Source organism: Paraburkholderia lebeckiae (assembly GCF_050436225.1).
GTDB lineage: Bacteria > Pseudomonadota > Gammaproteobacteria > Burkholderiales > Burkholderiaceae > Paraburkholderia > Paraburkholderia tuberum.
Window position 1 is genome coordinate 1,549,438 of the sequence record NZ_JBNDLU010000002.1, and the last position, 922,746, is coordinate 2,472,183.

The 922,746-nt window shown below is 64.1% G+C and carries 762 protein-coding genes, 7 tRNA genes, 1 other RNA gene, 47 pseudogenes and 1 riboswitch (2 of these 818 cut by a window edge); of the genes and pseudogenes, 374 read left to right on the forward strand and 443 right to left on the reverse strand.

The window, feature by feature from the left end; all coding sequences use genetic code 11:
* From OKW45_RS21835 to OKW45_RS21850, 4 genes are all read left to right on the forward strand, one after another.
* On the forward strand, positions 1 to 1,011 hold the 3' portion of the coding sequence (locus tag OKW45_RS21835) for an ABC transporter ATP-binding protein (protein ID WP_429471048.1). It extends 588 nt beyond the left edge of the window; 1,011 of the gene's 1,599 nt are visible here — the last part of the coding sequence; its start codon lies off the left edge, out of view; the stop codon is at positions 1,009 to 1,011.
* Positions 1,012 to 1,104: 93 nt separating this feature from the next.
* Positions 1,105 to 2,211 (forward strand): ABC transporter permease, encoded by a 1,107-nt coding sequence (locus OKW45_RS21840; RefSeq protein WP_429473340.1) that lies wholly within the window; start codon positions 1,105 to 1,107, stop codon positions 2,209 to 2,211.
* A 39-nt stretch (positions 2,212 to 2,250) separates the two neighbouring features.
* Complete coding sequence (locus OKW45_RS21845) at positions 2,251 to 3,180, forward strand: ABC transporter permease (protein WP_090800507.1); 930 nt, start codon at positions 2,251 to 2,253, stop codon at positions 3,178 to 3,180.
* A gap of 64 nt (positions 3,181 to 3,244) precedes the next feature.
* A complete protein-coding gene (locus OKW45_RS21850) occupies positions 3,245 to 4,339 on the forward strand; it encodes a BMP family ABC transporter substrate-binding protein (protein ID WP_184003916.1) in 1,095 nt (364 codons plus the stop codon).
* Positions 4,340 to 4,449: 110 nt separating this feature from the next.
* On the opposite strand, the gene OKW45_RS21855 is transcribed toward OKW45_RS21850, so the two are convergent.
* Positions 4,450 to 4,659, reverse strand: a complete 210-nt coding sequence (locus OKW45_RS21855; protein ID WP_018417703.1) for a dodecin — start codon at positions 4,657 to 4,659, stop codon at positions 4,450 to 4,452.
* A gap of 267 nt (positions 4,660 to 4,926) precedes the next feature.
* Here OKW45_RS21855 and OKW45_RS21860 point away from each other — a divergent pair.
* Positions 4,927 to 5,456, forward strand: a pseudogene (locus OKW45_RS21860) (NAD(P)-dependent oxidoreductase).
* 93 nt (positions 5,457 to 5,549) lie between these two features.
* Entirely contained in the window at positions 5,550 to 7,142 is a 1,593-nt protein-coding gene (locus OKW45_RS21865) for an ABC-F family ATPase (RefSeq protein WP_035470072.1), read from the forward strand.
* A gap of 107 nt (positions 7,143 to 7,249) precedes the next feature.
* Here the strand turns inward: OKW45_RS21865 and OKW45_RS21870 are convergent, their stop codons facing one another.
* Positions 7,250 to 7,453, reverse strand: coding sequence for a DUF1289 domain-containing protein (locus tag OKW45_RS21870; RefSeq protein WP_018417706.1), 204 nt, complete (start codon positions 7,451 to 7,453; stop codon positions 7,250 to 7,252).
* Between the two features lie 129 nt (positions 7,454 to 7,582).
* On the reverse strand, positions 7,583 to 8,878 hold the full coding sequence (locus OKW45_RS21875) for an Nramp family divalent metal transporter (protein WP_429471051.1): 1,296 nt from the start codon (positions 8,876 to 8,878) through the stop codon (positions 7,583 to 7,585).
* A gap of 511 nt (positions 8,879 to 9,389) precedes the next feature.
* Between OKW45_RS21875 and OKW45_RS21880 the strand changes: the two genes are divergently transcribed.
* From OKW45_RS21880 to OKW45_RS21895, 4 genes are all read left to right on the forward strand, one after another.
* Complete coding sequence (locus OKW45_RS21880) at positions 9,390 to 10,490, forward strand: polyamine ABC transporter substrate-binding protein (RefSeq protein WP_429471053.1); 1,101 nt, start codon at positions 9,390 to 9,392, stop codon at positions 10,488 to 10,490.
* Between the two features lie 90 nt (positions 10,491 to 10,580).
* Positions 10,581 to 11,747 (forward strand): ABC transporter ATP-binding protein, encoded by a 1,167-nt coding sequence (locus OKW45_RS21885; RefSeq protein ID WP_026225328.1) that lies wholly within the window; start codon positions 10,581 to 10,583, stop codon positions 11,745 to 11,747.
* Positions 11,744 to 12,676, forward strand: a complete 933-nt coding sequence (locus OKW45_RS21890) for an ABC transporter permease subunit (RefSeq protein WP_429471054.1) — start codon at positions 11,744 to 11,746, stop codon at positions 12,674 to 12,676. Before OKW45_RS21885 ends, OKW45_RS21890 begins: the two co-directional genes overlap by 4 nt.
* The gene (locus OKW45_RS21895; protein WP_018417711.1) at positions 12,673 to 13,491 is read left to right on the forward strand and encodes an ABC transporter permease subunit; all 819 of its coding nucleotides are present in this window, start codon (positions 12,673 to 12,675) and stop codon (positions 13,489 to 13,491) included. Before OKW45_RS21890 ends, OKW45_RS21895 begins: the two co-directional genes overlap by 4 nt.
* Before the next feature lie 247 nt (positions 13,492 to 13,738).
* On the opposite strand, the gene OKW45_RS21900 is transcribed toward OKW45_RS21895, so the two are convergent.
* The 4 genes from OKW45_RS21900 to OKW45_RS21915 form a co-directional block, all read right to left on the reverse strand.
* Positions 13,739 to 15,229 carry a flavin-containing monooxygenase gene (locus tag OKW45_RS21900; RefSeq protein ID WP_429471056.1) on the reverse strand — a complete coding sequence of 497 codons (1,491 nt, stop codon included), beginning with the start codon at positions 15,227 to 15,229 and terminating at the stop codon, positions 13,739 to 13,741.
* A gap of 141 nt (positions 15,230 to 15,370) precedes the next feature.
* Complete coding sequence (locus OKW45_RS21905; RefSeq protein ID WP_429471057.1) at positions 15,371 to 16,555, reverse strand: tetratricopeptide repeat protein; 1,185 nt, start codon at positions 16,553 to 16,555, stop codon at positions 15,371 to 15,373.
* Between the two features lie 178 nt (positions 16,556 to 16,733).
* A complete protein-coding gene (locus tag OKW45_RS21910; RefSeq protein ID WP_018417715.1) occupies positions 16,734 to 17,414 on the reverse strand; it encodes a PspA/IM30 family protein in 681 nt (226 codons plus the stop codon).
* 461 nt (positions 17,415 to 17,875) lie between these two features.
* Positions 17,876 to 18,565 carry a hypothetical protein gene (locus OKW45_RS21915; protein ID WP_429471059.1) on the reverse strand — a complete coding sequence of 230 codons (690 nt, stop codon included), beginning with the start codon at positions 18,563 to 18,565 and terminating at the stop codon, positions 17,876 to 17,878.
* A gap of 559 nt (positions 18,566 to 19,124) precedes the next feature.
* Between OKW45_RS21915 and OKW45_RS21920 the strand changes: the two genes are divergently transcribed.
* Positions 19,125 to 21,626, forward strand: a complete 2,502-nt coding sequence (locus OKW45_RS21920) for a penicillin-binding protein 1A (RefSeq protein WP_429471061.1) — start codon at positions 19,125 to 19,127, stop codon at positions 21,624 to 21,626.
* 621 nt (positions 21,627 to 22,247) lie between these two features.
* Here the strand turns inward: OKW45_RS21920 and OKW45_RS21925 are convergent.
* The 3 genes from OKW45_RS21925 to OKW45_RS21935 are packed head-to-tail and all read right to left on the reverse strand — an operon-like array spanning position 22,248 to position 28,068.
* Entirely contained in the window at positions 22,248 to 23,780 is a 1,533-nt protein-coding gene (locus tag OKW45_RS21925) for an efflux transporter outer membrane subunit (protein WP_429471063.1), read from the reverse strand.
* A gap of 14 nt (positions 23,781 to 23,794) precedes the next feature.
* On the reverse strand, positions 23,795 to 26,923 hold the full coding sequence (locus OKW45_RS21930; RefSeq protein ID WP_429471065.1) for an efflux RND transporter permease subunit: 3,129 nt from the start codon (positions 26,921 to 26,923) through the stop codon (positions 23,795 to 23,797).
* Positions 26,920 to 28,068, reverse strand: a complete 1,149-nt coding sequence (locus tag OKW45_RS21935; RefSeq protein WP_429471067.1) for an efflux RND transporter periplasmic adaptor subunit — start codon at positions 28,066 to 28,068, stop codon at positions 26,920 to 26,922. Before OKW45_RS21935 ends, OKW45_RS21930 begins: the two co-directional genes overlap by 4 nt.
* 217 nt (positions 28,069 to 28,285) lie before the next feature.
* Here OKW45_RS21935 and OKW45_RS21940 point away from each other — a divergent pair, with 217 nt between their 5' ends.
* On the forward strand, positions 28,286 to 28,903 hold the full coding sequence (locus OKW45_RS21940; RefSeq protein ID WP_233849069.1) for a TetR/AcrR family transcriptional regulator: 618 nt from the start codon (positions 28,286 to 28,288) through the stop codon (positions 28,901 to 28,903).
* 85 nt (positions 28,904 to 28,988) lie between these two features.
* Here the strand turns inward: OKW45_RS21940 and OKW45_RS21945 are convergent, their stop codons facing one another.
* Complete coding sequence (locus OKW45_RS21945; RefSeq protein WP_018417722.1) at positions 28,989 to 29,201, reverse strand: hypothetical protein; 213 nt, start codon at positions 29,199 to 29,201, stop codon at positions 28,989 to 28,991.
* 269 nt (positions 29,202 to 29,470) lie between these two features.
* On the opposite strand from OKW45_RS21945, the gene OKW45_RS21950 reads away from it, so the two are divergent.
* Positions 29,471 to 30,535: a LysR family transcriptional regulator gene (locus OKW45_RS21950; protein ID WP_429471070.1), complete on the forward strand. Its 1,065-nt coding sequence runs from the start codon at positions 29,471 to 29,473 to the stop codon at positions 30,533 to 30,535.
* A 31-nt stretch (positions 30,536 to 30,566) separates the two neighbouring features.
* Here the strand turns inward: OKW45_RS21950 and OKW45_RS21955 are convergent, their stop codons facing one another.
* The 6 genes from OKW45_RS21955 to OKW45_RS21980 all read right to left on the reverse strand — a co-directional run bounded on the left by OKW45_RS21955 (position 30,567) and on the right by OKW45_RS21980 (position 36,801).
* Positions 30,567 to 30,797 (reverse strand): DUF2795 domain-containing protein, encoded by a 231-nt coding sequence (locus OKW45_RS21955; RefSeq protein ID WP_018417724.1) that lies wholly within the window; start codon positions 30,795 to 30,797, stop codon positions 30,567 to 30,569.
* A 190-nt stretch (positions 30,798 to 30,987) separates the two neighbouring features.
* Positions 30,988 to 31,242 carry a hypothetical protein gene (locus OKW45_RS21960; protein ID WP_429471072.1) on the reverse strand — a complete coding sequence of 85 codons (255 nt, stop codon included), beginning with the start codon at positions 31,240 to 31,242 and terminating at the stop codon, positions 30,988 to 30,990.
* A 214-nt stretch (positions 31,243 to 31,456) separates the two neighbouring features.
* The gene (locus tag OKW45_RS21965; protein ID WP_018417726.1) at positions 31,457 to 32,794 is read right to left on the reverse strand and encodes a C45 family autoproteolytic acyltransferase/hydrolase; all 1,338 of its coding nucleotides are present in this window, start codon (positions 32,792 to 32,794) and stop codon (positions 31,457 to 31,459) included.
* Positions 32,795 to 32,935: 141 nt separating this feature from the next.
* A complete protein-coding gene (locus OKW45_RS21970; protein ID WP_429471073.1) occupies positions 32,936 to 34,669 on the reverse strand; it encodes a ClcB-like voltage-gated chloride channel protein in 1,734 nt (577 codons plus the stop codon).
* A 112-nt stretch (positions 34,670 to 34,781) separates the two neighbouring features.
* Complete coding sequence (locus OKW45_RS21975) at positions 34,782 to 35,519, reverse strand: glutathione S-transferase (RefSeq protein ID WP_429471075.1); 738 nt, start codon at positions 35,517 to 35,519, stop codon at positions 34,782 to 34,784.
* 202 nt (positions 35,520 to 35,721) lie between these two features.
* A complete protein-coding gene (locus OKW45_RS21980) occupies positions 35,722 to 36,801 on the reverse strand; it encodes a YeiH family protein (RefSeq protein WP_429471077.1) in 1,080 nt (359 codons plus the stop codon).
* Between the two features lie 132 nt (positions 36,802 to 36,933).
* Here OKW45_RS21980 and OKW45_RS21985 point away from each other — a divergent pair, with 132 nt between their 5' ends.
* From OKW45_RS21985 to OKW45_RS22020, 8 genes are all read left to right on the forward strand, one after another.
* Positions 36,934 to 37,827, forward strand: a complete 894-nt coding sequence (locus OKW45_RS21985; RefSeq protein ID WP_429471079.1) for a LysR family transcriptional regulator — start codon at positions 36,934 to 36,936, stop codon at positions 37,825 to 37,827.
* Positions 37,828 to 38,063: 236 nt separating this feature from the next.
* Positions 38,064 to 38,858 (forward strand): sugar phosphate isomerase/epimerase family protein, encoded by a 795-nt coding sequence (locus OKW45_RS21990; protein ID WP_429471081.1) that lies wholly within the window; start codon positions 38,064 to 38,066, stop codon positions 38,856 to 38,858.
* Positions 38,859 to 38,987: 129 nt separating this feature from the next.
* The gene (locus OKW45_RS21995) at positions 38,988 to 39,971 is read left to right on the forward strand and encodes a sugar kinase (RefSeq protein WP_429471083.1); all 984 of its coding nucleotides are present in this window, start codon (positions 38,988 to 38,990) and stop codon (positions 39,969 to 39,971) included.
* A gap of 125 nt (positions 39,972 to 40,096) precedes the next feature.
* The gene (locus OKW45_RS22000) at positions 40,097 to 41,386 is read left to right on the forward strand and encodes an MFS transporter (RefSeq protein ID WP_429471085.1); all 1,290 of its coding nucleotides are present in this window, start codon (positions 40,097 to 40,099) and stop codon (positions 41,384 to 41,386) included.
* Positions 41,386 to 42,351 (forward strand): 2-hydroxyacid dehydrogenase, encoded by a 966-nt coding sequence (locus OKW45_RS22005; RefSeq protein ID WP_429471087.1) that lies wholly within the window; start codon positions 41,386 to 41,388, stop codon positions 42,349 to 42,351. The genes OKW45_RS22000 and OKW45_RS22005 overlap by 1 nt, the downstream gene beginning before the upstream one ends.
* Positions 42,352 to 42,405: 54 nt before the next feature.
* Complete coding sequence (locus OKW45_RS22010; protein ID WP_429471089.1) at positions 42,406 to 43,494, forward strand: LacI family DNA-binding transcriptional regulator; 1,089 nt, start codon at positions 42,406 to 42,408, stop codon at positions 43,492 to 43,494.
* 83 nt (positions 43,495 to 43,577) lie between these two features.
* Complete coding sequence (locus tag OKW45_RS22015) at positions 43,578 to 44,477, forward strand: YhfC family intramembrane metalloprotease (RefSeq protein WP_429471091.1); 900 nt, start codon at positions 43,578 to 43,580, stop codon at positions 44,475 to 44,477.
* Positions 44,478 to 44,573: 96 nt separating this feature from the next.
* Positions 44,574 to 44,939: a DUF3022 domain-containing protein gene (locus OKW45_RS22020; protein ID WP_018417736.1), complete on the forward strand. Its 366-nt coding sequence runs from the start codon at positions 44,574 to 44,576 to the stop codon at positions 44,937 to 44,939.
* A 40-nt stretch (positions 44,940 to 44,979) separates the two neighbouring features.
* On the opposite strand, the gene OKW45_RS22025 is transcribed toward OKW45_RS22020, so the two are convergent.
* Both OKW45_RS22025 and OKW45_RS22030 read right to left on the reverse strand, forming a co-directional pair.
* Positions 44,980 to 45,417, reverse strand: coding sequence for a PGDYG domain-containing protein (locus OKW45_RS22025; protein ID WP_429471093.1), 438 nt, complete (start codon positions 45,415 to 45,417; stop codon positions 44,980 to 44,982).
* 264 nt (positions 45,418 to 45,681) lie between these two features.
* Positions 45,682 to 46,200, reverse strand: a complete 519-nt coding sequence (locus OKW45_RS22030) for a Spy/CpxP family protein refolding chaperone (RefSeq protein ID WP_429471095.1) — start codon at positions 46,198 to 46,200, stop codon at positions 45,682 to 45,684.
* Between the two features lie 345 nt (positions 46,201 to 46,545).
* Here OKW45_RS22030 and OKW45_RS22035 point away from each other — a divergent pair, with 345 nt between their 5' ends.
* On the forward strand, positions 46,546 to 47,004 hold the full coding sequence (locus OKW45_RS22035; RefSeq protein WP_008922942.1) for an Lrp/AsnC family transcriptional regulator: 459 nt from the start codon (positions 46,546 to 46,548) through the stop codon (positions 47,002 to 47,004).
* Between the two features lie 257 nt (positions 47,005 to 47,261).
* Entirely contained in the window at positions 47,262 to 48,359 is a 1,098-nt protein-coding gene (locus OKW45_RS22040) for a saccharopine dehydrogenase family protein (protein ID WP_026225335.1), read from the forward strand.
* Between the two features lie 116 nt (positions 48,360 to 48,475).
* Here OKW45_RS22040 and OKW45_RS22045 read toward each other — a convergent pair whose 3' ends face one another.
* Positions 48,476 to 49,057, reverse strand: coding sequence for a P-loop nucleotide/nucleoside kinase family protein (locus OKW45_RS22045; protein ID WP_429471097.1), 582 nt, complete (start codon positions 49,055 to 49,057; stop codon positions 48,476 to 48,478).
* Positions 49,054 to 49,200 (reverse strand): cytochrome bd-I oxidase subunit CydX, encoded by a 147-nt coding sequence (gene cydX / locus OKW45_RS22050; protein ID WP_429471099.1) that lies wholly within the window; start codon positions 49,198 to 49,200, stop codon positions 49,054 to 49,056. The genes OKW45_RS22045 and cydX overlap by 4 nt, the downstream gene beginning before the upstream one ends.
* Positions 49,201 to 49,540: 340 nt before the next feature.
* Here cydX and OKW45_RS22055 point away from each other — a divergent pair, with 340 nt between their 5' ends.
* From OKW45_RS22055 to OKW45_RS22115, 13 genes are all read left to right on the forward strand, one after another.
* The gene (locus tag OKW45_RS22055) at positions 49,541 to 49,981 is read left to right on the forward strand and encodes a hypothetical protein (RefSeq protein WP_429471101.1); all 441 of its coding nucleotides are present in this window, start codon (positions 49,541 to 49,543) and stop codon (positions 49,979 to 49,981) included.
* Between the two features lie 179 nt (positions 49,982 to 50,160).
* Positions 50,161 to 51,138, forward strand: coding sequence for a magnesium/cobalt transporter CorA (gene corA, locus OKW45_RS22060; protein ID WP_429471103.1), 978 nt, complete (start codon positions 50,161 to 50,163; stop codon positions 51,136 to 51,138).
* 315 nt (positions 51,139 to 51,453) lie between these two features.
* Positions 51,454 to 52,428, forward strand: a complete 975-nt coding sequence (locus OKW45_RS22065; protein ID WP_018417744.1) for a sugar ABC transporter substrate-binding protein — start codon at positions 51,454 to 51,456, stop codon at positions 52,426 to 52,428.
* A gap of 355 nt (positions 52,429 to 52,783) precedes the next feature.
* Entirely contained in the window at positions 52,784 to 54,376 is a 1,593-nt protein-coding gene (locus tag OKW45_RS22070) for a sugar ABC transporter ATP-binding protein (RefSeq protein WP_429471105.1), read from the forward strand.
* Positions 54,376 to 55,467: an ABC transporter permease gene (locus tag OKW45_RS22075; RefSeq protein ID WP_429471107.1), complete on the forward strand. Its 1,092-nt coding sequence runs from the start codon at positions 54,376 to 54,378 to the stop codon at positions 55,465 to 55,467. Before OKW45_RS22070 ends, OKW45_RS22075 begins: the two co-directional genes overlap by 1 nt.
* Before the next feature lie 255 nt (positions 55,468 to 55,722).
* Entirely contained in the window at positions 55,723 to 56,766 is a 1,044-nt protein-coding gene (locus tag OKW45_RS22080; protein WP_018417747.1) for a LacI family DNA-binding transcriptional regulator, read from the forward strand.
* 86 nt (positions 56,767 to 56,852) lie between these two features.
* Positions 56,853 to 57,782 carry a ribokinase gene (gene rbsK / locus OKW45_RS22085; protein ID WP_429471109.1) on the forward strand — a complete coding sequence of 310 codons (930 nt, stop codon included), beginning with the start codon at positions 56,853 to 56,855 and terminating at the stop codon, positions 57,780 to 57,782.
* Between the two features lie 359 nt (positions 57,783 to 58,141).
* The gene (locus tag OKW45_RS22090) at positions 58,142 to 59,932 is read left to right on the forward strand and encodes a methyl-accepting chemotaxis protein (RefSeq protein ID WP_429471111.1); all 1,791 of its coding nucleotides are present in this window, start codon (positions 58,142 to 58,144) and stop codon (positions 59,930 to 59,932) included.
* Positions 59,933 to 60,299: 367 nt separating this feature from the next.
* Positions 60,300 to 61,061 carry a 2-keto-4-pentenoate hydratase gene (locus OKW45_RS22095; RefSeq protein ID WP_018417750.1) on the forward strand — a complete coding sequence of 254 codons (762 nt, stop codon included), beginning with the start codon at positions 60,300 to 60,302 and terminating at the stop codon, positions 61,059 to 61,061.
* A 582-nt stretch (positions 61,062 to 61,643) separates the two neighbouring features.
* Complete coding sequence (locus tag OKW45_RS22100; protein ID WP_018417752.1) at positions 61,644 to 63,566, forward strand: PrkA family serine protein kinase; 1,923 nt, start codon at positions 61,644 to 61,646, stop codon at positions 63,564 to 63,566.
* A 162-nt stretch (positions 63,567 to 63,728) separates the two neighbouring features.
* Positions 63,729 to 65,000 (forward strand): YeaH/YhbH family protein, encoded by a 1,272-nt coding sequence (locus OKW45_RS22105; protein ID WP_184049335.1) that lies wholly within the window; start codon positions 63,729 to 63,731, stop codon positions 64,998 to 65,000.
* Between the two features lie 232 nt (positions 65,001 to 65,232).
* The gene (locus OKW45_RS22110) at positions 65,233 to 66,756 is read left to right on the forward strand and encodes a SpoVR family protein (protein WP_409259153.1); all 1,524 of its coding nucleotides are present in this window, start codon (positions 65,233 to 65,235) and stop codon (positions 66,754 to 66,756) included.
* Between the two features lie 256 nt (positions 66,757 to 67,012).
* Positions 67,013 to 68,320 (forward strand): MFS family transporter, encoded by a 1,308-nt coding sequence (locus tag OKW45_RS22115; protein ID WP_429471114.1) that lies wholly within the window; start codon positions 67,013 to 67,015, stop codon positions 68,318 to 68,320.
* Between the two features lie 136 nt (positions 68,321 to 68,456).
* On the opposite strand, the gene OKW45_RS22120 is transcribed toward OKW45_RS22115, so the two are convergent.
* The 5 genes from OKW45_RS22120 to OKW45_RS22140 all read right to left on the reverse strand — a co-directional run bounded on the left by OKW45_RS22120 (position 68,457) and on the right by OKW45_RS22140 (position 72,899).
* A complete protein-coding gene (locus OKW45_RS22120; protein ID WP_429471116.1) occupies positions 68,457 to 68,678 on the reverse strand; it encodes a hypothetical protein in 222 nt (73 codons plus the stop codon).
* 155 nt (positions 68,679 to 68,833) lie between these two features.
* Complete coding sequence (locus OKW45_RS22125) at positions 68,834 to 69,949, reverse strand: glycosyltransferase family 2 protein (protein ID WP_429471118.1); 1,116 nt, start codon at positions 69,947 to 69,949, stop codon at positions 68,834 to 68,836.
* Between the two features lie 223 nt (positions 69,950 to 70,172).
* Positions 70,173 to 70,400 (reverse strand): hypothetical protein, encoded by a 228-nt coding sequence (locus tag OKW45_RS22130; RefSeq protein ID WP_429471120.1) that lies wholly within the window; start codon positions 70,398 to 70,400, stop codon positions 70,173 to 70,175.
* 77 nt (positions 70,401 to 70,477) lie between these two features.
* Positions 70,478 to 71,407, reverse strand: coding sequence for a LysR family transcriptional regulator (locus OKW45_RS22135; protein WP_429471122.1), 930 nt, complete (start codon positions 71,405 to 71,407; stop codon positions 70,478 to 70,480).
* A 94-nt stretch (positions 71,408 to 71,501) separates the two neighbouring features.
* Positions 71,502 to 72,899 (reverse strand): DHA2 family efflux MFS transporter permease subunit, encoded by a 1,398-nt coding sequence (locus OKW45_RS22140; protein WP_429473341.1) that lies wholly within the window; start codon positions 72,897 to 72,899, stop codon positions 71,502 to 71,504.
* A 151-nt stretch (positions 72,900 to 73,050) separates the two neighbouring features.
* Here OKW45_RS22140 and OKW45_RS22145 point away from each other — a divergent pair, with 151 nt between their 5' ends.
* Entirely contained in the window at positions 73,051 to 73,911 is an 861-nt protein-coding gene (locus OKW45_RS22145; protein WP_018417761.1) for a LysR family transcriptional regulator, read from the forward strand.
* Between the two features lie 41 nt (positions 73,912 to 73,952).
* Here OKW45_RS22145 and OKW45_RS22150 read toward each other — a convergent pair whose 3' ends face one another.
* The gene (locus OKW45_RS22150) at positions 73,953 to 74,390 is read right to left on the reverse strand and encodes a carboxymuconolactone decarboxylase family protein (protein ID WP_018417762.1); all 438 of its coding nucleotides are present in this window, start codon (positions 74,388 to 74,390) and stop codon (positions 73,953 to 73,955) included.
* 242 nt (positions 74,391 to 74,632) lie between these two features.
* On the opposite strand from OKW45_RS22150, the gene OKW45_RS22155 reads away from it, so the two are divergent.
* From OKW45_RS22155 to OKW45_RS22180, 6 genes are all read left to right on the forward strand, one after another.
* Positions 74,633 to 75,691: an NAD(P)/FAD-dependent oxidoreductase gene (locus OKW45_RS22155; protein ID WP_018417763.1), complete on the forward strand. Its 1,059-nt coding sequence runs from the start codon at positions 74,633 to 74,635 to the stop codon at positions 75,689 to 75,691.
* A 498-nt stretch (positions 75,692 to 76,189) separates the two neighbouring features.
* The gene (locus OKW45_RS22160) at positions 76,190 to 78,163 is read left to right on the forward strand and encodes a PAS domain-containing hybrid sensor histidine kinase/response regulator (protein ID WP_429471125.1); all 1,974 of its coding nucleotides are present in this window, start codon (positions 76,190 to 76,192) and stop codon (positions 78,161 to 78,163) included.
* 120 nt (positions 78,164 to 78,283) lie between these two features.
* Entirely contained in the window at positions 78,284 to 79,480 is a 1,197-nt protein-coding gene (locus OKW45_RS22165) for an acyl-CoA dehydrogenase family protein (protein ID WP_429471127.1), read from the forward strand.
* 32 nt (positions 79,481 to 79,512) lie between these two features.
* Complete coding sequence (locus tag OKW45_RS22170) at positions 79,513 to 80,118, forward strand: SAM-dependent methyltransferase (RefSeq protein ID WP_429471129.1); 606 nt, start codon at positions 79,513 to 79,515, stop codon at positions 80,116 to 80,118.
* Positions 80,115 to 80,780, forward strand: coding sequence for a glycosyltransferase family 2 protein (locus OKW45_RS22175; protein WP_018417768.1), 666 nt, complete (start codon positions 80,115 to 80,117; stop codon positions 80,778 to 80,780). Before OKW45_RS22170 ends, OKW45_RS22175 begins: the two co-directional genes overlap by 4 nt.
* An 89-nt stretch (positions 80,781 to 80,869) precedes the next feature.
* Positions 80,870 to 81,364: a DUF421 domain-containing protein gene (locus tag OKW45_RS22180; protein ID WP_026225342.1), complete on the forward strand. Its 495-nt coding sequence runs from the start codon at positions 80,870 to 80,872 to the stop codon at positions 81,362 to 81,364.
* Between the two features lie 52 nt (positions 81,365 to 81,416).
* On the opposite strand, the gene OKW45_RS22185 is transcribed toward OKW45_RS22180, so the two are convergent.
* Complete coding sequence (locus tag OKW45_RS22185) at positions 81,417 to 82,820, reverse strand: MFS transporter (protein WP_429471131.1); 1,404 nt, start codon at positions 82,818 to 82,820, stop codon at positions 81,417 to 81,419.
* A gap of 227 nt (positions 82,821 to 83,047) precedes the next feature.
* Here OKW45_RS22185 and OKW45_RS22190 point away from each other — a divergent pair, with 227 nt between their 5' ends.
* The 3 genes from OKW45_RS22190 (at position 83,048) to OKW45_RS22200 (ending at position 87,490) form a co-directional block, all read left to right on the forward strand.
* Positions 83,048 to 83,191, forward strand: coding sequence for a hypothetical protein (locus tag OKW45_RS22190; RefSeq protein ID WP_429471133.1), 144 nt, complete (start codon positions 83,048 to 83,050; stop codon positions 83,189 to 83,191).
* A gap of 445 nt (positions 83,192 to 83,636) precedes the next feature.
* Positions 83,637 to 86,228, forward strand: a complete 2,592-nt coding sequence (gene mprF, locus OKW45_RS22195) for a bifunctional lysylphosphatidylglycerol flippase/synthetase MprF (protein ID WP_429471135.1) — start codon at positions 83,637 to 83,639, stop codon at positions 86,226 to 86,228.
* Positions 86,225 to 87,490: a virulence factor family protein gene (locus OKW45_RS22200; protein ID WP_429471136.1), complete on the forward strand. Its 1,266-nt coding sequence runs from the start codon at positions 86,225 to 86,227 to the stop codon at positions 87,488 to 87,490. Before mprF ends, OKW45_RS22200 begins: the two co-directional genes overlap by 4 nt.
* Here the strand turns inward: OKW45_RS22200 and OKW45_RS22205 are convergent.
* Complete coding sequence (locus tag OKW45_RS22205; RefSeq protein ID WP_429471138.1) at positions 87,462 to 87,743, reverse strand: hypothetical protein; 282 nt, start codon at positions 87,741 to 87,743, stop codon at positions 87,462 to 87,464. The genes OKW45_RS22200 and OKW45_RS22205 overlap by 29 nt on opposite strands.
* Positions 87,744 to 87,844: 101 nt before the next feature.
* On the opposite strand from OKW45_RS22205, the gene ilvA reads away from it, so the two are divergent.
* Together ilvA and OKW45_RS22215 are read left to right on the forward strand one after the other, a co-directional pair.
* Positions 87,845 to 89,431, forward strand: a complete 1,587-nt coding sequence (ilvA, locus tag OKW45_RS22210) for a threonine ammonia-lyase, biosynthetic (protein ID WP_429471140.1) — start codon at positions 87,845 to 87,847, stop codon at positions 89,429 to 89,431.
* Positions 89,432 to 89,670: 239 nt separating this feature from the next.
* Complete coding sequence (locus OKW45_RS22215; RefSeq protein ID WP_184003806.1) at positions 89,671 to 90,861, forward strand: 4-hydroxybenzoate 3-monooxygenase; 1,191 nt, start codon at positions 89,671 to 89,673, stop codon at positions 90,859 to 90,861.
* A 35-nt stretch (positions 90,862 to 90,896) separates the two neighbouring features.
* Here OKW45_RS22215 and OKW45_RS22220 read toward each other — a convergent pair whose 3' ends face one another.
* On the reverse strand, positions 90,897 to 91,787 hold the full coding sequence (locus OKW45_RS22220; RefSeq protein WP_429471143.1) for a helix-turn-helix domain-containing protein: 891 nt from the start codon (positions 91,785 to 91,787) through the stop codon (positions 90,897 to 90,899).
* A gap of 179 nt (positions 91,788 to 91,966) precedes the next feature.
* Between OKW45_RS22220 and OKW45_RS22225 the strand changes: the two genes are divergently transcribed.
* The 4 genes from OKW45_RS22225 (at position 91,967) to OKW45_RS22240 (ending at position 96,538) form a co-directional block, all read left to right on the forward strand.
* Complete coding sequence (locus tag OKW45_RS22225; RefSeq protein ID WP_429471145.1) at positions 91,967 to 92,851, forward strand: SDR family NAD(P)-dependent oxidoreductase; 885 nt, start codon at positions 91,967 to 91,969, stop codon at positions 92,849 to 92,851.
* 10 nt (positions 92,852 to 92,861) lie between these two features.
* Positions 92,862 to 94,649 carry an FAD-dependent oxidoreductase gene (locus OKW45_RS22230; protein WP_429471147.1) on the forward strand — a complete coding sequence of 596 codons (1,788 nt, stop codon included), beginning with the start codon at positions 92,862 to 92,864 and terminating at the stop codon, positions 94,647 to 94,649.
* Positions 94,646 to 94,984 carry an NIPSNAP family protein gene (locus OKW45_RS22235; protein WP_429471149.1) on the forward strand — a complete coding sequence of 113 codons (339 nt, stop codon included), beginning with the start codon at positions 94,646 to 94,648 and terminating at the stop codon, positions 94,982 to 94,984. Before OKW45_RS22230 ends, OKW45_RS22235 begins: the two co-directional genes overlap by 4 nt.
* 171 nt (positions 94,985 to 95,155) lie before the next feature.
* Positions 95,156 to 96,538: an MFS transporter gene (locus tag OKW45_RS22240; protein ID WP_429471151.1), complete on the forward strand. Its 1,383-nt coding sequence runs from the start codon at positions 95,156 to 95,158 to the stop codon at positions 96,536 to 96,538.
* Between the two features lie 45 nt (positions 96,539 to 96,583).
* On the opposite strand, the gene OKW45_RS22245 is transcribed toward OKW45_RS22240, so the two are convergent.
* The 3 genes and pseudogenes from OKW45_RS22245 to OKW45_RS22255 all read right to left on the reverse strand — a co-directional run.
* Complete coding sequence (locus OKW45_RS22245) at positions 96,584 to 96,832, reverse strand: hypothetical protein (protein ID WP_429471152.1); 249 nt, start codon at positions 96,830 to 96,832, stop codon at positions 96,584 to 96,586.
* Between the two features lie 75 nt (positions 96,833 to 96,907).
* Positions 96,908 to 97,294, reverse strand: coding sequence for a hypothetical protein (locus OKW45_RS22250; protein ID WP_429471154.1), 387 nt, complete (start codon positions 97,292 to 97,294; stop codon positions 96,908 to 96,910).
* 693 nt (positions 97,295 to 97,987) lie between these two features.
* Positions 97,988 to 98,714 (reverse strand): annotated as a pseudogene (locus tag OKW45_RS22255) (IclR family transcriptional regulator domain-containing protein); the annotation flags it as partial.
* 57 nt (positions 98,715 to 98,771) lie between these two features.
* Between OKW45_RS22255 and OKW45_RS22260 the strand changes: the two are divergent.
* Positions 98,772 to 99,419 (forward strand): annotated as a pseudogene (locus OKW45_RS22260) (2-keto-3-deoxygluconate permease); the annotation flags it as partial.
* A 31-nt stretch (positions 99,420 to 99,450) separates the two neighbouring features.
* Here OKW45_RS22260 and OKW45_RS22265 read toward each other — a convergent pair.
* Positions 99,451 to 100,071 carry a GNAT family N-acetyltransferase gene (locus OKW45_RS22265; RefSeq protein WP_429471156.1) on the reverse strand — a complete coding sequence of 207 codons (621 nt, stop codon included), beginning with the start codon at positions 100,069 to 100,071 and terminating at the stop codon, positions 99,451 to 99,453.
* A 121-nt stretch (positions 100,072 to 100,192) separates the two neighbouring features.
* Positions 100,193 to 101,638 (reverse strand): NAD-dependent succinate-semialdehyde dehydrogenase, encoded by a 1,446-nt coding sequence (locus OKW45_RS22270; protein ID WP_018417787.1) that lies wholly within the window; start codon positions 101,636 to 101,638, stop codon positions 100,193 to 100,195.
* 293 nt (positions 101,639 to 101,931) lie between these two features.
* Here OKW45_RS22270 and OKW45_RS22275 point away from each other — a divergent pair, with 293 nt between their 5' ends.
* The 5 genes from OKW45_RS22275 to OKW45_RS22295 all read left to right on the forward strand — a co-directional run bounded on the left by OKW45_RS22275 (position 101,932) and on the right by OKW45_RS22295 (position 106,749).
* Positions 101,932 to 102,135, forward strand: a complete 204-nt coding sequence (locus tag OKW45_RS22275) for a cold-shock protein (protein ID WP_007181784.1) — start codon at positions 101,932 to 101,934, stop codon at positions 102,133 to 102,135.
* 36 nt (positions 102,136 to 102,171) lie between these two features.
* Positions 102,172 to 102,582, forward strand: coding sequence for a hypothetical protein (locus OKW45_RS22280; protein WP_429471158.1), 411 nt, complete (start codon positions 102,172 to 102,174; stop codon positions 102,580 to 102,582).
* Positions 102,583 to 102,963: 381 nt separating this feature from the next.
* Positions 102,964 to 104,385, forward strand: coding sequence for a hopanoid biosynthesis associated radical SAM protein HpnJ (hpnJ, locus tag OKW45_RS22285; RefSeq protein ID WP_018417789.1), 1,422 nt, complete (start codon positions 102,964 to 102,966; stop codon positions 104,383 to 104,385).
* Positions 104,382 to 105,542: a bacteriohopanetetrol glucosamine biosynthesis glycosyltransferase HpnI gene (hpnI, locus tag OKW45_RS22290; RefSeq protein ID WP_429471160.1), complete on the forward strand. Its 1,161-nt coding sequence runs from the start codon at positions 104,382 to 104,384 to the stop codon at positions 105,540 to 105,542. The genes hpnJ and hpnI (OKW45_RS22290) overlap by 4 nt, the downstream gene beginning before the upstream one ends.
* Before the next feature lie 145 nt (positions 105,543 to 105,687).
* A complete protein-coding gene (locus OKW45_RS22295; RefSeq protein WP_429471162.1) occupies positions 105,688 to 106,749 on the forward strand; it encodes a lysylphosphatidylglycerol synthase domain-containing protein in 1,062 nt (353 codons plus the stop codon).
* Positions 106,750 to 106,766: 17 nt separating this feature from the next.
* Here the strand turns inward: OKW45_RS22295 and OKW45_RS22300 are convergent, their stop codons facing one another.
* A complete protein-coding gene (locus tag OKW45_RS22300) occupies positions 106,767 to 108,170 on the reverse strand; it encodes an ATP-binding protein (protein WP_018417792.1) in 1,404 nt (467 codons plus the stop codon).
* Entirely contained in the window at positions 108,167 to 108,826 is a 660-nt protein-coding gene (locus tag OKW45_RS22305) for a response regulator (protein ID WP_018417793.1), read from the reverse strand. Before OKW45_RS22305 ends, OKW45_RS22300 begins: the two co-directional genes overlap by 4 nt.
* Positions 108,827 to 109,208: 382 nt before the next feature.
* On the opposite strand from OKW45_RS22305, the gene OKW45_RS22310 reads away from it, so the two are divergent.
* Genes OKW45_RS22310 through hpnK form a run of 3 tightly spaced genes read left to right on the forward strand, consistent with a single transcriptional unit; the run spans position 109,209 to position 111,674 of the window.
* Positions 109,209 to 109,559 (forward strand): hypothetical protein, encoded by a 351-nt coding sequence (locus OKW45_RS22310; protein ID WP_018417794.1) that lies wholly within the window; start codon positions 109,209 to 109,211, stop codon positions 109,557 to 109,559.
* A gap of 19 nt (positions 109,560 to 109,578) precedes the next feature.
* Entirely contained in the window at positions 109,579 to 110,844 is a 1,266-nt protein-coding gene (gene hpnI, locus OKW45_RS22315) for a bacteriohopanetetrol glucosamine biosynthesis glycosyltransferase HpnI (RefSeq protein ID WP_018417795.1), read from the forward strand.
* The gene (hpnK, locus tag OKW45_RS22320; protein WP_429473342.1) at positions 110,844 to 111,674 is read left to right on the forward strand and encodes a hopanoid biosynthesis-associated protein HpnK; all 831 of its coding nucleotides are present in this window, start codon (positions 110,844 to 110,846) and stop codon (positions 111,672 to 111,674) included. Before hpnI (OKW45_RS22315) ends, hpnK begins: the two co-directional genes overlap by 1 nt.
* 40 nt (positions 111,675 to 111,714) lie before the next feature.
* Here the strand turns inward: hpnK and OKW45_RS22325 are convergent, their stop codons facing one another.
* From OKW45_RS22325 to OKW45_RS22335, 3 genes are read right to left on the reverse strand one after another with little or no spacing between them, the layout of a single operon-like run.
* Positions 111,715 to 114,774, reverse strand: coding sequence for an efflux RND transporter permease subunit (locus tag OKW45_RS22325; protein ID WP_429471164.1), 3,060 nt, complete (start codon positions 114,772 to 114,774; stop codon positions 111,715 to 111,717).
* Positions 114,771 to 115,895 carry an efflux RND transporter periplasmic adaptor subunit gene (locus tag OKW45_RS22330; protein WP_429471166.1) on the reverse strand — a complete coding sequence of 375 codons (1,125 nt, stop codon included), beginning with the start codon at positions 115,893 to 115,895 and terminating at the stop codon, positions 114,771 to 114,773. Before OKW45_RS22330 ends, OKW45_RS22325 begins: the two co-directional genes overlap by 4 nt.
* Positions 115,885 to 117,297: a TolC family protein gene (locus OKW45_RS22335; RefSeq protein WP_429471168.1), complete on the reverse strand. Its 1,413-nt coding sequence runs from the start codon at positions 117,295 to 117,297 to the stop codon at positions 115,885 to 115,887. The genes OKW45_RS22330 and OKW45_RS22335 overlap by 11 nt, the downstream gene beginning before the upstream one ends.
* A gap of 221 nt (positions 117,298 to 117,518) precedes the next feature.
* On the opposite strand from OKW45_RS22335, the gene OKW45_RS22340 reads away from it, so the two are divergent.
* The 3 genes from OKW45_RS22340 (at position 117,519) to OKW45_RS22350 (ending at position 120,536) form a co-directional block, all read left to right on the forward strand.
* Positions 117,519 to 118,181: a response regulator gene (locus OKW45_RS22340; RefSeq protein WP_429355643.1), complete on the forward strand. Its 663-nt coding sequence runs from the start codon at positions 117,519 to 117,521 to the stop codon at positions 118,179 to 118,181.
* Positions 118,178 to 119,542, forward strand: coding sequence for an ATP-binding protein (locus tag OKW45_RS22345; protein WP_429471171.1), 1,365 nt, complete (start codon positions 118,178 to 118,180; stop codon positions 119,540 to 119,542). The genes OKW45_RS22340 and OKW45_RS22345 overlap by 4 nt, the downstream gene beginning before the upstream one ends.
* Positions 119,543 to 119,633: 91 nt before the next feature.
* A complete protein-coding gene (locus OKW45_RS22350; RefSeq protein WP_429471173.1) occupies positions 119,634 to 120,536 on the forward strand; it encodes a ProQ/FinO family protein in 903 nt (300 codons plus the stop codon).
* Between the two features lie 27 nt (positions 120,537 to 120,563).
* On the opposite strand, the gene OKW45_RS22355 is transcribed toward OKW45_RS22350, so the two are convergent.
* Entirely contained in the window at positions 120,564 to 121,913 is a 1,350-nt protein-coding gene (locus OKW45_RS22355) for a TAXI family TRAP transporter solute-binding subunit (protein WP_018417803.1), read from the reverse strand.
* Positions 121,914 to 122,122: 209 nt separating this feature from the next.
* Here OKW45_RS22355 and OKW45_RS22360 point away from each other — a divergent pair, with 209 nt between their 5' ends.
* The 3 genes and pseudogenes from OKW45_RS22360 to OKW45_RS22370 all read left to right on the forward strand — a co-directional run bounded on the left by OKW45_RS22360 (position 122,123) and on the right by OKW45_RS22370 (position 124,018).
* Positions 122,123 to 122,584, forward strand: coding sequence for a DUF2946 domain-containing protein (locus OKW45_RS22360; protein ID WP_018417804.1), 462 nt, complete (start codon positions 122,123 to 122,125; stop codon positions 122,582 to 122,584).
* A 109-nt stretch (positions 122,585 to 122,693) separates the two neighbouring features.
* Positions 122,694 to 123,627: pseudogene (locus OKW45_RS22365) on the forward strand (hypothetical protein).
* Between the two features lie 19 nt (positions 123,628 to 123,646).
* Complete coding sequence (locus tag OKW45_RS22370) at positions 123,647 to 124,018, forward strand: copper resistance CopC family protein (protein ID WP_429471175.1); 372 nt, start codon at positions 123,647 to 123,649, stop codon at positions 124,016 to 124,018.
* A 43-nt stretch (positions 124,019 to 124,061) separates the two neighbouring features.
* Here OKW45_RS22370 and OKW45_RS22375 read toward each other — a convergent pair whose 3' ends face one another.
* Complete coding sequence (locus OKW45_RS22375; protein ID WP_184003753.1) at positions 124,062 to 124,949, reverse strand: LysR family transcriptional regulator; 888 nt, start codon at positions 124,947 to 124,949, stop codon at positions 124,062 to 124,064.
* 132 nt (positions 124,950 to 125,081) lie between these two features.
* Entirely contained in the window at positions 125,082 to 125,276 is a 195-nt protein-coding gene (locus tag OKW45_RS22380) for a hypothetical protein (protein ID WP_018417808.1), read from the reverse strand.
* Positions 125,277 to 125,861: 585 nt separating this feature from the next.
* Between OKW45_RS22380 and OKW45_RS22385 the strand changes: the two genes are divergently transcribed.
* Positions 125,862 to 126,608, forward strand: coding sequence for an SDR family NAD(P)-dependent oxidoreductase (locus OKW45_RS22385; RefSeq protein WP_429471178.1), 747 nt, complete (start codon positions 125,862 to 125,864; stop codon positions 126,606 to 126,608).
* Between the two features lie 115 nt (positions 126,609 to 126,723).
* Here the strand turns inward: OKW45_RS22385 and OKW45_RS22390 are convergent, their stop codons facing one another.
* Entirely contained in the window at positions 126,724 to 127,623 is a 900-nt protein-coding gene (locus OKW45_RS22390) for a LysR substrate-binding domain-containing protein (protein ID WP_429471180.1), read from the reverse strand.
* Positions 127,624 to 127,741: 118 nt separating this feature from the next.
* On the opposite strand from OKW45_RS22390, the gene OKW45_RS22395 reads away from it, so the two are divergent.
* Positions 127,742 to 128,992: a 2-aminoethylphosphonate--pyruvate transaminase gene (locus OKW45_RS22395; RefSeq protein ID WP_429471182.1), complete on the forward strand. Its 1,251-nt coding sequence runs from the start codon at positions 127,742 to 127,744 to the stop codon at positions 128,990 to 128,992.
* A gap of 62 nt (positions 128,993 to 129,054) precedes the next feature.
* Positions 129,055 to 129,858: a phosphonoacetaldehyde hydrolase gene (phnX, locus tag OKW45_RS22400; RefSeq protein WP_018417814.1), complete on the forward strand. Its 804-nt coding sequence runs from the start codon at positions 129,055 to 129,057 to the stop codon at positions 129,856 to 129,858.
* A gap of 4 nt (positions 129,859 to 129,862) precedes the next feature.
* Here phnX and OKW45_RS22405 read toward each other — a convergent pair whose 3' ends face one another.
* Positions 129,863 to 130,792, reverse strand: coding sequence for a LysR family transcriptional regulator (locus tag OKW45_RS22405; protein WP_018417815.1), 930 nt, complete (start codon positions 130,790 to 130,792; stop codon positions 129,863 to 129,865).
* A 45-nt stretch (positions 130,793 to 130,837) separates the two neighbouring features.
* Positions 130,838 to 131,251 (reverse strand): annotated as a pseudogene (locus OKW45_RS22410) (amidohydrolase family protein); the annotation flags it as partial.
* 344 nt (positions 131,252 to 131,595) lie between these two features.
* Here OKW45_RS22410 and argG point away from each other — a divergent pair.
* The 6 genes from argG (at position 131,596) to OKW45_RS22440 (ending at position 139,629) form a co-directional block, all read left to right on the forward strand.
* On the forward strand, positions 131,596 to 132,930 hold the full coding sequence (argG, locus tag OKW45_RS22415) for an argininosuccinate synthase (RefSeq protein WP_018417817.1): 1,335 nt from the start codon (positions 131,596 to 131,598) through the stop codon (positions 132,928 to 132,930).
* A 179-nt stretch (positions 132,931 to 133,109) separates the two neighbouring features.
* The gene (locus tag OKW45_RS22420) at positions 133,110 to 134,141 is read left to right on the forward strand and encodes a sensor domain-containing diguanylate cyclase (protein ID WP_429471184.1); all 1,032 of its coding nucleotides are present in this window, start codon (positions 133,110 to 133,112) and stop codon (positions 134,139 to 134,141) included.
* A 157-nt stretch (positions 134,142 to 134,298) separates the two neighbouring features.
* Positions 134,299 to 135,834, forward strand: a complete 1,536-nt coding sequence (locus OKW45_RS22425) for an MltF family protein (protein ID WP_429471186.1) — start codon at positions 134,299 to 134,301, stop codon at positions 135,832 to 135,834.
* A gap of 118 nt (positions 135,835 to 135,952) precedes the next feature.
* Positions 135,953 to 136,471 carry a RidA family protein gene (locus OKW45_RS22430; RefSeq protein ID WP_429471188.1) on the forward strand — a complete coding sequence of 173 codons (519 nt, stop codon included), beginning with the start codon at positions 135,953 to 135,955 and terminating at the stop codon, positions 136,469 to 136,471.
* Between the two features lie 332 nt (positions 136,472 to 136,803).
* The gene (locus OKW45_RS22435) at positions 136,804 to 137,343 is read left to right on the forward strand and encodes a BBE domain-containing protein (protein WP_429471190.1); all 540 of its coding nucleotides are present in this window, start codon (positions 136,804 to 136,806) and stop codon (positions 137,341 to 137,343) included.
* Positions 137,344 to 137,532: 189 nt separating this feature from the next.
* Positions 137,533 to 139,629, forward strand: a complete 2,097-nt coding sequence (locus OKW45_RS22440) for a D-(-)-3-hydroxybutyrate oligomer hydrolase (RefSeq protein ID WP_429473343.1) — start codon at positions 137,533 to 137,535, stop codon at positions 139,627 to 139,629.
* 109 nt (positions 139,630 to 139,738) lie between these two features.
* Here OKW45_RS22440 and OKW45_RS22445 read toward each other — a convergent pair whose 3' ends face one another.
* The 5 genes from OKW45_RS22445 to OKW45_RS22465 form a co-directional block, all read right to left on the reverse strand.
* Positions 139,739 to 142,606, reverse strand: a complete 2,868-nt coding sequence (locus tag OKW45_RS22445; RefSeq protein WP_429471192.1) for an Hsp70 family protein — start codon at positions 142,604 to 142,606, stop codon at positions 139,739 to 139,741.
* Positions 142,607 to 142,611: 5 nt separating this feature from the next.
* Positions 142,612 to 144,459 carry an Hsp70 family protein gene (locus tag OKW45_RS22450; RefSeq protein WP_429471194.1) on the reverse strand — a complete coding sequence of 616 codons (1,848 nt, stop codon included), beginning with the start codon at positions 144,457 to 144,459 and terminating at the stop codon, positions 142,612 to 142,614.
* Entirely contained in the window at positions 144,456 to 145,055 is a 600-nt protein-coding gene (locus OKW45_RS22455) for a DUF2760 domain-containing protein (RefSeq protein WP_429471196.1), read from the reverse strand. Before OKW45_RS22455 ends, OKW45_RS22450 begins: the two co-directional genes overlap by 4 nt.
* Before the next feature lie 332 nt (positions 145,056 to 145,387).
* A complete protein-coding gene (locus OKW45_RS22460; RefSeq protein WP_429471198.1) occupies positions 145,388 to 145,663 on the reverse strand; it encodes a hypothetical protein in 276 nt (91 codons plus the stop codon).
* A 106-nt stretch (positions 145,664 to 145,769) separates the two neighbouring features.
* A complete protein-coding gene (locus OKW45_RS22465) occupies positions 145,770 to 147,014 on the reverse strand; it encodes a tyrosine-type recombinase/integrase (protein ID WP_429471200.1) in 1,245 nt (414 codons plus the stop codon).
* Positions 147,015 to 147,519: 505 nt separating this feature from the next.
* Between OKW45_RS22465 and katG the strand changes: the two genes are divergently transcribed.
* Positions 147,520 to 149,778 (forward strand): catalase/peroxidase HPI, encoded by a 2,259-nt coding sequence (gene katG / locus OKW45_RS22470; protein ID WP_429471202.1) that lies wholly within the window; start codon positions 147,520 to 147,522, stop codon positions 149,776 to 149,778.
* A 136-nt stretch (positions 149,779 to 149,914) separates the two neighbouring features.
* On the opposite strand, the pseudogene OKW45_RS22475 reads toward katG, so the two are convergent.
* Positions 149,915 to 150,931, reverse strand: a pseudogene (locus OKW45_RS22475) (alcohol dehydrogenase).
* 206 nt (positions 150,932 to 151,137) lie between these two features.
* Between OKW45_RS22475 and OKW45_RS22480 the strand changes: the two are divergent.
* The 3 genes from OKW45_RS22480 (at position 151,138) to OKW45_RS22490 (ending at position 153,999) form a co-directional block, all read left to right on the forward strand.
* Positions 151,138 to 151,695 carry a carboxymuconolactone decarboxylase family protein gene (locus OKW45_RS22480; RefSeq protein WP_429471204.1) on the forward strand — a complete coding sequence of 186 codons (558 nt, stop codon included), beginning with the start codon at positions 151,138 to 151,140 and terminating at the stop codon, positions 151,693 to 151,695.
* Positions 151,696 to 151,732: 37 nt separating this feature from the next.
* Positions 151,733 to 152,608, forward strand: a complete 876-nt coding sequence (locus OKW45_RS22485) for a helix-turn-helix domain-containing protein (RefSeq protein WP_429471206.1) — start codon at positions 151,733 to 151,735, stop codon at positions 152,606 to 152,608.
* Positions 152,609 to 152,958: 350 nt separating this feature from the next.
* Positions 152,959 to 153,999: a zinc-dependent alcohol dehydrogenase family protein gene (locus OKW45_RS22490; RefSeq protein WP_429471208.1), complete on the forward strand. Its 1,041-nt coding sequence runs from the start codon at positions 152,959 to 152,961 to the stop codon at positions 153,997 to 153,999.
* Between the two features lie 56 nt (positions 154,000 to 154,055).
* Here OKW45_RS22490 and OKW45_RS22495 read toward each other — a convergent pair whose 3' ends face one another.
* On the reverse strand, positions 154,056 to 154,667 hold the full coding sequence (locus OKW45_RS22495; RefSeq protein ID WP_018417833.1) for an acetate uptake transporter: 612 nt from the start codon (positions 154,665 to 154,667) through the stop codon (positions 154,056 to 154,058).
* A 32-nt stretch (positions 154,668 to 154,699) separates the two neighbouring features.
* Positions 154,700 to 156,598 (reverse strand): acetate--CoA ligase, encoded by a 1,899-nt coding sequence (gene acs, locus OKW45_RS22500; RefSeq protein ID WP_429473344.1) that lies wholly within the window; start codon positions 156,596 to 156,598, stop codon positions 154,700 to 154,702.
* A gap of 359 nt (positions 156,599 to 156,957) precedes the next feature.
* Between acs and chrA the strand changes: the two genes are divergently transcribed.
* On the forward strand, positions 156,958 to 158,199 hold the full coding sequence (gene chrA, locus OKW45_RS22505; RefSeq protein ID WP_018417835.1) for a chromate efflux transporter: 1,242 nt from the start codon (positions 156,958 to 156,960) through the stop codon (positions 158,197 to 158,199).
* A 148-nt stretch (positions 158,200 to 158,347) separates the two neighbouring features.
* Here the strand turns inward: chrA and OKW45_RS22510 are convergent, their stop codons facing one another.
* Together OKW45_RS22510 and OKW45_RS22515 are read right to left on the reverse strand one after the other, a co-directional pair.
* On the reverse strand, positions 158,348 to 158,485 hold the full coding sequence (locus tag OKW45_RS22510; protein WP_018417836.1) for a hypothetical protein: 138 nt from the start codon (positions 158,483 to 158,485) through the stop codon (positions 158,348 to 158,350).
* Positions 158,486 to 158,685: 200 nt separating this feature from the next.
* Complete coding sequence (locus OKW45_RS22515; protein ID WP_429471210.1) at positions 158,686 to 159,378, reverse strand: NnrU family protein; 693 nt, start codon at positions 159,376 to 159,378, stop codon at positions 158,686 to 158,688.
* A 210-nt stretch (positions 159,379 to 159,588) separates the two neighbouring features.
* Between OKW45_RS22515 and OKW45_RS22520 the strand changes: the two are divergent.
* The 3 genes and pseudogenes from OKW45_RS22520 to OKW45_RS22530 form a co-directional block, all read left to right on the forward strand.
* A pseudogene (locus tag OKW45_RS22520) lies at positions 159,589 to 159,999 on the forward strand (sulfotransferase family protein); the annotation flags it as partial.
* A 189-nt stretch (positions 160,000 to 160,188) separates the two neighbouring features.
* Positions 160,189 to 160,908, forward strand: coding sequence for a response regulator (locus OKW45_RS22525; RefSeq protein ID WP_429471212.1), 720 nt, complete (start codon positions 160,189 to 160,191; stop codon positions 160,906 to 160,908).
* Between the two features lie 259 nt (positions 160,909 to 161,167).
* Entirely contained in the window at positions 161,168 to 164,224 is a 3,057-nt protein-coding gene (locus OKW45_RS22530) for a hybrid sensor histidine kinase/response regulator (RefSeq protein ID WP_429471214.1), read from the forward strand.
* Between the two features lie 324 nt (positions 164,225 to 164,548).
* On the opposite strand, the gene OKW45_RS22535 is transcribed toward OKW45_RS22530, so the two are convergent.
* Genes OKW45_RS22535 through OKW45_RS22545 form a run of 3 tightly spaced genes read right to left on the reverse strand, consistent with a single transcriptional unit; the run spans position 164,549 to position 167,817 of the window.
* Positions 164,549 to 165,556 (reverse strand): Gfo/Idh/MocA family protein, encoded by a 1,008-nt coding sequence (locus tag OKW45_RS22535; RefSeq protein WP_429471216.1) that lies wholly within the window; start codon positions 165,554 to 165,556, stop codon positions 164,549 to 164,551.
* Positions 165,557 to 165,589: 33 nt separating this feature from the next.
* A complete protein-coding gene (locus OKW45_RS22540; RefSeq protein ID WP_429471218.1) occupies positions 165,590 to 166,351 on the reverse strand; it encodes an SDR family NAD(P)-dependent oxidoreductase in 762 nt (253 codons plus the stop codon).
* Positions 166,352 to 166,353: 2 nt separating this feature from the next.
* Positions 166,354 to 167,817, reverse strand: coding sequence for an MFS transporter (locus tag OKW45_RS22545; protein WP_429471220.1), 1,464 nt, complete (start codon positions 167,815 to 167,817; stop codon positions 166,354 to 166,356).
* Positions 167,818 to 167,902: 85 nt separating this feature from the next.
* On the opposite strand from OKW45_RS22545, the gene OKW45_RS22550 reads away from it, so the two are divergent.
* Positions 167,903 to 168,715: an IclR family transcriptional regulator gene (locus OKW45_RS22550; protein WP_429471222.1), complete on the forward strand. Its 813-nt coding sequence runs from the start codon at positions 167,903 to 167,905 to the stop codon at positions 168,713 to 168,715.
* Here OKW45_RS22550 and OKW45_RS22555 read toward each other — a convergent pair.
* On the reverse strand, positions 168,628 to 169,476 hold the full coding sequence (locus tag OKW45_RS22555) for a hypothetical protein (protein ID WP_429471224.1): 849 nt from the start codon (positions 169,474 to 169,476) through the stop codon (positions 168,628 to 168,630). The two genes, OKW45_RS22550 and OKW45_RS22555, sit on opposite strands and share 88 nt — an antisense overlap.
* Positions 169,477 to 169,537: 61 nt before the next feature.
* Here OKW45_RS22555 and OKW45_RS22560 point away from each other — a divergent pair, with 61 nt between their 5' ends.
* From OKW45_RS22560 to OKW45_RS22605, 10 genes and pseudogenes are all read left to right on the forward strand, one after another.
* The gene (locus OKW45_RS22560) at positions 169,538 to 170,431 is read left to right on the forward strand and encodes a fumarylacetoacetate hydrolase family protein (RefSeq protein WP_429471226.1); all 894 of its coding nucleotides are present in this window, start codon (positions 169,538 to 169,540) and stop codon (positions 170,429 to 170,431) included.
* 28 nt (positions 170,432 to 170,459) lie between these two features.
* Positions 170,460 to 171,155, forward strand: coding sequence for a hypothetical protein (locus OKW45_RS22565; RefSeq protein ID WP_429471228.1), 696 nt, complete (start codon positions 170,460 to 170,462; stop codon positions 171,153 to 171,155).
* Between the two features lie 94 nt (positions 171,156 to 171,249).
* Positions 171,250 to 172,821 (forward strand): UxaA family hydrolase, encoded by a 1,572-nt coding sequence (locus tag OKW45_RS22570; RefSeq protein WP_429473345.1) that lies wholly within the window; start codon positions 171,250 to 171,252, stop codon positions 172,819 to 172,821.
* Between the two features lie 79 nt (positions 172,822 to 172,900).
* Positions 172,901 to 174,130 carry a fumarylacetoacetate hydrolase family protein gene (locus OKW45_RS22575; RefSeq protein WP_429471230.1) on the forward strand — a complete coding sequence of 410 codons (1,230 nt, stop codon included), beginning with the start codon at positions 172,901 to 172,903 and terminating at the stop codon, positions 174,128 to 174,130.
* 181 nt (positions 174,131 to 174,311) lie between these two features.
* Positions 174,312 to 175,211, forward strand: a complete 900-nt coding sequence (locus OKW45_RS22580; protein WP_026225353.1) for a LysR substrate-binding domain-containing protein — start codon at positions 174,312 to 174,314, stop codon at positions 175,209 to 175,211.
* A gap of 152 nt (positions 175,212 to 175,363) precedes the next feature.
* Positions 175,364 to 176,659, forward strand: coding sequence for an MFS transporter (locus OKW45_RS22585; RefSeq protein ID WP_429471232.1), 1,296 nt, complete (start codon positions 175,364 to 175,366; stop codon positions 176,657 to 176,659).
* A gap of 10 nt (positions 176,660 to 176,669) precedes the next feature.
* A complete protein-coding gene (locus OKW45_RS22590) occupies positions 176,670 to 177,929 on the forward strand; it encodes a metal-dependent hydrolase family protein (RefSeq protein WP_429471234.1) in 1,260 nt (419 codons plus the stop codon).
* A 53-nt stretch (positions 177,930 to 177,982) separates the two neighbouring features.
* Positions 177,983 to 178,945, forward strand: coding sequence for a bifunctional Delta(1)-pyrroline-2-carboxylate/Delta(1)-piperideine-2-carboxylate reductase (gene lhpI / locus OKW45_RS22595; protein ID WP_429471236.1), 963 nt, complete (start codon positions 177,983 to 177,985; stop codon positions 178,943 to 178,945).
* Positions 178,946 to 179,007: 62 nt separating this feature from the next.
* Positions 179,008 to 180,015 carry a trans-3-hydroxy-L-proline dehydratase gene (gene lhpH / locus OKW45_RS22600; RefSeq protein ID WP_429471238.1) on the forward strand — a complete coding sequence of 336 codons (1,008 nt, stop codon included), beginning with the start codon at positions 179,008 to 179,010 and terminating at the stop codon, positions 180,013 to 180,015.
* Between the two features lie 84 nt (positions 180,016 to 180,099).
* A pseudogene (locus OKW45_RS22605) lies at positions 180,100 to 180,425 on the forward strand (IS701 family transposase); the annotation flags it as partial.
* A 107-nt stretch (positions 180,426 to 180,532) separates the two neighbouring features.
* Here OKW45_RS22605 and OKW45_RS22610 read toward each other — a convergent pair.
* Positions 180,533 to 181,492 (reverse strand): GlxA family transcriptional regulator, encoded by a 960-nt coding sequence (locus OKW45_RS22610; protein ID WP_429471239.1) that lies wholly within the window; start codon positions 181,490 to 181,492, stop codon positions 180,533 to 180,535.
* Positions 181,493 to 181,636: 144 nt separating this feature from the next.
* Between OKW45_RS22610 and OKW45_RS22615 the strand changes: the two genes are divergently transcribed.
* From OKW45_RS22615 to OKW45_RS22645, 7 genes and pseudogenes are all read left to right on the forward strand, one after another.
* Positions 181,637 to 182,455, forward strand: a complete 819-nt coding sequence (locus OKW45_RS22615; protein ID WP_429471241.1) for an SDR family NAD(P)-dependent oxidoreductase — start codon at positions 181,637 to 181,639, stop codon at positions 182,453 to 182,455.
* Positions 182,456 to 182,555: 100 nt separating this feature from the next.
* Positions 182,556 to 183,896, forward strand: a complete 1,341-nt coding sequence (locus OKW45_RS22620) for an epoxide hydrolase family protein (protein ID WP_429471243.1) — start codon at positions 182,556 to 182,558, stop codon at positions 183,894 to 183,896.
* 295 nt (positions 183,897 to 184,191) lie between these two features.
* Positions 184,192 to 184,521 (forward strand): DUF4148 domain-containing protein, encoded by a 330-nt coding sequence (locus OKW45_RS22625; RefSeq protein WP_429471245.1) that lies wholly within the window; start codon positions 184,192 to 184,194, stop codon positions 184,519 to 184,521.
* A 153-nt stretch (positions 184,522 to 184,674) separates the two neighbouring features.
* Positions 184,675 to 185,091 (forward strand): organic hydroperoxide resistance protein, encoded by a 417-nt coding sequence (locus OKW45_RS22630; RefSeq protein ID WP_429471247.1) that lies wholly within the window; start codon positions 184,675 to 184,677, stop codon positions 185,089 to 185,091.
* A gap of 450 nt (positions 185,092 to 185,541) precedes the next feature.
* Positions 185,542 to 185,970: pseudogene (locus OKW45_RS22635) on the forward strand (transposase); the annotation flags it as partial.
* Between the two features lie 308 nt (positions 185,971 to 186,278).
* Complete coding sequence (locus tag OKW45_RS22640) at positions 186,279 to 187,349, forward strand: DNA-binding protein (protein ID WP_429471249.1); 1,071 nt, start codon at positions 186,279 to 186,281, stop codon at positions 187,347 to 187,349.
* Positions 187,350 to 187,407: 58 nt separating this feature from the next.
* A pseudogene (locus OKW45_RS22645) lies at positions 187,408 to 187,624 on the forward strand (NAD(P)H-dependent oxidoreductase); the annotation flags it as partial.
* Between the two features lie 90 nt (positions 187,625 to 187,714).
* Here OKW45_RS22645 and OKW45_RS22650 read toward each other — a convergent pair.
* Complete coding sequence (locus OKW45_RS22650) at positions 187,715 to 188,122, reverse strand: hypothetical protein (protein WP_018417980.1); 408 nt, start codon at positions 188,120 to 188,122, stop codon at positions 187,715 to 187,717.
* A 296-nt stretch (positions 188,123 to 188,418) separates the two neighbouring features.
* Here OKW45_RS22650 and OKW45_RS22655 point away from each other — a divergent pair, with 296 nt between their 5' ends.
* A complete protein-coding gene (locus OKW45_RS22655; protein ID WP_429471251.1) occupies positions 188,419 to 189,771 on the forward strand; it encodes an MFS transporter in 1,353 nt (450 codons plus the stop codon).
* A gap of 54 nt (positions 189,772 to 189,825) precedes the next feature.
* Here OKW45_RS22655 and OKW45_RS22660 read toward each other — a convergent pair whose 3' ends face one another.
* Positions 189,826 to 192,366 carry a penicillin-binding protein 1A gene (locus OKW45_RS22660; protein ID WP_429471253.1) on the reverse strand — a complete coding sequence of 847 codons (2,541 nt, stop codon included), beginning with the start codon at positions 192,364 to 192,366 and terminating at the stop codon, positions 189,826 to 189,828.
* A gap of 133 nt (positions 192,367 to 192,499) precedes the next feature.
* Here OKW45_RS22660 and fabV point away from each other — a divergent pair, with 133 nt between their 5' ends.
* Positions 192,500 to 193,696, forward strand: a complete 1,197-nt coding sequence (fabV, locus tag OKW45_RS22665) for an enoyl-ACP reductase FabV (protein WP_429471255.1) — start codon at positions 192,500 to 192,502, stop codon at positions 193,694 to 193,696.
* Between the two features lie 98 nt (positions 193,697 to 193,794).
* Here the strand turns inward: fabV and OKW45_RS22670 are convergent, their stop codons facing one another.
* The 3 genes from OKW45_RS22670 to OKW45_RS22680 form a co-directional block, all read right to left on the reverse strand.
* On the reverse strand, positions 193,795 to 194,139 hold the full coding sequence (locus OKW45_RS22670; protein WP_184003650.1) for a Rap1a family protein: 345 nt from the start codon (positions 194,137 to 194,139) through the stop codon (positions 193,795 to 193,797).
* A 156-nt stretch (positions 194,140 to 194,295) separates the two neighbouring features.
* Entirely contained in the window at positions 194,296 to 194,919 is a 624-nt protein-coding gene (locus OKW45_RS22675) for a glutathione S-transferase family protein (protein ID WP_429471257.1), read from the reverse strand.
* Positions 194,920 to 195,003: 84 nt separating this feature from the next.
* Positions 195,004 to 195,903: a LysR family transcriptional regulator gene (locus OKW45_RS22680; RefSeq protein WP_429471258.1), complete on the reverse strand. Its 900-nt coding sequence runs from the start codon at positions 195,901 to 195,903 to the stop codon at positions 195,004 to 195,006.
* Positions 195,904 to 195,998: 95 nt separating this feature from the next.
* Between OKW45_RS22680 and tam the strand changes: the two genes are divergently transcribed.
* Together tam and OKW45_RS22690 are read left to right on the forward strand one after the other, a co-directional pair.
* A complete protein-coding gene (gene tam / locus OKW45_RS22685) occupies positions 195,999 to 196,796 on the forward strand; it encodes a trans-aconitate 2-methyltransferase (RefSeq protein WP_429471260.1) in 798 nt (265 codons plus the stop codon).
* Positions 196,797 to 197,043: 247 nt separating this feature from the next.
* The gene (locus tag OKW45_RS22690; RefSeq protein WP_026225375.1) at positions 197,044 to 197,409 is read left to right on the forward strand and encodes a hypothetical protein; all 366 of its coding nucleotides are present in this window, start codon (positions 197,044 to 197,046) and stop codon (positions 197,407 to 197,409) included.
* A gap of 199 nt (positions 197,410 to 197,608) precedes the next feature.
* Here the strand turns inward: OKW45_RS22690 and OKW45_RS22695 are convergent, their stop codons facing one another.
* The 6 genes from OKW45_RS22695 to nirB all read right to left on the reverse strand — a co-directional run bounded on the left by OKW45_RS22695 (position 197,609) and on the right by nirB (position 207,270).
* The gene (locus OKW45_RS22695; RefSeq protein WP_429471262.1) at positions 197,609 to 197,989 is read right to left on the reverse strand and encodes an ArsR/SmtB family transcription factor; all 381 of its coding nucleotides are present in this window, start codon (positions 197,987 to 197,989) and stop codon (positions 197,609 to 197,611) included.
* Positions 197,973 to 198,434, reverse strand: coding sequence for an SRPBCC family protein (locus OKW45_RS22700; RefSeq protein WP_429471264.1), 462 nt, complete (start codon positions 198,432 to 198,434; stop codon positions 197,973 to 197,975). Before OKW45_RS22700 ends, OKW45_RS22695 begins: the two co-directional genes overlap by 17 nt.
* A 118-nt stretch (positions 198,435 to 198,552) precedes the next feature.
* Positions 198,553 to 199,920, reverse strand: coding sequence for an MFS transporter (locus OKW45_RS22705; protein ID WP_429471266.1), 1,368 nt, complete (start codon positions 199,918 to 199,920; stop codon positions 198,553 to 198,555).
* Between the two features lie 169 nt (positions 199,921 to 200,089).
* Complete coding sequence (locus tag OKW45_RS22710) at positions 200,090 to 204,274, reverse strand: bifunctional nitrate reductase/sulfite reductase flavoprotein subunit alpha (RefSeq protein WP_429471268.1); 4,185 nt, start codon at positions 204,272 to 204,274, stop codon at positions 200,090 to 200,092.
* A 50-nt stretch (positions 204,275 to 204,324) separates the two neighbouring features.
* A complete protein-coding gene (gene nirD, locus OKW45_RS22715; protein ID WP_429471269.1) occupies positions 204,325 to 204,690 on the reverse strand; it encodes a nitrite reductase small subunit NirD in 366 nt (121 codons plus the stop codon).
* Between the two features lie 39 nt (positions 204,691 to 204,729).
* On the reverse strand, positions 204,730 to 207,270 hold the full coding sequence (gene nirB / locus OKW45_RS22720; protein WP_429471271.1) for a nitrite reductase large subunit NirB: 2,541 nt from the start codon (positions 207,268 to 207,270) through the stop codon (positions 204,730 to 204,732).
* Positions 207,271 to 207,863: 593 nt separating this feature from the next.
* Between nirB and cobA the strand changes: the two genes are divergently transcribed.
* Entirely contained in the window at positions 207,864 to 208,664 is an 801-nt protein-coding gene (gene cobA, locus OKW45_RS22725) for a uroporphyrinogen-III C-methyltransferase (protein ID WP_429471273.1), read from the forward strand.
* 38 nt (positions 208,665 to 208,702) lie between these two features.
* On the opposite strand, the gene OKW45_RS22730 is transcribed toward cobA, so the two are convergent.
* Positions 208,703 to 209,584: an MOSC domain-containing protein gene (locus tag OKW45_RS22730; protein WP_429471274.1), complete on the reverse strand. Its 882-nt coding sequence runs from the start codon at positions 209,582 to 209,584 to the stop codon at positions 208,703 to 208,705.
* A 236-nt stretch (positions 209,585 to 209,820) separates the two neighbouring features.
* On the opposite strand from OKW45_RS22730, the gene OKW45_RS22735 reads away from it, so the two are divergent.
* From OKW45_RS22735 to OKW45_RS22750, 4 genes are all read left to right on the forward strand, one after another.
* A complete protein-coding gene (locus OKW45_RS22735) occupies positions 209,821 to 211,278 on the forward strand; it encodes a trypsin-like peptidase domain-containing protein (protein ID WP_429471276.1) in 1,458 nt (485 codons plus the stop codon).
* An 81-nt stretch (positions 211,279 to 211,359) separates the two neighbouring features.
* A complete protein-coding gene (locus tag OKW45_RS22740; RefSeq protein ID WP_018417998.1) occupies positions 211,360 to 211,791 on the forward strand; it encodes a carboxypeptidase-like regulatory domain-containing protein in 432 nt (143 codons plus the stop codon).
* A 135-nt stretch (positions 211,792 to 211,926) separates the two neighbouring features.
* The gene (gene petA, locus OKW45_RS22745) at positions 211,927 to 212,550 is read left to right on the forward strand and encodes a ubiquinol-cytochrome c reductase iron-sulfur subunit (protein ID WP_429471278.1); all 624 of its coding nucleotides are present in this window, start codon (positions 211,927 to 211,929) and stop codon (positions 212,548 to 212,550) included.
* Positions 212,528 to 213,064, forward strand: coding sequence for a hypothetical protein (locus OKW45_RS22750; RefSeq protein WP_429471280.1), 537 nt, complete (start codon positions 212,528 to 212,530; stop codon positions 213,062 to 213,064). The genes petA and OKW45_RS22750 overlap by 23 nt, the downstream gene beginning before the upstream one ends.
* Before the next feature lie 32 nt (positions 213,065 to 213,096).
* Here the strand turns inward: OKW45_RS22750 and OKW45_RS22755 are convergent.
* Positions 213,097 to 213,378: pseudogene (locus OKW45_RS22755) on the reverse strand (chloride channel protein); the annotation flags it as partial.
* Between the two features lie 416 nt (positions 213,379 to 213,794).
* Here OKW45_RS22755 and OKW45_RS22760 point away from each other — a divergent pair.
* A pseudogene (locus OKW45_RS22760) lies at positions 213,795 to 214,037 on the forward strand (OmpA family protein); the annotation flags it as partial.
* Positions 214,038 to 214,065: 28 nt separating this feature from the next.
* Here OKW45_RS22760 and OKW45_RS22765 read toward each other — a convergent pair.
* Positions 214,066 to 214,320: a hypothetical protein gene (locus OKW45_RS22765; protein ID WP_018418003.1), complete on the reverse strand. Its 255-nt coding sequence runs from the start codon at positions 214,318 to 214,320 to the stop codon at positions 214,066 to 214,068.
* Positions 214,304 to 216,238: a chloride channel protein gene (locus OKW45_RS22770; protein ID WP_429471282.1), complete on the reverse strand. Its 1,935-nt coding sequence runs from the start codon at positions 216,236 to 216,238 to the stop codon at positions 214,304 to 214,306. The genes OKW45_RS22765 and OKW45_RS22770 overlap by 17 nt, the downstream gene beginning before the upstream one ends.
* A gap of 472 nt (positions 216,239 to 216,710) precedes the next feature.
* On the opposite strand from OKW45_RS22770, the gene OKW45_RS22775 reads away from it, so the two are divergent.
* From OKW45_RS22775 to OKW45_RS22785, 3 genes are all read left to right on the forward strand, one after another.
* Positions 216,711 to 217,142, forward strand: a complete 432-nt coding sequence (locus tag OKW45_RS22775) for a MarR family winged helix-turn-helix transcriptional regulator (RefSeq protein WP_018418006.1) — start codon at positions 216,711 to 216,713, stop codon at positions 217,140 to 217,142.
* A 1,110-nt stretch (positions 217,143 to 218,252) separates the two neighbouring features.
* On the forward strand, positions 218,253 to 218,657 hold the full coding sequence (locus OKW45_RS22780; RefSeq protein ID WP_184003617.1) for a heme-binding protein: 405 nt from the start codon (positions 218,253 to 218,255) through the stop codon (positions 218,655 to 218,657).
* An 81-nt stretch (positions 218,658 to 218,738) separates the two neighbouring features.
* Positions 218,739 to 220,913: a malate synthase G gene (locus tag OKW45_RS22785; protein ID WP_429471284.1), complete on the forward strand. Its 2,175-nt coding sequence runs from the start codon at positions 218,739 to 218,741 to the stop codon at positions 220,911 to 220,913.
* Positions 220,914 to 220,984: 71 nt separating this feature from the next.
* Here the strand turns inward: OKW45_RS22785 and galU are convergent, their stop codons facing one another.
* Together galU and OKW45_RS22795 are read right to left on the reverse strand one after the other, a co-directional pair.
* Positions 220,985 to 221,902 (reverse strand): UTP--glucose-1-phosphate uridylyltransferase GalU, encoded by a 918-nt coding sequence (gene galU, locus OKW45_RS22790; protein WP_429471286.1) that lies wholly within the window; start codon positions 221,900 to 221,902, stop codon positions 220,985 to 220,987.
* Between the two features lie 282 nt (positions 221,903 to 222,184).
* Positions 222,185 to 222,328, reverse strand: coding sequence for a hypothetical protein (locus OKW45_RS22795; RefSeq protein ID WP_429471288.1), 144 nt, complete (start codon positions 222,326 to 222,328; stop codon positions 222,185 to 222,187).
* Between the two features lie 259 nt (positions 222,329 to 222,587).
* Here OKW45_RS22795 and OKW45_RS22800 point away from each other — a divergent pair, with 259 nt between their 5' ends.
* The gene (locus tag OKW45_RS22800) at positions 222,588 to 223,835 is read left to right on the forward strand and encodes an acyltransferase family protein (protein WP_018418012.1); all 1,248 of its coding nucleotides are present in this window, start codon (positions 222,588 to 222,590) and stop codon (positions 223,833 to 223,835) included.
* A 194-nt stretch (positions 223,836 to 224,029) separates the two neighbouring features.
* On the opposite strand, the gene OKW45_RS22805 is transcribed toward OKW45_RS22800, so the two are convergent.
* The 3 genes from OKW45_RS22805 to OKW45_RS22815 form a co-directional block, all read right to left on the reverse strand.
* A complete protein-coding gene (locus tag OKW45_RS22805; RefSeq protein WP_429471290.1) occupies positions 224,030 to 226,483 on the reverse strand; it encodes a glycosyltransferase family 4 protein in 2,454 nt (817 codons plus the stop codon).
* Positions 226,480 to 227,946: a flippase gene (locus OKW45_RS22810; protein WP_429471292.1), complete on the reverse strand. Its 1,467-nt coding sequence runs from the start codon at positions 227,944 to 227,946 to the stop codon at positions 226,480 to 226,482. Before OKW45_RS22810 ends, OKW45_RS22805 begins: the two co-directional genes overlap by 4 nt.
* 62 nt (positions 227,947 to 228,008) lie before the next feature.
* Positions 228,009 to 230,210, reverse strand: coding sequence for an NHL repeat-containing protein (locus OKW45_RS22815; RefSeq protein WP_429471293.1), 2,202 nt, complete (start codon positions 230,208 to 230,210; stop codon positions 228,009 to 228,011).
* A 33-nt stretch (positions 230,211 to 230,243) separates the two neighbouring features.
* On the opposite strand from OKW45_RS22815, the gene OKW45_RS22820 reads away from it, so the two are divergent.
* From OKW45_RS22820 to gmd, 4 genes are all read left to right on the forward strand, one after another.
* Positions 230,244 to 230,450 carry a hypothetical protein gene (locus OKW45_RS22820; protein WP_429471295.1) on the forward strand — a complete coding sequence of 69 codons (207 nt, stop codon included), beginning with the start codon at positions 230,244 to 230,246 and terminating at the stop codon, positions 230,448 to 230,450.
* Between the two features lie 318 nt (positions 230,451 to 230,768).
* The gene (locus OKW45_RS22825) at positions 230,769 to 231,851 is read left to right on the forward strand and encodes an acyltransferase family protein (protein WP_429471297.1); all 1,083 of its coding nucleotides are present in this window, start codon (positions 230,769 to 230,771) and stop codon (positions 231,849 to 231,851) included.
* Complete coding sequence (locus OKW45_RS22830; protein WP_429471299.1) at positions 231,848 to 232,597, forward strand: SGNH/GDSL hydrolase family protein; 750 nt, start codon at positions 231,848 to 231,850, stop codon at positions 232,595 to 232,597. The genes OKW45_RS22825 and OKW45_RS22830 overlap by 4 nt, the downstream gene beginning before the upstream one ends.
* A 55-nt stretch (positions 232,598 to 232,652) precedes the next feature.
* Complete coding sequence (gene gmd / locus OKW45_RS22835; RefSeq protein ID WP_018418018.1) at positions 232,653 to 233,696, forward strand: GDP-mannose 4,6-dehydratase; 1,044 nt, start codon at positions 232,653 to 232,655, stop codon at positions 233,694 to 233,696.
* 42 nt (positions 233,697 to 233,738) lie between these two features.
* Here gmd and OKW45_RS22840 read toward each other — a convergent pair whose 3' ends face one another.
* From OKW45_RS22840 to OKW45_RS22915, 16 genes are all read right to left on the reverse strand, one after another.
* On the reverse strand, positions 233,739 to 234,104 hold the full coding sequence (locus OKW45_RS22840) for a response regulator (protein WP_018418019.1): 366 nt from the start codon (positions 234,102 to 234,104) through the stop codon (positions 233,739 to 233,741).
* Positions 234,105 to 234,135: 31 nt separating this feature from the next.
* Positions 234,136 to 235,122 (reverse strand): chemotaxis protein CheX, encoded by a 987-nt coding sequence (locus tag OKW45_RS22845; RefSeq protein ID WP_429471301.1) that lies wholly within the window; start codon positions 235,120 to 235,122, stop codon positions 234,136 to 234,138.
* A 28-nt stretch (positions 235,123 to 235,150) separates the two neighbouring features.
* Entirely contained in the window at positions 235,151 to 235,690 is a 540-nt protein-coding gene (locus OKW45_RS22850; protein ID WP_429471303.1) for a hypothetical protein, read from the reverse strand.
* Positions 235,687 to 236,418 (reverse strand): methyl-accepting chemotaxis protein, encoded by a 732-nt coding sequence (locus tag OKW45_RS22855; RefSeq protein WP_429471305.1) that lies wholly within the window; start codon positions 236,416 to 236,418, stop codon positions 235,687 to 235,689. The genes OKW45_RS22850 and OKW45_RS22855 overlap by 4 nt, the downstream gene beginning before the upstream one ends.
* 37 nt (positions 236,419 to 236,455) lie before the next feature.
* Entirely contained in the window at positions 236,456 to 238,834 is a 2,379-nt protein-coding gene (locus OKW45_RS22860; protein WP_429471307.1) for an ATP-binding protein, read from the reverse strand.
* A gap of 328 nt (positions 238,835 to 239,162) precedes the next feature.
* Positions 239,163 to 240,329, reverse strand: a complete 1,167-nt coding sequence (locus tag OKW45_RS22865) for a glycosyltransferase family 4 protein (protein ID WP_018418024.1) — start codon at positions 240,327 to 240,329, stop codon at positions 239,163 to 239,165.
* 70 nt (positions 240,330 to 240,399) lie between these two features.
* Positions 240,400 to 241,629 carry a glycosyltransferase family 4 protein gene (locus OKW45_RS22870; RefSeq protein ID WP_429471309.1) on the reverse strand — a complete coding sequence of 410 codons (1,230 nt, stop codon included), beginning with the start codon at positions 241,627 to 241,629 and terminating at the stop codon, positions 240,400 to 240,402.
* Positions 241,626 to 243,128 carry a glucose-6-phosphate isomerase gene (locus OKW45_RS22875; RefSeq protein ID WP_184003589.1) on the reverse strand — a complete coding sequence of 501 codons (1,503 nt, stop codon included), beginning with the start codon at positions 243,126 to 243,128 and terminating at the stop codon, positions 241,626 to 241,628. Before OKW45_RS22875 ends, OKW45_RS22870 begins: the two co-directional genes overlap by 4 nt.
* Positions 243,129 to 243,131: 3 nt before the next feature.
* Positions 243,132 to 244,292, reverse strand: coding sequence for a glycosyltransferase family 4 protein (locus tag OKW45_RS22880; protein ID WP_429471311.1), 1,161 nt, complete (start codon positions 244,290 to 244,292; stop codon positions 243,132 to 243,134).
* Positions 244,289 to 245,230, reverse strand: coding sequence for a glycosyltransferase family 2 protein (locus OKW45_RS22885; RefSeq protein WP_429471313.1), 942 nt, complete (start codon positions 245,228 to 245,230; stop codon positions 244,289 to 244,291). The genes OKW45_RS22880 and OKW45_RS22885 overlap by 4 nt, the downstream gene beginning before the upstream one ends.
* Before the next feature lie 56 nt (positions 245,231 to 245,286).
* Positions 245,287 to 247,485 (reverse strand): polysaccharide biosynthesis tyrosine autokinase, encoded by a 2,199-nt coding sequence (locus OKW45_RS22890; protein WP_429473346.1) that lies wholly within the window; start codon positions 247,483 to 247,485, stop codon positions 245,287 to 245,289.
* A gap of 136 nt (positions 247,486 to 247,621) precedes the next feature.
* Positions 247,622 to 248,827 (reverse strand): polysaccharide biosynthesis/export family protein, encoded by a 1,206-nt coding sequence (locus tag OKW45_RS22895; RefSeq protein ID WP_429471315.1) that lies wholly within the window; start codon positions 248,825 to 248,827, stop codon positions 247,622 to 247,624.
* Positions 248,821 to 249,276 carry an arsenate reductase/protein-tyrosine-phosphatase family protein gene (locus OKW45_RS22900; RefSeq protein ID WP_429471317.1) on the reverse strand — a complete coding sequence of 152 codons (456 nt, stop codon included), beginning with the start codon at positions 249,274 to 249,276 and terminating at the stop codon, positions 248,821 to 248,823. Before OKW45_RS22900 ends, OKW45_RS22895 begins: the two co-directional genes overlap by 7 nt.
* Before the next feature lie 33 nt (positions 249,277 to 249,309).
* Positions 249,310 to 250,755: a UDP-glucose dehydrogenase family protein gene (locus OKW45_RS22905; RefSeq protein ID WP_184003582.1), complete on the reverse strand. Its 1,446-nt coding sequence runs from the start codon at positions 250,753 to 250,755 to the stop codon at positions 249,310 to 249,312.
* Between the two features lie 80 nt (positions 250,756 to 250,835).
* Positions 250,836 to 252,233: an undecaprenyl-phosphate glucose phosphotransferase gene (locus tag OKW45_RS22910; protein WP_429471320.1), complete on the reverse strand. Its 1,398-nt coding sequence runs from the start codon at positions 252,231 to 252,233 to the stop codon at positions 250,836 to 250,838.
* Positions 252,234 to 252,431: 198 nt separating this feature from the next.
* Entirely contained in the window at positions 252,432 to 252,929 is a 498-nt protein-coding gene (locus OKW45_RS22915) for a hypothetical protein (RefSeq protein ID WP_429473410.1), read from the reverse strand.
* Here OKW45_RS22915 and OKW45_RS22920 point away from each other — a divergent pair.
* On the forward strand, positions 252,838 to 254,397 hold the full coding sequence (locus tag OKW45_RS22920) for a mannose-1-phosphate guanylyltransferase/mannose-6-phosphate isomerase (protein ID WP_429471322.1): 1,560 nt from the start codon (positions 252,838 to 252,840) through the stop codon (positions 254,395 to 254,397). The genes OKW45_RS22915 and OKW45_RS22920 overlap by 92 nt on opposite strands.
* Positions 254,398 to 254,466: 69 nt before the next feature.
* Here OKW45_RS22920 and OKW45_RS22925 read toward each other — a convergent pair whose 3' ends face one another.
* Both OKW45_RS22925 and OKW45_RS22930 read right to left on the reverse strand, forming a co-directional pair.
* Positions 254,467 to 255,663: a DUF6566 family protein gene (locus tag OKW45_RS22925; RefSeq protein WP_429471324.1), complete on the reverse strand. Its 1,197-nt coding sequence runs from the start codon at positions 255,661 to 255,663 to the stop codon at positions 254,467 to 254,469.
* A gap of 578 nt (positions 255,664 to 256,241) precedes the next feature.
* Complete coding sequence (locus tag OKW45_RS22930; RefSeq protein ID WP_018418036.1) at positions 256,242 to 256,541, reverse strand: YciI-like protein; 300 nt, start codon at positions 256,539 to 256,541, stop codon at positions 256,242 to 256,244.
* A gap of 450 nt (positions 256,542 to 256,991) precedes the next feature.
* Here OKW45_RS22930 and OKW45_RS22935 point away from each other — a divergent pair, with 450 nt between their 5' ends.
* The 3 genes from OKW45_RS22935 to OKW45_RS22945 all read left to right on the forward strand — a co-directional run bounded on the left by OKW45_RS22935 (position 256,992) and on the right by OKW45_RS22945 (position 258,937).
* Positions 256,992 to 257,291, forward strand: a complete 300-nt coding sequence (locus tag OKW45_RS22935; RefSeq protein WP_018418037.1) for a PsiF family protein — start codon at positions 256,992 to 256,994, stop codon at positions 257,289 to 257,291.
* A 221-nt stretch (positions 257,292 to 257,512) separates the two neighbouring features.
* Positions 257,513 to 257,962, forward strand: coding sequence for a hypothetical protein (locus OKW45_RS22940; protein ID WP_429471326.1), 450 nt, complete (start codon positions 257,513 to 257,515; stop codon positions 257,960 to 257,962).
* A gap of 387 nt (positions 257,963 to 258,349) precedes the next feature.
* Positions 258,350 to 258,937 (forward strand): BPSL1445 family SYLF domain-containing lipoprotein, encoded by a 588-nt coding sequence (locus tag OKW45_RS22945; protein ID WP_026225387.1) that lies wholly within the window; start codon positions 258,350 to 258,352, stop codon positions 258,935 to 258,937.
* A 208-nt stretch (positions 258,938 to 259,145) separates the two neighbouring features.
* Here the strand turns inward: OKW45_RS22945 and OKW45_RS22950 are convergent, their stop codons facing one another.
* The 10 genes from OKW45_RS22950 to mltG all read right to left on the reverse strand — a co-directional run bounded on the left by OKW45_RS22950 (position 259,146) and on the right by mltG (position 268,957).
* On the reverse strand, positions 259,146 to 260,213 hold the full coding sequence (locus OKW45_RS22950) for a glycosyltransferase family 4 protein (protein ID WP_018418041.1): 1,068 nt from the start codon (positions 260,211 to 260,213) through the stop codon (positions 259,146 to 259,148).
* A 257-nt stretch (positions 260,214 to 260,470) separates the two neighbouring features.
* A complete protein-coding gene (otsA, locus tag OKW45_RS22955) occupies positions 260,471 to 261,883 on the reverse strand; it encodes an alpha,alpha-trehalose-phosphate synthase (UDP-forming) (RefSeq protein WP_018418042.1) in 1,413 nt (470 codons plus the stop codon).
* 159 nt (positions 261,884 to 262,042) lie between these two features.
* The gene (locus OKW45_RS22960; RefSeq protein WP_429471327.1) at positions 262,043 to 263,266 is read right to left on the reverse strand and encodes a mechanosensitive ion channel family protein; all 1,224 of its coding nucleotides are present in this window, start codon (positions 263,264 to 263,266) and stop codon (positions 262,043 to 262,045) included.
* Positions 263,267 to 263,385: 119 nt separating this feature from the next.
* Positions 263,386 to 263,742, reverse strand: a complete 357-nt coding sequence (locus tag OKW45_RS22965) for a Rap1a/Tai family immunity protein (protein ID WP_018418044.1) — start codon at positions 263,740 to 263,742, stop codon at positions 263,386 to 263,388.
* 219 nt (positions 263,743 to 263,961) lie between these two features.
* Entirely contained in the window at positions 263,962 to 264,693 is a 732-nt protein-coding gene (locus OKW45_RS22970) for an ankyrin repeat domain-containing protein (RefSeq protein ID WP_429471329.1), read from the reverse strand.
* 52 nt (positions 264,694 to 264,745) lie between these two features.
* The gene (locus OKW45_RS22975; RefSeq protein ID WP_018418047.1) at positions 264,746 to 265,537 is read right to left on the reverse strand and encodes a TatD family hydrolase; all 792 of its coding nucleotides are present in this window, start codon (positions 265,535 to 265,537) and stop codon (positions 264,746 to 264,748) included.
* A gap of 93 nt (positions 265,538 to 265,630) precedes the next feature.
* Positions 265,631 to 266,146, reverse strand: a complete 516-nt coding sequence (locus tag OKW45_RS22980) for a GNAT family N-acetyltransferase (RefSeq protein WP_429471331.1) — start codon at positions 266,144 to 266,146, stop codon at positions 265,631 to 265,633.
* 49 nt (positions 266,147 to 266,195) lie between these two features.
* Positions 266,196 to 267,230 carry a DNA polymerase III subunit delta' gene (locus tag OKW45_RS22985; RefSeq protein ID WP_429471333.1) on the reverse strand — a complete coding sequence of 345 codons (1,035 nt, stop codon included), beginning with the start codon at positions 267,228 to 267,230 and terminating at the stop codon, positions 266,196 to 266,198.
* Positions 267,231 to 267,326: 96 nt separating this feature from the next.
* Positions 267,327 to 267,947 (reverse strand): dTMP kinase, encoded by a 621-nt coding sequence (gene tmk / locus OKW45_RS22990; RefSeq protein ID WP_429471335.1) that lies wholly within the window; start codon positions 267,945 to 267,947, stop codon positions 267,327 to 267,329.
* The gene (gene mltG, locus OKW45_RS22995; protein WP_429471337.1) at positions 267,947 to 268,957 is read right to left on the reverse strand and encodes an endolytic transglycosylase MltG; all 1,011 of its coding nucleotides are present in this window, start codon (positions 268,955 to 268,957) and stop codon (positions 267,947 to 267,949) included. Before mltG ends, tmk begins: the two co-directional genes overlap by 1 nt.
* 78 nt (positions 268,958 to 269,035) lie before the next feature.
* Here mltG and ygfZ point away from each other — a divergent pair, with 78 nt between their 5' ends.
* Positions 269,036 to 270,103, forward strand: a complete 1,068-nt coding sequence (ygfZ, locus tag OKW45_RS23000) for a CAF17-like 4Fe-4S cluster assembly/insertion protein YgfZ (protein ID WP_429471339.1) — start codon at positions 269,036 to 269,038, stop codon at positions 270,101 to 270,103.
* 145 nt (positions 270,104 to 270,248) lie between these two features.
* On the forward strand, positions 270,249 to 271,115 hold the full coding sequence (locus OKW45_RS23005; RefSeq protein ID WP_018418053.1) for an NRDE family protein: 867 nt from the start codon (positions 270,249 to 270,251) through the stop codon (positions 271,113 to 271,115).
* 65 nt (positions 271,116 to 271,180) lie between these two features.
* Here OKW45_RS23005 and OKW45_RS23010 read toward each other — a convergent pair whose 3' ends face one another.
* The 5 genes from OKW45_RS23010 to OKW45_RS23030 all read right to left on the reverse strand — a co-directional run bounded on the left by OKW45_RS23010 (position 271,181) and on the right by OKW45_RS23030 (position 276,249).
* Positions 271,181 to 272,140 (reverse strand): alpha/beta hydrolase, encoded by a 960-nt coding sequence (locus OKW45_RS23010; protein ID WP_429471342.1) that lies wholly within the window; start codon positions 272,138 to 272,140, stop codon positions 271,181 to 271,183.
* Between the two features lie 92 nt (positions 272,141 to 272,232).
* Positions 272,233 to 273,114 (reverse strand): SDR family oxidoreductase, encoded by an 882-nt coding sequence (locus OKW45_RS23015; protein WP_429471343.1) that lies wholly within the window; start codon positions 273,112 to 273,114, stop codon positions 272,233 to 272,235.
* A gap of 52 nt (positions 273,115 to 273,166) precedes the next feature.
* Positions 273,167 to 274,165 carry an NADP-dependent oxidoreductase gene (locus OKW45_RS23020; protein ID WP_429471345.1) on the reverse strand — a complete coding sequence of 333 codons (999 nt, stop codon included), beginning with the start codon at positions 274,163 to 274,165 and terminating at the stop codon, positions 273,167 to 273,169.
* 28 nt (positions 274,166 to 274,193) lie between these two features.
* The gene (locus tag OKW45_RS23025) at positions 274,194 to 274,679 is read right to left on the reverse strand and encodes a PaaI family thioesterase (RefSeq protein WP_026225390.1); all 486 of its coding nucleotides are present in this window, start codon (positions 274,677 to 274,679) and stop codon (positions 274,194 to 274,196) included.
* A 64-nt stretch (positions 274,680 to 274,743) separates the two neighbouring features.
* Entirely contained in the window at positions 274,744 to 276,249 is a 1,506-nt protein-coding gene (locus OKW45_RS23030) for an aminotransferase-like domain-containing protein (protein ID WP_429471347.1), read from the reverse strand.
* 178 nt (positions 276,250 to 276,427) lie between these two features.
* On the opposite strand from OKW45_RS23030, the gene OKW45_RS23035 reads away from it, so the two are divergent.
* Positions 276,428 to 276,820, forward strand: a complete 393-nt coding sequence (locus OKW45_RS23035; protein ID WP_018418059.1) for a hypothetical protein — start codon at positions 276,428 to 276,430, stop codon at positions 276,818 to 276,820.
* A 69-nt stretch (positions 276,821 to 276,889) separates the two neighbouring features.
* Positions 276,890 to 277,399: an LEA/WHy family protein gene (locus tag OKW45_RS23040; protein WP_026225391.1), complete on the forward strand. Its 510-nt coding sequence runs from the start codon at positions 276,890 to 276,892 to the stop codon at positions 277,397 to 277,399.
* Between the two features lie 19 nt (positions 277,400 to 277,418).
* Here OKW45_RS23040 and OKW45_RS23045 read toward each other — a convergent pair whose 3' ends face one another.
* The 3 genes from OKW45_RS23045 to OKW45_RS23055 form a co-directional block, all read right to left on the reverse strand.
* A complete protein-coding gene (locus tag OKW45_RS23045; protein WP_429471349.1) occupies positions 277,419 to 278,597 on the reverse strand; it encodes an acetyl-CoA C-acyltransferase in 1,179 nt (392 codons plus the stop codon).
* A 147-nt stretch (positions 278,598 to 278,744) separates the two neighbouring features.
* Positions 278,745 to 280,835, reverse strand: coding sequence for a 3-hydroxyacyl-CoA dehydrogenase NAD-binding domain-containing protein (locus OKW45_RS23050; RefSeq protein WP_429471351.1), 2,091 nt, complete (start codon positions 280,833 to 280,835; stop codon positions 278,745 to 278,747).
* 142 nt (positions 280,836 to 280,977) lie between these two features.
* A complete protein-coding gene (locus OKW45_RS23055) occupies positions 280,978 to 282,675 on the reverse strand; it encodes a 3-(methylthio)propionyl-CoA ligase (RefSeq protein ID WP_429471353.1) in 1,698 nt (565 codons plus the stop codon).
* 155 nt (positions 282,676 to 282,830) lie between these two features.
* Between OKW45_RS23055 and OKW45_RS23060 the strand changes: the two genes are divergently transcribed.
* From OKW45_RS23060 to OKW45_RS23080, 5 genes are all read left to right on the forward strand, one after another.
* Positions 282,831 to 284,387, forward strand: a complete 1,557-nt coding sequence (locus OKW45_RS23060; protein WP_429471355.1) for a protein adenylyltransferase SelO — start codon at positions 282,831 to 282,833, stop codon at positions 284,385 to 284,387.
* Positions 284,388 to 284,485: 98 nt separating this feature from the next.
* The gene (msrB, locus tag OKW45_RS23065; protein ID WP_018418065.1) at positions 284,486 to 284,908 is read left to right on the forward strand and encodes a peptide-methionine (R)-S-oxide reductase MsrB; all 423 of its coding nucleotides are present in this window, start codon (positions 284,486 to 284,488) and stop codon (positions 284,906 to 284,908) included.
* 163 nt (positions 284,909 to 285,071) lie between these two features.
* On the forward strand, positions 285,072 to 285,602 hold the full coding sequence (locus OKW45_RS23070; RefSeq protein ID WP_027197690.1) for a septation protein A: 531 nt from the start codon (positions 285,072 to 285,074) through the stop codon (positions 285,600 to 285,602).
* Position 285,603: 1 nt separating this feature from the next.
* Positions 285,604 to 285,915, forward strand: a complete 312-nt coding sequence (locus tag OKW45_RS23075; protein WP_018418067.1) for a BolA family protein — start codon at positions 285,604 to 285,606, stop codon at positions 285,913 to 285,915.
* A gap of 10 nt (positions 285,916 to 285,925) precedes the next feature.
* Positions 285,926 to 286,705 carry a peptidylprolyl isomerase gene (locus OKW45_RS23080; RefSeq protein WP_429471357.1) on the forward strand — a complete coding sequence of 260 codons (780 nt, stop codon included), beginning with the start codon at positions 285,926 to 285,928 and terminating at the stop codon, positions 286,703 to 286,705.
* A gap of 166 nt (positions 286,706 to 286,871) precedes the next feature.
* Here the strand turns inward: OKW45_RS23080 and purL are convergent, their stop codons facing one another.
* On the reverse strand, positions 286,872 to 290,954 hold the full coding sequence (purL, locus tag OKW45_RS23085) for a phosphoribosylformylglycinamidine synthase (protein ID WP_429471359.1): 4,083 nt from the start codon (positions 290,952 to 290,954) through the stop codon (positions 286,872 to 286,874).
* A 316-nt stretch (positions 290,955 to 291,270) separates the two neighbouring features.
* Here purL and OKW45_RS23090 point away from each other — a divergent pair, with 316 nt between their 5' ends.
* From OKW45_RS23090 to pgi, 3 genes are all read left to right on the forward strand, one after another.
* Entirely contained in the window at positions 291,271 to 292,566 is a 1,296-nt protein-coding gene (locus tag OKW45_RS23090; RefSeq protein ID WP_026225393.1) for an FAD-dependent oxidoreductase, read from the forward strand.
* Between the two features lie 178 nt (positions 292,567 to 292,744).
* Positions 292,745 to 294,385: an NAD(P)H-hydrate dehydratase gene (locus OKW45_RS23095; RefSeq protein ID WP_429471361.1), complete on the forward strand. Its 1,641-nt coding sequence runs from the start codon at positions 292,745 to 292,747 to the stop codon at positions 294,383 to 294,385.
* A 347-nt stretch (positions 294,386 to 294,732) separates the two neighbouring features.
* A complete protein-coding gene (pgi, locus tag OKW45_RS23100) occupies positions 294,733 to 296,355 on the forward strand; it encodes a glucose-6-phosphate isomerase (protein ID WP_429471363.1) in 1,623 nt (540 codons plus the stop codon).
* Positions 296,356 to 296,481: 126 nt separating this feature from the next.
* Here pgi and OKW45_RS23105 read toward each other — a convergent pair whose 3' ends face one another.
* Positions 296,482 to 297,168 (reverse strand): ABC transporter ATP-binding protein, encoded by a 687-nt coding sequence (locus OKW45_RS23105; RefSeq protein WP_026225394.1) that lies wholly within the window; start codon positions 297,166 to 297,168, stop codon positions 296,482 to 296,484.
* On the opposite strand from OKW45_RS23105, the gene OKW45_RS23110 reads away from it, so the two are divergent.
* Together OKW45_RS23110 and OKW45_RS23115 are read left to right on the forward strand one after the other, a co-directional pair.
* On the forward strand, positions 297,167 to 297,871 hold the full coding sequence (locus OKW45_RS23110; RefSeq protein WP_429471365.1) for an arylesterase: 705 nt from the start codon (positions 297,167 to 297,169) through the stop codon (positions 297,869 to 297,871). The genes OKW45_RS23105 and OKW45_RS23110 overlap by 2 nt on opposite strands.
* Before the next feature lie 116 nt (positions 297,872 to 297,987).
* Positions 297,988 to 298,329, forward strand: coding sequence for a hypothetical protein (locus OKW45_RS23115; protein WP_429471367.1), 342 nt, complete (start codon positions 297,988 to 297,990; stop codon positions 298,327 to 298,329).
* Positions 298,330 to 298,409: 80 nt separating this feature from the next.
* Here the strand turns inward: OKW45_RS23115 and OKW45_RS23120 are convergent, their stop codons facing one another.
* The 8 genes from OKW45_RS23120 to tig form a co-directional block, all read right to left on the reverse strand.
* Entirely contained in the window at positions 298,410 to 300,344 is a 1,935-nt protein-coding gene (locus OKW45_RS23120; RefSeq protein ID WP_429471368.1) for a SurA N-terminal domain-containing protein, read from the reverse strand.
* Positions 300,345 to 300,430: 86 nt separating this feature from the next.
* Positions 300,431 to 300,507, reverse strand: a tRNA-Asp gene (locus OKW45_RS23125).
* A gap of 47 nt (positions 300,508 to 300,554) precedes the next feature.
* A tRNA-Val gene (locus tag OKW45_RS23130) sits at positions 300,555 to 300,630 on the reverse strand.
* A gap of 101 nt (positions 300,631 to 300,731) precedes the next feature.
* Positions 300,732 to 301,004, reverse strand: coding sequence for an HU family DNA-binding protein (locus tag OKW45_RS23135; protein WP_018418077.1), 273 nt, complete (start codon positions 301,002 to 301,004; stop codon positions 300,732 to 300,734).
* Between the two features lie 317 nt (positions 301,005 to 301,321).
* Positions 301,322 to 303,742, reverse strand: coding sequence for an endopeptidase La (gene lon / locus OKW45_RS23140; protein WP_018418078.1), 2,421 nt, complete (start codon positions 303,740 to 303,742; stop codon positions 301,322 to 301,324).
* A 201-nt stretch (positions 303,743 to 303,943) separates the two neighbouring features.
* On the reverse strand, positions 303,944 to 305,215 hold the full coding sequence (clpX, locus tag OKW45_RS23145; protein ID WP_018418079.1) for an ATP-dependent Clp protease ATP-binding subunit ClpX: 1,272 nt from the start codon (positions 305,213 to 305,215) through the stop codon (positions 303,944 to 303,946).
* Positions 305,216 to 305,410: 195 nt separating this feature from the next.
* On the reverse strand, positions 305,411 to 306,064 hold the full coding sequence (clpP, locus tag OKW45_RS23150; protein ID WP_013089401.1) for an ATP-dependent Clp endopeptidase proteolytic subunit ClpP: 654 nt from the start codon (positions 306,062 to 306,064) through the stop codon (positions 305,411 to 305,413).
* Positions 306,065 to 306,258: 194 nt separating this feature from the next.
* Positions 306,259 to 307,605: a trigger factor gene (gene tig / locus OKW45_RS23155; protein ID WP_018418080.1), complete on the reverse strand. Its 1,347-nt coding sequence runs from the start codon at positions 307,603 to 307,605 to the stop codon at positions 306,259 to 306,261.
* A gap of 424 nt (positions 307,606 to 308,029) precedes the next feature.
* Here tig and OKW45_RS23160 point away from each other — a divergent pair, with 424 nt between their 5' ends.
* From OKW45_RS23160 to OKW45_RS23170, 3 genes are all read left to right on the forward strand, one after another.
* Positions 308,030 to 309,175, forward strand: a complete 1,146-nt coding sequence (locus tag OKW45_RS23160) for a glycerate kinase (RefSeq protein ID WP_429471370.1) — start codon at positions 308,030 to 308,032, stop codon at positions 309,173 to 309,175.
* 64 nt (positions 309,176 to 309,239) lie between these two features.
* Positions 309,240 to 309,692: a MarR family winged helix-turn-helix transcriptional regulator gene (locus tag OKW45_RS23165; RefSeq protein WP_429471372.1), complete on the forward strand. Its 453-nt coding sequence runs from the start codon at positions 309,240 to 309,242 to the stop codon at positions 309,690 to 309,692.
* Positions 309,693 to 309,808: 116 nt separating this feature from the next.
* The gene (locus OKW45_RS23170) at positions 309,809 to 310,096 is read left to right on the forward strand and encodes a hypothetical protein (RefSeq protein ID WP_018418083.1); all 288 of its coding nucleotides are present in this window, start codon (positions 309,809 to 309,811) and stop codon (positions 310,094 to 310,096) included.
* A 120-nt stretch (positions 310,097 to 310,216) separates the two neighbouring features.
* On the opposite strand, the gene OKW45_RS23175 is transcribed toward OKW45_RS23170, so the two are convergent.
* Positions 310,217 to 310,303 (reverse strand) — tRNA-Leu (locus OKW45_RS23175).
* Between the two features lie 241 nt (positions 310,304 to 310,544).
* Here OKW45_RS23175 and OKW45_RS23180 point away from each other — a divergent pair.
* Positions 310,545 to 311,381 carry a squalene/phytoene synthase family protein gene (locus OKW45_RS23180; protein WP_429471374.1) on the forward strand — a complete coding sequence of 279 codons (837 nt, stop codon included), beginning with the start codon at positions 310,545 to 310,547 and terminating at the stop codon, positions 311,379 to 311,381.
* A gap of 35 nt (positions 311,382 to 311,416) precedes the next feature.
* Here OKW45_RS23180 and OKW45_RS23185 read toward each other — a convergent pair.
* The 3 genes and pseudogenes from OKW45_RS23185 to OKW45_RS23195 all read right to left on the reverse strand — a co-directional run.
* Positions 311,417 to 311,565, reverse strand: a pseudogene (locus OKW45_RS23185) (DUF1501 domain-containing protein); the annotation flags it as partial.
* 57 nt (positions 311,566 to 311,622) lie between these two features.
* Positions 311,623 to 312,100 (reverse strand): annotated as a pseudogene (locus OKW45_RS23190) (DUF1800 family protein); the annotation flags it as partial.
* A gap of 99 nt (positions 312,101 to 312,199) precedes the next feature.
* Positions 312,200 to 312,526, reverse strand: coding sequence for a hypothetical protein (locus tag OKW45_RS23195; protein ID WP_429471376.1), 327 nt, complete (start codon positions 312,524 to 312,526; stop codon positions 312,200 to 312,202).
* 227 nt (positions 312,527 to 312,753) lie between these two features.
* Here OKW45_RS23195 and ompR point away from each other — a divergent pair, with 227 nt between their 5' ends.
* The 3 genes from ompR (at position 312,754) to OKW45_RS23210 (ending at position 315,506) form a co-directional block, all read left to right on the forward strand.
* Positions 312,754 to 313,488 (forward strand): osmolarity response regulator transcription factor OmpR, encoded by a 735-nt coding sequence (gene ompR, locus OKW45_RS23200; protein WP_006048917.1) that lies wholly within the window; start codon positions 312,754 to 312,756, stop codon positions 313,486 to 313,488.
* Between the two features lie 43 nt (positions 313,489 to 313,531).
* Positions 313,532 to 314,881, forward strand: coding sequence for an ATP-binding protein (locus OKW45_RS23205; RefSeq protein ID WP_018418086.1), 1,350 nt, complete (start codon positions 313,532 to 313,534; stop codon positions 314,879 to 314,881).
* Positions 314,882 to 314,957: 76 nt separating this feature from the next.
* Positions 314,958 to 315,506 (forward strand): peroxiredoxin, encoded by a 549-nt coding sequence (locus OKW45_RS23210; protein WP_018418087.1) that lies wholly within the window; start codon positions 314,958 to 314,960, stop codon positions 315,504 to 315,506.
* 37 nt (positions 315,507 to 315,543) lie between these two features.
* Here OKW45_RS23210 and ispF read toward each other — a convergent pair whose 3' ends face one another.
* Complete coding sequence (gene ispF / locus OKW45_RS23215) at positions 315,544 to 316,023, reverse strand: 2-C-methyl-D-erythritol 2,4-cyclodiphosphate synthase (protein ID WP_184003502.1); 480 nt, start codon at positions 316,021 to 316,023, stop codon at positions 315,544 to 315,546.
* A gap of 81 nt (positions 316,024 to 316,104) precedes the next feature.
* Positions 316,105 to 316,818, reverse strand: coding sequence for a 2-C-methyl-D-erythritol 4-phosphate cytidylyltransferase (gene ispD, locus OKW45_RS23220; protein ID WP_429471378.1), 714 nt, complete (start codon positions 316,816 to 316,818; stop codon positions 316,105 to 316,107).
* Positions 316,819 to 316,939: 121 nt separating this feature from the next.
* On the opposite strand from ispD, the gene mfd reads away from it, so the two are divergent.
* The 4 genes from mfd to mscL all read left to right on the forward strand — a co-directional run bounded on the left by mfd (position 316,940) and on the right by mscL (position 323,502).
* Entirely contained in the window at positions 316,940 to 320,419 is a 3,480-nt protein-coding gene (gene mfd, locus OKW45_RS23225) for a transcription-repair coupling factor (protein ID WP_429471380.1), read from the forward strand.
* A 171-nt stretch (positions 320,420 to 320,590) separates the two neighbouring features.
* Positions 320,591 to 321,832, forward strand: coding sequence for an acetylornithine deacetylase (gene argE / locus OKW45_RS23230; RefSeq protein WP_429471382.1), 1,242 nt, complete (start codon positions 320,591 to 320,593; stop codon positions 321,830 to 321,832).
* 89 nt (positions 321,833 to 321,921) lie between these two features.
* Complete coding sequence (locus OKW45_RS23235; RefSeq protein WP_018418092.1) at positions 321,922 to 322,956, forward strand: threonine/serine dehydratase family protein; 1,035 nt, start codon at positions 321,922 to 321,924, stop codon at positions 322,954 to 322,956.
* A gap of 99 nt (positions 322,957 to 323,055) precedes the next feature.
* The gene (gene mscL / locus OKW45_RS23240) at positions 323,056 to 323,502 is read left to right on the forward strand and encodes a large conductance mechanosensitive channel protein MscL (RefSeq protein WP_018418093.1); all 447 of its coding nucleotides are present in this window, start codon (positions 323,056 to 323,058) and stop codon (positions 323,500 to 323,502) included.
* 123 nt (positions 323,503 to 323,625) lie between these two features.
* Here the strand turns inward: mscL and OKW45_RS23245 are convergent, their stop codons facing one another.
* The 4 genes and pseudogenes from OKW45_RS23245 to OKW45_RS23260 form a co-directional block, all read right to left on the reverse strand.
* Positions 323,626 to 325,599 (reverse strand): hybrid sensor histidine kinase/response regulator, encoded by a 1,974-nt coding sequence (locus OKW45_RS23245; RefSeq protein WP_429471384.1) that lies wholly within the window; start codon positions 325,597 to 325,599, stop codon positions 323,626 to 323,628.
* Between the two features lie 59 nt (positions 325,600 to 325,658).
* Positions 325,659 to 326,014 (reverse strand): annotated as a pseudogene (locus tag OKW45_RS23250) (response regulator).
* Between the two features lie 80 nt (positions 326,015 to 326,094).
* Positions 326,095 to 327,705 carry a sensor histidine kinase gene (locus OKW45_RS23255; RefSeq protein WP_429471386.1) on the reverse strand — a complete coding sequence of 537 codons (1,611 nt, stop codon included), beginning with the start codon at positions 327,703 to 327,705 and terminating at the stop codon, positions 326,095 to 326,097.
* Positions 327,702 to 327,977 (reverse strand): hypothetical protein, encoded by a 276-nt coding sequence (locus OKW45_RS23260; RefSeq protein WP_429471388.1) that lies wholly within the window; start codon positions 327,975 to 327,977, stop codon positions 327,702 to 327,704. Before OKW45_RS23260 ends, OKW45_RS23255 begins: the two co-directional genes overlap by 4 nt.
* A 113-nt stretch (positions 327,978 to 328,090) precedes the next feature.
* On the opposite strand from OKW45_RS23260, the gene OKW45_RS23265 reads away from it, so the two are divergent.
* The gene (locus tag OKW45_RS23265; RefSeq protein ID WP_018418096.1) at positions 328,091 to 328,582 is read left to right on the forward strand and encodes a hypothetical protein; all 492 of its coding nucleotides are present in this window, start codon (positions 328,091 to 328,093) and stop codon (positions 328,580 to 328,582) included.
* Positions 328,583 to 328,811: 229 nt separating this feature from the next.
* On the opposite strand, the gene OKW45_RS23270 is transcribed toward OKW45_RS23265, so the two are convergent.
* Entirely contained in the window at positions 328,812 to 331,295 is a 2,484-nt protein-coding gene (locus OKW45_RS23270; RefSeq protein ID WP_429471390.1) for an AsmA family protein, read from the reverse strand.
* 170 nt (positions 331,296 to 331,465) lie between these two features.
* Here OKW45_RS23270 and OKW45_RS23275 point away from each other — a divergent pair, with 170 nt between their 5' ends.
* Together OKW45_RS23275 and OKW45_RS23280 are read left to right on the forward strand one after the other, a co-directional pair.
* Positions 331,466 to 332,206, forward strand: coding sequence for an ABC transporter ATP-binding protein (locus OKW45_RS23275; RefSeq protein WP_429471392.1), 741 nt, complete (start codon positions 331,466 to 331,468; stop codon positions 332,204 to 332,206).
* The gene (locus OKW45_RS23280; RefSeq protein WP_018418100.1) at positions 332,203 to 333,009 is read left to right on the forward strand and encodes an ABC transporter permease; all 807 of its coding nucleotides are present in this window, start codon (positions 332,203 to 332,205) and stop codon (positions 333,007 to 333,009) included. Before OKW45_RS23275 ends, OKW45_RS23280 begins: the two co-directional genes overlap by 4 nt.
* A gap of 56 nt (positions 333,010 to 333,065) precedes the next feature.
* Here OKW45_RS23280 and OKW45_RS23285 read toward each other — a convergent pair whose 3' ends face one another.
* On the reverse strand, positions 333,066 to 333,614 hold the full coding sequence (locus OKW45_RS23285; RefSeq protein WP_018418101.1) for a DUF6013 family protein: 549 nt from the start codon (positions 333,612 to 333,614) through the stop codon (positions 333,066 to 333,068).
* A 233-nt stretch (positions 333,615 to 333,847) separates the two neighbouring features.
* Positions 333,848 to 334,864: a zinc-binding alcohol dehydrogenase family protein gene (locus tag OKW45_RS23290; RefSeq protein ID WP_429471394.1), complete on the reverse strand. Its 1,017-nt coding sequence runs from the start codon at positions 334,862 to 334,864 to the stop codon at positions 333,848 to 333,850.
* 111 nt (positions 334,865 to 334,975) lie between these two features.
* On the opposite strand from OKW45_RS23290, the gene OKW45_RS23295 reads away from it, so the two are divergent.
* Entirely contained in the window at positions 334,976 to 335,944 is a 969-nt protein-coding gene (locus OKW45_RS23295) for a LysR family transcriptional regulator (protein WP_429471395.1), read from the forward strand.
* A gap of 22 nt (positions 335,945 to 335,966) precedes the next feature.
* Here OKW45_RS23295 and OKW45_RS23300 read toward each other — a convergent pair whose 3' ends face one another.
* The 4 genes and pseudogenes from OKW45_RS23300 to OKW45_RS23315 all read right to left on the reverse strand — a co-directional run bounded on the left by OKW45_RS23300 (position 335,967) and on the right by OKW45_RS23315 (position 341,671).
* Positions 335,967 to 336,269 carry a hypothetical protein gene (locus OKW45_RS23300; RefSeq protein WP_018418104.1) on the reverse strand — a complete coding sequence of 101 codons (303 nt, stop codon included), beginning with the start codon at positions 336,267 to 336,269 and terminating at the stop codon, positions 335,967 to 335,969.
* Positions 336,270 to 336,356: 87 nt separating this feature from the next.
* Positions 336,357 to 339,175 (reverse strand): annotated as a pseudogene (gene ligD, locus OKW45_RS23305) (DNA ligase D).
* 48 nt (positions 339,176 to 339,223) lie between these two features.
* Positions 339,224 to 340,234, reverse strand: coding sequence for a non-homologous end joining protein Ku (gene ku, locus OKW45_RS23310; RefSeq protein ID WP_429471397.1), 1,011 nt, complete (start codon positions 340,232 to 340,234; stop codon positions 339,224 to 339,226).
* Positions 340,235 to 340,435: 201 nt separating this feature from the next.
* Entirely contained in the window at positions 340,436 to 341,671 is a 1,236-nt protein-coding gene (locus OKW45_RS23315; RefSeq protein ID WP_429471398.1) for a cytochrome P450, read from the reverse strand.
* A 282-nt stretch (positions 341,672 to 341,953) separates the two neighbouring features.
* Here OKW45_RS23315 and serB point away from each other — a divergent pair, with 282 nt between their 5' ends.
* Positions 341,954 to 342,793 carry a phosphoserine phosphatase SerB gene (gene serB, locus OKW45_RS23320; RefSeq protein WP_429471400.1) on the forward strand — a complete coding sequence of 280 codons (840 nt, stop codon included), beginning with the start codon at positions 341,954 to 341,956 and terminating at the stop codon, positions 342,791 to 342,793.
* A gap of 177 nt (positions 342,794 to 342,970) precedes the next feature.
* Here serB and OKW45_RS23325 read toward each other — a convergent pair whose 3' ends face one another.
* From OKW45_RS23325 to OKW45_RS23380, 12 genes are all read right to left on the reverse strand, one after another.
* Positions 342,971 to 344,155, reverse strand: a complete 1,185-nt coding sequence (locus tag OKW45_RS23325; RefSeq protein ID WP_429471402.1) for a cystathionine beta-lyase — start codon at positions 344,153 to 344,155, stop codon at positions 342,971 to 342,973.
* 85 nt (positions 344,156 to 344,240) lie between these two features.
* Complete coding sequence (locus tag OKW45_RS23330; RefSeq protein ID WP_018418110.1) at positions 344,241 to 344,921, reverse strand: hypothetical protein; 681 nt, start codon at positions 344,919 to 344,921, stop codon at positions 344,241 to 344,243.
* Positions 344,922 to 344,984: 63 nt separating this feature from the next.
* On the reverse strand, positions 344,985 to 346,169 hold the full coding sequence (gene bktB / locus OKW45_RS23335) for a beta-ketothiolase BktB (RefSeq protein ID WP_018418111.1): 1,185 nt from the start codon (positions 346,167 to 346,169) through the stop codon (positions 344,985 to 344,987).
* Positions 346,170 to 346,254: 85 nt separating this feature from the next.
* Positions 346,255 to 347,205 (reverse strand): sugar kinase, encoded by a 951-nt coding sequence (locus OKW45_RS23340; RefSeq protein WP_429471404.1) that lies wholly within the window; start codon positions 347,203 to 347,205, stop codon positions 346,255 to 346,257.
* A gap of 3 nt (positions 347,206 to 347,208) precedes the next feature.
* The gene (gene rimO / locus OKW45_RS23345) at positions 347,209 to 348,603 is read right to left on the reverse strand and encodes a 30S ribosomal protein S12 methylthiotransferase RimO (RefSeq protein ID WP_429471405.1); all 1,395 of its coding nucleotides are present in this window, start codon (positions 348,601 to 348,603) and stop codon (positions 347,209 to 347,211) included.
* Positions 348,604 to 348,683: 80 nt separating this feature from the next.
* Complete coding sequence (locus tag OKW45_RS23350; RefSeq protein WP_184003459.1) at positions 348,684 to 349,730, reverse strand: tRNA dihydrouridine synthase; 1,047 nt, start codon at positions 349,728 to 349,730, stop codon at positions 348,684 to 348,686.
* 434 nt (positions 349,731 to 350,164) lie between these two features.
* Positions 350,165 to 350,791, reverse strand: coding sequence for a polyhydroxyalkanoate synthesis repressor PhaR (gene phaR / locus OKW45_RS23355; RefSeq protein ID WP_429471408.1), 627 nt, complete (start codon positions 350,789 to 350,791; stop codon positions 350,165 to 350,167).
* Positions 350,792 to 350,928: 137 nt separating this feature from the next.
* Positions 350,929 to 351,669 (reverse strand): 3-ketoacyl-ACP reductase, encoded by a 741-nt coding sequence (locus OKW45_RS23360; RefSeq protein ID WP_184003457.1) that lies wholly within the window; start codon positions 351,667 to 351,669, stop codon positions 350,929 to 350,931.
* A gap of 227 nt (positions 351,670 to 351,896) precedes the next feature.
* Positions 351,897 to 353,078 (reverse strand): acetyl-CoA C-acetyltransferase, encoded by a 1,182-nt coding sequence (locus tag OKW45_RS23365; protein ID WP_429471410.1) that lies wholly within the window; start codon positions 353,076 to 353,078, stop codon positions 351,897 to 351,899.
* Positions 353,079 to 353,272: 194 nt separating this feature from the next.
* Positions 353,273 to 355,087 carry a class I poly(R)-hydroxyalkanoic acid synthase gene (gene phaC, locus OKW45_RS23370; RefSeq protein WP_018418118.1) on the reverse strand — a complete coding sequence of 605 codons (1,815 nt, stop codon included), beginning with the start codon at positions 355,085 to 355,087 and terminating at the stop codon, positions 353,273 to 353,275.
* 604 nt (positions 355,088 to 355,691) lie between these two features.
* Positions 355,692 to 356,555 (reverse strand): peptidoglycan editing factor PgeF, encoded by an 864-nt coding sequence (pgeF, locus tag OKW45_RS23375; RefSeq protein WP_429471412.1) that lies wholly within the window; start codon positions 356,553 to 356,555, stop codon positions 355,692 to 355,694.
* Entirely contained in the window at positions 356,552 to 357,802 is a 1,251-nt protein-coding gene (locus tag OKW45_RS23380) for an RluA family pseudouridine synthase (RefSeq protein WP_429471414.1), read from the reverse strand. The genes pgeF and OKW45_RS23380 overlap by 4 nt, the downstream gene beginning before the upstream one ends.
* Positions 357,803 to 357,840: 38 nt before the next feature.
* On the opposite strand from OKW45_RS23380, the gene OKW45_RS23385 reads away from it, so the two are divergent.
* Entirely contained in the window at positions 357,841 to 358,701 is an 861-nt protein-coding gene (locus OKW45_RS23385; RefSeq protein ID WP_429471416.1) for an outer membrane protein assembly factor BamD, read from the forward strand.
* A 93-nt stretch (positions 358,702 to 358,794) separates the two neighbouring features.
* Here OKW45_RS23385 and rlmD read toward each other — a convergent pair whose 3' ends face one another.
* The 6 genes from rlmD to surE all read right to left on the reverse strand — a co-directional run bounded on the left by rlmD (position 358,795) and on the right by surE (position 365,167).
* Positions 358,795 to 360,225, reverse strand: a complete 1,431-nt coding sequence (gene rlmD / locus OKW45_RS23390) for a 23S rRNA (uracil(1939)-C(5))-methyltransferase RlmD (protein ID WP_429471418.1) — start codon at positions 360,223 to 360,225, stop codon at positions 358,795 to 358,797.
* Between the two features lie 138 nt (positions 360,226 to 360,363).
* On the reverse strand, positions 360,364 to 361,140 hold the full coding sequence (locus OKW45_RS23395) for a 3'-5' exonuclease (protein ID WP_026225409.1): 777 nt from the start codon (positions 361,138 to 361,140) through the stop codon (positions 360,364 to 360,366).
* A gap of 4 nt (positions 361,141 to 361,144) precedes the next feature.
* Entirely contained in the window at positions 361,145 to 362,233 is a 1,089-nt protein-coding gene (gene rpoS / locus OKW45_RS23400; RefSeq protein ID WP_018418126.1) for an RNA polymerase sigma factor RpoS, read from the reverse strand.
* An 11-nt stretch (positions 362,234 to 362,244) separates the two neighbouring features.
* Positions 362,245 to 363,195 (reverse strand): peptidoglycan DD-metalloendopeptidase family protein, encoded by a 951-nt coding sequence (locus OKW45_RS23405; protein ID WP_429471420.1) that lies wholly within the window; start codon positions 363,193 to 363,195, stop codon positions 362,245 to 362,247.
* A 5-nt stretch (positions 363,196 to 363,200) separates the two neighbouring features.
* Positions 363,201 to 364,412 carry a protein-L-isoaspartate(D-aspartate) O-methyltransferase gene (locus OKW45_RS23410; RefSeq protein WP_429471422.1) on the reverse strand — a complete coding sequence of 404 codons (1,212 nt, stop codon included), beginning with the start codon at positions 364,410 to 364,412 and terminating at the stop codon, positions 363,201 to 363,203.
* On the reverse strand, positions 364,409 to 365,167 hold the full coding sequence (gene surE / locus OKW45_RS23415) for a 5'/3'-nucleotidase SurE (protein WP_429471424.1): 759 nt from the start codon (positions 365,165 to 365,167) through the stop codon (positions 364,409 to 364,411). Before surE ends, OKW45_RS23410 begins: the two co-directional genes overlap by 4 nt.
* Before the next feature lie 334 nt (positions 365,168 to 365,501).
* Between surE and OKW45_RS23420 the strand changes: the two genes are divergently transcribed.
* Entirely contained in the window at positions 365,502 to 366,476 is a 975-nt protein-coding gene (locus tag OKW45_RS23420) for an NADPH:quinone oxidoreductase family protein (protein ID WP_429471426.1), read from the forward strand.
* 78 nt (positions 366,477 to 366,554) lie between these two features.
* Here the strand turns inward: OKW45_RS23420 and OKW45_RS23425 are convergent, their stop codons facing one another.
* The 8 genes from OKW45_RS23425 to ffs all read right to left on the reverse strand — a co-directional run bounded on the left by OKW45_RS23425 (position 366,555) and on the right by ffs (position 374,966).
* Positions 366,555 to 367,379, reverse strand: coding sequence for an ABC transporter permease (locus OKW45_RS23425; RefSeq protein WP_018418131.1), 825 nt, complete (start codon positions 367,377 to 367,379; stop codon positions 366,555 to 366,557).
* A 71-nt stretch (positions 367,380 to 367,450) separates the two neighbouring features.
* Positions 367,451 to 368,263 (reverse strand): ABC transporter ATP-binding protein, encoded by an 813-nt coding sequence (locus OKW45_RS23430; protein ID WP_429471428.1) that lies wholly within the window; start codon positions 368,261 to 368,263, stop codon positions 367,451 to 367,453.
* Positions 368,264 to 368,390: 127 nt separating this feature from the next.
* Positions 368,391 to 369,428, reverse strand: a complete 1,038-nt coding sequence (locus OKW45_RS23435; RefSeq protein ID WP_429471430.1) for an ABC transporter substrate-binding protein — start codon at positions 369,426 to 369,428, stop codon at positions 368,391 to 368,393.
* A gap of 160 nt (positions 369,429 to 369,588) precedes the next feature.
* On the reverse strand, positions 369,589 to 370,830 hold the full coding sequence (locus OKW45_RS23440; RefSeq protein WP_429471432.1) for a CaiB/BaiF CoA transferase family protein: 1,242 nt from the start codon (positions 370,828 to 370,830) through the stop codon (positions 369,589 to 369,591).
* A gap of 108 nt (positions 370,831 to 370,938) precedes the next feature.
* Positions 370,939 to 371,535, reverse strand: coding sequence for a recombination mediator RecR (recR, locus tag OKW45_RS23445; protein WP_018418135.1), 597 nt, complete (start codon positions 371,533 to 371,535; stop codon positions 370,939 to 370,941).
* 227 nt (positions 371,536 to 371,762) lie between these two features.
* On the reverse strand, positions 371,763 to 372,089 hold the full coding sequence (locus OKW45_RS23450) for a YbaB/EbfC family nucleoid-associated protein (protein ID WP_027197578.1): 327 nt from the start codon (positions 372,087 to 372,089) through the stop codon (positions 371,763 to 371,765).
* A gap of 73 nt (positions 372,090 to 372,162) precedes the next feature.
* Positions 372,163 to 374,694 (reverse strand): DNA polymerase III subunit gamma/tau, encoded by a 2,532-nt coding sequence (locus OKW45_RS23455; RefSeq protein ID WP_429471434.1) that lies wholly within the window; start codon positions 374,692 to 374,694, stop codon positions 372,163 to 372,165.
* Between the two features lie 173 nt (positions 374,695 to 374,867).
* An RNA gene (gene ffs / locus OKW45_RS23460) (signal recognition particle sRNA small type) lies at positions 374,868 to 374,966 on the reverse strand.
* 508 nt (positions 374,967 to 375,474) lie between these two features.
* On the opposite strand from ffs, the gene trxA reads away from it, so the two are divergent.
* The 7 genes and pseudogenes from trxA (at position 375,475) to OKW45_RS23495 (ending at position 382,715) form a co-directional block, all read left to right on the forward strand.
* The gene (trxA, locus tag OKW45_RS23465) at positions 375,475 to 375,801 is read left to right on the forward strand and encodes a thioredoxin TrxA (RefSeq protein WP_013089343.1); all 327 of its coding nucleotides are present in this window, start codon (positions 375,475 to 375,477) and stop codon (positions 375,799 to 375,801) included.
* 285 nt (positions 375,802 to 376,086) lie between these two features.
* On the forward strand, positions 376,087 to 377,355 hold the full coding sequence (rho, locus tag OKW45_RS23470; protein WP_026225411.1) for a transcription termination factor Rho: 1,269 nt from the start codon (positions 376,087 to 376,089) through the stop codon (positions 377,353 to 377,355).
* A gap of 336 nt (positions 377,356 to 377,691) precedes the next feature.
* Positions 377,692 to 377,979, forward strand: a pseudogene (locus tag OKW45_RS23475) (MFS transporter); the annotation flags it as partial.
* Between the two features lie 15 nt (positions 377,980 to 377,994).
* Entirely contained in the window at positions 377,995 to 378,828 is an 834-nt protein-coding gene (locus tag OKW45_RS23480; protein ID WP_429471436.1) for a M90 family metallopeptidase, read from the forward strand.
* A gap of 178 nt (positions 378,829 to 379,006) precedes the next feature.
* A complete protein-coding gene (locus OKW45_RS23485) occupies positions 379,007 to 379,270 on the forward strand; it encodes a type B 50S ribosomal protein L31 (RefSeq protein ID WP_018418142.1) in 264 nt (87 codons plus the stop codon).
* 305 nt (positions 379,271 to 379,575) lie between these two features.
* On the forward strand, positions 379,576 to 381,333 hold the full coding sequence (locus tag OKW45_RS23490; protein ID WP_026225412.1) for an ArnT family glycosyltransferase: 1,758 nt from the start codon (positions 379,576 to 379,578) through the stop codon (positions 381,331 to 381,333).
* 2 nt (positions 381,334 to 381,335) lie between these two features.
* Positions 381,336 to 382,715: an MATE family efflux transporter gene (locus OKW45_RS23495; RefSeq protein ID WP_018418144.1), complete on the forward strand. Its 1,380-nt coding sequence runs from the start codon at positions 381,336 to 381,338 to the stop codon at positions 382,713 to 382,715.
* A 113-nt stretch (positions 382,716 to 382,828) separates the two neighbouring features.
* On the opposite strand, the gene OKW45_RS23500 is transcribed toward OKW45_RS23495, so the two are convergent.
* Positions 382,829 to 383,248: a carboxymuconolactone decarboxylase family protein gene (locus OKW45_RS23500; protein WP_429471438.1), complete on the reverse strand. Its 420-nt coding sequence runs from the start codon at positions 383,246 to 383,248 to the stop codon at positions 382,829 to 382,831.
* Positions 383,167 to 383,694: a MerR family transcriptional regulator gene (locus OKW45_RS23505; RefSeq protein WP_429471440.1), complete on the reverse strand. Its 528-nt coding sequence runs from the start codon at positions 383,692 to 383,694 to the stop codon at positions 383,167 to 383,169. Before OKW45_RS23505 ends, OKW45_RS23500 begins: the two co-directional genes overlap by 82 nt.
* A 310-nt stretch (positions 383,695 to 384,004) precedes the next feature.
* Between OKW45_RS23505 and OKW45_RS23510 the strand changes: the two genes are divergently transcribed.
* Positions 384,005 to 384,580 (forward strand): ComEA family DNA-binding protein, encoded by a 576-nt coding sequence (locus OKW45_RS23510; RefSeq protein WP_429471442.1) that lies wholly within the window; start codon positions 384,005 to 384,007, stop codon positions 384,578 to 384,580.
* 101 nt (positions 384,581 to 384,681) lie between these two features.
* Complete coding sequence (locus OKW45_RS23515; protein ID WP_018418148.1) at positions 384,682 to 385,113, forward strand: YidB family protein; 432 nt, start codon at positions 384,682 to 384,684, stop codon at positions 385,111 to 385,113.
* 194 nt (positions 385,114 to 385,307) lie between these two features.
* Here the strand turns inward: OKW45_RS23515 and clpB are convergent, their stop codons facing one another.
* Positions 385,308 to 387,905, reverse strand: a complete 2,598-nt coding sequence (gene clpB / locus OKW45_RS23520) for an ATP-dependent chaperone ClpB (protein ID WP_429471444.1) — start codon at positions 387,903 to 387,905, stop codon at positions 385,308 to 385,310.
* Positions 387,906 to 388,075: 170 nt separating this feature from the next.
* Positions 388,076 to 388,606 (reverse strand): Rrf2 family transcriptional regulator, encoded by a 531-nt coding sequence (locus OKW45_RS23525; RefSeq protein WP_018418150.1) that lies wholly within the window; start codon positions 388,604 to 388,606, stop codon positions 388,076 to 388,078.
* A gap of 252 nt (positions 388,607 to 388,858) precedes the next feature.
* On the opposite strand from OKW45_RS23525, the gene OKW45_RS23530 reads away from it, so the two are divergent.
* On the forward strand, positions 388,859 to 389,413 hold the full coding sequence (locus tag OKW45_RS23530; protein ID WP_018418151.1) for a group III truncated hemoglobin: 555 nt from the start codon (positions 388,859 to 388,861) through the stop codon (positions 389,411 to 389,413).
* Positions 389,414 to 389,487: 74 nt separating this feature from the next.
* Here the strand turns inward: OKW45_RS23530 and OKW45_RS23535 are convergent, their stop codons facing one another.
* From OKW45_RS23535 to OKW45_RS23560, 6 genes are all read right to left on the reverse strand, one after another.
* Entirely contained in the window at positions 389,488 to 389,964 is a 477-nt protein-coding gene (locus tag OKW45_RS23535) for a molybdenum cofactor biosynthesis protein MoaE (RefSeq protein ID WP_429471446.1), read from the reverse strand.
* 56 nt (positions 389,965 to 390,020) lie between these two features.
* On the reverse strand, positions 390,021 to 390,278 hold the full coding sequence (gene moaD / locus OKW45_RS23540) for a molybdopterin converting factor subunit 1 (RefSeq protein ID WP_018418153.1): 258 nt from the start codon (positions 390,276 to 390,278) through the stop codon (positions 390,021 to 390,023).
* 45 nt (positions 390,279 to 390,323) lie between these two features.
* On the reverse strand, positions 390,324 to 391,577 hold the full coding sequence (locus OKW45_RS23545) for a molybdopterin molybdotransferase MoeA (protein WP_429471448.1): 1,254 nt from the start codon (positions 391,575 to 391,577) through the stop codon (positions 390,324 to 390,326).
* 244 nt (positions 391,578 to 391,821) lie between these two features.
* Complete coding sequence (thrC, locus tag OKW45_RS23550) at positions 391,822 to 393,273, reverse strand: threonine synthase (RefSeq protein WP_018418155.1); 1,452 nt, start codon at positions 393,271 to 393,273, stop codon at positions 391,822 to 391,824.
* A gap of 8 nt (positions 393,274 to 393,281) precedes the next feature.
* The gene (locus OKW45_RS23555) at positions 393,282 to 394,613 is read right to left on the reverse strand and encodes a homoserine dehydrogenase (RefSeq protein ID WP_429471450.1); all 1,332 of its coding nucleotides are present in this window, start codon (positions 394,611 to 394,613) and stop codon (positions 393,282 to 393,284) included.
* A gap of 102 nt (positions 394,614 to 394,715) precedes the next feature.
* Entirely contained in the window at positions 394,716 to 395,963 is a 1,248-nt protein-coding gene (locus OKW45_RS23560; protein WP_018418157.1) for a pyridoxal phosphate-dependent aminotransferase, read from the reverse strand.
* A 449-nt stretch (positions 395,964 to 396,412) separates the two neighbouring features.
* Between OKW45_RS23560 and OKW45_RS23565 the strand changes: the two genes are divergently transcribed.
* The 13 genes from OKW45_RS23565 (at position 396,413) to OKW45_RS23625 (ending at position 409,484) form a co-directional block, all read left to right on the forward strand.
* A complete protein-coding gene (locus OKW45_RS23565; RefSeq protein ID WP_018418158.1) occupies positions 396,413 to 396,787 on the forward strand; it encodes an Mth938-like domain-containing protein in 375 nt (124 codons plus the stop codon).
* Positions 396,788 to 396,896: 109 nt separating this feature from the next.
* On the forward strand, positions 396,897 to 398,741 hold the full coding sequence (locus OKW45_RS23570) for a glycosyltransferase family 39 protein (RefSeq protein ID WP_429471452.1): 1,845 nt from the start codon (positions 396,897 to 396,899) through the stop codon (positions 398,739 to 398,741).
* A gap of 24 nt (positions 398,742 to 398,765) precedes the next feature.
* Positions 398,766 to 399,137, forward strand: a complete 372-nt coding sequence (locus OKW45_RS23575) for an SMR family transporter (protein ID WP_018418160.1) — start codon at positions 398,766 to 398,768, stop codon at positions 399,135 to 399,137.
* Between the two features lie 193 nt (positions 399,138 to 399,330).
* Positions 399,331 to 400,482 (forward strand): DegT/DnrJ/EryC1/StrS family aminotransferase, encoded by a 1,152-nt coding sequence (locus tag OKW45_RS23580; RefSeq protein ID WP_429471454.1) that lies wholly within the window; start codon positions 399,331 to 399,333, stop codon positions 400,480 to 400,482.
* A gap of 6 nt (positions 400,483 to 400,488) precedes the next feature.
* Positions 400,489 to 401,532 (forward strand): glycosyltransferase, encoded by a 1,044-nt coding sequence (locus OKW45_RS23585; protein ID WP_018418162.1) that lies wholly within the window; start codon positions 400,489 to 400,491, stop codon positions 401,530 to 401,532.
* A complete protein-coding gene (locus tag OKW45_RS23590) occupies positions 401,529 to 402,458 on the forward strand; it encodes a formyltransferase (protein WP_018418163.1) in 930 nt (309 codons plus the stop codon). Before OKW45_RS23585 ends, OKW45_RS23590 begins: the two co-directional genes overlap by 4 nt.
* Positions 402,455 to 403,501 (forward strand): bifunctional UDP-4-keto-pentose/UDP-xylose synthase, encoded by a 1,047-nt coding sequence (locus tag OKW45_RS23595; RefSeq protein WP_018418164.1) that lies wholly within the window; start codon positions 402,455 to 402,457, stop codon positions 403,499 to 403,501. Before OKW45_RS23590 ends, OKW45_RS23595 begins: the two co-directional genes overlap by 4 nt.
* A 10-nt stretch (positions 403,502 to 403,511) precedes the next feature.
* A complete protein-coding gene (locus OKW45_RS23600; RefSeq protein ID WP_018418165.1) occupies positions 403,512 to 404,405 on the forward strand; it encodes a polysaccharide deacetylase family protein in 894 nt (297 codons plus the stop codon).
* Positions 404,406 to 404,597: 192 nt separating this feature from the next.
* Entirely contained in the window at positions 404,598 to 405,059 is a 462-nt protein-coding gene (locus tag OKW45_RS23605; protein ID WP_018418166.1) for a peroxiredoxin, read from the forward strand.
* Positions 405,060 to 405,176: 117 nt separating this feature from the next.
* Complete coding sequence (locus OKW45_RS23610) at positions 405,177 to 405,311, forward strand: hypothetical protein (RefSeq protein ID WP_260321379.1); 135 nt, start codon at positions 405,177 to 405,179, stop codon at positions 405,309 to 405,311.
* Between the two features lie 103 nt (positions 405,312 to 405,414).
* Positions 405,415 to 407,262 (forward strand): PhoH family protein, encoded by a 1,848-nt coding sequence (locus OKW45_RS23615; protein ID WP_026225413.1) that lies wholly within the window; start codon positions 405,415 to 405,417, stop codon positions 407,260 to 407,262.
* A 212-nt stretch (positions 407,263 to 407,474) separates the two neighbouring features.
* The gene (locus tag OKW45_RS23620) at positions 407,475 to 408,626 is read left to right on the forward strand and encodes a C40 family peptidase (RefSeq protein ID WP_429471456.1); all 1,152 of its coding nucleotides are present in this window, start codon (positions 407,475 to 407,477) and stop codon (positions 408,624 to 408,626) included.
* A 51-nt stretch (positions 408,627 to 408,677) separates the two neighbouring features.
* Positions 408,678 to 409,484: an SDR family oxidoreductase gene (locus tag OKW45_RS23625; RefSeq protein ID WP_429471457.1), complete on the forward strand. Its 807-nt coding sequence runs from the start codon at positions 408,678 to 408,680 to the stop codon at positions 409,482 to 409,484.
* 142 nt (positions 409,485 to 409,626) lie between these two features.
* Here the strand turns inward: OKW45_RS23625 and OKW45_RS23630 are convergent, their stop codons facing one another.
* From OKW45_RS23630 to OKW45_RS23675, 10 genes are all read right to left on the reverse strand, one after another.
* Positions 409,627 to 410,637 (reverse strand): inorganic phosphate transporter, encoded by a 1,011-nt coding sequence (locus OKW45_RS23630; RefSeq protein ID WP_018418170.1) that lies wholly within the window; start codon positions 410,635 to 410,637, stop codon positions 409,627 to 409,629.
* Entirely contained in the window at positions 410,637 to 411,263 is a 627-nt protein-coding gene (locus OKW45_RS23635) for a DUF47 domain-containing protein (RefSeq protein ID WP_018418171.1), read from the reverse strand. The genes OKW45_RS23630 and OKW45_RS23635 overlap by 1 nt, the downstream gene beginning before the upstream one ends.
* A 115-nt stretch (positions 411,264 to 411,378) precedes the next feature.
* Positions 411,379 to 412,767 carry a replicative DNA helicase gene (locus OKW45_RS23640; RefSeq protein WP_018418172.1) on the reverse strand — a complete coding sequence of 463 codons (1,389 nt, stop codon included), beginning with the start codon at positions 412,765 to 412,767 and terminating at the stop codon, positions 411,379 to 411,381.
* Positions 412,768 to 412,981: 214 nt separating this feature from the next.
* The gene (rplI, locus tag OKW45_RS23645; protein ID WP_018418173.1) at positions 412,982 to 413,434 is read right to left on the reverse strand and encodes a 50S ribosomal protein L9; all 453 of its coding nucleotides are present in this window, start codon (positions 413,432 to 413,434) and stop codon (positions 412,982 to 412,984) included.
* A gap of 27 nt (positions 413,435 to 413,461) precedes the next feature.
* Positions 413,462 to 413,737 carry a 30S ribosomal protein S18 gene (gene rpsR / locus OKW45_RS23650; protein WP_013588504.1) on the reverse strand — a complete coding sequence of 92 codons (276 nt, stop codon included), beginning with the start codon at positions 413,735 to 413,737 and terminating at the stop codon, positions 413,462 to 413,464.
* Between the two features lie 2 nt (positions 413,738 to 413,739).
* The gene (gene priB / locus OKW45_RS23655) at positions 413,740 to 414,039 is read right to left on the reverse strand and encodes a primosomal replication protein N (protein WP_184003372.1); all 300 of its coding nucleotides are present in this window, start codon (positions 414,037 to 414,039) and stop codon (positions 413,740 to 413,742) included.
* Between the two features lie 68 nt (positions 414,040 to 414,107).
* Entirely contained in the window at positions 414,108 to 414,482 is a 375-nt protein-coding gene (gene rpsF / locus OKW45_RS23660; RefSeq protein WP_429471460.1) for a 30S ribosomal protein S6, read from the reverse strand.
* 190 nt (positions 414,483 to 414,672) lie between these two features.
* Positions 414,673 to 415,689: an anti-sigma factor family protein gene (locus OKW45_RS23665; protein WP_429471462.1), complete on the reverse strand. Its 1,017-nt coding sequence runs from the start codon at positions 415,687 to 415,689 to the stop codon at positions 414,673 to 414,675.
* The gene (locus OKW45_RS23670) at positions 415,679 to 416,533 is read right to left on the reverse strand and encodes an RNA polymerase sigma factor (protein ID WP_429471464.1); all 855 of its coding nucleotides are present in this window, start codon (positions 416,531 to 416,533) and stop codon (positions 415,679 to 415,681) included. The genes OKW45_RS23665 and OKW45_RS23670 overlap by 11 nt, the downstream gene beginning before the upstream one ends.
* Positions 416,534 to 416,711: 178 nt before the next feature.
* Positions 416,712 to 417,626: a substrate binding domain-containing protein gene (locus OKW45_RS23675; RefSeq protein WP_018418177.1), complete on the reverse strand. Its 915-nt coding sequence runs from the start codon at positions 417,624 to 417,626 to the stop codon at positions 416,712 to 416,714.
* Positions 417,627 to 417,797: 171 nt separating this feature from the next.
* Here OKW45_RS23675 and gcl point away from each other — a divergent pair, with 171 nt between their 5' ends.
* The 3 genes from gcl to OKW45_RS23690 all read left to right on the forward strand — a co-directional run bounded on the left by gcl (position 417,798) and on the right by OKW45_RS23690 (position 421,499).
* Positions 417,798 to 419,573: a glyoxylate carboligase gene (gene gcl / locus OKW45_RS23680; RefSeq protein WP_184003364.1), complete on the forward strand. Its 1,776-nt coding sequence runs from the start codon at positions 417,798 to 417,800 to the stop codon at positions 419,571 to 419,573.
* 129 nt (positions 419,574 to 419,702) lie between these two features.
* A complete protein-coding gene (gene otnI, locus OKW45_RS23685; protein WP_429471466.1) occupies positions 419,703 to 420,512 on the forward strand; it encodes a 2-oxo-tetronate isomerase in 810 nt (269 codons plus the stop codon).
* 75 nt (positions 420,513 to 420,587) lie between these two features.
* Positions 420,588 to 421,499, forward strand: a complete 912-nt coding sequence (locus OKW45_RS23690) for a 2-hydroxy-3-oxopropionate reductase (protein ID WP_429471468.1) — start codon at positions 420,588 to 420,590, stop codon at positions 421,497 to 421,499.
* Positions 421,500 to 421,758: 259 nt separating this feature from the next.
* Here OKW45_RS23690 and OKW45_RS23695 read toward each other — a convergent pair whose 3' ends face one another.
* Positions 421,759 to 422,802, reverse strand: a complete 1,044-nt coding sequence (locus OKW45_RS23695) for an asparaginase (RefSeq protein ID WP_429471470.1) — start codon at positions 422,800 to 422,802, stop codon at positions 421,759 to 421,761.
* A 479-nt stretch (positions 422,803 to 423,281) separates the two neighbouring features.
* Here OKW45_RS23695 and OKW45_RS23700 point away from each other — a divergent pair, with 479 nt between their 5' ends.
* On the forward strand, positions 423,282 to 429,551 hold the full coding sequence (locus OKW45_RS23700; RefSeq protein ID WP_429471472.1) for an ESPR-type extended signal peptide-containing protein: 6,270 nt from the start codon (positions 423,282 to 423,284) through the stop codon (positions 429,549 to 429,551).
* A gap of 145 nt (positions 429,552 to 429,696) precedes the next feature.
* Here the strand turns inward: OKW45_RS23700 and OKW45_RS23705 are convergent, their stop codons facing one another.
* From OKW45_RS23705 to OKW45_RS23725, 5 genes are all read right to left on the reverse strand, one after another.
* A complete protein-coding gene (locus tag OKW45_RS23705) occupies positions 429,697 to 430,623 on the reverse strand; it encodes a CysB family HTH-type transcriptional regulator (RefSeq protein ID WP_429292895.1) in 927 nt (308 codons plus the stop codon).
* A gap of 120 nt (positions 430,624 to 430,743) precedes the next feature.
* On the reverse strand, positions 430,744 to 431,802 hold the full coding sequence (locus tag OKW45_RS23710; protein WP_429471474.1) for a sulfate/molybdate ABC transporter ATP-binding protein: 1,059 nt from the start codon (positions 431,800 to 431,802) through the stop codon (positions 430,744 to 430,746).
* Entirely contained in the window at positions 431,803 to 432,810 is a 1,008-nt protein-coding gene (cysW, locus tag OKW45_RS23715) for a sulfate ABC transporter permease subunit CysW (RefSeq protein ID WP_429471476.1), read from the reverse strand.
* A complete protein-coding gene (cysT, locus tag OKW45_RS23720; protein WP_429471478.1) occupies positions 432,807 to 433,703 on the reverse strand; it encodes a sulfate ABC transporter permease subunit CysT in 897 nt (298 codons plus the stop codon). The genes cysW and cysT overlap by 4 nt, the downstream gene beginning before the upstream one ends.
* 162 nt (positions 433,704 to 433,865) lie before the next feature.
* Positions 433,866 to 434,912 (reverse strand): sulfate ABC transporter substrate-binding protein, encoded by a 1,047-nt coding sequence (locus OKW45_RS23725; protein WP_018418188.1) that lies wholly within the window; start codon positions 434,910 to 434,912, stop codon positions 433,866 to 433,868.
* Between the two features lie 310 nt (positions 434,913 to 435,222).
* Here OKW45_RS23725 and lexA point away from each other — a divergent pair, with 310 nt between their 5' ends.
* From lexA to OKW45_RS23740, 3 genes are all read left to right on the forward strand, one after another.
* A complete protein-coding gene (gene lexA, locus OKW45_RS23730; protein ID WP_026225415.1) occupies positions 435,223 to 435,873 on the forward strand; it encodes a transcriptional repressor LexA in 651 nt (216 codons plus the stop codon).
* Between the two features lie 90 nt (positions 435,874 to 435,963).
* Complete coding sequence (locus OKW45_RS23735) at positions 435,964 to 436,308, forward strand: hypothetical protein (protein WP_018418189.1); 345 nt, start codon at positions 435,964 to 435,966, stop codon at positions 436,306 to 436,308.
* A 119-nt stretch (positions 436,309 to 436,427) separates the two neighbouring features.
* Positions 436,428 to 437,045: a DUF2939 domain-containing protein gene (locus OKW45_RS23740; RefSeq protein ID WP_018418190.1), complete on the forward strand. Its 618-nt coding sequence runs from the start codon at positions 436,428 to 436,430 to the stop codon at positions 437,043 to 437,045.
* Positions 437,046 to 437,164: 119 nt separating this feature from the next.
* On the opposite strand, the gene OKW45_RS23745 is transcribed toward OKW45_RS23740, so the two are convergent.
* Positions 437,165 to 437,632, reverse strand: coding sequence for a universal stress protein (locus tag OKW45_RS23745; protein WP_018418191.1), 468 nt, complete (start codon positions 437,630 to 437,632; stop codon positions 437,165 to 437,167).
* 421 nt (positions 437,633 to 438,053) lie between these two features.
* Here OKW45_RS23745 and nodI point away from each other — a divergent pair, with 421 nt between their 5' ends.
* Both nodI and OKW45_RS23755 read left to right on the forward strand, forming a co-directional pair.
* Positions 438,054 to 438,968, forward strand: a complete 915-nt coding sequence (gene nodI, locus OKW45_RS23750; RefSeq protein WP_018418193.1) for a nodulation factor ABC transporter ATP-binding protein NodI — start codon at positions 438,054 to 438,056, stop codon at positions 438,966 to 438,968.
* Between the two features lie 19 nt (positions 438,969 to 438,987).
* The gene (locus tag OKW45_RS23755; RefSeq protein ID WP_429471480.1) at positions 438,988 to 439,815 is read left to right on the forward strand and encodes an ABC transporter permease; all 828 of its coding nucleotides are present in this window, start codon (positions 438,988 to 438,990) and stop codon (positions 439,813 to 439,815) included.
* 92 nt (positions 439,816 to 439,907) lie between these two features.
* Here OKW45_RS23755 and OKW45_RS23760 read toward each other — a convergent pair whose 3' ends face one another.
* Both OKW45_RS23760 and OKW45_RS23765 read right to left on the reverse strand, forming a co-directional pair.
* Positions 439,908 to 440,330 carry a hypothetical protein gene (locus OKW45_RS23760; protein ID WP_013089291.1) on the reverse strand — a complete coding sequence of 141 codons (423 nt, stop codon included), beginning with the start codon at positions 440,328 to 440,330 and terminating at the stop codon, positions 439,908 to 439,910.
* A 280-nt stretch (positions 440,331 to 440,610) separates the two neighbouring features.
* On the reverse strand, positions 440,611 to 441,594 hold the full coding sequence (locus tag OKW45_RS23765) for a LysR family transcriptional regulator (RefSeq protein WP_184003337.1): 984 nt from the start codon (positions 441,592 to 441,594) through the stop codon (positions 440,611 to 440,613).
* 270 nt (positions 441,595 to 441,864) lie between these two features.
* Here OKW45_RS23765 and OKW45_RS23770 point away from each other — a divergent pair, with 270 nt between their 5' ends.
* On the forward strand, positions 441,865 to 443,259 hold the full coding sequence (locus OKW45_RS23770; RefSeq protein ID WP_429471482.1) for a M20 family metallopeptidase: 1,395 nt from the start codon (positions 441,865 to 441,867) through the stop codon (positions 443,257 to 443,259).
* Between the two features lie 125 nt (positions 443,260 to 443,384).
* On the opposite strand, the gene OKW45_RS23775 is transcribed toward OKW45_RS23770, so the two are convergent.
* Entirely contained in the window at positions 443,385 to 444,437 is a 1,053-nt protein-coding gene (locus tag OKW45_RS23775) for an NADP(H)-dependent aldo-keto reductase (RefSeq protein WP_184029240.1), read from the reverse strand.
* 168 nt (positions 444,438 to 444,605) lie between these two features.
* On the opposite strand from OKW45_RS23775, the gene OKW45_RS23780 reads away from it, so the two are divergent.
* Together OKW45_RS23780 and OKW45_RS23785 are read left to right on the forward strand one after the other, a co-directional pair.
* The gene (locus OKW45_RS23780) at positions 444,606 to 444,833 is read left to right on the forward strand and encodes a DUF3820 family protein (protein ID WP_018418198.1); all 228 of its coding nucleotides are present in this window, start codon (positions 444,606 to 444,608) and stop codon (positions 444,831 to 444,833) included.
* Positions 444,834 to 445,080: 247 nt separating this feature from the next.
* Positions 445,081 to 445,326 (forward strand): hypothetical protein, encoded by a 246-nt coding sequence (locus OKW45_RS23785; RefSeq protein ID WP_018418199.1) that lies wholly within the window; start codon positions 445,081 to 445,083, stop codon positions 445,324 to 445,326.
* Between the two features lie 170 nt (positions 445,327 to 445,496).
* Here OKW45_RS23785 and OKW45_RS23790 read toward each other — a convergent pair whose 3' ends face one another.
* Positions 445,497 to 445,943 carry a sulfotransferase family protein gene (locus OKW45_RS23790; RefSeq protein WP_018418200.1) on the reverse strand — a complete coding sequence of 149 codons (447 nt, stop codon included), beginning with the start codon at positions 445,941 to 445,943 and terminating at the stop codon, positions 445,497 to 445,499.
* Between the two features lie 437 nt (positions 445,944 to 446,380).
* Between OKW45_RS23790 and OKW45_RS23795 the strand changes: the two genes are divergently transcribed.
* The 5 genes from OKW45_RS23795 (at position 446,381) to OKW45_RS23815 (ending at position 453,030) form a co-directional block, all read left to right on the forward strand.
* Positions 446,381 to 446,752: a hypothetical protein gene (locus OKW45_RS23795; protein WP_429471485.1), complete on the forward strand. Its 372-nt coding sequence runs from the start codon at positions 446,381 to 446,383 to the stop codon at positions 446,750 to 446,752.
* A gap of 132 nt (positions 446,753 to 446,884) precedes the next feature.
* Positions 446,885 to 447,886 (forward strand): tRNA dihydrouridine(20/20a) synthase DusA, encoded by a 1,002-nt coding sequence (gene dusA / locus OKW45_RS23800; RefSeq protein WP_429471487.1) that lies wholly within the window; start codon positions 446,885 to 446,887, stop codon positions 447,884 to 447,886.
* Between the two features lie 89 nt (positions 447,887 to 447,975).
* Positions 447,976 to 448,051: transfer RNA gene (locus OKW45_RS23805), tRNA-His, on the forward strand.
* A gap of 1,731 nt (positions 448,052 to 449,782) precedes the next feature.
* Positions 449,783 to 452,233, forward strand: coding sequence for a glycoside hydrolase family 15 protein (locus tag OKW45_RS23810; RefSeq protein WP_429471489.1), 2,451 nt, complete (start codon positions 449,783 to 449,785; stop codon positions 452,231 to 452,233).
* Positions 452,234 to 452,760: 527 nt separating this feature from the next.
* Entirely contained in the window at positions 452,761 to 453,030 is a 270-nt protein-coding gene (locus OKW45_RS23815) for a hypothetical protein (protein WP_018418204.1), read from the forward strand.
* Between the two features lie 223 nt (positions 453,031 to 453,253).
* Here the strand turns inward: OKW45_RS23815 and OKW45_RS23820 are convergent, their stop codons facing one another.
* Both OKW45_RS23820 and OKW45_RS23825 read right to left on the reverse strand, forming a co-directional pair.
* A complete protein-coding gene (locus OKW45_RS23820; RefSeq protein WP_018418205.1) occupies positions 453,254 to 453,496 on the reverse strand; it encodes a DUF6566 family protein in 243 nt (80 codons plus the stop codon).
* 147 nt (positions 453,497 to 453,643) lie between these two features.
* Positions 453,644 to 453,841 (reverse strand): hypothetical protein, encoded by a 198-nt coding sequence (locus OKW45_RS23825; protein ID WP_018418206.1) that lies wholly within the window; start codon positions 453,839 to 453,841, stop codon positions 453,644 to 453,646.
* Positions 453,842 to 454,082: 241 nt separating this feature from the next.
* Here OKW45_RS23825 and OKW45_RS23830 point away from each other — a divergent pair, with 241 nt between their 5' ends.
* Complete coding sequence (locus tag OKW45_RS23830) at positions 454,083 to 454,343, forward strand: hypothetical protein (RefSeq protein ID WP_084753968.1); 261 nt, start codon at positions 454,083 to 454,085, stop codon at positions 454,341 to 454,343.
* Positions 454,344 to 454,378: 35 nt separating this feature from the next.
* Here OKW45_RS23830 and OKW45_RS23835 read toward each other — a convergent pair whose 3' ends face one another.
* From OKW45_RS23835 to ssuD, 4 genes are all read right to left on the reverse strand, one after another.
* Positions 454,379 to 454,594 (reverse strand): TOBE domain-containing protein, encoded by a 216-nt coding sequence (locus OKW45_RS23835; protein ID WP_008922916.1) that lies wholly within the window; start codon positions 454,592 to 454,594, stop codon positions 454,379 to 454,381.
* Positions 454,595 to 454,644: 50 nt separating this feature from the next.
* Positions 454,645 to 455,664, reverse strand: a complete 1,020-nt coding sequence (locus tag OKW45_RS23840) for an ATP-binding cassette domain-containing protein (protein ID WP_018418208.1) — start codon at positions 455,662 to 455,664, stop codon at positions 454,645 to 454,647.
* Positions 455,661 to 456,509 carry an aliphatic sulfonate ABC transporter permease SsuC gene (gene ssuC / locus OKW45_RS23845; protein ID WP_429471491.1) on the reverse strand — a complete coding sequence of 283 codons (849 nt, stop codon included), beginning with the start codon at positions 456,507 to 456,509 and terminating at the stop codon, positions 455,661 to 455,663. Before ssuC ends, OKW45_RS23840 begins: the two co-directional genes overlap by 4 nt.
* 74 nt (positions 456,510 to 456,583) lie before the next feature.
* The gene (ssuD, locus tag OKW45_RS23850; RefSeq protein WP_429471493.1) at positions 456,584 to 457,744 is read right to left on the reverse strand and encodes an FMNH2-dependent alkanesulfonate monooxygenase; all 1,161 of its coding nucleotides are present in this window, start codon (positions 457,742 to 457,744) and stop codon (positions 456,584 to 456,586) included.
* A gap of 535 nt (positions 457,745 to 458,279) precedes the next feature.
* Between ssuD and OKW45_RS23855 the strand changes: the two genes are divergently transcribed.
* Positions 458,280 to 458,705 carry a hypothetical protein gene (locus OKW45_RS23855; protein WP_429471495.1) on the forward strand — a complete coding sequence of 142 codons (426 nt, stop codon included), beginning with the start codon at positions 458,280 to 458,282 and terminating at the stop codon, positions 458,703 to 458,705.
* Positions 458,706 to 458,769: 64 nt separating this feature from the next.
* Here the strand turns inward: OKW45_RS23855 and OKW45_RS23860 are convergent, their stop codons facing one another.
* Together OKW45_RS23860 and OKW45_RS23865 are read right to left on the reverse strand one after the other, a co-directional pair.
* Positions 458,770 to 459,906, reverse strand: a complete 1,137-nt coding sequence (locus tag OKW45_RS23860; RefSeq protein WP_026225418.1) for an enoyl-CoA hydratase/isomerase family protein — start codon at positions 459,904 to 459,906, stop codon at positions 458,770 to 458,772.
* A 46-nt stretch (positions 459,907 to 459,952) separates the two neighbouring features.
* Positions 459,953 to 460,801, reverse strand: a complete 849-nt coding sequence (locus tag OKW45_RS23865) for a TetR/AcrR family transcriptional regulator (RefSeq protein ID WP_429471497.1) — start codon at positions 460,799 to 460,801, stop codon at positions 459,953 to 459,955.
* A gap of 144 nt (positions 460,802 to 460,945) precedes the next feature.
* On the opposite strand from OKW45_RS23865, the gene OKW45_RS23870 reads away from it, so the two are divergent.
* Positions 460,946 to 461,920, forward strand: coding sequence for an NAD-dependent epimerase/dehydratase family protein (locus tag OKW45_RS23870; protein ID WP_429471499.1), 975 nt, complete (start codon positions 460,946 to 460,948; stop codon positions 461,918 to 461,920).
* 92 nt (positions 461,921 to 462,012) lie between these two features.
* Here the strand turns inward: OKW45_RS23870 and OKW45_RS23875 are convergent, their stop codons facing one another.
* Both OKW45_RS23875 and OKW45_RS23880 read right to left on the reverse strand, forming a co-directional pair.
* Positions 462,013 to 462,297: a DUF1488 family protein gene (locus OKW45_RS23875; protein ID WP_013089272.1), complete on the reverse strand. Its 285-nt coding sequence runs from the start codon at positions 462,295 to 462,297 to the stop codon at positions 462,013 to 462,015.
* Positions 462,298 to 462,495: 198 nt separating this feature from the next.
* On the reverse strand, positions 462,496 to 462,783 hold the full coding sequence (locus tag OKW45_RS23880) for a hypothetical protein (RefSeq protein WP_018418218.1): 288 nt from the start codon (positions 462,781 to 462,783) through the stop codon (positions 462,496 to 462,498).
* 289 nt (positions 462,784 to 463,072) lie between these two features.
* Between OKW45_RS23880 and OKW45_RS23885 the strand changes: the two genes are divergently transcribed.
* Both OKW45_RS23885 and OKW45_RS23890 read left to right on the forward strand, forming a co-directional pair.
* Complete coding sequence (locus tag OKW45_RS23885) at positions 463,073 to 463,264, forward strand: hypothetical protein (protein ID WP_018418219.1); 192 nt, start codon at positions 463,073 to 463,075, stop codon at positions 463,262 to 463,264.
* A gap of 83 nt (positions 463,265 to 463,347) precedes the next feature.
* The gene (locus OKW45_RS23890; RefSeq protein WP_018418220.1) at positions 463,348 to 463,737 is read left to right on the forward strand and encodes a hypothetical protein; all 390 of its coding nucleotides are present in this window, start codon (positions 463,348 to 463,350) and stop codon (positions 463,735 to 463,737) included.
* A 46-nt stretch (positions 463,738 to 463,783) separates the two neighbouring features.
* Here OKW45_RS23890 and OKW45_RS23895 read toward each other — a convergent pair whose 3' ends face one another.
* Positions 463,784 to 464,122 carry a DMT family transporter gene (locus OKW45_RS23895; RefSeq protein ID WP_184003307.1) on the reverse strand — a complete coding sequence of 113 codons (339 nt, stop codon included), beginning with the start codon at positions 464,120 to 464,122 and terminating at the stop codon, positions 463,784 to 463,786.
* 4 nt (positions 464,123 to 464,126) lie between these two features.
* Positions 464,127 to 464,624 carry a heme-degrading domain-containing protein gene (locus OKW45_RS23900; protein WP_429471501.1) on the reverse strand — a complete coding sequence of 166 codons (498 nt, stop codon included), beginning with the start codon at positions 464,622 to 464,624 and terminating at the stop codon, positions 464,127 to 464,129.
* A gap of 223 nt (positions 464,625 to 464,847) precedes the next feature.
* On the opposite strand from OKW45_RS23900, the gene OKW45_RS23905 reads away from it, so the two are divergent.
* From OKW45_RS23905 to OKW45_RS23935, 7 genes are all read left to right on the forward strand, one after another.
* Positions 464,848 to 464,924: transfer RNA gene (locus tag OKW45_RS23905), tRNA-Met, on the forward strand.
* A 357-nt stretch (positions 464,925 to 465,281) separates the two neighbouring features.
* Positions 465,282 to 465,827: an NUDIX hydrolase gene (locus tag OKW45_RS23910; RefSeq protein ID WP_018418223.1), complete on the forward strand. Its 546-nt coding sequence runs from the start codon at positions 465,282 to 465,284 to the stop codon at positions 465,825 to 465,827.
* Positions 465,828 to 465,836: 9 nt separating this feature from the next.
* Positions 465,837 to 466,574 (forward strand): leucyl/phenylalanyl-tRNA--protein transferase, encoded by a 738-nt coding sequence (aat, locus tag OKW45_RS23915; RefSeq protein WP_429471503.1) that lies wholly within the window; start codon positions 465,837 to 465,839, stop codon positions 466,572 to 466,574.
* A gap of 101 nt (positions 466,575 to 466,675) precedes the next feature.
* The gene (locus tag OKW45_RS23920; protein WP_429471505.1) at positions 466,676 to 467,533 is read left to right on the forward strand and encodes an arginyltransferase; all 858 of its coding nucleotides are present in this window, start codon (positions 466,676 to 466,678) and stop codon (positions 467,531 to 467,533) included.
* Positions 467,534 to 467,659: 126 nt separating this feature from the next.
* On the forward strand, positions 467,660 to 468,682 hold the full coding sequence (locus OKW45_RS23925; protein WP_429471507.1) for a quinone-dependent dihydroorotate dehydrogenase: 1,023 nt from the start codon (positions 467,660 to 467,662) through the stop codon (positions 468,680 to 468,682).
* 108 nt (positions 468,683 to 468,790) lie between these two features.
* Positions 468,791 to 469,585, forward strand: coding sequence for a cystine ABC transporter substrate-binding protein (locus OKW45_RS23930; RefSeq protein ID WP_018418227.1), 795 nt, complete (start codon positions 468,791 to 468,793; stop codon positions 469,583 to 469,585).
* 195 nt (positions 469,586 to 469,780) lie between these two features.
* A complete protein-coding gene (locus OKW45_RS23935; RefSeq protein WP_018418228.1) occupies positions 469,781 to 470,440 on the forward strand; it encodes an amino acid ABC transporter permease in 660 nt (219 codons plus the stop codon).
* Positions 470,441 to 470,474: 34 nt separating this feature from the next.
* Here OKW45_RS23935 and OKW45_RS23940 read toward each other — a convergent pair whose 3' ends face one another.
* The 5 genes and pseudogenes from OKW45_RS23940 to OKW45_RS23960 all read right to left on the reverse strand — a co-directional run bounded on the left by OKW45_RS23940 (position 470,475) and on the right by OKW45_RS23960 (position 476,217).
* Positions 470,475 to 471,521 carry a Gfo/Idh/MocA family protein gene (locus OKW45_RS23940; RefSeq protein WP_429471509.1) on the reverse strand — a complete coding sequence of 349 codons (1,047 nt, stop codon included), beginning with the start codon at positions 471,519 to 471,521 and terminating at the stop codon, positions 470,475 to 470,477.
* A 183-nt stretch (positions 471,522 to 471,704) separates the two neighbouring features.
* Positions 471,705 to 472,424 carry a FadR/GntR family transcriptional regulator gene (locus OKW45_RS23945; RefSeq protein WP_429471511.1) on the reverse strand — a complete coding sequence of 240 codons (720 nt, stop codon included), beginning with the start codon at positions 472,422 to 472,424 and terminating at the stop codon, positions 471,705 to 471,707.
* A 374-nt stretch (positions 472,425 to 472,798) separates the two neighbouring features.
* A pseudogene (locus OKW45_RS23950) lies at positions 472,799 to 473,123 on the reverse strand (flavin reductase family protein).
* A complete protein-coding gene (locus OKW45_RS23955; RefSeq protein ID WP_429471513.1) occupies positions 473,020 to 474,216 on the reverse strand; it encodes a mannose-1-phosphate guanylyltransferase in 1,197 nt (398 codons plus the stop codon). The pseudogene OKW45_RS23950 and the gene OKW45_RS23955 overlap by 104 nt, the downstream one beginning before the upstream one ends.
* A gap of 138 nt (positions 474,217 to 474,354) precedes the next feature.
* A complete protein-coding gene (locus OKW45_RS23960; RefSeq protein ID WP_429471515.1) occupies positions 474,355 to 476,217 on the reverse strand; it encodes an alpha/beta fold hydrolase in 1,863 nt (620 codons plus the stop codon).
* A gap of 470 nt (positions 476,218 to 476,687) precedes the next feature.
* Here OKW45_RS23960 and OKW45_RS23965 point away from each other — a divergent pair, with 470 nt between their 5' ends.
* Positions 476,688 to 478,157 (forward strand): oligosaccharide flippase family protein, encoded by a 1,470-nt coding sequence (locus OKW45_RS23965; RefSeq protein WP_429471517.1) that lies wholly within the window; start codon positions 476,688 to 476,690, stop codon positions 478,155 to 478,157.
* Positions 478,158 to 478,255: 98 nt separating this feature from the next.
* Here OKW45_RS23965 and OKW45_RS23970 read toward each other — a convergent pair whose 3' ends face one another.
* On the reverse strand, positions 478,256 to 478,789 hold the full coding sequence (locus OKW45_RS23970; RefSeq protein WP_429471519.1) for a GNAT family N-acetyltransferase: 534 nt from the start codon (positions 478,787 to 478,789) through the stop codon (positions 478,256 to 478,258).
* Between the two features lie 368 nt (positions 478,790 to 479,157).
* Here OKW45_RS23970 and OKW45_RS23975 point away from each other — a divergent pair, with 368 nt between their 5' ends.
* From OKW45_RS23975 to OKW45_RS23995, 5 genes are read left to right on the forward strand one after another with little or no spacing between them, the layout of a single operon-like run.
* Positions 479,158 to 479,409, forward strand: coding sequence for an acyl carrier protein (locus OKW45_RS23975; protein WP_429471521.1), 252 nt, complete (start codon positions 479,158 to 479,160; stop codon positions 479,407 to 479,409).
* The gene (locus OKW45_RS23980; RefSeq protein ID WP_429471523.1) at positions 479,406 to 480,713 is read left to right on the forward strand and encodes an acyl-CoA dehydrogenase family protein; all 1,308 of its coding nucleotides are present in this window, start codon (positions 479,406 to 479,408) and stop codon (positions 480,711 to 480,713) included. The genes OKW45_RS23975 and OKW45_RS23980 overlap by 4 nt, the downstream gene beginning before the upstream one ends.
* Positions 480,714 to 481,781 (forward strand): amino acid--[acyl-carrier-protein] ligase, encoded by a 1,068-nt coding sequence (locus tag OKW45_RS23985; RefSeq protein WP_429471525.1) that lies wholly within the window; start codon positions 480,714 to 480,716, stop codon positions 481,779 to 481,781.
* Positions 481,778 to 482,851, forward strand: a complete 1,074-nt coding sequence (locus OKW45_RS23990; RefSeq protein WP_429471527.1) for a DUF1839 family protein — start codon at positions 481,778 to 481,780, stop codon at positions 482,849 to 482,851. Before OKW45_RS23985 ends, OKW45_RS23990 begins: the two co-directional genes overlap by 4 nt.
* Positions 482,852 to 482,908: 57 nt before the next feature.
* Positions 482,909 to 485,557, forward strand: coding sequence for a glycosyl hydrolase 2 galactose-binding domain-containing protein (locus OKW45_RS23995; protein ID WP_429471529.1), 2,649 nt, complete (start codon positions 482,909 to 482,911; stop codon positions 485,555 to 485,557).
* A 164-nt stretch (positions 485,558 to 485,721) separates the two neighbouring features.
* On the opposite strand, the gene OKW45_RS24000 is transcribed toward OKW45_RS23995, so the two are convergent.
* On the reverse strand, positions 485,722 to 485,862 hold the full coding sequence (locus OKW45_RS24000) for a hypothetical protein (RefSeq protein WP_429471531.1): 141 nt from the start codon (positions 485,860 to 485,862) through the stop codon (positions 485,722 to 485,724).
* Positions 485,863 to 486,186: 324 nt separating this feature from the next.
* Between OKW45_RS24000 and OKW45_RS24005 the strand changes: the two genes are divergently transcribed.
* Both OKW45_RS24005 and OKW45_RS24010 read left to right on the forward strand, forming a co-directional pair.
* Positions 486,187 to 486,921: a Crp/Fnr family transcriptional regulator gene (locus OKW45_RS24005; RefSeq protein WP_026225424.1), complete on the forward strand. Its 735-nt coding sequence runs from the start codon at positions 486,187 to 486,189 to the stop codon at positions 486,919 to 486,921.
* A gap of 36 nt (positions 486,922 to 486,957) precedes the next feature.
* Positions 486,958 to 488,343, forward strand: coding sequence for an undecaprenyl-phosphate glucose phosphotransferase (locus OKW45_RS24010; RefSeq protein WP_429471533.1), 1,386 nt, complete (start codon positions 486,958 to 486,960; stop codon positions 488,341 to 488,343).
* A 271-nt stretch (positions 488,344 to 488,614) separates the two neighbouring features.
* Here the strand turns inward: OKW45_RS24010 and OKW45_RS24015 are convergent, their stop codons facing one another.
* Entirely contained in the window at positions 488,615 to 489,037 is a 423-nt protein-coding gene (locus tag OKW45_RS24015) for a helix-turn-helix domain-containing protein (protein ID WP_026225425.1), read from the reverse strand.
* 493 nt (positions 489,038 to 489,530) lie between these two features.
* Positions 489,531 to 490,760 carry a glycosyltransferase family 4 protein gene (locus OKW45_RS24020; protein WP_429471535.1) on the reverse strand — a complete coding sequence of 410 codons (1,230 nt, stop codon included), beginning with the start codon at positions 490,758 to 490,760 and terminating at the stop codon, positions 489,531 to 489,533.
* A gap of 410 nt (positions 490,761 to 491,170) precedes the next feature.
* On the opposite strand from OKW45_RS24020, the gene OKW45_RS24025 reads away from it, so the two are divergent.
* A complete protein-coding gene (locus OKW45_RS24025; RefSeq protein ID WP_429471537.1) occupies positions 491,171 to 491,359 on the forward strand; it encodes a hypothetical protein in 189 nt (62 codons plus the stop codon).
* A 49-nt stretch (positions 491,360 to 491,408) separates the two neighbouring features.
* Here the strand turns inward: OKW45_RS24025 and rpiA are convergent, their stop codons facing one another.
* The 3 genes from rpiA to rnr form a co-directional block, all read right to left on the reverse strand.
* Complete coding sequence (rpiA, locus tag OKW45_RS24030; RefSeq protein ID WP_429471539.1) at positions 491,409 to 492,104, reverse strand: ribose-5-phosphate isomerase RpiA; 696 nt, start codon at positions 492,102 to 492,104, stop codon at positions 491,409 to 491,411.
* 251 nt (positions 492,105 to 492,355) lie between these two features.
* The gene (gene rlmB, locus OKW45_RS24035) at positions 492,356 to 493,099 is read right to left on the reverse strand and encodes a 23S rRNA (guanosine(2251)-2'-O)-methyltransferase RlmB (protein WP_026225426.1); all 744 of its coding nucleotides are present in this window, start codon (positions 493,097 to 493,099) and stop codon (positions 492,356 to 492,358) included.
* A 133-nt stretch (positions 493,100 to 493,232) separates the two neighbouring features.
* Positions 493,233 to 495,716 (reverse strand): ribonuclease R, encoded by a 2,484-nt coding sequence (gene rnr, locus OKW45_RS24040; protein WP_018418249.1) that lies wholly within the window; start codon positions 495,714 to 495,716, stop codon positions 493,233 to 493,235.
* Between the two features lie 414 nt (positions 495,717 to 496,130).
* On the opposite strand from rnr, the gene OKW45_RS24045 reads away from it, so the two are divergent.
* The 3 genes and pseudogenes from OKW45_RS24045 to OKW45_RS24055 all read left to right on the forward strand — a co-directional run.
* Positions 496,131 to 496,217: transfer RNA gene (locus OKW45_RS24045), tRNA-Leu, on the forward strand.
* Positions 496,218 to 496,440: 223 nt separating this feature from the next.
* Positions 496,441 to 496,527: transfer RNA gene (locus tag OKW45_RS24050), tRNA-Leu, on the forward strand.
* Between the two features lie 96 nt (positions 496,528 to 496,623).
* Positions 496,624 to 497,007 (forward strand): annotated as a pseudogene (locus tag OKW45_RS24055) (transposase); the annotation flags it as partial.
* Positions 497,008 to 497,094: 87 nt separating this feature from the next.
* Here OKW45_RS24055 and OKW45_RS24060 read toward each other — a convergent pair.
* The 11 genes and pseudogenes from OKW45_RS24060 to OKW45_RS24110 form a co-directional block, all read right to left on the reverse strand.
* A complete protein-coding gene (locus OKW45_RS24060; RefSeq protein WP_018418251.1) occupies positions 497,095 to 497,550 on the reverse strand; it encodes a hypothetical protein in 456 nt (151 codons plus the stop codon).
* Positions 497,551 to 497,567: 17 nt separating this feature from the next.
* Positions 497,568 to 498,098 (reverse strand): OmpA family protein, encoded by a 531-nt coding sequence (locus OKW45_RS24065; RefSeq protein ID WP_429471541.1) that lies wholly within the window; start codon positions 498,096 to 498,098, stop codon positions 497,568 to 497,570.
* A gap of 59 nt (positions 498,099 to 498,157) precedes the next feature.
* On the reverse strand, positions 498,158 to 498,781 hold the full coding sequence (tssJ, locus tag OKW45_RS24070; protein WP_429471543.1) for a type VI secretion system lipoprotein TssJ: 624 nt from the start codon (positions 498,779 to 498,781) through the stop codon (positions 498,158 to 498,160).
* Between the two features lie 43 nt (positions 498,782 to 498,824).
* Positions 498,825 to 499,934 carry a type VI secretion system baseplate subunit TssG gene (gene tssG / locus OKW45_RS24075; RefSeq protein WP_429471545.1) on the reverse strand — a complete coding sequence of 370 codons (1,110 nt, stop codon included), beginning with the start codon at positions 499,932 to 499,934 and terminating at the stop codon, positions 498,825 to 498,827.
* A gap of 11 nt (positions 499,935 to 499,945) precedes the next feature.
* The gene (locus OKW45_RS24080) at positions 499,946 to 500,266 is read right to left on the reverse strand and encodes a type VI secretion system baseplate subunit TssF (RefSeq protein WP_503129161.1); all 321 of its coding nucleotides are present in this window, start codon (positions 500,264 to 500,266) and stop codon (positions 499,946 to 499,948) included.
* Positions 500,202 to 501,956: pseudogene (tssF, locus tag OKW45_RS24085) on the reverse strand (type VI secretion system baseplate subunit TssF); the annotation flags it as partial. The pseudogene tssF and the gene OKW45_RS24080, both read right to left, overlap by 65 nt.
* Before the next feature lie 68 nt (positions 501,957 to 502,024).
* Positions 502,025 to 505,621, reverse strand: a complete 3,597-nt coding sequence (locus OKW45_RS24090; RefSeq protein ID WP_429471547.1) for an ImcF-related family protein — start codon at positions 505,619 to 505,621, stop codon at positions 502,025 to 502,027.
* A complete protein-coding gene (locus tag OKW45_RS24095) occupies positions 505,618 to 506,775 on the reverse strand; it encodes a KPHS_23130 family T6SS system protein (RefSeq protein WP_503129164.1) in 1,158 nt (385 codons plus the stop codon). The genes OKW45_RS24090 and OKW45_RS24095 overlap by 4 nt, the downstream gene beginning before the upstream one ends.
* A gap of 101 nt (positions 506,776 to 506,876) precedes the next feature.
* The gene (locus OKW45_RS24100; protein WP_429471551.1) at positions 506,877 to 507,869 is read right to left on the reverse strand and encodes a hypothetical protein; all 993 of its coding nucleotides are present in this window, start codon (positions 507,867 to 507,869) and stop codon (positions 506,877 to 506,879) included.
* Entirely contained in the window at positions 507,863 to 510,700 is a 2,838-nt protein-coding gene (locus tag OKW45_RS24105) for a glycoside hydrolase family 19 protein (RefSeq protein ID WP_429471553.1), read from the reverse strand. The genes OKW45_RS24100 and OKW45_RS24105 overlap by 7 nt, the downstream gene beginning before the upstream one ends.
* A gap of 17 nt (positions 510,701 to 510,717) precedes the next feature.
* Positions 510,718 to 513,045, reverse strand: a complete 2,328-nt coding sequence (locus tag OKW45_RS24110) for a type VI secretion system Vgr family protein (RefSeq protein WP_429471555.1) — start codon at positions 513,043 to 513,045, stop codon at positions 510,718 to 510,720.
* A gap of 254 nt (positions 513,046 to 513,299) precedes the next feature.
* Here OKW45_RS24110 and tssC (OKW45_RS24115) point away from each other — a divergent pair, with 254 nt between their 5' ends.
* The 6 genes from tssC (OKW45_RS24115) to OKW45_RS24140 are packed head-to-tail and all read left to right on the forward strand — an operon-like array spanning position 513,300 to position 518,129.
* A complete protein-coding gene (gene tssC / locus OKW45_RS24115; protein WP_429471556.1) occupies positions 513,300 to 514,703 on the forward strand; it encodes a type VI secretion system contractile sheath large subunit in 1,404 nt (467 codons plus the stop codon).
* A gap of 43 nt (positions 514,704 to 514,746) precedes the next feature.
* Positions 514,747 to 516,093 carry a type VI secretion system baseplate subunit TssK gene (gene tssK / locus OKW45_RS24120; RefSeq protein ID WP_429471558.1) on the forward strand — a complete coding sequence of 449 codons (1,347 nt, stop codon included), beginning with the start codon at positions 514,747 to 514,749 and terminating at the stop codon, positions 516,091 to 516,093.
* A complete protein-coding gene (locus OKW45_RS24125; protein WP_429471560.1) occupies positions 516,090 to 516,779 on the forward strand; it encodes a DotU/TssL family secretion system protein in 690 nt (229 codons plus the stop codon). The genes tssK and OKW45_RS24125 overlap by 4 nt, the downstream gene beginning before the upstream one ends.
* A 7-nt stretch (positions 516,780 to 516,786) precedes the next feature.
* Positions 516,787 to 517,218, forward strand: a complete 432-nt coding sequence (gene tssE, locus OKW45_RS24130) for a type VI secretion system baseplate subunit TssE (protein WP_429471562.1) — start codon at positions 516,787 to 516,789, stop codon at positions 517,216 to 517,218.
* 38 nt (positions 517,219 to 517,256) lie between these two features.
* Entirely contained in the window at positions 517,257 to 517,535 is a 279-nt protein-coding gene (locus OKW45_RS24135) for a PAAR domain-containing protein (RefSeq protein ID WP_018418266.1), read from the forward strand.
* 45 nt (positions 517,536 to 517,580) lie between these two features.
* Positions 517,581 to 518,129 carry a hypothetical protein gene (locus OKW45_RS24140; protein ID WP_429471564.1) on the forward strand — a complete coding sequence of 183 codons (549 nt, stop codon included), beginning with the start codon at positions 517,581 to 517,583 and terminating at the stop codon, positions 518,127 to 518,129.
* Between the two features lie 90 nt (positions 518,130 to 518,219).
* Here the strand turns inward: OKW45_RS24140 and OKW45_RS24145 are convergent.
* From OKW45_RS24145 to tssB, 5 genes and pseudogenes are all read right to left on the reverse strand, one after another.
* Positions 518,220 to 518,339: pseudogene (locus tag OKW45_RS24145) on the reverse strand (DUF746 domain-containing protein); the annotation flags it as partial.
* The gene (locus OKW45_RS24150) at positions 518,312 to 519,106 is read right to left on the reverse strand and encodes a DUF746 domain-containing protein (RefSeq protein WP_429473348.1); all 795 of its coding nucleotides are present in this window, start codon (positions 519,104 to 519,106) and stop codon (positions 518,312 to 518,314) included. The gene OKW45_RS24150 and the pseudogene OKW45_RS24145, both read right to left, overlap by 28 nt.
* Positions 519,107 to 519,108: 2 nt before the next feature.
* The gene (gene tssA, locus OKW45_RS24155) at positions 519,109 to 520,701 is read right to left on the reverse strand and encodes a type VI secretion system protein TssA (RefSeq protein ID WP_429471566.1); all 1,593 of its coding nucleotides are present in this window, start codon (positions 520,699 to 520,701) and stop codon (positions 519,109 to 519,111) included.
* 97 nt (positions 520,702 to 520,798) lie between these two features.
* Positions 520,799 to 522,334, reverse strand: coding sequence for a type VI secretion system contractile sheath large subunit (tssC, locus tag OKW45_RS24160; RefSeq protein ID WP_018418270.1), 1,536 nt, complete (start codon positions 522,332 to 522,334; stop codon positions 520,799 to 520,801).
* An 85-nt stretch (positions 522,335 to 522,419) separates the two neighbouring features.
* Entirely contained in the window at positions 522,420 to 522,932 is a 513-nt protein-coding gene (gene tssB / locus OKW45_RS24165) for a type VI secretion system contractile sheath small subunit (RefSeq protein WP_018418271.1), read from the reverse strand.
* 684 nt (positions 522,933 to 523,616) lie between these two features.
* Between tssB and OKW45_RS24170 the strand changes: the two genes are divergently transcribed.
* The 7 genes from OKW45_RS24170 (at position 523,617) to OKW45_RS24200 (ending at position 530,673) form a co-directional block, all read left to right on the forward strand.
* Positions 523,617 to 524,360 carry a DotU family type IV/VI secretion system protein gene (locus OKW45_RS24170; protein ID WP_429471568.1) on the forward strand — a complete coding sequence of 248 codons (744 nt, stop codon included), beginning with the start codon at positions 523,617 to 523,619 and terminating at the stop codon, positions 524,358 to 524,360.
* Positions 524,357 to 526,207 carry an OmpA family protein gene (locus tag OKW45_RS24175; RefSeq protein WP_429471570.1) on the forward strand — a complete coding sequence of 617 codons (1,851 nt, stop codon included), beginning with the start codon at positions 524,357 to 524,359 and terminating at the stop codon, positions 526,205 to 526,207. The genes OKW45_RS24170 and OKW45_RS24175 overlap by 4 nt, the downstream gene beginning before the upstream one ends.
* 93 nt (positions 526,208 to 526,300) lie before the next feature.
* Entirely contained in the window at positions 526,301 to 526,786 is a 486-nt protein-coding gene (locus OKW45_RS24180) for an Hcp family type VI secretion system effector (protein WP_018418275.1), read from the forward strand.
* A gap of 166 nt (positions 526,787 to 526,952) precedes the next feature.
* On the forward strand, positions 526,953 to 529,391 hold the full coding sequence (gene tssH / locus OKW45_RS24185) for a type VI secretion system ATPase TssH (protein ID WP_429471572.1): 2,439 nt from the start codon (positions 526,953 to 526,955) through the stop codon (positions 529,389 to 529,391).
* A complete protein-coding gene (locus tag OKW45_RS24190; RefSeq protein ID WP_429471574.1) occupies positions 529,361 to 529,693 on the forward strand; it encodes a ClpB D2-like domain containing protein in 333 nt (110 codons plus the stop codon). Before tssH ends, OKW45_RS24190 begins: the two co-directional genes overlap by 31 nt.
* Positions 529,694 to 529,700: 7 nt before the next feature.
* The gene (locus OKW45_RS24195; RefSeq protein WP_429471576.1) at positions 529,701 to 530,084 is read left to right on the forward strand and encodes a hypothetical protein; all 384 of its coding nucleotides are present in this window, start codon (positions 529,701 to 529,703) and stop codon (positions 530,082 to 530,084) included.
* Positions 530,085 to 530,319: 235 nt separating this feature from the next.
* The gene (locus tag OKW45_RS24200) at positions 530,320 to 530,673 is read left to right on the forward strand and encodes an NlpC/P60 family protein (RefSeq protein WP_429471578.1); all 354 of its coding nucleotides are present in this window, start codon (positions 530,320 to 530,322) and stop codon (positions 530,671 to 530,673) included.
* Positions 530,674 to 531,068: 395 nt separating this feature from the next.
* Here OKW45_RS24200 and OKW45_RS24205 read toward each other — a convergent pair whose 3' ends face one another.
* From OKW45_RS24205 to OKW45_RS24230, 6 genes are all read right to left on the reverse strand, one after another.
* A complete protein-coding gene (locus OKW45_RS24205) occupies positions 531,069 to 531,380 on the reverse strand; it encodes a hypothetical protein (RefSeq protein ID WP_429471580.1) in 312 nt (103 codons plus the stop codon).
* Complete coding sequence (locus OKW45_RS24210) at positions 531,377 to 532,339, reverse strand: ornithine cyclodeaminase family protein (RefSeq protein WP_429471582.1); 963 nt, start codon at positions 532,337 to 532,339, stop codon at positions 531,377 to 531,379. Before OKW45_RS24210 ends, OKW45_RS24205 begins: the two co-directional genes overlap by 4 nt.
* Complete coding sequence (locus OKW45_RS24215) at positions 532,336 to 533,379, reverse strand: 2Fe-2S iron-sulfur cluster-binding protein (protein WP_429471584.1); 1,044 nt, start codon at positions 533,377 to 533,379, stop codon at positions 532,336 to 532,338. The genes OKW45_RS24210 and OKW45_RS24215 overlap by 4 nt, the downstream gene beginning before the upstream one ends.
* Positions 533,380 to 533,447: 68 nt before the next feature.
* Positions 533,448 to 533,927, reverse strand: a complete 480-nt coding sequence (locus tag OKW45_RS24220; RefSeq protein ID WP_429471586.1) for a GlcG/HbpS family heme-binding protein — start codon at positions 533,925 to 533,927, stop codon at positions 533,448 to 533,450.
* A 59-nt stretch (positions 533,928 to 533,986) separates the two neighbouring features.
* The gene (locus OKW45_RS24225; protein ID WP_429471588.1) at positions 533,987 to 535,444 is read right to left on the reverse strand and encodes an aldehyde dehydrogenase family protein; all 1,458 of its coding nucleotides are present in this window, start codon (positions 535,442 to 535,444) and stop codon (positions 533,987 to 533,989) included.
* Positions 535,445 to 535,535: 91 nt separating this feature from the next.
* A complete protein-coding gene (locus OKW45_RS24230) occupies positions 535,536 to 536,267 on the reverse strand; it encodes an iron-containing redox enzyme family protein (RefSeq protein WP_429471590.1) in 732 nt (243 codons plus the stop codon).
* 341 nt (positions 536,268 to 536,608) lie between these two features.
* Between OKW45_RS24230 and OKW45_RS24235 the strand changes: the two genes are divergently transcribed.
* Genes OKW45_RS24235 through OKW45_RS24250 form a run of 4 tightly spaced genes read left to right on the forward strand, consistent with a single transcriptional unit; the run spans position 536,609 to position 538,536 of the window.
* Entirely contained in the window at positions 536,609 to 536,917 is a 309-nt protein-coding gene (locus OKW45_RS24235; RefSeq protein WP_429471592.1) for a 2Fe-2S iron-sulfur cluster-binding protein, read from the forward strand.
* A complete protein-coding gene (locus OKW45_RS24240; protein WP_018418286.1) occupies positions 536,914 to 537,252 on the forward strand; it encodes a hypothetical protein in 339 nt (112 codons plus the stop codon). The genes OKW45_RS24235 and OKW45_RS24240 overlap by 4 nt, the downstream gene beginning before the upstream one ends.
* 52 nt (positions 537,253 to 537,304) lie before the next feature.
* Entirely contained in the window at positions 537,305 to 537,583 is a 279-nt protein-coding gene (locus OKW45_RS24245; protein ID WP_018418287.1) for a 2Fe-2S iron-sulfur cluster-binding protein, read from the forward strand.
* Positions 537,577 to 538,536, forward strand: a complete 960-nt coding sequence (locus OKW45_RS24250; protein WP_429471594.1) for an alpha/beta hydrolase — start codon at positions 537,577 to 537,579, stop codon at positions 538,534 to 538,536. Before OKW45_RS24245 ends, OKW45_RS24250 begins: the two co-directional genes overlap by 7 nt.
* A gap of 103 nt (positions 538,537 to 538,639) precedes the next feature.
* On the opposite strand, the gene OKW45_RS24255 is transcribed toward OKW45_RS24250, so the two are convergent.
* The 3 genes from OKW45_RS24255 to OKW45_RS24260 all read right to left on the reverse strand — a co-directional run bounded on the left by OKW45_RS24255 (position 538,640) and on the right by OKW45_RS24260 (position 539,448).
* Entirely contained in the window at positions 538,640 to 538,969 is a 330-nt protein-coding gene (locus tag OKW45_RS24255; protein WP_429471596.1) for a chemotaxis protein, read from the reverse strand.
* Between the two features lie 51 nt (positions 538,970 to 539,020).
* A complete protein-coding gene (locus tag OKW45_RS39660) occupies positions 539,021 to 539,140 on the reverse strand; it encodes a hypothetical protein (protein ID WP_018418290.1) in 120 nt (39 codons plus the stop codon).
* A gap of 176 nt (positions 539,141 to 539,316) precedes the next feature.
* On the reverse strand, positions 539,317 to 539,448 hold the full coding sequence (locus OKW45_RS24260; RefSeq protein WP_429471598.1) for a hypothetical protein: 132 nt from the start codon (positions 539,446 to 539,448) through the stop codon (positions 539,317 to 539,319).
* Between the two features lie 58 nt (positions 539,449 to 539,506).
* On the opposite strand from OKW45_RS24260, the gene OKW45_RS24265 reads away from it, so the two are divergent.
* From OKW45_RS24265 to OKW45_RS24285, 5 genes are all read left to right on the forward strand, one after another.
* Positions 539,507 to 540,604, forward strand: coding sequence for a porin (locus OKW45_RS24265; protein WP_018418291.1), 1,098 nt, complete (start codon positions 539,507 to 539,509; stop codon positions 540,602 to 540,604).
* Positions 540,605 to 540,699: 95 nt separating this feature from the next.
* Entirely contained in the window at positions 540,700 to 541,431 is a 732-nt protein-coding gene (locus OKW45_RS24270) for an iron-containing redox enzyme family protein (protein ID WP_429471600.1), read from the forward strand.
* Between the two features lie 213 nt (positions 541,432 to 541,644).
* A complete protein-coding gene (locus tag OKW45_RS24275) occupies positions 541,645 to 543,219 on the forward strand; it encodes a hypothetical protein (RefSeq protein ID WP_429471601.1) in 1,575 nt (524 codons plus the stop codon).
* 65 nt (positions 543,220 to 543,284) lie between these two features.
* Positions 543,285 to 543,962, forward strand: coding sequence for a YjbE family putative metal transport protein (locus OKW45_RS24280; RefSeq protein ID WP_503129143.1), 678 nt, complete (start codon positions 543,285 to 543,287; stop codon positions 543,960 to 543,962).
* Between the two features lie 190 nt (positions 543,963 to 544,152).
* A complete protein-coding gene (locus tag OKW45_RS24285) occupies positions 544,153 to 544,857 on the forward strand; it encodes a GntR family transcriptional regulator (RefSeq protein ID WP_018418295.1) in 705 nt (234 codons plus the stop codon).
* 533 nt (positions 544,858 to 545,390) lie between these two features.
* Here OKW45_RS24285 and OKW45_RS24290 read toward each other — a convergent pair.
* The gene (locus OKW45_RS24290; RefSeq protein ID WP_429471603.1) at positions 545,391 to 545,801 is read right to left on the reverse strand and encodes a MerR family transcriptional regulator; all 411 of its coding nucleotides are present in this window, start codon (positions 545,799 to 545,801) and stop codon (positions 545,391 to 545,393) included.
* Positions 545,802 to 546,171: 370 nt separating this feature from the next.
* Here OKW45_RS24290 and OKW45_RS24295 point away from each other — a divergent pair, with 370 nt between their 5' ends.
* Entirely contained in the window at positions 546,172 to 546,582 is a 411-nt protein-coding gene (locus OKW45_RS24295) for a GFA family protein (RefSeq protein ID WP_018418297.1), read from the forward strand.
* Positions 546,583 to 546,591: 9 nt separating this feature from the next.
* Here the strand turns inward: OKW45_RS24295 and OKW45_RS24300 are convergent, their stop codons facing one another.
* Both OKW45_RS24300 and OKW45_RS24305 read right to left on the reverse strand, forming a co-directional pair.
* Entirely contained in the window at positions 546,592 to 546,999 is a 408-nt protein-coding gene (locus OKW45_RS24300; RefSeq protein ID WP_429336273.1) for a GFA family protein, read from the reverse strand.
* Between the two features lie 30 nt (positions 547,000 to 547,029).
* Positions 547,030 to 547,314 (reverse strand): hypothetical protein, encoded by a 285-nt coding sequence (locus OKW45_RS24305; RefSeq protein ID WP_429471605.1) that lies wholly within the window; start codon positions 547,312 to 547,314, stop codon positions 547,030 to 547,032.
* 83 nt (positions 547,315 to 547,397) lie between these two features.
* On the opposite strand from OKW45_RS24305, the gene imuA reads away from it, so the two are divergent.
* The 8 genes from imuA (at position 547,398) to OKW45_RS24345 (ending at position 561,512) form a co-directional block, all read left to right on the forward strand.
* A complete protein-coding gene (gene imuA, locus OKW45_RS24310; RefSeq protein ID WP_429471607.1) occupies positions 547,398 to 548,105 on the forward strand; it encodes a translesion DNA synthesis-associated protein ImuA in 708 nt (235 codons plus the stop codon).
* A complete protein-coding gene (locus OKW45_RS24315; protein WP_429471609.1) occupies positions 548,035 to 549,504 on the forward strand; it encodes a Y-family DNA polymerase in 1,470 nt (489 codons plus the stop codon). Before imuA ends, OKW45_RS24315 begins: the two co-directional genes overlap by 71 nt.
* Before the next feature lie 19 nt (positions 549,505 to 549,523).
* Positions 549,524 to 552,673: an error-prone DNA polymerase gene (locus tag OKW45_RS24320; RefSeq protein WP_429471611.1), complete on the forward strand. Its 3,150-nt coding sequence runs from the start codon at positions 549,524 to 549,526 to the stop codon at positions 552,671 to 552,673.
* 47 nt (positions 552,674 to 552,720) lie between these two features.
* Entirely contained in the window at positions 552,721 to 553,680 is a 960-nt protein-coding gene (locus OKW45_RS24325; protein ID WP_429471613.1) for an SOS response-associated peptidase family protein, read from the forward strand.
* Positions 553,681 to 553,913: 233 nt separating this feature from the next.
* Complete coding sequence (locus OKW45_RS24330) at positions 553,914 to 556,310, forward strand: phosphoketolase family protein (protein ID WP_429471615.1); 2,397 nt, start codon at positions 553,914 to 553,916, stop codon at positions 556,308 to 556,310.
* 33 nt (positions 556,311 to 556,343) lie between these two features.
* Entirely contained in the window at positions 556,344 to 558,839 is a 2,496-nt protein-coding gene (locus OKW45_RS24335) for a glycogen/starch/alpha-glucan phosphorylase (protein WP_429471617.1), read from the forward strand.
* Positions 558,829 to 560,928, forward strand: coding sequence for a glycogen debranching protein GlgX (glgX, locus tag OKW45_RS24340; protein ID WP_429471619.1), 2,100 nt, complete (start codon positions 558,829 to 558,831; stop codon positions 560,926 to 560,928). The genes OKW45_RS24335 and glgX overlap by 11 nt, the downstream gene beginning before the upstream one ends.
* A gap of 116 nt (positions 560,929 to 561,044) precedes the next feature.
* A complete protein-coding gene (locus OKW45_RS24345) occupies positions 561,045 to 561,512 on the forward strand; it encodes a protein kinase (protein WP_429471621.1) in 468 nt (155 codons plus the stop codon).
* 123 nt (positions 561,513 to 561,635) lie between these two features.
* On the opposite strand, the gene OKW45_RS24350 is transcribed toward OKW45_RS24345, so the two are convergent.
* The 10 genes from OKW45_RS24350 to OKW45_RS24395 all read right to left on the reverse strand — a co-directional run bounded on the left by OKW45_RS24350 (position 561,636) and on the right by OKW45_RS24395 (position 570,394).
* On the reverse strand, positions 561,636 to 562,016 hold the full coding sequence (locus OKW45_RS24350; RefSeq protein WP_429471623.1) for a potassium channel family protein: 381 nt from the start codon (positions 562,014 to 562,016) through the stop codon (positions 561,636 to 561,638).
* Positions 562,017 to 562,068: 52 nt separating this feature from the next.
* Positions 562,069 to 563,082 (reverse strand): DUF2955 domain-containing protein, encoded by a 1,014-nt coding sequence (locus OKW45_RS24355; RefSeq protein WP_018418309.1) that lies wholly within the window; start codon positions 563,080 to 563,082, stop codon positions 562,069 to 562,071.
* A 7-nt stretch (positions 563,083 to 563,089) separates the two neighbouring features.
* Positions 563,090 to 564,226 carry an HlyD family secretion protein gene (locus tag OKW45_RS24360; protein ID WP_429471625.1) on the reverse strand — a complete coding sequence of 379 codons (1,137 nt, stop codon included), beginning with the start codon at positions 564,224 to 564,226 and terminating at the stop codon, positions 563,090 to 563,092.
* Positions 564,223 to 565,764, reverse strand: a complete 1,542-nt coding sequence (locus tag OKW45_RS24365; protein ID WP_429473349.1) for a TolC family protein — start codon at positions 565,762 to 565,764, stop codon at positions 564,223 to 564,225. Before OKW45_RS24365 ends, OKW45_RS24360 begins: the two co-directional genes overlap by 4 nt.
* Positions 565,765 to 565,793: 29 nt before the next feature.
* Positions 565,794 to 566,915, reverse strand: a complete 1,122-nt coding sequence (locus OKW45_RS24370) for an AI-2E family transporter (protein WP_090805704.1) — start codon at positions 566,913 to 566,915, stop codon at positions 565,794 to 565,796.
* 121 nt (positions 566,916 to 567,036) lie between these two features.
* A complete protein-coding gene (locus OKW45_RS24375; RefSeq protein WP_429471627.1) occupies positions 567,037 to 567,579 on the reverse strand; it encodes a hypothetical protein in 543 nt (180 codons plus the stop codon).
* Positions 567,580 to 567,833: 254 nt separating this feature from the next.
* Positions 567,834 to 568,235, reverse strand: coding sequence for a GFA family protein (locus OKW45_RS24380; protein ID WP_184008796.1), 402 nt, complete (start codon positions 568,233 to 568,235; stop codon positions 567,834 to 567,836).
* 93 nt (positions 568,236 to 568,328) lie between these two features.
* On the reverse strand, positions 568,329 to 568,757 hold the full coding sequence (locus tag OKW45_RS24385; RefSeq protein WP_429471629.1) for a YybH family protein: 429 nt from the start codon (positions 568,755 to 568,757) through the stop codon (positions 568,329 to 568,331).
* A 182-nt stretch (positions 568,758 to 568,939) separates the two neighbouring features.
* Complete coding sequence (locus tag OKW45_RS24390; RefSeq protein ID WP_429471631.1) at positions 568,940 to 569,872, reverse strand: hypothetical protein; 933 nt, start codon at positions 569,870 to 569,872, stop codon at positions 568,940 to 568,942.
* 129 nt (positions 569,873 to 570,001) lie between these two features.
* The gene (locus OKW45_RS24395; RefSeq protein WP_429471633.1) at positions 570,002 to 570,394 is read right to left on the reverse strand and encodes a tautomerase family protein; all 393 of its coding nucleotides are present in this window, start codon (positions 570,392 to 570,394) and stop codon (positions 570,002 to 570,004) included.
* 358 nt (positions 570,395 to 570,752) lie between these two features.
* Here OKW45_RS24395 and OKW45_RS24400 point away from each other — a divergent pair, with 358 nt between their 5' ends.
* Positions 570,753 to 571,484: a GlcG/HbpS family heme-binding protein gene (locus OKW45_RS24400; protein ID WP_026225443.1), complete on the forward strand. Its 732-nt coding sequence runs from the start codon at positions 570,753 to 570,755 to the stop codon at positions 571,482 to 571,484.
* Between the two features lie 156 nt (positions 571,485 to 571,640).
* Here the strand turns inward: OKW45_RS24400 and OKW45_RS24405 are convergent, their stop codons facing one another.
* Both OKW45_RS24405 and pstS read right to left on the reverse strand, forming a co-directional pair.
* Positions 571,641 to 572,069: a YciI family protein gene (locus tag OKW45_RS24405; protein WP_018418318.1), complete on the reverse strand. Its 429-nt coding sequence runs from the start codon at positions 572,067 to 572,069 to the stop codon at positions 571,641 to 571,643.
* 190 nt (positions 572,070 to 572,259) lie between these two features.
* The gene (gene pstS, locus OKW45_RS24410) at positions 572,260 to 573,276 is read right to left on the reverse strand and encodes a phosphate ABC transporter substrate-binding protein PstS (RefSeq protein ID WP_429473350.1); all 1,017 of its coding nucleotides are present in this window, start codon (positions 573,274 to 573,276) and stop codon (positions 572,260 to 572,262) included.
* Between the two features lie 329 nt (positions 573,277 to 573,605).
* On the opposite strand from pstS, the gene OKW45_RS24415 reads away from it, so the two are divergent.
* Together OKW45_RS24415 and OKW45_RS24420 are read left to right on the forward strand one after the other, a co-directional pair.
* Positions 573,606 to 574,223 (forward strand): SDR family oxidoreductase, encoded by a 618-nt coding sequence (locus tag OKW45_RS24415; RefSeq protein WP_275426067.1) that lies wholly within the window; start codon positions 573,606 to 573,608, stop codon positions 574,221 to 574,223.
* Between the two features lie 292 nt (positions 574,224 to 574,515).
* Positions 574,516 to 574,818, forward strand: coding sequence for a DUF4148 domain-containing protein (locus OKW45_RS24420; protein ID WP_026225444.1), 303 nt, complete (start codon positions 574,516 to 574,518; stop codon positions 574,816 to 574,818).
* A 233-nt stretch (positions 574,819 to 575,051) separates the two neighbouring features.
* On the opposite strand, the gene OKW45_RS24425 is transcribed toward OKW45_RS24420, so the two are convergent.
* The 3 genes from OKW45_RS24425 to OKW45_RS24435 form a co-directional block, all read right to left on the reverse strand.
* A complete protein-coding gene (locus OKW45_RS24425) occupies positions 575,052 to 575,240 on the reverse strand; it encodes a hypothetical protein (RefSeq protein WP_018418322.1) in 189 nt (62 codons plus the stop codon).
* Positions 575,241 to 575,494: 254 nt separating this feature from the next.
* On the reverse strand, positions 575,495 to 575,797 hold the full coding sequence (locus OKW45_RS24430) for a hypothetical protein (RefSeq protein ID WP_113061865.1): 303 nt from the start codon (positions 575,795 to 575,797) through the stop codon (positions 575,495 to 575,497).
* Positions 575,794 to 576,168, reverse strand: coding sequence for a phage holin family protein (locus OKW45_RS24435; RefSeq protein ID WP_018418324.1), 375 nt, complete (start codon positions 576,166 to 576,168; stop codon positions 575,794 to 575,796). The genes OKW45_RS24430 and OKW45_RS24435 overlap by 4 nt, the downstream gene beginning before the upstream one ends.
* A gap of 224 nt (positions 576,169 to 576,392) precedes the next feature.
* Here OKW45_RS24435 and OKW45_RS24440 point away from each other — a divergent pair, with 224 nt between their 5' ends.
* The gene (locus tag OKW45_RS24440) at positions 576,393 to 576,794 is read left to right on the forward strand and encodes a DUF6566 family protein (protein WP_429471635.1); all 402 of its coding nucleotides are present in this window, start codon (positions 576,393 to 576,395) and stop codon (positions 576,792 to 576,794) included.
* 124 nt (positions 576,795 to 576,918) lie between these two features.
* Here the strand turns inward: OKW45_RS24440 and OKW45_RS24445 are convergent, their stop codons facing one another.
* Positions 576,919 to 577,164, reverse strand: a complete 246-nt coding sequence (locus OKW45_RS24445; protein ID WP_429471637.1) for a hypothetical protein — start codon at positions 577,162 to 577,164, stop codon at positions 576,919 to 576,921.
* Positions 577,165 to 577,223: 59 nt separating this feature from the next.
* Between OKW45_RS24445 and OKW45_RS24450 the strand changes: the two are divergent.
* Positions 577,224 to 577,310, forward strand: a pseudogene (locus OKW45_RS24450) (SDR family oxidoreductase); the annotation flags it as partial.
* Positions 577,311 to 577,324: 14 nt separating this feature from the next.
* On the opposite strand, the gene OKW45_RS24455 reads toward OKW45_RS24450, so the two are convergent.
* A complete protein-coding gene (locus OKW45_RS24455; RefSeq protein WP_429471639.1) occupies positions 577,325 to 578,734 on the reverse strand; it encodes a 3-deoxy-D-arabino-heptulosonate 7-phosphate synthase in 1,410 nt (469 codons plus the stop codon).
* Positions 578,735 to 579,104: 370 nt separating this feature from the next.
* On the opposite strand from OKW45_RS24455, the gene OKW45_RS24460 reads away from it, so the two are divergent.
* The 8 genes from OKW45_RS24460 to OKW45_RS24495 all read left to right on the forward strand — a co-directional run bounded on the left by OKW45_RS24460 (position 579,105) and on the right by OKW45_RS24495 (position 590,960).
* Positions 579,105 to 580,355 carry an MFS transporter gene (locus OKW45_RS24460; protein WP_429471640.1) on the forward strand — a complete coding sequence of 417 codons (1,251 nt, stop codon included), beginning with the start codon at positions 579,105 to 579,107 and terminating at the stop codon, positions 580,353 to 580,355.
* A 298-nt stretch (positions 580,356 to 580,653) separates the two neighbouring features.
* Entirely contained in the window at positions 580,654 to 581,517 is an 864-nt protein-coding gene (locus tag OKW45_RS24465) for a TetR/AcrR family transcriptional regulator (RefSeq protein WP_429471642.1), read from the forward strand.
* Positions 581,518 to 581,729: 212 nt separating this feature from the next.
* Positions 581,730 to 584,228 (forward strand): acyl-CoA dehydrogenase, encoded by a 2,499-nt coding sequence (locus OKW45_RS24470; protein ID WP_429471644.1) that lies wholly within the window; start codon positions 581,730 to 581,732, stop codon positions 584,226 to 584,228.
* 144 nt (positions 584,229 to 584,372) lie between these two features.
* A complete protein-coding gene (locus tag OKW45_RS24475) occupies positions 584,373 to 585,788 on the forward strand; it encodes a 3-oxoacyl-ACP reductase (protein WP_429471646.1) in 1,416 nt (471 codons plus the stop codon).
* Between the two features lie 14 nt (positions 585,789 to 585,802).
* The gene (locus tag OKW45_RS24480) at positions 585,803 to 586,738 is read left to right on the forward strand and encodes a MaoC/PaaZ C-terminal domain-containing protein (protein ID WP_429471648.1); all 936 of its coding nucleotides are present in this window, start codon (positions 585,803 to 585,805) and stop codon (positions 586,736 to 586,738) included.
* A 59-nt stretch (positions 586,739 to 586,797) separates the two neighbouring features.
* Positions 586,798 to 588,099 (forward strand): acetyl-CoA C-acetyltransferase, encoded by a 1,302-nt coding sequence (locus OKW45_RS24485; RefSeq protein WP_429471650.1) that lies wholly within the window; start codon positions 586,798 to 586,800, stop codon positions 588,097 to 588,099.
* Positions 588,100 to 588,136: 37 nt separating this feature from the next.
* A complete protein-coding gene (locus OKW45_RS24490) occupies positions 588,137 to 589,924 on the forward strand; it encodes an AMP-binding protein (protein ID WP_018418335.1) in 1,788 nt (595 codons plus the stop codon).
* A gap of 97 nt (positions 589,925 to 590,021) precedes the next feature.
* Positions 590,022 to 590,960, forward strand: a complete 939-nt coding sequence (locus OKW45_RS24495; protein WP_429471652.1) for a DUF1571 domain-containing protein — start codon at positions 590,022 to 590,024, stop codon at positions 590,958 to 590,960.
* Here OKW45_RS24495 and OKW45_RS24500 read toward each other — a convergent pair.
* From OKW45_RS24500 to OKW45_RS24520, 5 genes are all read right to left on the reverse strand, one after another.
* Complete coding sequence (locus tag OKW45_RS24500; protein WP_429471654.1) at positions 590,957 to 591,388, reverse strand: hypothetical protein; 432 nt, start codon at positions 591,386 to 591,388, stop codon at positions 590,957 to 590,959. The two genes, OKW45_RS24495 and OKW45_RS24500, sit on opposite strands and share 4 nt — an antisense overlap.
* A gap of 60 nt (positions 591,389 to 591,448) precedes the next feature.
* Entirely contained in the window at positions 591,449 to 593,026 is a 1,578-nt protein-coding gene (locus OKW45_RS24505; protein WP_429471656.1) for an FAD-binding oxidoreductase, read from the reverse strand.
* 100 nt (positions 593,027 to 593,126) lie between these two features.
* A complete protein-coding gene (locus tag OKW45_RS24510; RefSeq protein WP_429471657.1) occupies positions 593,127 to 594,035 on the reverse strand; it encodes an anti-sigma factor family protein in 909 nt (302 codons plus the stop codon).
* A complete protein-coding gene (locus tag OKW45_RS24515) occupies positions 594,035 to 594,595 on the reverse strand; it encodes a sigma-70 family RNA polymerase sigma factor (protein ID WP_018418340.1) in 561 nt (186 codons plus the stop codon). The genes OKW45_RS24510 and OKW45_RS24515 overlap by 1 nt, the downstream gene beginning before the upstream one ends.
* A gap of 26 nt (positions 594,596 to 594,621) precedes the next feature.
* Positions 594,622 to 594,759: a hypothetical protein gene (locus tag OKW45_RS24520; RefSeq protein WP_018418341.1), complete on the reverse strand. Its 138-nt coding sequence runs from the start codon at positions 594,757 to 594,759 to the stop codon at positions 594,622 to 594,624.
* Between the two features lie 445 nt (positions 594,760 to 595,204).
* Between OKW45_RS24520 and hfq the strand changes: the two genes are divergently transcribed.
* A complete protein-coding gene (gene hfq / locus OKW45_RS24525; RefSeq protein ID WP_184008757.1) occupies positions 595,205 to 595,678 on the forward strand; it encodes an RNA chaperone Hfq in 474 nt (157 codons plus the stop codon).
* A gap of 30 nt (positions 595,679 to 595,708) precedes the next feature.
* Here hfq and OKW45_RS24530 read toward each other — a convergent pair.
* Positions 595,709 to 595,936, reverse strand: a pseudogene (locus tag OKW45_RS24530) (hypothetical protein).
* Between the two features lie 204 nt (positions 595,937 to 596,140).
* Here OKW45_RS24530 and OKW45_RS24535 point away from each other — a divergent pair.
* Positions 596,141 to 596,332 carry a hypothetical protein gene (locus OKW45_RS24535; RefSeq protein ID WP_429471660.1) on the forward strand — a complete coding sequence of 64 codons (192 nt, stop codon included), beginning with the start codon at positions 596,141 to 596,143 and terminating at the stop codon, positions 596,330 to 596,332.
* Positions 596,333 to 596,572: 240 nt separating this feature from the next.
* On the opposite strand, the gene OKW45_RS24540 is transcribed toward OKW45_RS24535, so the two are convergent.
* A complete protein-coding gene (locus tag OKW45_RS24540) occupies positions 596,573 to 597,289 on the reverse strand; it encodes a DUF2968 domain-containing protein (RefSeq protein ID WP_429471661.1) in 717 nt (238 codons plus the stop codon).
* 153 nt (positions 597,290 to 597,442) lie between these two features.
* Here OKW45_RS24540 and OKW45_RS24545 point away from each other — a divergent pair.
* A pseudogene (locus OKW45_RS24545) lies at positions 597,443 to 597,754 on the forward strand (ShlB/FhaC/HecB family hemolysin secretion/activation protein); the annotation flags it as partial.
* Between the two features lie 200 nt (positions 597,755 to 597,954).
* A complete protein-coding gene (locus tag OKW45_RS24550) occupies positions 597,955 to 598,440 on the forward strand; it encodes a DUF2147 domain-containing protein (protein WP_429471663.1) in 486 nt (161 codons plus the stop codon).
* A gap of 159 nt (positions 598,441 to 598,599) precedes the next feature.
* On the opposite strand, the gene OKW45_RS24555 is transcribed toward OKW45_RS24550, so the two are convergent.
* From OKW45_RS24555 to typA, 6 genes are all read right to left on the reverse strand, one after another.
* Entirely contained in the window at positions 598,600 to 599,058 is a 459-nt protein-coding gene (locus tag OKW45_RS24555; protein ID WP_429471665.1) for a transposase, read from the reverse strand.
* A 99-nt stretch (positions 599,059 to 599,157) separates the two neighbouring features.
* Positions 599,158 to 600,255 (reverse strand): cell division protein ZapE, encoded by a 1,098-nt coding sequence (zapE, locus tag OKW45_RS24560; protein ID WP_429471667.1) that lies wholly within the window; start codon positions 600,253 to 600,255, stop codon positions 599,158 to 599,160.
* An 88-nt stretch (positions 600,256 to 600,343) separates the two neighbouring features.
* On the reverse strand, positions 600,344 to 601,786 hold the full coding sequence (lpdA, locus tag OKW45_RS24565) for a dihydrolipoyl dehydrogenase (RefSeq protein WP_429471669.1): 1,443 nt from the start codon (positions 601,784 to 601,786) through the stop codon (positions 600,344 to 600,346).
* Positions 601,787 to 601,924: 138 nt separating this feature from the next.
* The gene (odhB, locus tag OKW45_RS24570; RefSeq protein ID WP_429471671.1) at positions 601,925 to 603,202 is read right to left on the reverse strand and encodes a 2-oxoglutarate dehydrogenase complex dihydrolipoyllysine-residue succinyltransferase; all 1,278 of its coding nucleotides are present in this window, start codon (positions 603,200 to 603,202) and stop codon (positions 601,925 to 601,927) included.
* A gap of 140 nt (positions 603,203 to 603,342) precedes the next feature.
* Entirely contained in the window at positions 603,343 to 606,204 is a 2,862-nt protein-coding gene (locus tag OKW45_RS24575; protein WP_018418352.1) for a 2-oxoglutarate dehydrogenase E1 component, read from the reverse strand.
* A 405-nt stretch (positions 606,205 to 606,609) separates the two neighbouring features.
* A complete protein-coding gene (gene typA / locus OKW45_RS24580) occupies positions 606,610 to 608,439 on the reverse strand; it encodes a translational GTPase TypA (protein WP_026225447.1) in 1,830 nt (609 codons plus the stop codon).
* Between the two features lie 317 nt (positions 608,440 to 608,756).
* Here typA and OKW45_RS24585 point away from each other — a divergent pair, with 317 nt between their 5' ends.
* The 4 genes from OKW45_RS24585 to OKW45_RS24600 all read left to right on the forward strand — a co-directional run bounded on the left by OKW45_RS24585 (position 608,757) and on the right by OKW45_RS24600 (position 613,767).
* Complete coding sequence (locus tag OKW45_RS24585; protein WP_018418354.1) at positions 608,757 to 609,272, forward strand: MarR family winged helix-turn-helix transcriptional regulator; 516 nt, start codon at positions 608,757 to 608,759, stop codon at positions 609,270 to 609,272.
* 52 nt (positions 609,273 to 609,324) lie between these two features.
* Positions 609,325 to 610,845 carry an efflux transporter outer membrane subunit gene (locus OKW45_RS24590; protein ID WP_429471673.1) on the forward strand — a complete coding sequence of 507 codons (1,521 nt, stop codon included), beginning with the start codon at positions 609,325 to 609,327 and terminating at the stop codon, positions 610,843 to 610,845.
* 83 nt (positions 610,846 to 610,928) lie between these two features.
* Entirely contained in the window at positions 610,929 to 612,170 is a 1,242-nt protein-coding gene (locus OKW45_RS24595; RefSeq protein ID WP_429471675.1) for an EmrA/EmrK family multidrug efflux transporter periplasmic adaptor subunit, read from the forward strand.
* Positions 612,171 to 612,204: 34 nt separating this feature from the next.
* Positions 612,205 to 613,767 (forward strand): DHA2 family efflux MFS transporter permease subunit, encoded by a 1,563-nt coding sequence (locus OKW45_RS24600; protein WP_429471677.1) that lies wholly within the window; start codon positions 612,205 to 612,207, stop codon positions 613,765 to 613,767.
* A 124-nt stretch (positions 613,768 to 613,891) separates the two neighbouring features.
* Here OKW45_RS24600 and truB read toward each other — a convergent pair whose 3' ends face one another.
* The 5 genes from truB to rimP form a co-directional block, all read right to left on the reverse strand.
* Positions 613,892 to 614,827: a tRNA pseudouridine(55) synthase TruB gene (truB, locus tag OKW45_RS24605; RefSeq protein ID WP_429471679.1), complete on the reverse strand. Its 936-nt coding sequence runs from the start codon at positions 614,825 to 614,827 to the stop codon at positions 613,892 to 613,894.
* Positions 614,828 to 614,905: 78 nt separating this feature from the next.
* Positions 614,906 to 615,271 carry a 30S ribosome-binding factor RbfA gene (gene rbfA, locus OKW45_RS24610; protein ID WP_008922231.1) on the reverse strand — a complete coding sequence of 122 codons (366 nt, stop codon included), beginning with the start codon at positions 615,269 to 615,271 and terminating at the stop codon, positions 614,906 to 614,908.
* A gap of 221 nt (positions 615,272 to 615,492) precedes the next feature.
* Positions 615,493 to 618,414: a translation initiation factor IF-2 gene (infB, locus tag OKW45_RS24615; protein ID WP_429471681.1), complete on the reverse strand. Its 2,922-nt coding sequence runs from the start codon at positions 618,412 to 618,414 to the stop codon at positions 615,493 to 615,495.
* A gap of 94 nt (positions 618,415 to 618,508) precedes the next feature.
* On the reverse strand, positions 618,509 to 619,984 hold the full coding sequence (nusA, locus tag OKW45_RS24620; RefSeq protein ID WP_018418361.1) for a transcription termination factor NusA: 1,476 nt from the start codon (positions 619,982 to 619,984) through the stop codon (positions 618,509 to 618,511).
* Positions 619,981 to 620,439 carry a ribosome maturation factor RimP gene (gene rimP / locus OKW45_RS24625; protein ID WP_006052964.1) on the reverse strand — a complete coding sequence of 153 codons (459 nt, stop codon included), beginning with the start codon at positions 620,437 to 620,439 and terminating at the stop codon, positions 619,981 to 619,983. The genes nusA and rimP overlap by 4 nt, the downstream gene beginning before the upstream one ends.
* Positions 620,440 to 621,089: 650 nt before the next feature.
* Between rimP and OKW45_RS24630 the strand changes: the two are divergent.
* Positions 621,090 to 621,476: pseudogene (locus tag OKW45_RS24630) on the forward strand (transposase); the annotation flags it as partial.
* A gap of 300 nt (positions 621,477 to 621,776) precedes the next feature.
* Here the strand turns inward: OKW45_RS24630 and rluB are convergent.
* From rluB to OKW45_RS24650, 4 genes are all read right to left on the reverse strand, one after another.
* A complete protein-coding gene (gene rluB, locus OKW45_RS24635; RefSeq protein ID WP_429471683.1) occupies positions 621,777 to 623,552 on the reverse strand; it encodes a 23S rRNA pseudouridine(2605) synthase RluB in 1,776 nt (591 codons plus the stop codon).
* A gap of 63 nt (positions 623,553 to 623,615) precedes the next feature.
* A complete protein-coding gene (gene scpB, locus OKW45_RS24640) occupies positions 623,616 to 624,659 on the reverse strand; it encodes an SMC-Scp complex subunit ScpB (RefSeq protein WP_429471685.1) in 1,044 nt (347 codons plus the stop codon).
* A gap of 367 nt (positions 624,660 to 625,026) precedes the next feature.
* Positions 625,027 to 626,247 carry a pyridoxal phosphate-dependent aminotransferase gene (locus tag OKW45_RS24645; protein WP_429471687.1) on the reverse strand — a complete coding sequence of 407 codons (1,221 nt, stop codon included), beginning with the start codon at positions 626,245 to 626,247 and terminating at the stop codon, positions 625,027 to 625,029.
* Positions 626,248 to 626,437: 190 nt separating this feature from the next.
* Entirely contained in the window at positions 626,438 to 627,340 is a 903-nt protein-coding gene (locus tag OKW45_RS24650) for a LysR family transcriptional regulator (RefSeq protein WP_018418366.1), read from the reverse strand.
* Positions 627,341 to 627,743: 403 nt separating this feature from the next.
* On the opposite strand from OKW45_RS24650, the pseudogene OKW45_RS24655 reads away from it, so the two are divergent.
* Both OKW45_RS24655 and OKW45_RS24660 read left to right on the forward strand, forming a co-directional pair.
* Positions 627,744 to 628,139: pseudogene (locus tag OKW45_RS24655) on the forward strand (transposase); the annotation flags it as partial.
* A 335-nt stretch (positions 628,140 to 628,474) separates the two neighbouring features.
* Positions 628,475 to 628,726: a hypothetical protein gene (locus tag OKW45_RS24660; protein ID WP_429471689.1), complete on the forward strand. Its 252-nt coding sequence runs from the start codon at positions 628,475 to 628,477 to the stop codon at positions 628,724 to 628,726.
* Positions 628,727 to 629,094: 368 nt separating this feature from the next.
* On the opposite strand, the gene OKW45_RS24665 is transcribed toward OKW45_RS24660, so the two are convergent.
* Complete coding sequence (locus OKW45_RS24665; protein ID WP_018418368.1) at positions 629,095 to 629,418, reverse strand: hypothetical protein; 324 nt, start codon at positions 629,416 to 629,418, stop codon at positions 629,095 to 629,097.
* A 265-nt stretch (positions 629,419 to 629,683) separates the two neighbouring features.
* Here OKW45_RS24665 and OKW45_RS24670 point away from each other — a divergent pair, with 265 nt between their 5' ends.
* The 3 genes from OKW45_RS24670 (at position 629,684) to OKW45_RS24680 (ending at position 631,333) form a co-directional block, all read left to right on the forward strand.
* Complete coding sequence (locus OKW45_RS24670) at positions 629,684 to 630,403, forward strand: YdcF family protein (protein WP_429471691.1); 720 nt, start codon at positions 629,684 to 629,686, stop codon at positions 630,401 to 630,403.
* Positions 630,404 to 630,601: 198 nt separating this feature from the next.
* Positions 630,602 to 630,841: a hypothetical protein gene (locus tag OKW45_RS24675; RefSeq protein WP_018418370.1), complete on the forward strand. Its 240-nt coding sequence runs from the start codon at positions 630,602 to 630,604 to the stop codon at positions 630,839 to 630,841.
* Positions 630,842 to 631,075: 234 nt separating this feature from the next.
* Positions 631,076 to 631,333, forward strand: coding sequence for a hypothetical protein (locus OKW45_RS24680; protein ID WP_018418371.1), 258 nt, complete (start codon positions 631,076 to 631,078; stop codon positions 631,331 to 631,333).
* 80 nt (positions 631,334 to 631,413) lie between these two features.
* On the opposite strand, the gene OKW45_RS24685 is transcribed toward OKW45_RS24680, so the two are convergent.
* Positions 631,414 to 631,704: a putative quinol monooxygenase gene (locus OKW45_RS24685; RefSeq protein ID WP_429471693.1), complete on the reverse strand. Its 291-nt coding sequence runs from the start codon at positions 631,702 to 631,704 to the stop codon at positions 631,414 to 631,416.
* A 625-nt stretch (positions 631,705 to 632,329) separates the two neighbouring features.
* On the opposite strand from OKW45_RS24685, the gene OKW45_RS24690 reads away from it, so the two are divergent.
* A complete protein-coding gene (locus tag OKW45_RS24690) occupies positions 632,330 to 633,625 on the forward strand; it encodes an EAL domain-containing protein (protein WP_429473351.1) in 1,296 nt (431 codons plus the stop codon).
* Between the two features lie 12 nt (positions 633,626 to 633,637).
* Here the strand turns inward: OKW45_RS24690 and arfB are convergent, their stop codons facing one another.
* Positions 633,638 to 634,042, reverse strand: a complete 405-nt coding sequence (gene arfB, locus OKW45_RS24695; protein ID WP_018418374.1) for an alternative ribosome rescue aminoacyl-tRNA hydrolase ArfB — start codon at positions 634,040 to 634,042, stop codon at positions 633,638 to 633,640.
* 187 nt (positions 634,043 to 634,229) lie between these two features.
* On the opposite strand from arfB, the gene OKW45_RS24700 reads away from it, so the two are divergent.
* Positions 634,230 to 634,871 carry a VC0807 family protein gene (locus tag OKW45_RS24700; protein WP_429471695.1) on the forward strand — a complete coding sequence of 214 codons (642 nt, stop codon included), beginning with the start codon at positions 634,230 to 634,232 and terminating at the stop codon, positions 634,869 to 634,871.
* A 55-nt stretch (positions 634,872 to 634,926) separates the two neighbouring features.
* Here the strand turns inward: OKW45_RS24700 and OKW45_RS24705 are convergent, their stop codons facing one another.
* The 3 genes from OKW45_RS24705 to recC are packed head-to-tail and all read right to left on the reverse strand — an operon-like array spanning position 634,927 to position 644,119.
* Complete coding sequence (locus OKW45_RS24705; protein ID WP_429471697.1) at positions 634,927 to 637,008, reverse strand: AAA family ATPase; 2,082 nt, start codon at positions 637,006 to 637,008, stop codon at positions 634,927 to 634,929.
* A complete protein-coding gene (gene recB, locus OKW45_RS24710) occupies positions 637,005 to 640,730 on the reverse strand; it encodes an exodeoxyribonuclease V subunit beta (protein ID WP_429471699.1) in 3,726 nt (1,241 codons plus the stop codon). Before recB ends, OKW45_RS24705 begins: the two co-directional genes overlap by 4 nt.
* Positions 640,727 to 644,119, reverse strand: a complete 3,393-nt coding sequence (recC, locus tag OKW45_RS24715) for an exodeoxyribonuclease V subunit gamma (RefSeq protein ID WP_429471701.1) — start codon at positions 644,117 to 644,119, stop codon at positions 640,727 to 640,729. Before recC ends, recB begins: the two co-directional genes overlap by 4 nt.
* Before the next feature lie 213 nt (positions 644,120 to 644,332).
* Between recC and OKW45_RS24720 the strand changes: the two genes are divergently transcribed.
* Positions 644,333 to 646,855 carry an FUSC family protein gene (locus OKW45_RS24720; RefSeq protein WP_429471703.1) on the forward strand — a complete coding sequence of 841 codons (2,523 nt, stop codon included), beginning with the start codon at positions 644,333 to 644,335 and terminating at the stop codon, positions 646,853 to 646,855.
* 19 nt (positions 646,856 to 646,874) lie between these two features.
* On the opposite strand, the gene OKW45_RS24725 is transcribed toward OKW45_RS24720, so the two are convergent.
* Positions 646,875 to 647,084 (reverse strand): hypothetical protein, encoded by a 210-nt coding sequence (locus tag OKW45_RS24725; RefSeq protein WP_018418380.1) that lies wholly within the window; start codon positions 647,082 to 647,084, stop codon positions 646,875 to 646,877.
* Between the two features lie 286 nt (positions 647,085 to 647,370).
* Positions 647,371 to 647,856: an Lrp/AsnC family transcriptional regulator gene (locus OKW45_RS24730; RefSeq protein WP_184044147.1), complete on the reverse strand. Its 486-nt coding sequence runs from the start codon at positions 647,854 to 647,856 to the stop codon at positions 647,371 to 647,373.
* A 139-nt stretch (positions 647,857 to 647,995) separates the two neighbouring features.
* On the opposite strand from OKW45_RS24730, the gene OKW45_RS24735 reads away from it, so the two are divergent.
* Positions 647,996 to 648,664, forward strand: a complete 669-nt coding sequence (locus OKW45_RS24735) for a cysteine dioxygenase family protein (protein WP_429471705.1) — start codon at positions 647,996 to 647,998, stop codon at positions 648,662 to 648,664.
* 31 nt (positions 648,665 to 648,695) lie between these two features.
* Here OKW45_RS24735 and OKW45_RS24740 read toward each other — a convergent pair.
* The 4 genes and pseudogenes from OKW45_RS24740 to OKW45_RS24760 form a co-directional block, all read right to left on the reverse strand.
* Positions 648,696 to 651,501 (reverse strand): annotated as a pseudogene (locus OKW45_RS24740) (mechanosensitive ion channel family protein).
* 118 nt (positions 651,502 to 651,619) lie between these two features.
* Positions 651,620 to 652,267: an NAD(P)-dependent oxidoreductase gene (locus tag OKW45_RS24750; protein WP_018418384.1), complete on the reverse strand. Its 648-nt coding sequence runs from the start codon at positions 652,265 to 652,267 to the stop codon at positions 651,620 to 651,622.
* Positions 652,268 to 652,447: 180 nt separating this feature from the next.
* Positions 652,448 to 652,897, reverse strand: a complete 450-nt coding sequence (locus OKW45_RS24755; RefSeq protein ID WP_018418385.1) for an Rrf2 family transcriptional regulator — start codon at positions 652,895 to 652,897, stop codon at positions 652,448 to 652,450.
* 90 nt (positions 652,898 to 652,987) lie between these two features.
* The gene (locus OKW45_RS24760) at positions 652,988 to 653,452 is read right to left on the reverse strand and encodes a BCAL1086 family glycoprotein (protein ID WP_026225451.1); all 465 of its coding nucleotides are present in this window, start codon (positions 653,450 to 653,452) and stop codon (positions 652,988 to 652,990) included.
* A gap of 64 nt (positions 653,453 to 653,516) precedes the next feature.
* Between OKW45_RS24760 and OKW45_RS24765 the strand changes: the two are divergent.
* Together OKW45_RS24765 and OKW45_RS24770 are read left to right on the forward strand one after the other, a co-directional pair.
* Positions 653,517 to 653,717, forward strand: a pseudogene (locus OKW45_RS24765) (SDR family NAD(P)-dependent oxidoreductase); the annotation flags it as partial.
* Positions 653,718 to 653,797: 80 nt separating this feature from the next.
* On the forward strand, positions 653,798 to 654,121 hold the full coding sequence (locus tag OKW45_RS24770; protein ID WP_429471711.1) for a hypothetical protein: 324 nt from the start codon (positions 653,798 to 653,800) through the stop codon (positions 654,119 to 654,121).
* Between the two features lie 42 nt (positions 654,122 to 654,163).
* On the opposite strand, the gene OKW45_RS24775 is transcribed toward OKW45_RS24770, so the two are convergent.
* Positions 654,164 to 655,921 (reverse strand): sensor histidine kinase, encoded by a 1,758-nt coding sequence (locus tag OKW45_RS24775; protein ID WP_429471713.1) that lies wholly within the window; start codon positions 655,919 to 655,921, stop codon positions 654,164 to 654,166.
* 433 nt (positions 655,922 to 656,354) lie between these two features.
* On the opposite strand from OKW45_RS24775, the gene OKW45_RS24780 reads away from it, so the two are divergent.
* Together OKW45_RS24780 and crcB are read left to right on the forward strand one after the other, a co-directional pair.
* Positions 656,355 to 657,542 (forward strand): ammonium transporter, encoded by a 1,188-nt coding sequence (locus OKW45_RS24780; RefSeq protein ID WP_018418390.1) that lies wholly within the window; start codon positions 656,355 to 656,357, stop codon positions 657,540 to 657,542.
* A 77-nt stretch (positions 657,543 to 657,619) separates the two neighbouring features.
* Positions 657,620 to 657,681: riboswitch (Fluoride riboswitch) on the forward strand.
* A gap of 72 nt (positions 657,682 to 657,753) precedes the next feature.
* Positions 657,754 to 658,136: pseudogene (gene crcB / locus OKW45_RS24785) on the forward strand (fluoride efflux transporter CrcB).
* Between the two features lie 70 nt (positions 658,137 to 658,206).
* Here crcB and OKW45_RS24790 read toward each other — a convergent pair.
* The 17 genes and pseudogenes from OKW45_RS24790 to OKW45_RS24870 form a co-directional block, all read right to left on the reverse strand.
* Positions 658,207 to 658,380, reverse strand: a pseudogene (locus OKW45_RS24790) (ubiquinone-dependent pyruvate dehydrogenase); the annotation flags it as partial.
* A 23-nt stretch (positions 658,381 to 658,403) separates the two neighbouring features.
* On the reverse strand, positions 658,404 to 658,712 hold the full coding sequence (locus OKW45_RS24795; RefSeq protein WP_429471715.1) for a hypothetical protein: 309 nt from the start codon (positions 658,710 to 658,712) through the stop codon (positions 658,404 to 658,406).
* A 464-nt stretch (positions 658,713 to 659,176) separates the two neighbouring features.
* Positions 659,177 to 659,887: pseudogene (locus OKW45_RS24800) on the reverse strand (IS110 family RNA-guided transposase); the annotation flags it as partial.
* Positions 659,888 to 660,078: 191 nt separating this feature from the next.
* Positions 660,079 to 660,915, reverse strand: coding sequence for a nitrilase family protein (locus tag OKW45_RS24805; RefSeq protein ID WP_018418399.1), 837 nt, complete (start codon positions 660,913 to 660,915; stop codon positions 660,079 to 660,081).
* Positions 660,912 to 662,309: an amidase gene (locus OKW45_RS24810; RefSeq protein ID WP_429471717.1), complete on the reverse strand. Its 1,398-nt coding sequence runs from the start codon at positions 662,307 to 662,309 to the stop codon at positions 660,912 to 660,914. Before OKW45_RS24810 ends, OKW45_RS24805 begins: the two co-directional genes overlap by 4 nt.
* Positions 662,306 to 663,229, reverse strand: a complete 924-nt coding sequence (locus OKW45_RS24815) for a DUF1028 domain-containing protein (protein WP_175165363.1) — start codon at positions 663,227 to 663,229, stop codon at positions 662,306 to 662,308. The genes OKW45_RS24810 and OKW45_RS24815 overlap by 4 nt, the downstream gene beginning before the upstream one ends.
* 20 nt (positions 663,230 to 663,249) lie before the next feature.
* Positions 663,250 to 663,960 (reverse strand): ABC transporter ATP-binding protein, encoded by a 711-nt coding sequence (locus OKW45_RS24820; RefSeq protein WP_018418402.1) that lies wholly within the window; start codon positions 663,958 to 663,960, stop codon positions 663,250 to 663,252.
* Positions 663,957 to 665,786 carry a branched-chain amino acid ABC transporter ATP-binding protein/permease gene (locus tag OKW45_RS24825; protein WP_239498995.1) on the reverse strand — a complete coding sequence of 610 codons (1,830 nt, stop codon included), beginning with the start codon at positions 665,784 to 665,786 and terminating at the stop codon, positions 663,957 to 663,959. The genes OKW45_RS24820 and OKW45_RS24825 overlap by 4 nt, the downstream gene beginning before the upstream one ends.
* Positions 665,779 to 666,612 (reverse strand): branched-chain amino acid ABC transporter permease, encoded by an 834-nt coding sequence (locus tag OKW45_RS24830; protein ID WP_026225452.1) that lies wholly within the window; start codon positions 666,610 to 666,612, stop codon positions 665,779 to 665,781. The genes OKW45_RS24825 and OKW45_RS24830 overlap by 8 nt, the downstream gene beginning before the upstream one ends.
* A 25-nt stretch (positions 666,613 to 666,637) precedes the next feature.
* On the reverse strand, positions 666,638 to 667,750 hold the full coding sequence (locus OKW45_RS24835; protein WP_018418405.1) for a substrate-binding protein: 1,113 nt from the start codon (positions 667,748 to 667,750) through the stop codon (positions 666,638 to 666,640).
* 135 nt (positions 667,751 to 667,885) lie between these two features.
* Positions 667,886 to 668,656, reverse strand: coding sequence for an SDR family NAD(P)-dependent oxidoreductase (locus OKW45_RS24840; protein WP_175165364.1), 771 nt, complete (start codon positions 668,654 to 668,656; stop codon positions 667,886 to 667,888).
* 12 nt (positions 668,657 to 668,668) lie between these two features.
* Positions 668,669 to 669,664, reverse strand: coding sequence for an acetamidase/formamidase family protein (locus OKW45_RS24845; RefSeq protein WP_018418407.1), 996 nt, complete (start codon positions 669,662 to 669,664; stop codon positions 668,669 to 668,671).
* Between the two features lie 62 nt (positions 669,665 to 669,726).
* Positions 669,727 to 670,431 carry an urea ABC transporter ATP-binding subunit UrtE gene (gene urtE / locus OKW45_RS24850; RefSeq protein ID WP_018418408.1) on the reverse strand — a complete coding sequence of 235 codons (705 nt, stop codon included), beginning with the start codon at positions 670,429 to 670,431 and terminating at the stop codon, positions 669,727 to 669,729.
* Positions 670,432 to 670,433: 2 nt separating this feature from the next.
* Complete coding sequence (gene urtD, locus OKW45_RS24855; RefSeq protein WP_018418409.1) at positions 670,434 to 671,189, reverse strand: urea ABC transporter ATP-binding protein UrtD; 756 nt, start codon at positions 671,187 to 671,189, stop codon at positions 670,434 to 670,436.
* Positions 671,186 to 672,322, reverse strand: a complete 1,137-nt coding sequence (gene urtC / locus OKW45_RS24860) for an urea ABC transporter permease subunit UrtC (RefSeq protein ID WP_429471719.1) — start codon at positions 672,320 to 672,322, stop codon at positions 671,186 to 671,188. Before urtC ends, urtD begins: the two co-directional genes overlap by 4 nt.
* On the reverse strand, positions 672,319 to 673,929 hold the full coding sequence (gene urtB / locus OKW45_RS24865; RefSeq protein WP_429471721.1) for an urea ABC transporter permease subunit UrtB: 1,611 nt from the start codon (positions 673,927 to 673,929) through the stop codon (positions 672,319 to 672,321). The genes urtC and urtB overlap by 4 nt, the downstream gene beginning before the upstream one ends.
* Positions 673,930 to 674,014: 85 nt before the next feature.
* Complete coding sequence (locus OKW45_RS24870; protein WP_051103734.1) at positions 674,015 to 675,262, reverse strand: urea ABC transporter substrate-binding protein; 1,248 nt, start codon at positions 675,260 to 675,262, stop codon at positions 674,015 to 674,017.
* A 402-nt stretch (positions 675,263 to 675,664) separates the two neighbouring features.
* Here OKW45_RS24870 and OKW45_RS24875 point away from each other — a divergent pair, with 402 nt between their 5' ends.
* From OKW45_RS24875 to OKW45_RS24885, 3 genes and pseudogenes are all read left to right on the forward strand, one after another.
* Positions 675,665 to 676,852: a transporter substrate-binding domain-containing protein gene (locus OKW45_RS24875; RefSeq protein WP_429471723.1), complete on the forward strand. Its 1,188-nt coding sequence runs from the start codon at positions 675,665 to 675,667 to the stop codon at positions 676,850 to 676,852.
* Positions 676,849 to 677,451: an ANTAR domain-containing response regulator gene (locus OKW45_RS24880; RefSeq protein WP_018418414.1), complete on the forward strand. Its 603-nt coding sequence runs from the start codon at positions 676,849 to 676,851 to the stop codon at positions 677,449 to 677,451. Before OKW45_RS24875 ends, OKW45_RS24880 begins: the two co-directional genes overlap by 4 nt.
* Before the next feature lie 162 nt (positions 677,452 to 677,613).
* Positions 677,614 to 677,806: pseudogene (locus OKW45_RS24885) on the forward strand (IS6 family transposase); the annotation flags it as partial.
* On the opposite strand, the pseudogene OKW45_RS24890 reads toward OKW45_RS24885, so the two are convergent.
* From OKW45_RS24890 to OKW45_RS24925, 8 genes and pseudogenes are all read right to left on the reverse strand, one after another.
* Positions 677,804 to 678,262 (reverse strand): annotated as a pseudogene (locus tag OKW45_RS24890) (IS701 family transposase); the annotation flags it as partial. The pseudogenes OKW45_RS24885 and OKW45_RS24890 sit on opposite strands and share 3 nt — an antisense overlap.
* Before the next feature lie 3 nt (positions 678,263 to 678,265).
* Positions 678,266 to 678,603: pseudogene (locus tag OKW45_RS24895) on the reverse strand (transposase); the annotation flags it as partial.
* 52 nt (positions 678,604 to 678,655) lie between these two features.
* Positions 678,656 to 678,778 carry a hypothetical protein gene (locus OKW45_RS24900; RefSeq protein WP_429471725.1) on the reverse strand — a complete coding sequence of 41 codons (123 nt, stop codon included), beginning with the start codon at positions 678,776 to 678,778 and terminating at the stop codon, positions 678,656 to 678,658.
* Positions 678,775 to 680,160, reverse strand: a pseudogene (locus OKW45_RS24905) (molybdopterin-dependent oxidoreductase); the annotation flags it as partial. The pseudogene OKW45_RS24905 and the gene OKW45_RS24900, both read right to left, overlap by 4 nt.
* Positions 680,161 to 680,649: 489 nt before the next feature.
* The gene (locus tag OKW45_RS24910) at positions 680,650 to 682,149 is read right to left on the reverse strand and encodes an aldehyde dehydrogenase family protein (RefSeq protein WP_018418417.1); all 1,500 of its coding nucleotides are present in this window, start codon (positions 682,147 to 682,149) and stop codon (positions 680,650 to 680,652) included.
* 21 nt (positions 682,150 to 682,170) lie between these two features.
* A complete protein-coding gene (locus tag OKW45_RS24915) occupies positions 682,171 to 683,754 on the reverse strand; it encodes a GMC family oxidoreductase (RefSeq protein WP_018418418.1) in 1,584 nt (527 codons plus the stop codon).
* Between the two features lie 155 nt (positions 683,755 to 683,909).
* Positions 683,910 to 684,878 (reverse strand): helix-turn-helix domain-containing protein, encoded by a 969-nt coding sequence (locus tag OKW45_RS24920; RefSeq protein WP_018418419.1) that lies wholly within the window; start codon positions 684,876 to 684,878, stop codon positions 683,910 to 683,912.
* 1,095 nt (positions 684,879 to 685,973) lie between these two features.
* Positions 685,974 to 686,456 (reverse strand): annotated as a pseudogene (locus OKW45_RS24925) (transposase); the annotation flags it as partial.
* A 94-nt stretch (positions 686,457 to 686,550) separates the two neighbouring features.
* Here OKW45_RS24925 and OKW45_RS24930 point away from each other — a divergent pair.
* Positions 686,551 to 686,826: pseudogene (locus OKW45_RS24930) on the forward strand (IS6 family transposase); the annotation flags it as partial.
* Positions 686,827 to 686,847: 21 nt separating this feature from the next.
* Here the strand turns inward: OKW45_RS24930 and OKW45_RS24935 are convergent.
* A complete protein-coding gene (locus OKW45_RS24935; protein WP_175166534.1) occupies positions 686,848 to 687,870 on the reverse strand; it encodes an IS30 family transposase in 1,023 nt (340 codons plus the stop codon).
* A gap of 51 nt (positions 687,871 to 687,921) precedes the next feature.
* Here OKW45_RS24935 and OKW45_RS24940 point away from each other — a divergent pair.
* Positions 687,922 to 688,356 (forward strand): annotated as a pseudogene (locus OKW45_RS24940) (IS6 family transposase); the annotation flags it as partial.
* A 197-nt stretch (positions 688,357 to 688,553) separates the two neighbouring features.
* Here OKW45_RS24940 and OKW45_RS24945 read toward each other — a convergent pair.
* Complete coding sequence (locus tag OKW45_RS24945) at positions 688,554 to 689,132, reverse strand: hypothetical protein (RefSeq protein ID WP_018418424.1); 579 nt, start codon at positions 689,130 to 689,132, stop codon at positions 688,554 to 688,556.
* A gap of 471 nt (positions 689,133 to 689,603) precedes the next feature.
* Here OKW45_RS24945 and OKW45_RS24950 point away from each other — a divergent pair, with 471 nt between their 5' ends.
* Positions 689,604 to 690,383, forward strand: a complete 780-nt coding sequence (locus tag OKW45_RS24950; protein ID WP_018418425.1) for a Crp/Fnr family transcriptional regulator — start codon at positions 689,604 to 689,606, stop codon at positions 690,381 to 690,383.
* Here the strand turns inward: OKW45_RS24950 and OKW45_RS24955 are convergent.
* From OKW45_RS24955 to OKW45_RS24970, 4 genes are read right to left on the reverse strand one after another with little or no spacing between them, the layout of a single operon-like run.
* A complete protein-coding gene (locus OKW45_RS24955) occupies positions 690,358 to 691,014 on the reverse strand; it encodes an aspartate/glutamate racemase family protein (RefSeq protein ID WP_429471727.1) in 657 nt (218 codons plus the stop codon). The genes OKW45_RS24950 and OKW45_RS24955 overlap by 26 nt on opposite strands.
* A gap of 33 nt (positions 691,015 to 691,047) precedes the next feature.
* The gene (locus OKW45_RS24960) at positions 691,048 to 692,550 is read right to left on the reverse strand and encodes a sugar ABC transporter ATP-binding protein (protein WP_429471729.1); all 1,503 of its coding nucleotides are present in this window, start codon (positions 692,548 to 692,550) and stop codon (positions 691,048 to 691,050) included.
* Between the two features lie 28 nt (positions 692,551 to 692,578).
* The gene (locus OKW45_RS24965) at positions 692,579 to 693,514 is read right to left on the reverse strand and encodes a sugar-binding protein (RefSeq protein ID WP_018418428.1); all 936 of its coding nucleotides are present in this window, start codon (positions 693,512 to 693,514) and stop codon (positions 692,579 to 692,581) included.
* Positions 693,515 to 693,560: 46 nt separating this feature from the next.
* Positions 693,561 to 694,562, reverse strand: a complete 1,002-nt coding sequence (locus tag OKW45_RS24970) for an ABC transporter permease (protein WP_018418429.1) — start codon at positions 694,560 to 694,562, stop codon at positions 693,561 to 693,563.
* A 208-nt stretch (positions 694,563 to 694,770) separates the two neighbouring features.
* On the opposite strand from OKW45_RS24970, the gene OKW45_RS24975 reads away from it, so the two are divergent.
* From OKW45_RS24975 to OKW45_RS24985, 3 genes are all read left to right on the forward strand, one after another.
* Positions 694,771 to 695,664: an NAD-dependent epimerase/dehydratase family protein gene (locus tag OKW45_RS24975; protein ID WP_018418430.1), complete on the forward strand. Its 894-nt coding sequence runs from the start codon at positions 694,771 to 694,773 to the stop codon at positions 695,662 to 695,664.
* Positions 695,665 to 695,913: 249 nt separating this feature from the next.
* The gene (locus OKW45_RS24980; RefSeq protein WP_026225459.1) at positions 695,914 to 696,243 is read left to right on the forward strand and encodes a LysR family transcriptional regulator; all 330 of its coding nucleotides are present in this window, start codon (positions 695,914 to 695,916) and stop codon (positions 696,241 to 696,243) included.
* A gap of 177 nt (positions 696,244 to 696,420) precedes the next feature.
* A complete protein-coding gene (locus OKW45_RS24985) occupies positions 696,421 to 696,735 on the forward strand; it encodes a LysR family protein (protein WP_018418431.1) in 315 nt (104 codons plus the stop codon).
* Between the two features lie 869 nt (positions 696,736 to 697,604).
* Here the strand turns inward: OKW45_RS24985 and OKW45_RS24990 are convergent.
* The 3 genes from OKW45_RS24990 to OKW45_RS25000 form a co-directional block, all read right to left on the reverse strand.
* The gene (locus OKW45_RS24990) at positions 697,605 to 698,906 is read right to left on the reverse strand and encodes an NAD(P)/FAD-dependent oxidoreductase (protein WP_429471731.1); all 1,302 of its coding nucleotides are present in this window, start codon (positions 698,904 to 698,906) and stop codon (positions 697,605 to 697,607) included.
* 254 nt (positions 698,907 to 699,160) lie between these two features.
* Positions 699,161 to 699,529 (reverse strand): hypothetical protein, encoded by a 369-nt coding sequence (locus tag OKW45_RS24995; protein WP_429471733.1) that lies wholly within the window; start codon positions 699,527 to 699,529, stop codon positions 699,161 to 699,163.
* Positions 699,530 to 699,739: 210 nt separating this feature from the next.
* The gene (locus tag OKW45_RS25000; RefSeq protein ID WP_018418436.1) at positions 699,740 to 700,831 is read right to left on the reverse strand and encodes a porin; all 1,092 of its coding nucleotides are present in this window, start codon (positions 700,829 to 700,831) and stop codon (positions 699,740 to 699,742) included.
* Positions 700,832 to 701,120: 289 nt separating this feature from the next.
* Between OKW45_RS25000 and OKW45_RS25005 the strand changes: the two genes are divergently transcribed.
* The gene (locus tag OKW45_RS25005) at positions 701,121 to 701,249 is read left to right on the forward strand and encodes a hypothetical protein (RefSeq protein WP_429471735.1); all 129 of its coding nucleotides are present in this window, start codon (positions 701,121 to 701,123) and stop codon (positions 701,247 to 701,249) included.
* On the opposite strand, the gene OKW45_RS25010 is transcribed toward OKW45_RS25005, so the two are convergent.
* The 4 genes from OKW45_RS25010 to OKW45_RS25025 form a co-directional block, all read right to left on the reverse strand.
* Positions 701,246 to 701,401: a hypothetical protein gene (locus OKW45_RS25010; RefSeq protein WP_018418438.1), complete on the reverse strand. Its 156-nt coding sequence runs from the start codon at positions 701,399 to 701,401 to the stop codon at positions 701,246 to 701,248. The genes OKW45_RS25005 and OKW45_RS25010 overlap by 4 nt on opposite strands.
* Before the next feature lie 132 nt (positions 701,402 to 701,533).
* Positions 701,534 to 702,655: a 2,3-butanediol dehydrogenase gene (locus tag OKW45_RS25015; protein WP_429471737.1), complete on the reverse strand. Its 1,122-nt coding sequence runs from the start codon at positions 702,653 to 702,655 to the stop codon at positions 701,534 to 701,536.
* A 1-nt stretch (position 702,656) separates the two neighbouring features.
* A complete protein-coding gene (locus OKW45_RS25020; RefSeq protein ID WP_429471739.1) occupies positions 702,657 to 703,961 on the reverse strand; it encodes an MFS transporter in 1,305 nt (434 codons plus the stop codon).
* Between the two features lie 18 nt (positions 703,962 to 703,979).
* Positions 703,980 to 704,513: a 2,4'-dihydroxyacetophenone dioxygenase family protein gene (locus tag OKW45_RS25025; RefSeq protein WP_018418441.1), complete on the reverse strand. Its 534-nt coding sequence runs from the start codon at positions 704,511 to 704,513 to the stop codon at positions 703,980 to 703,982.
* A gap of 176 nt (positions 704,514 to 704,689) precedes the next feature.
* On the opposite strand from OKW45_RS25025, the gene OKW45_RS25030 reads away from it, so the two are divergent.
* From OKW45_RS25030 to OKW45_RS25045, 4 genes are all read left to right on the forward strand, one after another.
* The gene (locus OKW45_RS25030) at positions 704,690 to 705,661 is read left to right on the forward strand and encodes a helix-turn-helix domain-containing protein (protein ID WP_429471741.1); all 972 of its coding nucleotides are present in this window, start codon (positions 704,690 to 704,692) and stop codon (positions 705,659 to 705,661) included.
* A 317-nt stretch (positions 705,662 to 705,978) separates the two neighbouring features.
* Complete coding sequence (locus tag OKW45_RS25035; RefSeq protein WP_429471743.1) at positions 705,979 to 706,788, forward strand: MoaF C-terminal domain-containing protein; 810 nt, start codon at positions 705,979 to 705,981, stop codon at positions 706,786 to 706,788.
* Positions 706,789 to 706,936: 148 nt separating this feature from the next.
* On the forward strand, positions 706,937 to 707,680 hold the full coding sequence (locus OKW45_RS25040; RefSeq protein ID WP_018418444.1) for a helix-turn-helix transcriptional regulator: 744 nt from the start codon (positions 706,937 to 706,939) through the stop codon (positions 707,678 to 707,680).
* A gap of 97 nt (positions 707,681 to 707,777) precedes the next feature.
* Entirely contained in the window at positions 707,778 to 708,716 is a 939-nt protein-coding gene (locus OKW45_RS25045; RefSeq protein WP_429471745.1) for a helix-turn-helix domain-containing protein, read from the forward strand.
* 655 nt (positions 708,717 to 709,371) lie between these two features.
* Here the strand turns inward: OKW45_RS25045 and OKW45_RS25050 are convergent.
* Positions 709,372 to 709,718: pseudogene (locus OKW45_RS25050) on the reverse strand (IS3 family transposase); the annotation flags it as partial.
* A 58-nt stretch (positions 709,719 to 709,776) separates the two neighbouring features.
* Between OKW45_RS25050 and OKW45_RS25055 the strand changes: the two are divergent.
* Both OKW45_RS25055 and OKW45_RS25060 read left to right on the forward strand, forming a co-directional pair.
* Positions 709,777 to 710,189 (forward strand): annotated as a pseudogene (locus OKW45_RS25055) (DDE-type integrase/transposase/recombinase); the annotation flags it as partial.
* Positions 710,190 to 710,305: 116 nt separating this feature from the next.
* Positions 710,306 to 710,689 (forward strand): Gfo/Idh/MocA family protein, encoded by a 384-nt coding sequence (locus OKW45_RS25060; RefSeq protein ID WP_429471747.1) that lies wholly within the window; start codon positions 710,306 to 710,308, stop codon positions 710,687 to 710,689.
* Between the two features lie 927 nt (positions 710,690 to 711,616).
* Here OKW45_RS25060 and OKW45_RS25065 read toward each other — a convergent pair.
* Positions 711,617 to 712,714, reverse strand: coding sequence for a HAMP domain-containing sensor histidine kinase (locus tag OKW45_RS25065; RefSeq protein WP_429471749.1), 1,098 nt, complete (start codon positions 712,712 to 712,714; stop codon positions 711,617 to 711,619).
* Between the two features lie 3 nt (positions 712,715 to 712,717).
* Positions 712,718 to 713,404, reverse strand: a complete 687-nt coding sequence (locus OKW45_RS25070) for a response regulator (RefSeq protein ID WP_429471751.1) — start codon at positions 713,402 to 713,404, stop codon at positions 712,718 to 712,720.
* A 174-nt stretch (positions 713,405 to 713,578) separates the two neighbouring features.
* Here OKW45_RS25070 and OKW45_RS25075 point away from each other — a divergent pair, with 174 nt between their 5' ends.
* From OKW45_RS25075 to OKW45_RS25105, 7 genes are read left to right on the forward strand one after another with little or no spacing between them, the layout of a single operon-like run.
* Complete coding sequence (locus tag OKW45_RS25075; protein WP_429473352.1) at positions 713,579 to 715,051, forward strand: efflux transporter outer membrane subunit; 1,473 nt, start codon at positions 713,579 to 713,581, stop codon at positions 715,049 to 715,051.
* A complete protein-coding gene (locus OKW45_RS25080) occupies positions 715,048 to 716,193 on the forward strand; it encodes an efflux RND transporter periplasmic adaptor subunit (RefSeq protein ID WP_429471753.1) in 1,146 nt (381 codons plus the stop codon). Before OKW45_RS25075 ends, OKW45_RS25080 begins: the two co-directional genes overlap by 4 nt.
* On the forward strand, positions 716,190 to 719,288 hold the full coding sequence (locus OKW45_RS25085; RefSeq protein ID WP_429471756.1) for an efflux RND transporter permease subunit: 3,099 nt from the start codon (positions 716,190 to 716,192) through the stop codon (positions 719,286 to 719,288). Before OKW45_RS25080 ends, OKW45_RS25085 begins: the two co-directional genes overlap by 4 nt.
* Positions 719,216 to 719,902, forward strand: a complete 687-nt coding sequence (locus OKW45_RS25090; RefSeq protein WP_239498996.1) for a paraquat-inducible protein A — start codon at positions 719,216 to 719,218, stop codon at positions 719,900 to 719,902. Before OKW45_RS25085 ends, OKW45_RS25090 begins: the two co-directional genes overlap by 73 nt.
* Positions 719,899 to 720,522, forward strand: a complete 624-nt coding sequence (locus OKW45_RS25095) for a paraquat-inducible protein A (protein WP_026225463.1) — start codon at positions 719,899 to 719,901, stop codon at positions 720,520 to 720,522. The genes OKW45_RS25090 and OKW45_RS25095 overlap by 4 nt, the downstream gene beginning before the upstream one ends.
* Positions 720,519 to 722,165, forward strand: coding sequence for a PqiB family protein (locus OKW45_RS25100; RefSeq protein WP_429471758.1), 1,647 nt, complete (start codon positions 720,519 to 720,521; stop codon positions 722,163 to 722,165). Before OKW45_RS25095 ends, OKW45_RS25100 begins: the two co-directional genes overlap by 4 nt.
* 1 nt (position 722,166) lies before the next feature.
* The gene (locus OKW45_RS25105) at positions 722,167 to 722,784 is read left to right on the forward strand and encodes a PqiC family protein (protein WP_429471761.1); all 618 of its coding nucleotides are present in this window, start codon (positions 722,167 to 722,169) and stop codon (positions 722,782 to 722,784) included.
* Between the two features lie 5 nt (positions 722,785 to 722,789).
* Here the strand turns inward: OKW45_RS25105 and OKW45_RS25110 are convergent, their stop codons facing one another.
* Positions 722,790 to 723,272: a hypothetical protein gene (locus tag OKW45_RS25110; RefSeq protein WP_429471763.1), complete on the reverse strand. Its 483-nt coding sequence runs from the start codon at positions 723,270 to 723,272 to the stop codon at positions 722,790 to 722,792.
* Between the two features lie 217 nt (positions 723,273 to 723,489).
* Here OKW45_RS25110 and OKW45_RS25115 point away from each other — a divergent pair, with 217 nt between their 5' ends.
* Positions 723,490 to 723,945 carry a DUF3617 domain-containing protein gene (locus tag OKW45_RS25115; protein ID WP_018418456.1) on the forward strand — a complete coding sequence of 152 codons (456 nt, stop codon included), beginning with the start codon at positions 723,490 to 723,492 and terminating at the stop codon, positions 723,943 to 723,945.
* A gap of 763 nt (positions 723,946 to 724,708) precedes the next feature.
* Complete coding sequence (locus tag OKW45_RS25120; protein WP_018418457.1) at positions 724,709 to 724,888, forward strand: hypothetical protein; 180 nt, start codon at positions 724,709 to 724,711, stop codon at positions 724,886 to 724,888.
* 220 nt (positions 724,889 to 725,108) lie between these two features.
* Here the strand turns inward: OKW45_RS25120 and OKW45_RS25125 are convergent.
* Positions 725,109 to 725,504: pseudogene (locus OKW45_RS25125) on the reverse strand (transposase); the annotation flags it as partial.
* A gap of 515 nt (positions 725,505 to 726,019) precedes the next feature.
* Between OKW45_RS25125 and OKW45_RS25130 the strand changes: the two are divergent.
* Entirely contained in the window at positions 726,020 to 726,652 is a 633-nt protein-coding gene (locus tag OKW45_RS25130) for a transposase (RefSeq protein WP_429471764.1), read from the forward strand.
* Between the two features lie 528 nt (positions 726,653 to 727,180).
* Positions 727,181 to 727,546: a GntR family transcriptional regulator gene (locus OKW45_RS25135; RefSeq protein ID WP_429471766.1), complete on the forward strand. Its 366-nt coding sequence runs from the start codon at positions 727,181 to 727,183 to the stop codon at positions 727,544 to 727,546.
* Positions 727,547 to 728,235: 689 nt separating this feature from the next.
* On the opposite strand, the gene OKW45_RS25140 is transcribed toward OKW45_RS25135, so the two are convergent.
* Both OKW45_RS25140 and OKW45_RS25145 read right to left on the reverse strand, forming a co-directional pair.
* Entirely contained in the window at positions 728,236 to 728,850 is a 615-nt protein-coding gene (locus OKW45_RS25140; RefSeq protein ID WP_051103739.1) for an ankyrin repeat domain-containing protein, read from the reverse strand.
* Between the two features lie 65 nt (positions 728,851 to 728,915).
* Positions 728,916 to 730,457: a catalase gene (locus tag OKW45_RS25145; protein WP_018418463.1), complete on the reverse strand. Its 1,542-nt coding sequence runs from the start codon at positions 730,455 to 730,457 to the stop codon at positions 728,916 to 728,918.
* Positions 730,458 to 731,182: 725 nt separating this feature from the next.
* On the opposite strand from OKW45_RS25145, the gene OKW45_RS25150 reads away from it, so the two are divergent.
* From OKW45_RS25150 to OKW45_RS25160, 3 genes are all read left to right on the forward strand, one after another.
* Positions 731,183 to 732,823: an L-lactate permease gene (locus OKW45_RS25150; RefSeq protein WP_026225464.1), complete on the forward strand. Its 1,641-nt coding sequence runs from the start codon at positions 731,183 to 731,185 to the stop codon at positions 732,821 to 732,823.
* A gap of 137 nt (positions 732,824 to 732,960) precedes the next feature.
* Positions 732,961 to 733,362, forward strand: a complete 402-nt coding sequence (locus OKW45_RS25155) for a heme-binding protein (RefSeq protein ID WP_018418465.1) — start codon at positions 732,961 to 732,963, stop codon at positions 733,360 to 733,362.
* Between the two features lie 91 nt (positions 733,363 to 733,453).
* Positions 733,454 to 735,622 (forward strand): malate synthase G, encoded by a 2,169-nt coding sequence (locus OKW45_RS25160; RefSeq protein WP_018418466.1) that lies wholly within the window; start codon positions 733,454 to 733,456, stop codon positions 735,620 to 735,622.
* 80 nt (positions 735,623 to 735,702) lie between these two features.
* Here the strand turns inward: OKW45_RS25160 and glcC are convergent, their stop codons facing one another.
* A complete protein-coding gene (gene glcC, locus OKW45_RS25165) occupies positions 735,703 to 736,458 on the reverse strand; it encodes a transcriptional regulator GlcC (protein WP_018418467.1) in 756 nt (251 codons plus the stop codon).
* A 236-nt stretch (positions 736,459 to 736,694) separates the two neighbouring features.
* On the opposite strand from glcC, the gene glcD reads away from it, so the two are divergent.
* From glcD to OKW45_RS25190, 5 genes are all read left to right on the forward strand, one after another.
* The gene (gene glcD / locus OKW45_RS25170; protein WP_018418468.1) at positions 736,695 to 738,194 is read left to right on the forward strand and encodes a glycolate oxidase subunit GlcD; all 1,500 of its coding nucleotides are present in this window, start codon (positions 736,695 to 736,697) and stop codon (positions 738,192 to 738,194) included.
* Positions 738,194 to 739,267, forward strand: coding sequence for a glycolate oxidase subunit GlcE (glcE, locus tag OKW45_RS25175; protein WP_429471768.1), 1,074 nt, complete (start codon positions 738,194 to 738,196; stop codon positions 739,265 to 739,267). Before glcD ends, glcE begins: the two co-directional genes overlap by 1 nt.
* 27 nt (positions 739,268 to 739,294) lie before the next feature.
* Positions 739,295 to 740,512 (forward strand): glycolate oxidase subunit GlcF, encoded by a 1,218-nt coding sequence (gene glcF, locus OKW45_RS25180; protein WP_018418470.1) that lies wholly within the window; start codon positions 739,295 to 739,297, stop codon positions 740,510 to 740,512.
* 160 nt (positions 740,513 to 740,672) lie between these two features.
* Complete coding sequence (locus OKW45_RS25185; RefSeq protein WP_429471770.1) at positions 740,673 to 741,080, forward strand: transposase; 408 nt, start codon at positions 740,673 to 740,675, stop codon at positions 741,078 to 741,080.
* A gap of 20 nt (positions 741,081 to 741,100) precedes the next feature.
* A complete protein-coding gene (locus tag OKW45_RS25190; RefSeq protein WP_429471772.1) occupies positions 741,101 to 741,370 on the forward strand; it encodes a hypothetical protein in 270 nt (89 codons plus the stop codon).
* Positions 741,371 to 741,832: 462 nt separating this feature from the next.
* On the opposite strand, the gene OKW45_RS25195 is transcribed toward OKW45_RS25190, so the two are convergent.
* The 5 genes from OKW45_RS25195 to OKW45_RS25215 all read right to left on the reverse strand — a co-directional run bounded on the left by OKW45_RS25195 (position 741,833) and on the right by OKW45_RS25215 (position 747,349).
* Complete coding sequence (locus OKW45_RS25195) at positions 741,833 to 742,846, reverse strand: IS110 family RNA-guided transposase (protein WP_018418471.1); 1,014 nt, start codon at positions 742,844 to 742,846, stop codon at positions 741,833 to 741,835.
* Positions 742,847 to 743,294: 448 nt separating this feature from the next.
* Positions 743,295 to 743,936, reverse strand: coding sequence for a hypothetical protein (locus OKW45_RS25200; RefSeq protein ID WP_162633901.1), 642 nt, complete (start codon positions 743,934 to 743,936; stop codon positions 743,295 to 743,297).
* A 549-nt stretch (positions 743,937 to 744,485) separates the two neighbouring features.
* The gene (locus OKW45_RS25205; protein WP_429410196.1) at positions 744,486 to 745,616 is read right to left on the reverse strand and encodes an IS110 family RNA-guided transposase; all 1,131 of its coding nucleotides are present in this window, start codon (positions 745,614 to 745,616) and stop codon (positions 744,486 to 744,488) included.
* Positions 745,617 to 745,759: 143 nt separating this feature from the next.
* Positions 745,760 to 746,503: a response regulator gene (locus OKW45_RS25210; RefSeq protein ID WP_018418474.1), complete on the reverse strand. Its 744-nt coding sequence runs from the start codon at positions 746,501 to 746,503 to the stop codon at positions 745,760 to 745,762.
* A gap of 372 nt (positions 746,504 to 746,875) precedes the next feature.
* The gene (locus OKW45_RS25215; RefSeq protein WP_084753976.1) at positions 746,876 to 747,349 is read right to left on the reverse strand and encodes an AraC family transcriptional regulator ligand-binding domain-containing protein; all 474 of its coding nucleotides are present in this window, start codon (positions 747,347 to 747,349) and stop codon (positions 746,876 to 746,878) included.
* Positions 747,350 to 747,766: 417 nt separating this feature from the next.
* Between OKW45_RS25215 and OKW45_RS25220 the strand changes: the two are divergent.
* Positions 747,767 to 747,886 (forward strand): annotated as a pseudogene (locus OKW45_RS25220) (TetR/AcrR family transcriptional regulator); the annotation flags it as partial.
* Between the two features lie 10 nt (positions 747,887 to 747,896).
* Here OKW45_RS25220 and OKW45_RS25225 read toward each other — a convergent pair.
* The 3 genes from OKW45_RS25225 to OKW45_RS25235 all read right to left on the reverse strand — a co-directional run bounded on the left by OKW45_RS25225 (position 747,897) and on the right by OKW45_RS25235 (position 749,740).
* Positions 747,897 to 748,220, reverse strand: coding sequence for a hypothetical protein (locus tag OKW45_RS25225; protein WP_113061880.1), 324 nt, complete (start codon positions 748,218 to 748,220; stop codon positions 747,897 to 747,899).
* 14 nt (positions 748,221 to 748,234) lie between these two features.
* Positions 748,235 to 748,657, reverse strand: a complete 423-nt coding sequence (locus tag OKW45_RS25230) for a TetR/AcrR family transcriptional regulator (RefSeq protein WP_084753978.1) — start codon at positions 748,655 to 748,657, stop codon at positions 748,235 to 748,237.
* A gap of 465 nt (positions 748,658 to 749,122) precedes the next feature.
* Positions 749,123 to 749,740, reverse strand: coding sequence for a TetR/AcrR family transcriptional regulator (locus tag OKW45_RS25235; protein WP_018418476.1), 618 nt, complete (start codon positions 749,738 to 749,740; stop codon positions 749,123 to 749,125).
* Between the two features lie 186 nt (positions 749,741 to 749,926).
* Between OKW45_RS25235 and OKW45_RS25240 the strand changes: the two genes are divergently transcribed.
* The 4 genes and pseudogenes from OKW45_RS25240 to OKW45_RS25255 all read left to right on the forward strand — a co-directional run bounded on the left by OKW45_RS25240 (position 749,927) and on the right by OKW45_RS25255 (position 755,403).
* Positions 749,927 to 751,438, forward strand: a complete 1,512-nt coding sequence (locus OKW45_RS25240) for an efflux transporter outer membrane subunit (protein ID WP_429471775.1) — start codon at positions 749,927 to 749,929, stop codon at positions 751,436 to 751,438.
* A gap of 56 nt (positions 751,439 to 751,494) precedes the next feature.
* Positions 751,495 to 752,670 carry an HlyD family secretion protein gene (locus OKW45_RS25245; protein WP_429473353.1) on the forward strand — a complete coding sequence of 392 codons (1,176 nt, stop codon included), beginning with the start codon at positions 751,495 to 751,497 and terminating at the stop codon, positions 752,668 to 752,670.
* 12 nt (positions 752,671 to 752,682) lie between these two features.
* On the forward strand, positions 752,683 to 754,224 hold the full coding sequence (locus OKW45_RS25250) for a DHA2 family efflux MFS transporter permease subunit (protein ID WP_429471778.1): 1,542 nt from the start codon (positions 752,683 to 752,685) through the stop codon (positions 754,222 to 754,224).
* Positions 754,225 to 754,351: 127 nt separating this feature from the next.
* Positions 754,352 to 755,403, forward strand: a pseudogene (locus OKW45_RS25255) (AI-2E family transporter).
* 68 nt (positions 755,404 to 755,471) lie between these two features.
* Here the strand turns inward: OKW45_RS25255 and OKW45_RS25260 are convergent.
* Positions 755,472 to 756,062, reverse strand: a complete 591-nt coding sequence (locus OKW45_RS25260) for a TetR/AcrR family transcriptional regulator (protein ID WP_429473354.1) — start codon at positions 756,060 to 756,062, stop codon at positions 755,472 to 755,474.
* Between the two features lie 230 nt (positions 756,063 to 756,292).
* Between OKW45_RS25260 and OKW45_RS25265 the strand changes: the two genes are divergently transcribed.
* The 3 genes from OKW45_RS25265 to OKW45_RS25275 all read left to right on the forward strand — a co-directional run bounded on the left by OKW45_RS25265 (position 756,293) and on the right by OKW45_RS25275 (position 760,481).
* The gene (locus tag OKW45_RS25265) at positions 756,293 to 757,252 is read left to right on the forward strand and encodes a LysR family transcriptional regulator (protein WP_429471780.1); all 960 of its coding nucleotides are present in this window, start codon (positions 756,293 to 756,295) and stop codon (positions 757,250 to 757,252) included.
* Between the two features lie 143 nt (positions 757,253 to 757,395).
* Positions 757,396 to 757,941 (forward strand): PqiC family protein, encoded by a 546-nt coding sequence (locus tag OKW45_RS25270; RefSeq protein WP_429471781.1) that lies wholly within the window; start codon positions 757,396 to 757,398, stop codon positions 757,939 to 757,941.
* Positions 757,942 to 757,988: 47 nt separating this feature from the next.
* Entirely contained in the window at positions 757,989 to 760,481 is a 2,493-nt protein-coding gene (locus OKW45_RS25275) for a DUF3772 domain-containing protein (protein WP_429471783.1), read from the forward strand.
* Between the two features lie 546 nt (positions 760,482 to 761,027).
* On the opposite strand, the pseudogene OKW45_RS25280 reads toward OKW45_RS25275, so the two are convergent.
* The 3 genes and pseudogenes from OKW45_RS25280 to OKW45_RS25290 all read right to left on the reverse strand — a co-directional run bounded on the left by OKW45_RS25280 (position 761,028) and on the right by OKW45_RS25290 (position 764,611).
* Positions 761,028 to 762,065 (reverse strand): annotated as a pseudogene (locus OKW45_RS25280) (PDDEXK nuclease domain-containing protein).
* Positions 762,066 to 762,603: 538 nt separating this feature from the next.
* A pseudogene (locus OKW45_RS25285) lies at positions 762,604 to 762,883 on the reverse strand (HU family DNA-binding protein).
* Between the two features lie 1,449 nt (positions 762,884 to 764,332).
* Positions 764,333 to 764,611, reverse strand: coding sequence for a hypothetical protein (locus OKW45_RS25290; protein ID WP_162633902.1), 279 nt, complete (start codon positions 764,609 to 764,611; stop codon positions 764,333 to 764,335).
* Positions 764,612 to 764,799: 188 nt separating this feature from the next.
* On the opposite strand from OKW45_RS25290, the gene OKW45_RS25295 reads away from it, so the two are divergent.
* Both OKW45_RS25295 and OKW45_RS25300 read left to right on the forward strand, forming a co-directional pair.
* Positions 764,800 to 765,105, forward strand: coding sequence for a hypothetical protein (locus OKW45_RS25295; RefSeq protein WP_429471785.1), 306 nt, complete (start codon positions 764,800 to 764,802; stop codon positions 765,103 to 765,105).
* Positions 765,106 to 765,562: 457 nt separating this feature from the next.
* Positions 765,563 to 766,438: a patatin-like phospholipase family protein gene (locus tag OKW45_RS25300; RefSeq protein WP_026225467.1), complete on the forward strand. Its 876-nt coding sequence runs from the start codon at positions 765,563 to 765,565 to the stop codon at positions 766,436 to 766,438.
* Between the two features lie 560 nt (positions 766,439 to 766,998).
* Here OKW45_RS25300 and OKW45_RS25305 read toward each other — a convergent pair.
* The 4 genes from OKW45_RS25305 to OKW45_RS25320 form a co-directional block, all read right to left on the reverse strand.
* A complete protein-coding gene (locus OKW45_RS25305) occupies positions 766,999 to 767,547 on the reverse strand; it encodes an MbcA/ParS/Xre antitoxin family protein (RefSeq protein ID WP_018418483.1) in 549 nt (182 codons plus the stop codon).
* A gap of 3 nt (positions 767,548 to 767,550) precedes the next feature.
* Positions 767,551 to 767,802 carry a hypothetical protein gene (locus OKW45_RS25310; protein WP_018418484.1) on the reverse strand — a complete coding sequence of 84 codons (252 nt, stop codon included), beginning with the start codon at positions 767,800 to 767,802 and terminating at the stop codon, positions 767,551 to 767,553.
* Between the two features lie 392 nt (positions 767,803 to 768,194).
* A complete protein-coding gene (locus OKW45_RS25315; RefSeq protein ID WP_429471787.1) occupies positions 768,195 to 768,977 on the reverse strand; it encodes a metallophosphoesterase in 783 nt (260 codons plus the stop codon).
* Positions 768,978 to 769,214: 237 nt separating this feature from the next.
* Entirely contained in the window at positions 769,215 to 769,466 is a 252-nt protein-coding gene (locus OKW45_RS25320; protein WP_018418487.1) for a hypothetical protein, read from the reverse strand.
* A 306-nt stretch (positions 769,467 to 769,772) separates the two neighbouring features.
* Between OKW45_RS25320 and OKW45_RS25325 the strand changes: the two genes are divergently transcribed.
* The 4 genes from OKW45_RS25325 (at position 769,773) to OKW45_RS25340 (ending at position 777,481) form a co-directional block, all read left to right on the forward strand.
* Entirely contained in the window at positions 769,773 to 770,159 is a 387-nt protein-coding gene (locus tag OKW45_RS25325; protein WP_018418488.1) for a helix-turn-helix transcriptional regulator, read from the forward strand.
* A gap of 1,100 nt (positions 770,160 to 771,259) precedes the next feature.
* Positions 771,260 to 772,963 (forward strand): group II intron reverse transcriptase/maturase, encoded by a 1,704-nt coding sequence (ltrA, locus tag OKW45_RS25330; protein WP_429467001.1) that lies wholly within the window; start codon positions 771,260 to 771,262, stop codon positions 772,961 to 772,963.
* A gap of 116 nt (positions 772,964 to 773,079) precedes the next feature.
* Complete coding sequence (locus OKW45_RS25335) at positions 773,080 to 774,837, forward strand: site-specific integrase (protein ID WP_429471790.1); 1,758 nt, start codon at positions 773,080 to 773,082, stop codon at positions 774,835 to 774,837.
* Between the two features lie 223 nt (positions 774,838 to 775,060).
* Positions 775,061 to 777,481 (forward strand): AAA family ATPase, encoded by a 2,421-nt coding sequence (locus OKW45_RS25340; protein WP_018418490.1) that lies wholly within the window; start codon positions 775,061 to 775,063, stop codon positions 777,479 to 777,481.
* Positions 777,482 to 777,793: 312 nt separating this feature from the next.
* On the opposite strand, the gene OKW45_RS25345 is transcribed toward OKW45_RS25340, so the two are convergent.
* The 8 genes from OKW45_RS25345 to OKW45_RS25380 all read right to left on the reverse strand — a co-directional run bounded on the left by OKW45_RS25345 (position 777,794) and on the right by OKW45_RS25380 (position 784,132).
* Positions 777,794 to 778,351, reverse strand: coding sequence for a PilN family protein (locus OKW45_RS25345; RefSeq protein ID WP_018418492.1), 558 nt, complete (start codon positions 778,349 to 778,351; stop codon positions 777,794 to 777,796).
* On the reverse strand, positions 778,329 to 779,057 hold the full coding sequence (locus tag OKW45_RS25350) for a hypothetical protein (protein WP_018418493.1): 729 nt from the start codon (positions 779,055 to 779,057) through the stop codon (positions 778,329 to 778,331). Before OKW45_RS25350 ends, OKW45_RS25345 begins: the two co-directional genes overlap by 23 nt.
* A gap of 171 nt (positions 779,058 to 779,228) precedes the next feature.
* A complete protein-coding gene (locus tag OKW45_RS25355) occupies positions 779,229 to 779,666 on the reverse strand; it encodes a hypothetical protein (protein ID WP_018418494.1) in 438 nt (145 codons plus the stop codon).
* Between the two features lie 182 nt (positions 779,667 to 779,848).
* Complete coding sequence (locus tag OKW45_RS25360) at positions 779,849 to 780,418, reverse strand: PIN domain-containing protein (protein ID WP_429471793.1); 570 nt, start codon at positions 780,416 to 780,418, stop codon at positions 779,849 to 779,851.
* The gene (locus tag OKW45_RS25365) at positions 780,396 to 781,553 is read right to left on the reverse strand and encodes an ImmA/IrrE family metallo-endopeptidase (RefSeq protein ID WP_018418496.1); all 1,158 of its coding nucleotides are present in this window, start codon (positions 781,551 to 781,553) and stop codon (positions 780,396 to 780,398) included. Before OKW45_RS25365 ends, OKW45_RS25360 begins: the two co-directional genes overlap by 23 nt.
* Position 781,554: 1 nt before the next feature.
* The gene (locus OKW45_RS25370) at positions 781,555 to 782,958 is read right to left on the reverse strand and encodes an adenine nucleotide alpha hydrolase family protein (RefSeq protein WP_018418497.1); all 1,404 of its coding nucleotides are present in this window, start codon (positions 782,956 to 782,958) and stop codon (positions 781,555 to 781,557) included.
* On the reverse strand, positions 782,955 to 783,506 hold the full coding sequence (locus OKW45_RS25375) for a hypothetical protein (protein WP_018418498.1): 552 nt from the start codon (positions 783,504 to 783,506) through the stop codon (positions 782,955 to 782,957). Before OKW45_RS25375 ends, OKW45_RS25370 begins: the two co-directional genes overlap by 4 nt.
* 182 nt (positions 783,507 to 783,688) lie before the next feature.
* A complete protein-coding gene (locus tag OKW45_RS25380; RefSeq protein ID WP_162633903.1) occupies positions 783,689 to 784,132 on the reverse strand; it encodes a hypothetical protein in 444 nt (147 codons plus the stop codon).
* A 619-nt stretch (positions 784,133 to 784,751) separates the two neighbouring features.
* Between OKW45_RS25380 and OKW45_RS25385 the strand changes: the two genes are divergently transcribed.
* The 4 genes from OKW45_RS25385 (at position 784,752) to OKW45_RS25400 (ending at position 793,894) form a co-directional block, all read left to right on the forward strand.
* Positions 784,752 to 785,597 carry an IclR family transcriptional regulator gene (locus OKW45_RS25385; RefSeq protein WP_429471795.1) on the forward strand — a complete coding sequence of 282 codons (846 nt, stop codon included), beginning with the start codon at positions 784,752 to 784,754 and terminating at the stop codon, positions 785,595 to 785,597.
* A gap of 429 nt (positions 785,598 to 786,026) precedes the next feature.
* Positions 786,027 to 787,406, forward strand: coding sequence for an MdtA/MuxA family multidrug efflux RND transporter periplasmic adaptor subunit (locus OKW45_RS25390; protein WP_429471797.1), 1,380 nt, complete (start codon positions 786,027 to 786,029; stop codon positions 787,404 to 787,406).
* 23 nt (positions 787,407 to 787,429) lie between these two features.
* Positions 787,430 to 790,564, forward strand: coding sequence for an MdtB/MuxB family multidrug efflux RND transporter permease subunit (locus OKW45_RS25395; RefSeq protein WP_429471799.1), 3,135 nt, complete (start codon positions 787,430 to 787,432; stop codon positions 790,562 to 790,564).
* A 3-nt stretch (positions 790,565 to 790,567) separates the two neighbouring features.
* The gene (locus OKW45_RS25400) at positions 790,568 to 793,894 is read left to right on the forward strand and encodes an efflux RND transporter permease subunit (RefSeq protein ID WP_429471802.1); all 3,327 of its coding nucleotides are present in this window, start codon (positions 790,568 to 790,570) and stop codon (positions 793,892 to 793,894) included.
* A gap of 17 nt (positions 793,895 to 793,911) precedes the next feature.
* Here OKW45_RS25400 and OKW45_RS25405 read toward each other — a convergent pair whose 3' ends face one another.
* From OKW45_RS25405 to OKW45_RS25415, 3 genes are all read right to left on the reverse strand, one after another.
* On the reverse strand, positions 793,912 to 794,376 hold the full coding sequence (locus OKW45_RS25405; RefSeq protein WP_018418504.1) for a hypothetical protein: 465 nt from the start codon (positions 794,374 to 794,376) through the stop codon (positions 793,912 to 793,914).
* 68 nt (positions 794,377 to 794,444) lie between these two features.
* Positions 794,445 to 795,008 (reverse strand): peroxiredoxin, encoded by a 564-nt coding sequence (locus tag OKW45_RS25410; RefSeq protein WP_429471804.1) that lies wholly within the window; start codon positions 795,006 to 795,008, stop codon positions 794,445 to 794,447.
* A 172-nt stretch (positions 795,009 to 795,180) separates the two neighbouring features.
* Positions 795,181 to 796,482 carry an EAL and HDOD domain-containing protein gene (locus OKW45_RS25415; protein ID WP_429471806.1) on the reverse strand — a complete coding sequence of 434 codons (1,302 nt, stop codon included), beginning with the start codon at positions 796,480 to 796,482 and terminating at the stop codon, positions 795,181 to 795,183.
* Between the two features lie 353 nt (positions 796,483 to 796,835).
* On the opposite strand from OKW45_RS25415, the gene OKW45_RS25420 reads away from it, so the two are divergent.
* Together OKW45_RS25420 and OKW45_RS25425 are read left to right on the forward strand one after the other, a co-directional pair.
* Complete coding sequence (locus OKW45_RS25420; RefSeq protein WP_429471808.1) at positions 796,836 to 798,650, forward strand: putative bifunctional diguanylate cyclase/phosphodiesterase; 1,815 nt, start codon at positions 796,836 to 796,838, stop codon at positions 798,648 to 798,650.
* 95 nt (positions 798,651 to 798,745) lie between these two features.
* Positions 798,746 to 800,203, forward strand: a complete 1,458-nt coding sequence (locus tag OKW45_RS25425; RefSeq protein WP_018418508.1) for an HDOD domain-containing protein — start codon at positions 798,746 to 798,748, stop codon at positions 800,201 to 800,203.
* Positions 800,204 to 800,303: 100 nt separating this feature from the next.
* Here OKW45_RS25425 and OKW45_RS25430 read toward each other — a convergent pair whose 3' ends face one another.
* From OKW45_RS25430 to OKW45_RS25500, 15 genes are all read right to left on the reverse strand, one after another.
* Positions 800,304 to 801,680 carry an EAL and HDOD domain-containing protein gene (locus OKW45_RS25430; RefSeq protein WP_018418509.1) on the reverse strand — a complete coding sequence of 459 codons (1,377 nt, stop codon included), beginning with the start codon at positions 801,678 to 801,680 and terminating at the stop codon, positions 800,304 to 800,306.
* Positions 801,681 to 801,920: 240 nt separating this feature from the next.
* Positions 801,921 to 802,715, reverse strand: a complete 795-nt coding sequence (locus tag OKW45_RS25435) for an ABC transporter substrate-binding protein (RefSeq protein WP_176365738.1) — start codon at positions 802,713 to 802,715, stop codon at positions 801,921 to 801,923.
* A 146-nt stretch (positions 802,716 to 802,861) separates the two neighbouring features.
* The gene (gene astE, locus OKW45_RS25440) at positions 802,862 to 803,944 is read right to left on the reverse strand and encodes a succinylglutamate desuccinylase (RefSeq protein WP_429471810.1); all 1,083 of its coding nucleotides are present in this window, start codon (positions 803,942 to 803,944) and stop codon (positions 802,862 to 802,864) included.
* Entirely contained in the window at positions 803,928 to 805,268 is a 1,341-nt protein-coding gene (astB, locus tag OKW45_RS25445; protein ID WP_429473355.1) for an N-succinylarginine dihydrolase, read from the reverse strand. The genes astE and astB overlap by 17 nt, the downstream gene beginning before the upstream one ends.
* Before the next feature lie 12 nt (positions 805,269 to 805,280).
* A complete protein-coding gene (gene astD / locus OKW45_RS25450) occupies positions 805,281 to 806,744 on the reverse strand; it encodes a succinylglutamate-semialdehyde dehydrogenase (protein WP_429471812.1) in 1,464 nt (487 codons plus the stop codon).
* Between the two features lie 2 nt (positions 806,745 to 806,746).
* Complete coding sequence (astA, locus tag OKW45_RS25455) at positions 806,747 to 807,784, reverse strand: arginine N-succinyltransferase (RefSeq protein WP_184008656.1); 1,038 nt, start codon at positions 807,782 to 807,784, stop codon at positions 806,747 to 806,749.
* Positions 807,781 to 808,833, reverse strand: a complete 1,053-nt coding sequence (gene aruF, locus OKW45_RS25460; RefSeq protein ID WP_429473356.1) for an arginine/ornithine succinyltransferase subunit alpha — start codon at positions 808,831 to 808,833, stop codon at positions 807,781 to 807,783. Before aruF ends, astA begins: the two co-directional genes overlap by 4 nt.
* 67 nt (positions 808,834 to 808,900) lie before the next feature.
* A complete protein-coding gene (locus tag OKW45_RS25465) occupies positions 808,901 to 810,136 on the reverse strand; it encodes an aspartate aminotransferase family protein (RefSeq protein WP_429471814.1) in 1,236 nt (411 codons plus the stop codon).
* A gap of 149 nt (positions 810,137 to 810,285) precedes the next feature.
* A complete protein-coding gene (locus tag OKW45_RS25470; RefSeq protein ID WP_018418517.1) occupies positions 810,286 to 811,329 on the reverse strand; it encodes a GlxA family transcriptional regulator in 1,044 nt (347 codons plus the stop codon).
* A 28-nt stretch (positions 811,330 to 811,357) separates the two neighbouring features.
* Entirely contained in the window at positions 811,358 to 812,149 is a 792-nt protein-coding gene (locus tag OKW45_RS25475) for an ABC transporter ATP-binding protein (protein WP_018418518.1), read from the reverse strand.
* A 91-nt stretch (positions 812,150 to 812,240) separates the two neighbouring features.
* The gene (locus OKW45_RS25480; RefSeq protein WP_429471816.1) at positions 812,241 to 812,954 is read right to left on the reverse strand and encodes an ABC transporter permease; all 714 of its coding nucleotides are present in this window, start codon (positions 812,952 to 812,954) and stop codon (positions 812,241 to 812,243) included.
* A gap of 5 nt (positions 812,955 to 812,959) precedes the next feature.
* Positions 812,960 to 813,649 carry an ABC transporter permease gene (locus tag OKW45_RS25485; RefSeq protein ID WP_429473357.1) on the reverse strand — a complete coding sequence of 230 codons (690 nt, stop codon included), beginning with the start codon at positions 813,647 to 813,649 and terminating at the stop codon, positions 812,960 to 812,962.
* A gap of 355 nt (positions 813,650 to 814,004) precedes the next feature.
* Entirely contained in the window at positions 814,005 to 814,958 is a 954-nt protein-coding gene (locus OKW45_RS25490; protein WP_429471819.1) for a patatin-like phospholipase family protein, read from the reverse strand.
* A gap of 60 nt (positions 814,959 to 815,018) precedes the next feature.
* Positions 815,019 to 815,570 (reverse strand): outer membrane protein assembly factor BamE domain-containing protein, encoded by a 552-nt coding sequence (bamE, locus tag OKW45_RS25495; RefSeq protein WP_429471821.1) that lies wholly within the window; start codon positions 815,568 to 815,570, stop codon positions 815,019 to 815,021.
* A 526-nt stretch (positions 815,571 to 816,096) separates the two neighbouring features.
* Positions 816,097 to 817,698 (reverse strand): rhodanese-related sulfurtransferase, encoded by a 1,602-nt coding sequence (locus tag OKW45_RS25500; RefSeq protein WP_429471823.1) that lies wholly within the window; start codon positions 817,696 to 817,698, stop codon positions 816,097 to 816,099.
* Between the two features lie 336 nt (positions 817,699 to 818,034).
* Here OKW45_RS25500 and OKW45_RS25505 point away from each other — a divergent pair, with 336 nt between their 5' ends.
* Positions 818,035 to 819,030: an LLM class flavin-dependent oxidoreductase gene (locus OKW45_RS25505; RefSeq protein ID WP_018418524.1), complete on the forward strand. Its 996-nt coding sequence runs from the start codon at positions 818,035 to 818,037 to the stop codon at positions 819,028 to 819,030.
* Positions 819,031 to 819,156: 126 nt separating this feature from the next.
* On the opposite strand, the gene OKW45_RS25510 is transcribed toward OKW45_RS25505, so the two are convergent.
* Complete coding sequence (locus OKW45_RS25510) at positions 819,157 to 819,948, reverse strand: SDR family NAD(P)-dependent oxidoreductase (RefSeq protein WP_429471825.1); 792 nt, start codon at positions 819,946 to 819,948, stop codon at positions 819,157 to 819,159.
* Between the two features lie 458 nt (positions 819,949 to 820,406).
* Here OKW45_RS25510 and OKW45_RS25515 point away from each other — a divergent pair, with 458 nt between their 5' ends.
* Positions 820,407 to 820,607, forward strand: a complete 201-nt coding sequence (locus OKW45_RS25515; RefSeq protein WP_018418526.1) for a hypothetical protein — start codon at positions 820,407 to 820,409, stop codon at positions 820,605 to 820,607.
* Positions 820,608 to 820,658: 51 nt separating this feature from the next.
* Here OKW45_RS25515 and OKW45_RS25520 read toward each other — a convergent pair whose 3' ends face one another.
* Positions 820,659 to 821,576 (reverse strand): LysR family transcriptional regulator, encoded by a 918-nt coding sequence (locus tag OKW45_RS25520; protein ID WP_026225476.1) that lies wholly within the window; start codon positions 821,574 to 821,576, stop codon positions 820,659 to 820,661.
* Between the two features lie 130 nt (positions 821,577 to 821,706).
* Between OKW45_RS25520 and OKW45_RS25525 the strand changes: the two genes are divergently transcribed.
* From OKW45_RS25525 to OKW45_RS25545, 5 genes are all read left to right on the forward strand, one after another.
* Positions 821,707 to 822,639 (forward strand): DMT family transporter, encoded by a 933-nt coding sequence (locus tag OKW45_RS25525; RefSeq protein ID WP_429471827.1) that lies wholly within the window; start codon positions 821,707 to 821,709, stop codon positions 822,637 to 822,639.
* A 265-nt stretch (positions 822,640 to 822,904) separates the two neighbouring features.
* Complete coding sequence (locus tag OKW45_RS25530; RefSeq protein WP_429471828.1) at positions 822,905 to 823,651, forward strand: SDR family NAD(P)-dependent oxidoreductase; 747 nt, start codon at positions 822,905 to 822,907, stop codon at positions 823,649 to 823,651.
* Positions 823,652 to 824,154: 503 nt separating this feature from the next.
* Positions 824,155 to 824,889 (forward strand): hypothetical protein, encoded by a 735-nt coding sequence (locus OKW45_RS25535; protein WP_026225477.1) that lies wholly within the window; start codon positions 824,155 to 824,157, stop codon positions 824,887 to 824,889.
* A 531-nt stretch (positions 824,890 to 825,420) separates the two neighbouring features.
* Positions 825,421 to 826,464, forward strand: a complete 1,044-nt coding sequence (locus OKW45_RS25540; protein WP_429471831.1) for a hypothetical protein — start codon at positions 825,421 to 825,423, stop codon at positions 826,462 to 826,464.
* Between the two features lie 82 nt (positions 826,465 to 826,546).
* The gene (locus OKW45_RS25545) at positions 826,547 to 827,335 is read left to right on the forward strand and encodes a hypothetical protein (protein ID WP_429471833.1); all 789 of its coding nucleotides are present in this window, start codon (positions 826,547 to 826,549) and stop codon (positions 827,333 to 827,335) included.
* Positions 827,336 to 827,679: 344 nt separating this feature from the next.
* Here the strand turns inward: OKW45_RS25545 and OKW45_RS25550 are convergent.
* From OKW45_RS25550 to OKW45_RS25605, 12 genes and pseudogenes are all read right to left on the reverse strand, one after another.
* Positions 827,680 to 827,929: pseudogene (locus OKW45_RS25550) on the reverse strand (alpha/beta fold hydrolase); the annotation flags it as partial.
* A gap of 408 nt (positions 827,930 to 828,337) precedes the next feature.
* Entirely contained in the window at positions 828,338 to 828,796 is a 459-nt protein-coding gene (locus tag OKW45_RS25555; protein WP_429471835.1) for a hypothetical protein, read from the reverse strand.
* A gap of 1 nt (position 828,797) precedes the next feature.
* On the reverse strand, positions 828,798 to 829,418 hold the full coding sequence (locus OKW45_RS25560; protein WP_429471838.1) for a hypothetical protein: 621 nt from the start codon (positions 829,416 to 829,418) through the stop codon (positions 828,798 to 828,800).
* Positions 829,419 to 829,677: 259 nt separating this feature from the next.
* Positions 829,678 to 830,883 (reverse strand): NHL domain-containing protein, encoded by a 1,206-nt coding sequence (locus tag OKW45_RS25565; RefSeq protein ID WP_429471840.1) that lies wholly within the window; start codon positions 830,881 to 830,883, stop codon positions 829,678 to 829,680.
* 546 nt (positions 830,884 to 831,429) lie between these two features.
* A complete protein-coding gene (locus tag OKW45_RS25570) occupies positions 831,430 to 831,966 on the reverse strand; it encodes a hypothetical protein (RefSeq protein WP_238325714.1) in 537 nt (178 codons plus the stop codon).
* A gap of 300 nt (positions 831,967 to 832,266) precedes the next feature.
* Positions 832,267 to 832,719: pseudogene (locus OKW45_RS25575) on the reverse strand (RidA family protein); the annotation flags it as partial.
* Positions 832,720 to 832,895: 176 nt separating this feature from the next.
* Entirely contained in the window at positions 832,896 to 833,477 is a 582-nt protein-coding gene (locus tag OKW45_RS25580; protein ID WP_429471842.1) for a carboxymuconolactone decarboxylase family protein, read from the reverse strand.
* 222 nt (positions 833,478 to 833,699) lie between these two features.
* Positions 833,700 to 834,488 (reverse strand): alpha/beta fold hydrolase, encoded by a 789-nt coding sequence (locus tag OKW45_RS25585; RefSeq protein ID WP_429471843.1) that lies wholly within the window; start codon positions 834,486 to 834,488, stop codon positions 833,700 to 833,702.
* A gap of 582 nt (positions 834,489 to 835,070) precedes the next feature.
* Positions 835,071 to 836,042, reverse strand: a complete 972-nt coding sequence (locus OKW45_RS25590; protein WP_429471846.1) for an AraC family transcriptional regulator — start codon at positions 836,040 to 836,042, stop codon at positions 835,071 to 835,073.
* Positions 836,043 to 836,464: 422 nt separating this feature from the next.
* On the reverse strand, positions 836,465 to 836,932 hold the full coding sequence (locus OKW45_RS25595) for a DUF4188 domain-containing protein (RefSeq protein WP_018418540.1): 468 nt from the start codon (positions 836,930 to 836,932) through the stop codon (positions 836,465 to 836,467).
* 449 nt (positions 836,933 to 837,381) lie between these two features.
* A complete protein-coding gene (locus tag OKW45_RS25600; protein ID WP_429471848.1) occupies positions 837,382 to 838,620 on the reverse strand; it encodes an NHL domain-containing protein in 1,239 nt (412 codons plus the stop codon).
* Positions 838,621 to 839,146: 526 nt separating this feature from the next.
* Entirely contained in the window at positions 839,147 to 839,689 is a 543-nt protein-coding gene (locus tag OKW45_RS25605; protein ID WP_429471850.1) for a hypothetical protein, read from the reverse strand.
* Positions 839,690 to 840,148: 459 nt separating this feature from the next.
* Between OKW45_RS25605 and OKW45_RS25610 the strand changes: the two genes are divergently transcribed.
* Both OKW45_RS25610 and OKW45_RS25615 read left to right on the forward strand, forming a co-directional pair.
* A complete protein-coding gene (locus tag OKW45_RS25610) occupies positions 840,149 to 841,024 on the forward strand; it encodes a site-specific integrase (protein WP_429471852.1) in 876 nt (291 codons plus the stop codon).
* Between the two features lie 21 nt (positions 841,025 to 841,045).
* Positions 841,046 to 842,215 carry an IS91 family transposase gene (locus OKW45_RS25615; RefSeq protein ID WP_429471854.1) on the forward strand — a complete coding sequence of 390 codons (1,170 nt, stop codon included), beginning with the start codon at positions 841,046 to 841,048 and terminating at the stop codon, positions 842,213 to 842,215.
* Between the two features lie 477 nt (positions 842,216 to 842,692).
* On the opposite strand, the gene OKW45_RS25620 is transcribed toward OKW45_RS25615, so the two are convergent.
* The gene (locus tag OKW45_RS25620; RefSeq protein ID WP_429471856.1) at positions 842,693 to 843,805 is read right to left on the reverse strand and encodes an alpha/beta fold hydrolase; all 1,113 of its coding nucleotides are present in this window, start codon (positions 843,803 to 843,805) and stop codon (positions 842,693 to 842,695) included.
* A 475-nt stretch (positions 843,806 to 844,280) separates the two neighbouring features.
* Between OKW45_RS25620 and glgC the strand changes: the two genes are divergently transcribed.
* From glgC to OKW45_RS25645, 5 genes are all read left to right on the forward strand, one after another.
* Entirely contained in the window at positions 844,281 to 845,546 is a 1,266-nt protein-coding gene (gene glgC / locus OKW45_RS25625) for a glucose-1-phosphate adenylyltransferase (RefSeq protein ID WP_018418544.1), read from the forward strand.
* 117 nt (positions 845,547 to 845,663) lie between these two features.
* On the forward strand, positions 845,664 to 847,148 hold the full coding sequence (gene glgA, locus OKW45_RS25630) for a glycogen synthase GlgA (RefSeq protein WP_429471858.1): 1,485 nt from the start codon (positions 845,664 to 845,666) through the stop codon (positions 847,146 to 847,148).
* Positions 847,149 to 847,396: 248 nt separating this feature from the next.
* Positions 847,397 to 848,263 (forward strand): pyridoxal kinase PdxY, encoded by an 867-nt coding sequence (gene pdxY / locus OKW45_RS25635; protein ID WP_026225483.1) that lies wholly within the window; start codon positions 847,397 to 847,399, stop codon positions 848,261 to 848,263.
* A gap of 145 nt (positions 848,264 to 848,408) precedes the next feature.
* Positions 848,409 to 848,870, forward strand: coding sequence for a hypothetical protein (locus OKW45_RS25640; protein WP_018418547.1), 462 nt, complete (start codon positions 848,409 to 848,411; stop codon positions 848,868 to 848,870).
* 419 nt (positions 848,871 to 849,289) lie between these two features.
* Positions 849,290 to 850,441: a branched-chain amino acid ABC transporter substrate-binding protein gene (locus OKW45_RS25645; protein WP_018418548.1), complete on the forward strand. Its 1,152-nt coding sequence runs from the start codon at positions 849,290 to 849,292 to the stop codon at positions 850,439 to 850,441.
* A 63-nt stretch (positions 850,442 to 850,504) separates the two neighbouring features.
* Here OKW45_RS25645 and OKW45_RS25650 read toward each other — a convergent pair whose 3' ends face one another.
* On the reverse strand, positions 850,505 to 852,433 hold the full coding sequence (locus OKW45_RS25650) for a DUF3857 domain-containing transglutaminase family protein (protein WP_429473358.1): 1,929 nt from the start codon (positions 852,431 to 852,433) through the stop codon (positions 850,505 to 850,507).
* 187 nt (positions 852,434 to 852,620) lie between these two features.
* Entirely contained in the window at positions 852,621 to 853,283 is a 663-nt protein-coding gene (locus tag OKW45_RS25655) for a hypothetical protein (protein ID WP_429471860.1), read from the reverse strand.
* Positions 853,284 to 853,625: 342 nt separating this feature from the next.
* Between OKW45_RS25655 and OKW45_RS25660 the strand changes: the two genes are divergently transcribed.
* Positions 853,626 to 853,760 carry a hypothetical protein gene (locus OKW45_RS25660; protein WP_260328236.1) on the forward strand — a complete coding sequence of 45 codons (135 nt, stop codon included), beginning with the start codon at positions 853,626 to 853,628 and terminating at the stop codon, positions 853,758 to 853,760.
* A 337-nt stretch (positions 853,761 to 854,097) separates the two neighbouring features.
* Here the strand turns inward: OKW45_RS25660 and hutG are convergent, their stop codons facing one another.
* From hutG to OKW45_RS25700, 8 genes are all read right to left on the reverse strand, one after another.
* Positions 854,098 to 854,910 carry an N-formylglutamate deformylase gene (hutG, locus tag OKW45_RS25665; RefSeq protein ID WP_429471862.1) on the reverse strand — a complete coding sequence of 271 codons (813 nt, stop codon included), beginning with the start codon at positions 854,908 to 854,910 and terminating at the stop codon, positions 854,098 to 854,100.
* Between the two features lie 51 nt (positions 854,911 to 854,961).
* Positions 854,962 to 856,347, reverse strand: coding sequence for a formimidoylglutamate deiminase (locus OKW45_RS25670; protein WP_429471864.1), 1,386 nt, complete (start codon positions 856,345 to 856,347; stop codon positions 854,962 to 854,964).
* A gap of 15 nt (positions 856,348 to 856,362) precedes the next feature.
* Complete coding sequence (hutI, locus tag OKW45_RS25675) at positions 856,363 to 857,592, reverse strand: imidazolonepropionase (protein WP_429471866.1); 1,230 nt, start codon at positions 857,590 to 857,592, stop codon at positions 856,363 to 856,365.
* Positions 857,593 to 857,676: 84 nt separating this feature from the next.
* Entirely contained in the window at positions 857,677 to 858,327 is a 651-nt protein-coding gene (locus tag OKW45_RS25680) for a HutD/Ves family protein (RefSeq protein WP_429471867.1), read from the reverse strand.
* Positions 858,328 to 858,335: 8 nt separating this feature from the next.
* Positions 858,336 to 860,024: a urocanate hydratase gene (gene hutU / locus OKW45_RS25685; RefSeq protein ID WP_429471870.1), complete on the reverse strand. Its 1,689-nt coding sequence runs from the start codon at positions 860,022 to 860,024 to the stop codon at positions 858,336 to 858,338.
* 61 nt (positions 860,025 to 860,085) lie between these two features.
* Positions 860,086 to 860,781 (reverse strand): histidine utilization transcriptional repressor HutC, encoded by a 696-nt coding sequence (gene hutC, locus OKW45_RS25690; protein WP_018418557.1) that lies wholly within the window; start codon positions 860,779 to 860,781, stop codon positions 860,086 to 860,088.
* A 25-nt stretch (positions 860,782 to 860,806) separates the two neighbouring features.
* A complete protein-coding gene (hutH, locus tag OKW45_RS25695) occupies positions 860,807 to 862,327 on the reverse strand; it encodes a histidine ammonia-lyase (RefSeq protein WP_184009338.1) in 1,521 nt (506 codons plus the stop codon).
* Positions 862,328 to 862,654: 327 nt separating this feature from the next.
* Complete coding sequence (locus tag OKW45_RS25700) at positions 862,655 to 863,578, reverse strand: LysR substrate-binding domain-containing protein (protein ID WP_429471873.1); 924 nt, start codon at positions 863,576 to 863,578, stop codon at positions 862,655 to 862,657.
* Between the two features lie 103 nt (positions 863,579 to 863,681).
* Here OKW45_RS25700 and OKW45_RS25705 point away from each other — a divergent pair, with 103 nt between their 5' ends.
* A complete protein-coding gene (locus tag OKW45_RS25705; protein ID WP_429471875.1) occupies positions 863,682 to 864,596 on the forward strand; it encodes an NAD-dependent epimerase/dehydratase family protein in 915 nt (304 codons plus the stop codon).
* Between the two features lie 130 nt (positions 864,597 to 864,726).
* Positions 864,727 to 864,909 (forward strand): hypothetical protein, encoded by a 183-nt coding sequence (locus OKW45_RS25710; RefSeq protein ID WP_018418561.1) that lies wholly within the window; start codon positions 864,727 to 864,729, stop codon positions 864,907 to 864,909.
* A gap of 92 nt (positions 864,910 to 865,001) precedes the next feature.
* Here OKW45_RS25710 and OKW45_RS25715 read toward each other — a convergent pair whose 3' ends face one another.
* Both OKW45_RS25715 and OKW45_RS25720 read right to left on the reverse strand, forming a co-directional pair.
* Positions 865,002 to 865,748, reverse strand: coding sequence for a DUF899 domain-containing protein (locus OKW45_RS25715; RefSeq protein WP_018418562.1), 747 nt, complete (start codon positions 865,746 to 865,748; stop codon positions 865,002 to 865,004).
* Positions 865,749 to 865,837: 89 nt separating this feature from the next.
* The gene (locus OKW45_RS25720) at positions 865,838 to 867,232 is read right to left on the reverse strand and encodes an NCS2 family permease (protein ID WP_409259207.1); all 1,395 of its coding nucleotides are present in this window, start codon (positions 867,230 to 867,232) and stop codon (positions 865,838 to 865,840) included.
* A 444-nt stretch (positions 867,233 to 867,676) separates the two neighbouring features.
* Here OKW45_RS25720 and OKW45_RS25725 point away from each other — a divergent pair, with 444 nt between their 5' ends.
* Both OKW45_RS25725 and OKW45_RS25730 read left to right on the forward strand, forming a co-directional pair.
* Positions 867,677 to 868,744: a PRC-barrel domain-containing protein gene (locus OKW45_RS25725; protein WP_018418565.1), complete on the forward strand. Its 1,068-nt coding sequence runs from the start codon at positions 867,677 to 867,679 to the stop codon at positions 868,742 to 868,744.
* The gene (locus tag OKW45_RS25730) at positions 868,741 to 870,003 is read left to right on the forward strand and encodes an MFS transporter (protein ID WP_026225485.1); all 1,263 of its coding nucleotides are present in this window, start codon (positions 868,741 to 868,743) and stop codon (positions 870,001 to 870,003) included. Before OKW45_RS25725 ends, OKW45_RS25730 begins: the two co-directional genes overlap by 4 nt.
* 90 nt (positions 870,004 to 870,093) lie before the next feature.
* Here OKW45_RS25730 and OKW45_RS25735 read toward each other — a convergent pair whose 3' ends face one another.
* Together OKW45_RS25735 and OKW45_RS25740 are read right to left on the reverse strand one after the other, a co-directional pair.
* Positions 870,094 to 871,233: a Gfo/Idh/MocA family protein gene (locus OKW45_RS25735; RefSeq protein ID WP_429471877.1), complete on the reverse strand. Its 1,140-nt coding sequence runs from the start codon at positions 871,231 to 871,233 to the stop codon at positions 870,094 to 870,096.
* Positions 871,234 to 871,236: 3 nt separating this feature from the next.
* The gene (locus OKW45_RS25740; RefSeq protein WP_429471879.1) at positions 871,237 to 872,004 is read right to left on the reverse strand and encodes a sugar phosphate isomerase/epimerase family protein; all 768 of its coding nucleotides are present in this window, start codon (positions 872,002 to 872,004) and stop codon (positions 871,237 to 871,239) included.
* 330 nt (positions 872,005 to 872,334) lie between these two features.
* Here OKW45_RS25740 and OKW45_RS25745 point away from each other — a divergent pair, with 330 nt between their 5' ends.
* The 5 genes from OKW45_RS25745 to OKW45_RS25765 all read left to right on the forward strand — a co-directional run bounded on the left by OKW45_RS25745 (position 872,335) and on the right by OKW45_RS25765 (position 879,341).
* Positions 872,335 to 873,327 (forward strand): LacI family DNA-binding transcriptional regulator, encoded by a 993-nt coding sequence (locus OKW45_RS25745; RefSeq protein ID WP_184009354.1) that lies wholly within the window; start codon positions 872,335 to 872,337, stop codon positions 873,325 to 873,327.
* Positions 873,328 to 873,672: 345 nt separating this feature from the next.
* Complete coding sequence (locus OKW45_RS25750; protein WP_429471881.1) at positions 873,673 to 876,117, forward strand: two-partner secretion domain-containing protein; 2,445 nt, start codon at positions 873,673 to 873,675, stop codon at positions 876,115 to 876,117.
* A 335-nt stretch (positions 876,118 to 876,452) separates the two neighbouring features.
* Entirely contained in the window at positions 876,453 to 877,274 is an 822-nt protein-coding gene (locus OKW45_RS25755; RefSeq protein ID WP_429471884.1) for an ATP-binding cassette domain-containing protein, read from the forward strand.
* Entirely contained in the window at positions 877,267 to 878,307 is a 1,041-nt protein-coding gene (locus OKW45_RS25760; RefSeq protein ID WP_311667263.1) for an ABC transporter permease, read from the forward strand. The genes OKW45_RS25755 and OKW45_RS25760 overlap by 8 nt, the downstream gene beginning before the upstream one ends.
* A 29-nt stretch (positions 878,308 to 878,336) precedes the next feature.
* Positions 878,337 to 879,341 (forward strand): substrate-binding domain-containing protein, encoded by a 1,005-nt coding sequence (locus tag OKW45_RS25765; protein WP_018418573.1) that lies wholly within the window; start codon positions 878,337 to 878,339, stop codon positions 879,339 to 879,341.
* Between the two features lie 69 nt (positions 879,342 to 879,410).
* Here OKW45_RS25765 and OKW45_RS25770 read toward each other — a convergent pair whose 3' ends face one another.
* A complete protein-coding gene (locus tag OKW45_RS25770; RefSeq protein ID WP_429471886.1) occupies positions 879,411 to 880,856 on the reverse strand; it encodes a DEAD/DEAH box helicase in 1,446 nt (481 codons plus the stop codon).
* Between the two features lie 93 nt (positions 880,857 to 880,949).
* Between OKW45_RS25770 and OKW45_RS25775 the strand changes: the two genes are divergently transcribed.
* From OKW45_RS25775 to OKW45_RS25785, 3 genes are all read left to right on the forward strand, one after another.
* Positions 880,950 to 881,558, forward strand: coding sequence for a TetR/AcrR family transcriptional regulator (locus OKW45_RS25775; protein ID WP_429471888.1), 609 nt, complete (start codon positions 880,950 to 880,952; stop codon positions 881,556 to 881,558).
* Between the two features lie 109 nt (positions 881,559 to 881,667).
* Complete coding sequence (locus OKW45_RS25780; RefSeq protein WP_184044334.1) at positions 881,668 to 882,477, forward strand: oxidoreductase; 810 nt, start codon at positions 881,668 to 881,670, stop codon at positions 882,475 to 882,477.
* Between the two features lie 95 nt (positions 882,478 to 882,572).
* Positions 882,573 to 883,574: an NADP-dependent oxidoreductase gene (locus OKW45_RS25785; protein WP_429473359.1), complete on the forward strand. Its 1,002-nt coding sequence runs from the start codon at positions 882,573 to 882,575 to the stop codon at positions 883,572 to 883,574.
* A gap of 85 nt (positions 883,575 to 883,659) precedes the next feature.
* Here OKW45_RS25785 and OKW45_RS25790 read toward each other — a convergent pair whose 3' ends face one another.
* A complete protein-coding gene (locus OKW45_RS25790) occupies positions 883,660 to 885,075 on the reverse strand; it encodes an MFS transporter (RefSeq protein ID WP_429471891.1) in 1,416 nt (471 codons plus the stop codon).
* A gap of 60 nt (positions 885,076 to 885,135) precedes the next feature.
* A complete protein-coding gene (locus OKW45_RS25795; protein WP_429471893.1) occupies positions 885,136 to 886,308 on the reverse strand; it encodes a M20 aminoacylase family protein in 1,173 nt (390 codons plus the stop codon).
* Between the two features lie 169 nt (positions 886,309 to 886,477).
* Between OKW45_RS25795 and OKW45_RS25800 the strand changes: the two genes are divergently transcribed.
* Entirely contained in the window at positions 886,478 to 887,428 is a 951-nt protein-coding gene (locus OKW45_RS25800; RefSeq protein ID WP_429471895.1) for a LysR substrate-binding domain-containing protein, read from the forward strand.
* A 37-nt stretch (positions 887,429 to 887,465) separates the two neighbouring features.
* Here the strand turns inward: OKW45_RS25800 and OKW45_RS25805 are convergent, their stop codons facing one another.
* Positions 887,466 to 888,359 (reverse strand): LysR family transcriptional regulator ArgP, encoded by an 894-nt coding sequence (locus OKW45_RS25805; RefSeq protein ID WP_429471898.1) that lies wholly within the window; start codon positions 888,357 to 888,359, stop codon positions 887,466 to 887,468.
* Positions 888,360 to 888,476: 117 nt separating this feature from the next.
* Here OKW45_RS25805 and OKW45_RS25810 point away from each other — a divergent pair, with 117 nt between their 5' ends.
* Positions 888,477 to 889,106: a LysE/ArgO family amino acid transporter gene (locus OKW45_RS25810; RefSeq protein ID WP_018418582.1), complete on the forward strand. Its 630-nt coding sequence runs from the start codon at positions 888,477 to 888,479 to the stop codon at positions 889,104 to 889,106.
* Between the two features lie 16 nt (positions 889,107 to 889,122).
* Here the strand turns inward: OKW45_RS25810 and OKW45_RS25815 are convergent, their stop codons facing one another.
* From OKW45_RS25815 to bcsB, 9 genes are all read right to left on the reverse strand, one after another.
* Complete coding sequence (locus OKW45_RS25815) at positions 889,123 to 889,362, reverse strand: hypothetical protein (protein WP_429471901.1); 240 nt, start codon at positions 889,360 to 889,362, stop codon at positions 889,123 to 889,125.
* On the reverse strand, positions 889,359 to 890,930 hold the full coding sequence (bcsG, locus tag OKW45_RS25820) for a cellulose biosynthesis protein BcsG (protein ID WP_429471903.1): 1,572 nt from the start codon (positions 890,928 to 890,930) through the stop codon (positions 889,359 to 889,361). The genes OKW45_RS25815 and bcsG overlap by 4 nt, the downstream gene beginning before the upstream one ends.
* A 50-nt stretch (positions 890,931 to 890,980) precedes the next feature.
* On the reverse strand, positions 890,981 to 893,512 hold the full coding sequence (gene bcsA, locus OKW45_RS25825; protein WP_429471905.1) for a UDP-forming cellulose synthase catalytic subunit: 2,532 nt from the start codon (positions 893,510 to 893,512) through the stop codon (positions 890,981 to 890,983).
* Positions 893,509 to 894,294: a cellulose biosynthesis protein BcsQ gene (gene bcsQ / locus OKW45_RS25830; protein ID WP_429471907.1), complete on the reverse strand. Its 786-nt coding sequence runs from the start codon at positions 894,292 to 894,294 to the stop codon at positions 893,509 to 893,511. Before bcsQ ends, bcsA begins: the two co-directional genes overlap by 4 nt.
* Positions 894,291 to 894,503 carry a hypothetical protein gene (locus tag OKW45_RS25835; RefSeq protein WP_018418587.1) on the reverse strand — a complete coding sequence of 71 codons (213 nt, stop codon included), beginning with the start codon at positions 894,501 to 894,503 and terminating at the stop codon, positions 894,291 to 894,293. The genes bcsQ and OKW45_RS25835 overlap by 4 nt, the downstream gene beginning before the upstream one ends.
* Positions 894,500 to 896,557, reverse strand: a complete 2,058-nt coding sequence (gene bcsE / locus OKW45_RS25840) for a cellulose biosynthesis protein BcsE (protein WP_429471910.1) — start codon at positions 896,555 to 896,557, stop codon at positions 894,500 to 894,502. Before bcsE ends, OKW45_RS25835 begins: the two co-directional genes overlap by 4 nt.
* Positions 896,558 to 896,589: 32 nt before the next feature.
* Positions 896,590 to 900,546 carry a cellulose synthase subunit BcsC-related outer membrane protein gene (locus OKW45_RS25845; RefSeq protein WP_429473360.1) on the reverse strand — a complete coding sequence of 1,319 codons (3,957 nt, stop codon included), beginning with the start codon at positions 900,544 to 900,546 and terminating at the stop codon, positions 896,590 to 896,592.
* A complete protein-coding gene (bcsZ, locus tag OKW45_RS25850; protein ID WP_429473361.1) occupies positions 900,546 to 901,700 on the reverse strand; it encodes a cellulose synthase complex periplasmic endoglucanase BcsZ in 1,155 nt (384 codons plus the stop codon). Before bcsZ ends, OKW45_RS25845 begins: the two co-directional genes overlap by 1 nt.
* Before the next feature lie 187 nt (positions 901,701 to 901,887).
* A complete protein-coding gene (bcsB, locus tag OKW45_RS25855; RefSeq protein WP_429471912.1) occupies positions 901,888 to 904,248 on the reverse strand; it encodes a cellulose biosynthesis cyclic di-GMP-binding regulatory protein BcsB in 2,361 nt (786 codons plus the stop codon).
* 402 nt (positions 904,249 to 904,650) lie between these two features.
* On the opposite strand from bcsB, the gene OKW45_RS25860 reads away from it, so the two are divergent.
* Positions 904,651 to 905,076 carry a diacylglycerol kinase gene (locus OKW45_RS25860; RefSeq protein WP_429473362.1) on the forward strand — a complete coding sequence of 142 codons (426 nt, stop codon included), beginning with the start codon at positions 904,651 to 904,653 and terminating at the stop codon, positions 905,074 to 905,076.
* Between the two features lie 248 nt (positions 905,077 to 905,324).
* Positions 905,325 to 905,486: a DUF1328 domain-containing protein gene (locus OKW45_RS25865; RefSeq protein WP_013089029.1), complete on the forward strand. Its 162-nt coding sequence runs from the start codon at positions 905,325 to 905,327 to the stop codon at positions 905,484 to 905,486.
* A 366-nt stretch (positions 905,487 to 905,852) separates the two neighbouring features.
* Here the strand turns inward: OKW45_RS25865 and rfbC are convergent, their stop codons facing one another.
* From rfbC to OKW45_RS25890, 5 genes are all read right to left on the reverse strand, one after another.
* Complete coding sequence (gene rfbC / locus OKW45_RS25870; protein WP_429471914.1) at positions 905,853 to 906,404, reverse strand: dTDP-4-dehydrorhamnose 3,5-epimerase; 552 nt, start codon at positions 906,402 to 906,404, stop codon at positions 905,853 to 905,855.
* Between the two features lie 116 nt (positions 906,405 to 906,520).
* Complete coding sequence (locus OKW45_RS25875; protein WP_026225490.1) at positions 906,521 to 907,513, reverse strand: GlxA family transcriptional regulator; 993 nt, start codon at positions 907,511 to 907,513, stop codon at positions 906,521 to 906,523.
* 795 nt (positions 907,514 to 908,308) lie between these two features.
* On the reverse strand, positions 908,309 to 914,257 hold the full coding sequence (gene uvrA / locus OKW45_RS25880; protein WP_429471916.1) for an excinuclease ABC subunit UvrA: 5,949 nt from the start codon (positions 914,255 to 914,257) through the stop codon (positions 908,309 to 908,311).
* Between the two features lie 221 nt (positions 914,258 to 914,478).
* Positions 914,479 to 915,993: a cysteate racemase gene (cuyB, locus tag OKW45_RS25885; RefSeq protein WP_429471918.1), complete on the reverse strand. Its 1,515-nt coding sequence runs from the start codon at positions 915,991 to 915,993 to the stop codon at positions 914,479 to 914,481.
* Positions 915,994 to 916,130: 137 nt separating this feature from the next.
* Positions 916,131 to 917,021 carry a LysR family transcriptional regulator gene (locus tag OKW45_RS25890; protein WP_429471920.1) on the reverse strand — a complete coding sequence of 297 codons (891 nt, stop codon included), beginning with the start codon at positions 917,019 to 917,021 and terminating at the stop codon, positions 916,131 to 916,133.
* A gap of 117 nt (positions 917,022 to 917,138) precedes the next feature.
* Here OKW45_RS25890 and OKW45_RS25895 point away from each other — a divergent pair, with 117 nt between their 5' ends.
* On the forward strand, positions 917,139 to 917,882 hold the full coding sequence (locus tag OKW45_RS25895) for an SDR family oxidoreductase (RefSeq protein WP_429471922.1): 744 nt from the start codon (positions 917,139 to 917,141) through the stop codon (positions 917,880 to 917,882).
* A gap of 84 nt (positions 917,883 to 917,966) precedes the next feature.
* Here the strand turns inward: OKW45_RS25895 and OKW45_RS25900 are convergent, their stop codons facing one another.
* The 3 genes from OKW45_RS25900 to OKW45_RS25910 form a co-directional block, all read right to left on the reverse strand.
* A complete protein-coding gene (locus tag OKW45_RS25900; protein ID WP_429471924.1) occupies positions 917,967 to 918,992 on the reverse strand; it encodes an aldo/keto reductase in 1,026 nt (341 codons plus the stop codon).
* 68 nt (positions 918,993 to 919,060) lie between these two features.
* Positions 919,061 to 920,800 carry a tetratricopeptide repeat protein gene (locus tag OKW45_RS25905; protein ID WP_429471926.1) on the reverse strand — a complete coding sequence of 580 codons (1,740 nt, stop codon included), beginning with the start codon at positions 920,798 to 920,800 and terminating at the stop codon, positions 919,061 to 919,063.
* Between the two features lie 109 nt (positions 920,801 to 920,909).
* Positions 920,910 to 921,485, reverse strand: coding sequence for a DUF4142 domain-containing protein (locus tag OKW45_RS25910; protein WP_018418601.1), 576 nt, complete (start codon positions 921,483 to 921,485; stop codon positions 920,910 to 920,912).
* A 350-nt stretch (positions 921,486 to 921,835) separates the two neighbouring features.
* Here OKW45_RS25910 and OKW45_RS25915 point away from each other — a divergent pair, with 350 nt between their 5' ends.
* Positions 921,836 to 922,746, forward strand: partial view of a chemotaxis protein gene (locus OKW45_RS25915; RefSeq protein ID WP_018418602.1) — the 5' portion only. 79 nt of this gene lie beyond the right edge of the window; 911 of the gene's 990 nt are visible here — the first part of the coding sequence; the start codon lies at positions 921,836 to 921,838; the stop codon falls past the right edge of the window.

The window sequence follows — 922,746 nt, forward strand, 5'->3', positions numbered from 1 at the left end:
CTCGCGGCCGAAGGCTGCAGCATCCTCTACATCAGCCACAAGCTCGACGAAATCCAGGAGTTGTGCGACACCGCGACGGTGATGCGCGGCGGTCGCGTGACCGGTCATGTGACGCCGAAGAACGAGACGCATGCGTCGCTCGCGCAGTTGATGGTCGGCCACTCGCTGCCGGACTACACGCGGCGCGAGCACAAGCCGGGCGTGGTGCTGCTCGACGTCAGGCAGTTGTCGGTCGCGAGCGACGATCCGTTCGGCACCTCGTTGCGCGACGTGTCGTTCAGCGTGCATGCGGGCGAGATCTTCGGCATTGCCGGTGTGTCGGGCAACGGGCAGGCGGAACTGCTCGCGGCGTTGTCCGGCGAGAAGCGCGTTGAAAAACGCAGCCTGCCGGCCGATACGATCGCGATCTGCGGCAAACCGGCCGCGCGCCTCGGCGCGGGCGGGCGCCGCGCGCTCGGCTTCGGCTTCGTGCCCGAAGAGCGGCTCGGCCGCGGCGCGGTGCCGGCGATGAGCCTCGCCGACAACGCGCTGCTCACCGCGCATCGGCAGAGCATGGTCAACTCGGGCTGGATCAAAACGGGCGCGATGCGCGCGTTCGCGAAGCGCTGCATCGACGCGTTCGACGTGCGCTGCGGCGGCCCCGACGCGCTCGCGCAAAGTCTCTCGGGCGGCAATCTGCAGAAATACATCATGGGCCGCGAGATTTTGCAGGCGCCGAAGGTGCTCGTGGTCGCGCAGCCGACGTGGGGCGTCGATGTCGGCGCGTCGGCGTTCATCCGTCAGCAACTGCTCGATCTGTCGGCGCGCGGCGTTGCGATTCTGGTGATCTCGGAGGAACTGGAAGAGCTGTTCGATATCTGCGATCGCCTCGCGGTGCTCGCGGGTGGGCGGCTTTCGCCGGTGCGCGCGACCGGTGCGACCAACGCCGAGGAAATCGGCCGCTGGATGGCGGGGCTGTTCGGCGACCGCGAGGGCGCGGCACCCGCGGCGGATCAGCCGGCGCATGCATGAGGCGAGGCGTTGCCCGCCGGCCACGCCAGGACGCTAACCACGCACGCGAATGCGGACCCTGAAGAACAGAACCCGAACAAATACACGCTACCCATGATGCTTCCCTATCGACTCGAAGCCCGCACGTCGCCGTCGCGCACGATGCAGCTCGCCGTGCCGCTGATCGCCGCGTTGCTGACGCTCGCGATCGGCTTCCTGATCTTCGGCCTCGTCGGCCGCGACCCGTTGCAGGCGATGCACGGGTTTTTCATCGAGCCGCTGTCGAGCATCAACGGCTGGTCGGAGCTGCTGCTGAAGGCGTCGCCGCTGTGCCTGATCGGCCTCGGTCTCGCGATCGGCTATCGCGCGAACGTGTGGAACATCGGCGCCGAAGGGCAGATGCTGCTCGGCGGCATCGCGGCGAGCGGCGTCGCGATCTATTTCGATCAGGCGAGCGGCTGGTGGATCCTGCCGACGATGATGGCGGCCGGCGTTCTCGGCGGCATGGCGTGGGCCGCGATTCCCGCGTTTCTGAAGAGCCGCTTCAATACCAACGAGATTCTCGTGAGCCTGATGCTCACGTACGTCGCGACGCAACTATTGATCTATCTCGTGAGCGGCCCGTGGCGCGATCCGCAGGGCATGAACTTCCCGCTGTCGGAGATGTTCAGCGGCGACGCGCTGTTTCCCACGCTGTATGGCGACTGGCATTGGAAATTTCTGCGTGGCACGCGCCTGAACGCGTCCGTGTTCCTCACGCTGATCGCGATTCCGCTCGTCTGGCTGTTCATGCGCAAGAGCTTCGCGGGCTACCGGATGAACGTCGGCGGACTTGCGCCGCTCGCTGCGCGTTACGCCGGTTTCTCCGACAAGAAGACGATCTGGACGTCGCTGCTGATTAGCGGCGGCCTCGCGGGCCTCGCCGGTATGGGCGAAATCGCCGGTCCGATCGGCCAGTTGCAGGCGACGTGGTCGCCGGGCTACGGCTTCACCGCAATCATCGTCGTGTTCGTCGGCAGGCTGCATCCGCTCGGCATCGTGCTCGCCAGTCTGCTGATGGCGTTGCTGTATCTCGGCGGCGAAGCGGTGCAGACCTCGATGCAATTGCCGCAGGCGCTCTCGGGCGTGTTCCAGGGCCTGCTGCTGTTCTGCCTGCTCGGCGCCGACCTGTTCGTGAACTACCGCGTGCGGCGCCGCTCGGCCGCAGCAGTGGTTCGTTAAGTTTGCCAATAAGCTCGCTAATCCGCTTTCAGACTCGATATGGATATCCAGCAAGCCAGCGCGCTCACGTCGAGCGCGATCACCGCGTCGATCCCGTTGATGTTCGCGGGCGCCGGCGAACTCGTCGCCGAAAAATCGGGCGTACTCAATCTTGGCGTGGAAGGGATGATGCTGATGGGCGCCGTCAGCGGCTACGCGGTCACGTCGATCACCGGCAGCCCGTGGCTCGGCGTGCTCGCCGCGATCGGCGCCGGTCTCGCGATGTCGCTGCTGTTCGCGTTCCTCACGCTGACGATGCTCGCCAACCAGGTCGCGACCGGCCTGTCGCTGACGATCTTCGGCATCGGGCTGTCCGCGTACGTCGGCAAGCCGTACACGTCGGCGGCGGTGCGCGCGACGATCGATACGTGGACGATCCCCGGCCTGTCGAACATCCCGGTGCTCGGCCCCGCGCTGTTTACCCTCACACCGCTCGATTACCTCGCGTTCCTGATGTTCGCCGCGATCGGCTGGTTCCTCTATCGCACGCGCGCGGGACTCGTGCTGCGCTCGGTCGGCGAATCGCCGCAGGTCGCGCACTCGGTCGGCTTTCCGGTGGTCGGCGTGCGCTATGGGGCGGTCGCGTTCGGCGGCGGCATGGCGGGTCTCGCGGGCGGCTACTATTCGATCGTCAATCTGCACCTGTGGCAGGAGAACCTGACCTCGGGCCGTGGCTGGATCGCGCTCGCGCTCGTGGTGTTCGCGACGTGGCGCCCTGGGCGACTGCTGATCGGCTCGCTGCTGTTCGGCGCGGTGACTGGGCTGCAGTTCTATGCGCAGGCGATCGGTGTGCCGGTGCCGACGCAGTTCCTCGCGATGCTGCCGTACGTCGCGACGATCGTCGTGCTCGCGCTGATCTCGCGCAATCCGAACACGATTCGCCTGAATGCACCCGCGTCGCTCGGCAAGCCGTTTTTCTCGGCGGGCTGACGGCGACACAGATTCTTTATCGATCCGCTCAAACTATTCGCTCATTACGACAGGGGAAAAAAACATGAAGAGAAGAAATCTGCTGACCGCTTTCGCGTGGGGCGCGGCGTCGCTTGCGCTTGCCGCGCCGCTCGCGCAAACCGCGCAGGCCGCAGACGTGCCGGGCGTCGCGTTCGTCTATCTCGGCAATCCTGGCGATGCCGGCTGGACCTTCGCGCACGACCAGGGCTCGCGGGAGGCCGAAGCGAAGTTCGGCAACAGGATCAAGATCACGCGCGTCGAGAACGTACCCGAATCGGCCGACTCCGAGCGCGTGTTCCGCGATCTCGCGAACAAGGGCAACAAGATCATCTTCGGCACGAGCTTTGGCTTCCAGGACTTTCAGCTCAAGGTCGCCAAGGACTTCCCGGACACCATCTTCCTGCATGCGACCGGTTACAAGAAGGCGCCGAACTTCGGCACCTACGACGTGCGCATGTACCAGGGCGCGTATCTGGCCGGCGTCGCCGCGGGCTACGTGACGAAGAGCAACACGCTCGGCTTCGTCGCGTCGGTGCCGATTCCGGAAGTGGTGCGCAACATCAACGCGTTCACGCTCGGCGCGCGCTCGGTGAATCCGAAGGTGCATACGAAGGTGATCTGGATCAACAGCTGGTTCGATCCGGGCAAGGAAAAGCAGGCCGCGGAAACGCTGATCGGCCAGGGCGCCGACGTGCTGCTGCAGAACACCGATTCGAGCGCGACGCTCGCGACCGCGTCGGAGAAGCACGTGCACGCGTTCGGCTGGGATTCGGACATGAAGAAGTTCGGTCCTGATGCGCATCTCGGCTCGGTCGTCGCGCACTGGGGCGTGTACTACAGCGCGGTGATCCAGCAGGTGCTCGACGGCAAGTGGAAGAACGATCCGGTGTGGTGGGGCATTCCGCAGAAGGCCGTCAACCTCGAGGACCTGAATACGTCGGCGATTCCGGCCGATGGGCAGAAGCAGGTCGCTGCGAAGCGCGACGAACTCGCGAGCGGCAAGCGCGACGTGTTCACGGGCCCGATCAAGGATCAGTCGGGCACGGTGAAGGTGCCTGAAGGCAAGACGCTGACCGACGCGGAACTGCAGCGCCTGAACTGGTACGTGGAGGGTGTCGACGGGTCGCTGCCGAAGTAAATCGGGCGGTCCGTTGTTGAAAAAAAAGCTGCGTCCAGCCCAGCCTGGACGCAGCTTTTCTGTTTGCGGCTTGCGCGTGGCAACGGGCAAGCGTGTCGTGCGGTCGCCGCTCAGTCCTCGATGCGCAGGCCGACCTTCAGCGTTACCTGCCAGTACGCGACCTTGCCGTCCTCGATCTGGCCGCGCGTTTCCGTGACCTCGAACCAGTGCAGATTGCGCAGCGTTTCCGACGCTTTGGCAATTGCGGTGGTGATCGCGTCGTCGATCGATTTCGTCGACGAACCGGTCAGTTCGATCTTCTTGTAAACGTGTTCTGACATGAGTTCCTCCTTGGTGTGCGCCGCTGGTCAGTAAAACGCTGCTCGGAAACGCGCATGGAAAAAAGTATAGGCAACGGTTCGCGCAGTCCGACGGACATATGCGTCCTCGCCAGCGCAATTGCCTGCGCGGCGGATCAGACCTCGCCGCTCGAACCATCGATACCGCACATCGCATGCCCGGTATCGCGCGACTTCAGCGCGGCGCGCGGTCGCTATCATCTGTACGCAACATAAGCCATTCAATCTGATAGCCGGCGAGGTTCGAACGTGGAAACTGGTTTTTGCGGCCCCGGTCTGATGGGCGCGCCGATGATCGGCACCTGCTGCATGCGGGTCATAGCGTGCATGTGTGGAACCGCACGCGAGCCAAGGCCGAGGCCTTGCGGGCCGAGGGCGCGCACGACGTCGATACGCCGCGCGAGCTGGCCGCGCGCTGCGACGCGGTGCTGCTGTGCGTAGCGGACGCGGCGGCGGTCGAGCAGATCGTGTTCGGCCCGGCGGGGCTGCTCGATGGCGGCCCTGCGGTGCCGCGCGGCACGCGCTGGATCGTCGATCATTCGAGCATTCCGCCGGCCGCGACGCGCGCGCGCTGGCGCGGCGGGTGGCGGATTTCGCCGAGGCGGGCGGGGCGGCGGACGGCGCGGCGGGGGAGCGCCTACGAGACCGGCACGCCGATGCCGGTTGCGTCGACGGTCCAGCAATTGCTGCGACTGGATGCCGCGATGGGGCTCGCCGACGCGGATTTTTCGGCCTTCATCGACATTCTGCAGACGCCGCGCGGCGGCTCGAACGGGTGAGGCGGGCCGCGCCGGACCAACTGTCGGGTTGAAATCTTTAAACCTGCTAAAATATTGGGTTTTTCGCCGATATCACATTCAAAGGGACGCGCTGTGCTGTCTACTGCCAATATCACCATGCAATTCGGGCCGAAGCCCCTCTTCGAGAACATTTCGGTCAAATTCGGGGGAGGGAACCGCTATGGCCTGATCGGTGCGAACGGCTGCGGCAAATCCACCTTCATGAAGATTCTGGGTTCGGATCTCGAGCCGAGCTCGGGCAACGTGATGCTCGAGCCGAATGTGCGCCTGGGCAAGCTGCGCCAGGACCAGTTCGCGTACGAAGACGTGCGCGTGCTCGACGTCGTGATGATGGGCCACGCCGAAATGTGGGCCGCGATGACCGAGCGCGACGCGATCTACGCGAACCCCGACGCGACCGACGACGACTACATGCACGCGGCCGAACTCGAAGCGAAGTTCGCCGAGTACGACGGCTACACGGCCGAAGCGCGCGCGGGCGAGCTGCTTCTCGGCATCGGCATCGCGATCGAAGACCACAACGGCCCGATGAGCAACGTGGCGCCCGGCTGGAAGCTGCGCGTGCTGCTCGCGCAGGCGCTGTTCTCGAAGCCGGACGTGCTGCTGCTGGATGAGCCGACCAACAACCTCGACATCAACTCGATCCGTTGGCTGGAAGATGTTCTCAACCAGTACAACTCGACGATGATCATCATCTCGCACGACCGGCACTTCCTGAACCAGGTCTGCACGCACATGGCCGACATGGACTACGGCACGCTGAAGGTCTATCCGGGCAACTACGACGACTACATGCTCGCCAGCACGCAGGCGCGCGAGCGTCAGCAGGCCGCCAACGCGAAAGCGAAGGAGCGCGTGGCCGATCTGCAGGACTTCGTGCGCCGCTTCTCGGCGAACAAGTCGAAGGCGCGCCAGGCCACCAGCCGTCTGAAGATGATCGACAAGATCAAGATCGAGGAATTCAAGCCGTCGTCGCGGCAGAACCCGTTCATTCGCTTCGAGTTCGAGAAGAAGCTGCACAACATCGCGGTGGTCGCCGACAGCATCTCCAAGAAATACGAGCGCTCGATCTTCAATAACTTCAGCATCAGCGTGCAGCCGGGCGAGCGCATCGCAATCATCGGCGAGAACGGCGCGGGCAAGACCACGCTGCTGCGCTCGCTGCTGGGCAATCTGCAACTCGACCACGGCACGGTGAAGTGGGCGGAAAACGCCAACGTCGGCTACATGCCGCAGGACACATACGAAGAGTTTCCGAGCGACGTCACGCTGATGGACTGGATCGACCAGTACCGCAAGGAAGGCGACGACGAGCAGATGGTGCGCGGCACGCTCGGCCGGCTGCTGTTCAATGCGGACGACATCCGCAAGTCGGTCAAGGTGCTGTCGGGCGGCGAGAAGGGCCGCATGATCTGGGGCAAGCTGATGCTGGGCCGCCACAACGTGCTGCTGATGGACGAGCCGACCAACCACATGGACATGGAGTCGATCGAGTCGCTGCAGATCGCGCTCGACAAGTTCGACGGCACGCTGATTTTCGTCTCCCACGACCGCGAGTTCGTGAGCGGCCTCGCGAACCGGATCATCGAAGTGAAGACCAATGGCACGCTGAACGACTTCGGTGGCAACTATGAGGACTTCCTGACGAGTCAGGGCGTTCAATAAGCGCTTCGGTTCACGCTGATCGAATCGCGTCATAGCAAAAAGCCCGCTTCGTCGAAGCGGGCTTTTTTTATGGTCGCGTCAATGTGCGATGCGCGCAACGAACACGCTCACACCTTGTCGTTCTGAAACCGCATCGCCGTGCCTTCCCGTTCGATCCGAGCCCAGATCGCGCGCTTTTCCTCGTCGCTGAGGAACACCCAGTTCGACACTTCGGTGGCGGTTCGGCCGCAGCCTTTACAGACCTCGTCGAAGAGCGTGGAGCAGACGCCGATGCACGGGCTGTCGGGAAGATCGTGGAGATTCGAAGTCATCGGAAACCTTGAGGCGGGGAGGCGAAGTCCCGCTATGTTAACCGATGCGCGCGGTGCGCCTCGCACGCGCCGCTCAGCGTCGTGCGGACTTCATGTCAATTGCGCTGACCTTTGCGTCTGCGATCACGCCTAAGTCGCCAGTTGCCACAACAGCGCGCCATTGAGCGCAATGATGAACGCCGCCGACAGCCACGACAGCAGGAGCGGCACGCCGTGCACGCGCCAGCCGCGCATCAGCGCCGCATCGGACGCGCAGCGGATCAGCGGCACGACCGCGAGCGGCAATTGCAAGCTCAGCACGACCTGGCTCGCGACCAGCAACTGATTCGAGCCATGCTGGCCGAACACCCCCACCGCGAGCAGGGCCGGCCCGATCGCGAGCGCACGCGTGAGCAGCGCGCGTTTCCAGCGCGGTAACCGCAGCCGCAGGAAGCCCTCCATCACCGTCTGACCGGCCAGCGTGCCGGTGACGGTCGCGCTGAGTCCGCACGCGAGCAGCGCCGTCGCGAACAGGATGCCGGCCCAGCGGCTGCCGACGAGCGGCGCGATCAGCCGATGCGCATCGGCCAGATCGGTCACGTCGCGATGGCCGCTCGCATAGAACACGGCTGCCGCGACGATCAGCAGCGCCGCGTTGATCACGAACGCGAACGCAAGCGAGCCGAAAGTATCGAGATTGACGACGTGCAGCGCGGCCTTGATCTGCGCGTCGCTGCTGTCGGGCGCGTGATGCTTGACGAGCGCCGAATGCAGATACAGGTTGTGCGGCATGACCGTCGCGCCGACGATGCCCGCCGCGAGCCACAGCATGCCCGCGTTTCTGATCAGCTCGAGGCTCGGCGCCGTACCGGCCAGCGCCGCGTGCCAGTCGGGTCGCGCGAGCGCGAGCTGCACGACGAAGCACAGGCCGACGAAGCCGATCAGCGCGGCGATCACCGCCTCCAGCCTGCGGCCGCCTTTCTGCTGGAGCGCGAGCAGCGCGAAGGTGCAGACCGCCGACATCAGCACGCCGACCGTCAGCGATACGCCGAGCAGCAGTTGCAGCGCGACCGCGCTGCCGACCACCTCGGCGACATCGCAGGCGATGATCGCGACCTCGCTCGTCAGCCACAGGAACAGCGTCGCGCGCCGGCCATTGCGCTCGCGGCACAATTGCGCGAGGTCGCGCCCGGTCACGACGCCGAGGCGCGACGACAGCCATTGCATCAGCATCCCCATCAGGCTCGACAGCAGCACGATGCCGAGCAGGCCGTAGCCGTAGCCCGCGCCGGCGCCGAGCGCGGTCGCCCAGTTGCCGGGATCGATATAGCCGACCGCGATTAGCGCGCCGGCGCCGAGGAACGAGAACCAGTGCGCCGGACGCGTCGGCTCGCCCGGCAGACGCCGGCGCCGGTCGGGACGCATCGCGAAAGGATTGGTGTTCACCGTGCCAGAGCTTCTGGGAAACGCATCCTGCCGCAAGTCACAAGCCCATCGCACGCGCGCAGGACGTCGCGCAATACGCATCAAAAGATCATGATAGGAGCATTCGAGCCGTCGTGGCGGCGCCGCGGCGCATGAAAGGCGCGCCGGACGCCGACGCGGCTCTGCACCGGCAAGCACCGTCCGGCACTCGTGCGGGCCAGAGCGGCGCACCGCCCAGGTGCGAGCCAACGCCGAGCTGACAACCAGATAACAGCGACTCGACGAAACCCTCGCAGCCGGTGCCCAGCGCGGATAGAGCGCGGCCGACGCCCGCGTATTTTTCGGTAGACAGGCGCCGATAACCCGTTAAAATTGCGCCCATTTTGCAAGGGTGCGGCCAGAGCCTGTACCGTTTGCGCGACAGCTCCGGGTTTTTTTTTGTGCGGGCAATAATTGGTGGTAGTTTTCGGGGTTTTCAGGGGACCGTGCAGGCGACGGCGCGGCTTGAGTGACGAGAGGATCGGAGAACGAGATGAACAAGCGGATAGTGGGGCATATGGCGGCGCTGGTCTTGTGCGCGACGCCGTGGTTGACGGCTGCTGCGAAGGATACGCAGCTCAACGTATATAACTGGTCTGACTACATCGCGAAGGACACGATCCCGAACTTCACCAAACAGACCGGCGTCCAGGTCAAGTACGACAACTACGACAGTGACGACACGCTGCAGGCGAAGCTGCTCACCGGCAACTCGGGCTACGACATCGTCGTGCCGACCAGCAACTACGCGGGCAAGCAGATTGCCGCGGGCATCTTCGAGCCGCTCGACAAATCGAAGCTGCCGAACCTGAAGTACCTCGACCCGTCGCTGATGGCGCTCGTCGCCGGCGCCGATCCAGGCAACAAGTACGTGGTGCCCTGGGCGTACGGCACGACCGGCCTCGGCTACAACGTGACGAAGGTCCAGCAGATCCTCGGCAAGGACGCGCCGCTCGATAGCTGGGACATCCTGTTCAAGCCGGAAAACATCTCGAAGCTGAAGGCCTGCGGCGTGTCGGTGCTCGACGCGCCGGACCAGATGTTCGCAGCCGCGCTGCACTATATCGGCAAAGACCCGATGAGCACGAACCCGGCCGACTACCGCGCCGCGCTCGCGATGCTGAAAAAGATCCGCCCGTACATCACGCAGTTCAACTCGTCGGGCTACATCAACGACCTCGTCGGCGGCGACATCTGCTTCGCGTACGGCTGGTCGGGCGACGTCGTGATCGCCAAGCATCGCGCGATCGAGGCGAAGAAGCCGTACAAGATCGAGTACTTCGTGCCGAAGGGCGGCGCGCCGGTGTGGTTCGACGTGATGGCGATTCCGAAGGATGCGAAGCACAAGGAAGCCGCGCTCGAGTGGATCAACTACATCGAAACGCCGCAGGTGCACGCTGCGATCACCAACGCCGTGTACTACCCGAGCGTCAATATGGAAGCGCGCAAGTACGTGGACAAGGACGTCGCGAACGACCCGGCCGTGTACCCGTCGCCGGAAACCATCAAGACGCTGTTCCTGTTGAAGCCGCTGCCGCAGGAAATCCAGCGGCTGCAAACGCGGCTGTGGACCGAGTACAAGTCCGGCCGCTAGGCGCGGCAACAAACAGATAAGCAGCCTATGAAGCCCTCGGTGTTCACCGGGGGCTTTGTTCGTCAAACGCCGGAGCGAAGCAGCATTATGATGAGTAGTGACCAGCCGGGCGCGCTGGCCGGGACGGCCGTGCCGTCGACGGGCTCGAACGCCGCTACGGGCGACGCAGCGGAGCAGTACATCCAGATCGTCGATGTCGTGAAGAAGTTCGGCGAGACCGTCGCGGTCAAAGGCGTCAATCTGACGGTGAAGAAGGGCGAGCTGTTCGCGCTGCTCGGCAGCTCGGGCTGCGGCAAGTCGACGTTGCTGCGCATGATGGCCGGGCTCGAAACCGTGACGTCGGGCAAGATCCTGATCGATGGCGAAGATCTCGCGCAACTGCCGCCGTATCGCCGGCCGGTCAACATGATGTTCCAGTCGTACGCGCTCTTTCCGCACATGACGGTCGAGGCGAACGTGGCGTTCGGTCTGAAGCAGGAAGGCGTGCCGAAGGCCGAGCTGAAAGACCGCGTGCACAACGCGCTCGAACTCGTGCAGATGGGCCGCTTCGCGAAGCGCAAGCCGCATCAGCTGTCGGGCGGGCAGCAGCAGCGCGTTGCGCTCGCGCGCTCGCTCGTCAAGCGGCCGAAGCTGCTGCTGCTCGACGAGCCGATGTCGGCGCTCGACAAGCAGATCCGCCAGCGCACGCAGATCGAGCTCGTCAACATTCTCGACCAGGTCGGCGTCACCTGCATGATGGTCACGCACGATCAGGAGGAAGCGATGACGATGGCCAACCGCCTCGCCGTGATGAGCGAAGGCCAGATCGTGCAGCTCGGCACGCCGCATGAAGTCTACGAGTACCCGAACAGCCGTTTCTCGGCGGAATTCATCGGCTCGACCAATCTGTTCGAAGGCCATACGGTCGAGGACGAACCCGATCACGTGTTCATCGAAACGCCGGATCTGACGTGCCACTTGCACGTCAATCACGGCATCAGCGGTCCGCTCGGCATGCCGGTGACGATCTCGGTGCGCCCCGAACGCATCGCCCTCACGCGTAAGCCGCCGGAGGGCGCCTACAACTGGGGCAGGGGCGTCGTCACGAATATCGCGTACATGGGCGGCTATTCGCTGTATCACGTGAAGCTCGACGGCGGCAAGACCGTGATCGCGAACGTGACGAGCCTGGCGCTCACCGAAATCGATCCGCCGTCCTGGGGCGACGAAGTCTACGTGCGCTGGAGCGCATCGGCCGGCGTGGTGCTGACGTCATGAAAGAGGCGCTTTCGTCGTTTTTCGCGTGGCCCGCGCAGCGTCTGAAGTTCACGGGACGCACCGCGGTGGTGGCGGGGCCGTTCATCTGGCTGCTTCTGTTTTTCCTCGTGCCGTTCCTGCTGGTCGTGAAGATCAGCTTCGCCGATTCGCAGCTCGGCATTCCGCCGTACACGCAGCTCGTCACCTTCGCGGAAGGCGCGCTGCACATCACGCTCGATCTGTCGCACTACGCGTTTCTGTTGACCGACAGCCTGTACTTCGCGACCTATGTGAATTCGGTCGTGGTCGCGGCGATTTCGACCGTGCTGTGTCTGCTGATCGGCTATCCGATGGCGTACTACATCGCGCGCTCCAATCCGGCCACCCGCAATCTGCTGATGATGGCCGTGATGCTGCCATTCTGGACCTCGTTCCTGATCCGCGTGTACGCATGGATCGGCATTCTGAAGAACAACGGGCTGCTGAATAACTTCCTGATGTCAATCGGCCTGATCCATTCGCCGATCGAGCTGTATCACACGAACACGGCGGTCTATATCGGCATGGTCTATTCGTACCTGCCGTTTCTCGTGATGCCGCTGTACGCGCATCTCGTGAAAATGGACCTGACCTTGCTGGAAGCCGCCTATGACCTCGGCGCGAAGCCGTGGAAGGCGTTCTGGCAGATCACGCTGCCGCTGTCGAAGAACGGCATCGTCGCCGGCTGTCTGCTGGTGTTCATTCCGGCGGTCGGCGAGTACGTGATTCCTGAGCTGCTCGGCGGCGCGAACACGCTGATGATCGGCCGCGTGATGTGGAATGAGTTCTTCGACAACGCCGACTGGCCGATGGCATCCGCCGTCACGTGCGCGATGGTGTTGCTGCTGCTGGTGCCGATGGCGCTGTTCCAGCATGCCCAGGCGAAGGCATTGGAGGAGGGCCGCCAGTGAAGCCGAATCGCATGCTGCAGCTGATCGCTCTGGGCATCGGCTTTCTGTTTCTGTATATCCCGATCGTCAGCCTCGTCGTGTATTCGTTCAACGAATCGCAACTGGTGACGGTGTGGACGCGCTTCTCGACGCGCTGGTACGCGGCGCTGTTGCAGGACGGCGAGCTGATCACGTCGGCGTGGCTGTCGCTGCGTATCGGCCTGCTCACGGCGTTCGCGTCGGTGATCATCGGTACGTGGGCCGGCTTCGTGCTCGCGCGCATGGGGCGCTTTCGCGGCTTCACGCTGTACACCGGCATGATCAACGCGCCGCTGGTGATCCCCGAAGTGATTCAGGGCATCTCGCTGTTGCTGCTGTTCATCGAAATGGCGCGCTGGATCGGCTGGCCGGCCGAACGCGGCATCTTCACGATCTGGATCGGTCACGTGATGCTGTGTATTTCGTACGTCGCGATCATCGTGCAATCGCGCGTGCGCGAACTGCATCCGTCGCTCGAGGAAGCCGCGCTCGACCTCGGCGCGACACCGCTGCGCGTGTTCTTCTTCGTCACGCTGCCGCTGATCTCACAGGCGCTGGTGTCGGGCTGGCTGCTGTCGTTCACGCTGTCGATCGACGACGTGGTGCTGTCCGCGTTCCTGTCGGGTCCCGGTTCGACGACCTTGCCGCTCGTCGTGTTCTCGCGCGTGCGACTTGGTCTGAACCCGGAGATGAATGCGCTCGCGACGCTGTTCATCGCGGTCGTCACGGTCGGCGTCGTCGCGGCGAACTTCTTCATGCAGCGCGCGGAGCGCAAGCGGGTCATGATGGCGGTTTGAGCTTGCGCGACGCGCGGACATCGCGCGCGACGCGTGATCGAACTGGAAATCGCGGCCCTCACTCCTTCTGACGATAGCGATGATCGAGTCCCTTCTGCGCGTGCTGGACTGGCAGCCGCTCTATCGGCTGTGGGAACTGATCGTGATCATCGTGAAGTTTCTGTGGGAGCTGTTGCGGTTGCTGAGCGGTGGCGGGTAACGAATGCGCCGGCCCATGCCCAAGGCGCCGGATTGCCATTGTGCGGACTCAAGGCGCGAAGCGGTAATCCTGCTGGCGCACGCGGCGCGTACGCTTGCGAAAGCTGAACGTGAAGCCGGGCCAGATCGCGGTGACTTTGCCGCTCTGCGTCTGATACCAGCTGTGGCAGCCGCTAGTCCACACAGCGTGCCGCATCTCCTGTTGCAAACGCGCGTTGAAATCGCGCTGCACGTCGGCGCGCACGGTCATCGTGCGCGCATTCTGTTTGCGCAGCACGCGCAGGCAATCGCCGATATACCGCAGTTGCGACTCGATCATGTAGATCATCGAGTTATGGCCGAGCCCCGTGTTCGGGCCGGCGATCATGAAGAAGTTCGGGAAGTTCGCGATGCTCGTGCCGAAATAGGCCTCGGGGCCATCGCGCAGCCAGAGCGTGCTGAGGTCGGTGCCATCGAGGCCGGTCACTTCGAACGGCGCGGGCACGTCGTTGACCTGGAAGCCGGTGCCGCAGATGATCGCGTCCGCGCGGTGATGCACACCGTCGTCGGTCACGATGCCATCCGCGACGATCTCGCGGATACCGCTCGTCACGACGTCGACGTTCGGCTGACAGACGGCCGGGTAATAGTCGCTCGACAGCAGCACGCGCTTGCAGCCGAGCCGGTAGTTCGGCGTGAGCTTCGCGCGCAGCGCCGGGTCCTTGACGCGTCGCTGCAGATAGCTGAGGCCGAACTTCATCGGCATCTTCATCAGCTTCGGATTGACGACGAACGCGATCCCACGGGACTCGAGCTGCCAATAGATCGCGCTGCGAACGAAGCGCTGCGTGAACGGCAGCGTGCGGAACAGCCATTGCGCGCGCAGGCCGATCGGCTTGTCGCGCTTCGGCATCACCCACGGCGCGGTGCGCTGGAACAGAGCCAGATGCGCGACATGCGGCTGGATTTTCGGCACGAACTGGATCGCGCTCGCGCCGGTGCCGATTACCGCGACGCGTTTGCCGTCGAGCGGATAGGCATGATCCCAGCGCGCCGAATGGAACAGCTTGCCCTCGAAACGTTCGATGCCGGCGATGCGCGGCAGCGCGGGACGCGACAGCGGACCGTTCGCGGCGATCAGCACGTCGGCCTCGACGATTTCGCGCGCGCCGTTCGTGTCGAGCTCGACGAGCCAGATCTGCCGCGCTTCGTCGAAGCGCGCGGCGCTCACTTTCGCATTGCAACGCACGTAGCGATCGACGCCGTACTTGCGCGCGCAGTGCTGCAGATACGCGAGAATTTCGGCCTGGCTGCTGAACGAGCGCGACCACGCCGGATTCGCCTCGAACGAGAACGAATAGAGATGCGAGGGGACATCGCAGGCCGCGCCGGGGTAGGTATTGTCACGCCACGTGCCGCCGATGCCGCTCGCGGCCTCATAGACCGTAAACGACGTGATGCCCATTTGCTGCAGACGGATGGCCATGCCGATGCCGGCAAAGCCACTGCCGACGATCGCAATGCGCAGCGCGGTGGATGAAGCGGAAGGGACAGGCGTCACGGCGGTCTCCGGCACGGGGCGAAAGCGGCGGGTGAAACGATAGCGGCTCCGGCGCGCTGGACTCGCGCGGCGCGACGGGCAGGGGCGAAATCGCGCGTCTACAGCCTGTCTTTTCATTCGACGCGGATCGATCGGGTTCGATCAGGTATCGGTCCAACCGCCGGAATCGTCGTTGCTGCCCATATCGATGACGCCGCCGCTGCCGTCATCGTTCCAGTCGTTCGAACCCTGACCGAAGTCGAGGCCGCCGCCGTTTGCGCCGTCGTCGCCGCGCCGGCGCAGTTCGTCGGGGTCGACGACCACGTCGCGCTCGACTACGCGGTCACGCCCATGACTGAGCGCTTCGCCAAGCAGCACGCCGGTCAGCAGACCGCCCATGCCGCCACCCATGCCACCGCCTTGCTGCACGATGACCTGCGGCTGCTGCTGATAGGGACCCTGTTGCGGATAAGGCGGTTGCGGGCTGCCGAAGCGCTCGGCCTCCTGCGCGTACGTCGATTGCTGAGCGGTGCCCACGGACGCGGCGGTCGGATCGGGCCGGCCGTCGGCGCGCGCGCGCAGGCTCGCGATGCGCTGCTCGAATTCGTCGAGTGCATAGGGCGGCAGCGGACTCTTGCCGTTCGACAGCGTTTCGACGGCGCCGCGCAACTGCTCTTCGGTCGCTTCGACGTCTTTCTCGAGCAACTCGTGACCCGGCGTGGTGGACAGCTTCACGTCGAGCTTGATCGAACGCACCGTGTTGAGCATGTCGGTGGCGCGCTTCAATTGCGCGCGGCGGTCCTCGTCGGCGCGCGTGTCTTCCTGGCTGCGCGCGCGGCGCAAGGTCCAGCGCAGCACGAGCGCGATCACCGCGATCAGAACAATGATACCGATCCACATACCCACCCCCGGACCATGCCGTTGTTGCGCTTGCGACATCATCGCCGACTGTTGCTGCACAGCAGGCGCATTCTGCTGCGCGAACGGATTCGCGGCGTGACGGGTGACGTTGCCGCCCGCGCGTTCCGCGTCGCGGCGCAGGCGCGCTTCGGTTTGCGCGAAGCGGCCCGGGTCGGTGAAGCGGATCTGCGGATCGAGCGTCTTTGCCTGTTGGAGCTGCGCGAGCGCGTCGGCGGAACGGCCTTCGCGATCGAGCACCTGGGCGTACAGATAGTGCGCGTGCGCGTTGTTCGGATGCGCTTGCAACACTTCGGTGAGGCCGGCGTCGGCCTGCTGCCAGTTGCCCTGCGACATCGCCGATTCGATTTGCTGAGCGGTCGGCACCGCGAACGCCGCGGCCGACACGAGCAGCAGCGAAGCGAAGGCGGTTGCGAAAAGTTTTTTCATTTGCGGACCGGGCGGGGCGCGCCCGTCTCCATCAGTCGATTGCGGTGGCTGCCTGTGGCGGCCGGTATGCCGGTGCGTTCAGAAGCGAGCGCACCGGCATGTACTGCTACTGCCGTTGTCATTGCCGCGCGTACTTGCTGTGCGTACTTGCTGTGAAGCGGGTACACGCATCCAGCATTCACTGCGCCGGCGTATTGAGCTGCTTCTTCAGCGCTTCGAGCCGATCGTCGACGGACGGGCCGCGGTTCAGATCCGCGAGCTTGTCGTCGAGCGCCTTGCCGCTTTTCTCGTCGGCGGAGTTCAGCCGTGCGTCGGAACGCGCGTTCGACAGCGCGACTTTATCTTCGAGCTTCTGGAAATCCTCGGACAGGTTCTTGCCGCCGATGCCGCCGAGTGCGGTGGCCGCGGTATCTTTCGCCTGCGCGATCTGCTGCTTGGCTTGCAGGATGTTCGAGCGCGCGTTCAGGTCGTTGCGGCGCGTGCGCATGTCCTCGATCTGGCTCTTCAGTTGCGCGACCGACGGCTCCAGCGAAGTCAGTTCTTTCGTCAGCGCATCGCGTTCGGCTTCGGCCGTGGCCTGCGCGCCGAGCGCTTCACGCGCGAGCGCTTCGTCGCCGGACTGCAGCGCCCGGCGAGCACCGTCTTCATACTTCTTCGCCTTGTCCGCGGCAACATCGCGCTTGCTTTGCTGGGTGGCGACCTGCGCCTGAATCTCGATCAGCGAGTTTTCGGCCTTGCCGATGCTGTCGTCGAGTTCGCGCACGATCTGGCGCGAGTCGCGCGACGGATCCTGCACCGAGTCGGCCGCATCGTTCAAAAGACCTTTGAGCGTGCGCGAAATGCTGTCGAAAAGCGACATGAAAACCTCCAGAGAATGTGAGCGGCGCCGACGATGCGTGTGCGCCTGACTGCCTTGAATCATTGCTACTTTACGCCGCCGCGCGCCATGCTGCGCAACGTTCGGACCGGAGTTCGGGGCGCACTTGCCAATTGCAATAGCGCGGTCCGTTTTTGTTGGGGCGCAAAGCCGGGTTGAGGATTGTCTGGATGATGGAAAGCCGCGATGGGCATGGACTTGACGGCGGATATTACACCATCGGCTGTGTTGAAGATGGCTTAATCGATGCGGCTTGCCGAAGGCCCGAACGATGCGCGAAAAGCCGCTGTTTGCGGGTGTGGGCGGGTATTACCGCGCGACGTTTTCACGCAGGTGTCACTGATGTAACGATATGCAACGGGGACTCGTTGCGCACGCCCGCGTGCTCGCTCGGATGCAGTGTTTGCGGCTCGGCGCGCGGTAATTTACTGTCACGCTTTCCGTCACGCGAAGCGGCCGCCTTCGGCGCTCGGGTCGCTGTGCGGTTCGTCGTCGTCGTCGGAGTCCTGGTCGTTGTGGCGGCGCTTGAGTGAGTTGCGCAGACGCGCCGACGTGCCGGCCAGCCGTTTCGATGCGGCGTTGTCGATTGCGTCCGCTTCGGCGTTTTCCGCGTTTTCGGCGGCTCGTGCTGCCGTCAGACGCGCGACGGCTTCGGCGGTGGCCGCGGCCTGTTCGTCCTGCTCGGCGGCGAGCGCGGCGGCGACGCCCGCGGGAAGCAGCGGGGCGGGGGCATCCACAGCGTCGGTCGCAAGAGCGGGTCGACCGGCTTGCTGCATCGAGGGCGAATCCACGGCATCGGCCGCGCCGGCAGCCGCGCTTGCCGCGGCGGCGGCCACCGGAGCCGCCGCGTCTTTCTCGTGCGCTTGCAGCGCTACCGGCAGCGCGGCGCGCGCATAGCGCGTACCGCGCGCGACGCGCTGCAGCGCCGCGTTCAGCGGATCGGGCGCGCGCGGCGCGCGCAGCCGGTCGACGATGCTCGCGGCCTTGACCTGTTCGCTGGTCGCGCCGAAGCTCAGCACCGCGCGCCGCATCAGTTCACTCACGCTGATGCCCAGATCCTCGGCAGTCGCGGTGATCGCACGTTTCTGCGCTGTCGTGACGAACACGACGATGCGCTCACTGGGCTTGGACATGATCGACTCGCAGTCTTGTTAGCATGGGCGGGTCGGCGCGTGCCTCCGGATACGGTGTCGGAACCCGTCATCGGAACTGCCGTTGGATCCCGCCGTTCGGGTCCTCATCGCGCGCATCGAGGGACGCGCGCGGGGTTCATCATATGACGAGTTGCGCCGCCACGGAACAAGCGCGGTGCGAAAATCCCGTGACATCAATGAGTTGTAGTGTTTGCGGCCGGCTTGTCCACAGCCCTTTCAACAGAAAATGTTGATAACCCCGCATAAGCTGCGCGTCGCACGCACGCTGCAATGCGCGCTGCGCGAAATTACAGACCCTTACCAGGAAAAGGCGGCCGGCGAAGGGAATTCTTACAAAAAAACTGCCTTGGACCGCTGCCGATTTCTTTAAAATGTGCCGTTACGTTGCGCCGGACATGGTCCGAGGCGTGCCGTGCGGCCGGCCGGGGGCAAGGTCCGCAGGGCGGCGTACGTCCCGGCCAGGATGTCGAACACGACCCATGCGCGCGCCGCGAGCGCGTGCAGACAGGCGCGCAGTCGCGGGCCCCTTATTCCAGTCATGCCAATCATCAAACGACCGCATTCCTCGAACTCTCCGGCCGGTGAAGACCGGGACTCCCACCAACGCACCCCTGGACGCAATGCCGCTTCGCGCGAGCCTGAGCGCGGCCGTCGATCGATCGGCGCGTCGCTCGTGCTGTGGTTCTTCGGCCTGATCGCGACCGTCGTCGTGGTCGGGGCGCTGATCGTCGGCTATGCGCTCGTCGTGATGGGGCCGCAATTGCCGTCGCTCGACGCGCTGACCGACTATCGCCCGAAAGTTCCGTTGCGCGTCTACACCGCCGATCACGTGCTGATCGGCGAATTCGGCGAGGAGCGGCGCAGCCTCGTGCGCTTCCAGGACATCCCCGACCAGATGAAAAAAGCGGTGCTCGCGATCGAGGACTACCGCTTTTACGAACACGGCGGCGTCGACTTCGTCGGCATCCTGCGCGCCGGTTTCGCTGACCTTGCGCATGGCGGCGCATCGCAGGGCGCGAGCACGATCACGATGCAGGTCGCGCGCAACTTCTTCCTCTCCAGCGAGAAAACGTACACGCGCAAGATCTACGAGATGCTGCTCGCGTACAAGATCGAGCGCGCGTTGACGAAGGACCAGATCCTCGAGCTGTACATGAACCAGATCTATCTGGGCGAGCGCGCGTACGGCTTCGCCGCGGCCGCGCGCGTGTACTTCGGCAAGGACCTGAAGGACCTCACGCTGGCCCAGGCCGCGATGCTCGCGGGTCTGCCGAAGGCGCCGTCCGCGTATAACCCGGTCGTCAATCCGAAACGCGCGAAGATCCGTCAGGAGTACATCCTGCGACGCATGCTCGAGCTGAACTACATCACGCAGCAGCAGTACGACCAGGCCGTGAAGGAAGAGATTCAGACGAAGAATCCGGGCAACGAGTACAGCGTGCACGCCGAGTACGTCGCCGAAATGGTGCGGCAGATGATGTACGCGCAGTACAAGGACGAAACCTATACGCGCGGCCTGAACGTCACGACCACGATCGATTCCGCCGATCAGGACGCCGCGTATCGCGCGGTGCGCAAGGGCGTGATGGACTACGAGCGGCGCCACGGCTATCGCGGACCGGAAGGCTTCGTGCAGTTGCCCGAGGCGGGCGACGACCGTGACCAGACGATCGACGACGCGCTGACCGATCATCCGGACAACGGCGAGATCATCGCCGGCGTGGTGACGGACGCAAGCGCGAAGCAGGTGGTCGCGCAACTGGTCGACGGTACGCAGGTGACGGTGTCGGGCGACGGCCTGCGCTTCGTCGCCGCGGCGCTGAGCCCGCGCGCGAACGCGACGCTGCGCATCAAGACGGGTTCGATCGTGCGCCTCGTCGCCGACGACAAGGGCAACTGGCAGATCACGCAGCTGCCGCAGGTCGAGGGCGCGCTCGTGTCGCTGACGCCGCAGGACGGCGCGATCCGCGCGCTGATCGGCGGTTTCGACTTCAACAAGAACAAGTTCAACCATGTAACGCAAGCGTGGCGCCAGCCGGGTTCGAGCTTCAAGCCGTTCATCTATTCGGCGGCGCTCGACAAGGGGCTCGCACCGGCGACGATCATCAACGACGCGCCGCTGTACTTTCCGCCGAGCACGCCGGGCGGCGACGCGTGGGAGCCGAAGGACGACGACCAGCCTGACGGTCCGATGTCGATGCGCGTCGCGCTGCAGAAGTCGAAGAACCTCGTGTCGATCCGCATCCTGTCGTTCATCGGCACCAAGTACGCGCAGGACTTCGTCACGCAGCGCTTCGGCTTCGACGCCGACAAGACCCCGCCGTATCTGCCGATGGCGCTGGGCGCTGGCCTCGTCACGCCGCTGCAGTCGGCGGGCGCGTACTCGGTGTTCGCGAACGGCGGCTACCGGATCAATCCGTATCTGATCAACGAAGTGACTGACGCGCGTGGCGTGGCGATCTCGCGCGCGCAGCCGCTCGTCGCTGGGCACGATGCGCCGCGCACGCTAGAGCCGCGTAACGCATACATCATGAACAGCCTGTTGCACTCGGTCGCGACCGAGGGTACGGGAGCAGGCACCAACGTGCTGAAGCGCTCGGACCTGCAGGGCAAGACCGGTACGACCAACGACGCGAAGGACGGCTGGTTCGCCGGCTATCAGCAGTCGCTGGTGGCGGTCGCGTGGATGGGCTACGACCAGCCGAAGAGTCTCGGCAGCCGCGAATTCGGCGCGCAGCTCGCGCTGCCGATCTGGGTCGAGTACATGCAGCGCGCGCTGCGCGGTGTGCCACAGGCCGAGCCGCAGCAACCCGACGGTGTGACGGTGATGAACGGCGAGCTGTTCTTTACCGACAAGTTGCCGGGGCAAGGCTTCGTCGCGAGCATCGGTCTCGATTCGGGCAATCCGATGGCCGGCGCGACCGATGCGGTGGGCGGTGTCGGGCCGGCGGGCATGACGCCGCCGGTGGTGCCGCCGCCGAGCGTGTCGACGAACGAGAAGAAGCAAATCATGGATCTGTTCGAGTCGAACAAGCCTTGATGTAGAAGCCTTATACGGCGGGGCTTTTCCGCGGTGTGCCACAAAATCTGATCACAGTGCACCGAAAGTGTGATTATTTTCCGGCGCCTTAGTAGCTCGCTGCAACGAGCATCGGCGCCGGCGTGGTATGCAGCAGTACGGTGTCCCCCTGCACATGCCAACTCGCCCGCGTGTGGCGCACGTCGTGAAACCTGAACTTCTCGGTGACGCCCACGCGGCGACGCGCCGCGCGCCACTCGTAATCGTTCCATCGGTCGGCGAGTTCGCCGCCCTCTGTTGAATGGTCGGTTAACGGTTCCCTACTGACCCGTTCCTTCTTTACGGCCTGCGTGCGCGAATGTATCGGCGGCTGAATCCATCGCGCGCTCAAGCACTTGGGCGCGATCTCCAGGCCTTATCAACAGGTCTTTCAACACATTCTGTGGATAACTGACCCGGCCGTTGTTTTCCCGTCGTGATTCCGCCCGACCGCGCTCTATTGCTTCAAAGCTGCTCCCTTGCATGACGTGCACGACAATGCGATTCGCTTCAAGCAGTTAGACGCTTAGCCCCAGGCTTATCAACAAGTCTGTCAACACAAACTGGGGATAAGTGCGCCGCACTCCGTAGGGAATCCCAGGTTTAATTCGATGCGATTGTGTTCGATGTACCGGCAGACGACGTCCCTCTTTGATCAACCGGCGGATTCCCCATCGCCTGAAACAACGCGGCCGTATCCGTCAGCCGCGCGCTCGTATAACGGATCTCATCGAGTTGCGCGTTGCGCCATTGCTGCTCGCTCGAACGCGTCGCGGCGACGGGCAGCGCGCCGAGCCGATAGCGCGCCGAGGTCTCGTTGAACACGCCCTGTGCCGAACGCGCGGCGACGTTCGCGGCATCGAGCGACTGCGCGTCGTGCTCGAGCGAGGCGAGCGTGTCGGCGACGTTCTGAAACGCGGCCAGCACAGTCTGTTTGTACTGCGACACGCTCGCTTCGTACGTGTGCTGCGCCGCGCGGCGCTGCGCGAGCAGCGCGCCGCCATGAAACAGCGGTTGCGACAGCGACGCGCCGATGCTCCAGATGGCCCCCGCACCGGACATCGCGACCGGCCAGCTAAACCCGCCTTGTCCCATCGATGCCGACAGCGACAGACTCGGGAACATCTGCGCGGTGGCGACGCCGACATCGGTCGCCGCGGCCTTCAGCGCGGCGTCGGCGGCCTCGATGTCAGGTCGCGTGCGCAGCAGCTCCGACGGCACGACCACCGGCACCTGCTCCGGCACATGCAACTGCGCGAGATCGATGTCGTCGGGCGCGGCATCGGGTGTGCGGCCAAGCAGCACCGCGAGCGCGTGACGCGTAGTGAGCCACTGTTGCTTCAGCGCCGGCAGACTCGCCGACACGCTCGCCGCGCTCTGCTGCGCGTTCAGCAGATCGGCATGCGATACCGCGCCGAGCGCGAAGCGCCGTTCGGTATCGCGCGCCTGATCGTTGGCGAGGACCACGAGCCGCTCGGTCGTATCGATCTGAGCATGCAGCGCGGCGCTCGTGATCGTCGCGGTCACGATGTTCGCGGCGAGCGCTCGCCGCGCCGCCTCGAGCTGGTAGACCTGCACGTTCACGCGCGCGGCGAGCGCCGCGTTCGCGAGCCGCGCGGCGCCGAACAGATCGAACGTGTAGTGCGCCTGCAACTGACCGACGAACACGTTGTACAGAAACGTGTTCGGTCCGATCTCGGGGATCGCGAGCGCGCGATTGCGGGTGGCCTGGCCGCCGGCGTCGATGGTCGGCAGCAGCGAGCTGCCGACCTGCGCGCGCAATTGCTCGCGCGCGGCGGCGAGACTGCGGTCGGTCGCGTCGAGCGTCGGACTGTTGCGGAGGCCTTCGTCGACGAGCGCGTTCAGCGCAGCCGAGCGGTACAGCTTCCACCATTCGGGCACCGGCTGCGCGCCGGTCACGAACTCCTGCGTGACGCCCTGCGCGGGCACGGTTTGCGTCGGTAGCGGCTCGGCACCGTAGTGCGCGGGCTGCGGCATCGCGGGCGGGTCGCCGTTCGGTCCGAACGAGCAGGCGCCGAGCATGCAAGTGATGCTGGCGATGCCGGTGGCAAGCGTGGTACGGGCCAGCGCGTCGAAGTGCGCGCGGCGGTGGCGGGATAGGGCGGGAATAGTCATGCTCGTGCTCATGCTCAGTTACCCGTGTGCGTGGCGCCGGCACCGGACGGCGTCTGCGGCTCGCGCTCGTCGGCGCGTACGCGGAACGACGCGGCGTACAACGCGGGCAGATAGAACAGCGTGAGGATCGTCGCGCTCGTGATGCCTCCCATCAGCGCGGTCGCCATCGGCCCGAAGAAGTTCGAGCGCAGCAGCGGGATCAGCGCGAGCACGGCGGCCGCGGCGGTCAGCGTGATCGGCCGGAACCGCCGCACGGTCGCGCCGACGATCGCATCGAAACGCTTGTGCCCCGACGCAATGTCCTGCTCGATCTGATCGACGAGGATCACCGAGTTGCGCATGATGATGCCGAACATCGCGATCACGCCGAGCATCGCGACGAAGCCGAACGGCTGGCCGAACAGCAGCAAAGTGAGCACGACGCCGATCAAGCCGAGCGGCGCGGTCAGCACGACCATCAGCACGCGCGCGAAGCTTTGCAGCTGGATCATCAGCAGCATGAGCACCGCGATCACCATGATCGGAATCTGCGCGTTGATCGAGGTTTGACCCTTCGCGCTTTCCTCGACGGAGCCACCGATCTCGATCCGGTAGCCGACCGGCAGCGTCGCGCGGATCGGCGCGAGCGCGCGGTCCACCGCGTGCGTGACGTCGATGCCTTGCGCGCCGGCCGACACGTCCGACTGCACGGTGATGGTCGGCTGACGGTCGCGTTCCCAGATCACGCCGTATTCGAGGTCGTTGCGCAGATGTCCGAGCGTGCCGAGCGGCACCGGCCCGTTCGGCGTCGGCATCGCGAGCGCGGTCAGCAGCGACGGGTCGACGCGTTCGGCGCGAGGTGCGCGCAGATCGACGCTGATCAGCTTGTCGCGCTCCCGATACTGCGTGACCGTGTAGCCGGACATCGTCATCGCGAGGAAGCTGGCGATGTCTTCGGACGTCACGCCGAGTTCGCGCGCGCGTTTCTGGTCGATCTCGAAGCGCACCGAGCGCTCGGCGGGTTCGTCCCAGTCGAACTGCACATTGCGCGTGCCGCGATTGGCGCGCATCGTCGCGGCGACGCGTTCGGCGATCGAGCGCACGGTCGCGATGTCGTCGCCGCTCACGCGGAACTGCACCGGATAGCCGACCGGCGGCCCATTCTCGAGGCGCGACAGGCGCGTGCGGATCGCCGGGAAGTTGTTGAACAACTCCGGTTCGAGCCACTGCGCGAGCTTCTCGCGATCCTTGACCGACTTCGCGGTGATCACGAACTGTGCGAAGTTCGGCTGCTGCAATTGCTGATCGAGCGGCAGATAGAAGCGCGGCGCGCCGGTGCCGACGAAGCTGACGGAGTGATCGATTTCAGGCCGGCCTTTGAGAACCTGCTCGAGGCGCTGCGCCTGGCGCAGCGTTGCATCGAACGACGCGCCTTCGGGCAGCCGCACATCGACCAGCAACTCCGGCCGGTCCGAGCTCGGGAAGAACTGCTGCGGCACGAGCGAGAAGCCGGCCATCGCGAGCACGAACAGCAGCACGGTGATCGCGAGCACGACGAAGCGCCGCTCGATGCACCAGCCGACCCAGCCGCGCAAACGCGTGTAGAAGCGCGTGTCGTAGATGTCATGTTCGTGATCGTCAGGCTCGTGCGCATGGCGCTTGCGCTCGGGCAGCATGTGATAGCCGAGCAGCGGAATCAGCACGACCGCCGCGAGCCACGACGCGATCAGCGCGATCGCCGACACCTCGAAGATCGAGCGCGTGTACTCGCCGGTGCTCGACTTCGCGAGCGCGATCGGCAGGAAGCCGGATACGGTGACGAGCGTGCCGGTCAGCATCGGAAACGCGGTGCTGGTGTACGCGAAGGCCGCGGCGCGCGTGCGGTTCCAGCCTTGCTCGAGCTTCACCGACATCATTTCGACCGCGATGATCGCATCGTCGACGAGCAGGCCGAGCGCGAGCACGAGGGTGCCGAGCGATACCTTGTGCAGGCCGATATCGAACAGGTACATGCACAGCGCGGTGACCGCGAGCACCACCGGAATCGAGATCACGACCACCATGCCGGTGCGCACGCCGAGCGACACGAGGCTCACGATCAGCACGATCGCGACCGCTTCGGCGACCGCTTCGAGGAAGTCGTTGACCGAGCGCGCGACCGCGTGCGGCATGCTCGATACTTCGACGAGATTCAATCCGGCGGGCAGCGCGGCGCGCAGTTGGGTCATCTGCTGATCGAGCGCGCGGCCGAGGCGGATCACGTCGCCGCCCGGCTGCATCGTCACGCCGATACCGAGCACGGGTTTGCCGCCGAAGCGCATCTGCGTGACGACCGGGTCGTCGTAGCCGCGCTTGATCGTCGCGATGTCGCCGAGACGGAACGTGCGGTTGTTGATGCGGATCAGCGTGTCGGCGAGTGCATTGACATCATTGAACTGGCCGCTCGGACGCACGAACACGCGGTCGTCGGTGGTGGTCAGCGTACCTGCGGGAGCGATCGTGTTCTGCGCGTTGATCGCCTGCCCAAGCTGTTGTGGCGAGATCCCGAGACGCGTCAACTGCGTGTTCGCGATCTCGATGTAGATGTGCTGATCGGGGTCGCCGAAATAGTCGACCTTGCCGACGCCCGGCACGCGCAGCAGCACCGAGCGTAGCTGGTCCGCGTAATCGTGCAGTTGCGCGGCGGAAAAGCCGTCGCCTTCGAGCGTGTAGATGTTGGTGTAGACGTCGCCGAATTCGTCGTTGAAGAACGGGCCCTGGATGCCCGACGGCAAGGTCGCCGCGATGTCACCGACTTTCTTGCGCACCTGGTACCACGTCTCGGGCACCTGGCTCACCGGCGCCGAGTCCTTCATCGTGAAGAAGATCAGCGATTCGCCGGGACGCGAGTAGCTGCGCACGAAATCGATGTACGGTGTTTCCTGCAGCTTGCGGCCGATGCGATCGGTCAACTGCTCCTGCACCTGGCGCGCGGTGGCACCCGGCCAGTACGTGCGGATCACCATCACGCGGAACGTGAAGGGCGGGTCTTCCGACTGCGCGAGCCGCGTGTAGGCGAGGATGCCGAACGCGGTGGCGAGCGCGATCAGGAATACGACCAGCGCCTGATGACGCAGCGCCCACGCGGACAGATTGAAGCGTCCTTCTTCGTGCGACGTGCTCATGAAGCGAAGTCCTCGGGATGCAGCGGCGCGATCGCGCGGACTTTCTGGCCGGCGCTCACGGTGTGCACGCCTTGCAGCACGACGCTTTCGCCATCTTTCAGGCCATCGCTGACGACGAACGTGCGCTCGTAGTAGCGCGTAACGGTCACGCGACGCAGTTCGAGCGTGTTGTCCGCGGCGCGCACGACCCACACGGCCGGTTCGCGCCCCTCGTGAAATAGCGCGGTGACCGGCAGCGTGAACACGCCGTGCTGCGCGGCCGCCGCGGCGAGCGGCACGGCCGGCGTGACGTCGGCGGTCATGCCGAGGCGCACGTCGGCGCCGGCATCGAGCAGGGTCAGACGCGCGCGCCAGGTGCGGCTTTGCGGATCGGCGGCCGGCGACAGCTCGCGCACGCGTGCGCGGAGCTTGCGGCCCGGCAGCGCGGCGAGCGTGACGCTCGCGTTCTGGCCGACCGCGAATGCGGCGAGCGCGCTTTCGGGCACGTCGCACAGCACGTCGACGTCGCCGCTCCACGCGAGGTTGTAGACAGCCTGACCCGCCGACACGTTCTGGCCCGTGTCCGCCTGTTCAGCCGTGATGACGCCCGCATGACCGGCGACGAGCGTCGTGTACTGCAGCTGGTTCTTCGCGAGTGCCGCCTGCTGCTGCGCCTGATCGCGCTGCGCGAGCGCGGACGCGTAGGCGTTGGTGGTCTGTTCGAGCTGCGCGGGCGCGATCAGGTTTTCTTTGGCCTGCGCCCTGTCGCGTTCGAGCTGCTGCTGCGCATAGACGAGGTTGTGCTGCGCGGCGTCGAGCTGCGCCTGCGTGCTCGCGGCGTTTTTCTGCGCATCGGCCGGGTCGAGCAGCGCGACGACTTCGCCGCTTTTCACCGTGTCGCCGAGCCGTACCCGCCGCTCGATGATCTTGCCGGCGACGCGGAACGACAGCGGCGTCGAATAGCGCGCCTGCACTTCGCCGGGCAGCGACGCCGCCTGCAGCGCGTGGCCGTCCGCATGCACGGCGAGCGCGACCACCGGGCGCGGCGCGGGCGCCGCGGCTTCCTTCTTCGAGCAGGCCGCGAGCGCGAGCACGCCTGCCAGCGCCAGCGCGCAGGTCTGCCTGGAGAAACCGCGGTGAGAGGATGGGGGAGACTGCTGGCGCATCGCTGACGATGCGGGAGAACCGGGACGCTTCACAATTACCCCAACTGGAGACAGCGAACGAACACGGCAAGCCGCGCGGCCCGCCAGCGAAGACCGCATGCCGCGTCATGCTAATGGCATACAGGGATGGCTTTGAATGACGAGACGCATTCTAATACAGTCCTGTATCTGAATGTATGGATGGATTTGAATTCTTTTGGGTGCTAGGCTTGCGGCCATGAAACGTCAAAGACTGACAAGAGAGCAGAGCAAGGACCAGACGCGGGAGCGGCTGCTCGATGCCGCGCAGGCAACTTTCATGAAGAAGGGCTTCGTCGCGGCGAGTGTCGAGGACATCGCGGCGGCGGCCGGCTATACGCGCGGCGCGTTCTATTCGAACTTCCGCAGCAAGACCGAGCTGTTTCTGGAGTTATTGCGGCGCGATCACGAAGCGATGCAGGCGGGCCTGCATGCGATCTTCGAAAGCGCGGCGTCGCGCGAGGAGATGGAGGCGCGCGTGCTGCGCTACTACAGCTCGCTGCATCGCGAGAACAAGTGTTTTCTGTTGTGGGTCGAGGCGAAGCTGCTGGCGGTCCGCGACGGCCGTTTCCGGCTGCGCTTCAACGCGTTCATGCACGAAAAGATCGAACAGTTGAGCGCCTATGTGCGCGAGTTTTCGGAGCGCGTGGGCACGCCGATGTCGATGCCGCCCGAGCAGCTCGCGATCGGCCTGATGGGTCTGTGCGACGGCGTGCAGTTCTTCTACACGGTCGATCCGCAGAATGTGCCGACGGAGATGGCCGAAACGGTGTTGGCGGGGTTTTTCTCGCGCGTGGTGTTCGGGCGCGATGCGTAACGGTAGCCGTTGAGCTTGGAGGCGCAGATGCGCGAATGCGCGACCCGGAGGGATCGCGCATCAGATACGGTTCAAGGCGGAAAAATCATTCGACCGGCAGTCGTGCGCAGGCCTCGGCGGCGGGCGCCGCGCACGCGAATGCGTATTGGCCGCTGGCGTCGAGGAATTTTTCCCCGGCGTGCAGGGCAACCTTGATATCGGGGCAGCGCTCGTAGCCGATATAGGCCGAGCTCGCGGCGGCCGACCAGCAAACCAGCGAAAATGCGATCTTTTCCAGCAGACGAAAACGATGTGGCATGGCGGTGTAGCGGTAACTTTCTTTGGCCGCTATCTTACCAGAGACTAGGGTTTATACCTAGCTAAAATCCACGATAGACACCGTAATAGTGGCGCGATGGACACGCCGCGCCGAATCTGACCGGAATGTCATGTCTGGGTCAGGGTTGGGACATGTCCTATAGCTAGAATCGGTTGCGTTGGGCGGACCCGCGCGCGCCCATGCGGCGCGGGTCAACACAGGCGGCAACGGTTGCGCCGGCCCGGCTTTACCGAGGCAGGAGTCGTCCCATGAATCAACTGCAGTCGATGCGCGTGTTCGTCAAGGTGGCGGACCTCGGCAGTTTCGTCGGCGCGTCGGGCGCGCTGGATCTGTCCACCGCGGTCGTCACGCGGCACGTCGCGGATCTCGAAGCGCGGCTCGGCACGCGACTGCTGAACCGCACCACCCGCCGTCTTTCGCTGACCGAATCGGGCGCGACCTATCTGGAGCGCGTACGCCACATCCTCGCCGATCTCGAAAACGTCGAGCAGATGGTGGTGGCGCGCAATCACGAGCCGGTCGGCACGCTGCGCATCGTCGCGCCGGTCGTGTTCGGATTGCACAGTCTCGCGCCGGTCGTGCAGTCGTACGCGGCGCGCTATCCCGACGTCGTGCCCGACGTCACGCTCGCCGACCGCCACGTCGATCTGGTCGAAGAGGGCTTCGACGTCGGCATCCTGGCTGCGCGGCACATGCGCAGCGCGAGCATCGTCACGCGGCGGTTGACAACCGGATACATGACGGTCTGCGCGACGCCCGAGTATCTGGCGCAACACGGCACGCCGAAGCGCCCCGAGGATCTGCTCAGGCATTCGTGTCTGAGCAGGCCGGCCGAGCAGGGCGGCGAGGAGCGCGTGTTCAATGGGCCGGCCGGCGAAGTGCGGGTGCGGCCGACCAACGCGATCGCGGCGAACAACGCCGAGATGCTGCGACAGTTCGCGCTGCTCGGCATGGGCGTGGCGATCCTGCCGAGCTACCTGATCTGCCGTGATCTGACGGCGGGGCGGCTCGTGCGCCTGCTCGACGCGTACAGTCTGCCGCCCATCGAAATCACGATTGCGTATCCGAGCCGGCTGCATCTGCCGGCGAAGGTGCGGACGTTCATCGACCATCTGGTCGAGCATTTCCAGCCGGAAAGCGCACGGGCGCGGGATTCCCGTAGCGTGGCGCCGGTGCGGGCGGTGGTCGAGGTGAGCGCGTCCGACGCTCTGACGGCGCGCGAGATCGCCGACGACGCGCTCGAAACCAGCCGCACGACGCGCCGTGTGACGCGGGTGGCGCGCGCGCGGATCGCGGCGGCGTCGCAGTTCTGACGTGTGAGGTGAAGCGAGGCTGAATCCGGGTTCAGATCCCTAAGCCCGGGCCATAGTTGCCGCCGATCAGGCGCGTGACCGACTCGACGTCGACATAATCCTGCTCCGGCATACCATCGAGCATCGCCAACACCTCGTTGCTCGCGCCGGCTTCACGCGCGGCGTCGACGAGTGCATCCTTGTTGGTCGGGAATTCGACTTCGCTGAGAAGATCGGCGATCTGCAGATCGATCGATTCGCCGGGGATGTCCGAGGCCGTCATGCGCATGCTCCTGGTGAGCTTAAATTAGTCACGTTGTTATTGCTGCCGCGAAAAGCCAGCGCCTCGCCGCGATGAGTTTCTCGCAGTCTGTCGCAATCCCGCGCGCATCGCCCCCATCGTCATGGCAGCCGGCGCAAACCGGGCAGGCGCGCCGTCGTAGCCGCGCCGCCGCCCGCCGTTGCGGCGGCCCTCACGTGGTCAGATGCTCGTTCTGCCCGGTCAGGCTGCGTTCCAGATGTCGGGACTTCGGTAGCGCAAGATGCTCCCAGTGCTGCGGACGGCTGGCGTCGGTGCTCGACACGTCTGGGGCCGGAGGCGCGACCGGCGCGGCGTTCGCGCGTTGGGCAAGCGTGATGGAATCCGTGCTGTCCGACGCGGTATGAACCGGCGCGGCAAAGCACGAGGCTGACAGCGTCACCATGATTAACAGTGTCGAGGTTTTCATCGCCCGACCTCCTAAAGCTCATGCGGCGCTGACAATCGAGCAAACCCTGTGCCGTCCCGCGTCGAAAGGACGGTGCAAGTCGAGGACGGCATGGCGCTGCGCGGCCCAGGCTCCTTACCATCTTAGATGGCAAATACTGCAACGCGCGCACATTTGCGACAAAACCGTATTGTAAATTTCATCATCGCATGAACAGGCGCGCGTCCGCCATGCGCTAGCGCAGCACGTCGAAGCGCGTCCACGGCCACGACGGCCGGTCGCGCATATAGCCGTTCAACCAGTTCCACTGCGGATGCCGCTTCATGAACGCCTGTGCGTCGAACGGCCGGCCGCACGGATGCCCCCAGCGCGCGGTGAAGGCCATCTCGCGGGCCATTTCGCTGTCGACCACCTTGCCGTCGTTCGCGCCCCACGGATTGAACGGCCCGTGATCGGTGCCGCCGAAGCGCGCGTCGTCGAGCTCCAGATGCCCGCAGATCGTGCGCGAGCAAGGGTTGTCGTTGCGATCGAGATAGACGTCGTGATGATCGGCGATCATCTGCTTCGCGAGCTCGACGTCGATGCTGCCGCGATGCAGTTCCTCGAGCTGCATGAAACGCAGACGCCGCGCGCCGTTCTTGCGCACGTCGGTATAGTCCTCGCCTTCGCCGATGCATTCCTGGTTGCGGATCTTCAGATCCGTCGCGGTGTTGTAGCCGCTGTAGAAACCGTCTTTGGTGGTCTCGAAGCCCGCATAGTGCAGCCCGAGTTCGTAACGCGCGATCTCGCCGGTCTTCGTGTCGCCGAGCAGCCAGCTGTTCGCGTAGCCGCCGTTGTTCGCGAGCGAGAACATGTCGCACCATTCCTTGATGCTGTTCGCATATTGCGACGCGCGCCGCGAGCGATAGAACTCGGGCGCGCCGGCCGCGTTGTAGCCCGCGAAGTTCGAGATCGTGGTTTCGGTGATCATCAGGCCGGCCGCCGTGACCCAGAAATCGGTCAGGCTCGAGATGCAGCCCGGCAGGCCCTGCATCAGGATTCGGTTGCCGCGGTCGGGCACGATGTCGAACACGACGTTGAACGCGTCGCCGGCCGCGTAGCGGTCCCACGAGTTGTGCGCCATCACGATGCGGCCGTCGCGCGTCGCGTTGCCGGCCGCGATGAACGCGCTGCAGTGGTGACCGCGCCGGCCGCGCCACAGTTTCGCGCCCAGATGCGGCTGCGCCTGCGCGGCGTGCGTCGGCCACCAGCTTTGCAGCAGATCCATGTAGCCGTTCCACGCGAGCACTTCGGCGAACGGCAGCTTCGCGCCGTCGGCGATGCCATGGATTTCATCGGCGAATTCGGTGTCGAGCTTGCTCGCGAACTGGCTCGTCGCGGCATTGACGAAGGTGTCGAACTCCTCGCCGGTGTCCCATTTGGCGAGATAGCGCGCGGTGCGGATCGCGTTTCTGATTTCGTCGGCGAGCAACTGGCCGTGCTGCTCGCCGCGATCGTACGGCTCGCCTTCGATATGCACGAAAATCCAGCCAGCCTGATCGCGGCGTACGGCCTCGGGGGACGGTTCGCTCATCTTCGCTCCGACGATACGGCGGGCGCTGTCGCTGCGCCCAAGCTGGGCTCACGCGTGCCGGCCGCGTGAAGAGCCGGCGGTCTGTCCATTGTAGAGAATCCGCGGCGCTTTGCATCGCGCCCCGCGAAGCCTTCGAAAGCTCTAGTGCGACGGATTCATGCGGAAGTACGCATCGAGCAGCGAGGTCTTGTAGACGACGCCGGCGAGCTTCGGATGCGCGGTGCTTTCGATCACCGGCAGCCGCTCGCCCTGAAACGCCATGAAGTGCTGTAACGCGATGGCGAGCGACATGTCCGGCGTCAGCACGTCGAAATGCGGCTGCAGATAATCGGCGGCGGTTTTCATCGACGTGTCGTGCCGGTCGAGCAGATCGGACGTGATGTCCTTCAGCGCGACCACGCCGAGAAACGCGCCCGAGTCGTTCGCGACGTACAGATATTTGACCGGATACTCGAGGAACACGCGCGTCATGTCGTGCACGGTCGCGTTCGGCGGCACGACGGTCTGCGCGGGGCGGATCAGCTCGCGCATCTGCGTCGCGCGCAATCGCGAGCGCTCCTGCTCCTCGCGATTGCGGCGCAGCGTAATCTCGTACATCGAGGTCTTGCCGATCGCGCGCGCGATGAAATACGCGACCACGCACGACAGCATCAGCGGCAGCACGACCTGATAGCTCAACGTCATCTCGAAGATCATCAGGATGGCCATCAGCGGCGCCTGGGTCGCGCCCGCGAGGAATGCGCCCATGCCGACCATCGCATACGCGTAAGAGGCCGACGTCGCATGCGGCCACAACGCGTGCATGCCCTGGCCGAACAGCGAGCCGACCGCCGCGCCGACGAACAGCGTCGGCGTGAACACGCCGCCCACCGCGCCGGAGCCGGCCGTCGCCGCGGTCGCCGCGAGCTTGCAGACGAGCACCAGCAGGAGCGCGGACCATGTCCACGGCGAATGCAGGATCGAGTTCACGACGCTGTAGCCGTTGCCCCACACCTCGGGCTCCGCGACCGAAATGATGCCGACCACGAGACCGCCGAGCGCGAGCCGCACCGGCAATGCGACCGGCAGCTTGCGAAAGGCCGCCTTCGATGCGTCGAGCAGCCGCAGAAACTGCGGCGCGGCCGCGCCGCACAGCGCGCCGAGCGCGACGAACAGCAGCACCTCGGGACCGGTCACGGTCGGAAACTCCGGCATCTCGTAGGGCGGCTTGTAGCCGGCGAACTCGCGCATCGTGATGTTCGCGACGACCGCCGCGACCAGCACCGGCCCGAAGCTTTCCATCGCGATCGAGCCGAGCACGATCTCGGTGACGAAAAACGCGCCCGCGATCGGCGCGCTGTACGCGGACGTGATACCGGCCGCCGCGCCGCACGCGACGAGCAGGCGCAGCCGCGGCGGATCGAAGTGGACCCAGCGGCCGATCAGCGACGAGGCGAGCGCCGCGAGCTGCACCATCGGACCTTCACGGCCGATCGAACCGCCGCTCGCGATCGTGAACAGCGACGACACGCTGCGCCACAGGCTCAGGCGCACCGGCACGACGCCGTCGCCGATCGCGACCGCTTCCATGTAGTCGGTGTGCGTTTTCGTGTCGGCGTGACGCTGCGCAATCAGCAGAAAAACGCCGGCGACGAGACCACCCGCGGCCGGCAGCCAGATGCGCATGGTCCACGGTAGGCTGCGCGCCATGTCGACGAAGCTGCCGGAGCGGCCGGCAATCGCCAGTTGCAGCAGTTCGATGCCCTTGCGAAACACGATGGTCGCCAACGCGCCGGCAATGCCGACCACAACGGCCCAGACCAGCACCGTATGGGCTTCTGAGAGGCGGAAAACGCTTTGGGCGCGGGTGCGCAGCTTCAGCAGGAATGAAAGCACGTCGTCGGTACGGGGCGTGATGGAAGGTTGAAAAAACCGCGGCACAACAGCAGCGCGCCCGCCTCGAATGGCGGGCGCGCGGCGGCGAGCGGGCGGGGGCCGGCGGCGCGGTTCAAGTCGCCGCCTTGTCGAGTTCAGGATAGTGCCGGAAGATGCAGCTTTCGTTATGGTCGATGCGCCGGTCCGAGGCCAGATACGCGGCGATGTTCGGTCTGGCGATCACCATGTCGTGCAGCGCGGCGAGCCGCGGATAGTGCTCGCCGAAGCGTTTCAGCGCGCGCGGAAACGCGTACAGCAGCCCGTCGATCAGCTGGAACATCGACAGGTCCACATAGGTCAGCGTGTCGCCGACCATGAAGCTGTCGCCAGCCGGATTCTGCGCGAGCACGCGCTCGAAGTACGACATGAACTTCGGAATCCGATGGTCGATGAAATCGTGCGCGCGCACCTTCGCCGCGTCTTTCTGCTCCTCGTAGTAGAGGCCGCTCGCGAGCGGATGGTGGGTGTCGTGCGCTTCGGTGACGACGTCGGCGATCGTCAGTTGCAGGCCGTTCGCGACGTAGCGCAGGCTGTCCACCTCCGGCGCGAGCTTGAGCCGCGGGCCGAGATAGAACAGGATGTTGGCGGTCTGCGAGATCACCAGATCGCCGTCTTTAAGAAACGGCGGCGCGAACGGCGGAAACGGTTCGTCGGGGCTGTCCATCACGGCCATCATCGCCTCGGTGCCAAGGCCCTTCGAAGGTTTGCCGCGCGCGACTTCGACATAGTCGACGCCGGCTTCCTCCAGCGCGAGCCGCACGAATTCGCCGCGGCCTTGCAGGCCATCCCAGTAGTACAGTTCCAGGCTCATCGATCGATCCTCATTCCGGTCGCCGGGACGCATCGCGGGAAGGCAGTTTCACCGCTGCCATCGGACCGTATGCATAGGCGGGTTGTGGGAGCAAAGTTCGCAGCAACGAGTATGCCGTGTGATCGGCCCGGATGGGGCGCCAGAAAGCGCAAAACCCCGCGCGCGGCGGGGTATCGGCGAAGGCGGGGCAGCCGGCGACGGCTCAGCGGAACAGGTGCTGGACGGTCCATGTGATGCCGAGTCCGCCGGCGATCAGCCATACGTACAGAATCAGGCCGGTGGTCAGCGCGCGCGGACCCGCTTCGCGAATCTGCGAGAAGCGCGTTTCCATGCCGAGTGCGGTCATCGCCATCGTCAGCGCGAAGGTGTCGAACAGGTTCAGCGTCGAGGTGGCGCTTTCCGGCAGCACATGCAGCGAGTTGATCGCCACGCAGGCGAGGAAGCCGAGTGCGAACCAGGGGATCGCCAGCTTGCGCGGGGCGGCGCCGTCCGTGCCGCCATCCTTCGCGCTGCGCGTCGCGCGGTTCACCCACAGGCCGACCACCAACAATACCGGCACGAGCAGCATCACGCGGGTCATCTTGACGATCGTCGCGATGTGCGTCGCTTCGGGGCTCACGTTGCTCGCCGCGCCGACCACCTGCGCGACCTCGTGGATCGTGCCGCCGAAGAACAGGCCGGCGCCGACCGTGTCGAGATGCAGCCAGCCTGCGTTGAACAGTACCGGGTAGAGGAACATCGACAGCGTGCCGAACAGCACGACGCTGCCGACCGCCATCGCGCTCTTGTGCGGCTTCGATTGCAGCGTCGATTCGAACGCGAGCACCGCGGCGGCGCCGCAGATCGCGCTGCCGGCCGCCGTCAGGAGCGCGGTGTCGCGATCGAGCTTCATGATTTTCATGCCGGCCCAGGTGCCGATCACGAGCGTGCTGACGACGATCAGCACCGACTCCGCGAGACCCGGCAGGCCCACCTGGGCGATTTCCTGCAGGCTCACACGCAAGCCGAAGAACGCGACCGCGATGCGCAGCAGCTTGCGCGCCGAGAAATTCACGCCGGCCGCCCAACTGACCGGCATGCTGTCGCGCAGCGCGTTGCCGTAGATCGCCCCCGCGACGATGCCGACGATCAGCGGACTCAGGCCAAGGCCGGCAATCGCCGGAATCGCCGCGATGCGCGTGACCGCGGCGGCGAACAGCGCGACGAACAGTACGCCGTTGAGCTGGCCGCGGGTGGACAGCGCGGGGGAGGCGGCGGCGAGCGGGGCGGTGGGTGTGGACATGATCGGTGGCTTCGTAACGGACTTGCGTGGGACTGCATGGGCAGCAATGGGGCTAATCCTAAATTAGATATATCGATATGAAAAATCGTGATTTAGAATGTGAAGTATCGGATCAACGGATATTTAAGCGAGATGACCCCGGATCAACTTATAACGTTCGCTGCCGTCGCTGAGCATCGCAACATCAGCCGGGCGGCGGTGGCGCTGCATCTGTCGCAGCCGGCGGTGTCCGGCCAGTTGCGGCAATTGCAGGACGAGTTCGGCGAGCCGCTGTATCAGCGCGATGGCCGCGGGGTGCGGCTGACGCCAGCCGGCGAGCAGCTCGCCGCCTATGCGGCGCGGCTGCGCGACACCTGGCGGCAGGCGCATGCCTATCGCGACGCGCTGCGCGGTCTCGAACAGGGCACCTTGCGGATCGGCGCGAGCACGACGCCGGCGAGCTACCTGCTGCCGTACCTGATCGCCGAATTCCATCGCCGCTATCCGCACGTGACCGTGCATACCGCCAACGGCAACACGGCCGAGATCGTCGGCGCGCTCGGCTCGGTCGATATTGCGATGATCGAGGGTCCCGCCGGCGCCGATCTGCCGCCGGACACGGTCGTCCATGCGTGGCGCGAGGACGAGATCGTCGCGATCATGCCGCGCTCGCATCCGCTCGCGCAGGCGGAAAACGGCGGGCGCATCGAGCTGGCCGCGTTCGGCGCGTATCCGCTGGTGCTGCGCGAGGAAGGATCGGGCGTGCGGCAGACGGTCGAGCGCGAGTTCGCGCGCGCGGGCGTGCCGATGCGCGTGGCGCTCGAAATCGCGGGGGTCGAAGGGGTGAAGGAGGCGGTGCGGGCGGGGATGGGTGTCGGTTTCGTGTCGGCGATGTCGATGCGGCATGAGAACGGTGCGCTGCGGCTCATGTCGCTGAGCCCGCAGCCGCTGACGCGGCGGCTGTCGATTCTGGTGCCGCATGCAAGCGCGCCGTCGCGGGTGGTCGAGCAGTTTCTGGCGATGTGCGTCGCGGACGAGGCCGGCTGACTTCCGCGCTGGCAGCGTATGGGGTCGAGAAGCCGAACCCGCGCGGGGCGCTGCCATGGCCGGCGCGCTTCGCTTCACGCCCGCCGTATGCCGGCCGCGCCTGGGGATTTCCTCTATGGTGCGCGATGGCTGTCCCGAGCACCATTCGCACATCGCAGCGCCTCGGCGCTTTTTTTCGAAGTTTGGTTGGAACCGGTTCCAAAAGCGGTTTCGCGTCAGGATTGAGTGAGTTGGACATGGCTGATGCAGTGGAGATCGTGGTCGTCGCCAGCGCGTTCGGTGTGAATGCGGTGCGCGCCGACGGCCATCTGAAATGGGCGCAGGCGGCAAAGCGCGCCGGCGCGGCGGGTTTCGAAGTGCGCCGGGAGCTATTCGCGAGCGACGCGGACGCGGACCCGCAACGGCTGCGCGCGCTCGGCGCGGCGTTGGCCGATCTCGGGCTGTGGTCGGTGTTCTCGACGCCGGCATCGTTGTACGCGGCGGACGGCCAGCTCGATACCGACGCACTGCGTGTCGCGCTCGATCAGGCGGCCGCGCTCGGCGCGCGCTTCGTCAAGCTGCAACTCGGCGGCTTCGCGGGCGAGGCTCACGGCGCGGCCATCGTCGCGCACGTCGCGGGCGGCTCGGGCACCACGGGCGTTGCGCAGCCACGGCTCGTCGTCGAAAACGGGCAACTGGCGCAGGGCGGCTCGCCCGCGCAGTTCGTCGGGCTGTTCGATGCGCTCGCGCGAGAAGGCCACGCGGGCGTGCTCGGCATGACGTTCGATACCGGCAACTGGGCGTGGCTCGACGTTGCGCCGCTACACATCGCGCCGCAGCTCGCGCCGTACGTCGAGTACATCCATTGCAAAACCACCACGGGTGAGGGTGCGCGGCGCTTTGCGAGCGCGCCGGCCGAGGATGACGCGCCATTCCTCGCGCTCCTCGACCGGCTGCCGCGCGATGTGCCGCGCGGCATCGAGTTTCCGTTCGATCCGAGCCGGATCGACGCGGATGCCGCGCGTTATGTGAGCTGGCTTGCGCGCGTGTAGACGCGCGACGCGGCATCACGAAGCGCCTCGGTCGAAGCCGTATAGCAGACGAGGCAGCAACTCAGGCAGCAAGGAACGCATTCCACGCAACACGAATCACCGCATCAGAAGCACCACCAGGAGCCCGGCATGACCCACCTTTACCCCGCCCTCGACGTGATCACCTACGGCGAAGCGATGGCGATGTTCGTCGCCGCCGAAGCCGGCCCGCTCGCGGGCGTTGGGCACTTCACGAAGCGCATCGCCGGCGCGGATCTGAACGTCGCGATCGGCTTGTCCCGACTCGGCTTCAGGGTGGGCTGGATGAGCCGCGTCGGCGACGATTCGTTCGGCCGGTACGTGCGCGACACGCTGACGAAAGAGGGCATCGACCAGCAATGCGTGAGCACCGACGCGCGCCATCCGACCGGCTTCCAGCTGAAGTCGAAGAGCGACGACGGCAGCGACCCGGCGGTCGAATACTTCCGCAAGGGCTCGGCGGCGAGCCATCTGTCGCTCGACGACTACGTCGCCGATTACGTGCTGCCCGCGCGTCATCTGCATCTGACCGGCGTCGCTCCGGCGATCTCGGCAAGCTCGCGCGAACTCGCATTCCACCTGGCCCGCGAAATGCGCGCTGCAGGCAGGACGATCTCGTTCGACCCGAACCTGCGTCCGACGCTGTGGCCCTCGCGCGCGGCGATGGTCGAAGGCTTGAACGCGCTCGCCGCGCTCGCCGACTGGGTGCTGCCCGGCATCGGCGAGGGCGAGATTCTGACCGGCCACACGCAGCCGGAGGACATCGCGAAGTTCTATCTCGAGCGCGGCGCGCGCGGCGTGATCGTCAAGCTCGGCGCGCAGGGCGCGTATTACCGCACCGCGACCGATGCCGCGACGATCGCCGGCCGGCCGGTCGCGAACGTCGTCGATACGGTCGGCGCGGGCGATGGTTTCGCGGTCGGCGTGATCAGCGCGCTGCTCGAAGGCCGCACGCTCGCGCAGGCGGTCGCGCGTGGCAATCGGATCGGCGCGCTCGCGATCCAGGTGATCGGCGATTCGGAAGGTTTGCCGAGCCGCGCCGAACTCGACGCGCTGGAGCTGGCCGAAGTACCGGGCATCGCAAGCGCGGCCTGACGCGGATCGGACCGCATCGATAGCGCTGCATCCACAACCAGCATCGACGACAACAAGAGCGCCCACAGCGCGCCCAGATTTTTTTTCATCATTGATTCGGGACGACGCCGTCCAAGGAGACTTCCATGACCTCATCGCTTGCGATTCGCCGCTGGTGGACGATCATGCCGATCGTGTTCATCACCTACAGCCTCGCGTATCTGGATCGCGCGAATTTCGGCTTCGCGTCGGCGGCCGGCATCAACCAGGATCTCGGCATCAGCAAGGGGCTCGCGTCGCTGATCGGCGCGCTGTTCTTCCTCGGCTATTTCTTCTTCCAGATTCCGGGTGCGATCTATGCCGAGCGCCGCAGCGTGAAGAAACTGGTGTTCTGGAGCCTCGTTCTGTGGGGCGGCTGCGCGGCGTTGACCGGCATGGTCAGCAACATCCCGTCGCTGATGGCGATCCGCTTCCTGCTCGGCGTCGTCGAAGCCGCGGTGATGCCGGCGATGCTGATCTTTATCAGCAACTGGTTCACGAAGAGCGAGCGCTCGCGCGCGAACACCTTCCTGATCCTCGGCAATCCTGTGACGGTGCTGTGGATGTCGGTCGTGTCGGGCTATCTCGTGCATTCGTTCGGCTGGCGGCAGATGTTCATCGCCGAGGGCGCGCCCGCGATCATCTGGGCGATCTGCTGGTGGTTCCTCGTGAAGGACAAGCCCGAGCAGGTGTCGTGGCTCACGCAAGGGGAAAAAGACGCGCTCGCGCAGACGCTGCGCGCCGAGCAGGCGGCGATCAAGCCGGTGCGCAATTACAGCGAGGCGTTTCGCACGCCTGCGGTCATCAAGCTGTGCGCGCAGTATTTCTGCTGGAGCATCGGCGTGTACGGTTTCGTGCTGTGGCTGCCGTCGATCCTGAAGAACGGCTCGTCGTTCGGCATGGTGGAAACCGGCTGGCTGTCGGCGCTGCCGTATCTGGCCGCGACGATCGCGATGCTTGCAGCTTCGTGGGCATCGGATAAACTCAACCGCCGCAAGGTGTTCGTGTGGCCGTTCCTGCTGATCGGTGCGATTGCGTTCGCGGCGTCGTACGGGCTCGGCTCCGCGCATTTCTGGGTTTCGTATGCGCTGCTCGTGATCGCGGGCGCCGCGATGTACGCGCCGTATGGACCGTTCTTCGCGATCGTACCGGAGCTGCTGCCGAAGAACGTCGCAGGCGGCGCGATGGCGCTGATCAACAGCATGGGCGCGCTCGGTTCGTTCGTCGGCTCGTACGTGGTCGGCTATCTGAACGGCGCGACCGGTTCGCCCGCGGCATCGTATGCATTCATGAGCGTGGCGCTCGTCGCCGCGGTGATCCTGACGCTCGCCGTCAAGCCGGCCACCGTCGAAACACGCGACCCCGCTCGTCCCACCGTCGCAAGGAAAATTAGCTGATGAACAAGATCGTCGCCTGGAAGTCGCTGCCCGAGGATGTGCTCGCCTATCTGCAACAGCATGCGCAGGTTGTGCAGGTCGATCCGTCACCGCATGATGCGTTCGTCGCCGCGCTGCGCGATGCCGACGGCGGCATCGGCGCGAGCGTGCAGATCACGCCGGCCATGCTCGAAGGCGCGAGCCGGCTGAAGGCGCTGTCGACGATCTCGGTCGGCTACGACCAGTTCGACGTCGACGACCTCACGCGCCGCGGCATCGTGCTCGCGCACACGCCGGACGTGCTGACCGAATCGACCGCCGATACCGTGTTCTCGCTGATCCTCGCGTCCGCGCGGCGCGTCGTCGAGCTGGCCGACTGGGTCAAGGCGGGGCAGTGGCGCACGAGCATCGGGCCCGCGCAGTTCGGGCTCGACGTGCAGGGCAAGACGATCGGCATCGTCGGCTTGGGGCGGATCGGCGGCGCGGTCGCGCGACGCGCGGCGCTCGGCTTCAACATGAAGGTGCTGTACACCAATCGCAGCGCGAACCGCCAAGCGGAACACGCGTATGGCGCGCGGCGCGTCGAGCTGGCTGAATTGCTCGCGCAGTCCGATTTCGTCTGTCTGCAGGTGCCGCTCACGCGAGAGACGCGACATCTGATCGGCGCCGCCGAACTGCGCGCGATGAAGAAGAGCGCGATCCTGATCAACGCTTCACGCGGCGCGACCGTCGACGAACCGGCGCTGATCGAGGCGCTGCGCAACGGCACGATTCACGGCGCGGGCCTCGACGTGTTCGACACCGAACCGTTGCCTGCCGACTCGCCGTTGCTCGCCATGCCGAACGTGGTCGCGCTGCCGCATATCGGCTCGGCGACGCACGAGACCCGTCATGCGATGGCGCTCAACGCAGCGGAGAACCTGGTCGCCGCGCTCGACGGCACATTGACGACCAACATCGTCAACCGTGAAGTACTGGCGAAGTGAATCGCAGGGCGGCGCGCAAGCTCCCGCCCTCGGCCCGACACGAGCGATGAGCGAATGAGCACGACCCCGCCCAGCATGCCGCCTGGTCCCCCGAGCGCGCCGACGCGCCGCGCGACGATCACCGATGTCGCGCGCGAGGCCGGCACCGGCAAGACCAGCATCTCGCGCTATCTGAACGGCGAGTTCAGCGCGCTGTCGCCCGAGCTGCGCGCGCGCATCGAAGCCGCGATCGCGCGGCTCGACTATCAGCCGAACCAGATGGCGCGCGGCCTGAAGCGCGGTCGCAACCGGCTGATCGGCATGCTGGTCGCCGACCTGACCAATCCGTACTCCGTCGAAGTGCTGCAAGGCGTCGAGGCCGCGTGCCACGCGCTCGGTTTGATGCCGCTGATTTGCCACGCGGCGAACGAAGTCGAGATGGAGCGGCGTTACCTGCAACTGCTGACCACGTATCGCGTGGAAGGTGTGATCGTCAACGCGCTAGGCGTGCGCGAGGAGACGTTGCGACCGGTCGGCGACGGCGGGATTCCGGCGGTGCTGGTCGATCGGCGCGTGGAGGGGCTGGTCGCCGACATGGTCGGTCTCGACAATGGCGCGGCCGCCGCGCTCGGTACGCGGCATCTGCTCGAACGGGGCTTCGAGCACATCTGGTTCGTCGTGCAGCCGTTCGAGCAGGTCAGCTCGCGACAGTTGCGCGTCGAAGCATTCGATCGGGCGATGCGCGACGATGGCCGCGCGCGCGGTCGTACGCTGGTGCTCGATCTCGCCGATGCAACTGCGCTCGAGCGCGGTCTCGCGGAGCTGGATCGTGCGATCGATTCGCTGGGCGGGGCCGGTGCCGAGCCCGCCGGCGCCTCCCCACGCGTCGCGCTGTTCGCGGCCAACGCACCGGTCGCGTTGCGTCTCGCGCTGCATCTGAACGCGCGTTACAGCGCGCACTGGCAGAGCCGCGTCGCGCTGCTTTCCATCGACGATCCGGATTGGGCCGAGCTCGCCGGCATCACGACGATCCGCCAGCCGACCTACGACATCGGCTATCGCGCGGTCGAATTCCTGCACGAGCGCATCGAAGGCGCGCAGACGGGCGCGCGCGACTGCCTGTTGCCCGGCGAGTTGATCGTGCGTGCGTCGACCGCACGCTGATTTCCGGCCAATCTGCGATGATGCGGGCTGCGGCGCGCAGCAGTTGCGCGCCGGGGATTGCAAGGAACCCCGCAAGGATACTCATGGTCGTGCCACTGCTTACCCTCGCGAGCCTCGCGCTCGCCACGCTCGTCATCGCCGCTTTACCGTTTCTGATTTACCGACAATTGCGCCGTCCGCTCGCGCTTCGGCCGCGCGACGCGATCGCCGGCGTCGCGGTGTTCGCGCTGTTCGCGATGGTCATCGAGCGTGCGCTGCACGACTATCTGTTGCGCGGCAACGAAACGACCGCTGCGTTCCTTTCGCAGCCGCTCGCGTTCGTCGTCTATGGTGCGCTGGCCGCGGGCGTTTGCGAGGAAGTGGGGCGGTTCTTCGGCATGCGGCTGCTCATGAAGCGCGCGGCGGCGCGGCCGGCGGTGCGCAAAAAGGCGAACGTCGACGCGCCCGCCGGCGTCGATGCAAGCGCGGGTGCGAGCCCCGCCGCCAGCACGACCGCCGACACGCGCACCGCCGCATTGCGCGCCGACGATGGCGCCGCGCTCAGCTACGGCCTCGGCCACGGCGGCGCGGAAGCATGGATGGTCGGCGTGTTCGTGCAGTTCCAGTGGCTTGTGTTCGCGGTCCTCGAAAACCGTGGCCGGCTCGGCGATTACCTCGGCGATCTGCCGGCCGAAGCGGTGATGCGCGTGCATCTGATTCTCGCGAGCCTGACGCCGCAACTGGCCGGCATTTTCGTGCTCGAACGCGTCGCGGCGCTGGTGTTCCAGATCGGGCTGTCGGTGCTGATGTGGCGCGGCGTGCGGGCCGGCTCGCGCGGCATCCTGCCGCTCGCGATCGGGGCGCACGCGCTGATCGACGTGCCTGCGGCAATGACGCAGGCGCGGCTGCTGCCGCTCGCGGCGGCCGATACGATCTATGCGGTGGCGGCGGTGTTCGTCGCGGGACTGCTGATACGGATTTACCGGCGGCCGGCCGCGGCCTGAGCGGATGAGCCGCTGGACGGCAGGCGCCTCGCTATCCTTTCAGCGTTTCTCTAAAATGCGCCTACGTTTCAGAATCCTCTTTTCCCGGCAGCCTTCATGGAAGCTTACCAATACGACTGCGCGCATCCGGAGTTCGACGAGCTCGCGCGCGTCATCAGCGATCTGTTTCCCGAGCAGACGCAGTTCATCGAGCGTGCCGCCGACGATGGCACGCCCACACTGACGGTTCACTGGGTAGCAATGCGCTTCGGTTCCACCGCGCGCCGTATCGCGATGACGGTCGCGATCGCGCCGGCGGCGCTCGCGCGTTATCGCGCGATGCCGGCGCGGTTGCGTGGCCGCAGCTTTGCGGTCTTGCGCGCGTACGTCGAAGCGAGCCTGGGCTCGCTCGAAGAAATGTACGCGAACGGTCAGGCGGTCCCGCGCGAAGTCACGGTCGATCTCGGCGAAGAGTTCGCGTGACGCGCGAATGAAGCGCGGGTGAAACGCGTGTGCAGCGGATTCAATTCGCGAGCCGATAGACCTTCGCGAAACGCGCGGCCTGCACGACGCCATAGTCGCCGGGCGCGTACTGCATGACCCAGTCGCCGGCCGCGCCGTGCAGCACGTCGCCGCCGCTCGCGGAGCGCGCGAGCGAGAAGGACTCGTCCATCCGGCGGGCTAGTACGACCGCCGGGCGGTTGCGGTAGGCGCCGGCTTCGCCGTGCGCGAGCGCGGCATCGGCGGGCAGGTACTTCGCGTCGAAGCGCTCGCGCGACACGACCCAGCGCTCGCCGGTCGAGCCGGTGATCAGCGCATCGCCGCGCACATAGCGGTTCGGGCCTTCGAGGCTCATCAACTGGCCCTCGGCGGCGGCGAATTCGACGCTTACCGTTTCGTCCTTGACGACGCGTTGGGCGCGCGGATCGTCACGCAAATCGAGATTGCTGAGTTCGGTCATGAAGCGGGTGGAAGATTAGGGGGTGAGCGTTGCGGCGCGACTTGCCGCTTTGCGACGATCGTGCGTCGAGTCGCTGGGACGGGTAGCCGGCCCAGACAGCGCGCCCCCGAATAATGCCAGATGCATGAGCCGGGCGGGGGAAGGCGAAAGGCTGAGGCGTGGTGAGAAAGCCGCTGTTCGAGCGCCGGCGGAATCGCTGAAATCAATCGCGTCCGAACGGACCCGCGCCCGCGACGGGGCAACCCCGGCGCGGGCGCTCTTTCATTACGGCTTGACAGTCGCGTCGCTCGCGGCTTCTGCCGCGGGCTTGCTGCCCTTGCCCTTGCCATGGTGGCCGCGATGATGACCCTCGGGGCCGCCCCGGTGGAACGTCGCGTCGGCGAGCTTTTTCTGCTCCGGCGACAGGCTGCTATACAGCGGATCGAACGCATCGACGAGCTTCTTCATGCCGTCCGCATGCGCCTGCGCGATCGTTGCGTACTGTTTCATGTCGTCGAGCGCGCTCACGTTGGTGGCCGCCTTGCGCTGCTCGAACAGCTGGCCCATCGTTTCGCCATTGCTGCGCATGACGTCGGCGAACGCCTTCCATTGCGTTTCCTGCGCGGGCGTGATCTTCAGTTGCGAGTGCAGATAGGCAATGCGGTCTTCGACGTTGCGTTCGTGGCCGGCCTTGGCCGCGGGGGCCGAGGGCGTGGTGTCCGGCGCCGCGGCCGGCGCGGCGGTTTGGGCGAACGCGCCGCCCATCGAAACGGCCGTAGCCAGCATAACCAGTGCTTTTTTCATCGAAACTCCTGATGTCTGTTCGTTATTGAGACACGGCGCGCGGCGAGCGTCATGCCCCGCGCCAGCGGCGAATGGCGCCGCACCGCAAGCGGCTGCCGCATTCGCCCGTCGCCGCTATTAGTAACACGTTAACCCTACAATACGGTGCGTGTGCGACAAACGCTTACAACCGAAACGAACGCGAAACGGCTCGCGCCTGAGCGGCAATCGCGCCGACATACTGCGCCGGGGCCGCCCCCACAGTGTGCCGTGCATCTGTGACCGTACCGCGTGGCGTGACATGGCGCCGCTCCGTGCAGGCGCGCGATAATCCGCGACATTCCACACCAACTTCCTTCCCCTTCGATGAGACCTCCGCGCCTCGACCAGCTCGACGACCTCGACCGCAACCTCGTTGCACTGCTGCAAGCCAACGCGCGCGAGAGCGTCGCGAATCTTGCGCGGCAGCTCGGCGTCGCGCGCACGACCGTGATCGCGCGCATTGCGCGGCTCGAGCGCAGCAACGTGATCGCCGGCTACAGCGTGAGGCTTGGCCAGGATGTGCTCGATTCGAGCATCGTCGCGTATGTCGGCATCATCATCGCGCCGAAGCACGGGCCGGCCGTGCAGAAACGCCTCGGCAAAATGCCCGAAGTGCAGCTGCTGTGCGCGGTCAGCGGCGAGTTCGACTACGTGGCATGGCTGCGCGCCGATTCGCCGGAGCGGCTCAACGATCTGCTCGATCAGATCGGCGGGCTAGAGGGCGTCGAGCGGACCACGACGTCGATCATTCTCGCGCGCAAGATCGACCGTGGCACGGTGTGAGTCGGCGCGAGGTGTAACGTCTTCGCGAGTGCTGCGAGAGTCAATCGTTGACGCCTTTTTTACGCTGTTTCGACAAATCGCTTGAGCGGTTCGTCAGAACGTCGAACCTGATGGTCAAACCGCAGCATTTTGCGCGTATGAACTGTTTTTGCTTCTTCCTACACTGTCATTCAAGGGTTCGGCCCGCAGGCGCCGCGCGCAACACGCGGCGCACTTCCCAAGCTCGCAGACAGCACATGGATAACAAGGAGAAGCAGATGAAAGTAGCTATCGTTGGCGCAGGTCTGATCGGTCACACCATTGCCCATATGCTGCGCGAGACGGGCGACTACGAAGTCGTCGCGTTCGACCGCGATCAGCACGCGCTCGACAAGCTCGCCGCCCAGGGCATTCCCACCCGTCGCATCGATTCCGCCGACGCCGCCGTGCTGCGCGCCGCGATCCAGGGCTTCGACGTGCTGATCAACGCGCTGCCGTACTACCTCGCGATCAACGTCGCATCGGCCGCGAAGAGCGCGGGCGTGCATTACTTCGACCTGACCGAGGACGTACGCGCGACGCACGCGATCCGCGCGATCGCCGAAGATGCCGATCACGCATTCATGCCGCAGTGCGGTCTCGCGCCGGGCTTCATCGGCATTGCCGCGCACGAGCTCGCGAACCGCTTTACGGAAATCCGCGACGTGAAGATGCGCGTGGGCGCGCTGCCCGAGTTTCCGACCAATGCGCTGAAGTACAACCTGACGTGGAGCGTCGACGGCCTGATCAACGAGTACTGCCAGCCGTGCGAGGCGATCCGCGATGGCCGCACGCAATGGGTGCAGCCGCTCGAAGGCCTCGAGCATTTCTCGCTCGACGGCACCGAGTACGAAGCGTTCAACACGTCGGGCGGGCTGGGCACGCTGTGCGAAACGCTGGCGGGCCGCGTCGAATCGCTCGACTACAAGTCGGTGCGCTATCCGGGTCATCGCAACCTGATGCAGTTCCTGCTCGAAGACCTGCGTTTGTCGAGCGACCGCGATACGCTGAAGACCATCATGCGCCGCTCGGTGCCATCGACCGCGCAAGATGTCGTGCTGGTGTTCATCACCGTGAGCGGCATGCGCGACGGTCAGCTCTTGCAGGAGGTGTTCACGCGGAAGATCTTCGCGAAGACCGTCTGCGGCGTGCCGATGAGCGCGATTCAGATCACGACTGCCGGCGCGATGTGCGCGGTGCTCGATCTGTTCCGCGAGCGCAAGCTGCCGCAAAAGGGCTTCGTGCGCCAGGAGCAGGTATCGCTCGGCGATTTTCTGGCGAACCGCTTCGGCAAGTTGTACGAAGGGCAGTCGCTGGAGGCGATGGCGACCGTTTGAGGCCGGCATGGCTCGCGTCGAATGAAAATCCCCGTACGTCGCCGACGTACGGGGATTTTCCGTTTTTCAGCCAGCATCGGACCAGCGCGGCACTCGCCAGACAGAAGGGAGGGCCGTCATCCAGCCACGATTTGCGCGACGAGCGCTTCATGGTCCGCCGAACTGGGCGCGGTATTGTCGAACATCAGCAGACCCTCGCGGCTCGCGCCGCTCGGCTCGAAACGCCGCCGCCGGTAGTCGTCCCAGTGCGCGAGCTTGTACGCATCGTTGGGATTCGCGCGCGCGACGATCCGCTGCCGCGCCACGTCCTCCGAGGTCCGCACCCACACGACACGCAACCTCACGTCCGGCGCGACGCCGAGCCACGCGTGATCGAACAGCCGCCGCTCGCGCACCTCGCGAGACAGCGGGCCGACGACCAACGCGCTGATGCCGAGTTCGAGATTGTCGCGCGCCGCATCGATGAGGCCGCGATACTCGGGGTCGCGCAGGTGCTGCAGGAAAAGAGGGCTGTCGCGATCGTTCGGATTGCCGGTCAGCATCGCCATCGCGGCCGCGCTATAGCCGCCGTACAGCGTGTCCTTGTCGAGCAGGCAGAAGGGGGTGCCGCTCACTTTCATCAGCGGGCCGAGCAGTTTTTTCGCCAGCGTCGTCTTGCCCGTGCCCGCATGACCGCAAAAGAAAACCAGAGAAGTCACGCAGGCTTGTCCTCATGCGGCGCGGCGGCGGCATCGGGGCGCGGGTCGCGCGCGAACTTGCCGTTGGCCTCGAGCCACATCACGTTGATGATGCCGAAGGCGAGCGCCACACCCACGCCGAGAATCCAGGTGAAATACCACATCGCAGTCTCCTTGATCGTGCGTCCGGCGACGCGGATCGACAGGCATGCCGGCAACCGACGACGGCCAGCCGCGAGCGCGGCCGCCTGCACCGATCATGAAGAAGAACGCCGCGCCATGCAAGAGGCGCGGCGCCCGAGCTGCGTGCGCCGTGGCTAGCGGTATGTCCGCGCGTTGCTATGATGCGGAACATTCATGCGTACGAGCGTATCGTGTCCGCCGAACCGGCGGACGCGGAGCGACGACCCACACCGCGTAGTCGGAAACTCGGGGCCACAATCGGGAGCACACGGGAGAACCAGCATGCCGATGCGCCTGTCTTGCCGCTGCCGAGCCGCACGGATGGCCGGGCCCGCACGCTGTGCCGCGTTGGCCGCAGGCGTCGCGCTCAGCGTGCTCACGCTGGCCGGCTGCGCGTCGACGCCGGCCGAGCCGGTACCGTTCGAACCGGTGCCTGCCGAGCGCATCGTCAGACAGGGCTATACGGCGCCGGGCCCCGGCCTCGTCGCGGTGGACCTGCGGCGCGAGCGTTCGCGCGACGTGATCGTGCGGTTTCGCAATGCGCTCGTCTATATCGACGGCGAGCGCGTGACCGACCTGATGAACGGCGAGCACGTGGTGTTCTATCTGCCGCCCGGCGCGCATCGGATCGGCGTATCGACGCAGTTCGATCCGGTCATCGAGCTGAACTTCGTCGTAACGGCCGACCCGCGCTACACGAACCGCGCCTCGGTCACGTTCAACGACGATCACCGCATCGGCCTGCAGCGGGTCGCGCAGTAGCGTGCGGTCGAGCATTAACAATTGGATACGCGCGGCTTAGGTATCGCGCCTTAACATGGCGGCTGATACAAGCGGCCTGGAAGCGTGCTTGTCCGTTCATGCAGGTCCGTCGACCGTCTTACGCAATGCTTACGTGAGAGGGTGGCGAGGTCTGCTTTCGTATGCAAGGTAATCCGAACATGCTGATCAATTGCGCCGCCTATCAGGACGGCCGGAAACTCGCCGACGTCGATGTCGACAGCATCAGCGACTACGTCGCGCGGCCCGAGTGCTTCGTCTGGGTCGCGTTGAAAGACCCGGAGCCCGAGGAACTCGCGGCCATGAAAGACGAATTCAATCTGCACGAGCTCGCGATCGAAGACGCGCAACACGGTCATCAGCGCCCGAAAATCGAGGAGTACGGCGATTCGGTCTTCACCGTGATGCACACGGTCGAGATGGATGAGACAGGCGAGCTGGTGATCGGCGAAGTCGATGTGTTCGCCGGCGCCAACTATGTGCTGTCGGTGCGCCGCGGCACGCGCACCGGTTTCCAGAGCGTGCGCACGCGCTGCGAGCGCGAGCCGCATCTGTTGAAGGAAGGCTCGGCGTTCGTGCTGTACGCACTGATGGACGACGTGGTCGACCGTTATTTCCCGATCATCGAGGCGATGAGCACCGAGCTCGAAACGCTCGAGGACCGCATCTTCGAGAAGAACGATTCGGCCGCCTCGCGCGCGATCGTGCAGGACCTGTACTCGATGAAGCGCCGGCTCGTGATCCTGCAGCACCATATCGTGCCGCTGCAGGAAGCGGTCGGCAAACTGACGGGCGGCCGCATTCCAAGTGTTTGCGCAGGCATGCAGGCGTACTTCCGCGACGTCTACGATCACCTCGACCGGATCGTCAGAACCATCGAGGGGCGTCGCGAAATCGTCGTCACGGCGGTGCAGGTGAACCTCGGCATGATCTCGCTCGCCGAGAGCGAAATCACCAAGCGGCTCGGCTCGTTCGCCGCGCTGTTCGCGGTGCCGACCATGATCGCCGGCATCTACGGGATGAACTTCGAGCGCATTCCCGAGCTGCATTTCAGGTACGGGTATCCGGTCGTGCTGGTGGTGATGCTGGCGATCGACTTCGTGCTGTACCGGCGTTTTCGCAAGGCCGGCTGGTTGTAGCCGGCGCACCGTTCAATTTCCTCGGGGTTTCACTTGCGGCGCGCGCGATACCAGGCCAGCATAAGCGGCCTGTGTGTCGCGCCGCACGCGACACACGGGCGTCATCGACTGCACGGACTGAGCGAGGGAACCTTGCCACACGCTGCCCGGATCGAACGAGCGTATTGCGGCGCCGCAGATGTTGCGCGCCGGTGCGTTGCAACACCGCGAATCGTTGACATTCCGAAGAGCTTGCGCTGAGAATAGGCCTCGCAAACGTTTGCGCATCACAAAAAATACGGCTCGCCCGCGAGCCTGACAACCTTGGAGATACGCATGAGCCATCGAACCCGTCGTCGCATTCTAGCCGCCGCAGTTCTCGCCACCGCCTCCGCCGTCCTGCCTTTTTCCGCCGCCCACGCGCAGAACGCCCCGGCTCATAAGCCGAAGGTCGCGCTCGTGATGAAGTCGCTCGCCAACGAGTTCTTCCTGACCATGGAGACCGGGGCGAAGGACTATCAGAAGCACAACCCCGACAAGTTCGAGCTGATCACGAACGGCATCAAGGACGAAACCGACACCGCCAACCAGATCCGCATCGTCGAGCAGATGATCGTGTCTAAGGTCGACGCGATCGTGCTTGCGCCGGCCGATTCGAAGGCGCTTGTGCCGGTCGTCAAGAAGGCGGTCGACGCGGGCATCATCGTCGTCAACATCGACAATCGGCTCGATCAGGACGTGCTGAAGTCGAAAGACCTGAACGTGCCGTTCGTCGGCCCCGACAATCGCAAGGGCGCGCGGCTCGTCGGTGACTACCTCGCGAAGCGCCTGAAGGCCGGCGACGAGGTCGGCATCCTCGAAGGCGTCTCGACCACCACCAACGCGCAGCAGCGCACGGCGGGCTTCAAGGACGCAATGCAGGCGGTCGGCGCGAAGGTCGTGTCGGTGCAGTCGGGCGAGTGGGAAATCGACAAGGGCAACGCAGTCGCATCGGCGATGCTCAACGAGTATCCGAACCTGAAGGCGCTGCTCGCCGGCAACGACAACATGGCGATCGGCGCGGTGTCGGCCGTGCGCGCGGCCGGCAAGCAAGGCAAGGTGCTGGTGGTCGGCTACGACAACATCAACGCGATCCATCCGATGCTGAAGGACGGCCGCGTGCTCGCCACCGCCGACCAGTACGCGGCGAAGCAGGCCGTGTTCGGCATCGATACCGCATTGAAGGCGTTGAGCGAAAACAGGAAGCAGTCGCAGCTGTCGGGTGTCGTCGAAACGCCGGTCGTTCTGGTGACGAAGGACACCCTGAAGTAAGCGCGCCGCGCCCGGCGTGAAGCACGAGCCGGGCGCAGCCGGAAAAGCGCACGGGAAGCCGTAAAAATCGCCCCGAATTATGCGGGTAGCATGTTTTAGAGGCAAACCACCACCCAGTGATCCGCTTTTATTCAACGGACGCTCAAGAATCCCGCCGCACCGCCGTTAATCCCAGAGATAAGCGTCATGACAGCGGCTCGCGTGGTGAGAGGGAGCGCGGCCATGAGCACCTGTGCATTCCGCGCAGTGGGCCGGCATGACTCGTGGCAGCCGGGCGCGGTGTGCTGTGCGGCAAGCGCAGCGGACCGCCGGGGCGCCACGAAGGCGCCAGAAGCGCCATGCAACCAGGAGCGCGATGGATTCGACCGACCACGACGCCTTGCCTGTCGTACTGAACGTCAGCGGCATCGGCAAGACCTATGCCGAACCGGTGCTCGCCGACGTATCGCTGTCGCTGCGAGCGGGCGAGGTATTGGCGTTGACCGGCGAGAACGGCGCGGGCAAGAGCACGCTGTCGAAGATCATCGGCGGGCTGGTCGAGGCGAGCGCGGGCACGATGCGGCTTGCCGACGCGCCGTACGCGCCCGCGAGCCGCACCGAGGCCGAGGCGCTCGGCGTGCGCATGGTCATGCAGGAGTTGAATCTGCTGCCTACGCTGTCGGTCGCCGAGAACCTGTTCCTGAACCGGCTGCCGCGTGCGGGCGCGTTCAGCTTCGGTTGGATCGATCGCGGCAAGCTTCGCGAGAACGCGCGCGAGGCGATGGCGCAGGTCGGACTCGACGCGATCGATCCCGACACGCTGGTCGGCGAACTGGGCATCGGTCATCAGCAAATGGTCGAGATCGCCCGCAACCTGATCGACGACTGCCGCGTGCTGATCCTCGACGAGCCGACCGCGATGCTGACCGCCCGCGAGGTCGATCTGCTGTTCGAGCAGATCGGGCGGCTCAAGGCTCGCGGCGTCGCGCTCGTCTATATCTCGCACCGGCTCGAAGAGCTGGCGCGGGTCGCCGAACGGGTCGCGGTGCTGCGCGACGGCCGCCTCGTGCATGTCGACGCGATGGCGAACCTGACGAGCGAGCAGATCGTCACGTGGATGGTCGGCCGCGAGCTCGGCGAGCATATCGATCTCGGCGAGCGCAACATCGGCGCGCCGCTCCTGAAAGTGGAGCGGCTCGCGCGCGGCAAGGTAGTGCGCGACGTGTCGTTCGAGGTGCGCGCGGGCGAGATTTTCGGTGTGAGCGGACTGATCGGCGCGGGCCGCACCGAGCTGATGCGGCTCATCTACGGCGCCGACCGCAAGGACGGCGGCAGCGTGTCGCTCGCCGCGACGCCGGGCGCGTCGCCTACGCCGGTGCGAATCGACTCGCCGGCCGACGCGGTACGCGCGGGTATCGCGCTGATCACCGAAGACCGCAAGGGCGAAGGCCTGCTGCTGCCGCAACCGATCGCGGCCAACCTGTCGCTCGGCAATCTCCGCAGCGTCGCGCGGCACGGCCTCGTCGACGCGAAGCGCGAGAACGCGCTGGCGTACAAGCAGATCGCCGCGATGCGGATTCGCAGCTCGGGGCCCGCGCAGATCGTCGGCGAGCTGTCGGGCGGCAACCAGCAGAAGGTCGTGATCGGCCGCTGGCTCGCGCGCGACTGCCGCGTGCTGTTGTTCGACGAACCGACGCGCGGCATCGACGTCGGCGCGAAGTTCGATATTTACGGCCTGATGGGCGCGCTCGCTCGCGCCGGCCGCGCGCTCGTCGTGGTGTCGAGCGATCTGCGCGAACTGATGCTGATCTGCGACCGGATCGGCGTGATGTCGGCGGGCAGCATGACAGGCGTGTTCGAGCGCGCGAGCTGGAGCCAGGATGCGCTGCTCGCGGCTGCGTTCGCCGGCTACCGCGGCCGTGACGCGCTGCTGCACGCGCACGGCGTCAACGAAGCAGGGAGTCTGTGATGACCGATCGATCGTGGCGCGAGGCGGCGGGTGTCAAACAGGACGGCCAGTTGGACGGCCAGCAGGGCGGCAAGCAAGGCGGTGCGCCGGACGCGCCCGCCGTGACGCCGTCCGCCGATCCGTCGGCGCCGCTCGCGAGCGGCAAACCGGCCGGCACGCGGCTCGGCTTTTCGAACTACCTGGGCCTCGCCGGCGCGCTGCTCGCGATGATCGTGCTGTTCTCGCTGCTGAGTTCGCACTTTCTGAGCTACGACACGTTCAGCACGATCGCGAACCAGATTCCGGATCTCGTCGTGATGTCGGTCGGCATGACCTTCGTGCTGATCATCGCGGGGATCGATCTGTCGGTGGGCTCGGTGCTCGCGCTCGGGGCGTCGGTGGTCAGCGTGGTGACGCTGAAGTGGGGCTGGGGGCCGGCTGCCGGCGCGCTGCTCGGGGTCGCGGTCGCGGCGCTGACCGGCACCGTGACCGGCGCGGTGACGGTGGGCTGGCGAATTCCGTCGTTCATCGTGTCGCTCGGCGTACTCGAGGCGGCGCGCGGCATGGCGTATCAGATGACCAATTCGCGCACCGCGTATATCGGTGATGCGTTCGATTTTCTGTCGAACCCGATCGCGCTCGGCATCTCGCCGGCCTTTCTGATCGCGGTGGCGGTGATGGTGACAGCGCAGTTGGTGCTGACGCGCACGGTGTTCGGGCGCTATCTGGTCGGGATCGGCACCAACGAGGAAGCGGTGCGGCTCGCGGGCGTCAATCCGCGGCCGTACAAGGTGATCGTGTTCGCGCTGATGGGCGCGCTGTCCGGACTCGCGGCGCTGTTCCAGATCTCGCGGCTCGAGGCGGCCGATCCGAATGCAGGTGTCGGCCTGGAGCTGCAGGTGATCGCGGCGGTCGTGATCGGCGGCACGAGTCTGATGGGCGGACGTGGTTCGGTTATCAGCACGTTTTTTGGCGTGCTGATCATTTCGGTGCTGGCGGCGGGCCTCGCGCAGATCGGCGCGAACGAGCCGACCAAGCGCATGATCACCGGCGCGGTGATCGTGGTGGCGGTGGTGCTCGATACGTACCGCAGTCGTCGCAAACGCGCCTGAGGTGGGAGCCGCGGCGCAACGATGAATGAGTGCATGGGACCGGAGTAAGCGCTAAAGCGCTAACTCCGTTCGACCGCGATGAGACTGCATGGGACCGGAGTAAGCGCTAAAGCGCCAACTCCGTTCGACCGCGATGAGACTGCATGGGACCGGAGTAAGCGCTAAAGCGCTAACTCCGTTCGACCGCGATGAGACTGCATGGGACCGGAGTAAGCGCTAAAGCGCTAACTCCGTTCGACAGGAGAGCAACAGGTTATGACGACGATCAAGGATGTAGCGGCGGTGGCGGGCGTGTCGTTCACGACGGTATCGCACGTCGTGAACAACTCGCGGCCGGTGTCGGCCGATGTGCGCGCGAAAGTCGAGCACGCGATCCGTCAACTGCACTATGTGCCGTCGGCAGTCGCGCGCTCGCTGAAGGCGCGCTCGACCGCGACGATCGGACTGGTGGTGCCGAACAGCACGAACCCGTATTTCGCGGAGCTCGCGCGCGGCATCGAGGACGGCTGCGCGCGCAATGGCTACTGCGTGTTCTTCTGCAACTCCGACGATGACCCCGCGAAGCAGCGCAACTATCTGCGCGTGCTGCAGGAAAAGCGCATCGACGGGTTGATCGTCGCGTCGGCCGGCGACGACGCCGTGCTCGCGCAGGCGCTCGCCGACGCGCGCGAGCCGCTCGTGGTGGTGGACCGCAACATCGAGGGAGTCAACGCGGACCTCGTGCAGATCGATCACGAGAAGGGCGCGTATCTGGCCACGCGTCATCTGCTCGAGCTCGGGCATGTGCGGATCGGTTGCATCACGGGGCCGGTGCAGACCGCGGTCAGCGCGATGCGGGTGCACGGCTTCATTCGCGCGATGGCCGAGCGTGGCATCGAGATTCCGGCCGATGCCATCGTCGAAAGCGATTTTTCGGGGACGGGCGGACATCGCGCGGCCGCGCAGCTGTTCGATACGGTCAGGCCGTCGGCGATTTTCGCGGGCAACGACATGATGGGTATCGGCGCGTTGCGCGCGGCGGCGGAGCGCAATATCAGCGTGCCGCGCGATTGCTCGATCATCGGTTTCGACGATATCGAGCTGGGCCGCTTCACGTTCCCGTCGCTGTCGACGGTCGGACAGTCGGTGCGCGCGCTTGGCGACACGGCCGCGCAGACGCTGATCGACCGGATCGCCGAGGCGTCGTCGAACGGCACCGCGCGGGCGCCTGCGCGCCGCCGCGTGGTGTCGCCGCGGCTGATCGTGCGGGAGTCCACCGCGACGTGGGCGGGCGCGGAACGGCGGGATCTGGCGGCCTGATGCGCCGGATGAAGGACGCATGAGGGGCGCTCGAAGGACGCGCGCGCAATAGCGACGCGACCCGTCGCGCAACGGAGGACACTCGAGTGGCAAGCAACCCAACGCGCGCACGCGTCACGGTGGTCGGTAGTCTGAACATGGACCTCGTGGTGCGTTCGCCACGCCTGCCCCAACCGGGCGAGACGCTGGCCGGCCGCGGCTTCGCGCAGGTCGCGGGCGGCAAGGGCGGCAACCAGGCGGTCGCTGCCGCGCGGCTCGGCGCGCAGGTGTCGATGCTCGGCTGCGTCGGTGCCGATGCGAATGGCGCGCAGTTGCGCGCGGGCCTCGAAGCGGAGCGCATCGACTGCGCCGCGCTCGAAACCGGCAGGGAGCCGAGCGGTGTTGCGCTGATCGTCGTCGACGATGCGAGCCAGAACACGATCGTGATCGTCGCGGGCAGCAACGGCGAGGTCACGCCGGCCACCGTCGCGCGACACGAAGCGACGCTCGCCGCCGCCGACGTCGTGATCTGTCAGCTCGAAACCCCGCCCCAATCGGTGCGCGCGGCGCTGGCGGCGGCGCGGCGGCTCGGCAAGACCGTGATCCTGAATCCGGCGCCCGCTACCGGCCCGTTGCCGGCCGACTGGCTGCCGCTGATCGACTACCTGATTCCGAACGAACTCGAAGCCGCCGCGCTGAGCGGTCTCCCCGTCGATTCGCCCGAGGACGCCGCACGGGCCGCCGCCGCGTTGCGCGCGGCCGGCGCGCGCAACGTGCTGGTCACGCTCGGTGCGCGCGGCTTGCATGCGTCGCTCGAAGGCGCGGCTGCGACGCTGTACGACGCGCCGCGCGTCGAGGCGGTCGACACGACCGCGGCCGGCGACACCTTCATCGGCGGCTTCGCGGCGCAGCTCGCGCAGGGCGCGAGCGTCGATGCGGCAATCCGCTTCGCGCAGCGCGCCGCCGCGCTATCGGTGACGCGCGCGGGCGCACAGCCATCGATTCCGACGCGCTCGGAGGTCGACGCATTGGACTGATGCCGCGGCGGCATTAGCACCGCGCACGCTGCCTGATCGAACTGTCCTGCAACCGCTTCGGGCGACTCCGAACGGCTCGCTTCTCCACCCATTCCCCCCGCCAAAACGTCAAAAATCGTGCTTTGACGAATATCGCCGCGTTTCCCCTGCGGGCCGCGAACACACTCGTTTCCAGTCAACTTGCTTGCAACGTCCAACAACGTCTTTGTTCATACCTTTTAAATACTTCAAGTCTATGAGTGCGCTGCCGTAAACGGAAATTAGAGCGCTGTTTCAAAAAAGCGCCGGACCTAACACACGCCGCCCCCCACGCTGCGTAGGCAGCAGCCGCTCATTGAGTACAGCACACAGGACCAAGCATGTTGAATAAAGGCATCACGATCAAGGCGCGAATTGGCCTGACGATGGCGTTCCTCGCCGCGTTGCTGGTTGCGATCGGCGTTTTCGGTCTGTTCGGCATGAGCCGTTCGAACGACGCCTATGAGGACACGTTCACCAACGCGATGCCGGGCGCGGTGAACATCGGCAACGCGGAAATCTACGCGGCGCGCGAACGACTCGCGCTCGACCGCGCCGCGTTCCTGGTCGGCACACCGGAAGCGGCCACCACCATCGAGCGCGGGCGCATGCTCGGGGGCACGTCCGACATGTGGTGGAAAAAATATCTCGATCTGCCACGCAACGCGGACGAAGACCGGCTTGCGCAGGACGTCGCCGCGAAGCGCAACGCGCTGCATCAGCAACTCGAAACGTTCGCCGCGACGATCACGGCGAACGATCAGGGCAAGCTGGTCGAGGACGCGAAGAATCTGCAGGTCGTCTTCAACGACCTCGTCGGCGCCGACGACGCGGTGCGCAAATACCAGTTCGACTCGGCCAGGCAGGGCTTCGACTCCGCGCAGAGCAGTTTCCAGACGTTCCGCGTGGTCAGCATCGGCGCGCTGGTGGTCGGCGTGCTGGCGGCGGCGCTGTCGTATCTGACGCTGAGCCGCTCGATCGCGCGTCCGCTCGACGAAGCGCTCGGCCACTTCGATGCGATTGCGGCCGGCGATCTGCGTCGTCCGGTGATCGCGACATCGCGCGACGAAATGGGGCAACTGCTCGAAGGAATCGCCAGAATGCAGCGCAGCCTCACCGAAACGGTGCGCAGCGTGCGCGGCGGTAGCGAGTCGATCGCGACCGCGACGCGCCAGATCGCGGCGGGCAACGTCGACCTGTCGTCGCGGACCGAGGAGCAGGCGTCGGCGCTGCAGGAAACCGCCTCGAGCATGGAGCAGTTGACCGGCACCGTGCGGCAGAATGCCGACAACGCGCGCCAGGCGAGCGCGCTCGCGGCCAACGCGTCCGAGATCGCCAACAAGGGTAGCGCGGTGGTCGGCCAGGTGGTCGGCACGATGGGCGACATCAACCAGAGCTCGGCGAAGATCGCCGACATCATCTCGATCATCGAAGGCATTGCCTTCCAGACCAACATCCTCGCGTTGAACGCAGCCGTCGAGGCGGCGCGCGCCGGCGAGGAGGGGCGCGGCTTCGCGGTCGTCGCGGGCGAAGTGCGCAGCCTCGCGCAGCGTTCGTCGGCGGCGGCCAAGGAGATCAAGGAGCTGATCGATACGTCGGTCGAGCGCGTGCAGTCGGGCTCGGCGCTCGTCGACGAGGCCGGCCGCACGATGAGCGAAATCATCGGCGCGGTGCGGCGCGTGACCGACATCATGGGCGAGATCGCGGCGGCGTCGGAGGAGCAGAGCGGCGGCATCGACCAGGTCGCGCGCGCGGTCACGCAGATGGACGAGGTCACGCAGCAGAATGCGGCGCTCGTCGAGGAAGCGGCCGCCGCCGCGTCGTCGCTCGAGGAGCAGGCGGCGCGGCTGCGCAGCGCGGTCGCGGTGTTCCAGGTCGACGACAGCGGCCGTGGCGGTCACGAAGCGGCGTCGGCGCTTGCTGCGCCGAAGCGCCCGGTGTCCACGAGGCCGGTCGCTACACGCTCACGCAAGCTCACGCCGGCTACCGCGCAGGCGGCGTTGCCGGCGAAGGCATCGATCCCGGCCGCGGCCGCTGTCGCGCCGCAGGTAGCGGCCGCGTCCACGCCCACGCGCGCGCCGGCCAGGTCCGCGGCGACGGCCGGCAGCGATCAGGATTGGGAGACCTTCTGAGTTGGCTCCGATCAGGTGTACATGGGCGGCGGCGCCGTCGTGCGTCAGCTGAGTCGAGACGCGCCGTTCGGCGCACCAGCCGTTGCCGTTTCCGTTCGCTAGCTGTCCGGCATCCGCGTCGCACCCGCGACGATCGCTTCGCGAAAAACCGCGCCTGGACCCCCATGCGCGGTTTTTTTTCAGCTCCCGCAAGAATTAACGTTTGCGCGCCGCCGCCTTTCACCGGCGCGTGCCGCGATCCGGTACATTGACGGGCACGGCCCCGATCCGTTTGCGCGGCGCGCGGCTGCCGGCACCTTTAACAGGTGGTTCCCACATATTGCTACGTCCTGCGAACCCTGCCATGCGCCAGCCACAAAGAACCGACATGACGCGATACGATCTTGCGCAATGCCTCGTCGAGGCACGCCGGCAGCGCCGGCCGATCGACGCGCCCGCACCCGACAGCCTGCCGCCCGACGCGGCGACCGCCTACGCGATCCAGCAGGCGGTGATCGTGGGCCTCGGTGAGTCGACCGGCGCGTGGAAGATCGGCGCGAAGTCGCCGGGCGGCGCCGCGTCGGGCGCACCGATTCCGGCCTCGCTAGTGATGCCGTCGCCAGCGACGCTCGCGCATGACGGATTCTTTCGCGTGCTGGTGGAGCTGGAGATCGCGTTCCGCTTCGACGTGACGATCGAGCCGCGCGCTCAGGCGTATGCGCGCGACGAGGTACTGTCGAAGGTCGGCGCCGTGCTGCCGGCCATCGAGATCGTCGACAGCCGCTTCGCCGAATGGCCGAACGTCGCGCCGCTCGCGCAGTTGGCCGACGCGCAGAACAACGGCGCGCTGATCACCGGCCATCCGGCCGTCTATGCGAGCCTCGCGCGCGGCTTCGACTTCGTGTCGCCGGAACTGGAGCTGAGTTTCAACGGCCGCTCGCTGATACCGGAAGTGACCGGCAATCCGGCAGGCGATCCGCGCGAGCTGCTCGTGTGGTTCGTCAACCATTGCGCGGCGATGGGCATCACGATCGAGCGCAACTGGACCTTGACCACCGGGTCATACGTCGGCGCGCACAAGATCGACGAGCCCGGCATCGTGCGTGGTCATATCGACGGATTGGGTGAAGTGGAAATTGAACTGACCTGATCGATGCTGCGGCGCTTGTAACCGCAAATTACAACGCTAGATTCCAAACGGCTGCCCGCGTGCAGCCGTTTTTATTTTGGCGAATTTGAAACGGTGGCAGTCTTTGATCGTTAACCTGTTCGAATGCATTTGTTGCAACTTTGCCGCTTCCACACCTATGAGAGCGCCGCGAGCTCGTCACGTGCATGCTTTTTGTGACGAAGTGTGCGTGCGCAGACAGCCGCATTTTGGTGGAGGGTTGACGGTGCGGGTACGGGATGTGCAATAGCAACGCGGTGACAGGACGCGATGCAGCGGTCCGGCGAAGTCGTGCAGGAGCACTGAATAGCGATGCGGTGCTGAAGAAAGTAGCGATACAGCGGAGCAGCAGATGATGTGATTGGTTGCCGTGTGAGTAAAAAAATTGTAGGCGGTCGAATCTCTGTTTCCAAGTGAGGATTGTAGCGGTGGCGGTTACGGCGCGATTTTCGCAACGTAGTCCGTGAAAAAAAATTTAAAAGGGTTTAGGATGAATTCGAGCGATGTCGTTTCCGAATAGCGCGCCGCGCACGACATCGCTCCAGACTTTGGCGAGGAGGTAGCATGGATATCTACAGCAGTTTCGCGACCCGCTTCGAGAAAACACGGGAGGACGAACTCTCGCTCGAGGAGTATCTCGCGCTCTGCAAAGACAATCCCGCCGCGTACGCCACCGCCGGCGAACGCATGTTGACGGCAATCGGAGAACCGGAACAGATCGACACTCGCAACGATCCGCGTTTATCGCGTATCTTCGCGAACAAGGTCATCAAGGTATACCCCGCATTCCGTGAGTTCTACGGAATGGAAGAGGTGATCGAGCAGGTGGTCGCCTACTTCCGGCATTCGGCCCAGGGGCTCGAAGAAAAGAAGCAGATCCTGTATCTGTTAGGACCGGTCGGCGGCGGCAAGTCGTCGATCGCGGAACGTCTGAAGCAATTGATGGAACGCGTGCCCTTCTATGCGATCAAGGGCTCGCCCGTCAATGAATCGCCGCTCGGTCTGTTCGACTACGAGGAAGACGGTCCGATCCTCGAAGAGCAATATGGCATTCCTCGTCGCTACCTGCGAGGCATTCTGAGTCCGTGGGCGGTCAAGCGCCTGCACGAGTACAACGGCGACATCCGCAAGTTCCGCGTGGTGCGCCGCTATCCGTCGATCCTTCGCCAGATCGCTATCTCGAAGACCGAACCGGGCGACGAGAACAATCAGGACATTTCGTCGCTGGTCGGCAAGGTCGACATCCGCAAGCTCGAACAGTACGCGCAGGACGATGCCGACGCGTACAGCTACTCGGGCGGCCTGTGCCTCGCCAATCAGGGCCTGCTCGAGTTCGTCGAAATGTTCAAGGCGCCGATCAAGGTGTTGCACCCGCTGCTCACGGCGACCCAGGAAGGCAACTTCAAGGGCACGGAAGGCTTCGGCGCGATTCCGTTCGACGGCATCATCCTCGCTCACTCGAACGAATCGGAATGGAAGGCATTCCGCAACAACCGTAACAACGAGGCACTGCTCGACCGGATCTTCGTCGTCAAGGTGCCGTACTGCCTGCGCTACAGCGAAGAGGTCAAGATTTACGAGAAGCTGCTGCGCAACTCGTCGCTGGCCAACGCGGTCTGCGCGCCGGGCACGCTGAAGATGATGGGGCAGTTGTCCGTGCTCACGCGTTTGCACGAGCCGGAGAATTCGAGCCTGTTCTCGAAGATGCAGGTCTACGACGGCGAGAATCTGAAGGACACTGACCCGAAGGCGAAGTCGTATCAGGAGTATCGCGACTTCGGGGGCGTCGACGAAGGCATGACCGGCGTGTCGACCCGCTTCGCGTTCAAGATTCTGTCGCGCGTGTTTAACTTCGACTCGACCGAGGTCGCGGCCAATCCGGTGCATCTGATGTACGTGCTTGAACAGCAGATCGAACGCGAGCAGTTCCCGCCGGAAACCGAGCAGAAGTATCTGTCCTTCATCAAGGACGTGCTCGCGTCGCGCTATGCGGAGTTCATCGGCAAGGAGATTCAGACCGCGTATCTGGAGTCGTACTCCGAGTACGGTCAGAATATCTTCGACCGCTATGTCACGTATGCGGACTTCTGGATCCAGGATCAGGAGTTCCGCGACCACGACACCGGCGAGAGCTTCGACCGTGCCGCGTTGAACGCCGAGCTGGAAAAGATCGAGAAGCCCGCGGGCATCAGCAATCCGAAAGACTTCCGCAACGAGATCGTGAACTTCGTGCTGCGTGCGCGGGCTGCGAATGCGGGCAAGAACCCCGCGTGGATCAGCTATGAGAAGCTGCGCGTCGTGATCGAAAAGAAGATGTTCTCGAACACGGAAGAACTGTTGCCGGTGATCTCGTTCAACGCGAAAGGCTCGGCCGAAGAGCAACGCAAGCATGAAGACTTCGTCAATCGCATGGTGGCGAAGGGCTATACGCCGAAGCAGGTGCGCTTGCTGTGCGACTGGTATCTGCGCGTGCGCAAGTCGTCATGATGCGCGCATGATACTCATGGTGTGCCGCCCGTACGGTTCGACCGTACGGGCAACCGGCGAGGCGCAAGCCGCATAGCATTGCACTGCGCGGCGGGCGTCTCGCGCACCCGAAATATTAGTGCGGCCGCAGGGAATCGCGGTTGCATGGACGGGAGACCGGGCGTGCTTCATCAAATCATCGACCGCAGATTGGCAGGCAAGAACAAGAGTATTGCGAACCGTGAGCGCTTTTTGCGCCGCGTCAAAAACTATATTCGTCGTGCCGTTTCGGAGGCGGTGCGCGATCGCAGCATCAAGGACATCCAGAACACCCAGAGCATCACCATTCCGCGCAAGGACATCGCGGAGCCGTCGTTCCGTCATGGACCGGGCGGCCGGCGCGAGATGGTGCATCCCGGCAACTCGGACTACATCCGCGGCGACAAGATCCAGCGCCCGCAAGGCGGCGGTGGCGGCGGCGGAGGCAGTCAGGCCAGCAACGAGGGCGAGGGTCAGGACGACTTCGTGTTCGAGCTGAGCCGCGAAGAGTTCATGCAGTATTTCTTCGACGACCTCGAACTGCCGCGTCTCGTCAAAACCCATCTGACGGCCGTGCCGACGTGGAAAAGCGTCCGCGCGGGCTGGGCCGCGGAGGGCACGCCGAACAACATCGACGTCGTGCGTTCGCTGCGCAGCGCGCTCGGCCGGCGCATCGCGCTCGGCGCGCCGCTCGTCAACCAGCTGCACGAGATGGAGCGGCAGCTGGAAGAGTTGAAGGCCGATCCCGCCGATCGCCGCGACGAGATCAAGCTGCTCGAAGACGACATCCACCATCTCAAAGGACGCATCTGGCGGATTCCGTTCATCGATCCGTTCGATCTGCGTTACGTGAATCGCGTGAAGCAGCCCACGCCGTCGAGCCAGGCGGTGATGTTCTGCCTGATGGACGTGTCCGGTTCGATGGACGAGCAGCGCAAGGATCTTGCGAAGCGCTTCTTCATCCTGCTGTACCTGTTCCTGAAGCGTAACTACGAGCGCATCGAAGTGGTGTTCATTCGCCACCACACGCGCGCCGAGGAAGTCGACGAAGACACGTTCTTCCACTCGACCGAAAGCGGCGGCACCGTGGTGTCGAGCGCGCTCGAACTGATGCGCAAGGTGATGGACGAACGCTACTCGCCAACTGAATGGAACATTTACGGGGCGCAGGCTTCCGACGGCGACAACTGGACCGACGACTCGCCGAAGTGCCGCAAAATACTCTCGGATGACATCCTGGAGAAGGTGCGGTATTTTGCGTATATTCAGGTGACGCCCGAAGAGCAGAATCTGTGGCTCGAATACGCGCAACTGGCGCTATCGCAACCGCACATGGCGATGAAGAAGGTCGAAACCGCGGCCGATATTTATCCGGTGTTTCGCGAACTGTTCGAGAAGCAGGCGGCGACTTCTTGATGGGATACTGGTGGCGCACGAAGCGCCTGAACGACGAAGCGCGCGGCGATTCGTACGACAAGGGGTGACCCGTCGTATGACCGCGCCGCAGCGCAACAAAGGCGTGCCGCAGCGACAGTCGGGGCATGCCGAGGCAGGAGTGGCCAGCACGGAGCCGCTCGCGCCGGAGCAGTCCGCGATCTGCAGCACGGGACGCACCGGAACGCCCATCGAAGGGCAAAGGGAAGTCCGTATGAACGTAGCCGATAGACGGCCTCTGCCGTGCCCGTCCGACTGGACCTTCGAATTGATCGAAGAGTACGACTCGCATATTGCCCGTGTTGCGGAGCAATACGAGCTCGACGTGTATCCGATCCAGCTCGAACTCATCAGCGCCGAACAGATGATGGATGCCTATGCGTCCGTCGGCATGCCGGTGAACTACCGTCACTGGTCGTTCGGCAAACATTTCCTTTCTACCGAAAAAAGCTATCGTCGCGGCCAGATGGGGCTCGCGTACGAGATCGTCATCAATTCGAACCCCTGCATTGCGTATCTGATGGAAGAGAACACGATGACGATGCAGGCGCTCGTCATCGCGCATGCCGCCTACGGTCACAACTCGTTCTTCAAGGGCAACTATCTGTTCCGCCTATGGACGGACGCGCACGCGATCATCGACTACCTCGTCTACGCGAAAAACTACATCGCGGAATGCGAGGAGCGCTATGGGCTCGATCGCGTCGAGGAATTGCTCGACTCGTGCCACGCGCTGATGAATTACGGCGTGGACCGCTACAAGCGGCCGCAGAAGCTGTCGCTCCAGAAGGAGTTCGCCGCGCGTCGCGAACGTGAGGCGTATCTGCAGTCGCAGGTCAACGAGTTGTGGCGCACGTTGCCCACGCGCCACACGCCGCTGCCCGAAGAGGTCGAGGGGCGCTATCCGCCCGAGCCGCAGGAAAACCTGCTGTATTTCGCGGAGAAAAACGCACCGCTGCTCGAAGCGTGGGAGCGCGAGGTGATCCGGATCGTGCGCAAGATCGGACAGTACTTCTATCCGCAGCGGCAGACGCAGGTGATGAACGAAGGCTGGGCGACGTTCTGGCACTACACGCTGCTCAATACGATGTACAACCAGGGCAACCTGGAAGACGGCTTCATGATGGAGTTTCTCCATTCACACAGCAACGTCGTCTATCAGCCGCCGGTCACGAAGCCGTATTACAGCGGCATCAATCCGTATGCGCTGGGCTTTTCGATGATGAGCGATATCCGGCGCATCTGCGAAGCGCCGACCGACGAAGACCGCAAGTGGTTTCCGGATCTGGCCGGCAGTCCCTGGCTGCCCGCGATGCACTACGCGATGCGCAACTTCAAGGACGAGAGCTTCATCGCGCAGTATCTGTCGCCGCATCTGATCCGCGAAATGCGCCTGTTCTCGGTGCTCGACGACGACATGCGAGACGCGCTCGAAGTGTCGGCGATTCACGACGATAGCGGCTACCAGTACGTGCGCCAGGCGTTGTCGCGGCAGTACGACATGCATCACCGCGAGCCGAACATTCAGGTGTGGGCCGTCAATACACGCGGCGATCGCAGCCTGACGTTGCGGCATTTCATGAGCGACAACCGGCACCTGTCGTCGGATAGCGAGGAGGTGCTCAAGCACATGGCGCGCTTGTGGCAGTTCGACGTGTACCTCGAAAGCGTCGACGAAAACGGTACCGTCAGAAAACGCTACGACTGCCGGTATATGCCGCCGTCCGTGAGAATATGAGCGCCGCCTGACTCCCGCCTGAGCGGTCCGTGTCGCCCGTCAAGCCCCTGCCAGTTCCCAACTGGCAGGGGCTTCGTTCTGTTGGTGCGCAAATCCGGCCGACCCAGGGCTTTCATCAGGCCACGCTGACAAAAAACCTTCCTGTGCTTTCATTTATGTAAAATTCGCGCACCCGCGACGGCCGCGCAGGCTGGGCGCGCGACATCAAGGCGGCGCCACGACCGTCCTCCTCGTTTAAATAAGGAAAGACACCAGCATGAACGACCAAACCGAACAATACGTCGTGGCCTCGGCGCACGACACGCGGCGCCGCATTTTTGCAATCGTCGGCGCTTCATCGGGCAATCTCGTCGAGTGGTTCGACTTCTACGTGTATTCGTTTACGGCGCTTTACTTCGCGCCGTCGTTCTTCCCGAGCGGCAACACGACGACGCAGTTGCTGAACACGGCCGGCGTGTTCGCCGCGGGCTTTCTGATGCGGCCGATTGGCGGCTGGTTCTTCGGGCGGCTCGCCGACAAACGTGGTCGCCGCGCCGCGATGATGGTGTCGGTATTCATGATGTGCGGCGGCTCGCTTGTGATCGCGATGCTGCCCACGTACGCGCAGATCGGCGCGCTCGCGCCGGCGCTGCTGCTGATCGCGCGGCTGTTCCAGGGCCTGTCGGTGGGCGGCGAATACGGCACCAGCGCGACCTATATGAGCGAAGTCGCGTTGAAGGGCCGGCGCGGCTTCTTCGCGTCGTTCCAGTATGTCACGCTGATCGGCGGTCAACTGTGCGCGCTGCTCGTGCTCGTGACCCTGCAACAGACGCTGACGACCGAAGAGCTGAAGGCGTGGGGCTGGCGTGTGCCGTTCGTGATTGGCGCTATCGCCGCGTTGATCGCGCTCTATCTGCGTAAATCCCTTGATGAAACCACCACCGCGGCGATGCGCCAGCGCAAGGAAGCGGGCACGCTGCGCGGGCTGTGGGAGCACAAGACCGCGTTCATGACGGTGCTCGGCTTCACGGCCGGCGGCTCGCTGATCTTCTATACGTTCACCACCTACATGCAAAAGTACCTGGTCAACACGGCCGGCATGCACGCGAAGACCGCGAGCTCGGTGATGACCGCCGCGTTGTTCGTCTACATGTTGATGCAGCCGGCGTTCGGCGCGTTGTCGGACCGCATCGGGCGGCGCCGCTCGATGCTGTGCTTCGGCCTGTTCGCGACGCTCGGCACGGTGCCGCTGCTGCATGCGCTGAAGGACGTGACGAGCCCGTACGCGGCCTTCGCGTTGGTCGTCGTCGCGCTCGCGATCGTCAGCTTCTATACGTCGATCAGCGGCCTGATCAAGGCGGAAATGTTTCCACCGCAAGTGCGTGCGCTTGGCGTAGGGCTGTCGTATGCGGTCGCCAATGCGATCTTCGGCGGCTCGGCGGAATATGTCGCGCTGTGGCTGAAGTCCGCCGGTGTCGAGACGATGTTCTTCTGGTACGTGACGGCGCTGTGTGCACTCGCGGGTATCGTGTCGCTGCGCATGCGCGATCCGTCGTCGGAAGGGTATCTGCGGCACGAGCCGTGAACCGCTAGTTGGGCACGGCGAAACGTCGTGCCGCGATGGCAGCGTTCAAGCGGCGGTCCAGGGCAACCGGGCCGCTGTTTTTTCATGGCATCGACGTTTGCGCTTCAATCCGCAAGCGAGGAACAGTGCGCTTCGCTCAACTGACGACGATCAGTGTCCCCCACGCACGCAGCAGGTCGCGCAAGCTCTCGGCCTGTTCCATCCTCGCGCCGCTGCGCAGATGAATCTGCACCGCGCCGCCCGCGATGCCGTCGATTGGTTGCGCGAACCATAACCCGACCGCGAGGCCTAGTCCTTCGGGTTGGTCATCGACGACCGGTTCGATCACGCGCGGCTTGAACCGCGCATTGTCTGACATGGCAGAAACACCTCTGCTGCGAAGACGGGTCGTGCCCATCGTAATCAGCGGCGCGGGCGGGACCAGGTAACGAATACGCGTTTGCCAAGCAGGGAATGCTTGGCAGAAAATCGCCTTGCACGCTCTCGCGCCGGTCGCGAGGCGCCTGTCGCAGTTCATACCGGCTTCGACCCGTTGTCGACAAACTCATCGACCCTCGCGGCCTCATTCACCGTGGCCGCGCCAACGGCCGCGACCGTCGCCATCGACGGCGTCGCCGCTACGCCGCCGACAGCATCGGCCGCCGCGCGCGGCATCGGCAGACGGCCACGCCAGGCCGCGCGCGCCAGCATCAGCAGATGGTAGTAAAGCCGCGCGCTAAAGCCGTAGTTATAGGCGAACAGATGCGCGCGCGCGATGCGCCAGCCGGCGCGCGCCTCGCCGTTTCTCGCGTGAATCGACACCACGATCGGTACTAGCCGCCGCAGCGCCTGCCGCCGCGACGGTTCGAGCGCCGCCGGCAGACGCAGCGACTTCACGAACGCATACGCGCTCGACGTTGCGGCCATGCTCGTGCCGCGCGTGCTGTGCGAGACCGACGTCGCGGTCTTCCGATACACCGACACATAGTCGTGCAGATAAAACACCTCGCGCGCGGCCAGGCATAGCTCGGTGCCGAACACGTAGTCGCAGCAGACGTCATACCGCGCGTCGTAGCCGACCCGCTTGACGAGCCGCGCGTCGGCCATCCAGCCATTGTTCGGAAACATCTGGATCAGGCCCGTGCGGCCCGCGAGCGGCTGGAGACCCTCGCTGGCCTGAGTGCGCCGGAACGCCTCGTTCAGGCGCGCGCTCGCGGCGAGATCGATCGCACCGTCGTGATCCGCTTCGTATTGCGCACCGAATGCCGCATCGAGCCGCGGATGGCGCTGCCACAGCGACACGAGTTTGTCGACGGCGTCGCTCGTCAGCAGATCGTCGTCGTGGATCAGCAGGATCTTGTCGCCGCGCGCACGCTGGAACAGGCTCGACACATTGCGCGCCTGGCCAACCGGCGGCTCGTGCTTCTCGTAGCGCACGCGCGCGTCGTCGCGGTAACGCTGCAAGACCAGTTGCCGCGAGCGCGCGTCCATCGAATCGTCGCCAATCACGATTTCGACATGCGGATAGCTTTGCGCGAGGCACGAGTCGATGCATTCGATCAGCAGGTCGGGACGATTGCAGGTGGGCACGCAGATGGTCACTTGGGCGACGGCCGCACGGGCGACGGGAGAACTTGACGCGTTGGACATGATGACGCCTTTTATCGATCGGAAGCGGCATAAACCGGCGGAAAGCGGCAGCCGGTTCGCAGGGCGCACACCTTGCTGCAAGCAGCAAAAATAGTCCAAGGCGTCAAAAAATATTCGGTAAAAATGAGGAAGAAATGTTTGCTTACAGAAAGGTGCTGGAAGGGAAAAGTGATGCGGCCCGGGTGCGCGACGCAGCCAAGGCCGCTCTGATAGGGTTCAATTTTCAACCGACTGACGGTTCGCCCTCGCCGGTTTTTTTGCCCGGACGGTCCGCCGGAGACTGCTTGTGACCTTCGTCGTGGCGCTCGGGCATCTTGCTCTTCGCGTTGTCGCTATGCACGGCACGGTGCGGATGCGCGAAATCCTCGGTCTGGGCGCTGGCCTCGCTTTTCGATTCGTTGTCGGCCGTGGTTTTTGCTTCGCCTTGGGATTTTTCCGTCGTCTTGCTCATCGCTGCTCTCCTGGAGGGAAGACAAGCCTCCGGCAGCAAGACGCGGACCCGGGCGGGAGCAAACAGAAGTTCCGCGCTCAGGCGGCCGCGTGGCGCGGCCTGCCGCCCGTCAGCGACATGATGAAGTCGAGAAACACGCGCACCTTGGCCGGCGGATGGTGCCGTGACGGATACAGCGCATACAGCGGGTACACCTCGTCGCCCCAATCCGGAAAGAGCTCGATCAGCTTGCCGCTCGCAAGCAGCGACTCCGCGCCGAGCGCGAGAATCTGCGCGATGCCCTGGCCCGCGATGCATACGCTATGCAGCGTGCCGACGTCGTTGACGGTCAGCCGTCCCTGCGGCGTCAGCGCGAGCTGCTTGCGGCCGCGATGGAATTCCCAGCTGAACGGATAACCGGTGAGCGGATCGCGAAACTTGATGCAGATATGCCGGCCGTCTTCGAGCTCGCCCGGATTCGCCGGCTTGCCATGCTTCTTCAGATACGACGGCGCCGCGACGGTCAGGATGCGCGTATCGAGCAACTTGCGGGCGACGAGCGTCGACACCGGCGGGTCGCCGAAGCGGATCGCGACATCGAAGCCGTCCCCGACCATATCGCCCAACTGGTCGCGCGTGACGAGTTCGAGTTGCAGGTCCGGATGTTTGTCGATGAAACCGCCGAGGCGCGGCCCGAGCAAGAGCCGCGAAAAGAATGGGTCCATATTGACGCGCAGACGCCCGCGCACCGCGGTCGCGCCCTGCGTGGCGGAGGCGGCCGCTTCCTCGAGTCCGCCGAGCAACGGCACGATCTGCTCGTAGAATCGCCGGCCTTCGTCGGTCAGCGTGACCGAGCGCGTGGTGCGGTCGAACAGACGAATGCCGAGGCGTGCTTCGAGCCGGGCGACCGAACGGCTTACGCCCGATTGCGACATGTCGAGCGCTTCACCGGCGGCCGCGAAACTGCCGCAATCGACGATCGCAGTCAGGACGCCCATGCCGTTCAGCACGCGCTCATCGAATGGCATCGGGGCTCCCTACCTGGTAGCCATGGATGCTCGACATGCTAACGCGAAGACCATTCGAATGCATGCGCCGGCACACGATGAAACGCGTCGCGTCTCAACGCCCCACACTCGGTGCAGCCTGGCCGCGAATCACGCGCGTGCCCGACGGGTCGTCGAGGTGGCGGAAGATCCACGCGGACACGAGCGTGATCGCGCCGACGCACACGAACGCGAGCCGAAAGCCGAGCGCCGCCGACCATTGCGCCGCGAACAGATTGACGAGCCCGCCGCCGATCGACACGCCAAGCCCGATCGCAAGCATCTGCACCATCGAGAACAGGCTATTGCCCATGCCGGCGTCTTCGTGCGACAGGTCCTTCAGCGTGACACTGTTCATCGCCGCGAACTGCATCGAGTTGGCCGCGCCGAACACCGCGAGGATCGCGATTTCGATCACGAGCGGTGTGGCGAGCGAAATCAGCGAGAATGCGACGATCGCCGAGCCGACGATGACCGTGTTGACGAGCAGGAACGTGTCGTAGCCGTAGCGGCGCACGAGCGGCGCGATCCAGCGTTTCGCGAGCGTGCCGCCGAGTGCCGCGGGCAGCATCATCAGACCCGAGTGCAGCGGCGAGTAGCCGAGCTGCAATTGCAGCAGCAGCGGCACGAGGAACGGCACCGCGCTCGAACCGACCCGGCATACGAGGTTGCCGATCAGGCCGACGCTGAAGTTCGGCTCGCCTAACAGCGACAGCTTGAACAGCGGATCGCGGCGGTTTCTGGCGTACGGAATATAGGCGAGCGCGCTGGCGACGGCCAACGCAAACAGTCCCGCCGACCACGCCGCGCGATGCGAAGGGACCGGCGCGTCGATCGCGAGCGAAAACGCGATCATGCACAACGACAGCAGGGCGCAGCCGATTACATCGAACGGCGGCGCCTGCGCCTCGTCATGCGACGGCAGAAAGCGGTGCACCGCGTACAGACCGAGCGCGCCGATCGGCACGTTGATCAGAAAGATCCAGTGCCACGTGATCGCCTGCACGAACCAGCCGCCGAGCGTTGGCCCGGCGATCGGGCCGAGCTGCCCCGCGATCGATATGAACGCGAGCGCCGACACGTATTGCTCGCCCGACACGCTGCGCAGCACCGCGAGGCGTCCGATCGGCAGCAGCATCGAGCCGCCGAGGCCTTGCAGCACGCGCGCCATCACGAGCTGGCCGAGCGTGTGCGCGCTCGAGCAGCAGATCGAGCCGAGCACGAACACGAGAATGGCGGCGAAATAGACGCGGCGGGTGCCGAAGCGATCGGCAAGCCAGCCGGAGGCGGGCGTCAGCATCGCCATCGTCAGCGTGTAGGCGACGACGACCGGTTGCATCTCGAGCGGCGCGACGCGCAGGCTGTTCGCAATCGACGGCAGCGCGGTGTTGACGATCGTCGTGTCGAGCGACTGCATGAAGAAGCCGGCGGCGACGATCCATAGTAGGGCGGTTTGAGAGGAATCCTTGGTCATATTTTCGACAGCGGGCACGGCGGCGGCAAAGCGCCGCCAGAGCGGGGCCAGGGGGAATTCCGTCATCTTATTGACATTCTCGTCAATCGGGAACCCCACTAAGCTCGCTGACTGTTATCGACACCGCCGATAACCAGCGCGACAATCACGCATGCTCAATCCAATCTGGCTCAAGACCTTCTCGACCGTCGCGGCTTGCCATAGCTTCAGCGAAGCGGGGCGGCGGCTCGACCTGACGCAGTCGAGCGTCAGCGAACATATCCGGCGCCTCGAACAGAGCGTGGGCCGGCGCCTGTTCGTGCGCGACACCCATTCGCTCGCGATGACACCCGACGGCGAAGCGATGCTCGCGCATGCGAGCGTGATCCTGCAGGCGCTGTCGCGCGCGGAATCGCAGTTTCGCGCGCCGCGTCTGAAGGGGCGCGTGCGGCTCGGCTCGTCGGACGACATCGCGCTCGGCCCGCTCCCCACCGTGCTCGCGGCGTTTCGCAACGCGCATCCCGACGTCGAACTGGAAATCACGATCGGCATGACGGGCAGGCTCTACGAGTTGCTCGACGCGGGCGCGATCGATCTGCTGGTCGGCAAGCGCCGGCTCGGTGACCGGCGCGGCGTGCCGCTCTTCACCGGGCGCCTCGAATGGCTCGCGCGGACCGGCACGCTCGTCGATCTGAGTCAGCCGCTGCCGCTGATTCTGGTCGCCGAGCCGAGCGTGACGCGCGCGGTCGTGCTCGATGCGCTCGCCGAAGCCGGCGCGAGCTGGCAGATTGTCTGCACGAGCAGCAGTCATTCCGGCTGTATCGCGGCCGCGCGCGGCGGACTCGGCATCACCGTGCGGCCGCAGTATCTGGCCGCGCGCGGCCTCGCGCCGCCGTTGAATGCGGCCGGACTGCCGACCCTGCCGTCGGTCGAATTCATCGCGCTGGCGGCGAAGCGCTTGAGTCGCCCAGCGGGCACGCTGTTGCAGTTGCTGCATGACAGCGACCTGCGCGGGTCGTGGATCGGGGAGTGAGGCGGCCAGTGCGTCGCCTCATGCTGCCGTCATGCCGCCGCTCAGGCCGGCATCTTCCGGAACGAGATCGCGAAGCGGTTCCATGCATTGATCGCCGAGACCAGCAGCGTCAGGTCGACCAGTTCCTCGTCGCTGAAATGCGGCCGCACCGCCTGCCATACCGCGTCGGGCACATGTTCGTGCGACACCAGCGTGAGCGCTTCGGTCCACTCGAGCGCCGCGCGTTCGCGGTCCGTGAAGAACGGCGTTTCGCGCCACACGACGACGGTCGCGAGACGCCGCTCGGTTTCGCCGCCCTTGCGCGCGTCCGCCGTATGCATATCGACGCAATACGCGCAGCCGTTGATCTGCGACGCGCGCAGCCGCACCAGTTCGGTCAGCGATTTTTCGAGCGACGATTTGCCGATGCGCTCTTCGACGCCGAGCAGCGATTTGATCGCGGCGGGATTGGCTTTGTAGAAGTCGAGACGTTGTTCCATGATGGGCTCCTGGGCGGGTTGGACGATGCGATGCATCGGACAGGGGTTAGCTTAGTCCGTCGTTTGGATCATAAGAATGGCCGATTCCAGGTATTTTCAGGTAGCCACTTTCGGGCGTTGAGCGTGCCCGCCCAGCGCCCTTACCGTCGACGATGGCATCGTTGCCGCGGGCGGGCCGATTCGGTATGGTGGGTCAACGACGCTTCCATTGCGCCTTTCAACGTGATCCGGAGACCTGCCCCATGACCGTTGCCACCGATCCGTCCGCTGTGCCCACCTCGCCGATCCGCACCGATGTCCTGATCGTCGGCGCCGGTCCCGTGGCTCTGTTCGCGGCATTCGAGGCCGGCGTGATCGGCCTCACCTGTCAGATCGTCGACATACTCGAACGGGTCGGCGGCCAATGCATCGAGCTGTATCCCGACAAGCCGATCTACGATATCCCCGCGATTCCGTCGTGCACCGCGCGCGAACTGGTCGAGCGACTGGTCGCGCAGTGCAAGCCGTTCGATGTGCCGATTCATCTGGAACAGCGCGTCGACACGGTCGAGCAGCGCGACGACGGACGCTGGACCGTGCGCACGCAGCGCGGCCTCGTGTTCGACGTCGCGGCGATCCTGCTCGCCGCCGGCAACGGCGCGTTCGTCCCGCAAAAGCTCACGCTCCCCGAGGCCGTGGCGCTGGAACAGCGCCACGTGCACTACAGCGTGCCGCGCCTCGCCGATTTCGCCGACAAAAACGTGGTCGTCGCGGGCGGCGGCGATTCGGCGCTCGACTGGGCGCTGGCACTACGCAAGGTCGCGCGGCGCGTGACCCTCGTGCATCGGCGTGCCGGCTTCAGCGCGGCCGATTCGAGCGTCGAGCTGATGCGGCGCGCGGTCGACGCTGGCGAGATGGACTTCGTCGTCGGCGGGATCGCGGCGCTCGATGTGGAAGACGGCGCGCTGCGTTCGCTGACGCTGCGGCAGGTCAACGGCGAGACACAGCTCGAAGCCGAACATCTGATCGCGCTGTATGGACTCGTCGCCGATCTCGGACCGATCGCGCAATGGGGACTGACGATTCATGGCGGGCGCGTCGACGTTGATACCTCGAACTACGAAAGTTCGCGGCCGGGCATCTTCGCCGTCGGCGACATCGCGAACTATCCGAACAAGCAGAAGCTGATCCTGTCGGGCTTTCACGAGGCGTCGCTCGCGCTGCGCAAGGCGTACGCGTACGCGTATCCCGACAGGAAACGCGTGCATGTCCATTCGAGCTACGACGCGAAGCTCGCGGAAAAGATCGGCGCGGCGGCTTGACGGGCGCGCCAGCGCAGCAGCAGTTTCGATTGGCGACGCGTGCCGATTCCCAGCGATGTCGAGCCGGGCCGGCCGTTGGCCTCACGCGACGGTCGGCCCGCGACTATCTGCTCGTGTTCCTCGCGGCAGGCAGTATTTCCAGCGGGTCGATTCGCGGCGGCCGGGGCGCTCGCGGCTTTGTCTTTCTTGCTGGCCTCATGGTGGCCAATCGCGCAGGCCGCCGCGTCGTGAATACCTTTTTCAATTGACACTCCTGTTTTTGCCAACGAAGGCCAAAACGGAAAGCCGAAACCGCGGCGCGGCGACGTTTTCCGTCATGCCTCGCTGGCTATCGCGAGGCTCGCCGTTATAAGCTTTGCGCCTTATCAGCAGGCGCGCGAGCGCCCTTCGCGACGCATCACGGCCCCTCCGTGGACCGCGCAACCGCTTGCGCGACGGCTTCGCCGCCGGCCAGGCGCGAGGTTTGCTTAAAACGAAAGTTCCAATGACGTGTCCGCCATGACCCAGCTCGATGCTTCTTCTTCCCACGACCACGCCGAGCGCGTTCGAGTGCAGGCCGAGGCCGCGCCGTCGGCGCCCGTCGGCATCGATTATTTGTCGCTCGTGCAGGCGATTTCGGACTACGCGATCTTTCTGCTCGATGCGAAAGGCAACATCGTCAGCTGGAATGCCGGCGCCCAGAAGCTGAAGGGCTATGCGCAGAGCGAGATCGTCGGCCAGCATTTCTCGCGCTTCTATACCGAGGAAGCCGTCGCGCGCGGCTGGCCGACCTACGAACTGGAACAGGCGGCGCTGACCGGCCGTTTCGAAGACGAAGGCTGGCGCGTGCGCAAGGACGGCACGACGTTCTGGGCGAACGTCGTGATCACCGCGATACGCAACGAGAAGGGCGAGGTCACGGGCTTCGCGAAGATCACGCGCGACCTGACCGCGCAGCGCGAATACCTCGAAGCGCTGCGCCAGAGCGAGGAGCGCTTCCGTCTGCTCGTCGATAGCGTGAAGGACTACGCGATCTTCATGCTCGATCCGCAAGGCTTCGTCGTCAGCTGGAATTCGGGCGCCGCGCGCATCAAGGGCTATACGCACGACGAAATCGTCGGCCGGCACTTCTCGCAGTTCTATGTGCCCGAGGAGGCCGCGGCCGGCAAGCCCGCGCGCGAGCTTGCGATCGCGCGCCAGATCGGCGCCGTCGAAGACGAAGGCTGGCGCATGCGCAAGGACGGTTCGACGTTCTGGGCCAACGTGATCATCACGGCCGTCTATGACGAATCGCGACGCTTGCGCGGCTTCGCCAAGGTCACGCGCGATTTGACCGAGCGGCGCCGGCGCGAGGAACTGGAGCGCTCCGGGGAGCGCATGCGCGAATTTCTCGCGACGCTCGCGCACGAACTGCGCAATCCGCTCGCGCCGGTGCGCAACGCGGTCGGCACGATGCAGATGGAAACCGATCTGAGCCCGGTGGTCGCGCGGGCGCGCGATCTGATCGATCGCCAGGTCACGCACCTGACGCGACTCGTCGACGATCTGCTCGATATCGGCCGCATCATGTCCGACAAGGTCGAACTGCGTATTGCGCGCGTCGATCTCGCCGAGCTCGTCGCGCGCGCGATCGAAGCGGCCCGGCCGTTCACCGACTCGCGCGAGCAGCGCGTGGTCGCGCATGTACCCGACGCTCCCGTGATGATTCGCGGCGACATGACGAGGCTCGTGCAGGTCCTGCAAAACCTGCTGCACAACGCGTCGAAGTTTTCGCCGAACGGCAGCGCGATCGAGATACAGGGACGTGTCGACTTTCGTATGGCGGTGCTCGAAGTGCGCGACCCCGGCTGCGGCATTCCGGTGCGCTCGCTCGACAAGATCTTCGAACTGTTCGCGCAGGAGAAGGAAGGGCAATGTTTCGGCGAGGGCGGCCTAGGGATCGGCCTGACGCTGTGCAAGTCGCTCGTCGAAATGCATGGTGGCAGCATCGTCGCGAGCAGCGAAGGACTGGGACTCGGCAGCACCTTCACGCTGAGTCTGCCGCTCGCCTCCGCGCAGTCCGACACCGCGGAGAGCGGCACGATCGATGCCGCGCCCCACGTGCAGCCGCTGCGCATTCTCCTCGTCGACGACAATCGCGATTCGGCCGACAGCCTCGCGATGCTGCTCGAACTGAAGGGCCACGAGGTGCGTATCGCCTACGAGGGCGAGCAGGCCCTGCAGATCGCGCCGCGCTTCTCGCCGCATCTCGCGCTGATCGACCTCGCGATGCCGAAGATGGATGGCTATGCGACGCTTGCGGCGATGCGCGCGCGGCCCGAGATGTTGCGCACGATGTACGCCGCGATGACGGGTTTCGGCCATGCGAGCGATCTCGATCGAACTCGCAACGCGGGTTTCCATGCGCACCTCGTGAAGCCGGTCGAGATGGCGGTCCTCGACGCGTTGCTCGTGAAGGCGGATGGACGTCTGAGCGGAAGCGGCGGGACGTAGCCGCTTTTTCGCTGCGCGGCTGCCCCGCCAGCCGGGGCACGGTGTTTGCTGCGCCTCTGCATACGTTCCGGTCCGCCGCCGCTCGGCGGGCCGTGGATCGAACCGGTGCAGGGAGGCACGATGCTCGACACGCGCGACCATGCGGCCAGCTTCAAGGCCCAGTCACGGCAGGTCTCAAATCAACACGGTGGCCGCGCACTACGCGCGAGCGCCCGCGCGCCGCAGCCCGGCAAGCCAGCTATCTCGCTCGACGATTTTCTGCGCGAGGCGCGTTTCGATGCGAACGATCCCGCTGCCCTCGGAGCGCTGCTCGCTGACCTGATCGAGCGCGGCTACGATCGCGCGCCGACCTTGCCATTGCCGGGGCATGGCGAGACGCCGGTGCGCTGGCGCGCGCTGGCCGCCGTTGCCGCATGCGACCTCGGTCTCGTCAAACTGTTCGAAGGCCACACCGATGCGCTCGCGATTCTCGCCGAGCTCGATGGTCCGCTGCCGCCCGCGGCAAGCCGCTGGGGCGTGTGGGCCGCCGAGGCGCCGCACGCGCGGGTGCGCGCCATCGACGAAGGAATCCAGAACGTTGCCGGCGAGGGCGCGCAGGTGCGCCTGTCCGGCACCAAAGCCTGGTGCTCCGGCGCGCGGGCGCTCACCCATGCGCTGGTGACCGCATGGCGCGACGACGAGCCCGTGCTCGCCGCGCTCGCGCTGGACCAGACCTCGATCTCGATCGATACATCGAAGTGGCAGGCCGTCGGCATGCAGGCGACCGCGAGCGCGGATGTCACGTTCAAAGACACCGTGGCGACGCTCGTCGGCGCGCCGCATGCGTATCTGCGCCGCGCGGGCTTCTGGCATGGCGGCGCCGGTATCGCCGCGTGCTGGTACGGCGCGGCCGCGCAAATCGCGCGCACGCTGCGCGACGCGTGCGCCCGGCACGCGGACGCGCATCGGCTGGCTCATCTCGGTGCGACCGATGTCGCCTTGCAGTCGGCCGCCGCGCTGCTGCGCGAAACCGCCGCGTGGATCGACGCGCAGCCGTCGGCCGATGCAGCGACGCGCGTGTTGCGCGCGCGTCTGGTCGTCGAGCAGGCCGCGAGCGCCGTGATCGAGCACGCGACGCGCGCGCTCGGCGCGGGCCCGTTGTGCCGCGACGCGCGCTTCGCGCGGGCGCTCGCCGACCTGCCGGTGTTCCTGCGGCAGAGCCACGCGGAACGCGACCTCGCAGCGCTCGGCGAACGGCTCGTCGAGGCCGCTGACACGACTGCCGCGCCGGCATCGCATCAGGCGTCTTGGCAAACACTCGCGCCGTGGACGCTATGACTTTTTCCCCCAGCCCTGGGAGGATCGCTGAGATGAGCTCGACGGTGCCGTACTTCGATGAACTCTACCGACGCAGCGACGATCCGTGGCGTTTGCGCGAAGGCTGGTACGAACGCCGCAAGCGTTCGCTGACGCTCGCGCTGCTGCCGCGGCCGCGCTATCGCAACGCGTTCGAACCGGGCTGCGCGAACGGCGAGTTGACGGCCGGGCTCGCGATGCGCTGCGACGCGCTGCTCGCCGCCGATCTGCACGCGCGCGCCGTCGAGCTTGCGTGTGAACGCGTGGCGGGCGCATCGAACGTGCGGATCGAGCAGCGCAGGGTGCCGCGCGACTGGCCGACGGAGCACGGGCCGTTCGATCTGATCGTGATCAGCGAGTTCGCGTACTACCTCGACGCGGCCGAGCTCGAAACGCTGGCCGCGCGCATCGCCGGGTCGCTGACGGCGGACGGCACGCTGCTCGCGTGTCATTGGCGCCGGCCGTTCGCCGAAGCGCGCGAATCCGCCGACCATGCGCACGCGCTATTCGATGCGCGCTGCGGTCTCGCGCGTCTCGCGCATCATGACGAAGCCGACTTGCTGATCGACGTATGGTCGCGCGACGCACGTTCGGTCGCGCAGCGCGAGGGGCTTCTATGATCGGCGTGATCGTTCCCGCGCATAACGAAGAGGCGTTGCTCGCACGGTGCCTCGCGGCCTTGCTCGAAGCGTCGCGACACGAAGCGCTCGCCGGCGAGGAGGTGCGGATCGTCGTCGCGCTCGACGCGTGCAGCGATTTCAGCGGGGCGATCGCGCGCGCTTACGGCGTGCAGACGCTGACGCTGAAGGCGCGCAACGTCGGGATCGCGCGGGCGCTCGGCGCGTCGCTGCTGCTCGCGCACGGCGCGCGCTGGCTAGCGTTTACCGATGCCGACAGCCGCGTGTCGCCCGGTTGGCTGGCCGCGCAACTGGCGCTCGGCGCCGATGCGGTGTGCGGCTCGATCGCCGTCGACGACTGGAGCGCGCATCCGCACAGCGTGCGCGAATATTTTCGCAAAACGTATGTCGACGCCGACGGACATCGTCATGTGCACGGCGCGAATCTCGGCGTTTCCGCGGACGCCTATCGGCGCGCGGGCGGCTTTCCGCCGCTCAAGTGCAGCGAGGACGCCGCGCTCGTCGATCGCCTGATCGCGACCGGCGCGCGCATCGCGTGGAGCGCCGCGCCGCGCGTGACGACGAGCGCGCGCACCGTGGCCCGCGTGCGCGGCGGTTTCGGCGATACGCTCATCTCATGGGCAACGGACGGCGCGCTGGCCTGAGCGACGGCGATGCGTCGCGGGCTCGTCTCGCTCTCAACTATCCGGACACCAGAACATTCGCACGGCAATCCGCCGCGGGGAGGACGAACATGATGGACGCGTTTTTCGTTCTATTCGGCCAAGGCAGGGAGCTCGATCCGTTGCAGATGGGTATGCGCTCGATCGCCGTGTTCGTGATCGCGCTCGCGCTGATCCGTGTATCGGGGCGCCGTTCATTCGGGCAGCGCTCGCCGTTCGATTCGGTCGTCGTGATTTTGCTCGGCGCGACGCTGAGCCGAGCGATCGTTGGTGCGTCGCCGTTTATCGCGACCGTGGTCGCGTCGTTCGCGATCGTCGTGTGTCACCGGGTGCTCGCGTGGTCGTGCATACGCTCGCGCCGCTTCGAGCTGCTGGTGGGCGGCGCCGAGCGCGAGGTGTTCAGCGACGGCAAGTTCCACGCGAACGAAATGCACGCGGCGCTCGTCACGCGCACCGACATCGAGGAAAGCGTGCGGCAGAAAACCGGCTCGCGCTCGATGGACGACGTGGCCGCCGCGATTCTCGAACGCAATGGCGAAGTGAGCGTGATTCGCAAGCGCGCGTGAGCGCCCGAACCCGTGAAGAGCGGGGCGCTCGCGCGGGGACACGGCAGCCGGCTCAGCCGCGCCCGCCTCGCGAAATCTCCGCGCCCGCGCCGCGCGGCAGGCGCAGCGTGACCGGAATCGACGCGAACGAGCATAGCCCGACCACGAGAAACGCGGGCCAGAAATCCGACCAGGTGATGCTCGGATGCCCATGCAGCGCGCGCGAAATCTGCAGCACGATGCCGCCGACCGTCACGCCGAGGCCGAGCGACATCTGCTGCACGACGCTGCCGAGGCTCGTCGCGCGGCCGACGTCGCGGCTCGCGATCTCCGCGTAGGTCAGCGAATTGAGGCTCGTGAACTGCAACGCGGGGAAGAAGCCGCCGAGCAACACGACGATCCAGATGATCCACGTCGGCGTGTGCGGGAAAAACAGCCCGCACGCGGCGATCGAAATGCCCGATAGCGCGGCGTTGAATACGAGCACCTGGCGAAAGCCGAAGCGGCGCAGCACCGTGGAGGCGATCGTGCGCATGAACATGCCGCCGAACGCGGACGCGCAGGTGATCAGCCCCGATTGGAACGCGCTCATGCCGTGGCCTTCCTGCAGCAGCAGCGGCAGCAGGAACGGCAACGCGCCGAGACCGATGCGAAATAGCGAGCCGCCGAGCACGCTCGCCTGGAAAGTCGGCACCTTGAGAAAACGCAAGTCCAGAAGCGGCAGTGCGACGCGCTGCGCATACGCGACGTAGACCGCGAGCAGCACCGCGCCGAGCGCGCACATGCCGAACGCGTCCGTATTCGAAATCAGTTCGCCGCCGACCAGCGACAAGCCGAGCAACAGCAGCACCGCGCCCGCCGCCGACAGCAGGAAGCCGATCCAGTCGAGCGGGCCGGGGTCGGGCTCGCGCGTATTGGCGATATAGCGATTGGTCAGATAGATGCCGAGAATGCCGATCGGCACGTTGATGAAGAAGATCAGCCGCCAGTGCAGATACGTGGTGATGAAGCCGCCGAGCAGCGGACCGGCGGCAGGGCCGAGCATTGCGGGCACGCTCAGGTAATTCATCGCGCGAATGAAGTCGGCTTTCTCCACCACGCGAAAGATGATGATGCGCCCGACGGGCACCATCATCGCGCCGCCGACGCCCTGGATGAAACGCGCAACCGTGAAAGTGGCAAGCGAGTTCGACGCGGCGCACAACAGCGAACCCGTCACGAAGATGCCGATCGCGGTGCGGAATACCGTGCGCGCGCCGAACTTGTCGGCGAGCCAGCCGCATACCGGGATGAACACGCCGAGCCCGAGCACGTAACTTGTCACCGCGATCTTCAGTGTGACCGGATCGCGCCCGAAATCGCGCGCCATGGCCGGCAGCGCGGTGACGATCACGTTGGCGTCGACGCTTTCCATGAACATCGCGCACGCGACGATAAGAGGCGCAATCAGAGCTGTTCGAGTCTGGGCGATGGTCATATCGGCGAACCTGCGGCGAAGCGTCGCAGGCAAAGGGGTCATTATTGCACCTGTACGGTGCGGATTGTTAATACGTGCACGACCGATGCGCCCCTTTACTAATTTTCCGTCTCTGGTACGCGACGTTGGCATCGCGACGTCGTCAAAAATATTGTTTTGTTGCGCTGCGGCACGAGATCGCTATAATCGGGTTATTGCGTAGGTATAAACCCTGATATGGAGTCGCCATGAATACCGCATCGAATGTCGTCCGTTCCGCCCCCGCTGCCAACACGTTCTTCGGCAAGCTGCGCGCGCTGGCGCTGCATGCGCTGAACCTGCATCTGCAGAACTGCGCAGTGATCGCCGAAGCGTACCGTCGCCCGAACTAAGCGCGGAGGGTGTCCGCGGGCCCCAAGCCGCGGCTGTCGTGTCAATGCCCGCTCGAGTAGCGGGCATTGTGCTTTCTGGCCCGTCAAACAGAGCACGTTCAGCGAGTCGGCTCCCCAGTCCCACCAGATAGACGCCCGCCGTCAGCCAATTCCGGGCTGCCAGCGCCGTTTCCCTTCCTGATATCGCGCTTCCGCTTCTGATTACGGCACGCCCAGCCGTGATCTTGATGCCGCGGTCGCGCCGGTCCGATGCCTCACATCACAAGAGGAAGCATTACAATCGCGCTCTTTTGACGCGCGCCGCGCAAGTGAATTGACAGCAAAATTGCTAATGCTGTCAACCTTTTGCACGTTTTGCCGTTATCACTTTGTAATCGCCGCCACAGGCGACGCCGCGCGTGACGACCCGTTGCCGCGACCGCTCCTCGCAAGGCCCGCATTGACCATGTTCCACCGACTTCAACACAGCTTCGAGCGCCTCCCCGCGCTGCTCGGCCGTGCATCGAAAGCGCTTGGCAGCCGGGGCCTGCTGTCGTCCGTGCTCGCGCTCGTCATTTGCGGGCTGCTGCTGCTCGTGCTGCAGCATCTGTCCGAGGCGGTGAATTACCGTTCGGTGATCCGCGAACTGCGCCAGCTCTCGGCGCGCGAGTGGATCGGCGCGCTCGGCGCGACCGCGCTCAGCTACGTCGCGTTGGTCGGGCGCGACGCGGTCGGCCTGCGCTATCTCGGCGCGAGCGTGCCGCGCGCGGCGCTGTGGGTCGGCGCGACGGCCGGTTCGGCGCTCGGCAATGCGACCGGTTTCGGCGCGCTGACAGGCGGAGCGGTGCGCGCGCGCGTGTACGGCGTCGCGAACATCACGCCCGCGCAGATCGGCCGCATGACGGTGTTTACGAGCGTGTCGCTCGCGCTCGCCCTCGTGTTGATGACCGCGCTGGGCATGGTCTGCATGGCGGACCAGCTCGCGCCGATGCTGCATGTGTCGCCAGTCGCGCTGCGCTGGAGCGGCGCTGCGCTGCTGCTCGCGCTGGCGCTCGCCGCGGCCGCGTGCCGTCGGCAAACCCGGCCGATCCGCACGCGCTGGCAGTGGCTCTCGTTCGATATTCCCGCGCGCCGCGATCTGCTCGCGCAGGTTGCGCTGGCGGTGCTCGACGTGGTCGCCGCGGGCCTCGCGTTGTGGGCATTGCTGCCGCACGCGAACGTGAGCTTCGTCGGCTTCATCACCGTCTACGCGGCCGCGCTGCTGCTCGGCCTGATTGGCCATACGCCCGGCGGCGTTGGTGTGTTCGAAGCGGCGATGGTGTTCACGCTGAGCGGCAGCGTGCAGATGCATCAGATGGTCGCCGCGCTGCTCGCCTATCGCGCGATCTATTTCGGCGTGCCGCTGATCGTCTCCGCGGCGCTGCTCGCGGGCTTCGAGGGGCGCGCGCTGAAGAATCGTCTGTCGATGTTGCAGGCGCAGCGCGTGTCGGAACTCGCGCCGCTGTTTCTGAGCCTCGTCACGTTCGTGGTCGGCGGGATGCTGGTCATTTCGAGCGCGACGCCGGCGTTCTGGCAGCGCATTCATATGCTGCGCGACCTGGTGCCGCTGTGGGTGCTCGAAAGCTCGCAGATGCTATGCAGCGTGCTCGGCGTGCTGCTGCTGTTCGTCGCGCGCGGCCTGCTGCGGCGGCTCGATGCGGCATGGTGGATGACGCTCGCGCTCGCGTTGCTGAGCCTCGCGCTGTCGCTGACCAAGGGTCTCGCGTTCGTCGAAGCCGGTGTGCTCGGCATGCTGATCGTGCTGCTGCTCGCGACGCGCAAGCGCTTCAACCGTCATTCGTCGCTGTTTGCGGAGCGTTTCACGGCCGGCTGGCTCGTGTCGGTCGCGATGGTGCTGATGCTCGCGACGTGGGTCATGCTGTTCGCTTTCCGTGACGTGCCGTACACGGGCGATCTGTGGTGGCAATTCGCGTTCGACGAGCGCGCGCCGCGCGCGCTGCGCGCGACGCTCGCCGCGAGCGTGTTCGCCGCGACCTTCTCGTTCTGGCAATTGCTGCGTCCGGCGCCGGGCCGCTTCGTGAAGCCGGCGCCCGAAGATCTGCACGACGCCGCGCGCATCGTGCGCGCGCAGGAACGCAGCGATGCCGGTCTCGCGTTGATGGGCGACAAGAGCTTCCTGTTTTCGGAGTCGCGCGAGGCGTTCCTGATGTACGCGAAATACGGCCGCACGTGGGCCGCGTTGCACGATCCGGTGGGGCCGCGCGAAGAGTGGGCGGGTCTCATCAGCAAGTTCGTCGCGCTCGCGCATGCACATGGCGGTCGCGCCGCGTTCTACCAGGTGCGCGCGAATGCGCTGCCGCTGTATCTCGACGCTGGCCTCACGCTGATGAAGCTCGGCGAGGAAGCGCACGTCGTGCTCGACGACTTCGATCTGAAGGGCTCGCATCGCGCGCATCTGCGCTATGCGCTCAAGCGCGGCGAGCGCGACGGCTTTAGCGTCGAAGTGATCGATCAGGCCCATGTGCCGGCCTCGCTCGAAACGCTGCGCGGCATTTCCGACGGTTGGCTCGACAGCCGCGACGCGCGCGAGAAGAGCTTCTCGGTCGCGGCTTTCCATGACGAGTACCTCGTCGCGCAGTCGGTGATGCTGGTGCGCCAGAACGGCGAGCCGGTCGCATTCGTGACCTTCATGACGACCGATATGAATACCGAGGCGACCGTCGGCGTGATGCGTCACGTCGAAAGCGCGTCGCCGTATGCGATGGAATATCTGTTCACGCAGCTCGCGCTGCATCTGAAACAGGCGGGTTTCCGCTCGCTCAGTCTCGGTATTGCGCCGCTCTCCGGCGTGCAGCCGACGCCGCTCGCGTCACGCTGGCATCGGCTGGCCGGCATCGTGTGGCGCTTCGGCGGCCGCTTCTATAACTTCCGCGGACTGCGTGCCTTCAAGAGCAAGTTCCAGCCGCGCTGGGAGCCGCGTTATCTCGCGGCATCCGGTTCGGGCGTGTTCTTCACGCTCGCGGACCTGTCGCTGCTGGCAGGAGGCCGGCGTTCATGACATTGCATCCGTTGTTCCGGTTCGCCGTTGCGGCGAGCGTTCTGAGCTGCGGCGCGTCCGCGCACGCGGCCACCACCACCGTGCCTGGCGGCCGCTATGGCGATGTGCGCGTGACGCAGCCCGAGGGGCCGCTGCGCGGCTTCGTCGTGCTGTATTCGCAGGCAAGCGGCTGGAGCGCAGCCGATCAGCAGAGCGCCGATGCGCTCGCTAAAGCGGGCGCGATGACGGTCGGCGTCGATACCGCGCACTACGCGGCCAACCTTGCCGCGAAAAAGGAAACCTGTCATCAGCTGGTGGGCGATGCCGAGGCGCTGAGCCATCAGCTCGAACGGCAATCGCAGTCGAGCCGCTACTTCGCGCCGATCGTCGCGGGTACGGGACAGGGCGCGACGCTCGCGATGCACGTGCTCGAGCAGGCGCCGTCCAATACGATCGCGGGCGCGGTGTCGGTCGACGCCGATCACACGCTAGACGCGCGCTTCGAACCGTGTCCGCCCGACCCGACCGTGATTCGCGACAAGGTACCGGGTTTCGTCGAAAAGGCGAGCACGGGCAATGCCGATCGCGCGCGTCTCGTTGCATTGCTGACGCCGCATCTGCAGCCGGTCTCGACCAGCGTCGACGACGTGTCCGACCTGCCGCTGATCGAATTGCCGGCCGCGCATCCGAACGGCTTGATGGCGATCGTGATTTCCGGCGATGGCGGCTGGCGCGATCTCGACAAGACGATCGCGCAGGCACTGCAGAAAGATGGCGTGTCAGTGGTCGGCTGGGACAGCTTGCGCTATTTCTGGAGCGAGAAGCCGCCCGCGCAAACGAGCCGCGATCTCGCGCGGGTGATGCAAACCTATGGCGAGCGCTGGCACGCGCAGCATATCGCGCTGATCGGCTATTCGTTCGGCGCGGACGTGATGCCGTTCGCGTATAACCTGCTGCCGCAGGCGCAGCGCGATAAGGTGTCGTTGATCTCGCTGCTAGGCTTCGCGCCTGACGCCGATTTCCAGATCCGCGTCGGCGGCTGGCTCGGCATGCCCGCGAGCGACAAGGCGCTGAACGTGCGCCCCGAGTTGACGCATGTGCCGCCGTCGATCGTTCAATGCTTCTATGGCAAGAGCGAGGCCGACACGCTGTGTCCGGCGCTCGACAAGACCGGCGTCGAGGTCATCCGCACCACCGGCGATCATCACTTTGGCCACGATTACAATGCGCTCGAGCAACGCATTCTCGCGGCATTCAAAAAGCACAGCAGCGTGCGCGATTGATGTCGGTGTTGATCGCATCAGCGGGGGCGCGCTTGCCGGTGCGCCCCGTTTTTCTTTGTGTCACTGCCGCACTGCGCGGAGATTGACAAAGCTTGCCAGGTCGACGAAGATCGCCGACATGAACTGCCTCGACATCCGTATTGCGCTGATTATTAGCATCATTCATCGAATGGTGGGTTAGCGCGCGTCGACTTGCAGTCACACATAACCCGCCAAACGAGGCGGGTTTTTTTATGTCCGCTTTCAGGTTCATTCTCTGCCTGCCTCCTGGCGAACATGCCGCGATTGCTATCGTTCGATGTCGATCGCCGTTGATGCGTTGTTGCATCGAATGTTGCCACCCAGGAGCTTGCCGTGCTGTTAAACGAACTCGAACAGGCCGCCGCAGCGGCCGGGCGCGTCGCGCCGTCTCATGACTACCTGAAAAAGACCCTGACCGCGCGCGTCTACGACGTGGCGCGCGAGACCGAACTCGAACGCGCGCCGAACCTGTCGGCGCGGCTGCGCAACCCGGTCTATCTGAAGCGCGAGGACAATCAGCTGGTGTTCTCGTTCAAGCTGCGCGGCGCATACAACAAGATGGCGCATATTCCGGCCGAGGCGCTCGGACGCGGCGTGATCACCGCGTCGGCGGGCAATCATGCGCAGGGCGTGGCGTTATCGGCGGCACGCATGGGCGTGAAGGCGATCATCGTCGTGCCGGTGACGACGCCACAGCTCAAGGTCGACGCGATCCGCACGCACGGCGGGCCGACCGTCGAGGTCGTGCAGTTCGGTGAGTCGTATAGCGACGCCTATGGTCACGCGGTCAAGCTGCAGGAAGAGCGCGGCCTGACTTTCGTGCATCCGTTTGATGACCCCTACGTGATCGCCGGCCAGGGCACCGTCGCGATGGAAATCCTCAGCCAGCACCAGGGCCCGATTCACGCGATCTTCGTGCCGATCGGCGGCGGCGGTCTCGCGGCCGGTGTCGCTGCATACGTGAAATCGGTGCGCCCCGAGATCAAGGTGATCGGCGTGCAGACCGATGATTCGTGCGCGATGGCCGCGTCGTTGCAGGCGGGCGAGCGCGTGACGCTGAACGAAGTGGGCCTGTTCTCCGACGGCACCGCGGTGAAGCTCGTCGGCGAAGAGACCTTCCGTCTGTGCCGCGAATATCTCGACGAAGTGCTGCTGGTGAACACCGATGCGCTGTGCGCCGCGATCAAGGACGTGTTCCAGGACACGCGCAGCGTGCTCGAACCGGCGGGCTCGCTCGCGGTGGCCGGCGCCAAGCAGTATGCCGAACGGGAAGGCATCGAGAACCAGACGCTGATCGCGATCACGTCGGGCGCGAACATGAACTTCGACCGCATGCGCTTCGTCGCCGAACGCGCGGAAGTAGGCGAAGCGCGCGAAGCGGTATTCGCGGTGACGATCCCCGAAGAGCGCGGCAGCTTCAGGCGCTTCTGCGAGCTGCTCGGCACGCGCAGCGTCACCGAGTTCAACTACCGGATCGCCGACGCGAACTCGGCGCATATTTTCGTCGGCGTGCAGATCCGCAATCGCAGCGAATCGGCGCAGATCGCCGGCGCCTTCGAAGCGCACGGTTTTGCCACCGTCGACCTGACCTTCGACGAACTGTCGAAGCAGCACATCCGCTACATGGTCGGCGGCCGCTCGCCGCTCGCGCGCGACGAACGACTGTTTCGCTTCGAGTTTCCCGAGCGTCCGGGCGCGCTGATGAGATTCCTGTCGTCGATGGCGCCGAACTGGAACATCAGCCTGTTCCACTACCGCAACCAGGGCGCGGACTACAGCTCGATTCTGGTCGGCATTCAGGTGCCCGGGAGCGACCATGCGGCGTTCGAGCGCTTCATCGAAACGCTCGGCTATCCGTGCTGGGAAGAGACGAAAAATCCCGTCTACCGACTGTTTCTTGGCGAGTTGAAGCTCGTTTAGCGGATCGGGGTTTACCTGAGGGCACGCGATGCCGCAGCACTAGCCGCGTGTCCGCCCAAATCGCCGGAAAACTCCACCAGTCTCGCGTTTGCGGACGAAACAGCTGCGTGGCGCCGGCTCCCGCCTTACACCTTCTATCGCGCAACGCGATACGGCCTATCCGCCATATCGCGTTGCGCGATAGGCGTCGCGATCGTCACACTGAGCGCAAATTTCATCACCGCATTCAGGAGACATACATGCGCACCCAAGTCGGCATCATCGGTGCAGGGCCCGCTGGCCTGCTTCTTTCCCATCTGCTTCATTTGCGCGGTATCGACTCGGTCGTGCTCGAAACGCGCACGCGCGATCAGATCGAATCGACGATTCGCGCCGGCGTGCTCGAGCAGGGCACGATGGACCTGCTGACGCAGACCGGTCTCGGCGAACGCATGAAAGCCGAAGGCGCGCTGCATCACGGTTTCGAACTCGCGTTCGAAGGCAAGCGTCGCCGCATCGATCTGACCGGCCTCACCGGTCATGCGATCACGGTTTATGCCCAGCACGAAGTGATCAAGGATCTAGTCGCGGCGCGCGTCGCCGCGGGCGCCGAACTGCGTTTCGGCGTATCGGAGACGTCGGTGCACGGCATCGATACCGATAAGCCGTCGATCCGCTATCGCCACGAAGGCGCGGAGCACGAACTGCAATGCGACTTCGTGATCGGCTGCGACGGCTCACAAGGCGTGTCGCGCCAGGCGATCCCGCAGACGCTGCGCAAAGATTTTGAGCGCGTCTATCCGTTTGGCTGGTTCGGCATTCTGTGCGAAGGGCCGCCGTCGTCGGACGAGCTGATCTACGCACGCCACGAGCGCGGCTTCGCGCTGATCAGCACGCGCTCGCCGAACGTGCAGCGCATGTATTTCCAGTGCGATCCGAAGGACTCGGTCGACAACTGGTCCGACGATCGCATCTGGGCCGAGCTGCATGCGCGCGCCGATTCGGACGAAGGCCACAAGATCATCGACGGCAAGATCTTTCAGAAGAACATCGTCGGCATGCGCAGCTTCGTGTCGACGACAATGCAATACGGGCGCCTGTTCCTCGCTGGCGACGCCGCGCACATCGTGCCGCCGACTGGTGCGAAGGGCATGAACCTCGCGGTCGCCGACGTGAACGTGCTCAGCAAGGCGCTCGACGCGTTCTACAAGGAAAACCGCGCCGATCTGCTCGACCGTTACAGCGAAACCGCGCTCAAGCGCATCTGGCGCGCCGAGCACTTCTCGTACTGGATGACCAGCATGCTGCATCGTATCGAAGGCGCTTCGGCGTTCGAGCAGCAGTTGCAGGTTGCCGAGCTCGAGTACGTGACGACGTCGCGCACGGCGGCGACCGTACTGGCGGAGAACTACGTCGGCGTCGCCGGCGCGCAGATGCAGGCGCAGCTGTAAGCGCTACTGCAAGCACCGCGCGATCATCGGGATCGCTAATTGATCGACAGATCCCGATGCGCGGCCGCCTGAAACTCCTTGGGCGTGACGCCGGTCTGCTTGCGGAAATAGCGGCTGAAATAGGCCGCATCTTCGAAACCGAGCGCATGCGCGATCTGTTTGATGCTCGAACCCGAGTAGACCAGATCGCGCTGCGCCTCGCGTATCAACTGATCGTTGACGAGCGACAGCGGCGAGTGGCCAAGCTCATCACGACAGATGCGGGCCAGTTGCGCCGCGGTCACCCCCAATTTTTCCGCGTAAAAATCGATTGGCAGATGCTCGCGCACATGCGTGGCGATCAGTTCGCGTAGCCGTTTGATCTGCGCGGCGCGCCGGTCATTGACGCTCGCGCCCGCGCTCGAGGCGGCATCGGTCAGACGGGCGACCTGCACAAAAAGTGCAATCATCAGCGACATGCCCGCGGCGATATGGCCGCGGGCGCTGCCGCGAAATTCCTGCTCCAGCAAACCGAACAAGGGCATCAACGTGCGCTCGCCGACCGAGGGCCGCACGGGAATCAGCGCGGGCCGCTGCAGCACCGGCACGAGGCCCGGCGACACCGCTTTCGAAATCGACTCCAGCGCGCGCTGCGCGGCTGTAATCACGAGCCCGTCGATCTCCGGCGAAAACACGAAACCGTGCACCGTTTGCGCTGGAATCAGGATCAGGCATGGCGCTTCGATCGTGAGCTTTTCGCTTTCGATCAGCACGTGGCCCGACCCGCTGCGGATATAGAGAATCTGCAGCAGTGCATCGTGCCGGTGCGCGGCGATATGCCAGTCGTTCGGACGACTGCGCTCGACGATCCATTCGAAATTGAACGCGTCGTACCACGGCGGCCGCGCGGACTCTCCGTACAGATCGTAGTTAGGGATATTCCTCATGCGGTTTTGTCTCCAATGTTCGAATTGTCCTGCGATGCGTTGCCTTTGTCCAATTTCGTCCCGAACCGCGTGGCTATACTTTTTTCCATCGAAGACGCGGTCGAATGACGCAGTTTGGTGAAGCCAGCCAACCTAAGCTCGCCGCGATCGGGAACATGGAGATCGGGAGGACTAAGCAAATGAATCAACGGAGAGATCGGCGGCGCGACACACCCGCCAACGCGCGACACTGGCTCGGGCTCGGAGGCAGCGTCTGCGTCGTGAGTGGCGCGGCGGGCGGCATCGGCAGCGCGATTGCTCAGGTGTTGGGCGACGCTGGCGCACGCGTGGCGCTGCTCGATCGCGATGAGCAGAAGTGCCGTGACGTCGCGCAAGCGCTGAACGCGGGCGGTGTCGAAGCACTGGCGCTCGCCTGCGATATCGGCGACATCGATAGCGTGCGCGGCGCGGTGTCTGAGGTCGACGCGCGCCTCGGCGTCGCCGATGTGCTCGTGAACAACGCGGGCCTGTTGCGGCCGGGGGGCATCGAAGAGATTGGGCTCGATGCATGGAACGCGATGCTGCGCGTGAATCTGACCGGCTACATGCTGTGCTCGCAGCAATTCGGTCAACGCATGCTGAAGCGCTGCGCTGGCGCGATCGTGCATGTCGCGTCGGTGGCCGCGCATCATCCGCAGACCTATAGCGGCGCTTACAGCGCGGGCAAGGCCGGCGTCGCGATGCTGTCGAAGCAGATCGCGGCGGAGTGGGGGCCACGCGGCATTCGCAGCAATACCGTGTGCCCGGGCATGATCCGCACGCCGCTGTCGGCGGCGTTCTACGAGCACGGCGATATCGAACGCCGGCGCAGCGCGATGACGGCGAGCCGGCGGATCGGCGAGCCGAACGATATCGCCGATGTCGTCGCATTTCTCGCGAGCGAACGCGCGGCCTATGTGAACGGCGCCGAAGTCGTCGTCGATGGTGGCTTCGAAAGCATGCTGATGGACCTCGTGCCGCGTCCCGGCTTCGAAGCCAACCAGGCCGCGCAAGCCACCCATGCCGACCGCCAGGTCCGCGCGTAAGGAGACCATCATGACCAACGCAACACGCGGCGCGACACTCACGTGCGACGTGCTCGTCATCGGTTCGGGTGCGGGAGGGCTGTCGACCGCGATCACCGCGCGCAAACACGGTCTCGATGTCGTCGTGATCGAGAAGGAGCCGTTCTTCGGCGGCACCACCGCGTTCTCGGGCGGCGTGCTGTGGATTCCGGGCAACCGTCACGCAAAGAGCAACGGCGTCAGCGATACGCGCGAAGCGGCGCTGACCTATATGCGCAACGAAACCGGCGCGTGCTTCGATGCCGCCGCCGTCGACGCGTTTCTCGACACGGGCCCTGAGATGCTCGACTTCTTCGAGCGCGAAACCGCCGTCAAATTCGTGCCGACGCTGTATCCCGACTATCACCCGAACGTGGGCGGCGGTATCGACATTGGCCGCTCGGTCGTCGCCGCGGCGTTCGATGCGCGCGCGCTGGGCCAGGACATCTCGCGATTGCGCCCGCCGCTGAAGACGATCACGTTCATCGGCATGATGTTCAACTCGTCGAACGCGGACCTGAAGCACTTCTTCAATGCGACGCGTTCGCTCACCTCCGCGCTGTACGTCGCGAAGCGCCTCGCGAGCCATCTGAAGGACCTTGCGCTGTACCGGCGCGGCGTGCAGATCACGAGCGGTAACGCGCTCGCCGCGCGCCTCGCGAAGTCCGCGCTCGATCTCAGCATTCCGATCCATACGAACACGGCCGCTCGCGAGCTGACCGTGACGAACGGCAGCGTGACCGGCGCGCTCGTCGCCGGACCGCAAGGCGAGATGCGCATCGTCGCGCGACGTGGCGTCGTGCTCGCGTGCGGCGGCTTCTCGCATGACGTCGCGCGGATCGCCCGCGCGTATCCGCATCTGCGGCGCGGCGGCGAACACCTGTCGCCGGTGCCGCGCGGCAATACGGGCGACGGCGTCGGCATGGCCGAACGTCTCGGTGCGCAGGTGACGATCCGTTATCCGCAGCCCGCCGCATGGATGCCGGTGTCGCGCGTGCCGATGAGCGACGGCAGCGTCGGTGTGTTTCCGCATCTGGTGGATCGCTACAAGCCTGGCGTGATCGGCGTGACGCGCGCGGGCAAGCGCTTCACCAACGAAGCGAATTCGTATCACGACGTGGGTGCCGCGATGATCGAGGCCTGCGCGAACGAACGCGAAACCGCGATGTGGCTGATCTGCGATCACGCGACGATCCGCAAATACGGGCTCGGTTATGCGAAGCCGGCGCCCGTGCCGCTCGGCCCGCTGCTGCGCAAGGGCTATCTGAGCAAGGGCCGCACGCTCGCGGAACTCGCGCGCAACGCCGGTCTCGACGGCACGGCGCTCGAGGCGACCGTGAAGCGCTACAACGCCGACGCGGTGCATGGCGAAGATCGCGAATTCGGCCGCGGCACGACGTCGTTCAATCGCTATCTGGGGGACCCGGAGCACCAGCCGAACCCGTGCGTCGCGCCGATCGGCGACGGTCCGTACTACGCGCTGAAGGTCGTGATGGGCGATCTCGGCACCTTCGACGGCATCTCGACGAACGTGACCGGCGAAGTGCTCGACGTGAAAGGCGCACCGATCGGCGGCCTGTACGCGGTCGGCAACGATCGCGCGAGCGTGATGGGCGGCAACTATCCAGGCGCGGGGATCACGCTCGGGCCGATCATGACGTTCGGCTATATCACCGGTCGTCATCTCGCGGGCGTGACCGTCAAAAGCGCAAACAGCGCGAAGAGCGCAAGCAACGCGGACACCCGCGCAGCCGAAACCGTATTGAGGAGCGGCACATGAGCCAGGGCAAACCTTTCGTCGATCATCGCATCTACACGATCCGTCCGCGCGGCATGGCGGAGTTCATCGACGTTTTCGACCGGCTCGCGATGCCGATTCAGCTCAAGTATCTGGGCGCGCCAGTCGGCTTTTACATGAGCGATATCGGCGCGCTGAACCAGGTCGTGCATCTGTGGGGCTACGAGAGCATCGGCGACTACGACCAGCGCCGCACCGCGCGCGATGCCGATCCGGAGTGGCCCGCGTATCTGCACGCGTCCGCGCATCTGATCGTCGCGCAGGAGAGCCGCATCATCAGGCGAGTCGACTTCAGGACGCTGACGATGCTGCGCTAGCCGCCCGTTCGAGGAGGAGACAGGCATGAACGAACGGACAGCGCGACGCTCGCAAGCACGGTCGCGACCACCGTCGCGGCGTCCGCGTCTTGAACAGCAATTCGAACAATAAGAAAACACACCTTCATCTCAAGGAGACATCGCAATGAACAAGCTGAAAGGAGCACGCACATGAGCCGCTCCGAACGCAGTGTAGACGTGCAGGCCCTTATCGATGGACAGCGCTTCTCGCCGTTTCAATGGACGATTCTGGTGCTGTGCTTTCTGGTCGTCGCCGCAGACGGTTTCGACACCGCCGCGGTCGGCTTCATTGCGCCGTCGCTCGTGCAGCAGTGGGGTATCGCGCGCAGCGCGCTCGGCCCGGTGATGAGCGCGGCGCTGGTGGGACTCGGCATCGGCGCGCTCGCGGCCGGTCCCTGCGCGGACCGTATCGGACGCAAGACAGTGCTAGTGCTGTCGGTGTTCTTTTTCGGGCTGTGGAGTCTCGCGGCGGCCCGCGCGAACTCGATCGAATCGCTGACCTTGCTGCGCTTTTTCACCGGCCTCGGTCTCGGCGCGGCGATGCCCAACGCGGTCACACTAATGTCCGAGTACGCACCCGCGCGGATTCGCGCGGTCGCCGTCAATGCGATGTTCTGCGGCTTTTCAGGCGGTCTCGCGATCGGCGGTCTCGCATCCGCATGGTTGATTCCGCATTTCGGCTGGCCGAGCGTGCTGGTCGCCGGCGGCGCCGGTCCGCTCGTGCTGAGCGTGATGCTGATACTGTTTCTGCCCGAATCGGCGCAATTTCTCGCGGTGCGTAAACGCGCCGATCAACGGATCGCGCGAATCCTGCAACGCATCGTGCCCCACGACCGCTTCGACGGATGCCGTTTTTTCGCGGTCGACGTGCGCCGCAATACCGGCGACGCACGTTCGCAATGGGCGCTCGCGATCATCCTGTCGGCGCGCTACCGCTTCGGCACGCTGATGCTGTGGCTCGCCTATTTCATGGGGCTACTGATTTACTATCTGCTGACCAACTGGCTGCCGACGCTGTTCAAGGACACCGGCTTCTCCGGTGAAAAGGCCGCGTTGATGACGTCGCTGTTTCCGCTCGGGGGCATCCTCGGCAATCTGTGCGTCGGCTGGGTGATGGATCGCTTCGCCGGGCATCGCGTGATCGCGTTCACCTATGTCCTCGTCGGCGCGCTCGTGTTGCTGGTCGGGCGGGGCGTCGGCCATCAGGTCTGGCTCGGGACGCTGATCTTCCTGACCGGCACGGTCGCGACCAGCGCGGTCACGTCGATGTCGGCGCTCGCGGCAAGCTTCTACCCGACCCGGGCGCGCGCGACGGGCGTGGCGTGGATGCTGGGAATCGGCCGCGTCGGCGGCGTGGCGGGCGCGCTCGTCGGTGCGGCGTTGATGGGGCTCGGCTGGCAGTTCGGCGCGGTGTTCAGCCTGCTCGCGGTGCCGGCCGTGATCGCGGCGGGCGGGGTGGTACTGGTGATGCGGCGCGAGCCGCTCGATCACGCGCCGGTCGATGAAAACGTCGGTGCCATAGCGATCGAATGAGCGCGGCGTCGGGCGTGCCGCTACGCTCGAACAACGCGCGACCGCTCAGGACGCGCGCAGCAACGCCATTTCGTTGTGCAGCAGCGCGAGCAATTCGTCGTCGGTTGGCCGCGTGCGCCAGTGGCGCGCGCCGGCCACCGACGCGATCGCCATCCACGAATGCGGTGGAAACCATTCGCGCACCAGCGTGCCGTCCTGGCGCAGGCACAGCTGGCCGGTCAGCTCGCTGTATTCGGCGCAAATGTGCGCGCCGTCGACCTGCGCGGTTACTCGTCTCGGATCGTTGCGTAGCACGTCGTCGCTCCTGTCAAAGGGGTGGCGCGAATGCAGGCGCGACACGTTGGCGCGATGGACGCCACCTGCCGTCTATCAATGGTCATGCCCGCGATCGTCATGGTCATGACCATGACCGTGCCAGCCGTTGTCGTGCCAATCGCCGTGCGGTCCGCGTGCATCGCGCCATTCGTCGTGATGACGCTCCCACTCGCGACGCTCCCAATAGCGATGACCATCGTAGTAGCGTTCGCCGTACCAGCCCGGAGCGACTATGACCGCGGGAGGCGGCGCAGGCGCATAGACGGGCGCGGGCTGCACATAGACGGGCGGCGGAGCCTCGATCACGGCAGGCGCGACCGCGATGCCCGGCACGCCGATGTTCACGCCGACATCGACGTGCGCGAAAGCGGCCGTCGATGCGCCGATCGCGAGACCCGCGACGACGGTCAACGATACCCAGCGGTTGCGCGAAAGACTCATGATTGTTCTCTGTTATGTGGATGTCTGTGATGGAGTGGCGAGCCGGACGCGCACCTACTGCGCGTGATGGCCCGATCAATAACGTTCGTAGTAGTGGTCATGATGCGGATGATCGCCAGGGACGACGATGCAGCCGCTCAACGCGCCACCGAGCGTGGCGGCAAGAATGACCAATGCGAGGATTTTTTTCATGATGTTGCTCCCTGAAATCTGTGATGCGCGTGCCTGTCGTGCGAAGCGTTTCATCAGAACCGCTTTCGTTTGAACCGAACTCTACTGAGCGGCGCGATTACCGGTGTGTTTGTGTGTAACAGGACGTGTCGATCCGAGTTCGCGCCGAAACGTCGATGCGCGTGCGATGAACGAGGAGGGAAGGCGCCGTGGGTTACGGGTCGAAATGCCGGGCGACTGTCAAGCGCGCGGTCAAACCCTTGAAGGGTCTATGAAAAAAACCGCATTCGATGGCAGACGAGGTATGGATTCGAAGCGAAGGTTCGGCGCCTCGCTTGCTGAAAAAAGAAGCGCATCGATTTTCGGCATATGTATGCGGCGCAGATACATTCGGTTGCAGACTGGGTAGGAAATTCGGTGGTGCGCTCGGGCGAGCGTGATGGAAAGACGCTACACCTGTAGCGTCATCAGCTTGTCGTCAGCTTCGGCGAGATAGGTAAAAACGCGTCGCGCGCGCACGACTTACTGCGCGGCCGCGGGCTCCGGGGCGGTCGCTTCGCGATAGCCGAGCCGCATCGAAATCGCGAGACCGGCCTCTTTGAGCAACGCGACGTAATGCTGCTTCGTGTCGGCACCGCAGCGCATCGTTGGAAACGAAATCGACAGACCGGCGATCACACGGTCGAAGCGGTCGAACACGGGCACCGCGATGCATGGCAGGCCTTCTTCCTGCTCCTCGTTGTCCTCGCCGTAGCCCTGCTCGCGTACGCGCGGCAGGATGCTCAACACCGCTTCGGCGCAGGTCAAGGTTTTTTGCGTCGACTTGCGAATTTCGATGTGCGAGAGCACGTCACGCGCGTCGGCCGATCCGGAACTGCATGCGCAGCCCGTAGTCGGCGTCGATCTTGTGGATGTAGATGATCGCGTCGTCGTCGAACGCGCCAAGGTGTACCGCTTCGCGTGTCATCTGGCCGATGCGGCGCATCTCGATGTCGGCCTCGCGTACCAGATCGACGCTTTCGAGCGCTTTCGCGCCGAGCTCGAACAGACGGATCGTCAGCCGATAGCGCTCGGTTTCGACTTCCTGGGTCAAGTAGCCGAGCGCCTTCAGTGTTTGAATCACACAATGCACGGTCGTCTTCGACATGCCGAGCCGTTGCGACAGCTCGCTTATGCCGATCTGTCCGGTGTCGCCGATCGCGCCGAGAATCGCGAACACGCGCCCGATCGACGACGCCGATTCGCCGCGCCCCGTATATTGACAGGAGAACGATCAATGCAAGTGAGACAGGCCATCAACAGGGAATACTCAGCCGTGATGCAACAGTACGGCACGAAGGAAGAGGCGGGCGCGTTCGTGCTGATGTCGGTCGAATCGGGGCCGCTGATCAGCATGATCATTCTGGGTGCGACGGGGGTCGCGTTCTTCGAACCGCGCCTGTTCGTCGGCGCGGTGCTGCCGTTTCTGATCGGGTTTGCGGTCGGCAACTTCGATAGCGAGCTGCGCGAGCTGTTCGGCCGCTGCGTGCATCCGCTGATTCCGTTTTTCGGCTTTGCGCTCGGCAACGGCATCGATCTGAACGTGATCGTCACGAGCGGCCTGCCGGGCATCGTACTGGGGCTTGGCGTGATCGTCGTGACCGGCGTGCCGCTGATTCTCGCCGATCGCTGGATTGCCGGCGGCAATGGCGCGGCGGGGCTGGCGGCGTCGTCGACGGCGGGGGCCGCGGTCGCGAATCCGGCGATCATCGCCGACATGATTCCAAGCTTCAAACCGCTGGTGCCGGCCGCGACCGCGATGGTCGCCACCGCTTGCCTCGTGACCGCGATTCTGGTGCCGATCCTCACGGCGCTGTGGGTGCGCCGGCATCATGCACGCGACGGGCTGCGCGAGGAGTTCGCCACCGCGACGCAGGCGCCGCCGCTCAATGAGCAGCACGATGCGCCCATTTGAATGAGTCGGTAGCAGGAAGCCGGCGCGCCGCTCAGCGCGCCAGCTTCGCTTCGAGCATCGCTTTCACCGCCGGCCATTCGTCGTCGATGATGCTAAAGCGCACCGAGTTGCGCTTGCGCCCATCGGGCATGATCCGCTCGTGCCGCACGATGCCTTCCTGTTTCGCGCCGATGCGCAGGATCGCCGCGCGCGATTTGGCGTTGAGCTCGTCGGTCGTGAACTGCACGCGCACGCAGCGCATCACGTCGAACGCGTGGCACAGCAGCAGATATTTCGCCTCGGTGTTCACGACCGAGCGCTGCGCCGAGGCGGCGAGCCACGTATGGCCGATTTCGAGCTTGCGGTTCGCGCGATCGATCTTCCAGAACCGCGTGCTGCCGACGATCCGGCCAGCGCCCCCATTCTTTTCGTCCTTGTCGCGCCGCACGATCGTGAACGGCATCACTTTGCCGGCCGCGCGGCCGGCGAGCGCGGTGGCGATATAGGCGTCGATCGTCGCCGGGCCCGGCACGACGGTCAGCTTCATGTCCCACAGTTGCCCGTCGGCGGCGGCGTCGACGAGGGCTTGCGCGTGCTCCTCGCGCAGCGGCCACAGCTCGACGAACGAGCCGCTCAGCGTGGGCTGCATCGATTCGGCGGAAATATCGTTCATGGCAATAAAAAAGGTCCGCGAGCGGAAGACTCGTGGACCCGGCAGAGCGGTTGAGCCGCGTTCGGGAACGATGCGAGCGGGAAAACCGCGGCGCCGTTCCCGAAGCGCGTGATTGGCGTGATTAAACCGACATCACCGTGACCGCCTTGGTGACGAGGTAGGCTTCCATCGCCTCCGGGCCGCCTTCCGAGCCGTAGCCGGAATCCTTGACGCCGCCGAACGGCATTTCCGGCGTCGGCGTGGCAGGCTGGTTGATCCACAGCATGCCGACTTCCATGCGCTGCGACAGCAGATGCACGTTGGCGAACGACTTCGTATACGCATAGCCGGCGAGGCCGAACGGCAGGCGGTTTGCTTCGGCGATCGCTTCTTCGAGCTTGTCGAAGCCGCGAATCGCGGCGACCGGGCCGAACGGCTCGTTGTTGAACACGTCGGCTTCGAGCGGCACGTCGGTCAGCACGGTGGCCGCGAAGAAGTTGCCTTCGGTACCGACGCGCTCGCCGCCCGTCGCGACCTTCGCGCCGGTCTTGCGGGCGTCGTCGACGACCTTGGCCATCGCGCTCAGACGGCGCGAGTTGGCGAGCGGCCCGAGCGTCGTGCCTTCGGCGAGACCGTCGCCGAGCTTCAGGCTTTCAGCGTGCTTGACGAGCGCCGCGGCGAACTCTTCGCGGATGCTGTTGTGCACGAGAAAACGCGTCGGCGAGATGCAGACCTGGCCCGCGTTGCGGAACTTCGCGGCGCCGGCTGCCTTGACCGCGAGCGCGACGTCGGCGTCTTCCGCGACGATCACCGGCGCGTGGCCGCCGAGCTCCATCGTCGCGCGCTTCATGTGCGAGCCGGCCAGCGCCGCGAGCTGCTTGCCGACCGGCGTCGAGCCCGTGAACGTGACCTTGCGGATCACCGGATGCGGGATCAGGTAGCTCGAGATTTCAGCCGGATCGCCGAACACGAGGCCGACCGTGCCGGCCGGCACGCCGGCTTCGACGAAAGCCTGCAGCAGCGCCGCCGGCGACGCCGGGGTTTCTTCCGGCGCCTTGACGAGGAACGAGCAGCCGCAGGCGAGCGCCGCCGACAGCTTGCGCACGACCTGGTTGACCGGGAAGTTCCACGGCGTGAACGCCGCGACCGGGCCGATCGGCTCCTTCAGCACCTGCGACTGCGCGGCAAGGTTGCGCGACGGCACGATGCGGCCATACACGCGACGACCTTCGTCTGCGAACCATTCGATGATGTCCGCGGCGGCCAGCACTTCGCCGCGCGCCTCGGCGAACGGCTTGCCCTGTTCCTGCGTCATCAGGCGGCCGATGTCCGCGGCGCGCTCACGCACGAGGGCGGCGGCACGGCGCATGATGGTTGCGCGCTCGTTGGCCGGCACCTTCCGCCAGGCTTCGAAGCCGCGCTGCGCGGCTTCGAGCGCGCGGTCCAGATCGGCGATGCCGGCATGCGCGACCTTGCCGATGGCCTGGCCGGTCGCGGGGTTGATCACGTCGAGGGTCTTGCCGCTGGCGGCGTCGCACCATTCGCCGTTGATCAGAAGACGGGTATCGGTATAGCTCGAGATGGCCATGCTGGGTTCCTGTGAGTGGGAAAACAACTGGCCGCGCGGACGTGCGGCACGAGGCGCCATTCCTGCGCGGCCATGAATGAATTGCCGATACCATTTATCTTATCTGATTGCGGGCAATCGCACCGGGCGCGGCCCGCAGGCGCCCGGTTGCGGCATGCGGCTTGCTGAGGCTTGGCACCGGAGCGATTTTGCGGGCCGTGCCGGGGCGCCGCGTCAGCGCTGCACGAAACGCTTGCAGGACGCAGCACTTCATCCATTCAACCGCTACTACAGCGCATCACGAGGACATCGCCATGCCAACCGGAACAGTGAAATGGTTCAACGACGCAAAGGGCTTCGGCTTCATCACTCCCGATGACGGCGGCGAAGATCTGTTCGCCCATTTTTCGGAGATTCGATCCGAAGGTTTCAAGTCGTTGCAGGAAAACCAGAAAGTCAGCTTTGAAATCAAGCAGGGGCCGAAAGGCAAACAGGCTGCCGACATCAAGCCCGTGTGACGCCGGCCGGGCGGCTCATCCGCATGCGAGGCAACCATGGATAAGGACGCCGCCTACGCGGAGATCGAGCGCAATGGCGGCGCCGCCTATGCGAAAAACTTCGCCGCGCGCTATCCCGACGAACCGCTGACGCCGTTCTGTCATCGCTATCTGTTCGAGCAGGCGCAGCGTGACGACGCGGCGCATGAGGCGGCCGCCGCCACGCACGACGACGAGCGCGGTTTCGCGCTGAGGTCGCTCGCGCGCATGGAGGCGTCGTCGCATATCGCGCAGGCGGCGGCGAGCGCGTCGCGCGACGCTGCGGCCGCCGCCCACACGTCGGCGCGCTCGGCGCGGCGCTCGGCCTTCTGGACCATGATCGCCGCGCTCGCGTCGGCGCTCGGCGTAGTGGTAAACGTGGCCCTCAATCTCGGCTGGCTCGAATGGGCGAGGCATATCGCGCGATGAGCGACGCGTCGGGCCGAGCGTTCGCGCCCGTGAAGGTGGCGTGAATCGGCGGCGCCGGCGGCGCTCGCCCGCACGCCACGCGACAACCTATCCATTTACCACACCGATACGACATCGATGCGACACGATTGCACGAACTCATCGATTACACAAATCGCCTCATCGGAGCATGCCGCGCGCGGTCTGAACGCAGTATTATTCTTCAGGTTTCCTTCAGCTTTGCTCCGTACTATTTGCGCCACTGCCCGTGGCCTTTCCGGACCGCGGCCGTCGCTACGTGCAGGTCGAACACAGGCTTTCCCGACCTGCATTCGGGCAATGGAACAGAATAGATTCCCTACTGAAAACCGAAAGCGCCTATAAAGGCTTGCTGGAGCATCCATGAAAACTCTGTTCTTGCAGGCGCCGTCGTACGACGGCTTCGATGGTGGCGCGGGTTCGCGCTATCAGGCCAAGCGTGAAGTTCGCTCGTTCTGGTATCCGACGTGGCTCGCCCAACCCGCGGCACTGGTTCCCGACAGCCGCGTGCTCGACGCCACGGCAGACGGCCTGTCCGTCGACGCCGCCCTCGACATCGCCTCGCAATACGAGCTGGTGGTGATCCACACCAGCACACCATCCTTCCCGACCGACGCGCTGTTCGCCCAGGACCTCAGGAAGCGCAAGCCGTCGCTGCTGATCGGCATGGTCGGCGCGAAGGTCGCGGTCGATCCGCATAATTCGCTGACCGCGACCGAGGCCATCGACTTCGTGTGTCGCGAGGAATTCGATTTCACCTGCAAGGAAATCGCCGAAGGCAAGCCGTTCGCACAGATCCTCGGCTTGAGCTATCGCACCCCCGACGGCTCGATCGAGCACAACGAATCGCGCCCGATCCTCGAGAACATGGACGAGCTGCCGTTCGTCGCGCCGATCTACAAGCGCGATCTGACCATCAAGAACTACTTCAACGGCTACCTGAAGCATCCGTATGTGTCGCTCTATACCGGCCGCGGCTGCCGCTCGAAGTGCACGTTCTGCCTGTGGCCGCAAACGGTCGGCGGCCATCGCTATCGGGTGCGTTCGGTCGAGAACGTGCTCGAGGAAGTCAAGTGGATTCGCGACAACATGCCCGAAGTCAAGGAGATCATGTTCGACGACGACACGTTCACCGACTTCAAGCCGCGCGCCGAAGAAATCGCGCGAGGCATGGGCAAGCTGGGGGTCACGTGGTCGTGCAACGCGAAGGCCAACGTGCCTTACTCGACGTTGAAGATCATGAAGGACAACGGCCTGCGCCTGCTGCTGGTCGGCTACGAGTCCGGCGACGACCAGATCCTGCTGAACGTCAAGAAGGGCCTGCGTACGGACATCGCGCGGCGCTTCGCGCAAGACTGCCGCACCCTCGGCATCAAGGTGCACGGCACCTTCATTCTCGGTCTGCCGGGTGAAACGCCGGAGACGATCCAGAAGACCATCGAGTACGCGAAGGAGATCAATCCGCTGACGATCCAGGTGTCGCTCGCCGCGCCGTACCCGGGCACTACGCTCTATAACCAGGCGGTCGAGAACGGCTGGCTCGCGGAGAACAAGGTGATCAATCTCGTCAGCAAGGAAGGCGTGCAGTTGGCGGCGATCGGCTACCCGCATCTGTCGCGAGACGAGATGTACCACCAGCTCGAAAACTTCTATAAACGCTTTTATTTCCGGCCGTCGAAGATCTGGGAGATCCTGCGCGAAATGCTGACGAGCTGGGACATGATGAAACGGCGCCTGCGCGAAGGCGTCGAATTTTTCCGCTTTCTGCGCGCGCACGAGGCGTGAGCGCCGCACACCTCGCCGCCGTCACGCTCGCGTACGCGTGCGCGGCGGCGACCGTTGTCGGCATCGGCTACACCGTGCTCGCGAGCGCGCTGATCGGGCGCTTCTTCGCGAGGGATGTAGCCGAACCCTCCAGCTTTCCACCCATTACGGTCATCAAACCGTTGCATGGCAACGAGTGGGCGTTGCTCGACAATCTGTCGAGCTTCTGCGCGCAAAATTATCCCGGGCCCGTGCAATTCCTGTTCGGCGTGCATGACTGCGCCGATCCCGCGCTGCAAACCGTCAACCAACTGCGGCGTCTCCATCCTCAGGCGGACATCACCGTCGTCGCCGATGCGCGTCTGTACGGCCCGAACCGCAAGATCAGCAACATCCTCAACATGCTGCCGCAGGCGCGCCACGACGTGCTCGTGTTCGCTGACAGCGACGTGTGCGTCGGCCCGGACTATCTGCGCAACGTGATCGGCGAATTGCAGCAGCCGGGCGTCGGGCTCGTCACCTGCGCATATCGCGGCCAGCCCGATCCGGGTTTCTGGCCGCGGCTGTCGGCGATCGCAACCAACTACCAGTTCCTGCCCGGCGTCGTCACCGGACTCGCGCTCGGGCTCGCGCGGCCGTGCTTCGGCCAGACCATCGCGATGCGGCGCGACACCTACGAGCGGATCGGCGGCTTCATGCCGTTCGTGCAGCATCTGGCCGAGGACTACGAGATCGGCGCGGCGGTGCGCGCGGCGGGCGAGCAGGTCACGATTCCGCCGTTCGCAATCACGCATGCGTGTGTCGAAGCGAGCGCCGCACAACTCGTGACGCACGAACTGCGCTGGAGCCGCACGATTCGCCGCATCGATCCGCTCGGACACCTCGGCACGGCGCTCGTGCATCCGTTGCCGTTCGCGCTGCTCGCGCTCGCGTGCTCGGGCGGCGCGCCGTGGGCGTGGCTGCTTGCGGCAGTGACGGTGCTCGCGCGTCTCGCGTTGAAGTGGCGCGCGGATCGGGCGTTGCGTCAGCGCTGCCGCGATCTGTGGCTTCTGCCGTTATGGGATATCGTATCGTTTGCGATTTTCGTCGCGAGCTTCCGCTCGTCGCGGGTGATCTGGCGGGGCTTCAGCTTCAAGGTCGACGGCGATGGGCTGCTGTCGGCGGCGCAGGACGAATGACGAACGAACGGCAGATTGGGCTGGCAATGAACGAAGAAGCTTCGAACGGGCGAAATGGGAGCGCCCTGGAGACGCATGGCAGCGCCCCGGCGACACGCGGCGTGCGGCGCATCACGTATACCGAAGTCGTGTGCGAGGTGCCCGCATGATGAAGCATCTGGGCCGCGCGGCTGCGCTCGCGGGTTTGCTGATCTCTTTGTGGCTCGTTTGGCGCGAAGATCCGCACGCGGTGCTCAGCGCGTTGCGCGCGGCTGGCGCGGGCCTCGTGGTGGCCGCGCTCGCGCATGTGCTGCCAATGATCGCCAACGCGTGCGACTGGCGCTCGCTGATTCGCGGCGCGAACCGCCCCAGCTTCGGCAGGATGCTGCATCTGGTGTGGGTGCGCGAATCGGTCAACTCCATGCTGCCGGTCGCGCGGATTGGCGGCGAACTCGTGTCGTTCCGTATGTTCAAGCGCTGGGGCGTCAGGCCGTCGACAGCGGTGGCCAGCACCATCGTCGACATGCAGCTGACCGTGATCAGCCAGTTGATGTTCACGATGGTCGGCATTGGTTTTCTGTTCGCCAATGCGCAATCGGGCGCGCTGCGGCTCGCCGGCCAGCTCGCGTGGGGCGTGGTCGCGTTGACGCCGGTGCTGTTGCTGTTCGGGCTCGTCCAGCATGCCAATCCGTTCGAGCGCATCACGCGCGTGGCGAACCGCGTGACGAGCGGCAAGCTAACCGCGCTGGTCGGCCAGTCCGCGCAGATCGATCAGTCGATCAAGGTGATCTGGCGCCGCCGCGCGGTCGTGCTGCGCTATCTGTTCTTCTGGCAGCCGCTGCAATGCGTGCTGACCTCGCTCGAAATCTGGCTCGCGCTGTATTTCCTCGGCGCGCGGGTGACGCTCGTCGAGGCGATCGTGATCGAATCGCTGATCCAGGCGGTCAGCAGCGCCGCGTTCTTCGTGCCGGGCGGTCTGGGCGTGCAGGAGGGCGCTTTCGTACTGATTGGCGGCGCACTGGGGCTCGACCCCGCCACCTGTCTCGCGCTCGCGGCCGCGCGGCGAATTCGCGATCTGCTGATATTCGTGCCGGGCCTGATCGCGTGGCAGCTGTTCGAAGCGTCCGGCAGCGCGCGGCCGCATGCCGCACCGCACGGCGTGCGCGCCGAACTGACCAGGCAGCGTTCGGGCGTCGCTGACGCGAACCGGGGCGGCGAGCGGCGCTGAGCGATTGGCGCGCGCCTTCAGTGCGTCGCGCGATAGGCCGGAAAAGACACCCTCACCGCAAGCCCTTGGTCCCCAATCCCGGCGCCTAGCTGCAGACTCGCGCCGAAATGCTCGGCGATCCGCGCAACGATCGACAAACCCAGCCCGCTGCCGGTCGCCTGATTGCCGGTCGCGCGGAAAAAGCGGTTCGTGAGCCGCGCGAGATCGTCCGGCGCGACGCCGGGGCCGTCGTCGCGCACGATCAGCTGCACCTGCTCGTCGGCATGGCGCACCGCCACTTCGACAGTGCCGCCCGTGCGTCCGTACTTGATCGCGTTATCGAGCAGATTGTCGAGCAGGATGCCGATCAGCACGGGCTCCGCGTCGATCTCGGCGAGCATGTCGCCGACCAGCTTCACATTGATGTGCTTCTGTTGCGCATTGCGCCTGTTCGCGAGCAGCGTATCTTTCGCGATCGCCGCCGGCCTCAGCGGCTCGGTGGGCAGCTTCTCCTGCACGTCTAGCCGCGCGAGCAGCAGCAGTTGCTCGGCGAGCCGCGCGCTGCGATCGACGCCTTGCACGACGCGCTCCATCGCGAGCCGCTGCAGCGCGATATCGGGCTCGGCGAGCGCGACCTGCGCCTGTACCTTGATCGCGGCGAGCGGCGTCTTCAGTTCGTGCGCGGCATCGGCGGTGAAGGCGCGCTCGAGCTCGCGCGCATGGTGCAGACGCGCCAGCATCTGGTTGATCGCGTCGACGAGCGCGCGCACCTCGAGCGGCGTGCGGCCGATGCCGACCGGTTCCATGCGGTTGATGTCGCGCGAACGGATCGCGGCCGACAACACCTTCAGCGGCGCGAGACTCCAGCCGATGCTGAGCCACACGAGCACCGCGAGCACTGGCAGCGCGATCAGCGTGGGCCGCGCGATGCGGCTCGCGACACCGCTCACCAGATCGCTGCGGGTGTTGGCCAGTTCGAACACACGCACGCAGTGACCGAGCGCCGTTTCGCGCAACGTGAACGAGTGATAGAGCTGACCGCCCAGCGTGACGTCCTGCGCGCCGCTCGCGGGCGGCAACGGCAAATCCCACGCGGCGAGCGCATGCAGTTGCGGGCTGCCCGCCAGAATGGCGCCGTTGGCCGCGCGCACCTGGAAGAGGGCGTCGCGCGGCAGCGTGTCGTCGTCGTCGAGAACGCTCGCGCCGGGCTCACCGCCTCTCTCTTCTTCGCGCACGTCGATGCGCGCATTGGCGAGCGTCATCAGATTGCTCGAATCGAGCAGCGCGAGCATCTGCGCGAGTTCGGCGAGACGCGCTCGTTCCCACGCGGCGACTTCGTGGCTCGCCTGCCGGTAGCTCGACACGAGCGCACCGCCCCATACGATCGCGATGCTGGCGAGCACGAGCAGCACGAGGCGCCGCCGAATCGACGGACCGATCATTCTTTCTCCATCACATAGCCGATGTTGCGCACGGTCTTGATCAGGCTTGCGCCGAGCTTCTTGCGCAGGTTCGACACGTGCACCTCGATCGCATTGCTTTCGATTTCTTCCTGCCAGCCGTACAGGCTTTCTTCGAGCCGCGAGCGCGACTGAGGAATGCCGAGATTGGTCAGCAGTTGCAGCAGAATCGCCCATTCGCGCGACGTGAGCGGCACGCGCGCCTCGTCGATCTGCACCGTTTGCGCGGCCGGATTCACTGTCAGATTCTGGTAACGAATCAGATCGATACTGCGACCTTGTGCGCGGCGCAACAGCGCGCGGCACCGCGCCACCAGTTCGGTGAGATCGAACGGCTTGCCGAGATAGTCGTCGGCGCCCGCTTCGAGTCCGCCGACGCGATCGACGACCGTGCTTTTTGCGGTCAACACCAGCACCGGCACGTCATTGCCGACGTCGCGCACGCGTTTGAGCAGTTCCGTGCCGCTCACGCGCGGCAGGCCGAGGTCGAGTACCACCAAGGCATATTGAGTCGTGTCGAGCGCGAGGCCGGCCTTGTGGCCGTCGCGTGCCCAGTCGACTGTGAAGCCGGCCTGGCGAAGGCCCGCCTCGACACCGCAGCCGATGAGCTCGTCGTCTTCTACGAGGAGTAAGCGCATGAGGCAAATATTCCATTGTGGGGCTTTATTGCATAACGTCGAGCATTATGATGCAAGCGACATTGATGCACATAGACGAACAATCTGCCGCGTTCCGAAGTGTGACCACGCCGTTCGTTAGCCGCTTTATGCCATGCGCGTGCTTAAGGTTTCCTTCAGCTTGAATCGATACCATCGACGCGCTATAAATGGTCGTCGCAGATCGTGATGCATGTGCGAGACCAGGTTGTCGTCAGACCATCGCAACCTGATCGTAAGGACTTCGATGGAGCGACGCGCGAGGCATTCTTTATGCTGGTTGATGGCGTCGATGGACGATCTCGACGAGTCCCGCCCATTGCCAGCATCCGGTCGGGCCGCAAGGCCGCGCACAAGGCACGTTATGAAGCGAGTCACCATCGACATGCTACGAGCCCATCTGCTAGTCGCGTCTCTGACGGCCGCAGCCACCGAAGCGCTGCTGTGCATCGCGTTGCCGGTACTGCCCGTCCCTGACGCTTTTTTCGCTTCGGCATCGTTCAGGCTATTCGCGCTCGCGCTGATCATCGGCGGCGTGGTGATCGCGCGCGAATTTGCCGAGGTCGCCTTCGAGGTCGCGGTGCGGCGCGACTACGCGATTCGCGCTGCTGTCGGCGCATCGCCCGCGGTGATCGCAGCGAATTGTCCGCGCCGGTGGCTCGTCGTGCTTCATCTGCGGCTAACGGGGCAACCTTTCGTGCTGGCCGGGCACTGACGGACACGGACGACACACAATGGCGGCGCACGCGTTGATGGCATGTCAATGGCTTCTGTTAGCCGCCTGCGTTAGTGCTTCGATCTATACGGTAGCCGCCGCGCTCGCCATGCCGTTTTTCACCGCCCGACATAAATCGAACCATCATGGGGGCAGGGCCGTCACTCGTGCGCTCAGCCGTTCGCTGATGGATTCGCTCGATTGCCCAACCGGGCCGTTCGCGCAGGTCGGCGTCAGCGTGCTGAAGCCGCTGTGCGGCGCCGAGCCGCGTCTCTACGAAAATCTGCGAACCTTCTGCGAACAGCGACATCAGCATTTTCAACTGGTGTTGGGTGTGTCGTCGCCGCACGATCCCGCCATCGCGGTGGTGCGCCGTTTGCAGGCCGCCTATCCGAAGTGCGACATCGAGCTTGCAATCGACACACGCGTACACGGCAGCAATCTGAAAGTCAGCAACCTGATCAACATGGCGGCACGCGCGCGCCACGACGTGATCGTGATCGCCGACAGCGACATCGCGGTCGACTCGGACTATCTCGACAGCGTCGCCGCGCCGCTCGCGGACCCGAACGTCGGCGTGGTCACGTGCCTGTACGTCGCGCGCGGCGTCGGCGGTTTCTGGCCGCGTGTCGGTGCGCTGTTCATCAACGAGTGGTTCGCGCCCTCGGTGCGGGTCGCCCATGCGATGGGCTCGCGCCGCTTCGGCTTCGGCGCGACGCTCGCGTTGCGGCGCGCGACGCTGCAGCGCATCGGCGGCTTCGAAGCGCTGAAAAACTGCCTCGCCGACGACTACTGGCTCGCCGAGCACGTGCGCGCGCTCGGTCTGCAAACCGTGCTGTCGCGCGTGATGGTCGCGACCGACGTGATCGAGCCGACCTTCGCGGCGCTGTGGCAGCGCGAAACGCGCTGGCTGCGCACGATCCGCTCGGTCAATCCGCCGGGCTTCGTGTCGCTGCTGATCACGTTCCCCACGCCGTGGCTGTTGACGAGCGCGGGGCTGACCGTGTCGCTAGCGACGTGTGCTCACGCGCCTTTCGCGGCGGTGGTCGCGAGCGCGTCGGCCACCGCGGTCTGCGTTGGCGCGCGCCTGCTGCTGCACCTGCGCGCGGCACGCCGCGCGCGCACGTTCTGGCGCGATCTGCCGCTGGTGCCGTTGCGCGATACGCTGCTCGCGCTCCAGTGGCTCGTCAGCGCGTTCGGTTCGCACGTCGTGTGGCGCGGCGAGCGGATGCAGCTCGGCACGCCCTCCGCCGAGCGCAGCGGCCGGCTGGACAGCCTCACGTGATGGAGAGCGCAAAACCCAGCCCGCCGCGCGGACTGATCACCACCGCCGACGATTTCGGTCTACATCAGCGCGTCAATATCGCGGTCGAGCGCGCGCATCGCAACGGTGTGCTGCGCGCCGCGAGTCTGATGGTCGGCGCGCCGGCCGCCAAAGACGCGGTCGCGCGCGCGCGTATGCTGCCGGAACTGCGCGTGGGCCTGCATCTGGTGCTGGCCGACGGCGCCGCGCTGGCGCCGCGCGAGCAGGTCGCCGCGCTGCTCGACGAGAACGGCCGCTTCGGCAGCAACATGGTGCGTGACGGTATGCGCTTCTTTTTTCTGCCGCACGTGCGCCGGCAGCTCGCGCACGAAATTCGCGCGCAATTCGAAGCCTTCGCCGCGACCGGCCTTACGCTCGACCACGTGAACACGCACAAGCATTTTCATCTGCATCCGACGGTGCTCGGCCTGATCGTCGACATCGGCCGCGACTACGGCATGAAGGCGATGCGTTTGCCGTTCGAACCGAACGCGCCGCTGTGGCTGCGGCCGTGGATCGCGCACGTGAAGACGCGGCTCGAACGCGCGGGGATCGCGCACAACGACTACGTGGTTGGCATCGCGGCGAGCGGGCGCATGGATGAGGCGACCTGGCTCGCCGCGCTCGCGAATCTGCCGCATGGTGTCGGCGAAATCTACTGTCATCCGGCGCTGGCCGGCGACGCGCTGAGCGACGGCATGCACGACTACCGGCATGCCGACGAGTTGCAGGCGCTGCTGTCGCCACGGGTGGCCGCCGCGATCCGCGCGCTTGGGGGGCGGCTCGGCGGGTTCGCGGATGTGCTTGAGTAGCCCCATGCCTGGCGAAACGCGGAACACACTTTGGCCACGCTCACACCGGCTGCTTTTTCATCAGCAGCTTCAGCAAAGCCGGCAGCAGCAACAGCACGAGCGGGAACTGCACGATCAACCCCGAAATGATCGCGATCGCGAGCGGTTGCTGCATCGCCGAGCCTTGCCCCAGCGCGAACGCGAGCGGCAGCAGCGCGAGGATCGCGGCGATCGTCGTCATCGCGATCGGTCGCAGACGGTTGCGGCCGGCGGCCTGCAACGCGTCGTCGAAGGGCATCTCGTCGTCGCGCACCAGCGCCTGCAATTCCGACACATAGAAGATCGCGACCTCGGTCACGATACCGATGATCATCGTCATGCCCATCATCGCGGAGATGTTCAACTCGATGCCGGTGATCCACAGGCCGATGAACACCGCGCCGGCCGCGAGCAGCGGCATCGCCAGCACCGCGAGCGCGACGCGCAGGCGCTCGTACAGGAACAGCAGGAGGCCGAACACGAGTGCGATTGCGGCGCCGAATACGGTTAGCAGACCCTTGAAGGCGATCTGCTGTTGCTGGTACAGACCGCCGAGCTCGTAATAGACGCCCGACGGCAGCAGGTTCGCATCGCCGAGCGCCTTCTGCACGTCGGCGATCGTCGAGCCGAGATCGCGCCCGTCGATGCGCGCGGTGACCGCGACCATCCGCTTCAGATTCGAGCGGCTGATCTCGGGCTGACCGGTGACGCTCACGCGATCGGCGACGCGCTTCAGCGCGAACAGATGTCCGTCCGGCGCGCGTATCTGTAGCTGACCGAGTTGCGTATCGGTCATCTGGCGCGCGCCGTTCACGCGCACGCGCACGCCGACCGTTTTCGGGCCGCTCTGGAACTGCGTCGCGACATTGCCTTCGAGCATATCGGTGACGGCCTGCGCGATCGCTTGCGGGTCCATGCCTTCGGCCGCGGCTGCGGCGGGCAGAATGTGCAGTTCGATCGCGTCGCCGGCGGGATTGATGCCGTCGTTCACGTCGACGATGCCCTGAATCTGGCCGATGCGCGCGGCCACCTTGCGCGCGGTGGTGTCGAGCGTGTGCGGGTCGTCGGAGAAGATCTTGATCTGCACCGGCTGCGGCACGGCGGTCAAATCGCCGATCAGGTCTTCCATCAGCTGCGCGAGCTCGATGCTGACGCCCGGCACCTGCGTGTCGATCTGCGAGCGGATTTCTTCCATCACAGTGTCGATCGGCTCGCGTTTGCCGGACTTCAGCCGCACGAAGAAGTCGCCCTTGTTCGGCTCGTTCAGATCGCCGCCGAGACCCGCGCCGGTGCGGCGCGAATAGGTCGCGACGTTCGGGTTCGCGCGCACGATCTGCTCGATCTGCTTCATCAGCCGGTCCGTTTCGGTGATCGACGTGCCCGGCTGCGTGTGATAGTCGAGCACGAAGCCGCCTTCGTCCATGCTCGGCATGAAGCCGCTGCCGACGCGCGTGAACGCGAACGCCGCAACGACGATCAACGGCACGACGCCGAGCAGCACGAGCGGCGGCCTCGCGATCACACGCCCGACCGTCACCGCATAGCGCCGGTTCAGCCACGCGGCGAAACGTGTTTCCTGGTGCTCCTCGGCGTCTTTGGGCTTCAGCCAGTGGTCGCACAGGATCGGCACCGCGAGCCATGTGACGAGGAACGAAATGAACAGCGCGCTCGCCATCGTCAGCGACAGCGCCTTGAAAAAGGCCCCCGTCACGCCCGACAGAAAGGCGAGCGGCACGAAGATGATCAGCGTCGCCGCCGACGAACCCGCGAGCGGTCGCGTGAATTCGAGCGCCGCGGCCATCACGCGGCCGTGGAACGCGCGCGCGCCGGCTTCGCGCATGCGCCGCACGATGTGCTCGATCATCACGATCGCGTCGTCGATGACGAGGCCTACCGCGGCCGCCATACCGCCCAGCGTCATGATGTTGAAACCCATGCCGAACACGTCGAGCAGCAGGATCGTCGCGGCCATCACGACCGGCACCAGCGCGACCGCGATCGCGGTGATCTTCCAGTTGCGCAGGAACACAAACAACGTCAGGGCCGCGAGCACGATGCCGATCATGATCGCGTCGCGCACGCTGGTGGCCGACGCGATCACGAGTTCGCTCTGGTCGTACCAGTTCGACAGATGCACGCCCGCGGGCATCTGCGGCTCGAATGCCGCGATCTTCGCGCGGATCGCGCGCGCCATCGCGACACTGTTGGCGCCGGGCTGCTGGTACACGTTCAGTAGCACCGCATCCTGACCATCGGCGGTGACGCGCATCCATTGCGGCACCACGCCCTGGCTCACCGTCGCGACGTCGCCGAGACGGATCTGCGCGCCGTTCGCATTGCCGTTGGCGGCCACGACGACGTTGCGCAGTTCGTCGAGCTGCGTGATCGTCGAGTTCGTGACGACGAGGTACAGCTTGTCGTGATCCTCGATGCGGCCGTTCGCCATCAGCACGTTGCTCGCGCCGATCGCCTTCGATACATCGGCGAGCGAGAGCTTGTACGCGGCGAGGCGGGCGGGATCGACCGCGACTTCGAACTCGTCCTGCGCGCCGCCGGTCACCTCGACGCGCGCGACTCCTTCCACCGACGACAGCAGCGGCCGCATCTGGAACTGCGCGAGATCGCGCAGTGCGGACAGCGACTGCCGCGTCGAGGTGAGGCTGTACGCGAGCACCGGAAACACGGTCGGGTCCATGCGCCGCACGTGCATTGTCGTGCCGGGCGGCAGCGTCGTGAGAATTTCGCTGATCGCCGATTGCGCCTGCAACGTCGCCTGCGCCATGTCGGTGCCCCAGTCGAAGTTCAGCGAGATCTCCGCGGCGCCGCGGCTCGTCGTCGATGCGACGTCGCGCACGTTCGGCACGCGGCGCAGCGCTTCCTCGACCGGCATCGTGACGAGCGTCGTCATCTGCTCGGCGGGGCGGTCGCCCGCGTCGAGCGACACGACCGCGCGCGGAAACGCGACGTTCGGAAACAGCGAGATCGGCAGACGGAATGCGCTCAGCGCGCCGGCTATCGCGAGCAAGGCGATGACGAACAGCAGCGAGCGTCGATGCGTCTGCATCCATTGACCGAAGTTCATCGCGCGCCATCCCCGCCGGCGCGTACCGCCATGCCGTCTTTCAGCTCGTAGTTGCCGCTGCTCACGACGCCGAGCATGGGGTCGAGCGGACCGTCGACGCCGTAGCGCTCGCCGTTTTCGACCGCGATGCTCACCGCGACGCGGCGCGCCTTGTTTTGCGGGGTGATCTGGAACAGGTATGCGTGCTGGCCATCCCGCAGCACGGCCGCGCGCGGCACGATCCAGTGCGTGCCGGTACGGGTCGCGATGTCGCCAGAAACGCGCGTGCCGGGGATGAACGGCGTCTGCGCGAGCGGTACTGTCGCGCCGATGTTGACCAGTTGCGATTGCGGATCGATCGCGGCTCCGACGAGCACCACGCGGCCTTCGATCGACGTCTGCGCGAGTGCCGTGGACAGGCCGTGCAGCGTGACGATGTCGCCGGGATGGATCGAGGCGGCGTCGGCGGGCTCGACGCCGAGCGTCACGTTTGCGCGCGCGTCGCGGCTCGCGCCACTCGCGAGTTGCAGAATCGCCGCGCCGGCCTGCACCTGGTCGCCTTGTGCCGCCGATAGCTGCAGCACCACGCCGTCGAACGGCGCGGTCACGACCTTGTTGCCGCTCGTGATGCCGGTCTGATTCTGCGCGGCGAGCGCTTCGCGCGCATCGTCGACGGCCTTGCTCGCGCTGGCGAGCTGCGATTGCGTCGCGAGCCCCTTGTCGTACAGCGACCGGGTACGCACGAGTTCGCCTTGCGCGAGTGTCAGCGCGCTTCTCGCCTGGGTTGCGGCAAGCACGGCGGCAGGATCGGCCTGCACGACAAAGAGTGGCGTGCCGCGTTTGACGGTCTCGCCCGCCTGCACGCGCATCTGCACGATACGCGACACGTAGGGCAGGTTGATTGTCGTCAGGTTCGACGCGGTGGCCGCGACGATCCCGAAGCCGCGCACCGGCTGCGCGATTGCGGCGCGCTGCAACCGCACGGTCTGTACCGCGACCGACGGTTGAGCTCCGCTGGCGGCGTTGTCGTCCGCACGAACCGGATGGACCGATGCATACAGCAGGATCGCGCAAGCGAGCGGCGCGGCGACGGCCGCAACGCGCGGCCGCGGATGCCGCGATGAGAATAGGCTATTTCGCATGAGTGTCGATGAAAGTCTGAGCGGAAGAGAAAGCATCGGGAATCGCGCTGCCGAGCAGCGCCTGCAAGCCGATGCGTTGTTCGGCGAGCGCTTCGCGCAGCGTCGCGACGTCGATGCGTTTCGCGAGCGCTGCGCTTTGCGCATCGGTGTATGCGCCGAGCACGAGGTTGTGTTCGGCGTAGGCCGCCGCGGCTTCGCGCGCGGCGCGCTCGACGCCGGGCAGCGCGGCTTCGGTCTGCTGCAATTGGCGCGCGAGAATCGCGCTGTCTTCGCGTAGCCGGGCGACGTCCGCATACGCCTGGTTCAGGCGGGTCTGGTACTCGTCGCGAAGCCGCTGGCGGGTCGCTTTTTCGATCGCGACGTTGCCCTGGTTGCGGTTGAAGATCGGCAGACTCAGGTTGACCTGAAAGCCGCTCGTGTAGATGTTCGACGTGTCGCGCGCGCGCACGAAGCCGACCGACAGACTCGGGAACTGGCTCAGAATCGCCGCGCGATATTTCTGCTCCTGCGCTTCGTAGCCTGCCTGCAGCGCGATCAGATCGGGGCGGCGGCGGGCGAGTTCGGCGAGCGCTGAGTCGAGTGTGGCATCGGGGAGCGGCGCGACGTCATCGTCGCTGCCCGATTGCAATTGCAATTGCACGTCGGGCGCGAGGCCCAGCAACGCATTCAGATCGTGATGGGTTTGCGCGGCCGCGCGCTCGGCGTCGGTGTATTGCTTGCGTGCGTCGCCGTAGGCGAGCAGCGCGGCGGTGAGCGTATCGTCGGTCAGATTGCCAGCGGCGCGCGCCGCGGCCATGCGCTCGTAGCGCGTGCGCGCGAGATCGCGCTGCTGTTGCAACAGCGGCAGCGTGCGCTGCTGGAAGCAGCGCTTCACGAACAACTGCCGCGCTTGCGCGACGACCTGCCATTCCTGCCAAAGCAGGCCGAGATCGGTCTTCGCGAGCGTCGCGTCGGCGGACTGTTTATTCGCGCTGCGCAGCACGATCGCCATCACGTCGATGCTGAGGCCATAATTGAACGCGCGCGTGGTGCCGGCCGCGCCTGGATAATCGCTCGACACGCTCAGTTGCGGATCGGGCAGCAGACCCGCCGAATAAGCCTGCGCGCCGGCAATCCCGAGATCGTCGCGGGCCAGCTTCAGATCGGGGTTGTTGGCGACCGCGAGCATCGCGACTTCATCGATGTCGAGCCCGTCGGCGGGATCGAAACGATGCGCGGCCAGTTCGGGCAGCGGCATGCTGGCGGGATAGATGCGGATCCGTTCGAGCGATCGCGCTGACGTCGAGGTGTCCTGCGGCGCGAGCGGCTCGCGGTGATAGGTCGCGCAGCTACTCATCAGCAGCACGCACAACGGCATCAGTGCGCGCCGACGCAGCGCCGCGACGGGATGGAAATCAGGCAAAATCCGGCTCCTGCGAATCATCGAAAGGGGCGAGCGACTCGCGAACGAGGCCTCGCAGAGAGGGCTGATTGTCCGCAGCGCGCGCTTAAGACAGGCTTAACGTCGAATCGCGCGACCCGGGCCGTGCGAAATCGACGCGTCATCAGTACCCCGTAAGGGTTCGTTAAGCTGCCGCGGTCGATAATGCGGCGGCCAAAACCGCACGAAGGAGAGGAGAGGCCATGCGCCTGCTACTGGTCGAAGACGACGACATGATCGCGGAATCGGTGCTGGGCGCGATGCGCCGCGCCGGCTACGCGATCGACTGGGCCGAGGACGGCCGCGCGGCGGAACTGTCGCTCGATAACGGCGTGTACGACCTCGTGCTGCTCGACCTCGGCCTGCCGAAAAAAGACGGCATCGACGTGCTGAACGCGTATCGCCGCAACGGCGGCGCGGCGCCCGTGATCATCCTGACCGCGCGCGACGCGGTCGACGAACGCATCCGCGGTCTCGATGCCGGCGCCGACGACTACCTGATCAAGCCGTTCGATCTCGACGAACTGGCCGCGCGCATTCGCGCGCTGCTGCGCCGGCGCACCGGCCAGAAGCAGCCGGTCTACAGTCACGGCGAACTGACGCTCGACCCCGCCGCGCATGAAGTGACCAAGGACGGCATGCCGCTGCCGCTGGTGCCACGCGAATTCGCGTTGCTGCAGGCGCTGATCGAGGAGCCGACCCGCGTGTTCACGAAGGCCGAGCTCGAAGAAAAGCTGTACGGCTGGGGCGAGGAAGTCGGCAGCAATACGATCGAAGTGCATGTGCACAGTCTGCGGCGCAAGATCGGCGCGGACCAGGTCGTGACCGTGCGCGGGGTCGGCTACCGCCTGAAGAGGTGCGGATGACGTCGATTCGCCGCTGGCTGCTCGGCTGGCTGATCTTCGGCATGGCGGCGGCGTCGATGGTCGCGGCTTTCGCGATCTTCCATACCGCGCGGCGCGAGGCGAGCGAGCTGTTCGACTACGAACTGCGCACCGTCGCGCTGTCGCTGCCGTCGGCGCTGAGCGGCGCGGGCAGCCGCGAGCGTCGCAACCCCGACCTCGGCGATCTCGCCGACGACCGCATCGTCATCGAAATCTGGGACCGCGGCGGTACGCTCGTCTATCGCTCCGCGCGGGCGCCGGTGTTCGAGCGTCTGCCGCCGGGCTTTCACACAGTGCCGCGCGGCGAATACCACTGGCGCATCTTCGGCGTAGCGCAGACAGACCGCTACGTGCAGGTCGCGCAACCGGTCTCGGTGCGCGAAGAACTCGCGTTGCATCTCGCGCTGCACACGCTGTGGCCGCTCGGCGTGCTGCTGCCAGTGACGATCGCGCTGGTGCTGCTGGTGGTCGCGCGCGGCCTCGCGCCGATCGGCGGGCTGTCGCGCGCCCTCGCGACGCGTTCGATCGATTCGCTCGAACCGCTGCGGCTCGACGGCAACCTGCCGGTCGAAATCCGGCCGCTCGTCGAAGCGCTGAACGATCTGCTGCAACGGTTGCATACGGCGTCGCAGGCGCAGCGCACGTTCATCGCCGATGCCGCGCACGAGTTGCGCTCGCCGCTCGCGGCGCTGAAGCTGCAACTGCAGGCGGCGTCGCGCGATGGATCGCTGAGGGGCGAGGGGCAGACGCTCGAGCGCGTCGAAAATCGGGTGAACCGGATCATCCACCTCGTGCAGCAACTGCTGACGCTCGCACGCGAAGACGCGCAGCCGGTCACGTCGACGGTGCCGGTCAGCCTGCGGCGCATCGGCGAGCAGGCGGTCAGCGATTGTTCCGTGCTCGCGGAGTTGCGCGAGATCGATCTCGGCCTCGAATGCGAACACGCGCGCACACCGAACGACGCCTATACCGTGCTCGCGGAGCCGCACAGTATCAGCGTGTTGTTAGCGAACCTGATCAATAACGCAATCCGTCATACGCCGCCGGGCGGTCGCGTCGACGTGGTGCTGCGACGCACGGGCGAGGGCGTGGGCTTCGAGGTCGTCGACAGCGGCTCGGGAATTCCGGAGGCGGAGCTCGAACGCGTGTTCGACCCTTTCTATCGCGGCGAGGAGTCGAAGGGCGAGGGCAGCGGGCTCGGTCTCGCGATCGTCGCGCGGATCGCCGAGCGGCATCAGCTCGGCCTGTCGCTGAGCAACAATGTCGGGGCGCCCGGTTTGCGGGTGTCGGTCACGGGGCTGCGCGCGCCCGCCGCCGACGCGCCCGTCACGGCCGCGAATTGACGATCGCCACTGCGGCTCGGGGTTGTCACAAGAACGTGAGCGCACGCTGCTACAATCTCGTTTTTACAGATCGACAGATTGGTTGTGCACTATGGGTTTCGAACAACTCGCTGAACTGAAGAAGCAACTGGCCGCGGCGCGCGCCGCCGCAGAGTCCGCCGGCAAGCCCGATCGCAAATCGGCCGCGCGCCCCGCTTCGAAGGCCGCTGGCAAGCCCGCTTCAAATTCAGGGGCACAACCTGGTTCACATGCCGACCGTGGCGCCAATCCGGGCACGAAGCCCGGTGGCCGGCCCGGCGCGAAGCCGGCCGCAAAGGGCGGCGCTCGCCCGGACGGTAAGCTGGGCACGCGCGCCGGCCGCCCGCAGCCGGCGCGCCACACCGAGCCCGCCAGGCCGGCGGTGGACGCCAAGCCGGTGGACCCGGTGGTGCGCTCGATCGGTCGTCTGCAAAAACGTTTCCCGGTCGCCTTCCCGAAGAATCCGGCCCCGAAGCTGGCGCTGAAGATCGGCATTTTCGAAGACCTCGTCGTGCATGCGAAGGAGCTGTCGCTGAGCGAAGCCGAACTGCGCGACGCGATCAAGACGTGGTGTCGTGGCGGACGCTACTGGAAGAGCCTCGTCGAAGGCGCGGCGCGCGTCGACCTGGCGGGCGTCGAAGCCGGCAAGGTCACGGCGCAGGAAGCGGCGGGTGCTCAGCGCCTGCTCGCGCATCGCGCGGCGAAGGCCGCGCAGAAGACCGCCACCGCGACGGCAAGCGCGAATGCGCCGACCGATGCAGGTACACCGGCCGAAGGCGCGGCCGCTAAAGAGTCGCAGGCCGAAGCAGCGGTAGCGGCAGTCGCGGAACAAGCGGCCCGCCAAGCGGATGCCGCTGCTGCGTCGCCGGAAGCCGTAGCGGCGGATGCCGCCGGGGGCGCGGACACGCAGGCGCAGACCAGCGCGCAACACGAACCGCAAGCCACCGCTCCCGCCTCGCCCCCCTCCCAAGCCTAACCTTGGCACAGCCCGTCATGGCCTTGATCACGAGGCCATGACGGGCGGCGCAGCCGTCAACCGGCTGCGCACGAATCCCACATGCTCGCGCAGCACGTAAAACGCATCCGCATACGCGAGCGGCATGCGCAGGTGGCTCAGCGCCGCCTCGATCTCATCCAGTTGCCCCAGTAGCTGCGTGCGCTCCTCGTCGGTTGCGCCGGCGAGCGCGTGCCGCTCGATCGCGATCAGCGAACCGTAATAACGATAGATGCGCGAGCGCACCCGCCACCGGTACAGCGCCGGAATCACGCGCATGGCGGGCACCAGCAGCACGGCGACCGGCAACAGCAGGAAGAGCGTACGATCGCCGATACTCGCGAGCCAGAAAGGTAGCGTCCGATACAAAAAGCCCTTGCCGGTCCGGTAATAGCGCTGCGCGTCTTCGCTGATCGGATATTCGTGCTCGACCGGGTTCGGGAACTGGCCGGCGTGCTGCAACAGGCCCGCGGCGCCGTGCACTTCCTGCGCCGCCTCGATCAATAGATCCGAAATCGCCGGATGCAGCGTGCTGCGCGCGACGAGTTCGACCGTCGGACTAATCAGGTGGACGGTCTCGGGCGGAATGCGCCGCTTCAGATCGAGCACGCCGGGCGGCAAGTCGATCTGGTCGAGAAACGGAAAGACGCGTGTATAGGCGCTCGCTTCGTCGAAATTCATCACCGAGATGCCGGGTACGCGCAACAGCCGCAGCATCAGGCCGCGCGTTGCCGAATCGCCGCTCAGAATCGCCGCGTCGACCTCGCCGGCAACCAGCTGCGTGGCGGCCTGCAGGCCGTCGCTCGGCACTAGCGTGGTGGCGCCGCCGGGCTCGATGCCGTTCGCCGCGAGCAGTTGCAGCGCGAGCAGCCGGGTGCCGCTGCCTTCGCGGCCGACCGCGATCCGCTTGCCTTCGAGCTGCGCCAGTTGCGTGAGCGCCGCGCCGCGATAGAACACGACGATCGGCACGTAGAACACGCTGCCGAGCGACACCAGCGACGAAGTATCGAGCCCTTCGGCCACCCCGCCCTGCACGAGAGCGATATCGACGTGCTGCGTCGGATCCAGCAGCCGCTGCAGGTTCTGCACGGAACCTTGGGATTCGAGCACGTTCAGGCGGATGCCGTTGCGCGCGAGGATCTTGCGGTACTGGTTCGCGGTAACGACGAAGGAGCTGTCGCGCGGGCCGGCGCTGATCGTGATCGTGCGCGGCGGCGCCGGATTTGCGATCCAGATGATCAGCACGATCGCGAACGCGATCAGCAGCGCCGTGATGAAGTAGGGCAGCAGGTGCTCGCGCCATTCGGCGCGCGTTGGTTCGGCGGGAAAGTGCGGAGGCCGCGGACGCTGCGCTTTCATGAAGACTCCGTGCGGGAAGCCAGGTGAAGGCATTGTCGCCTGTGCGGGGCGGCTTTGCCGTCGACGGTTCGCTCTATTGACCTGGCGCGCGGGGGTCGACGAAACCTGCCACCCACGGCCGAAGAATAACGACGTACATGGCATAATTTGCCGCAAATCGCGGTCTGCCAGTAGTGGACTGCAAAAACTCGCGGCGTGGCGCTGAACGCATGTTGAATCGTTGGCATCGGAAGATCGGCAGTTGGCTGGGATTGCTCGCGATCCTGCTGACGACGCTCGCGCCGACCATCTCGCAAACGCTCGCCGCCCATTATCGCGCCGACGCGATGATGGGCGGGCATTGCCAGATGACGTCGATGGACGACACGGCGTCGATGCCAGGCATGCGGATGCAGGACGACACGCCCGACACCACCCAGCCCACCGCCAACCCGCCCGACGACTCCGCCACGCCTGCCAGCCATGCCGGCGCAAAGCACGCCCAGATGTCCGGCGATGCCTGCGGCTATTGCAGCCTGCTCGCGCATCTGCCAGTGATGCCGAGCGTCGGCATGCTGTTCGTCGCCGCGGTCCGTGCGCGCCAGCATACGGCCGCGGTGCGCTTCGACAGCGTGCGCCGCGTCGAACCGCCGAGCTTCGCGCAGCCACGCGCCCCACCTTCCGCCTGCTGATCCGAATTCGTTACGACGCGATGCGCGAACCCGCATCGCGCCCGCTCGCGCGCGTCCGTTCGATGACGCGCGCCAGCCTCGTCTCAACCGATCAGACAGGATGCACCCGATGCACACACCAGCAATGCGCGGCGGCCGTCCGCCGCGCGCGGCGCCGCTCGTCGCGGCCGCCACCTATTTCGCCTACACCGCTTACGCCGCGTGCGGCGTCGTAGGCCTCATCGCCGCGCCGTCCACCGCGCAGGCGCACGCGATCGCGGGCGACCGCGTATTCCCCTCGACGCTTGCCGTCGACGACCCCGGCGTCGGCGACGAAGCCAACTTCGAGTACGGCCATCAGCGCGTGCCCGGCGACGACGGCGACCAGAGCATCAACACGTTCAGCTTCGAGTACGACAAGCTGATCACGCCGCGTCTGGCGGTGTCGATCGACGGCGGGTACGTGACGCAGAACAACCCGCGCGCGGCCGGCTTCGACAACTTCGGCGTCGGCCTCAAGTACCTGCTGTACGTGAACGAGCCGCACGAGCTGATGACGTCGATCGGCGTCGATGCGGAGCTCGGCGGCACTGGCAGCCGCGCGATCGCCGACAACTTCTCGACGATCTCGCCGACCGATCTTCATCGGCAAGGGCATGGGCGATCTGCCCGCTTCGCTCGCGTATCTGCGCCCGGTCGCGGTCACGGCCGAGGCGGGCCCCGCGCTCACCACCGGCGCGGGCCAGCCGAACGCGTTCAACTACGGCTTCACCGTGCAGTACAGCCTGCCGTATCTGCAGCAGCACGTGCACGACGCGGGTTTGCCGCAGCCGTTCGCGAACCTGATTCCGCTCGTCGAGATTCCGCTGTCGCGCAGTCAGGGGCAGACGACCGGCACGGTCAATCCGGGCTTTATCTGGATCAATCGCTATGGACAGTTCGGCGTCGAAGCGCAGATTCCGATCAACCGCGCGAGCGGCTCGCACGTCGGCATTCTGGTGCAGGCGCACCTGTTCTTCGACGACATTGCGCCGACCACGCTCGGCAAGCCGCTGTTCCCTTAAGTAGCGCAGGAGAAAGACGATGAACAACAGCTTCAAACATCACGCGATGCGCGCGGCGGCACTGATCGCCGGCGTGACGCTCGCGAGCGCGGCGTTCGCGCATGTGTTTCCGCAGAAGCAGGAGCCGGGCGCGGGCGCATCGGTGGCCGCGCCCGCGCAGGTCAAGGTGACCTTCGACGGGCCGCTCGAACCGGCGTTCAGCTCGCTCACCGTCACCGATGCGAGTGGCAAGCAGGTCAGCACGCGGAAGTCCTCGGTCGATGCGCAGCAGCCCGCGGTGATGACGGTGGCGCTGCCGACGCTCGCGGCCGGGCACTACACCGTGCATTGGGTCGCGGTGGCGTCGGACGGACATCGAACGCATGGGGATTATGGGTTCGATGTGAAGTAGCGCGGTACGATGCGCCGCGTCGCCGTGCTCAGGCGCGCGGCGCTCAGACGCGCTTGAACAATTGCCGCGCGAGCGAGCACATCAGCATCGTCGCCGGCGATTCGTCCTGCAGGCGCCGGCTCATGATGATCGGCGAAGCGGCGCTTGCCGACGGAATCGGCCGGTACGCGACGCCATGCGCGCGCAAGCCCTCGACGCTCTCCGGCACGAGACATACGCCGACCTGCGCGGCGACCAGCCCCAGCGCGGTCTGCAACTCCCGCACTTCATGGATCGCTTTCGGCTCCAGCGCCTGATCGTGCATTGCCGAGATCTGCTGGTCCGCATAGCTCGGCCGCGGTGTGCTCGGATAGACGATCAGCGTTTCCTCGGCGAGCGCGGCGAGCGTCAGCGGCTTCTTTTGCCGCGCGAGTGGATGGTCCTGCGGCAATGCGGCGATCATCCGTTCCTCGACCAGCACTTCGCGCGCGAGTTGCGCATCGTCGAAGCGCAGCCGGCCGAAGCCGACGTCGATGCGGCCACCTTTGAGCGCGGCCAACTGCTCGATCGTGAACATCTCGATCAGCGACAGCTCGATGTGCGGCGCGGCCTCGCGAAACGAGCGGATCACCGCGGGCAGCGCGCCATACAGCGTCGACGGTACGAAACCGATCACGATGCGTTCCGCGAGTTGCGCGAGCCGGCGCGTGAGCGGCGCGAGCTCGTCGGCTTCATCGATCAGACGTTTCGCCTGCGTGTAGAAAATGCGGCCGGCTTCGGTGAGCCGCAACGGCCGCGAGCCGCGCTCGAACAGCGGCAGGCCGACACTTTGCTCGATCTGCTGGATCTGCCGCGACAGCGGCGGCTGTGTCATATGCAGACGATTGGCCGCCCGCGTGATGTTCATTTCCTCGGCGACCGCGATGAAGTAGCGAAGTTGGCGAAATTCCATGCATGCCTCTGAGGTGTGATGCGTCGGCAATTGGCGTTGCGTTGGTCTGCTGCGAGTTGGGTGCTGCCGGTTGCGGTACGGTGCTGCCGCCGCGGCGCTGCGCGAGGGCAACGAATGATAGCAACAGCGCCGCTAAATACCGGCCAGATGGCGCACGAGCGCCTTTTCCGCGCGCGGCAGCGCATTCAGCTCGCGCATGCTGTTGCCGTCGTTCGTCACCAACGTGTGGCAGCTGTTTGCGGGATCGGGCGTGCGCGCGCTCGTCGGACGCTTATGGCCGATGCTGGCGGGCATCGTACTCGGCACGCTCGTTGCGGCACCATTCATTGCTTTATCTGACTGCTCGGCCTCGGCGTTCAATTGATGGCGCGCGCATTCGTTTAAAAGACGTTGGGAGGCAGCGGATAGCGGAGGAGGGAGATCGTGTGGCCCATTATTCTCGACACGCTCGGCGCGCTCGCGGTGCTCGCGAGCGTGGCCGCGCACATCGCGCTGCTGCTCGGCAGTGAACAAAAGCGCGGTGAATAAAAGCGCTTTTAGTGTGTAGCGCCTGATCGTGACGTCTGCCCGTAGGAGTCTTGTGCGGTGCACGTCTGTGCTGCTGCGCGCCGCTCTTGCGGTCGATCAGCGCGCGCTTCCGCGACGCCGACGCCGACGCTGGCGCCGCGGCGCGGCGCAAGCCAAACATCATCAATCGACGTAAGCCACGTCAACGGGCCCATCGAGGTCCGATGCGAATCGATTGTTCGTCGGAAGCGGCGTATCAATTCGTCTCGAGCCGCTTTATCCGGCCTCGCGCCATGCCTAAATTAACGACCAGTGACAGCGCCACTGCATTTCTGGCTTTTATTGGCGTGGGCCCCGCGACTCCTCGCGAGGCATGCCGGCGCGAACCATTGAAAGGACACGATGATGAGCAAGCTCACAGGCAAGGTAGCGGTTGTAACGGGTGCATCGAAAGGCATCGGAGCGGCGATTGCGAAGGCATTGGCGACGCAAGGCGCGTCGGTCGTGGTGAACTATGCGTCGAGCCGCGCGGGCGCCGACAAGGTGGTCGCCGATATCACCGCGGCGGGCGGCAAGGCGGTTGCGGTTGCCGGCGACGTGTCGAAGGCCGCGGACGCGAACGGCATCATCGATACGGCGATTGAAACGTACGGGCGGCTCGACGTTCTCGTCAACAACTCGGGTGTCTATGAATTCGCGCCGCTCGAAGAGATCACCGAAGCGCATTTCCATAAGCACTTCGATGTCAACGTGCTCGGGCTGCTGCTCGTGACACAGGCGGCGGCCAGGCATCTGGGCGAAGGCGGCAGCATCGTCAACGTGAGCTCGGTCGCGAGCCGCATCACGCCGCCGACCACCGCGGTCTACACGGCGACCAAGGGCGCGGTCGATGCGATCACCGGCGTGCTCGCGAAGGAACTCGGACCGCGCAAGATCCGCGTGAATTCGGTGAATCCGGGCATGGTCGAGACCGAGGGCACCCACAGCGCCGGCGTGATCGGCTCGGACTTCGAAACGTGGGCGATCAGCACGACGCCGCTCGGCCGTATCGGCCAACCCGACGACATCGCCGATGTCGTCGCGTTCCTCGCTTCGGACGATGCGCGCTGGATGACGGGCGAGAGCCTGATCGCGAGTGGCGGGTCGCGTTAAGTCTGAAGGGGTTGCCAACGCTCGTGGCAACCCGCGGAACGATTCGAGCGCGATAGCGGGCGGCGGGGCCGGCAGCATGAAGGCCACGCCGCTCCTTGCAGCGATGGCGCGCGAGCTACGCGCGTTGAACGTCGCCCCCCGAGACCTCTGTTTCGGCTCCCGGCAACTCCACCGCAAAAAACGCGTCGAGCAGATTCGAGCCGGGCCGCTCGGCGAGCCGCGTCAGCGATTCGATCATCTGCACGCGGCAATCGAGCAGCGGCACCATCCGGATCCGCCGCGACTCGTTGAACTCCGCGCGCGCGATGACGCCGACGCCGATTCCCTGCGCGACCGCTTCCTCCAGCGCCTCGCGGCCATCCACGTACATGACCGGCTCGACTTGCAACGACTCCCGCACGAGCTCGATTTCGAGCAGTTGTTGGGTGACCGATTGCGGCTCGCGAAAGATCATCGGCTGTTCGACGAGCTCCGCGTAACTGAGCCGGCGCTTCTTCGCGGCCGGGTAGCTCGCCGGCACCATCGCGACCAGCGGATCGCGCCGCAACACGCGCGACTGCAAGCGGCTATGCACCTGCGGCGCGGCCGTGATCGCCGCGTCGACCGCGCTCGACAGCACGCGCTGCATGCACTCTGCCGCATTGGCGATCGACAGCGTGACGACGATGCCCGGGTGCCGCTGGCGAAACGCGCCGATCAGCGCGACGGCGAGATCGGGCGCATCGGCCGCGAGCGATAGCGAACCCGACTTCAGCCCGCCCGCTGATTCGAGCAGTTGGCGCGCGTCCCGCTCGCAACTGAGCATATGCCGCGTCACGCTGAACAGGCGCAGCCCGAGTTCGGTCGTCTCCACGCCGCGCGGCCCGCGCTCGAACAGCTTGACGCGGTAATCCTGTTCGAGCCGCCGCACGTGATCCGACACCGCCGGCTGCGTCAGCGACAACGCCTGCGCCGCTTTCGAAAAGCCGCCATGTTCCGCGACCGCATGGAACGCCCGCAATTGCGCGTATTGCACGTGAACCTCGTCATCAAATAAGCTTTTGCGATACCGTCATCGATTATATCGATTTTGCCGATGGACAACGCTTCTGTATCGTGTCAGCTATCGACATAGCGATATCGGAGTTGCGGACATGGAAAGCGCGATCGGCGGTTCGGCGGCGGCATTGGCCGTGGCAGCCGCGGCAACTTCGACCCGTTGCACCACACCCTGCGCCGCGCCGGCTGGCGGCGAGCCTTATCTGCTGACGCCGGGCCCGCTGACCACGGCACTATCGACCAAACAGGCGATGCTGCGCGACTGGGGCTCGTGGGACGGCGACTTCCGCGCGATGACCGCCGAGTTGCGCGCGAGCCTGCTGGAGATCGCCGGCGACACCGCGGGCGACTACGACTGCGTGCCGCTACAGGGCAGCGGCAGCTACTGCGTCGAAGCGATGCTCGGCAGCCTGATTCCGCGCGACGGCCACGCGCTCGTGCTCGCGAACGGCGCGTACGGCAAGCGCGCGGCGACCACGCTTGGCTATCTCGGCCGCGCCTGCACACTGCTCGACAAGGGTGACTACCTGCCGCCGCGCGGCCTCGAAGTCGAACGCATGCTTGCCGCCGATCCGTCGATCACGCACGTGATCGCGATCCATTGCGAAACGAGCTCGGGCATCCTCAATCCGCTTGAGGAGATTGCAGCTGCGGCCGCCAGGCACGGTCGCAAACTGCTGATCGATTCGATGAGCGCCTTCGGCGCGGTGCCGCTCGACGTGCGGCAGATCGCGTGCGAGGCGTTCGTGTCGTCGGCGAACAAGTGTATCGAGGGCGTGCCGGGTTTCGGCTTCGTGATCGCGCGCAAGAGCGCCCTGCGCGAAGCCAAAGGCCGCAGCCATTCGCTCGCGCTCGATCTCTACGATCAATGGGACGTGATGAATCGCACGGGCCAGTGGCGCTTCACACCGCCCACGCATACGGTGGCCGCGTTCTTCGAGGCGCTGCGTCTGCACCGGCTCGAAGGCGGGCAGCCCGCGCGGCTCGCGCGCTACGCCAACAATCGCGACGTGCTGGTGGCCGGCATGCACGGGCTTGGCTTCGAGCCGCTGCTCAACGGGCGCTGGCGCTCGCCGATCATCGTGACGTTTTTTTCGCCGGCGCATCCGTCGTTCGAGTTCGCGCGCTTCTATGAACTGATGAAGGAGCAGGGCTTCATCATCTATCCGGGCAAGCTGACGGTGGTCGACAGTTTCCGCATCGGCTGCATCGGTCAGGTCGACGAGCAGGTGATGCGACGCGTGGTCGATGCCTGCGCGCAAGCGCTGCGCACGATGGGCGTCACCCACGCGGGGCCGCCGCCCGCCGCGCTCGACGAACGCAAGGCGCTCGCGCAGGCGGCCTGAGCCGCGACAGCAAACCCGCGACAGCAAACCCAATACATTCGGATTCCTGGGGATTCAAGCAGATGAAACACGTGAAGGCAGTGATTTTCGATTGGGCCGGCACGGTGGTCGACTACGGTTCACGCGCGCCGATGGGCGCCTTCGTCGAGACCTTCGAGCAGTTCGGCGTGCCGATCACGATCGACGAAGCGCGCGGCCCGATGGGCATGGCCAAGCGGCCGCACATCGCGGCGCTGATGGCGCTGCCGCGCATCGCGCAGGCTTGGGCCGAGCGCCACGGCCATATGCCGACCGACGCCGATATCGACGCCGTGTACGACGTGTTCGTGCCGAAGAACATCGCGGTCGCGGCGAGCTATAGCGCGGTGATCCCGGGCGTCGCCGAAGTCGCGAGCGCATTGCGTCAGAACGATATCCGCATCGGCACGACGACCGGCTATACCCGCGAGATCATCGACGAAATCGTACCGGGCGCGGCCGCGCAGGGCTTTGTGCCGGACAGCATCGTGTGCACCGGCGATACGCCGGAAGGGCGGCCCTCACCGTACATGATCTACCGGACGCTGCCGGAACTCGGCGTGTGGCGCGCGAAAGAGGCGATCAAGGTCGACGACACCGAGGTCGGCATCGAAGAAGGCATCAACGCCGGCACGTGGGCGGTCGGCGTCGCGGTGAGCGGCAACGCATTCGGCATGAGCGAGGCCGAGGTGAAGGCGTTGCCGGCCGACGAATTCGCCGCGCGCCGCAACGCCGCGACGGCCAGGCTGAAGGCGGCGGGCGCGCATTACGTGATCGATAGCGTCGCGGATCTGATGCCGGTCGTGTACGACATCGACGCGCGGCTCGCTCGCGGCGAGCGGCCTTGAAGCGTCACTTGAAGAAACCGACCGCGAGATCGATGAACTCGCGCACCTTGCGCGGCACGAACTCGCGGCTCGGATACACCAGCGACACGGCCACGTCGCCATTGAGCACCGCATAGCCGTCGAGCACGCGCACTAGCGTGCCGGCGCGCAACTCGTCCTCGACCATTTCGAGCGGCAGCAGCGCGATGCCCATCGCGCCCAGCGCGGCCTGCTTCTGCATGATCATGCTGTTGACCGTGAACGATGCATCGATCGCGATGCTCTCGCCGCTGTCGTCGCCGTCCTCGCTCGCGCTTTCGGCATCGCCGTCACCCTTGCGGAAGATCCACATCGGGCCGGTCGTGTCGAACGGCGCGGCAATCAGCCGATGCCCGTCCAGTTCGGTCGGCGTTTGCGGTTGACCGGCCTGCGCGAGATACGCGCGCGCTGCCACCGGCACCGCGTGCGAGTTGATCAGACGCCGTACCACTAGCGACTCCGAGCGGATCATATGCTCGGTCACGATGCCGACATCGAAGCCGCCTTCAAGCAGATCGACCCGTTTTTCCGTCAGCGTGACGCGCAGGCTGACTTGCGGAAAGCGCGCCTGATATTCGGCGAACAGCGGCGTTAGCCGAAACAGCGAAAAACTGCCGAGCGCGACGATGCGCAGATCGCCGGCCACGTCGCGCGAGGCCGTGGTCGCGCGCGACTCCACTTCCTCCAGTTCGGCGAGCAGCACGCGGCAACCGTCCGCGTATTGCGCGCCGGCCTCGGTCAGCACGACCTTGCGCGTGGTGCGCTGAAACAGGCGAATGCCGAGATGCTGTTCGAGGCTCGATACATGACGCGTGACGACCGACGTCGACACGTTCAGTTGCGCGGCGGCCTGCGCGAAGCTGCCGACATCGGCCACCTTGACGAAGGCCTGCATGGCCTGAAAAAGATTGATCATTCGAGTCCAAAAAACGTCCTTGTTGTAGCGGACGGCGTGGCTGAACTACCGCGCGACCAGCGCGCCGTCGCGCGCGGCGAGGCGGCCGTTCGCAATGACCAGCTTGCGCGCCGGCCGCGCGACGAGCGCATGCGCGAGCGTGTCGGCGTCGACCAGCACCAGATCGGCGCGTGCGCCCGGCTGCAAACCATAGCCTTCGAATCCGCATGCGCGAGCGGCGGTGCCGCTGACGCAACCGCACGCGAGCGCGAGATCGTCGTCGCGGCGCAGGCCGTAGCGCATCGCGATCAGCATTGCCCGTTCCAGCATGTCGGGCGAGCCGTATGGCGTCCATGTGTCGCGAATCCCGTCGTTGCCGCCGAACAATATGACGCCGTGCGCGAGGCAAGCCGTGAGCGGCGGCACCGGCACCGACGGCGGTGCGCTCGTCAACAGCGCGACGCGCAGCTCGGCGATACGCGCGTTGGTGACCAGCGAGGCGTTCGTCGTGGGGCGCGGGATGGTCGTGGTCATGGGCGGCGGGCAAGGGGAATGAACGGGATGAACGGTCGGTGCGTTGACGCAATCCGCGATGCTACCCTTAGACGATAATAAATTCGCCCCCGTTACGGCAAATACAGCGTGAATTGAGCCGGATATTCGGCGCGGCGAGATTCCGGCGCGAGGCCGCGCCGACCGGCAAAATCCAAGGCCGGACGGCGGTTCACGGTATACTCCCGCGTAACTTGCCTGATCGCCAGGCTTGCCCGATACTCAGCTGTTACCCCCAAATCTCCCCGTACGTCGAGTTAACGCTACTGCTTATGAGTACAATCCTTGAAAGTCTTCCGATCGGCCAGAAGGTCGGTATCGCGTTTTCCGGCGGCCTCGACACTAGCGCCGCGCTGCACTGGATGCGCAAGAAGGGCGCCGTGCCGTACGCCTACACGGCCAACCTCGGTCAGCCCGACGAAGACGATTACGATTCGATCCCGCGTCGCGCCACGCAATATGGCGCCGAAGGCGCGCGCCTGATCGACTGCCGCGCGCAGCTGGTCTCGGAAGGCATCGCGGCGCTGCAGTGCGGCGCGTTTCATATCTCGACGGCGGGCGTCACCTACTTCAACACGACGCCGATCGGCCGCGCCGTGACCGGCACGATGCTGGTCGCCGCGATGAAGGAAGACGGCGTCAACATCTGGGGCGACGGCAGCACGTACAAGGGTAACGACATCGAGCGTTTCTACCGCTACGGTCTGCTCGTGAACCCGGACCTGAAGATCTACAAGCCGTGGCTCGACCAGCTGTTCATCGACGAACTCGGCGGCCGTTCTGAAATGTCGGAATTCATGCGCCAGTCGGGCTTCGACTACAAGATGTCGGCCGAAAAGGCGTATTCGACCGACTCGAACCTGCTCGGCGCGACGCACGAAGCGAAGGATCTCGAAAGCCTCGAGTCCGGCATCAAGATCGTGAACCCGATCATGGGCGTCGCGTTCTGGCGCGACGACGTGCAGATCGCGAAGGAAGAAGTGACGGTCCGCTTCGAGGAAGGCCAGCCGGTCGCGCTGAACGGCCAGACGTTCCCGACCGCGGTCGAGCTGCTGCTCGAAGCGAACCGGATCGGCGGCCGTCACGGTCTCGGCATGAGCGACCAGATCGAAAACCGCATCATCGAGGCGAAGAGCCGCGGCATCTATGAAGCCCCGGGCCTCGCGCTGCTCAACATCGCATACGAGCGTCTCGTCACCGGCATCCACAACGAAGACACGATCGAGCAGTTCCGCGAGAACGGCCGCCGCCTCGGCCGTCTGCTGTATCAGGGCCGCTGGTTCGATCCGCAGGCGATCATGCTGCGCGAAACCGCGCAGCGCTGGGTCGCGCGCGCGATCACCGGCGAAGTGACCGTCGAGCTGCGCCGCGGCAACGACTACTCGATCCTCAGCACGAAGTCGCCGAACCTCACATATCAGCCCGAGCGTCTGTCGATGGAAAAGGTCGCATCGACGTTCTCGCCGCGCGACCGCATCGGCCAGCTGACGATGCGCAACCTCGACATCACCGACACGCGCGACAAGCTGCGCATCTACTCGCAGGTGGGCCTGCTGTCGTCGAACGAGACTTCGGCGCTGCCGCAGGTGAAGGGGGACAAGGAGTAAAGCGGCGCGTCTGATTACCCGAACGTCGCATCGATCGATGGGCCGGCTCGCGAGAGCCGGCCCATTTTCTTTGGGGCTCCCGGATACGCTCCGGCGCTTGGGCGCGATCCCACATTCTGTGCTCAAGTTTCACGTGCCTATGCCGTTGACATAAGCTAAGCCCATTCTGGAACCCTTCCGTGCAACTCGCCCACAGTAACGACCGCCTCGCCAGCCGGATGCCAGTCGACTCGACCGCCGCCGGCGAACCCGAGGTCGAGTCTTCGGTCATCGAGTGGCTGTTGCACGACGACCAGGTGATGCGCGAGTGCTTCACGCATGCGGCGGAGATTCTGAAGAGCGTGACCGGCGCGGCAATTACCGCGATCGTGCTGCTCGACGAGGAGCATCAGCACTATCGCGCCGAGGTCGGCATGGCGATGCCGCTCGTCACGCGTGCGCGCTCGCTCGCCGACTACGCGGTGCGCGATGCCGACCTGTTCGTGATCGAGGATGCGCACAACGACAGCCGCTTCGGCGAATGCATGCTCGTCAAGCGTCATCCGTTCGTGCGCTTCTACGCGGCGATCGCGTTGCGCGCGCCGAACGGCGAGATCGTCGGCGCGCTGTGCGCGATGGACCCGGCGCCGGGCCGGCTCGACGCGGGCCGGCGCGGCGTGTTTTACCACCTGCGCGCGATGGTCGAAAACGATCTGAAGATGCGCACGGCCACCGCGATCGATCCGCTCACCCAGTTGTACAACCGGCGCTTTCTGCTCGAAACCATCGCGCGCCGCTGGAAGGAGGCGCGCGACGGCGACGTGATGGGCTCGGTGGTCGTCGACGTCGACTGGTTCAAGCAGTACAACGACACCTACGGTCATCAGGCCGGCGATCACTGTCTGTGTCTGGTCGCCTCCGTGATGCAGGCCGCCGCCGACAGCGAACGCATCGTGGTCGGGCGCATGGGCGGCGAGGAGTTCGGAATGCTGATTCTCGAAGCGCAACCTTCGGTGCTCGAAGACACGCTCGAAACGCTGCGCCAGCGAGTGGCGGACCTCGCGATCGAGCATCGCGCGTCGCCGCTTGGGGTGGTGACGGTCAGCATTGGCGCGTCGCTCACGGCTATCAGCGACCTGTCGCGACCCGCGCATCGCGACGGTTTCGCGAGCGCTGACCGTGCGTTGTATCGCTCGAAGCATAAAGGACGAAATCTCGTGACGATGGCGTAGTGGGCGTTGGCGATTACGTCGGTACGGCTCTATCTTCAGTCATGGCGCATTGCTTATAGGACCATCGTCCCATTTTCACCCGTTGCCATCGTGGCAATATGGATGCGCGTAGCGAACGTCGACGCAGTCGCCGGGTGCGACAGCAGGGTGTTTTACGATGCGCATCATTCAAACGTTGCTGTACATCGCGGCGTTCTGCTCAGGCATGATCGTCGGCCCCGCGGCGTGCGTCGCCGCCCAAAGTGTCGCCGCGCAGCCGGCCGCCTCGTCGGCCCTCCCGGCATCCCCAACCGCCGCGGCGTCGGCTCCCGCAGCGCGCCGTATCGATCTCGGCAATCAACCGTTCACGGGGGATTTCGACGCCATGCTCGACCGGCGTCTGATCCGCGTTCTGGTTCCCTACAGTCGAACGCTCTATCTGAATGAGCAAGGTCACGAACGTGGGCTGACCGCCGGTCTCATGCGGGACTTCGAGCGTTATGTGAACAAGAAGTACCGGGCGACGCTCGGCAAGCGTCCGCTCACTCTGGTCATCATTCCGACGACTCGCGACCAGTTGCTCCCGGGGCTGATAGCGGGCCGGGGCGACATCGCCGCGGGCAATCTGACGGTCACGGAGGCCCGCATGAAGCAGGTCGACTTCGTGGCGCCGCGTGACCGGACAGCAGTACGCGAAGTGGTCGTGACCGGGCCGAAGTCGCCGGCCCTCGCGAAGCTCGACGATCTCAGCGGTAAGACGGTCCATGTGCGGCCAAGCAGCAGCTATTACGAGAGCCTGAACGCGTTGAACGCGCGTTTTGGCAAGGAAGGCAAAGCTCCGGTGAAACTCGTGCCGTTGCCCGACGCGCTCGAGGACGAGGACGCGATGGAGATGCTCAATGTCGGGCTGCTCCAGATCCTCGTCGTGGACGACTGGAAGGCAAAGGTATGGGCGCCCGTACTGGCTGGAATCGTCGTGCACAACGATATTTCGGTGCGCGACGCAGGCTACATCGGCTGGGCGGTGCGCTTCAAGAGCCCCAAACTGCAGGACGCGATCAACGACTTCTACTTGAATTACGTGAAGAAGCAGAGTGTCGCGGAAGTCCGTCTGCAGCAGGAAATGAAGCGCATCAAGCAGATCTCCAACAATACGGAGTCAGCGGAGCTGAAGCGGTTCAGACAGACCGTCGGTCTTTTCAAAAAATACGGTGCGCAGTACGGCTTCGATCCGCTTTTGCTTGCGGCTCAGGGCTATCAGGAATCCCAGCTGAACCAGAGCGCCCGCAGTCACGTTGGCGCAATCGGGATCATGCAGCTGATGCCAGCCACGGGGAAGGAACTTGCGGTTGGCGACATCAGGGTGGCGGAGTCCAACGTACATGCGGGAGCGAAATATCTCGATGTGCTGATGGCCCGTTACTTTCCCGATGCTCATTTCTCGGAACGGGACCGCTCGCTGTTCGCATTCGCAAGCTATAACGCAGGACCCGCAAACATCGCCAAAATGCGCAAGGAAGCGGCGGCGCGCGGTCTCGATCCTAACAAGTGGTTCAACAATGTCGAAATCGTAGTCGCCGAGAAAATCGGCATCGAGCCAACGACGTACGTGCGCAATGTCTTTAAATATTACGTTGCGTACCGGCTCGTCCAGGAGGCCGAGGCTGCACGCGCTCGCGCTATCGGGCAGATGCGCAAGCAGGGCGGAACGTGAGGGAAGCAGGCATCTGAAAGCGCTGTCACCGCAGCGACGTGCCGCAGCCACACTGCTGCGCGATCATCGAGGCGCGCGCGCGAATAAACGCCGTCGGGCGTTCACGTGGAGTCTGAATATGTCGACCGTTGAAGATCGCTTGCACGCACTTGGCTACGTCTTGCCGGAACCGTTGCGGCTTCCTCCAGGCCTGACGCTTCCGTTCCCATGGGTACGGGTAGTCGGCAACAGGGCTTGCATCTCGGGCCATGGACCGACCAACGCGGACGGCTCACTGGCCGAGCCACTTGGCAAGGTGGGCAGTCAGGTTTCGCAGGAGCAGGCCTTCGTGGCGGCTCGTCTGACCGCGCTCGCTATTCTGGGCAGCCTCAAGCGCGAGCTCGGAAGTCTGGAGCGCATCGCCTGTTGGACGAGGGTGTTCGGCATGGTCAACTCGGCATCAGGGTTCAACCGACAGCCCGCGGTGATCAACGGCTTCTCGGAACTGATACTCGCTGTCTTTGGCGAGGAGCGCGGCGTTCACGCTCGCAGCGCGGTGGGACTGGCCGAGCTTCCCTTCAACATTCCCGTGGAGATCGAGGCTGAAGTCGAACTTTTTCCACGAGACGCTCGAGCGATTGCATCGAGCGAGGCGTGAGCCCGTGCCGTCACCGCTGTCGCGAGCGATCGTCTGAGAAATGGAAACGATCACGTTTCAGCGTGGAGGAGCGCCATGGTGAAGCGCCGCGATCTGATCAGGTGGCTTGCGGTCGTTCCGCTGTTTCAGTCAATCGGGCCGTTGCTTCGGCCTGGTGCCGCTCAGGCTGCGGAGGTCCCGCGACGCGTACGACGGGGCGAACCGGGATGGCCCACGCCTTCGGACTGGGCGCGACTGAAACAGCAGGTGGATGGCTACCTGATCCGAGCGGAGTCACCGCTCGACCTCTGTCGTGAATCTCCCGGCAATCGAATCTCGCCGAGGCCGGTCATGTGATCCACGGCTTCGACTCGCTGTGGTTGCCTGCAGCAATGCTGGCGAGCGAACGCCAACCCGAACTCGTCGACGCGCTGATGGGCGCTACGCGCTACTGGCTTGTCGAACTTCATTTTCAGAAAGGGCTCGCCGGCGCCCCTGCCGATGTCATTGCCGCCGGCCTGCAAACCCCAGTCAATCCAGTCGTGGCGGAATCGTTCGCATTGGCAGTCGTCGCGCGCGAGGGGCCACCGGCATTCGACGGACTGACAGGTCACCAACCCGATGTTTCGAAGGCACAGCGAGATGCGAAGCTCATCGGATTGGCCATCAACGAACTCGGGAAAATCGCAACGGCCGGTGGCGCATACGTCGCCGAGAGCAGCTATTTCCAGAAGGACTGGCAAGCGGCATATTGGGGGGCCAACTATGCGCGTTTGCTGTCGATCAAGCAGCGTTACGACCCGCACGGAGTTTTCTTCGTTCGCCACGGTGTCGGCTCCGAAGACTGGAGCGAGGCCGGCTGTTTCGCCCGAATCCTGATGCTCGTTATGTAAGGGTATGACCGTGTATTGACTCCAGACAGAGGTCAATGCACGCTAGCGATGCATCGGTATCCGAAGCATCTCGTTCTAACGAACCAGATGGAGCGGGGTCGGCAACAAGTTGGGTACCGTTGCCAATACAACGTCGTATAAATGACGGAGACAGAACAGATGACAACACCGAAAAAAATCCCGGCGGCCATGCGCAACTCTTGGAGGCTCGGTACCGCCGCGACCGTGATGGCGTCCGCAATCGTGCTGGCGGCCTGTGGCAGCGGCAACGACGGGCTGCAACCGCCGCCGCCGAGCAACGTGCTGCCTGGCTTCATCAAAAGCGCGGTGACGACGAAATCTTATGACGGCAACAGCGACGATCTGCTGACCGCGGGCCTCGGCAAGACCGGCCTCGCATCGGCGACGGCGCCGGCCATCGCGAATGCGGCGCAACCTACGGCCGCCGAATTGCGGCGTCTCGCGATCTGGTCGAACTATCGGGCGCTCGTCGACATGACGGCGAACGGCGGCTATGGACGCTTCTGGGGGCCAAACGTCGACCTGAACGGCAACGACACGCTCGGCGAAGGCAAGATCGCGGGCAAGGAATACCTCGCCTATGCCGATGACGGCAGCGGCGCGCAGAACGTTAGCCTGCTCGTGCAGATTCCCACGAGCTTCAATCCGGACCAACCGTGCATCGTCACCGCGACGTCGTCCGGTTCGCGCGGCGTGTACGGCGCGATTTCGGCGGCCGGCGAGTGGGGCCTGAAGCGCGGCTGCGCGGTGGCCTACACCGACAAGGGCAGCGGCAACGGCGCGCACGAGCTGTCGACGAATCGCGTGACGCTGATCGACGGCACGTTGCAGGATGCGACCGCCGCGGGCACGGCGAGCCTCTTCACCGCGAAGCTCGGCAGCAGCACGCTGGCGGCGTTCAACGCGCAGTTCCCGAACCGCTATGCGTTCAAGCATGCGCACTCGCAACAGAACCCCGAGCAGGACTGGGGCAAGAACACGTTGCAGGCGATCCAGTTCGCGTATTGGGCGCTCAACGATTCGTACGGCGCATTGAATGGCACGACGCGCACGGTGCGCTATGCGAGCGGCAGCATCACGACGATCGCCGCGTCGGTCAGCAACGGCGGCGGCGCGTCGCTCGCGGCGGCCGAGCAGGACACGTCGGGTCTCATCACGGCAGTGGTGGTCGGCGAGCCGCAGATCAATCTGCGGCTTGCGCCGCAGGTATCGGTCGCGCAGGGCGGGGTGCCGGTCGGCGCGTTCGGCAAACCGCTCGCCGATTACATGACGCTCGCGAACCTGCTGCAGCCGTGCGCCGCGCTCGCGCCCGCCGCGACCGGCGCGCCGTATCTGACCGCGCTGCCGAGCGCGACCACCACCGCGCTGCGCACCGCGCGTTGCGCGTCGCTCGCGGCGGCCGGCGTGATCGCGGGAACGGATACGGTGACGCAGGCCACCAATGCGCTCGCGCTGCTGCATCAGAACGGCTATCAGACCGACTCCGACCTGCTGCAAGCGCCGATGTGGGACTCGCAGGCGGTGCCGGCCGTCGCCGTGACCTATGCGAATGCGTATGCGCGCGCAAGTGTCGCCGACAACCTGTGCGACTTCAGCTTCGGCACCACCAGCGCGACTGGCGCAGCCGGCGTGACGCCGGCGGTGTCGCCGATGCTGACGGTGTTCGGCAACGGCAACGGCGTGCCGCCGACCAATGGCATCAACCTCGTCTACAACGCGGGCGCCTCCGGCGCGGTCGATCATCGGCTCGCGACCGCCGATGCGAGCTACGCGGGCGCCGCATGTCTGCGCGCGCGGTGGACAAGCGGTTCGTTGAATGCCAGCGTCGATGCAATTCGCGTGAATGCGAATCTGCATGGCAAGCCCACCATCATCGTGCAAGGACGCGCGGATGCGCTCGTGCCGATCAATCACGCGTCGCGGCCGTATCTCGGATTGAATCAGGTGGCTGAGGGCAGCGCGAGCAAGCTGGCGCTGTACGAAGTCACGAACGGTCAGCACTTTGACGCGTTCCTCGGCGTCGCCGGTTTCGATACGCGTTTCGTGCCGTTGCATTACTACAATCTTCAGGCGCTCAATCTGATGTGGGCTCATCTGAAGAACGGCACGCCGTTGCCGCCGTCGCAGGTGATCCACACGATACCGCGCGGCGGCGTGCCGGGAGCCGCACCGGCGCTGACCACGGCCAACCTGCCGGCGATCTCGACGAGCCCGGGTGTCAATGCGATTTCCGCAACGAATGGCGCCGTGAACGTGCCGAATTGAGGGGCGCGTGCTGAAGCAATGCGCGCACACAGGTATCCGCCTGTGTGCGCGTTGCTGTGCATCTGGACGCCGCACGGGCGGTGCTGAGCTTCGCGCCGCGCAAAACGCTTTAGCCGCCGATCAGCTTCAACCCGACCGGCAGCGATTCCCCGAACACGCGACCTTCGTCGGCGTTATCGAGCGCGACGACTTCGCTGACCATCGTGATCCAGGCGCGCGGCGCGCTCGCCGCTTCGAGGCGTCGCACGACGCTCGCGCGCAGCTCGTCGGGCAGATCGCGCGAGCGGTCGCCGGTCATGCGGGCGATCTGGACAGCCGCGAAGGAGGCGGGGTCGACCTTCTTCCAGTCGAGCGCGAGGATCGCATCGAGCCATTGCGCGGCGACCTCGGGCGGCACGACGCTATGCGCGCTGCCGTAGAACGGCTGGCGTGCGCCGATCCGTCCGACCGCCCACCAGCTTTGATGGTTTTCCGCTGGCTTTTTCAGGCGAGCGAGCACCGCCTCGCCGAGTTCGATCTTGCGTTCGGCCGGAATCCGTTCGAGCGATGCGGACAGGCGCACCATATCGGCGAAGCCGGTCTTCGCGACATCGAACGGCAGCTTGTGACGCGAATGCGCGGCCTTCTGCAGATAGTCCATCGCGTCGAGCACGCGCAGCTGCGCATCTTCGCCGAGGCCACCGGCCGCGCGGCGCCACAGCGTCCACCATTCCGACCATACCTGGCTGTCGGTCACGTACTGGATGCCATCGTCGAACAGCGTCCACAGTTGCTCGACGCGCCATTCGTCGAGCGGATAACCGAAGCCAGGCCGCACGCAATAGCCGGCCAGATTCAGCCACAGCCGTTCGTGATCGGCCGAGCGGCGGCGGCGGCGCGCGCGCTCCCACAGCGCGCCGAACAGTTCGCGCAGCAACGCGCTGTTCCAGCTGTCGCGCGGGCCTAGCAGATGTTCGAGCTGCGCGCGCAGTCGTTTGATCTCCTTCGGGTCGACGTTTTGCGCGCGGGCGCCGAAGCAACGGTCGATCAGTTCGATCGCGCGACCGAGCGCCGGGTGGCGTTGCGGTGCGCCTTCGGCGGATAGATCCACTTGCGCGTCGGCGTGGCGCAGCTGGAATTCGAGCAGCCAGCGTTGCGACGGCTCGTCGAGCTCGATGCAATGGACGTCGAGCGTGCCGACCTCGGTCAGCGACGTCGCGATGCGCACGGCGGTTTCGCGAGCGCGATGGCCGTCGCGTGGCTGGACGATCGTCGCGATCGGCGGCAAACGCACGGAGTCGCCGCCCGCGAGGTCGACCAGTTCGCCGGGCTGATACGCGGTGTCCGCGCTCGACGACACCAGGTGAAAGCGCACCGGATGCCCGAGCCGCAGCGCGAACGTGCGGTCCGAGATCAGAATCTCGTGACCTTCCTCGGTGCCGCGCGGCAGCAGGCAGATGCCGCGTTGCGCCAGCGCCGCGTCCGGCTCGGCGTCGCCTTTGCCGGCAGGCGTTTCGTCGAGCACCAGAAAATAGCTGCGTGGCGAACCGCCGCCGATTTTCGGCGCGAAGCCCGCGCGCGCGAGCGTATAGGCGACCGCGCCGCGTGCGACCGCGATGTCGGGGTTGTCGTTGTGCAGCACGTTGAGCGGCGCGCCGCGCCACCCGCCGAGCGTGTCGGCCAGACGCCGCGACAGCGCGTCGGCGCGGAACACGCCGCCGTTGAGCAGCAGCGTGTCGGGAACGGGCAGGGCGGCTGTGCCGGATGCGTCCGGCGTGCTGGAATCCGCGTCCAGGGCCTTGCGGGACTGCGCGGCGAAGCGTTCGAGAAACGCCGCTATATGCCGCGTGACCGCCGCATCGGTCGCGTACGGCAGGCCGAATTCGACGATCGCGCCGCGCGGCCGGCCCGGACGCTCATCGGCGGCCACCCGCGGAAAGAAACCATCGACGATGATCTTCTCGACCTCGTCGCGCGTGACCTGCGTCGTGCGCGCGCCGCCGATCAGCTTCGAGCCCGCGCCGAGCAAGGTGACCGGCGCCGACTCGGGCGCCTGCGCGCCGAGCAATTGCTCCTTCGCGACGCGGCATCGCTCGACCAGCTGCGACAGGCTCGCCGCCGATAGCCGTTGCGGCGCCTGCGCACCGCCGCCGGCACCACCCAACAGCCGCGCCTCGACCAGATGCGCGAGCGCGAGGTCCATGTTATCGCCGCCGAGCATCAGATGATTGCCGACACCGACGCGCGTCAGGCGCGGCTCGCCGTCGTCGGACAGGCCGACTTCGATCAGCGTCAGATCGGTGGTGCCGCCGCCGACGTCGCAGATCAGCACGAGCCGGGTGTCCGTCAACTCGCCGGCAAGCGTGTCGCGATGCCGGAACAGCCAGTCGTAGAACGCGGCCTGCGGCTCTTCGAGCAGCCGCAGCGACGGCAGCCCCGCGAGCCGCGCCGCTTCGACGGTCAACACGCGCGCGCCTTCGTCGAACGATGCGGGCACCGTCAGCACAACGTCCTGCTGTTCGAGCGGCGCCTTCGGAAAGTGCTGGTTCCACGCGGCGCGCACGTGCGCGAGGTAGCTCGCGCTCGCCTCGAGCGGCGAAATCTTGCGGACGTCGTCGGGCGCGCCCCACGGCAGGATCGGCGCGACGCGATCGACCGACGCGTGCGACAGCCAGCTTTTCGCGCTCGCGACGAGCCGCCCCGGCACCTGCGCGCCGAGCAGCCGCGCGAGCCGGCCGACCACGACCGGCTGCGTCGCGTCCTTGCCGTGGCCCGACGCCGCACGCGCACCGGACCACGGCAACTGCAGGTCGGCCGGGCTCAGCTCGCCGTCGGCCGCCTGATAGCGCACCGACGGCAACAGCGGCCGCGCGGCGACTTCGCCGGGGCTCACGAGTTGCTCGATCTCGAACACATGAATCTGCTGCGATCCGGCTTGCGCGTACGCGAGCACCGTGTTGCTGGTGCCGAGATCGATGCCGACGCTGTACCGCTTCATGTCAATCACGCATTCGCGTTGCCGCGCACGTCGAATTCGACTTTCCAGCGCTCGTCGGAGCCGCGCGGGATCGCTTCGAGTTCGAGCGTGCCCGCTTCGGTCACACGCGCGTGCAGCTTCACCGGCACGACTTCGCCGGCGGTGCGGCCGGCCGCCGGGAGCGTCGCCTGGATTTCCTCGAGTTCCTGCAACTCCTCGGGGCCCCAGTAATCGAGCAGCGTGCCGACCTGATCCTGACGACGCACCGACGAGCCGAAGAAGCGGAAATGCACGGGCTCGCCGACGACCAGCCCGAACTCCTGCGCGGGCAGCTCGGCGTCGGTGCCTTCTTCCATGCCGAACGGCGCGACGCACAGCGCCTGCACCGGCGGTTCGAGCCCGGGCACGGCCGGCATCGCCGATTCGATCGCGATGTAGTACGCGCGCGCGGTGCCGCCGCGAATCCGCACGCCGCGGCCGCGCCGCACGTAGCCGTAGTACGCCGCGCCGCGCGCGACCGCCAGATCGAGGTCCGCGCCTTCGAGCAGACGGGCGGGCGCCGCACCTTCGGTCGCGAGCCAGCCGTTCAGCGTGCCCATGATCCGTTCGACCAGCAGCGCCGACTTGAACACGCCGCCGTTGAACAGCACCGCGGTCGGATGCAGGAAGCTCGCGTTGGGCGCGACATGCTCGCGCAGCCCTTCGAGTTCCGCCAGCGCGCCGACCTGACGCCCGAGGAACGCCGCCAGATGCCGCGTGATGCCCGCGTCTTGCGCATACGGCAGGCCGAGCTGCGTTAGACCGACCCGCGCGCGGCTCACCGGACGCGCGGCGCTGTCGACCTGCGGGAAGAAGCCGTCGAGGATCGTCTGTGTCAGTTCGGCGCGCGTCAGCTCGGTGCGGATCGAGCCGCCGATCAGCTTCGAGCCGCGGCTCGGCACGACGAGCGGGACGGTGTCGGTGGCGGGGTCGCCGAGCAGCGTTTCCTTCGCCGCGCGGCACGCGTAGGTGAGCGCGCGCAGTTGCCACGCGTCGGCCTGGGTGCCCTGCGCGGCGAGCTTGCGCGCGACCACGTGCGCGAGCGCGAGGTCCATGTTGTCGCCGCCGAGCAGGATGTGATCGCCGACCGCGACGCGATGCAGTTCGAGATTGCCGTCGCGCTCGATCACCGCGATCAGCGACAGGTCGGTCGTGCCGCCGCCGACGTCGACGACGAGGATGATGTCGCCGACCTCGACCTGCTTGCGCCACTGCCCGCCGCTCTTCTGGATCCAGCTATAGAGCGCCGCCTGCGGCTCTTCGAGCAGCGTCATGCGCGTGAAGCCGGCGGCTTCGGCGGCCTCCGCCGTCAGCTCGCGCGCGGCCGGGTCGAACGACGCCGGGATCGTCACCGTGATGTCCTGCTCGCCGAACGGCGCGTCCGGATGCGCGTGGTCCCACGCCTCGCGCAGGTGCGTCAGGTAGCGCACCGAGCTTTCGAGCGGCGACACGCGCGTGACTTCGGGCGGCGCGTCGTTCGGCAGAATGCCCGCGCGCCGATCGACGCCCGGATGGCACAGCCAGCTTTTCGCGCTCGACACGAGCCGGATCGGCGTGCCGGCGCCGCGGCTGCGCGCGAATTCGCCGACCGCGAATTCGCGCTGGCCGGTCCACGGCAGGTAGAGATCGCCGGAGGCCAGTTCGTCGGGATGCGGCAGGTACAGGAACGAGGGCAGGAGCGGCAGATTATCGATTGCGCCGGGGCCCGTGAGCTGGGCGATCGACAGCACGTCCTGGGTGGTTTTCTCGCCGTCGCTCGCGTGCGTGTCCACGTAGGACAACGCGCAGTGCGTGGTGCCGAGATCGATGCCGATCGAATAGCGTGCGTCGTTCATAGCTCCACCTCCGCCGGTGCGATGACCTTTGCGTTATGACCGTCCGCCAGCTTCGGCAGACGCACATCCTCGACGCGCCAGCCGCGATGGCTGATGCTGCCGTTGAACGGCGCACTGCCGACCACGTTGCCGGTCAAACGGACCGAGCTCGCGTCGAAGCCTGCGGGCAGCGTCACGCGGCTGCCTTCGGCTTCGTCGCGCACCGGGCGGATCGTGAAGTGCTCGCGCAGCGTCGCGCGGCAGCCTTCGTGCACGAGGCGCGCGGCCGCGCCGATGTCGGCGTCGCTATAGGCCTTGATGTCTTCCTCGACGAAATCGATGAAGCGCGCGTCGCGTTGCAGCAGGCCGAGCAGTTGCAGCGCGGCGTCGGGGGAGGCCTCCTTCAGCACCGGCGCGGGTTGCGGCTTCGGTTGCGGGGCGCCGGCGGGGGCCGGGGTTGGCGTGGCGGCGGGGGCGGCTGCCGGGGCCGCGCCGATCTTTTCGCCGTTGCGCAGGCGCAGGACGTCGGCGGCGAAGTCGCCATTGCCGAGAATGCTGAAAAACGTGCCGACGGCCAGCGAAATGCGGCCGAGGAAGGATGGATTCGAATCGCTCATAAAGGCTCCTGATCTGCTCTGTTGGGGACGAGCGGTCCTCGCCGCGCCGCGTGCGCCGGCAGCGAAGCTGACGTGCCGGGCGGGCTGTGATGTTGCGGGTCGGCGCGCGGCCCGGGGCGACGATGCAACCGCTGGGCCCGAAAACGGTTTGGGGACGCTTCGCGACCGGGTCGGCCGCGCGTGCGGCGCGCGCAAAACCCGTATTTTGCCTTGCGGCGCGCCCGACGCGGGCAAAGCCGGCAATTCTAGCGGGCAATGGGGTGGGATTGGCGGGGAGTTGGGGGAAGCGGGCGATGCAGGAAGGCGCTTTGGCAGCGCGCTTATCAGCGACGTTACGACTTCTTCGGATCCTTCGACACCCGCTTTGCCGATGGTGCGGGCGCGGGCCTGACCGGCCCGGCGACGTGCATGACGGCGCGGCGCGGTTGTCCGTGCGCGGCCGTCGCGGGTGCAGACCTGACCGGTCTGGTGGCGTGCCTGTCGGCTCGAGGCGGCTGTCCGTGCGCGGCCATCGCCGGCGCGGGGCCGCCCGGGTGCCCGAGCGGCGGATGCGCGCCGCCCGGATGCTCGACGCCGCCCGGATGCTCCGGCAGCAGGCGCAAACGCATGCCCGGCGCGCATCGCCTGATGAATTGATCCAGCCGGGAAATAGAAAGAAATAACGCGAAAATTCCGGCGCGCTTCACACGCCCGCTTCACACGCCCGATCCGCGCCTAATTGCCGCCCGCATCGCCGTCTTTAGACTTCGCGTCGTCCCAGTTCATCCGGTGTCGATTAACGGTCTCGGTATGCCGCGCGTCGTCCTCGGTGTGGAGGTAAAGACTGGTCGTATTCAGCGAAACGTGGCCGAGATTGTCGCGGATCGTGCGCAGATCGACGCCCCCGTCCGCCTGATGCGAACCGGCCGTATGCCGCAGCCAGTGCGCCGACGCGCGCTCGAGCTCGTCGGCGCGATCGGCGAATTCGGGGCCGCGCGCGCGCAACCACATCGCCGCGCCCGCGAAGATGCCCTTGATCGCGTCGTGAATCGCCGAGCGCGACAGGCAGCGGTTGCGGCCCTTGAACGGCAGCACGAGCGGCGTTTCCTCGGCGCGGGTCGGCAGGGCGGCGAGGCCATTGAGCGTGCGGTAGCTGCGCAGCTCCTGAACCAGTTCGGCCGACACCGGCACGATCCGCTCCTTGTCGCCCTTGCCGAGCGTCTCGAGCCACCACTGGTCCTGACCATCGGCGCCGAGCCTTCTGAAGAACTGGCCCATCTGCCCGCCAGCCACCTCGGAAATGCGCATGCCCTGCAAATAGAACAGCGTGGTCAGCCAGCGGCAACGCGCGTAGTACGCGCGTTGCGCATCGGTATCTTGCGGCAGCTGCTCGACGAACAGCTTCACTTCGTCCCATAGCGACGTCGACAGATAGCGGGTGACGCGCGGCGCCGAGCGCTTCGCGCGTTGTCGCAGGAGCGCCATCGGATTGCCGCGCAGATAGCCGGCATTGACGAGCCACGTGAACATCGCGTTCAGGATGATCAGCGCCTGGCGCTGGCTGGCCGGCGACAGCGGCCCGTTGAACGGCCGCCAGCGTGCGTCGCCGCGCGCGTACTTGCCGCCGTTCGCCGACACCCAGCGCGTGGCCGGCTGCGGATCGGCGATGAACGCCTTGAACAGCAGCAGATCCTCGTGCGTCAGCGACGACAGCGGCTTGCCGAGCTGCACGACGGCCCACAGCAGCAGCCGCTCCGCTTCCTTGCGGTAGTTGTCGAAGGTGGTCTTGGTGTCCGCGTAATTGGACAGCCAGGCGCGCACGGCGTCGAGGTCGTTGCGCGCCGATAGCTGCGAGTTTTCCGCCGCGCCGCGATTGGTGCCGTCGCGGCCATCGAGCAGTTCCGGCACGACGAGCGATTCGACGGGCTGGACGGTGGCGAGCTCAGCGTTCAGGGCAGCTTTCGGCACGGCTTTCGACACGGTTCGGGACACTCCTCGGGCGCACGCCGGTTGGCGTCATTCTGCTCCGCTCAGGTGCTGTCAGAAGCGCTCGCCTAAAAAGAAAGCAGTGCCCACTCTGTTGCGGACGAAACGCGAAACCCTATCACACAGTCGGCTGCGCCTGGCGCAAAACAGCCGGGTGCGCTCAAGCTTCGACGTGGTGTCGATCGATCAGCGTTCAACGATGCGGGACGCCGCGCGGTGGCTACCCGATATAGTCGCCGTCTATTAGTGGCATTGCCGTATTCGAATACTATTGAACTTTGTCCTCGCCTATATTCGAATAGGAGTAGTGCGCCGACTCTGGATTTCATGAGTGCACTGCCGAGCCATTCGGCTGACTGTCGGGTTTTCCGGATCGTCAAATTGCCACGCGAGCCTGACACGATGACAAACGCATAACAAGTACCTTGCATGGATTGGAGAAAGTACCTAGGCACCGACTCCGATCGACAACGGAGACATCCTCCAAAGGAGAGAACGCATGTCAAACGAAGCAAAGTGCCCGTTCATCCATACCGCCGGCGGCGGGACGACCAATCGGGACTGGTGGCCGAAGCAATTGCGCCTCGACCTGCTCAACCAGCATTCGAACCGCTCCAATCCGCTAGACGAAGACTTCAACTATGCCGAGGCATTCAAGAGCCTCGACTACGCCGCGGTCAAGAAAGACCTCGCCGCGCTAATGACTGATTCGCAGCCCTGGTGGCCCGCGGACTTTGGCCACTACGGCCCGCTGTTTATCCGTATGGCATGGCATGCCGCCGGCACGTACCGCATCGGCGACGGCCGCGGCGGCGCAGGGCGCGGCCAGCAGCGTTTCGCACCGCTCAATAGCTGGCCGGACAACGTGAGCCTCGACAAGGCTCGCCGGCTCCTATGGCCGATCAAGCAGAAATACGGCCAGAAAATTTCGTGGGCCGACCTGCTGATCCTGACCGGCAACGTCGCGCTCGAAACGATGGGCTTCAAGACTTTTGGTTTCGGCGGCGGCCGCGCGGACACGTGGGAACCGGATCAGGACGTTTACTGGGGCAATGAAAAGACCTGGCTCGGCGGCGACGTGCGCTACGGCAAGGGAGCGGCCGGCAGGGAAGACGACGAAGGCGTGCTGGTCGCCGACGAGGAGCTGCACGGCACCGAAAAGAGCCGTACCGATCCGCCCGGCCGCAACCTCGAAAACCCGCTCGGCGCGGTGCAGATGGGCCTGATCTACGTGAATCCGGAAGGCCCGGACGGCAATCCCGATCCGCTCGCCGCGGCAGTCGACATCCGCGAAACGTTCGGCCGCATGGCGATGAACGACGAGGAAACGGTCGCGCTGATCGCCGGCGGCCACACGTTCGGCAAGACGCACGGCGCGGCCCCGGCCGATAACGTCGGCCCGGAACCGGAAAGTGCCGGTCTCGAGGCCCAGGGGCTCGGCTGGCGCAACAGCTTCGGCACCGGCCGGGGCGGCGACACGATCACGAGCGGTATCGAAGTCACGTGGACCGCGACGCCGACGCAGTGGGACATGAGCTACTTCCAGAGCCTGTTCGGCCACGAGTGGGAGCTGACGAAGAGCCCGGCGGGTGCGAACCAGTGGGTCGCGAAGGACGCGCAGGCCACGTATCCGCACGCGCACGACCCGTCGAAGAAAGTGCTGCCGACGATGCTGACGACCGACCTGTCGCTCCGCCTCGACCCGATCTACGAAAAGATCTCGCGGCGCTTCATGGACAACCCCGACGAGTTCGCCGACGCGTTCGCGCGTGCGTGGTTCAAGCTGACGCACCGCGACATGGGTCCGCGCGCCCGCTATCTCGGCCCGGAAGTGCCGTCGGAGGAACTGCTGTGGCAGGACCCGATTCCGGCCGTCGATCACCCGCTCGTCGACGACAAGGACGTCGCGGCGCTGAAGCAGAAGATCCTCGCGTCGGGGCTGTCGGTGTCGCAGCTGGTCACGACCGCGTGGGCCTCGGCCTCGACGTTCCGCGGCTCGGACAAGCGCGGCGGCGCCAACGGCGCGCGCATCCGGCTCGCACCGCAGAAGGACTGGGCGGTCAACCAGCCCGCTGAGCTCGCGAAGGTGCTGAAGGTGCTCGAAGGCATCCAGAGCGAGTTCAACGGTGCGCAGTCCGGCGGCAAGAAGATTTCGCTTGCCGACCTGATCGTGCTGGCGGGTGGCGCCGGTGTCGAGCAGGCCGCGAAGAACGCCGGGCAACAGGTGACGGTGCCGTTCTCGCCGGGTCGAATGGATGCGTCGCAGGAGCAGACCGACGTCCAGGCGATCGCGGTGCTGGAGCCGGTTCACGACGGCTTCCGCAACTATCTGGGCGGCAAGTTCCCGGTGGCGGCGGAGAAGCTGCTGATCGACAAGGCGCAACTGCTGACGTTGACGGCGCCCGAGATGACCGTGCTGATCGGCGGCCTGCGCGTGCTGAAGGTGGGCGCTGGGAGCGAAGGTGTGCTGACGAGCAAGCCGGAAACGCTGTCCAACGACTTCTTCCGCAATCTCCTCGACATGGGCACGGAATGGACGCCGGTGTCGGAGGCCGCGGAAACGTTCGAAGGTGCCGACACGAAGAGCGGCGAAGTCAAGTGGACCGGTACGCGCGTCGATCTGGTGTTCGGCTCGAACTCGGTGCTGCGCGCCTTGGGCGAGGTCTACGCGAGCGAGGACGGCAAGGAGAAATTCGTGCGCGACTTCGTTGCCGCGTGGGTCAAGGTGATGAATCTGGATCGTTTCGATCTGGCTTGATCCAGCCGGTGCTGGCGAGTAGTTCTTTGCCACGTCGACGCAGTTTTTGAAGGAGGATTTGCGAAGTCATCGAGCGCGCTTGCCGGGATGCCGGCAAGCGCGCTTTTTCTTCGCCTCGTCACTGCTTCTGCGCCACTCAGACCATCTTCAACACCACCCTGAAACGCGCGTGACCGCTCATCATCCGGTCGAAGGCCTGCGCCGCCTCGGCGAGCGGATACTCTTCGATCATCGGCTTGACACCGGTGAGCGCGCTGAACGCGAGCGTGTCCTGCGAATCGGCCGAGGTGCCGGAGGGCCAGCCTTGCACCGAGTTGCGTCCCATGATGAACTGCACGATCGGCACTTCGACCGGCTCTTCGGAAACGCCGACCATCACGAGCTTGCCGTTCAGGCCGAGACCGCCGAGCGTCGCGGTCATCGCCTTGCCGCTCGTCACCGTGGCCAGTATCAGCTTCGCGCCGCCCAGTGCCTGCAGCTTCTCGGCGACGTTTTCCGTTTTGCTGTCGATGTAGTGATGCGCGCCCAGTTGCTGCGCGAGCGGGGCCTTGTCCTGACCGCGCGCGATCGCCACCGTGCGAAAGCCCATCTTGCGCGCGAACTGCACGCCGAGATGACCGAGGCCGCCGATCCCGAGAATCGCGACCACCTCACCGGCGCGCGCGCCGCTATTGCGTATCGCGTTGAACGTCGTGATGCCCGCGCAGAGCAGCGGCGCGGCATCGACATCGGAGAGATCGTCGGGAATGCGCGCCAGGGCTTCGACCGGGGCCACCATGTATTCGGCGTAGCCGCCGTCGTAGCTGATGCCGGGGATGAGGGCGAACTTGCACAGCACGAAGTCGCCCTGGCGGCAGTGTTCGCATTTGCCGCAATGCCCGCCGTGCCAGCCGACCCCGACACGCTGCCCGACCTGCCAGCCCTCGACACCCGCACCGACCGAATCGATCGCGCCCGCTATCTCGTGACCGGGCACACGCGGATAGGCCAGGCCCGGCTACAGGCCTTCCTTGGTCATCGCATCGCTATGGCAGATGCCGCAAGCCTGAATCCTGATACGCACGTGACCCGCGCCCGCCTCGGGCACCTGGCGTTCGACCAGTTCGAGCGGGCCGCCGGCCTGCTTCACTTCGACTGCTTTCATCGTGGCCATGATGTTCTTCCTTTCCAGTGACGAACGGGACAAGAGGGGAACGAACTCCAACATCATAGTCCGCGTCCAGGGCGGCTCGCCAGAAAGAAGCCGCCGCCGCATGGCCGATGGCGATGACATCCGATGTAATTGGCGCGCCGCGCGGCCGCCACTATTCTTCGACTACCGCGCCGCCGATCCGATGGCGCACACGTCAAGGAGATACCATGTCCAGCTATCCCGTTCACACGATCGAGTCCGCTCCCGAGCAATCGAAACCCGTGCTGCAAAAACTGCAACAGGCGTTCGGCCTGATTCCGAACATCGCGGCCAAGATGGCGGCTTCACCGGTGCTGATCAACGGCTTCATCGGCCTGTTCGAGCGCGTGCATGCGAGCAGTCTGACGGAACCGGAGATCCAGACACTGCTGCTCACCAACGCCGTGACGAACGCGAGCGAATGGGCGGTGGCGTTTCATACCGCGCTCGGCTTGAACGCGGGCCTGCGTCGCGCCGACGTCGAGGCGATCCGCCACGGCGGCGTGCCCGACGACACGAGGCTGGCGGCGCTGTCGACGCTCGCGCGCACGTTGATCGAAGAACGCGGCCGCCTCGCCGATGAGGACCGGCAACGCTTCCTCGCGGCAGGTTTCAGCGCGGAGCAGATTCTCGAGGTGGTCGCGGTGGTCGCCGCGTCGACGATCACGAACTACACCGGCAGCGTGACCGAGCCGCCGCTCGAAACGCAGTTCGCCGAATTCGCGTGGCACGCGCCCGCGCGCTGAAGCGATCCCGTTCAGGCATCAACAGGAGGGCAACACCATGAACGTCACGAGTCACGATCCCAAAGTGCAGCCGGGCGATCTCGGCAGTCTGTTGCGCTATTGGCGTGACGTGCGTGGCGTGAGTCAGCTCGATCTGTCGCTCGAGGCCGGCATCTCGCAGCGGCAGATCAGCTTCATCGAGAGCGGGCGCAGCGTGCCGGGCCGCGACACGCTGCTGACGCTTGCGCAGACCCTCGACGTGCCGCTGCGCGAGCGCAATGCGCTGCTGCTGGCCGCGGGTTATGCACCGATCTATTCGGAAGCACCGTGGAATGCGCAGGAAATGCACGGCGTGGTTCGCGCGCTCGAACTGGTCGTGCGTCAGCATGAGCCGTTTCCGGCGCTCGTGATGGACCGCGACTGGAACGTGCTGATGACCAACGACGCGGCCCCGCGCTTCTTCAACTGCTTCATCGACATGAACGCGCGCGAAGGCCCGCGCAACATGCTGCATCTGATTTTCGATCCGCGCGGCATGCGTCCGTTCGTCGCCGATTGGCAGGAGGTCGCGCGAAGTCTGCTGCAACGCGTGTATCGCGAGTCGGTCGGTCATGTAATCGGCGCCAACACGAAGCGTCTACTCGATGAACTGCTTGCGTATCCTGACGTGCCGCGGGACTGGAAGACGCATCATGGCTCTTCCGCGACTCCCGCGACGCTGCCGATGGTTCCGCTCGGCTTCATCAGCGAAGGCGTGGTGCTGCGCTATTTCTCGATGGTCACGACCGTGGGTACACCGCAAAACGTGGCCGCGCAGGAGTTGCGCATCGAATGCATGTTCCCCGCCGACGACGCCACCGAAGCAAGGCACCAGCAGCTGTTCGCCGCGCATGCGTCCCCGCAACCTCCAATATCGGCAAACCGTATGCCGTGATATAGCATCCTCGCGAATGGAACCCGACCGCTCGCGAAAGAGCCGGTCCCAGCGACATATGCGCTGATCTCATTGCGCAATGTCCCGACGGACGCCCGATTGAAGTAGTCCAGCGATCGCGCCCGTCAAAAACTGGCAGAACACAACACGAAACCGACCACCCGCGTCGGCGTTGTTTTCGTAGTGCTTGACCCAGATCAAGCCACCCGTCACACCGGGGCTCATGATGTAAGCGCGTGACGCATTACGTTCCCGCCAGCGCTAGCCGACGCATGACACGACCGGGTTCGGGCGCGAACACGTTTGCCGCCACGCATCGTGTTTCATTCCGGCCATAGGAGAAGTCCGTCATGAAAGCACTCGTTTATCACGGTCCCGGCAAAAAGTCGCTCGACGAACGGCCGATACCCGAACTCACGGCGCCCCCCGATGCAATCGTCAAAGTCACCCGCACGACGATCTGCGGCACCGATCTGCACATTCTCAAAGGCGACGTGCCGACCTGCGAGCCGGGCCGCATTCTCGGCCACGAAGGCGTCGGTGTCGTGCACCAGGTCGGCGAGGCGGGGAGCGGGCTCGCGGCCGGCGATCACGTGCTGATCTCGTGCATCACCTCGTGCGGCCGCTGCGACTACTGCCGGCGCGGCATGTATTCGCATTGCACGACGGGCGGCTGGATTCTCGGTAACCGGATCGACGGCACGCAGGCCGAATATGTGCGCATCCCGCATGCGCAGAGCAGTCTGTACCGCATTCCGGCTGGCCTCGACGAAGAGGCGCTCGTGATGCTGTCCGACATTCTGCCGACCGGCTTCGAATGCGGCGTGCTCAACGGCAAGGTTCAGCCGGGCTGCACCGTGGCGATCGTCGGCGCCGGGCCGATCGGTCTCGCTGCGCTGTTGACCGCGCAGTTCTACTCGCCGGCGCAGATCATCATGATCGATCCCGACGCGAACCGGCTCGAGGTCGCGCACCGCTTCGGCGCGACCGCGTGCATCGACAACGCGCATGCCGATGCGGTCGCGCAAGTGCTGATGCTGACGGAATCGGTAGGCGCCGACTGCGTGATCGAGGCGGTCGGCATTCCGCCGACGTTCGAGCTTTGCCAGCAGCTGGTCGCGCCGGGTGGAACGATCGCGAACATCGGCGTGCACGGCGTCAAGTGCGATCTGCATCTGGAAAAGCTGTGGGATCGCAACATCGCGATTGCGACGCGTCTCGTCGATACCGTCAGTACACCGATGCTGATGAAGACGGTCAAGGCGGGGCGGATCGATCCCACGCGTCTGATCACGCATCGCTTCCGGCTCGACGATATTCTTTCGGCTTACGAAACGTTCTCCCGCGCGTCGAGCACGCGCGCGCTGAAGGTGTTGATCGAAGCGTCATAGACGGTCAAATACGCTCGAAAACGCGCGAATCAATATGGCACCGCGAATGCGTGCAATCACTCCGCAAAACGCGTCACCACCGCGGCGCCGACCGTTTCCATTTCGACGAGCACGGGTTTAGCGCCGATCGGCAGCACGGTACGGCCCAACGACTCGTTGATGATCTCCGCCGCCGACAGATAGAACGCCAGCAGCGCTGTCAGCAGTCCGCCATAGCCTCCAGCGTGCCGCAGTGTCGCCGAACCGAGCCATTCGCCGGCCGCGAGCAGAAAGAAGGTTGCCCACAGCGCGACGAACACGCCCTGCAGCGCGCGCGACGAGCGGAACGTCGCGATCCACATGTAGAACGTGAAGACGCCCCACAACAGCAGATACCAGCCGACGAACGCGGCCGGCACCTGCTCGTGCAGGAACAACGCAAACAGCGCGAACGACCACCAGAACGCGCCATAGCTCAGAAACGCGGTGGCGCCGAACGTGTTGCCGCGCGGAATCTCCATCAGTCCGGCGACGATCTGCATGCTGCCGCCGAACGCGAACGCGACGGCGAGCACGAGACCGAGCGAGCCGCCGCTGAACCAGCCGGCGTTGATCATGCTGAGCAGCCACGTGGTCAGCGCGAAAGCCGCAAGGCCGAGCGATGCGGGGTTGGGTGTGGTGAGTTTCATCGTGAAGTCTCCTGAATCGATCCGGGGGGGGCTTACTCGTGGTGGCCGAACTGCCGCAGCACGGCGGGGTTTTCGACGGTGGACATGTCCTGCGCGAGCGTTTCTCCCTTCGCGACCGAACGCAGCAGACGCCGCACGACCTTGCCGGAGCGCGTCTTCGGCATGCTGTCGCCGAAGCGGACTTCCCTGGGTTTGGCGATCGGCCCGATTTCCTTGCCGATCCACGCGCGCAGCTGGTCGGCGACCTGCCTTGCTTCGGTGCCTTCCGGGCGTGGGCCCTTGAGCACGACGAACGCGACGATGGCTTCGCCGATGGTCTCGTCGGGCCTGCCGACGACCGCGGCCTCCGCCACCAGCGGATGCGCGGCGAGCGCCGATTCGATTTCCATCGTGCCCATGCGGTGGCCCGAAACGTTCAGCACGTCGTCGATGCGGCCGGTGATCGTGAAGTAGCCGGTCTGCGGATCGCGGATCGCGCCGTCGCCCGCCAGATAAAGTTTGCCACCCAGGTCGGCGGGGTAGTAGCCACTGCGGAACCGCTGCGGATTGCCCCAGATCGTGCGCAGCATCGACGGCCACGGCTGCTTGATGACCAGCAGACCGCCCTCGCCGTGCGGCAACTCGCAGCCGGTTTCGTCGACGATCGCCGCCTCGATGCCAGGCAGCGGCAACGTGCACGATCCCGCGACGAGCGGTGTTGCGCCCGGCAGCGGCGTGATCATGTGGCCGCCCGTTTCGGTTTGCCAGAAGGTGTCGAGCACCGGACAGCGCCCGCCACCGACTTCGCGCGCAAACCACTCCCACGCGCTCGGATTGATCGGCTCGCCGACGGTGCCAAGCAAACGCAACGAGTCGAGGTCGAAGCGGCGCGGATGCACGCCGCTGTCCGTCTCGGCGGCCTTGATCAGCGAACGGATCGCGGTGGGCGCCGTATAGAAGATGCTGACCTTGTGCCTGGCGATCATCTCCCAGAACCGTCCCGCGTCCGGCCACGTCGGCACGCCCTCGAAAATCACCTGGGTCGCGCCGACCGCGGTCGGGCCATAGCAGATGTAGCTGTGCCCCGTGATCCAGCCGATGTCGGCCGTGCACCAGTACACGTCGTCCGCGCGGAGGTCGAAGGTCCACTTCATCGTGACGGCGGCCCACAGCAGATAGCCCGCCGTGCTGTGCTGCACGCCCTTTGGCGTGCCGGTCGAACCGGACGTGTACAGAACGAACAGCGGATGCTCGGCACCGACCCATTCGGGCTCGCAGGTGTCGGGTTGGGCCGCTTCGAGTTCGTGCAACCAGCAGTCGCGCGGTTCGTCCCACAGGATCGAGCCGCCCGTGCGCCGATAGACGATCACGGTATGGATGCCGTCGGTGCCTGCCATTTTCAGCGCTTCGTCGACGACGGATTTCAACGGCAGGTTCTTGCCGCCGCGCATCTGCTCGTCGGCGGTAATGACGGCGACGGCGCCGACATCGACCATCCGTTCATGCAGCGACTTCGCCGAGAAGCCGCCGAACACGACCGAATGCAACGCGCCGATGCGCGCGCAGGCCTGCATCGCGACGACGCCTTCGATCGACATCGGCAGATAGATCATCACGCGGTCCCCACACGCGATGCCGCGCGCGCGCAGCGCGTTCGCGAGGCGGCACACGCGCGCATGCAGTTGCCGGTAGGTGATGGTCGTCACGCTGCCGTCGTCGGCCTCGAAAATGATCGCGGTCTTGTTGGCGTTGCCGTCGTGCAGATGACGATCGAGGCAGTTGTACGACGCGTTCAACAGACCGTCGTCGAACCATTTGAAGAACGGTGCGTTCGATTCGTCGAGTACCTTGGTGAAGGGCCGGCGCCAGCTCAGATGCTCGCGCGCGAGCCGCGCCCAGAAACCGGTCCGGTCGCTGCGCGCTTCGTTGACGAGCGCTTCGTAGGCGGCCATGCCGTCGATGGCCGTGTCCGTCAGAAGCGACGGGGCGGCCGTTTCCGGCGCTTGATGGTTGATGGCGACAGTGGACATAGTCTCCTCGCTGGCATGAATGAGTGATATGGGACGGGCACACCGCGACTGCCGATATCCAACGATCGGCGGCGCGGCTGCGCGCATGACTCGAACAGTGTTCTGGATGTCGCGACCAGTGTGTTGCGGGAAGCAAGGGGCACGATTGACCCAGATCAATCGCGGGTGCGGCGCGTGGTCGCGCCGTTGGCCTCTATACTGTGCGTCGTCAAACACGAGGCCCGCCGACGGCCGCTTGCCCGCCGGCTCTCGAAATCGGCATCGCTCGAACCCGCACATCCATGGATACTGATTTGTCGTCGCCGCGCCGCTCACGGCTCACGCGCGTGATCGAGGTTTTCGTCGTCTTTCTGAAGCTCGGGCTGACCAGTTTCGGCGGCCCGATCGCTCACATCGGCTACTTCCGGCGCGAGTTCGTCGAGCGGCGCCGCTGGCTCGACGATGAAGCCTTCACCGACCTGATCGGCCTGTGCCAATTTCTGCCAGGACCCGCGAGCAGCCAGGCGGGGTTTTCGATCGGGCTGCTGCGGGCCGGGTGGGGTGGGGGGCTAGCCGCCTGGTGCGGCTTCACGCTGCCGTCGGTACTCGTGATGCTAGCCTTTGCCGCGATCGCGCCGGACCTGGGCGGCGCGCTCGGCACGGGCGTGATTCACGGCCTGAAGCTCGTCGCGGTGGCCGTCGTCGCGCAGGCTGTCTGGGACATGGCGCGGCGTCTGTGTCCGGATCGCCGCCGCGCGGCAATCGCGCTCGCATCGCTTGGATTACTCAGTGTGCTTGGCACCGTCTACGCCCAACTGATCGTGATCGGCGCCGGCGCCGTGCTCGGTGTCGCGCTGTGCCGGACCACGGCGGTGCAAGCGCCACGCGCCATTTCTCCGCGGGCCGGCGATTTTCAGGTGTCGCGTACGGCAAGCATCGTCGCGCTAGTGCTCTTCTGCGCATTGCTGTTCGCGTTGCCGCTATGGGCGGCAAGCGGGACCTCGCAAGGCATCCGCGTATTCGATGCGTTCTATCGCTCCGGCGCGCTCGTGTTCGGAGGCGGCCACGTGGTGCTGCCATTGTTGCAGCGTGCAACCGTCGCGACCGGATGGGTCACGCCCAACGACTTCCTGGCCGGCTATGGCGCGGCCCAGGCCGTACCCGGACCGCTGTTCACGTTCGCGGCGTTTCTCGGCTGGATGATGGCGCTGCCACCCAGACACTGGAGCGGCGCACTGCTGGCGACAGTGGGCATCTTTCTGCCGGGTCTGCTGCTCGTTCTCGCCGCATTGCCGTGGTGGCAGGCGCTGCGCGCGCGTGCGACGATGGCGGCGGCGCTTGCCGGCGTCAATGCCGCGGTGGTCGGCCTGCTGGCCGCCGCGCTTTATTCGCCGGTGTGGACGAGCGCGGTCCTGTCGGCGACGGATTTCGCCGTGGCGTGCATCGGCTTTTTGCTGTTGCTGCGCTGGAAGGCGCCCCCGCTTGCGGTCGTCGTGCTGTGTGTGGCGGCCGGCGTCGCGCAAACTGTGCTGCACCCGCTCTGACAGGATATGGTGGGCTCCTTGAATGTGATGTCGAGTGCGTGAATCAGGTCATGCGCGCAATGTGCGGATACCCGCACGGACGGTGAACCGCGTCGTGCGTGCGGGTGTTGGTCAACTTGCCGGTCGAGCGCGGGCAGCGTTAGAAGATTTACTGGCCCGCGCTCTGGTCGCCGTCCACATGCAGGATCTCGCCGGTCACGAACGATGCCGAGTCGAGATAGAGGATCGCATTGACGATGTCGCTCATCTCGTCCATGCGCCCGACCGGATGCAACGTGGCGAGCACCGATGCCTTGAGATGCGCCGGTGACGATGACGACCTTGGAGGTGCTCATGATCTTTCTCACGGAGTGATGATTCGGCCTGCTGGCCGTTCGAGTCGATGGACCCGATGGAGGGCACCGCAGGTGCATCCGCCGCGAATTCGAGCACACACATGGACAAAGAGTCTTGCGCCACGAGAACAAATCTCGTGGAACCTGCCGGCTAGAGCCAGCGCCAGATGCCCGCGGGCCAACCGGAGAGCGGAATATGCGCCCAGGTCGCGACGAGCCAGAAAACGACGCCGCCCACCAGCGCGTGCATGCCGAACCCGCCCAGCCGCGCGCGGCCGGCGGCGATCGCCGCGAACGGCAGATAGCTCGTCTTCGATTCCCATGCGGGCCACAGATCGGGTTGCAGCCGCCGTTTCTTGCGGTCCTGTAGCGCGGCACCGGCCAGCGCGAGGATGATGATCGCCCCGGCAAGCACGACGTTCCGGGTGACCGGGAACACGGCGATATGGCACAGTCCCCAAAGCGCGAACGACCACATCATCGGGTGACGGGTCACTGCGTACACGCCGCGCGCCGCGTCGGGAAGCGCGGTGGGCCGGCCGCCGGTGGGCAATGCCGGGTTGCGGATCAGGGAGCCCATCAGAAGGATCGACGCGATCAGCATGAGCACGGTCACAACCGCCCACAGCACGTTGCCTGCCGGCCATAGCGGATCGGAGACGGGCGTCCTGTCGTAAGCCATGACCATCCAGCCGAACGTCAGTATCGCAATCAGCGAATAGACGCCCATGGCACCCCGTTCGCCGATTGTCCGGACCATACCCGCCCGCAGCGGATGGGACAGGAGAAAGTGGCTGCCGACAAAAGCGAATGCCGCCACGACAAGTGCGTCGATGCTTTCCATTGGCCCGGCTCCTCAAGTCAGATGATCGGTCGACCGCGTGCATTGCGAGAATACTACTTCGCGCGCCACAACGAATGCAGCGATCGCTTCGCGATTTCAATTGCCGCGCGTCGCAAAACCTTGATTGGCAGTCTCGTCGTCGCAATGGCCGAGACACTCGCCATCGCGTCGACTGCGCAAGCGGGGCAATGGGCCCCAAACCATTCCCGGCGCATCATTCACGCGCGGCGCAACCCGGTCGACACCTGTCTTTCCTGCTACAGGAAACTGTTTGCGGGCGATCAGCCGTTTGCTTACGAGCTGACCGAATTCGGCGAGTATTACCGTTACTACGAGCGGCTCATTGCTCATTGGCGCAGCGTGCTACCGGCCGGGCGCTTCATCGAGGTCGATTACGAAGCGGTCGTCGATGACCTCGAAGGCGAGGCGCGACGTCTGGTGAATTTTCTCGACCTGCCCTGGGATGACGCTTGTCTGCGCTTCCATGAAAACCGCCGCGTCGTGCGCACGGCCAGTCTTAATCAGGTGCCTCAGCCGATCTATAGGAGCTCGAAAGGTCGCTGGAAGCCGTATGAGGCTTATCTTGGTCCATTGCTGGAAGCGCTGGACAGCACGGGTTAAGAGGGTTGCGCGTAGCGCATTCGATGTTTCGGGAAGTTCTTCCCGACTTACCTGGCTGCCAATTGGCTGCCAATCCGTCGACGCGATGAGTTCAACGCTTCATGTATTGCGCTGAAAGGAAGCGGGGGGATCGCATTATGTGAAGGTAAACCCGCTGAGCGCTTATAGCTCAGGGTGGCTATCATAGTGATGTCCTATTTCAATGATATTGACAATATGGTCGCCTCCGAAATTCGGGTCATACTGGCTGATGACCACCCCATGATGCTGATTGGTATCGAACACAAGTTTGCAGATGTGAGCACGATCGAACTGGTAGGGAAAGCCAGCAACTCGACTGAACTGATCGCGCTTCTCACGAACACGCAATGTGACGTTGTCGTATCCGATTACGCAATGCCCGCGGGCGAATACGGTGATGGAATTGCTCTGTTTTCGTTTATAAAGCGCCGGTATCCTGACATCAAGATCGTTGTGCTGACGATGCTGGACAACCCGGCAGTAGTACGTGCGCTCGTGACGCAAGGTGTAACGTGCATCGTGAGCAAGTCCGACGCTGCCACCCACCTTATCCCCGCGGTTCATGCCGTCCATCGCGGCGGCAAATATTATTCGCCGACCATCAACGAGATCGTCCAGTCGATTGACTGGAACCGCCGGGGCAGGGGCTCCTCGGACGTCCTGAGTCAGCGCGAATCCGAAGTTGTGCGTCTTTTTGCATCGGGCCTGACGGTAAACGAAATTGCCGAACGGCTGAGTCGCAGCAAGAAGACCATCAGTACCCAGAAAATGAAAGCGATGGAAAAGCTCGGTATTGAGCGAGAAGTCGATCTGTTTCGATATGCGATGGATAATGGAATGGTGACTTCGACGCAGAAAACGACGGACAGTCCTCCTTCCACAGAATGAACACAGGAAGCGACCCTGCGCTTTCATCGCGCTGCTCGAAAAACCGTCAACCTTCTTTGTGCGGGGGAATTGAAGCGAGTTACCGCTTGGCAACCCACGTCAGGCTGTCCGAAATAACTTGACTGCTACAGTCCCGTTCACTGCGACTCTATCCTTGAGTGCGGCAAGTGGCCAAGGCAGGTTCTAGAAGGGCAGACTTCTGGAATCATCGTCAGCACGGTGCTGAAACCATCCCTTGCGTCCCTGATCCAGGTCCGCCATGCCATCAAAGAGCATAGATTCCAGCGGGCATGAACGCGTGGTTCATCCGCCCACCGGCGATTCGCGCGTTGATGAGCCGAGCAGACTGAATCGCTATCAGCGGACGCTCGTCATGGGGGCAGGGGTCGCCGTCTCGTTTGTGCTGGTGCTGTTGACCGGCGTCGTGCTGAAATCGGCGGTCACCGACTACATCGACGATCGCTATACCGATTTCGCTCTACGGCAGACTCGCCTACAACTGGAATTTCTGGAGCGGGAAAGAACGCTGAGAGCTGCCATCCTGCATGAAGAATCGGCGTGGGGCACGCGAGTTCCTCCGCCCGCGACCCTCGTCGACGAGTTTGCCGCGCAGCATGGACGAGTCGTTCTGCAGCGGCACAGGAATTTCGAACCGTTGATGATGCTCGGCGATGTCGGTCCGTCGCTGAACGCATCGGATTTCGCACCGTATCTGGCGCTCGGTGTTGATTTTGACTATCGTCTCGGCCCTTGGGCCAAGGTGCAGACCAGTGCCGTGTCAGGCTTCTTCTATTCGCCTGAGCGACGGTTCCTCGGCATTGTTCCTGCGCCGGCATCCGGCGATCTGCTCAAGCAGAGCGGCGCGCAAGACGTCCACGAACTTCTCGATCGCATTGCACCGGACATCGGCGATCTCGCGGACCCCAAGGTGGTCGAGCGGTTACGCAAGGACAGGAGTGCGATCTGGTTCCCGCCAGTCACTGATCTGTTTAGCGAACAGCCCGCAATCCGTCTGGTCATGCCGGCCTTTAGCGACGGCAAGATATTCCTCGTGGCTGTCCGCAAGATCTACGTGGGCCCCCTGATCGAAATGCTAACCGGGGAGCGGCGCTACGATGAAGAATCGCTGCTGCTCGATTCGGCCGGCAATGTGATCCTCAGCACGGCCAAGCCGGGTACCGGTGCCGCGCTGACGCAACGGATTCTCAATTCCCGTACGCAAGGGATGCAACCCGCCGGAGGAGTCCATCGCTCCCGGAATGGATTGTTCATGGCCAGTGCGGAGGTAACGGACTCCGGCTGGACGCTCGTTCACGCATTCACGTGGCGCACCATTTTGCGTGACATCGGTGCACGCCTCGCCGTTTACGTTGCCGCGATGCTGCTGCTCGTGGCTTTCATGTGGGTGCTTCTGTTGATGCTCGATCACAAGCTGTTCAAGCCCGACTACGAACGTTCGCAGCGAATATTCGAAAGTGAAGCCCTGAACCGCACGATGGTTGCTGCAGCACCGTCGGGATTCGCGCTGCTGTCTTTCGAGCAGGGAGATATTCTGTTGCAGAGCAACCTGATGCGTACCTACGAAGCGAACACGCATCCGGATGAACCAGGCTTGCACACCCGCCTGCTCGGTCTCTATGACCGCAGCCCCGGCGCGCCCGCGTGGCAGTCCGATCTGGAGATGGCGCTTAGACTTGCCGACGGCCGCGTGGACGATCTGCTAGTGAGTATGGTGCGTACCAGGTATCGTGGAAAAGAGGTGCTGCTTTGCAGTTTTTCCGACATTACGACTCTCAAGAACACGGAGCGCAAGCTGGACGAGGCGCGTGCGGCAGCGGACGCCGCCAACGAGGCGAAATCTGCGTTCCTCGCGATGATGAGCCACGAAATACGTACGCCGCTCAATGCCATTCTCGGCAACCTCGAGTTGCTCGGACGCTCGCCGTTGTCACCGTCGCAGGAGGAGAGAGTAGGGGTCATCACGTCGTCGTCCACTGCGCTGCTCGGGATCATCAACGACATTCTCGATTTTTCGAAGGTCGAGTCTGGCCAGATGACGCTCGAGTCGATCAGTTTCGATCTCGGCGATGTCATTCGACAAGTGGGTGCGATGTTCGAACCCGTCGCGCATGCGAAGGGACTCGAATTCGACTGCGTGATCGACGATGCGCTCGCGCCGCACTATCTGGGTGACCCAACGAGAATCCGGCAGATCGCGGTCAATCTGGTCAGTAATGCGATCAAATTCACTGCGAGTGGCGACGTACTGCTCGAGGTTTACCTCAAGGACGACACGGCCGACGATTCGCCCATCGTGATTGGCGTGAGCGACACCGGCATCGGCATGACGCCTCAGCAGCAGGAGACGCTATTTCATGCATTTAGCCAGGCCGATTCGTCGATCGCCAGGCGCTATGGCGGAACAGGACTCGGACTTGCGCTCTGTCTGCGCCTGACCGAATTGATGCATGGCACGATCCAGGTGAAGAGCGAGTTGAATGACGGCAGTACCTTTGTCGTGACGTTACCCATTCCGGTGAGTAGTGGCACACCGGTCGTCGCCCCAGAAGACAGCAAAGCCAAATGGGAGTTCACCGCGATCGACACACACGCCGTTCACATTCTTGTGGTCGACGATCAGCTTGCAAATCGGGAGTTGATCGCCGCGCAACTTGCCACGCTGGGATACGAGGCCGATATCGCCGATAGTGGCGGGGAGGCAGTGCGGCGCTTCAATGAACGCCACTATGATCTTGTGATGACCGACATCAATATGCCAGGGATGGACGGGTACGCGCTCGCGCGGTGTCTGCGCGATCAAAGCGCGACGGTGCCGATCATCGCCATTACTGCGCAAGTGGGTGCAGAAGAGCGTTCGCGATGCAAGAAGGCCGGAATCGACGAGGTCCTGCTGAAACCCGTCCTGCTTGGCACCATGGATGCGACGGTGAGGCGGCTGGTCAAGGAGGCCGGCAAACGCCCCGCAAGTGACACCGCAGCCAGGCTCGACATTTCGCATGGGCCATTGCCCGAGCCCATCCATGCTGCGATGAGCCAGGCACTGAAGGAATCGCTCGAGGCGCTGTATGTCGCCATTGAACGGGTCGATATAAAAACGGTGCTGGCCCATCTTCATTCGCTACGCGGCTCCTTCGCGATGATTCAGGAGACCGAGGTGGCGAATGCGTGTGCACAGATGGAGCAGGAAGCCAGAAATAACGACATTCCTGCCGTCAAGGACGGGCTCGATCGTTTCGAACCACTCGCTTATTCGACGCTCGCGCGGCGCGTGATAAACACGCAGCCAGAGGCGTGAGTTTTTTGCTTCAGCGCTGAATCAGCAGGCGTCTGGTCACTAACAGACGCTTGGGAATGACCTAACGTTGCTTGTCTTGCACGGAAAAATGCTGTGCTCCTATTTCTGTCTGGCGCGTCGTACGGGACGATAAAAAGTAAGTCGCCTTTTTCGCCAAAACATAGCGAGCAGCACGCCTGACCCGTCACACAGTTCCGGTAGGATGCGCTCCTGATCAAGTTGACGATGCGCTTTACACACTGTTTCCGGGTCAGTTTGAACGATGGCAACGCATCGGAAACGAATGCGCGAAGCGTAGCGTAGAGCCGTTAGGCGGCAACAGTTTTAGACCGCATTTTCGACCGGTTCCGGTGCGCCGCCGTTGGCTGCAGAACGGTATCCTGCCTCGACGACAGCGATCGCATGCTCGGCCTCCCGCAAACCTGCAACCGGAGGACGACCATTCGCCAGATCGGCCCAGTTGCGCCTTAAGAACACCGAGTAAAACGCGTCTGTGTTGTATTCGACCGTCGCGGTGCGTCCCTGCTGTTGGTCCCGCGCTTTGATGTAAAGCTGGTCGGCATAACCCCGGGCGTAGGAGGAGGTATGCGAGATGGAAAACGCGAAGTCTCGCTGATCTTCCGCTGTCGATGGATACAGGTAACCCGTTTCCACAACGCCGATTTGGCCCGCAGCGTTCCGGCAGGTGAACACGGCTTGCTCTTCAACGGTCACGTCAGGCCGATACGTTCGCATCTGCGCCGAGACGTGGGTGATCGGGCCGTTTGTCAGGGATGAGATCAGGTCAATGAAATGAACCCCGACATTTAACGTGCACCCTCCACCTGCATGCCGTTTATCAAGCATCCAGCTGCACCCGCCGCGCTCATATCGAGCTACGGGGCCAACGATGAACCTGAACGAGAGATGCTGGTATCCCTCCGGCGTAAATCCCTCTGCGGGGGAAAGACGGGCAGCCAGATCGCTCACGCGCATGATGAATGGAACACTGACGTAAACGCCGTGCATCTCGGCGAGCTGCCGGACCCGGCGAACCTCCCGGAGATTAAGTCCGCAAGGCTTCTCGATGAGAAACGGAATGCCGCGGGCAATCAGCCGCTCGGCCAGTTCGGCCATTTCTGAATGACGGCTGAATACCAGAGCAAAGTCGAAATCCTCGCCGAGGAGCGCTTCGTTGGAGCCGTACAGCTTGCAATTCAGCTGGTCCGCGACTGTTGATCCAGCAAATGAGGCAGTATCTGAAATACCCACAACCTGGACACCAGGATCTCGCAATGCAGCGAGATAGAGGGGAAAGTGCCAGTGGCTAACGTCGAAAACAGCAATTCTCATAAGGGCTCCACAGCAGTGCGATTGTCGAGGGCGTCAATCCATGTAGGAGCCACCATTCACGCTGAGTGTCTCACCGAAGATGTAGCTTGCATCATCCGAGACGAGGAAGGCAGCGGCCCGTGCAATCTCCTCTGGGCGCCCAAGGCGGCCCGCGGGAATGTTAGAGATGGTCGTCGCCTTCATCTCGGGGCTCATCTCATTGGTGAGTTCCGTCGCGACGAGGCCCGGCGCGATGGCATTGACATTGATGCCAAAGGGTGCCGCGTAGCGTGCGAGCGATTTTGTCAGGCCGATGATTCCAGCCTTCGCAGCGGTGTAATGTGCGTTGCCACTGAAGTCGCCGCGCTTGCCGGCCACTGAACTGACGTTGACGATCTTTCCATACTTTTGCGCCTTCATCGACGCGAGAACAGCCTGGCAGCAGAGGAACGAGCCCTTGAGATGGATGTTAATCATCCGATCCCATTTCTCTGGGCTAATCTCGGGAAAACTGACGAAGTCGCCAATCCCAGCGTTGTTAATCAGGATGTCGACGCGACCATGGTCCGCAAGGAGTCGGCGGAACGCGTCCTCGACCTGGCTCGTATCAGCCACGTCAAAAGCGATGGCGCTAGCGCTTCCACCCCTTCGCTGAATGTTTTTCGCCGCGTCGGTTGCCGGTTCAAGCGTGCGGTCATTGACGATCACATGGGCACCACGGTCGGCGAGAACATCGGCAATAGCGATACCCAACCCGCGCCCAGCGCCCGTGACCACGGCAATCTTGCCCGACAGGTCCTGCTGATTTGAAATCATGACTACCCCCGATGTTGTTGGCTCGCGAGTACGTCGGAGCGCATCTGATTGGCGAAATCCTGTGAGTCGGCTGTTTCGGTTGCCCCGACCATCGTCTCGGCACGCAGGCGATCGTAGTCGCCTTTCGGGACGGGAACCGCGTTGCGGTCGCCGAGATCGCTGAGGTGGATCCGGTACGTCTCCCGCGTAGTGAAAGCGGCGATCGCGGCCACTACACAGATACCGAATGTCAGGGCCCCGATCTTCAGCGGGATATTGGCGGAGCCGGGGGGCGCGACCGCGACGAAGAGCGCGGGGAGAAACGCGGTCAGCATCGTGCCGACGTTCTGCCCGATGGCCATCCCGGACACGCGCACGCGCGTGCGGAACAGTTCGGGGAAGAGGCTCGGAAACACGCCGTTGAAGCCCTGATAGGCGACGCCCCACATGAGCACCGAAAGAGTCATCGCCAGCCACAGGTTATGGATGCTGATGGAGTACAGATACGCGAACGAGAGCAGTCCGGCGCTGAGCGTGCTGACAAGGACTGGCAGCCTGCGGCCAACCTTGTCTGAGAGGTTGCCGACGTAGGGAATCAGAATCACCGCGGAGATATTACCCAGAACAGGAATCCACAGATACACGCCGGGAGGAAAGCCGATGCCATACGACGGCTGAACCGCGTAGGCGGCGCCGAAGACCGAGGCGACAACGGCGATCACCGCGGTAAGCGCCATGCAGAGCACGCGCGCGATATCGCCCCAGTTCTGCCGGAGCACTTCGACGACCGGCGAGACGGGAACTTCACCGTGTGCGCGCTCCTCGGTGAAGGCCGGGGTCTCGTCAACTTCGCGGCGAATGATGTAACCCGCAATGAGAACGACGATGCTGAGCAGGAACGGGATTCGCCAGCCCCAGGCGGTGAACTGGTCCTTGGGCATGAAACGCGCGAGTGGCAGGAAGATCGCTGCCGCGAGGAGCTGTCCCGCCTGGACCCCCTGGAGGGTAAAGCTCGCGAAGTAGCCACGCCGCCCGAACGGTGCGTGTTCCAGAATCATCGAACTGGCGCCGGAGATTTCTCCAGCGACCGCGAAGCCCTGGATGAGGCGCAGAACCACGAGCAGCACCGGAGCCCAGATCCCCACCTGCTGATACGTTGGCAGGAGCCCGACGGCCATCGTCGAGAAGCCCATGAGGAACATGCAGAGAATCAGCACCGTCTTGCGGCCGTGGCGGTCGCCCCAGTGCCCGAGGACGACAGCGCCCAACGGCCGGGCGATATAGCCGACACCATAGGTCGCCAGCGACGCAATAATGGCGACCGTCGGGTTGTTCGACGGAAAGAAGAGCTGCGGGAACAGCAACGCCGCCGCGGTCGCGTAGATGAAGAAGTCGTAATACTCCAGTGCTGAGCCGATCCACCCGCTGGCCGCGGCTTTCTTCGACTGGCGCTTGCCGTGAGGCTCAAGCGGGGTGTTCAGTTTCATCACTCGTCTCCGTTTTGATTGACTTTCCGGTGTTGGTTGTCTATTGTTGTAACACCGTTCCATTAAGAATCATGTTACGTCAATTATGAGAGTTGTCAAGGGTGCAGTTGATCGGTCGCTACAGGCGATCGAGTTGCTCGCAAGAGAAGCACGATGGATGCGGATGTCTGACATCGCCGCGGAACTCGAGCTCGAAAAAGGGCCCGCCCACCGGGTGCTCGCGCAACTCTGCGAGCAGGGTTGGGCGGAACAGGATGAACAGACGTCCCAATACCGTCTGACATTGAAGCTGTCCTTGCTGGGCCAGCGGTACCTGCATGGGCTCGGTCTGCCGGGTCTGGTGCAGCCCATCCTCGATGAAGTCGCCGCTCAATGCCGCGAGCTGGTCCGGTTGACCGTTGTCAACGAGGGAACACTTGCGTGGCTGGCATCGTCCCAGGGTGCGGCGCCCGGCCTGATGTATTCGCCGTCAATGGACAAGCCCATCGTCTTGCATGCCACGGCCAACGGCAAGGTATGGCTCGCGACCATGTCCAACGACGAGGCGATTGAACGCGCATTGCGCGGTGGGCTCGGCAAAGCGGCCGCCAGCGGCGCCTGTGCGCCGAAGGCGATCACCAGCGTCGAGCAGTTGATTCCGGAACTGGAGCGGACGAGGAAGCGTGGCTACGGACTTGTCATTGAAGAGGCCGAGCCGGGCGTCGTGGCTCTGGCTGTGCCGGTGCGTTCGCTGACTGACGGTGCGGTGGTCGGCACCATGAGTATTGCGGGACCTGTCATGCGGGCTCAGCCGGAGCGTTACGACGCCTTTTACTCGCTACTGCAGGAAGCGTCCGCGAAGCTGGGTGCCGTATGGCCGCGCCAGAGCGTCGGTGCGCATGCGAGCGAGGCGGCATGAACGCGCCGGGCGCAGTTCAGGCTCTCGAGCGACTCACCGCGTTCGGTGAACGCGCAGCACGTGTCCTCGTCGCGGCGCGCCGGCAAGGCACGCTCGCGGAGCGCCTTCCCATCGAGCTGCGGCCCGCGAATCTGGACGAGGGTTTCGCGATCCAGCAACAGGTGGGCGATCAGCTCGGCCGGCAGGCTGGCGCGTGGAAATGTGCGCTGCCGCCGGCGGGCAAACTCATCGCTGCGCCAATCTACGACGCCGTCATTCATCGAGGCGCCCAATGCCGCATTCGCGCGATGCCTGCGCAGTCCCTGGTAAGGGCAGAGCCTGAACTCGCCTGTTTGCTGGCTCGCGATCTGCCGCCACGGCGCGAAGCGTATGGCGAAGCCGAGGTGCTCGACGCTCTCGGGAATGTTCACCTCGCGCTCGAACTGCTGGGCAGTCGCTATGCGAATCCGGAATCGCTGACGTTTCCTGAATTGCTGGCAGACGGTCTGTTCAACGCCGGTCTTGTCATTGGGCCGCGCGTTCAATTGCGCGAGGGCGCGACGCCGGCCGATCTCCCGATCGAATTCACCGTCAGTCTGACTCGCGCCGGACACGACACGGTCAGTTTTGCTGGCCGCCACCCTGATCGCAGCGTGCTCGCGCCGATCGTGTGGCTCGTCAATTTTCTTCGCGTCCGCGGCCTTGGGTTGCATGCCGGCCAGGCGGTGATCACGGGCTCTTACGCGGGCGTGCTCGAGTTGCCGATTGGTTGTGATTTGCATATCGGCTTCGGTGATCTCGGCACGTTGCCGATACTTTTTTTGTCTTGATAGGAGTCTTCAAATGCGTCTCGTCCGTTTCGGCCAGCCTGGTCAGGAGCATCCCGGCGTCATCGATTCGAGCGGCGCGATCCGCGATCTGACCGGCGTCGTCGACGACATCGACGGAACGACTGTTTCGCCTGCCGCCCTTGCGAAGCTGAGCGAACTCGATCTGAATCGCCTGCCCGTGGTGGAAGCGGGCACGCGCCTCGGCGCCTGTATCGGCAATGTCCGTAACCTCGTGTGCATTGGTCTGAACTACACCGACCATGCAGCCGAAACCGATACGCCGATTCCGCGGGAACCCGTCGTGTTCAACAAGCATACGGGTTCGATCAGCGGTCCGAACGATCCGGTCATCTTGCCGGCAGACGCGCAAAAGCTGGATTGGGAGGTCGAGCTGGGCGTGGTGATCGGCAAACCCGCCTGGCAGATCGATGAAGCTACCGCGCTCGATCATGTGGCGGGTTACTGCCTTGCCAATGACGTTTCCGAACGCGCGTATCAGCTCGAACGCGAAGGCCAGTGGACCAAGGGCAAAAGCGGCTTCTCTTTTGCGCCGCTCGGCCCGTGGCTCGTAACGCGTGATGAAGTGCCCGACCCGCAGGTGCTCGACCTGTGGCTCGACGTCAACGGCACACGTCGTCAGACGGGCAACACACGCACGATGATCTTTAACGTCGCGCATATCGTGGCGTATCTCAGCCGCTTCATGCCACTGATGGCTGGCGACGTCATTATTACCGGGACGCCTCCCGGTGTCGGCCTCGGTCAGAAGCCGCCCGTCTTTCTGAAAGCGGGCGACACCATGACCCTCGGCGGCAGCGGACTCGGCGAGCAGAGCCAGAAGGTGGTGCCGTACGCCGATTCGCTTGGCGCGGCATGGGGCCGCGGCGAATATCCGTTGGCACGATAAAACAATTCGATCTGTAGGAGGAGGAGATATGAGCCTTGCTGGAACGGGCGTCGTTGCAATCTGGCATGACCTGCTGCCGGAAGCGAAGGATGAATTCTACGAGTGGCACAACCGCGAGCACATGCCGGAACGCGCCGGAATTCCCGGGTTCAGGCGCGGCCGGCGCTACATTGCGCTGGATGCGGGCCCCGAGTACTTCAATCTGTATGAAGCCGACACCGTGGAGGTGCTCGGCGCGCAGGACTACCTGCTTCGGCTGAATTCGCCGACGCCGTGGACCAAGCAGGTCGTCGCCTCGTTTCGCAGCGTGGCCCGCTCGATCTGCCATGTGGCGTACTCCGACGGCGTGGGGCAGGGCGCCAATCTCATGACGGTGCGCTTCGATGTGCCTTCGGCGGCACGGGCCGATGTCGTGAAGGGATTGCGTCAACAGGTCTTGCCGCCGCTCGCCGACCGGCCCGGCATCACGGGCGTGCACCTGTGTCTGGCCGACGAGGCCGTCAGCAAGGTGGAAACTGCCGAGAAGAAGGCGCGTTCGGAAGGCACCGAGGTGCCGACATGGATCGTGATGATCGAAGGATGCCGCGCCGACTATGTCCGCACGGCAGTGGACGCTTTCCTTGCCGGACTCGCTGCTTTGCCCGGGGCCGCTGCGGTTGCGCCGCACGCCACGCTCTATCAACTGGAGTACACGCGCTGCAAGACGCCATGGAGCGCTGGCTGAAACGTCGTTTGAACACGGCTGCACGGCGCGTCACACGACGTCGCGCAGCCGGCCCCGAAAATGTCGTCACGTTGAGAAACGAAGGAGTAGTTCCATGTCGTCCCCTGTTGCGGACAAGTCCGTCGCATCGACCGCGCTCAGGCCGGTTCGCGTCATTCGGCTCAATCCCGCTGACGATGTCGTCATCGCCCTCGATCAGCTTGTGTCCGGCACGGTGCTGGATGTGGAAGCGGTGACGGTCTCGGGATTGATCCCGCCCGGTCACAAAGTGGCGACACGCGACATCGGTGAGGGTCAAGCGGTACACCGTTACGGCCAGATCATCGGCTTTGCGAGTCAGACGATCCGCGCGGGGCAGCACGTTCATACGCATAACCTTGCGATGGGCGAATTCGCCCGTGACTACGCATTCAGTCAGGGCGTGCGTGCCAGTGTCCCTTCAACTGAGCCCGCGACATTTCGGGGCATTGTGCGCGAAGACGGCCGTGTGGCTACGCGTAATTACATCGGCATCCTTACCTCGGTGAATTGCTCGGCCACGGTCGCGCGAGCCATTTCCGACTATTTCCGCCGCGACATTCGTCCGCACGCGCTGGCCGCGTTTCCGAATGTCGACGGCGTCGTCGCGCTCACCCATGGTTCCGGTTGCGCCATTGACTCCGAAGGCGACGGTCTCGCGATCCTGCAGCGCACGCTTGGCGGCTATGCGTGCCATCCCAACTTCGCGAGCGTGCTGGTCATCGGCCTGGGCTGCGAAACGAACCAGATTTCCCGGCTGCTCGAAACCAAGGGGCTCAAAGAACATGACCGCTTGCGAACCTTCACGATTCAGGACACCGGTGGCACGACCCTGACAATTGCAAAGGGTATCGAACTGGTTCGGCAGATGCTGCCCTACGCGAATGACGTCAAGCGGGAAACGGTTTCGGCAAGTCATCTCACCATCGGCCTTCAATGCGGTGGATCGGACGGATATTCGGGCGTCACGGCCAATCCCGTGCTGGGTGCAGCCGTCGACTTGCTCGTGCGGCAGGGCGGTACTGCGATTCTCTCGGAGACGCCGGAGATTTATGGCGCCGAGCACCTGTTGACCCGCCGCGCGGTAACGCCCGAAGTGGGACAGAAGCTGGTCGATCGCATCCGGTGGTGGGAAGCGTACGCGCAGCGGCAAGGGGCGCAGATCAACAACAATCCGTCGGCGGGCAACAAGGCCGGCGGCTTGACGACCGTCCTCGAGAAATCGTTGGGCGGCATCGCAAAGGCAGGTTCGACGAATCTCGTCGAGGTGTACCAATACGCCCAGCCGGTTAAGGCACGCGGCCTGGTGTTCATGGACACGCCTGGCTACGACCCGGTGTCGGCTACCGGACAGGTCGCGGGCGGTGCGAACCTGATCTGCTTCACGACGGGACGCGGTTCGGCTTACGGCTGCGCGCCGTCGCCGTCGGTAAAGCTCGCGACAAACACCGCACTCTGGCAACGTCAGTCCGACGACATGGACCTGAACTGCGGAGAAGTGCTGGAAGGGAGCGCAACGATCGAGCAACTCGGCGCGGTGCTGTTCCAGCTGCTGCTCGACGTGGCCTCCGGGAAACGTTCCCGTAGCGAGCAGCACGGTTACGGACAAAACGAATTCGTCCCCTGGCAAATCAGCGCAATTATGTGACCCGCCGTTGGCCGGCATAAGTAGAGCGTGCACCGCACTGATGCTGAGCAATAACCGACACCAGGTTGGAGAAAGATAGATGCCATTGAATGACCGATCCGCGCTGCCTGACGATCTGGAACACGCTGTGCTCGTGGGGCGCGCGTGGTGCCCCGATATCGGCGCGCCGCGTCCTGTTGCCGTTATAGGTGGCGAACTGGTGGATGTGTCGTCGTTCGCGCTGACGACCAGCACGCTGCTTGAGCAACCAGGAATCGGCCTTCGGCTGGAAGAGGCCGCTGCGAACCTGCCGAAGCTGGCGACACTGGGCTCGGTTCTTGCCAATTCGGCCTTCGATCGACGCGATCCGTCCACCCCTTGGCTTATCGCGCCATGTGACCTTCAGGCGATCAAAGCGAGCGGTGTGACGTTCGTCGAAAGCCTTCTGGAGCGGATGATCGAGGAGCGCTCGGGAGGCGACGCGAGCCGGGCCGATGAAGTGCGCGCGCGTGTCATGTCCGTGCTGGGCGATCGGCTCGCAAGCGTTCGCCCAGGGTCTGCGGAAGCTGAGGCGGTGCGCCAAGTACTTATTCAGGAAGGAATGTGGTCGCAGTATCTGGAAGTCGGCATCGGTCCCGATGCGGAAATCTTCACGAAATCGCAGCCCATGTCCGCCGTCGGTACCGGCAGCGAAATCGGAATCCATGAAAATTCGCAGTGGAATAACCCGGAGCCTGAAATCGTGCTGGCGGTGACCAGCCGGGCGGAAATCGTCGGCGCCACGCTTGGCAATGACGTCAATCTTCGGGATTTCGAAGGCCGCAGTGCACTGTTGCTCGGTAAGGCGAAGGATAACAACGCGTCGGCCTCGATTGGCCCGTTCATTCGCCTCTTCGACAGTACATTCGGTCTCGATGATGTTCGGGCTGCGGAGCTTTCGCTGCGCGTAGAAGGAACGGATGGATATGTTCTGACAGGGGCAAGTTCCATGAAACGCATCAGCCGGGACCCGTCAGAACTCGTTGCGCAGGCGATGGGTTCTCACCATCAATACCCGGACGGAATGATGCTTTATCTCGGGACATTGTTTGCACCGAGCGCGGATCGTAGCGTGCCAGGGCAAGGATTCACGCATCAGATCGGCGATACGGTGACGATATCGAGCCCGCGATTCGGTGCGCTCGTCAACACGGTCAACTATTCGCATCGCATTGCGCCGTGGGAGTTTGGAGTCGGCGCGCTGCTCGCCAGCATTCTTCGCCGGCAGCGAGGTTCGAATCGTGGCGTCTTTTCACCGGCCTTTAACCAGATTCCATCCACTGATTGCTGAGTAACGGACCCGCCCTGTGACCTCGCGGCACGTTCGGTTAGCTTGACAAAGCGTTCGAGCCTATATCTAGAGGCGACGGTCGTACGGCCGTGAGACTATCCGAGGACACTCACGGCCCATCGGCCGACGTTGTTGGGCTATCCTGCTGCTCTACTACTACCAGGACAGTCCGCCGCACGCCATGGCTCTCTCTCCGTTACCTCCACTGGCATGTCTGCAAGCATTCGAAGCTAGCGCCCGTTATCTGAGCTTCACTCGCGCGGGGCAGGAACTGAACCTGTCCACCAGTGCTGTGAGCCGCCAGATATCTCAACTTGAAGAATTCCTGGGACGCCGGCTGTTTGTGCGGGAGCACAACACCCTAAGGCTCACGCCGGCAGGGGAGACCTATGCGGTGGACGTGCGGCGCATGTTGGAACTATGCACTAGCGTTACCTCAAGTCTGATGGCTCGCGTCGTCAAGTCTCGTCTCACGGTGTCCTGCACAGCGGGCATCTCGGTATTCTGGCTCGCGCCCAGAATCGGCTCGTTTATCGACGCGAATCCCGATGTGGACCTGCGCATCATCGTGCGGGACCACTTTGGAGCCGTCTCGCCAGCTGAGTACGACGTAGGCATTTTCTATCTGCGCAACCCCGAGGTTCCCGGAACGCACATACGGAAGCTCTTCGACGAAGAGGTCTTTCCGGTTTGTTCGCCGACCTATCTTGATGGGCGCAAACTGAAGCCAGTGGAACTGCTGTCCTGCACGCTACTTGTTCTTGAGGACGCGGAACGTAGCTGGATGTCCTGGCACACCTGGTTCGAACAGGCTGGGCTTGAACGACCAGCGCTCAATCAAACCATCATTGCCAACAGCTACCCACTCATTGTGCAGCTCGCGACGCATGGCAAGGGCGTCGCGCTCGGTTGGAACCGGGTTATCGACCCGCTCCTTGAGCACGGCGCGCTCGTCAGGGCATCGGACTCTCACGCCACCATGGGCGGCTCATACTTTGTCACCTGGCCATCAGAGCGTGCGGAAACACCTGCCGCCCGTCGGTTCCGCGAGTGGGTAGTCAGCCAGACACCCGCTTCCTGACGAACCCCGTTGCAAGCCTCTGGATGCGGTTGCGTTTTTTGCAAGCGCGTTTGCGAATTTAGCGTTATGCGGTCGCCACGCCAAAAATTACATTGGTTGCGTGACGAATCGCGAACGCTCACCTCGCAAAGCGACAATCCAGAGAGGTCTAAATGGCAACGAGTGCATCAAATGGCGTACTGGTGGGCGTGCCGCCCACGAGGACTGTGACGCGCCGGAAGGCGATTTTCGCCACTGTCATTGGCAGCGGTCTGGAATGGTTCGACTTTTCCGGGTACGCATTCTTCGCAGCAACCATCGGTAAGTTATTTTTCCCCGCAGGCAACGAGACAACGTCGCTGCTGCTATCACTGGCAACCTTTGGGGTTGGCTTCGTGATGCGACCGCTCGGCGGCATCGCGTTCGGCATCTACGGCGACAGGGTGGGGCGCAAGCGGGCGCTGTCGCTCGCCATGCTCGTCATGGCGCTCGGCTCGGGCATCATTGCTTTCGCCCCTACATACCAGTCTATCGGCATCGCCGCGCCGTGTCTTATCGTCATCGCGCGATTGCTGCAGGGGCTGTCCGCTGGCGGTGAAATGGGCGGCGCTACCGCGTTCCTTACCGAGCATGCTCCAGCTAAACGTCGTGCTTTCTATTCGAGCTGGATTCAGACGAGTATCGGTTTCGCCGTGGTCATCGGCAGCCTTACCGGTACGCTCATCACGTCGAGCATGTCGGCTGATTCGCTGACCGCATGGGGATGGCGTATTCCGTTTTTCATCGGCATGCTGGTGGCTCCGGTTGGATACTACATTCGGCTGAAAATCGAGGAAACGCCCGAGTTCGTATCGGAGAAGCGCCACACCAACACGCCGCTGCGTGACGTCATTCGCGAGTATCCCCGCCAGGTGCTCTCCAGCCTGCTGATGGTCGTACTGTGGACCGTCTGCACGTACGTCATCCTGTTCTACATCCCGACTTATGTTGTGAAGTATCTGCACATGACCCAGCGCGAGGGCTTCACGTCGGGCGTCGTCAGCGGTGTCGTGCTGATGGTCATGGCGCCCGTGTTCGGGGCACTGTCGGATAAGGTCGGCAAGCGGCGGGTCCTGTCGGTTGCTGCGCTCGTTATTCTGGTTGCCAGCTATCCACTGTTCTCTCATCTGATTAAATCGCCCGACCTTGCCACGCTGCTGACCTTCCAGGCGATTTTCGGCGTGCTGATTGCTGCATACACCGGCCCGATTCTGGCTCTCTTCACGGAAATGTTCCCGAGCCGCGTCCGTGCGACCGGATTGTCTTTGGCCTACAACGGCGCAGTGACCATCTTCGGTGGCTTTGCCGCTTTCATCATCACCTGGCTCACCCAACACACGGGTGACGCCGAGTCTGCGTCCTATTACATCATCTTCGCCGCGGTGGTTAGCCTGCTCGGCATCTTGCTGACAAAGCCATACCAGGCTTGAGGAAATTCACATGAACATGTTGATAATCGAAGGAGTCAACGTTTTCGACCCTGCAACGAAGAAACGCCAGACAAACGTCAATGTCTGCATCGCCGACGGGAAGATCACGGCAATAGGACAGATACCGTCGTCGTTTATCGATGCCCGCAGAATGAGCCTTCCCGGGCGCACCGTCTTGCCGGGTTTCATCGACCTGCATGTCCACGTCGTCGCGTCAAATGCGAATCTGGGCGCTAACGCGATGATGCCAAACTTCCTGGCTGCGCTTAAAACGTTGCCCATCCTGCGCGGCATGCTGAATCGTGGGTTCACCACCGTTCGTGATGCAGGTGGCGCTGACTTTGCAATGTGCGATGCTGTCAACAGCGGCGTGCTTTGGGGCCCGCGCATCCTGTCTTCGGGCAAGGCGCTATCGCAGACCGGTGGGCACGGTGACTTCCGTCAGCGCAATGACAAGCTTGACGATGCCTGTGGGTGTCTGGGACGTCAGGGAGCGATTGCCCGGGTGGTCGATGGTGTCGAGGCGATGCGCCTGGCAGTACGCGAAGAACTCCTCAAAGGGGCCTCCCAAATCAAGATAATGGCGTCGGGCGGTGTCGCTTCGCCCAACGACCCCATCACCAACACCCAGTATTCGGAGGATGAAATCCGTGCCGCGGTTCAGGAAGCGGAGGCTGCCGGGACGTACGTGATGGCGCATGCCTACACCGCTCGTGCCGTCCGGCGCGCCGTCGAGTGCGGGGTGAAATGTATCGAGCACGGAAACCTTATCGACGAGGAGACTGCCCGTCTGCTGGCGGAGCGCGGCGTCGCGGTTGTGCCCACAATCGCCACTCTCGACCGTCTCATTGAACAAGGTCCCGCGCTTGGTTTCCCCGCTGAATCGCTCGCAAAGATTGAGGGAGCACGCTCCGTCGGCCGGCAGGCACTTGCGCTGATGGCGCGCGAAGGCGTGAAGGTCGGGTTCGGCTCAGACATGCTGGGCGAGCTGCACACCTTCCAGTCCGACGAGTTCGCGGTTCGGGCAGGAATCGTCGGGAACGTTGAGGCCATCCGGTCGGCAACCTGCGTTGCCGCCGAAATCACGGGTGAAGCAGGCGTGCGGGGAACGGTCGCCGTCGGAGCCGTGGCTGATCTCATCGTGGTCGACGGTGACCCGATTGAGGACATTTCACTTCTGCTGGGGCAAGGCGAACACATTCCCGTGGTCATCAAGGCTGGAGTGTGTATGAAGGAAGCCGGCCGACTGCTCGAGCCAATCGCAGAGTGAGCTGCCGGCGCGCGGCATCGGTCGCGCCCAACCCTCCAAAGGCGGACCCGAACATGACCTCTCTCAGCACCCGAAATTTCGACGCCCACGCAACAGCCGCACTGCTGGACTATCCCTCGCTGGTGCGCGTTCTTCGGGAGACCATCACCGAATACGGCGCGGGACACATCGTGAGTCCTGAGCGGCTGGCCATTCCGATGCAGGACGGCGGCCTGATGTTATCGATGCCTGCCAGTGCTAAAGACATCGCCATCCATAAGTTGGTGACCGTGTGTCCTTCGAACGGAAAGCGCCTGCTTCCGACCATCCATGGTCAGGTCATCGCATGCGACGCGCACACCGGGGAAATGTTGTTCGTGCTCGACGGCCCGACCGTGACCGGGCGGCGAACGGCAGCGGTCACTGTGTTGGGCATCCAGACCCTGCATGGCATGGCTCCCCGCGAAATTCTCATCATGGGCACCGGGAAACAGGCGGCCAACCACGCGGAAGCGCTCGCGGCCTCCTTCCCGGAAGCCAAACTGTTCGCAAAGGGCACCTCGCCGGCAGCCTCGGAGGCCTTCGTGGCGCGGACCCGGTCGGTAGCACCGAACCTGTCTGTCCTTGATGGCGATGTGATTCCCGACAGCATTGAAGTCGTCATCACGTTGACAACGAGCAGGTCTCCGGTCTACACGTTGCCGGCGCGAGCCGGCCGTCTGGTCGTCGGGGTCGGCGCTTTCACGGCCGACGCAGCGGAAATCGGCAAGGAAACCGTCGGCGGAAGTTTCGTAGTTGTAGATGACCCTGTCGGCGCAATGCATGAAGCGGGCGACCTTATCCAGGCCAGGGTCGACTGGGCCTCAGTTTCTCCGCTTGCCAGGGCACTAGCTGGCGAGCCGAAGCCGAGTGCGCCGATTCTGTTCAAAAGCGTTGGCTGTGCTGCCTGGGACCTGGCCGCGTGCCGGGTAGCACGTTCAGCGCTCGACTCAAACGCCTGTCAAGTCGGCGCTGATGTGTCAGTAGCGTCGATTTGAATCGCCGCCGTCCCCGTACAGCGAGGAAAAGCAGGACATCCATAGATTTCAGCGAAGCAAACATGAAAATCACGCGCACCATCTCGACTGTTGAAGTTCACACCGGCGGTGAAGCATTCCGCATTGTCACCAGCGGTTTGCCGCGCCTGCCTGGCGACACTATCGTCAAGCGACGTGCATGGCTGAAGGAAAACGCCGACGGTATCCGCCGGGCCCTGATGTTCGAACCGCGTGGGCATGCCGATATGTACGGTGGTTACCTGACGGAACCAGTGAGCCCGAACGCGGATTTCGGCATCATCTTCCTGCACAACGAGGGTTACAGCGACCACTGCGGTCATGGTGTCATCGCGCTGTCGACAGCAGCGGTCGAACTGGGCTGGGTGCAACGTCAGGTACCAGAGACACGCATCGGTATCGATGCACCGTGTGGCTTCATCGAAGCGTTCGTTCAATGGGACGGCGAGCACGCGGGCAATGTCCGTTTCGTCAATGTGCCGTCCTTTATCTGGAAACAGGACGTGACGATCGAGACGCCGTCGTTCGGTTCGGTGACTGGCGACATTGCGTTCGGCGGTGCATTCTACTTTTACACCGACGGTCAACCACACGGACTTGAAGTTCGTGAATCGTCGGTGGAAGAACTCATTCGTTGTGGAGCGGAGGTAAAGGAGGCTGCGAACAAGGCGTTCCCCGTCGTGCACCCTGATATCCCTGAAATCAACCATATCTACGGGACCATTATCGCTAACGCACCGCGGGGCGAGGGTGCCACGCAAGCCAACTGCTGCGTATTCGCCGACCGCGAAGTGGACCGTTCACCGACCGGCTCAGGTACCGGCGGACGCGTCGCTCAGCTGTATCTGCGCGGTAAGTTGGGAAAGGGCGACACGCTCGTGAACGAGTCCATCATCGGCACGGTATTCAAAGGACGGGTGCTGAGCGAGACGACTGTGGGCGATTTCAGGGCCGTCATCCCCGAGGTCGAAGGCAACGCTTTCGTTTGCGGCTTTGCGAATTGGATTGTGGACGAGCGTGACCCTCTGACTTATGGGTTCCTCGTACGGTAACCGGCTTTTGGTAGTACCAGTCAGCGCGGAACGCTGAGACGCCATCACGCGCGCTTTTTTGGGCCTCGAAAGTCGATAGCTCCCGTAACCTGGCGAGAAGGCAGCAACGCAGCACTTTCCTCGCGCTTTGCCGCCGTACGGGTTCGTCCTGCACATCGCGACTATGGGCGAAGCACCGTTCGCGATGAAGAATGGCTGCTTATCGAATGGCCTGATGGCGATCCGGAGCCGCTCAAATACTCTCTCATTATCGCCCCCGAAGAGGCGACACTTGGGTTTCTGATGGCTCAACGACTCCGAATGCAATCGGATGGACGGGATAAAAAAACTTCCTTGAACGCGCGCTGCCTGCCCTTTCCTCGGATTACATCCCCCGGAGCAGTCCAGCGCGCTCAACGCCACGCTCCTGATTCCATTACTACGTTGCGCATCCTGCTTGGACTAAGGCTCATGCAACGATGGCTCTCTTCCTGGTACGGCAATAGAGCGCGCAACTAATTATGTGACGCACTTAAGGCTAGACACCGATCCGATCACCGGCGCGAGCCTCACGCCGCACCTCCTGCGGCGGTAGGCCAAACCCGCGAATGAACGCTTCGCGCATATGCCGACGATCGCGAAACCCCGTCTCTGTTGCGATCACTTCCAGCGAGTGCCGACTCTTCTCGATCATCAGCCGCGCGGCTTCGAGCCGCAGCCCTTCGATCGCCTTCGCGGGCGACTGTCCGGTCTCCAAGGTGAACACCCGGCTGAACTGCCGCGGGCTCAGATGCGCCGTACCCGCGAGTTCCTCGACGGTGAGCGGCAGCCTCAGGTTCTTGCGCGCATAGTTCAGCGCCTCCTGGATGCGGTCGGATTTGGGTGCCAGGTCGAGCATTTCCGAATGCTGCGACTGGCCGCCCGCGCGCCGCTGATGCATCACGAGCTTGTGCGCGACCGAACGCGCCACGTCGGTGCCGAGATCCTTCTCGACCATCCCAAGCGCGAGGTCAAGCCCCGCAGTCATCCCCGCCGATGTCCAGATCGGCCCATCGACAATGTAAATACGATCTTCTTCGACGTGGATATCCGGAAACCGGCTCATCATGTCGCGCGCATGGGCCCAATGCGTCGTCGCACGCCGGTTCGCGAGCAGCCCCGCTTCGGCCAGCACGAAACCGCCCGTGCAGATGCCGGCAATGCGTCGCGCCCGCGTAGCCGCCTTGCGCAGGAATGCGAGCATTTCGGCTGGCGGAGGCGAGGTGAGCGGCGCGCTGACACCCGCCGCGATCCACGTGTCGATCGCGGCGCGCATCCCGAGCGCACGCGTGACGACGGACATGCCGAGCGAGGAGCGCACCTCGCCGCCAGCTACCGAGAAGTTTTCGATCCGGTAGAACGTTTCGCCCGCCGCAACGTTCGCGTATTCGAAAACCGACTGTGACGCGAGCGCCATCACCTGGAAGCCATCGCTCAACAAATATCCGATTCGATGCATGTCGGCCCTCCGCTGTTTATCAGGTCAAACATCCGTGGCGGCGAGATGTCCTGAATCACGACCATATACGTCATTTGCGTCGGCGTCAATCCGGACCACAATTGCCTCACGCAATCACCAGCGAACGTCCAACAGGAGTACATCATGACGCAGGCACATCAGGGTACAGCTTTCATTACGGGTGCATCCACGGGTATCGGCGCGGTCTATGCCGAGCGGCTCGCAAAACGTGGCCACGATCTGATTCTCGTTGCGCGCAGCCGCGACCGGCTCGTGAGTCTCGCCGAGCGCATCGCCAACGAAACGGGCCGGTCCGTCGAGATAATCGACGCCGATCTCAATGATCCAACTTCACGCGCCACGTTGGAAGCGAAACTGGCGGAAGACGCGAGCATCGTGCTGCTCGTGAACAACGCGGGTGTCGGCACGCATACGCCGTTGCTCGACAGCGATGTCGAGGCCATGACGCGGATGATCGATCTGAACGTTACCGCGCTCACCCGCCTCACGTACGCCGCGGTGCCGGGCTTCGTCTCGCGTGGCTCGGGCGCGATCATCAACATCTCGTCGATCGTCAGCATCGCGCCGGAGCGCCTGAATGGCGTGTATGGCGGCACCAAAGCCTTCGTGCTTGCGTTCAGCCAGTCGCTGCATCACGAGCTCGCCATCAAGGGTGTGAAGGTACAGGCGGTGCTGCCCGGCGCCACGGCCACCGATTTCTGGCAGACCGGCGGCTTGCCGCTCGAGAACCTGAACCCGGCCATCGTCATGTCCGCAGGCGACATGGTTGACGCGGCGCTCAGCGGCTTCGATCAGGGCGAGCTCGTCACGATTCCGTCCCTGCACGACGGCGCGAAGTGGGATGCCTTCGAAGCCGCGCGCCAGGCAATGTTGCCGGAACTGTCGACCAACACGCCCGCACACCGCTACACGGCTAACGAAAGAACCGTCGAGGGCGCATAGACACGATCGCGCGAATGCAAGCGGTATTGATGCGATACGGAAACGGTGCCCGTAACCGTGGGCGCGCAAGGCCGCGCATCCTTTTTCAAGGAGTATCACCATGCCTATAGTTTCGACGGTGCCGACCCGGCGCAGCGCGTTCTCTTCAGCCGCGGCCGTACTCGGCCTGTTCCTGGCCGCTGGCTTCAGTTACGCGCATGCAGTTCCGGCGGCGGAACAGCCTTCGGCGATACCACACGCAGCGGCTGAAGACGACTCGATCCGTCCTTTCCACGTTCACGTTCCAGACGAAACACTCGTCGACCTGCGCCGCCGAATCGCGGCCACCCGGTGGCCCGACAAGGAAACCGTGGCCGATCAATCCCAGGGCGTGCAGGAGGCGAAGATCCAGGCACTGGTGCACTACTGGGGAACCGACTACGACTGGCGTAAGACGGAGGCCAGGCTGAATGCCCTGCCGATGTTCGTGACCACGATCGACGGCGTCGATATCCAGTTCATCCACGTGAAGTCCCGTCATACGAACGCGCTGCCGCTGATCGTCACTCACGGCTGGCCAGGCTCGCCTCTGGAAATTGAAAAGGCCATCGGTCCACTCACCGATCCTACGGCTTATGGCGGCCGTGCGGAGGACGCCTTCGATGTCGTCATCCCCTCGATGCCCGGCTATGGCTTCTCCGGCAAACCCACCGGCGTTGGCTGGGGTCCCGATCACATAGCGCGGGCGTGGGATGTGCTGATGAAGCGTCTGGGATACAAGCAGTATGTATCTCAAGGCGGCGATTGGGGATCGGTGGTGGCGGATGCGATGGGGCGTCAGGCGCCGGCAGGGCTGCTGGGCATTCACGTCAATATGCCTGCGACGGTGCCACCGGAGGTCGCGAAGGCGCTAAACAGTGGCGAACCGGCGCCGGCCGGGCTGTCCGAGGTGGAAAAGGCCGCGTACGAATCGCTCGCCAACCTCTACAAAAAGGGCGGCGGCTATGCCGCCATGATGGTCACTCGCCCGCAAACCGAGGGCTACGGCCTGGCTGATTCACCCGCCGGTCAGGCGGCCTGGATGTACGACAAGTTCGCGGCCTGGACCTATAGCGGCGGCGACCCCGAGCGCTCACTCACCAGGGATGAGATGCTCGACGACATCACGTTGTACTGGGTCACGAACACATCGACCTCGTCGGGGCGGCTCTACTGGGAGAACAACAACAACAACTTCAACGCCGTGGAACAGAAGACCGCCGATATTTCCGTCCCGGTCGCAGTGACGGTTTTTCCCGGCGAGATCTATCGGGCGCCGCGGAGCTGGACCGAGCGCAGCTATCACAATCTCAGCTATTTCCATGAGGTGAACAAGGGCGGCCACTTCGCAGCGTGGGAACAACCGCAGCTCTTTGCTCAGGAGCTCCGCGCGGCGTTCAGACAGGAGCGCCGACAACAGTGAGGTTCCGCCGGTTGCTCTAGCACGAATTCGTGGCAGCAACCGGCGCCAGGAGCCCACATCTCAGCAGGTTAGTGACATCAAGCGCCTGGTATCTGGTCGCTTCTACTTTATCGACAAGCAGGGACACGTGATCCTTGCTGGGTTCGGCGAAGGCAAAAACGAGCCGCCCGCGGCGGCGAGCAGGCAGTTGCTCGCGCAAAAATTGTGCGGCGTACGCAGCTTTCCGGATTGAAATGAATCCACGGAGCCGCGGATACACAGTCTTGCAAAACGCCCGGTTCACGACACACGTCAGATGCGTCGGCGCGCTGAAAATATTAACGACGGAGCGCGCCGAGTTGCCATCCAACCGATGTATTCCGGGCGTTTTACCACCACTAATCGTTTCAAGGAGAACAGCATGAAAACTTCGATCGTCGCTTTAGCTTTTGCAGCATTCGCCGTTTCGGGCGCAGCTCAGGCCGCCGAGAGCGCCACGACGTCCGCTGTCGCGCAGACGGAGCAATCCGGTACGAGCCGTATCGGCGCGTCGCCGAAGACGCGTGCCGACGTGCGCCACGAATTGATGCGGGCGCAGCAGGATGGTCAGCTCGCCAGTCTCCGCACGCTCTATCGCGGAAGCTGAACCTATCGTCATAGATCAGGGCGGCGCCGATTACAGTAACCGAGCGTTCGGCGATATGTCCGATACGACATCGCAGTCGGGTTTCCGGCTCACCGTCCGGGATACTGTTTCCACCTATTCGCATCACTGAGCCGCTACGGCAAGGAATTCATCATGTCTCGAATCGACAAAGTGTTGTACACGGGCCAGACCCACACGACGGGTGGACGCGACGGCGCATCGCGCAGTTCCGACGGACGCCTCGACGTCAGACTCGCGGCACCAGGATCAACGGGCGGCGGGACGAATCCCGAGCAGATGTTCGCGGCCGGCTGGTCCGCCTGTTTCATCGGCGCAATGGGATTGGCGGCCGCGAAGATGAAGGTCGCGCTGCCCCCCGATACGGCCGTCGACGCCGAGGTCGATCTGTGCATCACCGATGGCGCTTACTTTCTGCAGGCTCGGCTAAACGTCAGCCTGCCAGGTGTGGAGCGCGAAGTCGCCGAGGCGCTGGCGCGCACAGCACACGAGACTTGCCCGTACTCGAAGGCGACGCGCGGGAACATCGATGTGGGCATCAGTGTGGTTTGAATGCGGCGACGCGGGTGGCGAAACTTCCGCCTGACGCATGAACGGCGGTCGGTGTGATCTGGGAAGCTCCATCCGCACCGACTTGCAGCCAATTGCCGAAGCAACAACAGGCGCCGCTTGGTAACAAAAAACCTAAGTCAATGCGGAGCAGCGCGTCAATCAGGAGTTCAAGGGATTATTTCTTGCGCGGGCGAGCCCGGCAGATAACTGGAGGAGGAGGGTGGCGGATCCTCGCCCCTTGACTTCCTGATCCGTCATCAGAGAAGAGGGCGAAGCTTATTGTCCGCGCCTAGTTCTAGCGGTCCTTTCCAGCCATTCCATAAAGCAAGTCTGCCGCTCGTTATAAGTGCTGCGTCACAGTTCGATTTGGCCGCAAGTTTGGTCCAGAACATACAGGCCGGAGCATGAACCGGTTTGGGCCAATCGGAAGAACCCAAATCGATTTTGACCAGACGCGCCTGGCTCGTGCCGTTCTTCGTGAACCGGCCTGTAAGTCGCGTGGTCATGGAGGCGCGGCAGCGCGCACCATCGACCGCGAGTCCTGACGCGGCTTGGCCACGACGTGCGGCTCATCGAAGCCCAGCTCGCACGGCCGCTCGTGAAATCAAACAGGAATAACGCAGCTGCGGCGATCTGGGAAGCGGCCCAGAGTCCAAGCATGCGGTTCGTTGCCGTCAAGACTGAAGACCAGCAGGCGATGCTGACCATGCACCGCGTACACCAGCAACTGTTCCTAATCCGCGTCATGCAGGTCAACCAGCTTCGCGGACTGCTATGCGAGGTAGGAGTTGCATTACCGCAAGGCCGCCGGGTATCAATAGAGACGCCAAAGGCGCGCTAGCTTCACTGGACGACAAGTTGCCCACGATGCTGACAGAGCTGCCGCTGTACGGTTTCTTGCCATTCAAGCCAAAACTCGGTCGTCGCGAGCGTCAGCCGCAGAAAGGAAAGCGCATCAAACAGAGTCGAAAGCCCGCTCGATACGGCCTCCTAGAGAACGGTTACGAGGTTATGCAAAACCGGTAACAAACTCATGCAAACAGACGCCTGGCGATCGGACAATCCGCACGCCAACCATAAACACGACATTATAGTACTAATGTCGTGTAGAACATCGAATTGTGTAGTATTTGATGCGTTTTACGTTGTATTATCAACATATCGATATTCCCAAAGCAGCTCCCACCATGACCCTCGAAGCCGACATCGAAGTCGTCCGTCAAAACGCGTCAGACACGCAGACGCTTTATCGCGAGGTCTGCGCGTTGCTGTTTTTCCGTTACGGCGAGACACCGACCGCGAACCGCCTGTACCAGCTGGTGCGCAAAGGCAGCATGAGCGCGCCGGCCAAAGCGTTGCGGGATTTCTGGACCGACGTGCGCGACAAGACGCGTGTGGACGTCGGCCGTCCGGACTTGCCGCCCGAGGTCGCAGCGGCTGCCGGCGAATTCGCGGCCCAGCTGTGGCGTCTGTCGAGCGACGCCGCGAACGGCGCGCTCGACGTGTTCAGGCACGACGCGGACGCGCAAATCGCCGCTGCGCAAGAACAGGCCAGGCAACACGACAGGCAGCGTCAGGACGCCGTCGACAAAGCCGAACAGGCGGCCAACGATGTCGCGACCCTGCGCGCGCGGATTTCCGGACTCGACGCGCGCATCGTCGAGCTGCAGACCGCTAACGACATGCTGACGGCGCAACTGGCGACATCGAAGGAAGAAATCGCAGCAGGAGCCGCCGCGCTCGCCGATGCCCGCCGCGATTTCGCCGACGAACTCGCGAAGCTGCGCCGCTCGCACGAGCAGAACGAGCAGCGGCTCGCCGCGGCGGAAAAGCGCACCTTGCTCGAAATCGACGGTGAACGAGCGGCGGCGCAACGTTTGCGCAAGGAGCTTCAGGCGAGTCACGAGCGGGCGGCGACGCTCGAAGCCGAATCGCGGGCTGAGCGGAACGCGCTGCGGGATGAGTTGGCCGCATCGAAGGCGGAACTGGCTGTCTCCGCTGCGCGGCATGCCGCGACCCGCGGGCAGCTTGCGGAAAAGGATACGTTGCTGGCTGAACGCGTGGCGGCGACCGACCTGTTGCGCCAGCGTATCGACACGCTCTCGCGGCAGATCGAGACGGCACGAACAGAAAAAACGTCCGCGCGCCCTGCCCGCCGCGCCCGCGAAAAATCACCCGTGCAGGGCCGCGCGACGGTGGGCTTCTCGGGCGCACCGTTCATTAAACGTTCGACCAACGCCAAACCACCCGAAGACTGAAGACTGCCGGCGTCCCGGCGCATGTCACCACGCGAGTCGCGATGAGTGGTTACCTTGATACACGCCCGCGCACGAGCACACGGCGGCGATGCGGGCGTCATCGGATGCCCTGTACGCGCGCCTTCTCGCCGCCGTCGCGCTGGTGTTCGCCATGCCGATGTACAACTGGTCGATGCCGTCTGCGTTCAAGGCGTTCATCGATAGCATCACGCGGACCGGCGTGACCTACCTGCACACGGAAGACGGCGGCATCGTCGGACAGCTCGGCCGGCACAACGGGCGAATCGTGGATAGAGAAGCCCGGCGCGCATCACAAGGTGATCGTCATGGGGCGGCGGCGCCCGCCGCCCGCGCGCAACGCTGCGTCAGAACCGCGGATGACACTCGAAACTGACCGACGACTCGTGCTCGGTCATCGCGCTGCCGCCGCTGACCGTCTCCGTATTCACGCTGCTTTGCATACCGCGACGATCGCAGTAGTCGCGCGCTTCGTTCATCGCGAGTTCGTGCGCGCGCGCCCAGGCCATGCGTCCTCCGGTCGCGCTGGCGGCGACCGTGTAGCTGCCGGGCTTGCCGCTCGCGACCACATCCGTGCTCGACGCGCACCCGACGAGACTCGCGCACGCGAGCGCCACCGCCGCCACCCCGCGCATGCGCGCGTGCAGCGGCGCCCTCTTCCTTTCCGTGCTTTCCGCTCGCGCGACGGACGCGACTTCGCGTACCCGCACCGTTTTGCGCGCCTCAGCAAGCATGTCCGAACCCTGATTCGACATCGTGGATCACCTGCATTTTTAACTGACTGGTCAGGCAGTAATTATCCGGAATCGTTCGCCCAGGATCAGCCGATACAACCGAAAACACTGTTGCGCGAGTCCTAACAATGGACACGAGCGCCACGCCGCGACGGCGTCGGCAATGAGCGGACCACATGGTTCACAAAAGACCTTCCGGAATCCCTATTGAGCGTCTAGTCTGTAACGATGCCTGTTCGACGGACAGGCATTTCGAACCGCAGACGGACCCCACCACATAGCGGCATACACCGGTCGCCGAACCGGAGGAGACATATATGGATCTCGAGGCACGTACCCTTCAGCGCGTCACGGTTCGGCTCGTGCCGTTCCTGATCCTGTGCTATTTCATCGCCTATCTCGATCGCGTCAACGTCGGCTTCGCGGCCTTGCAGATGAACAAGGCGCTCGATCTGTCCGCGAGCGCGTTCGGCTTCGGCGCGGGCGTGTTCTTTATCGCGTACTTCTTTTTCGAAGTGCCGTCGAACCTGCTGCTCGAACGATTCGGCGCGCGCCGCTGGATCGCGCGGATCATGTTTACGTGGGGTATTCTCGCGGGCGCGATGGCGTTCATCCCGGACATCTCGCGCTTCACCGGGGTCTCGCCCGCGCACGTGTTTTTCGGCCTGCGCATTCTGCTTGGCGTCGCCGAGGCCGGCTTTTTCCCGGGCATCATCTTTCTGCTGACCTTGTGGTTTCCGGCCGCGTATCGCGGGCGCGTGGTCGGCTATTTCATGGCGGCGATTCCGCTGTCGACGGTGATCGGCGGCCCGATCTCCGGCGCGCTGCTGTCGCTCGACGGCCGCGGCGGACTCGGCGGCTGGCAGTGGCTGTATCTGATCGAGGCGGCGCCGGCGGTATTGCTGTCGGTCGCGGTGCTGTTGTATCTGACCGACAAGCCCGCCGACGCCACCTGGCTCAGCACCGAGGAGCGCGACTGGCTGATCGCGCGGCAGAAGCAGGAGCGTGAGCATCGCGAGGCGGTGCGCCACTTCAGCGTGAAGGAGGCGCTGATCAATCCGCGCGTGCTCGCCATCGCGCTGATCTATTTCGGGGCGAACGCGACCAACTACGGCCTGAGCTTCTTCCTGCCGCAGATCGTCAAGTCGTTCGGCCTCACTAATCTGCAGACGGGTTTCGTGACATCGCTGCCGTATGTGGTCGGCCTCGTCAGCATGATTTTGTGGGGACGGCATTCGGATCGCCACCTCGAACGCCGCTGGCACGTCGCGATTGCGCTGTTCGTCGCGGCGGCCGGCATCGCAGCCGCGGCCGGCCTCGACGATCCGGTGCAGAAGATGATCGCGCTGTCGATTGCCGGCTTCGGCATCTTCGGTTGCCTGCCGGTAATCTGGACTTTGCCGGCCGCGTTCCTGTCGGGCGCGGCGGCCGCGGGCGGCATCGCCGCGATCAATTCGCTCGGCAATCTGGCGGGTTTCTTCGGCCCGTTCGCGATGGGCTGGATCAAGGACAGCACCGGCGGCTTCGGCGCCGGGCTGCTATGTCTCGCGGGCGCGGGGCTCATCGGTATGGCGGCGGTGTTGCTGCTGCATCACGACACGTCGCTGGAGACGGCGCATGGCAATCCGCATGCGCGACCGCCGGGTGAAGCGGGCGTCGCGAGGTCCTAGCCCTTCTGCCGCACCCCCTTCAATACGCACCCGGGCAGCGCGCCCGGGTCGCGTTCAGTTCGCCTCGCCCCCGTTATTCGCTCCTTCGCCGCCCTGACCAGTCGCATCGGGCGGCACGAGGTCGTCCGGCGTCGGGGTCGGCGCGAGCGCTGCCGCACCGCCGCCATGCGTTTCGCCATCGACGGTAATGGCGGGCGCCGGCGTGGGAGCCGCTTCCGACCCCGACCCCGACCCCGTCGCCGGCAGCAACGGCGGCAACGCGCGCGCTTCGCCCTGCACCGCGGACGCGCCCGCTGCCTCTGACGCCGCCGCCGGTGCCGCCACGGCCGACGCCGGCGGCTGCACCGACGCCACCGGCGCGCGCCGCGCCGGAGCACGCGCCACGACCTGCTTGTCCGGCTGCGCCGGCGTGCGCGCGAACAGGTGCCCGATCCAGTCGCGCAAGCGCTCGGCGCGCTCGGCGAACCAGCCCGGCTGCTGCGCGGTATCGAACTTCATGTGGCTGTCGACGAGCCGCGAGCGCTGCGCGCGCTGGAAGAAATCGCCGACGATCGGCAGCGCGCTATGCGCACCCTGCCCCCAGTAATCGCTGCGGAGCGTCACGCGGCTGTCGTTGAAGCCGACCCACGCCCCCGCCACCAGTTGCGGCTGCATCAGGATGAACCAGCCATCCGCGTTGCCCTGGGTCGTGCCGGTCTTGCCCGCGACATCGCCGCGCACGCCGAAGCGCGTGCGGATGCTCGCGCCGGTGCCGCGGCTGACCACGTCGCGCATCACGTCGACCAGCGTGCGCGCCGTGTCGGCGGGCAGCTCGCGACTCGGCGTGGCCGGCTTGAATTCGGCGAGCAGGTTGCCGTTGCGGTCCTCGATGCGCGTCACCATCAGCGGCTCGACGTAGCCGCCGAGGTTCGCGATCGTGCCGTACGCCGACACCATTTCCTTAAGCGTGACCGGGCTCGTGCCGAGCGCGAGCGACGGCACCGGGTCGAGCTGGCTGTCGCGCACACCCATCGCGCGCGCGAGCTTCGCAACCCTATTCGGACCTACCGACTCCATCACCTGCGCGGTGATGCGGTTGCGCGAATAGGCGAGCGCGTCGCGCAGGCTGATCATGCGGCCGCTCGGCTCGTCCTCGTCGTTCGGCTTCCAGATTTCGCCGCCGGCGAGTTCGATCTGAACCGGATTGTCCGGCAGTTTGTCGTCCGGCTTCGCGCCGGCCTCGAAGGCCGCCGCGTAGACGAACGGCTTGAAGGTCGAGCCGGGCTGACGGCGCGCCTGCTGCACGTGATCGAACGGATCAACGCCAAAGTCGCGGCTGCCGACCCACGCCTTGATCTCGCCGGTACGTGGGTCCATTGCGAGGAAGTCGGCCTGCACGCGCGTCTTCGTGTCGCACACGCTCTGCACGAGCTTGCGATCGGCGAGCAGACGTTTCATCGCGTCGTCGTCGGCGAGGCCCATGTCTTTGGCCGCGCGGAAGTCAGGCGTTTCGCGCAGGAACGTGCGCAGCAGGTCCTTGTCCGCCGAGCAGCCCGCGCGCGTGCCCCACGCGGAGTTTGCGATGTTCTGCAACTGGTTGCCCTGCAGCGTGACCGCCTGGGTCGCCATCGTCTGCAGACGCGAGTCGATCGTCGTGCGCACGACGAGTCCATCGGAATAGATGTTGTAGTCGTTGCGATCGGCCCACGCGACGAGCCATTTGCGCAGTTGCTGCGTGAAGTGCGGGGCGGGTCCGGGCGGCTCGATCTGGCGCTCGAAGTCGAGACGCAGCGGCTTGCGGGCGAGCGTGTCGTATTGGGCGGGTGTCAGCTTGCCGTACTTGACCAGCTGCGCGAGCACCGTATTGCGCCGCTGCAAGGCTCGCTCGGGGTTCAGCACCGGGTTGTAGTACGCGTTGCCCTTCAGCATGCCGGTCAGCGTCGCCGCTTCGAGCACGTTCAGATCGGATGCGGACTTGTCGAAATAGGTGCGCGCAGCCATCTCGATGCCGTACGCGTTGTACAGGAACGGGACCGTATTCAGGTAGGTTTCGAGGATCTCGTCCTTCGTGTAGAACGCCTCGATCTTCAGTGCGGTGATCGCTTCCTTCAGCTTGCGCGTCAACGTCGGCGCGCGGCCGATTTCGTCGGGATACAGATTGCGCGCGAGCTGCTGCGTGATCGTCGAGCCGCCCTGGCGGTCGCCGGAGAACGTGTGCAGCGCGGCCGAAGCGGTGCGCCGCCAGTCGAGCCCGAAATGCTGATAGAAGCGGTGATCCTCGGTGGCGATCAGCGCGTTGACGACGTTCGGCGAGATGTCCTTCAGCTTGACCCACTCGCGGTTCGACGGCTTGAACTCGGCGAGCAGCTTGCCGTCCGCCGACAGGATCTGCGCGGGCTGCTCGATCTTGGCCTTGCGGATGTCGCCGATGCTCGGCGTGAACGGAATCAGCAACAGCACGTACAGTACGAATAGCACCGGCAGCGCGGCGAGCCCCCACGCGAACGTGCGGCGGGTCGGATGGCGCAGATGCCATGCGGCCTTCGCGAACAGCGGGTTCGCGAGCGTCAGCCCTTTGTCGAGGGCCGCCAGAAAGGAGGAAAAGAGGCGCTTCACTTGCTGTCGTCGGCTGGGAAAGGCGCAATCGTACCAAGATGTGGCGGGGCGCCGGTTTTTGCTTCGTTCGCGGCATGGAGTGCGGCTCCGGCTGGGCCACTATAATGTCGCCAATTCCGACAAGAGGTGCTTCATGATCATCAAACCGCGTGTGCGTGGCTTCATTTGTGTATCGACCCATCCGATCGGCTGCGAAGCCAACGTCAAGGAACAGATCGAATATGTGAAGGCACGCGGCCCCATCGCCAACGGCCCGAAGAAGGTGCTCGTGATCGGCGCGTCGACCGGCTATGGCCTTGCCGCCCGCATTAGCGCAGCGTTCGGCTCGGGCGCGTCGACCCTCGGTGTGTTCTTCGAGCGCGCCGGCAGCGAAACCAAGGCTGGCACGGCCGGCTGGTACAACACCGCGGCGTTCGAGAAGTTCGCCACCGCCGAAGGCCTGTACGCGACCAGCATCAACGGCGACGCATTCTCCGACGAAGTGAAGGCGCGCACGATCGAAGTGATCAAGCGCGATCTCGGCCAGGTCGATCTGGTCGTCTATAGCCTCGCGGCGCCGAAGCGCCAGCACCCGAAGACCGGTGAGGTGTTCAGCTCGGTGCTCAAGCCGATCGGCAAGGCCGTCAATCTGCGCGGCATCGACACCGACAAGGAAGTGATCAAGGAAACCGTGCTCGAACCGGCGACGCCGGAAGAAATCGCGCACACGGTCGCGGTGATGGGCGGCGAGGACTGGCAGATGTGGATGGACGCGTTGGGCGTTGCCGGCGTGCTCGCCGACGGTGCCAAGACCACCGCGTTCACCTACTTGGGCGAGAAGATCACCCACGACATCTACTGGAACGGCTCGATCGGCGCGGCCAAGAAAGATCTCGACCAGAAAGTGCTCGGCATCCGCTCAAAGCTCGCGGCCAAGGGCGGCGATGCGCGCGTCGCGGTGCTGAAGGCAGTCGTCACGCAGGCAAGCTCGGCGATTCCGATGATGCCGCTCTATCTGTCGCTGCTCTTCAAGGTGATGAAGGAAAAAGGCACGCACGAAGGCTGTATCGAGCAGGTCTACGGCCTGTACAAGGACAGCCTCTATGGCAGCCAGCCGCATCTGGACGAGGAAGGCCGTCTGCGCGCCGACTACAAGGAACTCGATCCGCAGGTGCAAGGCCGCGTGCAGGAGCTGTGGAACCAGGTGAGCAACGACAACATCTACGAACTCACCGATTTCGCCGGCTACAAGACCGATTTCCTGCGCCTGTTCGGCTTTGAAATGAAGGGCGTCGATTACGACGCGGACGTCAATCCGGACGTGCAGATTCCGAATCTCGTGCAGGTTTGATCCACCGGGGGGCGGGCCCGCTTCGTGAGTTCGCCGCTGATGTTGCCCCTCCTCGCCTCCCTCCCCTCACTCCTTCAACACGTCAGCACGTCAACACGTCAGCACGGATACGCGCCCTGCAACGCGCGCAGAATCGCGAGCCCGATTGGAAAATCGTCGGAAATGCCCGGATGATTCGCGAAGAACGCATCGAGCAACGGATAGACCGTCTGGTTGCCGATCGCGAGCGTTGGTGGCGGACAGAACAGTTGCGGCTGTTTCCTCGCGACCAGATCGCCGTTCGCCCAGCCGAACGCGTTGATCGTGCCGGTGATGTACGCCGCATAGATCGAGTTGTTGTCGGCGTGTGCCCAGCGCTTGTATTGCGCGGCCGTCATTTCCGCGCTCGCGTTCAGAGTGAAGCACGCCGCCAGCAAAGCCAGTGCGAATTTCGTTACCCGCATCGTTGAACCTTCAATGTCGCTAAATGGCCGCCATTGTAGGCGACGCGGGGCGCACCGCGCAGAAACCGTCGAGCACGGGAATTCACAAGCAGAGCGTAAGCATGGAAGGAGGATTCTGTAAGCATCGACAGATTGCAGAAGCGCGCGATTCAACGATTACGGCGTGCCGTTTCGGCAATGCTTGCGATACCCGTCGCGCTCGGCCAGGCGCGCCATATAAGCGGCCAGCGCCGGCAAATCGTCGTGCTGCTGCGGCGTTTCGCGCCAGCGGTTCGCGGACAGCGCGATCGGAATATCGGCGAGCGAAAACGCGTCGCCCGCGATATACGCACCGGTGCGCGCGAGCTGCTGCTCGACGATCGCCATATGCTTCGACCAGTTCGCGCACGACGCGGCGATCTTGCGCGGGTCCTGATGCTCGGGCGAGTGCCGCACGAGCGCGAGAAACGCGTAGCTCCACGAGCGGTTCAATTCGCTCGCCTGCCAGTCGATCCATTGATCACAGCGCGCGCGCTCGACCGGATCGGCCGGATACAGCCCGTCACCGCGATAACGGTTTGCGAGGTAACGGATGATCGAGTTCGATTCCCACAACACGAAGTCGCCGTCGCGAATCACGGGGACCATCGCGTTCGGGTTCAGCGCGCGGAATTCGGCGGCCTCGGTCGAGCGAAAGCCCGAGCCCCAGTCTTCCTGTTCGAACGCAAGCCCGAGTTCCGCGCAGGTCCACAACACCTTGCGCACGTTGATCGAGGTGGTCTTGCCGAGTATCTGCAGCATGAGTCGTTGGGTGTCGCGTGGATTGAATGGCTTGAAGGAATGAAACTCGGAAGCCAGCCAGTTTGCCTTGCGCGCGGCGCGCCGTCATGCGGTTTTCAGCGTCGCCTGTTCGCGGATCATGTCGTACAGCGCCTGCGCGGCCGGTGACAACTGCGCGGTCTTGCGCGCGACCAGCACCAGCGTGCGCGACACGGTGGGCTGCGTGAGCTCGACGGTGCGCACGCTCGGATACGCGCCCTTCTGCAGTGCGAGCGCGGGCACCACGGCCGCGCCGACGCGTTGCGCGACGAGTCCGACGGCGGTCGAGCTGCGCTGCACCTCGTAGAACGAACGCAGTGAGAGCTCGCTCGATTCCAACGCGACGTCGAGCAGCGCGCGATTGCCGCTGACCTCGCCGGCGAAAATCAGCGGGAACGGCTGCAACTGCCGCCATGCGATGCGCCGCCGCTTCGCGAGCGGATGGTCCTCGTGGCAGATCAGCACGTAGCGGTCTTCGGTGAGCGGCACGGTGGCGAGATCGGGATGATGCTCGCGCGCGATGTTGATGCCGAACTCGACCTCTCTGCGCAACACGGCCTCCTCCACCGCCGACGACGCGTGATCGAGAATCTTGATGCGATTGTGCGGATAGCGCGCCGAATACGCCTGCAGGATGCGCGGCAGATACTGCACGCCGACGGTCGGCACGCACGCGATCGACACGTCGCCGCGTCGCGCGATGCCCGTTTCGCGGATCTCGACGAGCGCGTCCGCCAGCTCGCCGAGCAGCCGACGCGCCTGCGGCAGAAAATTGCGACCGATTTCGGTGAGCGCCATCGAACGTGTGGTGCGCTCGATCAGCGTGACGCCGAGATAGCTTTCGAGCTTGCGCAGCCGCTGCGTGATCGCGGTTTGCGTCACGTGTAGCGTATCCGCCGCGCTCTGGAAGCTGCCGCGATCGGCAATCGCGACGAAAGCCTGCACGCCGAGCGTGTCGATTTTCATTAGAAAAATGAAGTAATCGGGATCATAAATTCATTTTACTCTGGGCTGTCAGCGGCCGAGAATGGCCGCAACGAACCCCCGCGAAGGAGCCAAAGATGACCGACAAAACCACGAACGAGCACAGCGATTGGCACGCGAAGCAGTACATGTTGTTCGAGAACGAGCGCACGCGGCCGGTCCGCGATCTGCTCGCGGCGGTGCCCTTGAACGGCGCGCGGCTCGCGGTCGACATCGGCTGCGGCCCGGGCAACTCGACTGAGGTGCTGGCCGAGCGGGTGCCGGGCGCGTCGGTCAGCGGCATCGACAGCTCCGCCGACATGATCGCGGCGGCCCGTGGGCGGCTGCCGCAATTCCGCTTCGACATCAGCGACGTTGCGACATGGGACGCGCACGGCCCTTACGACGTGATCCTCGCGAACGCGGTGCTGCAATGGGTGCCGGACCACGAGCGGCTGTTCCCCGCGTTGGTGGCCAAACTTGCCAGGGGCGGCAGCCTCGCCGTGCAGATGCCCGACAATCTCGACGAACCGGCGCACCGGCTGCTGCGCGAAATCGCCATCGACGGGCCTTGGGCGACAAAGGTGAAGGGTGTCGAGCGCACCATGCGCTACGACGCAAACTGGTACTACGCGCTACTCAAGCCGCTGTGCGCGCGCGTCGACGTGTGGCGCACGGTCTATCACCACCCGCTCGCGGGCGCCGACGCGGTGGTCGATTGGTTCAAGGGCAGCGCGCTGCGGCCGTTTCTCGCCGCGCTCGACGACGCCGAACGCGGCGCGTTTGTGCAACGCTATCGCGAAGAAATCGCCAAGGCCTACCCGGCGCTCGCCGATGGCACGGTGCTGCTGCCGTTTCCGCGGCTTTTCATCGTCGCGACGCGCGGCGAACGTTGAAACCGCGCCGGGAACCGCTGCAAGCCGGTAAATGCCGGCGCTTCGGCTGCGGTGGGTCGTCCCAGGGCGATCAGTTCGCCGGCGCACCACGCTGACGCACCGTCCGCAAACCCGCCTGTGGCGGCGCCGCACTCTAGGGGTGGTCAGGAATTGCCGCCCGGGAATTCCGCATGCTAATGTGTGTAATAAGCGGAGGACGGCGCCCGCCGGCCTCACCGGGAAGCCATTTACTGCAGCGAGCGTCGCCATGAGTGATGTACGCCAACACCTGAGTCCCCGTGACCGCCTGGAGCTGTTGTGCTGGCTCACATGCGGAAGCCTCGGCGCTTATTATCTGAACGAAGACTGGCCCGACGCGGCATTTCACGTGCAGTCCGCGCACAAGTGGCTCGACCGCCGCGCGCGCGAAGCCGACTGGCTGTGCGTCGCGAAGCTGTCGGCCACCGCGGTCGAAATCGCGCGGCGCCACGCGCGCTTCGTCGATGCCGACTGGGCGCGCGACGCGGTTGAAGAAATTCTCGATACCGACGAACTCGACCCGCAAGCCCGGCTCGTCCGGCAGGTTCTGGCCGATTGCCAGAACGCGCTGGCCGACAAGCGGATCGCCGATTAGGCGCGGGCTCGTCTTTCTCCCTTTGTACAGCGGATGGGGCCAATTTTTTGGCCCCTTTTTGCGTTGTTCCGTGCTTCCGTGCGCAAGCACCGCTTGCGGTCGGTAAAAAATGCGGCACCCGCCGTCACGCACAGCCTACCGGCAGGCGGCCAATCCGCGTGCCCGCTCGGTTCGTGCAATCACCACGGACGCCCGCCCTTCATTCTTCGACCATCGTCTTCAGCTTCAGCAGCGCCTGATCCCACTGCCGCGAAATCGCGTCGAGCGCGCGGCGTGCCGCGTCGAGATGCGCGGGCTCGAATGCCCACAGGCGCTCGCGTCCGACCTTCACGTCATGTACGAGGCCCGCGTCGGCCAGCACCTGCAGATGCTGCGTGACCGACTGCCGCGTGATGTCGGTGCCGGCCGTCAGCTGTGCGATCGACATCGCACTGCCCGCGCACAACGCCGCGACGAGACGCAGACGCGTCTCGTCACCGAGCGCCGCGAACACCGCCGCCGAACTGCGCAGTGTCGCCGTCTTGAGGCCGGCCCTCGCGGGGGCCGCCCTCATGGAAGCCGCCTTAGCTCGCGCCGACATATCGTTCGACGTTGACCATCTGCTGCGCCCAACCGCCGTCGTTCAGCCGGAACGCTTCCGCGCGGCGCCCGATCGGCAACTGGTCGAAGCCCGATTCGACGACGCGCAGCAGCGTGCCGGACTCGACGTCGCTCAGATCGAATTCCACGAGCGTGGTCGGCTCCGGCGTGTAGTCGATCGTGATGTCGATCGCGGCCGGATGCCAGCGCCACGACAGATGATGCTCGGGCTCGACACGCTCGACCAGCACGTCCATCACTAGATGCTCGTAGCCCGGATAGGTGATGTGCCCCTGCGTGGATTGCCCCGCGACGAACTGCTTGCCGGTGAGGTTCACGCCGAACCATTTGCCGAATTCCTCGGCGTTGGACAGCGCGCGCCAGACGCGCGAGCGCGGCGCCTTCAACAGAATCTGCTTTTCGATGCGATCGGTCGATGAGTTCATATGCAGCCTCCTGGCTGCATATTACAAACACTGCGACCGATATGCAAGCATTCGACTGCGCTTTATTCAGACCATGATGCGTGCGGCGACGGTACGATCGAACGCCGCACGCCGCGCCTTACTCCGTCGCATGCGCATGCATGACGCCGGTTTGCATCGACCACGCCATCCACGGCCGGCGCAGCGCGACGATCGCAAGGAACGCGCAAGCAGACAGTGTGCCGAACGTCGCGAAGCCCATTTGATAGCTGCCGGTGCTCTCCTTCGCAATGCCCATCACGACCGGCAGATAGAAGCCGCCGATGCCGCCCGCCGCGCCGACGATGCCGGACATCAGCCCGGTGCGGCCGGCCCAGCGATGCGGCACGAGCTGGAACGTCGCGCCATTGCCGAGTCCGAACGCGACATAGAGGCACAGCAGCAACGCAATGCCGCCCGCGAGCGACGGCATCGCCGCCGCGAACAGGAAATCGCAAACCGCGATGATCGCCAGCAGCACGGTCAGCGCGCGCACGCCCGACACGCGATCGGCAATCAGGCCGCCGAGCGGGCGCACCATCGCGCCGGTCGCGGCGAGCAGCGCCATGAACAGGCCCGCGTCGATTTTCGACAGTTGATACAGGTTGGTCAGCAGCAGCGATACATACGAGGACATGCCGACGAAACCGCCGAACGTGATGCTATAGACGAGCATGATGACCCACGTATCGCGCTCGGCGAGCACCGAGCGGTAGCGTTGCGGCAGCACCGCGATCGCCAGCAGCGCACCGATCACCGGCAGCAGCAGCACGCCGGTCTTGCCCGCGCCGAATAGCCCCGCTTCGACGAGCAGCACGAGCGCGATCAGGCCGACCAGCGTCGTCGCGAAACCGCCGAAGGCGCGCAGCACGCTGCCGGTTTTGACGCCCGCGTCGTTGGCCCAGAAGTACAGCGTGATCGCCGCGATCGCGAGCAGCGGCAAGGCGCCGCCAGCGGCGAGTTGCCAACCGTAGCGCGTCGCCAGTTGCGGGAACAGAAAGCCGTCGAGCACGGCGCCGATGTTGCCGGCCGCGGCCAGCCCCAATACGAGGCCCTGCACTTTCGGCGGATAGTTGCTGCCGGCCATCGGCAACGCGACCGCGAAGCTGGCGCCGCCGACGCCGAGGAACACGCCGAGCACCAGCAGCATTTCGTACGACGGCACCGATTGCAGCAACGGCAGCACGATCGTCGGCACCGCCGACAGCAACACACCCATCAACGCAATGCGTTTGCCATGCGCGGACTGATACAGATTGCCGAGCGTCACGCGCAGAATCGCCGCGGACAACACCGGCACCGCGACGAGCAGCCCCTGCTGCGCCGGCGTCATCGCGATGCTCTTGCTGATGAACGGCGCGAGCGGCCCATACAGCACCCAGACGGTGAAGCCCGTGTCGAAATACAGAAAGCAGGCGACGAGTGCGCGCCAATCACCGCTTCGCAGGGAGTGCATCACGTTTTTCATCAGAGATCCTCAGTAAATAAAATGCCGGGTAGTCCAGTTGCTGCGTTACGTCTGTTTTGCGCCGGCATATCGCCAGAGTTTTCACCCGGACTCGACATGCAAGCGTCATGCCATCGTGCTGTCTGTTACGAGGCCTTTTTAAAGGCATCTTCTGAAACGCATCGGCGGCTCAATACACGTCGCGTGCATAACGCTTTTCGCGCGTCAGACGGCTCACGTATTCGAGTGCCTTCTCTTCGCTCATACCACCGTGAGTCGTGATGACGTCCTTCAGCGCCGCATCGACATCGCGCGCCATCTGGTTCGCGTCGCCGCATACATAGAAGTGCGCACCATCTTCGAGCCATGCCCACAGTTGCGCACCGTGTTCGCGCATGCGGTCCTGCACATAGATCTTGTCGGCCTGGTCACGCGAGAACGCGACGTCGAGCCGGGTCAGCAGACCGCTCGCGCGCATCGCTTCGAGTTCGTCGCGATAGTAGAAGTCGGTCGCGGCATGCTGTTCGCCGAAGAACAGCCAGTTGCGTCCGCGTTCGCCGCGTGCCTGCCGTTCGTGCAGAAAGCCGCGAAACGGTGCGATGCCGGTGCCCGGCCCGACCATGATCATCGGCGTGTCCGATTGATGAGGAGGACGAAAGTGCGCGGACTTCTGTACGAACACGGGCACGTCGGTGTCGCTTGCGCGATCCGCGAGAAACGTCGACGACACGCCCTTGCGGTGCCGCCGTCCGTTGCTGTAACGCACGGCCGATACCGTCAGATGCACTTCGCCCGGATGCGCCTTCGGGCTCGATCCGATCGAATACAGACGCGGCTGCAGGCGTTTCAGCATGCCGGTCAACTCGGCGGCCGAGAGGCTCACCGGAAACTCGTGCAATACGTCGGCGAGCTGCTGTCCCCATAGCCATTGCTTCAGATCCGCCTTGCGTTCGGGCGCGAGCAGATCGCCCAGCGCGCCATTGCCGCTGCGCGCGGCGATGAACGCGAGCGCCTCGGCGCTCGGCCGCGCGATCTCGTAGTGCTTGCCGAGCGCATCGGCGAGCCGCATTTCGCCGATACCAGCGACGTGCACCGATGCCTCCGCGTGCAGACCGCTCAGCGTGATCAGTTCGTCGACGAGTTCGGGGCAGTTGCTCGGCCACACGCCGAGCGCATCGCCCGCTTCGTATTCGAGGTTCGTCTCGCCCGTTTGCAGCGACACGTAGCGCGTATCCTTCGCGGCGCCCTGCCGGTTCAGGCGCAGATTGCCGACCACGCGCGACGCGGCCGGCCGCGCCTTGGTCGGCACCGCGCCCACCACCGCGTTGATCATGCCGCCCGGCGGCACCGCGTACAGCGCGGCATCCGCCTGCTTGATGCAGACGATCACGCGTTCGAGCCATGCATCGGCGCTTTGCTGATATTCAATATCGCAATCGACACGCTCGGTCAGACGCAGCGCACCCTGCGCGGCGAGCCGCTCGTCCAGACGGCGGCCGTGACCGCAGAACTGATCGTAGTTGCGATCGCCGAGCGCGAGCACCGCGAAACGCACGCCGTCGAGGCGCGGCGCCGTGGCGGCGTTCAGTTGCGTCCAGAAGTCCTGCGCGTTGTCGGGCGCATCGCCGTCGCCGAACGTGCTCGTCATCAGCAGCACGTATTGCGCCTTCGCGAGCGTCGCGAACGAATAGTCGGCCATGCACGCGGTGCGGATTTCGAAGCCCGATTCCATCAGACGCGTCGCGTAACGCTCGGTCAGCGATTCGGTGTTGCCGGTTTGCGAGGCCCACAACAGCGTGACCTTTGGCCGCACGCGCACGATGCGCACGCCAGACTCGCGTGCCTCCTGTTGCGTGGAATCGGGCGGCAAGGCAGCGGCTGACGTCTGGGCCATCGTCGCGCTGCGGCTATACAGTCCCGCAAGCAGACCGTCGACATAGAGCCGCTTCACCGCATCGAACGGTGCGCTGTGCGGCAGCACCGGCACGTTGGCGAGACCTTGCGCTTCGGCCGAACGCAGGCCACTGACGAAACCCGCCAGATACGCGCGCTCCGCATCGCTGAGCGACGGCATGGGCGCGGGCTCGGGCGGCAATTGCAGCAAAGTCGTGAGGGCTTCGATACGAGGCATGGGCTGATCCTTGGCGCTGGGCGCTAAAACCGCTGCGTCGGCGGAGGTAGAGAGCGCATCGTGGTCATTGCGAGTGCTCGCGTCGCGATCCGCCGTCACCGGACTCAGCGCGACCGCGCAGACTTTCAGTTCGGGCTGCAGAGAAACCGGATCGACCGCGTCGTTGGTCACAGCATTGATGCACAGCTCGTCGCCGAACACGTCGTTCCAGTGCATCGGCGCGAAGCACTGACCCGCGCTCACACGATCGGTGACCACGGCGGGCAGGACCGCGCGGCCGCGCCGCGAACGGATCTCGACCGCGTCCTTCGCGCGAATCCCGAGTTCGGCCGCGTCGTCCGGATGAATTTCGACGAAGGGTCCCGGGTTCAGCTTGTTCAGCATTGCGACCTTGCCGGTCTTGGTCATCGTGTGCCACTGATGCTGCAGACGGCCCGTGTTCAACACGATCGGAAACTCGCGATCGGGCAACTCGGCCGCGGGCTGATACGCACGCGCGAAAAACTTCGCCCTGCCGCTCGCGGTCGGAAAAGCAATGCGCGGGTGGCTGCCATCTTCAGACTCTCTGAGCGTCTGGCTCACGCCGTCATTCAGATAGCGAAGCGGATTGCGCTCGGACGAATCGGCCGACGCGATCGGCCACTGCAGCGACGCGTCCTTCAAGCGGCGATGGCTCGCGCCGCGCAGGTCGTAGCCGGTCGCCGGATTCGCCGCGCGCGTAAGCTCGGCGAACACTTCGTCGGCGCTCGCATAGCTGAACGCATCGGCAAAGCCCATTTCACACGCGATGCGCGCGATGATCTGCCAGTCGGGCAGCGCCGCGCCGGGCGGTTCGATGGCCTGCTGCATCAGCGTCAGATTGCGCTCCGAATTGACCATCACGCCTTCGGCTTCGGCCCACAGCGCGCCGGGCAGCAGCACGTCGGCGTAGCGGTTCGTTTCGGTATCGAGGAACGCGTCCTGCGCGATCACGAGTTCGGCCGCGCGCAAACCGGCGATCGCGGTCTGCCGGTTCGCGACGGTCGCGACCGGATTCGTGCAGATGATCCAGCAGGCCTTGATGTCGCCCGCGGCCATGCGCGCGAACATGTCGATCGTGCCGTTGCCCGCGTCCGCTTTGAGCGTGCCCGGTGCGATGCCCCACAGTGCTTCGACGAACGCGCGATCGGCGGCGACCAGCGCCGAACGCTGCCCCGGCAGACCAGGGCCCATATAGCCCATTTCGCGGCCGCCCATCGCGTTCGGTTGGCCCGTCAGCGAGAACGGTCCACTGCCGCGCCGGCAGATGCGGCCCGTCGCCAGATGCAGATTGCACAGCGCGTTGGTGTGCCACGTGCCGTGCGTGCTCTGGTTCAGGCCCATCGTCCAGCAACTCATCCAGTCTTTGGCCGACGCGATCATCTGCGCGGCGCGACGGATGTCGTCGGCGGCGAGACCCGTGATGCGGGCGACGTTCTCCGGCGTGTACCCGGCCAGAAACGCGGGCATCGCGTCCCAGCCTTCGGTGTGTTCGGCGATAAAAGCCGCATCCGTTGCGCCGTTTTCGTGCAGCAGATGCAGCAGACCGTTCAGCAGCGCGAGGTCGGTGCCGGGTCTGATCTGCAGGAACAGATCGGCTTTCCCGGCGGTCGTGTTGCGGCGCGGATCGACGACGATCAGCTTCGCGCCCGCCTTCACGCGATCCATCATGCGCAGGAACAGGATCGGGTGGCAGTCGGCCATATTCGCGCCGCTGACGAAAAACAGATCCGCGTGATCGAAGTCGTCGTACGAGCCGGGCGGACCGTCCGCGCCGAGCGACAGCTTGTAGCCGCTCGCCGCGCTCGCCATGCACAGGCGCGAATTCGCTTCGATATTGTTCGTGCCGATAAAGCCCTTCGCGAGCTTGTTGACCAGATACTGCGCTTCGAGCGACATCTGCCCCGACACGTAAAACGACAGCGCATCGGGACCATGCTCGTCGAGCACGCGCCGCAGACGCGCGGCGGTATCGCTCAACGCCTGCGCCATCGGCAGCGGCACCGGGTCTTCGTCGCGCGCACGACGCACGAACGCGCCTTCGAGACGACCCGACTTGCGCAGCGCGACGTGGGCCGACTGCCCTTTGGTGCAGAGCCGGCCCAAGTTGGCCGGATGCTCCTTGTCGCCAGCGATCTTCACGACCTGGCCGTCCTCGACGTGCAACACCATGCCGCAGCCGACGCCGCAATACGGACACACGCTCTTTACGCTGGTAGCAGACATGCGCGAATGATCGGGTTAAAAAATCAGAACGATGGACAAAGGCCGCTACCTCAGGCGGCGACCCACACCTGGCCGTTTTCGATGCGCGTGGCAAATGCGCTGACCGAATACGACGGCGTTTCGAGGCATTCGCCGGTGCGCAGATCGAAGTGATGCTTGTAGATCGGCGACGCGACCACGATGCGCTCGCCGAGGCTGCCGACGATTCCGCGCGACAGCACCGCCGCGTGCGAACCCGGATCGAAGTTTTCGATCGCGTAGACCGTGGGCTCGGCCGGCGACTCGACTTCGCCGCCATCGACGTGAAACACGGCCACCTGTTCGCCATTGACGAGCGCGCAAACGCCGGTGTTCGGCACGATGTCGTCGAGTGCGCAGATCGCGGTCCAGGCGCGGGGCAAGCGTTCGTTCTTCATGACTGGGCTCCTTTTGAGTTAAGCGGGAATCGGATGAGGTCAAACGGTCTCGACGACAACGGGAATCTCGATGCGCTGCACCTGCCGCTCGGCGAGCGTTGCCGGCCGGATCTGTCCGCGCTCCTCGACGAACGCGACGTTGCTGTCGGACTCGCCGCTGTTGACGAAATGGCGGAAGCGCTTGCGCGTTTCGGGATCGGTGACGGCCTTTTTCCATTCGCACTCGTACGTGTCGACCACATGCTGCATCTCCACTTCGAGCTCGGTGGCGACGCCCAGGCGATCGTTGACGATCACGTCGATCAGATAGTCGAGCCCGCCTTCGAGGTTGTCGCGCCACACGCTGGTGCGTTGCAGTCGGTCGGCGGTGCGCACGTAGAACATCAGGAAGCGGTCGATATAGCGCACGAGCGTCGCCTTATCGAGGTCCGCGGCGAGCAGTTCCGCGTGACGCGGCTTCATGCCGCCGTTGCCGCACACGTACAGATTCCAGCCCTTCTCGGTCGCGATCACGCCGACGTCCTTGCCCTGCGCTTCCGCGCATTCGCGGGTGCATCCCGACACGCCGAACTTGATCTTGTGCGGTGTGCGCAGGCCCTTGTAGCGATTCTCGAGTTCGACCGCGAGACCGACCGAATCGCCGACGCCATAACGGCACCACGTCGAGCCGACGCACGACTTCACCGTACGCAGCGATTTGCCGTACGCGTGACCCGATTCGAAGCCGGCCGCGATCAGCTCTTCCCAGATCGACGGCAATTGCTCGACGCGCGCGCCGAACAGATCGACACGCTGGCCGCCGGTGATCTTCGTGTAGAGGCCATATTTCTTCGCGACCTGCGCGACCGCGATCAGGCCGTCGGGCGTCACTTCGCCGCCCGGCATGCGCGGCACGACCGAATAGGTGCCGTCGCGCTGGATGTTCGCGAGGTAGTAGTCGTTGGTGTCCTGCAGCGACGCGTGCTCCTTCTTCAGCACGAATTCGTTCCAGCACGACGCGAGAATGCTCGCGACCGCCGGCTTGCAGATGTCGCAACCGAGCCCGCGGCCATGCTTGGCGAGCAGCGCGCCGAAACTGCGCACTCCCTCGACGCGCACGAGGTGATACAGCTCCTGGCGCGAATACGGGAAGTGCTCGCAGACGTGGTTGTTCACCGCGAGGCCCTGCTTCTTCATCTCGGCCTTCATCACCTGCGTGACGAGCGGCACGCAGCCGCCGCACGAGGTGCCCGCGCCGGTCGCGCTCTTCAACGCGCCGATGTCGGTCGCGCCCGCGCACACGGCTGCGCACAGCTCGCCCTTCGACACGTTGTTGCACGAGCAGATCTGCGCGGCCGCGGGCAACGCCTCGACGCCGAGCGCCGGCTTCGCGCTGCCGTCCGCTTGCGGCAGGATCAGGAATTCGGGGGACGCTGGCAGCTCGATGCGGTTCAGCATCATCTGCAGCAGCGTGCCGTATTCGCTCGCGTCGCCGACCATCACGCCGCCGAGCAGATGCTTGCCGCAATCGGACACGACGAGCTTCTTGTAGATCTGCTTGCGTTCGTCGCTGAACTGGTAGGTGCGGCTGCCCGGCGTATTGCCGTGCGCGTCGCCGATGCTGGCGACGTCGACGCCCATTAGCTTCAGCTTCGTGCTCATGTCGGCGCCGGCGAATTCGGCCGGGTCGCCGAGCAACTGCTTCGCGACCACGCGCGCCATCTCGTAGCCGGGCGCGACGAGCCCGAACAGTTGGCAGTGCCACAGCGCGCATTCGCCGATCGCATAGATGTGCGGATCACTGGTGCGGCACGCGTCGTCGATGGCGATGCCGCCGCGCGCGCCGAGTTCGAGGCCGCATGCGCGAGCGAGATCGTCGCGCGGACGGATGCCGGCGGAGAACACGATCATGTCGGTGTCGAGATGGCTGCCGTCGGCGAACTGCATGCGGTGCGTGCCCGCTTCGCCATCGATGATCGCCGTCGTGTTCTTCTGCGTGTGCACCGTGACGCCAAGCTCTTCGATCCGGCCGCGCAATACGCGGCCGCCGCCGTCGTCGACCTGCACCGCCATCAGGCGGGGCGCGAATTCGACCACGTGCGTTTGCAGACCCATGTCGCGCAGCGCCTTCGCGCATTCGAGACCGAGCAGGCCACCGCCCACGACCGTGCCCGTTTTCGAGCGGGCGCCGCATTCGCGCATCGCTTCGAGATCGTCGATGGTTCGATAAACGAAACAGTCGCCGCGCTCGCGGCCTGGCACTGGCGGCACGAACGGATAGGAACCGGTCGCGAACACGAGGCGGTCGTACGGCAGTGTTTCGCCGGTCGCGACCGTCACCGTGTGCGCGTCGCGATCGACCGCGACCGCCCGCGCGTTCAGCTTCAGTTGCACGTCGTGGCGCTCGAAGAAGCCCGGTTCGACGAGCGACAGGTCATCGGCGGTCTTGCCCGAGAAGAATTCGGACAGATGCACGCGATCGTAGGCCGGTCGCGATTCTTCGCCCAGCACCGTGATGTCGAGATCGTGCGCGCCCTGTTGCGCCAGGCATTCGACCAGTTTGTGGCCGACCATCCCGTGACCGATGACGATGATTTTCATGAGCGCGCTGTCCTCTGGTGTCTGGCGAAAGCGATTGCGGAAATAAAAACGGCGTCCCGCGAATCCAGCCGAGGGGCCGAATTCGGGGGACGCCGTTGTCCTGTTGGGTGCTACGGGCGCGTGCAGTCGTGTTGCAAGCGCGACGAACCCACGTTGGTCCGATGGCAACGCTTATCGCAAAGGTCGTGCCAATTTCGATAAATGCGCCGGAAAGCGGGGTGTGGCGGGGATTTGCGGCAAGTCGCGCGGCTTCGAACCGGACCCCGCTCGCGACGCGTTTTGAGGCAGCAAAGCACAGGGATGGTGCGACGCAGCACTGTCGACGTGCGAAACGACGGCGCACGGGCGTGCGGTCCTCGTCAAGTTTTCCGCGTGAATCGCAATGTGTGGCAACGGCTTGCGCGCCTTGATCGGATCGATGGCGTGGTCCTTGCATTGCTCTTGCGCAACGTCATCGCGGCAACGTCGTCGCGATGCGCAGACTCAACTGTCGACAGGCAATGCAATGGACAACGGCGTCCCCTCGTGATCTTCACGGGCGGGCGCCGTTTTCGTTTCGGGCCGACAGAAACCAACGGCATAAGGACACCAACATGAACACCAACACCGGCAAGGTCACGCTGCTGAGTGCAGGCCCGGGCGACCTCGACTTGCTGACGCTGAAGGCCGTCAAGGCGCTCGCGGCCGCCGACGTCGTGCTGCTCGACGACCTCGCGAATCCTGACATCGTGACGCTCGCGCCGCAGGCGCGCGTGATTCGCGTCGGCAAGCGCGGCGGCTGCCGCTCGACGCCGCAGGCGTTCATCGAGCGGCTGATGCGGCGTTATGCGCTGAAGGGGCTGCACGTGGTGCGCGTCAAAGGCGGCGAAGCGCTGCTGTTCGGTCGCGCGGGCGAGGAACTCGCGGTGCTGCGCGACGCGGGCCTCGCGGTCGAGATCGTCAACGGCGTCTCGTCGGGCTTCGCGGCCGCCGCGGGCCTCGGCATCTCGCTCACGCATCGGCGGCATTGCCACGGCGTGAGCTTCGTCACCGCGCACACCGAAGATCACGGCGAGCCGGACTGGGCCGCGCTCGCCGCGACGCGCACGACGCTCGCGATCTATATGGGCATGCGGCGCATCGACGGCATCGCCGCTGCGTTGCTCGCGCACCTGCCGGCCGAAACGCCGGCCGCGGTCGTACAGTGGGCCGGCGGCAGCGACGAGCGGCGCCTGTTGACGCGGCTCGATCGGCTCGCCGCCGATGCGCTCGGCGCGGGCTTCGGCAGTCCGGCGGTGATTCTGGTGGGCAATGCGGTTGGCGAGAGCGCTGAAGCGCCTTGCTGGGAACGCGAAGCTCGCGGCAATCGAGATGGCCAAACACGACCCGCGTCGGCCATTGCGCGGGCGGCCTGATCGGCGATCGAAGCGGGCCTCGGCCGCCTTTCATCCCATCAATCGCCGAACCCGAGCTCCGCGTCGACCTGCTGCCCGACCCGCAGCCAGGCCCCTGCCCCGCTCGCGACCAGCGCGTTGTTGCCGAACGTGACCGCGCCGTCGAAGCGCTCGCTGACGCGATAACCGAGCATCGTGTCGGTCGGCTCGTTCGGCCAGTCGGGATCGGGCGCGCCGCGCGCCTGATCGATGGTCGGCATCGGACAGCGCGAGCACAGCTTGACGAGCCGTAATTCGACGCGCGCGCTCGAGTCCGCATTCGCGCCGACGGCGAGCGTCTCGACATAGTCCTCTTCATAGGCATCGAGGCCGCTGAGCACGATATTGGGCCTGAAGCGATCGATTCTGATCGACGGTGCGCCTTTGCCGTTCAGGCGCGCGTTCAGATCGTCGAGCGAGGCCTGGCCGACCACCAGCAGCGGAAAGCCATCGGCAAAAAAGGTCGTGGCGCCCCCCGTGCTGTCCGTATAGTCCGGATCGACGACGCGTTCGCGTTCGGGATCGAACCGCAGCAAGCGCGCGGGTAGACCGAGGAACTCCGTGAACCAGGCCGCCGTTTCTTCGCCGGTGTCGAGCCCGTAGGCCGCGTCGCGCCACACCGCGGTAGCGACCCTGGGAGCCGCGGCGAGCCGCGCGGCATCGAGCGGCGTGCGCAGCTCACGCATGCCCGGCGCGCTGACGATCAGCTCCTCTGCGCCGAGTTCGACCTTGATCAGCGCCATGCGCGGATACACGCGCTGCGTGAACATCGCGCCTTCGGGATCGGCGATCATCCAGTTGCGGTCGTATTCGAGGCCCGTCGCCAACAGCCGGGCCTCGGTGAGCGCGATGCCCGCGCAGGATTTGATCGGATAGACGAACAGTTCGTTGATGGTAGGCATGGTTGCACGCGCGACGGGAGCGCAGATCCGGCGAAGATCGGGGACAGAAAGTAGATCCGTATAGTACCGAAATTAGCGTTGACGTGGACGTGCGAGCCGGACCCTCTCATCGGGCTTTTTTAAGCTTGTTTTAAAAGTGGCGACCTAGAGTCGAATCACAGCAGCATGGAGAACGCATCGGACAGACGTGTTACTCCGACTCAACCGATTCAGCTGCTCATGTCGGGGGGCATGTGATGCGACGCGACAATCTCAAGTACTTCCTGATCGTGGAATGTCTGACCGTGGCGGTGTCCGCGGGCTGCATGGCGCAATCCCCTCCGAACAACGTAAGCTCTGGAGCGGATGTGCCGGCTGCCAGGCTTCCAGGCCACGACACGGCGCCCCCGATAGTGACGGACTTCTCGCGCCTCGTCAGCGAAGAAGGCAAAGCAGTCGTCAATATCAGCGTGACAGCCGCTCAACCCGTCGCCACCTTCACGCCCCTCTGGCCGCCGGCCGGCAGCGAAGACGATCCTTTTACCCGGCAGTTCCAGCCGTTCGCCTACGTCCCTCCTGGCGCGACAGGCCTGGCTTCGCAACGCAGCGGCTCTGGATTCATCATCGCCGCCGATGGTTACATTCTCACCGACTCCAGCCTGATAACCAAAGCAACCCGAATCAGCGTGACGCTAAAGGACGGCCGCAAGTTCAAGGCCACGGTGGTCGGCGACGACCCAGCGAGCGGTATCGCGCTGCTCAAGATTCCCGCCACCAGACTGCCGACAGTCAAAATTGGCTCGCCGTCCGCGAACAAGGCCGGTCAGTGGGTCGTTTCGATCGGCTCCCCTTATGGACTGAACGACACGGTGACGGCAGGCATCATCAGCAACATGTCGCGGCCTTTGCCAGGCGAGTCATATGTACCGCTTATCCAGACCGACATGACCGAAAATGCGGGCGATGCAGGCAGCCCGGTGTTCAGTCTGAACGGCAACGTCATTGGGATCGAAATGCCTGTCACGAAAGAGATCGGCGACGTTGAAGGAGCCGCGTTCGTGCTGCCGATCGATGAAGCGATGAAAGTTGCCCTACAGCTGCAAATGCACCACGAGGCGGAACACGGACGCCTCGGCATCACGATTCAGGATGTCAGTTGGCCGCTTGCGCAATCTTTCGGTCTGAACAGGCCGCAAGGGGCGCTCGTCAGCTCGGTCGACCCGCGAGGACCGGCTGCCAGGTCCGGTCTCAGACCAGGCGACGTCATCATGAAGATCAATGGGGTTGATATTCCAGATTCGACTCAGTTGCCCGTCACAGTAGCCGATCTCAAACCGGGCACATCCGTCCATCTGGTGTACTGGCGCGATAACGCCACGCACGATACGACAGTCGCGCTTGGCAGTCTGAATGCCACTCCTGCCGAGACCCCGGCCATTGCGAAGGTCGCAGCTCCCGATGGATTGACCGTGCGTGGCTTGACCGCACAGGAGCGACACGACGCAGGTGTCGAAGGTGGTGTCCTGGTCGAAAAAAGCACGGGGGCCGGCGCGCTCGCCGGCATCGAACCGGGAGACATCATCCTGATGGTCGACAGCACTCATGTATCAAGTCCCGCCCAGTTCCGGCGGAAAGCGGCGAACAGCGGTAACGCGGTTGCGCTATTGGTCCAACGCGACGGACAGCGCAAGTTCGTCACCATCGACATGGGCTAGGGTCTGCTTACATGTGTAAACAGACCCTGGCAGCGCAGTGGCGGCGCGTACCTCATCGCCACACGTTACGAGGAGCTCGAAATGAACCAGCACGCAATCGTCAAAGTTGGCTTGACCGCACTCGCACTGGGTGCAAGCGTCCAATACGCGTTCGCGGCAACTCAGCCTTTACCCGCGGTGCAGCACGAGGGTGACGTTACGTTCCTGAGCGGCGGGATCGGCCTTGGCCAATCCACCGCTATCAAGGAGGTCATGCCAAGGTATCCACTCACGCTCGAGTTTGCGGGCAAGGCGGCTAGCGGCAACCAGTACCTTGCGAATATCCCGGTGACGCTATCCGACATGCACGGCAATACGATATTGCAGACCACCGCAAAGGGTCCTTTCCTGTTGGCGTCGCTGCCTCACGGCCGGTATAGCGTGAGCGCCACATATGACGGCAAGACCGAGCGCAGGGACGTGAATGTCGCTCCGTCGTCGCATGTGCACGAACTGTTCCTGTGGCCGATGTAGACCGGCGTTTCGCGTTTCTGGCCGCACGCGATCCGATTCGCCGGCTTTCCGGCTCGCGACGACCGCGGCGGCGCATTCGGTAACCGGTACTCGTGAAAAGTCGCGACGGGCTACCGAACCGACTCGGAGCTTGCCATGAAAAACGGTTCCAGCGAGCCTGTCGACGAAGGCCGCCGCAGATGGCTCATCGCCACATCGGCCGTCGGCGCCATAGGAGGCGTGGCGGTCGTCGTTCCTTTTGTCGACTCGTTTGCGCCGCCGGCCAGTGCGAGGGCAGCCGGGGCGCCAGTCAGCGCCGATATCGGCGGACTCGAGCCTGGCAGCATGATGACCGTGGCATGGCGCGGCAAGCCGATTTTCATCGTCAACAGAACCAACGAGATGCTGGCGGCCGTGCTCAAGGCCACCCCGATGGTCGCCGACCCGCATACCGTGCATCCGTTCTCGATACCGCTGCCGGCCTACTGCAACAACGAATACCGGTCGCGCCCGGATCATCGCAACATACTCGTTGTGATCGGCGTGTGCACCCATCTCGGCTGCACCCCGCTTCCCCGCTTCCAGCCCGGGCCGCAACCGAGTCTGCCTGACGATTGGCCCGGGGGCTTTCTGTGCCCTTGTCACGGCTCGACTTACGACCTGGCCGGTCGAGTGTTCAAAGACAAACCCGCGCCCCAGAATCTGGATGTGCCGCGTTACCTGTTTGCGTCGTCGACGAGCATCGTTATCGGAAAGGATGAAAAAGGCGAGGAGGCATAGCTGGAAGTTCCGGCTACGGTCCCGCAATACCAGCCCGCCTCGCTACCGCTACATCGATCCGTCGCGGCCGGTCGAGCACGCGGTGTCGCGCCGGTTGCCTATCACCTACCGAGATCGAGATCACCAATTGATGCGCGAAGCCGCGAAACCCAAGGCGCCGAGCGCGAAACTGCCTGCGCCGAAAGAGGTGCGCGACTTGAAGTGCTCCTCGCCAACCGTCAGGCTTTCGCCGTTCGCCTCGCTCAACAGGTTGGCCGAAGAAGAGCCCGAGGGTGGCTCGGCGCGGTCCGCATGCCATCGCGCCGTGGGACACGCAACGGCCGCCGCGCACGAGCCGCTCGACAACCTCATCCCGGCCCAGGGACCCGATGAATCCGGCGGCATCGAGTCGTCGGCAATCCGATCGCCCACCGTTGCATTCACGCTACCGAAAATGGCGGTCGCGACAATCAGCATAGCCCTGGACAACTTGCCGAGGAGTTTGGGTGAGCGTAGCGTGGAGTTCATCAGATGATCGCTGTATCGCATCCAGTAATACATGACTGTCTATCTGTAACGCTCCGACAGTGCCTCGTAAAGCGGCGGTGCCAAAAGACTCGAAACCCGGCTCGCAATCAGCGCGGTCGCCCTCAGCGAAATGACGGGTGCGTGCTCATTGATCATCTCGATGACGATTACGAAGGCCGTGGTCGGGCTTTGCGTGACTGCCGCGAGATAGCCCACCACGCCGTGCGCGATCAGCATTCGCAATTGCATCTGTCCGAACGCCAGATGCAGCGCGTTGCCGATCCCCGCACCGATCGCGAGCGATGGCGCCAACAGGCCGCCTGCGCCGAAATATGTCATAACCTGCTTCGATAAGGCGCGCATGCAGAACTGCGACGAGACCCCTGGCCACCGCGCCCAGCCGGAAAATCCCATAGTGGAACCACGGCCGCCGAGCGTGTTGCAGCGTTCTTCTGTCAAGGAATCGAAAGGAAGTGGCGAACGGATTCACCATTATGTATGGGCCAATTTAAAAAAAAGCCCAGCCGTGAAGCTGGGCGGAGAGGATCGCCTTCTGTCGCCTGAAGACGAGTGGACGTTCTCTCGGACCCTTTGCAACAACCAGCAATATCGCCGTACCGTGTTCCGCGCCACTCGCCGCTAGGATAGGCATGTTGTGACATAAATACAAGTGAATCCCGAGTTCTTCGATAAACGTCAATCGGGGCAGTTCGACACCAATTCATTCATACGAAGGCCTGCGCCGGCATCCGTCCCAGCAAGTGCTGATACAGGCCAACACCGACCAGCGCGGCACCACCGAATACAGTCTCGCTCTGCGAGAGCGACGCTCGCAGGCCGTCACGCATGAACTGGAAACGCTTGGCGTGCCCAGGACGCAACTGGAAGCCGTCAGCCTGGGCAAGGAAAAACCGGTTGCGCTGGGGCATGACGAAGCGTCGTGGTCGCAGAATCGCCGCGCCGCTCTGGTGTACCGCTAATTGCGCAGCGCACGACGCGCAGACCGGCTCAAAGCCCGAAGTACCAGAGCCGCACGTCCTCTTCCTCCGACCAAATCTGCACGTCCAGCATCTCGTCGAATTCGACCGGCTCGCCCCGGTACATGCAGCAGAATCCGCGCTCGGTGCGATAGACGATTACCCACTCGCGTGGGTCGGGAGTTGCGTCGGGCGAACGGTCTTCCCGTGTGCTCCCGGAATCCGCAAGGTGCGCCGCGGCCTTGAGCCGCTCGCGCAACGTATGCCACTCAGTTTTCAGCTTCATCGTCGCTCACCTTCAGAGCCTTGCCGTGCACGGCATGCGAAGCATTGTTGACGCGCACGGATTGCGTTGACGTGGCGGTCCTTCCGCGAGCCCGGGGCTGGAAAATATCGATACTACGGGCGACGGCGTCCGCAATATGCTCCTTCGCAATCACGCCGGACACGTCGAACACGCCATCGACGGCGGAATCCGCGACGACCACCGCCATCACCGCGCGGCGCTGCCGGAGTTCGCTGATCACTTCGAACGCCGCATCGGATCGCTTCACGACGATGAAGTTGCGATGCGCGAGTTGCCCGATCGTGATCGTCGGATTGTCGTGGCTGACCGCGCGGCGCAGGCCAGTGTTGATGCGCAGCACGCCGTACAGCATGCCTGCCTTCGTGGCGACGATGTGCCGGAACGGCGCGACGCCCATCCGATCGAGGAGATCGCGAAACGGGACGTCCGCGTCGAGCACCAGTACGTCGGCCTCCATGATCGCCGCCGCGCTCTGCACGAGAAACATATTGGCGTGCAACGCATCTGGAATGACATGACCCCGCCTGACGAGCTTCATCGTGTAGATCGTCTCGCGCGAGAGGAGCCGGCGGGTGCCGATGCTGAACGCAACTGCAAGTATCATCGGCAGCACGATGTCGTAATCGCGCGTCATTTCGAAGATCATCGCCACTGCCGTCATCGCGGCACCCGTGCCGCCCGCGACCACCGCCCCCATGCCGACCATCGCGAATGCAGGCACGCTGACCGGAGCGGCCGGCACCAGCAAATGGAACAGGGACGCCAGCGCGGCGCCCAACGTCGCGCCGATGAACAGCGACGGCGAGAACACGCCGCCCGACGAGCCGGAGCCGAGGCTAACCGACGTCGCGGCCATCTTGCACAGCGCAAGCAGCAGCAGGAACAGGCCGCCTTGCAACTGTTCATTGAGCGTCGCCTGGATCGTTGCGTAGCCCACGCCTTCCACGTAGTAGTGCCCTGCGTAGCGCATCAGCAGATACATCATTGCGCCGACGAACAGCATGCCGAGCGCGTGGCGCGCAAAACGCCCCGGAACGCGATCGAACGCGTCCTCCGCCCAGTGCAATGCGCGAATCAGCAACACGGCCGCCACGCCGGCCACGACCCCGAGCAGCGCGTAAAGCAGCAGCGTGAAGCCACTCGCGAGATGGTTATCGAGCGCGCCGAGCTGAGGGGGAACCAGAAAAGCCGCCGCTCCGCCAAAGAACAGCCGTCCCACGAACGTGGCGGTGCCCGTTGCCAGTGCAACGGGCAGAAAAGTCCCCACGCTGATTTCCGGCATCATCAGCTCGGTCGCGAACAGTACGCCGCCGATCGGCGTATTGAACGTCGCGGCAATGCCGGCCCCCGCGCCGCTCGCGACGAGAATGATCCGCTGACTGGCGGGCATCCGCAGCCACTGACCCAGCGTCGAGCCCAGTGCCGAACCGATCTGGATGATCGGACCTTCCCGGCCCACCGCCGCACCGGTGCCGATCGCGATCGCCGATGCGAGCGACTTGACGACCGCCACCACCGGACGGATCACGCCGCCCCCGAAATAGATCGCGTCCATTACTTCTGGCACGCCATGCCCTTTTGCCTCCGGTGCGAAGCGACTTACCAGCCACGTGACCGCGAAGCCGCCTGCTACCGGCACGAGAATCACCCATGCGCCCCACGGCGACGGCGGGGTAAACTGGCTCGCGTCGTATAGCGGCGAAAGGCGTCCGAGAAACGCTGCATTATGGATAGTGCCGATCAGCATCCTGAACACGACCGCGCCAAAACCGGTCACGATTCCGAGGCAGAACCCCAGCATGCTCATGCGATAGAGGTCGAGCGGCTTAGCGACTTCTTGCGCGTTTTCAGGAGGCGCCGAATCTCCTTGCTTGCCGTCGAGCTTCGTGGGGTCCATATCCCGCCTCTCCTCGCAACACCGTGTCCTCGTTCGGCGCGGGAGCCTCGAACGGTCCCATGCATGCAATACAAGGTCCACGCAGAAAGAAGCCGAGCGGTCCTGGGGGGATGATCGAACATCGCACCGCCCGCCTGAATCGGTCGGCGCGAGCGGGGTAGACAGACCTCGGCAATCATGTCACGCCGTGCCATGCACTATAGTCCTATCAACGCGTGTTCACCAACCCTGATGGTCGTGGCGATACGGGAACACCCAACGCTCACCTGCATCTCAATCCGGCGCGGGCACGCAATCCATCTGATACGATTTTGCGCTGTCAGCCCATCACGCCGGATTTCCGGCGCGCTTTGCGATAGAGCAACGCGACTTTCAGCAACGCTGCGGAGAATCCGGTTTCAGGCACTTGGTCCATGTTCCGAACGAGACAGGCAGGAAAGTGAAACAAACATCACCGCGCATCCGGGTCGGCATGCCCAACAAGCAGGATCTCGAAGCCATGTCGGCATTCCGTTACCAGTTACGCAGGTTCATGCGGTATTCGGAAGAAATTACTCACGCGGAAGGAGTCACGCCTCTGCAATATCAGATGCTCCTTCACGTCAGGGGATTTCCCGACCGCTGCTGGGCCAGTATCGGCGAACTGGCCGAACGGTTGCAGGCAGCGCCAAACGGCACCGCGGCGCTCGTGTCGCGCTGCGAAGCCGCCGGGCTCGTCGAGCGTCGCCCCGACAATTCCGACCGGCGACTCGTGCAGGTCCATCTGACAGAAAAAGGCGAGCGGTGCCTGTTGAAGCTCGCGATGCTGCATAAGCGGGAAATCGAGTCATTCGGTTGGGCGCTGGGGCAGTTTCAGGTTCAACAGCCCCCCCTCTTCGGCGGGACTGCTGGATCGTCCGATTGATATTGACGCCGCGGCCCTGCAATGCGGGTCGGCTATCGGCGGTCACGTCCGCGAGATTCTTCGTTTGCCGGGCGTTCGGCGTATCGGAGAGAACGAGCGATCATCATCGTGCCGGCACGGGGAAAGCCTTTAAGCCTGCTTTAATCGCCCCTGCATAGATTGAAAGCGTACCAGGCCTGTCGTGCCTTCAACGAGCCAACGATCGATCCGCCACTGCCGACGCGGGGCAAGGTTGATCGCTGCGGCGCCCCACTCATCGAAGCTGACAGACAGTTGACTGGCACTCTACTGGCTCTCTCGCACAAGGAGGAAACACCATGCGTACGCTGCCAGCACTATGCGCTGGAATATGTTTGGGCTTCGCCCACCTTGCCATCGCGCACCCGACGTCGGACGTCGCCCTGAAAACTGGGTGCAAGGATTTCTCCGCGATCGCCATTCATCAACGCCCCCCGATCGCCGACTGGGTCGGACCGCCGAGCCGTCATCGTGTGGTCCGGACTGACAGCGCGATCATAGTCAATGCTGCTGCCCCGGTTGGCCTCATTGTCGGCGAGTGCGGGAAACCGACCTGATACAGGTCGAACGCAGATCGAATGTTTCTTCGGGCGTATCAGCCAGTTTCGGCTGCCTTCCACTGGTTTCGACTGGTTCGTGGGCGGCTAACCGGTGTTCGCGTCGCCCATGCGCGGGTCTGGATCACTCGTGAAAGCGTGAACCGGGCCTCGTTCGCTTGCCGCTGTCATCCAACGATGAACCGAAGCCGTCGCCCCCGCTACGGCTCGCGGCGCGACCATTGTCTGGCCGCAATGAATGCTTCGAAAACCAGCTCATCTGCTGGTCTACCTAGTTATTTCTGAGCCAGGCCGCGCTTGTGGACCGCCCTGCGGATGGCGTTGCGGCGGCACTGTCGAGCGCACGGGCAGAGCGGCCTGGCGAGGCCGCCGTTTCGCGCTGCCTCGCGCGGAAGTAAAATCGTCGGATCAGGCGCGCCGGAGAGTCGCAAGAAGCTTGCAACGGAGCCCCGAGGATCTTCTGAAGCGCCGCATCGCCGGTTACCGAAAGAAGCTGTAGAAGCCACCTTCCCATCACCCAGACAGGATATTCATTATGCTGAGCAAACCCGTGTTGACCGTCGCCGAGACCACCCGCATCGTCGATGCCGCCCGTGCGGAAGCCGAGAAGAACAAATGGCCTGTCGCGATCGTCGTCGCGGACGACGGCGGCCATCCGCTCGCGGTGCTGCGTCTCGACGGCGCGGCGCCCTCCACCTCCTATATCGCGACCGAAAAAGCGCGCACCGCGGCGCTCGGCCGGCGCGAAACCAAGGTCTATGAAGACATGATCAACAACGGCCGCACCGCGTTCCTCAGCGCACCGCTGCAGGGCACGCTCGAAGGCGGGGTGCCGGTGATCGTCGACGGCCACGTGGTCGGCGCGGTCGGCGTGTCGGGCGTCAAGTCGGAGCAGGATGCGCAGATCGCGAAAGCCGGCATTCAGGCGCTCGGCGTGTAAAGCGCCGAGCGCCAAAGCAATCCCGAAACACAAACGCGGACCGACGCCCCCTCGTCGGTCCCATAACAGATGGAGCAGTCGATGACTCAGATGAACCCGCGCGGCGGACTGCAGGTCGCCGCCAACCTCGACCAGTTCGTTGAATCCGAAGCCCTGCCCGGCACCGGAATCGACAGCGCCGCCTTCTGGTCGGGATTCGACGCCCTCGTGCACGAGCTGGCGCCCAAAAATCGGGCGTTGCTCGCCGAGCGCGACCGCCTGCAAAGCGAACTCGACAACTGGCATCGGGCCAATCCCGGTCCGGTGCGGGATCTGCGCGCGTATCGTGCGTTTCTCGAAGGCATCGGCTACATCGTGCCCGTGCCCGCCAGCGTCCAGGCCACGACCGACCACGTGGACAGCGAAATCTCCGGACAGGCCGGCCCGCAGCTCGTCGTGCCGCTGTCGAACCAGCGCTACGCGCTGAACGCCGCAAACGCGCGCTGGGGTAGCCTGTACGACGCGCTGTACGGCACCGACGCGATCCCCGAAACGGACGGCGCGGAAAAGCAGAAGGGCTTCAACCCGGTGCGCGGCGCAGCCGTGATCGCGTACGCGCGCAAGTTCCTCGATCAGGCCGCGCCGCTCGCGAACGGCTCGCACGCGGACGCAACGCGCTATAGCGTCGAGAACGGCCAACTGCTCGTCGCGCTGAAGAGCGGCACCACGGCGCTGAAGACACCCGCGCAGTTCGTCGGCTATCAGGGCGACGCGAGCACGCCGTCGGCGGTGCTGCTCAAGCACAACGGCTTGCACGTCGAGATCCAGATCGATGCGAACGATTCGGTCGGCAAGACCGATGCGGCCCATGTCAAGGACGTCGTCGTCGAAGCGGCCGTCACGACGATCATCGATTGCGAGGACTCGGTCGCGGCCGTCGACGCCGATGACAAGGTGCAGCTCTATCGCAACTGGCTCGGCCTGATGAACGGCGACCTGACCGAAGAGGTCACGAAGAACGGCAAGACCTTCACGCGCCGGCTCAATGCCGATCGCGAATACATCGGCGCCGACGGCAAGTCGCAGGTCAAGCTGCATGGCCGCTCGCTGCTATTCATCCGCAACGTCGGCCATCTGATGACGAACCCGGCCGTATTGACGAAAGACGGCCACGAGATTCCGGAAGGCGTTCTCGACGCGGTGATCACGACGCTGTGCGCGCTGCGCGACCGTCAGAACAAGCTGAACTCGCGCACCGGCTCGATCTATATCGTGAAGCCGAAGATGCACGGACCGGCCGAAGTCGCGTTCGCGAGCGAACTGTTCGCGCGCGTCGAAGACCTGCTGAAGCTGCCGCGCAACACGATCAAGATGGGCATCATGGACGAGGAGCGCCGCACCAGCGTGAATCTGCTCGCCTGTATCGCCGAAGCGTCGGCGCGCGTCGCGTTCATCAACACGGGCTTCCTCGATCGCACCGGCGACGAGATGCACTCGGCGATGGAAGCGGGCCCGATGATGCGCAAGGGCGACATGAAGTCGAGCAAGTGGATCACGTCGTACGAGCGCAGCAACGTGCTGGTCGGTTTGAGCGCGGGCCTGCGCGGCCGCTCGCAGATCGGCAAGGGCATGTGGGCGATGCCCGACCTGATGCACGCAATGCTCGAGCAGAAGATCGGCCATCCGAAGGCTGGCGCGAACACCGCGTGGGTGCCCTCGCCGACCGCGGCGACGCTGCACGCGCTGCACTATCACCAGGTCGACGTGCAGGCGGTCCAGCAGGAACTCGAACGCACCGACTATGCGACGGTGCGCGACGAACTGCTCGATGGCCTGCTGACGATTCCGGTCGTCGAAAAGGCGCAATGGAGCGACGACGAAATCCGCGCCGAGGTCGACAACAACGCGCAGGGCATTCTCGGCTACGTGGTGCGCTGGATCGACCAGGGCGTCGGCTGCTCGAAAGTGCCGGACATCCACAACGTCGGCCTGATGGAAGACCGCGCGACGCTGCGTATTTCGAGCCAGCACATCGCCAACTGGCTGTATCACGGTGTGATCAAGCGCGAGTTCATCGAGGAGACGTTCAAGCGCATGGCCAAGGTGGTGGACGCGCAGAACGCCGGTGATCCGCTCTACCAGCCGATGGCGCCCGGCTTCCAGACGATCGCGTTCAAGGCCGCGCAGGCGCTCGTCTTCGAGGGGCGCCAGCAGCCGAGCGGATATACCGAGCCGTTGCTGCACAAGTTCCGGCTCGAGGTGAAGAAGCAAGGTTGAGGCCGTCCGGCCAAAACGACGACGGGCGCCCTGCAATGCGGCGCCCGTTTTTCCTTCCCGGTCGTGTCACTTCACGCGGCTTCTGCCGTCAATTGCGCCGCCTCGCCACCTGACGCTTCGTTCTGCATAAAGGCTTGCAGATACGCCTCGAATTCAGCCTTCACCTCGGGATGGCGCAGTGCGAATTCGACGGTCGCCTTGAGATAGCCGAGCTTGCTGCCGCAATCGAAGCGCGTGCCGAAGTAGCGATACGCGAGCACCTGCTCCTCGGTCAGCAACGACTGCACCGCGTCGGTCAGTTGCAGCTCGCCGCCCGCGCCCGGCTTCAGCGCGCGGATATGCTTGAAGATCGTCGGCATCAGCACGTAGCGGCCCACCACGCCGAGATTCGACGGGGCCTGGTCCGGCGCTGGCTTCTCGACGATGCCCGACAGCTTGATCACGTTGTCTTCCCACTCGCGGCCGTCGACGACGCCGTACGAGCGGCTATCCTCGCGCGCGATCGTTTCGACGCCGATCACCGAGCTGTGATAGTGGTTGAAGGTATCGACGAGCTGACTCATCACGGGCTTCGCGCTATGCAGCAGGTCGTCGGCGAGAATCACCGCGAACGGGCTGTCGCCCACCAGTTTTTCGGCGCACAGCACCGCATGGCCGAGACCGAGTGCTTCGGCCTGGCGCACGTAAAAGCAGTCGACGTTGGCCGGCTTGATGCTGCGCACGAGGTCGAGCAGCTTCTGCTTGTTGCGCGCTTCGAGTTCGGATTCGATCTCATAGGATTTATCGAAGTGATCTTCGATCGCGCGCTTGCTGCGGCCCGTCACGAAGATCATCTCGGTGATGCCGGCGTCGATCGCCTCTTCGACCGCGTACTGGATCAGCGGCTTGTCGACGATCGGCAGCATTTCCTTCGGACTTGCTTTGGTAGCCGGCAGGAATCGTGTCCCGAGGCCCGCTACGGGAAACACGGCTTTGGTGACTTTCAGCATGGTAGGCATTCCCACATCGGTTAGAAATTGGTGTGTTCGCGGACCTGGCGGCCAATCAATGCCGGCGCAAGACTAGCAGAAAAATCTGCGAGGTTCAGCAGGCGTTTTCTCCGATTTAATTCGGATAATTCACGCATTAATCGCAATCCGATATTGTGAAAATTTGAGGAAATTATTACGCATCTATTGCCAGATGGTAATCGAGCAAATCCGAAAGTCTTACCTTTCGGACGCCCCTGGCACGGGTCGCCTGGCGATCCGATGACCGGCTTCGGCAGCGCGTCATTCCTGTTCGTCGACGGGTGGCTGCTTGCCTGGGTTCATCCGGTAACTACGGATCGGCTCGTTGCGCAAGGCATCTCGGTAGGCGGAGGCGGCCACCAGGATCAGCAGGACGGCCACGCCGGCCAGTAAATGCAGGTTCATGACTTCACCTCTGGGTCAGAGAATCCTTGCTTTAAATTAGCACGACAAAAGCGATAAATAATTCAACACCCCATACGGCGACACGCAATTACAATTCGTCACAAAATCGATATCTGATTCAATCCGAAATGGATTTTTTAAATCATTTTTTAGGATTGCGGTGCTCTAGGATGGATGCGTCGCGGGTGCGCAAAACGCCCGCTCGACGGCCTGTTCCGCGTCAATTTTTTCTCTTTTCCGCTTCAGATAAGGACCGCGTATGAGCGACCCAGCGCTGGATGCCGCCGGCTCATCCCTGCCCCTCTCCCCGCTGCCGCGCCCGGAGAAAAACCCGGCCGCGGCGCATGCGCGCAGCGACGCGCACGTCGATAGCGCCAGCAAGGAGCACGCGATCGACGCGATGCGAGGCTTCGCCGCGCTGCTGGTCGCCTACTTTCATTGCCGCCAGATCGTGTGGGTCGGCATGCAGGCGTTTCATCAGAGCGTCGGACATTCGTTGAGTCCCAGTAGTCTCGCCGCGTATCTGACGTTTCCGATCGCATGGGGCTCGGCCGGTGTGCCGATGTTCTTCGTGATCAGCGGCTACTGCATCCATCGCGGCGGCGCGCTGCGGCTCGCGGGCAATCCCGCTTACCGGCTCGATGCAGGCAACTTCTGGCTGCGGCGCTTCGCGCGCATCTACCCCGTCCTGCTGGCGGCGCTCGTACTGACCTTCGCGCTCGATTCGTTGAGCCTGCAATTGCCGCCCGTCAGTCACAAGATTCGCGACATCGGCTGGCATCCGTTTCTGGTCAACCTGTTTTCGCTGCAGGGTGTGGCGGGTAAAACGTATGGCTCGAACGGCGCGCTGTGGACGCTGTCGCTCGAAGTGCAGTTCTATGCGATTTATCCGCTGCTGTTCGCGCTCCGGCGGCGCATCGGCATCAACGCCGTGCTCGCGCTCGTCGGCGCGATCAACGTTGCGTCCGCGTACGGGTTGGAGCGCCACGATCTGCAGTTCTTCACGTCGTACTGGTTCTCCTGGACGCTCGGTGCGTGGATCGCCGATGCCAAAGCGCGCAGCGCGCAAGGGGCGCGAGCGCCCGCATCGCTGTACGTGCTCGCGGCGGTATTGATCGCGGCAGGCTGCGCCGCGTTTCATTTCGGCCAGTACGGCGCGTTCCAGATCTGGTCGCTCGGTTTCGCGTGCTATCTGTACAAGGCGCTCGATGGACGTCATGCTTCCCGGCGTGAAACGGGCGGTGTGCGCGCGCTGCTTCGTGCCGGGTCGGATGCAGTAGCGCGCTTGCTGTCGCGCGTCGGTGACTTCAGCTTCTCGCTGTATCTGATCCATCTGCCGATCTTCGTGTTGCTGTCGTCGTGGCTGTTCCGCTCGTCGTTGCAGATGTCGATCTGGCCGTCGTTCGGTTATATGCTGGTCGCCGTGCCGGCCGCCTATGTGTCCTATCGGCTGGTTGAGTTGCCTGCGATGAGGTGGTCGGCGAGTTTTAAGCCTGGAAGGCGCTAGCAGAACCAGAGCATCGGGTCATGCTCACCGTATTCATGGCGGCATGGCGAGACGGAAAATCAATCGCGGCTTGAACTCTAAAGCCACCCGGCGGTGCAATAAAAAAACGGAGCGAAAGCCCTTCGACTTTCGCTCCGCCACGCCAAGCAAGGACTGGCCAAGCCCTCGTCTACCCTCGCGTAAAAATCATCTCGTCACCGCGCTGCCACGCCGGTCAGAATCCCCGCGACCCCATCCACATAGCTGCGCGGGCCGAAGCGCTCCTGCGCGGTCCGATAGCCGTTCTCGACCAGTTTGTCGCGCAAGTCGCCGTTCGAGCGCAACTCGGCGAGCGTATCGGCGAGCGCATGCGCATCGCCCGGCGTACACAGCACGCCGTTCTCGTAGTCGTCGATGATTTCGAGCACGCCGCCTGCGCGCGACGCCACGACCGGCCGCTGCGCAAGCATCCCCTCGACGATCACGCGGCCGAACGGCTCTGGGGTGATCGACGTATGCACAACCGTATCGACCGCGCACATGCAGGCCGGAATATCGTGCTGGAAGCCGAGAAAATGGACCCGCTCGCCAAGCTTGTGCGCGGCGACGAAGGCGCGCAGTTCGCTCTCGTACTGGTCCTCGCCGAACAGCGCCGCGCCGACCAGCACCGCATGCATCTGCGGATTGAGCACCATTGCTTCGAGGAGCACATGCTGCCCTTTCCAACGCGCAAGCCGGCTGAACGAGCCGACGAGAAACGCGTCGCGCGGCAGATTCAGGCGCTCGCGCAGCACCGCTTGCGGTACCGTGCGCAATGCGTCGAACGGCTCCGCGGCGATCCCGTTGAACACGACGTCGATGCGCTTGCTGTCGAACCGCGTGAGCTTCGCGAACGCCTGCGCCGACGCAGCCGAATTGGCGATCACATGCGTGAGGCCGAGCCGCGCGCACCACTTGATGATCGCAAGCTGCTTGCCGCCGAAATGCTCGGCGCTGACGATGTCGCGCAAATGCCAGACCACCGGCCGTCTCGCGAGCTTGCCGGCCACGGCGCCGATCACCATCGCACGCTGCGTGTTCGCGTAGATCACATCCACCTTGCGCGCGCGTTTCGCGGTGGCACGCACGAGTGAGATGAGTCCCTTCAACGCCTGACCTTTCGGCATCGAACCGCCCTGCTTGCGCACATTTTTCAGCGCGCCGGCATCGAGCACAGTGACCTCGACGCCGGTTTTCGCGAGTGCGGTGTTGAACGGCCCGTCGTCGAATAGCACGACCTCGATGCGCGAGCGCAGCGCCTTGACGATTTCGAGCAGCGACAGTTCGGCGCCGCCGAGCACGCCGCTCTGATCGACGGCAAGAATGCGCGGCACGTTCGCGGCGCCCTGCACGGCCGGCCGATACGGCGTATAAGCCGGCAGCGTCGCCGTGCGCAACGCGGGCACCGCCGCGCGCACCTGCGAGAAAAAGCGCTCGCGGAAATGCGCGGCCGAAAACTGCTCGGCGTTACCGCGGCAATTCTCCGGCAGGAACCGGTGCCCAAGCTCGTCGAAACGATTTACGGCGGCGATGATCGAGTCGGTATCCTGTTCATCGAAGAACATGCCGGTCGGCTTCGGTTCGGACAGATCGCGCACGGTTTCGAGCGCCCCTCCCTTGCCGTACGCGATCACCGGCGTGCCGCAAGCCTGCGCCTCGACCACCGAAATGCCGAAGTCCTCTTCGGCCGCGAACACGAATGCCTTCGCGCGGCTCATGCGGTCCTTCAGCACCTCGAACGGTTGATAGCCCATGATCTCGACGTTCGGCCCCGCCTTCGCGCGGATCTTCGCCATGTCGGGTCCGTCGCCGATCACGACGAGCTTGTGCTCGGGCATCCCCGCGAACGCCTCGACGATCAGATCGATTTTCTTGTACGGCACCATGCGCGACGCGGTCAGATAAAAGTCTTCCTTCTCCGTGCACAGCGTGAACGCCTCGACATCGACCGGCGGGAAGATCACCTGCGCGTCGCGCTGATACACCTTCTTGATGCGTCGCGCGATGAACGCCGAGTTCGCGACGAAGCCGTCGACCGAGTTGGACGTGCGGATATCCCAGTTGCGCATGTAATGCAGAATCAGCCGCGCCAGCGCCGACTTCGGGCCGTTGGTCAGCTTCGACTGCCGCAGATATTGATGCTGCAAATCCCATGCGTAGCGGATCGGCGAATGCACGTAGCTGATATGCACCTGATCGGGACCGGTCAGAATGCCCTTGGCGACCGCGTGACTGCTCGAGATCACGACGTCGTACGCCGACACGTCGAGTTGCTCGATCGCGAGCGGCATCAGCGGCAGATACGAGCGGTACTTGCTGCGCGCGAGCGGCAGCTTCTGGATGAACGACGTCGTCACCGGCTTGCCGCGCAGGAAGCTGCGATCGTCGAGAAAGTCCACGAGGCTGAACAGGTCCGCATCGGGAAAGCACGCGATGATCTGCTCGAGCACTTTCTCCGCGCCCGCGTAGGTGACGAGCCAGTCGTGCACGATCGCGATGCGCACGTTTTTGCTCGCGCGCGGCGCGGTACGGCGCGGTGCCGGCTGGATGTTGGGCACGCTCGTCAGTTCGTCGAGCGCGCTGCGCGTCGCGGGCCTCAACAGGTCTTTTTCAAGGACGTCTTGATTCATGCGCTTTTCCTCGGATTCAGTCGCAATAGCAGTGAACGCGCAAGATTGCGCAAGGCGGGCGTCATCGTGATCGACCACGCGACGTTCGCGCCGACCATCAGCACACCGGCGGCGATCGCGAGCGCGAGGCTCGGCAGGAAGCTCGCGAGCCACAGGCTGGCGAGCAGGAAGGCGAGATGGGCGAGCATGTCGAGCACGATCTGGCGCGCGCGGATCGCGGCGAAACGCAGCAGCACCGCGTAGTCGAACAGCGCGCGGGCGCCGACCGCGACCGCCGCGCCCGTCAGGCCGAAATGCGTGATACCGAGCCACAACGCGCCGGCGAAAAGCGGCAACTCGACGAGGCCGATGCGCGCGGCGGTAGCTGGGTTGACCTGTGACTGAATCAGGATGCGCGTCACGTTCGCCTGGCCGACGAGCCACACGGCGACGATCATGATGCGGCCCACGGGCGCCGCGACCGTCGCGATCTCGTTGCCGACCCACAGATGCAGGAACGGTTCGAGCACCAGCATCGCGACGAGCGCGACCGGCGTGAACACGCCGTTCAGAAATTCGAGCGATTGCTGCGTGATCGTGTCGGCGTCGGCGCGGCCGACTGCGGAAAGCCGCGGAAACAGCGTGCGTACCAGCGCGGTCGGCACGATGTTCAGACGCGTGACGAGGTTCTGCGGCACCGTGTAGTACGTGACGAAACGCGCGCCGAGCCGTGAACCGAGCATTACGCGATCGAGCGAATCGGCGACCATCGTCGTCACGCTCGCGATCAGCATCCAGCCGCCGAAGTTGAACAGCCCCTTTGCGACGCCGAGCCGCGGCGGCTGAATGCTGCGTATTTCAAGCACTTTCAGCGCGTAGCGGCCGAGCAGCAACGCCGCGAGAATCCGCGCGACGACTGCCGCGGCGAGTACGTTCTGCAAAGTCGCGCCGAGCCACCACGCGGCACCGAGCGGCAGCAGCTGGAACAGGAACGTGCCGATGGTCTGGTTCGTGTTGTAGACGCCGAAGCGTTCCGCGCCATTGATCGCACCCGCGAACACCCACGACACGTTCGCGATCGGAATCGCGACCGCGAGCCACGGCAGCGCCATATAGACTTCGTGCTGCAGCTCGGGCGATACCTTCGTGAAATACGCGGTGTACAGGAACGCGCCGAAGTAGATGATCAGACCGCCCGCCACGCCGGTCGTCAGATTGAGCCACGTCGCGCTCCAGAACACGCGCGCGCTTTCCTGCTGGTCGCCCGACGCGCGCGCCTTCGAAATATGGTTCTGCGCGGCCATGCTCATGCCGAGATCGAGAATCCCGAAGTAGCCGATCAGCGTCCACACGAGACTGATCACACCGTAGCGCTCCACGCCGAGCAGCCGGATATACGACGGCACGGTCACGAGCGACACGAACGTCGGCAGCACGAGCCCGAAAAAGTTGATCGCCACGTTCCTGAGAATGCCTTTGTCCATCGAATCCCTTCGGTTTTGCGGTTGGATTGCGTGCGGGGCTGCGTCAGCGAGGCCAACGCACCTCAAGGCTTCCAGCGATACATCAGCACCTTGCCGCGCGCGTCTTCCTCGACGAACACGAGGTACTCGCCATCGCCGCGCTTCGTCGCGCTGATACCGTTCGGCACGTCGACCCAACCCGACGCGCGGCCCACTTCGGGGCCCGGCCGGATCACGCCGAGTTCCTTGCCGCTGTCCTTGTCCCACACGTGCACCGCGCCGACCGGCTCGACGCCGAACACGTATTGCCCCTCGACCGTGACGCCGATGATCGTCGCGATGGGCTTGCTCTGCGTCTGCCACGGCAGCGTGATTGCGTAGCGCTGCACCGGCTTGCCGCTCGACCACTTGTCATAGCGCACCAGCACGCGCCCCACTTCCTTCCAGAAGCCCTGCGCGGTCGGCATATCGGCCGTATAGCCGCTCACGTACATCGTGTCGGTGTCCGATTCGTAGATCGCGCGATGCAGTTCGCTGAACGGTGCCGGCACCGGGTACTGCGTCAGGTTCGAGTACGAGTAGATCGGGTTGCCCTTCGCATCGAGTCCGCCGAAACGAAAGCGATAGATGCCCTTCGTATCCCGGGTACGCCAGATGTCGCCGGCCATATCGACCCACCAGCCCCAGCCGCCGGCGAGCTTCGTGCCGCTCGTGTTCAGCGTGTATTCGTCGCGATCGAAGCGCCCGTCGCCATTCGTGTCGCGCCAGATCCAGTCACCGCCCGGCGGTGCATTCGGCACCTTCGCGACCGCGCGCTCGCGACCTGCGATAAATCCCGAGGGAATCGCGGTCTCGCCGTCATGCTTCGGATCGAAGCGATAGATCTTCAGATGATCCGCATACATGTCGGTCAGATAGAGGAACGTGTGCCCCTTCAACCGCCGCGCGATCGGCAGACCCGGATACTGGTCGGTATGGAACACCGGATCGTCCGGGTACTTGAACCGATTCGACAGGAACCCCGCGTATTTCCAGTCCTGTCCAGACGGCTTCGACAAATCGAGTTCGAAGCGCTTGTTGCCGGTATAGACGCTGTCGGGCCGGGCCGGATCGATCCACGCGCCGTCGACGAACAGCAGCCCCTCGACCTGCCAGTTGCGCTTGCCGTTCGGCGCATAACTTTCGAGCGTCGCGCCGAGGCCCGCGCCGATCGGCTCGTAACGCGGACCGATGCCATTGGTCGACACGTACACGTTGCCGCGCGCATCGACACCCACGCCAGTCAACCCGTTGAATCGCAACGGTCCGGGCTTGCCCGCGACGCCGCTGAAAATGCCGCCGCGCTCGCCGAGCGTGCCCGACTCCGTGTAGCGGCCGTCGCGCTTCGTGAAGAACAGCACCTGCTGGCGCGGACCGTTATCGGCGATCAGGAGGCGGCCTTGCGCATCGACGGCGAGGCCGACCGCGACCGTATCGGCCGGCAGCGTGACGGTCTCGTCGATGCGCTGACCGGTCGCCGTGTAATGCTCGATACCCGGCGCGCGATCGCCGCGCGTGCCGCTGAGCACCCATAGCGTACCGTCGGGCGCGAGCGCGATACGTCCAGGCTCGTGGACGTTCCACGTCGCTTTCTGCTGCATCGATTCGGCGTCGTAGACTTCGATGCGATTGCGCGCGGTATTGGCCGCGAACAGCGTCGTGTCGTTCGCGGCTAGCCCGCCGATCTCGGCGTTCGTGCCGGTCGGCACTTCGTTCATCATCAGAAAGCCGGCCGCAAGCTGCGCGTGCGGGTCCGCGTTTTTAGCCGCGGGCTGAAACGGTGCCACGCGCTTCGGCTCGTCGATCAGGCGCCGCGAGATACCAAACCATTGCTTACCCTTGTCCGGCCACACGCCCGGCTCGACCAGGCGTCCCTTTTCATTGCCGACCGCGATCGCGACGAACGCGTACTTCCGGTTGACCGCGATCGCATTGCCGCCGGCGTTGCCCCAGCCATGCGTGCCGCCCGCGAAGCCGAGCATCTTGCCGTCCTGATAGACGCTCGCTTCAGCGCCGCTTTCGTCCCACGGCGCGTTCGTATAGATCTTGCCGTCGGGCGTGACCGCGATAGCGGTGATATCGATCTGCGTCCATGTGCCATCGCCAAAGCCGAAGCTGTTGCCGATCCATGAGGTCTTCGCATTCAAAGCGGTTTCGGCGCGAGCCTGCAGACTGGCCGATGCGGCGACGACGCCGGCGGCGCAGGCTGTCAGGGCGAACCAGCTTTTGAACGTGATACGGCGCAAGGCGGAACCTCCAGTCGATGTCCGGTCAACGCGATGCACGCGGACCTGCGCCCGCTCGGGGCGAAATTCAGTGATGTGGCAAAGCGAAACGAAGCGCAACCGATTGAAGCGCGGCGCCTGAAGGCAGCCGTCCGCACGGCTAAGTTACGCGGAAAAAATGCGGTGACGAAAATCGAAAATATTTCAAAAATATTTGTCCGCTTATACGTCGCAAAAAGAAACGCTTTTAAAAATCGATAAAAGCGCAAGCCTCGCCGCCAGTCGCCTCTGTCGCGACAAACCCCCGTTTCTACCGATGTGATATCACGCAATGCGCATTTATTACGGATTGCCCCATGCTCACCACATAAACATATAAATCTTTCGAGAATGGCCAAAGAAATACCCTGTTTCAATCTGATTCAATTAGCCCATTCCAACGGGTTTTTTCTCGAGTTTCTTTTCCCTAGAATCGATTGCACTTCAGTTGCGACGCGAAGCGCGCGCCTGTTCGCTGGCAATCCGTGGCGAACCGCGCGGCCCTTCGCCCGGCTCATCCGCTTACACCATGGACGGTTCATGACAGCCAGCGCATTGCCCCTCGCGCCCTCCCATTCCCGCATCGTGCAGCTCGACGGTCTGCGCGCGATCGCGGTGCTCGCCGTGTTCGCGCAGCACGCGTTGAAAGCGCCGCTATGGATGGGCGTCGATCTGTTCTTCGTTTTGAGCGGCTTTCTGATCAGCGGCATCCTGCTCGATCGCAAGTCGCGCCAGCAGTCGTATTTCAGCTATTTTTATGCACGGCGCGCGCGCCGCATCCTGCCGCCGTACCTGCTGCTGATGGCCGTGTCGTCGCTGCTGTTCGGCCTCGCGTGGGCGCAGCACTGGTACTGGTACGCGTTCTTCGCGACCAATATCGGCGATGCGCTCAATCAAAGCGGTCATGACAGCCTCAACGTGCTGTGGTCGCTCGCGGTCGAGGAGCAGTTCTATATCTTCTGGCCGTTCGTGATCCTGCTCGTGCCCGAGCGTCTGCTTGGGCTGGTGGCGGCCGCGCTGATCGTGCTGGTGCCGCTGCTGCGCGCGCTCGCGACGCCGTGGTTCGATTCGTTCTGGCCGGTCTACTACCTGACGCCGTTCCGCATGGATCTGCTCGCGGCCGGCGCGCTGCTCGCGGTTGCCGTGCGGCGCGATCGCAATGCGCTCGAACCGTTCAAGGGACTCGCGGTGCTCGGCGCTCTGGCCGCGCTCGCGGTGCTGGCATGGCTGCATCTGCACTACCCGCGTTTTCGCGCGGCGAATACGCCGTTGTCGAATGCGGGGCTGTATAGCGTGTCGCTGGTGCTGTGTACGTCGATCGTCGTGATCGCGCTGCAGAGCAAGGGCATCGTGAAGCGGCTGTTGTGCAATCGCGTGCTCGTTTATATCGGCACCGTCAGCTACACGATCTACCTGATCCACCTGAGCGTGCTGTACATGGTGTGGCCGCTGCATCTGAATCGCTATCTGAGCGCCGCGATCGCGCTCGCGATCACGCTCGTGTACGCGAGCATCACGTGGTTCGCATTCGAGAAGCGCCTGATTTTCGGCGCACGCGGGTCGGGAGCGACGACCGGCGCCGGCGCCCACGTTGCGCGGCAAGCACCGCAAGGCCGCGCATGAACGGCCCGGCTGTGGTTGCTGCCCACATGCTGGGTGTCGTGTCGGCGCTGCTGCTGATCGCGCCGACAACGAGCGCGGCCGTGGCCGAGCCGGCAGTGTCATCGCCGACGCAACTGCTGATCGACGCCTACGGCGACTCGACCACGCTCGGCATCACCTGCAGCGATGGCCACTGCGGCCCGCAAGCCGGCAACGCCGTCACGTATCTGCAGCAAGCGTTGCAGGCGCATGACGGCGAGCGCGTGCGCGTCACGAACTACGGCGTCGGCGGCACGATGGCCTGGCAGTTGCGCGACGGCACCGGCAATCGTCGCGCGGGGCCGACGGCGGGACTGCCGTGGCGCGAACGTCTCGCCGCCTCGCCCGCGCGGATCGTGTTGATCAACTACGGCATCAACGAAGTGATGCACAACCAGACGCCCGAGCAGTTCTACGCGGCCGAGACGTCGCTCGTGCAAACCGCGCGAGCGCTCGGCAAGGAGCCTGTTTTGCAGACCTCGAACCCGATGCCCGATAACCGGCTCAACGCCCGGCTCGCCGCGATGATAGCGATGACGCGGCGCGTCGCCGCCGAACAGCAGGTGCCGCTCGTCGACCAATACGCGTATGTGGGCAGCCTGCCCGACTGGAAGTCGCTGATGTCGGACGGCGCACATCCAAAGCCGGAGTTGTACCGGCTGAAGGCCGAACAGGATTATCGGGTCGTCGAACCGTTGGTGCGGCGGCTGCTGGACGACGCGCATTGAGCCTGGCCCTTAGGCGCGTTCCGTGCTTTTTTATTCACAAACTAGAAGGCAAGCTATGAGTCAACCTCGCAAAGCGATCATCACCGGCGTATCCGGACAGGACGGCGCCTATCTGACCCGGCTGCTGCTCGACAAGGGCTATCACGTGACCGGCACCTACCGGCGCACGAGTTCGGTCAACTTCTGGCGCATGCGTGAGCTTGGCGTGCTCGACCATCCGAATCTGCGTCTCGTCGAACACGACCTCACCGACCTCGGCTCGACGCTGCGCCTGCTCGACGGCACGCAGGTCGACGAGCTGTACAACCTCGCCGCGCAGAGCTTCGTCGGCGTGTCGTTCGACCAGCCGGTGACCACCGCTGAAGTGACCGGCGTCGGGGCGCTGAATCTGCTCGAAGGCCTGCGTACCCTGAGCCCGAAGACACGCTTCTATCAGGCGTCGACCTCCGAGATGTTCGGCCTCGTGCAGGCGGTGCCGCAACGCGAAAGCACGTCGTTCTATCCGCGCAGCCCGTATGGTGTCGCTAAGCTGTTCGCGCACTGGTCGACGATCAACTATCGCGAGTCGTACGACCTGTTCGCGAGCAGCGGCATTCTGTTCAATCACGAATCGCCGCTACGCGGCCGCGAATTCGTCACGCGCAAGATCACCGACACGGTCGCGAAGATCAAGCTCGGCAAGCAGGACGTGCTCGAACTCGGCAACCTGAGCGCGCAGCGCGACTGGGGCTTCGCACTCGAATACGTCGAGGGCATGTGGCGCATGCTGCAGGCCGACGCGCCCGACACCTTCGTGCTCGCGACCGGCCGCACCGAAACGGTTCGCGATTTCGTGCGCATGGCGTTCACGGCGGCCGGCTATCAGCTGGAATGGTCGGGCAAGGACGAGCGCGAGACCGGCATCGACGTCGCGACCGGCAAGACGCTCGTGCGCGTCAATCCGAAGTTCTATCGGCCGGCCGAAGTGGACCTGCTGATCGGCTGCGCGGACAAGGCGCGCGACACGCTCGGCTGGCAACCGCAAACCTCGCTCGAACAGCTGTGCCAGATGATGGTGCAGGCGGACATCGCGCGCAACGAGCACCACGAGACGTTCTAACATGGCATCCGTGTGCGGCGGCGCTCGCCGCACACTGCCCCGTCAACCCGCCAGTTTCCGGAACGTCTCCAGCACCGCATCGCCCTTGAACGGCTTGACGATCCAGCCCTTCACGCCGGCGGCCTTGCCGCGCTCCTTCATCGCGGGGCTGCTTTCGGTCGTCAGCATGATCACGTTGACGGTCTTGTTCGCGAGTTCGCCGCGGATTTTTTCGACCATCGTCAGGCCGTCCATGTTCGGCATGTTCACGTCGCTGACGATCAGGCGGATATTCGAATCCGTTTTCAGCTTCGCAAGGCCATCCTTGCCGTCGATGGCCGTCGCGACGTCGAGACCGTTTTTCGCCAGAAAACCCGCGACTTCATCGCGTACCGTGCTCGAATCGTCCACCACCAGAATCTTTGCCATAACCATTCCCTTGCGTCACCGACGCGTCGTATCAAAACAGATCGAGTTCACCGGACTCGACGAGATCGTCGACATCCATCGCGTTTTCAGAAAAATCTTCGGGTGACCAGCTCAGGTTGAAAACGAAGCGCTGGTCGATCGACACCGACTGTCCGCTCGCGGCGTCGCTCAATCGATATTGAAACCGCAACTGCGGATTGTCCGAGCCGAACGAGATGTAGCGATGCTTGTGATTGACCAGTAGTGGCACCTGCACCTGCACCTGACTTGCTTCGCTAGCGTTCTGCTGACCGAGGAAGCGGTCCTTGAACGCCCCCCAGATCAGATTGGTCAATTCGCCGAGCACGTCGTTCAGATCGCGAAAGCCCGGTTGCCCCGCGGCCATGCCGGGCTCGCGCGCCGCGCGATCGCGATCGATCATGCCGAGCAGCGGCTCCTCTTCGGCCTGCATCAACATATAGCCGCGACACCAGTTGCCTTCGAGCGGAATCAGGCTGAAGACCTCGCCGAAGATGATTCGATCGCGCACGATACTGGGCGTGTCGCGTTGCACCGTGACGCCGTCGAACAACGTGGCGAGCCGCGCGTCCGTGATCTCCGCGATACCGCGCACGAGCGCGTTCGGGAAGTCGAGGCTGAAGATGTATCGATCGACGGCTTCGCGCAGCGCCGTCAGATCGGCGGCATTGAAATGCGCGCATGCCGCGTTCGTCAACGGCTTCGGAAGCCGCTCGAGCGGCGCGTTGCCGCTCGAACGCAGGATCACCGGCAGTTCGGGGCGCAAGGCATTGATGCGCGCGGCCGTCGTAGCGGCCTGCTCGACCGAGCCCCCGTAGTTATCCGCCAGCAGAACGCCGCCGAGATCGATATTGGTGGCCAGTACCGAGCCGAGGCGGTTGCTGTCGCGCACCTTCAGTGCGATCAGGTTGTGTTCGTCGAAAAAGAGCTTCAGCGCTTGCGCGTGTGCCGGACAGTCGTCGAGCACGAGCAGCTTGCTGACGGGCTTGCTGGTATTCATCGTGTTTCAGTCTGCGAATGCAGTGTTGCTAGAAAAGTTCGAGTTCGCCTTCGGCCTCGTCGGCCGTGGCGAGTTCAGCCTTGAAATCGAGGGGCGCCTGCGCGCATAGACATAACGTGACACCCAGCCGGGCCGCACCGCCGATCGTCAGCTCGTACGCCCACACGTGATCGGGCCGCAACTCGTCCAGATACTCGATACAGGCGCTGTTCAATTCATACGGCGTCGACATGCCAAGATCGGGGAAATGATTGACCAGTTGCTGGTTCATGTAGCCGCAGCACAGGTTGCCGAGTTCCATCAGCGTTTCCGACAGCGAACGCGTCGTGTCGCCGCTGGCGTAGTAGGCGTGCGTCGCGTCGTCCTTACCGAAATGCAGCACGAACAGCAGCCGAAAGCCGATCGACGAGATCGTCAACGCCATCGCGCAAGGTCCGGCCGGATGATCGCGATCCCACCTCGGGACCGCCGCGATCTCGCACGAATCGCCCGGCGTCGCGGGCAATCTCGCGCGGGCCGCGTGACAGAAGATGTCCGCGATGCTTTGCTTCGCCTGATCGGTAATCACGCTGCGGCCTGCTCGAGTCGGGATTGGAACTGGGTCGCCAGCACTTCGACGCCGCCGAGCGACGCCGTGATCATCTTGCCGCCGGCCTGGATGTCCTGGAACGTCGCCGCCGTCGTCAGGTCGTTGCGATGCAGGCTCTCGCGATAGCTCTTCGACAACTCCTGCGAGCGCGACGCCAGCGAGCGCACTTCGCCCGCGACGATCGAAAAGCCGCGACCCGCGGTGCCGGCGCGCGCCGCTTCGATCGACGCATTCAGCGAAACGATCAGCACGTGCTGCACGATCGACGACAGCTCCTGGTTCTTGTTGTGCATGTCGCGGTTCTGCGACATCAGCGAAATCATCTGCTCGTGCCAGCGCTCGAACGTGATGGTCAGCGTCTTCAGACGGCCTGCCTCGTGCGCGATCCGCGTCGCATGCTGCAGCCATTCGTCGCTTCGCGAACTCGCGGCGTCGAGCGACGCCTGCAACGCTTCGCGATCGTGCGCGCACTGCTCGGCTTGCGCGCGCAGATCGGCGAGCATCGACTCCAGTGCGGCGCGCTCGCTGTCGGCCTGCTCGCCGAGCCGGACCGCCGCGTCCAGTTGCTGCTCGAGGGCCTGCCGCGCGAGCGCGTCGAGACGCTGCGCTTGCGCACCCGCGCGAAGCTTCCGACGATAAAAAATTCTCGTCGCGAGTGCGCAGAGAATACCGCCAACGCCTGCGGCCAAAAAATAACTTTCAAGCACAACCTGCTCCCATCGCTTCGTTCAATCCATCAGGCCATCAGCCTGCTACCGCGTCCGCGTCACGCTCGCGCGCTGCATCGGCGGACGCGTCGAGACTGTCCACCGCCCAGTCCTCGGGGAACGACACGACGGTCTGAAAGCGGCGATAGTCCGCGCCGCGACGATCGTCGGTGAAACGCAATTCGATGCGGCCATGCTCGCGCCGCACGAAATCGCGCACGGCATCCATGCCGACGCCGCGGCCCGAAATCTCGCTGACGGTCTGCGCGGTCGAGAAGCCGGAACGGAAAATCATCTCGGCAATCGCTTCGTCGCTGAGCGCGGCATCGGCTTCGATCCAGCCGCGTTCGATCGCGGCCGCACGGATTTTCGCGAGCGCGAGACCGCGGCCGTCGTCGCTGATGGTGATCTGCAGCGCGTGATGGTCGACGCCCACTTCCAGTTCGATGACGCCGGCCGCGTCCTTGCCGTTCGCGACACGCTCGGCGGCAGGCTCGATGCCGTGGTCGACCGAGTTGCGCAGCAGATGCGTGAACACATTGCGCAGCGTATGGCTGACCTCGCTGCGCACGCGGTAGCCGTTGTTGTCGATGCTGACGACTGGCGCTTCCTTGCCGAGTTCGGCCGCCAGAGACGGCAGCGAGTCGAGCACGCCCGCGAGCGCTTCGTAGATCGATTCGGTGCCCAACAGACGCAGTTCGCGCTGCAACGATTCGCGCATCGACACGAGCGCTTCCCGGTCGGCCGGATCGGCGCTTTCGAGCAGATCCAGCTGCTTCTGGATCAACTCGCGATCGACCATCAGGTAGCGATCCACCGCGCCGCTCTGGCCCGGCCCCTTGCGGCCGAGGCTCACTTCGTTGATCGTCGCGTAGGTTTCGAGCGCGGCCTTCACGCGCTGCAGATCCTCGATCAAAAGCTGCTGGTCCCACGCTTCGCTGCTGTCAGCGCGGCGCAATGCGTCGTAGCGCTGTTCGGTTTCGTGGACGATGCCGGTCAAGTGCTGAAGGCTGTACGTGCGCGCATTGCCCTTGACGGTGTGCATGTTGCGGAACAGCTCGGCGACGGCTTCGTGACTCGGCTCGTGATGCTGACGGATGATCCGTTCGTTCTCGCTGATGAAGCCCGTGGCGCTTTCGACGAAGTGATGGAACTTCTCCTGACTCACCGCGAGAATCTCGCCGATCATTTCCAGCCGGCGCTTCTGTTCGCCGGCCTCGGCGGCGAGCGCGCGCAGTTCGGTCACGTCGCGCACGCACAGCATCAAACGCAGCACGACGTCGTGTTCGTCGGTGATCGCCGACCAGCTCAGGTCGAGCGTCTTCACGCGGCCATCGGCCATCGGCTTGGCGATCTCGTTGACGAGCAGGTGCTGGTTGAACTCGAAGTTCATGCTGTCTTCACCGATGCATGCCTGCAGCGCCGCTTCGATCTGTGAGAGCGCATCGCTGTTGATATCGGTGCCGCCGAACACGAGATCGAGCAACGGACGGCCCGCAATCTCGCGCGTCTCGAAGATGGCCTCGAGATACGCGGAGTACTCCGGATGCACGACCACGCCTTCGACCACCGTCAGAATCCCCTGCTGCATGTTTTGCAGCATCGCCTGGATATCGGCGGTCTTCTGCTTCAGTTGCAGCGAGCTTTGCTGGATCTTCTCGATCATGCCGTTGAACGCGACGATCGAATGACCGATCTCGTCCATGCGTCCGACCGGCACGCGGCGCGTGAAGTCCTGACTCGCCGCGATCTCGCTCATCTCCACCTGCATGCGGCTCAGCGGCCGGGTGATCTGGCGATACAGCAGTGCGCTGATCAGCAACAGCACGACGATGGCCGCGCCGGTCGCGGCGCCGATCGCAGTCGTCGTCGTCGCGAGCGCGCTGTTCAGTTCGTCGATCGCGGCGTCTTTCTGGCGGTTCTTTTCGATCCGCAGCGTCTCGACGATGCCTTCGAGTTCATCGCGGTATTGCGCGACGTTCGCGAACAGATAGGCCTGCGCGAGTTCGTTCTTGCCGTCGGCCTTCATCTTCGCGGTGTCGTTGACCGCGTTGAAATAATTCGCGAGGCTGTCGCGCGCCTGGCTCACGAGCCCGGTTTGGGCCTGACCTTGCGCGGCCTTCGCCTGCACGTCGAGCGCCGCCTGCAACGACGCTTCCTTGCTCTTCAGCAGGTCCTGAGCCTGCGAGACCATGTTCGCGTCAGGCGCATAGACGAGCGTCATCATCGCGAGCTGCACGTCCTTGACCTGCGATACGAGGTCTGCCGACGCGAGCGCGCTCGGCACGACGCCCTGGGTAACCTGCCTGACGTTGGCGGCGCTGTTGCGGGTCTGAAGCACAGCGTATCCCCCGATGGCGGATAGCGCGACAAGCATCAGAATGACGAGAAGCGTGATGCGGTGGCGGATGGTCATCTGAGAATCCCCGAGATCTGAAAATACAAGGTCCCCGCTTTTTGGCGGGACGCCCGTGTGTTTTTGTACTTTCGGGCGCGGGGATTATCGTCGCGGATGTGTGACGTCAACGTGACGAAGTCGACGCGGGGCGCCACGTTTCAGGGATTTGAAAAATAAGGGCGGAAAATCGCGGCTAAGGGCTGATCCGGGCTCAAGTTCAACAGAAACATGCCGTTATTTGTGGCCCATTTTTTTCCCGATCTTGCGGCGACATGAGCGCGAGGCCCGAACGCAGCGATCCGAGCCTCGCCCTTTTTTCATTCGATTGAACCTTCCCCGCTGCGCTTCAATGCAGCACGTTCCCTGCAATCGCTTCGGCATACACTGCCGCGACCCGCTTCGCGATCACCGCGTTATCGAAGCGTTCGCGCGCATAGCGGCGGCATGCATCCGCATCGGGCAACTTCAGCGTACCGTTCAGCGCGCCGGCGAGACCTGCGGCGATCGCAGCCGCGCCGGTCTCCGGCAACACCAGATCGGGCGACAATCCCGCCACCGCCTCGGGCAATCCGCCGACCGGCGTCACCAGCACCGGCGTGCCCGACGCAAGCGATTCGACCGTGATGAGCCCGAAGCCTTCCAGCGCGACGGTGGGCACGACGCTGAGATTGGCCGCGCGATACAGCGCCGCCAGATGCTGATCGGGCACGAAACCGAGCAGCTTCACGTTGTGTTCGAGCCCCGCGTCGGCGATGCGCGCCTCTAGTTCACCTTCGAGCCGACCCTTGCCCGCGATCAGCAGCAGCACGTCGGGCGCGCTGCGTTTGAGCAGCTTCACCGCATCGATCAGATCTTCGAGACCCATGCGCCGCACCAGCCGTCGCACCGCCAGCACGATCGGTCGGTCCTGCGGCAATTGCAGACGCAGACGCGCCTCGGCCTGCGTGATCGGCAGATTGAACTGCTCGACATCGACGCAGCCCGGCACCACGCGCACGCGCTCCGGCGAGATGCCGTAGCGCGTCGTGAGAATCTTGCCGAACGCGTCGGACAGGACGATCAACCGCGACGAACGCGCGTATACCGACTGCTCCAGATAACGCTTCGCGCGCTGACCGAACGAATCGGCGCCTTCGACGTGGCTCTCGTCGGCCCACGGTCCCTGAAAATGCGACACCTGCGGAATGCCGCGCGTCACGTCGAGCCCCGGAAACGTATAGAGCGCGAAGTGCGACGAAATCACATCGGGCCGCGACGTGCGGATTTCGTGGCGTAGCGCGCGGCGTGCCGCCATTAGCCGCAGCGGCAGCGATTGCGCGGCGGGGCCGAAGCCGTTGATCGCGCCACCGGTATCGGCCGCGACTTTCGGCGAGCCGGCGACGACGCCGCGCACCGCGACGCCCGCGCCCGGCAGCGCGCCGACCAGCGAGTAGTACATGCGGTCGAGGCCGCCCGCGCGTTCGGGAAACCAGTGCATCCCGATCTGCAGTGATTTGATTGAGCCAGTCGTCATGATGGTGTGCCCCTGTGTGTTGCTTGCGGTGAGTTGCTATGTGTGGACGTGGATGGCGCGCTTCGCGCCGTCATTCCACGCTCTTCTGTCCGGCGAGATGGTTCAGCGTCAGCGCATCGTTCTGCGCGACGACCGTCGCTTCCGTCTGGCTGCGCCGGCGGTTTTCCTGCTGCCCGGCCAGCTGCCGGTACAGCGCGATGTATTGCGCGGCCATGCGCGCCCAGCCGAAGCCGGTCGCGAGTTCGCTCGCGGCTTTGCCCATCGCGTGGCGCGCGCTGTCGTTGCCGGCGAGTTGCGCGACCGCGCGAGCGAGCGCTTGCGGGTCGTCGGGATCGTCCAGCACGATGCCGCACTCGGGCGTGATGATCTCGGCGCCGCCGGCCGTGCGCGCGGTCACGACGGGCAGCCCCGCCGCCATCGCTTCGAGCAGCGACAGACTCATTGCTTCGTAGCGCGACGGGAACACGAACGCGTCGACCGAATGCATCAGCACTGGCATCTCCTTCACGAGCCCGAGAAAATGCACGCGATGCGCGATGCCGAGCGCCTTCGCCTCGTCCGGATACGGGCTGCCCGGCAGAAAGCCGGCCACCGCGATCTGCACATGCTCGGGCAGATGCTTCAACGCGGCGAGCACGGTGCCGAGATTCTTGCGCGGCGTGCGCAGATCGCCGACGAACAGCAGCAGGAACACATCGTCTGGTAACCGGAACTTTGCGCGATCGCCGCTCGCCGCCGCGAAGCCCTGCGTGTCGACGCCGTTGTAGATGACGTCCACGCGGTTGCGCGGCGTGAGACCGATCGCGCGGATTTCGTCGGCGACCTTCTGCGACACCGCGGTGATCACCTTCGAGCGCCGGTACGCCCACCGCTCGAGCAACGCGTTGCAGCGCGTATAGACCGACTGGTACGCGGACCACACGCCCTTCGTGAGACCGAACGGGTAGTACTTGCTCGCGAACCAGCCGCTATGCACGAAATGCGAGGTATTGACGTCGGCGCGCATCCACGTGATGAAGCCGTTCACGTGCAGCACGTCGTAGTCGCGGCGATGCGCGCGCAGCCACAGTGCGCTCTTCGCCGCGAACACCTGCTGGCGCAGCAGATTGGTGGGCCACCAGCGGCCGATCTTCACCGGCGCCCAGCGCACGTTAGGATGCGCGAGCAGCTCGGGCGCCACATGCGACGCGACCAGCGTCACGCGGATGTTCTCGTCGAGCGCCGCGCGCGCGATCTCGTGGTTGACGCGCCCCTGGCCGTCGTTATGGCGCACTACGTGCGTGACAATGGCGACTCTCAATCCGTGCCTCCGTGGAGAAATAGCGTGCGTGCGCGGTTCATTTTTTCGTGGTGAACCGCGGAAAGAATCGAAAAAGCGCCCATGAAAAGCAACAGGCCGCCGGTGCCGACCAGCGAGTTCGTGAACACGAGCATCGCGAAGGTCGCAAGACACAGGCTCAGGCACGCGGAGACGAACTTGTCGTCGCGCAGCCTGAACGAGCCGAGCACCGCGCGCGTCAGCAGCCACACGATGCCGGACATGTACAGCAAGGTGCCGGGCCAGCCGAGCACGAACGGAATGTTCATCACGCCGCTGTCGAAGTTGCCGTACTGGCCGAGCTGGCCGCCGTCGTTGGAAAGTTTCGTCGAGGTGCCGGTCGCGCCCATGCCCTCGCCCGAGACGTCGGTAAACGCGGTCTTCGCGAAGGTCGCGTAGAACTCGTTACGCGCCGCGTAGCTCTGGTCGTCGTGCAGGTTGACGATCGTGTCTAGCCGCGCTTGCATTCGTTCGGCCACCGGACCGACCGCCAGCAGCGGCACGCACAAGCCGGCGAGCAGTACCGCGCTCGCGACGATGCGCACGCGCACCTTGTTGTTCGACTTCACGAGCTGGATCAAGAGCGCGATGACCCAGCCTCCCCACGTCGAGCGCACGAGGCTCAGCGCGAACGAGAAGAAGCCGAGCGCGGCGGCGATCCAGCGCACGCGATGCTGCGCGGCCATCACGAACACCATCGCGCCCATCATCGCGAACGCGAACGGACCCGACGAGTTCATCGTGCTGAACACGCGTACGCCCATCGGCACGGGGTCGCCCTGCGAGTTCATCTGCGAGCCGAGCATCCACAGCGCGTCCCACGGCGGCATGATGAAAAACTGGATCAAGCCGTAGCCGCCCATCACCAGCATCCCCCAGATGAACGTGTTGATGATCGTGTCGCGATACTGCGGATACTGGCGCGTGTGCGCCATGATGTGAAAGCCGATCAGGATCGGATAGAGCCAGTTCGCGAGGTCGTAGGTGGCCGCGAGCGGGCCGCTCGACATCACGCCGATCAGGAACGCGTAGATCAAGCCGAGCAGGATCAGCAGCACCGGCAAGCCTCGGCGCTGCGCGAGCAGCCGGTAGTAGCGTAGCAGCGACAGCCCGCTGATCATCGTGACGGCGAGCGGCGCGACCTGGATCAGGCTCGTCGGCGTGAACGCGCCCTTCGACCAGTCGGCGAGACGCCGCACTTCAGGGCTCAGGAACCACAGCCACCACATGAAGCCGATGTAGCGCGCCGGGCTCTTGAAGTAGAGCCACAGGCCCGTCAGGATCGCCAGCACCGGAAACGCCAGCGTGAGCACCGTGCCCTGATGCGCGACGATCAGCACCGCGGCGATCAGCCACAGCAGGAGCGGCGGCAGCCATTCTCGCGGGCCGCCTGACAGCAGCCCGCTCGCGGCGTGTTTTGCAGGGGCGGCGTTGGCCGCGCCTGTCGGCGGCAACGGGTTCGCGCGCGGAATCGTCGACATCGCTTATAGGCCTCCGCGCGATTCGCGCGCGGGTGCGGCGGGCTGCGCATGCGTGGCCGCGCCGGCGTGCGCGCTCGCCTGCCCGCGCGCGCTCAGCATCTCGCGCGTGATCCGCACGTGCTGCATCGCGTAGTGCTGGGTGGTCAGATCGCGCGCGAGCAGACCGGCCGCGGCTGCCTGCGCCTGGCGCAGCGCTTCGGTGGGCTCCGCGGCGAGGCGGTCGACCGCGGCGCGCAGCGCCTCTGGATTGAACGGCGGCACGTAGGCGGCTTCGTCGGCGGGGAAATAGTCGCGCAGCGCGCCGACGTCGGTCGCGACCATCGGCTTGCCGACCGCCGCCGCTTCGAGCATCACCGTGATACCCGACGCGTGCGAGTTCGGCCGCAGCGGCACGACGATCACGTCGGCCCAGTCGTACAGCTCGTGCTGCTTTTTGATGCCGGAAAACAGCGCGATCTCGACATTCGACGCGCGCAGCGACGCGGGAATGCGCCGCCGCGTCGCGAGCTTCACCGTGTAGCGCGGATCGCTGCCGAACGCCTTGATCAGCGTCTCCCAGTCGCGGTCGCGATCGTTGCCGATCGCCGCGATGCGCAGCGGCGTGCGCGGCGTCCAGTGCGTCGGCGGGGTGACCGGAAAGTCCCGCGTGTTCAGGCCGTACAGCAGCGGCGTCGCGTCGCGATGAAAATAGTCCCGGCACAACCCGGCGTTTTCGCTCGCGAGCGTGGTCAGCCGATCCGCCCGCGTCATCAGCTTGCGATACAACCAGCTGCGCACGATGCCGTACGACGGCCACTTGTCGAGCAGCCACACGCTTTGCGCGAGCAGCAGCGGCGACGCGCCCGGCCCTGCCTTGCGCCCGCACAGCCGCAGCATCAGCGCGGCGGACAGCCATTCCTGCTCGGTATGCGTCCAGATCACGTCCGAGCGCAGCATCTCCGCCCGATTGCGCCACGTATGGATGAAATCGAAGCCGAGCGCGGCCTTCAGCGCGCGCCGTACGAGCCGCACGGGCCGGCTTTCGCGCGCGTCCTGCGAATAAGTCAGCGCGAACGCTTCGGACTGCGCATGGTGATAACCGTACAGGCAGCCGATATCGTCGCCCTTGCGATAAAAACGCGGATCGGCGCCGTAAAAGAGATGAACGTGAACCTTCGTGCTCATGCGGACACTCCGCTCTTCGACAGCGCGCGCCGCGCCTCATGGGCGCCTGCGCGAACCTCGCGCCAGCGCGACAGCCTCAACTGCGCCTGCTTCGACAGCAGAGCGAGCGCCGCATGGGTGAGGCCCGGATAAAGCCGTGTGCCGACCAGCGTCCACCACCACCACGCGGCTTCCCGGCGCAGCGGCGGCAACTGGTCGCGCAGGATCAGATGGAAGTTGAACGCGGCGTTGCGCAGCGCGGCCATCGTCTGCGCGTCGCGTTTGTCGTCGTCGAAACGCTCGGCCGGGAAATGATCGACCGCGATCTGCGGGTCGTACACGAGCTTCCAGCCCGCGTTTTTCACCGCGAGGCTGAACGCCATGTCGTTGTGCACCTGCGCGCCCGCGCCTCGCAGACGCGCGTCGAAGCGGATCGTGCGCACCGCTTCGCGCCGGTAGCTCATGTTGGCGCCCTTCAGGATGTCGACCTCGCGCGCCGCACCGACACCCAGATGATGATTGCCGATGATCTTGCCGTGCGCGGTCACCTTGCCGACCAGCGGCCGCTCGCCGTCGAGCACGCGGCCTTTTTCGTGCACCCAGTCGCGCCCGCCCAGCGCGCCGAGGCGCGCATCGGCTTCGAACGCGGCCGCGATGCGCTCGACCCAGTCGCGGCGCGGCGCGGCGTCGTCGTCGGTGATCGCGATCACGTCGCCGCTCGCGGCGTCGAGCCCGCGATTCAGTGCCGCGACCTGGCCGGGTATGTCCACCGGCGCGATCACGAGCGGCAGGCGGCCGCCCGTGGACGGATCGCGCAGGCACGCATGCGTCGCGTCGTCGTCGACGCGCGCGACCACGATCACTTCGTCGGGCGCGCGCGATTGCCGTTCGAGCGCCGCGAGGCAGCGCGCCAGATCGGCCGGGCGGCGATAAGTCGGTACCAGTACCGTCAGTTTCATCGTGATGTCCTCTGTTCCTGTCGTGCAGAAGTCGGTGCTGGGCTGCGGAGTCCGCGTCACGTGCTCAGGTATGCCTGAGTCGCCGCGTAGCCGCGGTCGTAGCCGCCCCGCGTGCGCGCCGGCATGCCGTTGAAGATGCCGCCCTGCACGTGGACGCCCGCCGAGCGCAGGCGTTTCAGCGCATCGGCCAGCTCGAGCTCGCTGTGCATGCCCGAGCGCATCACGAAGAACGTCGAGCCCGCATACGCGCCGATGATCGACGCATCGGTCACCGCGAGCACCGGCGGCGTGTCGATCAGGATCACGTCGTAGCGCTTCGCGAGGCCGTCGAGATACTGCGGCAGACGCGGCGACATCAGCAGCTCGGACGGATTCGGCGGACGGCGGCCGCACGAAATGAAGCTCAGGCCTTCGATGCTCGAACCGCGAATCGCCTCCTCCAGCGAGATCTGGCCGCTCAGCAACTCGGACAGGCCGTTCTCCGGCAGACCGCCGATCTGACGTTCGAGCGTGCCGCGCCGCATGTCGCCGTCGATCAGCAACACGCGCTTGCCCGAATGTGCGAGCAGCATCGCCAGGTTCACGCTGAGGAAGCTCTTGCCGACGCCGGCCATCGGCCCCGTCAGCATGACGATGCGGTTGCGCGCGTCCATCAGCGTGAACTGCATCGCGGTGCGCAGGCTGCGGAGACTTTCGATCGTCACGTCCTTCGGCCGCGCGTTCGCAAGCACCGGACGCAGCCGTTCGCCGCCCCGTGCATAGCTGTTTTCGAGCTGCACCTGCTCGGCGCTTTGCGGCACGAGGCCGAACACCGGCAGATGGAACGCGCGCTCGACGTGATCGGGGTCGTCGATGCCCTTGAACAGATTGCGGCGCAGGAACACGAAACCGGTGCCCGCGATCAGCCCGAGAATCACGGCCGCCGAGATGATCAGCATCTTCTTCGGCTTGACCGGCGCCCCGGGGCGCAGCGCGGCGTCGACGATATGGACGTTGCCGCCGGTGCCCGCCTTCTGCACCGACAGCTCCTGCACGCGATTGAGCAGCAGCACGTAGATGTCTTCAGCGACCTTCGCGTCGCGCTGCAACTGCACGGCCTTCACTTCGGTGGCCGGCAGATTGCGGAAACGGTCCGCGTATTTGGTGCGCTCCGCCTGCAATTCGGCCATCTGCTGACGCGCCGCGACGAGCGTCGGATGGTCGTCGCCGTACCGCTCGGCGAGCTGCGTCATCTGCAGACGCAACGCGGCGATCTGCTGCTCGTATTGCACGCTGCCTTCGAGGTAGACCTTCGCCTCGTCGCTCGCGTTGATCGAGCCGGACTGACGTTGATAGGCGGTCAGCGCGGCCTCGGCGCGTTCGAGATCGGCCTTCAGGCGCGGCTCCTCGCTCTTCAGGAAGTCGAGCATCTTGCTCGCGTCGGCCTGCTTGTTCGACACGTGCTCGCGCAGATACGACTGCGCGAGCGCATTGGCGACGAGCGCCGCATGCTCGGGGCTCTTGTCCTCCAGCGAGATCTGGATCACGCCGGTCTGCTTGCCCTGCTCCTGCACCGTGATCGACGACTGGAACGCGGTGATCGCATCGAGATCGTTCGAGCGCACGATGGTGAACTCCTGCCCGGGGCGCGCGACCAGCGTGTTGACGACCATCGTCACGCCCCCGCCCTGCGCCTGCTGCCCGACCTGGCCGCGCAGCAGCAGCGAGCCGTTCGGCGCGAACAGTTCATAGTGCTGCGCGTCGATCACGCGCAGCAGCAGCTTCTCGCCTTCGAGCGACGGCGTCACGTCGATCGAATCGACGTCGACTTTTTCTCCGCCCCATGCGTAGGACGTGAGCCCCAGCCACGCGCGCGCGGGCTGGCCCGGCGTCGCGAGGCGCGCGGCGATGCTGCCGAGCAGCGGGATCGTCTTCGGCGTAACGCTGAAGTTCAGCTTCAGCTGCTGCACGACCGGCGCGACCACCCCACGGCTCTTGATGATTTCGATCTCGGCGTCGGTCGGCAGCGACGTCGAGCCGCTGGTGATCGCGGCGCCGGTCTGCGTTTGCGTGAGCGCCTGCGACATGCTGTCGGACTGCTCGACGCGCACGTGCGCATCGGCCGAATAAGTCGGCCTGGCGAGGTAGCAGTACGCGACCGCCATCGCGACGATGATCGCGGTGATCGCGAGCAGCCACCAGATGTCGTCGAGGATCACCTGCACCAGTTGTCCGAGGACGACGTCTTCTTCTTCGGTCTTGATTGGACCAGCCATGTGTGGAGAGAGTTGATTGCTCACTGTTCCATCCCGTGTCGTTGGCTTCGGCTTTCGCGTCAGCGGTACTGCTGCTTTCGTTGCGCGTCCCGCACCGCCCGGACAACAGCGGCGCGGGACGTTACAGCCCAAACGTTCAGCGCGTCAGTTGCTTCAGATAGAACAGCGTCTGCACGCTCGGCAGCACCTGCTGCAACACACGGTTGAACGTGGTCGACGCGGCGGTGCCCACGTACACGACGTCGAGCGGCTGCAACTGGAACTGCGAGGACAGCATGATCGAATCCGGCTGCGTCATGTCGAGGCGGAACACCTCGGGCGTGGTCGGATGCTCGCGCATGCCGCGCATCACGTAGATCTGGCGCGGATTGGCGTCGGTGTTGAGGATGCCGCCCCCTTGCGTGAGCGCGTCGGCGATCGTCATGCGGCCGCGCGCGATCGGCACCTGGATCGGCGTCTTCACTTCGCCCATCACGAAGATGCGGCTGTCGGTGCGGTCCGGCACGTTGACCACGTCGCCGTTCTGCAGCATCACGTCCTGCGTGGTATCGCCCTGATCGAGCATGCGATCGGCATTGAGCACATAGAGCTTGTGGTTGCGCGTGAGTCGCACGCGCTGGATGTCGGCGTCCGGGTTCGTGCCGCCCGAGCGCGTGATTGCGTCGACCAGCGTCAGCGGCACGTCGCTGACCGCGAGCGGTCCCGGCTGCTTCACTTCGCCCGTGACCTGCACCTTCTTGCCGCGATACGACAGCACGCGCACGTCGACCTGCGGATTGCGGATATATGGCACGAGGCGCGCGGCGAGCTGATCGCGCAGCTCGGTCGTGGTCTTGCCCGCGGCCTGGATGCGGCCGACGAACGGGAAAAAGATCGTGCCGTCGGCGGCGATGGTCTGGCCGTACGGATCGGCCTGGCCCGGCAGCGCGGCCGTATACGGCTGCTGCAACGCACCCGCGATCGTCTGCGTGGTATTGCCGCCCGAGGACAAGGTACTGCCCTGCGGCGTGGTCAGCTCGGGGTGATCCCACACGGTGATGCCGAGAATGTCCTGCGGCGCGAGGTGGTACACGTACAGCGAAGGATCGGACAGCGCCGACGGCGGCAACGGCTGGGTTTTCGCGGCGGCGGCTTGCGCCTGCGCCATGATCAGGTTCGCGTCGATCAGATGGACCGGATAGGTTTCGCTCGGCGCCTGATCGTTGTCCTTGAGCCGCGACGTGTCGAGGTAATTGCCCGGTGCGGTCGCGCAGGCCGACAGAAAGGACGTCAGCAGAAGTGAGGCGGCGAGCTTCGTGCGCAAGCTCGCGAATGAGTTTTCGATGCGGGGTTTCTTCAGCATATTTTTTTCAGCCATCCCATGACCAGATGTTCGATGAGCACGAGACTCTCCCTGTATTCGTCTTCCGCGCCGCCGTGCGGATCGGCGACGTCCGAATCGGCTTCCCACTTGCCGAGCGGATAGACCTTGCCGCGCGCGGACGGATCGAGCGCTTCGACCTCGCTCACCTGCGCGCGCTCGGTCACCAGCACGAGATCGGCCGCGCGCACGAGCGAGCGCTCGAGGCGCCGCGCGTGGTGAACGCCGGCCGCGACGCCGCGCTCTTCGAGCAGGCGCCGCATCACCGGGTCCATGGCGTGGCCGTTCACCGCACGAATGCCCGCCGAATGAAACGCGATAGGTGCGGCCCCCGAGCGCGGCGCGCGCGCCTGGCTCGCCTTGAACAGCATCTCGGCGGCGGGCGAGCGGCACACGTTGGCGTGGCACACGATCAGAACGTTGTCGAACATGGCGGACTCTCTCGCGCGGCGATCGCGGCGGCTTCAGCGGCCGGAGGCTGCCGTCGCGGCGAGGTCCGCCGCCTGCATCGAACCTTTCGCGCCGACACGCGCCGGCGCGTTGCGCAACGCATGCCGCCGGCCGATCGCGTGATACTCGATGCCGAGTTCGAGCAGCACGTCCGGCTCGTACAGATTGCGGCCATCGAAAATCAGCGGGGTCTTCAGCATGCGCTTGAGCGCATCGAAATCAGGACTCTTGAAGACCTTCCATTCGGTCAGGATCACGAGCGCATCGACGCCGCTCGCCGCTTCCATCTCTTCACTCACGAACGAAAGTCGCGCATGCTGCTGCGGCACGTCCTTCAGATCGAGCGCGAGCACGCGCTTCGCTTCGTCGATCGAGACCGGGTCGTAGGCCTTCACGCGCGCGCCGCGGCCCAGCAGCCCGGCGATCAGCTCGCGGCTCGGCGCCGCGCGCATGTCGTCGGTGTTCGGCTTGAATGCGAGACCCCAGACGCCGAACGTGCGGTCCGACAGATCCTCGCCGAGACGCGCGACGATCTTCTGCGCGAGGATCTGCTTCTGCGCATCGTTGACCGCTTCCACGGCTTCGAGAATGCGCAGGTTCGCGTTGTGATCGGCCGCGGTGCGGATCAGCGCCTGCACGTCTTTCGGAAAACAGGAACCGCCATAGCCGCAACCCGCGTAGAGGAAGTCATAGCCGATGCGCGGATCGGAACCGATGCCGCGGCGCACCGCCTCGATATCCGCGCCGACGCGATCGGCCAGATTCGCGAGCTCGTTCATGTACGAGATGCGCGTCGCGAGCATTGCGTTGGCTGCGTACTTGGTGAATTCGGCCGAACGCACGTCCATATACAGCGTACGCTCGCGATTGCGGTTGAACGGCGCATACAGGCGCTTCATCAGTTCGCGCGCCTTTTCGCCGGGCACGTCCTCGTCGCAGCCGAGCACGATGCGATCGGGCCGCGTGAAGTCTTCGACGGCCGCGCCCTCCTTCAGGAACTCCGGATTCGACACGACCGAGAACATCTGCTCGACGCCGCGCGCGGCCAGTTCGGCGGCGACCACTTCGCGCACGCGCGAGGCAGTGCCGACCGGCACCGTCGATTTGTCGACGATCACCTTGAAGCCGGTCATATGGCGGCCGATGTTGCGCGCCGCCGCGAGCACGTATTGCAGATCGGCGGAACCGTCCTCGTCGGCCGGCGTGCCGACCGCGATGAACTGGATGTCGCCGTGCGCGACCGCGGCCTCGACGTCGGTGGAGAACGTCAGGCGCTTCGCGCGGCGATTGCGCGCGATGATCTCCTGCAGCCCCGGCTCGTGGATCGGCACGCCGCCGTTGTTGAGCACGTCGATCTTGCGCGCGTCGACGTCGAGACAGAACACGTCGTGGCCGATGTCGGCCAGACACGCGCCGGTCACGAGGCCGACATAGCCGCTACCGATGATCGTCAGGTTCATGGATTGCACCTCGGTAAAAAAGTTGATTCAGGAATGCGCTCGCGCGATGCGTGGCATCGGCGCGGCCCGGCGCCCCGCGTTCAATAGGCGTTGCTGCCCGCGAAGCCCTTCCACAGCGTCAGCACGACGATCTTGATGTCGAGCCAGAAGGTCCAGTGCTGCATGTAGTACAGATCGAGCTTTACGCGGCCCATCATCTTTTCGATGCGATCGGTTTCGCCGCGATAACCGTTGATCTGCGCCCAGCCGGTAATGCCCGGCTTGATCCGGTAGCGGTACATGTAGCCCTTCACCAGATCCTTGTAGATGTCGTCGTGTTCGAGCGCATGCGGACGCGGACCGACCACCGACATCTCGCCGCGCAGCACATTGATGAACTGCGGCAGCTCGTCGAGGCTGGTGCGGCGCAGGAACGCACCGACCGCGGTGATGCGTGGATCGCGCCGCGTCGCCTGGGTGATCTTGCCGGCCGTTTCCTTGTGGACCTTCATCGAGCGGAACTTGAAGATCTCGAACTCGCGGCCGTCGATGCCCTTGCGCCGCTGGCGGAAGAACACCGGCCCCGGCGAGCTGAGCTTCACCATCAGCGCGATCGCGAGCATCAGCGGCGCGAGCGCGGTCAGCGCGCCCAGCGCGAACACACTGTCGAACACGCGTTTGGGCAGCACGCGCAGATCGGTGATCGGCGAGGCGGCCAGATTGATCGCGGGCACGCCGAGCAGCTCGACCATCGGCTGATTGAACAGCGTCAGGCTGCCGACGTCCGGGATGAAGCGGATGTTTACGAAGTCGTTGCGCAGATCCATCACGAAGCGATGGATCGCCTTCTCCTTCGAGATCGGCAGCGCGAGCCACAGCTCGCGGATCGCGCGCTGCCGTACCAGTTCGATCATGCGCTGATAGTCGCGCTCGACCGGCACGCCCGCGACCGCGTGCGCCGCGTCCGGGTCTTCGTAAGGATTGATCGTGCCGTCCTCGTCGAACACGACCACGGGCTTGAAGCCAGCTTCGGGACGGCCGAGCATCTGTTCGATCAGGAAGCGGCCGTACGGCGCGCCGCCGACGATCGCGACCGCGCGCTGATTGAAGCCTTCGCGGCGCAGCCCGCGCAGGATCGAATAGACGATCACCTTCGTGACGACCAGCAGCACGATCGACGCGAGCGCCCAGTAAACGAGCCACAGCCGCGACAGGCTGTCGGCGCGGTGCACGCTGAAGCTGATCAGCACGCCGGTCACTTCGACCATCAGCCAGCCGCCCGTGACGCGCGACAGCAGATCGTAGAGCGGCTTGCCGCGCCACGACTGATAGATGCCGAGCGCCGGGAAGAACACCACCACGAGCAGGCAGCCGAACGCAAGCGACACGCTTTGCATATCGTCGAGCCATACCACTCTGCCGCTGTGCACGCCCGCCGCCAGCACCGCGGCGAGCGCGACCATGGCGATGTCGATGATTCTCGCTAGAACGCTCAGCATGCGCCACCCCTCTGTTCGTCAGTCAAGTGCGATCCGTCGGTTGGTTGAAATGGGTGTTGCATGCGGGTTTCATCGTTGCGCTTTTTTATTTCCGATCTGCCTGGCGGCGCGATTGGACTGAATGAGCCTGAATGGCCAAACCGCAAAATCCGAATGCGAATGAGTGAATACCCTTGTTCATACCTCAATAAAGCGGTATTAAAATTCCAACGACAAGACCGCAAAAAATCTCAAATTGTATCGGTCAAAATTTCGGCATTTTTTATGCATTTTGTGCGGCAATTGTTGCCGTAATTCGGCCCACAGAAGGTTTCGGGCAGCCCATTCGGACGCTTTCACATAGAAGCTTTCGCTTTGCCAACAGTCATGGCGGGAAGCTCGGGCCCCACTCGCGCTGTCATTCTTGCGCATAATTAAGCGAAAAAAATGCTTGCTGATTTTTTTCAGGTAATTTTTATTTTTAATAAATCGGCGAGACATTTTTTGTTGAATTTCGAATAAACGCGACGCGCCTATTATCGGAATTGTATTTAACGCGCTTTTATTGATTCGCGACTTCGTGATAAAACTCGACGCATTCATCCAGCCTCGAGGAGAGTTCACCATGACAGCTCCGGCCCCGGTCACGCCTGCCGGCACCCGGCTCACCCCCGCCCAATCGCCCATGCCCTCAACCGCAACCAGCGTCCAGCTCAAGGTTCATCCCGTGATTCTCGCGGGCGGCTCGGGCACCCGGCTGTGGCCGATGTCGCGCGAGCAGCATCCGAAGCAGCTGATCGGCCTGCTCGGCGAAGAGTCGCTGCTGCAATCGACGACCCGCCGTCTCGATGGGCTCGAAACCGGTTATCCGCTTGCCGGCCAGCTCGTGGTCGTCGCCAACGAAGAACAGCGCTTCACGACGGCCGAACAACTGCGCACGAGCGCCAGGCCGAGCCGGCTGATACTCGAACCCGTGGGCCGTGACACCGCGCCCGCGTTGACGGTGGCCGCGTTGTCCGTCGCCGCGCAGGACGAAGACGGCATCATGGTCGTGATGCCCGCCGATCACGCGGTCACCGACAGCGCAGGATTTCACGCGGCGGTCGCCGCGGGCGTTCAGCATGCGGCCGCTGGCCATATCGTCACCATGGGAATCGTGCCGACGCGTGCCGAAACCGGCTACGGCTATATCCGCATCGGCGCGCCGCTCGGTTCTGACGATGTGCAGACCGCAGCAGCGGCTCGCCCCGTCGCGCATCGCCTCGACCGTTTCGTCGAAAAGCCGCATCTGGAACTCGCGCAGCGCTATGTCGAATCACGCGAATACTGGTGGAACAGCGGTATTTTCATCGTGCGCGCATCGACGTGGCTCAAAGCGATCCGCCATTTTCAGCCGGCCATTTACGAAGCATGCGAATCGGCCTTCGCGGGCAGCACGGCGGACGGTGACTTCTTCCGGCTGCAACGCGATGCGTTCAGCGGCTCGCCGTCGAATTCGATCGACTACGCGGTGATGGAAAAGCTCGGCGCCGATCAGAGCATCGCGTCGGGCGTGGTCGTGCCGCTTACGGCCGGCTGGTCCGACGTCGGTTCGTGGGACGCGATCTGGGACATCAGCGAGAAGGACCCCGATCGGAACGTGAGCCGCGGCCGCGTGATGTTCGAAGGCGCGAACTCCACCTTCGCGCATTCGGAAGGACGACTGATTGCCTGCGTCGGCACGCAGGATCTCGTCGTCGTCGAGACCGCCGATGCGATTCTGGTCGCCGACAAGTCACGCGTGCAGGACGTCAAGAAGATCGTCAACCGGATTCGCGAGGATGGCGGGCTCGAAGCGGCCAATCATCGCAAGGTGCATCGGCCGTGGGGCAACTACGATTCCGTCGACACCGGCGAGCGCTTCCAGGTCAAGCGGATCGTCGTGAAGCCGGGCGCGCGGTTGTCGCTGCAGATGCATCATCATCGCGCGGAGCACTGGATCGTCGTGCGCGGCACCGCGCTCGTCACGCGCGGCGACGAACGCTTTATCGTGTCCGAAAACGAGTCGGCCTATATTCCGCTCGGCGTTACGCATCGCCTCGAAAACCCGGGCAAGATGCCGCTCGAAATGATCGAGGTGCAGTCGGGTTCGTACCTCGGCGAAGACGATATCGTGCGCTTCGACGATACGTACGGAAGGCAATGAGGCGCGAGCGGTCGCAATGACGAAGCGGGAACCTGCGGCGGCGCAAAGCAGCCGCGGGGACCGGCGGGCTCATCCCACGTATGAGATGAGTTCTTTGTAGGTTGCGGAAAAGCGCTCCGCGGTGCCGCTGTCGGTCGTCACCGTGGGCGTACTTGCCCCGCTCGCGGTCGCGGTCGCGGTGTCCGACGGATAGCGGCGCAGCGGCCCGCGCAATGCATTCAGTGATGGCTTCAGCGGCCCGTGCAACGGCGCGCCGTGGTTGCCCGGGTGATTCGCGATGCCATTGACCGACGCCGGTTCCGGCGCATGACGCAGGCCTGGCAACGAACGGTCCGCAGACCGCTGCGCAAGGTTCGCCGACGCGGGCGCGGCCGTTGCGTGGACCATCATCGTGGCCGCCGCGTCGGTCGCGCATTCGCGATCGATCCACTGACGCGCCCAGTCGAGCGCGAACTGCTGTGCGTGCTGCGCATCCGCGAAGCGCGGGCCGACGAGGCCGGAGCGCTCGACGCGCTTGCCGTCCCTGATGATCTCCGCCCACCCGCGATACATCGCATTCGGCACTTCCTCGACCACCACGTAGATCAGATAACCGCGCGAATCGGCGACTTGCATGCCGCGCGGGGCGAGGCCCATCGTCAGCGACGAGATCGGGTCGTCGGCCGCGATGGGCTCGACCGTGCCGGATGCGGCCGGTTCGACGCGCATCTCCGCCGCCGTCGCGGACGTCGCCACTGCGGACGTCGCGAACGCCGATGTTGCCACCACGCTCGCCGGCGCAAGCCCCGACAATTGCCGCGTGATGTCGCCGATCGGATCGGCCGTACGCCATTGGCTCAGCGCGCTCCCGACGCCGGGCGCCTGCCACGAGTCGGGACTCTTCCAAGACACGCCGCGCAGATTATTGTCTTCGCGCGGGCTCGGGGTTTGCGCAACCGGTGCCGCGGGTCTGGCCGTAACGGGCGGCGCCGGTTGGGGAATGTACGCGAACGTGCGCCCGCTTTGCGACAGCAGGCGGACCATCTCCAGCAGTGTGCCGTTCAGTTGCCACTCTTCGAAGCGGCGGCGGCAGGTGGGACCCGACGGATAGCGGCCCGGCAGCTTCGACCACGGCTCGCCGGTGGTCAAGATCCACAGCACCGCATTCGTCACGATGCGCGGTTCGGCGCGCGGCCGGCCGCGCCGGTTCAGACGGACGGCCGGCTCGTCGGAGACGAGCGGCGCAAGCAGCGCCCATTCGTCGTTGTTTAGCTCATCGAAAAACATTGGATTTTCTCCACGCGGCCTGGCCTGGCCGCGGCGTTGGGCCTGCCACGGATTCTCAGCGTTCACGACCCGTGTGCGACCCTCGGTTGCACAAATTTGTTTGGTCCGTTCGGCTCGCTGGAGCAGCCCGCCCACACGTGGTGCGGCTCTTCCCTATTACGAAGCACAAAACGCGGTCTCACTCGTGCATGGGAAAATTTGTGCACGAAGCATACCATTCCAATCTTTGCATGAGTACAGTTGAGACAAGTGTTACGGATAGAAACAATCTTGTCCGTTTCGCTGCGTCGATTCTCGTATTGCCGTAACAGAAGATGCTGCTTATCCGGCATCTGATCTGTCTATTGCAAAGCACAATACCGCATGATCGATCAGAATGGGCTTTAGAAATGTAATTGCCGATCCAGCATGCATTTTTATGCGCTTTGATGGTTGATGTGAACATCGGTTTCGAGCGTCGGCGAAGGACTGTGACGCGCCCGCGCGGTGACATGGAGGCAACGGGAGGCGCGCACGCGGCCGCCGCGCATGCGCGGAGTTCGAGGCGTAACAGAAGCGACGCGGTCGCTTCGAAGCCGTTATGGGCGCACTGGTTTCGATGCGTGCTCGCCGACGACCGTGGTCCATTCGCGCACGCGCCAACGCGTGACCAGTCCGGAGAGCACGTACGGATCGGCTGTGGCAAAGGCCTCCGCGACCGCAGGCGACGCGCCGGTGAAGAGCAGCACCGCGCCGTCCGTGGGTTCCGCGAGCGCGCCGGCCAGCAGCAGTTCGCCGCGCTCGGCGGCAGCCCATGCGAGTTTCAGATGCGCGTCGCGGTGCTCGCCGCGCCGCTCCAGATAGTCGGGTACCAACTCGTACATCAACAGGTAATGCATGGTAAGTCTCCTCGCGAGGTTGAGGGTTGGCAGGGAGCGGCATGCACCGGAGCGCAGTTGATGATAACGGCAACCACCGAATTTCATGCCTATTTTCTATTCAGTTGCATTCGCAGCAATATGAAAATTCTCATTACCTCTTAACCATAGATCAAAATAGCGGAAACCGGAATTTCGTTTCAATAAGCTTGAAATAATCGCCCCGGGAAATCTGCATTGCATGACAAAATTCGCGCTCTCGTTCATTCGATTGTTTCAAACGCCGCAGCGCCGGTTGCGCCTCGCTGCTCAGGGAAAACGAGCGCGGACCGCTGTCAACCGGAATGCATTTTGAGCCGTTCTGGCAGAGACGGCATTTGCCATAATGGATGCGCCGATGGGCCCATGGATGCCGTCGTCGCCCGCGCGCATGAACGACCAGAAACGTTTTCACCACCGATGGAGTGTCCCATGAAGATCCAATCCGCTATCGCTACGCTGGTGTTGGGCGCGGTACTCGTATCACCGGCGTTTGCGCAGAACAGCCAGCAGACCAAGATGGCCGACTGCAACAAGCAGGCCGGCGACAAGAAAGGCGACGCGCGCAAGGCGTTCATGCAAACCTGTCTTTCCGCGAAGCCGGCCGCCGCCGCGCCGATGAGCCAGCAGGACAAGATGAAGGTGTGCAACAAGCAGGCGGCCGACAAGAAGGGCGACGACCGCAAGGCCTTCATGAAGACCTGCCTGTCCTCCTCAGCGCCGGCCAACTGAGCGGCAGGCGTAGCCGTCCCCCACGCCGGCGCCCTCCGATCGACGCGGCGCCGGCGCATCGTTGCGCCCACGCGGCGCTCCGATCGAGTCCCCCCGCCGCAACGCGCCGTTTTCTTCTATGATGGCTGCGGAGACGGCCCACCCCTACTCATATAGAACCAATCAACTACGCGGGCCGCCATCTTGTCGTTGGTGCTACTGAGCATCGATCGGAGGCAAGGATGGTATCGAAGCACAAAAACCGCTGGTTAAGGCGGTGGTTGCTGGTCATCATATTCTGGGCCGTGCCTGTGGCGATCGTCGCGGTCAACGAGATCCGAGAGGAAATGTCGTACAACGCGGTCGATCTCGACCGCGCGCTGACCACCTGGAATTTCACCGCCGCGCAGCGCGCCGCCGGGGCGCCCGCGCATTGCCATGGCAAGCCCGACGAGGCCAAGGCGGCCGGCTGCCCGGCCAACGTGCTGGCCGCCAACGCGCCGCGCCAGCAGGACGCGATCAACGAATACGGCGTGCGCCGCTCGACGCTATTCGCCTATCTGTGGCACGCGTTCGTCGGCTATTGGATCGTGCCGGCGGCTATCCTGTTCGCGATCGGCGCGATCATCGGCATGGTGCGCCGCGCGCTGCGGCGCCCGCCCGCGGTCAAGAGTCCGGCGAATCACGGGTGAGAGGCGGCCGCGCCGCTTGCACTTCGCCGCAATTTGCTGCGCCGACACAACACTCTCATTGCCATGCCGATGGGCCGCCGCGCGACGGGAAAATCGGTAAAAAACGGCGCATCGTGCGGCCGCGCCGGAGCGTCTCCACAATCGCCGCGGCTCGGGCGCTGTTCCGCGTCGCCCCTCGGATCGTCGCTCGACGCGTGCTCCGAAGTCGCGCGCAAGTCCGGTCAAATTTACTGTGAAGATCTCTTGCGATCAGGCCCAAACCCTTGTCCCATAAGGCTTTTCGCGTTGTCACGCAACGCGCCTTTTGCACCAGCCTGTGTTATAACTCAAAGGCAACCAGGCGACACCACCACGGTTGCGCCCCGGGATCCATGACGGAGAAAAACGATGCAAAGACGACACTTCATGTTGAAGACGACCGCTGCGCTTGCTTTCGGAGGCCTTGCACTCGCCGGCTGCACGACGACGGGCAACACGCCGGACAATGCTCATGTCGACGCCTCGAAACGACAGTCGATCGACGCCAGCGTCGATGGCACGCTGTCCAAGCTATTCACGACCGTGCCGGGCTCGCGCGAGCTGGTGTCGAAGGCGCGCGGCGTGCTGGTGTTCCCGTCGGTGCTGCAGGCGGGCTTGATCGTCGGCGGCCAGTATGGCGAAGGCGCATTGCGGGTGGGCGGCGCGACGGTCGGCTATTACAGCACCGCGTCGGGCTCGTTCGGCCTGCAGGCGGGCGCGCAGTCGAAGGCGATCATCTTCCTGTTCATGACGCAGGATTCGCTCGACAAATTCCGCAACGCGAACGGCTGGTCGGCCGGCGTCGATGCATCGGTCGCGCTCGTGAAGATCGGCGCGAATGGCGCCGTCGACACGACCACGGCCACCGCGCCGGTGCAGGTTTTCGTGTTGACGAACGCGGGCCTGATGGGCGACGTCTCGCTGCAAGGCACGAAGGTCACGCGGCTGAAGATCTGAGCGCGCTCATCGGCACGCTTCACTGATCACTTGCGCGCGCATCGCGGCGGAGGCCGCGCGGTGGACCCTGTGCGGGTCGTCGCGCGGTCTTTTTGTTATGTATGCCGATGCCGACGCTCGGGAACGGAAAAACTCGCGCGCAAAAAAAGACGGCGCCGCGCATCGCGCACCGCCGTCCTTCGCTTCGACACGTCCCAACGATCCCGCGTCAACGGCCCGACGAATCGACCACTTTGAACCTCGAGCGCTTCTGTGCGCGAATCACCAACTGATAGGCCTCCACATACTCACGCGCCATCCGGTGCGACGTGAAGCGCTCCTCGAAACGCCGCCGCACGCCCGCGCGCGACACCTTGTCCAGCCGGTTCACGGCCGCCACCGCGCCGATCTCGTCCTCGACGATGAACCCGGTCACGCCCTCTTCGAGCACTTCGGGCACCGAGCCGCGGTTGAACGCGATCACCGGCGTGCCGCAAGCCATCGCCTCGATCATCACGAGACCGAACGGCTCCGGCCAGTCGATCGGAAACAGCAGCGCATGCGCACCCGACAGAAACTCGGCCTTCTGATGATCGGCAATCTCGCCGATGTACTCGACGTACGGCAAGTCGAGCAACGGCCGGATATCGCGCTCGAAGTACTCGCGATCGGCCGCATCGACCTTGGCGGCGATACGGATCGGCATGCCGCAGCGGCCCGCGATGCGGATCGCCGTATCGACGCGCTTTTCCGGCGAAATCCGGCCGAGAAACGCGAGGTACTTCTGCTCGACCGGTTGCGGCGTATAGAGCTGCGCCGGCAGGCCGTGATAGACCGTGGTGAGCCAGCGCGCCTGCGGCAGCGGATGACGCTGCGCGTTCGAAATGGAGATCACGGGCGCGGTGTTGAACGTGTCGAACACCGGCTGCTGCTCGGGGAGATCGAGCCGGCCGTGCATCGTCGTGACGAACGGCGTGTCCTGCCGCTTGAATACCGAGAACGAGTAGTAGTCGAGGTGGAAATGCAGCACGTCGAACTCTTCGGCCTGGCGGCGCACGAGTTCCATCAACAGCATATGCGGCGCGATGCGGTCGCGAATGCCCGGATCGAGCCGCAGCGCGCGCGGCCACACCGCTTCGAGCTTCGCGCTCGTGACGGAGTCGCCGCTTGCGAACAGCGTCACGTCGTGGCCCTGCTCGACCAGCGCTTCGGTGATGTACGACACGACGCGCTCCGTGCCGCCGTAGAGCTTCGGCGGCACCGATTCGGTCAGCGGGGCGATCTGCGCAATCTTCATATTGTGTCTCCGTGAGCCGGCGGCTGGCGCGCAATCGCGATGCCGTCGGCGACGCCGAGTATGACAGCGCCATGACGTCGGAACAATGCGCGCGGTCCCTAAGCGTCGCATGCATCGTCGCTACGGGGAATTATTCCCTGGCCTCTGTCGAAAAGCCGCAGGTCTTGCAATTGCTCGGTGCTGTTACAAGCGGCTTACATCCGGTGACACGCGGCCGCGCGCCGGCTTGCGCGGGCTTTGGGGCCGTCGCCGCCCCGTCATTTGTGGCCGCCGCCCTCGCCCGACCCGCGCACGGGCACGCTGCGCAAATCCCTGAGGAAGCTGTCGCGCCACACCCCGAGATCGTTCTCACGCAGCGCGGCCATGTTGATTTCATGACGCCGCTGGCGAGCGTCGAGCGGCATTTGCAGCGCGCGTTGCAAGGCCTCGCACATGCCGATCGCATCGTGCGGATTGACGAGCAGCGCGCCAGAGAGCTCGGCGGCCGCGCCCGCGAAAATCGACAGCACGAGCACGCCGGGATCGTCGGGATTCTGCGCGGCCACGTACTCCTTCGCGACGAGGTTCATGCCGTCGTGCAGCGGCGTGACGAAGCCGATCTGCGACTCCCGAAACAGCGACATCAGCTTCCAGCGGTCGTACTGCTGGTTCAGATAGCGGATCGGCGTGTAGTCGAGCCCCGAGTAGCGGCCGTTGATGCGCCCGGCCTCGTATTCGAGATCCTGGCGGATCTTCTGATAGGTCGCGACGTCCGAGCGCGTAGGCGGCGCGATCTGCACGAGCGTGACGTTGCCGCGCCATTCGGGCGAGCGTTCGAGCAGCAACTCGAACGCGCGAAAGCGCTCGACGAGTCCCTTCGAATAATCGAGCCGGTCGACGCTCATGATCAGCTTGCGCCCCTCGAGGCTTTGCTTCAGCTCGAGCACGTGCTGGCGGCTTTCGTAGCGCTTGGCCTGCTCGGCGATTTCGTCGGGGAACACGCCGATCCGGTAGACGCCGGTGCGCAGCTTGCGCCCGAACGCCTCGACGATGCCGTCCGCGCTCACCGTGCCGCGCGCGTGACGCGTCACGTAGTCGTGGAATGCCTGCTGGTCGGTGGCGGTCTGGAAGCCGAGCAGGTCGTAGCACGACAGCGACTTCACGAGTTCCTCGTGCGGCGGAATGTTGAGCAGGATCTGCGGCGCGGGAAAAGGAATATGCAGGAAGAAACCGATGCGGTTCGTCACGCCCTCGCTGCGCAGCGCCTCGGCAAACGGGATCAGATGGTAGTCGTGAATCCAGATGATGTCGTCGGGTTCGAGCAGCTTGACCAGCTTGTGAGCGAGCCACGCGTTGACGCGCCGGTAGCCCGCGTACTCCTCGCGCTCGTAGCGCGCGAGGTCGTTGCGGTAGTGGAATACCGGCCACAGCGTCGCGTTCGAGAAGCCGCGGTAGTACTGGTCGTAGTCCTTGCGCGTGAGGCCGACGGTTGCGAAGGTCACCGCGCCGTCCTGCTGGAGCATCGGCCCTGCGTTGGCGACCGTTTCGCTGACTACGTCGCCGCTCCAGCCGAACCAGACGCCGCCTGCATCCTTCAGCGCGCCGAATACGCCGACCGCGAGTCCACCCGCCGATCCCTTGGTCTCCGTCGGCGTCGCGACCCGATTCGACACGACGATCAATCGGCCCATAGTGCATGTCCTCCGTCATTCTTGCGATGCGATGCGATGCGCCGCGACGCCTGAGCAGTCGTGGCGCGCCCGTGAACAGCAATCGGCGTGCCCGCGCATCGCCGGGCTTGCCGAGGACGGTCGCCGTTCGCCACGCGCGACGCGGTCCGCAACGTCCGGCTAAGCCTGCTCCTTAGCCTTCTGCGCGACCTCGCCCGCGCCAGTGCGGTCGATGCGGCTCGCCACCGGATCGGCTTCGGTATGCGCGGCGGTGCTGCCGGCTGGCGCCTGGCGGCTGCGCGGCAGCCAGGCGCTCGGGCCAGCGCCACCGGTCTCCAGCTCCGCCGACACCTCGGCACGCGCCCGCGGCAGGTATTCCGGGTAATGCCGATGAACGAAATCGAGCAGCCCTTCGCGCACACGGCAGCGCAGATCCCACGCAAGGCCGGAATCGGGCGCGCTGACGAGCGCGCGCAACTGCATCGCGCGCTCGGTGCAGTCCGTCACCTGCAGTACCTGCACGCGGCGGTCCCACTCGGGCGCGTTCTCGACGATGCGGGCGAGTTCCTCGCGCAGCGGCGCGAGCGGCATCCGGTAATCGACAAACAGGAACACGGTGCCGATGATCTGCGAGCTGCTTCGCGTCCAGTTCGAGAACGGATTTTCGATAAACCATTGGAGCGGCACGATCAGACGGCGCTGGTCCCACAACCGCACCGACACGTAAGTGCCGGTGATCTCCTCGATGCGCCCCCACTCGTTCTGGATCACGACGACGTCGTCGAGGCGGATCGGTTGCGACAGCGCGATCTGCAAACCGGCGATCAGGTTGCCGAGCACCGGCCGCGCCGCGATACCGGCGACCAGACCGGCGACACCGGCCGACGCCAGCAGGCTCGCGCCGATCTGCCGCACGTTGGGCAAGGTCATCAGCGCACCGCCGACACCGATGATCACGATCACGATCATCACCGAGCGCGCGAGCACGCGCGCCTGCGTATGGATGCGGCGCGCCTGCAGGTTATCGGAGGAATCGAGCGGATGGGCGCGGATGATCGCTTCGCCGATCGCCGCGGCCGAGCGCACCGACAGCCACGTCAGCGCGGCGATCAGCGCGATGCCGGTGATGTCGCGCACCGGTTCGATGAAATTGAGGGTGTCGGGCGCCTCGGACCAGACCCACGCGAACACGAGGATCACGAGGGCGAACAGCGACGGCTTGTCGATGTAGCGCAGCACGACGCTCGTCAGCGCGTGCGGCCGCGCGAGACGCTTCACGACGCGCGCGCCGAAGCGGTGAATGCCGATCGCCGCGATCCCCACGATGGCCGTCACGATCAGCGTGCCGAGCCACGTATGCAGCGGCGCGGCCGCCACGCGGTAGAAGTCGTCGATAGTAGGCATAACGGGCATCTTCCTCCGGGCTCGATGAGCGGCGGCGCGCCGGCGCGACTACTGACATCCGGGGCGCACGACGGCGCCTGGGTGTTACAACGGGTTCTTCGATGCCCCGCGGTTATCGATCAGCCGTCGCTCTTGCAGGGAAACGCCTTGCCGAGACCCAGCGAAATCGCCGTGCTTGCGTTGTAGCCCGCGGCGTTCGGGTTCTCGGCGATGTACTTGCGCACCGCGTCGGTCAACTGCGCCGAGCGCGCATCCGGCGGCAGGCAGAAGTACTGGCCGACGCGCGGACCGGTGGTGCCACCGATCGCGTCGATCGTGTTGAAGATGCCGTCGGCCGCGCCTTCGATGTAGGCCGCGCAGGCGCTGCGCGAAGCCACGTCCGTCTTGGTGCACAGCTTGTTGAGGTCGCCTCCCGTAAACGCGGCTGCCGAAAGCGGCAAGGCAAGCGCGCCGGCGAAAATCAAAGCCCGCAGCATGGTGTTCCTTTCCAGGGTTGTTTATTCACGCGGTCTTTCTGCCGCGTCCGGACGGCGCGCTACGCGGCGCGCCAAAGTCGTCATTCTGCACTGTTTTACGCGGCGGCAGCAGGCCGGCTGCCGCGCGGCTCGGCCAAAACGGATGCAGCTGCAAAGCGGCGCGGCATGGCGAGGCGCCTGACGCCTCGCGGGCGCACCGCGCCGCCTGCCGACAAAACGTCATTGCTTCTGCTGCTGCGTCTGCTGCATGCGCGCCGTGAGCCCTTCGACGACGTCCGGCTCCTTATAGGTCTTGGCGAAATCGAGCGCGGTCATACCGATCTGGTTTTTCACCGACAGGTCCGCGCCGTTGTCGAGCAGCAGCTTGACGGTGGAAACGTGGCCGCCGCGCGCGGCCATCATCAGCGGCGTGGTGCCGTTCGGCGAGCCCGCGTCGACGTAGGCCGAGTGGTCGAGCAGCACCTTGACGATGTCGTCGTGGCCGTTCGCGGCCGCGTAGTGCAGCGGCGCCCAGCCCTTCTTGTTGACCTCGGCGTCCTTCGCGATCAGCAGATTGACGAAGTTCAGGTCGCCGACCAGCGACGCCATCATCAGCGCGTTTTCGCCGGCCTTGTCCTGAATCTCGATATCGGTCTTCGGATTCGCGAGCAACGCGGCCGCGACCTTGTCGGATTTCTCGCGCGCGGCGATCACGAGCAGCGGGATGCCCTGATTGTCGACGCTGTTCGGGTCCATGCCCTTCGCGAGCAGCTTGTTGACGCCGTCGACGTCGTCGAACTTGACCGACTTGATCAGCGAGTCGATCGGCGCCGCATGCGCGGGCACCGCGACGAGCGCCGCGCACGCGAGCGCGGCGGCGCACGCGAGACGGCGCGCCGGCGCGAGAGCCCGGGCGGTCGACCCGGCGGACAACGGTTGGAAATCAGCGGACGACGTCGAAATTTTTTTCATATGGTACTTTAGGAAATCTTCCTATCCCTTTGATGTTACTCTGTTTTCTAGCTCAGACTCCGTCCGGCGCGGCGAGTCCGAACAGTCTGAAGAAGTTTTGCGTAGTGGCGGCGGCCAGCGCCTCGTCCGGCATCTCGCGCTGCTGCGCGATGAAGCGTCCGACATAACTGACGTACGCAGGTTCATTCGGTTTGCCGCGATACGGCACCGGCGCGAGATACGGCGAGTCGGTTTCGATCAGCAGACGGTCGAGCGGCACGCGACGCGCGACGTCCTGCACATCGGTCGCGCTCTTGAACGTGACGATGCCCGACAGCGAAATGTAAAAATTCTGCGCGAGCGCCTGCTCGGCAATGGCCCACGGTTCGGTGAAGCAATGCATGACGCCGCCCGGCACACCGGCGCGCTCCTCGGCCATGATGCGCAACGTATCTTCCGACGACGAGCGGGTATGGATGATCAGCGGCTTGCTGGTCGCGTGCGCGGCGCGAATGTGCGTGCGAAAGCGCTCGCGCTGCCACTCCATGTCGGCAATCGAGCGGCCTTCGAGGCGGTAGTAATCGAGCCCGGTTTCGCCGATCGCGACGACCTTCGGGTGCCCGGCTAGCTCAACCAGTTCGGCTACGCTCGGCTCGCGCATGTGCTCGTGGTCCGGATGCACGCCGACCGACGCGTATACGTTGTCATAGCGGCTGGCGATGTCCAGCACCGACGGCAGCGTTTCAAGATCCACCGACACGCACAACGCGTGCGAGACCGAATGGCTGCGCATGTTTTCGAGCACTTGCGGCAGACGGTCCGCGAGTCCTTCGAAGTTGATGTGGCAGTGCGAATCGACAAACATGGTCAGGTCCTGCGAAAAAGGGGCTTGCGGCTGGGCGATGGCGTGGCCGGGGCCGCTTGGGACAGCTCAGGTAGCGCTGCTTGCGCAGCGTGCTCAACCGGCGTGCGCAAGACGCTTGCCAAGAATCACCAGATCGCGCTCGACGCCATCCAGCACCGCGACGCGCGGTAGCGTGCCCCATGCATCGAAGCCGAAGCCGCGGAACAGCCGCACGCTCGCTTCATTGTGACCGAACACGAAGCCGAGCACCGTATCGATGCCTAGACCCGGTGCCGCGTCGAGCGACGCCGCCAGCAGTCGCTTGCCGAGTCCCTGGCCGCGCGCGCTTTCGTCGATATAGATGCTGACTTCGGCGGTGCGCTGATAAGCCGGCCGGCCATAAAAATCGGAAAAGCTGAGCCACGCGATCACGCGGCCCGCCTGCTTCGGATCCTCGACCACCCACAGCGGCCGCTTCTGCGGGCCGTGCGCATGAAACCACCCATGCCGGCTCTCGACGCTGACCGGCTCGAGGTCCGCAGTGACCTGGCGCGACGGGATCGTCGAATTGTAGATGGCGACGATCGCGGGCAGATCGTCGAGCGTGGCGTCGCGGTAGAAGAGGCTCATGGCGGGTTGGCTTGAATGAAAAAAGACGGAAGGCTGTCCGGCTGCGGCCTCACGCAAACAGCGCGCGATAGCCGATGAACAGTTCCTCGAACACGAGCCGCGCGTTCAACGGATGGTTCTCGACCGCGCGCTGGCGCGTGACGGTGCGCAGAAAACGCGCGAATGCATTGGCGTCGGCCTGGGTGGCGCAGCGGGTGAGTGCGGCTGACGCCTGCGGGAAATAGCGCGGCGCGGCGCCGGTGCGCTGCGCGAGCAGATCGTACATCCAGCGCTGCAGCCAGCCGAGCACGAGCGGCACCGGCAGCTTCTGCAAGGCCTCGCCGCATGCGAATGCGTCGCACCCGGCGCCGGCCGCGAGCTGCTTGAGCGTCCAGTCGCGCAGCGGACGGTTTTCGTCGCTGGCGAGCGCGAGCGCTGCGAGCGGCGCGCCACCCGCTTCGGCGAGCAGCGCGCGGGCGTCGTCGACGCCTTGCGCGGCCAGCCACTGCGCGCCGGTGTCCGGCGCGGGCACGCTCATCGGCCACTGACGGCAGCGGCTGATGATGGTCGGCAGCAAACGGTCGACGCGCGCCGACACCATCAGGAACACGACGCCCGCGGGCGGCTCTTCCAGCGTCTTCAGCAACGCGTTGGCGGCCGCGACGTTGAGCGCCTCGGCCGGATACAGCACGACGACGCGCGCGCCGCCGCGATGCGAACCGACGCCGACGAAGTCGAGCAGACCGCGGATCTGTTCGATCTTGATTTCCTTGCTCGGCGTGCGGGTCTTCTTGCCTTCGTCGCCATCGGCTTTTTCGGCCTTGTCGTCGGCGCCGTTCGCGAGGCCGGCTTCGGCGGCGAGTGCCTCCGGCACGACGATGCGGTAGTCGGGATGATTGCCATGCGCGAACCAGTTGCAGGCCACGCACGCGCCGCACGGCTCCCCGTTCGGTTGCGGCGCCTCGCACAGCAGACCCTGCGCGAGGTGCTGCGCGAAACGCAGCTTGCCGATGCCCGCCTGGCCGTGCAGCAACAATGCGTGAGGCCAGTGGCCATGCAGCTGCTGCAGGCGATTCCAGTCATCGGCTTGCCACGGATAGATCATCGTTTGTCTTTTTTGAATCAATCGGTTGTTGGCGCTACTTCAGATGTCGAGTGAACTTCGCCCGAGATTATAAGAAGCGGTTATATCTATTTCGAATCATAGGGTTGTAATCAACTCCTCAAGCTGCTTCTGAATTCGAACGATGCTCAGCGAAGAGTCGATGATAGCGAATCGATATGGCGCTTCTTCGGCGCGGCGCATGTATTCGGCGCGCGTGCGCTCGAAAAACGCCGCCGACTCGCTCTCGAAACGATCCGGATTGCGCGCCGCGCTGCGCCGCTCGTTGGCGACGGCGGGCGGCAAATCGAACAGCACGGTCAAATCCGGCTGGAAACCGCCCTGCACCCAGCGCTCGAGCGTCTCCAGCTTGTCGCGCGGCAAGCCGCGGCCGCCGCCCTGGTAGGCGAAAGTGGCGTCGGTAAAACGGTCGGACAGCACCCAATCGCCGAGCGCGAGCGCCGGCTCGATCACCTCGGCCAGATGCTGACGGCGCAGCGCGAACATCAACAGCGCCTCGGTTTCGAGATCCATCTTCTGATGCAGCACGATATCGCGGATCTGTTCACCGAGCGGCGTGCCGCCCGGCTCGCGCGTCATCACGACCGAGCGGCCGCTCGGCGCGAGCTTCACCTCGAGCCGTTCGCGGAACCAGCCCAGATGGGTGGTCTTGCCCGCGCCGTCGATGCCTTCAAACGTAATGAATTTGCCGCGCGCCATCATTGCCCTCGAATGTATTTGTCCACGGCCTTGTTGTGTTCGCCGAGGGTGTCAGAAAAGATGCTGCTGCCGTCGCCGCGCGACACGAAGTACAGCGCGTTGCTTTGCGCCGGGTTCATCGCCGCCTGCAGCGACGCGACGCTCGGCAGCGAGATCGGCGTCGGCGGTAGGCCCATCCGCGTGTAGGTATTGTATGGAGTGTCGGTCTGCAGGTCTTTCTTCCTGATGTGGCCGGCGTAGCTGTCGCCCATTCCGTAGATCACGGTCGGGTCGGTCTGTAGCGGCATGCCGGCGCGCAGACGGTTGGCGAACACCGCGGCGACGAGCGCCCGGTCGGACGCCTTGCCGGTTTCCTTTTCGACGATCGACGCCATCGTCAGCGCGTCGTACGGGGACTTATACGGCAGGTTCGGCGCGCGCGAGAGCCACGCCTCGTCGAGACGCACGCGCATCAGACGGTACGCGCGGCGATAGATGTCGAGGTCGCTGGTGCCCTTGTCGAACAGGTAGGTATCCGGGAAAAACAGCCCTTCGCCGTTGCCGATCGACGCCTCGGGCGCGCCGATTGCGCTCATCAGATCGGCGTCGCTCATACCGAGCGTGTCGTGCTTCAGCGCGGGATTGGCGTCGAGCTCAGCGCGCATATGTTTGAAGGTCCAGCCTTCGATGATCGTCGCCACATATTCGTTGACGTCGCCGCGGGCGATTTTCTGCAGCACCTCGTAGGGCGTGATACCGCTCTTGAACTCGTAATTGCCGGACTTCAGCTCGCTTTGCAGCCCGAGCAAGCGCGTCATCGCGATGAACAACTCGGGCTCGACCGGCACGCCGCCGCGATTGAGCTGCAGCGCGACGCTGCGCAGGCTGCTGTGCGGCTTGACGGTGACGTCGAGTTGCGCCGGGGTCAATTCGAGCGGGCGGGTGGCCCAGTAGTATCCAGCGGCGATGGCCGCCGCGGCCAGCACAACGACGAGCGCGCCGGCGGCGAAACATTTCTTCAGAAGGGACATGCGAAACGTGACAGGGTTGGACTGAATATAATAACTGTTTGCCTTAGCCAAAGTCAGAATTGACTGTTCCCGGAATCCATGAACACACCGCTCGTGAACACCTCAGGTAACGCTTCCGGTCTCACTCCCGCCGCGGCGGCGCCCGCCGCCCTGCCCATCCTGCCGCGCCCGTCGGCCGAAGAATTCACCGCCGTGCTCGAGCATGGCGCGTACATGCCGCTGTCGCAGTTCGGCGTGATCGACACGACCGGCGACGACGCGGCGAGCTTCCTGCACGCCCAGTTGACCAACGACGTCCAGCATCTCGACGCCGCGAACGCGCGCCTCGCCGGCTACTGCTCGGCCAAGGGCCGGCTGCTCGCGTCGTTCCTCAGTTGGCGCAGCGGCGATACGATCCGCCTGCTGGTATCGAAAGACGTGCAGGCCGCGGTGCAAAAGCGGTTGTCGATGTTCGTGCTGCGCGCAAAGGCCAGGCTCGCCGACGCGAGCGGCGAGCTAGCGGTGGTCGGCCTCGCAGGCGACGTGCGCGGCGCGCTGTCCGGCGTGTTCGACGCGCTGCCCGACGGTGTGCACGTGCAGGTCGACGGCACAGCGGGCACGCTGATCCGCGTGCCCGATGCGTTGGCGCGCCTGCGCTATCTGTGGATCGGCCCGAAGGCGCAGATCGAAGCGCTGCTGCCGTCGCTCGACGGCAGGCTGAAGCGCGTGTCGCCGGCCGTGTGGGACTGGCTCGACATCCGCGCGGGCGAGCCGCGCATCACGCAGCCGGTCGTCGAGCAGTTCGTGCCGCAAATGGTCAACTTCGACGTGCTCGGCGCGGTCAATTTCCGCAAAGGCTGCTATCCGGGTCAGGAAGTGGTCGCGCGCAGCCAGTATCGCGGCACGATCAAGCGGCGCACGTCGCTAGCCAACGTCGCCGGCGAGCTGGACACGGTGCGGCCCGGCACCGAGCTGTTCCACTCGGACGATCCGGGCCAGCCGTGCGGGATGATCGTCAACGCGGCATCGGCGCAAGGCGGCGGCGTCGATCTGCTGGTCGAGACCAAGCTCACGGCGCTCGACAGCGGCAGCGTACATCTCGGCGCGGCCGACGGCCCCGCGCTGCGCTTCCTGACGCTGCCCTACGGTCTGCCGGCCGAAGTCTGATCGTTGGAGAGGGTAAAGAGCGGCGCAATCGGGCGCCGTTTTTTATTGACTGCTTTATTCTCGTCTGTTTTTTGTCGCTTTCGTTTGCCGCCTGCGTCGCTGCATCAGGCGGCCGCCCCATGCTCTGAACGGGAGATGCTCCCCGATGTGCCTGATCGTTTTCGACTGGCGACCTGATGCGCTCGACGGTCCGCTGTTCACGCTCGCCGCGAATCGCGACGAGTTCTTCCGCCGCACGGCCGAGCCGATCGGCTGGTGGCGCGACGCGCCGGAGGTGCTGGGGGGCCGCGACCTCGTGGGCGGCGGCACGTGGCTCGGCTTGTCGCGCGACGGCCGCTTCGCCGCGCTGACCAATTACCGCGCGCCGGGCGAAATGCGTGCCGATGCGCCGACCCGCGGCACACTCGTCAGCGACTGGCTCACGAGCGCCGCGCGCGACGCCGACGGCAATCCGCACGAGACGCCGCTCGCGTATCTGCGGCACGTCGCGCAAAAAGGCGACATCTACAACGGCTTCAATCTGCTGGTCGGCGACTGGACGCGTCGCGAGCTCGCGTGGTACTGCAATCGCGGCGCCGTCGACGCAAACAGCGGCCCCGCGCTGCTCGCGCCGGGCACGCACGGCATCTCGAACGCGGTGCTCGATACCGCGTGGCCGAAGCTGGTCAAAAAGCGTGGCGAGCTCGGCACGCTGCTCGCGCGCGATCCGATGCCGCCGCTCGAACGCCTGATCGATCTGATGCGCGATCCGCGGCTCGCGCGCGACGACGAATTGCCGTCGACCGGTATTCCGCTCGAACGCGAACGCGTGCTGTCGGCGGCGTTCATCGAATCGCCGGACTATGGCACGCGCAGCACCACCGCGTTGCGCGTCGCCGCCTATGGCGACGTGATCGGCGTCGCGGTCGCCGAGCGCAGCGACGACAACGGCTCGCACCGGATCGTGCGGCCCGGCGATTTCGAGCGCAGCTTCGCGTTCAATGTCGAGCGCGACCGGATGAGCGTGGCGTGATAGTTTGAGCACCGCCTGGCCGGCGCATTCGCCGCCGGCCGCTCATCGCTTCGCGATCACCGCCCTCACCCGATGCCGAATGCCGCGCGCAACGCCGCCGCGGCGTCCGCGTGCGCCTGCGCGACTTCGGGCACGAAGCCGCCCATCTTGAAGAACTCGTGGATCATGCCGGCGTAGCGTTTGAGCGTGACCGGATTGCCGAGCGCACGGAGTTTTTCCGCATACGCATCGCCCTCGTCGCTAAGCGGATCGTATTCGGCGGTCGCGATCCACGCAGGTGCGACGCCACGAAAATCCGGCGCACCGCGCTCGCCGTCGAGCGGCGCGAAACGCCAGTCGTCGCGATCGCCGCTATCTCGCACGTATTGCTCGAAGAACCACTGGATCGTGTCGCCCGACAGCAGGAAGCCGTCGGCGAGGCGCGAGTGCGAGTCGGTCTGCTGATGGCCGGTCGTGCCCGGATAAATCAGCAATTGCAGCGCGAGTGCGATGCCGGCGTCGCGCGCGAGCACCGCGCAAACCGTCGCGAGCGTGCCGCCCGCGCTATCGCCGCCCACCGCGAGCCGCGTGCCGTCGATACCGAATTCGGCCGCGTGCGTGTGCAGCCAGCTGAGGGCGTCGAAGGCATCGTCGACAGCGGTCGGAAACCTGTGCTCGGGCGCGAGCCGGTAATCGACCGACAGCACCGCGCACTGGCCGTCGCGCGCGAACATCCGGCACAGCGCATCGTGCGTATCGACGCTGCCGACCGTGAAGCCGCCGCCGTGGTAGTACACGAAGGCAGGCAGCGGCTCGGCCCAGCTCGGCTCGACCGGGAAGTAGAAGCGCGCGCGGATCGTCGCGCCGTCGCGCATCGGCACGCGCAGATCTTCGACGGAGTACATCGGCGCGCTCGCGATCTCGAGGATCGGCGCGCTTTTCTCGTACGACGCGCGCGCCGCTTGCGCGCTCATCTGGTGGTACTGCGGGCGTTTGGCCCGCGCGATCATGTCGAGCACCTGCTCGATCGTGGGATTCAGCGGCATGGTTTTGGCAACGTGGTGCGCGTCGCGCATCGGGCGGCGCGCAGTGCGCCAATTATTGTCAGGAGCCAGCGCACCGGCCACGCAGCCGGCCGCTACTGTGCATTCTTCACCTCGGGCTTCAGCGACATCGGATCTGATGGCTCGCGCAACTGCTCGATATCCTCGTGACGCAGCTTCACGGTCGCCATGATGCCCGGATGCGTGATGATATAGAAACGCCGCGCGGCGATCGCCTCGAACGCGGTGTCGGCGACATCGTCGGCCGTGAGCTTGCCCGACTGCACCGCGCGCTGCAACTGCTTGCCGGCCGCGATCTGCGAGCGCGTCGGCCGGCCCGCGTTGCGAAACTCGTCGGGACGCGCGCGCTCGGCCTCCGCGATGCCGGTCGGCACGAAGGCGGGACACAGCAGCGAGCAGCCGACCTCGCCGCCCGCGCCGGCCTGCGCGAGCTTCAGGTCGTGATACAGCGTCTCGGTCAGCGCCACCACCGCATGCTTCGACGCGTTGTAGATGCCCATTGCCGGCGGCGCCAGCAGCCCCGCCACCGACGCCGTATTGACGATATGCGCGGGCTCCTTCTGCGCGAGCATGATCGGCGCGAACACGCGCACGCCGTGCGCGACACCCATTACGTTGACGCCGAACACCCACGACCAGTCGTTCGCCGAGCTTTCCCACAGGAAGCCGCCGGTGCCGACGCCCGCGTTGTTGAACAGCACGTGGACCTTGCCGAACGCGGCGAGCGCCGCCTGCGCGAGCGCCTCGACCTGCGCGGCGTTCGATACGTCGGTCGGCACGCCGATCACGTCGGCGCCGGTTTCGCGCAATGCGTCGACGGTTTGCGCGAGCTGGTCGGCGTTGACGTCCGCGAGTACGAGCTTCATGCCGAGCGCCGCGCCCTTGTGCGCGAACGCGCGGCCAAAGCCGCTGCCCGCGCCGGTGATCACCGCCACCTTGCCCGCGAATTGGAACATCCTGTGACTCCCTGATTGCGTGGCGGCTTGCCGTTGCATGATGACGTCGCGCTCAGATCAACCTGACCAGTTGCTTGCCGAAGTTACGGCCCTTCAGCAAGCCGATGAACGCCTCGGGCGCGGCTTCGAGCCCTTGCGCGATCGTCTCGCGATAGTGCAGCTTCTTCTGCGCGACGAGCGTGCCAAGCTGCTTGAGCGCCTCGGGCCACACGTCCATGTGTTCGCTGACGATGAAGCCCTGCACGAGCAGCCGCTGCGTCAGCATCAGCGACGGATGCTTGAGCGGCAGCGGCTGGCCGTCATAGCCCGCGATGAAGCCGCACAGCGCGATGCGTCCGAACGCGTTCATGCGCGCGAGCGTCGCGTCGAGCCCATCGCCGCCGACGTTCTCGAAGCAGCCGTCGACACCGTCGGGCGTGACGGCCTTCAGGTCCTGGTACAGGTTACCGGCCTTGTAGTCGACGCACGCGTCGAAGCCGAGCGTCTCGACCACATAGCGGCACTTGTCCGCGCCGCCCGCGATGCCGACCGCGCGCGCGCCCGCCGCCTTCGCGAGCTGACCGACCACGCTGCCCACCGCGCCGCTCGCCGCGCTGACGACCACCGTCTCGCCAGCCTTCGGCGCGATGATGCGGTTCAGCCCGTACCATGCGGTGACGCCCGGCATGCCGACCGGCCCGAGATACGCCGACAGCGGCACATGCGTGTCGTCGACCTTCTGCATGCCCGTGCCATTCGAGGTGCCGTACTCCTGCCAGCCGAACATCGCGACGACCTTGTCGCCGACCGCGAACTTCGGATTCCTCGTCTCGACGACCTCGCCGACCGTGCCGCCGATCATCACTTCGTTCAGCGGCTGCGGCGCCGCGTATGACTTGCTGTCGTTCATGCGTCCGCGCATATACGGATCGAGCGACAGATAGTGGTTGCGCACCCGTACTTCGCCGTCGGCGAGCGGCGCGAGCGGCGTTTCGACGAGCTTGAAGTTATCGGGCGTGGCTTCGCCTTGGGGGCGCGAAACCAGCAGCAATTGGCGATTGATCTGGGTCATGCGGTCGTCTCCTTGGGTAGTTGGCCGCTCAGTCGCTCGGACCGGGCTTCGCCGCCGGGTCGCTGCGCAGACGCTGCCGCGTGACGTCGCGGCCCACCGCGAGGCGGCGCATGTATTTGAAGGTGCCGAGCGCTTTCGCGACGAAGTGGCCTTCGCTGTCGCGGATCTCGCCTTCGCAATAGGCCATCGTCGTCGAGCGATGCAGCACGCGGCCGGTCGCGCGCAACTCGCCGCGTCCCGGCTGCATGAAGTTGACCTTCATCTCGACGGTGACGACGCCGACGCCGTCGCCGGCGAGACTGCGCGCGGCCATCGCGAGCGCGACGTCGGCGAGCGTCATCGTGACGCCGCCATGCGCGACGTCCCACGTGTTCATGTGATCGCGTTGCAACGGCAGCACGACTTCGCTGACGCCGTCGGCGGCCGACAACAACTGTGCGCCGAGACGGTCGATGAAGGGACTTTCGGGCAACGATGCATGGCCCGTTCTGGATGAGGTGGATGGATCGGTCATGGCTCAGATATCTGATTTCGTAGCCGACGGCGCGTGTCGAGCCTACGGCGGGAAATGATACCCGCTATCGCGTTGACGCATGGGCCGCCATCCGTGCCGCGAGGCGCCCTAGTCTGCGCACCGCTTCGTCGGTCAGATCCAGATCCGCACCCGGACAGCTGAGCCGAATGAAGTGATCGAAACGCCCGGCGTTCGAAAATACCGTGCCCGGCATGATGCGAATACCGTCATGCAACGCGGCGTCGAATAAAGCCGACGACGATACGTGGCGCGGCAATTCGATCCAGAAAAACATCCCGCCGCGCGGCGGCGTGAACCGCGTGCCGTCGGGAAACGATGCCGCCACCGCCGCGGCCATCCGCTCGCGCCGCAGCTGCAAGCTCTCGCGCAAACGCCGCAAATGGCGCTCGTACGCGCTCGTCTCCAGGAACCCGGCGAGCACGACTTGCGACAACTGCTCGTTGTGGCGCGACTGCGCGAACTTCAGCATACCGATGCGCGGATGCCACCGGCCACCGTTGATCCAGCCGACGCGCATGCCAGGCGCCAGCGTCTTGTTGAACGATGTGCAATGGATCACGGTTCCATCGGTGTCCCACGCCTTCAGCGAGCGGGGCGGCTGCGCGGCATCGACGAGCTCGCGGTAGGGATCGTCCTCGATCAGCGCGATGCCGGCGCGCGCGCACAGTTCGACGAGGCTCGCCTTGTGCGCGTCGGGCATCACGCTGCCGAGCGGGTTTTGCAGATTCGGCACCACCACGACCGCCTTGATGTCGGGATGCGTGTGCAGCGCGAACGCCAGCGCCTCGATCGCGAGGCCGGTGCTCGGGCTGGTCGGAATTTCGAGCGCGCGCAGACCGAGACTTTCGAGCGCCTGCAGCAAACCGAAGAAGCACGGCGATTCGACCGCGACCGTGTCGCCCGGCTGCGTTACCGCCCGCAACGCGAGGTTCATCGCTTCGACGCCGCCGTGCGTCATGATGATGTCGTCCGCGCCGATCTGGCTGCCGGCCTCGAGCGCGCGCCGGGCGATGATCGCGCGCAACGCCGGATCACCCAGATCGGGTCCGACGGCGGTCAGCAAGGTGGGTCGCCGGCGCAACGCGCGCACCGCGGCCTTTTGCAACGCATCGGTCGGATAGAGATCGGGTGACGCGGTCGCGCCGCCGAGATTCAGCGCGTGCGGATAGCGCTGAAATTTCGACACGAGCGCCGAAATCTCCGAATGAATGCCGACGAACTGCGCGGCGGCGCCGGGCTGCATCGCGAGATCGGGCTCGGCGGCGCAGGGCAACGCAGCCGTCGGTGACACGCGCACGAAATAGCCGGCGCGCGGCCGGGCGTCGATCAGCGCGGCGCGTTCCAGTTCGCGATAGCTCTCGGTCGCCGTCGCGAGGCTCACGCCGTGGCGCTGCATGAACGCGCGCATCGACGGCATGCGGTCACCCGGGCGCAGCACGCCGTGGCCGATCGCGCGGCGGTATTGGTCGGCCAGTTGCCGGTAAAGCGGCTGGCGCTCGGCTGGCCGGTCCGTCGAGGGACCTTGCGGTGTGAAGAGGAGTTCGCTCATGAACCGATGGTGCGGATAGTCCGCGCGCCGCGACAGATACACATCGACGTGATTCGGACCGATACAGCGTGACGAAACGCACCACTGTACCGGTTCAGATTGTCGACAGCTGCGCCTGTTTTCATCCGGACGGACTCCCTAAGCTGTGTGACACGAAAACGATTTAAAGGAATGGGTCATGCCTGTGCGTCCATACCACGATCGCTTGTTACCCGGTGCAGAAGTGGATTGCACCGCGGCGTCGCATCTTGCCGCCGGTCAGATGGCCCTGCACGACTTGCGCGCCCGCAGTTCGATCATCGCGGTCGAAGGTGCATTGCAACTCGTCTTCCGCGATCATTCGCTGGCCTGGCTCGGCAACGACGCCCCGCTCACGTCGCTCACGTTGCACGAAGGCGAGCGCTTTGTGACCTCGCAACGTGGCGTCGTGTCGATCCGCGCGACGCAGGCCGATCGCGCTGCATTCATCGTGCTGCCTGCACACGCTGAACACAGCGCGCGCGGTTTCGTTCTGCAAGCCGCTCGGCGTCTCGCTTGCGTCGTGCGCACACGGTGGCGGCGCGCCGCCTGAAACGTCGCTGCGCGCGCCATGCGGCCCGTTACAATGCATGACCAATCCGGTTCGTTCGAGGTGCAGGTCATGTCATTCTTTCGCGCGCTGCAGCCGGGCCTGGTCTCACGGGTGTGGCGCCTGTTCGCCGCCGTCGTCGCTGTCACGCTGACACTCGCTGGCTGCGCGGGCCTGTTCGGTGCCGACCCGTTGCGCGTTAACGTGGCGGGCATCGAGCCGATCGCTGGCCAGGGCATGGAGATGCGCTTCAACGTCAAACTGCGCGTGCAGAATCCCAACGACTCCGCGGTCAGCTTCAACGGCGTGTCGCTCGATCTGGAACTGAACGGCAAGCCGTTCGCGAGCGGCGTCAGCGACCAGAGCGGCACCGTGCCGCGCTTCGGCGAAACCGTCGTCACCGTGCCGCTGACCGTGCCGGCTTTCGCCGCGGTTCGTCAAGCCTTTGCGCTAGCCGGCGCCGCGCAGTCGGGACAGGTTCCGTACGTTCTGCGCGGCAAGCTCGCGGGTGGCGTGACCGGTACGACGCGATTCACCGATCAGGGGACGCTGAGCCTGCCGTCGTCGGACACGGGCTGGTAATGACGCCGGCCCACGCCGCTCAAACCACTTCGAACAAACCCGCCGCGCCCTGCCCGCCGCCGATGCACATCGTCACGACGACGAACTTCACGCCGCGCCGCTTGCCTTCGATCAGCGCATGGCCGACGAGCCGCGCTCCCGACACGCCGTACGGATGGCCCACCGCGATCGCGCCGCCGTTCACGTTCAGGCGGTCGTGCGCAATGCCGAGTTGGTCGGCGCAATAGAGCACCTGCACCGCGAACGCTTCGTTCAGCTCCCACAGCCCGATGTCCTCGACCTTGAGGCCGGCTTTCTTCAACAGCTTCGGCACCGCGAACACCGGGCCGATGCCCATTTCGTCGGGCTCGCAGCCGGCCACCGCGAAACCGCGGAATATGCCGAGCGGCTGCAGCCCTTCGCGTTCGGCAAGCGTCGCGTTCATCACGACGCAAGCGGATGCGCCGTCCGAGAACTGGCTCGCATTGCCCGCGGTGACCACGCCGCCCGGCTGCGCGGTGCGAATCTTCGACACGCCTTCGAGCGTCGTGTCGGCGCGAATGCCTTCGTCGCTGCTGACGGTCACTTCCTTCGTGTAGAGACGGCCGCTCGCCTTGTCGGCGACGCCGGCGAGCACCGTCAACGGCACGATTTCGTCCTTGAATTTACCGGCTTCGAGCGCGGCCGCCGCGCGTTGCTGCGAGCGCACGCCGTATTCGTCCTGGCGTTCCTTCGAGATCGAGTAGCGCTTCGCGACGTTCTCGGCGGTCTGCAGCATTGACCAGTAGATTTCCGGCTTGTGCTCGGCGAGCCAGCCGTCGGTCGTCATGTGGCGGTTCATCTCGTTCTGCACGCACGAGATCGACTCGACGCCACCCGCGACGTACACGTCGCCCTCGCCGGCGATCACGCGTTGCGACGCAAGCGCGATCGTCTGCAATCCCGACGAGCAGAAACGGTTCACGGTCATGCCCGGCACGCTGACCGGCAAGCCCGCGCGCAATGCGATCTGCCGCGCGATATTGCCGCCCGTCGCGCCTTCCGGATTCGCGCAACCCATGATCACGTCCTCGACGCGCGCCGGATCGAGCTTCGCGCGCTCGACCGCGGCCTGCGTCACGTGGCCGCCGAGCGTCGCGCCGTGCGTCATGTTGAAACCGCCGCGCCACGATTTGGCGAGGCCCGTGCGGGCGGTGGATACGATTACGGCGTCAGTCATGCGTGTCTCCAATTGCAGTGTCGAAAGTGGCGCGCCGGCTCACTGCCGTGCGTTCAAAAGCGCATCACCGCGCCGCCTCTGTCGTTTGATGCGAGCGATGCGGGGGAAACCCGCACCGCTCAATTCGTGAGCTGAAGCCAGCCGCGCTCAGCCGTTGAACCCGCGACCTTCGGCCGCGAGCTTCGCGATGCTCGGGGCGAGCTTCCACGCGTCGCCGTTCGGCCGCGCCGCATAGCGGCGAATCGCGCGCTCGACGTTGTAGAGCCCCACCGTGTCCGCGTACAGCATCGGGCCGCCGCGATGCAACGGGAAGCCGTAGCCGGTCAGATAGACCATGTCGATATCCGACGCCTTCGACGCGATGCCTTCCTCGAGAATCTTCGCGCCTTCGTTGACGAGCGCGAACACCAGACGCTCGACGATTTCTTCGTCGCTGATCTTGCGGCGCTCAGAGTTGGTTTCCTTCGAGTACTCGCCGATCATGTCGTTGACCACGCCCGAAGGGTATGCGGTGCGATCGCCCGCCTTGTAGTCGTACCAGCCGCCGCCGGTCTTCTGGCCGAAGCGGCCCATCTCGCACAGACGGTCGGCGATCTTCGAGTAGTGCATGTCGGGGTGTTCGAGATAGCGGCGCTTGCGGATCGCCCAGCCGATGTCGTTGCCGGCGAGATCGCTCATGCGGAACGGACCCATCGCGAAGCCGAACTTCTCGATGGCCTTGTCTACCTGCGCTGGCAACGCGCCCTCTTCGAGCATGAACAGCGCCTGACGAACGTATTGCTCGATCATCCGGTTGCCGATAAAGCCGTCGCACACGCCCGACACCACCGCGGTCTTCCTGATCTTCTTCGCGAGCTTCATCACGGTGGCGAGCACGTCCTTCGCGGTCTCCTTGCCACGCACGACTTCGAGCAGCTTCATCACGTTGGCCGGGCTGAAGAAGTGCATGCCGACCACATCCTGCGGACGCTTCGTGAACGCCGCGATCTTGTCGACGTCGAGCGTCGACGTGTTCGACGCGAGGATCGCACCGGGCTTCGCGACTTCATCGAGCCGGCGGAACACCTGCTCCTTCACGCCCAGTTCTTCGAACACGGCTTCGACGATCATGTCGGCGTGCTTCAGGTCGTCGTAGGAGAGCGTCGGGCTCAGCAGCGCGAGGCGCTGTTCCATCACCTCGGGCTTCAGCTTGCCTTTCCTGACGGTCGCCTCGTAGTTCTTGCGGATCGTCGCGAGACCGCGGTCGAGCGCTTCCTGCTCCGTTTCCAGCAGCGTGACCGGAATGCCCGCGTTGAGGAAGTTCATCGCGATGCCGCCGCCCATCGTGCCGGCGCCGATCACGGCCACCCGATCGATGTCGCGCACCGAAGTATCTGCCGGCACGTCGGGAATCTTGCTCGCCGCCCGCTCACCGAAGAACGCGTGACGCAGCGCGCGGCTCTCCGGCGTCTGCACGAGCGCGATGAAGCATTCGCGCTCGAATGCGAGGCCCTTGTCGAAGCCGTCCTTCACACCGGCTTCGACCGCGTCGATGCATTTATGCGGCGCCGGGAAGTTCTTCGCGATTGCCGCGACGCTATTGCGCGCGAACTGGATGAAACCGGCTGCGTTCGGATGTTTGATCTCGCGGTCGCGCACCTTCGGATGCGGGCCTGCCTGCGCGCCGACCTTGCGCGCGAACGCGAGCGCCGCTTCAGCGAGTTCGGCGGGATTCGCGACGACTTCGTCGAACAGCCCCGACTCGGCGAGCTTTTCCGAGAGCACCGGCGCGCCCGACACGATCATGTTCAGCGACGCTTCCAGACCGATGGCGCGCGGCAGACGCTGCGTGCCGCCCGCGCCCGGCAGGATGCCGAGCTTCACTTCGGGCAGCGCGATCTGCGCGCCGGCCGCGGCGACGCGGTAATGCGCGCCGAGGGCAAGTTCGAGGCCGCCGCCCATCGCGACGCTGTGGATCGCCGCGACGACTGGCTTCGCGCTGCCTTCCACGGCCTTGATGACCGTCGCGAGCGTCGGCTCCTGGGTCGCCTTCGGCGTATTGAATTCGGTGATGTCGGCGCCGCCCGAAAAGGCCTTGCCCGCGCCCGTCAGCACGATGGCCTTGATGGCCGGATCGTTCTGTGCGCGCTCGAGCCCTTCGACGATATCCGCCCGCGTCGACAGACCGAGCCCATTGACGGGAGGATTGTTCAGCGTGAGAACGGCCACGCCGTCATGAGTTGTGTAGTCCACTGCCATCTGCGTGCCTCCGTGCGATCCATGCATTGAGGCGGCGCATGATGCGCCGCCCGTCCGGTTCATCGAGCCTGCTTATGGTCAGACTTTTTCAAGCGACGGTTCCGGGGTCAGCAGGCACAATACACCAAAAAAGAACGAACGTTCAATTTATTCCAGAGTGGGGTTTCCCCTGGGACTCGGGGCTCAGCGGACAGCTGCGGCCGTCTTCGAGCGCGGACGGCAGCACATGGTCGCGGAACAGATCGCGCAGCTTCAGCTTCTGCAGCTTGCCGGTCGCCGTGTGCGGTAGTCCGTCGACGAACACGACGTCGTCGGGGATCCACCACTTCGCGACCTTGCCGTCGTAGAACGCGAGCAGTTCGTCGCGCGTGACGTCTTGCCCCGCGCGTTTGACGACCACGAGCAACGGGCGCTCGGTCCACTTCGGATGCGCGCACGCGATGCACGCGGCTTCCGCGACCGCCGGATGCGCGAGCGCGACGTTCTCGACGTCGATCGAGCTGATCCATTCGCCGCCCGACTTGATCACGTCCTTCGAGCGATCGGTGATGTGCAGGAAGCTGTCGGGGTCGATCGTCGCGACGTCGCCGGTCGGGAACCAGCCGTCGATGAGCGGCGAGTCTTCCTTGCGGAAATACCGGTCGATGACCCACGGCCCGCGCACGTGCAGATCGCCGAACGCGACGCCATCCCAAGGCAGCTCGCGGCCATCCTCGCCGACGATCTTCATGTCGACGCCGTAGATCGCACGACCCTGCTTTTCGAGCAGTTTGCGCTGATCGGCGGGCGGCCGCCGGCTCTGCTCCCAGGTCAGCTTCGACAAGGTACCGAGCGGCGACATCTCCGTCATGCCCCATGCATGGATCACCTGCACGCCGTAGTCGTCCTCGAGTATCCGCAGCATCGCGGGCGGACAGGCGGAACCGCCAATCACCGTGCGCTCGAGCGACGAAAACCTCGCGCCCGTTTCGCGCAGGTAGTTCAGCAGACCGAGCCACACGGTCGGCACGCCGGCCGAGCATGTGACGCGTTCGCTCTCCATCAGTTCGTACAGCGACTTGCCGTCGAGATCCTTGCCGGGGAACACGAGCTTCGCGCCGGTCAGCGGCCCCGCATGCGCGAGGCCCCATGCGTTGACATGGAACATCGGCACGATGGGCAGCACCGAGTCGCGCGCGGACAGGTTCATTGCGTCGGGCAACGCCGCGCCGAACGCGTGCAGCACCGTCGAGCGATGGCTATACAGCGCGCCTTTCGGATTGCCGGTCGTGCCCGACGTATAGCAGAGATACGACGCCTGGCGCTCGTCGAGCGTGGGCCAGTCGAAGCGGCCGTCCTGCCCGTCCATCAGCGTTTCGTAACACAGCACCGACGTTTGCATCGGCGGCCGATGCGCTTCATCGCACAGTGCGATCCAGCCGCGCACGCGCGGGCACTGCGGCGCGAGCGTGTCGACCAGCGCGGCGAACGTCGTGTCGAACAGCACGTACGCGTCGTCAGCATGATTGACGATGTAGGCGATCTGGTCGGGGAAAAGCCGCGGGTTGATCGTGTGACACACGGCGCCGAACCCGGTGGTGCCGTAATACGCTTCGAGATGCCGGTAGCCGTTCCACGCGAGCGTCGCGACGCGTTCGCCCGGTTCGACGCCGAGCGCGATGAGCGCCTGCGCGAGCTGCTTCGCGCGCTGCTCGCAATCGCGGTACGTGTAGCGATGCAGGTCGCCTTCGATGCGCCGCGACACGATCCCGGTGCTGCCGAAATGCCGCGCGGCATGCGCGAGCAACGATGACACGGTGAGCGGCACGTCCATCATCTGGCCCAGCAGCGGCGTCGTCATAAGGCGGGGTCTCCTCGGCTTGTTAGTGGGTCGATGGGTTGACGGAAGATCGTGGCGGCGTCGAGCGCAGCAGCATGGTCCGAACGATGAAGGCGGCCGCCCAGCAGCGCCGCGGGCGCGGACTTACAATATCGGCTAATCCAGAGGCGCTCAACATGTCGTTTTCCCCAAGCTTTGCAGGGCTATCCGCAGCTTTGACGGATCTTTCCAACACACTCGCCACTCCCCCAGCCAACGCGTTCGCGCGGCTCGGCGGCACGTTCCTCACGCGCCTGCCCGCCGCGCCGCTCGACGCACCCTATCTCGTCGGCTTCTCGGCCGAGACCGCCGCGCGGCTCGGGATGCCCGAGGGCATCGAGCGCGACCCGGGCTTTATCGAGCTGTTCTGCGGCAACGCGACGCGCGACTGGCCGGTCGACACGCTGCCTTATGCGTCGGTGTACTCGGGGCATCAGTTCGGCGTGTGGGCCGGCCAGCTCGGCGACGGCCGCGCGCTCGGTCTGGGCGAGCTCGAACACGACGGCGAGCGCAACGAACTACAGCTCAAAGGCGCGGGCCGCACGCCCTATTCGCGCATGGGCGACGGCCGCGCGGTGCTGCGCTCGTCGATCCGCGAATATCTGTGCTCGGAGGCGATGCATCATCTCGGCATTCCGACCACGCGCGCATTGTGCGTGATCGGCTCCGACCAGCGGGTGCGGCGCGAGACGATCGAAACCGCGGCGGTGGTCACGCGCGTCGCGCCGAGCTTCGTGCGCTTCGGCCACTTCGAGCACTTCTACGCGAACGATCGTGTCGACGCGTTGCGCTCGCTCGCCGATCATGTCGTCGAGCGCTTCTATCCGCATTGCAAGGAGGCCGACGATCCGTATCTGGCGCTGCTCGCCGAGGCGGTGCGCTCCACCGCGGATCTGATGGTCGACTGGCAGGCGGTCGGTTTCTGTCACGGCGTGATGAATACCGACAACATGTCGATCCTGGGCCTGACGATCGACTACGGCCCGTTCGGTTTCATGGATGGCTTCGATGCCGGCCACATCTGCAATCACTCCGATACGCAGGGCCGCTACGCCTACCGGCTGCAGCCGCAAATCGCGTACTGGAACCTGTTCTGCCTCGCGCAGGGACTGCTGCCGTTGTTCGGCGAGAAGCACGACGAAAGCGTGCGCGCCGACAAGGCGGTCGAAGATGCGCAGCACGTGCTCGCCGGCTTCAAGGACCGTTTTGCGCCGGCGCTCGAAAACCGCATGCGCGCGAAGCTCGGCCTCGAACAGGCGCGCGACGGCGACGACGCGCTGGTCAACCGGCTGTTCGAAGTGATGCACGCGAACCGCGCCGATTTCACGCTGACGTTCCGCAATCTCGCGCGCCTGTCGAAACACGATGCGAGCGGCGATACGTCGGTGCGCGACCTGTTCCTCGATCGCGCCGCCTTCGACGCATGGGCGAACGGCTATCGCGCGCGGCTCGCTGAAGAGTCACGCGACGACGTTGCGCGCGCCATTGCAATGAATCGCGTGAACCCCAAATTCGTACTTCGCAACCATCTGGCGGAAACGGCGATCCAACGCGCGAAGGAGAAGGATTTCTCCGAGGTGGAACGGCTCGCGGCCGTGTTGCGTCACCCGTTCGACGAGCAGCCCGAATACGCGTCGTATGCGGGCCTGCCGCCCGACTGGGCGAACTCACTGGAAGTGAGCTGTTCGTCATGACGCGCCGGCGCAGTTGAATCGCCACGGCCGTGCCTACAGAAAACACCGGTACGAACCAGGACAAACCCGCGAGACAAACCCGAGACAGGAACCCGACCATGAGCAACCCCGACGATCTCAAGCATGATGCCCCAGCCGTACAGAAAAACGACGCCGAGTGGCGCAAGCAGCTGACCGACATGGAATACCAGGTGACGCGCCATGCGGCCACCGAGCGCCCGTTCACGGGCCGCTACAACGATCACTGGGAACGCGGCGTCTACGACTGCGTGTGCTGCGGCACGCCGCTGTTCGAATCGGACACCAAGTTCGACGCCGGCTGCGGCTGGCCGAGCTATTTCCGCCCCATCAACGGCGAGGTGATCGCCGAGAAGACCGACCGCTCACACGGCATGCTGCGCATCGAGGTGCAGTGCAAGAATTGCGGCGCGCATCTGGGTCACGTGTTCGAGGACGGACCGGCGCCGACCGGTCTGCGTTACTGCATCAATTCGGCTGCGTTACAATTCGAGCCCAAGTAACGCGGCGCGGCAGCGGGCCTGCCCGCTTCGGGCGCTGCGGCGCGAATCGCGCGCGGCGCCCTTCTCATGCGCCAGTCCCGCTCGCCAGCGGCCACCGCGCACCTTGCACGCCACCCGGGCGCGCTTCAACGTTCGAATCACTCTCCGACTTCCCGATCAGATAATGAAATTCCTGTTCGATCTGTTCCCGATCATCCTGTTCTTCGTGGCCTTCAAGATCTGGGGCATTTTCACGGCGACGGCAGTGGCGATCGTCGCCACGCTGGTGCAGATCGCGTGGGTGGCGTTCCGCCACCGCAAGGTCGACCCGATGCTGTGGGTGAGTCTCGGCGTCGTCGTGGTATTCGGCGGCGCGACGCTCGTGCTGCACAACGACACCTTTATCAAATGGAAGCCGACCGTGCTGTATTGGGCGTTTTCCGTCGCGCTGATCGTGTCGCAGCTCGGCTTCAACAAGAACCTGATCGAAGCGATGATGGGCAAGCAGATCGCGCTGCCGCACGCGATCTGGGGCAAGCTGAACCTGATCTGGGCGGTGTTTTTCGTGCTGCTCGGTCTGCTGAACCTGTTCGTCGCGTATCACTACACGACCGATCAGTGGGTCAATTTCAAACTCTTCGGCGCGACCGGCTGCCTGCTCGTGTTCATCGTCGGACAGAGCCTGTGGCTGTCGAAGTACATGAAGGAGGAATGACATGAGCGACCTGTTCATGCACGCCACCACCGCCGAGCGCGCCGCGCTGATCGAGGCACGCCTCACGGCCGCGCTCGCGCCCGTCGAGTCGATCCGCATCACTGACGACAGCGCGCAGCACGCCGGCCATGCCGGCGCCTCGGCCGGCGGTCATTTCAGTGTCACGATCGTGGCCGTCGCGTTTGCCGGGAAGCCCCGCGTGGCGCGGCATCGCATGGTGTATGATGCGCTGGCCGATGCCATGCAGCGCGGCATTCATGCCCTTGCAATCACGGCTTATACGCCCGAAGAATTTGCTTTGTTGCCCCGCTAGGAACCTTTCGATGACCTTGAAGAAAACCCGCCTCTGGGTATTGCTGGCCGCGTTCGCGGCCGCACCTGCATTCGCACAGAACATCGCCGTGGTGAACGGTACGGCGATTCCGAAGTCGCGCGCCGATGCGTTGATCCAGCAACTGGTTCACCAGGGACAGCAGGACACGCCGCAGCTGCAGCAGGCCGTGCGCGAAGAGCTCGTGAATCGCGAAATCCTGATGCAGGAAGCGCTGCGTCGCGGGCTGCCGAACCGTCCGGACGTCAAGGCGCAAATCGCGGTCGCGCAGCAAACCGTGGTGCTGCGCGCGTTGATCGAAGACTTCGTGAAGACCAACCAGCCGACCGACGCCGAAGTCACCGCGCGCTACAACGCGCTCGTCAAGGATGCGGGCGGCAAGGAATATCACCTGCACCATATCCTCGTCGACAACGAGCAACAGGCGAAGGACCTGATCGCAAAGATCAAGGCCGGCGCAAGCTTCGAGAACCTGGCCAAGCAGTACTCGAAGGACCCGGGATCGGGCAAGAACGGCGGCGATCTCGACTGGTCGGACCCGAAGGCCTACGTGCCTGAATTCGCGGACGCGGCCACGCATCTGCAGAAAGGCCAGATGACCGACACGCCGGTGCATACGCAATTCGGCTGGCACATCATCCGTGTCGACGACATCCGCGCCGTCACGCCGCCGCCGCTCGAGCAGGTGCGCGCGCAGATCGTGCAGCAGATCCAGCAGGAAAAGCTGCAGGCGTTCGAAGAGAATCTGCGCAAGAACGCGAAGATTCAGTAAGGGTCGGCGGGCAGATTGTCTTCGGATAGTCCGCCTGCCTCTGAAGCCTGAATGCGATAAAGCCGCCCGTGGGCGGCTTTTTTGTTGCTGCAAGATTCGCAGCGGCGGCGTGCGTGGCTGCCGCAAACAGGAGCCGCCGCACGCGGGCGGCAGCCCCCTCGACTCATCAACCGAGCCAGCGACGCGCGTTCTGGAACGCGCGCAGCCACGGGCTCGCGTCCGTGCCGATCTCGCCCCAGCCCTGCGGATGCCAGCTCATCTGCACCGCGCGATGCACGCGCTCCATGTGCGGCATCAGCACCGTGAAGCGGCCGTCGGCCGTCGTGACCGATGTGATGCCCTCGGGCGAACCGTTCGGGTTGAACGGATATTGCTCGGTCGCCTGACCACGGTGATCGACATAGCGCATCGCGACCGCGACCTTCGACTTGTCGCCCTGCTGCGAGAAGTCCGCAAAGCCTTCGCCGTGCGCGACCGCGACCGGAATGCGCGAGCCTTCCATGCCGGCGAAAAAGAGCGACGGCGATGCCTGCACCTCGACGAGCGAGAAGCGCGCCTCGAACTTCTCCGACTTGTTGCGCGTGAACTTCGGCCATGCTTCGGCGCCGGGGATCATCGACGCGAGGCTGCTCATCATCTGGCAGCCGTTGCAGATGCCGAGCGCGAACGTGTCGCCACGACTGAAGAACGCGGCGAACATGTCGGCCAGTTGCGCGTTGAAGCGGATCGTCTTCGCCCAGCCTTCGCCGGCGCCCAGCGTATCGCCGTACGAGAAGCCGCCGCACGCGACCGCACCCGCGAAATCGGCGAGGTTCGCGCGGCCCGCGAGCAGGTCGCTCATGTGCACGTCGTGCGCGTCGAAGCCGGCTCGATCGAATGCATAGGCCGTCTCCAGATGCGAGTTCACGCCCTGCTCGCGCAGGATCGCGACGCGCGGACGCGCGCCCTTGCCAATGAACGGGGCGGCGACATCGTCGGCCGGATCGAAGCTCAGCACCGGCGTGATGCCCGGGTCGGCCGCGTCGAGCAGCGCGTCGTATTCGGCGTCGGCGCAAGCCGGGTTGTCGCGCAGACGCGCGATGCGCCAGCTCACTTCGCTCCACGTGCGATGCAGTCCGGCGCGCGGCGCTTCGTAAACCTTCTTCGCGTCGCGATAGATCTCGATCACGTCGCGCTCGCTGGTCTTGCCGATCACGTGCGAGCACGCCGACAGACCGTGTTCGCGCAGCGCGGCGAGCACAACGTCGCGGTCGGCCGCGCGCACTTGCACGACGGCGCCGAGCTCTTCGTTGAAGAGCGCGCGCAGCGTGCGGTCTTCGCGGCGGCCGCTGGTCTGCTTCGCCCAGTCCTTCGCGTCGCCGTAATCGGATTCGTGGTGCGGGTCGAGCACGAGCATGTCGACGTTCAGCGACACGCCCGCGTGACCCGCGAACGCCATTTCGCAAACCGTCGCCCACAGTCCGCCGTCCGAGCGGTCGTGGTACGCGAGGAGCTTGCCGTCGCTGTTGAGCGCCTGGATCGCGTTGAAGAAGCGCTTCAGATCTTCCGGATCGTCGACGTCCGGCACCGTGTCGCCGACCTGCTGCGTGACCTGCGCGAGAATGCTGCCGCCCAGACGCTGCTTGCCGCGGCCGAGATCGATCGCGATCAGCACCGACTCCCCGACTTCGCTCACGCGCTGCAGTTGCGGCGTCAGATGGCGGCGCACGTCTTCAACCGGCGCGAACGCGGAGATGATCAGCGACACCGGCGCGACCACTTCCTTCGCGACGCCGCTCTCTTCCCAGCGGGTGCGCATCGACAGCGAATCCTTGCCGACCGGAATGCCGATTCCGAGCGCCGGGCACAGTTCCATGCCGATCGCCTTAACCGTGTCGTAGAGCGCGGCATCTTCGCCAGCCGCGCCGCACGCGGCCATCCAGTTGGCCGACAGCTTGAGTTTGTCGAGCGACGCAATCGGCGCCGCCGCGATGTTGGTGATCGCCTCGCCGACCGCCATACGGCCAGAGGCCGGTGCGTTGATGACGGCGAGCGGCGTGCGCTCGGACATCGTCATCGCTTCGCCGCTGAAGCCTGCGTAGTCCATCGTCGTGATCGCGACGTCGGCCACCGGCACCTGCCACGGACCGACCATCTGATCGCGCGCGGTCGTGCCGCCGACCGAGCGGTCGCCGATCGTGATCAGAAACGACTTGCTCGCGACCGTCGGATGACGCAGCACGCTCTGCGCGACGTCTTGCAGCGCGAGGCCGGTCACGTCGACCGGTTCGAGCCTGCGCCCGGCACGCTTCACGTCGCGGTGCATACGCGGCGCCTTGCCGAGCAGCACTTCCATCGGCATATCGACTGGCTGGTGCGCGCCTTCCTGCTGTTCGGCGTCGATCAGCTTCAGCTGACGCTCGGCGGTGGCCGTGCCGATCACCGCGAACGGGCAGCGCTCGCGCTTGCACATCGCCTCGAACACCGACAGATCGGCCGGCGCGATCGCCAGCACGTAGCGCTCCTGCGCTTCGTTCGACCAGATTTCGCGCGGCGACAGACCGCTCTCCTCGAGTTGGATCTTGCGCAGTTCGAACAGTGCGCCCTTGCCCGCACCGTCCACCACTTCGGGGAACGCGTTCGACAGACCGCCCGCGCCGACGTCGTGAATACTGAGGATCGGGTTCTTGTCGCCGAGCTGCCAGCACGCGTTGATCACTTCCTGCGCGCGTCGCTCGATTTCCGGGTTGCCGCGCTGCACCGAGTCAAAGTCGAGCTCGGCGGTGTTGGTGCCGGTCGCCATCGAGCTCGCGGCGCCGCCGCCCATGCCGATGCGCATGCCCGGGCCGCCGATCTGGATCAGCAGCGAGCCTTCCGGCAGATCGTGCTTGTGCGTGTGCTGGTCGGAGATATTGCCGATGCCGCCCGCGATCATGATCGGCTTGTGATAGCCGCGCACGAGACCCGCGACGTTCTGCTCGTAGGTGCGGAAGTAGCCGCCGAGGTTCGGCCGGCCGAATTCGTTGTTGAACGCGGCGGCGCCGAGCGGGCCGTCGATCATGATCTGCAACGGCGAGGCGATGCGGTCCGGGCGGCCGTACGCTTCGTGCTGGTCGGCCGGATTGCGCCGTGCGAGCGGCTGAGCGGTGTCGCGGGCGTTTTCCCACGCCTCGACGCCGTCCGGCAGTTCGAGGTTCGATACCGTGAAGCCCGCGAGGCCCGCCTTCGGACGCGCGCCGCGTCCGGTCGCGCCTTCGTCGCGGATTTCGCCACCTGCGCCGGTCGCGGCGCCCGGGAACGGCGAGATCGCGGTCGGATGGTTGTGCGTTTCGACCTTCATCAGCGTGTGCGTGAGCTCGACGCTGCGGCCATAGTGCTCGGGCAACTCGCTCGCGCCGAGGTCGGCCGGCGTGCGCGGGAACCAGCGCTCGGCCATGCCGCCGACCATGATCGCCGAGTTGTCCGAATACGCGACGATCGTGCCCTGCGGGTTCAGCTTCTCGGTGTTGCGGATCATGTTGAACAGCGACATGTCCTGCTTCTCGCCGTCGATCGTCCAGTCCGCGTTGAAGATCTTGTGGCGGCAGTGCTCGCTGTTGGCCTGCGCGAACATCATCAGCTCGACGTCGGTCGGATTGCGGCCGAGCTTCGTGAATGCGTCCACCAGGTAGTCGATTTCGTCGTCGGCGAGCGCAAGGCCCAGTTCCGCGTTGGCGGTTTCGAGCGCGGCGCGGCCGCTCGCGAGCACGTCGACGGTTTGCAGCGGCTTGGCCGGCAATTCGTCGAACAGATGCAACGCGTGGTCGCGCGACGGCGCGACGCTCTCGGTCATGCGGTCGTGCAGCGCGGCGGCGACGGCCGCGCGCGCTTCGTCCGACAGCGTCTTCTTGCCGCCGAGCAGGCCGCTTTTCAGCGTCACCGAGTACTCGACGCCGCGCTCGATGCGGCGCACCCGCGTGAGTCCGCACAGATGCGCGATGTCGGTTGCCTTGCTGGCCCACGGCGACACGGTGCCAAAGCGCGGCACGACGAGGAAGGTCTCGACCGCGCCACGCTCCTTGCCTTCTTCGAACGGATCGCCGTAGTGCATCAGCGCCTCGATCTTCGCGCTGTCTTCAGCGGACAGTTCAGTCTGGGCATTGACGAAGTGCAGATACTGCCCGCGCACGCCGGTGATATTCGGGTCGATGCGCGTGAGCGTGTCGAGCAGGCGGGTTTGACGGAAATCGGAGAGGGCCGAAGCGCCGGGGAAACACGAGAAGTGGGCCATGGGACTTGACGTTGCGTCGCTCATCATTGATGCCGGGGAGCCGCGCATGCAGGCGACGTGAGGCGGAAAGGAAGTCCGAGATTATACCCCGGGAACGGGCTTCCAGCGGGCTCCGGGGTGCGTGGGCGGCGGCCCGCGCCTGCCCGCGCGAGGCGTCGCGGCGGTGCCCGTCGCGTCGCCGCGCGGCTGTTTTGACTGCTATCATTCGCGTTTCACCAGATCGGCGCACGCGGCCCGGGCTTCATCCGGCGGCGCGCCGCATGTCACAGCCAACGGGAACGCGCGCGAGCCGCCCGTCGGCACATCGAATCAGAGCATGGATGTCATCGTCATTGGCGGCGGAGTAGCGGGCGTCGCCACCGCTTATCACCTGCGCGCGGCCGGCCACCGGGTATGCGTCGTCGAGCGTCACGCGACCGTCGCGCAAGGCGCCACCTACGGACAAGGCGGCAACGTGCTGCCGACGCCGCTCGACGTCTGGTTCGGCCCGACCTTTATGGCGAGCCGCTACAACGCGAAAAATGGCGTGATCAGCAAGACCGGCTTCAACGGCGCCGCGCGGCAGTTCATCAAGCAGCTCGGAGCATGGCAGGAACCCGAGGCGTTCGCGCGCCAGTACGCGCTGCTGCGGCCGCTGATTGAATCCTCGCGCGATGCGATGGCCGACGTCGAAGCCCGCTTCGGCCTCGAATTCGAACAGGCGAGCGGTCTGCTGTACCTCGTGCGCAGCGCGCACGAATGGGAACTGAACGCAGCCGCGCTCGATCTGCTGCACCGGTTCGAGGTGCCGCATCACGTGCTGAGCCCGGCCGAATGCGCGGCGTTCGAGCATGCGGTCCCCACAGATCCTGAATTCGCCGGCGGCGTGCTGTTCGAGCACGAGCGCACCGCGAACTGTCCGCTTTTGACCAAGCTCGTCAAACAGGTGCTCGATACCCAAGGCGGCGTGCAGTTCATGCCGAACTGCGAGGTGACCGGCATTCGTCTCGAAAGTCAGCGCGCGGCGGTCGAACTGGCGCCGCGCGACGGCGCGCCCCGCTCGCGCGAGATCGACGTGGTCCAGGCCGACGCGGTCGTGGTCGCCGCCGGTTACGGCAGCCTGGCGCTGCTCGAACGCGCGGGGCTCAGGCTGCCGCTGCATCCGCTGCGGCTGCATTCGCTGGTCGCGCCGATCGCGCACGAGGAATGCGCGCCGCACGTCGCGATCGTCGATGCGGTCAAGCGCATCGGCATCAGCCGCATGAACCATCGGCTGCGGATCGCGGGCGGCGCGGTACTGCAAAGCGCGAGCCAGATCGACAAGCCGCTCGGCGAAGCGCTGACCAAGGAGGCGCTCGCGTTGCTCGGCCAGGCGACGCACGACTGGATTCCGGGCGCCGCGCGCATTTCGGCGGCGCTGCCGTGGGAAGGCGTGAAACTGCTGTCGCCCGATGGCTTGCCGGTGATCGGCAACGCGCTGCATCCGCGGCTGTTCATCAACGTCGGGCATGGCCCGGCCGGCTGGGGCCTCGCCTGCGGCGCGGGCAAGCTCGTCGCACAGCTGATGTCGGGACAGACGCCGACGTTGCCGCAAGACACGCTCGATGCATTGAGGCCGGAGCGGTTCCAGTAAGGTTTCGTGCTGTTCCAGGCGGGTATGGCGGGCTGACAGCCCGCTGTCGATACCTCGTGTTCATCGCGCCGCTTCCGCCGCACGCACCGAAACAGCCGCACGCCGTGCGCCTATCGGCACTAACATAGCGATTCCAAAGTCTGCCCGCCGCGCTGCGGGCGCACCGCCAGGTTTCGCCATGACAGACGCAGAAAACTCGCCGCTCGCCCTTTTCGATCCGCTGACCGATTCGCAGCCGCGTGCGCTGCCGCTGTTGACGCTGACCGACTTGCGGATCGCCGAATCCCAGGCCGCCGCGGCCCTGCCCGAGCACACGCTGATGGCGCGCGCCGGTCACGCGGCCGCGCGCTGGCTGCTCGAACGGATCGCCGCGGAAACGTCGGTGACGAAGTCGCAGCAGCGCGCGTGGCTGGTCGCCGGCCCCGGCAACAACGGCGGCGACGCGCTGGTCGTCGCGACGGAACTGCACAAGGCCGGCATCGCTGTCGAAGTCTGTATGCCGGTTGAAGTGAAGCCCGCCGACGCGCGCTGGGCGCTCGACGCGGCTCGCGCCGCCGGCGTGCCGATCGACGCGTCGCCGCCCGCCTCGCTCGACGGCTATGGCTGGCTCGTCGACGGTATGTTCGGCATCGGTCTCGCGCGGCCGCTCGACGGCGTCTTCGCGACGCTCGCGCGCCAGCTGTCGCAGCGCACGAAGGCGCGCCCGACACAAGGCGCCGTGCTCGCGCTCGATGTTCCCAGCGGGCTCGACAGCGACACCGGCACGGTGATCGGCGGCAACGGCGCGGCGGCGGTCCATGCGACGCACACGATCACGTTCATCGGCGCGAAACCGGGGCTGTTCACCGCGCAAGGCCGCGATCTCGCCGGGCGAGTGACGGTCGCACCGATCGGGCTCGTGGCAGGGATCAACGGCGGGAGCAGCCAGGACGCTGCAACCAGCGCCTCGCGTGCGGCGATCCAGCTCAGCGCCCCCGATCTCTTCGGCCCCTTCATGCCCCCACGCAACTTCGCGACCAACAAGGGCACCTTCGGCAGCCTCGCGGTGGTCGGCGGCGACACCGGCATGTGCGGTGCGCCGATTCTCGCGGCGCGCGCGGCGCTCTACACCGGCGCGGGCAAGGTCCACGTCGCGCTGCTGGGCGAAGGCGCCCCGCCCTACGATCCTCCGCACCCCGAACTGATGCTGCATCCGATCGACACGCTGCCGCTCGATTCGATGGACGCACTCGCGATCGGCTGCGGCATGGGGCACGGCGAACGCGCGACGCGGGTACTGCACGACGTGCTGCAACTCGACGTGCCCAAGCTGTTCGATGCCGACGCGCTGAACCTGGTCGCCAAGGATCCCGCGCTCGCCGCGGAAGTCACCGCGCGCGGCGTGCAAGGCGATCCGTGCATTTTCACTCCGCATCCGCTCGAAGCGGCGCGCCTGCTTGGCAGCGATGCGGCGAGCGTGCAACGCGACCGTCTCGCGGCCGCGCGCGCGCTCGCGGCGCGTTTTGCGAGCGTCGTCGTGCTGAAGGGCGTCGGCACGATCATCGCCGCGCCCGACGGCCGCCTCGCGCTGAACCCGACCGGCAACGCCGCGCTCGCGACTGGCGGCACCGGCGACGTGCTCGGCGGCATCATCGGCGCGCTGCTCGCGCAGCATCTGCCACGCTTCGAGGCGGCGCTCGCGGGCGTCTATCTGCACGGCCTCGCCGCCGATACACTGACCGCGCAGGGCCACGGCCCCGCCGGGCTGACGGCCGGCGAGCTGGCACCGATGGTGCGTACCTTGTTGAACCGGCTGTTCTATTCGGCGCCGCTTGCTTGACGCGCGCGATTGCTCGGAATACGAATCGCGTTCGCGGCGCTCGTTCACACCGATGAAACATCGCGATCCCAATCATTGCGAGCGCACGCAACGCCCTGCTGCGCGTCGCGCATCCCCGCTATACTGATTGCCTGCGCCGCGCGTCGGGTCGATCGCGGGTCGCGGCGATACGCCAGCGGGCGCGGGCGCCATCTCGCGTTTTCGCGAAGTTCACCCGCTTCGCGAAGTATCGTCGGCACCTGTTCCGATCCGGGCCGCGTGGCATCGCTCTGACTGCATCGCCGCATCACTCTCGGCCGCGCTTCATGTGCGCGCCTTCCTTCGTGCCCCTTGGTTAGACGGACGCTATGACCCAGAACTCGCTCCCCTCCTGGTCCTCGCTGCAGACGCATTACGACACGATTCGCGATGCGCATCTGCGCGACTGGTTCGCCCCCGAGAACGATCCCGCTCCCACGCGCGCCGAACGCTTCACGTTCGCGGGCGGCGGTCTCTCAGCCGATTTCTCGAAGCACCGCATCACCGACGAAACCCTGCAACTCCTCGTGCAACTCGCCCGCGAAGCCGGCGTCGAAAAGCGCCGCGACGCGATGTTCGCGGGCGAGGTCGTCAACCCGACCGAAGGCCGCGCCGCGCTGCACACGGCATTGCGCGCAACCGACCCGAAGGCGCCGTTCTTCGCCGAAGTGCAGGCCGAGCGCAAGAAAATGGCCGCGTTCGCCGAGCAGGTCCGCAGCGGCGCATGGACCGGCTATACCGGCAAGCGGATCCGTCATGTCGTGAACATCGGCATCGGCGGCTCGGATCTAGGGCCGAAGATGGTCGTGCACGCGTTGCATCATCTCGCGACGCCAGAGATCTCGACACACTTCGTGTCGAACGTGGACGGCGCCGATCTGTACAACGTGATGCAGCAGATCGATCCCGAAGAGACGCTCGCGATCATCGTGTCGAAGACTTTCACGACGCTGGAGACGATGACCAACGCGCGCTCGCTGCGCGACTTTTTCATCCAGAAAGGCTGCCCGGAAAGCGCGCTGGCGAAGCACTTCGTCGGTGTGTCGGCCAATACGGCGGAAGTCGTCAAGTTCGGCATCGCGCAAGAGAACGTGTTCTCGATGTGGGACTGGGTCGGCGGACGCTACTCGCTGTGGTCGGCCGTCGGTCTGTCGATCATCATCGCGGTAGGTCCGCAACAGTTCGACGAGCTGCTCGCCGGCGCCAACGAGATGGACCTGCACTTCCGCTCCGCGCCGCTCGACAGGAACCTGCCGGTGCTGCTCGGCATGATCGGCATCTGGTATCGCAACTTCTTCGGCTCGCAGAGCTATCTGGTCGCGCCGTATTCGCAGGCGCTGCATTTCCTGCCGTCGTATCTGCAGCAGCTCGAAATGGAGAGCAATGGCAAGTCCGCGCGTCTCGACGGCGCGTTCGTCGACTATGCGACTTCCGCAGTCACGTGGGGCGAGCCGGGCACGAACGGTCAGCACGCGTTTTTCCAGATGCTGCACCAGGGCCCGACGATCGTGCCGATCGATTTCATCGCGGTGCTGACGCCCGAGCATCCGCTCACGAGCCATCATCCGAAGCTGCTCGCGAACTGCTTCGCGCAGAGCGAAGCGTTGATGCTGGGTCGCACGCTCGAGGAAGCGAAGAAAGTGGCCGGCCCCGACAAGCCGGAACTCGCACCGCACCTGACGTTCCCCGGCAACCGTCCCACCGCGACGCTGCTGCTCGACGCGTTGACCGCGCGCACGCTCGGCGCGTTGATCGCGCTTTACGAGCACAAGGTGCTGGTGCAGGCGTCGGTGTGGAACATCAACCCGTTCGATCAGTGGGGCGTCGAACTCGGCAAGATTCTCGGCAAGGTGGTCGAGGCCGATCTGGGCGCGGCGAGTGCCGACGTGAAGAAGCATGACTCATCGACGTCGGCGCTGATCGCGCGGGCCCGGGCCGCGTTGAAGCGCTGAATGGAAGTCTGGAGCGCACGATAACGCGCCATAAACAGAACAATGCGGGCTACGGCCCGCTTTGTTTTTACTACGACGACGACATGCTCGAGGAACGCGAGCGCAAGCCCGCAATCCGCCAGACCATCAAGCGAGCCGCCCCGCTTCGATCGTCACCGTCGTATCGCAACGCCGCGCGAGTTCGATGTCGTGTGTCACGAGCACGAGCGTCGCGCCGTGCGCGCGATTCATCTCGAACATCAGATCGATCACCGCGTGGCCGGTGGCCGCGTCGAGACTGCCGGTGGGTTCGTCGGCGAACAGAATCGCCGGGCGCGTGACGAACGCGCGCGCGAGCGCGACGCGCTGCTGCTCGCCGCCCGACAGCAGCTTCGGATAATGACCTGTACGCTGCCCGAGCCCAACCTGTTCGAGCAGTTCACGCGCACGCGCGGCGGCCTCGCGTGTGCCGATGCCGCCTTGCAGTTCGAGCGGCAACGTGACGTTTTCGAGCGCGGTCAGATGCGGCATCAACTGAAACGACTGGAACACGAAGCCGACCGCGCCGCTGCGCAACGCGGCGCGGCCGTCTTCGTCGAGTTCGCCGAGTTCGCGACCGAGCAGCCGAACCGAGCCCGCGCTCGCGCTGTCCAATCCCGCGAGCAAGCCGAGCAGCGTAGACTTGCCCGACCCGGATGCACCGACGATGGCGACGCTGCTGCCGGCATCGATGGCAAGATCGATGTCATCGAGAATCGTCAGTTCGCCTGCAGCATCCTTAACCCTCTTGCACAAGCCCCGCACTTCAATGACTGGATCAGTTCTGTTTGGCATGGTGAAGCGTAGGTTGAAAGTGCGCGCCATCGCCCCTCGCGCCGCGGCGCTGTCTGCGGCATTCGGCGCGACCATGATGGCCGCCGCGCTGGTTTCGTTACCGTTGAGGGCTCACGCGGCGAATACGCCCGAACCCGCGAAGCCGGTGATCGTCGTGCTCGGCGACAGCATCTCCGCTGAGTACGGGCTGCCCCGCGATACGGGCTGGGTCGCGTTGATGCGTCAGCGTCTGGCCGAAGAGCGCATCGATTATAGCGTCGCCAATGCGAGCATCAGCGGCGACACGACAAGCGGCGGACGCGCGCGTCTGCCCGCGCTGATGGAACGGCTCAAGCCGAGCATCGTGATCGTCGAGCTCGGCGCCAACGACGCGTTGCGCGGCGTGCCGCTCTCGACGACCGAGGACAACCTGCGCACGATCATCGAACAGGCGCAGCAAGGCCACGCGAAGGTCGTGCTCGTCGGCATGTACGTGCCGCCCAATTACGGCCCCGACTATACGCAAAAGTTCCACGACCTCTACGGCCAGCTGTCGAAGGAGTTCCATGTGCCGCTCGTGCCGTTTCTTCTCGCCGGCATCGCGGATAAACCGGACATGTTCCAGGCCGATCAGCTCCACCCGACGCAGCAGGCACAGCCGCTGCTACTCAACAACGTGTGGCCCACTGTCAAGCCACTTCTTCGCACAAGTTCGCCGCACTGAAAGACCTGCTAACGACTTGTTTCCGGAACCTGGGGAACACGGATCGCCGAGCCGTTCGACAGATGGGCAATCCCTGCCACCCGGCTCATTCTTGAGCGACTTCTGAGGAGATAACGTTGAAATATTTACCGTTAATCGCTTTGACCGTTGCCATCTCGGCCTGCGCGGCTCAACCGCCGGCCGGCGTTCAGTCGGTGGGTCAAAGCCAGCAGCCGCCTCGCGCCGTCGCAACCTGCATCGCGCAGAAATGGGCGGATAGTTCGCAACAACAGGTGATCTCGCAAAACACGCTCGCCAACGATCAGGCCATGGACGTCTACGTCCCGGGCCAGCAGCCGCCCAACGGCGCGGCCGCGGTGGTCCGTCCTTCGTATAGCGGCAAGGGCACGTGGGTCGGCTTTCGCGCCGGCGGCGCTGGCGGTGGCAACGCCACCGGCGCGATCAGCGGCTGTCTGTAAAGCTGCCACCTGGCTGTAGATAAAAAAACCCCGCAAATGCGGGGCTTTCTTTTGGACGAGCAGGTAATGCTTACTGCGGCTTACTGATCGGCCGGCTGGGCGGCGCTGTCGAGCGTACCGTAGAACTTCACCTTCGAGCGCTCGCGCAGCGCTTTCAGATAGGCTTCGGCCTGCGACTGCGCGTCCACCTGCGCGATCTGCTGCTGCGCGACAGCGAGATGCTGCGCGTCGGTGGCCGCGGGCTGCACGATCTGGTTCACGCGATAGATCGCATAGCCATCGTCGCCGAGATCGACACCGACGTAGGCTGGCAACTTTTGCGCATCGACCTTGTAGATTGCGCTCAGCGCGGCAGGCGGCACGCCCTGCGCGTCATTGCGCGACACCTTCAGCGGCGACGAGAAACCGGCGGTCGCCTTCGACTTCTCGAACTCGGCCAGCTTCGCGACGCCGTCTTTGTGCGCTGCTTCGTTCGCCTGCACGGCGATCACCCTCTGACGCACCGCGTCCTTCACCGCGTCGAATGCGGGCACGGCAGCGGGCTTGTAGTCGGTCACGCGCGCGGCGATCAGCGTGTTGTTGCCGACGTCGATGGCCTGCGTATTGTTGTGCGCCGATACCGCGTCGTTCGCGAACACGGCTGCGAGGAACTTCGGGTTGTTCAGCGGGCTGTCGGGCGGCAGCTTCGGATCCGGCTGCGGCGTGACCGTCGCGGTCTGGATCTGCAGCTTGAATTTGTCAGCGGCCGGCTGCAGGCTCTTGGCCTTTTCATAGACGAGCGACGTGAAACCTTCCGAGCTGTCGGTGAACGCCTTGCTCGCCAGTTGCGTCTTCAGCTCCCTCGCGATCTGGTCCTTCACTTCGTCGAACGACTTCGTGACCGCCGGCTTTACATCGGTGACCTTGATGATGTGGAAACCGAAGTCGGTCTGGACGATGCCGCTGATTTCGTCCTTCTTCAGCGCGAACACCGCGTCGTCGAACGCCTGGCCGCCCGCGATCATGCCGCGGCCGAAGTAACCGAGATCGCCGCCCTTCGATGCCGAACCCGGATCCTGCGAGTTCTGCTGCGCGATCTGCGCGAACTGGTCCGGATGCGCCTTGAGCTGCGCGAGCAACTCCTCAGCCTTCTGCTTCGCTTTGGCCTTGTCGGCCGCGCTCGCGTCCTTCGGTGCCGCGATCAGGATATGGCTTGCGCGCACTTCGCCTTCGGTGCGGAAGTGGGCGATGTTGTCGTCGTAGTACTTCTTCAGGTCCGCGTCGCTCGGCTGCACCGATGCGCTCAGCGTGGCTGGCGACATCATCAGGTATTGGATCGTCGCCGTAGCGGGCGTCGCGAAGTCGTTGCGATGCGCGTCATAGTACGCTTGCAGTTGCGCATCGGTCGGCTGGATCTTCGCCGCGTAATCGTGCGGATGGAACGCGATGCCCTGCACTTCACGCTGCTGCTGCGCGAGCTCGGTCAAGTGCTGCGCGAGCGTCTTCGACGTGAACGCGCTCGCCTCGATGCTCTCGGGCAGTTGTTGCATAGCGAGGTTGTAGCGCACGCGCTCGTCGTACTGATCGGGCGTCATGCCCTGCATCGCGAGCAGTTGCTTGTAGCGGTCGAGGTCGATCGACCCGTCGGGATTCTTCAGCGACGAGATCACCGGATCGGACAGCAGAGCGCGGCGCACCGCTTCGTCCGATGCGCTCAGATGCAGACGCTGCGTTTCGTCGGCAAGCACACGCTGTTCGATCATGCCGTCGAGCATCTGGCGACGGCGCTCCGGCGTGTCGAACGACTTCATGTCGAACTTCGCGCCGAGCATCTGACGCCCGCGGTCGATCTGCTGGCGCATCGCGTTGTCGTATTCGACACGGGTGATCTTGTGACCGTTGACACTCGCGACGTTTGCACTTTCGTCAAAGAAGCCGCGGAAGCCCTGAATACCCACGAAACCCAACCCCGGCAAAATGACGAGGATGAGCATGAACATCATCAGGCGCTGGTGATTGCGGAAAAAATCGAGCATGCGTGAGGGGTGCCAAAAACAGAACGCCCGATCTTACAACAGCGGGCAACAAAAAAGGCGAACCGGAGTTCGCCTTTCGTGGATACTGGCGGAGTGGACGGGACTCGAACCCGCGACCCCCGGCGTGACAGGCCGGTATTCTAACCGACTGAACTACCACTCCTTATACTGCACTTTTGCGACTGGAAACACCGCAGCCGAATCTGAAACTGGTGGGTGCTGAGAGGCTCGAACTCCCGACCTACGCCTTGTAAGGGCGCCGCTCTACCAACTGAGCTAAGCACCCGTTTCGTGATTCAGTGCTTGATGTGTTTTCTGCCTTGCCGCTGCCCTCCCCGTGAATCGTTCATGCAGTCGGGTTAAGTAATTCCTCAAGCAGCGAGCCCATTAGTTTAGCGCATCCTTCAGAGCTTTGCCAGGCCTAAATTTAGGAACCTTTGCTGCCTTGATTTTGATCGCGGCGCCCGTGCGCGGATTGCGTCCGGTGCGCGCGGTGCGCTTGCCGACCGCGAACGTGCCAAAGCCGACCAACGTCACAGATCCGCCCTTCTTCAACGTGTTTTTGACGCCCGCGATGACTGCATCGAGCGCACGGCCCGCCGCGGCCTTCGAAATGTCGGCTTGCTGTGCGATGTGATCGATCAATTCCGTCTTGTTCATTCAAACCCCCGTGAATGTTTATTGGCAATCGTGACAGTGCTTTCCAGCACCTCCCGCCACGCGGCCGGCGCGAACGCCAGGCCGCCTCATTAGAAACGGCCGAAACCCCTGTGTCAACCGGGGTTGAGCCTGATCGGCGTATTTTAGAGGGGCGCTTTTGTCACAGTATGTTGCAGCGGAAAGACTGGCGATGCAGCCTGGCGACGAAGCCGCGCGGGCAAAAAAAACCCGCGGCTCTTGACCGCGGGTTTTCTGCTTCAGCGAACGACACCGCTGCGAATGCTTTGGCTTCAGCGCATTCTGATGCGCATTGAATCTTAGTGCTTGACGACGTCCGTCGCGGCATCCTTGCCCGGCTCAGCCCCAACCGGCGCCGAGGGCTTCGGTTCTTCTTCCGGTAACGCCTGCGGTACACGTTCGAGCGCAAGTTCGAGCACCTTGTCGATCCAGCGGACCGGCACGATTTCGATCGCGTTCTTCACGTTGTCCGGAATCTCCGTCAAGTCCTTGACGTTTTCTTCCGGAATCAGCACCAGCTTGATGCCACCGCGATGCGCCGCCAGCAGCTTTTCCTTCAGGCCGCCGATCGGCAGAACTTCGCCACGCAGCGTGATTTCGCCCGTCATCGCGACATCGGCGCGCACCGGAATACCGGTCAACACCGACACCAGCGCGGTCGTCATCGCGATACCAGCCGAAGGACCATCTTTCGGCGTCGCGCCTTCCGGCACGTGGATGTGAATGTCCTGCTTCTCGAACGCTTCGTCCTTGATGCCAAGACGACGCGAACGCGAGCGCACGACCGAGCGCGCCGCTTCGACGGATTCCTTCATCACGTCGCCGAGCGAACCCGTGCGGATCACGTTGCCCTTGCCCGGCATCACCGCGGCTTCGATGGTCAGCAGATCGCCGCCCACTTCAGTCCACGCGAGACCCGTGACCTGGCCCACCTGATTTTCCTTCGCGGCCAGACCGAAGTCGTACTTGCGCACGCCGAGGAACGTGTCGAGGTTGCTGCCGTCGACCTTCACCGCGCCTTCCGCCTTCTTCAGCAGAAGCATCTTCACGACCTTGCGGCAAATCTTCGAAATTTCACGCTCGAGCGAGCGGACGCCCGCTTCGCGCGTGTAGTAACGAATGATGTCGCGGATCGCAGTTTCCGTCACATCGACCTCGCCATCCTTGAGGCCGTTGTTCTTCTTCTGCTTCGGCAGCAGATAACGCTGCGCGATGCTGACCTTCTCGTCTTCCGTATAACCGGACAGACGAATCACTTCCATCCGGTCGAGCAGCGGCGGCGGAATGTTCAGCGAGTTCGACGTCGCCACGAACATCACGTCCGACAGATCGAAGTCGACTTCGACGTAGTGGTCGGCGAACGTGTGGTTCTGTTCCGGATCGAGCACTTCCAGCAGGGCCGACGACGGATCGCCGCGGAAATCCTGACCCATCTTGTCGACTTCGTCGAGCAGGAAGAGCGGATTGCGCACGCCGACCTTGGTCAGGCTTTGCAGAATCTTGCCCGGCATCGAACCGATGTACGTGCGACGGTGGCCACGAATCTCGGCTTCGTCACGCACGCCGCCCAATGCCATGCGCACGAACTTGCGGTTCGTCGCGCGCGCGATCGACTGACCGAGCGAAGTCTTACCAACGCCCGGGGGCCCCACGAGGCATAGGATCGGCGCCTTGACCTTGTCGACACGTTGCTGGACCGCGAGATACTCGAGAATGCGTTCCTTCACCTTCTCGAGACCGAAGTGGTCTTCGTCGAGCACGCGCTCCGCATTCGACAGGTCGTTGTTGACCTTGCTCTTCTTGCGCCACGGCAAGCCGATCAGCGTGTCGATGTAGTTGCGCACGACCGTCGCTTCCGCCGACATCGGCGACATCAGCTTGAGCTTCTTCAGCTCGGCGTCGGCCTTCTTCTTCGCTTCCTTCGGCATGCGGGCGGCCGTGATGCGCTTCTCGAGTTCTTCGAGATCCGCACCTTCTTCGCCTTCGCCGAGTTCCTTCTGGATCGCCTTGACCTGTTCGTTCAGGTAGTACTCGCGCTGACTCTTCTCCATCTGACGCTTCACGCGCCCGCGGATACGCTTTTCGACCTGCAGGATGTCGATCTCGGCTTCGAGTTGCGCGAGCAGATGCTCCAGCCGCTCGATCACCGGGAACATCTCGAGGATGTGTTGCTTCTGGTCGAGCTTGAGCGGCAAATGCGCCGCGATCGTGTCGGCGAGACGCCCTGCCTCGTCGATACCCGACAGCGAGGTCAGGATCTCCGGCGGGATCTTCTTGTTCAGCTTCACATACTGGTCGAACTGCGACACGATCGCGCGACGCAGCGCTTCGGTTTCAGCGCTGTCGGCGTGGTCAGGTTCGAGCGGCATGACTTCGCACGAGAACTGCGTTTCCTGTTCTTCGATGGAAAGCGTCTTCGCGCGCTGCAAGCCTTCGACGAGCACCTTCACGGTACCGTCGGGCAGCTTCAGCATCTGCAGGATGTTGGCGATACACCCTACTTCGTACATGTCCTTTTCGGTCGGCTCATCTTTCGCAGCCGTCTTCTGGGCGACGAGCATGATGTGCTTGCCGCCTTCCATTGCTGCTTCGAGAGCCTTGATCGACTTCGGGCGGCCTACGAAGAGCGGAATCACCATGTGCGGGAAAACGACTACGTCGCGCAGCGGGAGCAGCGGCAGCGTAATGCGTTCCGGCGGGAGGAGTTGGGTTCCTGACATTTCATTTCCCCATGAGTGGAATCAGTTCGTTCGATAGGTGAGGCCAGCAGAAAATATTGCAAGCCTCCGCGTGTGGGAAAAGTTCAGTGACTCCGAAGGTTTAGTGACTCCATAGTTGAGAACAACCAGCCTGACCACACGATAAACGAAAAAGCCGTTCACGTCGCCATGAACGGCCTTTTTGCACAACTCGAAAGCCGATCAGTTCGAACCCGCGACCTTTGGCGCGTCTTCGTAGATCAGCAGCGGTTTGCCGTCGCCGTCGATAACGTTGTCGTCGATGATGACCTTGCTGACACCTTTCATTTGCGGAAGGTCGTACATCACCTCGAGCAATGCCTGTTCCAGAATCGAACGCAGGCCCCGCGCGCCCGTCTTGCGGCGGATCGCCTTGCGCGCCACGGCCTGCAACGCGGCCGGACGGATTTCGAGCTCGACGCGCTCCATGCTGAACAGCTTGTGATACTGCTTGACCAGCGCGTTCTTCGGTTCAACGAGAATCTTCATCAGCGCCGCTTCGTCGAGCTTGCCGAGCGTGGCGACCACCGGCAGACGGCCGATCAGTTCCGGAATCAGGCCGAATTTGATCAGATCTTCCGGCTCGACTTCGCGCAGCACTTCGCCGGCGTCGCGGTCCTGCTTGCTCTTCACGCTCGCGCCGAAACCGATGCCGGTCTTCTCGGTGCGATCGACGATGACCTTCTCGAGGCCGTCGAACGCACCGCCGCAGATGAACAGGATGTTGGTTGTATCGACCTGGATGAAGTCCTGGTTCGGATGCTTACGGCCACCTTGCGGCGGCACCGACGCCATCGTGCCTTCGACCAGTTTCAGCAGAGCCTGCTGCACACCCTCGCCCGACACGTCGCGTGTGATGGACGGGTTGTCGGATTTGCGACTGATCTTGTCGATTTCGTCGATGTAGACAATGCCGCGCTGGGCCTTGTCCACCTCATAATTACAATTCTGCAGCAGCTTCTGAATGATGTTCTCGACGTCTTCGCCGACATAGCCGGCTTCCGTCAGCGTGGTCGCGTCGGCAATGACGAACGGCACGTTCAGAAGGCGAGCGAGCGTCTGCGCAAGCAGCGTCTTGCCGGAGCCGGTCGGGCCGATCAGCAGGATGTTGCTCTTGGACAGCTCGATTTCATCCTTCTTGTCGAGATGCTTGAGGCGCTTGTAGTGGTTGTAGACCGCGACCGCGAGGATCTTTTTCGCGCGCTCCTGACCGATCACGTACTGGTCGAGAATTTCGCGGATTTCCTGCGGGGTCGGCAGATCGGACTTGGACAAGCCGGCCTCGATGCCCGCACCTGCAGCCTCGTCACGAATGATTTCGTTGCACAGATCGATACATTCATCGCAGATGAATACCGACGGGCCAGCAATCAGTTTCTTGACCTCATGCTGGCTCTTGCCGCAAAACGAGCAATACAACAGCTTTTCGCTGTTAGAACCTTTCTTGTCCGCCATAGATGTGTGAGCCTCCGGACACCGGATTACATAATACGCCGTTTGCCCCCACCACGCAGTTTGGGCGCGGCAGGGCTAGTGAGCACGATAACGGCGCTTGCCGCAGACGCCCGGACGGAAGTTGAACATTCACAACCGACCCGAAGACGGTTTTGCCGCAACAGTGGGCAAAACAGCAGGCAAAACCGTACCAGATCAGGGACGCTTGTGCGCCACCTGGTCGACGAGGCCGTACGCCTGCGCGTCATCGCCGGACATGAAATTGTCACGATCGGTGTCACGCGCGATACGTTCGACGGGCTGACCGGTGTGGTGCGCGAGCAGATGATTCAACCGATCCTTCAGGTACAGGATTTCACGCGCCTGGATTTCAATGTCCGATGCCTGGCCGCGCGCGCCGCCGAGCGGCTGATGAATCATCACGCGCGAATTCGGCAGCGCGAAACGCTTGCCCTTCGCACCGGCCGCGAGCAGGAACGCGCCCATGCTCGCCGCAAGCCCCATGCACAGCGTCGAGACGTCCGGCTTGATGAACTGCATCGTATCGTAGATCGCCATACCGGCAGACACGGAGCCGCCCGGGCTGTTGATGTAGAAGTAGATGTCCTTGTCCGGATTCTCGCTTTCGAGAAACAGCATCTGCGCAACCACCAGATTGGCCGTCTGGTCGTTCACTTCGCCCACGAGGAACACGATGCGTTCCTTCAGCAGACGCGAATAAATATCATAGGAGCGCTCGCCCCGGCCGCTCGTTTCCACGACGATCGGCACCAGACCGAGTGCCTGCGCTTCGAGATCCCGGGACGACTGGGAGGTCAACGTGTCCAGCATTTGGGCGCGAAAGGTCATGCAATGGATCCTTGTCTGGAAATATTCTGAATATTAGCTGCTGGACACAGGTTGGTGCGACGAGCCCGTATTCAAGTGCCGTCTTCTTGTGCGCCGCACGACCGGATCCGGTACGTCACACAGATTCATGGCACAAAAAAACGGCGTGCGGGCCGTCGGTCGCTCCGACAGCCGGCACGCCGTTCCAGCGACGCTTACGCTTGCGCCGTTGCGCTTGCCAGTTCCTCGAAGCTCACTTCCTTGTCCGTCACCTTGGCCTTGCTGAGGACGAAGTCGACGACGTTGGCTTCAACGACATACGCTTCCATTTCAGCAAGACGTTGCTGGTTGGAATAATACCAGCGGACGACTTCCTTCGGGTCTTCGTAGCTTTTCGCGAATTCATCGACTTCGGCACGGATCTGCTCCGGCTTCGCCTGCAGTTCGTTCGCCTTCACGAGCTCGGCCAGCACGAGACCCAGCTTGACGCGGCGTTCGGCCTGCTCCTTGAACATCGCGGCCGGGATCGGCGCGTCCTTCGCGTTCGGCACGCCGCGCTGTTCCAGATCCTGGCGAGCCATCACGACGAGGCGCTCCTGATCCTGCTCGATCAGCGCGTTCGGGACGTCGAGCTCCGAGATTTTCAGCAGTGCGTCCATCACCTGGTTCTTGACGATGGCTTGCGTGCGGCGCTTCGCTTCGCGCTCGAGGTTGTCCTTGATTTCAGCGCGCATCTTGGTCAGATCGCCGTCTTCGATGCCGAGCGTTTTCGCGAATTCGCCGTCGACTTCCGGCAGATGCGGCCATTCGATCTTCTTCATCGTGATCGTGAATTGCGCCGTCTTGCCCGCCACTTCCTTGCCATGGTAGTCGTCCGGGAACTTCAGATCGAATTCCTTCGCTTCGCCGACCTTCAAGCCGAGCGCCGCTTTTTCGAATTCCGGCAACATGCGGCCTTCGCCGAGGATGAAGCCGAAGTCTTCGGCGCTACCGCCCTGGAATGCTTCACCGTCGATCTTGCCGACGAAGTCGACCGTCACGCGGTCGCCGTCTTTGGCGGCCGTGTCCGCGCCGCCGTCGCCGTGCTCGCCTGCCTCGCCGCGAGCGTGGAAGTGCACGCGCTGTTTGCGCAGGATGTCCAGCGTGCGGTCGATTTCCGCTTCGCTGATGCTGGTCATGGTGCGCTCGATTTCAGCCGTGGCGACGTCGCCCAGCTTCACTTCCGGATACACCTCGAAGGTCGCGTCGAACGCGTAGCTGCCTTCAGCAGCGTCGGTCTTCGGCGCGAAGCTCGGCTGACCCGCGACACGCAGGTTTTCGGTGCGGCTGATGTCGAAAAATTCCTTGCCGACCTTGTCGCTCAGCACTTCGGCTTCCACCTGGCCCGAATACTGTTGCGTCACCATCTTGAGCGGCACCTTGCCCGGGCGGAAACCCGGCATGCGCACGTTCTTCGCGAGTTGACGGATACGCGAATCCACTTCCTTCTGCACGGCATCCTTCGGCAGGGAAATCGTCACGCGGCGTTCGAGCTTGCCGAGGTTTTCAACAACGTTAGCCATGGCTTCAATCGTCCTAAAATTATTCGAGCGAATCAGTTATCTTCTCCGTGCTGCCCGTCGATGTCGCTTCGCATCGATTTGCGCCGATTGCATCGATCACGCACCTGCGCCGCGGGCTTGCAGGCCGTCGGCAGCACGGTTGAGTCCAAAGAGCCAAATATTTTAGCAAACTATTTGCGCGCCTAGCCGGGATTCGATGATTGCATCGAGTTTTCCCTGCATTCCGGGCGTTTTGAGGGCCATTTTCGGTTAGTTTCGACACAGCGAGTGCGAGCGTCATGGCGGCGATCCCGCCTATGCCTTTCGACATATTCATCCGACGCCCCCATGCTGATAAGCTAACGCACTCGGTCGGGCCGCCTCCGCCGGTCGCTTCATCCGCTCCAGCAACTGCTTACAACGACTCAAACGTCCCAGAGACACCATGCCGAATTCGTCGCCCTCGCCTGTCGTCGTCATCGCTCCCGATTCATTCAAAGGCTCGCTCAGCGCGGAACAAGTCGCGCAGGCGATCGCATCCGGCATCCAGCGCGCACGCCCCGACGCCAGCGTGCGCATCTGTCCGATGGCCGACGGCGGCGAAGGCACGCTCGACGCAATGCTCACCAGCGGCGGCGAGCGCCGCACGCTTAGCGTGCGCGGCGCGGCCGGTCCGACGCGCGCAGCGCTGACAGGCCTGCTCACGGACGGCAGCGCCATCATCGAAACGGCGGAAATCGTCGGCATTACGGACACCACCGGCATGGGCCTGCCGGTCGAGGCGCGCAGTACGCGCGGCATGGGCGAAGCGATTCGCGCGCTGCTCGATGCCGGCGTGCGGCGCTTTTTCGTCGCGCTCGGCGGCAGCAGTACGAACGACGGCGGCGCCGGCCTGCTGACCGGCCTCGGCTTGCAACTGTTCGACGCGCAAGGCAACGTACTCGAAGGCACACCCGAGCAGCTTGCGCGCGTGGCGCGGGTCGATGCGTCGCTCCTCGACGCGCGGCTTGCCGACACGCAGTTCGTCGGCATGTCGGACGTCGACAATCCGTTGACCGGCGAGCACGGCGCGACCGCGATCTTCGGTCCGCAAAAAGGCGTGAAGCCCGAACAGGTCGCACCGATCGACGCGGCGCTCGCGCGCTTCGCCGATCTGCTCGAAGCCGCACTCGGCCGCACGGCGCGTGACCTGCCGGGCGCGGGCGCGGCGGGCGGCCTCGGCTTCGCATTGCACATGCTCGGCGCGCAGTTCGAGCCCGGCGCGGAAACCGTCGCGCGGCAAATCGGCCTCGACGCCGCGCTCGCGGGCGCCGACTGGCTGATCACCGGTGAAGGCCGTTCCGACGTACAGACGCTGCACGGCAAGGCGCCATTCGTCGCGTGCGCGCACGCGCGCGCCGCGGGCGTGCCCGCCACGCTGCTGTCCGGCGCGATTGACCCCGCCGCGCTGCCGCGTCTTGCCGAATACTTCAGCGGCTGCTTTTCTCCGGCGCCGGGGCCGATCACGCTCGACGTCGCAATTCGCGACGCGGCGCGCCTGCTCGCCAACGAAGCCGAGCAGCTGACGCGCCTGAAATACGGCGTGCGTTGACCCGCGAAACGGTTGCCCCCAACAATCACAGCGCCACGACCGTTCCACTCATCACGGGATGACCATGAAGGACTCCGCCAAAGCCGGGCTCGAGCAGTTCCTCACGTATCGTCTGCATGTACTGAACAAACTGGCCGAGCGCGGCATCAGCGCGCGCTACGCGGCGAAGCTCGACGTGACGCTGCCCGAAGCGCGGGTGATTGCGTCGGTGGGATCGTTCGGACCGTTCTCGATCATGGAGTTGGCACGCCATGCCAATCTCGACAAAAGCCAGGCGAGTCGCGCGGCCGAAGCGCTGATCCGTCAGGGACTCGTGCAGCGCGAATCGAGCGCCGCGGACGGCCGCGTCGTGCTGGTCTCGCTGACGCAGGAAGGCCGCGCGCTGTATCGCAAAGTGATGCCGATCGCGCGCAAGTGGAACGTCGATATGTTCGACTGCCTCGACGACGAAGAAAGGGCCGCGTTCGGCGCGGCGCTCGACAAGGTGATCCGTGCCATGAACGCGCGGGAGCGATAGCGCGCGGCGAACCGGCCGTGTTTGAAAAGCGCCGTTTCACGGCATTGGGCGGCGCGTGTCAGAATTGAGCCTCGGCCAACGCGCCTTCACCCTCTTTTTCATCCGGGGACGCTTCAGTGGACATCAACAAACAGATCGCGGCACTCACCGCGTCGGAACTCCAGACCGCCGGCGCGAGCCAGGCGACCGCGATCGCGGTCAGCGTCGTGCTGCGTCATCTTCGTTCGCCGGAACTGGCGAAACTGCTGTCGTCGGCATTTGAAAATCATCAGGCGGTGATGCTGCAAACGCCGTGGCCGGACCAGATGCTGCAGGCGTTTGAGTCGACGCGCCGTTTCCTCGAAGGCGCCGCGCAAGCGGAATTGCCGGGCTCGGAGGAAGCGCCGCGAACGCCGGGCGCCTGAGTCGCACGGTCGTAATGAAAGGCAGCGGAGCAACACTGAGGTCTTTCAGAGGACCGCGCAAAAAAGAAAAAACCCCGTCGGTCCAAAGACTTGACGGGGTTTTTCTTGACTACCAATCAGTGGTGCGAGGGAGGGGACTCGAACCCCTACACCCTTGCGGGCGTCAGGACCTAAACCTGGTGCGTCTACCAATTTCGCCACCCTCGCAGCCGGGTACGCCGCGATGCGTCGCGCCCGATTGTCCTGTGCACTTCCAGGCGAGCCTAACACGTGCCCGAAACGTGCCCGAAAGCGTAAGCGCGAGATTCTAACTGATTGATTCGCGCTTGTCTGCACCCGGCGGTATCTGCGCGCGCGACGCCGATGCTACAATTTTCGGCTCGTCGAGAGGGGCGCCGCGACGGACGTCGGCGCCCTTCTCGCCAGTCCTTCCCCACACTCTCATCCCGTGAATTTCGACGACTATTGCCAGCAGAAAGCGGCGCCCCCAGGATCGAGCACCTACTATGCGCTTCGCCAAGCGCGCGCCGCCAGTCAGCCGCTGTTGACGGCGCTCTTCGCATTGCGTCGCGAGTTCGAGGAAACGGTCAAGGAGACGAGCGATCCCGCAGTCGGCCGCACGAAGCTCGCGTGGTGGCAGAAAGAAATCGCCGCGCTGGCCGCGGGCTCGCCGTCGCATCCGGTGTCCAAGGCACTCGCGGCCTATCTGCCCGACGCGCAGGCCGAATATCCGGCTCTGCAGGAACTGCTCGCGGGCTTCGAGATGGATCTCGACCAGGCACGCTATCTCGACTATCCGAACCTGCGGCGCTATGTGCATGGTGTCGGTGGCAATTTTGCGTCGCTGGTGTCGCGCGCGGCTGCAACCGGATCGGCCGACGATGCCGCGCAAGCGTCGGCGTGGGCCGCTCCGCTCGGCGAGGCGCTGATGCTCGCGCAGTTCGTCGCCGAAACCGGCAACGATGCCCGGCACGGCCGCATCTACGTTCCGATCGACGAGATGCAACGCTACAACGTCACCGCCGCCGATCTGATCAATCGCAAATACACCGACGCTTTCACCGAGCTGATGCGGTTCGAAACGCATCGCGCGCGCGACGCGGTGCAGACCGCGCTCGCCGCGGTGCCCGCCAGCGCGCGGCGCGCGCAGCGCACGCTGCTCGCGCTCGCGGCGCTCGCATTGGCGTTGCTCGATGAAATCGAGCGCGACGGTTATCACGTGCTGCATCAACGCATCGCGTTGACGCCGATCCGCAAGCTATGGATCGCCTGGCGCGCGAAGTAGCTTGAGCGCCGGGCGCGTCGATTCGCGCCCAGCGCTCACGCCCGCAGCAACGGCAGCGGCTCGAACCGCTGCTGCAGAATCGCAGGCGCGTCCAACCCCCACCAGGGCCCGAGCACCGTCGCATAAAGCTGGCGTCGAGCCGCGCAAGCATCGGCGGCACGCCAAACAAACCGCCCTGCACGCGCAGCGTCAGCTCGATGTCATAACCGCTCGTGCGAAACTGCGCGGCGATCGGCTCGAGGCGTGCCGGGTCCAGCGTGTCGAAGATGAACTCGCGCCAAAGCTTCGTCGTGACGAACGTCGCGGTCTCGGGCCGCGCGCCACACGTATGCCTGCATATCGGGATCGAGACTCCAGCCGGTGTAGGCGCGTGCGGCCTCGACAACGTTGCGCTGCGTATAGCGCCCCTCGCCGAGCGTGAACAGCTCCATCACTTCGCGCGCGAAATTTTCGTTGGGCTTGCCCGTGCGATTGGACCCATCGTCGAGGCACAGCAGCATCGCCGGATCGCGCACCCACCATGCTCGTAAAAGTTCGTAACGCTGTCCCAGCAGCTTTTGTTGCTCGTGACGCTGATCCGGCGTCCATGCGTTGCGCTCGGCGCGCGTTGGGATCGGCTCGAATACCGAGTCGGGAGGTCGCGATATCGCTTCGCTGCGCGCACTCGTGAGTGGCGTGACATCGTGAGCCGAGGCGCCTATATGCACGAAGAAGCGCACAAAAACGCGCCGCTGCTGGCGACTCAACGGAGCAGCGGATCAGAAAGTGGACGCTGAAGATACAACGGGATTTTTCACGCGGAGATGCGCGCGCTGGGATTAACGCTTGTACAACTCGCGCACGGCGTCTTCGATGTGCTGCCGTAACAGCCGACGCTCTTCGGGCGTCATATGCCCGTCGCGGCGACGTTGATCGAGATCGGGGGGAACCGCGGTGCGGAGCATCGCGTCAGAGGCAGGGTGATCGATGCCCGGGTTGTGGCGGCTGGTTCTGCCATTGCCCGAGCGGGGCGCATGCTCGCTCGCCGTTCTATCCGCGGACGGCTGCGCATGGGCGAGCGTCGGGCCCAGTGTGCCTGCGAGCGTACCGGCAACCGCCAGTGCAATCACGCTCAGGCGCACGTTTGGCCAAACCCCTCCCTTCATGTTGTTCCCTTCGTGGCGCGGCAACCGGCTACCTCAGATGCGTATACAAACCCCGGTAACAGCCGGGTGCGAGAGTTTTGTCGAGTGAAGTATCCACCGAACAGCCGCATTCAGTAAAGCAGTCTAAACGCGCATACTTTACGTCGCGCCACGCCGCGGGTAAATTTTGTAACCGACTGTAACCCCAGAAATGGTGTAACCGCGCACCACTTTCTAATCGCGCTAAGATGCCGACCATGGAAACCAAAAACCCTTCGAAAATCCTCGTCGTCGACGACGATCCACGCCTGCGCGATCTTCTGCGCCGCTATCTCGGCGAACAAGGCTTCAACGTCTACGTCGCCGAAAACGCGCCGTCAATGAACAAGCTCTGGGTGCGCGAGCGCTTCGATCTGCTGGTGCTCGATCTGATGCTGCCCGGTGAGGACGGCCTGTCGATCTGCCGGCGACTGCGCGGCAGCAACGACCGCACGCCGATCATCATGCTGACGGCCAAGGGTGAGGATGTCGATCGCATCGTCGGCCTCGAGATGGGTGCCGACGACTACCTGCCCAAGCCATTCAATCCACGCGAACTGGTCGCGCGCATTCACGCGGTGCTGCGTCGTCAGTCGCCGTCCGAATTGCCGGGTGCGCCGTCGGAGACCACCGAGGTGTTCGAGTTCGGCGAGTTCGCGCTCAATCTCGCCACCCGCACACTGACCAAGGCCGGCCAGGAAATTCCGCTGACCACCGGTGAGTTCTCGGTGCTGAAGGTATTCGCGCGTCATCCGCGTCAGCCGCTGTCGCGCGAAAAGCTGATGGAACTGGCACGCGGCCGCGAATACGAGGTCTTCGACCGCAGCCTCGACGTGCAGATCTCGCGTCTGCGCAAGCTGATCGAGCCGGATCCGGGCAGCCCGCGCTTCATTCAGACCGTGTGGGGCCTCGGCTACGTGTTCATCCCCGACGGTGCAGCCTGAGTTTGTGCTCCGTTTTCGTTTCTGTGTCACATAAGAAGGGCCCATGCGGATCGACCGGCGCCTCCTGACGCTCGCGTTCGGCGGCCTTTTCTGGCGGACCTTTCTGCTGATCGCGCTGTTGATCGCGGTCAGTCTCGCCGCGTGGTTCCAGAGCTTTCGCGTGATCGAGCGTGAGCCGCGCGCGCAGCGCGTGGCTCTGCAACTCGTCGCGATCGTCAAGCTCACGCGCACCGCACTCCTCTATTCCGATCCCGACCTGCGGCGCGCGCTGCTGCAGGATCTGGAGAGCAACGAAGGGGTGCGCGTGTACCCGCGCGAAGCCACCGACAAATACAAACTCCAGCCCGACGAATCGTTGAATCGCCTGATCGAGCACGACATCCGCGGCCGTCTCGGCGACGACACCATCATCGCGCAGAGCGTCAACGATATCAACGGCGTATGGATCAGCTTCAAGATCGACGACGACGATTACTGGGTCGCGCTCGACCGCGACCAGCTCGACAACGCCACCGGCCTGCAATGGGCCGGCTGGGGCGTGTTCGCGCTTGCGCTGTCGCTGTTCGGCGCGGCGTTCATCACGAGTCTGGTGAACCGGCCGTTCGCGCGTCTGGCGATGGCCGCGCGCCGGGTCGGCTCGGGGCAATCGCCCGAGCCGCTGCCCGAGCGCGGCATGGGTGTGGCCGCCGAAACCAATCGAAGCTTCAACCAGATGGTGCGCGACCTCGAACAGCTCGAGGCGGACCGCGCGCTGATGCTCGCGGGCATCTCGCACGATCTGCGCACGCCGCTCGCACGGCTGCGGCTCGAGACCGAAATGAGCCCGTCCGATCAGGCCACCAAGGACGCGATGGTCGACGACATCGAGCAGATGGACATGATCATCGGCCGCTTCCTCGACTACGCGCGTCCCGTGCAGCGTGTGCCGGAGCCGGTGGACCTCTCGGTGATCGCGAGCGAACTCGCCGCACGCATGCAAAGCGAGGACAGCATGCGGTTGATCACGCGGCTCGCTCCGTCGGCGGTGATCGAGGCCGATGAAACCGACATGCGTCGCGTGGTCGGCAATCTGCTCGAGAACGCGCGCAAATATGGGCTCAGCGACGGCGACGGGGTGCCACACGTGATTCTCGAAACGCGCGTGTCGCACTCGCGCGTCGAACTCTCGGTGGTCGACGAAGGCCCCGGCATTCCCGAAGACCAGCTCGCGCTCGTCACGCGGCCGTTCTATCGTGTGAATTCGGCGCGCACCCAGGCCAACGGCACGGGCCTCGGCATGGCGATCGTGCAGCGGCTCGTCGCCCGTTATCGCGGCGCGCTGCGGCTGCGCAACCGCTCGCCCGGACCAGGGCTTGAAGTGACGATCGAGTTTCCGCTCGCGAAAAGCGCGTGAGCCGACGACGCGCGGCACCGCGCGCCGTCGCCATTCGAAACACGCCGCTTGTTGCGACTTCCGAAGGAGTCTTTGCATGAAAACCGTTGGCGATAAACTCGAAGCGTTCACCGTCATTGCCGCCAAGCCGGGCTTCAACCATCACGAAGAACACGGCGTCTCGGCGTTCGAATACATCACCGAGCAGTCGTTTCCAGGCAAATGGAAAATCATTTACTTCTATCCGAAGGATTTTTCCTTGGTCTGCCCGACGGAAATCGTCGAATTCAGCAAGCTCGTCAAGGAGTTCGAGGACCGCGAGGCCGTGCTGCTCGGCGGCAGCGTCGACAATGAATACGTGAAGCTCGCATGGCGCCGCGAGTACAAGGAGCTCGACAGGCTCAACCACTACTCGTTCGGCGACGTGAAAGGCGAACTGATCGACCAGCTCGGCGTGCGCGACAAGGAAGCGGGCGTCGCGCTGCGCGCGACCTATATCGTCGATCCGGACAACACGATCCAGCACGTGTCGGTCAACAATCTGTACGTGGGCCGTAATCCCGAAGAAGTGCTGCGCATCCTCGACGGCCTGCAAACGGACGAGCTGTGTCCGAGCAATCGGGCAATTGGTGGCGCGACGCTGTAAGCGGCACCGCCCGTCACCCAAACAAGAATCCCGTCGTTCAGCTCCTGACCAACAACACCGCGGCCTGCGCCTCGATACCCTCGCCGCGGCCGAGATAACCGAGCTTCTCGTTCGTCTTCGCCTTGACGTTCACGCGCTCGATCGGCAGACCGAGGTCCGCCGCGATATTGGCGCGCATCCCGTCGATATGCGGTGCGAGCTTCGGCGCCTGCGCGATCACGCTGCTGTCGACGTTGCCGATCGCAAAGCCGGCCGCCTTCACGCGCGCCACGCATTCGCGCAGCAGCACGCGGCTGTCGGCGCCGGCGAACTTCGCGTCGGTATCGGAGAAGTGGCGGCCGATATCGCCCAACGCGGCCGCGCCAAACAGCGCGTCGGTGATCGCGTGAAGCAGCACATCCGCGTCCGAGTGACCGAGCAACCCGCGCTCGTACGGAATCGTCACACCGCCGATGATCAGCGCGCGTCCCGGCACCAGCGCATGCACGTCGTAGCCTTGCCCAATTCTGAAATCCATGTGCGTCACGTCCTCAAGTGCTGAAGGTTTTAAAGCCTCTTTAAAGCCTTTCTAAATCTTTCCAATGTGCCAGACGCGGTATCACGGACCGGCGGGGCGGCTCAGAATCGCCTCGGCCAGATCGAAATCTTCCGGATACGTGACCTTGAAGTTACGCAGGCTGCCTTGCACGAGCTTCGGCGCGTGGCCCGACCATTCGATCGCGCTCGCCTCGTCGGTCAGATCGTGGCCGTCGGCCTGCGCGCGCAGGATCGCCTCGCGCAGCATGCCGATGCGGAACATCTGCGGCGTCTGCGCCTGCCACAAGCCGTCACGCGCTTCGGTATGGGCGATGCGGTCATCGGCCGACGCGCGGTCGATACGCTTCAAGGTATCGGCGACCGGCAACGCCATGATGCCGCCGACCGCATCGTCCTTGAGCGAACCGATCAGCGTACGGATCAGCGCCGGCGTGATGCCCGGCCGGGCTGCGTCGTGCACGAGCACCCAGTCGCCGTCGTGGGCGCCGAACTCGGCGAGCGCGTGCAAACCGTTGAGCACCGACGCCTGGCGCGACGCGCCGCCCACGCGACGCACCGCGAAGCGCAGATTGCCGAAGCGGCGGGCGTCGAAGTGCTGGTCGTCGGGCGCGATGACGACCAGCGTCTGCGTGAATTCGCTGCACGCGTCGAACGCGGCGAGCGAGTAATGCAGCATGTCGCGGCCGGCGACAGTGCGGTATTGCTTGGGCATCGCGGCGCCGGAACGGCTGCCGGTGCCCGCGCACGGGATCAGGGCAAAGAGACGGGAAGTCACGAGTGCGGATGCCGCCAGGTCAAAGTAAAGGACGGATTTTATAATACGTCCTTCGCATCCACGCCCGTACACGCGTAAACTTGGCCGTCGCGTGAGCCCCGAGCCGCCCTTTTTTTCCTTTATGCCAGACATCGCCGCATCCTCGCAGTCCTCCCCGCCCGTCGCGCTCGTCAAGGCCGGCCAGCGTTTCGCCTTCGACGGCACGCGCGGTTCGTCCGACGCCCTGCTGATCGCCCGCTACCATCTTGCGTATCGCGAGAAGATGCCGCTGCTTGCGGTGGTCTGCGAAAGCGCGGTCGACGCGCAGCGGCTGTCGCAGGAAATCGGCTTCTTCGCGCCGGACGCGCGCGTGCGCCTCCTGCCCGACTGGGAGACGCTGCCTTACGACACGTTTTCACCGCACCAGGACCTCGTGTCCGAGCGACTCGCGACGCTGCACGATCTCGGCGAAGGCCGCTGCGACATCCTGCTCGTGCCGGCCACGACGGCCTTGTACCGGATGCCGCCTGCATCGTTTCTGGCCGCCTACACGTTCTCCTTCTCGCAAGGCGAGCGGCTCGACGAAGCGAAACTGAAGGCGCAGCTGACGCTCGCCGGCTACGAGCACGTGAGCCAGGTGGTGCGTCCCGGCGAATATTGCGTGCGCGGCTCGCTGCTAGATCTGTTCCCGATGGGCTCGCCACTGCCCTACCGGATCGACCTGTTCGACGACCAGGTCGACTCGATCCGCGCGTTCGACCCCGACACGCAGCGCAGCGTCTATCCGGTCAAGGACGTGCGCCTGCTGCCGGGCCGCGAATTCCCGTTCGACGAGGCCGCGCGCACCGCCTTCCGCAGCCGCTGGCGCGAGACTTTCGAGGGCGATCCGAGCCGCGCGTCGATCTATAAAGACATCGGCAACGGCGTGCCGTCGGCGGGCATCGAATACTATCTGCCGCTGTTCTTCGAGGAGACGGCCACCCTCTTCCATTACTTGCCCGACGGTTCGCAACTCGCGTTCGTCGGCGATCTGGACGCGGCGATCCGGCGCTTCACCAACGACACGAAGCAGCGCTTCAATTTCCTGTCGCACGACCGCGACCGGCCGATTCTCGAACCGCAGAAGCTGTTCCTGTCGGATGAGGATTTCTTCACGTTCGCGAAACCGTTCGCACGGCTCGTGCTGCCCACCAACGGCGACGGCGCCTGGTCGATCGCGCTGCCGAACCTCGCGATCGATCGTCACGCCGACGATCCCGTCTCGGCGCTGCGCGCGTATCTGACCACGACGCCGAACCGCGTGCTGTTCGCCGCCGAATCGGCGGGCCGCCGCGAGACGCTGCTGCAACTGCTCGCCGACAACCAGCTGAGGCCCGCCTCGGCCGACAGCTTCGCCGACTGGCTCAAGAGCGACGCGCGTTTCTCGCTCGGCGTCGCGCCGCTCGCGAACGGCTTCGCGCTGCCGGGCGACGGCATCGCGATCATCACCGAAACCGAGCTGTACGGGCCGCTCGCGCGCCGCGCGGGACGCCGCCGCCAGGAACAGGCGAGCAACGTCGATTCGATGGTGCGCGATCTGTCCGAGCTGAAGGTCGGCGACCCGGTCGTGCATTCGCAGCACGGTATCGGCCGCTACATGGGTCTCGTGACGATGGATCTCGGCGAAGGCGAAACCGAGTTCCTGCACCTCGAATACGCGGGCGACAGCAAGCTCTACGTGCCGGTCGCGCAATTGCACGTGATCTCGCGCTATAGCGGCGCCGATCCGGAAAGCGCGCCGCTGCATTCGCTCGGCTCGGGCCAGTGGGAAAAGGCCAAGCGCAAGGCCGCGCAGCAGATCCGCGACACCGCCGCCGAGCTGCTCAACCTGTACGCCCGCCGTGCCGCCCGCGAGGGCCACGCGTTCGCGCTCGAACCGAAGGACTACGTGAAGTTCGCCGAGAGCTTCGGTTTCGAGGAAACGCCGGACCAGGCCGCCGCGATCGCGGCCGTGATCGGCGACATGACGAGCGGCAAGCCGATGGACCGGCTCGTGTGCGGCGACGTCGGCTTCGGCAAGACCGAGGTCGCATTGCGCGCGGCGTTCATCGCGGTGATGGGCGGCAAGCAGGTCGCGCTGTTGGCGCCGACCACGCTGCTCGCCGAACAGCACACGCAAACCTTCAGCGATCGTTTCTCCGACTGGCCGGTGCGCATCGCCGAGCTATCGCGCTTCAAGTCGACCAAGGAAGTGAACGCGGCGATCCGGCAGATCAACGAAGGCGCGGTCGACATCGTGATCGGCACGCACAAGCTGCTGTCGTCCGATGTGCAGTTCAAGCGGCTCGGGCTCGTGATCATCGACGAGGAGCATCGCTTCGGCGTGCGTCAGAAGGAGGCGCTGAAAGCGCTGCGCGCGGAAGTCGACGTGCTGACGCTGACCGCGACACCGATTCCCCGTACGCTCGGCATGGCGCTCGAAGGTCTGCGCGATTTTTCGGTGATCGCAACGGCGCCGCAAAAGCGCCTCGCGATCAAGACCTTCGTGCGGCGCGAGGAAGACAGCGTGATTCGCGAAGCAATGCTGCGCGAGTTGAAGCGCGGCGGCCAGGTCTACTTCCTGCACAACGAAGTCGAGACGATCCAGAATCGCCGGCAGATGCTCGAAGAGCTGGTGCCCGAAGCGCGCATCGCGGTCGCGCATGGACAGATGCACGAGCGGGAACTGGAGCGGGTGATGCGCGACTTCGTCGCGCAACGCGCGAACGTGCTGCTGTGCACGACGATCATCGAAACCGGCATCGACGTGCCGAGCGCGAACACGATCCTGATCCACCGCTCCGACAAGTTCGGCCTCGCGCAATTGCATCAGCTGCGTGGCCGCGTCGGCCGCTCGCATCACCAGGCGTACTCGTATCTGCTCGTGCACGATCCGCAGGGGCTCACCAAGCAGGCGCAACGGCGGCTCGAAGCGATCCAGCAGATGGAGGAACTCGGCTCGGGCTTTTATCTCGCGATGCACGACCTCGAAATTCGCGGCACCGGCGAGGTGCTCGGTGACAAGCAGTCGGGCGAGATTCACGAGATCGGCTTCCAGCTTTATACCGACATGCTCAACGACGCAGTGAGGGCGCTCAAGAACGGCAAGGAGCCAGACCTCACCGCGCCGCTCGCCGCGACCACCGAGATCAACCTGCATTCGCCGGCGATCCTGCCGTCGGACTATTGCGGCGACGTGCAGGAACGTCTGTCGCTGTACAAGCGCCTCGCGAACTGCGAACACAACGATTCGATCGACGGCATCCAGGAAGAGCTGATCGACCGCTTCGGCAAGCTGCCGCCGCAGGCGCATGCGCTGGTGGAGACGCATCGACTGCGGCTCGCCGCGAAGCCGCTCGGCATTTCGAAGATCGATGCCGGTGAAGCGGTGATCGGCCTGCAGTTCATCCCCAATCCGCCCGTCGACGCGATGCGGATCATCGAGATGGTGCAGAAGCACAAGCACATCAAGCTCGCGGGTCAGGACAAGCTGCGTATCGAAACACGCAGTCCGGATCTCGCGGTGCGCGTCGCGACCGTCAAGGAGACCTTGCGCGCGCTCGGTTCGCCGAGCCGCGGCACGGCGGCGGCGCCTGCTCGCTGAGCGCGGCACGCTGCGCGCACAGGCTCGTGAAAAGCGCACAAAACGGGGGGATGTCCCCCGTTTTTTGCATCGATGCTGCGCTGCGCCAACGCGAGCCCGGCTTTTTGGACATCCTTGCGAAAATGCCAATTTGGGATATGATCGATAGACACAAAACGCTGGAGTCTTGTCATGTCTCACGTCGCTGAAACAGCGCAATCGTTGCAGTCGTCCGCCTCCTCCGCCTCCTCCGCCTCCCCCGCTTCTCCGATATCTCTGCCCTGGGTCACCCGTCTCGTGTCGATGGACACGGTGAGCCGCAATCCAAACCTTGGCCTGATCGAAACCGTGCGCGACGAGCTGCGCGCGGTCGGTATCGAAGCAACGCTGACGCATGGCAAGGGCGGCAAATGGGCGAACCTGTTCGCGACCATTCCCGCGCACGACGGCGAAACGAACGGCGGCGTCGTGCTGTCGGGCCACACCGACGTCGTCCCGGTGGACGGCCAGCAATGGGACAGCGATCCGTTCAAGCCGGAGATTCGCGGTGACAAGCTCTATGGCCGCGGCACCTGCGACATGAAGGGCTTCATCGGCACGGCGCTCGCGCTCGTGCCGGACATGCAGCGCACGAAGCTCGCGAAGCCGATCCACTTCGCGCTGTCGTTCGACGAGGAAGTGGGCTGCGTCGGCGCGCCGCTTCTGATCGCCGATCTGATGAAGCGCGGCGTGAAGCCGGACGGCTGCATCGTCGGCGAGCCGACCAGCATGCGCCCGATCATCGCGCACAAGGGCATCAACGCGTATCAGTGTTGCGTACGCGGCCAGGCCGCGCATTCGTCGCTGACGCCGAAGGGCTTGAACGCGATCGAGTACGCGGCTCGCCTGATCTGCTACATCCGCGACATGGCCGACCAGTTCCGCGCGCAAGGCCCCTTCGACGAACTGTACGACGTGCCGTTCAGCACCGCGCAGACCAGCACGATCACGGGCGGCAACGCAATCAACACGGTGCCGGCCGAATGCCAGTTCCAGTTCGAGTTCCGCAATCTGCCGACGCTCGATCCCGAGCAGATCTTCGCGCGCATCGACAGCTACGCGCGCGAAACGCTGCTGCCGAAAATGCTGCGCGAGCATTCGTCGGCCGCGATCGAGATCACGAAGATCGCCGCGGCGCCCGGACTCGATTCGTCTGAACAGGCCGCGATCACGCAGCTCGTACGCGCGCTGACGGCCGACCAGGACAAGCGCAAGGTCGCATACGGTACCGAGGCCGGCCTGTTTTCGAACGCGGGGATTCCGAGCATCGTCTGCGGCCCCGGCGACATCCAGCAGGCGCATAAGGCGAACGAATTCGTCGAGCTCGAGCAGCTCGTCGCGTGCGAGCGCTTCTTGCGCAAGTTCATCCACAGCATGTCGGTCGAGGTCGCTTAGCCCGTTTCGTTGCAGCGGCGCGCAGCCGCAGTGAACCTGCGCGCCGAGCCATCGGTCTCAGCGACATCGACGACTCCGGAGCGACCGCCATGTCCAGCGCCATGCAGCAGCACACGGATCACACGATCGACGGTGAGCCGATCCCCACGCTCGACGACATCGCCGCGCAGCACTTCGCGTTGACGCCGTGGGTCGCGCGCACGCCGGTGTTCGACCGGCTCGAGTTCTCGTCGCTGCGCGGCACAGTCGTCAATTTCAAGTTCGAGCTGCTGCAGGCGGGCGGCAGCTTCAAGGCACGCGGCGCCTTCACGAACCTGCTCGCGCTCGACGACGCGCAGAAGAGCGCGGGTGTCACCTGCGTGTCGGGCGGCAATCACGCGGTGGCGGTCGCCTATGCGGCGATGCGGCTCGGCGTCAGCGCTAAGGTCGTGCTGTTCAGCGCGGCAAATCCGGCCCGCGTCGCGTTGTGCCGCGAGTACGGCGCCGACATCGTCTATGCGGAAGATCTGGCCGAAGCGTTCGAACTGGTGCGCCGCGTCGAGGCCGAGGAAGGCCGCTATTTCGTGCATCCGTTCAACGGCTATCGCACGGTGCTCGGCTCGGCGACGCTCGGTTACGAATGGGCCACGCAAACGCCCGACCTCGAAGCGGTGATCGTGCCGATCGGCGGCGGCGGACTCGCGGCCGGGGTCTCCACCGCGCTGCGGCTCGCGAATCCGAACATGCACGTGTACGGCGTCGAACCCGAAGGCTCGGACGTGATGAGCAAGAGTTTTGCCGCCAACCATACGGTCAGAATGGGCCATATGCACAGCATCGCCGATTCGCTGATGTCGCCGCATACCGAGCAATACAGCTACGAGCTGTGCCGCCGCCATGTGGATCGGATCGTCACCGTGTCCGACGACCAGTTGCGCGAGGCGATGCTGATCCTGTTCAATCAGCTGAAGCTCGCGGTCGAGCCGGCTTGCGCGGCCGCCACGGCCGCACTGCTCGGACCGCTGCGCGAACAGTTGCAGGGCAAACGCGTGGGCGTACTGCTGTGCGGCGCCAATATCGACCCAGTCAGTTTTGCCGCGCATCTGGAGCGCGCGCGCCATAGCGAGTCACAGTTTCCTCATTAGCGACGCGCAGCAAATGCGCTTGTCGCCTTGCGGCTAAAGCACTAGCCTATCCGCTTCAGGTTGGTATGATTCGGCTATTCATATCAGGGAGGTGTACGTATGAGCATGATCCAGGAATTTAAAGAATTTGCCCTCAAAGGCAATGTGATGGATCTGGCGGTCGGTGTGATTATCGGCGGCGCGTTTTCCACCATTGTCAATTCCGTGGTTAAAGACCTGATCATGCCGGTTGTCGGGGTCGCTACTGGCGGCCTCGATTTCTCCAATCTGTTCGTTCGCCTGGGCCATATTCCGGCCACTTACAAAGGCAACCCCGAATCATATAAAGACCTGCAGACGGCTGGCGTGGCGGTGTTCGGTTACGGTTCGTTCATTACCGCGACGATCAACTTCCTCATTCTCGCGTTCATCATCTTTCTGATGGTCAAATTCATCAACAAACTGCGCAAGGAGCCGCAACCTGCACCGGCGGAGCCGCCGCCGACGCCGGAAGACGTGCTGCTGCTGCGCGATATCCGCGATTCGCTGAAGAACCAGCAGCGTTAATCGTCGAATCAAGCTCGGGTTGGACGGCCTGAGCCAGTGAAATCAAAAGGCCTGTTGCGATCGGCGTCGCAACAGGCCTTTGTATTTTCACGCTGCTTTCAGCGCGCTGCCCTTTATCGAACCTTACTCATCCTTTCGCCACTTCAACTGCGCGGCGTTTTCGATCATCGCTTCGAGCTGGCCGAAATTGACCGGCTTCGTCAAATGCGATGTAAAGCCCGCGCTCAAACAGCGGCGCACGTCCTCGTCGGTGCCGAAGCCGGTCAGCGCGACGGCTGGCACGTCGGAATGTTCGCGAAACGCCATGACGAAATCAAGACCGGTGCCATCGGGCAATCCGACATCGCTGACAACCAGATCGAACCTGTGCAACTGCGTCGCCGCAAGCGCATCGTCGACGCGCCCGACCACCGTCACCTGATGACCCAAGCCGCGCATCAATTGGGCCATCACGTCGGCGGTGTCGGCATGGTCCTCGATCAGCAGCACGGACAGCGAACTCGCCGGCTGCGCGCTGCTCGGCACGATGACCGGCGGCGCGGTGGCCGGCGCGGCGGCGGTCGGCAGCGTGATCGTGAAGGTCGCGCCGCAATGCGGACCGGGACTCTGCGCGGTCACAGTGCCGCCGTGCGCGTCCGTCAAAGCCTTCGTGATCGCGAGACCGAGACCCAGGCCGCCGAACTGCCGCGTCATGCTTTGGTCGCCCTGCTCGAACGCATTGAACAGCTTGCCGATCTGCTCCGGCTCGATGCCGATGCCGGTGTCTTCAACCGAGATCTGCACCTGCATGCGTTCGTCGCGTGTGCGTACATAGATATGGCCGCCGTCCGGCGTGAACTTCGCGGCATTGCGAATCAGGTTCCACAGCATCTGTTGCAGCCGCGCGCGATCGGCGAGAACGTAGTGATGCGTCGCGTGCTTCTCGACATGCACGTCCTGCTGCTTGACCTGGATTTCGCTGCGAAAGAGTTCGAGCACGCTGTCGATCACGTCGTGTACGTCGACGGTCTCCAGCGACAGCCGCAGCTTGCCGTTCGCGACGCGCGTCAGATCGAGCAGATCGTCGATCAGCCGCGCCTCCAGTTCGACGTTGCGGCGGATCATGCGCACGCTCGCACGCGCCTGCTCCGGCAGTTCCGGGATCGTCTCGAGCACGCTCGCTCCCGCGAGCACCGGCGTGAGCGGGGTGCGCAATTCGTGCGACAGCATCGCGAGAAAACGGTCCTTCGCGCGATTCGCTTCTTCGGCGGCCTGGCGCGCGGCCTGCTCGGACTCGAGCAGTCGCTCGCGCTCCTCGATCGCCTCGCGCTGCGAGTGGATGTCGGTGCAGCTACCGAACCATTTGCTGACGTTGCCATTGGCATCGCGCATCGCGACCACGCGCACGTCGAACCAGCGGTACTCGCCGTCGTGGCGGCGAATCCGCATCTCGTGCCGATAGTCGCCGCTGCGGCCCGCGACGGCCTTGAGCCAGCTTTGCCGGATCTGCTCGCTATCGTCGCGATGCACGGCCTCGAGCCACGCGAGACCATGCGAGCCATGTTCGGGCAAGCCGGTGTAGTCGTACCACTGCTTCGACAGGAAGTCGCAATCGCCGGCCGCGTCGCAGGTCAGCACGAGATGCGGCAACGTCTCCGACAGCGTGCGGTAATGCAGCTCGCGATCGCGCAGCAGTAGCGCTTCGTCGGACGCGCGTTGCAGCCGCACCTGAGACAACACGCGCTCCACGGCCTCTGGCAGATAGTCGAGATAGTCGCCGGACTTCGGCACCACGTCGGACACGCCCGCGCGCAGCGCTTCGATCACACGCGACTCGTCGGTGAAGCCGGTCACGAGGATCGCCGGAATGCGCACGCCCTCCGCGCGCAGACGCCGGAAGAAATCGAGCCCGGTCTCCGGCCCGCGCAGCTGATAATCGAGCACGAGCAGATCGGGGCCGCCGCTCGCGACCCGCTCGCGGGCCGTCTCGACGCCGGCGCAGATCGTCACCCGGCAGCCGGCGCGTTCGAGCGACTTGCGCGCGAGCCGCAAGATGCCCTCGTCGTCATCGACGACGAGCACATAGGCGGCGTGCGGCGTGGACACTTCTTCGATCATGCAGGTGCTCTCCGGCTCGGTACGGTGCTCATCTTGTCATGAACGGCTTTCGGACAGCTTCAGGGCGGCGCGAGCCGATGCCCCGGCGGCAGTTTGACCACTTGCAGGAAAAAACCGAGAGGCGCACGGCCTCGGTGAACGCATCGTATTCGACCGGCTTGCAGAGATAGACGTTGCAACCGAGTTCGTAGCAGCGCGCGATTTCGCGCGGTTCCTCGGTCGTGGTCAGCACGATCATGGGCACGGCGGCGGTCTCGGGGGCATCCTTCAAACGTCGCAACACCTCGAAGCCGTCGACGCGCGGCATCTTCAGATCGAGCAGCACGACGAAATTCGCCAGATTCCGCTCGACGAGCGTCGCGTGGCCGTCGTCGTCTTCGATCACAACGATGCTGACCGCTTGCGCGTAATTCATAGGCTCTCCGTGCCAACGATTGGTCATCCATGCCGCCGGGAGGATGGCAGCGGCAGTGCCCGCGCCGGCATGCGCGGCGCTCAGAGGCGCGCCGGCTGCTCGGGCAGCACCACGAAAAAGGTCGATCCGGCGCCTTCGGCCGATTCGACCCAGACGCGCCCGCCGTGCCGCTCGACCGCGCGCCGCACCACCGCGAGGCCGATCCCCTCGCCGCGTGCGACGTCCCCGTGCAGACGCTGGAACGCGCGAAACACCTTCGACCGATACACGGCCGGAATACCGAGCCCATTATCGCGGACGTAATAGGTGCGCATACGGACCACGCGCGGCTCGCTTTCGTCGACGGGTTCTGGCGCGAGCGCGCCGACCTCGATGCGCCCGCGACGCGCCGGATCGAGGAAAGTCAGCGCATTGCCGATCAGGTTGCCGAAGATCTGCTCGACCGCCGCCGGATCGCCCCATGCGGGCGGCAGCTCGCGCACCGTGACGCTCGCGGCGCGCCGGTCGATCGTGCCTTGCAGCCCATCGACGACTCGCGCCACCGCGCGCCCGACGCTGACCCGCTGCCACTGGTATTCGAGCCGTCCCGCGCGCAAGATGCGCAACAGCGCGTCGATGATCGCCGCCGCGCGCGCGACCGCGGTGCGCAAATAGTGCAACGACTCGCGCACGTCGCCATCGAGGATCTGCGTCATGCGCCGTGCTTCGTTCTCCGGCAGACGAGCCTGTCCGACGAGCACGTCGAGCTCGTCGCACGACACGTGCAGCTCTTTCGAAAACCCCTGCAGATTGACGAGCGGCGAGCGCAGATCGTGCGACACGCTGTAGATGAACATCTCGTTGTCCTGCGTTTCCTGGCGCAATTCCTCATTGACGGCCGCCAGTTCGCGCGCGCGTGCTTCGAGTTCCGTCTTCAGCGCCTCCTGCCCGGCTTCCGCCTCGCGCAGACGCGCATCGGTCTGATGCAACACCGTGTCGAGCGCGGCGATTTCGTCGCTGCCCGACAACGGCGCCGCGAGCGGCCGGCCGCTGCCGAGCCGCTCGGCGTTATCGGTCAGCACTTCGAGGCGTTGGCCGATGCCGCGCACGAACACGAAAGCGGTGACCGCCCAAATCAACATCGAGCCGAACACCGCGGCGATCAGCGCGCGCTGCTGAAGCTCGCGCCGCTCGCCGAGCGCGCTCGAGCGCTCGACGTCGAGCTCCGACGCCGCCGCGCCGAACTGGGCCAATTCGTCGCGGAACACGGCGATCTGCTCCGGCAACTCGCCGGTTTCGAGCGCGATATAGGGGCGTAGACTGCGCTTCTCGTGCAACGCCTGCGAGATCGCGACACTCTGTTCGCGATACGCGTCGATCGCGCGCCGCATGCTGCGCACGCGCTCGGCCTGGGCCGGCGTTTCAGCGACGAGCGCATCGAGCTTCGCGAGCCGGTCATTCAGGTCGACCCACACCGCATGGCGGTCGATCAGCGAGGCGCTGCCCGTCACCATCGCCGTGCGCACGCGCGCGGCCTGACGCAGCAGCGGATCGGCGATGGCCGACGACTCGTAGAGGATCTGCTTGCTGTTGTCGACCCATCGCGCGGCCTGCGCGGTCCGCTGCTGGGTATCGAAGACGACCCCGAGCAGCGCGAGTTCGACCACGCTCGGTATCGCGATCAGCAGCAGACCTTTGGTGAATAGTTTCATGGTTCCGTCAGGGCGTTCAGGCTGTGGTTCAGGCTGTCACTCGAACGGCTGGGCTCGCGCGCACCCCTCGCGCCCTGCAAGGCGGGCGCCGCGCGGCTGGACGGGCCATTATCGACGTGAATCGGAGATATTTCAACGACGCGCCAGCAAGCGCTCGACCACACAAAAATGACTTTTTTATTGGGATGGGATGTTTTTTCCGCGCCGCCTGCGTCTATGATGGAGACAAGGTGTGCTGGGATGCGAATGCGCGCGGCGAGGCGGTTCGGCATGATTCGTGCGGGAGGCGGTGGGGCGATGCGGTAGCGTCGAATCATCGTGAATCCGGCCTTGTCGTATGCTATAAAAGATCGACGTGCGGCGCGCGAAAGCCGGGAGTGGTCGCATGAAGACGCAGCGATTCTTGCAATTCTTTTTCAGGCGAATTTTTATGTCCTTCCCGAAAAAGCGTAGACGCGCGAAGGTGGACGGCGACGAGTCGTTCCTCGCGGTTCTGCGGCATTTCAAGCCGTTCGGTCAACTCGACACCAAGATTGCGCGGGCTCGCGCGCAGGACGAACCGGTGCTCTATGCACACGTGCTGCCCGGACTCGACGTGCTTCTATGCAGTGTGCGCGGCGCACAGCCGCCCTACCCCGCACCAGCCGAATTGCGGCGGCGCTGCATCGAATCCATTACCAACGCGTTGGAGCAGCCGCTCGATGGTCTCGAGAACGGCGGCTACTGGTACGAGGCCGACGGCTTCGGCTTCCTCGTGTTCGCGAGCCGTGCGCGCGGCAAGATTCTGACGGAGTTCGGCGCGACACGAATCGGTACCCGCCGCGGCGTGCGTCGCCAGGATGCGTCGGGCGATGCCACACCGCGCTCGCTCAGATAGGCCGATCAGATGCCCTGAAGTTCAGGGCTGCTGATGGGTCTCTCAGTCGTCATTCATCCGCAGTTTCGACAGCTGATGTCGTCACGCGTCTCTGGCGTCTTCGTCAGAGCGGCGCTACTTTCATCGACGCGCTCGCGTGCGGACGGCACGCTGATCAGCCACAGAAAGACCAGGCACAGGCCACCGCCGAGGCTCCAGCTCACCCAGTCCGCAGGCCAACCCAACAACATCAGCTGCCCTTGTATTCAGCCGCGCTCGCCGGCGACGGCGTCGCTGGCTTACGATCCACCGCGGCTGGCGACGACGCGCCGCCCGAAGACTTGTTGACCGGCGCTCCTTCGAGTGACATCGGCGCCTTCGGCTGTTGCTTGACGCCCGGCGGCGGCGCCTTCGGCATCTGCCGCACTTGCGCGAGCAATTGCGCGCACGGCAGCGGCTTGTTGTTGCTCGGCGCAAGCAGCGGGATCAGCGCCGCGAACGGATTGATCAGCCCGAGCCCGACCACCGCGCCGCCGCGCAACGCGAGCGCGGCCGCATTGACGCCGACGTGCGGATCCTTGAAGGTGCCCTTCACGTACAGCGGCGAGCGCAGCGAAAAGACCCGGAAGCCCTTCGTATGCGGATGCACGCCGAGGTCCATCGTTTCGTCGCGCAGATTCACGTGACCGTCGATGTTGATCACCGCGTCGTCGGTATCGAGCGCGAACACGCGCGCTTCGAGCACGCCATCGGTTGCGACGAAGTCGGTGGCCGCGCAGTTGATCTTCACGTCGCGCGCGCCGAACAGCTTTTCATAGACGACGTTCGCGACATTGAGCCCGGCCGCCTCCATCAGCAGACGGCTCACGGTGCCTTCGGTCACGAGCGCCTTCAACTCGCCGTTCGATGTCGCCGCGAGCGCCGCCGGCGAATTACCGGTCGCGGACAGCGACGCATCGCCGTTGATCTCGCCGAGCGCGTTCTGCATTGTCTTGAAGGTCGGGAACAATTGCTTCAGCTTGATATGCCGCGCCGACATCGCGAAGCGGCCCTTCAGCGGCGCCGCGCTGCCATCGAGATGAATGTCCGACGCGAGCGAGCCGCCCGCGACGCCGAACTTCAGCGGCACGAGCGACAGCACGCCGTCGGTCATCACGACGTGCGTGTACAGATCCGTGATCGGCAGGTTCGAGTTCTTGATGATGCGCCGGCCGGTGAACTTGACGTCGGCGTCGATCGCCTTCCAGCGGTCGGTGCGGAACTCCTCGACCGGCAGTGCGCGGTTGCTCGGCTGCGCGGCCGCGTCGCCGCGCCTCGCCTTGCTCGCGTTCGAATCGGCGCCGATCACCGGCGCGAGATCCGAGAACTGCAACAGATGCGACTCGATTTCGCCCTGCAGCAGCGGACGTGGCTCGCGCCCGGTATAGGTCAACGAACCGTTCAGATCGCTGCCGCCGACCCGGCCTGTAAAGTTCTCATACGTGAACACGTTGCCGCTCGCTTTGAACTGACCGATCAGATGGCCCTCGGTCGCGTACGGCGGGGTCTCGGGCAAGGTCACGCCGGTCAACGAATACAGGCGCGCCATGCTGTTGCCCTGCAGCCAGAGACGCAGATCGAGCGCCGCGAGATGCGCCGGATCGGTGACCGTGCCGACGAAGGCGATATGCAGATCGCCGGCTTTGACATCGGCTTGCACCGGGAACGGCCGGTTCGCGTCTTGCAGCGCGAGCACGCCGCCGAGCTTGCCGCTGCCCGACACCGGCGTGCGGTTGTAGGTGCCCTTGACGGTCCAGCCGATCGCATAAAGCGGCGTCGCGCGCCTGGCGCCAGGTGCGGTGCCGCTCGCCCCCGAGACAGCCGCGGCCGGGCTGGCGCTCCCGCTGGTGGTTTCGGCTGGGGCGGCGGCGCCGCTCGTCGCGAGCACGCCGGAACTCGCGGCCACGCCCGACGTCGCGGACGCGCCCGATGCGCCCGATGCCTGCGCTGCCGCTTCATAAGCCGCCGCAGCGGAAGCCGCCTTCGCCTCCGAGGCCGCCTGCGCCTCGGCCTGGGCGGCGAGCTTGCTCGCGCCCGCGCGGCCGACCGCCTGAGCCGACGCGCTGCGCGAGGCCGCTTCCTGCTGCTTCAGCGCGTCGCCGATCGGGATCGGCTGCCCGAGCGTATCGACGACCATCTGCACCTCGACCTTCTTCTGCTGATCCGACAGCGCGATGTTGCCCTTCGCGAACGCGATGTCGTGCAGATCGAGCTTCCACTCGGTGGGTCCGCTCGACGACGGCAACTTGAAGGTCCAGTTATTGCGCCCGTCGACAAGGCGTTCCAGATCGACCGACGGATTCACGAGGTTGATCGCCGGAATCACGATGTCGTGCGCGAGCAGCGGCAGCACCTCGACCTCGAAGTCGATTTCGTCGAGCGTCGCGAACTGCGGCTGTTTGGTCCAGTCGGGATTGCCGATCGCGATGTTGGCCGCCGAAAAGCGCGGCCAGGGCACCCAGCCGCGCCAGCCGGTTTCGCCGACCGCATGACGCCAGCCCACCTTCAGGTCGCCGTTGATCGCGAACGGCCGGCCGATCGCCTGGCTGACCTTGTCGTCGATGTAAGGCCGCGCGCGGTTCCAGTCGAAGGTCAGGATGAAGATGACGAGCGCGAAGATCAGGATCACGAGCGCCGCCAGCAGCCATGCAAGGATTTTTCCGACCCGTCGTCCGGTGCCGCTCGACACTGCCATTGAAAAGCTCCGCGTGTTGTTCTGCGTTGTGCACGGTGCAGCAGTTATCGTGCCTGGCGCGCGAGCGTGAATCGCCGCGTCGGTCGTGCGCTGTTGCGCCTCGTCGTTTTATCATGGCGCACGCTTTGTCGACAGTCCCACCGGCACACCCTCCCCACGACGTTCCAACCATGACCGATGTTCCCTTCGTCCTCGCCGACGGCATCGTGCGGCGCGATGCGCAGCGCGGCCAGACGCTGTTGCAGCCGACCACCTTCGCCCTGCGCGCCGGCGAGCGCGTCGCGATTACCGGACCGTCCGGCTCCGGCAAGAGCGTGTTTCTGCGCGCGCTCGCGCTGCTCGATCCGGTCGATGCAGGGCGCATCCTGTGGCATGGCGCGCCGCTCGAGCGTGTGCGGATTCCGCGCTACCGGCGCGCAATCGCGTATATCCGGCAGCGGCCCGCGCTGATCGACGGCAGCGTCGAAGACAATCTGCGCTATCCGTTTGAGCTGCGGGCATATCGCGACGCGCGCTTCGATCGCGCGCGCGCGGCCCGGCTCGCGATGCAGGCCGGCCGCGGCGAGGACTTTCTCGGCAAGCGCGCAAGCGAATTATCGGGTGGCGAAGCGCAGATCGCCGCGCTGATCCGCGTGCTGCAACTCGCGCCCGAAGTGCTGTTGCTCGACGAGCCGACCGCATCGCTCGACCCGGCGTCGTCGCGCGCGATCGAAGCGCTCGTGCAGGCGTGGTTCGATGCCGCGCCGGGCGCTCACGCATCGATGTGGGTGTCGCATGATCTCGAGCAGGCAACACGCATGAGCGAACGGCATCTGACGATGCGCGCCGGCGTACTGGCAGAACACACTCCCGTGCGGCGCGATGCGGACCAACGCGCTCCCGCGGACCAGCGTCGGGAGCCCCGCCAATGAGCCTGCAGAATCTGAGCTTGTGGGACGTCGCGATCGCGACGCTGCTGATCGTCGTGAATGGCGCGGTGTCCGTCGCGCTGAAGCTCGATCTCGAGCGCAAGCTCGCATGGGCGGCGGTGCGCACCGTGGTCCAGTTGCTCGCGATCGGCTATGTGCTCGGCTGGGTGTTCAGTTTCGCTCGCTGGTACGTCGTGCTGCCGCTGATGATCGTGATGACGCTGATCGCCGGTTTCGCCGGCGCGCAGCGCGGCAGCCGCACCTATGCCGGACAACGCGCCGACAGCGTGCTGTCGATCTGGCTCAGCTCGTGGCTCGTGGCCGCGGTGGGACTGTTTGTCGTGATCCGCATCCATCCGTGGTACGCGCCGCAATATGCGATTCCGATTCTCGGCATGATCCTCGGCAACACGCTGACCGGTGTATCGCTCGGCATCGAGCGGATGACCGAGGAGCTGACCGCGCGGCGCGACCGCGTCGACATGGCGCTCGCGCTCGGCGCGACACGCTGGGAGGCCGCCCAGGCGCCGGCGCGCCAGGCGGTGCGCGCGGGCATGATGCCGACGTTGAACCAGATGGCGGTGGTCGGCGTCGTCAGTTTGCCGGGCATGATGACCGGTCAGGTGCTGGCCGGGCAGTCGCCCTTGCAGGCGGTGCGCTATCAGATCGTCATCATGTTCCTGATCGCGGCGGCGTCGGCGCTGGGGACGGTGGGCGCGGTGCTGCTCACGTACCGGCGGCTCTTTTCGGCCGAGCATCAGTTCTTGCCGACGCGGCTCGTCGAGCGTGAGGCACGCAAAGGATGACACGCTAGCGCGTGCCACGGCCGCGCACGCGGACATCATGCCGCGCGCTCGAACCTTCACCGCTTCGCGGTGACGGCGATCTCCGTGCCGTCGGTCAGCGTCAGCGTTTTCGTCGTGCCGTTGACCGGCATCGTGAAACGCACGATCTGACTCACGCGCATATCGTTCGGACACTTGAGCGTCTTGCCGCCGCTCGTCACGGTTTTCACGCCATGCGGCGTCTGCGCCTGGAAGCTCAGCTGTACGGCCGCGGTGCCGTCGCTCGACACCACCGGCGCGAAGCGGATCTGCGTCTGGCGGATCATCGCGCCATTCTCGTCGACCGGCAGCGACGCATAGTCCGGGCATGCGTCCGAGCCGGGCACCGGACCGCCGGGCGGCACGGTCTTCCACGTGAAGTCGTCCGATTCGCCCGAGCGGATCGTGCGGGTCTCCTGGGAATTGCCGAACTGTTTGGACGTGACGCGAACGGTGTAGCGGATCGGACCATCGAGCGCGGCCTTGTTGGTCACCGTGATCGGCGTGGCTGCGCGAGCAGCCGGCACAAGCGCGCAGGCGAGAGAAGCGACAACGGAAACGGCGGAGAGTTTGAAGCTGAAGCTCATACTGTCACCTCCTTGTTGTGCCGCTGCGCGCTCGCGTCGACGCGACTGCCTGCGCACTGTTCACGCACTGCCGAGGGCCGGCCGGTTCATACCGGCTTGCCTCGCCGCAAGACACGCAACCGTTTTGGCATGCTGCGTCGTCAGTCTAACGCCAAGCGCGCTGCCGCGCGTGTCGTGTCGGCTCGGGTGTTAACCCGCTTGCGGCGACGCGCTTTCTGCGCGTCGATTTCATCTCAGAAGCCGGTCAGCACCAGCTTGCCGATCGCGCGTCCTGCTTCGAGCAACCCATGCGCGCGACGCAGATTCTCCGCGTTGATGCGGCCGAGGTCCTGGCCGAGCGTCGTGCGCAACGTACCCGCATCGACGAGCCGCGCGACCTCGGTCAGCAGCTTGTGCTGCTCGATCATGTCGGTCGTGCCGAACATCGAGCGGGTGAACATGAACTCCCAGTGAAACGCGGCGCTCTTCGCCTTCAGCAATTCGACGGGCACGGCGGCGCTGTTCTCGACGATCGTGCAGACGCCGCCTTGCGGCTTGATCAGTTGCGCGGCGGCCGGGAAATTACGGTCGGTGTCGTTGAAGATCAGCACGTAGTCGACCTGCTCGATGCCGATCTCCTTCATCTGCGCGGGCACATCGCCGAAATGATCGACGACGTTATCCGCGCCGAACTCCCGTGCCCATTTCGCCGATTCGGGCCGCGACGCGGTCGCGATCACCTGCAGCTTGCCAAGCTGCTTCGCGAGCTGGATGCCGATCGAGCCGACCCCGCCCGCGCCGCCGAAAATCAGCACCGTCCGGCCTGCGTCGGCGCCCTGAGGCGATACGCCGAGGCGATCGAACAATGCTTCCCACGCAGTGATCGCGGTCAGTGGCAGCGCGGCTGCGTGCGTGAAATCGAGCGACGCCGGCTTGTGCCCGACGATCCGTTCGTCCACCAGATGAAACTCGCTGTTGGCCCCCGGCCGCGTAATGCTGCCCGCATAGAACACCGGATCGCCGACCTTGAACAGCGTGACCTCGGGCCCGGCCGCGACGACGGTGCCTGCCGCATCCCAGCCGAGCACGCGCGGCGTCTTCTCGAGCGTGTCTTTCGGCGCGCGCACCTTGGTGTCGACCGGGTTCACGGAAATGGCTTCGACCTTGACCAGCAGATCGCGGCCGGTCGCTTCGGGTTTCGGCATCTCGACGTCGACGAGCGCTTCGGCGTGATCGATCGGCAGATAACGGTAGAGTCCGACGGCTTTCATGGCTGCTCCTTGGGGGTTCGGTTGATGTGACGCATGACTCGTATCGTACGATGATTCTTATTCTGATAAAACAGGCATAATCGCTGAAACATTTTTTGGTTTTTCAGAATAATGGACGATTCAAGCCGGGCCGGCCGGTCCGTGCCCAACGAACGCGAACGGCTCGATCTGCTCGACGTCGCGTTGTTCGTGCGTGCCGCGCTGCTCGCCAACGTGTCGGCGGCCGGGCGCGAGTTCGGATTGTCGGCGGCGGTCGCGAGCGCGCGGATCGCACAACTCGAAAAGATCCTCGGCGCGCGTTTGTTGCATCGGACCACGCGCCGCATCAGCCTCACCCAGGACGGTGAAGTGTTCATGACGCGCGCCGAGGCGCTGCTCGACGCGGCCGCCGCGGCGCGCGCATCGGTCGGCCGCGCGCAGGCCGCACCGCAGGGACGGCTGCGCGTGTCGATGCCGTCGTCGTTCGGGCGTCAGCATGTGTCGCCGGTGATCAGCGAGTTTCTGCGCCGCTATCCGGGTGTCAGCGTCGATCTGCGCCTGACCGATCAGGTGGTCGATCTGGTCGACGCGGGAATCGATGTCGCGATTCGCGTCGGCGTGCTGAAGGATTCGTCGCTGGTCGCGCGGCGGCTCGCGGTCAACCGCCGCGTGCTGTGCGCGGCCCCCGCCTATCTGGCCGCGCGCGGCACGCCGCATCATCCGTCGGATCTCGCGCGGCACGAGTGCATCATCCTGTCGGAGCAGTGCGACTGGCGCTTCGTGACGCCCGCCGGTCCGCTCGACGTGCGCGTGAGTGGCCGCCTCGTCACCGACAACGGCGAGGTGATTCGCGATGCGCTGCTCGCGGGCTTCGGCATCGCGCTGAAATCGACGTGGGACGTGGCGCCCCATCTGCGCAGCGGCAAACTCGTCAGCGTGCTCGACAGCTATCCTCTCGCGGACGACGTCGCGATCTGGGCCGTCTACCCAAGCCGCGCGTTCGTGCCGCCGAAGACGCTCGCCTTCATCGACTTCGTCGCCGCGCATTTTGGCGATCCGCCGTATTGGGATCGCGAGCCGGTTGGCCTGGCGGGCGCGTAGGCGCGATGCCCGCTACGCCGCGTCAGCGCTTGCCGCCCTTTGCGCCGCCCTGCTTGCGGTCCGAGTTCACATCGGCATGCGCGTCGTTCTGCGTGCGTTGCTGATACTCGCCGCCGCCGCGGCGGTCGGTATCCTGCTGCCCATGCTCGATGTCGTCATGCGCCTGCTTGCCGACATGGCGCGGCTCGTCCTCGTGCTGCGACTCGGGATGCTGGTCGGCTTCATGCGGCAGCGGCGCCGCAGCTTCCTGCAACGACTTCGGATCCTTGTTCGCGTGCGGGTCGGCTTGCGGGTCGCCATCGGTCGATTGCGGCAGGGTCTTCATTGCATCGCTCCTTCGCGAAGCGCGTTCGCGCGCAAAGTACGCGCGGCGCATTCGCGCGTTGGATTCAGCTCCCCGGACGAGCGCTCGTCACGCGACGCCCAGACGTTTTTTCATCGCCGCCGTGATGCGCTGACGCGTCTTTGCGTAGTCGGCCCATGGGTCGCTTCCGAGGCCGTCCACGCGCTCGTGGATGTTGCGGATGCCCCATTGATCGCCGCTCGTCGTGCTCTCCAGTTCGTCCCACGCGAGCGGCACCGACACCCCGAGCCCCGGCCGCGCGCGCGCGCCGAGAATGCGGCCACCGTGCTCGAGCCACGGTTGTTGCGCAGATAGTCGATGAAAATCTTTTTCTTGCGATTCTGCGCGCCCATCTTCGCGCTGAAGTACTGCGGCAGCGTCGTCGCCATGTGCTGCGCGACCGCCTGCGAGAAATCCTTCACTTCGTCCCAGCCGGCCTGCTTCGCGAGCGGCACGACCACGTGCAAGCCCTTGCCGCCGCTCGTCTTGCAGAACGACTTCAGGCCCAGTTCGTCGAGCAGCGAGCGGGTCAGTTGCGCGGCCTCGACCATGCGTTCCCAGCCGAGCGACGGGTCCGGGTCGAGATCGAACACCATGCGATCGGGCTTTTCGATATTCGACGCGACCGCATTCCACGTATGAAATTCGACGGTGCCCATCTGCGCGGCGCCGACCAGCGCGGCGAGCGTGTCGATCGTGATCAGCGGAGGATGGCCCGGATCGAGTCCCTCGTGCTGCGTGACGTGCGGAATCGACAGCTTCTGGCTGTGCTTCTGGAAGAACAGCTCACCGCCGATATCCTCGGGCGCGCGCACCAGCGCGACGGGCCGCTCGCGCAGATGAGGCAGCATCCATTCGGCGATTGATTCGTAGTACTGCACCAGTTCGAGCTTGCTTGCGCCGCTGCTCTTGTCGATCACGCGATCGGGATGCGAGATGCGCACACCGGCGATTTCGCTCTGTGCACGCGAGCGTGTTGCCGTGGTTCGGGCGGGCGCGCTTTCCTTGGCGGCGGGCCTGGCGGCACTGGCGGCCTTGCTGGTTGCGCGCTTTTTCGGCGCGCCTGTTTGCGCCGTATCGGCGGTGGCGGTTTCGGTTTGCTGTTGCACGTCGGCTCCTTGTCGGGCGGTTTCCCTGACGATCTGGCGCGCCGGCTTGTCGTCGCGCAGGCTGACGAACGACGCCTGGCGCACGATGCCGTCGCCCGTCCATTCGGCGAAGTTGCATTCGGCAACGAGCACCGGCTCGACCCAATGCACGGGCGTGCGGCTGCGCTCGCGCGGCTCGCTCGCGAATGGCATGCGCTCGCTCGCGTGCGCGTCGAGCGCCTGTTTGACCGAGCGCAGCAGCGCCGCGTCGAAGCCCGTGCCGACGCGGCCCGCGTACTGCAGCCGGCCGTCGGCGTCGTAGACGCCGAGCAGCAGCGCGCCGAACGCCGCGCGGCTGCCGCCCGGCTCCGAATAGCCGCCGATCACGAACTCCTGGCGGCGCCGGCACTTCAGCTTGATCCACGACGGCGAGCGGCCCGACACATAGCTGCTGTCGCGCCGCTTGCCGATGATGCCTTCGAGCGCCATGTCGCACGCGCTCTTGAGCAACTCGTCGGCGCTGAACGCGAAGTCGTTCGAAAAGCGCAGCACGCAATCATCGACGCCTTCGAGCAGCGCCCGCAAAATCGCGCGGCGCTGTTCGAGCGGCACGTCACGCAGGTCGTAGCCGTTCAGAAACGGCAGATCGAACAGATAGATCACGATGTCCTGCGGGCGATGCGCATCGAACGCGTTTTGCAGCAACTGGAAGTTGGGTACGTCGCGTTCATCGAGCACGACCGCTTCGCCGTCGAGCCACGCGCTTTGCACGTCGAGTCCCGCGAACGCCTCGATCTGCTTGCTGAACTTTGCGGTCCAGTCGTTGCCATTGCGCGTGAGAATGCTGACGACGCCGCCCTTCGCCTTCGACGCATGGTCGATGCGCGCGAGCACGCGGTAGCCGTCGAACTTGATTTCGTAGAGCCAGTCATCGCCTGGCGGCGCGCTGTCGACGAGCGTCGCCAGCTCCGGCTTCAGGCTCGCGGGCAAGGCGGCTTTGACCGCGCCTTCGATCGATGGCGATGCGGCGAGTTCGCGTAGCGACTGCGTGCTGCGCGTCGCGACGATGTCGGGGCGTTTGGGATCGGCTGCGCGGCGCAAGGATGCGGATTTCGCCGGCTTGCCCGCGCTCGTGGCCTTGCCGTTGCGCGAGGTTTTCGTCTCCGCTTTCGATTGCTTCGTTTTCCTGCCTTTCGAAGCTCCGTCGGCCAGCACGCTGCCCGGCAGCTTCTTCAGCACGTCGTAGTCGCTTTCGTCGCGCGCTTCCTCGTCGCGCTCCTTGATCAGCAGCCATTGCTCCTTGTCGCCGCTGCCGCGCATGTGGCTCCGTACGAGCGTCCACCCGCCATGCAGCTTCTCGCCGTGCAGATGAAACTTGAGCTTGCCGGCCGCGTACGACCGCGCGGCTTCGGCCGCGCCGCCCGCCGGCTCCCACGTGCCGCGATCCCACACGATCACGGTACCCGCGCCGTAGTTGCCGGGCGGAATCTCGCCCTCGAAGGTACCGTATTCGACCGGATGATCCTCGACGTGCACCGCGAGCCGCTTGACCGACGGGTCGAGGCTCGGCCCCTTCGGAACCGCCCACGACAGCAGCGCGCCGTTCAGTTCGAGCCGGAAGTCGTAGTGCAGACGCCGCGCGTCGTGCTCCTGGATCACGTAGGAGAGCGTATCGGGCGCGGCACGCGTCGCGCGCTTGCCGGTCTTGCTCGCGGCGCGCTTGCGGGTCGTCGCGCCGGCCGGCTCCGGCGTATCCTCGAAGCGGCGCTTGCGATGATAGTGCTCGAGTCGGTCGTTCATGGCGATGACTCCGGTGCGTTTGGTGCGCCAGGCGGCTCGGCCGCCCGCTCAGGCCGCCGCGCGCCGTTTGCGGGACGTTGCGGTGGTTTTCGACGTCGCGCGCCCGCTGCCGCCGCTACCGCTGCGACTGCGCGTCGTGCTTGCCGCGCGCGGCTTTTTGCGCGCGGGCGCGGCCGCCTCTTCATCGGACTCGGCCTCGCTATCGCTCTGATCCTCGTCCTCGTCGGCGGCGCGCTTGCGGCCTGTGGCGGCCTGCTTGCCCTTGCCGCGGCCAAGACTGCGGCGCAGCAGATCGGACAGGTCGAGAATGTCGGCGGACTTGCGCGACTCGTGCGGCGTTTCGACCTCGACGACCTCCTCGGTCTTGCCCGCCTTGATCTTGCGCTCGACGAGCGCCATGATGTCGTCGCGAAAAGTATCGTGATACTTCATCGGGTCCCACGTCTCGCTCATGTCGTCGATCAGCTTTTTCGCCATGTCGAGTTCTTTCGCCGACACGCCGGCGGCCTTCATGCCTTCGGGCGGCACGTTGAATTCGTCGAAATTGCGCACCTCGTCGGCCCAGCGCAGTGTGTTCAGCGCAAGCATCGGACCGAGCGGAATCAGCGCCGCCAGATGCTGCTTGTTGTGCAGCACGACACTCGCGACGCCGATCTTGCCCGACGCCGTCATCGCCTCGCGCAATAGCGCATAGACCTTTTCACCCTTGCGGTCGGGCGTCAGGAAATACGGCGTATCGAGATAGAGAAACGAGATGTCGGGGGCGTCGACGAACGCGAGGATGTCGACCGTCTGCGTCGACTCGGGGTTCGCCGAGCGGATTTCGTCGTCCGACAGGACGACGAAGCGATCCTTCTCGTACTCGAAGCCGCGCACGATGTTGTCGCGGGTCACGTCCTTGCCGGTACGCTTGTTGAACTGCTTGTAACCGATCGGGTCGATCGTGCGCTTGTCGAGCAGATTGAAGCCGACCTTCTCCGACTGCGTCGCCGGATAAAGCTGCACCGGTACGTGGACGAGCCCGAAACTGATTGCGCCCTTCCAGATCATGTGTGCCATCGCGCGCTCCCCTGTCCCATGGCCCTGAGATATCACGCGAAGCAGCAAGCGTGCCCGCATTTCGGCGCGCTCGACACTGCTGCCACGGGCAAAGCAGGAGCGGGTCGAACCAGCGGCGTGCTGTCATGGGGTTGTAAGTCTTGCGACGAGGCGGCAAAACCTACGGCATTCGTGGTGTGCGCAGTCCACGCGGCGCCCGCATCAAGGCTCGAGCAGGACCGGTACCGACGCAAACCCGCGAAACCGCACGCGACCGCCCCGCGTCGGCTCACCATCGACGCGATACGCCGGGAAGCGCTGCACGAAGCGCCCGATCGCAATCCGCGCCTCCAGCCGCGCCAGCGACAGACCCGCGCACTGATGAATCCCGAACCCGAACGCGAGATGCCGGTTCAGGTCGCGGTGGATATCGAAGCGGTCTGGCTCGGCAAACTGCTCGGGATCGCGATTGGCCGCGCCGATGCACAGCGTGACCGGTGTGCCGCGCGCGAGCGCGACGCCGCCGATCTCGGTATCGACGGTGGCCATGCGATTGCCGAGCTGGTTCGAACTCTCGAAGCGCAAGCACTCCTCGACCGCGGTGCCGATCAACTCCGGCTCGCGCAGCAGCGCGGCACGCTCGTCAGGCCACTCGCTCAGCGTGAGGAGCCCGTTGCCGATCAGGTTGGTGGTCGTTTCGTGCCCGGCGTTCAGGATGAAAATGCAGTTCTGCAGCAGTTCGGCTTCAGATAGCTGCTCGTCCGGCCCCTCTCCCTGGATCAGCCGCGTCAGCACGTCGTGCTGCGGATCGCCCGGCTCGCGGCGGCGTCGTGCGACGAGGCCGCGCAGATAGTCGACGAATTCGCTGACCGCGCGATTGCCGCGCTCGAACTGCGCGTCGGTCAGCGACGGCTCGAGCGCGCCCAGTATCGCGAGCGACCAGTCGCGCAGCGGCGCGCGTTCATCGTGGGGCACGTCGAGCAGATTGCCGATGACCTCGACCGGAATCGCCGACGCGAATTCGCCGATCAGATCGATGCGTCCGCGCTGCGCGGCCGCATCGAGCAGGCCGTCGACGAGCCGGATCACCGCGGGCTCCATCGCCGCGATCGCGCGCGCGGTCAGCGCGCCGGCGATCAGCTTGCGCACACGCGTATGGCGCGGTGGATCGTTGAACACGAGACTCGTGGTGTGATGCGCGTAGAGGAGAGAGTCGCCGTATTTCGGGCGGAACTCGACGGTCTTGTCGGAGCTGAAGGTCTTGGGGTCGCGGTAGACCGCCTGCACGTCGCGAAAGCGCGTCAGGAACAGCGAGCCGTCGGGCATGCGCCGGATTGGCTCATAGCTGCGCAGTGCGTGATAGACCGGATAGGGATCGGCGTAGAACGCCGGGTTCGGATGACGCAGATCGAAGTCGCGGGCAAGGGAGGATGCCTCGCTGGCGGTTGCCGGGGTCATGCGTTGCCTCCGTGGGGCGTCTTGTTGCGCCCGTGTGGGGTGGTGGGTTCGTGTGACCGTATTCATTCGGTCTGTTCCCGTTACGGCGATGCGCCGAACGCCGGCTTGAGCCAACGCGACGACTGCATCACATGATTCGATGCGCCAGTATGAATCGCACGCCGCCAGAGCGCACGGCAAGTCCGGCACGGCCGCCTGCGACGGGCCAATGCACATAACCGATACAATAGCGGGATTTTCCGCGCGCCACGCGCCTCTTTCTTTCCGCGCCACCGGTCGTCCATGAACCTCGTCATTCAAAGCGTCGTCCCCCTTTCCGCCGACCACCACAAAACGCTCGTCGCGCTCGCACGCGGCTCGCACGCCGCCGTCATCGATGAGCACGCGATTCGCATCGCCGACGCGAACCTCGCGCAACGCGCCGACGTCGAAGCGTATTGCTATGCGCATCAACTCGACTACGCGTTTGTCGAAGCCGGCCGCCAGTTGAGCGACTTCGGCCTCGTCGCAATGGACATGGATTCGACGCTGATCACGATCGAGTGCGTCGACGAAATCGCCGATTTCTGCGGGCTCAAAGCCGAAGTCGCGGCGATCACCGAGGCTGCGATGCGCGGCGAGATCAAGGACTTCAACGAGAGCCTGATTCGTCGGGTCGCGCTGCTGAAAGGGCTCGACGCCAGCGCGCTCGAGCGCGTGTACGAGGAGCGGCTGCGGTTGTCGCCGGGCGCCGAACGCATGCTGGCCGGCGCGAAACAGGCGGGCCTGAAAACGCTGCTCGTGTCGGGCGGCTTCACGTTCTTCACCGCGAAGCTCAAGGCGCGCCTTGGGCTCGATTTCACGCGCGCGAACACGCTTGAAATCATCGACGGCAAGCTGACCGGTAATGTGATGGGCGAGATCGTCAATGCCGACGTGAAAGCGCGCATGCTGCGCGAAACCTGCGCGACGCTCGGCATCGAACCGTCGCGCGCAATTGCGATAGGCGACGGCTCGAACGACCTGAAAATGATGGCCGAAGCCGGACTCTCCGTTGCATTCCGGGCGAAGCCGGTGGTGCGGGAAGCAGCCAGCGTGTCGTTCAATTTCGTTGGACTGGACGGTTTGCTGCGGTTGGTTTGAGGCTGGCGCTTGAGCGATCCGTTATCGCTCGCGTCGGCACAACATAGCGTCGCGCCGCGGCATCGAACATTCGGCCGAACGGTCGGGTCTGCCTGATATTCAGGGCAACAAAAAAGCCCGCCGGGAGGAGATCCCGGCGGGCTTCTCGAACAACGTGTCGAACAGGGCTAACGCGTGTTAAGCCAGCCTGGCCAGGCTCTGCTCGATATCAGCACGCAGGTCTGCCTCGTCTTCCAGACCGATATAGAAGCGCACCAACGTGCCGCGATGCGGCCACTGCGCCGCAGTGCGCATCGACGCGATGTCGTACGGCATCGCGAGGCTATGCGCGCCGCCCCAGCTCCAGCCGAGCGAAAACAGTTCGAGTGACTCGCAAAACGTGTCGATCTGCGCCGCGCTGTACCGCTCGTCGAACACCACCGAGAACAGTCCGCCCGCGCCGCTGAAATCGCGCTTGTACACTTCGTGCCCCGGACAGTCGGCGAGCGCCGGATGCAACACCGCGACGATTTCCCGCCGGCTCTTCAACCACGTCGCGAGCGACAGCGCCGCGCGATCGTGCTGCGCGAAACGCAACTGCATGCTCGGCAGGCTGCGCAGGATCAGTGAGCAGTCGTCCGAGGACACGCCGATGCCCATGCGCATGCGCGCCGCCTTCAGTTTCACATGCACGTCGCGGTCGACCGTGATCGTCGCGCCCATCAGCACGTCGCCGCCGCCGGACTGGTATTTGGTCAGCGCCTGCACCGAGATGTCGACGCCGTGGTCGAACGGCCGGAACGCGAGGCCCGCGGACCACGTGTTGTCGATCGCGGTGACGACCTTGCGCGCGCGCGCCGCCGCCGTGATGGCCGGTACGTCGGGCACTTCCATCGTCACCGAGCCGGGCGCCTCGATCCAGATCAGGCGCGTGTTCGGCTGGATCAGACTGGCGATGCCCGCGCCGATCAGCGGATCGTAGTAGCGCGCCGTGATACCGAAATCGCGCGCGAGCCAGTCGCCGAGGTCGCGGTTCGGCGAGTACACGTTATCGGGAATCAGCACGTCGTCGCCCGCCTTCACGAGCCCGAAATAGACGTTCGAGATCGACGACAGCCCCGACGGTTGCAGCAGAGCATGATTGCCGCCCTCGATCGCGGCGAGGCGCTGAGCGAGCGCGATCTGCGTCGGCGTCGCATGCAGGCCGTAGCGCCATTGCGCGTCGTTTTTCCAGTCGAGCGCGCGCATCGCGGCGAGGTCGGGAAATACCACCGTCGACGCGCGCGTGACGGGCGTCGAGAACGATTCGAAGCCCGGCGTGATGTGGTCCTCGGCACGCACGATGCGGGTCTGCAAGCCATGTTTGAATTTGGATTCAGTCATGTGAAGCTCGGTGAAAAACATAGTGAAGCGAACCTGAAGCAACGGCGGCACTGCGCCATTCCGGATGCCCGGCGCGCGGTGCGCATCAGTAGCCCGTTTGCAGGTTGCTGACGCCGCCCACTGAGTGCCCCCCGGCAGCGGATGCCGGCGCGGGAGCCGCCGCTGCGCCGTTGGCCGCGGCCGGTTGCGGTGAGGGGGCTGCAGGCCTGGTCGCCGCACCGCCGGCCGAACCGGCCACCGGCACCGCCTGCCCTGCCGCCAGCGGCTTCAGCTTGAATTCCTGCGGGTTCGAATCGTCGACGTTCATGCGGTCGCCTTCGAGCGAGCCGTCCGCCGCGAACTTGCCGACCCAGTTGCCGGTGATATGCGTGCCGTCGTTCGATTCCTCGACTTCGAGCGTATCGCCGTCGCGATCACCGGCGATCAGAATCACCTCGCCGCTATCGGTGTACTGATACTCGCCGTGCACGCCAGATGGATCGTCGGTCTTGGGCCCGAGCCGCAGCACGATCGGCCGCGCGCCGAGCGTGCCCACGTAGCGCGGAAACTTCGCGAACTCGGGGCTCGGTTTCAGCGGCAGCTGGATCGGCGGCGGCGCGGCCAGTGCCTTGACCGCATCGCTTTCCGCCCACGCCTGCGACGGCATCCACAGCACCGTGCCGGCGCACAGCAGTGCGGCAGCGCTCGCCACCACGCCGGCGCGCCGGCGCAAGGCGCGCGTTGCCGTGCGGGTTGCCGAGCCCTTCGTCACTTTCGCTTCCTGCATCCTGTCTATCCTTGTTACTGGTTCCTGCTCGCTACCTATGCCGGACCGGGCTTCCGTGCGCGATCAGAGACGCTCGAAAACCGCCGCGATGCCCTGCCCCCCGCCGATGCACATCGTGACGAGTGCATAACGGCCGCCAATGCGCTGCAGCTCGTAAAGCGCCTTGACGGTGATCAGCGCGCCAGTCGCGCCGATCGGATGGCCGAGCGAAATGCCCGAGCCATTCGGATTGACCTTGGCCGGATCGAAGCCGAGTTCCTTGCTGACCGCACAGGCCTGCGCGGCGAATGCCTCGTTGGCCTCGATCACGTCGAGATCGGCGACCGTCAGACCCGCCCGCTCAAGCGCCTTGCGGCTCGCCGGCACCGGCCCGATGCCCATGTACGCCGGATCGACGCCCGCATGCGCGTACGACACGAGCCGCGCCAACGGCTTCACGCCGCGCCGCTCGGCGACGCTACGCTCCATCAGTACGACGGCCGCGGCCGCGTCGTTGATGCCCGAGGCGTTGCCCGCCGTCACCGTGCCGTTTTCCTTCGCGAACACCGGCTTCAACTTCGCGAAGTCGTCCGCCGTTGCGTTCAGCCTCGCGTGCTCGTCCGTGTCGAACACGACGTCGCCCTTCTTCGACGGAGTCGTGATCGGCAGAATCTGTTCCTTAAAGTAGCCGCTCGTGATCGCGTGGGCCGCGCGGCGGTGCGACTCGAGCGCGAGCGCGTCCTGGGCGTCGCGCGAGATGTCGTACTTGCGCGCGACGTTCTCGGCGGTCACGCCCATGTGGATCGACTGGAAAGGATCGTTGAGCGCGCCGACCATCATGTCGACGAGACGCGCGTCGCCCATGCGCTGTCCGAAGCGCGCGGCCGGCATCGAGTACGGCGCGCGGCTCATGTTTTCCGCGCCACCGCCGATCGCAATGTCGGCGTCGCCGAGCAGCACGCTCTGCGCGGCCGAAACGATGGCCTGCAAGCCCGAGCCGCACAGCCGGTTGACGGTCAGCGCGGGCGTATGCTGCGCGACCCCGCCGTTGATCGCGGCGACGCGCGCGAGATACATGTCCTTCGGCTCGGTGTGCACGACGTTGCCGAACACGACGTGGCCGACTTCGTCGCCCGACACGCTCGCGCGCTCGAGCACTTCGCGCACGACACGCGCGCCGAGGTCGGTCGGCGCGAAATCCTTCAGGCTGCCGCCGAACGTGCCGATTGCCGTGCGCACACCGCTCACCACCACTACGTCCCGTTGCATCGCTTGTCCCTCCTGTTGTCTCTCCAGTCTGCCTGGATGATTGCGCCAGCGCGGGCCATGCTGCGCCGCGCGGCTTACGTGATATCTACCCCGCCAGCAGCCGCTCGACGGTCTCGCGCGACGGAATCGGCGCGACCGCGCCATAACCTTGCGTGGACAGCGCGGCGGCAACATTCGCGTAGCGCGCGGCGGCAAATGGATCATCGCCCGCGACGATGCGCGCGATGAATGCGCCGCCGAAACAGTCGCCGGCGCCGGTTGCATCGACCGCATCGACGACGTGACCCGGCACGACGCGTCGCTCGTTAGGTGTCGCGATATACGAGCCGTCCTTGCCGAGCTTCAGCGCGACCACGCTCGGTCCGTGCGACAGCAGAAAATCGACGATCTCGTCACGGCCGGTCAGCCCCGTCAGTTCGGTCACATCGTCCCAGCTCGGCAGGCAGATGTCGGTCTGGCGGATCGCCTCGAGCATCACCGCGCGCGCCCGCGCGAGCGGCCACAGCTTAAGACGCAGATTGGTGTCGAAGCTCACGCGCGCGCCATTCGCGCGCGCATGCGCGATCGCTTCGAGCGCGGCGTCGCAGGCGCTCACGCTGATCGCGAGACTGATGCCGGACAGATGGACGACCTTCGCCGCCGCGAGCGCGTCGCGCGGCAGATCGGCGGGTGCATAGCGGCTCGCCGCCGAGCCCGCGCGCAGATAGTCGAACGCGTGGCCGTTGGGGCCGTGCGACACGAAGTAGACGCCGGTCGAGGCCCGCGGATCGACGCGCACGAACGACGTGTCGACCTGCTCGCGCTCCCACAGATCGACCAGCAGGCGTCCGAAATGATCGGCGCCGACCGCCGACACGAAACCGGTCCTCGCACCCTGGCGCGCAGCCGCGATGCAGAAGTTCGACGTGTCGCCGCCGAAGCCTTGCAGGTAGTTCGGCTGGTCCTTCGCCGACTGGTTGAATTCGATCATCGCCTCGCCGAGCGCGAGGATGTCCGGTGTTTGAGCTTCAGGCCGTGCGGCCGCGCTGTGCGTCATCGCCTAGACCTCGCCCCACAAATCGTGGCCGTCCGCGCCGGTGATCTTCACCGACACGAAATCGCCAACCTTGTAGCGCTTCGACGCCTTGGCGGACGGCGCGATATAGACGACGCCGTCGATCTCCGGCGCATCCGCCGCGGTGCGGCCGATGCCGCCGTCCGCGTTGATTTCGTCGACGAGCACCTTCAGCGTCTTGCCGACCTTGCGCGCGATGCGCTTGGCCGACACCTGCTCGGCCACTTCCATGAAGCGCGCGCGACGTTCCTCACGCACTTCATCGGGCAGCGCGCCGTCGAGTTCATTCGCGCTCGCGCCTTCGACCGGCGAATACGCGAAACAGCCGACGCGATCGAGCTCCGCCTCGCGGATGAAATCGAGCAGCGTCTCGAACTGCTCTTCGGTCTCGCCCGGAAAGCCGGCGATGAACGTGCTGCGGATCGTCAGATCGGGGCAGCTCTCGCGCCAGGCCTTGACGCGCTCCATCACCTTCTCGGCGTTGGCCGGGCGCTTCATGCGCTTCAGCACTTCGGGATGCGCGTGCTGGAACGGCACGTCGAGATACGGCAGCACGTGGCCCTTGTACGGACCCTCCGCCATCATCGGAATCACTTCGTCGACGCTCGGATACGGATACACGTAATGCAGGCGCACCCACGCGCCGTATTGCGCAGCGAGTTCGCCGAGCGCGGCGACCAGATCCGTCATGCGCGTCTTGATCGGCTTGCCGTTCCAGAAACCGGTGCGGTATTTGACGTCGACGCCATATGCGCTCGTGTCCTGCGAGATCACGAGCAGTTCCTTCACGCCGGACTTGAACAGGTTCTCCGCTTCGAGCATCACTTCGGCGACCGGGCGCGACACCAGATCGCCGCGCATCGACGGGATGATGCAGAACGTGCAGCGGTGATTGCAGCCTTCGGAAATCTTCAGGTACGCGTAGTGGCGCGGCGTGAGCTTGACGCCCGCGGCGGGCACCAGATCGACGAACGGATCGTGCGGCTTCGGCAGATGGCTGTGCACCGCCTGCATCACCTCGCCGAGCGCGTGCGGGCCGGTCACCGCGAGCACCTTCGGATGCACTTCCTCGATCAGCCCCGAGCCACTCGCACTCTTCTTCGCGCCGAGGCAACCGGTGACGATCACCTTGCCGTTTTCATTGAGCGCTTCGCCGATCGCGTCGAGGCTTTCCTGCACGGCTTCGTCGATGAAGCCGCAGGTGTTGACGACCACGAGGTCCGCGCCGTCATAGGTGCCGGAGATTTCGTAGCCTTCGGCGCGCAGCTGGGTGATGATCTGCTCGGAATCGACGAGGGCCTTGGGACAGCCGAGAGAGACGAAGCCGACTTTCGGCGTGGCGCCCGGTACGGCCGGAGCGTTCGAGGGGGTGGAAGACATGGGAACCGCTTGAAGACGTTAAACCGTGAATTGTAGCGGTTCGCCACTGCCACCGCTCGTAAGTCTTTGAATTCTAGTCTTCAAACGGGGATGGGTTCGGCAGGACCGGGTTGATCCAGCTCGCTATTTTCTTCGTCGCTGGAAACGTGCTGACGCGTCGGCGCCGACGCGGCTCCGGCCGCCAGCGCCTGGCCGATTACCGTAAGAATTTCGTCAGAGTCCTGCACTCGCCGGATCGCCGCATGCAGTTCGGCGGCTTGCGGCCAGGTCCGCTGCAGGTAGCTGAGCCACTTCTTGACGCGGCCGTGCTCATGGGTCAGCGTGCCATGCGCCCGCAGCTTGTTCATGTAGCCGACGATCGAACCCAGCACCTGCTGCCATTCGTCGGCAGATGGACACGGGTCGATGAGGCCGCGGATTCGCTGCGCGAGGAACGGATCGGACACGGCGCCGCGCCCGATCATCACGTCCGCGCAGCCGCTGACCGAGCGGCAACGCTGCCAGTCCGCCACCGTCCAGACTTCGCCGTTCGCGATGACGGGCACGTCGACGGCGTCGTCGATGCGCGCGATCCACTCCCAGTGCGCAGGCGGCCGATAGCGGTCGTCGCGCGTGCGCGCATGCACGACGAGCGAGGCCGCGCCGCCGTCCGCGAGCGCCTGCGCGCATTCGATCGCCCGCGACGTGTCGGACACGCCGAGGCGCATTTTTGCCGTCACCGCGATATCGGCAGGCACCGCGGCGCGCACGGCCGAGACGATCTGGTTCAGCAACTTCGGGTTCGCGAGCAGCATCGCGCCGCCGCCGTGCTGATTGACGACTTTGGCGGGACAGCCGAAGTTCAGGTCGATACCGTAGGGCGATAGCATGGCCGCGTACGCGGCATTGCGTGCCATCCACTCGGGATCGCTGCCGAGCAGCTGGATCACCATCGGCGTGCCGCTGGCGGTCACGCTCGCGTGCAGGATTTCGGGCGCCTCGCGCTCGTAGACGCGGGTTGGCAGCAGCGAGCCTGTGATGCGGATGAACTCGGACACGCAGCCGTCGAAAGCGCCCGCGCTCGTCAGCACGTCGCGCAGCACATAGTCCGCAAGCCCTTCCATCGGGGCGAGAAACAGCCGGCTCATGAGCGGTGTGGGTGAACGGCGGGTCAGAGCAGAACGATCCGCGCGGCCTTCGCAACGGAAGACGCTGACGCGATCAGGGAAACGGTCTGAAACATGGGACGGGTCCAGCGGAAGAAAAACCGTAACGGCGCAAGCAGCGATGTGCCGGCAGTGGAGGCAACGGTCATTGAGCCGCAGCCGGAATCCGGTTCCGACGGAAAAGCGTCCCCACGCGCGGGCCGCCATTGTAGCGCGTCGGCGGCTTCGCAATCCCGCCAGCCATGCAGGAGGATCGGCGGCGGAGGCTGAATGTCAACGGTACGCCGACGGCCGGTCGCTGGCCCAGCCGTACTCGAGGCGCGCGATCTCGTTGCGGCAATGAAGGTCGGCTTCGCGTCCACAGGCAACCCCACAGCCCTCGTCGACCGGAGCAGACCTCGCCGCCATTCACTGCTTCACTTCTTCTCCGTCTCCGGATTGTCCTGCGGCGTGGCCGGCGCATTGCTCGCATTGCTCGCATTGTTCGCATTGACCGCGCCGCCCGGCGTAAACGGGAACGTGGCGAACATGGTCTTCGCCTGGTTCTGCATCTGCTCCTGCATCTGCACGAACATGTTCTTCGATTGCTCGATGTAGCTGGTCATCATGCCCTGCATCATCGGCGCCTGCATGTTCATGAACTGCGACCAGACTTCGGGGTTCATCGCCTTGCCTTCATAGAGATTCTTCGACTGGTCGGCAAGCTTCGCCTGAATGTCGATGAAGGCCTGGATGTTCTTTTCCAGATACGTGCCCATCATGCCCTGCATCGCATGACCGTAGAACCGGATGATCTGCGACAGCATCGACGACGAGAACATCGGCAGGCCGCCGCTCTCTTCTTCAAGAATGATCTGCAGCAGGATCGAGCGCGTCAGGTCCTCGTTGCTTTTGGCATCGATCACCTTGAAATCTTCCTGATCGAGCACGAGTTGCTTCACATCAGTCAGCGTGATGTAGGTACTCGTCTCGGTGTCGTAGAGCCGACGATTCGGATATTTCTTGATCAGTCGTTCGGCCGTTTTCTTTGTAGTAGTAGTCATGTAACGCCTTTAAGCTCGAGTTAAGCAAACGCGGAAACGGCGTCCGGGCTGTGCAATGGGATCCATTGCGCAGCCGGGACGCCGGCGAAACCATCTGAGCCGAAGCGCGCCGCCTTCCGGTCCGGCGCGCCGATGGCTCAGCCCATATGCAAGCCGCCGTTCAGCGAAAAATCGGCGCCCGTGGCGAAGCCCGATTCTTCCGACGCAAGCCACGCGACGATCGAGCCGATTTCGCCCGGCTGACCGAGGCGGCGCACCGGAATCGTCGCGACGATTTTTTCCAGCACGTCCGGGCGGATCGCCTTGACCATGTCGGTGCCGATGTAGCCCGGCGACACGGTATTGACCGTCACGCCCTTGGTCGCGACTTCCTGCGCGAGTGACATCGTAAAGCCGTGAATGCCGGCCTTCGCGGTCGAATAATTGGTCTGGCCGAACTGGCCCTTCTGGCCGTTCACCGACGAAATGTTGATCACCCGGCCAAAGCCACGCTCGACCATGCCGTCGATCACCTGCTTGGTGACGTTGAACAGGCTGGTCAGATTCGTGTCGATCACCGCCGTCCAGTCTTCGTGCGTCATCTTGCGGAACACGACGTCGCGCGTGATGCCGGCATTGTTGACCAGCACGTCGATCTCGCCGACTTCGGCCTTGACCTTGTCGAATGCGTCCTTGGTCGATTGCCAGTCACCGACGTTACCCTCGGAGGCGACGAAGTCGTAGCCGAGTACCTTCTGCTCGTCGAGCCACTTCGCACGGCGCGGCGAATTCGGGCCGCAGCCGGCGATCACCCTGAAGCCTTCCTTGTGCAGACGCTGGCAGATGCTGGTGCCGATGCCGCCCATGCCGCCCGTTACGTACGCAATTCGCTGTGTCATAAACCACACTCCGTTATCGTTGTCGAGGCGCCTGCCGGCGGCCTCGTGCCTCGCCTGATGCTGGTTCGCGTTGCCGCCGGGCGACCGTCTGGCAATGCGCACTGCCGACACGAGTCACCTGTTGCAACGCGCCGCACCGCCAGTTGGCGTGCGGCGCGGCCAGATGCCTGTGCTGGCGAAGACCGCGCGCGACCGGTCGCGAATGCGCGCGGCGTACCCAGCGTACTTTAAACGCGCTCGACCGCCAGCGCGACACCCATGCCGCCGCCGATACACAGTGACGCCAGACCCTTCTTCGCATCGCGCTTCTGCATTTCGTGCAGCAGCGTGACGAGAATCCGGCAACCGGACGCGCCGATCGGGTGGCCGATCGCAATCGCGCCGCCGTTCACGTTGATCTTCGACGTGTCCCAGCCCATCTGCTTGTGCACGGCGAGCGCCTGCGCGGCGAACGCTTCGTTGATTTCCATCAGGTCGAGGTCGGCCGGCGTCCAGCCCGCGCGCTCGAGGCAACGGCGCGAAGCCGGTACCGGGCCCATACCCATCACCTTTGGATCGACACCCGCGTTCGCGTATGCCTTGATGCGCGCGAGCGGCGTGAGGCCGAGCGCTTCCGCTTTTTTCAGCGACATCACGAGCACCGCCGCTGCGCCGTCGTTCAGACCCGATGCGTTGGCCGCCGTGACCGTGCCTTCCTTCGAGAACGCCGGCTTCAGGCTCGCGAGCGATTCGGCCGTCACGCCATGACGCACGAATTCGTCGGTGGCGAAGCGCAGCGGCTCGCCCTTGCGCTGCGGAATCTCGACCGGCACGATTTCGTCGTTGAAGCGCCCCGCCTTCTGCGCGGCTTCGGCCTTGTTCTGCGACAGCGCCGCGAACGCGTCCTGCTGCTCGCGCGTGATGCCGTGTTCTTTCGCGACGTTCTCAGCCGTCACGCCCATGTGGTACTGGTTGTAGACGTCCCACAGGCCGTCGACGATCATCGAGTCGATCAGCTTCGCGTCGCCCATGCGGAAACCGTCGCGCGAACCCGGCAGCACGTGCGGCGCGGCGCTCATGTTTTCCTGGCCGCCTGCCACGACGATGTCCGCGTCACCGGCGATGATCGCGTTGGCCGCGAGCATCACGGCCTTCAGACCTGAGCCGCAGACCTTGTTGATCGTCATGCCCGGCACGGCCGACGGCAAACCCGCCTTGATCAGCGCCTGACGCGCGGGGTTCTGACCGGAGCCCGCCGTCAGCACCTGGCCCAGAATAACTTCGCTCACCTGTTCCGGCTTCACGCCTGCCCGTTCGAGCACGGCGCGCACCGCGAGCGCGCCGAGTTCAGGCGCGGCAATCTTCGCCAGCGACCCACCAAACTTGCCCACTGCAGTACGAGCGGCCGATACGATCACAACATCAGTCATTTCAATATCCTCCGGGCATCCCGGCCAACCGCGCCGCAGCCCGTTACGTTAAAAATTGCGTTGCAACTTGCGTTGCTCTCACGCCTTCATCAACCAGACGCTCATTCACCTGCCAAACACCTATGCACCGGCCGACTGCGCACTATGCCGACGTCGACAGCAATGTCGTAAGCGCATCGAGCCTGTGCGTGAACCTACTCCCGTTGCCGCACGTAGCGGCCCGGCGCCGGCTCAATGACCGGGAATTCGTCGGAGCCCAAATTGGCGCGCGCCTTCACTTTCTTGCCGCCGTACTGATCGAGCCAGTCGGTCCATTCCGGCCACCAGCTGCCGGGCACTTCGGTCGCCGCGTCGAACCAGTCGTCCGCGCTTTCGGGCAGCGTCTTCGCGTCGGTATCGAGCTTCCAGAAGCTGCGCTTCTTCTTCGCGGGCGGATTGATCACGCCGGCGATATGGCCCGAGGCGCCGAGCACGAACTTCAGCGGCCCGGTGAGCAGAGGCGCCGACGCATACGCGGTTTGCCACGGCACGATATGGTCTTCGCGTGATCCGTAAATGAAGGTCGGCACGTCGATCTTCGACAGATCGATCGGCTCGCCGCAGGTGGTCAGCGCACCGGGCTCGCGCAGCTTGTTCTCGAGATACGTGTTGCGCAGATACCAGACGTACATCGGCCCGGGCAGACTGGTCGAGTCGCTGTTCCAGTACAGCAGGTCGAACGGTACCGGCGTGCGGCCCTTCAGGTAACTGTCGACGACGTAGTTCCAGACGAGGTCGTTCGGGCGCAGGAACGAGAACGTGTTCGCGAACTCGACGCCGCGCATCAGTCCCGGCGGCGCGCCGTTCTTGCCGCCGATGCTCTGCTCGCGCATCTGCACGTGCGCCTCGTCGACGAACACGTCGAGCACACCCGTGTCGGAGAAGTCGAGCATCGCGGTGAGCAGTGTCATCGACGCGGCCGGATGTTCGCCGCGCGCCGCGGCCACCGCGAGCGCGGTGGCGAGCATCGTGCCGCCGACGCAAAAGCCGAGCGTATTGATCTGCTCGCGGCCGCTGATCTTGCGCACGGTGTCGATCGAGGTGAGCACACCCTCGCCGATGTAGTCGTCCCAGGTCTTGTGCGCAATGGACTGATCCGCGTTGCGCCACGAAATCAGGAACACCTGATGGCCCGAATCAAGCCCGTGCGCGACGAGCGAGTTTTCGGGCTGCAGGTCGAGAATGTAGTACTTGTTGATGCACGGCGGCACGATCAGGAGCGGCCGCTCGCGCACCGTCGCCGTGCGCGGCTTGTACTGGATCAGCTGCAGCAGATCGTTCTCGAACACGACCGAGCCTTCGGTGTTCGCGAGGTTCTCGCCGACCGCGAAACGCGATTCGTCGGTTTGGGAAATCTTGCCGCGCTGCATGTCGGCGAGCAGGTTCATCACGCCCTGGCGCAAGCTCTCGCCTTTGCTGTCGAGCAGCGTTTTCTGCGCTTCGGGATTCAGCGCGAAGAAGTTGCTCGGCGAGGCCGCCGCGGTCCACTGCTGGACCGCGAAGCGAATGCGCTCACGGGTTTTCGGCTGGGTGTCGAGCGCGTCGACCAGCTGCTGCAGATAGCGCGCGTTCAGCAGATACCACGCGGCGGTGAACGCGTAGGCCGGCGCCGCGCTCCAGGCGTCCGCGCTAAAGCGCCGGTCCTTGAGCTCGGGCGCCTTGATCGCCGACGTGGTGGCCTGCTGGATCAGCTCCATCGCCTCGCGCGAATAGTCGGTCTGCAGCTTCTGCAAACGCTCGGGCGGAATCGCGGCGGTGGGAATGCTCAGCCCCGGCAACGACGGCAACGCACCGGCGGCCAGCTTGCTGAAGTCGGGCATGCCGGGAAACGCCGGTATTTGCGGGAAGCCCGCCGTTATCTGCGCGAAGTCCGGTATCTGCGGCATTGTGGGCATCTGAAATGACGGGCCATTGGGCTGCGCGCCGAACGAACGCCAGGCGTTCATCCAGGCGTCGAGAAATTGCTGCATGCCTGCGGCTGACGATGCGCCGCTCGTACCGGCCTGCTGCGTCTGCTCCTTCGAGGAGTCGGTGCTGGGGGAAGCTGGGGAATGAGATGCTGCCATACCTGCTTTTGACCGGTAAGTCCTTGCGGACGGGTTGAGAGGCAGCTCCGTGCGCACGTGGCGATTGCTCGCGACTTCGTCACGCCCTGTCCCATGAACGACGAGGAGCTTGGGAGGAACATTCTTGCTCCCCATCACAAGGCATGTCAATGCTTGTTCCCGATTTTGCCGCAGTGCGATAGTTTTTTAATTATCGTTTTCCCTGTATGGCAAATCGCGCGTTAACGAATCAAATGATGCTTGCCGGGTAAATCAAAAAAACTCCTACGGCGCATGGCATTTAAGCATATTTATTCGTTCGATCGCCCACACAGCCGGCGGGCGATTCGCGCTATCGGCGGGCCTTCCGGCAGCGCAACAAAAGATGCGTATGAAGGCCGGCCAACGGGCCCTCAGCGACGGGCCGGCAGTGGGATTCGCGATTAACGAACCGATGCGCATTCACGCGAAATAAAACAACCGTTCGATTTTAAAAGTATGACAAGATGCGCCCGCGCACCATTCCGAATTAATCGGCAATTGATTGCGCCTGCTCGTCGATCCAGATCAACGCGGCCATGCGTCCGGTCTCGCGATCACGGCGATACGAATAAAAACGCTCGCGCAACGTGACCGTGCACAGATCGCCGCCGCTGATGCGCGTAAGGCCGAGCCGCTGCAGGCGCAGGCGCGCCAGCGCCGGCAGATCGGCGAGATATTTGCCGGCATTCCCGGGATGCGCGACGAACGCCTTCGCGGTCGCGTCGAGTTGTGCATCGTCGGCAACGGTCATGAAGGCGTCACGCACGTCTGCGCCGACTTCGAATGCTGTGGGCCCGATCGACGGTCCGAGGTACGCATGCAGCTCGCTCGCGCGCACATCCGCCAGCGCCGCGACCCGCGCGGCGGTCTGCTCAACGACGCCCGCCGCGAGTCCGCGCCACCCGGCATGCGCGGCGCCGACCGCGCGCCCCGCTTCGTCGCACAACAGCACCGGCATGCAATCGGCGACCATGACGACGCACGCGATGCCCGCGCGATCGGTGACGCTCGCGTCGGCGCGCGCCGGCGCACCATGCTCGCGCGCGTGCGCAATCGCATCCTCGGCGCGGACGACGCCGGCGCCATGGATCTGCTCGAGCCACGCGGCCTCGCGAACACCGGTAAGCGCGACGAGCCGTGCGCGATTGCCCGCGACCGCGGCGGGATCGTCGCCGGTCTTCATGCCCATATTCAGCCCGCCGGGCTGGGCGGCGCCGTCGCGCCAGCGGCCGAACGGCGCGTCGCTGACGCCGCCGTCGCGGGTGGTCACGAGCGCGCGCACGCGCGGCGACACGTTCCATGCGGGTTGCACGACGTCGGCAAAAGCCAGCTCCGGCAGATTGGTGCTCATGCGTGATCGTCCTCGTCGTGGTCGCTGTGTTCATCGTACGCGCCGTCGTCGAACGACGCATCGTAGTCCTCATCCTCGCCATACGCATCGTCGAACTCGCCCGCGTCGTCGCGACCCAGACCGAGCGCGGCCGACAACGCCTCGATGTCGGCCGGCACGTCGGCGCGCCACTGCATCGAGCGGCCGGTCTTCGGATGAATCAGGCCGAGCCGCCACGCGTGCAGCGCCTGGCGCGCGAAGCCGTCTGGCAGCGGCGTGACCGAGCGCTTGCCGCGCGCGCGTCCGTACACGGGATCGCCGAGCAACGGATGACCGATGTGCGCGCAATGCACGCGAATCTGATGCGTGCGCCCCGTCTCCAGATCGCAATGAATCGCCGTGACCGGCTGCCGCTGCCAGATCGCCGAGGACACGCGCCGGAAATGCGTGCGCGCCGGCTTGCCGGCCGCGCCCGTCACCACGGCCATGCGCGTGCGCTCGCGCGGATCGCGGCCGATCGGCGCGTCGATCGTGCCTTCGTCGGGCAGGTTGCCCCACACGAGCGCGAGGTAGCGGCGCTTGACCGTGCGAGCCTGCAACTGGCGCACGAGGTCGGTCTGCGCCTCGAGCGTGCGCGCGACCACCATCAGCCCCGAGGTCTCCTTGTCGAGCCGATGCACGACGCCCGCGCGCGGCAGACCCGCCGCGGACTCGCCGTAGCGGTAGAGCAGCCCGTTCAGCACGGTGCCGCTCCAGTTGCCAGCCGCCGGATGCACGACCATGCCGGCCGGCTTGTTGATGACGACGAGCGTGTCGTCCTCGTAGACGATGTCGAGCGGCACCGGCTCGGGCGTGAAGGCGAGCTGTTCGGGCAGCAGATCGGGCACGAGTTCGATCGTCGCGCCAAGCGGCACCGGCTGGCGGATCTTCGCCGCCTTGCCGTCGACGCGCACCCGCTGCGCCTCGATCCAGCTTTGCAGACGGCTGCGCGAGAACTCCGGGAATACTTTGGCCAGCACCTTGTCGAGGCGCTCGCCCGCCAGTTCGTCGGGTACCACGACGCTGCGCGGCGCTTCGTCGGCCGCGCGCACGGGCACGGGTGCCGCCGTGGCCGCAGAGCCTTGCGGGCTGCTTGCGGCGAGCGCGTCGCCGGAGAAATCGTCGTCGACGGAATCGGCGCCCAACGCGTCGGCCGGGTCGGCGCTTACGCTATAATCTTCGTTGCTATTCCCGGCGCCTGCGGCGCCTGGAGTATTTGAGCGGGTCATTGAATCTGGGTCACCTGGACGTAAAGCTAGACTGGAAAATGCGAGCCTTGAACACCATCACTGAAGCGTCGATCAATTTGGCGGCCATCAAGAAGGCGGCCCGGAAAGTGGCCGGATACATTGCGTGCGCCGCGGCCGTCGTCGCTGTTGCGGCTTGCCACGGCCTGCCGGAGAAGACCGACGAAACGGCAGCGTGGAACAACAACAAATTATATACGGAGGCGAACGACGCCCTGACCGGTGGCGACTGGGGCAAGTGCGCGAAGTATTTCGAGCTGCTCGAGGGCCGCGACCCGTTCGGCCACTTCGCCCAGCAGGCGCAGATCAACGTCGCGTACTGCAACTGGAAAGACAACGAAAACGCCGCCGCCGACCAGGCCATCGACCGCTTCATCCAGCTGCACCCGGATCATCCGGACATCGCCTACGCGTATTACCTGAAGGGCATGATCCACTTCAACGACGACCTCGGTCTGTTCGGCCGCTTCTCGGGCCAGGATATGAGCGAGCGCGATCCGAAGTCGCTGCGCGAGTCGTATGACGCGTTCAAGGTCGTGGTGGACCGCTTCCCGAACAGCAAGTATGCGCCGGACGCCGCCCAGCGCATGCGCTACATCGTGAATGCGCTCGCATCGCACGAAGTCCACGCCGCGGACTACTACTATCGCCGCGGCGCCTATGTCGCCGCGATCAATCGTGCGCAGCTCGCATTGCGCGAGTACAAGAACACGCCGGCCATCGAAGACGCGCTGCACATCATGATCCTGTCGTACGAGAAGCTGAACAACCAGCAACTCGCCGACGACACTCGTCGCGTGCTGGCCGGCACCTTCCCCGACAGCCCGTACGTGACCGGCCGCGCGCGGCCCGGCACGGCGAAGTCGTGGTGGCAGTTCTGACGCCTCACGCGCCGACGGCACACTGACCTTCGTCTGAAAACGAAAACGCCACGACCTCGGTCGTGGCGTTTTCGTTTATGCGCGCCGCGAGACTCAATCGCGCTCGAACAGCGCAATCGATTCCACGTGCGACGTATGCGGGAACATATTGACGACGCCCGCGCCCACCAGCCGATAACCGGCCTCATGCACGAGCAGCCCGGCATCGCGCGCGAGCGTGGCCGGCGCGCACGACACATAGACGATGCGCTTCGGCAGCGGCCCGTTGCCGCTCTGCGCAATCTCCGCGAGCGCCTTCGCGATCGCGAGCGCGCCTTCGCGCGGCGGATCGACGAGGAACTTGTCGAACTGGCCGAGCGCGCGCAAGTCGTCGGCGGTGACCTCGAACAGGTTGCGGCACGCGAACGACGTGTGCCCGGCGACACCATTCAGCTCCGCATTCGCGAGCGCGCGCTGGGTCAGCACTTCGCTACCCTCGATGCCGACCACTTCCCGCGAGATTCGCGCGAGCGGCAACGTGAAGTTGCCGATCCCGCAGAACAGGTCGAGCACGCGGTCGGTGCGTGCCGGCGCCAGCAGGCGCAGCGCGCGGCTCACCAGCACGCGGTTGATCGCGTGATTGACCTGGGTGAAATCAGTTGGCTTGAACGGCATACGGATGCCGTATTCGGGCAGCGTGTAGTCGAGCTGCACGTCGAGAGGATAAAGCGGCGTGACCGTGTCGGGACCGCCCGGCTGGATCCAGAACTGCACCTTGTGCTCGTCCGCGAACTCGCGCAGCACCTGCTCGTCCCCGGCCGTCAGCGGTTCGAGGTTGCGCACGACGAGCGCCGTGACCGACGAGCCGACCGCGAGCTCGAGCTGCGGCATGCGGTCGTAGATAGACAGCTTGCGGACCATGAAACGCAGCGGCATCAGCATCGCCGATACATGCGGCGGCAGCACCTCGCAGGTCTTCATGTCGGCGATATAGCTGCTCTTTTTCTCGTGAAAGCCGATGCGCATGCCGCCGCGCTCCGGCAGGTAGCGCACCGCGAGCCGCGCACGATAGCGATAACCCCAGGACGGTCCGTCAATCGGCCGGAACACCGTTTCGGGGCGCAGCTTCGCCAGATGCTGCAGGTTGTCCTCGAGCACGCGCTGCTTGACCGCCACCTGCGCGCGCATGTCGAGATGCTGCATCGAGCAGCCGCCGCAGATATTGAAGTACGCGCATTTCGGCGTCGTGCGGATCACGCTTTCGCGGAATACCTGGACGACTTCGGCCTGCTCGAATTTCGGCTTGCTGCGATGCGTCGAATAACTGACGAGTTCACCCGGCAGCGCACCTTCGACGAACACGACCTTGCCTGGCGTGCCGTCTTCGCTCGTGGTGCGGCCTACGCCGCGCGCTTCCATATCGAGCGAAACGATTTCGATGAGCGGTTCGTTGCCGGTAATGACGGGCGCCGGCGCCGGGGCGTGCGCTCTGGCATGCTTCGATGAGCGCCGCGGCGAGCGACGTTGGGGGGCAGTTCGGGACACCTGCGGACTTCCTGACAAACAATGGGGGAAAGGCGAGATTGTAGACGAAGCGCCGGACCTGCCTGCGATGCGGTGCGGACCACACGCGGATCGCGGCCCGGATTGCGGCTCCCCGGCGGAGGCTCTGCTCGCGTGCGCTTACTGCTCGAACGCCGCCAGATACTCGGCCCACTGCGGCGCGCTTTCCAGCGCGAGCGCGTTCTTCACGAGGTTGATCTCGTCAGCATACTCCGACGGCGAAAAGCCACCGCGCATCAGTTGGAAGCGGCAATACAGCAGGTACGTATTGACGACGTCGGTCTCGCAGTAATTGCGGATTTCCTCGATGCGCCCTTGCTGGAACGCCTGCCACACCTGACTGCCGTCCATGCCCATCTTGCCCGGAAAGCCGCACATCTTCGCGAGCGCGTCGAGCGGCGCGTTCGCGCGCGCCTGGTACATCGCGAGCACGTCCATCAGATCGGTGTGTCGCGCGTGGTAGCGGCTGATGTAGTTGTTCCACTTGAAGTCGCGGTCGTCCTCGCCGAGATCCCAGAACCGGTAGGCGGGGATGCCGTTGACGAGCGCGCGGTAGTTGAGCACCGGCAGATCGAAACCGCCGCCGTTCCACGACACGAGTTGCGGCGTGTACTTTTCGATCACGCGATAGAACGACTGCACGAGCGTCGCCTCGCTGTCATCGGGCGTACCGAGCGAGCGCACGCGAAAACCGTTGTTGTCACGGAACACGCAGGAAATTGCCGCGACCCGCTGGAGGTGATGCGGCAGAAAATCGCTGCCAGTTTTTTCGCGGCGTGCGGCGAACGCGTGCCCGGCGACGTCGGCGTCGCTCATCGACGCAGGCAAATCTTCAAGCCGGCGGATGCCGGCGACATCGGGAATCGTCTCGATGTCGAAAACAAGAATCGGTGTCATCAGGTCAGAGAACGGCGTCTTTTCGGACACCGTTTGAGGCGAAGAAGCGCTTCAGTCGCACCAGCGCTTCCTGTTGGATCTGGCGCACACGCTCGCGCGTGAGGCCCATTTCGTCGGCCAGCTCCTCGAGCGTGGCGGGCTCGATGTGATTCAGACCGAAGCGCCGCTCGATCACATGGCGGTGCTTGTCCGACAAACGCGCGAGCCATGCGCGTGTCAGTGTTTCGAGCTCGCGATGCTGCACTTCGGCGTCTGGCGACTGGCTCTGGTCGTCCGACAGCAGATCGAGCAGGCTGCTCGCCGGATCGAGATCGAGCGGCGCATCGAGCGATGCGGTGTGCTCGTTCAGCGCGAGGATGTCGGTGACTTCGTCGGTGGTCTTGCCGGTCAGATAAGCGATGTCGTCGATGCTCGCGTCGCGGCGCTCGGCCGCCTCCCCCGAATTCATCGAGTTCTTTTCCAGATGGCGCTTCGCGCGCAACACCTGGTTGAGCTCACGAATCACATGCACGGGCAATCGCACCGTACGCGCCTGGTTCATGATCGCGCGCTCGATGCTCTGGCGGATCCACCACGTCGCGTAGGTCGAGAAACGGAAGCCGCGCGTCGGATCGAATTTTTCGATTGCGTGCATGAGGCCGAGGTTGCCCTCCTCGATCAGATCGAGCAGCGGCACGCCGCGATTCAGATAACCCTTGGCAATGCTGACGACCAGCCGCAGATTGCGCTCGATCATCACCTGCCGCGCTTCGAACTCGCCGGCCTTGGCAAGGCGCGAATATTTCTGCTCTTCCTCGACGGTGAGCAACGGCTTCACGCTGATGCGATTCAGATAATGCTGGATCGTGTCGGCCGTGAGTTCGGCCTGCAGCAGTGCGCGGAAATCGTCGGCGTCGGGCGGCGCCTCGCCGGTGGTTTCGCGCGCGTCAGCGCTCTCGCTGTCGTCGAGGCCGCTCTGGCGTTCGTCGAGATCGCGCTCCTCCGCGACCTCTTCTTCCACTTCCGAAGCGCCGCTTTCGTCCACTGCGGCAGACGTGACTTCGCTGATCGTCTCAGACTCGGCTTGCGGCGGGCGGCGCTTCGATTTCGGCATGGTCGTATCGCTTATTGCGGCGGCAAATACTTCAGTGGGTCGACTGGTTTACCCTGTCGGCGAACTTCGAAATGCAACATCACACGGTCGGAATCGCTATTGCCCATCTCTGCGATCTTCTGCCCTTTCGTAACCGCTTCCCCCTCTTTTACCATCAAAGCGCGGTTGTGTGCATACGCGGTGAGATAAGTTGCATCATGCTTGATGATAATGAGATTGCCGTAACCACGCAGCCCATTTCCGGCATAGACGACGCGACCATCGGCTGACGCTTTAACCGGCTCGCCCGCGGAGCCGCCGATATTGACGCCCTTGTTGGTCGAGTCGTTGAACGTGTTGAGCAGCGGACCGCGCACCGGCCATGCAAATGCTACGTTGCCCGCCGCTGCGCTGCCGATGTCGGCGCTCGCCGCAGAGGGATTGGCCGGAGGCGCAGCTACCGCACCATTCGCGGGCGTACCGGTCGTCGCGCCGCCGTAGAGCGGCGGCATCGCGGCGCCGACCGCGGCCGGCGCGTTGTTGTTGAGCGGTGCGCTTTGCACCGCGCCCGTGCTGCCGATCGGCGCGGTCGACACGCCCGGCGTCATGGCCGCGGTATTCGCGCCCGGCGGCACGACGCGCAGCAGCTGGTCGACTTCGATCTGATTCGGGTTGGTCAGGTTGTTCCACGTCGAGATGTCGCGGTAATTCTGGCCGTTTTCGAGCGCAATGCGGTACAGCGTATCGCCCGGCTTCACGCGATAGTAGCCGGGCGGCGGCGGGCCGAGCGGCACCGCCGGTTGCGCCGCGCCCTGCGCGGTGGCGAGCGTGCCGCCGCCGGAGCGGTCGACGACGGGCGCCTGGTCGAGCCGGGATGCACAGGCCGTCATCAACAGGGACAAGGCGAGCACGCACACGCTGCGCTGGGTTACGGTCAAGGGGGTATTCGGGGTGGTTCTCTGCATCGCGCGCAACATACTCATCGGTGTCAAATCACTCCGGATTTTAAGGGTACAAAGAAAACGCGATCAAGCCGCGACTCGCGCCACTGCGCGGGGCCGAGGCGCTCGACCAGCGTCAGCACCTGACTCTGTCCTTCCTGTGAGCCGACCGGCGCAACCAGACGTCCGCCGATCGCGAGCTGCTCGATCAACGCCTGCGGAACGTCGAGCCCGGCAGCCGCGATCACGATCGCGTCGAACGGCGCCGCCGACGGCAAACCGAGCCGCCCGTCGCCGTAATGCAGCCGGATATTCGGAATGCGCAGCGGACGCAGATTCGTCTTCGCGCGCTCGGACAGCGGCTTGATGCGCTCGATCGAATAAACCTCGCGTGCGACCTGGCTCAGCACCGCCGCCTGATAGCCGCAACCGGTGCCGATTTCGAGCACGGTGTTCAGCGCGCGCCCGGCCGCCGCGAGTTCGATCATTCGCGCAACCACCGACGGCTTCGAGATAGTCTGGTGATGACCGATCGGCAGCGCGGCATCTTCGTACGCCTGGGCCGCAAGACCCGGATCGACGAACATGTGGCGCGGCACCGCCGCCATCGCGTTCAGCACACGCTGATCGCTGACGCCATTGGCTCGCAGGCGTTCGACCATGCGTTCGCGAACCCGTTCCGAGGTCAGCGCCAAGGCGTTGTTCATCGCGCCGCTGCTCGCGCCGCCGAATGCGCCGCCGAATGCGCCGCCCAACGCGGCGTTCAGCGCGGGTTTCGCGCTTTGCTGCAGTTGCGACTGAAGTGGCGATGGTGTCGCGCGCGCGCTGTGGCCAGACGCATGCGTCGAGGTTTTGCCTGGCTTGACCGACGACTTCGGTGCTTGCTTGACAGGCTGTCCCGCCAATGCACCGGCGAACGCGTTCGCTGTTGTCTTTGCGATAGGAGCGGCCTGCGGCTTTGGCGGCATCGCACCGGTCGCCGCCGTCGACGTACCCAACGAAGCGCTTTGCGTCTTCGCCTGGGGAATCACCTGGGGTCGCGTCGCCGGCGTGGATTGCGCAGCAACTGAGGTCCTCGCTTGCGCCCGTGCGGCCGCACCGCCCTGCGTCGGCTTCGCCGGCTGCTGCCGTGCGTTCAACGCCGCGCTCGCCGCGAGCGCCGCCGCGCGCATCTCGCCTGGACGTCCCTCGGGCCGGCGCGGTTCGCGCACCAGGTCCTCGAGCCCTAGCGGAAAGCGCTTCGCGCGCTCGCCGGTCATGAACTGCCGCTCCCGGCGCGCAGCCAGTCGCGCGCCGCGGGCAGCATTTGCGTGTAGGTCAGATCGAGCTGCAGCGGCGTGATCGACACGGCGCCGTTGGCCACCGCATGGAAGTCCGTGCCTTCGCTCGCGTCGCGCGCCTGGCCCGAGGCGCCGATCCAATAGATCGGTTCGCCGCGCGGATCGGTCTGGCGGATCACCGGCTGCGACGGATGACGTTTGCCGAGTCGCGTGATCTGCCAGCCGCGCAGTTCGTCATACGGCAGGTTAGGAATATTGACGTTCAGCAGCGGATGTCCCGGCAACGGCCGCGCGAGATAATGCTCGACGATTTCGGCGGCAACGCGGGCCGCGTCTTCGAGATGCGCCCAGTCTTTGTCGACGAGCGAGAACGCGATGGCCGGCACCCCGAACATGATGCCTTCGGTGGCGGCTGCGACGGTGCCGGAATACAGCGTGTCGTCGCCCATGTTCTGGCCGTTGTTGATACCCGACACGACGAGGTCCGGTGTATGGTCGAGCATGCCGGTCAGTGCGATGTGCACCGAGTCGGTCGGCGTGCCGTTCACGTAGTAGAAACCGTTCGCCGAACGCAGGACCGACAGCGGCCGCCACAGCGTCAGGGAATTCGACGCGGCGCTGCAGTTCTGTTCGGGAGCCATCACGGTGATGTTGGCGATCGGCTTCAGCGCTTCGTAAAGCGCGGCGAGGCCCGGCGCCAGATAACCGTCGTCGTTGCTGAGTAGGATTCGCATGCGCCGATTGTAACCGAGGAAAGATGGCACGCGAACGACATGGACGGCGTGTCTGCGTGGTGTGCACAAGCCTCGTGCGAGCCCGTATGTTCCAGGTGCGCAGATGCTTGTATCGAACGCAAAGATGCTGCTTCGCACTGAATGCGCGGCCGTGCGCGCCCGTCGATGAATCGGCAACCTGTGCGTGCTTCGCGCTGTGCAATGCAATACGGCTTGCGCGCGACGCATCAAAAGCGCGCTGCACGTCGTAACCCGCAGCGCAACAAATCGCACGGTCGTGCGCTTTGTTTTACACTCGGAAAACAGTACAAACCCTGAACGATACGGAGACACGATGCGCGCGATTCGCTGCAAGCAGTACGGGCCGCCCGAGAGCCTGGTCGTCGACAACCTCGCGGATCTCGAAGCGCCGCCTGGCCACGTCGTGATCGACGTGAAGGCCGCGGCCGTCAATTTTCCCGACGTGCTCATCATCGAGAACAAATACCAGTTCAAGCCGCCGCTGCCGTTCACGCCCGGTTCGGAAGCCGCGGGCATCGTGCGCGCGGTGGGCGAAGGCGTCACGCAGTTCAAGCCTGGTTCGCGCGTGGCCGCGTTCACCGGCTCCGGCGGTTTTGCCGAGCAGGCGCTTGCGCCCGCCGCGGCCTGCGTGCCGCTCGACGATGACGTGTCGTTCGAACTCGCGGCCGCGTTCACGCTCGCGTATGGCACCTCGCATCACGCGGTGGTCGATCGCGGCGCGCTGCAGCCGGGCGAGACGATGCTCGTGCTCGGCGCGGCCGGCGGGGTCGGGCTGGCGGCGGTCGAAATCGGCAAGGCGCTCGGCGCGCGCGTGATCGCGGCGGCATCGAGCGACGAAAAGCTCGCGACCTGCGTGAAGCACGGCGCGGACGCGACGATCAACTACAACACCGAGGATCTGCGCGAGCGCATCAAGGCGCTCACCGACGGCAAAGGTCCGGACGTGATCTACGACCCGGTCGGCGGCGTGTATGCGGAGCCGGCGTTTCGCAGCATCGGCTGGAGGGGGCGCTATCTGGTGGTCGGCTTTGCGAATGGCGAGATTCCAAGGCTGCCGCTGAACCTGATGTTGCTCAAGGGCGCAAGCGTGATCGGCGTGTTCTGGGGCGACTTCGCGAAGCGTGAGCCCCAGCGCAATCGCGCGGCATTCGAGCAGATGACCGGCTGGATTCGTGAAGGCAAGCTCAAGCCCTACGTGTCCACCCGCTACTCGCTCGACGACACCGGCCGCGCGTTGCGCGACATGGCCGAGCGCCGCGTGATCGGCAAGGTGGTCATCACGCCGTAGCACAACCAATAAAGGAGCAACAAAAACCGCGCGGCGGCCGACCGCGATTTCGGCCGCCGCGCCGCTTGCGATCCACGATCACAGCTTCTCGGTATCCCCGGTGCGCGGCTGCCACTTCATCAAACGCCGCTCCGCGGTCCCGACGATCGCATCGAGAATCAGCGCGAACGCGGTCAACACCAGAATCCCCGCGAACACCGTGTTGATATCGAAGGTGCCCTCCGCCTGCAGGATCAGATAGCCGACGCCGCGCGCCGAGCCCAGATACTCGCCCACCACCGAGCCGACGAACGCAAGCCCCACCGACGTATGCAGGCTCGAAAACACCCAGCTCATCGCGCTCGGCAGATAGACGAAACGCAGCAGCTGCTTACGGTTCGCGCCGAGCATGCGCGCGTTCGCGAGCACGATCGGGCTCACTTCCTTCACGCCCTGGTAGACGTTGAAGAACACGATGAAGAACACCAGCGTGACGCCGAGTGCGACCTTCGACCAGATGCCGAGGCCGAACCACACGCCGAAGATCGGCGCGAGAATCACGCGCGGCATCGAGTTCGCGGCCTTCACGTACGGATCGAACAGTGCGCTCGCGGTCGGCGCGAGCGCGAGCCACAGGCCGACGCCGAGCCCGATCGCGGTGCCAAAGACGAACGCGAGCACGGTCTCGACGAGCGTGATCCACAGATGCAGATAGATTTCGCCGCCCGTGAACCATTCCCAGATCCGCTGCAGTACTTTCTGCGGCTCGCCAAAGAAAAACGCCGCCTTGTTCGGATCGTCGAAATAGAACGGCGGTATCAGCGTCGGGCTCGTCAACACGTACCACAGCACGAAGCACAGCACGAGCAGCAGCCACTGCCAGATCACCAGATTCGCCCGGCTCGGGCGCAACGTCTTCCACATGACTTGGTTTGCCTTGGACGATTATTGAACACGTCTTCTTTTCGATGCGCAGGCGGGGATGCGCGGCACATTCAAACAGCGGTCAGTTGCTGCTGATAACCCTTGAGCACCTCGTCGCGCAGCACTCCCCAGAGCTGCGCATGCAACTCGACGAAGCGCGGATGCGAACGGATTTCGGCGACATCGCGCGGCCGCGGCAGATCGATCCGGAACTCGCCGATCGGATGCGTCGCAGGCCCGGCCGACAGTACCACCACGCGATCCGACATCGCGATCGCTTCGTCGAGATCGTGCGTAATGAACAGCACGGCCTTGCGCTTCGCGGCCCAGAGATCGAGCAGCTCATTTTCCATCAGCTGCCGCGTTTGAATATCCAGCGCGGAAAACGGCTCGTCCATGAGGATGATGTCGGGGTCGAGGATCAGCGTCTGCGCCATCGCGACGCGCTTGCGCATGCCGCCCGACAGCTGATGCGGATAGCGGTCGCCGAAGCCGCCCAGACCGACACGCTTCAACCACTCTTCGGCATTCGCGCGCGCTTCCGAGGCCGGCACGCGGTGAAACGACAGGCCGGCCATCACATTGTCGAGCGCCGAGCGCCACGGCATCAGCGCATCTGCCTGGAACATATAGCCCGCACGGCGATTCAGGCCGCTGAGCTTTTCGCCGAACACGCTGACGCCGCCCGTCGACGGCTGGAGCAGCCCCGCGCCGATGTTCAGCAGCGTGGACTTGCCGCAGCCAGTCGGCCCGACGACCGACACGAACTCGCCGGGCTCGATACGCAGCGTCGTGTCCTTGACCGCTGTGTAGCGCTGTGCGCGGTTGTCACGCGCGGCGAACGTGCAGGTGATGTTTTCGAGCGCCAGGGCAGCAACGGTCATCGTACGGCTCGCTTCGGGAATCGGGTTAGCGGGGAATTGTCGCGGCGACGCTGGGGCGACGGGTGTGGACGCGGCGAATCGCCCTGTCCACGTCCCATTCGATGCGCCTGTGCGCGCGCCGCGTCGTTCATGCCTTGACGGTCGCGAGCGCCTTCTTCACGAAGTCGTTGGTCCACGTCTTCGACAGATCGATCTGCGCGTTCTGGATCACCGGATCGAACGCTTTCAGCGTCTTCAGCGACGTCGCGGGACCGTCGGCGGGCATCAGGCCGTCGGGCGACATCGCTTCGCGCACGTGCTGCCACGCGTCGAGATAGAGCGCGCGGTCGCCAAGCAGATAGCTCTCCGGCACCGCGTTGATCAGTTCGCTGCCGCTCGCGTTCTGCAGCCACTTGAGCGCGCGCACCATCGCATTGGTGAGCGCCTGCGTGGTGTTCGGGTTCTTCGTGATGAACGACTGCGAGGCGTACAGGCAGCCCGCCGGCATGTCGCCGCCGAACACGATGTGCGTATCGGTGAGCGTGCGGGTATCCGACACGACGCGCACGTCGCCGGCGCGCTCGAGGCGCGTGACGACCGGATCGAGATTTGCGATCGCGTCGATCTGTCCGGACTGCAGCGCGGCGATCGCGCCGGCACCGGCGCCCACGCCGATGAACGCGACGTCCTTCGGACTGAGCCCCGCTTTCGCGAGGACGAAGCTCGCCATGATCGACGTCGACGAACCCGGCGCGGTCACGCCGATCTTCTTGCCCTTCAGATCGGCGATCGACTTGTAGTTCGGCATCGTCTTCTTCGACACCGCGAGCACGATCTGCGGCGCGCGGCCCTGCAGCACGAATTCGCGGAACATCTGTTTTTGCGCCTGCAACAGCAGCGTGTGTTCGAACGCGCCGGAGACCACGTCGGCGCTTCCGCCGACTGCCGCCTTCAACGCCTGCGAGCCACCCGCGAAGTCGGAAATCTCGACTTCGAGCCCCTCGTCCTTGAAGTAGTTGCGGCGCTCGGCGATCGTCAGCGGCAGGTAGTAGAACAGGTTCTTGCCGCCGACCGCGATGGCGACCTTGGTGGTCTCGGGCTTGCCCTGTGCGAAAGCGAACGGCGTGGCCGCGAGCGAGGCGCCCGCGAGCGCCGCACCGCCGGCGAGGAAGGTTCTGCGTTGCATGGTCCGTTGTCTCCAGATTTTTTGTAGTCCGGCTTTTTGACCGCCCGGGTGCGCGTTGCGCAAGCGCTTGGGCACGGTGTGGGGCTGCCGGTCGCGCGGCGCGAATCGTGCGTCAGCGCCGCGCTTTACGCGCCTTTCTCTATGCGTTGCGCTGTGCGCCTCAAACGATCTGTTGCACCCGCAACCGCGCGATGCCGTCAGCATCATAACCTAGCGATTGCAGGACTTCATCGGTATGTTCACCCAGTTCTGGCCCCAGCCAGCGCGTCTCACCAGGCGTCGCCGACAGCTTCGGCGTAATCGTGGGCAGCGTGATGTCCTTGCCGTCCTGCCACTTGAACCGCTGGATCATCTGCCGCGCGATGAACTGCGGATCGGTGAACATGTCGGCGACGCTGTAGATGCGGCCCACCGGCACGTCGGCCGCGTTCAGCACCGCGAGCGCTTCGTCGATCGTGCGCGTGGACAGCCACGCGCCGATCGCGGCGTCGATTTCCTGCGTGCGCGGCACGCGGCCATCGTTGTGCGCGAGCGCTGGATCGTTGGCGAGATCGTCGCGTTCGATCGCGATCATCAGGCGCCTGAAGATCGGATCGCTATTGCCGCCGATCACGATGCTGCCGTCGCGGCACGGATACGTATTCGACGGCACGATGCCCGGCAGAGACGCGCCGGTACGCTCGCGCACCATTCCGTAGACGCCGTATTCGGGCACCACGCTTTCCATCATGTTGAAGACGGCCTCGTACAGCGCGACGTCGACGACCTGCCCCTTGCCGCCGTTCACCTGCTTGTGATGCAGCGCCATCAGCGCGCCGATCACACCGTGCAGCGCGGCGATCGAATCGCCGATCGAAATGCCGATGCGCGGCGGCGGCAGATCCGGATAGCCGGTGATATGGCGCAGACCGCCCATCGACTCGGCGATCGCGCCGAAGCCGGGCCGGTCGCGATACGGGCCCGTCTGGCCGTAGCCCGACAGACGCACCATCACGAGGCCGGGGTTGTCGGCGGACAGCACGTCGTAGCCGAGCCCGAGCTTTTCGAGCAGACCGGGCCGGAAATTCTCGACGACGATATCGGCCTCTTTCGCGAGTCGCCGCACGATCTCCTTGCCCTCTTCGGCTTTCAGGTTGACCGTGACGGACTTCTTGTTGCGCGCCTGCACGGCCCACCACAGCGACGTACCGCCGACTTCCGGGTACAGCTTGCGCCATTTGCGCAGCGGGTCGCCGCCTTTGGGGTCTTCGATCTTGATGACGTCGGCGCCGAATTCGCCGAGAAAACGCGCGGCGAACGGCCCGGCGATCAGCGTGCCGAGTTCCAGCACCTTGACGCCGGCGAGCGGACCGCACGCGTCATGCGGTGCGGCGCTCGCGCCTGATTCGGGGGTGGCGCTCATGAGTCTCCTTGGTTCTGCATCGTTGTGTACCCAGTCTCTCTGGTTTGCAACGACTTGCGACGATGCATGCCTGGACGGATATGGCGGCGGCCAACGAAAGCCGCCTGGCTACATCGAACGACGGTCGAGCATCGCGCGCGCGATCGTGCCCGCGTCGACATACTCGAGTTCGCCACCCACCGGCACGCCGCGCGCGAGACGCGTCACGGCAAGGCCGCGCGCCTTCAGCGTCTGTCCGAGGTAATGCGCGGTGGCCTCGCCCTCGTTGGTGAAATTGGTGGCCAGCACGACTTCCTTGACGACGCCATCCGACGCGCGCTTCACGAGCCGGTCGAAATGGATTTCCTTCGGGCCGATGCCGTCGAGCGGACTCAACCGCCCCATCAGAACGAAATAGAGGCCGCGATAGGTCATCGTCTGTTCGAGCATGATCTGGTCGGCCGGCGTTTCGACGACGCACAGCAGCGACGGATCGCGCTCCTCATCGAGGCAGACCTCGCAGATCTGCGCTTCGGTAAACGTGTTGCACTTTTCGCAGTGACGCAGATGCTCGGTCGCGAACAACAGCGAGCGCCCGAGCTTTTCGGCGCCCTCGCGATCGTGCTGCATCAGGTGATACGCCATGCGCTGCGCGGACTTCGGCCCGACACCGGGCAGCGCGCGCAGCGCTTCGACGAGCGCCGACAGGGCGGAAGGTTGTTTCATGCGGATCGGCGTCGACGTGGGTGGTGCCCGGGTGGGCGAATCGGGATGCGGGGGTGTTGCTCGAACCGGGCCGCGCTTTCACGCCGTGACGACGCTTTCACGCGCGGCTGCAGGTTCGATGTTTCCAGCCTGCACGCGGCGCGCGGCGGCGAGCGTCTGCGTTCGCACCGCGGCAATGAACCGCCGCGGCGCTCACCCGCTTCAGCCCTTTCTCAATCGGAACAGGTTCAGAACGGCAGCTTGAAACCCGGCGGCAGCGGCAGGCCGGCAGTCATGCCGCCCATCTTTTCCTGCGCGGTCGCCTCGGCCTTGCGCACGGCGTCGTTGAACGCGGCGGCGACGAGATCTTCCAGCATGTCCTTGTCGTCGGCGAGCAGGCTCGGGTCGATCGACACGCGGCGCACGTCGTTCTTGCAGGTCATCGTCACCTTGACGAGACCGGCACCCGACTGCCCCTCGACTTCGATCAGCGCGAGTTGCTCCTGCATCTTCTTCATGTTTTCCTGCATCTGCTGGGCTTGCTTCATCAGCCCGGCGAGTTGGCCTTTCATCATGGACGTGCTCCTTCTAGATAGCGTGAAATCTGGCATTCCGGCGCCGCGCTGCGACGACGCCGCGAACGATGGATCAGTGGGCCGGCGACGCGCCGTTCGAGGCGGCGTCCGGGGTAATCGGGCGGACCGAGCCCGGCACGATGCTCGCGCCGAACTCGCGAATCAGCGACTGCACAAACGGATCGGCGCTGATCTCGCGCTCGGCTTCCTGCTGGCGCTGCGCGCGCAGCTTCGCGTCGTGCGCGGCGGCGGTACGGCGCGCCGGGCCGACTTCGACCTGCACGTCGACGTTCTGGCCGAGCCGCTCTACGAGCGCTGCCTTCAGTTTAGCGACCTGCGACGCTTCTGCGTATTGCGGCACCGGCACATTGAGCTTCAGCGTGCTGCCGTCGAGCGCCATCAGTTCGCTGTTGAACGCAAGCTGATGCGAGATGCCCTTCAGCGGCAGATCGACGGCGAGCGCCGGCCAGTCGCCGGTGAAACCTAGCGGATCGAGCGACACGGCAGGCGGCAGCGGGCGCGCATCGGCGACCGGCGCCGGCGCGGCGGCGTGCGCGGCCGGGCCGTCCATGCGGACGTCGTCGGGGCCGCGGTCGAATACCGGCACGAAGTTGTCGTCTGGCGGAATGAAGTACGCGTCGTCAGCGGCCGACAACGGCATGTAGTCGTCGGGCGGCATGTCGTCCCATGGTGGGATCGACGGGCTGTCCTGCTGCGCATTGCTGCTCGCGCCGCTGTTTGCGTCGCGAGCGGGCGCCGCCTGCGCGGCGGTCTCGTGCGTCACGCGGCGTGGCGCACCGGGCGTCGGCACCGGCACGACCACACGCGGCGCGGCGGGTTTCGGTGCGGCCGGCTTCGCGGACACGTCCGTGTTAGCGCGGCCACGGTCGGACGATACTTTCATGCCGGCGTTGCGCAGCACGTCGAGCGCGGCGCTGGCGCCGCCCGCGCGACGCGGCGCTGAGTCGGCTGCGGCCGCCGGTGCCGCCGCTGAAGCGGGCGCCGCCAATTCCGGCCGCGCTTCCGGTTCCGGTGACGTGGCCTCTTCCGCGCGACCAGGCGCGGCGGTTGCAAGCGCGCTCGGTGCGGACGAAGGTGCGATGTCGGAAACTTCGTTCGAGACCGGCGCGGTCGAGCTGGCAATCGTGGCGACGGCATTCGCTGGCGCGTCTTCCCACGGCGCCAGCGGGGGCGCCGTAGTGGCAGGCGCGTCTGTCACGCGGGCGACTTCGGCATTGGGCGATTGCGGTGCTGCTTCAGACTGCGCGGAGTCGGCTGCGGGCTTCGCGATCGGCTTTGCAGTCGCCCCGATCGATTTCATCGCGTCGCCCAGCTTCTCGCCGGCAACGCCTACCTGGGGTCCGCGAACGTGCGCAGCAGCTGCCATGGCCGTCGCGGACGAAGGTGACAGCGCGCGCAGCGCGGCAACCGTCGGTGCACCAGAGCGCTTCGTACCGGCGGCGGCGCTCGCACCGTTCTGCGTGCCAGCGGCTCCCGCCGCTCCGCCACCGCCGCCTGTCGGCGCCGGCTCGAACGCGAGCATGCGCAGCAGCGTCATCGTGAAGCCCGCGTATTCGTCGGGCGCGAGGCCCAATTCGCTTCGGCCGATCGTCGCGATCTGATAGAACAGTTGCACCTGCTCGGCGCTCAACGCGTCGGCGAAACGGCGCAAGTCGGCCGCCTCCGGCCATTCGTCGAGCACCGACGAAGGCGCGAACTGCGTCCACGCGATCCGATGCAGCAGGCTCGCCAGATCTTGCAGCGCCGTCGAGAACGACAGGCTGCGCAAGGCCATCTCGTCGGCGACCGCCAGCACCGCCGCGCCGTCGCCCTGCGCGAGCGCGTCGAGCAGACGGGTCAGATAGCTTTGATCGAGCGCGCCGAGCATGCCGCGCACCGCGTCTTCACTGACCTGGTTCGCCGAATAGGCGATCGCCTGATCGGTCAGCGATAGCGCGTCGCGCATCGAACCGTCGGCCGCGCGCGCGAGCAGGCGCAACGCCTGCGCCTCGTGAGGCACGTTCTCTTCGCCGAGAATGCGTTCGAGATGCGACACGATATGGCCTGCCGGCATCTGCTTCAGATTGAACTGCAGACAGCGCGACAGCACGGTGACCGGAATCTTTTGCGGGTCGGTGGTCGCGAGGATGAACTTGACATGTGGCGGCGGCTCTTCGAGCGTCTTCAGCATCGCGTTGAACGCGTGGTTCGTCAGCATGTGCACTTCGTCGATCATGTAGACCTTGAAGCGCGCATCGACGGGCGCGTACACTGCGCGCTCGAGCAGCGCGGCCATTTCATCGACGCCACGATTACTCGCCGCGTCCATTTCGACGTAATCGACAAAGCGCCCTTCGTCGATCTCGCGACACGCACGGCATACGCCGCAAGGCGTCGATGTCACGCCGGTCTCGCAATTGAGCGCCTTCGCGAAGATGCGCGACAGCGTGGTCTTGCCGACGCCGCGCGTACCTGTAAACAAATAGGCATGGTGCAGACGGCCGCCGTCGAGCGCATGGGTGAGCGCGCGCACCACGTGCTCCTGTCCGACGAGCGAAGCGAAATCCTTCGGCCGCCATTTGCGTGCGAGAACTTGATAGGTCATCCGGAAATTGTATCAGTAACAATGGCGCGCAAAACCGATTCGGGAAGACGCGCGAAACGGCCACGACGACGCTCCATCGGAACACGGCGAACGATCAATACAAAAGCTGGGAATGACTGTGGAGAAACTGCGGACAAGCCGTGAAAACGGCTGCGGAGAAAAAAGCAAGGAAAGGTGACGAGCCCGACCCTCGGCACTGGTGGAAAACGGCTGTGGCTGCTTCGTTCCCGACCTGACCAGATTGACCATCCCTCCATGCGAGGAGGCCCGTCACGAAAGATTCTATCATTGCCGCGCGCATTGTGCGACTGTTGACGCGAGCAAAACGCGAACGACGCTTCGCTTTGAACGGCTTCGCGCTGTTTGCGCCCGCTTCCTGCACGCCGCCCGACGCCCTGCCAGCCACCGCGGCGACGCCCGCCACGCGCGGCACTTGAGTTCGCCGCGCGCGCCACCATTTAGATTGCAATGCGGTATCCGTGAGCCGCAGAAACCGGCCAACACTACGGCGGCGGCCTATTAGCCCCACTGTCCTGATGAGTACTATCACCATCGGCAACGCATAGCGAATTAAGCTACACTGCCAGTTGAAAGACCCGCATACGCGACTCTTTCTGCGCATTCCGTGAAGATCCGGCGTTTTTTCAGACCGTTTTTCTGATTTTCACAGGCAGGCGCGGCAAGGCTCTGGATGCGGCAGAGCGAAAGGAAATTTTCCCGGTTTTGACGTATCGTGGCGAGCAATTCAGGCGGGCCTCGAACCGACAGAGGTATTCATAAATGAGCGAACAAATCAAGCATATTAGCGACGCATCGTTCGAACAGGACGTCGTGAAATCCGATAAACCCGTGCTGCTCGATTTCTGGGCCGAATGGTGCGGTCCGTGCAAGATGATCGCGCCGATCCTCGACGAAGTCGCGAAGGATTACGCCGATCGCCTGCAAGTCGCTAAGATCAATGTCGACGAGCATCAGTCCACGCCGGTCAAGTTTGGCGTGCGCGGCATCCCCACACTGATCCTGTTCAAGAACGGCGCCGTTGCCGCTCAGAAGGTCGGCGCTCTGTCGAAGTCGCAACTCACCGCGTTCCTCGACGGCAACCTGTAAAGCAGCAGTACGCCGCGGCGTTCGCGGGTCCATCGCGCGCCGCAGTCAGTTCGAGAATCGGGCGCATCAGTGGAGCAAACCGCCGCGCACGCCGGTCAAGCAAAGCGTGTTGTCAGCCGGCAACACGCTTTGCAACAAAGATGCCACGCCGCCGCACTGGCTTAAATTGGCGTGTGCTATGCTAGAATCCACAAAACGTCGAAAAGACGTGTAAGTCTTTGAGCGGTTCCGCTCACCCTCCTCCCAGATTTCATTTCGTCGCACCTTCTCCTGCGGGTTCTCCGTATGCATTTATCCGAGCTTAAGACTCTGCACGTGTCCCAATTGATCGAGATGGCCAATGGCCTCGAGATCGAAAGCGCGAACCGCCTGCGCAAGCAGGAATTGATGTTCGCCATTCTAAAAAAACGAGCCAAAGCGGGCGACACGATCTTCGGCGACGGCACCCTCGAAGTGCTGCCGGACGGTTTCGGCTTCCTGCGTTCGCCGGAAACCTCCTACCTCGCCAGCACGGATGACATCTACATCAGCCCGTCGCAAATCCGCCGCTTCAATCTGCATACTGGCGACACGATCGAAGGCGAAGTGCGCACGCCGAAAGACGGCGAGCGCTATTTCGCGCTGGTAAAGGTGGACAAGGTCAACGGCCAGCCGCCGGAGGCCTCCAAGCACAAGATCATGTTCGAAAACCTGACGCCGCTGCACCCGAACAAGGTGCTGCTGCTCGAACGTGAAATGCGTGGCGAAGAGAACGTGACCGGCCGCATCATCGACATGATCGCGCCGATCGGCAAGGGCCAACGCGGCCTGCTCGTCGCGTCGCCGAAGTCGGGCAAGACCGTGATGCTTCAGCACATCGCGCACGCGATCAAGCAGAACCATCCCGACGTCGTGCTGTTCGTGCTGCTGATCGACGAGCGCCCGGAGGAAGTGACGGAAATGCAGCGTTCGGTGGCCGGCGAAGTGATCGCCTCCACGTTCGACGAACCCGCTGCGCGTCACGTGCAGGTCGCCGAAATGGTGATCGAGAAGGCCAAGCGCCTCGTCGAAATGAAGAACGACGTCGTGATTCTGCTCGACTCGATCACGCGTCTCGCGCGCGCTTACAACACGGTGGTACCGGCCTCGGGCAAGGTGCTGACGGGCGGTGTCGACGCGAACGCGCTGCAGCGCCCGAAGCGGTTCTTCGGCGCGGCGCGCAACATCGAGGAAGGCGGATCGCTCACCATCATCGGCACGGCGCTGATCGAAACCGGCAGCCGCATGGACGATGTGATCTACGAAGAGTTCAAGGGCACCGGCAACATGGAAGTGCACCTCGAGCGCCGTCTCGCCGAGAAGCGCGTCTATCCGTCAATCAACCTGAACAAGTCGGGCACGCGCCGCGAAGAGCTGCTGATCAAGCCCGAAGCGCTGCAGAAAATCTGGGTACTGCGCAAGTTCATTCACGACATGGACGAAGTCGAGTCGATGGAATTCCTGCTCGACAAGATCCGTCAGACGAAGAGCAATTCCGAGTTCTTCGACATGATGCGTCGTGGCGGCGGCAGCTAACGCGCGACCTTCGTGCTGGCCGTATTAGTCGGCAACTGCAATGCATGAAAAACCGCTCGCAAACTGCGAGCGGTTTTTTTTCGTCCATCATCCGCAGAGACAATGCGCCGCCTCAACATGAACGTGAACGTACACACGGTTTCTCGAAGGGGCCTCGGCTATCCGGTCGAGAACACCGGCTGCACGTCGGCGCCACATCGCTGATTTCGGCGAGCGCGCTGTTCGTCTATCTGCGTTTTGCGAAGCTGCTGCTGCGCAAGAAGTGGATCATCGTGCCGGGCTTCGCGGTGGCCGCGTTCGCCGCCGGGTGGATGACGCGCATGTCGCCGGACCGAGGAGTTCACGCACGGCTACCGGCTGAAAAACATCGTCCGGCAGTTGACCATCTCCTTCGCGACTGCCTCGGCGATCATCGTCGAGCAGCACCGGCTCGCGCTGCATCAAAGTCGCCTCGCGGAGTCCGTGAATCCGTACAATCCGGTCTACCAGAACACGATCGCCTCGATCAGCCGGTCGATTGCGCAGCAGGCCAGTTTGCTCGCGTCGCTCGACGGTTTCTATTTTCTGATCGGCGTCGCGATATGCGGCGGCCTGTTCGCCGCGAGGCAAAAAAAGATCGACTGAAGGTGGGCTCCAAGCATGCTGTCGAAACTCACGAACTGGCTGGGCACACGGCGTCGCGAGCGCGCGCTGCGCGACTATGCGATCGACGATTCCTTGTGGCTGGCGACACTCGCCGGCCTACCCTTTCTCACGCATCTGGAAACGCCCGATCTCACGCGGCTGCGCGAGATGACGAGTCTCTTCCTCGCGCAGAAGGAGTTCTCGACCGCGCACGAGCTCGAGCTGACCGATGCGATGACGGTCGGCATCGCCGCGCAGGCGTGCCTGCCGGTGCTGAACCTGAGCCTCGATCTGTATCGTGGCTGGGTCGGCGTGATCGTCTATCCGGGCGAGTTCGTGATCCGCAAGACCGTTGAGGACGAAGATGGCGTCGTGCACGAGATCGAACACGACGCCAGCGGCGAGGCGTGGGAAGGCGGCCCGGTGGTGCTGTCGTGGGAAGACGCGCAGATGACCGATGGCAGCGACGCATACAACGTCGTGATCCACGAGTTCGCGCACAAGATCGACATGCTCAACGGCGAAGCGGATGGCCACCCGCCGCTGATGCGCCGCTGGCACGCGCCGCTCGATGCGCAGGCATGGGCCGATGTGTTCGACCATGCATACGATCACTTCTGTGCGAAAGTCGACGCGGTGCCCGAGCGACGCTGGGCGCGTTTCGAACGCGAGTCGCTGGTCGATCCGTATGCGGCGGACCATCCGTCGGAATTTTTTGCCGTGTGCAGCGAGGCGCTGTTCGTCAAGCCCCAAGCGTTCGAGGCGGAGTATCCGGAACTGTACCGACTGCTCGCGCGCTACTACCGGCAAGATCCAGCGCGCGTCGGATTGACGTTCACGCCGGTTTGAGACGCCGCGAACGGGCGCCGCTTGCGCCGCAATAGAATCCGCTGGCAGAAAAATCGCCAAACGACTGATTTTCTGGCATAATCGCGGTTTTTCGACCGTAGGCAAGTGGCTCGCGCCTGAAGGCAGTCCAGTTCCAGGCTGCACGCGGGTTGGCTACCGCCAGATTAAAGGAAAGACCATGAAAGAAGGCATTCACCCGAATTACCGCGAAGTCCTGTTCGTCGATATGTCGAACGACTTCAGGTTCGTGACGCGCTCGACCATCCAGACGCGCGAAACCGCGGAATTCAACGGCAAGACCTACCCGCTCGCGAAGGTCGAAGTGTCGTCGGAATCGCATCCGTTCTACACCGGCCAGCAAAAGATCATGGACACGGCCGGCCGCGTCGAGAAGTTCAACAAGAAGTTCGGCGCACGTGCTTCGGGCAAGGCAGTAAAGTAATACCGCAACGTTGCCGGCTTCCGGCCGGCAACGGAGCAAACAGAAAGGGCAGCGCGAGCTGCCCTTTTTTGTCGCCTGCGCTTGCGCCCGCTGGGTCGCGCGCCGCGCGAAGCCTTCAGCCAGAAGGAGCGCGCCGCGCTTTCGCGACACTGTGTTACAGCTTGTCCATTGACGTTGCCGGGCGTTACCGGCCGTGACGTGCATCGCACGGCACGACTACAATGCCGGATGCTCGAAACGGGCCCTTGCGCCCTGACCTGCCAGGCCGCTCCGGCTGCATCGTTTATCCAGACTCCACACACCGCATGAGACCTGTCGTTCGCCTCACCGCCTCTGCGACCAGTGCGTTGCCGCGCTGGCTGCTGCTGGCCATCTGTATCGTCTACGCCTCGTTCGGCCTATTCGGCCGCGATCCGTGGAAGAACGAGGACGCAGCCGGCTTTGGTGTGATGTGGACGATGGCGAACGGCGGCGCGCACGACTGGCTGCTGCCGAATCTGGTCGGCAAATATCTGACCGAGGACGGCCCGCTCGGCTACTGGCTCGGCGCGAGCGCGATCCGCGTCCTCGCACCGTGGGTCGACGCGAGCAACGCGTCGCGCGTGTTCACGGGCCTGCTGTTCTGCGCGGGCTGCGCGTTCGTCTGGTACGCGGCGTATCTGCTCGGCCGGCGTGCCGAAGTGCAGCCGTTCAAATATGCGTTCGGCGGCGAGCCGGAACCGCGCGACTATGGCCGCACGCTCGCCGATGGCGCACTGCTGATCCTGCTCGCGTGCTTCGGCCTCGCCGAGCGCGGTCACGAGACCACGCCGCAGCTCGTGCAGTTCGTCTGCATCGCGATGCTCGTGTACGGCCTCGTGCGCATGATCGACAAGCCGATTCAGGGCGCGCTGACCTGGGGTCTCGCGATCGGCCTCGTCACACTCGCGAGCAGTCCGGTGCTGGTCGGCGCGCTGCTGCTCGGCACGCTCGCGATGACGCTGATCGTGCGCGAAACGCGATCGCGCTGGCTGCTGCTCGCGGGTCTGCCCGTGGCGCTCGTGCTCGCGGTGTCGTGGCCGATCATCGCGCTCACCGCGTTCCCCGACGACGCTGTCTGGTATCTGAACCAGTGGCTGCACGTGAGCCTGAGTTCGTTCGCGGGCCCGCCCGGCTCGGTCGCCGCGTATGCGCTGAAAAACCTGCCGCTCTTCACATGGCCCGCGTGGCCGCTCGCGCTGTGGTCGTGGTTCAGCTGGCAGGGATTGCGGCGCGCGCCGCACGTGGCGATTCCGCTGTCGGTGATCGGGCCGCTGTTCGTGCTCGTCGTGCTGCAAAGCCATCAGTCGAACCGACTCTACATGCTGCTGCTGCCGCCGCTCGCGGTGCTCGCCACTTTCGCGTTGCCGACGCTCAAGCGCGGCGCGATCAACGCGATCGACTGGTTCGCGCTGCTGAGCTTCACGATCCTCGGCAGCTTCGTGTGGCTCGTATATGTGGCAGGCCTGACCGGCTTTCCGCACCCGCTCGCGCGCAATCTCGCGCGACTCGCGCCCGGCTTCGTGCCGCAGTTCAAGATTCTGTCGTTCGTGTGCGCGGTCGCGGTGACCGTGTGCTGGTTCCTGCTGGTGCGCTGGCGCCTCGCGCGTCATCCGAAGGTGCTGTGGCGCAGCGTCGTGCTGTCGAGCGCCGGCACCACGCTGATGTGGGTGTTGCTGATGACGCTGTGGCTGCCGGTCGTCAACTACAGCCGGACCTATCGCGACGTCGCGCAGCAGATCGCCAACCACTTGCCCGATGACTACACGTGCATCGCGCCGGTACGCCTCGGCAATGCGCAGATCGCGACGTTCGCATATTTCGGCGACATGCACTTCTCGTTCGACCAGGACTGCGACGTGATCCTGCGTCAGGACTCGCAGGACTACGGCGACCCTAGCGCGATGCCCGACTACATCTGGAAGCTCGTGTGGGAAGGCCGCCGCGCGGCGGACCGCGACGAACGCTTCCGCCTGTACGTGCGCATCGACCGTCCCAAGCCGCCGCCCGGCAAGCGCCGCAACTGGCACAAGAAGCTCGACTGACCATGTTCGCCGACGTACGGAAAATCGCCGCGCTCGCGTGGCCCGTATTGATCGGCCAGTTGGCGATCATCGCGTTCGGCGTGATCGACACGGCGATGGTCGGGCGCTACTCGGCCGTCGATCTGGCCGCGCTCGGCCTCGGCTCGTCGATCTACGTCTCGGTCTATATCGGCCTGACCGGCATCGTGACCGCGCTGCAGCCGATCACCGCGCAGCTGTACGGCGCGCGTCGCTACGGCGAGATCGGCGAAGAGGTCCGCCAGTCATGGTGGCTTGCCGCCGCGCTGACCGTGATCGGCTTTCTGATCCTGTTCTTCCCCGGACCGCTGCTGGCGTTGTCGCGGGTGCCCGACGCGCTGCACGAGCGCACGCTCGCGTACCTGCGGATTCTCGCGTTCGGGCTGCCCGCCGGCCTCGCCTTCCGCGTCTACGGCTCCGTTGCCAACGCGCTCGCCAAACCGCGGCTCGTGATGTTCCTGCAGATCGCCGCGCTGCTGCTGAAAATTCCGCTCAATACCTGGTTCATTTTCGGCGGCCTCGGCGTGCCCGCGCTGGGCGGTCCGGGCTGCGCGCTCGCGAGCACGCTGCTCAACTGGGCACTCGCGGCGCTCGGCATGCTGCTGCTCGCGCGCGTCGACGATTTCAAGGCACTCGGCATCTTCACGCACTTCTGCTGGCCGGTCTGGAAGCGCCAGGCCGCGCAACTGCGGCTCGGTATTCCAATGGGGTTGTCGTATCTGATCGAGGTCACGTCGTACACGTTCATGGCGCTTTTCATCGCGCGTTTCGGCACGACGACGCTCGCCGGACATCAGATCGCCGGCAACGTCGGCGCGGTGCTCTATATGACGCCACTGTCGATCGGCATCGCGTCGTCGACACTGGTCGCGCAGGCGCTCGGCGCGCATCGGCCGCAGGCGGCGCGCACGCTGTCGCGTCACGGCATCGCGATGGCGGTTGCGATCGCGTGCTGCTACGGCGCGCTCGTGCTCGTGCTGCGGCCGTACATTGTCGACGGCTATACGACGAACGCGCAGGTCGCGGCGAAGGCGTTGCCGCTGGTGCTGATCGTCGCCTGCTACCACTTGTTCGACGCGTTGCAGATCTCGACCGCGTTCGTGCTGCGCGCCTACAAGGTCGCGGTCGTGCCGACCATCATCTATGCGGTGGCGCTGTGGGGAGTCGGGCTCGGCGGCGGCTATGCGCTCGGCTTCGATACGACCGGCCTCACGCCGCCCTGGCTGACCGGCGCGCGCGGCTTCTGGGTCGCGAATTCCGCAAGTCTCGCGATTGCCGGCCTCGGCTTGCTCGTGTACTGGCGATTCGTGAGCCAGCGCTATTTGCGCGAGGCTGCGGCGGCGCGGGTCGATTCGGCTGTTTGAAGGGATGGGGGGGTTGGGAAGGCCTCGAATAGCACCGACCGGACCGTCAGTTGCACCCAAGCCGGGGTGAGAGACGACCTGTTCTGCATCCGCCTTTCCGTTCCCCGCGCAGCTCAGCCTGCTGACGCCGCGTATGCGGCCTCCCCCTCCCGATCCTTGGCCTCAAAAATTTCCTGCGCCGCGAACAGCGCATTGAGCGCGGCCGGAAAGCCCGCATAAAGCGCCATCTGCATGAACACCTCGACGATCTGCTCGCGCGTGCAGCCGACGTTCAGCGCCGCCTCGATATGTACCTTCAGCTGCGGCTGCGCGCAGCCGAGGGTCGCGAGCGACGCGATCGTCGCAATCTCACGCGTGCGCAGATCGAGCTGCGGCCGGCTGTAGATGTCGCCGAAGCCGAATTCAATCAACAGGCGTCCGAATTCCGGCGCGACTGGCGCGAGCGCGGCGATTACCTGTTCGCCCGCCGAACCGTCGATTTCCCTGAGCTTGTCCCAGCCCCGCGCGTAGCGGTCGTTGTGTGCGTAGTCCATTGCGAGTCCTTATCGGAGTGTGAGGGCGACGAGGTTTCGTCGTCCTGTCGTGCCGGATCGGGCTCAAGCGCGCCGCTCGTGGCCGCCTCGTAGTACGCGATCTTGTCGTCGATCGCGCCGAGGTTGCTCTGCAGATCGGCGATCCGCGCGAGCAGCGCGGTGCGATGCGCAACCAGCAGGTCGCGGCGTGCGCGCATCGTCGGATGGCCTTGCGCGCGCAGCGCGGCGATCTGCTGCATGCCGGAGATCGACATGCCCGTTGCCTTCAGACGCATCACGAAGCGCAACCAGTCGAGATCGGCCGGCGAGTACAGCCGGTGCCCCGTCTGCGTGCGTCCGACCGGCCGGATCAAGCCGGCCTGTTCGTAATAGCGCAGCGTGTGCGTGGACACGCCGATCGTTTCGGCAACCTGACCGATGGTGAGCGCGGTTGAGTGTTTCGACATGACGGACTCAGGTTAGGACTTCGAGTGCACTCTAAGTCAAGCGTCGGACGCTGTCATTCCTTTGCGTTGCTCGTTCTTTATCGCAGACGAGTCATTGTGATCGATATCGACCGATAAATTCACCGGCACTGCATGCCGCTAAAAGCTTTAAATATTGTGTGGCGGATTTACTTGTCATCAATCGAACGGTATAAATCGTCCGCTATCTCAAATCGGGCTTGCGATTTGTCCTATGCTTAAACGCAGCGCCCGCTGACAGGATAGGTCGTCCGTTCCCGGCTAACTTTTTGCCCTCAATGGAGTGCTTGCCATGCTGAAGAAGCTTTTCATGCTTTGCGTCGCTGTGGCTTTGTCGCTGTCGGCCGGATTTGCCGCGGCCGTGGAAGTGAATACCGCCGATCAGGCCGCGCTCGAATCGGTCAAGGGCATCGGCCCCGTGCATGCGAAAGCGATCCTCGACGAACGCGGCAAAAACGGCCCGTTCAAGAACGCCGACGATCTCGCCGCGCGTGTGAAGGGCATCGGCCAGAAATCGGTCGAGAACCTCGAAGCGGCCGGACTGACGATCAACGGCTCGTCGGCACCGCCGACCGGCGCGAAGACGTCCACCAAGCCGGCCACGAAGACCACACCGGCGGCTCCCGCGGCAACCACCGCCGCCGCGCCCGCTGCCACGACGGCAGCACCGGCCGCGGCTGCCCCTGCCTCGGCCGCGAAGCCGTCGAAGTCGAAGAAGAAGGACAAGGCCGCAGCATCCGAAGCAGCAGCCGCTTCGGCTCCGGCCGTCGCGGCTAGCGCGCCGGCCGACGCGTCCGGCACCAAGGCTTCGAAGAAGAAAGTGAAGAAGAGCAAGGCGGCATCCGCCGCGGCTGCGTCCGGCGCTTGAGCCCGGCGGGGCTGCCGCCCTGCGTTTCACCGCGACGCGCAACCGCGCGTCGACGTCACCCGCCCGGCCGTCATACGCGCCGGCATTGAAGAGAGACCGTCATGAGCCTACTCGACACCATCGGTTCCCTGCTTGGCAAATCGCCAGAAGGCGGCGGCCAGCAAGCGCTGATCGCCGCCGCGCTCGAATTCGTCAACAACCAGCCTGGTGGCCTGAACGGCCTGATCCAGCGCTTCCAGGAAAAGGGCCTCGGCGACGTCGTGTCATCGTGGGTCGGCAATGGCGAAAACCAGCCGATCGCACCCGATGCGCTGCATAACGTGCTGGGCTCGGAAGCCGTGACCGGTCTCGCCGCCAAGGCCGGCGTCCAGCCGGATCAGGTGACGGGTCTGCTGTCGCAGATCCTGCCGCACGTCGTCAACGCGGCCACGCCGGAAGGCGAAGTGCCGGCCGATGGAAAGCTGAACGCGACCACGGTGCTCGGCGCGCTCGGCGGCCTGTCGGCGCTGCTCGGCAACAAGGGCAACGCTTAAGCACGCTGTGCGCCATGCGCTGGCGACGGCTTAGGCTGCCGGTCGACGCCGACGCCAACGCCAACGCCAACGCCCGGTTTGAAATCGGCGGGCAAAAGAAAACCGGCAACGAAGTCACCTTCGTTGCCGGTTTCTTAACGTTGGCGGGAACGGCTCGACTGCCGTCGTCCCGTCGCGTCATCAAGCCATCGCGTTCAGTGCACGACGCGTTCGAACCGCACCTCGCCGTCGTCCACTTCGACCGGAATCACATCCTTCGGACCGAACTTGCCGGCCAGAATCAGCTTCGCGATCGGGTTCTCGATCTCCTGCTGGATCGCGCGCTTCAGCGGCCGCGCACCGAACAGCGGGTCGTAGCCGACCTTGCCGATGTGCTCGAGCGCCGCGTCCGATACCACCAACTGCATGTCGAGCTTCGCGAGCCGCTCGTGCAGACGCTGTAACTGGATCCGCGCGATCGACTGGATGTTCGAGCGATCGAGCGCATGGAACACGACGACGTCGTCGATCCGGTTCAGGAACTCGGGCCGGAAGTGCAGCTTCACCTCTTCCCACACGGCGTCCTTCACGGCTTCCTGGGGCTCGCCGACCATCGCCTGGATCACCTGCGAACCGAGGTTCGAGGTCATCACGATCACCGTGTTCTTGAAGTCGACGGTGCGGCCCTGGCCATCGGTCATGCGGCCGTCGTCGAGCACCTGCAGCAGCACGTTGAACACGTCCGGATGCGCCTTCTCGATTTCGTCGAGCAGGATCACGCTATACGGCTTGCGGCGCACGGCCTCGGTCAGATAACCGCCCTCCTCGTAGCCGACGTAACCCGGCGGCGCGCCGATCAGACGCGCGACGCTGTGCTTCTCCATGAACTCGCTCATGTCGATACGGATGAGATGCTCTTCCGAATCGAACAGGAACGACGCCAACGCCTTGCACAGCTCGGTCTTGCCGACTCCGGTCGGCCCGAGGAACAGGAACGAGCCATACGGACGGTTCGGGTCCGACAGACCAGCGCGCGAGCGGCGAATCGCATCGGCGACCGCGTTGATCGCCTCGTCCTGGCCGACCACGCGCTCATGCAGCTTCGACTCGATCTGCAGCAGCTTTTCGCGCTCGCCCTGCATCATGCGCGACACCGGAATACCGGTGGACCGCGACACGACCTCGGCGATCTCTTCCGCGCCGACCTGCGTGCGCAACAGACGCCGACGCTTCGGACTGTTCTGCTCCTCGGCTTCGGCGCGCGTGACTTCCTTCAGCTGCGCCTCGAGACCCGGCAGCTTGCCGTACTGCAATTCAGCCACCTTCTCGAGCTTGCCCTCACGCTGCAGACGCACGATTTCCGCACGTGTCTTCTCGATCTCTTCCTTCAACTGCGCGCTGCCCTGCACCGCCGCTTTTTCCGCGGTCCAGATTTCATCGAGGTCCGAATATTCGCGGTTGAGCCGCTCGATTTCCTCTTCGATCAGCTGCAGACGCTTCTGCGACGCCTCGTCCTTCTCCTTCTTCACCGCTTCGCGTTCGATCTTCAGCTGGATCAGACGACGGTCGAGCCGATCCATCTCCTCCGGCTTCGAGTCGATTTCCATCTTGATCTTCGACGCGGCTTCGTCGATCAGATCGATCGCCTTGTCGGGCAGGAAGCGGTCCGTGATGTAGCGATGCGACAGCTCGGCGGCCGCGACGATCGCCGGGTCGGTGATGTCGACGCCGTGGTGCAGCTCATAGCGCTCCTGCAAACCGCGCAGGATCGCGATGGTCGCCTCGACCGACGGTTCGTCCACCAGCACCTTCTGGAAGCGGCGCTCGAGCGCGGCATCCTTTTCGATGTACTTGCGGTATTCGTCGAGCGTGGTCGCGCCGACGCAATGCAGCTCGCCGCGCGAGAGCGCCGGCTTCAGCATGTTGCCCGCGTCCATCGCGCCTTCGGCCTTGCCGGCGCCGACCATCGTGTGAATCTCGTCGATGAAGACGATGGTTTGCCCTTCGTCCTTCGCGATGTCGTTGAGCACCGCCTTCAGGCGCTCTTCGAACTCGCCGCGATATTTGGCGCCCGCGAGCAGCGCGGCCATGTCGAGCGACAGCACGCGCTTGTTCTTCAGCGTTTCCGGCACCTCGCCGTTGACGATGCGCTGCGCGAGCCCCTCGACGATCGCGGTCTTGCCGACGCCCGGCTCGCCGATCAGCACCGGGTTGTTCTTGGTGCGGCGCTGCAGGATCTGAATGGAACGGCGGATTTCGTCGTCGCGGCCGATCACGGGATCGAGCTTGCCTGCGCGGGCGCGCTCGGTCAGGTCGATCGTGTATTTCTTCAGCGCTTCGCGCTGGCTTTCGGCGTCCTGGCTATGCACCTGCGAGCCGCCGCGCACCGCGGCGATCGCGGTTTCGAGCGCCTTGCGCGACAACCCGTGCTCGCGCGCGAGACGGCCGGCCTCGCCTTTGTCGTCGGCGACCGCGAGCAGGAACATTTCGCTCGCGATGAACGTGTCGTTGAGCTTCTGCGCTTCCTTGTCCGCCTGGTTCAACAGACCGGTCAGTTCGCGGCCGATCTGCACGTTGCCGTCGGTGCCCTGCACTTGCGGCAACCGCGTGACTGCGTCGTTCAGCGCGGTTTGTAGAGGTTGTACGTGCACGCCGGCGCGCGACAGCAGCGAGCGAGCGGAGCCGTCCTGCTGCGCGACGAGTGCCGCCAGCACGTGGACGGGTTCGATGTACTGATTGTCGTGGCCAACCGCCAGACTCTGGGCGTCCGCGAGCGCTTCCTGGAATTTAGTGGTGAGTTTGTCGATTCTCATCAAGAGACCTCCAATTTCGATTACCACCAAAATGAGGCGTTTTATTAGGGTTTCAAGCGCTTTTTTGGCCTCGGTCGCAACTATTTAACATTTGAGCGCAAGAACTGCCGCGATCATTCCCCAGTGACGCGGTCGGGCGGGATCGCGCACCCGGGAGCCGGTCGGATATTCTAGTTCTTGTGGCCCAGCGTCGCCGGACTGCCGCCGCGCGTACTATCCGATGCCACCGGAATCGGCAGCGGCACCATCTGAATCGTGGAGCCCAACCCGAGCAATGCCGCGAGCGGACTTTTCGGTTGCGCGACTTCGCCGATCGTAAAACGATCGAGCTCGGCGAGAAAAGCGAGGTTTGCCGCCTGCAACGCGCCACGGAGCCGGCACTGCGTCGTGATGACGCAAGGTCGCTGTTGGCCCTGGCGGTCCGGCAGACAACCGACCAGCGCAAAGTCGCTTTCCGTGACCCGCACCACGTCGCCAACGGTCAGCGACAGCGATTGCGCGCCGAGCCGCAAGCCGCCGTTGCGGCCGCGCACGGTTTCGACCCAGCCGAGTTCGCCCAGCTGCTGCACGACCTTCATCAGATGGTTTTTCGAGATGCCGTAGGCTTGCGAAATGTCCTGAATCGTCGATAATCCGTCGCCCCGCACCGCGAGGTACAGCAGCACGCGCAGCGCGTAATCCGTGTAGTCGGTAAGTCTCATAGGTCCTGGTATAGCTTGAAAGGCTGCGAGCAAGTGCCTTGAACGTCCCGATAACCGTGTCGACGCGAGGGTTGCCGGGAACGAGCGCTACGCCCTAACATGACTGGCTGGCTGGCGTCGCTCCCCGAATCGCGCTGCAAAACTGTTTCGGATAGCAATAGTAGCTTTTTCCGCATCAACCGTTTGTCAGAAAAACGGGGGGGCAAGGTTCAGTTCAGCCGACATCGGCAACCGCAATTTTCTGGAATCCGCATGAATCCGTCTTTCCCCGCCGCGCCGCCGGTCGAACGCGCGGCCGAACCCACCGACGCCAATATCCGCGACCTCGTCTATGGCTTTTACGATCGCGTGCGTGCCGACCCGCTGCTCGGTCCGGTCTTCGACGCGAAGCTCGCGGGCCGCTGGGACGACCATCTGCCGAAGATGTGCACATTCTGGAGCAGCCTCGTGCTCGGCGCGAAGCAGTATCGCGGCAACGTGCAGCAGGCGCATCAGCCGCTCGAAGGCATCGAGCCGCAGCATTTCAGCCGCTGGCTGTATCTGTTCCTCGATACGGTCGAATCGCGCTATCAACCGGCCGCGGCGGTCCGTTTCATGGAGCCGGCGCTGCGGATTGCGCAGAGTCTGCAGCTGAGCCGTTTCGGCTGGGATTACAAGATCCCGCCGGAGCAACAGGCGCTGCTCGAGCGGGTGGCGCCGAAGCGTCGGCCGCGAGATGGCGACGTTGACGACGATGGCGAGCATCCGTCACGGCCGGCTGGGGAGCCGTTCCCGGTGCCGATCATCGGACGCTCGCGGGACGAGTGAACGTCGGCCGGCGCCGACGCCCCTGACGCAAGGAGGCCGCGTGCGCCGTCGCAACTCCGCGGCCCGCGACGCGTTTACTCCGGAGTCCGATTTCCCGATTCGATTCCCCAGCGCGCGAGCGCGGCATCGTCGGTCACGCGCGCGTCGACCCAGCGCTCGCCCGCGTCGGTTTTCTCCTTCTTCCAGAATGGCGCTTCGGACTTCAGATAGTCCATCACGAATTCACACGACGCAAACGCGTCGCCGCGATGCGCGGCCGTCGTCGCAACGAGCACGATCTGATCGAGCGGATACAGCTTGCCGACGCGATGCACGATCAGCACCTCGATGCCCGGCCAGCGTTCGCGCGCACGCTCGACGATCGCCTCGAGCGACTTCTCCGTCATGCCCGGATAATGCTCGAGCTCCATCGTCTCGACCGCGCTGCCCTCGTTGAGATCGCGCACGGTGCCGACGAAGCACGCGACCGCGCCGATGCTCGGATTGCGCGCGCGCAGCGCGGCCACCTCGGCACTGAGGTCGAAGTCTTCGGTCTGGACGCGAACGGGCATGGACGGCTCCTGAGGGCTTTTGTCGCTGGCGTGAACGTGATGTGCGAGAGCGCCGCTCAGCCGCCGGTGACGGGCGGAAAGAACGCGACCTCGCAGCCCTCGGTGATGCGCGTGCTCGCGCCGGTCATCACGTGGTTGCAGGCCGTGCGCAGCGCGCGGCCTTCGGCGAGCGTCTCGGCCCAGATGCCGCCACGCACGCGCAGCCACGCGCGCACATCGCCGACGGTCGCGATGCCGTCGGGCACCTCGACGCTTTCGTCGGACGTATTGAGCGCTTCACGCACGCTCGCAAAGTATCGGAGTTCAATCTTCATCGGGATACCGCCGGTCTACGCCGCGCATGGCGCGGACGACCGGCCTCAGTTCAACAGTTCGGAAAACGGAATGAAGCGCACGGTTTCGCCGGCGCTGATCGCGTGGTTCGGCGGATTGTCGATCAGACCGTCGCCCCACACGGTCGACGTCAACACGGCCGAACTCTGATTGGCAAACAGATCGAGCCCTCCCGCCACGTTGACGCGCGCGCGCAGGAACTCGTTGCGGCGATCGGCCTTGCCCTGCGTGAAGTCCGCACGCAGCGACAGCGCGCGCGGCGCGACCGCCTGCACGCCGGCCAGCCGCAGTACGAACGGACGCACGAACAGCAGGAACGTCACGAAGCTCGACACCGGATTGCCGGGCAGGCCGATGAAAAACGTTTCGGCCGGCTCGCCCCCATTTGCACCCCCCGCACCACCCGCACCACCCGCACCACCCGCACCACGCCGCACCGCGCCGAACGCGAGCGGCTTTCCCGGCTTCATGGCGATCTGCCACATCGACAGACGCCCTTCGGCCTCCACCGCTGGCTTCACGTGATCCTCCTCGCCGACCGACACGCCGCCGCAGGTGAGAATCAGATCGTGCGCCTCGGCGGCTTCGCGCAGCGTCGCGCGGGTCGCGTCGAGTTGATCGGCGACGATGCCATAGTCGGTCACGTCGCAGCCTAGCTTCTCGAGCAGGCCGCGCAGCGTGAAGCGATTCGAGTTGTAGATCGCGCCGGGCTTCAGCGGCTCGCCGGGCATCGTCAGTTCGTCGCCGGTGAAGAATACGGCGACCTTCACGCGGCGGCGCACCTCGAGCCGCGCGCATCCGACCGACGCGGCAAGTCCCAACGCCTGCGGCGTGAGCCGCGTGCCGGCCGGCAGGATCACCGAGCCCGCGCGAATATCGGCGCCCTGCGCGGTGATCCACTCGCCCGCCTGCGGCCGATGCACGATCGTCACCTCGTCGCCAGCCACCTCGGTCTGCTCCTGCATCACGACCGCGTCCGCGCCGGCGGGCACCGTCGCGCCGGTGAAGATGCGTGCCGCGCTGTTGGGCGCGAGCGGCGTCGGCGCATGGCCGGCCGCAATGCGTTGCGAGACCGGCAGGCGGCTGCCGTGCGCGAGATCGGCGATACGGACCGCGTAGCCGTCCATCGCGCTCGTGTTCATCGGCGGCACGTCGAGCGGCGACGTGACGTCGGCGGCGAGCACGCGATTCAGCGCGTCGAGCGTCGGCAGCGTTTCGATACCGTCGAGCGCGCGCGCGGCGTCGAGCAGGATCGCCAGCGCATCGGCAGTGGCGAGCATCGGGGCGCGGGGCGTGGGTGTGGACATCTGGAGGGTGGAAGCCGCAGGTTAAAAGAACATTGTAGCGGCCGATGCCGTTGGCCTGGGCAGCCGGGCGTTATGGGGAGCTTTTTGTGTTTTTCGATGCGCGGCCGCGGAGGGTGCGGCCAGCGTTTTCTCGTAGTCCGGGCGTGGGCGTCGATCAACGTGAATCGACGCGGCATCCCGCGTGAGCCGTAAAACGGCTCACGCGGCCCGCTCGCCTCTATTCGCCGGTATTCGCGACGATGAAGTCCTTCACCCGCTGCGCATCCGCGGGCACGACCTCGAAGCGCTGCGGCAATGACTCGAGCCCCGAGAACGCCGCCGGCCGCTCCGGCTCGCGCAGCAGCGCCTCGCGGATCGTCTCGCCGAACTTGATCGGCTGCGCGGTCTCGAGCACGATCATCGGAATGCCGGGCTGCAGATGCTCCCGTGCGACCTTCACGCCGTCGGCCGTGTGCGTGTCGATCATCGTGTCGTAACGCTGGAACACGTCGCGGATCGTGTCGACGCGGGTGTCGTGGCTGCTGCTGCCCGACACGAAACCGAACTCCCTTACGCGCGCGAAGTCGCCACTTGCCGCGAGATCGAAACCGCCCTTCCCCTCGACGTCGCGGAACAGTTGCAGCACGCGCGCCGGATCGCGGCCGAGCAGGTCGTACACGAAGCGCTCGAAGTTCGATGCCTTCGAGATGTCCATGCTCGGGCTGCTCGTGTGATACGTCTCGGCCGCCTTGCGTACGCGGTAAATACCAGTGCGGAAGAACTCGTCGAGCACGTCGTTCTCGTTGGTCGCGACGACGAGCTTCTCGATCGGCAGACCCATCATGCGGGCGATATGACCCGCGCATACGTTGCCGAAGTTGCCCGACGGCACCGTGAACGACACGCGCTCGGCGTTCGACTTCGTCGCGGCAAAGTAGCCCTTGAAGTAATAGACGACCTGCGCGACGACACGCGCCCAGTTGATCGAATTGACCGTGCCGATCTTGTACTTCGCCTTGAACGCGTGATCGTTCGACACCGCCTTCACAATGTCCTGCGCGTCGTCGAACACGCCTTCCACCGCGAGGTTGAAGATGTTCGGGTCTTGCAGGCTGTACATCTGCGCGGTCTGGAACGCGCTCATCTTTTTGTGCGGCGACAGCATGAACACGCGGATGCCCTTCTTGCCGCGCATCGCGTATTCAGCGGCGCTGCCGGTGTCGCCCGACGTCGCGCCGAGAATGTTCAGCGTTTCGCCATGCTTCGCGAGCGCGTACTCGAACAGGTTGCCGATCAGCTGCATTGCCATGTCCTTGAACGCGAGCGTCGGACCGTTCGACAGTTCGAGCAGCGACAGCGGCGCGCCGTCTTCGACGCCGAGCGTCTTCAGCGGCGTGATCTGCGCGGCGCTTTCGTCGTCGCGCACGTTGCAGTAGGTCGCGGCCGTATAGGTCTTGCGCGTCAGTGCGCGCAGGTCGTCGGCGGGAATGTCGTCGCAGAACTTCGACAGGATCTCGAAGGCGAGATCCGCGTACGGCAGCGTGCGCCAGCGCGTGAGTTCGTCCGCGGCGACGCGCGGATAGTCGGCCGGCAGATACAGGCCGCCGTCTTTCGCGAGACCGCCGAGCAGGATGTCGGAGAAGGTATGGCGCTCGCCGGCTCCGGCGCCGCGCGTGGAGAGGTAGTTCATAGTTCGGCCTAGTTCAGCGCTTCCATGCGCAGCTTCGTGACTTGCGAGACGACGGTCTGCAGCGCCTCGATCGACCTGATCGCGGCATTGACCTGCTTTTCGACCGTCTCGTGCGTGATCAGCAGAATGTCGGTTTCGCCCTTGCCGTTCGCGTCGACGAGCTCCGATTCCTTTTGCAGCAGCGCGTCGATCGAAATGCCGCTGTCCGCCAGAATGCGCGTGATGTCGGCGAGCACGCCGGTCACGTCGGCGACGCGCAGACGCAGGTAGTAGCCGCTCGTGACTTCTTCGATCGGCAGGATCGGGGTGTTCGACAGGCTGTCCGGCTGGAATGCCAGATGCGGCACGCGGTGCTCAGGGTCGGCCGTGTGCAGACGCGTCACGTCGACGAGATCGGCGACCACGGCGGAAGCCGTCGGCTCGGCGCCCGCGCCCTTGCCGTAGTACAGCGTCGTGCCGACCGCGTCGCCGTGCACGACGACCGCGTTCATCGCGCCTTCCACGTTGGCGAGCAGACGCTTTTCCGGAATCAGTGTGGGGTGCACGCGCAGCTCGATGCCCTTGTCGGTGCGTCGCGTGATGCCGAGCAGCTTGATGCGGTAGCCGAGTTCCTCGGCGTATTTGATGTCGATCGCGGCGAGCTTGCTGATCCCCTCGACGTACGCGCGGTCGAACTGCACCGGCACGCCGAACGCGATCGCGCTCATGATCGTCGCTTTGTGCGCCGCGTCGACGCCCTCGATGTCGAAGGTCGGGTCGGCTTCCGCGTAGCCGAGCTCCTGCGCGGCCTTCAGCGCGGTCGCGAAATCGAGCCCACGGTCACGCATCTCCGACAGGATGTAGTTCGTCGTGCCGTTGATGATGCCCGCGATGTACTGGATGCGGTTCGCCGTCAGCCCTTCGCGCAGTGCCTTGATGATCGGAATGCCACCCGCCACCGCCGCCTCGAACGCGACCATCACGCCGTTCGCGCGCGCCGCCTCGAAAATCTCCGTGCCATGCACGGCGAGCAGCGCCTTGTTGGCGGTGACCACATGCTTGCCGTTGTTGATCGCGCGCAGCACGAGCTCGCGCGCGATGCCGGTGCCGCCGATCATTTCCGCGACGATCGCGATCGAGGGATCGCCGACGACCGCGTTGAAGTCATCGGTCAGCGCCACGCTGCCGGCTTCGCCGCCGAGCGCCGCGGTCGCCTTGGCCGGGTTGCGCACGGCAATGCGCGCAATCTCGATGCCGCGACCCGCGCGACGTTTGATTTCTTCCTGATTGCGGCGCAGTACCGTGAAGGTGCCGCAGCCTACCGTGCCGAAGCCCAGCAGTCCAACTTTGATTGGTTCCATGCAGCGTGTGTTTCTAGTAGAGGTTTGAAAAGGGTGTCGGGGGTGGCACGAGCGGCGCGCCTCATTTGCCACATCACGCGCCACATCGTACGCGAGGCCGGCTCAGGCTGTGTGACGCTTGCGGTAGCCGTCGAGGAAGCGCGCGATCCGGTTGATCGAATCCGCGAGGTCGTCGACGTTCGGCAGGAACACGACGCGGAAGTGATCCGGCGTCTTCCAGTTGAAGCCGGTGCCCTGCACGAGCAGCACGCGCTCTTCGAGCAGCAGGTCGAGGATGAACTGCTGATCGTTCTGGATCGGATACACCTTCGGGTCGAGGCGCGGGAACATGTACAGCGCCGCTTCCGGCTTCACGCAGCTCACGCCGGGGATCGCCGTGAGCATGTCGTAGGCGAGCTCGCGCTGTTTGTACAGGCGCCCGCCCGGCACGATCAGGTCGTTGATGCTTTGATAGCCGCCGAGCGCGGTCTGGATCGCGTACTGGCCGGGCACGTTCGGGCACAGCCGCATCGACGCGAGGATGCCGAGCCCCTCCAGATAGTCTTTCGCGAGCCGGCGGTTCTCGCCGATCAGGCCCGAAATGGCCATCCAGCCGGCGCGATAGCCGCACGAGCGGTAGCTCTTCGACAGGCTGTTGAACGTGACGGTCAGCACGTCTTCGGACAGCGACGCCATCGACGTGTGCGTCTTGCCGTCGTAGACGATCTTGTCGTAGACCTCGTCGGCGAAGATCACGAGGCCGTGCTGGCGCGCGATCTCGATCAGGCCGAGCAGCAGTTCGTCCGAATACAGCGCGCCGGTCGGATTGTTCGGGTTGATGACGACGAGCGCACGCGTGTTCGGCGTGATTTTCGCGCGGATGTCATCGAGGTCGGGCATCCAGCTATTCGACTCGTCGCAGATGTAGTGCACCGGCGTGCCGCCCGCGAGGCTCACGCCGGCGGTCCACAGCGGGTAATCGGGCGCGGGCAGCAGCACTTCGTCGCCGTCGTTGACGAGGCCCTGGAGCGCCATCACGATCAGCTCGGACGCGCCGTTGCCGATGTAGACGTCGTCCAGCTCGACGCCATGCACGCCCTTTTGCTGCGTGTAGTGCATGATCGCCTTGCGCGCGGCGAACACGCCCTTCGAGTCGGAGTAGCCCGACGAGCTGGGCAGGTTCAGGATCATGTCCTGAATGATCTCGTCCGGCGCCTCGAAGCCGAACGGCGCCAGATTGCCGATGTTCAGCTTGATGATGCGGTGACCCTCTTCTTCGAGCCGCTTCGCATGTTCGAGGACGGGCCCGCGAATGTCGTAGCAGACATTCAACAACTTGTTTGATTTGAGAATCGGTTTCACGGCGGGCACTTCATCCTGGTTGATGGCTGGGGCAAACCTTGGGCAAACGGGGCCTGGCTGACGACGCCGGGCCGCTCTGATTCGCCGCTACGGGGAATTCGGACGCGGCGGCGACGGCGGCCAGCCGCGAAATGGGGTCGAACTGTCGAGCGGCCGCGGCTTTCCGGGTTCCGGCGTGGAAAAAACGCAGCGAAAGCGGGCGATGCCAACCCAGGTAGCCGGTGGGCCACGCCGATGCGCCCAGCGCGGCTTGTGGCGGCACTTGAGCGAGGGGCGCCGCAAGGCGGCTAAAAAGTTATAATTTAGCGGATTTTGGCCGACTTCCGCAATGCACCACCCGCATCGGCAAGCCTTTTCGGCCTTCTCGTGTGCCACACGCGTCGAACCGCGCGGCCTGTGCGACGTGCAGTCAGGCCGGCAACACGCATGACGTCTCACGACGACTTCGGAAAACCAATTTGAAATTACATCAGGATTCCAGCGGCGCGCTCAATACCGTTACCGGCTACGGCGCCGACTACGTCGAAATCAATCTGGTGCGTCACGCGGGCAGTATTCTCGTGCTGCCGGACGCGCCGGTCATTCCCTGGCCCGTCTCGTCGTTCGAGCAGTTGAGCGCCGAGCATTTCGCGATGCTGGTCGACGCCGCGCCCGAAGTGGTCGTGTTCGGCAGCGGCGAGCGGCTGCGCTTTCCGCACCCGCGCCTGACCGCCGCGCTGAGCGCGAAACGCATCGGCGTAGAAACGATGGACTTCAAGGCCGCCTGCCGCACCTACAACATTCTGATGGCCGAGGGCCGCAAGGTCGCGGCCGCGTTGCTGATCGAGGCCTGAGCGTGCCCGGCGCCGGTGCATCCCGCGCCGGCGCGCCCGGCCGGCCCGGTTCTGCCCCCCGCGTCGCGCCCGTGCGCGCGCCGTCGATAACAAGAAGGGTTGATATTTCATGAACGATACGCCGTCGAGGCTACCGCTCAACCGCACCGCGATCCTGTTGCTGGTGCTGGTTCTCGCCGTGATCTGGTTCGTGCCGCTCGGCTGGCGCCATCTGCTGCCGAGCGACGAAGGCCGCTACGCCGAAATGGCGCGCGAAATGTTCCTGACCGGCGACTGGATCACGCCGCGCTACAACGCCTACAAGTACTTCGAGAAGCCGCCGCTGCAAACGTGGGCGAACGCACTCACGTTCGCGTGGTTCGGCATCGGCGAATGGCAGGCGCGCCTCTATACCGCGCTGACGGGCTTCGCCGGCGTGCTGCTGATCGGCTTTACCGGCGCCCGCGTGTTCAACGCCGCGACTGGCGTGTTCGCGGCACTCGTGCTCGCCTGTTCGCCGTACTGGAACCTGATGGGCCACTTCAATACGCTCGACATGGGCCTGTCGCTCTGGATGGCGCTCACGCTGTGCGCGCTGCTGCTCGCCCAGCGCCCGAACCTGCGGCCCCCATGCGTGCGCGGCTGGATGTGGGTGTGCTGGGCGTCGATGGCGCTGGCGGTGCTCTCCAAGGGCCTGGTCGGGATGATCCTGCCGGGCGCGGTGCTGGTGCTGTATACGCTGATCGCGCGCGACTGGGCGCTGTGGAAGCGTCTGCATCTGGTGAGCGGGCTGATCGTTTTTTTCGCGATCGTGACGCCGTGGTTCGTCCTCGTGCAGCAGCGCAATCCGGAATTCCTGAACTTCTTCTTCGTCGTTCAGCAGTTCAAGCGCTATCTGACGCCCGAGCAGAATCGCCCCGGCGCGTTCTACTACTTCGTGCCAGTGCTGCTGGTGGGCTTCCTGCCATGGCTGTCGGTAACCGTGCAAAGCGTGCGCCACGCGTGGCGCCAGCCGCGTCAGCCGAACGGCTTCGCGCCGGTCACGCTGATGCTCACATGGATCGTCTTCATTTTCCTGTTCTTCAGCGCGTCGCACTCGAAGCTGCTGTCCTACACGCTGCCGATCGCGCCGCCGATCGCGATGCTGATCGGCATGTATCTGCCGCTCGTCACGCGCGAGCAGCTGCGCCGGCATCTGGCGGGCTACGCGCTGTTTTTCGTGATCGCCGCGTTCGCGGCGCTGTTCCTGCCGCGCTTCGGCACTGCGCGCAATCCAGCCGAGCTGTATGCCGAATACCGCGTGTGGGTGCTCGCCGCGCTAGCCGTCGCGTTCGTGCTCACGCTGTTCGCGCTGTGGTTGAACCGCCGCGGCCAGGGCGGCGTGGGCGCCAACGCGCGAGTCGGTCTCGGCAGCCTCGCCGCGTTCGGCGCGGGCTGGCTGCTGCTCGGCACCATCGCGGGCACCGGCCACGACGTGTTCGGGCGCCTGAGCTCCGGCGCGCCGCTCGCGCCCGCGATCAAGGCCGAACTCGCGAAGCTGCCGCCCGACACGCCGTTCTACTCGGTCGGCGTGCTCGACCACACGCTGCCGTTCTACATCGGCCACACGATGATCATGGTCGCGCACCCGGACGAGCTCGCATTCGGCGTGTCCGTCGAGCCGCAAAAATGGGTGCCGACGGTCGACGCGTGGATCGAGCGCTGGAAGGCCGATCGCTACGCGCTCGCGCTGATCCCGCCGCCGACCTACGACCGCCTCGTCAAGCAAGGCGTGCCGATGCAGGTGATCGCGCGCGATCCGCGCCGCGTGGTGGTGATGAAGCCGCTCGTCGACGCGGCTCCCGCCGCCGCCCCGGCCGCAGCGGCGGCAGCAGCACCCGCTACCCCCACTATCGCCGCCTCGGCAGTCGTCGAAGTGAGGTCCGCAGCATCGGCCACGCCGGCCCCCGTCTCCACGCCCGCGGCAAAGCCCTAACCCTTTCGAGAACCAGACCGTTCGATGAACCCGATTTCCCTGTTCTGCATCCTGGCCGGCGTCACGCTGAACGCCGGCGCGCAGCTGCTGCTCAAGGCCGGCACGAATGCCGTTGGACACTTCGAATTCACCCGTGCGAACATCCTGCCCATCGGCTTCAAGCTGGCAACCCAGCCGCCGATCATCGGCGGGCTCGCCTGCTACGTGATTAGCGTGGCGGTGTGGATCATCGGGCTCTCGCGCGTGGACGTGTCGATCGCCTATCCGATGCTGTCACTTGGCTACGTCGTCAACGCGATTGCCGCGTGGTACCTGTTCGGCGAAGTGATGTCGGTGCAGAAGCTGATCGGCATCGGCATCATTCTCGTCGGCGTCGTCGTGCTCGCGCGCAGCTAGGCGCGGTGCCCAGCGTAGGAAGCCGCGCGGCACACGCGCCGCCTAAGCCTGACGTAAGGTAGGCCGCGGTAAGCTGAGCGGTTGCGTTTTTTAAGCCGCGGCCTTGGGTTTGCGGGTAGTTTGTGGTTTACTTCGCGCCCATCGTACTTCGCGCCTGTCGGGCCGCGCCCCTTTCAATCGAGCGATGCATTCAATGAGCCAGTCACAAGTCCCGTTTTTGCCGTTTGTCAAACCCGAGATCGACGAGGAAACGATCCAGGGCGTCGCCGACGTGCTGCGTTCCGGCTGGATCACCACCGGCCCGCAGAACCAGAAGTTCGAGGCCGCGCTGTCCGAGTTCTGCGGCGGCCGCCCGGTGCGCACCTTCAATTCTGGTACCGCGACGCTCGAAATCGGCCTGCGCATCGCCGGCGTCGGTCCCGGCGACGAAGTGATCACGACGCCGGCCACCTGGGTGTCGACCAGCAACGTGATCCTCGAAACCGGCGCGACGCCAGTGTTCGCCGACATCGACCCGATCACGCGCAACATCGATCTCGACCTGCTCGAAAAAGCGATCACGCCGCGCACCAAGGCGTTGCTGCCAGTGTTCCTGTCGGGCCTGCCGGTCGACATGGACCGTCTGTACGGGATCGCCCGCGCGCACGAGCTGCGCGTGATCGAAGACGCCGCGCAGGCATTCGGCTCCACCTGGAATGGCGAGCGCATCGGCAAGCTCGGCGACATCGTGTCGTTCAGCTTCCACGCGAACAAGAACCTGACCTCGGTCGAAGGCGGCGCGCTGGTGCTGAACAACGAGGAAGAAGCGGTGCTCGCGCAGAAGTACCGCCTGCAGGGCATCACGCGCACCGGCTTCGACGGCATGGACTGCGACGTGCTCGGCGGCAAGTACAACCTGACCGACGTCGCCGCGCGTGTCGGCCTCGGCCAGCTGCCGCATCTCGAGCGCTTCATCGCGCAGCGCAAGAAGCTCGTGCGCGCGTACTTCGCGCAACTCGAAGGCGGCGCGGCCGTTAAGCTCGGCGTCGGCCTGCCGCCCGCGGACTTCGAAAACAGCAACTGGCACATGTTCCAGATCACGCTGCCGCTCGAAAAACTGTCGATCGACCGCGCCGGCTTCATGGGCGAGCTGAAGGAGCGCGGCATCGGCTCGGGCGTGCACTACCCGGCGCTGCACCTGTTTTCCCTGTACCGCGCGCGCGGCTTCAAGGAAGGCATGTTCCCGCACGCGGAGCGCTTCGGCGCCACCACCGTCACGCTGCCACTCTTCACGCTGATGAACGAAGGCGACGTCGAGCGCGTGTGCCGCGCGGTCAACGAAATTTGCGAACACTACGGAAAATAAGCGGACATGACTTATTCGGAACATCGCGCCGTCGCACCGGAAGTGTCGATCATCATTCCGGTGTACAACGAGGAAGCCGGACTGGCCGCGCTGTTCGCGCGCCTCTATCCGGCGCTCGACGCGCTCGGCACCGGTTATGAAGTGATCTTCATCAACGACGGCAGCCGCGACAAATCCGCGGCGCTGCTCGCCGGGCAGTTCCGCGCGCGCCCCGACACCACGCGCGTGATCCTGCTGAACGGCAACTACGGCCAGCACATGGCAATTCTCGCGGGCTTCGAGCAGTCACGCGGCGACATCGTGATCACGCTCGACGCCGACCTGCAGAATCCGCCCGAGGAAATCGGCAAGCTCGTCGCGAAGATGCGCGAGGGCTTCGACTACGTCGGCACGATCCGTCGGCAGCGCCAGGACAGCCTGTGGCGCCGCAAGGCGTCGCGCGCGATGAATCATCTGCGCGAGCGCATCACGCGCATCAAGATGACCGACCAGGGCTGCATGCTGCGCGCCTACAGCCGCCATATCGTCGATACGATCAACCGCTGCGGCGAAATCAACACGTTCATTCCGGCGCTCGCGTACACGTTCGCGCAGAATCCGGTGGAAATCGAGGTCGCGCACGAGGAACGCTTCGCCGGTGAGTCGAAGTACTCGCTGTACTCGCTGATCCGTCTGAATTTCGACCTCGTCACCGGCTTCTCGGTGGTGCCGCTGCAATGGCTGTCGTTCATCGGCGTGATCCTGTCGCTAGGGTCCGCGGCGCTGTTCGTCCTGCTGCTGATTCGCCGTTTCATCATCGGCGCGGAAGTGCAAGGTGTGTTCACGCTGTTCGCCATCACGTTCTTCCTGCTCGGCGTGATCATCTTCGCGCTCGGCCTGCTCGGTGAATACATCGGCCGGATCTATCAGCAGGTGCGTGCGCGGCCGCGTTATCTGGTGCAGACCATTCTCGAGGAACGCGACGGCGGGGCCGTCGCCGAAGCGCCGCGTCAGACCGTCGTGCAAGGCGTGCAGCCGGTGCCGGTCGCCGACCAGGGACACCATCCATGAAGCCACGCGCCGTCGTATTCGCGTATCACAACGTCGGCGTGCGCTGCCTGCAGGTGCTGCTCGCGCGCGGCGTCGAGGTCGCGCTCGTCGTGACCCACGAAGACAACCCGAGCGAGAACATCTGGTTCGGCAGCGTCGCTTCGGTGGCAGCCGAGCACGGCATTGCCGTCGTCACGCCGGCCGATCCGAAGAGCCCCGAACTGCGCGCCGCGGTGAGCGCCGCGCGGCCGGACTTCATCTTCTCGTTCTACTACCGCCACATGTTGCCGCTCGACCTGCTCGCGATCTCCGCACGGGGCGCTTACAACATGCACGGCTCGCTGTTACCGAAGTATCGTGGCCGCGTGCCGACCAACTGGGCGGTGCTCAACGGCGAAAGCGAAACCGGCGCAACGCTGCACGAAATGGCCGCGAAGCCCGACGCCGGCGCGATCATTGCGCAAACCCCGGTGCCGATCCTGCCCGACGACACCGCCGCGCAGGTCTTCGACAAGGTGACGGTCGCCGCCGAGCAAACGCTGTGGCGCGTGCTGCCGGCGCTGCTCGCGGGCGAGGCGCCGCATCTGCCGAACGATCTCGCGCATGGCAGTTACTACGGCGGGCGCAAACCGGAAGACGGCCGCATCGACTGGAATCAGTCCGCGCAACAGGTCTACAACCTGATCCGCGCGGTCGCGCCGCCGTATCCGGGCGCTTTCACCGAGCTGAACGGGCGCCGTTTCATCGTCGCGCGCGCGCGTCTGGCCGCGCCCGGCGCGCTCCGCTCGGATTTGCCCCCGGGCCTGCACGTAAGCGATAATGCCGTTTTCGCGATCTGCGGCGACGGCCGCGCGATCAACATCCACGAATTGCGGCACCAGCACGGCGGCGGCGAGACTGACGTCAGTCCGGCGGAATTCGCCCAGCTCATCCAATCTCATTCATGAAAAAAGTCCTGATTCTGGGTGTCAATGGCTTCATCGGCCATCACCTGTCCAAACGCATTCTCGAAACGACCGACTGGGAAGTGTTCGGAATGGACATGCAGACCGAACGTCTCGGCGACCTCGTCAATCATGAGCGGATGCACTTCTTCGAAGGCGACATCACGATCAACAAGGAGTGGGTCGAGTACCACATCAAGAAGTGCGATGTGATTCTGCCGCTCGTCGCGATCGCCACGCCCGCAACGTATGTGAAGCAGCCGCTGCGCGTGTTCGAACTCGACTTCGAGGCGAACCTGCCGATCGTGCGTTCAGCCGTCAAGTACGGCAAGCATCTGGTGTTTCCGTCGACCTCCGAGGTCTACGGCATGTGCACGGACGAGCAGTTCGATCCGGAAGAATCGCAGCTGTCGTACGGCCCGATCAACAAGCCGCGCTGGATCTACGCGTGCTCGAAGCAACTGATGGACCGGGTGATCTGGGGCTACGGCATGGAAGGCCTGAACTTCACGCTGTTCCGTCCGTTCAACTGGATCGGCCCGGGCCTCGACTCGATCTACACGCCGAAGGAAGGTAGCTCGCGCGTGGTCACGCAGTTCCTCGGCCACATCGTGCGCGGCGAGAACATCAGCCTCGTCGATGGCGGCGCGCAGAAGCGCGCGTTCACGGACATCGACGACGGCATCAGCGCGCTGATGAAGATCATCGAGAACAAGAACGGCGTCGCCACCGGCAAGATCTATAACATCGGCAACCCGATCAACAACTTCTCGGTGCGTGAGCTCGCGCACAAGATGCTGGCACTCGCGGCCGAATTCCCCGAATACGCGGACTCGGCCAAGAAGGTGCAACTGGTCGAAACGTCGTCGGGCGCGTACTACGGCAACGGCTATCAGGACGTGCAGAACCGCGTGCCGAAGATCGACAATACGAAGCAGGAACTCAGCTGGGCACCCACGTCGACTTTCGACGAAGCGCTGCGCAAGATTTTCGAAGCGTATCGCGGCCACGTCGCGGAAGCCCGCGCACTCGTCGAACAGCAATAAGGGCGCGTCCTTGGCTCGCATCGTCCTGAAGATCGACGTCGACACGCTGCGCGGCACCCGCGAAGGCGTGCCGAATCTCGCGCGCATCTTCGACCGCTTCAAGGCGCGCGCCACCTTCCTGTTCAGCCTCGGGCCCGACCACACCGGTTGGGCGATGCGCCGCGTGCTGCGGCCGGGCTTTCTGAAGAAGGTGTCGCGCACGTCGGTGGTCGAGCATTACGGCGTCAGGCAGTTGATGTACGGCGTGCTGCTGCCCGCTCCGGACATCGGCGCGAAGGCCGCGGCCGAGATGCGAGCGATCCACGAAGCCGGCTTCGAGTGCGGCATCCATACGTGGGATCACGTGTACTGGCAGGACAACGTGCGCGCCAAAGATCGCGCGTGGACCGTCGCGCAGATGCAGCAGAGCCACGCGCGGTTCATCGAGATATTCGGCGCGCCGCCCGTCACGCACGGCGCCGCGGGCTGGCAGATGAACGGCCACGCGTTCGAGCAGATCGACGCGTGGGGCATGCGCTACGCTTCCGACGGCCGCGGACACTCGCCATATCTGCCGGTGGTCGACGGCAGGACGCTGAAGCACGTGCAGATGCCGACCACGCTCCCGACGCTCGACGAAGTGCTCGGTGTCGATGGTGTCGATACGCACAACGTCGCCGCGTGGATGCTGAAACAAACTGAAAAAAATCCGCACGACCAGGTGTTCACGCTGCACGCGGAACTCGAAGGACAGAAACTCGCGCCGGTTTTCGAACAGTTGCTCGAAGGCTGGCGCGCCCAGGGCCACACGTTCGCGACGATGGGCGATTACTACGCCACGCTAGACCGCGACACGCTGCCATCGTACCCTGTCGCGTGGGGCGAGATTGCGGGGCGCTCCGGCGAACTGATCGTCCAGCCCTGAAGGCCCGCGACGCGGGAGTCATTAGAAGGCGCGCCGCTAATTGCCTGTTGCCCGCCTGTTATCCGCTTCCTGCCGAGTCTGACGATCGGACAACCGCGCGCCGACCGTATTCCCGAACAACAACAACCTCGACGACAGACCGGCCGACGCCGCGGCACCTAGCGACGCCAGCCCCAATAACCGGAGAACCTCGTGTCCATCGCAGTCGACCAACCCATCCCCGACTTCACCGCCGCCGCGACGGGCGGCGAAATCACGCTGTCAAAGCTGCGGGGCAAGAAGGTGGTGCTGTATTTCTATCCGAAGGACAACACGCCGGGCTGCACGACCGAAGGCCTGCAGTTCCGCGATCTGTATCCGAAGTTCAAGAAAGCCGGCGCGGAAGTGATCGGCGTGTCGCGCGACAGCCTGCGTTCGCATGACAACTTCAAGGCTAAGCTCGAACTACCCTTCCCGCTGATTTCCGACCCGGAAGAAACGCTGTGCGCCCTCTTCGCCGTCATCAAAATGAAGAAAATGTATGGCAAAGAGGTACGGGGAATCGAGCGCTCCACGTTCCTCATCGACGCCGATGGCGTGCTGCGCCAGGAGTGGCGCGGCGTCAAGGTGCCGGGCCACGTCGACGATATTCTGGAGGCTGTACAAGCGCTTTGATGCGCGTTATATTGGCCCGCAATGAGTGCCTGTCCACCCCACATTGTTCTCCGCTGCGCCAGCCCTGACGGCCGCCTGACCGGATCCACCGGTGCCGTTCGGAGCGTGAGGCGCAACGTGAGCATCATCGTCGAGCCGCTTGCCCCGAATGCCGGGGCGGCGGCTTTTTTAATTGCGCGCGACCGTTCGTTCATTGGTTCACGCGCTTCCGTCAAGGAGCCTATCGAAAACCAGGCGAACCGGCATCTCTAGACCGAATGCGCGCCTCCTCGCGCAAACTCGATGTCCCATGAGGGCATCGTCAGAATGCGACGGGCGGCGCACGATATGTGACCCGATCATTTCGAGGGAAACCATGCCTTTGCCTACTCCCCCCAGCAAGCTCGGCAATCTTTTGTCGCCTGACGAATACAAGGCCAAAGCCGTCACGCCCGCGCGCTCCACCGCGAAAAAACAGGCGCGTGAAGGGGAATCCGCAGAGTCGGCCGATTACGGCCGCGCCAATGTCGCCACGCCGATGGCGCACGCTGCCAACGCCGCCACCACGTTGTGGCCCGTGCCCGCCGTCGAGTCGCCGCCCGCCGCGCAACCGGCGCCGGCACTCGGCCGCAAGACCAAACAGACCGCCGCGCTGTTGCAGCCGGTTCCGTCTGCGCGCCCGCAGCTCGAAGCCGACGCGGCCGAAGCGCAGCCGGTCGTCGCACGCGCGCCCGCCGCGAAGCAGCCCACGGCCGAAACAGCCGCCGCGCCCGCCGCAGCGAGCCCTGCCGGCACGCGCAAAAAACGCGGCACGAGCTCCACGCCCGCCGAGGCGCAGAAGCTTTTCGTGCTCGACACCAACGTGCTGATGCACGATCCGAGCTGCCTGTTCCGCTTCGAGGAGCACGACGTCTATCTGCCGATGATGACGTTGGAAGAGCTCGACGACCACAAGAAGGGAATGTCGGAAGTCGCGCGTAACGCGCGTCAGGTGAGCCGCACGCTCGACGCGCTCGTCGCGAACGCGGGCGACATGGCCGACGGCATTTCGCTCGCGCGTCTGGGCAGCCGCGAGGCGTCCGGGCGGCTGTACTTCCAGACCCGGCTGACCGCGATCGAGCCGGTCGAGGGTCTGCCCGAGGGCAAGGCCGACAACCAGATCCTCGGCGTCGTGCGCGCGCTGCAGCGCGATCGCGCGGATCGCCAGGTCGTGCTGGTGTCGAAAGACATCAACATGCGCATCAAGGCGCATGCGCTCGGTCTGCCGGCCGAAGACTACTTCAATGACCAGGTGCTCGAGGACAGCGACCTGCTGTTCACGGGCATCCGCGCGCTGCCGCAAGACTTCTGGACCAGGCACGCGAAGGGCATGGAAAGCTGGCAGGACACGAAAACCGGCACCACGTACTACCGCGTGACGGGTCCGCTGTGCGCGTCGATGCTGGTCAACGAGTTCGTTTATCTGGAGCCGCAGAACGGCGAACCTGCGTTTCATGCGCTGGTGCGCGAACTGAACGGCAAGACCGCACTACTGCAAACGCTGCGTGACTATGGCCACCACAAGAACAACGTGTGGGGCATCACGGCGCGCAATCGCGAGCAGAACTTCGCGCTGAACCTGCTGATGAATCCGGACATCGATTTCGTCACGCTGCTCGGCCAGGCCGGCACCGGCAAGACGCTGGTCGCACTCGCGGCGGGTCTCGCGCAGGTGCTCGACGACAAGCGCTACAACGAGATCATCGTGACGCGCGCGACGGTGCCGGTCGGCGAAGACATCGGCTTTCTGCCGGGCACCGAAGAGGAAAAGATGCAGCCGTGGATGGGGGCGTTCGACGACAACCTCGAAGTCCTGCAGAAGACCGACGACGCCGCCGGCGAATGGGGCCGCGCCGCGACCCAGGAGCTGATCCGCTCGCGCCTGAAGATCAAGAGCATGAACTTCATGCGCGGCCGCACGTTCGTCGACAAGTATCTGATCATCGACGAGGCGCAGAACCTGACGCCGAAGCAGATGAAGACGCTCGTCACGCGCGCGGGTCCGGGCACGAAGATCATCTGCCTTGGCAACATCGCGCAGATCGATACGCCTTACCTGACCGAGGGCAGTTCGGGCCTGACCTATGTGGTCGATCGCTTCAAGGGCTGGGCGCACAGCGGACACGTGACGCTCGCGCGCGGCGAGCGCTCGCGCCTCGCTGACTACGCGTCGGAGATTCTCTAGAGGTTCGCCGGTTTTTTTCCGGCGTTTGATCGCAGGCCGCGTCCGGTTCGTTCCAGACGCGGCTTTTTTATTGCACCGGCGTTCCCCGCGGGCAACACTTAGCGCACAAACTTCAAGTAATTTATCAACAATTCTTGCGGCAGCCTTGTTGGACGGCTACCATCCCGACATCGTCAGTGAGTAAACGGGTGCTTACCGCCCGTGCCGTCTTCATGCGCCGACTCGCCTTATCGCTGCTGCCCGTCCTGCTGCTCGCCGCCTGTGCCGGCGCGCCGCAGAAGACGTCACGCGGGTCAGGCGGCAGTGTCGTCGCGAACGGCGCCTATCGCGCGCCGCCGCCCGGCTTTCCCCACTTCGTCGATCACAGCATCGGCCGCGAGGAAATCTCCATTCAGGCGATGAGTCTCGTTGGCGTGCCCTACCGTTGGGGCGGCAATACGCCCGACAGCGGCTTCGATTGCAGCGGTCTCGTGCGGTACGTCGTGCTGCGCGCGGCGTCGGTGAACCTGCCGCGCACCACGGCCGAGATGAGCGGGCGCGGCGAGTCGGTCGAACCGGACGAAATCGCGCCAGGCGATCTGATCTTCTTCAACACGACGGGGCGCGCGCATTCGCACGTCGGCATCTACGTGGGCAAGCTGCGCTTCGTCAACGCGCCATCGACGGGCGGCACCGTGCGGCTTGACTATCTGACCAATCCCTACTGGGCGAAGCGCTTCGACGGCATCCGCCGGATGGCGGGACCGGCGGCGACGCCGGCGCCGTTCGATACGCCGAGCTATCAGGCTGCGGCGCCGCAATCCGAGCGAGGTGCTGCGGTCGCGGCGACGGGCACGGCAACAACCGTGGCAGTTCCGGCAGCGTCGACCTACGCGGGCCCGACGACGCTGTCCAGCGCGCCGTCGATGGCAACGGCCCGGCCGGTCGCGAGCGCGACGCCGGCGACCGGTGCAGGCGGCGGCACGCCCGTCGTGCAAGCCGATCAATTCGAGCCGCCGCCGCCGGGCCTCGGCGCCGCGCAGCTGCAGGCACGTTCAGCGGGCGCCGTGGCAGCGACGATGGTCCCCGCGGCTCAGGCGAGCACGTATGAAAGCGGCGCTCGTTCGCCCGCTCAACCGATGCAGTCCGCGACGACCACCCGCACCCTTGCCCAACCTTCACCCGACGCGATCGACGCCGCCGCCGATGCATTCGAACCGCCGCCACCCGCCTCCATCGCGGAACGCCAGGCCCGGCAGATGCAGCAGACCGAAGGCAGTGGATCCGTGCAGCTCATGCGTGCGTCGACGGCTTCCCACGGCGTGCCCGCACCCACGCAAAGCAGCGACGACCCGATTGCCCGTTTCGCGAACGGCAACTTCTGACGCCGTGATCTGCTATCGTCATCGATATTCTTTCGACGGCGGGTAACGACCATGGAACTCGGGCTCAGAAATAAGGTGGTGCTCATCACCGGCGGCAGCAAAGGCATCGGTTTCGCCTGCGCGCGCGCCTTCGCACAGGAAGGTGCGAGGGTCGCGATCGTGTCGCGCGACCCCGCCAACCTTGCGCGCGCCTACGAACAGCTGAAACAGGAAGGATTCCACGTGCACCGCACGCGCGCCGACCTGCACGAATCGCACAGCGCCGCCGATATCGTCGAGGAAGTCAGCACCGCCGTGGGCCCGATCGACGTACTGATCAACAGTGCCGGCGCCGCGCGCCGGTACGACCCCGAGACGCTCGATGCCGACGCATTCCGCGCGACGATGGAAGCGAAGTATTTCCCGTATATCTATCCGCAGCAGGAAGTGCTGCGCCGTATGGCCGAGCGCGCGAAAGCCAACGGCGGTGCCGAGCCGGGCACGATCGTCAATATCATCGGCATGGGCGGCAAGGTCGCGAGCGACATCCATATCGCAGGCGGCGCGGCCAACGCGGCGCTGATGCTCGCGACGGTCGGCCTCGCGCACTACTACGCGCGCTATGGCATCCGCATCAATGCGATCAATCCGGGCTCGACGCTGACCGAGCGCGTCGAGGAAGCGGTCCGGCTGGAAGCGGCGCAGCAAGGCATCGGCAATGACGAAGCGCTGGCGCGCGGCCAGGCCCGGATGCCGCTCGGGCGCTATGCGAAGCCGGAGGAAATCGCCGACGTGGCGCTGTTCCTCGCGAGCCGCCGCGCGAGCTATGTGACGGGCGCGATCATTCCGATGGATGGTGCGAACGCGCCGCTGATCTGAACGCGTCGCGCGACGCGCTTTTTAGTCGAACTGCGTAGGAGACACCGGTGCGATGCCATGGGCGGCATGTAGCCGAAGCCCGCGCGTGCTACTCAGCCAAACTCAGCCGAACCCGGTAGCGCAGGCCGGCATCGCATGGTGATTACAGGAAGTGGTGACCCAGCCACCAGGCCCCGCCTGACAGCACCGCGGAAGCCGGGATCGTCAGAATCCAGGCCCAGACGATGTTGCCGGCGACACCCCAGCGCACCGCGCTCAGCTTCTGCGTCGCGCCGACTCCGACGATCGCGCCGGTAATCGTATGCGTAGTAGAGACGGGAATGCCGAGCGCCGAGGCGGTAAAGAGCGTGATCGCTCCGCCCGCCTCCGCGCAGAAGCCGCCGACCGGCTTCAACTTCGTGATTTTCTGGCCCATCGTGCGCACGATGCGCCAGCCACCGAACAGCGTACCGAGACCCATCGACAGATAGCAGCCGCCGATCACCCACAGCGGCGGCGCGTCCGCCTTCATCGACGCGAAGCCGGTGGCGATCAGTAGCATCCAGATGATGCCGATGGTTTTCTGCGCGTCGTTGCCACCGTGACCCAGGCTGTACAGGCCAGCAGAGAGCAATTGCAGACGCCTGAAGCGCCGGTCGACCTTGCTAGGCGGCGTGCGGAAGTACAGCCACGACACCAGCAGCATGAAAAACGAGCCGAGCACGAAGCCGAGCAGCGGTGAAATGAAGATGAACGCGACGGTCTTCATCAGGCCGTCCCAGTTCAGCGATTCCCAGCCCGACTTCGCGAGCGCCGCACCCACGAGGCCGCCGATCAGCGCGTGCGACGAGCTGGACGGAATGCCGTAGACCCAGGTAATCACGTTCCACGCGATCGCGCCGACCAACGCGCCGAAGATCACGTAGTGGTCGACGATGTCCGGGTCGATCGTGCCCTTGCCGACGGTCGTGGCCACCTTCAGGTGAAACACGAAATACGCGATGACGTTGAACGCCGCCGCGAACGCCACCGCCTGCTGTGGCTTCAGCACGCCGGTCGACACGACCGTGGCGATCGAATTCGCCGCGTCGTGAAAACCGTTCATGAAGTCGAACACCAAAGCAATGGCAACCAGGCCGGTGACGACCCAGATAGCGAGTTGTATCGATTGCATTATGCGTTTTCCAGCACGATGCCTTCGATGATGTTCGCCACATCCTCACACTTGTCCGTGATCGTTTCGAGCAACTCGTAGATCGCCTTCAGCTTGATCAGGACCTTGACGTCGTCTTCCTCGCGGAACAGCTTCGACATCGCCGCGCGCAGCACGCGGTCGGCTTCCGATTCGAGCCGGTCGATGTCCTCGCAGGCCTTCAGGATCTGGCTCGCCTGCTTCATGTCCGACAGCAGGCTGACCGCGAACTGCACGCGCTCGCAGGTCGCCGTGCAGATATGCGCGAGCTGGCTCGCCTCCGACGTGACCGCTTGCACGTCGTACAGCGAGATCGCGGTGGCGACGTCCTCCATCAGATCGAGGATGTCGTCCATCGTCGTGATCAGCTTGTGGATCTCGTCACGGTCGAGCGGCGTGATGAAAGTCTTGTGCAGCAGGTCGATGGCTTCGTGCGTGAGCTTGTCGGCCGCTTTCTCGGCCTTTTGTACGTTCTGCTTGTGGGTTTCGGCGTCCTGCAGATTGTCGATCAGGAGCTCGAGTTCGCGGCTGGCCGAGATGATGCACGTTGCGTGCGAATTGAAGATTTCAAAGAACTTGCCCTCGGTGGGCATGAATCGACCGAACATTGGGATCCTGGAAATGGGTCACGTTATGGCTGACATAAAACCGCCATATTGTACCGTTCCGTCATCATTGCCGCATTCGTGACAGCGCCGTTACAACAGCCCACGGCACTTTGCGTCACTCACCGCCGTAGAAGTTCTGCGCGCCCGCAAAGTTGTCGAACTTCGTGTATTGGCCGTGGAAGGTGAGCCGAACGGGACCGATCGGACCGTTCCGCTGCTTGCCGATGATGATCTCCGCGGTGCCCTTGTCGGGGCTGTCCGGGTTGTACACTTCGTCGCGATAGATGAACAGGATCACGTCGGCGTCCTGTTCGATAGCGCCCGATTCGCGCAGGTCCGACATGATTGGCCGCTTGTTGGGCCGCTGCTCGAGGCCTCGGTTCAGCTGCGACAACGCGATCACTGGCACGTCGAGCTCCTTCGCGAGGCTCTTCAGCGAACGCGAGATTTCCGAGATTTCGGTCGCGCGGTTTTCGCCCGACGACGAGCCGCTCATCAGCTGCAGATAGTCGATGATGATCAGGCCGAGCTTGCCGCACTGGCGCGATAGCCGGCGCGCGCGCGAGCGCAGTTCCATCGGGTTCAGACCGCCGGTTTCGTCGATGAAGATCTGCGCCTCGCTCATTTTCTGCACCGCGTGTGTGAGCTTCGGCCAATCCTCGTCGGTCAGGCGCCCGGTTCTCATGCGATGCTGGTCGAGCCGGCCGACCGAGCCCAGCATACGCATCGTGAGCTGCGTGCCCGGCATTTCCATCGAGAACACCGCGACGGGTAGTCCGTACTCGACCGCGACGTATTCGCCGACGTTCATCGAAAACGCCGTCTTACCCATCGACGGACGGCCCGCGACGATGATCAGCTCGCCGCCGTGCATGCCCGAGGTCATACGATCCAGATCGACGAAGCCGGTCGGCGTGCCGGTCACGTCGCTCGGATTGGCGGTGTGATAGAGCGTGTCGATCCGCTCGACCACCTGGGTCAGCAGCGGCCCGATCTCGAGAAAGCCTTGGGTGCCGCGCGCGCCGTCTTCCGCGATCGAGAACACCTTCGATTCCGCTTCGTCCAGCAATTGCCGGACTTCCTTGCCTTGCGGGTTGAACGCGTCGGCGGAGATTTCATCGGCGACCGACACGAGCCGGCGCAGCACCGCACGGTCGCGCACGATTTCCGCATAGCGGCGGATGTTGGCCGCGCTCGGTGTGTTCTGCGCGAGCGCGTTCAGGTAAGCGAGGCCGCCGACATCTTCCGCCTTGCCCGAAGTGCCGAGCGCTTCGTAGACGGTGACCACGTCGGCGGGCCGCGTGGCCGCAATCAGCTTGCCGATGTGCTCGAAGATGATGCGGTGGTCGTAGCGGTAGAAGTCGCTTTGCGCGAGGAAGTCGGCGATGCGGTCCCACGCCGCGTTATCGAGCAGCAGGCCGCCCAGCACCGATTGCTCGGCTTCGATCGAATGCGGCGGGACTTTCAGCGACTCGAGTTGGGGATCTTTGGACGGTGCGTTCATGGGGAGGAATTATCGGGCAATCCGGCGACGGCTGCGAGCGGAAAAAACGCGAATACGGGGATATACGAGAGATAGTCGGGCACAAAAAAAGCAGGGGCCGGTTTCCCGGCCCCTGCTCTTCACCAGCAATACGCTGGCAGATCCTGCCTGATGCTTAGACGCGGTCGGCTTAGACGCGGTCGGCTTAGACGCGGTCGGCTTAGACGCGGTCGGCTTAGACGTGCTCGCCGATCACGGCCACCGTCACATCGACGAGAACGTCGGTGTGCAGCGAAACCTGAACCTGGTGCTCGCCAACCATCTTCAGCGGGCCTTCCGGCAGACGCACTTGCGCCTTTTCCACTGCGAAGCCTTGCTTGCCGAGCGCTTCGGCGATGTCGGCGTTGGTCACCGAGCCGAACAGACGGCCGTCGACGCCAGCCTTCTGATTGACCTGAACGGTCTGGCCTGCCAGCTTTTCGCCTTGAGCCTGAGCGGCTGCCAGCTTTTCAGCGGCGTGCTTTTCCAGTTCTGCGCGGCGCACTTCGAATTCAGCCAGCGCGTCCTTCGTTGCACGGCGAGCTTTTTTATTCGGGATCAGGAAGTTACGTGCGTAGCCGTCCTTGACCTTCACGATGTCGCCGAGGTTACCCAGATTGACGACTTTTTCCAGAAGAATGATTTGCATTCGGATGCTCCTTATCGCGTCGTCGGGTTAGGCCTTGTGCTGGTCGGTGTACGGCACCAGCGCGAGGAAACGTGCGCGCTTGATAGCCGTGTCCAGTTGGCGTTGATAATGCGCCTTGGTACCCGTGAGACGTGCCGGCGTGATCTTGCCGTTCTCGCCGATGAAGTCCTTCAGCGTTTCGATGTCTTTGTAGTCGATGTACTCGACGCCAGCAGCCGTGAAACGGCAGAACTTCTTGCGCTTGAAGAGCGGGTTCTGTTGCTGACGACGCTTGTCGAATTTCTTACCAGTCGGGCGGGGCATGATTAGTCCTTTCCAATGTCCTGCAATGCTGTGATGTGAAATACCAGAGTTCGCGCGTTACGGTGCTTTTTAGCCAGAAAACCTGTGAAGAGCGTTTCGACGCCCATCTGACAGTTTTCGAGCTTACCGCTCGCTTCGCCCGCGGCGACCGCCTGCATGGTCAGTTCGACCTGACGGGCAATGCCCGCCTCGACGACTTCCGTGCGGTGGTGCAACGTGCAGCTTGCAATCGGAACGCCGGCGGGGGTGTACCGCACCTGTTCGCGTTCGACGACGCTCGCCGTAAGTTGCAGCCGGTTCATGTACCTGTTTATGTCTCGTGTACGTGAGCGGAGCGACGCTGCGTGTCTGGCAGCTTAAATAACGAGTCTTAAGCCTGCGCTTCGGTCGGCTGAGCTGCTGCCGACTTCTTGGCTTCTTCGCGCTGCACTTCCTTCATCATTGGCGACGGGCCGGCTTCGGCCTTCTTCATCTTGACGATGAGGTGACGCAGAACGGCGTCGTTGAACTTGAACGCGTGTTCCAGCTCGTCGAGCGTGGTCTGGTCGCACTCGATGTTCATGCAGACGTAGTGAGCCTTCGCGAGTTTCTCGATCATGTAGGCCAGTTGACGACGACCCCAGTCTTCGACGCGGTGGATCTGACCACCGTGCGACGTGATCGTGCTCTTGTAACGCTCGATCATGGCGGGCACCTGCTCGCTTTGATCGGGATGCACGATAAAGACGATTTCGTAATGACGCATTACACACTCCTTGTGCTGACTTTTGGATAGAAGCCGCCCGGGCGTCGAAACCGGTGCGGCAAGTGAGAAGCCAAAAAGTGTAACCCGAATGGGGAGGGGTTGCAAGGAATTCCGCCGATTCGGCGGCGGAATCGGATGTGTTTTCAAGAGTTTAGGTGGTGGGTCGCGGAAGTCGGGCCGTTCTTGTCCCTCAGCCCGCTTCCGTGCGCTGGCTGCCGCTCTGCAAACGCGCTCTGAGCGCCGCTTCGAGACCACTGAGCGCATCGGGTGCGGCGTCCGTGATCGCCCACCAGGTCATGCCCGCCGCGTCCCAATGTGCGATCGAATAGCCGTCGTGGGCGAGCGATGCCGGCGCCGCGCCGTCAATGCCACGCGTCGTGGACTGCGGAAACACATACACGTCGATCACGTGCTTGCCGTAGCGGTACACGAGCACCGCGACCCGCTGATGCGCGAGGTAGTCGAGCCGGCCACCCTCCAGCGCGAAGCCGGCCGCCGCGAGGTCCTCGACCGGCGGCGAGTAGTCGAGTCGACCGTTGAACCATGGCTTGACCGTGTGACGGTCGGTCGAAATTACGTCGATGTCGCGGCCGGAAACCTGCGCGCGCACATGGCTTTCGATGAGTTCGTCGGTGAATGGCGTGAATTCGGCGGGACGGCGCAGCGTCAGCGTCAGGACAGCGGTGGCCGCACACAGCGCGATCATGAGCACCGCGAGACCGCCGCGCGCGACCACGCGGTTGGCGCCGCCGGCTGCATGCGGTCCGTTGAAGCCGATTAGCCGGCCGCGTGAATCGCCCGAGCGATCCGGACCGCTGAAGCCTCTGAGCCACCGGTCCAGCCACGCGGGCCGCCGCGCCCAGCGACGCTGACGCTGAGGTTCGTACGTCGCCATGTCGGTCATCCCGGCGCTAGCGCTGCCGGTAGACTCCTCCTCTGCATCTTCAGGCGCCGCCGTCGTGGCCAACCCCGCAGTTCCTCCCTCGACCGCGCCGGGCAAGCCCGCCACAATCCGCACCCGCAACGACTGCGGCGCCCGATGATACGGCGCCGCGCGCAGCGCGCCGCTCAGCGCGCGCAGGTTGTCGCTCGCGCGCCGGCAGTCGTCGCAGCTCTCGATATGCTGCTGGACCCGGCGCGCATCGGGCGCCGGCAGTTCGTGATCGGCGTTCGCATCGAGGAGCGGCCGAGCTTCGTTACAGTCCATCCGGCGTCTCCTGAGCGGGGTCGGCGACAGCGCCGGGAATGTTGAGGGGCCGGCCGTCGGCAAACGCCCGGAGCTGTGTCACTGTTGCGGTGGCGGGCACACCCGCCGCCGATGCCGGGCGACCATCGCCGGAACTTCGTGCGGGCTGCGGGCAGGACGCAGGCGGCGCGGAGGGCGCTGACCGCGCGAGTCGGTCGGACTGCGCGGCCTGATTCGACGGCGCTCCCGTCGACCCGCGCGGGCCACCCTGCCCGCCTTTGCGCCCCCCGCCAACCGACTCCCCCCCGCCTCGCTGCTGCGCCATCAACACCTCCGCCAGCTTGCGCCGCCCACGCGCGAGCCGCGACATCACCGTACCGATCGGCACATCGGCCACCACCGCGATCTCCCGATATCCCATCTCCTCGAGCTCGCGCAAGATCAGCACCTCGCGATACTCGACCGGCAAACGCGCCAACGCGTCGTGTACCTGGCGTGCATCCTCGTCGCGGATCAGCAGCGTCTGCGGATCGTCGCCGCCCGCGCTCCAGCCGTCGAGTGTCGCGCCGTCCATCGTTTCGTCGAATTCCAGCATGTCGTGCGACGGCGCGCGCCGCCGCCATTCCGTGTACCAGGTGCGGCGCACGATCGCGAGCAGCCACGGCCGCGCAGAGTCGCCGCGAAACGTATCGAAGAAGCGGAACGCGCGCATGAATGCTTCCTGCACGACGTCCTCGGCATCGTTCGGATTGCCGCACAGCCAGCGCGCGAGGTTATACGCGGCGTCGAGATGCGGCAACGCCAGCTGCTGGAAGCGGCGGCTTTTCGCTGCATCGGCATCGGCGTCTGAATCGGTCTGGACCACGTGGGCCCCTCCAAGGGCATGGCGGCTGCGTCGTGCGGGTCGCTGCGGTTGCGCGCCCCGCGAGGTGTCGTTCCTGACGTGTCTTTCACAGCAGAACTGGCCATAGACCGAGTTTATTCCCGACTCAGGCGAGCATTCGCAGGAAAGATCGCGATCGCCTGCGCGCGCGGCTCGCCAGCTAGTACGATGGCCGGCTCCAGTAGTCGTCGCTCGCGTACATGTCTTTCAGATAGTCGATGAAATAGCGCACGCGCGCCGGCACGAAGCGCTGCTGCGGATAGACCGCAAGGATGTCGTAATCGGGCAGCGCATATTCGTCGAGCACGGTTTCGAGCTCGCCGCGCGCGAGCTGCCGCTGGATTTCCCACGTCGAACGCCAGCCGAGTCCGAGCCCCTCCGAAACCCAGCGATGCAGCAGTTCGCCATCGTTGCAGTCGAGCGAGCCGCCCACCCGCACCGTCGCGAGCTTGCCGTTGCGGCGGAAATACCAGCCGCGGTTCTGCCCGCCTTGCAGATTGAACGCGAGACAGTTGTGGGCCGGCAGATCCTCGAGCGTCTTCGGCTTGCCGTGACGGCGAAAATAGTCGGGCGTACCGCACACCACGCGCCGGTTCGACGCGAGCTTCACCGCGACGAAGTTCGGATCGACCGCGCCGCCTATGCGGATCGACAGATCGTAGCCCTCGCGCACCAGATCGACGACCCGGTCGGTCAGATTGAACGACATCTGCAACTCGGGTTTGTCGCGTAAAAACGCAGGCGCGAGCGGCGCGACGTGCTTACGCCCGAACGCGGCGGGCGCCGACACGATCAGATGGCCGTTCACCGCGCGGCGCCCGGCGCTCAGTTCGTTTTCCGCCTGATCCCATTCGCTGAGAAGCCCGCGGCAGCGTTCGAGAAACGCGGCGCCGTCCTCGCTGACGACGAGCCGCCGTGTCGTGCGATACATCAGCTTCACGCCGAGGCGCTTTTCGAGCGCATCGATGCGCCGCCCGAGAATCACCGGCGACACCCCTTCCTCCAGCGCCGCCGCCGCGAGACTGCCCGCATCGGCGACCCGCACGAAGGTTTCGATCTGTTTGAAGCGGTCCATGTTCGTCTCCCACCTGTCTCTTGCCGGGCTGACGCCGGCCGTGCGCCGGGCTTTACGTCATTCCATACTTTTTGTTTCGGAATAAGCGACCCGGACTGATCTTATCAAACCTTTGGCGCAGGCCTACAGTGTCCCTCAACCGACGTAATTCCCGACCTTGAGGAGACATTCATGGCCAAAATGAGAGCCGTCGACGCCGCTGTTCTGGTGCTCGAAAAAGAAGGCATCGATACCGCCTTCGGCGTGCCGGGCGCCGCGATCAACCCGTTCTACTCGGCGATGCGCAAAGCCGGCGGCATCAGCCACGTGCTCGCGCGCCATGTGGAGGGTGCATCGCACATGGCCGAGGGCTACACGCGTGCCCAGCCGGGCAACATCGGCGTGTGCATCGGCACCTCGGGCCCCGCCGGCACCGACATGATCACCGGTTTGTACTCCGCGCAGGCCGACTCGATTCCTATTCTGGCGATCACAGGCCAGGCGCCGCGCGCGCGTCTGTACAAGGAAGACTTCCAGGCCGTCGATATCGAATCGATCGCCAAGCCCGTCACCAAGTGGGCCGTGACCGTGCGCGAGCCGGCGCTGGTGCCGCGCGTGTTCCAGCAGGCGTTCCATCTGATGCGCTCGGGCCGCCCGGGCCCGGTGCTGGTCGATCTGCCAATCGACGTGCAGCTCGCCGAAATCGAATTCGACATCGACACGTACGAGCCGCTGCCGGTCTACAAGCCGAAGGCAACCCGCAAGCAGATCGAGGCCGCGCTGACGCTGCTCAACGATGCCGACAGGCCGCTGATCGTGTCGGGCGGCGGCGTGCTGAACGCCGTAGCCGAAGACCTGCTCGTGAAGTTCGCCGAAACGCTCGGCGTGCCGGTGATCCCGACGTTGATGTCGTGGGGCGCGATTCCCGACGACCATCCGCTGATGGTCGGCATGGTCGGTCTGCAGACCTCGCATCGCTACGGCAACGCGACGATGCTCGCGTCCGACTTCGTGCTCGGCATCGGCAACCGCTGGGCCAACCGTCACACCGGCAGCGTCGATGTCTATACGAAGGGGCGCAAGTTCGTGCACGTCGATATCGAACCGACGCAGATCGGCCGCGTGTTCGGCCCGGATCTCGGCATCGTGTCGGACGCGAAGGCCGCGCTCGAACTGTTCGTCGAAGTCGCCAGCGAATGGAAGGCCGCGGGCAAGCTGAAGGATCGCGGTGCGTGGGTTGCCGATTGCCAGCAACGCAAGCGCACGATGCTGCGCAAGACGCACTTCGACAACGTGCCGATGAAGCCGCAGCGCGTCTACGAAGAGATGAACCAGGTGTTCGGCCGCGACACGTGCTACGTGAGCACGATCGGCCTGTCGCAGATCGCCGCCGCGCAATTCCTGCACGTGTACAAGGCGCGCAACTGGATCAACTGCGGCCAGGCCGGGCCGCTCGGCTGGACGATTCCGGCGGCGCTCGGCGTGCGCGCGGCCGATCCGCAACGGCCGATCGTCGCGCTGTCCGGCGACTACGACTTCCAGTTCATGATCGAGGAGCTCGCGGCCGGCGCGCAATTCAAGCTGCCGTACGTGCATGTCGTCGTGAACAACTCGTACCTCGGGCTGATTCGCCAGGCGCAGCGCGCGTTCGAGATGGACTACTGCGTGCAGCTCGGCTTCGAGAACATCAACTCGCCGGAGATGAACGGCTATGGCGTCGATCACGTCGCGGTCGCCGAAGGTCTCGGCTGCAAGGCGATTCGCGTGTTCAAGCCCGAAGAGCTGAAGCCGGCGCTGCAAAAAGCGCAGTCGATGCTCGCCGAGTTCAACGTGCCGGTGATCGTCGAAGTGATTCTCGAACGCGTGACCAATATCTCGATGGGCACCGAGATCGACGCGATCAACGAGTTCGAGGAACTCGCGGAAAAGCGCGAGGACGCGCCGACGGCGATCAGCCTGCTCGATTGAGCGTTGCGTCTTCGCGGTATTCGCAGCATTCAGCGCGCTCGATACGCGAGGGCCGAGTTCATGCTCTGCGCCCTCGCCTCATCACGACCAGCGCGCCATTCCCTGACCGACCTGAGAGACAAAAGCACCATGCCTAAATTCGCAGCGAACCTGACGATGCTGTTCAACGAAGTGCCGTTCCTCGACCGTTTCGCGGCAGCGGCCAACGCCGGCTTTCATGCCGTCGAATTCCTGTTTCCCTATCCGTATTCGATCGCCGAATTGAGCGCACGTCTGCAACAGAACCGCCTCAAGCTGGTGCTGCACAACCTGCCGGCCGGCAACTGGGAAGCCGGCGAACGCGGCATCGCGTGCCTGCCCGATCGGGTCGCCGAGTTTCAGGAAGGCGTGGGCCGCGCGATCGAATACGCAAGCGCGTTGAAGGTGCCGCAACTGAACTGCCTCGTCGGCATTCCGGGCGCGAACGTCGACGCCGACACCGCCCGCGCAACGATCGTCGACAACCTGCGCTTTGCCGCGAGCGAGCTCAAGAAGGCCGGCATCCGGCTGCTCGTCGAGCCATGCAACTCGTACGACATTCCGGGCTTCGCGCTGAACCGTTCGCGCGATGGACTCGACGTGATTCGCGAGGTCGGCTCGGACAATCTGTTCCTGCAATACGACATCTATCACATGCAGCGGATGGAAGGCGAACTCGCGGCGACGATCGAAAAGAACCTCGCGCAGATCGCGCATATCCAGCTCGCGGACAACCCCGGGCGGCACGAACCGGGCACCGGAGAGATCAACTATCCGTATCTGTTCGCGCTGCTCGACTCGCTCGGCTACGACGGCTACGTCGGTTGCGAATACAAGCCGCGCACGACGACCGATGCCGGCCTCGGCTGGGTGCAAAGTGTGGCAGGTCAGGCGCGCGGCGCGGCACACGCGGCGGCTTGAGGGTCCTCAGGGATCATCACGGCTCCATGAAGGTCCTCAACGCACGTCCCCTAATAACCCTGGAGATTCACACACATGGCAAAGATCGGCTTCATCGGACTCGGCATCATGGGCGCGCACATGGCGCGCAACCTCATCAAGGGCGGACACGCGCTGTTCGTGAACGGCGCGTATCCGGTGCCGGACGACATCGCGAAGAGCACGAGCGTGCTCGCCAGTTCGACCGCGGTCGCGCAGGCCGCCGACATCGTCATCATCATGGTGCCGGACACACCTGACGTCGCCAACGTGCTGTTCGCCGACGACGGCGTCGCCGCCGGCCTCACCAAAGGCAAGCTCGTCATCGACATGAGCTCGATCTCACCGCTCGACACCCAGGCGTTCTCGAAGAAGATCAACGCGCTCGGCGTCGACTATCTCGATGCGCCGGTGTCGGGCGGCGAAATCGGCGCGCGGGATGCGTCGCTGACGATCATGGTCGGCGGTCCCGAGAAAGCCTTTGCGCTGGCCAGGCCGTTGTTCGAACTGATGGGCAAGAACATCTCGCTGATCGGCGACAACGGCGCGGGTCAGACCTGCAAGGTCGCGAACCAGATCATCGTCGCGCTGAACATCGAAGCGGTCGCGGAAGCGCTGCTGTTCGCGTCGCGCTCGGGCGCCGACCCAGAGCGCGTGCGGCGCGCGCTGATGGGCGGCTTCGCGTCGTCGCGGATTCTCGAAGTGCATGGCGAGCGCATGACGAAGCGCACGTTCAATCCGGGTTTCCGGATCGAGTTGCATCAGAAGGACTTGAATCTCGCGCTCGATGGCGCGCGTAAGCTCGGCATCGCGCTGCCGCATACCGCGAGCGCGCAGCAACTGTTCAGCGTCTGCGCCGCGAACGGCGGCAAGGCGTGGGATCACTCGGCGATGGTGCGCGCGCTCGAAATCATGGCGAATCATGAGGTCGCGCAGGCGCCGGACAGTGAAGAAGCGAAGGCGGCTTGAGGTCTTCGTGCTTCCTCTTCAGTTCAGCTCGCCGTTGATTCCGCCGGTTGCCGCTTCGGCATCGGAGACGTCACGGTGAACACAGGTGGGGCGCCCGTTCGTTGCACGGCAGCGTGGGTTGCCGGCGCGGCGCAACGGGCAAATCGCGCCGCTCTGGGCTGAGAGCGGCAAGTGGGGTCCGCAGCGGCACCCGTCGGTGACGGGGAAGCCTTGGTCGGTCAGACGTCGTCGTCGGGTGTCCGGCTGTCGGATTCGCCAATCAATACGTATCGAACACCTTCTGCAACGCCGCCGGCGCAGTGTGGCCCGCGGCCAGCGCCAGCATCAGCAGCACCCTCGCCTTGTACGGATTCAGCGAACCCGCGCTGACGAAACCGAGCGCATCGTCGGCCGCCGCTCCGTTGCGCATCACATGCCCCGAACCCACGCGCGACGAGCGCACCACCGCCACGCCGCGCAACGCGGCATCCGCCAGTGCCTGCTGCAACGACTGGTGGATCGAGCCATTGCCCGTACCCGCCACGACGATGCCGCGCACATCCGCGGCGACCAGCGCATCGATGGCGATCCGCGACACGCCCGCATAGCTCGGGACGATCTCCACCTGCGGCCACGCCGCATCGATCGCGAATTCGCTCGCGACCGTATGCGCGCGCACCACGCCGCGCTGGAACTCGACGCGGCCATCCTGCACCCAGCCGAGCGCGCCAATCTCAGGCGACTGGAAAGCATCGACCGCATAGGTGCTCGTTTTCACGACGTCGCGCGCGCTATGAATCCGGTTGTTAAACGCGACCAGCACGCCCTGCCTGCGTGCCGCCGCGTGCGCGGCGACCGTCACCGCATTTAGCAGGTTCAGCGGACCGTCGGCGGAGAGCGCCGACGCTGGGCGCATCGCCGCGGTCAGCACGACCGGCTTGTCCCACTTGACGGTCAGATGCAGCAGATAGGCGGTTTCCTCGAGCGTATCGGTGCCGTGCGTGACCACCACGCCGTCTACGTCGTCCGTCGCGAGCAGCGCGTTGATGCGTTGCGCGAGTGTGGTCCACAGCGGCAGCGACATGTCCTTGCTGTCGACGCTGGCGATCTGCTCGGGCGCGATTCGCGCGACCGTAGACAACGCCGGCACCGCCGCGAGCAGCTGATCGACGCCGACGACGCCCGCCTGATAGCCCGACGTATTGGCCGCATCCGGGGCCGCGCCGGCGATCGTGCCGCCGGTCGCGAGCACCGCGATGCGCGGGAGCGTCGGCGCGGCGGGATGGCTGGGAGGAATCGGGAGAGAAGAAGTCGGGATATTCATGGCGGCGATTGTAAGCGATGCGCTAGACGCCGCCATGCGGTGCCCGGTTGCAGTCATCCACACCCGTATTGACGACGGACATCGCTGAACTGCTGATGCTTGATGAAACGAATGGGGACGCACTCTTCACGATCTGTCGCCGCCTCAAGATTTCCGACCTTGTCACGCTCTCCACGTTAGCAGGCAGCACCGCTACCGCAAGCGCTGCCGCGCTCCGATACCGGCCCGCGCCGATTCGGACCTGACCTATTTTTGTTCCATCTCAAAAATATAGACTGAAGCCAGTCACAGAGATTTAGCAAAGGCCGAACCTAGATTGACTCGGCAGAATCTGGCCGATTCCTACTGCGGCCATGAGCTTTCTGGATCGTCATCGCCCCGTTTTTGCAGCTGATATTGAACAGCACGAAATGGCAACGGCGATTTGTCATTAGTTCGCATAACTCAATTCTTTTTCGAACCTTCAAAGGAATCATGTCATGAACAAGTCCTATCGCACCATCTGGAACGAAGCCCTTGGGTCGTGGGTGGCAGCCTCCGAGAATGCGGCTGCGCGCGGCAAGCGTAACAAGGCAAAGGTTTGTGCAGTTGTCGCGACTGCGGTTGTGGCCGCAGCGTCGTGGGCGCCGGTAGCGCACGCACAGTACAACGCTGGCGGAGGTGTTGCCAAGGGATCAAAGTCGATTGCAATTGGTTCAGGCGCTACGACTGATGGTTCACAGGACGGCAATATCGCTATCGGGGATAAGGCTTCTGCGAATTCTGGTACGTCGGCAAACGCATATAGCGCTACTGCCATCGGCCTGGATGCGACCGCAGCCGGTGATGGCACTGTCGCATTGGGTGATGCCGCCAGTGCCACGGCGGACAGGGCGACCGCAATTGGCCGCTTTGCACATGCCGACGGCGTCAAGTCAAGCGCACTCGGCTCAAATGCCTATGCTTTCGAGCTAGGCTCCACAGCAGTGGGCGCAGAGTCCTTCGCATCCGCACAAGGGGCTACAGCACTCGGCTTTACGTCGGTTGCTGCGGGCCAAAACTCGGTCGCTGTGGGGTTTGGCGCAACGAGCATAGGTGACGCTGGGATTGCAATTGGGCAGCTAGCTAATTCGAAAGGGAATGCCTCCCTGGCGATGGGTACATACGCTTCTTCGACAGGAGATTCCTCAACCGCGATCGGTTTGGAGGCACGTTCGGAAGGGGACTGGTCCACGGCGCTCGGTTACCAAGCGTACACGGCAGGGATCAGGTCCACGGCGCTCGGAAACCAATCCTTCTCGGAAGGGAAAGGCTCTACTGCACTTGGTGATCGGACCAAATCGACTGGGGACTGGTCCGCGGCGGTCGGTTCGTATGCCGAGTCGGCGGGGATCAACTCTGCTGCGGTTGGTGCTCTTGCCAGTTCGTCAGGGGACTTCTCTGCGGCAGTAGGTTCGAACGCTCGATCGGAAGGGTATGGATCGATCGCACTGGGTTTAAATTCCTCTGCATTGGAGGATCGCTCGGTGGCGTTGGGCGCGGGTTCGATCGCCGACCGCGGCGATGCGGTTTCGGTCGGCAACGCGACGCTCAAACGCCAGATCACGAATATGGCAGCCGGCACGCTGTCGGACAGCAGTACGGACGCGGTGAACGGCAGCCAGCTATATGCGACCAACCAGAACGTGGCGGCCAACACGGCGAACATCACCGATCTGGACAGCCGCGTGACTACGGTGGACAACCGCGTCACCAGCATCGACGGCCGCGTGACCAACGTCGAAGGCTCGGTCACAAACCTGACGCAGCAACTCGACAGCGGTAGCGTCGGCCTGGTGCAGCAGGACGCGACCAGCAAGGCCATCACGGTGGCCAAGGGTCTGGATGGCACGATGGTGGACTTCACCGGCACCGAGGGCGTGCGTGCGCTGGGCGGCGTGAAGGCCGGTGCGCTGAGCGACACCAGCACCGAAGCGGTGAACGGTTCGCAGCTGCACGCGACCAACCAGAACGTCACGGCCAACACGACGAACATCGCCAGCAACACGACGGCGATTACCAGCCTGGACAGCCGCGTGACCAACGTCGAAGGATCGGTCACGAACCTGACGCAGCAACTGGACGGCGGCAGCGTCGGCCTGGTGCAGCAGGACGCAACCAGCAAGGCCATCACGGTGGCCAAGGGTCTGGATGGCACGATGGTGGACTTCACCGGCACCGAGGGCGTGCGTGCGCTGAGCGGCGTGAAGGCCGGTGCGCTGAGCGACACCAGCACCGAAGCGGTGAACGGTTCGCAGCTGCACGCGACCAACCAGAACGTCACGGCCAACACGACGAACATCACCGACCTGGACAGCCGCGTGACTACGGTGGACAACCGCGTCACCAGCATCGACGGCCGCGTGACCAATGTCGAAGGCTCGGTCACGAACCTGACGCAGCAACTCGACAGCGGTAGCGTCGGCGTGGTGCAGCAGGACGCGACCAGCAAGGCCATCACGGTGGCCAAGGACCTCGATGGCACGATGGTGGACTTCACCGGCACCGATGGCGTTCGCTCGCTGGGCGGCGTCAAGGCCGGTGCGCTGAGCGACACCAGCACCGAAGCGGTGAACGGTTCGCAGCTGCACGCGACCAACCAGAACGTCACGGCCAACACGACGAGCATCGCCAGCAACACGACGGCGATTACCAGCCTGGACAGCCGCGTGAGCACGGTGGACGACCGCGTCACCAGCATCGACGGCCGCGTGACCAACGTCGAAGGCTCGGTCACGAACCTGACGCAGCAACTCGACAGCGGCAGCGTCGGCCTGGTGCAGCAGGACGCGACCAGCAAGGCCATCACGGTGGCCAAGGGTCTGGATGGCACGACGGTGGACTTCACCGGCGCGAATGGCGTGCGCTCGCTGGGCGGCGTGAAGGCCGGTGCGCTGAGCGACACCAGCACCGAAGCGGTGAACGGTTCGCAGCTGCACGCGACCAACCAGAACGTGACGGCCAACACGACGAACATCACCGACCTGGACAGCCGCGTGACTACGGTGGACGACCGCGTCACCAGCATCGACGGCCGCGTGACCAACGTCGAAGGCTCGGTCACGAACCTGACGCAGCAACTCGACAGCGGCAGCGTCGGCCTGGTGCAGCAGGACGCGACCAGCAAGGCCATCACGGTGGCCAAGGGTCTGGATGGCACGACGGTGGACTTCACCGGCGCGAATGGCGTGCGCTCGCTGGGCGGCGTGAAGGCCGGTGCTCTGAGCGACACCAGCAACGAAGCGGTGAACGGTTCGCAGCTGCACGCGACCAACCAGAACGTCACGGCCAACACGACGAACATTGCCAGCAACACGACGGCGATTACCAGCCTGGACAGCCGCGTGAGCACGGTGGACGACCGCGTCACCAGCATCGACGGCCGCGTGACCAACGTCGAAGGCTCGGTCACGAACCTGACGCAGCAACTCGACAGCGGCAGCGTCGGCCTGGTGCAGCAGGACGCGACCAGCAAGGCCATCACGGTGGCCAAGGGTCTGGATGGCACGACGGTGGACTTCACCGGCGCGAATGGCGTGCGCTCGCTGGGCGGCGTGAAGGCCGGTGCGCTGAGCGACACCAGCACCGAAGCGGTGAACGGTTCGCAGCTGCACGCGACCAACCAGAACGTGACGGCCAACACGACGAACATCACCGACCTGGACAGCCGCGTGACTACGGTGGACGACCGCGTCACCAGCATCGACGGCCGCGTGACCAACGTCGAAGGCTCGGTCACGAACCTGACGCAGCAACTCGACAGCGGCAGCGTCGGCCTGGTGCAGCAGGACGCGACCAGCAAGGCCATCACGGTGGCCAAGGGTCTGGATGGCACGACGGTGGACTTCACCGGCGCGAATGGCGTGCGCTCGCTGGGCGGCGTGAAGGCCGGTGCTCTGAGCGACACCAGCAACGAAGCGGTGAACGGTTCGCAGCTGCACGCGACCAACCAGAACGTCACGGCCAACACGACGAACATTGCCAGCAACACGACGGCGATTACCAGCCTGGACAGCCGCGTGAGCACGGTGGACGACCGCGTCACCAGCATCGACGGCCGCGTGACCAACGTCGAAGGCTCGGTCACGAACCTGACGCAGCAACTCGACAGCGGCAGCGTCGGCCTGGTGCAGCAGGACGCGACCAGCAAGGCCATCACGGTGGCCAAGGGTCTGGATGGCACGACGGTGGACTTCACCGGCGCGAATGGCGTGCGCTCGCTGGGCGGCGTGAAGGCCGGTGCTCTGAGCGACACCAGCACCGAAGCGGTGAACGGTTCGCAGCTGCACGCGACCAACCAGAACGTCACGGCCAACACGACGAACATCACCGACCTGGACAGCCGCGTGACTACGGTGGACGACCGCGTCACCAGCATCGACGGCCGCGTGACCAACGTGGAAGGCTCGGTCACGAACCTGACGCAGCAACTGGACGGCGGCAGCGTCGGCCTGGTGCAGCAGGACTCGACCAGCAAGGCCATCACGGTGGCCAGGGACCTGGACGGCACGACGGTGGACTTCACCGGCGCGAATGGCGTGCGCACGCTGGGCGGAGTCAAGGCCGGTGCGCTGAGCGACACCAGCACCGAAGTGGTGAACGGTTCGCAGCTGCACGCGACCAACCAGGCAATCGCGAACGCGAGTCGCTACTTCAAGGCGGGCGGCCTGGAGGATGGCACGGACGATGCGATCGCGGCAGCCAAGTCGGTTGCGGTCGGTGCGGGCGCATCCGCCAATGTGGGCAGCGCAGCAACCGCTAACTGGAATAATCCTCTTGTCTCGGGCAACGGCTCCAACACGGATATCAATGGTGTTGCTATCGGAGCTAACTCTCGTGCTTCGCTGGGCGGTATTGCACTTGGCGACACGGCCGTAAGCGATAGTTATTCTGGTGTAGCGCTGGGCGCATACACCGTAGCTGGCTCGCATGGAACCGCGGTCGGCGCAGGCGCGATGGCCGAGGGTGCGGACAGTTCTGCGCTGGGGTACAACGCCCTTGCCACCGGAGGAAGTGCAGCGGCAATGGGTAACTTTTCGACTGCCTCGGGCGACAAATCCGCGGCACTTGGCGCGAAGGCGAATGCACAGGCGGCGAATTCGGTGGCGCTGGGTGCGGATTCCATCGCAGACCGCGACGATGCGGTGTCGGTTGGCAACGCGACGCTCAAACGCCAGATCACGAATGTGGCGGCCGGTACGCTTTCGGCTAGCAGCACGGACGCGGTGAACGGCAGCCAGCTGTACGGCACGGCATCGAGCGTGGCCCAGGCACTGGGTGGCGGTTCGACCGTGAACCCGGACGGCACGATCAGCGCACCGAGCTACAGCGTGGGCGGAACGACGGTGCATAGCATCAGCGATGCTGTTACCAACATCGACGGCCGTACGACGCAGAACGCGAGTGACATCGAGCAGAACACCGCGACTATCACGAACGTGCAGAACCGACTGGCTGATGGCTCGGTGGGTCTGGTGCAGCAGGACGCGACCACCCGTGACATTACGGTTGCCAAGGACACCGACGGTACGGTGGTGAACATGGCGGGCACGGCGGGCGACCGCACGGTAACAGGCGTGGCCGCAGGCGCGGTGAACGCATCGAGCGTGGACGCGGTGAATGGCGGCCAGCTGTACGGCACGGCATCGAGCATGGCCCAGGCACTGGGTGGCGGTTCGACCATGAACGCGGACGGCACGATCAGCGCGCCGAGCTACAGCGTGGGTGGTACGACCGTGCATAGCGTAGGCGATGCCGTCACCAACCTGGATGACCGGGTGACGCAGAACACCACGGACATCACGAAGCTGCAGACGCAGGTGGGCGATGTCGGCACGCAACTGTCGGGCGCGGTGCAGTACGACCGTAACGTTGACGGTTCGGTGAACTTCGGTTCCGTGACACTGGGTGGAGGTCTGGGCGCGGGTCCGGTGATCCTGACCAATGTGGCCAACGGCACGAGCCAGTACGACGCGGTGAACTTCGGCCAGCTGTCGACGTTGCAGGACCAGGTGACGGATCTCAACGGGCAGGTGAAGGATCTCGGTTCCCAGGTGTCGAACATTCAACCGGTCACCCCGGATGTTTCGTCGCCGGACCGCAACACTGACGAGGTGGCCAATGCAGCGACGCCGGGTACCGGTGTGGGCAGCACCGTGGCCGGGGCAAACGCCAGTGCTACAGCAGACAACGCGGTAGCAGTGGGCACCAATGCGGCGGCGACCGGCGTCAACTCGACGGCGATCGGCACGGGCTCGCAGGCTGGCAATGCGAACTCGGTGGCGTTGGGTCAGGGCTCGGTGACGGATCGCGATAACTCGGTATCGGTGGGTTCAGCGGGTCACGAACGCCAGATCACCAACGTCGCAGCGGGTACGGCGGACACGGATGCAGTTAATGTCGGTCAGATGAACAGCTCCGTCGCACAAGGCGTTCAGCAGGCCAACAACTACACCGATCAGCGTATCAACGCGACCAACCAGGCGATCAACGACGTCGCGAAGAACGCCTACGCAGGGATCGCAGCAGCGATGGCAATGCCGAACATGACGCCGTCGGGTCCGGGCAAGACGATCGTCGCTGCGGGTGGGGCAACCTATAAGGGCGGCAGCGCCGCAGCAGTAGGAGCTACGTACCGCTCACGGAACAATAAGTGGCTCGTCAACGCTGCGATGTCGGTCACGTCGACTGGTGACGCTGGTGTACGTGCGCAGGTTGGCTACGAGTTCTAATAGCCATGTCACGTAAAGAGCAGAAGGTCCGTTAGTCCAATAGCTGTATAGCGGGTGTTTAGAGAGAGTCTTGCCGGGCACGGCAGGACTCTTTTTTTTGCGTCCATCCTGCGAATGCAAGTCCCACCCTAAGCTGTTCGCGGCCCTAAGCCGCCTCGCGCAACTGCGCCGCGATGTCTGCCTCGCTCAACTGCGGCGCGAACATCTCGATCAACCGATAGGCGTACGCGCGCAGGAACGCGCCCTTGCGCAAGCCGACGCGCGTCGTGCTCGCCTCGAACAGATGCTGCGTGTCGAGCGCGACGAGTTCGCTGTCGCGCTTCGGGTCGTAGGCCATTGCCGCGACCACGCCGATGCCCATGCCGAGTTCGACGTAGGTCTTGATCACGTCGGCGTCGATCGCGGTCAGCACGACGTCGGGCAACGCACCCGCTTTCGCGAACGCCTGATCGATATGCGAGCGGCCGGTGAAGTCCTGGTCGTAGGTGACGATCGGGAATTCGGCGATCTCGTCGAGCGTCAGATTCGCTCGGCCGACGAGCGGATGATCCTTCGGCACCACCACGACGTGATGCCACGAATAGCACGGGAACGTGACGATGTCGGGAAAACGGTCGAGCGCCTCGGTCGAGATGCCGATATCCGCCTCGCCGTTGATGATCATCTGCGCGATCTGCTGCGGGCTGCCCTGGCGCAGCGCCAGATGCACTTTCGGGAACACCGACGTGAACTGCCGAACCACCTTCGGCAATGCGTAGCGTGCCTGCGTGTGGGTGGTCGCGACGACGAGGTGGCCGCTGTCCTGATCCGCGTACTGACGCGCGACGCGGCGCAGATTCTCCGCATCGAGCAGCATCCGCTCGATCAACTGATGCACGGCCTTGCCCGGTTCGGTGAGGCCGGTCAGACGCTTGCCGCGGCGGATGAAGATGTCGACCCCGAGTTCGTCCTCGAGATCCTTGATCTGCTTCGAAACGCCCGACTGCGACGTGTAGAGCACATTCGCCGCTTCGGTCAGGTTCATGTTCTGCCGCACGGCTTCGCGCACGAAGCGCAATTGCTGGAAATTCATCGTTGTGTCTCCGGTTCTGCCAGAGTTGAGTTTTATTGGAGCCGCAAATGCCAGGCGATCCACGCGGTACGGCCGATACGTTCTCGCTTGTCATCAGCGCCGCGCAGCGGCGCCGCCACCTCACTGCGCCGGAAACACCCGCAGCGCGCGCGGCACCGCGGTCACGCCGTCGCCGACCGCGAGTTGCAGATCACGCCACGTTTCGCGATCGAGTTCGGCTTCGAGCAGATTGCCCTCGCGACCCGAGAGCTCGACGCGCACCGAACCGCCGAGCGTCACCACGCGCCGCACGTCGACGACAATGCCCTCGCGATGCCCCGCCGCCTGCGGATACAACTGCAGATCGTGCGGCCGCACATAGGCGAACGCCGGGCCCCTAAAACCCGCCGCGATCGCGACCGGCAGCGCCGCGCCATCGACGACGAAGCCTTGCGCACCGACGCTGCCGTGCAGGCGGTTCGCCGCGCCGAGAAACTCGTAGACAAACGGCGTCTGCGGATGGTCGTACACCTCCTGTGGGCTCCCTACCTGCTCGACATGCCCGCGATTGAGCACGACGATACGGTCCGCCACTTCGAGCGCTTCTTCCTGATCGTGCGTGACGAAGATCGTCGAAATATGCAGATCGTCGTGCAGGCGACGCAACCAGCTGCGCAGTTCCTTGCGCACCTTTGCGTCGAGCGCGCCGAACGGCTCGTCGAGCAACAGCACCTTCGGCTCCACGGCCAACGCACGTGCGAGCGCGATGCGCTGGCGCTGGCCGCCGGACAGCTCCGACGGATAGCGCTGCGCGAGCCAGTCGAGCTGCACGAGCTTCAGCAACTCATGCACCTTCTCACGAATCACCTTCTCGGACGGACGTTCCTTGCGCGGCTTCACGCGCAGCCCGAACGCGACGTTTTCGAACACCGTCATATGACGGAACAGCGCGTAGTGCTGGAACACGAAACCCACCTCGCGCTCACGCGCGCCGACCGCCGCGACATCCAGGCCTTGCAGCTCGACCTGGCCGCCATCCGCGTATTCGAGGCCGGCGATCACACGCAGCAACGTCGTCTTGCCGCAACCGGACGGCCCGAGCAGCGCGACGAGTTCGCCCGGCGGAAAGTCGAGCGACACGTTGTCGAGCGCGACGAAATCGCCGAAGCGCTTTTGCAGGTTACGAACGGTGATACCCATTTACAGCTCTCCTTGCTTGAGCGGATGTCGCTGCGACGCAGGCGTGGCGTTGACGAAAAACGAATGAGAAGCGGACTGCGCGCGATTGGCCTGCGAAGCGCCGGACGGCGACACGGGCCCCGCATACGCAGGCACTTCGCGCGCCGCCGACAGTTCCGCCGACATATGACGCTCGGCCAACAGCTTGAGCCCCAGCGTAACCAGCGCCAGCAATGCGAGCAGCGAGGCCACGGCGAACGCGGCCGAGAAGTTGTACTCGTTGTAGAGGATTTCGACGTGCAGCGGCATCGTGTCGGTCTGCCCGCGAATATGGCCCGACACGACCGACACCGCGCCGAACTCGCCCATTGCGCGCGCATTGCACAGAATCACGCCGTACAGCAGACCCCACTTGACGTTCGGCAGCGTGACGCGACGGAACGTCTGCCAGCCCGATGCGCCGAGCACGTGCGCGGCTTCTTCCTCGTCGTTGCCCTGCGCCTGCATCAGCGGAATCAGCTCGCGCGCGACGAACGGGAACGTGACGAAGATCGTCGCGAGCACGATGCCCGGCACCGCGAAGATGATCTGCACGTTGTGATCTTCGAGCCACGGGCCGAACCAGCCCTGCGCGCCGAACATCAGCACGTAGATCAGACCGGAGATCACCGGCGACACCGAAAACGGCAGATCGATCAACGTGGTCAGCAGCGCCTTGCCACGGAATTCGAACTTCGCGATACACCACGACGCCGCAAGGCCGAACAAGAGGTTCAGCGGCACCGCGATCGCCGCGGTGAGCAGCGTCAGTTTGATCGCCGACAGCGCATCCGGATCGGCGAGCGCTTCGAAGTAAAAACGCAGTCCCTTGTTCAGCGCCTGGTAGAACACCGCGGCGAGCGGGACGACCAGAAACAGCGCGAGAAACAGCAGTGCGAGGCCGATCAGCAGCCAGCGCACGACCGCCGGCTCGCTGACCGGATCGGGGCGGCGCGCCACGCTCGCCGGGTGGGTCGGAACGCGATTCATTGCACACCTCCACCGATCGCGGCGACGCTCGTGGCCACTGGCGCCGATCCCGTATTGCCGCGGCTCGTGCGCCGCTGCAGATACCGCTGCAGCGTGTTGATCGACAGCAGCATCAGGAACGACACGATCAGCATCACGACCGCGAGTGCCGTCGCGCCCGCATAGTCGTATTGCTCGAGCTTCGTGATGATCAGGAGCGACGTGATCTCCGACTTCATCGGCACATTGCCGGCGATGAAGATCACCGAGCCGTATTCGCCGAGCGCGCGCGCAAAGGCGAGCGCGAAGCCGGTCAGCAGCGCCGGGAACACGGCCGGCAGCACGACGCGGCGAAACGTGAGCCAGCGCGAGGCGCCGAGACACGCGGCCGCCTCCTCCTGCTCGCGCTCGAACTCCTCGAGCACCGGTTGCACGGTGCGCACGACGAACGGCAGGCCGATGAACGTCAGCGCGACCAGCACACCCGCCGGCGTGAACGCGATCTTGATGCCGAGCGGCGCGAGGAACTGGCCGATCCAGCCGTTGCCCGCATACACGGCCGCGAGCGAAATGCCCGCCACCGAGGTGGGCAGCGCGAACGGCAGATCGACGACCGCATCGACGATCCGCTTGAACGGAAACGTGTAGCGCACCAGCACCCACGCGACGAGAAAGCCGAACACCGCGTTGATCAGCGCGCCGCCTAGCGCCGAGAAAAACGTCAGCCGATACGACGCGAGCACACGCGGCGACGTGACCGCGCGCACGAACTGATGCCAGTCGAGCGTCGCGGTTTTCAGAAAGGTCGCCGCCAATGGAATCAGCACCACGAGGCTCAGATAAGCCACCGTGATGCCGAGTGTCAGGCCAAAACCGGGCAATGCGCTCGGCTTGCGGAAGGTCAACGTGGTCATGCTGGATACTCGTTCATGGTTGATGCTCGCGCGGTTGTTCGTTTTGCCGTGTTGCCGTACTGCGGTACTGCCGCACTCTGCTGGCCACCGGACCCCGGTTAGCCGAAAGCGCGCCCATCAGGCGCGCCCTTTTGCCCCTGCCTGTGATTCAGGCGGTGGTTCTTACTGCGGCTGATAAATCGAATCGAACACGCCGCCGTCCGCGAAATGGGTTTTCTGCGCGTTGGTCCAACCGCCGAACGAATCGTCGATCGTGTACAGCTTCAGTTTCGGAAACTTCGCGGTCAGATCGGCGGGCACCTTGCTGGAACGCGGACGATAGAAGTTGCGCGCGGCGATCTCCTGACCTTGCTCGCTATACAGGAAGTTCAGATACGCCTCGGCCAGCTTGCGCGTGCCGTGTTTGTCGACGACCTTGTCGACCACCGCGACCGGCGGCTCGGCCAGAATGCTCACCGACGGCACCACGATCTCGAACTTGTCCGGACCAAACTCCTTCAGCGACAGAAACGCCTCGTTTTCCCACGCGATCAGCACGTCGCCGATACCGCGCTGCACGAAGCTCGTGGTCGCGCCGCGCGCGCCCGAATCGAGCACGCCGGCGTTCCTGTACAGCTTGCCGACGAACTCCCTGGCCTTCTGGTCGTTGCCGCCCGGTTGATGCTCGGCGTACGCCCACGCGGCCAGGTAGTTCCAACGCGCGCCGCCCGAGGTCTTCGGATTCGGCGTCACGATCGACACGCCCGGCTTCACCAGATCGTCCCAATCCTTGATGTGCTTCGGGTTGCCCTTGCGCACCAGAAACACGATCGTCGACGTGTACGGCGATGCGTTGTCCGGCAGACGCTTTTGCCAGTTCTTGTCGACGAGCCCCTTGTTCGCGAGCGCGTCGATGTCATAGGCGAGCGCAAGCGTCACGACGTCGGCCTGCAGTCCGTCGAGCACCGAGCGAGCCTGCGCGCCCGAGCCGCCGTGCGACTGCCTGAAGGTGACGGCTTCGCCGGTCCTGGCCTTCCATTCCTTGCCGAATGCCTGATTGATGTCCTGATACAGCTCGCGAGTCGGATCGTAGGACACGTTCAACAGCGTGGTGTCGGCGTGCGCGACGCCGCTTGCGCCCAACATGCCGAGCGCACCCGCCGCGCCGACGGCGAGCGCCGCGATCAGTCTCCTGGTTCGAGCCGCAAGCCCCGTATGCCGATGGTTCATTTCAATTTTTCTCCGCGTGATGTCCGCTGATGAGCGTCTGGTGTTGTTCTGCGTCGCGGTCACGTGCACATGAGCGCCAACCGGAGGCCAGTCTATCGAAGCGCTTTCATCATTAAAAATAATGTTTCTTCATTTTTTAATACTCAAAAGTGGTAACGACAGATGCGCCGGCTGTTGGGACGCCGACAAGGCCGTTATGTCGCCGACAAACGACGCCCGAGCGCGCCCCTTGCGCCGAACTTAAAGTAAAGCTTGAAATGCGCCGAATACTGTATAAAAATACAGTCACCTGTTCATACATACAGTGGCCATGACAAAACTCACCGCACGACAGCAGCAGGTTTTCGATCTGATCCGCCGCGCGATCGAACGCACCGGCTTTCCGCCCACCCGCGCGGAAATTGCCGCCGAACTCGGGTTCAGCTCGGCCAATTCCGCGGAAGAGCATCTGCGCGCGCTGGCGCGCAAGGGCGTGATCGAACTCGCGGCCGGCGCGTCGCGCGGCATCCGCCTGCTGTCCGGGCAGGAGGACGCGCCGTATCAGTTCACCCTGCCGCATGCGGGCCTGATGCAGTTATCGTTGCCGCTGATCGGCCGGGTCGCGGCGGGTAGCCCGATCCTCGCGCAGGAACATATCTCGCAGCACTACGCGTGTGACCCGGCGCTGTTCTCGAGCAAGCCCGACTACCTGCTGAAGGTGCGCGGCCTGTCGATGCGCGACGCGGGCATTCTCGACGGCGACCTGCTCGCGGTGCAAAAGCGCACTGAAGCGAAGGACGGCCAGATCATCATTGCGCGGCTTGGCGACGACGTGACGGTCAAGCGTCTGAAGCGCCGGCCGAACGGCATCGAATTGATTGCCGAAAACCCCGATTACGACAACATCTTCGTGGAAACCGGCAGCGCCGATTTCGCGCTCGAAGGGATCGCGGTCGGGCTGATCCGCCCCAGCGAGTTCTGATCTTTCGCTGTCGCCAGAACGCTTGCGCCGGTTTGTCCGACCCAAGCCGCATTTACGCCCGCATCTACGCCGCATCGCCTGGAGAGACTCATGGAACGCCTTGCCCGCCTGTTGCCCTTTCGCCAGTTCGGCCGTCTGCGCCATCTGCGCAAGCTCACGCCCTGCGCGCTAATCGAGGCGCCCGCTGCGCGCACGCCGTCGCTGTTCGACGCGACTGCCGAAGCTTCCGGTCTGCCGTCGTCGTTGCCGGCGTTCGCGCGCGTGTCGCTGAATTCGGCGCTGAACATCGCCGAGCCCGCGCGTCGCGCGCCGGTGCGGGTCTATCATGGACCGTCGCGACTGATCATGGTCGGCACGGTCGACGCCGTATGCCGTATGATCGATCGTTGCATAGCCGACGAAGCCAACGTGCACGGCGCGGTGTTCGAAGCCTGAGCGAATCCTGAGTACGCATGCAACAAGTACTTCGGATGTTCAGAGATTCGCGTGGGATGGGATCGTTCCGACCTCGCCGTGGTCGACGTTAGATCATCACTGACGTGGAGTCCCATTCGATGACAATTCGGAAACGCACACAGGGCAGCGCCACCCGGCCGCTGCTGATCACACTGATCGTGGTGATCGTGATTGCCGCGCTGGGCTTTATTTATGCGTCACCGTATCTCGCGGTGAACAATCTCAAACGCGCCGCAGATGCTCGTGACGTGCAAACTGTCAATCAATACGTGGACTTTCCCGCGCTACGCGATAGCCTGAAGCAACAGGTGGGCGCCATGCTGACACGCCGGCTCGAGGCGGATGCCGGCAACAAGATGGCCACGATCGGCGCGGTGATCGGCGTGACGCTGATCGGCCCGCTCGTCGATGCCTATGCGACACCCGACGGCGTCGCGGCGCTGCTGAACGGCATGCCGCCGCGTGGCACGCCGGGCGAGCAACCGTCCGCGCCGCCAGCCGCGGGCGGCGAAGCGCCGGCCGCACCAGCCGCGGGCGACACCACCACCCAGGCAAGCGCACCGCCGCCCGGGCGTCAAAGCACGGCCGGCTATCGCAGTCTCAACGAGTTTGTCATCACGTACCGGCGTGGCGAAGGTAACGCGAACTATTCGGCAATCTTTCGTCGCGAAGGTCTAGTCACGTGGAAGCTCGCGGCAATCGATCTGAACGAGTGACATTGAAGCCTGGCCGGATGGGATGCTTAGCTGGCCATCGGGGCCGGCCACGCGACAGGGTCTATTCATATTCTGGGCTAGATGACGGGGCGCGCGGCTTCGCGTCCCTCACTAGCCTCTTACGCCGCAGCCGCCTGCTGCTGCTCCTGCGCGGACGAGCACGCCACCAGAATGCTGCACGACACGCGGTCGAGCAGCGGCGTGTTGCCCGCCCCCATCCACCACCGCGACAAACCAGTCCGGCAGCGATGACCCACCACCACGAGGTCGACCTGCAACTCGTTGGCAAGATTGGCGATCTCGTCGATCGGATGACCGAATGCGAAATGCCCTTGCGCGCTTACGCCGCGCTCGGTCAGCCAGTTCACGCCCTCCTGCAAAATCTCGCGGGCTGTTTTTTCAAAGCTGCCGCAGGCGACGTCCGTCAACAGGCCCGCGCTTTGGGCAATGCTAGAACGCATGTCGACCACCGACAGCAGATGCGTTTCCGCCTTCAGTTCCAACGCCAGATCGGCACCGCAACGCAGGGCTTTGCGGCCTTCGCGCGAGCCGTCGTAGCACAACAGAATTTTCTGGTAGCTCGCCATCTGTTTTCTCCATTCGCGCGGAAAGCGCGGTCTGAATCAATCATGGTGCGCCGCAATTCAGCTTGCAAGGGATGGAAAACGCTAAGTGCATACTCGGTGCATGCCGATCCAGTCTGCACAACCGTTGGGCGACCCGACGCTGCGTTTGCACACGGATGCCGCAATGCAAAACTTCGTTTGCGAACGCTGCGTCGACACACTGCGGGCCGGTTGACGTGCCAGTCGTGCCACCGCCAATCAGCGGCGCCAACCGACCACCGAGAAGCGCATCGCACCTACGCATGACGCGTTCCCGGACACCCGCTCGCATCAGCGATCCGATACCTGGAGCAAGCGGCTTCGCGTGCGCAATGCGTGCATCACGGCTATGTTGTGTGTCTTGCGCGTACGTCGTGTCTTTTTCCGGAGCCTTGCTCGAGCCATGCCCACCGCCCCCATCGAATTCCATCAGGTCAGGAAAAGCTACGGCGAAAAAACGGTCGTCGACGGATTGTCGTTTTATGTGAACACCGGCGAATGCTTCGGGCTGCTCGGCCCCAACGGCGCCGGTAAGACCACGACATTGCGCATGCTGCTCGGCATTGCGGCGCCCGACGCCGGCGCGATCCGGCTGTGCGACGAGCCGATCCCGGGCCGCGCGCGCCTCGCGCGCTCGCGCGTCGGCGTGGTGCCGCAGTTCGACAACCTCGATCCCGATTTCACGGTGCGCGAAAATCTGCTCGTATTCGGTCGCTACTTCGGTCTGAGCGCCGCGCAGTGTCGCGCGGCGGTGCCGGGTCTGCTCGAATTCGCCCGCCTCGAGAACAAGGCGGACGCGCGCGTGAGCGAACTGTCGGGCGGCATGAAGCGGCGCCTCACGCTCGCGCGCGCACTGATCAACGATCCCGACGTGCTGATCATGGACGAGCCGACCACCGGTCTCGATCCGCAAGCGCGCCATCTGATCTGGGAGCGGCTGCGCTCGCTGCTCGCGCGCGGCAAGACCATCCTGCTGACCACGCACTTCATGGAAGAAGCCGAACGGCTCTGTCATCGACTGTGCGTGATCGAGGAAGGCCGCAAGATCGCCGAAGGCGCGCCGCGCGAGTTGATCGAATCCGAGATCGGCTGCGACGTGATCGAGATCTACGGCCCCGATCCGTTTGCGTTGCGCGACGAACTCGCGCCGCTCGCCGAGCGCACCGAGATCAGCGGCGAGACGCTGTTCTGTTACGTGAACGACGCGCAGCCCGTGCATATGCGCCTCAAGCAGCGCGCCGATTTGCGCTATCTGCATCGGCCGGCGAATCTCGAGGATGTGTTTCTGCGGCTCACCGGTCGCGAAATGCAGGACTGAACCCATAGCGAGACACTTGATGGACGCACGTACTTACGAAACCCACGACGGCACGCCATCGGCGCAAAAGCCGTTCGGTGCCTTCCCCGCCAACGCCACGAACTGGATCGCGGTATGGCGCCGCAACTACCTGGTGTGGAAAAAGCTCGCGATCGCGTCGATGTTCGGCAACCTCGCCGATCCGATGATCTATCTGTTCGGTCTCGGCCTCGGGCTCGGGCTGATGGTCGGGCACGTCGACGGCGTGTCGTATATCTCGTTCCTCGCGGCGGGCACGGTGGCGTCGAGCGTGATGATGTCGGCGAGCTTCGAGTCGATGTATTCGGGCTTTTCGCGCATGCACGTGCAGCGCACGTGGGAAGCGATCATGCAGACGCCGCTCACGCTCGGCGATATCGTGCTTGGCGAGGTGGTGTGGGCCGCCAGCAAATCGGTGTTGTCCGGTGTGGCGATCATGCTGGTGGCGGGCGCGCTCGGCTATGCGAGTTTTCCGTCGATGCTGCTCGCGCTGCCGGTCATCGTGCTGGCCGGTCTCGCGTTCGCGAGCCTCGCGATGATCGTGACGGCGCTCGCGCCGTCATACGACTTTTTCATGTTCTATCAGACGCTCGTGCTCACGCCGATGCTGCTGCTCTCCGGTGTGTTCTTTCCGATCTCGCAACTGCCCGGCGCCGCGCAAGCGGTGACTGCCGCGCTGCCGCTCGCCAATGCGGTCGATCTGATGCGCCCGGCGATGCTCGGTCGGCCGATGGAGCACGCCGCGCTGCATGTGAGCGTGCTAGCCGCTTATGCGATCGGAGGCTTCATCGTGTCGGCGATCCTGTTTCGGCGTCGCATGATGAAGTGAGCCGATCGCGCGGGCGGCGCGTTGCGCCTGGACCCGCGCAAGACGACGCCGCGTCGGTCGTCGCATGGCGTGTTTGCTATCGTTGCGCGCGCTCAGTCCTCGTCATCGGTCCACGGGATGTCGACGTCGGAGATGAACGCGACCGTCGCGAACGGGCCGCCCTCGTGACGCCCGATCTTGCCATCGGCGCGCTGCCACTCCACCCGGAACACGGTGGCCGGATCATCCGCGATCAGCCGCACCGTGCGCAATTCGTCGGGATCGGCGTCCTCGACCGGACCGTCGAGCGAGATCAGCAGCGCCTGTGGCCATAGACCATCGGCGGGATCGTAGATCTTGTCGCCGTCGTGAATCAGCGTGAAGGCTTCCACGCCGATGGTTGCCGACGCATCGACGATCATCTTGGCGAGCGCACGCAACAACGCGGTCGCTCGCGCCGAGTTCGCCTGACGGATCGCGAGATCGCCGCGCGTGAGAGCCTGCTCGAGTTTTGGATTGGTTTTCTGTTGCGCCATGGCTGTGTTGGTCCTATCGCTCTGTTGTGGGCAACGCGCCATCGGGACGACGCGCCGCGTTTCTATTTGGGTCCATCTGTTGCCGCTTGTGTGCATTGCAGCATCGCGGGCTGGGCGGCAGGTCCGCGGTTCGACTGCCATTGTTCCGCGTTTCCCCTGATCGTGGCGCGCACCATCAGGGTCGTTTTCTCAGGGCCGTCCTTGCCGTCCACCACAGTTTAGGTCGTGATTCGGATTCCGGGAGAACATTTGCCGCTTGGTGCGTTGCATGTGACGCATTTCATGCATCGGCTCGCGGGCGCCGCGGCGTACGTTTACCGCGTCCGCCGGCGACCTTCGACGCCTGCGCCCCAGCCGGCTTCGCATCCGCGATCCGCGCGATCAAATGGTCGCGAAACGTGCGCACCGACGAGGGCAACTCGCGCCCCGCCATCGTCTGCACCTGGATGCTGCGCTGGCGCATCTGCGGGTCGGTGAGCGGAATCACGACGAAGCCGTCGTCGGCATAGCGGTCGCGCACCGACAGCAGCCCCGTGAACATGATCGCTCCGGACCGCTGCGCGTAGCGATAACTCGCGCCGCTGTTGTTGCAGATCAGGTCCGGCTCGAGGAGGATGCCTTCGAGCGCGCACGTGATGTCGATCAACTGGCGAATCGTGGTGCCCGTCTCCGACAACACGAGCGGATAGCGACTCACCTCGGCGAGCGACAGTTTCGCGCGCGCCGCAAGCGGATGATCGGCGCGCAGCAGCACGAACACCGGCGCGCGTTCGGTGTGCTCGACCTTCACGCCCTTCTCTGGCGCGAGGCTGAACGACAGCGCGATATCGACGTCGCCGTCGCGCACGTGGCGAGTGGCGTCGGCCGGCGACATCACGGTCAGCGTGAAATCGATGCCGGGGTGCTCGGCGCGGAAATCCGCAATCGCGGCGGGCAGGAAGTCGACCGCAAAGCCCTCGGCGGTCGCGATCTTGATCCGGCTGCCGTGCAAGCTCGCGAGGCCGCTAATCTCTTTCATCACGTGCTCCGCTTCGAGCAGGCTGCGTTGCGCGTAGGCAAGCAGCCGCTCACCGGCCTCGGACAGCGCCATGCCGCGCGGCCGCCGTTCGAACAGCGTCACGCCGAGCCCGCTTTCGAGCCGCGCGATTTGCCGGCTGATCGCCGATACCGCGACGTGCAGCCGTTCCGACGCGTCGCTCAGCGAGCCGCTGCGCGCGACTTCGACGAAATAACGCAACGCGATGCCATGCAGTGAACGTGCCATCCTGGACGCCTCGATCGAATCTGTTGCAACGGTGCCATGGGTGGGCGGGTGCCGCGGTTCGAGCCGACGCGCGACGCTTTGCTTTTCCGGCAAGGCAAGCTTCGAAACATGATCATTGTGACAAAAATGGCGCGCTTCTAGAATCGGTTGCAATGACGTTGCAGGCGATTCGCCTGAACGCAGCGTCGAGCATCGAGCCATCGAGCCATCGAGCCATCGAGCCTGGCGGCCCTCTGCCCCTCACCCATCCCCCGCATCGGAGACATCGACATGAGCCGCAACGAGGCCATCGAGCTTGCCACCCGGCACTTCGAATCCGGCGCTTTTCTCGCCGATCTGAACCGCCGCGTCGGTTTTCGCACCGAAAGCCAGGAAAGCGACCGCGGCGCGCTGCTGCTGTCCTATCTGACCGACGAAATCCAGCCCGAAGCGGAGCGCCTCGGCTTCAGCACGCGCATCGTCGATAACCCGGTCGATGGCTTCGGTCCGTTCCTGATCGCCAACCGTCACGAAGGCGATCATCTGCCGACCGTGCTGATCTACGGCCACGGCGACGTCGTGCGCGGCTACGACAGCCAGTGGCGCGCGCCGCTGACGCCGTGGGCGGTGACCGTGGAAGGCGAGCGCTGGTTCGGTCGCGGTACCGCCGACAACAAAGGCCAGCACTCGATCAACCTCGCCGCGCTCGCGAGCACGCTCGCCGCGCGCGACGGCAAACTCGGCTTCAACACGAAGCTGTTGATCGAGATGGGCGAGGAAACCGGCTCACCGGGGCTCGACGCGATCTGCCATGCGCATCGCGATGAACTGGCCGCCGACGTGCTGATCGCCTCCGACGGTCCGCGTCTCGCAGCGCGTCGTCCGACCGTGTTTCTCGGCTCGCGCGGCGCGGTCAATTTCAGGCTGTCGCTGAACCTGCGCGACGGCGCGCATCACTCGGGCAACTGGGGCGGCTTGCTGCGCAATCCGGCGACGGTGCTCGCCAACGCGCTCGCGAGTCTCGTCGATGCGCGCGGCGTGATCGCAGTCGACGGCCTGCGTCCGCCGCCGATCCCCGAGGCCGTGCGTCGCGCACTTGCCGACATCACGGTGGGCAACGGTCCGGGCGACCCCACCGTCGATGATAACTGGGGCGAGCCGGGTCTTTCCGCGCCCGAGCGCGTGTTCGGCTGGAACTGCTTCGAAGTGCTGGCCTTCAAGGCGGGCAATCCGGAGAACCCGGTCAACGCGATTCCGCCGTCGGCGTTCGCGGTCTGCCAGTTGCGTTTCGTGGTCGGCACCGATTGGGAAAACCTCGGCAAGCATCTGCGCGCGCATCTCGATGCGCACGGTTTTCAGCTCGTCGAAATCGACGTCGAACGCGGCGCGCCAGCCACGCGGCTGGATCCCGACGATCCGTGGGTCACGTGGGCGATCGCGTCGCTCGAAGCGACCACCGGCAAGAAGACCGCGCTGCTGCCGAATCTCGGCGGCACGCTGCCGAACGAGGTATTCGCCGACACGCTCGGTCTGCCGACGATCTGGGTGCCGCATTCTTATCCGGCCTGCTCGCAGCATGCGCCGAACGAGCACCTTCTGGCTCCGGTAGTGCGCGAGGGACTGCAGATGATGGCGGGACTGTTCTGGGATCTCGGCGAGAATTCGCCGCTTGCGGCGAAGCGCTAGACGGTGGATACGGCAAAGGCCGCGGGTTGAGTTCGGCCGATGCCGAGTGATTCGCTGCACCTTCCGCGGCCGCCCCGGCAATCGACCGGGGCGGCCGCGGCAAGCGCGTCGCGCTTACCTCGACATCAAGGCGCCGGATTCGGCTGCAGCTCGTGCAGCCTGTCGATTTCCGCCAGCACTTCCGGCGACAGCTTCACGTCCGCGCTGGCGATGTTTTCCTTCAATTGCTCGAGCGAGGTCGCGCCGATCAGATTGCTGGTCACGAACGGCCGGCTATTGACGAACGCGAGCGCGAATTGCGCGGGGGTCATGCCGTGGCGCTTCGCGAGCTCGACGTAACGCGTGGTCGCCTGCACGGCTTGCGGCTTGCTATAGCGCTGGAAGCGCTCGAACAGCGTGATGCGCGCGCCGGCAGGACGCGCGCCGCCTTCGTATTTGCCCGACAGCCAGCCGAACGCGAGCGGTGAATACGCGAGCAGACCGATGTTGTCGCGATGCGCGTACTCGGACAGACCCACTTCGTACGTGCGGTTCAACAGGCTGTACGGATTCTGGATGCTGACGATGCGCGGCAAGCCGAGTCTTTCGGCCGCGCGCAGAAACTGCGCGACACCCCACGGCGTTTCGTTCGACACGCCGATATGGCGCACCTTGCCAGCTTTCACGAATTCGGCGAGTACCGTCAGCGTTTCCTCGATCGGCACCGTGTACGCGTCGTCGACCCACGGATACGACGGACGGCCAAACGTCATCGTGCTGCGATCGGGCCAGTGCAGCTGATACAGGTCGACGTAGTCCGTTTGCAGACGTTCGAGGCTGTCGTTGAGCGCCTCGGTCAGGTTCTTGCGATCGAACTGGTTGCCCTCGCCGCGAATATGACGCGGATTGTGCGGCTGACGCGCGGGGCCCGCGATCTTGGTGGCGAGCACGATCTTCTCGCGCGCGCTCTTGTGCTGCGCGAGCCACGTGCCGATGTAGCGCTCCGTCGAGCCTTGCGTTTCGGCGCGCGGCGGCACCGGATACATTTCCGCGGTGTCGATCAGGTTCACGCCGTGATCGAGCGCGTAGTCGATCTGCGCGTGCGCTTCCTGCTCGGTGTTCTGCTCGCCCCACGTCATCGTGCCGAGACCAATCAGGCTAACCTGCACGTCGGAGTCGCCGAGTCTGCGGTATTCCATCTAACTTGTCCTGTTGAAGAGGTGAACGGAAAGCGCAGACGTTACCACGCCGGCGCATTACCTGCAGCAAGGCTAGAATGCGGGGCCATGCGTTGCAGCGCGCCGCCTGGTGCTTGCGCGTTGCGCGCTTCGCGCTCTCGATGCGCGTTTCATCATGACTTCGTTGCCATGAATCACGAACACCTCGAATTGCTGGTCACGCGCGTGATGCCCTACGGGAAATATAAAGGCCGCGTGATCGCCGACCTGCCCGGCCACTATCTGAACTGGTTCGCGAGCCAGGGCTTTCCGCCCGGCGAGATCGGCCGTCTGCTCGCGTTGATGCACGAGATCGATCACAACGGCTTGAAACCGCTGCTCGACCCATTGCGCAAACCGAAGCCGCTGGAGCGTTGAGACCGTCGCCGTGAAAGCGTTGCCAAGCCGGCTGAAAGTCTCGGCGCAGGCAAGCTGCAAGCAATGTAGGACAGTACAAATTCATACAGGTTTTTTCTTGCGGATCGCGTTTGCGTGGCCTTTAATCGGCATAGGTCGTCGCGCTGTGAAACGTCGAGAGTGAAGCGGATCAGTCGTCATTCGCTGAACAATTTCGATGTGTTCCGGCGCCGTGCGATCCCCCGCCTTCGTGACTGCTTGCATGTCCATGTCGCAATTCAGCCTGTCGGCGTTGCTCGAATTCATCGGCCACGATCTGTCGCCGGTGCGCGCGGTCATCCTGTTCTTCGTGATCGGCTACGTCGTGGTCGGACTGCCCGTGCATTTTCGCCAGGGCGCGGCCTCGCGCGACATCTGGGGCACGGCCGCCGGCGTGACGATGGCCGCGATCTACGCGGCGTTCATTGCCGGCGTGTACCCATGGCTGCATCACGTGTCGGTGATCGCGCGTTGAGCGTCGGCCGCCGTCAGGTCGGGTCCGAGACCTTCCCATAGCGGTTCAGGCAATTCGCCTCGCGGCTGCCAGCGCCGCACCGACGTTCGATACAACGGTCGGCGCACCTGTGCCGAACTCGCGGTGCTGACACGCCGCATCTTCTCGCGAAATGCGAGGCAACGTTCGTCTCACTCGACCCCGCAATGCGCGTGCATGCGACGCACGTTCGCTTCGCTATCGTCGACCAGCTCCTCCTGCTCGATCTCGATCATCACGCCCGCGTGTAGAACGCGCCACCAGTGCGTTATCAACGCATCGTACGCGCGCTGACAGCGGCCCAGCTCGCAGAGGTGGTAGCCGAACGGCACGTCGTGAAAAATGCGCGAGGAAATGAAGTTAAACGGGTATTTGTCGGCAAAGCGCGCGAGCGGTCCAGCCGATTCCGCCTCGTCGTAGCGCATGCCCTGGCGATACAGCACGTTGCCTTTGACAGGATGATCCAATGACGCGGGCAAGCGTCGTGGCGAGGCGCTCGCGATGATCCGGATCGGCGGGCTGGAGCGCACATGCGCATTCGAAACATCGTAGCGCGGCTTCGTCGTCGCCGTGCGCGATACAGGCGTCGTCTTCGGCACGCCATTGCCCTGCGGTGTCCGGTTGAGGACCCAGCTTCATAGACGGCCGTGCATTGCTCCTTAGAACTGGCGAAAGGCTAGCGCGACGGCGGTCGGGCGGCGGCGTCGCGGGCGAATGGGTTGTTCGCTTTCGTCGAGCAGAAGCGTGGATTTCCGCGCGGGCACGCGAATCGCTTCCAACTCAAACGACGAATCGTCCGATGGAAGTTAGCAGCCACGCCCTTCAGTAATGTTTCAGATCGTTAACGAAGATTTACCGCAGCGCTGCTCGGTAATACGCGAGAGGTTTAGCGAAACGGTCGAGCATCGCGGCAACGGCTCGCGTGGTCGAAGCCCCGAGCGCGCACCGCCGCGCCGGCGCCGGTAACGCTCGGACACAAACGCGGCTGAACTCCGTTGCGCGCGGTTTTTCTGAGGATTACGTGAAGGAGAAAATCGTGACCAGGCTCATTGCATCGATGACGTTGCTAGCGGCCGCGGCAGCGAGCATCACTGGATGCGTCGTCGCGCCGCCAGCGGACTACGGCTACGCGCAACCCTACTATCCCTACGCGTATGGACCGCCTTACTACGGACCGGCGTACGGCTCGGTTGGTATCTATGGCGGTTTCGGAGGGCGGTGCTGCTATTACGGACATGGGTATTGGCACGGGCGCGGCGGATGGCATGGCGGAGGCTGGCACGGCGGGCACGGCGGCTGGCATGGCGGGAACGGCGGATGGCACGGTGGCGGATACGGCGGCATGCACGGCGGCGGCAGCTCATGGAGCAGTGGTGGCGGGATGGGGGGACATGGGCATGGGCGTTGAGGCATTGAGGCATTGAGGAATTGAGCCATTGACGAACCGGTGCCGGCCTCTGTCGCGATATGGCTCCAGCGCCCGGCGGTTTCTGGCCTTGCGGTAAAATTGATGTTTTGATTCAAGCCGCTTGGCCGCTCCATGTCTCTACCTCGCATTCCCAGCCCCCGCCGCGTGTCCGTTGCCCCGATGATGGACTGGACGGATCGTCATTGCCGCTCGCTGCATCGAATGATTTCGCGCCATACCTGGCTTTACACGGAGATGGTGACGACCGGCGCGCTGCTGCACGGCGACGTGCCGCGTCATCTCGCGTTCATGCCCGACGAAGCGCCAGTCGCGCTGCAACTCGGCGGCAGCGAGCCCGACGATCTCGCGCGTTCGGCCAAGCTCGGCGAGCAATGGGGCTATGACGAAATCAACCTGAATTGCGGCTGCCCATCCGAGCGCGTGCAACGCGGCGCGTTCGGCGCATGCCTGATGAACGAGCCGCAACTCGTCGCCGATTGCGTGAAGGCGATGCGCGACGTCGTATCGGTGCCAGTCACGGTCAAGCACCGCATCGGCGTCGATACGGTCGAGGAATACGGCTTCGTCCGCGATTTTGTCGGCACGATCGCGCTAGCCGGCTGTGAGGTCTTTATCGTTCATGCGCGCAACGCGATCCTGAAGGGCCTGAGCCCGAAGGAAAACCGCGAGATTCCACCGCTCAAGTACGACTACGCGTATCAGTTGAAGCGCGATTTTCCGCAGCTGGAAATCATCATCAATGGCGGTATCAAGACGCTCGACGAAGTCGACGCGCATCTTCAGCACGTCGACGGCGTGATGCTCGGGCGCGAGGCGTATCACAACCCCTATCTGCTCGCCAATGTCGACGTGCGCTTCTACGGCTCTGCGCAGGCGCCGCTGACCCGCGAGCAGGTCGAAGCGAAACTGATCGAGTATTGCGCGACCGAAATGGCGCGCGGCACCTATCTCGGCGCGATTACGCGTCATGCGCTTGGGCTGTATCGCGGCGAAGCGGGTGCGCGTGGTTGGCGTCGAGTTTTGTCCGACAGCAAGCGACTTGCGGCCCGTGATCTGACCATCTTCGACGAAGCAAGACAGCATCTGCGCGAGCCCCTCGAACTTTTTGAATAAAGGACTAGGCAAACCACAATCTAGTCCCTATAATCTCGTTTCTTCGTTGGCGAGACCGGTTTTTAGAGCAAGTCAAGCGGACGTTAGTGGTGGCTGTAGCTCAGTTGGTAGAGTCCAGGATTGTGATTCCTGTCGTCGTGGGTTCGAGTCCCATCAGCCACCCCAAAGAATCCATTCGAATCAATCGCGTATCGAATTCCTCAGATTTCACTTAGTGAAATTCGGAACGGAGCGAGGATTTCGGAATAAGGCCCGCCATCGAGCGGGCTTTTTTGCGTCCGGATTTGGGCGAAGAGCGGCACGCTCTCGCACTGGAGTTTGGCTGGCGCCCGAATCTTGACCGAGTTGCCTATCGATAAGTGATGGGAGGGACGGAACACCTAGATTCCTTGTAGCCACGGGCTCTAATGAACGATGCTGGCAAATCATCTGGCTGGAGTATGGCCGCATTCGCAGTCCTCGCGGAAATCCTATCGATAGGTGCCGTCCCGCACAGGTGCGAAGGGATAGGTGTCTGATGAACCCATTCGAGGTGGGATCGGTGTCGCGGATGACACCTACAGTTGCCTGATTCAACGCTATGCGGTTTTGGTGTCGGCGACCAAATGCTACGTAGGTGGGAATGAATACCCGGCAATAGTGACTAAGACAATGAGCCACTGCCAATGCCATGTAGAAAAGGAACTCATCGTCAAACTCCATAAAAACCAGCGCATGACAGGTGAGTTGAAGACGCGACCGTGGCTTGCGCGATAGAACGATTAATCCATTTAGCTTACAACTCAAAGAATAACGTCACATCACCTTTATGAGGCGCGGCATGTCGCAATTGCCAACCGCGCCAGCTAGATATGTGCCAGCACTTGTCAGACCTAGCTATGCTGCATATCCATACAGTAATGCGCACCCCCTCCCACATCCGCTATCCGGACGCCGTGACAGACCTGACGCGCTTTGGTATCCTGCCAAAATGATCATTTCATTCATGTAAATATTCGACGGTTATTTTTTGCGGGTCGCGAGAAAATAATTCCCGGAATTGTTCGAGAAATACCCAAGGATCTTTCCGGGATATACGGTACCGTTTGCATAGCAATTCCACCACAAACACTTGACGCCAAGGCAATTGATAAAATAGATCAAGCTTCACACCGGCGGATTCGAAAAAAACTGGATAATGTCGGAATTCGCAACGTAACTGAGGAAGAGTGTTTCGCGCGAATCTCTATTGCGTTATGTTGCTCCGCGAGAGGCGGGAAAGCAGAGCGCTTTTTCTGGCGCCAACGCGGCCGACAACCATTCTTTTGGGTCGTCGCAATCCACCAAGGCCGCGAGGTCCCCAGTATCGAAAAATAGTCCCGCAAGAATCTCTCGTCTGACTCGGCGTCCATTGCTCCTACTGAGCTATTCCTGCGGAATACACAACGCATATATGCCCCGTCGTCTCTCGCTGTAATTATTATCGAATTCGAAGCGAGCCGCGGCGTTATATTCGAAAGATTCCGAATGGCGGCGCACCGGCCCACGGGTAAATCGATGTCGGCGATCTAGGTTTGCATGCCGACCGCCCGAAAGTGGCCGAGGAAGTACGCGACTTCGCCAGTTCCCTCCTCATTCCACCTTGCTGTCGTCGGCCGTAGAGGCTTCTTAGGCGAAGTTGACAGATCCGTGCGCCAGCGTAATCACGCTCACGCGCCGCATGCGAGGGAGGGCACGCCCGCCACGCGTCCCTCTGAACTTGTTAGGACTGTCGCTGATTGGGCGGGCTCACGTGTCCTCTCTATGCACGTCAAAAGCGCTATCCTCGATAGCTACAACGCGTAGCATGCCCGTTCTTCTGGTCATCACGTCGATTTCTGATCGATCGAAGCAAAGAGAATAATGGAGTGAGATGCGATGGCATATCTGCTTGAATCGAATCCGGCTCCGGGCGCACCTGGCAATCCGCTGAACTGGAGCCGCGCGGACAAAGACGCCGTCGGAACGGCGTACTCGCTGTCGAGCCAGGTCTGGTACACGACAGCAGGCGGCATCCTCACGGAAATCTACTTCCCGGATGTCGACACCCCTCAGGTACGAGACTTCCAGCTGATCATTACCGACGGGTCGACCTTCTATCACGACGCGCAGAAGGACTTCGACCATCGATGCGAATGGCCGGAGCCGCCCGCCCTATCCTTCCGGCTCACATCCCAGGCGAAAGGGCAGCCCTACACCGTCGTGCAGGACGTGATCGCCGAGAAGGGTTCGGCCTGCGTGCTGGTTCGCACGACACTGCAGGGGGATCAGGATTTCCTTAACAATCTGCACGTCTACGCGTTGTTGGCGCCTCACATGGCGGGATACGGCGCTGGCAACACCGCGCATCGCGTCAGCACCGCAAATGGCGATCGCCTGGTCGCGACGCGCGCCCATTACTGGCTGGCGCTGGGCGCCGACTGCGGCTTCGGCACGACGAGTTGCGGCTTCGTGGGAGTGAACGATGGCTGGACCGACATCATCGCAAACAGGCGCTTGCCGGTCTGGAACTACGACGCAGCAAAGGACGGATACGTCGCCGTGACGGCAGAGATCAACCGCGCAGGGCAAAATCAATTCGTTCTGGCACTGGCGTTCTGCGTCGACGAACCGACGCCGATTACGCAGAGCACGCCCAACAAGGCGTTGACCGCCGTATCCGAGGCGCTGGCCTACCCGTTCGACGGACCCGCCGACCCATACAGCCACAAGCAAGCGTTCAACCAGGGCTGGAACGACGCTGTTCGTGACCCGTTCGAGCCCAAGGCGAACATTACGGGCGATGGCAATGCGCTCTTCAACATGAGCCGCAACGTGTTGCTCGCGCATGAGGACAAGACGGCCGACGGCGCACTGGTGGCTTCATTGAGCATCCCGTGGGGACAGACGATGCGGGACCTCGCTGCCGGCTACCACATGGTCTGGCCGCGCGACATGTGCCAAAGCGCACTCGCGCTGCTGGCCTCGGGTGCGCAGGACGCGCCGCTGCGTGGACTGATGTTTCTCGCGGCATCGCAATTGGCGGATGGCAGCTTTCCGCAAAAGTTTTTCATCGACGGCGAGCCGTGGCCCGGCAATGCCTCGCAGCTTGACGAATATTCCTTTCCAATCATCCTGGCCTACCACTTGAGCGAGGCCGGTCTGCTGCGTCAATTCGATCCCACCGGAATGGTGCTGGCCGCGGCAGGCGCATTGATCAAGAACGGCCCCATGACTCAGCAGGAACGATGGGAAGAACTCGAAGGCTATTCGCCTTCGACACTGGCATCGAACATCGCGGCGCTGGTCTGTGCGGCCGCGAAATGGGCGGACGCCAAAACCGCCCAGTTCCTGCTCGAATACGCGGACTTTCTGGAATCGCATCTCGAGACATGGTGCGTCACCACGCAAGGCACACTGGTTCCGGACATTGCGCAGCACTACATTCGAATCTTGCCGACGCACATCAATGGCGTCTTCGATTTTCCAGAAGATCCAAACACCGCCAAGGTAAGCGTCTGGAGGAACGAGTACGACGCAAACACCATCGTGGACGCAGGCTTTCTCGAGCTGGTGCGCTATGGCATTCGCGCCGCGAATGATCCGATCATCGTCAACTCGATCAAGGTAGTCGATGCAGTAATCAGAAAAAATCTGCCACAGGGACCGGGCTTTTATCGATACAACCATGACGGTTACGGCCAGGGCAATCTCGGTGAGGACTGGTACGACGGCTCTCCCTTCGGGGTTGGGCGCCCCTGGCCGCTGCTTGCTGGCGAACGCGGCCATTATGAATTGGCCGCCGGTGGCGATCCTACACCCTACATCCGCGCTCTCGAGGCGTTCGCAGGAACGCGCGGTCTGCTTCCCGAGCAAGTGTGGGATCTGCCCGATCTGCCCAACACGCCCTTCGTGACCGGCGGGCCGACGGGCTCAGCCACGCCGCTCGCGTGGGCCCACGCCGAATACATAAAGCTCGTTCGCTCCGCTTCTGATGGTCACGTCTTCGACCGCCTCGATGTCGTCGCCGGCCGTTATCAGCCTCGGCTTGCCCAGGCGCCGCGCGCCCGCAGCACCATCGAAATCTGGAACTTCAACCGCCCGCTGCCGTCGATTCCTGCCGCCACGACACTTCGGATCCCTTTGGCTGCGCCTTTCCGCCTGCGCTGGTCGATCGACGACTGGGCCTCGTCGGAGGACAGAGAAGCCACCACAACGGCGGTCGGCATCTACTACGTCGACCTGGTCACGCAAGCAGCCCAGGCCGGTTCATCGCTTGCATTCACTTTTTTCTGGACCTCGAGTCAGACGTGGCAAGGGCAGAATTTTTCCGTCGCCCTCCAATCCTAAGCGATGAGTCGTCAAAGGCAGACCATTGCTTCTGCCGTGAAGAAACGGGCGACTTCATCTGGCTTGCGATGGGCACCGCGTCGCTCATGTAGTGGAACACCCAGTGGGGAATGGCGAATGGTCATCCCTCGCAAGACCGTTTGAATACCGTGCCGTGTAGGCACTGTGTCACCCCAAAGAATTCAAGCAAACGGCGTTGTGAGCAATCACAACGCCGTTTTTGTTTTGCTGACGGCCTTCTGCGTTTTCCACGATGTATGTCCGGTTTTCCCCCCCCGCATCGCCCCTTCCCGCATTCTCCCGCCTCTCAAAAACCGCTTGGCCAACAGGGCCGGATCACCGGTCCGCCTTGCGGCGCGCACGTCTGAACGATTGTTTCTTCCGCGGGAATAGTAATTTCAGATTATGGGCACAAATTTTCGATAGTAGGGGTATACACTGCATTCCATCGACGTTGCAGACACCTGATTCACTGGCTCCTGCAACATCTTCCTGAAATGCAGTCGAACCGTTCTCGGAGTCCTACCATGAAGACCAAGTTTATCGCCGCCCTGCTGGTTGCCGCTTCCGCCTCGATCGCCGCTCCCGCTTTCGCCAGCGGCTATGGTCCGGCACCGTACTACCGTCCGTCGGTTGGCGCGCCGGCTTCGCAACAAGGCCAGAACGCGCAGACCGTCGCTGCGGAACGCGCCAACGCGCAATCGAATGCATACGGTGGCGTGAATAGTGTGTCGACGCAATCGGGCACGCGCAGCGAACCCACGTCGGGTCCGCAATCGGTGTTCTTCGGCCACTAAGCCGCCAGCAGGACCGTCAGATCCGCTGCCTCCGAGGCAGCGATCAAACTGGGCGCCGCGCATGCAGTATCGATGCCGGCGCCCAGTTGCATTCACGGCAGCCGTGGTAGCCGGTACGTTGCCCGGGTAGTCTTCGGTTTGCAACCGTCTTCTCGTGCGCCTGCCGCTTCCTTGCCTCATCCGAACACGGCGTCCCTTGCCGTCGCGATGCGGCTATCCGCGTCTAACTCGCCAGCCCTGCATCGATCAGCTCGCGCGCCGCGCGAAAAGCCGCCTCGGCGGCCGCATGCTCGGTGGACCACAAGCTATCGATATGCACGAGCTGCCAGTCGACCACCGTCGAATCGTCGCGCAGCACCCGGAAATGCGCCTTGACGCCGGTCAGCACCTGTTCGACCGCCACCTCGATGTCGTAGTCGCCATAGCGCGCCTGATAGTCGCCCATGTCGACGCCCTTCGGCTCCATGCTCGTCTCCGTGGTTTCGCTGATCGCGGGTAGGCGGACGCGCGCGTCCAGCTGGCGTCGCGCAGGCCAATCACCTGCTCGCGACTCACCCGCGACGCACCGCCTCGCTCTTCACACCGGCCGTGCGGCCGGCCGCCGATCAGCGGATCAGTTGCAATCGCCGGAAAGATACTGCCGGCCGTTGCAGTTGATTTCGACCCCACCGCCGCCCGCTTTGGCAACCAGGTCGCATGCCAGCAACTCCGCCGCAACGGACTGCGCGACTTCGGGCGCCGTCTGTCCGACGCCGACGTCGTTCAGACGCCGCAACGCTTCGACCGCTTCAGGACTCAGGGACTTCGACATGGCCGTCTCCGTCGGAATGCTCAATTCATCGTAGCAAGTTTCATCGGCGGATGCAGGTGTGCGCGCCTGACGAGCCCGCTCCCCGGAGCGTCGAGCCTGGCAATTGGCGGCTGAAACCGGCCTGACCGTTAGGAGCACGCCTCAACGCGCCAGCAGCGGCCCCGGAACGCGGCCTGCTACTAGCTAATCGTGCACACGGCCGCGCGTCTGCAGACGGCGCGCGACATCGAAGGAGAACGACATGAAGCGAGGCAATTGGGCCACGTTGACCGCCACCGCCGCCACGCTGGCGGCGCTCTTCGCGAGCGGCGCGAGCGCCGTCGCGCAGACGGCGCCCAGCGCGCCGCCGGACAGCCATGCGCCGATGGCCAAACCGCCCGAGGCGGCCTCGGGCGCCGGCGGTTCGAGCAACCCGGACAACATGCCGATCAAGCGACCGGAGAAGCCAACCAACGACCACATGTCGCACGAGCCGCCCGCAAGCGGCGCAAACGCGAAATAGCCGTTGCGCACGCCGCTCGCATTGGCGGAGCGTCATCAAAGCCGCGCGATCGACACCTCGGTCGACTTCACGAGCGCGACCACCTCCGAGCCGACTTTCAGTTCGAGTTCGTCGACCGAGCGCGTCGTGATCACCGACGTGACGATGCCGAACGGCGTCTCTACGTCGACCTCGGACACCACCGAGCCGCGGATGATTTCCTTGACCTTGCCTTTGAACTGATTGCGCACGTTGATTGCGGAAATGCTCATTTCAGATAACTCCACAGAAGCAGCGGATCGGATCGATTTGTCAGGAAAACTCAGACTGCCCAGCGCACTTCGGTCGGCAGCTTGAGACGGCCGGGTTCGGGCAAGCCATACGGGTCATAGGGCTGATACGCGCGATGCGCCAGGGTGTCGTCGTTCGGCGCGTTTCTCAGCACGCGCTGCAGCACGTGGTCTTCGAGTGCGGCGAAGCCCGCCGACGCCCGAGCGCGCGGACGTGCGAGCGCGACCGGCTGATCGAGCGCGATGCGCCCTTCCTCGATCAGCAGAATCCGGTCGCCGAGCGCGACGGCTTCGTGCACGTCGTGCGTGACGAGCAGCGCGGTGAAGCGATGCTCGCGCCATAGCCTTTCGATCAGCGTGTGCATTTCGATGCGCGTCAACGCATCGAGCGCGCCGAGCGGCTCGTCGAGCAGCAGCAATTGCGGACGATGCACGAGCGCCCGTGCGAGCGCGACGCGCTGCCGCTGACCGCCCGATAGTTGCGCGGGCCAGTCGTTCGCGCGTTCGAGCAGGCCGACTTCGGCGAGCACCGCGCGCGCATCGTCGCGCGCGCCGCGGCCGAGGCCGAGCATCACGTTTTGCAGCACGCTTTTCCACGGCAGCAGACGCGCATCCTGAAACATGATGCGGGTGTCGAGCGGACCGCCGTTCCCGGCGCGCTTTTCGAGCACACCCGAGCTGGCTTCTTCGAGACCCGCGACGAGCCGCAGCAAGGTCGACTTGCCGCAACCGCTGCGGCCGACGATCGCGACGAAGCTGCCCCGCTCGATCGACAGATCAAAGCCCGACAGCACCTCGCGCTCGCCATAGCGCTTGCCGACGCCGCGCAATTGCACCGCGTAGTCGCTCGCGGGGCGCGCGTCGCTGCGGGCCAGGGCGGTGGCGGGTTGCAAGCCCGGTTGCGAGCCGCAATGCGCCACGGCCGCCCCGTCCCGCTCAACCTGCGCGGTCTCGTTCGCGTCGTGAGCCGCGAGCCGCGGCTGCGCGAGTTCGGTCTCAAGATCGCTGCCCGCGATACCGCCGAACGTCGTCGATAGCGTCGTTGCGCTCATGCTTTTGCTCCTCGCTGATAGGCCGGATGCCAGCGCAGCGACACGCGCTCGAGGCTCTTCGCGAGCATGTCCGCGAGCTTGCCAAGCGCCGCGTACAGCAGAATGCCGACCACCACCACATCGGTTTGCAGGAATTCGCGCGCGTTCATCGTCATGTAGCCGATGCCCGATTGCGCGGAAATGGTCTCGGCGACGATCAGCGTGACCCACATCAATCCGAAGGCGAAACGCACGCCGACCAGAATCGACGGCAGCGCACCCGGCAGAATCACGTGCCGGTACAGCGCGAGACCTTTGACGCCATAGCTGCGTGCCATCTCGATCAGGTTCGCGTCGACCGAACGGATGCCGTGAAACGTGTTCACATAGATCGGGAAGAACACGCCGAGCGCGACGAGGAACACCTTCGCTTGTTCCTCGATGCCGAACCACAGGATCACGAGCGGAATCATCGCGAGCGCGGGAATGTTGCGGATCATCTGTACGGTCGAATCGAGCACGATTTCCGCGGGTTTGAAGAGACCCGTCGCCAGTCCGAGCACGAGACCGATGCCGCCGCCGATCACGAAGCCCGACACCGCGCGCCAGGCGCTGACCTTCACGTCGGCCCACATTTCGCCGGACTGGATCAGCGACCATGCGGCCTTCACGACCGCGAGCGGCTCGGGCAACACGCGCGTCGACAGCGCACCGCTGCGCGCGGCGATTTCCCACGCGAGCAGGATCGCGATCGGCGCGAGCCACGGCAGCAGGTGCGAGCCGAAACGGCGCAGCGCGGCAGCGCGCGTTGTGGACGCGGGCGGCGGAGTTGCCCCCGTTCCCGCGCTCAAAGTGGTGTCACTCATGTTGGCTTTTCTCCTTGCCTGTCGATCGTCGTGCGCGTGTCGCGCAAGCCGCGCGACCTACGCTATGCGCGCGCTCAACTCGCGCTCGCCGCCTTCGGCAGATAGCTGGTGCCGACGATTTCGCCGAACGGCCCCGACAACGGCCCGTTGGCAAGCTTGCTGAAGCGTTGCGGCAGCAGCGGAAACACGAGTTCGGCGAAACGGTAGGATTCCTCGAGATGCGGATAGCCCGACAGGATGAACGTCTCGATGCCGAGCGCCGCGTACTCCTTCATGCGCGCGGCCACCTGCTCCGGACTGCCGACCAGCGCGGTGCCCGCGCCGCCGCGCACGAGCCCCACGCCCGCCCACAGGTTCGGATAGACCTCGAGCTGCTCGCGCCCGCCGCGCCTGCCGCCGTGCAGCGCGGCCATACGGCGCTGCCCTTCCGAATCCATCTTCGCGAACGAGGCCTGCGCACGCGCGACCGTCTCGTCGTCGAGCTTGCTGATCAGTTTGTTGGCCGCGGCCCACGCTTCCTCCTCGGTCTCGCGCACGATCACGTGCAGACGGATGCCGAAGCGAATCTGTCGACCGCGCGCCGCGGCGCGTGCGCGAATGTCGGCGATCTTCTTCGCGACCGCTACGGGCGGCTCGCCCCACGTCAGATAGGTGTCGATGTGCTCGGCCGCGATGTCGTGCGCGGCCGCCGACGAGCCGCCGAACCACAGCGGCGGATGCGGGTTTTGCACCGGCGGATATAGCGCCTTGCCGCCCTTCGACCGCAAATGCTCGCCGTCGAAATCGATCGCTTGTTTGCTGTGCGACGCGGCGAGCAGCTTGCGCCAGATATGCAGGAATTCGTCGGTGATTTCGTAGCGCGTGTCGTGATCGACGAACACGCCGTCGCCGGCCAGTTCGGCCGCGTCGCCGCCCGTCACCACGTTGATCAACAGACGCCCGTTCGACAGCCGGTCGAACGTCGCCGCCATACGCGCGGCGAGTCCCGGGGACGACAGCCCCGGGCGAATCGCGACGAGGAACTTCAGCCGCTGCGTCACGGGAATCAGGCTCGACGCGACGACCCAGGCGTCCTCGCACGAGCGGCCGGTCGGCAGCAGCACACCCTCGTAGCCGAGCGTGTCGGCGGCGACGGCGATCTGCCGGAAGTAGTCGTAGTCGGCTGCGCGTGCGCCTTGGGACGTACCGAGATAGCGGCTGTCGCCGTGAGTCGGAATGAACCAGAACACATTCATGTTGGTGCTCCTGCCTGTTCTTGACGGAATGAAAACGGTGAGCGCGAGCGCCGGCCGCGCGCATCGAGCCGGCAACCGGCAAGGCGCTGCGACGGGTTGAAGGATTGAGAAACGGACGATGGACTCAGGCCATCGGCAACTGCGTCAAATCGATGAAGGCTAGGTGCCTGGCGGACGACACCGCGAACACGACCGCGCGCGGGCCCTGCGACAACGGAGATTCGGCGTGAGGCTCGACATTGCGACGGCTTTCCTCGACCAACGTGCGCGTGATGCGCTCGATTTATCGGATGACGGCGACACCCGCGCCGTCTGCATGAGGAAACAGTCTATGGAGCGGTCCGCGGCTTTTGAACGATTTTTTTGAGCTTAGGATTTCCGCTTTCGTGATTAGCGCGGTGCTACCGCATACGGTTGTTGCGCTTTATACACGCGGCCCCGGCCGCCCAACCCCGGTCGATATAATGGCGCTCGTTTCCAATCACCCGGTACAGGTCTTGCGATTCGCGTCGCCTGTACGTTGCCGGTGCAATGCATGCAAAAAATTATCCTGCCGTTCGTCGCCGGTTTTCTGGCTTCTTTGTTCTTTCGCGAATCGACGCTGGCGCTGATGCACGCCGCCGGCATGATCGACCCCAGCGGTTTTTCGACCGCGCCGTTTTTGCCGCTCGGCCTGCCTGAGTTCATCGCGAACGCAATCTGGAGCGCGTGCTGGGCCGTGCTGATGGTCTGGCTGCTGCGCGTCGCACCGCATCGGCGCGCGCCGTGGGTACCCGCGTTCGTGTTCGGCGGCATCGTGCTGACGGCGGCGAGCGTGTTCGTCGTCGATCCGCTGCGCGGCATCTGGCCGAGCGGCAACATGCTGCCGCGGCTCGCGGTGGGCTTCACGGCGAACGCGATGTGGGGCTGGGGTGCGCTCGTGTTCATGCGCGCGTTCATGGCGAGCGAGGCAGAGGAATAAGCGCGGCGAACATGAATTCGCGCAACGCGTAGATTCGCGCGGGCGGGTTCGTGAGGCCGCGCGTTCACCCGCGCAAAGCGCCCAGCGGGTGCTCGTTCGCGGGCCACGGGCTGTCGAACATCTGCTCCACATCGGCCCGGTTGACGTCCTCGATGCGCGCGAAACGCCAGCGCGGCGCGTTGTCCTTATCGATGATGCGTGCGCGAATGCCTTCCACCGTATCGCCGCGCTGAAAGCTCGAGCGCGTCAGATCGAGATCAGTGCGCAGCACGTCGGCCATCGACCCTTCCGCGCGTGTGACCACTTCGAGCGAGACCGCCATCGACAGCGGCGAGCGCTCGCGCAGCACCGCGATCGTCTGCTCGGCCCAGTCCGCCGTGTCGCCACCTCGCTCGCGTTCCCGGTTGAGCGACTTGAGTATCCGCGCGACGTCGGGCAGCGCGAAATGCCGGTCGATCAATGTCCGCGCCTTCGCGAGCGCGCTCTCCTCGGGCCGCGGCGCGACCTGATACGCGAGCGTCTCGCGCTTGACGCACGCAACCACATCAGCACCGCGCTCGAACGGTTCGCGGCTCAACCTATCGACGAGCGCGGGCAACGCCGCGTCGTCGATGTAGGCATCGGCGAGGCCCGCGTACAGCGCGTCGGCCGCGCCGATCGTCTCGCCGGTCACCGCCAGATAGCGGCCGATCGCGCCGGGCGTGCGCGCGAGAAACCAGCTCGCGCCGACATCCGGAAAGAGGCCGATACGGGTTTCGGGCATCGCCATCTTCGTCGATTGCGTGACGACGCGCAGGCCGCCGGTGCGATGTGCGCCCTGGGAAATGCCCATGCCGCCACCCATCACGATGCCGTTCATCAACGCGATATACGGCTTCGGATACACGAAGATCGCGTGATTGAGCCGGTATTCCTCGCTGAAGAACGTATCGCGCGCCTCCTGGTCGCCGGTTTGCGCCGCTTCGTACATGTAGCGGATGTCGCCGCCCGCGCAGAACGCGCGCTCGTGCCGGCTGCGCACGACGACGGCCAGCACCTCGGGGTCCTCGCGCCACTGGTCGAGCGCCGCGTGGATCGCGCGGATCATGCCGGTCGACAGCGCGTTCAGCGCTTTCGGCCGCTCCAGTTCGATGAGACCGATGCGGTTGGCTACGTGGGTCGCGATTTCGTCGCTAGTGGCGGGCAAGGCGGACGTGGACATGGAGGACTGGGCGCGGCGGCGCGGCATGAGGTGGAACTGAACGTTATCACGGGCCTGCCGCTTTGCGTTTGGTGGGGAGCTCGGGGGCCGGGTCCGTGGAGCCGGCCGACCTGGCGTGGCGCCGTGCGACGGTTTTTTTGCCGTGGACTGCGGCGCTGTTTGATGCGCCCGCCGCCACGGCCTGCGGCACACCGAGCCATGCGTCGAGCGTCACGCCGACGAGCGTCTCGAGCGGCACGCTCGGAAACACCGGGCACGTGAGATTCAGCGCGACGATGCCATGCAGACTCGCCCACAACGCCTCGGCCCAGACGGTCGGCTCCATCGATGCGACCGACGCCGACAGACGCCCCGCTGCTCGCAACTCGTCGAGCGCGTCGATCATGATGCGCAGCGCGGCGTCGCCGGGGTCGTCGTCGGCAACGCCGCCGGCGGCGTTGCCCAGGGAGGCGGTTGAACCACCGGTCCCGGCGTTCGCGCTTGTGTCGCCCGTGTGGCCGTGGTGTTTGCCAGTGCCCACCCCGCCACCGAGCGCCGCGCCGGTATAGCTCGGGTCCTCCATGAAAATCAGTCGGTACGTTTCAGGATGCTCGACGCCAAACGCGACGTACGCGCGCCCGAGCGCCTTCAGCCGTTCGGCGGGATCCGCGATCTGCACGAGCGGCACGAAGGTCGCGAGCAACTGCGCGTAGCCTTCGGCGCACAAGGCCCGCGCGATGTCGTCGCGACTCGCGAAATGCAGATACAACGTGGCGGGCGAATATTCGATCGCGTCAGCGATCTTGCGCATCGACAGCGCGGCAAAGCCCTCGCCCACAACGATGCGCCGCGCGGCATCGAGGATGCGTTCGCGCAGTGCCTGCTTCTGGCGGTTTTTTCGTTCGGTGATTCCCATGACTCGCAATTTCTAGATTGACAAACTGAAAAGTCATTTTAAACTTAACATCGTTTACTGAACGATGTTAAGTAAATGTTCATCTGTCAAATCGAGCAGCCACAAGTGCGCGACGATGTCGCGCCGCCATCTGAGGGAGTCGTCATGCAAGCCACGGGAAAGGTCGGTTTATTCGGTGCAGCGGGCGCTGCGGGTCAAAGCATCGCGACGGCGCTTGGCGCGGCGGGCCGCGATTACCGTGTGGTCGGCCGCTCGCGCGAGGTATTGCAACGGACTTTCGGTGACGACCCGCACGCGGAGATCGTCACCTGGAACCCCGACGACCCCGCCTCGATCCGCGCCGCGGCCGCCGGTCTGCAGACCGTGATTTACCTCGTCGGTGTGCCCTACGATCAGTTCGCGCAGCACCCGCCGTTGATGGAGAAAACGCTGGCTGGCGTGACGGCCGCCGGTGTCGAGCGCTTCATTCTGATCGGCACCGTGTATCCGTATGGCCGCGCGCGCGGCAACCCGGTCCGAGAAGATCATCCGCGCGAGCCACACACGTTCAAGGGCCGCATGCGGCTCGAACAGGAAAAGCTCGTGCTGGCCGCGCATGGCCAGAAAGGTCTCGAAACGCTGGTATTGCGACTGCCCGATTTCTACGGACCGGGGGTCGAGCGCAGCCTGTTGCACGGTGTCTTCGTTGGCGCCGCTACCGGCAAGCGCGCGCAGGTGCTCGGTCCCGTTGACGTACCGCACGAATTCATCTATCTGCCGGATGTCGGTCCCGTGGTCGAACGACTCACGCGCACGCACGAAGCTTACGGCCGCTGGTGGCATCTCGCGGGCGCCGGCACGATCACGCAGCGCGAGGTGGCTCGCGAGGCCTACGCGCTCGCGGGCTCCGGGCCGAAGCTGATGGTGGCCGGCAAGGGCATGCTGCGCGTGCTCGGGCTATTCAATCCGCTGATGCGCGAGTTGGTCGAGATGAACTATCTGATGACCGAGCCGGTCGTGCTCGATGATTCGGCGCTGGCGACGTTGATCGGGACGCTCAGGAAGACGCCATATCAGGAAGGGATCAGGCGGTGTTTCGAAGCGGCGCGCGAGGTAATGCCGGCACGCGACGTGAATTAGCGGCAAGGCGTTGGCGATGCGTAGGTGAAGTGAAAACACAGAGATGGACCTGCACCCGGCCTCTGGCGCCGACGGTCCGTCGGCAGGTCCGCTCAGCCTGCCATCTGCCCCGGCGGAAAGTGGCCACTCTTGAGCAGCACGGGTGTGCCGTTACTGATCTGCAGATGCTCACGCGCAACGGCCTCGATGCGCGGCCGGCCCGCATCGAACGCGCGCAGCCAGCCGTCGAGGTCCTCGCTGTAAGCGCCGAAATGATCCTCGAGCGCTTCCACCGAGATCGCGCACGGCACCGGCTCACCGTCCACCAGCGCGGAAAACACGACGGTCAGGTTGGAGTCGCGGTAAGCGGGCGCGTCTTCGGGAAAACGGATCTCCATGGTCGCCTCGTCAGAAGTTGGCGGCGGGAACGTAGCCCGCGCGGAAGGCCGCTGCGCGCCGCCGATCCTCGCAAGTCCCGCTATGGTAACCGCGCCGCCGGATCACGGTCCAGCGCGCGCGGGCGCCTGATTCAGGGCATCGCGCGCTGCCTTGGCGAGCCCATCGGCGGGCTCTTTGCACGGAAATCGCCGACACGCTCACTGCCCATCCAGCAATCGGTCGACATACTCGCGGGCCGCCCGTTCGACGAACGCGAGCGCCTCTTCTTCACTGTCGAAGCGTTGCCGGTCGCCGAGCTCGAGCAGCGTTTCCATCCGGTGCGGATCGTCCGGGCCGAGCTCGGCGAGGCTGACCGTGCCGACGTAAGTACCGTCCGCTTTGGTGTGCGCGTCGCCCGACGTGCTCGACGTGCTGCCCCCTGGCACGAGGCGCGCGGCGGCGCTGATGTAATAGCCGCGATAAGGGCCACTGACCCGTTCAGCCATCTTCGTCCTCCTGTTGCGGTTGCAGAGCTGGCGCCAGTCGCAACGGCGCCGCCCTGATGCTTCAGCATGCGGCGCGCCGCTGCACGGGTGTTTTCGGGCGGCCCGTCCCATAACGATAAGGCGCGTTGCAGCGCGATAAGTTCTGCTCGCGAGACGCGCCCCCGCGCCGCACCAAAGGCCGCGCCGCCGCACTTCAGCCGCGCGCGCTGGTCGAACGGTCCATATCGGCATGCTCCATGCTGTCGCACGGTACCCGTTACGACGCCATTTCGAGGCCAGCGAGCGCAATATGGGAAAATATTTTCTGCAGGATCAAGAACTGCCCGAGCCGGATGCGGCGAACCGCTGGTTCGAGTACGCCGAAAGTCACGGCATCGACATCCCGAAAGCGATCGGCATCTGGGAAGACGCAGCCACTGAAGAAGGCGTGGAAGCCCGGCGGCTCGTCAACGCGGCGGGCATCACCGTCGAAACAACCTGAGCCGTGGCGCACGCCCTCGCGCTCCACAGCGGCCGAGCCCGGCCCGGCAGACCCCCTCTATCTGAATGAAAGGACACAATACGATGCAATTCACGACGCAACCGCGACGCGCCGGCCGATTCCACCGCCTCCGATCCAGCGCCGCGCTTGCCCTCGTGCGTCGCGCGTCGCTGTCGGCCGCCTTGCCCGCCGCGCTGCTGCTCGCCGCGGGACTGGGCGGCTGCGCGTCGTCGAACACGACCACGCTGATCAATCTGCCGAACGGCCAGAGCGGCTTCGCGGTCAACTGCAGCGGCGCCGACGCCGGCTCGAGCTGGGCCTCGTGCTACGTGCAAGCCGGTAAGGCCTGCGGCGCGACCGGCTACGACATCGTGTCGAAGGATAACGACGAAGGCGGCACCGCCGGCGGCAGCGTCACGAACGTGGCGTCGGCGAACGTGAAGGGCCGCTCGATGATCGTGCGCTGCAAGTAAGCCGATTTACGTGCCTGGCGGCAATCGCGGCGGCTGGCGCGGGCGCTCAATGCGCCTGCATCTTCGAGAAGAGATTCAACACCGCGACGCCAGCGACGATCAATCCCAGCCCGATGATCGCCGGCACGTCGGGTATCTGCCGGTACAGCACTAGCGCGACCAGCGTGATCAGCACGATGCCCGCGCCGGACCAGATCGCGTAGACGATGCCAACTGGAATGCTTCGGAGCGTCAACGACAGGCAATAGAACGCGATGCCGTAGCCGAGCACGACCACCATCGACGGCAGCAGGCGTGAAAAGCCGTCCGAGGCCCGCATCGCGGAAGTCGCGATCACTTCGGCGACGATCGCGATCGCGAGCAGCGCATACGAGGGTACGCGCATCGCGTCAGCTTTTCGCGAGCGCGAGCTTGCCATAGTCGTGACCGAGATGCGCGCACAGCGCTTCGACCACGAGTTCATGATCGGCGCGCTGCGGCAGACCGGACACCGTGATCGAACCGATCACGCCCGCCCCTTCCACCGCCAGCGGAAACGCGCCGCCGTGCGATGCGTACTCGGTGGCCGGCAGTCCGTGCTTGTCGGCGAGCGTCGCGCCCGCGAGCTGCATCTTCAGACCGATCGCGTACGAGCTACGACGAAATTGCGCGACGGTGTTGCCCTTGCGGCGCGCCCAGTCGACGTTGTCGGGCGTCGCGCCGTCGAGCAGGCTGAAGAACAGCGGCTGGCCGAACGTGCGCACGTCGATCGCAGCGGCAATGCCGCGCGCTTTCGCGACTTCGTGCAGATACGCGCCGACTTGCCACGCGCGGTCGGCATCGAAGCGGGGAAACACGAGTATTTTTTCCTGAATGGCGATGACCTGCAGGTCGTGAGCGATATCCATGGGGTTCAGAACGGGTCGGAGGATCAGAGTCAAAAGGGCCGCCGTCGTGAAGATCCGGCGAGCCGCGTGGAGAATCTGAATTCTAGCGCAGCGTCCGCACACGGCTTTCCAGAGCCCTTCCGATAGGCGACGTCGCGCGGGCAGAGCGAGGCGCAATGAAGCCAATTCTTACATGGCTATTGCGCTGGCCATCTGGCTGGTCTATAATCTTTTCTTCGACGGACGCGGGGTGGAGCAGTCTGGCAGCTCGTCGGGCTCATAACCCGAAGGTCGTAGGTTCAAATCCTACCCCCGCAACCAACCGAAATCATTGAAGGGTTACAACGCATTGGCGTGTAACCCTTTTTTGTTTTTGTGGCCTTGGTCTTACGATCCCCTTGAGCGCCCCACCCTCAGGCGAAAAAAGCGCGTCAACTGAATGACGCGCCAAGCTACGAGGCAATGTACAAGAGAGAAAAGATGACTGCGGTGGACGCGGGCCTCCATCGCAACCATCAGAACCGATGCTATCAGCGCATCCAAAAATCGACTGTCAATCAATGTCAGACGCGACGGCGCTTGCCGCCTTGGACGTCGTCTCGCGCAGGCCCTGTCGGCGCCTCAGTAATCCCCCGCCCCGGTGATAAACTCCTATCACCCTTTCTCGTCCCCTTTCCAATGAAATTCTGTTCTGTCTGCGGCCACGGCGTCAGTCTGAGCATTCCGCCGGGCGACAATCGCGAGCGCTTCGTATGCGGCAGCTGCGGCACCGTGCATTATCAGAATCCGCGTAACGTGGTCGGCACCGTTCCGGTGTGGGACGACAAGGTTCTGCTGTGCCGTCGCGCGATCGAGCCGCGCTACGGTTACTGGACACTGCCCGCCGGCTTCATGGAAATGGGAGAAACGACGGCCGAAGCCGCCTCGCGCGAAACGCTCGAGGAAGCCGGCGCCCGCGTCGAGGTGCAGAATCTGTTTTCGCTGCTGAATGTGCCGCACGTGCATCAGGTGCATCTGTTCTACATGGCGCGGCTGCTCGATCTCGACGTCGTCGCCGGCGAGGAAAGCCTCGAAGTGAAGCTGTTTGACGAGCACGAGATTCCGTGGGACGAGATCGCGTTTCCGACCGTCGGCCAGACGCTGCGCTTTTTTTTCGCCGACCGCGCGGCCGGCAGTTTCGGCCTGCATACCGGCGACATCTTCCGCTCCCTGCGCGAAGGCTGAGCGGCGCGCATGGTTCCCTGGCTCGGAGCTGACGACCCGTTTCCGCCCGTCGAGCGCGCGCTCGGCGCCGCGAGCGGCGCGCCCGGTCTGCTGGCGGCAAGCGGCGATCTGCTGCCGTCGCGTCTCATCGACGCGTATCGGCGCGGCATCTTCCCGTGGTATTCGGACGGCCAGCCGGTGTTGTGGTGGAGCCCCGATCCGCGCATGATCCTGCGCCCCGCCGAGTTCAAGGTGTCGCCATCGCTGCGCAAGACGCTCAAGCGCGTGTTGCGCGACGACGCGTGGGAAATCCGCGTCGATCACGATTTCGCCGCCGTGATGCGCGCCTGCGCACAGGCGCCGCGCCACGGTCAGCGCGGCACGTGGATCACCGCCGACGTCGTCGAGGCCTATTCGTCGCTGCACCGCCTGGGCGACGCGCACAGCATCGAAACCTGGCTCGGGGGCGAGCGTGTAGCGGGGTTGTATGGCGTGTCGCTAGGGCGGATGTTCTTCGGCGAATCGATGTATACCGACGTCACCGACGGCTCGAAAATGGCGCTGGCCGCGCTGGTCGGCCACTTGCGACGTCACGAAATAGAAATGATAGACTGCCAGCAGAATACGTCGCATCTGGCGTCGCTCGGCGGCCGCGAGATAGCGCGCAAGGCGTTCGTCGCGCATGTTCGCGCGTCTGTCGGCGCACCGGCCATCCCGTGGCGATTCGACAAGACCGCCCTGCTCGATATCCTTGCGCGCACGGTGTAGGAAAATCAGGCCGAATCCGGGTCCGGCGCCCATCGAATAGCGGCATCAACCGCCATGCGCGCCGGGTTTGCATTACCAGAGACGCTTCGAGAGCTGCCAACGTGACTCATCCCAACGAGCTGCCTCTTTCCCCACTTTCCGCGCTGCAATTTTATGCAACGGCGCCCTATCCCTGCAGTTACCTGGACGGCCGCATCGCGCGCTCCCAGGTCGCCACACCCAGTCACCTGATCAATTCGGACGTCTACACCGACCTCGTCAAGGCGGGCTTCCGGCGCTCGGGCGTGTTCACGTATCGCCCGTATTGCGACGGCTGCCGCGCGTGCGTGCCAGTGCGCGTGCCGGTCGAGCGTTTTCAACCGAACCGCACGCAGCGGCGTGTATGGAGAAAGCACGGCAACCTGATCGCGACCGTCGCGCCGCTGCACTACGACGAGGAGCATTACGCGCTGTATATGCGCTACCAGTCGGCGCGCCACGCGGGCGGCGGCATGGATCGCGACAGCCGCGACCAGTACGAGCAGTTCCTGCTGCAAAGCCGGATCAACTCGCGGCTCGTCGAGTTTCGCGAGCCGGCGCCGCTATGGCCTGATGGGCGGCCTGACGCGCGACCTGACGGGCGACCTGACGCGCGGGGCACGCTGCGCATGATCAGCATGATCGATATCCTCGGCGACGGGTTGTCGTCGGTGTACACGTTCTTCGAGCCGAGCCTGCCGCACGCGAGCTTCGGCACATACAACATCTTCTGGCAGATCGAGCAGGCGCGCAGCCTGAACCTGCCGTACGTGTATCTCGGCTACTGGATTCGCGAAAGCCCGAAAATGGCGTACAAGGCGAATTTCCGGCCGCTCGAAGGCTTGATCGACGGCGCGTGGCGCGTGCTCGATCCGGCCAGCATCGACCTGCCGCCGGTCGATTTCGCGATGCATGGACGACGCGGGCCGCTCAGGCCGTAGTCGAGGCGCCGTCCGCCGAGTCGTTGCCGGGTCCTGCTTGTCGCGGGCAACGCCCCACCGGTCTCATCACAGCCCAAAGCCGGTAAAATAGCGGGTTCCCATTTTCCGGCCGTCCGGCTTCATCTCGTGCTCAGTTTCCTTTATCCGCTCGTTCGCGCCCAACTCTTTCGCATGGACGCGGAAGACGCTCACCATCTGACTTTACGCATGCTCGGCGCCGCCGGTCGCACCGGCCTCGCCGGCGCGCTCGCGGCGCGCGTGCCGAATTCGCCGCGCACCGTGATGGGCCTGACGTTCCAAAACCCGGTCGGACTCGCGGCGGGCCTCGACAAAGACGGCGCGTACATCGACGGTCTGGCGGCGCTCGGCTTCGGCTTCATCGAAGTGGGCACCGTGACGCCGCGCGCGCAGCCGGGCAATCCGCGTCCGCGCATGTTCCGGCTGCCGCAGGCGAACGCGGTAATCAACCGGATGGGCTTTAACAACGCCGGCGTCGACCAGTTCGTGAAGAACGTCCAGGCCGCGCGCTATCGCGGCATCCTCGGTCTTAATATCGGCAAGAACGCCGACACGCCGATCGAGCGCGCCGCTGAAGACTACCTGTACTGCCTCGAGCGCGTGTACCCGTTCGCGAGCTACGTGACGGTCAATATCTCGTCGCCGAATACGAAGAACCTGCGCCAGCTGCAGGGCGCCGACGAACTCGACGCGCTGCTCGCCGCGCTGAAGGACAAGCAGCAAAGACTCGCCGACCTGCACGGCAAGCTCGTGCCGCTCGCGCTGAAGATCGCGCCCGACCTCGACGACGAGCAGGTCAAGTCGATCGCCGACACGTTGCTGCGCCACAAATTCGAAGGCGTCATCGCGACCAACACTACGCTGTCGCGCACCGCCGTCGCCGGCATGCAGCATGCTGACGAAGCCGGCGGCCTGTCGGGCAAGCCGGTGTTCGACGCGTCGAACCAGGTGATCCGCAAGCTGCGCGCCGAAGTCGGCGAGGCGGTGCCGATCATCGGCGTCGGCGGCATTTTCTCGGGCGACGATGCGCGCGCGAAGCTCGCGGCCGGCGCGTCGTTGGTGCAGCTTTATACTGGTTTCATCTACCGAGGTCCGGCGCTCGTCGCCGAATGCGCGCAGGCGTTGCGCTAGGCATCCGCGCCGTCGCATATAGACATAAACAAACGATATTTAGGTTGCGATAGGCTCGTTTGCTATGCTCTCGACCGTCAAAACGTCAGACGTACAAAAAGGAACACGATGAAATTTGGCCTGCTGAAAAAGCTCCTCGCCACCGCGCTGATCGGCGCGTCGCTGACCGCCATTACCGCGCACGCGGAAGACCTGCTCGACCAGGTCAAGCAGCGCGGCACGCTGCGCATCGGTCTCGAAGGGACCTTCCCGCCGTTCAACTCGAAAGCGCCGTCGGGCGAGCTGGTCGGCTATGACGTCGACATCGCCAAGGCGGTCGCAGCCAAACTCGGCGTGAAGCCCGAGTTCGTCACAACCGAGTGGAGCGGCATCATAGCCGGTCTGCAGGCGGGCAAGTTCGATGTGATCGTCAACCAGGTCGGCATCACCGACGCGCGCAAGCAGACGCTCGACTTCTCGCCGGCGTACACGTACTCGGCGGCGCAACTGATCCAGCGCAAGAACGACACGCGCCAGTTCACCTCGCTCGAAGACCTGAAGGGCAAGAAGCTCGGCGTCGGTCTCGGCACGAACTACATGGACATGGCGAAGGCAGTGCCGGGCATCGACGTGAAGACCTACCCGGGCGCACCCGAATACCTGCGTGATCTGGCCGCCGGCCGGCTCGACGCGGCGTTGAACGACCGTCTGATGCTCGCGTACCTGCTGAAGAACTCGAACCTGCCGCTGCGCACCGGCGCGAACGTCGGCCCGGGCAACCCGTCGGGCATTCCGTTCAGAAAGGGCAACCCGAAGTTCGCGCAGGCGATCGACGACGCGATGACCCAGCTCGAAGCGGACGGCACCTTCACAAAGATCTCGGACAAGTGGTTCGGCATCGACGTCAGCAAGCCGATCAAGTAACACGCGTGGAGTCGAACGAAGGGCGGCATCGATCACGATGCCGCCCTTCGCGCTTTTTGCGGCCCATGCGAGCTGCGGGAGCCGCGGGAGCCGAACCGCGCGCCGCGTATACCCCAAGCCGCATCGCGCGGCCCGCGCCTGAACGCGCGCCAAAGTTTATGATGTGCGCTTTGTGCGTCAATAAGAACACTGCCCATGTCCATCACATCCCTGCTGCTCCAATCGCTGCCGGTGCTCGCACAAGGCGCGCTGCTGACGATCAAGTTCGCGGTCCTGTCGATGATCTTCGGCCTGATCGGCGGCGCCGTGCTCGCGCTGATGGGCATCAGCCACAGCCGTCCGCTGAACTGGATCGCGCGCGTCTATGTGAGCGTGATGCGCGGCACGCCGCTGCTCGTGCAGATCTTCGTGATTTATTACGGTCTGCCGAGCTTCGGCATTTCGCTCGATCCGACGCCGGCCGGCGTGATCGCGCTGTCGGCGAACGTCGCCGCGTATCTGTCCGAGAGCATGCGCGGCGCGATTCTGGGCATCCACCAGGGCCAGTGGCTCGCCTCGTACAGCCTCGGGCTGTCGCGGCGTCAGACGCTGCGCTACGTGATCGCGCCGCAGGCGCTGCGCATCGCGGTGCCGAGTCTGTCGAACAGCCTGATCAGCCTGATCAAGGACACCTCGCTCGTGTCCGTCATCACGGTGACCGAGCTGCTGCGCAGCGCGCAGGAAATCATCGCGTCGACCTACCAGCCGCTGCCGCTTTATCTTGCGGCCGCGGCCGTGTACTGGGTGCTGTGTCAGGTGCTCGAGTGGGCGCAGCGCTGGTACGAGCGGCGGCTGTCGCTGCCGACGCGGCACTGAGCGCCGCCCACTCCTTTTCGTTGCCCCCAGCGGCTCATTCCCCAGCGAACTTGAGCCCCAACGCCGCGCGCGCCGCGTCGGCCATCGCGATCATCTGTCGCGACGTATTGTGCGGCATCAGCGGACTCTCCAGCACACCCGCGCGAATCAGCTCGCAAAAGTGCGCGGTCTCGTAGTTCAAGCCGCCGCCTTCGAACGGTTCGTCGAGTTCGACGACGCGGCCATCCGCATAACGGATCGTCGCGCGCGACGGGTTCCACCACGGCTCGTGCAGCGTCACGTGACCGCCTTGGGCCATCAGCAGCGCATCGCCCTTGCCATGCAGATCGAGCCCGCAGAATAGTTGCGCGATGCCGCCGCGCTCGTGCTGGCTGTTCAGACTCGCGAACGTATCGACGCCGGTCGCGCCAAGCCGGCCGAAGGTCTGCACGTCGCGTGGCGCGCCGAGCCAGTCGACCGCGAGAAACATCTCGTAGATGCCGATATCGAGCAGCGCGCCGCCCGCATGATCGAACGACAGCGACGGATGATCGGCCGGCACTGCCGGCACCGAGCAGCCCGCGCGCACGAGCCCGACCTCGCCGATCGGCTCGGCCGCGAGGTGCTCGCGCAACCTTCTGTAGAGCGGATAGAACGGCGGCTTCATCGCTTCCATGAAGAGCCGTTGCGAAGCGCGCGCGGTGTCGAGCACGCGCTCGAGCTGCGGACGATTGATACACGCGGGTTTCTCGCACAGCACGTGCAGCCCGGCTTGCAATGCGGCGATCGCATAGTCGGCGTGACTGTCCTGCAGCGTCGCGATATAGAGCGCGTCGACGCCGCTCGCGAGCAGAGTGTCGAAACTGTCGCAGACGGCGCCGCCGAATTCATCGGCGAACGCCTGGGCCGGTTCCACGCGACGCGACCACAGCGCCGCGAGCCGCGTCCGCGGCACGAAAGCGAGCCCTTGCGCGAAGCGGCGCGCAATCCGGCCGGTGCCGACGATCGCCCAGCGGATCTCGCGCGATGAAGTGGTGTCCTGCGCTGCCCGATCGGTCGGTTGGGCGGTGGCTGCGTGCGGTGCCGCTGTCGTATCTGTCATCGTGTGTGCAAAGGTCCATGCGGTTCGGAGCAGCCGCTATTGTCACCGATGCCGCTTGCGAACGCGGCGAACCCGGCCAATCGAACCATGCGGAATCACTGCCGCGCACCGACCTTCGACACCCCACCCCGCCGCTCCCGCCGGACGTTCACAGATACGCTCAGCCCGCGCTCGCAATCACGCTCAAACCCGCGCTGGCGGCTCCGATGAAAACCGCCCGCCGATCTCCTCGGCCGCGTAATCGATCATCGCGAGCGCAGCGATCTCGGCCTCCTTCGGATCGCGCCGCTCGATCGCTTCGATGACGCGCTGATGCGATGCGATCGCACTCTCCCACAGCCCTTCCCGGTCGTGCACGATCGGATTGAGGGTCGACAGCGCGCCGCGAATGATCGCCGCCATCTGCTTAAAGAACTGGTTGCCGCTCGCGATCACGATGCGCGTATGGAACAGCTCGTCGGCTTCCTGATAGCCGGCCTCGCCCGGACGGATCATGCGAAACGCCTCGAACGCCTCGCGAATCCCCGCGACGTCCGCGGCACTGCCGCGCGCGGCCGCCTGCGCCGACGCGCGCGGTTCGATCAGGATGCGAAACTCGATCACGTCACGCAGAAACATCGGATCGGGCTTCGCGCGGAAACGCCAATTGACGACGTCCTCGTCGATCATGCGCCAGTCGCTCATCGGCCGGATGCGCGTGCCGATCTTCGGCCGCACGTCGAGCATGTCGCGCGCGAGCAGCATCGATAGCGCCTCGCGCATCACGGTGCGGCTCACATCGAATTCCTTCGACAGCACATCCTGCGGCGGCAGAATCGCGCCGTATTTCTCTTCGACGATGCCGCTGACGAGCCCGTCCATGACTTTGCTCACCAACGAGCGATCCTTGTTTGCGTGTTCCATGACATATCCCCGAAGCGGTGTTGACCCCGCGTGGCCTGTTGATGAAGGGCCCGTACGTATCTGTTATGCAAATAGGATCGTTTTTCGATACGTTGCAAGCTTCGAAACGGATGCGCCAGTGGGACACTTCCTGACAGGGTTATCCCTCTGAAGATTTGTTTCGTTCGTGTAACGCCATCTGTTTCGCCAGGCACAAAGCTCGCTCGTCAAAGCGTGCCTGCGTTGTGGGGTTTAAATTGTGCGCATTCGCACGTTGGCGTGATGAAATTGTCTGATTTGCACGGACGTGGTCGGACGCCTGCGTGTTCCGGCGAACATAGATGTCGTGCGAAGCGCAAGCGGCGCAGGTGGGTCCGCGGCGCGCGGACGCCGCATCACGCCGAGTCTTCGTTCGACACGCTCGCCGCGACCGACGCATAGCGGCCGCCGAAGAACAGCAGCGGCGCGCTCGTCGAGCGAGAACACCAGCACCTCGCCGACGAACAACGTATGGTCGCCGCACGGATGGCGGTCCACCACGCGCGCGGCGAAGCGCCCGAGCGCATGACGAAAGCACCGCTCGTCGAATGACGGCGACGGCGCTTCATCGGCGGGCTTATCCGTCTGAGCTGCCGTGGCGCGCGCGGGCGCTCCCGGGCTCGCGGCGATACCGATCGTCGAAGCGCACGATGTCGTCTTCGCCAGGATCGCCGCCCGAATGCGCCTCGATGATTTTCAGCGGCGTCTTGCCAGCATTTTCGAGCCGATGCCTGACGCCCGGCGGAATCAACGTCGACTGATTCTCCGACAGCAGGAAGCGCTGGTCGCCGTCCTTGCTCGACGCGTCCCACACCGAGTCCCTGGCGCCGGTGTCCGACCAGCCCGCGTCGAGCGGCACCGTCACGCCGACGAGACGCGCGTCGGTGCCCATGCGCTCCATCACCGCATAGTCGACTGAGTCGGACGGACACGCGGCGAACGCGTCGCGCGCGAGATGCAGCACGCCGGCATCGTCGATGCTCGCGCCTGCGAATGCCTCCTTGCAGGCCGCCGCGGTCAGCGGACGGCACAGGCCGATCGCGTCGAGCCACACCGACGCGCGCACCACGTACATACCACTGTTCCACCAGTACTCGCCCGACGCGAAGTAGCGCTCGGCCAGCTCGGCATCGGGCTTCTCGACGAAGCGCTCGATCGTCCGCGCGCCCCGGTTTCCCAAGGCCGCGGCGGTGCGGATATAGCTGTAGCCGGTCGCCGCGCGCTGCGGCGGCACGCCGAGCGTGACGATCGCGCCCCGCGAAGCATGCGCGAGCGCTTCGTTGAGCGCCGCGCCGAACGCCGCTTGATCGGCGATCGGATGATCGGCGGGCAGCGCGACCAGGATCGGATCGTCGCCGGCCGCGACCGACGCGCGCGCGGCGAGCGCCGCGACAGTCAGCGCCGGAGCGGTGTTGCGCGCCATCGGTTCGAGCAGTATGCGCACCGGCTTGCGGTACTGCTCGACGCGCCCGAGCGTCGGCAGCCGCAGTTCCTCGCAGCAGACCACCAGCGGCACGGCGGGCGGCGTGGTGCGGGTCGCGTCGGGCGCGGCCGGGTCGAAAGCGTCGTCGAGCCGGCGCAGCGTCGCTTCGAGCGGCGACTGGTCGCCCATCAGCCCGCTCCGCTGCTTCGGATTGCGTTCGCGCGACAGCGGCCACAGCCTCGTACCGGAGCCGCTCGCAAGAATCACCGGTTGCACGGTCAGTTCGCGCAGCGCGGCGGCGGTCCCAGCCTGCGGCGCGAGCGGATAACCTGGCTCTACTATTCGATTCATTTGCGATCCTGTCGAATCCAGATCCTGTTCACGGGCCGGCATGACGCCAGCAAGTGCCTCGTGGTCGCAAGCGCGTTCGGTCGTATGCGCGCGACACACACTGCGGCCTGGGCGGCCCGGTCTATCCGCGCGTGCTCCCTATGCTTCTCCGAACGGACGCAACGCCCCCGCGGCGCGATGTTCATCGTGCTCCGGGTGCTGCCTGTGCAGCTCGCCGTCGAGCGCCGCGCTGTCGGGCTGACGCAGCTTCGTGAAGCCGCCGCGATAGACGTTCTCGACGTACGACATGATGTTTTCCTGCGCCACCGACGACAGGATCGCGTGATCGGTGTGCTTGCAGAAGGCCACGTGAATGCGCGTGAAGCGCGCGAGCCGCGCGCCGCGCACGCCGAAGTAGCGCTCGAGCTCCTCGACGCCTTCGTCCAGCACACCGAACACCAGGTGCGTGTCGACGCCCCGTGCTTCGAGGTTCACGAACAGATGCCGCTCGTCGCGCGCGCCGAATTCGAGGCCGCACAGTTGCTCGATCCGGTCGGCCAGCGTTTCGCCGGTCCGCGCGAGCTGGCGTACCACCAGCTCGCGCACGAGGCCCCAGCCGCCCGTCTCGCCCTTGAGCACGCGCAGCCATTTGCCCGGCTGCTTCATCGAGCGCATGTAGTTGCGCGTCGAACCGAACGCGGACACCGGGATCATCGGCTTGCCGTGTTCGTCGCAGACGTTATGCCATCTGAACTTCTGCACGTTGACGATCACCGCGCCCACCACCGCCGCTTCGCGCGTCGCCGCATGCAGGCCGGTGTAGGCGCCCGAGCAGATGCCGAGCAGCATCGCGCCAGCATGACCGCGCGCGGCAAGCCAGCGCGATGCGCACGCGGCGTCGCCGACACTCGACTGAGAGTACAGCGCGTCGAGGCTCAACGTGTCGCACGACGGCATGCTGTCGCCGACACCACCTACGTCGATGCGCAGCGACGCGATCCCCTGGCGTGCGAGACGCCGCGCGAAATGCACGCCGAAACGCCCATTGCCGATCCGCGAGACCGCGCCGGTATTGAGCAGCAGCACCGCCGGCGCGCGCGCCGCCGCGGCGCCGTCGGGCCGGCAGTAGATGCCGAACACCTTGCCGTCGTTCAGCCACACCGGCGTCTCGTGCAGCCTTGGCGCGACATAGTGACCGCCCGCCGGCTCCTCGCCTCGCGAGGGCACGCGCGCCACCGTTTGAGCCGTTCGCGCGCTCCCCGCCAGCAGCCAGTTCTCGATGGTCTCGAACGCGGCGTGCGGTATTTCGCTTTCGAGCGGTTCCATCATGAAGCGGCTGTATTCGTCGAACGGATGACGCTCGAGCTCAACGCCATGTTCGCTGTAATGCGCGGCAAGCGCACCGGCGCGCACCGGGTTGAGTGAATCGAGCAGCAGCACGCGCGCGGCCGGCCGCCTCGTCGCGCGATACAGATCCGCCGCGTGCAGGCTTTGCAGTGTGTCGCGATACATGCGGAAGCCATACGCTTCGACGAACTCGTCGGTATCGGGCTCGACCACGCAATCCATCGCGGCTGGATCGTTCAACCACTGCCGGTAATGCGCGCGCAATTCGCGCTGGTAAGTCTTGCCCGACAGCACCGGCGACATCAGCACGAGACCGTGCACATCGCCAAGTTCCTGCGCGGCAAGCGCGGCCAGCATGCCGCCGAGACGCAGACCGCACACGCTGACACGCTCGATGCCGGTCGCCTCGCGCAGCTGCGCGACCGCCTGCTTGACGCTGTCGATCCATGCGCGCCACAGGCCGGCGTCGGTCGGATCGCCGGCTGAATCGCCGGTCGCCGGGTAGTCGAAGCGCAGCACCGGCATGCCGCGCGCGGCGAGGTGCTCAGCGAGCCGGCGCATGCCGCGATACGTGCACAGCGTGTCGTAGCCAAACGGGGAACACATCACAACGCCATCCGGGCCGTTGGCTGGATGCAACCAGCCGAATTTGCCGTCGAAGACGATGGGTCTCACAGTCCGCTCCTTACTCTTCCTTTTCAAGTGATTACAACAAAGGTGCTCTCGCGCATATGTGCGTCGCGCCACATTGGTTTGGGCTCCGAATCGCGCTGCGCTGGCGTGTGTATCGATGAGCGTGCTGTGCAGTGCAGCAGGCCCCGCCCATGGACCGACGTGCGGCGGATCGCGTCGGTCATGCGCTGTAGTCGATGCCCGCGACTGCGTGCAGCGTGCCGCGAGCATGACGTGATGGAGACGGCGCGGGCACGCTCAGGCGTGCTCCGCAATGCGGTGCGCGCGGCCGGCTCGTGGCTAACCACCGCGCTACCCTATAACCTTTGCCATTTAACCCCTCCCGATCGCGGCTATCTGTACGGCCACCCACACAGTCACGCGGCGCCCGGGGGCAAGATGCAAGACCTGTGACGCGTTGATGCCGCCGCGTATGTCCGCGCGGCCCCTTCTCACCGGCCCGGCAATGGAACATGGAACGAAGCATCGTCAGGAACATCTTCATCAACTTTGCCGGCGCGGTCGCGCCGACCTTCGTTTCCCTCGTGACGGTGCCCATCTACATTCATCTGCTGGGCGCCGAGCGTTACGGGGTGATCAATCTGGTGTGGGCGCTGATCGGCTACTTCAGCGTCCTAGATCTGGGCACCAGTCTGGCGACCGAAAACCAGATCGCCAAGGCTCGCGCGGCCAGCGATGATTCGATCGAACCGATCTTCTGGAGTGCGTGGTTCATGAATCTCGGTACCGGCATCATCGGCGGCGCGCTGATCTATGCCGGAGCCATTGTCTACATCACCTACGGCGTGAAAATCGGGCCGACGTTCCAGCATGAAGTGTTGGCGAGCCTGCCGTGGATCGCGGTCGCTGTGCCGATCGCGAACGTGACCTGGGTGTTCGCGGGCGCGATTACCGGCGTCGAGTGCTTCACGAGCTACAACATCAACCAGACGCTCGGCACCGCGCTGTTCCAGCTGCTGCCGATCGCGGCGGTCCTCTGCTTTTCGCCGTCACTGGCGATCGCGATACCAGCCGCCGTGATCGCGCGTTTCGTCGGCGGCCTGATGCTGGGCGTGGCCGCCATTCGCGCGCTCGGCATTCGCCGTATGCGGATGCCGCAATGGCGCTTGATGATCGGGCTGTTCCGCAACGGCCGCTGGCTGTTGATGTTTTCCGGCGCCAACATGATCGCGTCGACGCTCGACCGCGTGTTCATCGGCGGACTGCTCGGCGCGCGCTTCGTCACTTACTACGCGACGCCGCAAAACCTGATCAATCGATTGAACCTGCTGCCGCTCGCGATCGTGCGCACCCTGTTTCCGCGACTGTCGGCGGCGTCGCGCGAGGATGCGGATGCGCTCGCGCACAACGCGCTCGCGTTTCTCAATGGAGCATTTACGCCATGCATGATCATCGCGCTGTTCGCCCTGAAGCCGTTTTTGCTGCTGTGGCTCGGACCGCAGCTCGCCGCCGCGGCGCCGGTCGCGAGCGTGCTGATCCTCGGCGTGTGGCTGAGCGGCCAGTCGAGCATCCTCGGCAGCCTGTTGCAGGCGCAGACCCATCCCGGGGCAGTGGCAAGCGTCAGCTGGCTTCAGTTGCCGTTCTTTACCGGCGCGTTATGGTGCGGCATCCACTGGTTCGGCATCATGGGCGCGGCGCTCGTCGTCGTGCTGAAGGCGCTGCTCGATTACTCGGTGTTGCTCGCCTTCTCACGGCTGCATGCATGGACGATCGTGCGCAACATGCTCGCGCATCTCGCGTTTCTGCTCGCCGCGCTCGCGCTCGCGGATTCGATCAGCGCGTTGCTGCTGGCGATCGTCGTCGCGCTCGCGTTGAGCGCGGCGAACTTCGGCATGTCGCTGCGCGGGTCAAGCGAGTTGCGCGACGCGCTGTACAGGCTCTGGCTACGTTGCGCGCCGTCGTCCGGACGGGCACAAGGCTGAGTCCCGGCGCGCGCAATCAATGACGCCGGTCCACCGCTCGTTCACGGTCGGTGGACCTGGATGCCAAGGCTGAAAACACGTACCCAGCCAACGCGGCATCACAACAGTTCGAACGTATTGACGAACGATGCGCCGTCGCGCTCGCGGCGCCTCGGACCGAAGCGCGCCTGAGCGCCGCGCACCTGACGCGTGAGACCGATGAACGGCATACCGTGTTCGAGGTACGGTCCCTCCGTCTTGCGAAAGCCGAACTGCTCGTAGAACCCGCGCAAGCCAAGCGGTGCGCTCACGCGCGTGGCGCGGCCCGGCCAGCGTTGGGCGACCGCTTCGAGCACACGCTCGATCAGCATCTCGGCGGTGCCGTCGCCGCGCCGCAGCGGACTCGTCAGCACCTTGTCGATCATCACTTCCGGATCTTCGGAATCGCCGGGCTGCACCCGCGCGTAGGCGAGCACCGGCATTGGCCGCGCCATGTCTTCGACCGCGAACACATGCAAGGCCTGCTCGTCGCGACCGTCCGCGTCGAGGCACACATGCGACTGCTCGACGACGAATACCGCACTGCGAGCACGCAGCACGACATACAACTCACGTGCAGATAGCTGATCGAACTCCAGCGTTTTCCAGTTCATCACGCCCCCGGCTCTCAAAATTTTCGGCGGGTCCGGCGATGCCTGCCGTGCGCGACGGCAGGCCGATCCATGACGGTCCCTCATCATCGACTACACGGTAACGTGCGCGAAAGATGTGCTTCCGTACGCCATCGCACTGACGCTCGGGGTTGACGAATCTTTAATACGAGGCAACGAAGCGCAGCCTTGCCACGTTCGCCCGGTATCGCAGATGGCTTCACGCAGGCCCGCCTGCAACACCGCACTGCACCATCGCGAACGCACGCCGCGGTCTTCGCTCCGCACGTAACTACACACGACAATCAGGTGCCGACGTCATTCGACCTCGGCATCCATCGGCAGACCTTTGACCATAAGGGGAGCACTGCATGAAGACTGCATTGAGACGCATCCTTTCTGAATCCGCACGCCTGGATGTCCCGGTGGAAAACCTCGCCGACGACGCCGACCTCTATGCTGCCGGACTCTCATCGCTCGCGACCGTGCATCTGATGCTTGCCATGGAAGACGAATTCAACGTCGAAATTCCTGACCGTATGCTGACGCGCCGCCTGTTCTCGAGCATCGACTCGATGGCCACCGCGATGACGGAGTTGCAGCGGGCCAAGGCGGCAGCATGAGTGCGCCGCTGCTGGGTCAGGCCGCCGCAGCGGCCTCAGGGGCGGCCTCGAACTCGACTACTAACGCACGGACCGGCGATGGCCAGGGCGCTGCCACCGGGGCGCTGACCGCGCTCGATACCGGTCCTGAATGGCGTGCTGCAGCGCATCGTTGCGCGGCGATCGCCTCGCAGTACGCGGACGCCGTGGACCGCGAGGCGCGCTTTCCGGTCGAGGCGTTCGACGCACTCAAGGCCGAGCGTTTGCTGTCGGCGATGGTGCCGACCGCTTTCGGCGGCGCGGGCCTGTCGCTTGCCGATATCGGTGCGATCTCCGAAACGCTCGCGCAGGGCTGCGCATCGACCGCGATGATCTATGCGATGCATCAGATCCAGGTCGCGTGCATCGACTCTCATCGCGGCGCCTCCGCCTGGCAAGCGAGCCTGCTTGCACAACTGGCCGAGCAGCAATGGCTGCTCGCGTCGGCGACGTCGGAAGAGACGATCGGCGGCAACATGCGCACGAGCGCGTGCTCGGTGGAGCTCGATGGCGCGCGTTTTCGGATCGAGAAGCTCGCACCGACGATCTCGTACGGCGCGCATGCCGACGGCATCCTCGTGACCGCGCGGCGCACCGCCGACGCGGCCGCGTCCGACCAGGTGCTGATCGTCGCGCTGCGCGCCGATACGCAGCTCGAGCGGCGCGGCGGCTGGGACGCGATGGGCATGCGCGGCACCTGCAGCGAGGGCTTCCGGCTCGTCGCGACGGGACTGACCGAACAGATCCTCGCGACGCCGTTCGCCGACATCGCCGATCAGACCATGCTGCCCGTGTCGCACACGCTGTGGGCGTCGGTATGGACCGGCATCGCCGTCGACGCGGTCAATCGCGCGAAAGCGTTCTTCCGCGCGCAGGCGCGCGCGAAGCCCGGCACGATGCCGCCGGCGGGCCTGCGGCTCGCCGAAGCGGTCGGGCTACTGCAGATGATGCAGGCGCGTCTAGCGGTCGCGCTGGAGGCCGCGCGCGCCGCGCATCAGGCACGCGAGGGCGCGACCCAGGCGGACGCCCCGCTCGCGGCGATGCTCGGTTTCGCGTCGGACATGAATACGCTGAAGACCAGCATTTCGACCACCGCGCTGCAGGTCGTACAGGAAGTGCTGATGATCTGCGGCATGGCGGGCTACAAGAACGGCACGCCCTATAGCGTCGGCCGCCATCTGCGCGACCTGCACTCGGCGCCCTTGATGATCAATAACGACCGTATCGCGCAGAACACCGCGAGTCTGCTGCTCGCGCAACGTCCTGCCGCGCCGGGGAGACCGTGAATGAAGCTGATGACCGATACCGCCGCTGTCGCCGCGGCCGCCGCCGCCGCGGACGTGGGGCCTTCGCTCACGCTGCGCGACGAGATGCTGGCCGCCGGCCTGCTGATCGATACTGGTGAAAACGGACTGTATGGCCGCAGCCAGGTTTTCGAGGACGTGATCGAGCGGCTGAACCTCGCGATTACGCAGCTGGGTAAAGATCAGCAAGCCGAAGTATTGCGTTTTCCGCCCGCGATGCGCCGCACCGACTTCGAGGATAGCGAATACCTGAAGAGCTTTCCGAATCTCGCGGGCACCATCCATTCGTTTTGCGGCGACGACATGGGCCACCACCGTCTGCTGCGCGCGCTCGACGATGCGATGGCCGACCGCGACGACGACCGCGGCGACGCGTGGCTCGCGCAACAGAAACCGACGCGCGTCGTGCTGACGCCGGCCGCCTGCTATCCGATCTATCCGGTGATGGCGCGGCGCGGCGCGCTGCCCGCCGACGGCCGCACCGTCGACGTGCTGTCGTACTGCTTCCGTCATGAGCCGTCGCTCGATCCGGGCCGCATGCAGATGTTCCGTCAACGGGAATACGTGCGTCTCGGCAGCCCCGAGCAGGTGATGGCGTTCCGCCAGATGTGGATCGAGCGCGGCTCGCTGCTTGTGAAGCTGCTAGGCTTGCCGGTCGAAGTCGATCTCGCGAACGATCCGTTCTTCGGCCGCGGCGGCAAGATCGTCGCCGATAGTCAGCGCGCGCAAGCGCTCAAGTTCGAGTTGCTGATCGCGGTCGCCGATCCGCGCGGCAAGACGGCCTGCCTGTCGTTCAACTATCACATGGACCACTTCGGCGCGATCTGGAAGATCGCCTGCGAAGACGGCACGACCGCGCATACAGGTTGTGTGGGCTTCGGCATGGAACGCATCACGCTCGCGCTGTTCCGTCATCATGGTCTCGACGTCGACGCGTGGCCCGACGAGGTGCGCGCGCTGCTGTGGGGCGATACCGAGACGCGCGTCGCGGATGCGCTGCAGGCGGCGCAATCTACGCAAACGGCGACCGTCGCCGGGGAGCGCGCATGAATCCATCGCCGACTTCGGCGCTTACCGGCGCGCTCGCCAACTCGTCGCTGCCGCGACGCGCAGGCGATCTGCCGACGCATCAGCAGACCCACGCGGTGCCCGGTGCCGGCACGCAGTTGCGCGAGCACGTAGCGCACGCGCTGCATCAGGGCGAACGCGTGTGGCAGGAGACCAACTGCTATGTCGATCTGTGGATCGAGCTGCTGCACGGCTTCGGGCTCGATCCGCGCGCGGCGCTCGCGTTCACGGTCACGCAGGATTTCGAAGGCGATCAGTTCACGTTCTTCAAGTTTCCGCTCGATGATCTCGAACGTCTGTATGGCACCCAGGTGCAGGAGCTCGCGATCTACGACTCGCTCGAAGAGCGCGTGCTCGCGCAGACGCTGCGCGGACATACCGTGCTCGTCGAGGTCGACGGCTACTACCTCCCCGATACGCGCGCGACCTCGTATCGCCGCGAGCATCCGAAGACCACGATCGGCATCGACTTCGTCGACACCGCCGCGCGCCACCTCGGCTATTTCCACAACACCGGCTACCACCGGCTCGAGGGCGACGACTACGACGGCGTGTTTCGCAAGCTGCCGCACTTCACCGCGCAGCCCGATCTGCTGTTTCCATACGTCGAGTTCGCCAAGCAGGCGCGGCCCGCGCTCGAAGGCACCGCGCTCGCGGAGGCGTCGGCGGAACTGCTGTGCGCGCATCTGGAGCGGCGTCCGCTGATCAATCCGATATCGCAATGGCGTGCCGCGTTTCCCGCGCATCTCGATACGCTGTTCGAGCGCGACGAGGCGTACTTCCATCTGTACTCGTTCAATCTGATGCGGCAGCTCGGCGCGAACTTCGAGTTCCTGTCGAAGTATCTGCAGTGGCTGTTCGCACAAGGCTTCGAGATCCCGCCGACGATACCGGCCGCCGCGCAACGCATCGCGTCGGAGTCGATGGTGATGCAGTTCCGGCTCATTCGCGCGATCGCGCGCGGCCGTCGCGATACCTGCGAAGACTGCTTCGACGCGCTTGAAAGCGCTTACGAAAAAACGCTGCCACCGCTGGCCGCTCTGGTGCGCTAGTACGGCGATGCGTTGTTGCGCGCACTTCGTGCCGCGCGGTTTTTCCGGGAATTGACCGTGGATGTATCGACACTCGATCCGCCCGCTGACGAGAGCGATGCTGGCCGTGCGCGCGCGGCCGGCGCGATCGCGCAAGCGCATGATGCGGGCACTGCCCGCGCCGCGCCCTCGCTATGGCCGCAACGGCTCGACACCGGCTGGGCCTGTCTGAGCACCCCGCCGCACGCCTATGAGTCGCCGGCCGATCTGCCCGCGCAAGGCTGGCTCGCCGCGCAGGTGCCCGGCACCGTCGCGAGCGCGCGGCTCGCCGCCGGTCTGCTCGATGTCGATCACCCGCCACCGCTCGCTTTCGACGATCACTGGTATCGCGTCACGCTGATCGGTACGGGGCGGCGCCGCTTGCGTTTTCATGGACTCGCGACGCTTGCGCAAGTGTGGCTCGACGATGTGAAGCGGCTCGATTCCGCATCGATGTTCATCGCCCATGATCTGGATATCGAACTGGATGGCCGCGCGACGCTCGTGCTGTGCTTTCGCTCACTGACGCCAGCGTTGGCGGCCAAACGCTCGCGTGCGCGCTGGCGGCCGCGGCTCGTGTCGCCGCCGACGCTTCGCAGCGTGCGCACCACGCTGCTCGGCCATATGCCCGGCTGGTGTCCGTCGATTCAGACGGTCGGCCCGTGGCGTCCGATCGAAATGCTCGGCGACGCGCCGCACGCATTCGACACGATTGATCTGACTAGCCGGCTCGAGCAAGAGGATGGGGTTGTTTCGTTGACGTTACGTTTCGTACGTCCCCACGACGTCGCGGCCTGCCGCGCGACACTTTTTTGCGGCGACCATGTTTCGTCCTTGCAATGGCACGATGCATATACACTCACCGGCGACGTGCGCGTGCCCCACGCGAAACGCTGGTGGCCGCATACGCATGGAGAGCCCACTTTATATCCTCTGACGTTGCAGCTCGTCGACGGCAGCGTGATCTCTCAGTCTCTGGGCTCGATCGGCTTTCGTCGTATCGAAGTGGACCGCGGCGCCGATGCTGCGGGATTCGCCTTGCGCGTGAATGAAGTGCCCGTATTCTGTCGCGGCGCGTGCTGGACCAGCGCCGACCTCGTCACGCTAGCAGGCACCGATACGCAATTGCGCCATACGTTCGAGCTCGCGCGCGCCGCTGGCATGAACATGCTGCGCGTCGGCGGCACGATGCTCTATGAGTCCGATCTGTTTTATGCACTCGCCGACGAGTACGGCCTGCTGATCTGGCAGGACTTCGCGCTGGCGAACTTCGACTACCCGAACGATGCAGCGTTCAGCGCACTGATCGAGCGCGAAGCGAGCCAGTTCCTGAGCCGCACGCGTCGCTTTGCCTCGCTCGCGGTGCTGTGCGGCGGCAGCGAGGTCGACCAGCAGGCGGCGATGTTCGGACTGCCCGCGGCGCGGCGCGCGCAAGCGTTGTTTACCGAGCTGCTGCCCGCGCTCGTCGCGCGCGAACGCGAGGACGTGCCCTATGTCAGCAATTCGCCATCGGGCGGCGCGTGGCCGTTTTCGACCAACGAGGGCGTCACGCACTACTACGGCGTCGGCGCGTATCAGCGCCCGCTCGCCGACGTGCGCCGCGCGCAGGTGCGCTTCGCGGCCGAATGCCTGGCATTCGCCAACGTGCCCGACGAGGCGACGCTGCACGACGCGCTCGGCACGATCCACACGCACGATCCGCGCTGGAAAGCCGCCGTGCCGCGCGATCCTGGCGCAGGCTGGGATTTCGACGACGTGCGCGATCATTATCTGCAGGCGCTTTACGGCGTCGAGCCGGCGCGCTTGCGCTATGAAGATGCGGCGCGTTATCTGGATCTGTCGCGCGCGGTGGTTGCGGAGCTGATCGGCGATGTGTTCGCCGAGTGGCGGCGCGCGGGCTCGTCGTGCGGCGGCGGCCTCGTTTGGCAATTGCAGGATCTGCGCGCAGGCGCGGGCTGGGGCGTGATCGACGCAACAGGGCGGCCGAAAAGCGCGCTGCACGGCTTCGCGCACACACTGCAGCCGTTGCAGATCACGCTCACCGACGAAGGCCTGAACGGCCTCGATATCCATCTGATCAACGAGCGCGCGCAAACGTTTTGCGGCGAACTCGAACTGGTCTGTCTGCGCGATGGCAGCGTGAAGGTCACGACCGCGCGACGCGCGCTGACTCTCGCCCCGCGCAGCCTGCAACGCATCAGTGCGGCCGCGCATCTGGGCCGGTTCTTCGATTTCACGCATGCGTACCGCTTCGGCCCACGCGCGCACGATGTCACGATTGCAACGCTCTACGATGCCGCTAGTGGCGAGATCGTGTCCGAAGCGTTTCATCTGCCCGAGCGTAGCGTGCACGCGCATGATGACCTCGGTATGACCGTCGAGGTCGAACGTCGAGGCGACGGCAGCGGCTGGCAGCTTGCGATCGAAACGAAGCGCTTTGCGCGCTTCGTTCATATCATTGACCCCCGTTATCGCGCGGCGCGCGACTGGTTCCATCTCGCGCCGAACCGGCGCTGTATCGTGCCGCTGCATGCGCTCGAACCGCTGCTGCCGACCGCCTTCGCGGCATCGCCGCAAGAACTCGTTGCTCCCGCATCAAACGCGGCCTTTAAAGCGGATGAAACATGCGGGGCACCCCAGGGGGAAGTCCGCGCGATCAATGCGCTATCCGCCATCTTCTACGGCTAGTGGGCATTCCGAACTAGTCGCACACACGCGAAGCGCCACCAAGCTCGCTTCGCAGGTCTCGAACTGTCTGCCCGGCTCGATCACTGTTGGCTCGAACGCGACTGTTGCCTGCTCTGAAAGGTCTTTTGTGCGACAGCGTACGCACTCCATTTAACACTTCTGAATCATTTCCGGCACTTCACGAAGAGCGCTTCAAAACGTGCATGCGACGCCAGGTTCAAATCTGAGACAGCTTCGACAGCATCCCTGTTTTTGGCCGTGAAGCCTTTGATATCAAGGGATTTGCCCAAACCAAAAGCTTTCATACGATGCATTCCCCATCCGGTGAGGGTGTGCAGAACTGAAACAAAAAGCCGCTTTTACTCTCCCGACGTGCTTCGGAATTCTTCGCTGCGCCGCATCAGCAGGCGTTTTCCCTAACGTTGGCACGGTCCTCGCTACTACTTCCACGCAACAGAGTGCCACCGCACACGAGCGCAACAACAGAGGCGGTGGCAGACAGGCCTAAAACGGGGCCGATGCTGTTCATCCTAGCTGCTCGCCGGGCAGCCCACTTCCGAGGATGCGGCCATCGGATCAAATAAACGGAGAGAGTCGCGCGAGGCGTGACTTTCATGCGAGGACCGATCATGTTGACACTTCAATCCGATTTGCACGGTAACCATTTGCTGGGCGCATTGCCGTCGCCCGAATGGCAGGCACTGGCTCCCCACCTCGAACTGGTTCATCTGCGCACCGAGCAACTGCTATGCGACTCGGGTCAACGGATCCATCATGTGTACTTCCCCACCACCGCGATCATCTCGATGCTCTCGACGATGGAAGACGGCAGCTCCGTCGAGATCGCCGCGGTCGGCCGCGAAGGCATGACCGGCGTGCCGGTCCTCACGGGCGGCGAAACCATGCCCAACCGCGTACAGGTGCAATGCGCGGGCTTCGCCTACCGGATGAGCGCGCAGGCGCTCAAGCAGCAGTTCGCGCGGTCCGACTTCCTGCGCCGCCTGATGCTGCTGTATATGCACGCACTTCTGACCCAGGTCGCGCAGACCGCCGCGTGCAATCGCCATCACGCGCTCAACAAGCAACTGTGCCGCTGGCTGCTGATCGAGGTGGACCGCGTGGCGTCGAACGATCTGACCGTCACGCAGCAGCTGATTGCCGACATGCTCGGCGTGCGCCGCGAAGGCATCACCGAAGCGGCCGGCAAGCTGCACGACGAAGGCCTGATTCATCATAGCCGCGGTCATATCAAGGTGCTCGACCGCAAGGGCCTCGAAGCCCGCGCGTGCGAATGCTACGGCCTCGTGAAACGCGAATTCGATCGTCTGCTGCCGCGACTGCGCCAGGCCGAGACCGTCGAATAAGCGGCACGCGGCTCGATGACCGGGGTCGATTTGCCTATGTTCAGGATTACTGCTCGATGTCTCGACGCACTGTTCGTGATTGCGGGCGGTCTACTCGCCCACTGGATGCGCTTTTCCGCGCCGATCGCGTTCGCCGATACCGAGCGTCTTCTGACCGCGTTCAAGTGTGTGCTGGTTCTGTTGCTGTTTCCGTACTTCGGGGTCTATGAGACGTGGCGCGGCAAGGCGCTCGCGCCGGTGCTCGCGCGAATCGCCGCCGCGTGGCTCATGGTGGTCGCGACCGCGCTCCTGCTCGCGTTCACGCTGCATCGGACGGATGCGGTGTCGCGCCTGTGGATCGGCTACTCGACGCTGATCTCCGGCGCGTTGATCATCGCGACACGCTGCATCATGCACGTGGTGCTGCGCTTCGTACGTCGCCGCGGCATGAACGCGCGCACCGTCGCGCTCGTCGGCGCACCGGGGTTTGCGCGCACGCTGCTCGCGCATCTCGAGCATGCGCCGCAAGCGGGCTTCAAACCGGTGTGCGTGTTCGACACCAGCGTGCAAGGCCACGACGCGTATGGCGCGCGTCTGACCCGCCTACCCGTGCTGACGGATCTGGAAGCGTTCGCGACGAAGGTACGCAATGACCGCGTGAACGAAGTGTGGCTCGCGTTGCCGCTTTCCGAGGAACACACGATCTACCGCTTCACGCGCACCTTCAGACACGACTTCGTCAATCTGCGCTTCATTCCCGACGTGCGCAGTCTGTCGCTGTTCAATCATGCGATCGTCGATGTCGTCGGTTTGCCGACGCTGAATCTGAGCGCGACGCCATTCTCGTCGCCGCAGATTTGGCCCAAGCTGATGTTCGACCGCCTGTTCGCCGTGCTCGCGCTCATCGTGCTCGCGCCGGTGTTCGCCGTGCTCGCGATCGGCATCAAGCTCACGTCACCGGGACCGGTGTTTTTCCGGCAGATCCGCAAGGGCGTCGACGGCCAGCCGTTCGGCATCTACAAGTTCCGCTCGATGACCGTGCACCAGGAAGAGCACGGCCAGATCACGCAGGCGACCCGCAACGACTTGCGCGTGACGAAGCTCGGCAGCTTCATGCGCCGCACGAGTCTCGACGAGCTGCCGCAGTTTCTGAACGTGCTGCTCGGTCAGATGTCGGTGGTGGGTCCGCGTCCGCATGCGGTCGAACACGATGATCTGTACAAGGACCAGGTATACGGCTACATGCACCGTTACCGCATCAAGCCCGGCATCACCGGCTGGGCCCAGGTCAACGGCTATCGCGGCGCGACCGCCAAGGTCGAGAAGATGGAAGCGCGCGTGAAGTTCGATCTCTTCTATATCCAGAACTGGTCGTTCTGGTTCGACATGAAAATCGTCTTCATCACGATTTTCAAGGGCTTTGTCGGCCGCAACGCGTTCTGACCATGCCATCGAGGGAATCGCATCCGGGAGTGTCGGTCATCGTGCCGGCACTGCGGCGCATGCGAAGTGCGGGTACTGAAGGCGGTGCGCCGAAGGATCGCCGGAATGCGCCTGCGTTCCATTCGAGAAAAACACCCAACCGGGCAACAACGCGTACGCGCCGCTGCGAATAGAAGCGCCAACGCCGGCGGCCCGATCGACAGCCGCCGTGGTTGACGCAAGATGAGCAGCCGCGACGGACCACGTCACGGACGGGTCCGCGACACCGCCTCTACAGGAACGCGCTGACATCGGTCTGAAACCGTACCGCGAGCGCCTTGGCGACTTTCTTGCTGATCGCGCGGCGCCCCGCGAGAATATCGCTGACCACCGTCGGCGACGCGATGCCGGCCAGATCCTTCTGCTTGAGACCATGCGTGATCAGCAGATGGCGCAGGACCTCGCGCGGCTCCGCTTTTGGAATCGTCAGGTTGCGCGCTTGCCAGTGACCGACCAGTTCCGTCACGATCGCGTGCAGATCGGCGAGCGGATCGTTGTCGTTGCCGCTTAGATGATCGGACAACGAATTGGCGACTCGCACCATCTGGTGATAATCCTCTTCGGTGCGAATCGGCGTGATCGGCAACTGGCTCTTCAGCGCAGCCCACGTTGCGGAGATGTCGGGAAAGGGTCCCGGAAGGCGATCGGCATTCATGAGTTTAAATTCGTCCTCGTCCAAAAGCCGTCGGCGCGTTAATCGGTGACGCGCGAATGACGACTGCCTGTTGTAGTGAATCGCCGTGACACGCCGAATTGCCGGCACGGCGAACTTCGCAGTGAGGAAATTCAGCGATCACGATAGCGAACGTCTGCTTCAGGTCGTTATGGCCACGCGAGGCATGCCACGCCAGCGAATATCTCGCCCATAGCGCGTGGTGCGCACCCCGATGTCGTTTTTGAAATCCAATACTGCTTGCTTGACAATGACCCGCCGCGGCTGGCCTTGCACGCGCGGCGCGTATCGCGCGATACGCGATATGCGCTGCCCACACAAAGCGCGAAGCGGACGCGCCCACACCAATAGCCGCCCGGACGCGTTGGTCAGAACGGCTCGTTACTGCCCGTTGCGAAATCACTGCATGACGACGAAAACCTCTTTCTCTCCTATCGAAAACTCCACGAGGCGAGAACAGCGAAAGACCCTCACCTCATTGCCTCCACCCGCTTTTCGGCGCCGTGTCTCTGGCGATGCCGAGTTGCCGGGGCGCGAGATCGGGCTCCGCCCACCTCACCTGCTCCCCCAGCTCCATCGCCGGCAGACCCTGAGCGACCGCCGCAATCGTGCGCGTGACCTCGGCCATGAACGCCCGCCGGAACACCTGAGCCGAAAACCGCTCGGCATTCGCGCGACAGGCCGCCGGCGTGATGTACGCGCTCAGCCGCTCGAAGCGGTCGATCGCGTCGAGCACTGACACTGCCGTCTGACGCGCGAAGAAAACGCCGGTCGGGTGCGGGTCGCCGACCGGCACTACCGTTTCGAGCGCCCCGCCCCTGGCGAACGCAATGACCGGCGTGCCGCAGGCCTGCGCTTCGAGCGGCACGATGCCGAAATCATCCTCGGCGGCGCACACGAAGGCTCGCGCGCGCGCCAGATAATCCTTCAGTACGCCGAATGGCTGATAGCCGAGGACCGTCACGTTCGGTCCCGCCTTCGCGCGGATCGACGCCATCTGCGGCCCGTCGCCGATCGCGACCAGCTTGCGCTGCGGCGTGGCGTTGAACGTCTCGACGATCAGATCGATGCGTTGGTGCGGCACCATCCGCGACACGGTCAGATAGAAATCGTCTTTTTCTGTGCGCAGTTCGAATTCGTTGACGTCGACGGGCGGCGGAATCACCGCGGCATCGCGCCGATAGGTCTTCATCATGCGCCGCGCGACCGATTGCGAATTCGCGATCAGACGATCGACACCATTCGTCGACTGCGCGTCCCAGCCGCGCAGGTAATGCAGCAATAGCCGCGCGGCCCACGACTTCGGCCCGCGCAGCAGATTCGCTTCGCGCAGATACTGATGCTGCAGATCCCACGCATAGCGCATCAGCGAGTGCACGTAACTGATGTGCGTCTGATGAGGGCCGACCAATACGCCCTTCGCGACCGCGCAAGAACTGGTGATGATCAGGTCATAGCTCGACAGATCGAACCGTTCGACGGCGAGCGGCATCAAGGGCAAATAGGCGCGATAACGGCTGCGCGCAAACGGCAGGCATTGAATGAACGACGTGGTGACCGGCTTACCGGCAAGCGGCGTGCGATCTTCGAGAAAATCGACGACGCTGAAAACGTCGGCGTCGGGAAAGCACTCGATGATCTGCCCGAGCACTTTCTCGGCGCCGCCGGGAGCGACCAGCCAATCGTGCACGATCGCCACTTTCATATTCCGTCCTATCTGTCACGAATCGCCACCTGGCCTCAGAGAAGAGTGTATGTGCCGCGTTCCTGACTGTGCGTGCGCGTGCCCACATTCGACGTGCGACAGTACGCGAGTAATTCGGAGAGTCCGTTCGCGCCTGCAAAATCACGGCTTCATTCCCGTGCTTTCGTATGTGCACTACGCCTGACGTATCGCCCCACGCCTGCTCGCCCAGTCCAGCCCACACCTTTACGATCGGAGCGCTGCGCGAGCGACAGCCGTGCGGCGTCGATGGCAGCCGTGCCGCGCGTGCCTCGCGTGCCGTTTGGCGATCGGAGCAGTCAGTTGGGAGGGCCGGGTTCGCCCTGGGGGAATTCGGCGGGCGCTGCACGGCGCGCGACGCAGTGGTGCTGCTGTCGGACGGTCCGTTGCGCATGCGCTTCGAAGCGCTTGGCGCGCGGGTGGTTGGCGACGCGCGCGTGTCGGACATCGCGCGGCAGGCATCGGCGGCTAATTGTCTGCGCACGGTGCCAGGCATTTTCCGCCAGGTGCACGCGATTGCCGCCGCGGCGGGCGGTATAACCGGAATCGTGCGGCACGCCCGCAACAAAAAACGCGTGTGAACCGTTGGAACGGCTCACACGCGTCAGAGCGGACAGAAACGCAATTCGCTTAATTCTGGCCGTAAGCGATTGTTTGCACGCCGGTGTCCGTGCCGAGCAGGCACAGATTCGCGCCGCGGCCCGCGAACAGGCCGACCGTGACGACGCCGGGCCATGCGTTGATATGCGCCTCGAGCGTGCGCGGGTCGCTGATGCTCAAGCCCTTCACGTCGATGATCTCGTTGCCGTTGTCGGTGATGAACGGCACACCCTCTTTCGTCACACGCACGACGGGCACGCCGCCCAGCGCCGTCACGCGCCGGCCGATCGCGGTGCGCGCCATCGGCACGACTTCGATCGGCAGCGGGAAATGGCCCAACGTTTCGACGACCTTGCTCGCATCCGCGATGCAGACGAATACTTCCGACACCGACGCGACGATCTTCTCGCGCGTGAGCGCGCCGCCGCCGCCCTTGATCATCGCGCCGCTGTGATCGATTTCGTCGGCGCCGTCGACGTACACCGGCAGCGAGTCGATCTCATTCAGGTCGAGCACCTTGAAGCCGTGCGATTGCAGACGCGCAGTGGTGGCGAGCGAACTCGACACCGCACCGCGATAGCGGGATTTGGTGGCGGCCAGCGCGTCGATGAAGCAGTTCGCGGTGGAGCCCGTGCCGACGCCGATCACCGAGCCTTGCGGCACGTTGGCATTCACGTAATCGGCGGCGGCCTGGCCGACCAGTTGCTTGAGTTCGTCTTGAGTCATGGGAGAGGCGGGAGAAGCGTGAAAAACCCGTAGTTTACCGGAGTGGCGCGGAGAAGGCCGGGCTTGGGTGGCTTTGTGCCCCGGATCAGTCAGACGGAGATGCTGAGCAATCGGCTATGGGCGGGGCTACGCTAAAGCGCCTCCTCCTGCGCAAATAGCTGTATTTTCCGCACTCAAAACAAAACGCCCGGAACCACCACCGCGCTCCGGGCGCAAACAATCGGCCAACAATAAGAACGACGACACCAAAACTACTTCTTCACCGCCCGCTGCCGCACAGCCTCGAACAGACACACTCCGCTAGCCACGGATACATTCAAACTCTCCACCGTCCCCGCCATCGGAATGTTCATGACGACATCGCAGGTTTCACGCGTCAGACGTCGCATGCCCTCGCCTTCGGCCCCCATCACGAGCGCCACCGGCCCGTCGAGTTCCGTTTCGTAAACGCTCTTCTGCGCGTCGTCGGCCGTGCCGACCACCCAGACACCCGCGTCCTTCAGTTCGCGCAGCGCGCGCGCCAGATTCGTGACCGTGATGTACGGGACCGTGTCGGCCGCGCCGCTCGCGACTTTCGCGGCGGTCGCGTTCAGTCCCACCGCGCGATCGCGCGGCGCGATCACCGCGTGGGCGCCGGCCGCATCGGCGACGCGCAAGCAGGCGCCGAGATTGTGCGGATCGGTCACGCCGTCGAGCACGAGGATCAGCGGCGAGCCGCTGATGCCGTCGAGCAGTTCGGCGAGATTCTGCGCGAGCGGCAGATCGCCCGCGCGCGCGACCACGCCCTGATGACGTTCCGTGCGCGCGAGGCCCCACAGACGCGTTTCGTCGGCGGCGATCAGACGCACGCCCGCGTCCTTCGCGGCCTGCAGGAATTCGGTCATACGACGGTCCTTGCGCGTCGCGTCGTAATAGACATCCTCGACGGTCGACGCATCGTGCCGGATACGCGCGGTCACTGCGTGGAAACCGTATAAAACCTTATGACGTGCCATGACTGAACAGCCTTTGATGGGGCGCGCATTCAACGCGCGCCGCTGTGATGAATATGAAACCAAAAGGCAGACCGCGCGCAACCGGCACGTGCTCACGTGCCGCGCTGCGCGCGGTCCCGGCGCTGTGAAAGCCTCAGCGCTTCTTGCGTGCCTGCTTCGACGCCGCCTTGGTCGCGACACCGTGCTTCCTCGCCACGCGCGCTTCTTTGACCGCCGCACTCTGTGCGGGCGCGGCCTTCTTGCGCCGCGGACCCGGCACCGACGCGCCACTTTCCACCGGCGGCATCACGCGCACGCGCGGGCCAGCGCCTTCTCCCTTGTCCGCCGCGATGCCACGTGCCGCAGGCGGCTTGATCGGCGTATCGCGCACAAGGCGGAAGTCGATCTTGCGCGCGTCGAGATCGACGCGGCTCACCTGCACGCGCACGCGGTCCGACAGCCGGTAGCGAATGCCGGTGCGCTCGCCGCGCAGTTCGTTCTTGATCTCGTCGTACTGGAAGTAGTCGGAGCCGAGTTCGGTCACATGCACGAGGCCTTCGATGAACAGCGAATCGAGCTGCACGAAAATGCCAAACGACGTGACGCCGTTGACCATGCCGCCATACTCTTCGCCGAGCTTGTCGCGCATGAAATAGCACTTGAGCCACGCTTCGACATCGCGCGATGCTTCGTCCGCGCGGCGCTCGTTCGCCGAGCAGTGCAGCCCAAGTTCTTCCCAGATCGCCACGTTGTTCGCGCGCCCGCGGGCGCCGCGCCTTTCCTCGTCGGCCTGCTGCATCGCGCGGGCGCGCGGCGACAGTGCGGTATTGAGTTCGACGCCGTGCGGCGGCTGCGGCTGATACTTACGGCCCTGCAGGATCGCGTAGATCGCGCGATGCGTGAGCAGGTCGGGATAACGGCGGATCGGGCTCGTGAAGTGCGCGTAGGCCTCGTAGGCGAGGCCAAAGTGGCCGATGTTGTCGGGGCTGTAGACCGCCTGCTGCATCGAGCGCAGCAGCATCGTCTGCAGCATCGAGGCGTCGGGCCGGTCGCGGATCTGCGCCATCAGTGCGGCGTAGTCGCTCGCGTGCGGCGTGTCGCCGCCGCCGAGCGTCAGGCCCATGCCGCGCAGGAAGGTACGCAGGTTCTCGAGCTTTTCCGCGCTCGGGCCCGCATGCACGCGGAACAGGCCCGGATGCTTGTTGCGCTTGAGGAAGTCCGCCGCGCACACGTTCGCGGCCAGCATGCATTCCTCGATCAGCTTGTGCGCATCGTTGCGCGTGCGCGGCACGATCTGCTCGATCTTGCCCTGCGCGTTGCAGACGATGTACGTCTCCGTCGTATCGAAGTCGATCGCGCCGCGCTTCTGACGCGCCGCGAACAGCGACTTGTAGACGCCATACAGATTCTGCAGTTGCGGCAGCAACGCGGCGCGGCGGGTCGCTTCCGGGCCTTTGGTGTTTTTCAGCACCGCGGCGACCTCCGTGTAGGTGAGCCGCGCGGCCGAATGCATGACGCCCGGATAGAACTGATACCCCTTCACGTCGCCACGCGCGGTGACGATCATGTCGCACACGAGCACGCAGCGGTCGACTTGCGGATTCAGCGAGCACAGTCCGTTCGACAGCTTCTCCGGCAGCATCGGGATCACGCGGCGCGGGAAATACACCGACGTGCTGCGCTCGATTGCGTCGGTATCGAGTCCGCTTTGCGGAAGCACGTAATGCGACACGTCCGCGATCGCGACGATCAGGCGGAAGCCATCGCCGCGGCCCACTTTCACCGGCTCGCAATAGACGGCGTCGTCGAAGTCTCGCGCGTCCTCGCCGTCGATCGTGACGAGCGGCACGTCGCGCAGATCGACGCGATGGCGGATGTCGGCCGGGCGCACTTCGTCGGGCAGCTTCGCCGCTTCCGCCAGCGCGGCCTCGCCGAACTCGTGCGGCACGCCGTACTTGCGCACCGCGATTTCGATTTCCATGCCGGGGTCGTCGATATCGCCCAGCACTTCGACCACGCGGCCGAGCGGCTGCGAATGACGGCTCGGGAAATCGGTCAGTTCGACCACCACGACCTGGCCAACCTTCGCCTTGCGGGTGTTCTGCGTGATCAGGATGTCGTGGCCGATGCGCTTGTCTTCGGGCGCGACGATCAGCGCGCCGTTCTCGTTGAGCAGACGGCCGATCACGCGCTTGTTCGCGCGGTCGGTGACCTCGACGATGTGCCCTTCGGGCCGCCCACGCCGGTCATAACCGACGATGCGTGCGAGCACGCGGTCGTTGTGCATGACCTTCTGCATCTCGCCGTTGGGCAGGAACAGGTCGTCCTGGCCGTCGTCGCGAATCAGGAAACCGTAGCCGTCGCGATGGCCCTGGACGCGGCCCGCGACGAAGTTCGACGGATGGGTCAGTTGATAGAGATTACGCTGATCGAGCCGGATCTGGCCGTCGCGCTCCATTGCGCCGAGACGCTTGAAAAATCCTTCGCGCTCCTGGCGCTTGATCGACAGGGCTTCGGCGATGTCGTTCGCGGCAAGCGGCATTTCACTCGTGCGCAGCACGCCGAGGATTTCTTCGCGGCTTGGAATCGGATACGGAAATTTGCTCAAGGGCTTGTCGATGATTTTTTCTCGTTGCATGGACGTCGGTCGGCGATGTGATCCGGCCTGGAAGGCGTTTGCGTAATGCGCGCAGTCGCGCTCGGCTGCATCTGCACGGCGGCTGCGCTGCCTCGGTCATTGCACCTGCTGCTTTCTGCTCTTCTGCTCCATTGCGATTTGCACTGGAAACTGCCTGGCTCCGGCTCGTTCGACGCCAGCCGACGCGCGTCTGCCTGATGGCATGTCGACACTCGCGTCGGGACGCCGGATGCGCATCGTGCCAACGAACTACTGCGAGGCATTCTAACACCCGTGTCGGGCGCCACGCGGGCCTGCGGCGGTGGTTGGGACGCATAGTTCGCCGGGCCCGCCGCGAGGTTGAATCGCGTTCGGCAAATCGCTTGACAGGTCGGAATCTGTCGCTATAATGGCGGTCTTTGCTGTTCATCACCTGCCCAGGTGGCGAAATTGGTAGACGCACTAGGTTCAGGTCCTAGCGGTGGCAACACTGTGGAGGTTCGAGTCCTCTCTTGGGCACCAGATTCAAAAGTAGAGCCGCCTTTTGGCGGCTCTACTTTTTTGTGCCTGGTAGTCGAAGTCGCTGTTTGTGTTTCGATTGCCGGATCAGCAGGACGGTGGTTCAGTAGCGATTGCATTACTTCGCTGCGCATTCAACCGAGCGGATGAGAAAAGCAAGTTTGTTTGAAGCAGAAATTGACAAACTTAATCATCTTGCTAAAATAGCTGCCTAGCTTGAAGACGTGCCCAGGTGGCGGAATTGGTAGACGCACTAGGTTCAGGTCCTAGCGGTGGCAACACCGTGGAGGTTCGAGTCCTCTCCTGGGCACCATAAAGCTGATTAAGGTAGTACAACGCAGTCCAGCAAGACCCCGCAAAGCCTTATCGTAGCGGGGTTTTTTGCTATTTGCGGTCCATCGTCATCCCGCATCTCGCCGCCTACGCCGGCCTCGCCCCGGTCACCCGACGCTCAGGCTCGTCTATCCGTGGCGAATACCCCTCCAGACGCGGCAACAAGATGCTCAAGAGAGCGCTCTTCCTCTCCGCCTTTGCTGCCCTGCGAGACCCGACTTCGAGGGACTATTACGCCCCCAAGGTCCAGCAGGGCAAGCGCCACAATCAGGCGCTCATCGCTCTTGCCAGACGGCGCTGCGACGTGCTGTTCGTGAAGGCGCGCGCATGCAATCCGGCCCGCTGGTCGTGTCACACGCGCAACTGGACACCGGTTGGTGCCGTGACGCTTAACCCCGAACGTGACCCAGTCGTTGAGATGGCGTCGATCGGCGCAAATAAACAGCCTCTGGCTGCATGAGTGAGGCGACAACCTGCTTGACGCGCGCCGGAGTCCGCCGGTACGACACAATCTGGACGATTGGATAGCATGCCCGGTTTTACTGATTCAACAGTCACTCGCAGTTGCAAGCCCTGGATAACCAGGTTGCCGGGAGTCAATCACATTCACGCAATCTCCGGGTCGCAGATCAAGTGGACTATCAACGTCGCGTGTCGAGCCATCCGGCAGCTTGACACCGTATCGATAGATCTTGACTGGTGAGTCAGCCGGCTTTTCAAACAGACGGGAGATGTCGAAGCTCAGGCCTGCGCCGAGCCCTACTCCATCGATGCCGCCGCCAAAGCCACCCGCGCCAACACTGGCCGACGGCGCGCCCGACGCCTGATGCATGACCGTCGTCAGATACTGCTGGCCGGTAATCTGCCCTGTACTCACGTGAGCGTCGTCTGGCATCGGACCGGCCATCCCGCCCGTCGTGCTGCAGCCCGACTGCGCCGCCAGCACTATCATGAACAGGGCAGCGCGGGCCCATCGATGCATCGTCGATTTTTTCTGATCCATGCCTGTTCATGCCTTGTTTATTTGCCGAGGATCCGGTCTTCCGACTCGCCGACGATGACTATCTCGGTGCGGCGGTTGCGGGCCTGGCCTTCAGGCATGTCGTTGCTCGCCACGGGACGGTCGTAGGCAAAGCCCTTTGTCCCGAGGCGTGAAGGCGCAATGCCGCGTTCCTCGAGTGCGTCGGCAACAGTCGTGGCGCGTGCTTCGGACAATTGCATGTTGTACTCGTGCGTACCGACGTTGTCCGTATGCCCTTCGACGATCACGGGCTTGTCGCTGCGCTTGAGCAGCACAGCCGCGCGGGCCAGCGCAGTTGCGGCGTCCGCGCGAAGCGTCGACTGGTTGAAATCGAACAGCACCTTCTCGGGCAGGCGCATCTGCACGCCGTTTTCGCCTTGCGTCACCTCAATGCCGGTGGCCTGGTTGAGCGAAATCTCGTGGCTGCGATCGAGGCCCGAACAGGCCGAAAGCAGCGCGACTGCACCGATGCAGGTCCCCAGTGAAAGCAGTTTTTTCAAGTCATTCTCTCTCAGGAGATGGACGCCCACCGCACTTCACGAAGTGCAGCGCGGTCCGGTTGCAGATAACGCGCGTTCCGTGTGGTCGCTCAGCCCTGCCTGAGGGCTCCCGATTGCAGAACCGGCGCCACCGCCGACGCGGGGCTTGCCGGTATGGCCTGCGTGGGCGCTTCGTGTTTGACCGGCTGGGAATCTGCACCCACCAGCACCAGTTCGTTGCCATTGACCTCGATCTTGACGGGGTCGGTTTTCTTCCACTGTTTCTTCTGGATGGCGAGCTTCCACGTCCTGTCCTGTACCGGTTCCCGAAAGAACGCGACCACACCCACGATCTGCGCATCCGGGCTCATCGGCTCGGCGAGACTTGCGCTCGCGCCCGGCCGCAGCACGACGTCCTTCGTGGCCAGCAGGTCCGCCTTGAGCAGGTTCAGGTCGTCAGACTGGAGTTGAGAATAATTCAGCTGTGCGAATGTCTTCGCATCCTTGAGCTGGTAAAAACGCACGACCGTCGAGAGCGATTGCCCCTGGACGTCAGCATTGAGCGACGCACGACCGGAGAGATCGACATTCATCGTCTTGACCTGAGTCGTGAAGGCCCATTTCGCGGCATCCACGGTTCCGTCACCGACGGCCTGCGCAACACCGCATCCGGCGAGAGTGACAGTCGACAGGATGACGATTGCGAGACCGGCGTGATGTGCCGCGCGGTTCATCTTTTTGTCCATTTCGAGGAGCCCCCGTTCATTGTGCTGTTCTTCATGCGTTTGCTTCCCCTGCTCCGTTCCAGCGGCCGAGCTGCACGCGCGTGATGCGCGTCGGCGCGCCCGGTGCGGGTGCGGCCGGCGCTTCCAGTTGTGCGGTAAAACCCAGATTCGCCTGACGTGGCTCGAGCGCGGGCCTGGGCATCAGGTCCGCGCGCACGTGCATCTCCAGATCTGCTTCGCTCTCGTAGCCGAGATAGAACCGCAGCAGCGTCATGATTTCTCGATGGGTGTTCTGCCCCGGCACGAGCGACAGTACGGTTTCACGCGAAGCCGGCGTGATTACCACCCGGACCACGTTCGCACGGTCGTAGAAGCCGCGGCCCAGCAGGCACTGTTCACCGAGCGCAGCAGGCTCAAAGTCAGTCACTTCCCGCCAGACCGGATGGAATTCCTCAACCGTGATCGTGGCGTCCGGCACGGCGTGCCGCAACACGCCGGCGAGCCCTTCCGCCGTGCGCGTTTTCTGCATCGCGAGCCCGAGCATCGAGAGCAGCCGGCGCTTGTCGGCTACCTCTGCAAGACGCTGGCGCGCACCGGCGGTTTTCTGTTCTTCACCGCTTGTGGCTGTAGACAGGTTGGGAATGGAGATGGTGCGGCGCGTAGGCGCACTGAACCCGAAGCCGGCGAAGCTGAGCAGATAGCGCGACACCGGGTCCGTGCCGTCACGCCTGAAGCCGACCGGGTACCGGTATTTGCGCGCGACGCGGTAGAACTGCGTGATGATGCGGTGGTGGAAGATGTCGAGAAAGGCCGACAGGGGCTCAGCTCCGTCGCGATGCTGCGCAACCTCGTCGATGAAATACGCGGGCATGCGTGCGTCGACGCCATAGAGCCCGAGGAAGGTCGTGACCACCGATGGCGGGCCTGCGGGATTGTCAATGTCGGATCTGACCGCGTCGATTTCCCGGCCCGGGAAACCGAGTTGCGCGCGAGAGCGGAACCGGATGGGGTCCGTAGCGGGCGAATCTGTTGTCCCTAGGGACGGCATATCAGGTGCAGCCAGCTCAAGCAGTTCGCAGAAGCGGATGAAGTTCATCCGCGTCGCCTGATCGAGTAGCGCGGGCAGCAGCGGCGCGGCGTGTCCTGGCGCGGCCGCAGGCATCGTGCGTGCGTTCAAAACGGCGCCCCTTCGCCCTTCGTTTCAGGCCATTCGATACGGCGTCCCGTCGGCTGGGCGACGATCACTAGCTTCGTGTAGAGGTTCAGCGTCGCATAGAGGCCAATGAAGCGGTTGAGCATGCTGCCGAAGAGTTCGAGGTCTCCGTCGCCGGCGAAGCGCGTGCCATCGAGCGTGACGGTGATTTCCACGCCGCGCATGAGTCCACCCTTTACGAGCTTGCTGAGCGGCCGGTGCCGCACGTCGGTGATGGCGTTGATGCGACGGCTGTTGAGCTCGCCATCCGTCCAGTCGTAGAGCGCGAGCGAGCGTCGCATAGAGGCCAATGAAGCGGTTGAGCATGCTGCCGAAGAGTTCGAGGTCTCCGTCGCCGGCGAAGCGCGTGCCATCGAGCGTGACGGTGATTTCCACGCCGCGCATGAGTCCACCCTTTACGAGCTTTCGGTGCCGCACGTCGGTGATGGCGTTGATGCGACGGCTGTTGAGCTCGCCATCCGTCCAGTCGTAGAGCGCGAGCGAGCCGCGCAGGATCTCCGCGTCGAGCAGCGACAGGTAGTTCGGCGCAAGATGGGAAAGCACACGCCAGTGGTAGCGCTCGCCCGTGGGCGGATAGACCGGCAGCGTGGGCGCCGTGAGATTGCGCACCGCGCCGATGTTGGTGAAGCCGCCGCGCATGCGCGTAATGCCTGCTTCTCGCAGGGCCTTGCGCGGCAGCATGCCGTTGGTGCCCGTCACCGACAGCGTCAGCGTTTCAGTGGGCAGCGTGTTCGCCTGGTCCCATGCGTGGCCGCCGAGCACGATCCACGTATCGAACCGGCCGGACGGGCCACGCCGCATGCGGGTATGGTAGTAACGCTCAGGCATGTCATGGCGCAGCATGCCGCCACGATGTTTGAATGCGGCAAAAGGCACGTACTCGAAGCGCCGGCCGCGCTCGAAATATTCGACACCATCGACGGAATAGATGTCGATGAGTGAACCGTGCTCGGCCCGCGCACGCACGCGGTATTCGGTCTCGTGCTGCGTGACCGTTACGGGATCAGCCCCTACCGTAAAGAGGTTGATGACCGGCGTGCAATAGAGGCGGACATTGTCCGCAGTGAAGCGCATGTGGTCCGGATAGGGGCGCTCGAGCACGACCTCGACGTCGACCGATGTGGCCGACGCGGGAATCGCCTGCAGGTCGAGTCCGAACAGGTCGACGAACATGAACTTCTCGGGGAACGTGAAGTACTCGAGCAGCAGCTGGTAGCCCCCGAACGCGTTATCGGCCTTGGGCCAGAGGCGTTCTTCGGCAGCGAACCCGGCGGGCGCGAGACGCAGGCCCGGCATCGCAACCGGCGCACCTGGCCTGTCTTCGGGCCAGCCCGGCACACGCACCTGCATCGCCACCGGCTTTGCTGTGAGGGCGGCATAGAGGGAGAGCGCGACGGGCCGGTCCGCATCGAGGTACAGGCGCAGGCGTGGCACCTGAAGCCGGGTGCGTTCGGTCTGCGTCTGGATGTCCAGACGCAGGCGGATGACGGAGCGCCCATCCTCGCGTGCGTAGACTCCGGCTTCGCTGAGGGCCAGCGGATACATGTCGACTGCCTGGGTGGTGCGGTATACGCACTCGGTCGTAACGGTGCCCTCGCCGACCGGGTCGGAGGTGGCCTCCAGACCTGCCTCGAGCGTCTCGTGCTTTTGTAGCGCACCCTTTTCCGGGATGAGTTCAAGGATCGCGAGCGAGGGAATCATGCGCAGGTAATGCGGCCACAGCATGCTGACGAGCCCCTCGGTGAGCTCGGGCAGCTCGTCATCAAGCTTGTGGCGCAGGCGCCCCATCAGGAAGGCAAAGCCTTCGAAAAGCCGCTCGATATGCGGGTCACGCTCGCCCACGCGGTCAAGATCCAGCTCGCGGGCGCGATCGGGAAACGCCTGCGCGAACTCCTTGCCGGCTTCGCGCAGGTAGCGCATTTCTGCCTCGTAATAGCGCAGGATTTCGTTATCGCGGGTGGGGTCTGTCATGGTACGGATTCTCTGTCTGGCTATGGATCACGCTTCAGGACGACCGCTTTGCGGATCACGTGGATGGATCATTCCGGCACCTGTCCCTGGGGAATAGGCACGGACGCGTGCTTCGCAGCGGACAGCGCTGCCTTGGGCAACGGCGGCGGTCCGCCCGGTTTGGGCGCTTTCGCGCCAGGCGCCGCGGGCTCGATGAAGATGCGGGTGGGCAGAGAAAAGCCCCTGAGCGCCAGCAACTCCAGCGGCCCCTTGCCCACGTCTGTGCGGATGAGGTAACGCAACGGATGCGTCATGCCTGGCGGTGCAGGTGCGAGTGCCTCCTTCGCGGTCAACGCCGCAGGATCCGCACCCTCCTCCGCCTTCTTTACGATGGCCTTCGGGTCGGAGTTTTCGGGTCGGGTCTGCCACGTCAGCTGGTAAGTCGCGCTGTCGACCGGTTCGACACTGGCGTGCTCGAGCATGCGCACGAGCGCCCACCGGCCGCTATATTCGAAAGTGCGGTTCGTGCCAGCCGTATCCGTCTGCCATTCGAGCCGTGTGCCGGCGCTTTGCGGATCGTGCGATGGCCATGTCATCGTGCGCCACGTCTGCACCTGGTTGTAGTAGTGCAGCGTCTGGGTATCGAGCGTGAGCAGCGTATCCGTGATGCCGGGTGTGGGCACGGGCTGGAGCGCAAACGTGTACTGCGGCTCGCCCTGCGCGAGAAGGTGACCGGCGATCTGCTGCAGCGTATTGATGGCCTTGAGGAAGGCGGGATCAAAGGCCCGGGTCGTGCCAGCCACCCCGCTGCCCGCGCCCGTTCCCCCCGACGCTGCCACCCACTGATCGCCCCGCAGTTGCAGGGCGCCGGCAAGCTGGGTGGAGAGGAAGGTGTTGATCAGGCCGCCCTGGGGACGCACGAACCGCGCAAATTCGGGCAGCGACGCATCGTTGGCGGTGTTCGCAAACGGATAGCGCCCGGCAAACGAGTGGTTCCATGCGGCAACGATCGTCTGGCGCCACGCGTCGTTCAGGCTCGCCTGTGCCGGCCGCAGCACAGTCTGCGTGGCCCGTTCGATGGGCTGCACGAAAAGCGCGCTGCCCATGCCCGCCCATTGTTCGCCCAGGCTTGCCGCAACGAGCTGGGCATAGGCCAGCGTATCGGAAAGCTCGGAGCCCTTGCCCTGGAAGAGCCCCTGTGCGACCTGGCGCGCCTGGTCGTCCGGGTCGACGCTGTCGCTGATCTGCTGCAGCTTCAGTCGTAGCGTCGTCACGCGTTCCGTGAACCGTTCCATGCTCAGGTCGCTGGCCGCGGCAGGCGCCGCGTTGCCGTTGCCCGCGAGGCCAACCAGCTTGAGCACAGGTCCGAAAGAGGCGTCAAGCGGTCCGGCCGGCGTGGCCTGCGCAGCCTGGGGCGAGTCGTCCTTCCTGCCGAACAGGTTCTGTGCCTTCGTGACCAGCGCATCGGAAAGCGAGGCCTGCTGCGCGCCCGCTCCACCCTGCCAGGCAAGCGTCTTCATCAGCGCAATGAGCGGCGACTGCCGCGCATCGGCGATAAGCGTCAGTTGACCAACGGCAGCCGGCAGCGTCGGCGCGGCTTCGCACCGGATGCTGTTCATGAAATCCTGCCAGTGCTCGACATAGTCGGAGAAGTAGTGCGCGCGCAGGGCGGTGCGCAGTGCATCAGGTGTCATTGCCGTGCCGGCCTGTGATTCTCTGGTGTTGCCGAGCACCCAGTTACCCTCGACGCCATTGTGTTTTGCGGCATCGTCTATCGCGGCCTCGATGGAGCTCTCCCAGGCCTGGCGCGTGAAAACGCCAGGAACCGTTGCCGAGGTCGAGAAAAGGCCTCGCGTGTCCGTGCCCGCGGTGAGCGAAGCAAGGGTCTGGTCGGGGTACTTGTGGCCCACCGAATCGAGGATGCCCTGGTAGATCGTGTCCTCGGAGTTTCTGACGCCGATGATTGCCAGCAGGGTCTGGCGCGCGTTGCCCACGAGATCCTCGCGCGGCTGGATGTGCCAGTCGGGATGGGCGGGGAGGTGCTGTGTCCAGAAGCCCATCAGCTGCGTGGACAGGTCGAGTTTCTCGCCGGGGCGCAGACCCGTGTCGATGTTCCAGTGATGCGCAAGCTGCGGTGTCATGAAGGCGGGATCGGCGCGCTGCGGGTCCGCCATCATCAGGTAGGTCTTGAGCGCCTGCTCACCGCTCTGCGCCATCTGGCTGCTCTGGGTGTCGACCTGGGCGGTCGACATCTGCCCGAGGTCGACGAGCTGGCCTTCGATGTCCTGCTGGACTGGCGCAATGAGGAGCGGCTTTGCGGCGCGCGCGTACGGCGTCCACAGCGCATTGAGCACAGCCCGGTCGTGGTTCAGACCAAAGCGGGTAAGCAGCGGCGTATGTTCCTGCACGCGTGCCTCGTGCAGACCAATGCGCTGCTGGAGTCCGTGCAGTGCGCGCAGACGACCGGGGGTGTCGCTCGCGCGGTCAAGCGCCTGCAGGGACTCTTTCGTAAGCATGACCTCGTGTGCGTTGTTCATGCCCGAGATGAGCATGCCGGCGCTCCACAGGCCGATGAGGGCAAGCGCAATCACCGAGATGATCGTCACCGGATTGGAAAACGTACGGCGGCCCGGCGTATGGTTCGCTGTGACAGCGAGATGACGCCACAGCGGCAGACGGGAGCTGTCCGGGGAGCCCGACGTTGTTGCGCCCGCGAGGGCCAGCGGGGCGAAGAAAACACCTGCGACCGGCAACGCCCGCCGGTGCCAGTCCGAGAGGCCCGTGATCCAGCGCGCGAGCGGCGTCGCGCGGGTATCGAGCCGTCGCGACAGTTCTGACGCGTAGTCGTCGTTGCCGTTACCGGCAAGCTGATGCACGCTGCGGTCAGCCATCCGGTCGCGCAGTTCGAACAGCGCTGTCTCAACGGCGGAGAAACTGAGCGGGCGGGTGAATTCGCAGCCGGTCACGGGCGCGTCGATCCGGCGCACGGAATCGGTGCCAGCGACGTCAACAACAAACACCGGAGCCGACCAGCGCAGAACCTCCCTGATGCGTGCGAGGTGAAGACCCCAGAGATTCTTCTCTTGCGGGTCGTTAAGCAGCAGCGTTCCGTCATCCAGCACGAGTGCAATCGCATCGAGCGGGCGGCTCCATCGGAGCCGCCGGATCTGGCGCAGCCACAATTCATCCGGACGACCGTCGGCGCCCAGGCCGCCCCATAGCAGCACGGCGTCGTCTGTCACCAGCGAGCCCTTCGTGGCCAGTTCCGGCATCAGGACCGTGACGGTCGCGGCGTCTCCCGCAACCAGCACCCACGGCTGAACGTGGGCCCAGCGAAACCAGCGCTTCTGCTTCAGATGCAGCTTCAGGTCCTTTGCCCACGTCGCGACCTGCTCTGTCCGGTTCTTTGCGGCGTTAGCTGCAGGATCAGTCTTCTGCGCCGGTTCGGCGCCCTGGTCCTTCGATGCCTGCTGGATCGTGTCCCGCTTCTGCTTGCGTCGCTGAAGAAGAAAGCCGATTCCGGCCATGGCGAGGATTGCTACAGGGATAAGAACGGTCCGATTCCGGGTGAACCAGCCGGCCAGATCCTTCATGTCCACGGTAGAGAAAATCAACCACGCCGCCGCTGCGATGAGCGCGGCAGTAATCAGAATCCGCCCCACGATACGTTTTTTTTCGCTCTTCAAACCGTTGTTTCCTTTTGAGGCAGGGGCGAGATGGTGCACAGATCAAGAGCCTCGGACGCGGGGTCACGCCAGGCGACGAGCTGTGGCCCGCCTCCGTGCATTGCTTCCATCGCAATTGCGAGTGCAATCCAGCTACTGGCCGGCCCTGGCAGTCCCAGAGATTTGTCGAGCAGACGTTCGACTGCAGAGTCCTTCGGATCCTCTGTGAGCGCTGAACGGATGGCAGTCGACTCCCCCTCTTCGCAGCCGGTGAACCACGCAAGTGCCAGACGTTCAGGAGGCACCTGGTACTCCTTGATTTGTGAAAGCCCAATCCCCAGCGCATCGCCTGTGCTCGTCATGGGGCGGAATATGCGACCTGTCTGCGCCGCGCCTGGTGCAATCAGAAAGGCCGCAGCTCCTTCGCTGAACTCGTGTTCTTGTTCCCCATCCGCCCAGAGCTGTGCGGCAATCACGACTCGCGTAGCTGGATCGACGGTGCTCACCTGTCGGGTGATCCACTGAACACTGTCCCTGGCTGATTGCACTTCGACGTGAATTGTCGTCCTTGGAGCCAGAAGCGCAAAAATGCGCAGTACCCGCTCGGTCCAGGCATCGTCATCTCCTAGAGATGCGTCATCTAGCATCAGCGTGACGATGACCTCTTTATGGAGTCGTAGCGTGTCAGCAAAACGCCGGGCGACGAGATGCAACAGGCGCGTACGTCGGAACGCAGTCGTGCGGCCTTTCACCCAGTCAAATGTTACGGTTCGGTCGCTGTTGGTTGGGAGGTCGGCTTTCGCACCGGCAAAACTGGCAATCTCATCTGTGGCTGCGGGAAAGGCTGCTGCATCGACGACGCATAAATCGCGACGAGTCCATTCACGCCACATGCTTTTAAGGCGTTCCTGCTCCTTTTCGGATTCCTCCGCGTCGGTCTGCTCGTCTTCCCAGTGATCCAACTTTGCACCGAACGTAAGAGCACAGGCAACCAGCGGCGCACCGATGAGAGTGGCCCAGAACTGAAACGTCTGTGTCGACTTGCCGTGCGGCCACAGCAGCAAGACGGCACCTGCTGCTCCCACAGCGACAACAGTGAGCGTAGGCAGCCACAGGCGCCAGGAGATCGGTTTCGGGTACTCGATCTTTGTGAAAACTGGAATAGGCCAAGACATCAAGAAATAATGGCTATAAGATCTACAGCCTGCGCCGCTACCGCAGGCAAAAGTACCGGGAAAATAGAGACGGAAAACTTTTTCATGGCGACTCTATCCGATCACTTCACCAGGAACAGCTTTCCGGGAGGGACTGATATCCAATTGCCATTGAAATGCTCAATATTCGGATCCAAGTCAAATAAACCGGTCACATCTTTGTTGCCGGTCATCTCGAGAAGGTGCACCGTATCCTTAGATGCACTTCCGAATAAGCGTATCTCACTTGCCTTGTTCTCGTAAGCGTAGCTGCCATATGCGCAGTCGCCGAATTTCTGTGCAGAATATCGGATTCTATATTTTCCAATTGTCCCGGTTTTCGATGAAGCTTTTTCAGATGGAATCGGCGAAAGCATGCAATCCAAACTACTGACGTATAGAGTGGTGCTTTCTCCTGACGCCCCCACAAAAGCGAATTCTCCTCTGGAAATTCCGCCCGGAATCAACTCATAACCACGGACAGAGAATAGTTTTTGTGCCTTTTCATTGAATACAATCGTGGTTTCCTGAGCAGGATCTGGGTATGCTTGCTTGGCGCATAACGCTATGCGGTAGCTGCCGTATTCAATACCCTGGGGCGCAGCACAGTCTTTAGCGACAACGTTCCGCAGCCAATCTAGTCCCGTTCGATATTTGAGAAGATGCTCTTCGTTAACAGTGGCTTCCGGATCGAATTGGCGCAGGGGAGCCAAGGAACACGACACGCCAACCGACCGGTTTCCGTCGTTTGAGTCAAAAACCGATTTGTAAGCGCAGTCAGTAAACGGCACACCTTCCCGCTCAATAATGGGAATGGTGATGTCGTATTTATCGCGCGAGCCGTCGGTCACTATTTTGATGAGCGGCTCTCCTGTCGTCGATTTTTCAACGCTTGATGACATGGCAGCATTACTGACGACTACATTAGAAAATTGGCCAAGGTTCTTCCCGTCACGAAAAATGGATAAAATATCGTCCTTAGTCGAGAAAGACAGTGCTGATGTCGGTGCAGAAAAAGCCAAAGAAGAAATCAATGCCAAAGCGAAAATGGCCGATCCTACAGATTGCTTCAGCATTTGCATGACTCCAGAATCGCTTTGAATCTAACGGCGAACCCCGCAATTTCTTGTGCGCAGTCAAGTCCATTTATTATTCTGCGCGCATTAAAATAGTCTTGATGCGCGTTGTTGATGTAGTCGGAGAGCTTCTTCCCTGTGAATAGCCCAACGTCCATTCCATAGGCAGCAACTGCCGCGGCAATAGGGGGATCCATTGCCTTGTCCGGGTTATTTACCAAGTCAACGCCTAGAGCCTGACCAGCACGGCGGTATAATTTTTTCCACGTAAGTTGTACGTATCCGCGGCCTCTATATGTATATCCATCACCCTGCTGGGTATTTTCCATCGATTGAGCGCGCGTTCTCCACGCTTGGGTGGAAGCCAAAACGGGGTCGTATTTATTAAAATAGGCAATTGGCCCACTTTCCGCGATGGGGGCAAAATAGATCGTCTTATGGATATCCTGGTGATATTTCGCCGTTTCCAAGCGGGCAGTTGCCAAGATATAGGCGATATAAAGGATATTGCACTCGCCATTCTTAAACTTCTTGTAATACTCTAAAAGTAGCCGCAAATATCGTTCGAGATTCGCTTTCGAATCGTCATCAAGGGGGTGAGTTCCAGCAGCAAAATTCTGATGCTGGGTGGCATATAGCGCAATGAACCTCTCAACGTTAATACATCCGCATGCGCACGTAAAATTTCCGATCAAGGCGACTGGGTGAATGTGATTCACGACAGGGGTGGACGGAAACCCATCGACCTTCCCTTTGACCGAATCCCACCACTGGAGCTTCCTGATGCGCTCCAGTTCACATTTCCAGTTCTCGGCTGCGTTGCGCATGAGCGGCGTAAGCGCTTCCCAGCGACTTGTGCCGCCACCCCATTCACTCTCATATTTCAGAATGACGTGACCGAGTTCACTCGCGAGCCATCGACGTCCTAGTGCCTGCCGCAACTTGACCGCAGTCACAACTACTCTGCCATCCTTACCTTGTTGGTCCTTTGCCCCGCCCGTTGACGGCAAACGGCTTACAGTCTGCTCAAGCTTTGAAAGGAGCACGCTATTACCCACGGCCTCGGTCGAGGGTGTAAACGCCTTCTGCTCTTTCGGGCTTGCTGACCCCGTGATCGAGAGATTGCGCTTAAAAGCATCAGCGAGATTGATGCTCGTTGCGTCAACGATTTCAAAGCCCGGCCATGCCCACGGACTTTCCCAATGGGTGCCGGGTTGATTCCCACTACGGTCAGATTTCCCGCCACACACCCAACCTGTGGCCGCTTGCCCCGAAGCTGTCCCAACCTCAAGGCGCCACCAGCTTACACCCTTGTCATCGACTGCAACGCTACCTTCCCCCAGCGAATCCAATTCGGCACGCGGATAAGCGACTGGATCTGAGTTGACCGGTGAACTGGCTTGACTCGATTGCAGGGGAAACGACTTCCATGCTGATAGTCCGTTCGGAGAATTGAGTCGGCTTAGATTCGAACGCGCAATCCAGACGGCAGCTTGGTATTGCTGCGCTTGACCCGCCGGACCAGAAATCCACGGCTGGACTTGTACCCAAGGCCCAGCTTTTGGGCTGGTAGAGGTAAGGGTAAGCTTCGCAAGCTGCACCCCGTCGCCGAGTTTGACGTCAGCGCCGACTGGCTTTGCGATGAGCTTCGCACCTGCCTGGATAACGAAAATGGTTTTGTCACTTTGGGGCAGCTCCGCAGCCCGCGCCCGGCTTTTCTCGATGAACGCCTTTAGCGTTTCGTCGGCGAAAACCTCCAGATGCAGCAACTGCCGGCTCGGGACCGGCGGCAGAGGCGTTGAGGTTTCGTAGTCGATATATTCTCCAAGCTGCCCCAACAATGTCCCCGCACTCACGTGGAGGGGGTGGTCCGACGGGGCAATAACCACGGTGCCGACACCCGTCGGCTCCTTTACGGCCTGCTGATCGTGCAGATAGACCCACCCCCAGTCTCCTTCGGGTGTCAGCGGTGTTTCAGTCTCTTTGACGACGTCGGGGACGGGACCCTCCCCTGGCGCAGCCTTCGCCCTGACGCCATCTGGAACCAGCCATGGCGCTTGCGGTCCGTCTTCCCAGCCGAAATAATCACCGCTCTGAGGAGCAACCATCGTCCCCGATGTAATCGCCTTGATATGCCCCCACGGACCGCGCGTTTCGCCGACGGTGATTTCACTTCCTTCTGGTAAAAAGCCGACATATTGCCCAGGGGTGAACCTGTTTTTCTTGCCTGCCGTCGGCGCCGTGTATACGAGCGCACCGGACGCGCCACCTCCCACCTGTGTGCCCGTGGCCCCAATGCGGAATGCCGTCACACCAGGCCACCAGCCCGGGCGATCAAGTTTGCCGTCCGCCAGATAGGTGCTCCAGTCCGCCATGTGCATATAGAGGCTGAAGAATGTCAGCGTCTCGTCGGCTGGTTGTGCGGTGGTACTTCCAGGCGCTGCAGGCATTGTCATTTTGTGACGGACCAGCACAAAGCCTGTCGAGTACAGAGCCCAGTCCCGCGTCTGCGTGAACTGCAGATGCGGGTACGTATCGTCGAGCTTGTAGGCGACGATATCTCCGTCAGCAATAACCCGCACGCCCTTGGACTGGTCTACGCGTGACGCAGAAGCCGGACCAAAGTGAACGCCGCCGTGCGGAAAGCCATTTACACCAAGCGGGAAAAAACCATCGCTCATGGCTCCCAGCGCACCGTAGAAAATCTGCGGATCGGTGATTTCCTTACCATCCTTCGCTGGAAAAGGATATCGCCATGTCAGTGACGAAGCAGACGGTGTATTTGCCGGATTGTTCTGCGGCGCCGGCGGATGGTTTTGTGGAGAGGCCATTTACAGATCGAATGAGTTTAGCCAGAAAACCTGGAGCCATGCCCGGTCAGGTCGGGGAGGTCATTTGCCGTGGGCAGCTTCGGGGAAATCTGCATCGACGCCGCGCCCTTCTTCTGGATCGTAATGACCTTGAAGAACAGGTCGGCAGGACCACCGAGCGTGACGTTGCCGTCCTTGAGCTGGATGAATGCGCCACCACATTCGAGAACGAGTTCGTTCTTTGCGCTGATGCGTACCGTACCGTTCACGCTCGACACCGACACGTCCTGATCGGCAAGCAGTGACATTGCATCGCTCTGGGCCTGAATCTCGACCGGGCCTTTCGCTGCAAAGATCTTGATACCGAGCTTCTGCGCGAACAGCGAAATCTTCTCGCCGGCCGCAACGGTGAACCGCTTCACCACGCTCCAGTCGGCGTTCTTTCCGGCAACAGCCGAGATATTGTCCTTTGCTGCGAACTGCAGACCCTGGCCCGTGACGAGTGCCGCAGAGGCCGGCGTGCTCATGAGCAGCCCCGGTTTCTTCAGGCCGTCAAGATCAGCCCTCATCTGCTGCTGCGCGTCGGTGTCGGCAGGTTCGGCCTTCGCACTGCTGGCGGACGCTGCCAGCGCCCTTGCAGTCGCCAGCGCGCTCTCGAGTTGAGCGATGGTCTCCTGCATGTCGAGCTGCTTGCCGCTCGCGGCCGGGCGATCATACGCCGTCAGGTGCAGACCTTTACCCGCCCGGTTGACTCCGTAACCCGCTGTCCGGAGCTCGTAGCCTTCACCCCGGTATTCGAGCTTCTGGTTCACCAGATAGCCGAGATTGAGCTGTGACTTGCCCGAGTGCTCCGTGCTCAGCTTGATGCCTTCCTGGCCCTCCCAGTCCTCCATGCGCAGCTTGTTGTTCTTCTGCGTACGGATCATGTTGCGCGACAGCCAGCGGCGATCGTTGGTGATGAGGTCGCGGGCCTGGCTGTGGTGGTGGAAGGCCGTGATTTCTGGCTTGTCCGGATCCCCATCCCTGAAGGAAATCACGGCTTCGTCATTATCCAGCGCGACGAAGTGCATGCCGGTCTGCAGCTTCCCGGCGAAGGGTTTTGCCATGCGCAGTGGCACACTCTCACCGCCCTTCGGCCAGTCCGCAAAATCCACGTCGAAACGCACCACGTAATAGCCGACGGAATTCAGGTAGCCGTATGTGTACTTGTCCTGACTGCAAATTCGCGCTGAAAGTGTGCCGGCGATCTTGGGCCAGGTCTCCGGTTTCAGTTCAAGACGGAAACGCCGGTCGGCCGGGATGGCCTTATAGCTGTTGGTATAGGGCTTGTCGCGTGCGCCGCTGTGGGTGATCTCGGTGACCACCTGGCCTTTCGGCGCATCGGGCAGAGCAACATCCGTCTCCAGGACACGCGCGCATTGAAGCGCGAGCACGGTGCTCTCACCTTCATACACAACCTGGCGGGCGAGCGCCGCTTCGTGGCGCAACTGTGCTTCCCACTTTGCGCCCTGCTGGTCGAGGTGGTTCGTACCGTAAATATACGGCTGGCCGTAGGTGGTGGGATCGTCTGGCGCAACGTTCGCTTCATCCCGAAAACGCTCCCAGGCGCTCTCAGGGTTATAGTCCGCGACGACGAACGACTGCGGCACCGTCTCCGTATGCGTCCTGATCGATGTGACGGCCTCTACTCCACCCGCTTCGAGACCCGCCGCTTCACGGTACGGCACGATGAGTCGCGGGTCGTAGAGGTAATGGTCGATGTCATCGCCAAACACCACCTGATCGCCGTATTCGGTCTCAACGATATAAAAGTAGATGCCCGACTTCTGCATCAGCATCTGCAGCCAGGCCAGATCATTGATCCTGTACTGGAAACGGAAAAGTTGCTTGAGGTACTGTTTCCGCAGGCGGAAAGAGAACTGGTGTTCGCGCAGACCATGACGTCGCAGGATCGCCGCCATGATTTCCGGTATCGTCTGATGCTGGTAGATCTGCGTGTTGTCGACTGCGGCAAGCCGTCCGATGTGGGATTTCAGGTAAAACTCATATTTCCTGAAATCCTTTGTCGTCTGTATTGTCGAGAAGCGCTCGATGTATCCCGAAAACATCTTCGGCACGCCATCGTCTGGCACGATCGTGAAGACCGCATCCCGGCCCAGGTAGTCGGTGCGTGCAAGCTGGCCCGGATGGGTCACCACGATGCGCACAAGGTTGGGTTCGCCCATTTTTTCGGACGCGTCAAATGACACGACCGAGAGCTGCGCCGCACTGTCAGTCCCCGGCACATCCAGGAAATACGCCTGACGTCCTGGTGTCGCCGTCAGATCCGATACAACCTTCCTCGCTTCGTCATACAGGCTTGCCATGTTTGCTTATTCCTCACCTGATCAGCAGTACGTCGGAACTGCTACGCATGAAATACGATCGCGTAACCAATGGTATTTGGGGTGAGTACATTACGCGCCTTCGATCTGCCAGTGAAGCAGTGCTTATGTCGACATGAAACGTTTGTTGTTTTTAATCGGTCACTGACAATTGTTGACCTTTAAGGCTGGTTTTGAGATGTATCGCGTGCTAAATATCACCAGTTAAGCGAAGCCGGGATATCAGTTACTGAACGATGAGCGCAAGCTTCCAGAACAGCACGCAGCGAGACCAGAAGACCACGACACCCGACTCGTTCACGCGGAACGGTGCGCGTGATGAGCGTGCGCGCGTGGATGCCATAGATGCATTACGCATCGACCACGATCTCGCCACCATCGACCTGTTACTCGGCAGGCAGATCGACACCATCCTCCACCACCCCGCTTTCCAGACGCTCGAGTCGGCATGGCGCGGCCTGCAATTCCTGGTTGACCGGACAGACTTTCGTCGCAACGTGCGTATCGAGGTGCTCGATGTCCCGAAAGAGACCTTGCGCCAGGACTTCGAGGATGCGCCCGAACTGATCCAGAGCGGCCTGTTCCTGCAGACGTACACCCAGGAATATGACACGCCCGGCGCCTACCCTTTCGCCGCGATCATCGGGAACTACGAGTTCGACGCCAGCGCACCCGACATTGCGTTACTGCGTAATCTGTCGAAGGTAGCGGCCGCGGCGCACATGCCATTTATCGGCGCTGTTTCGCCGGAGTTCTTCGGCAGGACGTCGATGGAGGAAGTCGCAGGCATACGCGATCTGTCTGGCCACTTCGAGCGCGCGATCTATCTCAAATGGAAAGCGTTCCGGGAGACGGAGGATGCCCGCTATGTCGGGCTCACGCTGCCCCGGTTTCTTGCACGCCTGCCATACGGGCCCGACATCAATCCCGTGCGAGCTTTCAACTACACCGAGGATGTCCGTAGTGGAGGGAGCAGTGCCTTCGTGTGGGCGAACGCGGCGTTTGCCTTCGCCGTGAACCTCGTGAGAAGTTTCGTGCGCAATGGCTGGTGTCTTCAGATACGGGGCCCCCAGGCCGGTGGCGTGATCCCCGATCTGCCGGTCCATCTTTACGATCTGGATACCGGCCATCTGGGGAAGATTGCTACTGACGCGCTGATTCCTGAAACCCGTGAGTTTGAATTCGCCGAGCTGGGTCTTGTTGCGCTTTCGTACACGAGCAATCACGACTACGCGTGCTTCTATTCCGCGCACTCGACCCAGAAGCCCGCCGTCTTCGACACACGCGGCGCCGCAGCCAACAGCCGCATCAACGCGCGCCTGCCGTACATCTTCCTGCTCTCGCGTATCGCGCACTATCTCAAACTGATCCAGCGCGAGAATATCGGCACCACCAAGGACCGCCGAGTGCTTGAACTGGAACTGAACACATGGATCCGTTCGCTCGTGACGGTCATGACGACACCGGGTGACGACCTGCAGGCTTCACATCCGCTGCGTGAAGCCCGCGTCGTGGTGGAAGACATTGAAGATAACCCGGGCTTCTTTCGCATCGCACTCTTCATTGTTCCGCATTTCCAGATCGAGGGCATGGATGTGAGCCTGTCGCTCATGTCCCAGATGCCGAAGGCAAAGCGTTGAACCCCGACCACTCTCCCTACCTGAATTACGACGACTTTCAACGATGAAGATAACGAAACCCCTGTGGACGCGTGGCATTTTCATGACGCCGCAGCACTTCCAGCAGCAGGCGCTGTGGGAGCAGTTCGCCAACGAGCAGGTCGCCCGTATCGCAAGTCCCGACGCCTGGGGGGTGATTGGTGTCGCACTGGATACGCAGGCGCTCATGGTCGAGCGGCTACAGCTCGCGAAGCTGACAGCTCGTCTGCGCGATGGTACGTTCATCGACAGCGAAACCGCCGACTGGCTGCCCGCTACGCGCAGTCTGTCAGACGTACCGGCCAGTGTCGAAGCGGTAACGGTGCTCGCCGGGGTAGCGTTGGTTGACGCGCAGGGCAACAATTGCGTCGAGCCTGGAGAGAAACCGGCGCGGCCCCGACGCGTGACCCGCGAATTCGTCCATGTCGTCGACCTCAACGGACAGGAAAAGGAAGAGATCAGCGTCGAGCGCCAGGTCGTGGCACTGCTGTTCGACTTCGAGAAGCCGGACGACTACGTCACGTGTCCCGTTGCCCGTCTCGCGCGCACACCGCAGGGTCGCTTCGAGGTAGATGAGACGTTTGTGCCGCCGTGCCTCTTCCTGTCGGCGAGCACGCGGCTCACGCAACGCATGCGGCGCCTCTCGGAGATTCTGACGGCCAAGAGCGCGAGCCTCGCGGTGCGACGCAAGGAGCGTTCGGACCAGATCGCGGATTTCGCGGTGTCCGATGTTTCGCTCTTCTGGCTGCTGCATTCGGTGAACAGCACGTGGCCCGAACTGGCGCGGCTCGCCCAGGCGCCCGACCAGCACCCCGAACGCCTGTACGCTGTGCTCGCGCGCCTGGCCGGATCACTTCTCACGTTCTCGACCACGGAAACGCTGCAGGCCATCCCCGCCTATGACCATCGTGCGCCGGAACCCGTGTTTGCAGAACTGGAAGAGCTGATCCGCGCGCTGCTGGATGCCGTGATTCCCTCGCGCGTCGTACCGATTGAGCTCGAGCGGCTGCGGACCTCGATGTGGCGCGGCCAGATCAAGGAGGAGCGGCTGACCGTTGACGTCGACTATTACCTGTCGGTCCGCGCGGCGATGCCCGCCCATGCCCTTCTCGAACAGATTCCCGCCTTGTGCAAGATGGGCGCGCCCGACGAAGTCGAGCAGGTCGTCAATTCCGCACTGGCCGGTATTGCGCTGCGTCCGGTGTCGCGTCTTCCTGCCGCGATTCCCGTACGCATTGAGAACCAGTACTTTGCGGTGGACAGTACGGATCCGGCCTTCGCCCGCATGATTGCGGCGCGTGCCTGCCAGATCTACGTGCCCGGGTCGATTCCCGAGGCCGAGCTTGAGCTTTATGCGGTGCTGCCAACATGAAATTGGCCATCGCAGAACCGGGCCCGGACCTGCTGCCCGCATTGCTACCCGTCGCCCTGCGCGACACGGCGCGCACCGTCGTTTCACTTCGCAGTGGCAACCCGCCATCGCTGGAAGTCCTGCGCCGGGACTCCGATGCCCAGATTGTCGGCCTGCGCGAGGAACTGCAGCGGCGCGGACATCCGCGCGATGTGATTGATGACGCGCTCTATGCGCAATGCGCGCTGCTCGATGAAGTAGCCCTCAATGGACTCGGTGGAACGGCGCGTGATACGTGGGAACGCGAACCGCTGCAGGTGCGCGTGTTCGGCCGCAATGATGCGGGCGAAGAGCTGCTCAGGCGGATCGGTCAGCGCCTGCGCGAGGCGAAGCCCGTGCTGCCCCTGCTGGGGATCTTTGCGGCCGTCCTTGGACTCGGGTTCAAGGGCCGTTATGCCCTGAACGAGGCCGAAGCGCGCGAGAAGCTCATCAGTTCGATTGACGAACGTCTTGCGCGTGCCGCTGGCGGTAGCAATGACAGAAGCGCGCCAGATCAGTCAGGCCCGGTGGTGGTAAATCCGTCCCGCCGGCGCCGGCGGCCGCTGTCCCCGCTCGCGTGGGTTCTCCTCGCCGGTATCGCAGCGGGACTTGTCTGGTTCGACATCGACCAGTGGCTGCTGTCGTCGATCGCAGGCATGGCGCACTGAGACACCCATGCGTACAGGACCAGGACTCTTCGAGCGGATCACGGGGCATTTTGCTGATGGGTCGACGGTGAGCGACTTCACACCAGAGGAGCAGACGTTCCTTTCGGTGCGGGACAACATCGAGCGCATCCTGAACAGCCGGCGTCGTTCGCTTGCACATCTGCCGGACTTCGGACTTGACGATCTGTCGGAGATTTACCGGCACCTGCCGTCATCGACCCATAAGCTGCGCAATGCCATCGAGTCGACATTGCTCAAATACGAGCCGCGGCTGAAAGCGGTCGAGATCGAGGTGCATGCGCCGGAGCCCGGCATGATGGTCAGCTTCACGATGGCCTGCCACCTTCATCAGGATGGGCTCGTGCGGTTTGACACGGTGTTCACGCCAGATGGCAAGACCCGTCTGAAAATGCTGCAGGCCGCGCTCGATCGGTATTGATGCGGTCCGGACGACTTCAACGTGAAAAGGAGCATGGCATGGCAACGATGCTGGCAATCAAGGGGAACAGGACGACAACCGGGGGCGAGGTGCTGGACGGCGACGAGGATTTCGCCGACGAGAACGGATCGCTCGCGAAAGATCAGGGACTCGCGTCGTGCGGGCGTTGTGGGCATATCGGTCCCATGCTGGGCACGGCGAAAGGCTGGGGGCTGACGGGTGCCACGGCCGCTGTAAAGGACAACGATATCGTCGCATGCCAGTGCCCGCGCGGGACAAACCGCGTAATCGCTCGCTCCGAGTACTACGATGAGTAATCCAGATCCTGTCATCGTGTCGACTCACAACCGGATCAGCTGATCGTGTTTCCTTCCATTCGTTTGACACCAGCACGTGCCCTCGTCGCCCTCCTGAGCATTGTGGGTGGCATCCTGTTCACCACCAGTGCCCCGGTTCTCGCTGCCGATGACGGAAAACTGGCGCAAGGGCTCACTGACGCCATGCGCCTTGACGGGTCGAAGCAGCACCGGGCGGCCGATTCGGGAGCGGCAATCCAGGCATATATCGCCGCCGGCTATCTGGCCAGAAAGCCCAACGGGGGCGCTGACTATACGGACTACTGGTGGCTCAAAAAGCCCGCGCCCTTTATGGGGCACGAGCTTGTGATGATTAGTGAGCAATACATGAGCAGATGGATTGGTTGCTGTGTTGATCCCGGGCTGGATGTCGCAGTCAGGATCCATGGCAGCACGGTCCGGCTGGAGCAATTTGCGCGGGAGAACAAGTGTTCAATCGACACGAATGCGGATTTGCGCGAACCCGCGAAAGATTCGAAAATTGCCATCACGTCGCTTCGTGCAGGACGCTATGAAATGCTCAGTTGTCACGAGCGTGATATCCAGCAACCGTAAGTCCCTTCTGGTAGCGCCCAGCCGCCTCTGCTGACTCCCCATGCCAGCGCAGCACATCATGCAAGGAGCGTGGTAACCGATGCCGTCTCCTCACCGTCGTCTGCCAATACGGATGCGCGCCTGCATGTCGCCAGCAGGATCAAGCGCGAGGAGCCACCGCCTGAAGCGCGTGACCCGCGAGCTCACGAACTCCGGTGTTGTACCCAGCGCACGTGCTGCGTCACCGAACGTTGCGGAACGTGAGAGCCAGGGTAATCGTCAATCATCCACGTACGCTCGCATTCAGGGTAGATAACCCGGCGCCGGCGCCCGGGAGCGAAGCCGCCGTAGTGAAGTGTGCCGTGGTAGCCACAACGCCCGCAGGTGCCAAGAGGACGGTACCTCAGACCAAGCTTCACCCGCGGCAACCAGACTCCTTCTGGATCGTTCTGCGCGATCAGTTGCCTGAACCACATCAGCCAGTTTGAAACCGCCGGGTAGTCCATGTGCATACGCCGCCCTGCCTCCTCAAGCGGAAGCGGCTGGGACAGCAGCCGGATAAAGTCAGGCGTCTTGTGGGGATGGCGCAGTCGCTTCAAGGGAGATTCAGACATGCACGTATAAGTCCTGCCGCAATCGCGGCACTGAACATCGGCAGGGGTCGGCACTGGAACATCGCGGCACTGGAACATCGGCAGGGGTCGACGCGAACCTGCCCGGTTCAGCAACGCCGTACGCCCGCTCGCGCACTGCGGACACGGGGGAACCGGCGTTTCATCACGAGAGCGCAGCTCTTCCCATAGCGACGTGACCCACGCGGTAAGTGCAATGTCCTCATCCGTTTCCAGATAATCACGGGCAGGCTGCCGCTTGATGGTTTGCCTGACGTCAAATACCGGTCCGTCTGCGGTTGCCGGCGCCAGTCCGGTTGCGCTCGCGTCAAGATCAGTGCCGGACACAACCAGGGTTTTTCGCCGACCGCGTTTCGTGGCCGGCATGGTCACGAAAGCCCCAGCGCACGTGCCGGGTCAAGTACGGTCATCTCGCTCTGCAGTTCAGCGATGCGACGGGACAATGCCGGCCTGTCCGCGTCCTTGCGGTTGCTTGCGGCCTTCAGTGCCCGCACCAGCTGGAGTTTGACCGCGAACACGAGCGCGGGGTCCCAGTGTATGAGCGGCAACGATTTCGCCGCGGCATCAAGCTCGAGCAGCAGCGACATGGCCGTGTCCGCCCGTTCGGCATTCTGTGCGAGACGTGCCATCACAAAGCGCTGCAGGAAGCGGTGCCGCTGCGTTTTCATGCCGGGCAGGCTCCCGAGCCAGGCAAAGGCCGCCTCGATGCCATCACGGGCCGTGAGATCCCTTGCCTGTGCCTCGATCTCCGGCCAGTCGCCCGCCCCTCCTTCCTCGCTGTCGGCCGATACCGGCAGCGGCGCCACGGTCTCCCCCGCTTCGAGGTCGCGCACGACGGCGTGGCGTGCGATCCACTCGAGCGTCGTGTCGTCCGCGAAGGGCGTGCCATCGTTGAACGATAGCCGCTCAATGCCAGGCAGCCGCTCGAGGAAAAGCGCGAAGTCCGCGCGCAGCAGTTCTCGCCATGTGCTGTACGGCGCACCTGCGTGATCGAGCGCAATGTGCTGGAAGTACTGCAGATCGAACCAGAGGTGGTTGACGCCTTCCATGAACGCACCTTCGACGCGCTCAAGCAGTTCGTTCCACTGCTTCTGCAGGACGAGCCGCTTCATCTGCGCGCGCAGTTCCGGGCGCGGAGCGGCAAGCCGTGTATGGGAGGCCGCATCGGCCGGCGGCACGTCGTGCAGGGTATCCCAGCGAATACAGCGCACGAGCCGTACAGACGGCAGGTAGCCCTGCTCCTGATCGCGTAGCCACGAGGCCATCGTGCGAGCCTGATCGAGCAGATCCGGGGTCGAGGCGATCGCCCCGGAGGATGTGCCACCCGTCACGGGTGAGGTGGGCGCCGGCGACGTGTCTGCGGCAACACCGCACGGTTCACCTTTACCTTCGAACCGCGAGATGAGCGGCTGCAGGTTCGGGCGCGCGGCTTCCGCCCATGCGGCCGTCTGTGTCGCCAGGACGTCGAGTGCAGCGAGTGAACGTTCAAGCGCGCGTTCGGTATCGTGGGAAGCTGGCTCGCCGCGGCTCGCGAGCAACTCCACCATGCGGGTGGTGGCCAGCATTTCCAGCGCGCCCTTCTTCGCCTCGGCACGCGCGGGCAGCACCGACTCGCCGAAGCGCTCGATCAGGGCGGCGGCCAGTTCCAGCCCGTCTGCGAATCCGGCCGGGCCATCCTGCCGCAGGCGCGCGCCGGCGTAGTAGCCAGCCACCCGGAGATCCTTGCCGGTTTCCTTGAGCAGTTGCTCGCATGAGCGCACGATCAGTGAGTCGTCGATGCCGGAAAGCCGGGTCGATTCATCCTTGAGCGCAAAGAACGCATCTTCATAGCCGGGATCGCGCCCCACGCCGTGTTCGCCCGGTAGCGGCTGCAGCCAGGCACTCCAGGTATCAAGGCGCGAGCGCGTGAGCTGTTCCGCGTCACGTGACGGAAACAGTGTCCTGAGCAGGCCAGACAGCATCAAGGGATCCCCACCATGCAGAATCAGAAAAAATAACGCCGGGGCGGTACAGTGCCCCGGCGCGGTTCATATCAACAGTAACCGGTCAGCTGCGTGGTCAACCCTTGGCTTTCGGCATCTGCGACACGAGCGACAGGCCGATATCCATCCCCTCAACCTGGAAGTGAGGAATGACGTACAGCTTGATGCGGAAGAAGCCCGGATTGTCCTCGATGTCCTCGACCGTCACCTTCGCCTCGCGCAGCGGATGCGAGGCCTGCAGTTCATCGCCCGGATCCTTCATCTCGGTGACGAGACCCTTGATCCACTGGTTCAGCTCCAGTTCAAGCAGACGACGGTCCTTGGTCGTACCGATGTTTTCGCGCTGGATCAGCTTCAGGTAGTGCGCGATACGCGAGAGCAGGAAGATGTACGGCAGGCGCGCATTGATGCGGCTGTTGGCGGTCGCCTCCTTCGTCTCATACAAGGTCGGCTTCTGCGCCGAGCTGGCCGAGAAGAAGCAGGCGAAATCGTGGTTCTTGTAGAACGAGAGCGGAATGAAGCCCAGGTTCGCGAACTCGAACTCGCGCGTCTCCGGAATCAGCACTTCGGTCGGGATCTTGGCCTGGGTACCGGTGCCGAGGTCGTACAGATGCACCGGCAGGTCTTCGACCTTGCCACCGGCCTGCGGACCGCGGATCTGGACGCACCACCCGTTATTCACGAAGCTGCGGCTCATGTTCGCCGCGAACGCGAACGAGGCGTTGACCCACAGATACCTGTCGTGATCCGGGCCCTTCACCGCTTCTTCATAGTTGAAGGCACGCACGGGCACCGTATCCTTGCCATACGGCAGGCGACCCAGCACACGCGGCATCGTCAGACCCACATAGCGCGCGTCGTCCGTGTCGCGGAAGCTCTTCCACTTGATGTACTCGGCGCGATCGAAGTAGTTGCCGATATCCTGGATCGCGGCCACTTCCTCCATCGACTTCTTGCCGAAGAACGCTGCACCCACCGAGCCAATGAACGGCATATGGGCGGCTGCGGCCACCTTCGAGATGTTGCGCAGCAGGGCGATGTCCATCGGCGAGTTCGCGAACTCGAAATCGCTGATCAGCGCACTGATCGGCTGGCCGCCCGGCGTGTCGTATTCCTCGATGTACGTGAGACGATAGAGGCCGCTCTGGATGAGTTCCGGCGTGTCCTCGAAGTCGCGCTGCAGCGCGTCCTTCGACACGTCGAGTACCTCGATGCGCGCGTTGCGACGGAAGTCCGTGCGCGACACGAGCATTTTCAGACCGCGCCAGCGGCCTTCGAGCGCCTGGAATTCCGGCGTGTGCATCACCGCGTCGAGCTGACGGCTGATCTGGCGGTCAAGCTGGCCGATATGGAAATCGAGCAGCGACTTGTCCAGACGCTCGACCGGCTGGCTCGACTGCGCAACGAGTTCGAGAAAGGCGCCCATGCCACGCGCAATGCGCTCGTCGGCCGAAGCTTCGGAGAGCGTGTCGCTGTCGCGGAACGCCTCGATCGGGCGTGCCTCGGCGATAGGCTTGAGGTTGATCTTGCTGCACAGCGAGGCATATACGCTGTCGGGTGCGTCAAGCACAACGGTCTGAGCTGCGCCCTGATGGGATTCGTTCTGTTTCATTGGGATTCCTGTCTGCGTGTGAAGTGCCACCTGATTGCGCAAAGCGGTGAAGGCTGACCTGGGCTGCTGTCGCCGGTTGCGCCGTTCAGGCATGTCCTTCCGGTTGCGTGGCCGCCGTCGCGAGCTGCCCCAGTTCGCCGCGCAGCTTGTCAGACAGACGCCTGTCCTTCAGAATCTTCTCGAACTCGCGGCGGAACGTCGCGTTATCAAGCAGGTTCGATTTCAGGTCGCGCAGCAGGTTGCGCATCGCGAGCAGCGCCTGGAGTTCCGGGATCTGGCGTGCCACCTGCTCCGGTTCGAAGTCCTTCATCGAACGGAACGACAGGTTGACCGGGAGTTCCGAACCGTCGGCAGCGAGCGTGTTTTCTGCGCCGAACTTCAGGTCCGGTGCATAGTCGGCCAGCACCGAGTCAAAGTTGTTCTTGTCGATATTGACCTTCTTGCGCTCGGCCAGCGGGGCCTGCTCACGGCCCGCACTGAAGTCGCCCGCCACCAGCAGCTTGAGCGGCAGTTCGACCTTCTTCTGCGCCCCGCCCGTATGCAGGTCTAATGTGATCGAAACGCGCGATTTCGGAATTTCTCTCTGGAAGCTGTCCATCAGTTATCCTCAGAAATGGAGTAAATGATCTCCGCAGGAATCAACCGTAGCGATAGAGAGGCTCCCCGCACGCGCATCGCGAATGCTTATTCCAGCTGCTCCCCATGGCGTGGCTTTCATTCATGCGACCCTACTGGCAGACCGTATTAAACAGGTTTACCGCCATTACGTCAAAGCCTGTTCGCAGCTATATCGATACGTATAAAACTTAAATTTTGTTAATTCACATCTCAGAATGACTGGAGTCACACATGGCATTTCCACTCTCATCATTCACCGCTTCCCGCACACTCTCCGTCCCAGACAAATCTGATTTCAATCGACGTTTTATCACGCGATTTTCTGGCGAACGTCAATGAAACGTGACAATACGATGCGCAATGCGTATCTCAATTTCTTCTTTAGAAAATATGACAATTCTTGAATGTTTTATTCACCAGGATATCTAAAAAAATCGCTATCCTTGCACGAAAGGGGCCATATGGAATCCTTTACGCATCAGGACAATAACGTAGACCACACATTGCAGACCGATAGCCTGCCCGGGCCAGAAGATCTCCCTCTCACGCAGCCGGTGTACAAGCGGATCGTGCCGCGGGGAATTGCGTTGAACGTCGTCAAGCCCGACGCAATCACGATGTCTGTGCATCAGGGTAGCCGGTCCTGCGTTGGTCATCAGCGCGCATGAGCACATTGACCTTGGGCCACGAGAAGCGGACCCACCTGAATCCCGTACCTGACGTTGCCCGGCGCGCTGGCGAGGGCATGCGCGATCTGCTGCGCGATACCGCGCTACTCGTGACCTCGCTTTCATCCGGGGGAACCGTCCAGGACGCAGCGCGATTTCGCGAGCGCTGCGCACAGCTCGTTGACCAGTTCGCCGATACGCTTGCGCGGTCTGGCTATCCCGAAGACGTGCAGCGTGAAGCGCTGGTGGCCCAGTGCGGTCTGCTCGACGAAATGGCGCTGCGCCATCTGCCCGGCAACACACGGTCAGCCTGGGAATCTCATCCGATGCAGGTTGAGCGTTTCTCCATTTACGACGCTGGCAGACGCATCATCGATGCTGTTGAGGCGCATCTGCGCGAGTCGTCGCCGGATGTTGAACTGCTTGAGTACTACGCAGCGATTCTCGCCATGGGATTCATCGGCCGATATGCGCGTGAGGGAGAAGCGAAGCGGGCTGCGTTGATTTCAGCGCTCGACGCGCGGCTTCAGATGCTGCGCGAGACCGTCGACGAACCCTTCCTCACCGACCGGGTCGGGCTCCGTCTTTACGGCGATTTTCGACGAACCGCACCGTGGATCCTCGTCATTTCCGCATGCCTTGTGGCAATCGTTGTCTGGGTTGTGGGAAGCAGGGTTCTTGAGACGCAGCTCGCGCAAATCGCGCCAGCGAAGGTGAAGATCGAGGTGAGCAGGCCATGAAATCTGATCTGTCGATGCTCACCGCCGGAACCGCTCCGGCTCAGGCCACTGGCCACAACGGGCTGGGGTATCCGCTGCGGCTGATGGTCGTTTCTACGATCGCACTGGCGCTTGCGGTGATGTGGCTCGTGGCCCGGCCCACGCTCGGGCTGGCTTCGCTGCTCACGGGTGCCATTGTGATCACCGGTGCCCTGCTGGTGTTCTGGCGCACGAGGCTGCTCGCCCGCGCAAGCAACGACAATGCGCACGTGCTGGCTGCACTCGGCGCCGCAACCGCTGATATTCCGCTGCGGCTGCGCACCCGTATGCCGCTCGTGCTGGTCACGGGCGACGATCTGCCGGCGCTGTTTGACCGGCACAATGAGCAGCGCTTCGCGCACGTCGGGGATGGCGCGATCTGGCTGCGCGTGGACCGCCCACAGGACCTGTCGCGCATGGCCATCGCCGTACGGCAATGGCGCGACGGACGGGCACCGGATGCTGTCGTGCATTCAGTGGCGCCCGCCCGTTATACAGACGAGGACGTACTTTCGCAGGCATTGCGCGTGGTGCGGCAGGCCGCAGCGGACGCGGCACGGGTGCTGGGCTCGCGCCCTCTTCCAGGATATGTCGCGGTATACCAGCGACTCGCGCCCGATGGGTTTCGCGGTATGGCGCAAGACCTGATACCGGGCCACGGCGCGATGGCACCCGCAGACCTTCTCACACCGCAGTGGTATGGCGTTTCGTCGGCGACCCGCATGGTGAATGCGTCGGCCTTCGGGACGGTGATCCGTGCTGCCGGGAATGAGGCCGTAGGTGTGGCAGGGAGCAGCGCGCCAGCCGCACGGGCCGCCGCCCTCGCGTCGATCATTGGCTGGACGCAGCGGGTCGTGATTCATGCACTCGTTGACCAGAGGCAACCCGCCACACCCTGGGCACTGCATGGTGTCGGCTGGATCGATTGCGGACCCGCACACGGGCCGGGCCGCCCGTGGGAGAGCGATGTCCAGAACCAGACCAGGGTAACGCGCGCCCCCGGGCCAGCCTCCCCCATGCCATGGCCGCTTCCCCAGCCGCTGATCCGCGCGATGCCCCAGCGATTCTGGATGTCGCCGCGCATTGTTGCGCTGGCCCACGCATTGGCGTTGCTGGCCTGCGCGGCCGCCGTCGCGTTTTTCTTCTCTGTCCTGCACAACCAGGCGCTGCTCACGCGCATTGGCGCAGATCTCGGTCGCTGGTCGATGATCCCCGCCGTACACGATGCCGCGAAGCGCGATGCACTGCAGGCCCTCGTCGCCGATCGCGATGAGCTGGAGCATTACGCACGCACAGGCGTACCGCTAACCCTGTCATTCGGCCTGTACCGCGGCGCCAGGATGATTGCGCCGCTCAACGATGCGATCGCCTCATATCAGCCGCCGCCACCGCCTCCCGCTGTCGTGACGCTCGACAGCATGTCGCTCTTCGACAGCGGCCGCGCGCAGCTCAAGGACGGCTCGATGCGCGTCATGGTGAACGCGCTCGAAATGATCAAGGCACATCCGGACAAGCGGATTCTGGTGGCCGGCCATACCGATAACGTGGGCGATCCGGACAGCAACCTGAAGCTCTCGACAGCGCGCGCCGAAGCCGTGCGCGACTGGCTCATCGAGGCCTCCGGTATTCCGGCCACGCAGTTCGCCATTCAGGGCTATGGCGACACGCGCCCTCTCGCGGACAACAACACGCAAGCCGGGCGGGCGAAAAATCGCCGCGTGGAAATCACGCTCGTCCCTGACGCCCCGAAGGAAGTCCCCTTGGGGAATGCGCCGCAGGCCCCCGCAGGGACCAGCGCGGCGCCGGACGCGGCCAGTTCAGCCGGATAACGCGGTTTTGGTCCCCGGAGCGAGGGCTTCGGGATTGTGTTGCCCGGTAACTGAATCCGGGCGCTTGTTACTGTAAGAAGAAGGGAGTAAGAAATGGCAATTCCGTCATACATGTGGCTTAAGGACGATGGTGGCGCGGACATCAAGGGTTCGGTGACCGTTCAGGGCCGCGAGGGCAGTGTTGAAATCACCGCGTTCAATCACAGCCTGCATATTCCGACCGACGGTAATACCGGCAAGCTGACGGGTACGCGTGTTCACGCACCGATCACGCTGGTCAAGGAGACCGACGCGTCGACGCCGTATCTGTACAAGGCGGTCACGAGCGGCCAGACGCTCAAGTCGGCGGAGATCAGGTGGTACAAGATCGACGACGCGGGCAAGGAAAAGGAATATTTCAATACGAAGCTCGATAACGTGAAGATCGTCGCGGTGCGTCCGAAGATGCTCGACATCAAGGACCCGGACTACGAAAAGCACAACCATCTCGAAGAAGTCGAGCTGCGCTACGAGACGATCACCTGGTCGTATAAGGACGGCAACATCATCCACAAGGATACCTGGAACGAGCGTTCCTGATTAACCGTGATCTGAAGGGCCGGTTCACCGTCCCCGGTGGCCCTCGGAATACCGGCCTTCCTTTGCCGGTCCGCTCAATAACCTTTGCGGACTGGCCTTTTTCATTACGCGGGACGGCCGCTCCCAGCCGGCACGCCCCCTCTTCAGACGTGCGAACAGCCCGAACATGACCGTGCTCAACGACCGAAACCATTTCTCCCGTGAAGCGAACCAGCTCCTGCAACGGCTCAATCCCCACTGTGCAAATGCGCTCGAAGCTGCCGCAAGCCTGTGCCAGGGACGACTTTCGGACGAGATTACGGTCGAGCACTGGCTGCTCAAGCTGATCGAGGCCGGGGACGGCGATATCCCGGCCATCATGAACCACTACGACCTGAGTATCGACGCCGTGTGGGATACGCTGCTCAAGGCCATCGACCACACGCCGCGCAACCTGCGTGGCCGTCCCAGCCTCTCGCCGCAACTGGCCATTGTTCTCCAGGACGCCTGGTTCATTGCGTCTTCCGGCGACACGAGCGGCGATCCGGTGATCCGCTCCGGCAATATCCTGCAGGCCATCATCGAGGCGCCGCATGTTCTTCGCGCGAACAATGCCTGGCAGCTGCTCTCCATCAGCAGCGCGCAGATCCCGCGACTGCTGCCGCGCCTCGCGCAGCGCACCTGTGAGAACGAGCCAGATCCATTGCCGGAACAGGCCGCGCCAGCAACGGGTGCTGTTGCCGCGGGCCACGTGCCTGACGGAAAGACGACGCAGAAAGCGGCGCAGGCAGTCAGGCGCAACGTTGAAGGCGATGCACTTGCCCGCTTTGCGATCGACATCACGGCCAAGGCGCGCGAGGGCAAGATCGACCCCGTGTTCGGGCGCGACCGCGAGATCCAGCAGATGGTCGACGTGCTTGCCCGGCGCAGGAAGAACAACCCCATCCTCGTGGGTGAGCCGGGCGTGGGCAAGACCGCGCTCGTCGAAGGCCTCGCGCTGCGCGTGGCCGAAGGCACCGTCCCGAACGTGATCCGCGACGTGCGCATCCTCACGCTCGATCTGGGGCTGCTGCAGGCGGGCGCCGGCGTGAAGGGAGAATTCGAGCAGCGCCTGAAGAATGTGATCGATGAGGTGCAGGCTTCCGCGGAGCCGATCCTGCTTTTTATCGACGAAGCGCACACCCTGATCGGCGCCGGCAATGCGGCGGGCGGTGCCGACGCGGCCAACCTGCTCAAGCCCGCGCTTGCGCGCGGCGAACTGCGCACGATCGCCGCGACCACCTGGTCGGAGTACAAGGAATACTTCGAGCGCGATGCCGCGCTTGAGCGCCGCTTCCAGATGATCAAGGTGGAGGAGCCCGACGATGCGACCGCCTGTCTGATGCTGCGTGGCCTTAAGGAGCGCTATGCGAAGTATCACAACGTGCACATCCGCGACGAGGCGCTGGTCGCCGCGGTCAGGCTCTCGCGCCGCTACATCCCCGCACGCCAGTTGCCGGACAAGGCCGTTGACCTGATCGACACGGCAGCCGCGCGCGTGCGCATGGGGCTCGAATCGCCTCCGGCGGAACTGCAGCAGGCGCGCGCTGCCGTGTCCGCACTGGAACTGGAACAGGCAACGCTCGATGCGGACATGCAGGCCGGCGTGGATGAGAGCGCAACCCGACGCGAAGCGCTTCAGGGCGCGCTGATCGAGGCGCGAAATGACCTGACGAACATGCAGGCACGTTATGTCAGCGAACTCGAACTGGTCCACCGGATTCACCTCTGCCGGGACGCTGCAAAAGATGAAGTATCAGCACCGGATCCACAGGAACTCGACGGGGCCAGGCAACTGCTTTCCGGTCTGCACGGCAAGGCGCCGCTCGTCTTCGTTGACGTCGACGCGCAGGCGATCGCCCGCGTGGTGGCCGAATGGACCGGCGTGCCGGTCGGCAACCTCCTCGAAGATGAGCTGCAGGGCCTGCTCACCCTGGAGACACAGCTCGCGAAGCGCGTGGTTGCCCAGGACGATGCACTCGCCGCGCTGGCGCAAAGCCTCCGCACGGCGAAGGCCGGCCTGAAGAACGAGCAGGCTCCGCTCGGCGTGTTCCTGCTCGCGGGCCCTTCCGGCGTCGGCAAGACCGAAACCGCACTCGCATTGGCTGACCTGCTCTTCGGCGGCGAGGCAGCCCTGACTACGATCAACATGTCGGAATACCAGGAGTCCCACACGGTATCGCAGCTGAAGGGGTCGCCTCCCGGCTACGTCGGCTACGGCCGCGGTGGCGTGCTGACCGAAGCAGTCCGTCAGCGCCCGTACAGTGTCGTGCTGCTCGATGAGGTCGAGAAAGCCCACCGCGACGTGCTGGACATCTTCTATCAGGTGTTCGATCGCGGCACGATGCGCGATGGTGAGGGGCGTGAGATCGACTTCCGCAACTGCGTGATCCTCATGACATCCAATCTCGGCAGCGCCCAGATTGACGAAGTCACCACCGACAGCCGGATATCGCGCAGGCAGCGCTCCTCGAGGCCATCCATCCCCAGCTCGTCGCACATTTCCAGCCCGCCCTCCTCGCGCGCTTCCAGACGCTGGTGTACCGGCCGCTCGATGTGGCAGCGCTCGCCGGCATTGTGCGCATGAGGCTCGCGAAGGTGGCCGGGCGCCTGCGCCGGCAGCACGACGTCGAGCTGCAATGCGACGACTCGTTTGTTGATGCGATGGCCGGGCTCTGCCTTGCACGCGAATCCGGAGCGCGCAACGTGGACGCATTCCTGAACCAGCGCATCCTGCCATCGGTCTCCCGTGAACTGCTTTCCCGCATGGCGGCCGGTACCGCACCTGCGAAGATCCTCCTCTCCAGTTCGGCCGAAGGCAACCTGACGATCGACTTTGTCGATCATGAACTGTCGTCCGCCGGCATGCCTGAAGCAGTTACTGCCTGAAGACTACATGACGCCGCCGGCGCAGCCGCTCCACGACGGCCTGCTTGCCGGCTACGTCAATAGAAAAAAGAACATCATGAAGCAACGTTACATCATGACCGGGATCATTGCTGGTCTCCTTGCAATCCTGAACATCAATGCCCACGCCGCGTACCAGGAAGAATGGCTGAGCCCCCAGGCCTTGCAGAAAGAAGAAGCCGCAAGGTCCAGCCGTCAGCCATCGACTTACACGTGCAGAAGCACGGGCGCCCGCTGCAACCGCATTCCCTCGAAGACAGCATCTGCAAAGTCGCGTGCCGAAATCCACGCTCCTGACGCGGGTCGTGCAGACGATCCCATTGCGGCCTTCGCAAAAAAACGCGACGCTACCCGCTCCGCACATCGTAGCTAGGCGGCCCCACCCGATGCATCGATCGAGTCTTCCGCGCCTGCCCGGACTGCTATCCGCGATAGCCATCGCAGTCGCGTCGACCACGGCTGTCAGCGCCAGCGCCCCGAGCGGCCCGTATTGCGAGTCTTCCCTTCGATCCGCTCTTCTCACGGCAGCGCGATCTTCTCCATCGGCCGTACAGGGTGATGGTTCCCTCTACGGCGTACAACGCTGGAACGCGTCGACCAGGCGAGACATGCTGGGTATGTCCTTTCCCGGGTTGCTGTCGTGCGCCTATACGGTCAGCGCGATTTTTGAGGGCGCCTGTCATCCGATCGGAAAACTCGCGTCCGTGTCGGCAGTCGATAAAGCGCTATCGCAATGGCAGAAGATCGACGCGCAGGCCAACGTACAACCGGGCGATGTGGTCTTCTGGCAACCGCGCAAGTCGCTGCTGTTGCACCGCCTGTGCGGAGCGCACTGGCATGTCGGTATCGCGACAGGCAATAACGAAACCGTCGACAACGACTGGTGGACGGGCAAGCCCGAACTCCATCGCATGACCCGGCTGTGCGTGTCGTTTCCCTGGGCGCGCAGGCCACCGGACTGAATGCCGCTCAACCGGCCCCGTGTCCAGATACATTCCTGATTCCGGAGTTGAGCATGACAATCGCGCCCCCCACTGCAAAAGCGGGTGACCCTACGCCCACACCGCTTTACGGGCAGGACGCGGACTGACGCCGGTCACCTCTCCTGGGCACCAACAGTTGTTCCGGCGTAAGCCGAAGAAGTCCGAGAAACCCCGTAAGATTAATGCCTTACGGGTTTTTTGTTCCCTGCGGCTCCCTTGCGTTCCCCTGACATCGACGATTTTTGCGTATACACGGAATCGAGATGTTAGGCCATGCCCAAACGCGTCGAACTTGGCCTTGCGCATCTGGCCGGACGGGAGCAAAACTTGGATGTTCCGCTATTGAAGACCGAGTACGGGCAAGGAGAACTTCCTCAGCCTCGGCCCCTACCCCCGATATCACACTCGCTAATGCGCGACGGTTGGCCACTGCCGCGCGCAATCTTGTGCGCTAAGGCATCGATCCGGTCGAACATCGCCGGGCCGAGTCCATCGCTCGCAAACGCGCCGCCGAAGGCGCCTTCCATCTCGTAGCCCAGCGCTGGCTCGACTTCAGTCTGGTCGATCGCCATCATCATCACGACGCTCGACAAACCCAGCATCGCCAGCAGCGACTGCCGGAACGACCGCTCGCCTTGTACCGAGGCAATGTTGCAGGCCCGATCGGCGCCCGGCGTTGCGCTCATCGCGAGCCCTGCAACGCGTTCAGCACCTTGACCTCACTGCGCGCCAGGTACTTGCGCCATGCGACTCCCGCCAGCACGACATCCTGCAAGCCGATGCCCACGGCCTTGTAGACGATCACGTCGTCGTCCGCGACGCGGCCTTTAGCGCGGCCGGTCAGCACATCGCCGAGCTCCACCGTGTCGTCCCAGTCGAACGTACCCGGCTGCGTGAGCACCAGGTCGCCCGCTTCTTCGCGCGCCTGCTCGCGCAGTTCGACCACGATGCGCGACGCTCGCGCGATCAGCGTGTCGTCGAGTTCGCGCGTATGCGGCAGGCTCGAACCGATCGCGGCAATCAGCGCGCCCGGCGACACCGCATTGCCGTCGAACAGCGCACCGGTGGCACGCGTCGCGGTCACGATCACGTCCGCGCCCCGCACCGCGTCGACCACGTCGCACACCGTGGCCTCGATGCCTCGCGTCGAACCGGCGGCCGTGACGGCCGCCGCGAGTTCGCGCGTGCCCTCCAGCCCGACGATACGAAACGACCGCAAGCCCGTGTGCGCGGCCAGCGCAAGCGCATGAGCGCGCCCTTGCACGCCGGTGCCGAACACGGCCACCGTGCGCGCCTGTTGCTTCGCCAGCGCGCGCACGGCCACCACCGTCGTCGCGGCGGTGCGAATGCGCGTGATCGCGTTCGCATCGAGTATGGCCAGCAGGCTGCCGTCCACCGTCGAGAACAGCACGATCGAGAAGTTGAATTGACCGGCAATCGTCGAATAAACCTTCGCGCCCGCGACACCGAGTTCTGGCAGCACGGCGCCAAGGGTCGAGAGCTTCACGCCGCCCACTTCCGTGCGCACCCGGCGCTGCACGGCCGCCGCGCCGCTGGAGAGTTCGCGAAATCCCTGTTCGAGTGCCGGAATGGCATCGTCGATGGTGATGAGTTCGTCGATCTGCGCATCCGTCAAATGAATCATGCAATCTTCCTTTCGTGAAGCGCGGATTCGGCTTCGTGCTGGAACGTGAAGCTGTCCGCGTAGAGGTGATCGATGCTCGCGCCGTTGCGCAGGAAGTGGCGCCGCGCATCGTCGATCATGGCCGGCGATCCGCACAGGTAGACCGCGTGCTCCGACAGGTCCGGAAAGTCCTCGCATACCGCGTGCTGGACATAGCCCTGCCGTCCGGTCCAGGTACTGTCCGGTCGCGACAGCACCGGCACGTACTGGAACTCGTAGAGGCGTGCGCCCCATTGCTGGATCTCCTCGTGAAGATAAAGATCCGCCTCGGTCCGCGCGCCCCAATACAGCGATACCGGCGGGCAATCGGGATCGTCCATCAGCGACTCGATGATGCCTTTGACCGGCGCGAGTCCGGTGCCCGTCGCGACCATCACGAGTGGGCGGTAATCCTCCGCGTGAAAGCGGAAGCTGCCCAGCGGCAGTTCGACGTCGAGACGATCGCCCGCGCGCAAGCCCGACAGCAGATGATCGGTAAAGCGGCCGCCCGGCACGCGCTTGATGTGAAAGTCGAGCGCATACGTGTCCGCGCCGCCGAGCCTCGCCGACGCCATCGAAAAGCTCCTGCGCGAGCCGTTTTCCAGCACGACGTTCATGTACTGGCCGGGGTTGAACTTGAGCTCGAGGTGCTCGGGAAGCGCGATCGCGAGCCGCCGCACGTCCGGACCCAAGGTGCTCACTTCGACGACTCGCGCCTCGACCACGGCGGGTGCGGACACATCCGCGCCCGCATGCCCCGCGGCGATCACCATGTCGCTGCGCGCGCGCGCCTGACATGCGAGTGCGAAGCCCGCGCTGGATTCTTCCTGTGAGAGTCCGAACGGGAACTCGTCGTACTCGTGCGCACCGCTGACCACTTTTACCCGGCATGCGCCGCAACCGCCCAGCTGGCAATCGTGAGGAAGCGCGACGCCAGCGGCAAGCGCCGCGTCGAGCAGCGATTCGTCGGCCTGCGCAGCGAAGCGCTGGCCGGTTTCCGCGATCTCAATCTGATAGACCATCTTGCCAATCTCTAACGAAACAATGGACTCGCCTGCCACTGGGCGGCGCGCAGCGTGACTTCTTGACCTTACTTCTTGATGTCGGCTTCCACGAGCACGCGATGCTCGCCCGCGGACAGCAGCGTCTTCAGCGCTTCGAGCGCGGCGAGGCCGCACTGCGTGTCCTGCTCGCCGTTGCCGCCGCTCAGCCCCACGCCGCCGATCACTTCGCCGTCGACCACGATCGGAAAGCCGCCGACGAACGCGGCAAAGCGTCCCTCGAAACTCAACTGGATGCCGAACGCTTCGTTGCCCGGCAACGCGGGGCCATTGGGCGCCTTGGTGAACAGATGCGTCGAGCGCTTGTGGCCCGCCGCCGTGAAGGCCTTGTTCCAGGCGATCTGCGGGCCGGTGATGCGCGCTTCGTCCATGCGCTCCAGCACGAGCGGATAGCCGCCCGCGTCGACGATGCAGACCGACTCGGCGACGTCGATCGCCTGCGCGCGTTCCAGCGCGGCGCGTGCCATCGCGCGCGCTTCGGCGAGTTCAAGCCTGAAAGAAGTTTTCATGATGCGTTTTCCGATTGAATGATGTGTCGTTGCGATGCTTTGGTCGCGCGACGTGCGGCTCAGAGACCGCGATAAACCGTTTTGATCTGCGTGTAAAACTCCAGCCCCGCGCGGCCCGATTCACGGAACGTGGAGGTGCTCGAGCGCTTCAAACCGCCGAACGGCGCATTGACGACGTTGCCGGTGGTGGTGCGGTTGATCTTGACCGTGCCCGATTCGATCTCGTCGGCGAAGCGGTGCATGTAGCGCGGATTCGACGTCGCGATGGCCGCCGAAAGACCGTATTCGGTGTCGTTGGCTTTCCTCATTGCGTCCTCGAAGCTCGTCACCGAAACGATCGCCAGCACCGGACCGAAGATTTCCTCGCGATAGATGCGGGCGTTCTCGGGCACGTTCGTGAAGACGGCCGGACTGACGTAATAGCCGTGTTCGAAACCGTCGCCGGTCAGTTGATCGCCGCCGGTCAGATGGGTCGCCTGCTCCTTGCCGGATGCGACGTAGCCGAGCACCGTATCGAGCTGCTTGCGGTTGGCGAGCGGACCGAGATCCATGCCGGGCGTGACGCCGCTGCCGATCTTGAGACTCTTCACGCGTTCGAGCAGCCTGGCCGTAAACGCTTCACGCACCGTCTCCATGACGAGGATGCGGCTCGTGCCGGTACACGCCTGGCCGCTCAGCGACAGGCCGCCCTTGACCGCGAGATCCACCGCGCGGTCAAGGTCCGCGTCTTCCATCACGATCAGCGGATTCTTGCCGCCGAGTTCCATTTGCGTGCGCGTCGTGATCGGCACCGAGCGATGGATATGCTCGCCCGCGGCCGTCGAACCCGTGAACGACACTGCGCGCACCACGGGCGGCTCGGTGATCGCCGCGCCGATGTCGGAGGCGCGCCCGGTGATGTAGTTGATGACGCCGGCCGGAATGCCCGCCTGCACGAACGCTTCGGCAAGCCGATAGCCGATCAGCGGCGCATCCGATGAAGGCTTGAAGACGACCGTGTTGCCGGCCATCAGCGCCGGTGCGATCTTGCGCGCCGGAATCGAGATCGGGAAATTCCACGGCGTGATCACGGTGACCACACCGAGCGGCTCACGCTGCGTGTACACCAGCTGGTCGGGATCGTCGCTGGGGAACGTCTCGCCGGTGAAGGTCTGCGCTTCGACCGCGTAGAAACGCAGCACCTGCGCGGAACGCAGGATTTCGTCGCGGCTTTGCGCGAGCGGCTTGCCTTCTTCGCGCGTCAATTCGAGCGCGAATGCATCGGCGTTGGCTTCCAGCCAGTCGGCCGCCTTGTTGACGATCTTCGCGCGCGCCGATACCGAAGTGCGGCGCCACTTCGCGAATGCGGCCGATGCCGCGCCGAGCGCCGCCTGCGCGTCGTCGGGCGTCGACGCCTGGAAATGACCGATGACATCGCGCGTATCGGCGGGATTGATGTTCCGGAAAGTCTTGCCGCTCACGCTGGCGGTCCACTCTCCCGCAATCAGGTTCTTGAATACAGTTGCGGATTCGCTCATGACACTCCCTCTTGTACGCGATGGCGATGGCGAGCACGCCGCCATCGCATGAACTGAATGACCGGGCGTCTCACGCCCGGCCCCGGCTACTTCAGGCGGCGAGCCCCAGTTGGGGCAGCGGGATTTCCTTCTCGACGTAGTCGTAGTAGAGGGCGGTGGTGTAGAGCAGGCGCATCTGTGCGCCGATCTCGCAGATCTTCAGGCAGCGCTGCTGCAGCTCGACCGTGTTGGCGTTCTCCAGAACGATCTGGTAGCCGCGCTCGCCGTGAATCTCGTCGGAGACGATGTGCAGGTCGAAGAACTCGACCTCCTCGTCGGTGAAGCGGTACTTCTCGCGCAGCGTGGGCGTCTGCTTGCGGTAGATCGAGGGCACCTGCGATTCGAGGCCGACCACCAGCGCGGCGACCGCGACGACCGGGTCTTCGCGCATGGCCACCGAGTAGCACCAGGCCTGCAGGCCACGGGTGGTCGGCGACATGTTGTCGGGGTTGGTGACGCGCTCACGGGTGGTGCCGCAGGCTTCGGCGAAGCGGATCAGCAGGTCGGTGTGGCGGTCGCCGCCGATTTCCTCTTCGTACATGTTGGCCAGCAGGAAGTCCTTGGCCTCGGTCATGTGATCGGGCGTGCGGGCATAGAGGTAGCCCAGGTAGTCGGCGAACGGGCCGACGTAGTGATAGTGGTTCTCGGCCCAGCGCGCCAGATGCGCGCGGGAGAGCTTGCCGCTCGCCCACGCGACGCTGAACGGCGCCTTGTTGGCGCTCTTGCCCTTGATTGCTTCTTCGAGCGCGGTACGGAATTCATCGCGGTTCATCAGTTCGGCCATCTTTGCTGCTCCTGAGATCTAGAGGGGGACAACGTCTACGGCTACGAGACGGGGCGCTCGAACAGCAGACAGTGAACGCAGAATATCGCATTAAAAGAATAATGTATACCGTTTACCTTGGTTCGGGCCGAAGTCAAGAATGCGGCCGGATCCGTCCTCCCACGCTTGGCGCATATGTAGACTCTGTCTCGTCGTGGTCCTCGCACAGCAAATTTTTTTAGACGTCCGTCGCTCGACAAATTGTCGTCAGTATACAATATTCACAACGCTCGGTAGTATTGAGCTACGCTAAGGCGCTTCCAGCGCGCAGTCCGGATCTCCAGATCGAGAGGAAAGCGGCAATGCCGATGGTCACATTTCACAGGAACGGCGAGACCTATCAGGGAGAGGTCAAGCAGAACACCAATCTGGTCGTACGCGCCGGCATCAAGCAGTTCCCGTTTCCGCACCTTCGCTATGAGTGCGGGATGGGGAAATGCTCCAAATGCGCGTGCGTCGTCCGCGCGGGCGGCGAGCATCTGCCCGCACCCAACTGGAAGGAAAAGAAGCAGCTCGGCGAGCGCCTCGAACAGGGATATCGCCTCGCCTGCCAGCTCTGGATCGAGGACGACATCGAACTCGAACAAACCGACGTGGGGGCCGCGGCATGAGCGTGAACGCGACACAGTCGATCAGCTACGTGATTCTCACGAGCAAGCCCGGCCAGTACCGCACGGAACCCATCGGCAAGCTGGCGCCGGCCGAAACGTGGGACTACTTATATTGCGGACGTCATCTCGCGACCTTCGTGATTGCCGCGCTTTACGGCGACGCGCGGATTCGCGTCACCAACGAAGCGGAGGGTGGCGAAGTCAACGATATGCCGACCCGCTTCCTCGAAAAATTCTCCGACCGGGATGAGGCGTTCGCGGCGCTTCAGATCCTGGTGGGCACGCGCAACCAGGACGCGCTATTGCGACCGGGCGTCACCGCGGTGGCACGCTGAAGCACGCTGCGCTCATATCCATTCACGTATCCAGCCAGAACAGGTCTCACGCATGATCCAGATTACGTTTCTCAGCAATGACGGCAAGTGCGTCAGCGCCCCGCCGAACAGCAACCTGCTGCGCGTCTCGCTGCGCGAAAAAGGCGGTATTCCTTTCAAGTGCGGCGGCGGTCTGTGCGGCACCTGCAAGTGCAAAGTCGAAAGCGGCCTCGAACACACCGACGCGGTGAAAGAGAAGGAAAAGCGCCATCTCAGCGACGCCGATCTCGAAGCCGGTTACCGGATGGCCTGCCAGACTTTCATCAACGGCGACGTGAGCGTGTCATGGTGAACCCCCAACCGACCGACGAGCCGCTCGGCTCCCTGCCCGACAATCAACGTCGCCTTCTGCTCGAGATCGGGCCGCGCTGGAACGAGGACATCATCGCTCACCGGCAGACGGTGATCGACTGCTATACGCCACTCGTCGCCGCTGCGCCGAAGGACGGCATCGTCGTGGAGCGGGACGTGCAATACGGTACGCACGCCCGTCATGTGCTCGACGTCTTTCAGCCGGCAGCGCTCGCGTCGCGTGACGATGGCGATGACCCCGGGCCGTGCGATGCCGTCGTGTTCATCCACGGCGGTGCGTTCGTGCGTGGCAACAGGAGCGTGAACGGCCAGATTTACGACAACGTCTGTTATTGGTTCGCGTCGCAGGGACTGGTCGCGATCAACGTCGAATACCGGCTCGCCGACGTGGCGCCGTACCCGGGCGGCGCGCACGACGTCGCCGATGCGCTCGCCTACATTCAGCAGCATGCGCGCACGCTGCGGATCGACCCCGCCCGCGTGTTCGTCGTGGGCCATTCGGCGGGCGGCGCGCATGCGGCCGCATGTCTGTTCGATCCGGCCGTCATTGAGCAACGCCCGCCTTCGCCTGTCGCCGGTCTGGTGCTGATCAGCGCGCGGGTGGCGGCCGACGTGCGCCCGGGCAACCCCAATGCGAAGCCCGTGCGCGCGTACTTCGGCGACGACGAGAGCCTGTATCCGGTGCGCTCTCCGCTCAGTCACGTCGCGCGCTCGTCGGTGCCGCTGATGATCGCGGTGGCCGAGTTCGAGAATCGCTATCTGGACGAATACGGCGCGCAGTTCTTCTTCGAAGCGCTGCGTCATCGCGGCACGCCGCCCCGGCTGATCCAGATGCGCGGTCACAACCACACGTCGATCGTCGCTCACTTCAATTCCGGCGAGGACTATCTTGGGCGCGAGATTCTGCACTTCATCGGGAGCGTGGGTCGATAAAGCGGAACACGTCTCGCGCTCGCCCAGGAGCCACGAGAGCGATGCGCACGCGCTTCAACTATCGGTGCCGTCTGGACCGATAGTTGAACGTGCGCGGCAACCTTCATGAACAGCGCAGTCGATTCGCCTCGATGGCCTCCCAGACCGACGGCACCGGAGCCGAGCGAACCGGTGAAGGCACCGAGCTACGCATCCCGTCATCGTCGAGCTTGAACTCGTCGACCGCCTGCTGCAGCTGCAGGATCTGCTGCGACAGCGAAGACGCCGCGGCGGCGGTCTGTTCGACGAGCGCCGCGTTCTGCTGCGTGGTCGCATCCATCTGCGTGACCGCCTGATTCACCTCTTCGACGCCGGCGCTCTGCTCCGCCAGCGCGCTCGAAATCTGGCCGAGAAGGCCCGTGACCTCGCCGACCGCCCTCATGATGTCGCCCATCGTGGCGCCGGCCTCGCCTACGAGCCGCGATCCGATCGAAACGTAAGCGGCCTACTTGACCTCTTCGCCGGCATAGTGCGGTTGCACCAATTCATAAGGAAAGCCGAGTTCTTCGGCGGTCCAGACGGGGCGCGCTGCCCGCGACTTCAAAATTCCGTAAATCTTGATCATGGCGAAGGTCACGGTTGGACAGGGAAAAGCCGATGCGCGCGGAGCCGAGCGGTCCCGTGCGCAAAAACGATTCGTATACTATGTACAACAAAATGTGCTCGCAAGACAAATTTTTAGGCGTTAACCATCGCCGGTCCGCATGCCCGCCTCCGGAAAATCGTCGATTGGTCCGTCAATCATGGCAATTCCATACCTTCAAGCATGTTCAAAAAAATTCCGCAATCCTCCTCGACCCGCTGATCGATCAAAGTCAAAAAACGCTGGCGTCTTTTTTGTATACCGCATACTTTGTCCTGCTGGATGATCACCCATAACTCCACGACCTCGCGCCAGCACCGAGGACGCCCCGCATCAAAGGAATAACGGATGAAAAAGACGTTCTACATTGCGGCCGCAATTTCAGGCGCAGCCGCCGTCAACGCCCACGCCCAAGGAAGCGTCACGCTTTACGGCCTGATCGACGCCTCGATCCAGTACACGAACAATCAGGGCGGCGGCAGCACGGTGGCGATGTCAAGCGGTACCACGCGCGGCAGCCGCATCGGGTTTCTCGGAACGGAAGATCTGGGCGGTGGAAACCACGCGATCTTCCGGCTCGAAAACGGCTTCGACGTCACCGACGGATCGCTCGGACAAGGCGGTTTGATGTTCGGCCGGCAGGCCTATGTCGGCCTCCAGAACGACCGTTGGGGCACGCTGACCTTCGGTAGGCAATACGAATCGATGGTCGATTACGTGGCTCACCTGACGGCCGCCGACTGGTCCGTCTACATGGAGCACCCCGGCGACATGGACCTGACGAACCGCGGGGTACGTGTCGACAATTCCGTGAAATACACGAAAACCTACGGCGCTTTCACGGGCAGCGCGCTGTACAGCTTCGGCGGTCAGGCCGGCAGCTTCGGCGCGAACAGCATGTGGAGCGTGGGCGGCAGCTACGACGACGGTCCGCTGTATGTGGGCTTCGGCATGACTTACGCACGGCAGCCCGGCGCGCGGAACACCGGCACGTTCTGGAAGGCGTCGAACTCCGCCATTGGCGAATACGTGACGGTGGCGCACTCGTTCCTGACCGTCGGCGGCGGCGCGGCGTACAGGTTCGGCTCGCTGAAGCTGGGCGGCGACATCACCAGCACGACGTACAAGGACGGCTTCGAACAGCAGAACGTCAACTTCATGAACTACGAAATCAACGGCGTGTACTACTTCACGCCGGCGCTTTCGGCGGGGCTGGGCGTCACCTACACCGACGGCAAGGTCGATGCGAACGACGGCGACCCACGCTACATCCAGTACAACGCGACGACGACCTACAGCCTCTCGAAACGCACCGACCTCTATGCATTCGCCACCTTCCAGCGCGCGATGGGCGACGCACAGGTGGCGCAGGTCACGCAGTTCATCAGCCCGTCAAGCACCAACAAACAGGCGTCGGTCGGCCTCGGCCTGCGCCACACCTTTTAACGACGTCGCGCTAACGCGCTGAGGCTTTCGCCTCGTCGACGACTCGAATTTCCATGCCCCGCGAAAGGCATGGACCGATCTCAGGAGCAGCAAAGATGGCCGAACTGATGAACCGCGATGAATTCCGTACCGCGCTCGAAGAAGCAATCAAGGGCAAGAGCGCCAACAAGGCGCCGTTCAGCGTCGCGTGGGCGAGCGGCAAGCTCTCCCGCGCGCATCTGGCGCGCTGGGCCGAGAACCACTATCACTACGTCGGCCCGTTCGCCGACTACCTGGGCTACCTCTATGCCCGCACGCCCGATCACATGACCGAGGCCAAGGACTTCCTGCTGGCCAACATGTACGAAGAGGAAATCGGCGGCGACCGCCACACCGACCTGCTGATCCGCTTCGCCGAAGCCTGCGGCACCACCCGTGAGCGCGTCACCAACCCCGACAACATGTCGCCGACCACCCGTGGCCTGCAGGCCTGGTGCTACTCGGTGGCCATGCGCGAAGACCCGGTCGTCGCGGTCGCCGCGCTGGTGGTCGGCCTCGAATCGCAGGTGCCCTCGATCTACCGCAAGCAGACGCCCACGCTGCGCGAGAAGTACCGCTTCACCGACGAGGAGGTCGAGTTCTTCGACCTGCACATCGTCTCCGACGAGATTCACGGCGAGCGCGGCTACCAGATCGTTCTGGAGAACGCCAACACGGTCGAGCTGCAGCAGCGCTGCCTGAAGATCTGCGAGATCGGCGCACAGATGCGCCTGCTCTACACCACCGCCCTCTACCACGACTACGTCGAGAAGGAAATCCCGCTGCCCCAACTGGGGCTCGCCGCCTGAGCGCAGCGAAAACCTGGAACCCCGATTCCTGAGCCAATTATGTCCTGGTATAAATCGTCTGCCTGGCGCCGCGGGCCTGGATTGACCTCCTCACCCGGCAATTCGCAGTCGAATGCGCTGCAGAGAATCAGGACCTCCTTGAAGGGCCGTCTCATCCGCCCATCCCAGGAAACCGTGTTCATCGCACACTTCATTATCTGAGCCGAGGTCCCCATGCATCCGCTTACCGCGCTCACGCCGGCGCATTTCTGTTTTCTCGTTGGTGTCATAGCCATTGTCGCCACGATGATCTGGCGCGCGAATGTCGTCGTGCCCGCCATCATCGCGACCTTCGCCGTCGCGTTTGCCTTTTCGGGCAAGGTGCTCACCGGTCTGCAAGCCATCTTCATGGGCAGCCTGACAGCCGCCCACGAGCTGTTCAATATCTTCCTCGTCATCGCGCTGATGACCGCGCTGCTCAACGGACTGCGCGAAATCGGCGCCGACGTGCGAATGGTGCGCCCCTTCAGGAAGATCATGGTCAACGGCCACGTGGCCTTCCTGATCCTCGCAGTGATCACCTATCTGATTTCGCTGTTCTTCTGGCCGACGCCGGCCGTGCCGCTGGTCGGCGCGATCCTGATTCCAGCCGCCATCTACGCGGGCCTTTCGCCGCTCGGCGCGGCTGTCGCCATTGCCGTCGCCGGCCAGGGCATGGCCTTGTCGTCGGACTACGTGATCAAGGTCGCGCCCGGCATCAGCGCGAAGGCTGCGGGCGCCGACATGCAGGCGGTCGCCAATATGGCGCTGCTGCTGTCCGTGGTGGCCGGCGCGGTCGCGCTCGGACTGTGCTGGTACTTCACGGTGCGCAAGAACGTGAGGACGCCCGGCGCGCGCAATCTGGTGGAATGGGAATCCTCGGGCGAGATCGTTCCGGTCGATCAGCCGGCACCCCATCAGGGCAGCTTCGCCAAGGCGGAACTCGCGCGCGGCACGAACGGCACGCATGCCGACGCCGAAGACGGCTTGCCCGCGATGTCCGGCGGCGGCGCGGCGGCGCTGACGCTGCCGGCCATGAGCAGCGCGGTGCCAATGCAACGGCGGGATATGTGGTCGCGGGTGTTCTCCATCGTCACGCCGCTCACCTTCCTCGCGGTGGTGGTCATCATGACGCGGCCGCAGCTCGTCGGCGCGTCCGTCATTCGCGGCGGCGACGCGGCTTCGCTGATCGGCGGCATGGCCGCGGTGCTGATGATGCTCACGACGCTCTCGTACGGCCGCAAAGGCTTTCTCGACCGCACGGCCGGGCACATCATCGACGGCTTCGTGTTCGCGTTCAAGGCGATGGGCGCGGTGCTGCCGATCGCCGGCTTCTTTTTCGTCGGCGACAGCAGTACCGCCGGTCCGATTCTCGGCATCGAGTCCGGCGCGCATGTTCCGTCGCTGCTGTTCGAACTGGTTCAGGCCTGCAGCCAGTTCATTCCGCACAGCCCGATCCTCGTGTCGCTCGGCGTGCTGGTGACGGGCATGATCACCGGCATCGACGGCTCCGGTTTTGCCGGCCTTCCGTTGACCGGCTCGCTGTCCGGCGCGCTCGCGCCGATGGTGCACATGCCGGCTGCCACGCTGGCCGCGATCGGGCAGATGGGCGCGGTGTGGACGGGCGGCGGCACGCTGGTCGCGTGGTCGTCGCTGATCGCGGTCACGGGCTTCGCGCGCGTGCCGGTTCTGGATGCGGTCCGAGCCCTGTTCGTGCCGGTGGTCTGCGGGCTCGTCGCGGCCACGCTCGTCGCGGTGGCGATCAGCTGAACGGACGGCCAAACATGACGTATTCACTGATTCCTGCGCCGCTCGCGCAGGAAGGCTGGGCCGCGTTGCAGATCGTGTTCGTCAACGTCCTGCTGGGCGGCGACAACGCGATCGCCATCGCGATGGCCTGCCGCTCGCTGCCGCCGCGGCAGCAGCGTCTCGGGATCCTGCTGGGCACCACGCTGGGCATTCTGTTGCGTATCGTGCTGATCGGCGTCATCGGCAAGCTGCTGGCGATTCCGTTCATGCACGTGATCGCGGCTGCGCTGTTGATCTGGATCGGCACGCAGCTCGTCCGGCCTGCCGCGGACGAACCTTCGGTCAATCCGTCGGCGGCATTGTGGCGGGCGGTGATGGCGATCGTCTGGGCCGATCTGGCGATGAGCCTCGACAACGCGCTGGCAACCGCCGCCGTGGCCCAGCCGCTTCCCGAAGGATCGCGCCTCCTGATCGTCTTCGTCGGCCTGGCGATAGGCGCTCCGGTCATCGCATTCGGCAGCCGGCTCATTCTGACGTTGCTCGATCGCGTTCCGTCTCTGGTATACATTGGCGCGGCGCTGCTCGGCTGGATTGCGGGCGAACTGCTGATGGCGGACCCGTCGGTCAGCGCCGCACTGTATGAGTGGATGGCTCAGGTGCCGGGCGTCAGTCCTGCGGTCACCGGCGCGCTCACCTGTATCGCGGCCGCCGTGCTCGTCCCGCTGCTGGGCCGGATGGCCGCCGGCGGCGCACGCGCTGGCTAGGCGTCACGTGCCCGGCCGGCGCGCGCTGGCCGGGTATCCATTCCTTAAGCCGGCTCTCGCGCGCTTCAAGCGCTGCGGCATGTCAACGTGCGCGCCGGTGCATTGTCTACGAAATACCGCGAATACGTTAGAATCCGTCCAGGCTTGCAGGGTCGGGCCGTTGGCCTGAATTGACGAGTGTGGAACCACAATGAACGTACAGTCGGATAGTCCAGCAACAGCGGCGACAGATCAGCGCGAGCCGTCCAACTCCAATCCCATCCTTCACCGCCAGCTGTCCGAACTGGTCACTGCGCGAATCCGGGACTCCATCACGTCGGGCGCCTACGCGCCGGGCGCACGCCTGATCGAAGGCCGGCTTGCGGAGGAACTCAACGTCTCCCGCGTTCCCGTTCGCGAAGCGCTGCGTGCGCTCGCTGCCGAGGGTCTTGTCGATGTACGGCCGCGGCATGGCGCCGTCGTCGCCTCTCTCGACCCGGCTTCGGCTCGCGAGATGGTTCAGATCCGAGCCACGCTCGAAGGTCTGAACGCACGGCTGGCAGCCGAGCATTGCACGCCGGAACTGGCCGGCAAGGTGGCCGAAGTGCTTGCCGAAGGCAACGCGCAGCTGGCCTCCGGAGACACGGCAAAACTGCTCGACCTCAATGCCCGGTTCCACGATCTCCTCTACGCAGCCGGCGCCAATACCATGCTGGCCGACCTGATGCGGACGCTACGGGACCGCTCGCGCAGGCTTTTCATGAACGCGACGGAAGACGAAATCCGGCTGACCTGGGAAGAGCACGCTGCGATTCTGCGCGCGGTGCAGTCTGGAGATGCGGCGCTTGCCGCGCTGCTCGCCGAGCGGCACGTCATGCGTGCGGCCCAACATTATCTGGACGCCGTCGCCAGGTAGTGTGATGGCCATTCAGCTTGCGCTCGCCGACCGGTTTGCTCGAAGCATCGAGCCTCCAGCGTTCGCTTAGATATTCCCGTAACTGTGCAGTTTTCGCGCTCAGCGCGGAAAGGCAGACGGTAAGTTGCCGGCCAGGGCCCTTCTACAAAAGCATTCCGGCAGTTCGACGAGAATGTCCCATGCAGCGGTCACCGCACCACCCCATCTCATCGACGGAATGAGTAGCGCTATACAAGTTCTCGCTGCTCGTACGTTCCTCGCAACAGTGACGTCGAGTAATACGTCGAATCGGCTTCAGTCACTGGCTATATGGACACTCTTACTTGCTCCGTGTGTGACATGAACCCAGTTCCATCTGTCATGGCCCGACGTTGTCGGACCCGCTCCTCTCGGTAGTTTCCCATCGCGATCGGCCAGTGTTCCGAGGAAATCGTGTACGCGGTCATTTGCGGAGCTTCAAACAGCAATCGTTTGGCAGTCGGGTTGTGGATACATCGTCGCCGCACGAAGGATCTGGGTTGTGAACGTATTAATCACCCGGCGGGCGACAGCGACTCGACGATCCGGCACTCCGCTATCGTGCTGCAGCTGCACTGATCAATCAGGCTGTCGAGTTCCGCTTTCACCGCCTGCAGGTCGAGAATCTTCCGTTCAATTTCGGCGCGGTGCGCGGACGCAATTGCGTCGATCGCGCCGCACGGCTGCGTGCGGTCGTCGGCAAGTTCGAGCAGTTCGCGCACCTGGTCGAGCGAAAAACCGAGGTCTCGCGCGCGACGGATGAAGCTCACACGGCCGAGATGCGCGCTTGTGTACGTGCGGTAATTTCCTTCCGTCCTGGCTGGCGCGGGCAGCAGGCCGCTCTTTTCGTAGAAGCGGATCGTTTCGACCTTTGTACCCGTCGCGCGGGCGAGCTGGCCGATCGAAAGCGTGGCGGATTCATCCATCTGCTTGATCTTTGTAGTAGCTACGGGGTCTATCGTAGTCACCGTGATGAAACGTGTCGAGGTCGAAACGGTGAACTCTTCTCTGCCGCTGAAACCGCGCATCGGGGGCATGGACTGCGCGTCTTGTGCATTGAAGATGCCGCTGACGGCTGGTGCAACGTCTATGCGCAACGAGTTTGAGCGCTGGTCCGCGCGTGCGCCGCGAAGCGGCGCACGCGCGACGGCAGGCGAAGACACGTCTCCCGGCCCCTTCGCTCGCTGATTCGATGCGATAGCTGAACGACATTCGAGCTCTGCTAAGCTACGGTCCGCCGCACCTATTCTTAGGCTCCCGAACAAACCGCGAGATCATTTGAACCGGAGAAGATCGATGTCGATGCCATGGCTCGGGCGCTGCCTGTGCGGCGCGGTGCAATACGAAGCTCGCGGTGATTCACTCGCGCAACTGATCTGCCATTGCCGTGATTGTCAGCGCGCTTCAGGTTCCGCGGGGTTGCCGGTCGTCGTAGTGAGAGCCGCCGGCTTTTCGTTCAAAGGCGACGTCAGGCCTTATACGAAGATCGGCGGCAGCGGAATGCCCACGACGCGCAACTTCTGCGCTCATTGCGGCAGCCTGCTATTCGCTACGCCGCATCATGCGCCGGACATCGTGACCCTCTATGCCGGCACGCTCGATGATCCTGCGCGGTTCAAGCCCGAGTTCGTTCAATTCGCGTCCGAACGCCATCAACTGGATGCCCACCAGCCTGACATTCCCCACCATCCGCGAAGAGCGCCCTGACCGGTGCAATCAAAGATGCCGTGTTTGCGCGGGCGGATTGCCCCAGTCGTCGTGCAACCCATCGCGATAGGTCACGGGCGCATTCAACGCCGCATCGAGATCGAGTTCATCGAGGCACATGATGTTCACGTTGATATACGGATACCCTGTGCCGTTTGGCATATCGATGCGATCGAATACGTGGACCCCGCAGCGTTTGCAGAACGGGTGATGCGCGACCGCATTGTGCCCCTGATATTCGCTCAGCGCGGCTTCATCCGAAAGAAGGCGAAAATCTTCCCGGCGAACCTGCACATGCCAGAATCGCAGCCTGCTGCAGTAGCTGCAATTGCACTTCGACGTGCCCTCGTCGAAATCGATGCGAGCCTCGAACTTCACGAATTGGCAATGGCAACTTCCGAGGTACGTGCGCAACATAGGGTTCTCCGGCGTTGAGGGACGCGGCAATTATGGACGGCACGACTTCGCGCTGCCAATGCACGAGCCGTCGCATCCCTCGCAGTAATGGCGGTCGCGCACCGCGCGATCCACGCGCCAGACGTTCGCCGCAACCGGCGCCGCCGTCCCCGCCGAGCGCCCGTTTTCCCGCGCATGAAACGTCGGCTCGCCCGCCTTGCCGCGGCGAATCGCTTCGTCGATGCCCGGCTCGCCGAACACCGCTTTCAGTTCGGCCACGAACGCCGCGATCTCCGGCATCGGATGCCCGGCTGGCTTGCGCACTCGCATGTCCATGAACCCGCCCCCAAAAAAGTGCCTGTTCGCTATCTCATAAAAACCATGTAGGATACTGTATATCCATACAGGTATTTTCGCAAATGACAGTCGCCCTGCCAGCACCGGAAGCCATTCACCCGTCCTTGTGGCGGGCGTCCCAGCTTGGCGCTGGCCGCGGCCGCAGCGTCGATACCGGTTATCCGGCCCTGTCGGCGGAGTTGCCCGGCGGCGGCTGGCCGCTCGGCGCGCTGGTCGATCTGCTCGTGCAGCAGGCCGGCGTCGGCGAACTGCGGTTGTTGCAGCCGGCGCTCAGCGCCATCGGCGAGCGTCCGCTCGTCTTCGTGCAACCGCCGCATACGCCGGACGGCCTCGGGCTCAACTACATCGGCCTGTCGCTGCAGCAGGTGCTGCGGATCAATGCGCCGAAAACCGCCGACGCGCTGTGGTCCGCCGAGCAGATCCTGCGCGCCGGCAGTTGCGGCGCGCTGATCTTCTGGGCGCAGTATGCGCAGGCGTCCTCGCTGCGCCGTTTGCATCTGGCCGCGCAGTCGTCGGAGACGCTTTTCATCATGGTGCGGCCGCTCGCCACCGCGCAGGAGGCATCCCCCGCGCTTCTGCGGCTCGCGCTCAGGCCATCGGCCGAAGGTCTCACCATCGACATCGTGAAACGACGAGGGCCCGCTCGCGCAGAGCCCCTGTCGATTCCCCTTCAACCCACTCCCGTTCTGCTTTCCCGACATGCGCGTCTTTCTCGCCGTTCATCTGCCAAAGTTGCCGCTCGAGGTCTTCAGACCGAAGTGGTCGCCTGAGCCCGCGCATGGCTGCGCGGTGCTGGAGAAAGACAAGGTGGTCATGGCCGATCCCGCCGCGCGCTCGGCGGGCGTGCGTCCCGGCATGAAGCGCGGCGGCGTGCTGACGCTATCGCCGCAGACCGAGATGTATGAGCGCGACAGCGGCCGCGAGGCGGCGGCCCATCGCGAGGTGGGTATCGCGCTGATGCGCTTCTCGCCCGAAGTCGCGCTGCTCGATGAGGCGACGGTCGTCGTCGAGATCGGCGCGAGTCTGCGGCTCTTCGGCGGCCTGCTCGCGCTGTGCCGCAATGCGAAAGCCATCCTCGACGCGCTCGGCTTCACCGCGCGCATCAGTGCCGCGCCGACCGGCCAGGGCGCGTGGCTGCTTGCGAAGTTCGGCAACCGGCGCGTGCTGAAGCTCACGTCGCTCGACCAGCGCCTGTCCGCGCTGCCGATGCTCGCCGTGCCCGAAGTCCGCCCGTTCGCCGACTGGTTCACGGGCCTCGGTTGCGAGCGCATCGCCGATCTGCGCCGCCTGCCCCGCGCCGGCTTGCAGCGCCGCTGCGGCGAACATCTGCTCGACTCGCTCGACCGCGCGTTCGGGACCGCGCCCGAACTGTTCGACTGGCTCGAACTGCCGCCCACGTTCTCGGCGCGCATCGAGATGCCGGACCGGCTCGAACACGCGGATGGCGCGGTGTTCGGCGCGCAGCGCCTGATCGTGCAACTGTGCGGATGGCTGTGCGCAAAACAGCTCGCGCTCACCGGCATTCGCCTGTCGCTCGAACACGAGCGCGGACGCGCCGCGATCGAGCCGACCACGATCGACGTCGCACTCGGCGAGCCGAGCTGGCGCGAAGAACATCTGATGCGCCTGCTGAAGGAGCGGCTGCACCGTATCGAGCTTGCCGCGCCCGTGATCGCGTTGCGGCTCGACGCGTCGAACGTCGAGTCGGCCGCGCCCGCGTCCGACACGCTGTTTCCCGAACCGGGCGGCTCGCAGGAGGATTACGCGCGGCTGCTCGAACTGCTGGTCGCGCGGCTCGGCGAAGAGAACGTGCTGAAACCCGCGCCGAGCGCCGATCATCGTCCGGAGATCGCGAACCGCTGGCTGCCGGTGTCGCAGCCGGTCAAGCCCGGTCCGCTGCCGCAGAATCTGCCCCGCCCGACGTGGATGCTCGACACGCCCGTGCGTCTGCTAATGCGCCAGCACCGCCCGTTCTATGGCTCGCCGTTGCGCATGGTGTCGCCGGGCGAGCGCATCGAGAGCGGCTGGTTCGACGGCGAGCTCGTCACGCGCGACTACTTCGTCGCGCAGGCGGACGACCAGAGCTGCTACTGGATCTACCGCGAGCGCGTGAGCAGCCGCGACGCGGAAGAAGAGCAACGCTGGTTCCTGCATGGCCTGTTCGGCTGATAGGCGCGGATGAGCGGCCATGGACACCACCTTCACGATGCTGCCGGCGTATGCCGAGCTGTTCTGCTTTTCCAACTTCACGTTTCTGCGGGGCGCGTCGCACGCTGAGGAACTGGCCGAGCGTGCCGCGCAACTCGGCTACTCCGCGCTCGCGATCACCGATGAATGCTCGCTCGCGGGAGTCGTGCGCGCGCATGTCGCGGCGAAAGAAGCGAAGCTGCCGTTCATCGTCGGCGCGTATTTCCGGCTCGTCAACGCCGATGGTTCGCCGGCGTTCGGGCTGATCCTGCTCGCCCGCAACCGCAACGGCTACGGCAATCTGTCCGAGCTGATCACGCTGGCGCGCATGCGCGCGCCCAAGGGCGAATACCGGCTCACGCCGCAGGATCTGTCGCGGCCGGAGAAGGAATATCGCCACCTGCTCGGCATGCCCGACTGCCTCGCGATTCTCGTGCCGGATTTCCCGGCCAGCGAGGACGCGCTCGATGCGCAGGTCGAATGGCTCGACGAAACGTTCACCGGCCGCGCATGGGTCGGCCTCGTGCTCCATCAACGCGCGATGGACGACCTGCATCGCGGCGCGGTCGAGTTCGTCGCGCGCAGCCGCGACGTGCCCGTCGTCGCGCTCGGCGAAGTCGTGATGCACGTGCGCTCGCGCAAGCCGCTGCAAGACACGATGACCGCGATCCGGGTCGGCAAACCGGTCCATCAGTGCGGCTATGATCTGGCGCCGAACGCGGAGCAGCATCTGCGCTCGAGGTTGCGGCTCGCCAACCTGTACCCGCAAGACGCGCTGGCCGCGACGGTCGACATCATGAGCCGCTGCACGTTTTCGCTCGACGAGTTGCGCTACGAGTACCCCGACGAGCTGGTGCCGGCCGGCCATACGCCGGCCTCGTATCTTCGTCAGGAAACCTATATCGGCGCGCAGCGGCGTTTTCCCGCGGGGATTGCGCATCACGTGCAGCAGCAGATCGAGCACGAACTCGAACTGATCGCGGACCTGCAGTACGAGCCGTATTTCCTGACCGTCTACGACATCGTCCGCTTTGCGCGCAGCCAGCACATTCTGTGTCAGGGGCGCGGGTCGGCCGCGAACTCGGCGGTCTGCTACTGCCTCGGCGTGACCGAAGTGGACCCCGCGCGCGGCAACATGCTGTTCGAGCGCTTCATCAGCAAGGAGCGCGGCGAGCCGCCCGATATCGACGTCGACTTCGAGCATCAGCGGCGCGAAGAAGTGATCCAGTACATCTATCGCAAGTACGGCCGCGACCGGGCGGCGATCGCGGCGGCGGTGTCGACCTATCGTCCGCGTGGTGCGCTGCGGGAAACGGGCAAGGCGCTCGGCGTCGATCCGCAGATCGTCGATGCGGTCGCGAAGTCGCATCACTGGTTCGATACCAGTCGGGATCTGCTCGCGCGTTTCGCGGAATCCGGCCTCGATCCGAACCAGCCCCTGATTCAGGCCTGGGCGAAGCTCGCCTCGCAACTGCTGAATTTTCCGCGCCACCTGTCGCAGCATTCGGGCGGCTTCGTGATCAGCCGCGGCAAGCTCACGCGGCTCGTGCCGGTGGAAAACGCGGCGATGGCCGACCGCTCGGTGATCGAGTGGGACAAGGACGACCTCGAATCATTGGGCTTGCTGAAGGTCGACGTGCTCGCGCTCGGCATGCTGTCGGCGATCCGGCGCACGCTCGACCTCGTTTCGGAACAGCGCGGAGAACGTTTCGAAATGCAGGACATACCCGCCGAGGATGAGGCGACCTACGCGATGATTTCGGCCGCCGATACGATCGGCGTGTTCCAGATCGAATCGCGCGCGCAGATGAGCATGCTGCCGCGCATGCGGCCAGAGAAGTTCTACGACCTCGTGATCGAAGTCGCGATCGTGCGGCCCGGTCCGATTCAGGGCGGCGCCGTGCATCCCTATCTGCAGCGCCGTCAGGGCTTCGAGCCCGTGACCTATCCGAGCGACGCGTTGAAGACCGCGCTGGGCCGCACGCTCGGCGTGCCGATCTTCCAGGAGCAGGTGATGCAGGTGGCGATTCTCGCGGCCGGCTTCACCGCCGGCGAAGCCGACCAGCTGCGACGCGCGATGGCCGCGTGGAAACGCAAGGGCGGACTCGAAAAATACTATGACCGCATCGTGCTCGGCATGCAGGAGCGCGGCTACGACCAGACCTTCGCCGAGGCGATCTTCGAGCAGATCAAGGGCTTCGGTGAATATGGCTTCCCCGAAAGTCACGCGGCCAGTTTCGCGCTGCTGGTCTATGCGAGCAGCTGGCTCAAGTGTCACGAACCCGAAGCCTTTCTCGCCGCGATGCTGAACAGCCAGCCGATGGGCTTCTATTCGCCGTCGCAACTGGTTCAGGATGCGCAGCGGCACGGCGTCACGGTGTTGCCGGTCGATGTGACGATCAGCGGTTGGGACTCCTCGCTCGAACACCGTGCGGGGGCGACGCGCCCTGCCGTGCGTCTCGGTCTTTCGCTGCTGCGCGGCATGAAGGACGGCGCCGCCGAACGGATCGAGAACGCGCGCGCGATTCGCCCGTTCGCGAGCGTCAACGATCTCGCGCGCCGCGCGCAGCTCGACCGCAAAGACCTGCATGCGCTCGCGGATGCGAATGCGTTGGCAGCGCTCGCGGGAAACCGCCGCGAAGCGCTGTGGCAGTCGGTCGTCGCGGTGCCGGACAAGGATATGCTCGCGGCCGCGGCGACTCAGGACGAAACGCCCGAACTGGGCGCACCGAGCGAAGCGAACGACATCGTCGCCGACTACCGTTCGCTCGGCCTGACGCTCAACCGCCATCCGCTGGAACTGCTCCGGCCGCAGTTGCTCGCGAACCGGCTGATGCCGGCCTCGACGCTGCGGACCTATCGCGACGGCCGCCTCGCGCGCGGCTGCGGACTGGTGACGGTGCGTCAGCGTCCTGGCACGGCCAAGGGCGTCGTGTTCGTCACGCTCGAAGACGAGACCGGCAACGTCAATGTGATCATCTGGCCGAGTCTGCTCGAAAAACAGCGCAAAGAAGCGTTGGGCGCCGCGCTGCTCGCCGTGTACGGCACATGGCAGTGTCAGGGGGAAGTACGGCATCTCGTCGCGCAGCGGCTCGTCGACATGTCTCATCTGCTGGGCGAGTTGCAAACGACGAGCAGAAACTTCTGCTGACGCGAGCGCGCAAATGCGTATCATCGGAACAGCAAACGGAGGCATCCATGTGCTATTCGGCTCAGATTCTGGCGGACTACCGGCGCTACGTCCGCATGTTCGGCGCGCACATGAGCATCGAGGAATTCGCGCGTCTTTTCTTCGAACGCGCAGAGGACGGTCAGGCCAGGATTCCCAAAGCGATGGAAGACGCCTTCTCGGAACCGCAGTCCGACGCGGAACGGGAAGTCTGGGCGCTGATCGAGCGCTTCAGATCGCAGCAGACCGTGAAGCTCGAACAGGAACTGTTCAAACAGCGCACCCGCTTCGCCGATGCCGAGCGCTCTTTGCAGACCAAAGCCACCAAGGTGGCGACCGAGAGCAAACGGATCGCGAAAGACAAGATCGACCGCACGCTCGAGCGACTCGACGACCTCGGCCGAACCGCTCCCAAAGCAGACGACTCGCGCATCTTTCCAGGCTACTACGCGCCGGTGATGGTGATGGAGAATGGCCAGCGCGTCGTCAAACCGATGCGCTATCAGTGCCGCCTGGCCGGCAAGCCCGCATCGTACGACACCCGCTATCCCGGCACGTACAACGCTCGTCGGGACAGTCTCGAAAGTTTCTGGAAAGCGCTATTCGGCTATTCGCATGGACTCGTGCTGGCCAGTTCTTTCTATGAGAACGTCTCGCGCGCGCGAATGGAAGGCCGTGAACCGGCGCCCGACGAGAAAGATGAAAATGTCCGGCTCGAGTTCCGGCCCAATCCGCCTCACGACATGCTGGTCGCATGCTTATGGTCCCGCTGGAGCGGCGAAGGCGAGCCCGATCTATTGTCCTTCGCGGCGATCACCGATGATCCGCCACCCGAGGTGGCCGCTGCCGGCCATGATCGCTGCATCATTCCCATCAAGCCTGAGCATATCGACGCGTGGTTGAATCCCGATCCGCGCGATCTGGCAGCGTTGTACGCGATTCTCGATGATCGGGACCGGCCGTTCTACGAACATCGGATCGCGGCCTGAATTACAAGCCGCGGTTTCGGAGGCCGCGCGAGACGGTGTCGGATCATCCTTGCAATCTTCGCGCAGTAACATATTCTGCGTTATGGATGTTCATCGGCTGGCGAAGAATACCCGGTTGTAGAGGTCCGCCAACAGGCGCGATTCGGGCCCCATCAATCATCGAAGCGCCTGCGCAGCGGGCCCGACACGATCCACACCCTCGGGTTGCGGCTGCAAGCACAGGAGACGTCGGTATGGGCAAACATCCCGCGGCGGACGCTTCGCAGCAGACCGCGCTCGGCAGCGACGAACTTCAGCTGATCGATGCGTGGTGGCGCGCATGCAATTATCTTTCGGTCGGCATGATCTATCTGCTGGACAATCCGCTGCTGCGGGAGCCGCTGAAAGTCGAACACGTCAAGTATCGCCTGCTCGGACACTGGGGCGCGAGCCCGGCGTTATCGTTCGTCTGGGCGCATCTGAACCGCGTGATCAAACGCGACGATCTCGACGTCGTCTTCATGGCCGGTCCCGGACACGGCGCACCGGGCGTGCTCGGCCCCACCTATCTGGAAGGCACCTACTCGGAGATCTATCCGGACAAGAGCGCGGATGCCGAGGGCATGCAGAAGTTCTTCAAGCAGTTCTCGTTTCCCGGCCATATCGGTTCGCATGTGACGCCGGAGACGCCCGGGTCCATCCATGAGGGCGGCGAGCTCGGCTACAGCCTGTCGCATGCGTATGGCGCCGTGCTCGACAACCCGGACCTCATCGTGGCCTGCGTGGTCGGCGATGGAGAAGCGGAGACCGGGCCGCTCGCCACCGCATGGCATTCGAATAAATTCATCAATCCGGCCCGCGACGGCACCGTGCTGCCGATCCTCAATCTGAACGGCTACAAGATCGCCAATCCGACCATTCTGTCGCGCATCAGCAGCAGAGAACTGGAAGCGCTCTTTGTCGGCTACGGCTACACGCCGCATTTCGTCGAAGGATCGGATCACGCGGAAATGCATCGGAAGATGGCGCACACGCTCGATACCGTGCTCGGCGAAATTCGCGCAATTCATCAGCAGGCACGCGCGAACGGCAATCTCGAGCGGCCGCTCTGGCCGATGATCGTGCTGCGCACGCCCAAGGGCTGGACCGGACCGAAGCAGTTCAACGGGCACAAGGTCGAAGGCTCGTGGCGCTCGCATCAGGTGCCTTTCTCCGATGTGCGCAACAACTCCGCGAATCTCGAAGTGCTCGAAGAATGGATGCGCAGCTACCGGCCCGCCGAACTTTTCGATGCCGAGGGCCGGCTGATCCCCGAACTCAAGGCGCTGTCGCCCCAAGGCCCGCGCCGCATGAGCGCCAATCCGCATGCGAACGGCGGCGTGCTGCGCCGCGAACTGAAGCTGCCCGACATCCGCGCGTACGCGGTGGATGTGCAGCACGCGGGCAAGGTGCTGCAGGAGAACACGCGGCCACTCGGCGAATTTCTGCGCGACACGATGCGCGCGAACATGAACACCTTCCGCGTGTTCGGCCCGGACGAAACGGCCTCGAACCGTCTGCAGTCGATCTACGAGGTCAGCAAGAAGGTGTGGATGGCCGAGATGCTCCCCGAGGACGAGGACGGCGGCGAACTGGCGCGCGACGGCCGCGTGATGGAGATGCTGTCCGAACACACGCTGATGGGATGGCTCGAAGGCTATCTGCTGACGGGCCGCCACGGCTTCTTCCATACCTATGAAGCGTTTGCGCACGTGGTGGATTCGATGTTCAACCAGCACGCGAAGTGGCTCGACATCAGCCGGAATCACGTGCCATGGCGCGCGTGGGTGTCGGCGGAAAACATTCTGCTGTCGTCGACCGTGTGGCGGCAGGATCACAACGGCTTTTCGCATCAGGACCCCGGCTTCATCGATCTCGTCACCAACAAGAGCCCTTCGGTCACGCGCGTCTATCTTCCGCCCGACGCGAACACGCTGCTGGTGGTCGCCGACCACTGTCTGCGCACCACCGACTGCATCAACGTGATCGTCGCCGACAAGCAGAAACACCTGCAATTCACCACCATCGACGAAGCCGTCGTGCACTGCGCCAAAGGCATCGGCGTGTGGCGGCGCGCGAGCAACGACGAGGACGCCGAACCGGACGTGGTGATGGCCTCGTGCGGCGACGTCGCCACCCAGGAAGCGCTGGCGGCGACGGCGATCCTGCGCGAGCGTCTGCCCGAACTGAAGCTGCGTTTCGTCAACGTGGTCGACCTGTTCAGGATGCAGCCGGCGAGCGAGCACCCGCACGGCTCGACCGAACGCGAATTCGACAGCCTGTTTACGACCAACAAGCCGGTGATCTTCAATTTCCACGGTTACCCGTGGCTGATCCACAAGCTCGCTTATCGCTTTCGCAATCACGAGAATCTGCACGTGCGGGGCTACAAGGAGAAAGGCAACATCAACACGCCGCTCGAACTGGCGATTCTCAATCAGGTGGACCGTTTCAATCTGGTGATCGACGTGCTCGACCGCGTGCCGCGTTTGCAGGGCAGATCCGCGCATCTCAGGGAAGACATGAGGAACGCGATCGTCAGCAACCTGAACTATGCGCACACGCATGGCACGGACCGCGCCGAGGTCGCCGACTGGGTCTGGCCCTTCTGAACGTCACGCGCAGCATGCACCGAGGAAAGCATCATGGCCGACGCTCCCACCACGACCTCGCAGCAAAGCGCGGATGCAGCGCGCACCGGCCTGAGCGCCGCCGCGCTCCAACGCGGCGTGCTCGACAATCTGCTGTGCCTGCGGGGCCGCTATCCGGCGATCGCTTCCCCGCATGACTGGTACATGGCGCTCGCGTATAGCGTGCGCGACCGGCTGCTGGCCCGCTGGGCAACCTCCGTACAGACCTACGCCGGAAGCGATGCGCGGGTCGCCTGCTACCTGTCCGCCGAGTTCCTGATCGGCCCGCAACTCGGCAACAACCTCGTCAATCTCGGCATCGAGGCCAACGCACGCGAAGCGCTGCGCGCGCTCGGCGTCGACCTCGATATGCTGCTCGAACTTGAGGAAGAGCCAGGGCTCGGCAATGGCGGACTTGGCCGCCTCGCGGCCTGCTATCTGGATTCGCTCGCAAGTTTGGAAATACCGGCCATCGGCTATGGCATCCGCTACGAGTTCGGCATCTTCGACCAGCAGATTCGCGACGGCTGGCAGATCGAAACCACCGACAAGTGGCTGCAGAAGGGCAATCCATGGGAGATCGTGCGCCCGGAGGTTGCGTACTACGTGGGGTTCGGCGGCAGCACACACAACGAAACCGATGCACAGGGGCACCTGTGCGTGCACTGGACACCCACACGGCAGGTCAAGGGGGTGGCTTGCGACACGCCGATGCCCGGCTATCACGTCAACACGTGCAACACCTTGCGGCTGTGGAAGAGCGAGGCGGTCGAGTCGTTCGACCTGCAGGACTTCAACGCCGGCGACTATTACGAGGCCGTTAACGAAAAGGTCATCTCCGAGACGCTGTCGAAGGTGCTGTATCCGAACGACGAGCCCGAGATCGGCAAGCGCCTGCGTCTCGCGCAGCAATACTTCTTCGTGTCGTGCTCGCTGCAGGACATGCTGCGCCTGCTCGAAATCAAGGGCGAACCGGTCGGACACTTCGCGCAGTTGTTCAACGTGCAGTTGAACGACACGCACCCGTCGATCGCCGTCGCCGAGCTGATGCGTCTGCTGGTGGACGACAGGCAGGTGCCGTGGGACGAGGCCTGGGACATCACGCGGCGCGCGCTCGCGTACACCAATCACACCCTGCTGCCCGAAGCGCTCGAAACCTGGGGGCTGCCGCTGATGCGCAACCTGCTGCCGCGCCTGCTCGAAATCATCTACGAGATCAACCGCCGCTTCCTCGACGAGGTGCGGCAGCGCTATCCGGGCGACGACGTGCGCATCGAACGCATGTCGCTGATCGACGAGCGCGGTGACAAGCTCGTGCGCATGGCGCATCTGGCGACGGTCGGCAGCCACGCGGTCAACGGCGTCGCCGAACTGCATTCCGGGCTGCTCAAGCAGACCGTGCTGCGGGACTTCGCCGAATTGTGGCCCGAGCGTTTTCACAACATCACGAACGGCGTCACGCCGCGCCGTTTCATGCTGCTTTGCAATCCGGCGCTCGCGCGGCTGCTCGACGAGACCATCGGCGCTGGCTGGGTCACTGATCTCGCACGACTGCGCAAGCTCGAAGCCTATGCCGACGACGCCACGTTTCAGCAGCATTGGCGTAGCGTGAAGCAGGCGAACAAGGCCGTGCTCGCCGAGCATATCCGGAGCGTCACGGGCATCGGCGTCGACACCGCCGCGCTGTTCGACGTGCAGGTCAAGCGCATCCACGAATACAAGCGGCAACATCTGAACGCGTTGCTGATCGTTACGCTGTACCGGCGCCTGCTGCGTGATCCACAGCTTGCGCTGACACCGCGCTGTTTCGTATTCGGCGGCAAGGCGGCGCCCGGCTACGCGACGGCCAAGTTGATCATCCGTTTGATCAACGGCATCGCCGAAGTCGTGAATAACGACCCGGTGGTGAACGGGCGTCTGAAAGTCGTCTTCTATCCGGACTTCAATGTGAAAAACGCGCACTTCATCTACCCTGCGGCCGACCTGTCCGAGCAGATTTCGACGGCCGGCAAGGAAGCATCGGGCACCGGCAACATGAAGTTCATGATGAACGGCGCGTTGACGATCGGCACGCTCGACGGCGCCAACGTCGAAATCCGCGAAGAGGTCGGCGACGAAAACTTCTTCCTGTTCGGCCTGACCGCCGACGAAGTGGAACGTGTGAAGCGCGCGGGTTATCGCCCTGAGGACTATGTGAAGGACGACGCGGAACTGAGCGAAGTGCTGCAACTGATCGCCGCCGGTCATTTCTCGCGAGGAGACCGCGAGATGTTCCGCCCGCTGATCGACAATCTGACGCACGCGGACCCGTTTCTCGTGCTCGCCGACTATGCCGCCTACGTGGCGCGTCAGGACGACGTGAGCGCCGCCTGGCAGGACACGCGGCGCTGGACCCGGATGTCGATTCTGAACACCGCGCGCTCGGGCAAGTTCTCTTCCGACCGCGCCATCGGCGAATACTGCGACAAGATCTGGAAGATCCGCCCGATGAGGATCACCCTTGATCAATGACCCTGAAACGGGATCGGTGCGTGCTCATGCGGTTCGCTCCGGGTCGCGGTTTCCCGTGGGCGCGTCGGCGGTGCCCGGCGGCATCAATTTCTGCATCTTTTGCCGTCACGCGACGCGCGTCGAGCTGTTGCTGTACGACGCGGCTGACAGCCCCGAGCCGTTCCAGATCATCACGCTCGCCGCCGGTTGCAACCGAACCTTCTACTACTGGCATGTGATGGTCGAAGCGCTGCCGTTCGGTACCTACTACACGTGGCGGGTGGACGGTCCGCGCGATACGCGCTCTGGCGGCTACGCGTTCGACCCCGACAGGGAACTCCTCGACCCGTATGCCCGCGCGGTCAGCGACGTGCTGTGGACGCGGCCTGCGGTCGGCCAGCCGAATCCCGACGGACACAAAACCCACCGCGCGATCGTGACGGAACCCCTGCCCTCGTCCCCTGGGCGTATCTCGCGCGGACTCGACGACGCGATCATCTACGAGCTGCATGTCGGCGGCTTTACACGTGATCCGTCGAGCGGCGTGCAGCATCCCGGTACCTTCGCCGGCCTGATCGAAAAGATTCCGTACCTGACGCAGCTTGGCGTGACCCACGTCGAGCTGCTGCCGGTGATGGCCTTCGACGAACAGGACGTTCCGCCCGCCACGGCGGCCCTCGGCCTGAGCAACTACTGGGGTTACAGCACGCATAGCTATTACAGCCCGCATCCTCGCTACTGCCGCGATCCCGCGCGCGCGCCCCAGGAGTTTCGCGCGCTGACCGACGCCATGCACGCCGCGGGCATCGCCGTGCTGCTCGACGTCGTGTTCAACCATACGGCCGAAGCGGGCGAGACGGGCCCCGTCATCAACTTCAAGGGCCTCGTCAACGATATCTTCTACCACCTCGACGCGGCCGACCGGCGCCGCTACCGGGACTACACCGGCTGCGGCAACACGATCAATTGCAACCATCCACTGGTGACGACGTTCATCGTGCGCTGCCTCGAATACTGGGTGGAAGAACTCGGCGTCGATGGCTTCCGGTTCGATCTGGCGAGTATCTTCGCGCGCGACCAGCGCGGCGAGCTGATGGTCGATCCACCGCTGCCCTGGGCGATCGAGTCTTCGCGTGTGCTGTCGCGCGTGCCATTGATCGCGGAGGCGTGGGACGCCGCCGGGATGTATCAGGTCGGCGCCTTTCCCGGCATGGCATGGGCCGAGTGGAACGGCCGCTATCGGGACGTGATTCGCCGTTTCGTGCGCGGCGACCCGGGGCTCATCGGGGCGGTCGCGACCTGCATCGCGGGCAGCTCAGACCTCTATGCGGACGACGGCAGGCTGCCCAACAACAGCATCAACTTCGTGACGTGCCACGACGGCTTCACGCTGATCGATCTCGTGAGCTACGGGTCGAAGCACAACGAAGCCAACGGAGACGAGAATCGCGACGGCAGCTCCGACAACCTGTCGTGGAACTGTGGCGCCGAGGGCGGGACCGGCGACGCCCAGATTCTCGGTCTGCGACATCGCCAGGCGCGCAACGCGATGGCCATCCTGTTCCTGAGTCTGGGTGTGCCGATGACGCTCGCCGGAGACGAGGTGCTGCGCAGCCAGCGCGGCAACAACAACACTTATTGTCAGGACAACACGCTCAGCTGGTTCGACTGGACACCCACTGAAGCCGGCTCGGCCATGTCGCGCTTCGTGCGCGAGCTGATCGCGCTGCGCAAACGCCACGCAAGTTTGCGGCGGCGGTATTTTCTGACCGGCCGGCCCTCGGCGGGGCAGACCCGGCCGGATGCGGCATGGCACGGCGAGCGCCTGAACGAGCCGGGCTGGCACGATCCAGGCGCGCGGCTTCTCGCCGTCACGCTGGGCGGCGAAGAACCTGGCGAGCCGGCACTGCACGCGGTGTTCAACATGGACGATTGCGCCCGCACGGTCCAGTTGCCCGCGCCCCGCGACGAGCGGCACTGGCGGCGTATCGTCGATACCGCGCGCGACAGTCCGCATGACATCGTGCAAGCGGCGCAACAGGGCATTGTCGAAAGCGATCAATTTCGCGTGGAGGCACGCAGTGTCGTGGTTCTGGAAGAAGCGAGCTGAACCGACGCAAATAACCCGGGTTCTTGTCCTCTAATGTCGATGCTGTGGCGGATATGCCGTACGCAGTTTCGATTTACTGGCGGAACAATCCACCGGCAACGATCGCGGAGGGCATCATGAGAATTCGCGTAGACGGGCCGTCCGTCGTCTTTGCGATAGTTGCGGTCGTGGCCCATGGCAGCGCATTCGCGAGGTCCGAAGCCTGCCATCCCACCTCGGAAAAGCAGATTTCCGCACTGTTCGATCGCTGGAACGACTCGCTGAAAACCGGCGAACCGCAGAAGGTCGTGGCGAACTACGCGCCGAACTCGATTCTGCTGCCGACCGTCTCGAACAAGCCGCGTTTGACCGCCGACGAAAAACTCGACTATTTCAAACACTTCCTCGAAAACAAACCGGTCGGCACGATCGACTTCCGCGACATCATGATCGAATGCAACACCGCGATCGACTCGGGGCTCTACACCTTCAAATTCGCGGACGGCTCGGTCGTCAAGGCGCGCTATACGTTCACCTACGCGTGGAATGGGCACAAGTGGCTAATTACCAGCCATCATTCGTCGAAAATGCCGGAAGGCAATTAGCCGATGTGGTTTAGAAAAAGTCAGGCTGGGACTTGAACCTCATTCACGAATGACCTGAATACGTCCCGCCTTGACTGCGGCCTTCCATACCGTCCAGTCCGCCTCATTCTGTTCCGCGCCTCGCTATCCCGTCCTTTCCGCCCGATGCGCGGCCTCCTGCACGCCTCGTACAGCCGCGGCCACGATCAAGCCGGTGAATACCACGCCGATCAGCCCGAGGCATGCGGCGTCGATCCGGCCGAACGCCGAAGTGGGCACGACATCGCCGTACCCGATGGTGAGCGCCGTGATCGCGCAGAGGTACACGGTTTCACCCAGCGGCGACGGTGTCCGGTTCGCTGTCTCGACGGGCGCGCCCCAGTAGTACATGCCAAACGTCAGCAGGACGAACAGTAGAAGCAGACCGATCAGAATCGCTCTCAGATACCACAGGGTTATCGCCATTTCCTTCAGGATCTCACCAGCCCGAGGACGGGCCGCGCCATCGCCTGTCGCATTTCCCATTACACGCTCCTGTTGCGATCACCGGATCGGCTTTGCAGCATGCCGCACCGCCTCACTCCGCACGGCGGTGCTGCTCGAAAAACAGAAGCATCAAATACGCATAGGCCGTTACGGCCAGAAAGAGCCCCATTCGCACGGCAAACGCGGTGTAGACATCCTTGCCCGCCACGCTGTCCTGCACCGATTGCCCGAGCAGAATGATCATCGTCACGAGACTGTTCAGCCAGAAGCCCGGCGAACAACGCGTGGGTTGCAGGCCGTACAGCTTGCGTCCCACCAGCAGGCCGAACAACAGCATCCACAGAAAGAACATCCACAGATGCACGAACAGCCTCAGCGCAAACCAGAACGCGATGGCGAGCAGACCGCCGAGCAGCGTCGAGCCGATCAGATCGCGTGCGGCGCCGCGGGCCGAGGTCGTGCAGGTTTGTCTGCCGAGGCTGACGGACTTCATGATGATCGGCATGTAGTTCGCCGGGTCGGTCATCGCGAGCAGATAGGCCGGCATGACGACGAGCGCGGCACGCAGCGCGAGATAGGCCGCCTCGTCTTCCGCCATCGCTGCCGCGGCGGGCTGTTCTCGCGCGCCCATGCTTTCAGGAAACAATCTGTGCGCCAGCGTCGACGCCAGCACGGCAAGCAGAAGTCCCTTCGCCAGCGCGCCGACGACCGTCAGGGCCAGTTCGAAGTCGGCCGTGCCCGCGGCGGAAATCATCGTCAGTCCCGCGACCAGAAATGTCGCGACGAGATTGTTGCCGCCACGCAGCCCGTAACGAAACGCGAAGAACAGCATGAGGCCGACGATCATGACGCCGGCCAACGCATAGTGACGAAGCAACGGAACGAGGAGCAGGCCGCTGCCGGTGGTCGACGCCACGACCAGCGAAAGAATCACGCCGGCCTTCAACGATAGCGGGCGATTCTGCGTGGCCAGCAAAAAAACCGCGAATACCGGCGCGACGACGGGTATCGGGAAATCGAGTCCAAAGCTGACGGCAAGAGCGATCGCCGTTCCGATGGCCACGCGTATCGCGCGATAACCGAGGCGCTGGGTCACGGGCTGCATGGGCTTCTCAATAGACGTATGAGAGCCAGCTCATCAGCCGGATGAACGCGTGTCCCAGCGGATTGAGCGGATTGCCCTGGGTCGGAAAGGCCATCACTTCGGCCTGCCCGCCCACCCGCAGATCGCGCAGACGCGCGCGCTCGCTGTCGTCGAATTCGACGATTACCGGGAAACGCTGCGCGGGCCGCAGCCAGTCGCGGCTATTCTGCACGGTGGGCAGGCTGCCCGCCGGCGTGCTCTGCCCCACGCTCACGCCATAGCCGACACTGCGAACCCGCCCGCCGAACACTTCGCCGGGCAGCACGTCCAATGCGATCTCGACGCGCGTGCCGGGTTTGAGATGGCCCAGATTGTTCTCCGTCATGTCGGCACTGACCCACACGTCGCGGATCGCGATCAGCGTCATGACCGGATTGCCCGCCGCGGCGAACTGACCGACTTCCGTGCGCAGATCGGTCACGACGCCGCTCGAGCGGGCTCTGATCCGCGCGTTGGCGAGATCGAGTTCGGCCTTCTCCAGCGCGCCAGCGGCGCTGCGCAACTGCGCATTCTCCGCCTCGCTTCCGCCCTGCTGCTCCCGCGCCCGCTCGACTTCGGCACGGGCCCCGTCGACCTGGCTTAGCGCCTGTTCATGCGTCGCCCGCGCGACCTCGAGGCGTCGCAGAGAGACGGTGCCCTCGTCTTCGCGATAGAGCCGCTCGAGACGGTCGCTGTCCTGGCGCGCCTTGACCTCGTTCGCGATGGCGGCCCGCAACGCCGCGAGTGCCGACTCGATACCGGCCGTGCTGGCACCGACCTGCCGGCGCGTGGACTGCAGATCGGCGCGCGCCCGGTCAGCGGCAATGCGGTAGGGCTCGCTATCGACTTCGAACAGCACGTCCCCCGCGTTGACATCCTGGTTGTTATGGACGAACACCCGCGTCACGCGTCCCGACACCTCGGCGGCGACGGGCACGACATAGGCCTGAATCCGCGCCTGCTGCGTATACGGCGTGAAACGGTCGGCGAGCAGATACCAGATCAGGCTGAGCACGATCAGACAGAGGATCCATTTGACCGCCCTGCCCGAAGGGTCGGCAGCAGGCGTCGACGACTTCGGCGGGGCGGCGGTTCGAGGCTCGCGGGTATCCTGGGTATCGCTCATCGTGACGCCCCTTCGGCTTGCCCCGGCGTACCGGAAGACGGCGCCGTTCGGTCGAGCAGGTCGCCCCAATCGGTGCGTTGCCGCATCTGTGCGCGCGTCGCCGCGTCGACGAGCGGCTGTTCGGTTTCCCAGCCGCCTCCGAGCGCCTTGTAAAGCGCGATCACACTGCCGAGCGCATTGCTGCGATTGACCACGTACGCGTCCTGCTGCGCGAACAGCGCGCGCTGCGCATCGAGGACCCGCTGGAAGTCCGAATACCCTTCCCGATAGATCGTATTGGCGAGCGTCAGCGAGCGCCGCGCCGCGCCCTGCGCGTCATTCAGAATGGTGTCGCGCTGCAAGGCGGCGAGCAGCGCCGTCGCGGCGTCGTCGGCCTCGCGCGCCGCCTCGCGCACCGTGTTCTGATAAGCCACCGTCAACTCTTGCAGCCGTGCGTCCTGGACGCGCACGTTGTTCGTGATCCTGCCGTAGTCGAACACGTTCCACGTCACGCTCGGGCCCGCGGCAAAGAGCAGTGTGCTCGGTGCGCCCGCGAGCGAACTGGCGGTCCACGTCAGCGTGCCGAGCAACGATACCGACGGGTACAGATCCGCTTTTGCCACGCCGATGAGCGCCGACTGCGAAGCCATCTGGTACTCGGCCGCGCGAACGTCAGGGCGGCGCAACAGCAGATCGGCCGGCACGTCCTGCAGCACCGCATGATCCACCAGCGGCACCACGCCATCCTTGCCCGCCTGCACGTCGAGTTCCGGCAGCGGACCCGGCGCTCGCCCGATCAGCACCGACAGCGCATGACGCGCAAGCACGATCTGGCTTTCGAGATCGGGGATGCTGCTCAGCGTCCCAAGGTACTGAGTCTTCGCCTGCTGGAAGTCGAGTTCGTCGGATTCGCCAGCCTTGAAGAGCTTTTGAGCGATGTCGTAGCTGCGCTTTTGCAACTGGGCGTTCTCGCGAGCGATACGTAGCCGCGCCTGCGCGACCCGCAATGTGAAATACGTATCCGCGACCTGCGCGTGCAACAGAACCAGCGCATCGTCGCGGTTGGCTTGCGCGGCGAAGAACGCGGCGTCGGCCGATTCGATCGCGCGGCTGAAACGTCCCCAGAAATCGAGTTCCCAGCCGATGCTGAAGCCCGCGCCGTACTGCACGAAGACGCCCGAGCGCGGATTGGAACCATCCGAGCGCTTGCGCGCCGAAGCCAGTACATCGGCACTCGCCTGCTGCACCTGCGGATAGCGTCCCGCGAGCGCGATGCCGAGCTGTGCGCGCGCCTCGAGCACGCGCAGTCCGGCGATCTTCAGGTCGCCGTTGTTCGCGTCGGCTTCGGCGATCAGACGTTCGAGATTCCTATCGTCGAAGATCAGCCACCACTGGCGCACATCGGGCTGTGCACCCGGTTGCGTGACCCGCGTGATCGATTCGCTACTCCAGTGCTCGCTCCACGCTTCATGCTGCGGCTTGAAGTCCGGGCCCACCCGCATGCATCCGCTCAGGCCAACCGCCGCCCCGAAAAGCACTGCGATCCCGTACGGACGCATCAACGGTGACACGGAGCCATCCTCGAGCTTCAGGTCTGCTTCTGTTCGTGGGTCTGCGTGGGTTGCGTGGGTTGCCTGGGTTGAGGCTGGTCTCGGACCCAGCGCCAGAACAGCTGATAACCGACGGCCAGCATCACGGGCCCAACGAATAGCCCGATGACGCCTCCCGTCACCATGCCGCCGAGCGCTCCGATCAGCACGACGGGCATCGGCACCGCGACGCCACGGCCCAGCATCAATGGCTTGAGCACGTTGTCGGCGAGGCCTGCGACGAACACGTAAACCGAGAAGATGATGTTTGCGGTGTTCACGCCGTCCGTGACGATCACGAAGGCGATCACCGGAATGGTGATCAGCGTGGCCGGCAATTGCATGATGCCGAGCAGCAGCACGGCCAGCGCGAGCAACCCCGCGCCGGGTATCCCCTTCACGACGAAGCCGATGCCGATCAGCAGCATCTGGATAAACGCGATGCCCACTACCCCCTGGGCCACCGCACGAATCGTCGCCGTGCACAAGTCGGCGATCTGAGCGCCGTTCTCGGGGCCCGAGATGCGCGAGGCGATCTGCACCGCGCTGTGATAGCCCTTCTCACCGTGGGCCATCAGGATTCCTGCGACGATCAGCGCGACGAAAAATATCACCAGGCCGGCACCGAGACCCGTCACCGTTGCAAGCACAGCGAGCCCGGCCTCCTTCAGCTGCGGGGCGAATTTATGCGCAAGACCGGTCAGGTCCGTCGATGCCTGTTGCCAGAAGTCGTACACACGCTGGCCGACCAGCGGCCAACTCGCCACCGACTCCGCGGGAGGCGGAATCCGGAAGCTACCGCTCCTGGCAATGGCGATCGATTTCTCGACCGAATCGGCTACCGCGAGACCCAACGCATACGTTGGCACCAGAATCACGACAAGCGCGACCAGGACGATCAGCGTGGCGATCAGGCCATCCTTGCCGCCGAGCATGGAGCGAAGCAGGACCTGCAGCGGATAGAGCGTGATCGCAAGAATCACCGACCAGGCCATCAGGTTAAGAAACGGCGCGAAGATCCGAAAACAGAATACGGCCAGGACCGCGACGAGTCCGGCGCGGATCAGGACGTCGAGCATCTCTCGGGATGGAGTCCGTTGGGGAATCGGTGTGAGCAGCATAAGTCGTTCTCCCGCCAGGTCGCGTCGCGGTTCGGCGGCGACACCGTGATAGGCCTGAAAACTCAAACCCACTGGAACGTTCTTGACGCCAATACCAAGGCCTGCCTGCAATTCCGGCATCTTAGGAAGAGGATCGCGCCGGCTTTGTCGTCGACAGAGCGCGGCGTTTCACTACTATTGAACCCGCGCCTGAAATATTCAATTGGACTTTGGTCTCATAGCCTCGAGCCGTCCGGAGCTCAGCCCGCCGCCGACAGTCATGGAGAAAACCGTGAGATTGATGGCCATCGTCGCCCTTCTTCTTGCCATGATGCCTGGCGCGCCTGCCCTCGCCGCCGGGGTCGGCTTTCAGAAGGTCGACATACCGAATGGCGCCGAGCCGCCGCTCACTGCCGGAATCTGGTATCCCACCGATGCGCCGGCCACGCCGCACGCCTTGGGCGACGTCACCCAGACCGTCGCGGCCGACGCGCCGATCGCAGGCCATCACCTGCCGCTGATCGTGCTGTCGCACGGCGGCGGCGGCTGGTACGGCGCCCATTACGACACGGCGCTCGCGCTGGCTCGCGCGGGCTTCGTCGCGGCGGCGGCCAGCCACGCCGGCGACACTTTCGATGACCAGAGCCGCGTGCTGCAACTCTGGCGCCGGCCCGCGCAGCTTCATCGGCTGGTGATCGTCATCAGCCGCATCCCTGGTACGACGAGCCGGTGCGGGACGACCTGCCCCGCGCTCCCGACTATCGCGTGGTGGCCAACGCCGGCCACCACGACTTTCTGCCACCTTGCGATGCGCGTCTTGCGCGGCTGCGCCCGGAGATCTGCGACAGCGCGCCGGGCTTCGATCGGACGGCGTTCCATCAGCGATTCAACGCCGCTGTGGTGCGATCTTTCGAGTCGATGTTGCGATAGGAAAGAGACTCACCCGAATTCGTCGTGTTGCGGCAATTGGTCAGTGATCGAATACCACGGTGCCTTTGAACCCACGAACATGTGGGCAGTGGGAGACATGGCGGGCGAGTCTGTGAGTGTTCCCAGCGTGACGTGAACGTACTGTCCCTGACGAACCACTGAGAACATCAGGCTTCCACATATTTTGCAGCGCACATCATGCGACGCTCGCTCATCGCCGAAAATCAACAGGCTGTCTTCGCCCCGAGTGATGCGCAGCTTGTCGCGCTCGATTCCCGCGAAGGGTTTGAACGCCGAGCCGGTCGCGCGCCGGCAGTTTGAACAGTGGCAGTTCAACGCATAGACGAATTCGTCTCTTACCGAGTAATGGACGGCACCGCAAAGGCATCGGCCGGCAAGCAATGGTTTCATGGCTGCTTTTAAACAGAAGGTACGTCGCAAATTGGAAAGTCACGCAGCCGTGATTATTCGCGAGCCGACGCGCGATGTCGAACCGCCAGACCGCTAGCGCCTGAAAATTACCCGCGCCGTGCCGACCTCGATCGGAGAGGAGGTGTGCTGGTGGACAATTTTCCATCCGTCGGCCTGCTGCCTCAGCGTCATGGTGAGGCGATTGTCCATGGAGCGCAGTTCCAATCCGTCGGCGTCGACGGCTTTATATGTCGCGAATGCGTGGACGACGGCGAGGTCCGCGGCGACGATCGTTTGTGCCGCGCTGAAATCGACCATCACACCTTCTGTACCCAGCGAACCGAACCAGCCCTCCACCATGGCGTGCCACGATGCGATGCCGTGGTACGACCATGTCCCCCACATGTCGAAGACCACCGCATCGCGGTCGTATAGCGCAACGAACGCGTCCACGTCTTTTGCCAAAACCGCGGCTTTGTAGCCTTCCATGACTTGCAGGATCGGATTGTCGAGTTTGGTCACAGTGTGCTCCCAGGTCGGATGACGATGGCGGCCAGACTTGCGCAAAAGGGCAGATCCAAGGTTCCTGACCAATTGTCTTACCAGGTCACGACGATCGACGCACCCTCGGATCGACATCCCCTCGAAAAAACCTTCTACGCGATATTGCGTTGCCTTGATCAGATCCCCGCCCGCTGCGCGGATCACTGGGCGATCTGCTGACGTTGATACTCGTCGTGCTTCATTTCCATATAGTCGGCGCGGCTGACCTCGTGCAACTGCCGCGGATACTGCTCGGTCGCATCGAACCAGTCAGCGAGGCGTTTGTCGAGGCGGGCGTTGGGCGGGCTGGAAAGCGCGCCAAGATAGGCATCGATGGCGAGGTAGTAGCGCATCGTATTGCGTTCGACCAGGCCGCGCACGCCGCCGATGTATTGCGGCTCGCTCGTCGACGAATCGGGCGTAGCGGAAAAGCCGACCTTGTTGCTGCCGATCGTCGCGAGGTAGGTTTTCATGGCAAACCGTCCCGCCGTGCCATATCCGTACGCGTAGGTCAGGTGAATAAAGGTGCGATTATCGCCCACCGGTATCGCTTCCAGCACGATACGGTAGTCTTTCGTGCTCAGCGGACCCGTGGCGGCAGTGAGCTCGACGCGAAAATAATCAGGGGTGTTCGCTACCGCACGAAAGTTGAATTGCACGCGGTATGACGACGAAAGCGATTCCTCGGTTTTCTTGCCGATGTTCACGGTGAGGATCGTACCGCTGTCGCTGGTCGACGCATGGCAGTATTTGGTGTTCAGATGCAGGATCAGCACGTCGCACCAGTTGGCCGGGCCCTGAGTCGGGTCGTCGAGCGCGCCGCTGACCACCGCGAAAGGATAGTTGAGCACCCCGTAAATATCGCCCTTGAGCGCCGACGGCAACTCCTGCGATTCGAGGTACAGCGGTCGCTGAAACTGGTTGTGCGCGAGTTGCTGCGTCAGACTTTGATATTTCGCGCGCAGGCGAGCCGCGCCGTCGTCCGCTTGTGCGACGACGCTCTGGCATAAGAAACAGAACACCGTCGTGATCAAGACAATCCACCACGGTCGCGTCCGCCGATTACCGGCCAGGTATGTCGCAAGCCTGCTCATGGTCCTCCTCCTTTGGCTCAGGTTGTGGCGCAACAGAGGACGATCCGATCCTGGCGCCCTCGTTGTTCCCGCATATCGCCGACCTCATACGGCCATGCGCAAATACAGGCCGCGCAACTCGAACCCTCATCACTCGCCCGGCGCCCATTCCGGGCTGTAACCTCCGAGTGCCGGGTGATACATCTCATCGCCCGAATGCTGGGTGAACTCAACGTTGAGTCGGTCCTCGCGCAAGCCAAGGATTTCGATGCACAGCGCACAAAGCGCTTTGGCCAACTCCATGCGCAACTCCGGCGGTCGCCCTCTTCTGATATCGAGCATCATCAACGCAACGGGCACCGGTTCCCCGCTCTCCTCCGCAATGCGCCACACGCTACCGGGACCGAGTTCGCGGATGGCTACGCTGATTCGCCTGACGTCAACCGACATCATCCGAGCATAGGTCTCACTCATTTTCGCCGCGAGCAGTCTCTTGCTCTCGACAGAGTAGTGATCGTTTACATCAAGCTGTAGATAAGGCATTGCATCGATCTCCGACGAAAGTGTTGCGCACTCGCCAACTATATGCCGCGCCATCCAATCGATCAAAACCGTCGCCCCAGCACGCTCTGGCGAGCCGATCGTCGCTCGTCTCCGTAGCAGTATCGAACGCCAGGCAGGCATGCATGGCTGACGGGCACTCTGTTTTGGCCTATTGCCCTTGCATAATGGTCTTCACTATTTACACGAAGTCCCGGATCAACGAGATACGTTCGCTGCCGGGAACTCGCCTCCGACATTCAACAGCGATGAGTCGTTTATTTCATTGGCTGTCCTATTGTTTGCTCGCGTTCTCGCCCACAGCGTGCCTGCTGTCAAATCGATCGTCAGGAGAATCGTCATGCGTAAGATGCTTACCGTCGCTGTCGCAGCGTTTTGTATTGCGTCCTTTTCGCACGAGAGTCGTGCCTCTGGCGATGATGATGTCCCACAAGCCCGATGCACGCTACCTCAAGGTACGGTCGCATTGGTGGAAAAGCAGTTGCATACGGTCGTGAACCTGCCCGATGCGAACGGCGGGATCTTCAAGCCTAACCGGATGTGGGCGGCCATTGTCGATCGGCAGGGGCATCTGTGTTCGGTGATCGTGACCGGTGACGCCTGGCCCGGTAGCCGGGCCATTGCAATCGCGAAGGCTTATACGGCGAACGGTTTCAGCAACGACGCACTCGCACTATCGACGGCAAATCTCTACGCGGCCACCCAGCCGGGCGGCTCCCTTTACGGCCTGAATAATTCGAATCCTTTTGACGCGCGCTTCCTCGAACAGGGCAGCGGCATCGGACACACGCTTGGCGGCGTCATTACCTTCGGCGGCGGCGTCGCGCTTTATGCAGCAGGGAAAGTCATCGGAGGATTGGGCGTGAGCGGCGATAGCGCCTGCGCCGATCATGCGATCGCCTATCGCATGCGCAAGCTCGCGGGGCTCGGCACTGTACCCGCCGGCCAAGGCCCGAACAACACGGATAACATCGTCTATTCAACGAGCGGATCTCCGATGGGCTTTGAGCATCCTCATTGCTTCCCGAGCGACCTGAGCGCCGATAAGATCGAGCAGATACCTTCGCACTGACCGGCTTCGAACGGTTGGCCGCCGACACCCACTGACGACGGCAATCATCGACCCGTGGCATCGGGCTTCCGGACAACGTATCGGAAGCCCGCGTAGCGTCTCAGACAGTCGGATCTGGATTGCGTTCGTACCCGCAGACTGATGCGGTGAAAATCGTCAACGCATCTGCCCGTCAATTTGCCTGCGCAGACGATTTTCCTCGTCTTGGAGCTCGGGCGTAAAAGCTTCGCCAAAGTCCGCAGGCTCAAAGAACGGGCGAATCTCGATCTCTGAATCACTGACCATCGGATTCGGGCAGCGCTTTACCCATTCAATCGCTTCGTCCATCGATTGAACCTGCCAGAGCCAGTACCCGGCGATCAATTCCTTGGTTTCCGCAAACGGGCCGTCAATGACGGTGCGGTCCTTCCCTGAGAACCTCACGCGAGCGCCGGCCGAACTCGGCTTCAACCCGTCGCCGCCCTGCATGATGCCGGCCTTGACCAATTGCTCGTTGTACTGGCCCATCGCCGTGAGGAGTTCGGTACTCGGCATTTGCCCGGCTTCCGATTCGGGGGTTGCCTTGATGATGACCATGACGCGCATTTGGGTTTTCCCTTTGAAGACGAAAGTGTCTGGAGACAACGGCGCCTCCAGTGACTACGACGAATGATCATAGGAGAAATCGACACGCGCAAGACACGATTGCGCGATTTTTCAGAACGTTTCTCGATGAGCGTAAAGGCGCCTGGCAGCCGTGAGCATTGACAGAACTCCCCGATCCGCCACAAGGTGGTCACGGCACTGCGAACGCTTTTTGCACCGACTTTTCGCCTGTATCGGCGGGCCATTGTGCGCGGATCTTCGTCACGACCAGCTCCGGAAGCGGTACGTAATCCAGCGCGTTGACCGTCGGCCCACCATGACTCAACGCCCATTCGAAAAACTTCAAGGTGGCTTCGTCGTGGCCCGGCTTGATCGGCGCCGCGGGGAGCAACACATAAGTCGCGCCCATGACCGGCCAGGCATCCTTGCCCGGCTGGTTGGTCAGCGGTTGCGAGAGAGAACCCGACCAGTCGGCGCTCGCCGCGGCTGCCTTGAAGGTCGCGGCGCTGGGCTGAACGACATTACCCGCCGCATTGGTCATGGCAACGTACTTCAAGCGGTTCTGTTTCGTGAAATCCCATGCGACATAGCCGATTGCGCCGGGCAGATAGCCGACGTACGTGGCAATACCCTCGTTGCCTTTACCGCCGATGCCGAGCGGCCATCGCACGCTAGTGCCTTCGCCTGCCCTGCGCTTCCATTCCGGACTGACCTGCGCGAGGTAGTGAGTCCAGATCAGCGTCGTGCCCGAGCCATCCTGGCGACGCACCACGGCAATCGGGTAGTTAGGCATCTTGATCTTTGGGTTCAACCGCACGATTGCCGGGTCGTCCCAGAACTGAATCTTGCCGAGAAAGATTTCGGCGATGACCGGCCCCGTCAACATCACCTCGCCGGCTTTGAGCCCCGGAAGATTCACGACGGGTACCACGCCGCCGATTACGGTTGGAAATTGCCGCAAGCCGTCGCGGGTCAGTTGATCGTCGGTCAGTGGCGCGTCCGAGCCCGCAAAGTCGACTTCCCGGGCGATGACCTGCTTGAGCCCATCGGACGAACCCGTGCCCTGATAGATCACCTTGCTGCCACCCGACTTCTGGTAGTCGGCGGCCCATCGGGTGTAGAGAGGAGCGGCGAACGTGCTGCCGGCTCCCTTAATGTCGGCGGCGTAGGCCGCGGTTGCGCATGAACAGCAGATCAGACCAGCCATGATGGCGTCGGATGTTCTCACGAATGTCTCCCGTCGGTTCTTGTTCCGGGACATCGCTGATCCAGACCTGCAACTGCGTGAACTCGTTGGAGGGCGACCGTGCCGGCGATTCAATGTGCAGCTTTCATCGGGTGTGCCAGGTCTCCTGCGTGACGCGCCATACGGCACATTAAAGAACGGTGACAGGCCGAATTCCAGTTGAATCATGCTATCGAACGCGCCGTGCCCGGCGGCCTCTTCCATAATTGCAGGCATCCGGTTTCCGGATTGCCGACACACATCAGACATCCCTTGACGTCTCGTCCCACGGTGGCACGCCCGAAAACGCGTTGACAAGGAAATCGATTGCCGCTGTCTCGCTGGCCGGGGACGTGCAATCCGAAGAATTCGCGAAAGCGCTGGTCGAACTCGCCGTCAGCCGCTTCGGCCGCCTCGACATCGCCTACAACAACGCGGGGACGCTGGGTGAAATGGGACCGTCCACAGGCGTATCGGAAGCGGGCCGGTCAGCGACGCTGGCCACTAACCTGACGAGTGCGTTTGTCGGCGCCAAGCATCAGATTCCTGAAATGATCAAGCAAGGCGGTGGATCGATCATCTTCACGTCGACGTTCGTCGGCTACTCGTTCGCCTTCCCGGGGACCGCCGCCTATGCCGCGAGCAAAGCCGGCCTGATCGGACTGACGCAAGCGCTCGCGGCTGAATACGGCCCGCAAGGCGTGCGCGTCAACGCGATCCTCCCGGGCGCGGTGGACACGGAGATGTATCGCGGTATGAACGATACTGCCGAATCGCAGACGTTCGTGACCGGGCTGCACGCGCTCAAGCGGGTCGCAAAGCCGGAAGAGATTGCCCGCTCGGCGCTCTACCTTGCTTCCGACGATTCGTCCTTCGTGACGGGTACCGCTTCGTTGGTGGACGGCGGGGTTTCGATTACGCGCACCTGAGCTTTCTTGACGACGGCAGCCGCGGGAATGCGGATGTTCGACGACGACCCGCGAGCGGCTGCTTGACCCACGCTTCGATGATGTCGGCTCGTGTCCGAAGGTACGGTATCGGATGCGCGGCCGACATCGGAGCGCTCGGGCGCGAGCGTCGACCAGCGTCGGCTGATGGACGAACCCGCTACCATGAAAAATAAACGACCACTGTACGGTTCCTCACCTAATCTTTGATCAGTTGAACCGCGAAAAGCAAAGCGCGAGTCAGCCGGAGTAACCAACAAGGAGGCGGGCCATCATGAAGACGTTAGTCCACACAGCTTGCGCGGTCGCGGTCATGGCCGTGCCAGTTGCATCGCTGGCGCAGGCGGACGGGGCGCTGACGCACGCGCAAGTGCAGGCAGAAATCGCTCAGCTCGAGCAAGCCGGCTTCAATCCGGCCAATGCGAATACCATCGACTTTCCTACCAACATGCCGACCACCAACGCCGCTGCCGCAGGCCAAAGCAGCGGCTACGGCCCCGCGACCAGCGGCACGCAGCAGATGGGTCACCCGGCCAGCACAAGTGGGATGAAGCCGGTGTTCTTTGGCGGATCGTAAGCCTGCCCGTCTGACAAGATCGACGATGCAGAGCATGCCGTCCGCCCAGCCGCGGACGGCGTGGAGTGCCGTGCTATGCGCGCTTGCAGAGTGGTTTCGGCTGCCGCCTGAATGCCCGAAGCCGTCATGACGACGTTTCGGACGCACCCGACCCGAGCGCCATGTCGCATGGCGCCTGCTGTATTGCCAGCCTCGTTTCGCTGAGCGCCTGGGCGCGAACAGCTAACGCCTCGTCAGCGTTTGTTAACGTCGATGGTCAGTATTTCGTATCCGGGGTCGGCGTGCTCGTTCGCGACTTTATTCGCTTCCTCGTACGAGCGAAAGGACGTGGCTTCCTTAATCTCCGGTGCCATGCCGATATCGCCGTCCTCCGCGGTGCAGAGGAACTTTTCGCCGGTCTTTACGACGTAGACGGTCGTCATATCTCCCTCCATGGCTTGCAGGGGAACTTCCAGTCTAGCAGGCTGGAAGGGTTGCACACGGTTCGCTGAGTCGTCCGAAAACGCTCGCGAGCGACCCGACGTCTAAACATGCCAACGACTCACTGACGACTGCTGGCCGCATCGAGACGACTTGGGGCGATCATGATCAGACAGCACCCGTGCGTCCTCGCCGTGGGTTCACGAACCAGGCGATTCTGCTTTGCTTACTCCAATCGCTGCTTTCGCTCAGGGCGTCACTGCGCGATCGACCGCCGCACATTGCGGGCAATCCACGCCGTAAGACCGGAACGGCCCGCGATCGACAGCGTGCGGCGCGGCCCCAACACGATGCCGCCGATCACCAGCACGAGAAGCAGCGCAACATGCGGCGCCTCGGCGAGCGACGCGAGCACATTGCCGGCGGAGGACCGCGAGGCTGCCCGCATCCCCGGCAACGCGGCGGTCCGGTTCGCCACGAGCAAGGCGGCTCGCGTTGCCTCCATGCGTTCCAGAATGGTGGCCCGGGCAAGCTCATTGGCGTGACGTGGCTGACTCATTTGAGCGACTCCCTGAGAGCGTCGAGATCGGAGTGAATCTCGGCCTTGAGGACGTGAAGCGATTGCGCCGGTTTCTGCGCCCGCAAGACGAGAAAAGACACGATGCACACGAGCAGCCAAGCGGCGGCCACGCCCCAGACCACCGCAAGGAAGTAAGGCGTCTGCCACGCGGTGGCGATGATCGCGATGCAAAAGAAGGACAGCGTGAACAGGCCCGCGACTGCCAACGCCATGAGTGCGCTCAACTCGCGCACCAGACGCTTTCGCGTCTCCTCGACTTCCAGCGCGAACAGTTCGCTATAGTCGGTGACGCGTTCGACGCAGAATCGCCCGACGTTGCGCCACCTCGTAACCTTCGCATGGATCGACATGCCGTCCTCCTTACGATTCATTTGCGCCGGCCGCCATCAGCAAAGACTTCTCCCCTGGGCCGACAGAGCAAAGCGACGCCAGCGTTGAACGCGGCGCAAGGGCCGGGCCCGCGCTGAGCGATCGCACGCCGCGTGCCCGTGCCTGGACGGATGCATGCACGCGTTCGCCCTGGCGGCACAGGGCTTGCTTGAATCAGGCAGATCATTCGCCCCCCGAGGACAGCATGACCCCGCTCCCCCCAACCGATCACACTGACCGCGGCGCCGACGCCAGCATCGGCGAGACCGGCTCCGACATGGCTACCGCGGACGGCCGCGCGATGCCGGCCGCGCGCGCCGAGCGCGACTCCCACCACGCGATGCACGACGCGCACCGCGGCGCGCTGATCACGGTGACCGCGCATCGGAACTCGCGAGGCGCCTGGATCGCCGACGTGTCGATTTCCCGCGAGGGTCGGCCGCTGGAGCTACCCGCCAATCTGGCCAACGTGGAGCCCGTGACGCCGGAATGGCTCACCGAGGCGGAAGCGTTGCGCGCCGGCATCGAACAGGGCCGCTATCTGATCGACCGGACACTGAGCGGCGGCGCCGCATCTCTGTCGGCGTCGCTGGGGCCGGTGCGCTGACGCGGGCGTCGCAACACGCGCACCTCGCAAATATCGTGATTGCAGGTTCGCCCGGGTCGAGATTGTCTTTCTGATCGCCGAGGCGTCAGAACCGTGCCCGCGCCGGCGACCCGGCGCAAACGCGTTAGTCGTCGCTATCGAGCCCGCCTGGCGGCGGCCCGATCGTCATGCCCGCGCCCGACCCTGTGCGGGTTCCCGGGGGATAGGCATCGGTTGCTGTCTCGGGCGGAACGTCCGCGACGCAGCGGCTCGCGTCGCCGTCGCGCAGACATTGCACGAAACGGTCCGCCTCCTGTGGCGAGCGAAATCCGTAGATCTTGCTGGCAACCTGCACCTGTGTGTCCGACAGTCGCTTCGACGGCGTTTCCATCACTACTCCTTTTTGCTCGAAGATCTATCGCTACGAGCAACGCGCGCGCCACCTCTCATGCAATCGCGTTTCTCGCGAGCGACGACGCGCGCTTCATCACGGGCGTCAATCTGCCGGTCGACGGTGGGCTGAGCGCGTCGAACTGACAACCGAAGCAGGCCTAGCGCGCCGCGCTCAACCGTCCTGCGTCGGCGATGCCGACGGCGGCCCGCAAGTCGTCCGGATGAACCATCAATTCGCGGACCTCGCGCAGCGTCGCGTACTGGTCGAGCACCGTCCGCCATCTCGGCGATTCGAGCAACTGATGCCACACCGGTTCCAGCACCGCGCAATCGGCGTCGCGCCCGTCCGCCAGTGCGCCCGCGAAATCGAGGCTGGCGTGCGCCGACAGCAGCTGCATCCGGCTCGCAGGGCTCAGCACGCGCGGCGCCGCTTCGACGGGTGCGTCGCAGCAATAGAGCACGGTCCTGCGAAGACCGGCCCCGTCGCTCGTCAGCGCGGCGAGCGACGCGCCGCTCAAAACCACCGTCCCCTGCTGCGTCCGAAACGGGTAGACGGTGTGCGGGTCCGCATGCGCAAGCAGCGTCAGACCACGCACGAGCCGCGGCAGATCGGTGGTGGCCGCATCGACCGATGCCTTCGCTTCGACGAGCAGGCAGACGTCCCACGCCGCCGCGTCGGCCGGGGGCTGTGCCTGGCGCAGCAGCACCACGTCCCATTCGGTTTTCGCGCGCTCGTGGCTCGCGGGTATCGCGGCCGGCACGCGCATCGAGTTCACGACACGGTACGAGGCGAGCGCACCCTGCGCATCATTGAGGCGCCGCGCGAGCGCGTCGAGCGCATCGGCGGCCGATGCCTCGACCGCGGCGCCGCGCTGCTTCGAGCTCAAGCCTCGTGCCACGGCAGTCGAGCTTCCCGGGCGCGGCCCCTGGCGATCCCACAGCGTCTGGTACTGACGCACGCGCTCGTCGGACGCGAGCGCGTAAAGACGGCGCAAGCGCTGCAAAGGGGCACTCTCCAGCAATTGCGCGAGGCCGCGTTGCAGCGCCGCGTCGTGCGCGATTTGCGGCGTATCGATGCAAGCTTGCACGGCTTCGGCCAGTTCGGGCCACGCTTCGGTGAATGCCAGCGCGTGCAGACGCGCCAGCGCGTCGCGTTGCGGGCCGGGTAGCAGCCGCTGCTGCTTGGCCGGATGTGCGACCGCATTGACGGCCGCGTAGATCAGCCGGCGATCGACGCTCGCGTGCGCGGCCAGCGACGCGTACTCGCGCACCACCGTGCTGCGATGCCGTAGCAGCATCGCCTGAAACACCGGGTCGCCGGCTTCCTCGCGCATCGCCTCCCGAATCATGCGCGCGAGCGCCTCGACGAAGAAGCGCTGGTTCGCCGCATCCGGCGCTTCGCGACGCGCGCTCGCCTCGCGAGCCTGCTCGATCGCGAGCGCGAGCACGGTGGCGGGTCTCGCCTGCTGCATCGGCGCGCAGACCGCCGCGAGCGCCGGCAGGCGATAGCGACGCGCGACAGCGTCGAGCATCTCGTCGAGCAACGAAGGCGATGGCGTCAAGGACATTGCGATATGTCGATCAGTTGGCGAAATAACTGTACATGAAGGTTCGATGCGGCGCGCGGACCGGCACGGGTCGCCCCCGTCAAAACGTCATTGCCATAAACTTCATAAAAAATGGGCGCTGGGAAATCCCGATAAACATTACAAAACACAAACACAAATCGAACCAGCAATTACATTTTCCCGACATTAAACATGCAATACGAATTCAGCACGAAAATTGCTGCTCCGGATTAACGCGGAAAAGACGGCTTCAATCATGCAGGCGCTTAATGCTCGGCGTACACTCGCCGGGAAGCCTTGCCATAAGGCGCAAGGACTACAGTGCCGTCCGCGATCAAACGCGGTTTGTGGAGACTCAGGAGAACAATCAATGAGCTGGACTCGGGAACAGAGAAACGTCACGATCGCCGCCTATCTAGGCTGGACGCTCGACGCATTCGATTTCTTTCTGATGGTGTTCGTATTGAAAGATATCGCGCAGGAATTCAATACGGACATTCCGTCCGTCGCGGTCGCGATCATGCTGACCTTGATGATGCGCCCGCTCGGCGCATTGATTTTCGGCTGGCTCGCCGACAAATACGGCCGCCGTCCGACGCTGATGCTCAACATCGCGTGCTTCTCGTTACTCGAACTGCTGTCCGGTCTGTCGCCGAACCTGATGACGCTGCTCGTGCTGCGCGCGCTGTTCGGTATCGCGATGGGCGGCGAATGGGGGGTGGGCGGCGCGCTGACCATGGAAACCGTGCCGCCGAAGTCGCGCGGTATCGTCTCGGGTCTTCTGCAAGCCGGTTATCCAAGCGGCTACCTGCTCGCGTCGATCGTGTTCGGCCTGTTCTATCAATACATCGGCTGGCGCGGCATGTTCTTCGTCGGCGTGCTGCCCGCGTTGCTCGTGCTGTACATTCGCGCGCACGTGCCGGAGTCGCCCGCGTTCCAGACGCTCGAAAAGAAGGTACGGCCCGGCCTCGTCGCGACGCTCAAGAAGAATGTCGGCCTGTCGATCTACGCGATCATCCTGATGACCGCGTTCAACCTCTTCTCGCACGGCTCGCAGGATCTGTATCCGACCTTCCTGCGCGTACAGCGCCAGTTCGACGCGCACACGGTGTCGTGGATCACGATCACACTGAACATCGGCGCGATCTGCGGGGGTCTGTTCTTCGGCTGGGCGTCGGAGAAGATCGGCCGCAAGCGCGCGATTTTCATCTCCGCGCTGATCGCGCTGCCGGTGCTGCCGCTGTGGGCATTCTCCACCACGCCGATGCTGCTCGCACTCGGCGCGTTCCTGATGCAGATCTCGGTGCAAGGCGCCTGGGGCGTGATCCCGGTGCACCTGAACGAAATTTCGCCCGATGAAATCCGCGCGACCTTCCCCGGTCTCGTGTATCAACTGGGCAATCTGATCGCGTCGGTCAACGGTCCGCTGCAAGCGAAAATCGCCGAAATGCACAACAACGATTACGCGCTCGTGATGGCGGTCGTGATCGGCATCGTCGCGCTCGTGATCTGCGCGCTGATTCCGTTCAGCCGCGAGCGCCGCGGCATCGACATGACGCAGTCCGCGCGTGAAGTCGTCGGCGCGGAATCGACGGGCGGCGCGGTCGGAGGACGAGTTTAAGAGCTTGAGGCTTTCGGGAGCCGGGTCAACCCGGTCGCCGAGCGCAAGGCCAGATCACATCGCAACACAACACGAGGCCGTTCCGATTCGTTCGGAACGGTCTTTTTATTTTCCGCACGGTATGACGCGCCACGCTTCGCCAGCATGGCTCCCCGACAGGTCTTCTAGAGGAGTTCGTCCAGCCCGTCACTTGATCGCACCGACCATCCTTTCTTATCCTGAAAAAAACGGTCGTTTCAAAAATCGATTTGAATCGCGTGTTTGCGAGCCGGCAGCCCCGGCAACTGGAGACGGCAACATGGCAGTTCGCACAACCGGCCGGCATGCCCGCGATACGCAGTCACGCATTCTGGACGCCGCGGAGACGCTGTTCATCGAATCCGGCTATGAGGCGATGTCGCTGCGCCAGATCACTTCGCGCGCCGAAGTCAATCTCGCGGCGGTCAACTATCACTTCGGCAGCAAGGAATCGCTGATTCACTCGATGCTGTCACGCCGGCTCGATCAGCTCAACCACGAGCGCCTGAAGTTGCTCGACCGTTTCGACGTCATGCTCGGCGCGCGCCTGACCTGCGAGCACGTGCTCGGCGCGATGTTCATTCCGGCGCTGCTTCTGTCGCGCGATCCGCGTGTCGGCGGCAAAGCGTTTCTGCGCCTGCTCGGGCGCGCCTACGCCGACCCGTCGTCGTTCGTCCGCGACTTTCTGAACGCGCATTACGAAGCGGTGGCGATGCGCTTCTTCGACGCGTTCCAGCGCGCGCTGCCGCATCTGCCGCGCGAGGAGCTCGGCTGGCGGTTGCATTTCGCGATCGGCGCGCTGTCGGGGGTGCTCGCCGGCACCGATACCGACAGCCTGAATGCCGAGTTCTCGCAAGGCAAGTCGATGAACGATCTGCAGCTCATCGCGCGCCTTGCGTCGCTGATGGTCTCCGCGCTGAAGGCGCCGCTGCCGGACGGCACGCAATTGGCCGTGTTCGCCGCCGTGCTCGGCGATGCGACCGAAGGCGGCGTGGACGGCACGTTCGCCAGTGCGCAAGAACATACCAGCGGCGAGGAGGCCGCGTGCGCAGTGGCACGCGACACGGTCGACAGTAAAAGCCGCGGCGGCACTATGGAAGCGGCGCCGGCAAGCTATCAGCATGGGCTGCACGGCACCGCCTGACGACTTCTCACGGCGTCATCGCGTCATCACTCGACGTAACCACCACACGTCGTACATGGAACCCGAACGAGCTCGCTTACCCGAGCAGCACATCTACGTTGCGCAGCTGCGCCGTGCCCGTCAGTCGAGTCGGTAAGACACGGTAACGCCCGACGCAAGTGCGCGACTCGCAGCTGGCCCGGCGATTGCGTCACCACAGAGGAGGAAACGTCATGCCGTGGTTCATCCTGGCGCTCGTCATCGCCGCATTCGCTCTCGTCTACGTTCAGGCCCGCGCCTCATGGTGGCTCGCGGCGCTGATCGTCTGGGTCGCCGCCGCGCTCGTGAGCGGCGCGGCCGGCCCGCTGCTGACGACACTGCTCGCGATCGTGTTCGTACTCCCCGCCCTCGTGCTGACGATCAAACCGCTGCGCCGCGCATGGCTCGCGAAACCGGTGCTCGACACGTTCCGCAAGATCCTGCCGCAGATGTCGCCGACCGAGCGCGACGCGATCGAGGCGGGCACGGTCTGGTGGGACGCCGAGCTATTCTCGGGCCGCCCCCACTGGGACACGCTGCTCGGCTATGGCCCGGCCATGCTCAGCGCCGAAGAACAGGCGTTCCTCGACGTCGAATGCGAGCAGCTGTGTGCGCTCGCGAACGACTGGGAAACCACGATGGTCTGGCAGGACCTGTCGCCGCCAACGTGGCAGTTCATCAAGCAGCACGGCTTTCTCGGCATGATTATTCCGAAGCAGTACGGCGGCAAACAGTTCTCCGCGTACGCGCATTCGCAGGTGATCATGAAGCTCGCGACGCGCTGCTCGGCCGCGGCCGTGTCGGTGATGGTGCCGAACTCGCTAGGCCCGGCCGAGTTGCTGATGCACTACGGCACCGACGCGCAGAAGAACTACTATCTGCCGCGTCTCGCGCGCGGCGAGGAACTGCCCTGCTTCGCGCTGACGAGCCCGTATGCCGGGTCCGACGCCGCCGCGATTCCCGATGTCGGCATCGCTTGCCAGGGCCTGCACGAGGGCCGCGAGACGCTCGGCTTTCGCGTCACGTGGGACAAGCGCTACATCACGCTCGGGCCGATCGCGACCGTACTCGGCCTCGCGTTCCGCGCGCTCGACCCCGACCATCTGCTCGGCACGAACGACGAACCCGGCATCACCTGCGCGCTGATTCCGACCGACCACCCTGGCGTCGACATCGGCCGCCGTCACTGGCCGTTGAACGCAGTGTTCCAGAACGGCCCGAACTCGGGCAAAGACGTGTTCATTCCGCTCGACTGGGTGATCGGCGGACGCGCCCAGGTCGGCAACGGCTGGCGCATGCTGATGGAGTGTCTGGCGGCGGGCCGCGCGATCTCGCTGCCGTCGTCGAACGTCGGGATGGCGAAGCTCGCGGTGCGCGGCACCGGCGCATATGCCGCGATTCGGCGCCAGTTCCGCACCGCCGTCGGCAAGTTCGAGGGCGTGCAGGAAGCGCTCGGCCGCATGGGCGGCAACCTGTACGTGATGGACGCCGCGCGCCGCCTGTCCGCGCAGGCGGTCGACCTCGGCGAAAAGCCGTCCGTCATTTCGGCGATCGCCAAATATCACATCACCGAGCGCGCTCGCATGGTCATCAACGACGGCATGGACGTCGTCGCCGGCAAGGGTATTTGCATGGGGCCGTCGAACTTTCTGGCGCGCGTGTATCAGCAACTGCCGATCTCGATCACCGTCGAAGGTGCGAACATTCTGACGCGCTGTCTGATCATCTTTGGCCAGGGCGCGATTCGCTGCCATCCGTACGTGTTGAAGGAAATGACGGCGACGCGCGAGCCCGATCGCGCGAAAGCCTTGCGCGAGTTCGACGCGGCGTTCTTCGGCCACCTGAATTTCACGGTGTCGAACGTGGTGCGCAGCGCCGTGTATGGGCTGAGCGGCGGCGCGCTGATCGCGAAGCCGCGCCGCGCGTATGCGCCGCTCCATGCGTACTATCGCGCGGCGACGCGTCTGTCGACCGTGTTCGCGTTGCTCGCCGACGTGTCGATGTTCGTGCTCGGCGGCGATCTGAAGCGTCGCGAACGCATCTCGGGACGCCTCGGGGACGTAGTGTCGCAGCTGTTCCTGATCTCGGCGACGCTGAAGCGTTTCGAGGACGAAGGCCGACAGCACGACGACCTGCCGCTCGTGCGGTGGGGCGTCGAGGATGCGCTGTACAAGGCCCAGCGCGCGCTCGACGGCGTGCTCGCGAACTACCCGAACCGGGTCGCCGCGACGCTCGTGCGTGTGCTCGCATTCCCGTTCGGCCTGCCGCATCGCGAGCCGTCGGACCGGCTCGGCAGCGAGATCGCCGAACTGATGCAAACGCCCGGCCCGGCGCGCGAGCGGCTCGTCGCCGACTCGTACGTGCCGCACCCCGACGTCGATGCGCTCGGCTATGGCGAGCTCGCGTTCGCGCTCAATCCGCAGTTCACGCGGATCGAGCAGAAGCTGCGCGAGGCGGTGAAGCAGGGTCTGCTCGAACCGCTGCCGCAAAGCCTGCCGCAGTTCGCCGCATGGACCGATGCGGCGCAACGCCAGGGCCTCGTCGACGCGGACGAGCGGCGCGTGCTCGACGACTACGCGCGCTACGGCGCGCAGGTCGTCAAGGTCGACGATTTCCCCGCCGACTTCGACCTGCTCGCGAGCTTGCAACAGCGCAAGCAGGCGCTCGAAAAGGCGCTGGAGCTGGTGGCCTGATGCCCGCGCTCACACAGAAAAAACTACCGACCCGGCGCGGCAAACCGTACCCGAGTCACGCAACTCAAGGCACACTGACACACGTCCGGCGCCCCTGAAAATCACGGGGCTGCCTGCGGCGCGTCCAGCGGAGCAACCGATAACATGAACGACTCCTACCTGAAGTTCGTCAACTCGCCGTTCGGCGGCCGTCTCGCGCGCTCGCTCGGGCTGCCGAAGCCCGAGGTGCTGCGACGCTATCGCGCGGACCGGCCCGAGTTCGACGGACTGATCGCGATCGGCGCGGGCCGCGAGCCGCGCCTGTTCGACGCGCTCGCGAATCTAATCGCCACCATCGGCATGACGAGCGTCGCGCACGAAAGCGCCGGGCTCTGGGTGCCGCTCGCCCATCGCCACGGCCTGATGACCGGCCGCTTCGAGCCGGCCGAAGCCGGTGCGCCGGGCAAGCTTGCCGCGTTGATGTTCGACGCGAGCGGTATCGACGACAGCAGCCTGCTCGAACCGCTGCACGGCTTTTTCCACGACACGCTGCGCTCGCTCGGCAAGTGTGGGCGCATCGTCGTGCTGGGCCGGCCGCCTGAGGCCTGCGCGAGCCCGCGTCAGTGGACTGCCCAGCGCGCGCTCGAAGGGCTCGTGCGCTCGCTCGGTAAGGAAGCGCGGCGCGGCATCACCGCGAATCTCGTGTACGTGGAGGAAGGCGCTGAAAACGCCATCGAGGCGACGCTGCGCTTTTTCCTGTCGCCGCGCTCGGCCTATGTGTCCGGTCAGGTGGTGCGGATTGCGCCACATGGCGCGCTGCCGCACGACGCGCCCGCGTTCGACTGGCGCCAGCCGCTTGCCGGCCAGCGCGCGCTGGTCACGGGCGCGGCCCGCGGCATCGGCGCGGCGATCGCGAGCGTGCTCGCGGCCGAGGGCGCGCATGTGATCGGCCTCGACATTCCGTCCGCGCGCGACGCGCTCGATGCGACGATGCGGCGGCTGAACGGCAGCCCGCTCGCGTTCGACATCGCCGCGCCCGAAGCGCCCGCGCAGATCGCCGCCGCGCTCGACGAGCTCGGCGTCGACATCATCGTGCACAACGCCGGCATCACGAAGGACAAGACCATCGCGAAGATGACCGACGCCGTCTGGCAAAGCGTGATCGACATCAACCTGAGCGCGCAGGAACGCATCGACGACGCGCTGCTCGCCGCCGGCATCTTGCGCGATGGCGGGCGCATCGTCGCGGTGTCGTCGATCGGCGGCATCGCGGGCAATCGCGGCCAGACCAACTACGCGACGTCTAAGGCTGGCGTGATCGGCCGGGTGCAGAGCATGGCGCCGCCACTGCGCGCGCGCGGCATCACGATCAACGCGGTCGCGCCCGGCTTCATCGAAACGCAGATGACCGCGAAGATTCCGCTCGCGATCCGCGAGGCTGGCCGCCGCATGAACTCGATGAGCCAGGGCGGCCAGCCCGTCGACGTCGCGCAGACCATCGCATGGCTCGCTCATCCGGGCTCGGCCGGCGTGACGGGCCAGGTCGTGCGCGTGTGCGGTCAAAGCGTGATTGGCGCCTGAACGGGAGCATGGGTATGGACGAACCGCGTGATCCCTTCGGCAGCCGTCAGCTTGCGCCCGCGCCGGGCGGCGACGGCGCGCGGCCGAAAACCGTCGTCATCGAAACGCTGCCCGCGCCGGCAAAGCTGTACGGACGCGCGCTGACGGGCATCGTCAAGCGCGGCCGCGACACGCGGCTGCCGCCGTTGCGGCTCGTGCGCCCCGCCGTCGTGCTCGAGCCCGGCCCCGTGTGGCGCTATGCGCGCGTGTGCGGCTTCATTCCCGAGCACGGCGTGCCGCTGACCTACCCGCATCTGCTCGCGTTTCCGCTGCATCTGCTGATGCTGACCGACCCCGCGTTTCCGTGGCCCGCGCTCGGTCTCGTGCATCTGGCCAATCATGTGCGGCTGCGCCGCCCGCTCGCCTACAAGGACCTGCTGCGCATCGAGGTCGAATTCGGCGCGCTGCTGCGTCACGACAGAGGTCAGGCGTTCGTCGTGCATACGCGCATCTATCGGCGCGGCGAGGCGGTGTGGGACGGCGACAGCATCTATCTGAAGCGCGCGGTGCCGGCGCTCGGCCATCCGCTCGAAGCGTTGACGCTCGGCCCCGATGCGCTGCAACGGATCGCGCGCTGGCAACTCGCGCCGCAATTGGGCCGCGACTACGCGAGCGTGTCCGGCGACTACAACCCGATCCACATCAGCGCGCTGTCGGCAAAGGCGTTCGGTTTTCCGCGCGCGATCGCGCATGGCATGTGGACGCTCGCGCGCGCGGCGTCGTCGCTGCAGCCGCCGAAGCCGCTCGCCGAAGCGACACTCAGCGCCGAGTTCAGGGTGCCGATGCTGCTGCCGGGCGAAGCGTCGCTGTGGAGCGCATCGCCTTCGCTGATCGAGCGCGATCTCGAGGTGCGCGATATCGCCGGGGAAAAGCCGCATTTGCGCGCGCGCATGCAGTGGCGGCTGCTGTGAACCGCGAGCGCGCCGTTCGCATCGACCAGTAATCTGGGAACGACACAAAGGAGCCGAGCATGTCCCACCCGCAACCTGCCGTGCGCCGCGTCGCCGTCATCGGGGGCAACCGGATTCCGTTTGCCCGCTCGAACACCGCGTACGCGAGCGCATCGAATCAGGACATGCTGACCTTCACGCTGCAAGGGCTGATCGATCAATATGACCTGCACGGCGTGCGTCTCGGCGAAGTCGCGGCGGGCGCCGTCATCAAGCATTCGCGCGACTTTAACCTGACGCGCGAGTCCGTGCTGTCCACCACGCTCGCGAAGGAAACGCCCGCCTATGACGTGCAGCAGGCCTGCGGCACCGGCCTCGAAGCCGCGATTCTCGTCGCCAACAAGATCGCGCTTGGGCAGATCGACGCGGGCATCGCGGGCGGCGTCGATACCACGTCCGACGCCCCGATCGGCGTCAACGAGCGCATGCGCGAGATCCTGCTCGAAGCGAATCGCGGCAAGACTACCGGTCAGCGTATCGCCGCGCTCAGCAGGCTGCGGCCCGGCATGTTCTTCAAGCCGCTGTTGCCGCGCAACGGCGAGCCCCGCACGGGGCTGTCGATGGGCGAGCATTGCGAGCTGATGGCCAAGCGCTGGAACATCTCGCGCGAGGCGCAGGACGTGCTCGCGTGCGAGAGCCATCGCAAGCTCGCCGATGCGTACGCGCGCGGCTTCGTCAACGATCTGATGACGCCGTACAAAGGCCTCGCGCGCGACAACAACCTGCGCGCCGACCTGTCGCTCGAAAAGCTTTCGAACCTGAAGCCCGTGTTCGACCGCGACGCGGGCACGCTGACCGCCGGCAACTCGACGCCGCTGACCGATGGCGCATCCGCGGTACTGCTCGCGAGCGAAGCGTGGGCGGCCGAGCGCGGCTTGCCCGTGCTCGCGTATCTGAGCTGGTCGGAAACCGCGGCGGTCGACTTTTTCGACAAGCAGGAAGGCCTTCTGATGGCGCCCGCCTACGCGGTGCCGCGCATGCTCGCGCGCGCCGGTCTCACGTTGCAGGACTTCGATTTCTACGAAATCCACGAAGCGTTCGCGGCCCAGGTGTTGTGCACGCTCGCGGCATGGCAGGATGACGAATATTGCCGCACGCAGCTTGACCTCGCCGGCGCGCTCGGTGCGATCGACCGCACCAGGCTCAACGTGAACGGCGGTTCGCTCGCGACCGGCCATCCGTTTGCGGCGACGGGCGGGCGTATCGTCGCCGCGCTCGCGAAGATGCTGGCGCAACTCGACAAACCGGCCGGCAGCGCACGCGGGCTGATCTCGATCTGCGCGGCGGGCGGCCAGGGGGTCGTCGCGATTCTGGAACGCTAGCGCGGCAGCGCATACCAATATTTTCAGGAGGCAACCGATGACCGAGCCCACCCAAGCCCCGCTGCACGTGCCGGACGCAGGCGGCACGCCTCGTCAAAACCCGGTGCCCCACCCCGCTCCGAACACCGACGGCATCTGGTACGCGTCCTATCCGGACGACGTGCCGCGCGACATCGACGTCACGCAATACGAGTCGATCGACCAGTTCTTCGACGAATGCACCGCGCGGTTCCGCGAGCGCGTCGCGTACGTCAGCGTCGGCGCGAACCTGACGTACGGCGAGCTGGGCCGCAAGGCGAGTGCGTTCGCGGCGTACCTGCAAAGCATCGGCGTGGAGCCGGGCGAGCGCGTCGCGATCATGCTGCCGAACACCTTCCAGTATCCGGTCGCGCTGTTCGGCACGATCAAGGCGGGTGCCGTGGTCGTCAACGTGAATCCGCTCTACACGGTGCGCGAACTCGCGCACCAGCTAAAGGACAGCGGCGCGCAGACGATCGTCGTGTTCGAGAACTTCGCGAAGACGCTCGAAGATGCGTTGCCGGGCACCAAGGTGCGCAACGTGATCGTGACCGGGCTCGGCGATCTGCTCGCCGACGGCGCGAACCTGAAGGGACACCTGCTCAATTTCATGCTGCGTCACGTGAAAAAGATGGTGCCCGCCTACAAGCTGCCGCAGTCGGTGCCGCTCCTGAAAGCGCTTTCGGCCGGTTATGCGCGGCCGCACACACCGGTGCGCGCGACCCACGAAGACATCGCGTTCCTGCAATACACGGGCGGCACGACCGGCGTCGCGAAAGGCGCGATGCTCACGCACCGGAACATCCTCGCCAATCTGTTGCAGGCGAAGGCGTGGGCCGCGGGGCAGCTGTCCGGCGAGGGCGAAACGGTGCTCACGCCGCTGCCGCTTTATCACATCTACTCGCTGACCGTGAATGCGCTGATCTTCATGGGGCTCGGCGGGCGCAACATCCTGATCGCGAATCCGCGCGACATGAAGCGCGTGATGATGATCATCCGTCACGAAAAATTCACCGGCATGACCGCGGTCAACACGCTCTATAACGCGTTCCTCGACAACGAGGAATTCTGTCGGCGCGACTTCTCGGACCTGAAGCTCGCGATGGCGGGCGGCATGGCGACGCAGAAAGCCGTCGCCGAGCGCTTCAAGGCGGTGACGGGCAAGCCGATCGTCGAGGGCTACGGACTCACCGAGTGCTCGCCGATCGTCTCGATGAATCCGGTCGATCTGACCAATCTGCGCGACTTCGAGGGCTCGATCGGCTTGCCCGCGCCGTCCACGCAGGTGCGCTTCAGGAAAGACGACGGCGGCTGGGCCAATATCGGCGAGGCGGGCGAGCTGTGCGTGAAGGGCCCGCAGGTCATGAAGGGCTACTGGAACCGCCCCGACGAAACCGCGAAGGTGATCGACGACGACGGCTGGCTCGCGACCGGCGACATCGGCGTGATGGACTCGCGCGGCTTTATCCGTCTGATCGATCGCAAGAAGGACATGATCCTCGTGTCGGGCTTCAACGTGTATCCGAACGAAATCGAGGACGTGATCGCCGCGCATCCGGAAGTGCGCGAAGTCGCCGCGATCGGCGTGCCCGACCCCGAGCAGGGCGAGCGCGTGAAGGTGTTCATCGTGCGGCGCACGCCGGCACTGACCGCCGAGCAGGTGATTGCGTACTGCCGCAAGAATCTGACTGGCTACAAGGTGCCGAAGCTCGTCGAATTCCGCGACGAGCTGCCGCAAACCAACGTCGGCAAAATTCTGCGCCGTGCGTTGCGCGACGAGGAACTCGCGAAACAGAAGTCTGCCTGACGGGAATAAGCGTTGCTTCAAAGCGTTATTGCTTTGTTGCTTCGCGTTATTGCCTTGCATGTTGCATGAGCGGCCGCGTCACTTTCTGGAGAAATTCATGAAGCACCGCATGTCCGCCCATTCGCATCGGCTGCGACATCGCTTGCCGGGTGCGCTGCTCGTCGCGGTCGGCCTGCTGTCGGTGCCGACGGCCTTCGCGCAGAACGACGACCGCCCGCCCCCGCTCAACACCGCGAGCGCCGTCAAGCCGCCCACCACGCCGGCCGCGCAGGTCGGCAAGCTGACGCTCGACCAGCAGGTCAAATGGCTGCGCGCCGCGCAGCAAAGCGGCACGCTCGAAAAGCTCGACGACGCGCAACTGGTCGCGCTGTTCCAGTCGCTCGATCCGCTCGCGCTGCCGCGCTATATCAAGGAAGGGCCGAACGACTACCCGTCGTACGAGTTTACGATGTCGCGCTCCGAACGCATTCGCGGCATCTGGCCCGACAAGCCCGATCACATGCTGGTGCGCGTCGCGCACGACCCGCTGCGCATCTACGCGAAGTGGCTGCCCGACGGCGCGCATGCGGGCCAGGAAATCATCTACGACGAATCGAAACGTAGCGACGAAACCTACGGCCACCTCGGCGGCATCATGAACGTGATGCCGTTGTGGACGTCGCTGACCGGCACGCTCGCACGCTCGCAATCGAATCACAGCGTGCGCGATCTCGGCACCGAGTACGTTGCCGATCAATACCTGAGCGAAGGAAAAAAGTACACCGAGGCCGGCTTGCCGCGTTCGGTGCAGATCGCAGTGAAGACGATCGACGGTGTGCGCGTCGTCGCGTTCACGTTCGAAACACCGGTCGGTCAGCCACAGTTCTACGCGAAAAGGGAAACGCTCGGGCTCGATCTGCGTCATCCGTTCTTTCGCAGCGTCCAGTCTTACGACAACGACGGCAAGATTTTCGAGCAGATCGTATTCGAGAGCATCACGCCGAAGACATTCGACGATTCGACCTTCGATCCGAAGAACAAGGACTACAAGTTTTAGCCGCGCGCGCTGCGCGGCGTCAGTGCGAAGGCCACGTGGGCGGGTTGCGCATTCTGCCCCTCGCGCGCTTCGTGACGATGCTCGACGAAGCGTCCCGTGCGAAGCGCGAGGTGTTGCAGGACGAAGTAATCGGACGCGCGCGTGAAGCCGATCAGCGCGGGCATCGCGTGCGGGGTCCGCCCATCGTCGAGCAGTGGCGCAAGTGTGGTGAACCAGAGCGCGCCCGCATCGTCGCCGGTTTCGAAGGTCGGTAAGCGAAGATGCGCTGCATAGCGTGCGAACGACGCGCCGCATTCGAGCGTCGAGTCGACGATCGCGAACGCGCGCGCATCGTCCGCGCACGCGGCGGCTTGCGCGAGCCACGGCCATGCGCTGCCCGCGGCCGTCGCGAGGCATGCACCGGTGAGCATGAAAGTGCGTCGATCCATTGGCGTGTACGTTCCGTTCTGTTTGCGCTTCGGTCTGCCGTGCGTGTCCGCACGTGTCGTTCACGTGTACCCCCGCCGGTCGCGCCATGCCGCCGGCCAGATGCCCTGCTTGCCCGGCGCGAGAATGCCGTTCGGATCGAGCGCATCCTTCAGCGTTTCGGCAAAGCGCAGCGACGCACCGTCGTTGAAGCTGTATTGCGCGGCCGCGAAATCCATGTACGCGAGATGCGCGCGATATTCGCCGTAGCCGGCCGCGCGCGCGTCGCTCATCAGCGAGCGCAGCAGCGCGCCGGCCTGCTCCACCTGGTTCGCGTCGTCGCGATCGAAAATCGCCGCGAAAATATGATGCAGATGCCGCGCGCCCGCGGTGAAGCCACCGTAGTAGTCGAAGCCGTATTCGGCGGCACGCGCTTTCACCATCGTGTACTGGCGCATCGCGTCGCGCCCGGTCGCCGGACAGATCGGCGCGAAGTCGACGTGCGCGCCCGCGCCGCCGCGCCAGTCGAGCATGCGAAACGCGGTCATCGCGGGAATGCCGGCCATGTTGCGATCGCCGCCGCCCGTCGGCAGAGCATCGCCCGCATAGCGCGCCGCCGTGAACCGCGCCTCTCGCACCCGCGCGAACGCGCGCTCGATCAGCGCGTAGCGCGCGTCGATCAACTCGGGCGTGCCGTACAGCGCGAAATGCAGGTTCCAGCGCCCGACGCCGAGTTTGTCGAGCATCGCCTGCACCGCGCTCCCGGGCATCGCGCCCGCGCCGTCATACCACTGCCGGCGTGGCGACAGGCTCGCCGCGCGCCGCAATCCGCCCTCGATCACCGCGTGATTGCGGATCGTGCCGTCGAGCCGCAACGGCCGCAGAATCTCGACGATCTCCTCCAGATCGGCCTCGCGACGAAACTGGATTTCGCCGAGCAGATACGCGGGCGGCGCGGGCATCAGCCACACGCCGAGCTTCGTCACGATGCCGTAGTTCGACTGCATGAACATCGCATCGAACGAGGGCCCGTAGCCCGGCTGATACAGCTGCCACGCAGTGCCGATCTCGACGCCGCCCATGCCGGTGCGCAGCACGTCGCCGTTGGCGAGCACGACCTCCATCCCGCATTGGGCCGCCGCGTGATCGCCGTAGTCGGTATAGCCGAAGCCGCGCTCCAGCGTGTTGCCGACCACGCTGCCCCAGCCGGCAGCCGGTGGATCGACCCACAGCTTGTAGCCCTTGTCGCGCAGATGCGCGTACAGATCGAAATAGCTGACGCCCGGTTCGACCAGCGCGTAGGCGAGCGTTTCGTTGACTTCGAGGATGCGGTTCATGCGCTGCAAGTCGAGCACGACCGAGCCGCTGAGACGCGGCGCCGCGCCGCCGTACGCGAAGTTGCGCCCGGTCGACACGGTCCACAGCGGAATCCGGTACTGATTGGCGATGCGCAGCACCGCGCGGATTTCATCGACCGACGCGGGCAGCAGCGCGGCGCTCGCGACAAACGCCCCCGGCTCGCCAGGAGCGAACGGATCGCCATAGGCGGCGAGGCCGGCGTCGGACCGCAGCACATGCGCTTCACCGACGATCGCGCGCCAGCCGGCGAGCGCGCGGTCGAACTGCGCGGGGGACAGGTTGGGCGGCAGCGTCTGGGGCAAGGCGTCTCCTTGTCGGTCGGGTAACCCGCAGGTGCAGTCGCGCGGGCAGCTATGCGTGCGTCGCCGCTGACTGCCATGACGACACGCTACCGCCCGCCCGCTACTGCTGCCACGTCTCGGGCTTACCACCGAGCGCGCTGCACACGTCGAGCGCGATTTCGCGCAGCGTGCCTTCCGCGATCGCGCCAGACAGCGCGTAGCCCATGCCGTCGCTGATCCAGTAGAAGGTGCGGCGGTTGCCGTCGCGAAACAGGCGGAACGCGGTTTCGTCGCGTGTGACGCCGGTCACGTACAGCGTCAGGCGCGCGCCGGCCTGGTTCTCGTACATGAACTGCGCAGCCGGCCCAGCCTCGCCGGGCAACAGCCGGCCGCCCACCAGCGAATAGCCATACTCCTGCAGCGACGGCACCGACAGCGGACGATTCAGCCGCTTCGACAGCCAGGTGATCAGATGCGCCTCTTCGCTGGCGGCGACTTCGACCGGATGACGCCGCTCCGGCGAGTACACCGCGTACGCGACATCCGCGCGCTGCGCAAAACCGGCCGGCTGTCCGCCGAGGCCGCTCCACGCGCCGCCGGTCAGCCGCGGCGCGAGCGGACCGAGGGCCAGCGCGAGCCCGGCGCCGGCCGCGAGCCAGCAGGCGGCGAGACCCGCACGCTGCCACCACGGCCGCGTCCGACGCACGACGATAAAAGCCGGCTCCTCCGCCTCCGTGGGCTGGCCGCCTGCATAGCTTCGCTCGCCGGATTCAGCGGCTTGCTGCCGATCGTCGGCCCCCTGCCCTGCTTGCGCTTGCAGCGCATCGCTGTCCGGCACGCCGCATAGCGCCCGCAGCGCCGCCTTCTGCGCGCGCCACGCGGCCACGCGCGCGGTGGCCTGCGGGTGCTGGCGAAGCTGCATTTCGATCGCGGCTTGCTGCTCTTCCGGCAATTCGCCATCGACATAGGCCGACAGCGCGCGTAGATCGAGCTCGTCATGCAAGCCGGAATCGGAGTCGTCGTTGTTCATTATCGGTTTCTCACCACTTTCAGCGGCGCGACTGTTTGCGCCGCCCGCGGCGCACGGGGCTGCGGTCCGTGCATCGGCCCTGGGGGTTCCTCGCACAGCAACGTGCGCATATGCTCGCGCGCGCGCGACAGCCGCGACATCACCGTACCGATCGGCACCCCCAGCGCGCTCGATGCCTCCTGGTACGACAGCTCCTCGACGCACACCAGCAGCAGCACCTCACGCTGCTCGAGCGGCAGGCAGTACAGCGCGCGCTGCACGTCGCGCAGCACCAGACCGTCGACCTCGCCGTGCGGCGCCTCGAGATTGCGCCACGGCGCGCTTTCGTCGTCGACGGCGATCTCGCGGCGCCCGCGCAACTGGTCGATGTACAGATGCCGCAGGATCGTCAGCAGCCACGCGCGCAGGTTGCTGTTCGGCCGGAATGCCGACCAGCGCGCAAGCGCGCGCTCCGCCGTATCCTGCACGAGATCGTCGGCCCAGGCGCGGTCGCCCGTCAGTGCGCGCGCATAGCGGCGCAGCTGGGGCAACCACGCGATCACTTCCGCTTCGAATGTCACCCGGCGTGCCAGGCTCGGTCGCGGCGTTAGTAGCCGCCGCCGCTGCTGTTGCTGTTGTTGCTCGAACCCGACGCGGCGTTGTCGGTATCGGCCGCGTGCGCGAGGGAGCCGCACGCGAGCGCGAGCAGGACGAAGAGCGCTGACAGAATACGGGATACTTTCATGGTGAACCTCCTGGCAGATGCCCGGCACGCGATCGACCGATCGACCGACCGGCGCGGCGGGCGGCAGCCGCGGAATGCGGTACTGCCATACTGGACTTAACGCCGCGATCGCGTGGTTTATTCCACCGCCGTCGTGGCGCTGTTTCGCTGCGCTGTTTCTCCGGGCTTTTTCGCGGCGCTTCGACGCCGCCGGCGTGGTCGCGCAACATGCCCCTATGTTCTTCCTTTTCCGCCAACCATGCCGTCAATGCCTGGAGAGACCGGAAGAAGACGACATTGACCAGCAGATTCGTAACTCAACGTTACAGTCCCGCGTTATCGGATGCTTATGTGCTCACAAGTCGTTATAGTGGACAAAGTCCGCCCCGTCGACGCGTTCTGCCCCCGCATAGGGTAGAAAGGGTAAAATCGCGGCGAACCACCGTCTATCTAACCTGAATTGTCCATGGCTTCCGCAGAATCGCATCCGCAAAACGACTTCATGAACGCTGCGCGCAAGGAACGAAAGCGCGTCGAGATCTATCTGGTCAACGGCATCCGCCTGACCGGATGCATCGAGTCGTTCGATCAGTACCTGGTGATGCTGCGCACGCCGGTTGGCCTGCAAGGCATCTACAAGCGCGCGATCTCCACGATCCAGCTCGACACCGGCACGCGGCCGGCGCCACGCACGGGCCGAACGTCACATGGCGAACATGGCGCGCGCGGTCCGCATGGTTCGCGCGAACATCGCGAGCCGCGTGAAGGGCGTGAATCGTACGGCGCGCCGTCTGCGGAACGCGCGCCGAGCGAGCGTAGCGGCAACTCCGAAGGTCCCGTGGTCGTCACGCGGCGGCGGCGTCTGTTCGGCACCGGCGGCGAAAGCGGCAATCATGGCGGCAATCACGGCGGCGGTAGCCCCGGCGGCAATCAGGAATAAATACGAAGAAGCGGTAACGGCCGCGCCTCGCTACTCCGTGGACGGACCGAGGTGCCGCAGAATTTTCTTCAGTTGGGTCAGCTGACGCTCGGTCAGCTCGAATCTCCCCTCGACCGCCAGCACGCGGCGCCGCCAGTAGCCGGCGTCGAACAGGTGCAGCGCCGGTTACCGCGTCGCCCAATCCAGGTGTTCCAGTTCGGCTTCCGCGACGTGGGCTGCGAGCACTCGTCGCGTGCCCGCCGGCTTTTTCCCGTTCATCTGGTTCGCGGTGTGATGGATTGGTCGAGGTGTCGTCCGCGGCTCAAGCGCAGTTCGAGCGCGGTTCGAGCGCGGCCGGGACACCCCGAGAACGAATCGATGCCGGGCGGTTTTAAACGACGCGCCTGCGCCACCCGGCGGTCGTTCGCCGATAGCCGCGATGCGCTATGCTGAATGATTGACCCTCTACCGATGGAGCGCGCCATGACCAGCAAAAACCAGCATGCCTCCCGACCTGCGCGCACGCGCCGGACGCCGCCGACGTCCGCCGATACGCGGCTCGACGAAGCGCTGATGGAAAGCTTTCCAGCCAGCGATCCGATCGCCGTCGACGTGACGCAGCCGTCTCGCGAACGGATGCGCAAAACGCAAGCGGATACGCGCAAGCGGCATTGAAGTCGCGTCGTCTTGCGTCGTACGACGGCGGCGCACAACGACACGGCAACGAGCCGTCAGGGGCTCGCGAAAATGCCAAGTGCAAATGCCGAAAAGCCCGGCAGTAAAGTGCGATGCGCGGGTTGGCGGGGTGCGGAAAGCACCGATCAAACACAACAACGGTAACGCCCGCGGACAAGCCGGACGGCGCACCGATTTCCGCGCCGTCCCGCCACTCGACCCAGGCTCACACCGTCGTGCTCAATGCACCGGCAAGCCGCTATTGAGCTGACGTTGCAGGTCGCGCACCTGGCGCTGCGCGACGCGCAACTGATCCTGCGCGGCGGCCTTCTGCTGCGCCAGTTCGGTCGCCTCGGCGCGCTTCTGCTCCTGCTGGCTCGCGACGATGCTTTGCTGCTGACGCGCGACGTCGAGGTCGGCCTGCAGCCGGCTCGCGCGTTCCTGCGACAGCGCGACCATGCGCTGCGTGAACGCCTTCTGCGCTTCGAGTTGCGTACGGCGGATCTCGATGTCCGACAGTTGCATCGTCTGCCGCGCGAAATCCTTGTAGATTAGCTCGGCGCGCGCGGCGTCCTGCGACTTGATGACCCGCCAGAAGTTTTTCTGCTGGAACAGCGCGACGTAGTAGGTCATCTCCTTGCCGTAGAACAGCAGGCTCGCGCCATAGCTGCCGTTATACGTGGTGCGCAATTCGGTCAGATCAGGGCCGTGGATCATCTGCTGCAATTCAGCCACGTTCCCGGTGGCGGATTGCCGGTTTTCATCCGGCGTCAGTGCAGTGGTTTCCGCCTGGCCGGCCTGCGAGGTGTCGGGCAACGCACTCGTCGTACCCGGCAGGGACACGACCGTACCGCTCGCACCACTGTTCTGCAGAGCCTGTGCATTCGCGCCCTGAAGGGCCCCCAATACGATGCATGCGGCCAGAGCAATCTCTCGTAGCTTCGACTTTCGGTCCATGTGATACCTGTTGAACAGATTTTGTTTTAGTAGGAAACGGGGAATTATCACTCACTTTCGCGGGTTTCGGGCTCTTCGTCGAAAATTTGGTACCTGCGCGTTTGCTTCTATAGAACAGGCGCAAGCGTGGTCCCGCCTCACCGGCGCGGCAGCTATGAGCCGGGCAATGCGTCTGGCGATTCGGGCTGGGGCGCGACGGTCGAGGCCAACCGGCCGATCACGCTCGGTTTCACATATCCGCGCTCGTTCTCGCCGTATGTGTCGTTCGACGTAGCGCCCGTCTATCTGCATGCGGGCACGCCGTCGCAGTTGCGGTCTTCATCGATCGTGTTCGGCTTCGGCGTTTCGGATGCGCACTACTACAGCCTCGATGTATCCGTCGGAAAAACGCTCGGTGACGCGCCGCTGGAGAGCGCATCGCACAGTCCGTGCATCAACGCGAGGTTCCGCTACCAGCTGAATTGACACGCTTCAGAAGTGCGCGAGCGGATTAGAAGCTCCACTATCAAACGACGCATGCACTTTCGCGTATTCTGCGCTGACGATGCGAACGGCACACCGCTGGCATCGTTGCGCATCGCGAAGGCCGGTACCGCACATCCGACCACGATGCCCATAACGCGGCGCGACCATGATCGCGCTGTCTCATATCAAGGAGGAAGGCAATGACGCAATTCACTCGACGTGCCGGCGCGCTTGCGTTGCGCACCGCCCGTCACGCCGCGCTCGCCGGCGCCCTGCTCGCCAGCGCCGTGACCGCGATGGCGCAGACCGATACACCGATCGGCACGTGGCAAACCATCGACGATCACACGGGCCAGCCGAAGGCGCTCGTGCAGATCACACAAGACGGCAATGGCGAACTGAACGGCAAGGTTATCAAGGGTCTCGGCGCGAACGACCAGCCGGATCGCCGTTGCACCGAATGCACCGATGCGCGCAAGGATCAACCGGTCCTCGGCATGACCATCATCAACAGCATGAAGAAGGATGGCGACGCGTGGGATCACGGCCAGATTCTCGATCCTGAAAACGGCAAGGTCTACAAGTGCAAGATGCATCTCGAGGACGGCGGCAACAAGCTCGTGGTGCGTGGCTACATTGGGATCGCGCTGCTTGGCCGCTCGCAAACGTGGATACGGCAGCAATGAGGGTCGACGTGCGGCGCATGCGTGGCGCCTGGCACGTCGCCTGAATGTGTGCATGATGCTGCAACGATGCGCGCTCAGCACCAGGAGGTGCAACATAAAAAACGACCGGCGATCAAGAATCGCGCGGCCGTTTTCATTGGGGCAAGCTGTTTGCGATGGTCATGCTGCCTGCTTGAGCGGTGCAGCGTAAGCGAACGGCGACGCCGGCACCGACGTGGCCGGTACCGGATTGCATACGGCGGGCGGAACACGAAACGCCGCGGGCACGCCCTTGGACGTGGCGCGCTTGTGCTGCACGCTCGCGTGCGTGCGCATACGCGTTTGCATCAACCTGCAGAAATCTTCGCTCGCGGTGCCGAGCAGTTGCTCCATGACGTGCTTGAGCACGCCCGATTCGTACCACGACTTGAAGCGGCGATGACAGGTCTGATATGACGGGTAGCGGCGCGGCATTGCGGACCAGGTGGCGCCGCTATATATGACCCAAAGCACGCCGTTGAGCACCGAGCGGGTATTGGCAAGTGGACGGCCACGCATTTCGGTACGCGGCCGGAGTTCGGGCAACAGTGGCGCAACGCGCTGCCATTCTTCATCGGTGATTTCGCGATATGGGTTCATGCTTCCTCCTTTGTCAGAACAACGACAAAAGATAGCCAGTCATCCGTGCGCGGAATATCAGACCACTCCGATTCCTGAAAATGTGTCGTGCGCGGTGGCTCAGGTTAGGGACGTGTCGACGATCCGGCGCGGCGTGTCGAGATACTCCTTCGACTGCATCTCGACGATGCGCGACACCGTACGCGTGAATTCATTGACCATCGGACCGTCGACGTACAACTGCTCCGGCGGCACCGCAGCCGACATCAACAGCTTGACCTTGTGGTCGTAGAACACGTCGATGAGCCACGTGAAGCGGCGCGCTTCCGACGCCATGCGCACCGACATCTGCGGCACGTCCGACAGGATCACCGCGTGAAAGCGGGTCGCGAGTTCGAGGTAGTCGTTCTGCGAGCGCGGGCCCCCGCACAGCGTCGCGAAGTCGAACCAGACCACGCCGTCCGCGCGGCGCAGCGCCTTCAGCTCGCGCTTCTCGATATGCAGCAGCGGGCTTTCGTCGGGCACCGCGGCGAGGCGCGCGAAAGCGTCGCGCAGCGCCTTGCCGGCAGCGGCGTCCAGTGGCGTGTGATAGACCTCCACCTGCGCGAGCGTGCGCTGGCGATAATCGATCCCCGCGTCGACGTTGATCACGTCGAGCTTCTGCTTGATCAGCTCGATCGCGGGCAGCATGCGGTCGCGATGCAGGCCGTCCGGGTACAGCGTGTCGGGCGCGTAGTTTGACGTCATCACGAACTGCACGCCGTTCTCGAACAGCTTGTCGAGCAGGCGGTACAGGATCATCGCGTCGGCGATATCCGACACGTGGAATTCGTCGAAACAGATCAGCCGATAGCGCTTCGCAATGCGGCGCGCGAGTTCGTCGAGCGGATCGGCCCGGCCTTTGAGTTCTTCGAGTTCACGATGCACTTCGCGCATGAACTCGTGGAAGTGCAGACGGGTTTTGCGATGCAACGGCACGATCATGTAGAAGCTGTCCATCAGGAAGCTCTTGCCGCGGCCCACGCCGCCCCACATGTACACGCCGCGCGGCAGATCCGGGTGAATGATCAGCTTCCTGAACGCGTTCGAGCGGCGCGACTTGTATTCGGCCCACTCTTCATAGCACCGCTGCAGGCGGTCGACCGCCGAGCGCTGCGCCGGATCGGATTGATAACCGCGCGTCTGCAGTTCTTTTTCGTAGTATTCGGTGACGTTCATCGTGTTGCTGCAAAAAGAAAGGCGGGAGGGATTGAACCCCGCCCGCCTTTGGTGATGCCAAGGTTGCGTTTCGGTCAGGCGTGCGTGCTTACATGTTCAGCGCGCGCTTGTCGACGGCGAGTGCCGCTTCGCGCATGACTTCCGACAGCGACGGGTGCGGATGGCAAATACGGCCGATGTCTTCCGACGCCGCCTTGAACTCCATCGCCACCACGGCTTCCGCGATCAGGTCCGATGCGTTCGCCGAGATGATGTGCACGCCGAGCAGTTCGTCGGTCTTCGCGTCGGCGATCATCTTGACGAAACCGTCCGCCTTGTTGATGCCGAGCGCGCGGCCGTTAGCCATGAACGGAAACTGGCCGGTCTTGATCTCGCGGCCTTCCGCCTTCAGTTGCTGCTCCGTCTTGCCGACCCATGCGATTTCCGGTTCGGTGTAGATCACCCACGGAATGCAGTTGTAGTCGATGTGCGGCTTCTGACCGTCGATCACTTCGGCAACCAGCACGCCTTCGTCCTCAGCCTTGTGCGCGAGCATCGGGCCACGCACCACGTCACCGATCGCGTACACGTTCGGCACGGCCGTCGCGCAGTGGTCGTCCACGTCGATGAAGCCGCGCTCGTTGGCCTTCAGGCCGATCGCTTCGAGGCCGAGGTTGTCGGTGTTCGGCACGCGGCCGACCGACACGACCAGGCGGTCGGCTTCGAGCGTCTGCGCGTTGCCGTCCTTGTCCGTGTAGGCGATCGTCACGCCGTTCTCGCTCGTCTTCACTTCGCCGACCTTCACGCCGACGTGGATGTCGAGACCTTGCTTCTTGAACTGCTTGGCCGCTTCCTTTGACAACGCCTGGTCAGCCGCGCCGAGGAATTCCGGCAGCGCTTCGAGTACGGTCACGTCCGCGCCGAGGCGGCGCCACACCGAGCCGAGTTCCAGACCGATCACGCCCGCGCCGATCACGGCGAGCTTCTTCGGTGCCGTGTCGAAGCTCAATGCGCCTTCGTTGTCGGCGATCAGCTTGTTGTCGACCGGAATGCCCGGCAGATGACGCGCCTTCGAACCCGTTGCGATGATCACGTTCTTCGCCGTGACGACTTCGCTGCTTGCACCACCCTCGCCTTCGCCGCTGACCTCGATCTGCACGCCGGCGTCCGTCTTGCCGGTGAACTTACCATGGCCCTTGAGCCACGTGATCTTGTTCTTGCGGAACAGGAATTCGATGCCCTTGGTCATCTTATCGACGATGCCGTCCTTGCGGCCCATCATCTTCGAGATATCGACTGAGACGTTTTCCACCGAGATGCCGTGGTCGGCAAGGTGATGCGACGCGTTCTCGAACTCTTCCGACGAAGCAAGCAGCGCCTTCGACGGAATGCAGCCGACGTTCAGGCAGGTGCCGCCGAGCTTCAGCGTGCCGGCCGGGTTTTTCCACTTTTCGATACATGCGACGGTCTTGCCGAGCTGCGCTGCGCGGATGGCGGCGATATAACCGCCGGGGCCTGCGCCGATCACGACGACGTCAAATTCTTTGGACATGACAATCCCTTTGATGGCGGAACGGCGCCGGGCCACTCGAGGTGGCGCGCGCCGTTCCTGTACTGCGGAATGCTAAAGACGTGCTACGAATGACGCCGGCCCGCGCAAACCGCCGGCCGGCGTCGGTGGAACGTGCGCTTACAGGTCGAGCAGCAGGCGAGCCGGATCTTCCAGCGCATCCTTCATCGCGACCAGCGACAGCACTGCTTCGCGGCCGTCGATGATACGGTGGTCGTACGACAGCGCGAGGTAGTTCATCGGGCGGATCACGATCTGGCCGTTTTCGACCACTGCGCGTTCCTTGGTGGCATGCACGCCGAGAATCGCGGACTGCGGCGGGTTGATGATCGGGGTCGACAGCATCGAGCCGAACACACCACCGTTCGAGATCGAGAATGTACCGCCGGTCATTTCTTCGATCGACAGCTTGCCGTCCTTCGCCTTCTGACCGAATTCGGCGATCTTCTTCTCGATGTCGGCGAGGCTCAGCTGATCTGCATTGCGCAGGATCGGCACCACCAGACCACGCGGCGAGCCGACAGCGATGCCGATGTCGAAGTAGCCGTGGTAGACGATGTCGTTACCGTCGATCGACGCGTTCACGAGCGGGAACTTCTTCAGCGCGTGAACAGCCGCCTTCACGAAGAACGACATGAAGCCGAGCTTCACGCCGTGTTCCTTCTCGAACTTGTCCTTGTACTTGTTGCGCAGATCCATGACCGGCGCCATGTTCACTTCGTTGAACGTCGTAAGGATGGCGTTGGTTTGCTGCGATTCGAGCAGACGCTCGGCGATACGCGCACGCAGACGCGACATCGGCACGCGCTGTTCCGGACGGTCCTTCAGCCACTGGTCGGCCGACGCCGGTGCCTTGACGTCCGGCAGCGACGGCTTCGCAGCCTTCGGTGCGGCAGCCGGAGCCGGTGCGGCCTTGGCAGCAGCCGGAGCAGCCTGCCCAGCGGTGAGCACGTCGCCCTTCGTGATGCGGCCGTCGCGGCCCGTGCCGGCGAGGTCGCCAGCAGCCAGACCCTTCTCGGCCATCAGCTTTCCGGCAGCCGGCGAAGCAGCGGTGTTCGCGCCCGTTGCGGCAGCCGCCTGAGCCGCCGGTGCGGGAGCCGCGGCAGCGACCGGAGCCGGCTTCACTTCGGCTTCGACAGCGGCGGCGCCTGCGGTGCCTTCCGTGTCGATCTTCGCGATCACCTGCTCAGCCGTGACCGTGTCGCCGTCGTTCGAAATGACTTGCGCGAGCACGCCTGCTGCCGGTGCCGGCACTTCGAGCACGACCTTGTCGGTCTCGATTTCGATGAGGATTTCGTCCTGAGCGACAGCCTCGCCGGGCTTCTTCTTCCACTGCAGCATGGTTGCCTCCGAGACCGACTCGGAGAGCTGGGGAACCTTGACTTCAACAATAGCCATTATGAGTATCCTGAATACGTATCGGGTGACGGCGCTTCTTCACGACCGCCTGCGAACCGTGAACGCCGCGCCTGAACCTCATGGGACCGTCCGGCGCGGCGCGGGAAAGCGCACTGCGCTTTCCCGGCTCGTCTGTTTCTTTATTTAGCGATCGACGCGCTCTTGAGACGGCCGAAAGCGCCTTCGATCAGCGCCTTCTGCTGCTCGTAGTGCTTCGCGTAGTAGCCGACTGCCGGCGAGGCCGAAGCCGGACGGCCGCTGTACGCCAGCTTCTGCCCTTCCTTCATGCCTTCCTTCAGATGGTGCTCGATGTAGAACCAGGGGCCCTGATTCTGCGGCTCGTCCTGCACCCACACCACTTCGGTTGCGTTGTCGTACTTCTTCATTTCCGCTTCGAACTGCTTGTGCGCGAACGGATACAGCTGTTCGATACGGATGATCGCGACGTCGTTCACCTTCGCTTCACGGCGATGCGCGACCAGGTCGTAGTACACGCGGCCCGAGCAGGCCAGCACGCGCTTGACCTTCTTCGCGTCGATGGTTTCGTCCACTTCGCCGATGACCGGCTGGAACGAACCCTTCGCGAGTTCCGACAGATCCGACACGGCTTCCTTGTGACGCAGCAACGACTTCGGCGTCGCGACGATCAGCGGCTTGCGGAACAGGCGGATCATCTGGCGACGCAGCAGGTGGAAGACCTGCGCCGGCGTGGTCGGCTGAACGACCTGCATGTTGTGGTCTGCGCACAGTTGCAGGAAACGCTCGATACGCGCCGACGAGTGCTCCGGACCCTGGCCTTCGTAGCCGTGCGGCAGCAGCATGGTCAGGCCCGACACGCGGCCCCACTTCACTTCGCCCGACGAGATGAACTGGTCGATCACGACCTGCGCGCCGTTCACGAAGTCGCCGAACTGCGCTTCCCACGCGACGAACGTGTTCGGTTCAGCGGTCGAGTAACCGTATTCGAAGCCGAGCACCGCTTCTTCCGACAGCACCGAGTCGATCACCGTGAACTTCGCCTGACCTTCGGCGATGTTCTGCAGCGGCACATAGGTGCCGTCGTTCCAGCGCTCGCGGTTCTGGTCGTGCAGCACCGCATGACGGTGCGTGAACGTGCCGCGGCCCGAATCCTGACCCGTCAGACGAACTGCGTAGCCCGAAGCGACCAGCGATGCGAACGCGAGGTGCTCGCCCATGCCCCAGTCGAGCTTCGCTTCGCCGCGGCCCATGGCGCGACGGTCGTTGATCACGCGCTCGACGAGCGGGTGAACCTTGAAGTTTTCCGGAATCGTGGTGATGCGTTCGGCGAGGCGCTTCAGTTCCGCGAGCGGCACGGCCGTGTCGGCCGCGTCGGTCCACTTGCGGTTCAGGAACGGCACCCAGTCCACCGCGTACTTGCTCTTGTAGTTCGAGAGCACCGGGTCGACCGTGTGGTGGCCTTCGTCCATCGCCTTGCGATAGGCCTTGACGAATTCCTCGCCATCCTCGGCCTTGATGATGCCCTGCTGCACGAGCTTTTCAGCGTACAGCGCGCGCGTGCCGGGGTGCTTCGAAATCGTCTTGTACATCAGCGGCTGCGTGACCGCCGGGGTGTCCTGCTCGTTGTGGCCCAGCTTGCGGAAGCAGACGATGTCGACGACGACGTCCTTGTGGAACTGCATGCGGAAGTCGATCGCCATCTGGGTGGCCAGCACGACCGCTTCGGGATCGTCACCGTTCACGTGCAGCACCGGCGCTTCGATCATCTTGACGACATCCGAGCAGTACAACGTGGAGCGCGAGTCGCGCGGGTCCGACGTCGTGAAGCCGATCTGGTTGTTGATGACGATGTGCAGCGTGCCGTGCGTGCCGTAACCGCGCGTTTGCGCGAGGTTCAGCGTTTCCATCACGACACCCTGGCCGGCGAAAGCCGCGTCGCCGTGGATCTGCACCGGCAGCACCTGAACGCCGTTTTCGTCGCCGCGACGGTCCATACGCGCCTTCGCCGAGCCCTCGACCACCGGGTTGACGATTTCGAGGTGCGACGGGTTGAACGCGAGCGACAGGTGAACCGGGCCGCCTTCCGTCGCGACGTCCGACGAGAAGCCCTTGTGGTACTTCACGTCGCCAGCCGGCAGATCGTCGACGTGCTTGCCTTCGAATTCGGCGAACAAGTCTGCGGGCATCTTGCCGAGCGTATTGACCAGCACGTTCAAACGGCCACGGTGAGCCATCGCGATGACGATTTCCTGAACGCCGCGCAGACCGCCGTGACGCACGACTTCGTCCATCGCCGCGATGAAGCTCTCGCCGCCTTCGAGCGAGAAGCGCTTCTGGCCGACGTACTTGGTGTGCAGGAAACGCTCGAGGCCTTCGGCGGCCGTCAGGCGATTCAGGATGTGCTTCTTCTTGTCGTTGTTGAAGCTCGGCGTCGAACGGATCGATTCGAGGCGTTCCTTCCACCAGCGCTTCTGCTCCGGATCGCTGATGTACATGTACTCGGCGCCGATCGTGCCGCAGTACGTGTCGCGCAGGGCTTTGACGATCTCGCGCAGCGTCGCGCGCTCGAACCCGAAGTACAGATTCGTTGCGCTGAACTCCTGGTCCATGTCGGCTTCGGTGAAGTCGTAGAACGCGGGTTCAAGTTCGGGGATCGCGGGACGTTCGCGGCGCTTCAGGGGATCGAGATTGGCCCATTGCGAGCCGAGGAAGCGATATGCGCCGATGAGGGACTGGACGTAAACCTGTTTGCGGGCGGTTGCGAGATCTTCGCCGCCGGCCGTTGCGCGCGGCAGGAAGGCATTGGCCTTGGCGCGCTGGGCAAACGATTCGACGATCGGGCCATGGGCCACGTCGTTGGCGTTGCTGCCGTCCGATGCGGGCACGTTCTGCAACGCATCGAAATAGCTGCGCCAGGTCTCGGGCACTGACGCCGGATTATCGAGATACGCTTCGTACATTTCTTCAACGTACGGAGCATTGCCGCCGAACAGATAAGAGTTCGACTGGAATTGCTTCATCATTTTTACGCTCACCTTTCTTCGAGTTTCTCGAGAAATAGCGGGTTACCGAACCTTCCGCGACACGGCCTGACCGTTTAGCGGATTGCGCGAATCAAGTCTTGCTTGGAAGGACCTAAAACTTTGCACCCGGGAGCATAGCACAGAACGAATAGCCCAGATAGCGAACGGCACAGGCGCAAAGCCTGTGACGGCGGGCGTTTCGCGGGCGACGGGGTGCCTTTTCACTGCGCGCAACAGTGTTCTGTGAGAAATGAAGGCGAACGGCGCGATGGGTGTCTACATGTGTGCCGCCCCGGAAAGTGGCAGGCATGATGCAGCGCCAAACGTTTTGATGCGCCAAAAACAAGGAAGCCACCCGAAGGTGGCTTCCGCTTCCTGCTATCCAGACGGATATTCGAGTCCGGCTTATTCGCCGGCAACCTTGTTGCGGCTCGCGCTGCGGCGCTCGTGTTCCTTCAGGTAGCGCTTGCGCAGACGGATCGACTTCGGCGTGACTTCGACAAGCTCATCGTCGTCGATGAACTCGACCGCGTATTCGAGCGACAGCTGAACCGGCGGCACGAGACGCACGGCTTCGTCGGTGCCAGACGCGCGCACGTTGGTAAGCTGCTTGCCCTTGATCGGGTTCACGACGAGATCGTTGTCGCGGCTGTGGATGCCTATGATCATGCCTTCATACAGCGCTTCTCCCGGCGACACGAACATGCGGCCGCGGTCCTGCAGCTTCCACAGTGCGTACGCGACTGCCGCGCCGTCGTCCTGCGAGATCAGCACGCCGTTACGACGTTCGCCGACCGCGCCTTCCTTGACCGGCTGGTAAGAATCGAACGTGTGGCTCATCAGACCCGTACCGCGCGTGAGTGTGAGGAATTCCGACTGGAAGCCGATCAGACCACGCGCCGAAATACGGTACTCGAGACGCGTGCGGCCACGGCCGTCCGATGCCATGTCGAGCATTTCGCCCTTGCGGCGGCCAAGTTCTTCCATCACGCCGCCTTGGTGGGTGTCTTCCATGTCGACGGTCAGATTTTCGTACGGCTCGTGCTTCTCGCCGTCGATTTCCTGCATCACGACGCGCGGACGCGACACGGCCAGCTCGTAGCCTTCGCGGCGCATGTTTTCGACCAGAATGGTCAGGTGCAGCTCACCGCGGCCGGCCACTTCGAACGTCGTTTCGTCGCCGGTATCGCGCACGCGCAGCGCGACGTTGTGATTAAGTTCCTTCATCAGGCGGTCGCGAATCTGGCGGCTCGTGACGAACTTGCCTTCACGGCCCGCGAGCGGCGAGGAGTTGACGAGGAAGTTCATCGTCAGCGTGGGTTCGTCGACGGTGATCATCGGCAGCGCTTCCGGCTGTTCCGGCGAGCAGATCGTCACACCGATGCCCACTTCCTCGATACCGTTGATCAGCACGATGTCGCCCGCCTCAGCCGAGTCGACCTGCACGCGATCAAGACCCTTGAACGACAGCACCTGGTTAATCTTGCGATTGAGGATTTCGCCGTCCGGCCCCAAGCGCACCGCGACAGCCATGCCCGGCTTGATGCGGCCGCGCGTGATACGGCCAATGCCGATACGACCAACGTACGACGAGTAGTCGAGCGACGTGATTTGCAGTTGCAGCGGACCTTCCGGGTCGGCCGGGCGCACCGGCACGTGCTGCAGGATTGCCTCGAACAAAGGACGCATGTCGCCGTCGCGTACATCAGGCGTGAGACCCGCGTAGCCGTTCAGGCCCGATGCGTAGACGATCGGAAAGTCGAGCTGCTCTTCGCTGGCGCCGAGCTTGTCGAACAGGTCGAAGGTCTGGTTGATCACCCAGTCGATCCGCGCGCCCGGACGGTCGACCTTGTTGACCACGACGATCGGCTTCAAACCCAGTGCGAGCGCCTTCTTCGTGACGAAGCGGGTTTGCGGCATCGGGCCTTCCACCGCGTCAACGAGCAGCAGCACCGAGTCGACCATCGACAGCACGCGCTCCACTTCGCCGCCGAAGTCGGCGTGCCCCGGCGTATCGACGATATTGATGTGCGTGCCCTCGTACTCCACCGCGCAGTTCTTCGACAGGATCGTGATACCGCGCTCTTTTTCGATGTCGTTCGAGTCCATCACGCGCTCGGCGATCTGCTGGTTCTCGCGGAACGTGGCGGTCTGACGGAGGAGCTGGTCGACAAGCGTGGTCTTGCCGTGGTCGACGTGAGCAATGATGGCGATGTTGCGTAGGGCGCGGGTCATAGGAAACCTGAAGACGGTTGAGTGCGCCGCTTGCTTATGCTGCTGGTTGAGGAGCCTAACCACGACAACAAGCCCAAAGCGCACTTTTGGGAACCCAAAATTATAGCACGCACGGATGATCCTTTCTGGTATTCCCCGATAGACCGTCCGCTCTCCGCGAGTTGCGCGAATCGCGCCTTGCCCCGCCCTACGTCATTCCGTGCGGTTTGTTGCTTTAGCGCGAAATAATCCTTGCCTAAGCTGTATTAACGCTTGTCGCGTCAATCAACAGCCAGCTATACTAATGCCTAGTCAACCATTGCATTCGCACGAGAATCATGACGGAGCCGTCCAACGAACCCACGCCGAATCTCAGCGAGTACCAGCTCGGCGAAAGCGTCGGCTATCTCATTTCACGGGTGAAATCGACGCTATTAAACCTGGTCACGCAGCGCAGCATGGCCGAACTCGGCATCACCAGCCAGCAAGGCAGCATCCTGTTCATGGTGGCGAGCGGCAAATGCCTGCTCGCGGCTGAGTTGGCGCGTGAATACGGTATCGACGCAAGCGCCGTCACGCGCCTGATCGACCGGCTCGAAAAGCGCGGCCTCCTCACGCGGGTGCGCAGCAACGAAGACCGGCGCGTCGTGCGCCTCGCGTTGACGCCGGAAGGCCATGCGATCGCGGCTCGCATGCCGGCCATTTTCAATGGCGTGCTCGATAACCTGCTGAACGGGTTCACCCCGGAAGAAGTGGGCTTCCTGAAGAGCATGCTGCGTCGCGTGCTCGTCAATTCCGGCGAACACACGGGACTTTCCCGCGACGCCGCAAGCCATTCCGATAGCAAATCGTAATAGCTTGCTTGCTGCGTCCATCAATACATTCCACTCAAAGAAGAGTCGAGCGATGAAATCCCTTTCCCTGTCCGCGCCCGCGCTGTCGAGCCGGGCCGCTGTCGCCGCCGCGGTGACGGCGCTCGCCCTCACGGGGTGCGCGAACTACTTCGGCGTCAAAAGCGACAAGCAGATCGCGTCGCCGACGCAGTACGAGTCGACGCAGAGTCTGCCCAACGAGGGCGGCCAGTGGCCATCGTTCGACTGGGCCAACCAGTTCGGCGACCCGCAACTGCCGAAGCTGATCGCGGAAGCGCTCGAGGGCAGCCCGTCGATCGCCCAGGCGCAAGCGCGGCTCGCAAAGGCTTCGTCGTATATCGAAAGTTCGCGCGCAGCGCTGTTCCCGAAGGTCAGCGCGAGCTATTCGTGGACCCGCGAGCTGTACTCGGCAAACGCCCTTTACCCGCCTCCGTTCGGCGGCACCTGGTATAGCGAGAACAACGTGCTCGCGAGCGCGTCGTGGGATCTCGACCTGTGGGGCAAGAACCGTCAGCGGCTAGGCCAGGCCGTGTCGCAGCAGAAAGCCGCCGAGGCCGATATGCAGCAGGCGCGCGTGACGCTCGCCGCGTCGGTCGCGAGCACCTACAACCAGCTCGCGCAGCTGTATGCGTTCCGCGACATCGCCGCGCGTGAAATCGCGAACCGCCAGGACGTCGGCCGTATCACGAATGACCGCGTGACGGCCGGCCTCGACACCAACGTCGAGAAGCAGACCGCCGCCGGCAACGTCGCGACGAGCCAGTCGAACCTGACCGACCTCGACGGCCAGATCACCGTCGTGCGCTACCAGTTGGGCGCGCTGCTCGGCAAAGGCCCGGACCGTGGCCTGCAGATCGACAAGCCGGTGCTCACCGGCGGCGACGTGGTCGCTCTGCCGGGCAATATCCCGGCCGACCTCGTGGCGCGTCGCGCCGACATCGTCGCCGCGCGCTGGCAGGTCGAAGCCGCGATGCATGACGTGAAAGAAGCGAAAGCCGAGTTCTACCCGGACGTGAATCTCGCGGCCGGCTTCGGCTTCGACGCGTTCGGCTGGGGCCGTTTCCTGACCGCGTCGAGCCGTCAGATCCAGTTCGGCCCGGCGATCCATCTGCCGATCTTCGACGCCGGCGCGTTGCGCGCGCAGTTGAAGGGCCGCTACGCCGACTTCGAGGGCGACGTCGCGAACTACAACCAGACGCTGATCAACGCGCTGCAGGACGTATCGACGCAGGTGTCGTCGATCCGCTCGATCGACCGCCAGGAGGGCGACGCCCAGCGCGCGCTCGACGCGTCGAGCAAGGCGTACCAGCTCGCCGTAATCCGCTACAAGGCCGGCCTGTCGCCGCAGCTGCAGGTGCTCACCGCCGATGAAAACCGCCTTGCCGCCGAGCAGACGGTCACGGGTCTGCAAATGCGCCGCCGCAGTCTGCAGATCGGTCTGATCAAGGCACTGGGCGGCGGATTCGACGCAACCCAGACCGGTCTCGTCGTGCCGACCGATGCTCCCGCATCGGCCAACGCTGCGAACCACGCCACGAGCACCGCCGCGAACTGAGCGAGCCCGCCCGCGCCGACGCACAGGCATAGACACGAACACCCGAATAAACGACGACGTTCAAAAGAACCCGGAGCACATCAATGAGCACCCCCCAGCAGCCCGCCACTCCACCGCAAGCGGCGAACAACGGCAAACGCAAGCGCATGATGACGCTGCTCGTCATCGTGATTCTGATTGCCGCGATCGCGTACGGCCTGTACTACTTCCTCGTCGCGCGCTTCCATGAAGACACCGACGACGCCTACGTGAGCGGCAACGTCGTGCAGATCACCCCGCAGGTCACGGGCACCGTGATCGCGGTCAACGCGGACGACACCCAGGTCGTCAAGGCCGGCGACCCGCTCGTCGTGCTCGACCCGGCCGACTCGCGCGTCGCGCTCGAACAGGCCGAGGCCAATCTTGCGCAGGTGGTGCGCCAGGTGCGCGGTCTGTTCGCCGACGACAGCCAGTACGAAGCGCGGGTCGCGGCGAGCCAGGCCGATCTGTCGCGCGCCCAGGACGACCTGAAGCGCCGTATGACGGTCGCGCAGACCGGCGCGGTATCGCAGGAAGAAATTTCGCACGCACGCGACTCCGTGAAGAGCGGGCAAGCCGCGCTCGACGCCGCCAAACAGCAACTCGCGGCAAACCGCGCGCTGACCGCGAACACCACGATCGCCGATCACCCGAACGTGCAGGCCGCCGCCGCGAAGCTGCGCGACGCATACCTGAACCACGCTCGCAATACTCTGCCAGCGCCGGTCACAGGCTATGTCGCAAAACGCTCGGTGCAGCTCGGCCAGCGCGTATCGCCGGGCTCGCCGCTGATGGCGATCGTGCCGCTGCATGACGTGTGGGTCGAAGCGAACTTCAAGGAAGTGCAACTGAAGCACATGCGCATCGGCCAGCCGGTCGAACTGACGGCCGACGTCTACGGCTCGTCGGTGCCGTATCACGGCAAGGTGGTCGGCTTCTCGGCCGGCACGGGTTCGGCGTTCTCGCTGCTGCCCGCGCAGAACGCGACCGGCAACTGGATCAAGGTCGTGCAGCGTCTGCCGGTGCGTATTTCGCTCGATCCGCAGGAACTGGAGAAGCATCCGCTGCGTATCGGTCTGTCGATGCAAGCTGACGTGAACATCAAGGACGACACCGGCGGCCAGCTCGGTCAGGCGCCGTCCACGGCTTACCAGACCAACGTCTTCGACAAGTACGGCGCGGAAGCCGATGCGGAAATCGCCCGCATCATCTCGGAAAATGCCGGCGCGAACGCGAACGGCGGCGCGCAGAAGTCGACCGCGGCGAGCGCCGCGGCCGCCGCGAAACCTGTGGCCCATAAGAGCTGAAGGTCCGCCCGATGATTCATAGAAGGCTCTTTTAATGGCTCAGGCTCAGGCGCAAGTCCCTCACCCGCCGCTCGAGGGCGCGCAACTGGTGATCGGCACCATCGCGGTGTCGCTCGCCGTGTTCATGAACGTGCTCGACACGTCGATCGCGAATGTGTCGATCCCCTCCATTTCCGGCGACCTCGGCGTATCGTCCGACCAGGGCACGTGGGTGATTACGTCGTTCGCAGTGGCCAACGCGATCTCGGTGCCGCTGACCGGCTGGCTCACCGACCGCATCGGCCAGGTGCGGCTGTTCATGGCGTCGATCGTGCTGTTCGTGCTGTCGTCATGGATGTGCGGGCTGTCACCGAACCTGCCGTTCCTGCTTGCGTCGCGCGTGCTGCAAGGCGCGGTGGCCGGCCCGATGATCCCGCTGTCGCAGACGCTGCTGCTCGCGAGCTATCCGCGCGCGAAGGCGCCGATGGCGCTATCGATGTGGGCGATGACCACGCTGATCGCACCGGTTGCCGGTCCGATTCTCGGCGGCTGGATTTCCGACAACATCTCGTGGCCGTGGATCTTCTACGTCAACATTCCCGTCGGCGCGGTCGCGGCCGCCGCGACATGGATGATCTTCCGTAACCGCGATTCGGTCATCAGGAAGGCGCCAATCGACGGAGTCGGCCTCGGTCTTCTGATCGTCTGGGTCGGCTCGCTTCAGGTGATGCTCGACAAGGGCAAGGACCTCGACTGGTTCTCGTCGACGACGATCGTCGCGCTCGCGCTCGTCGCGGTGATCGCGCTCGCGTTCTTCATCGTATGGGAGTTGACGGCCGAGCATCCGGTGGTTGATCTGTCGCTGTTCAGCCGGCGCAATTTCACCGGCGGCACGATCGCGCTGTCGATCGGCTATGGGCTTTACTTCGGCAATCTCGTGCTGTTGCCGCTGTGGCTGCAGACGGATATCGGCTACACGGCGACCGAAGCCGGACTCGTGATGGCACCCGTCGGTGTGTTCGCGGTCCTGTTGTCGCCGCTGACCGGCAAGGTGCTGCCGCGTACCGATCCGCGCTATATCGCGACGCTGTCGTTCCTGATTTTCGCGCTGTGTTTCTGGATGCGCTCGCGTTATACGACGGGCGTCGATACGTACTCGCTGATGCTACCCACGCTGATTCAAGGTATCGGTATGGCCGGCTTCTTTATTCCGCTCGTGTCGATCACGCTGTCGGGCTTGCCGGGCCATCGGATTCCAGCGGCCTCGGGGTTGTCGAACTTCGTGCGGATCATGTGCGGCGGTATCGGCACGTCGATCTTCCAGACCGCCTGGGATCACCGCACGATCATGCATCACGCGCAACTGACCGAGCAGGCGAATGCTTACAACCCGGCGTTCGGTCAATCGATTCGTCAGATGGGCGCGGCGGGCCTGGATCAGCAGCAGACCTATGGTCTCTTCAATACCATGGTCACGCAGCAGGCCGCGCAGCTCGGCGTAAACGATCTGTTCTTCATTTCGGCCGGTATTTTTGTCTCGCTGATCGCGCTCATCTGGATCACGCGGCCGGAACGGGCAGGCGGCGATGCGGGAGCGGCGGCAGCCGCGGCGCATTGAGGGGGTGTTTGTGGTGTTGCTTTAGTTCGACATCGCTCCACCGGAGGGCATGATCAAAACGGGATCGCCTCGATGGCGATCCCGTCTTTTTATTGTCCGCGCCGGGCTGGCAAAACGGCGACCTCTAGCTCTCCGTCGTCACGATCAGACGGTCGGGTGCGAGCACGCCTTCGCCCGGCTTCGCGACCCCGAGCAGCCGCCCCTGCGCCGAGTACACCCTTACGCGCGGGGCAGTCACCGCGTCGGCGGCGATCGTCAACGACGACAGCTTCAGGCGCTGGCCGTGAAGGAAGCGGCGCGTGTCATCGTCGTTCAGACAGACCTGCGGGAACGTCGACAGCAGCGTGTCGACCGGTTGCAGCCATGCGTCGCGTTCGAGTGCAGTCGCGTCGGACAACGCGTCGAGCGTGACTGAATGCTCCAGCGTCAGCGCGCCTACGCCCGTGCGCCGCAGCGCGACCAGATGCGCGCCGCAGCCGAGCGCCTCGCCGATATCCTCGGCAAGCGTGCGCACATAGGTGCCCTTGCTGCACGTCACGCTAAACGTCACATCCGGCAACGCGCACGCAATCAGCTCGAGCGAGCGAATCGTCACCTGCCGCCCTTCCCGTTCGACCGTCTGGCCAGCGCGCGCGTACTCGTACAGCGGCTTGCCATCGCGCTTGAGCGCCGAGTACATCGGCGGAATCTGAACGATCTCGCCTATGAATTTCGGCAAGGCCGCCCGCACCGCCGCTTCGTCGCAGTCGACGTCGCGGATGTCGAACGCCTCGCCTTCGGCGTCGCCGGTGGTCGTGCGGATACCGAGGCGCATCGTCGCCTCGTAGGTCTTGTCGGCTTCGAGCAAGTCTTGCGAAAACTTGGTGGCCTCGCCGAAACACAGCGGCAGCAGGCCGGTTGCCAGCGGATCGAGCGTGCCGGTGTGGCCCGCCTTTTTCGCCAGGTAAAGACGTTTCGCGCGAACCAGCGCGTCGTTGCTCGACAGGCCGAGCGGCTTGTCGAGCAGCAGCACGCCGTCGAGCGCGCGACGCGGCACGCGGGGGCGTTGAGGTGCGGTCATGTCGAGGGAGGCAGAACGTTCGGGAAATACGAAAAACGGCGCCGCGCGCTACGTGGAACGCCACGGCATGGCAGACGCTCAGTCGTCTTTCGCGCGCGTGGAATTTGCCTCGTCGATCAGACGCGACATCTCCACGGCGCGCTCGATCGTCTTGTCGTAGTGGAAATGCAGCGTCGGCACCGTGTGGATATGCAGGCGCTTGAACAGCAGATTGCGCAGATGGCCGGCAGCGTGCGTCAGCGCTTCGAGCGTTTGCTGCGGGTCGCCCGTCAGCGTCGTGAAGTAGACCTTCGCGTGCGCGTAGTCGGGCGTCAGCTCGACGCTCTGAAACGTGACGATGCCGATGCGCGGATCCTTGACCTCGCGCAGCAGCTCAGCCAGGTCGCGCTGGATCTGATCGGCGATCTGCACGTTGCGATTGGGAGTAGTACGTTTCTTAGGCATGGTGTTGTGTGCTCCGCTAAGACGGATGCAAAAAATTGGTTCGCGCGAGCCGTGTTCGATATTCGTTCGATACGACGGCGTCGCGGTCGCCGCGGCGGGTGAGAGTCCATTTGCGACGAACGCGGCAACCAAGCCAGCAACAAACTCGACACTGCTGGCTCAAAAACAACGGGCGGAGCGGGCGTCAAGCCCGTTCCGCCCGCTGTGACGTGCCGCGTGAATTACAGCGTACGCGCGACTTCGGTGACCTCGAAGACTTCGAACTGATCGCCTTCGACGATATCGTTGAAGTTCTTGATCGACATACCGCACTCGAAGCCCTGACGGACTTCCTTCACATCGTCCTTGAACCGCTTGAGCGAATCGAGCTCGCCCGTGAAGATGACGACGTTGTTGCGCAGCACGCGCACCGACGACGAGCGCTTGACGAAACCGTCCGTGACCATACAGCCGGCCACCGTGCCGACCTTCGGCACCTTGAATACCTGGCGTACTTCGACCGTGCCCGTCACGACTTCGCGCTTCTCCGGCGCCAGCATGCCCGACATTGCCGCCTTCACCTCATCCACGGCGTCGTAGATGATGTTGTAGTAGCGGATGTCGACGCCATTAGCTTCCGCGAGCTTGCGAGCCTGCGCATCCGCGCGGGTGTTGAAGCCGATGATGACCGCCTTCGACGCCGTCGCGAGATTGACGTCCGACTCGCTGATGCCGCCGACCGCTCCGTGCACGATCTGCACGCGTACTTCGTCGGTGGAGAGCTTCTGCAGCGACTGCACCAGCGCTTCCTGCGAACCCTGCACGTCGGCCTTGACGATGAGCGGCAGGTACTGCACTTCGCCCTCGCCCATCTGCTCGAGCATGTTCTCGAGCTTCGCGGCCTGCTGCTTTGCGAGCTTGACGTCGCGGAACTTGCCCTGACGGAACAGCGCAACTTCACGCGCCTTGCGCTCGTCCGGCATCACGATCACTTCTTCGCCAGCCTGCGGCACTTCCGACAGACCCTGGATTTCGACCGGGATCGACGGCCCCGCGGACTTGGTCGGCTTGCCGGTTTCGTCGAGCATGGCACGCACGCGACCGTACGCGCTGCCTGCCAGCACGACGTCGCCGCGGTTCAGCGTACCTGACTGGACGAGGATCGTTGCGACCGGACCCTTACCCTTGTCGAGCTTCGCTTCGATGACGAGACCCTTGGCCGGCGATTCGACCGGTGCCTTCAGCTCCAGCACCTCGGCCTGCAGCAGCACGTTTTCGAGCAGATCGTCGATGCCCGTGCCGGTCTTCGCCGACACCGGCACGAACGGCGAGTCGCCGCCGTACTCTTCCGGCACGACGCCTTCCGTGACGAGCTCTTGCTTCACGCGATCCGGATTCGCTTCCGGCCTGTCGATCTTGTTGATCGCGACGACGAGCGGCACGCCGCCAGCCTTCGCGTGGGAGATCGCTTCCTTCGTCTGCGGCATCACGCCGTCGTCGGCGGCCACCACCAGGATCACGATGTCGGTCGCCTTTGCACCGCGGGCACGCATTGCCGTAAAGGCTTCGTGACCCGGCGTGTCGAGGAACGTGATCACGCCGCGCGGCGTTTCGACGTGGTAGGCGCCGATGTGCTGCGTAATACCGCCCGCTTCGCCTGCCGCAACCTTCGCGCGGCGGATGTAGTCGAGCAGCGAGGTCTTGCCGTGGTCGACGTGGCCCATCACCGTGACGACCGGCGGACGTGGCAGCGCTTCCGCGTCGCTCGCTTCGCCTTCGACCAGCATGGCTTCCGGATCGTCCAGCTTCGCCGCGAGCGCATGGTGGCCCAGTTCCTCGACGATGATCATCGCCGTTTCCTGGTCCAGCATCTGGTTGATCGTGACCATCTGTCCGAGCTTCATCATCACCTTGATGACTTCCGAAGCCTTCACGGCCATCTTGTGCGCGAGATCCGCGACCGTGATGGTTTCCGGCACATGCACTTCACGCACGATCGGTTCGGTCGGCGCCTGGAACGTGGTGGCCTGCTCCTGATGCTTGCCACGCCCCTTCGGACCGCCGCGCCAGCCACGATCGACGCCGCCGCTCGAATCGCCGCGCGTCTTGATGCCGCGGCGCTTCGCTGCGTCGTCCTGCCAGCCGCTCTTTCCGCCGCCCGGCTTCTTCTTGTCGCCCGCCGACGGTGCGCTCGCGGGCGCCGGAGTCGCGGCGGCTGACGGCTTCCTGGCTGCCGGGCGCGCTGGTGCTTCACCAGCCGGACGCGCCGGCTTGTGCAGCGTGCCCTTGGCTTCGGCCGCCTTGGCCGGCTCGGCGGGCTTCGGTGCCGGTTCCGGCGCCTTCACCTGCGCCTTGCGCGGCGTGTTCATCATTTCGCGAATCGCGCGCGCTTCGGCTTCGGCCGCCGCGCGGCGCTTGGCGATTTCCTCCTGTTCGGCGCGCGCCTTCTCGGCGGCCACGCGCGCGGCGTCTTCCGCTTTCTTCGCGGCTTCGCGTTGCGCGGCGCGTTCCGCTGCCGCGCGTTCGTCGTCCTGCTCGCTTGCCTTCTCGGCAACCGGTGCAGCGGCTTTCGCCGCCGCCTGCTGGGCCTTCTCGCGAGCCGCCGCCTCGACCGCAGCCGCTGCGCGCTTCTTCGCATCTTCTTCCGCGCGCTGACGCTCGGCTTCCGCGGACTGCTCGCGCGCCTGACGCTCGGCTTCTTCGCGCTCGAGCTGTTCCTGGCGCGCCTTCAGCTCCTGCGCCTGCTTTTCGAGCAGCTCGGCTTCGTGACGTGCTTCTTCCTCGCGACGCTGCAGTTCGAGATCTTCGGCGTCCGCGTTCTCGGCCACATGATTCGATGCATCCCCGCCTTCCGCGACGGTCTCGTCGCGGCGGACGAACGTGCGCTTCTTGCGCACCTCGACCTGAATGGTGCGAGCTTTGCCCGTCGCATCGGACTGCTTGATCTCCGACGTATGCCGTTTCGTCAGCGTGATCTTGCGCTTGTCTGCATCAGTCGAGCCGTGAGACTTGCGCAAGTGGTCGAGCAGACGCGCCTTGTCCGTTTCGGACAAGGAGTCGGCTTCGCTCGCTTTTGTGACGCCAGCTGCCTGCAGCTGCTCAAGCAGCACGCCTGCAGGCATTTTCAGTTCCGCGGCAAATTGGGCTACGTTGTTACTCGCCATTCATTCCTCTTAATGCAAGGACCGATTCCTTGCGGTTAGCATCGGGTCATGCGGCCTGACGGCCGCGTTCAATTCAGTGCGCCATGGTCATTTCTCACTGGAACCAGTGTTCACGTGCTTTCATGATCAACGCCTTAGCGGCATCCTCTCCCATCCCAGTCATCTCGACCAGTTCATCCACGGCCAGCTCGGCGAGTTCGTCGCGCGTCTGGATCTGATGTTCGGCCAGTTTCGCGAGCAGGTCGGCGTCCATGCCGTCCAGGCTCTTCAGGTCGAGCGCTACATTCTCGACCTTTTCTTCGTTCGCGATCGCCATCGTCAACAGCGCGTCGCGCGAGCGGTTGCGCAGTTCGTGAACGGTGTCTTCGTCGAATGCCTCGATTTCGAGCATTTCGTTGAGCGGCACGTAGGCGATCTCTTCGAGGCTCGTGAAGCCTTCGTCGATCAGGATGTCGGCGACTTCCTCGTCGACATCGAGACGCGCCATGAACAGGTCGCGCAGGACGCCGCGTTCCTGATTCTGCTTCTGCGCAGATTCGTCCGGCGTCATGATGTTGATCTGCCAGCCGGTGAGCTCGCTGGCAAGCCGCACGTTCTGGCCGCTGCGGCCGATCGCAACCGCGAGTTCGTTCTCGTCGACGACGACGTCCATCGAATGCTTTTCTTCATCGACGACGATCGACTGCACGGCTGCCGGCGCGAGCGCGCCGATCACGAACTGGGCGGGGTCTTCCGACCATAGCACGATGTCAACGTTTTCGCCACCGAGCTCGTTGCGTACGGCCTGCACGCGCGAGCCGCGAATACCGACGCAAGTGCCGATCGGATCGATGCGCTTGTCATAAGCCACCACGCCGATCTTCGCACGCACGCCCGGATCGCGAGCCGCCGCTTTGATCTCGAGCAGGCCCTGCTCGATTTCCGGCACTTCCATCTCGAACAGCTTCATCAGGAATTCCGGCGCCGTACGCGACAGCTCGATCTGCGGACCACGCGCAGTGCGGTCGACCTTCGCGATATACGCGCGCACGCGGTCGCCCACCCGAAGGTTTTCCTTCGGGATCAGCTGGTCGCGGCGCAGCAACGCTTCGACGCGGCCCGATTCGACGATGAAGTTGCCCTTGTCGAGACGCTTCACCGAGCCGGTCATGATGTGTTCGCCGCGCTCGAGGAAGTCGCTCAGGATCTGCTCGCGCTCGGCGTCGCGCACCTTCTGCAGGATCACCTGCTTGGCGGCCTGCGCGCCGATACGGCCGAATTCGATCGACGGAACCGGCTCCTCGATAAACTCGTCGAGCTGAATATCGGGCTGCTGCTCGCGCGCCTCGAACAGCAGAATTTCCTGATCCGGTTCCTGCAGACCTGCTTCGTCCGGCACCACCTTCCAGCGGCGAAACGTTTCGTGCTCGCCGCTTTCACGGTCGATGTGGACGCGGATGTCCGCATCTTCTTCGAAGAGTTTCTTGGAGGCCGAAGCGAGAGCCGCTTCGAGCGCGGCAAATACCACGTCCTTGTCGACATTCTTCTCGCGTGCCAGCGCATCCACCAGCATCAACACTTCGCGACTCATTGTTTGCGGCTCCTAAAGTCAACTTTCGGAACAAGGCGCGCCTTGTCCATGTCCGCGAGCGTGAAATCGAGCATCGCGGCACCTTCTTTTCCTTCAAATTCCAGACCGATCGTCTCGCCCTGCGGAGCATGCAAAATACCCCGGTACGACTTCCGACCGTCCAATGGCTTTTTCAGTGTGATAACCGCTTCGCTGCCCGCGAAACGTTCAAAATCCGCCAGTTTTTTCAGCGGGCGGTCGAGACCGGGCGACGATACTTCGAGCCGCTCGTAATCGATATTTTCGACCGTCAGAACGTGCTGGAGCTGACGCGTGACTTTCTCGCAGTCTTCGATTGCGATGCCGGCTGGCTGGTCGATATAGATACACAACATGCCGCGCCCGGTGCGCTCGAGATCGACGAGCTCGTAGCCGAGTCCCACGACCGTGGTTTCAATCAGTTCCGTCAGTTGCACAGTGCCCTCTTAGATGTTCGCGCAGCGAGCCTCGCCTCTTCTGCAAACAACCAATGCGGGCCGCGCGCCAAGCCGGCGCACGTTCGTGCGAACCCGAGATGCCGAACCACGATGAACTGAGCGGCAAAAAAAAATGGGCTGAACGCCCATCATCTTATTGCCGGTGGTCGCACCTGAGCCGCACATGATGAAACCGTACGCCCAGCGACTTCGCGATTGTAGCCATTTTTCGGCCCAAACGCAATCTGCGGAACGCCGGGCGACGCGCATTTCCGCTTGATTTGATAGGAATCTTTCGACAATGTGGCGGCAAATCCGGGCTTTTGCAAGGTCGCCCGAGCCGTCGGGAAAGGGAGCCGGTCGGGCCACGCCAATACTTTGCAGCGATGCGTCCTTTCGGTCTTCAGCGCAGTTTCGCACGGCGTTTGACGCATTGGAACGCCGCTCGAACGCGGCAAACGAGAGACGGCATAAAATCGCCAAAAACGATAAACGGCTCGGCCGGGAAGCACTCGACATTGCTAGTCAGTATGACTCCCGTGAGGCAATGGCTGGCCTGCCGTGAGAAATCAAGCGCGCGTTAGCATTGCAGCCAGAGCAGCACAGTGCGGACAAGGCCGCTTCCGGCGATTTCCGGCACGGAGGCCAGCATGGAACACGATAGCACGCTGTACGTCGGTCTCGATGTACATACACAAGGACTCGATCACAGTCGCGGATGCGCCGGGCCCGGGCGAAGTCGAACTGCTGGGCAAGATCGGCACGACGCAGGCGGATATCGATCACCTGTGCAGGCGCCTGCAGGCGAAAGCGCGGTACATCTGCGTTGTCTACGAGGCCGGTCCATGCGGCTTCGGACTTTACCGGCAGTTCGTGCAGAATAGATTCGGGTGCATGCGCGCCGGTGACCTCTCCGCAGTGTACGTGCCGAGCGAGGACGACGAAGCGTTCCGCGATCCGGCAGGGACGTGGGTGGCGCCAAAGACGACCTGAAGCGCGCACGGCAACGCGTGAAGGCCTTTCTACTCTCGCTTGGGACGAGTAACCCGCGACCAGGCTACGCAACGGACTACTGCATCCGACTTGCGGTTCTAGATAGCGGCAGGCTCATTGGGCGGACATCTGTAGTGCGGTACCCAACCCGCGGATATCAGCTTGATCCACCGTCGAAGCGTACTGCTACGCCGCCCTGAGGAAATTCCGGCAACATGAATTCGAAAAACTAAAAACCGATCCCGATTGACACCGGGAGTCATATCAGCCTGGCAGGTCACGCGAACTGCACGAAGGGTATGGCCGTTCAACGGCCACCCCTCAAACGCGGTACAGCGCCCCGCTCAACGGCCGCGCGAGCGACCGCGCGCCGTGCCGCCGCCACGATTCGCGCCGCCCGAACCCGCGTTGCCGCCAGCACGGTTGGCGTTGCCGCCACGATTGCCGCCCGGCCCTCGATTGCCGCCGCTGTTGCCGGCCGCGCTAGCCCGCTTGCCCCCAGTGCGCGCACGGTCGCCGTTGGGCGACGACGCGCGATTGCCGTCGACGTCGCGGCCGCGCTGCCCCCCGGCGCCGCGATTGCCCACACCGACACCAGAACCAGTGCCGCCCCCCATGCCCGCGCCGAAGCCACCACCCGCCGCGCCACGGCGACCCTGTCCGCGCGGCTGCTGCTCGAAGCGGCTGTGCGACATCAGCACCGGCTCGCGATTGATAAAGCCCATCGACGTCTGCATCGGATCCGGCTGACGACGCTCCGGCGCCGCATTGCGGCTACCGCGCTCCTCAGTCGGCGCCTTCAGGCCGACCGATGCCATCAGTGCGCGCACCTGATTGTCCTCGAGTTCTTCCCAGCGGCCGCGCTTCAGACCACGCGGCAGGGAGATCGGGCCATGGCGCGTACGGATCAGCCGGCTGACCATCAGGCCGGCCGCTTCGAACATGCGGCGTACCTCGCGATTCCGCCCTTCGGCGAGCGCGACGTGGTACCAGTGATTCGTGCCTTCGCCGCCGCCGTCGCGGATGCGCAGGAAATTCGCCGGGCCGTCCTCGAGTTCGACGCCGTTTAGCAACTTCTGACGCATACCCTCGGCGAGTTCGCCGACGACACGCACCGCGTATTCGCGCTCGACGCTATAACGCGGATGCATGAACCGGTTCGCGAGATCGCCCGAGGTGGTCAGCATCAGCAGACCTTCAGTGTTGAAGTCGAGACGCCCGACCGCGACCCACTTGGCGGTTTTCATCGGTGGCAGCTTGTCGAACACCGATGGACGGCCCTCCGGGTCCGCGTGGCTGACGATTTCGCCGGTCGGTTTGTGGTACAGCAGCACGCGCGGCGGCTTGCCGGCGACCTTGCGCTTGACCGGCTTGCCGTTGATGCGGACCTGGTCGGTCGGCATGATGCGCTGGCCGATGTGCGCCGGTTCGCCGTTCACCGACACGCGGCCGGCGATGATCAGCTCTTCCATGTCGCGGCGCGAGCCCATGCCCGCCTCGGCGAGCACCTTGTGCAGCTTCGGCGCGTCGTCATCGGGCGACAGCACGCGCTTCGGGACCGCTGCCTTGCCACGGCGCAGCATCGGCGCGCGTACGCCGCCAGTCGTGGTGTTGTCGGCATCGAATGCGGGCGACGTCACGTATGAGAACAGATCGTCCTGAGCTGACTCCGCGGTCGCATCGGCGCCGCGGCGATTCTGGCGCTGGCCCTCACGTTGACCTTCGCGCGGCTGACGTTCGCGCTGGTCTTCGCGTGACGCGCCCTCGCGCTTCGCGCCGCCGGCGTTACGACGCCCGCCCTGTTTCGCACCCGCGTCCTTGCGCGGCGTGCGGACCAGGGCGACGACCTCGCCGTCCGGCGGCGTTTCGGCGACGACCTGCGCGCCTTGCGCGGGCGCGCCCTCGGCTGCCTTCGTCTTCGCGCCGGCGCGGCGTCGCGCGATCAGGCTGCGCGGCCCGCGACGCAGACCGCGGCGGGGGCGCTCTTCGCCCTCTGCTTCCGCGCCATGAGCCGGGCGCTCGCCCTCGCCTGTCGACGCTTGCGTAGTGCGTTCGTCGGTCCGTGCCGACGGCACGGGGCGCTCGGATTCGGACGAATCGGTGTCGTGGGTATGTGTCAAAACAACCTCAAAATGTCAGGTCGCGCGCGCCCGTTGCGGGCGCGGCAAAAAAGTTCGGTTACGTCAGGCGCTGCGCGACTCGGTTTCGTCGTCGGTCAGAAAACCTGCGTCCTGCGCGGCATCGCGGCGATCCTCGGGATCGTCGTGCGCCGCCTCGATCGGGTTCCGCTCGGCAGCGTGCTCCGTATTGCGAGCTACGCCCGAGCCGTGCGCGGGGGTTGCCGGATCGGTCTGGGCGACCGGATCGTAATGCTGTGCCGAGCCGGCGACGCTGGTCTGCGCTGCCGTGGGTGCCGGTTCGGGCTGTTGTTCCGTGTCGTGCGGCGCGCTCGACGCGTCTGGCGCATTCGTCGTGCCGGCCGGCCCGCTCGCTTCCGCACGGGGCTCCGGTTCGAGCGTCGACTCGGCTACCGTCTCGGGCGGCGCTGCTTCAAATCCCGACGCGGCGTGCTGCGCCGCTTCCGGCGGAGCCGGCTCGCCAGCCTCAGCCGCCATGTCGTGCCCGGCATCCTGCACCGGCTGCTGCAGGCTTTGCGCGTCGCCCTCGGCAAACTCGATCGCGTGCTGACCCAGCAGATCCGCGTTCAGTTGTGCGGACGGATCGGCAAGCGGAGGCAACTCGTCAAGGGCCGTTAGGCCAAGGTCATCGAGGAACTGGCGCGTGGTCGCATACAGCGCCGGACGCCCCGGCACGTCGCGATGACCGATCACCTCGATCCAGCCGCGATCCTCGAGCTGCTTGACGACCTGCGTATTCACCGTCACACCGCGAATTTCTTCGATATCGCCCCGCGTCACCGGTTGCCGGTAGGCAATGATCGCGAGCGTTTCGAGCACCGCGCGCGAATACTTCGGCGGTTTTTCCGGATGCAGCCGATCCAGGTACGAACGCATCGCGGGCTTGCTTTGAAACCGCCAGCCCGACGCCAGCCCGACCAGCTCCACACCGCGCCCAGACCAGTCCCGCTTCAGGTCTTCGAGCAAGGTCCGAACAGTGTCAGCCGACACGCCGTCGGCAAAGAGCTTGCGCAATTCGCCGAGCTTTAACGGCTCCTGCGCGCAGATCAAGGCAGTCTCGAGGACGATCTTCGCCTCTTGGGTATTCATGCAGCTAGGTCAGACCCTGTGGTCAAAGAACCGGATCAAACAGACGATGTGGAACTGAAGACGCGCTCGCCCGATTTTGATCGGTCATATTGATGGGAGCACGCACCGGGGGGTGGCGAACAGACTTATCGAGCCAGACCCAGCCGGACGGAGCGGCGATATTCCTGAAAGGAATCGCGTGACTGAGCGCCATATTACGCAAAAACGACCGGGGCGTAAAGCCGCGATCTGCCCTGCATCTTCCGCTGCGGCGCTGACCGGTGTGGCCGCGCCCGCCCGGGTCGAGTGGCCAGCAAGAAGATTCTCACGATTCGCGGCTTTTCGCCACTCGCGGCGCGGAGCGCGGGGGGCGTACGAGGCCGCATGCTCAGGCACCGGCGTGGCGCGCCAGAAACCGCGTCAAGCGCTCGACGCCGGTATCGAGCCGCACCGTATCGCACGCGTAGCACCAGCGCACGAATCCCTCGCCCTGCGGCCCGAACGCGCTGCCTGGTGCCACGCCGAGCCCGACCTCCCGCACCATCGCCTTGCACAAATCGAGACTGCGCGTCGAGCCCGGCATCGAGAAGAACAGATACATCGCGCCCAGCGGGGCCTTCACATCGACGCCGGGAACCGCCGACAGCGCGCGCACCAGATGATCGCGCGACGTCCTCAGATCGCGCACCAGCTGCTGCGTAAAACGCTCCCCCTGCTGGAGCGCCGCGATGCCCGCCTGCTGCACGAACGACGGCGCGCACGAAGTGTTGTACTCGACCAGCTTCGCCAGGTCGTCCATCAACGCGGTCGGCGCGACGATCCAGCCGAGCCGCCACCCCGTCATCAGCCAGGCTTTCGAGAACGAATTCACGCAGATCACGCGTTCGTCGCGTGTCGCGAGGTCGAGAAACGATGGCGCGGTGCGCACACCGGCCGCCTGGGCGGCGTCGTCGCCGGGATAGTAGAGCCGCTCATAGACCTCGTCTGCGACGATCCAGATGCCGTGCCGCCGGCATTGTTCGAGCACGCTGCGCTGGTCGTCGCGATTCATCACCCAGCCGGTCGGGTTGTTCGGCGAGTTGATCATCAGCATCTTCGTGTCAGGCGTCAGCGCGGTCAGCAATTGCCCGACGTCGAGCTCCCAGCCGCGTTCCCCGTAGCCGAGCGCGACGGTTTCGACATGCGCGCCGAGAATCTTCGGGATTTCGACCAGATTCGGCCATAGCGGCGTCACCGCGACGACGCGGTCGCCGACGCCGACCACCAGCTGCGCGGCGAGCATCAGCGCGTTGACGCCCGCGCTCGTGACCGCGACGTGCTCGGGCGACGTCGCCCCGTGCAACTCGCTGACGTAGCCCGCGAGTGCCGCGCGCAATGGCGCGATGCCGAGATTGTGCGTGTAAAACGTCGCGCCGGCGGCGAGCGCAGCGCTCGCGGCGTCGCGGATGAATGCGGGTGTGACGCGATCGGACTCGCCGAACCAGAACGGCAGCACGTCGTCGACGCCGAAACCAGCGTTCGCGACTTCACGGATTTGCGATGGACGCAGCGCGCGTACGACGTCGCGCGCAGTCGGGATGGAGGGCACGGGCAGGTCCAATTCGCTCATCGAGGCTTCCGGGTGGGTGAAGGATAAGAGGCTCGGGGCGCAACCGCGAAGGCGTGCGCGATGAAGGTGGTAGTTTAGCGGACCGGGTAACCGGACAGCGGCGAAGCGAGTAGCAGTAGGCAGCGTGTGGGCGGCGGGCCGCGCCCGGCGCCAATCCACCAGTCGGACGGATCGCACGCGATCCCTCCCGTTAATTCAACTCCTCGGCCCGGCCCGGCGACTGGCGGATCAGATTCCACACCGCCTCGGCCGCGGGCGACAGCGACCGGTCGCGCCGCCGCACCAGTTCGACGCGGCGTTCCGCTCGCGGCACCAGCGGACGCGCGACCAGCGCCGCCCCCGCCGGCAGCGGCAGCGCGAGCCACGGCAGCACGCTGATCCCGACGCCCGCCTCGACGAGCCCGAACACCGTCGCCGAATGGCCGAGTTCCTGCACCACGGTAGCGTTCACGCCCTGCGCCTGCATCACGGCATCGATGAGGGGGCGGCTGCCGGACGCATAATCGAGCATCACGAGTTGCTCGCCGTCGAGGTCCTTCCACGTAACCTGCTTGCGCGCGGCGAGCCGGTGATCGTCACGCGACACGATGCAGAACGAGTCCGTCATCAGCGTCTCGCTGAGCAGATCGTCGTCGGAGAACGGGCCGATGATCACACCGAAGTCCACTTCACCCGACTTCACCTTGCGCACTACGTCGCTTTGCACGTCGTCGCGCAGCCCAAGCGTCACATAAGGAAACTGCTGTCCGCACGACGCGACTACGCGCGGCATCAGCCGGCACGCGACGGTCGGGCTCGCCGCGACCACCACGCGTCCGCGGCGCTGCTCGCCGATTTCGCGGATCTCGCGCAACGCGTCGTCGAGATCCGACAGCAGTCGCGACACGCTCGACACGAGGTTGCCGCCTACGTCGGTTAGTTGCACTTCGCGCGTCGTGCGATCGATGAGCTTCAGGCCGATCTCGCTTTCGAGCTCGCGCACGCAGCGACTGACCGCCGACTGCGTGAGCCCGATTTCGTCGCCGGCCCGACTGAAGCTTTGCAAGCGCCCCACCTCGATGAAAACCCTGAGCTGTCGCAGCGTTACATTCATTTGCTCACCTCATCAATAGCTTGGTTTGATGCGCATTGTACGGCCAAATCCATGCGGCATAGCACTGTCCACGCGGTCGCTGCAATGCAGCAAAAAGGCGCGGATGCACGCCGGCCGGGCCTATCTGCCCAAGATTGGTGATTGTCCCGATTTGCGAGATGGGTTTTTTGGATTCTTATACGGCCCTGATTGGCGCCCGCGTTGGCCCGCCGCCACGGGGCTTTCAGGCAATCGGCAGCAAATTGGCACACTTCGTGCGTTGTGAAACGCACAGGGTCGGCGCCATGATTTCCGATGGCAATCCGTGGCAAGCCGGTCCCCTTTGGCACTCGCCCATCGAGTGCGTGAAGAGTGCGCGGCGCGGGGCAGCGCACCGGAGTTAGCTTCGCTGAGGTGAAACATGATGCTGTTCGACGATTTAAGAGATAACGAGTGGGCGCTGGTCGAGGCTTTGTTCTGCGCCGAGCCGGCGCGCAGCGAACGGCGCGGTCGACCGCGCGTGGAAGCTCGGGCGGTGGTCAACGCCGTGCTTTGGGTCTTGTCGACAGGCGAAGGCTGGTCCAAGTTGCCGGGCCGCTACCCGTCCCCGCCGACTTGCCGCCGGCGCTTCGACGAGTGGCAAGCCGATGGCACGCTCGCTGAAATTGTGAAACGGCTTGGCACGAGCGGCCGCGAAATCTCGCTGCGCGGCCGGATCGGCGCAACGGCCGCGAAACCGCCAGCACCGCCGAGCCGCGACCGTCTACGCGGCGCGTTCTGGACCAATCCGGAATCGTGGCGCGCGCCGGTCAAGATGGCCTGACGCGAAACTACGCTGTCACCGGGCGCCTGTGGGCGCCCGGTTTTTTATCGAGCCGACTTTTCGACGATTGCTTGCGCGCCCACGACGCGCCAGTATTTGACGGTCGCCTCGAGACGCTGCCTTTCCCCTTCGCGCGCCCCCTTTCGTCGCGCCTCCCGCATGACCGCCACAGCGCTCCTTGCGCGCTGCCTCAGACTCCCAAACTACCCGATAGCTCCGCGTGAAACATCCATTTACTATTAATTACAGCGTCCTTTCGTACCCCGGCATACTTTAATACTTATGCAAACAGGCCTTGAGTCGACCGGCTCAAGGTTGAGGGGGATTTCGGAATGAAACCAATGTCACTGCTGTTGTGCGGCATTGTGATTTCATCGATGGCCGCGCCCGCAATTGCGCAACAACGCCCGCAAGGGTGGAACTGGCGCCCGGACCGCCAAGCCACGCTGGAAGCGCGGCAGCAAAGCGAGGCCCATAATCGCGACTTCACGCCGCCGACGCCGCGTGGCGATCTCCGCGGCGATATCGCCAGCAATGTGCGGGCACGGCCCGATGCGCCGCGTGAGGATCAGCGGCGGCGTTGATTTAGTAAGTCGTAGCTCCGGACGGCGCGGGGCGCGACGCGGTGCCCACTATCTTGCATCGCGCACTTACGATTGGGGAACCACCGGACACAGTACCGGTCTGACTCAACGCCATTAGCACAGCGTGGCAGTAGTAATTCCGGTATGCCCGTATCTTCGTGATACGGGCTTTTTTTCGCCCTCGAGGCGTTGATGGCATGAAAGGCGCGCAACGGCCTGCGCGGATCGCGTCGCCGCCTCGTCGATGGGGAAGCCGAGATTCGCCCCCGGACGCGCACCGCGACCGGTCGACGTTAGCGACGGCCCGCCGAGGGGGTGACAGGCCCAGGCGGACCGTGACTCAGTTCAGATAAGCGATGAACCTTGAGCTAAGACCTGACTTCGGCTGTCGCGGCGGACTGCGGTTCGGCCGCGCCGAGAACATAATCGTTCATCCGTTGCGCTGTCCATGTGAGCAGACGCTCGTCGTGCTCGAGCCGCGCAAACTCCGCTTTGCCGCGTTCGGTGAGCACGGCGATGTCGACGGGAGCATGAAAGCCTGGCGCCGGTGCGACGGTTCGCTGGCGAACGGTGTCCATCAGCCCCAGCGCGCGAAGATATTGGAAGACACCCGGCCTTCTGGCCCAGGGAACCTGACGATATTGCGCTCGCCGCAGCGCTTCAAGTACCGCTTCGTTGGAATACGTGGTCATCTCACTTCTTTCTTAAAGTGCAGCTATGACACATTCATGCCCACGCGTCACTGCGCCACCGGCGACGCGCGTAGCACCCGCTCCTGGTCAGAAGCTCGCCGCCTGTCTGACAGCGGATTTCCGCCAGGTGCTGCCTGGTCTCGTTTTCGGAACCCCCGTCAGAACGGCATGTTAGCGTTCTCTCCATGAACCGACGATGCAACCGCCGCGGCGCGATGGCAGGCCCGTGGATTTGTCCCGAAAGACATACGTTACCCCATTTAAATTGATTCTATTCACTTTATTAGCGCTTTTTTTTGCAGCAATCGTGCTATGGAAACGTGCGCGCCGGCCGCTCATCGTCTGCATGATCGCGTTGTTCTGGCTGCTCGCGGCCGGCTGGCTGACCGCGCCACTGCTCGACCTGGCGCAGCCGCAACGACAGAGCGCCACGGCCGCCACCTTCGCGCCACGCACCGCGATCATCATGCTCGGCGGCGGCACGATCTACGACCACGACCACGTGCTGGTGCCACCGCGCGACGTACTCTCGCGCATCGAGGTCAGCGCGCAGAACTACGCGGCCTGCAAGCGCACGGCGAGCACGTGCCGGGTGATAGTAAGCGGCGGCAATCCGCAGCGGCATAGCGCGACCGAAGCCGACACCTACCTGCCCTATCTGCTGCGTCAGCACGTGGCGCGCTCGGACATCGTGCTCGAGCAAAGCAGCCGCACGACCTATGAGAACGCGCGCAACGTCTCGGTTATTGTCGGTCAATCACATTACGACACGTTGATACTCGTGACCTCCGCGTATCAAATGCCGCGTGCGCTGCTCGATTTTCAGTGCTTCGGCGTCGAGCCGCAGCCGCAGATTTCGAGCGCGCGGCGCGCGCGGATCGGCGTGCTGCCGCGCTTCGCCAATCTCGTGGCCGCGGAGATAGCGTTGCATGAGCTAATCGGCCTCGCGCAATTTCACCTGTATCGCGCGATCGGCTGGTTCTGACGAACGATGTCGGCCGCTCCGCTCTCGGACTCAAGGACGTCGCGTTTATTCAACCAGCGTTCAGCTATTACAAAACGTAACAAGTGTTGAGCACGGTTACAAAGCCATCGGCTGGAGAAGAGTTTGCTCGATAGAATGCATTGTCTTTCCCACTGGACAGGCAATACTCGGGTCCACCACCATTCTACGGAGGTAACGATGAAGAAAGTGTCCATGGCGATCCTGGTTTCTTTGTGTGCCGCAGCCGGCGCGGCTTACGCGCAGGACAACGGCATCACGACGAGCACCGATCCGGCGAAGGCCGCCGACGTCGAGCAGCGTGCGCAAGATTTGCAAAACCGCGAGCAGTCGATGGGAAGCGCACCCGCCGCGCCGGCCAAGCATCACAAGATGGCTCCGCATCATCCGAAGAAGGGTGCCGACGCGTCGGGCACCTGAGCAACTTCGCGGATCTCGCCTCGCGGCCTCGTCGTGAAGGTGAAAAAGCCGAAGCTGGCAGCGCCGGTTTCGGCTTTTTTATTTGTGCGACCCGCTCGTTGCTGGCAAGGTAGTCCGAGCGCGCACCGGCTTGGCCAGCCGCCGGCGCACTGCTTTCTGTATGCTAAAGTCGCGCACCGACCGGCGAGCCGCCGGCATCCCCTAACCCGTGCGCACCTTGGTGCGGAGGACAGTATGAGCAATATACAGCTTGATATCGAATGGACCGAAGCAGCATCTCGCAAGATCGAAAAACTGATGCCGCGTGGCGGTCAGGAAGCGTACCTCGCGCTGCCGCCCGTCGAATGCCTGCCGATGGAAGGCGACGTGCTGTTTCTCGGCCCGGCTGGCAAGCAGCAGCCGTTCATCGTCGCGGAGCGCCAGTATCACCATGAAGGCGACGCCGACTGGACCATCATCCTGATTCTCGATGTCCCGCAAGCAACCCACTGATCGCTGACGGCGCGCCGGCGGCCTCAGGGCCGCCTCACCTGTCCAGCGTGTCCGCGCGCCGCTGACGCCCACGCCCGAATTCAGGCGATCTTCGACACCACGCGAATCTCCGCGTGCTCGATCCAATCCGCAGCCGCCTTCTTATAAGCCTGGATATGCGCGGATTTCGCATGCGCCGCGAGCGCATCCTGGCTTTCCCACCGCTCGATGAACACGAACCGGCGCGGCTCCTGCACGTCGCGGTGCAAGTCGTACTGCAGCACACCCGCTTCTTTGCGCGTCGGTCCGACGATGCCTTCGAGGGCCTCCCTCAACCGCTCCTCATGTCCCGCTTTCGCCACCGAAATTGCGACAACCGCGATTTCCGCCATGCCCGATCTCCTATTTTCGAAATTCAGCAGCATACCCGCCGATCGCTGAACCTGCCGGCGAGGGCGCCGGCCAGCATAGCGACGCACGAATCTCGCCTCTGCCCGCCATGCCGCACCACCGTCACGTCGCGCCAGAATCCGCCCGGCAGAGCAGTGACAAGCCCGCCGCCCGAATGGCCACATCAGCGCCTACAGCGGCACTAGCATGTGAGCACCGTGGGCGCCTGGAGTTTGGCGGGCGACCACTGGGCGCCCTGCTACCCTCGGCTTGGTACGGCAACTGATTGCGATTGAGAATCGGTTTCGCGCGTGTCAGGCGCGCGGGACGCTCCGGCGCATTACCGCAACGGATTCCCGCACGGCCGTAGGCAGCCGTTTTGCAGACAATTTTCGCGCCCATGAGTTTGTGATAACCCGCACATTGTCGCGCGCTGCAAACTGCTAGACTCAATCTGACCAATTCGCCGGAGTCCAGCGTGGCTGGTACCGCCCTCCGTGTTCGCGGGACGCATTCGTTTCGTTCCGGCGGCGCTTCGGGTGTGCGAGCGCTGCGCGCCGAATGGGTTTGCGTGCCCCTTCATTCCCTTGCCGCAACGATCCCATGTCAGCTCTCGTGCCCGCTTCTATGCCATCCGTCAGCGAATTGACCGTGAGCGGCCTGCTCCCGCACCTGGTCCGCGGCGAGTCGGGCTGGACCGCGACCTGGCGCGCGTTGACATTGCACAGCGTGTTCCAGCCGGTGCTGTCGGTCACGCATCAGTGCGTGGTCGGGTACGAGGGGCTGTTGCGCGCGTTCGATCCCGTCGGTCTGCCCGTCTCGCCCGAAGTATTGTTCTCCCGCACGCGCTCGGCCGCCGAAGCGCGCGAACTCGATCGCATCGCGCGCTGCCTGCATGTGGCGAACTTCATGGAGCAAGGCATCAGCACCGGGTGGCTATTTCTGAACACGCGCCCGCAGGTGTTCGAAACCGGCTGGCCGCAGCGCGCTTTCATCGACGAGTTGTCCGCGCATTTCGGGCTGCCGCAGGAGCGCATCGTGATCGAAGTGCTCGAGCAGCCCGCCGACGATGAATCCGCCGTCGCCAGCATGCTCGCCGCCTCGCAGCCGCGCGATTTTCTGATCGCGATCGACGACTTCGGCACCGGCTTCTCGAACTTCGATCGCGTGTGGCGCTTCCGCCCCGACATCGTCAAACTCGACCGCTCGCTCGTCGCGCGCGCGGGCAAGCGCGAGGGCGACGAATCGATGATCAGCCATCTGATCGCGATGCTGCATCAGTCGGGCACGCTCGTGCTCGCCGAAGGCGTCGAAACCGATGAAGAGCTGATGATCCTGATGCAGGCCGACGTCGATTTCGTGCAGGGGTTCTGGTTCGGTCAGCCAAAGAGCAGCGTGCTGGCCGCCTGCACGAAGGTGCCTGCGCTCGTCGCGTCGATCTGGAGCAAGTTCGCCGAGTACGAGCGTGCGCACGCCGGCCACCAGCGGCTCGGGTTCGAGGGCTTCGCGGAAGCTGTGCTGACCGCCGTCGACACCTACAAGGCGACCGGTGACCTCGAACAGGCCGCGCAAAAGATCTGGCATCTGCCCGAAGCGCGCCGCGTGTTCCTCACCGACGGCCTGGGCGAGCAGACCCAGCCTTCGGTGACGGCGGCGTCGGTCCCGCCGCCTCCGAAGCGGCTCGCGCCGCTCTATACGGAGACGCGCAGCAACTGGTCGCGTCGCGCGTATTTCCGGCACGCGCTCGCGGCGCCGGGCCGTGTCGCGATGATGGGGCCGCATTATTCGCTCGCCGATGGTCAGGACTGCTACACCGCGGCGATCGCGTTCGAGCGCGACGGCACGCACGTGCTGTGCGTCGACTTCGTGCCGGAGGCGTCGCCGCCGGATGTGCGCACCGGCAGACGCGGCGCCAGGCGTTAGCGACCCGCGCCGCTACTCCTCCACGCGGCCGCGCCCCGACTTGACCTCGCCGCGCCTGGCCTTGCTGTCGAGCCGCCGCAGGTTCGACGCGCGGGTCGGCCGCGTCGCGACCCGATGCTTGCGGGTCACGCTGACGCTTTCGATCAGTTCATCGAGCCGCGCGAGCGCCGCCGCGCGGTTCATCTCCTGGGTCCGATGCTCCTGCGCCTTGATGATCACGACGCCGTCGCGCGTGAGCCGGTGGTCGGACAGCGCGAGCAGACGCATCTTCAGCACTTCCGGCAACGACGAGGCACGCACGTCGAAACGCAGATGGATCGCGCTCGATACCTTGTTGACGTTCTGACCACCCGCCCCCTGCGCGCGCACGGCGGTCAATTCGATTTCGTTGGGCGGGATCGGATAGCGGAATGTCATTGGTAGTAGGGAAGGAAGATGCGTCAGTGTACAAGCGCTCGACGCGAGATGCCCGAGGTGGCCAGACCCGCGCCTGCGCGCCCGGTGCAGTGCCCGGCGGCAGCGGCTCGCGAACGCTACAAAAAACCATTGCGTCGGCCCGACCGGTTGATCGATCCTGGCTCTTTCGCTTACGGCGTAAATTCATATGAAAATCCGTCCCGGTTTCGTGCTCGAATTGGCCGTCAACTTTCTGCTGCCGTGGCTTGCTTACCGGCTCGCGTTGCCGCGTGTGGGCGAGACCGGTGCGCTGATCGCGTCCGCCGTGCCGCCGCTCGTGTGGAGCGCGATCGAGCTCGCGCGCTTCAGGCGCGTCGATGCGCTCAGCGTGATGGTGGTGGCGGGCATCGTGCTGTCGGTCGCGGCCATGGCGCTCGGGGGCAGTCCGCGCATGCTGCTGTTGCGCGAGTCGCTGGTGTCCGGCGCGGTCGGCGTCGTTTTCCTGCTGTCGCTGCCGATGCGTCGTCCGCTGATCTTCTACCTCGCGCGCGCGACGGTCGCGCGCGAAATGGAAGGCGGCGCCGCGCATTTCGAGGCGCTATGGCGCGAGCGCCCCGGTCTCCCCACCGCGATGCGAACCATGACGCTCGTGTGGGGCATTGGGCTGACCGCCGAAACCGCGCTACGCGCGTGGATGGCGCTGACGTGGCCGATCGAACGCTTCCTCGTCGTGTCGCCCTTTATCGGCTACGGCATCTACGCGGGACTCGCGCTGTGGACACTGTGGTATCGCAGGACGATGCGCAGCCGCGTCGAGGCCATCGAGCGGGCGAGCGGGGTTGCCGGTTGAGCGCCGCTCGCACCACAAGTCCGCCACTTCGCTTTTTCTGCCTCCCGTCGCGCGATCAACGCGATGCTTCGGCAATCCGCGCGGCCAGCCCCGAATCACGCTGCGTCGGCGTCGCGATCGCCTGCGCGAGCACGGCCCGCGCGCCGATCACCTCGACGCGTTCGCGCGCGCGAGTAATCGCCGTATACACCAGCTCACGCGACAACACCCGGCTGAACGCCGACGGCAGCACCAGCACCGCGTGCTCGAACTCCGAACCTTGCGACTTGTGGACCGTCAGCGCGAACGCGGTGTCGTGCGGCGGCAGCGCGGCCGGCGACACCGCGCGCACACCGCCGTCGCTGGTGCGGAAGTACACGCGCAACGCGCCACCCGCGCCCGGCAGCGCAATGCCAATGTCGCCATTGAACAGACCCAGCGCGTAATCGTTGCGCGTCACCATCACCGGACGTCCGGCAAACCACTGCGCGCCGACCGCGAGCGTGACGCCCGCGGCGCGGCGCACCTCAGCCGCCATCGCCGCGTTGACCTGATCGACGCCGCGAGGTCCGAGCCGCGTCGCACAGAGGATGCGGAAGCGGTTGAGCGCGTCGAAGAGCGGCACCGGATCGGGCGTATCAACGGCGAGCGCCTTGGCAAGCGCGTCGGCGTACGGCGCGAAGCCACCGGCAAGTCGTGCGGTGGTGCGCTCGGCCAGCGTCGTGTGAGCGTCCTCGTGCAGCGCCGCGGCGCAGACCTCGGTCGGGTCGATCTGCAATACGTCGAGCGCCGCGCTCGGTGAGCCGTTGCGAATCGCGACGGACAAACGACCGATCGGCGACTCGAGGCCGAACCGGTAGTTGCGCTCGAGCCAGACGACGCAGTCCGCGAGCGGGTCGCGTTGGTTCGCCGATCGCATATCGCGGTCCGCCTGCTCGCCCGTCGCCGAGGTCACGTTGTCACCGAACAGATCGCCCGACGTGGGTAGCTCGAAGGTCTGCAGTGCCTCGGGTGGCACAAAGAAATCGTCCAACGGTGCTTCATCGGCCTCACTCGACGCCCGCGGCAAAGCCCGCGCGAGCCGCGCCTCGTCGATGTCGAGCGCCTGCGCAACCCGTCGCAATCCGCCCGCGCTCAACGCCGGCCGCGCGCTGAGTTCGGCGAACACCGCGCCGGCTTCGACCGCGGCGAGCTGGTCCTTGTCACCGAGCATCACGAGCCGCGTTCGCGGTGCGATCGCGTCGAGCAGAAGCGTTGCCATCGCGACGTCGATCATCGACGCCTCGTCGATCACGACCACGTCATATGGCAACGGATTATCGCGATGATGCCGGAAGCGCCCGCCCGGCCCCGACCCCAGCAGTCGATGCAGCGTGTACGACGTCTGCGGCAAACGCGCGGCGAGTTCGGGCGGAAGGTCGCCCGCGCGCGCAAGCAACGCTTCCTGCATCCGTTGCGCCGCCTTGCCGGTCGGCGCCGCCAGCGCGATGCGCAAATCGGCGCGCGCATCGAGCAGACACGCGAGCACGCCGACCACGGTCGTGGTCTTGCCGGTTCCCGGGCCGCCGCTGACGATCGTCAGCCGCCCCGACAGCGCCATCACGGCCGCGACGCGCTGCCAGTCGACGTCGTCGTCTTTCGGCGGGCCAAAGTAGCGCAGCAGGCGTTCGCGCAAAGCGGCGGGGGCGGTGTCGGCGCCGGCGTTCGCGGCGCTCGCCTCGCCCGTCGCATGCGCGACCAGGGCGTGGGCCAGGCGCCGCTCGTAGTCGTAGTAGCGCGCCAGATAAAGACGCCCCTGAGCGTCGATCACGAGCGGCCGCAACGTCGCCGCGTCCGCTGCGCCATCGCTTGCCATGCCGCTCGCGAGCAGCGCCGCGCGCACTTCGGCGCTCGACGCGTCGAAGCGGCACGCGAGCGTCGCGAGCGGCACGCACACGTGCCCTTCGGCAGTCGCGCGGCTCGCGGCGAACGCGCCGCGAGCGGCCCACCTCACCACCTCGGTCGATGCGCCACCGCGCCGCGCGAGCATGCCGATACGGCGCGCGAACCCTTCGGCGAGCGCGATGCTGAAATCGGCCGGCGCGGGCAGGTTGACGCCAATGTCTTCGAGCCCCAGCGGCGCGGCCGCGCGCTCATCAAGCCTGCCGGGCGTGCTCATGCGCCACCTCCGATCATCGCCGCGTCGAGCAGCGCCACCAGTTCGAACGGCGCACGCCGCCTGTGCACACCGGCGGCGCCGTCGACATCGCGCCAGTCGGGCCGCACGCCGCGCACGAACAGATACAGGTAGCCGCCGATATGCGTGTCGTATGCATAGTCGCGCACGCGCGTCTTCAGATAGCGATGCAGCGCGACCGTATAAAGCAGCGCCTGCAGGTGGTACGCGTGACTCGCCATCGCCGCTTCGAGCGGCGCGGCCGCGTAGTCGGCGGCGGTGTCGCCGAGATGGTTCGACTTCCAGTCGACGATCCAGAAGCGGCCGTCGTGCTCGACGATCATGTCGATAAATCCTTTGACGAACCCGCGCAGCACGCCTGGCTCCAGCGCGACGTCGGGATAGCCGTATTCGATCAGCAGCTCACGCAGCGCCGGAAAATCCAGCGACGGGGCCGCGAACAGAAACTCGAGTTCGTTCAGGCGCCGACGCGGATCGAGCCGCGCGAGCGTCATGCCCGGCACGAGTTCGGTCGAGACGACGTCGGCGATCAGCCGATGCATCATCGCGGGCAAGCGCACGGCGACCTCGGGCGCGGCCGGCGCCGGACGCTCGCGCAGCGCGCCGCGGATCGCGTCGGGCCAGGTGCGCGCCTCGGTGAAATCGGCGAGTTCGAACATGCGATGCAGGCAATCGCCGGCCGCCGCGCCGCGCGGGAACGCGAGGATGTCGTCGTCGGCATGCGCCGGGGCGCTCGCCGCGGCGAGCGGCGTGAGCAGCGGCGCGGAGGGTAGCGCATCGGCGATTTCATCGTGGTCGGGCCGCACGTCTTCCTGCGGCGCGTGCGCGTGCGCATCCCCGCTCCTGCCGCCGGCCGCGATCAGGCCGCTGAAACTCGCCATGCGCCACTGATCGCGCAACGGCCGCCGATTCGCGCGCGCGTGCAGATGCGCGCCCTGATCCCGCAGACTTTCGAGCGGCACGCGGCGCGTCACTTCGGGCAGCGCCCCCAACGTGACCGGTCCGCCCGCGAGCGCCTGCCAGCTAGCGGCGAGCGCGGCTTCGTCGGGCGGCTCGGCGAGCCATGCGTCGAACGTGTGACCGCTGCCGCCGACGAGCCAGTTCAGCACGCTGCGCCGCGACTCCTTCGTCGAGCGCGACGACAGATACGTGCCCGCGACGAGATAGCAGCGATACACCGCGCGCGTGAGCGCCACATAGACGAGCCGCGCGCGTTCCGCCGCCTGCTCGCGCACTGCGTAACGCGAGGCGCGCTCGGCTTCCTCTTCGTCGCAACCGTAGTGCAGCACCGCGTCGCCGCTGTCGTCGTGATACTCGCGCGCATGGGGCAAGCCCGACGAGGGTGGCTCGCGCAAGCCGCCATCGTTCAGAAACGGACAGAACACGACCGCGTATTCGAGTCCCTTCGATTTATGGACCGTGACGATCTGCACGAGATTGCGATCCGACTCGAGCCGCAGTTGCGCCTCGTCACCGCCGCCCTGCTCGCGCTGCGCGGCGAGCCAGCGCAAGGTAGGCGCGATGCCGGGCTGGGTGGCCGCGCGCGCCTGTACGAGCTCGGCGAGATGGTTCACGTTGGTCAGCCGGCGCTCGCCGTCGACACCCGCGACGAGCCGCTGCGCGACGCGCAGCTCGCGCATCAGCGTGCGCCACATCACCGCGAAGCCGCGTTCGTGCCACAGCATCCGGTAGCGCGAAAAACGCTCGACCCAGCCCATCGCGTCGGCGGAATCGAGCGCTGGCGCGGGTTCGTCAACGGCCTCGGCCGCGGGCGCATCGGCGACCTGCGTGAGACGCCACAGCGCGGCGGCATCGAGCCCGAGCCAGTCGGTGGCGAGCGCGGCGCGCAGGCGACGCAGATCGCCGGGCGTGTCGATGGCGGCCAGCACGCGCTCGATCTGCTCGGCGTCGAGCGTCGCGAACACCGACGCCTGCGCAAGCTCCACGCTGCCGACGCCCCACGCCGCGAGCACGCGTTTGACGAGGCTGCCCTGCTTGTGCGTCTGCACGAGCACGGCGATATCGCCCGGTGCGAGCGGCTTGTCGCCGATCGTCACGACACCTTCGCGCGCCCCTCGCAAAAGCCGCACGATCTCGGCCGCGCACGCTTCGCTCGCGGCGCGCTGCGCGCTGCGTTTGTCCAGCGGGGTTTCGCCGCGCGGCAACGTCCAGATGCGGAAATCGCCGCCGCTCGCGGCGGGATCGGTAAACGGCGCGCGACGCCGCTCGCCCGCGCGCACTGGCTGATAGTCGAGCCCGTCGAGCACGAACGCCTGGCGGTTCGCTTCGAAGATCCGGTTGCACGCCTCGACGATCGGTGCGGTCGAACGCTGGTTGACCGCGAGCGTGTAGCACGCGGACGCCGACTCGCGCGCCGCGAGATACGTATGCAGATCCGCCGCGCGAAAACTGTAGATCGCCTGCTTCGGATCGCCGACGAGGAACAGCGGCCCCGCCGGCGCGAAGATGCGGCTGAAGATCGCGAATTGCAGCGGATCGGTGTCCTGGAACTCGTCGATCAGCGCGGCCGGATAGCGGCTACGCAATGCATCGGCGAGCCAGGCATGCGCGGCCAGTGCGCGATACAGATTCGCGAGCAGATCGTCGAACGATACAACGCGGCGCGTGCGCTTGCGCGCCACCAACTCGGCCGGCGCGTAGTCGAGCCATGTCTGCACCAGCGCGAGCCAGCGCGCGCGCTGCGCGGCCTCGGCGGCGACCACGGCCGCGGCCAGCGCGTCGGCATGCTCGAAGAACGGATGTGCGGGCGGCTCGAACTTGACCTTGGTTGCCTTCTTCAACGCCGACGCCGTCAGCTTCAGCGCGGCGCGCGGCGGCGGCGCATGGCAGTCGCCCTGCGCGAAGTAGTCGGTCCACCCGGCGATCGCGGCGCTCACGTGATCGGGCTTGTGCGTGGTCTTGCTCAGGCGCTCCTGTGCCTCGGCCAGTAGCGCGACGATCGCGTCGCGTTCGGCCCGCCAGATCGCGCACGCGACATCGAAGCCGGCCTGCGGATCGGCGCTTGCGCCGGCCGCGTCGACGCTGCCCCAGCGCAATTGCGCGAGCGGCTTTTTCAGGCGCCGTGCCAGCTGCTCGTCGAGCGACGCTGGACCGGCGCGCCTGGCCACCAGCCACGCGGCGAACGCCGGATGCGCATGCGCGACCGGCTCGACCTGCTCGCGCCAGAAATCGGCGGCGAGTTCGAAACGCAGCGCCGCGTCGTCGGCTTCCATCTCGAACGCGAATGGCATCGCGGCGGCGAACGGCGCTTCCTGCAAGGCGCGCTGACAGAACGCGTGGATCGTGTGGATCGCGGCCTGATCGAACGTGCGCAGCGCGCGGCGCACGACCTTCAACGCGGCCTCGCGCTCGATACCGCGCTCCGGCGCGAGCGTCGTTTCGAACAGCCGGCGGATGAACGGATCGTCGCCGTCGTCGTCCATCTCGATCGCGCGGTGCAGTTCTGCGAGACGGCCGCGTATACGCTCGTGCAGCTCCGCGGTCGCCGCCTTCGTGAATGTGACGACGAGAATCTGATCCGCGTTCAGGTACTTTTCCAGCAGCAGCCGCACGTACAGCGCGCAGATGTTCCACGTCTTGCCGGTGCCCGCCGACGCTTCGATCTGGTTCACGCCGTCGAGCGGACATGCGAACACGTCGAGTTCGTCGGCGGCGAGGCTTTGATGGCGCAGCGCGTCGCTCATGAGGCGCTCCGCAAATGCTGGATCAGTGGCTTGAAGACGATCGCGGCGAGGCTGCCGAACGGTTCGTCGAGCGTGAGCGGTGTGCCGCGCAGCGCGATGCGCAACGCGGGGTCGTCGGATTCGCCACGCACGCGGTCGTTGACCCATACGCTTTGCGCCGCCGATTCGCTTTCGCTGAGCCGCGCCCATGCGCTTTTCGGGAAGAAGCGCAGCGGCAGCCGGCGGCCGGCATGGAAGAGCGCAGCCAACGGCGCGAGTTCGTCGAGCGGAGCCGCGACGGGCGCGAGCTCGAAGCTCTCGCCGCTGCCGTGCCATACGGTGCGGCGCGGGCCGTCCGGCTGCGCCGCGCAATAGACCAGATGCGCGAGCCACGCGGACAGATAGTCGCGCGCGCTGGCTTTGGCATAACGAAAGATCACTTGTCCCGTTCCGGTCAGCAGGTTCAACGTGCCGCGCAAACGCAGCGGCGTTTCGGCGGACTCGAGCAACAGCGCGTCGTAGCCGCCAAACAGGGAGACGGCTCTCTCGGTGCCATCGCCGCCTTGCGGCCAGCGCGGCGAGACGTCGAGCACGAACGGCAAACGCTCGACGCCCGCGGCCACTTCGCGCCGCACGCTTTGCGCCAACTGCCGCAGCGCGGACAATTCGCGCACGCGCCACACCGCGCCGGTCGCGCCGCCGGGCAACTCGGGGCTCGCCTCGGCGATGCGCTGCACGCGGCTATACATCACCTCGTCGTCGGTGCCGGCGTCTAGCAGCACCGGCAGCACGCGCTCGGCGAGTGCGTCGCGGCCCGCATAGTCGAGATCGAACGGCTCGGTGTCGAGCAACTCGCCCTGCGCATCCGACAACGCGATTCCGAGCCGGTCGCGCAGCAGTGCGCGTGCCGGATGACGCCAGAAGCGCACGAAGTCGTCGAACTCCACCTCGTGCATATCTTCCGGCGGCAGCGGTTGATCGAAGAACGGCGTGGCGGCGGCATGCTGCGGTTCGGCAAGCAGCGTGGCCAGTTCGGCGCGACTGGCGTCGTAGGTGAACAGGTCGGGCTTCGCCGCGAAGTAGTCCGACGCGAACGCCTGCAACGGATGCTCGACGATGAACTCGCGCCGCGCGCTGTCGATCTCGGCCGGACTCGCGTCCTCGCCCGCCGACACCTGCGCGAGATGATCGAGCAGTTCGTCGACGAGCGCGGCCGGCGGCAGCGGCGCGTTATCGCGAATGCTGCGGCCGGTGTAGGCGATGAAGAGCCGCTCGCGCGCGGCGAGCAGCAGATCGAGGAACAGATTGCGCTCGTCGTCGCGGCGCTGACGGTCGCCGGCCTTGCCAAACGCGGCCATCAGATCGAATTCGTCGGCGCGTGCGAGCGACGGCAACACACCGTCGTCCATGCCGAGCAGGCAGACCACGCGGAACGGCAAACCGCGCAAGCTCGTCAGCGAAGAAAACGTCACGCTGCCCCACGGCACGCCGCCGCGTGCGGGGTCGTCGAGCGCTTCGGTGAGCGCGGTGCGCACCACCGACGCCGGCAGCAACACATCATGCGCGCCGGCCTGCATCGCGGCGCTCATCGCATCGCGCGCGTCGCGCACGGCCGCGAGCGAATCGGCGAACTCGACGCCGCCGTCGAAGCACTGCCCGAGCGTTTCGAGCAGCAGTTGCGACCAGTCGGACGGCGTGCGCTCGATCGCGCAGCTCGCCGCGAAGCTGTCGATGTCGTCGACGAAACGCGACAGACGGCCCAGCAGTTCAGCATCCGAACCGCCCGCGCCTTCGACCGGCAGCCACGCATCGACCGGCTCGCCGCCTGCCGGCATCGCGTAGCCGAGGTACAGGCGCGTCAGCGCATCGGCGAACGTATGACGCGCGACCGGCACGTGCTCGCCGACCGGTTCGAGCGGCGCGAGCCCGCGCCGCGCGCCGGCGGCCGCGAGCCATTCCTGCGCGGCTTCGAGCGAATTCGCATCGATGCCGTAGCGCACCGCGACCGCATCGACGCGCAGCCATTCGATCAGATCCGGCGCGCCGACGCTGCGCTCGGGCAGCGCGAGCCAGTCGAGCAACAGACGCGCGACCGGATTGGCCTGCGACGGCGGCAGGCCGGTAATGCGGTACGGAATGCGACGCGTGTCGCCGGCGGGCGTGGTGCCGAACACCGCATCGATCAGCGGACCGGCCGCCGCGAGATCGGACACTGCGACCAGCACGTCGGACGGCTGCAGATCGTCGAATTCGTCGAACCAGCCGAGCAGGCGATCGTGCAGCACTTCGAGCTGCCGGGACAGGCTATGACAGACGTGCACCTCGATACCGCGCTCGATAGGCAACTCGTCGGCATCGGCTTCATTGCGCAAAGCGAGGATGCCGTTCTGCACGGCGGCGAGCCAGCTCGGCTGCGGGTTTTCGGTGAAGTCGCCGGTCTCGGCCGATGCGGCGCTTTCGGTCAGCTCGTGCAGCATATGCAGCTGCGCCTGAGTCTGGCGGCCCCATTCGGCGAGCAGCGGATGACCGACTTCCTGATAGTCGAGTTGCCCCGCCGCGTCGAGTGCCTGCACGCGCCCTTCGCTGACCACGTCGAACCAGAACTCGCGGCACGGGTTCATCACGTACAGACGCACGTCGATCCAGCGCGACAGCGCGCGCAGCAACGCGATATGCAGCGGCGGCATGGTCGGCAGCGCGAACACGCTGACCGCCTCGGGCCATTGCGCGTTCGAGATCGCCTCGAGATCGAGCGCGGCGATTTCATCGAGGAACCGATACGCGGGCGGCAGCGCCGCCGCGGATGTTTGTGCATGACCGCCGGCTTGCGCGAGCTCGGCGAGCACCGCGCGCCACAGCGCCGCCTGCCAGCGCTCGTCCTCGCGCGCCGCGTCGCTCGCGCAGGTCAGACGCGGACCGGTGTCGTCAGCCGCGCCGCTCGCGAAGATCGAGCCGCCCTTGTGCCATTGCAGCAGCCATTCGGGGCGATAGGTCAGATAGTGATCGAGCACGGTCGCGACGCGCCGCGCGAGTTCGTAGCGCATCGACGCGTCGGCCGCATCGAGATAGGTGCGCAGACGCGGCGACGCGTTCCACGGCAGCGCTTCGTCTGAGTCGTCGAGCAGCCGGTAGCAGCGCCACACGAGCCGGTCCGGCGCGAACGGCGAATGCTTCGGTACCTCGATCACGCCGCCGATCTGCGCCCACAGCCATTGCGCGAGATAACCAAAATTAACGTTCGCGCAGATGCCCTGGCGCGCGGCGATATCGAGCTCGAGCCGCCGGCGCACGGCCGCGCTCGGCACGATCACGGGCCGCGCGGTCCACGGGTCGGACGGCGCTTGCGCGAGGTCGCCGAGCAGCGCGCCCACCAGCGTTTCGTAGCGGTTCGAGTAGAAGAGCTGAAGCATGGATTCCAGATCACATTTGGCACGCTGATGGCCCGCGAACGATGCGCGCGAGCCACGGCGGACATTGAAGCGACAGCATAACAAACCCATCCCCAGGGCATAACCTGGCCGAATGGACGAGGTCAGAACGCGCGCAAAATCAGTTAGACTCGACGGCAGTTTCGCGCTGTCTTTCCAACTGCGGTTTTCTCGGTGAATGGATTCAGGTAGTCGATGCGCTATTCGGTCGAAATAAGAAAATTCCTTTATAGCCAGTATTTTTATGGCGGCCTGCGCATCGCGGTCGGCGTGTCGTTACCGGCCATCCTGTGCCTGATCGTGTTCCACGATCGCGAGCTCGGCTTCACGATCGCGACCGGCGCGCTCGGCGCCTGCGTCGTCGACATGCCGGGCCCGCTCAAGTACAAGCACAACGAGATGCTGGCCTGCTCGGTGATCGGCTTTCTGTCCGCGCTCGCCACCGGCCTCGCCACCGTCAATCCAATCGCGCTGTGGTGCACGGTCGTGCCGCTCACGTTCGTGCTGTCGCTAATCGTCGTCTACGGCAATCGCTGGCCGCAGATCAGCTTCGCGACGCTGTTCATGATGATCATGACGCTGGAAGAGCACTTCACGCCCTTGCAGGCGCTCGTCAACGCGTCGTGGATCCTGCTCGGCGGCCTCTGGTACACATACTGGTCGACCTTCGTGAGCCGCTGGATGATGCATCGGATCGAGCAGCAGGCGCTCGCCGAAAGCGTGTTCGCGTGCGCGGACTATCTGCTCGCGCGCGCCGCCTTTTATGATCTCGACAACGATCTCGACGAGTGCTATCGCAACCTCGTCGACAAGCAGATCTCCGCGGTCGATCGCCAGGACGCCGCGCGCGACATCGTGCTGCGCAATCTGCCCAAGTTGAAGCGCGGCAAGCTCGAACCACGCCGCGCCATGCTGTACAACCTGTTCATCAATACCGTCGATCTGCACGAGCTGTTCGTCGGCGCGCAAACCGATTACACGCTCGTGCGCAGCACGTTCGGCGGCTCCGATCTGCTGATGTTCTATCGCGATCTGATCCGCAAGGCGGCCGAAGATCTCGAGGAGATCGGCCTCGCGGTGCTGCAGAATCAGGCGCCGCGAAAGCGCGTGAACGTGAAGGCGGAATTGCGCGCGATCGAGTATGAAATCGAACTGATGCGCAAGCAGGAGCTGCCGACGCAGAACCCGGAGGCGTATTCGGCCGTGTCGTCGAATTTCCGCCGCATCTGGAGCGCCACGCGGCTGATCGACAAGATGCGCCGAAGCCTCGCCACCGAGCCGAGCCCGACCGAAACCGAACTGCGCATCGACCAGGCGCTGGGCCGCTTCGTGTCGAGCCGGCGCGTGCCATTCGGGCAGATCCTGTCGAATCTGACGATGGCCTCGCCGAGCTTTCGCCACGCGTTGCGCGTGACGATCGCGGTCGCCGTGGGCTTCTGGCTCGGCCGCCTGCTGCCGCTCACGAACGCGTACTGGATCGTGATGACCACCGTGATCATTCTGAAGCCCGGCTACTCGCTGACCAAGCAGCGCAACGGGCAGCGGATCATCGGCACGCTGATCGGCTGCGCGGCGAGCATCGCGCTGATCATCTTCGTGAAGGAGCCGCACATCCTGATGGTCGTGATGTTCGCGTCGATGGTGATGAGCTACAGCCTGCTGCTGTTCAACTACGCGGCGAGCGTCGTGTTCACGTCATCGTATGTGCTGCTGCTGTTCCATCTGCTCGCGCCGGGCAGCATGCGCATCATCGGCGAGCGCGCGATCGACACCGTAGTCGGCTGCGCGATCGCGATCGCGGCGAGCCACCTGTTCCCGTACTGGGAGTACCGCTTGATGGGCAAGCTCGTCAACAACATGATCAGCGCGACGCGGCAGTATCTCGAAGCGAGCTGGTGGTGGAGCGGCAAACCGGCCGCGGCGGTGGTCGCGGTCGTGACCGAAGCGGGCGCGCGCGCGCCGGCGGCGGCGATGGCGGATCCGGCGACTGGCTTTGGCGGCCCGGCGCTCGCCGTCGTCGGAGCCGGAGCCCGAGCCGAAGTGGCGAGTGGCGTCCGTGCGCGCGGCACTGGGCGCGCCAGCGTGGCACGGCCGGTCGCCGACGCCGATGCCGAGGCGAACGCGGGCGAGGCCGGTCATGACACCACCACGATCCGCAACGCGACCGCGCGCCCGGCAAGCGGTGCATCGGCCGCCGCTGCCGCCGCGGCGACCGCGCTCGACCGCGATTACCGCTATCGGCTCGCGCGCAAGAACGTTCACGTTGCGTTCGCGAATCTCGGTCAGGCGTTCCAGCGGATGATGCTCGAACCGAAGTCCGCGCAGAAGTTCGTGCCGGAGTTGAACGGTCTGCTGGTGCGCAGCCATGTGCTCGCGTCGCAGATCACGGCCGCCGCGCCGCTGTTGCGCACTTCCGCGCAACAGCAGCAACGGGTCGAGGATATCTCGCTACAGCCGCTGCAGCGCGCTTTGAGCCTCGTGCGCGACAACCTGAGCGCCGCCGAAGCCGGCACCGCGTTGCCCGCCGAGCAGGGCGAGCAGATCAAACTGATGACTCGCGAGCTCGATGCGATGGTCGTCGAAACGGAGAAATCGCCGGGCTATACGGCCGATGCCGTGCATGATGCGAAGCTGCTCGCGCATCAATGCAAGCAGATGCTCGCCGCGTCCGCGCAGATCCGCAAGGACGCGAGCATGATCCGGCTGCCGGAGGAGTGAAGCAGGAAGCGCGCGGGCGTTATTGCGCGGCGCCGCTCGCCGGTTTCATCGCGGCGGCCGCCGCGGCAGCCTCCGAAGCCACCGGCGGCACCTGCGTGGGCTGGCTGTCGAACTCGTGCTTTTCGCGGATCGCGTTATAGAACAGCGTGGCGATCACCAGCAGGATCGCCGCCACGATAAAGACGGAGATGCCAAAGGTCGGATTCTTCTTGCGCGGCGGTCGGGTCATGAAGCGGGCTCGGTTCGCGAAGCAGTCGCGGATGGGTCGGAGAAGGCGGCATTCTACGCCCAGTGGGCTTGCACGCGGCTTGCAGCCGAGGGGAGCGGTATGGATGCGTTGTGGCGCGTTTACTGTCGAGGCAGCAAGCGGCGCTCCTGGCGGCACCCGGTCTGCCTCGGGTTGCTGCTGGTGATTTTGGTCTGTGCTCTCCCGTCGCCTTAAATGCATCGACCACGCCGCCATCGTAGCGAACCGTGTTCCGTTCGTTCGTCACCGCCCCGTCACATGCCGCGCGTTAGCCGTTATTTGTGACAGTCACAACTGGCCGCACCGGCAACGCCGTCGAATACTTGATCTGCTCCATCGCAAAGCTGGAACTCACGTCGTACAGCGGCACAGCCGTGATCAACTGCTTGTAGATCCGGTCGTAGTCGTCGATATCGGAGACCACCACGCGCAGCAGATAGTCGGTCTCGCCGCTCATCCGGTAGACCTCGACCACTTCTGGAATATCGCGCACCGCTTGCGTAAATGCGGCGGCCCATGTCTCCGTGTGCTGATTCGTCCGCACCGCCACGAACACGGTGGTCCCGACCCCGAGCTTGCGCGCGTCGCACAGCGCCACCTGCGCGCGAATCACGCCCGCCTCCTTCAGGCGCTGCAGCCGCTTCCAGCAAGGCGTCTGTGACAGGTTCACGCGCTGCGCGAGTTCGGCGATCGGCATTGTCGCGTCTGCCTGCAGCAATTCGAGCAGCTTCCGATCGATGATATCCATACTCATACCACCCACCTCTAATAGGAAATTATTCTACTTTTCTGACGGTCGAGGGAATTATATGGAAACTCTTTCTCCGGGCAAACCGGTATAAATATCGATACCGAAAATTGCCGAACAGCAGCGTCCGCGCTGCAATAAAACCATGAGCGACGACCTTCGCGCCACCGCTTTCGAGCACCTTCCCGACTACCTGAAGTCGCTGCCGGACCCGGCCCGACTCGACGCGGCCGCGTTAGCGACACAAACGCTGGGCGAGATCGGGCGCACACCGCTCGAGCGCCTGTGCGACACGCTCGACGCGATGTTCGAAGCCTGCGCGAAATTTCCGGAACCGTCGCATTCGACGTTCTTCGCGCGCACCATGCGGCTCGCGCTCGCCGAGGCGGCCGCCGACCCGGCGCTGCTCGCACCGATGCAACGCGAAGGTTCCGCCCACACCTATCGGCGCCATCTGCTCATCGCCGATCCGCAAGGCCGCTATGCGATTGCCGCGCTGGTCTGGCAGCCCGGCCAGGCGAGCCCCGTGCACGCGCATCACACCTGGTGCGGTTACGCGGTGGTCGAGGGCAAGCTGAGCGAAACGGTCTTCGAATGGGACGACGCGCATCAATGCGCGAGCGCGCTGCGCGCTCAGACGCGCAAACGCGGCGCGGTGTCGTTCGTGCGCGGCGGCCGTGCTGCGATTCATCGGCTTGGCAACAGCAGTGATGCGCCGGCGGTGTCACTGCATATCTATGGCGTCGAAGGCGCGCGGATCGGCACGCACGTGAACGACATCGTCCGCATCGCCGACACGGCGGAACTGGTTTGACGGTTGCACGGCCCCCAAACACACCCCCGCCTCAATTCTTCCCGCCCACATCACCCGCCGTCGGAATCTGCGGCGGAATCGGCGCGGTCTGTCCGGTCGTCGGCGGCGCCGGACGCGGTTCGTGCGACACGTCACGCGCGGGCGCAAGCGGCACCTGTGTCGACGCGCGCGCCGACGGGCCAACGACGCCCACTTCATACTCCGCTTCGCGCGGATACTCGTGGGCCGCCTCGCGGTCTCTTTCGCGAGTGGGTTCATGCGCCCTTTGATGGGTTTTGCCGCGCTCGCCGTCCCGCGCCCGCTGCTGCGCCTCGCCATGCGCATGCCAACTGTCATCGGCACCGGCATTCACAGGCGCGACGAACCCGGTCATCTCATCATCGCGCAGCGGCTCGCCCTCGCTATCCTTCGACGACGTGTACACCCGCATCTGCGCGACCGGAATCTCGATGCCCGCCTCGTCCATCTTGCGCTTGAGCCGCAAATTGAACGCGCGCGCGACGCTCCATTGCTGCAGCGGCCGCGTCTTGATCTGCCCTTTGACGACCATCCAGTTCGGATCGAAGCGGTCGAGGCCCCACACCTCGATCGGCCCGAGCATCTCGCGCCGGTAGCGGAAGTCGGCCATCAGCTCCGCGCCGACTTCGCGAATCAGCTGCGTGATCTCGTCGACATCGGTCGAGAACGACATGCGCACCTCGAACACCGCGTACGCGAAATCGCGCGACAGGTTCTTCACGATCTTGATCTGCGAGAACGGAATCGCGTGGATCGCGCCCTGCCCGTCGCGCAGCCGCACGGTGCGGATCGACAGATGCTCGACCGTGCCCGCATGCCCGCCATCGACGTCGATCCAGTCGCCGACCGAGATCGTGTCCTCGATGATGATGAAGAGCCCGGTGATCAGGTCGGTCACCAGCGACTGCGCGCCGAAACCGATCGCCAGACCGATCACGCCCGCGCCCGCGAGTAGCGGCGTCACGTTGATGCCGAGGTTCGCGGCGGTGACGATCCCACCGATCGTCATGATCGTGACGAGCAACACGTTGCGCACCAGCGGCAACATCGTGCGGGCGCGCATGCTCGGGCTGCGCGCCTTGTTGCGCGGGCTGCCCGGATTGAGCGTCTCGGTGATCGCGGTGTCGACCAGAATCCACAGCAGCCACGCGATGAACACGGTGGCGACGATCGCCGTCATCGCATGCGCGACGCCGCGCGCCGCCACGTTCCTCTCGATCACCGCGGCCAGCGACACCCCCCACAGACGCGCCGCGAATTCGAAGAAAAACAGCCAGATGAACAATGTCAGCAACGTGCCGCAAAAGCGCAGCAGCCGCGTCAGATACGGCGAGCGGCGCCGCGCGCGGGCGCTGCGCGGCCGCGTCATGCGCAGCACGATCGCCGACAGGAAGAACGCCAGCACCAGCAGCAGCGCAGTGACGATCGAGATCTGCAGTACGTTTTCGCTGGAGCCGGAGCCGCCGAGCGTCGCGACCACCGACGCGGCCGAGAGCAGCAGCACCGGCACGTGCCACAGCGCGGCCAGCACCTCGAACGCATCGGTCGCGGCCTTGTGGTCGTTGCGCTGTTCGTACGGCCGGTTGCGGATCAGATGCGCGACCGGCCGGCGAAACGCGAGCGCGAAATAGCCGGTCAGCACGGCGGCCGTCATGTTGGCCGCGGTCGAAATCAGCGCGGCGAGGTTGGTGCCGAGCTGATGCTCGACGTCGTAATTGACGGCTGCGTCGCCGAGCGCGCCGCACACGCCGATCACGAACAGCACGCGGCGCGCGTGATCGATCAGCAGGCGCACCGCGACGCGCCGGTGGCCCGAGCCGAACAGCGAAAACATGATCAGACAGATCGCGGAAAACACCGCACCCGCGACGATCGCATACGCGACCACCATGCCGAGCGTGCGGCCGAGCGCATCGGGCATCGCGCGCATGAACAGCAGCGCCGCGATGAACGCGATGATCCACGGACCGACGCGGCGCAACGCGAAGATCAGCAGCTCGCGTGTGGTGGGATTGGGCCGCAGCACCAGCTCCACACCGAAGCGCCGGTGCAGCCGTTGCTGCAGGTAGATCAGCGCGCCGGCACAGGCGCCCCAGCCGGCCAGCATCCCCAGCATCGCCAACAGGATCGTGCCGACACCCTCGCGTCCCTGGCCCGAGACGATCGTGTACAGCTCGTTGCCGGCCGCGGTTACGCGCCCGCTCCAGTAGCGCACCGGCGTGCGGCCCTGATGCACGTCGGATTCGAACGACGCGATGCCCGAGGCGATCGCGCCGAGCAGGCCCGGGCTAGGTTGCGCGGACGCGGGCGCAGGTGGCCCGACGGTTTGCGCGGCGCTTTGCGATACGTCGCGCAGCTTTTTCAGCTGGGCAACGAGCGCGCTGCGCTGGCGGTCGTTGTCGAGCGTGGCGATCACGCTGTCGAGCGAGCGGGCCAGTTCCGCCTGGCTCGCGGGCGACGGCGCCGACGCCGCCTCGGGCACCGACGCCCCCGATGCCGCGGACGCAGGCATCGCGTTCACCGTCGCGCTGTTGATCAGGCTCTGCAATGCCGGGATCACCGGCGTGCCGCCGCCGACCGCGGGGCCCGCGGCTTGCGCCATGGCGAGGCAGCGCGCCGAGGCACAGAATCAGCGCGGCGCACAGCAGCGCGGCAAACCAACCGCCGGCATCTGTGCTCGCGCGCGGGCGGGCGTCGCCGCTGGCAGTGCCGCGAGCGGTGTGAGCGGAGGAGAGATGGGGGGCGCTGAGAATCGCCGGCTGCTGCCCGCCGCCAGACGGCGCAGCCTCGGACTCACGCCGCGAGGGGCATGGCTGCATGGCAATCCGTGAGAAAACGGCAGACGCCAGTGTAGCCGCAGTTTCGCCCGGCGCGGCCGAACATGCGTAACCGAATGTTAGTACGCTTGCGCGGCCGGCGAATTCGAACCGCCGGTCGTCAGTACGCGACCGTCGCGATCTGGCGGATGAAGCGACCCTGCTCCACTTCGTCGACGAACGCGATCGCGTAGTCTTCGGCCGAAATGCGGCTGTTGCCGTCCGCGTCCGCAATCAGCGTGTTTGCGCCCGTGCGGAACTTGCCGGTGCGCTCGCCCGGCGCGATCAGCGCGGCGGGCGCGAAGAACGTCCAGTCGAGATCGGTCACGCCGCGGTAGTACTCGAAGGCGTCGCGGTGCGCAAGTGCAATGTCCTTGTACGCATCCGGAAAGCCGTCGGTATCGACCAGTTGTTTGCCCGGTGCGACTTCGAGCGAGCCCGCGCCGCCTACCACGACGACGCGCTTCAGCCCCGCCGCGCGCGCACCCTCGACCAGCGCGCGTGTCGCTTGCGTCAGCGTGGCGAGATCGCCCTGCGGCGGCGCATACGCGCTTGCGACCACGTCCTGACCGCGCACCGCCGCGCCGACGCTCGCGGCGTCGAGCAGATCGGCTTGCGCCGCATGCAGATTCGCGACGCCGGTCGGCACCCGCGCCGGATCGCGCACCAGCGCCGTCACCTGATGCCCGCGACGCGCGGCTTCCGCGGCAATCCGCGAACCGATCATGCCAGTCGCGCCAAACAGGGCGATCTTCAGTTGCTTGCTCATATCAGCGTACTCCTCAGGTTGTCTTATATGTAACTTTTATAGTTACATATAACGTGAAAAAAAGCGGGGCGCTCACCCCGTTCCCTGGTTTGGCATGCATGCCGGAATAATTCGACCCGCGCCCTACGACACTGCGCTTCTATCGTTCACCGCCGACGCGTCTTGCGCGCGAAGGCACGCTCAAGCACGGCGCTTGCGCTCGCGCTGCTTCTCCGAGCGGACCACGTCGGCGGTCGCGTCGGCGAGCGTGCGCGCGGCCAGCGTCGCTTCCATTGCCTGCTGCGCTTCGTCGATGATCCCGCTCAACACGCTCTGGATATTGCGTCCCACCATGCACGCTGGATTCGGCTCCTCGCGATGCAACGCGAACAACTGCGCGTCTTCCACCGCGCGATAGACGTCGAGCAACGTGATCCGTTCCGGCCGCCGCGCAAGCAACGCGCCGCCACCGGCGCCCATCTGCGAGGTGGTGAGGCCGGCGTCGGAGAGCATGATCAGAAGCCGGCGAATGAGCGCGGGATTGGTATTCACGCTTCCCGCGATCATCTCCGACGACAACGGCACGCCGCCCTGTAACGACAACAGCGCGAGCACATGCACGGCAAAGGCAAACCGGCTACTCGTGTTCACGGCAGATCCGTCCCGAAACGACAATGTGTAACCATCGTAATTACATATAACGCTAAAGTCAACCGGGGGAACCGGATCGAACGGCGCGGGTCATTTATCCATCTGCTTCTGCGCGTCGGCGGAATCGGTCGATGCAGTCGACGAAGCCGACGCGCCCGCATTCTGCGCCGACCACGCCTGCAGCTTGCGCCCCGCCGTTTCGAGGCCCTGGCCCGTGATCGACGCGGCCTTGCCGAGCTGCGCGTTGGCCGCGCTCGCCGCGTTCTGCACGTTGGCCTGCGCGCTCGACGCGAGCGCGGCCGGGTCGATCTTGAGCGACGGCGCGGAGGCCGAGTCGAGGTTCTGTTGCGCGGCATCCTTGGTCGCGTTGACCTGTTGACCGACGTAGCTCGCGGCCTGATCGAGCTTCTGACCGGCAAGCTGCGCGGCGTCGTTCAGCTTGCCCGCGACCTGGCCGGCCGACGCGTCGTTCTTCTGGCACGCGGCCAGCGCGCCGAACACGAGGACCACGACCGCCGCGCGGCGCAATAACGATGAGGAAAGAGATGAAATCATGATCTGGAAGGAGCCGCGTCGGGCGGCTCGCACATGCGAAGACGTGCCCATGATACCGCCGTTGCGCCGCGCGGCCGCTTCGGATCGCCCCGGCGAGTTCGTCGCGGTTCTGTCGAACCTGATGGAACTGGAGTCGGCTGCGTTGCTGTCGGTGGAGCTGGACGTGACCAACGAGGCCCAGACAAAGGTGGCGGTGCAGGCCGCGATTGAAAAATTCGGCCGCGTCGACGTGTTGGTCAACAACGCCGGGTTCGGTCTCCTTGGTCCCACAATTCAGAAACTTCCGACAGTTGCAGGCGAAACACCTCCCTATAGTCGCGGCTGCTTTTGGGGAGTGCTGTTTCGATGAAACTGATCGACTGGATCGTCACCCTCGTCATCGTGCTGATGGCGATCGTTTTTTTCTGCGCGCGCCGGCTGCCCACCTGGTCGCACGACACCCGCGCTCGGCATATGAAAGGGACCCGTTTGCTGCTGCAGGCCGCGTGTGCACTGTGGGCGGCGCTGCTCGGTGTCACGCACGGCCTGTTTGCCGTCGAGGGTCTTGCCGGCATTCGGCCAACACGGGCCGAAACGTTCGCCGTCATCGCGGTGCTGCTGGCATGCGGTTGCCACTGGTCGGTGCGCGGCAGAAGACTGCTGAAGCCGCGGCGGATTTTCGCCGGTTAATGCACGGGCGAGCGCCATCCGCACCGCACGATCGAGCGCCCCCTACCGCGCGCTGATTCCTCGCACCGCGTCGATCGAACGCGCGGACGACCCGCTGCCTGCGCCCAAGCCTGGCCCCGCAGCGCCCGGCACGCTCTCACGCGCACCGCGCGCCGCCGGAGCCGGCTCCGCCGCGGCGAGCACAGCCGCGCCAGCGGCGGCCGGTTTCGCGCCTGCGGCACCCGCCTCTGGCAGCGACAGATAGAACGTCGTGCCCACCCCCTCCTTCGATTCCGCCCACACGCGGCCGCCATGTCGCTCGACCATCCGCCGCACGAACGCGAGGCCGATGCCCTCGCCTGCCGTGGCATTGCCGTGCAGGCGCTGGAACGCGGCGAACAGGCGCGGCAGTGCGATCGCCGGGATACCGAGGCCGTTGTCGCGAACGTAGAAGATCCGCAGCGAATGCACGCCCGGCGGCGCAGGTGTCGTGCCGATTTCGACGCGGCCCTCGCGCGCCGGGTCCAGATAGTTGACCGCGTTGCCAATCAGGTTTGCAAAGATCTGTTCGAGCGCGGTCGGATCGCCCCATACCGCTGGCAGTTCGCCGACCGTCACGCGCGCGCGCTGCGCACGGATCGAGCCCTGCATCGCATCGACGACACGTTGCACGATGTCGCGCACATCGACATTCTGGCGCCGGTACTCGACACGCCCGACGCGCGACAGCCGCAGCAGCGCGTCGATGATGTGCGACGCGCGCAGCACCGCGGTCTGCAGATAATGCAGCGCCTCGCCGATGTCCTCGCCGACGAGGCGCTCGATCCGTTCGCGCGTGCCGATCGCGAGCGACGAACCGCGCACCGCGTCGCGCAACTCGTCGCTTGCGCGAATCAGCTCCCGGGAAAATCCCTGCAGGTTCACGAGCGGCGCGCGCAGGTCGTGCGACACGCTGTGGATGAACGTTTCGTTTTCCTGGGTCTGCTGGCGCAGCGTCTCGTTGCTGCGCGCGAGCTCGGCGGCGCGCCGCTCGAGGTCCGCGCGAAAACGAGCTTCGATGCGCTCGGCTTCGAGCAGTCGGCGGCTCGTCTCGTGCAAGGTCAGATCGAGCCGCGCGATTTCATCGCTACCAGCGCCGAGCGGCGCGAGCGGCTCGTTGCCGGCGAGCCGGCCTGCGTTGTCGGACAGCAGCGCGAGCCGGCCGCGCACACCGCGCGTGAACATCCAGACGGCGAGCGCGACGAACAGCAGCGAGCCCAACGCGGCCGCGACGATCAGCGTCTGTTCCCGTTCGCGCACGGCGGCGACGGCATTCGAGCGCGAGCTATCGAGACGGCGCTCCTCGGCCTGGAACGCGGTCACCTCCAAACGGAAATGATCGAGCACGTCGGCCTGGGCGAGATCGTGGAAGCGCGCGAGAATCTCGCCGGTCCGCCCAGCGTGCAGCATGTCCTGGATCCGGTCGGACCACTGGCGGTACGCCTGCACCGCCTGGCGCACCTCGACCACGCGCGCGACCTGCGCCGGATTGTCCGCGACGAGTTCGGCGAGCTCGTCGATGCGCCGGTCGACATCCATCCATACGGCGATCGGGGCGGTGAAATGCGCGTCGTTGGCGAGCACCGCGCCCCGCAGCGCGACCGATTCGGACAGCACCGGATCGAGAATCTCCGTGGTCTGGCGCAACACCTCCTCGCTATGCATCGCCGAGCGCTCCGTCATCGCCGCATCGGCCTGCGCCTTCACGACACCGGTGAGCAGCGCGAGTTCGAAAACGGCCGGGATCGCGATCAGAAGCAGGCCTTTAGTGGTCAGTCTCATGCGTGCCCATGGGAGGGGGTTGGCCGTCGGATCGTGCACGTAGTCGGCACATTATGTCGGGGTTTGCGCGGGAAAAGAAACAGGGGCAGGTATGCGTCGACGGCAGCCTCTGCTGTTCGCGCACGGTGCGCCAGAAATGGGCATCGATGCGCCCGGCCGGCATCCCGCTCCGTCGGGATTCCGAATGAAAATGTAATTTAAATCGAATATTCCGCCCTCCTCTGGGTCAACCTGCGCAATGGCGTCGATTTATGCACTTTCATTGTGCTTTTATTCTCTATGCAGGTGCATGGCGCGCTCAATCGGCCCATGGCTCAAAATCCATCAGATGCCCATCCCGGTGCCAGCTCGCACCGTGTCGACGCGATGAGCACAACTTTGGCCCGCTTCTTGCTCACATAGCGCACTTTTTTGGCATAAGCGGGACATATCAATGGAAAGTCTGAAATACGGCGCCGATACCGAGTTTCTTTTGATCGGCGCCGCGATGGTACTGGCAATGCACGCGGGATTCGCCTTCCTCGAACTTGGCACCGTGCGCAAGAAGAATCAGGTGAATGCGCTGGTCAAGATTCTGGTGGACTTCGCGGTCTCGACGATCGCGTACTTCTTCATCGGCTACACGATCGCGTACGGCGTGCAGTTTTTCGACAGCGCGGCGACGCTCGCCCAGCACAACGGCTATGCGCTCGTGCGCTTTTTCTTCCTGCTGACGTTTGCCGCCGCGATTCCTGCGATCGTGTCAGGTGGCATCGCCGAACGCTCCAAGTTCAATCCGCAGCTGTTCGCGACGTTCGTGCTGGTCGGGTTCATCTATCCGTTCTTCGAAGGCATCGCGTGGAATGACCGCTTCGGCATACAGGACTGGCTCACGCAGACTTTCGGCGCGCCGTTCCATGACTTCGCGGGCTCGGTGGTGGTTCACGCGTTCGGCGGCTGGGTCGCGCTGCCGGCCGTGCTGCTGCTCGGCGCGCGCCACGGTCGCTATCACCGCGACGGCGGTATCGCCGCGCATCCGCCGTCGAACATTCCGTTTCTCGCGCTCGGCGCATGGGTGCTGACAGTCGGCTGGTTCGGCTTCAACGTGATGAGCTCGCAGACGCTCGACAAGATCAGCGGCCTCGTCGCGGTCAATTCGCTGATGGCGATGGTCGGCGGCACGCTGAGCGCGTGGTTTGCGGGCCGCAACGACCCGGGCTTCACGTACAACGGCCCGCTCGCCGGGCTCGTCGCGGTGTGCGCGGGCTCGGACATCATGCATCCGCTCGGCGCGCTGGTCACGGGCGGTATCGCCGGCGGGCTGTTCGTCTATATGTTCACTTGCGTGCAGAACCGCTGGCGCATCGACGACGTGCTCGGCGTGTGGCCGCTGCACGGTCTGTGCGGCGCATGGGGCGGCATCGCGGCCGGGATCTTCGGCATCCATTCGCTCGGCGGGCTGGGCGGCGTGTCGTTCGCCTCGCAGGTCATCGGCACGCTCGGCGGAATCGTCGTGTCGGGGCTCGGCGGCACGGTCGTGTACGGCGTGATCCGCAAGACGGTCGGTCTGCGCCTCGACCAGGAAGAGGAATACAACGGCGCCGATCTGTCGATTCACAAGATTTCGGCAACGCCGGAGTGAGCGAAGGCGGCGCTCGCAGGAAACGGGAGAGGCGCGAATCACGCGCCTGTCCCCAAATGCGCGCGCCGATGCTAGACTTCGCGGCTGGAGATGGCATTCTCCATTAACCGCCCTTGGGGCTGATGATGCCTGCTACGCCCGGTTATGCGGACGCGGCATCAACTCGCCCGCATCAACCGGTCTGTCGACATTCCGGTTTCGATCCTCTTCCATGTATTGGTCTCTTCTCGCTGTCGCGATTGGCGCGGCGCACTCGGCTCGCTGTTTCGCTGGTTCCTCGGCTTTCGACTTAACCCGGTCTTTAGCGACCTGCCGCTCGGCACGCTCGCCGCCAACGTGATCGCCGGCTACATCATCGGCGTGGCGGTCGCGGGCTTCGCGCGTGTGCCCCATCTCACACCGGAATGGCGGCTATTCGTCATCACCGGTCTGATGGGCGGGCTGTCGACGTTCTCGACGTTCTCCGTGGAGGTCGTGCAGCGTCTGCAGGACGGCCGGTTCGGCTGGGCGGCGGGAGAAGTGGCGATTCACGTGAGCACTTCGCTGATCATGACGATTCTCGGCATCGCGACGGTTTCGTTGCTGGCGCGCTGAGGCGCACACGTAGACGAGGATGATGGGCGCGGGCTCGAGCCGTCGGCAATCGGGCTCGCGACCGTTTGCATCTGAGCTCGGTGCGAGCCAGCTCGACGATCTCGTCGCCGCATCCGTTCAATATCGCACGCAGCATATAAAGGCCGAATCCCTTTGCATGGGCTAGTTCGACCTTCGGAGGCATCGCAAGCTCATGCTTCGATGTGACCACATCGACGAGTGCGGGACCGGGATGCGCAAACGCATGCAGCTGGCCGGCAGCGCGTCTCACCGTGTCCTCGGCATCGGCGTCGCAGGCAGCGGCGCGGACCGCGCTGCGTCCCAGCGACCCTTCAGCACGCGGCGCAGCCTGGTCCTGAGCGGCAACACGACCCGCTCCTGAAACAGCACCGACGCCACCAGCACCAGGATCAGATAGACCGGATAGGCGGAAAAATGCACGGGCACCTGGCTTGCCGCCTCCCGGCAAACATGCGGTCGATGCACGCATGACAACAGCGAATACGGAATGCCAAGCAGCTTCTGCACTTTAAGAAAGCCGATAAATAGCGGGTATTGCAGCGCGAAGATCGACAACGAAGCGTTGCCGAGCCGTCTCGTCTAGGCGGCCACGCGCGGCGACGCGTTTTGCAGTGCGCTCGCGCAAACAAAAATCACCGCGACTTGCGCGGGCAAGAGCGCGCCGTTGTGAAGAAGTACTTCCCACGAACGCATTCCCGCCGTAAACAGAAAAGTCGCGCCGATGAAAAGTGCCCCTAGAGCAGCGAATATGATCCACCGGCAACCCGCGATCATGCCGGTAACGCTTTCGACGTTCGCCTCGAATATCCCGTAGTTATACGGAGTATGTCGACGAGCAATTTCCTCTCCGCTCATGCCTAGGTATGCTGAGGTCTGCTCAGAAAAATATTGAAGGCCTCGAGGAAGAATCAAAGTTGCTCTCTGAGGTAACTCGCTCCATAGAAGTCGACCAGGTCCTGGGAAAGCCTGTCGATATGAACAGATGCACCTCTCCACGAATAACCCGCCGCCGCGAGCCGCTCACCTCGCTTACTAATTCCCTGTAACTTGATGGTACCGCCGGAACCCGTCTGTCCCGGCACAAGTCCTAGCCAGGCCGCAAACTCACGCCCAGACTTGAAGGCTTTGGCATGTCCCATCGTTGCCACGGCAGCTGTTGCGGTAATCAGTCCCACGCCGGGGATCGCCGCGATTGCCTTGGCCGCCTGATCATTTTTCATCCACTCCTGCATCCGTCGCTCGATCTGGCGGATCTGGCGGTCCACCTCATCCAGCCCTTTCCATTGCTCTCGCAGCGTATCGATCAGTATGGCAGGCAAGCGTCCTGACAATCTTTCCAGAACTCCGACCGTTGCCTTGTCCAGCGCCGCCCTCCCTACTCCCATTACCTCGCCGTATTCGCTGAGCAATCCGCGAAGACTATTGGTTTGCATCGTGCGAAACTTCACCAGTTGTTGACGCATACGATGCAGTGCAAGGATGGCCTGCTGCGCTTCGCTTTTTACGGCAACTTCCTTGCAATCCATCTGGGTGGCCATCCAGATTGCCCGCGCGTCGGCCGCATCATTCTTATTGCGGATGTTGAACGCCTTGACGAACTTCGCCGGCATCAGCTTTACCCGATGCCCCATTTCGATCAACCGTCGGACCCAATGCTGTGATCCGCTGCACGACTCCATGCCGACAAGGCAGGGTTTGCGATTGGCAAAGTATTCGAGAAATGCCGCTCTGCACGCACTCGCTGAACGGACTGACACGCCCTGCCCGTTCAAGGCTGTCCTTCGACACTACGTGGATTCAAACCGTTAAAGACAGACTCAAACCCGACATCAAGACTACGACATCTGTATTTAGCCAGCCCTGCGACATTTCAATCTGGCCTCGACAAACACTAGCAACAAGTTGAAAGCCGAGTAAAGGCTCAATACATATCCGGGCGCCGGTCCCGCAATACGTGATTGAACGCGTTCAATTGCCGGTGCCGGCGCGCGTCAGTCAGATTCACCGTCGCCAGCAGAATCTCTTCGTCGGTTGCACTGGCCGGACCGGCCACCGGCCATCCTTGCGAGTCGACAATCAGGCTGCGTCCAAGAAACGGCTGGTTGCGTTCGACGCCGACCCGGTCCGCCGCCGCCACGAACAGTCCGTTCGAATGCGCGCCGCCCATCGCCAGCAGATTCGCCATCGCGGGCAGTTCGGCCGGCTGCGCAGGCATAGGCACCCAGTTGGTCGGCACGCACAGGATGTCGGCACCCCGGGCAGCCGCCATCCGGAAAACTTCAGGAAACCAGATGTCGTAGCAGATCGCGCAAGCCACCCGGCCAAATGGCGTATGAAACACCGGCATGCCGACGTTGCCCGGTTCGAAAAAGAGCTGCTCGTCACCCCACAAATGCATCTTTCGATAACCGCCCAGCACACCTCCCGGACCGATCACGGCCGCCGAGTTGTAAAGCGCATCGCCGTTGCGTTCGGCGTACCCGACCACCAGCGTGACGCGCAGACGCGCTGCGAGCGCACTCCACTGCCCAATCGTCTCGCCATCCACCAAGGCTTCGGACAGCGCGAACGCTTCTTCACGCGACTCGAATACATAACCCGAATTGCATAACTCCGGCAGCACGATCAGATTCGCGCCGCGCGCATACGCCTGCTTGATCAGCTCGATCGAGTGCGCCACGTTGCGCGCCTTGGCGCCCACTTCCGGGCACATCTGCACGCACGCGACGGTCACCTTGCTCTCGTTGCCTGGCATCATGGCTGCACACTCCTCGCAATTGGCGAGCGCATCGCGTTCCAGTGGTACACGCTCTCATAGGACGCGGCTACGCGCAGAATCGTAGCTTCGTCGAACGGTTTGCCGGCGATCTGCAGACCGATTGGCAAGCCGCCCGAATCGAAGCCGCATGGCACGGACAGGGCCGGCAATCCAGTCAGGTTGAATGGGTAGGTGAGACGCCATGACGCCGCGAGCGGGCTCTCTTCCAAGCCCCCAGTCACCACCGTTGCCTGTCCGCGCTGCCATGCGGTAACTGGGGACGCAGGCGTCACCACGACATCGACGCGCTCGAATACCGCGTTGAAATCAGCGATCAGACACGCGCGCAACTGCTCTGCCTTCAGGTAGTCCGACGCCGACACCATGCGGCCGATCTCGACGAGCGTGCGGACGTCGTCAGCCATCGCGGCGGTCGCACCGCGTTGCAGGCCGCGATCGTGATATGCGCTCGACGACGCGAGTTCGATTGCGAAGATCGCGCCCAGGCCGTATTTCAGGTTGGGTACTTCGAAGTCGATCACCTGCGCGCCGAGCGCGGCGAGCGTCGCAATGGCGCGCTCGACTTGCGCCTCGACTTGCGCCTCGTTGGCGCCAAAGAAGTGATTGCGGCACACGCCGATGCGCATGCCCGCGATGCCGCCGTCCAGCGACGCGATGTAATCCGGCACCGGTACGTCGGCGCTGCCGGGGTCCCGCGTATCGTGGCCGGCGAGCACGTTGAGCAGCAGCGCCGCGTCGCGCACCGACAGCGTCAACGGGCCCGCATGATCGAGCGACCAGCTATGCGGCACGATCCCCGCCCGGCTGACGCGACCGAACGTCGGCTTCAAGCCCACTACGCCACACAGACTCGCCGGAATGCGAATCGAGCCGCCCGTGTCCGATCCGAGCGCGCCGTAGGCCATGCGCGCGGCCAGCGCCGCGCCCGAGCCGCCGCTCGATCCGCCGGGAATGCGCGAGAGATCCCAGGGATTGCGAGTGGGCGGCGTCTCCGTGCCCCAAGCAAACTCGTGCGTGCGGGTCTTGCCGATCACGATCGCGCCGGCCGCCCGCAGGCGCGCCACCGCAGCTGCGTCTTCGTTTGCGAACGTATAACCCGGCGCGCGGCTGCCTGCCGTGGTCGGCATACCGGCCGTCAGATAGTTGTCCTTGATCGCAATCGGCACGCCATGCAGCGGCCCGCGCCGCATGCCGCGCTTCAGTTCCTCCGTGCATTGCCCGGCTTCGGCGCGCGCGGCCGGATTAAGACATTCATACGCCAGCACTTGCGGGTCGAGCGCGGCGATGCGCGTGAGCAGCGCGTCCATGAGATCGGTGGGCGTTACCTCGCCCGATGCAATGTCCGCGGCGATGGCGGTGAGATCGTCGTTCATGCTCCACCCTTGGTGGAAGGTCCGGTATAAGCACGCGCCAGATCGAACACGACCACCGGGTGCACGTCTGACAGATCGAGTTCGCGTAACTTGCTGATCTCCGCGAGGATCGATACGTAGGCGGCCAGGTTGTGCGCCACGCGCTCGGCGTCGAACTCGACGCCGAGCCACCTGCCTAGCACCCGCATATCGGCGTTCAACGGGTCGGTTGCGCCCGGCCTCGATTGCGGCGGCGTCAACAGCAACTCAGTCACGGCGGCCGGCGGCGCACGGCCGGGATAGCTGCGGGTGGGCATCCCTTCGACGAACGGGACGAACTGCCGCTGTGCCACTTCGAACACACGCCGCAATTCGGCAACCGGTTCATGGTGTTCGTCGACCCGCAAATCGAGGTGGGCATATGCCTCGTTGCGCACCACCTTCAGCGCCGCCGATTGGCGGCCGCGCTTGTCGCCGCCGGCGGCTTGTCCCGCTTCGAGCGCGCGCATCAGGCGCTCCTCCAGCGCGAGTTCAGCGCTCGCCTCATACGCGGCGAGCATCGCATCGAGCGTCCCGGCGCCGGTCAGCATGTTGCCCTGAATCGTGCAGGACGTGCCGCAGCGCTGCCCCGCCCAACCCGTACATTGCGGGCCGGTCCAGCACGCGCTTTGACCGTTGCGATCGACAATGCCGAGCTGCCGCAGATCCGCGGCGGCATCGTCATGCAGTACCCTCGCGAGCGCCTGTTCGGCGCTCAGGCCCTGATCGAGCAGGTCGAGCGCATCGAGCGCGAGATACGGATTGACCCACGATTGCGTCGACACCGCCCCCACGCCGGTGCGCAGATACACGCACATCGCGCCGACGGCCGGCACCGCCGTGCTGACCGCCACGCCCAACGCACCGGTCCGTGCACAGCGCGCGACGATGGAAAACGTCATGGCAAACTTTCTCCCTAGCGTTACAGCGACAGGAAACGCGAAACCGTAGCTTGCGCCGACGTATCCGCCGTATCACCGGCCGCCGGAATTTCACCGAGTTCGAGCACCGCGTAGCGATTCGCGACAGCAAAAGCGAACTGCACGTGCTGCTCGACCAGCAGCATCGTCGTGCCGGCACTGTCACGCTCGCGGCTGAGAACGCCGACCAGCCGTTCGATCACCGACGGCTGCATGCCCTCGGTGATTTCGTCGACGAGGATCAGCTTTGGCTGGCGAATCAACGCCCGCGCGACCAACAGCATCTTCTGCTCGCCGCCGGACAGCGTACCGGCTTTCTGTCTGAGGCGGTCCTTGAGAAACGGGAAAAGGTCCTCGATACGCTCGAAAAGCGGTTTGAAATCGCGATCGCGCATGAGGGCGAGCTTCAGGTTCTCTTCGACGGACAGGTCCTGAAACAAGGCCTTTTCCTGTGGGATGTAAGCGACGTCGCGTCGCGCGATGCGGTTCGGCGGCACGCCCGTGGTCCGTGCGCCGAACAGCGCGATGTCGCCGCTCTTCGGGCGGATGAAACCCATCAGCGTTTTCAGCAAGGTCGACTTACCCATGCCGTTCTTGCCGAGAATCGCCACCACTTCACCGCGCGCGAGCGTGAGGTTCAGGCCCTTGAGCACCATCGCCTCGCCGTAGCCGCTATGCAGTGCGTCGACCTGAACAATCGATGTTGCATTCATGCGTCCGCCTCCGGCTGGCTGGCGGCTGGATGCGCACCGCCCGCATATACCGCGGCCACGATTTCCGAGTGCACGACTTCTTCTACACCGCCGTCCATCGCAATGCGCCCCTGGTGCAGAACGACGATGCGTGAGCTGATCTGCTGCACGAAATCGAGGTCATGCTCGACCAGCAGCAGACACATCCGATAGCGCGAGGACAGTTCGACGAAAATCTCGCCGATCTGCGTACGCTCCTGTTTCGTCAGGCCCGCCGTGGGTTCGTCCAGCAGCACCGTGCGCGGTTCGAGCGCAAGCACCATCGCCAGTTCAAGTGCCTGCTTCTGGCCGTGCGAAAGAAAGCGGCACTCGCGATCGAGAATCCGGTCGAGTCCTGTGAGCCGCAGCACGTCGAGGGTCGGCTGCGGCAGCGTGAGAACCGGGTCGCGCTGCCATTTCGACGGCGGCGCCACCCGATAGCGCGCAACGCGCAACGCCTCGCCGACGCTGAGCGATTCGAATACCGTCGCGGTCTGGAATTTCCGGCCGACGCCAAGCGCCACGCAGTCGTATGGCGCAAGCGAGCGGATGTCCGCGCCGCCGATCTCGACTGTGCCGCCCGAGCGTTCCGCGCCGTCCGCAATGCAGCGCATCAGCGTGCTCTTGCCCGCGCCGTTCGGGCCGATCAGACTGAGCAGTTCTCCGGCGTGCGCGTCGAAGCTGATGTCGTCGAGCACCTTGAGGCTGCCGAAATGCTTTCGCACGTGCTTGATCGAAAGCGCCGCTCGCGCGTCGTCCACCATGTCGCCGCCGCGCGGTGGCACGGCGACGAGCGTCACCGGCGCGGGTGCCGCACGGCGGCGGCGCGGCAATGCCTGGCGCGCCGCGCCGGACACGAGCGGTGCAAGCCCGCGCGGCATCGCCACAATTACGACGACGAACGCCACGCCCACCAGCAGCGTCCAGACATAAGGCAGATTGCCGCTGAGATAGGCGCTGCCGACGTCGATCAGCATCGCGCCGACAATGGGCCCGATAAGCGATCCCCGGCCGCCGAGCGCGACCCAAATGACCAGTTCGGTGCCGAACACAAAACCGGCGTATTCCGGCGCCACCACCATCTGCACGCAGGCAAACAGAAAACCAGCGAACGCGGCGATGACCGCGCATACGTCCATCAGCCGCGACTTGTAGCGCGACACGTCGATGCCGAGATACTCGCAACGTGCCTCGTTTTCACGGATGGCCACCAGCAGTTGGCCCGCGTCGCTGCGCACGAACATCCACGCCACCACGGCCAGGACAATCAGCAATGCGCCCGCGATGACGAACCAGGCTTCGAGTGGAATATCGAAACTGTCGAAGCCGGACAGACCGCTGCTCGATCCGGTGAACTCACCGCCCGAATAGATGCACTGAACCAGCACGATCGGCAAGACAAGGGTGACGACCGAAGCGTAAAGCGGTGATGCCCCGTGATAAAACGCCAGCCAGCCAATCGCGCGCGACACGATCCAGGCGGCGGCGATGCCGGCAGCGAGCGCTGCCGCGGCAAGCGGGACCGAAAAACCGGCATGGGTAAAAACCAGACCAGCCGCGTAAGCGCCGATGCCAAAAAATGCCGACTGTCCGAATGTGAGGATGCCGGTATAGCCCCACAGCAGATCGACGGTCAACGCGACCGCCGCATACAGGAAAGCGCGAATCAGGTTGTTGACGAGGAAGGTCGGCAGCGTGACGCTGCACACGGCGAGAACGACGAGCGCAGCAACACCGATCGCGGCCGGTCTCTTCCACGGCGAAGCGATCGCGGTGCGAAACGACAAGGTGGAAGCGGGGTCAGCCACGTGCGAAGCCCTCCGGTCGAACGCGCAGTAACAAGGCCGCCAGTACCGCGATTGTCAGACCGCCGAGCACGGGATTGACGAAGGTGCTAACCAGCACCTGCGCGCCGCCGAGCACCACGCTGGCCACCGCAAGACTGACCAGCGACGAACCGGACACCAGCACCAGCATGAACGCGCCGACGATCCAGGGAACGCCCATGTTCGGATCGACGCTCGCAAGCGGCGTAATCAGACAGCCCGCAGCCGACGCGAGCGCCGCGCCGGTGCAGAAGGTCATGAAACGCACTCGCGAACTGCTGATGCCGAGCCCGCGTGCGAGCGCTTCGTTCATTATCACCGCCCGCGTCTGCAAGCCGAGCCGCGTGCCGTTGAGCAGCCAGCCGAGCGCGAGCGCAACCAGCATGGCCACCCCGACCAGAATCAGCCGGTAGGCCGAGTACTGAATACCGGCGAACGAGATCGCACCGTTCACCGGACTGGCGACCATCTGCACGCCGCGGCCGAACGCCAGCGTGATCAGTTGCCCGACGATGATGCCCAGACCCCAGGTCGCCAGAATCGCGTCGAGCGGGCGCGCGTACAAGGGACGAACGATGAACCGCTCGACCGCCATCCCCGCCACGAAGCCGACCGCGAGCGCGCACGGCACACTCCACCACCAGTTCAGACCGGCGTGCCCGACGAGCACGCTCGCATAGCCGCCCGCCGTCAGAAACGCTCCATGCGAGAAGTTGATGATCTTCATCACACCGAAGACCATCAGCAACCCCGCCGAAACGATGAACAGGATGGCCGCCGTAGTGACGACATCAAGCCCGAGGTTCAGCATGACCAGCACTCCATAGTGCGTTTTACTTCAAGGCAGGACACTGCGCGCCCGGATCGACGTTGCGGAACGATTCGATCACCTTCACCGAGCCGTCCGCCTGCACCTGGCCCAGATACATCGTGAGCGGCGTATGACGTTGTTTGTCCATCTGGATATGGCCACGCGGGCCGTCGAACGAAACCTGAGCGAGCGCCGGAATCACCTTCGCCGTGTCGACCGAACCGGCTTTCTCCACGGCGGCCTTGTACAGGTAGATCGCCTCGTACTCCGGCACCGATAGATCGTTCGGCGTCTTCAGATCCGCACCGAAGCGTTTTTGCATCGCGGCGAGAAACGCGTGGTTCGCCGGGGTATCGATGTTGGTCACATACGAACCGGAGATGTAGATGCCCTGTGCATCCGCGCCCATGCTCTTAGCGGTGCCCTCGTCGACGGCGAGGTTGCCGTAGGGAACCCTCACGCCCGCCGCGCGCAGTTGCTTGGTCAGAGTGACGTTCGGCGCGCCGCCGGCTGTCGACGTGATGATCGCGTCAGGCTTGGCCGCCTGCAGCTTGCTGATGATGGAAGTCCAGTCAGAACCGTCCATCGGCAGATACTCATTGCCGACCACCTTGCCGCCGTGCTTCTCGATGTAGGTCTTCGTGAAGTCGAGCATGCCGCGGCCGAACGCGTAGTCGCTGCCAATCAGGAAGAACGTTTTCGCCTTTTGCTGCTTCATGAAGTAATCGACGATCGGCGCAACCTGCTGGTCAGGCACCCACGCATCGACGTACATATAACGGTTGCAGGAGCGCCCTTCATAAAACGACGTGTAAATGAACGGGACTTTGCCGCGCGTGACGATCGGCAAGCCTGCGTTGCGCGCGGCACTCGTTTCCATCGAGATGAGCGCGTTGACCTTCTTTTCGAAGATCAGCGAATCGAACGCCTTTTGCGCACCCGCTGCGCCGCTACCGTCATCGGCCACTTCGAGGGCGACCTGACGCCCCAGAATGCCGCCTTTCGCATTGATCTCGTCAACAGCCAGTTGCGCCGCCTGAACCACCGACGGGGCAACCACGCTATTCGCGCCGCTCAGACCCACGGGCACGCCGATCCTGATCGGATCGGCAGCGATGGCGGCATGGCTTGCCATCGCGAGAGAAACCAGCAGAACGGATGCCAGGCAGCGTGAGCGGCCGGCAGTCAGAAGGGAAGAGATTCTTTTCATTATCGGCAAGGCTCCTTGGTGTTTTATCGAATCGACTTACGTGACGCAGCGTCTCGGCAGTTAGAGCTGCACCCCGCGCGTGAGCGCGCCATCCACTACGAGATTCGCCCCGCTCACGAAGCTCGCTGCGGGACTCGCGACGAACGCGACCGCATTCGCGATCTCCTGTGGGCGGGCCATGCGTCCGCTCGGATTCAACGCGAGTGCTTCCGCGAACAGCTTCGGATCGTTGTGTTCGATGTGATCCCACACACCGCCTTCGAAATAGACGTTGCCAGGCGACACGGCGTTTGCCCGGATGCCCTTCGGCGCGAGCTGGTAAGCGAGGCCCTGCATGTAGTGGATCAGCGCCGCCTTGAAGGTCCCGTAAGGGCCGGCGGCAAAGTCGATCTCACGACCGGACACGCTCGATATCGCGATGATCGAGGCGGACTTGCTGGTTTCGAGAAACGGCAGCGCGGCGTCGACCAGGTTGACCGTACCCATCAAGTCGGTTTCGAACTCCTTGCGCCACGATTCAGGATCGTTGCCGATCGACAGCGCGCTCACATTGGCGACCACGATGTCGATGCCGCCCAGTTGCGCGGCGGCGTCGCGTGTCCAGGCTTGTAACGCTGGACCATTCGAAACGTCGACGGGCGCGCCCCATACCTTGACCGCGCCACCCGTGGCCTGCACGATGTCGGCCACCGTTTGCTCGACGGTGACACGATCACGCGCGCACAGTGCGACGTCCGCGCCTTCGGCTGCCAGCGTGTGCGCGATGGCGCGGCCGATACCCTTGGTGCCGCCGGTTACAAGTGCCTTCAAACCCTTGAGTTTCAAATCCATGATGGCGTCTCCTCAGGCAGCCGGTGCGAGATATTTCTTGCTGATCGCCGCGCCGACCGAATACTTGGGATCGACGAAATTGCCGAGCCGCACCTTGCCGCACTGGCTGAGCATCATGTAGGCATCCCAGCGGTCGAAGCCGTATTCTTTTTCCATCCACAGCACCAGTTCGTGGTATGCGATACGCGTTGCGTCCTCAAGCGGGCGCGCACTGCCGATCGCCATCAGCAGCTCATCGGTTTCGAGGCGCGGCCATTCGATATGCCAGCCCTTGATCAGATCGACGTGAATCGTGGTCGTGCTGGAGAATTCGACGGCGGTGCCGCACACTTCGCCGTCGCCCTGGCAGGCGTGCGCGTCGCCGATAAAGAGCCGCGCACCGGTGGAGCGCACCGGCAGATAGGTGATGCTGCCCGGCCCCATGTCGGGCACGTCCATATTGCCGCCGTGGTTGTCCGGCGTGAGCGAATTGATCGAGTCGATTTCTGGCGACAGGCTCAGCGTGCCAATATGCGGCTTGTACGGCAGCGTAACGCGCTTGCTCCAGTAGACGCCTTCTTCGTCCACATCGATCTTGCGGGTAATCTCGGGCAGCGGCTCATTAAGCGTTGCGGTGTATTCCGTACCGGTCAGCGCGCCGAAGCGCGGAATCAGGCAGCAGGTGCCGCGGGGATTGTCGCCGCGCGGCAGCATCGACTCGATATACACCGCAACCACGTCGCCCTTCTCCGCGCCTTCGATCATGATCGGGCCGCTTTGCGGATTCAGGAATGGCACCCGCAGCTTCTGGCTGGGCAGATCCTGTTCCGTGAGGATCTTGCCGTCAAAGGCATCGCGCGTCTGAACCACCACCCGGTCGCCCGGCGCAATGCTCATCACTGGCGCAGAGTACGGTCCGATGGTGTAGTGAAATGTGCCTTGACGGGATTCACTGAGTTCGTGCGTTTCGCGAACCTGGCCGCGTGCGACGCCGCGCGTATGCATGATCGATTGTTCTAGCCATTTCATCATGGGGGTTCCTGCTCAAATGTGGGTTGTCGACGTGAACCGGCGCCTGACTGGGCGCCGCATCACACTGAAACTAGCGCTCTGACGTTATTGGCTTCCATCTGGTCTCCAGGCCCTGCCGACACGACCTGGCCTCGCACCAGCACGACATAGTCGTCGGCTACCGCCTGCGCGAAATCGAAAAATTGCTCTACCAGCAGGATCGACAGCGATCCTTTCAGCGAACGGATCACCGCCTCGATCTCCATCACGATCGACGGCTGGATGCCCTCGGTCGGCTCGTCGAGAATCAGCAGCTTCGGATTCGTCAGAAGCGCCCGGCCAATCGCAAGCTGTTGCTGCTGTCCGCCGGACAGATTTCCTGCGATGCGCCGGCGCATCGTCCTCAGCACAGGAAAGGTGTGAAAGACATCGTCGAAAGAAAATTGCTTGCCCTTGGCGGTCTGATTGCGTTCGCCCGCGTAGGCACCGATACGCAGGTTTTCTTCGACGCTGAGCTGCGGAAAAATCTCGCGTCCTTGCGGTACGTAGCCGAGACCCGCCAGCGCGCGCCGGTGCGACGGCGTGCGCGCGAGCGGCTGACCCGCCAGTTCGATTTCGCCGCCTTTGACCGGCAGCAACCCGACGAGACACTTCAGCAGGGTCGTCTTGCCCACGCCATTCCGGCCGAGTACGACGGTGCAGGCACCGTCGGCCACATTCAGCGACACATCGCGCAACGTGTGGCTGCTGCCGTAAAACTGGTTGAGTGCGGAAATCTTGAGCATGTCTACCGTCCCAGATAAACCTGAATCACGCGTGGATCATTGCGCACGCTCTCCATCGATCCCTCGCCCAGCAGCTTTCCTTCATGCAACACGCTGACGAGGTCCGCGATCTCGCCGACAAAATCCATGTCGTGTTCGATCACCACCACCGCCCGATCGGGCGACCTGAGCCGCGCGATCAGTTCGGCGGTGCGTGCGGTTTCGTGGTCGGTCATGCCGGCAACCGGTTCGTCGAGCAGGATCACCTGCGGATCGGCGACAAGCAGCATGCCGATTTCGAGCCACTGCTTCTGGCCGTGCGACAGCGTGCCGGCCAACCGGGGCCCTTCATGCTCGAGACCGATCGTCTCGAGCACTTCGTCGATGCGCCGGTTCTGCTGGGCGCCGAGGCGCGAGCGAACCATCGCCGCATAGCCGCGACCGTTGCGAATCGCCAGTTCGAGGTTTTCGCGAACTCGCAGCGCTTCAAACACGCTTGGCTTCTGGAACTTGCGGCCAATGCCCAGGCGCGCGATGGACGCTTCGTCGAGCGTCGCGAGATTCGTGACCTTGTTGAGAAAAACTTCACCGGATGCCGGCCGGGTCTTTCCCGTGATGACGTCCATCAAGGTCGTCTTGCCCGCACCGTTCGGGCCGATGATGGCACGAATCTCGCCGTATCGAAATTCCATCGACAGATTCGTGATGGCCGCGAATCCGGAGAACGTGACAGACAGGCCGCTGATGTAGACGGCGGTGGCCCGTTGTGGCAGGTTCATTGCCGGCCCCCCTTACTTTCGGGGCCGGCAGCCTTCAGCGCCCCCCACAGACCATTGCTGAGGTACACGACAATCACCAGCGTCACGCCGGCAAGAATGAACGGCCACAGCGCCGGCAGTTGCGCCGTCAGCCAGAACTTGAGTCCGTTGACCACGATAGCGCCGACGATCGCGCCGATCAGCGTGCCGCGCCCACCGATGGCCACCCACACGGCGATTTCGACGGACAGTTGCGGCGACACGATAGTCGGGTTGACGATGCCGACCTGCGGCACATACAGCATCCCGGCAAACGCCGCGAGCACCGCCGAGAGACACCACGCGAAGAGCTTCAGCGTATGCGTGCGGTAACCGAGAAAGCGCATCCTCGCTTCGTCGTCGCGCACCGCGATTAGCGCCCTGCCGAAACTGGAGCGGGCGAGAAAGCGCACGCCGACATAGGCCGCCACCAGCAGCAGGCATGAACACACAGCGAGGCCGATCTGCGTGGAGGTATCGGCAAGCTTATGGCCCGCGAGGCTCGTGAAACCGGTCATGCCGTTGTTACCGCCGAGGCCCACGTCGTTGATGAACAACAGCAGCATCAGCGCATAAGTGAGCGCCTGAGTGATGATCGACAAATACACGCCATTGATGCGCGAGCGAAACGTGACGAAGCCGAACGCGCCCCCGACCAGCACGGTGACGATGATCGTGACGATGATCGTCACATCGAGCCGCGAGAGGATCTTCCATACCGGAGGAAAGTCGCTCGCCCCCATGTATTGCAGGAAGTCCGGCAATACGTTCGTATCGGCATAGGCGCCGTTCAGCAGATAGATGGCCATCATATAGCCGCCTATTCCGAAGAAGATGCCGTGCCCGAGGCTCAGGATGCCCGCATAACCCCATACCAGATCGAGCGCCAGCGCGAGCAGCGCGAAGCACATGACCTGTCCGATCAGGTTGATGCCGAACAGCGACAGATGCAGCGCGTTTGACTCCGGAATCACAAAATAGGCAAAGGGCAGATAGAGCGCCAGCAGGACCAGCACCGGCACGATGCCGACCTCCACTGACTGGCCCATCCATTTCGTTGCGAACGCCGACAAGGTCAATCTCCTGCTGGTACGCGGATCGGGAAACGTATTCATACGCGGGTCTTCAATGCAAAGAGTCCTTGCGGGCGCTTCTGGATAATCAGCACGATGAGCAGAAGCACGGCCACCTTGGCGGCAACCGCTCCGTAAAATGGTTCGATGAACTGGTTAATTTCGCCGAGCGCGAGCGACGACACGACTGTCCCCGCGAGACTGCCCGCGCCGCCGAGCACCACCACCATGAACGAGTCGACGACGAAACCCGTACCCATTGACGGATTGACGCTCGCAATCTGCGTCAACACCACTCCGGCCAGCCCCGCGAGACCGGCGCCCAGCCCGAACGCAATACGGTCGACGCGCTCGGCGGGCACGCCCAGGCAGCGCGCCATGTCCCGCAGCTGCGTAGTGGCGCGCATCAGCAAACCAAGTTTCGTGAAGCGAACCACGGCGAAGGTCGCGCCGAAGATCAACACGGCGAGCACGATGGCAAACACGCGGTTGTAGGTCACGAAAAAGCCCGGCGCAACCTGCATGCCGCCGTTGAGAAAGCCGGGTGTGATGAACTCGACGTTCTGCGAGCCGAACAGCACCTGAATCAGCTTGATCAACGCGATACTGACCGCCCAGGTAGCGAGCAGCGTCTCGAGCGGCCGGCGATACAGAAAGCGGATGACGAAGAATTCGAGCAACATGCCGCACGCGGCGCAGATCACGAATGCCGCGGGAATCGCAATGAAGATGTACGCATCGAACCAGCCGGGCAGATGCGCCTGCATGAAACGCTCGACCAGATACGTTGCGTAAGCGCCGATCATGATGAATTCACCATGCGCGAGATTGATCACGCCCATCAGGCCGAACACGATCGACAGGCCGAGCGCCGTCAGCAACAACACGCCGGCATAGCTCAAGCCGCTAAACAGAATCGACAAGCCCTTGCCGAGCGACAGCCACGTGTCCATGTGGCGAATCGCGCCCTCCACCGCGGCAAGCACGTCCGGATCCGAGCGCACGGAATCCTCCGCTGCGAAGTTCGCCAGCGCGGTCCGCGCGGTTTCGCTCGGCACCTCGGCCACAGCCTTGATCGCCGCCAGGCGGTCGGCCTTCACATTGCTGTTCAGACCGCGTTTAGCCAACGCCAGCGTGAGAGTGGCCGCGATATCCGGATCATGCTGCGCCTTGACCGCGCGGGCAACGACAGCGGGATCGAGCAAGGCAAAGAACTTGTCGACTTGCCGCGCAGCCGTCGCGCGGGTGTCCTGCTGCGACGAGAACAGGTCCATTTCCGCCGATGCCACCGCGAGCTTGCGCATCATCACGATGCTCGGCACATAGGGCGAATCCGCTGACGCGTTAGCGCGCGGCTGGAGGGTCGCGGCGTCGAGTAAAGGGTGTCCCTGCAGCGTCACCTGACCGTCTGCACCGCACACCAGCGCACCGTTACGAATCGCATCAACGATCTGACGTGCCCACGCACGCTCGTGCGTATCATCCGACACGCCGGTCTCGACAAGTTGCTCCAGTGCAGCGGCCTTATCGCCGTTCGTCGCGCAGAACGACGCGAGCATCGCCGCGCGGCCCGGCGCGGCGCTCGCGGTAGCGGTCCAAACAAGCGCCAGACAAGCGATCGCGTAAAAGATCTGCCTGAAATTGATCATGGGTGTTTCCATTCGATCCTGCTAGGAGGACCGGCATGCTTGCGTATGCCGATCCCGCAACTGCCAAACTGTGCGACAGGGACTGTCAAGCCTTGCCGATGAACGGGCTGAACGGCACCGGCTTCTCGATGTCTTTCGACTTCCACAAAATGTCGAAGCCCTGTTTGGCGTTGATCGAGCCGATCATGTCGCCACGCCACAGATACTGCGTGGATGCATCCATCTTCACCGTGTAACCCGCCGGATCGACCATCGACTGGCCCGCGAGCGCTTTGCGCACCGCATCCGTGCTGGTGGAGTGCGCTTTCGTGACGGCCTGCGCCCACAGATTGATGCCGAGGTAGGTCGACACCATCGGGTCGATCACCATGTCCGGTCGATGCTTCAGGTCGTGCGCGCCGACATAGTTCTTCCAGTCGCTCTTGAACTGGCGGTTCTGCGGCGTATCGACGTTCTGGAAGTAGCACCAGCAACTGAGGTGGCCAACCAGCGGCTTCGTATCGAGACCTTCCAGATCGCTGTCCACCACGTCCAGGCCGAGGATCGGAATATCGGTCGCGCGCACGCCCTGATTGATCGCTTCCTTGAACATCGCCGGAATCGAATCGCCCACCACGGTCATCACAACGATGGCCTGGCCGCCCGGTTGCGCGGCGAAGTCCTTGATATCGCGCACGATGGTCTGGAAATTGGACTGCCCGAATGGAACGTAATGTTCGCGCCATGCCGAATCCGGAATGTTCTTCGTCTTCAGATAGCCCTTGAGCATCTTGTTGATCGTGCGCGGCCACACGTAGTCGCTGCCGATCATGTAGAAGCGCTTGGCACCGCCGCCCTGCTCGCTCATCAGGTAATCGACCGCCGGGAGCACCGAGCTGCTCGGCGGCGAGTTCAGATAGACAACGTTCTTCGACTGCTCTTCGCCTTCGAAGTGAAGCGGATAAAACAGCAGACTGTCCTGCGACTCGACCACCGGCAATACCGACTTGCGCGACACCGACGTCCAGCAGCCGAACAGCGCCGCGCATTGGTCGCGCAGGATCAGTTGCTTGGAGAGCTGTGCATACATGGGCCAATCCGACGCCGGATCGACAACGACGCCCTGCAGCTTGCGCCCGAGCACGCCACCCTTAGCGTTGACCTGATCGATCGTCATCAGTGCCGTATCTTTTAATAGCGACTCGCCGTTGGCCATCGTGCCCGACTGCGAGAACAGCAAGCCGAGCTTGATCGGATCGCTGGCACCCGCGGCAAACGCAGCCTTAGGTAGCGCAGTGCCTGCAGCGCTCACCAATCCGGAGCCGACTGCCGACAGGAAAGTACGTCTTTTCATTTGCTTCACTCCGACATGGATTAAAAATCGCAAACGCAAAAAGCCCGAGACCAGACAAGCTGGTTTCGGGCTTTTTTGGCCGGTGCCGTTCAAGACGCCTTTGTCTCGAACAGCGAAATGAATGCTGTAAGTCCCCGTTATGCACGTCGGGTCAGCATGCTTCTATAAGCAACGACTATGCCAGGATTTACTGCCTGTGGGGAGGTTTACCGCAAATCCCTTTTGTGCAGCGGACTCGAATTGATCAGTTGCATTGTGGACAAACCGGAAGGCATCATAAATAAGGCGGTTTGCGCGGCTGACCCGCTCAGCGCCGCACTACGACAGTGCTGTGGGCACCAGCCGCGTGCTACACGCACAAACAGCGTACTTCCCGAACGTAGCGACCATCGGTTTTGACGAATGACCCATCTTGATGCCGGCCTTACCTCGGAGCCAATCAGAATTGGCGTCCTGTATTCACGCTCAGGTGTAACCTCAGCCGCGGAGCTCACGCAACTGCAAGCCACCACGCTTGCGGTGGAGGAGATCAATCTCGCAGGCGGCGTGTCAGGACGCGAGATCGAACTCGTCTGTCTGGATCCGCAATGCCAACCTCGCCGTTATGCCGAGCTCGCCGAACAACTCATTCTCGAACATCGGGTCCGGGTGATCGTCGGCTGCTATATGTCCAGCACGCGCAAGGCGGTCATTCCGATTGTCGAGCGGCACAATGCGCTGCTCCTCTATGCGACGCCTTATGAAGGCTTCGAATACAGCCGCAATGTGATTTACACTGGCGCGGCGCCCAATCAGAACACCCTGCCGCTTGCCGGTTTCATGCTCACGCAGTTCGGCTCACGCGTGAGCATGATCGGTTCGGACTACGTGTGCCCCTACGAGTCGAATCGCGTGATGAGCGATCTGATCCTCGAACGCGGCGGCGAAAAGGTGGATGAAACCTATCTGTCGCTCGACGCGCCGTGGGAGAGTTATCTGGATGCCGCCAAGCGGATCAAGCAACTCGCACCCGACTTTATTTTCTCCACGGTTGTGGGCGAAGGCATTTCGCATCTGTACCGTGCGTTTGCGCAGGTTGGGCTCGACCCGTACCGCACGCCTATCGCCAGCCACATGACCAGTGAAGCCGACATTGCGATAATGGGAAACGACCTCGCACAAGGACACATCACCTCCGCCGCGTACTTCCAGAGTGTGGATACAGCCGCGAACCTCGGCGCCGTTGCCCGCTATCAGGCCCGCTTCGGCGACGATCAGCCGACCAACATGTGCTGGGAAGCCTCCTATTTCCAGATGCATCTGCTCGCGGATGCGATCCGCCGCGTCGGCTCCGACGACCCGACGTTGTTGCTGCGCGTGTTGCCCGGACTCGAATTCGACGCACCGCAAGGCCGCGTGCGTATTGACGAGCATAATAACCACACCTACCTGCATCCGCTGATCGGCCGGGTCGACGCGCGTGGCCGCTTCGATATCATCGGGCGCGCCCCTGAACGCGTGAAGGCGGATCCTTACGTCGTGTCTCACAGCACGCCAGCGTGGACCACGCACGCGCATCCTGAACTCGCACGCACGGGAGCGGATCGATGAAGCGGACCGCGCAGACGCCGGCGATCCTGCGCGACCTGCGTTCGCTAAAAGTCGTGGTGATTCATCCGCGGGATCAGGATTGCGAAGAATTGCTCGCCCAGCTTCAGCGCATCGGCTGCGACGTGGAAGTATGCTGGCCGCGCCTCGACAGCCTGCCGTGCAACACCGGCCTCGTCCTCATGGCGATTCGTCCTGAGGCGCTCTCGGTCGACTATCCGTGGCTCGGAACCAGCACGTCCCCGCCGGTGATTCCGGTCGTGACCTACGAAAATCCGATCACCATCGAAGCGGTGCTGCGCTTGAATGCGTTCGCAACGATTCCCTCGCCGGTCCGCTCGTTCGGGTTGTTGACCGCCATTGCCGTTGCGCTCACGCAATTTAAGGCATCCCGCGCACGTGAGCGATACATCGAACGGCTCGAGCAGAAGCAGGCAAAGGTTCTGGTGATCCGACAGGCAACGCGGATCGTCATGGACTCGCGCGGCATGTCCGAGGAGGATGCGTATCAGCTGCTGCGCTCACAGGCCATGCTCAAACGCGAACAGATCGAGACGGTGGCTGGCGACATCGTGAAGGCATACGAGACCCTCAGTTTCTAATACTCGCCGTGCCTGCATTGTGTTGAGAAATGATGGCTGAACGCGGGACTTTGACCGATCATTTTGATTGTAGCCCTATTCGGACCGAGATCGGTCCACCGCTTGCCTTAGCCTTTGGATCGGCGTTGTCACGTTCGCGCGCTGGTCAGCTAAGATGACGTGATATGGAAGACGAAATCGCTGTACCATGGCCATCGATTTCCGGCGTCAGTCATCAGCCGCGCGGTTCGGTGGTATTTCCGCTTTCAACTCAGCCTTCGACATTGAGGAGCTATTGTTCGAGCGCGGCATGGTGGTCAGCCATGAATCGATCCGGCGGTGGACGGACAAGTTCGGGGCCACTTTTGCGCATCAATTCGCTGACGGCGTCACGAAAGACGCTGTCGTTCCCGTAACCGGCGTCCGCCAGCACAATACCGTCAGGCGCGCCGCTTTCGCGCGCCTGACGCAGCTGTGCTGCCGCCATTTGCGGTTTGGTCGAGAACGCTACCTCATCGGGTACGCCAGCGCGCTGACATCGTGCCGTGTCTTCGCTCCATTCGCGGGGCAAATAGAGTTGATATGCGACGGGCAAACTGGCGTCCTCGGTGGCAACCGACAAGCTCACGGCGACCTGACAGTTGTCCTGCTTGCCTAACTGCCCGCAGTATTGCCGCGCCACACCCACCGAATGTTTCCCCTGCTTCGGAAAGCCCTTGTCGTCGACGATCCAGAACAGTCCGTTGGCAGGATTCATATGCGGCAGCACCCAGCGCCTTACCCGCTCGAGCAAGGCTGCATCTGACCATTCTGACTTCGAAACGAAGTGATGCGTGCCCGTGCCCCAACTCTTGCGAAACAGCCAGGCCTGACTGTCCGTGCTGGATTCATGCGTGTCGTTGCTGCGCTTCTCGGCATGCCAATTCTCCTGAGAGCCGGCATCGCCGTCAGGGGACGAGTCGTCATCCGACTTCGTCCTTGGCACAAAGCTCTTGTGCCCGGCCCACGCCTGAATGAGCGTGCCGTCGACGCTGAAATCTCACCCGACAGGTGGCCACGCACGCGTGCCGTCTCGACCGTTTCATTGAACACACTGACCATGACATCATGGACCATCAGTCGGTCGCGGTTCTTACTGAAAGTGGAGTGGTCCCAAACCACATCGTCCATCGCCTGCGCACCCGCGCGAGCGGCGTACAGCCGAGCGCATCGAGCACGCTGTGCTTTAGACGGACCAAGGTCCTTTTGGCAGATCGGCGAAGCGGATCCGTTGAACGAACGCCGCTATCTGTTCCACGGTCGAGCGCTGCTGTGCGACTTCGGCCATGGCGGCGACGCTGCCGTTCATGGAGCGGTCGCGATCATGGTCGTGACGCGCACCGGAATCGACTTCGCGCCCGGCACCTTGCTCTCCTTCGCGTAGTGCCACTGCGGCAGTAACGGATTGCATTCCGGGTAATAGCTGCCTATGCAGCCTTCGGGCACGTTGAAGGCCAGCACGCTGAATCCGTCGAGACGACGCTCCACGCCATCGTCCGCAATGGTCTCGAGGCCGATCCGGTCACCTTGCGCGAGCCCGCGCTTTACCATGTCGGCGGGATTCATCAGCACGACCATTCGCGAGCCTTTCACGCCTCGGAAGCGGTCGTCGAGGCCATAGATGGTCGTGTTGAACTGGCTGTCCCTGCGCAGCGTCATCAGCCGGAGCGAATCCGGCTCGCGCTGGGGCATGTCAGGGTCTTCGCCGATCGCCTCGGGCACCATGAACTCGGCCTTGCCGCTTTTGGTTTTCCACGTGCGTTCTCGCGCAGGCAGCGGCCACACCACACCGCCCGGCGTCCACATACGCTTCTCGAAGTCGTCGAACATCTTCGGCCAGGTCTTCGCCATTTCGACGCGCACGCGCGCATAGTCGTCGCGCCATGCGTCCCAATCGACGGTCGAGCGTTCGCCGAGCGTCGCTTTGGCAATCCCCGCGACGATGAAAGGCTCCGAGCGGATGGTCGGCGCGGCCGGCTCGACCACCCCGTGCGAGCCATGAAAGCATGCGGTGCTGTCTTCCATCGACACCGCCTGCTCGCCGCTCGCCTGCCGGTCGATCTCGATGGGGCTCAGGCACGGCAGCACATAAGAGCGTTTGCCGGGCAGCAGATGGCTACGGTTGAGCTTGGTCGCGACGTTGACGGTCAGCGGCAACGCCGACCATGCCGGCTCGATGCGGAAGCGGTCAGGCACCGAGCGCACGAGGTTGCCGCCAAGGTTGATCATCGCCTTGACCTTGCCTTCGAGCAGCGCCTCGAAGGCTTCGATCGTGTTCATCCCCTTTTCGCGCGGCGGCTCGAACGAGAACTGTTTGGCGAGCTGATCGAGCGGCGCGAGTTCGGGCTTTTCGGTGATGCCCACGGTGCGCTGCCCCTGCACGTTCGAATGTCCACGGATCGGCGACGGGCCCGCGCCGGGCTTGCCGACGTTGCCTCGCAGCAGCAGCATATTGACCAGCATGCGCACGTTCTGCACGCCCATCCGATGCTGCGTAAGCCCCATCCCGTAGTGCGCGATGACCGCTTTGGCCGCCATGTATTCGTTGGCGGCCGCTTCCAGCGCGTCTCGCGGCAAGCCGCTGACCCGCTCGATGTCGTCCCAGTTCGCGTCGCGCGCGAACTGCGCGAACGTCTCATAACCGTTCGTATGCTCGCGGATGAAATCGATGTCGACGACACGCGGCTTGTCAAATTCTAGATGGAAATCGACGACGCATCGCGTTCCTAGACCGCCATGAAGCCACGCCCGCCTCTGACGCCTTTCCCGTAGTATCCGAATCGATTGCTGCTCGTGCGGTGAATGGCCCGCGCCTGTAAAGCGTCGACTCTCACCTGAGCCTCCGACTGAACCCATCGTAGCGACCGGCGTCGCGTGGGCGCGGCAAAGTGAGCGGCTCGAGGATCAAGGAGAACCGACCAAGAAGCCCACCTCGCGGGAGCCGATGCGATGATCTCGGGCGAAGGGGAATTGACAGAATTACTGCGCACTAATGCGAATTGACAACTTTGCTTCGCAGCGTAACGAAGCAAAGTCGTCAATTCAAGGGCGCACGCCCTGTCCTGGCGGGCATTGGCCAGTGACGACATTACTTCGCTCTACGAGTGTCGACGTTGCGGTATTACGCGCAACGTCTTCGTCAGAATGGACTTGCCGTTGTGCACCGTGTCTCTGGTCTGCTCAATGCGCGATGCAGACTGACTTCACTTCCGTGCAACTCTCGACCGCGTGGCGCCCAAACTCGCGACCGACGCCGGACTGCTTGTGCCCGCCGAACGGCAGGTTCGGGTCGAGCGGCACATGGCTGTTGACCCAGACAGTGCCCGCCTGAATCTGCGGGACGAGGTTCATCACTGCACCCAGATTGTTGCTCCATAGACTCGCGGCAAGACCATAAGGGCTGTCGTTCGCGAGACGGATCGCGTCGTCGGTATCATCGAACGGAATCGCCACAAGCACTGGGCCGAATATTTCCTCGCGCACCACCGTGCTCGCTTGATCGACGCCGATTAGCACAGTCGGCTTCACAAAGTAGCCGGGCAAATCGGGCGCGCCGCCGCCTGCGAGTACCGTCGCGCCTTCGGCCCGTCCGATGTCAATGAACCGGCACACCGATTGCTGCTGGCGTGCCGATACGAGCGGGTTAATCTGCGCGGCCGGGTCCATTCCCGGCCCGATACTCATGCTGTTCGCCACTGCAGCGACACCTTCGACGATCTGCTTGAAGCGGTCGCGGTGAATATAGAGCCGCGACGCGGCTGCGCATACCTGCCCCTGGTTCAGCAAGCCACCCATCAGTACGCCCTGGATCGCCTTGTCAACGTCGGTGTCCGCCAGCACGATCATTGGATTCTTGCCGCCCAGTTCCAGCGTGAAACGCGTCATGTTGTCGACGGCCGCGTGCCCCACCATCTTGCCGACTGCGGTCGAACCGGTAAACGTTACCTTGCTGACCAGCGGATGACTGGCAAGCGCCTGTCCGGCGCTTGAGCCGCGTCCCGTCACCACGTTGACGACGCCCGGCGGAACACCCGCCGCCAATGCCAGCTCGCCAAGGCGCAACGCCGTCAACGACGTCTCGGTGGCCGGCTTGAGCACGATCGTGCAACCTGCCGCGAGCGCGGGAATCAACTTCCAGACCGCGATCATCAGCGGGAAATTCCATGGCACGATGCCGGCCACCACGCCGATCGGCTCACGCCGCGTATAGGCGGTGTAACGCGTGCCCGACGGCACTGGAATCGACACATCGAGTGTTTCGCCCGTGATCTTCGTCGCCCAACCGGCCATGTAGCGCGCGTACTCGACAGAAGCACCGACCTCGATCGCGCGCGACAGATGGATCGACTTGCCTTGATTCAAAGTTTCGAGCTGGGCCAACTCCTCCCCGTGTGCTTCCAACGTATCGGCAAGTCTGAGCAAGATACGTTCACGTTCAGCCGGACGAAGACCCGACCAGATACGCGATTCGAACGCGCTGTGCGCGCTGCGGACTGCGGTGTCCACGTCTTCAGCATCGCCATCGGCGACGCTGGCGATGACTTCCCGGTTCGCCGGGTTGTGGACGTCGAGGCGTGCACCACCACGCGCTGGCACCGTCTTGCCGTCAATGAGGAGTCCATGTTCGCGATTCAGGAACGTCTGAACTTCGGGCAGCACTTCGATCAGGTTGTCAGTCATACTAGCTGTCCAATAGAGTAGTCATGCTTCGAGAATGAATTCGGCGCAACGCTCGGCGATCATCACCGTTGGCGCATTGGTGTTACCGGAGACGATAGTCGGCATGATCGACGCGTCGCAGATGCGCAACCCGTCCACGCCGTTCACCTGCAGTCGCGGATTGACCACGGCGCGCGTATCGCCGCCCATGCGGCACGTGCCGACCGGGTGATAAACCGTCTTGGCCTGCCGGCGCACATAGTCCTGCAATTGCGCGTCGCCGATTTCGCTGGCGCCCGACGGCTCGAGCTCCTCGCTGATGAGCTTGCGCAACGAAGGCGCGCGCAAGATAGTGCGCGCAAGCTTTACGCCGCGCACCAGCACGTCGACATCAGCTTGTTCAGCCAACGCGCCGCTGTCGAAAAGAATCGGCTCAGCCGGATCGGCACCACGCAGGCGTACGGACCCGCGCGAAGCGGGACGCAACACACACGGATTGATCGAAATGCCATGCCCCCGCAACGGCTCGCGGCCGACGTCGCCGACCAGCACTGGCAACACGTGGAACTGGATGTCGGGCCGCCCGCCACCGACCGTGTCGACGAAGCCGCCTGACTCGACCACGTTCGATGTAAGAAGGCCGGTACGGAATAACTTCCATTGCAGGCCGTGCCTGAGTGCAGTCAGCCCTTTATCGTTACCGAGCAGGCTGATCGGTTCCCGCGTACGTCCATAGATCGATACTTCCAGATGGTCCTGATAGTTCAGGCCGACTTCGGGCGCATCGTGCACCACGTCGATCCCGTGCGATCGCAGTTCCGCGCCGGGCCCGATGCCGGACAGCATCAGGAGCTTCGGCGTGGTTAGCGCACCGGCCGCGAGGATGACTTCGGCTCTGGCATGAGCCGTCCTGACGTGTCCGTCCTGGGTACGCCATTCAACCCCAATCGTGCGCCTCCCGTCGAACAGCAGGCGCGTGACTGCGCTGCCGGTACGCACCTCGAGGCTGCGCTTGCCGAGTACTCCCGCGAGATAGGTCGCTGCGGTGCTGCCGCGCTGACCGTCGAACGTCGTCGTGTGATAGAAGCCGACTCCGTGCTGCTGCTCACCATTGAAATCGTCGTTGTAGCGCAGGCCGGCTTCCTGCGCTGCCTTCACGAAAGCGAGGCTCAACGGATGGCGAAAACGCGTATCGCTGACTTTCAACGGTCCGTCTGTGCCGTGCCACGGCTCGGACAGGCGCATGTGGGATTCGGCCTTCTTGAACGCGCGCAGCACATTCTGCCAATCCCAACCGGTGCAGCCGCGCGCCGACCAGTCTTCATAGTCCTGCCCACTGCCGCGGATATAGACCATAGCATTGACGGAACTGCCGCCGCCCAGCGTCCGTCCCTGCGGCACGTAGGTCACGCGGCCGGCCGCGCCGGGCTGAGGCTCACTCTTGAAGATGAAAGTGCGCTCGGTACCAATTACCCGGATAAACGTGGCTGGCATGTGAATATAAGGGCTGTCATCCTTCGGACCTTCTTCAAGCAGAAGCACGTTCTTGCCCGCCGTAACCAGGCGGTGGGTGATCGCGCACCCGCCGGAACCTCCTCCCACGACAATGTAGTCGTAAGTGTCCATACCGCATCTCCTCGCTGTTTTTTTGCAGCGAAAGGATTTCGCTGCAGCGGATAACGAGGATAGCGACGGATGATGCTTGCTTTTGACTGTGCAAGTCTTCGCTATTGACCAACCAGGACGTTGGTTCGAGGTGCCGCGATCTGGTAGGCGGGACTTCAGTCGAGCATGCCGCGCGTTGCGGTGGGCGTCTCGCCGAAGCGGCTCCTGTAGCTGCGGCTGAAATGCGCGCTATCGTTGAAGCCCCAACGGAACGCGATTTCACTGATGGCCGTATGCCGCAGGTTACGATCCAACAGGTCAGCTCTGCAGCGTTCCAGACGTTGCGCCCAGATATAACGAGTGATCGAAATCCCGTCGATTTCAAATGCACGGGCCAGTTGCCGCGCGGACAGGCCAACCGCGCGGCTGATCGACTCGCAATCGAGCGCGTCGTCTGTGAGATTGCGCTCGATATGCAGCTTAGCGCGCCACAGGCTGCTCAGGGTCGACCTGGTGGTCGACAGGTCGCCGTCATTGATTCTCAGCAGCGCACGAAGCAACTCTAGGACCTGGCTTGCAACCTGCTGACGGGGGCGGGCGTCCGCCCCCGGCATTCCGGCCAGGAGCCGATGGATCGACTGCGCACCCCAGCCGGCAGTGCCTGCACCGTTATCGAGCTTGATCAAGTCGCGGTAATGCCACGGACCGACATGCTGTTCAAAGACGGCGCGAGGCACATCGAGCACCGTCATTTCCATGTCGCCGGGGAATCCATGACCGTACGGCCTTGCTGTATCGTAGAGGACCAAGTCTCCGGGAACGTGCATCACGCAGTCGACGCCCTGGAACGTGAACCCGCGGCCCTTTTTCATCAGGCAGACGAACACGGAATCGCGGCCGTCGTCGCGGATGCTTTGTGCCGTACGGACGACCGCGTGCTGATTCGCCGCTATCTCCGAGGCTCGGAACAGCGCGAAGTCCTTGTGCACGAGTGTCGCGTCAATTCCTTCGATCGGCTTGCTGCTGCATTCGACGCGAATCAGCAACTGGCTGACTTGCTCAAGCCAAAAGTCCACTCGTTCGCTACCGCCGACCATCTTCGTCGAAATCGAAATATCGGTGCTCCCTGCCAGTCCCATGATCATCGGCTCCGCTCGGCTGCCCTCGCCCCACCATAGCCGGCGCTGCTGAGCGTCTCTGCGGACAGCGTTCGGAAGAAATCGCGGCTGGCACACGAGCGAAAACCGGTGCGGTCATATACAAGACGTCGAACGCTCAATTGGTTGGACATGGTGGTCTCCTCCATGGGCAATTGACGAAATATTTCTCAGTGCGCTCTTGGCGGCGCATCCGCTTACCGACCTCAGAACCGCGATCGACTCGGGTGACGAACCCGAGAGTCGCATCATTGGCAACGGATGGGTATCGCGACGGAACAACGAAGGTTGAACTGAACTACCATTCTTCGTCGAAAGAAATTAATGCGGCAATGCGAACAAGCACCCATTGACTTTGATCATGCGGAATCCAATCGTCTCTTCCGCGTCTAGAGCCAAATATTCGCCCCCAATCCGACACAGCGTGGCGGTACGGTCAGGCCTAGACGCCCGGCGTCGAGCCGGCTTTTTCAACTTGTCGAAGTTGAGCGGCAAGACGGTAGGAAAGTGAGGTTCCCTCGGTTTTTCGCCTTCCAGAGGCCCGGGGTTATGCGGCCGTTTCCTTCGTTCTCTGAGCCGCAAGCGCCCACCCGCCAGCACCCGCATCGCTCGTGCGTCAACTGGTTCGGCATGTCGCCGCCGAATCAGTTGAGCTCAGCCGCGAACTGGTCCAGCTCTGCGGCGGTCACGGCTATGTCGAAGGACTCCCGCCGGCTGCACGCTTCCAAACGAGCCACTGGTTTGCATTGCTGCTGACACGAATCGACGCAGCGCTCGGGCAGTTCACGGCATCCCGGCAGTCTGGGACACCGGCTGGAGTGTCAGTATGAACGATCGTGTCTCCATCTGCGACACCCTTTCAGGCACGACAACTTCTGTCAGCGCAGATGACTTTTCCTACTTGGATCACAAGCTGCCTTGTGAACATAATGAAACGTTCAGAGGTGGCCGCGCAAATTCGGACAGTCGGATAATCTTACTGTGTCACATAAATCGTTCTCGCTGAAAGTTATGTCGCGTAGCGTGGAACACCGCCCTGCAGAAAGATGAAGTCCGAGAAGAATACGCAATGTGGTAATGGAATCAGTGACGTGGCGCTGCGCGCGTTGGACTGCCGCGAGGGATGTAATCCGCGGGAATGGCAGGCATCGCGCGTTGAATGAGGTTTTTTTTAACTTCATCGACTGAACCCATGCTGAGTCGCTGGGCCATCAGAAATCCGTACGCTGCGATACTCAGTGTGGCGTGGTGGTGAAAGCCGCGCCACCCCCGGCCTTCATAATGACCGAGGCCAAATTCCTGCTTGAGGTCCTGGTAGTCGCGCTCGATGCGCCAGCGCATCTTGGTCACGAAGACCAGTTGTTCGATGGTGGCGTCCGCGGGGGCCGTGCTCAGGAAATATTTGAGCGGCTCGGCCTCCTTTTTGGGCCATTCGATGAGCAGCCATTCTTCCGGACGTTGTTCACTGCTCCAATAGTCGCGGTGCGCCGGGCGAACCCGCACGGCCGCGAAACGAGACTGCAGCGCTGCGTTGCTTCCTTCTCGCCACGTGACATTCTGATAAGCATCGTCGGTTTTGTCGCAATAGCGATGCTGCGGTAAAGTGCAGGTTGCCAAAACTTTGCTTGTGCCCACGATGAAGAAGACCGCAACACCACGAATGGCCCTTGCTGCTGGCGTTGCCAAGGTGCTGCTGCGGTTGTACTATCCGCTGGACGTGATGTTGTTGTGCGTGCGGTGGTATGTGGCCTATTCGCTAAGTCTTCGGAATCTTGAGGAGATGATGGCTGAGCGCGCAATTGGCGTGGATCATTCAACAGTGCATTGTTGGGTCATCAAGTTGGTGCCTTTGTTCGAAAAGACATTTCGCAAGCACAAGCGCCCGGTGGGCAGGACTTGGCGCATGGATGAAAGTTATATCAAGGGGCGGTTTCAAGAGTGAAGCGCAACAGCGGGTTTAATGTTTAGAGCCTTGAGGTTGACTTGCTGAGGCAAGGGTCGCGGCGAAGACCTCGAATGGCGAATGGAAGGCATGAGTCGCGCGAGGTCGGCTGTTCAGACTGTCGGCGATAGCGTCAAGTTCGTCCTGACTGTAGACCGAAAGATCTGTGCTTTTGGGCAGATACTGGCGCAGTAGCCCGTTGGTGTTTTCGCAAGTGCCGCGTTGCCAGGGACTGTGGGGGTCGCAGAAGTACACCTTCACGCCGGTTGCGGCGGTGAGCTCTTTATGGCGCGACATTTCTTTGCCCTGGTCGTAGGTGAAGCTCTGCCGTAATGGCGCGACAATCGAATTGAGTTTGGCGGAGAAGCCCGCCAGCGCTGAAGCGGCGGTGGCGTCTTCCATCTTGGCAAGCAGCACCAGCCGGCTGGTCCGTTCGACCAGCACGCCTACCGAGGACTGGTTGCCGGCACCCTTGATGAAGTCGCCTTCCCAGTGCCCAGGCAGCAGTCGGTCTTCGATTTCGGGCGGCCGCACATGAATACTGACCATGTCAGGAATCTGTCCGCGCCGGTCTGTGCCCCGTGTACGCGGCATGCGCGTGCTGTGGCCATGGCGCAAGCACGCAATGAGCTGGCGGCGCAGTTCGCCGCGCGGCTGGGCATAGATGGCCGTGTAGATGGTTTCGTGCGAAACCTGCTGGGTCGGGTCGGTCGGATACATACGCTTGAGTGTGCCCGATATCTGCTGGGGTGACCATTTCCACTCGAGCAGGGTGAGAACGATACGCCAGCAGACGCTTTGCAGGCAAAGCTTTGTGGGATGGCGACCCGCGCTGCGGCGTGCGGCACTGAGTGCTTCAGCCGACACGGACGCGTAGCCAGCGGGAGAGCTGTTTCGCGTCAGTTCCCGGCTAACGGTGGCCGGCGAGCGCCCGAGTATCCGGGCCATGGCCCGGATACTCGAACCCTGCAGATGCAGGCTTGCAATGGTCAGACGCTCTTCAGGTTGAAGTTGCTGGTACTGAGTTCTTTCGTGCATCGCAACACCTTATACGAGATAGGTGTTGCACTTCAGATTTGAGGCCGCTAGGTCAAAGGCTCGTGGAAATATCTTTATCGCGCCGTGGACAAGGCGGGCAACACCATCGACTTTCTGTTTAGAGCCAAGTGGGACAAGGCTGCTGCCCGGCGGTTTTTTGAAAAGCCAATCGGTCAGAACGGCTCGCCCGAGACAGTGACCATCGACAAGAGCGGTTCCAATCTGGCAGCGCTTCATGCGGTGAATGCCGAGCGCGAGACGCCCATCAAGATTCGTCAAGTCAAGTATTGGAACAACGTGGTCGAACAGGCCCATCGGGCCATCAAACGCATCACTCGGCCGATGCAGGGGTTCAAGGACTTTGACTGCGCTCGCGTTATTCTCAGTGGCATTGAGACCATGCACATGATCAAGAAAGGGCAGATGAAATGCCGGGGTAAAATCCCGCTGTCCGCTGCGCAGCAGTTCTACTCGCTCGTTTCATAAGGCATCCTTTGGATATCGCATTTTCTCGTCCCTCCCGTCTTGCTGCGACACAACCCTTATAGATGGGTGTCTGGCGCGATCCGTCGCAGCCAGAAATGAAGAAACGGACGCGGTTGGCTGCTGCATGCGGGTGCTGGAACTGGATAACGGCTGCTCGTGCAGCCGGGGATGTGGATTGTTCACTTGACGCGGGCCCGCTAATGGGTGTCTTCCCACGCGAACACCCGCTCGATTGTCCTGAACCGTTCTTTAAAGATGGCCGGATCGAACAGCGGCTTGCGACCTCGCTTCGCGCGTTTCCTGCCGCGCGGGTTCGGACTGATCTTGGGCACCATCGTGCGGTTGAATATCGCCTTGCGGTTGGCGCGACAATCGTAGACGCCGGCCAGGCTGACCACGCTGTCACGCAGGTCCAGGTTTGCTTCACGGGCAATCTGTATCACCCGCGGCAGCGCGTCACGTAGCAGTGGCGATTCGTTGCGATTGCCTGGTGCCGACACGAACGGGGCAATCACATTGCAATTCCGGTCGCAGAAGGCAACGACCTTGTCACCCTTCATGTGCTTGTGGCCGCTGAAGCCAATGTTGTCGCCGCCTTTTTTCGCCGCCGTCGTGGTACCGTCGCCATGGATGATGCTGGTGTCCAGCAACTGGTCGTGGCTAAGCCGCACGACCGACGCGAGGAAGACAGCGTCAAAACATTCGCATGCCTGCCAGCGGCGAAAGGCCCGATAGATGCTCGTGTAGTGGATCTCCGGCCTGCCGTGCCGATCCATTGCAATCGGCAGCGCCCTTCCATTGGCAACCCAGGTAAAGCAGTTTCAGGATGTAGTTGAAGATCGCGTGCGCGGTCAGTTTGGATGCCGGTCCCCGGCTTCCTGCCGTGAGGTGCGGCAAGACAAATTGTTCGAACTGCCCGAGGCTCAATTCCGTTGGAATCCGTTGCCATTGCTGGCTTTGCGCCATTATCGACCGCCAAAGATCGGGAATTCTAGCGGATCCTGCAGAGCTCGGCGAAAGTCATACCCACAAAGGACTTCAGACAAATTCAGCAGCCTTGAGAAACCCGCAATCAGTTGATAGCCTCGACCCTTTAGCAACTGGCGAGGCGCTCCGCCGTCCGCATCGATATCGGCGAAACACGCAGGTTCTTGTGTAGAATACTCGGCGCCAACGCGGCTTCCCGACGACATAAGAAAAAAGAGGGCCGCTACCGAATCTTCGATGCAAGTATTCAGGAGACAACTATGTGGTTTGTCGGAAAAAGCGAGTTGCTGTCGCTAGTCGAAGGCCATTGCCTCGATGAGGTCATGCCCGCCTTCAGCGATCACCGGAATCTGCGCAAGAACACCGTCATCTATAAGCCCCAAGATTTGAGCGAACACGTCTACTTGCTGAAAACCGGGAGCGTGCGTCTCTACAAGCTGACCGAGGATGGTCAGGAAATCACGCTATCGTTCATCAAAGCCGGCATGATCTTCGGCGACGGCGACGTGCTCAACGAAGCGAAATACTCACATCACGCGCAAACGATGGCGCCCTGCATGATCTGCTACATCCGCAAAGCGGATTTCAAGCAGCTGCTGCTGCGATATGACGTGATCAATCAGTTCGTCCTGACAAGCCACTATCGGCGCTGGAAGGAAGCGCAGCAACTCATCGAGAACCTTTCGCTGCATGACGTGCGCAAGCGGCTCACGAACATTCTGGTCATGTTCGCGGGCCAGATCGGTTGCCAGTTCACATACGGCGAAAAGGAAGACGCCGTGCTGATCGACCTGTCGATTCCTCAGGACAAGCTCGCAGAATTCATCGGCACGTCGCGAGAGTCGGTCAACCGCCACTTCAGTGACCTCAAGGCCGAGGGCCTTGCCGACATGCACGAGAGGAAGATCGTGCTGACGCCTGCCTTTGTTGCGCAGTTTTTGCCGGCGTGGGATGCAACGTCCACAGGGAAGCCGTCTGCGCTGGCCCCCTTGCGGATGAGAAGCATCGATGCGCTCAATGCTGAGCCAAAGCACGCCTGACCGCCTCCACGCCGCTGCGCGGACTCGATAGCACGGGCACGCGCAGTTCGCCAAGCGCAGGTACGAGACGGGCCATCGAGACCTGCGCGAGCACCACGACATCGACTTCGGCAGCCAGTACGACGATGGTGCGTCGGAGGATGTCGTCGTGCCGCGCGGCGTTACCGGCCAGCAGCGCATCGAAAGCGCCCTCTGCAATGCGCTCCACGACGTCGGCCTGCCTGCCGTGCTCGAGTGCTTTCTTCCTGATGAGCCGCACCGTGGGTTCAAGTGTGGTCAATACAGTGGCCACCACGCCGATGCGCGGACCTATGGCACTTGCCTGTTCGGCCATTGATTCGTCGACCTTGACGATCGGCGTGCGGATCATGCCGCGCAGCACATCGGTCGCTTCGCCGACAGAAGAACAGGCATTGAGAATAATGTCGGCACCCATCGACTGCGCGTTCTGCATATAGCTGTAAATCCGGCTCGTCACCTCAGGCGTCAGATGACCCGCGGTTCTGACGTCGTTGAGCAGACTGTCATCGACGATGTTGATCACACGTGCATCGGGCAATAACTGCTGAAACTGCTCCTTGATGGGTTGAACCGTCACCGGCCCGGTGTGAACTACGACTATGGTGGTCATGGGGTTGAGACTCCGTTGCGGGTAAGGTGTTGTTCAAGCAGTAGCGGCCGCGATCACGCGCTCCGCGGTTGCTTCTTCGCGACTCAGTTCGCCGTTTAGGCGTCCCTCGCGCACCACGAGGATCCGGTCGCTGACCGCCAGGACTTCGAGCAGATCCGACGAGATCACAATGATGCCGATGCCCCTTGCGGCCAGCCGTGTCAGCAGCGCATGCACTTCCGCCTTCGCGCCGATATCGATCCCGCGTGTGGGTTCGTCGACGATCAGGACTTTCGGATTGAGCGCCACCCATTTCGCAATGACGATCTTCTGCTGATTGCCGCCGCTGAGATTCACGACTTTCTGTTCGATGGTCGTCGTCTTGACGCCAAGTGTGCGAACGAATTGCCGACAACTTTCGTCTTCCTTTGCCCGCTGCAAAAACTGGAACGGCGAATAGCGGGCGAGGTGCGTGAGGCTAAAGTTCTCGCGCACGCTCATGCCGAGCACCAGGCCTTGCGCTTTACGGTCCTCGGTCACGAAGCCGATGCCGTGCTCGATTGCATCGTGCGGATTGCGGATGGAGACAGGCTTGCCGTCGACGGCGATCTGGCCAGTACACGGGCGCATTCCGAAGATCATCTCCATGATCTCGGTGCGCCCCGAGCCCACCAGGCCGGCGATTCCCAGCACCTCGCCGCGATGCAAGGTGAAGCTGACGTCGCGGATCCGGGCGTCGGCCGACCTGGTAGCGCGCAGCGTGAGGTTGCGGACTTGCAGCACAGGTTCGGTGGTTGCATGCGATATCGGCGGAGCGTAGAGCTCGCTCAGTTCTCGGTCGACCATCTTGCGGACCAGCGATTCGCGGGTGACGCTTGCAGCCGGTGACGTATCCACGGTGCTCCCGTCGCGCAACACGGTGATGCGATCGGCGAGTTCGAGCACCTCTTCCAGACGGTGTGAAATATAGATGATCGAAATGCCTTTCTGGCGCAGCTTCTTGATGAGTTCCATCAGCGTGCGCGTTTCGTGATGGCTAAGCGAAGCTGTCGGTTCATCCATGATGATGACCTGTGACTGGTCGGAAATCGCCTTTGCAATCTCGATCATCTGCTGTTGCCCGACGCTCAATTCGCTCACGCGGGTCGCGGGGTCGAGGTCTAGGTCGATGGTCTTCAGGATCTCGCGCGCACCGTTGTGCATGCGGGCGCGATCGATCAAACCCAGCCGTCCGAGCGGCTCTTTCGCAAGAAAGATATTCTCTGCGACGCTCAGATTTTCTACGACGGACAGTTCCTGATAGATGATCCCGATGCCGAGCGCGCGCGCGTGGTTGTTATCGCGCAGCGCGGTCTCCTTGCCGTGGATCAGGATGCTGCCGCCCGGATCGGGCGCATACACGCCCGTCAGGATCTTCATCAGAGTGCTCTTGCCCGCGCCGTTTTCTCCGGCGAGCGCGAGTACCTCGCCTCGCCGGACTTCGAGGTTCACGCGATCCAGCGCCTTGACGCCGGGAAACGTCTTGGAAATGTTGCACACCTCTAGAAATGGCGTCATGGACCTCCTCCCTGGCAGCATGCGAAGGCTACTTCGTGTAACTGCCGATGTTGTCTTTCGTCACAACCGTCACGCCGGTATCGATGTCTTTCGGCTGCGCATCCTTGCCATCGATCTGTGCGACGAGGTGTTCGACGGCGAGCTTACCCATCGTGACCGGGCGCTGAACCATGATGCCCTGAATGGCACCATCGCGAAGACCCTTCAGGGTGTCGGGAAGATCGTCGAATGCGAGCACCTCGAGCTTGCCCTTCATCGCGCCGAACTCCTTCGTGTTGAGCACTTTGGCTGTGGCGGGGCCGCCCACCTGACTCACGCCGAAGATGCCGTTCAACTGGGGATGCGCCCGCAACGTCGTCTCGACCACTAAGACGCCCTTCGCGAGGTCGTCATCCGTGCCTTGCGTCTCGACGATCTTGATTCCCGGATAGCGTGCGAGCCCTTTCTTGATGCCGCTGATTCGTTCATTCAGGTTCACTGCGCCCAGTTGCCCCGTCACGATCGCCACTTCACCGTTACCGCCAAGCGCCTTTGCCATGGTTTCGGCCATCGTCGCACCGGCGGATTCATTGTTGGTGCCGATATACATCGTGCGCCCGCTCTTAGGCGAATCCGAGTCGTACGTGAGCACCTTGATGCCGCTTTGCGCTGCGCGCTTCATCACGCTTTCGACCGACTTGGGCTCGTTGACCGAAATTGCAATGCCGTCGACGTGCTTTGAAATCAGATTCTCGATAATCTGCACCTGCGTCGCGCCCTGGGTGTTTTGCGGCACAACCCATTGATATTTGACGCCCAGTTTGTCGGCTGCTCCCTTTGCGCCGTTGTTGCAGTCGTCGAAGAAAGGCACAGCTACTTTGGGAACCACTGCGACGGAAATGTCCCTCGCGTCCTTGGCGTATGCGAGCGTCATCGACATTGCCACAATGCCGCCCGCCAGTGCGAGGTTCGATTTTTTCAACATGTTGTCTCCTTGAATGAATGATTTGTAGTTGGTGAAATGGAGCGGCCTAGCGGCCTTTGCCGCGAACGCGCCAGATGTCGATGCTGACCGCGATCAGGATCACGCAGCCAGTGATGGTCTGTTGCGCGTAGGTGTCGATGTTGAGGAGCACCACGCCATTGGTGATGATGCCGGCGAGCGCGGCCCCGATGATCGCGCCTTCGACACTGCCCGCGCCTCCCGACAGGCTAGCTCCGCCGATCGCTGCCGCGGCGATTACGTCGAGCTCAGCACCGAAGCCGGATGCGGGCTCGGCCGACACAAAGCGGGAGAAGCTAATGACGCCTGCTATCGAGGCGATCAGCCCTGACAGGGCATACACAGAAAACTTCACACGATTGGTTCGCACACCGCTCAGCCGTGCCGCCATTTCGTTGCCGCCCGTTGCGTAGACGTGCCGTCCGAAACGCGTGCCGCGCATGAGCACGGAAAAGCAGCTCGTCAGAAGCAGCATGATGATCACGGGGGACGGAGCGAAGCCAATATAGCCCTGGCCAATGAACGTGAAGCTGTCCGGCACTTCCGGCGTGACAGGGACGCCTTTCGTGATGATGTACATCAGGCCGCGTCCGATGCTCAGTGTCCCGAGCGTGGCGATGAACGGCGGCAACTGAATCCGCGTGATCAGAAAGCCGTTGAAGCTTCCGACGACGAGTCCCACGCCCAGGCCGGCGAGAATCGCAGCCCACGCGCCGAAGCCATGCTGGAAAGCCAGGGCGGTAACCAGGGACGAAAGGCCCATCACCGAACCCACCGACAGGTCGATGCCGCCCGTGATGATCACGAGCATCATCCCGATCGACATGATGGCGATCAACGAGAACGACCGGAACACGCCCATCAGATTGTTGGTGGTCAGGAAATACGGCGAAAAAATGCTGATCAGGATCCCGACCAGAAGCAGTACGGACAGGATGTTAAGTTCACGAATTTTCAGCCACGCACGGACCGTGCGCAGAGGCCGTACTTTACCTTGCTGTGGTTCTCGTTTGGACAGAAAGGCGGTCACGGATGTCTCCCGGTGTCGTTTTCGCTCAGAGCCAATCATAGATTTAGCGAGAGCGTAAAATCTGTGACGGAAGTCATAGAAACGTATAGGGGATATCACGGGGACGAGTGTGAAGCCGACTATGACGCGCGTCACAGAAACCGTTAGGCGAAGGGCAGTAGGATGTATCCGCAACTGGAAACCTAATCCCTCATCTGGAGTAACACGCATGACGAAGCGAGTGATAGTGACGGGCGGCAGCGGGCTGGCCGGCAAGTGGGTCGTCGAGGAATTGGTGCAGCATGGCTATGAAGTGCTCAACCTCGACCGGGTGCCGATGGCGAAGCCCGTTGCCCGCACGCTGATTACGGATCTGACCGACGCCGGCCAGGTATTCAATGCGTTGGCGTCGACCACTACGCCCAAGGAATTCGACGCCGATCTGGAGCCGAAGCCCATCGATGCAATCGTGCACTTTGCAGCCATCCCGCGCATTCTCGTCACGACCGACAACGAAGTGTTCCGCATCAACGTGATGGCGACGTACAACGTGCTCGATGCTGCGTCGAAGCTAGGTATCAAGAAGGTGATCGTGGCGTCGAGCGAGACGACGTATGGTGTGGTGTTCGCGCATCGTCACCGAAACCCTGAGTATTTCCCGCTCGACGAGGTATATCCGGTCGATCCGATGGATAGCTACGCGATGTCGAAGGTCATCAACGAGGTGACGGCAAAGGCGTTCCACGCGCGCACGAATGCGGACATCTACTGTTTCCGCATCGGCAATGTGCTGGATCCCGTTGACTACGAGAAATTCCCGGCCTACTTCAAGGATCCGGGGCTGCGCAAACGGATTGCGTGGAGCTACATCGATGGACGCGATCTCGCCGTTGCGTGCCGACTGGGCATCGAAAAGGACGGCTTGGGCTTTGAAGTGATGAACGTGGCGGCCGACGACGTTTCATCGAATCTGCCGACGGCGGAGCTGCTGCAACGCTTTTATCCGGAAGTGCCCGTCAGAAAACAGTTGGGTGAGTTCGAGACCTTGCTGAGCAATGAGAAGCTGAAGCGTCTGCTCGGCTGGCAGCAGCAATATCGATGGAGGGACCAGGTTCCGAAGTAAAGGGCTCGGCGCAGGGCGCAGCATGCGTGCCGCGAGCGGCGGCTGCGTGTTGTCGCGCGCCAATTCGGGCGCGTCGGTGGCGCCAGAAACCGGGCACCGCACCGGGCCAGGAATTAGCCACTCGTCGGTAAGCGAACCTTTGGCGCCGTGCTCGTACTCTAACGGCGCATCCGGGTTGATTCATCTGCGTATGTCGCTGATCTTCATCGGCGTGGGCCTTTCTTCGACTGGAGCGATTGATTTCTCTCCATGGAACTGAAGTGGTTTGAAGATTTCCTGACGCTGGCGGCCACGCGCAATTTCTCGCGCACTGCTGAGCTACGTTTTATGACGCAGCCGGCGTTCCGTCGGTGCGTCAAGATGCTGGAAGAGTGGGTCGGTGTCACGTTGCTCGATCGCAATGCGCAACCGATTGCGCTGACGCCTGCGGGTGAGCGGTTCCGTGATATAGCCGAGGCGGTGGGCCGGCAGCTCTACCAGGGGCTCGACGAGTTGCGGGCGGCAGCGGAGGGGCTCGCCAGTACGGTCAAGTTTGTTGCGACACACAGCCTCTCGTTGACATTTTCCCTCGCTGGATAAGTGCTTCAGAAAAGGCGGGGAAGTGCTTAAGTTTCGGCTCGATACCGGCCATGCGAACGCGTGCGTGCAGATGATGCTGCAGGGCACCAGCCACTTCATGCTGTGCCACACGCATCCTTCAGTCGATATTGGCCTCGACCGAAACAGTTTCGGATCTATCGCGTTGGCTTTGATTGCTTGCTGCCGTTGTCGCGCCCCGGGGCCGACAGTGGGCCGCTCGATTCGCTGGACGGCGCGGCGCCGCATCGCTGCCGGTATCTGGCGTACGCCGAAACGTCCGCCATTGGTCGCGCGGTCGAAAACGTGCTGCGTACCTCGCCGGTAGCCGATCGGCTCGAGCGCGTATTCGTTTCGCCGCTTGCGGGCGTGTTGAACTCGATGGTGCGCGATGGGCGCGGGCTTGCGTGGCTGCCGCAGAGTCAGGTCGGTCGGGAACTCGAGTCCGGCGAATTGGTGCGCGCGGGCTCGGTCGAAATGGGATATCGACGTTGACATCACGCTGTTCCGTACGCGCGCTCGCTTGCCCAGCAGCGCCGAAGCATTCTGGGAAACGCTGACGACCAATTCCGCAACGAATATAGTTCAGCCGGCTGCTGCCTGAGTCGCTGAAAGCGCGAGCCCGCAATTTCACCACTACCGCACACGGTTCGCGATGAGCTAGAAGCGATCAAAGAAATGGTACTTTGCATCCGTTCGCTCGATCCTGCTCGACGCGTCGATATACACGTCGACGCGGCTATAAGGCGGCCTGATATCCACACCGTCACGACTCGCGAAAGGCATGCCGACCTCGATCCACCGGTCTCGCCCAGGGAACATGGGCGTATAGAATCGCTGTGTCTCGCCGGGCAACAACCGGCCGCGCGTTACCTGATCGTTCTCGTTGAGGAAATACGCGACCGGCCTCCGGCGTCCGCCGAGGAATGCAGCACGATCACCTATCCTGCTCGTTCAGAGTGCCGTTGGATAGACGTCGATAATGGACCGCTTACGTTCGAAGGGCGGGCCCCACCTGGCGGATATACCGAGCCGTTGTTGCACAGGTTCCGGCTCGGCGCGAAATCGTAGGTGCAGATCGTAATCGAAACGGCCCTGGTGCGGCCGCGCGATGCATCTGGCTCGTTATCGCGACAGAGCCTTTCGACGTACCAAAATAGCCCGCTGAAATCGCGTCGGTAGGCGCGCCGTGCGTGAACCTCCCGAAAGCCCGAACATCGCCTCCCTCCAGAATTTCGCCGCCGAGGCCGGTGAGACTACCCCATGCGTCCAGTTCCAAAAGTGCGATGCCACGCTCGATTGCTGTGAGACTCATAAGTCTGAACTCCATTGAAATTGATGTGACTGCGGTGGATGTGTTGATCTCAGCGGCGACCGTGCCAGTAACCCGACGTCTGATGCATGACCTTGCCTAGCGTGACAAGCAGCGCGCGGTATTTGTCCTTGCCCGCGATGCTCGCGCGCGGGATCGAACTCACGAGCCGGTACCGCTCGGAGCCGCCCAGAATGCCTTCCGCGAGAATCTTGCAGATGATCTGGCTAGGCGCGACGCCGAAGCCCGAATAGCGTTGGACGAAGAAGACGTTGGGCCGATCCTGCAACGTGCCGATCTGCGGGAAAAGATTGCGCGTGGACGCCATCGGGCCGCCCCATGCCAGATCGATCTGCACGTCCTTCAGATATGGAAACACTTCGAGCATCAGCTTGCGGTTCCATTCCTTCAGGTCCGAGGGAATATGCTCGACGAGCGCCGTCGACGAGCCGAACAGCAAGCGGTTCTCGTTGGTCACACGGTAGTAGTTGATGACGGGACGAATGTCGCTATAGGCGCCGTGGATCGGGCTGATCTGCCGGATCATGTCCGCGCTCAGCGGCTCTGTCATCGAGTTGTAAGCATAGACGTTGATCGTACTTCGATGCAGTTCCGGCTCGATGCCGTTGTTGAAGCCGTCGCAGGCCCAGACCAGCTTTCTGGCTGTCACGGTGCCCTTGGCGGTGCGCACGCGAACGCGATCGCCATACGTGATTTCAAGCGCAGGGCTGTATTCGAAAATGCGCGTGCCGTAGATTTCGGACACCGCCTTCGCCTCGCCGAGCAGCAGGTTCAGCGAATGCACGTGACCGCCGTCCATGTGAAGCAATCCGGCCTGATACACGTCGGAGCCTATAATTTTCCGCACGTCGGTGCCTTCGACGTATTGGATCTCGTAGTGCGAACCCAGCGACCTGAAGTCCTTCTCCCAACCGCGCAGGGTTTTGGCCTGACGCGCGTTGTAGGCCATATAGCCATAGCCACTCCGAAAATCCGCGTCGATGTTGTACTTCAGGATGCGCTCGCGCATGATCTGCGGGCCGAGATCGCTGAGCGCGAGAATCGCTTTTACGCCGTCATCGCCTACGTCGTGACGGATCGCATCGAGGTCGTGACCGATGCCGGCCATCACCTGTCCGCCATTGCGGCCTGTGCCGCCATAGCCGAGATATCGCGCTTCGAGTACGACGACATCCGTCACGCCCTGCTCCGCGAGTTCGAGCGCAGTATGAATCCCTGAAAAGCCGCCGCCGATAATGACGACCTCGGCCTGAACGTCGTCTTCGAGAGACGGAAAGCTCAGCTGATACTTCTTCGTGGCCGTGTAGTAGGTGGCCGTTTCGTCTACGTGCATCGTGAAGTCCCTTTGACGTCGCATCCCGTGCTTTGCAAAGCATCGCCACGGCCAGTAGCGGGTGCGCCGTCGCCCTGTTTGCGGAAAACTGATTCTCCTGGCGCACATTTTTGACGGTGAGCACAAATTGGCAATGCGATGAGTCACCGGCGTAAAGCAGGGTTTCCGCGGATTCCACTAACACTCAGCCGAGCAGCGTCTCGACCAATCTGCGCTTCGTACCGCCCGGTTCCATAGGATTACGACCGGATGCGTCAAGCCGCGATTGCCGATTTCGGTCTCGACCAACTCGACATTCGTCCGTCATGTGCACGCGAACGCGTCGGAAGAAACGCCCGGCCATATCCCTCAGTCAGCGCGTAACGCAGCATTTCCAGTTCATTCGCGATCTGCAGCGTGTCCGAGATGTGCAGACGCGCGGCGAGCGCCGCCGACTCACCCGTGAGCAGCATGAGCTGCGGATACTCAGCCAGCAACCGGAGGACGCCGCTTACTCCAATGAAAAAAAAGCCGGCGCGGCAGAGAGTTCCGATGGAACCAACGCCCGCCACTTCAGATCGGAGCCGACACTGCGGTTCACCGTCTGACAGAACGCGAAATCGGCGCGACGCATGCAATGCCACTTCCGCTTCCTCGGGCGCCGCATCGCTCGGCCGTCGTTTATCAACGCATGCACGGAACCAAAGCCGCCATGATTCGCTTGTGACGGCGCGACCGGGTGTTGCCGCAGGCGTTTGCGCGACGGTCGCCGCCCCCTGCCGGACTCGCAACGCGTAGACCCGGCAGGTCTGCCGTCGATCGGCCAAGTCTGCAGAAAATGGCCGGCCTGTGTGTCAGAACCGCGTACTGAACCCGATCCGCGCGATCGACTGCAGCGCGCCGCTCGATGCGCCATTCGGGTCCGTCACGCCGTTGATCTGCGCATAGCTGCCCCGGCTCGCGCGCTGGTGGACGCCCTCGACGTACACCATCGTGCGCTTGGACAGCGAGTACTGGACGGCGGCCACGAGCTGGTGCGCGTGCGCATTGTCCAGCGCGTCGTTACCCTTCATGTACATGTAGACCGCGCCGATTACCCAAGCGGGCGACGGTTGCCACGACGCGCCGGCTTCCGCCGACCAGACGCCCGCCCCGTTCTGCGCATTGCGCACGGTCGTCACTATCGCTCTCCCCGTGACCGCGCCGACCTTGTAGTGTAGGCCCGCGCCCCAGTTGCTGATGCTGGTGGCGGGGCTGCCGTTCGCGGAGCCATATTTCTGGTTGGTATACGCTGCGCCCGCACCGAATGGCCCATTCTCGTAGCTCGCGCCGACGCTGACCGTGTTGTTCGCGCCGACCGAGCCTGCGACATTCCCGAAACCGTAAAGCGCGCCGACGGTCAGGCCCGACAGCAACGAGCTCGCGTACTTGATGGAATTGGCGACGCGGTTGCTGCCCGCGACGCGATCCCAGTCGAATGCGCCGGTCGGGTTGTTCGGCAGCGCGAGCTTGCCAAACGGGCCGTTGCGGAAACCGTACAGGCCGGCGACGTCCTGTGCGATTTCGTTGCCGCTCGCGGCCAGCGCGTCGACCATGAACTCGTACTGGTTGCCGAGCGTCAGCGTGCCGTACCGGTCGTTCTGCAGCCCGACGTAAGCCGTGCGCGCGAACAGGCCGCCGCCCATAATGGAGCCGTTAGCGAGCGAATACTGGTTCACGAGCCTGAAGATCGCCCGCGTGCCACCGCCAAGATCTTCCTTGCCTTCAAAGCCGAGAAGATTCGGAAAAAAGACGTTGTCGTCGAACTTGGCGTTGCCGTGGCCGCCTTGATTGCTCACATAACTCAGCCCGACGTCCATTAGCCCGAACATCGTCACGCTGCTCTGGGCGAACGATGCGACCGGGATCGCGTACACCGCAATTGCCAGAAAGGTCTTTTTCGTCATCTCTAATGTGCTCCTCACATGTTTCCGATCGGATCGGATATTTTGATTGGACTACTGATTTTCTTTATTAAAATCCGGATGAGCCTGTTTCGATCCAGCCCAAACCGATGAAAGTCGCGGGCGCGCCGGGGCATCCGCGTACCGCATGTCCGCCGACACTGAGACCCCTCGACCCTCTCCCGCCTGGGTGCCAGACCGTCGAATGTGTGCCGTCCACCGGCACGACTGCCCTGCCCGGCCATGACCGAAGCGCCGTTCAGCAGCCGCCCGTGCGCTGCACCGGAGCTGCGTGCAATCGAGGATCTGCCGCGACGCCTGCGCGTCGGCCATCAGGCCGCTGCTGAACGGCGTGTCGATCGAGCAGGCCGCGACGGTGCTCACGCAGATGCCGGGGTCGGCCCACGTATGCGCGAGCTAGCGCGCGAACTGCGCGATCTTGCCGTTACTCGCGCCGCACGCGGGCCGGTCCCTGCTGCCGATGCACGTCGACGCCACATTGACGATACGGCTGCCTTGTGGGCCGACGCCGATTTCGTTGACCAGGATGTCGAGCTTCGTCGGCGGGGCCATCGCGCGCTTCAGTGTGTCGCTGCCGGCAAACGTCGAGCCTCAGCGCGACGACCGATGCACCCGCTTTCCGCCAAGCGCGGGTCGGGCGCGCGCAGATGCCAGACGCGCCGCGTCACGACGACCGTTCTTCCTTCAGACGTCCACCGACGACTCATGCTTGATACTCGCGCTGATCTGTGCGCGATGGACAGTCAGGTGCGCGGGGGAAATCAGAATCTTGATCTGCGTGCGATCCGCGAGCAGTGCGTCGAAACCGTCGGCCACCGCAGCCTCGAGCGACACGATGCGTGTGACGATCGACGTGAGATCGAGCGCGCCCGACGCGACGATGCGCAGCAGGTCTTCGTACGCGTGCCGATAACCGACGCTTGCCGTCAAGGTCAGCTCATCGTTGACCGCGCGGAATGCGTCGAAGCCGGCGTGCGGCATGAGACCGACCATCACGAGGCGACCGCCCTTGCGCAGCGCCTGCATGGCCGCTTCGAACGTGGCCGGCAGGCCAGCCGCTTCGAAACTCGCATCGACGCCGAGCCCCCCTGTAGCGGCGCGAATCGCGGCGCGCAGTGCTGGCCCGTCGAGCGTGCGTGTATCGAAGGTGTGCGTCGCGCCGAAGCGCGCGGCCGCGGCGAGCCGCTCAGGCGACACGTCGATCGCCACGATCGTCGTCGCGCCCTGCAGCTTCGCGAGCATGATCAGCAACAAGCCGATCGGCCCGAGCCCGAACACCGCGCAGGTCTCGCCGAGCCGGAGTTCACCGCGCCGCAGCGCATGCAGCGCTACAGCGGCCGGCTCGGTCACTGCTGCCTGTTCGAGACTCACGCCGTCGGGCAGGCGGTGCAACATGTACGCTGGCACGACCGCGAAGTCGGCCATCCCGCCGTCGCCCATCAGCCCGGCGAACCCCATCGACACGCACAGGTTGTACGATCCGGAGCGGCAGTACGCGCACTGGTGACAGCGATACTCCGGCTCGACCGCGACGCGGTCGCCCGTGGTCAGCGTCGTGACGCCCGCGCCAACCTCAACGACGGTGCCGCAGAACTCGTGACCGAGCGTCAGCGGCGCGTTGCGGCCGGACAGGGGATGCGGCGTGTCTACGGGAATCGCATGCGGGCCGTCCTCATATTCGTGCAGGTCGCTGCCGCAGATCCCGCAATAGGCGACCGCGATGCGAACGTCACCCGGGCCGACGAGCGGCGTGTCGATTTGCACGAGACGGACATCGCGCGGGCCGTGCCATTGAAGTGCACGCATGTCATCGTCCTCCGACTTTCTGCGTATTGAGATGGCTCGCGGCGGCGCCGACGAGCGCGCGCTTGCGCAGCACAGCGGGCGCGGTTTCGACGACACCGAACGACAGTACGCACGCGAGGATCGCGCCGGCCGCCGATGTCCACATCGCGAACTGCAGGCCGTACTGGTCGGCCGCGAAGCCCGCGACGGTCGGCGCGACGAAGCCGCCGATCAGTTCGCCTGCGCCCATGATCAGCCCGAGCGCGCTGGCGATCGCGCGAGGCGGGACGGTCTCGGCCGGGATCGTGGCCATGAACAGCGTGAAGCAGCCGAGGCCCGTGTACGTGGCGAACACCAGCGCGCCGAGCGCCCACACCGAATCGACTTGGATCATCACGATCGGACAGACGGCGGCGATCAGCGCGAACACGATCATCGTCGGCTTGCGGCCAATGCGGTCGGAGATCGCCGGCACTGCAAAGCCCCAGAACACCCACGCGGCACCGAGGCAGGTCATCACAAAGCCCATGTCGGACGCGGACAGGTGGCGGTTGCTGACCAGGAAGGTCGGCGCGAAAGAGATGACCACGACGAACCACGTTAGGAAGCAGCAGCTGATCAGCATGCAGAGCAGGATGTTGCGTTCCTTCAGCAGCGCCCAGCGGCTGACGGCCGCGCCGCCTGCCGGATGCTCTGCAGCGCCGTCGGCCTGCGCGTGCCGCACGCCGCCGGTCGGTACTTCGCGCACCCAGCGCCAGAGGCAGAACGCGATCAGGAAGCCCGGGATGCACGATACGTAGAACGCCTCGCGCCAGCCGTACGCGGTCGCGATGCCGATCACGACCGGCGGGCCGATCATCGCGCCGAGCAGGCCGGCGGCCGAGCCTTGCAGCAGGCCCATGTTCAGCCCGCGGCGGCTCGGCGTCGAACTCTCGACCATCAGCGATTGCGACAGCGGCAGCACCGGGCCTTCGGCGATGCCCATCAGCGCGCGAAACGCGATCAGGCTCGCGAAGCCGCCGACGAGCCCCGACAGCGCCGAGCATACGGAAAAACCGAGCACGGCCGCGATCAGCAGCGGTTTGCGCGTGCCGCGCGCGTCGGACCACGCGCCTGCCGCGGCGCCCGACAGCGCCCACGTGAGCGCGAGCGCGGACGACACCATGCCGAGCTGCGTGTTCGTCAGGTGCAGTTCGGCCGACATGAACGGGAACAGGAACGACAGCGCGAGGCGGTCGAAGAAGACAAAGCCGAACGTCATGAACAGGATCAGCAGCAGCCTGTTCTCGTACGACCATGCGTGTTTGGGGGAAGAGTGGGATGTCATGGCCGGCCTCCTCGCGCGTCAGCGGAACAGCTTCTCGATCGCTTGCGCGCCGAGGCCGACCTTCTCGTAATGCGCCTTGCACATCGCGATGTACGAATGCACGTCGAAGTAGCCGTCGGGGTTGCCTTCGTCGTCGAGCCAGATCAGCGGCCCCGTGACGATGAAGAACGCGCGCATCGGTTCCGGGTGGTCGAACGCAACGAGCGTGTGGCCTTCGCCCGGCGTCTCGTACACGAAATCGCCGCGCGTCGCCGTCCATTCGTGCTCCAGGTAGCCCCATTTGCCGGACAGCGTGTATGCGAACACCTCGTGCGGGTGATAGTGCCGGTTCACGAGCCCGGCCTCCTTCGCCACCAGAATGTCGCACCACTTGTTCTGGGACGGCGAGATCCACAGCGGACGCGACGAAACCGTTTCGGTAAACGGAACGTAATAGCGCTCGTCTTCGGTGGCTGCGTTCTGGATGTAGGCTTCCGGCAGTGCATCGGGCTTGAACGGATTGGCAATCGCCGGGATGTTTTGCCAGAATTCGGATATGGCTTTGTCGACCACGGTATGTCTCCTTATAGATTGGTGTCGTGGGGTCGACTTTATCCAGATCGTGCTCGCCGCTCTTGACCGCGATGGACGAATTGCTTGCTCGAGCGAGACATTGCGGCGCACAAATCGCTGCGTGAACCATTCCTAAATCATGCCGCTCGGTGCGACAGGCGCCAGCAGGAGGCAACATGGTCAGTTCCACCGTTTTTTTGTGTACGCAAGGTTCGACGGCCGACGTACCGGCGTGCGAGCGGATGGCGTACTGGGAGGCACTATGCTCAACCACACTGGTCGGCCTGCGCTGCTCCTCTTTGTCGCCTGGCGGTTTAGAGGTCGAAAAGACCGGCATCGCAATGCCGGGCCTCGGCATCGCCGATATCAGGGGACAGGACCACGTGATCGAGCGCAACCCGGCGCTGGTGCGCCAGATGCCGAAGGAATCGGTGTTTGCTTGCCAGCTTCTTCAGGGTCGCGCGTATTTCATCCAGCGCGACCGGTGCCTGCTCGCGGAGGCTGGCGACATCGTCGTCTACGACACGCGTATTCCGTACCTGTTCGGATTCCTAACGCCAATGCGGCAGTTGCTGATCGACGTGCCAATCGCGACGCTCGACAACCGGTTGGAGTCGGGCCTGGACCAACTGCCGCTGAAGATCGCACCGCGTGCTGGCAGCGGCGCGATGCTCGGCAAGACACTGCATGCAACCGTCGAGCGTTTTATGGGTAATCCGGTGGACTCCGAAGTCGCGCGGTTCTGCCAGTACGCGCGCACACTGCTCGCATCAATCATCGAAGTGGAACTGCATGGCGCGAGTACGTCGCGCGCCTCGCTGTCGTACCTGCTGACGGCAAAGCAGTACATCGCGACCCGTCTGGCTGAACCCGGGCTCACACCGCAGGCCGTGGCCGATGCGGTCGGATTGTCGCTGCGGCATCTGGGCCGGCTCTTCGCTGCCGACGGGGAATCGATCATGCAGCATATCTGGGAGGAGCGCGTTTCGCGGGCGTACCGGGAGCTCGTGGACCCACGCCTGCGCAAGGCAACCGTCGGCGAAATCGCGTTCCGCTGGGGGTTTTCGAGCCAGGCGCATTTCAGCCGCGCGATCCGCGAACGATACGGCGCGGCGCCGGTCGTGCTGCGTGAGGCGGCACGCTTCTGACCATCGGTCGCCGTACTGCACCGACTCGTCAAGTGTTCAGATTGGTACGTCAGCGCTTCGCAATTCCAGCTGAACTCGTACTTAGACCAAGGCGCGCAACGAACAGCGACGGCCCTCGCCCGCGACCGGTGAAGCAGGTAACAGGCGGTCGACGCGCAGTTCGCGCGGCTAAAGGAAACGCGCTCCGGATATGTCCAGCGTTGTCATCCTTCCGGTTGATACCGCCGTGAGGCGACGCTCGATATTGTCTTCGAATGGCCGCATCGGAGCGCGCAACGCAAGGATGCATTCGTTAGACGATAAGAGGAGTTCATTTGATGTCTTCCCAACCTCCGTTCATTCAGGTGGGCGCGCTTGCCGAGAGTTTCGCGCCCAACAGTCACAGCCTTGCCCCACGGGCGGACCTCGAAGGCCGTACGCTGGCTCTGGGGTTCGACGACGGCACCCACGAAACGCTGATTTTCGATGCGGACGGCCGTGTCCGCTCGAGATCCGGTGCGCACGCTTGCCGCGTGACTTCGCTGCGCGACGGCATCTTTCTGATTGACTACGTTGGGGGCGGGGACGGCGGGTGCCCTTCGACGACTAGCGTCGTCGCCGATCTGCGACTGGGGCTTTGCACCGTCGTCACCGGGCGTCTGCCCGACGAAGACCAAACGCGCGTCGCTGCATTCACGCGCGTCGAACGAGGCTTGCCGCTCACCGGCGTGGATGTGCGGATTCGACACGGCCGAATCGAGGTCAAAGGCGCGAACCGGGACGCACCGCTGCATCGGCCGACCGTTGAACTCGTCGGCATGCGTAACCTGTACACGTACAGCAAGACCGAGCGCTACGAGCATATCTATCTGAACGCGGATTTCTATGCATGGCACTGCCTGTCCGGAGCGAAGTCCGGTCTGGCGGATGTCGATCGCTGCCATACGGTCGGCATAGCCGACAAGCTATATCTGTTCGTCTGGTGCGAAAAAATCATTCCAACACTCGGCGTTCTGCTGATCGATCTGGAACAGATGAAGACCGACGGCAAGGTCTTTGGTTACGAGAGCGGTCATTTCGATTCCCTGTCGAATTTTCCCGTCGGTGCATTCGCCCAGGTGCTCAACGTAACGACGCATCCTGAATAAGCGGGGCCGCGCGATCGCAAAGCGTCGCGTCCCGACATCTTTCCCGCTCGCCATACGTTCGACCAGCCGCCGCATTGCCGATCCGTGCTAACGCGTTTCTGCTCGCGCCGCTAGGATTGTCGGCGGAGCACGAACTGGGGGGGCCGGCATGTCGACCATACTTCGCGATGTCACAGGTAGCGCTGGAAATCCCGCGGGCGCAGACGTAGGAACCGCGCCTGCCGCCTTCGTGCATGCGCTGGAGGCGAGCGTCACGGCGCTCGCGCGCCTGAGTCGGCCAACCGCGACGGCTTTCTACTGGATCGGCGCGGACCAGGAGCCGTCAGGGTTCGAACTGTTTGGCGTGGCAGAGTCGATGCACCGGACCTACCTGCAGCGCTACAGCCGGCTCGATCCGCTGCATCCTTCGCGTATCGCGGCTGAGCCATGCAACGTAGTGTCGCTCGCCAGCGAGCTGCCGCTGCCATTGCGCGAGCGCTCGGTCTATTGGCAGCGCTTCCTGAATCCGCACAGGGTGGTCGACGTGATCGAGGTGCTGGTGCGCGACGGCAGCCAGCCCGTGGCCGCGTTTTCGTTGCTGCGCATGATGCCCGCCGGTCCTTTCTCCAATGAGGAATTCACCCGCGTGCAGGCCGTCCAGCCCCTGCTCGAAGTTGGATTGTTGCCGTCGGTGAAAGACCGACGACCGTTGCGCGCGCGTGCCGCCGATGGCGCTGGACTCACACATCGGGAACAGCAGATCGCCCGACTCGTCCGGGATGGCCTGTCGAACAAGGCGATAGCACGCACCCTCGCGCTGGGCCAGCCGACTGTTAAAACGCATCTGTTACGCATGTTCCGCAAGCTCGACGTGTCGAGCCGGACGGAGCTCGTTGGCGCGCTGTTCTTTTAATGAGAAAGCTGAATGTAATTTCGAACCGCCATCATTGAGACGACAGTCCGAGTTCGCCAGGTCAGTCAGAACGCGTCGGGTTTCGCAGGAGAGGACAATGGAATTTCGCAGCACCACCCTTGCCGATGCCCACGACTTGTCGCACGCGGTCCCCGGTTGGGAGCAGGCTTACCGCCAGATCACCCCCGGTCGCTTCGAGGGCACGCTATTTCAGGCGAATGGTCCCGGCTTCCAGTTCTACTGCGAGGCCACCAACCGGCGCGTCGCGCAGACGGGCGTCTCGCCGACGGGCCTCTGGTCGATAGGTGTTCCGCTCTATGCGCCGATGCACGGCACGTTTCAGGGACAGGCAGTCGACGGCTATGCGATCATGGCGCTCGGCGAGAGGGAGGAGTTTCAGCTCTATACTCCGGAGTCGATGCATTACGTCGTCGTCAGCCTGCCGGCCGGGATCATGGAGGAACTCGTCGGCATCACGGCTGGCGACGCGGCCGTGCGCCAGCTCAGGAAGCATGTGCTGCCGGTGTCGGGTGAAAGCGTGGCCGTTCTGCGCGCGGGCCTCGCGCGCTATTTCGAAGCCGGCGAGAGCAACCCGGCCGGCCTCGTCGAACCATCGGTGACGCAGTTCTTTCAGGACGAAGTCGTGAGCCTGATGCTGGGCCTTCTCGACTCTGCGGCGGACGCGACGCGCGATTTCACGCATAGCACTTACAGCGACATCGTGCGGCGCTGCGAGCGGCTCGTGCACGACCAGGCCGACCGGCCGCTCACGGTGCTAGACCTGTGCCGTCGCCTGCGCTGCTGCCGCCGCACGCTCCAGACGAGCTTCCATCGGGTCGCAAACGTCACCCCCGTCGAGTACTTACGGTCGATCCGCCTCAACGCGGTACGACAACTTCTGCGCTCGACCGCTTCAGCTGAACTGCTGATCGGTGACGCGGCCGCCCGCTGGGGATTTACGCACCTGAGCTGTTTCGCACGCGAATACCGAGAACTCTTCGGCGAGTTGCCGTCGCAAACGCCCAGGAAATGCTGAAGCGAGGGCGCCGCGCATGCCGGTGACGCAAGCGCATTTGTTGCAGTTCGTAGTTGACGCACATGCTGTTCATAGAATCGCTAGCGTCCCCATTAACTCTGCTAACGCAGGCGCGTCGATGGAAAAGCCGTGAGAACCGAGCGGCGGCAGACCATCGGGCGCATCTCAGCAAAGCAGGCGGAGTTCGGAGGTATAGGGTTGCGACGTGGCATAGGTGGATGCTTGTCCCCAACGTCGAAAACTGCGTTTTGTCCTGAAAACAGGGCTAAAGTTGACTAGTCCAGCACAGCGAAAGGATCCCCGCCGCGTGCACAACATATGTTGGAGATCGCTAATTCTGCTAGCGGTGCCCGTCAGGGCGCTAATGCTGTCCGTTAATTATGCTAGCGTGGCTCTCTGATCGAAGGCGGACACTCCGCCCGGAACGACTAACTGGGCGCAGCATGACACTTCGGTTGTCGAGGTCCACATACCACCTTGGTTAGGTAGCCGATGTAAATCAGAAAGTCCCACACATGACGGCGTTTTCGTTCGCCTCGGTAGATCGGCATTCCCTAGCATCGAAATACATTACCTTCCGTAGTCTCGTTGCTGTCGCCTGTAACTCGCGTATCTGTCGCCTCCTTCGGCAGTCACATTAGCCGAATTAGAGGACACTCTGGTCAACGGCTATGCGTCCATCTTGCCGGCTGGTATCGCGACGTTGGCCAAGGCGCCGAAGCAGCAACTGATGGTCGCGCACGACGCGATAGACGCGCTTGGCGTTCACGCACGGATCACCAGTCATTTCGTGACTACGTCGCAGCAGTGTCCAGACTTTCCGATACCCATACGTCAGCAACACTGCCACATGCTCGTGGATTGCAGCGACCGTTCCGAATCGTCGGTATGCCGGGCGCGGCACCCATCCTGCCAGTCCCGAGAGCGCGTTTTTTTGACTGCGAGAGCAGAGCGCGCCACGCCGAGAACATCACAGACCGTTTTCATTGGTCGTCCCCCGGCCAGTCGTCTCATCTTCACCCCGGTTTCCTTTTGATACACCAGAAAAAACGGTGATCTTCGCTGGTGCTCGGACCGCTTTGAATTCTGTCGTAGATGACGGCTCGCCGTTGTGCGTGACGTTTGCGCTGGACTGCCACGACCGGGAAGCCATCAGCTGGGCAGCGACTACTGGCGGCCATAGCGGCGATGTCGTGCGTGATGTGATGCTCGCAGCGGTGGAGCAACGCTTCGGCACGACCGGGACAGGTGCGCGCATCGAATTGCTCTCGGACAACGGCTCCGCTTACATCGACCACGCACGCGCAGCTTTGCTCGTGAGCTGGGTCTGGAGCGTTGACTACACCCGTTCGATCGCTGCAGAGTAACGGCATGGCCGAGTCGTTCGTGAAGACCATCAAGCACGATTACATTGTTCTGCACAAGCCTGATGTGCCAACAGCGCTCTCGCATCTGGCATCTGGAAAGAGGCATTCCGTTTTCCATCGAGAAGCCGTGCGGAACTTCTAGCGACGACGTACGGCGCGTCGCGGCAGCAGCGCGCAGCGCAAGTGCATTCGTATAGGGCTTTTCACTTTAGGCTCAATTGCATGCGCGTATCACTCGAAGCGCTAACTGCGCTGCCACTGTCGGATTTTGAAAGTGTTCAGTTTCGCATCATCGCGGGAAGCCCGCTCCGATTCCTCGATTCGTCACCTTGGCTGATCGACCCTGTCGCAGCTGGCGGAGGCTGCATGATGAACCTAGCACATCATGCGATTGATTTTGTCCTCAGCATTAACGGGTCCGCTGTTGTCGAAGTCGAGGCGGCCGTGTCGAATGCGGCACTAAGTCTTTTGGTCGAAGATACCGCAACGCTGAACTTGCGAACGGAGGACGGTTCGCTCAGCGTGATTGAAACGGGATACACCCGTCCGGCCGAGGCGGATTTTCGTAAATGTTTCCGTGCGGGAGACCGTGCGCCGCGCCCGTGATGCCGAAGGATCGTGTCGCATATCTGCGCGACAGCCACGAATCAATCCTCTTACCAAGACCAACGGCGTCACCGGTTCTGGACTTTTACTTACCTTAACGCTGTCGAACGGCGTTGAACCCAAGGCGCGGCTAAGATTCCTGTTAGTCGCAACGGACAACGACCGAAATCAGTTCTTCACTATCGATCAGTTGCAGATTGATCGCCCGCACCGGTCTGCCCCATCGACCAACCAGGAACTTCTAGATGCCTCTCTCGCCTGAACAGACAGACCCTGTCGCCATCGCCAACGAGTTGGAGCGACGGAAGAGGCTTGCCTTGTCCACAAGGCTTCAGATTGTCGGGAAGATGTCCGCCGTGCTGGCGATATCGTCGTTGCTCCTGTCCGCCTGCGTGCCGCTTGCACCTTTCCCGCCGCCTCCGCCCCCGCCACCACCGGTCGTGCCTCTCCTGGTCCCCTTGGCGCCGGGGCCCGGTCCTGCGCACTTCTGAGTCAATGGCCAGCGAGCGTCGACGCTACGTGGTCTGCGCCGCATATTGAGGTGGCGTGTGCATAACCTGCCCGTGTCGTTGACGCAGACCTGCGACGTGAGCGTTTGTCACCGGCACATTGCCTTCGGCCGGACGAGGACAGCAGAGGGAATGGATGGAAGGTACTGACGACGTACATCTTTCGCACGCGCTACGTCGGTCGGCCTTCGCCCGCCGGTAGAGAATTCGCCCTGTTCCGGGGCAGTCGTGCGGCATCAGCGATCAAACTCTTTCATGTGCATCGGCTACGTCCACAGGCAGGCGCCGGACTGCGGAGTGTTGATTTGCACGGAATGCTGACCCAAGGGTGGTGCTGCGACGGTCCGCACGACCGCCCGGGAGCCGATGCACGAGAGAAAGTCGACGATGAAATTCCAGCGGTTGTGGCCTCGCTCTTTTATCGCGACGCAGGCTTGCTTGGCGCCGCCATGCTCGGCAAACGTGCTATCACAAGGAGACCACCACCCGGTCGCGGCGTGGCTCGGATATCGCCACCGTGCAGCGCTAGTGCTCGCCGGGCGATGGCCAGCCCCAGACCGGTGCCGGGCACTGACCGCATCGCAGCATCGCGCTGGTACGACTCGAGGCGCCGGAACGGTTCAAAGATCTCTTCGCACGATTCCACAGGTACGCCCGGGCCTCTGTCGCCCACGCTGATTTCGAGCCACCCGGCTCCGTCGCCTGCCCCTTGAGACGATTTAAATGTGCGCGCGCGAACCTCCACGGTTGTATGAGGGGCGGTGTACTTGATGGCATTGCGCACGACGTTCTCGAAAGCGCGGTAAAGCGGTTCTCCGACGACCTCCGCCACAAAAGTGTCTGGCGCGTCCAATTTCACCGCGCAGCTGCGCGCCTGCGCCTCGAACGCTGCGTCCTGCACGATGTCGGCCAGCAGTTCGATGATATCCAAGCGTTCGCGCGCCGGGTTCATGGCGCCCGCCTCCAGTTTATGCAGAGTCAGAAGCTCTTCAATGAACTGGTCCAGCAGCTCCGCTTCCCGCGCAATGCGCTCGCCCATCGCCGTTGCTGATTCGGGCTCTTGTTGCATGAGCCCGATCGCAGCCTGGATGCGCGCTAACGGTGACCGTAGCTCGTGCGACACGTCATGAAAGAGCTGACGCTGCTGCATCGCGGCCTGCTGGAGACGCGCGGCCATGTCGTCAAACTCGCGTGCCAGATCGGCGAACTCATCGCGGCGGGAGCCGAGTGCGGGCGAGACACGGACTTCGAAGCGCGCCCCCGCCGCGTCGCGCAGCGCCTGGCTCAGATGACGCAACGGTTTGGACAGATACCAGGCGAGCGCGAAGGCCACTGGCAGCGCCACCGCGGCCCCCGACAGCACGGGGATGCGCAGATCCGAGGGCATCGCACTGGGCGGGGGCGGGTTATGTCCAGTCAAGTACAGATAGAAACCGGCGCACGCGAATGCCGCCACCATGGCGAGCCAAAGCAGAACGAAACATCTCCAGAACAGGCGTCCGAGCGGCAGTTGCATGGTTCAGTCCGTCAGAAGCTGGTAGCCCATGCCGCGCACGCTGACGATCCACGGCTGCCCGTCGGGGCGTTGGCCCAGCTTCTGGCGGATGCTGCTGAGGTGTACGTCGATGCGCCGGTCGAAGCGTGCCAGCGGCCGGTCGAAAGCTTGCAGCGAGATATCCTCCTTGCTGACCAGCTTCCCGGCGTGACGGACCAGAATTTCGAGCAGGCTGAACTCCGTGCCGGTCAATTCGAGCGGATTTCCTTGCCAGGTGGCGCGCCGGCTGGAAGGCCACAGCATGAGCGGTCCGGCGTGGACCGGGTTGCTGGAGCCCGCCGTACTCGTGCCGGACGCACGGCGCAGGATGGCCCGCAGCCGCGCGACGAGTTCGCCGGGCGTACAAGGCTTCGGGACATAGTCGTCGGCGCCAAGATTGAGGCCGGAGATGCGGTCTATCTCGTCGCCGCGGGCCGTCAGCATCAGCACCGGCACGCGGCTGGCCGAGCGAATGCGGCGCAGCGCCTCGATGCCCGATAGGCGCGGCATCATGACGTCGAGCACCACGATGGCGAAGCCCCCGGACAGTGCGCGTGCCACACCGGCCTCCCCGTCGTGCGCGACTTCGGCGGCAAAGCCTTCGTGGGCAAGATACTGCACCAGCATGCCGGTCAGTTCGGCGTCGTCGTCGATCAGCAGCACCGACGTCATGGAGGTTCGATCGAGGTTCATCATGAAGCCAGTATGGCGCAGCCGGTATGGCACGAGAAAGCCTTTCCCGCCGAATTTTACGCAACTTAACCTGGCCATACCGCGCTAGATCATGCGCTCCGGACAATAGCGCTCGTCGGCCCGAAGCGGGCAAGGGAGCGTGCATTGAATGAAGTGGAGCAAAACCGGCGCCACCGCGCATGGCTGGCCGCCGTCACGGGCAGCCTTGTGTTGTGCGCCTGCGCATTGCAGCCGCCTTACCAGGCGCCACGGGTGGCCGCAGCCATTGGCTGGCAGGCCGAACTGCCGCATGGCGCAAGCGTCGAGAACCTGGTTGATTGGTGGCGCCGCTTCGATGACCCGGCGGTTGCAGAACTGATCCGCACGGCCGAGGCCGACAGCCCGACGCTCGCGAAGGCCGTGGCCCAGATCAACGAAGCGCGCGCCACGCTGGCTTCCAGCAGCGCTGATGCGTGGCCCGCATTGACCGGCAGCGGGTCGGTCATGCGGGATAAGTCCGTCATGGCTTTGGGCAATACCAGCCTCACGAGCCTGACGACCACGCGCAGCGGCACGCTCGACGCCTCCTGGGAAATCGACCTGTTCGGCAAGGTGCGCTCAGGCCGTGAATCGTCGCAAGCGCAACTGGAAGCGCGCGTCGACGACTGGCATGACGCGCGCGTTTCGCTGGCTGCCGAGGTTGCCGACGATTACGTGCAGTACCGGGCATGCCGCCAGCTTGCGCGCGCGTATGACCAGTCCGCGGCGTCGTACGCGCAGACCGAGAAATCAACGCTTGCGGCGGTCCACGCCGGCATGACGCCCTCCTCGGACGGCTATCTCGCGCAAGCCAGCACGGCCAGCGCAAACGCAACAGCCACGCAGCAGCACGTCGCGTGCGAAGAACTGATCAAGTCGCTGGTGGAGCTCACAGGTGACGGCGAGCAGGCACTGCGCGACATCGTCGACCGGCCGGAAGCGCCGGATCTGCCCCGGCCGGCCGCATTCCGTGTGCAGACCGCCCCCGCCGACCTCATCCGCCAACGGCCCGATCTGGCATCGTCCGAGCGCGCGCTGGCCGCCGCCTATGCCGCCATCGGGCAAGCCCGCGCCGATCGTTTCCCAAGTCTCTCGTTGTCCGGCTCGGTTGGGCTCTCGGCCACCAGTCTGACTGCCCCCATGTCCACCTGGTCGTTCGGGCCAAGCCTGTCGGTTCCGTTGTTCGATGCGGGCAAGCGCAAGGCTGCCGTGGATTCGGCGCAGGCCAGCTATGACACGCAACTCGCGGCCTATCGCCGTGCGGTACGTACGGCGATCAAGGAGGTCGAGGTGGCACTCGCCGACCTGGATGGAGCCGCACGCCGTAGCGACGATGCGCGCCGCGCTGCCGAACAATACCGCCGCTATGAGAGCGCCGTGGAAACCAGCTGGCGCGCCGGCTTCGACACGCTGCTGACGCTGGAACAGGCGCGCCGCTCCCTGACCGGCGCAGACATCACGAACATCGAACTGCAGCGCGACCGCATCCGCAGCTGGATCGCGCTCTACAAGGCCCTGGGCGGTGGCTGGCAGGGCAATGATGCGGTGATCTCGGCTGGCCATCCCGCGCCCACTACACCTGCCACCTTGCAAGGAATCACACAGTGAAGCTGAGTCCCCCTAAGGCCGCATTGGCAGCCTTGATCATCGTTGCCGGAGCAGCCGCCTGGCGGCTGACACCTGGATTGCGAGCCCACGCCGAGACGCAAACGCCACCCGCCGCACTCACCGTCAGCCTGGTCGAACCGCAGTACCTGCCATGGCCTGACACCATTGAGGCCAATGGCAGCACGGCGGCCTGGCAGGAAGCGGTGATCGGTGCCGAGACAGGCAGCTTGCGCATTACCGAATTGCTCGTCGATGTAGGTAGTGAGGTCAAGCGCGGCCAGATGCTCGCGCGGCTCGCCGATGCAACGGCAACAGCGGACGTGCGCAAGCAGGAGGCCGCAGTTACGCAGGCACGCGCCAATCTGGAGCAGGCCGAGGCCGACGTGAAGCGTTCCAGGCTGGCCGCCGACAGCGGTGCCCTATCGACGCAGAAGCTGGATGAATACCGCATCACAGAAACCGTCGACCGCGCCACGTTGGCTTCGGCCGAAGCCGACTTGCAAAACAGGCGTATCGCCCTGTCGCAAACGCGCATCGTCGCGGTAGACGATGGCATCATTTCGTCGCGCGCGGCGCTGCTTGGCAACGTGGTAGGGGCAGGCACCGAGCTGTTCCGACTCATTCGCGAAGGGCGAATCGAATGGCAGGCTGAGGTCGATGCACAGCAGTTGGCGCGTATTCGCGCAGGGCAGTCAGCGCGCGTGACGTTGCCGGACGGAAAAGTGGTCGACGGCAAGGTCCGGCTAGTCTCACCCACGCTGTCGACCAACACCGGCCGGGCCATCGTCTACGTTGCACTGAACGGACACGGCGCCCAACCCGGCATGTTCGCCAGCGGCACCATCGAACTGGATACGGCACAGGTATGGACGCTGCCGGAATCGGCGCTGGTGCCGCGCGACGGCCGCACCGATGTGTACGTGCTGAATCCCGACGGCGCGACTGTCGCTCGGCGCACCGTGGTAGCGGGACGCCATCGCGACGGCCGCTGCGAAATTATCTCGGGGCTCGAATTCGGTACGCGCGTGGTAGCCAGCGGCGGCGGCTTCCTGTCTGAAGGCGCGCTGGTGAAGGTGGTGCAGCACAAGGGGCTCGCCGGCATCGCTGCAGCAGCTGGCATGGCACAAGGAGGAGTTCTATGAACATCTCTTCCTGGTCGATCCGCAATCCCGTGCCAGCGGTGCTGTGCTTTATTCTGCTGACTGTCTTCGGCCTGGTCGGCTTTCACAAGCTGCAGGTGCAGGATTTTCCTGAGATGGATCTGCCGACCATCAACGTCTCCGCATTGCTGGAAGGCGCGGCCCCGTCGCAACTGGAAAACGAGGTGGCCCGCAAGATTGAGGACAAACTAACCTCGCTGTCGCAACTCGACCACATCACGACGAAGATTACCGACGGGGCCGTGAGCATCAGCGTCACGTTCAAGCTGGAAAAAGATCCGCAGGCCGCGCTCAGCGAGGTGCGCAATGCTGTGGACAGCGCGCGTGCCGAACTGCCAGGCGAGATGGCCGCCCCTACGGTGTCGAAAGTCGACACCGCGGGCGCCGCTCTGCTCACTTACACGGCCCGTTCCGGGGTGCTCGATGACCAGGACCTGTCCTGGCTCGTCGACGACGATCTGGCCAAGGCACTGCTCTCCGTTAAAGGGGTTTCCAAGGTTGAGCGCATCGGCGGCGTCGACCGAGAGGTGCGTATAGACCTCAATCCTGCGCTGATGTCAGGTCTTGGCCTGACGGCGGAAACGGTCTCGGACCAGCTCAAGTCGATGCAGCGCGAACGCTCGGGCGGCCAAGGCGACATCGGCGGCCAGCGGCAAGCGGCGCGCACGCTGACGGGCGTCGGCACTGTCCAGGACCTGGCCGCGCTGACCATCGCCGCTGGCGACGGTCGGCGCGTGCGCCTCGATCAGATCGCTCGTGTCAGCGATGGCGCCGCGGACCGCACGACATACGCGTACCTGAACGGCGTGCCGGTCATCGGCGTGCAGATCACCCGCTCGAAGGGCAACTCCGACGTAACCGTTCTGCACGACGTGCGGCGCGCCGCAGCGGCGTTCGCCGCCGCGCACCCGCAAGTACGCCTCGCCGAGGCGAGCAATACGGTGACGCCAGTCGAAGAGAACTATGAAGGCTCCATGAGCATGCTGATCGAGGGAGCGCTGCTTGCCATCGCGGTCGTCTGGTGGTTCCTGCGCAATGGCCGGGCCACGGTGGTTTCTGCGGCGGCACTGCCCCTCTCGATCGTCCCGACGTTCGGCTTCATGTACCTGGCCGGCTATTCGCTGAATACGGTGACGCTGCTCGCGCTCTCGCTCGTGGTCGGCGTTCTTGTCGACGACGCGATCGTCGAAATCGAGAACATCGAGCGCCATCTCCGCATGGGGAAATCCCCGTTCAGAGCCGCGATGGAAGCCGCCGACGAGATTGGCCTCGCCGTCGTCGCGACGACGCTGAGCCTCGTGGCCGTGTTCCTGCCGACCGCGTTCATGACCGGAATCCCTGGGCTGATCTTTCGGCAGTTCGGCGTGACGGCATCGGTGGCCGTGGTGATCTCGCTGCTAGTCGCGCGCCTGCTCACCCCCATGATGGCCGCCTATCTGATGAAGGCAGCCAGTCATACCGGGCACGACGGCCCGCTGATGACACGCTATCTGCGCTGGGTTCGCACGTGTCTCGACAAGCGAAGCCGCACGATGACGGCCGTCGGCGCTTTCCTGCTGCTCTCCTTTGCGATGGTTGCCGCGTTGAAGACGGGCTTCTTTCCGCTGCAGGATAAGTCGCAGACACAGGTGAAGCTCGAACTGGCGCCTGGCAGCACGCTGGAATCGAGTCGTGCCACCGTCCTTCGGGCCGAAGCGCTCACCCGCAAACTGCCCGAGGTACAAGGCGTCTTTGCCTCCGTGGGTCGCGCCAGCGGCAGCGGTGATCCGATCGAGGGCGCCAGCAGCACGCCCGACGCGCGCAGCTCGACACTGATCGTCGACCTGGTCCCGCGCAGCGAACGGAGCCGAAAGCAGCCAGCGGTGGAGGACGCGATTCGCGCGCAGTTGCGCGAGTTACCGGGTGTGCGGGTATCGGTGAACAACGGCGGCAACGGTGAAATGCTGCAAATCACGCTGGCTGGCAGCGATCCGGCTTCGCTGGAGGCAGCGGCGGCCGAACTGGAAAAGCAACTGCGAACGCTGCATGGCATTGGCAACGTCACGTCCAGTGCAGCACTACAACGACCTGAAGTGCAATTTCGGATAGACGCGGCACGTGCCGCCGCCCTGGGCGTGACTGCCGAGTCCGCGGCGAACGCCCTACGCATCGGTACCTACGGCGACTACTCCACGACGCTGCCCAAGCTGAATCTCCCCGCACGGCAGATTGCCATACGTGCCCGTCTCGATCCAGCGTTGCGGCAGAATCTGGACGCCATTGGTCAGTTGCGAGTGGCAGGCAGCCATGGGAGCGTGACGTTGGCCTCGGTCGGCTCGCTGTCTATCGGCAGCGGTCCGTCGCAGATCGACCGGATAGACCGGGATCGCAACATCACATTGTCCGTCGAACTCAATGGGCGCACGCTCGGCGAAGTCAGCGACGAAGCACAGCATTTGCCGGCGCTTCAACATATGCCACCCAACGTCCACCAGGTGCAAGGAGGTGAAACCGAGCACATGGGCGAGCTGTTCGGCAGCTTTGGCCTTGCCATGGCAATCGGCATCTTCTGCGTCTACGCGGTACTCGTGCTCCTGTTTCACGATTTCCTGCAGCCGGTCACCATCCTGTGCGCGTTGCCGCTATCGATCGGCGGAGCGATGCTCTCGCTGCTGACTACCCGCATGAGTTTTTCCATGCCGGCGCTGATCGGACTGCTGATGCTGATGGGCATCGTGACCAAGAACTCGATCCTGCTGGTCGAGTACGCCGTGATTGCACGGCGCGAGCGCGGCATGAGCCGGCTGCAGGCGTTGACGGACGCCTGCCACAAGCGCGCCCGACCCATTGTGATGACGACCATCGCGATGGGCGCCGGCATGCTGCCCAACGCGCTTGGACTAGGGGCGGAGCCCAGCTTCCGCCAGCCGATGGCAATCGTTGTGATCGGAGGCTTGCTCGCTTCCACCTTTCTGAGCCTGATCGTGATTCCGGTCGGATATACGTTTGTGGACGATTTCGAACAGTGGCTGCGCTGCCGGTTCAGGCGCATCGCAAGAACGGAAGATGCCAGCTTCGCCGAAGATACAGCATCCTGATGAAAACTTATCCTCACCTGGTCGTTTGCAGCGAATGCGATACAGTCTACCGCCGTCCCTCGCTGACACGGGGCGAGACGGCGCGCTGCAACGAATGTCACGCGACGTTAGATCGCGCAAGCCATCTGAACGTCGATCACTGGCTGGCCCTGACGGTAGCCGCGGCCATCGTGTACGTGATCGCCAATGCTTGTCCGGTGATTCGAATCGGGCTGCGCAGCCAGCATAACGAAGCGACGATCTGGCAGTCCGTGGCGGCGCTGGAGCACGGTGCGGCTGCGCCCATCGCAGTACCGGCCGCGATGTCGGTGATCGGGGTGCCGTTTTTGCAGATCGCGCTGCTCGCATGGGTGCTGGCCTACGCGCGGTCCGGCCGCCGCGCCCCGGGGTTCGCCGCGGCGATGAGGCTGCTTGTCGCGTTACGGCCGTGGAGCATGGTCGAGGTTGCGTTGGTTGGCATTCTCGTAGCCCTCGTCAAGCTCTCGGGCTTTATGGAGGTCACGCCAGGTGCCGGCGCATGGGCCATGGCGGCATTGATGACGTTGATCACGCTGGTCACTCATCGTGACATCGAGCAGCTGTGGGATCTGACAGAAGGCGGTGCGCGAGCATGAGTCCACACCCTCGCGCACAAGAACTAGGCGTGCTCGGTTGCCATGCATGTGGCCTGGTCTGCGAAGCACCGGCCGATGGCAACGAACCGGCACGGTGTTCGCGCTGCTGCGCCTGGCTGCATCGCCGGCGACCCGACAGCATCGCGCGCTCCTTCGCGTTCCTGCTGGCGGGAATCATTTTCTACCTCCCCGCCAACGCCATGCCGGTGATGTACACAACCAGGCTGGGCCGTGGTAGCGACAGCACCATACTGCAAGGCGTCTTCGCGTTCTGGACGTCCGGCTCCTACGGGATCGCACTGGTGATCTTCATCGCCAGCGTGGCCGTGCCCTGCGCGAAGTTCCTGAGCCTCGGCCTGCTGCTTCTCACTGCCCGGCAAGGCAGCCACTGGGCACGCCACGAGCGCGCCAGGCTTTATCGCATGATCGAGCTGATCGGCTACTGGTCGATGCTCGACGTGCTCGTGGTGGCGATCGTCGCCGCACTGGTCAAGTTTCATGCGCTGGCCGACGTCGAGCCGCGCGCAGGCATTCTCTTTTTTGGCGGCATGGTGATCCTGACCATGCTTTCAGCCATGCAATTCGATCCCCGCTTGATCTGGGACGGTAAGAAGCCATGAACGACATCCGTGAGCAAAAGCCCGAGCCGAGCCTGCCCGTGGTAATCCGGCGTCGCCGACGCGTTTCCCTCGTCTGGCTGGTGCCGATCATCGCCACGATGATCGGTTTTTCGCTACTGCTCCATACGTGGTTGTCGACGGGACCGACGATCTCCATCTCCTTCCAGACCGCGACCGGGCTGGACGCCGGCAAGACGCCGGTGAAATACAAAGACGTGACGGTCGGGACAGTGACCTCCATCTCCTTGAGCGAGGACGGCTCGCACGTGATCGCAGCCGTCTCGCTGAATAAGAGCGCTGAAAGCTTGGTACGCGCCGATACGCGCTTCTGGGTGGTACGCCCTCGCATCGGACTCGGCGGCGTATCAGGCATCGATACGCTGCTGTCTGGCGCCTACATTGGCATGGACAAGGGTACCTCACAGCAGTCCGGCCGGATTTTCACGGGACTCGAGACCCCACCGACCGTCATTAACAGCATGCCCGGCAAAAGCTTCATGATCCATGCCGACGACCTCGGCTCCCTCGATATTGGCTCCCCGGTCTATTTTCGCCGTATCCAGGTAGGCCGCGTCGCGTCCTACCGGCTGGGAGCCGATGGTCGCGGTGTCGACCTCCACGTTTTCGTCAATTCGCCCTACGACCGCTTCGTCACGACAGGCACGCGCTTCTGGAACGCGAGCGGTGTCGACGTTTCGCTAGGCGCCGACGGCCTGAAGCTCAACACCCAGTCGATGGCTACCGTCATGGCGGGCGGCATCGCCTTTGCCACACCGCCCGACGGCAGGCAGGATCCCGCTCCGGCCACGCCCCCCTTCGAGCTGGCCAAGGACGAACAGACCGCGATGGCGCCGCCAGACGGTCCGGGCCAGACCATACAGTTGCGCTTCGAACAGTCCCTGCGTGGTCTCGCAGTGGGCGCGCCCGTGGAATTCTCGGGACTGAACATCGGTCAGGTGGTGTCGATGCGGCTCGATTACGACGCCGCCAAACATCGTTTCCCTTCGGTCGTCGGCATCGTCGTGTATCCGAGCCGCCTAGGGAGCGTGCTCGAGCAACTGCCGACTTACGGCGGCGATTCCGAGCAGCAGGCGGCCCAGTTTCTCGCCGGCATGGTCCAACACGGCTTGCGCGCCCAGGCCCGCTCCGGAAACCTGCTCACCGGCCAGCTCTATATCTCGCTTGAATTTGTGCCCAACGCGTCAGCGGCCGCCTTTGACATTCACGCTCGCCCACTGACGCTTCCCACCGTAAGTGGAAGCTTCGACCACATGCAGGAACAAATCGCCGGCATCGTCACCAAGATCGACAAGATTCCGCTGGATTCCATCGGCCGCCGCCTCGACGCTTCACTGGCAGGGTTGCAGGAGACGCTACAACACGTCAATGGACAGATTCTGCCAGCCGCAGCGCAGACCTTGCAGCAAACGAATCAGGCGCTTGGATCGGTGCAAAGCACGTTCGCTGCCGACGCGCCATTGCAGCAGAGCCTTCTACAGTCATTGCAGGATCTGCAGCGTACCGCCGGTTCACTGCGCACTCTCGCCGACATGCTCGGCCGTCATCCCGAAGCGCTACTGCGCGGAATGCCGGGCGATTCGCGACCCACCTCGAACGCCAATCCGGCATCAACGGGAAACTGACATGAATGCTCTCTTCCGCCTGGGCTCGGTTGCACTGCTGCTCGGTCTCGCTGCCTGCGCTTCCGAACCGGTCCACTACCACACGCTACTTGCGCCGTCGGCTGGTACGTCACCGCAGCAGCCTGTCGACTTTCTGATCGATGTCCTGTCAGTGGGCATTCCGTCTAACCTCGATCAGGTGCAACTGGTCGTGCGGCAAGGCACGAACGGTGTGACGGTGCTTGACGGCGAACGCTGGGCAAGTCCACTCGGTGACGAGGTGCATGGTGCGCTATCTGCCGAACTCACTCAGCGGCTCGGAACACAGAACATAGCGGGCCTCCCCCAATCTTCCGGCAAGCCCGTTATGAGCATCAAGGTCCAGATTCGCCGGTTCGATGCGTGGCCCGGACAGCGAGTACAGCTGGACGCCAACTGGAGTCTGGGTTTGGCAGGCGACGCCGCAAACAGCCGCTTAGTGTGCTCGGGTCATTTCGACGAGCCCGCTGACGTCAGCTACTCCAGGATGGTTACAGCGCAACAGCGCTTGATCGCAGCGCTGGCTGCCCGGATCGATACCGACGCACGACGTTGGGAGCGTTCGCGGAGCCCGGGTTGCGCCCTGGAGAGCAGCGTGTAGTCAAGCTATTTGACAGCTGCCTGGAAGGTCCGCTCGCCGAGCTTCTGTGCAACGGTCTCGATACCAAAGAACGGAATGCGGTAGTCGTATTCCAGCGACACCTGTTTTCCATCGACCAATGCGTCGGCCCTTATCTCATCCTTCACATCCGTCAGCGCATACGCGAGCGGTGGGAAGAGGAGGGAAACGACGAAGGAAGCGGATCGAACCGCAACACCACGTTCCGTGTAGTCCTTGATCGTCAGCGTCGTTTGCGAGTCCCCCACGACCTGTACACCGGCCTTGGCCGCTGCCTCCACATAGCCCCTACGGATCAGCTCCGGAACGGTGGAGCGCACCTGACAGCTCCCGCAGTCGACCAGAACGGAAATATCGGGCACGCTCTTCGGTAGAGCCTTTGAGGCCGTTGGCCCTGCGGTCGTGCACGCAGCCAGGAGCGACGCGATTGAAATCGAACCCAGTGCCGAAAGTCGAATGAGGTAATTCATGAAGGTACCGTTGGTATAGGAGGTTGCTCGGCATGGATGCGCCGACGAAGGTGTGCCACGAGCCCACACTGTGATCTCGCCGCCGTCGCTATGCCACTTGCGTGAGAGACGCCATGTGACATCAACCGTGCATTTATCACATGCCGTCACGTTTCGTGCATGGTCAGCAGCGCGTTGAAGCCTAAACTCGCTACTTCTGCAACCACGGAGGAACGTCATGGCGTTGCCCAGAGCGCGATCACTCGTCTGGCTGGCAATAGCGGTACAGGCGAGCGCATTCGCCCAGGTAGCAGTGAAACCCGGGAAGTGGGAACTGACGGGCGCCTTCCAAGGCCTGCCCTTCGGCGGCTCGGACGAGCGCGTTCGAACGGCCTGCATTTCGGAGTCAGCACTTGACTCGATCCCGGAGAAAGCGCTGATGGATGCTGCGCCCCAGCCGACTGACGATGTGTCGAAGCCGCGCCCCAAGTGCGAGTACTCCAACGTTCGTCGTGATGGTGCGCAGTCTTCATGGATACTGGCCTGCGAAGGTCCGACGATGTCCGGATCCGGCAAGGCGACGGCTACGCCTGAGCAGTTGACTCTGTCGGAGTCGTTCGAACTGAAAATGCCTTTGGGTTCCCGCTCCATTCAGCACACCGTGCGAGCACGACGTCTGGGAGACTGTTCTTGAGGACGCGACGATTATTTCATTGCTCTCGGTAATCATCATGTTTAGCGGGTCGGCTTGCGCCAGTCAGACTTTTCTTTCAGGCGTGGTTGTGGGCACAGCGATTGGTGCTGGTGGGGTCGTCTGCATGTCGATCCGCCACTAGCTTCCCCTCATGCTTTTGATGTGTTCCGATGCAGGAACGTCACTTCATTTCACGTGATTGGGTATCTGTCATGTTCTCGTTCGGAATCGTCCACCAAGGCACCGACGTAGCTTGCCGTGTCGTGCGAGAGGCAGGCGTGACTGCCGCCGCGTTCACCCTGTTCGCCGCCGCTGGACACGCACAAGCCGCCAGTTTGCCGTGTCGCCATAGCCTGTCCAGCTCGGAAAGGTTGGTCTGCGAAGACCCGGAACTGTCTTCGCTGGACGGACAAGCTCGCGACGCTCCACAGCCGCGCCAAAGATCTCGCACCGGACAGCGACGCGCTCGAGGCCGACCGGATGCATCTGGGGAGATCTTGCCCTGTAGCCGCGCTCCTCGCGATTGTGGCTATGGACGAACTGTCGCGGGAAGACGACGATGGCGGTTGCGTCGCGGGCCAGCGTCAGGCCGCGCCCGATTTGACGAGATCGAGCACGGACGGCTCGCCGAACCGTGTCGAATCGCTGCCCGCGCCGAACCGGCTCGGCTTCGACCTCGAACGCGCAATGCAGACGCGCTACCGGATCCACACGTTCCAGCCAACGGACGTGGCGACAGCACAACTGCACGGACAAGGCATGCGTGAACAATTGGTACGTCCACCGCATTGGCGAGCTCAATGCCGATATCCAGCGGCGTCAGCAAACGCAGATCATCTCCCTCAAGGCGAATCTGACCGAGCAGAAAGTCCCGTCCGACGCTCAGGAAGCCGTGCTGGAAGTCACGGGATTGCGTCTGCCTTCGACGGTGAGCACGCAGTAAGCGGGCCGCGATCGAGTAAGTACGAATTGGAGGCCGTTCGCCTCAACCACCGAATATAGGTAGTCTCGTGTTGATCGCTTTCTTTGTCTTTGTGCCGGTCGCCATTTTCGGCCTGTTCTGGATCGCGTCGCAGATAGATCCGAAGACTGGCCGCTGGCGAACGCACCGTGCCGCTCGCTATCTGGTCATCCCAGAGGGTGTTAGGAACTTGAATAGTCGGTGCGACATGTACAAGCATGAGCATGGCGAAGACAACGAAGTGTAGGCCTGCCAATGTTTCGGGCAGGCGCTCGTAATCTCGCCAGTCGCCGGAATCGGTTGAACCAACCGAAACGACCCATCGTCGCGGCAACAGCACGAAGCCCTTCTTTGCCTCTCGCAACTTGATGATCTGCAGTTCGATACCTTCGTCATGCGCAACCTGTCTAGCCGTGTCAGCGGTATAGCCCTGGGCAGCGAATGCAAGCTTTACCGTCTGGCCGGTTGCTTGCTGAACCTGACGCCCAAGCTCGGCTACCTGTGCACGCTCCTGGTCGTTGGCCGGCGTGATGTGCACCGCCAGTAGCAGACCTAACGTCTCGACAGCCATATAAATTTTGCTGCCCCTTTTGCGCTTAAGGCTAGGCCACAACAATGCAATGAAGTAGAGCGGATTTCGCCGTTTCTTTAGTTGTGCAATGATCGCGGAAAATTCAGGCACCGGCAATGCGCTTGGCGCGTCCTTGGATTCCACGGTGCCGAAATGATAAAAACGAGACGGGCCAATAGATGCAACAACTTAATCTGATCGTCGCGTTCTTAGGAACGCTTCCACAGTTTGCGGCTTCCAGGCAGCACCAAGATGTGCTTGACCTCAGATCGGGGTGTGTCGTCGATTCGTTGCCGTCGACACACAGTTCGGATGTGCATATGTTCACTCTACGTCTACGCTGGCCCGGGGGGGAGGAGACGTAGAACATTTCGTCGAGGCTAACAAGTTCGTCGAATATCACATTCTCAAGGCTCATCAGATGGGAATGCAACTGGTTGCGGTTTTCGACGGCTATGGAGTTTGTCTGCACGCCGCGCCCGGACTGGATTTCAGGTCCGAGTAGCCAGATCGGCTAAAGTCCAGATTTCTGGACTCAGCGAATGACCCGAAGCCCATGCTGGCAAGAGATTCCAACAAGATTGCGCCTGGAGCAGTTCGAGCAATTTGTCTGGCCGCATCTGAGCCTGGGCCGTCGCGGACCTCGCCCCACGCTGGCGTTGCACAAGATCTTCAACTACATCCTGCAGGCGCTGTACATGGGTTGTCAATGGAAGATGCTGCCGATCGACAGGAATGCAGAAGGTCGCCCTGAAATCCACTATACGCGCATCTACCGCACGTTTCGTCGCTCGCAGGCCGATGGTTGTATCGATGCCATCTTTTCGGGCTCGGTGCAGCAGCTTCATCAGGACCAGCTGCTTGACCTTTCGGTCATCCACGGCGACGGTACCACGACGGCGGCGAAGAAAGGCGGCGACAATCTCGGGTATAGCGGGCACAAGCATCTGAAGGGCGACAAGGTGGTAGCCTTGTGCGATCGCAACTGCAACCTCATTGCACCATTCATCAGCGCTCCGGCAACCGCAACGAATCACCGCTGTTGCGCGACGCGCTGCCAAGCCTCACCGCCATGGCCCGCGCCATTGGCGCGGGCCTGCACGGTTCAATCGTCAGCCTGGATGGCGTCTACGACTGCAGGGCCAACCGCAAGGCGATCTTCAATCGCGGCATGACCCCGAACATCCCCGAGAATCCGCGCGGACGCAAAACACCGAAGCGAGGCCAAGCAGCGCTATGATCCGGCCATCTTCGAGGAGCGTTTCAGGACCATTGAGCGGGTATTCGCCTGGGAGGACACCCATTAGCGGGCCCGTGTCAAGTGAGTAATCGATATCCCCGGCTGCCTGGGTAGCCGTTTTTGGCGACCTGTTCGACATGTTCAATTTCGATTCGGATCATGGTCACGGCGGCAACAACCAGCATGGCAGCAACGCGGATGCCGAGGAGCAGAGCGGCGCGAAAGGCGCGATGCCATTCTGATCGGTTTGAGCCGTGCGCGGCGGGTTAGGCCACGCAACGTCGCGCACGGCAGTGCCGAACCGAGGAGCCCGTTCCAGTGGACACGCTGCGAACGGGTTTGCCTCGACGGCAAATACCGTGTGGCGATCGCGCGACTTGGGCCGTTCACCAGTACTGCGATCCCCGACAAATCAACTATGGCCAGCGCGTACGGAATCGTAAGCCATTTCTGCGAGGCCGGCATGGACACATCCATTTTTCAGCTCGCCCCTTGGGCCGGCCCCGCGTACCTGGCGCTGGCCGATGCAATCGAACTTGCCATCCAGGCGGGGTCGGTTCAAGCCCGCGACAGACTTCCTTCACAGCGAATGCTGGCTGACTTCCTCGGGCTACATGTAAATACGGTCAATCGGGTGCTCCGGGAAGCGAGGCGACGCGGGCTCACGATCGGCAACAGACGCCACCGGAACCGCGGTGCATGCCACATCGATGGAAGACATCTCCGATACTTTGCATACCGGGACCGCAAAAGCGCATATAGCGGCCGGTCCCCTGGGAACACCGGACGGCTCGTGATCTTGGGGGTTCTTCGACGCTTGCCCGCATAGATGGTCTGTCCCGCCTTCGGTGACACTAGTCGCATTGACAGGTAGCTGCCACGAAGGCGGGACATACACCCGCGGACTTCCAATATTGAGGACTACATATGTCCCCCGCTAATCAGTAGAATTGATCAGCGGGGAAGGACTCGCGCCGAAGCACGTGCTGCCGATCATGTGCATGCACTCGATACTGACGAGCAGAATGCGCGCACAGCGGCTCCTGCTTATGGCACGCTTTTGGCTCCTGCAACTCGTTGGTCTATATCTGCTGAATGTGGTATCGCGACCACGTCGTTTCACAAAATGGTGCTCGCGAGCCCCGATACGAAGGCCGCCGAGGCCGATTCTCGCCGTTGAGGCGTTCGTGTCCAGCATTATCAGCTCGACGTGATTCTGACGTGCGTGCGCTGGTCAAGCCGATCCAGCGCGACTGCTATGTTGACGAGTTCGTTTTCCGTTTCAATTGCCGCACGGCGCGCTAGCGCCGACTGCATCTCTATCGCCTGCTTGAACAGGCTGAGTCGCGGCTGGCGCCGGAGCGAACTATGCACGCTCCATGCCAGAGAACGATGAGACCACAGTGCCCACCTTTGTCGCCGTTTCGCCTCAATGCCGTCAAATGGACAGACCCGTCGCACAAACCCCCGATGTTCTGCCGCTCTAAAGGTTCAATTAAACGGGCTTTCTCCCGGGGTTTATTGCGTAGCGCCGACGCGGCGCAATGCATCGGCCGCAGACGTATTACCTTGTGTGATCGCGATTTGCAATGCGGTCCCGCCTCGCGCATCGACATGATTGACGTTGGCGCCATGTGCGATGAGCACCGGGAGCATATCGAGACGGCCGAATAGCGCAGCAAACGACAATGCCGTTTCCCCCGCGTTGTTGGTCTGATCGATGTCGCAATGCGTATCGAGCAGTATCGTCGCAATGTCCTTCTCGCCTTTGAAAAGCGCCCCCATCAAAGCCGTATTGCCGTGCCGGTCGGCAGCGCAAGCGTTGGCGCCTGCAGAAAGAAGGGCCTTCAGTGTCTTGGGGTGATCGTCATACGCGCTGAGAATCAACGCGGTATAGCCTTCGGGCGTCTTTGTCTCGAGCGGGAAACGGGCGTCGACCAGCGCCTGTATGATATCGGTGCGCCCGGCACGCGCCGCCGCGAACCAGTCATCCGCAAAGTTCGGGGTAACGGCCGCGGCCGAATACCCTCCTGACCGATAAACGTGCTCCGCACAACCCGCCGCCAACAGTGCGGCAATTGCCGTGACCGTGGCGGTCCGGACAATGCGCCGCACAGTCGATAATCCTCGCATTACGTTCTCCGTGAGCAACCCTATTCAACCAATCTGGAGCCTACTTGCGCAGGCCCCTTGGCACTTTAGTTGTCGCTGAGGTGTGCCGCCGCATCCCGCACACGCGCGACATCTGCCTTTGTCGCTTGCGTCAGGCGCGTACCGTAGTCGGCATCGGCCTTGTAGAAGTACGAAAGCATCGTGTACTTGTTCGCGTCGTTGGTCACGTGCGACAGGTCGCCCGCAAGCGCCGTGATCAGGTCCGCCTTTTGGTCTTCCGGCAGCGTCCGGTAGTACTCACCGGCCTGACGGAAATCGAGTGTCTTGTGGATCGCCCTTTGCTGGGTCGTCCCGCTGAGCGGCGTCTGCACGGACTTGTACTTGTTCTGCTGGGCAATCTCCGCGATGGTGGACGGTTCGTAGTTCACTTCGCCCTTCCGATCGCCGCCGTTCATCAAGCCATCCTGATTGTTATTGCTAACCGAGACGAGCGGGTGGTTGATCGGCAACTGGTTGTAGTTCGCACCGAGGCGATACATCTGAGTGTCGGCATACGAGAACAACCGGCCTTGCAGCATCCGGTCCTCGGACGGCTCGATACCCGGCACAAGTCTGGACGGCGCAAACGCCGATTCTTCCGTCGACTCGAAATAGTTGTCGGGAATGCGGTTGAGCGTCATCGTGCCCACTTTCTGCTCCGCAATCGAAGACGGCCACACCTTCGTGTCGTCGAGCGGATCGAAATCGAACTTGTCCAGATCCTTCGGCGACATTACCTGGACATAGAGGTCCCACCGGGGATACTGATGCGCCTTGATCGAGTTGTACAGGTCATTGGTCGTCAGGTTCCAGTCCTTGCCGATCGAAGCCGCGATCTCTTGCGGGCGCAGTCCGTGGATGCCCTGTTGGCTCTTCCAGTGGAACTTCACGTAGTTAACTTCGCCTTGCGCATTGACGAACTTGAATGCGTGCACCGCGAAACCGTCCATATTGCGGTACGAATCCGGCATGCCCGCGTCCGTGTAGAGGTGCGTCAGCATGTTCGTTGCTTCAGGCGTATGCGCAAAGAAGTCGAATGCCAGGTTGGCGTCCTGCACGCCGGTCACGGCCGACGGCTTGTTCGCGTGCACGAAGTCAGGGAACTTGATGGCGTCGCGAATGAAGAAGATCGGCCAGTTGATGCCGACCATGTCCCAGTTGCCTTGCTGCGTGTAGAACTTGATGGCGAAACCGCGCGGATCCCGTGCCTGCTCGGGCGAGCCGCGATACCCCATCACCGTCGAGAATCGCACGAAGACAGGGGTTTTCGTGCCGGGCGTGAATACCTTGGCGTTGGTCAGCGAACCGATGTCGGCGCTCGGTACGAATTCGCCGAAGGCGCCTGTGCCGCGCGCATGCACGACGCGCTCGGGGATGCGCTCCCGATCGAAACGCTGCAGCTTCTCGATGAGATAGGAGTCCTGCAACAGAACCGGGCCTTCGGCACCCGCGGTCTGCGAATTCTGGTTGTCGCCGACAGGCGGTCCGCTGTCTCGGGTCAGGTCCGCCGCATGTACGAGCGGAGCCACGGCGATTGCCGAGACGATCGAGAAAATGCCAGCTGCTATCTTTGTCTTCCGTACATTCATGTCGTGATCCTGATTCGAGAGAGGTGCGACGGGCATGCTATGGGCCAGCCATTCATCTGGCCAATCTTTTTTTTCGATCGAAGCGATAGCAATAGCGCCCCTTCTCTGTCGCTCAGTCGGTAAGAAGGGGAACGGCCGCTGTTGTGGCCTTAACGGACCCTCACGCGGGCAGTTCGATCACATCGGTTGCGCAAGTTCACGAGAATCTCGTCTCGCGCTAGTGTGGCTGTACATGTATAAGCATTTGATTCTACTGCCCGTCGCCCGCTAGCAATGGCAGGCGGAAGAAACCACGAACACGAACCGTGGGCATCGATACCATGTGCCGTGCGAAACGCCGCTGAGGTTCGGCCCTTCTTTTTGCTGCAGTCTTGGTAGCAGCACCTTATCTAACAAACGGCAATCAAGATCAGTCCGCGCAGCGCGCAAGCGCCGCTGGTATGACCACGACGTAGCATGCGTGCGTCATTCTGCAGCACAGAGCTTCGGGTCTTGATACCCGGTCTTTTCTCGTCGAACGCATCTCCAGTCACGAAAAAAACTGGTATTACCAGTCGATGCGAGATGGACAGTTGCAGCGGGTTGCTGCAAGAATTCGCGACGTTCAGACGTTGGATGCCGCGCTTTGCATCCGCTAAGCGGTGAGCGTTGGAAACGGCGACCGCCCTAACGAACACAAATCGAGACCCGGTTCGCGAAATCACGGTCCAAAAATAGGAGACACGATGACATCCGCAGTACCCGCAATTCCAGCTCCAGTCTTTTCGCAGCCGCTCACGCCAGTTGGGCACTCCCTGCTGCTTTCGTTCCTCGTCGCGGCCGTGCCGATCGCCGTGGCCCTTGTCATGCTTGGTCTGTTGCGCCGTCCAGCATGGCAGGCTTCGTTGGCCGGCTTGATTGCCGGGCTTGCAATTGCTATAGGCGTATGGAAGATGCCCGTCGGCATCGCGTTCGATTCTGTCGCCGCAGGCATGGCGCTCGCGCTGGTGCCCGTGATGTGGATCGTGGTCAATGCCCTCCTGCTCTATAACATCGCGGTGAAATCCGGGCGCTTCGACCAGTTTCGGCAGTGGATGCTCGATCATTTGCCTAACGACCGACGTCTCGTGCTGCTCGTCGTCGCCTTTTCGTTCGGCTGCCTGCTGGAAGGGATTTCGGGCTTCGGCACGCCTATCGCGATCACCAGCGCGCTTCTCGTCGCACTGGGCTTTCCGGCATTGGAGGCCCTCACCTACACGCTGATCTTTAACACCGCTCCTGTCGCATTCGGGGCGCTCGGTGTGCCAATCACCGTGCTGGGTGCCGTCACGTCGCTCCCGGCGCCGACGCTCGCCGCAATGGTCGGCAGGCAGCTACCCTTCTTCGCGTTGCTGCTGCCTTTCTACGTCGTCGGTGTCTACGGCGGATTTCGCTCCATCCGCAAACTCTGGCCAGCCCTCCTTGCGTCGGGTGGGAGCTTCGCGGCCGCTCAGTTCGTCACGTCCAATTTCCTCGGTTATCAGCTAACGGACGTACTTTCGTCCCTTACGTCGCTCGTGGTCACAATCGGGTTCTTGAAACTGTGGCGGCCTGAACCTGACCCCGAGTTCGCAGTCGTGCGCAGCGCGGGCGTGGAAAAGCCGGGCGCGCCCGTCGGTTATGGCGGCTGGTTGCCCTGGATCGTGGTCTCGGTCGTCGTGATCTTTTGGGTCCATGCCGACATTGCGGCCATCGGCGACGTCAAAGTGCAGTGGCCCGGCTTGCATAACGCGGTTTTCGTGACGCTGTACAACAAGCCTTACGCTGCAGTCTGGGACTTCCAGCCGCTGGGAACGGGCACGGCCATTCTCGTTGCCGCGCTGATCACGGCTGTGTGGACGCGTACCGGTGTCGCCGCCTTCTTCGACTGCGTCGTCAAGACCTGGCGTCAGACGCGAATCGCCATTCTGACAGTCATGATGATCGTGGGACTCGCCTACCTGTTGAACTATTCGGGCATGAGCTACACCCTTGGCATGGGCGTGGCGTCGACGGGAGCACTGTTCCCGCTGGTCTCGGCATCGCTGGGATGGATCGCTGTGTTTCTGTCGGGCAGCGACACCTCGGGAAATGCGCTCTTCGGCAACCTGCAGGTCGTTGCGGCTCGCCAAGTCGGTCTCGATCCGGTGCTGATGGCAGCAACCAACTCGTCAGGCGGCGTGATGGGAAAGATGATCTCGCCGCAGAACATCGCGACCGGTGTGTCGACGACCGAGCTCAAGGGCAAGGAAGGCCTCGTATTCGCCCGCACGTTCTGGCATAGCGTGTTTCTCACTCTTCTGCTCGGCGTGCTGGTCTTCCTTCAGCAGCACGTCCTGAGCTGGATGATTCCCACGCTGCCACATTGACCGCGTGGCCGTCGGTGTGTATCAAGTTGTAAGCCTTTCCTTGCATGTTCCGAGTGCAGTTTCGCGCGTCGAGGGCTCTCTGTATTCAGAGAGCCTTCGACGCGCGGCTATCGTAGTTATCGAAAAAGAGATTCCTTATGCAAACGAAACCTGTGATTTCCATCGACGACGTGACCCGTGTGCTTTCCGCTGCGCAGGCCGAGGCAAACAAGCAGAACTGGCCTGTCGCGATCGCAGTGGTCGACGACGGAGGCCATTTGCTCGGCATGTTGCGTCTGGACGGCTGCGCACCGATCGGCGCCGATATCTCGATCGGCAAGGCCCGTACGGCAGCCGTGGGGCGCCGTGAATCGAAGGCTTACGAAGACATGGTCAACGGCGGACGTACCGCCTTTACCACCGCACCGATCGTCACCGCACTCGAAGGCGGCGTTCCTTTGATTGCAGACGGTCACGTCGTTGGCGCCATCGGCGTCTCCGGAATGAAGCCCGCTGAAGATTCACAGATCGCAAAAGCCGGCGCGGCATCACTCGCCTGAGCGCGTATATCCTCCCCGAGCATCAAGTCCCTGCCGAGCGTACGCGCTCGCAGCGACCAGCCCTGAATCGCAAGTCACCTTGGAGCAGTACATGACGGAAATGACTCGGCGCGACCGTCTCCGTGTCGCTGAGAAGCTCGCCCATTTCATCGAAACCGAGGCATTGCCCGGCACCGGTGTCGACCTGGGGCAATTCTGGCGCGGATTCGCCGCCATCGTTCACGACCTGGCGCCGAAGAATCGCGCGCTGCTTGCCGAGCGCGACCGGCTGCAAGCCGAACTCGACACATGGCACCGCGAGCACTCGGGCCCCGTGCGCGATCTGAACGCCTATCGCAGTTTCCTGGAGAGCATCGGCTACATCGTGCCGACGCCGGCGAGTGTTCATGCGACCACGACCGGCGTGGATCGGGAAATTGCCGAACAAGCCGGCCCGCAGCTGGTCGTGCCGCTGTCCAACCAGCGCTACGCGCTCAACGCCGCGAACGCTCGCTGGGGCAGCCTCTACGACGCACTGTATGGCACCGACGCGATCGATGAGACCGACGGCGCTGCCCGGTCGGCGGAGTACAACCCGAAGCGTGGCGCACGCGTCATTGCGTTCGCGCGCCGCTTTCTGGATCAGGCGGCACCGCTCGCTGACGGCTCGCATGCAGAAGCGACGGGCTATAAGGTCGAGAACGGAGAGCTGGTCGTGTCGGTGAATGGACGTACGAAGGGTCTGAAGGATCCGGCTGCGTTCATTGGCTTCGTGGGCGAAGCGAACGCGCCGTCCGCAGTGCTTCTCGAACACAACGGCCTGCATTTCGAGATTCAGTTCGACGCGAACGATGTCATCGGAAAGACGGACGCCGCGCATGTGAAGGATGTGCTCATGGAGGCAGCCGTGAGCACGATCATCGACTGCGAAGATTCGGTCGCCGCCGTCGATGCCGACGACAAGGTGCAGTTGTATCGCAACTGGCTCGGCCTGATGACCGGCGAGCTCACCGAAGAAGTGACGAAGGGCGGCAAGACCTTCACGCGTCGTCTGAACGCCGACCGTGAATACACCGGCGCTGACGGCAAGCCGGTCACGTTGCATGGCCGCTCGCTGCTGTTCATCCGTAACGTCGGTCACTTGATGACGAACCCTTCGGTGCTCGACGTCGAAGGCCGCGAGATCCCTGAAGGCATTCTCGATGGCGTCGTCACGACCCTCTGCGCCTTGCACGACCGCACGCACAAGCTGAACTCGCGCACCGGCTCCATCTATATCGTGAAGCCGAAGATGCACGGCCCCGCGGAAGTCGCATTCGCGAGCGAGCTGTTCGGGCGGATCGAGGACTTGCTTGGTCTTCCCCGCAACACCATCAAGATGGGCATCATGGATGAGGAGCGCCGCACGAGCGTGAACCTCGCCGCTTGCATTAACGCCGCCGCCGCACGCGTCGCGTTCATCAACACGGGTTTCCTCGACCGGACCGGCGACGAGATGCATACGTCGATGGAAGCGGGCCCGATGATGCGCAAGGGCGACATGAAGTCGAGCAAGTGGATCGCCGCGTATGAGCGCAGCAATGTGCTGACCGGTCTTGCGGCCGGCCTGCGCGGACGCGCGCAGATTGGCAAGGGTATGTGGGCGATGCCCGACCTCATGCACGCGATGCTCGAGCAGAAGATCGCTCACCCGAAAGCGGGCGCCAATACCGCGTGGGTCCCGTCGCCAACCGCCGCGACGCTGCACGCCCTTCACTATCATCAGATCGATGTGCAGGAAGTGCAGAAGGCGCTAGAGACCACTGATCTCTCCAGCGTGCGCGACGAACTGCTCGATGGCCTGCTGACGATTCCCGTCGTCGAGCGCGCAGAGTGGACTCACGGTGAGATTCGCAGCGAAGTCGAGAACAACGCTCAAGGCATTCTCGGTTACGTGGTTCGCTGGATCGACCAGGGCGTGGGCTGCTCGAAGGTGCCCGATATCCACAACGTCGGTCTCATGGAAGACCGTGCCACCCTGCGCATTTCCAGCCAGCACATTGCGAACTGGCTGCATCATGGGGTCGTGACGACGGAAATGGTTCGGGAAACTTTCGAGCGCATGGCCGATGTCGTGGACAAGCAGAACGCGGGCGATCCCAGCTATCAGCCGATGGTGCCCGCCTACGACAAGTCTCTAGCGTTCAAGGCTGCGTTGGCACTGGTGCTTGATGGGCGAGCTCAACCGAGCGGCTATACCGAGCCCCTGCTGCATGCGTTTAGAACGCAGCGAAAGCACTAAGCGAATCGCTTCGGGGAAGTCTGACCTCGAAGGCTGGATGCAAGCCAGCCTTCGAGGCGCATTGCCGATGGCGCCGTCGACTAGGACCATCCCTCGAGCCGCAGTGTCGAGCGCACCAGTCGCTGTTCTTCCTGCTCGATCTCCGAAAAGCTGTCGCGCACGCTACGGATATGCTGGCTCGCCGCGCGCCGCGCCTGCTCCGGCAACTGGCCCGTGACCGCGTTGTAGAGCCGGGCGTGCTGCCGGTCAATCATACGTTTGTGTGGCTCGCGGTGATAGAGGTTGTTCACGGACGCGAACACAGAACTCAACATCAGGTCGTTGAGAAAGGACAGCGTATGAACGAGCACCGGGTTATGCGATGCCTCGCAAATCGCCAGATGAAAGGCGTGATCGAGCCGCGCATGGGTTGGGGCATCGGTGTCTTCGGATTCCGCTGCCAACATTGCTTCGTAGCGGCGGTTGATCAGGACATGATCGGCTGCCGTGCCGCGCAATGCAGCCAGCCGGGCGGACTCCGCTTCGATCATCTCGCGCACCTCGAGCAGGTCATACAGCGTGCGCGGCTGCGAACTCAGTAGATGCATCATCGGCGTCTGTGCGGGCTCGACAGTCAGATTAGCCACGACCGACCCCTTTCCTTGCGATGTTTCTATCAGTCCGCGCGCACGCAGGACTTTCAGGCCTTCACGCAACGCCGTACGCGAGACACCGAGCTTTTCCGTGAGACGACGTTCGGACGGAAGCGCCTGCCCCTCTTTAAGCACACCGTCAACAATCAATCGCTCAATGCGTTCGACCACGACATCGGCAAGATTACGCTTCGTGTCTTCCATATCGCCTCGACTTTCTGATTGGTATTACCAGTCACAATCGTACCACGCTTTATTGCACGAGACGGTCATGTAAGCCTCGAAAGAACGCGAAGGCAGTGAATCCACCGCGAGCGCATCGCCAATAAACTGGTATTACCAGCTTGAAAAGCATCGACAAACGGGCAGGGACCCGCAAAAATCTTCGCCAATATGCGCTTTGGACAGGGATTGCCAAGCTGTCCGCAAGGAGACACCGCATGACCTATGCTTACGATGAACGAATCGACGGCCCACTCGTCGATCAAGATAAAGCCAAGATCGTCCGCGAGCTGCGATCGCTGTCGCCCGGTCTTCAGCTTTTGCACGAGAAAGAAGACCTCCGTCCGTTCGAATGCGACGGACTGTCTGCGTATCGCATTACGCCGATGCTCGTTGCCTTGCCCGGCACGGTCGACGAAGTGCAGACGCTGCTCGCCTATGCGTCGGCGAATCGCATCCCGGTCGTGGCGCGCGGCGCGGGCACCGGCCTCTCAGGTGGCGCCCTGCCGCTCGAGAAAGGCATTCTGCTCGTGATGGCGCGCTTCAACCGCATTCTCGAACTCGAGCCGGAAGCGTCCATCGCGCGGGTGGAGCCCGGCGTGCGCAACCTCGCGATATCGCAGGCGGCGGCACCGCACGGCCTTTACTACGCACCCGATCCATCGTCGCAGATCGCCTGCTCGATTGGCGGCAACGTCGCGGAGAACGCAGGCGGCATCCACTGCCTCAAATACGGGCTCACGGTCCACAACATCCTGAAAGTGGATATCCTGACGATCGATGGTGAACGCGTGACGCTCGGGTCCGAAGCGCTCGATTCGCCGGGATTCGACCTGCTCGCGCTCATTACCGGATCAGAAGGCATGCTCGGTGTGGTCGTCGAAGTCACGGTCAAGCTGCTTGCGAAGCCTCAGAGCGCCAAGGTGCTGCTCGGCAGTTTCGACGACGTCGAGCGCGCCGGCGACGCAGTTGCGCAGATCATCGGAGCGGGTGTGATTCCAGGCGGCCTCGAGATGATGGACAACCTCGCCATCCGGGCGGCCGAGGACTTCATCCACGCTGGCTATCCGGTCGATGCCGAAGCGCTCTTGCTTTGCGAATTAGATGGTGCGGAGTCGGACGTGCAGGAAGACTGCGAGCGCGTTGAAACGCTCCTGCGAGCCGCGGGTGCGACCGATATTCGCCTCGCCGCGAACGAAGCGGAACGGCAGCGGTTGTGGGCGGGCCGCAAGAACGCGTTTCCGGCTGTGGGCCGCATTTCTCCGGACTATTACTGCATGGACGGCACGATTCCGCGCCGGGAATTGTCGCGTGTACTGCGCGGCATCGCGGCGCTCTCGCAAGAGTACGGTCTGCGCGTGGCGAATGTATTCCACGCGGGCGACGGCAACATGCATCCGCTGATTCTGTTCGATGCTAACGCGCCCGGCGAAACGGAACGCGCGGAAGCCGTCGGCGCGCGCATCCTTGAGCTCTGTGTTGAAGTGGGCGGCAGCATCACGGGCGAGCATGGCGTCGGACGCGAAAAGATCAATCAAATGTGCGCGCAGTTCAACGCCGACGAACTGAGCTTCTTCCACGCGGTCAAGGCGGCATTCGATCCCGCCGGCCTGCTCAATCCCGGCAAGAACGTGCCAACACTACATCGCTGCGCCGAATTCGGTTCGATGCACGTCCATCACGGCGCACTGCCCTTTCCCGAACTGGAGCGTTTCTGATGCGGCGCGATTCAATCACCCACGACGATAGCGTGCGTCTCGTCGAAGAAGTGCAGGCCGCAATCGCGTCCAGACAACCGCTTCTCATTCGTGGCGCGTCGAGCAAGGCGTTTCTGGGCCGGCCGGCCGCGCCAGGCTCGCGAGAGATCGACACGCGTTCGCACCGCGGCATCGTCAGCTATGACCCGAGCGAGCTCGTGATCACCGCGCGTGCGGGAACGCCGCTCGCCGAACTCAACGCCGTACTGGACGACGCCAATCAGATGTTGCCCTGTGAGCCGGCGAGTTATGGCGGCCAGGCGACGGCAGGCGGCGCGGTTGCCGCCGGCCTCGCGGGACCGCGTCGTCCGTGGTGCGGTTCCGTGCGCGACTTCGTCCTGGGCTGCCGGGTCATTACGGGCGAAGGCAAGCATCTGCGTTTCGGCGGTCAAGTCATGAAGAATGTCGCGGGCTTCGATGTTTCGCGGCTGATGAGCAGCAGCTTCGGCTGTCTTGGACTCATCACGGAGATTTCATTGAAGGTGCTGCCGAAGGCGCGCGCATCCGCGAGTCTTGCGATCGCGATGGAAGCAAGCGACGCGATGCGCGAACTGTCGGCGTGGCGCCGCGCCGCGCTGCCCTTGAGCGGGGCGTGCTTCATCGACGGTGCGCTGCATGTGCGGCTCGAAGGCGGCACGGGACTGGTTCGATCCGCCGTGGATCGCATTGGCGGCAAGGAACTCGATCCGCGCTTCTGGGACGACCTGCGCGATCAGCGGCTTGCGTTCTTCGACGATCCTCGCCCGCTATGGCGTCTGTCGTTGCCTAACGCGGCGCCGCTGGTCGAACTGCCGGGTGCCGTGCTGCTCGACTGGGCCGGCGCTCAACGCTGGCTCAAGAGCGATGCGAGCGCAGCCGACATCCGCGCGATCGCAACCGCGGCCGGCGGTCATGCCACCTGCTTCACTCCGCGCAGCGATGTCGAGCCGTTTCATCCGATTCCTTCGCCATTGATGCGCCTGCATCAACAACTGAAAGTGCGCCTCGATCCACACGGCATCTTCAATCCGGGCCGGATGTACGCAGACTATTGAACATCGAGCGCCGGAGACTTCCACACCATGCAAACGAAACTCAGCAATCAGGCTCTCTCACTTCCGCGCGCGAAAGAAGCGGAGGACATTCTTCGCACGTGTGTGCACTGCGGCTTCTGCAACGCGACTTGTCCGACGTATCAACTACTGGGCAATGAACTGGATGGCCCGCGCGGACGCATCTATCTGATCAAGCAGATGCTCGAAGGCGAGCTTGTCAGCGACAAAACGCAACTGCACCTCGATCGCTGCCTCACCTGCCGCAACTGCGAGACGACGTGTCCGTCGGGGGTGAAGTATCACTCGTTGCTCGATATCGGCCGCGATATGCTAGACCGGAGCGTCGAGCGTCCCTTCGCGCAACGCGTGATGCGTACCGGGCTGCGTAAGGTCATTCCGCGCCCGCGCACGTTCGGCGCCATGCTCAAAGCGGGTCAACTCCTGCGCGGCGCATTGCCGTCGAACATCGCCGACAAGATTCCGCACAAGGTCATCAGCGCGGGGACGCGCCCGCCGGTACGGCACAAGCGCCGCATGCTGATGCTCGAAGGCTGCGCACAACGCTCGCTCTCGCCGAATACCAATGCCGCGACCGCGCGCGTGCTCGATCGTCTGGGCGTCAGCATCGACGCAGTGTCGGAGGTGGGTTGCTGCGGCGCCGTCGACTATCACCTCGATGCGCAGAACGCGGGCCTCGACCGCGCCCGGCGCAACATCGACGCGTGGTGGCCGAAGGTCGAAGCTGGCGCGGAAGCCATCATTCAAACGGCGAGCGGCTGCGGCGCGTTCGTCAAGGAGTATGGTCATCTTCTGCGCGACAACCCCGCCTATGCCGAGAAGGCCCGGCACGTGAGCGAACTGGCGTGTGACATTGGCGAAGCGCTCGCGCGCCTGCCCATCGAACGTCTGCCGGTCAAACCGGACCAGCGGGTCGCCTTCCACTGCCCTTGCACGCTTCAGCATGCGCAGAAACTCGGCGGGTCCATCGAAGGCCTGCTTACCCGACTCGGATTTACCCTCACGGGCGTGCCCGACGCGCATCTGTGCTGCGGATCAGCGGGAACGTATGCATTCACGCAGCCCGAGCTTTCCCGCAAGCTTCGCGACAACAAGCTCGATGCGCTCGAAAGCGGCAAGCCCGATGTCATCGCGACCGCGAACATCGGGTGTCAGACCCATCTCGGCGGTGCGGGCCGGACCGCGGTACGTCACTGGATCGAGATTGTCGACGAGGCCATCGCGTGAACGCCGAATCACCTTATTGACCAACATAGCGAGAGACTGGAGACAATCAACTGGTTGCGGGTTTTCGACGGCTATGGAGTTTGTCTGCACGCCGCGCCCGGACTGGATTTCAGGTCCGAGTAGCCAGATCGGCTAAAGTCCAGATTTCTGGACTCAGCGAATGACCCGAAGCCCATGCTGGCAAGAGATTCCAACAAGATTGCGCCTGGAGCAGTTCGAGCAATTTGTCTGGCCGCATCTGAGCCTGGGCCGTCGCGGACCTCGCCCCACGCTGGCCTTGCACAAGATCTTCAACTACATCCTGCAGGCGCTGTACATGGGTTGTCAATGGAAGATGCTGCCGATCGACAGGAATGCAGAAGGTCGCCCTGAAATCCACTATACGCGCATCTACCGCACGTTTCGTCGCTCGCAGGCCGATGGTTGTATCGATGCCATCTTTTCGGGCTCGGTGCAGCAGCTTCATCAGGACCAGCTGCTTGACCTTTCGGTCATCCACGGCGACGGTACCACGACGGCGGCGAAGAAAGGCGGCGACAATCTCGGGTATAGCGGCACAAGCATCTGAAGGGCGACAAGGTGGTGGCCTTGTGCGATCGCAACTGCAACCTCATTGCTCCATTCATCAGCGCTCCCGGCAACCGCAACGAATCACCGCTGTTGCGCGACGCGCTGCCAAGCCTCACCGCCATGGCCCGCGCCATTGGCGCGGGCCTGCACGGTTCAATCGTCAGCCTGGATGGCGTCTACGACTGCAGGGCCAACCGCAAGGCGATCTTCAATCGCGGCATGACCCCGAACATCCCCGAGAATCCGCGCGGACGCAAAACACCGAAGCGAGGCCAAGCAGCGCTATGATCCGGCCATCTTCGAGGAGCGTTTCAGGACCATTGAGCGGGTATTCGCCTGGGAGGACACCCATTAGCGGGCCCGTGTCAAGTGAGTAATCGATATCCCCGGCTGCCTGGGTAGCCGTTTTTCGGATTCAATACCCGAATACAGGTGGCCGAACGCGCCCGTGACTTCAATGCTGGCTGCGACGAATCGCGCCAGACACCCATCTGGATCAAGCAATCGGCGGTACAACCGGTGCCTTTCGCCCTGGCGGCCATGCCGCCCCGGAAGAACATTGGTACCGCAACGCGTCCAGGGAATCCGTACAAATTCGAGGGCTGCCCCATCAGGGCGCCAATCCGTCGATGCTCGCGTCGCAGGCGATCCGCCTTGACTGCATTCGGGGACGGCGGCACGGCATCCCATTCAAATTCCTGGGCTGGAACCCAATCCTCCCACGGGGCTTGCCGGTCGCCGTCGAAAGGATCACGTGAAGCAGCGCGTCACATCAAACGGTTTGTTCTCCTTCAGAATATGGAAGCATGCACGCGCCAGCTTGTGCGCCAACGCCTTGCGTGCGACGATCGGGTTGGTACGGGCTTTCTTGCGTTCATAAAAACGCCTGGCCTCAGCGCAATAGCGCTGGGCGAAATTGGCTGCTTCCACGAACGCCCAGCACAGGTACCGGTTGCCGTTACGGATGTTGCCTTCGCTTTTCTTCTTGCCGTTGCTGGTGTGGCAGCTGCCCACGCAGCGGGCATAGGAGGCGAAGTTACCGACGTTTGCGAAACGCTCAATGGAGCCGGTTTCCAGCGGGATGACCGTTGCCAGGATCTGGCCGATGCCGGGCACGCTGGTAAGCAGTGCATACTCGGCGCGCGGCCGAACTTTGTCGGCCAGCCGCTTTTCCAGCACTTCGATCTGGGTGGAAAGCGTCGAGACGACGGCCAGGTTGGCCTGTATGGCGAGCGCGACCTCGGCCGGCAGTCCCATCTGCTCGATGGATTCGGCCGTCAGCCGCAGGACCTGACTACTGGATATGCGCATGCCGTGATGCCGAGCCGTGAGGTTCTCGATCGCAAGCATGTGGCTGGTGCGGCTGCGGACCAGCTGCATGCGCTTGCGGGCGAGATCACGCACGCTGCGCGCTTCGAGCGGCAGGATCGTCCCGGTGGGGAGGATGCCCAGTCTCAGCAGCCGGGCCAGGTAACGGGCATCCGTCTCGTCGCCACTGTGCTTGAGCCCGTCATACTGCCTGATGGCCGTTGTGTGGGCCAGATGGACCGTGAAGCCTGATGCCTGCAGCCCGTCAACCAGCCAGTACCAGTTGAACGTTGACTCGACGACCACGCCCGCGAGCGTTTCTTGCCACGGGGCAAGAAACGCGAGAATCTTCGGGAGCTCGTTGGGAAGGCGCTTTTCTGCCACGATCCGGTCCGTTTCATCGATCACCGTGACCACGCTGTTGTTCGAGTGCAGATCAATGCCGCTATAGTTCATGATGAGCCTCCTTCCGGTTAAAGCGGTTCGCAAACTCACTTTAACCCCGCCGCCCGAGAGGGCGGCGGTGGGAGGCCCGCTAGATGATTTTCAAGTTCCGCCGTCTGCTGCTGCGCTTTGAGCGCATCAGTGACGTTCACTATGCGTTCAAGACGCTTGCCTATACGATGATCAACCTGCGCCACTACTGCTGAACCAGCGCGTGGCTCGCACTTCACTGACGGCGCCATGCGCCATGATCGCTCACGCCTGTTGCGTTCGCATTCCTGATCATAATGTACATTCGATATCGAGATGCCTGTCGCTTTTCACAACGATGTGCCTGGCTTCGCACGATCAGCAACGGCCATCGTAGTTCTACCGTTCGCAATGGACGGAAACCCGCAACCAGTTGTCTCACATGGCTTGTATTCCTGCCCTCGAGCTAGTAATGACCAGATCGTCCGGGCTATCTTGTTTGCCAGTGCGACTGCTGTGATGTTCGTTCCGCGTCGGCCTTGCATCTCAATGTTCCATTTTGAGAGGACATCGCTGTGTCTGCCGGCCTGCTGAACAACAGCTCTCGCGCCATGTACCAGCAGCATGCGTAGGTACCTTTGAATCCACGCTGCGCCAAGACGTCGTTCTTCTTCATCGTCACGTATTTCGGAACAATTCCCGGATTGCGGCGCTCAACCTCATCAAGGGCGTCGCGATGATCCAAGAGCGCGGTCACCTGTTCGACTACGTTCCACGCTAAGAGCACCTCGAACACCTTAGGGATGAGCGGCGTCGTTCCCGCTTGATCACGTCCGCCTTTCAGGCCAACTGCCGGTTTGTCGGGCCAAGGATAGCTGTTCATCGGCGTGCTCGTGAACTGACTTAGCTCATAGATTCGCTCGACAATTCGGCGCTTTTTGAGATGCTGCAGCTTCGACGTAGGTCGTGCCTGTGAACCGGATACATCTCCTTTCATCTTCCCTCGCTGCTTCGGCACACGACGATGTTGAAGATAGGTCGAGCAAACTAGCGGCGTGACCTCGTTCAATCTTCTGAGTCCCAGGCCAGCAACGTATTGGAGAAAATCGTTTGCGCCATTGAAGAACTTCACCAGGGTAGCTGCCTTGGGTCGCTTCCGCCCCGCGCAACCGCGGCGAAGGTACCGATAGACAATGGCCTTGGCTGCGTCCTCAAACGCCGCGGGTACGGTCTTGAAGTCTATCTTGCTTCTAGACCGTGATGTGCGCGTCGTAGCTCCGACTGGTCACCAGACAGGATCGCCGTATAGCTCTCGATTGAGGGCACCCCATTCGTTTGACTGATGAAGACCATCGGGCGATTCCTGCTCGCGGGCGCGAGATATTCCGCCAAGGTGATATGACTTCTCGTGTCAATATGATCGGTTCTGTGTTTTCGATGTTTGAATTTCCTGAGGGCGACGTAGCAGTAAATCTCGACGGTGGATCAAGCTGATATCCGCGGATTGGCTACCGCATTACAGATGTCCGCCCAATGAGCCTTCCGCTACCTACCACCGCAATTCGGATGAGATCCGTTGCCTACCCTGGTCGCGGGTTACTCGTGTGCCGGGCTACGCCGCCTTCAGGAAACTCCTGCACGTGTCGTTACGGTGGATGCAGACGCAGGGCATTGCTGTACATCACGGCATCTGTGTCTCGCGCGGTATGGCCAGCGACAAGGAGAGCCGGCAGATGTCCCAGATGAATCCGCTGAGTTCACGGGCAACTGCGACTACGGCGATATTCTTCTGCTTGCCGCGCGCGACGAGTTTGCGATAGCGTCGGCACAAGCGCACCTGTGCGTCCCAGGCTCGATCTACAATCGGTTTAGGCAGACCTTCGTGACGACGCTGAATATCGGGGCTCACACGCGCAGGGTGGCGATAGCTCCATGCGGCTTCAACTAGCAGCTTTCTTGCATAACTGTTGCCGCTTTTAGTGATGCTGCCCTGACGACGCTTGCCGCCCGATGAGTGCTCGGACGGCGTCACCCCGAGCCACGCCATCAACTGGCGTGGGTGCACGAAGCGTGAGAGATCGCCCAGCTCGGCGAGCATGCCCACTGCCGTGGTGAACTGGACACCGCGCATTGCCTGCAGGCCCAGGACGGCGGGATAGAAGCGCCAGTTGACGACTGCCTCACGCAGCGCGGACTCCAGCCGGTCACATTGGGCGAGCCGGTCTTCGATCGCGCGACGTAGCTCTTCAAACGCAAACTGCTGCCACGCACTGTCGAAGCTGTATGCGCTCAGCCAGCGTCGGTGCGCCGGCCCCCAGCCGGCAGAGCCGGTGTAGCGCACGCCGTGCGACAGCAGAAAGGCTTTTACCCGTTGCCGTGCACGCTTGAGGTCGTCCTTGGCAATCACCCATGCGCGGGCCAGATCCCGGAATGCTTCATCGTCGATGCTGGGGACGTATACGGCCGACAGGTCGCCGGCACGCAGCGATCGGACGAGCTTGACGGCATCACGTCTGTCAGTCTTGATGTGCTCACCTGGCTTGCGGGGAATCAGCGAGGGCGCGCAGACCATGCACTGGAATTCTTTCTGGACAAGCTGCCGGTAAAGCCCATATCCGCACGGACCGGCTTCGTAGACGATGCTGACGCATCGCGCTTTAGATTGCAGTCTCTTGCACAACCGTTCCACGTCGGCCTGCGTAGTACCGATCTTGCCGAGCAGTTCAACCTCGCCCGAACCAATGGCATAGGCGACCGTGATCGAATCCTTATGAACATCAAGACCCACGTAAAGAGTGCTATCGTGCTCCATGCTGGCCTCCGCGTCGGAAATCGCCGGGTGCGGCACGTCCGCACCGTGCGGCTCTGACAGCAATGCTAACCCGCGTTTGATTCCGTTGCGGCAGGCCAGCCTCTGTCCCGCAGGAAGTCATACTGCCTACCAGCGAAAAGTTCCTAACACCGTCTAGTCTCCATAGGCACGAAAACATAGCCATGTCCGCGCACGGTCTGGATATACCGCGGCACGGCTGGATCGGGTTCTAACAGCTTGCGCAAGCGAACCACTGCGGCATCCACGGCCCGCAAGGAGACCGTGTCTTCGCGCGAGTGGGACACAGCAATCAGACGCTCCCGTGACACCGAGATACCGGCATTTGTGGCTAGCTCAGCAAGCATCGCGTATTCAACTGTATTGAGAATACGAACGTTGTTGCCTTGGCGCAGACTTCGCGCCGCAACGTCGAAAACGTACTCGCCAATCGGTATGAAAGCAGTTGAATCGCGTGGCGCTCCGGGACTGAAGGCGGCGCGCCGCAAAACGGCTTTCACTCGTGCGAGAAGCTCTCGCGCCGGGTACGGTGTGCTCAAGCAGTCGTCCGCGCCCATCTCCAGCCCGACCACGCGTTCAATCTCCTCGCAACGCGCCATCACCAAGATGATGGGAATTCGATCGCCCGCTGCGCGTAAGTTACGACAAGCACGAAGTCCCGACATCTTCGGTGACCCCACGTCGAGCACGATCAGGTCGGGGCGCACTCGGTGAATGCGACGAAGCATTTCGTCTGCGGTGGCCATCGGCGTGACAACGAGTCCATGTTTCTCCAGGTAGCTACAAAGCATGTCCCTTTGCACAACCTCGTCCTCCACGACGAAGAGGTGATAGGGACGCACGTTATCTATAAATTCAACGTCTTTCATTGATTCTTTATGCAGTCGTGGCCAACGGTCCTGTGCGCCTCCTGAATGACACGGCAGCTGGCAGAGCCTGCTCGCAGTCTGCTGCCCTCGGAGCGAAACAATGCGCCGGAAGGTGCACGATATACTCCTCTGCGCCGGCCGCAACCCGCAGGCACCCGACCGGCGACGGTCGACATTAAGGCGGAAACCGGACGGGGGCGACGAAAAGGAATCCATGGTGTCGCGGAGATTTCAGCCATCGTAGACGCGCCATAGGTTCAACGCGGTTTGGCAGCGTTAAGCTGGGTAAAAATTTGGGGATCAAGTCGCGCCCCAAAACGGCGAGTACCTCAGTCGTGCCCTGCGTACGCCTTTTCGACCATGACCTCGACCTCACCGAGATGTTGCCTTTGGACGTGGGATGAACCAAGTTAGCGTCTCGTGTGGGAGTGCAGTCGATCGAGCTGCGCGTTGCACGCGGTATTCGCGTCGGCGCATGCGTCGGATTCTGAGATACCACCTGATCGTGCTACCACCGGCCGCGTCGGGCGACGACGCGTACGCATTCGCCTGTGTCGGAAAGCGGATGTCCGCATGAGGCTGATCGAAGCGAATGAGACTCTGCGGCAGCATCCGAAGCTCGTATTGATGATGCGGCGGCGAACACGGGAAGTCGATTGACGTCACCGGCACTCGCTGCCCGGTTAGCCACGACCGCAGCGCATAAGTCGACAGCAGAAAGATTTGATACGTCAGGATCGAGCAGGTTGAGGCGGGATCGCGCTGGCGAAACCGCAGATGCAACTCCGCCCTTTCCCCCGTACGCTGCATCGAAAACTGGACGACGACGGGGGCACCAGCTTCCATCTGCGCTCTGAGTGTGTCCGGCGTTCGCGCTTCATGGCATCGGCGACTCCACCAACGAGTGCGGCGACGCGGGCCAGCTAGCAGTCTTTCGGCTCAGTCACGATGACGTTACCGAATACGCACACGCCAGCCTGGACGCCCTTCCCAGCACGGCTTTCAACGTTGCGATCTCAGCGTAACTGAACTGTTCAGTGTATTTATATTAACGTGGACGTCTCCAATAACGGTACTGTACCGTATCGCAACGAGGACAAGAGGCGGGAGATAGATAACGATGACGATGCGCGACCAACAGCTTCTAGCTCATCCATACGGCAATTGCGTCCCGATCGAGGTATCCCAAAAAAATGAAACAGTCACCGCCACCCCCCCCCGCGCCGTCGCCGGCTTCCGTCGCAGAAGCGCGCGAGCAACGCGGCTCGCGCCCGACTGCTCGACGCCGCGCTGCGGCTCACGGCTGAAAAAAATATGGAAGGAATGGAAGGCGTTGCGAGCAACGAAATCACCGGGGACGCCGACGTCGGCTTCGGTTCGTGGCGGTTAAAACTCAATCCCCGGCCAAAGCCTTGAGGCTAGCAATCAACTCGCGCTCCTTGTCGTCCAGAGCTTCGCTGTGGAACATCGAAAGATCGTGAAGCGCTCGCGACACGGCTTTGATCGAGTGCGGTGCCGACGGTAAAATCGGCCACGAATGGAGCAGATAGCTGAGTGGCGTGATCGCGCGGCGTTCGCACCAGCGATCAAAGAGCGCGATGCAGAGGTCATCGGCCTCCTTTCGCAAGCAGGAATCGTCGTTCCCGCTGCTGCTGCGAACGTCTGCCCCGACAAGCTTGTATGTGCCGGCATAGTTGCGGTGGCGGTGTTGTTCCATTTCCATCCCGCTGATTAGCACGTCGATTCCTGTATCATTTTAGTCCGCCAGAGCTGGGGCATGACACCGCGTACTGATGCCCCGGCCGCCCGGACGTGACGATCGGCGGACTTTTGAGACGGACAAAGGCGGTTTGCCGTTCTGCGCGGCGTGAACATCTCTTCCTTCGACTCGAAGTAGTTGCACAGCGTGGCCTTGGATACGCTAGCCCGTGCCGCAATCTCCGACATCGATGCCTGCCCGAACCCCAATTCGCTGCACACCTCAAGTGCGGCATCGACTTCAGTACCGCCACGGCGCCCTGGCGTTACAAGGCAATTCTGGCCGGGCGCTGATACGACCTGCGGCTGCCAATCGCATCGATACGAAGACAACCAGCTGCACAAAATTGAAATGAGAAGAACGTTCCTGGTACTGTTCGCGCTCCTTTCCAGCACATCGGTGCTTGCGCAAAGCGATCTGCCTCAGCGATTGCCTCGCAGAAGCCAGCGTCCGCCAGACAACCCTCCACGAACCAGTTTTCACAGGGTGGGCCGCAGCTTCCGCAACCTCCACAGCTTCCGCGGCTTCAAACCAGCTCCCGCGCAAGTCCCGACCCGGCTTCCGAAACAACCCGTATGGCTGCGCAACCGACGCAGCCATACCCGAGAGACCCGCGATTGTCGCGCTACTCCGATTCTGTTCGTCGCGGTAGGCGTGCCCCGCCATCCGGGCATGATCCGGAGTAGTCGTCCACTGGCCCGTTCATCGTGACGATTGGCTGCGGAACAGGCTCACATACCCATGTCAGGCCTTGCAAGCGGCGGATTTCGCCGACGGGGTGTGGGCTGGCCCGCCCACCTGGCGACACGGTGACGGTTCGCCTGCTGTCTCACACGGTTCACGACCGCCCAGGCGCCTGTCTATGCTGTGTCAGTCCTGTCCGTCGGTCCATATGCGGCGAGGAAAACATCGACCGCTCTTTGAACAACTTTGGCGATGTTGCGGGAACTGGTATCCGCCGGCGCGCCAACCAGGCACAGCTCCAGCAATTCCGCATCATATAGCCCGTGCAGATGCGCGGTCGCGACCTCTGCGTTACAGATGCGGAGCTCCCCGCCGTCAATCGCTTGCTGCAGGAAGTCAGTCACCACTTGCCAGGCGAGCTTCGGCCCACGGTCGTGAAACAGGGCGCCGACGTTCGACCGGCCGCCTTCCTGATGCGCGAGACGGCGCACCGCCAGTACCTGTGGCTTTAGCGTCGCGGCGAGATAGTGTTTGCCGAATTTCAGCAGTGTCTCGCGAATCGGCAGCGAGGCCTTGAGTACCTCCGTCGCCACCTTGGCTTCCACCGCGGCGGCCAACATGACGTCCGCGAACATCACTTCCTTCGACTCGAAATAGCTGTAGAGCGTAGCTTTTGATCCGCCTGCCCGCGCGGCGATTTCCGACATTGATGCCCGTTCGAACCCCACTTCGCAGAACACCTGGAACGCGGCGTCAACGATCGCCTGCCGTTTTTCTTCTGTCTTCACTCTCATTTTCAATGCCCTCCTTTTTCTGTCTGCAAGCCCGATCAGCGACATGGCCGGCGGCGACGCCCTTGGCCGGCCTTATTTCAATGTTGTCATCCTACCATACCTGAACCGTACAGTTTGTTATTGTTGACATCGCCGACTTGGATAACTAGACTGTTCAGTATTGTAAAAGGGAGCAAGGGAGGAGGGATGATGCAAGAGAGCACCGACGTTGCGATGCAGCACAAACGAGTGAGGCTGGCCGTCGCGTTCGCGTTCGCGTTCGCGGTGAGCGCCTGCGCGCAACTGCCCGACATGCCGCAGAAGCCGGTAGCGAAAGACATCAGCAGATATGAGACGGCGCACAGTCTCAGCGCGGACGGCGGCAAGCAGGGCAGCACGGCGTCTGCATGGCCCACTGATCAGTGGTGGCTCAGCTACAACGATCCGCAACTGAACGCGCTGATTGGGGAAGCGCTCCAGGATGAGCCGACGCTGGCGGCCGCTCAGGCGCGGCTGCATAACGCCGAGGCGTCGGCGCAGGCGGCTGGCGCGGCGCTGCTTCCCGAAGTCAGCGCGGACGGCTCGGTCCAGAAGAAAAAGCAGAGCTACAACAACGGTATTCCCTCAGATTTCGTTCCCCACGGGTGGCGCCCCTACGGCAGCGCCGAGCTCAACTTCAGCTACGAGATCGACTTCTGGGGCAAGAATCGCGCGGCGCTGGCCGCCGCTACGTCTGAGCTCGACGCCGCGCGCGCCGATGCGGCACAGGCCCGCATGGTTCTCTCCGCGTCGATCGCCGCAGCCTATGCCGACCTGGCGCGTCTGTTCGCCGAGCGCGACAGTGCGCAGGCGGCATTGCAGGTCCGCACGCAATCCGCGCAGCTGTTCTGGGAGCGTTTCGCGAACGGTCTGGAAACGCAGGCCGGTGTAAAGCAGGCCGAGTCGAAGCAACAAAGCGCGCAGGCCGACCTTCTCGCGCTTGATGAATCGATTGCACTCGAGCGCAACCAGATCGCCGCGCTGATGGGCGCCGGGCCCGACCGCGGCCTGCGCATCGCACCGCCGGCCGTCGATCTGACGCAGCCTGCCGGGATGCCCGCCAACCTTGGACTCGGCCTGCTTGGCCGCCGTCCGGACGTGGTGATTGCACGCCTGCGTGTAGAGGCGGCGGCGAAGCGGATCGACGTCGCGCGAGCCGGGTTCTATCCGGACATCACGCTCGGCGCGTCGGTCGGCTTCCAGTCGCTTGGCCTGAACATGCTGACGAACGCGGCTTCGCTGGCCGGCAACTTCGGTCCGGCGATCACGCTGCCCATCTTCAATGGCGGACGTTTGCGCGGCGAACTGCGCGGCGCGCGGGCGACTTACGACGAGGCGGTCGCGAACTACGACGAAACGCTGACAAAGGCGCTGCACGACGTGGCCGACGTTGCCGCAAGCGAACGCGCGCTGGCGGACCGGCTGCAAGCGACGCAGGCCGCCTACGACGACGCTGCCCAGGCGCACCAGGTCGCGCTCGATCGCTATCGCGCCGGCCTTGCCGGTTATCTCGAAGTGCTGAACGCCGCCGACACGATGACTTCGGCGCAGCGCCAGCTCGCCGATATCCGGTCGCGCACCTTCTCGCTCGATGTCGCGCTCGTGCGCGCACTCGGCGGCGGATATCAGGCCAGCACGCCGGCCGCGACCGACGCAACCCATCCCAACAAGCAAAGCTGATTTCAAGGACTCTGATCATGTCTGAAACCCAATTCATCAAAACCAGCGAGTCGCTGATGCCGGACTCCCCCGCTTCCGCTGCTCACGCTGCTCCCGCCGGTACCGGTGCCGCGGCCGCCACTCCCCCTTCGAACCGCAAGAAGCTGTTCGCGCTGCTCGGCGGCGCCATTCTCGTCGCCGGTCTCGCCTACGCAAGCTACTGGCACTTCATCGCGTCGCACCACGTGTCGACCGATAACGCCTATACCGCAGCCGAAGTCGCGTCGATCACGCCGGCGGTGAGCGGGATCGTCAGGAGCGTTCCGGTCGTGAATACGCAGCAGGTACATAAGGGCGACGTATTGGTGGTCATCGATGACACCGACGCAAAGATTGCGCTCGCGCAGGCTGAGGCCGATGTGGGTCGCGCCGAACGCAAAGTTCGCGGCTATGTCGCCACAGATACCCAGCTGAGCGCGCAGGTCAGTGCGCGCGCAGCCGACCAGACCCGGATGGCCGCGCAGATCGCGTCGGCCCAGGCCGACTTTGACCGCGCGGCGATCGACCTGCAGCGCCGTGAAGTGCTGAGCCACACCGGGAGCGTATCCGGTGAAGAGCTGAGCAACGCGCGCGCTGCGTTTGCCACCGCGAGGGCGGCGCTCGACGCAGCCCGCGCTGCGGCCTTGCAGGCGAAGGCAAGCCGCGACGCCGCAGTCGGCTCGCTCGAAGCGAACAAGGTACTGATTGCGGACACGACGGTCGAAACCAATCCGGAGGTCCTGCTCGCACGTGCCAAGCGCGATCAGGCACGCGTCGATCTCGAGCGCACCGTGCTGCGCGCGCCGGTCGACGGTGTCGTCGCGAGCCGCCAGGTTCAGGTGGGGCAGCGCGTTCAGACCGGCACGGCGTTGATGTCGGTCGTGCCGATCGAATCCGTCTACGTCGACGCCAATTTCAAGGAGACGCAGCTCGGCAAGGTGCGCATCGGTCAACCGGTGGAACTGGAGTCGGACCTGTACGGCAGCAAGGTCGTCTATCACGGCAAGGTCACGGGCCTGGCCGGCGGTTCAGGCTCGGCGTTCGCGATGATTCCCGCGCAGAACGCGACCGGCAACTGGATCAAGGTCGTGCAGCGCCTGCCTGTGCGCGTCAGGATCGATCCGGCCGAGCTTCGCACGCACCCGCTCGGCATCAACCTGTCGATGGAAGCGACGGTCGACACGCGCGGCGGCAACGACGCGCCCGCTCACTAAGGATCCGCCGCCATGTCTTCCAGTCAGGTCAATGACATCGCATTGCCGCCGCTGTCCGGCTCCATGCTGATTCTCGCGGCGGTGATGATCGCCGCCGCCAACTTTGTCGCGGTGCTGGACAGCACCATTGCGAATGTGTCCGTAGCGACCATTTCTGGTGCACTTGGCTCCTCGACCAGCCAGGGCACATACGTCATCACGTCCTATGCGGTGGCCGAAGCGATCACGGTTCCGCTGACCGGCTGGCTCGCGAGTCGCTTCGGAACGGTACGCGTGTTCATCGCGGCGTTAGTCATGTTCGGACTGGGTTCGGCACTGTGCGGGATGGCGACGTCGCTCGGCACGCTGGTGCTGTTCCGTGTGTTCCAGGGGCTCGCGGGCGGCCCGCTCATGCCGCTCTCGCAAACCCTGCTGCTGCGCATTTTTCCGAAGGAGAAGACCGCCGCGGCGCTCGGCCTGTGGAGCATGACGACCCTGCTGGCGCCGGTGATGGGGCCCGTGCTGGGCGGTGTCATCTGCGACGACTACCACTGGTCCTACATCTTCTTCATCAACGTGCCGGTGTCGTTAATCTGCGCATACGCCGGATGGATGCTGCTCAAGCGCTATGAATCCGAGAAGATACGGATGCGGATCGACACGGGTGGACTCGTGCTACTGGTCATCTGGGTCTCGGCGCTGCAGATCATGATCGATGAGGGCAAGGACCAGGACTGGTTCAGCTCGCTCGAAATTCGCGTCCTCGCGGTGACTGCGGTGATCGGCTTCGTGGCCTTCCTCATCTGGGAGCTGACCGAGCGTAACCCCATCGTCGATCTACGGGTGTTCCGCCATCGTGGCTTTGGTGCGAGCGTGGTCACGATGACGCTGGCGTTCGGTGCGTACTTCGGCGCCACCGTCCTCACGCCACTGTGGCTGCAGAACAACATGGGGTACACGGCCACGTGGGCCGGGTATGCCACGGCCACGACGGGCATCTTCGCGGTCGTGTCCGCGCCGCTTGCTGCCAAATTGTCAACGAAGTTCGATGGACGCTGGCTCGTGTTTGCCGGCGTAATGTGGCTCGGCTCGGTGACACTGTTCCGCACCCATGCGAATTCGGATATGGACTTCTGGCAGGTGGCTTTGCCGCTGTTGCTGCAAGGCGTCGGCCTGCCGTTCTTCTTCGTGCCGACGACGAGCCTCGGCCTGAGCAGTGTCGACGAGCCCGAAACAGCTTCGGCGGCGGGACTGATGAGCTTCTGCCGGACCTTCGGCGGAGCGATTGCCACGTCGGTCGTCAACACGTTGTGGGAGAACAAGACCAAGTACAACCGCGCGGAGTTGTCCGGCCTCGTCGATCAGGCTGGCCACTATGCGGCCTCGCTAATGGGCTCAGGCTGGAGTGGACATCAGGCACAGGCGCAGATCAGCACCGTGGTCGAGTCGCAAGCGGTGATGCTCGCCACCAACCAGCTGTTCTTCAGCATCGCGTGCTGCTTCGTCATCGGAGCACTTGCGATCTGGATTGCGCCCAAACCGACGCGTGTCGCGGATACGTCGCAGGCGCATTGAGCACGGCGAGGGGGCGCGCGCGTGCGCCCCCCCGCTGATTGAATGGCGACACTGATGATCCCTGCCCGATACGCCGCAATCTTTTTTGCGCTGCCACTTGTGGGCCACCCGAACACCACTCTCAACCATGCCCCCAACTCCCTATCAGCGCCAAGCCCTCGTCTGGAGCGCCATTGCCGCTGCCCTCGGTATCCTTCTATGGATCTTGCGACCGGTTCTCACGCCATTCCTGCTCGGTGCGCTCGTCGCGGACATATTGCAGGCGGGCGTCGAGTGGCTGGTGCGCCAGCGTGTGCCGCGTACGGTGGCCGTGCTCCTGATGATGCTCCTGTTTGCATCGCTCCTGACGCTACTGCCGCTACTTGCGTTCGCCGTGATCCACAAGGAAGGGCCCGAACTCGCGAAAAACATTCCCGTCTTCATCGCAGGCCTGAACGCGTGGCTGCAACCAAAGCTGGCACTGCTGGGCGTCAGCTACTCACTCGACCTGCCTGGAGTCCGCCACCTGCTGACGGGCGACACAGTCGGCGACGGCCAGACCGTCATACTCGCCGCCTGGCGGTACGTGCGTACAGGCAGCAACGTCGTGCCGCCCGTGGTGAGTAACGTCGTACTCGTGCCGCTTGTCCTTTTCTATCAGCTTTACGACCGGCACCAGACATTCGCGCGGATGGAAAGCTTTGTGCCGCGGCGCTGGGTCGGCAAGGTCCGTGGACTCGTGACCAGGAGCGACCACATGCTGTCGCAATACTTACGCGGCCAGTTGCTCGTGATGGGCGTGCTGGCCGTGTTCTACCCGATCGCGTTGACGCTGGCCGGCCTCGACATCGCGCTGCCCATCGGGCTCTTCACCGGCTTGGCGGTGTTCATCCCCTACGTGGGTTTCGCCGTGGGACTCGCCCTTGCCCTTCTTGCCGCACTTCGGCAGTTTGGCGGCTGGTACGGCATCGGCGCAGTCGCAGCGTGTACGGAGTTGGGCAGGTTCTCGAAAGTTCTTTTCTTGTTCCCAGACTCGTGGGTAACCGCATCGGTCTACACCCGCTCGCGGTCATCTTCGCTCTGCTTGCGTTTGGCCAGCTTTTTGGCTTCTTTGGCGTGCTGCTCGCGCTGCCAGTGAGTGCGATCCTTGCAGCGGTGCTGGGCGACCTGCGGCGCCGCTACGTGGCCAGTGCGCTGTAAAAGGATTGACCGCCGTTTGCCCCGGATGTCGATCTGCCGCCCGGACAATGCGGGCGGCAGCCGGATGATCAGTGCGTGGTTTGTGCGGCGTGGGTCGGCCCGTATGCGGCCATGAACACGTCGACCGCTCTCTGGACGACCTTCGCGATGTTGCGGGGGCTGGTATCGACCGGCACGCCAAACAGGCAGAGTTCCATCAACTCAGCTTCATAGAGCGTGCGCAGATGCGCTGTCGCGATGGCTGCGTGACAACTGCGCAACTGCCCGGCGTCAATCAATTGCTGCAGGAAGACAGCCACCGATTGCCAGCCGAGCTTCGGCCTGCGCTCATAAAACAGGGCACCGACATTCGACCGGCCGCCTTCACGATGCGCGAGACGGCGCACCGCGAGCAGTTGCGGTTTTAGCACCGCAACCAGATAGTGCGTGCCGAAACGCGCCAGCGCATCGCGAACCGGCATGGAGGCCTTAAGCAGTACGAACGTCGCTCCGACTGCCTCCTGCGCGGCGGCGGTCATGAGCTCAATGAACATCTCTTCCTTGGATTCGAAGTAGCTGTAGAGCGTGGCTTTCGACCCGCCTGCCCGCGCCGCAATCTCCGACATCGACGCCTGCTCGGACCCCACCTCGCTGAACACCTCAAACGCGGCGTCAACAATCGCCTGCCGCTTTGCCTCCGTTTTCCCCCTCTTCTTCGGGCTCTCCTTTTGTTTATGAGATCGAGCGACGACGCCGCCGGCGGCAACGCACCTGACTGATCTTCCATTTCCAGTTTGGACTCTATCATAACTGAACTGTTTGGTCTATTTTCGTTGACGGCAACAGCATGCTTCTCTATACTGTACTGTATGGTTTGATAATGCAGATTGATCATGGACACCGAATAGTTATGGACCATCTCGAAACGCTGCGGACTTTTTGCACCGTCGCCGAAATGCAGAGCTTCACGCACGCCGCAAATAAGCTCGGCGTCTCGACGTCAATCGTCTCGCGCGCGATCACGGGGCTCGAAACCAGGCTCGGTGTACGTCTTTTTCAGCGCACGACCCGACACCTCGCACTCACTGAAGCCGGGGACGAGTTTCACGCCGGCTGCTCGCGCGTGGTTGCTGAACTGGACCAGCTCGAAGCCGGTACCGGGCAGCGCGCACGGGAGCCTGCGGGGGTACTGCGGCTCGTCGCCCACACCACCGCGGCGCTGATCGAGCTGCCACCGCTGATCGCCGGGTTCCGTGCCCGGTATCCAGCCGTGCAGCTCGAATTGACGCTGGCGGAACGGCCAGTTGATCTGATCAGGGAAGCCTTCGATCTCGGCATCGTGCTGCCGTACATGCTGACCAGCGAACTTACGATCACCCGTGCGTTGTGCCGCCTGCCCCTCGCCGTGGTGGGCTCGCCCAGCTACCTGCAGGGGCGCCAGCTGCCGCAAAGGCCCAGCGATCTCGCCGCATTCCGCTTCGTCACAATTCTCGCCTCGATCGGCGAACCACGACTGCGGTTCCGGCGCGATGGCGAACAGATTGCCGTGCCACTGGAACACGACGTGTCGACCAACAACGCCGCGTTGAACAAGGAACTGGTGATGAGCGGTGCTGGTCTCGGCGTGTTGCCGCTGACGATGCTCGGCAAGGAGCTGGACGATGGCCGGCTGGTACAGCTGCTGCCCGCCTTCGAGCTCATGAGCGGGGACGCCGAACTCCGGCTCGCATACCGGGACCGGAGCCTGATGACGGCGAAGGTCCGGGCGTTCATCGACTATGCGACGTCGCACTTCGACGCGCGCGCTGCTCGGTTGGGCCACGCGCAACAGCAGCGAACGGTGGCCGGCGGCAGCGGCAGGCCGTCCTGATCGCCAGATGCTCATGCAAACCTTCCCTGGTCTCGTCGTCTGCGAGCATTGTGACAGCGTGTACCGCCGCCGCGCGCTGGCCACGCGCGGGGTGGCGCGCTGCGGGCAATGTTCGGCCGTCCTGTATCGCGCAAGCCAGCTCGATGTCGTACTACACGCTGGTATCACCGGCAGCACGGCCCACTTCGGACCAGCCAGCCGCTCCGTTCGCGATCGACGTGCTGCGAGTGGGCGTTCCCGCCCAGCTCGACCAGCAGGCACTCGTCGTACGGCAGGGCGACAGCGGCGTTGCCGTACTCGACGAAGAGCGCTGGGCCGCACCGCTGGGCGATGAACTGCGCGCCGCACTATCTACCGAACTGGTGCGCCGCCTGGGCACGCAGGACATGACCGGGCTCACCGGGCCGATCAATCAACCGGTGCTGGCCATCAGGCTGCAGATCCGGCGCCTCGACGCCTGGCCGGGGCACGCGGTACAACTCGACGCTGACTGGAGTCTCGGTTTCGCGCAGGACCCCAACGGTGCCCGCCTGACCTGCCATACGCAGCTGCAGGAGGCGGCGCCGGGTGGTTACGCGGAGCTGGTGCGCGCGCAGCAACTCGCCATTGCGAGCCTGGCCGGCCGCATCGCGGACGATGCGCGAGGCTGGGCGCAGTCGCGCCAGCATGGCTGCACGCAACACGCCTGAGTCATCAGACCCATACACAATTACGTGCCCTTGCCGGTTCGACCATCATGCGCAAACTGCCGGACTTCGTCTTTCGTCTCGTCCTGCTGGCGTTATTCAGCCTGATTCCCCCGACAGTATGGGCAGCCACTCCATCGGATCTCATCGCAATTGCGCCTCTCGCACCGCCTGGCGATGACACCAGGAGCCTGACCATTCTGGGGCACCTGCAGACTCAGCAGGACCAGATCAAGCAGCGGGCATCGACGGCGACAAGCGACGCGCAATTCGTCGAGTTGCAGACAGCGATCCAGCAACTTTCAGCTCGGGTGGACAACTTTCTGGCCACGTCATTGGTTCCCGGGCGCGCGAAATTGCAGGCCCAGCTTGACGTGCTCGGTCCTGCGCCGGCTCCGGGCACCAGTGTCGAGACGCCCGCGGTCGCGGAGCAGCGGGTCGCTATTGCGGCACAGCGGGCGCGGCTCGACGCCGAATTCGGGCAGGTGGAAACCATCAGGGAGAACCTGCCAAACCTGACTACCCAGATTGGCCGGTTGCAGCATGACTATTTGAAAAACCAGCTCGCCTTTCGCTCCGGCAGCATTCTGGGCCGTGCGTTCTGGGCCCCGCTCTTACAGACCGAACCGACCGACCGTGACCGGCTGAAGGCATTCAATTCGCTGCTTACCGGTCAACTGCAGTCGGCGTGGCAACCGGGCGAGCGACTCACGATCGTACTGATGCTGCTGCTCGCGCTCGGAGCAGCGACGGCAGGCGCCCACCTGCTCGAACGGGCACTGCTATGGTTCTGCCTGCACCGCCTTCCTGAAGGCCGTTTGCGACGCAGCGCGATCGCGCTGTCGACCACGCTCACCAGCGTGGCGGCCGCTGCATGCGCAGTCCGGCTCATCTATCTTGCCCTGACTCATCAGCAGCCACTAAACGCCAACCTGCAGGATTTCGCCAGCGAACTGATTACGCTCGCTCTGACCTGCGCCATGATCGCGGGACTGGGCAGGGCGCTGCTGTGCCGTGACCGACCCTTGTGGCGCCTGACGGTCATGGCCGATCCGGTGGCGCGCGCCATTCAGCCATTCCCCAGGATACTTGCCGCGCTGCTCATGCTCTCCGGCACGGTAGAGCAGTTCAACAGAACAGTCGATACCAGTGTGCAGATGACGCTGCTCGGACGCGGGATGGTGTCACTGGTGGTAGCACTGACCATCGGCGCTGCCCTGCTACGGGCGAACCGCGTACGTAATGCGCTGGCCGCCGCAGGAGAAACGCCGGAGGCCCGCTCGACCGTCGCGGGGTTGATCCATGCCGGTGTCGCCATTGCCGTCGTGGGCTCGCTGCTTTCGCTGCTGACCGGCTACGTTACGGTTGCACGATTCCTGACCTATGAGCTCGTCTGGTTTGACCTCGTCCTGTGCAGCTTCTACCTGCTGAGCAGGCTCACCCAGGACGTCTGCGAAAACCTGTTTTCGGCACACCACACCAGCGGCAAAACCATCAAGCAGCTATTCGGGCTGGACGACATTCACCTCGAACAGGCTTCGACGGTGATGTCCGCGGTGGGCCGCAGCCTGCTGCTGGCGATCGCGGTCATCGCGCTGCTGACCGGCGGCTTCGGCACCACGCCCGCCGGCCTGGCTAGCAGCATCCTTGAGATCGTCGGCGGCAACTGGCTGCGCGGGCTGCACATCGTCCCCGGACACATTGTCAACGCAGTTCTCACGCTGGGTGTTGGCCTGTACCTGCTCCGGTCCGTGCGCAAATGGCTAGATCAGGAGTTGCTCCCGAAAACCGGTATGAGCGCCGGCATGCGAGCCACCCTCCTCGCGCTATTCGTCAACACGGGCCGGGTGCTTATCACGCTGCTGACGCTGTCCATACTGGGTGTGCGGTGGACGAGCCTCGCATGGATCGTCAGCGCGCTGTCGGTTGGCATCGGCTTCGGGCTTCAGGAAATCGTCAAGAATTTCATCTCCGGGCTGATCCTGCTGACCGAGCGCCCGGTCAAGGTCGGGGATATCATCAGCATTGCGGGCGTCGAGGGCGACATCCGCCGCATCAACGTTCGCGCAACCGAAATTCAGCTCGCCGACCGGTCCACGGTTATCGTCCCGAATTCCCACCTCATCTCGCAAAACGTGCGCAACGTGACGATGGGAAACCGGACCCAGGGTGTCGCGACTCTCACGCTTACCTTCCCGTTGAACACCGATCCTGAACAGGTGCGCGATCTTCTGCTCGCCGCCTACCGGGCGCACCCGTCGATGCTGGACCATCCGGCCCCAACGGTCGTGTTCAGTGAGCTCTCTGCCGACGGCATCACATTGAACGTCACCGGCTATGTTCGCAGCCCAAGAATAGTAGGCGATACGAGGAGCGACCTGCTGTTCGACATTCTCAAGCGGTTGCGTGCGGCGGCCATTACGTTGGCGACCCCGCAGACTGTAGTTATTCGAGACCTGCGGGAAGCTGACACTTTTGTCCATGACCTCTCTCCTGACCGGAAAGGCGGAGTCAGCACCGGAGGCGCACATGTGAACATATAGGTAGAAAGATCCTCGCGGCTACACGTGGACAAGGAGCCAGTCGGCGCTAGGGCCGAGGGTACAGCCGCGAAGTTGCTGACGCCGTGGTTGCCGCCTCCGAACATCCACAGCTGTTGCAGATCGCTAATTCTGCTAACGGTGCCCATAAGCGCGCTAGTGCCGTCCGTTAATTGTGCTAGCGTGGCTCTTTTATCGGAACGCGAACACCCCGCCCTGAACGACTAACTAGGCGCAGGATGACACTTCTGCTGTCGACATCCACATACTCACTTCATTAGGTATCCGACGTAAATCAGAAAATCCCACACCGGATGGCATTTTTGTTTTCATCAATGGATCTGTACTCCCGAGCATCAAATACATTACCGTAGTTTCGCTTGCTATCGCCTGTAACTCGCGTTTCTGTCGCATCGATCGGCAGCCACATTATGAGGACACGCCGAACGCGCTAGCAGAAGCAACGAACATCCTGATGCTCACCCGTTGCCAGTACGCAACGGGGTGACGAACTGGCAATCTTGCCTCGTCGCCGTACCTGCCCTTTCATCAGTCTCCTGTTACCGAGGTCTGGGGACCGTCGGCCGACCAACGCTGCTCGAGTTCCGCGCGGGTCCGTTCGAGCTCGGCGACGATCAGGGTTTCATCGGGAAGCACCGTCTGGTATTCGGCGGCAAGTATCTTGTTCGGCAGGTTGTCGAGCGCGTATCGCGCCTCGGCCGCACCTTTCTGGGCACACAAGATCAGCCCCGACCGGCGGATTTTCCCCAGGCTTGACCCAGTGTTCGCGCGCGTAGTTCAAATAGAGATGCATCTGGCCGGCATCCGCCTAGCTGAATTTGCCCACCTTCAGGTCGATGATCACCAGACATCGCAGGCGCCGATGGAAGAACACCAGATCGACACGGAACCAGGTGTCGTTGATCCTCAGACGCCGCTGCCGGCCGACCAACGTGAAGTCGTCGCCAAGCTCGAGCAGGAAGTCCGTGAGGCGTTGGATCAGCGCCGCTTCGAGGTCCGAGTCCGAATACTCATCCTTGAGATCAAGAAACTCGGGGACAAACGGATCGCGAATCGCCTCCTCCGCCGTCAGCACCTCACGCGGCTCGGCATCAGCTGCTTTCCTGAGCAGGGCTGCCTTGTTTCGCGACAGTGCGAGCCGTTCATAGAGCTGGCTGCCGATCTGCCGGTCGAGCTGCCGCACGGACCAGCCTTCGCGCAGCCCCTCGGTTTCATAGAACTTGCGTGCGTCGGCCGTTCTCACGGAGGGCAGACGAACGTACGCGGACCACGGTAGCGGAAATGCCCGTGCGATGGCGCCGAAGTTGAGTCCGTTCGCCGCGGCGAGACTGGAAACCGATTGCCCGCAGAAAGCGCAGACAGCGTCTGCACAATCCGGTCAGCGGGCCACGCCAGGTAGAACGCCCGCATCTGGGCGAGGTTCCGGCCGCCGAAGCCACGACCGAGCCTCACCGACAGATCCGCCCCCAGCCGTCGGATCAACGCCTCGCCGTAGCTGGCGCGCTCGACCCCGCCCTGCTCGAACTCGACAATGCGCCGCCCGACCGCCCAGTAGCTTGCGGTCATGATCGCATTGACACTACGCGCCGCTGCTATACGCGTCGCCGCAATGACGTCCGCGATATCCTGCTGGAGATCCGCGTACGCGACCGGCTCGACCCCGTCTTGCGTCATGAGCCTTCACCGCATTCCCGAAGGCCTTAGCGGCGGTGACAACGGCGGCTATGGCGGTGAAGCTGTCGCCGCTGCCGGCGGCCACCACGTCGCCGAGTTTCTGCTTGTTCATATAGAGTGCCTGAAATGCGGGATCACACTGGCACCCTACCGCATCGTCCGCGCCACTGGCAATCCGCGTCATGCGTGTGTCGCGGAGACGCAGCCATGCCCGGGTCGGTGAGCGCGAAATCCAAACGGGAGAGGCCCGCTTGAGGAGTCGCCGCATCTAACGACAGCACTTGCGACGATTGATAACTTTCCGCAGGTCGCAACACGCCCTCTGTCGCACGATCATCTACGTCTCAGTAGTGTTGTAAGAAGCGGCGCCTGCAACGTGGACGCTATGAGCGCGGACGACCGATGACCCCGGGGGAATTGATTCGCCCGGTCAGGCGCCGTTCACTGCATCCTTGAACGCCTTGCCGGCCGTGAACTTGACGGTCTTGGCGGCGGCAATCTGGATTTCCGCACCGGTGGCGGGATTCCGCCCCTTCCGCGCGGCACGTTCACCTGTGGAAAACGATCCGAAGCCGATCAGCTGCACCGTGTCGCCCTTCGTGACAGCCGTTGTGATGGTGCTGAGCAGCGCGTCGAGCGTTTCAGCGGCCAGCGCCTTGCTGGTGCCGGCTTTTTGCGGCGAAGGCGTCGACGAGGTCCTGCTTGCTCATGGTGATGTCCTTTAGGTTCGGTTGGAATGCCGCACCCTACCCGATTCTCGCACCGGTGCGCATCCGGCTCCGGAGAGGCGCCAACGGGCTGGCCGTCATTCAGCCAACCTTGCCCAGCGGTGGCATGGCCGTGAAAGGTCACCCTTTGTGGGGTGGCCCGGTATCCCGCGGTGCCAGCGATGGGATCGCTCATCGACGATCACGAACGGCGCACGCCCACCACCCGTCCCCGCAATGCAGCCGTCACACGCTTGCGCGCCGGAATCCGTTGGCCCGGGATGCAATATCGCCAATTGGAGCGACGGGATCTCCTTCCACTCCCTCCCTTCCTGCTGACGGCGCGTCGGCGACCGGCGTCCTCGCCCAACTTCGGGCGTGGCCCGCCGTCACGCTCGCCGTGCCATCACGCGCCGCAGTTCGCGTGCCGAACGCGCTTTAGGCGGCTCCCCACGGCGCCCCCGACGAGAGCTATGAGCGACTCGGTCGAGTTTTGTCCCGCTGACAGTTTTGATAACTGCTATTACCAAGACCGCATTTAATGATTTAGTCTCGGAACTCCCCTGCGCCAGGTCCCCGTTAGGGCCGGTCACCCGGTAACACGCCTGAGCTGCCGCTGAGAGAAGGGAGTCCCTTCCCTCTCCCTTTCCCCATAGCGCCGTAAAGTCGCCGCGCGACGCTGAGCGTTGCGTCCCGCCGCTCAACCCGGTGTCGGCGATCACGGGCACGCCCCCTCACCGCGCTTAATGATCATAAGCCGTTTATTGCAGCGCAAGTTGATGCCACCCGGCCTTTGCGCCGCGGGTGTCCGATCCAACAAGCGATCTCCCGAAAACACTCACCTATCGTCACGGCGGCCACGTGCCGGAGTTCCGGCGAATGAGCTCCGACGCAATCGTCAGTCCTTGCTCCGCATCCAACAGGAAGCGTGGCAAGCCAGTAAGCCGCGTCTCGGCGAACCGCGCCTCGGCGGGACGTCATTGACCGCGCTGCATGGCCGGTTTGTCGCGAAATGAAGGGGTACATAGCCACAACTATCGACCCCCTTCATTTCCGTGTCTCGCACCGGTTGGCCTAGTCCAAGCCTATGCGACGCGGCAGCGGTAACAACCGGGAGTGTCGACACTCAAAGCTGAACGGCTTCATGAAGCGACTTTCTAAAACAAACTGCAATGCAAATGCGGCTATTAAGATAAGTTTTCTTCTATTAATAGCGGCATTTTCGTAACGTAACCTAGGCGATGCGACGCCAGAGAGATGGTGACGCCGCCGATCCGGGATGCGGTGAAGACCTTTCCGCCGTTACCTTCAAGAACTTTATGTGTCACCTCTTGTGGGAATGACGTCGGCCTAGTCGAGCGGTCCCGCATGCTTTGAATTCAAATCGATTGCCTGCGTCCCGTCTCGGGGGCCGATTAAGCATAGTATAAATTTCGCGCAGCGCTATCCGATTTACTGCGATGCGCGGGACGCCACGGCTTTTAGGCTCGCCATTAAATGAGTATCAATCTGTTGGGATTTCTGGACATGGTCCATAACCGCCTGCGTGTTGCCGTTGAGCTTGCCAATTAGCCGTTTGAGCTGCTGCATCGCATCACCAAGAGCCGGGTTAAGCCGCAACGCTTCAACGCGAACGGACACCTCCATATCCACGCTGCAAATTGAATGACTTATTCCCGAGTGAAAATGCGGCCCGAATGTCCGAGAGACGAAACGCGAATGTCGCTTCATGGCCGGGTCCTGCCTGTTGGGGATCCGCAGGACATGACCCGTTCGAATCAGTCCCGCTGCGCAATCACACCTCCGCTACAGGACAATCATCTCGGCGGAGTGGTAACGTCGTGTCGACAGAACCCCGCGTTTGTAAGGTCCCTGTGCCACACTTTGATGTCAACCTATCGTCGACGCAGGTGAATGCGATGGATCAGCTACATACTGCCATGACTGCCCCCATTCTTTGCGCCGACTCGGCGGTGTGGTTTTCCGCCTATGGGTTTGGCTGGGGATACTGCGCTTTCGCGCTGCCGTTTGAAGTCGTTTGTGAAGAGCTTGGCGCTCGCAATGAGACTGTCCAACAGGTGCGACTCGCGTTCGAGTTGAACAAACGCCGAATTCTAAGGACCGTGCAACAGTATGAAGCAGCATCTGCAACAGGCGAGCGCATAACGCTCTCGGTCGCAGATCTTCAGCGCCGGACGCCCGAACTCGTTTACTTCGGAGCATAAATGCCGACAGACCGCGCTCGGCCGACCTCTGCCTGACGGCGATCGGCCGCACGCGACCCGCTGCGGCTACTAGATGCCGATGCACTTCCACGGCCGCTTCCAGCGGTCCAACCGTCGCTCGCTCCCTTGCGACGACGGTCAAGTCCATAAACGGTCGCGCATTGCCGACAGAGGCTGCTCGGCAAACGTGGCGCCGATGTCAGCTTTCCCAAGAGACCAAAGGATCACGTCCGATCTTACCGACGTTTGGCGAGCATCTTGGAAGGGACATACATGCAGACTGAACTGCCGATTTGAAAGGACGCGGTCAGCGGGGCGGTGAATTGCTGAAGCCGCATCGGATGCCGTATACACGAGTTCGTACGCGGTTGCCTCAGCATGCCGACAGCATGCCGGCACCGGTGCGCGTGGTCGCAGCACTGGGTATTGAGCCACGAGCAGACGTTTCAAAAGAGCCATGAACCCTCAGCCTTCGGGTTTAACCGCATTTGTGTTCGCTGGCGGCGGCAGTCTCGGCGCGATCGAGGTTGGCATGCTGCGCGAATTGCTCGAACGCGGTGAGTATCCAGGCTGCGTGGTAGGCGCCTCCGCGGGCGCGATCAACGCAGCGTATTTCGCCGGACGGCCGGACGGCGATGGCGTCGCAATGCTCGAAGCGCTATGGTGCAAGATCCGGCGGCAGGACATCATGCCGTTTTCTATGCTTGGCCTGCTCGCGATGATTCTGCGCAGTCGTCCTCACCTCGTTGAGGCGAACGCATTGCGCCAACTGCTGGCGACGCATCTGTCGTATGATCGGATCGAGCAAGCGACCGTGGCGCTTCACATCGTCGCGACCGATATGCTCACAGGCGGCGAAGTCGTTCTTTCGACCGGTCCCGTCGTGAACGCTGTGCAGGCGAGCGCAGCGATACCCGGCGTGTTTCCGCCGGTGCGTATCGACAGTGTGGATCTCGTCGATGGCGGCGTCGCCAACAACACGCCGATCTCGGTAGCGGTCGCGCGTGGTGCGACGCGCATCATCGTACTGCCAGCCGGCTTCGCGTGTGCGCTGCATGCGCCGCCGCGTAGCGCGATCGCGCAAGCCATGCATGCGCTGACGCTCGTCATCGCGCGCCAGCTCGTTCGCGACCTGGAATTCTATTCGACGCGAGCGCAGATCTATGTCGTTCCGCCATTGTGTCCACTCGATGTTTCGCCCTACGACTATACCCAGTGCGCCCAATTGATCGAACGGGCCGCGCAGAAAACGCGTGTATGGCTCAGTGATGGTGGCCTCGAGCGCGCGTTGATTCCCGGTGAGTTGCGCGAGCATGCGCATGCTGCACGTTAGCGGCGCAAGCAAATACTGACGAGCTACATTGTGCCAAGGGCCAATGACCCGACGAGCATGACCGGCTGCCAAAGGTCCGCTATGTGAATCGAGCCGACGTTCGAATGTCCGTCTGAGACAATGGGCGAACGGCTGGAGCTGGCCGGGTTGAGGCAGTGCCGCTGGTAATTCGCTCGCCGGAGACCGGCCATTGAGCAAGGGCGAACGAGCCCTTGATTAATCAAATTGGATGGCGTCCTTGACCGGCGGCTCGTGGCCGACTGTACGCGTTCAGCAACGGAACCTTGATCAGCCATCCGCAGGCTCGCACGATGCCACCGGCCGCTTCGTAGCTTGATAGCTCAGTGAGCGCAACCCGAGTGCACCGGTCAGCCGGATGTCGGGGCTAAAGACCGTTTTTCCGGTTGCGTCCGAGACTGCGCGGCGAAAAGGCTTGCTCAAGCGGATGCCCAGCGACAACATACAAGTCATCGCATCCGATGATCGACGGCTTCAGGCGATGTGCGGACGCGCAATCGGGCAACAAGCTCTTCAGTCGCGCCCAAAAGTCCGGCCTTTTGCTATGCGTACCCTTCGTCAATCCGCACCAGCGCTTCCTCAACCAGCCGTGCGTCATCCTCGGTCTTCGCCATTTCGAGCGCAGTTCGGCCGGAAAACTGCTTGTGCGGCATGACCAGCCACCGGATCGCCTTATCCTGCTCCCGGAAGACGGCTATCGCCTGCGCGACTATTTTCGCGAGACGTGTCGCAAGGAGTAACGTGCCACGGGACTCGTCCTGCTCGCCGAACAGCAGTGGATTCATCTGGTCCACAGTTACCGGCACATCGGGTCGGGAAACGACGCCCTTCAAGGCTTCAATCACATTATCCGTTGCGGATGGCGGATCGACCCGCAGCCATGACCCGAGCGTATCGCGGAGACACTGCTGACAAAGATCAATGCTCAGATGTGCACCGTCGCCAAAAACCGAGCCAAAGCCGCCGCGCCAGTCGAGCGACACTTTTTCATACCACTCCCCCTGGTCATCATCGGGCGACATGCGCTGGCTGCAGCGGTCGCATGTGCAAGCGGCGATCTCCTGCACTATCCTGTCACGGTATTCGCGCATGACCTACTCCCTTTCCCAGCCCGACTTTTTCCATCCCGGAGGCACGAGACCGAGCTGCTTCGCGGTGGCGACCGGCAGGCGCAACAGCACGGTGCCCGGCCCGCGCTCCAGGTTCCCGAGCATCGTGATTTCAGCGGCTACACCGTCAAGTTCCAGATACACGACGTCCTCTGGCTCAAAAATCTCGGCGTAAAGATCCCAGCCGGGCTGACCGCCCTCTTTCGCCTGATACCGGATGTGGTCCTTGCTGCTCATAAATTGCTGTTCCTTTTGCGAGCGTTTAGCCGACGCGCCACGGGTCACGGGCAGTCGCTTCTCCCTCGGCCAGTATCTTCCGGATCGTGTCTTCTCGCTGGACCTGAAGACTGTGGAGGGCTGTAGTCATCGCTGTTCCTGTTTTACGCGTGGCGAGCGCAAAGGGCCTTCAGGCGCGCCCGTAACTGTGCGCTGCTCTCGTCAGGCGGCGATGATTGTCGCCGTCTTTTTCGCCGGTTCGCCCTGGTCAGGCGCGCTCCATGTCGAGATGCTCCCTCGAGCCCGTAGTCTTTGGGGGTCAACCATTTTTTTTGCAGGCGATTTTCTCGCGGCAGCGCCCATGCGCATCGCCAGAACGTTTGCGCCGCCTCAGCGTGCCACGGCACAGCTGCTCACACCTCGATCAGCGCCGGATCAAACGCCGGGTTTTCCCGTTTCAGGTCGGCCGGCGTACCCGCCATCAGACGGTTCGTCGCATAGCCGCGCGGGTTGGTAATCACCCGCGACTGGCCAACGCGATAATCGAACGAGTCATGCACGTGACCGTGAATCCACACGTCGGCCAGCTCGAGCACAGGTCGCAGGTCGCTCACGAATGCAGCGTTGACCGGGTCGTTCGCATAGCGCGGATGCACCGACGGCGGAGCAACGCCGTGATGGGTCACGACGACCGTGCGCCCGTCGAAGGGCTTTGCCAGCTCGGTCCGCAGCCACTTCACCGTCTTTTCGTGCTCCGCCAGCGCGTGCTCCGGCCGAAAACGTGTGCCGTCGCTAGTGCGGATAACACGATGGTCATGCAGCATCCGCCCGGCCAGCGCCATACTCCGGTCGCGCACGCCACTGAGCGCATAGTCTGTCCAGAGGCAACAACCGAGAAACCGCACATCACCCATCACAAACGCGTCGCGCTCAAGGTAATGAATCGCAGTACCGGCCGCGCGCATACGGATGGAGTTGGCAAGCGTGTCGTACTCCGTGCCATACGCTTCATGGTTGCCATGCACGTAGATGACGGGCACCGGCCAGCGCGCAAACGGCTCGACCGCATCGGCCCCCTTCGCAATGTCACCCGCGAGCACCAGCACGTCCGCATTCGTCAGCCTGACGGGGTTATGACCCGGAAAACTCTGGTGCACGATCTCCAGATGCAGGTCCGAGGCGATCTGGATACGCATGCCGTCAGCTCGTACCTGCGACATCAACCGTCGGTTTCCGGCGGCCACCCTTTGACGAACGCGCCGGCGTGGACGGGTAGATGCGCTTTCCGCGCGAGTGTTTCTCCGCGATACCGACAGGCATCGAGAATTCCTCCCCCCTGCTGTGGTGACCCGCGCAAACGAGACCAGCGGATGGTCCTCGTCATAGGCTGCGGTTGCGCCGATGTGAATTTCGCTCAGCGGCTCCAGACTCCATCATGCCGAGTCCTTGTGCGGTTTCGCGCTCAGCACTGCCGCGCCCCGCACGGTCTGGCCGTCTGCCGTCAGTTGCAGCAGCGTCTTCGCAGCACCCGACGCGAACTCCACCATGGCAACCCGGGGCAGGTCGCGTTTTCCAGCGACAAATTGCAGGATGAGCACCTCCTCACAACCCGCCATCTCGGCAACGGCCGACAGCGTCACTCCAGGCCATGCCGGCACAAGGTTCTGCTCAGAAATCAAGAACATACGATCACTCTTTCAACAACGGGACTGCAAAACCAGCGCGACATGCGATGCGTTGGAACACATCAAATGGCATGCCGTCCGGCCACGACGTGTAGCGCGTTGACCGTGCATGCGCAGGCTGCCAGCGCTGCCATACATGGGCTGGCCACGGCATCGTTACGCGGCTTCAGCGCGCGCACACTAGCCGCGGTTCGACACACCTATGTAGGCATATTTTGCCTACATTGTAGGCGTCTTGTGATGTTACCAGATTAGGCGAACGCGGCGACGATTCCACGTCGATCAACAACCAAAGGTGTTCACCCGGTGGCTTCGCGCGCAGAAGAAGAATTTGCGGTTCAGGTTGGACAGGCGCTGGCCAATGCGCGTCTTGAAGCTGGCAGGACGCAGGAAGAAGTCGCGGAACTTCTCGATCTCGACAAACAGACCATCAGCCGGATTGAAACGGGCAAGTCCTGGCCATCGCCAGCGCGACTTGTTGCACTGTCCTCGCTTTACGGGGTCGAAGTGAACAGCCTCTTCATCTCCCGGTCCAGCAAGTCCAGGCAGGTGGCCGGCGACATTGTGGAAATGCTGGCGTCGCTCAGCCCAACCGATCGCGTCTGGGTCAGGCGCTGGCTCAAGGAGCTATGCAGGCGACTCGCGCGGACACCGGCGCGGGAAGCGCGTCGCAGCAAACCACGCGGCGGTTGAAACCCAGCGCCCGCCCGCCATGGGAGGTTGCGATTCTTCTCAGCGTGCGGGTACCGCTGGGCGGCACCTGTCACGCCCGGGCCGCACATGAAAGTCCTGCTGGCACCTTGCACCGTTTTCCGGTGATAAGGGGGCTTATCGCGGCCAGAGAGTTTTTTATCGCGCGAAACGGGGTCTTCCTGCGTTAGCCGCGTGTGTAATCCGGTCATGGAACCAAACCTCGTTCTCGGCGTCACGCCGCCGGAATCCCGTTGAGGTCTGCTGCACAAGCCACCGCCGGCCATTCTTCCCGATGACGACCTGGTGCGTCGTCCCCGCGCGGCGCAAGCCGGCTCCGGCATCCGGCGGGCAACCCGCCATCGCCGCCTCGCTGTGCCAGGTACCGCTTTCCGATGGCCGCAGACCCGCTTTCCAGCCGGATCGGGTCGCAATCCGGAGTCTGCCACCCGATGCGCACCGCCGTCGTTTGCGATAAATACTCTTATGTGCGACGTGAGGTCGCTTCGTTCGTTGTTTTACCGTCGATGCCTGGCGGGAGGAAACCGGGCGTTCCGTCGCCCGTAGTCTATTGGTGCATGCGGGGCTGGTAACGGCGCCGTGTGAAGCCACCGAGACAATGTAGCCCGGCGCAAGCTAAGCCGTGGTCGTGAGACGACGGTGCCCCTGCGAGTGTCAATGCGGAGGGGGCGCTAGACTGGATGGCATGGCTAAAGTATTTGAACTGCTGATAAACATCGTTAACTTAGACGGGCCAAAGACACTGATAGGCCCCACCCAAAACGGGAACGTAGCAGGTCTGCCCTTTATAAGATGGGGCAGCGCGGACATGGTGCTACCGGTGGAGAAGCAGAGCCTAAACCATTCCTGCGAACGATGCGGAACACGGAAACCCCGTATCTCTGCCCAGTCGGGCAAGCCGACCGTGAGGAAAGCTGTTGGAGGTGCGGGAACAGGAGTGCGGAGAAAGCGAACGCCGTCCTGTAATCGGACGGATAGGGATTGCGCCGCAAGGCAACCTCATCCTACGCGAAAGCGGGCAGACTTCCGCATGGTCTTTCGTCACGAAAGAGTCTGACGAACCTTCAAAGGAGGAGAAGCAAATGACAGTGCAGCAAGCCGGCACCGGTGCGTCCTCCGATCGCGCAATGCATTGGAACGATGTCGATTGGGCCCGATGCTATCGTGGGATTCGAAGGCTGCAGGCTCGCATCGTGAAGGCGACACAGGACGGCAAATACGGCAAGGTGAAGGCTTTGCAGTGGTTGCTGACCCACTCGTTCAGCGGCAAGGCACTCGCCGTCAGACGGGTGACTGAGAATCAGGGTAGACGGACTCCCGGCGTAGACGGCCTCACATGGTCTACGCCGAGGTCCCGCCTCCAGGCAGTGAAGTCTCTAAAGCGGCGGGGCTACCGCCCTCTGCCGCTGAGACGAATATATATCCTGAAAGCCGACGGGAAACGGCTGAGACCTCTTGGAATTCCCTGCATGGTCGACAGAGCGCAACAGGCGCTTCATCTGCTTGCACTCGAACCTGTTGCAGAAACCATGGCGGATCCGAACTCTTATGGGTTCAGAGCCGCCCGCTCCACGGCCGACGCGATAGAACAGTGCTTTATCTCACTGGCCAGCAGCAATCGCGCGCAGTGGATTCTGGAGGCCGACATCCGCAGCTGCTTTGATGAAATTTCGCATGATTGGTTGGTCGCCCACATCCCAACGGATAAAGCGATACTGCGAAAGTGGTTGAAGGCTGGCTACCTTCACAACCGTGTCTTTCATTCGACGGAAGCGGGTACGCCTCAGGGCGGTATTATCTCGCCCACGTTGATGAACATGACTCTCGATGGGTTAGAACGAACACTTCTTGCGAAGTTCTGCAGAGGCGGCCGGAATCCGTCGAAGGTTAACGTCGTTCGATATGCAGATGACTTTGTTATCACTGGCGCGACGCGAGAAGTGCTGGAGGATGAAGTCATGCCGCTGGTCGTGCAGTTTCTTGCACAGCGGGGATTATCGCTGTCACGGGAGAAGACCCGGATCACGCATATCAACGATGGGTTCGATTTCCTGGGCATGAACGTTCGCAAGTACGACGGCAAGTTGTTGATCAAGCCAGCCAAAACGAGCGTTCAGCGCTTCATGCGGAAGCTTCGGGACATCGTGAAAGGCAATGCAACGCTAAGACACGATCGTCTGATCCGCCTGCTCAACCCAAAGATTCGCGGTTGGGCGGATTATTATCGGCATGTCGTGGCGAAGCGTACCTTTAACAAGGTTGCTCATGCGATTTGGCAATGTCTATGGCGTTGGGCGAAGCGCCGACACCCGCAGAAGAACTCGCACTGGGTACGTCGGAAGTACTTTCGAACCGTTGGCGCCCGCCAATGGGTCTTTGGTACGGCGACGGACAAAGTGCTCAGCGATGGAAAGCGTGAACTTCTGAAGCTGTACGACATTGTTGGCACGCCAATCCGGCGGCACCGCAAGATCAAGGGTGCCGCAAACCCGTTCGACCCGCAGTGGGAAAGTTATTTCGAAGAGCGGTTGGGCTTCACGATGATGGACTCGCTCAAGGGCCGGATGCGTCTGATCCGGTTGTGGCTCGATCAGCAGAGGTCCTGTCCGGTCTGTCGTCAAATGATCACGAAATCCAGTGGCTGGCGGCTGTACCACCTGGAGCGAAAGATCGATGGCGGTAAGGACACGATCAGCAACCTGACGATGCTTCACCCGGATTGCCATCGGGCCGCGCGTGCCCTCGGACTCTCAGTAGTGAAACCGGCCTCGGCAATGGGGCTTTGAAAGGCTTGAGCCGTGTGCTGGGAAACTCGCATGCACGGTTCTTAGGGGGCGGCGGTGCAGTAATGCACCGCTGCTACCCGACCGCAAGAGCGCTGTCCGCGACCTAAACTGTTCCCATGAAAACCGCGCCTGTCCCGGCCTCCGGACAGGGGAACGGCCCGTCCCACGTAACGCCCGCTGCCCTGCCCGCCGCACTGCCCACTGCCTTGCCTGATCTCGCGTCGCTCGCCGCGCTGCGCGCGTGGTACGAGGGACTCACCGCCCGCGCGGCCGTGACGCGCTATCTTGAGCACGCGCGCGACGATGGGCAGTCCTCGCGCGCGATGATCGCCCGAGTGCGCCGGCAGCTGATCGCGTGTGCGACCGCGCGCCAGCGCGACGATCTCATCCCGCTCTTCCAGTGTCCGGCCGAGGGGCGCACCCGGCACGCGGCCGCCGTTACGTACGCGATCGACCGGCTGCGTCACACGCCCGTCCCGCAGCCGCGGCTGACCGACGGCGTCGATGCGTGGCTGCCGCCGCGGATCGCCCAGGTGCTGTGCGCCGCCGGCCTGCGCACACTCGCCGAGCTGACCCTGCGGGTACCGCGCCGGCGCCTGTGGTGGCGCGGCATTCCCAGCGTCGGCCGTGCCGGCGCCCACCTGGTGGAGGCACTCTTCGCCACGCACCCGGCACTGACCAGCCAGGCGTGGGCACTCGTCGAGCGCGTGCAGCCGTTGCACATCGACGGCATCGTCCCGTGGGAACGCCAGCACCCGGTACCAGAACTGGACGGCTCGCGCGGCCGCTTCCGGGCGCCACGCCGCGCCTGCCTGCTGAACGCCCGCAACGATTACGAGGCGCTGCAGGCGTGGCTGGCGCTGCACGAGGCGCCCCATACGGTGCGCGCGTACCGGCGGGAAGCCGAGCGGCTGATGCTGTGGGCGATCGTCGAGCGGCAGCAGGCGCTCTCGTCTCTCACGACGGATGACGCGATCGCCTACCGCGCGTTCCTGCGTCATCCCGTGCCGAAGACTCGCTGGACCGGCCCGCCGCGGCCGCGCGATTCCGTCGAATGGCGGCCGTTCGCGCGCGGCCTGTCGGCCCGCTCGGCGGCATACGCGCTGTCGGTACTCACCGCCCTGTTTCGCTGGATGGTGGAGCAGCGTTATGTGCTTGGCAATCCGTTCGCGGGCCTGACCGTGCGCGGCGGCCAGCGCACGGGACCGTTCGACACGGCCCGCGCTCTCAGCGACAACGAATGGAAGGCTCTGCGCAGCCTCGCCGACAGACTCGAGTGGTCCTACGGCTGGCAGACGCCCGCCGCGCAACGCCTGCGTTTGTTGCTCGATTTCGGCTACGCGACGGGCCTGCGCGCGCACGAGCTGGTGGCCGCCATGCTCGGCGACATCCGCGCCGATGCGCACGGTGAATGGTGGCTGCACGTGACCGGCAAAGGCGCACAGCCAGGCGTGGTGGCGCTGCCGCCGCTCGCACTCGAGGCGCTGGACGGGTACCTGCTGCAGCGCGGACTTCCCGTCACGCGCCGACGCTGGGATCCGTCGACGCCGCTTGTGGCATCGCTCGGGCCGGAAGGTCACGGAAAGAGTGCCATCAGCTCGACGCGGCTTCGCCAGGTGATGACGACGTTCTTCACGCTCGCGGCGGGACAGCTCGTCGAGGACAACCCTGAACAGGCCACACGAGTGCAGGCGGCCAGCCCTCACTGGCTGCGGCATACGCACGCGTCGCATGCGCTGGCGCGCGGCGTGGAACTCGTCGCCGTACGCGACAACCTGCGGCACGCGTCCATCGCAACGACGTCGACCTATCTGCACCACGACAATCTGCGGCGTGCACGTCAGGTCCGCGCCGCGTTTGGCAAGCGTACATAGCGAGCTTGCGCGCGTGTGCTCGCACCCAGCGCGTCGGCGCATCAATCGCACGCCGTCCCGGACACGAGAACCGATTCACCGTCAACTGCGCCTACGACTGTCACCGGGCCGCCCCGTATGGCGCTATTCGTCCGACCTGACAGGCATAATAGTCCGCTGCCATCCCTCCCGTCTGGGAAGTCTGGCGACACGATGAAGACAGAAATAAAAAGCAGGGGCCGCCATGATCGAGAAGATTGACATCAACAATTTCGGGTGCTTTTCCGGTTTCGCCTGGAACACCGAGGTTCGTGATTCTGGTAATAACGTCGCCAAGTTCAGACGAATGAATATCATTTACGGGCGCAACTATTCAGGCAAAACGACCTTGTCAAGGATCGTGCGCGCACTAGAAACCGGGACCATTTCGCCCCGATACGCTCGACCGTCGTTCACGATCACCCTGTCCACCGGCACTGTGACCAATACGGCCGTTCCGCTGCAGGGGCACGACGTACGCGTCTACAACAAGGATTTTGTCGACGAGCATCTGGCCTTCCTGCGCGACGAGCAGGGGCATATTTCTCCGTTCGCGGTCCTCGGACAGGAGAACAAGGAGATCGAGTCTGAAATCGAACGGCTGGAAGCCGAACTCGGTAGCGCCGAGAAACAGACCGGCCTGCGGCACAGCTATCAGGAAAAGAAAAAGGACCACACCGGGAAGCAGAAGCAGGTCACAAAAGCCCAGGAAGAGCTCGACGGCAAACTCTTCGACAAGGCGAACAAAAAACCAACCGGCATCAAGCACAATGCGCTCTACAGGGACGTAAACTACGATGTTCGCAAACTGAAAGCGGATATCAAGGCGATTCAGGACGGTGGCATTTCGCCGCTTGAGGAAAGCGAGCGTAGCGCCAGGATCAGCCTCCTTGGCGAAACCGCTCTTCCCGAAATCAGGAAGCGCCTGTCGTTCACTCCTGCGCTGTCTGTTCTTGCAAGCACCGCGAGCGATCTTCTTGCGAAAAAGATCAAACCCAGCGCGCCCATACAGGACCTCCTGAATGACGCGCTCCTGCAAAGCTGGGTCAGGTCCGGGGTCAGCCTACACGAGGGACGGCGTACCACATGCGGATTCTGCGGCAACCCATTGCCTACTGATTTGTGGGAGAAGCTCGGCAACCACTTCAACAAGGAATCGCTCGACCTTGAGAAAGACATCGACGCCCTGCTGCAAAAAATTGCCAACGAAAAAAGCAGTCTTAGAAACATCATCACGGTGGAACGGAGCGGGCTGTATTCACTCCATCAGGCCGCGTTCGACGGTCTAAAGATCTGCCTCGAAGACGCACTTCGAACGTACGAGTCGAGCCTTGTTATGCTGGAAGTTGAGCTTGGCGCTCGCAGGCGGGACATTTTCTCGGAGCGCGAGCCCGTTGTGATCTCCGACAACACCGACGCGATCCGGGAAATTGTCGCTTCGATCAATGACGTGATCCGGAAGAGCAACGAAACTACAGCCTCGCTTGCCGAGAAACAGAAATCCGCGCGCGACGACCTGCGCCTCAGTGAAGTGGCCCAATTCATCATTGACGTCGGCCTCGCCGGCGAAGAACAGAAAATAAAAGGCCTTGAAAAGCTGGTCACCGACGCAAACGAGGCACTCGACGAAATTCTTGCCGATGGAAATAAACGCACCGACCGGATCAAGGAACTGAAGACACAACTCCGCGACGAAAGGCGGGGTGCCGAAAAAGTGAACCAGTATCTCGGGCATTTTCTGGGTCACGGCGGCCTGCACCTGTCCGCGGTGGAGGAGGCCGACACAGCCACCTACCGTTTCGAGATCCACAGAGGAGAGACTCCGGCGTACAACCTGAGCGAAGGTGAATGCAGTCTCGTTGCATTCTGCTACTTCCTCGCGAGGCTGGAAGACGTCGAGACGAAGGGAAAGAAACTGATCCTCTACATAGACGATCCGATTTCAAGTCTCGATAGTAACCACATCTTCTTTGTCTATAGCCTGATCGAGAGCTACCTGGCACGCCCCATCGAGCAAGCGAACGGAGCGCCGATGCTGGACGCGAACGGCAAGCCCGAGTACCGGTATCAGCAGATGTTCATTTCTACGCATAATCTCGAATTCCTGAAGTACCTGAAAAGGCTGACCAAACCCGGAAAAGATCACGAGCATTTTCTGCTTACCCGAAAGGAACGGTCGAGCACGATCGGCCTGATGCCCGATTACCTGCGAAATTATGTAACCGAGCTCAACTTTCTGTTCGGCGAGATTTATTGCTGCTCGGATCAGGGCAACGCGGCACGCCACTATCACAGCTTCTATAATTTCGGGAATAACCTCCGGAAGTTCCTTGAAGCGTTTCTTTTTTTCAAGTATCCGTTTTTCAACAGCGAACGCAACGATTACGACAAGCGCATCAGGATGTTCTTTTCGGATGGAACAAACTCCGAAGCGTTTGTTCAACGGCTGACCAACGAATTCTCACATCTCGGAGAGTTCATCGATCGCGGCACCCAACCAGTTGACAGCGCAGAGATAGCCACAATCGCGAAGTTTGTCCTGAAAAAGATCAAGGACAACGACAAGGAGCAGTTCGACCACTTCCTTCTCAGCATTGAGAAAACAGACCCGTTCATCTTGCCGTAGGGCACGATCAAGGGAGGTCACGTTCCTCCGGGTCGCTTCGTTACGGGCCACACAGGCCTTCGGGGGTCGAACGCATCAACCATCGTCGTCGATGTCAGCGAGATAAACCCTTGGTCGGGGATGGCAATGGACATTGTCAGGCCGTTGAACGGGTCGCATCGGACAACAGCCCAGCGCGGCCGTCAAGCGCTCGTCCGCCGACGAGTTCCTCCATCGTAAAGCCGTCCAGCTCGCTCAACAAACCAGCGGTCGACGAATATGCCGCGCGCAGAAGCACGCCGACTGTGCCCAAGCCTGAACATCCAGCCGCCATTACTTCTTCCATACAGGAATGTGATATCCGCTCCCGTATCCCTGAGACCCAACTCGGATGCAAGTGTCGACGGTCCCATCTTCTAGTCGACAAGTTCTAACGTCGAGACGACCACCGCGACTGCTGAGCTCATCGACCGTCGCTTGCAAACTGGCTCTCTCGTCTTCGAGGCGGCTAACTGCATGTTCGGTAACTCCGTACCAAAGAGCCATGGTCGCCGCCGTGATGAGCAATGCCGGGACGAGTACGAAGAAAGTTGCCTGTTTCGTCGCACGCCGAAATGCCTCCGCTGCTTCGCCGGCTTGGACATTTGCATCCTTAACCCGTTTCGTCAGCGTCTCTGCTGCAGCGTCGATTGTCGGTTTCAGGTCTCTGCTGACGGCCGCAACGACGCTCCCTGGCAGTTGGCGCCCCTGCTCGGCGAGACTGCGCGAAACGCGGTCCATCGACTGAATGGCTGAACCCGTCAGCCGCTGGTCTCGGATTGCGGCTTCGAGAAGTGTGCCGAGGACGTCGTGGGCATATTTAAGTTTGTCAGAACCCGAGTGTTGGTCCATCTAGTTCTCTTTCTCTAGTTAGCGACTGACCTCGATACTTCATAGTTCGCTCTCGGTTCAGCTCCGTTGCATGTCGCCGGACCCGCTCAAAGTAAGCTTCTCGGACCAACCGATGGTCGAGCAGCAAGTCACGGACATCCGTCAAAAGCACGTAGCGGATGCCTTTGTCCTTGCTGTAACTGACAATTAGCCCGCCCGAGACACCTTGGAGGCCACCATGTGAGTATGCGACCAGCTTCAAATACGTCTCGTACGCAGCATGCGTCTGCGCATCAATTTCCTTCGACACGGCGTCGTGTCCAGCCGACTCCGTGAAGCCCTCTATCGTCCTAGCCACAACTTTTGTGTCCGCAAAATCTAGGTAAGGAACCACGCGAGAAACCAAGCTCGCGGCTTTCTCCGATGTTTCGATATACCAGTGAATCTGACGTGAGATTGTTTGCATGTAGAGGTCTTCAACCAAGGCACGCGATAGCTTCAGGCGCTTTGCTTCCTCCTTCTCCGAATCATTTCGCTCGCGTTTGAACTCAATTAGCAGCGTGACGCCGGCATTTGCGACCATGAGGTCACCGAGCGCGTGGTCCATTGGGGACTGCTGCAGCAAATTCACGCACATCGGCCGGACAGCCCCCGCGCTCAGTTGCCCGATGCACAGCCCAAAGCTATAGAGAAAGTTGCCAATAACAATGTTTTCGTATGGGTCCATCCATCTTCCTTGCCCGAAGGCGCATGCCCACGATTTTCCGATTCTTGCTGGCCATAGCGCTACGTGCCAATACCTGAGAATTTAACGGCAGCGCGCCATTGTCGCAATACTTGTGAAGGTTCGCGTGGGTCGCCGGTCAGCCCCACGTCGATTGCGCGTGGGGCTCTGGCATCAGCGCTGGCCGTTCAGAAAGTCGAACCAGTCGTGCGCAAAAGCGCAGCCGTGATCAGGAATGCCCGAACCGGCCAGCGTCTTGTCGAAGTAAGTCCTGGCTGGCTCAGGGATCTCATCCAACCGCACGTAACGGTAGCCTGCGTCATTTACGTGAACCGTCACCTCAGGTGTGGCGGGTCGCGGTGGCAGGGCTTCGCGGCCCTGATTTAGGGCCGCCGCAACACAGCGCGCAACGAGATCCCATGCGCTGCCCGCCCATCTCGGATAGGCGCGCACCGTGGCCCGCTCGCCAACCTGCCGGAGCACCGCATCATCCAGGGCGACCCGGTAGTCCGCGAGTGCGCCGCCACTCACGCGCGCGATGTCCGCCGTCGCGATGACCCGCTTTCCGTCTTCCCGTCCACCGGGCAGCAATTCAATGGTAATCCGAAGCATCCGCTCATCCTTGTGTTTGTCTCATCCGGTGCCGCAGTCCCACTTCGCAGTAGCTGTTTGAGTACCGACCACCCGGTCCGAACATGTTTCCCGCGTCCCGTGCCTCGGGTTTCTGAGACCGCACTTCTTCCCGTGACAGAAAAACACGGGGGCTGGAAGGCTTCGGCCGGCGCGCCCTCCCCCTACGCTATAGCTGGGAACAGTTCTGCGAACAGTGCGCGCTCATGCAGAACCACCGCCATGCGCGAGACGTTGCGGGCCATAGTAACGACATCGCACAGCTTCTGTGCGGTCCAGGCAGCGCGATGTGCCGCCTCAACCATTAGCGAAAGTGAAGTTCCAGATGTGAGCCCCGGAAAGCGGGCGGCCAGGATCCGCCGAGCCTTCTTGTCATCCAGAACCACACTCCCCAAACCGTCCACTGCCATTGCAATGGCAGCACTCTCGCCATCGTCTAGGGTATCCGTCGATGGGCCACTCAGCAAGGATAGGTACGTTTCATACGCCTGCCCTGGCATGCGGCAGAGCTTTAGACATCCCGCGTCGAGCAGCGGTTGCAACGGGGCGCTTTCAGCGCGCTGCCCTGGCATGCGTCGCACTTCTGCCGCGGTGCGCTCCTCAACCCAGCATGGCACATCAAGCGCCTCGAGTAGTTCTTTCGGGATGCCCGTTCCGAGAAGATTGAACAGAACACTCGCATCCAGAACCAAAGGCCCGTCTGGAAATTTACTAGATGGCAAGCTCAAGCTCATCCCCTTCGCCTTCCGGAGCGACGTGCGCCAATACATCTCGCACCGAGCCCAAGTCCAGCTGCAGCTTCCTGGCTATCTGTTGTTCGGATAACAGGCCCTTTTCGAATGCTTCCGCCGCAAGTAGCATAGTTCGCGGGGTAAACCGGCTTACCGCCTCCGGTTCGTCCAGTTCACGCCGCACTTCTTCGAGGTGTTGCGTTCCCAGGCCCTTCTCTTTCAGGAGTTCGAAGGTGCCTTTAGGCAACAGGGCCAATCCTTCCAGGCGACGCGTCATCGCCTCGATAGAGGTATGAAAGTACACCGCCATCGCGAGAAGTTGACGGACCGAAAACTGTTTCGCAGCATCGCGTAGCTCGGCCGCCTTCCTTCTGACCGTCATTGCAGGCATCAACAGAGAGCGCGCGAAAGCATCGCAGAACCTCTCTTCCCGGTCACCCGACTCAATTTCCGTAGTGTGAACAACCACACCGGATCGTCGGAGTAACGCGTGACAAAGCTCGTGAGCAATTGTGAGGCGTCTGCGCGCCGCAGGATGAACCGCATTCACGACGATGAATCCGCCAACCGACTCGTCGTATGCGAAAGCCCCACTGATCCGAGGAGGAAGGCCACGCTCGAAGACGCGCAAGCCCATGTCGAGTTCGACAAGGGAAATGAGGTCAGGTATGGGACCCAATCCAATACCCAGGCGCTGCCGAATCGCGAGTGCGACGTCCTCTGCCTGCTGTTCTACCGACATCGACTTGCTAATGGAGATGACCGGTAGGTCGGGCTGAAGCAGCGGTCGTTCAAGCATGGTTTCCAGCTCGACCGACGCAGCGGCGAGTTTATTCAGAAGCAAATGCGCTGCGGCGCTGTCTGCGTCATCATTTACGTGAGAACGGAACTTCAACTCCATATCCAGGCTTGGAGTGCCGTCAGCAAGCAGCTCACTTTCCGGTACAGAATACAGCTCAGCAAACGACCGCATCTCCTCGGGCGAAATCGCCCGCTTGCCGTTCTCGATGGCAACAACCGTCGTGCGCGCGAATCCAAGTTTTTGTGCCGCTGCTTCCTGCGTCATCTTCGCTAGCGAGCGGGCGCTTTTCAGTCTCGGCCCCAAGACTTCGGGGCGGACCTTCAGTTCGATAGCCATGCTATCCCCTCGCGGTTCGTGAAATCCATGAGCTTTCACCACACGCGGAAAGGAAATCCATCCACTCCGCAGCGTGGCAGTCAACTAGCCTCGTCAGGCTATTCGTCGTGTGTTCAATACTGCCAGGAACAAATCGGGCTAGGTCAATTGCGGCAGTTTGGACCGGTTTACCGCCGGACTCGACAGCGAAATCAGCGAGACGTTGCATGTCCCTCGCCCCGTTCCTCGCAAGATCCGAGAAGAATGCCATTTTGACCTTCCCCTCACCAGGCCGCAGCGCAGCCGCGAGCGTCTGTGCCGTCAAGTCACAGAAGAGGTACTCCGTTGCGTCGTCCAGATTCATAAAGTGTTCGGCGGAGCGCCTAAGAAGACAATTTCCGCATACACCGCAATGAAATAGCTGACCGTCGCGTGAGGTGAGTCGCGCATCACATGAGCAAGAGCGGTGCGCGTTCAACACTGCGCGTACGTCTTCACCGGCATCCGATAGCGCGCGCAAAACACGGCCTTTCGTTTCGAAAAGCGCCGGATGATAGAACTCCACCCGCGCCCCGGTCAATGCTTCGATGAAACGGGAAAGCTTCTTCGTGAAGCCTGGGTAGCAACTCCGGTGCTTCGGCTCATGTCCTGTGGTGACCAATGACCCGCCTATGCTGCCCTGGCCGTTCTCGGGAATCATGACCCTGTTCGCTCCCGACTCAATCGCACCGAAACTGGCGAGAAGATAAAACAGGAATGGCCGCGACCTGAAGCTGGGCTCCGCTCGCCGCGTCGTCTTCACAGCCACCGGGAGCCGAAGGTACTGAACGCCCTCGGACACCTTGCATCTCGATCCATTGCCTTTGACTACGCCTGACGCACGTGCGTCAGCATAGATGCAAACAACTTCGGTATTCGGTTGCGCAAGCTGCCACAGCCGGACTTGTCCGTACGAGTCCAATCCATGGCTGAACGGAACAAACAGAAGCTCGCGATTGCTTAATGAGATATTGTTTAAAGGCGACTGCTCCAGCGTCGGAGGAACACCCGTTCGCTCAGTAAAGGAGAACGACCAGACGTCTCCGGTCAAATAGTTCAGGCAATGGGCAAGTGCATCCTGAACCGACGACTGGAGCCAAACGTTCCGTTTGAAAACGGGCAGTTCGATATGCAAGCGACGCCCCCATCCCTTCGAGTGATGGCGCATCAAGCTTCGGTCGGCATATTTGACCGCACCGATCAACGTCATCAGGTCGTGAGCGAGACCATCCGACTGGCGGAAACAATACGCCGAGAGGCGGTCAGGACGCACAGTGATATCCACCCCGAGGCGGACCAGGTGCGCCTTGGCTGTTTTGTGTGCGGGCCCGTCCGTTACCCGGAAGGTGGCCGAAGGGGCTTGGTCGCGCGAGGCCTGAAGGCTCATAAACCTAGTTTGATATCTAGAGGCAGATCGAGCATTGGACCTTTATCGAGCTTCTTGCACAGACGGGGAGCCGGCTCCGCGGTGAAGTCGATATCCGCCGCAAGTTTGGTCATGGCCCGGCGCAATTGAAAGCTCTGTGATTCGTTGAATTCGTCTGCAACAGATAACGCGCAGTGTTCGATACCGTGCCGCGCGCAGTCGCCAATCACAGCAGAGCGGACGGCTCCCACCAGCTTGTCTATCGGGCCACCATACGCAACCCGGCGAGCGACTTCACAGACATTTCGCTCGACTGGCGTCTTTGCACTTTGCTCGAAGTCGTCCACGACGGCGAGAACACTGTCGATACTGAACAGGTCCCTCCGAGCCACTTCGACTTTTAGAGCCAGCTCCGCGAACCACGTTGGGCGTACGCCATCCTCCCATTCACGACAGGCAGCACGATGGATTTCCAGCACCGCTTCAGCCTTGTCCGGCTTCTCAACGGCACGCACGGCCTTCCGCCAATGCGGCCTCAAGGCAACTGTCGTATGCAGGTCATCACGCATCTGCACTCCCACTGGAGTTCGCACACCTGCAGAGTACGGCATATTCTGACAATGTCAACGAGAAATTTACTTCTTGAATGACATTGTCAGCAGCGCGCCTGACTGAACTGGATGCCGCTCAGGCTCCGACTGCCAGCCGACCAGATTCGGGCCGACAGCGCGAGCCATACTGCAGGCAAAGGTCAGTTCGCGTGCAGGCAAGCCTGCATAGCAGGCTGCTCTCGACCCAACAGAATGAATGGAACAACAACGTCGAGAATGATCTTTCGACCTGCCTTCCCATGAAGGACGTCGCGTTTGCTCACCATGAGTGAGCGAATGACCCAGCGGCTCGGATTTGCGTCGACGAATGGACGCAGCGCCGCCTTCGGACAATCAGGCTGGGCCCACTTCGGGTAACGAAAGCCACGGGACATGTCCGGTGGGAGCAGCGCATGGAACTCTCCCTTTTGCCGCTCCTCATTAGTCGCGCGCTCGTTACGACCGGTGTAAGCGCGTGCTTCCAGCAACCCGAGATTGTCGGAACTCTTGTTTGCATCGAGAGCGAACCGGCGCCCGCGAGCCCGGGCACGGTCCAGTACCGGCACGACGACTGGAATAAGAATAGGTGCCGCGCTCGTCAGCAAGGAGGCGCGGATTCAGATTGCGACAAGCGGCGTGACGCGAGGGAGCCTTGGCATTAGGGTGATCAAAAGCTCGCGCACCCGACAAATCTGCTGTCAAACCAAGTATCTCGAGACCGCTCAAAATTGCCGATGAAATTGCGCGGCGCACAACGACTTTTCCCGTTGCTGCAGACTTTGTTGTCTCTGAACTCGGTTATTCCCGTTGCTGCAGACTTTGTTGTGTCCCAATACGACCAAAAAAAAGGCGTCACGTTGCCGCGACGCCTTAAAAAGTTCTAGCCATTCCGAGGGCCGTGCTAGAACCTGAGAGAAGGTATTCGAAAGGCGCAAGCGCATTGGACGGGCAATCGATCCTGGATTCTGGGATTTTCCGCTCGCGCGCACCAAAATGCTGCGGAGACAAAGCGACTTTCGAAATGAGGTTCCATTTTTTATGGTTATGCTGACTAAGTCAAGCAAAAAGTTTTAGTTGACCATCGATCGGCAATTTCTTCCGATACAATGACTTTTCTTAAATATATATGAATGGGTGCCCCGGTTTCGAGATGCCCCTGTCCTCTGTGAGCGGCCGTCAACAGTTGCCGCACGAACAATTTGAAATGCTGTTCCAAAAAAACGCATGAACCGATCCACTCCGAACCAACCCGTCGCCGCCAAGGTCCACGCCAGCAAAGACCGAGACGGCCCAGGCGATGAAGTCACCGCGCTCGCGCGCGGTCTGACCGTACTGCGCGCCGTCGCGGCCGCGCACGCACCGCTCAGCAATCGCGAACTCGCCGAGTTGACAGGCATCCCGAAGCCCACCATGTCGCGCATCACCGCGACGCTCGTGGGCACCGGTTTTCTGCTGCGACTACCCGACAGCGAGCGCTTCGTGCTGACCTCGTCGGTGCTCGAACTGAGCAACGGCTTTCTGCGCAACTTCGACATCCGCTCGCGCGCGCGGCCGTTTCTGATCGAACTCGCGGAACGCACTGCGTTGTCAGTGCATCTCGCGGTGCGCGACCGCTACGACATGGTCGTCATCGACGCGATCCGGCCGCGTTCGGCGGTGCTCGTGTCGCGACTCGAAATCGGTTCGCGCATGAGTTTGACGCGCACCGCGGTCGGCCGGGCGTACCTCGCGGCGCTCGCGCCACCCGACCGCGACCGTCTGCTGGTCGGCCTGCAGACGGCCGAAGGTGACGATTGGGGCTATATCGGCAGCCGTCTCGCAAGCGGGATCCAGGACACCCTCGAGCGGGGCTTCGCAATCGCCACCGGCGAGTGGTACAACGGGCTGAACGCGATCGCGCTCGGCTTCGTCGGACCGTCGGGCGAGCGCTACGCAGTCAATTGCGGCGGCTCGGCGGACCAATGTCCGCGCGACTGGCTGATCACTCACGCCGCGCCCGCGCTGCTCGAATGCATCGACAAGATCGTACTGGAGATCGGCGGCACGCCGGGGCGCCGGCTCGACGAATAAGCCGTCGGCGGCAACGGGCGCCAAACGGCGCCCCGCGCGGATCGAACCCGGCGCCAGCCGCCCGCGATCCGCGAGAGTGGCGACGGCGGCCCGCCCTCGCCCGACAATTCGCCGACATCCTGTAACCTTCGTAATCAACCGAAAAATACGCGGCTGGACTGTTACAGACGCCGCAACGTACGATCACGCATCCCGTCGCGGGACCGCGCGCCGCGAGCCGTGAGCGCCGTCGAAACGGCCGCGTCCAGCCGTGATGATTCCGCATTGCGTTAACATCTCTGTCCCGCGCCTCGGGTAGCATCGCGCTGAACATTGCGCGGCGCCCGCCGCCACGACCGCCTGACATGCCGCCCATGTGGGCCGCCGCCCTTCGAATGGCGGCGACCGCATCGGCGGCTCACATCATCAGCCAGCCACCCGACCGAACCGATGGACGAACAACAAAAGCACCCGGAAACCCAACGCCCTGCCGCATCCCAGCCGTCCGCGAACGGCGCGCAATCTAGCGCGCCCGGCGCGGTGAAACGCCACCGCGGCCGGACCGTCGCGCTGATCGTCGCGGCGCTGGTCGTGCTCGGCGTCGTGCTGTGGCGCTGGCATCCGTGGGGCGGGCCCGGCAGCGGCGCGAGCGCGCCGGGTGCGGCGAGCGGCGCGCGCAGCGGCCGCTTCGGCCGCGGCGGTCCGAACGCGATGGCCAACATGGCGCAGCCGGTGCACGTCGCCGCCGCGACGCAGGGCGAGATGCCGGTCGTGCTGACCGCGCTCGGCACGGTCACGCCGCTCGCCACCGTCACCGTGCTGCCGCAGCTCAGCGGTGTGCTGCAGGACGTCTATTTCAAGGAAGGCCAGATGGTCAAGAAAGGCGACGTACTGGCCCAGATCGACCCGCGTCCGTACGAAATTTCGCTGCGCAACGCCGAGGGCACGCTAGTGCGCGACGAGGCGCTGCTCGCCACTGCACGGCTCGATCTGAAGCGCTATCAGACGCTGCTCGCGCAGGACTCGATAGCAAGTCAGCAGGTCGACACCCAGGCGTCGCTGGTACGGCAATACGAGGGCACCGTGAAGGCCGACCAGGCGAACGTCGACAGCTTCAAGCTCGACCTCGTGTACGCGCGCATCACCGCGCCGGTGTCGGGACGCGTCGGTCTGCGCCAGGTCGACCCGGGCAACTACGTGACCTCGGGCCTCACCAACGGCATCGTCGTGATTACGCAGCTCGATCCGATCAGCGTGGTGTTCACGACCTCCGAAGACAATCTGCAGCAGATCATCCAGCACACGCAGAACGGCGAGTCGCTATCGGCCACCGCGTACGACCGCAGCAACATGCATCCGCTCGAAGTCGGCACGCTAAAGACGATGGACAATCAGATCGACACGACCACCGGCACGATCAAACTGCGCGCGATCTTCGAGAACAAGGACAACGGCCTGTTCCCGAACCAGTTCGTCAACACTCGCCTGCTCGTCGATACGATCAGGAACGCGGTGATCGTGCCGACCTCGGCGGTGCTCAACGGCTCGATGGGTACCTTCGTGTACGTCGTGAAGGCCGACAACACGGTCACCGTGCGCCAGGTCAAGGTCGGCCCGGTCGACGGCGAGCGCACCAGCATCCAGTCGGGCCTCGCGGTCGGCGAGCGCGTCGTGATCGACGGTTCGGACCGGCTGCGCGAAGGCGCGAAGATCACGATTCCGGCCGAGCGGCCGCGTGGCGCGTCCGGCGCGAGCGCTCCGGCGGGCGCCTCGGCCGCCTCGGGCGCGCACGCGCATCGCGGCCGGCACGCGGCGCAAGCATCGCAATAAAGTAAAGGCACGGCACTTACCGCATGAATCCATCCCGCGCGTTTATTCTGCGTCCTGTCGGCACCGCGCTGCTGATGGCGGCGATCATGCTGGTCGGCCTCGTCGCGCTGCGCTTTCTGCCGCTGTCCGCGCTGCCCGAGGTCGACTATCCGACGATCCAGGTGCAGACCTTCTATCCGGGCGCGAGCCCGGACGTGATGACGTCCTCGGTGACGGCGCCGCTCGAGAGGCAGTTCGGGCAGATGCCGTCGCTGAACCAGATGTCGTCGCAAAGCTCGGCCGGCTCGTCGATCATCACGCTGCAGTTCAGCCTCGACCTGCCGCTCGACATCGCCGAGCAGGAGGTCCAGGCGGCGATCAACGCGGCAGGCAACCTGCTGCCGTCCGACCTGCCCGCGCCGCCGATCTACGCGAAGGTCAACCCCGCCGACGCGCCGATCATCACGCTCGCGATCACGTCGAAGACACTGCCGCTCACGCAGGTGCAGGATCTCGCCGACACGCGTCTCGCACAGAAAATTTCGCAGGTCGCGGGGGTGGGTCTCGTCAGCCTGTCGGGTGGCCAGCGCCCGGCGATCCGCATTCAGGCGAACCCGCGCGCGCTCGCCGCGTACGGCCTGAATCTCGACGACCTGCGCACCACGGTCTCGAACCTGAACGTCAACACGCCGAAGGGCAATTTCGACGGCCCGACGCGCAACTACACGATCAACTCGAACGACCAGCTGACCGACGCCGACGAATACAAGAGCGCGGTGGTCGCGTACAAGAGCGGCCGTCCGGTGATGCTGACCGACGTCGCGAACATCGTCTCAGGTCCGGAGAACACCAAGCTCGGCGCGTGGGTCGACAACACGCCCGCGATCGTCCTGAACGTGCAGCGCCAGCCGGGCGCGAACGTGATCCAGGTGGTCGACAGCATCAAGGCGCTGCTGCCGCAGCTGCAGCAGTCGCTGCCCGCCGCGCTCGACGTCCAGGTCGTCACCGACCGCACCACGACGATCCGCGCGTCGGTGCGCGACGTGCAGTTCGAACTGGCGATGTCGGTCGTGCTGGTCGTGCTGGTCATGTACCTGTTCCTCGCCAACATCTACGCGACGATCATTCCGAGCCTGTCGGTGCCGCTGTCGCTGATCGGCACGCTCGCGGTGATGTACCTGTGCGGCTTCTCGCTCGACAACCTGTCGCTGATGGCGCTGACCATCGCCACCGGCTTCGTCGTCGACGACGCGATCGTGATGATCGAGAACATCGCGCGCTACGTCGAGCAAGGCGACACGGCGCTCGAAGCCGCGCTGAAGGGCTCGAAGCAGATCGGCTTCACGATCATTTCGCTGACGGTCTCGCTGATCGCGGTGCTGATTCCGCTGCTCTTCATGGGCGACGTGGTCGGGCGCCTGTTCCAAGAATTCGCGATCACGCTCGCGGTGACGATCGTCATCTCGGCGGTCGTGTCGCTGACGCTCGTGCCGATGATGTGCGCGAAGCTGTTGCGCCACACGCCGCCGCACGACAGTCACCGTTTCGAGGCGAAGGCGCACCGCTTCATCGACTGGGTGATCGCGCGCTACGCGGTCGCGCTCACGTGGGTGCTGAACCGTCAGCGCTCCACGCTGGTCGTCGCGGTGCTCACGCTGGTGCTGACCGGCCTGCTGTACGTGTACGTGCCGAAGGGCTTCTTCCCGGTGCAGGACACCGGCGTGATCCAGGCGATCACGCAGATGCCGCAGTCGGTGTCGTTCGCGTCGATGGCCGAGCGTCAGCAGGCGCTCGCCGACCAGATCCTGAAGAACCCGGACGTCGAAAGCCTGACCTCGTTCATCGGCGTGGACGGCACCAACATCACGCTGAACAGCGGCCGCATGCTGATCAACCTGAAGCCGCGCGACGACCGCAGCAATACCGCGAGCGAGGTGATCCGCCAGTTGCAGAAGGACGTCGCGCACATTCCAGGCGCCTCGCTCTACATGCAGCCGGTGCAGGACCTGACGATCGACTCGACTGTCAGCCCGACGCAGTATCAGTTCATGCTGACCGATCCGAACATCAGCGAATTCACCACGTGGGTGCCGAAGCTGGTCGACCGGCTCAAGCAGTCGCCCGAGCTCGCGGACGTCGCAACCGATCTGCAGGACAACGGCCGCTCGGTATTCATCGAGATCGACCGCGCGACCGCCGCGCGCTTCGGCATCACACCGGCCACCATCGACAACGCGTTGTACGACGCGTTCGGGCAGCGCATCATTTCGACGATCTTCACGCAGTCGAACCAGTACCGCGTGATTCTCGAAGCGCAGCCGACGATGCAGCACTACACCACGTCGCTGAACTCGATCTACCTGCCCTCTTCCACGTCGACGGGCGGCCAGGTGCCGCTATCGTCGATCGCGAAGTTCATCGAGCGGCCCGCGCCGCTGCTGGTCACGCACCTGAGCCAGTTCCCGGCCACCACGGTTTCGTTCAACCTCGCGCCGGGTTCGTCGCTCGGCGCAGCCGTGCAGGCGATCCAGCGGGCCGAGAAGGACGTCGGTCTGCCCGCGTCGTTCCAGACGCGCTTCCAGGGCGCGGCGCTCGCGTTCCAGGCGTCGCTCGCCAACGAGCTGTTCCTGATCCTCGCCGCGATCGTCACGATGTACATCGTGCTCGGCGTGCTGTACGAGAGCTTCATCCATCCGATCACGATTCTGTCGACGCTGCCGTCGGCCGGCGTCGGCGCGCTGCTCGCGCTGCTGATCACCGGCCACGATCTCGACATCATCGGCATCATCGGCATCGTGCTGCTGATCGGTATCGTGAAGAAGAACGCGATCATGATGATCGACTTCGCGCTCTACGCCGAGCGCGAGGAAGGCAAGCCGCCGCGCGAGGCGATCTACCAGGCGTGTCTGCTGCGCTTCCGGCCGATCCTGATGACCACGCTCGCCGCGCTGCTCGGCGCGCTGCCGCTGATGCTCGGCACCGGCGCGGGCTCGGAGCTGCGCCGGCCGCTCGGTATCGCGATTGCCGGCGGCCTCATCGTGAGCCAGCTGCTGACCCTGTTCACGACGCCGGTGATCTACCTTGCGTTCGATTCGCTCGGCCGCCGGCTGCGCGAGCGCTTTAACCGAGGCGATTCGTCCGGTAGCGCCACGCCGCCGGCCACCGATGCAGGGAACTGAGCGATGAACCTGTCGCGTCCGTTTATCTCCCGCCCGGTCGCCACCACGCTGCTGGCGATCGGCATCGCGCTGTCGGGCGTATTCGCGTTCACGAAGCTGCCGGTCGCGCCGCTGCCGCAGGTCGACTTCCCGACCATCTCGGTGCAGGCGACGCTGCCGGGCGCAAGCCCGGAGACCGTCGCGACGAGCGTCGCGAGTCCGCTCGAGCGGCATCTCGGTTCGATCGCCGACGTCACCGAGATGACGTCGCAGAGCTCGGTCGGCTCGACGCGCATCACGCTGCAGTTCGGCCTGAACCGCAACATCGACGGCGCCGCGCGAGACGTGCAGGCGGCGATCAACGCGGCGCGCGCCGACCTGCCCGCGAGCCTGCGCAGCAACCCGACCTACCACAAGGTCAACCCGGCCGACGCGCCGATCCTGATTCTCGCGCTGACGTCGAGCACGCTGACGGCGGGCCAGCTCTACGATTCGGCCGCGACGGTGCTACAGCAGTCGTTGTCGCAGGTGCAAGGGGTTGGCGAAGTGGATGTCAGCGGTTCGGCGAATCCGGCCGTGCGCGTCGAGTTGCTGCCGCATGCGCTGTCGCATTACGGCATCGGCCTCGAGGACGTGCGCGCGGCGCTCGCCGCGGCCAACGCGAACAGCCCGAAGGGCTCGATCGAGTTCGGCGAGAACCGCGTACAGCTATACACCAACGACCAGGCGAGCAAGGCGTCGCAATACAAGGACCTCGTCATTGCCTATCGCAACGGCGCGCCGGTCAAACTCTCCGACATGGGCGAAGTCGTCGATTCGGTCGAAGATCTGCGCAATCTCGGTCTCTTCAATGGCAAGCGCTCGGTGCTCGTGATCCTGTACCGGCAGCCGGGCGCGAACATCATCGAGACCGTCGACCGCGTGAAGGCGATGCTGCCGCAACTGCACGCGTCGCTGCCCGCCGACGTCGACATCGCGCCGACCTCGGACCGCTCGACGACGATCCGCGCGTCGTTGAGGGACACCGAGCGCACGCTCGTGATCGCGGTCACGCTCGTCGTGATGGTCGTGTTCCTGTTCCTGCGCAACTGGCGCGCCACGCTGATTCCGAGCGTGGCCGTGCCGATCTCGATCGTCGGCACGTTCGGCGCGATGTACCTGATGGGCTTCTCGATCGACAATCTGTCGCTGATGGCGTTGACCATCGCGACCGGCTTCGTCGTCGACGACGCGATCGTCGTGCTCGAAAACATCTCGCGCCACATCGAAGACGGCGTGCCGCGCATGAAAGCGGCGTTCCTCGGCGCGCGCGAGGTCGGCTTCACGGTGATGTCGATCAGCATCTCGCTGGTCGCCGTGTTCCTGCCGATCCTGCTGATGGGCGGCATCGTCGGGCGGCTGTTCCGTGAGTTCGCGCTGACGCTGTCGCTGGCGATCGCGGTGTCGCTGGTCGTATCGCTGACGCTCACGCCGATGATGTGCTCGCGCCTGCTGCACGAGCCGCACGAGAAAGAACAGGAAAGCCGCTTCGGCCGCTGGCTCGAACGCGGTTTCTCATCGATGCAGCGCGGCTACGAGCGCACGCTCGGCTGGGCGCTACGGCATCCGCTGCTGATCGTCCTCGTCCTGCTGCTGACCATCGCGCTGAACATCGCGCTCTACATCATCGTGCCAAAGGGCTTCTTCCCGCAGCAGGACACGGGGCGGCTAATCGGCGGCATCCAGGCCGACCAGAGCACGTCGTTCCAGGCAATGAAGGGCAAGTTCTCGCAGATGATGGAAATCGTCAGCAAGAATCCGGCGGTCGACAGCGTGGTCGGCTTCACCGGCGGCCGGCAGACCAACTCGGGCTTCATGTTCGTGTCGCTGAAGCCGAAGAGCGAACGCAAGCTGTCCGCCGACCAGGTGATCCAGCAACTGCGCGCGCCGCTCGGCGACGTGGCCGGCGCGCGCACGTTCCTGCAGGCGGTGCAGGACATCCGCGTCGGCGGCCGGCAGTCGAACGCGCAGTATCAGTTCACGCTGCTCGCCGACTCGACGCCCGATCTGTACAAGTGGGGGCCCAAGCTCACCGAGGCGCTGCAGGCACGCAAGGAGCTCGCGGACGTGAACTCCGACCAGCAGCAAGGCGGTCTCGAAGCGATGGTGACGATCGACCGCGCCACGGCATCGCGCCTCGGCATCAAGCCCGCGCAGATCGACAACACGCTGTACGACGCGTTCGGCCAGCGCCAGGTGTCGACGATCTACAACCCGCTGAACCAGTATCACGTCGTGATGGAAGTCGCGCCGCGCTACTGGCAGAGCCCGGAGATGCTGAAGCAGATTTTCGTCAGCACGTCAGGCGGCAGCGCGAGCGGCGCGCAGACCACCAACGCGCCGGCCGGCACCGTGACGTCCAGAGCGACCAGCACGTCGACCACGACGAGCGCGGCAACCGGCGGCACGGCCGCCACCACCGCGACGAGCGCGGCCAGCATCGCAGCCGACTCCGCGCGCAATCAGGCCATCAATTCCATCGCGGCGAGCGGCAAGTCGAGCGCGTCGTCGGGCTCGGCGGTGTCGACCGCGAAGGAGACGATGGTGCCGCTGTCGGCGATCGCGAGCTTCGGGCCGGGCACCACGCCGCTATCGGTCAATCACCAGAGCCAGTTCGTCGCATCGACGATCTCGTTCAACCTGCCGCCGGGCGTGTCGCTGTCCACCGCCACCCAGGCGATCTACGACACGATGGCCGAAATCGGCATGCCCGCCACGATTCACGGCAGCTTCCAGGGCACCGCGCAGGCGTTCCAGCAGTCGATGTCCGACCAACCGATCCTGATCCTCGCCGCGCTCGCGGCGGTATATATCGTGCTCGGCATCCTGTATGAGAGCTACATCCACCCGCTGACGATCCTGTCGACGCTGCCGTCCGCGGGCGTCGGCGCGCTGCTCGCGCTGCTGCTGTTCAAGACCGAGTTCAGCATCATCGCGCTGATCGGTGTGATCCTGCTGATCGGCATCGTGAAGAAGAACGCGATCATGATGGTGGACTTCGCGATCGACGCGTCGCGCAAGGGAATGTCGTCGCGCGACGCGATCTACCAGGCCTGTCTGCTGCGCTTCCGGCCGATCATGATGACTACCTTTGCCGCGCTGCTCGGCGCGTTGCCGCTCGCGTTCGGCAGCGGCGAAGGCGCGGAGATGCGCGCGCCGCTCGGTATTTCGATCGTCGGCGGGCTGATCGTCAGCCAGATGCTGACGCTCTATACGACGCCGGTCGTCTATCTGTACATGGATCGCATCCGCGTGCGCTGGGAGGCGAGAAAGGCACGGCGCGCGGGTGGCGCGGCGCCGACGTCGTCATGATGTAGTGAAGGTGGCGCTCACAGCTTCTGCTCGATGGCCAGCGAGAAAATCCGCTGCCATCGGCGCGCCGCCCGCTCGTTCGACATCGGCACGAGCCACTCGCCGTGCCGTGAGTCCTTGACCTTCAGCGCGAGCCGCGCCTGTGCGTCGCGGCCCTGTGCTTCGGCGGCGAGCAGATCGGCGAAGATATACGCGCCCTGCTGGTCGCCGACGCGAATCTCGCAGAGCCGCTTGTCCGCCGCGAGCCGCACCGAGCCCCAACTGCCCTTCAATTCGTGCGTCCAGTCGCCGTCGCGCACGTTCGGCGCGACTTCGCGGCGCCGCTGCCGCCAGTACGCGAGCGCACCGGCGATCAGCAACGCAACCAGCACAGCCACACCCTCCGCCACCGCCAGCCCGAAAGCGGCCTGCAGCGCATAAAAGGCACGCACCGCGCCGTACCCCAGCGCGATCAGCGCAATCAACGCAACGACAATCGGCATCGCAAACTCATCTGGCAAAACGTTTTTAGTCGGCTAGCGCGGGCAAACGCGACACCGCGCACGGCCCCTCACTGCCCCTTATGCGCGGCCGCCCACTCCTTGAGCGCGTTCAGCGTGTTCTCGACATGCTTGTCGGGCGACAGGCTCGTGTACTCGTAGATGATCTTGCCGTCGGGCGAGATCACGTACGACACGCGATTCGCCATGCCGGCCGTCAACGGCATGGCCGCGTCGTACGCATTGATTACCTTCGCGTCGGCGTCGGCCGCGACCGGAAATTTGCTGCGGCATTCGCTGACCGAAAACTTCGTCAGCGTATCGATGTTGTCGTGCGACACGCCGATCACCGTCGCGCCGTACTTCTTGTATTCGTCGACCGCATCGGCGAACTGGTGCGCCTCGATCGTGCAGCCCTTCGTGAACGCGGCCGGATAGAAGTACAGCACGACCGGGCCCTTCTTCAGTTCGTCGGCGAGCGAATACGTGTAGGTCTTGCCGCCGAGCGAGGCCTCGGCGGTAAACGTCGGCGCCGTATCGCCGGGCTTCAGGGTTGCCGAGGCGAGCGGCGAATGCATTGTGAATCCGAACGCCATGATGGCGGCCAGTACCGCCGGTATGTGTTTTGTCTTCATCTGCTCCTCTACGCGTGAGCGCACGCAATTGATCGGGTCCATCGGAGAGAGCTTCGGCCGACGTCACAGGCCGTCGCTGAACTCCCTATTGGACCACGGATGCGCACGCGGCGTGGCTCGTCGCCCGGATCACAAGGCGAATCGAAAGGGTGCGGCGCGCGAGCTCGACGCATCAAACGCCCAATTCCGCCACGTGCGCGCCGAACCACGTCGCCGCCGACAGGTTCAGCTCCGACAGCACGTCGGGCGTCAGCGCGTGTAAGCCCGCCGCCGTCGCGACCGGCGCCGCGTCGCCGCCCTCGCCCGCGACCTCGGCGATCAGCAGCAGCGCGCCCAGCTCGCCCTTGCGCGCGACGATCGCGTCGCGAATCTGCGGCGCGAGGCCGAGTTTCTCGAGCACCGCGTCCGGCGTGCTGTCGAGCACGATATGCACGAGCGAAAAAATCCCGGTCATGAACGCGGCGTCGGCGAATTCGCCGTCGGCCGGACGCAGCCAGGCCGCGGCGAGCTCCATGAAGCGCGAGCGCGTCGCCGCCAGTTGCACGAGCGGATCGGCGCGCCACGGCAGGTCGCCGGTATCCGAGTACAGGAGCAGTTGCGCCCAGCGCGCGATCTGCCGCGTGCCGGTCGCGATGATCGCCTCGCGCAGCGACGCGATGTTGCGCCCGAGGCCGAATGCACTCGAATTGACGAGCCGCAGCAGTTGCACGACCACGCCCGGGTTGACCTTCAGCTCCGCCTCGAGCTCGACGATGCCGGCGTCGCGCGACAGCAGCGCGAGCAGTCGCAGCAGGCCCGGACGTAGCGAGCGGTTGCGCGGCGCGGCCAGCACCTGCGGCCGCGCGAAGAAGTAGCCCTGGAACAGATCGAAACCGAGCTCGTGGGCGAGCGCGAAGTCCTCGCGTGTCTCGACCTTCTCGGCGAGCAGCGTCTTGCCGTGGCCGCGCAGCGTCGACGCGAGCTCCGCGACGGCGCGGCGCGGTGTCTGCAGGAAATCGATCTTGACGATGTCGGCGTACGGCAGCATCGCGCTCAGCTCGTCGGACAGATCGTGCACGTCGTCGAGCGCGACCTGGAAGCCGGCGCTGCGCAACTCGCCGAGACGACGGGCGAGCGAGGCGTCGTAGCGCACGGTTTCGAGGATTTCGAGCACGAAGCGCTCGGGCGGCATCAGATGGACGATGTCGCTAAAGAGCAGCGCGCGATCGATATTGACGAAGCCGCGATGCTGGCCGAGCACGGCGGGTACGCCGATTCCGCCGATCGTGCGCGCGACCACCTGCGCGGTGGCCTGCGTGTCGTCGCTGATTTCGGCGTAGTTGTACGTTCCGGCACGGAACAGCAGCTCGTAGGCGTGAAGCGCGCCATCGCGATCGAGAATCGGCTGGCGGCCGACATAGACGTACTGCGGGGCAGCGTCCAGCTCCCCGTGCTCACGATAGCCGGCCGATGCGCCGGCGAGGACATCACGCACCTCGACGTCCCGCGGGACGGGCCGTGGGGCTCTGGCGGACCTGACGACGGGGCGTTCGGACATGGATCATCAGTGCAAGGTTCGGAAAGTCTATGCAGCGCGACGTCATCAGCGTCGCCAAATAAAGGGGATTCGCCGTGTTAACGGCCGCGAAGCGGCGTCACTTTAACCGAATCGTCCCGGCGACGGCGCCGGGCTTCTCCTTACCAGATGTTTTTCTCCACGGGCCGCTAAAGATTTCCCCGCATGCGTCGTTATCTCGTTCTGATGGGGCGGCCTGCTATCTCCTGGCCGCCCGGAGCGGCGGACAAGCAGCCCCGCCCGCGGACGAACCCAGGTTGCCAGCGACAAACATGGAAGCGAACACGATCACCGCGCCCCGCCGGGGCTCCTTGCGCACGGTCATCGACCGGCTGCGGGCGTTCGGCCGGCGCGAGGACGACGGCCAGCCGAGCAGCGCGAACCGCCCGCCCCCACTGGAACAGGTGGTCGGCGCGGTCGATCTGCTCGCGCACGTCGACGATGCGCTGCGCTTCATCTACGTGTCCGACGCGAGCCTGCGCTTCATCGGCTATCACCGCGAATACCTGAAAACCGCGACGCTGCACGATCTGGTCGCGCCCGCCGACGTGCCGCGCCTCGACGCGCTGCTCAAGCTCGCGGCGGCCTCGGGCAACGTCGAGAAAGCGACGCTCGGGCTCGTCAAGTCGCTGACCTATCCGATCACGGTCGAGCTGCGGGTCGTGCGCAGCAGCCACGACGGCGTCGACGGCTACGCGATCGCCGGCTTCGACGTGTCGTCGTGGCGCGCCACCGAAGAGCGCCTGACCCAGGCGCTGCATCTGGACCGGCTGACCAGCCTGCCGAACCAGTCGGGCTTGCTGCACGCGTTGCTCGACGCGCAACAGAAGGCCGACGCGCACGGCACGCCGGTCGCGCTGTTGCTGCTCGATCTCGACGACTATCAGCGCGTGAATCGCGCACTCGGCTACGACGCCGGCGACGAGATGCTGCGCGACACGTCGCGGCGCCTGTTGAACATGACGAGCCCGAACGAAACGATCGCGCGCGTCGCCAGCGACGAGTTCGCGATCCTCGTGAAGCCTGCCGCGAGCCGCACCGACGCGGCGGCGGCCGCCGAAGCGCTGGCGCGGCGTCTGTTGACCGCGATCCAGCAGCCGTACGTGTTCAAGGGTCAGCAGGTGCACCTGTCGGCCAGCATCGGCATCGCGCTATACCCGGACGTGCGCCACGCCAACGACACCGGCGGCCACGACACGCACCTGCTGCGCTGGGCCGACCACGCGCTGTTGCAGGCGAAGGCCGCGGGCGGCAACACGCTGGCGTTCTACGTACCCGACGACAACCCGGCCGACGCCGAGCGCCTTAAACTCGAGGCCGACCTCTACGACGGCGTACGCAACGGCGAGTTTTCGCTACACTTCCAGCCGATCACGAGCAGCCGCACGCGGGGCGTGGTCGGTGTCGAGGCGTTGATTCGCTGGACGCATCCGGTGCATGGCCTCGTGCCGCCGTCGATGTTCATTCCGCTCGCGGAGTCGATCGGGCTCATCAACTTTCTCGGCAACTGGGTGCTGAAGGTCGCGTGCATGCAACTGATCCAGTGGGACGCGAAGGGCATTTCGCTGCAGTACGTGGCCGTCAACGTGTCGCCGCAGCAGTTTCGCGATCCGCGCTTCAAGGACTCGGTGCGCGAGGCGATCGAGCTGACCGGCATCGATCCGCGCCGCCTCGTCTTCGAGATCACCGAAAGTCTGCTGATGCACGACCCGGCGCACGCGAAGGGCTTGCTCGAAGAGCTGACTGCGATGGGCATCCGCTTCGCCGTCGACGACTTCGGCACCGGCTATTCGAGCCTCGCGTACCTGCAGCGTTTTCCGCTCGCGAAGCTGAAGATCGACCGGAGTTTCGTCGAGAATCTGCTAACCTCGCGAAACGATCAGGCAATCGTTAGCGCTGTCGTCGGCCTTGCTCAGACGCTCGACCTCGAACTGGTAGCCGAGGGCGTCGAAACGGAAGCGCAACGCGCGTTGCTCACCGAGATGGGCTGCGATCACATTCAGGGCTGGCTCGTTTGCAAGGCGCTGCCGTCCGAGGAACTCGCGCAGCGCTTCGAATCGCGCGAGCTTCAGTTGCACGGCGCGTAACGGGCGATGCGGACACGACGCCCAGGCAGCGCAACAAGCCGGCTCACGACCGGCATGGCATTCACTGGAACACGTATGGCTTTTGCGGGACTCACATGGTAAAGGCGGCAGTGCTCGACCGGCTCTGGACGCGAATGAGCGAGCGCGGCGATTTCCCTATGCTGTCGCAATCGCTGCGCACCACCATGGCGGCAGTGACCAACGACGACCTCGACTTCACCGGCCTCGTGCAAGTGGTGCTGTCGGACTTCGCGCTCACGCAGAAGGTTCTGCGGCTCGCGAACTCGGCGATGTACATGGCGTTCGGCGGCAACATCACGACCGTGTCGCGCGCGCTGATGGTGCTCGGCATGGATGCGGTCGGCCATCTGGTCGTCGGTCTGAAGATCGTCGATCACTTTCATCAAAGCGCGCCGCGCCGCATCGACGCGAAACTCGAACTGAACCGCACCCTGCTGTCGGGCTGCGTCGCGCGCAAGCTGACCGAGCGCGGCGACCTGCGCGCCGGCGAGGAAGCGGTGGTCTGCACGTTGATGCGGCAGATCGGCAAGCTGCTGGTCGTGTTCTATCTCGACGCCGAATGGGACCAGATTCGCCGCCATATCGACGGCGGCGCACTCGAAACCGATGCGTGCGTGCTCGTGCTCGGCGTGACGTTCGATGAAATCGGCGCCGAAGCCGCGGTGCGCTGGCGCCTGCCTGACACGATCCGCTCGGGCATGGGTGAGTTCGATGCGGAGGATGCGACGCAACCGCGCCAGGTGCAGTGGCTGCGCGCGATCACCAATTACTCGACCGCGGTCGCCGACGTGCTCACCCAGCAGAACATGCCCGAGGGGGAGCGCGAGGCACGCATCGGCGAGCTTGCGCACGAGTACAGCAGCGCGCTGAACACCGACCCCGAGGTGCTGCTGCAGATGAGCGTCGCGCTAGCACGCGAGGATGGCGGCGACAGCGTGATGCGCGAGATCGTCGAGTTACGCGCGAATGCCGATGCGATCGCGCGCGAGGCGCTTACACCCGAGGCGCGCATCGAGATCGGGGTGAAGGATCTGCGCGACCTGCCCGAGGGCAGCCCGCTCGCGCCGGCGCTCGCGATGGCCGCCGAGACCGTGCTCGCGGCGCTCGGCTTCTCGCGCACCGTGGTGTACGTCAAGCACAGCAACGGATCGTTCAGGGCGCGTCTCGGCTTCGGGCCGAAGATCGACGCGGCGCTGCCGCGGCTCGCGTTCAACACCGCGTTCGAACCCGACGTATTTCATCTCGCGATCGCGAACTCGGTGGGCATCTTCATCGAGAATGCGCGCGATCCGAAGATGGTCGCGCGGCTGCCCGAGTGGTTCCGGCGCTCGTTCGACGATGCGCGCGCGTTCGTGCTGCTGCCGATCATCGACGAAACCGATCAGACGGTCGCGCTGCTCTACGGCGACTGGTCGCATACGCAGGAGGCGCGCCGCATCTCGCAGAAGGAGATGAGCGTGCTCAACGAACTGGCACGGGAGTTAGGACGTTTTTTCGGCCAGGGGCAAATGCGGGAAATGGAGACGATGTGAAGACCTGGCGTGATCGTTGATCACGCCGCTTCACGTCGATCCTTTCCGTGTTTGCCCGAAAACGATTTCATCCGGGCACCGTGTGGGGCTTTTACCCCACTCAATCCTCGATCCGCTCGAGCCCTTCCGCGCCGCGATCCGCGACGCCGGCCCATGCGCCGGCCGCGAGACCCATCTGCGCCACCTCTTCCACGGTCAACGGCGCAAGACGCTCGCATAGCGTGGCGACGCGCTCCCATGCGCCGCCTTCGAGCGCTTCGACCGCGCTCAACAGCAGACCCAGCCTGCCCTCGCGATGCAGGATCGCGGCCTGGATCGGCCGCGACAGCGTGAGGATGTTCAGCGTTTTTTCCAGCGAGCCGCCGAACACCGCATCGACGAACGAAAACACCCCGGTCAGGAAGGCCGCATCGGCTTCGTCGCGGCCCGCCTCGGGCATGCGCTCGATCGCGAGTTCCATGAAGCGCGCGCGCGTGGCCGCGAGTTGCAGCAGCGGATCGTCCTCCAGCGCGACCTTGCGGCCGTCGGCGTAGAGCAGCAGTTGCGTCCAGCGCGCGATGCGGTCGGTGCCGGTCGCGTTGATCGCGTCGCGCAGCGTCGTCACCTTGTGACCGACCGCGAGGCCGCTCGAATTCGCGAGCTTCATCAGATGCATGACGAGCACCGGGTTCAGCTTCAGCTCGGCTTCGAGCTGCGCGACCGTCGGGTCGCCCGCGAGCAGTTGCAGCAGATTGAGCAGCGCGTGGCGCGGCGCGCTGACGCGGCGCGTCGCCGAGCTTTGCGCGCGCGCGAAGTAATAACCCTGGAAGCGGTCGAAGCCGAGCTCGTGCACCGTTTCGAAGTCGGCCTGCGCATCGACACCTGATGCGAGCAGCAGCTTGCCAGCCGACTTCAGCACGCTCGCGAGCTTCGGCAGCAGCGCGCGCGGTGTGCGCATGACGTCGATCTTGACGACTTCGGCGTACGGCAGCAGCTTCGCGAAAGTCTCGTTGGGCTGCGTGACGTCGTCGAGCGCGAAGCGGTAGCGGCGGCCGTGCAGATACACGACACGCGCGATCAACGCGTCGTCGACTTCGAGCGATGAAGGCAGCTCAAACATGAAGCGCTCGGCGGGCAGTCTCAGGATCGCGTCGTCGAGCAGCAGCTCGCGGCTCACGTCGACGTAGGCCGGATGGCCGGTCAGCGCGCCGCGCACGTCGCCCTGCACGAGCCCGCGCACGATCGCGCGCGCGACGCGTTGCACCGGCGTGGGCGCGCGGCCCGGCAACGCGTCGGTTTCGGGAGGGAGATCGGTATTGGCTTGCGGGGCGATGCGGTCCGCGTCGGCGAGCGGCAGCTCGGGCGCACGCACCTTGATCTCATAGCCGCACAGCATGCCGTCCCGATTCAGAATGGGCTGCCGCGCGTAGCTGGCGGTGAGCGACGCGTCGTCGGTCGTGCCGCTGTGGCTCAGAGTCTCGATTGCGATGGTGGTCATTCCAGTCCCCGCTCGGCGCCTGGCCGCTATGTTCTGTTTTTCGCTGCACGTTGGCGCGCTTCTGTGACGTTGAAAGCTCCGTCGCGCGCCGCAGTGTGCGTCGCAATTTTATCGCAGCGTCATTGGGCACGAACAGGCTTACGAGGCAATATCTCGAAATATTTGTTGAACGTTTGCGACACGCGTGCAGAAAGCAAAACGGCCGCAACGAGCGGCCGTTTTGCACACTTCGATGCATTGTTACTTCAGCACGACTTTCACGTCGAAGTATTTGGCGGCGAGGCGGTCGATCGTGCCATCCGCCTTCAGCTCCTTCAACGCGCCGTTCAGCGCATCCTTCAGTGCCTTGTCGTTCTTGCGCACGCCGTAGCCGACACCCGCGCCGAGCAGCTTGTCGTCGCTGACGGCCGGACCGGCGAACTCGAAGCCCGCGCCCTGCGGCTTCTTCAGAAAGCCCTTCGATGCCGCTTCGGCGTCCTGGAACGATGCATCGAGACGGCCCGACGCGAGGTCCGCGTAGATCTGGTCCTGCGTCTGATATGGCACGACGTCGACCCCGGCCGGCGCCCAGCGCGCCTTCGCATAGGTTTCCTGGATCGTGCCCTGCAGCACGCCGACGTGCTTGCCCTTCAGCGATGCGGGCGTCGGCTGCAGAGCACTACCCTTCTTCGCGATCATCTGATTCGGGATCGTGTAGATCGGATCGGTGAAGTCGATCGCCTGGCGACGCTGGTCGGTGATCGTCATGTCCGAGTTGATCGCGCTGAACTTGCGCGCTTCGAGCGCCGGGATCAGGCCGTCGAACGAGTTCTCGACCCACACGCATTTGGCCTTCAGCTTCGCGCACACGGCATTGCCGACGTCGATGTCGAAGCCCTGCAGCTCGCCAGCGGGCGACTTCGATTCGAACGGCGCATACGACGCCTCGACGCCGAAGCGCACTTCCTTGATCTCAGCCGCCGACGCGGTGCCTGCCGTCAACACCGCCGTCGCGAACAGCGCGAGCGCGGCCAGGTTGGGCCAATTTTTCTTCATTACGGATGTTCCTTTTCGGTGCGGACTGAAACGGAGCCGATTCGGCGCGCACAGGCGGATTACGCCCGCCGCGCTTCGGTCTCGCGCGGCCGGCGTGACCAGTAGGTGCGACAGCCGCGAAGCCGGCGATTGTACATGGAACCTGTCTAGACAAGTCTGGACAGCGTGTCGGCGGTGGTGTCGACGACGAGCAGTCCGGCGCGCAGGCCGGGCTTGACCGTCGGGTTCGGAAACACGATGCGCTCCTGGTCGCGCTGCACCGTGTATTGATAGTCGCCGTCGCGCGCCAGCAAGCTGCCCTTCACGAGCGGCGTGAAGTTCGGCACGTCCGACGCGAGCAGCAGCTCGAATGCGTCGCTTTGCTTGGTCAGTTGATCGACGACGGTGAACACACGCGGCAAAGCGGCTTGCGCGTCGGCTTGCGTGTTGGCTCGCGAATCCACGCGCGTGCCGGCCAGCAGCGCGCGCACCGCGAGATCCGCGCCCTCGAAGCGCGTCAGGTCGTTCTCGCCGAACGGCCGCACCTTGCCGAGTTCGAGCGTGCACGCATCAGCGCCACACGCTTGCGCGGTGAAATGCGAATAGGTGTTGCCCTTCGTCGTGTGCAGCAGCACCGCGCTGATACGCGCGTCGCCGAGCCATTCGAACATCGCGCGCGAAAACGGCTTGCCGGTATGCGGCAACAGCGCGAAGCGCTCGAACACCGACGCGCGGATCGCCGTATGCATGTCGATATGCCAGCGCGCGCCGGGCGCGGCGGACGCGTCGGCGAAAAAGCGCGTCGCGGCCTGTTCGAGCGCGGCCGCGCGCGGCGCCTCATGACTGTGCGGCAGTTGCAGATGACGGCCGCTGAACAGCCGGTTCAGATCGTCGTCGCGATAGCGGCCGCCGTCGCGCATCGCCTCGATGTTGCCGAGAATCACGAGCAACCGGCACGCAAGCGCGGCGCGGCCCTGCGCGATATCGGCGACGATGCGCGACAGCAGTTCGATCGGCGCGGTTTCGTCGCCATGCACGCCGGCCGACACGAGCACGCTACGGATGTCCGCGTGCCGCTCCGCGGGCTCGATGACGAGCACACCGTCGCCCTGCCACGTCCAGCGCACGCCGTTTGCACACGTGCCTTGCGCTTGATGCGCGGCAGGCCGGGAACCCGCGAGCGTCCACGCGAGAAAATCATCGAGCATCGCGCTCGGGGCCGCCATTGCGTGCTCAGCGCTGGAAGTCATACAGCGAGCCCAGAGCGAGGATTTGCGTCAGCTCATCGAGCGCGGTGCGCGACTCGACCAGCAGCTTCGGATCGGTCAGATCGGCGGGTGCGAGACGATCGCGGTAGTGCTTGTCGATCCACGCATCGAGACGGCCGAACAGCGTGTCGTCGATCCACACACCCGGCGCGACCGCCGCGCGTTCGGTGTCGTCGAGTACGACGCGCAGCCGCAGACATGCGGGGCCGCCACCGTTCTTCATGCTCTCGCGCAGATCGAACACGAGCACTTCGTCGATCGGACCGCTGTGCGAAGTCAGCTCATCCAGATACGCGGCCACCCGCGGATTTTCGCGGCACTCCTGCGGCACGACCAGCACCTGCTTGCCATCGGGCCGAGTCAGTAGCTGGCTGTTGAACAGATACGACGTCACCGCATCGGCGACGCTGACCTGGGCGTCGGGCACTTCGATTACGTTGAACCCTGCGTGCATGCTCGCGAGCTTCGCGCGCAGCTCGTCGTACACCGCCTGCTGCTCGACGAACGCGAGCTGATGGCAGAACAGCGTGTTGCGATTGCCGACCGCGATCACGTCGTTATGGAACACGCCCGCGTCGATCACTTCAGGGTTCTGCTGCGCGTACACGGTCGCCGCTTCCTGCAAGCCATGACGATGCGCGACCGCGCGGCTCGCCTCGAACGTCTGGCGCGCCGGATAGCGCTTCGGTTCCGGCCCGCGACGATACTCGCTGCGGCCATACACGAAGAATTCGACACCGCGCGCCTTGTATTGCTCGCAAAAGCGCGTGTGATTCGCCGCGCCCTCGTCGCCGAGCGCGGGCGTGCCGGGCAGCGCCTCGTGCACGACGAAGCGGTCGGTGTCGCTGAACATCGCGCGCAGCGTGCGGCGTGTCGACTCATGTTCGATCGCGCGATGCAGCTTGCTGCACAGATTGGCCGGCGTGAAATGCACGCGGCCGTCGTGCGTATCCGCGGACGGGCTCACCGTCGCCGCGTTCGCGGTCCACATCGCCGAGGCCGAACTCGCCGCCGCGAGCAGTTCGGGCGCGTTGTTCGCGACGCGCGCGATCACCGAAGCATCGTCGCCGGAAAAACCGAGCTCGCGCAACAGACGCATCGACGGACGCTCCTGCGGCGGCAGCACGGCCTGATGAAAGCCGAGGTCCGCCAACTGCTTCATCTTGCGCAGACCCTGGCGCGCGGCGGCCTTCGGATTCGCGACCGACTTCTCGTTGCTCTGCGACGCGACGTTGCCGAACGACAAGCCCGCGTAGTTGTGAGTCGGGCCGACCAGGCCGTCGAAATTGGCTTCAGTGGCTTGCAGCATCGTCGATCCTTAGAATTGAAGGCCCGGCGAGACGCTCGCGGGCATGTTCAGTTGCGCGCTCTCGACCGAGGCCATTGGGTATGCGCAGTAGTCGGCCGCATAGTACGCGCTCGGCCGATGATTGCCGGAGCGGCCCGGCCCGCCGAACGGCGCTCCTGAAGAAGCGCCATTGGTCGGCCGGTTCCAGTTGACGATGCCCGCGCGAATCGTGCGCTGGAAATGCGTCCACAGCGCTTCGTCGTCGGCGAGCAGGCCCGCCGAGAGACCGAACTCCGTATCGTTCGCCCGTTCGAGCGCGTCGTCGAAATTGCGGTAGCGGATGATCTGCGCGAGCGGACCGAAGTGCTCCTCGTCGGGCAACTCCTTTACGTCGGTCACGTCGAGAATCGCGGGCGTGACGAAGCCGAGTTGCGGATCGCGCTGCTCCATTTTCAGCAGAGCCTTCGCGCCGCTGGCGAGCAGACGCTCCTGCGCGCTGATCAAACGCGAGGCCGCGCGCGCCGACACCACGGCGCCCATGAACGGCTGCGGCTCCGCGTTGTATTCACCGACGCCGATGCGCGCAGTCACTTCCGTCAGGCGCGCGAGGAAACGCTCGCCGAACGCATCGTCGGGCACGAAGATGCGGCGCGCGCACGTGCAGCGCTGCCCCGCCGACAGAAACGCCGATTGAATCGTGTGGTGCACGGCGGCGTCGAGGTCCGCGACCGGGCCGACCACGAGCGGATTGTTGCCGCCCATTTCGAGCGCGAGCACGATCTCCGGCCGTCCGCCGAATTGCTTGTGCAACAATGTTCCGGTATCCGAACTACCGGTGAAAAACAAACCGTCGATCTGCCGGTGATTCGCGAGTGCGATACCGGTGTCCTTCTCGCCTTGCACGAGATTGAGCACGCCGGCGGGCAGTCCCGCATCGCGCCAGATCTGCACCGTGAGCGCCGCGACGCCGGGCGCGAGTTCGGACGGCTTGAACACGACCGCGTTACCGGCGATCAGCGCGGGCACGATATGCCCGTTCGGCAGATGGCCCGGGAAGTTGTACGGCCCAAACACCGCCACCACGCCATGCGGACGATGCCGCAGCACCGCGGTGCCGTCGGCCATCGCCGAGCGCTTTTCGCCGGTGCGTTCGTTGTAGGACTGAATCGAGATCTCGACCTTCGCGGCCATCGAGGCCGCTTCGGTGCGCGCCTCCCACAGCGGCTTGCCGGTCTCGCGGCCGATCGCTTCGGCGAGCGCTTCCTTGCGCTCTGTCACGAGCGCGGCGAAGCGGCGCACCACCGCGCAGCGCTCGTCGAGCGTCAGCGCCGACCATGCGGCGAACGCGCGGCGCGCGCTACGTACCGCGCGATCGACGTCGTCCGCCGACGCGCTGTTGCCTTGCCACACCACCGCGCCCGTGCCGGGATTGCGCGATGCGAATACGGGTCCTGTGCCGGCGGCCCATTCGCCGTCGATGAAAAGCTCGCTCATGATCATCCTTGTTTGTGTTTCAACGGCAGCACCCGCAGCGGATCGCCTGCCTGCACGCGAAGCGCGTCGGCCTCGGCCGCGCTCAGCCGGCACACACCGTTGCGCGGCACGCCCGCCACGACGCCAACGCGAAAATCGCCGAGCGACGTATTCGATACCATCGACTTCGGCCCGTCCTGCGCGGCTTGCTCCGCTGCCTCGCCAATTTCAGCCGCCACCAGCACGCTTTCGCGCACCGTGCGCAAATCGGCGATATGGCATTCGAGCACCGGACCCGCGTCGAAAATATCGACGTGATTCTCATAGCGCAGCCCTTCGGCTTCGAGCATGCGGCGCGCGGGGATCGTGTCGTTATGCGTGAGGCCGACGCAGCGCTGCGCCTCTTCCGGCAACAGTTCGACGTACACCGGATAGCGCGGCATCAGCTCGGCGAGAAACGCCTTGCGGCCGTGCGAGCTCAGATAGTCGGCCGCGTTGAAATCGATCTGGTAAAAATGCGAGCCGACCGCGCGCCAGAACGGCGACGTGCCCTGCTCGTCGAAATGGCCGCGCAACTCCGCGCACAGACGCTGCGGAAAACGCTCGCGAAACTGCGCGAGAAACATGAAGCGCGAGCGCGACAGCAAGCCGCCGACGCCGCTCGTGCGATAACGCGGGCTCAGGAACAGCGAGCACACTTCCGCATAACCGGTGAGGTCGTGCGAGATGTTCAGCGCGTGCATGCGCGTCCAGATGCCGAGATCCTGGCTCGCGTGCACGACCGTGCTCACGCGATAGTTGTAGAACGGCTGCTGCAGACCCACCGCCGTTTCGATACCGCAGACGCCGGCCACGTCGCCGGTCGCGGTGTCTTCCATCACGAAGAAATAACCGGCCTCGTGCGGCGCGGCCTGATCTTCCATCGTGCGGCGCGCGCGCTCGACACGCGCCGCGAGCGCATCGCGATCCGGTTTGAAGGTGGTCAGGCCCGGCCCGGTTTCCTGCGCGAGCCGCATCAGCGCATCCACATCGCCTCGTTGTACTACGCGAACGACGATCATTGCGCGTCTCCCGATTGTTCATCCTGCGGCTGATGCAGCGGCACGCAGCGCACCGCATCGCCTTCCCGTACGCCGAGCGCGGCGCGCGCCGCCTGTGACAACCCGGCGCCCGACGCCTTGCCGAGCGCGAGATCGCCGAGCACGCAACGGAACTCGCCGGCGGCGCCGTTGTGCGCGATCAGGTACGTTTCGCCGTGCGTCGCAGATGCCTCGCGCACGACGCGCGTTTCGTTGTGCTGCACGCTGACACTGCGATCCACCTGCGCGGTCAGTACCGGACCCGCGTCGAAGATATCGACGTAGCGATCCGTCTCGAAGCCTTCCTCGAGATGAATCTCATAGGCGAGCAGCGCGTTCGCGTCCGGCTCGCCGAGCACGCGCTGGGCCGCTTCGGGCAACAGCGGCACATACACGGGATAGGTCGGCATCACTTCGGCGATGAAGGTGCGGCTGCGGCCGCCCGATTCGACTTCGATGTCGGCGAAATCGCGGCCGAAAAATTTGCGCCCCACCGCTTCCCAGAACGGCGATACACCGTTTTCGTCCGTCACGCCGAGCAGCAGCGAGAACACCTCGGGCGTGAAGCGCTTGCGATTCGCGGCGATGTACATCATCCGCGCGCGCGACATCAGTTGCGCGGCCGCGTCGCCGCGCAGCGACGGGTCGATGTAGTAGCCCGCGAGCCGGCTCTTGCCGGTCAGCTCGTGCGACATCGTCAGCGCGTGAATCTTGCGATTCACATGCAATTCGCGCGACGCATGAATCAGCGCGTCGTTGCGAAACACGTAGAACGGGTCCGCGTAACCGGCCGCCGCGACGATGCTCGCGGTGCCCATCAGCTTGCCGGTCTCCGAATCTTCGAGCACGAACAGATAAAACTCCTCGCCCGGAAAATCGACCTCCGCGCGAAACGAGTCTTCCGACAACGCGACCCGCGCTTCGAGCGCGCGCCGGTCGTGCGGCAGGGAATGCAGCACCGGCTGCGCGGTGCGTGCCATATGCTCGAGCGCATCGAGATCGGCAAGGCGGCCTGGACGTACGAAGAGCATCATCGTTCCTGTTGAATGTGACGCATGATCCGCTGCATCAGCGTGGGCGTGCGGGACTGCCTGAACATCAATGCGACGCCGCCTGCGCGTTCGCGCCGACGAGTTCGCCGAACGCCGTCTCGAGACGCGCGAAGCCTGCGGCCATGTCGTCGAGCGGCATGATCAGCGACGGCACGAAGCGCAGCACGTCCGGGCCCGCCATCAGCATGATCACGCCGTGCTGGCCGGCCGCGGTGACGAAGTCCTTCGCGCGGCCCCGGAACGTGTCGTTCAGTTCGGCGCCGATCAGGAGACCCTTGCCACGCACTTCGGTAAATAGTCCGAAGCGCTCGTTCAGTTTCGCGAGATGCCCCTTCAGCACTTCGCTGCGCGAGCGTACGCCTTCGAGCAGCTTCGGGTCGCTGACGAGTTCGACCACTTTTTCCGCGATCGCCGAGCCGAGCGGATTGCCGCCGTAAGTCGTGCCGTGCACGCCGACCTTGAAGTGCGCGGCGAGCTCTTTGGTGGTCAGCATCGCGCCGATCGGGAAGCCGTTGCCGAGCGCCTTCGCGGTGGTCAGGATGTCCGGCGTCACGCCGGTGTCCTGGTACGCGTAGAAGAAGCCGCTGCGGCCCACGCCGGTTTGCACTTCATCGAAAATCAGCAGCGCGTTGTGCCGGTCGCACGCTTCGCGCAGCGCCTTCAGGAACGCCGGATCGGCCGGGATCACGCCGCCCTCGCCCTGGATCGGCTCGACGATCACCGCGCAGGTCTGCGCGCCGATCGCCTTCTTCGCCGCTTCGATGTCGTTGTACGGCAGATGCGTGATGCCGGCCGGCACCGGGCCGAAGCCTTCCGAGTACTTCGGCTGGCCACCGACGCTGACGGTGAACAGCGTGCGGCCGTGGAACGACTGCGCGAACGAAATGATTTCATCCTTCTGTGCGCCGTGACGGTCGAACGCGACGCGGCGCGCGAGCTTCAGCGCGGCCTCGTTCGCCTCGGCGCCCGAATTCGCGAAGAACGCGCGGTCGGCGAACGTGAGGCTTTCGAGGCGCTTCGCGAGGCGCAGCACCGGCTCGTTCGTATAGCCATTGCCGATGTGCCACAGCTTGCTGCCCTGCTCATGCAGCACCTTTAGCAGCTCCGGATGCGCATGACCGAGTGCGGTGACGGCGATGCCGCCGGCGAAGTCGATATAGTCGCGGCCTTGCGTGTCCCACACGCGCGAGCCGAGACCGCGATCCGGTACGAAGGCGGCGGGGGCAAACACCGGCACCATGACTTCGTCGAAGGTCTGGCGTGTCACAGTCAGGTCGTTCATGGCAATTCCTTTTACGGGTGACAGGTAATACAGCTAGTGTAGGAAACCGCGCGCGGCACGTCTTGCGCATACGCGACGCTTTCTATGAGGTTCCGCGCGTCGTCGGGCCACAGCGGGTACTTTTCGTGCAGGCGTTTCGTTCGGACTCGTCAATCGAGCTCGGGCCGCTCGATCAGCGCGGCCGGCCGCGGCTCGCTCGCGCCGCCGTGCGCACCGGTCTGGCGGTCGATCCAGTTGCGGCGATCCTCGCGCGGCGTGACGCCGAAGCGCTCCCGATACGCATTCGAAAAGTGCGCCGCCGACGAAAACCCGCATGCGAGGCTGATCTGCACGACGGATTTGCTGGTGCGCTGCAATTGCGTGCGCGCCTTCGACAGCCGCAGCCCCAGATAGTATTTGGACGGCATCGAGCCGAGATACTGGCGAAACAGGCGCTCGAGCTGCCGCCGCGAGACGCCTACGAAGCCGGCGATTTCATCGGTGGTCAGCGGGTCCTCGATATTGGCTTCCATCAGCAGCAGCGCGTCGTTCAGGCGCGGGTGTCGTTCGCCCGGCGCGGTCACGAACGGAATGCGCTGACGCTCCTCGCCCGCGCGCAGCACGCCTACGCCGAGCGTATCGGCGATGCGCTCCGCGAGTTCGGGCCCGTGCTCGCGGCCGATCATCGCGAGCATGAAGTCGACGGTCGCCTGGCCGCCCGCGCAGGTCGCGCGATCGCGATCGATTTCGAAGATCTGCTGCGTGACGATCGAGCGTTCGAACTGTTCAGAGAACTGCTGATAGGTTTCCCAGTTCACGCTGACGCGATAGCCGGACAGCTGCCCCGCCATCGCGAGCCACCACACGCCGTGGTGGATACCGGTGACGAGCGGCGTGCGCTGACCGACGCGCGCGAGGCTTGCGAGAAACAGCCGGTAGTCGGCGAACTGCTGGAACCGCTCGCTGACGATGATCAGCCAGTCACACGCGATCGCGTCGCCGAACGCGGCATCGGCCGGCCATTGCGCGCCGCCCGACAGTGGCACCGCTCGGCCGTCCCACGAACATACCTGCACGCGATACAGCGCGCGGCCGTCGATTTCATTGGCGAGATTGAGCGCGTCGACGATCGGCCCGACGCCCGACATCGACACGGGCGGCAGTGCCACGATCACGACCTGGGTCGTGCGAGCCGGGCTGGACGTGCGGGCCATCGGGTGTCCGTGAAAAGCGAGCCGCGCGTTACTTCAGACTGCCGGACAGGAACTGCTTCAGGCGCTCGCTGCGCGGCGCGCTCAGCACCTCGGCGGGATTACCCTCTTCCTCGGTGCGGCCCTGGTGCAGGAACATCACGTGGTTCGACACATTGCGCGCGAAGCCCATTTCGTGCGTGACGACGATCATCGTGCGGCCTTCCTCGGCGAGCTTCTGCATCACCTTCAGCACTTCGCCGACGAGTTCGGGGTCGAGCGCGGAGGTCGGTTCGTCGAACAGCATCACGTCCGGGTCCATCGCGAGCGCGCGCGCGATCGCGACACGCTGCTGCTGGCCGCCCGACAGATGCGACGGATACTGCTTCTCGAGACGCGGTGCGAGCCCGACCTTCTCCAGATACTCGCGCGCCCGGTCCTCGGCTTCCTTGCGCTTCAGACCGAGCACATGAATCGGCGCTTCGATAACGTTTTCGAGCACGTTCATGTGCGCCCACAGGTTGAAGTGCTGGAAGACCATCGCGAGCTTCGTGCGGATGCGCTGAAGCTGCTTGTGATCGGCGACTTCGAGATTGCCGGCGCGATCGGTCTTCGTCTTGACCGCTTCGCCGTCGACGACGATCTGCCCGGCGTTCGGCCGCTCGAGAAAATTGATGCAACGCAGGAAAGTGCTCTTGCCCGAGCCGCTCGCGCCGATGATGCTGATCACGTCGCCCTTGTTCGCGTTGAGCGACACGCCCTTGAGCACTTCGTTGTCGCCGTAGCGCTTGTGGATGTCCTGTACGGCGAGCTTGCAAGCTTCGGTTTGAGTGGTATGGAGCAAGACGCTCTCCCAGTGAGAATACGGATCGGTCTGGTGCGGACGCCGCCGTGCCGAAGCTCGAGGCGCCCGATGCTATGTCGTCAACGCGGGCTCAGTGCGTGCGCACCGCGAGATGCGCGAGCCAGCGACGCTCGGCGCGCCGGAACAGCGCAACCAGCGCGAACGACACCACGAGATAAATCAGCGCCGCGAGCCCGAACGCATTGAACGACTGGTAAGTCGCCGAGTTCGCATCGCGCGCGACCTTCAGGATGTCGGGCACCGTGGCCGTGAATGCGACCGTCGTCGCGTGCAGCATCAGGATCACTTCGTTACTGTACAACGGCAACGCGCGGCGCAGCGCGGACGGTATCACAATGCGCCGGTACATCGTGAACCCGCTCATGCCGTAGGCACGCGCCGCCTCGACTTCGCCATGCGAGGTCGAGCGGATCGCGCCCGCGAAAATCTCGGTCGTGTACGCGCAGGTGTTCAAGGCGAACGCGAGGATCGCACAGTGAAAGCCGCTGCGAAAGAACGCATCGAGCAGAGTGTGCGAACGCACGAACGCGAGACTGTACACGCCGGTGTAGATCAACAGCAGCTGGACGTAGAGCGGCGTGCCGCGAAATACGTAGGTGTACAGACGTACCGGCGTCGACAGCCAGCGCTTCTTCGACACGCGCGCGACCGCGAGCGGCACCGCGCACACGAAGCCGATCGCGATCGACGCGACCAGCAGCCACAGCGTGACCGCGAGACCCGACAGGCGCTGCCCGTCCCAGAACAGATACGCCTTCCAGAATTGATTGAGGATGTCGATCATGACGCTCAGAGCTCCGCGTGTCGCACGCCGATCGAATAGCGGCGGTTCAGCCAGATCAGCGCGACGTTCGATACGGTGGTGATCGCCAGATAGATCAGCGCGGCGACGAGGATGAAGAAGAACATGTTGAAGGTACTCTTGCCCGCGTCCTGCGCGGCCTTGACGACGTCGGCGAGACCGATGATCGACACGAGCGCGGTGGCCTTCACGAGCACCTGCCAGTTGTTGCCGATGCCGGGCAGCGCGAAGCGCATCATCTGCGGGAACAGGATGCGCGTGAACACGCGCACGCCGCTCATGCCGTACGCGCTGCCCGCTTCGAGCTGGCCGCGCGGCACCGCGAGAAAGGCGCCGCGAAAAGTCTCGGTGAAATACGCGCCGTAGATGAAACCGAGCGTCAGCACGCCGGCCACGAACGGATCGATGTCGATCTGCTCGATGCTGAACATGTCGGTCAGATCATTGAGCCAGATCTGGATGCTGTAGAACAGCAGCAGCATCAGCACGAGGTCGGGCACCGAGCGGATCAGCGTCGTGTAGCCGGTCGCGATGACCCGCAGGGGCCGGTTGAACGAGAGTTTCGCCGCCGCGCCCGCGAGGCCGAGCAACACAGCGGCCGCCAGCGACAGAACGGACAGCTCGATCGTCTGGAGCGTGCCGGCGAGCAGCACGGGACCAAAGCCGTATAGGAACACGCGTGTCTCCATCCAGGTTCGTTGAATTGGCGCGGATGGCGGCGGCTTCATGGGCTGCTCGCTGCTCCGGTATGGCGCGGAGTCTCGCAAGCTGAAATCAATTTCTCAAATATGGGGCGGTTGATTCGCTGCGTCGCAACATGGCACTTCGCCGCACGACGGAACGCTCGTAGCGCTTGGTTTCACGGGGGTTATCGTGTTGTCGCGCGCGCCGCGCGCGCCTGGCCGTGCGGCGATTTAGCAAGTTTCGGGTCGCTTTTTCGATAGGCCGCGCCGACGGCGGTGGCGCCGCCCGAACGCGTCGCGCCGTTACATCAGCGCGTCCACGCCGGCTCCGACGCCTGACAGCCCGCGCTCAGTCGAGCCCGAGCCGCGCGCGAATCGCAGGCAGCATCTGCTCGACCGCCTCGCGCCCTTCCTCGATGGCTGGCGCCGCGCGATGAAAATCGAAGATGCCCATGCCGCCGAGACGCGGCTGGATCAGGATATCGGCCGGTTCGCCAGCGAGCCGGCTGCGCGTGATGCGCACCTGCATGATGTCGATGCTTTGCGCGATCGAACTCAGCATCGACGGCACGTTCGCGCTCGGCTTCGGCGGTACGCGCACGTCGTCGGTGGCGCTCGCCTCCGCCGGCGCGAGCCAGCGCGGCCACGGCTTGCCGTTGCGGCGCAGCGCGACGGGCGGCGGTGCGGTGGGATCGAGCGCGGGCGTTTGGATGACCGGGCCGCCGAAATCGCGGCCGTTCAGGATGTCGTTGTTCAGATCGATCGCGATCACGCAGTCCGCGCGCATGCCCCGCGCGACCGACACCGGCACCGGATTGCTGAGCCCGCCGTCGACGAGCCACACGCCGTTGTGCCATACCGGCGTGAAGATGCCCGGAATCGCAATGGATGCGCGCACCGAGTCGATCGTGCTGCCGTCCTGCAGCCAGATTTCGCGGCCCGTGTCGAGTTCGGTCGCGACCGCCGCGAACGGCATCTGCAGTTGCGCGATCGAGCAGCCGGCGAATTTGTCGGCGAATAGCTGGATCACCTTGCGCCCGCCAAGCAGGCCGCCCGAGATGCGCAGATCGAGCAGCCGCACCACGGTCTGCCACGTGAGGCGCGACACCCACTCCTCGAGCCAGTCGAGATCGCCGTTCGCATAGACCGCGCCGACCAGCGCGCCGATCGACGTGCCGCACACGACGTCGGGCCTGATGCCCGCGTCTTGCAGCGCGCGAATCGCGCCGATATGCGCCCAGCCGCGCGCGGCGCCGCCCCCCAACACCAGCCCGATCCGGCTGTATCGACGTCGACGTATCATGCCTACCCCGCTTTTTCGGCCCGCTTATCCGGCCGTCTTCTGATCGACATTGCCCCTCGCCTATCGCCCGCGAATCACGTCCGAGCGTGACGTGGTGTACACCCTCTGGTTCCGGTCGAAGTGAACGTTAAAGATGCCTTCTTCGGTCACGCCGCCCTCGCGCCATTTCCAGCTCCACACGGTTTCCGGCTTCAGCGGAAACACCGCAACCTGTCCAGGCTTGCCGAGCAAGCGCCGCACCTCGTCCTCGGACATGCCCGAGCGAACCTTCGCGAAGTTGTCCGCGGTCAGCACCTGCGTGATCGCCTGCAGCTTGCCGTCGCGATCGATGTCGACCATGTAGGTGTTCAGGCCTTGCGGGCCGCGCGGATATTCGAAGCGCTTCGAGCCGTCGGTGAAGCTGCGCGCGGTCTCGGGCCTGCCCATCTGCGCGAGGATTTGCGCTTCGGTCGTGACGCCCGGCGTCATGTTCTTGAGCAGCAACACGTCCGGTTTGACGGCGTTGAAAAAGTCCTTGAGTTTTTGCACGGCTTGATCGCTCTGCTGTTGGTCGCAGCCGGTCAGCGCACAGCACGCTATCAGTAGCGTGACGCCCAGCGGTTTGAGGCTCACTTCGGTTCCTGTCCGGATGTGCGGGATTTGTCGTCGCGGCGCCTGGCCGGTCTGTAGTGTGTACTACAAGGATAACCGCGCACGGAGAAAACCGCGAGCAACGCAGGCGCGACGGGTGCGGCTACGCACGCAACGTGTTGCGCGCAGCGCTAAGGGATCGGCTGAGGTCGGTTGAGATGGGCACGCCAGAAGCAAAAAGGCGACGCTGTGTACAGCGTCGCCATGTCGGTCGATAGGATCAACCGGAAGTGACGGCGGCTCATTAGCCGCCTCGCGCGAAGCACCGCGGACGACGCGCAGCGGTCTGCTCCAGACGAAGCGATGAGCAACCTTGGCTACTCACCTTGCGCCATCGCCGAATGACAAACCGCTGCCTTTTATGGCCGCCCTGGTCCCTCGAAAAGCCTTCCAGATGCCGCTAATCTAAACGCATCGGAGGCTTTCGACGAGAGCGCGTTTACACCGAATCGGCAGAAGATTCGCGCGGCGCAAGGGGGGCCGCCCCCCCCCCCGGATCGCCGGCCAATCAAATCACACGAAAGCCGTGCGTGCCGTCGCGCGCGAGTTGCGCGACGAGCCCATGCTCCCACTCCAGATACGCGCTCATCGCTTCGCGCGCGTTCTCGGTGCCCTCATACGGCCGCTGATAACGATCGATCCGCGGCGACGCCATCCGCGTGCCGCCCGACTCCACGGGCAAGCCCGCGTCGATCCACGCGGTCGTGCCGCCGCGCAGCACCTGCACCGGCCGCCCGGTCGCCGCGGCGAGCTCCGGCGCGACGAAGCGCGCGAGCACGTCGCTGCCGCACGTGAGCACATAGCGCTTCGCATCGGGCAGCGTGCGCAGCGCGTCGGCGAGCTGACTGCGGATCACGAACCACGCGCCCGGAACATGCCGCCTCAGATAGTGCGTGCTGCTCGTGAAGTCGAGCACGACGGTTCCCGTCGACTGCAGCAGCGCGGCGAGCTCGGCCGGCGCTATGTCGTCGACGTCGGGCGGCGTGACCGCGTTGCGCGCCAACGGCGTCATGCCCTTCTCGGCGAAATCGGCCGCCGTCAGGCCATCGACCACGTACACCTCTACGTTCATCTGCGCGAGCCACGATGCGGTCATGTTCGCGCGCACACCGTCGCTGTCCGCGAGGATCACGCGCGCGCCGCGCACCGTCACGAACAGGTCGGTTTCCTGCACGAGCTGGCCGCCCGGTGCGCTGCGAAAACCCGGCACGTGGCCCGCCTCGTATTCCTCGGGGTTGCGCACGTCGAAGCGATAGACGGTACGCACCGCTTCGTCGGCCCAACGGCGCGCTTCGTCGCGCGACGTGCGGCGCACGCGCGCCCGGTCGGCAACCGCGCGCGCGCCGTCTGCCGCGGCGAGACGGGAAACGTCGTCGACCGCGCCTTCGACACGCCGAGCGCTGCCATGCGCGAGCGGTTGACCGGCGAGCGTCCAGCCCATCGTGCCGTTGCGCAGCGCGGCCACCGGATTCGGCACGCCCGCGTTGATCAGCGACTGCGCGCCGATGATGCTGCGCGTGCGCCCAGCGCAATTGACGATGATGCGCGTGGCCGGATCCGGCGCGAGCTGCCGGGCGCGCAGCACCAGCTCCGCGCCCGGCACGCTGATGCTGCCGGGGATGTTCATGGTCTGAAACTCGTCGAAGCGGCGCGCGTCGAGCACCACGACATCGGCCTCGCGATCGAGCAGCGCCTGCACCTGCTGCGCGGACAGCGACGGCGTATGACGCACGCTTTCGACCAGTTCGCCGAACGCCTTGCTCGGCACGTTGACATCCTTGAACAACTCGCCGCCCGCTTCGCGCCAGCCTTGCAGGCCGCCTTCGAGCAAGGCGACGTTGGTATAGCCGAGTTCGGCGAAGCGCTCGGCCGCACGCCTCGCGAGGCCTTCGCCGGCATCGAACACGACGATCGGCACGGCCGGGCGAGGCAGCCGCAGCGGCGCGTCGAGTTCGAGCCGCGACAGCGGCAGATTGGCGGCGAACAACGGATGACTGCGCGCGTGCGGATCTTCCTCACGCACGTCGACGAGCGCGATCTCCTCGCGGTCGAGCAATGCATGGCACACGTCTTGGAACGACCGGGTACGAAACTCTTTGACGACACTCATGGGATCGGGAACTCCTTTGCTACATTCCAGATTTCCGGCAACGGATCGCATCACCGCACCGATACTTAACCGTACACTCGAATTCCGATCGGCGCACGGTCACTCGCTGGATTAGTTATTCGGGCGCACTGCGAATGCGAAGCACCGCCGCGCGAACACGCTACGCACGCGCAATTTCCGCGCCACGCGCCGCATCCCCGTCGTGCCTCATCGCGCCGCGTCGGTCCCGCCGACCCTTCAGCCGACAGGGACATCGCCGCGCCGCCAGCAGAAAAGGCGCCGCTTTGCCACAATGCCCCATCGCGCGAAAGCGCCGCCCATCGCAATCAACAGACAATGATCCCCTTCTCGGTTCTCGATCTTTCGCCGGTCACCGCGGGTGCCACGCCGGCTGACGCGTTCAGGAACACACTGTCACTCGCGCAGCACGCGGAAAAGCTGAACTACAAGCGTTACTGGCTCGCCGAGCATCACAACATGACCGGTATCGCGAGCGCGGCGACCTCGGTCGTGATCGGCTACGTGGCCGGCGGCACGAAGACGATTCGCGTCGGCTCCGGCGGCATCATGCTGCCGAACCATGCGCCGCTCGTGATCGCCGAGCAGTTCGGCACGCTCGCGTCGCTGTATCCGGGGCGGATCGATCTCGGCCTCGGCCGCGCGCCCGGCACCGATCAGACCACCGCTCGCGCGCTGCGCCGCGATCTCCAGGCGAGCGCCGAAACCTTCCCCGACGACGTCGTCGAATTGCAACGGTATTTCGCCGAGCCGGTCGCGGGCCAGCGCATTCGCGCGGTGCCGGGCGCGGGCCTGAACGTGCCGCTGTGGCTGCTCGGTTCGTCGCTGTACAGCGCGCAACTGGCCGCAGCGCTCGGGCTGCCGTTCGCGTTCGCGTCGCACTTCGCGCCCGATTACATGATGACCGCGCTGCAGGTGTATCGCACGCAGTTCCGGCCGTCCGCGACGCTGGCGAAGCCCTATGCGATGGTCGGCGTCAATCTGTTCGCCGCCGACACGAACGACCAAGCCGCACGGCTGTTCACGTCGCTGCAGCAGCAGTTCATCAATCTGCGGCGCGGCACGCCGGGACAATTGCAGCCGCCGGTCGAGCGGCTCGACGCGTCGGAGATGGAGTTGAACAACGTCGCGCGTGCGCTCGCTTGCACGGTGCTCGGCGATCGCGACGCAATCCGCGAAGGTCTGCAATCGATCATCGAGCAGACCGGCGCGAACGAGTTGATGCTGACCGCGCAGATTTACGATCACGCCGCGCGGCTGCGCTCGTTCGAGATCGGCGCCGAGGTGCGCGATGAAATGATGGCGGCCAGATAAGCGGTTCGCGAATCGATCGGCGGACACGGCGACGCACGAAAAGAGGGCGGCTCATGCCAAGCCGCCCTTGTCTTTGCACTGAGTTGGGGCCGGTCGTGTGAGAAGCCGGCCCGATGCCTTCGGGGTCTAGAAGGCGCTTTTTATAACGCCCCCGTCGGCCCGCAACGCGGCTCCCGTCGTGGCCGACGAAAGCGGACTGGCGATATAGGCCACGAGCGACGCGATTTCCTGCGGCGAACCAAATCGCTTGATGAGCGAGGTGGGACGGACCTTCTCGAAGAACTCTGTTTCGAACGCTTCAAACGATTTGCCGTCGGCCTTGGCAAGGGTCTCCACGAATTCGCCCACTCCCCGCGATTTCGTTGGCCCCGGCAGCACGCTATTGACTGTAATGCCCGTGCCGGCAACGGCTTCGGCGAGCCCCCGCGAGACTGCCAACTGCGCGGTTTTCGTCATCCCGTAGTGGATCATTTCAGCAGGAATCTGCACCGCACTTTCGCTCGAAATGAAAATGATGCGCCCCCAGTTGGCCTGCCTCATTGCAGGCAAAAACAGGCGAGCGAGGCGTACCCCACTCAAGACATTGACGTCGAAGAACCGCTGCCAGTCCGCGTCGGGGATCTCTTCAAACGGCTTGGGCTCGAAGATGCCCAGGTTGTTGACCAGAATTTCCACGTCCGGATAGCGTCGCGCGAGCTCTTCTGCTGAAGCGGCGGTACTGAGATCGCCCGCAAATCCCTGCACGTCGCTGCCCGTCTGCGCTTTCAGCTGCGCGACCACGTCGTCCACAGATGACTGGGAGCGGCCGTTCACGATCACACGAGCGCCCTCCTGCGCCAACGTGCTCGCGATAGCGAAACCGATGCCGGCTGTGCTGCCGCTCACCAGCGCGAGTTTGCCTGTCAGATTCAGGTCCATGAGTGGTTTCCTTTCAATGGATGAATTAAAAACGGCGACATCGGGGCCTTGAACGTCGGAAGCCGCCAGGAGCTTCACGTACGTGTAATCGATGCGCCACCATCGACCAGTGAGGCGGTTCGGTCAAGAACGCCTGCGATTCGTTGCTGTCGTTCATGCCGGGATACATCTGCGTGTCCACAGCGCCCCGGCAACACCGATTAAGTCAGGATCGGGCATAGAGCCTCGCTTTCGAACAGAAAAAGACTAGATGAGGTGAAGGAAAACAAGGCCATGTCAGCGATTTTCCAACTTCGTTTGGCTAAGTGATGGTGGCGCCCAGACTCACATCATCGCGATTCACCGGGGGGATGCGCTCCGCGCAGAGCACGCCCGGATGGCATGACATGTGCGTTGTGTGCTGCAGGCAGCCGGCCGCTCAAATGTTTCTACAACCCTCTTGTTCAAGGAGACACATCATGAACACACTGACCATCGACGACATCCAGAACTCTGCAGAACTTGATCACCAGGAGATGACCAGAATTCAAGGTGGCCGGATGAAACTACCCGGCCAGCACATCGGCTCGATTCTCACGTCCGCTGATGGCGACCCTGTCGGCGTCTATGTCGACGGCGTGCTGCAAAACTCGGTCACCGACGGCTTCTACCACGGCTGACAGCAAAGGAGGCGCGCAGCCCTGCGCGCCTGATGCCGTCGGTGTGGCAGCCTACCTGTCGTGGAGCTGGCTCACCAGGTAATCGATGAGCGCACGTGCTCGAGACGGTAAAAAACGATTCGACGGATAAAGCAGCCAGACCGGTCCCATATAGGGACGCGCCTCGAATTCCCAGTCGGTCAGCACCCGCACAATGTCGCCCCTGGAAATCGCCTGCGCAGCGGCAAAATCGGGCAAGCTCGCAATGCCCAGGCCATGCAGCGCAGCATCCAATCGCGCGCCCGCATCATTGGCGATGTATCGGCCCTTCACTTCGACCGACTGTGTCTCTGAGTCGCGGCGGAAATGCCATCGATTGTCGTCGACCGTCTCCCCTAGATACATGCATGCATGCCGGTCAAGGTCGCGTGGCTCGGCCGGTGTCCCCCATTCCGCGAGATAAGCAGGTGACGCGCATAGAACCCATTTGACCGCTCCAAGTCGCCGGGCAGCAAGGCCTGGCGGAGGCGAACGCGTGAGTCGGATCACCATATCGACATCGTCACGTAGCGGATCGACTTCGTGGTCGGCGAAGACCAGATGGACATCCACGTCGGGCCACATGCGCAGAAATTCGGGAACAAGCGGATGGATGACAGATCGCGCGAATGAAATCGGCGCACTGATGCTGACCTTGCCTCGCGGATCACCCGTCACTTGTCCAGCGACGTCGACGGCGCCCGACGCTGCGCCGACCATATCCCGGCAATACCGGTAGACCTGCGCGCCTGAATCCGTCAAACGGATGCTACGGGTCGAGCGCTCAAGCAACCGCGTGCCAAGCGAATCCTCAAGACGCTTGATCTGTCGACTGACAGTCGACGGTGTACTGCCCAGTTGCCGCGCGGCAATGGAGAAGTTGCCGGCGTCGACAACCCTCGCAAACGTCGCCATGTCGGGTAGCAACGCAAAGAGTTCATTGGGATTCATCGCGACCCTCGCACCCTCACCAGCTATTTGTGCATCTCAAACATAAAAGATGTTCCACTGACCCGGATTATATTTCTCAATGCAATACCCGACAATTTGGGCCGTTCGAATGAAAAACATAAGGTCCGTCATGTCGAAGCAAAAGAGCCCGTTATGGATATCCGACCTGATGCTCCTTGCGGTCGCGATGGTGTGGGGCACGAGTTATGGGGTCGTGAAAGGCGCGCTCACGATCTATCCCGTGCTCGGTCTGCTGGCGTTGCGCTTCGGGCTGACGTTCCTCGTGTTGTCGCCGGCGTTGCGCTCGCTCCGACACGTCAAAGCGTCCGCCTTGCTGGGTGCGCTCGGCTCCAGTGCAATCCTGCTCGGCATCTTTTTGGCCGAGACTTTCGGGATAGCGCACACACGCGCGTCGAATGCGGCGTTCCTTATCAGTCTGTGTGTCGCGCTTACGCCGCTGGTCGAATGGGTGTTGCTACGACGAAAGCCGTCGAGTGGCGAATGGATCGCCGTGGGCCTGTCGCTGACGGGCGCCGCGTTCGTGAGCGGAGGCGTGATCATTCCGACCGCGGGCGACGCGCTGATTCTTCTTGCGGCGTTACTGCGTGCGCTGATGGTGTGCGTGACCAAGCGTGTGATGCGCGAATCGGAACTTGCTCCGCTGTCGTTGACGGCGGTCCAGGCAGGCGTCGTTGCATTGGGCAGTGTCCTGGCGGCGTTCGTGTTGCCGTCACAACATTGGGATGCGCTGCCGTCGCTCAGTGGGCACGGTGACTTCTGGGCGAGCATCGCTTACCTCGTGCTCGCCTGTACGTTGTTCGCTTTCTTCGCACAGAACTTTGCCGTCAAGCGCAGCAACCCAACGCGCGTCGCTTTGCTGATGGGAAGCGAGCCCGCGTTCGGTGCGCTATTCGCATACGCATGGCTCGGTGAGCATCTTTCTGGCTGGGCATGGTTTGGCGGAGGTCTGATGGTACTTGCATCGGTGCTGGCGGCGGTTCCGTTTAAAAGGGACGCCAACGCGGCGTTCGAAATGCATCCCGCCACTTCGGTCGACGGTTAGCCTGTCTTTAGGTCGCAAGCGGCTGCTGGCCGGCTACAGCCTGTCCCCAAGCCCCTGAGCTGCCCTTCGGCCGAGTCTAGCTGCAACGGCGGCTTTGAAGCCAGAACGGCCGAAAGATCGATGAAAGCAGCAGGGCGGCTTTCCGGCGACGACGCTTTGAAGGGGGCAAACTAGGATGCTTTCCGGCAACGCCTCGCTCAGCGACACCACGCCTCGCAGACGAGGCCACAACCGGTTCTGCCCCCCGCAACTGAGGAGTTCCACGATGCCAGCACATTCGCTCAACTTAAACGATCGCGTCGCCTTGGTGACCGGCGGCTCGCGCGGAATCGGACGCGCCATTTCGATCGCGCTTGCCTCAGCCGGCGCAGCAGTCGCCGTCAACTATCGGCAACGCGAGAACGACGCGGCCGACGTCGTCGCGGAAATCGAACGCGCCGGAGGCCGCGCGATCGCGGTATGCGCCGACGTATCGGTCGGAGACGACGTCGAAGCGATGATCGCGGAGGTGGAAAACCGCCTCGGCCCGATCGACGTGCTCGTGAACAACGCGGGCACCGCGACGATCGTCGATGTCGACGATCTCGCGGAAGCGGAGTTCGATCGAACGCTCGCCGTCAATCTGAAATCGGCGTTTCTCTGCACGCAGGCAGTGCTACCCGGCATGCGCGCGAGGCGCTGGGGCCGCATCGTCAACGTCTCGTCGGCCGCCGCCCGCGGCCCCGGCCTGGTTGGCGTTCACTACAACGCATCGAAAGCCGGCCTCGAAGGCTTGACGCGCGGCTATGCTGCACGGCTCGCCCGCGAAGGGATCACCGTCAACGCCGTTGCACCGGGACCGATCGACACCGAAATGGCTGGACCGCTTAAGGCGTCCAATGTCGCAGAAAGGCTGCCCGTCGGGCGCCTGGGCGAAGCGAGCGAGGTCGCGGAGGTCGTGCTGATGGTCGTCGGCAACGCATTCATCACGGGCCAAACGATCCCCATCAACGGAGGCGCAAGCTTCATATAGCTCCTTGGCCGCATCGCGCGCGGGCAAGATCCGCTGCGCGAGCGTTGCGCCCGGTCAGTGCACCGGCGTCCTTTGTTATCGCCGGATCGTGGGCCGCTTCGGCGGCGAGAATGGTCGCGCGAGCAACGCAGTGCACGCCCCATCTAACCACGCATGTTGGCCGGTCTCAGCCTGACGTCGACCGGCAGCATGCGCCCCATCCGGACGCTCTGCATGCGTCGGCACGTGTCTCCGAAGTCGGCAAATGCAGCCGTGTATAAGTTGCATCGTACGGATGAATTCGACGCCGTGCCTCGTAAAGCTGCTGCTTGTCGACTACGGACGCGCGCAATAGTGCTCGAGGTTTTCGTGGATCAAAGGGCGGGCTTAGCTCGGTTGCAATTCTAAAGTTCATACCAGTGGTGCCGATAAATGGCTTGCTGGTCCCTGATTGCCAGGGATCGCCATTATTCAAAGGCGCTGGGCTGTTGCGCGTCGACGCTCTCCATCCACAGATAAAGAATATGAAGACCAAAGCACTTTCAAAGTCCGTGCTCGCCGCGGGTTTTGTTGTCACAACACTGCTCACGGGCTGTGCTTCGCTTCCGAAAACCGACCTTGCCGCCAGCAATCGACAAAAGCTCCATACGATCGCCATGATGGACGTCAAGGAACCGCGCGGGGAGAGCGTGGTCAACTTCGGTGGCGCTGCCGGAGCATTTGGATTGATTGGTGGATTGGTGCAAGCCGGGGTCAACGCCAATCATACGAGTACGTACACGCAGCGTGTGGCGAGCGAAAAGATCGTTTTCGCTCCCGTTGTTGACGATGGCCTTACAGCGCGACTTTCCAGTTCCGGCTATCAGATCGTTGCGTTGCACGGCCAGAACGTGAAGCTCTCAAGCGATGGCAAGTCAGACGACTTCTCAGATGTCAAGACCGACGCGGATGCCATCTTGAGCGTGTGGATTACTTCGTTTGGCTATGCATCCCCACCGGATACAGGCGACTTCATTCCGTGGGTCGTCATCCGTGCGCGCCTGCTCGATTCGAAGTCCAGGCAGGACATGTACTTTAAGACATTCGCTTGCGGCTGGGACATCAAGGCCAATTCGATTCATATCGAAGCGGACGCCAAATATCGTTATGGCAGCTTCGGCACGCTGACCGACCAGTTCGATCAGTCGGTGGCAGGCCTCAAGGATTGCGAACAGGCGGTCGTCGCAGCAATTGGGCAGGATTTGACGCAGCCGCAGTAAGCGGGTTGATAGCCGCAGCCGTTCTCTGCAGTTCCGGAATGAGGTCCTTGCGTGTCGACCCGGCTGCGCGTAGTCGTCGAAATTGGGTGAGGGTATGTTGCTGCAAGCGTTGGCGATTCATCGACACATTGCGGATGCTCGGCGTAACGGTTCCTTCAAGTTATATCGACCTGATCGCCTGCTGTTCGCGTGAAAGCGGGCGTATGGACGCGGCCAAAACGCGTGCTGAACGCGGCGTTCTGAAAAACCGACCGTTCAGATCGCGCCGTATCGGCTTGGCAGAAATTTGGAAAGGGTAAAGCGACACCCGAAAACCGAGTACTTTTGCGTTTTCATAACACTATCCTATTTGTCGCGCACCGCCTGCTTGCGATGCGAGATGACGGTACGCGGCATTCTTCTGGGATTGATGAAGGCACTTACAAAACGTTACAATTTGTCAAACCGACTGATAGAATCGCAAGAAGTCACCCTGGGGGTCAGTTGGTGGCCGCAGCACCATAATAAATTTATGAATAAAAGGATAAAACTATGTCAGTCGGCTTTACGAAAAGCGTCTTTGCTGGTTTGATCAGTGCTTGCTTATTGGCGGCGTGTGGCGGCGGAGGTGGCGGAGACAGCGGTACTTCGGCGGCAAATTCAAATTCAAGTTCAAGTTCCGCTCCTGTAGGTGTTATTACCTCCACTAACGCTCAGGATACTGTGGCATATGCGTATTCCGGGGTACAGGACTTAGGCACTCAAAGTAATACCGGAGCATCGCTGGCAACAGGCGTGTCCGTAGAGACCCCAACAGCTGGCCTCATTACGGCGTCGCTTGCGCAGCTTTATAAAGGCGTTGCTGTACAGCCGGTCAATAACCTCGTAACCGGTGTAACGGCCTCGAGCACAGGTGCATGTGCAAGCGGAGGGACAATTTCGGTATCTGTCAGCGAAGCGAATCCGGGGACAGTCAGCAACGGCGATAGTATGTCGATTACCGCCAATAATTGTTCGGAAAATGGCGAGGTAATGAACGGCCAGATCACTTATGGATTTAGCAACCTTTCCGGTACGATTGGTTCGGGCACGTCATGGGGTGCTACGCTCACCCTTAATTACGCCAATATGACACTGCAAAGCGGCGGCGTCACTATCGGTGCCAACGGTGATATGTCTCTAAGCTACCAACAATCTGGTTCCCAAGTTGCCACTGCTGCTGTCAGCGGATCCTCACTCCAGATGAATCTGACTGAGAGCGACGGAACCGTCATTAGCCGTAAGCTGACGGCCTATAGTTTTAACGGTTCAATCAATGGCAGCAGTAACACGTCAAGCGCAAACTTTACGTTGAGTGGCAGTTCGCCCAAGCTTGGTACCGTCAATTTCAGCGTGAAGACCAACGCACCGTTCCAAGCCGTTGGCGCAGCGAGTCCGTCGACTGGATCAATGACGGTAACTGCAGCAGATCAGAGCAGCGCCACGCTTACCGCAATTGACAGCACCAATGTCAGGATCGATATCGATAGCAATGGCGATGGGGTCATCGATCAAACGATCAATACCACCTGGGCGGATTTGATGAACCGAATTTAAGCAACGATTCATGATTAATGGGCGCGTTTAAGCGCCCATTTTTTATTTCTTCCCTCGGATAAACACAAATTCATTGCATTCCATGAGGCAAGTTGTCTTATTTATCGTTTTGATCACTGGATTAGTTTCTGGTAGATCGGCCTATGCACAGTGGGAATTTTACGGTGCCGGGGGAATTCGGTACGCAACCACGGATGAAGTTGACATCAACCGAAAGCAGCTAGTAAAAGAGCACGGCTTCCTTCCCGGCCTTGAATTCAAGGCTAATTACAAAAGAGGCGACTGGCTTGTCAGCTTGAGCGGTGAAATTTATGGAGGCAATCTTACCTACGACGGCCAGATGCAGAGCGGAATGGCGTTTTCAACAAACACGAGAACCAGACAGTTTCGCATGACGACTGAAGTGGGGCGATACATCTCCGACGCAGTGTTACTCCTTGCGGGCACCGAATGGGATTATTGGAAGCGAGATATTCTGGGACAAGGCGCCACACTAGGACTGAAGGAAGAATACAACTCCTGGCGATTTCTTGCGGGAGTGCAAACACGTGTTTTGCAGGCATCATGGTCAGATATCTATCTGACCGGCTTGCTCGTCGCGTCATCCCCCGAGCATCTCGAAGTGAACTTCGATAATCAGTTATTTGACCACGTAAATTTCTCGACTAGATCTGCGATCGGCGCACGGTTCGCACTCGAAGTACGGCCAAAAGCAGTTCCCAACGTCAGTGTCGAGAGTGATTTCGAATGGATGCGTATCGGTCGCAGTGACGATGCGATACTGAGCAAGGGCGGCTCTCCAGTCGGGACGGTGGTGCAACCTGAGCATGTACGTAAAGCGATTGGTATAAAGGTAAAATATCGTTTTTAACTTATTCACGGTTAAGGTTTGAACGCGAGATAACTGGTGACGCTTAGTTGTCAGTAACGGCGAGAGGCTCTTCGGCCGACCACAACGGTTCATTGCGTTCGATGCATCATCGCCGCCCGAACGGCGGGTAACTTGCTGTCAGGCCGACACCGGCATGTCGGCTCTATGCCACAAGTGAACTAGCCTTGTGGCCGACTACCGCCTGTCCGCAGGCGGCCCTCTCCGGAACGCCGCGATGGACCAAAAAATAGCCCCAGGCTGCTTCGCTTAACGCAGAGCGACGCAGGACTATGACTGCGGGACAGAAACCCACGTGATCGATCAACGGTTTTCCGGCGCCGCTGTCAGCCCTCCAACAGCGCCTTATGAAACGCCTGCGGGGTCCTGCATCTGCGGCGCGTGACCGAGCCCCGCGAATTCGACCAGCGTCGCACGGGGAATCGCCTTCGCGGCCGCGCGGCCCAATTCGGGGTAATGGCCAATCTTCGCGCGCACCTCGGGCGGCGCTGCATCCTTGCCGATCGCCGTCGTGTCCTTCTGGCCGATCAGCAGCACCGTCGGCATGCCGAGCTGCCCCAGCTCATAGACGACCGGTTACGTGCAGGCGTGTCGACTATAAACAATCCACGAAAAGCGCCGAAAGGCTTGCCAGTCTTGCGTTTGCGGTATTCACACGTGCCTTCGTTGCACCGCTAAATTTGCGCAGGAGTCGTTCGTGCTGATCTAGCGGGCTGAATCTCGGAGGATCACGCCATGTGCTATCAGGGGTGCCGTCAATAAAGGGATTTTTTCGTACGCCAAGCGCTCAGGGCGTGCGTCCCGAGCGTCGCTGATCGACCCGTTGCAGCCCGTCGCCCGGTTTCCGCGAAAGTCTTCACCACGTTCAGAAGGAGCCGTTCCAACGTTATCCGGATGTGGCCGCGCGCTGGAATCGAGGTAGCCCCGATTACCGCCACACTATTGGTGCTACCGTCGGAGCCATGCCCCCCACAGATTCGCTCCCTATTTTTTCTCGACAAGCGCGTCTACTTCGCTTTTCCAAAAGGTGAACGATTCAAGAATGATCGGCAGCAACTCCTGGCTCGTTCCGTCCTCACTTTTAGCTATGGCGGTTAGCGTCAGAGGGCTACTAGCGTCCATTGCACTAGTGCCGAAATCCGCCTGCGGAGCGCTCACTGGCGCGCAATGCTTGGCGTTGGTGGCTAAATCACGCACACGCTCCAGAACGGAGCATGCGGCGTACCGAGCTTCGCAGTCGGCAGCGAGCGCATCATAGTACGCACGCTTCGTGGGATATTGGACTGGCTGCTCATTAAAGTACCGGTCATTCATTTGATGCAGCGAAATTAGCGCATGAATTACTAGCCTGACGTTATGCGGATTCGCCTTAGCATCCTCAACATCAGGAACGATAACAACGTCAAAGAAATCTCGCGCGGTAAGAACGGGGCTCTGCATCATTTCATCCTTCTCGGACTTTTCCGTTTGCTTCGATCACCTGATTTAATAACACCCGGCCGTAGTCCTTGACCTGCCAGTAGCGCGCTTCTTTCAATGAAAAGCTGATCTTCCCGGTCGCTTGGCCGATGATCCATGTGCAATTAGAGGCTGCTTCCTCGCCGCCATCAACGACCAAGCGGAGGTACAGATCGTCGCCTCGCCTTTCAGCAACGCGTTGCTGGCTGTAACCGCCGGACATGTCCTGAGTTACGCCTTGAAAGGGAAAGCCGATCTTGGTGGCGCTCCACGTCAGGAGTGCGCCAGCTTTGTTAATCGTCAATGTCCCATCGGCATGGTATGCCGCCTCGCTGCCGCTCTTGAGTGTCTCCATGAGACTGACGACCCCATCAACAGCTTCTTGTACTTGTTCTTCGGTCATCCCATCGGTAATCTCGTACATCCATTTCATCGACGGCTCGCGATGGGAGTCGGTTTTGATGGAAAAGAGCGCTAATGCGGCGCCTACAGCATGCAAGCGATCGAATACCTCGTCGGTCTCTCCATAGCTGATTCTCTCGATTCCGTCGAGGCTGAACGCGAGGGACACGTCACGCGTCGGTTTGATGAAATTGAACAGCGACATTTGCTGGCTCCTGACGACCCTGTCTGCCGGACGTTTATCGTAGCCGAATTCGCCTCGCCAAATGGCGACTCGTCGTTCGTCAGCAGACGTTCGCCATGCGACTGCGAATGGCACTTCATGGCCGAACTGTGATGGTCGCAGCTGGTCGGGTGGTCCAAAGTAGCCTGCTGGCCAGCAGGCTGCCCTCGTCTTTTCAGCATCCGGAGCAGGCGCGCGCGCGATCATCTGCGCGCGCGATACTGGCGTAACGAAAGCGGTGTCACCACCACCATGGAAGCAACGCACCGCCATCTTTCCGATCGGTGCGATCACTGCGGCGCCCCGCATCGCCGCCGTCGCGGTCCTCATCACGTTCTTCGCAGCGGCGCCCGGCTTTCGGCAGGCCACTTACCTTGCGAATGTACCCCGATCTCCCCTCAGCTTCAGCAAAGAACAGATCGCCCTCGGGTCCAAACGCGAGCCCCCTGGGACCACCACCTATGCTAGCTTCAGTGGCAAGGCCGCCGTCGCCGCCGTAAGAGTCCTGCCCGTTGCCGGCAATCGTCGTGATGATGCCGGTTTGCCTATCCACCTGGCGCACGCGGAAGTTGAAGGTATCGCTGATCGTCAGGTTGCCCGCACAGTCGAACGCGATGTGTGTCGGGAAGTTCAAAAACGCGTCGGTCGCCAGAATGCCTTCTCCGTTGTAGCACGCCGGGCCCCCAACCTGCTGGCAGGGGCCCCCCGCGCCGGCTACCTTGGCGACAACTCCAGTCCTTGCGTCAAATCGGACGACATTTGGCGGAGCGGGATCGACCACGTATAGGCCGCCGTGCGGGTCGAAGGCCATGGTCACGATGTAGGTGTTGCCCAGGTCGACGACGGTCGAGATAATTCCTGTTTGATGGTCCACGCGCCGGATGCGGCCGACCGCCGAATCGGCAATGTACAGATCGCCTTCCCGATTCACGGCGACATCGTTTGCATACATGGTTGCTTGCGTGGCCGGCCCACGGTCGCCGCGATTGGGCACGTCGGGAGCACCCGGGCCAGCAACCGTGGTAATGACGCCGGTGTCCCGATCGACCTTTCGCACTACATGGGCGAACGGTTCGGCAATGAATACGTTCCCTGCCCTGTCAAGCGCAACCCCTGTCGGATAGTCGAGCATGGCCTGCGTCGCAGGGCCGCCGTCGCCGCTATAGCCTTCTTGCCCGTTGCCGGCAATGATAGTCACCGTTCCGTTTTTGTGATCGATGCGTCGAACAACGCGATATGTCGGTTCGGCTGTATATATGTTTCCCCATCGGTCCGCCGTGATGGCTTCGGCCTGGATTCCGGGCGCGCCCACGCCGCCGAGACCGGGGCCGGCGAAGGTGCTGATGATCTGCGCTGCGGCGGGGTGCGCTATTGCAATCAGCAGTAGTGCGTAAAGGCCGCGCAACATGACCGCGATGCTCGGACAGGTCTGCGTTCCGTGTGACATACATCCTCCTCTTCGGTGTCACCGAATTGTCACGACTATTCAGAAAAAGTCGTTGTCGCGGAACGCAGGATGTTGTGACCAGGAATGCAAGCCCGAAAGCCTCCAAACCGCCCAACACTTCATCTTAGTATTGCGTTTCGAAAAGCAAATAAATGTTTAGGCTCCTCCTTAGGACGGACACAATTTGCCGTGCTGTTGGGAAACGGAAATAGCTGGGCTTGGGCAAGCTTGGCTAGACTCGAACGCACGGAAAACGCTGGACTTCGCCGCCGAGTTACGTTCTTATGGCCAGCTGGTTTGAGCATTGAAGTTTCGGTGGCTAAAAGTGCTGAACGATCAGACTTCATACTCTTGCCATCGCGCCGCCTGATGGCCGCGACGGGCTGCACTCGACCCATTGCTGACAGTCGATCGGTCAGAGGTGCAACGGCGGGTATCGGAGTTGAGCCGTCGCTCGATACTGCGGCTCACGGACGTCAAATAGAGCGAAACCTGCTGCCAGCAGTCAGGTCCCAGTCTGGATTCCGCACACCGGCACGCGAAGGCCTAACTCTTTGCGACGGGTGCAGGAGGTACGGGCAGGATGATCTCAGAAGCAACCTTCCAGTCCTTCCCGACCTTTATCCAGTTGATGATCATCAGAAACGGCTTGGGAGTTCCGTCCTGCCCTGCATACGAGACCGTGATGTTCACCGGCGCGTAGGATTGCGCTACGTCCGGCGTCAAGCCGACGACCTTGAGCTTTGAGTAATCCGGTCGGAGGACGACCGGGCCGGAGGTGCCGATGTCGTGCAGCTTCCGATCGATTGCCTCGTTGCCCCAGAAGCCTGCCCAGTTCCCCTCGGAGGGAATTGCGCTTTTGGCGACGAGAAGGGCCGAGGGGGATTGCCAGAACATCTCGTGCAGAGCCTTGAAATCGTGCCGGTTGGCTAATTCCATGAGCTCGCCGAACTCTGATTTGATCGTGTTCAAGGCCTGAGCGTCCAGCGGCTCCTTGTAAGCGGCAGGAGCAGCCGCGAGAGATCCGGCGGAGACGGTCAAGGTGATGGCAGCGGCCAATAACGTCCTGTGCATGGTCAGCATTCCTTTGGGGATTCCATAGCTTCGTTGTGGTGCGGAGCAATCCTACGCGGCCTTCCCGGCGGAGTTCGCCGCGCCCCAGAGCGAGCCCGGATTAGCGTGATTGGGGGTAGAGTTCGAGCATCGCGTCGTAGAGTTGGACGACCACCTCGGGACACAAGGCCCAGCATATTCGATCGGCTGATCGGAAATCTTTAAATTCCCTACGTCCGTTTTCTGGCGTGCGCTTAACTCCTCCCGCTGGGGATGCGGATTTCGCGTCATTGCGCTCGTATGTGCGCGGCGTCGAGCCATGCCCGTCACCCCCTTCAACTCAAAGATGCTGTCAATCTCAACCGGGATGCCCATCGGCAACGAATGCACTCCCAGCGCGCTTCGAGCCGGCAGATTGTCTTGCCCAAACAGCGTCAGCAACAGATCACTGGCGCCATTGGCCACTTGCGGATGCTGGGTGAACGACTGTGCTGTACGCACGTAAACTGTTAGCCGGCTACATCGCCGGACGTTGTCGAGTCCGCAGGCCTGTTCGACACAGGCCAAGATCATGAGCATCGTTAGGCGCGCCGCGTCTTGAGCCTTTTCCAGAGAAATATCGCGAGCGACCATTCCCACGATTGGCTTGCCATCCTCGAAAGGGCCGAGCCCCGATACATACAGTTGATTCCCCGAAACGGAAACCGTTCGATAGGACCCAAGTGGGTTGATGGGCGATGGCAATTTTAGGCCCGCTTGCGCGAGGCGTTCGGATACGTTCATGTTCGGGCTCAACGTAACGTGAAAAGGAATGGACTTGGCCTGATGAAATTAGCGCGATGCAGTGAGTTCAACCGTCCGATACACCGAACGACGTTCGTCGGTTGAGGCTCGATACGCTCGCGGATGCTTGTCCTGCCTACGATGCATTGACGCAATCGATCAGTTCGGTCAACGCATCACGTATCAAGAAGCGTGCGAGTCCCGTTCTTCAGCCCCTGATATGTACGCACTACGGGAAAGTCAATCTCCGTGTTTACAACGACGTTGGCGTAGTTCGTCAAGACGCTCAGTGCGATGTGCACGACAATCTCGACGATCTGCGCATCAGTGTAGCCGGCCTCCTTGAGAACGCGCAGATCTTCGTCGGACACGCGGCCACGTTCGTGCGCGACCTTCGCGGCGAACTGCACGGCAGGGGCAGCCTTTGGTTCATTCGAGCCGCCATTTCGATTGGCGGACATTTCCGCATCGTCAAGCTTCGCCACGTTCTTTCCTAAATAGCTGTGCGCCGACATGCAATAGTCGCAGCCGTTGATTTCGGCGACGGCGAGAGCAATACGTTCGCCGGTCTGTGCTGGAAGTGCGCCTTTTGCCAAGGCTCCGGCCAGACCGAGGTACCCCTCTAGCGCCGCGGGGCTGTTGGCTATCAGACGAAACAGATTCGGTACAACACCCAGTTTCTTGTTGACGGCCTCCAGGAAGGGCTGAGAAGCAGCTGGTGCATCTGCGATCGTGGCGGGTATCTGAAGACGGGACATATCGGTTCTGCCTTTTGAAAACACGAGAAATTGTCGAAGACAACGGACGCGTATGCTTCTATTGGAAAGGGCATCCCGGCACAGACCATCGAAGAGCGGCCTGCAGGACGGTGCGCGGAAGCCCGGATATCGCAGCCCTCTGCCCAGAGCAACACACTCGAAGGCAAAGCGCGGGATGACGAAGCCTCCCGCCTTCGCTTCCCCGGACCGACCGTAAGCCGCCTATTTCGCAGCGGCCTCGATCGCCTTTGCCAGACCGTCGGGATCGGTGAGGAACGGCGTATGACCGGTCGGCAGGGAGTACTCGGCTCTCACGGGGGTGGCGGCAACCATCTCGGCCTGGAACGAGGGGCTGATGACCTGGTCCATGGCTGTGTGGATATAGACCTTGTCGACCTGACCAAAGTTGGGGGAAGTCACGTGTACAGGCGTAGCCAGCGGGCCGACGGGTTCATCCAGGATCAGATCCGGGATCGCCTCGCGTAGTTTGTCAGGACCTCCATTGGCAAACAGATCGGCACGTGCCGGATATTCGATGGAGGCAATGCCCTTTTCCTTATCGATCTGCAGGTGCGGGCCGATCTTGGCGTCGGCATCCTTACTGGCCATTGAAACGAGCGAGTCGCCGTCTTGCGGCAGGTAGGCAGCAACGAAGACCAAAGTCTTGATCTTCTTCGGTGCCGTTTCCGCGGCGTCGGCGATGACGATGCCGCCGAAGCTGTGACCGACCACGACGGCCGGGCGATGGGATTTGTTCAGCGCTGCGACCACGGTGTCGCGATAGAGGTCAAGGCTGACTTTGTCCGGTGTGGCTGGCGCGCCCGGACGCCCTGGCAGATCGACAGCCACCACCTTAAAGCCGTCGGTTTGAAGCCTGGATGTGACATAACCCCAGACCTGGGCGTCTTCGAAAGCGCCGTGGACCAGAACGATGGGGGGCTTTTCCGCAGCTATCGCACCGGTACCAAAGGCGAATGCTGACATGGCGAGAACAGCGAGGATGAGTTTCATCTACATTGCTTCCTTGAAGAGACATCGATGCCGATGTCGTGAATTGAAACCTGCATTTGAAAGATCCGTGGGCATGCCTCGATCTCCCGATTCCGTTTAGGAATCCAGAAATCTATTATGTTGGGGCGGGACTGAACGGCACCAGATCGACGAATTGCCCGAGATCAGCCGACGTTACTTATGCATCGCGGCATGCCCGGCCTTCATGCCGCCTATACGACGGTGAAGCTAGCGGCTCCGCTCCAGCTTCCGATCCAGACGCATGACGGAAGCGTGGGTGCTGCAACGAGAAGTGTTATCGCAAACCGTCTGAGCTGCCTGAGCATGAGAGATCCGAACCATAGTGCGTGAGAGCCTTTCCTCCTATTCAGATACCGGAGGACCTTGGCTATCCACTCTAAAGAATGTATTCGAGACTGACCATATCTCGGCGTCTGATTTGCATGATCCATCGTACGATCGACGCACTCGGACAAGCGAGCAGATCGGCGCCGGCTGGGGACCGAGGCGATGCCATTGAAAGGAAACCGCCGCAATGACAGTTTCAACTGACGAATCAAGCCAACAGTGTAAAGAGGACTCTCAAGGGAGTTCCGCACTTCGCGCGACAAAGGCCCCGGTCTGTGCGATTCGATGCGCGTCACGCGGTGGATAGCCAAACTCCTCCTTGAAGGCGCGACTGAAGGCGGCCTCCGAACCATAGCCGGCACCGTGGGCCACTTCGGTCACCTTCAGGGTCCCTCCGCTTAGCAAGTCTGCTGCGATTGTCAATCTCCAGCGTGTCAGGTAACGCAACGGTGGAAGTCCCACCACCGCCGTGAAGCGATCCGAGAACGTCGATCGCGACATCATCGCCGTCTCGGCGAGGGCCGAGACCGTCCATGCACGGTCAGGTTCCAGATGCATTGCGTTCAACGCACGGCCTACGCGTTCGTCGCTAAGTCCGGACAGCCAGCCGAGCCGATCGCCTTGCTGGCTGACCCACATCCGCAAGGTGCGGATAACGAGTAGATCAATAAGCCGCGAGATCATCAGCGATGACCCTGGGCCGGCGCTACGCGATTCCACGTCAAGGAAATGCGAGATAGAGGCCAGCCAAGGGGGCTCGCTGACTTTGTCGCATGTCAGATGAATCAGACCGGGAAGCCCGGTGAGCAAAGAGCGTAACGGCGCCCCGTCAAAATAGAATGATCCTGCGAGAAAGGATCCTGCCATGCCGTCATCAGCCGCCCATTTGAACGTCTGAGCATCTCTGCTGGGGGTAAAGTCCACCGCCGCCTCGAAGCGTTGATGTGCTTTCCGGCCCGGCTTGCTTCGAATCGTATGTCCGTCCGCATGTGGCAAAAGAACGAAGTCGCCTGACCGCAGCGTCACGGAGGGGCCATTGCGTCGAGACACCGACAGTTCGCCGGCACGCAGATGCAAAAACGTTGCCGGCCCTGGCGGAAAAATCACTTCGGTGGAACTGCCCAGCTCGCCGTGGAAAACATGATCTCCGCGAAGGCGAATCAGCCTGAGTACCTGTGACAAGACATCGGCGTGCTCGGACGGCATGGGCTACTCCTCTGGGGCGTATTCACAGGGCTGCGCCCATCAACGATGTATGCGAGGTCAAGAGACTGACGGTTGCCTCAGGGCCACCATCGTACCGTACCGTGCCGCTTCCGGTATGCGGACATATCTTCGGCGGAACGAACGCCACGCGGGGCGGGTTGTCCGATCTCAGCTGGTCTTCAGCCATTCGAGCTTTTCTCACAAATGGCCGCTGCTGGCCGCCTGACGCCCCACGACCAAGAGCGGCGATCGCCTCGGCAGCGGATTTCATGCAGAAGGCATGTGCCGACCCGGAAGGGACATTCGGCAGTGCTGGATGCAGACATTCGCGTGCGGCTTTCCACGTCAGCGAGTCTCCGAGTCGCAACCGGCGGCATTCGACGACAGGAATACGCAAACGCACGCGACGAACCACATGAACCTTATTGGCCACGTAGTCGAGTAGCTGCCGATTGCCTGCCACCTGTTGCGGGTTGTAGCGAACCAATCTTTCCGAGACCAAACGGCGGCATGTTGACGTAAATATTCTCATAACAACCCGGCGACACCGCATACGTCTCATGCCAGATACCGACTGATCCGTCCGTTCCAATGGCCTTGTTGAAGGCCTGCCAGGCCGGCAAATGCTCTGATTCACGATTTTTGGCATAGGCCAGCAATTGATCTATCGAACGCCAATACTGCACCATGATCGTCGTACGGCTGAACCACATCTCCGCGTGGAGGAAGCCCAACTCTGGTTGACGATAAAGCTCCTTTATCATCCGTGGCATTGCGGTGGCGACGGGCAACCATTTGTGTACCCTAAGAGGCTCATTGACTCTCATGCCAATTAGAAACACGACAAAATCGCCGTCAAACGTGGCTGTGACACGCGCTTTATTGATCATTGCGACCTATCCTCTCAAAAACTACATGTCGTATTCCTCGCTTGCAGGGTGCCCGGCACTTGCCGCGGTTGGGGACATCTATAGGCGTTGGGACGTTCCCTGCGTGCCGCAGGGGAGCGTACCTCAACAATTTAGGCTGCGGTCGGAGCGTGCGACCGCTCAGCCGTTTCAAAGACTTACCATGGACGTCGACGGCCACCTGCATGCGAAAGCGGCTTCGCTCAATACACTCCTAGCCCGTCGTCGAGCGGCCGCTCCCGGACTGATTTGTGCGGTTGGGCTTGCAGCTTGTCAACGGCGCTTGTTGGCCGAACTGTGACGGTCGCAGCTGGTGGGATGGTCCGAAGTAGCCTGCTGGCCAGCAGGCTGCCTTCGTCTGTTCCGCATCCGGCGCAGGCGCGCACGCGATCATCTGCTGCGCGCGCAATAGTGGCGTAGCGCAAGCGGTGTCACCACCACCATGGAAGCAACGCACCGCCATCTTTGCGATCGGTGTGATCACCGGGGCGCCCCGCATCGCCGCCGTCGCGGTCCTCATCACGTTCTTCGCAGCGGCGCCCGGCTTTCGGCAGGCCGCTTACCTTGCGAATGTGCCCGGAGCCAGCGAAGAACAGATCGCCCTCGGGTCCAAACGCGAGCCCCCTGGGACCGCCTATGCTAGCTTGAGTGGCAAGGCCGCCGTCGCCGCCGTAGGAGTCCTGCCCGTTGCCGGCAATGGTTGTGATGATGCCGGTTTGCCTATTCACTTGGCGCACGCGGAAGTTGAAGGTATCGCTGATCGTCAGGTTACCCGCGCAGTCGAATGTGATATGCGTAGGGAAGTTCAATAACGCGTCGGTCGCCGGGACGCCATCGCCGTTATAGCCGGAGGGAGCCGGGGGCGCAGAAAAGAAGGCGAGGTGCTCTCCGGCCACAGTGGTAATGATGTTAGTCCTTCTATCCACCCGGCGAACATTTGCGAGACCGGGATCGACGATATAAAGTTCGCCGTGCGGGCCAAAGGCGAGCGCTGGGATGTAGCTAAAGCCCGCGCGGGTGGCCGGCCCGCCTTCGCCGCTGCCGCCGAGAAATGCATCGTGCCCATCGCCGACGACGGTCGTGATGATTCCCGTTTTGTGGTCCACGCGCCGGATGCGGTCGTCATCGCCGATATAGAGATCGCCTTCCCCGTTCAGAAGAACGTCGGTTGCAAGCATTATGGCTTGCGTGGCCGGGCCGCCGTCACCACGGTTAGGTACGCCGGGATTGCCCGGGCCGGCAACTGTGGTGATGACCCCGGTTTCCCGATCCACTCTTCGCACGCCAACGCCGAAATCGCCAATGAACACGTTCCCTGCTCGGTCAAGGGCAACCCCTGTCGGATAGCTGAGCATGGCCTGCGTCGCGGGACCGCCGTCGCCGCTGTAGCCAGCTTGCCCGGTGCCGGCAATGATGGTAACGGTTCCGCTCGCGTGATCGATGCGGCGAACGACGCGAAATGTCGGTTCGGCAGTGTATATGTTTCCCCATCGGTCCAGCGCGATGGCTTCTGCGGCGATTCCGGCCGCACCTACGCCGCCCTGACCGGGGCCCGCGACGGTGCTGATGATCTGCGCGGCGGCGGGGTTTGCCGTCGCAATTAGCAGCAGTGCGTAAAGGGCCCGCAACGTGACAGCGATGCTCGGACAGAGCTGTGTTCCGTGCGACATACATCCTCCTGTTCGGTGCCACCGAATTGTCACGACTATTCAAGGAAAAGTCGTTGTCGCGGAACGCAGGATGTTGTGACCAGGGAAAGCAAGCCCGAAAGCCCCCCAAACCGCCCAACACTTCATCTTAGTAGTGCGTTTCGAAAAGCAAATAAATTTTTAGGCTCCTCCCTTCGGGACGGACGCAATTTGCCGTGCTGTTGGGAAACGGAAATAGCTGGGCTCGGGCAAGCTCAGCCAGAGCCGAACGCACGGAACACGCTGGACTGCGCCGCCGAGATGCGTTCTTATGGCGGCTGGTTTGAGCATTGAAGATTCGGTGGCTAAACGTGCTGAACCATCAGGCTTCGCGCCGTGCCATGGCGCTGCCTGACGATCGCGACCGGTTGAATCCGCCAGCCAAACCAGCCGAATGGCATGTGAGCAAATCTGTCCGACTCGGGGCATAAAGCGGACGCCCCTTAGCATGAACATCTATGGGTATTTACGGACCGGTGGCGCCGCGCACTTGTGGGTGCGGGCGCCATCAATGATCGTTTGCCGAGCGCAGTCGCTTGTAGCGATAAACCGTTCTATCCGTGCCGGCCCCCATGGGGAGCCACAATAGCGCCATGTGATAGCTCATATGGGTCCACGTGGTGAGCAGAATGTTGCCATTGCTCTCCAGCCTAACGGAACGGCCAGAAAAGGAGTAGTTCGGGCCAAATTCAGATCGTGACGATTGCTCCGGGGCGATCCAACTAATAGTCCCCGCCTCGCACGATACTTTGACTTGGCTGTTAAAGCGGGTTTTGATGCTCCCTAGTTCGGAAGTGCCGTAGTATGTCGTGACCGTGTAATTGCCGTCAGCATTCTTCCGGAAAGAAGTGGTATCCGGCGCAACGCGACGACCGTCCGTATCCCTCCTGTAGCTTGCGCGCATGGTCTGGGCTGCTTCAATGTTCTCTGCGTGGAATACTTCGTCCGTGAAAGGCAATACGCTCGGCCCGTAACCTTCGACGATCTGTCGTACTCTGCCTTCGTAAAGGCCACTCACGTCAGGGCATTCAGTTGACAGAACGGCTTGCATATTGTTGCTAGCGTAGTCGCGTGGCTCAGGCGCGGATGCGCACCCGCAACTCATTAGGCACGCGACAACGGACGCAATCATGCGAGACATCGGATGAAACCGCATGCTGCCGGAGCGACTCGACGTTTCTCGCGCGCCATCCACCGATGTGCGGGCACGACAAGCATTGCGTTGCCTTGAAAACAGATAGCCAGTCGCTCGTTCGAGTGTCACGCAACCTCCGCCATATGGTTCGATGAACTTGGGATTTTAAACGTCGAGGTCCCTCCATTGGCCACATCAGAGCCGGGAGCGGACAGTCGCGCACCAAAGGCCAGGGACGGTTCATGGCCGAAGGACTAAACCGCTCGCGCGGTAGGGGCTACGGTCAGACGCCGGTGGTCAGAGAGAGGCCGGCATCGCGGTTCCGTATGTTGGCGAATGAGGCAATCCGCCTCGTTCTCCAGCCGGAGCCGAATCATGACCTCCTCACAGTCAAACGTCAGTCCGCTGCGCCAGCGCATGAGCGACGACATGCGCATGCGCCAGCTTGCCCCCAAGACGCAGGACATCTATCTGCACATCGTGCGTGAGTTCGCCCGGTTTCTCGGGCGCTCACCTGACACGGCCACCGTCGAGGACCTGCGGCGCTACCAGCTCTATCTGGTCGACCACGGCACATCGGCCGTGTCGCTGAACCATGCGATCACCGGCCTGAAGTTCTTCTTCACAGTCACGCTCGACCGGCCCGAGCTGATGGTCAGGATGCAACCCGTGCGCGTGCCCCGCGTATTACCCGTCGTGCTCAGCCCCGATGAAGTGCGGCGGCTCATCGAGGCCGCCGGCAACCTGAAGCACCAGACCGCGCTGTCGGTCGCGTACGGCGCGGGGCTACGCGCCAGCGAAGTGGTGGCGCTGAAGGTCACCGACGTCGACAGCGAACGCATGACACTGCGTATCGAGCAGGGCAAGGGCCGCCGTGACCGCTACGCCATGCTCTCGCCGGTGCTGCTCGAGCGTCTGCGTGTGTGGTGGCGCGTGGCCCGTACGCAGGGCAGGATGCTCGATGGTGGGTGGCTGTTTCCCGGGCTCGATCCGCTCGATCCATTAAGCACGCGACAGTTGAACCGTGCCATTCATGCCGCCGCCGAGGCTGCGAACATCGACAAGCGAGTGTCCATGCACACGCTGCGCCATAGTTTCGCGACACACCTCCTCGAACAGAAGGTGGACATCCGCGTGATCCAGGTGCTGCTCGGCCATGCGAAGCTCGAGAACACCGCGCTCTACGTCCAGGTGGCCACCGACCTGCTGCACGAGGTCACCAGTCCGCTGGACCGTTTGCCCTCCGAGTAGGCCCGCGCGCTGTAGCGCCTCATGCTGGAGATTGCGGACATCTTCCGCAGCCACGGGCCTGCGTGGCGAGCCACGGCACACCTGAGCCTGGGGCAGCTGAAGGTCATGTCGGCCATCGAACGGTGCCGCACGGCGGCACTGGGCGGACATGTGCTGCGCTGTTCCGGCTGCGCAAGGACAGAGGTGTCCTTCAACTCGTGCCGGGACCGGCATTGCCCGAAGTGCCAGGCCGGCGCCGCCCACCGCTGGCTGGAAGCACGCCAGGCTGACCTGCTGCCCGTCGAGTACTTCCACGTCGTCTTCACACTGCCCGCCGCGATCAGCGCGATCGCCCGGTACAACAAGCGGGTCATCTACGGCCTGCTGTTGGACATCGCCGCCGACACGCTGCGTACCATCGCCGCGGATCCCAGGCACCTCGGCGCCCAGATCGGCGCCACGCTCGTGCTGCACACCTGGGGCTCAGCGCTCACGCATCATCCACACGTGCACGGCATCGTCCCCGGCGGTGGCCTGTCACCTGACGGTGAGCGCTGGATCGCCTGCCGGCCCGGCTTCTTCCTGCCGGTGCGCGTGCTCTCACGCCTGTTCCGCCGGCGCTTCCTCGACGCACTCGAAGTGACCCACCAGCATGGCCAACTGCAGTTCTTCGGCGAGTACACCGAACTCGCTGATCCCGCCACCTTTGCCCGGTGGCTTGCGCCGCTACGTACCTGCGAATGGGTGGTCTACGCCAAGCGCCCGTTCGCCGGACCAAAGGCAGTGCTCGAGTACCTCTCACGCTACACGCACCGCGTTGCCATCTCCAACCAGCGCCTCGTCGCCTTCGATGAGCGTGGCGTGACGTTCCGCTGGAAGGATTACCGGGCGAAGGGACGCACCCGCTACAAGACCATGACGCTGGAGGCTGGCGAATTCATGCGCCGCTTCCTGCTCCATGTGCTGCCCGGTGGTTTCCACCGGATCCGTCACTACGGCCTGCTCGCCAACCCGGTACGCCGCGCCAGTCTCGCGAAGGTGCGCGATCTGCTGCACGTCGCACCCGGAATCAGCCCGTCACCGGACGAGGCCATCGTCGCAACCCGCCCCGTCTTCATCTGCCGGCACTGCGGCGCACCGATGATCGTCGTCGACATCCTCGCGCGCAGCGCCCCGATCCGCGCACCGCCGATGTGCCGGGCTCAGACATGAGCACAACGTTTCCCCGATATCTGAACCGACCGTCGGCTTTGCGGCAACGCGGCCCACGAGCGGACGTTCGCGCCTGGCGCTTCGAAAGGCGCCTCCCGCGTGCGCATCACCATCGTCATTGCACGACAGCGCCGCTTCGCTACGGCGTCAGCGCCCGTCCGGCATCCCGCCTGGCCGCACCGCATCCGGCACCGCTGAACATCCCGACCTATCAATCGCCATAGCGGCGAGTTCCGACCACAGCGGAGCACTCCGCGGTTTCCTCCATCGGGCTTATTCGACGCCTGCCGGCACGCGCGGAGGCATTCACATTCCTGCGGGCGACGGCAGGCATCGAATAAGCCTTAACGACTACCGCCCGTCCGCAGGCGGCCCTCTCCAGAACGCCGCGATGGACCAAAAAATAGCCCAAGGCAGCTTCGCTTAACGCAGAGCGACGCAGGACTATGACTGCGGGACAGAAACCCACGTAATCGATCAACGGTTTTCCGCCGCCGCTGTCAGCCCCTCCAACAGCGCCTTATGAAACGCCTGCGGGTCCTGCATCTGCGGCGCGTGACCGAGCCCCGCGAACTCGACCAGCGTCGCATGGGGAATCGCCTTCGCGGCCGCGCGGCCCAATTCGGGGTAATGGCCAATCTTCGCGCGCACCTCGGGCGGCGCGGCATCCTTGCCGATCGCCGTCGTGTCCTTCTGGCCGATCAGCAGCACCGTCGGCATGCCGAGCTGCCCCAGCTCATAGACGACCGGTTGCGTGTAAATCATGTCGTAGAGCAGCGCGGAATTCCACGCGACGATCTGCTTGCCCGGCCCACGATACATGCCCGCGAGCATCTGCACCCACGGTTCGTAGTCCCCGCGCCATTGCCCCGCGTAATAGGTCGCCTGTTCGTAGCGGCGGATGCCGTCGGCGGTGGTCTTCAGCTCCCGCTGATACCACTGGTCGACCGACAGCGACGGCACGCCCTTCGCCTTCCAGTCCTCGAGTCCGATCGGGTTCACGAGCACCAGTTGCTGTGTTTCGCGCGGATACATCAGCGCATAGCGGACGGCGAGCATGCCGCCCGTCGAATGGCCGACCACCGTCACTTCGCTGACGCCGAGCGAATCGAGCAGCGCACGCGTATTGCGCGCGAGTTGCTGGAAGCTGTACTGGTAATGCTCGGGCTTGCTCGATTTGCAAAAGCCGATCTGGTCCGGTGCGATCACGCGATAGCCGGCATCGCTCAGCCGGCGAATCGTCGCGCCCCACGTCGCCGAACAGAAATTCTTGCCGTGCAGCAACACCACGGTGCGGCCGTTCGCATGCGCGGGCTTCACGTCCATGTAGGCCATCTGCAAAGGCACGCCCTGCGAGGTGAATTCGAAGCGTTCGACCGGCGCCGGGTAGCTGAAGCCCTGCAGCTCTGGACCGTAGGCCGGGCCGGAATCGTCGAGCGAAGACGCGGCCGCGGCGCTCGCGGCGGTCGGGCTCGCCTCGCTGACCGGCGCGCCCGCCGGCGTGGCGGCCACCGCGACGGACGCCGCGCACAGCATCGCACAGGCGCAGACACTCGACAGGGCAAGCAGGAATGGGCGGTGAAGATTCATCGGGATGCTCTGCAAGAAACGCAATCGGAATGCACGAGGCAGGGAGCGCACGATTCTACGATGCGCCGCCGAACTCCGCTGCCAGTCGCGCACTGCGGGCACGGCACCCGGCCGCGGCGAGATGGCATGCATATTGCGCCCTCTGGGCACAAGCATCGTCCGCACACGACCTTGTGGCCAATGTGTTGCGCCGCACCGAAAAACGCGCCGTAACAGGCGATCGTTCGAGGATGGTCCGCCACGCGGCCCCCGCAATAAACATTATTCGCTCGCGTCCAATCGGTGCTAGAACTGACTGGCGGACCCGCGAAAACAGGCAGCGAAGAACGGCAATGCGGCACGACTGCCAGGCAGCCCGAATCATCAGCGGAGAGGAAGCGACCAGATCATCCCCGGGGGTATATCAATCAAGCAACCATCTTGCATGCGGTCGGAGTGAGTGCTGAAGGGCCACTCCGATCGACAGGAGACAAATATGAATACTCCGGCACGGCTGAACGACTTACAGCGCACTACCCTCGCGATCGTCCTCGCTGGCGGACGCGGTACCCGGCTCGGACCGCTCACGAACAAGCGCGTGAAGCCGGCGGTGCACTTCGGCGGCAAATATCGGATCATCGACTTCGCGCTGTCCAATTGCCTGAACTCCGGCATCCGCCGCATCGCGGTGGTCACGCAGTACAAGGCGCATTCGCTGTTGCGGCATCTGCAGCGCGGCTGGAGCTTCCTGCGCGGCGAGATGGGCGAGTTCATCGACCTGTGGCCCGCGCAGCAGCGCGTCGAAGGCGCGCACTGGTATCGCGGCACCGCCGACGCGGTGTTCCAGAACCTCGACATCATCCGCTCGATCCGCCCGAAGTACGTGGTCGTGCTCGCGGGCGACCACATCTACAAGATGGACTACACGCGCATGATCGCCGATCACGCGGACAGCGGCGCCGACTGCACGGTCGGCTGCATCGAGGTGCCGCGCATGGAAGCGGTCGCGTTCGGCGTGATGGCGGTCGACGAAAATCGCCGCGTGACCGGCTTCGTCGAAAAACCGGCAGACCCGCCTGCGATACCCGGTCGCCCCGACACGGCGCTCGCGAGCATGGGCATCTACGTGTTCAGCGCCGACTACCTGTACACGCAGCTCGAAGAGAACATCGCCGCGATCGATACCGATCACGACTTCGGCAAGGACATCCTGCCGCGCGTCGTCACGCAAGGCGTGGCGATCGCGCATCCGTTCAGCATGTCGTGCGTGTCGTCGGACCCGAGCGTCGAGCCGTACTGGCGCGACGTCGGCACGATCGACGCGTACTGGGCCGCGAACCTCGACCTCGCGTCGACGATACCGACGCTCGACCTGTACGACGAGTCATGGCCGATCTGGACATACCAGGAGCAGTTGCCGCCCGCGAAGTTCGTGCGCGACATGAAGGGGCTGCAGGGCTCGGGCAACAATCTGATCGTCTGCGGCGGCTGCGTGATCTCGGGCTCGCAGATTTCGCGCTCGGTACTGTCTTCGAACGTGAAGGTGAGTTCGTTCTGTAATATCAATGAGGCAGTGTTATTGCCGCAGGTCACGGTCGGCGCGAGTTGCCGTCTGCAGAAGGTCGTGATCGACCGTGGCTGCACGATTCCAGAAGGCACGGTGATCGGCGAAGACCCGGCGCGCGACGCCGAGCGCTTCTATCGCACCGACGAAGGCGTCGTGCTGGTCACGCAGGAGGCGTTGCGCAAGCATCCGGAGTAGCGTGCCCGCCGCATGCCAGCGCCGGCGGCCACGCGCCGCCGGCCAGGCTTCGCCCGAACCACCGCTGACTATTTGCCGACCCCGAGCAACCCTGCCACCCCGACAGAGACCCGGCCTATGACGATTCGCGCCCTGCACGTCGCAAGCGAGCTGTATCCCCTCCTCAAAACGGGCGGTCTCGCCGACGTCGCGGGCGCGCTGCCGTCCGCGCTGATCGAGCGCGGCGCCGACGTGCGCGTGCTGCTGCCGGGCTTTCCGGCCGTGCTCGCCGGCCTGCGCGATCTGCAGCCGGTCGCGCAACTGGGCAGCCGCTTCGGCGCGCCGAACGTGACGCTCGAACGCGGCACGTTGCCCACCAACGGGCTCGCCGTCTACGTGATCCGCGCGGCGTCGCTGTACGATCGCCCCGGCAACCCGTATCTGAACGACGAACACGTGCCGTACGGCGATAACGCACAGCGTTTCGCGCTGCTCGGCTGGGTCGCCGCGCAACTCGCGCAGCAAATGGACCCGACGTGGTCGCCGCAGATCGTCCACGCGCACGACTGGCACGCGGGGCTCGCGCCCGCCTACCTGAAGGCCGCCGAACGCGAGCACGGCCGCGCGCCCGCGCGCAGCGTGTTCACGATCCACAACCTCGCCTACCAGGGGATTTTTCCCGCGCATCAGTTCGGCCTGCTCGGCCTGCCGCACGATTTCTTCAACATGCACGGCGTCGAGTTTTACGGTCAGCTGTCGTTCCTGAAGGCGGGGCTCTACTACGCCGACCGCATCACGACCGTCAGCCCGACCTACGCGCGCGAAATCCAGACGCTCGCGCACGGCGGCGGGCTCGATGCGCTGCTGCGCCATCGCGCGCACGATCTGAGCGGCATCCTGAACGGCGTCGACTACACGGTGTGGAATCCCGCCACCGATACGCTGCTCGCGACGCACTACAGCTCGTCGAGACTGGCGGGCAAGCTCGCCTGCAAGGAAGCGCTGCAAAAGCGCTTCGGCCTCGCGCAGAGAAGCGACGCGCTGCTGTTCGGCGTCGTCAGCCGGCTGACCGAGCAGAAGGGCCTCGATCTGCTGCTCGGCGCGGTGCCCGAGATCGTCAAGCGCGGCGGGCAACTGGTCGTGTTCGGCACCGGCGATCCGGCGCTCGAGAATGGCCTCAAGATGGTCGCGCAGGCGCATCCGGAATCGGTCGCGGTCGAGCTCGGCTTCGACGAAACCCTCGCGCATACGATCATCGCCGGCAGCGACGTGGTCGCGGTGCCGTCGCGCTTCGAGCCGTGCGGGCTCACCCAGCTCTATGCGCTCGCCTACGGGTCGCTGCCGCTCGTGCACTGCATCGGCGGTCTCGCGGATACGGTCGCCGACGCATCGCTCGAAAACCTCGCCGACGATTTCGCCACCGGCTTCGTGTTCGAACGCTTCGATCCGAAGGGACTCGCCTCGGCGATCCGCCGCGCGTTCGCGCTGTACGGACGCCGCACCGAATGGAAGGCCACGCAGCGGCGCGCGATGCGCCAGGACTTCGGCTGGGGCGCGTCGGCCGACCGCTATCTGGCCTTGTATCGCGAGCTCACCCCGTCTGAAGCATCCGCCGCACGCTGAACTGTCAGCCTTCGTTAATCTTCACGCGCGTTTGATGGTTCGGCGCAACAGCACGGGGACGGATCAACTCGCGGCTGTCAAACTCCTGTATCGTTTGCTAACTTGCCGGCTATGCAGTTCGTGGGTTTTTCCTGCACCATCTGTATCAGGCATGTCTGCCGCGCGGCGCCCGGGCCATCGGCCAGCCCGCGCGAGCCTCCCCTTCCAGTGTTTTTTGATCGCGCATGACCGGTCGCGCGAGCCTTACCATGACGAAAAACGTTCTGAGCATCCAGTCCCATGTCGTGTTCGGTCACGCCGGCAATAGCGCGGCCGTGTTTCCGATGTGCCGGCTCGGCGTCAACGTGTGGCCGCTCAACACCGTGCAGCTCTCGAATCACACGCAATACGGGCACTGGAGCGGCAGCGCTATCGACGCATCGCAGATGGAAGATCTCGTCGACAGCATCGGCGCGATCGGCATGCTGCCGCGCTGCGACGCAGTGCTCTCCGGCTATCTCGGCACGAAGGAACAGGCGCAGGCGGTGATTGACATCGTCAAGGCCGTGAAGGCGGCCAATCCCCGCGCCTGGTACTTTTGCGATCCGGTGATGGGCGCCACGGGCGGCTACAAGGTCGAGCCGGGCATCCAGGAATTCCTCGTGAAAGAAATGCCGCAAGTCGCCGACGGGATCGCGCCGAATCACATCGAATTGCAGCGCCTCGTCGGTCGCGAGATCGAGACGCTCGAGGAAGCCGTCACCGCGTGCCGCGAGCTGCTCGCGCGTGGGCCGAAGCTCGTGCTCGTCAAGCATCTGCTCGATCGCAACAGCCCGGCCGACCGTTTCAACATGCTCGTCGTCACTGAGCGCGAAGCGTGGATGGGACAGCGTCCGCTCTATCCGTTCGCGCGCCAGCCGGTCGGCGTCGGCGATCTGACTAGCGCGGTCTTCGTCGCGCGTACGCTGCTCGGCGATTCGATCCGCTCGGCCTTCGAGCACACGCTCGCCGCGGTCAACGCGGTCGTCAAGGCGACCTGGCAGGCCGGACGCTATGAACTCGAACTGGTGGCGATGCAAAATGAAATCGCCCAGCCGCGCGAGTGGTTCGATGCGTGGGTCGCGGAGACGGCTTAGATAACCTAGGCACGTCGCTCGTTGCCGAGCGCCGTCGCCAGCACCCTGCTGGCGGCCGTCCTATAATGCCTGCCGCGTGGACCAGGGCTTGCGCCCTCGCGCCACGGCATTTTCAGCATCCGGCATTCAGCAGACGAGGCATTCGATGGACGGTTATATCCGCAGCGAGCGGGAAGAATTTTTTGAGCAGTTGTGCATCAGCGTCGACGCGGACGAAGCGCACGAACAGGAAGCGATCGAGTTCTTCGAGAACCAGTTCGACCAGCCCGACTTCGATCCCGCGCAATGGCTCGATATCGCGCTCTACTACTCGGCCGCCGTCGCGCGCGGCATCGTCGACATGGTGACGGCCGACGACAAGGCACGCAGCAACATCGCCGAAATCATCGCCGACAATCTCGACATCTCGTACGGCGAGGACGAGTGCCAGCAGTTCGCCGAGACGATCGAATTCGCGCTGAACAACGGCGTGCCGGTCGATCTCGACGTGGTGCTCGACGGCTGCCAGCGCGCGATCGACGATCTCGACACGTGGGCCGACGAAGACACGAAGGCGCCGCTTTTGCGTCTGCGTGAAGAGCTGCTGCGTCAGCAAGGCGAGCGCTAGGCAAAAGGCTCGAATCTCCTCCGACAACGCAACGCCGCAACACTGGCCGGCGCGCTCGCGCCGGCTTCTTAAGCATATGCCGTAATCCGCAGCCGAGGCGGACTTTCGCACGTCAAGCCAGCTTGCATGCCTGACGCACGCTCCGTGTGCACCACATGCACCTGTTGCGGCTTATGCCGAAATGCTCATCCAAAACGCCACGAATTGCCAAGACGACGGCAATTTGGCTTTCTATATTCGCCCCAGATCGACCGCGCGAACACGCTGCGAAGCCCAACGCATTGCGCGTATTCCAGCATTGTGAGCGGCGAGCGATCCTTCGTAGTCTTGCGATGCGCGAGGGCTTGCCTCGGCCTCACGTGTCGTACCGCTTTGCTGCCGTACCGCTTTCATAACAACCGTCGATGCAAGGAGAGACCATGAGTCTTCGCAACACGCTGAAACCGCTGGCCATGCTTGTGGGTGCGATGTTTGCCGTCGCGCCTGTTGCCAGTTTCGCCGACGACCTGCCGGTCAAGATCGGCTTTGCCGCGCCGCTGACGGGCGCCAATGCCGGCTACGGCAAGGATCTGGAAAACGGTGTGCGGCTCGCGATCGACGAAGCCAACGCGCAGAAGATCAAGATCGGCGACAAGGTCGCGCATTTCGAGATCGTCTCGCAGGACGACCAGGCCGACCCGCGCGTCGGCGTCCAGGCCGCGCAGAAGCTGGTCGACTCGGGCGTCGCGGTGGTCGTCGGCCACTTCAACTCGGGCACGACGATCCCGGCCTCGCAGGTCTACGAGCAGGCTGGCATTCCGGTGCTCGATCCCGCCGCGACGAATCCGATCATCACGGGCCGCGGCTTCGCGAACACCTTCATGGTGATTTCGACCGACGCGCAGAACGCCGGCAATGCGGGCGCCTATGCCGTCGAGGTGACGAAGGCCAAGCGCATCGCGATCATCGACGATCGCACCGCGTTCGGCCAGGGCGAAGCCGACGAGTTCGAGAAAGCCGTGAAGGCGCACGGCGGCAACATCGTCGCGCGCGAATACACCGACAACCACGCGGTCGACTTCAGCACGCAGATCACCAAGTTCAAGGCCGCCAACGCCGACCTCGTGTTCTTCGCCGGCCTCGACAGCCAGGCGGCGGGCTTCGCGCGGCGCATGAAGCAGCTCGGCCTGAACGCACAGCTGATCGGCGGCGGCGGCGTGATGGACGAGGACTTCATCAAGCTCGCGGGCGATGCGTCCGACGGCGCAATGGCCTGGGAATACGGCCGACCGCTTGCGCAACTGCCGGGCGGCAAGGACTTCAACGCGAAGTTCAAGAAGCGCTTCGGCGCGGATGTGCTGTCGTATGCGCCGTTCGGCTACGACGGCGCGTGGGTCGCGATCAGGGCGATGCAGCAGGCCAAATCCGACTCGCCGAACGTGTACCGTCCGGTGCTCAAGTCAATCGACTACGACGGCGTGACCGGCAAGATCTCGTTCGACAGTACCGGCGCGTTGAAGAGCGGCGCGTCGACGCTGTATCAGGTGAAGAATGGCGCGTGGGTGCCGATCGTGACGAAGAGCGGCACCTAAGCTCCACGTCCGGTCCGGTAAATCGTGGCGGCCCTGCCCGGCGCGCGGCTGGCGCGGGGCGCGCTACTGCCGCGCGTTCGCCGCCCGGACGACCACCTCGGCATCGAGATCGCGCTCGATGCGCACGAGGGCGTCGCGAATCGCCGCGAATTCGTTTGGCGTACACATCCGATGGCCGAACGCGGCGCGCAGATGCCGGTTGACCTGCAACGTGCGCGTCGCCGGATCGAAGACGTAGCGCGACGCAAACGTGAGCAACGGGTCCTCGACCGTGCTGTCGGTCGGCAGGTCCGTCACGCGCACGAAGCGCGGCAAGCTCATTTCCAGCGTTTCCTCGAACTCCCCGCCGATGCACGCCCAAGGCTGCGTTCTGACGGGCTCCGCGAGCCACGCCTCGACCTGCGAGCCAATGCCGCCGGCGAGGCTCGTGAGCGCCCGCACGGCGGTCGTGCCGTCCGGCCAGATCAGATGCGGCACGCTGCCCTGCATGGACGTCGCGAACGGTCCGCCGGTCACGGCGACGTCGTCGGTCTGCAATTGCGCGGAGCCGTGCAAGCCCGTTTGCAGCAGACGCCTGGCGGCAAGCTGCTGCGCGCCCTGGCGCGTCGCGCGGCGGAACGTGTTGCGTTCGAGCTCCGCGGTATAGCCCCGATCCTCGACGCGGTACGCATAATGTGCGGTGCCGTTTTCGTCGATGTCGATCTGCACGCGCGCCTTGCGTTCGCGCCGTTGAGTGGCCGGCGTGCGCGCGAGCACGCCGTCGTCGACGAGCAGCACCGGCCGGTCCATGACGCCGCCAGGCAGATAGCCGAACGCGGTGCCGCCCGCCGTCGTGTCCGCGAATTGCGCCAGCTCGGGAATCCAGATGATCGCGTGATTGATCGCGCTCGCGCCGTAGCCGGGGATCTCGGGCAACGTGTAGTACGGACCGAGATTGAGCAGCACCGGCTCGCTGCGAATGCCGGCGGCCGCGAGCAGCGCGCCGTATAGCGCGACGTGGTCCTTGCAGTCGCCATAGCGGTTGCGCAGGATGTCGGCCGCCTTGTGCGGAATCGTCGCCGTCTCGCCGAGAAAAAGCGCGACGTAGCGGATGTTCAGACGCATCCAGTCGTACAGCACGCGGGCTTTGTCGCGAGGATCGGTGAGACCTGCCGTCAGTTGCTGTGCGAGACCGATGATCGCGGGATCGTCGCGGGTCGCGTCATTGTCGGCGGGACCTCGATAGCGCGCGGCGAAGCTCGCGAAGTCCGGCACCGTCGACACCATCAGCCGGTCGCCCCAGTTCGCGTAGCCGACCGCGCCCGCTTCGAGCCGCGCATAGGGGCCGTGCCGGTAGTCGAACTCGTAGCGCGTGCGGCCGTTCGCGGTGACGGGCGGTAGCGCGACGTAGCCGCGCGCGTCCGCATAGAGCGGCACGTCGGCGGGAAGATCGAAGATCAGACGCTGCTCGTCGACGGGCTCGAGCGACGGCTCGACCAGATAGGCGAAGGTGCCCGCTTGCAGCGCCTTCGCGCGGGTCTTGCGAAATTCCAGGTGCACGCGCGAGCCGGTCGTGACGCCGGGGAAGATCACGGTGCGCAACACACCGTCCTCGAAGCTCGGCGCGCCGGACGAGCGCGGCTCCTGCACGTCGCGGATTGCCTCTGGACCGACCGCATGCGCGGTGCCGTCGGGGTCGATCGTTTCGGCGGCCAGCAGTTGCACCTGCTCGATGTCCTTGTTGAACCACACGTAGCGTTGCGCGATCGCGTCGACGCCGCTGGCCGTGTCCGCGCGCATCAGCGTGTCGTCGTGTTCCTCGACGGAACCGTCTTTCTGGATCACGAACAAATGGACGTCGCGCTCGATCGTCGCAGGGGCACGTTCGTTGGCGGAGGTGGCGATTTCGCCGGCTGCCGCGCAAAGCGGCAAGGCGATGCCGTTCGCGGCGGATAGCGTGGCAAGCAACGCCGCGACGCGCACGCTGCGCACGCGGCACGCGAGCCCGATCATCGCGATCGACGTGTGCGCCAACGTGACGACGATGTTGCCCAAGATCCACCTCGGCCAGGTTCGTGTCGTCGTTGTAGCACATCGCCGACCCGTGCGTTTCGGGCCGGAGTCGGCGTTGCCGCGTCGAGCTCGAGCGGCATTGAAGTCACAGGCGCACCCGCGATGCAGCGGCCGCCGTCGATCGTCTTCACTCGCCGTCGTCGAGCTGGCTCAGCAGCGCCTGCAGTTTTTCCACGTGCCGCAGCAGCATGTGCCGGTGCTTGTCGATCTGTTCGAGCCGGCCCTCCAGGTCGGCTTGAATGCGGTCGTCGAGTTCGGCCGCGGCCATGACGTCCTCGACCTTCGCTCGCATCGATGCGAGCTCCACCGGCGCGTGCAGCAGATGCCGCTCGAAGCGCCGCACTTCCTGCGTCGCGAGATCGCGCACCTTGCGAAAATGCGCGTGACGGCGGTGCGCCTCGACATCGAGCGTTTCTTCCTCGAGGCGTCGCGCGGGCGGCGGCTGCCCAAAAATCGGCTCGGGCCGCAACACCGTCTTCTTGCGCACCGGATGCGCGGTGCCCCGAAAGCGCGCAAGCGGCAGCTCGTTGTCGATCGCCTCGCGCGCATTCGGCGGGATCTCCTGACCGGTGTGCGGCACGTTCATCCAGCCGCCCGGCAAACCGGTGACGGCCTCGACGCCGCGCACGAATTCCTCGCTGAATTCGCGTTGCCCGGACAGCATCAGCTTCAGGTAGCTCGCGGAAAACGTCATCATGCGCGCGAGCCGGCTCGCGGCGCCGACCTCGCTGGTCAGCAACACCAGGTTCGCGCGCCAGACTGGCAGCAGCAATTCGTCGGAATCTTCCATCGCTGGGTCTTCCATCTTTTCGCCTGATGAATCGATGACCGCGTCGCGCACGTCATCGTTTTGAAAGGGTAGTCGTCGTGCGGTGTCGCGTGCAATGCCGCGATCCCGCTTTGCGTGCGCTGGGGCCCAGATGCCGAAGCTACACATTTGACGCGGTACACACCGGCCAATTCAGCGCAAAGTGCGTTGAAACAGGGCTTATGACACATCGCGTGTTGCATTGATACACGTATTCGCGCGCCGTTCCTACCTGCGGCCGCTTCATATGGCATGCTTGCATGCCGATGCGGCACGCGTCGTGCTGCATCGGTTGCTCCACAACACTGACTTAAGGGTTTTGTAATGAAGAAAATCGTTCTCGCCATCGCCGCGGCCGTTGCCACCCTGAGCGCGATCGCTCCCGCTCAGGCCAATGAGCATCACCTCGAGTGCCATAAAGTGCACGTGCATCATCATTGGGAAAAGCGCTGCCACTAATGGCGGTGAAACCGTGTCCGATGGACGCGGTGCACATCAAAAAGCCCTGCTTTCGCGGGGCTTTTTTTCATGGCGCGCCGCGTCGTGAAACCGCCGGCGCGCGATACGCTGTGCGCGCTCGACGCTCAAACCATTCCATATGAACGCGCCGGCACGCAATCACGGACACATGCTGTTACACCTTCGCGATACGCTGACCGATGCAGGCCGACGCGGACCGCGATGCCGTGTGTTCTTGCAGCAATCGTGATCCGCGTGGTGAGAAAGGAATACACGAAGCGAAGCGGCGCGTTTTCGTCATAACCGTCATCGCGACGCCCGTCAGGACATCTTTGCTTCAGGCGGATTTCACGCGAGCGAGAGCCGTCGTTACCAGCGCTTCGAGCAGCGGCTCGACCTTCGCGGCTAGGTGTTCATCGTATGCATAAGGCAGGCGCTCTTCCATGTACGTGATCTGCGACAGTTCGAGTTGCACCGCGTGCACGCCCTGCTCGGGCTGCCCGTATTGCCGCGTGATATAGCCGCCCTTGAAACGGCCATTCGCGACCGCCGTATAGCCGCCGTGCCGCTCGACCAGCGCGGCCAGTTCGTCAGCCAGGCCCGGCGCGGCGCTCGCACCGTTCGACGTGCCGAAGTTGAAATCCGGCAGACGTCCGTCGAAAAAGCGCGGCACGTGCGAGCGGATCGAATGCGCTTCCCACAGCAGCACCTTGCCGTGGTTCGCCTTCAGCGCCGCGAGCTCGCCGGTCAGCGCGTCGTGATACGGCTTCCAGTACGCGTCGCGACGGCGCGCGATTTCGGCATCGTCGGGCAGACGGCCGTCGCGATAGAGCGGCTCCTTGTCGAACGTATCGACCGGCAGCAGACCCGTAGTGTCCTGCCCCGGGTACAGGTTCGCGCCGTCGGGCGGGCGATTCAGGTCGACCACGTAGCGCGCGTAGGTCGGCGTCAGGATCGACGCGCCGAGGCGCTTCGCGAATGAGTACAGGCGATCGAGATGCCAGTCGCAATCGTCGGTGCGTTGCGCGACCGGTGTCATCGTCACGGCGATGTCGGCGGGGATTTGCGTGCCCAGATGCGGGATCGAGATCAGCAGCGGCAGGCTTCCCTGATGCAGCGAGAAAACCGGCGTGAGGTTCGAAGCAGTCATGTCAGTCCGGAATCAGTGGGATCGGAGAATCAGTTCGGCGGGTCATGGCCGTTATTTGAGCAGTTCCGCGAGCGCCGCGCGATAGCGCGCATAGGCACCCTCTTCATCGCGATGCCGGCGATCGTCGACGAGCTTGACGCCGCCCGCGTAGACGTCGCGGATCGGCGTATCGCCGTGCTCGCAGAATACGACACCTGACAGCCACGCCTCGCGCTCATGCCCGGCGATGCTCGTATGGTCGGCGTCGAGCACGAGCCAGTCCGCGCGATGGCCCGGCTGCAACGCGCCGACCGCGCGGCCGGTCGCACGCGCGCCGCCGTCGAGCGCGGCCGCGTACAAACGATCCGCGACATGCGGAGCTTGCGCCGACGCCAGCACGTTGCGCTGCCGGCGCGTCAGACGCTGGCCGTATTCGAGCAGACGCAACTCGGCGCGCCAATCGACGCCGACATGGCTATCCGAGCCGACGCCGATGCGGCCGTGCGCGTCGAGATAGTCTTGCGCGGGAAAAATGCCGTCGCCGAGATTGGCCTCGGTGGTCAGACACAAACCCGCGACCGCGCCGCTCTTCGCGAGCGCGAGCGTTTCATTCGCATCGACGTGGGTCGCGTGCACGAGACACCAGCGGCTGTCCACATCGAAACGATCGAGCAGCCATTGCACCGGCCGCGTGCCTTCGGTTTCGAGGCACGCGTCGACCTCGGCGGTCTGTTCGGCGATATGGATGTGGACAGGCACGGTTGCGTCGATGCCGCCGAGCAACGTGCGCAGCGACGCCTCCGATACCGCGCGCAGCGAATGCGGCGCCACGCCGTAACGCAGCGCCGCATGTTCGGGGCGCGCGGCGCGTAGCGTGCCGAGCAGATCGAGCAGGCTCTCAGGCGTATTGATGAAGCGCCGCTGATCGTCGCGCGGCGCGCGCGCGCCGAAGCCGCTGTACTGATACAGCACCGGCAGCATCGTGATGCCGATACCGCTCGCCGATGCCGCGTCCACCACGCGTTGCGCAAGCTCTGCCTGATTCGCGTAGCGCTGGCCGTCCTGCGCGTGGTGCACGTAGTGAAACTCGCACACCGACGTATAGCCCGCCTTCAGCATCTCGATGTAGAGCCACTGCGCGACGCTCGCGAGGCCTTCCGGCGTGATGCGCGCGGCAAAGCGATACATCAGGTCGCGCCACGACCAGAAATTATCCGTCGCGTTGGCGCGATATTCGGTGAGCCCGGCCATCGCGCGCTGAAACGCGTGCGAGTGAAGATTCGGCATGCCTGGCATCAGCGGGCCCGCCGCCTTCGGCACACCAGCCGGCGCCTCGGGTCGATCCGTCGTGACCGCGGTCAGCGTGCCGTGGGCGTCCCATTCGAGCAGCACGTTGCGGCGCCAGCCCTCAGGCAGATACGCGTCAGCGGCGAACAGCGATTGATTGGATTGCGTCATCTCTCAGGTTCTAGTTCAGGTCACACGCGACTCGCGCCGCGTATAAACGGTTTCGCCCGCGCGCACGACGCGCGCGCAGAGCGGCCGGCCAATCCAGTAAGCGAGCTCCGCCAGCGAATCGACCGACCACACCGCGAAGTCGGCCGCGCGACCGACCTGCAGCGCACCGTGCCGATCGCTCTTGCCGAGCGCGCGCGCAGCGTGCGTGGTGACGCCTTGCAGCACCTCGGGCACGGTCATGCGAAACAGCGTGCTCGCTATGTTCATCATCATCAGTAACGAAGTCGCCGGTGACGTGCCCGGGTTGCTGTCGGTCGAGATCGCGATCGGCACCTCGTAGCGCCGCAGCAGTTCGAGCGGCGGCAACTGGGTCTCGCGGATGAAGTAGTACGCGCCCGGCAGCAGCACCGCGACGGTGCCCGCTTCCTTCATCGCGGCGACGCCGGCTTCGTCGAGAAACTCCAGGTGATCCGCCGACAGCGCGCGATGCCGTGCCGCGAGCGCGGTGCCGCCGCCGTTCGACAACTGCTCGGCGTGCATCTTGACCGGCAGCTCGTAGCGCGCGGCCGCGTTGAACACGCGCTCGCTCTGTTCCAGCGAAAATCCGATGCGCTCGCAGAACACATCGACCGCATCGACGAGGCCTTCGTCCGCGAGCGCGGGCAGCATCGTGTTGCAGACTTCGTCGATATACGCGTCCGCTCGGCCCGCGAATTCAGGCGGCAACGCGTGCGCGCCGAGAAACGTCGTATAGACCGTGACCGGACAGCGCTCGCCGAGCTGGCGCGCGACGCGCAGCATCTTGCGCTCGCTCGCGAGATCGAGGCCGTAGCCCGATTTGATTTCGATCGCCGTCACGCCTTCGGCGAGCAGCGGTTCGAGCCGCGCGGCCGCTTGCGTGAACAGCGACGTTTCGTCCGCGGCGCGCGTCGCGCGCACCGTCGACACGATGCCGCCGCCCTGTCGCGCGATTTCTTCGTAGCTGACGCCCGCGAGCCGCTGCGCGAATTCGTCGGCGCGCTGGCCGCCGTACACGAGGTGCGTATGGCAATCGATCAGGCCCGGCGTCACCCATGCGCCGCGCAGATCTTCGCGCGGCCATGCGGCATAGGGCGTGGGTAAATCGGCGAAAGCGCCGAGCCACGCGATACGGCCGTCGTCTACCGCAATCGCGGCATCGCCGAGCGTGTGGCGAGGATCGCCCTGCGGGCACAAATTCAGGTGATGCCAGACGGTTTGCTTCATCGCGTGCTCTTTGCCGCTCGTTGCGTGTCTGTGGATGGGTTGTCCGCGATCGAGCGCATGTGAGGCCCTATCACGGTTGATTCGTCATCGCGTGTAGCGGATCGTGATCGCGAGCACCGTGCCGTCGCCCGTCAGCGTGCAAGCGAGCGCGTTCGGCCCATCGACGCGTAGCGTGTCGCCGTTGTCGAGCCGCACAGGTTGCGCGTGGTCCGCCGCCAGTCCGACCGTGACCGCGCCGCCCGCGCAAAACAGCAGCGCCACGTCGCCGTCGAGCACGCGCGGCGCATCCTGCTGCGTGCCAGCGCGCCACACGTCCAACTCGCCCTGCGCCACGTCGCGCCGCACCATCAGGTTGAAGTCGCGCGTCGCGCCGTCGACGAGCCGCGCGTCGATGCGCGTCGCGCCATCGAAGCGCGCGATGTCGAGCGGCTGCCGCAACACATGCGTCGAGGCGACGCCCGCGTCGCCCAGCTCGTCGAGCAGCATGCCCGCGCCAGACAGCAACACCAGCGTCCGATCGACGCCGTCAAAGCGCGAGAACGGCCCCGCCTGCGCAACCTCGGCGACGCTCACGCGCCACACGAAGTCGGCGCTCGCCGCGTGCTGCCCGCCGCCGTGCGACGGAAACGCCGCGACCTCACGCGTGACGCCGCCGCCGTTTTTCCACGGCGCCGCCACGAGATCGGCGCCGCGAATCAGCGTGACGCCTGGAACGCCGCCCGCGAGGTTGGCCATGGTCACGATCAGCGGCCCAGCATCGGCAGATTGAGGCCCGCCTCGCGCGCCGTCTGCTGCGCGAGTTCATAGCCCGCATCGGCGTGTCGCATCACGCCGGTGGCCGGATCGTTCAACAGCACGCGGCCGAGGCGCTCGTGCGCGGCTTGCGTGCCGTCCGCGACGATCACGACGCCCGCGTGCTGCGAGAAGCCCATGCCGACGCCGCCGCCGTGATGCAACGACACCCACGACGCACCGCCCGCCGTGTTCAGCAGCGCGTTCAGCAACGGCCAGTCGCTGACCGCGTCCGAGCCGTCCTTCATCGATTCGGTTTCGCGGTTCGGGCTCGCGACCGAACCGGTATCGAGGTGATCGCGGCCGATCACGATCGGCGCCTTCAGCTCGCCGTTCCTGACCATTTCGTTGAACGCCTGGCCGAGACGATAGCGATCCTTCACGCCGACCCAGCAGATCCGCGCCGGCAGACCCTGGAACGCGATGCGCTCGCGCGCCATGTCGAGCCAGTTGTGCAGATGCGGATCGTCGGGGATCAGTTCCTTCACCTTCGCATCGGTCTTGTAGATGTCCTCGGGATCGCCCGACAGCGCGACCCAGCGGAACGGGCCCTTGCCTTCGCAGAAGAGCGGCCGGATATACGCCGGCACGAAGCCCGGGAAATCGAACGCGTTTTCCACGCCCATTTCGAGCGCCATCTGGCGAATGTTGTTGCCGTAGTCGAGCGTTGCCGCGCCGCGTTCCTGCAGCGTGAGCATCGCCTGCACCTGCCTGGCCATCGACTGCTTGGCCGGCGTAACGATGCTTTCCGGCGCGGTCTTCATGCGCTCGCGCCAGTCTCCGACCGTCCAGCCCTGCGGCAGGTAGCCGTGAATCGGATCGTGCGCGCTCGTCTGGTCGGTCACGCAGTCCGGCGTGATGCCGCGCGCGACGCACTCGGCGAACACGTCGGCGGCATTGCCGAGCAGACCGACCGAGATCGGCTTGCCGGCGCGCTTCGCTTCGTCGAGCATCGCGAGCGCTTCATCGAGCGTCTTCGCTTTCTTGTCGACGTAGCGCGTCTTCAGACGGAAGTCGATGCGCGTCTCGTCGCATTCGACCGCGATCATCGAGAAGCCCGCCATCGTCGCCGCGAGCGGCTGCGCGCCGCCCATGCCGCCGAGACCGCCGGTCAGAATCCAGCGGCCCTTCGCGTCACCGTTGAAGTGCTGGTTCGCGACGGCGAAGAAGGTCTCGTAGGTGCCCTGGACGATGCCCTGGCTGCCGATGTAGATCCAGCTGCCCGCGGTCATCTGGCCGTACATCATCAGGCCCTTGCGGTCGAGTTCGTGGAAGTGTTCCCACGTTGCCCAATGAGGCACGAGGTTCGAGTTCGCGAGCAGCACGCGCGGCGCGTCCGCATGGGTGCGGAACACGCCGACCGGCTTGCCCGACTGAATCAGCAGCGTTTCGTCTTCGTTCAGGTCCTTCAGCGACGCGAGGATCTGATCGAAGCAATCCCAGTTGCGCGCGGCGCGGCCAATGCCGCCGTACACGACGAGCGCGTGCGGGTGCTCGGCGACTTCGGGGTCCAGATTATTCTGGATCATCCGGTACGCGGCTTCCGCGATCCAGGTCTTGCAGGTCTTTTCCGCGCCGTGCGGTGCGCGGATCGTGCGAGTCGGATCAAGACGCGGATCGATGTGTTTAGGATTGTTCATGGTGTCCCTAATAATGCGTGGAGATGTTCGATAAAGATTCGGCGAAGACGAAAAAGCGAATTCAGAAATGCCCCGTGAAGCGGTAACGGGTGCCCGGATGCCACAGATTCGCGATCGAGGCGACCTCGCCTTGCGACCACGTGCGCCGGTGCAGCACGAGACACGGCTCGCGTTCACTCATGTTCAACAGCTCGCGCGTGATCTCGTCGGCGGCGAGCGCCTCGATGCGGTACTCGACGCGCTGCAGCGGCGCGACGCGCACGAGGTACTGGTTGGGCGTGGTGTTCGTGAAGTCCTGCAGCGCGTATTCGGGGGCGACGGCCGGATTGACCCAGCGTTCCTCGAGCTGCACCGGCTCCTCGTTTTCGAAATGCAGCAGGCGCGAATGAAACACGGGGCCGCCCGCGCTCACCTGCATCTCTTCGGCGAGCGCCGCATCGGCGATGCTGGCGCCGATGTTCAGCACCTTCGCCTGATAGCGATGACCGCGCGCAACGATTTCGTCGGAGATGCTGCGGATCGCCACCAGGGTCGACTCGTACTTGGGACGGGCGACGAAAGTGCCCGAGCCTTGCACACGTGTCAGCACCTGCTCCGAGGTCAACTCGCGCAACGCGCGGTTGACCGTCATGCGCGCGACGCTGAACTCGCGTGCAAGCTCGTTTTCGGAGGGCACCTGGTCGCCTTCGGCCCACTCGCCCGCATGAATGCGCGCGAGGATGAAGTCCTTGATGCCCTGATAAGCGGGTGCGTTCATGGGTGTGATCCGCGCTCTCGACGGCTCATTGTTCCGACGCGAACGAGAACGGGCTCAGCTTCGCGACCGCGCCGGCCTGCACGAGCTTCGTAACCGCCGCGATGTCCGGCGCGAAGTAGTGATCGATCTCGTAGTGCGCAACGTCCTTGCGCACGAGGTCCATCACCTTCTGCAGGCTCGGGCTGGTCTTGTGCGGCGCGCGCAGATCGACGCCCTGGGCGGCGGCGAGCAGTTCGATCGACAGGATGTTCGCGGTATTGTCGGCGATATCGCCGAGCTTGCGCGCGGCGAACGTCGCCATCGACACATGGTCTTCCTGGTTCGCGGACGTAGGCAGCGAATCGACCGAAGCCGGATGCGCGAGCGTCTTGTTTTCCGACGCGAGCGCGGCGGCCGTCACGTGCGCGATCATGAAGCCGGAGTTCACGCCGCCATCCTTGACGAGGAACGGCGGCAGGCCCGACAGCGTCGCGTCGATCAGCAGTGCGATGCGGCGTTCCGCGAGCGCGCCGATTTCCGCCACGGCGAGCGCCAGGTTGTCCGCCGCGAATGCGACCGGCTCGGCGTGGAAGTTGCCGCCCGACAGCACTTCGCCGGTGTCCGGGAAAATCAGCGGATTGTCGGAAACCGCGTTCGCTTCCATCAGCAGCGTTTCGGCGGCATTGCGCATCTGGTCGAGACACGCGCCCATCACCTGCGGCTGGCAGCGCAAGCTGTACGGGTCCTGCACCTTGTCACAGTCGGCGTGCGACACGTTGATCGCCGAGCCCTGCAGCAGCGAGCGATAAGCCGCGGCCGCGTCGATCTGGCCTCGATGGCCGCGCAGTTCGTGGATGCGCGCATCGAACGGCTTGACCGAACCCATCGCCGCGTCGACCGACAGCGCGCCGGCGACGAGCGCCGTGCGGTACAGGTCTTCGATCGCGAACATGTTGTACAGCGCGAGCGCAGTCGAAGCCTGGGTGCCGTTCAGCAGCGCGAGACCCTCCTTCGCCTGCAGCGTCAGCGGCTTCAGACCGACGAGCGCGAGGCCTTCGGTGGCCGGCATGCGCTCGCCCTTCGCGAACACTTCGCCGACGCCGAGCAGGGTCGCCGACATATGCGCGAGCGGCGCGAGGTCGCCCGACGCGCCGACCGAGCCCTTGACCGGGATCACCGGCAGCACGTCGGCGTTGAACAGCGCGATCAGCGCCTCCATCACTTCGCGGCGGATGCCCGAGTGGCCGCGGCCGAGGCTCGACAGCTTCAGCGCGATCAACAGACGCACGACCGGACGCGACATCGGCTCGCCGACGCCGACCGCGTGCGACAGCACCAGATTGCGTTGCAGCAGTTCGAGCTGATCGCGCGGAATGTGCGTGCTGGCGAGGCGGCCGAAGCCGGTATTGATGCCATAAGCCGGCTCGCCCCTGGCGGTGATGTCGGCCACGGCCTGCGCGCACGCGTCGATGGCGGCGTGGCTCGCGGGATCGAGTTCAAGGGTGAGCTGCTCACGCGCGATCTGGCGCAGTTGCGGGAGGGTCAGGTAGCCGGGCTTCAGAATCATGGTTGTCGTCCTGTCTATACAAGTTCAAATTAGTCTAGCCGGCAGGCCTTGTATATACAACTTATTTTTCGAGATTTCGTGCCTGGGAATTTCCATTATTTGGCACGTGGCCCGGTGGGAGCGCGGCGGGATTGGCGGCAGGTCGTAGGCGGCGGGTCCTGGACGCACGGGTCGGCGTGGCGCCGTGATTTAGCCCGCAGTTGTATATGCACCTTCGCGGCGCGGGTCGCCATCTGGCCAAAATTGGCGCGCTCTCGCTGGCGGGAAGCCGGACACGCCGGCTCCGCCGATATCTGGGTTATAGGACAGAACGCCCTGCGACGCGGATCAGAGCTTGACCCGCGCCGCGATGAAATCCAGAAAGCACTGCACGCGCCCAGCGAGCGAAGCGCTTTGGTAGTACACCGCATGCACCGGCTGCCGTTCATCGACGAGCAGGTTGCCGAGAATCGGCACGAGGCGGTTTTCGCGCACGTCGCCGGCGGTCATGAAGTCGGCCAGACAGGCGACGCCCCAGCCGGAGAGAGCCAGTCGCCGCAAGGTTTCGCCGCTCGACGCGGTGATCGACGGTTCGATCTTCAGCAGCGCGGCTTCGTCCCGCTGCCCCTTGGCGCGCTTCGTTCCCCTGCCCCCTTCCCGCAACGGCCAGCGATTCAAATGCTCCGGCGCCGTAAAGCCGATCAGCCGATGCGCTTTCAGCGCGTCGAGCGTGGTCGGCTCGCCGTGCTCTGCCAGATACGCCGGGCTCGCGAGCACGCGCAGCCTGCTCTCGCCGAGCGCGCGCGCATGCAGCGTCGAATCCTGCAGCGCGCCGATGCGAATCGCGATGTCGACCTTCTGTTCGAGCAGATCGACGATCCGCTCGTTGCTGGTCAATTCGAGCCGGATCTCCGGATACAGCGCTGAAAAGGCGGTTATATGCGGCGCCACGCAATGCAGCATGAACGGCGACGCCGCATCGACGCGCAAGCGCCCCGACGGCCGTTGCCGGCCGCGCGCGACCGACTCCTCGGCCTCTTCGAGCGCGTCGAGGATCGCGCGGGCGCGCCGCAGGAACGCGTCTCCTTCCTCGGTCAGATGCAGCCGCCGCGTCGTGCGCCGCACGAGCGCGGTGTCGAGCTTGTGCTCGAGGCGCGTGAGCGCGCGGCTCACGCCGGACACGGTCTGCCCCAGCTTCTCGGCCGCCGCGGTAATCGAGCCGCTGTCGATCACGGTGACGAACACCAGCAATTCGTCGGTGGAGGTTTTCATTGTTGATTTCAGATCAAGATTGATTTGAGACTAACACGCTTTTTGCGAGAATCCGCGCGAGCGATACTGCGTGCCGGTCTGACATTTCCCTCAGGAGAACGTCTTGAAGATTTTCGTTACTGGCGCAAGCGGTTTTATCGGCGGCTCGATCGCGGCGTATCTGGCGCGCGCCGGCCATCAGGTGCGCGGGCTGATTCGCAAACCCGAACACAGCGGCGAGTTGCAGCGGTTCGGCATCGAGCCCGTGCCCGGCACGCTCGACGACCGCGCGTTGCTGATCGCCGAAGCGCAAGCGGCCGACGCGGTGATCAACGCCGCGAGCAGCGATCACGAAGGCGCGGTACGCGCGCTGATCGACGGACTCGCCGGTTCGGGCAAGGTGTTCCTGCACACGAGCGGGTCGAGCATCGTCGGCGATGCGTCGGGCGGCGAAGCGGGTGAAGCACGCATCTATTACGAAGACGCGCTGCCCACACCGACCGCCGACAAGGCCGCGCGCGTCGCGATCGATCAACTGGTGCTCGACGCCGCGCAACGCAACGTGCGCTCGGCCGTGCTGTGCAACACGCTGATTTACGGTCACGGCGCGGTGGCCGGCAGCGCGAGCGTGCAGTTGCCGCGACTCGTGCGCCAGGCGCAGAAAAGCGGCGTCGTGCGTCATGTAGGCAGCGGCGGCAACGTCTGGTCGAACGTGCATATCGACGACGTCGCCGAACTGTATCGCCTCGCACTCGATAAAACCCCTGCCGGCACGTTCTATTTCGTCGAAAGCGGCGAAGCGTCGTTCCGCGACATGAGCGCCGCGATCGCACGCGCGATGAAGCTCGGCGCGCCGCGGGACTGGCCGCTCGAAGACGCGAAACAGGAATGGGGCTACGAAATGGCCTCGTACGGTCTTGGCTCGAACAGCCGCGTGCGCGGCGAACGCGCGCGCAAACTGCTCGGCTGGCAACCGCGTCGCACGTCGGTGATCGAATGGATCGTACGCGACATGATGGGGCCGCAAAGCACCGTTTGACGCGGCTTTGCGCGCCGCGCGACGTAAGCTGTGTAAGCGCGGTCGTTGCGAATCCGTAAGCTCATTTCGATAGAATCGCGGGCACCTGACGGTGCGATTCCACCGTCGCACACACGCCCCGATTCGACCGATGAGCTTTGCGCTGAACTTCGACTGGCTGACCAACCTGATGGCGATTCTGTTCGTCGTCGCGTGTCTGTACGACACGCGCTACGACGAATACGGCGTGCTGACGCTCGCCGCCGCGGCGATGAGCCTCATCGTGATGGCGATGGAAATGTTCCTCAGACCCGCCTTCGAGATGGCGCTGTAGCGAGCTGACGCAGCGCTCGAGCAGCACGGAGGCGGCGCGCCAGCTAGCGCGGCGCGCGCCCCTCGCCCCCTTCGTCGACCCGCTTCACCGCTTCACACCGTGTACGATCCGCACGCCGGGCAAGCCGCGCGCGCGTGGTCGTCGTAGCGGTCGTGATGCCTGACCCAGTCGGTCAGATTACTGTTCTCGTTGCGGCCTTTGGGCGCGATGTCCAGAAGCGCGTAGGTGTTCACGAAGCGCTCGTCGCCGCGTGCGTAGCATGAGTACGTGTGATACACGTCGCCGTTTGCGTCCTTGTAGAACACGCTGTGGCCGTGCTGTTCGTCGATGCCGACGTCCTGCTCGGTGAAGTTGTAGAACGCCTTTTTACTCGCCAGTTGCTCCGGCGTGAACGACACGTGGTAGTCGAAATTGAAATCGCTGCCGCTCGACGACACCCACGGAAAGGTCCAACCCATGCGCCGTTTGAACGCGTCGATCTTCTCGAGCGGCGCGTGCGATACCGTCACATAGCTGACGTCGTGATGGACCAGATGCGTGAGAATGCCGCTCATATGGTCCGACAGAAACGAGCAGCCGACGCACCCCTCCTCCCAGTCCGGGCCCAGCATGAAGTGATAAACGATCAGCTGGCTGCGGCCGTCGAACAGCTCCGCGAGCGTCTTGCGGCCTTCCGGCGTATCGAACGTATAAACCTTGTCGACCTTGACCCACGGCAATTCGCGGCGCTTGCGCGCGAGTTCGTCGCCGGCGCGCATATGCGCTTTTTCGTCGGCGAGCAGCGCGCGGCTCGCGGCGAGCCACTCTTCCCGGCTGCCGATGCGATGTTGCGGTTCCATCTGCGTCTCCTTTCCTGCGGATGCAGGGCTTGACCTCAAGGTTAAGGTTTAGAGACGCTGACGTGAAAGTCAAGGAGCCGCAACGAAACTCAGATCGCCCAGCCGCCGACATAAAACCCGACCAGCACGACTGCGATCGCCACGGTCCCGACATTGAGCTTGCGATACTCGCCGCTGACGACGCGTCCGATCACGAGCGTCGCGAAGCCGAGCATGATGCCGGTCACGATGTTCGCGGTCAGCACGATGAACACCGCACACACGAGCCCCGCCATCGCGTCGACCATGTCGTCCATATGCAGCTTGCTGACGTTCGACAGCATCAGCAGCCCCACGTACATCAGCGCGGGCGCGGTCGCATACGAAGGCACCAGCGCGGCGAGCGGCGAGAAGAACATCACGACGAGAAACAGCAGACCGACGACCGCCGCCGCCATCCCGGTCTTCGCGCCCGCCGCGACGCCGACCGTCGACTCGATATACGCGGCCGCCGGCGCGCCGCCGAGCAGGCCCGAGAAGATCGAGCTCAGGGAATCGGCGGTCAGCGCGCGGCCGCCGTTGATGATGCGGCCGTTCTCGTCGAGCTGCCCCGCCTGGCCCGCGACCGCGCGGATCGTGCCGGTCGCGTCGAAGACGGCGGTCATCACGAGCGCGAGCACGCTCGGCAGCACCGCCATCGACAGCGCGCCCTTCACGTCCATCGCGCCGATCAGCGACGCGTGACCCGGCGCACTCAACGACGGCACCGCGAAGATGCCGTGAAACGCCACGGCCGGATCGATCGCGAGCCCGATCGCCGAGATCGCGACGATCACGATCAGGATCGAGCCCGGCACCCGGCGTCGCACGAGCCCGACGATCGCGGCGAGTCCCGCCACCGACATCAGCGCCGGCAACGCCGTAATATTGCCGAGCGAGACCGGCAACCCGGCGCCCGGATTCTTGACCACGAGCCCGACGTCGTTCGCGGCGATCAGCAGCAGGAACAGGCCGATGCCGATCCCGGTGCCGTGCGCGATGCCGACAGGCAGGTTGCGCAAAATCCACGAGCGCACGCCGGTCACCGAAATCGTCGTGAACACGACGCCCATCAGGAACACCGCGCCGAGCGCAACGGTTGGATGCAGGCCCTTGCCGAGCACGAGGCCGAACGCGGTAAACGCGGTCAGCGAGATCGCGCAGCCGATCGCGATCGGCAGACGCGCCCACACGCCCATCAGCAGCGAGCCGAACGCCGTGGTCAGACACACGGCGACGAACACCGCGCTGGTATCGAAGCCCGCCTTGCCGAACATGCCGGGCACGACGAACACGGAATAGACCATCGCGAGGAAGGTCGTGATGCCGGCGACGATCTCCTGGCGCTGCGTGCTGCCGCGCGCGGAAATGTCGAAGTAGCGGTCGAGAAAGCCCTTGCCGCGGAATGATTCGGTGTCGAAGGATTCGCTCGCGACGTCGGAATTCGCGAGGGCCTGGGGTTCCATCATGATGAGTGCCTCCTTTATCAGCGCGCTGAAACGGCCGCTAGAGCGGCCGTCATCAGGTTCGTCTCGTGGATTTGTTGGTGTGGGTAACGCTTTTCTGAGTCGAAATGTAGGTGAAGCGAGCTATGTGTCCAATCGCATGAATGGCATGCCGGACATGTCGCGCGACTTATATCTTTTGCGCGACCGTCGCTCGCGAGAGCGCTGCGCGCGTTTACACCTACGGCACACGAGCAGCCACGAAACGCGCCGATCCCACCTCGGCGATCGCGTTCCAGGCACGCGGCGTGCAACGCTATACCGCCAGTGCATCGGCGAAACCGCCCGCAAGGCAACCGGCGAAAGGCTGCCCGCGCGGCAGCGCAGGTTAAACTCTGGGCCGTACCCCATCCAACCGCGGCGGCTCATCGCGCCCGTCCGCACCTGCCCGTGGAGTTTTTCCTGATGACTGGCGGTTTTCCGCGCCCCGCCGGGCGCCTGCCGATTGTCCCGTTTGGACCGCTTGGATCGCTTCGCCCGCTCGATTCGCCTGATTCGCTCGATGTGCTTCGACTGTTCCGCTGGCTGTGCGCCGTGGTCGCGCTGTTCGCGCTCGCCGCGCTGTCCGGCTGCAGCAGCCTGCTTTGGGGTACGCACCAGGCGCCGATCGTCGAGGCGACGGTGATGCCGGTCGAGCCGGCAAGCGCGCCGGTCGCCGCGTCCGCGTCCGAGCCGGTCGAGAGCGAGGCGAACGAGGGGCCCGAGGAGCCGAAGAAACCGAAGAAGCCGGTCGTGAAGCCGCACAAGGTCGAACCGCCGCCGCCCGTCGTCGTGCCCGCTCCGCCGCCGCCGCCGCCGCCGCCCCCGCTGATCGTGCTGCGCACGATCGAGCGCAGCGACGCGCACGCGCTGCTCGACAGCCAGGTGCAGAAGCCCGACGGCAAGGTGGTCGGCCGCGCGGTCGACTTGATCGCCGACGCGGCCGGCAAGCCGCGCGAAATGGTCGTCAATCTGCAGGGCTTTCTCGGCGTCGGCGACCGCAAGGTGAACTTCCCGTGGGGCGCGTTCCACTTCGCGCCGACCGCCAAGGGGGCGCCGATCACGCTGAACCCAACGGCCGTGCCGAGCACCGCGAACAAATCGAGCCCGTTGGAACTGCCGCTGCTCGATGCGACCGTCGAGCGCGCGAACGGCGCCAAGGTGGGCCGTGTGGTCGACGTGCTGATCGACGGCAACGCGCAGCCGCAGGCGATCGTCCTCGACGTCGGCGGGATGGTCAGCACCGACCGGCGCACGATCGCCGCCAACTGGTCGGCGCTGCGCTTCGTCACGCGCGACAAGGAACTGCATCCGCAGATCGATCTGAGCGACGCGCAGATCAACGCGACGCCGCTCTACGCGAGCGACAAGCCGATTCGCGCGGTGTCGCCGGCGCCGCCCGCGCAGCCTGCCGCCAGCGCCGCGCCGGCGGCCTCGGCGCCGCCGGCCGCATCGTCGGCCGTCGCGGTTTCCAACGCACGGGCGGTCCGATGACGGTCCGTACTATGGTCACGGCGCGAAGTCTGCGCGCGCTCGATTGGCTCAACTTCTTCGTCGCCAACGTGCAGACGGGCTTCGGGCCGTTCATTGCGTCCTACCTCGCATCGCACAAGTGGACCCAGGGCGAGATCGGCATGGTGCTGTCGGTCGGCACGATCAGCGCGATGGTCAGCCAGGTACCCGGCGGCGCCGCGGTCGACGCGTTGCGCAACAAGAAAGCGGCGGCCGCGTGGGCGATCGGCGCGATCATCCTCAGCGCGATGCTGCTCGCGATCAGCCCGACCGTGCTGCCGGTGATCGCCGCCGAGGTGTTCCACGGCTTCGCGAGCTGCATGCTGACGCCGGCGCTCGCGGCGATCTCGTTCGCGCTGGTGGGTCGCGCGAATCTCGGCGACCGGCTCGGCCGCAATGCGCGCTGGGCGTCGATCGGCAGCGCGGTCGCGGCCGGTTTGATGGGACTGTTCGGCGAGTACTACTCGCCGCGCGCGGTGTTCGTCCTGACCGCGGGCCTCGCGGTTCCGGCGCTGATCGCGCTCGCGATGATCCAGCGCACCGACACGATCGAGCTGCCGCAAGCGACGCCCACCCCCGAGCAGCTCGAGCGGCGCGAAAGCCTGCGCGAGCTGCTGCGCGACAAGCGCATGCTGCTGTTCGCCGCGTGCATCGTGCTGTTCCATCTGTCGAACGCGGCGATGCTGAACCTGGCCGCCGGCGAAGTGACGGCCGGCATGGGAGACAACGTGCAGCTCGTGATCGCGGCATGCATCATCGTGCCGCAGGCGATCGTCGCGATGATGTCGCCGTGGGTCGGGCGCTCGGCCGAACGCTGGGGCCGCCGGCCGATTCTGCTGCTCGGCTTCTCCGCGTTGCCGATCCGCGCGCTGCTGTTCGCGGGCATCAGCAGCCCCTATCTGCTCGTGCCCGTGCAGATGCTCGACGGCTTGAGCGCCGCGGTGTTCGGCGTGATGCTGCCGCTGATCGCCGCCGACGTCGCCGGCGACAAGGGCCGCTACAACCTGTGTATCGGCCTGTTCGGTCTCGCGGCTGGCATCGGCGCGACTTTGAGCACGACGGCGGCGGGCTTCGTCGCCGATCGTTTCGGCAACACGGTGAGCTTCTTCTGCCTCGCGGCGGCCGGTGCGCTCGCGGTGCTGCTGGTGTGGGCGGCGATGCCCGAGACGCGCGACGCGGCGACGGCCAGCAACGGCGATGGCGCGGCTGTGCCCGGTCGTGGAAAGTCGGCGGCGAGGTGAGTCGCGCGAGCTGTATGAGCCGGGGCGTGATCTGATGGTCGCAGTCGGATCACGTCGCAACCGGCTTGATCACTCCGGAAGTCAGGTCAGTCAGTCGGCGAGAAACACCTCTTCGCCTCGACCCAATGGTACGACGACCGGTCGCTGCACGACGGTCTCGATATCGATGTGCCGCCCCTCGCGCGAAGAGCGTTCGAAGGCATCCAGCACCTCCAGCACGTGTAGCGCCAGTTCGCCGCTCGCGCGATGCGGCCGACCTCGACGCAACGCCATGGCCATGTCCAGCACGCCCACAGCACGGTAATTGGCCACCCGCGCACCACTCCTCAACGTGAAGTTGTCGACGCCAAAAGCATGGACCTGTGTGTCGAGCGGCTTAAAGCCGCCATCACGTTCAGCCACGCGCGGACTCCCGCCGAAGAAATTGGGATCGACGCCCAACAGGCTACCTTCCGTGCCATAGATCTCGATGGGCGCACGCTGATGGGCCCACACGTCCCAGGAGGCGCTCATCACCACGTTGGCCCCATCCGCAAAATGCAGGATACCGTTGACCGTGGTGGGCACCTCGACCTCGATGACCTGGCCCCTCAGCGGCTCACTGGAGATGATGCGCTGGGGAAAACCGATGGTGGCGCAAGCAGACACGCGTGCCACCGGCCCAAGCAGATTGACCAACTGCGTCACGTAATACGGGCCCATGTCGTGAATCGGGCCGCCGCCTGGCTTGAAAAAAAACTCAGGATTGGGATGCCAGGACTCCATGCCGCGGGACAACACGGCCACGGCCCCGCCAATGGCACGCCCAATGCGACCCGCATCGAGCGCCGCGCGGCACGCCTGATGGGCCGCGCCGAAGAAGGTGTCCGGTGCGCAGCCCACGCGTAATCCCGAAGCCTCGGCTCGCGCCAGCATCGCGCGTGCGGACGCGAAGTCGGTACTCAGGGGCTTTTCGACGTAGACGTGCTTGCCCGCCTCCAGAATCTGCAGGCTGACCGGCACATGCGCGTGCGGCACCGTAAGGTTGATGACGATTTCGATGTCGGGGTCGGCCAGCAGCGCATCCACCGTCATCGCGGCAACGCCGTGCTGCGCGGCCTTGGCCCGGGCGGCCTCCTGACGCAAGTCGGCGCAAGCCTTGACGCGGACGAATTCCGAATTCGCCGCGCCGGTGAAATAGGCATCGCTGATGTTGCCGCAACCGATGATGCCGACGAAGACAGGTTTCATGGATCAGGCTCCGAGCTGGTGCAGATAGGCAAAGGCATTGCGGGCGAAGCGTTCGCCGTCGCTGGGATTGTCGTGCTCGGCGGCGAGGAAACGCGCCCCCGCTTCGCGGCAGGCGGCGGCCAGCGTGGGCCAATCCATGACGCCATGACCGACGTCGGCCCAGCCGTCCTCGTCCAGTTTTTCACCCGCGGGCGCGAGGTCTTTCGCATGGGCCGAGACCACGCGGCCCGTATAACGACGAAGCCATGGCAGAGGATCGGCGCCGCCGCGCACGAGCCAGGCTACATCCACTTGCCAGCCGAGCGGGCTTGCCCCGGCGGACTCGAATAGCAGTTCCAGCGCCGTTGCGCCGTTCTCCTTGGGGCTGAGTTCCCAATCATGGTTGTGGTAAGCGAGGGCGATGCCCTGAGCGGCTAGCCGATTGGCGAGGCTGCCCAACTCATTGCCGAGCGCCCGCCAGTATGCGGCGTCACTGTCGCGCTCGGCGGGCGGCACCGCGGGCATGACCAACTGGGTGATACCGAGGGTCTCGCAGGCCACGGTCACTTCGTGCAAACGCTCACGTAGCATGGCCATGCTGAGGTGGCTGGAGGAGGCGCCTAGGCCGCGCGCCTGAAGCTTGTTCCGGGTGTCGGCCGCATTTTCGAGCAAGGACCCGATCAGCTCCACCTGGCGAAATCCGGCTTGGGCGGCAATGTCGAACTGCCGGTCGAGTTCGCCCGCATTACGCAGGCTGTAAATCTGGATGGAAATGGGCAAGGCTTGATTCATGGTCATCAACCCAAAGAGTCAAGATGGATCCGGCACGGATGGCCTACGGAACCGGGCGCGAGTCAAAAGGTAAGCGCTTTCCCATTTACTTGGAACACGGGCTTTACCCTATGCAGCAGGAGCCGGCACAAACAGGAGTACGCGAGAAGCTTCGTATAAGCGGATTGCATAATGCCGCGGTTGGCAGGAACACCATGGATTCTCGGAAGGCGAGTCCGAACCCCGCTTGGTTTCGACGTTCGATAACGCATGATGGGAAAAACTTTTCCCGTGATGCTAAAATCGTTACCTTCCTGCTAGTGACCGATGCGCCGCTGCCTGAACGAACCCATGCGAAGCAAACCCTCCATCGAAGCCGTTGCCCGCGAGGCTGGCGTTTCCATTGCCACGGTGTCGCGTGTGCTCAACGGGACGAAGGCCGTGACGGCGGCCACGCGTGAGCGGGTCGAGGCAGCCGTAAGGGCACTGAACTACCGGGCCAATCCGTTCGGCCGCAGCCTGAGTACCGGTCAGAGTCGCATTCTGCTGATGCTCATGCCGGATTTCGCCAACCCCTACTACGCCGAGATCGTGCGCGGGGCCGGCGCGGTCAGTCGCCAGGCCGGTTACACGCTGCTTCCGGCGGACCTGGAAGCCTGGACTGGCACGGCGGACGCCTCGCTGCCGACGCTGGCTGGCAGTCTGAGCGACGGCGTCATCAATCTCGTGCCCATGTCCGACCCCGCAGCCCGGCGCGAGGCGGCGAACGGCAAGCCTTGGGTCAATTGCTCGGAATTCTTGCCCGGTAGCGACGTGCCTTATGTCAGCATCGACCATCGCCAGGCCGGTACGGATGCCGTGCAGTACCTCATCAACAAGGGCCACCGGCGCATCGGCTTCATCACCAGCGATGAGCGCTTCCTGTATGCGCGTCAGCGCCGCGAGGGCTATGACGCAGCACTACTGCGCGCCGGCCTCGCGCCTGCGCCCGAGCTTGTCTGCGTCACTGGCGACAATAGTTACGCCGCCGGAAGCCAGGCGGCGGCAAAGCTGCTGGCGGTGGTGGACCCGCCGAGCGCCGTGTTCGCCGTGTCGGACACGTTGGCCATCGGCGCGATCAAGGGCTTTAGCAAAGCCGGCCGGCGGGTGCCGCACGACGTGGCGGTAATGGGCTTCGACGACGTGCCCATCGCTGGCATCTTCGAGCCGGGGCTGACGACCGTGGCCCAGCCCATGGTCGAGCTGGGCGCCGCGGCGGCCGAAATGCTGCTGGCGCTGCTCGACGGCCAACGCCCGGCGTCGCGCATCCTGCAGCATCAGCTGGTGCTGCGGGAGTCGGTTTGAGCGGTCGATCGGGAGAAGTAAAGATCTGCTTTGCCCACCGAGGTGGTTTGTAGCTGTACAAGGACAATCCCCCGGTTTGCGACTCCCTCGACTTGCTACCTTATCTTCCTCGTCAGCCGTGCGACCGGTCACATCGTTGGCGCGCCGGATGCTCGTCCGCAAGTGGCTCTTTTTCTGCATCGTAGGCCTCAAGCAGCAAAGCCGGCTCCTTTTCGCGGGACAACGAGATCTGCTGGCATGACGCAGACCTCCTGACTACGATTCTTCATGTGTGAGCGCTACGGTTCGCGCGAATCCGGTCGGATCGCGGGCCGTTGGCAATCACCCTCCGTGGAAGGAGGAGTCATGTCACCCTCGTCATCAAGTCGTCCGATGCAACGCGCGCCTTCTCGCCCGCAGTCGTCCAGGCGCACCGCACCTGGTATCGTTGTCTCGCTCCTGGGATTGTCATTGGCGCACGCGGCATTCGCCGCGGGTGTTCTACCGCAAGGCGGCCACTATGTCGCCGGCGCGGGAACCATCGCTGGTCAGTGCGGTGCGCTCACCATCACGCAACCTGGCTCGACTCGTGGCGTGATCAACTGGACCAGCTTCTCGATCGGCAGAAGCAACACCGTCACGTTCAACAACGGTTCGGGCGCAACGCTCAATCGCGTGACGGCCAGCGCGCCTTCGGTGCTTCTCGGCAGTTTGAATGCAACCGGGAGTGTGTATCTGATCAACCCGCAGGGCATCGTGGTGGGCCGCAGTGGCGTCATCAGCGCGGGCGGACGGTTCGTGGCTTCGACGCTCGATCTGCCGGATACCACCTTCATGAATGGCGGGCCGCTTACGTTCTCCGGCACGTCGAATGGCAAGGTGGTGAATCTCGGCAAGATCAGTTCCAGCGGCGGCGACATCTTTCTTATCGCACGCGATGTCGTGTTGAATGACGGCGTAGTAAGCGCACCGAACGGCACCGCTGAATACGTGGTTGGGCAGCAGGTGATGTTGTCCGATTCGTCGAGCGGCAGACAGTTATTCGTGCAGACGGGCAGCAAAGGTACCGTGGTCGATCGGGGCACGACACAGGCCGCGCAGATCAATCTCGAAGCGGCCGACGGCAACATCTACGCGCTTGCCGGTGGCGGCTCGCGAATCCGCGCGACCGGAACGGCTACGCGCGACGGCCACATCTGGCTGGTTGCCGACAGCGGTCACGTAACGCAACAAGGCACCATCGCAGCGAAGAACGTCGATGGCAGCGGCGGAACCGTCGATACACTTGCCGCCACGCTCACGTTCGCGCACGACGCAGCGGTTCAGGCGGGGCTGTGGAACGTCGCGACGCCGAGCTTCACCGTCGATCGCGCCACCGCGCATGCTTTCATGCGCAGTCTGAACAATGGCACATCGGTCGACGCAAGCGCGACTGGCACGAACGGCGCAAGCGGTGATCTGACGGTTGCGTCGAATCTCCGCTGGACAGGTCCGGCGTCGCTATCGCTCGCGGCGGCTCACGATGTGACGATCGCACCGGGGACGACGCTAAGGAACACCGGCAGCGGCAATCTGAGTTTGCGGGCGGACTCGACGGCCATCGATAACGCCGGCAGCGTGGCCAACCACGGCACGATCGACTGGTCCAACAGTACCGGCACCGTCAGCGCGCTTTACGATATGAACGGCAGCTACACCCCCGGGACGATCCTCCCCAATACGGCGTGGACAGCCGCGCCTTTTAGCGGGCTGGTGACGCAAGTGACCGGCTACAGGCTGATCAATTCGCTGACCGATCTGCAGAACATCTCGCTCGACCTGGCTGGCAACTATGCGCTCGGCAAGGATATCGATGCCAGCGCGACGGATCTTTCTTCCCGCAGTGTGTCCTCCGGCGGTGTCGACTTCATTCCGCTTGGCAACGCGGCTAGCCCGTTCTCCGGCCAGTTCGATGGAATGGGACATGTGATCGACCACTTCAATGAGCTGGAGAATTTCTCGCCGTCGGAGACCCGCTCCGCCGGGCTGTTCGGCGAGATTGGCAGCGCGGGCGTCGTGCGTAACGTCGGCATGACGAACAGCCTGCTGATCGCCGTCCAGAATGTTGGCATCAACCAGCCCTTTCCGATCGCCTACGGCATCCTCGCGGGTCGCAACCTGGGCTTGATCACATACGCGTACACGACCGGCGGCCGCTCTGCTCCGCACTATGGCAACGTGCCGATCGGCGGTTTGGTGGGCATCAACGATGGCGTCATCGAGCGTTCGTGGAGCAGCGCCTCCGTGGGTGACGCCGGCGAAGCAGGCGGCCTCGCCGGCGGCAACTCAGGGCTGATCCTTCAATCGTTCAGCACCTCTGATGTCAGCGGGAACGTGTTCATTAGCCCCGGCGGACTTGTCAGCACAAACGGTGGCACGATTTCGCAGTCATACGCTGCCGGTAATGTTCTCGGACTTTTTGCGGCCGGCGGATTGGCTTACGCGAATAGCGGTGTCATCGAGCAGTCGTTCGCAGCAGGCCCGGTTCGGGGCCCGTCGTATCAGGGCCCGGACTACGGCACTTACGGCGGTATCGTCGCCTACAGCGTCGGCGGAACGCTCGCAAGTAACGTCTATTGGGACAAAGAGACGACGACACGTATGGTGAGCTCCGGATATGGCTCTCAACTGCCTGCGTCGAACGGACTCACCACCGCGCAGATGGGCAATCCGTCAAGCTTCGACGCATCGTGGGACTTTAGCCCGACGGGCGTGTGGGTCATGCCGGCTGGCGCGTCGCATCCTATCCTGCGCTGGCAATCAGGTCAGTGAGCACGAGAATGCCGCGGCGCGCATCTGGTTGACTCCGCCGCGGCAGTCGGTGCGGTCTGACCGGGCGTTTGTGGCCGCTCGTCCTGTGGGGACCCTTCTGACGCGCTTCTTCTATCCCTCAGGTTGTGCGTTGTTCAAGTGCCCAGGACTAATATTTTCCCGATGAAATATAAGCGGTCTCGTAAGCGATTCTTGAACTGGACTCTAAGGCTTGCTAAATTTCAGGGACATTTCCAATGTAAGTTGATGCGGCGATCGATAAGCAAAGGGGAAAGATCTATGGCTGTCGTCGTTCACAACCTCGCTGTGGGTCATTCGAGCTGGAGCGTGGCGTGATGGCGAACCAGGCAGCGCCCGGTACGTGCGCCTATCAGCATATCGTGCGCGCCCAAGGTATCAGCCTGTCCTACGGCAAGATACGGGCACTTTCCGGCATCGATCTCGCCATTGGGCGGAACGAGATCGTCGGCCTGATCGGTGATAACGGCGCGGGTAAGTCGACGCTCATCAAGGTACTGACTGGTGTCGTGCGGCCGAGCACGGGCAAGCTGTTCATCCGGGACGAGGAGGTCGACTGGAGCCGCTTTTCGGTGCGCGAGGCGCACCGACTGCGCTTCGAGACGGTCTATCAGGAAAAATCGCTGGGCGAGAAGCAGCCGCTGTGGCGTAATTTTTTTGTCGGCCGGCAGATCACCAACCGGTTCGGCTTCATCAAGGTTGCCGAACAGCGGCGCATTGCCAACGATATTTTGAAGCGCCAGCTCGGTTTCCGCGGCGTGGGGATCGACGCGGATTCGCTGATTGCGAAACTCTCCGGTGGCGAGCGCCAGGGCATCGCGATCGGACGGGCGATGTATTTCGACAGCGATCTGATCATTCTCGATGAACCAACGGTTGCGCTTGCCATTAGCGAGGTACGTAAGGTTCTCGACTTCGTCCGGTCGATCAAGGCGTCCGGCCGCGCCTGCATCTACATCGAACATAACCTCGCCCATGTGCACGAGCTCGCCGATCGGCTCGTCGTGCTCGATCGTGGCCGGGTCGTCGCGGATATGAAGTCGGGTGAGATGAGCCTCGAGGAACTCACCCGGTTCTTGATTTCGCTACAGCAGAGCGGGCACGGGCCGGCGCTGGCTGCGGGGCAAGGACGTGAGTGATCCGATAAAAGACGAACAGCCGGCCCGGCTAGTGGGTTTTCGCCTGCCGGGTTTTGCACGCATCGAGGGAATCCCGAGCCTGGTCGTGTTCGTGTTGGTGGTCGGCCTGTTCATGGCAACCGCACCGCGCGTCTTTTTAGGCTGGCCAATCTACTTCTCCTTCCTGACCACCGTGCCACCGCTGGCGGTGTTGGCGATCGGGCTCACTCTGGTGGTTGCGGCGGGGGAAATTGATCTGTCCTTCCCCTCCGTGATGGCATTCTCGGGCTTTCTGTTCGCCTGGTGCGTGAACACCACGGGATCCGCCTGGCTAGCCGTGATCGCGGCATTGGCGGGCGGCGCGCTGGTCGGCGTGGTGAACGGGGTGCTGGTCGCGGTGGTCGGTGTGCCTTCGATCATCGTGACAATCGGCACGCAGTTCCTCTGGGCTGGTGTTGCTTCGATCCTGTCCGGCGGGCTCTCCAATGCGCTCCAGGAGCTCGCCAACGGTTCAGCCTATGCAGTATTCGCGGGCACGTTGTTCGGTGTGATCCCGATGCAGGCGCTCTGGGCGCTCGGGCTCGCAGTGTTCATGTGGTTCATCCTCAATCGTCACCGATTTGGCGAGCACCTGCTGTTCATCGGAGACAACCGAAACGTGGCGAAGGTCGTGGGCATCAATGTCGTGCGTGAGACGGTGAAATTGTTCACGCTGATGGGTGTGCTGGCCGGTTTCGCTACGGTGCTGCTCACGCTCGAGAATCTGAACTATTTTTCAACCCAGGGGCAGGGCTATCTGCTGCCGGCGCTGGCCGGCGTGTTCATCGGCGGAACCTCGGTGTTTGGTGGCACGGCGACGATCGTGGGTACCTTCTTCGGCACTTTCGTGATAGGCATGCTGGAGGCCGGAATCGTTGCGACAGGTATCGCCGGCTTCTGGGTACAGGCGATCGAAGGGGTGGTGTTCATCGTCGCTGTGACGCTGCATCTGTTGGTAGAGAATCCCGCCAAGCTGCGCGTGTTGCGCGAAAGGTTCAGGCTTGGGGGGCGATAAAGCCGTTAAATCAGGAGCAAGGAGCAGAAATGATCAAGATCATGACGGGATCCCTCCTGGGGGCGAGTATTCTCGCGTTTGGCCTCGCGCAGACGGCCGGTGCCACTGAGCCGACCACGACGGGGCCGCTCGGCGCCGGTATGACAATGTATATGCAGATGGGCGGAAACCCTGGCGACGGCGCGACGCTGCCACGTCAGACCGGGGCTGCGGACGCGGGGCATGCCTTAGGCATCAAGGTGATCGAGCAGTTCTCGGCCTGGAGCCCGGAGACAATGCTTGCGCAGTTTCGCCAGGCGATGGCGGCGCATCCGACGTGCATCGGCATCATGGGCCATCCGGGCGATCCAGCCTTCGCGCCACTGATCAAGCAGGCGGTAGACCAGGGCATCATCGTTACCGTCGGCAACACGCCGCTACCCGAGAACCAGAAACTTTACGACGCGAAGGGCTTCGGCTACGCCGGCGTCGAACTCTACGTCGGCGGGCAGATCACCGCGCAGGCGATGCTCAACGCTGGGATCAAGAAGGGCGACGAGGCGCTGGAATACGGTGTGTTCAACGAGAGTGTGCGCAGTCAGTCTGACCGTGGTCTTGCCGAAACGCTGGAGAAAGCCGGCGTAAAGGTGACCAGGCTCAATATCTCACCTCAGGTGGATTCCGATTCATCGCTCGCCGTGCCGATCCTGGTCGCCTTTATCCAGGCGCACCCGAATCTGAGGGCGATTGGGACTCAGCACGGCGGTGTAACCGGGTTCATTCCGCAGGCGCTCCAGCAGGCTGGCAAGAAGCCGGGGCAAATCATCATTGGCGGCATCGATCTGGCACCGGCCACGATTTCGGGGCTGCAGAGCAAATACATCACCGCGACGCTCGACCAGCAACTTTATCTGCAAGGCTTCCTGCCGGTCACGCAATGCGTGCTCTCCGCTGCTTATCATTTCGCGGGACTGACCATCAACACCGGCGCAGGTGTCCAAACACCTGCGACGATCGACTCGCTCATCCCGTTGATCAAACGCGGAATCCGCTAAGGTCGGAATCCGCCCGCCGCAAATAATCTAGCGACCGGTTCGAGGGCTGGCGTTACTCAACCGCACGGATCAGGGTTGGCGTTTGCCGCGGCCACCAGCGGGTTTGCCAGCCGGCTTACGTGAACCCGCAGCTGGCTTGCTGGCGGGTTTGCTGCGTGGCTTTTGCACGCTGAATGGGCTACCGCTGGACAAGCTTGTGCCTTTACCCGCGGCCACAGCGCGTTGCGCTGCAGGCTTGCGTTTGTTTTCGCCACTTTGCGGGCGCGGTTTTTTGCTGAGCACCTGCATGGCGCCCGGCGCAGCTTGCGGCACTTTGGGCTTCTTAGGCTTTTTGGGTTTCTTGATGATCTGGCCCGTCGCGCTAGTTTGCGGCACGCGGTGTTCGGCTTCAAAACCGGGCTCTTCTTCACGGGGCAGCGTTTGCCGGATCAGCGCTTCAATCGCGGCCAGTTGCGGGGCTTCATCGGCGCACACAAGGGACACCGCCACGCCGCTGGCGCCCGCTCGGCCGGTACGGCCAATACGGTGCACGTAGTCTTGCGCCACGATCGGCAGATCAACGTTGATCACCAGCGGCAGATCGTCGATATCCAGCCCGCGCGCAGCCACATCGGTGGCTACCAGCATATGTACTTCGCCTGTCTTGAAGCGCTCCAGCGCACGCAGGCGCGCGGGTTGCGGTTTGTCGCCGTGGATGGTGTCGACTGCATAGCCCGCTTCATCCAGCATGGCCGCCAGGTAATCCACGCCATTGCGGGTTTTGACGAACACCAGCGCGTGCTTCCAGTCGTACTCAGCCACAAGGTGCATGAAGAGGTCGGGCTTGTTCTTTTTATCCACCGGCACCACCCACTGCTTGATCTTACTGGCCGTGGCATTGGGCGGGCTGACGCTGATATTGACCGGGCCGCGCAGAATGCCCGCCGCCATGGCGCGGATCTCATCGGTAAACGTGGCAGAAAACAGCAGAGTCTGGCGCTGAGCAGGCAAGGCAGCGAAGACGGCGTTGAGTTCGCGCGCAAAGCCCAGATCCAGCATGCGGTCGGCTTCATCCAGCACCAGCGTTTGTACCTGATCAAACTGCACTGCGTTCTGGCGATGGAGATCTAGCAAACGGCCCGGCGTGGCGACGAGCACATCCACGCCTTTGCGCAACTTCATCATCTGCGGGTTGATACTCACACCGCCGTAGGCGGCCAGAAATCGTAAGTCGAGGCCTTTGCCGTAAGCGATAAAGCTTTGCAGCACTTGTTCAGCCAGTTCACGCGTGGGCACCAGCACCAGAACACGCGCGCGATTGCTGGACACCGCCGGGCCGTGTTGCACCAGCCGTTGCAACAGCGGCAGCGCGAAGCCCGCCGTTTTGCCAGTGCCGGTCTGTGCCGCAGCCATGACGTCCTTGCCACTGAGCACAGCAGGAATCGCCTTGGCCTGCACCGGCGTAGGCGTCTGGTAATTGAGGTCCTGCACATTGCGCAGCAAGGGATCGATCAGGCCAAGCGAGGCAAAAGACATTGGCGTATTCCGGGATAAAGCCGCAATTCTAGCGGTTACCGCCTGAACCGTCGGTCTCTGGATGGCCCCCTGCAAATCCCGCCGGAATGATATATGATGGCCATCATGAAAAATCCACCAATCACCCGGAAGCCAGCCAGCCGCAAGGAAATCACGCATGAGCGCATCGTCGAGGTCGCCGCACGCGCGATTCGGCGCAGCGGCTACGACGGCACGGGCGTGGCTGACATCATGAAGGAGGCAGGTCTGACGCATGGCGGCTTCTATGCCCATTTCCCGTCGCGTGAGGTGCTGCTTGCCGAAGCCGCTGACCGCGCCGGAGCTGAATCCGTGGCGCTGTCGGAGCGCATCGCCGCGTCCGTGCCGCCGGAACAGGCGTTGCCGGCGATGATGCGCGCCTACCTGTCGAAGGAGCATTGCGAGAGCATCGAGACAGGTTGCCCGATCTCTGCCCTCGGCTCGGAGATGCCGCGCCAGGCGCCGGCCGTACGGCGCGCGGCCACCCGCCGCATCAAGGAGATGATCGATGTCGTTGCGCGCCAATTGCCCGATTGGGGTCAGCCAGGCGCGCACGAACAGGCGCTTTTGATGGTCGCCACAATGGTTGGCACGATGGTGATGGCGCGTGCCGTCGACGACCCCAAACTATCGGAGAGTTTTCTTGAAGCGGCATTGAAAAAACTCGCACCGACTGAAGCGTAAATACGCCGGCCCTGTGCCGGTTTTCGTTTGACCAAAAATATGACCATCATCATATTTGAGTGAAACGAATGCTCAACCAACCACGCAAAGACATCTTGGGAAGAACATCATGCAAACCAAAATAGCGCTCGTGACGGGCGCCTCGTCAGGAATCGGCGAAGCCACGGCAAAGCGGCTTGCGAAGGCCGGATACAAGGTCTACGGCACCAGTCGGCGCGGCCAACGAGCCGGCCAACAGTCGTTCGACATGCTGCCGCTCGATGTGACCAGCGATGCATCCGTTGCAGCCGCCGTCAGCGAAGTGCTGCGCCTGCAGGGCCGCATCGACCTGCTGGTGAACAATGCCGGTTTCGGCGTCGCCCCTGCCGCCGCGGAAGAGAGCTCGATCGACCAGGCACGCACGATCTTCGATACGAACTTCTTCGGGATCATCCGCATGACGCGTGCAGTCGTACCTCATATGCGGCGACAACGCAGCGGCCGCATCATCAACATCGGTTCCGTGCTCGGTTTTCTGCCAATGCCCTATATGGCGCTGTATTCCGCCACCAAGCACGCGGTGGAAGGTTATTCGGAGTCGCTCGACCATGAGTTGCGTACGCTGGGCATCCGCGTATCGGTCATTGAACCTGCCTACATCAAGACGCCTTTCGACGCGAACTTCATCGCGCCCGACGCCCCTCTCGACGAATACCGCGAGGTGCGCTCGGCCGTGGACAAGCGAGTGAAGGAAGTGGTCGAGGGCGCGGACGGTCCCGAGGTCGTGGCCGAAACCGTACTGCAGGCCGCCATCGCGGCTCGTCCGAAACTCCGCTATACCGCTGGCGGACTCGCCGCCCGTCTGCGATTGCTGCGCAGATTTGCGCCCGCTGGACTGGTGGACGCCGGTATCCGCAAAGATCTGCGGCTGGCAACGTAGACGACGTGACTGTCTCCTCCCTGTTCAAAGGCTCTGCATCCGTGCTATTGCCAGCGAAACAACCAGACTTAACGAGCAACTGACAAGGAACCATGATGCAAGCATTCGTCGTCGATCGTTATGGACGCAAGAATGGCTTACGATCCGGCGATATGCCGGTTCCAGAGCCGCGCGAGGGCGACGTATTGATCCAGATCCACGCCGCGGGCGTGAACCCGCTCGATGCCAAAATCAGAGACGGAGAGTTCAAGCTCATTTTGCCCTATCGTTTGCCGCTGATTTTGGGCAACGATCTGGCAGGGGTTGTCGTGCGCGTCGGATCGCGCGTGCGGCGATTCAAGCCCGGCGACGAGGTCTACGCGCGCCCGCACAAGGATCGCATCGGCACTTTCGCGGAATTCATCGCGGTCAAAGAGGATGGCGTGGCCCTCAAGCCGACAGCACTCACGATGGAGGAAGCGGCTTCAATCCCGCTGGTTGGATTGACCGCCTGGCAGGCGCTGATCGAAAAAGGGCAATTGAAGAAAGGGCAGAAAGTGCTGATACATGCCGGCTCGGGCGGTGTCGGCAGCTTCGCCATTCAACTGGCGAAGCATGTGGGCGCGACCGTCGCGACAACAGCGAGCGCGCGGAATATCGAACTGGTGAAGCAACTCGGTGCGGATATCGTCATCGATTACAGGAAAGACGACTTTGCGACCATCCTGAAGGACTACGACCTGGTACTGGATACGCAAGGCGGCAATGCGCTCGAGAAGTCGCTGTGTGTGCTCAAGGCCGGCGGCAAGCTCATCGGGATCGCCGGTCCGCCTGATGCCGAATTTGCGAAAGAGATCGGTGCGTCGTGGTTCCTGAAAACGGTGATGCGCTTTCTGAGTTATCGCATCAGGAAGGCCGCGAAACGTCATGACGTCAGCTATACATTTCTCTTTATGCGGGCCAGCGGAGAACAGCTCAGCCGGATTGCCTCACTGATCGACGCGCGAGCGATACGACCCGTCATCGATCGGGTCTTTCCGTTCGAGTCGACCCAGGAGGCTTTGGCTTATGTCGAAACCGGACGTACAAAGGGTAAGGTTGTCATCAAGATCCGATAGTCAGCGTGAAGCAGGGCAAATGGCAAAAGAGGCGCGATCGACAAGATCGCGCCTCTTTTTTCAGCGGACCCCGATCGCCATCACGTCAATCGATCGCCCTACCCGCGGTCTCTCGCATGAACGGCAACGGCAGCAACGACAGGACGCTGCAACCGATCAGATACCACGCCGGCGCGAGATTGCTGCCCGAAATCTGGATCAGCCAGGTCGCGAAAAACTGCGCGAAGCCGCCGAAGATCGACACGCCGAGGCAGTACACGATCGACATGCCGGTCGCGCGGATCGCGCGCGGAAACAGCTCGGGCAGCATCACGATATTGGGCACCGCGGTGAACGTGACGAGCAGCGCGAGGCCCGCGACCACCGCAAGCAGCACCGGCACCGTCGGCGACGCGTTGATCGTCATGAAGGCCGGGTAGACGGCGAGAATCAGCAGCACGCGCGATACCCACAGCACGCGCTTGCGGCCGACCCGATCCGACAGCGCGCCCGCGAACGGCGAGCAGATCACCGTGACCACTGCGCCGGTCCACGCGGCCCACAGCGCGGTCGCCATCGGCAGATGCAGGATGCGGATCGCGTACGTCGACAGGTAGAACAGCACGATGTAGTTCGCCGCGGTGCCGCCGATCGTCGTCAGCACGCCGGTCGTGATCGAGCGCGCGTGGTCGCGGAACAGGTCGCGCACAGGTAGCGACGGAACTTGCGCAGCGGGCTTCGCAACGGTATCCGAAGCAGCCTGCGCAACAGCGCCGCCAGACGCTGCCGTGCCATCTTCAACACCCGGCAGCGTCTCGTCGAGATGCCGCCGGATATAGATGCCGACCGGCCCCATCGCCATGCCGATCACGAACGGCACGCGCCAGCCCCAGCTTTCGAGCGCGGCCGGCGACAGCGTCGCGGCCAGGGCAACGCCGAGCAGCGAGCCCACCACCGTGTTCATCCCCTGGCTCACGAACTGCCAGCTGCCGTAGAAGCCGCGCGTGCGATCGCTGCCGTATTCGAGCAGCAGCGCCGTCGATGCGCCCACCTCGCCGCCCAGTGCGAAACCCTGGATCAGCCGCGCGAGAATCACGAGCAGCGGCGCCGCGACGCCGATCGCCGCATAGGTCGGCGCGAACGCGATGATCGCGGAACCGAGCGTCATCAGCCACAGCGTCAGGCTCATCGCGGCCTTGCGTCCGGCGCGGTCCGCGTAGCCCCCCAGCACGATGCCGCCCACCGGCCGCATGATGAAGCCGACGCCGAACGTGCCGACCGCGAGCATCAGCTGCACGAGCTGACCTTCGACCGGGAAATACAGCTTGCCGATGATCGTCGCGAAGAAGCTGTAAATCGTGAAGTCGAAAAACTCGAGGCCGTTGCCGAGCGTGATCGCGGCGATCGCCTTCGCGTGGCCGACGCGCTTTTTAGGTTCATCGGCGAGGCGCTGCGCATCGAGCGCATCGAGCGCATCGAGCCCATTGGCGCTCGCGGGCCGCGGTGTCGCGGAATAGTCCATCTGTGTCTCCGTCATTATCTTGTGGCCGCTACGGCAAGACGCTCGCGCGCCGCCGCCGCGTCAAACGAGGAACGTCTGCGCGAGCTTGACCCAGTAGGCCGCGCCGGTCGCGAGGCAAGCGTCGTTGAAGTCGTAGCCGGGGTTGTGGACCATGCAGCCGCCCTCGCCGTCGCCATTGCCGATGATCAGATAGCTGCCCGCGCAGCGTTCGAGCAGGAACGCGAAGTCCTCGCTGCCGGTCAGCGGTTGCATGTCGTGAATCAGCCCGTCGACGCCCAGCCAGTCGAGCGCGACCTGGCGCGCGAGCGCGGTCATGGCCGCATCGTTGACGAGCACCGGGTAGCGGCGCTGATAGTCGACCTCGGCACGCGCGCCGAACACGGCCGCCTGCCCGGTCGCGACCTCGGTGATGCGCTGCTGCAGATGGTCACGCACCTCGGGCCGCAGCGCGCGCACCGACAGGCGCATCTCGGCGGTTTCGGGGATCACATTCGGCGCTTCGCCCGCGTGAATCGCGCCGACCGTGATGATCGACATATCGAGCGGCGCGATGTTGCGCGACACGATCGACTGCAGCGCGAGCACGATCTGCGCGCACACGACGACCGGATCGACCGCCTTGTGCGGCACCGCGCCATGGCCGCCGCGGCCGATCACCTTGATGATCACCGTATCCGACGACGCCATGAACGACCCCGGCATGAAACCCAGCTTGGCCGTAGGAAAGCCCGGCATGTTGCGCATCGCGAACACGGCGTCGCAGGGAAACTGTTCGAACAGGCCGTCGTCGAGCATTTTCTTGGCGCCGGCGAGCCCTTCCTCGGCCGGCTGGAAGATCAGATTCAGCGTGCCGTCGAAGCCTTTTTCGCGCGCCAGATGCCTGGCGGCGGCGAGCAGCATCGCAGTATGGCCGTCGTGACCGCATGCATGCATCTTGCCGGGCAGCTTGCTCGCGTACGGCAGGCCAGTGGTTTCCTGGATCGGCAGCGCGTCCATGTCAGCGCGCAGGCCGAGCCGGCGGGTGCCGTGGCCGAGCTTCAGTTGCCCGACCACGCCGGTCTGCCCCAAGCCGCGATGGACGCTGTAGCCCCACTCCCGCAGGCGGTCGGCGACCAGATCGCCGGTTGCGAACTCCGCGTAGGCCAGCTCCGGATGCGCGTGGATGCTGCGTCGCAGCGCGATCATTTCCTGTTCGACTTCGGCGATGCCCGCCGGAATGATCATCGTGTTCATGCCGTCTCCTGTCGATCGGACCTGGCGCTTCAGCGCTTAGTCCGATCCCATGCAACTGGTTGCGCCCCTGTCAGCGTGAACCCAGCATAGCGGCGCCGATATCCGGGCGGCAGGCGTAGAATCGTTGCGGTGCCAACCCTTGGTTGCCCCCGTCACGCCTCTCATTCGAATGAAACTGCATCAGCTCAATACCTTGGCGGCGATTGCCGATACCGGAAGTATCCGGGCGGCCGCCCGCTCGCTGGGGCTTTCCCCGGCCGCCGTGACCAAGGCGATGCGCGAGCTCGAAGCCGATCTGCACGTGCCGCTCGTCGTGCGCAGCGCGAGCGGTGTCGCGTTCACCGAGTTCGGGCGCGCGCTCGTCGTGCATGCGCGGCTCGTGCTCGGCCAGTTGCAGCGCGCGCAAGCCGAGATCGAGGCGTTGCGCGGAGCCGCCGCCGGCAAGCTGTCGATCGGCGTCACGCCGTGGGTCGCGCTGACTTTTCTGCCGCCCGCCGTGCGGCGCTTTCGCGAGCGGATGCCGGAGGTGCAACTGGAATTTTTCGAAGGCCTGCTCGCGGTCGTGCAGCCGCGTCTGCGCGACGGCAGCCTCGATTTTTCGATCGGCCGGCCGCCGCCCGCGTCGCCGCAGTCGGAGTTTCAGAACGCGCCGCTCTTTTCGACGCACGTGGCGGTGGTCGCGCGGCGCGACCATCCGAAGGCCGGTTGCCGCACGTTGCTCGACCTTCAAGACGCGGAATGGATACTGAACTGGGACCCGGCGAGCCGCGAGTCGATGTCGAACAATCTGTTCGTCAAGCGCGGCATGCCGGTGCCGCACACGATCGTGCTCGCGCATTCGCTCGCGATCGTGCTGGGCCTGCTCGCGCACACGGATATGGTCAGCATCTTTCCGTGGCCGCTCGTCGAGGTGATACGCGCGAAGGAAAAGCTGTGGGCGCTGCCGCTGCGTGAAACGCTGGACGAAACCATCATCAGCATTACGTCGCGGCGTGGCGCGCCCACGAGTCCGGCGGCCGCCTGCTTTCTCGACTGCCTGCGCGAGACGATCGACGAAGGCGCGCGCTCGCAGGACCCGGAACAGCGCCGCCTGTTTCATTCGATCGAGCTGTTGCTATAGCAGCTGCCGCATTTCTGCATGCGGCACCGCCGCGTAGTCAATCGAGAAACTCGCCCGCCCGCTTTCTGAGCATCGCGCTGAAATCGTCGAGCCAGCCGATCGACAGACGCCAGCTCTGCCAGTACAGATCGACGTCGACATGCTTGCCCGGCGCGATCTCGACCAGTTCGCCGCGCTGCAGATGCCCGGCGATCATCCGCTCGGGACACATGCCCCAGCCGAGGCTCATCACGCACGCGCGCAAAAAACCGGCGACGTGCGGAATCCAGTGCAGCGGCGGATCGAGCTCCGCGCGCGTAATGCGCCGCATGAAGCGCTTTTGCAGCTGATCCTTCGGATTGAAGTCGACGCACGGCGTGCGCCGCAGGCTGTCGCGCGTGACGCCGTCGGCGAAATAGCGCGCGAAAAACGCCGGCGAGCACACCGCCAGGTATCGCATGCGGCCGAGGCGTGTCGAGCGACAGCCCTGCACCGGTTCGGCCTGCGTCGTGATCGCGCCCTGCACGCTGCCGTCGCGAATGCGCTGCGCGGTGTAGTCCTGGTCGTCGATCACGAGGTCGAGCAGCATCTCGCGTTCGACGCAGAACGGCGCGACCGCGTCGATGAACCAGGTGCCGACGCTGTCGTCGTTGACCGCGACGCGCAGTGCCGGCCACTGCTCGACGAGCGCGCCGGGCAGTGCCGGCAGGCGGCCTTTCAGCTCCGCTTCGAGCAGTTGCACGCGTTCGGTATGGCGGCATAGCAGCGCGCCCGAGGTGGTCGCGACGCACGGCTGCCCACGCTTCACGAGCACGCTGCCGACGCGCTCCTCGAGCAGCTTGACCCGCTGCGACACCGCGGACGGCGTGATATTGAGCTCGCTTGCGGCACGGTCGAACGAGCCGTGGCGGACCACGGCGGCCAGCGCGTCGAGCAAGGCGAAGTCGAGCATTAGCGTTCCTTAATCGGCATTAAACAAATTAGCTTCTCTTACGAGATGCCAACCCGCAGACTAGCGCTGCTGGATTTTCCCGTCTATCCCCGCTGCTTTCCTTTTTCCGGACCATTTATGAACTGGTTGTCTTTTTCCCATGGCGCGGCGCTGTGCGCGTCGCTGATCGTTACGATCGGCGCGCAGAATGCTTTCGTGCTGCGGCAGGGCATCATGCGCTCGCATGTCGGCAAGATCGTGCTGTTGTGTACGTTGTCCGATTTCATTCTGATCGGCGCGGGCGTCGGCGGCGCCGCGGTGCTGATGGAGCGTTTCCCGCGCTTCGTGCACGCGATGCTCTATGTTGGGCTCGCGTATCTCGCCTGGTTCGGCATCAGCGCGCTGCGCCGCGCGGTGCGGCCCGGACACGCGGTGCTCGATGGCTCGGCCGGCGCATCCCGCGATCAGGCGCCGCCTGCGCAACGCGCGCTGCCGATCATCCTGATGACGCTTGCGTTCACGTGGCTCAATCCGCACGTCTATCTGGACACGTTTCTGTTGATCGGCACGGCCGGCGCGCGTGAACCGGAAGGCGCACGGGTCGCCTTCGCGCTCGGCGCGATGACGGTCAGCGCGGTGTGGTTCGTCGCGCTCGGCTATGGCGCTCGCATGCTCGCGCCGCTGTTTCGCCGCGCAACTGCATGGCGCGTGCTCGATGGCGCGATCGGCAGCATGGTGTTGCTGCTCGCGTTCACGCAATTGCGTTGAGCGTTCGACGCGAGCCTTATTTCAGCGCCGATTCTTGCGGCTCGCCTCGCGCGGCGGGCGCATCGGCTTCGTCGCGCGGCACGAGGTTCATCAGCCGCGCGAGCACCGGCCACTTCAGCAGCGACTGCTGGTAAGCCTCCTTCGCCTGGGCATCGAAATAGCGCGCCGTCTCGACCTCCGGCAGACGCAGCGCGAGGCCGCTGATGTCGTCGACGGGCCAGCCGCCGCGCGCGGCGTTTGTCGAGGCGTTCGTCATTTGCCGTCCACCCACACGCCGTCCGGCGTCTTCACCACATAGCCGGATGCGGTCTTCATCGTCACCGTCCCCTCGTTTTCGCCGACCATCTGCGTTTGCGGCAGATTCGTCGCGTACTGCGACAAGCTCACGCCCGGCTTGAACGGGCTGTTCGACACGAGGTTCGACAGCAGCTGCGCCACCGCGAGGAAGCTCGACGGATTGTCGATCACCGTGGTTGGCCCATGACTGCCCTGGAAACCGACGACGCGCACGCCGACCGGCCCATGCACGATGCGCGGCGTCGGAATCTCGCGCAGACCCGCGACCTGGTTCGCGTCGCCGCGCAGCGCCGCGCCGTGCTCGGGCACGAACACGATCACCGCGCGCCGCCCCGACGACGCGATCAGATCGGCGAAGCGGTCGAAGTCGCTCATCAGCTTGTTCACCCGCAGCGGATACGAATCGATACTCGACAGGCTGCTGTTCGGCAACCGGTTGCCGTCGTGCAGGCTGATCGTGTTGTAGTACAGCGCGACCGGGCCCGCGATGCTCGCGCGCTGCGCATACCAGGCCGCGAGCGTCTCGTAGTCGTCGCGGATCGGCGAGCCGTCGAACGCATGCATCGCGACCGGCACGCTCGTGTTCGGAATCAGCGGTACGTTCGGTGCGCCGGCGTTGTCGTGGACCAGTTCCAGGAAGTTGTCGAAGTGACCGTCGTGGTTCAGCATCGTCTGCGGGGTGTAGCCGGCCTGCGCGAGATCGGCGAGCAGATAGCACTGCGGCGGCGCATTCTTGTACAGGTCCGCGTGCGCCTGCTGGCCGCAGCTCGCGCGCAGCACACGAATCGCGGCCGGCCCGCTATAGCTTGCCGCGGTGCTGAAGTTCGTGAACAGATAGTCGAAGTGCGAGAGCAGCGGATGATTGCGCGCCTTCGCGACATCGAGGTCGTCCCACGACAACGAGCAGATGTGCAGCACGATCACGTCGAACTGCGCGTTCGGATCGGCGGCCAGATGACCGAAGCTGACCTGCCGCTGCGACTCCTGCGTGCGGAACGCGGCAAGCGTCGCGTTATGGTCGAGCGGCTGCGCGGCGAGCGCGTTGTTCGCGCCACTCGCGCCGGCATTCGCCGTTGCGTTCGCCGCTGCACCGCGCAGCTGCGCGAGCACCACCCCCCCCTCGTGCCACAGCGGAATCGCGACCAGCGCGATCAGCACGAAGGTCGCGACGCGCACCCAGCGATTCACGATCAGATAGCCGACGAGCGCGCCCAGCGCCGCGAGCAGCAGCATCGGCGGCACGAAGCGCTGCGCAAGTTCGAGCCAGTAGCCGAAGCTGAACGTCGTCAGATTGCCGAACTCCTCGGTCAGACGCGAGAACGGCGGCACGTTCGCCTCGTGGTACATCAGCGGCACGCCGAGCGCGAGGCCGACCAGATTGCGCAGGATGCGCAGCGCACGCCGGCGCAGCGTCGAGCTCACGACGAGCGCGAGCGCGAAGCCGAGGTTCGCGAGCCATAGCGGCTGCAGATGGCCGCCCGCGAACAGGTACAGCTTGAGGATGAAGTACAGGTTCCACACAGTCATGAACGGGTTCTCTCATTGGCCTGCGCACGAGACGATGCGCGCAGGCGGCATCAATAGCGGGTGCGGTCGAGCGCGAGCAGCGTCTCGCAGGCACGCGCGAGCCCGCCCCACAGTCGCGAATAGCCTTCGACGCCCATCGCGAGCACTTCCTTCAAACCGCGCAGCGGCGCGTCCTCGATCGTTTGCTCATCCCAGTCGAGCCACGCGTCGGCGCGGCCGAACGTGCATTGCACGAGCTGCCGCTCCTGTTCGAGCGTGAGACCGTCGAAGCGCACGCCGAGGTGCCGTCCGACGCAGCGGCTCACGTACACCGGAAAATGGAACTGGCGATCGCCGCGGCTCAGGCACACGCCGAGGCTGTCGCCCGGCGCGAGATTCAAACCCGGCTCGACGTCGAGACCAAGGCCGCCGGTCGAATAGTCGCTGGTCGTGCAGGCGAGCGTCGAGCCGTCCGTGAGCAGCAGCGTCGCCGCCGCGCGCATCGCGATCCGATGCGTGACGCGCACCTGCTTCGCCTCGCGCGCGACGCTCGCGGCCGCGCCGAGCATCACGAGGTTGTAGAGCGTCCAGAACACGTTCATCAGGATCGTTGCCGTTTCGCCGCCCTGCCCGAACATGAGCCGGTACACGCCGGCGGCGAGCGCGCCGGTGTTCAGTGCGAGCAGCACCAGATACGGCTTCGAGGTAGACCAGTCGAAATAGCCCTCGCCGATGCGCCCGCCCTTGTCGGTCACGTTGAACTTGCCGTGCCTCGGGCTGAAGAACGCAACGGTCGTCGGCAGCACGATGTACCACGCGAGCACCGACTCGTAGACTTCGGCCCAGAACGAGTGACGGTACTTGCCCTGCATCCGCGAGTTCGCCACGTTCGCGAGCACGATGTACGGCAGCACGAAGCCCGCGATCGTCATCGCCGATGCGTTGATGAAGTACATCTGGAAGAACAGGTACGCCATCGGCATCGTCAGGAACACGAGCCGCGGCACGCCGTAGAAGAAATGCAGCATCGCGTTGCCGTAGCAGAGCCGCTGGAAAAAGCTCAGCCCGCGGCCGACGAACGGATTGTCGATGCGGAAAATCTGCGTCATGCCGCGCGCCCAGCGCGTGCGCTGCCGGATATGGCTCGCGAGGCTTTCGGTCGCGAGACCGGCGGCTTGCACGGTCGGCAGATAGGCGGTCGTGTAGCCGCGCCGGTGCAGCTTCAGCGCGGTGTGCGCGTCTTCGGTAACGGTCTCCACCGCGATGCCGCCCACTTCTTCGAGCGCCGCGCGTTTGAGGATCGCGCACGAGCCGCAGAAGAACGACGCGTTCCACAGATCGTTGCCCGACTGCACGAGTCCGTAGAACAGATTGCCCTCGTTCGGCACGCGGCGGAACGTGCCGAGGTTGCGTTCGAACGGGTCCGGCGAAAAAAAGTGATGCGGCGTCTGCACCATCGCGCAGCGCGCGTCGCGCAGGAACGTGCCCATCGTCGTTTGCAGGAATGAGCGCGTCGGCACGTGATCGCAATCGAAGATCGCGACGTACTCGCCTTGCGTGCTGGCGAGCGCGCTATTGATGTTGCCGGCTTTCGCGTGACGGTTGTCGTCGCGCGTCAGATAGCCGATCCCGCACGCCTGCGCGAACGCTTTGAATTCCTCGCGGCGGCCGTCGTCGAGCAGATAGACGCGCAGCTTGTCGGCGGGCCAGTCGATGCCTTGCGCGGCGAACACGGTCGAGCGCACGACGGCCAATGACTCGTTATAAGTCGGGATATAGATGTCGACGCTCGGCCAGCTCGACGTATCGGCTGGCAGACTGGCGACCGCGCGATTCAGCGGCCACGCCGTCTGCACGAAACCGAGCAGCAGAATCACCCACGTATACGCTTCCGCGCCGAACAGCAGATAGCCGAGGATCGCCTCGCCCGGCGTCTGGAACGACAGCGTCTGCGTGACGCGCCACCAGACGTAGCGCACCATCGCGAGCAGCGCGAGCGTCGTCAGGATCAGCACGGGCATGCGGCCCGGAAAGCGTCGCACGATCAGCGCGACGATCACGAGTACCGCGAAAAACGCGAACTGACCATCGGATTGCAGCGGCGCCGTGCCGATCACCGCCCACAAACCCGCACCTGCGGCAACCATGAGCGGCAGCAGCCAGCGAATGTGGCCGACGCGCTGGGTCGCGTCTTCGAGCCGCGTGCCCCAGCGCTGCCACGGCAAGCTCGCCAGCAGCGCGTCGATGCGCTCGCGCCCGCGCCGCCCGAGCAACCATAGCGGCACGAGCCAACGGTCGATCCACGCGGCTAGCACCCGTACCGTCGCCGCCGCGCTTCTCGACGACGGACGCAGCGCGCGCACGAACGCGCGCCACAGCCATGCGCGCAACCGATGCGGCTGGAGCACGCCCCATTGCAGCGCGAAATGCAGCACGGCCGCGCGAATCCAGCGGCGCGCGTAGTCGGGCTTGCCCGGCGCGGCCGGCTGGAAGAACAGCCGCACGAACCAGTCGAGCGGCGTGCGCGTCGCGCGCAGGCCGAGGCCGCGCGCGAGCCAGTCGAGCGCGCGCTTACGCATCGAGCGCATTTCGCGCACGTTCATGACGCGCCGCCCCGCCGATCGAGCGGCGCCGTGGCTTCAGTGAGCCACGCGTCGAGCCAATTCGCGAGCCCCTGCAGATCGTGCGACGCCTGTGAATGCGGGGCGTCGTCGAACAGCCACGTGCCGCGCGCGAACGACTCGGGCAACGCGCCATCGAAATGCACGCGCTGCGCGAGCGGCAGCTTGTCGCCGAGCGCCGCGCCGAGCATCGCCAGCACGTCGCGCTGCATGTCGCGCGCGGGATTGAGCCGGTTCACGATGATCCGCAACTGCGCGCACGCATCGCGCAGCGCGCCGAGCCGCGCGACCAGCGTCGCGCAGGCGGCCGGCTCGGGCGGCGTCACGCACAGCGCGAGGTCTGCGCAACGCAGCGCGTGCTCGGCCTGCTGCGACGGATAGCGCGCGGTGTCGATCAACACGACGCCATCGCGTGGCAGATCGAGTTCGGCGAGCGCGTCGGCGAGCCAACGCGGATCGGCGGCGAGGCGTGCGTCGCACTGCGTGCTTTGCGCGGCGGTCACCGCACCGTACGGCACGAACAGCACGCCGTCCGCGTTGCGCCATGTGTCGCCATGCCACGCGGTATCCGCGTCGAGCAGTGCCTGCGACAGACCGGTCGCCGCGAGACCGTCGATGCCGAGCTGCGCGCCGAGCATGTTCTGCGGATCGAAGTCGAGCGCGACAACCTGGCGGCCGCGGCGCGCGAGCAGTACCGCGAGCGCGGCGGTCAACGTCGTGCGGCCCGTGCCGCCCGCGGTGGAGACGACGACGATCGTTTTCATCGCGCCACCTCGTCTTGCGTCGTATCGAGTGCGGGCAGCAGACGCGCGCGCAGCGCGACCGGCTCGATGCCGCACGGCACCGCGTCGCGCGGATCGAAGCCGCGCATGTCCGCGAGACCGCGCCGTACGCCGACGCGCTGCCAGACGACCCATACCGGCAGCGCGACGAGCATGCCGGCCACGAAACAGATCAGAACCAGTTCGATCATTCGATGCTCCTCGCGCGCAGCGGCATCGCGCTGGGTTCCGCGCGACGGCGCCGCGGCGTGGAATGGGATGGGAGGCGCTCAGAAGCGGGCGGCTTCGCCACGGTTGATTCGATAGGCCAGGCGGGCCCAGTCGTTGGCGCGGCCGCGCTTGCCGCCACCGCGGCGCCAGCTTCGAGCTCGGCGCGCGCATGAACCAACACCTCTTCCACCCGCGCCAGTTGCGCGGCGGCCACGTGCGCCCCTTCGCGCGCGGCTTCGTCCGGTGCTGCGGCGAGCGGTGCGCGCCAAGGCGCGCCATCACGCATGGACGCTGCGAACATATCGCTGTAATCGGCGATCCGATTACGCCGGTTGGCCGCTTCCAGCGCGTCGAGTTCAGCGCCGATGCTCTGCTCCGCCAGATGCACGAGCGTGTCGGCGAGCCGTTCGACCGGCACATCGATGATCCGAGCCAGCGCGGCGTCCGCATCGGCGAGCCGGCAGGCGAACAGGAACACATACAGATGCGACGCGTCGACGGTCAGCACGTCGCCCGCGCGACGCGGCACGCAGTGCTTCAGTGCATCGACGTGCGCGCATTGCGGCAGCAGCGTCAGCTTAACGAGCACATGCGGCAACTGCAGCACGGCGCTGCGTGCGAGCACGAGGCGCACGCGCTCGCAGAACGCGCGGGCCGGCAGATAGCCGCGCACGTCGTCGCTCAACGCGGCGCTCAAGGCACTGCGATAGTCGGTGGCGACCGGACGCGTATGGAGTTGCCCCTGCAACGACTGCAGCAGCGACTGCATGCGCGAGAACGGCAGGTCGCGGCCGAGCACGAGGTTCGCGCCGAGCGTCAGCACGAGCAGCTCGTATTGATGACGCAGCACTTCTCCCCGCTCGACGACGACGATCTTGAGCGCGCGCCCGCCCTGGCGGCGCAGCGCATGAACTGTCGCGCACAACGCGTCGAGTTGCGCGCCGCCCGCGTAATCGAGCACCACGGTCGCGGCCTGCGCATGGGCGCACGCGCTCAGCACCGCAGCCTGATCGGCGCACACCTCCCAATGCGGCGGCAGCCATGCCTCCTGACCGCGCACCACCGCGCGGCTCACGACGACGCGCTGCTCGTCGCGCGCAAGCAGGCGTTGGCCGCGCGCGACGCTGTCCGCTGGCGTGTCGGGCGCGACGCTGAGGCGACCGCTATCGGTAAAGCGCAGCGAGCGGACTTCGCCCGTCACCAGTGTGCGATCCGCGCGCCAGAAGTCGGCATGCCACAGCAGCTCGCCGTGCGTGCGCTCCATCCGTGCGACGCCCGCGCATGCCGCATGGAACGCGTTGCGGTGCGGCGCATCGACGCCGCTGTCCCGGGCGCCGCGCGGGTCGAGTGAATCGTCGTCGCCATTTCCATCGATGCCGAGCAGCAGCACCAGCGTGATACGCCGTGCCGCACACCAGTTCGCGAGCATGCGGGCTGCGTGCGCGAGCGCCGCAGCGTCGTGCCAGTTGAACCAGCGCTCGGCGCCTTCGATGAAATACAGCGAGCGGGCACGAAAACCGAAGCGCTTCAGCGCGCGCAGACCGCCGAACAGTTTGCCGTGCGTCGCGGCGCTGTCGGCGTGCTGCTCCTGCGCTTGCGAGTCATCGACTGGCGGCATCGCGAGCACGTTCAGATTGCGCGGCCAGCCCGCGGCCGGTGCGCTGGCGCTGAAGCCCAACTCGCGCAAACGCTGGGCAACGGCCGCGCGCTCACGCGCGAGCACGACCGTCACGTCGCGAGTGAGCGCGGCGCGAGCGCTTTCCCAGATCAGCGTGTCGACGCCCGGCGTGTCGACGCCCGGCGTGTCGACGCCCGGCGTATCGACGACCGGCCTGTCGGCCCCCGGCGTGCGCGGCGCCGCGTAGATCGCATACAGCTTGCCCGCTTCGAGCGCGGCCCATTCGTCTGGCAATGCCTCGATCGCCAGACGGCCGATCTGCTGTGCGCGCCGCGGCGCATCGCCGCCGAACACGCGCAGCCAGCGTCGCAGAAAAGCGCGCACGGGAGTTTGGGTTGGATTCGAATCGGTGTTCACGTCTGCTGTCCCCGGTCTCGTTGCATCGCCGCTCAATAGCTCGAATAAAGCCGTACCGGCTGCGGCGACATACGGTTGTCCTGCTTGCGCGCATCGAAGGTGTAGCGCAGATAGACGAGCGCGGCGCTCGGTGCGTAGTCATGCGAACGATCGATGCTCAACTGCCCGCCCAACACCAGATGCGGATCGACGCGATACTCGACGACGCCCGCGAGCCCATACGAAAACACGACGCCGCGTGTCGAGCTGCCTGCATTGACGAGGCTCTCGAGCCCCGGCGCCGCGCCGAGCCCTGCGGGCAGACCGTTCGGGTAGTACGGCGAATTCCGCTCATACGAGTTCGACACGCCCACGGTCGCGCTCAGATCCCACTTCAGCGCGCCGCGCCGCCCCAGCCATTCGAGCGGCACCCCGAGCGACAGATAGCGCTGCGGACTGTAGTAGCCGCCCTGCCCGAACGAATAGAAGCGCAGGTTGTTCGTGTAGTGCCACGCGTTGCCGACGAGGCCGGTGCTCACCAGTGCATTCGCGCGCCGATAGACCGGCATCGTGAAGCCGGTGCGCAGCGTGAATTCCTGATTGCTCGCGACGTTGCGCCCGCTCAGTTCGCCCGCGCCGAGATCGGCGAACAGGTTCGCCGCGCCGATATCGAGCGACGAATGCAGGTCGATACCGTCGCGGCGCACGCCGCCCCACACCGCGCCGGTCACCGGATCGTGCATGCCTGCATAAGACAGCTGACTGCCCGTTTCCGGACGGCGCGAGCCGCTCAGCGAAAAGCTCGCCGGTCCCGCGTCGAACCGATAGCGCACACCGCCGACGAGGTAAGACACGGGGAAACCGAGCGGCGTCGTGCCGACGTCGAAGCGCCACGCGTCGGACGTGTAGCCCGCGCCGAGCGCGACGCCGGTGGCCGGCTGATGCAGATACGGCAAGCGCGCGGCCAGCGTGGCGAGTTGCTGCGGCGACAAGCCGAGCGAGGTCCCGAGCTTGTCGGCCGCGCCGAAGGTGCCGAAGGTATCGCGTGTGGACGCGTTGGCGTCGCTGACGTCGAGCGTGCCCGCATCGAGACGCACGGTATCGAGGTGCGCGAAGAAGTGGCCGTCGTAGCGATACGGCATCTGCACGTACACCGGCACCTGCCACGCGCGCAGTTGCGAGATGCCCGCGTCGCCGGACTTATAGGCGGGCAGCCAGCCGGTCTCGATCGAGGGATTGCGACGCTGTTCGAGATCGTCGAGCGCGGCCCGCGCGGGCGTGCCATCAGGTCCCGCGCTCACGCCCGCCGAGCGTTCCTGCGCGAGCGACAAACGATAGAGCGAAGCGGCATCCTCGTACTGCCCGAGGTCTTCGGCGATGCGGCCGCTTTGCACCGTCACGTCCGGCCGCGTTGGATACGCGACGCGCAACGCCGCCGTGATCCGCTGCGCGTCGCGCGTTTCGTTCAACGCGGCGAGCCGGCGCGCGGCGGCGAGCCGCGTGTCGACGTCGTCGGGCGCGGCGCCGTCGAGCACGTCGTGCACGACGCGCAGCGCGGCGCCGCGCTGGCCGCTCTGCTCCAGCACGCGGGCCAGCGCGAGCTGCGCGTCCGCATCGTTCGGCTGCGCGGCTAGCAGTGGCGCCAGCGTCGCCCGCGCGGCCGCGTAGTGGCCCTGCACGCGCTGCAGATCGGCGAGTTCGAGCGCGTAGCGTTTGTCCCGCCGACCGGCCGGGCTGACCGCCGCGAGTCGCTGCCGGGCCGCTTCGTAATCCCCACGATCGATCGCTTCGTCGGTTTGCCGCAACGTCGCACGCAGCGCCTGGTCCTCGAGGCGCGCGCGTTGCGCGGCGTCCAGCTTCAGTTGCGGATCGCCCCGCAACTGCCGAAGCCATGCGGACAGCTCCGCGTCGCGTCGCGCGCTGCCGAGCAGATCGCCGTAGCGCAGCCGCACGTCCGCGTCGGCCTCGTGCGGATGCGCGTCGATCCAGTCGCGCAACAACGCGAGGCCGCGCCCGGCATCGCCCGCGTCGATCCACTGCGCGCCGACCGACGCGAGCAGATTCGGATCGTCGCCGGCCAAAGCGCGTGCCTCGTCGAGCAGGCGGACCGCGTTTGCGCGATCGTCGCGCGCGAATGCGGCGCGCACGTCGGCGAGCCTTCGTTGCGTTTGCAGATTGCGATCGAGCGCCCGCATACCATCGGTGCGGTCTTGCTCCGGGATCAGTGCGAGCGCCGCTTGCGCGCCGCTCAGGTCATCGAGCGAATTGCGGTAAAGCGCGCTCGCATAGCGCATCTCGGCCGATGGCGCGAGCGCAAGACCCTCGTCCATCACGATGCGGCCGAGTTGCGGCAGCCCGAGATCGCGGTACAGACGCGCGAGCGCGAAACGCGTCCACGGTGCGTCGGGCTCGCTGCGCAAAGCCGCTTCGTAGCGCTGCGCGGCGGGCCCGCGCGCGCCGTCGGCGAGCAACTGCTCCGCCTGGCTGGCGAGCAGATCGGCGCGCAGACGGGCGAGGCTCTGGCGATCGTCGGCGGCGGTGAAGCGGCTTTGCAACGCATCGATCAGCGGCTCGACCTGCGCCGCGCGGCCGGTGTTTTCGAAAAGCGTCTGCGTGCTGCGCAGCGCCGCCACGCTCGCCGCATGCCCGCTCAGCATCTCGCGCAGCAGCGGCTCGGCCGCGCTCCAGTCGTGCTGCGCGAGCAGCGCGTCGGCGAGCATCAGCTTCGCGTCCGCGTTGTCCGGCTCCATCGCGAGCGCCGCGCGTGCCGCCCGCTCCGCATCCTGCGGGTGGCCTGCCGCGGCGGCCGCGCGGCCTTGCGCGAGCGTTCCCCAGAATTGCGCGGTGCGCGCGAGACCCTGCCATTTCGCGCGATTGTCGGGCGCGAGCGAGGCCGCGCGCAGAAACAGCGTGCGCGCTTCGTCGTGCCGCCCGGCCCGCATGCGCGCGATGCCGAGACCGCCGACTGCGTCGGCATCGTCGGGACGCGCGCTCGCGGCGCGCGCGAGCAGCGGCTCAGCGGCCGCGAGATCGTTGCGCGCGAGCGCCTGCAGACCGCGCTGCTGCGCGATGTAGTCGGGATTGCGTTCGAGTTGCCGTTGCGCGTCGAGGCGCGCTTCGAGCGTCGCGACGCGCTCGCGGAATTCGGTGTCGTCCGGCGCCAGTTGCAGATACGCGCGCAACGCCGGCAGATACGCGAGGTCCACACCCGCCGATTGCAGCACGTGACGCCACGTGTCGAGCGAGGCCGTGCGATCGGAGTCGGGCCGCGTCGCCAGATTCCAGGCGATGCGGTTAGCCTCCGCGCGCGTGTCGCCGCGCGTGTTCAGCAGATTCGCGAGCACCAGCGCCGCGTCAACGTCGGACGGATCGGCGGCGATCCGCCGATGCAGCGCGACGAGGGCCTGCTCGCGGCCCTCGGGCGTGCCCGCGAGAATCTGGTAGTACTCGGCGCCGAGCGAGCCCGACGGCGCGCCGTGCGCAAACAGCAGCTGCAACCGCCGCGCCGCTTCGGCGGATTGGCCGCTACGCGCGAGCAGACGCACGGTCGCGAATTCCTCGCGGCCGTTCGTGGCGACGCGGAATTCGTCGTCGAGCTGCTGGATCGCCGCGCTGTCCGGCGCCTTGGCGCGCAAGCGCGCAAGCGTCGCCTGCGCGGCTTGCGCTTGGCCGAGACGCAATTCGATGCGCACCTGCTCGGCAAGCAAGGCCGGATCGCCGGGCGCGGCGAGCAGCGCCTTGTCGATCGCCTGCAAGGCGAGGTCGTCGCGATGCTTGGTCGACCACATGCGCGCGGTCGCGAGCAGGCGTTGCGCGGCGGCGTCGTATGGCGGCGCTATGGCTGGCAAAGCAGCGGGCGCTGCCAGTGTCCTTATGGCAGCAGTGCGCGCTGCAGCCGTGCGCGCGGCCGTCGTGCGCATCGCTTCGGCTTCGCTGGTACTGCCGTATACGTGTCGCGTCATCGCCGCGAGCCACGCGCACGCGAGCACGCCAATGCGCGCCGCTCGCATTACTGCGGCGCGGCGCGGCACGACGTGCTCCAGTGCGGATCGAGGGTGCCGTCGGCGGCGAAACGATAGCGGCCTTCGCGCCAGCCGAGCGCGAACAGGCTCAGCACGCTCGTGTAATAGCCGGCGGCCGTCTCGCGATCGAGCGCGGCGACGCGGGCGATCTGCGCATCGGCGAGCGCGCGCTGGCCGCGCGCATCGAGAAACGGCACGGCCGCCGCCGAAAAACCCGCGTTGCCCATGTTGATGCCGGCACGGCCAGTGGTCGCGTCGACTTTCTCGGGCGGCGCGCCGTGCGCGGCGATGAAGCTCGCGAACGGCGCGAAGCGCGCGAGCAGCGTCGGCGCGAGCGGATCGCGCCGGTCGAGCATGCCGGCCCACAGGTACACGCGAATCGCGTTGTAGGCGCTCTCGGCGTCGGTCTGCGCGTCGGGCGCGAAGCCGCGGCGCGCGCGGTACAACGCCCAGTCCGGCGCGAAGCCATGCGGCGCGGTGTCGATCAGGATTCGGCTCGTGCTCGCGAGCAAACGCGGCCAGCGCGGATCGCCGGGCAGCCGCGTGGCAAGGCCGCGCAGCACCTGCGGCGGCGTGTAGCTCGGATTGACGCGCCACACGTCCGCGTCCGGATGAAAGCCGACCGGGCCCGGCAGCAAGGTCAGGCCGAGCCCCGGCACGTTGGCCGTTTCCTCGTCGAGCACGCGCCGGGCGAGCACCGCGCCGCGCGCCGTGTAACTGCGCTCGCGCCACGCGTCGCCCGCTTCGAGCAGCGCATAGGCGATCCACAGGTCGGCATCCGACGACGCATTCGCGTCGAGCACTGCCCAGCTGCCGTCGGATGAACGGCCCCACAGCCACGCCGGCAGGCGCGCGGTCAGGTCGCCCTGCGCGAGATGCTGCTCGGTCCAGCGCAGGATCGTGTCGAAGGCCGCGCGGTCGTTCGCGACGAGCGCGAAAAACAGTGCGTACGATTGCCCCTCAGACACCGTGCGCTCGTCGGGCGAGCCGACGTCGATGACGCGGCCATCGGCGGAAAGGAAATCGCGCTTGAATTGCTGCCAGCCCGGCCAGGGCGCGGCGGTGCACGCGGCGACGTCGGCGCGGCTCGGCTCTAACGCTTGCGTGGCGAACGCGTCGTGACTGCTCGCAAGCGTCAGCATCGTGGCAAGCACCGCGGCTGACAGCGCCGCTGGCATCCTCGCCGCTGTTCGCACGAGGCTGCTCGCGAACCTCGCGCGCAGGCCCCGCGCCACTTTCAACGCTCACCCCAGCACGGGCATCGACTCGCACGCCCAAGCCGCCGCGCGCTGCCCGCCGCAGCACCCCGTCCTTCGCCTGACTCATCGATCAGACTCCCCGGCGCCGCGCGGCCAGTTCCTGCAACGCGGTGAACGCGCCGACCGCGAGCAGCAAGCCGGCGAGCGCACCGAGCACGCCGAGCAGCACCGGATGCTGCATCGCCTTGCTCCACAACCGCGCATACCAGGGCACGTAGCCGACCAGATAGGTGTCGCCGACGCGCATGCTGTCCACCTTGCCATCGCGCAGCAACGCGAGGTCGCCCTGCAATTGCGCGATGCGGTCCGGCTTTTCGAGCATGTCGAGCAGTTGCGACAGCTGCTGTTGATCGGTGCCGGTCAGCGCGACGACGCTGCGTCCGTGGCTGCCCGGCAATTCGAAGCCCATCAGCGCGGCAAGCGGTCCGTCGCGTTCGATGCGCGCGCCGCCATCCGGCCGATGCGCGCCGCTGCGCCGGGCGCCGCTGCGCCACTGCTCGTCGACCGCGAACGAGGTGCGCGCGAGCGGGCTCGATCCATCGGTGTCGCCGGTCTGGGCGCCCATCGTCAGCGGCAACGCATGCGGCCAGCGCGCGAGCCACGGCGCCGAGCCGTCGCCGCCGATCACGAGCAGATCCTTGCCGCTCAGCTGCGCGAGCTCGCGCGGCCGCGCGACCTGTACGCGCAGCGCCGGATAGCCGGTCCACTGCCCCATGTGGCCGAGCATCGTCAGCAGGCTTTCGAGCTCCTGCGGCGCGGGATGCTCGGGAATCACGACAGCCGTTTGCGACAGGTCCGCGTAGCGCGTGAACGGAAAGCCGCTGTTCGCGAAGAACGCGAGGTTCGGCATCTGCGCGAAGTGGACGAAGTCCGAGAAGTCGATCGTCGAATCGGGATCGACCGCGGCCTGAACCGGATTCGTGGCGACGCCCTGGCATAACCCGGTCTTCTGCGAATCGAGATTGAAGCGCAGCTGCAACTGGTTCGAGCTGCCGATCCGAAACGCGGGAATGTCGAGCGCGCTCGTCGAGCGGTTGCCGTTGTTCGACAGCACCGGCAGTTGCAGGCGGCCCTGCGCGTCGTCGGCGGTCGCGAGCGCGAGCCGGTACGACTTGACCAGCTGCTCGTTGATCTGCACCGCGAGCGCCGAATTATTCTGCACGGTCGGCGCCGTGTAGCGGTACTTCAGATTCAGCGGCACGCCCGCGCCGTTCCACGAGTACAGATCGGCGGGCACGCGCAGGTTGAGGCGGATCGCGTCTGGCGAGCTGCCGCGCACCTGCAGTTGCGACGGATCGTCGACCAGCTCCTTGAACGCGACCGGCCGGTCGACCGGCAGCCAGCGCGGCGCGTCGTACGGTTTGCGCGGCGCGCCGGCGGCGAGCTGCGTGATGCGCACCGCGGGACCCGCGAGCGCGGTCGTGCCGAGCACGAGCGCGGTGCTCGCCTGATCGACTTCGGCGGCGCTGCGGCCGGTCACGATCAGCAGCTTGCGGTTCGGCGCGACGGGATTGTCGGCGACGATCAGCATCGGACCGTTGATCGGCGGCAGCGTGAGGCCGGCGGGCAACTGCTCGCTGCGCGCGACGACGACCGCGTGCGAATCGGTGGGCAACGTCGACAGCGCCGGAAAGCGCGCCTGCCGGTAATCGGCCTGCGCGCCGAACCACGAGGCGAGCACGCCCGCGCTGCGCAGCGTCGCGTTGTCGGCGCCGGCCGGCAGCACGAACGGCAGACGCAGCCGGCTCGCGTCGCGGTGATCGAAGAACGGCGCGGGCAGCAGTGCGAGATCGTCGGGCAAACGGATCGGCGCGGTATCGACGATGAATTCGCTCGACGGACTCACGTCGGCCCACAGCGCGGAGTTCTCTGGGTCTTCGCAATGCTCGAGCGTGTAATGCGCGATCAGGCGCAGACCGATCTGGTTGTAGTCGGTCAGAAAACGCGGATCGAGCGCGATGTCCTGTGTGACGAGCTTGCCGGCGTGCTCGCGATCGAACGGCACGGTCGCGACCACTTCGTTGTTGATCGACACCTTCAGATGCGACATCGCAAACACCAGCGACGGCGAATACGTGTAGCGCAAGCGCAGGCGCGCGGCCGTGACCACGCGATCGAGCCGCACGCCGAGATTGACGGTGCGCGCGTCTTCGACGCCGCGCAGCGTCAACGGCTGATACGCGCCCAGGGTCGCGAATGAAACGCGCGATGTGCTGGAGCCGGATGCCGGCGTTGGGACGCTGGCGTCGTTGTCGAGGAAGTGCGGGTTGACGTTGGCGGTGACGGCGCTCGCGCCGGCGACAGTGGGCGCGCTCGGCGCATTCGCCGCCGCGACGACGACAGGCACCGATGGCGCGGCGCCCGAGCCGACGGCATACAACGCGCCGACAACGGCGGTCAGCGAAAGGCAAAACGACACAACTGGTTTCATGAACAGCTCAGCTTGTTGGACCTCGACCGTGCGCGCTCGAGTGCGCCAACTACGGTGCGAATCCGGTCTGCCGCGCGAGCGCGCGAAGTTGAAAACGGACTGGCGGGCGCGCGCAGCAGGCGAAACAGGCGGCGGCGCGCTATGCCTGGTATACGGAAAATCCGGCGAAACCTTGAGCGCAACGAGCGACGGGTTGGCCAACCGGGTTGGCCAACACCTGAGCGCAATCGGCAGCAGCCCTAACCGGTGATGCGTTCTGTTTATGTTTCGAAGCCGGCCGGTCAGGCAAGAAGGTGCAGGTGCCTGCCGCTGTTGGGCGGCGCCACGATATCACAATTTGCAACGTTGTTGACATCTTGTAAGATCCGCAGTCATTTGCCGCACTCGAAGTCATCCCGACACATGGCCGATCCTGCCGATTCCCCCGCTCATTCACCCATCGCGCCGCCCGCCAAGTGCAGCGGTCCGCTGCGCGGGTTCTTCGCGCTGCGGCATTCGTATGCCGGCATCGTCGCGACATTGCGTGCGGAAAGCGCGTTCCGTCAGGAAGCCGCGCTCGCGGCTATCCTCGTGCCGACGGCGTTCCTGATGCCGGTCGACGCCATCGCGCGCGTGCTGCTGATCGGATCGGTACTGCTCGTGCTGCTGGTGGAGCTATTGAATTCGGCGATCGAGGCCGCCATCGACCGGATCTCGTTCGAGCGGCATGAATTGTCAAAACGTGCGAAAGACTGTGGCAGCGCGGCCGTGACCATTGCGCTGCTGATGTGTGCGCTGACGTGGGGCGTGTTGTGCGGGCCGCTTGCGTATCGCTGGTTGGGTGGGTGAGGCGCAACGCGTTCGACGTGTCCGCACCATGGTTGCGCGCCCAGTGACGAGGGGAGCAAACGTTAGCGCGGGTTCAACGGCAATTTCGCTTGCCGCCAGGCAGCCCTTCCGCAAACGTTGGCGTCAATCAAGCGATGGCACATCTATTGCTGAATTCCGCTCGCCGGCATCTCACCCGTGAAGCCGCGTGACGTACGCAACGGGGCGCCGTTCAAACGTCATTTCAACAATCCACCGGTGGAGGCACCATGCTTCGATACGCTGTGATTTTCTTCATCATCGCCATCATCGCCGCAGTGTTCGGCTTTGGAGGCATTGCCGCGGGCGCAACCGAAATCGCCAAGGTGTTGTTCTTCATCTTCCTGGTGATCTTCCTCGTCACCCTGCTGATGGGCGTGATCCGACGCTGACGGCTGCATACAGCGTTCGGTGAATTCACCCTCGCCCGATGCGAACCGGCCACGCTGCGTGGGTGCCGCGTTGAGGTTTGCGCGGATGCTGTCGCCGTTGCAATACTTGCCGCAGCATATTGCAATAGTTGCAGAAGCATCGGGCGCTTCAACTCTGCTTTCCTTCTCGCGCGATGCTTCGCCCTCCGAAGCATGGAGTGTCATCGTGCCGACGATGTGTCCTTCATACACCGCGACATGGCAATCGCCGCGCAGCACGCGCTCGCGGGTCGTCTCGATGGTTTGATCCACGCACCGAAGTGCAGGGTTGGCCCGTGAGCGTCTCGAGCAAAAATGTCGTAAATACTCAGGCCGATCAGCCGTCGTTCACGAGATGTTCTCGGCCTCGTACAGACGACGGCCCGCCGCATCCTTGCTGCCGAGGATGGGCTGAAAATCGATCGGCCACTCGATGCCGATGTCGGGATCGGACCACAGCAGGCAGCGCTCGAGCTCGGGGAACCAGTACTCGGTGGTCTTCCACATGCATTCGGCGACATCGGACAGCACGACGAAGCCGTGCGCGAAACCGGGCGGCACCCAGATCTGCCGCTGGTTGGCTTCGCTCAGATGCTCGCCGCTCCATTTGCCGAAGTTCGGTGAGTTCAGGCGCACGTCGACCGCGACATCGAAGATCTCGCCGCGCACGACGCGCAGCAGCCTCCCCTGGGGACGCTGCACCTGGTAGTGCAAGCCGCGCAGCACGCCGTGCACGGCGCGCAGATGGCGGTCCTGCACGAAGTTGAAACCTTGCGCGACGTCGTCCGAAAACTCGTCCGCGCTGAAACTCTCGAAGCAGAAGCCGAACTCGTCGATGAACACTTCCGGCTCGATGAGTTTCACCTCCGGCAATGCCGTCGCAATGACCCTGTTGCCCATCGCCACTGTGCTCGTAAAAAGGCTGGCCAGCGAACATACGGCCGCTCTCGCGACCGCGTCCGACAGACGAGGCGCGCCCGCAACGCGGGCGCCCTGTCGCATGCTAAAGATACATGCTACGCCTCACTGGCCGCCCGGCTGCGGGCGCGATACTCGGTTGGCGATAAAGCCATACGCTTGCGGAAAATTTTCGCGAGACGATCGCCGTTGCCGGTGCCGCTGCGACGCGCGATCTTGTCGACCGGCAACTCAGTCTCGGTCAGGAAGTTGCACGCGATACGCAACCGCACCTGCAGCAGGTAGTCCGACGGCGTGACCTGCATCTCATGCTTGAAACGGCGCAGGAAATTGCGCTCGCTCATTGCGGCGACCTGCGCGGCATCGGCGACCGAGACCGGACGGTCGCAGTTGGCCTCCATCCAGCGCGCGGCTGCGCGAATCTTTTCGGCGACGCTCAGCGTGCCGCCCTCGGCCGGCAGCGGTACCCACGTCGCAGCCATGCCGGGCATCACGCGATCGGCGACGCTGCGCGCGAGCTCGGCGCCCAGGTCGCGCTTGATGAACATCAGCGCGCTGCGGGCGCAGTCGTGACGGTCGTTGGCCGCGCTGAACGCGCCTTCGCTCGCGCTCGCGCCCGGATAGCGGCTCATCAGGCCGTCATGCTCGGTCGGGCCGGCCGCTTCGAGCACGAGGCGCCCCTCGCCGATCGTTTCGATCGCGCGTGTACGCGATTGCACGGCGCGCAGCCAGTTCAGCAGGCGTTCGTCGCGCGCGGCCACGTGGGCGCCGTAGCCGCCAGCGATGAACAGCACGTCGAAACCGCCGCCAAAGCGCGTGTCGATGCGGTCAGTCCAGATGCGCGCCGACGACGAGCTGGCGACATTGCCGCCGTCCATCGACAGGAACTGCACTTCGTAGGGCGGATCTTCGCCCGCTCGTGTGCCGGCGAACTCATTGGCGGTCTGGAACATTTCCACGACGGTACCGGGGCCGAGCAGCCAGAAGCCATCGAACAGCAGAATGCCGATTCGCCGCGCTGCAGTACGGACGTTCAAAGTGGGCGTGTGTAGCCACGTAATTCTCGTTGTATCAAGGTGCATGTGCGGCATGATCTTCCCCAAACGGTCATACGTTGCGGACCCCGATTTGCCCCGCCATCAGACGGAACGAGAAAATGCGTTATTACGGCGGAAAAACAGACCAACGCCGCATAAGAGATTAAGCGTGATGTTAGCGGAATGGATCGCTATAGTAAATTTGAAAAACGAATTTCATCACGACAGCCCCTGTCTGAGGAAAAGCGGTTATTCAGCGATTGATATGAGCGCGGGGCAGGCCGGACAACTATGCAAGCCGCGCGAAGAACTTGGGGGGAGATCTTACCGCAAAGCCTTGATGGACGGCACTCTCGCACATTCGGACAAAGTTGCCGGTAATGCGAAGCCTGGCCATTCCGCGTTACCGAGTACGTTTCTTGCGCGGTTCAAAAATGTTTCAATTGTGAACTGCTTATCGTGCGATTATGTCCGGGCAATTCGGTAGTTTATTCGCAAAGCGTAAATTTATTGCCCGCGGCATTAGGCATTTCCGTGGCATTCGCTCCGGGCCACAAATTAATATCCAAATGCTTATTTATCGGCGGTTCTAAAAATGTTTCTATTTTGAAACATCGCCGGCCCCTTTCGTATGATTTAAACGCTCGCACGCGCCGCGTTGATCGAACCTCGGATGATTGATGCAGCGCAGCAATCATGTGTGGCGGACACGCGACGAGGCGCCGGCCGTTGCAACCTGCGAAGTTGCAACGGCATACCTGATGCGCGCGTCTGGGAATGTGAGCAAACAGTCGGCTCGGGAACCGAATCGCGGCGCGCAACGGCCGCGCCACCGCTCGTCACCGTGCCTCAGCCATTCGTCCCTTCGCCGGCCAGCGTCACCGCAGCGGCCGCGCGCGCGAGCACCGGCCGCAAAGCCACGCCCGTGTGACTCGCGGCCACGCGCGACAGGCTTTCCGGATCTGTTGCCGCAACGATCGTACCGCCGCCCACGCCGCCCTCCGGACCGAGGTCGATGATCCAGTCCGCCTCGGCGATCACGTCGAGATCGTGCTCGATGACGACGACGCTATGCCCGCCATCCACGAGCCGATGCAGCACGCGAATCAGCTTCGCGACGTCCGCCATGTGCAGGCCGACCGTTGGCTCGTCGAGCACGTACAGCGTGTGCGGCGGCTTCTGGCCACGCCGCGTGATGTCGTCGCGCACCTTGCTCAGCTCGGTGACGAGCTTGATGCGCTGCGCCTCGCCACCCGACAGCGTCGGCGATGGCTGACCGAGCGTCAGATAGCCGAGCCCTACGTCTTTCATCAGTTGCAGCGGATGTCCGATGTTCGTAATCGACGCGAAGAACTCGACCGCTTCGTCGATTTCCATGGTCAGCACATCGCCGATGTTCTTGCCGCGCCACGTGACCGCGAGCGTCTCCGGATTGAAGCGCTGGCCGTGGCAGACGTCGCACGGCACCTTCACGTCGGGCAGGAAGCTCATGCCGATCGTGCGCACACCCTGGCCCTCGCATGCGGGGCAGCGGCCCTCGCCCGTGTTGAACGAGAAACGCGACGCGCTATAGCCGCGCGCGCGCGCCTCCAGCGTGCCCGCGAACAGCTTGCGGATCGCATCCCACACGCCGATGTAGGTGGCGGGACACGAACGCGGCGTCTTGCCGATCGGCGTCTGATCGACTTCCAGCACGCGGTCGATGCTCTCCCAGCCGGTGACCGAATCGCAGCCCTGCCACATGTGCGTGACGTTCAGCGGCGCGCGCGGCGCCGAGCGCGCGAGCACGCTCGAACGCCGGTTCGCGGCCGGCTTCTCCTCGGCGGCCGCGCGCGCGCGGCGCGTGGCCGGCGACGACAGCACCGAGCGCCCGACCGCATCGAGCAGATTGGTCATCAGCACGTCGCGCGCGAGCGTCGATTTTCCGGAGCCGCTGACGCCCGTCACCGCGACAAGCCGCGCGAGCGGAATGCCGACCGTCACGTCGCGCAGGTTATGCAGCTTGCCGCCATGCACGGTCAGCCAGTTCTCCGGCACCGCGGCCGCACGCTTGCCCGGCGCGACGACCTCACGACGCGGCTGCAGCGGATGTACGATCGGCTGCGCGAGGAAACGCCCGGTCAGCGAATCGGGCTGCGCGGACAGGTCCGCGACGCTGCCCTGCGCGATCAGCGTGCCGCCGCGCTTGCCCGCGCCCGGCCCGATATCGATGATGTGATCCGCGCGCCGGATCGTATCTTCGTCATGCTCGACGACGACGAGCGTATTGCCCTTTTCGCCGAGCTTGCGCAGCGCGTTCAGCAGAATCTGGTTGTCGCGCGGGTGCAGACCGATGGTCGGCTCGTCGAGCACGTAACACACGCCCTGCAGATTGCTGCCGAGCTGCGCGGCGAGCCGGATGCGCTGCGCTTCGCCGCCCGACAAACTCGGCGCCGCGCGATCGAGGCTCAGATAGCCGAGCCCGACTTCTTCGAGGAACTGCAGCCGGCTGCCGATTTCACTGACCACGTCGCGCGCGATTTCGGCGGCGCGGCCCGTCATCTGCAGCGTATCGATCCACGCGCGCGTGTCGGACACGGTCCATTGCGCGACATCGACGATCGCCTGCGAGTCGAACGTGACCGCGCGCGCGACCGGATTCAGACGCGTGCCCGCGCAATCCGGACACGGCTCGTCGACGAGTCCTTCCGGTTCCTGCTCCTCCGACGGCAGGCTCTGCTCGCGACCGCGATTGTCGTCGTCGACGACGGTGTCGTCGTACGCGGCCCGCTGCTCGCGCGTCAGCGACAGCCCCGTGCCGACGCAGCTCGTGCACCAGCCATGCTTGCTGTTGTACGAGAACATGCGCGGATCGAGCTCGGGGTAGCTCGTGCCGCACACCGGACACGCGCGCTTCGTCGACAGCACCTTCACGTCGCCGAGCTTCGCGGTGGACTCGCCGCCGTTGAGCGCGTCGTGCAGACCGTCGAGCGGCGCGAGCAGATGCATGATGCCTTTACCGATGTCGAGCGTTTGATCGAGCGCTTCGCGCAGCTCCGCTTCGTGATCGGCCGAGATGACGAGGTCAGCGACCGGCAGCTCGATCGTGTGCTCGCGGAAGCGGTCGAGCTTCGGCCACGGATCGACCGGCACGAACTCGCCGTCCACACGCAGATGCGTATTGCCGCGCGCCTTTGCCCATTTCGCGAGGTCGGTGTAGACGCCCTTGCGGTTCACGACGAGCGGCGCGAGGAAGCCGACGTGCTGGCCCTTGTGATCGCGCAGCAACTGCGCCGCGATCGATTCGGCGCTTTGCGACGTGACCGGCGTGCCGTCGTGAATGCAGTGCTGCAAGCCGAGCTTCACGTACAGCAGACGCAGGAAGTGCCACACCTCCGAGGTCGTCGCGACGGTACTCTTGCGACCGCCGCGCGAGAGTCGCTGCTCGATCGCAACGGTCGGCGGAATGCCGTACACGGCATCGACTTCGGGCCGGCCGGCTGGCTGCACGATCGAGCGCGCGTACGCGTTCAACGATTCGAGGTAGCGCCGCTGACCTTCGTGGAACAGGATGTCGAACGCGAGCGTCGATTTGCCCGAGCCCGACACGCCGGTGATCACGTTGAACTTGCCATGCGGAATGTCGACGTCGAGCGCCTTCAGGTTGTGCTCGCGCGCGTTGACGATGCGCACGACGTCCTCGCCTTCGATCGCGCGACGTGCGCGGGCCGCGCTCAGGGCCTTCTGCAGCGGGATGCCCTGGGGCTCCGCCGCGGCTGCGGTGTCCATCGCGCGGTCGTATTGCAGCAAGGCCTCGCCGGTATGCGATTCGGCACACGCTTTCACTTCGTCCGGCGTGCCCGCGCACAACACGCGGCCACCGCCGTCGCCGCCTTCGGGACCGAGGTCGATGATCCAGTCGGCCGCGCGGATCACGTCGAGATTGTGCTCGATCACGATCAGCGAATGACCGCTCGCGAGCAGCTTGCCGAACGCCTGCATCAGCTTCGCGATGTCGTCGAAATGCAGACCCGTGGTCGGTTCGTCGAACATGAACAGACGCTTCGCGATCACCTGCTTCGCGCCGCGTGCGCCGCGCGCCTGTGCCGATTCCGCGAGAAAGCCCGCGAGCTTGAGCCGCTGCGCCTCGCCGCCCGACAGCGTCGGCACGGGCTGGCCGAGCTTCACGTATTCGAGCCCGACGTCGACGATCGGCTGCAGCACGCGCAATACTTCGGCGTCCTTCGCGAAGTACGCGACAGCCTCGCTGACGGTCAGTTCGAGCACGTCGGCAATGCTCAACGCGCGCGCCGGCTGGCCTCGCTCGATCTTCACCTCCAGCATTTCCCCGCGATAACGACGCCCGTCGCAATCGGGGCAGCGCAGGTACACGTCGGAGAGGAACTGCATTTCTATGTGCTCGAAGCCCGAGCCGCCACAGGTCGGGCAGCGGCCATCGCCCGAATTGAAACTGAACATGCCGGGGCCGTAGCCGCGCTGTTGCGCGAGCGGTGCCTTCGCGAACAGCTTGCGGATTTCGTCGAACGCGCCGACGTAGCTGGCCGGATTCGAGCGTGCGGTCTTGCCGATCGGCGACTGGTCGACGAACACGACGTCGGTGACCTGGTCCGCGCCGTTCAGCGCCTTGAACGCGCCGGGCGCCTCGGTGGCGAGCCCGAAGTGGCGCGCCATCGCCGGATACAGCACGTCCTGCAGCAGCGTCGATTTGCCGGAACCCGACACGCCGGTCACGCACACGAGCCGCTGCAATGGAATTTCGACCGTGACGTCGCGCAGATTGTGCTCGCTCGCGCCTTCGAGCACGATGCGCGGCGTGCTCGCGTCGACCGCGCGACGCGACCAGTGCGCGGCATCCGCGACATGGCGCCGGCCGCCGAGGTACTCGCCGGTCAGCGTACCGGTCGAGCGGATCGCCTCGGGCGCGCCGTCGAAAATGATCGAGCCGCCGCGCTCGCCCGGTCCCGGACCCATGTCGATGAGCCGGTCCGCCGCGAGCATCACCGACGGATCATGCTCGACCACGACCAGCGTATTGCCCGCGTCGCGCAGCCGGTGCATCGCTTCGACGATGCGGTTCAGGTCGCGCGGGTGCAGGCCGATGCTCGGCTCGTCGAGCACGAACAGCGTCTTGGTCAGCGACGTGCCGAGCGCGGTGGTCAGGTTGATACGCTGCACCTCGCCGCCCGACAGCGTGCGGCTTTGCCTGTCGAGCGTCAGATAGCCGAGACCGACGTCGCATAGATACTTGAGGCGCGTGCGCACTTCGGCGAGCAGCAGCTTCAGCGCGTCGTCGAGCAACGCGCTCGGCAGCGTGATGTCGTCGAAGAAGCGGCGGATGCGCTCGATCGGCATCAGCATGAGATCGTGCACGGTCAGGCCCGGCAACGCTTCGAGCTGCGCGCGCGACCACTTCACGCCGCGCGGCATGAAGCGCTGCGCGGGCGCGAGCACCTGGTTCGCGTTGGCCTTGCTGCCGAGGCGCCACAGCAGCGATTCGGTTTTCAGACGCGCGCCGCCGCAGGTTTCGCACGGCGTGTAGCTGCGGTACTTCGACAGCAGCACGCGGATATGCATCTTGTACGCCTTCGATTCGAGATAGTCGAAGAAGCGTTTGACGCCGTACCAATGCGTCTGCCACTTGCCGTTCCAGTCCGGCGAGCCGTTGATGACCCAGTTGCGTTCGCGCTCGCTGAGCTCGCCCCACGGCGTGTCGCGGCGGATGTCGGCTTTCGCCGCGTAGCGCATCAGGTCGTCCTGGCACTCCTTCCACGCGGGCGTCTGCATCGGCTTGACCGCACCTTCGCGCAGCGTCTTGCGCGCGTCGGGGATCACGAGACCGAGGTCGACGCCGATCACGCGGCCAAAACCGCGGCAGGCATCACAAGCGCCATAGGCCGAGTTGAACGAGAACAGCGCGGGCTGCGGATCGGCATAGCGCAGATCGCTTTCGGGGCTGTGCAAGCCGGTGGAGAAACGCCAGATGCGCGGCTCGGCGGCTTCGGCCTGCGGCTCGTCCGAGGTAGCCGGCAGCACGTAAATATTGACGCGCCCGCCGCCGCGCTTCAGCGATGCCTCGATCGCCTCGATCGTGCGTGCTTTATCCACCGAGCGCAGCCGGAAGCGGTCGGCGACGACATCGAGCAACTTGCGCTTGCCGGTCGGCGAGTCGACTTCGCGCTGCGCCTGCACGCGCGTATAGCCGCTCGCCGACAACCACTGCTCGACCTCCTGCGCGGACGCCGACTCTGGCAGCTCGACCGGGAACGTGACGACGAGCCGCGGCTCCTCCTGCGCGGTGCGCGCGAGCAGTTCCGCGTAGATCGTCTCCGGCGTATCGTGCCGCACGAGGTGCGCGGTCTGGCGGTCGAACAGCTCGGCCGCGCGCGCGTACAGCAGCTTCAGGTGGTCGTTGAGCTCGGTCATCGTGCCGACCGTGGAGCGCGAGCTGCGCACCGGGTTGGTCTGGTCGATCGCGATGGCGGGCGGCACGCCGTCGACGCGGTCGACCTGTGGCCGATCCATCCGGTCGAGGAACTGGCGCGCGTACGCACTGAAGGTTTCGACGTAGCGGCGCTGGCCTTCCGCATACAGCGTGTCGAACACGAGGCTCGACTTGCCCGAACCCGACGGCCCCGTGACGACCGTCATTTCGCCGGTGCGCACGTCGAGGTCGACGTTTTTCAGGTTGTGCTGGCGGGCGCCGCGAATGCGGATCGTGCCCTGGATCTTGTTGCCGCTCGGGTTGCCGCCTTGGGGAGTGTCAGCGAGGGTGTCAGGGGTTGCGTCGTTGGAGGACAATTTTTCCGACCGTCTGAAGGAGTGGGTCACCTCTCACGGCCGGCTCTCGCGACCGCGCAAGTTCGGTGCAGCCGGGTCGGCGCAAGGAGCGCCCGGAAGCCTGGCTGTGGGGGGATACTATACTGTATGTTTATACAGTTTTCCATGACGGGCGCAGACGCGCCACGATCTCCGGATCGGCGGCGATGCGCAAACGGCTGCGCCGCGGTCACACCGCCTGATTAGCCCAGCGCGCTTTCAACCCGCGAGCACCCGGCCGCATCCGGTTTTGCGCAACCCGCCGGGGTTCCGCGCGCGGCACGGTCGCCGAGCGCATAGGCGACGCAACGCCTCGCCAGCACCTCGGTCGGATCGACGAGCCGCACCACCCGCCCGCCCGGACACGCGAGCACCGGGTCACGCAACAGCAACGGCAACTCGGTGCACGCGAGCACGATGACCTGCACACCCCGCGCGAGCAGATCGTCGACAGCCGCCGCGAGGTCCTCGCAGCATTCGCCCGACGCGTGCCCCGCCTTCACGCCGCGCGGGCCGTAGATCGCGTTCATCAGACGCGCTTGCGCAGTGGCGGACGGCGCGATCTGCACCAGGCCGCGCGCGTCGAGCGCCTGCTCGTAGACGCGGCTCGCGAGCGTGCCCGAGGTGGCCAGCACGCCCACTTCGCGCAGACCCGGAAAGGTCTCGCGCAGATAATCGGCGGTACAGGTCAGCATATTGACGATCGGCACGCGCAGCGCCGGCTGGAGCCGCTCGACGAACGCATGCGCGGTATTGCACGGAATCGCGATCAGATCCGCGCCGCCGTCCTCGAGCGTCTTGCAGGCCGCGTACAGCGCGAGGGTGGGATCGTCGCCGCGCTCGAGCAGCGCCGCGGTGCGGTCAGGGATCTGCGGATTCTGCTCGACCATGATCCGGATATGGTCCTGGTCGCGCGCGGCCGGCGTGTGGCGCACGAGCTTGGCCATGAAATCGACGGTCGCGGCCGGCCCGATGCCGCCGACCACGCCGAGGCGGAACGTCCGCTCCGGCTGCGTGTACTGCGCCGCCGCGACATAACGCGCATACACCTGGTTCGTATCGACGAGCGGCACCTCGATGCGCCCGAGCGCCCGCAGCACGAGGCCGATCTCCGCGAGCCCCGGCACGATCATGTCGACGTCCTGCGCGACCAGATCCGCGCACGCCGCGCCCAACAGCTCGACGGGCCGCCCGTGCAGGCGCCCATCGCGGATGCCCCCGACACCAAAGACGGCGCTCGTCACGCCGTCGAAACCGGTGTCGTTGCGCGGATAGCATATGTCGAACTGCCCGGCTTCAAAGTAGCGCTCGAACAGGCCGTTCGCGCGAATCGCCGCCGACGTCAGCACGCCGATTCGGCGCGCCGACGGATAGGTGCGCCGCACGTGCGCGGACAGTGAGGTCATGATGTTGGCGACCGGCACGGTGACGTTGGCCGCGAGTTCGTCGATGAAGGTGTGGCTCAGAAAGCATGGCAGCACGATCGCGTCGACGCCGCGTTTTTCGAACGCGCGCATCGTGTCGAACACGTGGATCTTGAACTGCGGGTCCGTCGCCTCGGGCGCGGCGGGCCCCTGCCACGCGCGCGGTTCGAAAATCAGATCGAAGGGGCGCGCGGCGCCTGGCCGGCGCGACGCCGTGCTCATCCGGCTGAGGATGTCGGCACTGGCGAACTGCGCCGCGCCCGTCGCCACACCTAGCGAACGAAAACGATTCATGATCAGATCCCCCGGTCGTTCTGTGCGTCCACCCTCGATCACGGGCGGCTTTCTGTGCGCTTGAGAATGACATTATGCGAGGCGCACGTGTCCAGTGGTTAACCACGAAAAAGCATTACTTTGCGGTTTTCGCTCCCTCAGTTCACCGGCGCGAAAATCTCCCGCAGCCACTGCGCGAACACTCGCACGCGCGACGACAACTGCCGGTTCTGCGGATACAGCACCGACACCGGCATCGGCGGCGGCGGATAGTCCGCCAGAATGACCCGCAGCCGCCCCGCCGCCAGCTCGCCATCCACGCGGTAACGCGGCACCTGCACGATGCCGAGCCCGGCGAGCGCCGCGCCCGTGTACAGTTCGGCGCCGCTGACCGACACCGCCGACGGCAGCACGAGCGCGGTATCCCGCCCGTCGACGCGGAATTCGAGCGGCAACGGCTTGCCGGTCGCGCTCGACACGTAGTTGACCGCGCGATGCGTCGACAGCGCGTCAGGATCGGCGGGCTCGCCATACGCGGCCAGATACGCGGGACTCGCGACCGTCACCTGCTGCAGTTGCGCGACGCGCCGCCCGACCATCGACGAATCCTGCAGCACGCCCGCGCGCAGCACGCAATCGATGCCCTCGCGCACGAGGTCGACGAGCCGGTCGTCCTCGCCGATCATCAGCTCGATGTCGGGAAAGCGCGCGAGAAACGCGGGCAGCGCCGGCACCACGAAGTGCCGCGCGAGCGTGCCCTGCACGTTCACGCGCAACAGCCCCTTCGGCGCGAGATTGGAAAACGCCCCCTCGGCCTCCTCCAGATCGGCGATCAGGCGCACGCAGCGCTGGTAGTGCGCTTCGCCGTCGGGCGTGAGCCGCACCGTGCGGGTCGTACGTTCGAGCAACCGCGCGCCGAGCCGCTGCTCGAGGCGCTTCATCAGGTTGGTGACGGTCGCGCGCGGAATTTGCAGATCGTCGGCGGCGCGCGTGAAGCTCTGGCGCTCGGCGATCCGCACGAATACACGCATTTCCTCGAAACGGTCCATACGACGGATTATTGAAGCAAATGGAATGATGATGGCGAGTCTAACCGGATTATCTCTGCGCGCAAAGCGTTCATGATTCACCTCACCGATTCACCACCTTCCATGAGGAAACCAATCATGAGCACGAACCCACAACCGAAAGTCGCCATCGTCACGGGCGCATCGCGCGGCATCGGCACGGCGATCGCACAGCGGCTCGCGAAGGACGGCTACGCGGTCGCCGTCAACTACGCATCGAGCGCGGGCGAAGCCGACGCGCTCGTCGGTGCGATCCGCGAAGCTGGCGGCAAGGCGGTCGCGGTGCGAGCCGACGTGTCGAAGCCCGACGACGTGCGTCGCATGTTCGAGATCACCGAACGCGAACTCGGCAAGGTGGATGTGCTCGTCAACAACGCGGGCGTGATGAAGCCCACGCCGCTCGCCGACACGCCCGACGCACTCTACGACCAAACCTTCGACATCAACGTGCGCGGCACCTTCAACACGCTGCGCGAAGCGGCCGCGCGCCTGAACGACGGCGGGCGCATCGTCAATTTCTCGACCAGCGCGCTCGCGCTGAACCTGCCTGGCTATGGCATCTACACGGCGACCAAGGCAGCCGTCGAAGCGTTCACGCGTGTCTTCGCGAAGGAACTGCGCGGGCGCAACATCACAGTGAATGCGGTCGCGCCGGGACCGATCGCGACCGCGCTGTTCCTCGAAGGCAAGACCGACGAGCAGATCGAGACGTTCGCGAAAATGCCGCCGCTGCAACGCCTCGGCGAGCCGGAAGACGTGGCGGGCTTGGTCGCCTTTCTGGTCGGCCCGGATGCGGGTTGGGTCAATGGGCAGGTATTGCGGGCCAATGGCGGTTTGGCCTGATGGGATGGGCTAGTCCAGCGTGCGGCCGCGCTGGACCAAGGCATTGCGCCGGCTGCGGCGCCTGGAACGTGGTCGACCCGCCGCTCAAACCGCCTTGGGATTGCGTTCCGCGAAGCCTTCCTGATGCCAGTACGGATACGCGGGGCGCACCGTGCTGGCCGCATCGAGCTTCGCGACCTGGTCCGGCGTCAGATTCCAGCCGACCGCGCCGAGGTTCTGCCGCAGTTGCTCCTCGTTGCGCGCGCCGATCAGCAGCGTCGCGACGGTCGGCCGTTGCAGCAGCCAGTTCAGCGCGATCTGCGGCACGGTCTTGCCGGTTTCGGCGGCAATTTCGTCGAGCGCGTCGAGCACGCGGAACAGATAGTCTTCCGGCACCGGCGGCCCCATGTCGGCGGTCTTGTGCAGGCGGCTCGTCTCCGGCAGCGGCTGGCCGCGCTTGAGCTTGCCGGTCAAGCGGCCCCAGCCGAGCGGGCTCCACACCACGGCACCGACGCCCTGGTCGACGCCGAGCGGCATCAGCTCCCACTCGTAGTCGCGCCCGACCAGCGAGTAGTAGGTCTGATTCGCGACATAGCGCGGATAGCCGTAACGGTCGGCGATATCGAGCGACTTCATCAGATGCCAGCCGGAGAAATTCGACACGCCGATATAGCGGATCTTGCCCGCGCGCACGAGGTCGTCGAGCGTGGACAGCACTTCGGGGATCGGCGTTTTCGCGTCGAAGCCGTGCAGCTGGAACAGGTCGATGTAATCGGTTTGCAGACGCTTGAGCGCTGAATCGACCGCCTGGATCAGATGGAAGCGCGACGAGCCGACGCCGTTCGGATCGTCGTCGAAACGAAACGTCGCCTTGGTCGACAGGATCGCCTTGTCGCGCTTGCCCTTCAGCGCCTCGCCGAGCACCGACTCGGACGCGCCCTTCGAATAGATGTCGGCGGTGTCGAACATCGTGACGCCCGCGTCGAAACAGATGTCGATCAGACGCCGCGCTTCGGCGACGTCGGTCGCGCCCCACGCCTGGAAAAATTCACCCTTGCCGCCGAACGTACCGGTGCCGAGACTCAGCACCGGCACCTTGAAACCCGATGCACCCAGATGTCGGTATTCCATTGAAGAATTCTCCGTGGCATTGCCGTCGATGAACGGAGGTTCAGTCTACGCGTGTCCGCCAAACGGCGTCACGAAGGCAACGCGCTCAGATCCGTCAATGCATCGCGCACGGCATCGATAACGCTGCCCCAATCGCCGAGCGCCGGTTGACGGAACAGTCGCGCGGACGGATACCACGGCGTGTCGCTGCGTTCGAGGAACCAGCGCCAGCAGGTGTCGAAGCGGTTCAGAATCCAGACGGGTTTGTCGAGCGCGCCGGCCAGATGCGCAGTGGACGTGTCGACCGAAATCACCAGATCGAGACTGGCGACGAGCGCGGCGGTATCGGCGAAATCGTGCAGCAGCCCGGTGTAATCGGCGACGCGTTCAGCGTAGGCGCTTTCGGCTAATTGCGGTGCGGCCGCGCCCTTCTGCACGCTGAAGAAGCGAACGTTCGGCACCTCGAGGAGCGGCGCGAGTTGCTCGAACGTGAGCGACCGACGCGCGTCGATCTTGCGCAGCTCGGCGATATGCGCGCGGTTCTCGCCGGCCCAGACGAGGCCGACTTTCAGCGGCCTGATTGCGGTGGCATCCGCGTTGATGTTGCCGTCGTGTTCGATCCGCTCACGCCATTCGCTGACGGCCGCCGGCTGCGCAAAAAGATACGGCGTCGCCGCCGGAATGCTCGCTTCGTTCGTGCCGAACGCAAGCGGCAAGCTCAACAGCGGGCAATGACAATCGAACGGCGGCAACGGCTGCCCCGCTTCGATCAACCGGTCGACACCATCGAGCGTCGACAGCAATCGCAACAACGCGCCCGGCACTTCGAGCACGACCTTCGCGCCGAGCTTCGCAACGAGCGGCGCATAGCGGCAGAACTGCAACGTGTCGCCCAGGCCCTGCTCCGCATGCAGCAGGATCGTTTTGCCGTCGAGCGGAACATCGCCGAGCCACAGCGGCTGCGCGAACGCGCGCCTGCCGGCCTTGATGCGGCTGCGCTCCCAACGCCATTCGTATTCGCGCCAGCCGGTATCGAAGCGGCCCATTTGCAGCAGGCACAGCGCCTGGTTCCAGTGCGTTTCGACCGACGCCGGATTCAACTCAAGCGCGCGCTGATAGCTCGACAACGCCTGTTCGCGCTGATTCAGATCGATCTGCGCGAGACCGAGGTTGTTCCATGCATCGACGAAAGCAGGCGCAAGTTCCAGCGCGCGTTGGTAGCAGCGCTGCGCTTCGTGCGGCTGGTTCAGATCGCCGAGCACGTTGCCGCGATTGCTCCATGCATCCGGATAGTTCGGCTGCAACGCGAGCGCCTGGTCGCAGCTATCGAGCGCATCGGCATAGCGGCCGAGATCGCGCAGCACGCAGGCGCGATTGTTCCACGCCGGCGCAAACTCCGGCACGAGCGAAAGCGCGCGTTCGTAGCTCGCGAGCGCGTCGAGCGGACGGTTCAGCTCCGCCAATGCGTTGCCGCGATTGTTCAACGCATCGGCGAATTTCGGCTGCATCGCGAGCGCCCGCTCGGCACACGCGAGCGCTTCGTCATGGCGCTGCAACGCGTTCAGCGCATAGGCGAGATTCGAATGCACGGCCGGCTGTCTCGCGTTGACCACGAGCGCCTTCTTCAGCAGATCGATGCCTTCCTGCAAGCGGCCCGTTTGCAGCGCGAGTTCGCCGAGCCCGCGCAACGCGTCGCCATGCTTCGGCTTCAGTTCGAGAATCTCGCGATACAACTCCTCGGCTTCGACGAGCGCGCCGTTCTGCTGGAGCGCGACGGCTTGTCGAAGCAGATGGTCCAACTGTTGCGGCAGACTAGCTGGCTTGCTCATGCGGTACCTGAAATCGAAGGCGCGAAGAATCGTCGGATGAAGCGCACGATTATCGCCGAAAAGCCCGGATTCCAAGTACCGCCGCTGCCGCGTAGCGACGTGACGCCGCCTATTGCGCGGCCACGGACAGATGCTTGCGCTTCGCGAGATCCTGCGCCATCGCATAGTGCTGCTGGATCGTCGGCAGCGCCTGTTTCGCGGCGGCCTTCAACTGCTCGTCGCGGCCCGCGGCGATTTCCGCCTGGAAAGCGGACAGCGCCTTCTGTTCACCCGCGAGCGCGACCTGCTCGATGTACACCTTGTCGAAGTCCGCGCCGCGCAGGTGATTGATGCTTGCGAGCACGGCCGCATCGGGATCGTTCTTCGGCACGTCGACACCGCGCGGACTCGCCGCGCGCAATGCGTCGGTGATCTTCGCGTCGTCGCTCGACACGCGCTCGGCGAAGGCCTTCACGTCGCGGTCGGCCGAACGCGCGGTGGCGATACGCGCGGCATCGCGCTGCGTCGCGACGGCTTGCGTGCCGTCCGCGATGAAGGTCTGGTCGGCGGCATGCAGGCGGCCCGTGTCCGTGGACGCGGCGCTCTGCGCGCTGGCCACCGAGGCAGCCGTCAGAAGACCACCGAAGCAGGCAGCGGCGGCGATGCGGGCCAAAGCGACGGAAGGGACGGAAGGCAGGCGGATCATACGTTCTCCTTGAGGTGAAAGCATCTGAAAGCAAAACGACGGACACGTGTGCGCCGCGAACGAAGCGTGCGATCCAAAACGCTGCGGACTGCTTGCGAGCCCAGCGCGGCGCCACGCTTTTATCGCTGCCGATTCTAGAAGCCACGCCGTCGGGCAGGTGAAACGCTGCTGTCGCTTCTGTAACCTTAGGTAACCCTCATATGAATGCGCACACGTTTGCCGTATTCGCGTGAATCGCGCGCGCCGCTCGACGCTGCCACGCGGTGCTGAATTTTTCGCCATCGGCGCCGATAACCAGATACAGGCACGCTCAGCACCGCTCAGCACCGCAATTCTGGAGAACGATTCCGATGGCAGACGACCACCGTGCCAATCACGAGCGCCACACCGAACGCAGCAACCTGACGAGCTCCAACAAGTTCGAGCTGCTGCTATACCGCCTCGGCCACGTGCCGGGCAGCGACGCGCACGAGTTGTATGGGATCAACGTGTTCAAGGTGCGCGAAATCTCGACGATGCCGACCGTCACGCCGATCGCCGGATCGTCGCCTTACGTGATGGGCGCGGTCGACATTCGCGGGCAGATCATCCCCGTGATCGATCTGCCGCGGTTGATGGGCTGCGAGCCGACGCGCGGCCTGAACATCCTGCTGGTCACCGAGTTCGCGCGTTCGACGCAGGCCTTCGCGGTCGAGGAAGTCGACGACATCGTGCGACTCGAATGGAACCAGGTGCTGTCGGCCGATGGCTCGGCGGGCGGCAAACTCGTCACGAGCATCGCGCGCATCGACGGCAATACCGGCGACTCGCGGCTCGCCCAGGTGATCGACGTCGAGCAGGTGTTGCGCGACGTGTTCCCGTCGCAGCATCCGAGCGTCGATCCGGCCTCGGTCGGCCAGGCGCTCGGCATCCGCCGCGGCGCGAAGATCCTCGCCGCCGACGACTCCGGCTTCGCGCGCAAGCTGATCGAACAGGCGCTCGCCGCGATCGGCGCTGACTACATCATGACGAAGACCGGCGAGGAAGCGTGGCAGACGCTGCAGCAGGTCGCGCGCGAAGCGCAGAAAAACGGCGCGCGCGCGAAAGACACCATCGCGCTGGTACTAACCGATCTCGAGATGCCGGAGATGGACGGCTTCATGCTGACGCGCCAGATCAAGGCCGATGAACGCACGCGCGATATTCCGGTGATCATTCACTCGTCGCTGACGGGCGCGGCCAATGAGGCGCATGTGAAGAACGCGGGCGCCAACGGCTATGT

What these genes read in the sequence shown, in the direction of transcription:
- OKW45_RS21840 (WP_429473340.1), top strand. Translation starts at nt 1,105, where the DNA reads ATGATGCTTCCCTATCGACTCGAAGCCCGCACGTCGCCGTCGCGCACG.
- OKW45_RS21845 (WP_090800507.1), top strand. Translation starts at nt 2,251, where the DNA reads ATGGATATCCAGCAAGCCAGCGCGCTCACGTCGAGCGCGATCACCGCG.
- OKW45_RS21850 (WP_184003916.1), top strand. Translation starts at nt 3,245, where the DNA reads ATGAAGAGAAGAAATCTGCTGACCGCTTTCGCGTGGGGCGCGGCGTCG.
- OKW45_RS21855 (WP_018417703.1), bottom strand. Translation starts at nt 4,659, where the DNA reads ATGTCAGAACACGTTTACAAGAAGATCGAACTGACCGGTTCGTCGACG.
- OKW45_RS21870 (WP_018417706.1), bottom strand. Translation starts at nt 7,453, where the DNA reads ATGACTTCGAATCTCCACGATCTTCCCGACAGCCCGTGCATCGGCGTC.
- OKW45_RS21880 (WP_429471053.1), top strand. Translation starts at nt 9,390, where the DNA reads ATGAACAAGCGGATAGTGGGGCATATGGCGGCGCTGGTCTTGTGCGCG.
- OKW45_RS21885 (WP_026225328.1), top strand. Translation starts at nt 10,581, where the DNA reads ATGAGTAGTGACCAGCCGGGCGCGCTGGCCGGGACGGCCGTGCCGTCG.
- OKW45_RS21890 (WP_429471054.1), top strand. Translation starts at nt 11,744, where the DNA reads ATGAAAGAGGCGCTTTCGTCGTTTTTCGCGTGGCCCGCGCAGCGTCTG.
- OKW45_RS21905 (WP_429471057.1), bottom strand. Translation starts at nt 16,555, where the DNA reads ATGAAAAAACTTTTCGCAACCGCCTTCGCTTCGCTGCTGCTCGTGTCG.
- OKW45_RS21910 (WP_018417715.1), bottom strand. Translation starts at nt 17,414, where the DNA reads ATGTCGCTTTTCGACAGCATTTCGCGCACGCTCAAAGGTCTTTTGAAC.
- OKW45_RS21915 (WP_429471059.1), bottom strand. Translation starts at nt 18,565, where the DNA reads ATGTCCAAGCCCAGTGAGCGCATCGTCGTGTTCGTCACGACAGCGCAG.
- OKW45_RS21920 (WP_429471061.1), top strand. Translation starts at nt 19,125, where the DNA reads ATGCCAATCATCAAACGACCGCATTCCTCGAACTCTCCGGCCGGTGAA.
- OKW45_RS21925 (WP_429471063.1), bottom strand. Translation starts at nt 23,780, where the DNA reads ATGACTATTCCCGCCCTATCCCGCCACCGCCGCGCGCACTTCGACGCG.
- OKW45_RS21930 (WP_429471065.1), bottom strand. Translation starts at nt 26,923, where the DNA reads ATGAGCACGTCGCACGAAGAAGGACGCTTCAATCTGTCCGCGTGGGCG.
- OKW45_RS21935 (WP_429471067.1), bottom strand. Translation starts at nt 28,068, where the DNA reads ATGCGCCAGCAGTCTCCCCCATCCTCTCACCGCGGTTTCTCCAGGCAG.
- OKW45_RS21940 (WP_233849069.1), top strand. Translation starts at nt 28,286, where the DNA reads ATGAAACGTCAAAGACTGACAAGAGAGCAGAGCAAGGACCAGACGCGG.
- OKW45_RS21945 (WP_018417722.1), bottom strand. Translation starts at nt 29,201, where the DNA reads ATGCCACATCGTTTTCGTCTGCTGGAAAAGATCGCATTTTCGCTGGTT.
- OKW45_RS21950 (WP_429471070.1), top strand. Translation starts at nt 29,471, where the DNA reads ATGAATCAACTGCAGTCGATGCGCGTGTTCGTCAAGGTGGCGGACCTC.
- OKW45_RS21955 (WP_018417724.1), bottom strand. Translation starts at nt 30,797, where the DNA reads ATGACGGCCTCGGACATCCCCGGCGAATCGATCGATCTGCAGATCGCC.
- OKW45_RS21960 (WP_429471072.1), bottom strand. Translation starts at nt 31,242, where the DNA reads ATGAAAACCTCGACACTGTTAATCATGGTGACGCTGTCAGCCTCGTGC.
- OKW45_RS21965 (WP_018417726.1), bottom strand. Translation starts at nt 32,794, where the DNA reads ATGAGCGAACCGTCCCCCGAGGCCGTACGCCGCGATCAGGCTGGCTGG.
- OKW45_RS21975 (WP_429471075.1), bottom strand. Translation starts at nt 35,519, where the DNA reads ATGAGCCTGGAACTGTACTACTGGGATGGCCTGCAAGGCCGCGGCGAA.
- OKW45_RS21980 (WP_429471077.1), bottom strand. Translation starts at nt 36,801, where the DNA reads ATGTCCACACCCACCGCCCCGCTCGCCGCCGCCTCCCCCGCGCTGTCC.
- OKW45_RS21985 (WP_429471079.1), top strand. Translation starts at nt 36,934, where the DNA reads ATGACCCCGGATCAACTTATAACGTTCGCTGCCGTCGCTGAGCATCGC.
- OKW45_RS21990 (WP_429471081.1), top strand. Translation starts at nt 38,064, where the DNA reads ATGGCTGATGCAGTGGAGATCGTGGTCGTCGCCAGCGCGTTCGGTGTG.
- OKW45_RS21995 (WP_429471083.1), top strand. Translation starts at nt 38,988, where the DNA reads ATGACCCACCTTTACCCCGCCCTCGACGTGATCACCTACGGCGAAGCG.
- OKW45_RS22000 (WP_429471085.1), top strand. Translation starts at nt 40,097, where the DNA reads ATGACCTCATCGCTTGCGATTCGCCGCTGGTGGACGATCATGCCGATC.
- OKW45_RS22005 (WP_429471087.1), top strand. Translation starts at nt 41,386, where the DNA reads ATGAACAAGATCGTCGCCTGGAAGTCGCTGCCCGAGGATGTGCTCGCC.
- OKW45_RS22010 (WP_429471089.1), top strand. Translation starts at nt 42,406, where the DNA reads ATGAGCACGACCCCGCCCAGCATGCCGCCTGGTCCCCCGAGCGCGCCG.
- OKW45_RS22015 (WP_429471091.1), top strand. Translation starts at nt 43,578, where the DNA reads ATGGTCGTGCCACTGCTTACCCTCGCGAGCCTCGCGCTCGCCACGCTC.
- OKW45_RS22020 (WP_018417736.1), top strand. Translation starts at nt 44,574, where the DNA reads ATGGAAGCTTACCAATACGACTGCGCGCATCCGGAGTTCGACGAGCTC.
- OKW45_RS22025 (WP_429471093.1), bottom strand. Translation starts at nt 45,417, where the DNA reads ATGACCGAACTCAGCAATCTCGATTTGCGTGACGATCCGCGCGCCCAA.
- OKW45_RS22030 (WP_429471095.1), bottom strand. Translation starts at nt 46,200, where the DNA reads ATGAAAAAAGCACTGGTTATGCTGGCTACGGCCGTTTCGATGGGCGGC.
- OKW45_RS22035 (WP_008922942.1), top strand. Translation starts at nt 46,546, where the DNA reads ATGAGACCTCCGCGCCTCGACCAGCTCGACGACCTCGACCGCAACCTC.
- OKW45_RS22040 (WP_026225335.1), top strand. Translation starts at nt 47,262, where the DNA reads ATGAAAGTAGCTATCGTTGGCGCAGGTCTGATCGGTCACACCATTGCC.
- cydX (WP_429471099.1), bottom strand. Translation starts at nt 49,200, where the DNA reads ATGTGGTATTTCACCTGGATTCTCGGCGTGGGTGTGGCGCTCGCCTTC.
- OKW45_RS22055 (WP_429471101.1), top strand. Translation starts at nt 49,541, where the DNA reads ATGGCCGGGCCCGCACGCTGTGCCGCGTTGGCCGCAGGCGTCGCGCTC.
- corA (WP_429471103.1), top strand. Translation starts at nt 50,161, where the DNA reads ATGCTGATCAATTGCGCCGCCTATCAGGACGGCCGGAAACTCGCCGAC.
- OKW45_RS22065 (WP_018417744.1), top strand. Translation starts at nt 51,454, where the DNA reads ATGAGCCATCGAACCCGTCGTCGCATTCTAGCCGCCGCAGTTCTCGCC.
- OKW45_RS22070 (WP_429471105.1), top strand. Translation starts at nt 52,784, where the DNA reads ATGGATTCGACCGACCACGACGCCTTGCCTGTCGTACTGAACGTCAGC.
- OKW45_RS22075 (WP_429471107.1), top strand. Translation starts at nt 54,376, where the DNA reads ATGACCGATCGATCGTGGCGCGAGGCGGCGGGTGTCAAACAGGACGGC.
- OKW45_RS22080 (WP_018417747.1), top strand. Translation starts at nt 55,723, where the DNA reads ATGACGACGATCAAGGATGTAGCGGCGGTGGCGGGCGTGTCGTTCACG.
- OKW45_RS22090 (WP_429471111.1), top strand. Translation starts at nt 58,142, where the DNA reads ATGTTGAATAAAGGCATCACGATCAAGGCGCGAATTGGCCTGACGATG.
- OKW45_RS22095 (WP_018417750.1), top strand. Translation starts at nt 60,300, where the DNA reads ATGACGCGATACGATCTTGCGCAATGCCTCGTCGAGGCACGCCGGCAG.
- OKW45_RS22100 (WP_018417752.1), top strand. Translation starts at nt 61,644, where the DNA reads ATGGATATCTACAGCAGTTTCGCGACCCGCTTCGAGAAAACACGGGAG.
- OKW45_RS22110 (WP_409259153.1), top strand. Translation starts at nt 65,233, where the DNA reads ATGAACGTAGCCGATAGACGGCCTCTGCCGTGCCCGTCCGACTGGACC.
- OKW45_RS22115 (WP_429471114.1), top strand. Translation starts at nt 67,013, where the DNA reads ATGAACGACCAAACCGAACAATACGTCGTGGCCTCGGCGCACGACACG.
- OKW45_RS22120 (WP_429471116.1), bottom strand. Translation starts at nt 68,678, where the DNA reads ATGTCAGACAATGCGCGGTTCAAGCCGCGCGTGATCGAACCGGTCGTC.
- OKW45_RS22125 (WP_429471118.1), bottom strand. Translation starts at nt 69,949, where the DNA reads ATGTCCAACGCGTCAAGTTCTCCCGTCGCCCGTGCGGCCGTCGCCCAA.
- OKW45_RS22130 (WP_429471120.1), bottom strand. Translation starts at nt 70,400, where the DNA reads ATGAGCAAGACGACGGAAAAATCCCAAGGCGAAGCAAAAACCACGGCC.
- OKW45_RS22135 (WP_429471122.1), bottom strand. Translation starts at nt 71,407, where the DNA reads ATGCCATTCGATGAGCGCGTGCTGAACGGCATGGGCGTCCTGACTGCG.
- OKW45_RS22140 (WP_429473341.1), bottom strand. Translation starts at nt 72,899, where the DNA reads ATGACCAAGGATTCCTCTCAAACCGCCCTACTATGGATCGTCGCCGCC.
- OKW45_RS22145 (WP_018417761.1), top strand. Translation starts at nt 73,051, where the DNA reads ATGCTCAATCCAATCTGGCTCAAGACCTTCTCGACCGTCGCGGCTTGC.
- OKW45_RS22150 (WP_018417762.1), bottom strand. Translation starts at nt 74,390, where the DNA reads ATGGAACAACGTCTCGACTTCTACAAAGCCAATCCCGCCGCGATCAAA.
- OKW45_RS22155 (WP_018417763.1), top strand. Translation starts at nt 74,633, where the DNA reads ATGACCGTTGCCACCGATCCGTCCGCTGTGCCCACCTCGCCGATCCGC.
- OKW45_RS22160 (WP_429471125.1), top strand. Translation starts at nt 76,190, where the DNA reads ATGACCCAGCTCGATGCTTCTTCTTCCCACGACCACGCCGAGCGCGTT.
- OKW45_RS22165 (WP_429471127.1), top strand. Translation starts at nt 78,284, where the DNA reads ATGCTCGACACGCGCGACCATGCGGCCAGCTTCAAGGCCCAGTCACGG.
- OKW45_RS22170 (WP_429471129.1), top strand. Translation starts at nt 79,513, where the DNA reads ATGAGCTCGACGGTGCCGTACTTCGATGAACTCTACCGACGCAGCGAC.
- OKW45_RS22175 (WP_018417768.1), top strand. Translation starts at nt 80,115, where the DNA reads ATGATCGGCGTGATCGTTCCCGCGCATAACGAAGAGGCGTTGCTCGCA.
- OKW45_RS22180 (WP_026225342.1), top strand. Translation starts at nt 80,870, where the DNA reads ATGATGGACGCGTTTTTCGTTCTATTCGGCCAAGGCAGGGAGCTCGAT.
- OKW45_RS22185 (WP_429471131.1), bottom strand. Translation starts at nt 82,820, where the DNA reads ATGACCATCGCCCAGACTCGAACAGCTCTGATTGCGCCTCTTATCGTC.
- OKW45_RS22190 (WP_429471133.1), top strand. Translation starts at nt 83,048, where the DNA reads ATGAATACCGCATCGAATGTCGTCCGTTCCGCCCCCGCTGCCAACACG.
- mprF (WP_429471135.1), top strand. Translation starts at nt 83,637, where the DNA reads ATGTTCCACCGACTTCAACACAGCTTCGAGCGCCTCCCCGCGCTGCTC.
- OKW45_RS22200 (WP_429471136.1), top strand. Translation starts at nt 86,225, where the DNA reads ATGACATTGCATCCGTTGTTCCGGTTCGCCGTTGCGGCGAGCGTTCTG.
- OKW45_RS22205 (WP_429471138.1), bottom strand. Translation starts at nt 87,743, where the DNA reads ATGAACCTGAAAGCGGACATAAAAAAACCCGCCTCGTTTGGCGGGTTA.
- OKW45_RS22215 (WP_184003806.1), top strand. Translation starts at nt 89,671, where the DNA reads ATGCGCACCCAAGTCGGCATCATCGGTGCAGGGCCCGCTGGCCTGCTT.
- OKW45_RS22220 (WP_429471143.1), bottom strand. Translation starts at nt 91,787, where the DNA reads ATGAGGAATATCCCTAACTACGATCTGTACGGAGAGTCCGCGCGGCCG.
- OKW45_RS22225 (WP_429471145.1), top strand. Translation starts at nt 91,967, where the DNA reads ATGAATCAACGGAGAGATCGGCGGCGCGACACACCCGCCAACGCGCGA.
- OKW45_RS22230 (WP_429471147.1), top strand. Translation starts at nt 92,862, where the DNA reads ATGACCAACGCAACACGCGGCGCGACACTCACGTGCGACGTGCTCGTC.
- OKW45_RS22235 (WP_429471149.1), top strand. Translation starts at nt 94,646, where the DNA reads ATGAGCCAGGGCAAACCTTTCGTCGATCATCGCATCTACACGATCCGT.
- OKW45_RS22240 (WP_429471151.1), top strand. Translation starts at nt 95,156, where the DNA reads ATGAGCCGCTCCGAACGCAGTGTAGACGTGCAGGCCCTTATCGATGGA.
- OKW45_RS22250 (WP_429471154.1), bottom strand. Translation starts at nt 97,294, where the DNA reads ATGAGTCTTTCGCGCAACCGCTGGGTATCGTTGACCGTCGTCGCGGGT.
- OKW45_RS22265 (WP_429471156.1), bottom strand. Translation starts at nt 100,071, where the DNA reads ATGAACGATATTTCCGCCGAATCGATGCAGCCCACGCTGAGCGGCTCG.
- OKW45_RS22270 (WP_018417787.1), bottom strand. Translation starts at nt 101,638, where the DNA reads ATGGCCATCTCGAGCTATACCGATACCCGTCTTCTGATCAACGGCGAA.
- OKW45_RS22275 (WP_007181784.1), top strand. Translation starts at nt 101,932, where the DNA reads ATGCCAACCGGAACAGTGAAATGGTTCAACGACGCAAAGGGCTTCGGC.
- OKW45_RS22280 (WP_429471158.1), top strand. Translation starts at nt 102,172, where the DNA reads ATGGATAAGGACGCCGCCTACGCGGAGATCGAGCGCAATGGCGGCGCC.
- hpnJ (WP_018417789.1), top strand. Translation starts at nt 102,964, where the DNA reads ATGAAAACTCTGTTCTTGCAGGCGCCGTCGTACGACGGCTTCGATGGT.
- OKW45_RS22295 (WP_429471162.1), top strand. Translation starts at nt 105,688, where the DNA reads ATGATGAAGCATCTGGGCCGCGCGGCTGCGCTCGCGGGTTTGCTGATC.
- OKW45_RS22300 (WP_018417792.1), bottom strand. Translation starts at nt 108,170, where the DNA reads ATGATCGGTCCGTCGATTCGGCGGCGCCTCGTGCTGCTCGTGCTCGCC.
- OKW45_RS22305 (WP_018417793.1), bottom strand. Translation starts at nt 108,826, where the DNA reads ATGCGCTTACTCCTCGTAGAAGACGACGAGCTCATCGGCTGCGGTGTC.
- OKW45_RS22310 (WP_018417794.1), top strand. Translation starts at nt 109,209, where the DNA reads ATGAAGCGAGTCACCATCGACATGCTACGAGCCCATCTGCTAGTCGCG.
- hpnI (WP_018417795.1), top strand. Translation starts at nt 109,579, where the DNA reads ATGGCGGCGCACGCGTTGATGGCATGTCAATGGCTTCTGTTAGCCGCC.
- hpnK (WP_429473342.1), top strand. Translation starts at nt 110,844, where the DNA reads ATGGAGAGCGCAAAACCCAGCCCGCCGCGCGGACTGATCACCACCGCC.
- OKW45_RS22325 (WP_429471164.1), bottom strand. Translation starts at nt 114,774, where the DNA reads ATGAACTTCGGTCAATGGATGCAGACGCATCGACGCTCGCTGCTGTTC.
- OKW45_RS22330 (WP_429471166.1), bottom strand. Translation starts at nt 115,895, where the DNA reads ATGCGAAATAGCCTATTCTCATCGCGGCATCCGCGGCCGCGCGTTGCG.
- OKW45_RS22340 (WP_429355643.1), top strand. Translation starts at nt 117,519, where the DNA reads ATGCGCCTGCTACTGGTCGAAGACGACGACATGATCGCGGAATCGGTG.
- OKW45_RS22345 (WP_429471171.1), top strand. Translation starts at nt 118,178, where the DNA reads ATGACGTCGATTCGCCGCTGGCTGCTCGGCTGGCTGATCTTCGGCATG.
- OKW45_RS22350 (WP_429471173.1), top strand. Translation starts at nt 119,634, where the DNA reads ATGGGTTTCGAACAACTCGCTGAACTGAAGAAGCAACTGGCCGCGGCG.
- OKW45_RS22355 (WP_018417803.1), bottom strand. Translation starts at nt 121,913, where the DNA reads ATGAAAGCGCAGCGTCCGCGGCCTCCGCACTTTCCCGCCGAACCAACG.
- OKW45_RS22360 (WP_018417804.1), top strand. Translation starts at nt 122,123, where the DNA reads ATGTTGAATCGTTGGCATCGGAAGATCGGCAGTTGGCTGGGATTGCTC.
- OKW45_RS22370 (WP_429471175.1), top strand. Translation starts at nt 123,647, where the DNA reads ATGAACAACAGCTTCAAACATCACGCGATGCGCGCGGCGGCACTGATC.
- OKW45_RS22375 (WP_184003753.1), bottom strand. Translation starts at nt 124,949, where the DNA reads ATGGAATTTCGCCAACTTCGCTACTTCATCGCGGTCGCCGAGGAAATG.
- OKW45_RS22380 (WP_018417808.1), bottom strand. Translation starts at nt 125,276, where the DNA reads ATGAATGGTGCCGCAACGAGCGTGCCGAGTACGATGCCCGCCAGCATC.
- OKW45_RS22385 (WP_429471178.1), top strand. Translation starts at nt 125,862, where the DNA reads ATGAGCAAGCTCACAGGCAAGGTAGCGGTTGTAACGGGTGCATCGAAA.
- OKW45_RS22395 (WP_429471182.1), top strand. Translation starts at nt 127,742, where the DNA reads ATGGAAAGCGCGATCGGCGGTTCGGCGGCGGCATTGGCCGTGGCAGCC.
- phnX (WP_018417814.1), top strand. Translation starts at nt 129,055, where the DNA reads ATGAAACACGTGAAGGCAGTGATTTTCGATTGGGCCGGCACGGTGGTC.
- OKW45_RS22405 (WP_018417815.1), bottom strand. Translation starts at nt 130,792, where the DNA reads ATGATCAATCTTTTTCAGGCCATGCAGGCCTTCGTCAAGGTGGCCGAT.
- argG (WP_018417817.1), top strand. Translation starts at nt 131,596, where the DNA reads ATGAGTACAATCCTTGAAAGTCTTCCGATCGGCCAGAAGGTCGGTATC.
- OKW45_RS22425 (WP_429471186.1), top strand. Translation starts at nt 134,299, where the DNA reads ATGCGCATCATTCAAACGTTGCTGTACATCGCGGCGTTCTGCTCAGGC.
- OKW45_RS22430 (WP_429471188.1), top strand. Translation starts at nt 135,953, where the DNA reads ATGTCGACCGTTGAAGATCGCTTGCACGCACTTGGCTACGTCTTGCCG.
- OKW45_RS22440 (WP_429473343.1), top strand. Translation starts at nt 137,533, where the DNA reads ATGCGCAACTCTTGGAGGCTCGGTACCGCCGCGACCGTGATGGCGTCC.
- OKW45_RS22445 (WP_429471192.1), bottom strand. Translation starts at nt 142,606, where the DNA reads ATGAAGCGGTACAGCGTCGGCATCGATCTCGGCACCAGCAACACGGTG.
- OKW45_RS22450 (WP_429471194.1), bottom strand. Translation starts at nt 144,459, where the DNA reads ATGAACGACGCACGCTATTCGATCGGCATCGATCTCGGCACCACGCAC.
- OKW45_RS22455 (WP_429471196.1), bottom strand. Translation starts at nt 145,055, where the DNA reads ATGAGCGATTCGAATCCATCCTTCCTCGGCCGCATTTCGCTGGCCGTC.
- OKW45_RS22460 (WP_429471198.1), bottom strand. Translation starts at nt 145,663, where the DNA reads ATGCGTTTGCGCCTGCTGCCGGAGCATCCGGGCGGCGTCGAGCATCCG.
- katG (WP_429471202.1), top strand. Translation starts at nt 147,520, where the DNA reads ATGTCAAACGAAGCAAAGTGCCCGTTCATCCATACCGCCGGCGGCGGG.
- OKW45_RS22480 (WP_429471204.1), top strand. Translation starts at nt 151,138, where the DNA reads ATGTCCAGCTATCCCGTTCACACGATCGAGTCCGCTCCCGAGCAATCG.
- OKW45_RS22485 (WP_429471206.1), top strand. Translation starts at nt 151,733, where the DNA reads ATGAACGTCACGAGTCACGATCCCAAAGTGCAGCCGGGCGATCTCGGC.
- OKW45_RS22490 (WP_429471208.1), top strand. Translation starts at nt 152,959, where the DNA reads ATGAAAGCACTCGTTTATCACGGTCCCGGCAAAAAGTCGCTCGACGAA.
- OKW45_RS22495 (WP_018417833.1), bottom strand. Translation starts at nt 154,667, where the DNA reads ATGAAACTCACCACACCCAACCCCGCATCGCTCGGCCTTGCGGCTTTC.
- acs (WP_429473344.1), bottom strand. Translation starts at nt 156,598, where the DNA reads ATGGCCGCCTACGAAGCGCTCGTCAACGAAGCGCGCAGCGACCGGACC.
- chrA (WP_018417835.1), top strand. Translation starts at nt 156,958, where the DNA reads ATGGATACTGATTTGTCGTCGCCGCGCCGCTCACGGCTCACGCGCGTG.
- OKW45_RS22515 (WP_429471210.1), bottom strand. Translation starts at nt 159,378, where the DNA reads ATGGAAAGCATCGACGCACTTGTCGTGGCGGCATTCGCTTTTGTCGGC.
- OKW45_RS22525 (WP_429471212.1), top strand. Translation starts at nt 160,189, where the DNA reads ATGTCCTATTTCAATGATATTGACAATATGGTCGCCTCCGAAATTCGG.
- OKW45_RS22530 (WP_429471214.1), top strand. Translation starts at nt 161,168, where the DNA reads ATGCCATCAAAGAGCATAGATTCCAGCGGGCATGAACGCGTGGTTCAT.
- OKW45_RS22535 (WP_429471216.1), bottom strand. Translation starts at nt 165,556, where the DNA reads ATGAGAATTGCTGTTTTCGACGTTAGCCACTGGCACTTTCCCCTCTAT.
- OKW45_RS22540 (WP_429471218.1), bottom strand. Translation starts at nt 166,351, where the DNA reads ATGATTTCAAATCAGCAGGACCTGTCGGGCAAGATTGCCGTGGTCACG.
- OKW45_RS22545 (WP_429471220.1), bottom strand. Translation starts at nt 167,817, where the DNA reads ATGAAACTGAACACCCCGCTTGAGCCTCACGGCAAGCGCCAGTCGAAG.
- OKW45_RS22550 (WP_429471222.1), top strand. Translation starts at nt 167,903, where the DNA reads ATGAGAGTTGTCAAGGGTGCAGTTGATCGGTCGCTACAGGCGATCGAG.
- OKW45_RS22555 (WP_429471224.1), bottom strand. Translation starts at nt 169,476, where the DNA reads ATGCAAATCACAACCAATCGGCAACTCGAGCACGCCCGCGTAAGAGCC.
- OKW45_RS22560 (WP_429471226.1), top strand. Translation starts at nt 169,538, where the DNA reads ATGCGTCTCGTCCGTTTCGGCCAGCCTGGTCAGGAGCATCCCGGCGTC.
- OKW45_RS22565 (WP_429471228.1), top strand. Translation starts at nt 170,460, where the DNA reads ATGAGCCTTGCTGGAACGGGCGTCGTTGCAATCTGGCATGACCTGCTG.
- OKW45_RS22570 (WP_429473345.1), top strand. Translation starts at nt 171,250, where the DNA reads ATGTCGTCCCCTGTTGCGGACAAGTCCGTCGCATCGACCGCGCTCAGG.
- OKW45_RS22575 (WP_429471230.1), top strand. Translation starts at nt 172,901, where the DNA reads ATGCCATTGAATGACCGATCCGCGCTGCCTGACGATCTGGAACACGCT.
- OKW45_RS22580 (WP_026225353.1), top strand. Translation starts at nt 174,312, where the DNA reads ATGGCTCTCTCTCCGTTACCTCCACTGGCATGTCTGCAAGCATTCGAA.
- OKW45_RS22585 (WP_429471232.1), top strand. Translation starts at nt 175,364, where the DNA reads ATGGCAACGAGTGCATCAAATGGCGTACTGGTGGGCGTGCCGCCCACG.
- OKW45_RS22590 (WP_429471234.1), top strand. Translation starts at nt 176,670, where the DNA reads ATGAACATGTTGATAATCGAAGGAGTCAACGTTTTCGACCCTGCAACG.
- lhpI (WP_429471236.1), top strand. Translation starts at nt 177,983, where the DNA reads ATGACCTCTCTCAGCACCCGAAATTTCGACGCCCACGCAACAGCCGCA.
- lhpH (WP_429471238.1), top strand. Translation starts at nt 179,008, where the DNA reads ATGAAAATCACGCGCACCATCTCGACTGTTGAAGTTCACACCGGCGGT.
- OKW45_RS22610 (WP_429471239.1), bottom strand. Translation starts at nt 181,492, where the DNA reads ATGCATCGAATCGGATATTTGTTGAGCGATGGCTTCCAGGTGATGGCG.
- OKW45_RS22615 (WP_429471241.1), top strand. Translation starts at nt 181,637, where the DNA reads ATGACGCAGGCACATCAGGGTACAGCTTTCATTACGGGTGCATCCACG.
- OKW45_RS22620 (WP_429471243.1), top strand. Translation starts at nt 182,556, where the DNA reads ATGCCTATAGTTTCGACGGTGCCGACCCGGCGCAGCGCGTTCTCTTCA.
- OKW45_RS22625 (WP_429471245.1), top strand. Translation starts at nt 184,192, where the DNA reads ATGCGTCGGCGCGCTGAAAATATTAACGACGGAGCGCGCCGAGTTGCC.
- OKW45_RS22630 (WP_429471247.1), top strand. Translation starts at nt 184,675, where the DNA reads ATGTCTCGAATCGACAAAGTGTTGTACACGGGCCAGACCCACACGACG.
- OKW45_RS22640 (WP_429471249.1), top strand. Translation starts at nt 186,279, where the DNA reads ATGACCCTCGAAGCCGACATCGAAGTCGTCCGTCAAAACGCGTCAGAC.
- OKW45_RS22650 (WP_018417980.1), bottom strand. Translation starts at nt 188,122, where the DNA reads ATGTCGAATCAGGGTTCGGACATGCTTGCTGAGGCGCGCAAAACGGTG.
- OKW45_RS22655 (WP_429471251.1), top strand. Translation starts at nt 188,419, where the DNA reads ATGGATCTCGAGGCACGTACCCTTCAGCGCGTCACGGTTCGGCTCGTG.
- fabV (WP_429471255.1), top strand. Translation starts at nt 192,500, where the DNA reads ATGATCATCAAACCGCGTGTGCGTGGCTTCATTTGTGTATCGACCCAT.
- OKW45_RS22670 (WP_184003650.1), bottom strand. Translation starts at nt 194,139, where the DNA reads ATGCGGGTAACGAAATTCGCACTGGCTTTGCTGGCGGCGTGCTTCACT.
- OKW45_RS22675 (WP_429471257.1), bottom strand. Translation starts at nt 194,919, where the DNA reads ATGCTGCAGATACTCGGCAAGACCACCTCGATCAACGTGCGCAAGGTG.
- OKW45_RS22680 (WP_429471258.1), bottom strand. Translation starts at nt 195,903, where the DNA reads ATGAAAATCGACACGCTCGGCGTGCAGGCTTTCGTCGCGATTGCCGAT.
- tam (WP_429471260.1), top strand. Translation starts at nt 195,999, where the DNA reads ATGACCGACAAAACCACGAACGAGCACAGCGATTGGCACGCGAAGCAG.
- OKW45_RS22690 (WP_026225375.1), top strand. Translation starts at nt 197,044, where the DNA reads ATGAGTGATGTACGCCAACACCTGAGTCCCCGTGACCGCCTGGAGCTG.
- OKW45_RS22695 (WP_429471262.1), bottom strand. Translation starts at nt 197,989, where the DNA reads ATGTCGGCGCGAGCTAAGGCGGCTTCCATGAGGGCGGCCCCCGCGAGG.
- OKW45_RS22700 (WP_429471264.1), bottom strand. Translation starts at nt 198,434, where the DNA reads ATGAACTCATCGACCGATCGCATCGAAAAGCAGATTCTGTTGAAGGCG.
- OKW45_RS22705 (WP_429471266.1), bottom strand. Translation starts at nt 199,920, where the DNA reads ATGAAAAACGTGATGCACTCCCTGCGAAGCGGTGATTGGCGCGCACTC.
- OKW45_RS22710 (WP_429471268.1), bottom strand. Translation starts at nt 204,274, where the DNA reads ATGTCTGCTACCAGCGTAAAGAGCGTGTGTCCGTATTGCGGCGTCGGC.
- nirD (WP_429471269.1), bottom strand. Translation starts at nt 204,690, where the DNA reads ATGAAGAACGAACGCTTGCCCCGCGCCTGGACCGCGATCTGCGCACTC.
- nirB (WP_429471271.1), bottom strand. Translation starts at nt 207,270, where the DNA reads ATGAAAATCATCGTCATCGGTCACGGGATGGTCGGCCACAAACTGGTC.
- cobA (WP_429471273.1), top strand. Translation starts at nt 207,864, where the DNA reads ATGAACACCAACACCGGCAAGGTCACGCTGCTGAGTGCAGGCCCGGGC.
- OKW45_RS22730 (WP_429471274.1), bottom strand. Translation starts at nt 209,584, where the DNA reads ATGCCTACCATCAACGAACTGTTCGTCTATCCGATCAAATCCTGCGCG.
- OKW45_RS22735 (WP_429471276.1), top strand. Translation starts at nt 209,821, where the DNA reads ATGCGACGCGACAATCTCAAGTACTTCCTGATCGTGGAATGTCTGACC.
- OKW45_RS22740 (WP_018417998.1), top strand. Translation starts at nt 211,360, where the DNA reads ATGAACCAGCACGCAATCGTCAAAGTTGGCTTGACCGCACTCGCACTG.
- petA (WP_429471278.1), top strand. Translation starts at nt 211,927, where the DNA reads ATGAAAAACGGTTCCAGCGAGCCTGTCGACGAAGGCCGCCGCAGATGG.
- OKW45_RS22750 (WP_429471280.1), top strand. Translation starts at nt 212,528, where the DNA reads ATGAAAAAGGCGAGGAGGCATAGCTGGAAGTTCCGGCTACGGTCCCGC.
- OKW45_RS22765 (WP_018418003.1), bottom strand. Translation starts at nt 214,320, where the DNA reads ATGAAGCTGAAAACTGAGTGGCATACGTTGCGCGAGCGGCTCAAGGCC.
- OKW45_RS22770 (WP_429471282.1), bottom strand. Translation starts at nt 216,238, where the DNA reads ATGGACCCCACGAAGCTCGACGGCAAGCAAGGAGATTCGGCGCCTCCT.
- OKW45_RS22775 (WP_018418006.1), top strand. Translation starts at nt 216,711, where the DNA reads ATGCCCAACAAGCAGGATCTCGAAGCCATGTCGGCATTCCGTTACCAG.
- OKW45_RS22780 (WP_184003617.1), top strand. Translation starts at nt 218,253, where the DNA reads ATGCTGAGCAAACCCGTGTTGACCGTCGCCGAGACCACCCGCATCGTC.
- OKW45_RS22785 (WP_429471284.1), top strand. Translation starts at nt 218,739, where the DNA reads ATGACTCAGATGAACCCGCGCGGCGGACTGCAGGTCGCCGCCAACCTC.
- galU (WP_429471286.1), bottom strand. Translation starts at nt 221,902, where the DNA reads ATGCTGAAAGTCACCAAAGCCGTGTTTCCCGTAGCGGGCCTCGGGACA.
- OKW45_RS22795 (WP_429471288.1), bottom strand. Translation starts at nt 222,328, where the DNA reads ATGAACCTGCATTTACTGGCCGGCGTGGCCGTCCTGCTGATCCTGGTG.
- OKW45_RS22800 (WP_018418012.1), top strand. Translation starts at nt 222,588, where the DNA reads ATGAGCGACCCAGCGCTGGATGCCGCCGGCTCATCCCTGCCCCTCTCC.
- OKW45_RS22805 (WP_429471290.1), bottom strand. Translation starts at nt 226,483, where the DNA reads ATGAATCAAGACGTCCTTGAAAAAGACCTGTTGAGGCCCGCGACGCGC.
- OKW45_RS22810 (WP_429471292.1), bottom strand. Translation starts at nt 227,946, where the DNA reads ATGGACAAAGGCATTCTCAGGAACGTGGCGATCAACTTTTTCGGGCTC.
- OKW45_RS22820 (WP_429471295.1), top strand. Translation starts at nt 230,244, where the DNA reads ATGCACGCGGACCTGCGCCCGCTCGGGGCGAAATTCAGTGATGTGGCA.
- OKW45_RS22825 (WP_429471297.1), top strand. Translation starts at nt 230,769, where the DNA reads ATGACAGCCAGCGCATTGCCCCTCGCGCCCTCCCATTCCCGCATCGTG.
- OKW45_RS22830 (WP_429471299.1), top strand. Translation starts at nt 231,848, where the DNA reads ATGAACGGCCCGGCTGTGGTTGCTGCCCACATGCTGGGTGTCGTGTCG.
- gmd (WP_018418018.1), top strand. Translation starts at nt 232,653, where the DNA reads ATGAGTCAACCTCGCAAAGCGATCATCACCGGCGTATCCGGACAGGAC.
- OKW45_RS22840 (WP_018418019.1), bottom strand. Translation starts at nt 234,104, where the DNA reads ATGGCAAAGATTCTGGTGGTGGACGATTCGAGCACGGTACGCGATGAA.
- OKW45_RS22845 (WP_429471301.1), bottom strand. Translation starts at nt 235,122, where the DNA reads ATGAATACCAGCAAGCCCGTCAGCAAGCTGCTCGTGCTCGACGACTGT.
- OKW45_RS22860 (WP_429471307.1), bottom strand. Translation starts at nt 238,834, where the DNA reads ATGACCATCCGCCACCGCATCACGCTTCTCGTCATTCTGATGCTTGTC.
- OKW45_RS22865 (WP_018418024.1), bottom strand. Translation starts at nt 240,329, where the DNA reads ATGACGACTGGCTCAATCAAATCACTGCAGATCGGGATGCACTGGTTT.
- OKW45_RS22875 (WP_184003589.1), bottom strand. Translation starts at nt 243,128, where the DNA reads ATGTCGACGATTCCGCGCGCGAACCCGTTGCCGCCGACAGGCGCGGCC.
- OKW45_RS22880 (WP_429471311.1), bottom strand. Translation starts at nt 244,292, where the DNA reads ATGAGCACGAAGGTTCACGTTCATCTCTTTTACGGCGCCGATCCGCGT.
- OKW45_RS22885 (WP_429471313.1), bottom strand. Translation starts at nt 245,230, where the DNA reads ATGAAACTGACGGTACTGGTACCGACTTATCGCCGCCCGGCCGATCTG.
- OKW45_RS22890 (WP_429473346.1), bottom strand. Translation starts at nt 247,485, where the DNA reads ATGGCTGGTCCAATCAAGACCGAAGAAGAAGACGTCGTCCTCGGACAA.
- OKW45_RS22895 (WP_429471315.1), bottom strand. Translation starts at nt 248,827, where the DNA reads ATGCTGAAGAAACCCCGCATCGAAAACTCATTCGCGAGCTTGCGCACG.
- OKW45_RS22900 (WP_429471317.1), bottom strand. Translation starts at nt 249,276, where the DNA reads ATGTTCGACAACGTTCTGATCGTGTGCCACGCCAACGTGTGCCGCTCG.
- OKW45_RS22905 (WP_184003582.1), bottom strand. Translation starts at nt 250,755, where the DNA reads ATGAACCTGACGATCATCGGTAGCGGCTATGTCGGCCTCGTGACCGGC.
- OKW45_RS22910 (WP_429471320.1), bottom strand. Translation starts at nt 252,233, where the DNA reads ATGCTGAGCGTTCTAGCGAGAATCATCGACATCGCCATGGTCGCGCTC.
- OKW45_RS22920 (WP_429471322.1), top strand. Translation starts at nt 252,838, where the DNA reads ATGACAGCTCCGGCCCCGGTCACGCCTGCCGGCACCCGGCTCACCCCC.
- OKW45_RS22925 (WP_429471324.1), bottom strand. Translation starts at nt 255,663, where the DNA reads ATGTTTTTCGATGAGCTAAACAACGACGAATGGGCGCTGCTTGCGCCG.
- OKW45_RS22930 (WP_018418036.1), bottom strand. Translation starts at nt 256,541, where the DNA reads ATGCATTACCTGTTGATGTACGAGTTGGTACCCGACTATCTGGAGCGG.
- OKW45_RS22935 (WP_018418037.1), top strand. Translation starts at nt 256,992, where the DNA reads ATGAAGATCCAATCCGCTATCGCTACGCTGGTGTTGGGCGCGGTACTC.
- OKW45_RS22940 (WP_429471326.1), top strand. Translation starts at nt 257,513, where the DNA reads ATGGTATCGAAGCACAAAAACCGCTGGTTAAGGCGGTGGTTGCTGGTC.
- OKW45_RS22945 (WP_026225387.1), top strand. Translation starts at nt 258,350, where the DNA reads ATGCAAAGACGACACTTCATGTTGAAGACGACCGCTGCGCTTGCTTTC.
- OKW45_RS22950 (WP_018418041.1), bottom strand. Translation starts at nt 260,213, where the DNA reads ATGAAGATTGCGCAGATCGCCCCGCTGACCGAATCGGTGCCGCCGAAG.
- otsA (WP_018418042.1), bottom strand. Translation starts at nt 261,883, where the DNA reads ATGGGCCGATTGATCGTCGTGTCGAATCGGGTCGCGACGCCGACGGAG.
- OKW45_RS22960 (WP_429471327.1), bottom strand. Translation starts at nt 263,266, where the DNA reads ATGCCTACTATCGACGACTTCTACCGCGTGGCGGCCGCGCCGCTGCAT.
- OKW45_RS22965 (WP_018418044.1), bottom strand. Translation starts at nt 263,742, where the DNA reads ATGCTGCGGGCTTTGATTTTCGCCGGCGCGCTTGCCTTGCCGCTTTCG.
- OKW45_RS22970 (WP_429471329.1), bottom strand. Translation starts at nt 264,693, where the DNA reads ATGAAAAAAATTTCGACGTCGTCCGCTGATTTCCAACCGTTGTCCGCC.
- OKW45_RS22975 (WP_018418047.1), bottom strand. Translation starts at nt 265,537, where the DNA reads ATGTTTGTCGATTCGCACTGCCACATCAACTTCGAAGGACTCGCGGAC.
- OKW45_RS22980 (WP_429471331.1), bottom strand. Translation starts at nt 266,146, where the DNA reads ATGAGCCTCTTCTACCGCGACGCCACGCTCGACGATCTGCCCGCGATC.
- OKW45_RS22985 (WP_429471333.1), bottom strand. Translation starts at nt 267,230, where the DNA reads ATGATCTATCCGTGGCAAGCCGATGACTGGAATCGCCTGCAGCAGCTG.
- tmk (WP_429471335.1), bottom strand. Translation starts at nt 267,947, where the DNA reads ATGGCGCGCGGCAAATTCATTACGTTTGAAGGCATCGACGGCGCGGGC.
- mltG (WP_429471337.1), bottom strand. Translation starts at nt 268,957, where the DNA reads ATGTCCCTTCTGAAGAAATGTTTCGCCGCCGGCGCGCTCGTCGTTGTG.
- ygfZ (WP_429471339.1), top strand. Translation starts at nt 269,036, where the DNA reads ATGAACACACCGCTCGTGAACACCTCAGGTAACGCTTCCGGTCTCACT.
- OKW45_RS23005 (WP_018418053.1), top strand. Translation starts at nt 270,249, where the DNA reads ATGTGCCTGATCGTTTTCGACTGGCGACCTGATGCGCTCGACGGTCCG.
- OKW45_RS23010 (WP_429471342.1), bottom strand. Translation starts at nt 272,140, where the DNA reads ATGCCGCTGAATCCCACGATCGAGCAGGTGCTCGACATGATCGCGCGG.
- OKW45_RS23015 (WP_429471343.1), bottom strand. Translation starts at nt 273,114, where the DNA reads ATGTTCCAATTCGCGGGCAAGGTGGCGGTGATCACCGGCGCGGGCAGC.
- OKW45_RS23020 (WP_429471345.1), bottom strand. Translation starts at nt 274,165, where the DNA reads ATGACCCAGATCAATCGCCAATTGCTGCTGGTTTCGCGCCCCCAAGGC.
- OKW45_RS23025 (WP_026225390.1), bottom strand. Translation starts at nt 274,679, where the DNA reads ATGACCGATCCATCCACCTCATCCAGAACGGGCCATGCATCGTTGCCC.
- OKW45_RS23030 (WP_429471347.1), bottom strand. Translation starts at nt 276,249, where the DNA reads ATGAGCGAACTCCTCTTCACACCGCAAGGTCCCTCGACGGACCGGCCA.
- OKW45_RS23035 (WP_018418059.1), top strand. Translation starts at nt 276,428, where the DNA reads ATGCCTGTGCGTCCATACCACGATCGCTTGTTACCCGGTGCAGAAGTG.
- OKW45_RS23040 (WP_026225391.1), top strand. Translation starts at nt 276,890, where the DNA reads ATGTCATTCTTTCGCGCGCTGCAGCCGGGCCTGGTCTCACGGGTGTGG.
- OKW45_RS23045 (WP_429471349.1), bottom strand. Translation starts at nt 278,597, where the DNA reads ATGACTGACGCCGTAATCGTATCCACCGCCCGCACGGGCCTCGCCAAA.
- OKW45_RS23050 (WP_429471351.1), bottom strand. Translation starts at nt 280,835, where the DNA reads ATGGCAGTGGACTACACAACTCATGACGGCGTGGCCGTTCTCACGCTG.
- OKW45_RS23055 (WP_429471353.1), bottom strand. Translation starts at nt 282,675, where the DNA reads ATGACGACGCCGCTGCTGGGCCAGATGATGGACGTGCCGCTCACCGTG.
- OKW45_RS23060 (WP_429471355.1), top strand. Translation starts at nt 282,831, where the DNA reads ATGTCGTTTTCCCCAAGCTTTGCAGGGCTATCCGCAGCTTTGACGGAT.
- msrB (WP_018418065.1), top strand. Translation starts at nt 284,486, where the DNA reads ATGAGCAACCCCGACGATCTCAAGCATGATGCCCCAGCCGTACAGAAA.
- OKW45_RS23070 (WP_027197690.1), top strand. Translation starts at nt 285,072, where the DNA reads ATGAAATTCCTGTTCGATCTGTTCCCGATCATCCTGTTCTTCGTGGCC.
- OKW45_RS23075 (WP_018418067.1), top strand. Translation starts at nt 285,604, where the DNA reads ATGAGCGACCTGTTCATGCACGCCACCACCGCCGAGCGCGCCGCGCTG.
- OKW45_RS23080 (WP_429471357.1), top strand. Translation starts at nt 285,926, where the DNA reads ATGACCTTGAAGAAAACCCGCCTCTGGGTATTGCTGGCCGCGTTCGCG.
- purL (WP_429471359.1), bottom strand. Translation starts at nt 290,954, where the DNA reads ATGGCCCACTTCTCGTGTTTCCCCGGCGCTTCGGCCCTCTCCGATTTC.
- OKW45_RS23090 (WP_026225393.1), top strand. Translation starts at nt 291,271, where the DNA reads ATGGATGTCATCGTCATTGGCGGCGGAGTAGCGGGCGTCGCCACCGCT.
- OKW45_RS23095 (WP_429471361.1), top strand. Translation starts at nt 292,745, where the DNA reads ATGACAGACGCAGAAAACTCGCCGCTCGCCCTTTTCGATCCGCTGACC.
- pgi (WP_429471363.1), top strand. Translation starts at nt 294,733, where the DNA reads ATGACCCAGAACTCGCTCCCCTCCTGGTCCTCGCTGCAGACGCATTAC.
- OKW45_RS23110 (WP_429471365.1), top strand. Translation starts at nt 297,167, where the DNA reads ATGGTGAAGCGTAGGTTGAAAGTGCGCGCCATCGCCCCTCGCGCCGCG.
- OKW45_RS23105 (WP_026225394.1), bottom strand. Translation starts at nt 297,168, where the DNA reads ATGCCAAACAGAACTGATCCAGTCATTGAAGTGCGGGGCTTGTGCAAG.
- OKW45_RS23120 (WP_429471368.1), bottom strand. Translation starts at nt 300,344, where the DNA reads ATGCTCGATTTTTTCCGCAATCACCAGCGCCTGATGATGTTCATGCTC.
- OKW45_RS23135 (WP_018418077.1), bottom strand. Translation starts at nt 301,004, where the DNA reads ATGAACAAGACGGAATTGATCGATCACATCGCACAGCAAGCCGACATT.
- lon (WP_018418078.1), bottom strand. Translation starts at nt 303,742, where the DNA reads ATGTCAGGAACCCAACTCCTCCCGCCGGAACGCATTACGCTGCCGCTG.
- clpX (WP_018418079.1), bottom strand. Translation starts at nt 305,215, where the DNA reads ATGGCGGACAAGAAAGGTTCTAACAGCGAAAAGCTGTTGTATTGCTCG.
- clpP (WP_013089401.1), bottom strand. Translation starts at nt 306,064, where the DNA reads ATGACCTTTCGCGCCCAAATGCTGGACACGTTGACCTCCCAGTCGTCC.
- tig (WP_018418080.1), bottom strand. Translation starts at nt 307,605, where the DNA reads ATGGCTAACGTTGTTGAAAACCTCGGCAAGCTCGAACGCCGCGTGACG.
- OKW45_RS23160 (WP_429471370.1), top strand. Translation starts at nt 308,030, where the DNA reads ATGCCGAATTCGTCGCCCTCGCCTGTCGTCGTCATCGCTCCCGATTCA.
- OKW45_RS23165 (WP_429471372.1), top strand. Translation starts at nt 309,240, where the DNA reads ATGAAGGACTCCGCCAAAGCCGGGCTCGAGCAGTTCCTCACGTATCGT.
- OKW45_RS23195 (WP_429471376.1), bottom strand. Translation starts at nt 312,526, where the DNA reads ATGAAGGGAGGGGTTTGGCCAAACGTGCGCCTGAGCGTGATTGCACTG.
- ompR (WP_006048917.1), top strand. Translation starts at nt 312,754, where the DNA reads ATGCCGACCATGGAAACCAAAAACCCTTCGAAAATCCTCGTCGTCGAC.
- OKW45_RS23205 (WP_018418086.1), top strand. Translation starts at nt 313,532, where the DNA reads ATGCGGATCGACCGGCGCCTCCTGACGCTCGCGTTCGGCGGCCTTTTC.
- OKW45_RS23210 (WP_018418087.1), top strand. Translation starts at nt 314,958, where the DNA reads ATGAAAACCGTTGGCGATAAACTCGAAGCGTTCACCGTCATTGCCGCC.
- ispF (WP_184003502.1), bottom strand. Translation starts at nt 316,023, where the DNA reads ATGGATTTCAGAATTGGGCAAGGCTACGACGTGCATGCGCTGGTGCCG.
- mfd (WP_429471380.1), top strand. Translation starts at nt 316,940, where the DNA reads ATGCCAGACATCGCCGCATCCTCGCAGTCCTCCCCGCCCGTCGCGCTC.
- argE (WP_429471382.1), top strand. Translation starts at nt 320,591, where the DNA reads ATGTCTCACGTCGCTGAAACAGCGCAATCGTTGCAGTCGTCCGCCTCC.
- OKW45_RS23235 (WP_018418092.1), top strand. Translation starts at nt 321,922, where the DNA reads ATGTCCAGCGCCATGCAGCAGCACACGGATCACACGATCGACGGTGAG.
- mscL (WP_018418093.1), top strand. Translation starts at nt 323,056, where the DNA reads ATGAGCATGATCCAGGAATTTAAAGAATTTGCCCTCAAAGGCAATGTG.
- OKW45_RS23245 (WP_429471384.1), bottom strand. Translation starts at nt 325,599, where the DNA reads ATGATCGAAGAAGTGTCCACGCCGCACGCCGCCTATGTGCTCGTCGTC.
- OKW45_RS23255 (WP_429471386.1), bottom strand. Translation starts at nt 327,705, where the DNA reads ATGAAACTATTCACCAAAGGTCTGCTGCTGATCGCGATACCGAGCGTG.
- OKW45_RS23260 (WP_429471388.1), bottom strand. Translation starts at nt 327,977, where the DNA reads ATGCCGAACCGCCTCGCCGCGCGCATTCGCATCCCAGCACACCTTGTC.
- OKW45_RS23265 (WP_018418096.1), top strand. Translation starts at nt 328,091, where the DNA reads ATGAAGACGCAGCGATTCTTGCAATTCTTTTTCAGGCGAATTTTTATG.
- OKW45_RS23270 (WP_429471390.1), bottom strand. Translation starts at nt 331,295, where the DNA reads ATGGCAGTGTCGAGCGGCACCGGACGACGGGTCGGAAAAATCCTTGCA.
- OKW45_RS23275 (WP_429471392.1), top strand. Translation starts at nt 331,466, where the DNA reads ATGACCGATGTTCCCTTCGTCCTCGCCGACGGCATCGTGCGGCGCGAT.
- OKW45_RS23280 (WP_018418100.1), top strand. Translation starts at nt 332,203, where the DNA reads ATGAGCCTGCAGAATCTGAGCTTGTGGGACGTCGCGATCGCGACGCTG.
- OKW45_RS23285 (WP_018418101.1), bottom strand. Translation starts at nt 333,614, where the DNA reads ATGAGCTTCAGCTTCAAACTCTCCGCCGTTTCCGTTGTCGCTTCTCTC.
- OKW45_RS23290 (WP_429471394.1), bottom strand. Translation starts at nt 334,864, where the DNA reads ATGAAAGCCGTCGGACTCTACCGTTATCTGCCGATCGATCACGCCGAA.
- OKW45_RS23295 (WP_429471395.1), top strand. Translation starts at nt 334,976, where the DNA reads ATGGACGATTCAAGCCGGGCCGGCCGGTCCGTGCCCAACGAACGCGAA.
- OKW45_RS23300 (WP_018418104.1), bottom strand. Translation starts at nt 336,269, where the DNA reads ATGAAGACCCTGCCGCAATCGACCGATGGCGACCCGCAAGCCGACCCG.
- ku (WP_429471397.1), bottom strand. Translation starts at nt 340,234, where the DNA reads ATGGCACACATGATCTGGAAGGGCGCAATCAGTTTCGGGCTCGTCCAC.
- OKW45_RS23315 (WP_429471398.1), bottom strand. Translation starts at nt 341,671, where the DNA reads ATGACCCCGGCAACCGCCAGCGAGGCATCCTCCCTTGCCCGCGACTTC.
- serB (WP_429471400.1), top strand. Translation starts at nt 341,954, where the DNA reads ATGAACCTCGTCATTCAAAGCGTCGTCCCCCTTTCCGCCGACCACCAC.
- OKW45_RS23325 (WP_429471402.1), bottom strand. Translation starts at nt 344,155, where the DNA reads ATGACTGAATCCAAATTCAAACATGGCTTGCAGACCCGCATCGTGCGT.
- OKW45_RS23330 (WP_018418110.1), bottom strand. Translation starts at nt 344,921, where the DNA reads ATGCAGGAAGCGAAAGTGACGAAGGGCTCGGCAACCCGCACGGCAACG.
- bktB (WP_018418111.1), bottom strand. Translation starts at nt 346,169, where the DNA reads ATGCAACGGGACGTAGTGGTGGTGAGCGGTGTGCGCACGGCAATCGGC.
- OKW45_RS23340 (WP_429471404.1), bottom strand. Translation starts at nt 347,205, where the DNA reads ATGACGCACAGCGCGGCCGCACGGCCTGAAGCTCAAACACCGGACATC.
- rimO (WP_429471405.1), bottom strand. Translation starts at nt 348,603, where the DNA reads ATGTCTTCCACCCCCTCGAACGCTCCGGCCGTACCGGGCGCCACGCCG.
- OKW45_RS23350 (WP_184003459.1), bottom strand. Translation starts at nt 349,730, where the DNA reads ATGAGCCGGCTGTTTCTCGCCCCGATGGAAGGGCTTGCGGACTATGTG.
- phaR (WP_429471408.1), bottom strand. Translation starts at nt 350,791, where the DNA reads ATGACTACTACTACAAAGAAAACGGCCGAACGACTGATCAAGAAATAT.
- OKW45_RS23360 (WP_184003457.1), bottom strand. Translation starts at nt 351,669, where the DNA reads ATGACACAGCGAATTGCGTACGTAACGGGCGGCATGGGCGGCATCGGC.
- OKW45_RS23365 (WP_429471410.1), bottom strand. Translation starts at nt 353,078, where the DNA reads ATGACTGATGTTGTGATCGTATCGGCCGCTCGTACTGCAGTGGGCAAG.
- phaC (WP_018418118.1), bottom strand. Translation starts at nt 355,087, where the DNA reads ATGCAGCAATTTCTCGACGCCTGGATGAACGCCTGGCGTTCGTTCGGC.
- pgeF (WP_429471412.1), bottom strand. Translation starts at nt 356,555, where the DNA reads ATGAGCACCAATCTGCCGGAGCTGGCTTTTGCCGACGTCGTGCAACCC.
- OKW45_RS23380 (WP_429471414.1), bottom strand. Translation starts at nt 357,802, where the DNA reads ATGACCCGCTCAAATACTCCAGGCGCCGCAGGCGCCGGGAATAGCAAC.
- OKW45_RS23385 (WP_429471416.1), top strand. Translation starts at nt 357,841, where the DNA reads ATGCGAGCCTTGAACACCATCACTGAAGCGTCGATCAATTTGGCGGCC.
- OKW45_RS23395 (WP_026225409.1), bottom strand. Translation starts at nt 361,140, where the DNA reads ATGACACCGATTCTTGTTTTCGACATCGAGACGATTCCCGATGTCGCC.
- rpoS (WP_018418126.1), bottom strand. Translation starts at nt 362,233, where the DNA reads ATGCCGAAATCGAAGCGCCGCCCGCCGCAAGCCGAGTCTGAGACGATC.
- OKW45_RS23405 (WP_429471420.1), bottom strand. Translation starts at nt 363,195, where the DNA reads ATGAGTATGTTGCGCGCGATGCAGAGAACCACCCCGAATACCCCCTTG.
- OKW45_RS23410 (WP_429471422.1), bottom strand. Translation starts at nt 364,412, where the DNA reads ATGACCGGCGAGCGCGCGAAGCGCTTTCCGCTAGGGCTCGAGGACCTG.
- surE (WP_429471424.1), bottom strand. Translation starts at nt 365,167, where the DNA reads ATGCGAATCCTACTCAGCAACGACGACGGTTATCTGGCGCCGGGCCTC.
- OKW45_RS23420 (WP_429471426.1), top strand. Translation starts at nt 365,502, where the DNA reads ATGCGCGCGATTCGCTGCAAGCAGTACGGGCCGCCCGAGAGCCTGGTC.
- OKW45_RS23425 (WP_018418131.1), bottom strand. Translation starts at nt 367,379, where the DNA reads ATGTGGAAGACGTTGCGCCCGAGCCGGGCGAATCTGGTGATCTGGCAG.
- OKW45_RS23430 (WP_429471428.1), bottom strand. Translation starts at nt 368,263, where the DNA reads ATGACCGTTGCTGCCCTGGCGCTCGAAAACATCACCTGCACGTTCGCC.
- OKW45_RS23435 (WP_429471430.1), bottom strand. Translation starts at nt 369,428, where the DNA reads ATGCAACGCAGAACCTTCCTCGCCGGCGGTGCGGCGCTCGCGGGCGCC.
- OKW45_RS23440 (WP_429471432.1), bottom strand. Translation starts at nt 370,830, where the DNA reads ATGAGCGCCACCCCCGAATCAGGCGCGAGCGCCGCACCGCATGACGCG.
- recR (WP_018418135.1), bottom strand. Translation starts at nt 371,535, where the DNA reads ATGAAACAACCTTCCGCCCTGTCGGCGCTCGTCGAAGCGCTGCGCGCG.
- OKW45_RS23450 (WP_027197578.1), bottom strand. Translation starts at nt 372,089, where the DNA reads ATGATGAAAGGCCAACTCGCCGGGCTGATGAAGCAAGCCCAGCAGATG.
- OKW45_RS23455 (WP_429471434.1), bottom strand. Translation starts at nt 374,694, where the DNA reads ATGACCTATCAAGTTCTCGCACGCAAATGGCGGCCGAAGGATTTCGCT.
- trxA (WP_013089343.1), top strand. Translation starts at nt 375,475, where the DNA reads ATGAGCGAACAAATCAAGCATATTAGCGACGCATCGTTCGAACAGGAC.
- rho (WP_026225411.1), top strand. Translation starts at nt 376,087, where the DNA reads ATGCATTTATCCGAGCTTAAGACTCTGCACGTGTCCCAATTGATCGAG.
- OKW45_RS23480 (WP_429471436.1), top strand. Translation starts at nt 377,995, where the DNA reads ATGCTGTCGAAACTCACGAACTGGCTGGGCACACGGCGTCGCGAGCGC.
- OKW45_RS23485 (WP_018418142.1), top strand. Translation starts at nt 379,007, where the DNA reads ATGAAAGAAGGCATTCACCCGAATTACCGCGAAGTCCTGTTCGTCGAT.
- OKW45_RS23490 (WP_026225412.1), top strand. Translation starts at nt 379,576, where the DNA reads ATGAGACCTGTCGTTCGCCTCACCGCCTCTGCGACCAGTGCGTTGCCG.
- OKW45_RS23495 (WP_018418144.1), top strand. Translation starts at nt 381,336, where the DNA reads ATGTTCGCCGACGTACGGAAAATCGCCGCGCTCGCGTGGCCCGTATTG.
- OKW45_RS23500 (WP_429471438.1), bottom strand. Translation starts at nt 383,248, where the DNA reads ATGGACTACGCACACAACGACCGCTACGCGCGGGGCTGGGACAAGCTC.
- OKW45_RS23505 (WP_429471440.1), bottom strand. Translation starts at nt 383,694, where the DNA reads ATGTCGAAACACTCAACCGCGCTCACCATCGGTCAGGTTGCCGAAACG.
- OKW45_RS23510 (WP_429471442.1), top strand. Translation starts at nt 384,005, where the DNA reads ATGCTGAAGAAGCTTTTCATGCTTTGCGTCGCTGTGGCTTTGTCGCTG.
- OKW45_RS23515 (WP_018418148.1), top strand. Translation starts at nt 384,682, where the DNA reads ATGAGCCTACTCGACACCATCGGTTCCCTGCTTGGCAAATCGCCAGAA.
- clpB (WP_429471444.1), bottom strand. Translation starts at nt 387,905, where the DNA reads ATGAGAATCGACAAACTCACCACTAAATTCCAGGAAGCGCTCGCGGAC.
- OKW45_RS23525 (WP_018418150.1), bottom strand. Translation starts at nt 388,606, where the DNA reads ATGAGACTTACCGACTACACGGATTACGCGCTGCGCGTGCTGCTGTAC.
- OKW45_RS23530 (WP_018418151.1), top strand. Translation starts at nt 388,859, where the DNA reads ATGAATCCGTCTTTCCCCGCCGCGCCGCCGGTCGAACGCGCGGCCGAA.
- OKW45_RS23535 (WP_429471446.1), bottom strand. Translation starts at nt 389,964, where the DNA reads ATGCCCGTTCGCGTCCAGACCGAAGACTTCGACCTCAGTGCCGAGGTG.
- moaD (WP_018418153.1), bottom strand. Translation starts at nt 390,278, where the DNA reads ATGAAGATTGAACTCCGATACTTTGCGAGCGTGCGTGAAGCGCTCAAT.
- OKW45_RS23545 (WP_429471448.1), bottom strand. Translation starts at nt 391,577, where the DNA reads ATGCTCGCCACTGCCGATGCGCTGGCGATCCTGCTCGACGCCGCGCGC.
- thrC (WP_018418155.1), bottom strand. Translation starts at nt 393,273, where the DNA reads ATGAACTACCTCTCCACGCGCGGCGCCGGAGCCGGCGAGCGCCATACC.
- OKW45_RS23555 (WP_429471450.1), bottom strand. Translation starts at nt 394,613, where the DNA reads ATGGAACCAATCAAAGTTGGACTGCTGGGCTTCGGCACGGTAGGCTGC.
- OKW45_RS23570 (WP_429471452.1), top strand. Translation starts at nt 396,897, where the DNA reads ATGAACGATACGCCGTCGAGGCTACCGCTCAACCGCACCGCGATCCTG.
- OKW45_RS23575 (WP_018418160.1), top strand. Translation starts at nt 398,766, where the DNA reads ATGAACCCGATTTCCCTGTTCTGCATCCTGGCCGGCGTCACGCTGAAC.
- OKW45_RS23580 (WP_429471454.1), top strand. Translation starts at nt 399,331, where the DNA reads ATGAGCCAGTCACAAGTCCCGTTTTTGCCGTTTGTCAAACCCGAGATC.
- OKW45_RS23585 (WP_018418162.1), top strand. Translation starts at nt 400,489, where the DNA reads ATGACTTATTCGGAACATCGCGCCGTCGCACCGGAAGTGTCGATCATC.
- OKW45_RS23590 (WP_018418163.1), top strand. Translation starts at nt 401,529, where the DNA reads ATGAAGCCACGCGCCGTCGTATTCGCGTATCACAACGTCGGCGTGCGC.
- OKW45_RS23595 (WP_018418164.1), top strand. Translation starts at nt 402,455, where the DNA reads ATGAAAAAAGTCCTGATTCTGGGTGTCAATGGCTTCATCGGCCATCAC.
- OKW45_RS23615 (WP_026225413.1), top strand. Translation starts at nt 405,415, where the DNA reads ATGCCTTTGCCTACTCCCCCCAGCAAGCTCGGCAATCTTTTGTCGCCT.
- OKW45_RS23620 (WP_429471456.1), top strand. Translation starts at nt 407,475, where the DNA reads ATGCGCCGACTCGCCTTATCGCTGCTGCCCGTCCTGCTGCTCGCCGCC.
- OKW45_RS23625 (WP_429471457.1), top strand. Translation starts at nt 408,678, where the DNA reads ATGGAACTCGGGCTCAGAAATAAGGTGGTGCTCATCACCGGCGGCAGC.
- OKW45_RS23630 (WP_018418170.1), bottom strand. Translation starts at nt 410,637, where the DNA reads ATGCAATCGATACAACTCGCTATCTGGGTCGTCACCGGCCTGGTTGCC.
- OKW45_RS23635 (WP_018418171.1), bottom strand. Translation starts at nt 411,263, where the DNA reads ATGTTCGGTCGATTCATGCCCACCGAGGGCAAGTTCTTTGAAATCTTC.
- OKW45_RS23640 (WP_018418172.1), bottom strand. Translation starts at nt 412,767, where the DNA reads ATGAACGCACCGTCCAAAGATCCCCAACTCGAGTCGCTGAAAGTCCCG.
- rplI (WP_018418173.1), bottom strand. Translation starts at nt 413,434, where the DNA reads ATGCAAATCATTCTTCTGGAAAAAGTCGTCAATCTGGGTAACCTCGGC.
- rpsR (WP_013588504.1), bottom strand. Translation starts at nt 413,737, where the DNA reads ATGCCCCGCCCGACTGGTAAGAAATTCGACAAGCGTCGTCAGCAACAG.
- priB (WP_184003372.1), bottom strand. Translation starts at nt 414,039, where the DNA reads ATGAACCGGCTGCAACTTACGGCGAGCGTCGTCGAACGCGAACAGGTG.
- rpsF (WP_429471460.1), bottom strand. Translation starts at nt 414,482, where the DNA reads ATGCGTCATTACGAAATCGTCTTTATCGTGCATCCCGATCAAAGCGAG.
- OKW45_RS23665 (WP_429471462.1), bottom strand. Translation starts at nt 415,689, where the DNA reads ATGGACTGTAACGAAGCTCGGCCGCTCCTCGATGCGAACGCCGATCAC.
- OKW45_RS23675 (WP_018418177.1), bottom strand. Translation starts at nt 417,626, where the DNA reads ATGGACCGCTTCAAACAGATCGAAACCTTCGTGCGGGTCGCCGATGCG.
- gcl (WP_184003364.1), top strand. Translation starts at nt 417,798, where the DNA reads ATGGCCAAAATGAGAGCCGTCGACGCCGCTGTTCTGGTGCTCGAAAAA.
- otnI (WP_429471466.1), top strand. Translation starts at nt 419,703, where the DNA reads ATGCCTAAATTCGCAGCGAACCTGACGATGCTGTTCAACGAAGTGCCG.
- OKW45_RS23690 (WP_429471468.1), top strand. Translation starts at nt 420,588, where the DNA reads ATGGCAAAGATCGGCTTCATCGGACTCGGCATCATGGGCGCGCACATG.
- OKW45_RS23695 (WP_429471470.1), bottom strand. Translation starts at nt 422,802, where the DNA reads ATGAATATCCCGACTTCTTCTCTCCCGATTCCTCCCAGCCATCCCGCC.
- OKW45_RS23700 (WP_429471472.1), top strand. Translation starts at nt 423,282, where the DNA reads ATGAACAAGTCCTATCGCACCATCTGGAACGAAGCCCTTGGGTCGTGG.
- OKW45_RS23705 (WP_429292895.1), bottom strand. Translation starts at nt 430,623, where the DNA reads ATGAATTTCCAGCAATTGCGCTTCGTGCGCGAAGCCGTGCGGCAGAAC.
- OKW45_RS23710 (WP_429471474.1), bottom strand. Translation starts at nt 431,802, where the DNA reads ATGGGTATCACCGTTCGTAACCTGCAAAAGCGCTTCGGCGATTTCGTC.
- cysW (WP_429471476.1), bottom strand. Translation starts at nt 432,810, where the DNA reads ATGAATCGCGTTCCGACCCACCCGGCGAGCGTGGCGCGCCGCCCCGAT.
- cysT (WP_429471478.1), bottom strand. Translation starts at nt 433,703, where the DNA reads ATGACCACGTTGACCTTCCGCAAGCCGAGCGCATTGCCCGGTTTTGGC.
- OKW45_RS23725 (WP_018418188.1), bottom strand. Translation starts at nt 434,912, where the DNA reads ATGAACCATCGGCATACGGGGCTTGCGGCTCGAACCAGGAGACTGATC.
- lexA (WP_026225415.1), top strand. Translation starts at nt 435,223, where the DNA reads ATGACAAAACTCACCGCACGACAGCAGCAGGTTTTCGATCTGATCCGC.
- OKW45_RS23735 (WP_018418189.1), top strand. Translation starts at nt 435,964, where the DNA reads ATGGAACGCCTTGCCCGCCTGTTGCCCTTTCGCCAGTTCGGCCGTCTG.
- OKW45_RS23740 (WP_018418190.1), top strand. Translation starts at nt 436,428, where the DNA reads ATGACAATTCGGAAACGCACACAGGGCAGCGCCACCCGGCCGCTGCTG.
- OKW45_RS23745 (WP_018418191.1), bottom strand. Translation starts at nt 437,632, where the DNA reads ATGGCGAGCTACCAGAAAATTCTGTTGTGCTACGACGGCTCGCGCGAA.
- nodI (WP_018418193.1), top strand. Translation starts at nt 438,054, where the DNA reads ATGCCCACCGCCCCCATCGAATTCCATCAGGTCAGGAAAAGCTACGGC.
- OKW45_RS23755 (WP_429471480.1), top strand. Translation starts at nt 438,988, where the DNA reads ATGGACGCACGTACTTACGAAACCCACGACGGCACGCCATCGGCGCAA.
- OKW45_RS23760 (WP_013089291.1), bottom strand. Translation starts at nt 440,330, where the DNA reads ATGGCGCAACAGAAAACCAATCCAAAACTCGAGCAGGCTCTCACGCGC.
- OKW45_RS23765 (WP_184003337.1), bottom strand. Translation starts at nt 441,594, where the DNA reads ATGGCACGTTCACTGCATGGCATCGCGTTGCGTTATTTCGTCGAAGTC.
- OKW45_RS23770 (WP_429471482.1), top strand. Translation starts at nt 441,865, where the DNA reads ATGAGCCGCAACGAGGCCATCGAGCTTGCCACCCGGCACTTCGAATCC.
- OKW45_RS23775 (WP_184029240.1), bottom strand. Translation starts at nt 444,437, where the DNA reads ATGGAATACCGCAGACTCGGCGACTCCGACGTGCAGGTTAGCCTGATT.
- OKW45_RS23780 (WP_018418198.1), top strand. Translation starts at nt 444,606, where the DNA reads ATGAATCACGAACACCTCGAATTGCTGGTCACGCGCGTGATGCCCTAC.
- OKW45_RS23785 (WP_018418199.1), top strand. Translation starts at nt 445,081, where the DNA reads ATGTCGCAATTCAGCCTGTCGGCGTTGCTCGAATTCATCGGCCACGAT.
- dusA (WP_429471487.1), top strand. Translation starts at nt 446,885, where the DNA reads ATGTCTCTACCTCGCATTCCCAGCCCCCGCCGCGTGTCCGTTGCCCCG.
- OKW45_RS23810 (WP_429471489.1), top strand. Translation starts at nt 449,783, where the DNA reads ATGGCATATCTGCTTGAATCGAATCCGGCTCCGGGCGCACCTGGCAAT.
- OKW45_RS23815 (WP_018418204.1), top strand. Translation starts at nt 452,761, where the DNA reads ATGAAGACCAAGTTTATCGCCGCCCTGCTGGTTGCCGCTTCCGCCTCG.
- OKW45_RS23820 (WP_018418205.1), bottom strand. Translation starts at nt 453,496, where the DNA reads ATGGAGCCGAAGGGCGTCGACATGGGCGACTATCAGGCGCGCTATGGC.
- OKW45_RS23825 (WP_018418206.1), bottom strand. Translation starts at nt 453,841, where the DNA reads ATGTCGAAGTCCCTGAGTCCTGAAGCGGTCGAAGCGTTGCGGCGTCTG.
- OKW45_RS23830 (WP_084753968.1), top strand. Translation starts at nt 454,083, where the DNA reads ATGAAGCGAGGCAATTGGGCCACGTTGACCGCCACCGCCGCCACGCTG.
- OKW45_RS23835 (WP_008922916.1), bottom strand. Translation starts at nt 454,594, where the DNA reads ATGAGCATTTCCGCAATCAACGTGCGCAATCAGTTCAAAGGCAAGGTC.
- OKW45_RS23840 (WP_018418208.1), bottom strand. Translation starts at nt 455,664, where the DNA reads ATGAGCGCAACGACGCTATCGACGACGTTCGGCGGTATCGCGGGCAGC.
- ssuC (WP_429471491.1), bottom strand. Translation starts at nt 456,509, where the DNA reads ATGAGTGACACCACTTTGAGCGCGGGAACGGGGGCAACTCCGCCGCCC.
- ssuD (WP_429471493.1), bottom strand. Translation starts at nt 457,744, where the DNA reads ATGAATGTGTTCTGGTTCATTCCGACTCACGGCGACAGCCGCTATCTC.
- OKW45_RS23855 (WP_429471495.1), top strand. Translation starts at nt 458,280, where the DNA reads ATGCAAAAAATTATCCTGCCGTTCGTCGCCGGTTTTCTGGCTTCTTTG.
- OKW45_RS23860 (WP_026225418.1), bottom strand. Translation starts at nt 459,906, where the DNA reads ATGTCCACGTCCGCCTTGCCCGCCACTAGCGACGAAATCGCGACCCAC.
- OKW45_RS23865 (WP_429471497.1), bottom strand. Translation starts at nt 460,801, where the DNA reads ATGGGAATCACCGAACGAAAAAACCGCCAGAAGCAGGCACTGCGCGAA.
- OKW45_RS23870 (WP_429471499.1), top strand. Translation starts at nt 460,946, where the DNA reads ATGCAAGCCACGGGAAAGGTCGGTTTATTCGGTGCAGCGGGCGCTGCG.
- OKW45_RS23875 (WP_013089272.1), bottom strand. Translation starts at nt 462,297, where the DNA reads ATGGAGATCCGTTTTCCCGAAGACGCGCCCGCTTACCGCGACTCCAAC.
- OKW45_RS23880 (WP_018418218.1), bottom strand. Translation starts at nt 462,783, where the DNA reads ATGGCTGAACGGGTCAGTGGCCCTTATCGCGGCTATTACATCAGCGCC.
- OKW45_RS23885 (WP_018418219.1), top strand. Translation starts at nt 463,073, where the DNA reads ATGGGAAAATATTTTCTGCAGGATCAAGAACTGCCCGAGCCGGATGCG.
- OKW45_RS23890 (WP_018418220.1), top strand. Translation starts at nt 463,348, where the DNA reads ATGCAATTCACGACGCAACCGCGACGCGCCGGCCGATTCCACCGCCTC.
- OKW45_RS23895 (WP_184003307.1), bottom strand. Translation starts at nt 464,122, where the DNA reads ATGCGCGTACCCTCGTATGCGCTGCTCGCGATCGCGATCGTCGCCGAA.
- OKW45_RS23900 (WP_429471501.1), bottom strand. Translation starts at nt 464,624, where the DNA reads ATGGATATCGCTCACGACCTGCAGGTCATCGCCATTCAGGAAAAAATA.
- OKW45_RS23910 (WP_018418223.1), top strand. Translation starts at nt 465,282, where the DNA reads ATGAAATTCTGTTCTGTCTGCGGCCACGGCGTCAGTCTGAGCATTCCG.
- aat (WP_429471503.1), top strand. Translation starts at nt 465,837, where the DNA reads ATGGTTCCCTGGCTCGGAGCTGACGACCCGTTTCCGCCCGTCGAGCGC.
- OKW45_RS23930 (WP_018418227.1), top strand. Translation starts at nt 468,791, where the DNA reads ATGAAATTTGGCCTGCTGAAAAAGCTCCTCGCCACCGCGCTGATCGGC.
- OKW45_RS23935 (WP_018418228.1), top strand. Translation starts at nt 469,781, where the DNA reads ATGTCCATCACATCCCTGCTGCTCCAATCGCTGCCGGTGCTCGCACAA.
- OKW45_RS23940 (WP_429471509.1), bottom strand. Translation starts at nt 471,521, where the DNA reads ATGACAGATACGACAGCGGCACCGCACGCAGCCACCGCCCAACCGACC.
- OKW45_RS23945 (WP_429471511.1), bottom strand. Translation starts at nt 472,424, where the DNA reads ATGGAACACGCAAACAAGGATCGCTCGTTGGTGAGCAAAGTCATGGAC.
- OKW45_RS23955 (WP_429471513.1), bottom strand. Translation starts at nt 474,216, where the DNA reads ATGAATCGAATAGTAGAGCCAGGTTATCCGCTCGCGCCGCAGGCTGGG.
- OKW45_RS23965 (WP_429471517.1), top strand. Translation starts at nt 476,688, where the DNA reads ATGGAACGAAGCATCGTCAGGAACATCTTCATCAACTTTGCCGGCGCG.
- OKW45_RS23970 (WP_429471519.1), bottom strand. Translation starts at nt 478,789, where the DNA reads ATGAACTGGAAAACGCTGGAGTTCGATCAGCTATCTGCACGTGAGTTG.
- OKW45_RS23975 (WP_429471521.1), top strand. Translation starts at nt 479,158, where the DNA reads ATGAAGACTGCATTGAGACGCATCCTTTCTGAATCCGCACGCCTGGAT.
- OKW45_RS23980 (WP_429471523.1), top strand. Translation starts at nt 479,406, where the DNA reads ATGAGTGCGCCGCTGCTGGGTCAGGCCGCCGCAGCGGCCTCAGGGGCG.
- OKW45_RS23985 (WP_429471525.1), top strand. Translation starts at nt 480,714, where the DNA reads ATGAAGCTGATGACCGATACCGCCGCTGTCGCCGCGGCCGCCGCCGCC.
- OKW45_RS23990 (WP_429471527.1), top strand. Translation starts at nt 481,778, where the DNA reads ATGAATCCATCGCCGACTTCGGCGCTTACCGGCGCGCTCGCCAACTCG.
- OKW45_RS24000 (WP_429471531.1), bottom strand. Translation starts at nt 485,862, where the DNA reads ATGAAAGCTTTTGGTTTGGGCAAATCCCTTGATATCAAAGGCTTCACG.
- OKW45_RS24005 (WP_026225424.1), top strand. Translation starts at nt 486,187, where the DNA reads ATGTTGACACTTCAATCCGATTTGCACGGTAACCATTTGCTGGGCGCA.
- OKW45_RS24010 (WP_429471533.1), top strand. Translation starts at nt 486,958, where the DNA reads ATGTTCAGGATTACTGCTCGATGTCTCGACGCACTGTTCGTGATTGCG.
- OKW45_RS24015 (WP_026225425.1), bottom strand. Translation starts at nt 489,037, where the DNA reads ATGAATGCCGATCGCCTTCCGGGACCCTTTCCCGACATCTCCGCAACG.
- OKW45_RS24020 (WP_429471535.1), bottom strand. Translation starts at nt 490,760, where the DNA reads ATGAAAGTGGCGATCGTGCACGATTGGCTGGTCGCTCCCGGCGGCGCC.
- OKW45_RS24025 (WP_429471537.1), top strand. Translation starts at nt 491,171, where the DNA reads ATGCGCTTCGAAGCGCTTGGCGCGCGGGTGGTTGGCGACGCGCGCGTG.
- rpiA (WP_429471539.1), bottom strand. Translation starts at nt 492,104, where the DNA reads ATGACTCAAGACGAACTCAAGCAACTGGTCGGCCAGGCCGCCGCCGAT.
- rlmB (WP_026225426.1), bottom strand. Translation starts at nt 493,099, where the DNA reads ATGGCACGTCATAAGGTTTTATACGGTTTCCACGCAGTGACCGCGCGT.
- rnr (WP_018418249.1), bottom strand. Translation starts at nt 495,716, where the DNA reads ATGCAACGAGAAAAAATCATCGACAAGCCCTTGAGCAAATTTCCGTAT.
- OKW45_RS24060 (WP_018418251.1), bottom strand. Translation starts at nt 497,550, where the DNA reads ATGGATCAGAAAAAATCGACGATGCATCGATGGGCCCGCGCTGCCCTG.
- tssJ (WP_429471543.1), bottom strand. Translation starts at nt 498,781, where the DNA reads ATGAACCGCGCGGCACATCACGCCGGTCTCGCAATCGTCATCCTGTCG.
- tssG (WP_429471545.1), bottom strand. Translation starts at nt 499,934, where the DNA reads ATGCCTGCGGCCGCGCCAGGACACGCCGCGCCGCTGCTGCCCGCGCTA.
- OKW45_RS24080 (WP_503129161.1), bottom strand. Translation starts at nt 500,266, where the DNA reads ATGCGACGCTCGCTCGCGCTCTACGACTGGACGGATGGCGAGCTCAAC.
- OKW45_RS24095 (WP_503129164.1), bottom strand. Translation starts at nt 506,775, where the DNA reads ATGTCTTGGCCTATTCCAGTTTTCACAAAGATCGAGTACCCGAAACCG.
- OKW45_RS24100 (WP_429471551.1), bottom strand. Translation starts at nt 507,869, where the DNA reads ATGCTGAAGCAATCTGTAGGATCGGCCATTTTCGCTTTGGCATTGATT.
- OKW45_RS24105 (WP_429471553.1), bottom strand. Translation starts at nt 510,700, where the DNA reads ATGGCCTCTCCACAAAACCATCCGCCGGCGCCGCAGAACAATCCGGCA.
- OKW45_RS24110 (WP_429471555.1), bottom strand. Translation starts at nt 513,045, where the DNA reads ATGGCAAGCCTGTATGACGAAGCGAGGAAGGTTGTATCGGATCTGACG.
- tssC (WP_429471556.1), top strand. Translation starts at nt 513,300, where the DNA reads ATGAGCGCAAGCTTCCAGAACAGCACGCAGCGAGACCAGAAGACCACG.
- tssK (WP_429471558.1), top strand. Translation starts at nt 514,747, where the DNA reads ATGAAGATAACGAAACCCCTGTGGACGCGTGGCATTTTCATGACGCCG.
- OKW45_RS24125 (WP_429471560.1), top strand. Translation starts at nt 516,090, where the DNA reads ATGAAATTGGCCATCGCAGAACCGGGCCCGGACCTGCTGCCCGCATTG.
- tssE (WP_429471562.1), top strand. Translation starts at nt 516,787, where the DNA reads ATGCGTACAGGACCAGGACTCTTCGAGCGGATCACGGGGCATTTTGCT.
- OKW45_RS24135 (WP_018418266.1), top strand. Translation starts at nt 517,257, where the DNA reads ATGGCAACGATGCTGGCAATCAAGGGGAACAGGACGACAACCGGGGGC.
- OKW45_RS24150 (WP_429473348.1), bottom strand. Translation starts at nt 519,106, where the DNA reads ATGCCGGCCACGAAACGCGGTCGGCGAAAAACCCTGGTTGTGTCCGGC.
- tssA (WP_429471566.1), bottom strand. Translation starts at nt 520,701, where the DNA reads ATGCTGTCTGGCCTGCTCAGGACACTGTTTCCGTCACGTGACGCGGAA.
- tssC (WP_018418270.1), bottom strand. Translation starts at nt 522,334, where the DNA reads ATGAAACAGAACGAATCCCATCAGGGCGCAGCTCAGACCGTTGTGCTT.
- tssB (WP_018418271.1), bottom strand. Translation starts at nt 522,932, where the DNA reads ATGGACAGCTTCCAGAGAGAAATTCCGAAATCGCGCGTTTCGATCACA.
- OKW45_RS24170 (WP_429471568.1), top strand. Translation starts at nt 523,617, where the DNA reads ATGAGCACATTGACCTTGGGCCACGAGAAGCGGACCCACCTGAATCCC.
- OKW45_RS24175 (WP_429471570.1), top strand. Translation starts at nt 524,357, where the DNA reads ATGAAATCTGATCTGTCGATGCTCACCGCCGGAACCGCTCCGGCTCAG.
- OKW45_RS24180 (WP_018418275.1), top strand. Translation starts at nt 526,301, where the DNA reads ATGGCAATTCCGTCATACATGTGGCTTAAGGACGATGGTGGCGCGGAC.
- tssH (WP_429471572.1), top strand. Translation starts at nt 526,953, where the DNA reads ATGACCGTGCTCAACGACCGAAACCATTTCTCCCGTGAAGCGAACCAG.
- OKW45_RS24195 (WP_429471576.1), top strand. Translation starts at nt 529,701, where the DNA reads ATGACGCCGCCGGCGCAGCCGCTCCACGACGGCCTGCTTGCCGGCTAC.
- OKW45_RS24200 (WP_429471578.1), top strand. Translation starts at nt 530,320, where the DNA reads ATGCTGGGTATGTCCTTTCCCGGGTTGCTGTCGTGCGCCTATACGGTC.
- OKW45_RS24205 (WP_429471580.1), bottom strand. Translation starts at nt 531,380, where the DNA reads ATGAGCGCAACGCCGGGCGCCGATCGGGCCTGCAACATTGCCTCGGTA.
- OKW45_RS24210 (WP_429471582.1), bottom strand. Translation starts at nt 532,339, where the DNA reads ATGATTCATTTGACGGATGCGCAGATCGACGAACTCATCACCATCGAC.
- OKW45_RS24215 (WP_429471584.1), bottom strand. Translation starts at nt 533,379, where the DNA reads ATGGTCTATCAGATTGAGATCGCGGAAACCGGCCAGCGCTTCGCTGCG.
- OKW45_RS24220 (WP_429471586.1), bottom strand. Translation starts at nt 533,927, where the DNA reads ATGAAAACTTCTTTCAGGCTTGAACTCGCCGAAGCGCGCGCGATGGCA.
- OKW45_RS24225 (WP_429471588.1), bottom strand. Translation starts at nt 535,444, where the DNA reads ATGAGCGAATCCGCAACTGTATTCAAGAACCTGATTGCGGGAGAGTGG.
- OKW45_RS24230 (WP_429471590.1), bottom strand. Translation starts at nt 536,267, where the DNA reads ATGGCCGAACTGATGAACCGCGATGAATTCCGTACCGCGCTCGAAGAA.
- OKW45_RS24235 (WP_429471592.1), top strand. Translation starts at nt 536,609, where the DNA reads ATGCCGATGGTCACATTTCACAGGAACGGCGAGACCTATCAGGGAGAG.
- OKW45_RS24240 (WP_018418286.1), top strand. Translation starts at nt 536,914, where the DNA reads ATGAGCGTGAACGCGACACAGTCGATCAGCTACGTGATTCTCACGAGC.
- OKW45_RS24245 (WP_018418287.1), top strand. Translation starts at nt 537,305, where the DNA reads ATGATCCAGATTACGTTTCTCAGCAATGACGGCAAGTGCGTCAGCGCC.
- OKW45_RS24250 (WP_429471594.1), top strand. Translation starts at nt 537,577, where the DNA reads ATGGTGAACCCCCAACCGACCGACGAGCCGCTCGGCTCCCTGCCCGAC.
- OKW45_RS24255 (WP_429471596.1), bottom strand. Translation starts at nt 538,969, where the DNA reads ATGGGCGACATCATGAGGGCGGTCGGCGAGGTCACGGGCCTTCTCGGC.
- OKW45_RS39660 (WP_018418290.1), bottom strand. Translation starts at nt 539,140, where the DNA reads ATGATCAAGATTTACGGAATTTTGAAGTCGCGGGCAGCGCGCCCCGTC.
- OKW45_RS24265 (WP_018418291.1), top strand. Translation starts at nt 539,507, where the DNA reads ATGAAAAAGACGTTCTACATTGCGGCCGCAATTTCAGGCGCAGCCGCC.
- OKW45_RS24270 (WP_429471600.1), top strand. Translation starts at nt 540,700, where the DNA reads ATGGCCGAACTGATGAACCGCGATGAATTCCGTACCGCGCTCGAAGAA.
- OKW45_RS24275 (WP_429471601.1), top strand. Translation starts at nt 541,645, where the DNA reads ATGCATCCGCTTACCGCGCTCACGCCGGCGCATTTCTGTTTTCTCGTT.
- OKW45_RS24285 (WP_018418295.1), top strand. Translation starts at nt 544,153, where the DNA reads ATGAACGTACAGTCGGATAGTCCAGCAACAGCGGCGACAGATCAGCGC.
- OKW45_RS24290 (WP_429471603.1), bottom strand. Translation starts at nt 545,801, where the DNA reads ATGGATGAATCCGCCACGCTTTCGATCGGCCAGCTCGCCCGCGCGACG.
- OKW45_RS24295 (WP_018418297.1), top strand. Translation starts at nt 546,172, where the DNA reads ATGTCGATGCCATGGCTCGGGCGCTGCCTGTGCGGCGCGGTGCAATAC.
- OKW45_RS24300 (WP_429336273.1), bottom strand. Translation starts at nt 546,999, where the DNA reads ATGTTGCGCACGTACCTCGGAAGTTGCCATTGCCAATTCGTGAAGTTC.
- OKW45_RS24305 (WP_429471605.1), bottom strand. Translation starts at nt 547,314, where the DNA reads ATGGACATGCGAGTGCGCAAGCCAGCCGGGCATCCGATGCCGGAGATC.
- imuA (WP_429471607.1), top strand. Translation starts at nt 547,398, where the DNA reads ATGACAGTCGCCCTGCCAGCACCGGAAGCCATTCACCCGTCCTTGTGG.
- OKW45_RS24315 (WP_429471609.1), top strand. Translation starts at nt 548,035, where the DNA reads ATGCGCGTCTTTCTCGCCGTTCATCTGCCAAAGTTGCCGCTCGAGGTC.
- OKW45_RS24320 (WP_429471611.1), top strand. Translation starts at nt 549,524, where the DNA reads ATGGACACCACCTTCACGATGCTGCCGGCGTATGCCGAGCTGTTCTGC.
- OKW45_RS24325 (WP_429471613.1), top strand. Translation starts at nt 552,721, where the DNA reads ATGTGCTATTCGGCTCAGATTCTGGCGGACTACCGGCGCTACGTCCGC.
- OKW45_RS24330 (WP_429471615.1), top strand. Translation starts at nt 553,914, where the DNA reads ATGGGCAAACATCCCGCGGCGGACGCTTCGCAGCAGACCGCGCTCGGC.
- OKW45_RS24335 (WP_429471617.1), top strand. Translation starts at nt 556,344, where the DNA reads ATGGCCGACGCTCCCACCACGACCTCGCAGCAAAGCGCGGATGCAGCG.
- OKW45_RS24345 (WP_429471621.1), top strand. Translation starts at nt 561,045, where the DNA reads ATGAGAATTCGCGTAGACGGGCCGTCCGTCGTCTTTGCGATAGTTGCG.
- OKW45_RS24350 (WP_429471623.1), bottom strand. Translation starts at nt 562,016, where the DNA reads ATGGGAAATGCGACAGGCGATGGCGCGGCCCGTCCTCGGGCTGGTGAG.
- OKW45_RS24355 (WP_018418309.1), bottom strand. Translation starts at nt 563,082, where the DNA reads ATGCAGCCCGTGACCCAGCGCCTCGGTTATCGCGCGATACGCGTGGCC.
- OKW45_RS24360 (WP_429471625.1), bottom strand. Translation starts at nt 564,226, where the DNA reads ATGAGCGATACCCAGGATACCCGCGAGCCTCGAACCGCCGCCCCGCCG.
- OKW45_RS24365 (WP_429473349.1), bottom strand. Translation starts at nt 565,764, where the DNA reads ATGCGTCCGTACGGGATCGCAGTGCTTTTCGGGGCGGCGGTTGGCCTG.
- OKW45_RS24370 (WP_090805704.1), bottom strand. Translation starts at nt 566,915, where the DNA reads ATGCTGCTCACACCGATTCCCCAACGGACTCCATCCCGAGAGATGCTC.
- OKW45_RS24375 (WP_429471627.1), bottom strand. Translation starts at nt 567,579, where the DNA reads ATGAAGCTGCGCGGGCCGGCGCCAGAGTTGCAGCACGCGGCTCTGGTC.
- OKW45_RS24380 (WP_184008796.1), bottom strand. Translation starts at nt 568,235, where the DNA reads ATGAAACCATTGCTTGCCGGCCGATGCCTTTGCGGTGCCGTCCATTAC.
- OKW45_RS24390 (WP_429471631.1), bottom strand. Translation starts at nt 569,872, where the DNA reads ATGAGCAGGCTTGCGACATACCTGGCCGGTAATCGGCGGACGCGACCG.
- OKW45_RS24395 (WP_429471633.1), bottom strand. Translation starts at nt 570,394, where the DNA reads ATGCCTTATCTACAGCTTGATGTAAACGATCACTACTCTGTCGAGAGC.
- OKW45_RS24400 (WP_026225443.1), top strand. Translation starts at nt 570,753, where the DNA reads ATGCGTAAGATGCTTACCGTCGCTGTCGCAGCGTTTTGTATTGCGTCC.
- OKW45_RS24405 (WP_018418318.1), bottom strand. Translation starts at nt 572,069, where the DNA reads ATGCGCGTCATGGTCATCATCAAGGCAACCCCCGAATCGGAAGCCGGG.
- pstS (WP_429473350.1), bottom strand. Translation starts at nt 573,276, where the DNA reads ATGGCTGGTCTGATCTGCTGTTCATGCGCAACCGCGGCCTACGCCGCC.
- OKW45_RS24420 (WP_026225444.1), top strand. Translation starts at nt 574,516, where the DNA reads ATGAAGACGTTAGTCCACACAGCTTGCGCGGTCGCGGTCATGGCCGTG.
- OKW45_RS24425 (WP_018418322.1), bottom strand. Translation starts at nt 575,240, where the DNA reads ATGACGACCGTCTACGTCGTAAAGACCGGCGAAAAGTTCCTCTGCACC.
- OKW45_RS24430 (WP_113061865.1), bottom strand. Translation starts at nt 575,797, where the DNA reads ATGAGTCAGCCACGTCACGCCAATGAGCTTGCCCGGGCCACCATTCTG.
- OKW45_RS24435 (WP_018418324.1), bottom strand. Translation starts at nt 576,168, where the DNA reads ATGTCGATCCATGCGAAGGTTACGAGGTGGCGCAACGTCGGGCGATTC.
- OKW45_RS24440 (WP_429471635.1), top strand. Translation starts at nt 576,393, where the DNA reads ATGACCCCGCTCCCCCCAACCGATCACACTGACCGCGGCGCCGACGCC.
- OKW45_RS24445 (WP_429471637.1), bottom strand. Translation starts at nt 577,164, where the DNA reads ATGGAAACGCCGTCGAAGCGACTGTCGGACACACAGGTGCAGGTTGCC.
- OKW45_RS24455 (WP_429471639.1), bottom strand. Translation starts at nt 578,734, where the DNA reads ATGTCCTTGACGCCATCGCCTTCGTTGCTCGACGAGATGCTCGACGCT.
- OKW45_RS24460 (WP_429471640.1), top strand. Translation starts at nt 579,105, where the DNA reads ATGAGCTGGACTCGGGAACAGAGAAACGTCACGATCGCCGCCTATCTA.
- OKW45_RS24465 (WP_429471642.1), top strand. Translation starts at nt 580,654, where the DNA reads ATGGCAGTTCGCACAACCGGCCGGCATGCCCGCGATACGCAGTCACGC.
- OKW45_RS24470 (WP_429471644.1), top strand. Translation starts at nt 581,730, where the DNA reads ATGCCGTGGTTCATCCTGGCGCTCGTCATCGCCGCATTCGCTCTCGTC.
- OKW45_RS24475 (WP_429471646.1), top strand. Translation starts at nt 584,373, where the DNA reads ATGAACGACTCCTACCTGAAGTTCGTCAACTCGCCGTTCGGCGGCCGT.
- OKW45_RS24480 (WP_429471648.1), top strand. Translation starts at nt 585,803, where the DNA reads ATGGACGAACCGCGTGATCCCTTCGGCAGCCGTCAGCTTGCGCCCGCG.
- OKW45_RS24485 (WP_429471650.1), top strand. Translation starts at nt 586,798, where the DNA reads ATGTCCCACCCGCAACCTGCCGTGCGCCGCGTCGCCGTCATCGGGGGC.
- OKW45_RS24490 (WP_018418335.1), top strand. Translation starts at nt 588,137, where the DNA reads ATGACCGAGCCCACCCAAGCCCCGCTGCACGTGCCGGACGCAGGCGGC.
- OKW45_RS24495 (WP_429471652.1), top strand. Translation starts at nt 590,022, where the DNA reads ATGAAGCACCGCATGTCCGCCCATTCGCATCGGCTGCGACATCGCTTG.
- OKW45_RS24500 (WP_429471654.1), bottom strand. Translation starts at nt 591,388, where the DNA reads ATGGATCGACGCACTTTCATGCTCACCGGTGCATGCCTCGCGACGGCC.
- OKW45_RS24510 (WP_429471657.1), bottom strand. Translation starts at nt 594,035, where the DNA reads ATGAACAACGACGACTCCGATTCCGGCTTGCATGACGAGCTCGATCTA.
- OKW45_RS24520 (WP_018418341.1), bottom strand. Translation starts at nt 594,759, where the DNA reads ATGAAAGTATCCCGTATTCTGTCAGCGCTCTTCGTCCTGCTCGCGCTC.
- hfq (WP_184008757.1), top strand. Translation starts at nt 595,205, where the DNA reads ATGGCTTCCGCAGAATCGCATCCGCAAAACGACTTCATGAACGCTGCG.
- OKW45_RS24535 (WP_429471660.1), top strand. Translation starts at nt 596,141, where the DNA reads ATGACCAGCAAAAACCAGCATGCCTCCCGACCTGCGCGCACGCGCCGG.
- OKW45_RS24540 (WP_429471661.1), bottom strand. Translation starts at nt 597,289, where the DNA reads ATGGACCGAAAGTCGAAGCTACGAGAGATTGCTCTGGCCGCATGCATC.
- OKW45_RS24550 (WP_429471663.1), top strand. Translation starts at nt 597,955, where the DNA reads ATGACGCAATTCACTCGACGTGCCGGCGCGCTTGCGTTGCGCACCGCC.
- OKW45_RS24555 (WP_429471665.1), bottom strand. Translation starts at nt 599,058, where the DNA reads ATGAACCCATATCGCGAAATCACCGATGAAGAATGGCAGCGCGTTGCG.
- zapE (WP_429471667.1), bottom strand. Translation starts at nt 600,255, where the DNA reads ATGAACGTCACCGAATACTACGAAAAAGAACTGCAGACGCGCGGTTAT.
- lpdA (WP_429471669.1), bottom strand. Translation starts at nt 601,786, where the DNA reads ATGTCCAAAGAATTTGACGTCGTCGTGATCGGCGCAGGCCCCGGCGGT.
- odhB (WP_429471671.1), bottom strand. Translation starts at nt 603,202, where the DNA reads ATGGCTATTGTTGAAGTCAAGGTTCCCCAGCTCTCCGAGTCGGTCTCG.
- OKW45_RS24575 (WP_018418352.1), bottom strand. Translation starts at nt 606,204, where the DNA reads ATGATGAAGCAATTCCAGTCGAACTCTTATCTGTTCGGCGGCAATGCT.
- typA (WP_026225447.1), bottom strand. Translation starts at nt 608,439, where the DNA reads ATGACCCGCGCCCTACGCAACATCGCCATCATTGCTCACGTCGACCAC.
- OKW45_RS24585 (WP_018418354.1), top strand. Translation starts at nt 608,757, where the DNA reads ATGACGGAGCCGTCCAACGAACCCACGCCGAATCTCAGCGAGTACCAG.
- OKW45_RS24590 (WP_429471673.1), top strand. Translation starts at nt 609,325, where the DNA reads ATGAAATCCCTTTCCCTGTCCGCGCCCGCGCTGTCGAGCCGGGCCGCT.
- OKW45_RS24595 (WP_429471675.1), top strand. Translation starts at nt 610,929, where the DNA reads ATGAGCACCCCCCAGCAGCCCGCCACTCCACCGCAAGCGGCGAACAAC.
- OKW45_RS24600 (WP_429471677.1), top strand. Translation starts at nt 612,205, where the DNA reads ATGGCTCAGGCTCAGGCGCAAGTCCCTCACCCGCCGCTCGAGGGCGCG.
- truB (WP_429471679.1), bottom strand. Translation starts at nt 614,827, where the DNA reads ATGACCGCACCTCAACGCCCCCGCGTGCCGCGTCGCGCGCTCGACGGC.
- rbfA (WP_008922231.1), bottom strand. Translation starts at nt 615,271, where the DNA reads ATGCCTAAGAAACGTACTACTCCCAATCGCAACGTGCAGATCGCCGAT.
- infB (WP_429471681.1), bottom strand. Translation starts at nt 618,414, where the DNA reads ATGGCGAGTAACAACGTAGCCCAATTTGCCGCGGAACTGAAAATGCCT.
- nusA (WP_018418361.1), bottom strand. Translation starts at nt 619,984, where the DNA reads ATGAGTCGCGAAGTGTTGATGCTGGTGGATGCGCTGGCACGCGAGAAG.
- scpB (WP_429471685.1), bottom strand. Translation starts at nt 624,659, where the DNA reads ATGAATACCCAAGAGGCGAAGATCGTCCTCGAGACTGCCTTGATCTGC.
- OKW45_RS24645 (WP_429471687.1), bottom strand. Translation starts at nt 626,247, where the DNA reads ATGAGCGAATTGGACCTGCCCGTGCCCTCCATCCCGACTGCGCGCGAC.
- OKW45_RS24650 (WP_018418366.1), bottom strand. Translation starts at nt 627,340, where the DNA reads ATGAATGTAACGCTGCGACAGCTCAGGGTTTTCATCGAGGTGGGGCGC.
- OKW45_RS24660 (WP_429471689.1), top strand. Translation starts at nt 628,475, where the DNA reads ATGAAACCAATGTCACTGCTGTTGTGCGGCATTGTGATTTCATCGATG.
- OKW45_RS24665 (WP_018418368.1), bottom strand. Translation starts at nt 629,418, where the DNA reads ATGACCACGTATTCCAACGAAGCGGTACTTGAAGCGCTGCGGCGAGCG.
- OKW45_RS24675 (WP_018418370.1), top strand. Translation starts at nt 630,602, where the DNA reads ATGAAGAAAGTGTCCATGGCGATCCTGGTTTCTTTGTGTGCCGCAGCC.
- OKW45_RS24680 (WP_018418371.1), top strand. Translation starts at nt 631,076, where the DNA reads ATGAGCAATATACAGCTTGATATCGAATGGACCGAAGCAGCATCTCGC.
- OKW45_RS24685 (WP_429471693.1), bottom strand. Translation starts at nt 631,704, where the DNA reads ATGGCGGAAATCGCGGTTGTCGCAATTTCGGTGGCGAAAGCGGGACAT.
- OKW45_RS24690 (WP_429473351.1), top strand. Translation starts at nt 632,330, where the DNA reads ATGCCATCCGTCAGCGAATTGACCGTGAGCGGCCTGCTCCCGCACCTG.
- arfB (WP_018418374.1), bottom strand. Translation starts at nt 634,042, where the DNA reads ATGACATTCCGCTATCCGATCCCGCCCAACGAAATCGAATTGACCGCC.
- OKW45_RS24700 (WP_429471695.1), top strand. Translation starts at nt 634,230, where the DNA reads ATGAAAATCCGTCCCGGTTTCGTGCTCGAATTGGCCGTCAACTTTCTG.
- OKW45_RS24705 (WP_429471697.1), bottom strand. Translation starts at nt 637,008, where the DNA reads ATGAGCACGCCCGGCAGGCTTGATGAGCGCGCGGCCGCGCCGCTGGGG.
- recB (WP_429471699.1), bottom strand. Translation starts at nt 640,730, where the DNA reads ATGAGCGACGCGCTGCGCCATCAAAGCCTCGCCGCCGACGAACTCGAC.
- recC (WP_429471701.1), bottom strand. Translation starts at nt 644,119, where the DNA reads ATGCTTCAGCTCTTCTACTCGAACCGCTACGAAACGCTGGTGGGCGCG.
- OKW45_RS24720 (WP_429471703.1), top strand. Translation starts at nt 644,333, where the DNA reads ATGCGCTATTCGGTCGAAATAAGAAAATTCCTTTATAGCCAGTATTTT.
- OKW45_RS24725 (WP_018418380.1), bottom strand. Translation starts at nt 647,084, where the DNA reads ATGACCCGACCGCCGCGCAAGAAGAATCCGACCTTTGGCATCTCCGTC.
- OKW45_RS24730 (WP_184044147.1), bottom strand. Translation starts at nt 647,856, where the DNA reads ATGAGTATGGATATCATCGATCGGAAGCTGCTCGAATTGCTGCAGGCA.
- OKW45_RS24735 (WP_429471705.1), top strand. Translation starts at nt 647,996, where the DNA reads ATGAGCGACGACCTTCGCGCCACCGCTTTCGAGCACCTTCCCGACTAC.
- OKW45_RS24750 (WP_018418384.1), bottom strand. Translation starts at nt 652,267, where the DNA reads ATGAGCAAGCAACTGAAGATCGCCCTGTTTGGCGCGACTGGCATGATC.
- OKW45_RS24760 (WP_026225451.1), bottom strand. Translation starts at nt 653,452, where the DNA reads ATGATTTCATCTCTTTCCTCATCGTTATTGCGCCGCGCGGCGGTCGTG.
- OKW45_RS24770 (WP_429471711.1), top strand. Translation starts at nt 653,798, where the DNA reads ATGAAACTGATCGACTGGATCGTCACCCTCGTCATCGTGCTGATGGCG.
- OKW45_RS24775 (WP_429471713.1), bottom strand. Translation starts at nt 655,921, where the DNA reads ATGAGACTGACCACTAAAGGCCTGCTTCTGATCGCGATCCCGGCCGTT.
- OKW45_RS24780 (WP_018418390.1), top strand. Translation starts at nt 656,355, where the DNA reads ATGGAAAGTCTGAAATACGGCGCCGATACCGAGTTTCTTTTGATCGGC.
- OKW45_RS24805 (WP_018418399.1), bottom strand. Translation starts at nt 660,915, where the DNA reads ATGATGCCAGGCAACGAGAGCAAGGTGACCGTCGCGTGCGTGCAGATG.
- OKW45_RS24810 (WP_429471717.1), bottom strand. Translation starts at nt 662,309, where the DNA reads ATGAACGACGATCTCACCGCCATCGCCGCGGACATTGCATCGGGCGAG.
- OKW45_RS24815 (WP_175165363.1), bottom strand. Translation starts at nt 663,229, where the DNA reads ATGACGTTTTCCATCGTCGCGCGCTGTGCACGGACCGGTGCGTTGGGC.
- OKW45_RS24820 (WP_018418402.1), bottom strand. Translation starts at nt 663,960, where the DNA reads ATGAATGCAACATCGATTGTTCAGGTCGACGCACTGCATAGCGGCTAC.
- OKW45_RS24835 (WP_018418405.1), bottom strand. Translation starts at nt 667,750, where the DNA reads ATGGCAAGCCATGCCGCCATCGCTGCCGATCCGATCAGGATCGGCGTG.
- OKW45_RS24840 (WP_175165364.1), bottom strand. Translation starts at nt 668,656, where the DNA reads ATGGATTTGAAACTCAAGGGTTTGAAGGCACTTGTAACCGGCGGCACC.
- OKW45_RS24845 (WP_018418407.1), bottom strand. Translation starts at nt 669,664, where the DNA reads ATGAAATGGCTAGAACAATCGATCATGCATACGCGCGGCGTCGCACGC.
- urtE (WP_018418408.1), bottom strand. Translation starts at nt 670,431, where the DNA reads ATGCTCAAGATTTCCGCACTCAACCAGTTTTACGGCAGCAGCCACACG.
- urtD (WP_018418409.1), bottom strand. Translation starts at nt 671,189, where the DNA reads ATGAACCTGCCACAACGGGCCACCGCCGTCTACATCAGCGGCCTGTCT.
- urtC (WP_429471719.1), bottom strand. Translation starts at nt 672,322, where the DNA reads ATGAATACGTTTCCCGATCCGCGTACCAGCAGGAGATTGACCTTGTCG.
- urtB (WP_429471721.1), bottom strand. Translation starts at nt 673,929, where the DNA reads ATGATCAATTTCAGGCAGATCTTTTACGCGATCGCTTGTCTGGCGCTT.
- OKW45_RS24870 (WP_051103734.1), bottom strand. Translation starts at nt 675,262, where the DNA reads ATGAAAAGACGTACTTTCCTGTCGGCAGTCGGCTCCGGATTGGTGAGC.
- OKW45_RS24875 (WP_429471723.1), top strand. Translation starts at nt 675,665, where the DNA reads ATGACCCATCTTGATGCCGGCCTTACCTCGGAGCCAATCAGAATTGGC.
- OKW45_RS24880 (WP_018418414.1), top strand. Translation starts at nt 676,849, where the DNA reads ATGAAGCGGACCGCGCAGACGCCGGCGATCCTGCGCGACCTGCGTTCG.
- OKW45_RS24900 (WP_429471725.1), bottom strand. Translation starts at nt 678,778, where the DNA reads ATGAACGGCAGCGTCGCCGCCATGGCCGAAGTCGCACAGCAGCGCTCG.
- OKW45_RS24910 (WP_018418417.1), bottom strand. Translation starts at nt 682,149, where the DNA reads ATGACTGACAACCTGATCGAAGTGCTGCCCGAAGTTCAGACGTTCCTG.
- OKW45_RS24915 (WP_018418418.1), bottom strand. Translation starts at nt 683,754, where the DNA reads ATGGACACTTACGACTACATTGTCGTGGGAGGAGGTTCCGGCGGGTGC.
- OKW45_RS24920 (WP_018418419.1), bottom strand. Translation starts at nt 684,878, where the DNA reads ATGATCATGGGACTGGCAGGGAGCACCGATATTTCGATTTCGACGAAG.
- OKW45_RS24935 (WP_175166534.1), bottom strand. Translation starts at nt 687,870, where the DNA reads ATGCACGAAAGAACTCAGTACCAGCAACTTCAACCTGAAGAGCGTCTG.
- OKW45_RS24945 (WP_018418424.1), bottom strand. Translation starts at nt 689,132, where the DNA reads ATGGATCGGCACGGCAGGCCGGAGATCCACTACACGAGCATCTATCGG.
- OKW45_RS24950 (WP_018418425.1), top strand. Translation starts at nt 689,604, where the DNA reads ATGTGGTTTGTCGGAAAAAGCGAGTTGCTGTCGCTAGTCGAAGGCCAT.
- OKW45_RS24955 (WP_429471727.1), bottom strand. Translation starts at nt 691,014, where the DNA reads ATGACCACCATAGTCGTAGTTCACACCGGGCCGGTGACGGTTCAACCC.
- OKW45_RS24960 (WP_429471729.1), bottom strand. Translation starts at nt 692,550, where the DNA reads ATGACGCCATTTCTAGAGGTGTGCAACATTTCCAAGACGTTTCCCGGC.
- OKW45_RS24965 (WP_018418428.1), bottom strand. Translation starts at nt 693,514, where the DNA reads ATGTTGAAAAAATCGAACCTCGCACTGGCGGGCGGCATTGTGGCAATG.
- OKW45_RS24975 (WP_018418430.1), top strand. Translation starts at nt 694,771, where the DNA reads ATGACGAAGCGAGTGATAGTGACGGGCGGCAGCGGGCTGGCCGGCAAG.
- OKW45_RS24980 (WP_026225459.1), top strand. Translation starts at nt 695,914, where the DNA reads ATGGAACTGAAGTGGTTTGAAGATTTCCTGACGCTGGCGGCCACGCGC.
- OKW45_RS24990 (WP_429471731.1), bottom strand. Translation starts at nt 698,906, where the DNA reads ATGCACGTAGACGAAACGGCCACCTACTACACGGCCACGAAGAAGTAT.
- OKW45_RS25000 (WP_018418436.1), bottom strand. Translation starts at nt 700,831, where the DNA reads ATGACGAAAAAGACCTTTCTGGCAATTGCGGTGTACGCGATCCCGGTC.
- OKW45_RS25010 (WP_018418438.1), bottom strand. Translation starts at nt 701,401, where the DNA reads ATGGCCCCGCCGACGAAGCTCGACATCCTGGTCAACGAAATCGGCGTC.
- OKW45_RS25015 (WP_429471737.1), bottom strand. Translation starts at nt 702,655, where the DNA reads ATGCGTGCACTTCAATGGCACGGCCCGCGCGATGTCCGTCTCGTGCAA.
- OKW45_RS25020 (WP_429471739.1), bottom strand. Translation starts at nt 703,961, where the DNA reads ATGACATCCCACTCTTCCCCCAAACACGCATGGTCGTACGAGAACAGG.
- OKW45_RS25030 (WP_429471741.1), top strand. Translation starts at nt 704,690, where the DNA reads ATGGTCAGTTCCACCGTTTTTTTGTGTACGCAAGGTTCGACGGCCGAC.
- OKW45_RS25035 (WP_429471743.1), top strand. Translation starts at nt 705,979, where the DNA reads ATGTCTTCCCAACCTCCGTTCATTCAGGTGGGCGCGCTTGCCGAGAGT.
- OKW45_RS25040 (WP_018418444.1), top strand. Translation starts at nt 706,937, where the DNA reads ATGTCGACCATACTTCGCGATGTCACAGGTAGCGCTGGAAATCCCGCG.
- OKW45_RS25045 (WP_429471745.1), top strand. Translation starts at nt 707,778, where the DNA reads ATGGAATTTCGCAGCACCACCCTTGCCGATGCCCACGACTTGTCGCAC.
- OKW45_RS25060 (WP_429471747.1), top strand. Translation starts at nt 710,306, where the DNA reads ATGCGCGTATCACTCGAAGCGCTAACTGCGCTGCCACTGTCGGATTTT.
- OKW45_RS25065 (WP_429471749.1), bottom strand. Translation starts at nt 712,714, where the DNA reads ATGCAACTGCCGCTCGGACGCCTGTTCTGGAGATGTTTCGTTCTGCTT.
- OKW45_RS25070 (WP_429471751.1), bottom strand. Translation starts at nt 713,404, where the DNA reads ATGACGTCGGTGCTGCTGATCGACGACGACGCCGAACTGACCGGCATG.
- OKW45_RS25085 (WP_429471756.1), top strand. Translation starts at nt 716,190, where the DNA reads ATGAACATCTCTTCCTGGTCGATCCGCAATCCCGTGCCAGCGGTGCTG.
- OKW45_RS25095 (WP_026225463.1), top strand. Translation starts at nt 719,899, where the DNA reads ATGAGTCCACACCCTCGCGCACAAGAACTAGGCGTGCTCGGTTGCCAT.
- OKW45_RS25100 (WP_429471758.1), top strand. Translation starts at nt 720,519, where the DNA reads ATGAACGACATCCGTGAGCAAAAGCCCGAGCCGAGCCTGCCCGTGGTA.
- OKW45_RS25105 (WP_429471761.1), top strand. Translation starts at nt 722,167, where the DNA reads ATGAATGCTCTCTTCCGCCTGGGCTCGGTTGCACTGCTGCTCGGTCTC.
- OKW45_RS25110 (WP_429471763.1), bottom strand. Translation starts at nt 723,272, where the DNA reads ATGAATTACCTCATTCGACTTTCGGCACTGGGTTCGATTTCAATCGCG.
- OKW45_RS25115 (WP_018418456.1), top strand. Translation starts at nt 723,490, where the DNA reads ATGGCGTTGCCCAGAGCGCGATCACTCGTCTGGCTGGCAATAGCGGTA.
- OKW45_RS25130 (WP_429471764.1), top strand. Translation starts at nt 726,020, where the DNA reads ATGACCCGAAGCCCATGCTGGCAAGAGATTCCAACAAGATTGCGCCTG.
- OKW45_RS25135 (WP_429471766.1), top strand. Translation starts at nt 727,181, where the DNA reads ATGGACACATCCATTTTTCAGCTCGCCCCTTGGGCCGGCCCCGCGTAC.
- OKW45_RS25140 (WP_051103739.1), bottom strand. Translation starts at nt 728,850, where the DNA reads ATGCGAGGATTATCGACTGTGCGGCGCATTGTCCGGACCGCCACGGTC.
- OKW45_RS25145 (WP_018418463.1), bottom strand. Translation starts at nt 730,457, where the DNA reads ATGAATGTACGGAAGACAAAGATAGCAGCTGGCATTTTCTCGATCGTC.
- OKW45_RS25150 (WP_026225464.1), top strand. Translation starts at nt 731,183, where the DNA reads ATGACATCCGCAGTACCCGCAATTCCAGCTCCAGTCTTTTCGCAGCCG.
- OKW45_RS25155 (WP_018418465.1), top strand. Translation starts at nt 732,961, where the DNA reads ATGCAAACGAAACCTGTGATTTCCATCGACGACGTGACCCGTGTGCTT.
- OKW45_RS25160 (WP_018418466.1), top strand. Translation starts at nt 733,454, where the DNA reads ATGACGGAAATGACTCGGCGCGACCGTCTCCGTGTCGCTGAGAAGCTC.
- glcC (WP_018418467.1), bottom strand. Translation starts at nt 736,458, where the DNA reads ATGGAAGACACGAAGCGTAATCTTGCCGATGTCGTGGTCGAACGCATT.
- glcD (WP_018418468.1), top strand. Translation starts at nt 736,695, where the DNA reads ATGACCTATGCTTACGATGAACGAATCGACGGCCCACTCGTCGATCAA.
- glcE (WP_429471768.1), top strand. Translation starts at nt 738,194, where the DNA reads ATGCGGCGCGATTCAATCACCCACGACGATAGCGTGCGTCTCGTCGAA.
- glcF (WP_018418470.1), top strand. Translation starts at nt 739,295, where the DNA reads ATGCAAACGAAACTCAGCAATCAGGCTCTCTCACTTCCGCGCGCGAAA.
- OKW45_RS25185 (WP_429471770.1), top strand. Translation starts at nt 740,673, where the DNA reads ATGACCCGAAGCCCATGCTGGCAAGAGATTCCAACAAGATTGCGCCTG.
- OKW45_RS25195 (WP_018418471.1), bottom strand. Translation starts at nt 742,846, where the DNA reads ATGAACTATAGCGGCATTGATCTGCACTCGAACAACAGCGTGGTCACG.
- OKW45_RS25205 (WP_429410196.1), bottom strand. Translation starts at nt 745,616, where the DNA reads ATGGAGCACGATAGCACTCTTTACGTGGGTCTTGATGTTCATAAGGAT.
- OKW45_RS25210 (WP_018418474.1), bottom strand. Translation starts at nt 746,503, where the DNA reads ATGAAAGACGTTGAATTTATAGATAACGTGCGTCCCTATCACCTCTTC.
- OKW45_RS25215 (WP_084753976.1), bottom strand. Translation starts at nt 747,349, where the DNA reads ATGGAAGCTGGTGCCCCCGTCGTCGTCCAGTTTTCGATGCAGCGTACG.
- OKW45_RS25225 (WP_113061880.1), bottom strand. Translation starts at nt 748,220, where the DNA reads ATGGAACAACACCGCCACCGCAACTATGCCGGCACATACAAGCTTGTC.
- OKW45_RS25235 (WP_018418476.1), bottom strand. Translation starts at nt 749,740, where the DNA reads ATGAGAGTGAAGACAGAAGAAAAACGGCAGGCGATCGTTGACGCCGCG.
- OKW45_RS25240 (WP_429471775.1), top strand. Translation starts at nt 749,927, where the DNA reads ATGATGCAAGAGAGCACCGACGTTGCGATGCAGCACAAACGAGTGAGG.
- OKW45_RS25245 (WP_429473353.1), top strand. Translation starts at nt 751,495, where the DNA reads ATGCCGGACTCCCCCGCTTCCGCTGCTCACGCTGCTCCCGCCGGTACC.
- OKW45_RS25250 (WP_429471778.1), top strand. Translation starts at nt 752,683, where the DNA reads ATGTCTTCCAGTCAGGTCAATGACATCGCATTGCCGCCGCTGTCCGGC.
- OKW45_RS25265 (WP_429471780.1), top strand. Translation starts at nt 756,293, where the DNA reads ATGGACCATCTCGAAACGCTGCGGACTTTTTGCACCGTCGCCGAAATG.
- OKW45_RS25270 (WP_429471781.1), top strand. Translation starts at nt 757,396, where the DNA reads ATGTCGTACTACACGCTGGTATCACCGGCAGCACGGCCCACTTCGGAC.
- OKW45_RS25275 (WP_429471783.1), top strand. Translation starts at nt 757,989, where the DNA reads ATGCGCAAACTGCCGGACTTCGTCTTTCGTCTCGTCCTGCTGGCGTTA.
- OKW45_RS25290 (WP_162633902.1), bottom strand. Translation starts at nt 764,611, where the DNA reads ATGAAGCGACATTCGCGTTTCGTCTCTCGGACATTCGGGCCGCATTTT.
- OKW45_RS25295 (WP_429471785.1), top strand. Translation starts at nt 764,800, where the DNA reads ATGGATCAGCTACATACTGCCATGACTGCCCCCATTCTTTGCGCCGAC.
- OKW45_RS25300 (WP_026225467.1), top strand. Translation starts at nt 765,563, where the DNA reads ATGAACCCTCAGCCTTCGGGTTTAACCGCATTTGTGTTCGCTGGCGGC.
- OKW45_RS25305 (WP_018418483.1), bottom strand. Translation starts at nt 767,547, where the DNA reads ATGCGCGAATACCGTGACAGGATAGTGCAGGAGATCGCCGCTTGCACA.
- OKW45_RS25310 (WP_018418484.1), bottom strand. Translation starts at nt 767,802, where the DNA reads ATGAGCAGCAAGGACCACATCCGGTATCAGGCGAAAGAGGGCGGTCAG.
- OKW45_RS25315 (WP_429471787.1), bottom strand. Translation starts at nt 768,977, where the DNA reads ATGCGTATCCAGATCGCCTCGGACCTGCATCTGGAGATCGTGCACCAG.
- OKW45_RS25320 (WP_018418487.1), bottom strand. Translation starts at nt 769,466, where the DNA reads ATGTTCTTGATTTCTGAGCAGAACCTTGTGCCGGCATGGCCTGGAGTG.
- ltrA (WP_429467001.1), top strand. Translation starts at nt 771,260, where the DNA reads ATGACAGTGCAGCAAGCCGGCACCGGTGCGTCCTCCGATCGCGCAATG.
- OKW45_RS25335 (WP_429471790.1), top strand. Translation starts at nt 773,080, where the DNA reads ATGAAAACCGCGCCTGTCCCGGCCTCCGGACAGGGGAACGGCCCGTCC.
- OKW45_RS25340 (WP_018418490.1), top strand. Translation starts at nt 775,061, where the DNA reads ATGATCGAGAAGATTGACATCAACAATTTCGGGTGCTTTTCCGGTTTC.
- OKW45_RS25345 (WP_018418492.1), bottom strand. Translation starts at nt 778,351, where the DNA reads ATGGACCAACACTCGGGTTCTGACAAACTTAAATATGCCCACGACGTC.
- OKW45_RS25350 (WP_018418493.1), bottom strand. Translation starts at nt 779,057, where the DNA reads ATGGACCCATACGAAAACATTGTTATTGGCAACTTTCTCTATAGCTTT.
- OKW45_RS25355 (WP_018418494.1), bottom strand. Translation starts at nt 779,666, where the DNA reads ATGCTTCGGATTACCATTGAATTGCTGCCCGGTGGACGGGAAGACGGA.
- OKW45_RS25360 (WP_429471793.1), bottom strand. Translation starts at nt 780,418, where the DNA reads ATGAGCTTGAGCTTGCCATCTAGTAAATTTCCAGACGGGCCTTTGGTT.
- OKW45_RS25365 (WP_018418496.1), bottom strand. Translation starts at nt 781,553, where the DNA reads ATGGCTATCGAACTGAAGGTCCGCCCCGAAGTCTTGGGGCCGAGACTG.
- OKW45_RS25370 (WP_018418497.1), bottom strand. Translation starts at nt 782,958, where the DNA reads ATGAGCCTTCAGGCCTCGCGCGACCAAGCCCCTTCGGCCACCTTCCGG.
- OKW45_RS25375 (WP_018418498.1), bottom strand. Translation starts at nt 783,506, where the DNA reads ATGCGTGATGACCTGCATACGACAGTTGCCTTGAGGCCGCATTGGCGG.
- OKW45_RS25385 (WP_429471795.1), top strand. Translation starts at nt 784,752, where the DNA reads ATGAACCGATCCACTCCGAACCAACCCGTCGCCGCCAAGGTCCACGCC.
- OKW45_RS25390 (WP_429471797.1), top strand. Translation starts at nt 786,027, where the DNA reads ATGGACGAACAACAAAAGCACCCGGAAACCCAACGCCCTGCCGCATCC.
- OKW45_RS25395 (WP_429471799.1), top strand. Translation starts at nt 787,430, where the DNA reads ATGAATCCATCCCGCGCGTTTATTCTGCGTCCTGTCGGCACCGCGCTG.
- OKW45_RS25400 (WP_429471802.1), top strand. Translation starts at nt 790,568, where the DNA reads ATGAACCTGTCGCGTCCGTTTATCTCCCGCCCGGTCGCCACCACGCTG.
- OKW45_RS25405 (WP_018418504.1), bottom strand. Translation starts at nt 794,376, where the DNA reads ATGCCGATTGTCGTTGCGTTGATTGCGCTGATCGCGCTGGGGTACGGC.
- OKW45_RS25410 (WP_429471804.1), bottom strand. Translation starts at nt 795,008, where the DNA reads ATGAAGACAAAACACATACCGGCGGTACTGGCCGCCATCATGGCGTTC.
- OKW45_RS25420 (WP_429471808.1), top strand. Translation starts at nt 796,836, where the DNA reads ATGGAAGCGAACACGATCACCGCGCCCCGCCGGGGCTCCTTGCGCACG.
- OKW45_RS25425 (WP_018418508.1), top strand. Translation starts at nt 798,746, where the DNA reads ATGGTAAAGGCGGCAGTGCTCGACCGGCTCTGGACGCGAATGAGCGAG.
- OKW45_RS25430 (WP_018418509.1), bottom strand. Translation starts at nt 801,680, where the DNA reads ATGACCACCATCGCAATCGAGACTCTGAGCCACAGCGGCACGACCGAC.
- OKW45_RS25435 (WP_176365738.1), bottom strand. Translation starts at nt 802,715, where the DNA reads ATGAAGAAAAATTGGCCCAACCTGGCCGCGCTCGCGCTGTTCGCGACG.
- astE (WP_429471810.1), bottom strand. Translation starts at nt 803,944, where the DNA reads ATGACTTCCAGCGCTGAGCACGCAATGGCGGCCCCGAGCGCGATGCTC.
- astD (WP_429471812.1), bottom strand. Translation starts at nt 806,744, where the DNA reads ATGAGCGAGCTTTTCATCGACGGCGAATGGGCCGCCGGCACAGGACCC.
- astA (WP_184008656.1), bottom strand. Translation starts at nt 807,784, where the DNA reads ATGATCGTCGTTCGCGTAGTACAACGAGGCGATGTGGATGCGCTGATG.
- aruF (WP_429473356.1), bottom strand. Translation starts at nt 808,833, where the DNA reads ATGCTCTTCGTACGTCCAGGCCGCCTTGCCGATCTCGATGCGCTCGAG.
- OKW45_RS25465 (WP_429471814.1), bottom strand. Translation starts at nt 810,136, where the DNA reads ATGAACGACCTGACTGTGACACGCCAGACCTTCGACGAAGTCATGGTG.
- OKW45_RS25470 (WP_018418517.1), bottom strand. Translation starts at nt 811,329, where the DNA reads ATGGCCCGCACGTCCAGCCCGGCTCGCACGACCCAGGTCGTGATCGTG.
- OKW45_RS25480 (WP_429471816.1), bottom strand. Translation starts at nt 812,954, where the DNA reads ATGATCGACATCCTCAATCAATTCTGGAAGGCGTATCTGTTCTGGGAC.
- OKW45_RS25490 (WP_429471819.1), bottom strand. Translation starts at nt 814,958, where the DNA reads ATGATACGTCGACGTCGATACAGCCGGATCGGGCTGGTGTTGGGGGGC.
- OKW45_RS25500 (WP_429471823.1), bottom strand. Translation starts at nt 817,698, where the DNA reads ATGAGTGTCGTCAAAGAGTTTCGTACCCGGTCGTTCCAAGACGTGTGC.
- OKW45_RS25505 (WP_018418524.1), top strand. Translation starts at nt 818,035, where the DNA reads ATGATCCCCTTCTCGGTTCTCGATCTTTCGCCGGTCACCGCGGGTGCC.
- OKW45_RS25510 (WP_429471825.1), bottom strand. Translation starts at nt 819,948, where the DNA reads ATGGACCTGAATCTGACAGGCAAACTCGCGCTGGTGAGCGGCAGCACA.
- OKW45_RS25515 (WP_018418526.1), top strand. Translation starts at nt 820,407, where the DNA reads ATGAACACACTGACCATCGACGACATCCAGAACTCTGCAGAACTTGAT.
- OKW45_RS25520 (WP_026225476.1), bottom strand. Translation starts at nt 821,576, where the DNA reads ATGAATCCCAATGAACTCTTTGCGTTGCTACCCGACATGGCGACGTTT.
- OKW45_RS25525 (WP_429471827.1), top strand. Translation starts at nt 821,707, where the DNA reads ATGTCGAAGCAAAAGAGCCCGTTATGGATATCCGACCTGATGCTCCTT.
- OKW45_RS25530 (WP_429471828.1), top strand. Translation starts at nt 822,905, where the DNA reads ATGCCAGCACATTCGCTCAACTTAAACGATCGCGTCGCCTTGGTGACC.
- OKW45_RS25535 (WP_026225477.1), top strand. Translation starts at nt 824,155, where the DNA reads ATGAAGACCAAAGCACTTTCAAAGTCCGTGCTCGCCGCGGGTTTTGTT.
- OKW45_RS25540 (WP_429471831.1), top strand. Translation starts at nt 825,421, where the DNA reads ATGTCAGTCGGCTTTACGAAAAGCGTCTTTGCTGGTTTGATCAGTGCT.
- OKW45_RS25545 (WP_429471833.1), top strand. Translation starts at nt 826,547, where the DNA reads ATGAGGCAAGTTGTCTTATTTATCGTTTTGATCACTGGATTAGTTTCT.
- OKW45_RS25555 (WP_429471835.1), bottom strand. Translation starts at nt 828,796, where the DNA reads ATGATGCAGAGCCCCGTTCTTACCGCGCGAGATTTCTTTGACGTTGTT.
- OKW45_RS25560 (WP_429471838.1), bottom strand. Translation starts at nt 829,418, where the DNA reads ATGTCGCTGTTCAATTTCATCAAACCGACGCGTGACGTGTCCCTCGCG.
- OKW45_RS25565 (WP_429471840.1), bottom strand. Translation starts at nt 830,883, where the DNA reads ATGTCACACGGAACGCAGACCTGTCCGAGCATCGCGGTCATGTTGCGC.
- OKW45_RS25570 (WP_238325714.1), bottom strand. Translation starts at nt 831,966, where the DNA reads ATGCTGACCATGCACAGGACGTTATTGGCCGCTGCCATCACCTTGACC.
- OKW45_RS25580 (WP_429471842.1), bottom strand. Translation starts at nt 833,477, where the DNA reads ATGTCCCGTCTTCAGATACCCGCCACGATCGCAGATGCACCAGCTGCT.
- OKW45_RS25585 (WP_429471843.1), bottom strand. Translation starts at nt 834,488, where the DNA reads ATGAAACTCATCCTCGCTGTTCTCGCCATGTCAGCATTCGCCTTTGGT.
- OKW45_RS25590 (WP_429471846.1), bottom strand. Translation starts at nt 836,042, where the DNA reads ATGCCGTCCGAGCACGCCGATGTCTTGTCACAGGTACTCAGGCTGATT.
- OKW45_RS25595 (WP_018418540.1), bottom strand. Translation starts at nt 836,932, where the DNA reads ATGATCAATAAAGCGCGTGTCACAGCCACGTTTGACGGCGATTTTGTC.
- OKW45_RS25600 (WP_429471848.1), bottom strand. Translation starts at nt 838,620, where the DNA reads ATGTCGCACGGAACACAGCTCTGTCCGAGCATCGCTGTCACGTTGCGG.
- OKW45_RS25605 (WP_429471850.1), bottom strand. Translation starts at nt 839,689, where the DNA reads ATGCAAGCCGTTCTGTCAACTGAATGCCCTGACGTGAGTGGCCTTTAC.
- OKW45_RS25610 (WP_429471852.1), top strand. Translation starts at nt 840,149, where the DNA reads ATGACCTCCTCACAGTCAAACGTCAGTCCGCTGCGCCAGCGCATGAGC.
- OKW45_RS25615 (WP_429471854.1), top strand. Translation starts at nt 841,046, where the DNA reads ATGCTGGAGATTGCGGACATCTTCCGCAGCCACGGGCCTGCGTGGCGA.
- OKW45_RS25620 (WP_429471856.1), bottom strand. Translation starts at nt 843,805, where the DNA reads ATGAATCTTCACCGCCCATTCCTGCTTGCCCTGTCGAGTGTCTGCGCC.
- glgC (WP_018418544.1), top strand. Translation starts at nt 844,281, where the DNA reads ATGAATACTCCGGCACGGCTGAACGACTTACAGCGCACTACCCTCGCG.
- glgA (WP_429471858.1), top strand. Translation starts at nt 845,664, where the DNA reads ATGACGATTCGCGCCCTGCACGTCGCAAGCGAGCTGTATCCCCTCCTC.
- pdxY (WP_026225483.1), top strand. Translation starts at nt 847,397, where the DNA reads ATGACGAAAAACGTTCTGAGCATCCAGTCCCATGTCGTGTTCGGTCAC.
- OKW45_RS25640 (WP_018418547.1), top strand. Translation starts at nt 848,409, where the DNA reads ATGGACGGTTATATCCGCAGCGAGCGGGAAGAATTTTTTGAGCAGTTG.
- OKW45_RS25645 (WP_018418548.1), top strand. Translation starts at nt 849,290, where the DNA reads ATGAGTCTTCGCAACACGCTGAAACCGCTGGCCATGCTTGTGGGTGCG.
- OKW45_RS25650 (WP_429473358.1), bottom strand. Translation starts at nt 852,433, where the DNA reads ATGATCGGGCTCGCGTGCCGCGTGCGCAGCGTGCGCGTCGCGGCGTTG.
- OKW45_RS25655 (WP_429471860.1), bottom strand. Translation starts at nt 853,283, where the DNA reads ATGGAAGATTCCGACGAATTGCTGCTGCCAGTCTGGCGCGCGAACCTG.
- OKW45_RS25660 (WP_260328236.1), top strand. Translation starts at nt 853,626, where the DNA reads ATGAAGAAAATCGTTCTCGCCATCGCCGCGGCCGTTGCCACCCTGAGC.
- hutG (WP_429471862.1), bottom strand. Translation starts at nt 854,910, where the DNA reads ATGACTGCTTCGAACCTCACGCCGGTTTTCTCGCTGCATCAGGGAAGC.
- OKW45_RS25670 (WP_429471864.1), bottom strand. Translation starts at nt 856,347, where the DNA reads ATGACGCAATCCAATCAATCGCTGTTCGCCGCTGACGCGTATCTGCCT.
- hutI (WP_429471866.1), bottom strand. Translation starts at nt 857,592, where the DNA reads ATGAAGCAAACCGTCTGGCATCACCTGAATTTGTGCCCGCAGGGCGAT.
- OKW45_RS25680 (WP_429471867.1), bottom strand. Translation starts at nt 858,327, where the DNA reads ATGGCCAACCTCGCGGGCGGCGTTCCAGGCGTCACGCTGATTCGCGGC.
- hutU (WP_429471870.1), bottom strand. Translation starts at nt 860,024, where the DNA reads ATGAACAATCCTAAACACATCGATCCGCGTCTTGATCCGACTCGCACG.
- hutC (WP_018418557.1), bottom strand. Translation starts at nt 860,781, where the DNA reads ATGAACGCACCCGCTTATCAGGGCATCAAGGACTTCATCCTCGCGCGC.
- hutH (WP_184009338.1), bottom strand. Translation starts at nt 862,327, where the DNA reads ATGATTCTGAAGCCCGGCTACCTGACCCTCCCGCAACTGCGCCAGATC.
- OKW45_RS25700 (WP_429471873.1), bottom strand. Translation starts at nt 863,578, where the DNA reads ATGAAAACCTCCACCGACGAATTGCTGGTGTTCGTCACCGTGATCGAC.
- OKW45_RS25710 (WP_018418561.1), top strand. Translation starts at nt 864,727, where the DNA reads ATGAGCTTTGCGCTGAACTTCGACTGGCTGACCAACCTGATGGCGATT.
- OKW45_RS25715 (WP_018418562.1), bottom strand. Translation starts at nt 865,748, where the DNA reads ATGGAACCGCAACATCGCATCGGCAGCCGGGAAGAGTGGCTCGCCGCG.
- OKW45_RS25720 (WP_409259207.1), bottom strand. Translation starts at nt 867,232, where the DNA reads ATGGAACCCCAGGCCCTCGCGAATTCCGACGTCGCGAGCGAATCCTTC.
- OKW45_RS25725 (WP_018418565.1), top strand. Translation starts at nt 867,677, where the DNA reads ATGACTGGCGGTTTTCCGCGCCCCGCCGGGCGCCTGCCGATTGTCCCG.
- OKW45_RS25730 (WP_026225485.1), top strand. Translation starts at nt 868,741, where the DNA reads ATGACGGTCCGTACTATGGTCACGGCGCGAAGTCTGCGCGCGCTCGAT.
- OKW45_RS25735 (WP_429471877.1), bottom strand. Translation starts at nt 871,233, where the DNA reads ATGAAACCTGTCTTCGTCGGCATCATCGGTTGCGGCAACATCAGCGAT.
- OKW45_RS25740 (WP_429471879.1), bottom strand. Translation starts at nt 872,004, where the DNA reads ATGAATCAAGCCTTGCCCATTTCCATCCAGATTTACAGCCTGCGTAAT.
- OKW45_RS25745 (WP_184009354.1), top strand. Translation starts at nt 872,335, where the DNA reads ATGCGAAGCAAACCCTCCATCGAAGCCGTTGCCCGCGAGGCTGGCGTT.
- OKW45_RS25750 (WP_429471881.1), top strand. Translation starts at nt 873,673, where the DNA reads ATGTCACCCTCGTCATCAAGTCGTCCGATGCAACGCGCGCCTTCTCGC.
- OKW45_RS25755 (WP_429471884.1), top strand. Translation starts at nt 876,453, where the DNA reads ATGGCGAACCAGGCAGCGCCCGGTACGTGCGCCTATCAGCATATCGTG.
- OKW45_RS25765 (WP_018418573.1), top strand. Translation starts at nt 878,337, where the DNA reads ATGATCAAGATCATGACGGGATCCCTCCTGGGGGCGAGTATTCTCGCG.
- OKW45_RS25770 (WP_429471886.1), bottom strand. Translation starts at nt 880,856, where the DNA reads ATGTCTTTTGCCTCGCTTGGCCTGATCGATCCCTTGCTGCGCAATGTG.
- OKW45_RS25775 (WP_429471888.1), top strand. Translation starts at nt 880,950, where the DNA reads ATGATGGCCATCATGAAAAATCCACCAATCACCCGGAAGCCAGCCAGC.
- OKW45_RS25780 (WP_184044334.1), top strand. Translation starts at nt 881,668, where the DNA reads ATGCAAACCAAAATAGCGCTCGTGACGGGCGCCTCGTCAGGAATCGGC.
- OKW45_RS25785 (WP_429473359.1), top strand. Translation starts at nt 882,573, where the DNA reads ATGCAAGCATTCGTCGTCGATCGTTATGGACGCAAGAATGGCTTACGA.
- OKW45_RS25790 (WP_429471891.1), bottom strand. Translation starts at nt 885,075, where the DNA reads ATGGACTATTCCGCGACACCGCGGCCCGCGAGCGCCAATGGGCTCGAT.
- OKW45_RS25795 (WP_429471893.1), bottom strand. Translation starts at nt 886,308, where the DNA reads ATGAACACGATGATCATTCCGGCGGGCATCGCCGAAGTCGAACAGGAA.
- OKW45_RS25800 (WP_429471895.1), top strand. Translation starts at nt 886,478, where the DNA reads ATGAAACTGCATCAGCTCAATACCTTGGCGGCGATTGCCGATACCGGA.
- OKW45_RS25805 (WP_429471898.1), bottom strand. Translation starts at nt 888,359, where the DNA reads ATGCTCGACTTCGCCTTGCTCGACGCGCTGGCCGCCGTGGTCCGCCAC.
- OKW45_RS25810 (WP_018418582.1), top strand. Translation starts at nt 888,477, where the DNA reads ATGAACTGGTTGTCTTTTTCCCATGGCGCGGCGCTGTGCGCGTCGCTG.
- OKW45_RS25815 (WP_429471901.1), bottom strand. Translation starts at nt 889,362, where the DNA reads ATGACGAACGCCTCGACAAACGCCGCGCGCGGCGGCTGGCCCGTCGAC.
- bcsG (WP_429471903.1), bottom strand. Translation starts at nt 890,930, where the DNA reads ATGACTGTGTGGAACCTGTACTTCATCCTCAAGCTGTACCTGTTCGCG.
- bcsA (WP_429471905.1), bottom strand. Translation starts at nt 893,512, where the DNA reads ATGAACGTGCGCGAAATGCGCTCGATGCGTAAGCGCGCGCTCGACTGG.
- bcsQ (WP_429471907.1), bottom strand. Translation starts at nt 894,294, where the DNA reads ATGAAAACGATCGTCGTCGTCTCCACCGCGGGCGGCACGGGCCGCACG.
- OKW45_RS25835 (WP_018418587.1), bottom strand. Translation starts at nt 894,503, where the DNA reads ATGATCGAACTGGTTCTGATCTGTTTCGTGGCCGGCATGCTCGTCGCG.
- OKW45_RS25845 (WP_429473360.1), bottom strand. Translation starts at nt 900,546, where the DNA reads ATGCGAGCGGCGCGCATTGGCGTGCTCGCGTGCGCGTGGCTCGCGGCG.
- bcsZ (WP_429473361.1), bottom strand. Translation starts at nt 901,700, where the DNA reads ATGCTGACGCTTGCGAGCAGTCACGACGCGTTCGCCACGCAAGCGTTA.
- bcsB (WP_429471912.1), bottom strand. Translation starts at nt 904,248, where the DNA reads ATGAAACCAGTTGTGTCGTTTTGCCTTTCGCTGACCGCCGTTGTCGGC.
- OKW45_RS25860 (WP_429473362.1), top strand. Translation starts at nt 904,651, where the DNA reads ATGGCCGATCCTGCCGATTCCCCCGCTCATTCACCCATCGCGCCGCCC.
- OKW45_RS25865 (WP_013089029.1), top strand. Translation starts at nt 905,325, where the DNA reads ATGCTTCGATACGCTGTGATTTTCTTCATCATCGCCATCATCGCCGCA.
- rfbC (WP_429471914.1), bottom strand. Translation starts at nt 906,404, where the DNA reads ATGGGCAACAGGGTCATTGCGACGGCATTGCCGGAGGTGAAACTCATC.
- OKW45_RS25875 (WP_026225490.1), bottom strand. Translation starts at nt 907,513, where the DNA reads ATGCCGCACATGCACCTTGATACAACGAGAATTACGTGGCTACACACG.
- cuyB (WP_429471918.1), bottom strand. Translation starts at nt 915,993, where the DNA reads ATGAATCGTTTTCGTTCGCTAGGTGTGGCGACGGGCGCGGCGCAGTTC.
- OKW45_RS25890 (WP_429471920.1), bottom strand. Translation starts at nt 917,021, where the DNA reads ATGGACCGTTTCGAGGAAATGCGTGTATTCGTGCGGATCGCCGAGCGC.
- OKW45_RS25895 (WP_429471922.1), top strand. Translation starts at nt 917,139, where the DNA reads ATGAGCACGAACCCACAACCGAAAGTCGCCATCGTCACGGGCGCATCG.
- OKW45_RS25900 (WP_429471924.1), bottom strand. Translation starts at nt 918,992, where the DNA reads ATGGAATACCGACATCTGGGTGCATCGGGTTTCAAGGTGCCGGTGCTG.
- OKW45_RS25905 (WP_429471926.1), bottom strand. Translation starts at nt 920,800, where the DNA reads ATGAGCAAGCCAGCTAGTCTGCCGCAACAGTTGGACCATCTGCTTCGA.
- OKW45_RS25910 (WP_018418601.1), bottom strand. Translation starts at nt 921,485, where the DNA reads ATGATCCGCCTGCCTTCCGTCCCTTCCGTCGCTTTGGCCCGCATCGCC.